Here is a 922,746-nt window from a genome sequence, read left to right on the forward strand (position 1 = left end):
GATGCCAGCGCGTCAGCCCCACATCCTCGGCGCGCCGGGTGATCCACATCAAGTCGCGATGGCCGGTATCGCCACCGCAGATCACCCGGAAGCAGTCCCTGGCTAGGCGGACGATGGTCAGGTCGGAGTGGACGCCGCCACGGGCATCGAGGAAGTGGGTATAGACTCCCTTGCCGAGGGGCGTGTCGCCGCCGATCTTGGCCACAGAGAGATATTCCAGCAGGGCCTCGGCATCGCGACCGGAGATGTCGTAGATGGCGAAGTGGGAAAGGTTGATCATGCCCACATCTTCGCTGAGCGCCAGATGCTCGGCGTTGGAGACCTGCCAGAAGTGACGGGCATCCCATTCCACTGGCCGTTCAGGCACCTCATCGAGATAGTGCGCCAGGCGTGTCTCGTTGGCGGCGTAGCCGTGGGCGCGTTCCCAGCCAGCCGTCTCCATGAAGTAACCACCGAGTTCACATTCCCGCGGCCAGAAGGGGCTGCGCCTCAGATTGCGTCCACTTTCAAAGGGCTCGCGCGGATGCACTGCGGGATCGTAGATCTTGCGAGCGATTTCCTCGCAGCGGCCGTACACGTGATGTGGTGTCTTCTGCACAGGATAGAAGCGGGCAATATCGATGCTGCAGGGGTCAATCGAGGGATGCCCGTCGGTAAGCCAGTCAGCGAGGATCTTGCCCATCCCCGGGCCGTCCTTGACCCACACCGCTTCACAGCACCACAGGCCACGGGTTTCCGGCGCTTCACCTATCAGAGAACCGCCGTCCGAGGTGACCGACAGCAAGCCATTGAAGGAGTGCTTCTCGTCCCAGCCGAGTTCGCCGAGTAGTGGCGTGAGCTCCACTGCTCGCTCGAAGGGCTCAGCGATCTGATCGGCCTCCAGGTCGTGCATGGACGGGGAGAGCCGGGCTTGTTCCCGGGCAAGAATATCGCGGGGGTGGACCAGGCGGGGATGAGTGGTTTCGTAATAGCCCCACTCCAGCATGCCTCCTTCGGTGGAGCTGGGATCACCGGTGTCACGCATGTAGGCAGAGTTGCCCTGATCACGCATCAACGGATAGCCGATTTCCTTGCCGGTGCCGGCGAAGGCATCGAAGGGACCGAAGAACATCAGAGGATGCTCGACCGGCATCAACGGCAGCGCCACCCCCGCCATGGCGGCCGGCAGAGGCCCCCAGATACCGCAGCAGAGAATCACGACAGGGGAGGCGATATAGCCTTTGGCTGTCTGGACACCGCATACCCGGCCGTCCTGGACATCGATGTCCTGTGCCGCTGTGTCGGCGAAGGCGCGCAGGTGACCACTTTCCACGGCACGCTCGACCAGTTCGCCGGCCACTTGCTGTGAACGCGGGACCACCAGGCCTGCATCGGGGTCCCACATGCCGCCCAGTACCCGCTCACGTTCGAGCAGCGGAAAATGTTCTACCACTTCATCGGCGTCGATCATATGGACGTGGGTACCGAAGGCCTTGCCAGAGGCAACCTTGCGCTGCAATTCGGCCAGTCGTGCCTCGTCGCCGACCCGGGCGATCTCGATGCCGCCAACCCGGTGATAGTGTCCCAGCGACTCGTAGAACTGGCGGCTATAGGTGGTGGTGTAGCACGCCATGCGGTCGTGGGAGGTCATGAAACAGAAGTCGGAAGCATGGGCGGTGGAACCGACATCGGTGGGAATGGCAGAGGCATCGATACCCACCAGATGGGTCCAGCCCCGTTCGATCAGGTGGTGGGCCACCGAGGCGCCGACGATGCCGCCCAGGCCGATGATCACCGCGTCCGCTTGCGAGGGTAGGGTCGCCATGGCTTCCTCCGGGGAACGGTCTTCTTTCCGCAGCATACTTTCCGCAGCATAGGGCAGGGGTATGGCACCTCGCTATCCCGTGGCGACGCCTCCCTTGTTCGCGACGACAAGTGGATAAAGAGGCTGTCGCCAATGCCAAAGAGCTGGACGTCGGTAGCAAGATGTTGGGCTGCCGGCCGGTCTAGGTTGGAAATGAGAGTATCGAACTCAAGGGTGGCCAAGCGAGGCCGCTCCCTGACCTCGAGACGAGGGCTTCGAAACACAGGGCTTCGAGACTGAGCTTCGAAACAGAGCTTCGAAACAGAGTTTCGGAAAAGAATAGGAGGCGGTCATGAATCCAGCCATCGAGAACATCCAGGGCATTCAGGCGGCGCCGGAAATTCTGCTTTATCCGCGCATCCGCAAGTCGCCGTTCTTCTATGCCTCTCGGCGCCATGGTGTGCGCAAGTACAGCGTCTACAACCACCATTATCATCCGCGTCTCTACACGGATCCGGTCGATGAGTACTGGGCCCTGATTCAGGGTGTCACCCTGTGGGATGTAGGGGTGGAGCGCCAGATCGAGATCAGTGGTCCTGATGCCTTCGCCTTCACCCAACGTCTGGTGCCTCGCGATATGCGCCAGTGTCAGGTGGGGCAGTGCAAGTATGTCTTCGTGACAGCTCCCGATGGCGGCATTCTCAATGACCCGGTGCTGCTGCGCATCGAGGAGAACCGTTTCTGGCTGTCACTGGCCGACAGCGACATTGTGCTGTGGTGTCGTGGTCTGGCCTATCACTCCGGACTCGATGTCACCATCCAGGAAGTGGATGTGGCCCCTGTCCAGGTACAGGGGCCCAGGGCCAAGGCAGTGATGGTCGACCTGTTCGGGGAGTCAGTGCTGGCGATGCCTTACTACCACCTGATGGAGGCCGAGCTCGATGGCATGTCGGTGGTAATCTCCCGCACAGGGTATTCCGGTGAGATTGGCTACGAGATCTACCTGCGCGATGCCAGCCGCCATGGCGAGGCACTCTGGCAGCGAGTCTTCGAAGCGGGGGCTCCCCATGACATGCAGGTGATTGGCCCTTGCCACATTCGCCGCATCGAGGGCGGCATTCTCGCCTTCGGCTGCGACATCTGGTACGACACCAACCCCTTCGAGGTCGGCATGGGCTATGACTGGATGGTCGACTTGCGCGGCGACGACGATTTCATCGGCCGGGCTGCCCTGGAGCGGATCAAGGCTGAAGGAGTGTCGCGCAAGCTGGTGGGAGTGGAGATCGATGGCCCCAGCGTCGGTTACTTCACCGATGGCTTGATGATCGATGTCTTCCCGGTGCTGGCGCCCGGTGGCGAGCGTATCGGCCAGGTCACCTCGGCCACGCATTCGCCGCGCCAGGAGCGCAATATCGGTTACGCCATGGTGCCGCTGGCGTACACAGAGTTGGGCACGCCGCTGCGCATCGAGGCGAATACCGGTCCGCAGGATGCCGTGGTCGTGGCCAAGCCCTTCCATGATCCCAGCAAGGATATCCCCAAGGCCTGAGTCGGAGGAGGCATCATGAATGATGTCAATCGTGCCGCCCTGACGGCGGCCTTTGTACCTCCTGCCCGGACGGCAGTCCGATTCGAGCTGTTGCCGATCACTGGCATGCAGGAAGCGGCCCGGGCTCTGCCCGAGGGGGCCGAGGTGACGGTGACCTGCTCGCCGCGCCACGGCCTTGAGCGCACCCTGGAGGCTGCCGAGTGGCTGGTCGAGGCGGGGCTCCAGCTCCAGGTAGTACCGCATATCGCCGCACGGCTGGTGCGTGATCATGCCCATCTGGAACGTCTGCTCCAGCGCCTGGAAACCTTGGGCATCGATGATGTGTTCGTGGTAGGAGGTGATGCCCCGCGTCCGGTGGGCAGCTATCCTCACGGCCTGGCGCTGCTGGAGGACATGAACCGCCTGTCCTTGCGTCCAACGCGCGTCGGCGTACCGGCCTATCCTGAAGGCCATCACCACATCGACGCCTCACGCTTGCAGCAGGATCTGGAGGCCAAGGTGGCACTGGCCAATTATGCCGTCACCCAACTGTGCTTTGAGGCACGACCGCTGTTGCACTGGCGGGAGTGGCAGAAGCAGCTTGGCCTTGAGCTACCGGTGCATGCGGGCATTCCTGGAGTGATCGAACGCAAGCGCCTGCTGAGCATCGCATTGCGCCTGGGCATTGGTCCTTCCGTGAGATCACTAAGAAGTAAGTCGGGACGGATGAGCCGGTTGCTGGGTGGCTCCGCCTATCATCCCGATACCCTGATGGAAGCACTGGGACCATCATTGGGGGACTCTGACGGCGGCTTTGCGGGCCTGCATGTCTATACCTTCAATCATGTCGCCCCGACCCGGGCCTGGCTGGAGTCATTGAAGGATCCCAGATTGTCCCAGTATGAAGACGGTCAGGGAGACAGGAGGTAAGCACCTGCTCGGCAGGGAGAAATGCTTGGCAAGAGAAGAGACGAATCGAGGCTGCCTCGCTATTCTGATCGTCCTGGGATGAACACAAATGGAGATCAGATAGTCATGATGACGGTGTTGATGAAAAAACCTCGCGGTGCTCTGTTTTCTTGCGCCATGCTGGTGGCCTTGCTGTTCAACATCAGCCAAGCCAATGCCGAAACGCCTTCGGAAGATGCCAAGCAGACGGTGAATCAGTTGCTGACGTTGATTGATGAGCGACTGGCGATTGCGCCAGAGGTGGCAAAGGCCAAGTGGAACTCTGGTGCGCCGATCAATGCACCGGAGCGGGAAGCGCAGATACTGGAGCGCGTGGTGGCGGAGGCGGCAAGCGCCGGCGTCGATGAAGCGCTGGCCCAGACATTTTTTCAGCACCAGTTTGATGCCAGCAAACGCGTTCAACAGCGCCTTCATGATCAATGGCAGAAAACGCAGCACCCGCCTTTCGATAACGCCCCGGACCTGGCCAATGACATACGCCCCAAACTGGATAAACTGACGCCACAGCTGATTGGCGCGCTGCACGACTTTCAGGAAACGGCCAAGACTCCCGGCGTCGGAGCGTATCTTGAATCACAGTCAGCCTTGCTGGTGCAGGATGATGCTTCAGGCGATGCCCGGGAAGAAGCCGTGTCCCCCTTGTTCGACGTGGCAACTCCATAGGGATTGATGCGTGGAAACGAAGAGCGGCGTGTTTCCCATGGCGGGCCTGCTCTCCTGCCTTGTCCCGCATCCTGTCGACGGCATAAGCTGAAGGACTGGTCGCGAGAACGTAAGAGGTGGCTGCAAATGGCAGGCGGTTGGTCAAAGGACGGTGACGTACAGGAGCAGATCGACAACACGGTCGAGGATGCCGTGCATCGCTCGCGCAGTCGCCTGCCGCATGGCGAGAGTCTGCGTCATTGTGAGGAATGTGACGAACCCATTCCCCAGGCGCGCCGGGAAGCGCTGCCCGGAGTGCGTCTTTGCATCAACTGCCAGGCTGAGCATGACAAGCACGAGAAAGCCTTCAGCGGGTATAACCGACGTGGCAGCAAGGATAGTCAGTTACGTTGAGTGGCTGACAGGTCTTCCACCTTGCCCAGGCAGTGGGCCACCGAACGCATCGTCCTGCCGCTGACAAACGGGTCTTGTCGTGAGCATGCCATGCAATGTGTCGCATTTATTCAATCTTTCCTTCAGGTAGTGGCTATTAATGAAAGGTCCTTCTCATGAAGGACCTTTCGATGGCGCTGGTGTGCCATCGAGAGCGATTCGACAAAAATAACCACAAGGAGAGATGGTTCATGGTTCATTCCCCTGTCACTCGGCCGGGGCTGCTGCTGGCGTTGCTGCCCATCGTACTGACGTTCGCTGTACTGGGCGTACAGTTATTCATCTTCGATGACTTCACTCCGCATGTGCCCTTGATCATTGGTATTGCCATTACCGCGCTGGTGGGCCGCTATCTCGGCTTGAGCTGGGAGGATATGGAAAAGGGCATGCTGCATGTGGTGAGCGTTGGTTTGCCGGCAGTAGGCATCCTCATGCTGGTGGGCATGATCACTGGCCTGTGGATCGCCAGTGGCACTGTACCGACATTGATCTACTACGGCCTGGAGCTATTGAGCCCGCAGATCTTCCTGGCTGCGGCCACCCTGTTGTGCGCCCTGGTTTCGGTGTCCCTCGGGACTTCCTGGGGTACTGTCGGCACGGTAGGCCTGGCCTTGATGGGCATCGGGGCGGGGTTCGGCATTCCACCCTACTGGACGGCTGGCGCAGTGGTATCGGGAGCCTTCTTCGGTGACAAGGTGTCCCCGCTTTCCGATACCACCAACCTGGCGCCAGCCGTCACTGGCGTCAACCTGTTCGATCACATCCGCAATTTGATGCCGACGACGCTACCGTCGATGGCGATTGCTCTGGTCATATACCTGATGGTTGGGCAAGGCATGGTCGGCGATCAGGCAGCTTCCTTCGAGCGTATCTCCTCCATTACCGAAGGGTTGTCACAGCACTTCGATATCACCGCGACGTCACTGCTGCCGGCATTGGTGGTCATTGCCTTGGCCATGTTGCGTTTCCCGGCACTGCCGGTGCTGTTCGTCGGTGTGCTGCTGGGTGGTGTCATGGCTTTCCTGCAGCAAGGAGAGAGCGTCAGTACGTTGTTCGCCTTTGCTTTCTCGGGATATTCGATCGATACCGGCGTGGCCGAGATTGATGGGCTGCTCAACCGTGGCGGCCTGCAATCGATGACCTGGGTGATTACCCTGCTGCTGATCGCCTTGTCGTTCGGCGGCATCCTGGAGCGGACAGGTTGCATGCACGCGATCATCTCGGCCATCGTGCGCCGGGTCAAAAGTTTCGGGGGGCTGCAGACCTCGGCCATCGCCAGTTCCATGAGCACCAACCTGGTGGCAGGCGATCCCTATCTGTCCATTACCCTGACCGGTCGGATGTTCGGCCCCGTCTATCGCGGCAAAGGCTATTCGCTGCTCAACCTGTCGCGCGCCACAGAAGAAGGCGGTACCTTGATTTCCCCCTTGATTCCGTGGAACGCGGGCGGAGCGGTGGTCATCACTGCTCTGGGCCTGAACAGCGGAGCGGGTGGTATGGAAAGCCTGATGTACATTCCCCTGGCCTTTGCCTGCTGGATCTCTCCCCTGATTGGCGTGACATATGCCTGGCTGGGCTGGTTCTCACCGCGTGCCAGCGAAAGTGAAGTGGCGCAGTGGCATGCCAATGGCGAGGAAATCATGGATTTCAATGCCTCCAGCCAATCTGGCGCTGCTGTCAGAGGCGTTGATGTCGCTACGCGAATGCCCTGAAGCGGACATCGTGTGATGTGAAAGGGGCGCCCAGCTTGTCGAGCTGGGCGCCTTCGTTTTCGTCTCGCCGATGCATCGAGTAGATGCATTGCAAACATGTATCGCGAATATGGCGACGCCATAAGGTTGATCTTGGTCAAAACGGCCTGAAGGGTGCCGCAAGGCGTCAATCAGCACTGCTAAAGTGCATGTACATTACCGAATTAATGGGGTGTCGCCATGAACAAGATTGCCTCTTCAGTTTCCGTTCTTGCGCTGTTGGCAGGAGTGAGCATGGGAACTGCACTATTCCCTGATTCTGCCTCTGCCCATCAAGACCAGGAGAATCCCTGCCCCTTTGGCCAGGGCATGATGGGTCCCGGTATGGGCGGCCAGGGCATGATGGGCCCCGGTATGGGCGGCCAGGGCATGATGGGCCCCGGTATGGGTGGCCAGGGCATGATGGGCCCCGGTATGGGTGGCCAGGGCATGATGGGCCCCGGTATGGGTGGCCAGGGCATGATGGGCCCCGGTATGGGTGGCCAGGGCATGATGGGGCCTGGTATGGGTGGCCAAGGCATGATGGGGCCTGGTATGGGTGGCCAAGGCATGATGGGGCCTGGTATGGGCGGCCAAGGCATGATGGGGCCAGGAATGATGATGGGGCCAAACATGGGTGGCCAGGAGGGCTATCATGGCCGAATGGTGGCCCCCCAGGCGCTTACTGTCGATGATGTCCGCACCATGTTCGAGAGCCACCTCGAGTGGCAGGGAAATCCACGCCTGAAGCTGGGTGATGTCGAGGAAAAGGACGAGAACACTATTGTCGCCGACATCGTTACCGTCGATGACTCACTCGTGCAGCGCTTGGAAGTGGATCGTAATACCGGGTGGATCAAGCGGGCTCAATAGCAAGACAAGGCCGAGTGCTGGCTCATCTGGATGGTCAGTTCGAGTGAACCAAGCACTCACTTCGGGCTACGCAGCTGGGCCCAGCGCAGTCGCAGTTGCTTTTCCAGCTCGATGATCACGAACGAAGCTGCTCCGATGCCGATGATGACGAGGCCGTCCGTGAATGGAACGGCCTCGGTGCCGAATAACCGCTGCAATAGCGGTAGGTAGGTCACGGCGAACTGTCCCAGGGTCACTAGCACAACAGTCAGCCAGACTATCGGTGTGCCTGCTATCGCTCGTGGTGTCAGCGAGGTTGTGTAGAAGTTGCGCATGAAGAACAGGTGGAAGATTTCCATTACCACCAGCGTATTGATGGCCATGGTTCGGGCCAGTTCGATGCTGTAGCCCTGGTCGAGTGCATAGCTGAAGATGCCATAGACACCGCAGGGGAACAGGCTCGATACCAGCACGATGTGCCAGGCCAGGGTCCCTGTCAGCAAGGGTTCTTTGCGCCGCCGTGGTGGGCGTTGCATGGTTCTTGCTTCCAATGGCTCGAATGCCAGTGCAAGCCCCAGGGTAATGGCAGTGATCAGATTGACCCAGAGGATCTGCACGGGTGTTACCGGCAGGGTGGTACCCAACAGCAGGGCGATGATGACGGTGAGTGCCTCTCCGGAGCTGGTCGGCAGCGTCCAGCCGATGACCTTCCTGAGGTTATCGTAGACACGCCGCCCCTCGCGGACTGCCGCGACAATGGTGGCAAAATTGTCGTCTGCCAGCACCAGGTCCGCGGCTTCCTTGGCCGCCTCGCTACCACTGCGGCCCATGGCAATGCCGATATCGGCCCTTTTCAACGCTGGGGCGTCATTGACGCCATCGCCGGTCATGGCCACGATCATTGAATTGGCCTGCAGCGCCATTACTAGCCGCAGCTTATGTTCGGGGCTGGTACGGGCAAAGACATTGGTCGTCTTGATCGCCACCATCAGCTCTCCATCGCTGAGCTGGTCGAGATCGGCTCCCGTCAGCACAGTCTCAGGCTTTTCCAGTCCTGCCTGTCGGGCAATCGCTGTTGCGGTGCCTGCATGGTCACCGGTGATCATCTTGACGCTGACTCCGGCCTGGCGGCACTGGGCCACTGCCGAGATCGCTTCCGGACGTGTTGGATCGATCAAGCCCACCAGGCCAAGCAGCAGCAGACCATCTTCCAGGTCGTCGAACGCCAGGGCCGTTCTTTCATGACTGACCGGTTTCATTGCCAGGGCCAGTACACGCTGCCCCTCCGCGGCAATAGCCTCGTAGCGCTGACGCCAGTGTTCCCGGTCAAGGCGGGCGGGGCCATCCGGATGCCACTGACCACTGCAGAGTTCCAGTAGTACTTCGGGGGCACCCTTTACGTAGATGCAGGCGTGCTGGCGATGATCGTGATTGAGCGTCGCCATGTAACGATGGCTGGCATCGAAAGGAATGGCATCGATCCGCGGCCAGGAGCGTCGCAGGGCATCATCGTTCCTGCCCAATTTGCGGGCCAGCACCAGTAGAGCCCCCTCCATCGGGTCTCCCTCGATGTTCCAGCGACCATCCAGCTTGTGCAGGCACGCATCGTTGCACAGGCTGATCACTGCAGCGATTGGCTCCAGCCAGGCATCTGCATGGGGTTCGATGATTGCATCGTCCTGTTGCAGGTGACCCTCTGGTGCGTAACCAGAGCCGGTCAGGCGATAGTGATGGAGGTCGGTCATCAAGGTAGTGACCATCATCTCGTTGCTGGTCAGAGTGCCGGTCTTGTCGGTGCAGATCACCGAGACTGCGCCGATAGTCTCAATGGCCGGCAGGCGCCGCACGATCGCATGATGCTTGGCCATTGCCTGCACTCCGATGGCCAGTGTGATGGTCAGTACGGCCGGCAGGCCCTCTGGGATGGCTGCAACCGCCAGTGCAACGACGGCCATGAACAGGTCGGCGAAGGGATGATGGTGAATGAAATAGCCAAACAACAGCACCAGGGCGGAGATCACCAGAATCAATAGTGTCAGCCAGCGTGCAAACTCCGATATCTGTCGCAGCAAGGGGGTTACCAACGGTTCCACCGACGACAGCAGGCCGCTGATACGCCCGATTTCGGTCTCGGATCCTGTTGCTACCACCAGGCCGCGGCCCTGGCCGCTGCTGACCAGGGTGCCGCTATAGGCCATGCAGCTGCGATCGCCGAGTGCTGCTTCAGCATCCACGGCAGAGCTGCTCTTTCCCACCGCGACCGACTCGCCAGTGAGGATTGCCTCCTGCATTCGCAGGCTATGGCAATTCAGCAGGCGCAGGTCAGCCGGTACCCGGTCTCCGGCTTCCAGCAACACGATGTCACCGGTCACCAGCTCGACTGCCGACACAGCTTGCCGCTGTCCATTTCTCAATACCGTTGCCATGGGCGCGAGCATCCTGCGCACAGCTTCCATGGCCTGTTCGGCTCGGCCTTCCTGGATGAATCCCAGCAAGGCATTGATCAGCACCACTGCCAGGATCACGCCTGTATCAATCCAATGCTGGAGGAGAGCAGTGATGCCGGCCGAACCCAACAGCATGTAGATCAGTGCATTATTGAACTGTGCCAGCAGGCGCAGAAAGGGATGGCGTCGAGGGGGCGCTGGCAGCCGGTTCGGGCCTTGGGCGGCAAGGCGCACTTTGGCTTCTTCGCTGCTGAGCCCATCGGCCTCACTGCGATACTGTGCCAGTATGTCTTCGGGAAGGCAGGCATGGGGCGGTTTCCTGGCGTCATTCAGCATACTCCCCTCTCATCGCAGTTTGCGTGGCCACCCTCCCGGGGGGGGCGCGAAATCCGGTGATCAGCCCAAGCCAGTCATCTCTGAACAGACGCTGGCACTTGCATGGCAGGAATTCGTGTCACCAGTGTGGATGAGTTTTGTGGTGCGGCAGCGTTATCCGTGCACAGACTTGCTGCAGGTCAAGAAAAGCCAAGCCTGCCGTTGAGTTGCCTTGTCGGGTTGAAAATACGCAATCAAGCCAGCCAGGCCAGCGCCAGGCCTATCAGCAAGGAAAATACCATGGGTACTGCAACACGACTTTTCAGCCGAGGGGTACCGATAAAGACGGCGACCCCAGCCTTGAACACATTATTGACGGTTGCAGCGATGACAATGCCGAGAACAGCAGTAGAAGCATCAATTCTTTCCGGCACCATACGCGTCAGCGAGAGGGTGATGGCGTCCAGGTCGGCGATACCGGATGAGGCCGCCAGGAGATAGATACCGGCGTTACCCAGCCAGTCTTGTAGCCATGTGCCTAGCACCATGATCATGGCCAGAAAGGTGCCAAGCAGCAGTGCGGTACGCAGTTCCAGAGGGTTCTTGCTCAGTTGGATACGGTCAACCTTGAGCGTCCGGTGTTGAGTGCGCCAGATATACAGTGCTGCGACGTAGAGTCCGACTCCCATGGTCGTCACCGGCAACCATAGCCGCGGTAGCAGGGTAGGGTTGATGACCGCGGCATACAGCAGGATGCGAGGAAACATGGTGCCGCAGGCCACCAGAATTCCCGCTGCCAGCATGGGCCCCAATTCCGGGTTGCGGCGCGACTGGCGCGAGTAGTGCAGTGTCAGAGCAGTGGATGAGCTGAGACCGGCGAACAGTCCGGTGAAGAGAATGCCTTTTTCAGCACCACCGACGCGGATGGCAAAGTAGCCAACAAAGGAAATCGAAGCGATCAACACCACCAGCCACCAGATTTCGTAGGGGTTGAGTACTCCACCTGGTCCCATGCCCCGGTCGGGGAGCAGGGGCAACAGCACCGCGCTGATCAGCAGCAGCTTGAGGGCAGCGTCGAGCTCATGGGATTGCAGCTTGTTCAGCAGGCCGTGGATTTCATCCTTGTTGTCGAGAATGACGGCAGTGATGACGGCGATGGCAGTCGCAAGCGCCAGGTCAACAGTAACGGCAATCGCGCCAAAACAGAAGGTCAGTAGTAGGCCAATCAAGCCGGTGATGCTGTAGTCGTGGCTTTCAGCGACACGCTCTCGCCAGGCGACCAGGCTTATCGCAGTCACAGACAGGAAAATCAGTGGAAATGCCCAGGAGGTGACGGTTTTCGACAGCAGTGCGGCGACCCCGCCAAGCAACCCCACCAATGCGTGGGTGCGAATACCCGCCACACGTTCACCCGACTTCTTCTCGCGTGCCACCCAGCCTCGTTCGATGCCGATCAAGGCACCTAGCAGCAGTGCCATTCCCAGGCGAAAGGCGGTCTCATTGGCGGTAAGGAGCTGGCTGGCGACATTATCCATGAGTGCAATGGTGATACCTTGCCAGAGCGCTCTCGCATGGCCGCGGAATTGACCGTGCAAGAGGGCGCAGAATGAAAGATTTCCCATCTATCCAATACGATAGGCGCGCCGATGAAGGCTTGCCACCGTGACCGACTTCTTTCTGGAGCAGCACCGAGGTATGCACAGGAGAAGTGGTTGAAATGAGTCACTGCATGTACGTTTTGATCCATGTCAAAGTTTCTAATTGCCATCATCGCATGCCTGGCTGAGTCGACCTAATGTTCAAGTGTGGCCTTCTTGCCCGACCAAAGAATGCCGCGTGGTCTACCCGAGGCAAGGCCACATATCGTGAATTTCTCATCAATATGTATTGAGTATTTCGATTGCTCAAAGGGAGCGATTGTCATGGCCAAGAAAAGTGTAGAGGTAAGCAGTCCCTCCAGCAGCAAGGCTTCCCTGGCTCCGGTCACGCATGGCATAAGCCCGTTTCGTGAGTTCGACCGACTGATCGACCGCTTTTTCGATCATGAATGGCGGCACCCGCTACGCTGGGAGCAGTCCCTGCTGGACGGACTCGCAACCGCTGGTCCACGGATTCCCAAGGTCGATGTCATCGACCGGGATGCCGAGGTTGTCTTGCGTGCCGAGGTTCCGGGCATGGCACGTGAAGATCTGGAAGTGTCTGTCACGGACAGCACTGTCACGATCAAGGGGGAGAGCCACAAGGAAGCCAAGGAAGAAAGTGGCGACTATTATCGCTGCGAAATGTCGCACGGCAGTGTGGCTCGTACGGTGTCATTACCTTGTGAAGTCGACGCCAACAAGGCCGAGGCAAGGTTCAAGGATGGCATTCTGGAATTGACGCTGCCAAAGACCAAGGAAGCCCATCGGCGGACGCTAAAGATTCAATAGTCATTCTGAGCAACATGATGCGAGTCGGGCTGTCATGTTCGGCTCGCTAATTGAAATAAAGAGCACTTGTATTATTTGCGAATAATATTATCTGTTTTTTAGAAATATCATATTGATTCAATTGGGCGTTATTTAATCAAAGTTCTAGCCCTCTGGCCGAAGGCCATGTCCGAAATACACCTTACCAGCAACTCTCGGTGTACGGGAGGAGCTGAGCATCAGGGCGAAAGAAGAGAGTTTGCAACAAATAACGAGCCCCTACTCATCAACGGATAGACCTGGCTCATCAGGAATGGCTCTTTTACGCGGTACTCGCATCGAGGGCTTGAACATGCAATCAACACATAAGTTGAAGATCGGTGCACTTAGCGCATTGGTGGTTGGCTCCATGGTCGGCGGCGGTATCTTCTCGTTGCCGCAGAACATGGCCGTCAGTGCGAGTGCAGGTGCGATTCTGATCGGTTGGGGCATCACTGGCGTAGGCATGTTGGCCCTGGCGTTCCTGTTCCAGTCATTGGCGATACGCAAACCGGAATTGGATGGTGGGATCTATGTCTATGCCAAGGCGGGCTTTGGCGACTATATGGGTTTCTCATCCGCCTGGGGATACTGGATCAGCGCCTGGCTGGGAAATGTCAGTTATTTTGTTCTTCTGTTCAGTACATTAGGGTTCTTCTTTCCCGTTTTTGGTGATGGTAATACGTTGGCGGCCATCATTGGTTCCTCTGTCCTGCTCTGGGGAGTGCATTTCCTCGTGTTGCAGGGCATCAGGGAAGCCGCCTTCATCAACCTGATCACCACCATTGCCAAGATAGTGCCGCTTATTCTCTTCATCATCATCACGGCAGTGGCATTCCAGGCGGACATCTTCACTCAGGATTTCTGGGGCGACACAAGTCTGGAACTCGGTAGCGTGGCTGATCAGGTGCGCAACATGATGCTGGTGACGGTATGGGTGTTCATCGGCATCGAAGGGGCGAGCATCTATTCTGCTCGGGCTGAAAGACGCAGGGATGTCGGGCGGGCCACCGTGGTCGGCTTTCTTGGTGTACTGCTGTTGCTGGTGCTGGTCAATGTACTGTCCATGGGTGTCATGACCCAGGCTGAGCTCGCAGGACTCAGCAATCCCTCCATGGCCGGAGTGCTGGAACGGGCCGTCGGACGATGGGGGGTAGTGCTGATCAGTATAGGGCTGATCATTTCTCTGACTGGGGCCCTGCTCTCCTGGACACTGCTGTGTGCCGAGATTCTGTATGTCAGTGCTCGCGATCACACCATGCCTGCCTTGCTCAGGAAGGAGAACCGCAAGCAGGTACCAGCCAATGCATTATGGCTCTCCAATGGCCTGATCCAGATTTTCCTGATCATCACCCTGTTCAATGAGGCCACCTATCTCAACCTGTTCTATCTCGCCACGGCGATGATCCTGTTGCCTTATTTCTGGTCGGCGGCTTATGCCTTGATGCTTTCTCTGCGTGGTGAGACCTATGAGGGGAAGCCCTATGAACGCCAGAGGGATATGTTCATCGCACTGGTGGCCACTCTCTACGCCATCTGGCTGATTTATGCGGGAGGTGCCCAGTACGTTCTCCTGTCTGCCTTGCTTTACGCACCTGGTGCCTTGTTGTTCGCCAAAGCCAAGCGTGAACAGGGGGTTGCTGTATTCACCTATATCGAAAAACTGATCTTTCTCGGGGTGCTGCTCGGCGCTGCCATGGCGATATATGGCCTGTATGCAGGCTTGCTGACACTTTAGCAAGGCGCGAATTCACCAGCACTTCTTCCAACCACTACCACGCATCGGGGGCTTTCATGTCCGATAATCTGCCCAGGTCAGGCGACCAACCCAAGCTCGGTGTTCACTCTGAGGCAGGCAAGTTGCACAAGGTCATGGTCTGTTCTCCGGGACTGGCCCATCAGCGGCTCACGCCTAGCAACTGTGAAGATCTGCTGTTCGACGATGTGATCTGGGTCAATCAGGCCAAGCGCGATCATTTTGACTTCGTTACCAAGATGCGCGAACGAGGGGTTGAAGTGCTGGAGATGCATAATCTGCTGACCGATGTAGTGCGCGATGGGGAAGCGTTGGCGTGGATTCTGGATCGCAAGATCACGCCGAACCAAGTAGGTGTCGGTCTACAGTCTGAGCTGCGCAGTTGGCTGGAAGGGTTACCTCCACGTAACCTCGCCGAATTCTTGATCGGTGGTGTTTCCGGTTCCGACCTGGAAGGCACCCACAGCGGAGAGGTGGTCAATATGTATCGTGACTATCTCGGCCACTCCAGCTTTCTTCTTCCGCCGTTACCCAATACTCAGTTCACTCGTGACACCACCTGCTGGATCTATGGCGGTGTCACGCTGAATCCTATGTACTGGCCGGCACGGCGTCACGAGACATTGCTCACTGCTGCTATTTATCGATTCCATCCGGAGTTTGCCAATGCGGACTTTCCAGTCTGGTTTGGTGATCCTGATACCGACCATGGACTGGCGACTCTGGAAGGTGGTGATGTGATGCCTATTGGTCGAGGAGTGGTGTTGATTGGGATGGGAGAGCGCACATCGCGTCAAGCAATTGGCCAGCTGTGCCAGGCGCTGTTTCAGGCCGGGGAAGTCGGGCATGTCATAGTGGCCGGCCTTCCAAGGTCACGTGCCAGCATGCACCTGGATACGGTCTTCAGCTTTTGCGACTACGACCTGGTAACCATTTTTCCTGAGGTGGTAAAGGGCATCGCTGCCTTCAGCCTGCGCCCCGATGAGAGCAAACCTGGCGGTATCGATGTATGCCATGAACCTTGCGGGCTGTTGGACACTGTTGCCAGGGCGCTTGGCTTGAAAGCGTTGCGGGTTGTCGAGACCGGAGGGGATAGCTTCGTCTCCGAACGTGAGCAGTGGGACGATGGCAACAATGTACTGGCACTGGAGCCAGGTGTGGTAGTTGGCTATGACCGCAATACATCAACCAATACGTTACTGCGCAAGGCCGGCATCGAAGTCATCACCATCAATTCCAGCGAACTGGGGCGTGGCCGTGGTGGAAGCCACTGCATGACCTGTCCGATCGTGCGTGCTCCAGTTGATTATTGAACACCAGACTTGGCACGGACTCAGGGGAGCCAGTTCATGATCGCTGCATGCGTTGGTATATGGTGGGCCTGGAGACGCCCAGAAGATGTGCGTCATGACGGATATTCCATGCTGAGAACCTGCCACTGAGGCGGCCCTTTTTCTGGATCCGCATCAAGGTATTCAGAGCGGCTGGGTGGGAGAATTGCCATTGAGTGCTTTTTTCTTATTAAATTCTTCTTTCTTATTGAGTACAGTCTTCTTATTGCTTTCCTGCCTCTCTTGGTAAAGTGATTTATTGATTGTTTTTTCTCTTTCATCTCCCATTTTTACCCACCGTTTGTATATAAAAAGACAGAAAATTAAGGATTAATTTTCTGTTAATCATAGTGTCATGCTTTTGTCATGATTTCTGGCCTCATTTCCGACAATATATTAAAGATTTTTGATAAAAAGATGATCCTTTCTTTACTTTCATAGAGAAGGGAGGCGCATTCATTGTGGTGATTTTTCTTGCAAGACCAGGACGACGAGAGAGGTAATGTTTCAATGCAGAGAAAATTATCTCCGCGGATTTCAGGTCATTCTTCTTTAGTGTGTCACCCACGAAGTCCCTGGCGCTCTTGGCAAACCATAAGTTCCATCGTGCTCATGGGGTGCGGCGGGCTTGGCATTCTTTATGGGGTCGAAGGAATGCCAATGGCCGGTCGCTGGACCTTGATAGTGTTCTGTGCCGCGTTGATCGCCTGGGTGAACCTTGATGTCTCGGACACCGCGGTTGCGCTATTGGCGGCACTGGCTCTGGTTGTGCCTGGCGTCGTCGATGAGAATCTTCTGTTCCAGAGCCTTGGTAATGACATTATCTGGTTGCTGATTGCCGCCTTCGTCATTGCCTCGGTGCTGAGCAGAAGTGGTATCGCAGGGCGGCTGGCATCACGATGCGTCGCTCGCTGCGGCAGGGTGTCGAGTGTCTTCTGGACCATCACCCTGGTCACCGCATCGACTGCCTTCCTGATCCCATCGACATCGGCGCGTGCCGCTATCATGCTGCCGCTGTTCATGGCACTGGCGGAAGTCATAGGCAGGCCCCGTGTGACACGGGCGCTTTCCTTGCTGTTTCCAAGCGTGATCCTGCTGTCCGCCGGGGCTTCCTTGACCGGAGCCGGCGCTCACCTCGTTGCCATGGACTTCATGGCGAAATTCTCCCACGAGGAGATAGGGTTCGTGCGCTGGGCCATGCTTGCGGGTCCTTTTGCGCTACTCACCAGCCTGATTTCCTGTGCCCTGATCCAGTGGTTGTTCCTTTCGCGTGAAGACCGCAGCGCACCGCTGGGTGAACTCGCGATTCCCGGGCCCGCAGCATCTGCCAGCACACCTGCAGTGATCGCCATCATGGTGCTGACCATTGGTCTGTGGATCACCAGCCCGTTGCATGGTCAGAGCATGGCCATTATTGCGCTGGTCAGTGCTCTGGCGCTGTCGACCCCGGCGGTATCCGGCGTGTCTCTCAAGACGGCGCTCAAGGATGTGGAATGGGGGCTGTTACTGTTCATGGCATCGACCTTGATGCTTGGCCAGGCCCTGATGACTTCCGGCGCCATCACTTATATCACCGAGCATGTCCTTGCGCGGATGCTGACGGGGCCACAAAGGCCAGCAGCCTGGCTGGTGATTACGCTCACGGCCTTGATTGCCAGCCTGGCTCACCTGCTGATTACATCGCGTACGGCTCGGGCCAGTGTGCTCATTCCTGCAGTAGCGTTTCCGCTTGCCGCGACGGGAGTCAACCCGGTGACGCTGATGCTGGTCATCACACTCGGAACCGGCTTCTGCCAGACATTACCGGTATCCGCCAAACCCGTTGCTCTGTTCAGTTCAGCGGTAGAAGGAGGGTTCGAAAAGCCTGACCTGCTACGGCTGGCGACCATCCTGCTGCCCATCTTCATGGGGTTGTTGATTGTCCTGGCCATCTTCATCTGGCCTCTCCTCGGACTACCTGTCGATAGCGACTGGATGGGGCCTGTCTCCATGGAAAACCGATAACTCAAGGATAAGAGGTCCGTCATGTCGATAACGGTTCTGGTTGCGCCTTCCGGGTTCAAGGAAAGTCTGTCAGCCGCCCAGGTAGCCGACTGCATTGCCACAGGGTTGCTGCGTGCCATGCCTGAAGCGCACATTCTCAAGGCACCAATGGCCGATGGGGGAGAGGGCTTTGTCGAGACGCTGGTGTCTGCTGTGGGAGGAACACTGCACCCTGCTGTGGTCACTGGCCCGATAGGAAAGCCCGTGGATGCCTTTTTTGGTCTCCTCGAAGGCCAGGATATGCCCACTGCTGTGATTGAGATGGCCGCGGCCGCAGGGCTTCGGCTGGTACCCCGCGATCGCCGTAATCCATGTCTCACGACCAGCCATGGCGTCGGAGAACTGATCTGCGCAGCGCTGGATGCCGGAGCGAAGCGTATTCTGCTGGGCTGTGGTGACAGTGGTGTCAATGATGCCGGTGCCGGTATGGCAGAGGCTCTGGGGGTGCGGTTTCTCGACATGCAGGGGCGCCCCCTGGCGCGCGGAGGAGCCGCACTTTGCCAGCTTGCCCGAATCGACATGTCGAGGCTTGATCCGCGCCTGGCCAATGTACGTCTGGATGCCGCCGTCAACTGGCATAACCATCTGCTTGGGCCCAAGGGCGTGGCGAGAGTCTTTGGCCCTCAGAAGGGGGCCACGCCGGAGCAGGTCGTCATCCTGGAACAGGCGATGGAGAATTACGCTAGAGTCATTGCACAGACAACAGGGATCGAGGTCGGTCATGCCCAGGGAGCAGGGGCCTCCGGTGGATTGGGAGCAGGCTTCATGGGGCTTCTCAAGGGGCGGCTGTACCCGCGTTACGATATCGTGATGCAGTATCTCGACCTCGATCGGCTGATGGCTCAGGCGGATCTGGTGATTACCGCCGAAGGCAGCCTGGATGGCCAGACCCCTTTCGGCAAGGTGCCTGCCGAGGTGGCACGGCGAGCCAAACAGCGGAAACTACCGGTCATTGCCCTGGCGGGTACCATCGGCAAAGGTGTGGCGCTGAACTTTGAGCATGGCATTGATGCCTTTTCCTGCATTCTCAAACGCCCCTGTACGTTGGATGAGGCGATCGACAATGCCGCCAAACTGCTGACCAGGGCCACCGAAGACGCCGTGAGGCTGGTCGATGTCGGCATGCGTCTGGCAGGCCCCGCCATCTTGGAGGGGCCGCCATACCCGCTCAGCGTCTCTCCGCCGCGAGATATGGACACGTCACTGGCAGGTTTTCAGCACGTCCCGCTGTGCTTGGGCAATGGTCGACGATAACAGGCAGTGGTCGACGATGACAGAGAGTGGCGTCGTTGATAGAGGTTTTCCATCAGGGCGATATCTCGACCGGTCCTTGACCTCAAGTTAACTTGAGGAAATATCGTGCGTGAACACATGGCTCAATGCTGGAGAGCGTCAATATGTTCCGTTTCTTCGAGAACCTGGTGAATCCTTATCCCGAGGGCGAACCGCAGATTCCACCACGAGATCTGCTGCCCTTCATCATTCACTTCTCCCGCCCGGTAGCCGGGCTGCTGGTGGCGATGTCCCTGGCTACGGCGTTGGTCTCGGCTGCTGAAGTGGCGTTCTTCCATTACATGGGAGAGTTGGTCGACTGGCTTGCCAGTGCCGAGCGTGAGGGATTCATCGCCGAGCATGGCATGCGCCTGGTGGGTATGGGACTGCTGGTGGTGCTGGGCCTGCCGTTGCTGGTGCTGCTGCAATCATTGCTGACGCATCAGGGCATCTTCGGCAACTATCCGATGTTGGGTCGCTGGTTATCACACCAGCATATGCTGCGTCAGAGCATGTCCTTCTTTCAGGATGAGTTTGCTGGCCGTGTGTCTCAGAAGGTCATGCAGACGGCGCTGGCCATCCGCGAGACGGTCATGAAACTGATGGACCTGCTGGTCTACGTGGCCGTCTATTTCACGGGGGCCATGCTGTTGCTGGGCAGTGCCGAGCCTTGGTTGATGGCCCCGCTGGTGCTGTGGCTGGTGGGCTATATCGGCATCATGAGGGTCTTTGTACCGCGGCTGCGGGACGTTTCGATGGCCCAGGCGGACGCCCGGGCGCGGATGACCGGCCGTGTCGTGGACAGCTACAGCAATATCCAGACCATCAAGCTGTTCGCCGATACCCGCCGCGAGCAGGCGTATGCCCGCGACGCCATGGAGGCATTCATGGTCACGGTACATCGTCAGATGCGCCTGGCGACCCAATTGTCGGTGAGCCTGACGCTGCTCAACTCATTGTTGCTGGTTGGCATCGCCGCCATGGCGGTAGGTGCCTGGTATCTGGAAGCGGTCTCCCTGGGCGTGATTGCGGTGGCTATTGGCCTGGTGATGCGTATTCGTTTCATGTCCGACTGGATTCTGTGGGAAGTGGCCAGTCTGTTCGAGAACATCGGCACCGTACAGGATGGCATCAATACCATTGCCCGCACGCCAGCGGTGCTGGATGCGCCAGACGCTGGCGAACTGGTCGTGACGCAGGGCGAGATTCGTTTCGAGGCCCTGCGTTTTGGCTATGACCTGCCGAGTGGTCAGGCAAGGCTGGTCTTCGATGGATTGGATCTGGCCATTGCGCCGGGGGAGAAGGTGGGTGTCATCGGTCGCTCTGGTGCCGGCAAGTCGACACTGGCCAATCTGCTGCTGCGCTTTCATGACCTGGAAGGAGGCACCATTCGTATCGATGGCCAGGATATTGCCGCTGTCACTCAGGAGTCATTGCGGCATAGCATCGGCATGGTCACCCAGGACACCTCTCTGCTGCACCGTTCGGTACGCGACAACATTCGTTATGGCAGCCCGGAGGCGAGTGAGGAAGCTATCTGGTGGGCCGTGCGTCAAGCGCACGCTGACAGCTTCCTGGAGGATCTGGTCGATCCTCGCGGGCGGCGCGGTCTGGATGCCCATGTCGGTGAGCGTGGCGTCAAGTTATCGGGTGGCCAACGGCAACGCATTGCCATTGCTCGTGTGCTGCTCAAGAATGCGCCGATTCTGGTGCTCGATGAGGCGACCTCAGCATTGGATTCAGAAGTGGAAGCCGCTATCCAGGAGCAGCTCTATGCCCTGATGGAAGGCAAGACGGTCATTGCCATTGCCCATCGCTTATCCACCATTGCCATGCTCGATCGTCTGGTCGTGATTGATGAAGGACGCATTATCGAGAGTGGTAGCCATGAGCAGTTATTGGCCCGGGATGGCCTGTATGCGGCCTTGTGGCGGCGGCAGTCTGGCGGCTTTCTCGGTGTCGAGGCAGAGGGTGAGCCGGATGAGACACCTCCCCACGAGGCGGTGGTGGCATCATGAGCCGGTGGTCTGAATGCCTTGCCAGGTGGCTGTTGCCGGTCATGTCATCTGGCGCTGGTTAGGGGGAACCAGCCCATGGCGGCGCATGCGTCGGTATATGGTGGGCCGGGAGACGCCCAATTGGCGTGCGACATGACTGACATTCCAGGCCGAGCGCTGCAGGAGTTCCAGAAGGTCGCGACCATCTGCCTGGGCCTTTGGCTGACCCATGGTAGACGCATAGGGAGTGGTGCTGGTGGAAGCTCTTGTCGATAGCGTGACAGGCAGACGGTTGCACTGACACTCTTCCGGCAAGTCATGCAAGGTGATTTCCTCGCCTTCTGCCGTGGCCAACGCGAAGGACAGGGCATTCTTGAGTTGGCGGATATTGCCAGGCCAGTCATAGGTCAGCAGTGCGCTCATGGCATCGGCACGTAGATGAATGCCTTGATCGCGTTCTTTCAGCAAGGCGTCGTAGACACCACGAATCACATATTGGCGATCGACCCGCTCGCGCAGCGCCGGCAACTTCAGTTGGGCGCCGTTGAGCCGGTAGTAGAGATCTTCGCGAAAATGACCTGAACGGATCAGTTCGCTCATGTCCCGATGCGTCGCAGTAATGACTCGGATGTCGACCTTCACTGGGGTGTCGGCACCCAGTGGCATCACTTCCCGTTCGGCCAGGACTCGCAGCAGGCGAGTCTGCAGCGAGAGTGGCATATCGCCGATTTCATCGAGAAACAGCGTGCCTCCGTGGGCCTGCTGGATCAGGCCGCGCATTCCCTTGCGCTGTCCTCCCGTAAAGGCTCCTGGCAGGTAACCGAAAAGTTCGCTCTCGATCAGGGATTCCGGAATGGCGGCACAATTCACTGCCACGAAGGGGCCATTGGCGCGCTTGCCGCTGTCGTGCAGTGCCCGGGCCAGCACCTCCTTGCCCGTGCCTGTCTCCCCGGTGATCAAAACACTCACGTCTTCATTACGCAGGCGGCGCGATAGCTTGATCACGCGGCGCATCATCGGATCATCCGAGGCCAGGCGATCCAGCGCGGGAACGGGGTCGGGAGACTCCTTCTGCTCATGCGAAGCCAGGTGGCGACCACGTGGTTCGACCAGGGTGACAAAGCAGGTTATCTCGTTGGCCCGCACACGGAAGGCCCGGATCTGGTCTTCGTGGGAAGTCAGGATACTCAGCAGGTCCCCGATCTCGGCATCGAATAGCTGAGTGGCCTTGAGGCTGCTGTCGTCAGACCAGGATGGCCAGCGCAGCAGGTGTTTTTCGATCAGGGCACGGCCATTGCCATTGGCGGCGATGATGCGTCCGTCCTCTTCCATGGCGATCAATCCGCGGCCATTGAAGTGCACCAGTTCCCGTGTCGTGTCGAAACGCAGAATCAGGCAGTTGCGATAGCGGTGCAGGAAATAGGCATCCTCGATCATCCGTGAATAGAGGTTCACCAACGCCAGAGCAAAGGTCTGGCTGTCCTGGGAACGAGGCGACTGCAGGGCGGAAATATCCAGCACGGCCATCATCTGTCCCTGGGGATCGGTGATCGGTGCTGCCGTGCAGGTCAGGCTGATATGCGTTGCATCGAAATGTTCAGCGTGGTGGCAGGTAATGGCCTGCCCATCATGCAGGCAAGTCCCTACCGCACAAGTGCCGGCGTAACGTTCGTTCCAGTCTGCGCCCAGATAGAGGCCAGCCTGGCGTAGCGCCTGATCATGCTGTCCCCGGAAGTCCACCGTGATGCCGCGCGGGTCAGTCAACAGCAGCACATAACCCAATTGAGCGATCTGGCCATAGAGCTGGTCGACACCGGCCCGGGCCACGTGCAACAGCTCATCTATGGGTTCCTGGTGATCACGCAGGGCCTGCTGGGTCAGCACCCGAACCGGGCGAGGGCAGCCAGGATCCAGTTGATACTCGCCGACACAGCGTTGCCATGAGCGATGAATCACCTCGCGGTAGGTGCCAAGGCCGATGTCGTGGCCTTCACTAAGACGGATCAGGTTACTGATATGCTGGCGTTGCTCGATGCGCAGGGCCATGTCTGCCTCCGCTTGGCCTGCTTCGCTCTTCATGAACGGCGGCCTGTTTGTTATCTGGCGACAAGTTTCATCCTAAGTTGCCGTCAGTGGGAGTCAATGACATGGGTGTTCACCCTTGGTCGGGGGTTACAGGTGTAACGCTGGCTGTCACGGGGTACAGGTGACAGCTGTTACATCGATTCGGCTCTGCCGTTTTGTGCCCGGTTGTTTCTGACGTAAAAATTACACTGATATTTCAGTCGCTTGACAATATTTGTCCTGCCAGGTGAATGATTGGCATGGATTCTGCGTTGACTACGTTGCATCACCACGAACAACAAGTGGAGAACAACGATGATGACGCGCACGCTCAATCAAGACGTACTCAATCAAGACGTACGACAGTGGCTGGAACGTTTCGAATCTTCTCTGGAACAGCACGATATTCTGCAGGTCATGTCACTGTTCGGCGAGGAATGCTATTGGCGGGACCTCGTGGCCTTTACCTGGAACCTCAAGACCATGGAGGGCAAGGACGAGATCCAGTCCATGCTCAACGCCTCCTTGCCGGAGACCCGTCCCTGCAACTGGCAACTTGAAGGCGACGCCAGTGAGGCGAATGGCGTCATCGAGGCATGGATCACTTTCGATACGGAGGTGGCCAAGGGGCGGGGAATGCTGCGCCTGAAAGATGGCCAGTGCTGGACGCTGCTGACCACCATGCAGGAGCTGAAGGATTATCCCGAGTCACTTGGCCTGCATCGTCCCAAGGGCGCCAAGCATGGTGCCAACAAGCAACGCGAGACCTGGCTAGAGGCTCGTCAGCGTGAAGAGGCCGAACTGGGTTATAGCCGCCAGCCCTATTGCGTCATCATCGGCGGTGGCCAGGGCGGTATCGGGTTGGCTGCCCGGCTGAAGCAACTGGATGTGCCGACCATCGTGATCGAGAAGAATCCTCGCGCTGGCGACTCCTGGCGCAACCGTTACAAGTCGCTGTGTCTGCACGATCCGGTGTGGTACGACCACCTGCCCTATATTCCTTTTCCCGAGAACTGGCCGGTATTCGCGCCGAAAGACAAGCTCGGCGACTGGCTGGAAATGTACACCAAGGTAATGGAACTCAATTACTGGAGTTCCACTGAATGCGAAGGTGCCAGCTTTGACGAGGCCAGCGGCGAGTGGATCGTCAAGGTCAACCGCAATGGCGAGCACATCACCCTGCGTCCACATCAGTTGGTGCTGGCCACGGGCATGTCCGGCATGCCCAATGTACCGAGTTTTCCCGGTGCGGAAACCTTCGAGGGCGAGCAGCATCATTCCAGCCGCCACCCTGGGCCGGATGCCTACCGCGGCAAGAGGTGCATCGTCGTGGGAGGCAACAACTCCGCCCATGATATCTGTGCAGCGCTGTGGGAACACGATGCTGACGTGACCATGCTGCAGCGTTCCTCCACCCATGTCGTGAAATCCGATTCGCTCATGGAGGAGGCGCTCGGGCCACTTTATTCCGAAGAGGCCGTGCGCAATGGCATCAGCCATGACAAGGCCGACTTCATCTTTGCCTCGATTCCCTACAAGGTGCTGCCCGATTTCCAGCGGCCGGCATTCGATGCGATTCGCGAACGCGATGCCGAGTTCTACCGCAAGCTGGAGAAAGCCGGCTTCCTGCTGGACTTTGGCGCAGACGATTCCGGCCTGTTCCTCAAGTACCTGCGGCGCGGATCCGGCTACTACATCGATGTCGGAGCCTGTGACCTGGTGGCCAACGGTGACATCAAGTTGCGCAGCGGTGTCAGCATCGAGCGCATCAATCCGCGTTCCGTGACCCTGACGGATGGTTCGGAGCTGCCTGCGGATCTCATCGTCTATGCCACGGGATACGGCTCCATGAACGGCTGGGCGGCGCGCATCATCTCTCAGGAAGTGGCCGACAAGGTAGGCAAGTGCTGGGGGCTGGGCTCCGACACGCCCAAGGACCCCGGACCCTGGGAAGGCGAGTTACGCAACATGTGGAAACCGACCCAGCAGCAAGCCTTGTGGTTCCACGGCGGCAATCTGCATCAGTCACGTCACTATTCCAAGTACCTGGCACTGCAGCTCAAGGCCCGGATGGAGGGTGTTCCGACGCCTGTCTATGGGCTGCAGGAAGTTCACCACCCGTCCTGATTGATCATGCGAGCCGGTACGCCGGCTCCTCCATTTTCTGAGAGAGGCTTCTTGCCATGGCGTACTCGAAAGATGCCTGGAATACGATGAAAGCGGCTGTCTGGTACCAGGCCCGGGATCTGCGGGTAGAGACGGTCGAGATTCCGGTGGTGCGGGATCCCCATCAAGTGAAGGTGAAAGTGGCTGCTTGCGGCATCTGCGGCAGTGACCTGCATGAATACAGTGCAGGGCCGATTTTCATTCCGACCGATACCCCTCATCCCATCAGTCAGGAGCGGGCTCCGATCATCATGGGGCATGAATTCGCTGGAGAGGTGGTGGAGGTAGGTGAACGTGTCACCCGGGTCAAGCTCGGCGACAGGGTGGCTATCGAGCCGATCCTGTCGCCCAATCTGAATGGGCAATATCTCATGGAGCGCTACAACCTGACGCCGTTGCTGGGTTTTCATGGGCTGTCTGGCGGCGGTGGGGGCTTTTCGGAATATACCGTGGTGGGCGAGCACATGGTGCATCCCATGCCTGACTCATTGTCCTACGAGCAGGGGGCTCTGGTGGAACCGGCGGCAGTCGCGCTGCATGCCGTTCGCCAGAGTGCCCTGAAGGCCGGTGACAGTGCCGTGGTATTCGGAACGGGACCCATAGGGTTGATGGTAATCGAGGCTCTCAAGGCCGCCGGAGCGGCAAGCATCATCGCGGTGGAACCATCGGAAGTGAGACGACAGAAAGCGGCAGAACTCGGTGCTCAGGTGGTGGACCCTGTCCCGCAGGATGCGGTTGAACAGATACATGCCCTGACACAAGGAGGCGCCGACTTTGCCTTCGAGGTGACAGGTATTCCTGCGGTGCTGGATCAGGCCATCAATGCCACCCATGCCGGCGGCGAGACGATCATCGTCAGTATCTGGGAGGCGCAGGCTACCTTTCAGCCTAATGACCTGGTGATCAAGGAACGTACCTTGAAAGGGATCATTGCCTATCGGCATGTCTATCCCGCCGTGATGTCACTGATGCAGCAAGGATACTTCCAGGCCAGGGACCTCATTACCGATCGCATTGCGCTGGATGATGTGGTCGAGCAGGGCTTCGAAACGCTGCTCAATGACAAGTCGCAGATCAAGATCATGGTACAGCCATAGACGTCGAAGGCTGTGCCAGCAGAGGACCAAGGCCAGCCAGTGCGGCCCCGGCAACATGCCGGGGCCGTCGTCATTTGGGTCATGTCAGGCAGGTCAGGTCGGTTTGATCAGGTCATCCATCATTGGCCAATGAGTGAACTTCCACGAACAGACAGAGTCGGCTGTGTGCTGGGCGCAATAAGGATTTCATCAGAATGCCGCGTCCATGAGACGACCCTGACAACGTGGCCACTCCATGGCCGACAACTCTCAGTTCAACAACTCTAAATTCAACAACAAGAGACTCGTTACATGCCAAAAGCGAAGTTATTCCTGCTGCTTACCCTGCTCGCAACGGGCACCATGATGCTGAATGGCTGCTCTCCCATTCCTGATCTTCCCGGCCCGATTGGCATTCCAGGGCTGTAGGTCTGTTTGACATCACCATGCCCAGGGCATTTTCAAGTGTCTGTCGACCGTCTTAGGCGTTTGCGGACACACCTTATTACTAAACATGCATAATGTGATGTCTGATTTTCCGATATGGTGATTACCAGACAGCTTGCACGAGTTGCCTGGTAGTGTTTTACCCAGTAAAGGAATGACAACCATCATGTCATTCCTTTCTTGTTCAATGTCCTGAAGGACCCTGGCTTTGCTCCATGATCCACGAAATCCGTTATCCACGGGAGGACAGGCAGCATGTCGATCAGGCCTATCTATGGTGAAGGAGGCATCCGTTCGCGGGACTCGCATACCGAGTTCATGCACCGGTCATCCTGGGTCGATGCTTCCATTACCCTCGATCGCCGGCACTGGGTGTGTGATGAAACGGAACTGCAATGGACCGCTCCACAGCACGTGATCATCCTGACCGAGCAGGGCAGAACCTCGCGCACGCGAATCCAGGCCGGGGGCTCATTGGTATATGACGGCGAAGACCGCTCTGGGGCGGTATCCTTCGTGCCTGCGGGGGTGGAACGGGAGGGCATGTATCAAAATGCCGACCTGACATACAGCGCGCTGTGGATTGATCCGGACTGCCAGGTTCCCGGATGCGAGAAGCTGGCGCACTTGCCTACCATGGTGAACGGCAGTGACACGGTGATCGAGACACTGCTGCGCTGCCTGTTCACGGAGCTGACAGCGGGACACCAGCCTGATTCCGCGTATATCGAGCATCTGACCGTACTCGCTGCGCTGCGCGTGTCGTCTTCACTGGCAAGTGCGCAGAACGTGCCGGTGTCGCCGGTATTGCGGCATGCACCGTTGCATCGTCGTACTCTGGCGCGAGTGGACGACTTCATCGAGGCGCATATGGATGGCGATATCTCTCTGTCCGATCTTGCCGCCCTTGCCGACATGCCTGTGGACACCTTCGCCCGACGCTTTCGATCCGCGACGGGACAGGCACCCTACGCTTATGTGATAGAACGGCGTATCGCCTGTGCCAAGCAGCTGTTGGCCACGACCAATACACCCATCGGTCAGTTGGCGCTGTCACTGGGTTTCTCCAGCCAGAGCCACTTTACTACCACGTTTCGGCGTCTGAACGGCATGACACCGAGAACCTTTCGCGCGCAGTTCCTTCCCGGCGGGTGAGTTCATTCATGAGTATTGCCTGGTTCGTCCTCCGAGCCTTGCTCAAGTTTGTTCCTGAATCTTGCTCGGATTTATTCCTGGATATTGCCTGAAATTATTCCTGAATATTGATAGTTCCTCCGCTTTCCTGAAAGAACCCAAAGGGATTCCTGCCTAGGCTGCCAAAGGGTGGGCTTCGTGCTCCGCCCAAGAGTTCTTGTGGATACATGACGGGGCCCGCGTATCACCGCTGGACCAATCACCACTAGCCCAGGATGACCCGATGACCGACCAAGATGACAATGCCGGGCCGACGCGTCGCAGTGTACTCAAGGCGGGGATCGCCGCCAGCTTCCTGTGCGCAACGGGGCTGCGGCCTGGTGAGCAACAGGCCCAGGCCCAGGAGACTGCCCGCACCGCTGGAGCTGCTGCCGGCAATGCCGCCACGATAACGCCTGTGTCGACGCACCTGCGCATCAATGCGCGTGAGGTGACACTCGACCTCGACCCTCGCACGACTCTGCTCGATGCCCTGCGTCATCAGCTGGCGCTGACCGGCTCGAAGAAAGGCTGTGACCATGGCCAGTGCGGTGCTTGCACGGTGCTGATCAACGGCCGCCGCATCAATGCCTGCCTGACACTTGCTGTCATGCATGATGGCGATGAGATCACCACGATCGAGGGGCTGGCCGAACCAGGTGTCCTGCATCCCATGCAGACGGCTTTCGTTGCCCGGGATGGTTTCCAGTGTGGTTATTGCACACCGGGGCAGATCTGCTCTGCCGTGGGCATGCTGGATGAAGCCGAAGCCGGCTGGCCGAGCCATGTGAGCCAGGACGTCACCGCCACGACGGTGGAACTGAGTGATGCCGAGATCCGCGAGCGCATGAGCGGCAACCTTTGTCGCTGTGCTGCCTATCCGAACATTGTCGCGGCGATCCGCGATGTGGCCGAGGAGGCATGAGTCATGCAGCCATTCTCCTATGAACGTGCCGAGGACGAGCAGCAGGCAGTGGCCATGGCATCCTCTCATCCAGAAGCCAGGTTCATCAGCGGTGGAACCAATCTGCTCGACCTGATGAAGCTGGGGGTCGAGCGGCCAACGCATCTGATCGACATCAGCCGTCTACCGCTGGCCAGGATCGAGTCGACCGAGGACAACGGCCTGCGTATCGGGGCTCAGGTGCGTAACAGTGACCTGGCCGCGGATCCCCAGGTGCGCTCGCGTTACCCGCTGCTGGCACAAGCACTGCTGGCGGGTGCCTCCGGGCAGATCCGCAACAAGGCATCCACGGCTGGCAACCTGCTGCAACGTACACGCTGCTACTACTTCTACGACCGCAACATGCCTTGCAACAAGCGCGAGCCGGGGTCCGGCTGTGCGGCACTCGAAGGCTTCAATCGCATGCATGCTGTGCTGGGTGGCAGCGCAGCCTGCATTGCCGTTCACCCCTCCGACATGGCGGTGGCCATGGCCGCGCTGGATGCCAGCGTCGAAACGCTGAGTGCCGATGGCAATGAGCGGCGTATACCGCTTGCCGAGCTGCACCAATTGCCGGGTGAAGATCCTCACGTGGAAACATCGCTGGCCCATGGCGAAATGATCACGGCAGTGACATTGCCGCCGCCACCGGCTGGCCGCCAGGTCTATCGCAAGGTGCGCGATCGTGCTTCCTATGCCTTTGCTCTGGTGTCGGTCGCCATCATCGCCAGCGCGAGTGGTGGCCGTATCGAGCATGCACGCATCGCCATGGGAGGCGTTGCCGCGAAACCGTGGCGCACGCTGGACATCGAGCAGGCATTGTCGGCTGCACCCGCCAGCGCGCGAACCTGCAGTGAAACTGCCGAGGCCGCGCTTGAAGGGGCCCAGGGATATGGCGGTAACGACTTCAAGATTCCATTGGCCAAGCGGACGTTGCGACACACGTTGGCAACGGCCATCGAACCGGTGTGAGGTGTGGCATGACGGACAGCATGAATGAAGCACAGCAAGGCGCCATCGGTCAGCCTGTTGAGCGTGTCGATGGCCCCCTGAAAGTCACGGGCCGCGCCACCTATGCCTATGAACATAGCGATGGCAGGGCACCTGCCCATGGCTACATGCTGGGTGCGGCCATTGCCAAGGGGCGCATTGCTGGCATCGATACCACAGCCGCAGAGCAGGCACCGGGGGTGTTGCATGTCATGACCCATCGCAATGCCCCTGCTCAGGCGGAGTTCGGGCCTCCTGTCAGTGCTGAAGTCTTCACCCGGGCGCGCCCTGTGCTGGCCAGTGATCGCATTCGCTACTACGACGAACCCGTGGCACTGGTGGTGGCGGAAACCTTCGAGGCAGCACGTGCGGCGGCGGCATTGATCGAAGTACGTTACGAGAAAGAGGCGGGTGTCTTCGATCAGGAGGCGCATCTTGACGATACCTATGCGCCTGAGATGGCCAATGCCGGTAACGAGACGGACAGCGTCGTGGGCAATTTCGATGAGGCCTTTGCTGCTGCCGAGGTCCAGGTCGATGTCACTTACCGCACGCCCTATGAGCATCACAATCCCATGGAACCCCATGCGACGCTGGCTATCTGGCATGGAGACGAGGTGACCATCCATACGTCGGCCCAGACGCTGGCCAACTATCAGGCCGGGCTGGCCAGTACCCTGGGCATTCCGGCTGAGCGGGTACGGGTGATCAGCCCTTTCATTGGCGGTGGCTTCGGCACCAAGCTGATCGTGCATGCGGATACGGTGCTGGCGGCACTTGCTGCGCGTGAACTGAAGCGTCCGGTGAAGATGGCACTGACACGCCAGCAGATGTTCGCCAATACCGGCTATCGGGCCCAGATGATCCAGCGTGTGCGTTTCGGCGCGCAGGCGGATGGGCGTCTCACCGCCATCGGACATGATGTCAATTCCGCGACCTCGAACTTCGAGGAATTCTGCGAGCAGACGGCAGCGTTCACTCGCTCATTGTACGCGGCGCCGAATCGCCTCACCCGTCACCGCCTGGTGGGGGTCGACCTTAACCGTGGCGAGTGGATGCGCTCTCCCGGCGAAGCGCCTGGCATGCTGGCCTTCGAATGTGCCATGGATGAACTTGCCGAGCGTCTTGAGCTCGATCCCATCGCCTTGCGCATACGCAATGAACCTGACGAGGACCCGGAGCGCGGCGTGCCTTTCTCGACCCGTAATCTTGTCGCCTGCATGGAACAGGGCGCGCACCGTTTCGGCTGGGAGCGGCGGCGCGCAACGCCGGGTCAGCTTCGCGAGGGCCGCAAGCTGATCGGCTATGGCATGGCGGCAGCGATTCGACCGAATTACATCGGTGCCGCCACCGCCAAGGTCGAGATCAATGCCAAGGGACGGGTAACGGCGCGTCTCGACATGACCGACATCGGCACGGGCACCTACACCATCCTGACCCAGGTGGCGGCCGAGACCCTGGGTGTGCCGCTGTCCGCGGTCAAGGTCGAACTCGGTGACAGTCGCTTTCCGCTTACTGCCGGCTCAGGCGGATCATGGGGGGCGGCGAGCTCCGGGACAGCGTTGTACCGGGCATGTCTCGCCATCAAGGAGCAGATTCTCGAACTCGCCAGTACCCATGCGGAATCACCGCTGCGTGGGATGGACCTGGCGCAGGCAAGCTTTGTCGAAGGCAGGCTTGAGGTGGGAGAACGTCACGAGCGCCTGGGCGCGCTGATGCGCAGAATCGCCCCACAAGGACTTGAAGCCGAAGGCTCGGTGGCGTCCTTCCGGGACAGCGAGTCCTACCAGAACTATTCCCAGCATGCCTATGGTGCCCACTTTGCCGAAGTCGAGGTCGATGGCGACACGGGGGAAATTCGTCTGCGTCGCATGCTGTCAGCGATCGGGGCCGGGCGCATTCTCAACCCTCAGACAGCCCGCTCGCAGATTCTTGGCGGCATGACCTGGGGCATCGGCGCGGCACTGATGGAAGAGAGTCACCTGGATCCGCACCATGGCTGCTTCATCAACCATGATCTGGCGGAATATCACGTTCCGGTCAATGCCGATATCCGGGATCTGGAGGTGGTCTTTCTTGAAGAGCGCGATGAACGGGCCAATCCATTCGGTTCCAAGGGGCTGGGGGAGCTGGGTGTCTGCGGTGTCGGAGCCGCGGTCGCCAATGCCATCTACAACGCCACCGGCGTAAGGGTGCGGGAGTTTCCGATTACGCTGGACAAGCTGTTGCCCGGCCTGCCGACGATGGAAGCATGACAGGACGAGGCCATCAGGTAGCCGGTGCTGGCCGCCGGGCTGTGGTGAAGAGATGAAGGATGGGGTGAAAGCGGGGCAAGAGAGACGATGAGAAGGAAAGGTGGGAGAGAAAAGACAGGAAAGGAGAGATAGAAAAGAATATTTTCCCTGACATCAGGAATTCATGGCACATCCCGTGGTCCGATTTCGATGCATTGAATATTGGACAAGGCGTTGATTGTTGAGCATGACGTCGACTGTTGAGAACGCGTCGAGTGTTGAGCAGAACGTTTAGTGTTGAACAAGCACGACGGGTCACGGGAACCCATGAAACAAATCGAAGAAATCTACTGGCTGCGTTTCTACGGTTGTCTGGCGGTTTTTGCCTTCCACCTGATTGATCGTATCGAGCGCAATTATCTTGATCACCTGGCGCTGGATATCGCACGCATTCCCACCGTGCTGGGCACGCCGATCTTCATCTTCATCTCGATCTTCCTGCTGGCGATCCGCTATGGCAACGACACGCCGCGCGATTTCCTGGCCAAGCGCTGCAAGTACGTGATGGTGCCTTACCTCGTCTACGGTATGGTCTACTCCAGCGCTGAATACGTGCGGCTACTGGCTTCCGGCGAACATGTCAGCATCATGGCGCACATGAGGGAATATCTGGTCTTTGCCGGTTGGCATGGCTATTTCCTGGTCATTGCCATGCAATTCTATGTGCTGTTCTGGCTGTACCAGCGTTTCCAGTTACATCGTTGGCTGTGCTCCGGCACCGGGCTACTGGTCGGTGCTGCGATCAGCATGGGATGGTGGGCCCTGTTCCGCTGGCAGGAGATAGAGACGCCGGGCTACCTGCACTGGATTGCCCCATTCGGCTGGCTGTATCTGTTCTGCCTCGCCATCCTGCTGGCCCGGTATTACCCTGACCTGCGTTCGCAACCCTGGCTGCGCCGCTTTGCCCATCCCGGTTGGCTGCTGGCGCTGCTGGCCGCAATCCTGTTCTTCGCCGCGCGCGGTGAGCTGATGTTTTCGTCCAAGGAGACCTGGGTCGTCCCCTTGTTCATCGTCTTCATGCTCTGGGCCTTGCCATGGCTTGCCGGCAAGGCGCCCACCTCCCTGGTCATGGCGATCAATGTCTCATCCTTCGGCATCTATCTGGCCCATCCCCTGTTCTTCTCCGTGGTGGACTTCGTGCGCTGGCAGGTCTCCATGCCTCTATGGCTCTACGTGATTGCCCTGGCGGTCGTGGGTATGGGCGGTTCGATCCTGCTCAACCGGCTTGCCAACCGAGCCGACTGGAGCGCCATGCTGCTGGGCCGACAGTTACCCACCACCAGGCCCGGGCAAGCCGAGCGCGGTTATGTGCTGGCTGCGTCGTAGCCTGGCTGGTTTATCTGGCTGAATGAAGACACCGCCCATAGGGCGGTATCTTGTTGCTATGGGACTGTGTTGTCACCGCCTTCGCTTGTTGGGGGCCTCCTGATCGGGGAAGCCCTCAAAGGCTCCTGTGTCAATGTCAGCCACCTTGCAGACAGGTAAATTATCCATCGAGTGGAGCAGCCTCTTCGACAGCACATATATCGTTACTGCCACTCCAGGGCGAGAGATTGCGACCCAAACACTCTGGGGTTACTATAACTCTCTCGCGTGACATGGAGGTTATGTGAAAAGCAAGGAACTGATCAGAGAGCTGGAAATGGCGGGTTGGGAGCTCAAGCGAACGAATGGTAGCCATCATCATTTTCAGCATCCTGACATATCCGGCACCATTACGGTGCCACATCCAAAACCTGATTTGGGAAAGGGCTTGGTACACAAGATAAGAAAACAGGCAGGCATAGTTTGAGGTCTGCCTGATACAAGGAATACGGGACTCGGAGGTCTCTGCGGGATACAACATGACAGGGGGGACTATGTACTATCCAATTGCTATCGAGCCCGGCGACGACACTACCGCCTTTGGTGTTGTCGTGCCCGATATTCCCGGCTGTTTTTCGGCTGGGGACACGTTCGATGCCGCTATTGCCAATGCACGAGAGGCTATCGAAGGGCATCTGGAATGTCTGGCTGAGAGTGGCGAGTCGATTCCGACCGCCAGCTCAATCGGAAACCATATGAAAGACCCTGAATATGAAGGCTGGATCTGGGCTGCTGTCGAGGTGGACATTGCCCCTTATCTGGGAAAGAGCCACAAGATCAATGTGACCTTGCCTGAATTGCTGATCCACAGAATTGATCGCCTGGTTGAGCTACACCCGGGCTATGGTAGTCGTTCGGGATTCCTTGCCACGGCGGCACTGCATGAACTCGAGCGCCCCATATAAAGGAAGCGCTCCTCCACCTCACTGCCCCCTGAAGGTTGAACATTCCAACCTTCAGGGGGCAGTTCAATTGGACCTGGGACACAAACAAGACCGGAAAAGGACTTGCTAACTCAGGCATAGGCCTGCGGTGATTCGATATCGAGCTGGGGCAGGATGTGATCCAGCTCGGTGGCAGACCTTGGCGACAGGACGCCAGCGCGGGCCTCGCCCAGTGAAGGGGAGATCAGTTCGAAGTCATCGATGTGCTCGTCGAACTGACTGACATTGCCATCGGCGAGATGGTCGTCGAGGGTATTGAGCAGGTTGTCGCGCAGGGCACCGAGCATGACATCGCCGTTCTCGCCCTCGGGGATCGAGTTGATCCAGTCCACGGTCTGTTCCGGTGTCAGGCCATGAAGCTCGCCGTAGCGCATCAGCAAGGGCAAGGCGTTGTAGCCATCTTCGCTGCGCTTGATCAGGATGTCGGCAGCCTCTTCGCTGAGTCCGGCATGGGCCAGGAAGTCGGCGGTGGTCTGGGTCTGGTAGGGAGGCTCTTCCATGGATTCCTTGATAAGAAGGCCCACGGAGGCCGCCGTGGCGATACCGAAACCGACCGGTCCCCCCCAGCTTGTAGAGCCCCATATGACCGCGATGCCAACACCAGTGGCCGCTGCTGCATTGAGCCCTGCGCCCCAGTAGTCTCCCTCCTGAAAGCGCATGATGGCGTCGGCGCCGGCCAGGGCCGCGCCCATGATATGCACGAACTTGCCGGCAGTCTTGAGGTTATGCACCGTGCCTGTGTCGGTGATGTTGCGGTAGGCCGCTACCAGTTGTGCGCTATCGACACCAACCCGTGACATGGCCACGCCCAGCTCGGCGGCGGTACGCGGGTCAGGATTCTCGATGAAATTATGCCCCGCATTGATCAGCCCTGAGCCGACAATGGTGAATGCCGTGGTGCGGAATACGGTGTTGAAGGGGGTACTGCGCAAGAGGACCTTTTCGTCGATCTTGTCGAGGGTGTTGTTGAGGTTGCGCAGAATGCCGTTGACTCGCCCGAAGTCGTCGCCGTCAGGTAGCGGCTCGCTGGGAATGACACCGCTGAGCAGCGTGGCCACCTCATTTAGGTCACTGGTGGATACTCCCAGCAGCTGTGCCAGCTCGGGCTTGTTGCTCAAGGCGTCTTCGATGGCGCTGCGGGCATCGGCCATGGCATCAGCATCGGTGAAGTCCAGATCCTGTGTCGAGCCCAGTACATTCTCGTTCAGGTAGGCGCCTACCAGAGTGACAGCGAGAGGATCTTCTCCCTTGATACCGAGTTCATTGAAGGTCTCGACCAGCTTGTCACCCGCTTCACCGCGGACCAGCTCAGGGTTTTCCTGCAGGGCGGTGGAGACGGCCAGTTGGGAGTTGGGATCATCGATCAGGCCATCGATGCGGTCCTGGTACTCCGAACGCACCTCGTCAGGGAGACTCTGCAGTTGCTGAATATGCTCCAGCAGTGTGGCGCCACTGTCGGCGAGGTCTTCGCGCAGACCTTCCAGGTCCTCGCTCCAGCCATCACCCTTGGAGTCGATATAGTCCTCGATGGCGGTCTCGAGCTGTTCCTGGGTCATGGCTGGACCACCGGAGCTGATCAGGTAGCTCAGTTCTTCCAGGTGGCCGTAATAGGCTTCGGACTGATCGCCAATGGTACTGTCACGGAATTGCTCAGCTGCAGAGATGACTTCCTCGCGGAAGCTGCCCACACCATCCAGGGAGGCGATGGCGATAGCTAGAGAGGGTAGGGGCTTGCCTTCGGATACCGACTGCTGCAAGGCACTGCGCACCCCATTCATGTCGAACAGGCCCATTTCAGCGACCTGATTCGCCATCTCGCTACCCTTCTCGGTATCCGCGATGCGGTCGAGAATGTCGTTGAGCGTCATCGTGCCATCGATGCCGATTTCTATGCCGCCATATCCGTCATCCCTGAAATGTTGCTGGGCCTGCTCGAACTGCGGAAGCATGGCGTCCATGAGCTTGGCAGCAGTCTCAGGATCCAGGTCGTTGGTCAGGGCATCCAGGCGGTCCATGGTCTGCAGCGTCTTGGCTGCGGGCATGTCGGCGCCATCGAGTTCTTCCATCATGGGTTCGGCGGCCCATTCGGCAGCCTCGTCGAAGAGTGCCTGGGCATCGCTGGAGTCATCAAGCGCCTGTCGCACGCGCTCGGGGGCGTTGTTGTAGCCTTCTTCGTAGATGCGCAGGGCTTCACCGGGGGCATCAGCAGCCTGGGCTTCACTCATGAAATCGGAGGCGGCATTCTCGGCAATTTCCCGGGCGTCACTGGAGCGGTCAATGGCACTCTGCACTGCTGGTGAGGCGTCATCGTAGCCTTCTTCCAGCACACGTAATGCTTCATTGGGATCGCTTTCACCCTTGGCCTGGTCGATGATCTCCCGAGCCTGTCCTTCCGCTTCAGGGCCGGCATGGCTGGTTTCGCCGAGCTCGAGATTGAGATCCTCTGCGGCTTGCTCGATAGCCATTTGTGCCGGGCCAGCGTCGACCCAGTCGTTATCGTACAGGCGCTGCAGCGCGTCCTGACGTTCCGATGGCGGCAAGGCATTGAGGTAGGACTGGACATCAGTGGACAGCTGGCCGACTTCGGCATCGTAATCAATGGCGGATGGATCGTCGGCGTATTCGAGATCGTTGCCTTGTTCATAAAGGCTGTTGACGAAATCCTGCTCGCCCTCGGGAATGCCTTGTTCATTGCGCGGAGAAGTTGCCGCTTCTTCAGGGGATGTCTGCGGTACGAACACCACGTCGCCGCTATCGACCTGGTCGAGATTCGGCATGTCTTCGCGCTGGTTGAGTTCGACCAGTTCATCGAAGTCGACGTTGAGCTCATCGGCGAGCTTTGCCAGGCTGTCGCCTTCTTCGATGACAAAGATGCGTTCTTCGCCGGCATCCAGTTCACCGGAGCCGCCTGCGCTGGAGCGTCCTTCCAGGGCGTCTTCGACGGCGTTCTCGAAACGTTGTTGTTGTGCCTGGGTCAGCGCCGTCGACGTCACGCCGTCGGTGCTATATCGACGCAGGGCTTCGATATCGATCCGGTATGACATGTGCCCGCTCTCACATGGAAGAAAGGCATACAGGCTAGGAGCAGGGCGGGTCTTTGAGGTGAAGCTGCAGTGAAGTTTTGATTAAATTTTGCTGATGTAAGGATGACAGTCGTGTTACTCGGCTGAGGCCGGAGCTGCATGGACCGGAGCGGCTAGCGCCGAAGCCTGGCGAAGGGTGCCGGGGGATTGTCCGGTCACACGTTTGTAGGCTCGGCTGAATGCGGCCAATGAGCCATAGCCCAGGCGATGCGCCACGCTCTCGATGGACTGCCGGTCCTTGCTGATCCACTGCGTTGCCAGTTGCATGCGTAACTCGGTGACATAGCGGTGGGGTGTCATGCCTGTCACGTTCTGGAAGCGTTCGGCAAATACCGAACGCGAGCTGCCCATGACCGCCGCAAGTTCGGTCACCGTCCAGCTGCGGCCAGGATCACGGTGCACGGCAGCGATGACACGGCCCAGGCGGGGGTCGCGCAGTGCTTCTATCCAACCGGCTGCATCACCACAGCCACATTCCACCCAACCGCGCACGATAAAGGCCGAGACGACATCGGCAAGCCGCGCCAGGATGCCGGCAAAACCTGCTCGCTCCGTTCGCGCTTCACGCTCCATTGCTTCCAGCATCGGCAGGATCTCGGGGTGTCGCTCCAGCAGGGTGCCAACGTGCATCACTTCCGGCATCAGCGTCACCAGGGGATGCATGCCGCCGAGGTCGAATTCCATGCAGCCGCTGAAGACCACAGCAGCCTGTTCGGCGCAACAGCCTTGTGGACAGGCACGTACCGAGCTTACGGATTCACACAGCGTGGCCGTTTCGAAAGCGGTGATATCACGGCCGGCCTGGTCGGGCGCAGAAAGCAGGTCATGGCGGCCGCCCCGTGGCAGCAGCAGGGCGTCACCCGTGTCGAGGGCATGTACGACTCCCGCGGGGCTGCGCAGGAATACCGGCCCTCGGGCGATGAAGTGGAACTGGGCCCATCCTTCTGACGTGCCGTAGGTGATGCCGAAAGGGGAGGCAAGCTGAGTACGGCGATAACGCACGCCGCTGAGACGCATGCCGAGGAGCAGTTCACTGACCAGGTCGCTTGGTGGGGAAGCGTGCGTCAGAGAAGAAGCCGTCGATGGTGAAGCATTCGATTGGGAAGTGCTGGATTGAGAAGTGCTAGATAGGAATGCACTCGACGGAGATGTGCTCATTGGAGATGCGTTCTTGGGAGATGCACTGTGCATGACGGCACCCGTTTCGGACGAATGATCAACTATTCGAGCGTTTTTAGCATAGACCGTCCGGCTGCGTCCAACCTATTCTGCTGTGCAGCAATCACTCTCGCAATCATCTCTCGGAGATAAGGAAGAAACCAATGAGCGAACTGACGCAACGGGTCGAGCCGGCCTGGGGAGCGGTCTTTTCGATGACACTCGGTGTACTGGGGCTGGTGACGGCAGAGTTTCTGCCCGCCAGCTTGTTGACGCCGATGGCGGCAGATCTGGGGGTGACCGAAGGCATGACAGGGCAGGCGGTGACCGTCACGGCCGCTATTGCGCTGGTGACCAGCCTGTTGATTTCCTCGGTCACCCGCAGCATCGACCGCCGCTATGTGCTGCTAGGGTTCTCGACTCTGCTGATCGCCTCGAATCTGATGGTCGCCTTTGCTTCCAACATGACGGAACTGCTGCTGGCACGTGTGCTGCTCGGCCTGGCGCTGGGGGGCTTCTGGACCATGTCGATCGCCACGATGATGCGCCTCGTGCCTGACGACCTGGTGCCGCGCGCCTTGTCGATCATGTTCAGTGGCGTTTCCGTGGCAACCATCGCTGCCGCTCCGCTGGGTAGCTACCTTGGCGACATCGTCGGCTGGCGCAGTGTGTTCCAGATGGCGGCAGGGTTAGGGGTGATCGCATTGGCGGTGCAGTTCATGACCTTGCCGCGCATGGCTGGCCAGGCGCTGGGATTGGGCATGCTGACAGGGCATTTTGCCTTCTTCACCTATATTCGCCCCTTCCTCGAAATTGTGACGGGCGTCGGAGTGAATGGCGTTGCTGGGATCCTTTTCGGTTTTGGTTTTGCCAACTTCCTGGGCAATTACCTCGGCGGCTGGATGATCGAGCGCAACCTGCGCATGACCATGATCGCAATGCCGCTGGTGATGGGCGTTCTTGGCCTGAGCCTCGTGAGTACGGGGAGTGCTCCTGTGCTGGATGCGCTGATGGTGGCGCTGTGGGGAATGGCCTTCGGCGCTATTCCTGTGGCCTGGTCCACCTGGTTGACCCGTACGGTGCCCGACGAAGCCGAAAGCGCCAGTGGCCTACTAGTGGCAGCCATCAACACGGCGATTGCCTCTGGTGCGGCCATGGGAGGTGCCATCTTCGATATCAGCGGTATCAACAATGTGTTCCTGGCAAGTGGGGGCATTCTGCTGCTGGCTGCCGTGCTGATCCTGAAAGGCGTCAGGGATGCCGAGGTCCCGGGCCGCTCTTCCCCTCAAGGGCTATAGAGCTCCTCAAGGTTCCCTCCCAAGGTTTATCGCCGAGGCTGAGGCCACACAATACAGGCACCATGACGTCAGGTTCGGCGCCATGGTGCCTGCCATTTTATGGTGGCTATATGGAGGCATAAGTTAGAGGCATGAGTGGTTCGACTTTAGTATTGGCTTTTTTCTGTTTCGAATGAAGCGGCGTCTATCCGGTGTCATTGAGAATGAATCTTGGTCTGTTGTCAGCGATTTTTAATAAAAATCTGCGCATGGAATCTGTGCCGAATTTAGTGACCTTTAGATGAAATGTTGTAAGCCTTCTTTGTCTTTTTATTGTGTTTGGAAGGGAAGGTTTCATTATGTTTTCCCCAGGTGTTTGTCGTGTGTTCTCTGGGTATCTGAAGTGTTTTATTGGGGTTATTGCTAATAAAAACTATTATTATTCAAAATGTTGTCTGGATAGTAAAGGCGCCCTCATGGGCGTTTTTTGTTTTCATGTGAAGCGCTTGCATTAGCAGGTGGTTCGATGGTAGCTGTTGTACATACACATCGAGGAAGGTCATAAGGCAGCCTTTTGGGGAAAGGGATAGTGAATGTTTCCGATGCTGTTCTGTCTCAATTTTGTCCTTTTGATTAAATAAAAATAGCGTATCGATATGTCGATAGACATCGGTATTATGTGCGGAATTAAAAAGACTGTTTCTATAAAAAAGCTTCAAAAGTTAAATAAATTATTACAATTCACAAGGAGCGTGAGATGACCGGTCTTATGATGAGGGAAGCAGCGGCTTGCTCAAGGCGCTGGGTATTGGTGCAGATTGAAGCAAGTCGTATTGAACAGGAAAAATCCAAGGTCGGTGCGGCGTTGGCTGGAAGGGAGGTCGCCGCACCATGACCAGGAGGACGGAGCTGTCGTATCCGCTGACCGCGGCTCAGTCGGAGATCTGGTTGGCAATGCTGCTGGAGTCGAAGTCTATCGGCGACGATGCTCCCGGGAGCATGGGCTCAGAGAGCGGTATCGCTGAAGGCAGCTCTGCTGAACTCGGCACTTTGGGGTACGCCTCTCCTGCGTACAACCTTGCTGAATACCTGGAAATTGCCGGGCCTGTCGATGTCCCGTTGTTCGAGGAAGCTCTGCGCCGTGCCATGCGGGAAAGCCGAGCGATGTACACCACCTTCATCGCGGAGAAAGAAGAAACACGGCAGCAGTTGCCTCCCGATGTCGATTGGCACATGCCTGTGGTCGATGTCAGCACGGAATCCGATCCCAGAGCGGCCGCCGAGGCCTGGATGCATGCTGATCTTTCCCGGCCGCTGGACCTGAAGCGTGGGCCGCTGTTCATGCACGCCCTGTTCCAGGCCGGCCCGAACCTGTTCTTCTGGTATCAGCGCGTCCATCATCTGGTCACGGATGGTTTCGGGGCCAGCTTGCTGGCCCAGCGTGTAGCCCACATCTATACCGCCCTGATAGAAGGGCAGTCGCCGCAACCGGCGGCATATATACCGTTACAGGAAGCGGTCGAAGTGGACCAGGCGTACCGAGCTTCGAAGGCCTTTGCTCGCGATCGTGGCTACTGGTGCGAGCGCTTCTCCGGTCGGCCTGAACCTGTGAGCCTGGCCCGTGAGCCGGCATTGGCTCATCAGTCTGCAGTGGCAGGCATTCTTCGCCAGCGCGGACATCTCAGTGCACAAACGAGAGCAGAGCTGGGCCAGCTTTCACAGCACCTTGGCTGCAGTCTGCCGCAGTTGTTGATCGCCTTGAGTGCCATCTATCTCTATCGCATGACAGGCCAGAGTGATCTTGTTGTCGGCCTGCCTGTTACGGCGCGCATGGGCTCCGTGATGCGGTGCTTTTCAGGCACGGTGTCCAATGTGGTGCCATTGCGCCTGAGTCTGTCGGCGGACATGTCTCTGCAAGCGTTATCCCGGCAGGTCGGGCGTGAAGTTCGTCGTAGTCTCCGGCATCAACGCTATCGCGGTGAGGACCTGCACCGGGATCTGGGACTGCAGCAGGATGGACAGCAGCTCCATGCCACCTCGATCAATGTCGAGCCCTTCGATTATTCACTGCATTTTGCAGGGTACGAGGCGCGTGCCTATAACCTGGCCAATGGTCCAGCCAGGGACCTGGATATCTATCTTTTCGATCGCGGTGCAGACAAGGCGCTGGAGATCGGCCTTGATGCCAATGCGCAGCTGTACAGCACCGACGTTCTGGCTGAGCACCATGGCAGGCTGATACGTTTCATCACTACGCTGGTGAGAAACCCGACCTGTGCAGTGGGCTCATTCGAACTGTTGACGGAAAGGGAGCGCCATCAGCTTGTGGAAGGCTGGAACGCCACCACGCAGCCGGTGCCCGAAGCGACGCTGAGTGGGCTGTTCGAAGCCCAGGTGGCACGTACGCCCCAGGCGATTGCGCTGGTTCAGGACGGTGGTGATCCCCGTCGTGCGCACAGCTCCTCGCTCACCTATGCCGAGCTCAACGCTCGGGCCAACCGGCTTGCCCATCACCTGATCGCGTCGGGTATCGGGCCGGAAGCGATTGTGGCGCTGTGCCTGGAGCATTCTCCAGAGATGGTGATATCACTGCTGGCGGTTCTCAAGGCTGGGGCTGCCTACTTGCCACTTGACCCGGCCTATCCGCAGGAACGCCTCGACTTCATGGTCGCGGATGCCGAGCCGGTGTGCCTGGTGACCACAAGTGCATTGGCAGGTCGCTTGTTCAGTCACCGTCCTACCATCAGGCTGCTGTTGCTCGATGATGCTGAAGTCGGCTCCATGCTGGCCGATGCATCAGAGAACGATCCGGGAGATCACGAGCGATGGCAGCCTCTGTCGCTGCTGCATCCCGCCTATGTGATCTACACCTCGGGATCGACGGGCAGGCCCAAGGGCGTCATCGTTTCCCATACCGGCATTGCCAGTCTGGCCACCACTCAGGTAGCGCGTTTCTCCATTACCGCTGCATCGCGCATTCTGCAGTTTGCCTCCATGAGTTTCGACGCAGCAATAATGGAAGTGCTCATGGCCTTCGCTGCTGGAGCACGACTGGTGCTGCCGCCCGTGGGGCAACTTCTCGGCACCGAGCTTGCTGCCGTCTTGCGTAGGCAGGAGATCAGCCATGCGCTGATTCCACCGACGGCGCTGACCAGTCTCGGTCACGAAGACCTTCCTGCCTTCAAGACGCTGCTGGTTGGCGGAGAGGCCTGTTCTCCGGCTCTGATCGAACGTTGGGCTCCCGGGCGTCGCATGATCAACGCCTATGGGCCGACCGAGTCGACAGTATGCGCGACGCTGAGTACCCCTCTGTCCGCAGCACAGCCACCGCCCATCGGCACACCGATCGCCAACACTCGGGCCTATGTGCTCGATGCCGGGCTGCAACCAGTGCCGGTGGGCGTCGTGGGCGAGTTGTACATTGCCGGCAGTGGCTTGGCGCGGGGCTATCTAGGGCGCCCGGGATTGACCGCGGAACGCTTCGTGGCCGATCCCTTTGGTGCACGCTTCGGCATGTCGGGGGCACGCATGTACCGCACTGGCGACCTGGCCAGCTGGCGCAGTGATGGCACCTTGGCATTCGTTGGCCGGGCCGATGACCAGGTCAAGTTGCGCGGCTTCCGCATCGAGCCGGGGGAGATCGCCAGCGTGCTGATGGGCCACCCCAGTGTGGCCCAGGCGGCGGTGATCGTGCGCGAAGACGGTGCACCAGGCGACAAGCGTCTGGTGGCCTATGTGGTGCCGGCTCCGGTCATGATGCCTGAGCCCTCCGAGTTGCGTGCCCAGGTGGCGGCGACGCTGCCGGATTACATGGTGCCGTCGGCCTATGTGATGCTCGATACCTTGCCGCTGACGCCGAACGGCAAGCTCGATCGCAAGGCGCTACCGGCGCCGCAGAGGAAGCACGTTCTACCCGGCCTCCGCGGACAGCGGAAGAGCGGCAACTGTGTGCGCTGTTTGCCGAGTTGCTGGGTCTGGAGCAGGTGGGGCTGGAACAAGTCGGACTGGACGATCATTTCTTCGAGCTGGGCGGCCATTCGCTGCTGGCTACGCGGCTGGTCAGCCGTATTCGCCAGGTACTGGCGGTCGAACTGCCGATCCGGGCGGTGTTTGAGGCCCCTCGTGTGGTCGAGCTGGCGGAACGGGTGATACAGGCGCGGGATACTGCCGAGGGCGTCCAGCGTCCACCCTTGACGGCGATGCCACGACCGGCCGCGATGCCCTTGTCGTTTGCCCAGCGGCGGCTGTGGTTCCTCGAACAGCTGGAAGGTCCCAACGCCGCCTACCATATTCCCTGTGCACTGCGTCTCGAAGGGAAGCTTGACGAGGATGCGCTGGACGCTGCCTTGCATGACGTGATGGTGCGTCACGAGAGCCTGCGCACGGTCTTCCCGGTCACATCGGCTACCACCACTGCCGGACAGCCCGTGCAGCATCTTCTTGCTGCGGATGAGCTGGGGTCGGTGCTGCGGATACAGGCGGACGAAGTCCCCTGTCTGGCTGATGCGCTGGCCGAGGCCGCCGCGCAACCCTTCGATCTCAGCCAGGAACCGCCGCTGCGTGCGGTACTCTGGCGATTGGATGGGGAGGAGCAAGACAAAGTAGAAGACCAGCATATCCTGCTCTTGCTGCTGCACCATATCGCTGCGGATGGCTGGTCGCTGGGCCCGTTGCTGGGCGACCTTGACCGGGCCTATGCGGCGCGCTGCCTGGGAAAGCCTCCGGCCTGGACACCACTGCCGGTGCAGTACGCCGATTACACGCTTTGGCAACGACAGTGGCTAGGAGAGGAGCAGGACCTTGGCAGCGTAGTGCGCACTCAGCTCGACTATTGGCAGACACAACTGTCCGGCTTGCCGGAGGCCTTGGAGTTGCCTACAGATCGGCCACGTCCGGCCGTGCTCAGCGGGCGCGGGGCACAGCAGGCCTTCCAGTGGGATGCCGAGCTGCATGGGGCCTTGCTGGCCCTGGCCCGCGACAGCGGAGCCAGTCTGTTCATGCTGCTGCAGGCGGGTCTGGCTGCGCTGTGCACCCGGCTGGGAGCGGGCACCGACATTGCTCTGGGCAGCCCGGTGGCCGGGCGTACCGACACGAACCTGAACGAGCTGGTCGGCTTCTTCGTCAACACCCTGGTGCTGCGCACCGATACTACGGGCAATCCCAGCTTCCGTGACCTGCTGGCCCGGGTACGCGAAACGGCCCTGGCCGCCTATGCCCATCAGGACGTGCCCTTCGAGCGCCTGGTCGAGGCGCTGAATCCCGAACGCTCGCTGGCCCATCACCCGCTGTTCCAGGTGATGCTGGTATTGCAGAACACGGAGTCCGCCACGCCGAAGCTCGGCACGCTGGAGATGACACCAGAAGCGGTGGCGATGACCACCACCAAGTTCGACCTGAGCGTGATCCTTCACGAACGCTATGACGCCGAAGGGCGTCCCCAGGGGCTCGACGGTGTGCTGGAATATGCCACGGACCTGTACGATGCCGGCACGGTGGCGATGCTGGCGGCACGTCTGAGCCGGCTGCTGAGAGCAGCGGTGGCCGCGCCTGAGCACGCCATCGGTAGTCTGGATATTCTGGCGCCGGATGAGCGCGAGCAACTGCTGATGGCGTGGAACGCTACGGCGCAGCCAATGTCCGAGGCGACTCTGGTCGGTCTATTCGAGGCCCAGGTGGCACGTACGCCTCAGGCCATCGCGGTCACCCAGGCCGGCTGTTTCGATCCGTCGCACAGCGCTGCGCTGACGTATGCCGAGCTCAACACCCAGGCCAACCGCTTGGCCCATCAGTTGATCGAGCTTGGATTGACACCAGAGGGACGGGTTGGCCTGTTGCTGGACCGTTCCATCGCATTACTGGTCGCTACTCTGGCGGTGATCAAGGCGGGAGGCTGCTATGTACCTTTCCATAGCGTCTATCCCGCTCAGCGTGTGCAGCGGATCATTGACGAGACTGGAGCCCGGATTGTCCTGACCGATCACGCCATGCTGGCAAGCCGGCCAATGACGGCACCCCATGTCGTATGTGTCGATGATATCTGCCGGGACTCGCCACAAGAGCCGGATAACCCAGCGCTCAAGATTGCCAGCGACCAGCTGGCCTATGTCATGTACACCTCGGGGTCGACCGGAACCCCCAAGGGTATCGCTGCCACCCATCGCAATGTCGTGGAACTGGCGCGTGATCGCTGCTGGCAGAACGGCAGCCAGCAAAGGGTGCTGTTGCACTCGCCCCATGCCTTTGATGCTTCCACGTATGAGCTCTGGGTACCACTGCTGTCTGGTGGTCAGGTCATTGTGGCTCCCCCCGGGCCGCTTGATGTGGCGGTACTGTCGCGGGTGATTCGGGAGCAGCGTGTCAGCGCCCTGTTTCTCACCGCAGGCCTGTTTTCCCTGCTGGCGGAAGAAGACCCACAGAGTCTGGCTGCCGTGCAAGAGGTCTGGGCAGGAGGGGATATCGTCTCTTCTGCTGCGTTGCACAGCATCCTGACGCACTGCCCCCGGACCGCCATCGTCAATGGCTATGGGCCGACTGAAACGACGACGTTCGCTACCTGTCATCCTGTAGATCCTGGCCACCTGGAGCATGGTGTACCTATCGGCGCTCCTCTCGATAACACCCGGGCCTATGTGCTCGATGCCGGGCTGCAACCGGTGCCGGTGGGCGTCGTGGGTGAGCTGTACATTGCCGGCAGCGGTCTGGCGCGGGGCTATCTGGGACGCCCGGGATTGACCGCGGAACGCTTCGTGGCTGATCCCTTTGGTGCGCGCTTCGGCATGTCGGGGGCACGCATGTACCGCACCGGCGACCTGGCCCGGTGGCGCAGAGATGGCACCCTGGCGTTCGTTGGCCGGGCCGATGACCAGGTCAAGCTGCGTGGCTTCCGCATCGAGCCGGGGGAGATCGCCAGTGTGCTGATGGGGCACCCCAGTGTGGCCCAGGCGGCGGTGATCGTGCGCGAAGACGGCACACCAGGCGACAAGCGTCTGGTGGCCTATGTGGTGCCGGCCCCGGGCATGATGCCTGAGCCCTCCGAGTTGCGTGCCCAGGTGGCGGCGACGCTGCCGGATTACATGGTGCCGTCGGCCTATAAGGTGCTCGATACCTTGCCGCTGACGCCGAACGGCAAGCTCGATCGCAAGGCGCTGCCGGCGCCGCAGAGGGAAGCTCGTTCTACCCGGCCTCCGCGGACAGCGGAAGAACATCTGCTGTGTGCGCTGTTTGCCGAGCTGCTGGGTCTGGGGCAGATGGGGTTGGAACAGGTGGGCCTGGAACAAGTGGGGCTCGACGACCACTTCTTCGAGCTGGGCGGCCATTCGCTGCTGGCCACGCGACTGGTCAGCCGCATTCGCCAGGCACTGGATGTCGAACTGCCGATCCGGGCGGTGTTCGAGGCCCCTCGTGTGGTCGAGCTGGCGGAACGGGTGATACAGGCGCGGGATACTGCCGAGGGCCTCCAGCGTCCACCCTTGACGGCGATGCCACGCCCGGCAGCGATGCCCTTGTCGTTTGCCCAGCGGCGGCTGTGGTTCCTCGAACAGCTGGAAGGGCCCAACGCCGCCTACCATATTCCCTGTGCCCTGCGCCTGTCGGGCCCCCTCAACAGGGAAGCTCTGGACGCTGCAATACATGATGTGATGATGCGTCACGAGAGCCTGCGCACGGTCTTCCCGGTCGCATCGGCTACCACCACTGCCGGACAGCCCGTGCAGCGGATTCTTGCCGCGGACGAGCTGGGTTCGGTGCTGCGGATACAGGCGGACGAAATCTCCTGTCTGGCTGATGCGCTGGCCGAGGCCGCCGTGCAACCCTTCGATCTCAGCCAGGAACCGCCGCTGCGGGTGAATTTGTGGCACCAGGATGAGCAACACCATGTGTTGCTGTTGCTGCTGCACCATATCGCTGCGGATGGCTGGTCGCTGGGCCCGTTGCTGGGTGACCTGGACCAGGCCTATGCGGCGCGCTGCCTGGGAAAGCCTCCGGCCTGGACACCACTGCCGGTGCAGTACGCCGATTACACGCTATGGCAACAGGCCTTGCTGAACGACACAGCGGATGGCGAGGGCTTGCTGCATACCCAGCTCGACTATTGGCAGACACAACTGGCCGGCTTGCCAGAGGCCCTGGAACTGCCCACGGATCGGCCACGCCCGGCCGTGCTCAGCGGGCGCGGGGCGCAGCAGGCCTTCCAGTGGGATGCCGAGCTGCATGGGGCCTTGCTGGCTCTGGCCCGCGACAGCGGAGCCAGCCTGTTCATGGTGCTGCAGGCGGGTCTGGCTGCGCTGTGCACCCGGCTGGGGGCGGGCACCGACATTGCCCTGGGCAGCCCGGTGGCCGGGCGTACCGACACGAACCTGAACGAGCTGGTCGGCTTCTTCGTCAACACCCTGGTGCTGCGCACCGATACTGCGGGCAATCCCAGCTTCCGCGATCTGCTGGCCCGGGTACGCGAGACGGCCCTGGCCGCCTATGCGCATCAGGACGTGCCCTTCGAGCGCCTGGTCGAGGCGCTGAATCCCGAGCGCTCGCTGGCTCATCACCCGCTGTTCCAGATGATGCTGGTATTGCAGAACACGGAGGCCACCACGCCACGCCTCGGCACGCTGGAAATGACAGCAGAAGCGGTGGCGATGACCACCACCAAGTTTGATCTGAGCGTGATCCTCCACGAACGCTATGACGCTGAAGGGCGTCCCCAGGGGCTCGACGGTGTGCTGGAATATGCCACGGACCTGTACGATGCAGGCACGGTGGCGATGCTGGCGGCACGTCTGAGCCGACTGCTGAAAGCAGCGGTGGTCGCGCCTGAGTGCGCCATCGGTAGCCTGGATATCCTGGCGCAGGATGAGCGCGAGCAACTGCTGATGGCGTGGAACGCCACGGCGCAGCCATTGCCCGAGGCGACTCTGGTCGGTCTGTTCGAGGCCCAGGTGGCGCGTACGCCCCAGGCCATCGCGGTCACCCAGGCCAATGCTTCATTGACGTACGCCGAGCTCAACACCCAGGCCAACCGCCTGGCTCATCTGTTGATCGAGCAGGGCATCGGGCCGGAATCGATCGTGGCACTGTGTCTGGAGCGCTCTCCCGCGATGGTGGTGGCAGTGCTGGCGACGCTCAAGGCCGGAGGTGCCTACCTGCCGCTCGACCCGTCCTATCCGCAGGAGCGTCGCGACTACATGATCGCGGATGCCGGCCCCTCTTGCCTCATCAGCACAGCGGCGCTGATCTACCGCTCATTGGATGAAAACGTCAATGTCAGGCGATTGCTGCTCGATGATGTCGAGATCACAGCCAAACTGGCGACTGCGCCAGAACATAACCCGATCCAGGCGCTGTTGCCGGCGCATGCGGCCTATGTGATCTATACCTCGGGATCGACCGGACGTCCGAAAGGGGTGGTGGTGGCGCATGGCCATGCCGTGGCCTCGACCCTGGCGCGGCATCAGGCCTATCCCCGATCCGTGCAGACTTTCCTGTTGTTGTCCTCGTTCGCCTTCGACAGCTCGGTGGCGGGACTGTTCTGGACGCTGACCCAGGGCGGACGACTGCTGCTGCCCGCCATTGATCAGCATTACGACCCGCAGGCGCTGGCGTGCCTGATGGCCGAGCAGGAGGTCAGCCATCTGCTGGCGTTGCCCTCGCTGTATCAGCAGGTGCTGGATGCGCCAGGGGAATGGCCGCTGCTCAGCGATGTGATCGTGGCGGGAGAGGCGTGTCCTTCCGGGCTGGTCGAGCAGCAACAGGCCCGCTGTCCTGATGTTGCACTATTCAATGAGTACGGGCCGACAGAAGGCAGTGTCTGGAGCACGCTGCATCACGTTCAGCCCGGTGATGACCCGGTACCCATCGGCACACCGATCGCCAACACTCGGGCCTATGTGCTCGATGCCGGGCTGCAACCAGTGCCGGTGGGCGTCGTGGGCGAGTTGTACATTGCCGGCAGTGGCTTGGCGCGGGGCTATCTAGGGCGCCCGGGATTGACCGCGGAACGCTTCGTGGCCGATCCCTTTGGTGCACGCTTCGGCATGTCGGGGGCACGCATGTACCGCACTGGCGACCTGGCCAGCTGGCGCAGTGATGGCACCTTGGCATTCGTTGGCCGGGCCGATGACCAGGTCAAGTTGCGCGGCTTCCGCATCGAGCCGGGGGAGATCGCCAGCGTGCTGATGGGCCACCCCAGTGTGGCCCAGGCGGCGGTGATCGTGCGCGAAGACGGTGCACCAGGCGACAAGCGTCTGGTGGCCTATGTGGTGCCGGCTCCGGTCATGATGCCTGAGCCCTCCGAGTTGCGTGCCCAGGTGGCGGCGACGCTGCCGGATTACATGGTGCCGTCGGCCTATGTGATGCTCGATACCTTGCCGCTGACGCCGAACGGCAAGCTCGATCGCAAGGCGCTACCGGCGCCGCAGAGGGAAGCACGTTCTACCCGGCCTCCGCGGACAGCGGAAGAGCGGCAACTGTGTGCGCTGTTTGCCGAGTTGCTGGGTCTGGAGCAGGTGGGGCTGGAACAAGTCGGACTGGACGATCATTTCTTCGAGCTGGGCGGCCATTCGCTGCTGGCTACGCGGCTGGTCAGCCGTATTCGCCAGGTACTGGCGGTCGAACTGCCGATCCGGGCGGTGTTTGAGGCCCCTCGTGTGGTCGAGCTGGCGGAACGGGTGATACAGGCGCGGGATACTGCCGAGGGCGTCCAGCGTCCACCCTTGACGGCGATGCCACGACCGGCCGCGATGCCCTTGTCGTTTGCCCAGCGGCGGCTGTGGTTCCTCGAACAGCTGGAAGGTCCCAACGCCGCCTACCATATTCCCTGTGCACTGCGTCTCGAAGGGAAGCTTGACGAGGATGCGCTGGACGCTGCCTTGCATGACGTGATGGTGCGTCACGAGAGCCTGCGTACGGTCTTTCCGGTCGCATCCGGACAGCCGGTGCAGCATCTCCTTGCACCTGAGATGCTGACATCGGTGCTGCAGGTAAAGGAACTGCCGGAGGGGGAAGGCGAGCCGTTGAGCAGCGCGCTGGCCGAGGCTGCCGCGCAACCCTTCGATCTCAGCCGGGAACCGCCGCTGCGTGCGGTACTCTGGCGATTGGATGGGGAGGAGCAAGACAAAGTAGAAGACCAGCATATCCTGCTGTTGCTGCTGCACCATATCGCTGCGGATGGCTGGTCGCTGGGCCCGTTGCTGGGTGACCTCGATCGCGCCTATGCGGCGCGCTGCCTGGGAAAGCCTCCGGCCTGGACACCACTGCCGGTGCAGTACGCCGACTACACGCTATGGCAACAGGCCTTGCTGAACGACACAGCGGATGGCGAGGGCTTGCTGCATACCCAGCTCGACTATTGGCAGACACAACTGGCCGGCTTGCCAGAGGCCCTGGAACTGCCCACGGATCGGCCACGCCCGGCCGTGCTCAGCGGGCGCGGGGCGCAGCAGGCCTTCCAGTGGGATGCCGAGCTGCATGGGGCCTTGCTGGCTCTGGCCCGCGACAGCGGAGCCAGCCTGTTCATGGTGCTGCAGGCGGGTCTGGCTGCGCTGTGCACCCGGCTGGGGGCGGGCACCGACATTGCCCTGGGCAGCCCGGTGGCCGGGCGTACCGACACGAACCTGAACGAGCTGGTCGGCTTCTTCGTCAACACCCTGGTGCTGCGCACCGATACTGCGGGCAATCCCAGCTTCCGCGATCTGCTGGCCCGGGTACGCGAGACGGCCCTGGCCGCCTATGCGCATCAGGACGTGCCCTTCGAGCGCCTGGTCGAGGCGCTGAATCCCGAGCGCTCGCTGGCTCATCACCCGCTGTTCCAGGTGATGCTGGTATTGCAGAACACGGAGGCCGCCACGCCACGCCTCGGCACGCCACGCCTCGGCACGCCACGCCTCGGCACGCTGGAAATGACAGCAGAAGCGGTGGCGATGACCACCACCAAGTTCGACCTGAGCGTGATTCTTCACGAACGCTATGACGCCGAAGGACGACCTCAGGGCCTCGACGGTGTGCTGGAATATGCCACGGACCTGTACGGTGCCGGCACGGTGGCGATGCTGGCGGCACGTTTGAGCCGGCTGCTGAGAGCAGCGGTGGCCGCGCCTGAGCACGCCATCGGTAGTCTGGATATTCTGGCGCCGGATGAGCGCGAGCAACTGCTGATGGCGTGGAACGCCACGGCGCAGCCATTGCCCGAGGCGACCCTGGTCGGTCTGTTCGAGGCCCAGGTGGCGCGTACGCCCCAGGCCATCGCGGTCACCCAAGCCAATGCCTCATTGACGTACGCCGAGCTCAACACCCAGGCCAACCGCCTGGCCCATCTGTTGATCGAGCAGGGCATCGGGCCGGAATCGATCGTGGCGCTGTGTCTGGAGCGCTCTCCTGCGATGGTGGTGGCGGTGCTGGCGACGCTCAAGGCCGGAGGTGCCTACCTGCCGCTCGACCCGTCCTATCCGCAGGAGCGTCGCGACTTCATGATCGCGGATGCCGGTCCTGCCTGCCTACTGACCAGCATAGCGCTGGATCAGAAACTACCCACTGAGTATGCCTGCCCAAGGCTGTCGCTCGATGATGTCGAGATCACAGCCAAACTGGCGACGGCGCCAGAACACAACCCGAGCCAGGATGACCGGCGCCCGGCGCTGTTGCCCGAGCATGCGGCCTATGTGATCTATACCTCGGGGTCGACCGGACGTCCGAAAGGGGTGGTGGTGGCGCATGGCCATGCCGTGGCCTCGACCCTGGCGCGGCATCGGGCCTATCCCCGGCCGGTGCAGACTTTCCTGCTGTTGTCCTCGTTCGCCTTCGACAGCTCGGTGGCGGGGCTGTTCTGGACGCTGACCCAGGGCGGACGACTGCTGCTGCCCGCCATCGATCAGCATTACGACCCGCAGGCGCTGGCGAGCCTGATGGCCGAGCAGCAGGTCAGCCATCTGCTGGCGTTGCCCTCGCTGTATCAGCAGGTGCTGGAAGCTCCAGGGGAATGGCCGTTGCTCAGCGATGTGATCGTGGCGGGAGAGGCGTGTCCTTCCGGGCTGGTCGAGCAGCAACAGGCCCGCTGTCCCGGTGTGGCGTTATTCAATGAGTACGGGCCGACAGAAGGCAGTGTCTGGAGCACGCTGCACCACGTCCAGCCCGATGACGACCCGGTACCCATCGGCACACCGATCGCCAACACCCGGGCCTATGTGCTCGATGCCGGGCTGCAACCGCTACCGGTGGGCGTCGTGGGCGAGCTGTACATTGCCGGCAGCGGTCTGGCGCGGGGCTATCTGGGGCGCCCGGGATTGACCGCGGAACGCTTCGTGGCCGATCCCTTTGGTGCGCGCTTCGGCATGTCGGGGGCACGCATGTACCGTACTGGCGACCTGGCCAGCTGGCGCAGCGATGGCACCCTGGCGTTCGTTGGCCGGGCCGATGACCAGGTCAAGCTGCGCGGCTTCCGCATCGAACCGGGCGAGATCGCCAGTGTGCTGATGGGTCACCCCAGTGTGGCCCAGGCGGCGGTGATCGTGCGCGAAGACGGTGTACCAGGCGACAAGCGTCTGGTGGCCTATGTGGTGCCGGCTCCGGTCATGATGCCTGAGCCCTCCGAGTTGCGCGCCCAGGTGGCGGCGACGCTGCCGGATTACATGGTGCCGTCGGCCTATGTGATGCTCGACACCTTGCCGCTGACGCCGAACGGCAAGCTCGATCGTAAGGCGCTGCCGGCACCGCAGAGGGAAGCTCGTTCTACCCGGCCTCCGCGGACAGCGGAAGAACATCTGCTGTGTGCGCTGTTTGCCGAGTTGCTGGGTCTGGAGCAGGTGGGGTTGGAACAGATGGGGTTGGAACAGATAGGACTGGACGACCACTTCTTCGAGCTGGGCGGCCATTCGCTGCTGGCTACGCGGCTGGTCAGCCGTATTCGCCAGGCGCTGGCGGTCGAGCTGCCGATCCGGGCGGTGTTCGAGGCCCCTCGCGTGGTCGAGCTGGCGGAACGAATCAAGATGGCCAGTGACCCATTCGACGACCAGCGGGATATTCCCAGCCTGCTATTGCCATTGCGCAGACAAGGCCAGCGTTCCCCGCTGTTCTGTATTCATCCCGGAGGGGGCCTGGCCTGGCCTTATGCCCGGCTGGTGCCTTATCTCGATCCTGATGTTCCGGTCTATGGTCTGCAATCCAGGGGAATCTGCATGGATCAAGATCAGGCGCCATCCATCGAGTCGATGGCGGCCGACTACATCGATCAAATGATGACCGTGCAGCCTGGTGGGCCCTACTACCTGCTGGGCTGGTCTCTCGGGGCGGCAGTTGCCCATGCCATTGCGACTCAGTTGCAGGCGAGAGGGGAGAAGGTTGCGCTGCTGGCCTTGCTCGATGGCTATCCGGATTCTTCATCTGCACAGCCGCCTTCCTGCTCGGGAATCACCGAGATGTCAGATGCAGAGATCATGCAGGAACTGATCAAGGCCTTGTCGGCCCAGCCCTGCGCTGCCGATGACATGCCAACGTCACTGGGTCAGATACGGCAGTGGCTGGAGCAGACGGACCATATGCTGGCAGGACTCGATGAACCCCTGCTCAAGCGTATTCTGCATGAGGTGCGGGATGCGCCGCGCCTGATGCAGGAATTCGATCCTGGGCTGTTCCAGGGAGACATGCTGTTCTTCCGAGCGACATCGGGAGAGCAAGGCAATGATGGACTGCCTTCGGTGACGTCCTGGCAGCCCTATGTCAGTGGTCGAATCAGCATTCACGATATTGCCTGCCAGCATATGGCAATGATGCAGCCGGAGGCGCTTGCCGATATTGCTCCTGTCGTTGCCGCGGCCCTGAATGATTCTCGTGGGGTCACGAACAGCACTGGGTCATCGCAGCCCTCATCATCCCAGTCTTCATTACCCCAGCCTTCATTACCCCAGCCTTTATCCAACATGGAGTACTCATCATGACCAATCCCTTCGATAATGCTCAGGGAAGCTTTGTGGTGCTTGTCAATGCCGAAGGGCAGCACTCTCTCTGGCCGGCTTTCATCGGTGTTCCTGAGGGCTGGAAGACTGTCTTTGGTCCCGGGGAGCGTCAGGCGTGTCTCGATCATATCGAGACGAACTGGTTCGATATGCGGCCCGAGACACTGGTGCAGAGCATGAATGACCGTTGTGGGTAACGGCAGGTGCTGCACACGCTGTTGCCCTGCGATGTGGTTGTCGTGGAGGCGGAAGACGGGATGTGGGAGGGCTATCTGCATCCCGACGAGGCCACAAGCATAGCGAGGGCATTCCCCGGCCGACGCAGGGAGTTTACCGCGGGCCGGGCTTGTGCACGGGCCGCCCTGGCACGGCTCGGCGTAACGCCCCGCCCATTACTGTGTGATGCTGATCGAGTGCCTCAATGGCCGCCAGGCACGACAGGCAGTATCACGCATTGCGATGGTTACTGTGCCGCAGCGGTGGCATGGCAGGCGAAAGTTCGTGGCGTGGGCATTGATGCTGAGGTGCTGACTCCCTTGGGAAAGGAGGTGGAACTCATCTGCTCGCCAGCAGAGCTGCAGGGTGGCGTGCAGGCGGGGCTTCCTGCTGCCTTCGTTGCCAACGTGATCTTTAGCGCCAAGGAAAGCTTCTACAAATGCTACTATCCCTTGGCGAGGCAGTTTCTGGAGTTCTCCGATGTAGAGATCATCGTCATTGATGATGGTTGCTTCGAGGCCCGCCTGGTCAACCATTCTCTTCCCGACATGCTTGGCTTTCGCCATTGCCGTGGTCGCTTTGCTCTCCACCAAGGGCATGTATTCGCGGCAGTGGTTCTCTGATCACGGGCGAGATCAGAGATAAAGGGGACTTCGGCTTTGTGCATGAAATGTGTAATTTGCATGCGCCTATTTAAACTTGCTGAAGAATATGCTGTCCTACCTGCAACCTTGGCACTGCCGGGAAGACCTTTCTGCCATTGCCCCTTTCTTTCCTTTACACATACTTCTCCCGCATTCGTTTCCTTTTTATCTGGAGCCTGAACTGCACTCCCGTGTCGTGGGAGGTGAAGGTGATGTACAAGCGGAAATCGTCATCGCAGGACGCCATCCTGACACAAGCCATGAAACGAAATGACATCTGGAGATAGCGAAGGACTGAAAGATACCAATGTCTTTCTGACAGATATTATTCACATATCACTTTTAGTGATTTTCAATCGAATAATACTGACTAAGAAACAGTGCTTCAGTGCGCTAGGGTAAACGTACAGCCTTCAAGACAGCTTGAGGCAAAGAAAAGGACACCATAGCCAGTAGGGCTATCACCTTTATACCGATTTTGTGTTTCCCCGGAAAATGGAGAAGTAAAACTCCTGCTGAGAATCATTACGGGGTAGGCACTTTCTGGAGAGTAGAATATGAATCACTACGAACTGCACGACCAAGCCACCATTCTGGCAGAAGACGAAAGCCGCTATGCACTGGCACGTAGGGTGCTGAAACTGGAAGAAAAATGTGCTGCTTTAGCTGCGCGCGTCCAGCAACGCAATAGACCGGGCGAGCGTTCCGCAGCACCTGCGCATGGCAAACGACCTTCGCCCAAGGCGAGGAAGGCTGGCTTCCAGAAAGGCAAGAAGCACCATCAGGGACCGCTTGCCATGACGGAGTAACGCCATCGATATCAGGAGCGAATCTGGCTTTCTCCATCAGCGTCATATCGGTTTTGCATATGATGGCACAGTACTGGAGTAAGAGTACGGGAGTAAGTGGAGTAAGAATGCTGGAGCGAGAATGTTGCCTTTCATATGTATGACGTTATCTTTCATGTAGACGGTGTTGTTTTTATTTAGATGATGTTCCTTCCTATACACCGAATAGTTGTGTTTTGTGTTTCTTAAGTAAACCTGTTTTCTTCTGACTTCCTGGGTCGAGATAATCTCGGCCCAGGTGTGGGAAAGTGTTGTTTTATTTTGTCTGTATATTCATGATGCTCTTATGATGATCCTTTGGTTTTCAAATGAAGAATACAGATTAAGACTCTGTGTCATTTGGCTTTAAAGTAGTTCTTGGATCAGTTGTGACGGAGCAACCGATGAGAAGGGGCTATTGATAGGAGGAGTTATCGCTAAGGATCTATCGGCAAGGAAGAGCCATCGCTAGACAGTGACTCCATCAATGGCCATGTGGAATCGGATCATGGAGGAAAAGGATATGCCACTGACCCAAGTTGTCGACTATTTCAATACTCATCTCGAAACCCTCAATCCCCGGGCCAGCCTGCAGCGTCATGCGTATTTTCATTACCGGGCCGGGCGGGTGTCAGCCGAGCTGGGCGGAATGTCGCTGCAGCCTTACCAGCAGCCCATCCTGGACCTGACGACTCAGGCAGTGGCTGGCTGGGAAAGCAATATCCGAGTCGTGGGACAGCGTCATCGCCGGTATAGCGTCGAAGATCTGTATTTCCTGGCCTGGGACAAGGAAGACGTCGTCTTCCTCGACCGTTTCCTGCGAGTGCTGCATGCACTGCATCACCTGTCGCGGCACACAGTGGAGGCACCTCCCTTGGTGGTGGATGTGCACTGGCGCCATATACAGGCAGTGGAAGCATCGCATGGCCTGGTGTTCGAGACCTTGCTGGCCCGCCTGGGGGTCAGCCCTGGACAGATGGTGCTGCGTCTGAGAGGAGATCTGCTATTGTCAGAGGCTCATGTTCAGCACGCGGCTCAGAGTTTCCATCAGCGAGGGTACATCCTGCTGGCCCACGAGCTGCCAAGTGCCGTGGGAGAGTCCGGTTGGCAGAAACTGAAGGAATGTGGCGTGCACTGGGTGACTCCGGAAAGCCAGGCATTTGGCGATAAGCGTTGGCATCAGCAAGCATTGGCTAGCGGGCTGAAGGTCTGGTGGAGCGGGGTCGAACAACCTACCGAGCTTGAGCTTGCCCAGCGTACAGGAAGCGTGCTGATCAGCGGCAGTCTGGTGGAGGAATGCTATATGCAAGTTCCGGCCTCGGCTGCCCTTTGAAGGCTACCTTGAAAGCGAATCCTTGAGACTTTCTGTTTAAGCGCCCTCGGTTCATTCAAGAGCCTTCCTGGTGATAAGTCTTCTCTTGGCTTTGCGTCTTCGATTTAAAGGCCTCTTTTGGTAAAGCCCGGGTTTAACGTCTCAGGTTTCAAGCCCCGAGTTTAACGTCCGGGGTTTAAAACTCATGCTTAAGACTCCTGCTTTAAAGACCATGCTTTAAAACTCATGCTTTAAAAACCAGGGTTCAAAGTCCTGTCTGAAGTGCGGCTGCCTGAAAGGGCGCCACTCGTTATTGGCTGCTGGCGCTATTCCTCGTCAGGCGTCGCTACCGGCCAACGCCTGTTGCACCGTCTCTTCGCTCAGTTCACTACTGCAAAGCTGCAGGAACTGGTAGGCATAACTACGCAGGAAATGACCTCGGCGGAGAGCCAGGTAAGTGGTGTTGCGTGGAAACAAGGTGCCGGTGTCGAGCAGGGCCAGGCCACTGTCGCGCTTCTTTTGATAGGCCATGGAGGCGACCAGGCCCACGCCCAGGTCGAGTTCGGCATAGGTCTTGATCACGTCGGCATCCAGTGCGGTCAGGACGATGTCTGGACTCAGGTCCGCTGCGGCGAAGGCCTCGTCGATACGGGCGCGGCCAGTGACGCCTTCGTGGTAGGTCACGATGGGGTGTTCCGCGATTTTTTCCAGGGTCAGTGGATTGCCGTCATCCAGTGGGTGCCCCTCCGGCACCACTACCGCATGGTGCCAGTGGTAGAAAGGGAAGCATACGAACAGTTGGCCATGTTCATGCAGCGCTTCTGTAGCGATGCCGATATCCACCTTGCCGGCCTTGAGCATCGAGACGATCTCATCAGGGTTGCATTGGTGAAGCTCCAGGTGAACCTTGGGAAAGGCCTGCTTGAAACGAGTAATGATGGAGGGCAGCTCATAGCGGGCCTGGGTGTGCGTTGTCGCGATGGCCAGGTTGCCCTGATCCTCATGCGCCAGTTGGTCAGCCGAGCGTTTGAGGTTATCTGCGTCCAGCAGGATACGCTCGACGGCCTCGATCAGCTCCCTGCCGGCTACGGTGAGACCCAGAATGCGCTTGCCACGCCGTTCAAAGAGCTCGACACCAAGCTCGCCCTCTAGATCGCGTATATGCTTGCTGGCACCGGATTGGGAGGTGAACAAGGCATTGGAGGCCGCAGTGAGGTTGAAATCCTGGCGCACCGTCTCACGTACGATGCGCAGTTGCTGGAAGTTCATGGTGGGCCTATGGGTCGCTGATAAATATGTTTTGGAATATAAATTATGCTTTTTATTCCTTGAAAGCATTTTCCTTGATATGAATATCAGCGATCAGGACCGTGCCTGTCAGGCACAGGATCCACGCAGCAGCGCGGACCTTGTGGCAGGCAATGCATAGTCATCAATGCATAGTCATCAATGCATAGGAAAGAGTGGCAGCGCCTGTATGGTGTTCAGGCAACGAGTCCTTCCATGGCTTTTATATCGCGGCTTTCAGGAAAGACCCGGCTATCCAGGGCATCTGCATCGATTTGCATATGATCGCGCAGGACACCCTTCAAGACGCTGCGCATGTCCTGTGCCGAGATCAAGTCACGGTCTTCCTGCAGCTTCGACAGTCCCGGCCAGTCGCCATGCACCTTGCCACCCTTGATGGCGCCTCCGGCCAGCAGGATACTGCTGGCGGTACCGTGGTCAGTCCCTTTGGTCCCGTTGATGCGAACGGTACGGCCAAATTCGGTGACAACGACAACAGCGGTGTGCTGCCAGTGATCTCCCAATGACTCGTGCAACTGCTTCATGCCGGTGTCGAGTTCGACCAGCTTGCGCCCGAGTGCGGCATTCTGTTGGGCATGGGTATCCCAACCCGTGTCCTGAACCATGACGACCCGGGGGGCATTTTCTTCCGCCATGAACTGTCCGGCAGATTGCATGGCTCCTGCCAACTGTCCGCCGTGAGCGGGGGAGTCGGGCACAATCTGCTGTGAAGACAGAGCCTGGGCAAAGGCCTCGGAAAGGTTGGCGTCCTCGGCGTAAAGGTCGGCGAGGTGGTTGGCAAGCACGGTGGGGCCGCCACTCTTGCCTGGAGTGGGTGACCAGGTGACGAAAGGTGCATCACCTCGCACCATCAGTGGTTGCGCAGAGGCTATGCTGAGCCCCTTTGCACCTTGCATCTCGGCCACTGCGCGATTTAGCCAGCCGGTGTTGCTGCCGTCTGGCGAGGAGCTTCCGTTTTCCAGGCAGTCCTGGGCATCGAAGTGCGAACGCCCGGTATACGGCAGCCCGCAGGAATGCACGATACCAAACTCCTGGCGCTCGAAGAGTCGATGGCAATATGCCATGGAAGGGTGCAGGGCGAAGTTGTCGTCCAGCTTGAGAATGGCGTTCTTGCCTGAGTCAGGCAAAGCCAATGGCCCACGTAGTTCCGCGAAACGTGGTTCACCGTAGCTGGGTACCGCTCCCAACCCATCCATGGCGCCACGCAGCAGTACCACCAGCAAGCGTTGTGGGTGCTCGGAAGCATCGGCCGCAAGGGTCGTCAATCCCGGCCAGATCAACAGGCTGCAGCCACCGGCCAGGCGGGCAAGAAACTGGCGTCGAGTTAACATAAGAGTTCTCTCCTGAACACTGAAAAGACGCCATCAGCGCCACTGAAATTCCGGACTGGCCAGCAGTATCGCTGTACCCTGGCGAGGATTGGTCTGGCTGATGGCGACAGCGGTTGCCTCTTTCAACTGCGGGCCCAGGCTGTCCTGTGCCAGTTCCATCGGGTCGCGTTGCGGGTCCAGCTTGGCTGCATGGCGTTGGGCAATGACCAGCCGTTTCCACAGGGCATCCGCTCCAACCCAGTCCCTGGCGGTATCTCCCCAGCCGGCGGGCGCGCGTGGTGCAAATGGCGTCTGTCCCAGCAAGCGAAGTTCGCGCCCCCAGTGGTTGTCATCGTCCCCTGGAAGCTCGTCCAGGGCACGATACATGGCAATCAGGTATTCGTCCGGGCGGCGGAACTTGCGAGTTTCGCTCTGCCAAGCCAGGTCATGAGTGAACAGTGCCCGGTAGACGGGCATCAGTTCGCCCTTGTTCTGCTGATAGGCCTTTACCAGATGCTCAACCAGTTGCTCAGGAGGTTCGTCGGCAACGTAATGCCGGGCCAGCTTGGTGGCAATGAACCTGGCGGTATCTTCCTGGCTGGCGAGAAAGCGCAACATGGAACGCCCCTGGGCCAGGCCTTCCTGGTCGAAGCTCTGACCCAGAAGTTCACGGTTGCCGGGTTCATGGGCAGCATGTTGATAGACACTGCCGAAAGGGCTCAATTCACGCGTGCCGCTGGCATTCGGTGCTTGCATGGGCGTTCGCCACCCGGTCAGGCCTCGTGCCAGTTCAATCACATCCTGCTGGGTATAGTCGCCATCCACACTGAGGGTGTGTAGCTCCATGATCTCGCGGGCAAGGTTCTCATTGATCCCGGAAGGCAGGTCAGCCTTGCGTTGAGCCCGCCTCTGACCCACCGCTGAATCAGGACCGATGGAAACCTCGTTATTCAGGTACAGCAACATGGCCGGGTGTTGTTCTACACCGAGCAGGAGAGAGGCAAAGTCATCGCATACATGGGGGCGAATGGCTTCGCGCTCAAAGGAGCCTGCAACCATGTGCACATCCTGACTTTCGGCGGATACCGTGAAGTGGTTACTCCAGAACATGACCAGACGCTCGTGCACGGGCGAGTCGGTGGCACATTGCTGGCGGGCGCGAAGCTGGGTTTCGGCACGAAAGTCGCGACCGAAACGCTTGGTGAACACCGGGACGTCGGCATTCTTGTCCTGCGCTGCCTGCTGGCGTGCGGCACGAAATTCCTTGCGGAATTCGGCATAGCGATTCAGGTAGGTTGGACTGTCATCCAGGCCCTGTAACGCATCAAGTGGTGATGCAGGATTTTCCAACTGCGACAGCACCCACTCCTTGGGGTCATGAGCGATCTCCTGTAGATCACCGGGTCTGGCACCTAGCCCGAAACGGTTGGCTGCCAGCACAGCATCGTGAAGGCTCTTGTCCATATGATGTCCTCTAAAAACCTGATGTGTTAGGTCGGGCCTTCCGGCAATAGTTCGTTACGGAGAGTGATTTTTTGTGCCGACTCGGTCAGCGTGATGGCAAGCCTGGGCGCCGTGACTTCTCTGGTCTTCAGCATCACCAGGAGGCGCAGGAAAATCGGGGGTGAAATAGGAGGGAGATGAGGTGGAAAGCGCACAGGAGAGACTGGCGAAGAACGGCAACATCATGACCGGCAGATAGGCCGGAAGGCATGCGGGAAAAGCAGAGAGGAGAAGCAGGGAGAAGGGAGGGAAAGGTACGTGGCCCCTGCAAGGCAGCCTCAGCCACCCCGATAGACGGGGTGGCTGAGGGTCGGTCTCACATCTTACAGGCAGCTCTTCACAAGCTGACTGACCAGCTCTTGCTGGGTGTACTCGGTAGTCTTGAGCACCACTTCCGCGTCCTTGGGCACTTCATAGGGACTGTTGATGCCGGTGAAGTCCCCGATCTTGCCTTCGCGGGCCTTCTGGTACAGCCCCTTGGGATCGCGCTGCTCGCACACGTCCAGCGGCGTGGCCACATAGGCTTCGATGAAGCCGCCTTCGGTGAACAGCTCCCGGGCGGTATCGCGGTCGCTGCGGAACGGCGAGATGAAGGCGGTGATCACGATCACCCCTGCCTCGGCGAACAGGCGCGCCACTTCACCCACACGGCGGATGTTCTCGGCCCGGTCGGCTTCGCTCATGCCGAGGTCCTTGCACAGGCCATGGCGGATGTTGTCACCATCCAGCAGCATGGTGTGATAGCCGCGACGGTTGAGCTCGACTTCCAGGGCATTGGCCAGGGTCGACTTGCCGGAGCCGGACAGACCGGTGAACCACACGCACTTGCCCTGGTGGCCATTGATCTGCTCGCGCATGGCCTGGGTCACGCTGGTGCGGTTCCACACCACGTTGGCCTTGCTGTCGTGCTCGCGGAACTCGTAGGGCAGCTCGCTGTTCAGCGGCTGGTGGATCATGCCCGCGCCAACGGTGATGTTGGTCAGGCGGTCGACGATGATGAAGCTGCCGGTGCCCGGGCTGCTGCGGTAGTCATCGACCGGCACCGGTGCGGTCAGCTCGACCTGGCAACGGGCAATGGCGTTGAGGTCGAGGTGGTCGGCATGACGGTGCTCGAGGGTGTTGACGTCGACCTGGAAGTCGATCGCCGAGACCTTGCCGGCCAGGTCGCGGGTCGCCAGCTTGATGTCGTAGAGCTTGCCGGTTTCCAGGGCGGTCTCGTGCATCCACACGATGTCCGCTTCGAAGGCGGTGGCCAGCGGTACTTCGTCCTGCTCGGCAACAATCCAGTCACCGCGGGAGATGTCGATCTCGTCGGCCAGGGTCACGGTGATGGCCTGCCCCGGATAGGCGGCGGACAGATCACCATCGAAGGTGACGATGCGCTCGACCGTGGAGGTCTTGCCGGACGGCAGGGCGCGGATCGTCTGGCCCGGGGTCAGCACGCCGGCAGCCAGGGTGCCGCAGTAGCCGCGGAAGTCCAGGTTGGGACGGTTGACATACTGCACCGGCAGGCGCAGGTCGCGCAGGTTCTGGTCGTGAGTGATCTCGACGCTCTCGAGCAGTTCCAGCAGGGTCGGCCCCTCGTACCAGGCCATGCCCTCGCTGCGGTTGACCACGTTGTCGCCCTTCAGTGCCGACATCGGCACGAAGCGGATGTCCGGAGCATTGAGCTTGGCAGCGATTTCCTGGTATTCCTCGACGATCTCGTCGTAACGCTGCTGCGAGCCTTCGACCAGGTCCATTTTGTTGACCGCGACCACCAGGTGCTGGATGCCCAGCAGGTCACAGATGAAGCTGTGACGACGGGTCTGGGTCTGCACGCCATGACGGGCATCGATCAGGATCACCGCCAGGCTGGCGGTGGAAGCGCCGGTGGCCATGTTGCGCGTGTACTGCTCATGCCCAGGGGTGTCGGCGATGATGAACTTGCGCTTGTCGGTGGAGAAGAAGCGATAGGCCACGTCGATGGTGATGCCCTGCTCACGCTCAGATTGCAGGCCGTCCACCAGCAGGGCCAGGTCGACTTCGTCACCGGTGGTGCCGCTGGTCTTGGAGGCCTGAGTGATGGCCGCCAGCTGGTCCTCATAGATCATCTTGGAGTCGTGCAGCAGGCGCCCGATCAGGGTCGACTTGCCGTCATCCACGCTGCCGCAAGTGATGAAGCGCAGCAGGTCCTTGTTCTCGTGGTCCTTGAGGTACTGCTCGATATCTTCGGCAATCAGTTCGGATTGATGTGACATGTTCCCGCTCCCTTAGAAATAACCTTCGCGCTTTTTCTTTTCCATCGACCCGGCCTGGTCGTGGTCGATGGCGCGACCGCTACGCTCACTGGTACGGGTGAGCAGCATTTCCTGAATGATCTCGGGCAGCGTGGCAGCCTCGGACTCCACCGCGCCGGTCAGCGGGTAGCAGCCCAGGGTACGGAAACGGACAGACACTTCCTGCGGCTTTTCGCCTTCTTCCAGCGGCAGGCGCTCGTCGTCGACCATGATCAGCATGCCGTCGCGCTCCACCACCGGACGCTTGGCGGAGTAGTACAGCGGGACAATGGGAATGGATTCCAGATAGATGTACTGCCAGATGTCCAGCTCGGTCCAGTTGGACAGCGGGAACACGCGGATGGACTCGCCCTTGTTGACCTTGGCGTTGTAGATGTTCCACAGCTCCGGACGCTGGCTCTTGGGCTCCCAGCGATGATGCTTGTCACGGAAGGAGAACACGCGCTCCTTGGCGCGGCTGGCTTCCTCGTCGCGGCGGGCGCCACCAAAGGCCGCATCGAAGCCATACTTGTCCAGGGCCTGCTTGAGGGACTGGGTCTTCATGATGTCGGTGTACTTGGCGCTGCCGTGATCAAAGGGATTGATGTTGGCTTCGACACCTTCCTGGTTGATGTGCTCGATCAGCTCCATGCCGGCCTCGTCGGCCATGCGGTCACGGAAAGCGATCATCTCCTTGAACTTCCAGGTGGTGTTGACGTGCATCAGCGGGAACGGCGGAGTCCCCGGATAGAAGGCCTTGCGGGCCAGATGCAGCATGACCGAGGAGTCCTTGCCGATGGAATACATCATCACCGGATTGCGGAACTCGGCCGCCACTTCACGAATGATGTGAATGGACTCGGCTTCGAGCTGCTTGAGGTGCGTTTGACGCTCTGGAGTAATTTCCATATCCAATATCCAAGGTTGAAAGCCAAGGTGGTGGCCATTCTTCCTGTGCAGCAATGCGCGCAGGTGTCACGGCCACGAAAAGGGAATTTAGTTGGCTAGGGCTTGTACCAGCGCCTCGGTCCAGCGTTCATCACGTTGACCACACACGATGAAGAAGGGGTTGAGGACGCTGTCCTGCTGGTTGCAGCGCAGCGGTTCCAGGGTTTCGGCATTGAGGACTTCCCCTCCCGCCGCCGTGACCACGGCCTGGGCTGCTGCGGTATCCCACTCGCTGGTGGGCGCCAGGCGTGGATACAGGTCAGCGGCGCCTTCAGCGACCAGGCACAGTTTCAGGGAGCTGCCCATGGACACTCGCTCATGCTCCGGCAAGCGCTCACAGAACGCCTCGAATTCCGCCGAACCATGGGAACGGCTGCCGACGATCTTCCATGCTGAGGTGTTGGGCTCAGGCAAGGTGCGCACGTGAATCCGGGTCGTGCTGCCACCCTCGATCTTGAACGCCCCCTGTCCTTGTTCGCCGTACCAGGTGGCATCCAGCACCGGAGCATGCACGATGCCGAACACCGGTACGCCTTCCTCGATCAGGGCTACATTGACGGTGAACTCGCCATTGCGCTTGATGAACTCCTTGGTGCCATCCAGCGGATCGACCAGCCAATAGCGCTGCCATTGGCTGCGCTCGGCATAGGAAATATCGCCAGACTCCTCGGACAGCACCGGCACATCCGGTGTCAGCTCCTGGAGCATGGCCTCCAGTTGCCGGTGCGAGGCCAGGTCAGCCTGGGTCAGGGGGCTATCATCACCCTTGGTTTCGACCTGGATTTCCCCGTCGTATATCTCGAGGATGGCCTTGCCGGCCTCGACGGCACCGTCGATCAGTGCCTGGCGTATCGGCTCGATAAAGCTGCTCATTAACGACTCCCGCGATTGCGCAATGATGGTCTGATGTCTGAACCTGTCGGCCAGCACGACCAGACAAATGGAAAATCAACGACGACGAGATCTGCTGGCAGGGAGGCCCTGTCGTGCGTCGGAATAACAAAGAGGGGCAGGGCTAGCATCGAAGCTCCGTGCCACCGGGCTGATGCTGGTTGCGATAAGGCCGCTGATGCTTGCTATACGGCTTGAAAGGGATCGTGACGACACCGGAAAAGCAGGTGCGGTGCCTGCCAGATGAAAGGCTCCCCATCACAGTCAGCGCTGCCTGGACAAAACGGATACGGGCAGAACAGTAAATGAGTGCCAGAGTATCGAAAGCCGTACCAACCATGATTGAAAAACGTATTTGCCACATCATGCAGCAGTGCCACCTGCAATTAGCACGAGAAATCCCTTTCCTTGGCAGTGCAATGGACTGCCTGTCCTAGTCTTTTTTACAAGCTCATAAGCTATCGTTCAGGCTGGCATGGAATAAGCAAGCTGCTTTGCCTATGGTCGTTCATTAGCTTTTCATTGGTGATTCCCGCACTCCTCATCACTGAGCAAGGGGCCGATAGAATGACGCCATACTAGAATAGGGAATGCGTGTTTGTATAGGCCATATGGCGAGTGCTGGGTTGTTGCTATGAATTACAAAATGCAACTTGTGAAACAAAATGTTGCTCGACATTTTTGGCGCTTATTGACCAGGGCCTTGCACTCTTATGATGCGATAAAGTGCTGAAAAAGCGATGATTTATGGCGCTTCTCAGAAAGGGTGTGGCCAATCAGGGTAATAATATGCATAAGCGATGACGGTATTATTTCCATTCTGGTGCAGGCGCAGGATTTGCCCGCGACATGCCATGGTTTATGTGAGATTTTTCTGAATGCTTTTGGGGACAATAAGCCGATATTTTGCAGACAACTATACTTAGATTTTGGGAATTATGGTCCGCAATTGCTCCATGGTGTAATCAATCTGGGCCTGCGTGTGTTCATTGCACAGGAAGAAGCGCAGACGTGCGGCTCGTTCCGGTACAGCCGGATAGACAATCGGTTGCACGTTGATTCCCGCCTCGAAGAGGTGCTGGGATAACCGGGCAGCCTTGAGTGAGCTGCCGATAATGACCGGTACGACTGCTGCACCGATGCTCTTGCCAGTATCCAGCCCCTGCGCCTTGGCCTGTTCAAGGAAATAGCCTGAAATCTGATGCAGGCGTGCTATGCGATCTGGCTCCTGGTGCATCAATTCCAGCGCACGCAGGGCCGGGGCAGCAAGCTGAGGAGGGAGGCCGACACTGTATAGAAACCCGGGAGCCAAGTAGCGCAGCGTGTCCACCAGGGCCTGACAGCCGGTGATATAGCCGCCGCAGCTGGCCAGCGACTTGCTCAGGGTGCCCATCCAGATGTCCACTTCCCTGGCTTCGACCTGGAAGTGTTCTCTCAAGCCCAGACCATGTTCGCCGAGAACACCAAAGGAATGGGCTTCATCCACCATCAGCCAGCATTGGAAGCGCTGCTTGAGCTCAATGAGAGCTCCCAGGTTCGGTGCATCGCCGTCCATGCTGTACAGCCCCTCGATGACGATGATGACACGCTCGAACTGATGGCGATGGCGCTCCAGTAGGGTTTCCAGGGCGCTGGTGTCGTTATGGCTGAAGGATACGCGCTTGGCCCCGGAAAGTTGTGCACCGACGACGGCACTGTTGTGGACCCATTCATCATGCAGGATCAGGTCCTTTGGACCCATCAACTCACCGAGGGTCGACACATTGGTGGCATGACCGCTGACGAATGCCACGGCATCCTCACAGCCGTAAGCGTCGGCAATGGCACGTTCGAGCTGGCGGTGAATGGGCCGCTCTCCCGAGACGATGCGACTGGCCGAGACAGTGGTGCCGTATTCAGTCATGGCCTGGCTGGCTGCCGCTATCACACGTTCATCGCCGGCCAGGCCGAGATAGTTGTAGCTGGAAAAGTTGATCAACTCACGCCCACCGATATGGGTGGTCGCGCCAGCGATGCCCTGATGGGGACGAAAGAAAGGGTCATCCAGCCCCAGGTGCCGGGCGCCTTCCCGGATCATGGTGATCTGCTGATACTGGGGCAGCGTGTCGAAACGTGTCAGTGCTGCCTTGTCAGCATAGGATGAGGTTTCTCCCTTCCGCCGTGATGGCGGAGTGCGTTGCGCAGGGGAGCGCTGTTGCAGCAGTTGCTGTTTCAGACGCTGTCGATCCCCTGTACTCATTGTCTTGAATCCAGTTGTCTTGAATCCAGTTGTCTTGAACTCAATTGTGTCGTACTCATTGTGCTGGTTCCTCGGTAATCATAGCCACGGCTTCCACGCTGCCGTGGGCATTGGCCAGAGCCAGGGCGCTTCTTGCGCCATCCTCTTCCTCGCTCTCACCTTGTGTCAGCTTGCGCACGAGCACCTGAGCCAGTTTATCCAGGCTGGTGGCTTCGCTCATGACCATGACGGGCAACTGGATCTTCAGTCGTGCCTCGATGGCCGTCATCAACTCTACTCCCATCAGCGAATCGAATCCCAGTTCGTAGACTGACTGCTGGCTGTCGATCTGTTCAGGATCGATCAACAGGATAGTGGCCAATTCATTGCGCAATACGCTGACCAGAGTGCTGTGCATCTCTTCCGCTGTCATGCACTGCAACTGCTCCAGCAGCTCGCTACCGTTATCGTGATGTTCGTCGCTGTCGCCTGCCGCGGTGGACAGTTCGTGGAAGCGGGGTGCCTGGTCCGTCGGCAGGAAGCGTGCAAGGGCATGCCAGTCTAGCTCGAGGACACCAACGTGGGACTGTTGCGTGGCCAGAAGCTGGCCGAGGGTGTCGAGCGCCGCTGCAGATTGCAATGCCGAACCTCCGAGACGCTCCTGAAGAGCTTCCAAGGTGCGGGTGTTGCGGGCCAGGAAGCCCACATCCTCGATGGCTCCCCAATACACGCAGGTCGCTGCCAGCCCTTGCTGGCGGCGGTAGGCGGCAAGTCCTTCCAGCCAGCAGTTGGCGGCCACATAGTTGGCCTGGCCAGGGTTTCCAAACAGCGTGGTGGCGGAAGAATAGAGCACAAACAGGTCAAGAGGCTGATGCTGTGTCAGTTCATGCAGGTTCCGGGCGCCGAGAATTTTGGGGGCCAGGACTCGCTCGATACGTTCGCGGTCGAGATGACGGATCAGGCCATCGTCGATCACGGTGGCAGCGTGCACGATGCCCTTCAACGGAGGCAGCGTGGTGCCGCAGTCGGCAATGACCGCGGCCAGTTCATCTCGATCGGTGATATCGCAGGCCAGCGCAGTCACTTCGACATTGAGCGCACGCAAGCGCTCGATACCCTGCTGTGCTTCCTCGCTGGCCGGGCCTCGACGGCTGAGCAGGATCAGGTGTCCCGCCCCGCGCCTGGCAAGCCATTCCGCAGTGCTCAGGCCAAAGCCGGAGAGCCCGCCGGTGACGAGATAGCTGGCCTGGCGGTCCAGAGCGAAGGCGGTTGGGGGAGCCTGCGTTTCGTCTTCACGGCGAGGCTGCTCTTCAACAAGGCTCTGCTGGGGCTCGCGTGTGACGACCAGCTTGCCGATCTGGCGGGCCTGCTGCATGTAGCGGAACGCCTCGATCACGCGATGGTGATCGAAGGCGGTGTAGGGCAAGGGATGTAGGGTACCGTCCTCGAACAAGGCCATCATCTCGCGGAACAGCCGTGCGGTGAGTTCTGGTTTTTCCTTCATCAACTGATCGGAGTCGATACCGAAGTAACTCAGATTGTTGCGGAATGGACGCAGACCAACAGGGGTATTCTCGTAGAAGTCGCGTTTGCCCAGCTCCAGGAAGCGACCGAACGGCGCAAGAGCACGAAAGTTCTGTGCGATGGCTTCTCCTGCCAGGGAGTTGAGTACGACATCGACGCCTTTTCCCTGGGTATCGCGCAGGATTTCCTCTGCGTAGGTAAGCTGGCGGGAATGGTAGATTCTCTCCACGCCATACAGACGCAGGAAGTCGGCCTTTTCCTCGCTACCGACTGTCACATAGAGCTCGGCGCCCAGCCAGCGGGCAATCTGAATGGCGGCAAGTCCCACGCCACCGGCCGCACCATGAACCAGGACGCGTTCTCCTGGCTCTACCTGGGCGAGGTGCTTGAGAGCGTAATAGACCGTGAAGAAGGTCGTGGGAATGGTGGCCGCGGCGGCAAAGTCGATACCGGCTGGCAGGGCGGTAAGGGCGCTGCGAGATGCCACCAGGCGCTCGCTGAAGCTGTTGGGACCAAAGCCCACCACGCTATCGCCTGGCGACAGATCGGTGATGTTACTGCCGACGCGTTCGACGACGCCCGAGAATTCGAGGCCCAGGGTTGCTCCGGCGAAGCCATTTTCGATGGCTTCATCGGACAGCAGCCCCAGCGTGTACATCACATCACGGAAGTTGAGACCGGTCGCCCGGACCTGCACCTGTACATCGTCAGCCCCGACTTCGGGAAGTGGCCGAGCCTTCCAGGCCAGGTGACGCAACTGCCCTGGCAGGGTCACCGTCAGTTGTTGCGTCTCGGCCGTGGAAGCGGTGAGCTTGCCTGGCTCTTTATCAAGCGTGTCTGCCGGATCATCAAGCGTGCCTGCCGGGACTTGAGCCGGGGATGGCTGCGGCATGACACGCAAGCGTACGGCATAGCGCCGTCCTTCGGCGTCGTAGGCCAGCTCCGTTTCATTATCGGGGTGGCTCAGCTCATTGCTCATGGCCTGCAGCAGAGCAGAAGACCATTTGCTGTCGCTGCATGGTGGTGTATCTACCAGCGTGACGTGACTATAGGAGATTTCGTTGGCCATGGATCGCGCGAAGCCCCAACTGGCTGCAGCCAGAGGCATGCTTGATACAGCATCGACCAGGGGCTTGTGGACCTGCAGCAATGCTGCAACTCCTTGGGTCATGATCCATAGACGATGGGGCCGTTCGAGTCCTTCAAGCAGCCTCACCCAGGTCGCCAGCCAGGTGCATTGCTCGGTTTCGTCGCTGGCCCTGGACAGGCCTCTCAGGTCAATCAGATGCAGGGAAGACGCCTCAGGGGCAATCTCATCCAGTGACAGCTCTTCCCGGGCGAGAGCGTCCGGGTCGCAGCATGTGGCACTCAGGCCATTGGCTTGAAGGGCTGTCTTCAGGCTCTGGGCCAGGGCCGCATTTTCACTGTTGCCTATCAGCAAGTAGTGAGCTTCCAGTGTGCCCGATGCTTCATCGTTGACGTTTTCGTCATGCGCTGAAGGTTTCTCCTGTGACAGAAGCTCCTCCTGTGACAGAAGCTCCTCCTGTGACAGAAGCTCCGCCCGGGCGGTGGAAGAAGGAGAAAATTGTATGGAATACAGCTGCATTCCCTGGTCGGCCTGCTCGAGGGAGATCCGCTGTATAGGGGCCGAGCTCCATTGCTCCAACAGGTCCTGCAAGTCTTCCGCTTCACAGCTCTTGCCATGGAGGCTGTCGAGGCCAGGGCTGGCACACAGACTATCCCACCAATGGCTTGGCGGCGTGTAGAGCACCAGAAGCCTGGCATCGGGTTTCAGGTGGCGCGAGAGCTGGGATAGCTGCTGGCCTACCGTTTCCCGGGATTCCGGGCTGAGTGAGATAACCGCGAACTGAGCCTGGGCCGATGGTGCTGTGTCATCGGAGAGAGAGTCCACCTGTATCAGGGGGTGTCTTTCCTTCAGGCGTGAGGCATGGTGCAGGCCGTCATCATCACTGGGCAGCAGGGCGAGATCGACGCGGTCTGCATCAAGGAGCCTGCTGAACCATTCTCCCAGTCTGGGCACGGCAATACCGGCCTCGACGATGCTCAGGCGCTGCTCGACTGCCAGGCCGGCGATGTGTTCCTGCAGGGCTGCACACAGGTGCTCTCCCAGAGATGCCCAGCCTTGGGTGGAAAGCGTATGAGGCGCGAGAGCAGCCAGGTGTTCAGGGGTCAGATCAAGTGAGTCTGCCTCGATAGCGCCCTGGAGCAGTCCAAGTAGATTGAGACCATGGCGCCCGACGCGCTGGATCAGTGGCAGAGCGTCGGGGTATTCACCGATCATCATCTGCCAGATGGCTTCCGGGCGTATCTGTGGGTGTTGCTGAGACGATGGCTCCTCGTCGTTGGGCTGGCGCGTCCAGCCGCTGTCGTCGCTTACCAGGATGCCGGCATCTTCCAACTGCGTGAGCAGATGATGCCATTGCTGGGCGGTGCCGGGGTATTGCGCGTGATAGTGGTCAAGGTCGGCCTTTTCCAGGCGTTCGGCATGGCCGAGAGCGACCAGGGCCTGATCGGCGAAAGCTTCGCTGAGGCGGTCCAGTAGTGGGTTGAGCTCCTCAGCATAGCGTGACCGAGTGGCCAGGGCGACGCTGTCACCCAACCGACCGAGGCTGTCGTCGACGGCATCCCATGCCATGGTGGCCTGCGCATGAGGATGCGGTGCAGGTGTCAGCACATTGGCAACGAAGCTGAGGCTGGTGCTTCTCGTCTGTTTCAGGCGCACCAGGCGGAAGCGGGTGGCATCGAGATGAGCCACACACATGCCGGCGGCATCGAACAGGCTGAAGTCCGCCGTGAATGAGTGTGGTGCACGCTTGCGCAATGTCGCTGTGGCGAGCACTGGCAGGCCTGCATCAGTGCGCATCTGCAGACGATCGATGCGTACCGGGACAAAAGCGAAGCCCGAGGCGGCTGCCTCGCTGTCGGCCAGCAATGGCAAGAATAGCTGGAACGCACTGTCAAGCCGGCCAGGCGACAGGTGCTGCAGAGCTTCTTCCGGACGGGAAATCTCTCCAAACTGGCCGATGATCGTGTCACCTTCGCGCCAGATGCCTTCCAGCGCCTGGAAAGCTGGGCCGTAGTCGAGACCAACCTTGCTGGCCATGGCCAGGTGCTGCTGCAGACTGACATCAGGCTGGCGCAGGGGGAGTGTGGGAGCTTCTCTTTCCAGCAGGGTGCCGAGACTGTCGGTCAGAACCCGGGCCTTGGCATTGAGCTGCCAGTCACCTGCTTCCAGAGTATCCCTCGATTCAATATGTATGTGCCCTTGGTGCCTGTTCAGACGCAATCGAGAGCGTCGCCCATGGGACGCGTCCAGCATCATCGGTGCCAGGATTTCGAGGGATTCCAGCTCGATCTTCTGTGCTTCGCGGTGATGGATGGCCGCTGCCAGGCTCATTTCCACATAGCCTGCACCCGGGAAAACGGGGGCATTACCGACACTATGGTCGGCCAGCCATGGCAAGCGCTCGATATCGAGCTGGCTCTGCCAGCACTTATCGACACCATCGAAAAGTGCTTGGCGGTAACCGAGCAAGGGGTGCTCAAGGTGACGGTCGATCAACCCCCATTTATGGCCGGTTCCCGGCATCCAGTGCTGTTGGCGCTGCCAAGGGTAATGCGGCAGTTCCACAAAACGACCGGTAATGGGGAACACCTTGTGGGTATTCAGTGCTATTCCGCTCAGCCAGAGCTGGCCAAGACATTTGTGCAGGTCCCGGACACTGTCCCCATCGCGCTGCAGCGAAGAAATGATGGTGCAGGCATGGCCGCTGTCTTTCTGGGCATCCTGAAGATAGCGCTTCAGTACCGGATGGGCGCCGATCTCGACAAACACATTGGCCTTGGCATCGAGCAACTGGCGAAGTGCTTCGGTGAAGCGTACGGGCTGGCGAATGTTCAGCCACCAATAGTTGGCGTCGAGAGCACTGGTATCGAAGACGTCGCCAGAAACAGTGGAGTAGAGCGGTATCTCTGATGCACGCGGTGAGATGTCCGCCAGAGCGCTGATGACATTCTGCTCGATCGGTGCCATGGCGCTACTGTGGAAGGCGTAGTCCAGCGGCAGACGGAAGCAGGCGATCTGCTGCTCGACCAGACACTCTTCCAGAGCCTCCATGCTGGCCTTGGGGCCTGCCAAGGTCACACCACGGACACTGTTGTCTCCTGCCAGGGCAATGTCTTTGAAACGTGGGTCATTCAGCCAGGTGCGGGCACTCTCGGCATCCATCACCGCAGCGGTCATGACCCCTTTGCCCTTGGTCAGCCCCTGGAAATGACTTCGTTGGGTGATGACAGCAACGGCATCCTCCAGGCTCAGGGCGCCGCATGCCCATGCTGCTGCGACTTCACCGACGCTATGTCCGACGACCGCGGAAGGCGTGATGCCCCAGTGGCGCAATGACTCTGTCAGGCCCACCTGGAGGGCGAACAGGGCGGGTTGGGCGATCTCGGTACGCTCGAATCGTTCGTTGCCGTTGAGGCCCTCGAGTTCTTCTCTTATCGAGAAGTTGCCCTGTGGGCGAAACAGTTCATCGACTTGATCGATGGTGGCACGGAATACCGAGCAGTGATCCAGCAAGGCCCGTCCCATGGTTTCCCATTGGCAGCCATTTCCGGAATAGACGAATACCGGACCCTGCGCATCGCTCTGGCGCTGCAGGGCAATCACTTCATTGTGGCTGTCCTCGCGCTTGGCAAAGGCACGCAAGGCAGAGCATGCCCGGGTACGATCATTGGTGATGATGACGGCGCCATGTTTGAGCTGCGCACGCTGTGTTTCCAGCGCATGGGCGATGTCGTAGAGACTGTCCGAACCATGTTCGAGCAGATCAGCCAGGCGCGAGGCCTGTTCGCGCAGGCCGTTGTCGCATTGGGCCGAAATGCGTAGTGGCAGGCGCCTTTCCGCTACCTCTTCGCTGGATGCTGGCGCACTGTGTGCCTCGGCCGAATGTTGAGGGCCCGCTGTGGATTGTGCCTCCTGGGGGGACTGCAGAATGACATGGGCATTGGCACCACCGAAGCCAAAGGAGTTCACGCCGATGGTCAGTGTACCTTCCGCCGGAAGCGGGCGTGCCTCGGTGACGATATCCAGGTTCCACTCATCTTGCTTGATGTGGGGGTTCAGCTTGCGGATGCCGATCGTTGCTGGAACTTCCCGATGCATCAGGCTGTAGAGCGCCTTGGCCAGGCCGGCGACGCCGGAGGCAGTTTCCAGGTGGCCGATGTTGCTCTTGACCGACCCTATCGGCAAGGGACGTGAACGAGCCATGCCCAGGGCGTGGCCGATGGCGTGTGTCTCGATGGGATCACCGACGGCGGTACCGGTGCCATGGGCCTCGAGATAGTCGATATCCTCGATATCGATTCCGGCGTCGGCATAGGCCTGACGCATCAGTGCGATCTGCGCATCCGGATTGGGTACGGTCAGGCCGGTCTTGTGGCCGTCAGTATTGACCGCAGTACCCGCGACGACAGCGAGAATGCGATCACCGTCGGCAAGTGCCTGGTCATAGTCCTTGAGCAGAAACAGCCCAGCACCTTCCGAGCGCACATAGCCGTCGCCCGATTCGTCGAAGACACGGCAGCGGCCATTGGCCGAGAGCATGCTGGCCTTGGTGAAGACAATGAAACCAAAGGGGTGCAGATGCAGGCTGACGCCGCCAGCCAGAGCGGTGTCACATTCGCCGGCGCGAATTGCCTGGCAGGCCTGGTGGAATGCGACCAGCGATGATGAGCAGGCGGTATCCACCGCCATGCTTGGGCCCTTCAGGTCAAATACGTATGAAATACGGTTGGCCGCAATGCTGGAAGTATTGCCGGTGGCAGATGGCGAGTCGAGCGCTTCCAGGTCATCGGCATGGCGATAGGCATAGTCGAGGCTCGAAATGCCAAGATAGACGCCACAGCGAGACCCCCGCATGTTCGATGCGGGGATTCCGGCATGCTCCGTCGCTTCCCAGGCAAGTTCGAGCAGCATGCGCTGCTGCGGGTCCATATGGGCGGCTTCACGAGGCGAAATGCCAAAGAAGGTGGCGTCGAATTCACCGATGCCTTCTCCCAGGCTGCCTGCGGCAAAGGTGACGCTGGTACCGGGATGTTGGCGGTTGGGGTGTTGATAGATCTCATGGTCCCAACGTTGACGGTCCACCTCGGTGACAAGGTCAGTTCCATTCTTGAGGCTTTCCCAGAACGACTCGCCGTCGGCTGCGGGAAACCGGTGAGCGGCTCCAATGATCGCTACACGCCTTGTCATCGCTGCTCCTGTAACTCAATTCGTTGTTGTTCAGTGCCATGTGATTCGACGCTCTCTGCCGGGTCACGGGGCTGGCTGAATAGTGCAAGGTCCTGCCACAAGCGTTCGGCAAGATTTTCAATATTGGTGGGATGTTCTGCTACTTCAGAATCGATGGATTCTCTGGAACGGGGAGGTAACGTGCTCCAAAGCAGATAATGGCTGTGTCCGGAGGGTGCCCCGAGCGCCTCATAGACGCCTTCCATGATAGGGACATGGTCTCCGTACCAGCACATCAACCCATGTCGGGGCTGCTGGCTCAGGCTGTGACTCAACTCATTGGCCATATGGTCGGCATTGCGCAGATGACGCAGATAGACGGCCAGGGTATTGGCGTCCTTTGGCTCGAGGCATCCGCTTATCTCCTCCGGAAGACGCTGCAGCCATGCCGGATCAGCGGTTTCCAGGTGGAGGGGGCCGTGGTTTTCCATGGTGATGACGAAAACCATCAAAGGCGCATCCGTAGCTGATGCCAGCAGGGTATGTACCTTGCGTGCCACGGCAGCATCGCCAATGTACTGTCCGTTCCTGTCGCTATGGTCGAAGTCAGCGATATCGATGAATTCATCGAAACCGAGCTTCGGCATGACCTGGTCACGACAGTAGAACGTCGCGGGATACGGGTGTACAGCAACACAGCGATAGCCGAGGCGCTTGAGAGAGGCCACCAGGTTCGGGACCGGCTGCTTGGCCAGTTGCCGATATGGATTGAACTGGTGCATGCCCAGGTCGCTGCCGCTCAGGCCTGTCAGAAAGGCGGTTTCGCTACGCACGGTATTGGCTCCCCAGACGGGAACCGACAGCTCTCCATGTGCATGGCTGCTTGCCTTCAGGGCATCCCAGTGACCCAGCAGATCCTGAGCCAGGGCTGGCTGCCATGTGCGCGGATCGAAGAACGCTTCACTCTGCACGATCACGATATTGGGCAGGGAGGAGGTCGTGACAGCCTGTCTGTCTGGGTGGCGAAAGCAGGCAGGTGTCTTGACCGGGTCTATGGCGCGTCTGGGATACAGGCCGTAGGCCCAGAAGAAACTGATCAGGCCCAGTCGGTACAGGTCATTCTCTGGCTGCAGCATGATCTCTGGTCGACGGCGGAGGCTAAACGGTAGAAGCAGGCCACCCACGGCAGCGATGACAGCAACACTGGTCAAGAAGGAACCGGCACCATGGGTCGAGACCAGGGAAGGCTCCCACCATAGAAAGGCAGCGAATGCCAGGAAGCCGGAGGTGCTGGCCGCAATGGCCAGGCCCAGGCCGAAAAATGGCACGTAAAGGCGCGGATGACGAATGGCATCCAGAAAATATTCGAAGTCCTGTACCAGGAAAGGCTCCCTCAAGCTCGACCACTTGCTGCGACAAGATTGCACGATGACGAGGTGAAGGACGTTCAACAGGCCTGCACTCAGCCAGCCACGCTGAAGCACAAGAAAGGCCGTTGCATACAGCAGTAGCCAGGTAGCAATGTGGATGTACAGCGTGACGCGTGGCCGCAGCAACAGCGGTGCAGGTCTGGGCTGCACCAGGGATTCGCATGCCAAGCTGATGATGAGGCTCAGGCACAACGGGAGGAGTAACTGCAGTATCACGAGGGGACTCCGTAGCCGAACCATTTCACCAGACGGTGGGAAATGGGGGCAGGTAAAAGGGCCAGACACCAGGTTCCTATATTGAGTGGTATAGGAAAGCTTAAGCGGGCTTGGTTGTGCTCAATCGCTCTTTGAATGGCTCTGGCGGCGCGTTCCGGTGTCCATTGGAACGGTTTTGGGCCAGGCATTGCCCTGGCCATGGCAGAATCGACATATCCCGGCATGACCACTGTGACACCAACACCATGAGGCGCCAGGACGCCGCGCATGGCTTCCCCGTATGCCTTGATGCCTGCCTTGCTGGCGCTATAGCTGGGCGTGACGGGTAACCCGAACCATGCAGCCAGAGAACTCAGGTATACCAGCTGACCACTGCCGCGGGCTTGCATGCGTGGTGCCAGCAAACGGGTCATCCGCATGGGAACGCGCAGGTTGATGTCGAGTAAGGTGCCGGAACTGGTTTCATCTTCCAGGTCATCTGGGGTTTCGATGCCTGTGTTCATCCCTGCACATAACAGCGCAATATCGGGGACCTCGGGGAGGCTATCCAACCAGGTGCCGAGTTCGTCAGGGTTGGTGAGAACGGCACTGCTGAGCGAGACGTCTTTTGCGCCCAGTCGAGAACACTCGTTGGCGAGCGAGGCCAGTACTTCTGTCTGACGGCCATGAAGTATCAGAGCGCTCCCCTCGGCTGCATAACGACGCGCCAGGGCCCCTCCGATTGCCCCGGTGGCGCCAGTGATCAGGATCAGGCGGCATTGGGCAGGCATGACAGCAACTCCTCAAGTGGTGAAACTTCTGCGTTCAGGTCTGGCAAGCAATTGGCAACCGCCAGGCGGATGCCCTGTTGGCAATAAAAGCCGCCGTTGCGCTGAACAGTATGCAGCAGGGTCTGGCGAAAGGCGTTGAACAGGCGTTTGTTCGGAGGCTGGGGGTGGCGCCAGAAATCGTCGAGTGATGTTGTCTGGGTCAGGCCGGAAAAAGCGTAGATCGCATCGCCCAGGGCCAGTGTTGGCAGATCGTGCTCAAGCGCCACGATGCCGCTGGTACTGTTGACGGTGACCATGCCCTGGGCGTGTCTCAGCAGGTGATTCAAGTCACCGCTTTCGAGATAGTCGATACGATCCTGAATGGCCAGATGCTGTGCCAGTTCCTCGATATGCCGCCGGTATGGCATCAGGCCCATGTCCAGGGGATGGTTCTTGATGACCAGTCGAGCGTCTCCGGGAGCATGCCGGGCAAAGGAGCCCATCACCAGGTCGAGCACGCTGCACATGTCCCGGAAGGGAGAATGCTGGCGAATCTGGGCATCTCCATTGAGTTGCAGGGGCAGGACGAAATAAGGCTGCTTGCTGGCCATCAATTGCCTGATGCGTTCAGCATCACGCGGCTTATGCCATTTCAACATGGCAAAGCGCCTGATATATCCGGTGAACTCTACCGGTGCCGTGACCGGTGCGTGGGTGCGATAACCTGGCGCAACAACGGGATTCGCCAGTCCCGCCAGGTGATACATCACATCGTGTGTCGCACGTTTCCAGAAGGCGCAGTGGAATCTCTGTGGCTGGGGAGCTGGCCCTAGTCGGGCAAAGGCCTCGTGGTACCAGTCGGCATTGCGAGGCAGTCGGGAGTGCGCATTGACGCCATCCTGTTCCATGGTGATCCAGAAAGGCCGCAGGTAGCCTTCTTCGAAAACATGGCTGTGAATGCCGAAGGACGGAGCCAGGGTGGTCGCCGGACGATGTACAGGACGCTGGTCGCCGAACAACAGCTGGTCAGTGATACTCTCGCGTGAATACAGGTCGTGGAGGAATTCTCCAAGAGCGTCGGCTGAGTGGCGGTAAATACGCTGTCCCAGACGCCAGCGATAGAGCAGGTCCCCACCATTGAAGTTAAGTACGCCGACGCAATGCCCCTGGTCTTGAAGGGCACAGGCCAGCGTCTCCGAGAATCTCGAGCATGGGCCCTGGAGGATGAGAAAGGAGCGGGGAAAAAAGGTCATGTCAGCGTCTGCCGTAAAAGGTACTGCGGCACAATCGATAGGCTCGTTGCCAGAGTTTCAGAGATCTGCCTTCAAGGCGCTGTCGACGAAGTAGGGCAACGGCCGTTTCTGCATTGATGGGTTGCCCGGTGGTCGGGTCGACGTAATGTGGATAGATCAGCAAAGTGGCGGCGACGAGTTCATCAAGCGTCAGGCAGCGTTGCCGCCTGGCAGGTATCGGGCCGTGATCCCTGGTCAAGCCCCATCCCGCATAAAAAGGGACACCGTAGGTCACCACGGGCGTACCGCGCAGTAGTGCTTCGAAACCGGCAAGAGACGTCATGGTGTGGACTTCATCAGCCCGTTCGATCAAGGGTGTGGCGCTTCCGGTGACCTGGCGGTCATAGTGTTGCGGAGTTACATTGCCCCCGTCTCGCACGCCGCTGAGTACATCCGGATGAGGCTTGTAGAGGATGCAAGCGTTGGGATGGCGCTGGCGAACGGCAGTCAGCAGTTCTGCATTGGTCGTGATGTCCTGGCTGCCGGTCCGGATCGAGGCATCGCTTTCCACCTGGCCTACGACCAACAGGCATGGCTTGTCCTCAGGCAAGTCCAAGGCCTTCTCAAGAGGGCGGCAATCGTTGTGCTTGCTGGTATCGTGCTTGCCGATGTTGTACTTGCTGATGTCGTGTTCAATCAGCTGGCGGATCAGCACTCGAGCGCGCTGGCGCAGGCTTTCGGAAAATTCGCCATGCAGCAGCAGGTGCTCCAGGTCACTAGGTGTGCTGGGGTCGTAGTAGATGCCTCGACTGTCCAGCACCAGTGACAATGGCCGTTCCAGGTCGATGCCCAGCCCTACCGAGCGCAGGAAGCCATCTTCCATTCGCCACAAAGGCTGAGGCAGTTGCCGTCCCTGAGCCTGGCTCGCCCAGACGACCGTGCGCAGGTCGGGCCGGGAAGCAGGTGTGCTTCTGGCCTCTGACTGCTGGTCAGTTGCAAGGCCTTGATAGCGAATGTTGGCCGCCGGGCCAAGGAAATCACCGATGAAACCACGCTTCCATCTGGAAAATCCCAGTGCCCGCCACTCCCCTTGCCCGCGTTGGATATGGCGGCGCTGATCATTGATCAGTTCAAGGGTCGCACTGAGATCGCTGCGCTCTCCGGAGTAGGGATTGGCGTAGCGGGAATAACGTAGATATGCGGCAGCAAAGACCCAGCTCAGGGAAGGGTGGCGCTGTCGACGAGGGCATTCGACGTGGTCGTCTGTCAGCCCCCAGCCTGCATAGAAGGGCATGCCGTGACAGGTTACCGGCAGGCCTGCAAGCAAGGCTTCGAAGCCGAGCTGACTGGTGACGACATGAACGGCGTCAACCGCTTCGAACAATGCCCATGGATTGATATCTTCAGCGATGATCTGGCAGCGCGGGTGTGCGGCAGCCTGATCAAGGTGCCCGGCCTTGGTGCCGGCAATGACCTCTGGATGAATCTTGACCAGAATGTCTGCGCCGGGATGTGCTGCAAGAGCGCTTTCCAGCATCTGCTTGAAACTCTCGGCACTCGCCATGCCATGGGTGATGGATGCATCGTCCCGGGTCTGGTCCACGACCAGGACACGTGGGCGTGGACCAGGAGGCATCAGAGTGTCGGGAGCATGATTGTATTTCGACAAGCGAAGCTCTCGCAGGCGCGCCATCATGGCTAGTGCATGGGCTTCTTCTCCGGGGTGGAAGTCGCCGTCCTGTATCAGGGTCTCAAGATCGGAAGGCTGCGTTGCGTCGTAGTAGATACCTTGGTAGTCGACCACGATGGAATGCGAAGCGTAACCCTGTGCTCCTGTGCCCCAGGACCTGACAAAGCCATCCTCGATTGCGATATAAGGCCGCTGAGTCTGCTGGGCCAGCAAGCGTGCCCTGTCTGCTGTCGGCTTATATCCCCAGCCAACGATGACATCATGGCGTTGACGATGGCGACGTGACCAAGGCAGCAAGCAAGCGAACTCATGCAGGCAAGGGGCTAGTGCCGGTTGGCGGGCCATGGCGCTGGTCGCGAGCAATGCCGTTTGAATCGACTCGCCTGTTTCCATGTCTTCTATGACGTTCAGTGTGCTATCAGCCGGATGAAAAATGACGAAACCAGGTAGCCGAATGGCTATCGCTTTACCTACAGGCCCGATCAATACTCCGGTTCCGGAGCGGTGAGCAAACCCGACGGCGAGCAAACCCAACAAAGTATGTTAGCAGGCAGGGGGTGGTGAGGCCTTTGCAGAGACGCTCACGGATGAAAGCAGCAAGGAGGCGGTGGCATCGTGCCAAAAGAGCCCCGCAAGCATGCGGGGCCTTGAACGATTAAGCTGGTACAGGTCAGACTTTTTCTTTCGGCTGGGCAGGACGCAGCACAACACGCTTGACCTGCTCTTTCTTGCCGTATTTCCCTTCACGTTCGACCTGGCGGATGATAACGCCACCCAGTCCAGCGACACGCAGGCGACCTTCCTCAGTGTCATTGATCTCCTCTGACAGTGCGCGCAGGGCCATGCGAACCAGATTGGCAGCTCGCTTGTCCGGCATCTTGCCAAGGATCTGGGGGTTCAGAGTCTTGATACGCTCTACCAGGGCTTCCGGCTTGACCTGCGTGACTTCCGGGGCTGCAGTTTTGGCGGATGTGCTTGCCATGTCATTCATCTCCATTGATCTGAATCGGTTGGGGACTCCTGCTGTCAATCAAGGAGTTCCCGCTGCTTGAGCACCCGACGCAGGGCCTGCCAACTGCGCAAAGCCTCGTTGGCGATCTGCTGGGCGGCACCTTGTTCCTCTTGCTGCTCGAACCATAGGCGCGCCTGTTCCATTTGCTCGGCCAGGGTTAACGCTGCCAGTTCTTGCTTGAGCAGGTTGGTGCGATGGTGTGTGGCCACCCAGAGTTCAAATTCCGCCACTTCCTCGAAGGTCAGCTTTTCCAGCAATTCATCGTCAAGCACAGGATCGGCGAGCTTGACGCTCCCAACAATCTGAGCCTTGCCGCGCTTGATCGAGGGATCGTATGTCATGCGTACTAGCTGAACGACATGGCGACGGATTCGAAAATGCATATTCAGACAACCTGCCAACGGGAGCTCTGTAGGCAATATATTGCCCAACAAAACCGCCTGTCAATTAAGAAACTTCCCTTAACCATGGGATTTTGTTCCCATGTGGGTCCTGTGAATGACAAGTATATTGCCCGTTTTTTTGATGAGGTGGAATGGCCTACCTGAGAGAAAAGTCCTCATGTATCAGTGTCAGGTTGGGGTTGTAAGCCGGGTCGGTATCCAGTTGTTCACCCCAGATACGGCGCATGTACTCGACTTCCTTCTGGGCTCTGGCGCGTTTTTCAACGTTGTCATCGGCACCACGCGATACGGACTCGTGATGATACAGCTCTGCATAAGGCGTCCACAGGTTGCGATAACCGGCTTCCCGGATCTTCAGGCACAGGTCCACATCATTGAAGGCAACCGTCAGGTGTTGGGCGTTGAGTCCGCCGACTTCTTCGTATATTGCCTTGCGCACCACCAGGCATGCCGCCGTCACTGCTGACAGGTTGTGTGCCAAGTGCAGCCGCGTGAAGTAACCAAACGAGTTACGAGTAAAGTACTTGTGGGCGTGGCCAGCCACTCCTCCGATACCCAGGATGACACCGCCATGCTGGACCGTATCGTTGGGGTAGTAGAGCTTGGCGCCCACGCAGCCAATTTCCGGCCTGATGGCCTGACTGACCATCTCATTGAGCCAGTCGCTGTGAATGGGCTCGATGTCGTTGTTCACCAGCGCAAGGATCTCTCCCTTGGCCTGGCTGGCGCCAAAGTTGTTGATCGCTGAGTAATTGAAGGGGTGATTCCAGCGCAGCACGCGCACCCGCGAATCACGCTGTTCCACCTCGACCATGTAGTCCAGAGTCTTGTTGCAGACTGAACCGTTATCCAGAATCAACAGCTCGAAGTGGGGGTAATCCGTTCGCTCGAGAATAGCATCCACGCAGGGTTGCAGAACTTCGACCCTATCGCGGGTCGGTATCAGCATGCTGACCATGGGAGGGTGTTCAGGCAAGGGCCAGCGGATACGGTATGTGTTGGAGTAATGACCAAACTCAACCTTGGCTGCTGGGGTCTTCGACTTCAGGAAATCCTCAACGGCCTTCAGACCTGCGTGGCTGGTGTAGCCCTTTTCTCTGCTTGCCAGCGCGGTAGAGCCCTCGACGGCGCGCCAATGATAGAGCACATGAGGAATATGCACGATCTGCTGGGCTGTCAGGCGGGCAGTCACACGCAGGACCAGGTCGTGATCCTGGCTGCCTTCGTAACCTTCCCGAAATCCGCCTACTTCGCGTACCAGCGCTGTACGGTACACTCCCAGGTGCGAAATATAATTTTGTGTCAGCAGCAGATCAGGGTTCCATTGCGGCTTGAAGTGAGGGTCGAAGCGCGTTCCATCTACTCCCAGCTTGTCTTCATCGCTGTAGATCAAGCTTGCATTCGGGTTCTGGTGGAATGCTTCGGCGACTCTCAGCAGAGCATCGGGAGCCAGACAGTCGTCATGGTCCAGCAATGCCACGAACTCTCCGTCTGCCATGGCAAGAGCGCTGTTGCTGGCAGCGCAGATATGTCCATTGCTTGGGCGGTATACGACCTTGATTCGCGAATCCTGTTCGGCATATTCCGCGAGCAGTTCTGTGACCCCGGGAGCCGTTGAAGCATCATCGGCGATACACAGCTGCCAGTGGGGGTAGAGCTGCGCCTGGACGGAGTCCAGGCATTCACGCAACCAGTCGAGAGGAGGGTTATAGACCGGTACCAGCACGGAGATGAGGGGCAGCGAAGAAAGTTTCTCCAGCCTCGCTTGCACTCCTTCGGTGGACAGAGGCTCCTGTTTCTTGAGCCACTGACGATAGTCGAGTCGCGAGGTATAACGCTCGAAAGTCGCTTCATACTGTGGCAGTGCCATGTCTCGCCAATGCTGTCCCTTGGCTTCGGCCTGACGCTTGAGCTCGGGCAATATGCGTGACCGGTTCCACTCCCTCCAGTGATGATGCATGTTGGCCAGACGGCTTGCCAGGCGGTCATGAGCGAACCAGGGGCTCAGCCAGGCGATGCGCAGGTGATGAAGAGTGAAATGCCCTTCCTGCTCCATCGGGTCGAAGCGAATGGCCTTCAGTGGCTTCGACACGTAGAACATGCGCTTGGTCTTTCGGCCGCTCTTGAGGGGCAGGAAGACGCTTTCTTCTTCGCTGAAACCTTTCCCTGTATCCAGATAGAGGCGGATGGCCACCTGGGGTTGGTCATGGTCCATGGCAACTTCCAGCATTTGCCAGCCAGGCAGTGGCAGACCCTTGCGGAGAATGAACTGTGGATCGTTGTCTGTTGACTGCCATTGCCATGAAGGATCCGTGGCGGGCAGCAGGTGCTGGTGGGGTTTCAACCGGCTGAGAGGGTGAATGGTCAGCGGTGTAAATTCCAGCAACCGTTGTAACCAGCTCATGGCTTCATCCAGGCCTTTTGCATAATGCTTGTTCACTTGTCAGTTGGCCTTTCCACCTGGACAGGCCGAGGAGGGAAAGGTTGCCCCGTCTTTGCCACTCGGCATTGTACTCGGTCACCTGATTCCAGCTTGAGCGGGAGATGGAAGCCGATATAGCCGCCTCTCGGCACCTTGAATCGGCACAACCCTGGACGTAACTCGGTGGCTGCAACCTTGTCGCGTAGCTGGTCATTCACCCAGACTTCCACTTCAACCGGGCTGTCGTCTTCGGAGGCCCACCATGCCCAGCCGGCGATGCGCTGAGCATTGGCTTCCACAAGATGCGCATGTGCATAAGGCAAGCTATCACGGAAGAGCGCCATGCGTGTATCGAACAGTCGTATGCTGTGTTTATACAGTGCGATATCCCGTGCGTTCAATCGAGTGAGCTCGGAGATATCTTCCTCGCTGAGCTCATGAGCGGCATCCAGGCGAGCTTTGCCCTGGTTATCCTCCCGGTGAGGAATGTCGATGCCATAGTGAGCATTGAGCAATTCCAGGCTTTCGGTGTAGCGCTCAGTGATACCCATCATGCCAATGGCTTCAGAGGAGACACCGTGCAGAATCTTGCTCTGGCGATTATGCATCACTGGACGAGAGTAAAAGTCCCTGAAGTCCCCCTTGTATGCGTAGTGGCGAACAAAATGGGAATATTCGGACGCCATTCGCTGCAGCGGATCACGCAGGAAGGTGACGGTACTGTTGATGCCAAAGAGCGATACGAACCGACCAATATTGACGTGTCCACCGACCATGGCCACAGCCTGTTGGCGACACTGTTCTGCAAAGCCCCAGAAGTCAGTCACATCCCCATAGAGGAAGTCTTTTACCAAGCCACTGGTGGCGCTGGAGGAATTACCGTAGTCGTAGGTAATTCTCTCTGTGCCAAAATACCTTTCTGCTCCGAGTCGAAAACTTGTACCGGCTGTTTTTGGGATATGTACAAAAAACAAAGGTGTCATATTGGAACTCAATGCAAAAAGGCTCAGGAGCTGGAGGACAGTAGATTCTTTATGTAAGACTCGCCCATTAACTCATCATATGTACAGTTGGCTTTCATCCTGCGATTGAAGTTGTAAAGGCTTCTGTCAACGGGAGAGACATTGTTACTGTCACATACTTCCCTACAAAGTTTCTTGATACGTGCCAGGAAATCCTTGTTTGGATCGAGGTTGATGGCATCACACAGCAGCTTGCCTTGCCTGTTGTTATTCTTCAGCTGTTCACTGGAAAGGCTCTTGATCGTATCGGCCTTTTCCTCCCGGCTATAGCCCAGACGGTTCAGTTCCAGAATGACGGCTTTCTCTACTGTGCTCAAGGAAACGTTCGAGCGCTTCATTCTTGCGCTATTGTTACGCATTGCCGGGTAGCCAATGCATTTCAGAAAGTCGGAGAGCACATCCTTGTTTTCGACATCCTTTTCCAGGTTCCTGATGCAGAGGCTTTCCTCTCCAAAGACAGCTGAGAGTTTTTCTAGGCACCTTCCATATTGCACGAGATGAGACAAAGGGCCTGATAGAGAGTCACGAACAAAGTCGTCAATATTTCCGGTGTAATCCCCAGGAACTATTCCATAAAGATCTGTGCGCAGGCACTGTGCATATGCACTTTCGATAAAATCAAAGACATTCTTGAGGTATACGTAAAGAGTCAGTTTTCGCCCGCAACGTATGGCAAAAGCCTGCAGTGATTCCAGGAAGTCATCGTTGAGCATATCAACAGAGATTTGCTCAGATGATATAACAACTTGCCTATGCCCCTTTATCTCATTGATAAACGCATTGGCTACAGGTCCTTGAAACTTGTGCTTGACCAACTGATGATGCGCACGGACATTGTTTGGTCTTCCTGCCTGAGGATAATAGAAACCATTCCGGTTGCTGTTATCCTTGAAGAAGTCCTGAATGGAGGTGCTTCCTACCTTTGGCCAACCAATATGAACGTGGAGCTCTCCATCCGACATGTCTTTTCTTATTCGCTGGTAATCTGCATATTTTCTGATGCGTGTATGAGTGTTCTTTCCTTTCGGAATGATGCCTTCTTTCTGCTGCTCGGTCCACGAATTGGAGAAGCCTTTGACCCGGACATAGTCAAACAGGTTCTTGTTCGCTTTCTTGAAGCTTACGGGGCACGGAAAGAACTTTCCGGAGACATCCTTGAGTAGCTGGTTGATAACCCCAGGACCAGTGCAGTTGATGACGTCGTAGTTGAATCTAGAGAGGTAGAAATTCAGCTTTATCTTGGCGATGAGAGCTTCCAGGAATGGAGAGCCTTTTGGGGCGCCAATGATGGAGTTTGTAAAATGCGCACTCTGAGGGTTGTCCTGGTACTGCGAAAAGTCATCCCTTTTGAGCAGTATGATGTCTTCATCAAGATAGTCATCAAAGCTGTTTCTCATCTGCATCGACAGATCGACATAGATGCCACCGTAATGATGAACGAGTACCAGACGAGCGATGTCTGCTCTTGAAGCTGGAATCTGGTTAAGGCAGTACCACGAATATAAGTTCTCTCCCCAATTCTCTTTGATGACTTTCTTGGCCAACTCATCATCAGCTAGTATGTAATCGTATTCGGAAAGATTGTGTCTGGTTGTTTCGGCTGCTTTCAGAATACGCTCAGGAGCATGATCAGGGTTATGGCAGAATTGAATGATACGCTTTGGAATGTTGGCCATCTTTACACCATCGTGGATTAACGATCAAGCCGCCCTTCGGGGAAAGAATCTTTATAGATACATACCTGATGATAGAAAAGACACAGTAAGGACTATCATGTAGAAAAATGCCTGATAGAGATAAATATAACAATGAATGTCTTTAAGTCATCATGGCAATTGTGAAGTTATGTAAGGTATGCGGTCTACACTGAATCTAAATGTCAGCCATCTCTTTAAAAGATAAATTTCTCAATGAATGAGCAGAGATTTTCTCTATGAGGACGAGGCTAGTGAAACTATATAGTCGATCAGGAAGGGCAGTGAATGGCCATAACGGGATGTGTTACACAGGCCATGTCTTGCTCCATCACTTTTCCCTCCTGAGGCGACCGTTGGCGGCTGTTCATTTCGCTAGCTTAAGCATGAGTTCCATTTGTATCGCCAGCATCTGCTTGATTTCCTCATGATCACCCAAGGGGGCCGCATCAATAGTCGATGGCTGTACTACAATGTCATTGACTGATGCATCGGGAAGATAGTTCTCAACGAGATACTTGCCATCGGGATCAAATCTATTTTTTATTTTCTGAATGACATTCTGAGAAATAAAACCCTGGCTCTTCTTGAATGCCAGGGAATCCTTCCCGGCCATATTCAGGATGTGCTCCTTGACCGACTCGTCATGTGCATTTTCAAAAAGGTGCGGAGACCTGGAAAGAATGCTGCATAGATGAGGATTGAGACTTATATTACTACGCGATTCGGAGGCATTTGTTTTTGAAAAGTCTATGCCGATACGTGTGTAGAAGTCCTCCAGGAGATTTCCACCATGCATAAAATCCCTGTCGAGCAGGATGACAGCCAGACTGTTTTCCCCATAAATGGCGCTGAAGGTGTCAGCAGCTATCTTGTAATTTGGGTTTCCTGCTCTGATGGCATTATCCACGAACTCATCGAACTGCTTTCCATTTTTGTAGCCCCATTGCTGCCAGGCCGAAAGTAGGAAACTGTCGATGGGCTTGATGTAATACAGGACCTGAACATCTGAGAAGTAAGAAGCAAGAAGCTTGTGAATACCTTCTCCTGCAGGATGCGCCAACCCATTAACAAGATTTTCTGCTGAAATCAGGACTGTCTTGTTGTTGTTTTTTGCTCTATTGGAAATGCGTTTCAGCTTAGCTTCCAGCTCCGATTTTCCTCTCCCCTCCATCACCTTCTTGAAGAAAGGTCTGGGAGTTTCTCCATTAGGGTTAAAACCTTTGTCACCACGTATTCGCATTTGTGGATCAGGGATGATAAACCCATTTGACTCAAGGAGTTTTCTATTGGCTATGATGGATTTCTGGATGCTGGTAGAGCCGCATTTGGCATGTCCTGGATGAAGTATAAGTCGCATAAAACACACCTATGTACTTTATATGTAGTCTTCCAGAACAAAGTCAGGATGCAACGCTTTTACCGGCTTATATGTCGTTTTCTGGATCGTTGATGCATCAAAATTCAACATTTCGGCAAGAAGCTGGTTACCCTTCTGGTAATTTTCATCAAATGACTGTTGCTCATCTACCGAGAACAGAATGAACTTGTCTTCTTCTACAGGCACATTCTCGGATAGTTGAATCACTTGCTGACGAATGCGATTGAAGTCGGCATTATCCTTTGCGGCCTTTCCTCTCTCCTGAAGAACGGCCAGGCATCGCGTCGGTAATGATGGATTCACGATGGGGTTGTCTTCAGTCTTGCCAAATACAACAGGCACATCAAAGGCCTCAAAGAAGCTGTTGACCACTTGCTTGCTATAGGGGATAGCACGAACATTGTTCTGGCCAACCGCTTCTTGCCAATGCTTGATGTTCTGATAGTAATTCAGCCAGGAAAGGTTCCTTACAGCCAGCGTGAACAATGAAGCGCTGTAGCGGATATTGGAATCTTTTACTAGCTGATTGAACAAAGAAAGCAACAGTTCCGACTGTGGTCTTAACGTGAACAATGCCTCGATTCTATTGAAGTTTTCACTGGCAAACTTCCTGAATCTCGGGTTATCCATGTAGAAGGGAGACAGCTCGGAGGATAGAAGCACACTATCTGCCGGTGACTGGTCCATCTCCTGCTGAAGCTTGTCCAGAGCCTGCGCAGGGGACATGTCGCTCTGGTAGGCTCCACTTCCCTTGAAGGAAAGGGCAAATGGGTGATGAGAGTGGTCAGGCCATTGCAGAGATTGAGGATAAAGGATGCCTTTTTCTAGAAAGTCATCCTTCTGGGCCTGAATCTGCGACTGAATTGCTGATGTGCCGGTTTTGGACCAGCCAACATGCAAATATAGAGTATCTTTTTTCATTATTCACCGATGAAAGGGTTGCGTCCAACTTGACTGATCAGCTTGCCCCACTTGAGAATCTGCTCCTCATCCAGAGCATCTTCTCCCTTGAGTACATTGGGGAAGCCAAGAGCCTGCCACTTTTCCATGGGATGCAGGATATGGAAGGTTACCAGGCCAATATCTCCAGGCCGTTGAGCATCAGCAACGACATTGTCGCCAATATGCAGGTGACGATCGATACCTTCCTGTGCAAGATCCTGCTTGACTATCGCCCACATGGAGCCATTGTCCTTGCGCTTTTGCTCTGTGCTTGAAACCAGAAGTCTGTAGGGGACCGCGATACCGACTTTTCTCAGCATCAGGCCAACCTGCTCACGGGTGTAATAACTATCGGATATCACCCATATCTTGTGGCCCATGCTGCCCAGGTGGTTGAACAGCTCCACCATCTCGTTCTTGGGAAGGATCATCTCCAGGTCGAGTTCGAATTCCTGTCGCATCAGGCTATCTGCTTCTTCCGCAGATACACCAAGCTTGAGCCCGATTTCCTGGTAGATATCATCGATGACGACATCGCCCTGGAAGTTGGCTCGCTTGCGCAGTTCAAACTCTGCCTGGTTGCGAAGTTTCACGAACTCCTTCGCACTGGAGACCTTTCCTTGTTCGCATAGTTGCTTGCCCAGTTTCAACTTTGCGTAATCGGGAATGGTGTATTCACGCCTCACCAACGTATCGAAAACATCAAAGCTGATGCATGCATGTGCCTGGATGGCAGGGAGGTGCTGATCAATGCTTCCCCGGTAGCTCGACGTCGTATAGGACCTGTCGGTAGTGAACTGCCCCGTTGTCGGATAGTAGAAGAATTGCTTATATCCCTTTTCTTCGGCCAGGCTACCCAGGACTCTCTCCAGGGCATGGAGCATGGAACCATCGTTTGGCAGGGGTTCGGCGGGGAAGTCATCATATTCCCAGCTCTCGCCGACGACACCTTCCAGGGCTTCCGGCCTTGCCCAGAACATCCCTCCTACTGGATAGCTGAGGAACTCGGGGACATGAGACAGACCAAGGCGACGTTCCCACTCGCGAATGAAGGGAACGTTCATGGTCACATGGTTAACCCAGACAGGCATCATCCAGAAGGTCGTGGGATAGTAAAGTCCCAGGCTTTTATCTTCAGCAAATGCGTTAAGCACACCGGACACGATATTGGCATCACGCAGCAGGTATTCCGTCAGGTAGTCTGCCCACTGGGTCTGTTCCTTGCCCGAGAAAAGCGACTTTTTCGAGTGAAGGTGGCAGAACAGGTCATAGTTCTTCAGGTGCTCGGAGTACTCGACCAACATGGGGCCAAAGTTGCGGCCACGGTTGGGAACTATCCTGATTTCGATCCCGTTGACCTTCGGGTGACCTCCCAGGACTTCCCTGGCTTTCTCGGTGAATTCTTCTTTCGCCAGGGTCAGTAGTACGTCGACCTGAGTGGGGAATGCATCCAGTGCCTGGGCAAAGCGATCAATGAAATCGTCGTAAAAGATATGCAGGCATACTGCGATCTTGAGGTCTTTGGCAGCCTCGGAAATGATTCTTTCGGGCTCGAGAATTTCTCGCGGCAACCAGCGAGTGATCGCCGGACCGTGCCTTCTTCCTTCCGTCTTCCCATTCTTTATATAGTGATATAGAGGACTGATCTGATGATGAAAGACGTCGATGTTTTCACGGAGGTACGTTTCACTATCAAAAGCAGGGGAAGGGTTTACGGGAGCAAAGCGTGATTTCGTCAGGTAGTCCGAGAAGACGGCAAAATCATCTTCAAAGCGAACACTGTAAGTATCTCTATACCACTGAGGATCAAAGAGGCCAGCTTCAATGCACTCTCTCATCGCGATTTCATGTTCATGCTCCTGCTTAAGCACGGCACCTTGCTCCTGTACAGGTAGATTTTCTACAACGTTCTCTTGAGGGGACTGCACAGGTGCATGTTCTGATACATGTTCTTGCTCCTGCATATCTTCAGGCTGATTTTCTATCGTTTGGTTGTTGTTATATAACTTGTCTTTTGCGCTATATGCACTGCGCTGCCAAAGCTTGAGAAACTGAGACTTTGCTTTGATCATTCTTTCCATGTTAATCCTGAGCCTCCTTTAGAAGCCAAATATATGGAGAGGATTGACCATCCCATTTCCTGATATATCGTCGTCGGCTGTAAATAGGTGCCAGGAAGCCTGGGGAAGTGCTCCAGGGCGTGTCGAGAAGACTTCGAAGAGGTCTTCCACTTCTTCGGTGGTGTAGGTGATGTCCTTGGACATGGCTTCGACGACGGCGTCGATGGCGCCATCAAGCACCGCTTCCAGGTCCTGATAGAACCGTTGGCTCGACGCTTCCCTGCCATGCGAGAAGATCAGCTTGCCATCATGGGTCTGTAGAATATCGACGACTTGCCCATGCGGGGCTGTCATCAGGCATTCGAAATAGAGGGAGCGCTCGAGCATGGTATAGCCCTGCTTCCACTCCACGCCTTCACGGAAGACGCCTCTCACGGTAGCGGTATGACCGTCGATATCCGTCTGGCCGGCTTTGGTTGCGACAAAGTAGAGGCCGTCCGTATCCCGGTTCAGGAGCTTGGTGCAAAGCTTTTGGATTGTTCCTGCATATCCCAGGTCAAGCATCATGGGCGTCAGGTTCTGGTCATAAAGTCCTGAGCGTGTGAAATATTCACTCAGGGCTTCCCGGGTGTACCTGACCTGCTCATTGAGACGCTCTGCATGTGGCTCAAGCCACTCGCTTACCTTTTCTGCATCTTCTGGAAGCTCCAGGTTGAACCCCAGCAGTTCCGGCGGCAGGCAGGCGAAGACTTCGTGCATCTGGAAGCCAAAGCGCTTCATCATCAGGTCCAGTACGCTGCCCGAGAAACCACTTTTCATTGCCAGTGGCCAGATGGAGGGTTCTCCGACCATGGCCCGGAAAAGCAGGGTACGCGATACCTTCAGATAGATGGGTGAGTGCTCGAAACGGACCAGCCCTTCACTTTCCAGGCGTGTCAGGAGCCTATGGATCAACCATCCTTCACGTGCCAGGCAAACAGGCAGACGTCCGGAGGAGTTATCGCGTACGGCGCGAGCGTACATGGTAAGAGCCGGGCCCATGAAGGCGGCCCCGAACTCACGTAATGCGGTATATGTTTCTTTCATCGACAGACCCTATTGGATAGTTGAGCTACGACGTGTAGCCATAGGGAAACTCTGCATAAATGCCTGCATGTATGAATCACTTGTAGCCGCCATGAGTGGCGGCTAGTTCTCGGGCTATGCGAAAGATGTTCCGATTCGCTTCTGGCGAATCAGTAGTGCGCGGGATGGAGCGTCAGCCCACACCTATGTTTCATGGGGTGTGGGTGCTGCGCTCTGTGTGCCTTGCGACCCGCAGGGTGCGGGAAGTGAGTGTTCGTCGGGAACGAACATGGCGATCATACTGCTCGGCGGATTTACTCAGTGCTTCCTTAGCTGAACTTCTTTGAATTCTCGAAAGAATCCCCTTGGGCGTCTTTATCGGAAACTTGGGGAGCCTGGCCTTCCACCAGCGGCCACTCAATGGCCAGACTCGGATCATCCCAGCGCAGGCTGTATTCATCGCCGGGGGCATAGTAGTCGGTACACTTGTACTGGAACTCGGCACCATCCGAGCTGGTGACGTAGAAGCCATGGGCAAAACCCGGTGGAACCCAGAGCATCTGCTTGTTTTCTTCACTGAGCAGTGCACCTACCCACTGGCCAAAGGTCGGGCTGCCTTTGCGCATGTCCACGGCAACATCGAAGACTTCGCCGCGAGTGACCCGTACCAGCTTGCCCTGTGGTTGCTGCAACTGATAATGCAGGCCGCGCAGGATACCTTGGGCAGACTTGCTGTGGTTGTCCTGGACGAACTGGTAATTGCCGCAATGTTGCTCGAATTCGCTCTGGCGAAAGGTTTCCAGGAAGAAGCCGCGTTCATCACCAAAGATCTTGGGTGTCAGCAGTACCACTTCGGGAATGGCAAGAGGTTGATATTCCATGGTTCGCCTGTGTATGGATCGAGAGAAATGGGTTAAAGGCTGTTATCCAGTAATGCTTGGGCGTCAGCAATCAGAATGTCGAGATGTGCCTCGCCTTTGAAGCTTTCGGCATAGAGTTTGTAGAGTGCCTCCGTGCCACTGGGCCGTGCAGCAAACCAGCCGTTGGCAGTGGTGACCTTGATGCCACCAATGGAGGCCCCATTCCCGGGAGCTTCGGTGAGAATGGTCTCGATAGGGTCACCAGCCAGAGTGGGTGCGCTGATGCTGGATGCATTCAGCGACTTGAAGGCGGCCTTTTGCTCGATATCGCAAGGCGTATCGATGCGCCGATAGACTGGGGCCCCATGGGCTGCGGTCAAGGCTGCGTATCGTTGGCTCGGTATCTCGCCGGTCACTGCCGTGATTTCCGCGGCCAGAAGACACAGCGCGATACCGTCCTTGTCAGTGGACCAGGCATTTCCCGCATGGGTCAACAGACTGGCGCCGGCGCTCTCTTCTCCGCCGAAGGCCAACCAGCCTTGATGCAGGCCTTCCACAAACCACTTGAAGCCTACCGGGACTTCATAGAGAGGACGGTCATGGGCTGCAACCACGCGGTCGATCATTGACGAAGACACCAGTGTCTTGCCGACCTTGAGATCGGCAGACCACTGAGGTCGGTGAGTCAGCAGGTAATCGATGGCGACGGCCAGATAGTGATTGGGGTTCATCAGGCCGGCGGCATCGACGATGCCATGGCGGTCGGCGTCGGGATCGTTGCCAAAGGCGAGGTCGAAACGATCCTTGATGGCGAGGAGGTTAGCCATGGCCGCCGGGCTGGAACAGTCCATGCGGATCTTGCCGTCGTGATCCGGCGGCATGAAGCTGAAGCTGGAATCGACCTGGGTGTTCACCACTTCAAGTTGCAGGTCATAGCGCTTGGCGATGGCTTGCCAGATCGGCAATGCCGTCCCGCCCATGGGGTCTGCACCCAGACGCAGGTTGCTTGCACGAATGGCTGCCATATCGATGACATCGCCCAGGGTGGCGACATAATCACCAATCAGATCCAGGCTGCGAGCCTTGTCCAGGGCGCTGGCCTGGTCCTGGCGCTGGATGCCCTTGCCACCGTCCGCCAGATACTGGTTGGCGCGCTGTTCAATCCAGCTGGTGATGTCACCTTCCGCTGGGCCGCCGTGGGTCGGGTTGTACTTGATACCACCATCCTGCGGTGGATTGTGCGAGGGCGTGATGATCAACCCATCGGCCAGCGACTCTGTACGTTCCGCATTGTGACGCAGAATGGCATGGCTGATGACAGGGGTTGCCAGCACCTCATCGTTCTCGGCAATGACGGTATCAACCTGGTTGGCTGCCAGCACCTGCAGCGTGGTTTCCCAGGCTGGGCGTGACAGTGCATGGGTATCGCGGCCAAGGAAAAGTGGCCCGGCGATGCCAGCCTGACGACGGTAGTCGGCCACTGCCTGGGCGATGGCAGCAATATGAGCGTCGTTGAAAGATCCGTTCAGTGCCGTGCCACGATGTCCCGAGGTACCGAAACTGACCTTCTGGGCAGGGTCGGTAATGTCAGGAGTCATGTCGTGATATGCCGCAAGCAGGGTGTCAATGGAGTTATCACTCATCGTCATCTGGTCTCAAGAAGTGAGTGTCGATATCAGGAAAGCGGTGCTGGGGTCGTTGCCCCGGTCGCTGGCATCCTGTGCTTCAGTCAACGTTTGATAGATGCCTTGCGCTAATAGCTTACCTAACTCCACGCCGGGCTGGTCAAAGGGATTGAGTCCCCACAGAACTGACTGTACGAATACCTTGTGCTCGTACATGGCCAGCAGTGCACCGAGGTTCCAGGGCGTGAGTTCTTCAATCAACAGCAGGGTATTGGGCTGATTGCCTCGATAGCCACGTGCCATGTGGTCTTTCAGGTCGCCGGGAATGGCATCGTCGCCCAGTGCCATCAGGCGTGCCTGAGCCAGGCAGTTGGCCAGGGTCAGGCGCTGTTGCGCCTGCAGGGATTCCTTAAGTGCAGGTGCTGCCTGGGCATGGCGACGACGTACTGCGAGAAAGTCGGCACTGACGGTGTGAGTTCCCTGGTGCAGCAATTGATAGAAGGCATGTTGACCGTTGGGACCCACGTCTCCCCACAGGATGGGGCAGGTAGCATGACCTACGCCTTCGCCATCGAGTCCGACACTCTTGCCGTTGGATTCCATTTCCAACTGTTGCAGGAAGTCAGGCAGGCTGGCCAGCCGACCATCGTACGGAAGCACTGCATGGGTGGGTATGCCGAGAAACTGCGTATTCCAGGCACCGACCAACGCCAGCAAGGCAGGCAGGTTCTCCGTGGTAGGGGCATCCAGGAAATGGCGGTCCATGGCGTGGGCACCTGCCAGCAACTCCTCGAAGGCTGGCATGCCAATGCGGATGGCCAGGCTGATGCCAATGGGCGACCACAGCGAGAAACGCCCACCGACACCTTCGGCGAATGCCAGCTGATGATCTTCCGGAATACCGAATTCGGTCATCTTCTGGGGCTTGGCTGAGACTCCGATCATCTGCTGCTCACACACTTGCTGGCGGCTCACGTCGAGTGAACTTTCCAGCCAGGTGAGTGCGGTATTCAAGTTGAACTGAGTATCCGCCGTGGTGAACGACTTGGATGCCAGAACCAGCAGGGTCGATGCCGGGTCGAGGTGCTGCATCAATGGAATCAGCTGAGAAGCATCCATGGTGGACACGAAGTGGACTGCGACGTCGCCACCCGGATGTGTTTCCTGCAAGGCCTCGCTGATCAGGCGGGGACCAAGATCAGATCCTCCGACTCCGATATGGATCACGTCAGTAATAGGTTGGCCGGTGACTCCATGCCAGGCTCCCCGACGTACCTTCTTCACCAGAGTGGCCATTCTCTCGCGCTGTTGCTGGGCAAAGGCGACTTCGTCCTCGCTGCCCTGCGGGGCGGGACGATCCTGTGGCCAGCGCAATGAGACATGCAAGGCAGGACGCTTCTCGGACGGGTTGACGATAGCGGCGGAGAACAGCCGGTTGCGCTGTTGAGCCAGGCCACGGGTATCGGCCCAGTCCGCCAGCAATGCCAGTGTCTGTGGCTGCCAGCGTTGCTTGGACAGATCCATGACCCAGGAGCCAAAACGGAAGACCAGGTCCTGAGTACGTTGGCTGGCTGAATTGCCATCCAACAGATCCGCCAAGTCGACTTCTCGCAGCTGTGAAGCATGCTGTGCCAGTTGCTTCTGGATGTAGGCGGCTTGGCCCCTGAATGCTGCCAGCGACTCCATGTCTCACTCCTTGATCAGCTGTACTGATCGGCTTTCCTGTTACGGCTTACCGTCACGGGCAATGATTATGCCTGTGCCCGGCGCTGCTGTTTGATCAGACGTTTCAGATATTTGCCGTAACCGGTCTTCTTCAAGGTATTGGCCTGCTCAAGCAGGAAGTCATCGCTGATCCATCCTTGGCTCCAGGCGATTTCTTCGAGGCAGGCGATTTTCATGCCCTGGCGGTGTTCGATGGTCTGAACGTATTGGGCAGCTTCCAGCAGGCTGTCGTGGGTGCCGGTATCGAGCCAGGCAAAGCCGCGGCCCAGGCGCTCGACTTCCAGGTCGCCACGCTCGAGATAGGCATTGTTGATGCTGGTGATTTCCAGTTCGCCACGCTCGGAGGGCTTCACGGCCTTGGCGATTTCAACGACGTCGTTATCGTAGAAATACAGCCCGGTTACCGCATGGGAAGAACGGGGGTTGTCGGGCTTTTCCTCGATGGACAGCGCCTTGCCATCCTCGTTGAACTCGACCACACCAAAACGCTCGGGATCTTTCACCAGATAGCCGAAGACCTTTGCTCCCTTGGTCTGCTGGGAAGCGCGCTTGAGCTGTTCCGAGAAGTGCTGGCCATGGAAGATGTTGTCGCCCAGCACCAGGCACACAGGGTCGTCACCAATGAACTCTTCACCAATGATGAAAGCCTGGGCCAGGCCATCCGGGCTGGGTTGCTCCGCGTATTGCAAGCGGATGCCAAACTGCTCACCGTTACCCAGCAGATTCTTGTACTGCGGCAGGTCATCAGGTGTCGAGATGATCAGGATATCGCGAATGCCCGCGAGCATGAGCACGGACAGCGGATAATAGATCATCGGCTTGTCATAGACTGGCAGCAGTTGCTTGGAGACGCCGAGGGTTATGGGATGCAGGCGCGTGCCGGAGCCACCGGCAAGAATGATGCCTTTGCGGTTCATGGGAGGATACTCTCGTTGTTTGCTGCAGGGGACTTGGCTAGGTCTCGTACGAAAAGTGCCTTTCGGTAACTTTTCGTACAGGACCTAGGGGAAGCTGGGCAGAAACACCCTGGCTGAGCCGTGATGTCGTGATAGAGCCTTCAGCTGGTCTTGTGAACCAAGCCTTCAGCTGGTCTTGTGAACCAGGCCTTCAGCTGGTCTTGTGAACCAGGCCTTCAGCTGGTGTTGTGAACCAGGCCTTCAGCTGGTGTTGTGAACCAGGCCTTCAGCTGGTGTTATGAACCAGGCCTTCAACTGGTGTTATGAACCAGGCCTTCAACTGGTGTTATGAACCAGGCCTTCAACTGGTGTTATGAACCAGGCCTTCAACTGGTGTTATGAACCAGGCCTTCAACTGGTGTTACAGACCAGGGCTAGGCTTCAGCCGAAGCGATGCCTGGCCACTGAAGGCCTTCAGCCAAGGTGTTCCGTAAGGGTCAAGGTCAGCTGTTCGCGCCAGTCGGGCAGTCGGATATTAAAGGTCTGCTCGATTCTGGACAGGTTGAGGCGCGAGTTCAGGGGACGTGTCGCCGGCGTCGGATAGTCCGAAGTCGGAATGGACGCCACGCGCTCATTGCTGATGGCAAGCTCGACGCCCTGCGCCTGGGCTTGCCCGAAGATCTCGCAAGCGAAACCATGCCAGCTGGTTTCCCCGCGTGGGGCCAGGTGATAAAGCCCCGTCACTCTGCGCTCATGCTGGAAGCGCTGAACCGCCAGGGCAGTAACCTCGGCAATCAAGCGTGCCGGAGTGGGCGCTCCGATCTGATCTCCGACAATGGAGAGTTGTTCCTTGTCCTTGCCCAGGCGCAGCATGGTCTTCATGAAATTATGCCCGCGCGCACTGTACACCCAGCTGGTACGGAAGATCAGGTGATCACAGCCGCTCGCCAGAACCGCAGCGTCACCGGCATGCTTGCTCTGCCCGTAGATGGACAGCGGGTCTGTGACATCACCCTCCTGCCAGGCAGTTTCACCATTTCCGGGGTATACATAGTCACTGGAATAGTGCACCAACAGCAGCCCGTTTTCGGCACAGTAACGGGCCAGTGTCTCGGGGAGGGTCGCGTTGAGCGCGGTGGCCAGCTCGACTTCTTCTTCAGCCTTGTCCACTGCGGTATATGCCGCAGCGTTGATGATCAACTCAGGCTTGTGCTCATCCAGGTAACGAACGACAGCATCCTGCTTGCTGAGGTCCAGTTCATTGCGGGTCGGCGCCAGGCATTCGCCCAGAGTGCTGAGATAGCGATGGACCTCATGACCTACCTGGCCATTGACGCCAAGAAGCAACCACTTCATATCTCCCTCCTTGGTTCCTGCAACGGTTTATCCTGCAGCGGTTTTATGATGATGCGTTGTGCAATTTGCTGTTCAGTTGCCTGAAGGTTGTTCAGAGAACCGAGCAAGAAACATCACAGGCTCTGGCCAGTGCCGAGCCTTTCTCCCTGGTAGCTACCGTCGAGCACGCGACGCCACCACGTTTCATTGTTCAAGTACCATTCCACGGTTTTCCGCATGCCGCTCTCGAAGGTTTCCTCCGGGGTCCAGCCCAGCTCTCGCTGTATCTTGCTGGCATCAATGGCATAGCGTACATCATGACCCGGACGGTCTTGTACGTAGGTGATCAGATCAGCGTAATTCTCCACACCCTGGGGTTTGCTGGGCGCCAACTCTTCAAGCAGAGCGCAGAGGGTGTGGACGACTTCAATGTTCTGCTTTTCGTTGTGGCCGCCAATATTGTAGGTCTCCCCAGTGGCTCCCTCGGTAGCGACCTTGATCAGCGCTCGGGCGTGGTCTTCCACATACAGCCAGTCGCGTACCTGCTTGCCATCGCCGTATACCGGAAGTGACTTTCCGGACAAGGCATTGAGAATCATCAAGGGAATCAGTTTTTCAGGGAAATGATAGGGGCCGTAGTTGTTGGAACAATTGGTGACCACCACCGGCAGGCCGTAGGTACGTCCCCAGGCACGAACCAGATGGTCCGAACTGGCCTTGCTGGCAGAGTAGGGAGAGCTTGGGGCGTAAGGGGTGGTTTCAGTGAAAAGGTCTTCTGGACCTTCCAGGTCACCATAGACTTCATCGGTAGAGATATGGTGGAAGCGAAACCCTTTGGCCTTGTCGTCATCGGTTTCCTTCAGCTTGCCCCAATAACCGCGTGCGGCTTCGAGCAACTGATAGGTCCCGATGATGTTGGTCTCGATGAAAGCGGCGGGGCCGTCGATGGAGCGGTCAACATGGCTTTCTGCTGCCAGGTGCATCACCACATCAGGCTGGAACTCGCTGAACAACTGCTGAAGACGTTCGCCATCGCAGATGTCGGCCTGAACGAAGTGGTAATTCGGATTGCCTTCCACTGCTTCGAGAGACTCTGGGTTGCCGGCATAAGTCAGCGTATCGATATTGACGACGCGCACATTCTCTCGTCCAACCAGCTCGCGTACGACGGCAGAGCCGATGAAGCCGGCACCTCCGGTCACAAAAAACGTAGTAGAAGTCACGATCACTCCCTGTGTGATGTCATCAAACGGTTAGCAATTAAAGGTTTCGTTACCGAAGCCAGATAGCCGCTTCAATCCCTGTGGTCACGGACGATCAGGACGAGCATGTTGGCAATGAAGGCGAGGAATATCACCACGATGGCAAATACGCTGGCGTTATACACTCGTCTCGGGCTGGTGGAGTACTCCGGGTAAAGCGGACTTTGCAGCACGCTGACCTGCTTCAGCTTGCGGGCTGCCTCGATGCGGGTTCCTTCCAGGGCTGCAATGGCACTGGAATAGGTTTCCTGGGCAAATTTGGCTTTCAGCTCAAGGGTCTGATATTCCGAGGCGGTACGGTTGAGGGCATCCCCGGTGGCCTGAGCCAGGCGGCCTCTTTCTTGCTCGATCTGGGAGCGTACTGCGGCGATTTCGCTGTTTACCTTGACGACATCGGCAGAACGATCGCTCGAATAACTGGACAAGGCCGAGCGGCGTGCCTGCAGTGAGGCCAACTGGCCTTCCAGGGTGGCCACGACTTGGCTGAGGCTCTCGACAGTACCCGTTGGCGAGACCAGACCATGCTCATTCTGATAGGCAAGCAGCTCATTGCGTGTTTCATCCAGCCGCTCGTTGAGTCGGTCGACCTGAACCTCAAGGAACTTCACTTGCTCTTCGGCAAGGCGCTGGCCCATTTCGTTCATGTGCTGCTCACCGGCTTTCAGCAGCAGCTGGGTCATCTTGTGGGCGAACTCTGGTGTATAGGCCTGGACTTCGATATCCAGTACGCCGGAATACTCGTCCATCTCTATCGAAACCCGCTTGAGGTAGTAGTCGTGCAGGTCCTCGATGGGAGCGTCCTTGTTCCACAGTGTGGAAAAGATGTCCCCGTGTTCGGAGTAGTGCTTGCGAAAGTCCAGTTGCTCCTGTATCTGCTTGAGCATATCGACCGAGAGCAGGTACTCGCGCAAGAGCAACAGGTCACCATTCTGCTGGGATCCTGTCAGCAGGCTTGAGAATGTCAATTCCGGAGTGGCTATCTGTGGTGTCTCAAGCACCACGGTAGCGGTTGATACATAACGATCGTCGGCCCACACCAGCCAATAGAAGCTCACCACAAAAATGGCCAGGGCAGCGACTGCCCAGTGAGGGTAACGTTTCGCCAATGACATCGCTGTTGGTGCAGTTGGATCGGCTGACGTAGTCGGCATTATTCGGTCGTCTCTTTCTGCTGTCGATTCTGGATAGCCACGATCACTGCGTGCCATTTCTCTCTGGCCTCTCGGAAGGCACTGCCATAGGCCTTGCGTTCATCGGGAGGAGTACTGGGTGTCTGGGCGGCTTCCATTTCCTGTTTGGCCTTGTCAAAGGCCGCTCGGCGTTCCTTGCGCAGAGCATGGAGCTGTTGCAGGGTGAGCGAGGAAAGGTCTTCGGGAGGCTCGGCTTTCTTCTCCTCGTCCTGAGGAGGATCGGTATCTACGTGATAGGCGTTGATGGCGTCGCCTATGTCGTCAAACCACTCGGCCTGACCGTCCTTGAGGTAGATGCCTGACTGGCACAGTTCCTTCAGGATGTCTTCGCTGTGGGAGACCATGATCAGGCTGGCCTGGCCAACCTTGTCCTTGAACGCCTTGGTCGCCTTGGCCCTGAACGAGCGATCGCCAACAGCAGTGGCTTCATCGGACAGGTAGACATCGAAGTCGAAGGCAAGTGAAAGGCCGAAGTTGAGGCGAGCCCGCATGCCCGATGAGTAGGTCCTGATAGGTTCATCGAAGGCTGGACCCAGCTCGGCGAAGGCTTCGACCTTGTCGATGATCGACTGGACATCCTGGCGTTCGCCATGCACGCGGGCAACGAACTTGACGTTCTGGCGGCCGGTCATCGATCCCTGAAAACCACCGCTCAGCCCGATCGGCCAGGATACTCGGGCATGACGAGTGATCTGGCCTCTTTCCGGATTATCCATTCCGGCAATCAGACGCAGCAGTGTGGATTTACCTGCTCCATTGCGGCCTACCAGGCCGACGCTGATCCCTTCCGGTATGATCAGGTCGATATCCCTGAGCACCCAGTCACTGCCGTGATGATTGTGGTAGCGCTTGTAGAGGTGGCTGATCTCGATCATTGGGCTTTCAAGCGGTCACGGAAGCGCACATGCAGGATAAGACCCAGGGTCATGATGGCAAGTGTGCACAGCCAGAAGTAGGTCATGCTGGTGCCATGAACCACATGGTAGCCATTGAAGAAGGCGTGACGCAGATTCTCGACCCCATGAACGACAGGGTTGAGCATCAGGTAATCAAGCATCCAGTGAGGGAGCTGGTTCAGCGGGAAAATTACCCCTGAAAGAATGAACAGCGGCAGATTGATCATTCTCACTACCATGCCGACCTCTGTGACCAGCGTGCCCAGCACGGACACTACCAGGCCAAGCGCCAACCCTAGCGACCACATTGACAGCCAGCCTGCCATGGCGGCCATCGCATCATCGGGGAACAAGTCCACGTCGAGCATCGACGCCCCGAGAATGAACAGCATGAAGATGAAGGTGCGCAGCATGCCTTCAAGGAAATTACGCACCAGAACGGGGTCAACAGGCTGCACCTGGCGATAGGCAAACAGTGCCTGGTTGGACTTGATCGCCCCTAGGGCTCGCATCATTCCTTCACGGATGAGAAAGAACCCCATCAAGCCGACGACCATCCATGGGATGAATTCCGCGCCGACGACCATGCGGTCACTTTTGATGAAGCTGCGGATGGAAACCATGATCACGGTGAAGGCCATGGGTTCGGCGATCATCCAGAACCAGCCCATACGATCGGACATAGTGCGCGAAATGGCTTCACGCATGAACATGGCGTACCAGACGCTGTAGGTGACGGCCCAGGCAGAGCGCGTATCTGCGCTGCTGCCTGGGGTGGAACGTGACTCAGGCATCAGATATCCAGAGCGACCTTGGTGGCCACTGCGATTTGATACAGAATCTGAGTAATGCTGGTAGCCAGCTGGAGGTTCTTGGTCGGCACCTCGGGCATGACCAGAATCTCGTCTCCTGGGCGCAGGGTAATATCGTCGACATTACGCACGGCGCCATTCTGGCGTACCACCAGGATGTTCTCGTCGTCGCCACGTTGGGTCAGACCACCAGCGCTGTCGATATAGTCCCAGACATCCTGTCCTTGTTGGTAGACCGTTGCCTGGGGCACCACAACCTCACCACTGATCAGGATGGAGTCTGTGATTTCAGGCAAGGTGATGACGTCGCCGTCTTGCAGGCGAATGTCACTGATACCGTCCTGGTGAGCGACGACTAGTCGACCGCTTGGCTCCAGATTACGGGCTCGCTCGACGAACTTCTGGATCAGTTCCGCCTCGCGAACACGAATCTCGGCTTCTTCGTTGGTCTGGGAAGAGGCCCCTAGATAAGTCGTTTCCAGGCGACGCAGGCTTTCCTGTAGCGCCTCTGCTTGCTGAGCCGCCACGCTCTCACGCTTGATCGAGACACTTTCCACGGCGGTCATGTCTGCGGGTACAGAGATGGAGTCCAGGAACTCGCCAAGACGAGCATCGCGTGGCAGAGCATAACGTGAAGGGCCGAAGTAGCTGCCTTCCAGCGTGACGACAATGCTCTCCGCACGTTGATCTGCGCTGTACAGCACTTCGTCGCCACTCTGCACGTTGACGGAGCTGAACTCGCTCAATGGCATATAGGTGGCAACTGGCCCGGTTGGACGATCTCCACGCAACAGTACATGAGAGACACCACTCTTCAAGCGCGCCAGTTGCGTGACTTCGGCACCTGACAACTGATTACCCAGCAGTTCGTAACGATACTCCCGGTTCACGTCTCCAGTGACCGCAATGGCGGGTCCGCGTTCCTCGACGACGATGGTATCTCCGTCACGGAACTGGAACTGCGGGAGCTGTCCGGTCAGCAGGAAGTCATAGAGATCGATGCGGCCAACTTCGCTGCCGCCTCTCATGACGCGGATATTGCGATAGCTGCCCAGGTCGTTGTCGACGCCCCCGGCCTGATCGAGGAAGTACAGTGCCGAGTCGGAAGGTGTGCCGGAGTAGCGGCCAGGACTCTCCACATAACCGGTCACGAATATGCCAACCGGCTGTACGCCCTGCAGGTTGGTATATACCTCTACATTATCCGGGTAGACACCCTGGATCGCCTGGCGTACACGGGCATCGAGCTCGCCAGGCGTTATTCCTTGCACGGCCAGAGGGCCGATCGACGGGATAAAGATATTGCCCTGTGCATCCACCGGCATTACGCGGTCGAGTTCCACGGCTCCCCAGATCTGTACTGTGACCTGGTCGCCTGGCTTGATGCGGTAAGTGCTGTTCATGCCCTCGGACATGGTGCTTCGGAAACCACCTTCGAAGAGGTTGGAGCCGAAAGGCATCATGGACTCGATATCGGCCTTGGGCTTTTCGCCGACGGGGCCATAGTTGTTGCTTGTCCAGTCGGCACGCGGCGTAGCATCGACCTGCTGCTCTGCCGAGGTCGGCTGAGCCTGTTCGGACTGAGGCAGGATTTCATCTGATTGCGTGATGCTCTGGGCCATTGCCGTTGAGGCAAGCATTCCACAGGTATAAATCGCAGCAAGCGAGGTAGTTCGAAGCGTGCGCTGCAAATTCCAGATCATTCTCATCGTACGCTCTCCGCCCCATTCAACATTGCCGTGACACGACGGTGAGATACCCAGCCTGTCGGTGTTTCACAGGCGACGATGGGCTGGCGTTCACCAGTATTCATGCCTACGACATTAAGGTGGCGACAGGTACGACCGCTGGCCGAGCGATAAGACTGCTCTGCCTGGACCTCGACATTGGCTCCCCATGGGCTGGATGACAGGTTGAGTACCTCATGGGCAGAGGAGCCGGAAAGGAAATTGCTGAGTGCTTCATCCAGGGGGCGGCCCTGCTGCCCTCCAGCAATGATAGAACCAGATGGATTCCCTTGTTGACCAGGGAAGGCACAGCCGCCGAGCAGCAAAGCCAGGAGTCCGGCCCATGCGAGTCGACTAATTTGATCAGACTTATGGTATGGCATGAATCTTCCTGAGTGAACCGACTGGAGCAGGCCCAGGCATCATGCTGCCAGCTTGATGAATGAGCTGCCAGCTTAAAGTGCTAGAAGGAAGCGCTTGAAGGAAAGGAAGGCATGCTCCGGTTTCCTCCGAGCACGCTACCGCCCTGGGATTGACTCCGGGAACTTCCCTTTCCCTTGAATTGCCGTGTCCGTGGCATGTTCGTGTTCTGCACTCCCGAAGAGTAGGCAGAGTGGTTGGCCACGTAGTCTATGAGCTGTGGATATGTCTTTCTAGATATAAAGGCAAAAAAAACGAATGAAAATAGTCGCATTTAAGAGACACTCCGCGGCTATATCGCTGAGTGGTGCTTAAACGCTATTAGAAAGAGTCACAGGACATATCCCGGGCATAGGGTGACTGCAAAATATTACAATTATGTAACGGTGGGAGTATGGGGGTGGTCGACCAATACTATGGTGCCATCATGGTGCAGTATTTGTCGGCCTCACAATGGTGTATCGCATAAAAATTCTTCATAATCAATGCGTTGCAATGTTTGTTTGTGTTGTATTTTTGTTCCTTAAAGTAAGCGGATGAATCTTTATATTATGTTTTTATAACCATTTATTAGCGCGATAAAGAGTAGGGGGAAATTGGTGTCTCTGCAAGGGGAATTGTTCGTTGGGGGAGTTAATTATCTCGTTTTACTTATCTCACGACCAAGGTTTTTAATGGATATTAAAGAGGAAGGGTAGCTTGCAGATATAGCAGGCCATCGTGGATGTCATGGCCTTTGTTTATTTATTTTAATGGAGAGGTTTATATTATATAGATAAGATTTTTATAATATTTTGACATGATTGAAGAAGAGTCATTTATGGATGCTGCATACATTTATGTGTATAGGTTGGCATCATCTATTTGATATATTTTTTCAGTAAAATCAATTTGTTATGTTTTCTTTGCGTTCGATGCTTGTTGTGCCTGTCGGCAAGGAAAGAAGGGCATGTGGCATAGCTAAATCATATAAATTGATATGCTTTTATGATTATTCGATATACAGACTGATGCCCAGTGGCAGGCATGCGGATGATGGGAAGGAGAGGGAGGGAGCTCTGCTGCAGGGAGGACTTAGACCTAAGGATAATAAGAATCTATATCAGCAGAGGTAGAGGGAGTCCGAAAAACAACACCAACATGAGGCATGATAAGCCCGTGGATAGGCGTTGCGATTATTCCTGTCAAATGGACTTTTTGTGACGTTTCTCGCCTTCTGGCTGGCCTGAATAGCTGTCTGCCTGTGTGCAGACGCTTACATAGCGTCATATCACGAATGAGTCTCTATAGGGCGCCATGGTCATAAATGGTGCAGTGCGTCACATGACAGAGTAACGGGTGATGCAAGCCTAACCCTTCTGATCGAGAAACGATGGTAATTGTCTGTATTAAAGGTTTTTTTGGGATATGAGGCAGGCTGTCGTCTGCACGAGGCCAATATTCTGGCAGGATACGAGCTGGAGTGCTTTCACAGGACGTACCTGCTACCTGTAGGCCATTGTTTCCAGATATTACCGACAAGCTGCGCGCGCAGGAGGGTGGATGTCAGTCAGGCGAAAGCCTGAAGATGCATTCAAGTAAACTTAGGTTTTCTGAATCAACGGTCTTTTGACGGCTGTTCGCATGACTATTCATGGACATGAAAACCACAGCCACCTCATCTGGTTCCTCCCCAGGACAGGCCCCTTTCCTACGCTCAGGTGAAGCTTCGATAGCCTTCTTCTTCGCTTCTGTACTGAGTCATGCCATGACGGCAAGTACCTCAGGTGGTGAACCGTGATCCATCGATGGGGTTGTCTCTTGGGAAAACATTTTTAAAGCAGTGGGTTATATGAGTTTTTATGCTTGATGCTTGGATCCTCTCGCTTTCTATTGCTGCCTGGTGTCATGCTTGCATGCAAATGTTGTGCATAAAAATTGACATAGATCACTATGCCGATTTGGAAGTGTGCTCATACTTCGCCTGCCAACTATCTCGAATACCTCTAAGTAAGTAGTGGTAGGTACTCCGCCAGGCCTGCTTAGGTTTCGTGTAGAGACCAATGGCTGGCCTGGTTCTGGGGAATGATATTGCTACCACTTCAACGGTTCATGATGCTTTTCGTTGCAGGCATCTGAACCGTGCCGGCCACAAGCCACCCATGGATGTGTGGTTCATTTATCTCTTTATGTACTCATGGATGGAGTGCTCGGGCTTGCACAAGCGGGGCATTCTTATGCTTGTCTTAGCCTTCGGATAAATACTGAACCGAAATTAGTACGGAGGAAGTGGCGTCTTGATAGTTATAAGCATGAAACATGTATCGAACCAGTGAGTAAGAGCCCCTGCTGTTAAGAGAGTGATATCTCCATGTTGGGCACGGTCTGTGTATGTACATCAGGATCTTGAATAAACGATTTTTAGTGTTTTTCATATCTTTAGTGAATCTGTCTTGGTGGTATCCAATTCGTTGATGTGACTGATCTTGTGTAAAAATTGACATGGATCAATGTTTCAAGCGTGTTGAAATGAACATATGTTTACGTGTTGTTAACAAAGCCTGAAAGGAACGGATGAATAACCCCTGAAGAAATCCATGTTGATGAACGGGGGGCTGGGCGATAAAGATGAGCTTGCAGAAAGAAAAATGGATAGATGCATTGCGTAAGTTTTCTCAGGGACACTCTTGAAAGGGATGTTTTATATTTCTGTATGCGACGGAAATATATAATTTACTTGTTATGAGAATGGTTCATGAGAAGCATAAGGAAGATAGGCAATAACGCTGGTTTTGGAAGAGAGGAAAATAAAGCGACTGCCATTATTGTGGATGATCATCCCGTTGCTCGGTTTTTAGTTAAACATGTGTTGACAGAAGCAGGTGTTGAAGTTGTTTCTGAAGCGAGTAATGGGGAGGACGCCATTCGGCTCGTGGAATATATTCAACCAGACATGGTGATTCTCGATCTCAAACTGCCTGATATGGATGGCTTGACGGCAACCGTGAAGTTACGAGAACAAGAGAATCCTCCTGTGATTTTCATCATGACAGCTCAATCCGTTGAAGCCTATGGTAAACGTTGCCGGGAAGCAGGAGCCTCGGGATTTATCAGCAAAGAGCAGGATGTAGCTGTTTTCGTAGAAGGGATTAAAGCCATTCTGAGAGGCTACACTTTTTTCCCTCAAAATATGGAAAGAGCCTGGGGACATACTAATAGTGGAGAAGAATCCTTGGGCAAGCTTTCAGTGCGGGAAAAAATGGTCATGGACTATATCATTCGAGGAATGAAGAATAAGGATATCTCCGAGTTACTGTCGCTCAGTCCCAAGAGTATCAGCACTTACAAGACCAGAGTATTCAAGAAACTTAAAGTCAATAATGTGATAGAACTAGCCGATGCTGCCCGGAGATATAGCCTTCTTGAGGATAATGAGTGAGGGTTTATATTTATCATCTATAGATGAAATCTGTCATGATGGCATGAGCCATATGTTGAAGATTAATAGCCCTATATCATGTGATGGTAAATATAAAAATTTTTAATCCTATGGTATTGAGCATGTCCTGAAAAATGATTTATGCTCATTGAGTTATATTCATTGCTACGGGATGGCATAGTGAAATTTTTGATACGAATGATTTGTATTTAATTAATGGTTTGTGTCAATGAGTTTATAGTTTTTTATGCAGATCATGACTGCCTGATATTGATGAATCCATGAAATCCACAAGCTCTCTTGTGGGATGTTTCTCTGTACCTCTGTAGGACTATTCCTAGTTTCACATCAAATACCTCTTTCGGGATAAAAATTGACGTAGCTCAATGTAGTTAATTGGATGCATGGTTAGTATTCGTACGCCAGACTTATTGATTCATCTGAAATGACTAGCTGTCAGCTCAGCATTCTGGCGGGTGTTGCATGGAACCAACGAGCCTGAAACACCAATGGTTATATCATTCTAAATTAGTGCAAATGGATTGCTCATAAGATTGATCTTATTTATGAAATTCTTATGGCGCTCACCATGTATTCGCAATTCTGAAAGGGTAATGCAAATGAAGAAGTTTGTTGTAAGCACACTGGCAGGGATGACACTCGCCGCGGCAACGGGCGCAATGGCTGCGGATGGCACCATCACTATCAATGGGCTGGTTGTCGACAGCGCTTGTAATATTGCCATTGATGGCGGAGCAGCAGACGCCACCATTGTGCTGCCGACTGTCTCCAGCAGTTCTCTGGCTGCCGCTGGTGATACTGCTGGCAACACGGCGATCTCCATGAGCCTGAGTGGTTGCCCGACCACTGGTGCTGTGCGCGCATGGTTCGAGCCAACCAATGTGGACATGAGCACTGGCAACTTGCTCAACAACGCCGCGACACCAGCAGAGAATGTTCTGGTCCAGGTGACGGATCAAGCTTCTGGAAACGTGATTGATCTGCGTGACAACACCAATAACCCCTTTGTCAACTTTGCTACTGATGGCAGTGCGACACTGAACTACGCCGCTCAGTACTACGCAACAGGTGCTGCCACCTCGGGCAATGTTGAAACCCAACTGGTCTACACCCTGGACTATCAGTAATGGCCAGCCTGCTGCGATGAGCATCGCAGCAGGCAACCATTGGAAGGAGTGTCCCGATGAAAAACATCATCAGCAGGACCATGAATAAGCTGAGTGCAGGGCTGCTGTGTGCAGCACTGTTGCTGCCCGTATTATTGTTACCCGCAATGGCCCAGGCCGCTATCCAGGTGCAGGGTACAAGATTTATCTATCCTGCCGGGGAGCGGGAGATTACCGTCAACCTGAACAATACCGGCAATCAACCTTCCCTGGTGCAAACATGGTTGGACAGTGGCAATCCCGACTCGCAGCCTGGTGCTGAAAGCCTGCCTTTTGCGATATTGCCTCCTGTGACCAGGGTTGAGGCTCGCCAGGGACAGGCTCTACGTATTGCCTATGTCGGAGCTGGTTTGCCACAGGATCGTGAGTCAGTGTTCTGGCTCAATGTGTTGGATATTCCCCCCGAGGCCAGCAACCAGAAAGGGCAGAATATTCTGCAATTTGCTTTCCGTTCTCGGTTCAAGCTGTTCTTCCGCCCCGATGGGCTGCAAGGGAGGCCGGAAGATGCGGCCAAGGCTGTGTCCTGGAGTCTGGTTCCAGCAAGTGGTGGTTATGCATTAAAAGCAACCAATAGCTCTGCCTATTATGTGAATTTCTCCCGGGTAGAGTTGAATACTGGCGGGCAGCGCTACATTGCTGATGCAGCTCAGGGCATGGTGGCCCCCGGTGCAAGCCAGAACTTCGTATTAAAAGGCATGACAACAGCGGCTGCACGAGGCAGCGTCGAGGCTCAATGGATCAATGATTTTGGTGCCAGTCAGAGCCAGGACTATTCACTGTAGTGTTCTTTGATGTTGGCAGGTTAATTAAAGGAAAAAAGGGAATTCCTGAGTCGAGTGTTGTATCGATCAGGTCTCAATGTTTGCTCACTCGCGGGCTATATATTGACCCTTTTCTTACTTTTATCAAGCGCATCAATTAATTAGATCATAAGATCGTCAATTCTATTATGAAAAGAATATTGCCATATTCCACGGCGATAGGGAGACCTATTGGCCATGGGAAGCTGAGGTTATTCCCTCTGGCACTGGCGGTTGGCCTGGCGCTGGCCACGGGGGCCGCCTGGGCTGCTGCTCCTGATGATAAAGGTAAAGGTGTTGTTACCTTTAATAGCGCCTTTTTGCGAGGCCTGGGGCAGGATATTGATATTTCTCGCTACAGTCAGGCTGGCGCTATTCCATCTGGAAGTTATGACTTGAATGTCCAGATGAATGATGATGCGTACTTGCAGCAGAAGGTGCGTGTCGAGGATACGGAAGAAGGAGAGCCCCGTTTCTGTTTCTCTACGGGTGATGTCATGCGCTGGGGCGCCAAGCTCGATCAACTGCCGGATCAGGCCAAGGTGGAGCAACAGCTGGCAAGTGACTGCATTGTTGCCGAAGAACTGATTCCCGGTGCCAGCTTTCACATGGACCTGGCCAGTCTCAGCGGCACGTTGAGCATTCCCCAGGCGTATGCCGGGCGGGTCAAGCGTGGCTATGTCGATCCCAGTGAATGGAGTCAGGGGATTACCGCCGGCCTGCTTGGCTATCATGCCAATGTCGTGCATAGCGACAATGATGATACGGATAGTACAGATTACAACATCAACCTGAATGCCGGCTTCAATCTGGCAGGTTGGCGCCTGCGCCACAATGGCAACTACTCCGACAGCAGCCTGGATGACGATGGCGGCCACTATAACACCCTGAACACCTATGCCCAGAAGGATGTCGACCGCTGGCAATCCCAACTGACCTTGGGGGAGTACTTCACGCCGGGCAGTGATTTCGACAGCATTCCCTTCACGGGGGTGCAGCTATCCAGTGATGACAGCATGCTGCCAGAGAGCGAGCGGGGATTTGCTCCCGTGATTCGTGGTACCGCGCAAACCAACGCCAAGGTGACGGTACGTCAGAGTGGCAACACGATCTATGAGACCAGTGTGTCACCTGGGGTATTTATCATTGATGACCTCTACGCCACAGGTTATGCCGGGGATCTGGAGGTGACGGTCACCGAAGCCGATGGTAGCGAGCACAGCTTTACCGTACCTTTCGCTTCGGTGGTGCAGATGCTGCGCCCTGGTGCTTCGCGCTTCAACCTGGCTGGCGGTCGCTATCGTGATGACAACCTGGAGGACGATCTCTGGTTTACCCAGGCCTCCTATCGTCGTGGCATCAATAATGCCCTGACCTTGTATGGCGGCAGCATTCTTGCTGAGGACTACCGCTCGGGCTTGGCTGGTGTCGCAGTAGGGACGTCGTTAGGGGCGGTTGCCTTGGATGTCACTCTGTCCCAGGCCGAGAATCTGCCAGATAGCCAGGATGACGATAGCATGAGTGGCAGCAGTTACCGTCTCAGTTACAGCAAGCGCCTGGTTGCCACCGGTACCAATTTTGCGTTGGCTGCTTACCGCTATTCCACTGAGGACTTTCTCAGTTTTGCTGACTATGCCCGCCTGCGTGAGGGAGATATGGACTCTTCCTCGCTGCGCGAACGCAATCGTTTTCAGTTGAATATCAGCCAGCCGCTTGGTAGGGCGGGCGACCTGAATGTCTCTGGTATTACGCGTAACTATTGGGATGAGCGTTCCAGTACTACTACCTTCCAAGTGGGTTACAACAAGAGTTTCCGTTGGGGCAGTCTGGGGCTCACTGCCAGCCGGGACCTGCAGGATGACGAAGCTCGTAACACCTATATGGCGACGGCATCGATTCCCATCGGCAGTGGTGCACGCCGTCCCACCTGGACGACCAGTCTGACCCAGGATGGCGAGGGTAGCGGCCTGGCACGTACCCAATTGTCGGGTGTCGCTGGCGAGAATAATCAGATGGGTTATGGCGTTTATGCCAGCTACGCCAACGACGATGATCGCCAAGGGCTGGGAGGTAACCTGAGCTATCGTACAGGTATGGCGCAGCTAGGTGCCACTTACAGTCAGGATGGAGATTATCGCCAGTATTCGGCCAATGCGAGCGGTACCTTGGTGGCCCATTCCGGTGGCCTCGTCTTCAGCCCGGACCGCAGCGAAACCATGGCGCTAGTGGTAGCGGAGGGCGCGTCAGGCGCTTCTCTGAATCAGGGAACGGGCAATCGACTGGATAGTGATGGAGAGGCCATTCGCGCGGGCCTGACTCCATACCGTTACAACAGTGTCGGCATTGACCCCAAGGGGTTGCCGACGGATGTGGAACTGAATGCTGCGATGCAGCAGGTCGCGCCTCGGCGCGGAGCAGTCGTACGGCTCGATTTTGCGACCACCCAGGGCAAGCCATTATTGCTCCGGATACAGAACGGAGACGTTCCTTTCGGTGCAGAAGTGCTCGATGAAGAAGGCAAGAATGTCTCGCTGGTTGGCCAAGGCGGCATGATCTTTATTCGTGGCGAATACCCAGAGCTCAAGGTTGTCTGGGGCCGAGGCAATGCAAATTCCTGTTATCTGATTTATTCAGTGCCGAAAGATGACCGCAATATGCCCTATCCCCAGGTAGAGGCCCAGTGTTTGCCTGTGTCCGCTTGATCTTCGGCCAAGAGAATTATCATGAAAAGATTTTTCTATATTGCATGTTTGTTCCTGCTGCTGCCCTCCATGAGTTGGGCGGCATGCTCAGGCCCCGCAAGTGTCGATATTCCTTATCCCGCTTTTAGCGTCAATAATGGGGATCCTATCCCCATGCATAATCCAATGATAAACGATACGCTAGATTGGACACCTGAGTTTCAGGCTGACCAGGATATTGCGTACAGCACATGCCCTATTCGCCCCACCAGTTCGGTGGTAAGAGGGGTTGGTTCGATCATTCCTGGGGTGTCATATTCCGATCAATATGGTACCTATGCGGTTTATGATATTCCTGGAGTTGATGGCATTGGCTATGTGCTTCGAGCTCGAGCAAAAGTGACAGACTGGGTCGCCATAGGTAACCAAGAAACAACAATTCGTACTATTTCGCCTACTGACGGCGATAGTACGCGACTGTTTTTTTCTATAAGACTGTATGCATATGGTGCCCCTCCGCCGGGAAACTATACTATTCCTAAAACAACACTGGCACAGTGGGGAGTGCGAGATGAAAATGGTGCATTATTGCAAGACATTGGCTGGATTCCCATCAATACAGAAGTGACATCTCTGGTCATTAATACAGTTTCGTGCAGTGTGACTTCTCCCAGTGAGCAGACCGCTGTCTTGCCGGTAGTAGGTAACTCTGAGTTTTTTGGAGCAGGCTCCACGACTTCGGCCAGCGCTTCTTTCCAGTTCAGTCTGAACTGTCCTCCAGAGGTTGCTTTGCATGCCGTCATGACGGATGGGGTAAATCCCGGTAATACCAGCGACACGCTGACATTGACATCAGATTCGACAGCCTCAGGCGTAGGGGTGCAGATCTTCAGGGAAGGGCAAGCAACACCTATCGCTTTTGGACCGGACTCTCCGGTGGCAGGCACAGTCAACCAGTGGTTTGTCGGAACCGGGAGTAACAGTTATGTACTACCCTTTGAAGCGCGTTATGTCCAAACGACGGGTAATAGGGTAACGCCGGGAACGGTCAATTCCCTGGCTACTATCACGTTTTCCTATCAATAGATCATAAGGCCGGGAGTATTATCAGCAGGAAAACTACCGGCAATTTAGTCCAATATTTCACACATCAAGAAGATCATTGATGATAAGAAAAAAGCCGGAGCAGGTTTCCCTGCTCCGGCATTGTTTTTTTAGTGGTCGGTATCCACTAGTTGCTGAGATCGACCTGGATGTTTTTTTCCTTGAGGATTTCCTGCACCTTTTCCAGAGCACGGAAGCGTTTGATGGTCAGTGGCCCGGAATAGGCATCAGACTGCAACGGCCGCGGGGGATATTCCATGTAGGACTCGGCGACCTTTTTCAGCTCTTCGCTGAAGAAAGGCAGCGCCCAGGTATTTTCACGCCCAGAGGCCATGAAGATATCGTAGCGCTCCTGTGGGTCTTCCCACAGGTTGAAGATCTGTGGCACCACATCGGAATACTGCGATGGCCCACGCCAGCCTAGCTCTGCGGCTGGGGCTTCCGATCCGGCAATAGCTCCGTTGTCACCTTTCTGGTTGAACACCGCTTTCCAGTGACCGATACGAATCGCTCCCGGCATCAACTCTGTTTCCGTGAAATAGAGCCAGGAGTCGCGCTTCCACAGCTCGTCGTCGACATCAGAGAACAGGATGGGGGCCATGTCATAGCTGTCGAAAATGATCGGCTCGCCAGCACGGTCTTCCTTGGGCAGTTCAACGCCAGCAAGGTGGGCGAAGGTGGCCATCAGGTCAAGACCACCAGCAATTTCGCTGGATCTAGCGCCAGAGTCGATATGGCCTTTCCATTTGAAGATTGCCGGCACCCGCCAGCCGCCTTCACGATCGGTACCCTTGGAGCCACGGAAAGGCGTCATGCCGCTATCGGGGTGCACATCTTGCCATGCGCCATTGTCGACGGTGTAAACGATAAGCGTGTTGTCTTCGATGCCCAACTCCTTGATCTTGTCGAGCAGCTTGCCGGTTTGGGCATCCATCTCGACGACCTTGTCGCCATACTTGGATTTAACATCCGAGGCACCGACGAACTCGTCGGCAGGCAGGTTGGGCTGGTGGTTGGCTGACCAGTTGATCGACATGAAGAAGGGCTGGTCGAGTCCTGCCAGGCGCTCCATCTCAGCCACTGCCTTTTCGGCGGTCATCGTGTCGAGGTTGGCGAGGTCTTTTTCTGTCATGTCAGCCATCGACAGCACTTCGGTGGGCTTTTCACCTGCCTCTCCCTCAAGAATGCCGATGGTGGAGTCTTCGAAGAACTTGCGCTGTTCTTCGCTGATCTGAGGGTTCCAGCCATCCAATGCGTAGGTCATGGCATTGAGATGATAGAGCAGGACGTTCTCCATCTTGTCATAGCCTTGGGCAATGGGCATGGCATAGTCGGCTTCCCCAAGGTGCCACTTTCCAGAGAAGTACGTGTTGTAGTCCGCTTGCTTGAGGACGGATGCCAGGGTCCATTCCTCTTCGGGTAGACCGCCACCCTGGCCCTGGAAGGCCACCGTGGTCATCCCCGAACGGTTCGGATTACGACCGGTTTGCATCGCTGCGCGTCCAGGAGTGCACGAGGCCTGGGCATAAAAGTCGGTGAACATCATCCCTTCATCGGCCATGCGGTCGAGGTTCGGGGTGTCCATGCCTCGGGCCTTGCCGCCCAGGTATGCGCCGAGATCCCAATAACCGGTGTCATCCGAAACGATCAATACGATATTGGGCTTCGTTCCATAAGTTGGATAACTGGTGTGCTCGTCTGTGGCTTCCTGCTCCTGAGCCATGGCCTGCCCCATGACGAGAAGCCCTGCGACTATTGCAGCGCCGCTTTGTGCTTTCGTTATCATCAATGTTCTCCTTTTATTCGCTAGAAGCTTTCAATCCCTAATTCCTGCAACGCATGGCAGAGCCAAAATAAATGTACCTCTTGAAAAGGGATGATAGGGCACGGGGAGCTCGGGCTTATGCACAGATGTACATCTGTTTAGATGCGCTCTGTTTATATATCCTTCCCGTTATACATTGCATGCGCGAACACACGGTCGTGTGTTTTCGGCACAATAACAGCAGGCCATGAATTCCGTGAGAAACCCCATTTAACAGTGGTTTGCACGATGATTGGCCTTCTGGCTGTTTCGAGTATTACCGATGCGATACTAAAACTAGTTGATGTTTCAGGAAGCGTCTAGATCACTTTCTAGATTTACTTAATTGTTTTGTTTTTTAATTTTATGCAAGAAGAACTGATGCTGTTTGTGCGTTGTATAATTCTTTTTGATTTATTTTTATTTCTTTTTTATTTGTAAGAAATTTCTTTTTCCCGATTTTAAACTCGCCATGTGTTGTGCATCGAAAGGTGAGGTAGACGAGGAGAGATGAAAGGGAGGTGAAAGGGAGGTGAAAGGGAGGTGAAAGGGAGGTGAAAGGGAGGCAGGTAGGCGGCAAGGAGTTCTGATCCATGAGAAGGATGCCAGGTCCGACGTGGAGCCCTGTGACGAAGGTAAATTGAGCAAGACTTCGTCAATTTTTCTACTATGCTCATTGGGGTATTTCGGTTTAGTTTTTAGTCTGTTGTTGCTCGTCCATAAGTTTGATTGTGTGAGAAAAGATTCCATTAACTTGACGGATCTGCCATGAAAGGGACTCGGCCTCGCCCAAGATTGATCGCCCTGGAGCCTCGCTTGTTGTTCGATGGTGCAGCAGCAGCGGCAGTCGATCAGGAAACACCGGACCACCAGAATGATCGTGGTGTGGATACTACCCACCATGCAGCAATGAATGCTGATCAAGAGGTCCAGGAGGCGTCACGTAGCCAGTTGCAGGCCAAGCGTCATCTGGTGGTGCTCGATTCGCGGCTGGATCCACAGCAGCGCCAGTCAATCATCGACAATACCAGGGACACCGCCGAACTGGTGGTCGTGGAATCAGGACAGGACGGCATCGATGCCATTACTTCGGCCCTGGCGGGTATGGACGATGTCGCCAGCATCGAGATCTTCAGTCATGGTGCCGACGGTCAGTTCCTGCTCGGCAATTCCCATGTCTCCGTCGACACCCTTCCTCAGCTCGAACAGCAACTGGGCCAATGGCGCGATGCCTTGAATGCCGATGCTGACCTGTTGCTGTACGGCTGCCGAGTAGGCGAAGGTGCTAGCGGCCAGCAACTGATTGATGGCCTTGCCGATGCCACTGGTGCGGATGTTGCCGCTTCCGATGACGATACCGGTGAAGCACGCTTCGGCGGCGACTGGCAGTTGGAGACCACAAGGGGAGATATCGATCAGCAGACCGGTACCGACCTTGTCGGACTGGCAAGCATGGAGGGACTTTTGCCTGCCGCACCAACGGTTTCCTTGGGCGCAGCCAGCCAGGAAGTGCCTCTGGGCGAGAGCTTCGACTTCACGGTCAGTTTCAGAAATACCTCTGCCGAGATCGGTTATGCGCCCTTTATCCATCTGTACGTGCCGACTACTGGCAAGGATGGTGCTGGAGCTGAAATCGACGACGGTATCACCGTCAACTCGGCCAGTTATGTAGGTGGCAACCTGCCCATCACCACGGTCACCTTCGATGACAACGGTCAGGCTGAACACCCGATTGCCAAGGACGCCAACGGCAATGCCGTGATCATCAATGCAGCTGACTATGGCTACCGCGCCGGCGATACTCTGGTGGTGGTCGAGATTCCTTTCTCCAGCTTTGGTCCTGACCAGCCGGCTATCGAGGTGACCTTTACTGCCACCTTGAGTGATCTGGCCGATACCTCAGCCACTGATGGTTCTCCTGAACTGGATATTACCGCTATCGGCGGCTTCGAACTGGGCCATGACCCTCTCGACAATCCTCAGGACGATCCCAGCGTCATCGGTACCAATCCATCGGTCATCACGATCATGCCGACGGTCGTCGATGTCGAGCAGACGCTCAACATGACCGAAGATGAGACAGCCACCGGTGAGAACTATATCCATAGCCTGACCACCACCATTAAGCCTGCAGGTATCGACCCTGAGGTCCAAACCATCAACAATGTGGTGGTAACCCAGCCGGTGCCGACCAATGTTCAGGTCACCAGTATCGATCCTGGTAGCGGCACCCTGACCTCGATCACCCTGGCCAGCGGTCAGGTTGTCACCAACCCCACTATCATTCAGGCGATGATCGATCGGGACGATGTGTTCATCACTGAATATACGGTTGAATACGCTGAACTGACGGGTGCTGAATCCAGTACCGTGGAGTTCTATGTTCCCGAACAGGATGCCGAGGGCAATCCGGTCATCAATCCGGATACCGGCGATGATGTCACCATTACCTTCGATGCCCCCACAGGCTCCGGAGAGTGGGATCCTATCGATGACCGTGATGAACCCGATGGCGGTGGCACTATCGATTTCAGCGGCACCGGTGAACCGATCAGCTTCACCGCGAAGTCCATCGCCTTGCACAAGACGGCGACTATCGTCACCGATACCGGTGCACCTGGCCTGACACCCGGCGACACTCTCGATTACCAGCTGCAGATGACGCTATCGGATTATTTTGCTTTCGGTAGCAGCAGCCAGGAACAGGGACAATTCGTGGTCACCGATACTCTGGGCAATGGCCAGACCGTCCAGGGCACACCGACCATGACGGTGACCTTTGTTGATGGTGACGGCAACGTGCAGCAGGATGTGACCGTCGATCTGATATACACCGAAATCACCAACTCCGATGGTACCACTGCGCTGGAATTCGATGTCGCTGCCTCCATGGAGGCAGCATTCCCTGGTCAGCCTTGGCTGGCAGGGGATGACGCCTTCGACCAGGTTCATGACGGCACCCCCACCAGCGCCACCATCAACTACACCACTGTCATCGCCGAGGAATATGCTACTGGCGTGGACCATCCCGCCATCAATGAGGGTGACAGCGTCAGCAACAGCGCGGTGGTCAACGCCGATATCCTGATCGATGAGAACAACACCACGGGGTTCGATGAGAGCGACAACTCCAGCACTGAAACCACGGTACCGACTGGCCAGGTGGATATCACTATCCCCAGTGGTGACGCGGAACTGTCACCCGGTGAAGACGTTACCTTCACGATAAGTTATGACCTGATCACTGGCGATCACGAGAACTTCACCCTGACGGTGTATCTACCATTACCGTTGCTGGATACTTCGGGCATCAACTGGACCGAAGGTAGCGGCCCTAATACCTGGGCGCTCAATGCTGCCAATACTCATGGGGGGGAGATCATCAGTGTCGCAAGTGGCCCGGGTAACTCGTTGGTCTTTACCTTCGCCGATGTCAGCGATGCTACCGCTCCCAGCACTATTGCCATCGACTTCACCATGACGGTGGGCGATCAGCCCTTTGCCGACCAGCGTTCGCTGGATGTACTGGCTCAATCCAGCCAGACCACGACCCTCGACAAGAATGAGCTGATCAGTGAAGACGTAGTCCGAGTGCAGTCAGTGGCCGAGCCAGTGGTGGACATCACCCATGGCGTGGTCAGTGCCAGCAACGGTACTGTCTCTGGCACTGATGGCAACTGGGCTGCACCTGGCAGCAGTGGTGCACCGCATGCCGGGCCGGTCACGGACCCCAGTGTTGGTGACGGTGGTGTCAGTGATATCGATGCAGGTGACACTCTGCGCCTGGCGACCATCCTCAAGAACACTGGCGGCGGTGGTGCTTACGATGTGGCCACCACCATAGAGATTCCCTCGGATCTGGCCTTTGTTGGCGGCAGTCTCGACGCTGCCAATCTGATCCTGACCCGTGGCGATGGCACTGAATTGATCGAAGGCACCGACTACGAAGTCAACGGCAACACCATCACTCTGCTTGATGCTGACAACCAAGCCACGCTGCTGGCCGGTCGTGATGGCACCGACAACGACAACAATGGCCTCAACGTCATTGTCATTACTTACGACGTGCAGGTCGTGGCCGCAGTGGCCGCCAGCCGCACCATGGGCAGTACCGCGACACTGAACAACTACGCCAGTGTCGAAGGTGGCGAGGACTTCACGCCCAATGATCTCAGCGATGATGCTACCCAGCAGGTTGCCGCTCCCGAAGTCAGCATCGGCTACAAGGACGGCAGCCTGACGGACGACGATTCCAGTGAGTCCCACACCAGCGGCACCAATCTGGTGGTGGGGGAGAGCATGGATTACGACATTGTCGTTACCCTACCCGAAGGCACTACCCAGGATCTCAATGTAAGCGACCTGATCCCGCCAGGCATGGTGCTGGATACCACCTTCAATGGTGGCCTCGGCTATGAGTTGATTCAGACAAGCGCTGGCAGTGGCGCCCTGAGTGCTGACTTCGCCGGTACTGTCAGCGTCGGCAGTGTCAATGCCGATGGCAGCCTGAGCTTTACTGCCAGTAGCGCTGATGCCGACAACGACACAGGCAACAACAGCTTTGTGATTCGCCTGCGCCTGATTGCCGATAATGTCCAGGGCAACCAGCAAGGCACGACACATACCAATGATGCCGAGTTGAGCTACAGCGACCCGGATGGCGATGAGGTCAATGGCACGACCCCGCTGGATCGCAACGTTGCCAGCACCGGTGATGGTGTGGTGACCAATATCGTCGAGCCTACGGTAACGATCGAGCAGGAACTCACGGTCCCTGCCGATCCAGGTCCAGGCGTCGATTTTGGTGATGAGGTCGAGTTCACCATCACCCTGAACAATACATCCGGAACCGATGCCTTTGACCTGACCCTCAACACCCTGTTGCCTGAACACGTCGATGATCTGAGCATTGCCAGCGTTGTCGACAGTGCCGGTAACGTGACTGCGGCTGATTTCATCATTGAAGATGGCGTACTGCGTCTTGCCGATGGCTCGAACGTTGACCTGAGCAATGGCCAGAGTATCACCATTACCATCTCCGGTACGGTGGGGCCTCTGGCGGCAGATTTCGCAAGCCTGAATAGCGAAGCCCAGGTGCAGTGGACCAGTCTTGATGATGAAGTCACATCCAGTGTGGGCGAGGAACGCACTGGTGTAGATGGTGCCCTGAACAGTGGTGTACTCAACGATTACCAGCAGCAGGACATCCTGGCGATTCCGGTGGCCCAGGAATTACGCGTTTCTCGAGTGGGAGGGCTGGATGATACCAGCGCGGCGGACCCGACCAGTGGCCCTAGCGAGGATGTTGCCGTCGGCGAGATCATTCGCTATCGCGTCGTTGGCCTGATTCCAGAAGGGCTGCCGACCAATTACAGCCTGACGATCCAGGTGGATGAAGGCCTTACCATCCTGCCGGAAACCGCCAACCAGATTCTGATAGCACTGATCTCGAACGGTAATGGCCTGTTCCCGATAGTGGATACCGGAGCCAACCAGATCGACGGCAATGAACAGTCACCGGAAGCGGGGGATATTCCAACCGACCTGTCCAATGGTCCGTCCGGAGTCCTCAACCCGAACCTCTACACGATCTCGGCGGATGGGCGCACGCTGACCATCAACTTGGCAACCATCGCCAATAACGACGACGGCGACAAACCTCCCGAACAGGATGATGCAGAAGGCATCAGCCTGGAGTTCAATGTTCGCGTTGATAATGTGGCGGGCAATATCGCTGGCACCCAGCTTGGCATGACGGTTACCGAAAGTCGTAATGGCACAGACTTCACCAGTGAGCGTATCGTCGAGAATATCGCAGAGCCTGGCTTCAGCGGTCTCGACAAGAGCGTGGTCGACTTCGATCCAGGGGTGGGCAGCAGTACCGGCAACGCCGTGGTGGATGTCGGTTTCTCCCAGAATGGCACTGCACCGGCCTATGATGTGTCGCTTACGGATGCCTTCCCGGAAGGCAGCAATTATACCGTCAATAGCGTGACCATAGATGGTGTGAGCTATGACCTGGGCTCGCTGCCGGATGGTGTCAGTGTCGATACAACGGATGGCGTTACCGTTACCTTTGCCCAGCTTGATCCTGGACAGAGTGTCACCGTCAACTACAGCGTCGATGTGCCCAACGATAGCGTGGTCGCCGAAGCTGATGCTCAGGCCACATTGACCTGGTCGAGCCTGCCGGAAGACTTCACTGAGTTTGCCGGTAGCACGGTGGGGGCGGATGGCTCGGTAGAAGGTGAGCGTGATGGCCGTGATGGCGCAGGTGGCGTCAACGACTACATTCTCACGGATGGTGCTGGACTGGGCATCATCGAAGGTACGTTGTGGGATGATACCAACAATGCCAATGGTGTTCAGGATGCGGACGAAGCCGCTTTCGCCGGCCAGACAGTCACCCTGACCTGGGCGGGCAACGATGGCCAGTTCGGCAGCGCAGATGACGAGCAATTCACCATCGAAACCGATGCCAATGGCCAATATCAGTTTGGTGTGTTGCCCACGGGGCTATATCGCATCACTGCCGCGGATGAATTCACCGATGCCGATGCAGGCGATGTACGCGCCCGCTACGACAGCGATGGCGGCACCTTCGGCGATGGCAGCCTGGCCGATATCACCATCACCCTTGGCGAGGGCAGCGAAAGCCCTGCCAATATCGGCTATGTGCAACTCAACGATGCCCCGGTCAACGAGGGGGTGGATAGCGCAACCGCCGAGGGTGATGAAGATGCCGTCATCGACATTACTGGCCTGTCGATTTCCGATCCGGATGCCCGCGATTCGGATACCTTGCAAGTCACGCTGGAAGTGCTGAGTGGCACCCTGAGCATCGACGATGCTGGCGGTGCAGATCTCCAGGGGGATGGCTCGGCGACACTGGTGATCACCGGTACCGTGGCACAGATCAATACGGCACTGTCCAACCTTACCTATCAGGGCAACCTGAACTTCAATGGTGAGGACACCCTGACCATTACCACCAATGATCAGGGTAGCTTCGGCGATAACCCCGACGTGGATCTGGGAAATGGTATCCCTGGCCAGAACCCGGATGATGCCCTGGAAGATGTCGACACCCTGGTCATCACGGTCAATGCGGTCAATGATGCACCCACCGCCAACGATGATACGGCCATTGCTGTGGAAGCCGGTGGTACCAACAACAACCAAGTGGGTGTCGATCCCAATGGCTTCGTGCTCAACAACGATACCGATGTGGATATCGCGACCAACGACGATGTGTTGAGCGTGATTCAGGCTGGTATGGATGCTGACAACCTGCAGGCAGTGGATGCCGACCCCAGCCAGCCACTGGAAATTGCCGGTACCTATGGCACCCTGATCATCGGCAGTGATGGTTTTGCCCAGTATATCGTCGACAACGACAACCCGGACGTTCAGGCATTGCGTCAGTCCGGAGATACTCTGAGCGAGAGCTTTGTCTACGAGATTGCCGACCTGGCAGATGCCACGTCCCAGGCCAGCATTAGCGTGACCATCCAGGGCGCCAACGATACTCCCGTGGCCGAGGATGATACTGCGACGGCTATCGAGGCGGGTGGCGTCAACAATGGTTCCGGCGGCCAGGATGCCAGCGGTAATGTACTCGACAACGACAGTGATGTGGATGAATACGGCGAGACTCAGGCGGTCAGCGCTATTCGAGTGGGTGACAAGGACGCTGATGGAGCCTTCACCGATGTCAGCGCAGGCACCGGCAGTGCTGACGGCACCAGCATCACGGGGCAGTACGGTACTCTGACCATCGGTGCCGATGGCAGTTACCTCTATGTGGTCGACAACGACAATACCGATGTTCAGCGCCTGACTGATGGCGACAGCCTGAGTGAAGATTTCAGCTATGTGGTTACCGATGCTGGAGGCCTGGACGATATTGCCACCCTGACCATCACCATCGATGGCAGTCAGGACAACCCGGTCGCCACCGACAACTCGACCACCGCCCAGGCGCCATCCACCGATGGCAATACTCCTGCACAAAATGGCACTGGCAATCTGATCACCGATGATGACGGTGATGGTGTCGATGACGATGTCGATGAGGTCGACCAACCTAATACCAACCTGGCGGTGAATGGTATCCGCACGGGTGAAGAAAGTGCCGGCGGCACTCTGACCGAAGTGACAGCCGGCACGGATGTTACAGGCAGTTATGGCACCCTGACCGTCAATCCTGACGGCAGCTATGAGTATGTTGTCGATGGCAGCAATCCGGATGTCCAGGCGCTGGCCGCCGGTGAGACCATCACCGAGACCTTTACCTATCAACTGGTCGATACCGACGGCAATACCGACCTCGCTCAACTGGTAGTGACCATCACTGGTGCCAACGATCCGCCTGTTCCAGTGGATGACAATGCCACTGCCATCGAGGCGGGCGGCGTTGACAATGGCACCCCCGGGGTCGACCCGAGCGGCAATGTGCTGGACAACGATAGTGATGTCGACGACCCGACGGCTGACTTGAGCGTCAGTGATTTTTCCCAGGGTGGAACGTCGGTGGCTGCCGGTCAGACGATCACAGGAGCCTATGGCAGCCTGACGATCAACGCCGATGGTAGCTATAGCTATGTACTGGACAACGACAATCCGCAAGTTCAGGCATTGCGAACGGCCGGTAACACCCTTGGCGAGGTGTTCACTTATACCGTTGTAGATCCTGCTGGCAGTGCCACTACTGCCACGCTGACCATCACCATCGAAGGGCGTAACGATACCCCTGTCGCCAATGATGATGATGCCACCGCCATCGAGGCAGGCGGCATCGATAACGGCACGCCGGGTAGCGACCCCAGCGGTAATGTGCTGGACAACGACAGTGATGTGGATGGCGCTGACAACGGCGAGACCAAGAGCGTGGTCAGTGTCAGCCAGGGAAGCAATAGCGCCCAGGCCGGGGAGTCCCTCGCTGGGCAATACGGCACTTTGGTGATCAATGCCGACGGCAGCTACACCTATGTGGTCGATAACGACAACCCTGACGTGCAGGCGCTGCGCACATCCGGCCAGACGCTGACCGATAACTTCGACTACGTGATGCGTGACACGGCTGGAGCAACCTCACAGGCCGCCCTGACCATCGTCATCCAGGGGGCCAACGATACACCTGTGGCCAATGATGACAGTGCCATCGCTGTCGAGGCGGGCGGGATCGATAACGGCACGCCAGGCACCGATCCAAGCGGTAATGTGCTGGACAACGATAGTGATGTGGATGGCGCTGACAACGGTGAGACCAAGACCGTGGTCAGTGTCAGCCAGGGAAGCAATAGCGCTCAGGCCGGGGAATCCCTCGCCGGGCAATACGGCACTCTGGTGATCAATGCCGATGGCAGCTACCGCTATGTGGTCGATAACGACAACCCCGACGTGCAGGCCTTGCGTACACCTGGCCAGACACTGACCGAGAACTTCGACTATGTAATGCGAGACACGGCTGGGGCCAACGCTTCAGCACGCCTGACGATTGTCATTCAGGGCGCTAACGATACGCCTGTCGCCAATGATGACAGTGCCATCGCTGTCGAGGCGGGGGGGACCAATAACGGTAGTGGTGGTGTCGACCCCAGCGGTAATGTGCTGGACAACGATACCGATGTCGATGCCGGTGACAACAAGATCGTGACCGGCATACGCACGGGCTCCGAAGCTGAAGATGGAGACCTGCTCGGTGTAGCAGGCAACCGCACCATTGCCGGAGAGTATGGCAGCCTGACCATCCATGCTGATGGCAGTTTCACCTATGTGGTCGACAACAGCCTGGCTGCCGTGCAGGCCCTGGTGCCGGGAGAGACATTGCAGGAAGCGTTCACCTATCGCATGCGTGATACAGCGGGGGATACCGATATCGCCCAGTTGACGCTGACGATTCGGGGCGCCTGGGATGCACCGGTAGCCAGCAATGACTTCGCCTATGCAGTGGCAGATACCCCGGACAACCCCACGCCCGGTATCGATCCCAGCGGCAATCTGCTGTCCAACGACAGTGATGTCGATGGCAACGATTCCCTCGGCGTTGGTGGCGTTCGTGCCGGAGCAGAAAGTGCTGGCGCAGTACCAGACAACATGACGGACGCCGGCGTCACCATTGTCGGTGATTACGGCACCCTGACGGTCATGCCGGACGGCAGCTACACCTATGTGGTGGATGATGCTGCCCTGGTGGGGTTGGATCCGCTGGGCTTTGTTGTCGACCGCTTCACCTATAGCGCTCAGGACCTGGGTGGGTTGACCGACCCAGCACAGTTGACCGTGTTCGTGCGTGGGCGCAATGAAGCCCCGGTGGCGGAAAACGATACCGGCCAGGCCATCGAAGCGGGAGGCCTCGGCAATGCCACACCTGGAAGTCCTGCCAACGGCAATGTCCTCGACAATGACAGCGACCCGGATGCAGATGTCGCTCCTGGCCCTTCCGGTCCCAATCTGCAGGTCATCGGCATCCGTACCGGAGATATCGATGGCAGTGGCTCAGCAGGTGCCGTTGGCGAATATCTGCAGGGCCAGTACGGACGCCTGATCATCAACAGCGATGGCAGCTACACCTACGAGGTCAATGATGATGACCCGGCGGTCCAGGCATTGCGCCAGAGCGGCCAGACGCTGGTAGATGTGTTCACCTACACCATCGGTGATCGCTGGGCGGCTGAATCCAGTGCTGAACTCTCGGTTACCATCGATGGCCGCAACGATACCCCGATTGCCTCGGATGACGATGCCACTGCCGTCGAGGCCGGAGGTATCGACAATGGCACTCCCGGCATCGACCCGAGTGGCAATGTGCTCGACAATGACACCGATGTCGATGGTACTGGCTATGGTGAGACCAAGCACGTGGTCAGCGTCAGCCAGGGGAATGGTACTGCACTGGCTGGCCAGACGTTACAGGGTCGCTACGGCACGCTGATCATCAACGCTGACGGCAGTTACCGCTACGAAGTCGACAACGACAATCCGACTGTCCAGGCGCTGCGAACGGCAGGCGAGACGCTCACCGAACGCTTCGACTATGTGATGCGCGACACGGCGGGAGATACTTCCAATGCCCGCCTGACCATTGTCATTCAGGGCGCCAATGACAACCCGGTCGCCCGTGACGACAGCAACTTCGCCAGCGATCAGACTCCTGAGCCTCAGGCCACCGGCAACGTGCTGCCCAATGACAACGATGTAGATGGAGGCGACGAGCTGCACGTGGTCGACGTACGCCCACTCGATGGTGGCGATACAGCAGCAGCCGGCCAGGCACTCTATGGGCGTTATGGCACGTTGCTGCTCAATGCCGATGGCAGTTATGAATACATCATCGACATGAGCAACAGCGAGGTGTTGCGGGCAGCCGGGCGCGGCGCCATTCTGGATGACGTCTTTGTCTATCGCATCACTGACAAGGCTGGCGCTACTGCCACTGCGAATCTCACCATCACCCTGGATATTGCGGCACCCTACATCCCCGTGAAAGACGGTATCGGACCGCATTTTCTCGATCGCGATCCCTGGCAACCGGGGCCGGGCAGCGATCTTGGCTTCGAGCCCGTCGTCTATGTCACTCCGGAGGTCCAGCGCAGCAATCTTGAGGCTTCCAACTACCTGCGTCTCAGTCATGGTGCCAACCCCCGCCTGGTGACGTTGCCCGAAATTCAATCGCTCTCGCTTGCTGAAGGGCTGGGGCAGGTGGAGGGGCAGTTCGTCCGCGATAGCGTCCTGATCAGTCGCGCCTTTGCCGAACAGGACAGCCTGTTGTTGCTCGGCCGCCATGGCCGCACGAGCCTGAGTGCCGATGGCCTGTTGCCCGATCCGTCCTTCTACGCACCGACCCGAAGTGCCATGTTCGAAGGCACCTTGAGCGATGACGATGCACCACAACAGGCGCCGTCGCAGCAGAGTGCTCCGTCCTTGGCTCCGCAGGCCAATGACGGACGTCCGGCCTTGCCGCCTGGCGCACGCTGGGTCGATGGGCCTCCCGCTCTGAGTGACGGCTCGGAGGGGCATGACGGTAGTGTTGCGGACAATGCGAGCACAGCAGATTCCACTCTGACAGCTAACACAACGATAGCTAACACAACGACAGCTTCGGCAATGCCAGACGCAGCGACCTCTGTCGCACCAAGTTTCCGCCAGCAGCTGCTGGCTGCCACCCAGCATGTAGTGCCTTTTTCTGGGGAGTCGGATTCATGATCCCATTGCGACAAGGATATCGTATGGCTCGCTTTCCTCTGACAACAATCAGCGCGGCAGTCGTCGCCTCGATGACACTCACTGCCTGTTCCAGCCTCGAGCTGAACCCGTACAGCCAATCGGAAGTCCGACAACGGGCGATCAGCGATCAGGCCCATATGTATCAGGAACAGGAACCCCTGAACCAACCGGTGACCTTCTACCAGGCGGCGGCGCGGGCACTGAAGTACAACCTCGACTATCGGCTGAAGCTGATGGAAAGCGCTCTGGCAGCGAACCTGAGGGATGTGTCGCGTCATGAACTGTTGCCGCAGTTGATTGCCGAGGCGGGTTACAGCGACCGCAACAATGACTCCGGCGGCACTTCGATCGGTATCGAGGACGGGGAAGAAAGCTTGCGTCCTTCGACTTCGGAAGAGCGCTACAAGACCACTGCCGGTCTGGGGCTGAGCTGGAGCCTGCTGGATTTCGGCCTCGCCTACTATGAAAACCAGCAGAAGGCCGACAAGATCTTGATGGCGGAGGAGCGCCGTCGCCGAGTGGCACAGAATGTGTTGCGTGATGTGCGCAATGCCTATTGGCGAGCGCTGGCCGCCCAGCGCCTGATTCCACAGCTGGATATCCTGCTGGCGCGCACGGAAGTGGCGCTGGATGCGGCGCGCCAGGCCCAGCAGCAAGGGCTGCTGCCACGTCAGGAAATTCTGGCTTATCAGCGCGCCTTGCTGGATTCGACCACCTTGCTGACCGCGCGTCGTCAGGATCTCGAGCTGGCCAAGACCGAACTGGCAGCGTTGATGGCCTTACCACCGGGCACGCGCCTGGAGCTGGCCGACGAACCAGAACCGGTACTGCCTCCGGAGCCGGCCAATATCGAGCAGCTGGAACAGCTGGCGCTGGAGGAACGCCCCGAGATCATGGAAGAGTGGTATGGCAAGCGGGTCAATCAGAATGACCTGGAAGCGGCCAAGTTGCGCCTGTGGCCCAATGTTTCGGTCAACGCAGGCTTCTATTATGACTCCAACGACTACCTGTACAACAACGACTGGTCCCAGACAGGGGTCAATGTGTCGCTGAATCTGCTGCGGTTGTTGCAGTACCCGGATCTCAACAACGCCCAGGAAACCCAGGGTGATGTGGACGACCTGCGCCGTACGGCGCTGTCGATGGCCGTACTGACCCAGGTACGTGTCGGTGCACTGCGCTACCACCTGGCCAGGGAAGAGCTGGAATATGCAGATGAAAGTCTGCGAGTCGATGACGAACTGCTCGATTACGCCAAAGCTGCCGCTTCGACATCGATTGGCTCCGAACTGGAAGTGATCCGCGCCCAGAGTCGCTATCTGCTTTCGCAATACCAACGTGAGGCAGCCTATTCACGGGCCCAGGAAGCTTGGGGCAGGCTGTTCAACTCCGTGGGCCTGGATGTGCTGCCGGATAGCATTGCTGATGACAGCATCCAGACCCTGGCCAGTGAGCTTGAGCGCATGATGAGCGCCCATGAAAGAAACGGCATCATTGCTGGGCCGCCTCCTGCCCTGCAACCGGTTTCTTCCCCCGCACCTTCCGAACCGGCAGCGGGTAACACTCAGGCGTCCGCCGCACCACTACCACGACAGAATGCAGGAGAGGGTGAAGGAGAGGGTGCGCATGGGGGAAGCCATGTTATCTGAGCAATCGTTGCTTAGGGTTCCTGCCATGATCGTGCTGGCGCTGCTGGTGGCGCCTGCATCACTGTCGGTACAGGCGCAGGAAAGACTGGGTGAAGCACCGGCAGGGATGCAGATTCAGACCGAGACGGCAGGGCAGGCGGAAGCCGAGGTGCCGGCACCGACACCTGAGATGGAGCGGCGCATGGAGCAGGTGCGGGAGAATCCTGAGGCGCTGCGTATGCGAATGCTTCTGGCACCGCAACAGGAAGCGACGCTGTCCAGCCGTATGGACGGCACTCTGGAGGAACTGCCGGTTGAACTCGGTGACAATGTCGCCGAGGGCGATATGTTGGCACGCTTCGATTGCCGGGTTCAGCAGGCCAGGGTCAATGCGGCCAATACGGAAATCTCGGTGGCACGCTTGAACTATGATGCCAAGCGCAGCCTGCGCCGCCTGGACGCAGTGGGGGATCATGAGGTTGCCTTGGCTCAGGCAGAGGTGGAAAAGGCCCAGAGTGCGCTCAACCTGGCGGCCGTCGAACGTGACCAGTGCACCCTCAAAGCTCCCTTCTCGGGACGCATCGCCAAGGTCCACGTCAAGCCGTATCAGACCATGGGGTCAGGGACTCCGGTTGTCGACCTGGTGGGGGATGGAGCGCTAAAGGTCAGGCTTAACGCCCCGTCGGTACTGTTGCCCAGGTTGCAGGTTGGCCAACCACTGGACATCGCGGTCAATGAAACCGAGCAGCACTATGGCGCGACACTGAGCGCTATCAGCGCGCGCATCGATGCGGTGGCGCAGACCGTGGCACTGGAAGCGACTCTCGATGCCTCGCACGAGGAACTGCGGCCGGGCATGACAGGCAGCGCTCAGGTGCGTTTCGAGACAGCGGCGCAGGCCCCCGCCGAACCGACACAAGAGTGACGCCATGAGTGCTCAGGAACAGCCGGTGCCTGCGTCTCTCACGGCGCTGGCGATGGCGTTGCGTGATCGTGCCATGGCGGCGGAGAACTTGGCGGCATTGATGTTTTCCATCGCCAACGATCCCTACCCGTTACTGCGTTTCCGTCAGGCTGTGGTGTTGGTGCCCAAGCCAGGAGGCGCCGAGGTGCCTTGTGTGTCAGGGCTGGCCACCCCCAAGGAACAGACTCCCTATCTTGGCTGGCTCAAGCGTGCCACACGCTGGCTGGATACCACCCTGGAGGACCCTGCACCACGTATCGTGTTGCGTGAAAGTGTCGAACCGCCACCCGAGATTGCCGAGGGCTGGGCACAGTGGTGGCCTGGTGTGCTGTGGTGCGTGCCGTTGCATGGGCGAGAAGGGGAGCGTCTGGCGATCGTGGTGTTCCTGCTCGACCAGGCTCCGCCCAAGGCGGTGAAAGAGCAGATGCCCGGGATTGCCAGTACCTGGGCCTATTGCTGGCAGGCCATGATGCCGAAGCGCAGGACGACCTGGCGCATACCCGCTGGGCGCCTGGCATGGCTGGTGATCATTGCCATCGCGGCGGCCATGTTCATTCCGGTACGCCAATCGGCCTTGGCTCCGGCCCAGATCATCTCCCGCGAGTCGATGGCCGTCACCAGTCCACTGGATGGCGTCGTGGCAGAAATGCTGGTACGGCCCAACCAGACTGTTGCCGCGGACACGCCCCTGTTCCGGCTTGATACGACCAGTCTGGAAAGCCGTGCGGAGGTGCTGCGTCAGCAACTGGCGGTCGCGGAAGCGGAACTGGATGCCGCAGGCAGCCTGGCTTTCGACGACCCCGCCAGCCTGGCCGAGATCACTCGACTGCGAGGCCAGCGTGATCAACGCCGTGCGGAACTGAAAGGCGTGGAAACCGAACTGGAGAGAGCTCTGGTCCTTGCACCCAGTGCCGGGGTGGCTGTCTATCGCGACGAAGACGACTGGCAAGGGCGTCCTGTGACGACAGGGGAGCGGATCCTGCAACTGGCCGATCCCGAACAGCCGAAGATGGAAATCCAGCTTGCCGTGGCCGATGCCATTTCTCTGGAGCCAGGCGGTGAAGTGACGCTGTTTCTCACCGCCTATCCACTGACGCCGATCCATGGCCGCATTGAAGATACCAGCTACCAGGCCCTGCCTGACGATAATGGCATTGCGGCCTATCGCCTGGAGGCGAGCATCGAAGACCAGGCAGAGCATGCTCGCCTGGGATTGCATGGCACCGCCAAGGTCTATGGTGACGAGGTCAGTCTCGGCTATTACCTGATGCGCCGCCCGATTTCGGCATTGCGCGCCTGGACCGGATGGTGATCCACGGATGAGTGATGCAGGGATGAGTCGTACAGGGATAGGGATGGCTGCGCAAGTCGCGCTGGGGGATTCCGGGGTGGACCCTCGGGCCCAGTCTCCGGTAGCGCCGCTGCGTGATGATCTTCACCTGGTCGAAGTGGAGCGCGAACGCAGTGGCGAGCCGGCCTGGTCGATCGAAGACCCCGTGACCAACCGCTTCTATCGTATCGGCTGGCTCGAGTTCGAATGCCTGCTGCGCTGGGGGCAGACCCCAGAACGCATCTGTACCCAGGTGGCCGCCCAGACCGCCCTTGAACCTGATGTGGAGCAGGTGCTGGAACTGGTCGAGTTTCTCGATCGACATCAACTGCTGCGACCGGACCGTGAACGTATCGGCCAATATGCCGCAGAAGCGGCCAAGACCACCCCTTGGCTAAATGTCTGGTGGTGGCTGCACCACTACCTGTTCTTCCGTATACCCCTGCTTCGCCCGCAACATGCACTGCAGAAGCTGGCTGACACCATCCCTTGGCTGTTTACGCGCGGTTGCGTGCTGGTGGTCCTGCTGCTGAGCCTGTGTGGTGTCCTGCTGGTCCTGCAACGTTGGGATCTGTTCACGCATTCGGTGGTGGAGCTGTTCTCGTTCTCCGGTCTGGTCAGCTTTGCCTGCGCGCTGGTGATCGCCAAGTCACTGCATGAGCTGGGCCATGCCCTGGTGGCCACTCGGCAAGGGGTTCGGGTGGCCCATATGGGGGTGGCCTTCATCGTCTTGTGGCCGATGCTGTATACCGATACCGGGGAGAGCTGGAAGTTGAAGGGGGCCCACCAGCGCTTGGCGATATCCTCTGCCGGTATCCTGACGGAGCTGGCCATTGCTGGCCTGGCCACTCTGGGCTGGGTCCTGACCGAACCCGGTGCACTCAACAGCGGCCTGCTGTATCTGGCGACGACCAGCTGGATGCTGTCACTGGCGCTGAATGCCAGCCCTTTCATGCGTTTCGATGGTTACTTCATCCTGACCGACCTGCTCGATTTTCCCAACCTGCACGAGCGAGCGGGAGCCCAGGCCAGAACATGGTTGCGCCGCCGGTTGCTGGGGCTTGATCAGCCGTGGCCGGAACCGTTTCTGCCACGTCAGCGCCTGGCCCTGGTGGGCTTTGCCTTTGCCACCTGGCTGTATCGACTGGTGCTGTTCCTGGGGATTGCCCTGGTGGTGTATGCCTTGTTCTTCAAAGTGCTGGGGATTGTGCTGTTCATTGTCGAAATAGCCTGGTTCATCGTCATGCCGATTACTCGTGAGCTTTCCCATTGGTGGTCCCATCGCAGCGAGGTACCCCGTCGTCATCGCCGGGTCTGGTGGTGGCTATTGCTCATTCTTGTCGGGGTGCTGAGCATCCCGTGGCAGACCAGTGTCAGTGGACCTGGGGTATTGCGTTCGCAGCATGCGATCACTGTCTACGCTCCTTTCCCGGCACTGCTGGAAGCACGCCGTGCCGATGGCGACGTGGACTCCGGCAGTACAGTGGTCACGCTTTCCAACCCTGATGTCGGTCTTGACCTGCAGGCTCAGCAGGCGCAACTGGCCAATCTCGATGCCGTGCTGGCGGGATTGCTTGCCAACCCCCAGGGGCTGCAGCAGGACAGTGCCGCCCGGGCTCAGCGACTTCTCAACCTGAGCAACATCGAGGCCACCCAGCGGGAAATCACCCGGATGTCACTCAACTCACCCTTTGCCGGGCGCTGGCAGCAAGTGAATCCAGAACTTGAAGCGGGGCAGTGGGTCAGTCCCCGCGATCCACTAGGGGTGTTGATCGACCCTGAGCACTGGATGGTCGATGCCTATGTCAATCAGGACGAAGTTCACCGCCTGACGCGAGGCAGCCGCGTATCGTTCTTTGTCGAGGGGCGTATGGCACCACTTGAGGGCGAATTGGTCGATATAGCCCCGACGCGTACCCAGTATCTTGAATATCCTGTTCTGGCTGAGCAGCATGGTGGCTCTCTGACCATACAGCAAGACGCTGGTCGTGATACTGGCCGTCTGCACCTCGAGCGTCCATTGTTCATGGTAAGAGCGCGCCTTGATGCCCCCTGGCCAGAGGCGCGTGAAGCGCGAGGCAGCCTGCACATCGACGCAGAGCGCGAGAGCCTTGTCATGCAATTCGTCAACTGGGTGGCGGCCATTGCGATTCGTGAAAGCGGGTTCTGAGGGAGCGCGGCATAAATGTCTGCACGGCTCAATCACTGGGCTATATCCGCCATCCATGGCGGCTACCCTTCAGGCCTTTCGCAGGATGTTCCCATTCGCTCCCGGTGAATGGGTGCGCGGTGCTGGTGCCGTCTTGTTGCTGGTCCTGCTGCTGAATGGTTGTGCGAGTGTCGCCGATTGGCGTACGACGTCGAGTGCAGCGGAAATAAGTCAGCCGAGTGCAAGGGACATGAGCTGCCTGAACACGCTTGCCGTCTTCGACGAAACCGTGGCGGCAGCCGGTGTCGCGGATGCTGGCTATGCGCGTATTGCTGGTTTTCCCTATCTACGCAGTGATCGTCTGCTGGCGAGCTTCAATCATCAGTTACATGATGATCCGTCAGATCCCCGTTATAGCGACTGGCTGACGCGCATGCGCGCCCTGGATGCCGAGGCACGGCGCATCGAGGCGGCCAACCTTCCACCTGCACAGCGCCAACGGCTGGGGCAGGAGCTGGTTACCCGGAACCCAGTGGCCACCGCCAATGCCTGTGCGGATACGTTGCTGGCGGAGGAGTTGCTGGGAGCGGAAGATCACGTGGCCAGGGCAGCATTGCAAGAGGCTGTCGAGGTGCCCGACAGTTATCTCACCGCATGGCGGGTGATGGGGCTCTATCCACTGACCAGCCTGGGCCTCGCCGCGGGGTATGAAGGCTGGAAGCGTGGCTATCTCGACGCCTTCCGCCAGGATGTCCAGGGACTGCCGGCTGCAGCGCTATCCTCTGACGCCATGACCTATTATGTCCCCGCCGTCGTGGGTGACTCTCTGGATGCGGCCGATGAGTGGCTGCGCAGTGCTCCGCGCAGTCCCCTAGGGCTGCTGGATATCGATGACCAAGCCTTGCTACGTCTGGCGGCCTATCATGCGCCGGTATTCTCCGTTGGTGTCCGTAATCATGATGATGCTCTTGGTGCGCCGTATTGGCGGCAAGGTCCCAAGGGGCCACTGCCAGCGGTGGATACCAACCATCCCATGGCCGATGTGCGCCTGGCCCATACCCGTTATCAGGGACAGATATTGCCGCAGCTGGTCTATACCGTGTGGTTTCCGGCACGTACCCGCAGTGACGCCATGGATATCCTTGGCGGGCGACTGGATGGGCTGGTCTGGCGAGTGACGCTGGGGCCGAATGGCAGGCCGCTGATCTATGACAGCATGCATCCCTGTGGTTGTTACCACTTGTTCTTCCCCGTGCCGCCATTGCAGCGAGTCGAGGTGGCGGCGGACAACGATCCACGTGAAGCGCCGTTGACCCCCATTTCGGCCCCACCACTGGAAGATGGGCAGCGCATGGGCCTGCGCTTGGCACCGACCAGTCACTTCCTCGAAGGACTTGCCGTAAGTGAAAGCATTCCCAGCGGGGCCATCCCCTACACCTTGCGCCTGGTAAGTGAGCCGCCGAAGTACGGGCGGCGTTCGCTGGCATTACCCGATGGTGGTCGCCGCAGCCTGTTCAACAGCCAGGGGCTGGTGGAGACGACCGAGCGTCTCGAACGCTTCATTCTGTGGCCATCGGGGATTCGCAGCCCGGGAGCCATGCGCCAGTGGGGCAACCATGCCACGGTATTCGTGGGCCGGCGTCATTTCGACGATCCCTTCCTTTTCGAAGAGGGGTTTTCTGTGTCGAAGGAGGCATCCAACTGACACGACGTTCATGCTGATGTCGGTCTTATGTACAACCCCATGAAGCAAGACCTGCGGCTGGTTCTGGTTGTTTAATATTGCCAAGGGTGCCCTCGAGTCCTGATCATTGCTTGCCGACTTTTTGTGCAAAGCATAGGGTGGCGTGATGTCTCGCCACAGAGACGATATCGTGACAGGCGAGTAGAGAAACATGTTCGACTTCAAGGAAATCGAGGCATTCGTGTGGATTGTCAGGCTCGGCTCCTTTCGCCTTGCCGCCCAGCATCTTCACTTGACTCAACCATCGGTCTCAGATCGCATCAATCGTCTCGAGTCATCTCTCGGCGAGACTCTGCTGGAACGTTCACGACGCCCGGTCAAGCCCACCGCCAAGGGTCGCCAGTTTCTCAGGCATGCAGAAGCCATGCTGGATGCCCGCCAGAATGCGCTGTCGATGATGAACCTCGATACCCCCTTTCAGGGCACTCTGAGACTGGGCGTGGTGGAGTCCATCGCACATAGCTGGCTGCCGGGCTTCCTGGCGGAACTGGCGACAAGATTTCCCGATCTGACACTGGAGCTGCAGGTCGACAGCTCACCAGGTCTGGCTGCGATGATGCGTGCCGGCAGTATCGATCTGGCCTTTCTGATGGGGCCGGTCGATGCCGAGAACGTACTCAACCGCTACCTGTGCCAGTATCGTATGGGCCTGGTCGCAAGTCCCGACCTCAACTTCACCAGCAGTGATTTCTCTCTCCATCGCCTCGGCCATATTCCTTTGATCTCCTTTGCTCGCGACAGCCGCCCTTATCGCGAGCTTGGTTCCCTGCTGCATCAGCAGGGACTGGACGACGTCAAGCTGCACTGCTCGAGTTCTCTATGGACCATCGTTCGCATGACGCTGGATGGTCTGGGCATTGGTGCCATTCCACCGCGTATCGTGGCAGCCGAGTTAGCGCGAGGAGACCTGATCAGCCTGCCTTGTCAGCTCCCGGCACTGATGTTCACTGCCTCCTGGCCCAACCATCTCGATGCCATCCTTGCCGAGGGTATCAGTGGTCTGGCCATCGAAATCGCCAGCCAGGACCAACATCAACATGCCAGCATGGCCTGAGCCTGAAATCTGGCTGTATGAAAGGTTTTTCCGATCATTTGGCATCATAAAAATCGATTGGATTTATCTGTCTGGCCTTTTTATCTTGTCCATATACTGACAAGAACGACTAGGCAGGCTGTAATGGCTGAACTGGCACTAAACGCAACCTCAACTCCTCAACAGGCTCGGCGTCTCATTCGGGATGGTCACTGGCAACAGCACACCAGTGGCCTGGCCGCAGGGCATGCCCAGGCCAACCTGGTGATTCTTCCCGAGGCGCAGGCCGATGATTTTCTGCGCTTCTGCCAGGCCAATCCCAAACCGTGTCCGGTACTTGATGTAACGGCCCCTGGAGATCCCTACCCGCGGAGCCTGGGAGACGATATCGACCTGCGCTACGACCTCCCCACCTATCGCGTCTACCGTGACGGAAAACTGAGCGAGGAACGCCATGACATCACTGACCTGTGGCGTGATGATTTCGTTGCTTTTTCCATCGGCTGCTCGTTTTCCTTCGAGGAAGCTCTGATTGCTGAAGGGCTTGAGGTGCGGCATATCAGTGAACGGCGCAATGTGCCCATGTATCGCACCAATATTCCGCTCATCGGCAGCCGCTTGTTCGGTGGTGAAATGGTGGTATCGATGCGCCCGTTCACCGCGGCCCAGGCGATTCGAGCCATCCAGATCACCAGTGACATGCCGCGTGTGCACGGTGCTCCCATCCATCTCGGCGACCCGGCCCAGATCGGTATCAGCGACCTTCAGCAGCCGGATTTCGGAGATTCGCCGGTCATTCATCAAGGGGAAATTCCGGTCTTCTGGGCCTGTGGTGTGACACCGCAGCTGGCGCTGGAAAATGCTGCTCTACCGCTAGTGATCACCCACAGTCCAGGTCACATGCTGATCACTGATATTCCCAATCATCGCTTCAAGTTCGGGTGACCTGCGGGCAACCCTCTGTGGCCATCCGTGAATGCGACCTTCACCAACAACAAGAGCAACGCATCATGAATCGACACTTTAAAAATAAACACTTTCTAGATAAGCGCTTCATCTCATCCGTTCTTGGCCTTGCCGTCGCAGTGGCCAGCAGCTCCGCCATTGCCGCCACTGACCTCAATGTGGTCGGCAGCTGGAGCAGTCTGGAACTGCATCGCCAGTTCGAAAAGCCGTTCTGGAGCGAGACGCTGCCCAATGTCGCCGACGCTGATATCCAGACACAGGTCACCACCTTCGATCAGATGGGCATTCCTGGAAGTGATGTCTATCGCTATCTCGGTGATGGTGTGTTTGACGTCGGCATGACGGTGGCCGACTACACCGTGGCGGATGCTCCGGAACTGGAGGGGCTGGACATTCCCATGATCGCCTCGGATGCCGAAACGGCGCAGGAAGTTGCCCAGGCCTTTCTGCCACTGGCGGAAAGCACCATGAATCGGCGTTTCAATAGCCATGTGCTGGCCATCGTCCCCTATCCGGCACAAGTACTGTTCTGCAATGCGCCGATCAAGGGGCTCGCCGATCTCGAGGGCAAGAAGGTTCGTGCCAGTGGACGTTCGACGGGTGAGTTCATCGAGGCACTTGGTGCCCAGAGTCTGAATATCGCCTTCAACGAGGTCCCGGGTTCTCTCGAACGTGGCGTCATCGACTGCGCGGTGACGGGGTCTCTGTCCGGATACAGCTCCGGCTGGTACGACGTGTCTTCCCACCTGTTGCCGATACCGTTGGGTGGCTGGGACTACGTGATTACCGCCATCAACCAGGACAAGTGGCAGTCGCTGGATAGCGAAACTCAGCAGCTGATTCAACAGCACATCGATAGCGACTTCAGCGAGCCGGTGTGGGAAAACGCACGCAGTGAGACCGCGCGCGGCATTGCCTGTCTGACGGGCAGTGGTGAGTGCCCGCTGGGTGAGCCAGCGCAGATGACACTGGTGGAAACCAGCGAGAAGGATACCGAACGGGCACGCGAGGCCATCGAAAGCACCGTGTTGCCAGCCTGGGCGGCACGTGTCGATGCCGAGACACTTGATGCCTGGAATCAGAGCGTCGGCCAGTTGGTCGGGATGACAGCAACTGCGCCCTGATCGGATGTTCTCTGCCGCCCCCTGATGGGGCGGCTCCTTCGCAGGATCATGATCATGAACTCACTTTCCCTCGCACTGGATGCCTCAGTGGCATTGACGCGCACGATATCCGGGATCTTCGCCCGCCTGATGGGCTGGCTGCTGCTGGCTATCGTGATGTTCATCGGTGCCGAAATCATCATGCGCAAGGTGTTCAACCACTCGCTACCGGGTGTCCATGAATACGCAGGCTACCTGCTGGCGATGCTCTCGGCCTGGGGACTGTCCCATACCCTGCTGGAACGCGCTCATATTCGTATCGATGTCGTGCATGGCCGCCTGCCGGTCTGGTCGCGCCATACGCTCGACGTGTTGGCCATGGCCGCTCTCAATCTGGTCGCCTGGACCATCGCCATCCACGCCTGGCCAGTGCTGGCCAAGTCGCTGAGCAACGGTTCCACCGCCAATACACCGCTGGCGACACCGTTGTGGATTCCTCAGTTGGTATGGCTATCCGGCTATATCTGGTTTGCCATCACCACCAGCGTGCTCGGCCTGCGTGTCATTGCAGCTATCTTCGCGCGCGATGGTGCCGCCTTGAACGCCGTGGCTGGCGTGGATCACGGCAGTGACCAGGAAACGGCTCAATCTGGAGAATCGGCCTGATGCTTGCCTACCTTTCCATCGGTATTCTGACGCTCCTGCTGGCCGGTATCCCGGTTGCAGTGAGTCTGTTCCTGCTGGCCTTCGGTATCGACCAGTTCTACTCCTTTTTTCCGCTCACCAAGGCATTGGGGCAGAACCTGTGGTCGGCGGCGGATTCCTTTCTGCTGATCGCCATTCCCTTGTTCGTGTTGATGGGCGAGATCATCGTACGCGCGGGTATCGCGAATAAAGCCTATCGCGCCATGGATAACTGGCTGTCTTGGCTGCCCGGCGGTCTGCTGCACGCCAATGTCACGACTTCTGCACTGTTCTCAGCGACTTCGGGTTCATCGGTGGCCACTGCTGCCACCATCTCGACGGTAGCGCTACCCCAAGGCAAGGCGCTTGGTTATGACGCCAAACTCTTCTGCGGCAGCATTGCTGCAGGGGGCACTCTCGGCATCCTGATCCCGCCGTCGATCAATCTGATTGTCTACGGTTTCCTCACCGAGACATCGATTCCCAAGCTGTTCATGGCGGGATTGATTCCTGGCCTCGGCCTCGCTCTGCTGTTCATGCTGGCTTCGTTGCTGCTATGCCTGTGGAAGCCGGAACTCGGTGGGCCAAAGCGCAGCGTGGCCTGGGCGACACGTCTGCACAGCCTGCTGTTCCTGCTGCCTTTGCTGACGCTGTTTGCGGTGATTGTCGGCTCGATCTATCTAGGCTGGGCCACACCTACAGAGGCTGCGGCGATCGGTGTCCTCGCGGCACTGGGACTGGCGGCCATGAACCGCACGCTCAACGGCAACATGCTCAAGGCGGCACTGGACGGCACCATCAAGACGACCTCCATGATCCTGTTCATCATCATGGCCGCCTCCTTTCTCAACTTCGCCCTCGCATCATCAGGCATGGTGCAGAAGCTGACGGGGCTGCTCAATGCCTATGACCTGGCGCCCTTTGCTCTGCTCATGGCTGTGATCGCACTGTTCATCGTACTGGGGTTCTTCATCGAGACCCTGTCGCTGATGGTCATCACCATCCCCATCGTCACGCCGCTGATCGTCGCGGCAGGCTTCGACAAGGTGTGGTTCGGCATCATCATGATCCTGTTCGTTGAACTCGCTCTGATCACTCCTCCCGTGGGGCTCAACCTGTATATCGTCCAGGCCGCTCGACGAGGTGAGCGCTTTTCTGACGTCATCGTCGGCACGCTGCCTTACCTGGTCGCCATGCTGGTCATGGCTGCACTGCTGGTGGGTTTCCCGCAGTTGGCCACCTGGCTGCCTTCCGCGCTATAGCAGCGCCAGTGCCCATCATCTCAGCTTCTTCACAACCCCCACTCCTTCATAACACCAACTTCGGAGTCCTTGCATGTTGACCTTCACTCATCCGAACGGCACTTTCAGCGTAGATATCGAGCATGTTGCCATTGCCGGTTGGGCCGGCCGTGACCAGGCTGGCGTTCAGCACCACATCGACGAACTCAAGGCATTGGGCGTCAAGCCTCCTTCCACTACCCCTCTGTTCTATCGCGTCAGCCGCGAGATGCTGACGCAGCAGGAGCATGTACAGATGCTGGGAGACGCGGGTTCTGGCGAGGTCGAGACTTGCCTGGTCAGCGATGAACATGGCCGGATCTGGGTGACCATCGCCTCGGACCACACCGACCGAGCCCTGGAGGCAGTCGGTGTCGCCGAGTCAAAGCAGCTGTGTGCCAAACCTGTTGCCCGTACAGCCTGGCCACTTGATGAGGTACTTGCGCACTGGGACCAGTTGCAACTGCATAGCGAGATTGAGGAAAACGATGCAACCGTCACTTACCAGCAGGGGACTCTCGCCGAATTGCTGCCGGTTTCAGCACTCATCGAGCGCCTGCCCCAGGCATTGCGCAATGGCCAGGGCTTGGCACCGCAGAGTGTATTGCTGTGTGGCACGGTGCCTGCTATCGGAGGCATTCGCCCCAGCGGTCGCTTCCAGATGTCCTTGATCGATCCGGTTCTCCAGCGCCGAATTGATCACCGCTACGTCATTGAGACACTTGAGGTGGTGGCATGACGTCTTCCCCATCCGCTATCGAGGCTGCGGCTGACTGGTTGGCGCGCCCGCCGCAACAGCGGCCGATCACCAGCCTGATCCGAGCCTATCAAGGTGAAGCGTTTGGCCCACTCGATCTGGTTCAGGCCCTCGACCAACGTCATGCACAATTGGGACGCGCGGCAACCACCAGCATTTCCGAGTTCTGTCCTTCGCGCCTGTTGCGTGATGCCGAGGGAGAAACGCTGCTGGGCATGCAGCGGCGTCACGTACCACTGTTTGGGGTGCCGGTCACGATCAAGGACCTGTTCGACGAACGAGGCAAGATCACCAGGGCGGGGTCCACGGTACTTGCCGATGCGCCTGTAGCGAAGCGCAATGCTGTGGCTCTGGATCGCCTGCGCGGAGCGGGTGCCCTGCATGCGGGGCGTACCAGCATGAGTGAGTTCGCCTTCTCCGGGCTGGGGCTCAACCCGCATATGGGCACACCGCCGAATCCTTTCAATTCCGATCACATTACCGGCGGCTCCACCTCCGGTGGTGCCGCGTCTGTGGCACTCGGGTTGGCGGCGGCGACCCTGGGCAGCGATACTGGCGGCTCGTTACGAATTCCGGCCGCATTCTGCGGCCTCACCGGCTTCAAGCCGTCCCAGGACAGTGTGCCCCTCGATGGCAGCTTTCCGCTGTCTCCCAGCCTTGACTGCATCGGTCCGATTGCTCCCACGGTCGCCTGCTGCGCGCTGATGTGGCAGGTATTGAGCGGTGCCATCACGGTGGAAGCCCCCAGGCGGCCGCTGACCCTATTGGTACCCGCAGGTGAGTTGAGTGAAGAAGTGGATAGTGATGTTGCCCAGGCTTTCGCTGCCGCCGTGCACAAGCTGGAACAACTTGGCTGTCGTATCGTGCGTCAGTCACTGTCCTCCATCGATGAAGCCTATGCCATCAACCAGCGCGGAGGGTTGGTCGTGCCAGAGGCTGCTGCCGTGCATCACCACCTGCTGGAGCAGCATGCTGGCCTCTATGACCCCATGATCGCCGAGCGTCTGCGAGGTGGTCGCGATATTACTGCCAGTGAATACCTGGCCCGGCTATGGCCACGGGAGGGCCTGCAGAGCCGATTTGCTCAACAGGTGAGGGATGTCGATGCCGTATTGATGCCAACGGTTGCCATGCGTTCGCCACGCCGTGACGTTGTGGAAAATGATATGCAGGAATTTCAGCGCCTTAACCGTCGCGCATTGCGCAATACCAGTGTCTTCAACTACCTGGATGCCTGCGCTATCTCATTGCCGTACTTCATTGCCGATGATGAGGAGCCGATTGGCCTGATGCTGGCACGTCCGCAACATCAGGATGCGGAATTACTGGGCGTGGCAGAAGGTGTGGAAAGACTGCTGGCGTCTTGATGACGCCAGCAGGTGGTCTTGCTTTTACAGATGCCATTCCAGATTGAAGGTCAGGGCGTCGGTATCGACTCCTGGCTTGTCATGGTTGCCGTACTTGTTGCGCCAGAATTCATAGCCGGCGCCGACCCATAGCTGGTTGCTCTCTCCCCAGGCCAGTTTGCCGACATCCAGCATCAATGATGAGCGGATCAGCCGTTCAGGCTTGGTCTCTGTACCGAAATAGTCCTCTCCCTTCGGGCCGTTGTAATTGAAGAAGCCCTGGAACTTCATTGGCATTGCACCAGCATCGAAGGGAACACCCCAGGCGACATTGAACTGGTAATAAGGGTCAAACGACACATCGTTGTCGTTACCAGGAAAACCACAGGCTTCGAGCCCGCAATGATTCCATTCGCGGGCGTAGTACAGGCTGACATCGAGGAAACCGGCCGGCAGGTCGAACTTGAGCGTCGGGCCTACGGCAACAAAGCGTTTGCGTGGTGCGAAGGCGCTGTTCTTGGTGTTGAGGTCGAAACCGGCGGTCAGCGCCACATCCTTTATCGGTCCGAAAGCCAATGGCTCGCCGAATACCTTGCCGTAATGCAGCTGATGACGATAGGCCAGATAAGCCTCGGTGGCACCACTGTCACTATTTTCGGCAGGGTCTTCATCGCCGGATTGCAGTATGTCCAGGTTGAAATAATTCTGGCCATAGACATAACCACTGGCGTGGGAAATCTGCAGGATATTCTTGGTGACGTCTTCCGGATTGCCGGGTTCGCTGAACTGTGTGCCGTAGCGGTAGCCGATGAAAGTATCGCTCCACGTTGCCGCTTGAACGGAGGAAGTGCAGACCAGAGCAAGGCCGCCGATGGCGGCAAGTCGGGAGGTCGTGCTTTTCATTGTGGTTATCCTCATTGAGGAAACACTGCATAAATGCCTGCGCTACTCAATCACTGCGTTACGCGGTGCTGGTACGCCAGCCCGGTCGGAATCCTCACCTATACCCCATAGGCTCCGGCTGTTGTGCTCCGGGCGCCTTGTGATTGAGCATGCTCGTCGATTTATTCAGCGCTTCCTTGATTATGTGAGCCGATTTATTTAGTGATTTCTTGTGTATCGGCACGCACGGTGGAAACTGCAGGCCCAGGGACTTTTCGTTCAGAACCTGGCTGGCCTGCAGTGGGGAGCCTCTGGTGGGGAGGAGAGAGCTATGTCAGAAACCGCAGATCAATAGCGCTTCTTATCAACAAGCTTTTTTGTCAATAAAGCTTCTTCTGGGGAGGGCCCGCGAACTCCAGTGGCCCGACACTTTTCATATCGACCTCGACAACCGCGGGGCCGTCATGTCCCACGGCTTCAGCGATCACTGTCTGGAAGTCGTCGCTATGGCTGACTTTCCAGTGCGGCAGGCCGAGTGATGCGGCCATGGCCTGGAAGTCGGGAGTATGCAGGTCGTTGTAGTACTGGCGGCCGTCGAAGTACTTGTTCTGGATGCCACGCATCACGCCGTAACCCCCGTCATTCATGACCACCAGTGTCATGTCGAGGGATTCCTGGGCGAGGGTGGCCAGCTCGCCGACCATCAGCATCAGGCCGCCATCACCGACCACCGTCACGACTTTTCTGCCTTCCGCACCCACGGCGCAGCCAATGCCGGTGGCCAGACCCTGGCCGATGGCGCCGGCCAGTGAATGGATGTTGGTCAGTGGGCGTTCGATAGGCAGCAGGCGGCTACCCCAGGTGCTGCCGGAAACCGTGATATCGCGCACGAAAACGCCGTCTTCGGGCAGGGCATCGCGAATGGCATCGTTCAGCCTGGCGTATTCACCGACCTGCTTGCGCAGGGCTTTTTCGGCGTCCTGCACGGCCCGAGCGATATCAGTGTCGAACTTGGAATCAGGAGAGAACTTGCCTTCGAGCCGCTCGGCCAGGCGCGAGAGTACATCGCCGCATTCACCACACAGAAAGGTATCGGCGCTGTAGTTGCGCTGTGCCGCGGCCGGATCAACGTCGATCTGCACCAGCGGGTGTGGCAATTCCACCGAGTAGGTGCGGGTCTCATTGCTGCGCAGGCGCGAGCCAGCCACCAGCATCAGATCGCTCTGGGCATACAGCTCTTCCACGGCCGGGGCACTGTGGAACGCGCGCAGGCTGCGTGGGTGGCTGTCGGGCAGCACACCGCGTGCATGGGTGCTGGATACCACCGGCAAACCGATATCGGCCAGGCGGCGCACGGCATCGCCTGCTGCGAGGCAGCCTCCGCCAATCCACAACATGGGGCGTTTGGCGGCCAGTACCTGCTCGGCCAGGCGGTCGATCTCGCTATCGGCAATGCGTACCGGGGCTGCAGCTTGCACTGGAGTCGATGCTATCCATTCCACCTCACTGGCCTGGATGTCGATGGGAATTTCAATGCTGACCGGCCCGCGCGGCAGGGTCATGGCTTCCTGAATGGCGCGATGCAGCAGGGGCACCACCTGCTCGGGTGTGCAGGCACGATAGGCGCGTTTGGAGCAGGCCTGGAGAAAGCCCATCTGGTCGCGGGTCTCGTGAATGAAACCGGCATCACGATCCAGATAGGCTGTTTCGACCTGGCCGGTGATGTGCAGCAATGGCGTACCGGCATTCAGCGCTTCGAGCATGGCGCCGACGGCGTTACCGGCGCCGGCGCCGGTGCTGGTCAGGGCGACGCCGAGTCCGCCCATGCGGGTATGGCCGTCGGCCATGGTCACGGCGCCGGCCTCACCGCGAGAGGGTACGAAGCGCACGCGCTGGCGCTGGCCGATAGCATCGGCAATCGGCAGGTTATGAATAGAGATGACGCCATACACGGCCGAGACCGAATAGGCTTCCAGGGTGCGGGCGACGGCTTCGCCTACGGTGATCGTTGTCATGGTGATTCCTCTGTATTCCGTGGGCACTCAGTCGCACCAGTTCATGGGCGTGCTGTCGAGCCCCAGGTACAGGCTCTTCTGCTGCATGTAGGCATAGATGCCCTGGCGTCCTTTCTCGCGCCCAAGGCCGCTGTCCTTGTAGCCGCCGAAAGGGGTCGAGATGGAAAATTTCTTGTAGGTGTTGATCCATACCGTGCCGGCCTCGAGCTTGCTGGCCAGGCGCAGGGCGCGCTGGTAGTCGCGGCTCCAGATACCGGCGGCCAGGCCATAGGCATTGTCATTGGCCAGCCCGATCAGCTCGTCTTCGTCGTCATAGGGCAGGGCGACCAGTACCGGACCAAAGATCTCTTCCTGGCATACGCTGCTGTCATTAGGCAGGCCTTCGATCAAGGTCGGCAGGTAGAAGCTGCCGTTGGCCAGCTCAGGCGAATCCGGAATCCCGCCACCCGCGCGGATATTGCCGCCTTCCTGACGGGCCCGTTCGACATAGGCCGCGACACTGTCGCGATGGCTTTCGCTGATCAGCGGGCCGAGATGAATGCCGGGGGTCTCGGGATGACCGACACGCAGGTGGCGGGTAATGCTTTCCAGGCGCTGCATGGCTTCGTCGTAGCGGCGACGCTGGATGAACAGCCGCGAGCCAGCGATGCAGGCCTGACCTGCGGAACTGAAGATGCCGTAGGCCACGCCTTTGACGGCCTGCTCCAGGTCGGCATCCTCGCAGAGGATGGTCGGTGACTTGCCACCCAGCTCCAGCGAGGTGCCAATCAGTTTGTCGGCAGCGATATGGGCCAGGTGACGACCGGTATTGGTGCCGCCAGTGAAAGAGATCTTGCGTACCTTGGGGTGACGCACGATGGCTTCGCCAATCACGCTGCCGCGCCCGGGCAGCACGCTGAGCAGCCCCTTGGGCAGGCCCGCTTCCTCGAACAGCTCGGCAAGCTTGAGCGCGAGCAGAGGGGTGGCCTCGGCAGGCTTGAGCACTACGGCATTGCCACCGGCCAGCGCGGGGGCAAGCTTTTGCATCTCGCTGGCGATGGGAGAATTCCACGGGGTGATCGCAGCAATGACACCCAATGGCTCGTACTGGCTCAGGGTCATGAAGTCGCTGTTGCGCTGGGTCGGCAGTTCGCCCTCAAGGGTTTCGCAGGCTGCAGCGAAGTAACGGGCCGTGGCCGCTGCGCTGGCCACCAGACCGCGTGTTTCGGCCAGGGGCTTGCCATTGTCACGGGTCTGCAGTGCCGCCAGTTCCTCGCTGCGCGACTTGATCAGCTCGCTCACGCGATACAGTACTTCGGCCCGCTCATGGGGCTGACGGTCGCGCCAGGACGGCGCGCGCCAGGCGGCATCAGCGGCGGCCACGGCTTCCTCGACATCTTCGAGGCCTGCTGCGTTGAGCTCGGCATTGATCGATCCATCGGCGGGGAAGCGCGACACCATGGGGTCGCCTCGGCCTTCACGCCATTCCCCGGCGACGAAAATCTTGTGGGTCATGTCAGAATCTCCGCTTAGAACGACACCGGTTCAAGCGCCTGGCGACAGGCGCGAACCACCGACAGGGCGGCCAGGGTCGAGGTCTTGGGATTGTTTTCCAGGGGGTGGCCGTTGAGCTCGATGCTGAACTCGCCGAAGCGCCCTCTGGCGTGAATGCGGTGGGTGTTGCGGGTGGTCGCCGGATCGACAGCAAGCTGCACCTTGGTATCGCGCATGCCAAGCCCGGCCAGGGCGATGGTGGCGGCGACATTGGAGTTGGCCGGAAACAGGCGCGCAGCTTCCCCGGCATTGCCTTCGAAGAACACGGTGCGTTCACTGACGCTGCTCAGGTCGATCAACTGCTCGGCATGACTGCCTTGCCAACTGCGCGGTGCCTTGCAGGCTTCATACGTGACGTCTTCCAGACCGCCTTCGCGAGCGGCGGCCAGGCCATCCATGCCGGCCACGGCGCCAGACAACAGCTGCATACGCCCACCACCTGCGCAGGCGGCAGCGGCCAGACGCTGATAGAGGGCCTCGTCGGCCAACGCGCCGGTGGCCACCACGGCCATGGTCAGGCCGCGGCGCAGCACGGCTTCGCCATGTTCGGCCAGGCCAGGCTGCCCGGCGCATTCCACCACCAGGTCCGGGGTCTCGCTGCATTGCTCGATACTGCTCAGCACGGCGACCTTGCCAGCCAGGCGGTCGCGGACCTGAGCGGCAAAAGCTTCCGGTACCACCACCCAGGCCAGTTCCATGCCTTCGGGAAGTAAACGGTGCACTTCAGCGCCCATGGCGCCATAGCCGATCATCAGGAGTCGTTTTGTCATTGAGATGAGCTCCAGGAGTTATAGGTGGCGGTTGAAGCCACCGGAGACATCCAGGGCGGCGCCGGTGGTGAAAGAGGCCATGGGAGAGGCAAGGAACACCAGCGCGCGCGCCGGCTCTTGCGGGTGCCCCAGGCGGCCCATGGGAATGCCGCGCTTGGTGGCGATGCCTCCAATCCATTCTTCCCAGCTCTGTGACGGGTCATCGCGTTGCTCGAAGCGACGCCGCCATTGGCCGGACTCGACCATGCCCAGCAGGATGGAGTTGACGCGAATGCCTTCCTTGATCAGCTCGTGGGAAAGTGAGTGCGTCATGTTGAGCAGGGCGGCACGCGCTGCCGAGGTGGCAATCATGTGGGGCTCGGGCTGCAACGCCAGCAGTGAGTTGACGCAGGTCAGCGAGCCGATGTCGGAAGCGGCAAGCTGACGGCGGAAGGCGCCCAATGGGTTGAGCACACCGAACAGCTTGAGGTTGGTCTCGGACAACCAGGCTTCCCTTGGAGTGTCATCGAGATGGGCCACATAGCCCTGACCGGCGTTGGCGATCAGCATGTCGGCAGCGCCGAAGCGCTCGGCCACTGTAGCGGCGAACGCCTCGCAGGAATCGGCATCGAGCACATCGCATGTCTCGGTCAGCAATTGGGCCTGGGGAAATTCCCGCAGCAATTCGGCCTGGGCGGTGTCGAGGCGCTCGCGGCTGCGGCCGCACATGGCCACCTTGGCCCCATGGGCCAGCAGCAGGCGTACCGTTTCCAGCCCGATGCCGGAGGAGCCGCCGGTGACTACGGCGACCCGGTCTTCGATCATGAAACTCATGGCAGGGTCCTCATGGGGTCTCGAGCAGTGGGCGAGAGAATGTGTCGACGACGGCGGCAAAGGCCTGCGGTGCATCGATATAGCTGGCATGACCGGCATGCGCGATGGCGTGATAGGGCAGATCGAGTCGTTCTGCCAGGGCACGCGAAGCCTGCGGTGTGGTGATGCGATCTTCATCGCCACACAGCACGATGGCTGGGACATTCAAGGTCGAACCGTTCAGGTAGCCTTCCAGGGCATCGTTGGCCAGCATCCAGCTGGCCTGGGCGAAGCCCTCGACATGCAGGCGTTGCATGCCTTCGCGGACCCGGGCGATGTCGTCCGGGTTGGCGTCATCGCGCAGCAGTCGTGGGGCGCGTGCCGCGGCGTAGGCCTCGTGGCCCTGCTCGGCAAGCATTGTCCAGCGGCTGCGATAGACCTCATCGCGCTTGTCCGCGTCGGCATCGCGATAGCCCAAGGCAGGATCGGCCAGAACCACCCCAGCCAGTCTCTCGGGCCTGAGCGCCGTGTAGGCACTGGCCATCATGGCCCCCAGAGAGTGGCCGACCAGTACGCAACGCTCGATGCCAAGCGACTCGAGCCAAGCATCAAGGCGCCTGGCGTAGTCACCCGCGCTCGGATGAGCTCCGCTGAGCGGCTGACTGTCTGCGTAGCCGGGGGCATCCCAGGCCAGCACACGGTAGCCGTTCAGGTGCGCTGTCAGTGGCGCCCAGGAAGCTGCGCCGGAGCTGATGCCGTGCAGCAGCACAATGGCTGGGCCCTCACCACTTTCCCGCCAGGACTGACGACCTTCAGCGAGTGCCAGGCTGCTGGGGATTGCGTACTGAGATATCATGGTCGGGGAAGTCATGGCCGCATCACTCATCCGTTACGCTTGACCGAGGCCAGCGGGTGATCTTCCGGATAGGTCGGGATCTGTGGCCTGGGCGTACCCAACATCACGCACATCAAGGCTTCTTCTTCACTCTCGTTGAGCAGGCCGCGATAGATGCCCGGCGGTACTGAAATCACGTCGCGCTCTTCCAGCACGGTCTCGGTGTAGTTGTCACCGTCCTTGATGAACAGGCGGATGCTGCCTTTGAGCACGAAGAAGACCTCTTCGACATCGTCATGCACATGCAGTGGTCCTTCACACTTGGAAGGCAGCACCATGGTCGAGAAGGTGAAATGCTCGGCCGGAATGGTATTGGTGTCGTTGGCAACGCCAGTGGCTCCGGTGCCGATGTAACGCATCTGGGCTCGACGGTATTTGGGGTCGAAATCGGCCTGGAACTTCAGGGCATTCCAGTCGTACTTGCGACCCTTGAAGCGGGCGATGCGTGTTTCGATCCAGTCCTCGAAAGATTGGTCGTCGGGCTTGTTCCAGGTAGCGAACTGTTCAGACATGATCAGTTTCCTCGATATCGCGCAGGTGGTGATGTAGAGGCGCCTTGTTGCGCGTCACCCGGTGGCCATGAAGTGCTGAAGGTGGCCGGATTCGGGACAAAGGCTCCCCTGACCAGTCACCCGAAGGTGACTGGCTGATCGGTTGTTGCTGTGTGCTCTGTGTTGCTCTCTCAGGCCCTGCCCTGATTTCAGGTCAGGCGCTGGTCTTCTTCTGACGCCGGGTCTCGGCGTCAATGCCGCCCTCGATGGCCCATTCAGTGAAGGACTCCAGTGAGTGCTGCATTTCACGCGGCACCCAGGCTTCAGTGAGGTAGTCCTCGTTGGTGTAGTACTCGAAGGCGCCGCCCAGAGGACTGTTGACGTACCAGAAGTAGGCGGAGGAAATCGGGTGCCGACCCGGGCCCAGGAACGTGCTCCACTGGCGCCGGTTCATCGCCAGGCCACCGCCGATCACCTCATGAATATCGCGTACGGTGAAGGCGACATGGTTAAGGCCCGCGCCACGGTGTGGCAGCTTCAGCAGGAACAGGTTGTGATGGCCGCCACGCGCCTGCATGCGCAGGAAAACGGCGCGGTCCGTGTAACGGTCGGAGACCGAGAAACCCAGCAGTTCGCGATAGAAACGTTCGCTGGCTTCCAGATCATCGACGAAGAACACGGCGTGACCGACACCCACCGGAGTGGCTTGCGTGTATACCGGGCTTGGCTGATCCACGCGGCGCATATCGCCATATTGGTTGATCGGCGTGACGTCCAGCTCGACGTCGCGCAGACGAGTAGGGCGGATGCGTACCGCCAGCCCATTGGGGTCACGGCATTCCAGGCTGTCGCCATGATCGACGTAATCGGGCTGATCGCTCAGCTTCTCGCGCAGTGCGTCCAGGTCTTCAGCCGATGCCACGCCCCAGGTCATGCGCCGCAGGGTGGAGCCGTCCTCGAATGCCGGAGGCAGCTCGGCATCATCCATGGCACGGATGATCAGGCGGGCGCCATCGAGGGTCTCGAAGGTGGCGCCTTGGGTATCTTCGTCAAGGCTATCGTCATCCACCTGGCCCAGGCCGAAGTCCTTGGCGAACTGCTTGCCCGTCGCTATGTCTTCTGCGCCAAACTCCAGTTCTTCGATACCTACGATTTTCATGATGGTCTCCTGCTGAACATGACCCTGGTTATCGGTCGTGACTGTTCAAAAAGTTCGTTTTCAAAAGATTGTTTTCAAAAGTTTTTTCAGAAATCCACTTTCAGCCATCCGGTTTCAGGGCATGAGCGTCCCTGTCGCGCTGCATATGGCGGCGCGATGCTCTGGCTGTACTGGTGTTGACTCAGGACCGGAGAGGCGTGTGATCAGCCGTCCGGCAGAGGGTCACGAGTGTGCTGTCATCCCATCTGGCGCTTTCCTCCCCGGGTGCCTTGATGACCCAGCAGGTTGGAAATGTTGCTGGCGGCCTCGGCCACGTCATGGCGCAGTCGCTCACGGTCACTTTCTGGAATCTCGTGCACCGGCACCATGATGCTGACCACGGCTTCTATCTCGCCGTCATGGTTGAACAACGGATAGACGATGGAGGAGATACCGAACTGGAAGAACGATTCTGCGATCACATAACCGCGTTCACGGTCTTCCTGCACCATGGCCCACAGGCTTTCCCGGTCTTTCGGGGAGCCGGGTTCGTTGTCCGGCAGTTGGTCGTCAGGGTAGAGGGATTCGAAGGTTTCCCGGCTCTCTCCGGTCAACAGCATTCTGCCCAGTGAGGTGCGGTGTACCGGCAGGCGCGTGCCGACACTGACACGCCGAATCGTGGCGTTGGCCGCGCTGACGCGGGCGACATAGATGACATCACGCCCATCACGGATGGCGATATGACTGGAGCAACCGGTTGTGTCACGCAGGGACTCGATGACTGGCTGGCCGATTTGCACCACATCCAGAGAGGCGACGTACTCGAAGCCGAGGCGCAGCACGTTGACGCCGAGCGAGTAGAGTCCGCTTGTGGGGTGGCGCTGGACAAAGCCCATGTATTCCAGGGTCTGGATGGCACGGTAGGCGGTGGCCTTGGGAATATCCACAAGCTTGAGGATCTCGGCAAAGCTCATCTCCCGATGATGGCGACTCAGCTCCATCAGGATGAGCAGGCCGCGTTCCAGGCCTGGAATCAAGTATTTCCGTGCATCCTTTTCCATGTCGCTCATCGCGTCATCGCCTCTTGGTATCGGGTCGACTTGTATGTCCGCTTTCAAGATACCGGATCGAACCAGAAACTCATCTCGCTCGGTTATTTATTCAGCGCTTCTCGTGCATCACTTTGCGATATTGCCAAATACCGATTGGTTTATATATGAAACTATATTTCTTATTTGGTACGCATGAAGCCTAGTCTTCGCCTGTCATCCCTGTCAAGGTTTTCAGGGTGTTTATTTTCAATGTAAGCAGCTGATATATAATCAAAAAATTGAAGTCTAACAGGGCTGTGATGCACGGTTTTCGACCGTGCATCGTCCCTCAAGCATCCTCGATCTGACGTTCAGTAACGCTTGACCAAGGGGAGCAGGACACCGGCTCCTACAAAGGCCATGGCCATCATGAACATCAGGCCTGCAGTCATGTTGCCGGTCATGACGATGAGGCTGCCGATCAATACGGGTACCAGCGCCCCCGAGAAGTTGCCCATGCCGTTGAAGATCCCGCCTGCGGTGGCACTGACATCGGAAGGAGTAGCCTTGGCCAGCAGGGCGAAGACATTGGGGGCACCGACGCCCCACATGGCGGCACTGAATGACATGGCCGCAATCATTGCCCAGTTGGAACCTTCGATGGACAGCACCAGTGCCAGTCCCAGGCCTGCGCCAAGCATGGAAATCGAGCACATCAGCGCGCGGCGATCGAAACGGTCGGAAACGATCGCGCCCAACACTTCGCCCACCAGCATGGCGAGGAAGGGGAGGGAGGAGAAAATCCCGGCCTGATCGAGGTCGATGCCCTTGTCCTGCACCAGATAGGTCGGCAGCCAGCTGTTGAGCCCCCACAGGTAGGCCAGAAAGGCGATGTTGAACAGACAGATCGACCAGAATGACCAGCGCTTCAATAACTTGGTGGTGGCTACCCGGTGGGTGGAGAGTGGCACATGGGAGTGCTCGCTATGTTGCAGGGCCGGAGAGCGAGTCGAGACATCCAGCTTGCGAAACACCAGGTACACGATCAGTGCGACAGGTATCGTCAGCAGGGCGATGGCGAAAAAGCTGGCACGCCAACCGAACTGATCGACCACCCAGATGGTGAACGGGAAACCGAGAGTGGCACCGATCGGTGTGCCGAGCAGCCACAGCATGGTGGCACGGGCCTGTTCTCTTGGCGGAAACAGACGTTTGACGATGGTGTAGGCCACCGCGAACATCGGCCCTTCAGCGATACCGAGCAGTATTCTCAGCCCCAGTAACCAGCCGAAGTCGTCGACGAAACCCATGATGGCCATGATCGCCGCGGTGACGGCCAGCATGCCGTACAGGCAACTTCTGGGGCTGAAGATATCGCCGAGGAAGCCCAGAAACATCGATGAAGCGCCATAGGACAACAGGAATCCTGTCATCAGCAGGCCGAGTTTGGTGGATTCTCCGGTAAGGCCCAGGTCCGCCTGGAACGTCGGGCTTGAGATCAGCACGGCGATGCTGATCTTGTCGAAGAAGGAAAGGATAACGCAGGCCAGCAGGGCCAGTGGCACCAGCCAGCGCCTTGTTCCCGGCATCGGCCCGACCTCGTTGAGGACCCCGGTCGCCTGGGACGGAGCAGCAGTATGGGACATGTCATTACCTTGATTGTTATAGGTGTTGTCAGGGAAACACTGCATAAATAAATGCGGGCGCTTCCTCAGGGGCTAGTCGTATCGGTCGCTTGCTATGGGCGCTCAGCGCAGCTGCATCAGGTTGAAGTCGGGGTCTTCCAGCGACTGCGGATCGAGAGTGCGTCCGGCACTCATCCAGCGTTTACCAAGCTTGATTGCCCTGGGCTGGTCGAAGGCCACCATCTGCACCAGGCGGTTGTCCTGATCCAGGTAGAAGAACACAGGACCTTGGGCTTCCTTGCGCACCACGCAGTGGGTCTCACCGCTGGGAACACCAAGAATCTGGATATTGACGCCGTGCTGGTCAGACCACAGCCAGGCTGGCTCGTCGTAATGGGCTTCCTTGCCAAGCATGGCATCGGCCACTACGCGTGCCTGGTTCTGGGCATAGGCCCAGGATTGCAGGCAGAGCCCCAGATGGGGATGCTGGGCGACATCACCGGCGGCGAAGATATACGGATCTGACGTCTGGCCGGCAGCGTCGATGACAATGCCCTGCTCGGTCTTGAGCCCTGCCTCGCGTGCCAGTTCCAGATTGATGGTCACCCCGGTTCCCACGACGATGAGGTCATACGGCTCATGCGCCTGTCCGTCGGCCAGGATCGTGACTCGGCCGTCCTGTGCTTCGTCGAGTTGGATGTCCTGGCGTTCCAGCTCCAGTCCGACACCGTGTTGCTGGTGAAGCTCGCGGATGGCCTCGGCCACTTCAGGGCCCACGCTGCGCCCGCAGAGTGCAGGGGCACGTTCGAACACATCCACTTCCATACCCAGCTTGCGGGCGCTGGAGGCCACTTCGAGGCCGATCCAGCCACCGCCGATGACGCCAACGCGCCGACTGCCCTCCAGGCGTTCCTTGAGTTGGCAGGCATCATCCCAGGAACGCAACGTCATGACGTTGCCAATGCCAGCCCACTCTTCCACGGGTAGTCGAGGCCGACTACCCGTGGCAATCAGCAGGCGGTCATAATTCAGGCGAGTGCCGTCGTTGAGTTCCACCTGGCGGGCGTCCCGGTCGATGCGTGTGGCCCGCTGTGGACGGTGCCAGTCGATATCGAGTGCCGCCAGGCTATCCGCGGGAAACAGCCTTGGCAGCGGTTCCTGGGCAGTGATCACGCCCTTGGACAAGGGAGGGCGTTCATAGAAGTCGTGAGGCTCGTCGGCCACGACCATCAGTTGGCCCTGGAAACCTTCGCTGCGTAGTGCCTTGCAGGCATAGCCGCCGGCCTGACCGCCGCCAATGACGACGATGCGCTGGATGTCACTTGTCATGTTCGCCATTCCTCAGTTGAAGACGAAACCGCCGTTGACCGGGATGACCTGCCCGGTAACGAATGCCGCCCAGTCCGACAGCAGATAGAGAACGGTGCCGCTCACATCGTCTGGCTGCTGTTCGCGTTTCAGGGCTCGCCCTTGGGCATAGAAGTCATAACGTTCCTGGGGAACGTATGCGGTCGCTTCACAGTGGGTCAGTCCCGGGGCTACGGCATTGACGCAGATATGTTGCTCTCCGAGTTCACGCGCCATGGCACGGGTCATGGAGATCACGGCGCCTTTGCTGGCAACGTAAGCCATCAACTTGGGGGCTCCCCAAAGGGCGGTATCCGAGGCCAGATTGACGATCCGGCCGTTGCCACTGCGCTCGAGCAGAGGAACGGCAGCGCGGGTCATCAGCCAGGGACCGCGCACGTTGACGCTCATGACCCGGTCCCACAGGTCCATGTCGTAGTCCATGAGGGTATCGCCACCCACGCCAGTGGCGATGGCGGCGTTATTGACTAGTCCATGCAGGGGGCCCTGGCTGCCGATGCGTGCCATGCCGTCTTCGATGGAAGCTGGGTCGGCCTGATCGATGACCAGGGCTTCCACTTCAGCACCGCTTTCACGCAATGCCTCGGCCGTGGCATTCAGCTCTTGCTTGAGGATATCGCTGATGACCAGCCGTGCCCCTTCACGGGCAGCGGCTTCGGCAATATTGCGGCCCAGGCCGCGAGCAGCGCCGGTGACCAGGATGCGTTTGTCTGCGAGCATTCGGGGCATGTCAGGCCGCCTGCTGGCGCTGGGCCAACTGCTGCTTGGCCATTTTCAGCATCACACGGCGCAGGCGGGCCAGTCCGACATCATGCTGATAGAGGTTCTCGTGATCGCGGGCATCTGGAGCCATGTCCTCGAGAATGATGCGGTCCTGCTCCAGCACGTCCCAGTGCAGCTGCTCGAGCTTGGTGCGGTAGAAGAAGCGCCATACCTGACGCTGCCAGCCGCTGACCTTGCGGATCCGCCAGAAGAACACTCGGGTGTTGTTCTTGTCCTCAGGGACGGCCATGCCGACGATCCAGAACGGACCACCTGGTCCGAAACGTTTCTGGTAGGGGATCGACAGGCGTAGCCAAAGCGCGCCGCTATTGCCGTATTCCACCCAGTCGAAGTTGACGCCGGTCTGGCCGGTCTTCTTGAAGATGAAACCGCTTTCGGTGGGCTCAAGCACCATCTCGGCCTGACGATCACCCTCGGCCATGGAGTGGGAATCCGAGTGCAGGTAGGTGCCGTGCATCGGGTCCATGACGTTGTCGATGGCGTATTGGTAGTTGCACTTCCAGGTGGCGGTGCACAGGAAGTGACCATAGCTTTCGCCATCGGTCAGCTGTTCGGGCAGTTCGAGCTCGCAGGGCTGCTCGTCCGGCGTGGTAGCGAAGTAGACGAAGATGGCGCCATGCGCTTCCTTGACGGGATAGCGGCGTACGCAGTTCTGGCCCACCAGGGGACTATTGCTGATGGCCGGGACATCACAGACTTCGCCTTCACCATTGACTTCGACACCGTGGTACCAGCAGGCCAGGCGGTTGCCCAGGTTCCAGCCCTTGGACAGTCGCGCGCCGCGGTGCGGGCAGCGGTCCTCGATGGCATGCAGGGTGCCGTCGTGATCGCGCCACAGGGCCAGGTTCTCACCCAGACGGGTGATGCCGACAGGGTTGCTGCCGACTTCCCAACTGGCGGCGACGGGATACCACAAGGAGCGCAGACCGTTGTCCAGGTAGTCCTGAATATTGTCTTGCACGTTGGTGTCAGAAGAGGGTGCTGTGGTCATGACTCGACCTCGTTGTTTGGATTATGCGATAGGGAAATGGAACAGGAAGAGGAGACTTCTATCCGAGGACGGCCATTTCCTGGAGGAAGCTTTCCTGGGTCCAGGCCTGGCCATGACGGTCACGGTGCTGGCGGGCATTGAGACCTTCGACCAAGGCATCTAGCTCGGTCACGCCATCGCTAAACACTTCTTCGAGGGCTGCCAGCAGATCTATCTCGAACTCACCTGGCACATTGGCGCGAGTCTGCCAGACAGGATTGGCAAATCCGCCAGGGGGCTCGATATAGCCTTGCCCGGGCTCAGTGGAAGGGATGATGCGCTGCCAGCTCTTCAATTGTGGGTTGTAGTCTTGATGCGCCACGGTTCAGCTCTCCTCGCTGGTCTGGAGTTGTACTTCGTTGTCGATGATGCGGACCGGATAGACGTGAAGGTCGCGGTCAGCCGGCTCGCGTAGGCACTTGCCGGTGCGGATGTCGAAAGTCGCTTCGTGCAGGGGGCACTCGACCTGTCCATCCTCGACAAAACCTTGCGACAGCAGGGCATAGGCATGGGGGCAGACGTCTTCCAGGGCGTAGTAGTCGCCGTCGAGGACATAGACGCCGATTTCCTTGCCATCGATCTTGGCGGAGTAGGGGAAGTCTTCCTGAACCTGGTCGGTCTTGCAGACAGTCGTCCAACTCATGATGCAGTCCTCATCGGTCGGGGATGGGTATTATTGTTTCAATTATGAAACTTTGTTTTTTATTTGATCCGATGAGGTCCCAGTATAGGGACGGCAACCCGACTGTCAAATACTACATAGTAATGGAGAGGCAAAACATCCCCCATGTCCGTGCTCTCACACAGATGAAGTGGGGGTAATGTATTGAATTTATGGGAGGTTCAGAAAAGAAGACTGATGGATCAGCGCAGTGCAGTATTCAGGGACAGGCTGTAATCATTGCTGGGAATATGCATGACCTGCCAGGCGACAGGGGTGTCATCTGCCAGGCAATAGAAGGTTTCCAGCCTCAGGCCGGTGGCAGAGGACGTATCGTGGCCGGGGTGCATGATCCTGGCGATGGTCTTGGGCAGGCGCACCATGCGCAGGCGATTCTCGGCATGGCTGAGTGTCACCCGGCCCTGGGTTTCCAGCAAAGGCAGGATGCTTTCGTGTTCCAGGGCTTCTGCATCAGCTTCCAGCAGGGTAGATGCCATGTCCGCCCGCAGGTGTATCTCGGTATGGCAGTCAAAGGCGCCATCGATACGATCCTGGCGTATCAAGCGGACATAGCCGCTCGGGCATTCTCCCAGGATGTCGCTCCAGGTTCCCTGGCGAAGCACATGCTCACGTTTCAGCAAATGGATGAAGACCATACGTACCCTGGTGCCATCAGGGCGCAGGAAACGGAAAGCGGGAGTGGTGATTTCGCGGCGATGATCGCCACCGGCAACGAATGTGCCAACGCGACGGCGACGGTAGAGATCACCACTATCCACCAGTTCCCGCAGGGCTTTTTGTACCGTGCCCAGGCTGACGGGCAGGTTCGCCGCCAACTCCTGTTCGGTTGGCAGGCGCGTGCCTTCGCTCAAGTGCCCCTCCACGATCAACTCGATGATCGCATCGCGCAGGCACAGGTACTTGGGAGATTTGGGAGAGCGTTCCAGGTGTATGGAGGTGCGCTCGGCCAGCAGAGGTAGCACGGCACTGCCTTAAGAAAAAGTGAGGAATGGCGCATTCTAGCAGGGAAGTTTGTGGGCCATAAGGCAACGGGAAAAGGCAGCTCGATATGGTCGTGCTTCAGAATTTTGCTGCAGTCAGCAAGCCTTGTGCGTGAGCGAAGATTCATGTTTTTAATTTGAATGATCAATCAACATAAAATAGGCTCAAAGGGCACTTGAGACTTTATCCAAGCATGCATCGTCATTGAGTGTCTCTCGTCGGAAAGCGATCGGGAGCCTGTATAACAAGGAGAACCAAGTTGATACATCCCTCTCTGCATAAGCATCGTAACCTTCTGTGGCCTGCTGCTGCCGTCACTGGACTGGTGGCTTCCCTGGCGGCAGGCCAGGCGCTGGCCGATGATGCCATCTGTACGCAAAAGGCCTATTCCATGGGGCTGCGCTACCAACAGCAGTCTGCAGAGGCCGAAGCGTTGCAGCGCCAGGGCTTTGCTCTGGCCACATACCGGCTCAAGGAGCAGATCGAAGAACATGGTGAAGACGCTGATCTGGCGATCATTACCGATCTGGATGAAACCGTGCTGGATAACTCACCGCTGCTGGCACGGGACATGGCCGAGTGCCATGACTACACCACCTGGGATACCTGGAAGCATTGGGAGCGTGAAGGTGATCCCCGCCTGATCCCTGGTGCCAAGGCATTCCTCGACTATGCCGATGAGAAGGGCGTGACCATCTTCTACATATCGGACCGTTATCAGGAAAACGAAGCCGATACCATCGCTACCCTTGAAGCGCTGGATTTGCCCCAGGTCTCTGAAGACAGCGTCATGTTGCTGGGGCCACCCAAGGCGGAACGCAGGGCCAAGGTCGCTGACGAGCATACTCTGGTCATGCAGCTGGGAGACTCACTGCACGATTTCGATGGCAAGTTTGCCGATGCGGATCTGGCGGGTCAGCATGCGCTCGTCAAGGAGAATGCCGAGCGTTTCGGCCAGGACTGGATTGTGCTGCCAAACGCGGCCTACGGTGACTGGAGTGACGCTGAGCTGACAACCTGGGGAGCACCGCTGGAAACAGAGTGATGCCATAGCTGGAGGCTCGTGACGGTAGTGTCATGGGCTTATTGCGGAGGGGCGGGCCTTGTTTCGGTTCGGTTCGTTCCTCCGAGCATCCTTCTCTCAATCTTCTGAGCTCTCAATCTTCTGAGTTCTCAAGCTCATCCCTCCGCTTTTCAAACCAAGGGCCGTGGCAGTGCCGGGGTCTTTACCTTCTTTTTACGCTTTAGCCCGAAAATCGGCATCGAATTTTTACGCTGCTACTTCCTAAGCTGGCCTGGCTTACCTTTCAAGGAGTCTAGGTCATGCAATGGTTGTTACTTGCGCTCTCCCTGTTGATGGGAGGATATCTGTTCGCCTCGTTGCTGTGGCCCGAGCGCTTCTGACGCATTCATGGAGTTCGGGAGACAACGATGAACAATGTCATGCTCTGCTACGCCCTGGTATTTATCTTGGCGTTTCCCCTTGGGCTGTATCTGGCCCGTTGCCTGGATGACAGCCCCAGGGCATCACGTCTGGACCGGCTGTTCTGGCCGATAGAGGCGCTGCTGTACCGTTTGGCAGGTGTCGATGCTGGTAGCGGCATGTCCTGGAAAAGCTATGCCTGGGCGGTGATCAAACTGCATGTGCTGATGATCATCCTGGCTTGGGTGACGTTCATGGCCCAAGGGATCTTGCCGCTCAATCCAGACGACATTCCGGGAATGTCCTGGGACACGGCGCTGCACACGGCGATTTCGTTTGCCACCAATACCAACCAGCAGCACTACTCGGGCCAGGCACAGCTGTCCTATCTCAGCCAGACACTGGCTATCGTCACTCTGCAATTCGTCACTCCTGCAACCGGCCTGGCAGTGCTGGTCGCCATTGCCCGGGTTCTGCTCAAGCGCAAGGATGCTGAAACGGCAACGGATGCCGGGGCACAAGGGAATACGCCCATTGATGTCGGGAACTACTATCGCGATCTGGTTCGTACCCTGGTGCGCGCGATGCTGCCAGTGGCGGCGGTGGTTGCCTTGCTGCTGAGCTGGCAAGGGGTGCCGAGCACGCTACATGGTGCCGAGGTGGTGCAACCGTTGGATGCCAGCGTCAGTGAAAGTCAGGTGATCCCGCGTGGACCGGTGGCCGCCATGGTGGCGATCAAGCAGCTCGGTACCAATGGCGGTGGCTGGTATGGGCCCAACTCCAGCGTACCGCTGGAGAACCCGACGGCCCTGGCCAATGTGATCGAGACCGTCTCCCTGTTGCTGTTTCCGGTGGCATTGCTGATTGCCGTTGGCGTGATGACCGGACGCAGACGGCTGCTGTTCGGCATTGGTACGGTAATGCTGGTGTTCTCGTTGATATCGACATCATCGGCGATCATCTCGGAGCGTGCGCCCAATGCTGCTTTCTCCGGGTTGGCACTGTCTGGCAGCGCCAACATGGAGGGCAAGGAACTGCGCTTCGGGCCTGAAATGTCGGCCCTGTGGGGGAGCTGGACGACCCAGACCTCGAACGGTTCGGTCAATGCCATGCATGACAGCTTCAATCCCATGGGTGGGCTGGTGGAATTGATGGACATGTTCGTCAACGTCACCTTCGGTGGGGTTGGTGTCGGTCTGATCGGTTACCTGTTGTATCTCATGCTGGCCGCTTTCATCGGCTCCCTGATGATCGGACGCGCGCCCGAGATTCTCGGCAAGCCGCTGGAAACCCGGGAGATGCGCTGGATATCCCTGGCCATCCTGGCCCAGCCGCTGGTGGTCCTTGGGCTGACCGCGATCACCCTGGCGTTTCCGAGCCTGACCGGCAACTCCAATCCGGGCTTCCATGGCTTGTCTCAGGTGCTCTACGAGTACACCTCGGCCTTTGCCAACAATGGTTCCGGTTTTGAAGGCCTGGGCGATGACACGCCGTGGTGGAACCTGAGCTGTGGACTTGCCCTGTTGGCTGGGCGTTTCTTGCCCATGCTGGCGCCTCTGGCGGTGGCCGCCTGGCTGGCACAGAAGCGCACCGCTCCGGCCGGACGCGGCACTCTGTCAATGGACAGCGCTGCCTTTGCAGGATTGACCGCAGGCGTCATCGTCATCATCAACCTGCTCGGCTTTCTGCCGGTCCTGGTCATGGGACCCGTGGCAGAACAACTGAGTCTGGCTTTCTGAGTGCTGGCCTTTTGAAGTCTATTGCTGAGGAGTGGAAAGACATGTCCTTATCCAGTCATACGAGCCAGGCACCACAACATGACACCATGAGGTTGCATGGCCGTGAGCTGATGGTGGAATCCCTGCGCCGGTTCAGCCCCCGGGCCCTGGCACGCAATCCGGTCATGGCCGTGGTCGTGGTAGGCACCCTGGTATGTGCGCTTTACACCGGCCTGGCTCTGGTTCGAGGTACCAGTGTCTGGTTTTCCTTGTCGGTGACCTTGATCCTGTGGGCCACTGTGCTGTTTGCCAATGGCGCAGAAGCCCTGGCGGAGTCTCGAGGCAAGGCCCATGCGGGAAGCCTCAGGGCCACCAAGGGACAACTGAAGGCGCGCAGGCTCGACAAGGGAGGCCGGGAATACCTCGTTCCTGCCGACGACCTGCGTCGAGGCGATCAGGTCCGGGTGCGTGCTGGCGAGCTGATTCCCGCCGATGGCGAGATCATCGAGGGCGCGGGCTCGATCAACGAGTCGGCGGTCACTGGTGAGTCGGCTCCCGTATTGCGAGAGGCCGGCACTGACAGCAGCGGGGTCAATGCCGGTACCAAGCTGCTCTCCGATGAGCTGGTCATTGAAGTCAGTGCTGACCCGGGCGAGTCCTTGCTTGATCGCATGATTGCACTGGTGGAAGGCGCCAGTCGGCAGAAAACACCCAGTGAGCTGGCGCTGTCTGTGTTGCTGTCCACGCTGACCCTGATGTTCCTGATCGTGGTGGTCACGCTGGTGCCGATGGCCGAGTTCATTGGCGTCACGCCGTCGCCGGTGATGCTGGTGGCGTTGCTGGTGTGTCTGATTCCAACCACTATCGGTGGCCTGCTGCCGGCAATTGGCATCGCCGGCATGGAACGAGCGATGCGTGCCAACCTGATCGCCAAGTCTGGCAAGGCAGTGGAGATTGCCGGCAGCATCGATACGCTGCTGTTGGACAAGACCGGTACCATTACCCTGGGGGATCGCAAGGCCACGGAGTTCTCTCCCTGTGGCGGTGTTGCCGTGGCACACCTGCGTGATGTGGCTTATCAATGTTCCGTGGACGACCCCACCCCGGAAGGACGTTCCATTGTCAGTCTTGCTCGGGACCAGGGCACCCAGGCGACCTTGTCTACCGGGGCCGATTTTCTGCCGTTCTCGGCATCGACTCGGCTGTCGGGTGTGGATCTGGCCGATGGCATCCGGCTGCGCAAGGGGGCACCCAATGCCATTGCGGCTTTTGTCGAGGATAACGGTGGCCGACTGCCTGATGATTATATGCGCCTGGTCGAGCGTATTTCCCGCGATGGTGCCACGCCATTGGCGGTTGCCGAGGAAGACCGGCTGCTTGGGGTGATCGCACTGTCCGATGTGATCAAGGCCGGCATTGCCGAGCGCTTCGTCCAGTTGCGTGAGATGGGCGTCAAGACGGTGATGGTGACAGGTGACAACCCCCTTACCGCTGCAACCATCGCGGCTGAAGCGGGTGTCGATGACTATATTGCCGAGGCCACGCCGGAGCGCAAGCTGGAAGTCATCCGCGAAGAGCAGGCCAAGGGGCGTCTGGTGGCGATGATGGGCGATGGTACCAATGATGCCCCGGCGCTTGCTCAGGCCGACCTGGGACTGGCGATGAATTCCGGTACCCAGGCAGCCCGGGAAGCGGGCAACATGGTGGATCTCGATTCCGATCCCGGCAAGTTGCTGGCAGCGGTGGAGATCGGCAAGCAGTTGCTGATCACCAGGGGCGCCTTGACGACGTTCTCCCTGGCCAACGATGTGGCCAAGTATTTCGCTATCCTGCCGGCCATTTTCGCGGCCAGCATCCCCGCGCTGGGAGCCCTGGATATCCTCGGCCTGCATTCGCCGGAGTCCGCTGTGCTGGCGGCGGTGGTCTTCAACGCTCTGGTGATTCCGGCACTGATTCCCTTCGCGCTTCGTGGGGTGCGCTTCAAGGCTTCCTCGGCGACACAACTATTACGACGCAACCTGTTGATTTACGGCTTGGGCGGTGTGCTGCTGCCGTTTCCTGCGATCAAATTGCTGGATCTGATCATCGCTGCGTTTCTGTGAGGCTCTGGTTCGTGAATTGGGCTTGCGATGCAAGGATATGGAGAATAGGAGCCATGTCATGACAACGTTTTCTATGTCACGTACTTCCTGGTGGGTATCACTGCGTCTGGTCGTGGTGCTGGCACTATTGCTGGGACTGATTTATCCCTTGGCGGTCACTCTTGTCGGAGGGGCGCTCTTTCCCCACCAGGCAACGGGTTCGCTGCTATACGACCGTGAGGGGAAAGTGGTAGGTTCGGCCCTGGTTGGCCAGGGTTTCCAGGAAGCAAGATATTTCCATGGACGGCCATCGGCGGCGGACTATGCTGCTGATGGAGTGTCAGGCTCGAACCTGGCACCGAGCAACCCGCAACTGCGTCAGCGAGCCCTGGACGAGGCGCAGCGGCTGCAGACTCGGGACGGCCTGGTGGCCGGGCAGATTCCGGTGGATCTGCTGGCGGCTTCCGGTTCGGGAATCGATCCGCATATTTCTCTCGAGGCAGCTCAGGCGCAGCGCGCACGAGTGGCGCAGCAGCGAGGTTTGAGCGAGTCTGAAGTCGATAGCATGATCAGTGCAGCCATCGATGATGGTGGTTGGCTCGGTAAGCCACTGGTCAATGTGTTGAGGTTGAATTTGGCGCTCGATGCCCGTTAGGGAAACACTGCATAAATGCCTGCGCGGTGCTCATGCGGCATTCTCCGACGCGTCAGAAAATCTCTGTTCAAGGAAGCAGGATGAAGAAACCGGGAAGTCAGGAAGTGCCTCGCCCTGATCCTGATGCCTTGCTCAAGTCCGCGCGCCGTGAGGCGCGCGGCTGTTTGCGTATCTTTCTTGGCGCCGCTCCGGGGGTCGGCAAGACCTATGGCATGTTGCGCACAGCCCAGGAGCGCTGTGCGCAGGGTGATGAAATCGTCATCGGCGTGATCGAGTCTCACGGGAGGGTAGAGACCGAACAACTGTGCGAGGGCATCGAGCGGCTGGCTCTGGCCGAGCGGATGTATCGTGGGCGCAGTTTCCATGAGTTCGATCTGGATGCCGCCCTGGCTCGGGCCCCGGATATCATCCTGGTCGACGAACTGGCCCATCGTAATATCCCTGGCAGCCGCCACCCGCGGCGCTACCAGGATATCGAGGACTTGCTCGATGCGGGTATCGATGTGTGGACCACGCTCAATGTCCAGCATATCGAAAGCCTCAACGATATCGTCGCCCGGGTCACGGGTATCCGCATGCGAGAGACGATACCGGACTCCTTGATCAGTCGGGCCCGGGACATCACCTTGATCGACCTGACCCCTGATGAACTGATCCAGCGTCTCCAGCAAGGCAAGGTGTATGTTCCTGAGCAGGCCAGGGCGGCGCTGGACAGCTTCTTCAGTGAAGCGAACCTGACTGCCTTGCGTGAGCTGGCCATGCAGACCATGGCCGAGCGGGTGGACGCGGATGTGCGTGACTCCATGGGAGTGCGCGGTGTGGAGGGGCCCTGGCCAGTACGGCCGAAGGTCCTCGTTGCCCTTAGCGGGCGCCCGGAAGATACCAGCCTGATTCGTGCAGCACATCGCATGGCGGAACGACAACATGCCTCCTGGCGGGCAGTGCATGTCGATACAGGCCTCGATACACCAGCGATACATCTGGAGCTGGAGCGCTCCAGCCAACTGGTCGAGAGATTGGGTGGCGAGGTTGTCATCCTGGCCGGCCAGAGCCGCCTGATGGAACTTCTCGATTACGCTCGGCGTAACAACATCACTACTCTGGTCATCGGACGTGCGGTGTCTCGACCATGGCGTTTCTGGCACCGCTCCCTGGGCAGCAAATTGCTCAAGGTCGCGCGGGACTTCGACCTGGTCATCGTCTCCGAAAGCGGGAGGTGCAAGCAGAGCAAGCCCTTTACGTTGTTTGAACGTTCATGGCTTTCCCTTAGCCGGCGCGAATACTGGGTACCGTTGGCCGTGTTGCCGGCAACACTGGCAATTGCGCTGGGCATTGATCGGGTGATGGAACTGGCCAATGTTTCCCTGGTGTTTCTCACGGGTGTGCTGGTGGTGGCCGCCTTTAGCGGAACTCGGGCGGCCATGCTGTGCGCTGGACTGAGCTTCCTGGCCTACAATTTCCTCTTCACTGAACCACGCTACACCCTGTTCATGGACCACCGCCATCAACTGCTTTCGGTGGTGTTCTTTCTTGCCGTGGCCATGATAGGAGGGCAGTTGGCCGGTCATGCCCGGCGCCAACTCATTGCGCTGCGTGAGAGCCGCGACCAGACCCAGAAGCTGTTGCAGTTTTCCCGTGCCTTGTCGGTGGCGGCCGATCATTCTGGTGTGCGGCAGGTCGGTGTCGCCACGCTGGCCGATTGGCTGCAGGTACCTACGGTGTATCTCGAAAGTACGGCAGAGGATGATGAACTGCATTTGAGCGAGTCCCGCCCCGGTGTATTGAATTTGGATGCTACGGCCCGCCAGGCGGCGATGTGGACCTATTATCATCAGCGCCCCAGCGGATATGGCTCTGATACGCTGTCATCTCAGCGCTGGCGCTTCATTCCACTGGTCGACAAGGATGTTGTGCTGGGTGTCGTCGGGCTGGCCCTGGCCGATCGCCAGGCACCATTGGTCTACGAGCAGGAAATGCTCATCGATACGCTGCTCAATCAACTGACGACGGCGCTGGCGCGTACTCGCATGGTCAGCGACTTGAGTGCGGCGAGGATGGCGGAAGAGAACGAGCGCCTGCGTTCAGCGTTGCTGTCTTCGGTGTCTCATGACTTACGTACGCCACTGGCATCGATCATCGGTGCGGCCAGCTCCCTGCGCGATCTGGATGAGCAGTTGTCCAGCGAGGACAAGCGTGAGCTTCTCGATGGTGTACTGGGTGAAAGCGAACGCCTCAACCGATATATCCAGAACCTGTTGGATATGACTCGCCTTGGCCATGGTGCGATGAAGATCGAGCGGGATTGGGTAACGTTGCCTGACCTGGTCAATTCGGCGCTCAAACGCCTCGGTGCGCCTCTGGCCAAGCTGCATGTCACGCGCCATTGGGCGGTGGACCTGCCACTCTTGTATGTGCATCCTGCGCTGATCGAACAGGCGCTGGTCAATATCATAGAAAATGCGGCGCGCTATTCGAAACCCAGTGACGACATTTCGAAACCCGGTGATGACATTCGCATCGTTGCCGAGCAGAAAGGCAGCGACATGGTGATTTGTATCTGTGACCAGGGGCCGGGTATCCCCGAGGAGATGCGTGAGCGGGTATTCGACATGTTCTTCAGTGGAGGAGAAGGCGACCGTGGTCGCCATGGCAGTGGCCTGGGACTGGCAATATGCCGCGGGATGATAGGAGCCCATGGGGGCTCGATCAGGGCTGAAGGCAACCCGACCGGAGTCGGTACCTGTATCATCATTCACCTACCCTTGGAGGATTCTCCACCGGGACCACAGGAGAGCGAGGCAGCGGATGAGTGTTGATCAAAATCGTGTCCTTGTCGTCGATGATGAGCTGCAGATTCGCCGTTTTCTGCGTATCAGCCTCAGCTCCCAGGGCTTCGACGTCATTGAAGCTGAAAACGGTGAGCAAGCCTTGCTGAGGGCGTTGAACGACAAGCCCGATGTGGTGCTGCTCGACCTTGGGCTGCCTGACGTGGACGGCCACGATGTATTGTGTGCCATCCGCGCCCAGAGTGATGTCCCGGTGATGGTCGTGTCGGTGAGAGCATCGGAGGATGAAAAGGTCATGGCCCTGGATGCTGGAGCCAATGATTATGTGACCAAACCCTTCGGTATCCAGGAACTGCTGGCCAGGGTGCGCGCGGTGTTGCGTTATCGTCGCCAGACCAGTGGTGTTGCCAAGGTTCGGCGCTTGCAGGCGGGGGATCTGGTCATTGACCTGGATGATCGGCGTATCACCCTGTCCGGGAAAGCTGTGAAGCTGACACCCAAGGAGTACTCCGTACTGGCGTTGTTGGCCGAGTTTCCTGGGCGCGTGGTCACCCAGGCCCAGATACTCAAGGATATCTGGGGCCCCGTGCATCAGCATGACACCCATTACCTGCGTATCGTCATCAGCCGTTTGCGCCAGAAGCTGGGGGATAGTTCCGAGCAGTCGGAACTGATCCAGACAGAGTCCGGCGTTGGCTATCGACTGATGGCGGCCGAGGTCGAGGACACTTGAGGCGTGGCCGGTTCAGTCCTGGCGCACGGATGCCTCTCCGGTTTGCCTGTTCGGCATGTGGCTCAGGCGCAGTATCCAACTGACAGCCATGACGCCGGCCAGCAGGATGGCTCCGAACAACTTGAAAGCTGTGTCGTGCCCGAAGTGATCGATCAAGGCGCCGGTAAAGACCACCGGCAGGCTGAAGCCGATATAGGCCATCAGGAAAAATCCTGCACTGGCCCGTGAATGTTGCTCTTCCCCTGCCTTGGCCAATACACCGCTCATGCCGCCGAGGTAGATGAAACCATAGCAGGCGCTGCTGGCCGCCACGGTACCCGTGAGCACGGTTATCAGCGAACCTTGCAGCGCTCCCCAGGCAATCAGGGCAAAGGCCAGTGGCAGTATCACCAAACCCAGTTGTGTTGATATCGCCGGGCTCAGCTTGCGCGCCCAGGGCTGGAACAATACACCGCAGCTGCAGATACCAAAGGTGGCAAAGCCCGACCAGGACGACAGGCCATGCTGGGCCAGGGTCGATGGCAGGATGGCAATCACCAGTCCCACGGTGGCCCAGGCCAGCAGGATAGCCAACCCGAATGGCAGGGTGCCTGCGGGATAGGCAGGCAGACGCAGCATCTTGATATGGTGCTGTCTCGCTGAGGTGTCGGGTACGCCAGCCACCAGCACGAGTGCCAGCGTTGCCGCAGCCAGATACAGCCATAGGCTTGGAGGTGTCAGGCTGGGCGAGTGCATGATGAACAGGCTGGTCACCGCCGCGCCCAGGCCAAAGCCAAGCGACGTGCTGGCTGTGACCCAGTTGGCTGCCACTCTCTTGTCCTGTCCCTTGAACAGCTGGAGCATGTAGGCGGGAGCTGCCGCGGAAAGCAGTGCTGCGCCGATGCCCATCAGGAAGCGGGCGGCACCCAGTGTCACCAGACCCGGCGCGATGATGGTGAGGGCCGTGGCCAGCAGGCTCAGGCACAGGGCGGTGACAATCAAAGGCCGTCGTCCCAGCTTGTCCGGCAATCCGCTCAATGCCAGCAAGACCGGCATTATGCCGACGACATAACAGGCAAAAGCGATGGTAGTCGCCCCGACACCTGCACCATCTTCTTCCGCCAGTGCATGGTAAAGAGGAGCCTGGAGATTGACCGCTGTAGTGATCATGCACAACGCAAAGGCAAGCCGAAGCGCGTTGAAACGAGACATAGGACACCTTGATAAGTAAGCAAAATGCTTTTTATGGCAGTCTCGCACGATGCTGATAAAACCTTGGATTACAGTTGGCAATCACTGTTCTGGTATTTCTGCAGTTGATATCAAGTGATCCGATATTTGGTTGAAGGAAGTATCTGATTGAAGAGCGCATTTTGCTGAAGGAAGCTTGCCATTCATGCAACTGAAGGTAGACAGATGCTCTGGACGACCTCTGGCATTACAGGTCGTGGAGGGCATGCGTGAGTGGGTCGCACTGAATGGCGCCGGTGGTGGTACCCGACTGCCATCGATCCGTAGGCTTTCGAGTGAGCTTGGCGTCAGTCGTAACGTCGCCATTGAGGCCTATGAGCACCTCATCGCCCAGGGACTGGTGCGTTCCAGGCCGGGATCGGGCTTTTTCGTTGCTGACGGTGCCTCCGATGCCTTGCTCAAGAAAGGGGCCGACGCGACCAGCCTGGAAGAGGTGACCAGTGAAATGTGGAATCTCTTTCAGGACGATGAAACCCGCCTGAAACTAGGATGCGGTTGGTTGCCCAGTGCCTATCGCGAAGGAGACGAGCTGGCGTATGCCATTCGCCAGGTCACTCGGCAAAGTCGCCCTGGCATTTTTGATTACGGCACCCCGATGGGAATGCCTCAGTTGAGAGTGCTCATACAAGAGCGCCTCAGGTTGTTGGGCATCTCGGCCGATGCCAACCAGATCATGCTGACGGGTGGGGGGAGTTATGCCCTGGACCTGGTTGCCCGGTTGATGTTGAAACCCGGCGATAGTGTATTTGTCGAATCGCCGGGCTATTACAATCTGTTCGGGCTGCTTCGACTGCATCGTGTCAATGTGATTGGTGTTCCCAGACTGAAAGATGGCCCCGATGTCGAGAGGATGGAGTATCTCCTCAAGCATCATCAGCCAAGACTGTTTTTCACCAATAGCGTGTTTCAGAACCCGACCGGTACGACGCTGGGACCAACGGTTGCTCATCGTATCCTGCAACTGGCCGAGAGCCACGACTTCCACATTGTCGAGGATGACATCTACGCAGATTTTCAGCATGACCCCACAATACGTATTGCAGCCTTGGATGGGTTGCAGCGCGTCATCTATCTCGGCAGCTTTTCCAAGACACTGTCGTGTTCACTTCGAGTGGGTTTCATTGCTGCCGAGCCGGCATTGTTGAAGCAATTGGTGGATATCAAGATGCTGACCAGCATTACAGCATCCCAGTTTGCCGAGAGGGTGGTGACGACCATGCTTCAGAATGGCACTTATCGGAAGCTGGTGGAAAGAGTCAGAGTAAAACTTTCAGGCCAGATGGCGGCGACACTCAACCTGGTCAAGGAATCCGGCTGGGAAGTCTTCGCCGAGCCGGCTGGCGGCATGTTCATCTGGGCCCGGCATCCGCATGTTGCGTCTTCGAACCAACTGGTTGCCAATGCACAGGAAGCCGGGATCAGTCTGTCTTCCGGCCACGTTTTCTATCCCCAGGGCGACAACGCTTCCTGGGTGCGTATCAATGTGGCCTATGCTCGGGATAAGCGTGCCATGGCCTTTCTGCGCCAACCTGGCACTTGATGATGTGGTTTATTCGCTTGATTACGCGCTGACTACAATCCCAGAGCAGCAACCTCATCCTCGGGAATCACGTCCACTTCCACTTCTAGCGTCTGCATGCCGCCCCCGGTGACAACCCCCTTGAGCGGGGCGACATCGGCGTAATCGCGTCCCCAACTGAGTACAGGATGCTGTTCGCTGGCCCGGGTGCCATTGGTGGGATCAAGAGCCAACCAGCCCCATTCGGGAATCAATACGGAAAACCAGGCGTGGGACGCGTCGGAGCCGATCAGCCTCGGCTGTCCAGGTGGTGGGGCAGTCTCGAGATAGCCGCTGACATAGCGTGCGGCCAGACCCACGGAACGCAAGGCTGCAATGGCCAGATGTGCGTAGTCCTGGCACACCCCGCGCTTGTGTTGAATCACCTCCAGCGAGGTGGTTTCCAGCGTGCTGAAGCTCGGGTCGTAAGTGAACTCCTCGAAGATGCGTCTGTTGAGTGCATCCGCCATTTCGACAAGATCTCGACCTGGGGTCAGGCAGGGTGCCAGCCAATCTGCCAGTGCCTGGCAGCGCCGGATAAAGGTGGAATCCTGCAGGAATGGCAGCGCACCTTGGCTTTGCGCGTAATGTTCCTGCGCCAGGCGATCACGACATTCCTCCCAGGTCATCTTTCCCACAGGGGGCTCGGGCCGTGGCAGGGTGGTGATCCAGGCGTGCATGGTCACATCAAGGGTGTCGTGGGGAGCATTGACATTGAACAGTGAGACGACATTGCCAAAAGCGTCAAGATACTGTGACTGGTACTCGGGAGTCGGCAAGACCTCCAGACGTATATCCTCGACACGCTGGTAGGAAAGCGTACGTGGTGTCAGCCGTGCCTCGTTCCTGCTCAGGGTTGCGGGCTCGGTATAACGATAGCGAGTGGTATGACGCAGGCGATAACGGGGCATGGTGAGACTCGAAGTGTCGGCGACAGAAAGCTACTGCCCCCAGAGGATGATATCAAGATCTAGCTTGGTCTCATGATGCGTTCAAGCCTTTCTTGCGCGTACCGGCATAGATGTCTCGTCATGGTGCATAAGAGGGATAGGTGCTGGTACAAAAGTCTACTTAACTGTGCGTATTCGACGCAATTGCCTTCAAAATCAAGGAATTTCTTGCAGACTGGCTCGTCGCTTGCTTGGCTAGATCTAGGCCCGGTTGCTAGTGGGCTGAATATACAAAGGAAGATGCAATCCATGTTTTTGAGCATGTGACTGTTGGGCATGTGGTTGCTGAGCATGCGGTTAATGGACATGTGATTGCGGGATAAGGAGGCATTGCCGATGAGCCGAGTCGACTGGCAGCAATATTGCTCCAACGAGTTCTACGATGAACTGATGGCGGCGCCGGGTATGCCTCGAGAAGCTGCGAGGATGCTATGTGATGTGCTGGCTGGATTTGCCCCCAGCGAGCTGGCGGAGCGCAAGACCGCCGCTGAAATTGCTATCCGCACCATGGGCATTACTTTCACAGTCTATTCCGAAGGAAGCATGATCGATCGGGCATGGCCCTTCGACATTGTTCCTCGGATCATTCCAGCTGATGAGTGGCGACGAACAGAGGCAGGTCTTGTCCAGCGTGTTGAAGCCCTCAACCTGTTTATCGACGATCTTTATCACGATCAAAAGGTCATCAAGGACGGAGTGCTTCCTGCCGAAGTCCTGGCCAAGTCGGTCAATTTTCGCCCTCAGTGCGTGGGCATCGATCCACCGCATGGTGTGTGGGCGCATATCTGCGGCTCTGACCTGGTCAGGGGAGATGATGGCACACTCTATGTGCTGGAGGACAATCTGCGCATTCCATCGGGCGTGTCCTACATGCTGGAAAACCGCAATGTGACCAAGCGTGTGCTGCCTGAACTGTTTTCCTCGGGGCGGATTCTTCCTGTGGACGATTACGTGCCACAGCTATACGACATGCTGGTCAGCATGTCGCCTCGTCATTCAGATGACCCCCAGGTAGTGGTTCTGACTCCTGGTATCTACAACTCGGCCTATTACGAGCATGCTTATCTGGCCCAGCAGATGGGTGTGCAGCTGGTGCAGGGTTCGGACCTGATGGTGGATGGCGATGATGTGGTCTATATGCGCACAGTGCGTGGATTGACCCGGGTCGATGTGATCTATCGTCGTATTGATGATGATTTCCTGGATCCTGAGGCCTTTCGGAAGGATTCTGTGCTCGGTGTGCCGGGACTGATGCGGGCCTGGCGCAGCGGTAATGTAGCCTTGGCCAATGCTCCTGGAGCGGGCGTGGCAGATGACAAGGTGGTGTATGCATTTGTCCCGGAATTGATCCGCTATTATCTGGATCAGGAGCCATTGCTTGCCAATGTGCCGAGCTACCTGTGCATGAGAGAGGAAGATCGGCGCTATGTGCTCGATCATCTCGACCAGCTGGTGGTCAAGCCTGCCAATGAGTCGGGCGGTTACGGCATGCTGATGGGACCACATGCAACCCGGGAGGAACGAGAGGCTTTTGCCGAGAGGATCAAGGCGGATCCACGCAATTACATGGCCCAGCCCATGCTCAAGCTGTCGACGACACCCACCTTGTTTGATGGTCGGCCAGAACCGCGCCATGTTGATCTGCGCCCGTTCATTCTTTCTGGACAGGGTTCTACCTATGTCACGACAGGTGGTTTGACTCGGGTGGCGCTGAACAAGGGCTCCCTGGTGGTCAATTCCTCACAGGGTGGCGGCAGCAAGGATACCTGGATTGTCGAGACGGAAATGGTCGAGACAGGAGTGGTCGAGCCAGGATTGGCTGAGACAAGGCTGACCGAGACGGGAGGGTACTGATCATGCCGATGCTTTCACGTGTAGCCGAGAACCTGTACTGGATGGCTCGTTATGTCGAACGAGCCGAAGATACGGCTCGTCTGGTCAATGTTACCAATCACCTGATGCTGGATCTGCCGCGGCGTCAGCCGTTGATGTGGTCTGCGGTCGTTGATATCACAGGGGGAAGCGAAGATTTTGCCAATCTCTATGATCAGCCCAATGATCGTAATGTGATGCAGTTCCTGTGTGCCGACCAACGCAATCCGGGCTCCATTCTGTCGGCCTTGGCTCAAGCCCGTGAGAACCTGCGTACCACCCGGGATGTGGTGCCGAGAGAAGTATGGGAAGCCACCAACCAACTGTACATGACAGCCTGTGCACAGTCTGAAGCCGGCCTGGGCCATGGACGCAGCGAACTGTTTCTCAAACAGATCATCAGTGGCTGCCAGATGATGAGGGGATTGGTGGAAGGTACCTTGAGCTATGGCACTGCACGTACCTTCATGGTGCTTGGACGTCAGATCGAGCGAGCTGACATGACAACCCGAATTCTCGATGTGCGCTCGGGCAGCCTATTGTCGCGGGGACCGGATGACATTCGTCCTTTCGAGCACCTGCAATGGATGAGTGTGCTGAAATCCCTGACGGCGTATCAGATGTATCGCCAGCACGTGCGCTTGCGGGTACGGGCCACGGATGTCCTGACCTTTCTGCTGCAGGACCAGAACCTGCCTCGCTCTGTCACGCGCAGTCTCTGGGATGCTTCCAGGGCATTGATGTCCCTGCCTCGCCATGAGCGAGCCCTGGCGGCAGTGACTCAAGTGCGTGCGGATGTGGCCGAGGCTGATGTGGGCGGGCTGGTGCGCTCACCGGAGGGGCTGCATGACTTCATCAATGACTTGCAGATTGGTCTGGGTGACCTGCACGATGCAATCCGTCGGACGTACTTTACTCCGCTGGAGGCTGCTCTGCAGATGTCGGCGGCGTAGCTTGGGTCAACACCCTGTCCAGGAAGGCAATCTGATCGCTCACGACTGCGTCCAGCAGGTTGCCTTCATAGATATCGAAATGGCCGGCATCGTAGGTACATAGTGTGGCGCGGTTGCCCAGTCGGGTGGCCGCGCGATAACCCGGTGCGATGGGCGTCACGGTGTCTCGCAGGCACAACTGCAGCAAGACTGGGCAGCGTATCCTGTGCACCCCCCTGATGGGGCGATAAAGGCCCAAGGTAAGCAGTACACGGGCCGACATGCGGTTGTCGAATGTCTCCGGTGCCAAGGCGGTGATTCCTTCCAAGGCATCATCGGTATCCAGGGCTGCCAGCTGTCCGGGTTCGGCAGCGATGGGAATATAACGCGGTTGCATGCCAACCCGGCCTCGCAGCCAGTCTTCAATGGCGACCTGGCTCAGCTTCAGGATTGATCCGGGGCCGTCGTGTTTCGACTTGGCCCATACCGACGCCATGCCATCCAGCATCGGGTTCTGTGCGATGACGGCGGCAACATCGTGGTGCTCGGCAGCCAGCGTCATCACATGCGCACTGGAGAAAGAAGTTCCCCATAGCACCAGAGGTGAGGCAGGGGACAGGTGCTGAGCAAAGGCAATGGCGGCGGCCCAATCCTTCAACTGATCACGAATGGTCAGCAACTGGCGTGGTTTTCCATTGGAGCGGCCGAAATAGCGGTAATCGAAACCGACGACTCGATAACCGGCCTGGGAAAGTCTCGTGGCATAACCGGGCAGGCCGCCATCGATGATACCGCCGAGTCCAGGGGCCATGACCAGGGTCGCAAGTGCGGAGCTATCGATAGCGTCTTCCTGGGGGGCGAATCCAGCTGGTGGAAAATGCCAACCACGACATGTCGTGCCTGCACTGGAAAAGGCGATTTCCACGGCCCCCTGCGGTAGCGGTAGCTGGGTACCATCGTCACTGTCACCCGCGCTATGGCCAACGGTTTCCGAGGTATGTGAGTGGCCTTGCTCATGTCTCTTGCTCAGATGCATGGGGCAGATGCTCAGTGGCTTGGTGTGAGTTGCTTGGTGTGAGTTGCTTGGTGTGAGTTGCTTGGTGTGAGTTGCTTGGTGTGAGTTGCTTGGAGTCAGTGGCTTGGAGAGAGGTGCTTGGTCATATAGACGCTGTTCGGGTCCTCGACGTAATTGCCGAAAGGAGCACAGGTAGTGAAGCCGTGCCGCAGGTAGAACGCTCTTGCTGCGCTGAAACCCGGTTGAGAACCTGTTTCCAGGCTAAGTCTGTGGTAGTGGCGGGCATGAGCCTGATCGATCACATGGTGGAGCATGAGAGACGCAATGCCTCGGCGCAGATGTTCCGGCGCGGTGCGCATCGACTTGATCTCACCATGTGCTGGCGAGAGTGCCTTCAATGCCACGCAACCTATTAGCAGGCTCCCCTCCCAGGCTCCCCATAGCGTGACCTCTGGAGCTTTCAACTGCTCGATACCCAGGGCATGCCGGCTTTCGGGAGGAGAGCCCTGCGAGAGTTCGGCAAGGTTTTCCAGGTGGGCCTGGATCATGGCCACCATCTCCGGCCGGCTCAGGTCATCTTCAACAATATCTATCATGGCGTCATGGGTTGTGTATCAAGATATCTGTGTATCACGACATTTGAGCGCTGGGCCAGGTCAGTCTGACGATCAACCCGCCACGCTCGGCGTTGGTCAGAGACAATATGGCACCATGCCGGGCCGCCAGGGCCATGGCGATGGACAGGCCCAGGCCACTGCCTGTGGTGCTCTGGTCGCTGGCGCGGCGAAAGCGCTCGGTGACTGTCGTCAACTGATCTTCAGGAATGCCCGGGCCGCTGTCCTGGATTGTCAGGGTGGTGCCACTGTTGTCCTGGTGCAGGGCTACATCGATGCGGCCTCCATCGGGGGTGTAGCGCAGGGCGTTATCCAGCAGGTTACGAATCAGGATGCCCAGCTCCACGGCATTGCCGTCGATGTATACCGAAGGAATGTCATGCATGTGCAGTTGTTGTTGGCGAGCTTCGGCCAGTGGCCAGGACTCAGCGACCAGTTCGAACAACAAGGGTCGCAGGTCGAGATGCTGCCAGTCAGCAAACTGCTTGCGATCGACTCTGGCCAACGTCAGTAACTGATCGACGACCCGTTGCAGGCGTGCAATACCGCGTTGAGCCTTGGGCAAGGCATCACGCTCACCTGCCTCTGCATTGTCGAGATGGATCTTCATCGCAGCCAGAGGTGTGCGCAGCTCATGAGCTGCATCGGCGGTAAAGCGACGTTCTCTCTCCAGGGTCTTGTCCAGGCGGACAATAAACTCATTCAGTGCACTGCGCAGGTCATGAAGCTCCTGGGGCACCGGGAGTGTGATGCGGCTGAGATCATCGGCATTGCGATCATGGACCTGGCGCGAAAGCTGATGGATAGGATCAAGGCCGCGGCGTATCAGGTACAGCATCATGGCTAGCGCCAGGGGCAACAGCAGTAGCATGGGCCATAGATGATTCAGAGCCACTCGTTCGACGATTTCCTCGAGAAAGTGATATTCGATTCCCAGGCGTAACCACAGGTCGCTCTGTGCATCGAATACCGTAAGAGAGCGCCAGCGCTTGCCCTGGTACTCGATCCAGCTAAAGCCTTCTGACTGCGGGGCAGCAATGGACTCATCACTGCTGTGCCAACGGGGACCGACCACCAATGGCCTGGCCTGGTTGTCCCACAGGCCGATTGTCAGCTTGCGCTCCTCATGGTGATACAGGCGCGCGCTAGGGAGATGTACGGAGGTCTGTGACGTGATACCGGATGCTGGATATAACCGGGCAGACGCGTCACCTTGGTCGAGTCGTTCTGCCAGACGTCGATAGTCCAGTGGCGTGGGTTGGTCAGGCAGGAAGGACATGATCTCCCGGGCGGTTAGGCTCAATTGGGCATCAAGAATCTCTTCCAGTTCGTGGTTGGTGATCAGGTAAGTGGCCGTGACTGACAGCACAGTAATCAGGGCCAGACTCAGCGCCAGAGTGCGGAACAGGTAACGACGAATCGAGTTCATGCCTATGGGGTTTCCACCGCTTCGATGTTGAGCCGATATCCGATGCCTCGTACGGTCGTGATCAGGGAACGATCCAGTTTCTTGCGCAGGTGGTGGACATGCACTTCGAGCGCATTGGACTCCAGCTCTGCTCCCCAGCCATACAACAGGCTTTCCAGGCGGGGGCGCGAGAGGACCTGGCCAGGTTGATGGGCCAGTTCTGCCAACAGGGCGAACTCTCTGCGGCTGAGCTCTACTGCTTGCCCTTGCCAGGTCACCTGATGGCTGGCCTCGTCGATACTCAGCCTGCCAAGGTGGATGGTCTGTGAGGCACGTCCTGCAGCACGGCGACGGATGACGCGCAAGCGGGCGAGAAGCTCCTGCAGCTCGAAGGGTTTGAGGACATAATCATCAGCACCAGCGTCCAGGCCACGAATTCGCTGGTCGATGGCATCGCGGGCAGTGAGGATCAGCACTGGCAGGGAGCCACTGCGACGCACCTCGCTCAGCACATCGAGTCCATCCATGTCGGGCAGGCCAAGATCCAGCACCATGACCGAAAAAGGCTCTCGCTTGAGGGCCTCCAGGGCGTTCCCGCCCTGCTGAAACCAGTCCACGGCATATCCTTCTCGTTCGAGAGCCGTCTTCAAGCCATCTCCGAGTAGTGGATCGTCTTCGACGAGAAGTGCACGCATGTCACTATCTTCCTGTGTAGTTCTTCCTGTTTAGTTAATGGTGCTGGTTCAAACTCATGAAATGATACTTACGTAACTTGCAGAATATTCTGAAAAAATCGGCAAATTTTGCAGAGTCGATAATTGAACGTGGCAGGGAGCCATATTGTCAGTCTTTTAATATAGGGTTAAGGCTCAGCAGACATAATCCTCTCCCTTCCCTTTTCTGACAGGTTCTCGATGATGACCCATATTGAGCTTTCTGTCCTGATTCCTGCCCATAATGAAGCCGGTAATCTTCCCGCATTGCTGGATGAAATTGCCCTGGCATTGTCAGGTATCACCCCGGTCATCACCCCGGTCATCAACTACGAAGTACTGGTGATGGATGATGGCTCCAGTGATGACACGTGGTCACTGCTGGTGCAACGTGCACAGCACGATAAGCATCTGCGTCCGCTGCGTCACTCCCACAGTGCAGGCCAGAGCACTTCTGTCTGGCAGGCTGCTCAGTTGGCGAGAGGGACCTGGTTGGCCACTCTGGATGGTGATGGCCAGAATGATCCTGCTGATATCCCGGCACTCATGCAGGCGGCGATCGATGAAGATGCCGTGCTGGTCGGCGGCCATCGAGTGGTACGCCAGGATACGAAGTTGAAGCTGCTGTCATCTCGTATCGCCAATAACATTCGTCGCCGCTTGCTCGACGACGACTCTCCCGATAGTGGTTGCGGAATCAAGGTGATTCGCCGTGACGCTTTCCTCTCATTGCCTTATTTCGATCATATGCATCGTTTTCTGCCTGCCCTGATCCATGCTCAGGGAGGCAAATGCCTGGCTCGCCCCGTCAATCATCGAGAGCGTGGTACAGGCCAGTCGCATTATGGCCTGGGCAATCGCCTGTGGGTGGGTATCGTCGATCTCATGGGGGTGATGTGGCTCAAGCGGCGTTCACGCCTGCCTGCCTTGGTCACTGGCATCGAGGACAGCGAGCTTCTTCGGGGTGAGAGCGAGGCAGTGACGCAAGCGCACGAAGAGTCCGTTGCTGCACATGTCGTGTCTTCTCGCATGGAGGCCCTGAAAGGATGACGGTCACTGTGTGGATGATCATCGGCTTTGCCGGGCAGGCGCTCTTTTCTGCACGTTTTCTGGTCCAGTGGATTGCCAGTGAAAAGGCCAAGCGCAGTGTGGTGCCTACGGCATTCTGGTTTCTCAGCCTGGCAGGTGGGGTGACGTTGTTTGCCTATGCGCTGCATCGCCGCGATCCTGTCTTCATTCTGGGACAAGGTACCGGTCTGCTTATCTACCTGCGCAACCTGGTGTTATTGCGCCGACACAAATGCAGCCAGCAAGAGCCTGCCTGAATGTTGTCAGTGTATATCCCTCCTGGCCGATCCTGATTCCGAGGCTGTTCATGTTGTCATCATGCTTTGCTACGCGCCCTCGTCGCCTGCTGGCCTGGGCAGTTCTGGTGGTGTTCGCCACTATATTGCTGTCTCTGGGGTTGGGCTGGCGTGACCCCTGGCCTGCGGATGAACCTCGCTTTGCCCTCAACGCCATTGAAATGCTGGTAACAGGGGATTTCTGGATTCCTCATCGTGGTGGCGAGCTATACGCGGACAAGCCGCCGATCTTCATGTGGGCTTCAGCGTTGTCGATCTGGTTGACGGGTTCTTTGCGCATAGGGTTCCTGCTACCGACCTTGCTGGCCGGGCTTGGAACCCTGGCACTGACGGTGGATCTGGTGCGCCGTCTGTATGGCAACAGGGTCGCCTGGTTGAGTGGGTTGGCACTGCTGGCCACTCTACAGTTTGTGTTGCAGGCCAAGACGGCCCAGATCGACATGATGCTCACCTTCTTCACTACCCTGGGCGCTTATGGTGTGATGCGCCACGTCTTGCTGGGGCCTGCACGCTGGTGGTGGCGAATCGGCTTTGCTGCGATGGGAGCCGGTATCCTGACGAAGGGCGTCGGCTTTCTGCCGATGGCATTGTTCCCGGCCTGGGGGTGGCTGGCATATAAAGGGCAGGCCCACAGGGTCAGCCTGCGCCAGTGGCTGGAAGGAGGGGGCTGCCTGCTGGCTGTGGTGCTGGCCTGGGGGATACCTATGGTCATGATCACGACCTTCGGTGACGACCCGAGTCTGGCGGCCTATCGTGACAACATCCTGTTCAAGCAGACGGGCCAGCGCTATGCCAATTCCTGGGCGCATTTGAAGCCTTGGTACTATTACATCGTTGAAGTGTTGCCCTGGGCGTGGATGCCGCTGGTGCTGGCGTTGCCATGGGCGCTGCCCAACTGGTGGCGGCGCATCCGGCGCCAGGATGCGCGATTGATCCTGCCACTGTCAGCGCTGGTGCTGATCATCGTGTTCTTTTCGCTGTCTCCGGGCAAGCGTGGCGTCTATATGTTGCCCACGACACCTCTTGTGGTGATGACCCTGGCGCCTTTGCTGCCAGGTCTGCTGCGTCATCGTCTCACCAACATCTGTGCCTTCGGCACGACTCTAGTGCTGGGCATTCTATTGCTGGTCGCCAGTATTCTTGGCTTCATACATATAGGCGCCCTGCAAAAACTGGCTCATGACTATGGCATCACGCCATGGTGGGATTGGTTGGTGCTGGGTGGAGTCGCCATTGCTTTGGCAGTGTTGATGCGGCCACGCCGTGGCATGCTGGCCTGTACCCTGTTCTTGTGGCTGGTATGGGGGTGGTGGTCGACCCTGGGGTACGTGTGGATGGATCCACACCGTTCACCTCGAGACATGATGGCGGTGGTGGATGAGCAACTCGGACCCCAGGGTGAGCTGGCGATGCTCGACTTCAGTGAGGAGACGTTGCTCCATGCCCATCGACCCACGGTACATTTCGGAGACCATACTCCAGTGGATGAACAGGTGCCGAGAGCGATGGCCTGGCTCGCCGAGAACCCTGGAAAGCGCTGGCTGCTGGTAGAAGAGGGAGACTTCGATAGCCTTGAATGTGGCGACCTCAATCATGGAGTCGACCTGGGTCTGCAGAACAGCAGCCTGTGGAAACTGATACCAGGAACGGCCTTCTCTGGATGTCCGGCCGATGCCAATGCAGCTCCCCTGTATCTGGCACCGACATCACTGCCAGGCTCCGGTGCCGAGACGTACTTTTAAGAGAAGTGCTTTTAATAGAAGTACCTTTAAAATGAGGGGATTCACCTGGCGCATCATTCTCTGCCGGGTGAACCCCCAATGCATTGCGATTACTGAATGCATGTGATCACTGAATGCACCGCGATTACTGAAGATAGGTATAGCCTTGCAGACCTGCTGTCAGGTCAGAGAGGAAGCGACGTTGCTCGCTGCTGTCCAGGTTGCTGGCGGCCAGCTGCACGCGCAGGCGTTCCCGCAGGACTTCGGCACTGAAATTGACATAGCCGAGTACATCGCAGACGCGGTCTCCGCGTTGCAGGTTGCTGAGGATCCAGTTGCCTTTGTGATCCAGGGATGCATCCACTGCATCGGTATCACCGAACAGGTTGTGCAAGTCGCCGAGGATTTCCTGGTAAGCGCCGACCAGGAAGAAGCCCAGCAATCGTTCTTCGCCTTCACGCCATTCCGGCAATGGCAGGGTAGTCTCGACACCCTGACCATCCACGTAGCCGTCGATACGGCCATCACTATCGCAAGTGATGTCCTGGATCACGCCTCGTCGGCTTGGCTCGCAGTCGAGCCCGGTCAGTGGCAGGACCGGGAAGATCTGATCGATACCCCAGACATCCGGTACCGACTGGAACAGGGAGAAGTTGACGAACAGCTTGTCGGCAAGCTTTTCTGCCAGTTCATCAAGGATTTCCCGGTGAGCCCGGTTGCGGGGATCGAGCTGCTTGCGCAGCGCAGCGGAGGCAGCAAAGTAGACGCTTTCACCTTCTGCTCGGGCTGAAAGATCGGCCAGGCCAAGGACGAAGCGGTCATGCAGGTCGCCCATGTCCTGGACAAGGTCGTGCCAGGCTTCAACCAGAGCGCGGGGCTCTGGATCTGCTGCGACGATGTCATAGGTCTGCCACAGGGATTCCACTTCCGGGTCATCACTGAGGCGTTCGGGTGTCTTGGTATCCACCCGCTCTTCGCCAATCACATTGGTGATCAGCACTGCGTGATGAGCGGTCAGGGCGCGACCTGACTCGCTGAGCAGGTGTGGGTAGGGCAGGTCTTGTTCCTGGCACACTCGGGCGAAGGCGTTGACCACATTGCGGGCATACTCATGCATGGAGTAGTTGATCGAGCAGAAGCTGCGCGAGCGCGTACCTTCATAGTCGACACCCAGGCCACCACCCACGTCGACAGTATCCACAGGAGCACCAAGCGCACGTAGGTGTTGATAGAAGCGAGCGCACTCGCGCAGGCCGCCTTGAATATCGCCGATGTTGGCAATCTGGGAGCCCAGATGGAAATGGACCAGTTGCAGGCTCTCGAGGCGGTTGGCCTGTTTCAGGCTCTCGATCACGTTGAGGATCTGTCCTGCCGTGAGGCCAAACTTGGATTTTTCGCCGCCGGTATCCTGCCACTTGCCCTTGCCCATGGTAGACAGGCGGGCGCGCAAGCCGATACGTGGTACGACACCGATGCGCTCGGCCTCTTCGAGAATCAATGGCAGCTCCGAGAGCTTCTCCACCACGAGATAGACACGGTGGCCAAGCTTCTCCCCCATCAGGGCCAGGCGCACGTATTCACGATCCTTGTAGCCGTTGCATACGATCAGTGAAGAAGCATCGCCTGATTGTGCCAGGACCGCCATGAGCTCCGGCTTGCTGCCGGCCTCCAGACCGACACGGCCACGGCCACGTTCCTGAGTGGCAAGGATTTCCTCGACCACTCGACGTTGCTGGTTGACCTTGATCGGGTAAACGGCGGTGTAGCCACCATCGAACTCGTCCTCCTCCATGGCCTGATCGAAAGCCGCGCATAGCTGCTCGACCCGGTCATGAAGGATATCAGTGAAGCGGATCAGCACCGGTAGTCGCAGTCCTGCTTGACGCAATTTATCGGTCAGCTCTGCCAATGGCAGGACCGGGCCTTCCACGGCGTCACCCAGGGGGCGTACCAAGGCTTGGCCATCATCGTTGACATCGAAGTAACCACTTCCCCACTGGTCGATGTTCCAGATGCGTCGTGCGCGTTTGGCGGGCGATGGTGCAGCGGTGCTGTGGCTCATTCAGTGGGCTCCAGCGCTGACGGCGGGCTCTGGTAAAGGCAGCGCGCCGTGGTGGATTCGGGAGAGCAGGATCTGACGGAACTGCTCCGGATCATGAGGGGTCAGGTCATGAGCGGGTGGATCCACATAGACCACCAGCAGACGAGATAGCCAGTAACGCAAAGCCGTCATCCGCAGCATGGCCGGCCATAGCTCGATCTCGGTAGCATTCAGCGGACGTTGGGCCTGGTAGGCGCTCAGCAGGGCATCGTGGCGCTCCTGGTCAAGATGGCCATCGGCATCCGTGGCCCAGTCGTTGATCACGATGGCCAGATCGAACAGCAGGTCACCGGTACAGCCATTGTAGAAATCGATGATGCCGCCGAGGCTGTCGCCGTCGAACAGAGTGTTGTCGCGGAACAGGTCGCCATGCAGTGCACCCTGGGGTAACTCAGGGGCTTCTCCGAAGACACTCTGGTAATACTCCACTTCGTCTTGCATCAGCGCCTGGTCCTGCGCAGAGATATACACCAGCACCTTGTGATGCATGGCGGATAACCAGTTCAGGTCCCGTGGATTTGGGCGGTGGCCCGGGAAATGCTGCGAGACCCGATGCAGCCGACCCAATGCCGTACCAAGGGCCTGACACTGTGTCAGGTTAGGCGCCTTGGGATGCTTGCCGGGCAGGCGTGGGAACAGCAGAGCAGGACGTTCGGCCAGCTCATGCAAGGCAATCCCTTCGCGGTCGTGAATAGGACCTGCGACAGGAATGCGATGCTCGTCCAGGAAATCCAGCAATTCGACAAAAAAAGGCAACTCCTCATGATCGCCCTGTTCGAACAGGGTCAGGACCAGTTCACGCTGGTCGGTCGTCACGAAGAAGGTGCTGTTTTCGGTGCCTGCAGGCACACCCTGCAACTGAGTCAGTTCGCCTACATCGAAGCGGCTGAGAAAACTTGCGACCTGCGCGTCGTCAAGAGGTGTGAATACGGCCATGTGTCGTCTCGCCCGGAGTTTGCAAGGCGGCTATTGTAGCGACTCGAAAGAGCTAGGTCCTGTACGAAAAGTGCCTGAGTCCGGTGATGCTGCGTTGGAACTGATCTCAAATGCTCATTTACTCTCCGTAAACTCCGATTTTTTAATCAATTCCGCCTGCCTGACCATCGCAACGACTCTGCGTACACAACCTTGCACGACATAGGGTCAGCACGAGATAGGGTCATTTCACCCAGCTGGGGGCATCCACGCTATTTCCGTCCTGACGCTGGAAATTGCCATCGCCATTATGATCGACAAGAAAGTAGGCCGTGCCGCCCTTGGGCTCGATGCGAATGGCATAGAGCTTGCCGTTGATGCGGTACTCGCGAATCGTCTGGCCGGCTTCCTGGCGCACCTTGATATCCGGCTCGACTGTCTGGGCCAGCAGTGGCGATGCGCTGGCCATGAGGGCCAGAGCCAGCAACGGGGCGAGAGCGAGGCGAAGTAAGGGCATGATGAGGACTCCTAGCAAAAATGGCTCCAAGCAAAGATCGATAATGATGCGTATTATGGAGCCAATCGTTCAGGAAGCATGCAAGCTTTTCATGCATAGGTTACGCATGTTACCTGATTGTCAGTCAAACATGATGCGCGAACAGTGTTTCCTGTTTTGACACAGTTTGCCACCATTTCGTTCAGGGACGCCGATCCATGGCCTCTAGCCCCATCGTTCTCGTCGACGGTTCCTCCTATCTATACCGCGCCTTCCATGCCTTGCCTCCTCTGACCACATCCAAGGGTCAGCCTACCGGGGCCATCAAGGGTGTGCTCAACATGCTCAAGAGCCTGCGCAAGGACTATCCGGATAGCCCCATGGCGGTGGTTTTCGATGCTCCAGGAAAGACCTTTCGTGATGAGCTGTTCGCGGAGTACAAGGCCCAGAGGCCTTCGATGCCTGATGATCTGCGCGTCCAGATCAAGCCGTTGCATGACTGCGTGAAAGCCCTGGGACTGCCATTGCTGTGCATTGAAGGCGTCGAGGCCGATGACGTCATCGGCACGCTGGCCCGGCATGCGACCGAAGCTGGGCGTGACGCCGTGATTTCCACGGGTGACAAGGACATGGCCCAGTTGGTCAATGGCCATATCACCCTGGTCAACACCATGAAGAATGAGACGCTGGACGTCGCCGGGATCAAGGAAAAGTATGGCCTGCCGCCAGAACTGATCATCGACTACCTGGCCTTGATGGGAGACAAGATCGATAACATTCCGGGCGTGCCCGGAGTAGGGGAAAAGACGGCGCTGGGCCTGTTGCAAGGCATGGATGGAGGGCTCGATACCATCTATGCGGATCTCGACAAGGTCAAGACACTGTCCTTCCGTGGTGCCAAGACCTTGTCCGGGAAGCTCGAAGAACATCGCGACATGGCCTATCTGTCGTACCAGCTCGCCACCATCAAGACCGACTGCGAGCTGGCGATCAGCCTGGATGAGCTGGTGGTTGGCGAGGAGGATAATGAGGCCCTGATCGAGCTCTACCGGGAGCTGGAGTTCAGGACCTGGCTTGAGTCACTGCTCAAGGGGCAGTCCCAGAAGGGGGGGACGGCGTCCCCGTCCGGCGATCACGACGACGATACTGCATCGGAGAGAGGTTCCAGCAGCACGCGCCAGGATGTCACCATCCTTGAACAGGCCCAGCTCGATGAATGGTTGAAGCGCCTCAAGAAGGCCGAGGCATTCTGCTTTGATCTGGAGACGACCAGCCTGGACTACATGGAAGCGGATATTGTCGGTATCGGCCTGGCTCTGGAACCTGGCGAAGCTGCCTATATTCCCCTGGCCCACGACTATCTCGATGCCCCGCCCCAGCTGGACCGGAAGGCGGTATTGCAGGCATTGGCTGAGGTGTTGGGCGATGCTGGGATTGCCAAGATCGGTCAGAACCTCAAGTACGATATTTCGGTGCTGGCTCGCTACGACATCGCGGTCAAGGGCGAATTGATCGATACCATGCTCGAGTCCTATGTGCTCGACTCTACTGCCACTCGCCATGATATGGATTCTCTGGCATTGAAGTATCTGGGCGAGAGTACGATCAAGTTCGAGGATATTGCGGGCAAGGGCGCCAAGCAGTTGACCTTCAACCAGATTGCGCTGGAACAGGCGGTTCCCTACGCGTGCGAGGATGTCGACATCACCTTGCGCCTGCACCGCGAACTGCGCCCAAGACTGGAGAAGACCGGCCGTGTGTCCGAGGTGCTGGATCGATTGGAGAGACCATTGATCCGAGTGCTGTCGGCCATGGAGCGCAATGGTGTGGCATTGGATGTGGAGCGCCTGCATACCCAGACACAGGAGCTGGGCAAGCGCATTCAGGAGCTGGAAGCCCGGGCCTACGAACTGGCCGGGCGTGAGTTCAATCTGGGCTCACCCAAGCAACTGGGACAGATCCTGTTCGAGGAACAGGGCATTCCGGTCATCAAGAAGACCCCCAAAGGGGCTCCGTCGACCGCGGAAGCGGTGCTGGAAGAGCTGGCCCTGGACTATCCGCTGCCCAAGGTGATCATGGAGCATCGTGGACTTTCCAAGTTGCGCTCGACCTATACAGAGAAGCTGCCCAAGCTGGTCAACAAGGCCACGCGTCGCCTGCACACCAGCTATCACCAGGCCGTGGCTGCCACGGGACGTCTGTCGTCCACCGACCCTAACCTGCAGAACATTCCTATCCGAACCGAGGAAGGGCGGCGTATCCGCCAAGCCTTCATCGCCCGGCCTGGCTATCGTATCGTTGCCGCGGATTACTCCCAGATCGAGTTGCGTATCATGGCTCACTTGTCTGGTGACAAGGGACTTCTCTCTGCGTTTTCCGAGAACCGGGACATCCATGCAGCCACTGCTTCAGAGGTGTTCGGTGTCGCACTGGATCAGGTCAGTGCTGACCAGCGTCGCAGTGCCAAGGCGATCAATTTCGGTCTGATATACGGTATGAGTGCCTGGGGACTGGGCCGTCAGTTGCATATCGAACAGAGCCAGGCCAAGACCTACATCGATCGCTATTTCGATCGCTATCCTGGTGTGGCGCGGTATATGGAGCGTATTCGTGCCCAGGCTGCCGAGGACGGTTTCGTCGAGACGCTGTTCGGTCGCCGCCTGTATCTGCCAGAGATCCACTCGCAGAACCGTGCCCGTCGCCAAGGGGCTGAACGGACTGCAATCAATGCACCGATGCAGGGCACGGCTGCGGATATCATCAAGAGTGCCATGATCGACGTGGATACGTGGCTGCGTGATAACGTCGAGTTTGATGCCTGGATGGTGATGCAGGTTCACGATGAACTGGTGTTCGAGGTGCGTGAAGATCAGGTCGAAGCCTTCATGGCCGAGGTCAAGCAGCTCATGCAGAACACCGTCACTCTGGATGTTCCCTTGACCGTGGAAGCGGCGAGTGGTGCCAATTGGGATGAGGCACACTAGGCCATTCATCGCCATATGGGGCTGGAAAGAAAGACTCGATATCTGCCATTGGAGGTATCGAGTCCAGGGGCTGACTTCTGGTAAAATACATTCATGTTTGTATGTATTTTGGGGAAGGCAATGTTCCGCTCTTTTCTTTCTCTGCGAGGTTTCTCTGTCCCTCTGGATCTTCCGACGGCAGGAAATACGCTTAAGGTGCCCCGGCGCGTAATGGTACTGGCCTTGGTCGGGCTTTGGGGGGCACAAGCCCATGCCGATGGTGTTGCCAGTCTCAAGGTGGAAAACGACATATTCGCTGGCAGCAGCGATGGACACTATTCCAACGGCATCGAGGCCAGTTGGGCCTTTGTTCCGGAGTCGGACCACTGGACCCGGAAGATGGGGGAGCGTCTGACGGGAATTCCTGCAGAAGAATGGGAGCTTGCCGCCTGGCGCTTGAGCCAGCAGATGTATACACCCATTGATATCTCGCGCAGTGACCTGGTCGAAGATGACAGACCTTATGCAGGGCTGTTGTATGGAGGGGTTTCACTGTTCGATGAACAGCAGCATGAGCGTTGGCGCCAGCTTACCGGGGTGCATGTCGACGTGGGCTGGGTCGGTCCCGCCAGTCTGGCTGAGCCGACCCAAAAGGGGATTCACAAGATAACCGACAGTGATGAACCTGAGGGATGGAGCCACCAGCTCGATTTTGAGCCCATCGTCAATCTGGCCATGAAACGTGGCTGGATAGCAAAACGGCAACTGGCAGGACTGGAAGTCGATACCGGGCCCTCTGCAGGATTCGCCCTTGGTAATCTCTATACTTATGTATCCGCAGGCTTTGGAGCGCGAATCGGCCAAGGGCTGGAACGTAGTTACAGCATTCCTGCCGTAGCGCCTGCCGCCACGGGACAGTCCTGGTTTCGCTCAGGTTCCGACTTTGCCTGGTATGTATTCGCCAACTTCGAAGGCCGCTATATGGCCCACAATCTGCTGCTGGACGGCAACACCTTCGAGGACAGTCATTCCGTAGAGCGTGAGCCTTGGGTAGGCGATGCCCAGGCGGGTGTCACCATGACCTGGCAGGACTGGCAATTATCACTGACCAATGTCTGGCGTACTCGTGAGTTCGAGGGTCAGGACCGCCACGATGAATTTGGTTCGATCCAGTTGTCGTGGCAGTACTGAAGGCGCGGGAAGCCCTGAAAGTATAGAAAGCCTCGAAGCATAAAGCTCCGAAACTTGGAGCAGCTAGGCGGGCAGCATCAGCCATATCCCCGAGATCAGGGCAAAAAGCAGTACTCCCAGACGCAGCCGGCGGGCGTCGATACGCTGATGAATCATGCGACTGGCGACGCTGCCGATCAGCAACGGTGGTACCAGCGCCAGTGCCCACCCCAATTGCTCCATGGTGACCTTGCCAGCGATGGCCAGGATGGCCAGTGATACCAGTTCTCCGACCAGAAAGCAGCAGGCGATGGTCGAGCGTAATTCCGGACCGGGGCGGTGCTGGTAGAGCAGTGCGAGTGGAGGACCACCGACGCCGGTGGCAGTCTCCGTGACACCGGTGATCATGCCGACTGAAACGCAGGAGCCTGGGCCGGGACGAAAGACCGGCGCAAACAATGCCACCAGGACTGCCAGTACGGTAGAGGCACCAACCAGTTGATTCAGCCCCTCGGCACTTAACAGCACCAGTATCCAGAGCCCCAGCAGGGTGCCAGGCAGGCGCCCGGCCGAGATCCAGGCACTGCCGCGCCAATCGATGGCATCACGTTCTCTCAGAGCAACGAACAGGTTCAATGGCAGCATCAGAACCAGTAATGCTACGGGCAGAAGGTGGGGCTCCAGCACACCAAGCACAGGTGCCACGACCAGAGCAAAGCCGATGCCGATGGCACCTTGAATGAAGGCTGCCAGCCCCGTTGCCAGAGCCAGGATGGCAAAGGTGGTGGGGTCGATCATTGTCTCTGCTCCCCGGCACGGCTGGACTGGTGGGGCTGGGATTGAAGTTGAGATTGAAGTTGAGATTGCAGTTGAGACTGATATTGGGAACGGCGCAGGGAACGATGCGTACTTGAGGTGGGGTGGATACGCTGGATGGGAGACTGAGCAATGGCCGCAGCAGCGCTTTCGCGTATTTCTGCCATCAATTCGCGCGCATCCCAGTGACAGGGCCAGCCTTGCCACAGGCGCAGGCGACCAAGGGTGAAAACGCCGTCGATCTGGTCGCGATTGCCATAGCGAACCAATTCCCAGGGGCGGTCCCAGCTTGGTGTCATTTCAGGCGTATCGACATTGACCAGCAGGAAGTCGGCCGCCAGGCCTTCAGCGATGCTGCCACAGATGCCCGAAAGCCCGGCAGCATCGGCAGCATCGCATGTTGCCATGTCCAGCCATGGCCAGCCGCCACCGCAGGAACTGTCGCCCGTTGCCAGGCCGATGGTCAGTCGTTGGCTGGTTTCGGCAGCATCCATCAGGCGGAAAGCATCACTGCGCGTGCCATCGCTACCGAGGCCCATGCGGATGCCGAGTGCGCGCATGTTCAAGGCAGGAGCCACGGCATTACCTTTCCAGCTGCTGGCCACCGGATTAAAGGCCACAGCCGTGTCAGTATCACGCAGCAGGTTCAGTTCGTCCGGTGTCACCAGGGTGGCATGAGCAATCAATGTCTGTGGGCCCAGAGCTCCGACTGCGTGCAGGTGCTGCAGTGGTCTCAGGCCTCGTGCCACCAATGAACGCTCGATGGCCTGAAGGTGTTCGTTGACGTGACTCTGGAAGATTGCACCATGCGTGACGCACAGTGCTGAAACATCATGCAGCATGTCATCGCTGGCCGCTTCCGGAATGGAGATCGCCAGTGATGGATGAATCAAGCCTGACGACGGCCAGCGTGTGAGGTGATGCTGGGCGCGATCGAGGATCTGCTGGCGCTGCTGAGGTGTGGCGCTGCCGCCCTGGTCGTTGCAGATCAGCCCCAGTACGCAACGCATACCGGTTTCCTCGGCAGCCATGGCCACGGCGTCGATTTCTCCGGCAGAGCGGGTGCCGGCATCGACGGCCGTGGTAAAGCCTCCACGCAGGGCCTCCAATGCGGCCAGTTTTGAACTGAGATACAACATGCGTTCGTCGAGGCTGGACTCCAGAGGGACCCAGATTCGGCGAAAGATCTCGGATGGCTCGCCGAACACCAGTGACTTGCCCAGCGATTGGGTCAGGTGATGATGGCTATCGATGAAGCCGGGCATCAGCAAGTGAGATGGCAATTCCAGAGGGGCCAGGTGAGGCAAGCTTGCGCATAGTTCGGCGCGAGGTCCGATGGTGGCGAAGCGGCCCTGTGCGATATGTACCGCCATGCCCTCGACGATATTGCCGTCCAGTAATATTTCCTGGGGAGCCAGCAGCAGTTCATCGGCATCGAAGTCGCTGGCGGTGAGAGAGGAAGGCAAAGTGGAAGAGCGCATCAAGAAGGCTCCTGGTCGGTAGAGGTGGTGTAGGTATCGGGGCGATGCGACGCCGTCGTACGCCTGGTGCACTGAAACAGGATGTTGACAAGTACCGCCGTGAGAGTGCCCATGGCCAGGCCGTTGCCAAGAATGATCTGCAGGTGCTTAGGGAAGTCGAAATAGAAATCCGGTACGACGATAGGCAACAGCCCCATGGCCAGTGCCGAGGCCAGGGTATAGAGGTTGCCATGCTCATTGAGATTGACGTTGCGCAGGATATTGATGCCCATGGCACCGATGATGGCGAACACGATCACTGCGGTACCGGCAACCACCGGGGTGGGGAGCGCGGCAGCAAGGCGACCAAGCGGGGCGAAGAGGGCAATGACGATCAGCAGGGCGCCGGCCGCTACCGTGACATAGCGTGAGCGAATGCCAGTGGCGCGCACGATACCGATGTTCTCGCCACTGGTGATGATCAGGGAAGTTCCCAGGCACCCCCCGAACAGTGATCCCAGGGCGTCAGCGCGAATATTGCGAGGTACCAGGAGGCTGGGGTCTCCTTTCTTGCCGACGATTTCGGCAGTCGCCATGGTCTGTCCGGTCGCTTCGGTCATCGATACGACACTGAAGATGATCAAGGGCAGCGAGGCGATGACGTCGAATTTTGGCGTACCAAAAGGAAACAGCTGAGGCAATGCCCACCAGGGGGCAGAGGTCATGCCACTGAGGTCGATGTCGCCGAACAGGGCCGCAATCAGTGTTCCGCTCAGCAAGCCCAGCATCACTGAAATGCGGCGTAGCACTCCTCTGAACAGGCGAGCACAGAGCACAATGGCGGCCATGGTGGCCAGGGCCAGCAGTGTGGTGGAGCTTGAGGCATAACTCGGGCTATCTGATTGGCCAACAATCAGGCTACCGAAGATCTTGACCAGATTGACGGCTACCAGGAGCAGCATGGTGCCGATCACGATAGGAGGAAAGAAGCGCAGGACCCGAGTAAAGAACGGCAGTGCAATGAAGTAGAACAGGGCAGTCAGGATGACAGCCCCGGTGGCTGTCTGCATGTCGGTGGCTTGGGCGATGGCAAGGAAAATGACGATGGGAGCGCCACCGGGAACCTGCACAAAAGGCAGGCGGGCTCCGATCCCCCAGGGTCCGAAGGACTGTAATAAGGTCCCCAGCCCACAGGCAAGGAAGGTGGCACTCATCAGCGGTACAGTGACGTCAGGGCCGAAGCCCATGGCCTGGCCTACCAGGAATACGGCGGTGATAGGCGCAGCGGCCATCACCAGGACGTGCTGAAAGCCGAACAACAATGCGGTATGTGGTGCCAGCCGCTCGTCGACGGGATCGGAGGCAGAGGCGTCAGGGTGGGACATGGAGAACCTCGTTATTGTTGTGGTGTTCTATGGGTGAAGGCTTAGAAGTTAGAAACTAGGGCTATGCATGGATGTAGGGATGTCGTGCTGTCTAGCAAGCTCAAGCTAGTGCTCTGAGCGCGTGCTGGTCCATCATCGTTTTTCGTTTCATCTGTTGCTTTTTCGGCAACGGTGGGGCTTTTGTCATATCGATGATAGAAACGGGTAACAGGATCATGCACGAGCTGGAGGAAGCATCATGCCGCTAATGACAACTGCTTTGCGTTACTTCGAGGAGGTGGCACGTCAGGGATCATTGCGCAAGGCCGCTGAACGGCTCCATGTAGCGGCTTCGGCAGTCAATCGTCAGATTCTCAAGCTGGAGGAACAACTTGAGGTGCCGCTTTTCGAACGCCTGCCGCGCGGCATGCGATTGTCATCTGCAGGAGAGTTGCTGCTCTATCAAGTGCGTCAATGGCAACGCGATGAGCGCCAGATTCTCGGTGTGCTCGATGAGATTCGTGGTGCGGGTTGTGCCGAGATTCGCGTCGCCAGTGTCGAATCGATGACAGACCTCACCTTGCCTGCCGTCATGCGACGATTCGAGCAGCGCTATTCCCAAGTGCGTTTCGAATTACTGACCAGTCTGACGGATGTCATTGTGGAGCGTATTGTGTCGGGAGAGTCGGATATCGGAATCTGCGTGAACGCATCTCCCAATCCACGCGTTCGTACGTTACGCAGTGCCACCTTTCGCTTTGGCGCCGTCATGGCGCCAGATCACCCTCTGGCCAGGCAGAAGGAAGTGAAGCTCAAGGACTGTGCTGAATACCGCGTCATTCTTCCTGACAAGGACATGTATCGCGGCTCGACCCTGGAGCAGACCCTGGCCTACCATCAGGTGGCATTCAGCACCTTTGCCGAGTGCAGTCGTGTGCTCAGTATCAAGTCCCTGGCCCGTGCCGGCCTGGGGATTGCCTTTCTCAATCCACTGGATATCGTTCGGGAAGTCCAGCTTGGCGAACTGGTTTTTCGCCCCTTGTCCGATCACCAGATAGCGGGTGCCAGGCTGGATATCTGTGTAGCCAGAGAGCGCCCCATGTCGCCGGCTCTGGCCCTGTTTGCAGAAATGCTGAGTGAAACCCTGGCAGAAGAGGAAAGACGAGGATGAGTACTGACGATTGCGGCGTGCCGGGCGCTGCTTTTGTCGGCGGATCAATATGAGGTATCAGGCGCGGTGCATGGGAGGCATATCGGCGAGATGCGATGATGTTGCATGGTAACGTCCTCGAGTCGTGACGGGCACGGCTATCGCATGGAGACAAGGAAATGACGCGGAGAACCCTTACCTGGACGGGACTGGCTGTGGCCAGCGCCATGAGCCTGACTGGCTGTGTAACTACTGCTTCGCCACAACATGTAGCAGCTCTGTTCAACTGTGCAGAACTCAAGCAGGCCGTTGCCAGCGCTGACAATGGCTTTGATGACATCAAAGGCCAGTTCAGGGAAACGCGCCTGACACGTAGTTGGAACACCGACGTGCAGGCCTTTCATGAGGCTTGCGTGATTACTTCGGCACAGCGCCCGGATCACTATGAATGCTTTGGACGCATCGACATCAAGGACCCTGGAAGCGCCCTTGCCATCGCCAGTGAAGAACTGGGGCAATGTCTCGGTAGCGACTGGAAGGCCTCGATGAGTGCTGAGCGTGCCATGTACCGGAGCCAAGGGACTGATACCGTAGTGACGTTGGAGACTTTCATCAACGACCGCCATCATCGCGTCGGCACATTGGGCGTCTTCCAGAAGGAAGCCGATGCCTTGCCGAGTGGCCAGCAAGGTATCTGATCACCATGGAATGAGATATCCGGCTGGTGATGGATCCAGCCGTCTTGCTTTACCCTGGACCTGCGCTCTCCGACGCGGGTCTTTTGTTTGGGCGTGACGGAATTACGCCGTCTCAAGCTCTGCGATCGAATAGAAAGAGGGATAGGTGACATGGCGCATGCGAGGTATGTCGGCATAATGCTATGGTGTGATCCTGGTTACCTCATCAAGGTCGTGATGGACACGGCTATCGGTCGGAGACAAGGATATGACACGGGGAATCTTTATCAGGGCCAGCCTGGTCATGGCAGGGCTGAGCCTGGCGGGATGTGTCACCACCACCACGCCTCAGCAGGCGGCTGATCTTTTCGATTGTGCGGCGCTGGATCAGGCCGTTGCCAGCGCGCCGAATGGCTTCAAAGATATCAAAGGCCGTTTTACCGACACTCGTCTGACACGCAGTTGGGAGACTGATGTCCAAGCCTTTCACAATGCCTGTGTGATTACTTCGGCGCAGCGCCCTGATCATTATGTATGTTTCGGCCGGCTTCAGGTTGAAGATCCGCGGGGTGCCTTGGCAGCGGGAAGCGAAGCGCTGGGGCAGTGCCTCGGTAGCGAGTGGACGGGAACGCCTGGTGATGACCGGGTAATGTTCTCTCGTGCAGACACCAATGCCGTGGTGACTCTGGAAACCTTTATCAATGACCGAGGCCGCCGCATGGGCGCATTGAGCGTTTTCCAGCGGGCTGCCGATGCCATGCCGCTGGCCGATGAGGAAAAAGGAGCGCAATAGGCACTGATTGACGCTCACATTTACAGAGCCCACGCCATTCGGCGTGGGCTCTGTGGCATTGGAACGTCGTTTTATATGAGCGCTACTCAAGTAGCGTTCTGAGGATAACGGTTGTCTGCGTTGTAACGTCAGGCGTTAGACGTCCGTGCAATCAACGCCAGCCCACGCGATCGAAGATCTTCACAGCTTCGGGGTTGTTGGCGCCAAGTACGCTGACATTGACGTCGTCTTTTTTGAACTCACCCCAGGAAGTCAGCGTCTCGTTGATGGGCAGGCCTTCTACAACCGGGAATTCATAGTTGCCCTGGGCGAACAGTTCCTGGGCTTCATCGGAAGCCAGGAACTCGAGGAACTTGATAGCGTTATCGTGGTTGGGGGCACCTTCTACCAGCCCGGCACCACCGACGTTGACGTGAACACCGCGGTCGCCTTCGCCCTGGTTCGGGAACAGGATCTTGACCTTCTCGGCGGCTTCCTTCTCGCTGGCATCATCAGAATTCAGCATACGTACGTAGTAGTAGTGGTTACTGACGGCCACGTCGCACTCGCCAGCTGCCACAGCCTTGATCTGGTCGCGGTCGCCGCCTTCAGGTGGGCGGCCCATGTTGTCAACCACGCCCTGAGCCCATTGCTCGGCACCTTCTGCGCCATCGTGTTCGATGATGGAGGCCAGCAGTGACTGGTTATAGACATTGTTGGAGGAACGGATACAGACCTTACCCTTGAGGTCTGGATCAGCCAGGGACTCATAGGTTGGGATCTGTTCAGGATCGATGGTATCCGGGTTGTAGAAGAATACCCGCATGCGCTGGCTGAAACCGAACCACTTGCCTTCGGGGTGGCGCATGTTTTCTGGCAGGCGCTCGTTGAGTACGGTGGAGTCGACAGTAGCAAATACGCCGTCCTCTTCTGCGCGCCACAGGCGTGCAGCATCCACTGTCATCATGATGTCTGCCGGGCTGGCTTCACCTTCCCGCTCGATGCGCTGGATCAGTTGATCGGAATCGCCCTCAAGGACATTGACTTCGATGCCGGTTTCCTTGGTGAAAGCATCATAGAGTGCCTGGTCAGAGTCATAATGCCGAGCAGAGTAGATATTCACGCTACCTTCGGCATAGGCAAGACTGGCTGCACTCGATAGGGCAATGGCCACCGCAAGGCGGGAAATGTGGAACATGCGTACCACCTCCAGAAGAGATCGTTATTTTGCTAAATGAAAATCAATGTAATTCCGCGTTACTATTCATAGCCTGTCGCCGAGACGGCGTCAATCGCGCTAGCATGGGAGCTCCTTGCTCACGACCTCATCGGTCATGAATACTCTTCCCCGCGTTCCACAAGCAAATGGTGGCCACAGTCATGACAATAACCACGATGGAGACAACCTCGACGATTGCCGATACGCTGGACGATGAGCTAAGCGATCAGAGCGCTTCTCCATTGCTGGAAGTCCATGGTGTCCGGCATCGATACGCCCAGGCGAGCACTGGCAGCGTGGCCGTGGAGGATGTGTCCTTTGTGATGCACCAAGGTGAAGTGTTGTGCCTGCTGGGTCCTTCGGGGTGTGGAAAGACCACCTTGCTGAGGGTGGTGGCAGGGCTCGAGGAGTTGCAGGAGGGAGAGTTGCGTTTCAATGGCCAGACGTTGGCCACACAGGGGATGCCTCATGTTCCCCCGGAAAAGCGCAGTGTCGGCCTGGCTTTCCAGGAATCAGCCCTGTTCCCCCACTTGAGTGTGCTGGACAATGTCACCTTTGGGCTCAAGTCACTACCTCCAAAGCAGCGGCGCATGCGTGCCATGCAGCTACTTGACCAACTTGGCATGGCAGCCTATGCCGATGTCTTTCCCCACACCTTGTCCGGGGGACAGCAACAGCGTGTCGCCCTGGCCCGGGCCCTGGCACCTTCCCCGCAACTGATGCTGCTGGATGAGCCTTTCTCCAGCCTGGATGCACGCTTGCGTGACCGCATTCGCGACGACACCCTGCATGTGCTCAAGCAAGTCGGCGCCGGCACCTTGCTGGTAACGCATGATCCGGAAGAGGCCATGTTCATGGCCGATCGCATCGTGCTGATGCGTGATGGGCGAATTGTGCAGATCGGCACTCCCCAGGAACTATACTGCCATCCCCTGGATCCCTTTGTGGTGACCTTCTTTGGGGAGGTCAATCATCTGGAAGGCGTCGTGGCAAATGGTTTCGTGCATACTGCAGTAGGACCTGTGGCCACGAACCTGGCAGAAGGCAGTCGTGTACAGGTACTGGTGCGCCCTGAAGCTCTGCGAGTCGTGGAGATCAAGAGCGATGTACCTCATGACCATCACAGCCATGTGCTGATAGCGCGCCTGTTGGGGCGTTCCAGCCTGCTGCATATCTGTGTCCATGGTACCGATGGTCAGGAAGCACACTTGCACGCTCGGATGCCGGGCGTGTTCCTGCCCGAAGAAGGCCAGGCCGTTCAAGTCAGCCTGGATCCCTCTCAGGCGTTTGTCTTTCCTGCCGACTAGAAATGCAGATCAGCCGCGCCTCCCCGACCTATTTTCTCTAGGGCCATGTTCTCTAGGGCTATGTTCTCAGGAGCCATGCGCAAGTCACGCTCAGGACTTGTGCTGTCCTGGGCGTGACTTGCGCATGGCCACACTCAGCAGAATCACCGGGATGACTCCTACCGCGACGATGGCCAGAGAGGCCGTGGATGCTTCGGCCAGGCGCTCGTCGGCTGCCAGGTTATGGGCGCGTACCGCCAGAGTGTCGAAGTTGAATGGGCGCAGGATGATGGTGGCAGGCAATTCCTTCATCACATCGACGAATACCAGGATCGCTGCTGCCAGCAGGCTGCCGCGCATGATAGGGGTATGGATCTTGCGCAGTGTGCCGGTAGCCGTTTCGCCCAGCGTGCGCGCAGCCGCATCCATCGATGGTGTGACTTTCTCCAGGCTGGCTTCCACGGCATTGAAGGATACGGCCAGAAAGCGCACGACATAGGCATAGATCAGGATGAATGCGGTACCACTGAAGAGCAGTCCGAACACTTCACCGGTGTAGCCCTTGTACAACTGGTTGAGGTGATTGTCGATCCAGGCAAAGGGAATCAGGATACCGACGGCTACCACTGAACCGGGGATGGCGTAACCCAGCGCCGCAATGCGGGTAGCGGTGCGTGTCAATTGGCCAGGCATCAGGCGAGCGCCATAGCTCAGGATGACGGCCATGCCTACGGCCACTGCGGCAGCAATCAGAGCCAGCATCAGGCTGTTGCCGGCGTACTCGAGGAAGGCGCCACCGAGCACGCTGTCACCCTTGCGTAGCGCCATTTCTGCGAGCAGCAGGCAGGGAGCAACGAAACCGATCAATACCGGTAATGTGCAGGCAAGGCTGGCAGCAAAGGCGCGTATTCCCGTCAGACGATACTCGGGCAACTGCTGATAGCGATGGGAGGTGTGATGGTAGCGACGCTTGCCCCGAGACCAGCGTTCGAGCAATACCAGCAGGATGACAAAGGCCAGTAGGCAGGCCGCCAACTGAGCGGCGGCAACCTGCTCGCCGAGTCCGAACCAGGTGCGATAGATGCCGGTAGTGAAGGTATCAACGCCGAAATACTGCATGGCGCCGAACTCATTCAGGGTCTCCATCAGCGCCAGGGAAACCCCACCGACCAACGCGGGGCGAGCCAGGGGAACGGCAACCTGGGTGAACATCTGCCAGGGCCCTCGTCCGAGAGAACGCCCGACATCCAGCATGCATACCGATTGTTCGAGAAAGGCAGCACGAGCCAGCATATAGACATAAGGGTAGAGCACCAGAGTGACCAGGATGGCAGCACTGGGTAACGAGCGGATATCTGGAAACCAGTAATCTCCCCGGGACCAGCCAAAGGTTTCGCGCAGTGCACTTTGCAGTGGCCCTGAGTACTGCAGGAAATCGGTGTAGGCATAAGCAATGACATAGGTCGGCACTGCAAGTGGCAGCAGCATGGCCCACTCAAACAGGCGCTTGCCTGGAAAGCGGCACATGACCACCAGCCAGGCCGTCCCCGTGCCGATCACCAGAGTGCCGAACCCCACACCCAGTACCAGCAACAGGGTATTGGTCAGATAGCGAGGAAGTACCGTAGCGGCCAGGTGACTCCAGATATCGCCTGCAGGGACCAGAATATGACCCAGGATCACCAATACTGGCAGGGCGACCACAGCGGCAACCGCAAAGGTCAGCCATGTCCAGGTGGAGAATGAACGGCGCAGGCGAGCCGAGGGCGCAGAAACCGGGTGAGTAGGCAACAGACGAACTCCAGGAAGGCATCAGCGCATGATAATCACCAGAGCCTGTAAAGCCTAGGGCCCCATCTGTCGGCAGGGCCCTAGGCTCTGTGCGAAAAGTGTCTGCGCTTGTTCATGCTGCGTTGGAGTCGATCTCAAAATGCTCATTTACCCCCCGTAAACTCCGCTTTTTCGATCAATTCCGCCTTGCCTGATCATCGCTCGTCGACTTTTCGCACAAAGCCTTGCCTTGAATCAACCGTATCCCAGCAAGATGGAGGGTAATCCGGTAATCAGCCAGGGGAACAAGGCCATCAGTATGCAGGCCAGCATGATCAGCATGCAGAAGGGAATTACCGCCTTGTACAGGTCGAGTGTCTGCACTTCAGGTGGCGCTACTCCCTTGAGATAGAACAGGGCGTAGCCGAAAGGTGGCGTGAGGAAAGAGGTCTGCAATACCACCGCCACCATCACCACAAACCACAGCATGTCGATACCCATGGTCTGGACGATCGGCAGCATGATTGGAAAGCTCAGCAATACGATCCCGGTCCAGTCAAGGAACATGCCCAGCACGAATACCAGCAGGAACATCAGGATCAGCGCTCCTGTCGTGCCACCTGGCATGGCCAGTACCAGTTCACTGATCACGTCCATGCCGCCGCCGATGGAAAAGACACCGGTGAAGGCCGTTGCACCGACCAGGACGAACATCACCATGGTGGTGGTCTTGCCGGCCTCGATGAAGGTCCTGTAGCAGGTGGACAGTTTACGATCGCCAAAGATCAGGAACAGGATGAAGGCCAGGGTCACGCCAATGGCAGAAGCCTCGGTGGCCGTTGCGATACCGGTGAACAGCGCCCCCAGTACCCCAAGAATCAAGCTCATTGGCGGAAGGACATATTTTCCCATCATCAGCCACATCTGACCGCGACTGATCTGAGCTCGCTCTGCAATGGCGACCGGGGGGCCATAGTCGGGTTTGATCATGCATACTGCCAGCACAAACAGCGCATACAGGGCTCCCAGCATCAGGCCGGGAATCAGTGCACCTGCAAACAGGGCGCCTACTGAGACCGGGGAATAGCTGGCCATCAGGATCAGCATGATACTCGGTGGGATCAGGATGCCGAGACAACCACTGGCCATGATCACACCAGCAGACAGGCCTTTGTGGTAGCCGTACTTGAGCATCGGCGCCAGGGCAATCAGCCCCATCACGGCAATGGAGGCTCCGACGATGCCGGTGGTGGCCGCCAGCAGGACGGAGACGATGACCACGGTCAACGCAAGGCCGCCCGAGCATAATCGAAACAGCGTGCCATCAGAATGAACAGTGGAATGGCGACCAGGACATAGTTGTCCATGGCACGGCCATAGATATTGTTGATGATGATGCCGAGCACTTGGGGACCAGGGCCGAACCAGGCACCCAGGACTGCGGTTCCTCCCAGAACGAAGGCCAGGGGATGTCCCATGAATAGACCCACCATCAGTCCGCCGAACATGAATACAGTAAGCATTTCCGGACTCATCGGGCATCTCCCTCTGCCGGTGTGCCGCGTAGTTCATTGATGGCACGTATCACGATGGCGATGGCCTGGAGCAGAATCAGCACTGCCGCAATGACCAGGACGGCTTTCACCGGGTAGACCGGAATGGAAACGATGCCGTAGGTGGATTCAGAACGACTCCAGGAGCGTTCAAAGAACTTCCAGCTATAGGTAAGGAACATCACGATGAATGGCGTAAAGAAGATCAGATAGCCGAGGATATCGATCAATGCGCGCCCACGCCGTGACAGCAGGCGCTTGAGAACGTCCACTTCCACATGGGCGTGATGACGCAGGCCATAGGCGGCCAGCAGCATGAAGTGGGTGCCGAACAGCATGGTGGTGACGTCGAAAGCCCAGTCACTGGGTCGGCCTATGAAGAAGCGGCTGGCAATGTCATAGACCACCACCACGGTGATGACCGCGATCAATGGCGCGATCAGACGGCCGAACCACTCGTTCAGGCAGTCGATGGCCTTGGCAATATTGTTCATGAGGGGAGGTCCTGTGAAGTCAGCATCTGCCTGGATGGTCTCAAGATGATGGTCTCAAGATGGATGGCCGACGGACTGGCAGGCAGTGCCATCGGCCATCACCGAGCCATAACCCATGGGCCATGACGGTGGCCCGGGGGCTACTTGTTCATGCAGGCTTCAATGTCTTCCAGTGACGGTAGATTGTCGGTCACTCGGCTCATGTTGTAAGGCACCGAGATGTCGCGCCATTGTGCGTAGTCCTGCAGATAGCTGATCATCGAATGATAGATCTTGGCATGCATGGGGTCTTCGCAGGCACCCTGCACGATCACCTCGTTGGTGATGTCCTGAATCTTGGCCAGGTCATCCGCGGACAGCTGATTGATGGTGGTGCCGTCTGCGAGGAACTTGGCCGTGCCATCGGTGGACTCTTTCTCGGACCAGGCCAGTGACCAGGTCATGGTCGCTTGGGCGGCGATCTTCAGTTTTTCCTGGGTTTCCTCGGACAGGGCGTCCCAGGCCTCCTTGTTGATCATCACCCCGAACACACTGGCGGACTGGTGCCATCCGGGTGTCATCCAGTAATCGGCAACCTCGGAGAACCCTGCCTTGTAATCGACACCGGGTGTGGAGAACTCTGCGCCATCGACGACACCGCGCTCGATGGCCTGATAGATCTCGCCACCGGCCAAGGTGACCTGGGAACCGCCAAGTTGTTCCAGCACACGTCCCTGGTCACGACCGGATAGTCGCAGGCGCTTGCCCTTGAGGTCTGCCAGACTTTCGATGGGGGTGCCGCCACGGAACCCCGATTCATTGTTGGTGATACCGTAGGGCAGGTAGACCATGTTGTACTGGCCGTAGACCTCCTGATAGAGGTCGAAGCCCCCCCATTGATTGATCCAGTTCAAGTAGTCGACACCATTGAACAGGCTGGTGGTGGTAGCCAGCGGCGAGAATGCTGGACTGCGACCGGCCCAGTAGCCGGGCCAGTCACCGGAAGCCTGGATACTGCCGCTTTCGGTAGCATCGAAGACCTCGGTGCCAGGCATCAGGGTGCCCCCGGCATAGAATTCGATCTGGACCTCGTCGCCGGCCAGTTGGTTGACCAGTTCGGCCCAGTGACGGTCGATCTGGATCAGGTCCAGGTTATCTGGCCAGGTGGTGGTCATGGTCCACTTTTCCTGGGCGACCGCGTGGCTGGAAAGGGTGGCCAGGGCGATGCCCGCAGCCAGACCAGTCAAGGTAAACTTGTTCATTGTTTGTTGTGCTCCCCTTGTCCTTGTCTTGTACAAGTGATGATTTGTTATTCGTACTGGGTTCTGCACTGATGATAGGGCGCTGGGCCTCGGGTTTCCGGAAGGTGATTCGACCATCGATGATGGTGCCAAGGTGTCCGGACCGTTTGGCTTGCAACATCAAGCTAGCACGCGGCGAGAATTCTGTTCGATGCTCCCTTGGTGGCTGATGCGGCCGAGACGAATCCCCTCGAGAGTGGCTGGTGTGGAGGAAAAGATGTCGATATATCAGATAAATGAGGGCTTTTGTCGTTATCTTTGCTGCATCGGTGCTGTTATTTCAGCGTTTAAACACTCGCTTAAATTAGACCAAAGTTGATTAATGGAATCCCTATGTCGCAGAGTTCTTCGTCATTTGAAATCAGCCGGCTGGAGTCCTGGCGACATAGCCTTTCCGAACGACGTTGGCGAGGACTTGTATGGGTCACGGGGGCTGTCGGTGAAGCGGATGCATGTGTAGCGGGGGTCAGGGATTGGTGGTTGCAGGGCAATTGGCAGGCGCCGTTGTGGGTAGGAGGAGTGGCCGCCTGCACAAGTGAGTCTACTGAGCTCCGCTCAAGTCAATCTATAGACCCCCGCTCAAGGCTGTCTCCTGCCAAGGCGCGAACCCGTCTGGGAAGCGAGCATGACCTGATCGTGATTGATGCGCTGTCGCCGGGGCATGGGTTGGATCCTGATGCGCTGGGAGCGCTTGCGGGGACTCTGGTCGCGGGTGGGATTCTGGTGTTGCTCACAGCGGATGATGGTGGCGCCAGGCCGGATGCGGACTATGCGCGCCTGGCGGCACATCCATGGACATTGGAACAGATGACCAGCCGCTATCTCCGGCGTTTCCACTCGCGGTTGGCGGAGCTGGTCCAGCAGTTGCCTGGAATTGCCTGCTGGCGTCCGGGGCAGTCGCTGGAGTGGCAGGATATTCCTGCTGGCAGTATCACGCAGCCCGAGCCCGTGCAGGACGCGGAGTGCCTGACTCTGGATCAGGCAAAGGCGGTCGACAGCCTGATTCGGCTCAAGCGTCGCCGTCCTTTCGTGCTGACGGCCGATCGTGGACGAGGCAAGTCTTCAGCGTTGGGCATTGCCTGTTCACGTCTGCTGGAAAAGGCTGCTGCCAGGCATGAGGTGCTGGATATCGTACTGACGGCCCCACGACCGGACGCGGTAGCCCCTGTATTTGAACGCCTGGCTGCACTGTGTCCTCAGGGTGAACGTAGCGCCAACGAATTCGAGGCACCTGGTGGCAGCGTACGTTTCATGGCGCCTGATGCGTTATCCGCCATGGTGGCTGGGGGCGGCAAGTCTTTCGGCCGGCAAGAGAGCAACACCGGCAGGCATTCTCACGGCGACATGAGGACTCAACGTCGCTTGCTGCTGGTGGACGAGGCCGCAGCGATTCCTGCTGCCATGCTGGCTGAGTGGCTCCTGGCTTTCCCTCGCATCGCCTTTTCCACCACGGAGCATGGCTATGAAGGTTCCGGGAGGGGCTTTGCACTGCGTTTTCGGCGTCGCCTCGATGAGCTGACACCGCAATGGCGCAGCCTGCATCTGAAAACGCCGGTACGCTGGGCTCAGGGAGACCCTCTGGAAATTGCCACGTCACGCCTGTTGCTGCTGGATGCGGAGCCAGGGGATATCACTGGCGATGGTGCTGCCTCCCGGCTAGGCCGATTGCCCATATGCCTGCTCGACCCCGATCAACTGATGACTGATGAAGTGGCCCTGGCTAGATTGTTCGGCTTGCTGGTTCAGGCCCATTATCGCACTACGCCAGCAGATCTCCGTGCATTGCTTGATGCACCTGGTGGTCACTTGATGCTGCTGGGTGAGCCCGACACTCCTGCCGGAGTCATTGTCAGCCAGGATGAAGGTAGCTTCGATGCTGAGCTGGCCGATGCTGTGGCGCGCGGTGAACGGCGTCCACGGGGACATCTCCTGGCCCAGTCCCTGGCCGTGCATGCAGGAGAAAGAGAAGCGCTCATTGCACGCGTCAGGCGAATCAGTCGCATCGCCGTGCATCCTGAGATGCGCAGGCAAGGAGGCGGCAGCCGATTGTTGGAAGCTGCCCGGAAGCAGGCTGAACACGATGGCGTCGACCTGCTGGGCGCCAGTTTCGGGGCTGATCCAGAGTTGTTGTCCTTCTGGCTCAGCCAGGGCTACCGCATTGTGCGCTTGGGGCTGACGCGTGAAGCAGCCACCGGTGAGCATGCTGTGATGGTGGTCCACCCGTGCTCGGAGCATGGACGCATGCTGGTCGAACGTCTTGCCCAGCGATTCCAGTGTCAATTACCGGGATTGCTGGCGTTTGAGCTGTGTACTTTGTCTCCTGCATTGGTGGCTATATTGCTGGAGGCCGTTGCAAGAAGGGCCGCTGCAGGAGAGACCCAGTCAGGAGATCCGTGGGCCTATATCAGCACAACCCATCGGCAGGATCTGGAAGATGTGGTGGCCGGTGGCCGTGAGCCGGCATTGGTACGTCCGGCCATCCAGAGCCTGGTGACGGCGGCGGCGGGCGCCGGCTGCCTGGCAACGGTCGATGCTCAATGGCTGGCAGCCTGGGCTTTCCAGGGGCGTGACGAGGCAGCCTTGGCACATGCGCTGTCACTGACAGGCAGGGCTCAGGTCAAGCAATGGCGGCGTAGCACAGTGGCAGAGCTGTTGGACGGGCTTGGTAGTCTTTCCAAGCGGTATCAGCAAGGGTAGAGTGCCTTCAAACTCGGGGAAAATTCTTTAAATTACACCTCCCCATTCTGAATTGGGTCAATATCCTCAGATCAATATATAAAGGCGCTATGAACGCACATCTTGAAAGTCTGTCTCCGGCCATTCTGTGGCGCCACTTCCGCACACTGTGTAATACACCTCGTCCTTCTGGCCATGAAGCGGCGCTGTTGGTCAAACTGGAGCAGTGGGCGGAAGAACGGGGCCTGGATCACGACCGCGATGCCTACGGTAACCTGCGTATCTGTAAACCGGCGAGTCCAGGTTTTGAGCAGGCGCCAGGTGTGATTCTCCAGGGCCATCTGGATATGGTGGCGCAGGCCAACGCCAATTCCTCCCATGATTTCACTCAGGATCCTATCGACACAGAGATCCGTGATGGCTGGCTGAAGGCGCGTCATACCACCCTGGGTGCTGATAACGGCATCGGTGTGGCGGCGGCCCTGGCGGCACTTGAGGACGATGGTATTGTGCATGGTCCGCTGGAGGCGCTGTTCACCCTGGAAGAGGAAAGCTCCATGGGTGGGGCGTTGAACCTGGCCGAAGGGTGGCTGGAAGGCAAGTTGTTGCTCAACCTCGATTCCGAGGATCGTGGCCAGGTATATATCGGCTGCGCGGGTGGTGCTGATGTCAATGTAGAGGCGCAATTGCCTCAGGAGCCGCTGACGGAGGACGAAGTGGCCATGACGCTGGCACTGACCGGCCTGCGCGGAGGTCATTCCGGCATCGATATTCACAAGGGGCTGGGGAATGCCAATCGCCTGCTGGTTCGGGTGTTACGTGCCCTGGATGCCTGCGGCGCACGTCTGGCAAGTTACCACGGTGGCACGCTACGCAATGCTCTGCCCAGGGAAGCTTTTGCCACCATTGCATTGCCCCAGGACGAGGTTGAAGCGGCCAGGTCACGGGTGGCAGCGCTGGAAGCGGATATTCAGGCGGAGCTGTCAGGGATCGACGATGCACTTTCCCTGAGTCTGAAGATTGCCGATGAGGCGCCCGAAAATGCTCTCGCGCGTCAGGCAAGTCGTTTGCTGATCGCTGCATTGCATGCGGCGCCTTGTGGTGTCGAGCGCATGAGTGTCGAAGTACCGGATGTGGTCGAAACGTCCAACAACCTTGGTGTGGTGCAACTTGCCGACGGCCGTTTCCATTTGTGTGCACTGGTGCGCTCTCTGCGCGACAGCGCCACTGCCGACATGGCGGAGCGCTTTCGGGCCCTGTTCGAACTGATTGGCGCCCATACTCGGGTAGAGAATGGGTACCCCGGCTGGACACCTCAACCTGAAAGCGCATTGCTCCAGCGTTTCTGTGAGTTGCATCACACTCGGCTTGGCTGTGAACCTGAGATCAAGGTCATTCACGCGGGGCTCGAGTGCGGCATCCTGGGTGGCAAGTACCCTCATCTGGAAATGATTTCCTTCGGGCCATTGATTCGCGGTGCTCACTCCCCAGACGAGCGTGTCGAGATCGCTTCGGTGGCAGAATTCTATGGCTTGCTCAAAGCGTTGATCACCGATCTGGCACGGAATCCGGTTTGAGGTGATGGGTATCGTCGATCCCTCGGGGCCTCTCCTGTCCATTCTGCTATCGCTGTTAGGGGCTGTCTCGGTGTTGGCCGGCGTGGGTGCGCTGGCCTGGAGGCAGGGCCGCAAGCATTTGTTCAAGGCCCGACAACAGGCTGAAATGCTGCAGGCTCGCCTGCAGGAGCGTGATGAGAAGACTCGTCAGCTCGAGCAGGAACTGGCCGCCAGCGATGTCCAGTTGGATGCTTGCCGCGAGCAGTTGCAAAGCCTGCAGGGTGCTCTCGACGAGACTCGCCTGCGTCATGCCGAAGCCAGGGAGCGCAATGTGCGCCTGGAGGCGGAACGTGAGCAGTTGAAGGAACATCACCGTGAGCGCTTGGCATTGCTGGAAGAGTCTCGTGAGCGGCTCAAGAACGAATTTCAGCAGCTTGCCGGGCGTATCTTCGAGGAACGTCAGCAAGCCTTTCAGGCCCAGAGTCGAGAAGGGCTGGAAACGCTGCTCCAGCCATTTCGCGAGCAGGTCGATCAGTTTCGTCGCCGGGTCGAGGAATTGACTGGCCAGCATAGTCGCGAAAGTATCTCGCTCAAGACCCAGATCGAGCAATTGGCAGGTCTCAATGCCCGCCTTGGTGAAGAGGCTGCGGGTTTGGCTCGAGCGCTCAAGGGGGATCAGAAAACCCAGGGGGGCTGGGGCGAACTGATGCTGGAAACCGTGCTGGAACGCAGTGGATTGCGCCCCGACATCGAATATCGACGCGAGGTCTCTCTCAATGGAGAGCAGGGCCGACAGCGTCCGGATGCAGTGATCTACCTGCCTCAAGAGCGGCACCTGATCGTCGATGCGAAGGTTTCATTGAGTGCCTGGACGCGGGTCGTGAATGCGGAGGACGACAGTGAGCGGGAAACTGCCATGAGCGCTCACTTGCAGTCCCTGCGCAGCCATATACGTGGCCTTGCTGCCAAGGACTACCCCGCCTTGCCTGGACTCAACTCGCCCGATTTCGTGTTTCTGTTCGTACCGATAGAGCCGGCGTTTGCCGCGGCCTTCGAGCGTGATCCCTCGCTATTCCAGGAAGCCTTTGAACGCCAGGTGGTGGTGGTGACACCTACCACCCTGCTGGCCAGTCTGCGTACCGTGGCTGGACTATGGAGCATGGAACGCCAGAATGACAACGCACGCTTGATCGTGGCACGAGCTGAACGCTTGTTGGCCAAGTTCTCTGGCTTTGCAGAAAGTCTGGAAGATGTTGGCAAGCACCTCGAACGTGCCCGGGATAGCCATCATCAGGCCATCAATCGTCTGTCCAGAGGGCAGGGCAGTCTGGTGGCTCAGGCCGTTGAGCTTGAGCGCCTGGGGGCTCGCATGAAGAAACCGCTGCCGGCGACATTGCGGCGTGCGGCGGAAGCCGATGCGCTGGCGCCTGGAAAAAGTCCCGATGAACAGCCTGATGACAGCACGCCATGAGGCCATGAAATGAACAAGCCCACCGATCGAGGTGGGCTTGAACTAGCACTAGATCCAAGTACTAGGATCTAGTGCTGGAGAAAGAACCGATGTCGTGTCTGGTATCAGCCGAGATAGGCGCCCAGCATCCACACGGTCTTTTCCTGTTCGCGAATATAGTCGCTGATCTGAGAAGCGGTACCCTCGTCATCGGCATCGGAAGCCACGGAGAGAATTTCGCGCTGGAACTCGATCAGGGTCTGGAAACCAGACAAGACGCCTCGTACACAGGCTTCGCCATCATGTACGTCCTTGTCTTCCTGGATGCGTGACAAGGTGGTGTAGTCGCTGTAGGCATGTACTGGCTTGTGGCCCAGGGTCAGGATACGCTCGGCCACTTCATCGACCTTGACCAGCAGGTCGGTGTAGAACTCTTCGAACTTCTCGTGCAGTTCGAAGAAGTTGGGGCCCTTCACGTTCCAGTGATAGCCACGCACATTCATGTAGAAGATCTGATAGTTGGCCAGCAGCTCGTTAAGCTTGGCGGCCAGATCGCTGGCGCTGCCCTGATGTAGACCGATAGCGTTAGTGTCGCTCATGCATTGCCTCCTTGATCATGTTCTGCGGTTCAGTCTATCCGTGGTACTGACGACAAAAAAGCCAATTCCGTGTATCGCAACCATAGCTGGATTGCATGACATTTGCTTGCGACATTTGGCAGCACCCTCGATCCGTGGTGTCTTCGCTCGACCGTGCTTGTGCATATGAACAATATGTAAACACTAGCCATGAGCGGCCTAACTGCACAATTCATGCTTGCACGAGCTCTGGTCTGCACGAGCTCTGGTCTGCACGAGATTCAGAGGTGCTGTGTGGCGTAGATGGCCCGCACGAGGTTCTCGGTGCGGTCGCTCAGCAACTCTGCGCAACGAGACAGGGCCTCATCCAGGTCCATGGGGCCATCGGCCAAGGCAAAGGCAGCGCTGACGCCTTCCTGCAAGGCGGCCTGCCAGCCCGGAGCCATGCGCCCTGCCAGCACAATGACAGGGACATGCCTGGCACTGGCCGCACGTGAGACCCCGATAGGAGTCTTGCCGGACAGGCTTTGGCCATCGAGTTGGCCTTCTCCGGTAATGACCAGATCTGCCTTGGCCAGGCGCTGTTCCATGTTCGCCTGTTCCATGATCATTTCGATGCCAGGCCGCAGACGTCCACGAAGGAAGGTCGCAACAGCGAAGCCCATGCCTCCAGCGGCACCAGTGCCGGGTTGTTCGCGATGATCTTCATTCAGTACTTGACTGGCATGATCGGCAAAGTGACACAAAGCGGCATCCAGGTGTGCCACATCTGCCGGGCTGGCACCTTTCTGAGGGCCGAAGATGGCGCTTGCTCCGCGTTCTCCGAGCAGAGGATTGTCCACGTCCACGGCGGCTTCCACTTCGATATCGGCCAGGCGCGGATCAAGCCCGGACAGATCCAGGTGGGCGAGGTGTTGCAGAGCAGCGCCACCGGGGGGCAAGGGCTTGCCTTGTGCATCGAGCAGACGCGCGCCCAGTGCCACCAGCATACCGGCTCCTCCATCATTGGTGGCACTGCCACCTAGAGTGACCAGCAGGCGCTGAGCGCCACTGTCCAGTGCCTCACGGATGAGTTCTCCTAGACCATGGGTAGTGCTGTGCAGAGCAGTGCGCTCTTCCCGTGTCAAAGCCTGCAGACCACTGGCTTCGGCGAGTTCGACATAGGCGGTGCGAGATTCAGGATGCCAGCCCCAGGCGGCCTTACAAGAACGTCCCAGGGCATCCTGAACGGTTGCAATGCGCCGTTCAGCACCGGTGGAGGCCAGTAGAGCATCCAGGCTACCTTCGCCGCCGTCGGCCAGCGGACATTCGTCGATGCCGATGGCAGGGTCGACGCGCCTGGCGCCTTCTGCGATGGCTCGCGCAGCATCTCGGGCAGACAGGGCGTCCTTGTAGCTATCGGGACAGATAAGCAGGTTCATAAGGTAACTCGCTCTTAGCGTTCTCTTTACTTGTGTTCTCTTTGCCTGGGCCAGGCGCCATATGGAAACTACTTTATGGAAAATATTTCCATATGTATATCCCGTCTACTTGCGATGAGTGTCATCAGCCCGTTGATGCGTTTCCCGATGGCGTGGGACAGCGTAGACTCTGGGGAAGTATTTCATAGCCGCTCCATGGAGGTCGTGATGCGCTTGCCCAAATTTTTTCCACTGGCATCGCTGGCGGCCGTCGCCTTGGGTGGTTGCCAGGCTACCCCGACGAGCCTGCCGATGGCCGAACCAGATCCCGCTGCAGAATGTCACTGGAGCATCACTCCTGGATCGCTGGATCTCAACGATGTGGCCACTGCACTTGAGAAGCGTGACTTTCTGATCCGTGACACTGACACGGATCTGGGTGTGGTCTATGCCGAGCATGCTGAGCGTGCCATCTACCACAATGCTGATGCGATTCGACCTCGGGTCGGGATTGGGATCGGGGTAGGACGCGGTGTCAGCGTGGGCAGCGGCGTCGGAGTGGGCTTCGGTGGCTGGGGTTGGGGGATGGATGATGCAACGCGTATAGAGCGTGTATCCGTGGCTCTCAGCGATAGTGAGGTTCGCGTCAGTCGAGATATCCGCTTGTTCGACTGGAATGGTGATCTGCGTGAGTTCCGCAGCGCCTCCGATGCGAACTTCTGTGTCGCCCTGCGTCAGGACATGACACCCATGAACAGCTCCGGGAGCAGTGTGAACAACGCTGGGGAGGCGCAGTAATGAGAGGGATGAGAAGGTTGGCCTTTTCCGGGCTGTTGTTGGTCTCATTGGTGGGGTGTGCGACGCCGTCGGCACCACCGGAGCCACCGCGAGAAGTGCACACGCAGGCGACCCCGCAGGTGGCGTTGCGCGAGAGTCTCGCTTTGATGATGGAGCGGGGCTATGTGATTACCCAGGCCGATGGAAGTCTTGGCCGCATTGATGCTGCTCTGGGACGCTATCCTGGTTATCGGGTCGAAATACGTGTCACGCAGGATTCAGGCGGTGGCAGCCGTATTGCTGTACAAGCCCTGGGGGGCGGTAGAGCCCTGCCGGGCAATGTGGTTGAACCCCTGTTGGTCGACCTGCAGTCACGCCTGGGCAGGGAGAACCCGCTGTGAAAAGCATGCTGAACATGCTGATCGTGATGACTCTGTCATTGGCAGCGCCAGTTGCGGTGGACGCCCACCCGCATAGCTGGATTGACCTGTCAGTACGTCTTGAGGTGGATGACAAAGGGCGTCTACTAGCACTCGAGCAGGCCTGGCGGTTGGATCCTTTCTACAGTCTGGTACTGCTTGAGGATCTGGCAGCAGAGCCTGATGGCATGAATGTTGCGCTCGATCGACTGCGCGGCGACATGTTGAGGACCCTGGCTCCTCAAGGTTTCTTCACGGAAGCGGAGGTGGATGGTCAGGCGCTGTCATTCAAAGGGGTGGCCGAGGCAACGGTAATGAATAGCAATGACCGCATTGTGCTGCATTTCCGCTTGCCATTGCGCAAACCCATCACGCTTGCCGGCCATCTGCTCAGCTATCGGGTCTATGACCCGACCTATTATATCGAAGTGGTTCACGAGGCCGAAGATGACGGTTCGACCCCGCTGCCGAATGCACTGGTGGTGCCGGACAGGCTGAATTGCGAACATGAGATCGTCAAGGCCACCCCTGATCCAGAGAAAGTTGCCGAAGCATCGCGCCTTGATATCGATGAGACAGGAGACCCCCGGCTGGGTCGTTTCTTTGCTGAAACTGGACGGGTGGACTGCAGATGAAGGAGATGACCAAGGGGCGCAGTACGGAAAGCCGTGCTGGAATACGTTGGGCTGGGTTATTTCTATTGTTCGCAGCGATCTCACTGGGCGGCGTGCTGTTCTGGGGAGTGGCATCCGGTGTTCTGGACGATGTCAGCCATTGGATCTATCGCGTTCAGGGAGACCTCCACCGCCGGATGACTGAAGCGGTGAGCCTGGTCAATCGTACCCCTTCGCCTCAGGCCTGGATGACGCTACTGGGATTGAGCTTGTTCTACGGCATTTTCCATGCTGCTGGGCCGGGTCATGGCAAGGCGGTGCTATCCACTTACCTGCTATCGCAGCGACAAGGGACTGGAGGCTGGCGCAAGGCACTGGGACTATCCTTTGCTGCAGCGATAGTTCAGGGCATGGTAGCCATTGCTATCGTGCTGGTGCTAGTTAATGTACTTGGCTGGCTGACGCGGGAAGCACTGGGCAGTGTCATTCGGGTAGAGCAGCTCAGCTTCCTGCTGGTGGCCTTGTTAGGAGCATGGTTATGCCTGCGAGCAATACGCGATTTCATCCGTCTGCAGCGGAGTGCATCTGAACAGCCCGCAGGCCATCAGCATGCACATGAGCAGCATACACATGAGCATCATGACCATGCGCACGAACATCATGCCCATCCACACCAGGCTCACCAATACCATGATCATGTCTGCTGCGGTGGACATCATCATCTGTCTCCAGCGGATCTTGCCGACTCAGGGCAGAAAAGCACTGTCTGGCTGACCGTGTTGGCCATCGGAGCCAGGCCATGCAGCGGCGCCGTATTGCTGATGGGGGTGACGACCCTGCTGGGGCAGCCGCTGATGGGGATTGCTGCGGTGATGGTCATGGCGCTGGGTACTGCTCTAACTGTCTCGGCGCTGGGACTGCTCAGTGTCCTGGCACGCGGCTGGGCGGAGCGACGCCTGGCTAGCCACCGCCATTGGTCTGTGGGATGGATCATGCCTCTGGTGGCTCTGACAGGGGGAGTGGTGATCTGTGTGCTCGGCGTGTCGCTATTGCTTCACGCCGAGCAAGGAGCTGGCAGCCTGCCGTTGCTGGTGGCTCCGAGAGGCGGGGGTGGGCTGACCGGAGGCTAGTCTCCCAGCGTAAGATCATCGACCAGTGCCAAAAGCTCCTCGCTGATCTGCTCCAGGCGCGCATCGTCGTAAACCTCTGCCTGGCCTTGCCCCCATACCGGGCCAGGCCAGGCGGGGTCGTCCTGGTGGCGCAGTATCACGTGGAGATGCAATTGCGCCACCATATTGCCAAGGGTGGCGATGTTGACCTTGTCTCCCTGGTATTGCTGTTTCAGCGCCTGGCCGAGCCGGGTCGCTTCACGCCACATCTGTTGCTGGTCGTGTTCGGATAGCTCGAAGACCTCGCTGATGGCAGGGCGGCGTGGGATCAGAATCAGCCAAGGGTAACGGGCATCATCCATCAACCTGAGTTCGCACAAGGGCAGGTGGGTGATGAGATGGCTATCAGCCGCAAGACGGGGGTGCAGGGAAAAGTGGTTCATGACAAGGGGTCTCAGTTCGCTGGTGAGATCGCAATAACACAGGACAAGGATCGCCCATGACGCTATTCGAAGCCACTGCCTTGCTCGGCATTGGTGTCGTGGCAGGCTTCATCAATGTGCTGGCAGCGGGAGGCTCCATGCTGACATTGCCGCTGTTGATGTTCTTCGGTTTGCCTCCTCAGGTCGCCAATGGCACCAACCGAGTTTCCATCACTTTTCAAAGTATCGCTGCCGTTGCCAGTTTCTTGCGGGCTGGATCGCGGCATCTGGATCTGAGCTTGCGCCTGTCCTTGCCTGCCGTTGCGGGTTCTCTATTGGGGGTATGGCTGGCGCTGAATATCAGTGATGCTCTGTTCCAGCATATTCTTGTGGTGGTCATGGGGTGTGCGGCAGTGATCATGATGTTGCCTCAGCCCAAACTGGATACCCGACCGTTGTCCAGAGATCGGCTGACACCGTCGATATACCTCGCCATGTTTGCCATCGGTGTGTATGGCGGTTTTCTGCAAGTCGGGGTGGGCATTCTGTTCATTATTGTGCTGTATCGCGTGCTCAAGATTGACCTGGCTCAGGTCAATGCTTTCAAAGTGTTGATCATACTGGTATACACTTTGCCTGCCTTGGCCATGTTTCTGTGGCATGACCAGGTGCGCTGGAGCTACGGGTTGGTGCTGGCAATGGGAAGCATGACCGGGGCCTGGCTGGCAGTAAAGGTCAATGTGAGCGCTCGCGGGGCGATGGTGGTCAAATGGCTGACCTTGGCTGTCATCGTGGTGATTATCCTCAGGCTGCTGCTGTAAAGGGTTGTGGATAACGATGAAGGCCGCGCAGCTCTTTGGGCGCAGGAGGACTAATGTCAGCTAGTTGATTATTTAGCTAATTGATTATTTAGCTAGTTGACCACGGTGCCGCCATAATAGATAAAAGCATTGTTGCCGTTTGAAAAATGAAGGGAGCTGGAAGCATGAAGAGAACGTTGTCACTTGTATTGATTTCGCTGTTCACCCTGGCAGTGCTGACTGGCTGCAACACTTGGAGGGGCGTAGGGCAGGATATCGAGAAGGGCGGGGAAGCCATCCAGAATAGCGCAAACAAGTAAGCCGGCATTTGCGCAATCTTTCCTCTGCTTCATCGGGGGAGCCTATTGGGCTCCCCCATCATCAAGCGCTATATTCTGAGTCTTCGCAAATGCATCTATTGGCAATGGAGGCCAGACATGAAGCGATTCTTCCCCGGACTTGTGATGCTAGCTGCTGTGAGCATGGCGGGCTGCCAGTCTTCCGCCCAGACAGCACCATCCGAGCCAGCGCCCATGCCGCCGAAAATGGGGGCTCAGGCACCTTGCGATGCCGATGCCATTCAGCAGCATGTCGGTAGCCAGTACCAGTCAAGCCTCGATGAGCAATTATTGGGCGAAAGCGGGGCCAAGACTTTGAGAGTATTGCGTCCTGGTGATGCGGCGACCATGGATTTCCGCCAGGATCGCCTGAACGTGAAACTGGATGACAGTGATGTCATCGAGTCTCTTGACTGCGGCTGATGGGCACGCTGTTGCCTGCTGTGACCCGTTGATGAGCTGCTGAATACGTTGAAGATGGACGTCTGCAGATAAAAAGGGCTGCCCTCGAATGGACAGCCCTTTTAGTTGCTGGATGGGTAGTCTTACGGGTTGGTTGCGTCGCCGTCGAACCTGGATTGTGCCTGTAGCTCGCCGGCGGCTTCCTGCTTGCGCAGCTTCTTGCGCAGGGCTGCTTTCTCAAAGCGCAGCTTGCGAATTGGCGTATCCAGTTGCAGTGGCTGCACCGGAGCTGGGCGGCCATCCGAGTCCACTGCCACCATGGTCAGGTAGCAGCTATTGGTATGACGGATGATCTTCTGCTGAATATCTTCGGCGATGACCTTGATTCCGACTTCCATGGAAGAGCGACCAACGTGGTTGATACTGGCCAGGAAAGTGACCAGTTCACCCACATGGATCGGCTGCTTGAACAGTACCTGATCCACTGACAGCGTGACCACATAATGGCCGGAGTAGCGGCTGGCACAAGCGTAGGCAACTTCATCAAGCAGCTTGAGGATAGCGCCGCCGTGGACCTTGCCACTGAAATTTGCCATATCAGGGGTCATCAAGACCGTCATGGTCAGTTCGTGCTGGCCAGGCAGGCTATGATCATCCATCGTTGTTTCCTTTATTTTAACGGGGTTAGAGCCAGGTCAGGCAGGCGCCGATGATGGCCCCTGTGACAAACAGCTGTATCAGGCAGAAGCCCATGATGTCCTTGGCCTTGAGACCGGCAATGCCCAGTACTGGCAGGGCCCAGAAGGGCTGCAGCAGGTTGGTCCAGGCATCTCCCCAGGCGACGGCCATGGCGGCGCGAGGAATATCGACGCCAAGTGCCTGGGCGGCGGGAATGACCACGGGAGCCTGCACTGCCCACTGACCGCCACCTGACGGGACGAACATGTTGACCACGCCTGCGCTGATAAAGGTCCAGAAAGGCAAGGTGGTTTCAGTGGCAAAGGAAATCATTGCCTGAGACAGTGTCTCGGCCAGCCCTGATTGCACCATGATGGCCATGATACCGGCGTAAAAAGGAAACTGAATGACAATGCCTGCCCCACCCTTGATAGCTTCCTGCAGACTGTTGAGCAGGCTCTGCGGGGTGCGGTGCAGCACGATGGCCAGAAACAGAAACAGGAAGTTGACGACATTCAGATTGAGGCCGCCACCACCCACGAAGTAGCTGATCAGATAGATCAGCCCTGGGAAGCCTACCAGCATGGCCAGGGTCATGCTGTTTTCCAGGCGTTCTGCCGGTCGGGTGATGCGTACCCGCGGTTCTTCCTCTGCGCCGAGCAGAGCAGGGTCTACATAGATGCTTTCGCTCTCGCTGGGCAGCATCAGTCGATTGACCAATGGAACAGCGACAAACAGTATTGCCACCAGAAGCAGGTTGAAATAGGAGAAGATCGTGTCAGCCGTGGATACGATGCCAATCCTCTCCTGCATGAAGTGGCCTTCGGTGGCAATGGTCAGCGGCACGGAGCCGGCCAGTCCGCCATGCCAGACAATGAAGCCGGAGTAAGCACTGGCGACCAGCAGGCGGTAATCGACCTTGACCTGGCGCGCCAGGGCCTTGGCGAATAATGCACCAACTACCAGCCCGAACCCCCAATTGATCCAACTGGCGATGAGCGAGACCAGCGTAACGAGAATGATGGCGGCACCGGCATTCTTGGCATAGCTGGCAAGATGATCGAGCAGGCGTTTCACCGGAGGAGAGCTGGCCAGCATGTAGCCGGTGACCAGTACCAGCAGCATCTGCATGGAAAATTGGAGCAGGCTCCAGAAGCCATTGCCCCAGTAGTCGATCACTGCCAGCGGCGACTTATGCTGAATGGCAATGGCGGCAACAGCAGCAATCAGGGTCAACAGCAAAACGAAGATATAAGGGTCGGGCAGATAACGTTCGACCAGCTTCACAGCGGGTCTTGATAGGGCTCTGAGCATGGCGAGTATCGCTTTTCTGATTGTTGAGGGAGGGGCCTCTCCTGGCCCTGGCGATATTGCAGCGGTATTGCCGACAACAGTGGATTGTAGTCAGGAGCTCCATCGGCTGCTGCGATAGATACGATAGTAAGCGATCAGTACCGTGGAACGCACGATCGTGAAGAGGGTGAAAGCAAGCCATAGGCCATGATTGCCGAGCCCCTGTGTCAGCCACCATGCAGGCAGGTAGATCGCGAGCGCGATGAAGATTGAGTTACGCATCTCGGCAATGGCGGTGGCGCCAATGAAAACGCCATCGAGCAGATAACTCCATACCGCGACCAATGGCATGATCACCATCCATGGCAGATAGTCTGCTGCACTGGCCCGTACCTCGGGAAGTCCGGTGAGCAGGGCGATCAGGGCATTACCGCCCAGCGCAAAGGCCAAACTGGCCAGGATGGCGCTGAGCAAGGAGCATAGCGCAGCCCCGCGTACAGCCGTGGCAAATTCGTTGAAACGCCGGCGGCCTACAGCATGGCCGGTGAGTGCCTCGGCAGCATTGGCGAATCCGTCCAGTGCATAGGATGTCAGCATGATGAACTGCATCAGCACCGCATTGGCAGCCAGTATGGTGTCTCCCTGTGCTGCGCCCTGAGCGGTAAAGAAGGCACTGGCGAACAGCAGTCCCAGGGTTCGTACGAACAGATTGGCATTGATCGAGAATAGCTCGGCGTAGGCTGACAGCCTGAACAGGCGCGGTGTTTCAAAGTGTCCAGCCAACAGACCAAGGCGTTTGCGGCACAACCAGAGGCCAAGCACCAGCGCACTGTAGTCGGCAATCACTGACGCCCAGGCGACACCGTCGCTGGTCATGCCCAGGCCCATCACGAACAGCAGGTCGAAGGCAATGTTCACACCATTGTTGACCAGCAACAGCATCAGCGTGACGCGACTGTTCTGCTGGCCCAGGAACCAGCCAAGAATGGCATAGTTGGCCAATACCGCAGGGGCGGAAAGCAGACGTATGCTGGCGTAGCTGGCGGCCAGCTCTGTGGCTTCGGCGCTGCCATCCAGTAACCATAAGCCCAGGTGAATGAGGGGGTGGCCCAATGCAATCAGCAGGGTGCCGATACAAAGGGCCAGGATCAGCGATTGGCCGAGGAGGTGACGCACTTCGTCGTCCCGCTCACGACCATAGGCCTGGGATGTAAGGCCGGTAGTGCCCATGCGCAGGAAGCCGAAGCTCCAATAGAGGAAGCTGAACAATGTGGCGCCTAGCGTGACACCGGCCAGGTATCGGGAATCTGACAGGTGTCCAACCACGGCAGTATCGACCAGGCCGAGCAATGGCACGGTGATATTGGACAGGATGATCGGCCAGGCGAGAGCAGTGATGCGAGGCAGGCTGGCAAAGCTATCCTTGAGAGACGACACGGCGAACCCCTTCCCTGGGCAAGTAGAGGGGACGCCGGACAGGCAACTCCCGTCTCCGCCTGGATCAGGCGGCAGTAATGATGCGGTATTTATCCATCAGTTGGTCGTGGTTCTCGACACGATCCGGGTCCAGAGGGATGCAGTCTACCGGACAGACCTGCTGACACTGGGGCTCATCGTAATGGCCGACGCATTCCGTACACAGGTTGGGGTCGATGACGTAGATCTCCTCACCAGGAGAAATGGCGCCATTAGGGCATTCAGGTTCGCAGACGTCGCAGTTGATGCACTCGTCGGTGATCATCAGGGCCATGGGGGTCCTCACGCAGAGTCTTGGCCGTTGAGCCAGGCAGCGCGATAGGCCAAAAAATCCATCAGGCAACATGCCTGCGCGCTGCAGTGGGTGGCGGATATACCGCCAAAGTCCAAGTGGTTTGGTCAGGTATTGTAATGCTTGCGCATCGCTTCGGCGACCTTGGGATGCACATGTTGGGTGATATCGCCGCCGAGACGGGCGATCTCGCGTATCAGAGTGGAAGAAATGTAAGTGTTTTCCACTGCCGGAGTGAGGAACACGGTTTCCAGGTCAGGCATTTGGGCACGGTTCATATTGGCCAACTGCAATTCATATTCGAAGTCGGATACGGCACGCAGTCCACGCAGCAGTATGCGGGCGTTGTTGGCTTTCATGAACTCTGTCATCAGCCCGGAATATCCGACCACTTCAACGCTGTCGTACCCATCGAGGACGTCCCGAGTCAATTGCAGGCGTGTTTCGAGGGGTAGCGCCGGTGATTTACCGGGGCTTTCTGCAATGGCCACTACCACCTTGTCGAATAGCTTTACCGCCCGCTCGATCAGGTCGAGATGGCCATTGGTGATGGGATCGAAAGTTCCAGGATAGACGGCAGTCGTCATCAGCTATCCTCGTCGTTGAAACGCCCAAAGGGGTTGTGCACATCCAAGGAAACAGGCTGGGCATAACCAGGAATGCGAATGGTATCGCTGCCTACTTCGAGCTCAGGACCTTCGAGCACTCCCTCGCCAAAACGATAGCGGACCTCGAAATGGCCTGCATCGGCCTCGTTGTGATAAGCCCCGGCCCTGGCTCGGACTGTCTCGCGGCGCTCGCGCCACGCTGCTACAGCCGCTTCGCCATGACGCTGCTGTAACAGGCGCTCCGTCACCTTGGGCGACAGCACGACACCAGTGGCGTTATTGCCACCGAAGCCTTTGGCATTGATGAAGGACGCGTCGGCATCAAACTCGATGGTGTGCTGGAAGAAGCGCAGGCGTTCGGCATAGACATCGTCGGCAATGCGGTCGATCGTACCGATGCCTGGCAGCAAACCGTAGGCAAAGCTGCCCAGGGCGCTAACCATCTGGTCACCTGCCGCACTGCCCTGAGAGTGACCCAGATAGGCCTTGATGGCGACGACTGGCCAGTCATGAATGCCGTTGGCCTTGGCCACTGCATCGAATACATGGGATTCGGTAGTGCGATTTTTTGGTGTCGAGGTGCCGTGGGCATGGAGGTAGGTGCGCTCACGCAGCGCTTTCTCTCCCAGCATGTCGCGAACCAGGGCACAGGCCTTGCCCAGGGTGACATAATTGCCAATTCCCGGGGCTGAGATAGAGCGCTTCCAGCCGTCGGCGTTGACAAAGACGTCGGGCACACTGCCGAGGATCTCAGCGCCAACCTCCAGTGCCAGTGCATCGTCCATCAGCATCACGAACTGGCTGGCTTCGCCCATGGTGAAGCCGCAATTCAGAGCAAAGGGCCGGCTGGCGCGTTGGTAGTCTGCGTCGGTGAGCAGTTCCAGGGCGTCCAGGGCCTTGAGGCTATCATCATCGGCGAGAGCGCCCATGACGCGGAAGCCTTCGATCACCTCCGGTGTGATAGGAGCATCGGCAGTTCCCACCATGACCACGCGGGAGCGTCCTGCGCGGATGTCCTCGATGCCCAGGCGCAGGTTGTACAGGAAGCTGGCGCAGGCACCGAGTGCCGCGCCAGTAGCCCCAACACTGCCAAGGACATAGGCGTTGAGGAAGTCAGCCGGCATCTGACCATAACCTAGCGGCATCTGCTTGGACGTTGCGCGCTTGCCGGAGACAAAACTTTGCAGCAGCCCACCCCAGCCTTCTTCATCAAGCTGGCCGATGGAGTTGCCAGCGTAGACGCTGACGCTATCCGGATCGAGCCGGTCGCGCAGGGTATCCCATTCCAGGCCGCTGTTGCCCAGGCAGTCGCTGGCGGCAAATACGGACATGGATAGTCCCTTGGGATGATGGACGCTGCGATACAGCTGGCTGGCATCGAAACCGCTAGGGAGCTGACCGGCGGTACGTACCTGGGCCGGACGAGATTCCGGCAGCATGACATCCATGTTCCCGGCCGGAACCGTGACTTCCATGTTGTGGCGGTCCAGTTCGCGGACTTGCCAGGTAGGCGGTAGCTCAGCGGGTAGCTGGCGGCGACGCACACGGAAGGTCAATGGTGCATCCAGCGCCAGGCTGGCAGCACGGTTGGCCGGTAGCCCTTCAGCACCGAAGCGTGGATCTTCGATACGACGAATCAGGGTGTGGTTGAGCACATGGTCACGGGTAGCTGCGACCAGAGTCTCGGCATCCAGCTCTTGGCCGGAAGCGTCATACCAGCGCTGGTCAGCGTCACGGCTGGCCAGACGCATCATTGCCGCCAGGCCCAGCAGAGTGCGGGCCTGCTCAGCCTTGGGCAAGGCATCGAGCACAGTGCGGCGGAAGGCCTGGTGGCCCGAGGTTCGGCCGGCCGGGTTAACGCCGCCCATGCCCACGATCACAGGTAGATGTGACAAGCCGGGGTCCTCGTCAATAAATCGGGAAAATGAAGCAAAACGCCGTTCGATATTGCCACGGGAGAGGATTGCAGGCCAAGAATCTTAGCATTTGGTCTGGTTGACGTCATGCCTGGTGCAATAACGAAACAGCTGCACCTTGAGTGAGCGTCACGGGTATTTGGGTGGTGTTCGCATTACACTTCCCGGTATTAATGGATTTGACCCTGTGCATGAAGAGGATGAACCATGTTCATGTCCCTTTTTTGCCGGGGCTGTGTATGTACGACGAGATTGCCATGACTCAGTTCCATAGCCGCCCGATCAGTTCGGGGCAGACCGAGCCGCATGAGGATTTGACGCGCAGAGTTGGCCGAGCGCTGTCCCATGTCTGGCGCAAGCCAATTTCAGGCCATACGCGTGCAGCCTTCGAACAGGCTGATGCCTGGCGTAGAACCCGGAAAGGCAGAGGGTTGATCCTTGATTCATGCTGCGGGGTAGGCTTGTCGACCCGCAAGTTGGCAATGCGCTTCCCTGAATACAGTGTGATTGGTGTCGATCGCAGTGCAGATCGATTGTCCAGAGACCATGGTGAGTTGCCGGACAATGCTCTGCTGGTGAGAGCTGATCTGATGGATTTCTGGCGTCTGGCGCTGGCTGGAGGATGGCGGCCGGAAAGGCACTATCTTCTCTACCCCAATCCCTACCCCAAGTCGGTGCAGCTCAAGATGCGCTGGCACGGTCACCCGGTATTCCCCGCTATCGTAGGCTTGGGGGGACGTCTGGAGGTGCGTTCCAACTGGCGTCTGTATATAGAGGAGTTTGCCATTGCCGTTGCACAGGCTTCTGGTGTCACGGCTCCGCTGGGGCCTTTCGACCCGGGCGATGATCCCTTGACCCATTTCGAGCGCAAGTATCAAGCCAGTGGCCAACCTCTGTGGCATCTGGTGGTTCAACTGGATTACCGCCCTGGACTGCTTCCGGGCACCGAACTCATGCCAGGTCTCTGAAACGTTCTCGCAGCGTCTGTTGCAGCCAGGTGGCGATGGGGCCCTGACCGGCATCCCGGCGGGTGACGGTATCCACTTCAATGCTGGGCGCTTCTCCTAGCGCGGCACTGGTCAGCAGGGTGAGGCGATGTCGAAAGGGAGGATAGTGGGCAATATGCTCGGGCACGATAGCCCAGCCGAGGCCGCGGGTCGCCAGTTCGCCCATCGAGTAGAAACTGTTCAGGCGCCAGCACTGGCTACTCAAGGGAGGGGCCTGTGTGTTGGATGACGGGTGGCGGCGAGGGGCCATCATCAGCTGTCGATGTTGTGCGAGATCACTGGGTGTGACGTGGGGCAGACTTGCCAGGGGATGTGATACCCCTACTACCCAGTGCTGGCGAAGCAAGGCAATGCAATGGCTTTCCAGCGCACCCGGTGTACGTTCGTGACTGAGCAGGATTCCCAGGTTGGCCGTTCCATCCTGGACCCAGCCGGATACATCTCCTTGGGCACCATATAATAGCGTCAGAGAAAGTGCTGGGTAGTGCGTTGCCAGTGCCTCAAGGGTTGCGTCTACCGGTGGTATTTCCACCAAAGCCTCATCAATGGCGACCACCAGGCGGGGTTCTTCTCCCAGTGCCAGGGTATGTGCACGGGCATTCAGGCGTTGGCATTGAGTGATCACCGCATGGGCTTCCGGTAACAGAGCCTCACCTGCGGCGGTCAGGGTAGGGGAGCGAGTACTCCGATCAAACAACTCGCAGCCAAGGTCCAGTTCCAGGTTGGCAATGGCCATGCTTACCGCAGACTGGGCTCGGCCAAGGTGGCGTGCTGCTGCGGAAAATGAGCCTCGTTCGACACAAGCGATGAATAGCGCTAGCTGGTCCAGTGTCCAATGCATGATGAGATCACCTTACCTATCTGATTTGTAGATAGTATCTAGCTGGATACTATCAGGAATAGCACTAGAATATCTTTGGCTTATCCTGCTGCCGTTAAAGTCAAAGGAGAGAATTCCATGCGTTCGTTCAAGGAGCGTCTGGCCCATATGTCATTGTTTGAACTTGGTGGGCTGGTGATCGTGACTCCGCTGGCCAGTGTCATCAGCGGCCATGGCCTGGGCGAGATCGGCGTCCTGGCTGCAGGGCTGGCGACGATCGCCATGCTGTGGAATCTTGTCTGGAACTGGTTCTTCGATCGCCTCGTGCCGACTCGCCAGCGAAGCATTGGGCAGCGGTTCGCTCAGGCGATGGGGTTTGAGCTGGGCTTGTTGCTGGGGACCCTGCCTCTAGTGGCCTGGTGGTTGAACATTGGCCTGGTCGAGGCATTCTGGCTTGATGCAGGCTTCATGCTGTTCTTCCTGTTTTACGCCATGATCTTCAACAGCCTGTTTGACCGTGTCATGCAGCGGCGCCTTGCGAAGCAAGACTCAAAAGCGAAGCAAGATTCAAAAGCACAGCAAGCCATGAGGGAAGCCTGATGAGTTACTTGTATCTGGCCCTGGCTATTGTGGCTGAAGTCATTGCGACTTCAGCCTTGAAGGCCAGCGAGGGATTCAGTCGTTTCTGGCCCAGCGTGCTGGTGGTTGCGGGCTATCTCTCGGCATTCTATCTGTTGGCTCTGGTATTGCGCAGTGTGCCGGTGGGTATTGCTTATGCTCTGTGGGCGGGGCTCGGTATTGTATTGGTTGCCCTGGTCGGCATTGTTGTCTATGGCGAGAAACCTGATTTTCCCGCAGTACTGGGTATGGCCATGATTGTAGGAGGTGTGGCCATCATTCAGTTGTTTTCTTCGGTTGCCTCTCACTGAATTTGTATACAAAAAAATGGGATAGACAATAGTATAGTGGTCTGAGCTGTCAAGTTTTGTCGCCAATAACATCGGTTAATTGTATACATTGCTGTCTTTTCATGTATGCAGTTTTTCGAGGCGCAAAATGGATAATGATGGTCGTCCGTCTCTTGAGGTCATCCGTAGCCCCACTCCTTCTCTCCGGTCAGGGTGGCCCTGGGGGAATGTCATGGCGGCTGCCGCTTTGGTCGCCGTTGTGGGCAGCCTGAGCATGCTGGCACAGCACCTTGGCCAGTCATGGCAGTCTTCCTGGCCTGCATATGATGACTATTTCTCTGCATCTGACTCAGTTTTTTCCTGGGGAAGGTGGCTTCTTGGCGACATCTCGGAACCTACGTTCTACAAGCACGAGCTGGCGAGCCTGGGATTATGTGTCGGAGCGTTTTTTGCCTGGCTTGCAGCATATCGAGGGAGCCGCTGGCAGGGCTTCCCCATTGCCTATGGTTCGGGGCTCTGGCCCTGGATACTTGCTGCATCCACGCTGTCACTGCTGCTGAATCAGTTGCTGTGGGGCTGGACGTTGACGAACACCGGAAATTGGCAGCCGACCTTCGTGGTTTTTGTCTCTCTGCCAGCGGCGACGGTTCTGCTGCTGGGACGGGGCTGGCGGGTTGCCATGCTGGGTGCCGTCATGGGCCCCCTGCTGGTGACGCCATTGGCATTGCTGCTGATCAACTATCTATGTATTCCGATGGGATGGCCTGCGGTGATTGGCGGGGTTGGGGCCATGGCACTGGGGAGTGTGACTGCCTTCTATCTGTATCGTGTCTTTCGTGGCGCCATTGCTGTCTGGGTGCGCTTGCCTGTGAAGCCACATGAGATGCTTTTGGAACAGGGCCCTCGGCACGAAGCCAGGTTTGGCGCAGGGTGGACAGTACGGCGCATCCTGGCGGACTTTTCCGAGTCACAGTTCTACGGTAATGAATGGGCGGGGCTAGGCCTGATTGTGGGGGTATTGCTTGCCGTTGCCCTGAACCCTCTTGGCCCTGCCTACGGCTCGTTGTTGTTGCCACAGATCTTGGTAGGGCAGGCGATGACTTCCGCCATTGGCACCATACTATGGCGGCGCAAGTGGATGGAGAAAGGCTGGTATCCCACTTATGTCCCTGTGGTATCTGTTGTACCGGCCTGCGTGATTGACCTGGGTGGTTCTCCGGAAGTGATCATTCTCAGTGCTTGTGCAGGGGCGCTGATCGGGCCTCCTCTGGCCAGTTGGGTCTCAGAGCATCTGCCAAGTGACTTCCATCCTTATATCGGCAACATGCTGTCTATGGCATTGAGTACCTTGACCATCATTCTGTGGCTGAGGGGGGTATTGGGCATGTGAAGCGGCATCTCTGTCGAAACCGTCATCATCACACGGTAGACTCGATATTCAATTGCGCCGGGAGCTGGCGCAATATCCGTATTCACCTCAGGGAAGTCCTTATGCCTTGTCGTCCGTTGCCACCCTGGCTTGCCACCATCATGACAGTTTCTCTGGCTGTGCTTGCCACATCTTCTGTACAGGCCGCCGGGTTTTCACATCTTCAAGAGCTTGGCCAACAGGGGTATCAGATCAGTGCTCAGGCACGCTTATTGGGCGACAGTGCTGAAGAGCCAGAAATTCTGGGCAGTATTACCCCTGAGAAGCTGCTGACACCAGCATCGGTGACCAAGGTCTACACCGCAGCAGCCATTCTGGATGCACTAGGTCCTCAGTATCGTTTCACCACGACGCTCAAGAGTACTGCGCGTCCAACTGGTGATGGTGTTCTGAATGGAGATCTGATTCTGGACGGTGGAGGTGACCCTGGACTGACCAGCGAGGACTTGTGGCGCTTGACTCAGCGTCTGTATCAGGCTGGCGTTCGTCGAGTGACGGGACAGCTGCTGGTCAGTCAATGGCGCTTTGGTCCGGTGGAATGCCGGACGGTTGATCGCTGTGCAGTGACCGAGCGCTCCGACAATGCCTACAGCGCTTTGCTGAGTTCCTCTGGAGTGAACTATGGCAGCTGGTGTGTGCAGGTGGCCCCTGGAGCTGTTGGGGGGCCTGCCCGGGTTACAGACTGCAATGCCATGACGCCGCTGATGGGTATCAGCAATACAGTGACCACTCAGGGAGCGAATGGGGCCACGGGGCTGGTTGCCAGCCGGGTGCAGGAAAATGGTACCGAGCATCTGCGAGTGGCGGGCAAGATCACCATCAATGAACTGCCCCAGGAAATCTATCGTGCCAGTGCCGATCCTGCAGCGCAGACAGCCACGATCCTGGGAGCCATGCTTGAGCTTGCGGGTATCAAGGTCGAAGGCGGTCATGGCACGACCAGCGAACGGCCACCTTCCAATGCCATCCGTTTGGCGGCAGTGGATGGTAAACCGTTGCAGGAGCTTCTGCTGCGCATGCTCAATTATTCGAACAACTATATGGCTGACGTGATGGCACTGGACCTGGTGGACGAGCCCCAGGCGCAGCTCGACCAGGCCGGAGAGACCCTGGAGGCCTTCGCGGCCGAGATTCCGGGACATGGGCCTGTGACACTGGAGAGTGGCAGTGGATTGACGACCGGCAACAAGACATCGGCACAGGGGGTCAATTCCGTGCTCGAGTACATGTACGGGCGCAGCGAATTGTTTCCGGTCTTTGCCGCTGGTTTGCAGGCTCCTACCAATGGCCCCATGCGTCACTTACGGCGAGGCTCCCAGACATTCCAGAGCCATGTGATGGTGAAGACAGGGACGTTGAACCAGCCGGTAGCCGTGCGTGCTCTCAGCGGATATTTTCGTACCACTGGGCAGCGCTGGGGAGTATTCACGGTGCTGGTCAACGGCACATCCAATACCCCCTACCTGAGCTGGTCACGAGTCCTGGACCTGGTATCTCTGGATCTTGACCAGATGATTTCCCAACACTGACTGACGCCTTGCCTGAGGAGATAGTTGATGAAGCCCGGACATACCGGCTGGCGCCACTTGGTTCATTCCACCCGCTATTCGCTCAAGGGGCTCAAGGCGGCATTCCGTAATGAATCCGCCTTTCGTCAGGAACTTGGCTTGTGCCTTGTGCTGGTACCTCTGGCCTGGTGGATCGGAGATACGCCAGTTGAATGGATTCTTCTCGTGGGTAGTTGCTTTATGGTGCTGATCGTCGAACTGGTCAACACTGCCATTGAAAGTGTGGTCGACCGGATTGGGCCTGAGCGTCACGTCCTTTCCGGGCGAGCCAAGGATATTGGCTCGGCAGCAGTGATGCTGGCGCTGATCATGGCAGGGTTGACCTGGATCCTGCTGGCTGCCGACAAATATCATCTGCTCTAACCTTTCCTTCTCATTGACCTTCCCGAACATGCAAAAGTCGGCCCTGATATCGGGGCTACGCTATAGCGCATGGGTGGTATGCTCAGGTTAAAGCGTTCTTGTCTATCGGCATTCGAGCGCGCAAGCATTGATCAAGGAGTGCTGCCATGGACCTGAGCATGGATTTCCTACCTCGCGAGAATATCCCGGCTCCCTTATCTGGGGCCTTGGACAAGGCCTGGGGGCAGCTTCTCTCGAGCATTGAGCAAAGTGACAATCTAGCGGCAATGCGAGGCGTGGAAATACCCTCTGAAGTCTATCTGGCATTGGAACCTCATCGGCGTATCCAGCTAGCGAAGGTATTGACGGTGTCGCGCTTCGCTGGAGCTACTCTGGTGCGTCACCCCGAGTGGTTGGCCAGTCTGGACTCCAGTGGTGAATTGGACACTGCCCTGGCGCCACAGGCGCTTAAAGAGTTGCTTGATGAAGGCCTGGAGGCTGCCGAGGATGAAGCTGCCATGCATGCTGTGGTGCGCCGCTATCGGCGTGCGCGGATGTTGGGCATTGTATGGCGCGACCTGACCCGTCCCCCTGGTGTTGATGCCTGGAACACAAGCGCTGCGGTATCACGTCTGGCTGAGGTATGTGTTGAAGGTGTACTGAACTGGCTGGAGCGTCACTTCGAACCTCGTTGGGGGCTGCCTGCACCACGTCGTGATGGCAGTGAACAGCGCTTGGTCGTGCTCGGTATGGGAAAGCTGGGGGCGGGCGAACTCAACCTGTCATCCGACATCGATCTGATTTTTGCTTATCCCGAGAAAGGTGAAACGACGGGAGGGCGTAAAGCCCTGGATCATGTCGAGTATTTCACCAAGCTGGGGCAGAAACTGATTGCCGCTCTGGATGCCGTGACCAGTGAAGGGTTCGTGTTCCGTGTCGATATGCGCCTGCGCCCGCTGGGCGATGGAGGTCCCTTGGTTGGCAGCTTCGCTTCCCTGGCGAGCTATTACCAGGACCAGGGGCGTGAGTGGGAGCGCTATGCCATGCTCAAGGCGCGCCCTATCGCGGGTGATATCGATGCTGGTTACGAACTGTTGTCCAGCCTGCGTCCTTTCGTCTATCGCAAGTACCTGGATTTCGGTGCTATTGAATCCCTGCGTGAGCTCAAGGCGATGATCAATCGTGAGGTCAAGCGCAAGGGCATGGAAAGCAATATCAAGCTTGGCTCCGGCGGGATTCGCGAGGTGGAGTTCGTGGTCCAGGTCTTTCAACTGATTCGCGGGGGCTGTGATACCGAGCTTCAAGTGACCTCGTTGAAGACAGCGCTGCAGCGTCTGGCCGAGCTAGGCCTCCTCCCCCAGGAGGTAGTCGACGAGTTGATGCCTGATTACGTTTTTCTGCGGGACCTGGAACATGCGATCCAGGCTCTGGAAGATCGGCAGACCCAAGCGCTGCCTACGGGGCATCTGGATCAAGAGCGGGTTGCCTTTGCCCTGGGCATGAATGGTTGGGATGAGTTGCTGGTGTGCCTGAAGGCTGTGCGAGATAGAGTGAGACGCCACTTTGATGCGGTCATCAGCCAGCCTGAAGATGATATCGAAGAGGAAGAAGAAAACTCTGAACGCGAGGTGTGGAGTCAACTGTGGCGTGGTGAGCCCGAAGATGAAGAAGCTTTGCTGCTGCTTGCTGATGGGGGCTTCGAAGACCCGGATATGGCCTTGAAGAGGATCAGAGGGTTATCCGGTTCACGCCAGGTCCAGGCCATGCAGCGAGTGGCTTATGAGCGCCTGGATGCCTTGATGCCCATGTTGATAGAGGCCGTAGTCGCAAGCGAGATGCCAGATACAGCTCTGGAAAGAGTGTTGCCACTTATCGAAGCTGTGCTTAGACGTACGGCGTACCTTGCTTTGTTGCGGGAAAACCCCGATGCACTGGGACACTTGATGCGTCTGTGCAGTGCCAGCCCATGGATTGCAGAGCAGATCGCACGTTATCCCGTATTGCTCGATGAGCTGTTGACTCCAGATACTCTCTATACGCCGGCAGACAAGGAGCGCTTGGCTGACGAGCTACGCCAGATTCTGGCACGCATCCCTGAGGAAGATGAGGAAAGTCAGCTCGAGGCATTGCGAGTGTTCAAGCATGCCCAGGTATTGCACGTGGCTGCGTCGGATATTGCAGGAACCCGTCATCTGATGAAAGTAAGTGACTTTCTTACCTATATTGCCGAGGTCGTGCTGGATGCTGTGCTGGCCATGGCCTGGCGAACACTGACACGCAAGCATGGCTTTCCGATAGGGCACGATGGCGAACGTGCAGGTGAGGTTCCTGAGTTTCTGATCGTTGGCTATGGGAAACTTGGAGGCATAGAGTTGGGTTATGGCTCGGATCTTGACCTGGTGTTTCTGCATGATGGTGCACTCCAGGGCGAAACAGATGGTTCCAGGCCGATTGACAACAGTGTGTTCTTCACTCGCCTGGGGCAGAGGATCATTCACCTGCTTTCTGCGGTGACGCCAGCTGGCTCCCTGTATGAGGTTGACATGCGTTTGAGGCCTTCGGGGAATTCAGGGTTGTTGGTCAGCCCGATGACGGCTTTTGCTGAGTATCAGCGCGAGCAGGCTTGGACTTGGGAGCATCAGGCATTGGTACGGGCGAGAGTGGTGTCAGGGCATGAGCGTCTGGCACAGCACTTTGAGTCCATTCGCAGGGAAACCCTGGGGCGTCAGCGTGACCGCGATGAACTACGCGAGGAAGTGGTGCAGATGCGCCACAAGATGCGCGATCACCTAGGTTCAAAAGGTACGGGTTCAAAAGGTACGGGTTCAAAAAGTACAAACTCCCAAAGCATAGGAGGGAATGTTGGCGGTGAGGACGCTACCTTTGATCTGAAGCATGATGCAGGTGGGATGGTTGATATTGAGTTCATGTGTCAGTACGCGGTATTGGCATTGTCTCATTACACTCCAGAGCTATTGCGCTATAGCGATAACATGAGAATCCTCGAGACCCTCGAAGAAACCGGTTATCTACAGCAGAAAGAGGCCGTAGCGTTGCGGCAGGCGTATCTGGAAGCGCGTGCGGCCAACCACCGTATGGCGCTGACTCGGCAACCTGCTAGAGGCAATGTTGAGGCCTTTCGACATCACCGGGAGGCAGTAATGGCTATTTGGCATAAGTGGCTGGAACCCGGTATTGAGTCATCGAATTAAACATATATGTAGATTACCTTAAAAATAATAATGCATTAGCCACTAGCATGAATTGAATAGGCCCTTATCCCTCAATAGGAGTAGGGCTTTCTTATTGTAAAAATGGCATGGTTCAAGTGATGAGAATGGATTATGCTGCATCGCAAAGTGGCCGGCTAATGAAGCATATAAAGCGAATCAAATAAGATTATTGTGATCGTCAACGAAACGGTACACAATAATCTTCCGGCCTTGGATCTCATAGAAGGCAGGTACTCAAAATGTTAGACAAGCCCGGAGCGAGAGTGGTCGTGGTGGATGACCATCCCATGATTCGCCTTGCCGTTTCATTTTCTCTTGATAATCATGGAATTAAAGTCGTTGGTGAGTCGGATAATGGTGCAGACGCCATCCAGCTGATCAAGGTGCAGAAGCCAGATCTTGCCATACTCGACATCGGTATTCATGGCCTAGATGGACTAGCTGTAATCAGAAGAATTCAAGCTTTGGATAACCCCTCTAGAGTGCTGGTCTTGACTTCCTACCCACCCGAGATTTATGCCATGAGGTCTTATCTAGCTGGTGCGTCAGGGTTTGTCAGTAAAGATAAGGATATGTCAATTCTAGTTAGTGGAGTAAAAACAATTATAGGAGGATATACATTTTTCCCTAGTCTATCTTCTGACCCTTCAGATGCTCCATGCAATAGTGAGTGTGATCTTATAAAGTTATTATCTAACCGCGAGCTCATGGTGTTCAATAAACTACTCAAAGGAATGAGTAATAAAGAGATTTCCCAATCCATGCTCCTGAGCAATAAGACTATTAGCACTTATAAAGTGCGTATTTTTGATAAATTGGGAGTCAGCAATATGATTGAACTCTATGATTTGGCTCGGCGCTTAGATGTGTTAGATGGTTTGTGAGAGATGAGTTCAATGCCTTGGAATATTTGGAGAGTTTTGCTGTTTCTGGTCTTTGGTCTATTGACTGATATGAACAGCTTTGCCAAGGATGGGGAGACTCAGGATCTTCCATATGTGCAGGCCCAGAAAGTTCAGGTTCTGGATAGACCTAGTGTGATTCATGCACCTGTAGGTTTATCGTTAGATGAGCAACAGTGGCTGGCGACAAAAGGCTCCCTGAAAATAGGGATAGCAGAACCATTTATTATTCCTTATGAAGTTTTCTTTGGTGAGGGTCAGTACGAAGGCATTAGTGCCGACGTCCTTTGGGTTCTCGGAAAAGTTACTGGAAAGGATGTTGAAGTATATAAGTTCCCATCATTACAGGCTGCAAGTGAAGCCATGAAGAAAGGAGACATTGATGGAATTATTAATGTCAGAGAAGGAGATGTGGGGTCTGATGGAATCTGGTACAGCCAAGCATATATAAATCCTCAAATAGCGTTGGTTCGTGCCAATGGGGATCTTGGTGAGAAACAAAGCCGGACAGAAATTGATTATGTCTATGATGCCTGGAATAGGCGTGCTGTAGATAATACTACTATATCGCCAAAAATATCCGGGCGAGCTGTCGAGATGAAGGCTTCGCCCCTAGAGGCTATTTCAGAAGTAGTATTTGGAAAAGCTCACGTTGCTGTCACAGACAATATTAGCGCACAGTTTTTGATTAGTCAGGCATATTCTAATGATGTTTATGTCAGCAGCCTATCAGATTATCCTTATGGCGGCATACGTTTTGCTCTATCTGTAGATAGCAGTGAGTTTCAAGCGATTATTAATAAAGTGTCTGAAGAAGTTGTAGCGAATCAAGCAGAATCAATTCTTGGACGATGGGATGGTGGTGGGGTTATGGCGAGAAATAATCTCGAGCTTACCCCTGGGCAGCAGACATGGATTAACGATAACCCACTCGTGAAAGTGGGTGTCAACTATGACTTCCCCCCATACTCATACTACAATCGTGAAGGAAAGTACTCTGGGGTTACACAAGATATATTGAACCTGCTTTCAGTAATGACGGGGTTGAACTTTCAGACAGTTCCCTTTACCACTGTAAGGGCTGCCCAGTTAGCTCTGGATAGTGGAGAAGTCGATATATTGGCGGATTTCTCTCCTAATAAGGAGCGCCGAAGGACACTATTATTCAGTCACCCATACTTGCTGAGCCCATATGCCGTAGTTGGGCATAAGAATGACAATGAGCTGATTACACAAAAACTATTGAGTGAGTCGATGCTGGCAGTACTGAAGGATAGTGCTATGCTGCCAGGCTTTATGGAAAAATATACCAATGCGAAACTATTGTATAAAAATGATGTCCGCTCTAGCTTCCAGGCAGTAGAAAACGGAAATGCTCGTTACGCAATTCAACCACTGCTGGTATCACGTTATTTTATAGAGCGGATGAAAGGAACACACCTTGAAGTTAAGGATATTCTCGGAGGTGATGTATATAAGGCATCTTTCTCAGCAACTTCCAGTAATGCACAGCTACAGGAAATAGTTGAAAAAGCACTGAGTTCTATAGAGCCAAATGAATTGAGTGTGATAGAAAATCGCTGGAGGACCAATCCAGTCCTTAAAACTTCTGGGTGGCAGGATTATCGTACTGCTGTAATTATATCTATTTTCATCTTCAGTGTCGTGATTGCGTTATCTTTCGCCTGGAATTTTCTTCTTCGTCGACAAGTCAATAGAAGGAAGCAAGCTGAGGCTGGGTTGAAAGATCAAATCGAATTCATGGAGGCAATGATAGAGGGAACTCCACATCCAATTTATATCAGAGATGATAAAGGAGGAATGGTACGCCATAATAGTAGCTATCAGGAGTTTGTGAAAGGTAATGTCCAGGAAATCCTTTACAAGGATGATATATCTATTTACTCCTTGGATGATATGTCTTCCAAAGAAATATATGATGACTACTGGCATGCAATAAAGTATGACAAAAAGATAATAAAAGATAGAAAGATCGTGCTGGATGGAGAAGAGCTAACTGTTTATCACTGGGTTATCCCATACAAGAGCCATTCAGGACAAGTTTGCGGAGTTATCGGAGGATGGGTTGATGTCAGTGATCGAGAAAAGCTAGTTCGAGACTTGAAAGAGGCAAAACAGTCTGCTGAGAGGGCCAATAGTTACAAGAGTACTTTTCTGGCTACTATCAGCCATGAAATACGTACTCCCTTGAGTGCGATGATTGGTATGTTGGAATTGGCTGTGAAGCAATCTCATGAGAGGCAAATTGATACACAATTGATTACCACCGCCTATGACTCTTCTAAAGATTTGCTTAGCCTAATAGGAGATGTCCTTGATATCTCCAAGATAGAAGCGGGATACTTTGAGCTTCATCCTGATCGCTATAACCCGGTTGATATATGTAAGAGTGTAATAAATACCTTTGCTCCTCTTGCAGAGAAAAAAGGTCTGGTTCTTAGCTTGAATGCACCGGGTGATATTCACCAAGAAGTATATGTTGATGGTCAGAGGCTAAGGCAAATTATTTCCAATCTTGTTAGCAATGCAATCAAGTTTACTGAGTCAGGCCAGGTTGGTGTGTCACTAACGCTCACCCCAAGAACTGACAAGTACCTGGATGCCAGAATCATTGTTCATGATACAGGATGTGGCATTGCACCCGAAGATATCGAACGTCTTTTTGCTCCTTTTACTCAGCTTAAGCCTACGGTTCAAGGTACTGGGCTCGGACTCGTTATCTGTCGCCAGCTAGCACAAATGATGGGGGGAAGTGTAGAAATAGAAAGTCAGCTTGGTAAGGGAACAACAACGGCTGTATCTCTTGTTCTTCCTCCTCTGTCACCCTCGACACATATATTTTCTTCTATAGATATGGAAGAGGAAACTCTTTCCAAAATGCGTGTGATGGTAGTAGATGACCACGAACCTAATCGTATGCTGATATCTCGCCAGTTGGAAATGTTGGGGCAGCAAGCGTGTGAAGTAAGTGATGGAGAGTCTGCCTTTGGTTTGTGGAAGAAAGACCGGTTTGACCTTGTCTTGACGGATTGTAATATGCCAGGAATTTCTGGTTATGACCTGGCAAAAGCAATCCGAAAAGAAGAAGGAGTCGGGACTCACGATTTCTCGACATATATATATGCCATTACTGCTAACGCAACTGCAGATGAAAACAATAGATGCGTTGATGCAGGAATGGATGGCTGCGTATTTAAACCATTATCTCTAGAAGACTTGAGAAGCTTGTTGCTTTCTGTCCAGGCAAGAAAAAAGGTGAATTGCAGACTGAAGGATATTGGTGATGATGTCGATATATGTCGAATGTGTAAATCAATTGGTGTCGATCCGGATACTGCCAGGGAATTGCTAAGTGAGCTTTATCGTGCAAATGCCAAAGATATGGAGGCGCTTTCCCTAGCGATAAGAGATTCAGATGAAGTTGCTCAACTTGAGCTTGTTCATCGAATGAAAGGGGCGATTAGAATGGTTGGTGGTGGAAGAATTGTTGCTATGTGTGAGCGCATCGAACGTCTTTTTGATAGTCATGAGTCAAGAAGTAAGCGTAACAGCCTTATACAGGAGCTTGTCGAGATGTTGAATGAGTTTCAGGCATCAATTTATCCACATGCATCAAAGTAGAAGGGTGTGAATGATTGGGAATTTTCTGTCAATTCAATAGGATGATTCCTACTTTAAAAACAATATATATGAGAGAACATGATGCCTATGTCTGCTTTCGGAGAGTACCGATTGTGGATTCATTAATAGATGGGATGGTGACTCAACAGCCATGAAAAAGACTTTATTTTGTTTCTTCTCTGCGTTGTCGCTGTCCTCATCTATCTGCATATATGCTTATGCTGTTGAGCCTTCAAGCGAACAGCCTGTTGCCATGCCTGTCATGGGACTCCAGGAGATTGTCCTGCGGGCTTTTGAGACAGATCCTATGGTAGTGACAGCTGCAGCAGATCTGGGCATTAGTGCTGGTGCAGTAGATGAGGCGAGAAGTGCATGGAAGCCTCAGATCGGGTTTCAAGCAGGTGCTGGTGGATCTGCAGATGACGATAGTGATTTTGACCAGACCCGCACATACGGATTTACCTTGTCGCAATTAGTGTATGACTTCGGTCGGACAGATAGCACCATTGATCAGAAGTTAGCATTGTCACATGGTAAGCAATATGGGCTGCAAATGGCCGTAAACAGTGTTGCAGCCAAGGCCATTCAGGCATATCTCAATGTCAAGCGTTATGAAGAGTTGAAGCGTGTAGCAGAAGAGGGAGTCAGCTCATTACAGAAAGTAAAAGGTATTGCCACCTTGCGAGTCGAAGGGGGCTTGAGTACAAAATCTGATGAATTACAAACTGATGCCAGAATTGCCAGCATGCTGTCACAGATTGCAGACTATGATGCACAAATAGCTGCTGCAAAAGTCCAGCTTTCTGTGTTGACAGGAGTGCAGGTTCAGGCGTTGGCATCATACCCTGATGACCTGAAGGATACCAAGACCAACCTGGATGCTATCGATTATTCTGTGATCCCTGAAGTTCAGCAAGTTGAGTCACAGGCAGAAGCATCGGAAAAAGAGGTTGATATTGCCAAGACTCAGCGCCTGCCAGCTTTTAGAGTTGAAGGCCAGCGCATTCGTTATGACACGAATGATGCTTATTGGGATACTTCTATTCAGCTAAAGATGGATGCTCCGATTTATCAGGGAGGAGCGGTATCTGCTCGCGTCAGGCAAGCTGAGAGCCAGGTGCAAATGTCGGAGTCTCAGGTAAATCAGGCTCGTCAGGATGTTCTTTTGGCTGCTTCTACGGCGAACTCAACTCTACAAGGAGCCAGAGGGAGAACTGTAGCTGCGCAAAGACAGCTGCAAAGCTCACTGAAATCGAGAGATGTTTATCGCGATGAATATTTGCTTGGAAATCGAAGCGTCAATGATTTGCTCAGCACCGAACAGGAAGTGTACCAGGCTAAAGTTGCTGTAAAGACTGCCATGTATGATCAATGGAAGTCTGTCATTGATTACCGCACGGCGATACATCAGCTGTTGCCTGCATTGCGTGTCCAGGCTCGGTCGGATTTGCTGCCGGATATCTAAGATGAGGTGTTCCGTAATCCATGTATATTAAGGTTGTTTCCCGCCTATCTCTAGCCTCGGTAGCATACGATAGCTCTACAGTAGCTTTGTATGGGCCAAGTGTTGTTCACGTGAGCGCTCAAACGAGTCAGGTGAAAAGTGTCTATCGTCAAGGAAATGACTTGGTCATGACGCTGGATGGTGGCCAGGAAATTATACGTATTCAGGACTATTTCGCTTTCTCTTCGGATGGAGAAAATGCCAATGAACTTGTCTTGGATTCCGGTGATCAATTGGCGAAATATTCATTTTCTGAAACTGAGTTGACAGAAGAAGAGCTGTTAGCCGGTGAGAATCAGAATGGTATTTTGCTCAGTTCCACTGTCGAGCCGGTGGCCGACATCGATGAGCTGCTCGTAGGAGAGAGTGATTCTCTTGTTTCTTCCTTAGGTAACTGGCTGGGTTCACTAAGCCCAACTGCCTGGGGGATTGGCTTGGGAGGAATCCTGCTGGCAGGTGGTGCAGCCGTAGCACTGATGGATGATGACGACGATAGCAATCACCTCGAGAAAGATGATAGCTCGCCTGACACTCCAACGACTCCGGCTCCAGTCACCCTTGATGCAGTAATGGATGATCAGGGCGACAACAAGGGTGCCCTGAAAGATGGGGACCGCACTGACGACCATACTCCGACCTTTAAAGGAACAGGAGAGCCAGGTGCCTCGATCCAGATTAATGATAGTGACGGTGAGACGCTGGCAAGCACACAGGTGGCAGAAGACGGTACCTGGTCGGTAAGCTTGCCAACCCAGGAGGATGGGGATCATCAGTACCAAGTGGTACAGATTGTCGGGGAAGATGTGCAGCAAGGTGACAGTATTAGTCTCACGATAGGAGAGGATGCTATAGATCCGGATAGCTCCTCCGACCCTGTGTTGGCCATAGATCCGGTCAGTGATGATGATGTGGTGGGAACGAATGAGCTCGAGGATGGTATATCGATATCAGGCTCTGCTGAGGGGGTTGATGCTGGATCTACCATGATCATCACTCTGAATGGAAAATCCTATAACACAGAACTTAATACAGATGGCAGTTGGGAGATTGAACTGCCTGGTGAGACACTGACGAATCTCTCTGCTGGTGAGCACGAATTGATGCTGACGGTGGTGGACGATGCCGGAGAGTCTCATAGTATACAGCGTACCTTGTTGATAGAGAGTGATACGTTAGCCATGTCGGCGAGCTCGGAGGAGCTTTCAATCGATCTGAGTGAGCTGCTCGATAATAGTAGTACCGCGTCGCATTCAGTTATCGATGCCGGGCATGACCCAGGTCATGATGCAATATCTGCGCAAAGTTCATCCTTTGACATGGCGGCGTTACTGGAGGGGGCTTCATTGCCTTTGATGTAACCCTTACTGTCATGATGATAGGTAAGTAAGTTCATTAGGAAGATGTGAAAGAGGCCACCATACTAGGTGGTCTTTTTTTAGGTAATTTCCTACGTTTTCTCCGGAATGTTCTGGGGGACTTCAAATCCAGTGCCTCCTTACACTTGACTCATACATTCGTTTACTTGCCAGAGACTGAGCCGGGTCTAACTGGTTGTGGGATATATCATATGGGCACTCGTGATCATGGAGCTTGGCTAACAGCCTTTGTCGCTGTAGCCAAGCATCATCGCTTGGATTTCTCCGAAGAAAATGTCCGGGTAGCAATGAGTTGGGAAGAGGACTCCCCTCTAGATCTTTACCTGGAAGACATGGGCAAGCAGTTGGGAATGACTGTGCGCAACGTGGGGTTTTCCACCGTCCTTCTTACACCTTGGCGGATGCCCATGGTGGTGCAGTTCCATGATGGCCAGGTTGGCATGGTGGAGAAGATTGATCGAGATGGGAAAATCCATATCCAATTCAGCACAGATGGTGGCCTTGCAACGTCCTTTGACAAAGCGGAATTGGCTGAAAAGGTAGCGCATGCCATTCTGCTGAAACCTCGAGAGTCAGCTCCCGATGTGCGCGTAGATGAATATCTCAAGCCGTATAAGCGTAACTGGCTATGGAGTATAGTCTTTCGCGACTGGCGCAGATATACCGATATCATCATCGCTTCTCTGGTAGCCAACGTACTGGCACTGGCAGGCATGACCTTCTCCATGCAGGTATACGATAGGGTGGTGCCGGCTCAGTCTTACCCGACCCTATGGGTACTGTTTGGTGGTGTGATGCTGGCGATATGTTTCGAGTTCTGCATGCGCCTGACACGCACTCATATTTCAGATGTCATAGGTAAGCGAGCGGACTTGCGTCTGTCGGACAAGGTTTTTGGTCATGCGCTACGGGTCCAGAATAGTGCGCGCTCCAAGTCGACAGCGTCATTCATTTCCCAGGTCCGTGAACTGGAGCAGGTGCGTGAGCTGGTCACGTCAACAACGATTGGGGCAGTTGCCGATCTTCCGTTCTTCTTCTTGTTTGCTGCTGTCATTTGGTTGATTGGGGGGCCGTTGGTTTTCATCGTTCTGGCTGCTGTTCCCCTGTTGCTGATTCCTGGTGTATTGCTGCAGCGTCCTCTGGCGCGTTTGGCAAATGACGGTTTGCGTGAGTCTGCCGTACGCAATGCGACTCTGATCGAGTCAGTGGAGAATGTAGAAGACATCAAGTTGTTATGTGCTGAACAGCGGTTTCAGAATCAATGGAATCATGCCAACCAGGTGTCGGCAGATATTGCCAAGCGGCAACGTTTCCTTGTCGGCATGTTAATGACCTGGACGCAGGAAGTGCAGTCCATTGTTTATGCTTCAGTGCTGCTGACGGGAGCCTATCTTGTCATCAATGGTGATTTGACCACTGGTGCTCTGGTCGGTACCAGTATCCTGGCATCCCGCACAATTGCCCCCTTGTCGCAGATTTCCGGTGTGTTATCTCGCTGGCAGCAGGCCAAAGTGGCTCGCAACGGTCTGGATGAACTGATGAAGCGCCCACTGGACCAGCCGGAAAACGGGCGTGCTGTGCACAAGGCAGTAATTCGTGGTGGGTATGATCTTCGCAATGTCGAATTCTGGTACGACGACGAAAAGAAGGTCTCCAACCTTTCGGTGCCAAACCTTTCAATCAAACCAGGTGAGAAAATTGCCTTACTGGGACGTAATGGTGCTGGTAAATCGACATTGCTGCAGCTACTGGCGGGCATGCGATTTGCTTCCCAAGGGCATGTACTGATTGATGATGTGAACATCACATCATTAGATACAGGCGACCTGCGGCGTGATATGTGCCTGTTGCACCAGAACACCAAGTTGTTCTTTGGCTCATTACGTGAAAACTTGATCATGGGCTCGCCTCTGGCGACAGATGAAGAGATTCACCAGGCATTGGTGCTGAGTGGTGCATTGAGTTTTGTTCAGCAGCAGCAGGGTGGACTGGATTACATGATCATGGAGGGCGGGCTGGGGCTGTCTGGTGGTCAACGTCAAGCGTTGCTGTTGGCCCGTCTGCTGATTCGTAGCCCTAATATTGTGCTCCTCGACGAACCAACGGCTGCAATGGATGAGATGACTGAGCGCCAGGTGGTCAAGCAGCTTAAGCGCTGGATGGGGCAGCGGACCCTGGTAGTAGCGACTCATAGACCAGAATTACTTGAGTTGGTAGACCGTGTCATCGTGGTCAATGACGGAAAGATCGTCGCTGATGATGCGCGTGATGTAGTGCTCAAGAAGTTTTCCAAGGCCTCCTGAGGTCAGTCGAGAGATGGAGAGGTAAGAGGCCATGTCGGGCATATCCAATCTGAATGCGCCAAGTGGATCATCGCTGTCCCGCCCTGGGGCAAATATGCCTCTGCGTGAACCAGCGCTACCGAAGAGCACTATCATCGTGTGGCTGACAGTCCTTGTGCTGAGTGCCTTTATAGCATGGGCTTGGTATTTTCAGCTGGCAGAGGTCACTACAGGTAGTGGCAAGGTCGTGCCGTCGTCCCGTGAGCAGGTCGTGCAAAGCCTGGAGGGAGGGATCCTCAAGCAGCTCTATGTGAAAGTGGGTGACAGGGTCGACAAGGATCAAACGCTGGCAGAGTTTGATCCTATCAAGTCAGAGTCGGCAGTAAATGAGACGAGAGCCAAATTGCAGGCTCTATTGGCGAGTGCCGCACGCCTGCGAGCTGAAGTCAATGACAGAGAACCTGAGTTTCCACCCGAAGTCACTATCGATCAAAGCCTGGTTGATTCGGAAATGCGCTTGTACCGGTCTCGCAGGGATAGCCTCAATGAGACGGTCAGTGGGCTACAGCATGCCTTGAACCTGCTGCAGCAGGAAATTCGCATGACAGAGCCCTATGTGTCCAAGGGGGCTGCCAGTGCAGTAGAAGTGTTACGCCTGCGTCGACAGGCCAGCGACCTTCAGAACAAGATTGATGATGCGCGTAATCAATATTACGTCAAGGCTCGTGAAGAACTCTCCAAGACTACGGGAGACATTGAATCCTTGCGCTCGGTCGTAAGAGGGCGCCAGGATGCCTTGACTCGGTTGGTCTTCACATCTCCTGTCAATGGCATAGTAAAGGACATCGACGTTACTACCGCAGGGGGGGTTGTACCGCCTAACGGTAATGTGATGACCATTGTTCCGGTAGAAGACCAGCTTCTGATCGAAGCGCGAATATCCCCACGAGATGTGGCTTTCGTGCACCCTGGACAAAGAGCTCTGGTCAAGATTACTGCCTATGACTACTCCATCTACGGTGGGCTGGATGGGGAGGTGACAACGATCTCTCCTGATACCATTCAGGATGAAGTGAAACGCGATACCTACTATTACCGTGTCTACATCCGCACAGATAAGTCCTATCTGGAGAATGATGCTGGACACAAGTTCCCGATATCACCTGGGATGATCGCGACTGTGGATATCGCAACCGGCTCGAAGAGTGTCCTGGGTTATCTGCTCAAGCCTCTGAACAAGGCACGAGAGGCTCTGAGGGAACGCTGAAATTTCCCATAATGGATCTGCCATGAACGGAGTCTGTGCATGACGCCAGCTCCGTTCTCGGTCAAGGCGTCAGCAAAAACCTTTCAGGCATCGCGAAAGATAAATCAGGGATATTTTCCGCGACGCCGATTTTCTACCAGCACATCAAGAATTTCCGTTGCCAGCTTCATGGTCTCCGTAGGTTTTTCCCCGCGCCGCCGACTACATACGATAGGTGAAGTGATGTGGGACTCCGCCAGATACAGGTAGCGGATACCATCACGTTTCTGCCGCTTTACCTGCTCTGGCACTAGTGTGATGCCAAAATCAGAGACGACCAATCCCAGGGCTGTCTGCATTTCGTTTGCTTCTTGCACGACATTTAGCTTGAGACCTCTACGTCGAAACAGGCCTTGGACGATATCTGCCAGGCTTGGTCTTGGGCTGGCTGGATAGAGCACAATTGGGTATTCGGCCAGTTCCTGCATAGAAGGAGTAGTGCCATCCAGGGGATGGCCTTCCGGTACTGCTGCCATCAAGGGTTCTTCGAACAATACCTGTTGTTCGATTTCTGGATCGTCAATCACCAGGCGACCAAAACCAATGTCGATGCGCCCTGCTTTTAGAGCGTGTACCTGCTCTACCGTTGTCATTTCAGCCAACGTCAGTTCCAAATTCTCCTTTTGTCGTAATTCTCTTACCAGGATAGGGAGCTGGCCGTAAAACAATGACGGTACGAAGCCAATGCCAAAGATTTCGCGACTATGGCGGACCATGCGACGCACTGCGCTGACAGTAGTATCCAACTTTTCAAGTATCTGGATGGCGTGCTCATGGAAGAACTTTCCTGCTGGGGTCAGACTCAGCCCACGAGGCCCTCGGATGAAAAGCTTGACGCCGAGCTCTTCTTCTAATTGGTTGATTTGTCGGGTTAAAGGTGGCTGGGCCATATGCAGCTTGGCCGCCGCGCGAGTAATGTTCAATTCTTCTGCAGCTGCACAGAAATAGCGAAGATGGCGAAGCTCCATAATACCTCCAGGGTATGGAAGACCACTTAAACCATATTGGTTCCAAGGCTCAAGGGCAACGAGACTGTTGCTCAATGCCAGAGCAGTACCGAGTCACCCGACTGCAGGAGCCGCCATGTCAGTCTTGATTGAATCCATTGAGACGCTAGTGGTCGATTTGCCGACCATTCGTCCACATAAGCTATCAATGGCCACAATGGCCACCCAATCCATGGTCATCGTTCGCCTGCATTGCTCAGATGGAATCGAAGGTCTGGGAGAGGCCACGACAATCGGAGGATTGGCCTATGGCCCAGAGAGCCCCGAGAGCATCAAGGTTAATCTGGATACTTACCTGGTGCCGGCACTGGTCGGTCAGGATGCCTCCAATATCAATATGTTGATGGCTCGTCTGGACAAGATTTCCCAGGGTAATGCCATTGCCAAATCATCGCTGGAAACGGCACTGCTGGATGCACAAGGCAAACGGCTGGGTGTCAGTGTCGCAGCTCTTCTCGGTGGCGCCCGCCAAAGCCACCTGCCGGTTCTGTGGACCTTGGCCAGTGGCGATACCGATCGTGATATTGAAGAAGCCAAAAGTCTGCTGGCCGAGCGTCGTCATCGGGATTTCAAGCTCAAGATCGGGGCCAGAGACGTAGATGTAGACGTCAGTCATGTCGCCAGGATCAAGGCGGCCCTGGGTGACAGCGCCAGTGTTCGAGTTGATGTCAATCAGGCCTGGGATGAGCGAACTGCCGTACATGCCATTGCTGCGCTGCAAGAGGTTGGCTGTGACCTGATAGAGCAGCCGATACCAGCCCGGAATCATGCTGGCTTGGCTCGCCTGTCCGAGCGCTTCGAGGTTCCCATTCTGGCCGATGAGGGGGTGCAGGACTGTATCGATGGCCTGTCATTGATCAAGAAGGGGTTCAGTGGGGCCTTTGCTCTCAAGATCGCCAAGAGCCGTGGTCCTTTCGGCGCGCAGCGTCTGGCCCACTTGGCTGGAGCTGCCGGGATCGGCCTGTATGGCGGCACATTGCTCGAAGGCAGTATCGGTTCCGTGGCAGCCCTGCATGTCTGGGCGACACTGCCTGAAATGGCATGGGGCACAGAGATGTTCGGACCACTGCTGCTCACTGACGACATTGTCAAACAGCCGCTGAGATATATGGAGTTTGGCGTAAAGCTACCCCAGGTACCGGGGCTTGGTGTCGAGCTGGATGAAGACAAGCTCAGGGAATATACACGGCGCTGACATGTCGTCATGTCGTTCCAGCACATGATCGATATGTCATCTCAATAGCGTGCATTACCCGATTCAACATTCTTGGAGGAGAGTCACGATGCTTTTTCAGGTGGAAATGAAGGTCAACCTTCCCTCGGACATGCCTGAGTCCCAGGCGACCGAGATCAAGGCAACCGAGAAAGCGTATTCCCAGGAGCTGCAGCGTTATGGCAAGTGGCGGCACTTGTGGCGTGTCGCTGGCAGCTACGCCAACGTCAGCATCTTCGATGTGAAAGATAACACTGAGCTCCAGGACATCATCTCTCGCCTGCCACTGTTTCCTTACATGGAGATCAGCGTCAAGCCCTTGTGCCGTCACCCCTCTTCCATTCGTGACGATGACAGCTGAAAGGTTCCTGTCTTGCTGTGGACTCCGATAGGGATGACCTGCGCAGGGCATTGATTCAATCAAGAGCAGATTAGAACAACAACACCATGCAACCGTGAGGTAGCGCCATGAATAGCATGAATGAGAGCACGCAGAACGTACGGATTTTCGATACGCCGGAAGTTCAGCAATTTCTGCGAGTCATCGCCGGTATGGATAACACCGAGGGTAGCGATCGTGCCAAGGCTATCCTGCATCGAATCCTGTCCGACCTGTTCAAGACGATCGATGACTTCGATATCACCCCGGACGAGTACTGGCGTGCCATTGCTGTGCTGAATGCGCTGGGAGCGGGCACTCAGTTTGGCCTATTGTCCCCGGGGCTGGGGTTCGACCACTACCTGGACATGCGCATGGACGCTGCCGATGAAGCGGCACAGAGAGCCGGCGGTACGCCACGGACCATCGAAGGGCCTTTATATGTGGCAGGGGCCCCGGAGGTCCACGGTGTCGGTCGTATGGACGATGACCCTGATCCAGATGGCGAGACCATGTGGCTGACAGGGCAGGTGCGAGATATCCAAGGGGCTCCCCTGGCCGGTGCCCAGGTTGAGGTATGGCATGCCAATTCCAAAGGAGGGTACTCCTTTTTTGATCCTACGCAGTCTGATTACAACCTGCGCCGTACCATCATTACCGATGCAGAAGGTCGCTATGCCGTGCGTAGCACCATTCCTTCTGGCTATGGCGTGCCCCCCGGCTGCGCTACTGACCAAGTGCTCAAGGCTCTGGGGCGGCACGGCGAAAGACCTGCGCATATCCACTATTTTGTCTCGGCTGCTGGCTATCAGCATCTGACTACGCAGATCAACCTGGCGGGCGATCCCTACACCTACGATGACTTTGCCTATGCCACCCGTGAGGAGTTGGTCGTGGATGGCAGACGTATCGAGGATGTAGCCGAGATCGGCCAGCGTGGCCTGGATGGTCCTTTCACCGAGGTGGTGTTCGATGTTGAGCTGACGGCGGTCGATGATCCCTCGCTCCAGACTCGCCATGCTCGTCCTCGGGCCAAGGAAAGCAACGAGGCCGCCAGTCAGCAGGCCGGTTCCGCCAAGGTTTGAGTCTGTACCTCCTGAGCACAGCCCAGATGAAAGGGGCTGAGAGCTCGGCCGCCCCCAGGTCGGGCACCAACATCACAAAATAGCGAGGACCAGGATCATGACAACTCAGCTTGATCGACTCGAGAAGCGCGTTCGTGGTGCCGTTGTCGATGACGCCGAGAAAGGCATCTATCGCTGTCACCGAAGCATGTTTACTGACTCTGATTTCTTCGAACTGGAAATGAAGCACGTTTTCGAGGGCAACTGGCTGTACATGGCTCACGAAAGTCAGATTCCCGAGCCAGGTGACTACTTTACCCTGCAGATGGGGCGTCAGCCGATCATCATTACCCGTGACAAGGACGGTGAGCTGCATGCCCTGATCAATGCTTGTGCACACCGGGGGGCTACCTTGTGCCGTCGCAAGCGGGGGAATAAAGGAACCTTTACCTGTCCCTTCCATGGCTGGACGTTCAAGAATGATGGCAGGCTGCTCAAGGCCAAGAATGAAAAGACAGGCGCCTATCCTGAAGGCTTCAAGTCAGAAGGCTCACATGATCTCAAGCGCTTGCCGCGCTTCGAAAGCTACAAGGGATTTCTGTTCGGCAGCCTGAGTGATGATGTGCAACCGCTGGAGGAATACCTCGGCGAGACGCGCAAGATCATCGATAACATTGTGGACCAGGCTCCAGACGGACTAGAAGTTCTACGCGGCTCTTCCACCTACACCTATAGCGGCAACTGGAAACTAGGGGCTGAGAACGGTTGCGATGGTTACCACGTCAGCACGGTCCATTGGAACTATGCCTCCACCATGGACCGCCGCAACTATGAAGCGGGTGGTACCAAGGCCGTCGACGCTGACGGCTGGTCGAAGAGCCAGGGTGGTTTCTACTCCTATGAGAATGGCCACATGTTGCTGTGGACCCGCCTGCTCAACCCCGAGGTACGTCCGGTATATGAGAAGAGCGATTGGATTGCGGAACAGTATGGAGAAGCGCGGGCCGATCACATTATCAACCAGACACGCAATCTCTGCCTGTACCCGAATGTCTATCTGATGGACCAGTTCTCGACACAGATACGTGTACTGCGCCCCATCTCCGTGGACAAGACGGAAGTCACCATCTACTGCTTTGCTCCCAAGGGGGAGTCAGCGGAAATGCGTCGTGTACGTCTCCGTCAGTACGAAGATTTCTTCAATGTCAGCGGTATGGGAACACCTGATGATCTGGAGGAGTTCCGTAGCTGCCAGAACGGCTATCAAGCGTCGGATGTGGCCGAGTGGAACGATCTGTCACGGGGGGCTCTGCAGTGGATCGAAGGGGCTGATGACAACGCCAGCGCGATAGACATGAAACCGCTGCTGAGTGGGGCTGCGCCTGAAGATGAGGGCTTGTATGTGCTGCACCATAAGCACTGGGTCTCGGAAATGCTGCGTGCCATTGACAAAGAGCGTAGCCAATTCATCGCTACCGCATCCTGAGTGCCCCGGGAGGAGAATCACCATGTCCATCAGCTATGAACAGATCCAGGCCTTTGTCTATCGCGAGGCTCGCCTGCTCGATGATCGCCAGTGGGAAGAATGGCTCGAGTGCTATCACAAGGACGTCGTCTTCTGGATGCCCTGTTGGGATGATGATGACACTCTGGTCAAGGACCCCATGTCCGAAGTCTCTCTGGTGTACTACCCCAATCGTGAGGGGCTGGAGGATCGGGTCTATCGCATCAAGACCGAGCGTTCCGGTGCCAGTACGCCAGAGCCTCGCACGACGCACCAGATCACCAATCTGGAAGTCCTGGAGCGTGATGCCGAAAGCATCAAGATACGCTTCAACTGGCATACATTGAGCCACCGCTACAAGCAGACCGACAGCTACTTCGGGGCATCTTTCTACACCCTGGATATCACCGGTGGGCAGCCACTGATCAAGGAAAAGGTAGTGCAGCTCAACAATGACTATATCCACCAGGTCATCGATGTCTATTACATCTGACCCGTGGCCATGACTGGGCTGGGAGAACGATCATGAGTTATACCGTCGCGCTCAACTTCGAGGATGGGGTATCGCGCTTTATCGAATGCAATGCAGGCGAAACGGTGCTGGATGCTGCCTATCGTCAGAAAGTCAACTTGCCGATGGATTGTTCCGATGGTGTTTGCGGCACCTGTAAGTGCCATTGCGATCAGGGGGAATTCGAGCTCGGTGACGAGTATCTGGAGGAGGCCCTGTCGGATGAGGAGCTTACCGAAGGGCAGGTGCTGACTTGCCAGATGGTGCCGTCTTCCGACTGTGTCCTGAGGGTGCCGGTGGCTTCCACATTGTGCAAGACCAGCGCTGGCAAGCGTCAGGCCTCAGTAGTGAGCGTTGCACCACTTTCCGATGATGCCATTGAGGTCGAAATCGATATCGAAGGTGATGCAGTAGGCTTTTTGCCTGGGCAATATGTGCATCTGGAGGTGCCTGGAGCAGTTGGCCAGCATCGTTCCTACTCGTTCAGCTCGTTGCCTGGAGAGAACCGGGCCAGTTTTCTGATCCGCAATGTTCCGAACGGTCTGATGAGTACCTATCTGACGCAACAGGCAAAGGCAGGTGACAGCCTGGAAGTGACAGGGCCCATGGGAAGTTTCTACCTGCGCTCTGTCCAGCGTCCGATCCTGATGCTTGCAGGGGGAACCGGATTAGCGCCTTTCCTGTCGATGCTCAAGCAGTTGCGTCAGATCGGCTGCAAGCACCCGATCCATCTGATCTATGGCGTCAATGTCGATGATCACCTGGTCAAGTGCGACGAACTCGATGCAGCAGCGGCCGAACTGGATTTCGACTATGCCACTGTCGTGGTGGATGAAAACAGCCAGCACCCTCGTAAAGGCTATGTGACCAACCACATGGACCCGGCGAAGCTGCATGGTGGTGATGTCGACGTCTATCTTTGTGGTCCGCCACCAATGGTGGACGCTGTGCTCAAGCACTTTGCTTCTGAAGGTATCGAACCGGCCAGCTTTCACTACGAGAAGTTCACTCCGAATTGACCTGATTTGTGCCAAGAACTTCTTGTCCACCATTGCGAGAAGGAAGTGTCATGCAACGATTCAACGATACCGTGATGCTGATCACAGGAGCTGCCCAAGGGATTGGGCGGCACCTGGCAGAGCGTGCAGCGCAAGAGGGAGCACAGTTGATCCTGGTGGATCGTTCCCACTATTTGCAGGAAGTCGCAGACATATTGAATGCCCAGGGTAACGACGTCCTGGCCATCAATGCCGACCTGGAGAATTGGCAAGGAGCTGAATCCGCTGTTCAACAGGGGCTGGAGCGATTTGGTCGCATCGATGTGCTGGTCAATAACGTTGGGGGCGCGATCAACTTCAAGCCATTCGAGGAGTTTTCGGATGTCGAGATCCAGGCTGAGATCACGCGATCATTGATGACCACGCTATATGCCTGTCGTACCGTGTTGCCATCCATGGTAAGGCAGCGCAGTGGCGTGATCATCAATGTCTCGTCAGCGGCGACTCGCGGTATCCACCGTATCCCTTATTCCGCAGCCAAGGGAGGAATCAATGCCATTACCGCCTCGCTGGCCATGGAGTATGCAGATGCTGGTATTCGCGTAGTGGCAACTGCCCCAGGGGGGACAGAGGCACCACCTCGCAGGATTTCGCGTGGAACCCCTGAGCCTCAGAATGAAGCACAGCGAGCCTGGTATCAGGCGCATATTGATCAGACCATTGATTCATGTCTGATGAATCGCTACGGCACTCTTGACGAACAAGTTGGGCCTATCCTGTTCCTTGCCTCGGAGGATGCCAGCTATATCACAGGCACGGTGATTCCCGTAGCAGGTGGTGATCAGGGGTGATACCTGATTGAAACATTGTGTCAGTTGACAGCAAAAAGAGAGTCCATTGAATGGGCTCTCTTTTTGCATGGAGCGATGTGATCATGTGGGCCTGTGAATCTCCAGCGAATGCTCTATCTTGACGTATGTGGTCGGAAGATTGCGAGAATAGTTCGATGCTCAGACAGCTCAAGTAAACTTAGTTGCTGCTCGTGCTTTACATAATGTTACGCATTGTGCTGGCGCGCTCCACTTTTCAAGGCTAGCTTGGGGTTATAGCGTTATTTGACCAATGTCTCAGGAGGAGATGTGTATGAAAAACAGCATGAAGCGCACGATTGGTATGGCAATGTTGATGGCTCTGACCGCAGGTGGCTTGGCAGCCTGTGACAAGGAAGAGCCTGCCGACGCTACGGACGATACCAGCACCGAGCAGCCCGCGGATCAGTCTACAGATGATTCTGCTGCTACCGCTGATGAAGAGATGGATAACGCGGCAACTGCTGCAGATGAAGCAACTGACTCCGCAGAGGAAGCTGCAACGGAAGCTGGCGATACCATGGATGAAGCGGCAGATGATGCTGCGACGGCAGCAGAAGAAGCTGGATCTGAAGTGGAAGATGCTGCAACAGAAACCGGCGATGCCATGGGTGAGGCTGCAGATGACGCCATGAATCAGGCCGAGGATGCTGTCAACGGTGCCATCGATGATGCTGCCGATAGTGCCAAGGACGCAATGAACGGTACTGAGGCTGACGCCGACGCTTCTGCGGAAGGGGAAGCAACAACCAACTGATGTGATCAGCTGAGCGCTGTTCAAATGAATCCGCTTATTGCAATGATGTAGCGAGAAGTACGGAGGCCGGGCATACGCCCGGCCTCCGTCGTCAGGCTGTTGTGCAGCAGCATTCATGAGGAAATTGCTCAAGCATGGTTTGAGCTGGCTTGAACCTGCCGGCAAAAGCGTTGCTGGTCGAAACCTGGACTCGTCAGCCGACTTTTCAAGCTTGATAGCCTCATCTACTGACGGATGCTACCGTCTCAATGCCTCCTTTGAGGGTGCTTTCATGCGCAGAAGATGCAAATTGGATGATGCTTGAATGACCTCGGGTGGCATCCAGGGGAAAGATAGCAGCATTCTTCCATGTCATAAGGTCTGGTCAATGACATGTCGTTACAGAATTTGAAGGCACGATGCTACCGGGTTAGTCAGTCGTTATTTTCAGGAATCAGAAACAATAAAGCCAGGGCATTGCCCTGGCTTTGTTCATTGAAACCGGTAGTTGCTCGGCATCAGCTGTTCTGTTCAATGCCCTGCACATACCAGGGCGCGCCTTCGCGCACGTCACGGACCAAATGCCATGTCTCGTTGAACTCGGTCTGGGTGCCGTTTTCGTCGAGGATGCCATGGAAGAGCACTCGGGCCTCTGCCTTGCCATTGATTTCCTGGATGCCTCCCATCTCGGCGAACAGCCGGATGACCTCGGTGCTGTTGTTGGCAGGTTGGTTGGCGCGCTCTTCACGTAGCAGGTTGTACAGCTCGGGAGTGACGTATTCCTGGATACCCGAAAGGTCATTATTGTCCCAGGCACGTTGCAGGGTCATGAAGTGCTCCTTGGCACCACCAAGGAAACGTTCTCGGTCGAACCACTCTGGTTCGCCGACAGGGCCGGATGCCATGTCACCAGACGAGGTGCCTGGCATGTTGAAAGGTGCAGATGTGTCATGCTGCTGGCGCTGCATGACATTGTCGCCCGCCCCGGCCATGGCAGCCCGGCGCCGTGCCAGGAAGCGGAACAGCAGGAACGCCAGGCCAGCCATCAATAGAATGTCGACGATCCCAAGGTTATCGAATGCACCGCCGAAGAATAGTGCGCCAAGCAGGCTACCAGCCAGCAGGCCGCCCAGCATGCCTCCCATGAAGCCGCCCTTGCGAGTACCGGCTGCACCGGTGGCTTTGGGGGATGATGCGGTAGAACTGGATTTGGCAGAGCTGGGAGCTTGTTGGGAAAAGCTGCCGACACTCTTGCCGCCGCCCAGGCGGCGGGCCTCGGCGTGATCAACGGCAAGGCCAAAGCCCAACACGCTAACCATGATCATGACCAGAAGGTGGCGCATGGCATATGACTCCATCTTTTGTGGTATGTCTGTCGCCCTGACGACAGACCGGGATATTTTGGATCAAGCCTCCATTCTATCCATTGGAGCCGCGGCGCAAAGCTTTATCGGTGAATTATGCTTCACCTGACGACTTTCGATAGACTATGGCCTTTTCCCGCGGTGGGGATGAGGAATGACCATAGGTGAGCTGATTCGCCTCCTTAGTGATGGCGAATACCATTCTGGCCAGCAGTTAGGAGAGCGCCTGGGAGTATCGCGCGCGGCAGTATGGAAACAACTTCGTAAGCTGGAAGATCTCGGCATTCCGATGGAGGCTGTGAAAGGGCAAGGATATCGTCTGTCATCCCCCATGGAGTTGCTCGATGGTCATTCCATCGTTACTGCCTTGTCGCGTGAGTCGCGCCAGCATCTTTCCCGCTTGTTCGTCGAAGAGGTCTTGCCTTCCAGCAATGAGTTTCTGCGCCACCGCTTTCAGCAGGGTGCAGGCCATGCCGAGGCATGTCTCGTTGAGCAGCAGAGCGCGGGGCGGGGTCGCCGGGGTCGAGTATGGACCACCCCATGGGGACGCACTCTGATGTGCTCTGTAGGTTGGCGCTTCGAGTCTGGAGTGTCGGCCCTGGAAGGACTGAGCCTGGCGGTTGGCGTGGTCTTGGCTCAGGTTCTGGAGCGGCATGGACTGAAGCCTGCGCTGAAATGGCCCAATGATGTATTGCTGAGAAATGATGACGGTGAATGGGGGAAGCTCGCTGGGATTCTTGTGGAGATCAGTGGAGATGCCGCAGGTCCTTGTGAAGTGGTCCTCGGCATGGGCATCAATGTGGATCTGCCTGATGACTTTCGCGCCTCCATCGACCAGCCGATAGCCTGCGTGTATGACCAGGCCCCGGGTGTTTCACGCAACATGCTGGCTGCTGAGTTGCTCAATGGGTTGCTGGCAATGTTGGCGGATTTCGAGGCTCAGGGCTTCGCTGGCTGGCAGGGTGAGTGGAATCAGCGCCACGCCTTCGAAGGATGCGAAGTCGACGTCATCCGTGGAGAGCGTCGCGATGTCATGATAGCGGAAGGCGTCGATCAGAATGGCAATCTTCTGGTGCATCAAGGCGAGCGCCAGGAACGCCTGGTAGGAGGAGAAATCAGCGTGCGTGGCCGCTCATGATTCTTGATCTCGATATCGGCAATACACTATCCAAATGGCGCCTGAAAGACTCTGTCAGTAGTGAAATTCGCTCGCGAGGTGCGGTGTGGACGCGTGATGAGTGGAAGCCCGGTGCGGATATCCCCGACCTGGAAGTGGTGGAGACGGTGCGTATCTCCAGTGTTGCGCGCCGTTCTGTACTGACTCAGACAGAGAGGCTGCTCAAGGATAATGTACGTACAGTGCACGTGGCGCGACCTGCCCATGAGACGTTAGGGGTGACCAATGGCTATGTCGAGCCCGGCCGCCTAGGAGTGGACCGCTGGATGGGTGTGCTGGCCGGATATCAATTGGCAGGTGCCTGTTGCGTGGTGGACTGCGGCAGTGCCATCACGATTGATTTTGTGCTGCCTGGTGGCCGCCATCTGGGCGGTTACATTCTTCCAGGGCTGCGCTTGATGAAGGAAAGCCTCAAGCTGGGTACTGGCAACGTGGCCATCGATCCGGACAGTGAAGCAGATGAGCTGCTTGCGCCTGGGAGACGCACTGCAGAAGCGGTCAACCATGGCATCTATCTGGCCGCAGTGAGTGCTGTCAATCGTATATATGCTGAAGTATGTGACCGCGAAAGCATCTCGCTGCCGATGCTGGTGACGGGGGGGGATGCGCTGGTGGTGTCACGGGGTATTCAGGTGCCTCATGCTATCTGGCCCGACATGGTCTATGCCGGGCTCGAGGCATGTTTCCCACTGACGGCTGCTGAGCGTGCTGGCAAGATGGCCGGGGCTCCAGCACCCCCGCGCCCAGTACCGTTGGAAAAAATTCGTGCGGGCCTTGCATTCTCATCACTGCTTTGACATCATACGCCGCGTTCCGGGGCTGAGTGGCGGGAAAGTTCTTGTTGCTCTGCGCTAGATGGAAAGTGTGGATAAAGAAAGCTTCTTGAAGAGCTTTTGAGAAACAAGCACTTGACATTGCGGGACGGGGCGATAGAATGCTTCGCCAGTTGGAGGGGTTCCCGAGTGGCCAAAGGGAGCAGACTGTAAATCTGCCGCGAAAGCTTCGAAGGTTCGAATCCTTCCCCCTCCACCAGAATTTGAGATCGAATATCGGTTTTCTGGTATTGGGTTTCTGAGTGGGTAGGCGGGCATAGTTCAATGGTAGAACCTCAGCCTTCCAAGCTGATGGTGCGGGTTCGATTCCCGCTGCCCGCTCCAGTGTTGGATGTCCTTGCCTGTCTGAAGGTATTGATATCAAAGAGTGCGCTCATGTAGCTCAGGGGTAGAGCACACCCTTGGTAAGGGTGAGGTCGACGGTTCAAATCCGTCCATGAGCTCCAGTGTTGAAAGGGCGGGCCTAGGCCCGCCTTTTCTTCTTGTCATCGCTCTGGTGGCGAGGTGTTTGCTAGGTGCGAAGGGGGTTGCCAAGTGTTGGCGGCTCCGCTAAGATTACGCCCGCTGTTGCAGAGGTGCCCGCAAAGGGTTGCCTGCATCGAGTACAGGCCAGTAGCTCAATTGGCAGAGCAGCGGTCTCCAAAACCGCAGGTTGGGGGTTCGATTCCCTCCTGGCCTGCCAGTCTTCCCCAGACTGGCAGTTTTTTGTACACTATCTGGTTTCGATTGCCGCGCCCTGAGGAGTCTCATCTTTATGAAGCATAGCGCCGAGGTGCAGGAGTCGCGCCACGACGGGCTCAAATGGGCGGTTGTCGTCGTTCTTCTGGTGTTGGCCGTTGTCGGCAATACCTATTTTGCCGATCAGCCGCTTCTGTATCGTGTTCTGGGTGTCGTTGCCCTGTCCGTGGTCGCTGCTTTGGTTGCCTTGATGACTGCCAAGGGGCGCGAGCTGATGGAGCTGGCGCGAAGCGCCAAGAAGGAAATTCAGCGTGTCGTCTGGCCGACTCGCCCTGAGACTATCCAGACCACGGCTATCGTGTTGGTGTCCGTTGCTGTGGTCGGGTTGGTGTTGTGGCTGATTGACACTCTGCTCAGCTGGGCAATGTCCGGCGTCATCGGTTAGGAGATTTCATGTCCAAGCGTTGGTACGTCGTTCATGCCTACTCCGGCTTCGAGAAGCATGTCATGCGCTCGCTGATCGAGCGTGTGAAATTGCATGGCATGGAGGATCTCTTTGGTGAGATCCTGGTGCCTACGGAAGAAGTCGTCGAGATGCGTGATGGCAAGCGCCGCAAGAGTGAGCGCAAGTTCTATCCTGGCTATGTTCTGGTCGAGATGGAGATGGTAGATGAGAGCTGGCACTTGGTTAATGAAACTCCCCGTGTGATGGGTTTCATTGGTGGTACCAAGGAGAAGCCGGCGCCGATCACCCAGCGCGAGGCGGATGCAATCCTTAGTCGCGTCCGTGATGGTTCCGAGAAGCCGCGTCCCAAGACATTGTTCGAGCCGGGACAGTCTGTGCGTGTCATTGATGGCCCCTTTGCTGACTTCAATGGTGTGGTGGAAGAGGTCAATTACGACAAGAGTCGCCTGCAGGTCAGTGTGTTGATCTTCGGCCGTGCGACGCCTGTCGAGCTGGAGTTCTCCCAGGTGGAGAAAGAATGATGCCATTCATTCGGCCGATTGCCGGGTGAAGGTGGTGGTTGCTTTTTAATTGTTATCGAGATCGCCCCTATTGATACGGTAGGGGCGATCATGTCGTCCCGGGGAGCTGCTTGCAGCGTTATTACCCATCTGGAGTCTTAACATGGCTAAGAAAGTCCAGGCATACATCAAGCTGCAGGTTGCAGCTGGTAAGGCCAACCCGAGTCCCCCCGTGGGTCCTGCTCTGGGTCAGCACGGTGTCAACATCATGGAGTTCTGTAAGGCGTTCAACGCTGAGACGCAGAACATTGAGCCGGGTCTCCCGACTCCCGTGGTCATTACCGTCTATTCTGATCGCAGCTTCACCTTTGTCACCAAGACGCCGCCTGCGGCGATCCTGCTGAAGAAGGCTGCAGGTATCAAGTCCGGCTCTGGCGAGCCGAACAAGAAGAAGGTCGGTACTGTGACTCGCGATCAGCTGGAAGAGATTGCCAAGACCAAAGAGCCGGATCTGACCGCTGCTGATCTTGACGCCGCTGTGCGTACCATCGCTGGTACTGCTCGCAGCATGGGCCTGAACGTGGAGGGTCTCTGATCATGGCTAAGCTTACCAAGCGCGCTAAGCTGATTCGCGACAAGGTCGACGCTACCAAGGCGTACTCCGTTGATGAAGCAGTGGCACTGCTCTCCGAGCTGTCCACTGTCAAGTTCAAGGAGTCCTTGGACGTTGCCATCAACCTGGGTGTTGACCCGCGTAAATCCGACCAGGTGGTGCGTGGCGCCACTGTCATGCCTCATGGTACTGGTAAGGACGTGCGCGTTGCTGTCTTTACTCAGGGTGCCAATGCTGACGCAGCCAAGGAAGCTGGTGCTGATATCGTCGGCATGGAAGATCTGGCAGAGAAGGTCAAGGCTGGTCAGCTCGACTTTGACGTCGTCATCGCATCTCCGGATGCCATGCGTGTTGTCGGTCAGCTGGGTACCATCCTGGGCCCGCGTGGCCTGATGCCTAACCCCAAGGTTGGCACCGTGACTCCGGATGTTGTCACTGCTGTCAAGAATGCCAAGGCAGGTCAGGTGCGTTTCCGTACCGACAAGAACGGCATCATCCATACCACTCTGGGTAAAGTCGATTTCGATGCTGCTGCTATCAAAGGCAACCTCGATGCGCTGCTGGCTGATCTGAAGAAGCTCAAGCCGAGCAACTCCAAGGGTGTGTACTTCAAGAAAATGACCCTGTCCACTACCATGGGCCCGGGTCTGACCGTCGATCTCGCTCCTCTGGTGTGATGATCGATGATCTGGGGGAGCGCTGCGGTGCTTCCCCTCGCTTTGCGGTACCCGTGCCGGTCACCTGGCCGGCGGGCACCGTCAAAGACCGCAGGCGCTGTCTGGTGGATGGCCTCGAAAGCTGAGGTCGATGACAGCTTAATCGTTCGCTGGAACACCTGCGCAGATGGTGTGCCGCCAATTCTGGTGAGCACCATCATACGGCCTCTCTTCCTGGTGGGAGAGGGGGATGGTAACCACCGGAGCCCCCGGGTTCCGGCACGAAGGAGTGATCACTGTGGCACTAGCACTCGAAGGCAAGAAGGCAATTGTTGCCGAGGTCAGTGAAGCCGCGAAGGACGCTCTCTCCGTCGTAGTTGCCGATTCACGTGGCGTTACGGTCGACAAGATGACCTCTCTGCGTAAGCAGGCCCGTGAAAATGGCGTCCAGCTGCGTGTTGTTCGCAACACCCTGGCACGTCGCGCCCTGGAAGGCACTCAGTGGGAGTGCCTGAACGAGACCTTCGTTGGTCCGACTCTGCTGGCGTTTTCCCTCGAGCATCCGGGCGCTGCTGCCCGTCTGTTCAAGGACTTCGCTAAAGATGAGAAAGACTTCGAAGTCAAGGCGCTGGCATACGAAGGCGAGCTGATCCCTGCGAGCGATCTGGACCGTCTGGCAAGCCTGCCGACTTACGACGAGGCGATCGCCAAGCTGATGTCCGTCATGAAGGAAGCTTCTGCCGGCAAGCTGGTTCGTACCCTCGCTGCGCTGCGCGACCAGAAGCAGGAAGCTGCCGCTTAAGGCGCTCTGCTCATCGCACAGACTGCATGACTCATTTCGCACTCCCTCAATCGGGGGTGCCCGCAAAGTTAGGAATATAGACAATGGCACTGACCAAAGAAGACATCATCAACGCCGTCGCTGAAATGTCCGTGATGGACGTCGTTGAACTGATCGAAGCAATGGAAGAGAAGTTCGGCGTTTCTGCTGCCGCTGCTGTTATGGCTGGTCCTGCTGGTGGCGCTGAAGCTGCTGCGGAAGAGCAGACTGAATTTGACCTGGTCCTGACCGCCGCTGGCGACAAGAAGGTCAACGTCATCAAGGCTGTCCGCGAAATCACTGGCCTGGGCCTGAAAGAAGCCAAGGGTGCTGTCGACGGCGCTCCGGCTACCCTGAAGGAAGGCCTGAGCAAGGAAGACGCAGAAGAAGCCAAGAAGAAGCTGGAAGAAGCCGGCGCTTCCGTGGAGCTCAAGTAATCCTTGTGCCCATGGCTTCACGCGCTGCGTAAGCTTCCACGGCTGGTGGCGGGACACCCGCTGCCGGCCTTTTTCTGTTGTCACTAGTTGCGACAGTCTCGATAGGCTGTGTAACTTGCAGAATTCCGACGACGAGCCCTTGTCTAGAGGGCTCGTCGTCAGCGCCTGACGGAGCAGCTTTGCTGGTCAATACGCTGCAGCTCGAATATGTGCCAGCTTGATCCGTTTCTGCAGCTCTCCTGGCCTTCGACGTCAAGGAGTGCCAGCTGCGCGGCGTCACTTATTCCGCTCCCCTGCGTGTCAAGGTTCGCCTGATCATCTACGACAAAGAGTCGTCCAACAAGGCCATCAAGGACATCAAGGAGCAGGAAGTCTACATGGGGGAAATCCCCCTGATGACCGAAAACGGTACCTTTGTCGTCAATGGTACCGAACGTGTCATCGTGTCTCAGCTCCATCGTAGTCCGGGTGTGTTCTTCGACCACGACAAGGGCAAGAGCCACTCGTCCGGCAAGCTGTTGTACTCCGCTCGAGTGATTCCTTACCGCGGCTCATGGCTCGACTTCGAGTTCGATCCTAAGGACAACGTATTCGTACGTATTGACCGCCGCCGCAAGCTGCCTGCGACTATCTTGTTGCGTGCCCTGGGCATGAGTACCGAGGAAATTCTCAACGAATTCTTCGATACCAGCGTTTTCCACATCGAGAAGACCGGCTTCTCTGTGGATCTGGTGCCTTCGCGCCTGCGTGGTGAGACAGCGACCTTCGACATCAAGGATGGCAATGGTGAAGTCATTGTCGAGGAAGGCCGTCGTATCACCCAGAAGCATATTCGCCAGCTGGAAAAAGCCGGTCTCGAGCGCCTCGAAGTGCCGATGGACTACCTGTTCGGCAAGACTCTCGGCAAGGACCAGATCAATGCCTCGACAGGCGAGCTGGTCTGCCCGTGTAACACTGAACTGACGCCGGAGCTGCTTGAGACGCTTGGCCAGGCTGGCATCACCACTATCGAGACGCTGTACACCAACGATCTCGACTGTGGGCCTTTCGTCTCCGACACTCTCAAGCTGGACACCACAGGTTCTCAGCTCGAGGCGTTGGTCGAGATCTATCGCATGATGCGCCCGGGCGAGCCTCCCACCAAGGAGGCCGCAGAAACTCTGTTCCACAACTTGTTCTTCACTGAAGACCGCTACGACCTGTCCGGCGTTGGTCGCATGAAGTTCAACCGCCGTCTGCGTCGTGAATCTGACACTGGCTCTGGCGTGCTGGACAAGGGCGACATCCTCGATGTGCTGCGCGAGCTGATCAATATCCGTAACGGCTTTGGCGATGTCGATGACATCGACCACCTGGGCAACCGTCGTATCCGTTGTGTCGGTGAGATGGCTGAGAACCAGTTCCGCGTGGGCCTGGTGCGTGTCGAGCGTGCCGTCAAGGAACGCCTGTCCATGGCCGAGAGTGAAGGCTTGATGCCGCAGGACCTGATCAATGCCAAGCCGGTTGCGGCGGCGGTCAAGGAGTTCTTTGGCTCATCCCAGCTGTCCCAGTTCATGGACCAGAACAACCCGCTGTCCGAGGTGACGCACAAGCGCCGTGTATCGGCGCTCGGCCCGGGTGGTCTGACGCGTGAGCGCGCAGGCTTCGAGGTGCGTGACGTCCACGCCACTCACTACGGTCGTCTGTGTCCGATCGAGACGCCGGAAGGTCCGAATATCGGTCTGATCAACTCTCTGGCAACGTATAGCCACACCAACAGCTATGGCTTCCTCGAGACGCCGTACCGCAAGGTCGTGGAAGGTGCAGTCACCGACGAAGTGGTTCACCTGTCGGCCATTGAGGAAGGCGATTTCATCATTGCCCAGGCGTCGGCAACCGTTAACGAGCAGAATCAGCTGGTCGATGATCTGGTACAGGTTCGTCACCGGGGTGAGACTACCTTCATGCGTCCTGAGCAGGTGACGTTGATGGACGTGTCTCCGCGCCAGGTGGTGTCTGTCGCGGCCGCACTGATTCCGTTCCTTGAGCACGATGACGCCAACCGCGCCTTGATGGGTGCCAACATGCAGAAGCAGGCGGTGCCGACTCTGCGTGCTGACAAGCCTCTGGTGGGTACCGGCATGGAGCGTGTCGTGGCGCGTGACTCCGGCGTCTGTGCTGTGGCGCGTCGTGGTGGTGTGATCGATTCGGTCGATGCCAAGCGCATCGTGGTGCGTGTCAATGAGGACGAGATCATCGGCGGTGAAGCCGGCGTTGATATCTACAATCTGACCAAGTACCTGCGTTCTAACCAGAATACCTGCCAGAATCAGCGCCCGATCGTGCGTCCGGGAGATGCAGTCGCGCGAGGTGACATCCTGGCTGATGGCCCTTCCGTCGACATGGGAGACTTGGCGCTGGGCCAGAACATGCGTCTGGCGTTCATGCCGTGGAACGGTTTCAACTTCGAGGACTCCATCCTGCTGTCCGAGCGGGTGGTTCAGGAAGACCGTTTTACCACCATCCATATTCAGGAGCTGACCTGTGTGTCTCGCGACACCAAGTTGGGGCCGGAAGAAATCACAGCTGATATCCCCAATGTCGGTGAGTCGGCTCTGGGTAAACTGGATGAGGCTGGTGTTGTCTATATTGGTGCCGAAGTCGGTCCTGGCGATATTCTGGTAGGTAAGGTCACTCCGAAGGGCGAGACCCAACTGACGCCGGAAGAGAAGCTGCTGCGGGCAATCTTTGGTGAGAAGGCCTCTGACGTCAAGGATACCTCCTTGCGTGCTCCGACGGGCATGAAGGGTACTGTCATTGATGTCCAGGTCTTCACCCGCGATGGCGTCGAGAAAGATTCGCGTGCACTGGCCATTGAGCAAATGCAGCTCGATGAAGTGCGCAAGGACCTTCAGGAAACCTACCGCATTGCAGAAGACGCTACTTTCGAGCGCCTCAAGCGGACGCTTTCTGGCCAGCCGGTCAATGGTGGTCCGAGGCTGACGAAGGGTGATGTCCTGTCCGACGACTACCTTGAGGAACTGCCGCGTCAGCAGTGGTTCAAGCTGCGTATGCAGGACGAAGGGTTGAACGAGCTGCTGGCTCAGTCCGATGAGCAGCTGGAAAGCCGTCGCAAGGAAATGGATGAGCGTTTCGAAGACAAGAAACGCAAGCTCACCCAGGGTGATGATCTGGCTCCGGGCGTGCTCAAGATCGTCAAGGTCTACCTGGCCATCAAGCGTCGCTTGCAGCCGGGTGACAAGATGGCTGGTCGCCACGGTAACAAGGGTGTTATCTCTGCGATCATGCCGATCGAGGACATGCCGTTCGATGACAACGGTGAGCCGGTCGACGTGGTGCTCAACCCGCTGGGTGTACCGTCGCGGATGAACGTTGGTCAGATCCTCGAGACTCACCTCGGTATGGCAGCTCGTGGGCTGGGTGTGAAGATCGAGCATATGCTGCGCGATGCGCGCGATCAGCAAGTGGCCGAGATTCGCGACTTCCTGGGGCAGGTGTACAACTCTACTCAAGGTGCCCGTATCGAGGATCTGGGCTCCCTGAGTGATGAGGAAGTCATCTCTCTGGCCAAGAACCTGCGTAAAGGTGTGCCGATGGCAACGCCGGTATTCGATGGTGCCAAGGAGCATGAGATCAAGCATCTGCTGAAACTGGCTGACCTGCCGGACTCAGGTCAGATGACACTGTACGACGGCCGTACTGGCGAGTCGTTCGATCGTCCGGTGACCGTGGGCTACATGTATATGTTGAAGCTCAACCACTTGGTCGATGACAAGATGCACGCGCGTTCCACCGGCTCCTACTCGCTTGTTACTCAGCAGCCGCTGGGTGGTAAGGCGCAGTTCGGTGGTCAGCGCTTTGGTGAGATGGAGGTCTGGGCCCTGGAGGCCTATGGCGCCGCTTACACTCTGCAGGAAATGCTCACGGTCAAGTCCGATGACGTGGAAGGTCGTACCAAGATGTACAAGAGCATCGTGGATGGCGATCACACCATGCAGGCGGGCATGCCGGAATCCTTCAACGTACTGGTGAAGGAAATCCGCTCGCTGGGCATCGATATCGAACTGGAGAGTTGAGGCGGCCGCTCAAGGCGCTTCAAAGAATGACGGTCCGCGGGGGCTTCGGCCCCCGCCCATGACAACTCCGCAACGGAGCCGACCCAATGAAAGATTTGGTGAAAGTCCTCAAATCACAGTCTCAGACTGATGAGTTCGATGCGATCAAGATCTCGCTTGCCTCGCCTGACATGATCCGTTCATGGTCATTCGGTGAGGTCAAGAAGCCCGAGACCATCAACTACCGGACCTTCAAGCCTGAGCGCGACGGTCTGTTCTGTGCCAAGATCTTTGGCCCAGTCAAGGACTACGAGTGTCTGTGCGGCAAGTACAAGCGCATGAAGCACCGTGGCATCATCTGTGAAAAGTGTGGTGTTGAAGTCACCAAGGCTGCCGTGCGCCGTGAGCGCATGGGCCATATCGAGCTGGCCAGCCCTGTCGCGCATATCTGGTTCCTGAAGTCTCTGCCGTCTCGTATCGGCATGCTGATGGATATGACCCTGCGTGACATTGAGCGGGTTCTGTACTTCGAAAGCTTCCTGGTCATCGACCCGGGCATGACCACACTTGAGCGTGGCCAGTTGCTCAACGATGAACAGTATTTCGAAGCTCTCGAAGAGTTCGGTGACGATTTCGATGCTCGCATGGGTGCCGAAGCCGTTCAGGCAATGCTCAAGGACATTGATCTGGAAGAAGAGATCGAGCGCCTGCGCGAAGAGATTCCGCAGACCAACTCTGAAACCAAGATCAAGAAGCTGTCCAAGCGTCTCAAGCTGCTCGAAGCCTTCTATGGTTCCGGTAATGATCCGGCCTGGATGGTGATGGAAGTGTTGCCTGTGCTGCCGCCGGACCTGCGTCCGTTGGTGCCGCTGGATGGCGGCCGCTTCGCGACTTCGGATCTCAACGATCTGTACCGTCGTGTGATCAACCGCAACAACCGCCTCAAGCGTCTGCTGGACCTCAATGCGCCGGATATCATCGTGCGCAACGAGAAGCGTATGCTGCAGGAATCCGTGGATGCACTGCTCGACAATGGTCGTCGTGGTCGTGCCATCACTGGTTCCAACAAGCGTCCGCTGAAGTCCTTGGCCGACATGATCAAAGGTAAGCAGGGTCGCTTCCGCCAGAACCTGCTGGGCAAGCGTGTCGACTATTCCGGTCGTTCCGTCATCACGGTGGGGCCGACCCTGCGTCTGCACCAGTGTGGTCTGCCCAAGAAGATGGCGCTTGAGCTGTTCAAGCCATTCATCTACGCCAAGCTTCAGGCCAGTGGTCAGGCCTCGACCATCAAAGCTGCCAAGAAGATGGTCGAGCGCGAGCTGCCTGAAGTATGGGACATCCTCGCTGATGTGATTCGAGAACATCCGGTACTGCTCAACCGTGCACCGACTCTGCACCGTTTGGGCATCCAGGCGTTCGAGCCGCTGTTGATCGAAGGCAAGGCTATCCAGCTGCATCCGCTGGTCTGTGCCGCCTACAACGCTGACTTCGACGGTGACCAGATGGCGGTACACGTACCGTTGACTCTGGAAGCCCAGCTTGAAGCTCGTGCCCTGATGATGGCCACCAACAATGTGCTGTCTCCAGCCAACGGCGAGCCGATCATCGTACCGTCCCAGGACGTTGTCCTCGGTTTGTACTACATGACCCGTGAGCGTATCAACGCCAAGGGTGAGGGCATGGTGTTCTCCGACCTGAATGAGGTCGAGCGTGCCTTTGGCACCCAGAACGTCTCCTTGCACGCAAAGGTGAAAGTGCGTCTTGCGGAAGTCGATGTCGACGAGGAGACCGGTGAGCGCAGCGAGCATCGCCGTCTGCGCGAGACCACTGTCGGTCGTGCGCTGCTGTTCCGCATCCTGCCTGAAGGAGTGCCTTTCGAACTGGTCGATCAGGCCATGAAGAAGAAGGCTATCTCCAAGCTGATCAACGAGGTGTATCGTCGCTCAGGGCTGAAGTCTGCGGTTATCTTTGCTGACCAACTGATGTACACCGGCTTCCGTCTGGCCACTTGGTCTGGCGCTTCCATCGGCGTTAACGATTTCGTTATTCCTGAAGCCAAGGCCGAGATCGTCGAGGCGGCGGAAGAAGAGGTCAAGGAAATCGAGGACCAGTTCTCCTCCGGTCTGGTGACCGCGGGTGAGAAGTACAACAAGGTCATCGATATCTGGGCGCGTGCCAATGACCAGGTCGCCAAGGCGATGATGGCGGGTATTTCCAAGGAAAGCGTCATTGATCGCGATGGCAACGAAGTCGAACAGGACTCGTTCAACAGCGTGTTCATCATGGCTGACTCCGGTGCTCGTGGTAGTGCTGCCCAGATCCGTCAGCTTGCCGGTATGCGTGGTCTGATGGCCAAGCCGGATGGCTCGATCATCGAGACGCCGATCGTTGCCAACTTCCGTGAAGGTCTGAACGTACTCCAGTACTTCATCTCGACCCACGGTGCTCGTAAGGGTCTGGCGGATACCGCTCTGAAGACGGCCAACTCCGGTTACCTGACCCGTCGTCTGGTCGACGTAGCTCAAGACATGGTCATCACCGAGAATGACTGTGGTACCGAGAGAGGGTTGACCCTGCATCCGGTCATCGAGGGGGGCGATATCATCGTTTCCCTGGCCCAGCGCGTGCTTGGTCGTGTGGTGGCTCAGGACGTGATCGATCCGGCTACCGAGGAAGTGCTGATCCCGCGTGGTACGCTGCTCGATGAAGCCTGGTGTGAACAGCTCGACACCATGGGCGTCGACGAGATCGTGGTGCGCAGCACCATCACCTGTGAAACCACTCACGGCGTGTGTTCCTCGTGCTATGGCCGTGATCTGGCCCGTGGTCATCAGGTCAACATCGGTGAGGCGGCCGGTGTCATTGCGGCCCAGTCCATCGGTGAGCCGGGTACCCAGCTGACCATGCGTACCTTCCACATCGGTGGTGCGGCATCTCGTGCTTCTGCCGTGGATAGTGTTCAGGTCAAGCATGGCGGCAAGGTGCGCCTGCACAATATCAAGTTCGTAGAGCGCGGTGATGGCAAGCTGGTGGTAGTGTCCCGCTCCAGTGCCTTGGCGGTAGCCGATGAGCATGGTCGTGAGCGCGAGTACTACAAGCTGCCTTATGGTGCCGAGCTGTCCGTGCGTGATGGTGATGACGTCGCTGCCGGCCAGTCCGTGGCCAAGTGGGATCCGCACACTCATCCGATCGTAGCCGAGGCCGAAGGTACCGTGCAGTTTGCGGACATGGACGAAGGCCTGACCATTCACCGCAGCGTAGATGAGATGACAGGTCTGTCGTCTATCGAGATCATCGAATCTGCAGCACGCCCGATGGCCGGTCGCGACAAGCGTCCGATGATCTTGCTCAACGATGCCGCAGGCAAGCCGGTGACCGTGTCTGGTTCAGACACCCCGGTGCAGTACCTTCTGCCGGGCAAGGCGATTGTCACTGCCGAGAATGGCGCGCACATCGGTGTTGGTGAAGTCGTTGCCCGTATCCCGGTGGAGGCGTCCGGTAACAAGGACATCACCGGTGGTCTGCCGCGGGTTGCTGACCTGTTTGAAGCGCGTAAGCCGAAGGAGCCGGCTGTCCTTGCTGAAATCAGCGGTGTGATCAGCTTTGGCAAGGAAACCAAGGGCAAGCGTCGTTTGACCATCACTCCGAGCGAGGGCGATCCCTTCGAGATGCTGATTCCGAAGTGGCGTCAGATCGCGGTGTTCGAAGGTGAGTCGGTGGAGAAGGGTGAGGTGATCTCGGATGGTCCGAGTAACCCGCACGATATTCTGCGCCTGTTGGGTATCGCTGAGCTGGCCAAGTACATCGTCGCCGAGGTTCAGGACGTCTATCGCCTGCAGGGCGTAGGCATCAACGACAAGCACATCGAAGTGATCGTGCGCCAGATGCTGCGTAAGGTCGAGATCTCCGACGCAGGTGATTCCGACTTTATCCCAGGTGATCAGGTCGAGTTGGTGCGTGTTCTTGAGCAGAACGCAGCGCTTCAGGCTCAGGATAAATTCCCGGCCAAGTATCAGCGTCTGCTGCTGGGTATCACCAAGGCCAGCCTGGCAACCGAGTCGTTCATTTCTGCGGCTTCCTTCCAGGAAACGACCCGCGTACTGACCGAAGCTGCGGTGACCGGCAAGCGCGATTACCTGCGTGGCCTGAAAGAAAACGTGGTTGTGGGGCGTCTGATTCCGGCTGGTACCGGTCTGACCCATCACGAAGAGCGTCGCCGTAAGCGTGAAGATGCAGAGCGGTCGTTCGCTCCGTCAGCCTACGACGTCGAGCAGGAGCTGGGAGCCCAGCTTACCGCACTTGACTCGGATGACGACGAACTCTGACCCTGGTGCAAGCCCGGTGCGCATGCGCACCGGGCTTGACGACGCCAGGTGTCAGCATTAGAATGCGCAGCCTTTAACAGTAGGGCGGGTGCGCCTGCGATACTGCTAAAGGAACGCAATACAGGAAGCGAACAGCTACCGAACAGGCCGTCAAGTGCTTGTTTCAGCGCTTCCGCCAAGGTAACCCAATTGGAGTCTTAAATGGCAACAGTCAACCAGCTCGTGCGCAAGCCGCGCAAGCGTCAGGTCAAGAAGACTGACGTGCCTGCGCTGCAGGCTTGCCCGCAGAAGCGCGGCGTTTGTACCCGCGTGTACACCACTACCCCGAAGAAGCCGAACTCCGCTCTGCGTAAGGTCTGTCGTGTACGTCTGACCAACGGCTACGAAGTGTCTTCCTACATCGGTGGTGAAGGTCACAACCTGCAGGAGCACTCTGTGGTCCTGATCCGCGGCGGTCGCGTAAAAGACCTTCCGGGTGTGCGTTATCACACCGTTCGCGGTGCTCTTGATACCTCTGGTGTCCAGAACCGTAAGCAAGGCCGTTCCAAGTACGGTACCAAGCGTCCGAAGGCTTAAGGCTCTTCTGGCGTATTACATTCAGTTTTGATTCGGTCTGATAAGAGTAAGGTCGAGCTACGTAAAGTGAGTCTCGAGTTTACCTGAAGGACCCTTCGATAGAGGGCTTATCATGCCTAGAAGAAGAGTTGCGGCCAAGCGCGAGATCCTGCCGGATCCCAAGTTCGGAAGTGAGCGCCTGGCGAAGTTCATGAACCACCTGATGATCAGCGGCAAGAAGTCCGTAGCTGAGCGCATCGTCTATGGTGCGCTGGACAGGGTTGCCGAGCGTTCCAATGAAGAGCCGCTGGAGATCTTCGACAAGGCGCTGGAAACTATCCAGCCGATGGTCGAGGTCAAGTCACGCCGCGTTGGTGGTGCGACTTATCAGGTTCCGGTTGAAGTTCGTCCGTCTCGCCGTCAGGCGCTGGCCATGCGCTGGTTGGTAGACGCCGCTCGTCGTCGTGGCGAGAAGACCATGGAGCAGCGTCTGGCAGGTGAAATGCTGGATGCCGCTGAAGGCAAGGGTTCGGCTGTCAAGAAGCGTGAAGACGTGCATCGCATGGCAGAAGCCAACAAGGCCTTCTCTCACTACCGCTTCTAATTCGCATCGCCAACCAACGGGAGTTACATCGTGGCTCGCAAGACTCCGCTTAATCGCTACCGCAATATCGGTATCGTTGCCCACGTCGACGCCGGTAAGACGACTACTACCGAGCGTGTCCTGTTCTATACCGGCCTGTCTCACAAGGTTGGTGAGGTCCATGAAGGCGCTGCCACAATGGACTGGATGGAGCAGGAGCAGGAGCGTGGCATCACGATCACTTCTGCGGCGACTACCTGCTTCTGGCAGGGTATGAACAAGCAGTTCGATGAGCACCGCATCAATATCATCGATACTCCTGGGCACGTTGACTTCACCATCGAAGTGGAGCGTTCCCTGCGTGTTCTTGATGGTGCTGTTGTCGTGCTGTGTGGTTCTTCCGGCGTTCAGCCGCAGACCGAAACAGTCTGGCGTCAGGCCAACAAGTACGAAGTTCCGCGCATGGTGTTCGTCAACAAGATGGACCGCACCGGTGCTGACTTCTTTATGGTGCTGGAGCAGCTCAAGGACCGCTTGGGTGCCAATGCAGTCCCGATCCAGATCAACTGGGGCGCTGAGGACGAGTTCAAGGGCGTTATCGACCTCATCCAGATGAAAGCCATCCTGTGGGATGAAGACAACTTCGGGATGAACTACGACCTGGTTGATATTCCTGCTGAACTCCAGGAAACCGCTGAGAAGTATCGTGAAGAGATGGTCGAGGCTGCGGCCGAAGCCTCTGAAGAGTTGATGGAGAAGTACCTCGAAGAGGGAGAACTGTCCATCGATGAGATCAAGGCAGGTCTGCGTCGTCGTACTCTCGACAATGAGATCGTGCTGGTCACCTGTGGTTCTGCATTCAAGAACAAGGGTGTTCAGGCGGTGCTGGACGGCGTCATCGAGTACATGCCGTCGCCGACCGAGGTCAAGGCCATCGAGGGTGAGCTGGATGACAAGGATGGCACTGTCGCGACCCGTGAAGCCGATGACAGCGCACCTTTTGCTGCCCTGGCATTCAAGATCGCGACTGACCCCTTTGTCGGAACGCTGACCTTTATCCGCGTATACTCAGGTGTGCTGAATTCTGGTGATAGTGTCTATAACTCTGTCAAGCAGAAGAAAGAGCGCGTGGGTCGTATCGTGCAGATGCATGCCAACTCTCGCGAAGAGATCAAGGAAGTTCTGGCTGGCGATATCGCTGCCTGTATCGGTCTGAAGGACGTCACCACTGGTGATACTTTGTGCGACCTGAACGAGAAGATCGTTCTCGAGCGCATGGAATTCCCGGAGCCGGTAATTTCCGTGGCCGTGGAGCCTAAGTCCAAGGCAGACCAGGAAAAGATGGGTATTGCTCTGGGCAAGCTGGCTCAGGAAGACCCGTCCTTCCGCGTCAAGACTGACGAAGAGACTGGTCAGACCATCATCTCCGGTATGGGTGAGCTGCACCTGGATATCATCGTTGACCGTATGCGTCGCGAGTTCAAGGTAGAAGCCAACATCGGTAAGCCTCAGGTCGCCTACCGCGAAACTATTCGTGGCAGCGTCGAGCAGGAAGGCAAGTTCGTTCGTCAGTCCGGTGGTCGTGGTCAGTTCGGTCACGTCTGGCTGCGCATTGAGCCGCTCACCGAGGCGGACAAGGAAGGCGACGAAGAAATGCACTTCAAGTTCGCTTCTGAAATCGTCGGCGGTGCGGTTCCCAAGGAGTACGTGCCGGCGGTCGAGAAAGGGGCCTTCGAACAGCTGCAGAATGGTGTCATCGCGGGTTACCCGATGATCGACGTCAAGGTCACTCTGTACGATGGTTCCTACCATGACGTGGACTCTAACGAGACTGCGTTCAAGGTGGCCTCTTCCATGGCCATCAAGGAAGGCGCCAAGAAGGCCAAGGCTGTCCTGCTGGAGCCGATGATGCAGGTCGAGGTCGTGACCCCTGAAGACTTCATGGGTGACGTCATGGGTGACCTGAACCGTCGTCGCGGTCTGGTGCAGGGTATGGATGACTCCTCTTCAGGCAAGGTCATCCGCGCAGTGGTGCCGCTGGGTGAGATGTTCGGTTATGCGACCGATCTGCGCTCTCAGACCCAGGGCCGTGCGAGCTACTCCATGGAGTTCGCGAAGTACGACGAGGCTCCCTCAAGCGTCGTTGAAGCCGTCATCAATCAGAACGGTTAACCGTTAGCTAACGTAAAGAGGTCATAGCAGTGGCTAAGGAAAAATTCGAACGTTCCAAACCGCACGTCAACGTCGGCACCATCGGTCACGTCGACCATGGTAAGACTACCCTGACTGCGGCCCTGACTCGTGTGTCTGCTGAGGTTTTCGGCGGCGAAATGCGCGCGTTCGACCAGATCGACAATGCGCCGGAAGAGCGTGAGCGCGGTATCACCATCGCCACCTCTCACGTCGAGTATCAGTCCGAAGTCCGTCATTACGCGCACGTTGACTGCCCCGGACACGCCGACTACGTCAAGAACATGATCACCGGTGCTGCCCAGATGGACGGCGCTATCCTGGTCTGTTCCGCTGCTGACGGCCCCATGCCGCAGACTCGCGAGCACATCCTGCTGTCTCGCCAGGTTGGCGTTCCGTACATCGTCGTGTTCCTGAACAAGGCCGACATGGTCGACGACGAAGAGCTGCTCGAGCTGGTCGAAATGGAAGTTCGCGACCTCCTCAACGAGTACGACTTCCCGGGCGATGACACTCCGATCATCACTGGTTCTGCTCTGATGGCTCTGGAAGGCAAGGATGACAACGGCATGGGTACTACCGCTGTTGCCAACCTGATCAAGGCTCTGGATGACTACATCCCTGAGCCGGAGCGTGCCATCGATCAGCCGTTCCTGATGCCGATCGAAGACGTATTCTCCATCTCTGGTCGTGGTACCGTTGTGACCGGTCGTATCGAGCGCGGTATCGTCAAGGCTGGTGAAGAAGTCGAGATCGTCGGTATCAAGGACACCACCAAGACTACCGTTACCGGTGTCGAAATGTTCCGCAAGCTGCTCGACGAAGGTCGTGCTGGCGAGAACGTCGGTGCGCTGCTGCGTGGCACCAAGCGTGAGGATGTCGAGCGTGGTCAGGTTCTGGCCAAGCCGGGTACCATCAATCCGCACACCAAGTTCGAAGCAGAAGTGTATGTTCTGTCCAAGGATGAAGGCGGTCGTCACACTCCGTTCTTCAAGGGCTATCGTCCGCAGTTCTACTTCCGTACCACTGACATCACTGGTACTTGTGAACTGCCGGAAGGCGTCGAGATGGTCATGCCGGGCGACAACGTCAAGATGGTTGTCAGCCTGATCGCTCCGATCGCCATGGACGAAGGTCTGCGCTTCGCTATCCGCGAAGGCGGCCGTACCGTCGGCGCTGGCGTCGTGGCCAAGATCGTCGAGTAAGCGACAGCTTAACGACATAAGGGGGCTCCTTACGGAGCCCCCTTTTCTGCGCATCGGAATTGAGGGTTTGACTCTCAATTTCCGTGCGCATATAATGCGCATCCTTTGAATGCGTGGGTTGACGGCTCGCGCCGTCAAGATCCATTGGAGTTAGGGCAAATGCAGAACCAGAAGATTCGCATTCGGTTGAAGGCTTTCGACCATCGCCTGATCGATCAGTCCGCCGCGGAAATCGTTGATACCGCTAAGCGTACTGGCGCCCAGGTTCGTGGTCCGATTCCTCTGCCGACCAATCGCGAGCGCTACACCGTGCTGATTTCTCCGCACGTGAACAAGGACGCCCGTGATCAGTACGAGATTCGTACTCACAAGCGTGTGCTCGATATTGTCGAGCCGACTGAGAAGACTGTTGATGCGCTGATGAAGCTCGATCTCGCCGCTGGCGTTGACGTGCAAATCAAGCTCGACTGATTTTTTTACACTAGACACTCGCGGCCCAGCGATTTTCATCTGATCAGGTGAGTTTCAGCAGCCGCCGCGCCGGGATGGCGCCATACAATGTGCTAGTGGAATGCTCTGGAAAGGGCAGCCATAGCGGGTGATAGCCCCGTACACTATAGGAGATAGAGAATGACTATCGGTTTGGTCGGTAGGAAGGCCGGCATGACCCGTGTCTTCACCGAAGATGGCGCGTCTGTGCCCGTAACCGTTATTGAGGTTGAGCCTAACCGTGTGACGTGTGTCAAGTCTGTTGAGACTGACGGCTACGCAGCGGTTCAGGTTACAACTGGCTCCCGCAAAGCCAAGCATCTGTCCAAGGCCCAAGCTGGCCAGTTCGCAAAGGCAGGTGTCGAGGCTGGTCGCTCCCTGATGGAGTTTCGCCTGAACGAAGGTGAAGACGCTCCGGAAGTGGGTGGCGAACTCACTGTATCCCTCTTCGAAGCTGGTCAAAGCGTTGATGTGACCGGCACTTCCAAGGGTAAAGGTTTCCAGGGTGCTATTAAGCGCTGGAATTTCCGTACCCAGGACAACAGCCACGGTAACTCCTTGTCCCACCGTGCTCCGGGCTCCATCGGCATGTGCCAGACTCCGGGTCGCGTATTCAAGGGCAAGAAGATGGCCGGCCAGATGGGCAACGTGCGTTGCACCGTTCAGAGCCTGGAAATCGTCCGTGTCGATGCCGAGCGCAACTTGCTGCTGATCAAAGGCGCCGTTCCTGGTGCTACCGGCAGTGATGTCATCGTGCGCAGCGCCGTCAAAGCTGGCTGAAGGGGAAATTTCCAATGAATCTGAATCTTGCAGGTGCAAGCGCCGGGACTGTTGAACTGTCCGACGCTACCTTTGGCAAAGAATTCAACGAAGCACTGGTTCACCAGGTTGTCACTGCCTATCTGGCTGGTGGTCGTCAGGGTAGCCGTGCACAGAAGACCCGTTCCGACGTTCGTGGTGGTGGCAAGAAGCCGTGGCGCCAGAAGGGTACTGGCCGTGCTCGTGCCGGTACTATCCGTTCGCCGATCTGGCGCAGCGGTGGTGTGACCTTCGCGGCTCGCCCGCAGGACCACTCCCAGAAGGTCAACCGCAAGATGTACCGTGCGGCCATGCGCTCGATTCTTTCCGAGCTGGTCCGTCAGGAGCGTCTCGTTGCGGTTGAAAGCTTCACCGTCGACTCTCCGAAAACCAAGCAGCTGGTCGCCAAGCTCAAGGAACTCAGCCTTGAGAAGGTGCTGATCGTCACTGAAGAAGTCGACGAGAATCTGTACCTGGCCGCCCGCAATATCCCTAACGTGGATGTAGTGGACGTTGCTGCCGCCGACCCGGTTAGCCTGGTCGCCTTTGACAAGGTCCTGGCTACTGTCTCTGCTCTGCGCAAATTCGAGGAGAAGCTGGCATGAACCAGGAACGTGTATTCAAGGTTCTGCTTGGTCCGCACGTGACCGAGAAGGCCGCTATGGCTGCCGAGCGTAATCAGTACGTGTTCAAGGTGGCAAGCGACGCAACCAAGCCCGAGATCAAGGTCGCTGTCGAGCAGTTGTTCGGCAAGAAGGTCAACAGCGTTCAGGTCGTGAACGTCAAGGGCAAGACCAAGCGCACTGCGCACGGTATTGGTATGCGCAAGGGTTATCGCAAGGCGTACGTGACACTGGCCGCCGGCGAGACGCTTGAAGACTTCTCTGGCGCCGAGTAAAGGCAGGAGTACGGATCATGGCAATCGTCAAGACTAAACCGACCTCCGCTGGTCGTCGCCACGTCGTCAAGATCGTTGGTGAAGGTCTGCACAAGGGCCGCGCCTATGGGCCGCTGCTCGAGAAGCAGTCCAAGTCCGGTGGTCGTAACAACAACGGTCGTATCACTACCCGTCATGTGGGCGGTGGTCACCGTCATCATTATCGGATCGTTGACTTCAAGCGCACCAAGGATGGCATTCCAGCCATCGTCGAGCGCCTGGAGCATGACCCGAACCGCAGCGCACACATCGCGCTGGTGAAGTATCTCGACGGCGAGCGTCGCTACATCATCGCCCCTAAGGGTGTTGAAGCGGGTGATCGTCTCGAATCTGGCGTCAACGCGCCGATCAAGAAGGGCAACGCTCTGCCGCTGCGCAACATCCCGCTTGGTTCTACAGTTCACTGCATCGAACTGAAGCCGGGTAAAGGTGCTCAGCTGGCCCGTAGCGCCGGTACCAGCGCTCAGCTGGTGGCTCGTGAAGGTAACTATGCCACTCTGCGTCTTCGCTCTGGCGAGATGCGCAAGGTGTTGGCCGAGTGTCGTGCCACCCTGGGTGAAGTGAGCAATTCCGAGCACAGCCTGCGTCAACTTGGCAAGGCCGGTGCAAAGCGCTGGAGAGGTGTGCGTCCTACCGTTCGCGGTGTTGCGATGAACCCGGTGGATCACCCGCACGGTGGTGGCGAAGGCCGCACCAGTGGTGGTCGTCACCCGGTGTCCCCGTGGGGTATGCCCACCAAGGGCCACAAGACCCGCAAGAACAAGCGCACCGATAAGCTGATCGTCCGCCGCCGTAAGGCTCGCGGTTAAGATCCCACGCCAAGACATTAAGAGGTAACGGCTGTGCCACGTTCACTGAAGAAAGGTCCTTTCATTGACCTTCATCTGCTGAAAAAGGTTGAGACTGCAGCGGAAAAGAACGATCGCAAACCGATCAAGACCTGGTCTCGTCGTTCTATGATCCTGCCCAACATGGTCGGGCTCACCATTGCAGTCCATAACGGTCGCCAACATGTCCCGGTGCATGTCTCCGAGGAAATGGTTGGCCACAAGCTGGGCGAATTCGCTGCTACCCGCACCTATCGCGGTCATGCGGCGGACAAGAAAGCCAAACGGTAAGCCAGAGAGGATTTAGAGATGGAAGTCACAGCAAAGCTGCGTGGCGCTGCTTTATCCGCACAGAAGGCCCGTTTGGTGGCTGATCAGGTGCGCGGTAAGCCTGTCGCCGAGGCGCTCGACCTGCTGACCTTCTCACCGAAGAAGGCCGCCAAGCTGGTCAAGAAGGTGCTGCAGTCCGCCATCGCGAATGCGGAAGAAAATAACGGCATGGACATTGACGAGCTGCGCGTCTCGACCATCTGTGTCGATGAGGGTATGACGCTCAAGCGCATCCGTCCTCGTGCCAAGGGCCGTGCGGATCGCATTCTGAAGCGCACCTGCCACATCACCGTCAAGGTAGCCGAGAAGTAGGAGTCGACCAGATGGGTCAGAAAGTCAATCCAACAGGCATCCGACTGGGTATCGTCAAAGACCATACCTCAGTCTGGTACGCCGAGCGCGGCGCCTATGCCGACAAGCTGAACAACGACCTCGCGGTGCGTAGCTTTCTGGAAGAGCGTTTGAAGAACGCCTCCGTAAGCAAAATCACCATCGAGCGTCCAGCGAACAATGCACGCATCACCATTCACACTGCTCGTCCGGGTATCGTGATTGGTAAGAAAGGCGAAGATGTCGATCGTCTGCGTCGCGACGTCACCGAGATGATGGGCGTGCCGGTTCACGTCAACATCGAGGAAGTTCGCAAGCCTGAGCTGGATGCCCAGCTCGTTGCTCAGAACATCGCCGGTCAGATCGAACGCCGCGTGATGTTCCGCCGTGCCATGAAGCGCGCTGTCCAGAACGCCATGCGTCTGGGTGCTGGCGGCATCAAGGTACAGCTCTCCGGTCGTCTCGGTGGTGCGGAAATCGCCCGTACCGAGTGGTACCGCGAAGGTCGTGTTCCGTTGCACACCCTGCGTGCGGACATCGATTACGCCACCTTCGAAGCCAAGACCACCTACGGCATCATCGGTGTCAAGGTCTGGATCTTCAAGGGTGAAATCCTCGGGGGCATCGAGGAAGTTCGCGCCAAGGCCAAGCAGCCTGCAGCCGCGCCTTCCAAGAAGAAAGGTTCCAGGTAAGGGGAGAGCGATTCGATGTTGCAACCAAAGCGTATGAAATTCCGCAAGATGCAAAAGGGCCGCAACCGTGGCCTGGCGCATCGCGGAAGCAAGGTGAGCTTCGGTGAGTACGGCCTCAAGGCCACTGGCCGTGGTCGTGTCACCGCCCGTCAGATCGAAGCTGGCCGTCGTGCCATCACTCGTCACGTCAAGCGTGGCGGTAAGATCTGGATCCGTGTCTTCCCGGACAAGCCGATTTCCAAGAAGCCTCTGGAAGTCCGGATGGGTAAAGGTAAGGGTTCCGTCGAGTATTGGGTCGCTCAGATCCAGCCCGGTCGGGTCCTGTACGAGATTGAAGGTGTTTCTGAAGAGCTGGCTCGCGAAGCATTCGCCCTGGCCGCTCAGAAGTTCCCGGTCTCCACCACCTTTGTGAAACGGACGGTGATGTGATGAAAGCCCAGGAAATTCGTGAAAAGTCAGTAGAACAGCTCCAGGAGCAGCTTCTCGAACTCCTTCGCGAGCAGTTCAACCTGCGCATGCAGAAGGCTACCGGCCAACTGAGCCAGACTCATCTGCTCAAGCAGGTTCGTCGGGATATCGCCCGCGTGAAGACTGTGCTCAATGAAAAGGCAGGTGTCTGAGATGGCCGAAGAGAAAAAAGCCCGTAAGCTCACCGGTAAGGTGGTGAGTGACAAGATGGAGAAGTCCATCGTTGTCATGATCGAGCGTCGTGAGCGCCACCCGATCTACGGCAAATATGTCAAGCGCTCCACCAAGCTGCACGCCCACGACGAGACCAACCAGGCTAAGGCTGGCGATACGGTAACCATTCAGGAATGCCGTCCGCTGTCCAAGAACAAGGCTTGGACTCTGGTCGAGGTCGTCGAGCAGGCCAAGGGTTGATAGGCCCTCGGTCTATCAATTCAGTGCAGTCAGATTAGGTTTGGAGAAAACCGATGATTCAGACTCAGACAATGCTGGATGTTGCTGACAACAGCGGGGCGCGCCGGGTGCAATGCATCAAGGTGCTCGGTGGTTCTCACCGCCGTTACGCTCGCGTTGGCGACGTCATCAAGGTCACGGTGAAAGAAGCCATCCCGCGCGGCAAGGTCAAAAAAGGCCAGGTGCTGAAGGCGGTGGTTGTTCGCACCAAGAGTGGTGTTCGTCGTCCCGACGGTTCACTGATTCGCTTCGATGGAAATGCGGCCGTTTTGTTGAACAACACCAACGAGCAGCCGATCGGTACCCGTATCTTCGGGCCGGTGACCCGTGAACTTCGTAACGAGAAGTTCATGAAGATCATTTCCTTGGCGCCTGAAGTGCTGTAAGGAGCGAGGCGAGTATGCAAAAGATCAAACGTGATGATGAAGTCATCGTCATCGCCGGCAAGGATAAGGGTAAGCGCGGCACCGTGAAGCGCGTCCTCAAGGACGACCGCTTCGTAGTGTCCGGTGTGAACATGATCAAGCGTCACACCAAGCCCAATCCGATGGCGGGCAATCAGGGCGGTATCGTCGAGCGCGAGGCACCGATTCACGCGTCCAACGTGGCGATCTTCAATCAGGAGACCGGCAAAGCGGATCGCGTCGGCTTCCAGATCCAGGAAGACGGTACCAAGGTACGTATCTACAAGTCGACGCAAGCGCAGATCGACGCCTAACGCGAGTCGGATAGCAAAATGGCGAACTTGAAAGAACGTTATCAAAACGAGGTGGTGGCTCAACTCAAAGAGCAGTTCAGCTACGCCAACGTTATGCAGGTACCCCGGATCACCAAGGTGACCCTGAACATGGGTATCGGCGAAGCGACCAGCGACAAAAAGCTGATCGACGCAGCCATCGGTGACATGGAGAAGCTCTCCGGTCAGAAGCCGATGGTGACCAAGGCACGTAAGTCCATCGCGGGCTTCAAGGTGCGTGAAGGCTGGCCGATTGGGGTCAAGGTCACTCTGCGCAGTGAGCGTATGTGGGACTTCCTCGATCGCCTGGTGAATATCGCGATCCCCCGCGTTCGTGACTTCCGTGGTCTCAACCCGAAGTCCTTCGACGGTCGTGGCAACTATTCCATGGGGGTGCGTGAGCAGATCATCTTCCCGGAGATCGAATATGATAAGATCGACCGGATTCGTGGTCTGGATGTCACCATCACCACTACTGCCAACACCGATGAAGAAGGTCGTGCGCTGCTGAGCGCGCTGAACTTCCCGTTCAAGAAATAAGGGTGGGATCATGGCAAAGAAAAGCATGGTAGAGCGCGAGCTCAAGCGTACCAAGCTGGTGGAAAAGTTCGCTGCCAAGCGCGCTGCGCTCAAGGCGATCATCCAGGACGTGAACGCTTCTGATGAAGAGCGCTTCGATGCGCAGCTCAAGTTGCAGTCGCTGCCGCGTGACTCCAGCCCGGTACGTCAGCGTAACCGCTGTCGTGTCACTGGCCGTCCGCACGGCTACTACAACAAGTTCGGCCTCGGCCGTAACAAGCTGCGTGAAGCCGCCATGCGTGGCGACGTTCCCGGACTCAAGAAGTCCAGCTGGTAACGCCACGTAGAATCATCAGGAGTGCAAGTTAAATGAGCATGCAAGACACTCTGGCGGATATGTTTACCCGTATCCGCAATGCACAGCAGGCCACCAAGGAGACGGTTACCATGCCGTCCTCCAAGCTCAAGATTGAAGTGGCCCGTGTGCTGAAAGAAGAGGGTTACATCACTGACTTCGCTGTAAGCGAATCAGCCAAGCCCGAACTGACCGTCAGCCTCAAGTACTTTGAAGGCAAGGGGGTTATCGAGCACCTGCAGCGGGTTTCCAAGCCTTCCCTGCGTAACTACAAGGGCAAGGATGCGCTGCCGAAGGTCGCCGATGGCCTGGGCGTTGCGATCGTCTCCACCTCCAATGGTGTGATGACTGACCGCGCTGCTCGCCAGGCTGGTGTTGGCGGCGAAGTCCTCTGCACCGTATTCTAGGAGTTTGGAATGTCCCGCGTAGCCAAATATCCGGTTAAAGTGCCTGCCGGCGTCGAGGTCAAACTCGATGACGGCACTCTGACTGCCAAGGGCGGTCAGGGCACGCTTTCTCTGGCTGTCCACAGTGATGTGGTCATCGGCCAGGAAGATGGTCAGCTGACCTTCACCCCGAGCGAGTCCGCCAAGAGCTGGGCGATGGTCGGTACCACTCGTGCCCTGGTCCAGAACCTGGTCACAGGTGTATCTGAAGGCTTCACCAAGACCCTCGAAATCGTCGGCGTCGGTTATCGCGCTCAAGCGAAAGGCCAGACGCTCAATCTGTCACTGGGCTTTTCTCACCCGGTCGATTATGAACTGCCTGAAGGTGTGTCTGCGGAAACTCCGAAGAACACCACTATCGTGCTGAAGAGCGCGGACAAGCAGAAGCTCGGCCAGGTCGCAGCGGAAATCCGCGCACATCGTCCGCCTGAGCCTTATAAGGGCAAGGGTGTACGTTATGCGGATGAGCATGTCCGCCGTAAAGAAGCCAAGAAGAAGTAAGGCAGGGTTATGAACGCGAAGAAAGAATCTCGTCTCCGTCGTGCCCGCCGCGCTCGCGCCAAGATCCGCGAGCTGGGCGTGTTTCGCCTGTGCGTGAACCGTACCCCTCGTCACATCTATGCGCAGATTATCTCGCCGGATGGTGGCAAGGTCCTGGCCAGCGCTTCCACGCTGGACAAGAGCCTGCGTGAGGGTGCGACCGGTAATTCTGACGCCGCCGCCAAGGTGGGTGCTCTGATTGCTGAACGCGCTAAGGAAGCAGGCATCACCCAGGTGGCCTTCGACCGCGCTGGCTTCAAGTATCACGGTCGTGTGAAGGCCCTGGCCGACGCCGCTCGTGAAGGCGGCCTGGAATTCTAAAGGGTTTTACGATGGCGAAGAACGAACAGCAAAACGGCGATCTGCAGGAAAAGCTCGTGCAGGTCAACCGTGTCGCCAAGGTGGTCAAGGGTGGCCGTATTTTCGGTTTCACCGCTCTGACCGTCGTTGGTGATGGTAACGGCAGGGTCGGCTTCGGTCGCGGCAAGGCACGTGAAGTGCCGGTCGCTATCCAGAAGGCCATGGACCAGGCTCGTCGCAACATGGTCAAGGTCAACCTGGTCAATGGTACTCTGCAGTACCCGGTCAAGGCTCGCCATGGCGCCTCCAAGGTGTTCATGAAGCCGGCTTCTGACGGTACCGGTATCATCGCAGGCGGCGCCATGCGTTCCGTGCTGGAACTGGCTGGTGTCCATAACGTCCTGGCCAAGTGCTACGGTTCCACCAACCCGGTGAACGTGGTGCGTGCTACTGTCAAGGGTCTGACTTCCATGCAGTCCCCTGAAGATGTAGCCGCCAAGCGCGGTCTCTCTGTTGAAGCGATCACGGGGTAAGACACCATGGCAGCAACGATCAAGGTTACCCAGATCCGTAGCACCATCGGCGTTCTGGAAAAGCACAAGGCCACCATGCGTGGCCTGGGCCTGCGCCGCATCGGTCACACGGTTGAGCTGGAAGACACCCCTGCCGTTCGCGGCATGATCCACAAGGTCAACTACCTTGTGCGAGTTGAGGGAGAGTAATCCATGAAACTTAACAGCCTGAGCCCGGCACCGGGCTCCAAGCACGCTGAAAAGCGCGTCGGTCGTGGCATTGGCTCCGGTCTGGGCAAGACCGGTGGCCGTGGCCACAAGGGCCAGAAGTCGCGTAGCGGCGGCAGCGTCAAGCCGGGCTTCGAGGGCGGTCAGATGCCTCTGCAGCGCCGTCTGCCGAAGTTTGGCTTCACCTCTGCCAAGTCTCTGGTTTCCGAAGAAGTACGCCTGGCCGAACTGGCCAAGGTTGCTGGTGACGAAGTCACCCTGGAAACCCTCAAGGCAGCCAACGTGCTGAAGGATGCGACCAAGTACGCCAAGGTCATCCTTTCCGGCGAACTGAACAAGGCGGTTACCGTTCGCGGTCTGCGTGTCACCAAAGGTGCTCGCGCTGCGATTGAGGCCGCTGGTGGCAAGGTAGAGGACTAAATGGCCAAGTCAGGAAATATGCCGGCGATGGGCAGCGGTCTGAGTGAACTGTGGGCGCGTCTGCGCTTCGTGCTCCTCGCCATTGTGGTTTACCGTATCGGTGCCCACATCCCCGTTCCCGGTATCAATCCTGACCAGCTTGCTGCCTTGTTCAGGGAGCAGCAGGGTACCATCCTGGGCATGTTCAACATGTTCTCGGGTGGTGCCCTGGAGCGCATGAGTATCTTCGCGTTGGGCATCATGCCCTATATCTCCGCGTCGATTGTCATGCAGCTGTTGACCGCCGTCGTGCCTCGCCTCGAGCAGTTGAAGAAAGAAGGCGAGAGCGGTCGCCGCAAGATCAGCCAGTACACGCGCTACGGCACGGTGGTGCTGGCCCTCGTCCAGGCCGCGGGAATGTCCGTGGGTCTGGGGAGCCAAGGCATCGCTTACGCAGCCGACTTCAGTTTCTATTTCACCGCCATCATTACCTTTGTGTGTGGGGCGGTGTTCCTGATGTGGCTGGGTGAGCAGATCACCGAGAAGGGAATTGGCAACGGCATTTCGTTGCTGATTTTTGCCGGTATCGTCGCCGGTCTGCCAAGCGCCGTGGCCCAGGCTTTTGAACTGGCCCGCAATGAAGGTGCGTGGAATGTGTTGCCGCTGTTGGCACTATCCCTGCTGGGAATTGCCACTGTGGCGTTTGTCGTGTTTATCGAACGCGGTCAGCGTCGCATCACGGTCAACTACCCACGTCGCCAGGTGGGCAACAAGATGTATGCTGGGCAGAGTAGTTATCTGCCACTCAAGGTGAACATGGCGGGTGTCATTCCGGCCATCTTTGCTTCCAGCATCCTGCTTTTCCCCGCATCACTCGGTCAATGGGTTGGTGCCGGTGAAGGTATGGAGTGGCTGCAGCGTGCTTCCCAGGCTCTGGCTCCGGGACAGCCTCTGTACATCTTGCTTTTCGCGGCGGCGGTGGTATTCTTCTGCTTCTTTTACACAGCGCTGGTCTTCAATCCCAAGGATGTTGCCGACAACCTCAAGAAGTCGGGAGCCTTCCTGCCGGGGATTCGTCCCGGAGAACAGACCGCTCGCTATGTCGATAAGGTCATGACTCGTCTGACCTTGTTCGGTGCCCTCTACATCACTGCGGTTTCCCTGATGCCCCAGTTCCTGATCGTGGCCTGGAACGTGCCGTTCTTCTTTGGCGGAACCTCGTTGCTGATCGTGGTAGTGGTCATCATGGACTTCATGGCTCAGGTGCAATCGCATCTCATGTCGCACCAGTATGAGTCGGTGATGAAGAAGTCCAACCTGAAAGGCTACGGTAGCGGCGGCATCATGCGCTGAGCCCGCAAGAATTCAGGCTAGAGCGTTGCAAGCCGATTGGGCACGTCGCGAGCCGTTAGTTCGGCTCGTGTCGTGAGCCAACTTTGGAGAGAGAACGATGAAAGTTCGTGCTTCCGTGAAGAAAATGTGCCGCAACTGCAAGATCATTCGTCGCAATGGCGCCGTGCGCGTCATTTGCAGCGAGCCGCGGCACAAGCAGCGCCAGGGCTAACCCCTGGCCTGCAATGAACCGGGTGCTGGCATGCCTCTTGCCCTTTTGGAGGGGAAGGGGTATGCTATTGCGCCTTTTGTAGTTGATTAAACCGAGCAAGCCGCTCAAATTTCGGAGTAAGCTGATGGCCCGTATTGCAGGCGTCAATATCCCGGACAACAAGCATGCGGCGATCTCGCTGACCTATATCTTCGGGATTGGCCGCACTCGTGCACAAGAAATCTGTGCAGCGACCGGCATCGTGCCGACCACCAAGATTCAGGATCTGTCCTCTGAAGAGCTGGACACCCTGCGTGGTGAAGTTGGCAAGTACACCGTAGAAGGCGATCTTCGTCGTGATGTGACGCTGAACATCAAGCGTCTCATGGACCTGGGTTGCTATCGTGGTCTGCGTCATCGTCGTGGTCTTCCGCTGCGTGGTCAGCGTACCAAGACCAACGCGCGTACCCGTAAGGGACCGCGTAAGCCGATCCGCAAATAACACACTAGGTTCTGTGCGATGAGTCGGCGAACATAGCAACTCCGAACAGTTTTCGTACAGACTTAGTTTTAGTGTAAAGACAGGAACAGACATCAACATGGCTAACCCGCGTAGCAACCGTAAAAAGGTTAAAAAGCAGGTGGTGGATGCGGTAGCGCATATCCATGCCTCTTTTAACAACACGATCATTACGATCACAGACCGCCAGGGCAACGCTCTTTCTTGGGCGACTGCCGGTGGTTCGGGTTTTCGTGGTTCTCGCAAGAGCACCCCGTTCGCGGCTCAAGTGGCAAGCGAGCGTGCAGCGACTGCTGCAGCCGAGTATGGTGTGAAAAACGTAGACGTGCTGGTCAAGGGCCCCGGTCCTGGCCGTGAATCCGCCGTGCGCGCACTGAACGCCGCCGGTTTCCGCGTGCAAAGCATCACCGACGCGACGCCCATTCCCCATAATGGCTGCCGTCCGCCGAAGAAACGCCGCGTTTAAGGAGACAGATTCATGGCTCGTTATATTGGACCGAAGTGCAAACTGTCTCGTCGTGAAGGTACCGACCTCTTCCTCAAGAGCGGTGTCACTCCCTTCGAGAAAAAGTGCAAATCCGAACAGATTCCGGGTGTGCACGGCCAGCGCCGTCAGCGTCTTTCCGACTACGGCTTGCAGCTTCGTGAGAAGCAAAAAGTGCGTCGCATCTACGGCGTGCTGGAAAAGCAGTTCCGCAACTACTACAAGGAAGCTGCCCGTCTGAAGGGTGCGACCGGTGAGTTGTTGCTGCAACTGCTTGAATCCCGACTGGACAACGTCGTCTACCGCATGGGCTTTGGCTCAACTCGTTCCGAGGCGCGTCAGCTGGTCAGTCACAAGGCGATTGCCGTCAATGGCAAGACCGTCAATGTGGCGTCCTACCAGGTCAAGCCCGGCGACGTGGTGTCTGTCCGTGAGAAGGCCAAGAACCAGGCGCGCATCCAAAGCGCTCTGGCGATCGCTGCCAACCGTGGCGAAGTGACCTGGATCGAGATTGATGCCAAGAAGATGGAAGGCACCTTCAAGGCGCTGCCTGAGCGTGGTGACCTGTCTGCCGACATCAACGAACAACTGATCGTCGAGCTGTACTCGAAGTAAGCGGCTAGCCCGTGCCGCCCTCCTTCAGGAGGGCGGTGGTTATTACCGAGTATCCGTTTGGCAGCCTGAAAGGTGTTCATATGCAGCGTTCAGTGACAGAGTTTCTCCGTCCTCGTGACATCAAGGTCGAAGAGATTAGCGCACATCACGCAAAGATCGTGCTTGAGCCGTTCGAGCGTGGCTTCGGCCATACCCTCGGCAACGCTCTGCGTCGTATCCTGCTTTCTTCCATGCCAGGCTGTGCCGTGGTGGAAGCCGAAATTGCAGGCGTGGACCACGAGTACAGTGCGATCGAAGGCGTACAGGAAGATGTCATCGAAATCCTCCTGAACCTCAAGGATGTGGCGGTCAAGATGCACAGCCGCGATGAGGCGGTGCTCTCGCTGAACAAGCAGGGCCCCGCCGTCGTCACTGCGGGAGATATCGCCGTCGATCATGACGTCGAGATCGTTAATCCTGCGCATGTCATCGCACACATCAATGAAGGCGCCGAGCTGAAAATGCAGCTCAAGGTGGCCCGTGGTCGTGGCTATGAGCCTGCGGATGTCCGCAGCGAAGCCGAAGATGAATCACGTGCCATCGGTCGCCTGCAACTGGATGCGACCTTCAGCCCTGTGCGTCGCGTTTCCTATGCTGTCGAGGCCGCTCGTGTAGAGCAACGAACTAACCTCGACAAGCTGGTCATTGACCTGGAAACCGATGGCACCCTGGATCCGGAAGAGGCCATTCGTCGTAGTGCGACCATTCTGCAAGAGCAGCTGGCCGCCTTCGTCGACTTGGAAGCTGACAAGGAACAGGAAGTGGTGGAGGAAGAGGATCATATCGATCCCATCCTGTTGCGCCCTGTAGACGATCTCGAGTTGACCGTCCGTAGTGCCAACTGCCTCAAGGCCGAGAATATTTACTACATCGGTGATCTGATTCAGCGCACAGAAGTTGAGCTGTTGAAGACCCCGAATCTCGGCAAGAAGTCCTTGAATGAAATCAAGGATGTGTTGGCAGCACGTGGTCTGTCCCTCGGCATGCGGCTTGAAAATTGGCCGCCGGCTAGCCTGAAGGACGACAAGGCCACGGCCTGAAAGGTCGGCTCGAGTCCCAGTTTGGTAAGGAATCACAACCATGCGTCATCGTAAGAGTGGTCGTCACCTGAATCGCACGAGCTCGCATCGTCAGGCCATGTTCAAGAACATGAGCGTGTCACTGATCGAGCACGAAGTGATCAAGACAACCCTGCCCAAGGCCAAGGAGCTGCGTCGTCATATCGAGCCGCTCATCACTCTGGCCAAGCAGGACAGCGTCGCCAATCGTCGTCTGGCCTTCAGCCGTACTCGCTCTAAAGAAGCGGTCGGCAAGCTCTTCAACGAGCTGGGTCCGCGTTATGCCAATCGCCCGGGCGGTTACGTCCGTGTGTTGAAGTGCGGTTTCCGTACTGGCGACAACGCCCCCATGGCCTACGTCGAATTGGTTGATCGTCCCGTCGTGGAAGAGGCTGCTGCCGAGGAGTAATCACTCCCCGTGCAATGACTCTTGCTCGACGCAAAACCGGCTCCTTCAGGGAGCCGGTTTTTTTTGAGGAAAATTTGGCTGCTTTCTAGCGCAGAAGAAAAAAATAATGGTGGGTGGGCCGGGTCTAGCTGTTCAGGTTATCGCCTGAAGCACCTCTATGTGTAGGCGTATTCCTAAATGGCTGAGGGTGTTTCTGATAGAGCCGTGCATGGATCGACGTAGTGTTTTTTCGCAGGTAAAACTCGATTGCCTTTGTTTGTAATGAAGGATGGTTGAAACCCGATAGCCTCATCCTGACATGAAACTTCGTCTCGAACTGATGTTTCAATACACGATATTTCAAGATGCAAGGGCTCAGGATGAAGGAGCTGGAAGGTTTTCGATCGCACTCTCGAAATAAATGACGTTCTCTAAAGGAGAAAGCAATGAAAATCCAAATGATCCCAGCTGTTCTGGCAGTATCACTCCTGGCCGCTGGTAGCGCTTATGCCGGTATGGATTCCGCTGTGCTCGAAGAGCATATGCAGGCGATCTCGAAGCGTGCAGATGAAGCCAGTGATCAAGGCCGGGTAGCGGCTTTGGAGCAGCAAGTAAAAGAACTTGAAGAGCTCCTGCGTAAAACCATGGAAGAATCTTCTGAAAATTAATACTGCATGCTAGTCAGATAAGGCTCCTTTGGTCAGGGCTGCATTCCGTAGCCCTGACGGGGCCGGCTAAATGAACGGTGCCTTGCCGGTCCGGTGTCGCGCTTGGCAAGGGCTCTAGCGAGTAGATATAACGGATTTCACCACAGCGAATTTAGCGCTTTAACGGAGTGATCCTGACATGTCATACATTATCTTGCCGTTGGCAGCGGAATAGCTGGAAGAGTATTACTGGTGGATCAGCGCTGGTGGAAGCCATGGTCCAGCAAGGTAAAACGGAAGTGGTGCTGTGACGAACAGATCACCTGCTTATCGCGAGTGATGAAGATGGCCTCGATATCAGGGAGGTCTGACAGATAATCGATGCTCTTCTTCATTCCCATTCCGTAAAATAATGTGGTGTAGATGTCGCCATCAATCGAGCGTTCGGAAATGATGGTGACACTGAGTAGCTCGTTATCCAACGGATAGCCGGTGTTTGCATCCAGTATGTGGTGGTATATCTGGCCGTCCTGCTCAAGAAAGCGTTCATAAATGCCGGATGTCACCACTGATCTGTTGGTGACTTCAATGATGCCAACCAATTCATCCGAAGCAGCAAACGGTTTTCTCAGGCCAATTAACCAGCCTGTTGCGCCAGGAGGTTTCCCCAGTGTCTGTACATTGCCTCCGAGGTTGATCAGTGCGTTGCTGACCCCTTTTTGACGCAGAAAGGCCTGCACACAATCAGCAATATAGCCTTTGGCGATAGCGCCAAGGTCAATTTCCATCCCGGTTTTGGCCAGGAACACTGTCTGTGCGATGTCATCCAGCAACACGTCATGTGGATTGCAAAGGGAGAGTCGTGACTGTAATTCCTCTTCAGACGGCACTCTATTGCCATGAAAACCGATTTTCCAGCACTTCACCAGTGGCCCGATGGTCAGGTTGAAGAGGCTACCCGGTAACAAGCTGACGGATTTTGCGATACGAACAAGCTCAAGAACCGACGGGTTGACTCTGACAGGGCGCACACCGGCAGCAAGGCTGATATTCATGACTTCAGAAGGCGAGCGATTTGCCGTCAACAGGTTTTCCTGATGCTTTATCAAGCGGAAAACCTGCCTGGCCAGCGCATCATTGTGCTCGAAGAGTTTGAGTAGAATAGGCGACCCCATCAGCACAGCGGAATAAGCGTAGACTTGCTGTTCTTTAGGCATGTTCGCCTCTGCTCGTGATCGGGAAAGGCGGCCCACACATTATCGTAGGGCCGCTCCTGGTTCAGCGTTTGGCGAACGCCGCAGCGTTACGTCCCGCCAGGATGCCAAAGATGATGATGTCGGCGACCGCATTGCCGCCGATGCGGTTGGCACCGTGAATGCCTCCAACCACTTCACCCGCCGCCCAGGCACCGTTGATGACCTGCTGCTGACTGTCCAGAACTGCAGTATCAGTGTTTATGGTGACGCCACCCATGGTGTGATGTACGCCGGGCGCAATACGAATCGCGTGAAAAGGGCCTTCATTCAACGGGTGACGTAGTGCGGTGGTCCTCCCAAAATCGTCGTCTTGCTGCTTGGTGACAAACTGGTTGTAGCGATTCATTGTTGCTGCCAGTGCCGACTGGTCCATATTGAGCTTGACCGCCAGCTCATGAACCGTCGGCGCGCTAATGACAAGCCCTTTGGCCATATATTCATCAGTGGCTTTGTTGTTCTGGCGAACCTGTTCATCAAAGATTATCCACGCACTTTTTTCAGGCAACGCGATGATCTGTGCTGATACCTTGTCCCGAGTTTCCATTTCGTTGAAGAACCGCTGACCAGACTGACTCACCAAAATCGCGCCACCGCCACGAATGGATTCCGAGATCAGGTATGAGGTGGTTTGCTCAACGGTCGGATGGATTTGGATTTCGCTCATGTCGACGGTATCTGCACCGATTTCCTGCAGCATGGTAATGCCACTGCCGGTCGCGCCTTTATGATTGGTCGTGACAAAGCCGTCCAGCTCAGGACGATATTCAACTACCATCTCCCGGTTGGCACTGAACCCACCGGTCGCAACAATCACGCTTCTGGCGTTGAGGATGCGGGCATCGTTGTATTCATCGACCACCTCTACACCTGTTACAACACCATCCTCATACAGAATTTTCGATACTGCGGTTTCCAGCAACACCTCGATATTGCGTCTGTTGATGTTCTTGACCAAACCGCTGATCAGAAAGCCGCCTACTGCAGAACGGTCAGCTGGACGATGCGTGCGATCGAGACTCATGCCGCCGGTAATCGTGATGTCACTCAGTTCGATATCATGATTTTCCAACCAGTCGATTGCCTCCGGTGCCAGTTCGACAAACTCACGCAACAGAGCCGGGTTGTTCTTGAATTTTCCACCTCTCAAAGTTTCTTCATAAAACAGCTCCTTGCTGTCTTCAATGCCCTTCTGTCTCTGGAAGCGGGTTTCCGCCGCGTTCATGCCCACAGAGGCCTTGATGGTATTGCCACCAATGGTTGGCATTTTTTCGATGATCACCACTCGAGCACCGTCATCATGTGCCTGAATGGCGGCTGCCAGTCCTGCTCCGCCGCTACCGATAATTACCACATCGAAGTCCTGTGGTGCCGCAGGATTACCTCCTTCTTCAATTACATGCTCTTTGCTTGAGGTGGTCATGGCACGAGATACTGCCTTCTTCAGCGCCTCACTTTGAGTGGTTGCGCCGCTTATCGCGTCGACGTGGGGGCTATTGGCCACCAGCATTCTCGTGCGAAGACTTTCGAAGGTGGTGGTGAAGTCAACATCGAGTGTGTCATCAGGAACCAGTGAAATATCAGTGATACGATCGGTATCCAGGGTGACATTTATTTTCAGCTTCAATGCTTCAGCTTCGACTTTTTCCTGGTATACGCCTGCCTTGTATTTGCGGCCAGTATCGCTTATGTCACGAATCATCGCGTCAACCAGTGAGAAGCGCCACAGTGGCTCAGGAATATGCAGTGCCTCGCGCTGGGTGCTGTCGATGTACAGCTCCAGCTTGTCGGCATTGATGATACGGTCAGCCCAATCCGGGTAGGCGATACAGGCTTTACCGATCGCCACCAGATCGTAACCATGCTCCAGCGCTGACTCGGCGTCCTTCTTGTTAACCACTCCGCCCACACCCATCACCGGGATTTTCGCCAGCGTTTCAGAGCGCTGCTCACAGAACTTGGTGACCAAAGGGGTTGGGTCGCTAGTATCGACCATGGAAGAGCGCAATAATTGACCGACAGAAAAATGGACGTAATCAAGACCACGCGCTGCCAATTTCTCCAGCAGATACATCGTGTCATCGAAGCGGATGCCCGGCACTTCGATCTCTTCGGGAGAAAAGCGATAACCGATGATGAAGCCCTCATGGGCAAAGCGCTCGGCCATCTTGTGGGTGATTTCCAATACTTCCAGCGGGAAGCGTGCGCGGTTATCTCGACTACCGCCCCATTTGTCATCACGCTGATTGGAGTTTGGTGAGTAAAACTGTTGAATCAGATAGGTATTGGCGCCATGAATTTCAACGCCATCGAATCCGGCTTTAATCGCACGGTTCACGGCATCACCAAATTTGGTGATCATCACATCAACATCTTCAGCGGTTAACGCCTGCGGCTGTGTCGCACCTTCACGCGGTGCTGCGATGGCACTTGGCGCGACAGGTGTCTTTCCTCCAATCAACTCCGGCTCCACCATACGGCCACCGTGATAGATCTGAAGGATCGCTCGTGATCCTTCAGATTTGATGGCGTCTGCAATTCTTTTCAGGCCTGGGATCTTGTTGTCACTATCAATCGCGATAGCGCCAGGAAATGCTGGTCCTTTGGGGTCAATGAAGCAGCATTCCACGATGACCGTACCAATGGACCCTGCGCGGGATCGGTAATATTCCACCAGGTCGCTGGTAACAGTGCCGTCATGAAAGCCGGCGCAGGTTGTCATCGGTGCCATCACGAGACGATTTTTCAGAACGGCACCGCCTGGCAGTGTAAGAGAATTCAGAATGGGGGTGAGCTTGTTCACTGATGATCAACTCCAGAATTAAAAGCTTTGGCTGCCCCGGTGGATACTTTCTCAAATTTGATCAAGTGGTCCGATTGCATGCGGTTGCTTTGAACGTTTCTCTATCTGAAATGGCCAGTGGTTTTATTTATTTGGCTTTTATGGTGTCAGGAGTGATTTTTAAGATGGTGTTGATGGGCTTCAGTCGTTGTTGTCATGAGCTGAGGGCAATTGAAGCCGTGAGAGCAGGTCGGGCGGTCTCTACGTATGAACGGTGTTCACGTCGTTGCCCGAGCAAATATCCCTTATCGAAAGCTGGCTCCATTATTTGACGATTTGACCTTGCCCGGTGTTGTCCTGTCTCAAGCTTATGCTTGTCTGGCAGCCAGTTCCCGATGACAGTAGGGGATATGCCTATCTGGAGGTACCCAGGAATAATCCATGCCGATCTTCGAGGTGAGTGTTGGGGGGCTGTTTGGAAGGGGTTGTTTGGGCGGGATTTTGTGGCAGTGGTTGGTGGCTCTGGTGGGAACCTAGGGCCCGGAGCCATCAAGGACGGCTTCTGGCCCGCGAGGTGGTTATGAGCGCTGTATTTCCGACTTCCAGCCCCCATCAATGACAAGAACATCGTCATTGATGGGGGCTGGCATTTCCATCAGGCGGTCGCCTTTTCCTTGCCGCCTTTCCCTGTCTTGCGATTGCCTCTGGCTTCGGTATCTGTGCGATTGGTCTGGCGTCCGAGCAGTGGCTTGAGGAAGCGTCCTGTATGTGAGATATCCATGTCCGCGACTTGCTCCGGAGTGCCTTCGGCGATGATCTGGCCGCCACCTGAGCCACCTTCCGGGCCCAGATCGATGATCCAGTCTGCCGTCTTGATCACATCAAGGTTGTGCTCGATGACGACGATGGTGTTGCCATGGTCGCGCAGGCGGTGCAGCACGGTAAGCAATTGGCGAATATCTTCGAAGTGCAGGCCGGTGGTGGGTTCGTCGAGGATGTACAGTGTCTTGCCGGTATCGCGCTTGGCAAGTTCGCGAGCGAGCTTGACGCGCTGGGCTTCACCTCCGGAGAGGGTAGTTGCGCTTTGCCCCAGGCGAATATAGGTCAGGCCCACATCGGTAAGTGTCTGCAGGCGGCGGGCGATGGCGGGCACAGGGCTGAAGAATTCCAGCGCTTCCTCGACCGTCATCTCCAGCACTTCGTCGATAGTCTTGCCTTTGTACTGGATCTCCAGGGTCTCGCGGTTATAGCGCTTGCCCTTGCACACATCGCAGGGAACATAGATGTCGGGCAGGAAGTGCATCTCGACTTTGATCATGCCTTCGCCCTGACAGGCTTCGCAGCGCCCTCCCTTGACGTTGAACGAGAAGCGACCGGGCTTGTAGCCCCTTGAGCGTGCCTCCTGAGTACCGGCGAACAGCTCGCGAATCGGCGTGAATATTCCGGTGTAGGTGGCCGGGTTCGAGCGTGGAGTACGGCCGATAGGGCTCTGGTCGATATCGATGACCTTGTCGAGCTGATCCAGGCCCTCGATGTCGGTATAGGGAGAGGGTGTCAGGGTTGTGGCGCGGTTCAGCTCTCGGGCGGCAATCGGCATCAGGGTCGTGTTGATCAGCGTCGACTTGCCTGAGCCCGAGACGCCGGTCACGCATATCAGCAGCCCCAGGGGGAGTTCGAGGGTGACGTTCTGCAGGTTGTTGCCGGTGGCGCCGACCAGGCGCAGTACCTTCTCGGGGTTGCCCGGAATCCGCCAAGGCGGCACGTCAATGGCTCTGGCACCTGACAAGTACTGACCCGTCAGAGAACGCTTGTTGGCCATGATCTGCTCGGGTGTGCCCTCGGCAACGATCTCGCCGCCATGCACGCCTGCGCCGGGGCCAATGTCCAGGACGTGGTCGGCTGCGCGGATAGCGTCTTCGTCATGCTCGACAACAATCACGGTGTTACCCAGGTCGCGCAGATGCTCTAGCGTCTTGAGCAGGCGGTCGTTGTCACGTTGGTGCAGGCCAATGGAAGGTTCATCGAGAATGTACATGACGCCGACCAGGCCTGCGCCGATCTGGCTGGCCAAACGAATGCGCTGCGCTTCGCCTCCTGACAATGTTTCGGCACTGCGTTCCAGCGTCAGGTAATCGAGACCCACATTGACCAGGAATTCCAGGCGCGCAGAAATTTCATTGAGGATCTTTACAGCGATCTCACCCTTCCGCCCTGGTAATACCAGATTGCCGAAGTAATGTTGAGCGTCGCCGATAGGCAGGCGCACTACGTCCGGGAGTGTGGTGTCATCCACATAGACGTGGCGGGATTCCTTACGCAAGCGGGAACCTTCACAGGTCTTGCAGGGCTGCACGGCGATATAGCGAGCCAGCTCTTCGCGAACCGTGCTGGATTCTGTTTCGCGATAGCGACGACGAAGGTTGGGCAGCACGCCTTCGAAGGGATGCTCGCGGGTCACCTTCTTGCCGCGGTCGTTGACATAGGTGAACGAAACTTCATCTTTGCCGCTACCGTGGAGAATGATTTCCTGTTCATGACGGGCAAGCTCTTGCCACGGCGTCTCCAGGGTGAAGCGATAGTGGTCGGCCACAGCCTGCAGTTGATTGAAGTAATAGACACTGCGTCGGTCCCAGCCTTTGATCACTCCTTCTGCCACGGAGAGCTCCGGGTGACTGATCAGCTTGTCGGGATCGAAGAACTGCTCCACGCCCAGCCCGTCACATGTGGAGCAGGCTCCTGCCGGGTTGTTGAACGAGAACATGCGAGGCTCGAGCTCGGCAATCGAGTAGCCACATACCGGGCAAGCGAAACGCGCTGAAAAAGCGACGTCGTCGTGCTCACCATCCATGAAGTGAATGGTAGCGGTGCCATCCGCAAGGCCGAGAGCCGTCTCGAAGGATTCTGCCAGGCGCTGGGCCAGGCCATCACGGACCTTGATACGATCCACGACGACGCTGATGTCGTGCTTGCGGTTCTTGTCCAACGGTTTGACGTCATCCAGTTCCAGCACCTGGCCATCGATCATGGCGCGTACGAAACCCTGGGCACGCAGTTCGGCCATCAATTGCAGGTGCTCACCCTTGCGCCCACTGACGACAGGGGCCAGTAGCATCAACCTGCTGCCTTCGGGCAGTGCCATGACCTGATCGACCATCTGTGACACGGTCTGGGCTTCGAGGTCTTCACCATGGTCCGGGCATCGTGGCGTACCGGCACGGGCGAACAGCAGCCGCAGGTAGTCGTAGATTTCGGTGATGGTGCCGACCGTGGAGCGTGGGTTGTGGGATGTGGATTTCTGTTCGATGGAGATAGCAGGCGACAAGCCCTCGATATGATCCACATCGGGCTTTTCCATCATCGACAGGAACTGGCGTGCATAGGTGGAGAGCGATTCCACGTAACGCCGTTGGCCCTCTGCATAGAGCGTATCGAAGGCCAGGGAAGACTTGCCGGAGCCAGACAGACCTGTGACGACAATCAGCTTGTCCCGAGGGAGCTCGACGTCGATCTGCTTGAGGTTATGGGTGCGCGCACCCCTGACCAGAATCTTGTCCATTGCTACCTCGCGGCCGCGGGAAAAAGATCAATTATAGGGGGTCAAGCGGTGCTGCGGCAAAGTAAAGGACGCCTGATTCAAGGTGACTCGGCATTTCACGGCTGGGTACGAAAACGGTAGAATGCGCGCTTCGTCTCCGGGCTTCATGTCCTCTTTTCAAACACCAGGTTTTTTATGTCCAAGGCACTGCTTCTAGCCACCGAGCGGCGGGCCATTGTCGGCTTGGCCGGCCTTTACGCCACGCGCATGCTCGGCTTGTTTATGGTGTTACCCGTACTGGCACTCAATGCAGATCACTATGCTGGTGCGACCCCGCTGCTGGTGGGGCTGGCACTAGGTATCTATGGTCTGACCCAGGCCGTATTGCAAATTCCTTTCGGATTGCTGTCCGACCGCATCGGGCGCAAGCCGATCATTGCCGGCGGTCTGCTGCTGTTTCTGCTGGGCAGCATTGTGGCTGCGCAAGCCGACTCCATTGCAGCACTGATTCTAGGACGCAGCCTCCAAGGAAGTGGTGCTGTGGCTGCTGCCATCATGGCGTTGCTGGCCGATCAGACCCGGGAGCAGGTACGAACTGCCGCCATGGCTACCATCGGTCTATCCATCGGCGTTGCCTTTGGTGTAGCCATGGTACTTGGTCCATTTGTCAGTACCCACTTTGGTCTTTCCGGAGTGTTCTGGTTGACGGCAGGGCTTGCGGCACTTGGTCTGTTGGTTCTCTGGAAGCTGGTGCCTCGGGCTCCACAGCGCCGTGGCCACCAGGATGTCGGTATGGATCGCAGCCAGCTCAAAAGCATTCTCGGACGATTTGACCTATGGCGCCTGGATGCTTCCATTTTTGGACTGCACCTGATCCTGATGGCAATCTTCACCGCAGTCCCTTTTCGATTGATCAATGTTGGCATTGATGAGGCACATCATGGCCTGGTCTATCTCGGTGTGATGGGGCTGTCTTTCATTGCCATGGTGCCGCTGGTAATTGTTGCCGAGAAGCGGCGCAAGATGAAACTGATGTGTCTGGGAGCCATTGCCGTCATTACTCTTAGCCTGATAGGGCTGGGGCTGGCCAGCTCTGGGCTGGTGGCTCTCATGGCCTGGTTGTTTGCCTTTTTCACGGCTTTCAACCTGCTGGAGGCGACGCTGCCGTCATTGATCAGCAAGATGGCACCTGCCGGGGCCAAGGGCACCGCTATGGGCATCTATTCCACCAGCCAGTTCATGGGAGCCTTTTTAGGCGGCGTAATGGGTGGCTGGTTATCCCAGCAATATGGACTGACAGCAGTATTCATTGGTGCAGCCGTATTCGGGTTAGGCTGGTTCCTGCTGATGCTCGGCATGACACCACCAAGACATCTTTCCAGTGAAGTGGTGGCGCTGGGGCCAGAGCAGCAAGGTGATACTCTTGATAGTTTGATGGAGCGCTTTGCGGCAGTGGCTGGTGTTGAAGATGTGATGGTCGTGCCAGAAGAGCACACGGTTTATCTCAAGGTGGACCGTGCCAGGCTTGATCATGAAGCTTTAGCACGCTTGACCGGGAACCAGGAAGGTCATGCAGCCTGACTCAGGTTGATTCGATAGTGCATGAATGTCCTGCATGTCATGTTGCTCTTGTCTTACAGCCAATGCTGATACGCTGATGACTGCGGCGTGATATCGGGATCTCGCGTATAGTATCGGGATCAACTTTCGCATTGAATTTTCGCATTGAATTTTTAAGGGCTCGCATAGCCCTGGTTTGCATAGCCCAAGTAAAGGAGTCAACCATGGCCCGTGGCATCAACAAGGTCATCCTCATCGGTAACCTCGGTCAGGATCCTGAGGTCCGTTTCACTCCGTCCGGTACCGCGGTGGCCAACCTCAACCTGGCGACGACCGATAACTGGATGGATCGCCAGAGCGGGCAGCGTCAGGAGCGGACCGAGTGGCACCGTGTGGTGCTGTTCAACAAGCTGGCTGAAATCGCCCAGCAATACGTCAAGAAGGGCGCCAAACTGTATATCGAAGGCCGCCTGCAGACTCGCAAGTGGCAGGACCAGAATGGCCAGGATCGTTACTCCACCGAGATCGTTGCCAACGACATGCAGATGCTCGATGGGCGTGGTGATGGTGGCCAACAGGCTGGTGGATTCGGCGGTGGCCAGCAAGGAGGTTATGGAGCTCAGCAGGGTGGCGGCTTTGGCGGTGGCCAACAGGCGGCTTATGGCGCAGCTGCGCCTCAGCAGGCCCCGGCCCCACAGCAGCAGTCCAACTTCGCCGGCCAGCAGAGCGGCGGTTTCAGTGGCCAACAAGGTGGCGGTTATGGTGGCGGCCAGCCGGCACAACAGCCCCAGCAGCCTCAGCAGCCCAGTTCAGGCGGCCAGAAGGGCGGTTTCGGTGCTCCGGATCCCGGCAGCTTCGATGATTTTGATGACGAGATCCCGTTCTAAGGCCAAGCGCCTGTCTACCTGCCTGTGCGTCGAGAAGCCCCTGTTTTGCAGGGGCTTCTTGCGATGGCTCGCCATTGAGACCTTCGCCATTGAGACACCAGTATGACCCGAGACTCTCGCAAGTCCTCCACCATCCACGAAATTGCCCGTCGTGCGGGTGTGTCGATCGCTTCTGTGAGCCGCGCACTGAACGGCAAGCCAGGGATCGGTGAAGCGTTGCGCGAGCGCATTCTCAAGATAAGCCGTGAACTGGAGTATCGGCCAAGCGCCGCAGCACGGGCGCTGATCAGCGGCAAGGCTGCTGTGGTGGGGATTTCTCTTGGACGCCAGGAAATTGAGCTGCGCCCCTACTACATCTTGCTTTACCAGCACCTGACTCTTGCACTGCATCAGCATGGCCGGGTGCCGATGTTCTTTGCCCATGATCAGTTCGAGACCCTGTCCGAGCAGGCCGGCTCAGCGATTCTTCTAGGGGAGTCTCCCGATGACACCCGGGCCCGCATCCTTACGGAAAAAAGCATTCCCTGGGTGCGTGTGGGGAGTGCCGGGGAAGGGTTCTCCCTGGCGCCGGATGATCGATATGGTATCGAGCTGGCAACGCGTTACCTGATCGACAAAGGGCGCCGACGCCTGGTGTTTCTTGGTAGTGAGCTGGAATTGCCGTACTGTCGTCATCGTCTGGCAGGATATCAGCAGGTCATGCAGGATGCGGGACTGGCTGAGCGTAGCATCAGTCTGCCTTTCACCATTGAGTCTGCACTGGATGCCTATCGTGAGTTGGCCCGGCACCTGAAGCGATACGGGCTGGATTTCGATGGCCTGGTATGTGAAACGGATGAGCTGGCTCTTGGGGCAGTGGCGGCGCTCGAGGATCATGGCATCGTCGTCCCTGACCAGGTTGCAGTGACCGGCTTCGATGACTTGCCCGCCCTGGCAGGGTCACTGACCACAGTACGCCAGGATATCGCCCTGTTGGCCAGAGAAGCGGTAGCGCTGTTGGTGGAGGCGCTGGCAGGGGAGCCTCCGCGCCATATGATGATTCCGGTCGAGCTGGTTCCACGGGAGACAGGCTGATTGCTGAAGCTGCCATGAGGTATTGGTGACAAGCGAGGTCCTGCAGACTCACAAGGAAGAAGAGAATGTCCGATCTGTTTTGGTATCAGTACGCACTCATTGGCCTGATTTTCTGTTGGAGCGGTTTTGTCCGCTCCAGCCTGGGGTTTGGTGGAGCGGTACTGGCGCTGCCTTTCTTGTTGCTGGTGGTCAATCGCCCTCTGCTTTTCCTGCCTCTCATCGCCGTCCATCTGTTGATATTTTCCAGCTGGATTGCCTGGCAAGGTCACCGTCAGGCCAGGCTGGCCGGTGGCGATGCCGCTCGCGATGGCAACATCGACTGGCGATACCTGGGCAAGGCACTGTCGATCATGATAGTGCCCAAGATCATCGGAGTAGTAGGACTGCTGACGCTCCCCGCATCGTTGATGACGACAGTGATCTTCACCATTGTCATCATCTATGGTGCCAGTTATGCGCTGAATCGCCCTTTCCGAAGTAACAGCAAGGTGGTGGATGTTGTTCTGCTGGCGTTGGGAGGCTACGTCAGCGGGACTTCCTTGATCGGTGCTCCACTGATCGTGGCGGTATTTGCTTCCCATGTCGCCAAGCATCAGCTGCGCGATACCTTGTTTGTGCTGTGGTTCATCCTGGTGGTGATCAAGATGGTGTCATTCATCATTGCAGGTGTTGACCTGCAGTTGATCCATCACCTGTGGTTGTTACCCTGTGCCTGGGTTGGTCACATGCTTGGCGAGCGTGTGCATCGCTACCTGGTGGGGGCACGCTCGGAAGTGTTCTTCCGTGTACTCGGTGCCGTGCTGGTTCTGGTCAGTGTGGTGGGGCTGGTCGCCTCACCACACTGAGGAACAGTGGCCTCAGGCAGTATGCTGCTGCGATGAAATGATGGAGGAAGATGAGATGACGGGCTGGTTGCCTGAAGCCTGAACAAAGCGTGCTGCGATACTGAGGACTGCCTGTATCGAAGCAATGGTGATGTTCGAGTGATGGCCGGCGCCGAAATGCACCCCTGGCATGCCCGGCCAGCTGCCTTCCACGATAGCCAGAGCGGAAGCGTCGGCACCACTTTCCAGGCTACGCTCTTCATAGCTGTCGATACGCAATGGCATTCCCAGCGCCGCGACTGTTGCATCAATGGGTCCATTGCCTGTTCCGGACAATCGCTGGCGAGTGCCGTCGGCAAGCTCAATGTCGATGTCGATACCATGCCCCTCGCCGGTATCATGCAGGCGATGACCAATGTAGGCCAGTGACCCCCCCATACGTGCTGGTGCCAGGTAGGTGTTATCGAACAACTCCCAAATACCCTGGCTACTCAGTTCTGTTTCACTGGAGTCGGCCTGTTCCTGAACGATGGCACTGAACTCGATCTGCATGCGCCTGGGTATCTTCATGCCATGATCACGCTGCAGCAGGAAGGCAATACCGCCTTTCCCCGATTGGCTGTTGACCCGCACGATACCATCGTAGGTGCGTCCCAGATCATGAGGGTCAATGGGCAAATAGGGGACTTCCCAGACACTTTTGTCATCCTGGGCAGCCAGGCCTTTTGCTATAGCATCCTGATGCGACCCCGAGAAAGCGGTGAATACCAGGTCACCGACATATGGGTGGCGAGGATGTATGGGTAAGGCCGTGCACTTTTCCGCCATACGAGCCACTGCCGTGATGTCGGAGAAATCCAGCCCAGGGTGGATGCCTTGGGTATACAGATTGAGGGCCAATGTCACCAGGTCGAGGTTGCCGCTGCGCTCGCCATTGCCGAACAGGCAACCTTCGACCCGTTGAGCTCCGGCCAGCAGGGCCTGCTCGGCACATGCGACACCTGTGCCACGGTCGTTATGGGGGTGTACGGAAAGCACCACATGCTCGCGACGTTCAAGGCGTTCGCTCATCCATTCAATCTGGTCGGCGAAAACGTTGGCTGTGGAAACTTCTACTGTCGTGGGCAAGTTGATGATGATCGGCCGTCCTGGTCCTGCATCCCAGCAGCGAATGGCCGTGTTGCAGATGCGCAGTGAAACCTCCAGCTCTGCCATGCAGAACGTTTCAGGTGAGTACTGCAGTATCCATTCAGTTTCAGGATGATGTTCGATTTCCTGGCGCAGCAGCTCTACATGATGTGCCACCAGTTGTTCGACTTCCGAGACAGATAACCCAAAGACGACACGCCGCCATACGGGGGCAATGGCGTTGTATAAATGGACGATGACGCGTTTAGCTCCTGCGACGCTGTGAACGGTTTGCTCAATCAAGTCGGCACGCATCTGGGTCATCACCATCGGGGTGACATCCGCGGGGATGAGCTGTTCATCGATGAGTCGGCGAACCATGTCATGGTCAGTACGAGAGGCGGCAGGAAAGCCGACTTCTATCTCCTTGAAGCCCAGGCGCACCAGCTCGTTGAACAGGTACAGCTTGCGTTCGACGCCCATCGGCTCGAACAATGCCTGGTTGCCATCTCTCAGGTCGGTGGAGAGCCATACAGGAGCATGGGTGATGGTGCGCGAGGGCCAGCGACGGGATGGCAAGTCTACGTTTGGGGTGGGGCGGTATTTGTGCTCAGGATGTTGGAGCATGGTGATGATCTCGAACGGATATAAGGAAAGTCGACGATTTCCCCTACCTGCTGGTGCAGGTCGTTCGAGGCCGGGGACAGGGGGAAATCGGCCAATGGTCTCTTGGCGGCAGTCCCCGGCGCTGGGCCAGGGATAGTGATGGCAGTGGCAGAGAATGGCTGGACATATGCCTGAAGGCTCCATGCGAGGTGCCAGTCAGCATAAACTTCCATTTCCTGGTTGATATCGCGTTAAATGGTCATTCATTGTCGTGAAATGGTCATTTTGTGGACAAGATATGCTCGATACCTGTCAGCCTGACTATGACTCGCTGGAGACACCCGTCACTGGTGTCTCCGTAGACTACCCCAGTGGACATATCGTCAAGCCTCACCGTCATCCACGTGCACAGCTGGTCTATGCCATAGAGGGAGTGCTGGTGGTTGAGACACCGGCAGGACGCTGGGTAACGCCCCCCACCCACGGTGTCTGGGTGCATGCAGGCATTGAGCATTCGTTGCGTATGCGTGGTGTCACGCGGGTGCGAAGCCTGTTCGTCAACCCCGATGCCATCGCGGGTCTTCCCCAGGACAACTGCGTTATCAGCGTTTCTCCTCTGTTGCGCGAGCTGATTCTGGCCGCGACCCAAGTAACGGCAGGATATTCCAGTGATAGTCGCGATGGACGCCTGATGCGCTTTATTCTTGATGAACTATGCGCTGTGCAAGTACTGCCCTTTCATCTCCCATGGCCCGATGATGCGCGCATTGCCTCTGTTTGTCAGGCGCTGAGCCAGCAACCCGCGATCAACCTGACGGCAGGTGAATGGGCTCAACAGCTCGCCATGAGCAGCAAGACTTTTCACCGTCGTTTCCTGCATAGCACTGGAGTGACATTTGGCCGCTGGCGACAGCAGGCCCGCTTGTTGAACTCGCTGGAATTTCTGGCACAGGGCCGTCCCGTTCTGGAGGTGGCTTTTCAGCACGGATACGACAGCCAGAGTGCTTTTGCGGCAGCTTTCAAGCGTCAATTTGGTGTGTCGCCTTCGGCCTTCTTTGTTCCGGATGGCCTGGAAGAGTGAGGCCTCTGGCGATGGCCCCTTGGCGTGGTGCAAATCCAGCAGAGGGCGGAGGAGAAAATAGTCGCCTGGTAGTAAATCGTGCCGAGATACGACGAAAGTAAACGTTTACTACAAGAGAGTAAACGTTTACGTTTTGCCCCATTGATATGCCCAACATCATGCCATCAAGGAGCCAAGTCGATGACGTTACGAGTGACAGTATGGGGTGAGAATGTCCACGAACAGACGAATGATATCGTGGCCCGCCTGTATCCTGAGGGGATGCATGCATGTATAGCCGAAGCGCTCAACGAGGATGATGCCATCGAGGCGCGTACCGCGATCCTTCAGGATCCAGAACATGGATTGAGCGAAGACGTGCTGGAAAGCACGGACGTGCTGACCTGGTGGGGACATGCCGCACATGGCCAGGTCAGTGATGAAATCGTCGACCGGGTGCAGAAGAGAGTGCTGGAAGGCATGGGCCTGATGGTGCTGCATTCCGGCCACTATTCGAAGATCTTCAAGCGTCTGATGGGCACCACATGCTCGCTGAAATGGCGTGAGGCCGGTGAGCGAGAAAGACTGTGGGTGGTCAATCCAGGACACCCCATCGTCCAGGGAGTGGGTGACTATATCGAGCTGCCTCATGCCGAAATGTACGGTGAGCCCTTTGCAGTACCCAACCCGGATGAAGTTGTCTTCATCAGTGCCTTTGAGGGCGGAGAAGTGTTCCGCTCAGGACTGACCTACAAGCGTGGCAACGGTAAGGTCTTCTATTTCCGACCAGGCCACGAGACCTACCCCATTTATTACGATGCAAAAGTGCGGCAGGTATTGCGTAATGCGGTTCACTGGCTGCGCCCCGAGGGATCGCGCTGGGTGGATAGTTGCCCCAATGTACCGCCAGATCAGGCTCCCAATCCAGTGGAGATCAAAGGCGAAAGCCTGCACAAGCCGGGTGAGGAGGGCTTCCGATGATACGTCTGGCGATTCTTGGGGCCGGTGGCATGGCGGCGGAACATGCACGCCAGTTCAATGCCATGGATAACGTGGAAGTGGTGGCGGTGTGCGACCTGGATATAGCCAAGGCGCGTGATTTCGCGCATCAGCATGGTATCGCTGATGTCCATGATGATCTCATCGAGATGTTGGCACGCGAAGATATCCAGGCGATCAGTAACGTCACACCCGATGGGGTCCATAAAGCCACATCCCTGGCCGCCATCGCCGCTGGCAAGCACGTACTGTGCGAGAAACCACTGGCGACCAATGCCGCGGACGCTCGAGAGATGGCAGATGCCGCTCGTCAGGCTGGCGTGATCAACATGATCAATCTGAGTTATCGGGATGCACCGGCCTTGCATAAAGCACGGGAGCTGGTGAACTCGGGAGCGCTAGGCAGGATCATGCACGTCGATGCCCGTTACTCCCAGAGCTGGCTGGTCAGCCACGCCTGGGGGCGCTGGGACAAGGATCCTCAGTGGTTGTGGCGCCTGTCCCAGGCCCATGGCAGCAAAGGGGTGCTGGGAGACGTGGGGGTCCATATCCTCGACTTTGCCAGCTTTCCGGTTGGCAATATCTCCACAGTGAACTGTCGCCTGAAATGCTTCGATAAAGCGCCTGGCAACCAGATCGGTGACTATGTACTGGACGCCAATGACAGTGCGGTAATGACGGTAGAGTTTGATGGTGGCGCATTGGGCTGCATTCAGGCTACGCGCTGGGCGACCGGATACCAGAACACGGTAGCACTAAGCATTCATGGCGACCGTGGCGCGCTGCGCCTGGATCTGGATAAAGCCTGGGATCACCTTGAGGTGTGCCTGGGTGAGGATGTACACACATCGCGCTGGACCGAGGTGGCAGCGCCTGCCACGCCGTCGATTTATCAGCGCTTCGTTGCCAGTATCATGCATGGTGTCAATGATGCGCCGGACTTTGCTCGTGGCGCAGAATTGCAGCAAGTGCTGGATGCCTGCTTCGAGGCTGATGCAGGTGATACGGCTCGTACTCTGCATGGCGACGTCTTGGTGTAGAATATGGCCCTTTGACGCTCTGTTCTGCTTCTCTCTCCTTGGCGGGGATGAAATGAGCAGAGCGTCGGTCATAACGCCAGGGGTAGAGGATTGACAGGGATGATGGAATTCCGGGTCTCTCCCCCTCAAGACGAGGAGTCGTCGTGAAGCTGCTGATTCTAGATGCCGGTCATTGCTTGTCACTGGCGCTGGTGCGTGCCAGCAGCCGGCGTAGTGATACACAGTTGGTCATTCAGCCTTCCAATAGAGTGACCCGTGAGACGCTGGAAGAGCTGGAGCCTGATGCGCTGATCATTCCACCGTTGTCGCGCCCCTTCAGTGTGCCGCCCGCCGCCGTAGGGGAACATGCCGATGCCGTTACCGCTTGCATGGAAGCCTGTGGAGAAGCTGGAGTGCCTTTGGTGTGGTGCGTGTCAGACCAACTTTATGAGGATGGTCATGTATCGCCCATTGATGAGCATGTCGTGCCTGCGCCCCGCGATGAGGGGTTGCGTCGGCTGGTCGAGGTAGGGGACCGAATTCGGGCAGAGTTGCCACATCATCTGATTGTCCGTCTTGGACCGTTGTTTGCACTGGAAGGCAGTCATGCCTGGCTGAGCGAGCTGGTAGATACCCTGGTAGCGGGTGGCATGGTGCGTGCTGAAGCCGATGTGATTCTGTGCCCGACGTCAGCAGATTCCGTGGCGATGGCACTGATTGGCATGTTGCATCAGCAGGCCAGTGGTGCTGATGCCTGGGGAAGTTATCATCTGGCTGGAGTGGAGCCAGTCAGTGCTTATACCTTCGTTTCCAATGTGCGAACCCAACTGAGCACCTGTCTGGAAGGTAGAGGACAGGACATTGCGCTGGGGGAGGTCAAGGCTCTCAGCCATCATCACGATCAGCCGCTGCGTCGGGTGTTGAACTGCCGTCGGGTGCTGGACGTGTTTGGTGTGCACCAGAAGCCCTGGCGTCTGGAGGTTGGGCGAATGCTGGACCTGTGGTGCCGTGCCCAGGAAGACGACAGCACAACGGATGAGCCTACGGACGAAGGAAAAAGCCCAGCATGAATCTGATACGCAGCATCATTTTTTATATCGGTTATTTTCTCGCGATGCTGGTCTGTGGCGTATTGTTCCTGCCGCCAGCTCCTTTCTTGCCCTTGCGTTCGCGCTATCGCCTGCTCAATCTCTACAACCATTTCATCATCGCCTGGTTCCGCATCGCCTGCGGGGTGCGTTACGAGATTAGCGGGCGTGAGAATCTGCCTGCCGGGCCAGTGGTCATTCTGTCCAATCACCAATGCGAATGGGAGACCGTCTATCTGCAGCTGATCAAGCCTCCGGTCTGCACGGTGCTGAAAAAGGAACTGCTGAATATCCCCCTGTTTGGCTGGGGGCTGCGTCTGCTTCACCCTATTGCGCTTGATCGTTCCAAACCGGCTCGGGCGATGAAGCAGGTGTTGGTCCAAGGAGGGCAGCGGCTCCAGGAAGGGTTATCGGTATTGATCTTTCCTGAGGGGACTCGTGTCGATCCCGGCCAGCGGCGGCGTTACAACAAGAGTGGGACGGTGATTGCCTGTCGTGCAGGCTTACCGGTAGTGCCCGTTGCCCATAATGCTGGGGAATGCTGGCCAGGACGCCACTGGATCAAGAAGCCCGGCACCATCAGCCTGATAGTGGGCGAGCCTATTGTGACGGAAGGGCGCAGCCCCGAGGACGTCCTGGTCGAGACCGAAGCTTGGATAGAAGCGCGCTTGAGCGAGGTCTCGCGTGTGCCGCGTCCACCCATGGAGCCTCATTCCGGGACAAGAGTGGTGTCCTGACCCCGAATCCGTGACATGGAGGTCAATCCCACGGGCGGGAGAATGAAAACGGCGCCCCTGCAAAAGAGCGGGGCGCCGTTTTCATTGCGATGGAGCAACGTCTGAAGGTTATCAGTCCTTGTAACGTTGCATCACCAGGCAGGCGTTGGTACCACCGAAACCGAAGCTGTTGGACAGCACTCGGTCCAGCTTCACACCTTCGCGGGTCTCGGTGACGATATCGAAACCAGCAGCCTGCTCGTCAAGCTCCTTGATATTGGCAGATGCCGCGATGAAGTCGTTCTTCATCATCAGCAAGGAGTAGATCGCTTCCTGCACACCAGTGGCTCCCAGGGAGTGTCCGGTCAAGGACTTGGTGGAGCTCATTGCAGGGGTGGTATCGCCGAACACTTCACGAATGGCCTTGAGCTCGGCCACATCACCGACAGGAGTGGAAGTGCCATGGGTGTTGACGTAGTCGATGTCGCCATCGACGGTCGACAGTGCCTGACGCATGCAGCGCACGGCACCTTCGCCGGACGGGGCTACCATGTCCTTGCCATCGGATGTTGCACCATAGCCCACGACCTCAGCATAGATCTTCGCACCACGGGCCCGGGCATGTTCCAGCTCCTCAAGCACCAGCATGCCGCCACCGCCGGCGATGACAAAGCCGTCGCGGCTGGTGTCATAGGGGCGGGATGCGGTTGCTGGGGCATCGTTGTAGCTGGTCGACAACGCACCCATGGCATCGAACAGGCAGGACAGTGTCCAGTGCTCTTCCTCACCACCACCGGCGAACACAATGTCCTGCTTGCCCAACTGGATCTGCTCCATGGCGTTGCCGATACAGTGGGCTGAAGTCGCGCACGCAGAAGAGATGGAGTAGTTGACGCCCTTGATCTGGAACGGGGTGGCCAGACAGGCGGAAACCGTGCTGCCCATGGTTCTTGTGACACGGTAAGGGCCTACGCGGCGCAGGCCTTTTTCACGCATCACATCGGCGGCTTCGACCTGGTTGGCACTGGATGCACCGCCGGAGCCGGCAATCAATCCAGTACGCTCGTTGGATACCTGTTCCGGCGACAGGCCGGAGTCTTCAATGGCCTGAGCCATGGCAACGTAGGCGTAAGCCGCTGCATCACCCATGAAGCGACGCAACTTGCGGTCGACCAAGGCATCCAGATCGATATCCACGGATCCCGCCACATGACTGCGGAATCCTCGTTCAGCATACTCTTCCTTGAAACGAATGCCGGAACGGCCGTTCTTGAGAGCCTCGAGGACTTGCTGCTGGTCGTTGCCCAGGCAGGACACAATGCCCAGGCCGGTGACTACCACTCGTCGCATGGAAGCCTCCTGATCAGAAATTCGCGGTGGAGGTGAACAGGCCGACGCGTAAATCGTTGGCCTGATAAATGTCGCGGCCATCAACGGAGAGAGTCCCGTCCGCGATGCCCAGAATCAGGCGGCGGCTGATGACGCGCTTGATATTGATACGATAGGTAACTTTCTTGGCTTGCGGCAGAATCTGGCCGCTGAACTTGACCTCGCCACAGCCGAGGGCTCGACCCCTGCCGGGGTGGCCGAGCCAGCCCAGATAGAACCCTACCAGTTGCCACATGGCATCGAGGCCCAGGCAGCCAGGCATGACAGGATCGCCCGGGAAATGGCAATCGAAGAACCAGAGGTCAGGGCTGATGTCGAGTTCGGCGATCAGCTCACCCTTGCCGTACTCTCCACCTTCTTCGTGGATACGCGTGATGCGGTCGAGCATCAGCATGTTGGGGGCCGGCAGCTGGGCATTGCCCGGGCCGAACAGCTCACCGCGGCTGCAAGCCAGCAGTTCATCGCGATCAAAGGAGTGTTGCTTGGTCACAGGGTCGTTCCGAAAGTCGAAGTGATGTACGCCGCGCACGGCAACCTGCCGCAGCGCGGCCTGTCTAGTCTACTGTCCACACAGGATGAATGCACGTCACGGGCGCTCAAGAGATCTGTACTGGCATTCAAGATACCTTGACCAGAGGACGCAAGCGATCCAGTGCAAGGGGAATATCGTCGCCCAGCACAGTCACTGTGCTATCGGACAAATCACCGCTGCGAATACGTGCAACAGGGCCGCACAAGGCCAGCGGAATAGGTAATTGATCGGCCAGACGTGGCAACTGGCGACGAATCATATCAGGACGTTCTGCCTTGCCGCTACACAGTAAGACTGCGTCACTATCCAACCGTTCCACTGCCAGAGGAAGCTCGCTGAGGGACAGCGGTGCATCCATGAGTTGTATGCGATACCCGCGATCACTCGCTGCAAGGGCAATGATCAGGGACCAGAGCGGACCATCATCGCCGGGCAGCGTATCGATCAGCAGTGCAGGGCCTGAAGTATCTTGGTTGGCATGGAACAGGCGGATACCAATACGAGTGCGCAGGAAGGATTCCAGACAGCGGCGTTGCAATGCTGCTCCCGGTTGGTGGTCCCAGGACTCTTCAAGGTCCTGGACCACTGGCTGCCATAGTTCGCTGATACCCGTAGTTACCGGATAGAGCGCCAACCCTTGCTGGTAAAGGCGTTCCAGTTGATTCATATCAAGGGCTTCCACCGCAGCCAGCAGCTGTTTGCGCTGGCTGGCCCAGTTGCCCAAGGAAGAGCTGGAGGAATCGGCAGGCTCTGGTTGTTCCAGTAGCGCTCTGACCTGACTGACAGGAACGCCACGGTTGAGCCATTTCAGAATACGCTCGATACGCACGATATCCTCGCGTGCGTAAAGACGATGTCCCTTGGGAGTGCGACGAGGCTCAATCAGGCCATATCGTCGTTCCCAGGCCCGCAGGGTGACCGCATTGACGCCTGTGAGGCGTGATACTTCGCGAATGGGATAGAGCGGTAGCTCGGCGGATAATGCTGGGGCGCTCATGCCAGGTTTTCTCCCACCTGGTCCGCTACTGCACAGGAGAGAGCCTCAATGAAGGCTGGATGCTCTCCGACTGGAGCCAGCAGAGTGACTTCTACCCCTGGGTGAGCCGTGTGCAGGGCTGCAATCTGGGCAGGGACATCATGACGCAGGTGGCGGCCTGCGGCGAAGAATAGCGGCAGTACTTCGATGCGCGAGACTTGTGCCTCAACCAGTTCGGCAACCGTGCTCTCCAGGGAGGGCTCGCTGATTTCCATATAGGCCAATCGGATCGAGGTGTTCAACCGAGGAGCCAGTGCTTCGCGGAAGCGTTCGAAGGGAGCGCGCCAATGAGGGTCGCTGGAACCATGGGCGAGCAGAATCAGGGCGTAAGACATGGCGGCATTCCTGAGATGTCAGTCTGTCTGGATCGGACAGGCCGTTCTGTTCATGGTAACAAAGGAATGCAGTCATTCGCTTCAACGACAGACAACCAGGACTAGGCTAATGGGAAGAGGATTTCCAAAACCCACGCAGTGCAGGTGGGCCGGTAGCCGAGATAGTGGACAAGGAGATTTCCATGAGGGTTCTGATAACCGGGGGCAGTGGCTTTGTTGGCCAGAGTCTTTGCCACCACTTGAAGGCCAGTGGCCATAGCATACAGGTGGTATCCAGAAACCCCGAAGCCGCTCGGAAACGTCTGCCCAAGGGAGTGGATATACGCACCAGTGCGCTGGATTTTGTCACTCGTCCTCCTGACGCTCTGGTCAATCTTGCAGGAGAGCCGATAGCCGCTAAACGCTGGAGTGTCGAGCACAAGGAAGTGCTGTGTGATTCCCGCCTCAATGCAACCCGTGAGCTGGTGATGCTATGCGAGCAGCTTGAACATACTGCCCAGGCACCGGCGGTGCTGGTATCAGGGTCAGCCATGGGATTTTATGGAGCGCAGGCAGAAGGCAGCGAAGCACCGGAGGTCGATGAAGCAACCCCTCCTCATGATGAATTCGCTCATCGCCTGTGCCGGCACTGGGAGGAAGCTGCCCAGGGAGTCACTGCCTATGGTGTGCGTCTGGCCATTCTGCGTACAGGATTGGTGTTGGACAAGGATGGAGGCATGCTGAAACGCATGTTACCTGCCTTTCGTCTGGGGCTGGGAGGACGCATGGGCAAAGGGGAGCATTACATGCCATGGGTCCATCGGCAGGATCTGGTCGAAATGATTGTCACGTTGCTGAATCGGGAGGATCTATCAGGAGCATTCAACGCCAGTGCACCGAATCCTGTCACCAATGCTCAATTTACCCGTGCATTGGGCAGTCACCTGCACCGCCCAACCTTGTTGACGGTGCCTGAAGTCGTGCTGCAGATGGTCCTTGGTGAAATGTCGTGTCTGCTGTTGAGTGGAGCCCGCATGGTGCCCAAGCGTTTTCTGGAGGCAGGATTCGAATTTCGTTATCCAACCCTGGATAGTGCACTTGGGGAAATATTGGGCCAGTGATGTTGTGTTGACCGCCAATGAAAGCGTCAAGCAGGTCGCCGTGCCTGGCTCTGGATATTCCTGACTGGGGATATTTCAGAGCTTGGTAGTTCAGTCGTGCTAGGAAAGTGCCTTGAATGTGTCGAGTGCTCGCAGCCTCGCGACCTGATGGTCGACAAGTGGTGCCGGATAACCGACCTCCGATCGAAGTACCGGGTCAGGAGCATGGCGCTGTTTTCCCGGCAGAGCATCGAGCAGAGGAAGCCAACGGCCAATGAACTGGCCATCAGGATCGAAGCGCTTGGATTGGGTCGTTGGGTTGAAAATGCGGAAATAAGGAGCGGCATCTGTGCCCGTGGATGCTGCCCATTGCCAGCCGCCATTATTGGCAGCGAAGTCGCCATCGACGAGATGGCGCAGGAAAAAGGCCTCGCCCTTGCGCCAGTCTGTCAGCAGGTGCTTGGTCAAGAACATGGCAGTGATCATGCGCAAGCGGTTATGCATCCATCCCGTCTCTCGCAGTTGGCGCATGGCGGCGTCGATGATGGGGTACCCCGTGTGCCCTTCACACCATGCAGCAAAGTCTTTTGGATCATTGCGCCAGGCCAGCATCTCGGTATGTTGCTGGAAGGCACGGCCTTTGCAGACGCGCGGGAATCCAAAGGCGACATGTTGGTAGAACTCGCGCCATATAAGCTCTTTGACCCAGGTGGCAAGTCCAGGGTTTCCTTCCGCAAGCAGGCCTTCATTCATCGCCATTGCTGCCTGCATGCACTGGCGGTACGAAATCATGCCAAGGCTGAGATAGGGAGAGAGAAGACTGGTGCCAGAAATAGCGGGAAAATCTCTATCTCTGGCATAGAGATGTACTTGCTGGCTCAGGAAGTGGTGAAGATGGTTAGAGGCTTCCTGCTCACCTGAGACCCACTGCTGTGTTGCAACGGAGTGAGCGCTCAGGGTCGGTAATTCAGGTTCAGGGTCGGCCGATATGCTGGCAAGGGACTGGCATGCTGGCGCATCGAACATGTTGAGGCGCGATGCTTCAATACTACGATGCCAGGCTCGGGAGAACGGTGTAAAGACAGAATAAAAGTCTCCCTTTCCTGTAACCAGCTCGCCTGGCTCGAAGGCAATGGCGTCTCTAAAGGACTGCACATCAAGGCCTGCGTGACGGAAGGTGTTGATGACAGCCTGATCGCGTTGCCACTCATTCCATGGATATTCGCGGTTGAAATAGAGCGATGTGGCGCCAAGCGTTTCAGCCAGTGCCAACAAGGCGCCAGGTGCGGCTTCGAAAGTGGGCACATGGCGGTTAAGAAGCGGAATGTTGTACTGGGCCAAGGCCTTTCCCAGAGCATTGGCGCCTTGCAGCCAGAAGGTGATCTTGTTGGCGCCATGACCGTGCTGTTGCCACTGTTCCATACTACGAAGAAACACGGCAACGACGGGGCCACGGCGTGCTGCCATATGCAGGGCGGTGTTGTCATGAACTCGCAAGTCGCTACGAAACCACATCAGTGTAAGTGACATAGGGTTCCAGGAAGATCGAAATGAAGTAGAGGAAAAGTGGAAAAGAAAGTAGCGAGGGCCATCATACAACGTGCGAGCGTGTAGATGAACGTAGTGGAGTATGGAGAGAGTCTTTGGACCTGACCCGCCATCACCTCCGCCATGGAAAGCACGGAGGCGATGGAGGTGAGATTACTTGTCGTCGCCGATGGTGACGATCACCCGTATTGAGTCCAGACGCAGCCGGGTGCCTTCGATGGCAGCGTCCAACGCGTGACGTTCATGACGTAGCGCCTCGATTTCGTCAGCACGCACAGAGGGATTGCGCTGTGCAAGTGCTTCGAGCCGGGTCAGCTCTGCATCCAGGGCGGAACGCATGCGGCTCTGGGCTGCCTCGATGATGCTCGGCAGCTCACACTGTGCTTCAGTTTCGGCCTTGTCGAGCAGGTCTCGCAACTGATCGTGGCGACTCTTGATCAGGTCCCTGGCAACCGCTTTCTTTACCTTGCGCAGGTTTTTTGACAGACCAGTGAAGGACACCTTGTCAGTCAGGTTGGCACCGGACTCATCAAGCAGCACGCGTACCGCAGTGGGCGGCAGAAAGCGGTTGAGGTGCAGGCGCTTCGGTGCAGGGCAGTGGGTGCGGAAGACCAGTTCGGCCATCAGCCTTCCAGCGGGAATCGCCGGGTGCTTGAGCAGGGCCAGGGCGGTATTGCCCATGCTGCCATCCAGAATGCGTGCCATCATTTCACGCAGCAGGGGGTGCTCCCAGGACAGGCGCTGAACGTCGTCGCGTGCCAGGGCCCGGGCGCGCGACGTGGTAGCAGTAAAACCGTCTTCCCCTTTCACCAGACCAGGGAGACCGTCGAGCATATGGGGGCCGGGGATCAGGTGGACCATATCACCACCCAGGTCGCGGCTATCCACTCCGAAGATATCCAGCGCCTGCTCCAGATAGCGTGGCAGTGCACGGTCCTCATCCAGCTCACGAATCGCTGTTGCTACCGCTTCTGCGCGATCTGGATGACAGGCATTGAGCTCGAGCAGCCGGTTCCGGCCGGCATCGCGCTCGGCCAGCTTGGTCTCGAACAATGCTCGAGTCTCCTGGACCACCTCATCCAGCGACTCGTCGTCGAGCAGGCTTTCGGCCAGGTCATCGGCAAAGGCATCGTACATGTCGTTACCCAGGCCATGAGGTGCTGCAAAGGCATCCATACCTTGCTGGTACCAACGCAACAGCTTTTCCCCAGGGCTGTCGGAAAATACCGGCACACTGATTTCAATAGGATGTTGCTGGCCAATCCGGTCGAGGCGACCGATGCGTTGCTCGAGCTGATCCGGATGCAATGGTAGGTCGAACATCACCAGGTGATGGCAGAACTGGAAGTTGCGGCCCTCGGAGCCGATTTCCGAACATACCAGCACCTGACAACCGTCTTCCTCATCGGCAAAGGCGGCCGCAGCACGGTCACGCTCGACGAGGGACATTTCCTCATGGAATACCGGAGCCTGGATACCACCAAGGACGCGTAAACCTTCGGCCAGACCTAGCGCCGTTTCTCGCTCATGGGCAATCACAAGGACCTTCTCATCGGCGAGATTCGTGAGGCGTTCGAGCAGCCAGGTGACGCGTGGGTCGAATTGCCACCAGGGTTCAGTATTGAGTGGATCGTCAGGCAGGGCCCGGTACATGCCATCGAGATAGATCATGACTTCCGGGTGGTCGAGGCCTGTCTCGATCAGTAGCTCGTCCAGATAGTCCTCGTCCCGAGCCAAACGACGCAGCACGCGGCGGTAGGAAGATGGCAGCTCCAGGTGTTCGACATGCAGGCGTCGTTCGGGGAATCCTCCAACATGCCGCCGGCTGTTGCGGAACATGACTCGGCCTGTGCCATGGCGATCGAGCAACTGGTCGCGCAACTGTGAACGTGCACTGGCTCGTTGGGCCTCACTGTATTCTGGCGCCGACAACGCCTGAAGCAGGGCCTGGCTATCAGTGTCATCGGCGACAGTGCCAATGGTGTCCCGGGCTGCAGCGTTCAGGGGCGCTGAGTCACTGGCATCCAGCAGGGCATCGATGGCCTCAGCCACGGCGACATAGCCCTGCTCTTCTGTACGGAATTCTTCCAGGCTGGAATAACGCTCTGGATCAAGCAGGCGCAGGCGTGCAAAGTGACTGGCCAAGCCCATCTGCTCCGGCGTCGCGGTCAGCAAGAGCAGGCCATCAGTTGCTGCTGCCAGCGTTTCGACACAGGCGTATCCTGGGCCGGTCTGCTCCTCGCTCCATTCCAGGTGGTGTGCTTCGTCGACAATCAACAGATCCCACTGGCATGCCTCGGCCTGGTGTTGGCGACGGGGGTTGGCGAATAGCCAGTCCTGGCTGGCCAGAATCAACTGGCCTGTCTCGAAAGGGTTGGTATCGCCATGAGCCAGGCTCTGCTGCTCATCGAGCAGGGTAACCGACAGGGAAAAGCGCCTCAGTAACTCTACCAGCCACTGATGGGTCAAGCTGGCAGGAACCAGGATCAGTGCTCGTTCCACGCGACCGGTCAGCAGCAGGCGGTGGAGAATCAGCCCTGCTTCTATGGTCTTGCCCAGACCGACTTCATCCGCCAGCAATACCCGGGGGGCCTGACGCCGAGTGATCTCATCGGCAATGAAAAGCTGGTGCGGAATCAGGTCGATACGAGCGCCTGCCAGGCCCAGTGCTGGGTTCTGTTCCACTCTGTGATAGTGGTGCAGTGTGCGGAAACGCAGGTCGAACCAGTCGTTGCGATCCACCTGACCGGTGAGCAGTCGGTCCCGGGCCTGGTCAAACTGCATGCTGTCGGAGAGTTGCGCTTCACTCAGCTCGCATAGTTCGCCATTGTCCTTCTCGCCGATATAGACCACCAGGCCGCCGATTTCCTTGGTGTCATCGACAATCATCTGCCAGCCTTCGGCAGACTGGATACGGTCACCGCTGCCGAAGGCCACTCGCGTAAGAGGGGCTTGGCGGGTGCTATAGGTACGGGTTTCCTGGCTGGCGCCAAAGAGCACGGTCACGCTGCGAGCATCGCAGCTGAGAATGGTGCCCAGGCCGAGTTCGGCCTCGCCGTCGCTGATCCAGCGCTGGCCGGGAGAGAATTCGCTCATGATGCCTCGATTAGGTTCGTGATGGCGGGGAGGAGGCCCGCTGGCAACAGGGCGCGGTATCTTACAGCAAAGTTCTCTACGGCTTAAGTATGTCTGATGTGTCTTTCGGCAGTGTCTCGTCGAGATACCTGGCAGGTACCTCGACGCCCTTATTGTTTTATTTATTGTTTTACACACCATTAGCAGGACTTCAGCGGTGTAGCCAGCCATCCAGCAGTGGCTGCGTCAGCTCGCCGATATGGCGCTCGACCAGCTTGCCATCGACATCGAACAATAGCGTTGTCGGCAACCCGGGAGATTCGGAAGCGGTGAGCAGGTGCTGGCTAGGGTCGAGCAGGGCGTAGCGAAAATCCAGTTCAGCTGCATCCAGGTACCGCGTCACACTGAGCAGGTCTTCTCCCTGGTTGGCAACGACTACGGTAACGTCATCACGCTTGGCCGTGTTCTCCAGTAGCGGCATTTCCCGACGACAGGGAGGGCACCAGGTTGCCCAAAGGTTGATGATCAAGGGTTTTCCGGTAAGCGAATTCAGCTCCACTGGATTACCATCGATATCCTCCAGCGTAAGTGCCGGCACTTCCCGAGGCATGGGGGCCGACCCCAGAGGCCCCCAGGTGACGAGAGCCAACCATGCCAGTGATGCCACTACGGTCAGACCCAATGCGCCGAGCAGAGAAGCGATGCGGTCACGTAGATACCATAGGCTCCACAGCAGCGCCGCTACCAGCCCCCAGACAGTGCTGTAGCCTGGCAGCCATAGCTTGACGATAGCCAGAGGGGTATCCTGATAGGCACTCCAATGTGTCAGCACGTACCCCAGGCGAGCGCCAACGAGCCAACAGAGCAACAGGCCATTGAACCAACGTCCATGCCGCTTGCGCGGTAACCCAAGAAGAAAGGCGCTGGCGCCCAGCAACATCAGGGTGACCACAATGGCATAGAGGCGTGGAACACTGATCAACAAGGGGCCGATGGCGATTGCATCCATGAAAATCTGACTCCTGAAGGCGGATATCGAAAGTCGTTCTAAAAGGGAAGTCCTTGAAAGCGCGATCCTTGACGGTGCGTTTTTTCAAAGAGAAGCATGAAAGGGCTGGTTGAAACCAGTGATACTAGCCAGACAGCCGCACAGGTAAAGAGAAACGCTTGCGGGTACACTAGCCCATCCTGTCGCTCGATGTCTCGGGCGCCGTCCAACCCCGATCCGACGTGGAAACAGCATGGCGCATCAACCTGCTTTTGACTCCCTGCGTATCTTGGCCATCGCCAGCCAGGCTATCGGTTTCATTCTGATTTTTGTATTGGGCTCGACTCTGGAATCTCCTCGCCCATGGCAAGGTGTGATCCTAGCTATCATGATCAGTGTGGCTCTCGGAGTCGCCATAGTTCGCCGCTATCGTAGCAAGCGCTTGCAGAAAGAGCGCGACGAGCGCCGTGCCAGGTTGCTCGATGACAATGAGTAGTGGGTCGGTGCTATCGGAGCCAGCACACACGTGATGTACCGGTGAAGAGAGTACGGCTTTGCCTCTGCTGGTTGTCCTCTCCATGCCCGCACCCGTCAGCATGGCTGTTTCATGCTATGCCGTGTTGCGGCATGTAGGACAACCCACAACAGTATTTCAATGAGGCACTGACACTTCGTGCTTGACCGATTCCTCGATCATGATGGCTTGTCAGTGAACTTCACCTTGCCAGGTCATTTCTAGCGTTCCTTTTCAGCAGTCTCAATGTCTGCTTCTTTCCTGCTTCCAGGTGTCTTCATGTGACTCTTTCCCTCTTGGTGCCTATCCCAAGATCGGTAAAGCATTTCGATAGCCATGGCTATTGCCCGTAATGTGCGCTTCACCTCCTAAATGTAGCATTTCATATCTTCCTATAAGCCATTTATTTCTATAGATGGTTTCGTTGTGTCTCGCTGTTTTGTGTTGATCTCACTGGCGTGATGGCAGTGTGATTTCTGGAATGGATTATTTTTAAAGATGTATTGGGAAATCATACTTTTGATGTGGGAAATTTCCGGCTTATTCCGGTTGAAGCTTACTGGGAGACTTTTATCGAAGTCCGCGCCGGAGTATCTGCTCAAAGCTGGATAATGACCTGCTTCAGGCTGGCTAATGAAGGGTGGACCTCGTTGATCTTGTATTAAAGGACAGACTCTTCACTGAGAGCAGGGAGCGTTGTCCTGTTACGAAAAATTGCTCGATTCAGGTGAGCCAAGTCTTTCGGTAATTATGCTGAAAGGCTTTTGATATCAATATTTTTCGGCTAGGGCATTGAGTCGCTGAAAGTATTAAAACCTATACCAAGAGGTTTTTCATGGAAACATTGATTAAGCTTATCACCATCGCTAATCAGGACCGCCAGCAGGTTTTCTCGACAAGTGACACTGTAGTTGTACAGCTTGCTGAACCCAGCGTGGTGCTTCTTCAAGAACCAATCAGCGATGCAATGCGTTTTGAACGCATGGACAATGACCTGCTTGTCTATAACGACAGCCGTACCATTCAACTGTCCCAGTTCTTTGCACAGGACTCCGTAGGCAATCTTGGTGAGCTTGTCGCGGGGGAAGCAGGTCAGGGAGCCTCTCGTGTAACCTTCAACAACCTGTCAGAAGCTCCTGCTCCCGGAGAAGCAGTCGAGCTGGTGGCGCAAGTTGCACCAATCTCGCTAGATGGCACCGTTATCGTCCGTGATACTACAGTGGACCTGGAAACCTCCGAACCGCCAGTTCCTTCTGATAGCGGTGATGATACTGCCAACGAACCGACAGTCACGATTATGACTCCCGTGTCTGATGATGACGTCATCAGTGCGGCTGAATATGGCCAGTCGCTATCAATCACCGGTACTTCCACTGGATTGGCAAAGGGAGATATCGTCACCGTCGTTATCGACGGTAACGAGTATCTGGCGGGTGTGCAGGCTGACGGTAGTTGGAGCGTGGTATTGCTGCCCGAAGTCACGCAACAGTTGTCAGCGGGAATCGTGGATATCACGGCCACTGCCGAGACAGCATCCGGTGATATCGTTGAAGACAGTCACAGCATCTTTGTCATCATTGGTAGTGTGCAGGTCACCATTGACCCGATTGGTAGTGATGGCCAGCTCAATACTACAGAAATCACGTCACCGCTGATGGTAACCGGTTCTGCCACCAATGCTCCGAATGGTGGAACGGTCGTCCTGGAGTTGTTGGACCGTGAGTACATCGGTCAGATCGATGAAAACGGCAACTGGAGCGTGGAATTGCCAACGTCCCTTTGGGACCGTCTGGCAGATGGCGAGATCCATGTTACGGCAACAGTGACCAATGTCGAAGGTAACACCGGGCAGGCCGAGACCGACATCGAACTGGATACTGTGATACCCACGGTGACGATCAATGAGGTTGCTGAAGATAATGTGGTCAATGCTGTCGAGCATGGACTGGCGCTCGAAGTCACTGGTTCGACCACGGGTCTTGAAGGCGGTGAAGTCATCACTGTCGAACTCAATGGCGAGAGCTATACCACTGTAGTGAATTCAGCAGGCAACTGGTCTGTGGTGGTACGTGCCAGTGACGTAGAAGCCTTGGCGGATGGCGATAACACGCTGAATGCGTCGGTGACGACGGCTGCAGGCAATACAGGATCGGGCAGCCATACCTTCAATGTGAATACCTTCACGCCGACTCTGACCATCGATACACCGGTGGCGGGTGATGACATCATCAATAGGCTTGAGCTGGGATATCCCCTGGAGATTAGTGGTACCACGACCGGCCAGAATGAAGGTGATGTGGTTACCATCGAGTTCAATGGCCGGATCTTCACTACCAACGTTGAGGCAGACGGAAGCTGGTACACCGGCATCTATAGCTCGGACATTGGTGATCTATCAGATGGCTTGCATGTCATCTCGGCGAGTGTCGAGAACGCTGTCGGGAACCGTGCCGAAGAAAGTCACGCCGTGATCGTCGACTCTACCGTGAAAGTGATTGATGTCGATATCGATACGATTGCGGGTGATGACAGCATCAATGCTACCGAGGCTGCCGCAGACATGACCATCACGGGCATGGCCAAGGGCGCAGATGCGGGCGATTTTGTCATAGTGGATATCGGCGGCAACAAGTACTACGCCACGGTAGCCGAGGATGGCCGCTGGTCTACGAATGTGCCAGCCAGTACCTGGGACAGCATCGCAGATGGCTCTGTTGAAGTGACGGCATCCATCACCACCGACAACAGCGCAGGTAGCGAAACTCGCGAAGTGATTCTGGATACGGTCGCGCCGACCCTGACGATCAACGCCATCGCCGAGGATGACATTGTCAATGCCATCGAGCATGAGCTGGCGCTGGAGATTGGAGGGACCGCCGGCGGGCTGGTCGGTGGTGAAGTTGTCAGTGTTGTCCTGAATGGCAAGGTCTATACCACGGCGGTGACCGAAGAGGGCACCTGGGAACTGAATGTCGGCGCCAAGGATGTCATGGCCCTGAGCGACGGTGATTATACCGTTACAGCCTCAGTGAGCGATGCCGCAGGTAACGAGGCCAATGCCGAGCACGACTTCACTGTAGTGGCTGGTGGCGACAACCTGCTGACTCTGACTATTACTACCCCTGTGGCGGGCGATGATGTCATCAGCTCTGATGAGCGTGGCGAAGACCTGTCGATCTCTGGTGTCAGCACCGGTCTGACTGAAGGCAGTGAAGTCGTCGTCAACCTGGATGGTGAAGCCTATACCACGGCCGTGGCAGCAGATGGCAGCTGGAGCCTTGTGGTTCCGGCAGACGTAGTGCTGGCAATGGCAAATGGCGTCGCGGTGATCGAAGCCAGTGCCGAAGACTCTATTGGCAATCGTGCTGAAGATATCCACTACGTTGTGGTCCAGCCTATCGTCAAGATCATCAGCATTGATCCGATCGCAGAAGACAATATCGTCAATGCCGATGAAGCCACTCAAGATACGACCATTACCGGTACAGTGACCCACGCTACTGAAGGCGATGCTGTCACTGTCTCTATCGGCGACACTGAATATGCTGGTGTCATCGCGGCTGATGGCAGCTGGTCTGTCGATGTTCCCGCCGATGCCTGGGCAGGCATTGCAGAAGGCACAGTTCCTGTGGTCGTCAGCCTGGACGATGGTACAGAACTCAACCAGGACGTGTTGCTGGATACCGTTGCACCTGAGGTGACGATTGATGCTATCGCCGCCGATGACATTATCAATGCTGCTGAGCATGGCGATGGCTTGACCGTAACAGGCTCGGCCACAGGCCTGGCGGGCGGTGAACAGGTCAACGTCAACATCAATGGCAAGGACTACACCGCAACAGCCGCCGCTGATGGCAGCTGGAAGCTGGATGTCCCGGTCGAGGATGTAGCAGCGCTGGCAGATGGCGACTACACCGTGACTGCCACGGTCGTGGATACTGCAGGCAACGAAGGCAGTGCACAGCGTGACTTCAGCGTAGTGGCTAGCGCTGACAGCCTGCCGACGGTGTCCATCGACACCATTGCCGGTGATGACATCGTCAATGCTGCTGAGCATGCACAGGCGCTGACAGTCACCGGTACCACCACCAACCTGGCGGAAGGCGATGAAGTTCGCGTTGAACTCAACGGCCAGACCTATTCCGCAACGGTGGCCACCGATGGCAGCTGGTCACTGGACGTTCCGGTCGAGAATGTTGCTGCTCTGGCGGATGGCGATTACACCGTGATCGCCACGGTGACCGATGCCACACGTGACTTTAGCAACGCCAGGGTACTGCAGCTGGTCAGTGGATGTGGCGTCTGCGGACGTTGCCGCACTGGCGGATGGCGATTACACCGTGATTGCCACGGTGACCGATGCCGCGGGCAACGAAGGTAGCGCACAGCGTGACTTCAACGTTGCGGCCAGCGCTGACAGTCTGCCGACGGTGGCCATCGATAGCATTGCCGGTGATGACATCGTCAATGCTGCCGAGCATGAGCAGGCGTTGTCGGTTTCTGGTGCGACCACCAACCTGGCGGAAGGTGATGAAGTTCGCGTTGAACTCAACGGCCAGACCTATTCCGCAACGGTGGCCGCTGATGGCAGCTGGTCAGTGGATGTGGCGGCTGCGGATGTTGCTGCACTGGCGGATGGCGATTACACCGTGACTGCCACGGTGACCGATGCCGCGGGCAACGAAGGTAGCGCACAGCGTGACTTTAGCGTAGCAGCCAGCGCAAACAGCCTGCCGACGGTGGCCATCGACACCATTGCTGGTGACGACATCATCAATGCTGCTGAACATGAGCAGGCTCTTACCATCTCCGGTACAACCACCAACCTGGTGGCAGGTGACAAGGTCAACGTCGAGCTGAATGGCAACGCCTACGAAGCCACCGTTGCCACTGATGGCAGCTGGTCAGTGGATGTGGCGGCTGCGGACGTTCACCGTCAGCGGTAGTGCTGAAGGGGTTCCTGCTGGTGGCAAGGTCAACGTCGAGCTCAATGGCAACGCTTACGAGGCCACCGTTGCCGATGACGGCACTTGGTCAGTGGACGTAGCGGCTGCGGACGTTGCCGCGCTGGCAGATGGCGACTACATCGTGATCGCCACGGCGACCGACGCTGCAGGCAACACAGGTACCGATCAGCGTGACTTCAGTGTCGCAGCCAGTACTGACAGCCTGCCGGGTGTCTCCATCGCTACCATCGCTGGCGATGACATCGTCAATGCTACCGAGCATGATCAGGCACTGACCATCTCCGGTACCACCACCAATCAGGTGGCAGGTGACAAGGTCAACGTCGAGCTGAATGGCAACGCCTACGAGGCCACCGTTGCCGCTGACGGCACCTGGTCAGTGGATGTAGCGGCTGCGGACGTTGCTGCACTGGCAGATGGCGACTACACCGTGATGGCTACGGTGACCGATGCTGCGGGTAACGAAGGTACCGATCAGCGTGACTTCAGTGTTGTTGCCAGTGCTGACAACCTGCCGACGCTGGAAATTACCGGGCCGCTGGCTGGTGACGACATCATCAATGCCACCGAGCAGGAGCAGGCGCTGACCGTCTCTGGTACTTCTACCAAGCTGGAGGCAGGTGACAGGGTCAACGTCGAGCTGAATGGCAACGCCTACGAGGCCACCGTTGCCGCTGATGGCACCTGGTCAGTGGATGTAGCGGCTGTGGACGTTGCTGCACTGGCAGATGGCGACTACACCGTGACCGCCAAGGCGACGGATGCGGCAGGCAATATGGCGGAAGCGGACCATCAGGTCACGGTTGATGTCACTGCACCAGTACGCGTCGCTACTATCACTGGTATCACTGAAGATACCGGTATCGCAGGCGACTATATCACCAGCGACTCTCGTCCGGTGATTTCGGGTGGTACCGGAGGCGCAGCTCCGTATCCTGATATCCGAGTCGAGGTCAGTCTCGATGGTGGTAAGACCTGGCAGACGGCTTCCACACCTGAGCCGGATGGCTACTGGGAGTTTGCGGTCGAGCAGGACCTGGCGGATGGTCAGTATGAGGTCATGGCACGTCTGACCGATGCGGCGGGTAACTCGAGCGCGCCAGACACGGTGACCATGACAGTAGATACGGTGACCCCCACCGTGACCATCGACGCCCTGGCTGGCGATGATGTGATCAATGCTACCGAGCATGGCCAAGGTCTGGAGGTCACCGGTACGACCACCGATCTGGCAGAAGGCGATAAAGTCAGCATTGAGCTCAATGGCAAGTCCTACGAGGCAGACGTTGCCGGCGATGGTAGCTGGTCACTGGATGTACCGGCCGAGGATGTTGCCGCACTGGCAGATGGTGATTACACCGTGACTGCTTCAGTGAGCGATGTTGCCGGCAACGACAGCAGTGCACAGCGTGACTTCAGCGTGGTCGCCAGCACTGACAGCCTGCCAGGGGTATCTATCGGTACCATCGCTGGTGATGACATCGTCAATGCTTCCGAGCATGACCAGGCACTGACCGTCTCCGGTATGACCACCAATTTCCCTGAAGGTGGCAAGGTCGATATCGACTTCAATGGCAAGGCCTACGAGGCAACCGTTGCCGCTGATGGCAGTTGGTCAGTGGATGTAGCGGCTGCGGATGTTGCTGCGCTAGAGGATGGCAGCTATACCGTGGTCGCTACGGTGACCGACGCTGCAGGCAACGAAGGCCGCGATGAGCGTGACTTTAGCGTCACGGCCAGTGCAGACAGCCTGCCGACATTGGCCATCGATACCATTGCTGGTGATGACATCGTTGATGCTGCTGAGCATGGTCAGGCGCTGACGGTCTCTGGTACGAGCACCAACCTGCCGCAAGGCGACAGGGTTAACGTCGAGCTCAATGGCAAGGCCTACACCGCAACAGTGGCTGCCGATGGTAGCTGGTCAGTGGATGTTGCCAGTGCAGACGTTGCCGCCCTGGCTGATGGCGACTACACCGTGAAGGCCACGGCGACGGATGCTGCGGGCAACGAGGCGACGGCACAGCATGACTTCAGTGTTGCGGCCAGTGTCCCGACGGTGACGATTGTTGGGCCGATCGCCGGCGATGACATCATCAGTACCGTAGAGCATGATCAGGCACTGGCGGTCGATGGAACGGCGACAGGAGTTGCACCGGGTACCATCGTTCGCGTAGAGATTGTTGGTGTTCCCAACTCCACCTATCTTGGCCTCGTAAAAGAGGATGGCAGCTTCCGCATCGGTATTGCAGGCGAATACGTCTCCATGCTGCAGGATGGTAAGGCGCAAGTCCGTGCCTGGGCCACCAATGACCTGGGCAATACCGGGGAAGGCTTCTATGAGTTTGACGTCGTTACCGGTTCACTACCTGTCACCATCGATATGGTTACTGGGGATGACGTTGTCGACTCCACTGAAGCGGCTTCAGCAGTGACGGTGACAGGTTCTGTCATCAACGCTGCCGCCGGCGACGAGGTTGTCATGAAGGTGGGTGGTGACACCTACACCGGTGTCGTGAATGAAGATGGCACAACCTGGAGCGTGGATATTGATCCCGTCACCTGGAGCCACTTCAAGGACACCGACATCGATGTCAATGTCACGGTGACCAACGCCCAGGGCAACAGCGGTTCTGCTGTTCGTACGGTGGGCCTCGATATCTCTACCCCGGTCATCTATTTCGATACGATCGCGGAAGATGACATCGTCAATGCTTCTGAACATGCTAAGGACCTGGCAATTGGTGGTTCGGTCCTTGGACTTGATGGTGGTGAGACGATGTATGTCGAGCTCAACGGCAAGACCTACACCACCACGGCAACAGCAGATGGGCGCTGGACGTTGAATGTGCCGGCGGCAGATGTGTCCGCCCTGGCGGATGGTAACCACACGATCTCTGCCAGCGTGACCGAAGAGGCCGGTAATACCGGAACTGCCTCGCACGACTTCAGTGTCGATACCGTTCTGCCGACACTGACGGTCACGGAAGGTGTAACACGCAGTGGTGACAACATTGTCACGCCTGACGAGCACGGCACGAACCTGGAAGTCTTCGGTACTTCCACAGGGCTGGATCACGACTTCGTCTATCTGGAGATTGCTGGCTTCACCTACAACATCCAGACATTCGATGATGGCACCTGGGGCATCGTGACTCGTAGGGCCGACATGGCCACGCTGACGGATGGCACGTACGAGATCAAGCTCCACGCCACCAACGACGTGGGCAACGTAGCCGAGACCTCGGTCGAGCTGGTGGTTGATGCGGGTGTGCCGTCGCTTCAGTTGTTGTCGACTGAAGCTCAGGATAGTGCGGTGGTCGACGACCAGGCTGTTGCTGGCTCGGTGGAGGATGACACCCTGGAAAGCACTCAGGCTGATGAACACTTCACTATCGGCAATGGCGGCCATGACTCCGTGGTATATCACCTGCTGGATGCAGCCGATGCCACCGGTGGCAATGGTGCAGATCGTATCAGCGGCTTCACGGTAGGTGATGGCAACAATACCGCAGATGCTGATCGTATCGATCTGAGTGAGTTGCTCGCTGAGCGTCGTTCGACGGAAGGCAGCGATGGTGCCGAGACGACAGAGGCGGGAGATCTCAGTGACTACCTGAGCGTTACCGTGAAGGGCAGCGATACCGAGATTGCCATTGACCGTGATGGTGCCGGCTCCACTCACGAGATGACGACTGTCGTGACGCTCTCTGGCGTTCAGACCGACCTGGCAACCTTGCTGGCGAATCATCAGCTGGTTGTCAGCTAATTTAGCCATTGACGAGTTTGTCAGTAGTTTCAAGGGGACCTTCGGGTCCCCTTTTTTGTCTGCTGTTCAGCGTTTTTGCTGCTCTGGTTGTTGTCAGATGGAAGTCAATTAGATGACGCTAGCCTTCTATCCTATTGATTTCTTTCACTCACATTGGGCTATGGGAGCTGGTTGGAGGATTCAGGCCTGAAAATGTCATCTATCTGACATTGTCTAGACAACTGGGCTTCACATTCATCACTGACACTGGCGTCAATCAAAGAGGAGAGACGTCATGTCCATTCCTGCAATGGAGTCCATCGTTGCACCTGTGACGCCGGCGATTCGGGTAGAGAAGCTGCAGAAATCGTTCGGACAGCGTCGGGTACTCGATGACATCAGCTTCCTGGTTTACCCGGGACAGATGGTGGCCCTGATCGGGCCATCCGGTTCTGGCAAGTCCACTCTGCTGCGTCACTTGGTCGGCCTGACCTGTGCCAGTCGCGGCGGCAGCCTTGTTGCACTGCTGGGGCGGGAAATACAAAAAGCAGGCCGCATGCGGCGTGCAAGGCGTCAGGAGCGTTGCCGCACAGGATATATCTTCCAGCAATTCAATCTGGTCGGGCGCCTGAGTGTGTTGACCAATGTCCTGGCTGGAAACCTGGGGCGTATGCCCCGTGGCCGGGCCTTGCTGGGACGCTTCAACCAGGAAGAGAAAGCTCGGGCATTACGTTGTCTGGCGCGTGTCGGCCTGGAAGAGTTGGCGGGCCAGCGGGCCAACACCTTGTCCGGTGGCCAGCAGCAGCGTGTTGCCATCGCCCGGGTTCTGATGCAGGACGCCGATGTGATTCTTGCCGATGAACCCATCGCTTCCCTTGATCCACGCAGTGCCCGGGAAGTCATGGAGATTCTCCAGCGCATTCATGCCGAAGATGGCCGCACCGTGGTTGTCACTCTGCATCAAGTCGATGTGGCACGTCGCTATTGTCAGCGTGCCATCGCGCTCAAGGATGGGCGCATGTACTTCGATGGAGCCATCGCTGAGCTCACTGACGAGCGCCTGCAGGATCTCTACCAGAACACCGACCTTGACGAATTGCAGGACACCTCCCCGCAGACGGGAAAAGCGTCCCGTGAGCCGTCATTGCAATACACCACTGCCTGACACAACCGCCTGATCTCCCCCAGGCTTATACAGGAGCATTCCTCATGGCTTTCGCGACTCTCTCATTCACAACTCTCCGCCGCCTGACCATGCCGCTGGTACTGGGTGTCAGCATGGCCGTTGCCGCACCGCTGGTGTCTGCCGAAGAGCTGAAGTTCGGCATCATCTCCACCGAGTCCAGTCAGAACCAGGCGCCTCTATGGCAGCCTTTCCTCGACGATATGTCCGAACAGCTTGGTATGGAAGTGAAGCCGTTCTTTGCCACCGACTATGCTGCGGTAATCGAAGCCATGCGCTTCAACCAGATTGACCTGGCCTGGTATGGCAACAAGTCAGCCATGGAAGCCGTCGACCGTGCAGGTGGCGAGGTATTTGCCCAGACCGTCCCTGAAAACGGCCAGCCGGGATACTGGAGCCTGCTGATCGTCAACCAGGACAGCGATCTGCAAAGCGTCGATGATGTACTGGCCAATGCCTCTGACCTGATCTTTGGCAATGGTGATCCTAACTCTACCTCTGGCTACCTGGTGCCAGGCTACTACGTCTTTGCCAAGCAAGGTGTGGATGCCGCCACGGCCTTCAAGCGCACCCTGAATTCCAGCCATGAGACCAATGCACTGGCTGTGGCCAATAAGCAGGTTGATGTGGCGACCTTCAATACCGAGAGCATGGAACGCCTGGAAATCACGGCACCTGACAAGGCCGAACAATTGCGCGTGATCTGGAAGTCTCCATTGATTCCGTCGGATCCGCTGGTCTGGCGCAGCAGCCTGGATGAGGACACCAAGCAGAAACTGCGTGACTTCCTGCTCAACTATGGCGATAGCGCTGAAGAGAAGGAGATCCTGGCACCACTGCAGTGGGCGCGTTTCGATGAGTCCAGCAATGACCAGCTGCTGCCGATTCGCCAGTTATCCATGTTCCAGAAGCGCGCAGCGGTCGAGAAGGATCAGAGCCTGTCCGATAGCGAGCGAGAGACCAAGCTTGCCGAGATCGATGCCAAGCTCGATGAGCTGGACAAGCGCATGAGCGAGGTGCAGGCAGCGGATGCTGGCACCGAAGATGAAGCTGACTCCACTACCACGGGCTGAGCGTCGCCATGAATTCTCAGACTTCAAGGATGGATGCTTCATCACCGGAGCACATCCGAAATAAGCAGGGTTATCACAAGCAGGGTTATCAAAAGAGTAGCTGGGTGACGCTGGCAGTTTGGGGCCTTGGCCTCGCAGTACTAGCCTGGTCCTGGCAAGGCGCAGAGATGCAGCCGGGGCTGCTGTTCTCCAACGCCGGCAACATGGCCACCCTGGCCGGAGACTTTTTCCCCCCGGCCTGGGGCAACATTGGCCACTATATTGAACTGATGCTGGTCACCATACAGATCGCCATATGGGGCACGCTGATGGCCATCATCGTGGCCATTCCATGCAGTCTGCTATCTTCAGAGAACCTGGTGCCCTGGTGGGTGTACCAGCCGATGCGTCGGCTGATGGATGCGACACGTGCCATCAATGAGCTGGTGTTTGCCATGCTGTTCGTGGTGGCAGTAGGGCTTGGGCCCTTTGCTGGTACCTTGGCACTGTTTGTCCATACCACCGGTGTGTTGGCCAAGTTGTTCTCCGAAGCTGTAGAGGCCAGTGATGCCGGCCCCATGGAAGGGATTCGTGTCACGGGGGCAGGGCGTATCGAGGAAATCGTCTTCGGGCTGATTCCCCAGGTACTGCCGCTGTGGATTTCGGTCAGCCTGTATCGTTTCGAGTCGAACATTCGCTCGGCCACTGTGCTGGGCATGGTCGGGGGTGGTGGTATCGGTGTCGCGCTGTGGGAAACCATGCGTGGTTTCCAGTACGCCGAAACGGCCACCATCATGCTGGTGATCATCGTTGCCGTGACTGCTCTGGACATGGTTTCCCAGCAAGTGCGCAAGCGCTTCATCTGAGGCGCTTTTTCAAGGAGTTAGGATGTCTAGACAAGTTGCTGATCATGATACCAAGCCGAGGTATCGACAGCTGGCAGACACTTTGGCTCGGGAAGTCCGCAGTGACTTTTCACCAGGTGACCTGCTGCCCAGCGAGGCAGTGCTGGCCAAGCGTTTTGCTGTCAATCGCCATACGGTACGCCGGGCGCTGGATGAGCTGGTTGCCGCGGGAATGGTCACACGCCATCAGGGACGAGGCACCCAGGTAGTGGACCGCCGTCTCGATTACGCGGTGAACGCAGGAAGCAAGGTGACCCATAACCTGGCAGAGCTAGGGCTTGATACCCAGACCCAATGCTTGAGTCAGGGGTTGCAGCAGCCTCCTGAAGCCATCGCCCAACGCTTTGGTGTATCACCTGATCAGCCCCTGCTGTGTGTGGATACCTTGCGTAGTGTCGATGGGGCTGTGGTACTGAGGCTGCGTCACTGGTTCGATCCTGAGCGTGTTCCTGGATGGCAGCAACGCTATCGCGGAGGCTCCACACGTGCCGTGCTGGCCCAGCACTATGGTCTGACACTGACCCGTTCACGAGTACGCCTTGAAGCCAGCCAGGCCGGTCCCGACGACAGCCGGTTGCTGCAATGTCCCCATCTGGCGCCGCTATTGGTGCTGACCAGTGACAACGTCGATGCTGATGGCCGCCTGGTGGAAGTTTCCGTCAGCCGAGCCAGGGCCGATCGTATTGCCTACCACTTTGATTTCGACCATGGGGACTCTGATGTGCCCGACAGTGACTCTACAGAGCGTCTTTCTGTCGCGAACCACACTGAGCAAGGAGATACCGAATGACTCCCGCACAGCGTCATCGCATTTTCGCGTTGACCCCTTTCGACCGTCTTTCTGCGCAGTGGCAAGCCCTGGGCATTCAGGTTCGCCATCGCTGTGTGCGAGGCCCGGAAACCGGCATGACCATGGTGCGTGGTCGCATGGGCGGCTCAGGTAATGCCTTCAACCTGGGCGAGATGACACTGACCCGAGCCAGTGTGGCGCTGGAAGACGGGACGCTGGGACATGGCTGGATCGCCGGGCGCGACAAGGCGCATGCCGAGATGATCGCTGTCATTGATGCCTGTGCCCGCCACGACAGCTGGGGGCGACGTATCGATGCCGAGCTTGCCGAGCCACTGGCAGACGTATTGCAGCGTGAGCGTGAGGAAAGATCGAAGGCCGCCGCAGCGACTCGGGTCGATTTCTTCACCATGGTCCGGGGGGAATAAGCCATGACGCAATTTGACGATAGTGTGCGAGTCCACGACTGGCCGGCGCTGAATGACGCTGTTCACCATGGCCAGCAGGTGTTCCGTCAGTTGCTTGGAGCGATGGCCGAGCCAGGCTCCCTTGTCGAGCTGGACATGGCAGTGTTGCCTGATGGTGTTGGCATTCCGTCGGCGGCCTGGGCCGCGGTGCTGACGCTGTGTGATCTGGATACCCGTATCTGGATCGATGCGAGGATCGAGGCGTCAGGCCTGGAGGCTGCGATCGCATTTCATACCGGAGCCCGCGTGACACAGGTGGCGGAAGAAGCCGACTTTGCCTTGATACTGCCGTCGACCCTGGAAGAGCCGCTGTTCTTCGCCGAAGGAACGGACGCCTATCCCGATCGCAGTACGACATTGATTGTTGCCGTGGAGTCCGTCGAGGCAGGGGAGGATTGGCAGCTTTCCGGTCCTGGTATCCCTGATCGTCGTGGCCTGCATATCGGTGCCGATGGCGTGACCGCTTTGATGCAACGCCTGATGGCTAATCGCACCAGCTTCCCTTGTGGATTGGATGCTTTCATTGCCGCAGGAAGCCGGATGACGGCGATTCCTCGCAGCACCGCGATCATGCCCAGCGTGAATGCTCCGCAGCATGCAGAAGAGGAGGTGGCCTGATGTACGTTGCCGTCAAGGGAGGAGAGAAAGCGATCGCCAACGCCCACCGTTGGATGGCAGATCGCCGGCGCGGAAACCGTCAACAGGAAGAACTGGGCACCGCACAGGTGGAAGAACAACTGGGCCTGGCGGTGGACCGGGTGATGGCAGAGGCCTCGCTCTACGATCCTGAGCTTGCTGCACTGGCATTCAAGCAGGCCAGCGGAGACCTGGTGGAAGCGGTCTTCCTGCTGCGTGCCTACCGCACGACCTTGCCGCGCCTGGCCGAAACTCTTCCGCTGGAAACCAGCGCCATGCTCATCGAACGCCGCATCAGCGCCACCTTCAAGGATGTGCCTGGTGGGCAAGTGCTGGGCCCGACCTACGACTATACCCACCGCCTGCTCGATTTCATGCTGCTGGCGGAAGGAGAGGTGCCCGAACCTGCTCGCGCCGAGGAGGCTCTGGAAGCCTGTCCCCAGATTCTCGACAGCCTTGATGCAGAGGGCCTGATCGAGCAAGAAGTGGACGATGGCGCGATGCCCTATGACATCACCCGGGATCCGCCGGACTTTCCTGTCGATCGTGCTACGCGCCTGCAAATGCTGGCCCGGGGCGATGAGGGGTACCTGCTGGCATTGGGCTATTCCACCCAGCGTGGCTATGGGCGCAATCACCCCTTTGCCGGGGAGATTCGCCAAGGGGCGGTGGAAGTGGAAATCGAGGTGGAAGGCTTCGATGAGCCACTGTGCATCGGCGAGATCATGATGACGGAGTGCCAGATGATCAACCAGTTTGCCGGGTCCCGCACCACCGCACCGCAGTTCACACGCGGTTATGGTCTGGCCTTCGGTCGTAACGAGCGCAAGACCATGGCCATGGCATTGGTCGATCGCGCCTTGCGTGCCGAGGAACTGGGCGAGCCAATCCAGGGGCCTGCCCAGCAGGCTGAGTTCGTGCTGGCACATGCGGACAGTGTCGAAGCATCAGGCTTTGTTTCTCACCTGAAGCTGCCGCATTACGTGGACTTTCAATCCGAGCTGGAACTGTTGCGTCGTCTACGGCGTGGATATTCCCGGCAGCATGAAGAAGCCGAAGCGTCCCCATCCGAAGCGTCGCCGGCAGGCCAGGAGACCATGCGTACTGCTGTCGAGGAGGCTGCCCAATGAATCATCGCCATGATGTGGCCAACGGTGAAGTCATGAACACGGGTTACACAGATGTCATCAACGGCGGTTATCACCATGACGACAACGTCCATGGTTACAACTTCCATGGTTACAACTTCGCCTACCTGGATGAACAGACCAAGCGCATGATTCGTCGTGCGTTGCTCAAGGCAGTAGCGATTCCCGGATACCAGGTTCCCTTCGGCGGGCGTGAAATGCCGATGCCCTATGGTTGGGGAACGGGAGGCATGCAACTGACGGCCAGCATTCTTGGAGCAGATGATGTGCTCAAGGTGATTGACCAGGGAGCGGATGACACTACCAACGCGGTCAGTATTCGCGCCTTCTTCGAACGTGTGGCTGGGGTGAAGACCACGACAGCCACCTCCGAGGCCAGTGTGATTCAGACTCGCCACCGTATTCCCGAAAAGGCACTGACCAAGGATCAGATCCTGGTATTCCAGGTGCCGATCCCCGAGCCATTACGCTTCATCGAGCCCAGCGAAGAGGAAACCCGCGTGATGCATGCTCTCGAGGAATACGGCGTGATGCACGTCAAACTCTACGAGGACATCGCTCGCCATGGGCATATCGCGACGACCTATGCCTATCCGGTCAAGGTGGATGAGCGCTATGTGATGGACCCATCGCCGATACCCAAGTTCGACAATCCCAAGTTGCATATGAGTGAAGCGTTGATGCTGTTCGGTGCAGGTCGCGAGAAGCGCCTTTATGCCATCCCTCCCTATACCCGGGTCAAGAGTCTGGACTTCGAGGACCACCCCTTCGAGGTCCAGGTATGGGATGAGCCCTGTGCGATCTGCGGCGCCACCGACAGCTATCTCGATGAAGTGATCATTGATGATGCCGGCGGCCGCATGTTCGTGTGCTCGGATACGGATTACTGCCAGAGCCGGTCTGGCAATGAGGCTCAATCACACGGCAGTCAATCACACGACAGCCAGTCACTCGATCGTAAACCCAAGAGTGCGGAGGAGACCGCATGAAGCGCCCGGAACTGGATCGCCCCGCCTTGCTGGAAGCTCGTGGCATAACACGCCTGTATGGCCCCAACCAAGGGTGTCAGGACATCGAGTTCACCCTGCATCAAGGCGAGGTCCTGGGAATTGTCGGTGAGTCCGGCTCTGGCAAGTCGACACTGCTGCGGACCTTGTCTGGCCTGGAAAAACCGGACCATGGCCAGGTGGTTTACCACAGCCAGGAAGGCAGCAGCGCCGGCCAGGCAGGTGAGCTCGACCTGTATGCCATCAGTGAAGCACGCCGCAGGGCCCTGCTGCGCATGGAGTGGGGGCTGGTGCATCAGAATCCTCGCGATGGATTGCGACTGGGGGTGTCTGCCGGTGCCAATGTTGGTGAACGCCTGATGGCACTGGGGCAACGCCACTACGGCAACCTGCGTGCCGCAGGGCAGGACTGGATGGCACGAGTGGAGCTGGATCCACGGCGCATCGATGATGCGCCCCGGACATTCTCCGGCGGCATGCAGCAGCGTCTGCAGATCGCTCGTACCTTGGTCACTCAACCGCGCCTGGTATTCATGGACGAACCGACCGGGGGACTGGATGTATCGGTGCAGGCACGCCTGCTCGACATGCTGCGTACGCTGACGCGTGAGCTGGGGCTGTCAGTGATTCTGGTCACCCACGATCTGGCCGTGGCGCGTCTGCTGTCCCACCGCCTGCTGGTGATGCGGCAAGGAAGGGTCGTCGAATCCGGCCTGACTGACCAGATTCTTGATGACCCACAGCACCCGTATACCCAGTTGCTGGTGTCCTCCGTGTTGACTCCCTGACAGGTGCCCAAGATGACAGCCATGATCAAACCTTTTCTGAGTGCCGAAGCGCTTTCAAAGAGCTTCACACTGCATTCCCAGGGCGGCCAGCATCTGGTGGTAATGCATGACCTCAACCTTCAGCTGGCACCGGGAGAGTGCCTGGTGCTGGCTGGCCGCAGCGGTATCGGCAAGAGCACGCTGTTGAAGATGGTCAACGGTAATTACCGGATTTCCGCTGGTCGCCTGACGCTGCATTTTGACAACGGCGAGCTAGAACTCTCGACCCTGCCCGCCCATGCCTGGCACGTACTGCGTCGTGACGTGATCGGCTACGTCAGCCAGTTCCTGCGCGTGGTACCGCGAGTCAGTACCCGGGAGGTCGTGATGGAGCCGTTGTTGAGCCGTGGCGTTGGCGAGGCAGAGGCCCGCCAGCGTGCTGAAGCCATGCTGGCGCGACTCAACCTGCCCGAACGCCTGTGGGACCTTGCGCCTGGCACCTTCTCAGGCGGTGAGCAGCAGCGTGTCAATATCGCTCGGGGCTTCATTGCCGAGCATCCGCTGCTCCTGCTTGATGAACCTACGGCTTCTCTAGACGCCGCCAACCGAGACGTAGTGGTCGAATTGATTCTGGAAGCGAAGGCGCGGGGGACTGCCATGCTGGGCATTTTCCATGATGAGGATGTCCGTGACCGGGTTGCAGACCGCCTGCTGCATCTCGAAGCGACTGTTCTCGAAACCGCTGGCCTTGAAAGTGCTGGTTCAGAAACCGCCAGTCTTGAAACCAATTCGCCGACCACGGAGGAAACCGAGTGATGAGTGTCAATGATCAGATTTTGACCAATGCTCGTCTGGTGCTCGATGACGAGGTCGTGACGGGCAGCTTGGTGATCAAGGACGGACATATTGCCGCCGTGGAACAGGGCCCGATTTCTCTGCCGGGAGTCGTGGACTGCCAGGGCGATATTTTGATGCCCGGAATGATCGAGCTGCATACCGACAACATGGAGAAGTATTTCCAGCCTCGCCCCAAGGTGTCCTGGCCAAGCCGTCAGGCGGCCCTGGCCCATGATGCTCAGATGGCGGCCAGTGGTATCACCACCGTATTCGATGCGGTTTCCATCGGCGATGTCGATGAACAGAGCATGCGTCATGGCGCCCTGGGCGAGATGGTGGCATCTCTGGAGGACATCTCGCGCAGCGGCATGTCCCGAGTCGAGCACTATCTGCACCTGCGCTGTGAAGTGTGTCACCCCGACACGCTGGCACGCTTCCAGTCATTGCTAGAGACGTCGAATCTGGGGCTGGTGTCGCTGATGGACCATTCTCCCGGACAGCGTCAGTTTGTCAGCCTGGATGCCTACCGCACCTACTACCAGGGCAAGCACCGTCTGGACGATGCCAGCATGGATGCCTTCATCGAACGCCAACTGGCCAACAGTGCCCAGTATTCTAGTGCCAATCGTCAGGCCATTGCCGCGATCTGCCGGGAGCGTGGCATCGCTCTGGCCAGCCATGATGATGCTACGGTGGAACATGTGGCCGAGAGTGTGGAGTACGGCACCCAAGTGGCTGAGTTCCCCACCACCAGCGAGGCGGCTGAGGCATCTCATCGCAACGGTCTGGCAGTGATGATGGGAGCCCCCAACGTGGTTCGCGGAGGGTCACATTCCGGCAACATTGCCGCGGTAGAACTTGTGCGTCTGGGCGTGCTCGATGTGCTGTCTTCCGATTACTACCCGGCCGCCTTGCTTGACGCCATATTCCGTATCGCTGCTATGGAGGATGGCTACTCACTGCCGCGTGCCGTGGCCTGTGCCACTCGCCACCCGGCCGAGGCGGTGGGCCTGACGGACCGTGGACGGATTGCGGCAGGGCTACGTGCCGATCTGGTCCGTGTGCGTGAGGTCGATGGTCATCCACTGGTACAGCGGGTGTGGTGCGCCGGCCAGCAGGTGCACTGATGGGCAGGCTCATCTATCTGATCGGCGCCAGTGGCGTGGGCAAGGACAGCCTGCTGAATGAAGCGCGCAAGGTGCGCCCGGACTGGCTGGTTGCCCACCGTTACATCACTCGGGACAGTGGTACGGCCGAGCGTTGTGTGACGCTGAGTGAAGCCGAGTTTGCCAGGCGACAGGCAATGGGGATGTTCTGTCTGCACTGGCGGGCTCATGGGCTGTGTTATGGCGTGGGAACGGAAGTGGAGGACTGGTGCCGACGTGGTGCCCATGTATTGCTCAATGGCAGCAGGAGAGCCTTGCCCCAGGCATGGGAACGTTTCGGGGCGGCCCTTCTGCCCGTTGTGGTCACTGCGTCCACGACAGTGTTGCGAGAGCGTCTTGAGCAACGCGGTCGTGAGACTCCAGAGCAGATTGCTGATCGCCTGGCGCGGCACCTGGATATCGAGGAGGAGTTGACCCGCGAATATCCTGAACTGGCGCGGATCGATAACGGTGGCACCCTGCAACAGAGCCTGGAGGCCTTGGCCAAGATTATCGATGGCACGGATGCTGGATGTGACAAGAGCCTGTAACAAGAACCTGTAACAAGGAATGGAGAGGCCATGGAGTTTCGCTTCATCGGCACTGGCGACAGTGCTCAGGTGCCACGTTTTGGCTGTGACTGTGTCGCCTGTACCAAGGCACGCGTATTTACCAGCCATCAGCGTGGCCCTTGCTGCGCTGAGGTATGGGTAGACGGGAAGCGCTATCTGCTGGATGCCGGGCGTACCGATCTGGCCCACAGTTGTGAGTTGGAACGGCCTGCCGCCTTTTTCATCACCCATTATCATGCGGACCACGTGCAGGGGCTTTTCCACCTGCGCTGGGGAACGGGGGGCTCCATTCCGGTATATGGCCCCAAGGATCCGCAGGGTTGTGCCGATCTCTACCGCAACCATGGCGTGCTGGACTTTCAGCCCGGGCTCAAGCCATTCAAGGCCTTGAAACTGGACTCTCTCTCCGTGACACCGGTACCGCTCAATCACAGTAAACCGACCCTGGGGTATTGTCTGGACGATGGTGGTACACGCCTGGCGTACCTGACTGATACCTCGGGGCTGCCGGTGGAAACCGAGCGCTTTCTGCGCGATTGGGGGGCCGACGTGATCATCCTGGACGCCTGCCACCCGGCCTCCCATACTAATCCGCGCAATCACAACACCATCACCCAGGCTCTGGAGATCATCACCCGCCTGGATCCTCCTCGGGCCTATCTGACGCATATCGGTCATGATCTTGATGCCGAATGCATCGCCCACCCCCCCGTGTTACCTGCCAAGGTACGCATTGCCCGGGATGGCGAGAGCCTGGAGGACGGAGGGAAAATGCGCGCGGTATCCTGAAGAGAACACCGTGAAAGGCGTTATCTGGAAAGGTGCTATCTAGAAAGGTGCTATCTAGAAAGGTTCTATCTAGAAAGGTGCTATCTGGAAAGACACTGTCAGGATAAGGTGCAGTCAGGAAAGCCTAGGGAGAAGCAAGATGCTCGAGCTATCGGTACGCTATCTACACTTCATGGGCATTCTGGTGCTGGTGTCCATGTTGGTGGTGGAACATCTGCTGTTGAAGGGAGAGTTACTGGCGGAAGAGCTTCGCCGAGTAGCCAGGGTGGATGCCATTTATGGCATCTCGGCATTGGTGGTGTTGGCGACAGGGCTGACGATGTGGTTGCTGGTGGGAAAACCGGCCGGGTTTTACACTGCCAATCCGGTATTTCATGCCAAGGTGACCCTGTTCATCCTGCTGGCTCTGCTGTCGATCTATCCGACGCTCTTTCTCACCAGGCACCGCCGGAGTGCCTCTGCGTCGGTTTCAGTCCCGCGCCTGATCCCTGTGCTGCTGCGCATTGAACTGTTTGGCATCATCGTGATTCCGTTGCTGGCCGTTCTCATGGCAAGAGGCGTGGGCCTCGGCTAGCCGTTGCCCGTCCCCATGCGTCGATGCAAAACACACCTGCCGCTGGGCGCCTCTGTCTGCCGACAACCCCTCTGCGCCCGGCCGGGAAGATCTGGGTCGGGCGCAGAAGGCATGCATCAGCATGTATTTAGAGCGATGAGAGCATTGGTCGATTACTGATCCCACTTGGGGGCAAAGTCCGGATTGGCAACGCGCTCACCACGGTCCAGGTTGGCAATGGCCGCCATTTCATCATCGGACAACCGCAGCTTCAGCGCCTCGATATTGCTTTTCAGGTTTTTTGCCTTGGTGGAAGACGGGAAGGTGGGAATACCGAGCTGATTCAACCAGGCGATGGCAATCTGTGCAGGGCTGACCGCGTGGCGTTCAGCGATACCCTTGAGCGTTTCATCATCCATCACCTTGCCGACTGCCAGGGGCATGAAGGCGGTCGGGGTGATGCCATGGCGTTGGCAATGAGCGACCAGCTCACGGTTCTGCAGGAACGGGTGTATCTCGATCTGATTAGTAAGGATTTCCCCTTCACCGAGGATCTCAACGGCCTGACTGACCTGGGCGATAGTGAAGTTGGAGATGCCGATATGGCGGGCTTTTCCTGCCTCCTTGACCTCTTTCAATGCGGTGAGATAGTCCTGCATCGGCACCGCGTTGTCGGGGGAAGGCCAGTGAATCAGCAACAGGTCGACGTATGACATGCCGAGCCGTTGCAGGCTTTCGTCGACACTGGCCTTGAGGTCAGTTGGCTCCAGTCGATCCCACCACACCTTGGTGGTAATGAAGAGCTCTTCACGCGGCACGTCACTGTCATTCAGCGTCGCGCCAACTTCAGCTTCATTGTCGTAGAACTGAGCGGTATCGAAATGACGATATCCGAGTTTCAGTGCTTCGTTGATGGCAAATTTCAGCGTATCGCCCGTCAGGCGAAAGGTACCCAGTCCGGGATTGGGAATGGCAGTTGTCATGGCAGCTCTATCTTTATGGGTTGCAGGGGTGATACGAATCGGTCATGTAAAGTTAGCATGCAAATTTACTGGATGCAGGACAAGCGAGTAATGCGGCGCTGGTCCAGGACACCAGACAGACGAGTGGCCAGCAGGGCAAACAGTACGATGATGGCGCCGATCCAGGCGGTGTCGGTGAGCTCCATGGTATCGACAGTCCAGCCTCCGACTAGTGAACCCAGGGCAATACCGATGTTAAAAGCCGCGATGTTCAGCCCCGAGGCGACGTCCACGGCTTCCGGAACATAGCGTTCAGCCAGTTGCACCACATAGACCTGGAGTCCCGGGACATTGCCGAAGGCAAAGGCACCCCAGACCACGATGGTGAGAATGGCGGTCAGCGGATGTGGTGCAGTGAAAGTGAAGACCAGCAGAATCAGAGCCAGGCCTGCGAAGATGAGGTACAGGGCACCGATGGGACCCTGTCGATCGGCGAGCTTGCCTCCATACAGGTTGCCTATGGCGACCGACGCTCCATATACCAACATGATCAGGCTGACGCTGCTATTGCTGAAGCCGCTGACCTGCTCAAGGATGGGAGCGAGGAAGGTGAAGGCAGTGAAAGTGCCGCCATAGCCCAGGATGGTAATCGCGTAGACCAGCAGCAGGCGCGGATGGGTCAATACCTTGAGTTGCTGGGAAAGTCTTGCGGGGGCCGGACGCTTGAGATTGCGCGGTACCAGCAGAGCACTTCCCACCAGCGCGATGACGCCGAGCAACGACACCACCAGGAACGTTGCACGCCAGCCAAAGTGCTGGCCGATCCAGGTGCCCAGAGGCACTCCTGTCACCAGTGCCACGGTCAGGCCGGTGAACATGAGGGCAATGGCGCTGGCTTCCTTGTCCTTGCTGACCAGGCTGGTGGCAATGGTCGAGCCGATGGAGAAGAACACACCGTGGGCCAGCCCGGTCAGCACACGTGCGGCAATCAAGGAACCATAGCCAGGTGCCTGCCAGGCCAGCAGGTTGCCGGCAATGAACAGGCTCATCAGTGCAAGCAGTACCCACTTGCGGTTGAAACGGCTGCTCAACGCAGTCAGAACCGGTGCACCGATGGCAACGCCGAGTGCATAGAGACTGACCAGCAGTCCGGCAGAAGGCAGGCTGACGGCCAGGTCGGTGGCAATGGTGGGCACCAGTCCGACGATCACGAACTCGGTGGTGCCAATGGCAAAGGCGCTCAGGGTAAGCGCGAACAGGGCAATAGGCATGGAGGACTCTCCCGCAGCAATGGCAAGGACGCTGGCGTCCTGTGAATGCGGCGCAGTGTGACGGGAGAAACTTTTTCAATAAATGCTATATTCGGGAAAATACCTTTGTACAAATCGAGATAATGGGCCTGGATGAAAACCCGCTCCGATGATCTGGAACTCTTGCTGGCGGTAGTGGATGCTGGAGGCTTCAGTGCCGCAGCGCAGCGCCTGGATATTCCCGTTGCCCGCGTATCACGTGCCATTCAGCGGCTCGAACATAATCTGCAGGTGCCGCTGCTCAACCGCACCACGCGCAGTGTGGCGTTGACGGCCGAAGGACGTTGCTTTGTCGATGAAGTACGCACAGGACTCGAGCAGCTCAATGCCGCCGAGGAAGCCTTGGCGCTGGCCCAGGGCGAGCCGAGCGGCCGCCTGCGAGTCGATGCTGCCAGCCCCTTTGTGCTGCACCAACTGGTGCCTCTGGTAGCCGAGTTTCGTCATCGCTATCCGGCCATTGAGCTGGAACTGACGGCCAGTGATGACATCATCAATCTGCTCGAACAGCGCACCGATGTTGCCATTCGCATCGGTGCACTGACGGATTCCTCGTTGCATGCCAGGTTGCTGGGGCGTTCGCGGTTGTATCTGGTCGCCAGCCCCGGTTATCTGGCCAATGCAGGGACGCCGAAATCCGTCGCCGACCTCGGCCATCATCAGCGCATTGGTTTTCTCGGCTCGAACGTCCTCAACCAGTGGCCGGTGCATGGGCTGGAGAACGAGATAGCGCCGACACTGGCTTCATCCAGTGGTGAAGTCGTCCGGCAGTTGTGCCTGGCAGGCCACGGTATCGCCTGCCTGTCGAACTTCATGATCGGCGAGGATGTCAGGGCCGGGCGTCTCAAGCCCGTACTCAGCGAGCTGATGCGGCATGGCGGCGCCCGCGAGCAGGTTCAGGCGGTGTACTATCGCAACACCGCCATGTCGGTACGCATTCAAGCCTTCCTGGATGTAATTGCACCGCGCCTGACGCTATAGCCATGGGCTGTGTCAGGCGCAGGCATTCTGCTCGCCTTCTGATCAGGACGCGGTCAACCAGGCTGCCGGCCATAGAATGATCTGTGGCAGCGCGGCAATCAGCACCAGAACGGTCAGGTTGAGCAGGTAGAAGGGCGTGGAGGCCAGTACCAGCCGATCGATGGGCACGCGTGACACCTGGGCGGTGGCGAAAAGACAGGTGCCAACAGGTGGTGAAGCCAGGCCAACGGCAAGGCTGGCGACCATGAAGATCAGGAAATGCAGCGGATCGACACCTGCATTGACGGCGGCCGGCATCAGCACGGGAATCAACATCAGTGCTGCTGCGACGATATCCATCAGCATGCCCACCAGCAGGAAGATCAACCCCATCAGTATCAGGGTAGCGAAGGGCGAGCCGGTAATGGCGCCGATCAGGCCAGATGCCTTCTGCGGCAACAGGTCGACGGTAAACAGATAGGTCGCCACATTGGCCACCATCAGAATCAGCAAGACCGAGCCTGCTACATGTCCTGCCTTGATGATCAGCGGCAGCAGATCCCGCCAACCCAGTTCACGGTGTACCAGCGTCGCGATGATCAAGGTGTAGAGCACTGCCAGGCCGGCTCCTTCGGTGGGCGTGACGATACCGGAAAACATGCTGGTTAGGATGATCACCGGAGCGCCGATGGAGGGCAGGGCGCGCATCAGGGTGCGTAAGCTGTGCCGATATTCATGTCTCGATAGACTGCCGTAGCCACGGCGACGTGCGATGACTGTATTGTAGATGGCCAGGGTGGCGGCCAGCAGCAGCCCCGGCCCAAGCCCTCCGGCAAGAGCCGCACCTACTGATTGGCCTGCTGAGGCGGCGGCAACGATGATCAGAATGGAGGGCGGCACCAGAGTGGCGAGGGTCGCCGTGATCAGGGTCAAGGCGGCGGAATAGGGCAAGGGATAGCCGCGTGTCGTCATGGCACGGATGGTGATCGGGCCCAGACTGGCAATGTCCGCCACAGAAGATCCGGAGATACCGCCGAAGACGAAGCTGGAGGCAATGTTGACATGCCCCAGCCCCCCCTTGAATCTGCCGACGACGGCTTCGGCAGCATCGAAGATGCGCTCTGAAAGGCCGCCACGTTCCATGATCTGACCGGCAAGAATGAACAGGGGGACGGCAATCAGCAGAAAGGAGTTGATCGAGGTCGACATGGCCTGGGCGACCATGGACAGCGGCAGATCAAACCACCACAGGGTCATTACCGCGGCAAGCCCCAGGGAAACCGACAGAGGGATGCCCAGCAAGGCCAGCAGCGCGAAACTCACAAGCAGGAACAGGCTCATGACAGCCCCTCCCTGACTTCCTGGGCCGCGTCGACGTGTGGTGTCATCAAGGCGTTGGTGATGACGCCCAGAATTGCCAACGTTGAACCCAGCACAATAGGCACACTGGTCAGCCATTTGCCTATCTGCAGGATGGCGGAGACTTCGCCGAACAGGATCTGTTGCTGGACGAGTTGCTGCCCGTGCCAGGCGACCACGGCCAGGAATATCGAGCAGGCCAGGACCTGAATCCACTTGAACAGACCTGACAAGGCGGGCAAGCGGGCGGTAAACAGGTCCAGTGATGGGTGGAGGCCATGGCGAAAACCTGCTGCCATCCCCAGCCAGATGGTCCAGATGAACAAGAAGCGTGACAGCTCTTCGGTCCACACCAGTGAGCCGGCAACCAGTCGAGAACCGACCTGCAGCGAGATGATGATGACCATGCCGATGATGGCGGCCATTATCAGCAGGTCCACCAGTCGCCAGACCCAGCGTTCAAGTTGTTGCATGTGAATGTCCTCTCGGCAGTAGGAAAAGCATGGGCGTCCGCGAGAGGCCCATGCTGGTAAGAGACTTGCGGGGCCTGTGACATCTGGCCGATTCCTTACTGCTGACGGACGAATTCGAGACTCTTGTTCATGAAGTCTTCGCCGATCTCATCGCTGAATGCCTCGTAGGTACCCTGGGCGATAGTCTGGATCTTCTCTCGTTCCCCTTCTGCCAGTTGATTGACCTGCATGCCCTTTTCCTTGAGCTGTTCGATGATGACCTGTTCCTGCTCGATTTCGATCTGGTTGCGTTCGCTGGTCATCTCATCGGCCGCTTGCTGCACCTCGTCGCGGTACTCTTCGGGAATACGTTTCCAGGCTGCATCGGACAGGGCCAGCAAGAAGGCATCGGCGACATGCTGGGTGATGTTCAACTGCCCCTGAACTTCGTAGAAGCGGTTGTTCCAGGGCACTTCGACCGGGTTCTCCTGGCCATCGATGGCCTTCAGTTGCAAGGCGCTGTAGACCTCCGAAAAGGCCATCGGAGAGGGGTTGGCTCCCAGCGCCTTGAACAGATTGACAAACAAGGGGTTGTTGGGAGTACGCAGGGTCAGGCCGGCAAAGTCTTCGGCGGTGGTGATGGGGGGTTCTCGGGTGGTGACATTGCGGAAGGTGCGCAGGAAGAAGTCGAGGCCATGGATATTCAGACGCTCCAGCGACTGCAGCAATTCCTGGCCTGGTTCACCATCCAGATAGGCCTGCAACTGGTCATAGTCGTTGAATAGATAAGGCAGGCTGATGGCGTTCATGCGCGGTTCAAAGGAAGCATAGACAGAAGACGCGAGAATCAGGCCGTCAAGCGCTCCGCTGCCGAGTTGATTGATGGCGGCATTCTGATCACCACCGAACAGCACACCATCCGGGAAAACCTGGAAAGTCACCTCGCCATTGGTCTTCTCATCCACCAATTCAGAAAAGCGGTTGGCGGCTTGGCCGACGGAGGATTGTGCCGGGTCGGGGACGGCCAGGCGCAGATTGACAGCGGCCATGGCATCGGTGGCAAGTGCTGACAGCACCAGGCCTGCAAGAATGGCCAGGTGGGGTACCTTGAGGCATTTTTGGGCATGGTATTTCATGGCGTGACTCCTTGTTTGAATTATCGGGTCAGTCGAGCTTTGGTGTCCCTTTTATGAAGCTTTCCTGCTATGAAGCTGTCCTGCGAAATGTGGATGCCTTTATCGTGTTTTCTGTCTTTGAAATCCGTTAAGTGATTGCTTGGTTGGTCAATCTTCCTCGAGGTGATTGCGACGCTGTATTTCCAGCAGAATGGCACTGTGGTCCAGGTCGCCACCGCCATTGGCCACCAGATCAGCGAAAAGCTGATCCGTCAGGGCCAGCAACGGTAGCTCCAGTCCCAGGTCCTGGGCGACCTGGCAGGCGGCTCGGGTATCCTTGAGTTGATACTTGGCAGGGCCACCGGGAGTGAAGTTGCGTTCCAGCATGCGTTGGCCATGCTGCTCGAGGATGCGCGAGGAGGCGAAGCCGCCCAGCATGGCTTCGCGGACTTTCGCGGGATCGGCTCCGCCAGCCTCGGCCAGGGTCATGGCTTCGGCAACCGCAGCAAGAGTGGTGGCCACAGTCAGTTGATTGACCAGCTTGGCCAGAGCGCCTGTCCCGGCTGGGCCGACATGAATTGCCCGGCCCATGGGCGCAAGGATGCTGGCGGCCTGCTCGAAGTTCTCGGCAGTTCCGCCCACCATGATTGAAAGGTTGCCTTCGGTGGCACCTTTTTCTCCTCCGGAAACAGGCGCATCCAGCCACTTCAAGCCTTGGGCCTGGCTAAGCTCCGCCATCTCTTCTGCCTCATGGCGGGCAATAGAAGACATGACAATCAGTAGAGCGCCAGGTGGCATGGCATAGGCCGCTCCCTGGTCGCCGAACAGAATTTCCTTGCACACAGGTCCATTGCTCAGCATGACGATGACCACATCGCATTCACGTGCGGCTTCGACAGGCGTGGGCATGATACGAATGCCTGCCGAACGCAGCGCGGGATAGCGATGGTCACTACGGTTCCAGGCGCACACATCGAAACCCGCGGCAGACAGGTTGGAGGCCATGGGTTGCCCCATGATGCCGGTGCCCAGAACGGCGATGGTTGGCTTGTGGGTCATGCTGATCCTCGGGGTTACTGTCGGGTCAGAAAGCGTACGGGAAGCTCACGCTCGACCAGTGAAAGGGACTCTCGGAATGCCGCCAGGTGCGGTGTTTCGAGATGCGTGTCGAAATCATCCCGCGAGCGATAGGCTTCATAGAAAACCACGTGCGGTATTTCCGTGTCCTGTTGCAGATGGATATCGAACTGCAGACATCCTGGTTCATCGGCAACCGAACGAGTGGCATCCTCGTGGGCAGCCGCCAGAAATGCCTCGAGATTGGCGGCAGACACTTCAAATTCTGCTATCACGACAAAGGCGTGGGAACTGTTCATGGGCTGGGCCTCCTCAGCGAGCCATGGTACGAACTTGTTCGAGGCGCACCTCGATGACATCGCGATCCTCGACCAGCTCCACATCCGACATGCGTACGACCTGGTCCTTGCGTACGTCATTGCGCAGCCTGACGTGGTGGGCAAGGCCGATAGGAAGTGCATCATGCTGGATACTGAGCGTGGCAGGAATCGCCTTGGCCCAGACCGTGTAGCCACCTTCACCATCCAGCATCTCGCCTGCTTTCAGGTCTCTCTTGGCGGTGGCCACGGCGTCGGCACGGAACTCCACAGAGCTGCCCGTTGCCTCTCCACGCAGGCAGGCGGAAAGGACGCTGACAGAAGTCTCGAGGCCAATCAGGTGGAAAGGGCGCCACATGGAGCCATACCAGCCAGATTTATCCGTGAGCAGGCCATATTGCTGGAAACAGTCCCGGGTATATTGATCCGGGGCCCTGAAGGTCACGAACATGCCATAGCGGATGTTGTTGAGCACTTCACGGCCATCGGGCTCCTGGCTGGCAGCGATATCCACGAGACCAGCGCGCGGCAGTCTCCCGCCTTCGCTGGCCGGCTTGAATACCGAGGTCAGGTCGTGAAGGCCGGAAGGATAGAAGGCCAGGCCGTCATCGGGGCAGTCCAGGCCAGTTCCGTTGGCCACCGCGGCCATTTCAATGGCGGCCTTGGTGCCATCGGTGAAGGAGTTGTACATCTTGGGATTGAAGTCGCCCTTGGCCACTTCCTCATCGCTCCAGCCGAAGAATCCCCACACGGTATCCGGTGTCGAGTAACGATAGCGAGGTTCGAAGTTCATGCCCTTGCCGGCGGCAACCAGCTCGAAACCACAGGATCTGACCCAGTCCACCAGCTCGCAGATGGCAGCAGGCTGATCACCATAGGCCATGGAATAGACGAGATTCTTCTGCCTGGCCCGCTGGGCAATGATGGGGCCACACATCACATCAGCTTCAACATTGACCATGACCACATGCTTGTCATTGTCGATGGCCATTAGGGCATGCCGGACACCGGCGATGGGATGCCCGGTGGCCTCGATGATGCAGTCGATGTCCCCGAATTCGCAGAGTTCCTGAGCACTGGAAGTGATGAAGGTTCTGCCGGTGTCCATGGCATCAGCAAAGGAGGTTGCGGAATACTCACTTTCTTCCCAGCCTGTGCGGCGAAGTGAGGCCTTGGCTTTTTGTGGATCGAGTTCGGCAACGCCCACGATGTGGTAGCCGGTGATCTTTCTGGCCTGAGCCAGCACCATCGAGCCGAATTTTCCTGCACCAATCAAACCGACACGAATGGATTTTCCGCTGTCATGGTACTGCGCAAGCATTGACGACAGGTTCATGTATGACACTCCCGGAGTCGAGTACATGGGAAGACGTGACGTCTGCACCAAGCGGCAGGTTTCTCATGGTTGTGATACTGCCACTTGTCCAAGCCAGGCCGTCACTATCTCCAGTAAGGGTGGTAATTCAGGAGTGTATGAGCTTTGAGTGAAGCTACAATTTACTTTTGCTTGGTGACTTTTAAGTTTGTCTAAACAGTTTGCTTTGCTCCTGATGCCACTGACGGGCAACCTCGCTGATCCAGTCAATGAAATGACGGACATGCGGTAGACGCAGGCTCTGATGAGGGCATACCAACCACTGGGTACATATTTCCATGACAGGAGGATTTCGCACTGGAATGACCAGCTTTGCGCCGAGCACTTCTTGCGACATCATCAGGTTGCTTTCCAGTGCTATTCCCATGCCGAGAGCCGCTGCATCAACAGACATGTGCGAGCGGTCGAAATACAGGTTACGCAAGAACCCTTCATCCTTGATGCCTGCCCTGTTGAACCAGGTACGCCACTGGATCTGAGCCTTTACCGAGTGAATGAGACGGTAGTCAATGATGTCTGCGGCACAAAGCGATCCAGCCTCGGCCAGAGAAGGAGAGCACACGGGAAGAAAGCGTTCACTGACCAAGGGCTGAACATTCAAGCCTGTCCAGCGTCCTGTGCCATGGCGAATCTCGATATCCACCCGCTCACGGCTGAAATCAGTAGGTTCGTTGGAGCCATCGATGCGCACTTCCAGGCCGGGAAATCTGGTGAGAAAGTCATCCAGGCGTGGCAGCAACCACTTGGTGGCAATCGTCGGTGTCGCCCGAATGGTCAGACGAGTGGGCGCCTGGGTGCCGCGCAACTGGTCAGTCACCTTGATGATGTGTTCGATGTCTTCGGCGATAAGCTCGAAATAGCGCTCTCCGGCCTCGGTCAGGCGCACGGTTCTTCCTGAGCGCACGATCAGCGTGGTGCCGATCTGTTCCTCCAGCGAGCGTAGCTGCTGGCTGACAGCAGAAGGGGTCACATGCAGATACTCGGAGGCGGCTGTCACGCTCTGGGTGCGCGCTACATGATAGAAGACAGCAATGCTGCGAAATGGGGTCATGGCAGTACTCGAACCGGGAATGATCGTAATGACAGCCAGGTCATAGTGCACAGGCTGCATCGTCATCACCAGTGCGAGAGTACGGCGGCAAGGAGGAAATACCGCGCCCGGGCATGCTCATCAGCAAACCTGGGCGTGGTATGGATACTCAAATATCGAATATATGCTCGATCAACCTGCAGGCCCGATCAGATGCTTCACTTCGAGGTAACCCGCCAGGCCCCAGAGGCCCAGTTCGCGGCCGATGCCGCTGATGCCGAAGCCGCCCCAACTGGCCTCAGGCATGACGATCTGCTCACTGTTGTACCAGATGCTGCCTGCACGCAATTGGCGGCCGACTCGGCGAGCACGTTCGACATCACTGGAGATAACGGTCGCCGCCAAGCCGAAATCGCTGTCGTTGGCCAGTTGAATGGCTTCTTCTTCACTGGCCGCAGAGCGTGCGCACAGTACCGGGCCGAAGATTTCCTCGCGCCACAGGCGGCTGTCGGTCGGTACATCGCGGAACAGGGTGGGAGCAATGAACTCGCCCTGAGCGGGGAGCTGATGGTGACTGGCATCACGCACGGCAACCAGACCTTCGTCACGGGCAATGGCAAGATAGTCTTCCACGGCCTGGCGCTGACGGGCGCTGGTCATGGGGCCCATGCCGGTGTCATCGGCCAGCGGGTCGCCCAGGCGAATGGCATCCATGCGTACGGCCAATGCTGCATACAGGTCCTCGGCCAGTGACTGGTGCACAATCAGGCGCGAGGTCGCCGAGCAGATCTGGCCAGAATTGAAATAGATGCCGGCCATGACCCAGTCGGCTGCCTGGTCGATATCCGCATCATCCAGTACCAGGATCGGTGATTTACCGCCCAGCTCAAGAGACACGCCACGAATGCCCTTGGCAGCGGCGAGCATGACCTTTTCTCCCACGGCATTGCTGCCAGTGAAGGACAGTTTATCCACACCCGGATGCTCTGACAGCAGGGCACCGATGCCTTGGCCATCACCATGAACCAGGTTGAAGACGCCCGCGGGAAGATCAATCTCCAGGGCGATCTCAGCCAATGCCTGCTCTGGCAGTGGTGTCACTTCCGAAGGTTTGAAGACAATGGTGCAGCCTGCAGCCAGTGCCGGCGCAATTTTCCAGGCGCTGGTGACCAGCGGGAAGTTCCATGGGGTGATCAGGCCGACCACGCCCACCGGATCTTCATAGGTACGTGCTTCGACGCCGTCCATGCCATGTTCGACAAGCCTTCCCTGACGCTGCTCCAGGGCCCGAGCCTGTTCGGCGTAATAGCGATAGCAGGCAATGGCATCATCCAGGTCGATGCCGGCCTCGGCCAGAGGTTTGCCATTATTGACCGCGGACAGGCGTATCAATGCGTCACGGCGCTCGGCCAGGGCGTCGGCAAAGGCATCCAGATAAGCGCCGCGACGATAGCCGCCCAGCCCCTGCCATATTGGCAGTGCCTGGCGAGCTGCTGCGACGGCTGCATCTACATCAGCAGGGTCGCCGGCGGTGAGTTCGGCAATCTGTTCCTGGCGATAAGGGTCGGTGACGGGCAGGCGGCGAGTGCCGTGGCTTTCTACCCAGTGGTTGCCAATGAATTGTTGGGTGAGTCGTTGCATGGGGAAATCTCATGGGACGTCGTGGCTGGTCAGAGGGCTCTAGAGTTGATGAGCCCGCAGCCAATGGTCGATCAGTTCATGCAGGCGCTGTCCCGAAAAACTCGGGAAGTGTCCACCATGAACCGTGCGTACAGGCAGCGCATTCAAGCGGCGCAGGCTAGTGGCATAATCCTGCAGGTTGCTGTGGTAGGCATCCTCGATCAGTTCTCCGTCATAGATGATGTCGCCGGAGATCAGCGTGGCGCTCTTGGCCTCCCATAACGCAATGCCTCCCGGGGAGTGGCCGGGGGTATGGATAACGCTGAAGCGGCGATCGCCGAGGTCGAGGATATCGCCATCCTCGAGCAGCCTGACCTCAGGCGGTGCTGGAATGTGGTACCCACTGTGCGAGTAAGGCTCAGGAGGCAGCGCATCGAACATGCTGTCGTCGAGAAACTGACTGGCCAGGGTTCTCTTGTTGTCGGGCTGCCGCAGGATATTGGCCTCATCGCGGTGCACCAGGCAGCTATCGAATTCATGAGCGGCGCCAATGTGATCGAAATGGGTGTGACTGGCCACCGCCAGAATCTCCTGCTCCGCCAGCAAGGCAACGCTCTGACGCAGGGGAACGGCGCCAAGCCCGAAGTCGACGACCAGATCACGCTCTCTACCGCGGACATGCCAGATATTGCAACGGTAGAACGGCTTGATCGCAGGTTCATCGATCAGTGTGATGCCGTCTGCCAAGTGTCTGGTGCGATACCAGTTGCTAGCCTCTGCTCTGGAAACATGAAAGCGCGTCATGTGGAAAGCTCCGGCGTAGATCGCAGGTCTCGCAGATAATCCTGGTGCTTTCGGCTCTCGGTGATGCGTTCAAGGTCGATATCGACGATCAGCGTGCCTGGTTCGGCACCCAGCAGTCCGAGAACTTCACCATCCGGGCCGGCAACGAGGCTATGCCCGCAGTAATGCAGTTCGTCTTCTTGACCGGCACGGTTGATACAGGCTACGAAACACTGGTTGTCCATCGCACGCGTGCGGATCTGCAACTGCTGGCGCTCGGCGTTGGGCACCATGTTGGCAGTAGGTGAAAGAATCACCTGGGCCCCGCGCTGGGCGAGTGCGCGGGCCATTTCAGGAAATTCGTTGTCGTAGCAGATCATCAGTCCCAGGCGGCCAAGGCGGGTGTCGACCACACAGAGTTCGTTTCCCGGGGAAAAGAACGCATGTTCACGATCCCACAGCTGGCGCTTGTGATAGGTCGCTTGCCGCTGCCCTTGGTCATCGAACAGCACGGCGGCGTTGGCCAGGCTGCCATCGGGCTGGCGTTCGGCAAGCCCGACCAACAAGTGCAGCCGATACTGACGTGCCAGTGCCGCTAGCCGGGTTGATGTGGTGCCATCAATCGGCTCGCTGAGGCTATCCAGTTGCGCGAAGATGTTGTACCCGCTGATGCCTAGCTCTGGGATGGCAACGAGGTCGGCACCTGCACTCACTGCCTGTTCGCACAGGGAAGCGATGTCGGCAAGATTGGCTTCGATGTTGCCGCGTTCAGGAAAGGTTTGAGCCAGCAGCAAACGCATGATCAATGATCCTCTTCGCTATGGGGTACGGCCGACGGACGGCGAACGAACAGTGTGCAGCCGAACCAGTAGATGGCGCCAGTGATCACGAAGACGGGCAAGGACGCGCCAAAGGAGAGGGGGGACATCAGGGTCCAGTAAGCGGCCAATGCCGCACCTGAAAGATAGGCGCAAATGGCCACCTTGGCAGTGGGGCGACCGAGTTGATGACGGGCCTTGAGCAGCTCTGAGCTGTAGCCAGCCTTGCCCAGCAGGAAGTAATCGGCGATCACGACGGCAAAGGCCGGAATGAACAGGGCACCCACCAGCAGCAGGAAATTCTGGAACTGGTCGAGTATGCCCGGGATCAAGGCACCGAAGACGGTAACCACGCCGATGATCAATGCCGGTTTCCAGAATGCCATGCCGGGGGAGACATTCATGCACGACATGGTCGCGCTGTAGACCGCCATGATGTTGGTGGTCATGACCGAGAAGAACACGACCAGTGCCGCCGGCAGGCCGAATCCGAAGCCGCTCAGCAGGCGGGTCGGGTCGTAGGTCTGCGGCATGCCGGTAAGCACAGACAGGCCAGAGACTACCGCACCGAGCCCCATGGCGATCATCGCTGCCAGCACATAGCCGCTGTAGGTTCCCCAGATGGCGATGCGACCGCTCTTGCAGTTGCGGTTGTAGTCGGCAGAAGAGGATATCCAGGAGAACGCAGTGGCGACCACGATATCGAAAGCAATCCCCAGGGTGATGCCATTGCGCGACTCTATCGGCATGTCCAGCAATGACGTCACGTCATAATGTCGATTGAGCTGGTACAGCACGATGGCAGCAAGTCCAACCATGGCCAGTGCCGCCCAGCGTTCGACCTTCTCGATACCGAGGTGTCCGCGCAACACGACCAATACCACGATCATTTCGCACAGCACGGTCATCAGCGGCAGGTTCGAGTAGCCGGTGGCAGACGAGATGGCATAGTCCAGGCTCATGCCTGCCAGCAGAGCCTGAATCCAGCTCCAGGCGATGAGTACCGCCATGTTGATCAGAGATATGATCCGGCTACCCAGGGGACCATAGGCTCGGCGTGTCAGGACCATGGAAGGCAGGCCGGTATGTTGCCCCATCAACCCAACCAGCAACAGCGGAATGGCGCCGATCAGAGAACCCAGCAGTACCGTGCCCATGGCGGTGGTGAAGGGCAGGTCCGGTACCAGCAACATGCCGGTGAGGATGGTGGTGACGACAACGTTGGCGCCGAGCCACAGGAACACCGTGCCGAAGGCTCCGAGGCTTTTGCTGTGATGCGCATCTAGAGTGTCTTGTCCGAGCATGCGTTTGGTGATTGTCATATTGCTGTCCTTTGAGGGTACTGTGCATGGCTCATGCCAGTACCCTCACGAAATTGTGATTGTAGGTAAGGACGTTCTCTGAGGATTCTCTATGCCTGGGTGACTGCTTCATTCCAGGCCGCAGCATCGACCTCGATCAAGATGGGGCCACTGGCGGGGCGGTTGGCGATGGCGCGGGCGAGACCCGCAGGATCAGCAACCCGAGTGGCGGCACAACCGAACCCTGCTGCCAGTACCTGGAAATCTGGCGCCTGGATATCCACGCCAAGCCGTGTGACACCGGCGTTGTCCATGTAGCGGCGAATTTCCTCATAGCCCTGGTTGTGCCACAGCAGAATGATCACCGGCAGTTGTTCTTCCACCGCACAAGCCAGTTCGGGGAGCGTGAACATCACTCCGCCATCGCCGACCAGTGCCACCACTGGCAAGTCAGGGCGACCGATGCAGGCTCCCATTGCCGCTGGCAGGCCATAGCCGAGCGTGCCGTAGCCTGAGGCGGAGTTGAAATAACGCCTGGGATGAGGCTGGCTGACGAGGTGATTGCCGGCATACACCGTGGCGCAGGAGTCTCCCACGATAACTGCATCGGGCAATACTTCCTGCAGGGTGTTGAACAGAGGCACATAGGCAGAGAACGCAGGATCGCCAGCCAGATTCAGTGCCGTCAGAGCGGCCTTGGTGCGTGCTTCGCCTTCTCTCGACAGGTGTCGGTTCTGAAAGCGCTCAGCCAAGGCGGACAGGGTGAGCCCAGCATCCGCCACCATGGCCAGATCCGCTTGATGATTGCGAGCGAGCTGCTCGGCATCGATGTCGACGCGAATCAAGCGCCCAGCGAGGGCAAAACCATCATCGAATACCACGTCATAGTCGGTTTCACCGATCTCGGTACCGATGGCCAGCACCACATCGGCTTGCATGGCCATGTCGCGCACGGGCGGAAATGATGCATTGGGGCCGAGATCGAGAGGATGGTGGCGACCCAGCAATCCTTTGGCATTGACCGTGGTCACGGTCGGTGCATCCAGCGCTTCCACCAACTGGCGTGCTGCCTCGGGGGCCGCCACGCAGCCGCCGCCCAGAAGGACCAGCGGTCGCTTGGCCTGTTCGAGCCATTGGCAGGCTCGATCAAGAGCATCGGGAGACGGAGCCGCCTTGACCAGACCACAGCGTTGCCAGTGACGAGGTGGTGTCACGGGCGCATTGAACAGATCGATGGGAATCTCGATATGCACCGGTCCAGGTCGTGCGCCTTCGAACACGGCGAAGGCCCGAGCCAGGACTTCGGGCAGACCATCAGGATCGAGCAGGGTATGGCTGAAGCGGGAAACGCCGGCCATTAGTTGCTGCTGGCTGGGTAGCTCATGCAGCCGGCCCTGGCCTCGGCCCAGGGTATCGGTGCGATTGACACTGGAAATCACCAGCATGGGAATGGAATCGGCCAGGGCCTGCCCCATGGCGGTGGCGATGTTGGTCATGCCGGGGCCGGTGATGATGAAGCATACGCCCGGTTTTCCGGTTGTCCGGGCATAACCATCGGCCATGAAGCCCGCGCCTTGTTCGTGGCGTGGCGTTACATGCCGGATGCCGCTTCCATTTCCATCCTCGGACGCTTCCTGCTTTCCACCCTCCAGGCCACGATACAGTTCGACGGTATGCACACCAGGGATGCCGAAGATGGTATCCACAGCATAGCTGTCACGCAGCAGGCGAATCAGTAGTTCGGCACAGGTCATTTGGGTAGTCCTTGTGATGGAAACGCCGGATCTGGCGCAAGGCTATACGGTTGGCGAGAAAAGATGCGTTGCACCATCGGCATAAAGTGGTCGAGTGGCAGTGAGTCGTACTCTGGGTCGAAAGAAGGACAATCCCACTCACGACAAAAGGCCTCACAGTCGTCGAACCAGGGATGGTCACGGAAACGTTCTCGGGCATGTTTGTCTGCGCCGAGCTTGTCCCAGTAGTAATACCCCTGGAATACATCGTGATGCTTGATGATCCAGTGGGTTTTCTCGCTGACGAAGGGCCTGATGATTGATGCGGCATAGGAGGCGTGATCGAACAGCGCCAGTTCATCACCGATATCATGCAGCAATGCAGCGACGATCATTTCTTCTTCGGCGCCTGCTCGCTCTGCACGAGTCGCTGTTTGCAGGCAATGTTCCAAACGTGTGACCTGGTAGGGCTGATGTCCTTCGCCAAGGCGCTTTAGCGTTGCCACGACGGTATCGGGCAAGCCATCAAGATATTCCACGTCATGAGCGAGAATGACTTGCCAGTCTTCAGCCGTACTTTGATCAATACGGGTGAACGTTGCCTTGCCAGGAGCGTGGGAGTTAAGGGCCATGCGGATCTTTCCTCAATCACATGAACGTTGTCTATGATGCGGCCAGGTCAGGTGCTGGCCGCGCTCCTGGCATCAGCCCACCAGCCAGTGTGCCATCACCACGATGATCGGCAGGGTAATGACCGTGCGCAGAATGAAGATGACCACCAGCTCCCAGAACTTGAGCGGAATCTTCGATTTCAGCAGCAGAGCACCGATTTCCGACATGTAGATCAACTGGGTCAGTGACAGGCAGGAAATCACGAAACGTGTCAGCTCACTGTCGATGTCCTTGGCCAATACTGCGGGCAGGAACATGTCGGCAAAGCCCACCAGGGTGGCCGGGGCAGCCTTGTCGGCCTCGGGCAGTCCCATCCACTCCAGCACCGGGACCATCGGCAGTGACAGCCAGTCGAAGATTGGGGTGTATTCCACCAGCACCAGGGCCACGGTACCGATGGCGATGACGATCGGCAGCAGGCCAAAGAGAATATCGGCGACGTTGAACAGTGCGGTGCGTATCAGCTTCACCGCACCTGGCGCAGTACGTGCCCTCGCCACGGCCATACCGAGGCTGTAGCGCAGCAGGTTCTGCTGGCTGTCATTCTCTTCACGAATCCGGCAGCCCACAGGCTCGTAATAGGTGTTGGGCTTGCGTGAGAGAGGGGGCAGGCGTGGCACGATCACCGCTGCCACCAGGCCGGCCACTACCACGGTGAGATAGAAAGGAATGAACAGGTGATTGATCTGGGTAAAGGTGGTCACCAGCAGAGCAAAGGCAATCGACACGATCGAGAAATTCGTGGCGATGGCGGCGGCTTCTCGACAGTTGTAGAAACCTTGCTCGTACTGCTGGGTAGTGATCAGCACGCCTACGGTGCCGGAACCCATCCAAGAGGCCGTAGCATCGATGGCACTGCGCCCTGGCAGGCCGAAGATCTTGCGGAAAGGGGTACGTACCAGGCTGCCGACGAACTCCATGAAACCAAAATCGACAAGAAGCGGCAGCAGGATGGCGGCAAAGAAGAAAAATGTCACCAGTACAGGCGCCAGGTCATTGAGCATGACACCACCGGTGAAGTCGGAGTTGATGAACTCCGGGCCGATGTGGAAGTAGGTCATGACCGCGAAGATCGCACCGATGATGCGGGTCACCAGCCATAGCGGAGCGACGTTGAACAGCTCCTGCATGGCCTTGTGCTGTGCCCAGCGAGGCTGGGTCAGGGACACCAGCAAGGTAATCAGCGCCGACAGACAGAGCACGCCGGTGGCAATGGCGGGCAATGTGCTGCCCAGGGTCGCCTTGAGCCAGTCGGCGGCCATTCCCATGCCGATATTGATCGACTCTTCCGTGGAGATGGGCACGAGAAACAACAGGATACCGAGCAAGGACGGTATGGCGAACTTGAGGACCCCGGCCGCGTTGATGGGAGCGACATCATTGGCCAACTGGTCGGCGGAATGCAGTTGCGAAGACATAAGCGTTACTCGTTGATCTTGTAGTGTCGGGGCATGGCTTTTCGCGATGCCCTCATGGCCGAGGCTGCAGACAAACTACTGCGCTCGATCATCCAGCGTTAAAATCCACCTCAAAATGCTCATTTACGGCTTGTAAACTGCGCTTTTCGGCGGATTTTGCCTTGCCTGATCGTCGCTCGTGACCTTTGTCAGCGCCTCGGACCCTGCCATGGCAGGGGCTGCGTCATGTCACTCAGGAACCCTCAGTCGCGGCGCTTGACGCCGGGCAGCACGCAGAGCATCTCGTAGAGCAGTGTTGCGCCCATCAGCGCGGTATTGCCACTGGGGTCATAGGGGGGCGCCACTTCGACCAGATCGCCGCCGACAATGTTGAGTCCCCAGGCTCCGCGGACGATTTCGAGACCTTGCTGGGCGGTAAGCCCTCCCATTTCCACAGTACCTGTGCCTGGCGCCACGGAAGGATCAAGGCCGTCGATATCAAAGGAAATGTAGACAGGGCCATTCCCCATCTGCTCGCGAACTTCTGCCATCAGCGGTGCGAGCGACTTGTGCCAGCATTCTTCGGCCTGCACGACACGGAAGCCTTGTTCGCGGCACCAGTCGAAGTCCTCGGCGGCATAGCCGGTGCCACGCAGGCCAATCTGCACGACGCGCTTGCTGTCGAGCAGCCCTTCTTCCTGGGCACGGCGGAACGGGCAGCCATGGGCCACTTCTTCGCCGAACATGTGCTCGTTGACGTCAGCATGCGCATCGATATGAATAAGCCCCACCGGGCCATGCTTCTTGGCGATGGCGCGCAGGATCGGCCAGGTCAGGGTATGGTCGCCACCGAGGGTGAGGGGCACGCAGTCGTGGGCAAGCACGTCATCATAGAAGTTGCTGATGATGTCGAGGTTCTTGGGCAGGTTGAAGGTGTTGATCGGTACGTCACCGATATCGGCCACCTGCAGGCTGTCGAAAGGGGCTGCACGGGTCGCCATGTTGTAGGGGCGCAGCATGCGTGACTCATCACGAATCTGGCGTGGGCCAAGCCGGGTGCCTGGACGGTTGGAAGTACCGATATCCATGGGAATGCCGATGAAGGCAGCATCAAGGCCTGCGGCAGTGTCTTGAGTCGGCAGACGCATCATGGTCGCGGGGCCGCCCGAACGCGGCATGACATTTCCACCCAGAGGCTGATTAAAATCGTTCACAATGGCTTCCTGCTTTTGAATGACTGTTGTTGAGATTTGACTGTTGAGATTTCGCTGTCGAGATTGCCGTCAGGTGGCCGATGACGTTGGGACATCCCTGACATGTGGCTTCATTTCCAAGACCTGCAGGAACCATGCCAATCCCGAAAAGCCTTTGCGGCCGTCAGTTTCATCTGCGATGAGAAGCAGGGTGATTCATTTTTGAATCGAATTGGGTCGTGGTGCGATACACTAATGAATCATTGATTCATTTATGGATTGTTTTGCGGGAGCCGTTATGGGCGCTTATATAGAAGACCTCATCCTCCAGACGATCATTGATACCGCGCATGACCACTTCTTCATTGTTGAGGCCAGTGGCCGTATTCGTGACGTCAGCCCTGGAGCGGCTGCCGTGTATGGCATGTCGCGGGAGGCGTTATGCCAGACCACCGTTCAGCGTCTTGAGGCGGAAGGTGTACTGCGGCCTTCCGTCACGATGGAAGTCTTCCGAACCGGGCAGGCTGCCCAACTGGTGCAGCAGACCAGTACCGGGCGAACGGTGATTGCCCAGGCACATCCCGTCTTTGATGGCGATAGGCTGGTCGCTGTCGTCAGCCGTTCCATGGACCTGACCGACCTGCAATTGCTGCAGCAGGAATATGCCTTGCTGCAGCAGCGCTTCAGTGATCACGTCAAGCTAGGCCATGGTCTTGGGCAGGATGCCGAAGATCTTGAAGCGGCCCTGGGGGACCTGGAAGCTCATAGTCCTGTCATGCGCGAGATAGCCAGCTTACTGTGTCGTGTGGCATCTACCGATGCCACGGTGTTGATGCAGGGCGAATCCGGTGTCGGCAAGACGGTCTTCGCGCGCTTGCTGCACCGTTGGAGCCCTCGTGCCGAGGGGCCATTCATCGACGTGAACTGTGCCGCGATTCCTGAAAGCCTGTTCGAGTCGGAAATGTTCGGTTATCGCCAGGGAGCCTTTTCGGGGGCGGCACCTGGTGGACGCGTGGGACTGATCGAGCAGGCGGCAGGAGGGACCCTGTTTCTGGATGAGATCGGTGAGCTGCCGCTGTCAGTGCAGACCAAGCTGCTCAAGGCCATTCAGGATGGGAGCATCACACGTCTGGGCGATACGGAATCCCGTCGCGTCGACTTTCGCCTGGTCGTGGCCACTAATCAGGATCTGGCTCAAAGTGTCGAGCTGGGGCAATTCCGTCTTGACCTCTATTACCGGCTCAATGTCATACCTGTCACCCTGCCGCCCCTGCGTGAGCGACGCGAGGAAGTGCCTGCCCTGGTCGAACGACAACTGGGGCGGCTCAACCAGCGTTATGGGCGTGACAAGATACTCGATCGTGACGTGTGGCAAGTGCTGATGGGGCATGACTGGCCGGGAAATGTGCGCGAACTGGAGAATGTGCTGGAGCGGGCCTGGCTATCCAGTGACGACGTGATTCACGCGCGCACCTTGAACGTCGAGAGCCAGAGGAATACCGCTGATGGGGGTGTGCCGAAGCAAGCCGATATGGGGTCTGTCGGGGCTAGTCTGGCGGAACATGAAGGGCTCAAGGAGGCCCTGGCACGCACTGAATACCGCATTCTTGCCGAGCTTTGCCAGCAGTTGCCCTCCACTTACGCGATCGCTGAGCGCCTTGGCATCAGCCAGCCCAGTGTCGTGCGCAAGCTCAAGCAACATGGCCTGGAAATTCGGGGGAATCGCTGAGAATGCTTCTATAGAGAAGTATCTGAGAGGGGAAAGAAAGTCTCTGAGAGGGGAAAGATAGCCACAGCGAGGCTTGTCCTGAGAATTTATCATGATAAATTAAGCATGCCATTCTCCTGGGCGATGTGCATGCGGTCATGTCTTGGAGGTATGGGCGACTGACTCCAACAAGGACAATGCTATGAGCGCACAAGACCAAGTATTGAACGAGCGCAAGCGCAAGAAGTGGTACCAGGCAGTACCAGATCCCATGGTGCTGATTTTTCTGATCCTGCTTGCCACTTATGCGCTGACCTTCCTGATTCCGGCAGGAGCATTTGAACGGGTCATGCTGGATGGGCGCACCCGTGTGGTGCCGGACTCTTTCCACTATCTCAATGATGTCGCAGCAATTTCGCCTTTCGACATTTTTGTCGCGATTCCCAAGGGACTGAACGAAGCCTCGCTCTACCTGTTCATCGTGTTTATTGCCGGTGGCCTGTTTCATATGCTGCAAAGGACAGGCGCACTGGAAAATGCCATCGGGGTAGCAGTGCATCGCGCAGGTGTCGAGCGCCGCAACCTGATCATCACGGTGGGCACCTTCATCTATGGCTTCTTTGGCGTGGCCGTCGGCTTCGAGAACAATATTGCCCTGGTGCCGATTGCCGTGCTGATTGCGAGCGCCGTGGGCTGCTCCAGTCTGGTGGGTACCACGATGGCGGTAGGAGGCATCGGTGTCGGCTTTGCTCTGTCACCGATCAACCCCTATACCGTAGGTGTGGCACAGGGCATTGCCGAGCTGCCGACTTTTTCAGGCGCCTGGTTGCGGGTTCTGCTCGTGGTGTCGGCGTTGGCCCTGCTGTCTTTCTATATCTGTCGCTTTGTCACCCGAATGGACTTCGAGGAACCGGCCAACGCTGAGGCCATGAGCAAGTCGCTGGATGAATATCATCTTTCCGGGCGAGACAAGCTGACGCTTGTTGTCTTCGGTGGTGGCCTGGTTGCGATGCTGGTAGGGGTCTTCACCCAAGGGTGGTACATCAATGAGATCGCTGGCATGTTCCTGCTGATCGCCATCCTGATCGGGATCGTCAATGGCTTGTCCGCCAATGACATCGTCAAACAGATGATGGAAGGAGCTTCCAGCGTAACAGCGGGAGCGTTGGTGATTGGCCTGGCGGCTTCGATTCAGGTCATCCTCAAGGAAGCTCAGATCATTGACACCATCGTTTATGCGTTGAGTGGCCTGATCCAGGGAATTCCTGCTTCGCTGTCGGCCATCATGGCCAGTGTGGTCCAGGGCGTGATCAACCTGTTCGTACCGTCGGGCTCTGGCCAGGCACTTGTCACTATGCCGATCCTGATCCCTGTTGCGGATCTTGTCGGAATGAGCCGCCAGTTGATGATCACTGCCTTCCAGATCGGTGATGGGTTGACCAATCTGATCGTTCCCACCTCTGGTGGTACGCTGGCCATGCTGGCGTTGGGCAGGGTGTCCTACGAGAAGTGGTTGAAGGCGATCTTGCCGTTCATGGTATTGGTTTACCTGCTGGCCTGGGTGGGACTTTTCATTGGCCACCTGGCCGGGTATTGATGCCATGACCCTGTCATTGGTGCATGTTCATCCGAGTAGCGGGACAGTCGCTGCACTGACTGCCACTGGCGGTGTCGCTGTGGGTGGGTATGTCCATCATGTCTGGCGTGGGCTGGGCGCCTGCGTGACCCAGGGGTTGGCGACCAACCCCTGGTATCCCGAAGGCATTCAACGTGCTTTGGCTGACGGCCATGGGGCCGGTGAGGCACTGAGTGGTGTGGTTCGGGAAGATGATGGAGCTTCGCGACGGCAGTGCCTGGTGATGGATGGACAAGGCCAGGCTGCGGCACACCACGGAATGGACAATGTCGCCGCCGTTGCCGCCTGCCTGCGTCCGACAGTCGCTGCAGCAGGCAACATGCTGGCAGATGCTGCGGTCGTCGATGTCATGGTCGACGCTTTTGCCATGCAGACATGCCACAACCCCGAGGCAGTGCGCCTGGGCGCCTCTCCTCCCGATTACCGCGAAAATTACGCATCTAACCTGCCAGAAGTGCTGATCCATGTTCTGGATATGGCGCTTGAGGCAGGTGGAGACAAACGTGGTGTTCGTTCCTGTGCTCTGCGCATCGAGTCCTTCTCGGCGGCTCCCATCGATCTGCGTGTGGATTGGTGTGAGGGCGACCTTGTCGCTGAGTTGAGGGGCTTGGTGCGGCGTGTTCGTGCGCCGGAGTTCTCTACTTTCCTGGCTTCTTTGCCGACGCGTTGAGCCAGCATATTCAACCTCGGTGCATATTTCATCTCAGTACAGGGAACAGGTGTCTTGATCTCTGTACCGGGAATGAGGCCACTTGATGGAGTTTTTATGACGATAGTAACGACTGACCTGGGGCATACCTTGCTGCAACGGCTGGATGAGGCTGCTCAGCATTCTGAGCCGGGCCCAGGAGTGACTCGGCTATTCTGTTCCGAGCAGCATCGCGGTGTCTGTGACGTCATTTCCGGTTGGATGCGCAGGGCTGGCCTGACACCTGAGCTGGATGCCTCGGGCAATCTGGTTGGGCGCTGTGCTCGCGCTAAGGCGGGTGAGAAAACGCTGATCATGGGGTCGCATCAGGATACCGTGGTGGAAGGGGGTAAATACGACGGTATGCTGGGTGTTGCTCTACCGTTGCTGGCGCTTGAAGCATTGCAGGAAGCCGGAGTGACACTACCTTATGGCGTCGAAGTCGTGGCGTTCGGTGACGAAGAAGGTACCCGTTTCCAATCGACCTTGATCGGTAGCCGTGCTTTGGCCGGTACCTTCGATGCTTCGAGCCTCGAGGCCAAGGATGCTGATGGCATCAGCCTGGCTAAGGCGTTGCAGGACTTCGGCGGTGAACCAGAGAACATCCCTGCACTGGCACGCCAGCCGGATTCAGTGTTGGGCTTTGTCGAAGTACACATCGAGCAAGGGCCGGTGCTCGAGCGTCGAGATCATGCCCTGGGGATTGTCACCGCACTGACCGGCATTGAGCGCCACCGCCTGACCGTTTCAGGAAAGGCTGGCCATGCGGGAACGACGCCGATGCCTGGGCGCCGTGATGCGCTGGTCGGGGCCGCCGAGATGATCCTGGAAGCGGATAGTGTGCTGAATGCCACCGAGGATTTCGTTGGTGTGGTAGGTAAGCTCGATGTCCGCCCCAATGCGGTCAACGTGATTCCCTCCGAGGTAACCTTCACCCTGGAGCTGCGCTCTCCCCGGGCGGAAGTGCGTGCACAAGGGCGTGATGCCATTCTGGCAGCTTGTCGTCGACTTGCTGCGGCTCGGGAGCTGGAGGTGAGCATTGAGCAGACGTATTCGGCAGAAGCCGTGGACTGCGCTCCCTGGCTGATAGAGGCCCTGGGAGATGCCTGCAGGGCCAGTGGCCAGCCGGCTGAGCCGTTGTTCAGTGGCGCTGGCCATGATGGCCTGGCGATGTGTGACCTGACGGATATTGGCATGTTGTTCGTGCGTTGCCGGGATGGGCTCAGTCATCACCCCGGTGAAGCGATCAATGCGGCAGATGGGGAGGCGGCCACCCGAGCGTTGATGCAGTTTCTTGCCGACCTCCCATCGCGGGTGGAGATTTCCTCTTAGGTTACTGCTTGCCTGGGTTGTTTCTTGTTTAGGTTGTTTCTTGTTTAGGTTGTTTCTTGTTTAGGTTATTTCTCGCTGAGAAAGCCGCGTTTTACCTGAACTTCGTTGTCATTCATCACCGCCTGAGCATCGAGGAGGTGCTCGCGCATCAACTGGCGGGCCCGGTCAGCATCGCCGTCCTCGATGGCATCCAGAACCTGGGCATGGTACTGGCAGCCGGCCGGCCCCAGGTGGTGATCTCCTGGTTCGTAGAGACGGCGATAAACGGTCAGGTCGGCCAGTATCTGGGCGGTGAAACGGATGATGAAGACCAGCAGAGGATTGCCGCCCGAAAGCTGGGCCAGTTCCTCGTGAAAGGCCAGGGAGTCAATGTGCTGTTGGCGCTCTGCGTCAAGATTCTGGGCTGGCTCCGCATAGCTGTGAAGGCTGGCCCGCAGGCGGGTGAGGTCCTCGGCACTGACTTGGCCGGCAAGTGATGCTGCCAATTCTGGCTCCAGCGCCAGGCGGATCTGATAGATGTCGTGAATCGAGAGATCCTTGAAATACAGATAATGGCTGAGCAGGGAAATGGCTCGGGTCTCGCTCATTTCTCGTACAAAGACTCCCCCGCCGGGTCCCGTGCGGGTTTCGACCAGACCTTGAGCCTCGAGAACCCGTGTACTTTCGCGGATCGTGCCCTTGGATGCCCCCAACATCTCCATCAATTCGGCTTCGCCGGGTAGACGGTCGCCAGGGCTGAGCTGGCGATCGACGATCCAGCCCTTGATGACCTCTGCCAATTGGTAGGGACGCCTGCGTGCTGCTGTTTTGGCCATGACCTCGCTTGCTTCCTGAAGTACCTGCTTTGAGGGGCTCAGGTTATCAGATCGACGAGGTCTCTAGCCTGTGTTTCTGCAATATCAAACCAGTAATGGCACTTGTCATTACCTAATATGCAGCGGTTCCTCATGCTGTCCACGCACACCGGGCAGGATGTCACGCAGCTCGATGATGAAGGTCGCGCCGTCCTGGCGCCCCGGTGTCTGCTTCGTCTGACCCTCGGTCGCCGTGGTGATCAGCAATGTCGTCAGATCACGGCCGCCAAAGGCTGGGCAAGAAGGTTGCTCGGCATTCACTTGCACATGGCCGATCTCCTTGCCCTCTGGCGACAGCCGTGCGACGCGTCCGCTGCCCCACAAGGCAAGCCACATGCAACCTTCGCTATCGACCACGGCGCCATCCGGATTGCCGGGGTCGTTGCTGAAATCGGCCCAGGGCTCGGCAGGCAGCAGCATGTCTGGTGCTGCTGCCTGTCCATTCTGGAGGAAGGCGCTGCCATCGGCGCGCTGCGGGAATCCGTCGGCATCCAGTGACCAGCGCATCACCACTTGAGTCGTGGTGTCAGTCAACCAGGCATGCTGGCCGTCGGCCGAGAAGCACAGCGCATTGGGAATGCTGATACCCGTGCGCAGTGTATAGATGGTGCCACGATAGAGACGATACAGGCTGCCTGCGCCAGGTTCAGCATGCTTGCCCATGGTCGAGAACCACAGGCCACCATGCTGGTCGGCGCGGGCGTCATTGCTGCGGGTGACACTATTGTCGGCTTCTACATCACGCCAAGGGGCCACCTGTCCATGAGCATGTTCCATGATGGCCAGGCCGTGCTCGGTGACCAGCAGATCATCACCATCGGCCAGTGGCTGGGCGAAGGAACTCAACTGTTGAAGCTCGATCACTCGGTGTTCGCCACTTTCCAGGTGGTGGCGATGCAACCGGAGGCCAAGAATATCAAGCCAACGGAACTCGCCACGGGCGGCATCCCAGCTAGGCCCTTCCCCTAGGTGACAAGGGGTAGAATAGAGTGCCTCGGCATGGCCGAGGCATGGAGAGATAGTGGGCATATTGTTCTCCCTGAGCGTTTACCGTTGAGCGCGACCCTTACCACTCGGCAACGGAGCCATCCTCATGTTGCCACACCGGGTTGCGCCAGCGGTGGCCAACTTTTGAACGTTCTTCGACGAATGCCTCGTTGATTTCCACACCAAGACCCGGGCCTTCCGGAATGGCGCAGAAGCCGTCCTCGATGGCCAGGGCAGACTTGTCGACCAGATAGTCGAGCACGTCGTTATCCTTGTTGTAGTGGATACCCATGCTCTGTTCCTGGATGAAGGCGTTATGGCATACCGCATCCAGTTGCAGGGAAGCCGCCAGGGTCAGCGGGCCGAGCGGGCAATGGGGGGCCAGGGCCACGTCATAGGCCGAGGCCAGGGTGGCAATCTTCCAGCCTTCACTGATGCCGCCACAATGGGACAGGTCAGGCTGGACAATATCGACCATGTTGTCGGCAAATAGATCGCGGAACTGGAAGCGGGTATGCAGACGCTCACCGGTGGCGATGGGAGTGGCCAGGTCCTGGGCAATGGTCTTCAGAGCAGGGAGGTGCTCCGGGGCCACCGGCTCTTCGATGAACATCAGATGGTAGGGCTCGAGTTCTCGCATCAACGTCTTGGCCATGGGGCGGTGTACACGACCATGGAAATCCACGGCAATGCCCACATCCGGGCCTACTGCATCGCGGGCCTCGGCGACGCGGGCCACAGCTTCATCGATCTTGCGGTGGCTATCAACGATCTGCAGTTCTGGTGTGCCATTCATCTTGAAAGCGGTAAAACCCTGGTCGACCAGGGCCTTGGCACCAGCGCCCACATCGGAAGGGCGGTCGCCGCCGGTCCAGGCGTACATGCGCATCTTGTCGCGTACCTTGCCACCGAGCAACTGGTGGACGGGAACACCCAAATCGCGTCCCTTGAGGTCCCATAGCGCCTGGTCGATACCGGCGATGGCGGACATCAGTATCGGGCCGCCACGGTAGAAGCCGGCCCTGTACATGACATTCCACAGGTGTTCGATGTTACGAGGGTCCTGGCCGACCAGGTAATCGGCGAGCTCATGCACGGCGGCTTCCACCGTGGCGGCACGACCTTCGATCACGGGTTCTCCCCAGCCATAGACGCCTTCATCGGTCTCGATCTTCAGAAACAGCCAGCGTGGTGGAACTTGCCAGGTCTTGAGTCGGGTAATTTTCATCGTCAGTGTCCTCGAGTGGAATCTTGAGAGGGGCGTGATGGTGCTCGCAATGTGACTGCGGGCAGCGGCGCGTTGTGGTCGATTTCCAGATCCATTGCGGTGCGTTCCAGCAGGCACTCTGTGGCGTGGCGTGCCTGTGCTGGCTGGCGTAGGCGAATGGCTTCCAGTAGTTGCTGGTGGCGCTCGAGGCTATCGCTCAAGTCCTGCGTGTGATGCTGTGCACTTTGAATCAGCGCTACGATGGATGGCTTGAGTAGCAGCCCCATCTGTCGCCATACCAGATGATGACTGGCGCGATAGATCGCATCGTGAAAGGCGACATCATGCTCGATATGCTTCTGGCGCAGGTTTTCTACACCGGCGCTGTCGCGCATGCCGATGAAAGCGGCCTCGATGCGAGCCAGGTCCTCGGCGGTGGCATTCAATGCCGCCAGCTCACTGATATAGGGTTCTGCAGACAGACGAAAGGTAAAGACCGCTTTCATCAGGCTCGGATGGGGGGAGTCCAGCCCCGTCATCCAGGCACTCATCTGTGGTGCCAGCAGGTGCCAGTCGATAATGTCCTTGACCAGAGTGCCACGCCCGGCGACGCGCTCGATCAGCCCGGCGGTACTCAGTTCCGCCAGAGCGTTGCGCACCTTGTTGCGGCTGGCGGAGAAGTGGGCGCACAGATCGATCTCCCGGGGGAAAGTGTCGCCAGGTTGCCAGTGGCCTGACAGGATCGCCTGGGCCAGGACCTCAGCCAATGCAGAAGCGCTGCACTCCTGGGCAGGTACGGGCAACTGGGCAATCGGCGGTGCGGCGGGGAGATCCATGCGCAAGCTCCAAAATGTCTGACTGCAATATAGTAAATGTCAGACATTTTGTGCAACTCGACTTTTGATCAACCCCATCGTGGTGATGCGTGAAGTAAGCGGGGAAAGTGATTCGTCATCGACAAGGAAATCGTCCCCGCCAGCAGCAACGGGCGAGGGAGAGCACTACCTGAAATGAGCGGAAAGACCCTGTACAGGCCTGAGTGCCACAGAAGTTCCTGGCAGTGGCGTGCTGATTTCGAGCTCATCTCTGGTTTCGAGCTCAGGGCTGCGAATACAGAGATGAATGGTCAATTGCTCATCCTGATATTGCCAGACATGTATGGTGCCATTCGGAGCCAGCTCGTCGAGCATGGTCGCGATATCCGAGGAAAGCACGTGCGCAGGCCTTTTTCCTTCGCACCAGGCGAGTTTGAACAGCGCTTCATGCAGGGTCCAGGCCCGATAGAAAGCCTGCAATGGTTGGGTATCTTGGCGGATGGCAGTGCGTGTCTGCAGTGTGGGGAAAGCTTCGACCAGACGGTCGAGCCTGCGTACATGACGTCCAAGGGAACATTCAATGTCCAGCCCGATGGGCTGGTTGGACAGGGCGGCGATGACATGATCACGACGATGGCTCAGCCCCGGCCAGATGCCATTGGGCAAGTTATCGTGGTGTACCGGCCCATGGCCGCGCGGTGACCAGCCAGCCAGGGGACAGTCAATCTGCCACTCGGCCGCAAGCTGTGACAGCAGCTCGCGACCCAGGCGAGAGGCTCCGGCTCCTCTGGCTACTGGCCCGGTCCGTGCCAGGGCCAGCAGCAGGCGAGCGGGGCCCGGTTCATTCCAGTGTGACAACTTCACCCTTGAGCGAGACCCCGGCAATCAGGGCGCCGGCACGACATTCGTATTCCGTTGCTGAAGGCCTGGCAATTTCATCGTAGTAGCTGGTGATGTTGATGACTGCATTGGCACCTTCCGTCTTGGCACGCTCCTGTATCGTAAGCAGGGCGGACAGCATGACCCAGCGGCAGGCTTCCTCATCGGTCTTGTTCAGGGCATTGGTCTTGCGGTATGTGACCACAGGGCCATGTTCCTGAACCACGTTGCCGGCGACGGCACTATCGCCGAAGACGAAGTGGATATTGGGGTCGAGCTTTTTCTTGGCCTCTGGCATGGCCAGTACATCCTGAATGGGCAGGAAATACTGCGTATCGCGGGCCTGAGCCATGGATGTCAGAACCATGCTGCTGAGCATCAAGGCCAGGCAAATCAGTCCTTTCTTCATCTTTTATCACTCCTTGTGCAGTGAGATAGATTGTGCGGTGAGATAGATTGCATGGTGAGATGGCGCCGCTGATGCGGTGGTTGCAGGGTGAGCAGTGAACCCGTCGCACCAGGGGCTCATGGGCCCCAGCGCTGGAAGATCAGTGATGTATTGATACCGCCGAAGGCAAAGTTGTTGCTCATGACATATTCACAGTCGATGTGGCGGCCCTTGCCACAAAGGTAATCCAGTTCTGCGCATTTTGGATCGAGCGTATCCAGATTAGCGGTGGCGTGGAACCAGCCCTCACGCATCATCTCGATGGCGACCCAGGCTTCGAGTGCACCGCAGGCCCCTAGAGTGTGACCGGTAAAACTCTTGAATGCACTGATCGGCTGTGCTTTTCCAAAGACGGCTTGTGTGGCTATGGATTCAGCAATATCGCCACGTTCCGTGGCTGTGCCATGGGCGCTGACATAGCTGATCTGCTCAGGGCACAACGCGGCATCGGCGAGTGCTTCGCGTATGGCGGCCTCCATCATGGCGGCATCTGGCTGCGTGACATGGCGACCATCGCTGTTGGTGGCAAACCCCACCAGTTCGGCATGGATCCTGGCTCCCCTGGCCAGAGCATGTTCGAGGTCCTCCAGGATCAGAGTTCCTGCCCCTTCTCCGATGACCAGACCATCTCGGTCAACATCGAAAGGACGAGGTGTCTTCTCGGGTTGGTCGTTGAGTGTGCTGGTTGCGAACAGGGTATCGAAGACGGCTGCCTCGGAGGCGGAAAGCTCTTCACAGCCGCCTGCAATCATGGCGGTCTGGCGACCGAAGCGAATGGCCTCGTAGGCATAGCCGATCCCCTGACTACCGGAAGTACAAGCACTGGAGGTGGTATGGATGCGTCCGCGAACACCAAGAAAAACCCCGATGTTCACTGGTGCGGTATGCGCCATCATGCGGATATAGGAGTTGGCATTAAGCCCATCGGTGGACTTGTTGATCAACATGTTACCGAAGTCGGCCACCGCGTCAGGTTCTCCGGCGGAGGCGCCATAGGCGATGCCCATGCGACCGCTACCGGTCAACGCGCTGCCAAGCAGGCCGGCATCCTCCAGGGCCAGTTCACTGGCCCGGGTGGCCATGCGGGCTCCACGCCCCATGCTGCGCAAGGCCTTGCGGTGGTAATGATCGGGCAAGGAGAAGTCTTTCACCACTCCGGCGAGACGCGTGTTCAAGCCCTCGTACTGTTCCCACTCGCCCATATGACAGATGCCGTTGATCCCCGCAGCGAGACGCTGGCGAATGCTTGGCCAGTCGTTGCCGATAGGCGAGAACCCCGCCATTCCGGTCACGACCACGCGTCGGCCCAGACCGTCGGGGCGCATGGCGTTGGTTGCCATCAGCACATACCTCCGTTGACCGCGATGACCTGGCGGGTGATGTAGCTTGCCTCGTGGGAACACAGGAAACTGACGGCAGCGGCGACTTCATCGGCGGTACCGGTGCGCTGCATGGGAATCATCTTGAGCGCTTCATCGCGAGCCAGGTCTTCTGTCATGTCAGTGTCGATCAATCCTGGCGCAACGGCATTGACGGTGATCCTGCGCTTGGCGAGTTCGATGGCCAATGCCTTCACTGCTCCGATCAGGCCGGCCTTGGCGGCGCTGTAGTTGACCTGTCCACGGTTACCCATCAGACCGGAGACGGATGACATGACCACAATGCGCCCGGGTTTGCGACGACGTACCAATGGCATGGTGACGGGCTTGATCACGTTATAGAAGCCATTGAGGCCGGTATCGATGACTCCATCCCAGTCGGCATCGGACAACGCCGGGAAAGCGGCATCAGCGGTGATGCCGGCATTGCACACGACGCCGTAGTAAGCCCCATGCGTTTCGATGTCTGTTTCCAGCGTCTGGCGTGCATGCTCGCGGTCAGTCACGTCAAAGCACAGAATGCGCACTTCACGGCCCAAGTGGCGAATGTCCTCGGCAACACGCTCGGCGGCATCCTTCTGTTGACGACAATGCAGCACGATATCGAAGCCGTCCTTTGCCAGGCGCAGAGCAATGGCACGGCCAATGCCTCGGCTGGAGCCGGTAACGAGAATGGTATCCCTCATGGTTGCTCCTTCAACATGGCATTCAGGGCATCTTCGGATTCGGGTTGAAACACATTGAGCAGAGCGCTGGCGACCTGGCCCTGAGCCGTGTGCAGCTCAGCCTGGAAGGCGCCCAGGCCATTGTCGGCACGATAATCCAGTTGAATGGCGACTTCGACGGGCACACCAAAGGGAAAGGATGCGAGGTCACAGCGATAGCGCCGGGTGCCGAGCAGGAAGCCGATGCTGGGTCGCCGCCCCTGATCGGAGTTGTGGTGTCCTGACCAAGCGGCGATAGCCTGGGCCATCCACTCCAGGCCGACCCAGCCGGGGATTCCTTCGGAGGTTGCGAACAGGTCATCACGCTTCGGGGTAACTCGAGCGCGCAGATGTTCCTGTCCAACCTCCAGCAACTCATCCAGCAGGCACATGTCACCTTCGTGGGGCACCAGTGAGTCAATGGGCTGAGGACATGAATCTGCCTGGTCGGGAGTCGTATGGTGAATCATTGGCTACGTTCCATGAGCAGAGCAATGTTGTTGCCGCCAAAGGCAAAGGCATTGGACAGGGCGCGTTTCACATCGCACTGGCCACCATGGCTGTAGGTCAGGGCGGGCAGGGCCGGATCGGCCTCGTACAGTTGAGGCGGTAGTTGCCCGCGGTCGATGGCCAGCCAGCAGAAGGCTGCTTCCAGGGCACCACATGCCCCCAATGTGTGGCCTGTCAGGCTCTTGGTCGAGCTGCAGATCACGCCTTGAGGGAACACTTCGGCAACGGCCAGGGATTCCATTGCATCATTGAGCTTGGTGGCGGTGCCGTGCAGGTTGAGATAGTCGACCTGTGACGCCTGCACGCCAGCCATGTGCAGAGCCGCGAGCATGGCTTCGCGGGCACCGGATCCATCCGGCCGGGGGGCAGAAATATGATAGGCATCACTGGTTTCACCATAGCCGCTAAGCTGAATGCCGCCGCTTTCTCCACTGACCAGGAATAGCGCGGCCCCTTCACCGAGATTGATGCCTCTCCTATCGGCGGCAAAGGGACGGCAGGGAGCGTCGCTGACCGCCTCCAGCGAGGCGAAGCCATTGACGGTCAAGCGGCACAGTGAGTCGGCTCCTCCCGCGATGGCCGCATCGCACTGGCCGCTGGCAATCAGGCGGCGGGCACTGGCCAGGGCCTTGGCGCTGGACGTGCAGGCCGTGGACAGGGTGTAGGCAGGGCCATCAAGGTTCAGGTACCAGGCAACGAAATCCGCAGGGGCACCGATTTCATGGCGATAGTATTGGAAGTCTTCTGGCCACTCGCCGTCCCTGCCGCGTTGTGAAAGCGCATCTTCGGTTTCACCGATGCCTGACGTGCTGGTGCCCAGGATGACCGCAATACGCGCATCAGGATTGGCGCTGCGCCAGTCTTCCAGAGTGGGAGCCAGGCGCTCCAGGGCTGCCGCAAGCAAGCGGTTGTTACGTGAACGGTACTTGCTGGGCCATCCGCTGTCATCTGGAAGAGCTGTGTCAACGCTCCCCACTGGCAAAGGTCTGCCCGGTGTGAAGGCATCACTCGTACGCAGGCCTGCCTGTCCGTTGAACAGGCGAGTGGCAATGGTGTCCAGTTGGTCGCCAAGTGGGCAGACCAGAGCTGGTGGATAGAGGCGGCAATGGGTCATGGTGGAGGGCATGCTGTGGTGCTGTTGTCTCGGGTTTTCGTACCTTGTGTTTCCATACCTTGTGCTGCGGTGTTCTGGGCTGCTGTCGGTGCAATGTAGAGCCGATATCCTGCCTCGATATCATCGATGACACGGCATTCCGGTGTGGTATCAATAAGTGCCACCAGGCGACCTCGGTAGTAGATCCTGCGTTGCTGGGCCGCGGTTTCCAATGCCCAGCCTGTGCCGTTAAAGGCATCTTGTAAGTCACCTTCCGGCCACAGGCTCCAGGTCAGTCGGCTAGCCAACCAGTCGGCACTGAAGGGGGGATCGAACACCGCATCAGGCAAAAAACGGCTGCCGTGCTCATCACGAACCAGGGTCAGAAGTCGCTGGCCCTGCGAGCTCAGCAAGGCCAGTTGCAACTGTTGATGGTCGTGGCGGATGACACCGAGAAGCGTATCGCGCTTGTCAGCGTGCTCAAAGGTCAGCCGTTGGACGCTGGGTGTTGCGGGTGGCAGCGTAGCCAGGCTCGGTGCTGGTGATGTCGGCGGCATGTGACTGCAAGCACTCAGAGCCAGTAGCAGGATGCCACTGAGAAGGCCGTGGAGCAGGGAGTGTTTCTGCTCTTGCCGACGAGGCTCCTGACCATCCGAAGCTGTCGCGTATAGGATCGGGTTGCGCAGGGGCATGTTGCTCTGGTTTTCAGGGCTCAGGTATACAGGGCTCTGGTTCATATGGCTCAGTTCCCCTGGTCCAGGTAACAATGTTCGGCCAGGCTATCCAGGCGCCGTTTGCTGGCGCTGACAAAAGGGTTGTCCTGATCCCAAGCATAACCGGCCAGTACCGAGGCAATCATCTGTCGGATTCTTTCTGGCTGGCGGTCGTGAAAGATGATGCGTTGTAAACGCTCGTCGTACCAGGCATCGACAAAAGCGCGGAAGGTGGCAATGCCTTGTCGCAAGGGACGCTCAAAGGATGTGTCCCAGTCGATGGCCTGTCCTTCCAGCTGTTGCTTGACCAGAGGCGCTGCGCGCAAGGCGGAATCCAGGGCGATGGTGACGCCTGAGGAGAATACCGGATCGAGGAACTCGCCTGCGTTACCGAGAATGGCGAAACCTGGGCCATGCAGTCGCTCGATGTCAGCAGAATAACCGCCGATGCGCTGGACCTCGCGCCTAGGCTGGGCATGGTTCAACAGACGAGAGAAACGCGGCTCCTGGCGAAGCAGGTTCCACAATCGCTGGTCGTCGCTGTCGCCAGCGGCATCGGCTCGGTCTGGCGCCGTCACCACGCCGACCGAAGCTTGCCCGGAACGGAAGGGAATCAGCCAATACCAGGTCGTGGCGTCCTGGGGATGAATCCCGATCAGGATCTTTTCGCGGTCGTGTTCCGCGGCCTCGATATGATCCTCGACGTGGGTGAATAGTGCTGTACGTGGCGCTAGAGAAGAAGGCCGGTCAAGCTTCTCCAGGCGAGCCAGGACACGCCCATAGCCGCTGGCATCGAGCACGAAGCGAGCATCCAGTTCATGGCGTCTGCCTTGCTCATCTTCAAGCTGCAGACGCGGTCGCTGGGGATGTGGGTGAAAGCCGGTAACGCTGACGCCAAAGTGAACCTGAGCGCCGGCGCGACGAGCTCCCTCGATCAGGCGCTGATCGAAGTCGGCCCGTTCCACCTGCCAGGTGGTGCCTGGCCCGGGAGAAAACTTGTCGCGGAAGTCGATGGCAGCATAACGCGTGCGATGACAGAAGGCGGCACCGTTCTTGGCCTGGAATTCCCCGGCTTGTGCAGATTCGAGCAATCCACACTGTTCCAGATAGACCATGCACTGGGGCAGCAGGCTCTCGCCAATGCTGAAACGAGGGAAATGCTGGCGCTCCAATACCTGCACCGACCAGCCGTCGCGTGCCAACCAGGCTGCAGCTGCCGCCCCGGCAGGGCCGGCACCAATGATCGCGATGTCAGTAGTCTCAACGATGTCCATGAGAAGTCTTCTCCGTGTGAGAGACGCCAAGTGATGTACCTGATCGAGAGAAGGGCACCAGGCACCAGGTGGCGGTCAGGCCGATCAGGCAGGTGGTGCCAAGAAAGTGCAGTGCAGGAGTGGCACTGAAGGCCAGCAGTCCAAAAGCCAGCAGGCTGGAGGCACAGGATAGCGTGATGGCGAGCCAGGCCGCAGGGTCGTCGGGGTGCTCAGTACTGAAGATGCCGGCGTCGAGACCAATTCCGAGTACCAGCAGAAGCCCCAGCAGGTGAAAGAGCGACAGGCCAATCTGCAAGGCAGCGAAGATCCCCAATGTCAGTATCACTGCACCAACAGGGGGTAACAGCACCCGCCAGGCATTCAGTCGGTAGCGCCAAAGGAAGGCAACAGCCAGCACGAACATGGCCAGGGCCAGCCAACGGATGATACTTGTGCTCAGTTGCTCCAGCTGGGAAGAAAGGGCGCTGACGCGGTCACGATATAAGGTGCCGGGTGCGCGGGACAGAGCCTGGACCTTGGCGAGCCCCTGATTATCGAGGTCCCCCAGCAGAATGATGGCACTGGGGGTGCCATTCAGAGTGAACCATAACGGGCGCAGAGTCTCTCCAGCGGCATCGTCAAGCCATATATCCGGCGTCAATGTCGGAACCTTTTCCAGTGTTGCCCAGATACGACCCGCTTGTTCTGAAGGTAGTCCTGCCTGTTGCAGCACAGATGGCAGAGCACTCTGATAGCGTTGTGTGACAGTTTGCAGGTTGCTTTCCTGGGTGGCTCCTGAGGGTACGACCTGGGCCAGGTGACGGTAGCTGGATAGATGTCCTTGATGATGCAGGCGGGATAATTCGACATCCATGGTCTCCAGGCGCTGCAGCAGAGTTTCGGGAGAGTCCGCTTGTAGAACCAGGTAACGGAACCCGGCTGGCTGGCCGAGCAATGCCTGTGCGCGTTGTTGCTGATCGATCAGTGTCTGGGGAGAGCTGTTCAACTGACGCAGGTCGTGGCGCGAGTGACCAGCCAGAATGGCCAGCAGCAATGCTGCCAGCAGTACCAGCAGCATCAGAACATAGGCTTTGCGATGATGAGGACCCAGGCGCAGACCATTCAGGCGCAGGGCAATGGTCTGGGTAGCGGGATGGCTACGGAGCGGGATGCAGGGCAAGCATAGGCGAACGCTCAACCAGGCACCGAACAGGCCACAGGCGGTGAAGGTCGCCATCTGGCGCAGGCCAGGAATGGGCGGCGCCATCAGTACCAGGTAAGCACACAAGCTGGAGACAAGGCTGAGAAACAGGCCTGGCCACAGCGTAGAAAGTGGGCGTTGTGGATGCAGTTGACGCATACATTGCAAATGCAGTGCGTAATCCACCGAGATACCGATCAGGCTGGCACCAAAGGCCAGGGTAATCAGGTTCAGGGAGCCGAACAATGTCCAGGTAATGGCGCTGGCAAACAATAGTCCGCTGGCAATGGGCACCAGCAGTGTTGCCATCAGGGCCGGACGGCGAAAGACCAGCCACAGCATCAGCAGTACGCCGAGCAGGGAACCGACACCGATGGTGGTGACTTCCTGCTGGGCCTGCCGAGCGCCGGCGGCGGCGTGGTACACCAGGCCTGAACGCAGCAAGGTGAGATCAGGGTGATCGGCAGTAAAGCGATCCAATGTCTCGTTCAGGCGGCGTTGCAGTTCCATGTCGTAGGGACTGGAGGCCAGGGTGGCACTGACCAGCCGCCATGTCGCCTTTGGTGTGGTGACGGTCGGGCCACCATCGCGCCATTCCACGTGGGAGGCAAGACGGGCATTGAGCCAGGCATCGAGCAGGCCGAAGGGGTCCTGAACAAGGTCTCCAGCGACTCCTGGAGTGAACAGGCGAGACAGGCCACGCTTGACCCAGTCCTCCGTAGTGGCCTGTGCCAGTGACGGAGCCAATAGTCGATATCGGTAGGGCGCCAGAAGAAGATCCGGGCGAGGAGGAGATTGCTCGTCAAGACGGGCAACCACGCCACTCTCTTGCAGGTGCTTGCGTAGCTCCTGGGTGGCAGCAATATCATCGGGGCCTGTGATCAGTATCAGGAAGCGCTGCTCGAGGGCGTCTGCAAGACGCTGGTCAGTGTGCTGAAACAGAGTGTTGTTGGCAGATTCTGGCAGCAGGACCGTGATGCGGGTATCCAGGGGAGCGCCACGCCAAAGCTGGATCCCGAGCAGGACAGCACTGGCCAGGACCACGCCCAACCATAGCAGCAGGCCCCGGGAACGGATCACTGATAGCGCCCCTGCGCTTCCTGCGGGGTATCACTTGCATCATTGGCGGGTTGTTCGCCGCTCCCCTGGCCAATGACGTCAGAGCAGGATACGGCACTCAACTCCAGCATCAGCCTGTCACCGTTGCGGAAGTCCAGGTGCAGCTGGTCGATGCGGTCGGCGCCATTGAGCTGAATCTGCTCAAGGCGTTCGGATACTACGTCATCGGAGGGAGTAAGCGTCGTGTTCCACTGCTTGATACTGCCCTGGAGGTCGATGCTGAAATGCTGCTCGAGGCTGGCCCAGTTGCCCTGGAGCAGACCGGAAAGTACAGGCAGCATGGTCTTGAGCCCAGGCGGCAGGTCGGGGTTATCTGGCGTCAGTACGACGCGATCGTTGACGGGGGCGAGTGTCTGCCAGATGAACCCTTGTGGCTGGCGTTGAAAGTAGCCCTGGCTGTCCACCTGGGTTCCCAGGTCCGCCAACCAGCGCTGCTGCTGAAACTCGACACATTCCGGGGCTTTTTCACTGAGCCGCTGGCTGAGTTCGGCAAGGTCGAGAGAGGCATTGGCCCCAGAGCCTGTACCGACATTGGGAGCTGTTTCGGTATCAGAAGCTGTCGCTGCAAGCGATACCGTCAGCAGCAGGGCGAGAAGTGAATAACGCATCAATGATTGGCCTCCTGCCAGGTGACAAGCCTGTCGATGAGCACTTGAGGAGAGGCAAGTTGCATCTCCCCCGTGGCCATTTCCACGGCAACCTGCACGGTCCATGCCCGGGTCAGGCGGCGCCGGGTCGTTGCACAACGGATGGTGTAGTCGATCTTCATGCGGTGCTCCCATTCGCTGAGTCGGGCCTCGATGACAAGGTGTTGGCCGAAACGCGCCGGAGCGGCATAGCGTAGTCTCATATCGATGATCGGCCAGGCATAGCCTGATTCGCACATCTGCGGATAGTTGTAGTTGATGGTATCCAGCAGCTTGCAGCGGGCGATTTCCAGGTAGCGGACATAATGGCCATGCCAGGCGACCTGCATCATGTCGACGTCGTGAAAGGGGATCTCGATGTCGGCTTCAATCTGTGGCAGGGGGCGATCATCCGGCGTCATACAGGCTCCAATGGCGCTTGCGAATCAGTGAACACAGCAGAGTGAGATCCTGGTCCAGGGCGCGGTCTTCAAGTACAGGGTCAATATTCTGGCGAATGGCATCGATGAAGTCGCCGAGGGCCTGGGGCACGGCCTCGCCGTTCTCTTCGACACTGCCTTCGACATTCTCTGCAGTACTTCCTTCGGCACTCCTTGTCGCACTCGCGGCGACGCTGTCCGTATGCGAAGCGTTCAACTGGCTGCGGAGCTCTACGCCCTGGCAGGCGGCATGCAAGGTCGCTGCGGCGACTTGCTCGACCAGTGTCAGTACGCGCAGAGCATCGCGAGCAGCGATGGTGCCCATGCTGACCTTGTCCTGATTGTGGCACTCGGTGGAGCGGGAAAACACACTGGCAGGCATGGTCAGCTTCAGCGCTTCGGCGGTCCATGCCGAGGCGCCGATCTGAACGGCCTTGTAGCCATGGTTGAGAGGGAGTCGCTCAGGACTGGCACCGCTCAGGTTGCTTGGCAAGCCATGGTTGTAGCGAGTATCGACCAAGAGAGCCAACTGGCGGTCGAGCAGGTCAGCAAGATTGGCCGCTGCTTGCTTCAGACTGTCCATGACGAAGGCCACGTGGCCGCCATAGAAGTGTCCGCCGTGCATCACCTTGCCGACATCGGGATCAATCAGTGGATTGTCGTTGGCGCTGTTGAGTTCATTGGTAAGGAACTGGCGCCACCAGGGCAGAGCATCTTCCACGACCCCGATGACATGCGGAGCGCAGCGCGTCGAATAACGATCCTGCAGACGCGATGAGTTGCGAGGGGTACTGGGAGCATGCAAGTCCTGGCGCAGCCGCTCGGCGACACACTGCTGACCCGGATGAGGTTTGGCGGCAAACAGGTCGGTATCGAAGTGGTAAGGGTTGCCATTCAGTGCCTGGACCGAAAGTGCGGTGATACGCGTGCTCAGAAGGGTCAGATAGGAACAGCGGGAAAAGGCCAGGATGCCCAGAGCGGTCATCACTGCAGTGCCATTCATCAATGCCAGCCCTTCCTTGGGCTTGAGCCGATAGGGCGTCATGTGTCGCTCGGCCAGCGCTTCGGCGGCAGGGCGGCGAACACCGCGATCGAAGACATCGCGTTCACCACATAGCACGGCGGCCAGATAGGACAAGGGCGTCAGGTCGCCACTGGCACCCACGGAGCCCTCTTCGGGAATGACTGGCAGCACGTCTTCCTGCAGTAGCCACACCAGGCGCTCGAGCAGCTCCATGCTGATCCCTGAAACGCCCTGGCACAGAGAAACCAGGCGCACCAGAATCACTGCCCGTGCGGCCTCTGCTGCAAGTACCTGGCCCTGGCCACAGCCATGAAAGGTATAGAGATGACGCGGCAGACTATCGATATCGTCCATGCTCACCGGGCGCGTGCAGGCATCGCCATAGCCAGTGGTGACGCCATAGACCACACCGTCTTCTTCCAGCAGACGCTCAAGGAATACCTGGCCGCGAGTAATGCGTTCGCAGAATTCCGGTGCTGTCGAGAGCGCTACTTTGCGACGTCCCTCGGCCACGGACAGGATATCTTCGAGAGATACTGTCGAGCCGTCGAGGACAAGAGGAGAAGTGCTGGCAGATGGTTGAGTCATGGCGGAGATATCTCGGGAGGTTGCCAGAACGGAAAGAAGTTGAACCACTGTAATGGGTGCCGGCGGACGTGACTCTCGAGTTGCGCCACATAGCGGAACATGGCGTCGTCGAGCCAAGCCTGGCGGTGCTTGCGCGGCAAGGATGACGTGTCATCGAAAGGCTCGAAGTCGACTCGGTAGGCATCACCATCGCGCACGCAGGCCAGCAGGTAGACAGGGCAGCGCAGCAAAGCGGCCAGCAGGAATGGACCTTCCGGGAATGCTGCAGGAGCGTTGAGAAAGTCCAGCCAGCGATAGCGTCCTAGTCCAGGAGGGACCCGGTCGGCAGCGACGACGACAAAGCCGCCTGCGCGGATCTTGGCGTCCAGCAATTGAGCGGTGGCGGGAGTGATGTCGTTGACCTCGATGATGCTGGGACCTCGACGCCCCGTTGCACGGCCCAGTAGCTCATTGAACTTGCGAGCATTGCGACTGTGCATGATGACACTGACATCGACGCTCGAATCCTGTTCATTCAGAGCGTTGACTACGTCGAGGTTGCCATGATGAGCAACCAGTACCAGGCCGCCCGGTCCCCGATGTTCTCCCTTGGCGAGAGCTTCGGAGAAATGGCGTACGCCGTCACCCTGAAGTTCATCGGCCGGAAAGGCACCACTCCAGGCGCCGACCTTGTCCATCAGGCAGCGGCCAAAACTGAGGAAATGGCTGAAACTGCGCTGGTGCCAGGCCAGGGGGCTTTGGGACAGGCTGGGGTCGAGGCGTGCCAGGTAATCGCGAGAGGCATGGCGGGCAACGGCATGAGTGGTGTAATACCACAGGATCACTGGCCACAGGACAAGCTTGAAAGGCCACTCTCCCAGTCGCCGCAAGTGCACCATGAGCAGCATCCCGGTCAGGGTGCCGCGCTCACCGACACGCGCCCATGAAGACTTCATGATGCTACCCAATGTCGTTTCAGCAGACGAGGGAGGCGCGGCAGCATGGCGAAGAACAGGCGTGCGTGCATGCGGCTGATCTGCAGGTTGTCGCGCCATACATCAAAGTGGCTGATGCCGTCTTCTGGATAATGCACTCTCACCGGCAAGTTCTCTATGTCGCCTCCGCTCCAGTACCAGCGCACCAGGACTTCGGTATCGAATGTCATGCGCTCTCCACAGGGATGCTGCTCCAGCAAGGCATTGGCCTGTACTACCGGATAGAGCCGGACGCCACACATAGTGTCGCGAATATGGCAGGACAGTGTATTGATCCAGACCCAGACATGGGTAGCGTAGCGCCCATAGTGGCGGGCTTTGGGCACGCTCTCGTCATAGCAGGCGTAACCTGCCAAAAGGGTTTGCGGTGAGTGGGCCATGCTTTCGATAAAGGCAGGCAGGTCGTCAGCATGATGCTGGCCATCGGCATCGACCTGGAGAGCGTGGGTATATCCTAGCCGCTGCGCCTCTGCCAGGCCCGAACGCACGGCGGCTCCCTTGCCCCGATTGCTGGCATGACGCACGAGGTGATGTCCTTGTGCAGCAAGGCGTTCCAGTTCATGACGACAAGGCGCGCTGCAGCCATCGTCGACCAGAATCACCGGCAGGTCCATGGCGCTCAGGCGATCGCACACCGTGGCGATGGTCTCGGGGTGATCGTAGACCGGTACCAGGGCGCAAGGATGCAGCTCAGTCATGGGGAGCTCAGTCATGGGTGGCTCAGTCATGAGGGGCATCCTGAGTGAACACCACTCGTCCCGATGCATGACGTCCGTGGTGAGAGTCATAATGGAAGGCAATGCCATCGTCACGCCGTTCCAGATGCAGACTGAAGCGCAGACCAGGACGCAGTATCTTCTGGAATTTCACCCGCTCGATCGCGCAGAAAGTCCCGATATCGCCGAAATGTTCCGTGGCCAGCTCAATGGCCCACTGAACCAGCACGACACCGGGGACGAGAGGAAGGCGCGGGAAGTGGCCTGCGAGATAGCGCAGGCGACTGGGAACTTCTAGATGGATCACGACGATGCCTGCGCTGCCTGATACTTCCCCAAGCCAGCGAGGCTGACGGTCGTCGTCGAGATCGGCAAAGCAGCGTGAGAGCAAGGCGTTGTCGTGCTTGCCCTGGGAATTGACAGGCAGCACCTCGACAAAGCGCCAGTAGCGGGGAATCGCCACGTTATCCAGTTCATCGTCAAGGATATTGCGCAGACGCTCGACGAGGCCGCGTCGCATCTCATGATCACGAGGGATCGACTCAGGCTCCATGGCGACGACGATAGCGAGACGGCCATCGCGCTCGGCAAGGGGCAGGCAGCGTGCTGTGCGAATGCCTTCCTGCAGGCTGAGGCAATTTTCGATCTGGGTCAGGGATATACGCTTCCCTCCCACCTTGGCCACGCGATCGGCTCGTCCCAGCAAGTGAAAGCCATCGTCCAGGGGAGCGGCCCGATCACTCTGTAGCCACCAATGTTCAGGGTGTTCCAGAAAGGTGGAGCGGACTTGCAGCTTTCCCTGCTCAATTCTCCAGTCGACACAGGGAAAGGCTGTCCAGCATGCCGACTGTTGCTGGCGACGCCAGGCAACACCGCCGGTCTCGGTACTGCCATAGATTTCGATGACGGGGGCCTGCAGTAGCTGTTCACTGCGTAAGGCATCTGCCTCGCTCAGTGGCGCGCCCGAGGAAAACACACGTCGGATAATGGCGGGCCAGTGCAGATGCTCGGGGAGGCGTGATAGCTGTGCCGGCGATGATACCACTACGGCTGCCAGCCGGGCCTTCTGAGCATCCATGAGCCTTTCTGCCAGCGTTTCGGGGTAACGACTGTCTCTCGCGCTGAATGGCACACCATGGCATAGCGGATGGAGAATACCGGCAAGCAGGCCATAGATGTGCTGATGGCTGACCTGAGAGACTACCGCACAGCCCTCGAGAGGCCATAGCTTGGCATGCTGGTCGAGTTCGTCCTCCAACTGCTGGAAACGCTTCGGCTGCATGACTGGCTCGCCCGTGGAGCCAGAGGTATACAGGACCACGGCCTCACGCTGGGCTTGCAGCGGAAGAGGCGCCGGTGTTGCGTGTTGTTGCCTGGTGGCGTCCTGGGAAAGTGGTGCCTGTACGGAAGCCAGGGCTGGGTATGGCGGGATGATACCGTCAACCATATTCCCCAGGCGGCGCAGGGTCGCGGGCTTGTTGTCGCCTGGCAATACCGCGCTGCGTCCGCTTTCCCACAATGCCAGCAGGGCCGCAGTAAATTCCATGGGATCTGTTTGAAACAGTAGCCAACGTCCCCCGGCCTGGGATGACAGCCAGCTACGCCATGCGGCGATCCGGGGGGCTAGAGTTTGTGCCGAGCACCAGTCTGTCGGCTGTGAGTTGGACTCACCCACAGCACGCTGCCAAGGCGACCCGGTGAGAGCAAGGTAATTCACTGGGTTCTACTCCGTAGTCGGCGGCGGCAACACCACTCGATGACAAACATCAGGGCCATCAGTACGTAGCTGATGGCGCCATTGTACAGGGTCCAGACGGCCAGGCTGGCATAGTAGGCAGTCCAGGCCGCTATGGCTCCGTTGACAAGAAAGAACACGCACCAGGCCTGGGTTACTTTACGGGTGTAGCGCACTCCCGACGGTGGCAGGTCAGGCTCCTTCAAGCGTGCGATGCGCTCGATGATAGGGGGGCCTTGCCACAGGCTGAAGGAGAAGGTTGCCAACATGATGGCATTGACGGCGACAGGATACCCGCGCAACCCCCATTCTGCCTTTCCTGCCAGGCCAATGGTGATGAGGGCCATGGCGGCCAACACAGCCAGACCTCGGGCCTGAGGCAGGCGCCAGGCGATAAGTGCGCTACCCACGGCCAACAAGGGCCAGGGGCCCAGGCTATCCTCAAGCCACCACACCGCGAATGGCCAGGCAGCGGCAAGCAAGGCAGTTGCTGTCGTGACCAGGAAAGTGGTGGGGCGCATGGAAGGTCCTTCTGTGCCGGCACAATGGATAGCATCCATTCGATAGATTATCGGTTCAGGCGCCTGGATCGCGAACCAGAGCTTCAACGGCATTGACCACATCATCGATCGTTCGAACTGACTTGAATGCCTCAGGGTTGATACGCCGACCGGTGAACTGCTTGAGTTCCACGACCAGGTCGACGGCATCGATGCTATCGATATCCAGGTCCTCGTAAAGACGGGCCTCTGGGCGCACTTCTTCGGCAGGCAGCTCGAACAGTTCGATCAGGGTCTTCTGAATATGTGTCAGGATCTGGTCGCGATCGGGTTGCTGCAGAATGGTACGGGAATCAGACGTCACGATGTGCCTCCACCAGCGCCCGCAGCGCTGCCAGGCTTTCGAAATGGCGACGAGTGTCTTCTGCCTCGGCGTCGAGTTTCACGCCATAGCGCTTTTGCAACGCCAGGCCCAGCTCCAACGCATCGATGGAGTCAAGACCGAGCCCTTCGCCGAACAACGGTGCATCTTCGTCGATATCGTCGGGAGTGATATCTTCGAGTTCAAGGGTGTCGATGATCATGCGCTTCAGATCAAGCGACAGCTGTTGTGTTTCGCTCATCATGGAAGAGTTCCAGTTCCCTATTGAAAAATTCGGCCAGCTCTTGAGTCAGGCGTCTGGCTTGTAACGGAGTGGGTGCTGCCGATGGCGGCTCTATCGGTAGTTCGTCCAGAACTCGTAGGCGGATATGTACCTTGGTTGCAGGTATGTGGTACCAGGGAACGTCTTTAGTCAGTGTAGTTGGTGTGCACTGGATCAATACCGGGACGATGGGAGCCCCGGTACGCAGGGCAATATTGGCGCCACCCCGTCGGAACTTGAGTGGACGCCCCGGGGTGGTTCGGGTTCCTTCCGGGAACAGAATCAGAGTATTGCCTGCGGCAAGACTGTTGTGTGCAGCCGCCAGCAGGTCTTCGGGATCTCGATTGGTGATAAAGCCAGCAGCCCGAATGGGACCCCGAGTGAAGAGGTTGTCAGCGAGACGCCCCTTGACGATGCAGTCGGCATTAGGCGTGTGGGCCAGCAGAAAGATCACGTCGATCAGTGATGGATGATTGGCCAGTACCAGCCGGCCAGGCCTGGCCAGGCTCTGTCGGCCTTCCAGACAATAGTCCAGCACGCCGAGCCCTTGCATCAGCCCGATGAAGCAGCGAAATGCCTTCTGGATGAGCTGTCTGACTAACCGTTGGCGCCGTTGTTGATTGCGTATGCACACCGCAAGCGCTGGCGTGATGATCAACCCGATCACCAGCCCGCCCAGACCAAAGGTGGCGAAGGAGATGGCTGTCCCCATACAGCGCCAGACGCGGCTCCATAACCCTCTCATGCAAGTGTCCACCCATGGCGGCCAATAGGTGTCTTTCCTGACCCGCATAGCCACTCAATGATATCTATCGGGGTGGGACGTGGAAGTGAATTGCCGGAGGCGCCGGCAACAAGCTTGTGGCCTTCGTTCAAGCTCAAGCGCATACCTATGGCGCAAGCCTTGCCGGGGTGCTCGGTATGGCCTTGGTATTCCTTGGGAATATCGCCTTCGGTAAATGCAATGACCACCGCAGGATAGCCTTCGGCAAGGTAGCCACGCGCCTCGCTCAACAGGGCATCGAATTCGTTGCCGCACGCACTCAGTGCTTGAAGAGGGCGTTGATGCTGCTGGGAAATGGAATGAATCCCCAGGGTGGCGTTATGAACCGAAAGTGAAAAGCGTGTCGGAGACAGCGCTTCACCGGCAATGAGGTCATGCAGCATGGCCAGGGTCCGAGTGGCGTCACCATGCCGTGAAGCATGCAGCAACGGCAGTTCCGCCCCGCTGTCCAGGCTGGCAAGAATGTCACAGGTGGCCCGCCCGGCGTCATCGAGACGTCGGCGTAACATGGCAGGCAAGCTCTTGCCTGGACCATCGCTTGGCAACAGCTGAGGGGTGTCAGGACGATCCTCTCCGTGCTTTTGCCAGCCGCACCATTGACTGAGGCAGAGTTCATCCATGGCGTATTGCTTTGATAGCTGTTGTATTGGGGACTGCTGTATACCGTAACTGTTACGTCGTATCCACTGTACGGGTAAACACAGTGTCGATAATCATGAAATATGCGCGGCGGATGCGTAGTGGTCAATTCGGCATGGTGCCAATAGTGTCAAGACATTGCATCCGGTAAACGGCCCTTGTTTGCTAAAGGTGATCTGGATCAGGTTTGTGATGCCGTCATGGCTCATGGGTGAGAGCTCCTTGGCCGAGGCTCCTGTGATGCTCAATGGGGGCGGAACATGAAGTGGTGAGGTATATGCAACTTTGCACAACATTGACACGGAATGTCGCGACCTGGCCACATGGCCGGGGCTTATCGGCTTGTTAGCATGCTGATTAAAGAAGCCGAGAGGATAAACCATGCGACTTGTATCTATCCTGCTCTCGATGGTTGCTGTCCTCGCTCTGGCCGGCTGTGCCTATCATCCTACGCGCATCGGTGGCGTGCCAGGCATCATCATGGGAGATGGTGGCTATGAGCGTCATCGCTCATACGACCAGGATCGTCGGGAGAGGGAGCGTGAGCGTTGGGAGAGGCAGCACAGGAAAGATTGGGAGCGCGACCGCGATAGAGAAAGGTGGTTGCATGAGCAACGCCGGCGGGAGTACGAACAGCGGCGGGAGCATGAACGTCGTCGGGAATGGCAGCGTGACCATCGTCAGACCCGGCATGATCGCCGCGAGTGGGAGCGTCGGCAACGTGAACGCGCCCATCAGCAGCGTCATCGCCCTTGGGATTGAGCCCAAAGAGAAGGAGCTGGAAGTCAGGTAATGAGCCGTCGATGATGGCTTGCACTGACTTCTTGCTGGAAGTTGAATTATCGCGCTGAAGAAGTCGCCACCCTGCGGTTGCCGAGAGTGGCGACTTTTGTCATTGCCATCATTCTTTGACCTTTACGGGGCCTGTGCCATTGCTCATGACTGACTTGATGCCCTTTTCCATTGATGGTGAGGCACGGTACATGCCACTGGTGCCGATGACCTGACCGTTGCTTGCTTTCAGCGTAAAGTAGTTGCGGCCATCTTTAGCGACTTTGCGTTCAAAACTCTTGGGGTTCTGGCTGTTTTTCTGGCAGGAGGCGATGCCGCTTTCGGCTGACTTCCTGGTCTTGTAGCGTTGGCTGGTCAGGATGATTTCATGGTTGCCTGCCTTCAAGGTGAAGTTGAATTGACCATCTGTGGATGGCTTGAGTTCATAATATCCTGGCATGGTTCGTTCCCCTTGTGATGGCCGCCTGATAGCGGTGTGCCCTGTAAAGTAGTAGTCGCCAATCGATGGGTTTTCCACTAAGTAGAGAGCGGGATGCCTGTGCTAGCGAAGATGGGGAAGAGTTCTTTCCTTGCCTGGCAGAAAGTCAGTTATCATTGCTTTCTGTACTTCATTTACTTCATGGTCCTCATTGCCGTGCACAATCTCTATATTCCCGTCATCATGATCGTGGTCGCGATTGGCCTGGTCATTGGTGCAGCGACTCTCTCTGATGGTGATGTCGATGCGAACATCCAGCATGCCATTGCAGCTACGCTCGACACATCTGAGGAAGTCGTGCTGAAGGACATGAAGGAAGTCAATCATGGGTATGGCGTCTGCGGCTGGTACCAGCTTGCAGGTTCTGGTGATGAAGCTGCCCGCTTTTTCTACACCAAGGTCGACGATGAAGCGGAGTTGGATGTGGACTCCCGACGTTATCGGATGAATTGCAAGTCGTGACCGAGCGCTTTTCAGTCAGTGCATGACCCGCGTTATGGAAGCAATAAACATCAAGGCAGGGAACATCAAGGAGAGAGTATCCATGTCGATCTATTTGCGGTGGCTCCTTTTGGCAGCGATGCTGCCTCTGCTGAGTGCCTGCCAGCCGGCTGATGGAGAGAAGCCGGCAGAACAGCTCAGCATTGAGAAAATCGATAAAACCATGCTGGCGCCGGCATGTGATGATGAGCAAGACTGTTCCAAGATATCCCTGGCATATCTCAGTTTTCCTGAATCACCCGAGCTGTCGGCTGAACTTGAGCAGAGCCTGTTCGCGATGCTGGAAGGCATCGGGACCGGCGAGGCTGATGCCGGCCCTCGGGACCTGGACCAGCTTGCCGAGTCTTTCTTTGCCAGCGCCCAGGAAGATCGGCAGGCAAACCCCGATATCCCTCCTTATGATGCCAGCCTCGAGGCTGAGGTGGTGTCAGATCACAATGACCTGCTGGTGGTCGAGTTGAATGGTTACGTGTTCACCGGTGGTGCCCATGGCATGCCGTTGACAGAGTACTTCGTTGTCGATCGCCGTACTCAGCAGCGAGTAGGGCTCGATGACATGCTGATTGATGGACAGCGTGATGCGTTCGATGCCGCCTTGGCGCATGCTCATCAGCGTTGGCTGCAGGAGATCGAGCAGAATGCAGAGTTTGCACAGCAGTGGCCGTTGGTAGAGACCGATAATGTCGCGCCAATGGCCGAGGATGCGGTGGTCAAGTTCAATGCCTACGACATCGCACCTTATGCGCTAGGTCAGCCGGAGTTGCATCTGCCCTATGCTGCCCTTGAAGGGATCTTTGCCGAGCGCTACCTGCCTTGAGAAGCCGCCCTCAGTGGAGCGGCCATGTCATTGAGGGCTATTCAAAGCTGCAGAGGGCTCTTTTCAGATGTCGCTGAGGGCTCTTTTCAGATGTCGCTGAGGGCTCTTTTCAGATGTCGCAGATATGAATGGCCTCTTCCAGTGAACGCGCCTTGTCTTCCGCGGTGCTTCTGTCAGGGATGAATTCCTGTGCGACATAGCCTGTGAATCCCGTCGCGAGGATAGCTTTCATGATGGCGGGGTAGTTTAGCTCCTGGCTGTCATCGATCTCGTGTCTTCCAGGGACTCCTGCCGTATGGTAGTGGCCGAAATACTGGTGGTTGTCGCGAATGGTCCGGATGATATCGCCCTCGCTGATCTGCATGTGGTAGATGTCATACAGGAGCTTGAAATTGGGCGAGTCGAGTCGCTTGCATAACTCTATCCCCCAGGCTGAGTTGTCGCACAGATAGTCGGGGTGATTGATCTTGCTGTTGAATAGTTCCATGTGCAGGATGACGCCTTTCTGCTCGGCCTGACCCAGGATTCTCTTCAATCCCTGCTCGGCATTCTTCAGACCATCTTCCGGGGTCATGCCTCGAGCATTGCCGCTGAAGCAGATCAGATTCTTGTAGCCAGCTTCATTCACCAGATCGATATGCTTGTGGTAACTATCGGTCAAGGCAGAATGAAATTGCCTGTCGCCCCATCCATCTTCCAGGTTGGGCTCGGCCCCATTGCACATGGACGAGTCGATGCCATGACGCTTGAGGATCTGCCATTCACTGGGACCCACCAGGTCAATGGCGGAAAACCCGATACGGCGGACGAGCGTACAGAGTTCTTCCAGTGATAGGTCATCGAATGTCCATCGGGCAACGGAATGATGAATGTTGCCTTTCAGTGCTCCACTGTCGCTGACATTATCGCCGGTATCCCGGGCATCTAATGCCTGTGCCTTCAAGGAGCCAAGGGCAGCCAGGCCAAGAGAGCTGGTCAGGGTATTGCGCAGCAGGCAGCGCCTGCTGATGGGATGTTGCGCCATGTGAGTCTCCGATGTGAAAGCAGGACAAGCATAGGTGAAGCGGGGCGAGGCTTTCCTACAGGACATGCCTTTGTATATGTAACCGGTTACATCAAGAGGTGACATTCCACCTTAGTTGGTAAGTATCGAGATTTCTTTTCACACACCGACAGGAAGCGTGCTCACGCCTTGGGCGGGATATCTTGGAAAAGTAATCATCCTGTACGGATGCTTATAGCGCTACCACTCATGAAGGTGTCTTCAGGACAGCTGGCAGTGAGACATAGGGTAAGTGTAATATCGCGTTGAATTGAAGAAATAAAATAAATTATTGTTCTCCAGGAGTTATATTTTCATTTGAGATATGTGTGGCGTAGTAACTTAACATTACGGTAAGACGTTATAAAATTACCCTGCTGATATATTAAGTGAAAATTATTGTTGGAAATTTGGCTTGGTGCATGCCTATCTTGAAGCCTGTTTGTTTGGCTTTCAAATAAAGGAAGACGTATGAACAGTCATCATGCTCTTGAAGGTATGTACTGTCTTAGATCAGTTCAGATGAAAGAAGCGGGAATCAATAGAGAGTTCACCGGGTTTGGTGAAAATCCGAGCGGGTTCATTTCTTTTAGTCGTGAAAAAATGTCAGCTGTCTTGATGGCAGACAGTAAGTTACGCGATCCCCATAGTCATGAGAAGTCGGCTATGTTCGATACCGCTATTGCCTATGGGGGAAGCTACTCCTTCGATGGCGAGAGGCTGAGTACGCTAGTGGAAACGGCCTGGTCTCAGGAGTGGGTAGGGACCAGGCAGGAGCGCTTTGTCGAATGGGAAGATGGACTTCTGGTCTTGTCGGCAATAGGGATACCTGTTCCCTGGGATCCCGAGGTTCGTGTCGACGCTTATTTGAGATGGGAAAAATTACCTTAAATCCTGGTGTCAAAGGAAAGACATTAAATATCACAGGGAGAAACAAAATGAACGGGTCATCCGTACCGTCTCAAGATCTGAGGGAAGCATGTATATCTGAAGATATAAAACTCCCTTGGCTAGACTGGCTCCACGATATACATAGTGGAACATCAGAACCGCCGAATGCATGGAGTACCATGGGGTTTGCATTATCTCGAGTATCACCCGATATGGTGGTGTTTGAAGGGATGCCTGATGCAGGATATGTCAATCCTAATGGTTCTATTCAGGGCGGTTGGGTAGCAGCGCTGATGGATGCTTGCATGAGTGCTGCCGTCGCAACAGGATTGCGTGGCTCACAAATGTGCACGACCATTGAAATCAAAGTCAATTATGTTCGGGCAGTATCAGTGAAAAGTGGAATGCTGAGAGCCCAGGGAGAAATCGTTCACCGAGGGGGAAGGGTTGTCCTGGCAAAAGGATCCCTGGTCAATGGTGATGACAAGATCTTTGCTTATGCCACCACCACGTGCCTGGTAATGAGAGGCGGCCTACCTGCCCACAGAGAGGAAGCGTTGATGGAGAAATAGGCTTCATCAGCTCATTGTTTTCGTTAATGCAGGTATGGCAATCAAGCATCTGCTGGCGCTGCCCGCGGGGCGACAATGCTTCTGAATGGTTTCGTATGCGCGGCACTATTCTCAGCGAGATCGAAGCCTGTTGAAGCAATGCATGGAAGGCGGTTGCTGTGTGGAGCTACGTGTGAAAAGCAACGAAAAACGGCCACTGCGATGATGCGCAAGTGGCCGTTTTACTGAATTCTTTGGTCGGAGTAGCAGGATTCGAACCTACGACCTCTGCCTCCCGAAGGCAGCGCTCTACCAAGCTGAGCTATACTCCGACTTCTGCCGAGGCCTTGCCTCAACGGATGCGTAGTATACGGATCCGTTTTGTCATTGCAAGCCTCAACAAGGCAGGTTCGCGATTTTTTTCCCTTTGCGCCGGGGCGTTAGCGATATCCACCACTGGCGAGTGAGAGCCAATGCCTGGGTGGTTTAGGTCTCACGCTCGACAGCGAGCTTGGCGAGATCCGCCATGGCATCACGGAAGGGGGATTCGGGCAGGTGCTCGAGTTCGGCCAGGGCCTTGTCAGCCATTTCCTCTGCCTTCTCGCGGGTGTATTGCAGGGCACTGGTGGCATCGATAATGGCCAGCACCTCATCCAGGTGGTCAAGCCCACCCTTGCGGATGGCGCGGCGAATCAGCTTGGCCTGTTCAGGTGTGCCTGCTGCCATGGCTTGAATCAAGGGTAGAGTCGGCTTGCCTTCGGCAAGGTCATCGCCGACGTTCTTGCCCATGGCCTTGGCGTCGCCCTGGTAATCGAGCAGGTCGTCAATCAGCTGGAAGGCAAGGCCCAGGTAGCGACCATAGGCGGCCAGGGCCTGTTCCTGCTCGGGAGTGGCTGCCGACAGGATGGCGCCACAGTGAGAGGCCGCCTCGAACAGCATGGCGGTCTTGCCCTGAATGGTCTCGAAGTAGTCTGCTTCGCTGATGTCGGGGTTGCCGACATTGGTCAACTGCTGTACTTCACCCTCGGCAATGGTACAGGTGGCGCTGGAGAGGACCTCCATGATACGCATGGAACCTATTTCCACCATCATCTGGAACGAGCGTGAATAAAGAAAGTCGCCTACCAGCACCGAAGGCGCATTGCCCCAGGCATCGTTGGCCGTGGCCTTGCCGCGCCGCATATGGGATTCGTCGACAACATCGTCATGCAGCAGGGTGGAGGTGTGCATGAACTCAATCAGTGTCGCCAGGGTGATGTGCTTGTCACCCTGATAGTCCAGTGCCCGGGTCGCCAGCAGCACCAGCAGCGGGCGCAGCCGCTTGCCTCCGCTTTCAATGATGTATTGGCCGATGGTCTCGACCAGCGGAATACGGGAAGCGAGCTGGTCGATGATGGTGTGATTGACTGCGGCGAAGTCGTCGGCGACCACGGCGTGGATAGGTGAGGGTGCTGAAGTACTTGGCGACGTGGCGTTAGCAGGCATGAAGGCAGCTTCGACTGGTAGAAAGACGGCTTTGGACAGACTCGACAGAGCTCTTGGGTTGCCGGTCATGCTATGGGCCCCCCATGGGGGCGTCAAGACAGCCATGATCAAGAGTTGGGCGAAAGACTGGCCATAAGGTCATGATCGTCGAGGTTCGGGACAGCTTGACGGTGCATGTTGGGTTGTGCATGTCGAGGAAGGTGGTTATAATGCGCGGCCCACTCATCCATGCTCCCTGTCAGATGGTGTCAAAAGGGGCGCCACTCGAAACAGGTCGATCAAGAGCCAACCCCGATGAGTTTCTGGAGATAGACATGTACGCAGTTATCAAGAGCGGTGGCAAGCAGTACCGCGTTCAGGAAGGCCAGACCCTCAAGCTCGAGAAGCTGGAAATCCCCACTGGCGATACCGTCGAGTTCGACGAGGTTCTGCTGGTTGGTAATGGCGACGACGTCACCATCGGTGCTCCGCTGGTTGAAGGTGCCAAGGTCTCTGCCGAGATCGTTGCCCACGGCCGTGGCGAGAAGGTGACCATCATCAAGTTCCGTCGCCGTAAGCACCACATGAAGCGTCAGGGCCACCGTCAGTGGTTCACTGAAGTTAAAATCACTGGAATCTCTGCCTGAGGAAATAGCTGATTCATTCAGCGTTTCCTGACGCCTTGCCCCCGGGCAAGCTGCGTTGCAGATAATTCCCTTAACGAGCGAGGACTTTGCAATGGCTCATAAGAAGGCTGCTGGTTCCACACGAAACGGTCGCGATTCTGAATCCAAGCGTCTTGGTGTCAAGCTGTACGGTGGTCAGGCTGTAACTCCTGGCAACATCATCGTGCGTCAGCGCGGCACCAAGTTCCACGCCGGTACTGGCGTTGGCATCGGCAAGGATCACACTCTGTTCGCCCTGAACGAAGGCGTGATCAAGTTCGAGACCAAGGGTCCGAAAAACCGCAAGTTCGTGAGCGTCGTCTCTGCCTGAGACCGCCCGAACGTAGAGGGTCGTCCCCTGGCCTGAAAGTCGTTTTGGGCTGAGCAGGTAGTGGTTTCGACCCAAGAAGGCCCCGCCAAGCGCGGGGCCTTCTTGTATCATGGAAGCAAGGCATATGAGGGGCTGTCTGAAAAGTTGACGAGCGATCATCAGGGCTTACCCGTGTTCCAGACACGGATCAAGCACTGCCCGTTCCCAATGCGGTACGGCTGAACGCAGACATTTCAGACAGAACCTGAGCGTCGTTTCCGTATGGTGGTGTGTCCACCAGGAGATTACAGATGCAGTTCGTCGACGAAGCCTCGATCATCGTGGAAGCGGGCAACGGGGGTAGTGGTTGCCTGAGCTTTCGGCGCGAAAAGTACGTGCCCAAGGGTGGCCCTGATGGTGGTGATGGTGGCCATGGAGGCAGTGTTTACCTGATTGGCGATGATGCACTCAATACGCTGATCGATTTCAAGTACACGCGTTTCTACAAGGCTCAGAATGGAGCGCCCGGCCAGGGTCGCCAGATGAGCGGCAAGGCGGGTGATGACTTGCATGTCAAGGTGCCGGTAGGAACGACGGTGATCGATGAGGATACCCTTGAAGTCATTGCAGATGTCACGGATGTAGGCCAGGTAGTTCAGGTCGTTCAGGGCGGGCGCCGTGGCTTGGGAAACATCCATTTCAAGTCGTCGACCAATCGTGCTCCTCGTCGTACCACGCCAGGTACGGCAGGTGAGCGGCGCAACTTGCGCCTGGAAATGAAAGTCATGGCCGATGTGGGCTTGCTGGGGTTGCCCAATGCCGGCAAGTCAACGTTGATTCGTGCGGTATCGGCCGCCAAGCCCAAGGTGGCCAACTATCCCTTCACCACCTTGGTGCCGAACCTTGGTGTGGTCAAGCTTGGCATGCACGAACACTTCGTCATGGCCGATGTACCGGGGTTGATTGAAGGTGCGGCTGATGGCGCGGGACTTGGCCTGCGTTTTCTCAAGCATCTGACGCGTACTCGCCTGTTGTTCCACGTGGTGGATGTGGCGCCCTTCGACGAGTCAGACCCTGTCGAGGCTGCGCAGGCCATCGTCCATGAGCTGGGACAGTTCTCTCCGGCACTTGCCGAGCGCCCGCGCTGGCTGGTGCTCAACAAGCTTGACCTGTTGCCGGAGGAAGAGCGCGAAGAGAAAGTTGCCGACATCGTGCGCCGTCTCGGCTGGGATGGACCTGTGTTCCGGATTTCCGCTATTTCCCATGATGGCACCGATGCTCTGGTCCAGGCTGCTTATCGCTGGCTCACTGAGCAGCGCACCCTCGAAAACGAGGATGAAGAGGCCAGGGAGCGCGAGATGGAAATGCGACGCCGCATGGAAGAAGAGGCGGTGGCGCGTACTGAGGCACGCCTGGGTCGCAAGCGTCGTCGGGATGAAGACGATGACGACGACTTCGATGATGATGATTATGATGTCGAGATTGAATACGCCCCCTGAAGGATTGTGGAAGGTCTCGGGCTGCGCTGGGTAAATCAGTGATCGGGTGAAAGGGATGCATATCGAGCAGGTTCCCGGGCGTGAAGCGCTGTCCAGCGCACGCCGGTTGGTGGTGAAAATAGGTAGTGCCCTGCTGACCAATGATGGACGCGGCCTAGACGATGATGGCATTGGAGGGTGGGTCGATCAGATCGCCACACTGCGCAAGTCCGGTGTCGAGGTGGTCCTGGTGTCTTCTGGTGCTGTCGCTGCAGGCATGGTGCGGCTGGGCTGGGCCGCGCGGCCCTCTACTGTGCATGAGCTGCAGGCTGCGGCGGCGGTAGGCCAGAATGTGCTTACCGAGACCTATGAGAACCACTTTGGTCGTCATGGCTTGATCACGGCACAGATTCTGCTGACGCATGATGATTTGTCCAATCGTAAGCGTTATCTCAATGCCCGTTCGGCGTTACGCACGCTGGTGGATCTCAAGGTAGTACCGGTGGTCAATGAGAACGATACCGTTGTTACCGATGAGATTCGCTTTGGTGACAATGACACCTTGGGCGCGTTGGTGGCGAACTTGCTTGAGGCTGATGCCCTGGTGATCCTGACCGATCAGGAAGGAGTGTTTGATGCGGACCCGCGTTCGAACCCTCATGCCAAGTTGATTGACGAGGGTCGTGCCGATGACCCTTGGTTAGCCTCGGTTGCGGGCGGCGGCGGAGCCTTGGGGCGTGGCGGCATGGCCACCAAGGTGCGGGCTGCGCGTCTGGCGGCACGCTCTGGTGCGGTGACGGTGATAGCGAGTGGCCGCCAGCCGGACGTGATCTCCCGCCTGGTCAAGGGCGAAAGGCTCGGAACCTTGCTGACTCCTGATCAAGCACCCATGGCAGCCCGTAAGCGCTGGCTGGCGGGCCAGTTGCAGGTACGTGGAACCCTGACGCTTGATGACGGCGCGGTGCGTGTATTGCGCAGTAGTGGTTCGAGCTTGCTGCCGGTTGGCGTGCGCAAGGCAGAGGGCAGCTTTGTGCGTGGCGATATGGTGGTGTGCGTCGACGAGAGCGGTGCGCGTATTGCCAAAGGGCTGGTCAACTATGGCATCGATGATGCGCGCAAGATTCTTGGTCAGCCCAGTGGACGTATTTCCGAATTGCTGGGTTACATGGAAGCCCCAGAGCTGATTCATCGCGACAATCTCATTGTCTTGTGAGTGATACATGAAATACCGATACTGATCGGGCCAGCGTAAACGCCTCGCAAGGAATACTTGCGAGGCGTTTTTTCTGCGTTGGTTTCAGTGACTCGATATCAGAGTCCGAAGGGGTCAGCCGTCGAAGTCTGGTGCACTGGTAACGCCATCTTCCGGCAAGGAACTGCGAACCTTGGAGACCTGATCGGCACTGACGTTACCGCCGTGATTACCCCAGGCGCTACGCACGAATGTGGCCAGCTCAGCAGCTTCTTCGTCCGACAGGCGCCAGGAGAAGTCAGGCATGGCCAGCGCTTCGGGTTTGTCGGGGGTGGAAGGCAAGCGTGCTCCAGCCAGCATCACATTGAGTAGTCCAGTGGGATCCTTGGCGTTGACCAGAGAGTTGCCGACCAGTGATGGGAATACCTGCTTGGCGCCTTGGCCATTGGCCAGATGGCAGGCATTGCAGTTATCCAGGTACAGTCGTGCCCCCAGGTTCTCACCCACATCTGCTGCGGTCAGCATGGCGGTGGTGTCTTCCCCCGGTGAGCTCTGCTTGGAGGATGAAGCTGCTGATTCACGCGGCAGGGACTTCAGGTACTCAGCAACCGAAAGCAGGTCATCCTTGCTCAGGTGTGAAGTACTGTGCTCCACCACTGAGGTCATCTCCCCGGTGACCGCGTTGTGGTCATTACGGCCGGTGGCAAGATAGTCGACGATATCCTGGTTTGACCAGCCTTGCAGGTCGCTGCTTCCCTCGCCACCTCCTCGCAGGTTGGGTGCATGCCAGTCGTTGAGGTCGGTACCACTCAGGAAGATATCTTCATTGCTGTCCAGCGCTTTCTCCTGGAACAGCAAGCCGCGTGGTGTATGGCAACTGCCGCAGTGGGCAAGACCCTGGACCAGGTAGGCGCCGCGATTGATCCTGTCGCTCTGTTCAGCGTCTGGTGTGAATGACTTGCCATCGGTAAACATCCAGTTCCAGGCGCCAATGCCCCAACGCTGATTGAAGGGGAAGCTGAGATCAGTCTCCTGCGGGGTGTTGTTGACCGGTTCAACTCCTTTCATGAAGTAGGCATAGAGCGCATCAATGTCTTCATCCGTGATCTTGGCATAGGACGGATAAGGCATTGCCGGATACAGCTTGGCGCCATCGGCACGAACGCCCTCGCGCAATGCTCGGGCGAACTGGTCGCGCGTATAGTTGCCGATGCCTGTATCGGGGTCTGGTGTGATATTGGTGGCGTAGATATCCCCAAAGGGGCTGGCGATAGCCTGGCCGCCAGCAAATGGCTTGCCATCTGGCGCCGTGTGGCAGGCGGCACAGTCGCCAGCACGGGAGAGGTATTCGCCACGAGCGATCTGATCATTGTCTGCTGCCATGGCAATGCCGTTGAGGAGCAGAGAGCTGCACAAGCTGAGTGTCAGCAGGGACGGTCTGGTATTCATCATTGCGCTCCTCAGGCATGAACCAGCGGGCCGGGGTTGGGCAGATACTTTTCGCGTATTGCCTTGGCTGCCCAGTAAGTCAGGGCACCAACCAGTCCGGTCGGGTTGTATTGGATGTTCTGAGGGAAGGCGCCTGCGCCCATGACAAAGACGTTGTCCACGTCCCAGGTCTGCAGGTAGCGGTTGAGCGCACTGGTGGAAGGGTCGGTGCCCATGATGGCGCCGCCTACATTGTGGGTAGTCTGGTAGGGGCGCACATCGTACATGGAGTTGAAGTCCTTGAAGGACAGGCGATAGTCATCCGGGCCAAGGGCCTTGGTCAGGGTCTCGATCTTCTGCTTCATGTACTGAGTCATGCGCACGTCGTTGTCCTTCCAGTTGAAGGTCATGCGCATCAATGGACGGCCGTGATCGTCGGTGTAGTTGGGGTCCAGGTCCAGATAGCAGTCACGATAGGACATGTTGCTGCCATGTGAGCCTACTGACATGGCATGGCCGTAATTATCCTTGACGGCCTGTTTCCAGCCGGCCCCCCAGCTGGGCGAACCGCTAGGCAGCGGCATGTTGCGAATTGGCTGGCCGTTGGTCATTGCCGCACTGAGATAGGAACCGCCAATGAAGCCTTCGCGACCGAAGTCGATCTGCTCGACGCCATAGTCATTGACAGTAGTGGCATTGCCGCCGGCGCCGATAAACGGATTGAACTCCTTGTCCTTGAAGAACAGGGTGGCACCACCCGTCATCTGGTAGGCGTAGTTCTTGCCGACAACACCCGTGCCGCTGATGGGGTCATATGGCTTGCCGATGCCGGATACCAGCAACAGGTGCACGTTGTGCAGGCCATAGGCCCCCAGAACGACCAGGTCCGCTGGTTGTATGACTTCATCACCATTCTCGTCGATGTAGGTCACGCCGGTGGCGCGCTTGCCATCACTGTCGAGATTGACCTTGAGCACTTCGCAGTTGGCTCGATAGGAAAAGTTTTCGCGCTGCTTGAGCGCTCCCAGCACACAGGTCTGTGGCGATGACTTGGAATAGTTGATGCAGCCGTAGCGCTCGCAGAAACCGCAGAAGTTACAGGGTCCCAGCTGCATGCCGTAGGGATTGGTGTAGGCCTCGGAGGCATTCGCGGCAGGCAGGGGGAAAGGGCTCAATCCCTGGTCCTTGGCAACCTGAGTGAAGAGCTCGTCGTTGTAGGTGCGCGCTAGCGGTGGCAGGGGGTATTCGCTGGAACGCCATCCCTCGAAGGGATTGCCACCTTCCTGAAGCTCGCCATTGAGATTGCCGGCCTTGCCCGAAATGCCCAGGACCTTCTCGAAGCAGTCGAAGTGAGGTTCCAGTTCGTCGTAGCTGACGCCGAAGTCCTGGATGGTCATGTCTTCAGGAATGATGTCCGCGCCAAAGTTTTCCTCAACGTAGCTTTTCAGGCGCAGTTCCTGAGGTTGCGGTCGCCAGGTGTGCCCATTCCAGTGTGTCCCGGCACCCCCTACGCCATTGCCCGGCAGGAATGAGCCCAGATGACGGTAAGGCAGGGCGGTGTCATTGATACCATGGCGAACGGTCAGGGTGCTTTTTGCCGGGCGCTGCATCATCTTGTAGCGCACGCCATAGGTCAGCTCATCAGCCATTTTCGGGTAGGCGAAGTCAGGCACGGTATCCTGATCCTTGCCGCGCTCCAGGGCCAGGACATTGAGGCCTGCGTCGGTCAACTCCATTCCCATGATGGAGTTGGTCCAGCCAAGGCCGACCAGAACGACGTCAACGTGTGGATTGGTCTTGGCCATGATTTATCCCCTTTCCCCTGTCAGGCTGACCGGACCGAGCGGGTAAGCCTTGTTGTGCTGATCGACCCATTCCAGATAAGAGGCGCGTGCCCCAGGGAAGCCAATGTGCTTCCACGCTGCCATGTGCTTGTTGCCGCCATGGATGGGGTCGGCGAAGTAACCTTCCTTGGTGTTCTGCAGCAGGAAAGCGAAGAACTGCTGGGAAGAAACGTCATCGAACTGGATATCGCCCTTTTCAAGGCTGCTCAGCACTTGGTCGCGCTTGTCCTCCGGCAGGGCCGAGAATTCCTCGTTGAACTGTTGCTGGCAGTAAGTTCGAGTTGCGGCGATGCCGCGGCGATACACTTCGCGGGGGAGTAGTGCTGACTGATAGCCGAACAGTGGCGAAGCATCTTCCTGGAAAGGGGCTTTCATGTACCAGTCCGAGGCATGGCCGAAAGCGCCTTCCATCTGCTTATCGATGAAGATCGGGACATTGGTTTCCAGGGCGCCGGGGCCTTCACCCTCGCTGGGTATCAGGCGGTCGCAGGCGGCAAGGATGAAGTTCCATTCATCGGCGTTAAAAAAGGTCGGCTGATAGTCACCCAGGTCTACAGGTGGCTCATTGGCTTCGGCGGTCAGCGAGACTCCATTGCCGATGCTGACGGCCGGTATCATCATCAAGGAGCCCTTGATGAAGCCTCGACGAGATGTACTCCAAGGCTTGGGTTTCATGCATCTTTCCTCATACAGCGCTAGTGAAGCCTTGGGCAGGCGCCTTGCGAGATGCCCCAGACTGCGCTGCTTAGCAGCTTCCTAGCCACGGTCCATCAATCATTATTGGGGTGTAGTTGCATGAGTTGGCGTCCACATTTTTCCGGATGTGTGGCCCGGTTGGGTGTGGGGAGAAACATGGGTTCGTTGAGGCGAACCTGCCGTGCGGGACGCCACTCGCAGTGGCCTTGGCAGGCTCCACAGTCAGGTAGTCAAGGGACTCCCGGAGGGGCAGCCATGGGCAGATGAACGCTAGCACACGCTTTTTTCGTTAGCACCCGAGGTGCCTGGAACAGCCAAGAAAGGAGGTAGTTATAGAGGTAGTCGCATATTATTAAATGTGGCAAAGGAAGGTGAGGGGGATAACGACGGGCAACGGGCAAATCTATGGCATGGCGTAGCTTGGTGTGATAGGATGCGCCATCCTCTCAGACACGGCCCGTTACGATTGCGTAGCAGATGACGCGATCAGTCAGATGGCCAGGCCGACGGGGATTTTTTATTTCCCTGTTGGATCAATTAGATATCAAGTCATCGCAAGGCGGTGACGACAACTTTCTCCAAGGAGACAGTCAGTGGCTAACAGCAAGCAAGCCCGCAAGCGCGCCCGTCAGGCAGAAAATCGTCGTGTCCTGAAGGCTAGTCAGCGCAGCATGGTGCGTACTTACATCAAGCGCGTCGTCAAGGCAATCAACGTTGGTGATCATGCTCAGGCAATGGCCGAGTTCAAGGTCGCTCAGCCGGTCATCGACCGCATCGCTGACAAGGACGTGATGTCCAAGAAAAAGGCTGCTCGCCTGAAGAGCCGTCTTAACAAGCGCATTAAGGCTCTGGCTGCATAAGCCGGTGCACTGTTGACGGTTCCGGGCGAAGTTACGTCCGGAAACCGTGAAAAAAACCGGCTATCAGCCGGTTTTTTTGTGTCTGGATCAGCGGCAGGGTTTTCATCTAGCAGCACTCAAGGAAGGCTCCAAGGTGACACACGAGCGTCGTCAATCATCGTCCGATTCGGACGCTATACAATCCGAGGCCAGAGAAATGGCTGCGGAAGCTAAAGGTGTGGTGGCTCCGCCGCGCCGGGGCTTGATGCGTTCTGGTTTGGTGGTCGGCAGCATGACCATGCTGTCACGCATGCTGGGGCTGGTGCGCGATGTGGTGATTGCCGCACTGCTGGGGGCGGGGCAGGGGGCAGATGCTTTCTTCGTTGCCTTCAAGATTCCCAATTTCATGCGTCGGCTGTTTGCTGAAGGAGCCTTCAACCAGGCCTTTGTCCCAGTACTATCGGAGTATTCGACCCAAAAGACCAAGGCTGAAGTGCGTGAGCTGCTGGATGCGGTTGCAGGTAGCCTGACGATGGTGCTGGCCCTGATCACTGCGCTGGCAATGTTGCTGGCTCCTTGGATCACTTGGCTGTTTGCGCCGGGTTTTTCTCGCGATCCGGCGAAACTGGCGCTGACAGCAGATATGCTGCGATTGACGTTCCCATACCTGCTGTTGATATCACTGACGGCGTTCTCGGGCAGCGTGCTCAATACCTGGAATCGCTTTGCCGTACCAGCGTTTACCCCGGTATTGTTGAATCTTTCACTGATCGGGGCGGCATTGCTGCTTACGCCGCTGATGGAACAGCCCGCCATGGCGCTGGCCTGGGGCGTATTGATTGCCGGTGTTGCCCAGTTGTTGTTTCAAGTGCCATTTCTGTCGAACCTGGGACTGATGCCACGGCCTTGGCCCAATTTCGCCCATGAAGGGGTGCGCCGTGTACTCAAGCTGATGACCCCCGCCCTGTTTGGTGTCTCGGTATCCCAGATCAACTTGCTGCTGGATACGGTACTGGCATCTTTTCTGACCGCAGGCAGTGTGTCCTGGTTGTACTATTCGGACCGCCTGGTAGAACTGCCGCTGGGTGTGTTCGGGGTCGCCATTGGCACAGTGATACTGCCGGCACTGTCCAAGCGTCATGCCGAGCAGTCTCGTGAACACTTCAGCAAGATGCTGGACTGGGCGCTGCGTGCCGTGTTGCTGCTAGGGCTGCCGGCAGCACTGGCTCTGGCGCTTCTGGCCGAGCCATTGCTGATTTCGCTGTTTCATTATGGCGCCATGACGGACAACGATATTGTCATGGCTTCCATGAGCCTACGTGCCTATGCCCTGGGGCTGGTCGCCTTCATGCTGATAAAGGTGCTGGCGCCTGGCTTCTTTGCCCGACATGACACCAAGACGCCAGTCAAGGTCGGGATCATCGCGATGGTGGCCAACATGGTGTTCAATCTGATCCTGATCTGGCCCTTGGCCCATGCCGGACTGGCATTGGCGACGGCACTGTCGGCGTTTCTCAATGCGGGAATGCTGGCCTGGTTGCTGCGTCGTCAGGGTGTCCTGGTGTTCCAGCCTGGCTGGGGGCGCTTTGCTTTCCAGCTTGGTGGCGGCTGCGTGGTCATGGGTGGAGTATTGTGGTGGCTGGCTCCCGAGTGGCACCAGTGGCTGGCTTGGGATGCGCTTCATCGTGGAGCTTGGATGGCAGGACTGGTCGTCATCGGTGCCGCCGTGTATTTCACCTGGTTGGGGTTCACCGGGGTTCGGATACGCCACTTCCGCCTGCATGGGTAATGGCATGGTTGATGAGCGATTCCTGAGCGGCTGTCAACACCACCTTGGTTCGTTATAATCTGATCCCTTTACGTTCGATGTGACAACACATATGGAAGTCATCCGAGGCTTGCACAATCTGCGCGAGAAGCGCTGGGGAACGGTGGCGACCATCGGCAATTTCGATGGGGTGCATCTTGGCCACAGAGCTGTTCTCGATCAGTGCCGCGATCAAGCTGCCCAGCTTGGTTTGCCGGTGAGCGTTGTGGTATTCGAACCCCAGCCTCGGGAGTATTTCGCTGGTGATCAAGCTCCACCACGCCTGACGCGCTTGCGTGACAAGGTTTCCCTGCTTGGTGAGTGCGGCATAGACCGAGTGCTGGTACTGCCTTTCAACGAGCACCTGCGCTGCCTGACGGCCATGGAATTCATCGATCAGGTGCTGGTCGAAGGACTGGGTGTACGCCACCTGGTGGTGGGTGATGATTTCCGATTTGGCTGTGATCGATCCGGTGATTTCCACTTGCTGTCTGTTGCCGGGGAGCACCATGGCTTTGCGGTGGAGCATACTCGCACCTTCTGTATTGATGACGAGCGTGTGTCGAGTACTCGGGTGCGCACCACTCTGGCCTGTGGCAACTTTACCGCCGCCGCGAGGCTGATGGGCCGCCCATACGCCTACCGCGGCCGGGTAGTGCGAGATCAGCAGCGAGGCCGCACGATCGGTGTGCCAACCGCCAATCTGCTGTTATCGCGAGGTGCACTGGTGCTGCGCGGTGTATATGCGGTGATGGTGCAGATCGAAGGTGAGGCAGAATTTTATCCGGCAGTGGCCAACGTCGGTTGGCGCCCCACAGTAGGCAGCTCGCGCCCGGTGCTGGAAGCGCACCTACTGGATTATGACGGAGATCTCTATGACCGCCACTTGACGGTGGTGCCCTGTATCAAGCTACGCAATGAGATGAGTTTCGATAGCTTCGAGTCTCTCAAGACACAGATTCAGGACGACATTCGTCAAGCTCGAGAGTATTTCGAGCAACACGTTCAGGGCGGTTTCCTCCGTGACGAGGCACAGGGCCTCTTTCCTCTGGCATCGGCGCCTTGTGCGCGCGAAGCCGTGACACATGATTCCTCGGCGGGACACCCCGCTGACCACGACGACGGCTGACCCCAGGATTATGAGCGACTATAAGCACACTCTGAATCTGCCAGAAACTGACTTCCCCATGCGCGGCAATCTGCCCAAGCGCGAGCCGAGCAGGGTTGAGCAGTGGCAGGAGCTGGATCTTTACCAGCGTCTGCGCGAGGCGCGCCAGGGCCGCGATATTTTCGTGCTCCACGATGGCCCTCCCTATGCCAACGGCAGCATTCATATTGGTCACGCCGTCAACAAGATCCTCAAGGACATCATCGTCAAGTCGAAGAACCTGGCAGGGTTCGATGCACCTTATGTTCCAGGCTGGGATTGTCATGGCCTGCCTATCGAGCATAAGGTCGAGACCACTTACGGCAAGGACATGCCGGCGGAGAAAGCCCGGGAATTGTGTCGGGAATATGCGACTGAGCAGGTTCAGGGGCAGCTCAAGGATTTCGTGCGCCTGGGCGTGATCGGCGACTGGGATAATCCCTATCGCTCCATGGACTATAGCAACGAAGCCGGCGAGATCCGGGCATTGGCCGACATGGTCGAAGGCGGTTATGTATTCAAGGGCCTGAAGCCGGTCAACTGGTGCTTCGATTGTGGCTCGGCGCTGGCTGAAGCCGAGGTCGAGTATGCGGACAAGAAGTCCGATGCCATCGATGTGGCCTTTGTCTGCGCCGAGGACGACAAGCTGGCGGCTGCCTTTGGCCTGGCATCATTGCCCAAGCCTGCTGCGGTGGTCATCTGGACGACCACGCCATGGACCATTCCTGCCAACCAGGCACTGAATGTTCATCCTGAATTCACCTATGCGCTGGTCGATGTTGGTGACCGCCTGCTGCTGCTGGCCGAGGAACTGGTCGAGAGCTGCCTGGAGCGTTACGGTCTCGAAGGTGAGGTGATTGCCACCGCGCGCGGTGACAAGCTGGAGCTGATCACTTTCCGGCATCCGCTTTATGATCGGGTGGCTCCGGTCTACCTGGCGGAATATGTCGAGAGCGAAGTCGGCAGCACGGGTATTGTCCACTCCGCTCCGGTTCATGGTGTCGACGACTTTGAGTCCTGTCGTCGCTATGGCATGGATTTCAGCGACTTCATCAGCGTGGTACAGGGCGATGGCGTCTATGTCGATGATCTGCCGCTATTCGGTGGTGAACTGATCTGGAAGGCCAATCCCAATATCGTGAAAGCGCTGGATGAAGCTGGCGCCCTGATGGCCCACAAGACGATCACCCACAGTTACATGCACTGCTGGCGCCATAAGACGCCGGTGATCTATCGTGCTACCGCGCAATGGTTTGTGGGCATGGACATTGCGGGCAAGGATGGTCGTACCCTGCGCGAGAGTGCTCTGGAAGGTATCGAGGCAACCCAGTTCATTCCGGCTTGGGGCAAGGCGCGTCTGCATAGCATGATTGCCAACCGCCCTGACTGGTGTATCTCACGCCAGCGTAACTGGGGGGTTCCCATCCCGTTCTTCCTGCACAAGCAGAGCGGGGAACTGCATCCAAAAACTGTGGCGTTGATGGAAGACGTTGCCAAGCGTGTGGACTCGGAAGGCATTGATGCCTGGTTCCGCCTGGACGCCAAGGAACTGCTGGGTGATGAGGCCGGTCAGTATGAAAAGGTGACGGATACCCTGGACGTGTGGTTCGACTCCGGAACCACGCACCGTCACGTGCTGCGTGGTTCTCATCCTCATGGGCATCAGAGCGGCCCGCGTGCAGACCTGTACCTGGAGGGCTCTGACCAGCATCGCGGGTGGTTCCATTCTTCCTTGCTGACCGGTTGTGCCATCGATGGTCATCCGCCGTATCGTGGTCTCCTGACGCATGGTTTTACGGTGGATGCCCAGGGACGCAAGATGTCCAAGTCCATGGGCAACGTGGTGGCACCCCAGGAAGTGATGGACAAGCTGGGAGCCGATATCCTTCGTCTGTGGGTCGCCTCCACCGATTATTCCGGTGAAATGGCGGTATCCGATGAGATTCTCAAGCGTACTGCGGATGTTTACCGCCGTATTCGCAACACGGCGCGTTTCCTGCTGGCCAACCTGAATGGCTTCGAGCCTGGGCGGGATGCCGTGGCCTTCGACGATATGCTGGCACTGGATCAGTGGGTGGTTGATCGGGCTGCCCAATTGCAGGAGCGCATTCACAAGGCATACGAAGAATACCGCTTCCTTGATGTCTACCAGCAAGTGCACGGTTTCTGTGCCCGGGAACTGGGTGGTTTCTATCTGGATGTGATCAAGGATCGCCAGTACACCACTCAGGTCGACTCCGTGGCGCGTCGCAGCTGTCAGACGGCGCTTTATCATGTCGTTCAGGCTCTGGTGCGCTGGGTGGCTCCTATCCTGTCCTTCACCGCCGAGGAGATCTTCGAGAATATCCCCGGTGAAAAAGGTCTGGACGATGGCCACAGTGTGCTGTTGGAGACCTATTATGACGGCCTCTCCACCCTGTCGCCTGAAGCCTCCATGGGGCGTGAGTTCTGGGAGCAACTGCTGACGGTCAAGCAGTCGGTCAACAAGTGCCTGGAAGATGCCCGTAACGCCAAGGTCATCAAAGGAAGCCTGGCCGCCGAGGTCACCCTGTATGTGAACGATGAGTTGCAGGAACTGTTGGCGCGGCTGGGTGATGAGTTGCGTTTCGTGATGCTTACCAGTGAGGTTACGTTGGCTCCTCTGGCCAATGCCGGTACAGCGGAGGCCACGGATCTCGAGGGGCTGAAAGTGGCCGTAGCTGCAAGCACGAACAGCAAGTGCGAGCGCTGCTGGCACCATCGTCCTGAAGTAGGCACTATCGAAGCCCACTCGGACCTGTGTTCCCGTTGTGTGAGCAACCTGCCGGAAGGCCCCGGTGAGAGTCGTCATTATGCCTGAGGTAGCAAGCAACATGTCTGCACGGGAACCGATGTACAAGCCTCTGCGCTGGTGGTGGCTGGCGATTGCCTGGATTGCACTGGACTTGGCGACCAAGGCCTTGGCCAGCAGCCAACTGACCTACGCGACCCCGGTTGAAGTATTGCCATTCTTCAACCTGACGCTGCTGCATAACACCGGAGCTGCCTTCAGCTTTCTTGCCAGCCATCCGGGTTGGCAGCGCTGGCTGTTTGCGGCGATTGCCGTGGCGGCAACCGTTGCCCTGACCATATGGATGCGGCGGCTCAAGAGCGACGAGAAAGTGCTGGGTGCTTGCCTGGCGCTGATCATCGGCGGGGCCTTGGGTAACCTTTATGATCGCCTGTTTCTGGGCTATGTCGTCGATTTCCTGTCGTTTCATGCCGCAGGCTGGTATTACCCTGCGTTCAATGTGGCGGATATTGGCATCACCGTCGGTGCCATTGGTCTGATCTGGGAATCCGTGTTCGGCGAGAAGCGTCGTGCCAAGCAAGGCTGAACGATGATGGGAGAATGCCAATGAGCGATTACCGTATCGACGAGGGAATGGAAGTGACGCTTCACTTCACTCTCAAGCTGGAAGATGGCACCGTGGTGGATACCACGAAGGACAAGACGCCAGCGACGTTCCAGATGGGGGATGGCAATCTGCCTCCGGGGTTCGAGCATCCACTGAAGGGCATGGCCGGTGGTGAAAATGGAACCTTCGAAATTGCTCCTGAACATGCTTTCGGTCAGCATAATCCGCAGAACATTCAGCGTATGAAGCGCGATGTGTTCAAGGATGAGGAACCGGAGATCGGCACGGTAATGTCCTTCGCTGATGCCAATGGTGATGAATTGCCGGGCGTAATCAGTGAAATCGAGGAGGATATGGTCGCGGTTGACTTCAATCATCCGCTGGCTGGGCGTACCCTGACCTTCGAAGTGGAAATATTGGGCGTTAAGCCTGCTACCACTCATTGAGGCGAATCATGCAAATCAAGCTGGCCAATCCGCGCGGCTTCTGTGCTGGCGTCGACCGAGCCATCGAGATCGTCAATCGCGCTCTGGATGTGTTCGGGCCGCCGATCTATGTGCGCCATGAGGTTGTGCACAACCGTTTCGTGGTCGATACCCTGCGTGAGCGTGGTGCGGTGTTCGTCGAGGAGCTTCATGAAGTCCCTGACGACGTCATTGTCATCTTCTCGGCCCATGGCGTGTCTCGAGCGGTGCAGCAAGAGGCGGAGCGACGCGGGCTCAAGGTATTTGATGCGACCTGCCCATTGGTGACCAAGGTCCACCTGGAAGTGTTGCGCTATGCCCGTCGTGGCCAGGAGTGTGTGCTGATTGGTCATGCAGGCCATCCGGAGGTCGAGGGCACCATGGGACGCTACGATACCTCCCACGGTGGCCGGATCTACCTGGTCGAGGATGAGGACGATGTGGCCAGGCTGCAGGTCAAGGATGCGGCGAATCTGGCCTTTGTCACTCAGACGACCTTGTCCATGGATGACACCGCCAAGGTGATCGATGCGTTGCGCAAGCACTTCCCTGAAATACAGGGGCCTCGCAAGGATGATATCTGTTATGCGACCCAGAACCGTCAGGATGCGGTGCGGGAACTGGCAGATGGCTGTGATCTGGTCCTGGTAGTGGGAAGCCCCAACAGTTCCAACTCCAATCGCTTGCGAGAGCTTTCCGAAAGAGTGGGGACTCCGGCGTATCTGATCGATAATGCTGAGCAGATCGACCCCTCCTGGCTCGATGGTGTCTCGGCGGTTGGGGTGACAGCAGGTGCCAGTGCACCTGAAGTGCTGGTGCAGGGAGTCATCGAGCGTCTCAAGGCGCTAGGCGCCACTGCTCCTGTGGAGCTGGATGGCCGTGAGGAGACCATTACATTCTCAATGCCGAAGGAACTGCGTGAGCGCGTCATTGCCAGTAGTTGAGGGCAGGTAGGACTCATCGTTGAACGCTTGATGAATGATGAAAAACGCCAGGGCGGCCTGTACAGGCCGCCCTGGCGTTTTTCGTTCTGGCATATTCTGTGCGCTCGAAAACTGATCTGGCTCGGGTGGTTGGAGGTGTGCATAACGACATAATGACGCAACAGAGAGAACGAGGGGCCAGGGATGGTTTCTATTCGCCACATGCTTTCTTCCTCCAGGGAAGAGGGTGTCACGCTGCTGGAATTGTTGGTGGTGTTGGCAATTACGGGTTTACTGTCGGCCATTGCCGTTCCCATCTACCGCGACTATCTGAAAGCAGCCAGGGTTGCTGATGGCCGCGTCGCTCTGTCTGATGCAGCCGCTCGTCTGGAGCGGTGCTATACCCGTGCATTTTCCTATCACCACGCGAGCTGTGGTGAGGTATCTGGACACTCGCCCCAGGGCTACTACCAAGTGAGCATGAAGTCGGAGGCAGGACGCTATCACCTGACAGCCAAGGCTTTGGACAAGAGTGAGGTCAGTGCTCCATGTGCCACTCTGGTCCTGCAACAGGATGGGAAGCGAGGGCCGAATGAGTGCTGGTGAGAATGAACTCCTGTCGTCTGAAGCATGTGCATCGGATCGCTCTGGCTTCACTTTGCTGGAAGCATTGGTAGCGTTTCTGGTGTTGTCATCAGGGCTGTTGGGCGTTACTGCGATGCAGGCTCGTAGTCTGCAAGGGGCTCATGCCAGTGTGCAATGGGGGATAGCCGACCTCGCTGCACAAGATGCCAGAGAGCGCCTTTGGGCTGCACTGGCGAGTGGTGACGTCAGGTCGTGTCCATTGCCCCGTGTCGTCAACGCCAGTGATTGGAGACAACATTGGCGCCCCTTCCTTCCAGGGCTCTCTGCCAATCCTGTCACTGCATTACCTGATTGTGCATTCGTGATCGAGATTGATTGGCAGGATGCACGCTTCGACTCGGAAACCATGAGTCTCGAATATCGCCTCAAACTGCCGGCCGGCTGGCCGAAACAGTCAGGAGGTGATGCATGAAACATTCCTTTGCAGATCAATCGGGGGCTGGCCTGGTCGAGCTGCTGGTGGCGATGGTCGTTGCATCCCTGGTCATTCTTGGAGCTAGCCAGCTATTTCTTGGCATACAGCAAAATGCCAAGGTGCTTGATGACTTGAGTGAGCGTCAGGCAGTGGTCTCGTACGCCATGGAGGAAATATCTGCAGGGCTCCGGAGAGGTGATGCCGCACCAGGAGACTATGAGTTACGCACTGCCCCAAACGGGCAGGGGTGTTCTCTGTATGACCGCTTGTCAGGACAACCCTTGATAGATGGTCTGAGCAGTACTGGGATCTGTGGCGACGAGCATGTCGTCATGGACATGGGGTATGGCATCTATCGCATCACCCTGCACTTGCCTGACGTTGCAACACCATTGGTGTTGCATGTCGTGGATCGCTCGGTTGTCCTCACTCAGCTCAAGGCAGAGCAATGAGCCCCAGGCAGGCGCAGACAGGCGCATCCCTGCTGATGGTGTTGATGCTTTTGCTGGCGACCAGCATGGCGGCGCTTTCTGCCATGACATCGGCATTGGTCAACCAGCATCTGGCCACCAACATGCATGCCTTGACCCAGGCCAACATGGCAGCAGAATGGGGAGGTAGCGTGCTGATAGACAGTGAATTGATAGGCAGAGAGCTGGCCGACAGCACTCCTGCCTCGGAAGATCAGTATCTGGACTGTGAGGCTCTCTCTCTACAGCCCACTTCTTCGTTGCTTGCTTCCTCGTCACTCGGCTCTTCATCACCCAGATCTTCATCACGGCGTGGGGAAGCGTCACATACCTGGTCACCTGATATTGCCATCGCGCCGAATGGCGCGGTGAGCTATCGCTACGCTTCCTGCCGTTACCAGGGCTATAAGGCCTTGATGGTGATGGGGAGTGTTCGTAATGGTGATACCATTCTTGCGAGGCACTTCCTGATTATTCGACATGCTGCGGATGGCCAGTATATGTGGCGGGATGGATGACTCAGCAGCTAACCGGTTCTGTTCCTTGTCGTGTGCGTCCGAAATTGCTCAGTATCAATGTCGCCCCTTGCCCGCTTTTCATGCACAGGGTGAAGGTACCGTTATAGCCGCTAGCACGTCCGCTCGACTGAAAGACGATGGCTGCCCCTCGGTTATAGGTGACCGACCGGGTTCGGCTGGACTCAAAGCGATGCAGGATCTGGCTGTCGTCAGCAGGCCCGCTGAAGAGTAACAATGAGTCACTCCAGTCGTGACTGCAATGCACGCCGTCGTGGCTGGGACAAAGCGTGGTTCGTTGGCTCAGAGTGATGGCGCTGTTGCGTGCCAGGTTCAGGGCGTTGTGCAGGCGCACCAGGTCATGGGAGAGTTCCTGGCGCTGAGAGAACAGGCGATACCCAGGTAGTGCCAGGGAGAGCAGTATCGCAGTGATAGCCAGGACCACGAGCAGTTCCAATAGGCTGACACCTGCAAGATGTGAGCGAGACAGTGGAAGCCGAGAACAAGAACTCCAGATCAAAAAACTTTCCCTGTTTCTCATCTCGTCCGTCCTGGCAAGTGGAATGGCTGGGGGCGTTTTCAGGCTAGCGCTATCGAGGGCAGGGTGGTATCAGTTTCAGGAGACAAATTTTGAGTGATTTTGTAGTGATTGGCGGCGGTGTCATTGGGCTGATGACGACGCTGCAGCTGGCTGATGCTGGATATAGCGTGAGCGTGGTCGAGCGTGGTCATTGTGGTAGAGAAGCCTCTTGGGCCGGTGGCGGTATTGTCTCTCCTCTATATCCCTGGCGTTATTCTGCGCCTGTATCACGCTTATCTACCTGGTCCGAGGGGGCATACCCTGAGCTGGCCTTGCGCCTGTTGGAGGAAACGGGGGTCGATCCTGAATATCGCCAGAAAGGGCTGTTGTATCTGCGGGTAGAGGACGAAGACAAGGCCTTGAAGTGGGCCCGAGAGGTCGGCAAGCCGCTGTCACGGGTTGGCTCGGACATGATTTATACCAAGGAGCCAGGGGCATGTTCCGGCATCGAGGAAGCGTTGTGGATGCCAACCTTGGGAAGTATTCGCAATCCTCGCTTGATGCGTTCGCTCAGAACTCGCCTGGATGCCATGCCGAGGGTGACGTTTCACGAGAATTGCGAGGTCCGTGGCATAGTCGCCAAAGGTCAGGGGGCGACCCTGGAGACCTCTCTGGGAGCGTTGTCGGCCGATCAGGTGGTGATCTGCAGCGGTGCGTGGAGCTCACAACTGCTAGAAATGCTTGACCTGCGCCTCCCGGTCAGACCAGTCAAAGGCCAGATGCTGCTGTTCAAGGCTCGTCCCGGTATGGTCAATCGTGTCGTACTGATGGATGGGCGTTATGTGATACCTCGGGCCGATGGCCGTGTTCTGGCAGGTTCTACACTGGAAGAGGCCGGTTTCGACAAGACCACGGATGCTGCTGCCCGGGAGTCCCTATGGCGCAGTGCAACCGCGATCATCCCAGCTCTGGCAGATTGTGAAGTCGAGCACCATTGGGCCGGATTGCGACCTGGCTCTCCAGATGGCGTGCCTTTCATTGGCCAGGTACCCGGCATGCCCGGCATTTATGTCAATGCCGGACACTATCGCAATGGTCTGGTCCTGGCACCGGCATCGACACGCTTACTGGTCGATGAAATGCTGGGACGCTCGCCTGTCATCGATCCGGCACCCTATCGACTGGAAGGGCGCCTGGGGCAAGCCTGAGCGCCACGGAGTCAGGTTCAGGATGGATCGTCCTGATCATCAGGATGGTCCGTCAGTTCGGCCAGATACTTGTCTCGGTGCTCTCCACAGCAAAACCATTCTCCCCTGGAGCGCAGGGCGTCCTGTTCGGGGAGATGGACCTTGCACCAGGAGCAGCGCACCATCTTGCCTCCTTCGGTGTCTTTGGTGTCATCTTCTTGTGCCAGACGCCATTCGCGATACATGCGATATAGCTTGAGGCCGGCAAAGAACACGACGGCGAAGATGATCAGGCGGATTATCAACAGGTTCATCCTTTAGGTCCCATGAGGAAAAGACCCACGACTGGCCCCATGAAGAGTGCCAGTGCAGGGCATGTTGCTGCCCTTTGCCACTGAGGCGCCCTTGCGGGACAATGGGGGCTGACACCACCGATTCTCAAGAGATTTCCCTACCCATGCAAGACCTCAACCTGGTGATGGCGCAGCTTGACCCCATGGTCGGCGATATCCCCGGTAATGCCGACCGGGCTATCGAGACCGTGCGAGAGGCATTCCTCGAACACGGCGCCGATATTGTCGTGCTGCCGGAACTCTTTTTAACCGGTTACCCACCGGAAGACCTGCTGTTGCGTCCCTCGATGGAAACACGCCTGCGCGAAGCGCGTGCGCGGATGGCCGAGAAGATGGTCAGGGACGTCATGGTGGTGGTGGGCTATCCCGGGCGTCGTGAGGGCAAGCTGTATAACATGGCAGGCGTGCTCTACAACGGAGAATGGTTGGCCGAGTATGCCAAACAGTTGTTGCCCAACTATCTGGTGTTTGATGAGCAGCGCTACTTCACGCCAGGGGACAAGCCTCTGGTGGTTGAGCACAAGGGAGCCAAGCTCGGTATCCTGATCTGCGAGGATGTCTGGGAGTCAGGTCCTTCACTGCAGGCCCGCGATGCCGGTGCCGATATTCTGGTAACCCTGAATGCTTCGCCTTACCACCAGGACAAGCCTTCTGAACGACTGGAGTTGCTTGAACAACGTGCGCTTGATGTGGCATTGCCCGTCATCTACGTCAATCAGATTGGCGGTCAGGATGAACTGGTCTTTGATGGTGGTTCCTGCTGTGTCGATGCCAAAGGCAAGCTCGCTGTGCAGGCCCCTCACTGGGATATCTGGCTGCAGCCAGTTCACTTTGTGCAAGAGAAAGGCAAGTGGATTCCCAGGGAAGGGAGCGTGGATGTCGATGTCACCCCGGAGGAAGACCTCTATAGCGCCCTGGTGACAGGCTTGCGTGACTACGTCAACAAGAGTGGCTTCAAGGGCGTGGTACTAGGGCTTTCCGGAGGCATCGACTCGGCGCTGTCTGCGGCAATCGCGGTTGATGCATTGGGCCCTCAACGGGTTCATGCAGTGATGATGCCATACCACTATACGGCGGATATCTCCAAGGATGATGCGGCAGAACAGGCCCGCCTGCTTGGTATCGAGTACAGCGTGTTGCCCATTGCGCCAATGGTGGATGCTTTCATGGCCACCCTGGCCGACAGCTTCGAGGGTACGGAAAAAGACACCACGGAGGAGAATCTTCAGTCTCGCTGCCGTGGGGTGCTGCTCATGGCCCTGTCCAACAAGAAAGGACTGATGGTGCTGACCACCGGCAACAAGAGCGAGATGGCCGTAGGCTATGCCACTCTCTACGGCGATATGGTTGGCGGCTATAACGCGATCAAGGATGTCTACAAGACATGGGTGTATCGCCTGGCGAATTGGCGTAATACAGAATCCCTGGTGATTCCGCAGCGGGTCATTGACCGTCCACCGTCAGCCGAGTTGGCGCCTGATCAGCAGGACAGTGACTCCTTGCCGGACTATGACACGCTTGATGCCATTCTCGTGCGCTATATCGAAGGTGATATGAGCGCCGAGGCGATCATTGCAGCAGGTTTTGCTGCCGAAGATGTGTACAAGGTCGTCAAGCTGGTGGACCGCTGTGAGTACAAGCGCCGCCAGGCTCCGGTTGGGGTGCGCGTGACGAAGCGTGGCTTTGGTCGAGACCGTCGTTATCCCATCGTCAATGGCTGGCAGCCTGGCGACTAGGCGACAGGACCTGAGTCATCTCGCCCTGGACGACAACAAAAACCCTGCAGAGATTCTCTGCAGGGTTTTTGTTTGTTCGCAGCATCTATGTTCTAAACACTTATGTTTTAAACACTTATGTCGTGAGCACTTGTGCTCAAGGTGCTTTTGCTGCGCAAAGGCTAAGCCTCAGGCGCTGAGAGGCGTCGCCTTGACATACTTGGGATCGAAGCGACGGCCATCGAGGCGATCATTGTCCGGATCGTTGTCGATCAATACCCGTAATACCTCACTCGCGCGATCACGCATTTCCATGCCCAGGTAACCTTCGACCATGACCGCCAGGGCATCGCGGGAAGCGTCTGTCTGGGGATAGTTCTCGATCACCCAGCGACCACGCTGGACGGCAGCCAGATAGGCTTTCTTGCGCAGGTAGAAGTCAGCCACGTGCAACTCGTGCTGGGCCAGCAAGTTGCGCAGATAGACGATGCGCTGCTGGGCGTCCGGTGCATACTGGCTGTTGGGGAAACGAGTGACCAGGTCGGTGAAATCCTTATAGGCGTCCTGGGTCGCCCCTACGTCACGCTCGGAGATGTCGATGAGCTTGAGTGACTCCAGGCTGAAACGACCAGCTTGCCAGGCAGACAGGCCACGCATGTAGTAGGCATAGTCAACCTGAGCATGATTGGGGTGCAGGCGAATGAAGCGACTCGCTGCTGCACGGGCAGTTTCCCAATCATCCATCTGGTAATAGGCATAGATCAGCTCTAGCTGAGCCTGTTCAGCATAGTCGCCAAAGGGAAAGCGCGTATCAATAGCTTCAAGGCGGTTCTTGGCCGTCACGTAGCTACCGCTCTCGAGAGCTTCGCGTCCCTGCTCGTAGAGTTCGCGTTCAGCAACGCCATCGTAGCGTTCTTCATCGACATCGTTGCTGGCGCAGCCGCTCAGCACAACGCCCACAAGCACCAGGGCGCCCAGGCGAGCAGCGGGTGAAGTAATAACGCGCATCGTGTTCCTCTTGTCAAACAACCCGGGTCGGCCGTGGTAGAATCGGCCGCGATTGGCCCACTATAAAGCACCTTGTTCGGAAACGCAGTCTCTAGGATGGGTCCGAAAACGATTCATGCTGGGTGGTGATGGAGTGGTTGCTGTCTCATAATGACCGTTTACGTTCTATAAGTTCCGATTTTTCGAATAATTTTGCAGCGTGCTGTGCATTACCGATGCTCGGCGCCGCGCAAAATAACTCTCAGGCCATTTGTTGCAACCAGTACTTACGTGCAGTAGTTACATGCAATAGCTACATGCAATAGCTACATGCAATAGCTACGTGCAATAGCTACGTGGTAGTAGCGTAGCGGTAGTTTCTTCAGGAGAGCCTCGCGTACCTCATGTCTCAGACCCTTGATGTTCAGCAGCGTATTCCCGTTTCCTTGGCAGGAGCCCGCCTTGATCAGGCGGCAGCCGAGTTGTTCGCTGATTATTCCCGTGAACGCCTCAAGGGGTGGATCAAAGATGGTGCCCTTACCGTGGATGGTGAGCCAGCCAAGCCGAAGGACAAGGTCCATGGGGGCGAGTTACTGGTCCTGAATGCCGAACTCGAGGACGACACTCGCTTTGAAGCTGAGGATATTCCCCTCGATATCGTCTACGAAGACGAAGAAGTTATGGTGATCAACAAGCCGCCGGGACTGGTCGTTCATCCTGCGGCAGGCAACCCGGATGGCACCTTGCTCAACGCCCTGTTGCATCATTTTCCTGGTGCTGCGACGTTGCCACGTGCAGGTATCGTGCATCGACTGGACAAGGACACGAGCGGGCTGATGGTGGTGGCCAAGACACTGGGGGCTCATGTCAATCTTGTGGCTCAGCTTCAGGCGCGCAGTGTGTCGCGGGAATATGATGCGGTGGTGGTGGGCAAGATGACGGCGGGCGGCACTGTTGATGCACCGATCGGGCGGCATGCCAAGGATCGTAAGCGCCAGGCCGTGACGATGTCCGGCAAGCAGGCCATCACCCATTATCGTGTTGTCGAGCGCTTTCGTGCCCACACTCACGTGCGCTGCAAGCTGGAAACTGGGCGCACTCACCAGATTCGTGTGCACATGGCGCATGTGCGTTTTCCATTGATTGGTGATCCCGTCTATGGAGGACGTCTCAAGATACCGGCTGGATCCAGTGATGTGCTCAAGGAAATTCTGCGCGAGTTTCCACGTCAGGCCCTGCATGCTCGGCGTCTGGCCTTCATTCATCCGGGCAGTGGAGAAAACGTCAGTTTTCAGGTGCCTCTGGCGGAGGATCTGTTGATGCTGATGGACTACCTACGCGAAGATGCGGAGACGATGCAATGAGCGATGCCATCGACTTGAGACCGACGATGATCGTCCCGGACTGGCCAGCTCCAGCCAATGTCGGGGCCTTTGTCACCACCCGAGAAACCGGCCCAAGCCAGGGACTGTTCGCCGCTTTCAACCCGGCAGCCCATGTGGGAGACAACCGGGACCATGTCAATCTGTGTCGTCGCCAGCTGAGCAAGGAAATTGGTGATGACCGCCCGTTGCTATGGCTTGACCAGGTCCATGGCGCGGGTGTGCAGCAGGAATTCAGTGACGCTGTTCCCGAGGCCGATGCAGCACTAGTGGCTGGGCAGGACTATGCATGTGTAGTGCTGACGGCGGATTGTCTGCCAGTGTTCTTCTGTGATCGTGAAGGGCAGCGCGTTGCAGTGGCTCATGCGGGATGGCGCGGTCTGGCTGGTGGCGTGCTGGAAGCCACCGTGGCGGCTCTCGGTGTTGCGCCGTCATCGCTCATGGCCTGGTTGGGTCCTGCGATATCCAAGGCCCAGTTTGAAGTCGGGCCGGAAGTCCGCGAGGCCTTCTGCAGTGTGCAGCCTGAAGCGGCGAGTGCCTTCGAGCCCAGCCCTTATCGCTTGGGCCATCACATGGCCGATCTCTACAAGCTGGCGCGTCTACGTCTCAAGCGTCTTGGCGTGTCCCATATCAGTGGCGGGCATTTTTGCACGGCCTGTGAATCGCGGTTCTATTCCTATCGTCGAGATGACGGTGAGACCGGGCGCATGGCCAGTGTCATCTGGTTGAAATGATCTGTTGTTGAGACGTCATACATCACGCTGACGCTTATCATGTCGTATCTGTGATGCTCTTCCTCGTTCCTTGACGATACGTCTCCATCTGCGAGTGCCTATCCATCCGCAAGTGCCTCTCCATCTGCGTGGCCCCATCTGCTGCTGGGTGGAGACGGCGTGGTGCATGCTTGAAAATCGCGCAAACCATCTCCATATCTTTGTCAAGTCACATTGATCGGGTCAAGCGGCGCGTCCGGGTATTTTCAGCTACGTGCTCAACTACACTCCCATGTAGTGCCGCCATCCCAAGGAGAGGATATGCGCTTCGATAAATTTACTGCCAAGTTGCAAAATGCCGTGGCTGATGCTCAGTCTCTGGCGGTGGGGCACGGCCACAATCAGCTGGAACCGGCGCACCTGCTGCTGGCGCTGCTGGATGCTCGCGATACCGGCGTCAAGGCGCTGGTACAGAAGGCGGGTGGCGATGCCAACCGGTTGCGCGACACCCTGGTCGGTCAGATCGACAGTCTGCCCAAGGTCAGCCAGTTCGATGGGGAGGTCCAGCCATCACGCGATTTGATCAAACTGTTCAACCTCACTGATGCGGAAGCGCAGAAGCGGGGGGATCAGTTCATCGCCAGCGAGCTGGTGCTGCTTGCTGCCATCGACATGAAACATGCAGTGTCCAAGGCTCTGAGCCAGGCCGGACTGACACGCAAGCTACTGGAAAGCGCCATTGACAGCCTGCGTGGCGGCCAGAAGGTCGATGACCCCAATGCGGAAGACAAGCGAGAGGCCTTGGAAAAGTACACCCTGGATCTTACCCAGCGGGCCGCCGATGGCAAACTGGATCCGGTCATCGGCCGTGATGATGAGATTCGCCGCACCATTCAGGTGCTGCAGCGGCGCACCAAGAACAACCCGGTATTGATCGGCGAGCCTGGTGTGGGCAAGACTGCCATCGTCGAGGGACTGGCCAGCCGTATCATCAATGGTGAAGTGCCGGAAGGTCTCAAGGACAAACGCGTACTGTCGTTGGACATGGGATCTTTGCTGGCTGGGGCCAAGTTCCGCGGTGAGTTCGAAGAACGCCTGAAGTCGGTGCTCAATGAGCTGTCCCAGGAAGAAGGGCGCGTGATCCTGTTCATCGATGAGTTGCATACCATGGTCGGTGCGGGCAAGGCCGAAGGTGCCATGGATGCCGGCAATATGCTCAAGCCGGCGCTGGCTCGTGGTGAACTGCACTGTGTCGGCGCTACCACTCTGGATGAATATCGCCAGTACATCGAAAAGGATGCGGCACTGGAGCGGCGCTTCCAGAAAGTGCTGGTGGACGAGCCTAGTGAAGAAGATACCGTAGCCATCCTGCGTGGCCTCAAGGAGCGCTACGAGGTGCACCATGGAGTGGATATCACTGATGGCGCCATCATTGCCGCTGCCAAGTTATCGACTCGTTATATCACTGATAGACAGTTGCCGGACAAGGCCATCGACCTGATCGATGAAGCGTCCTCGCGCATTCGCATGGAGCTGGATTCCAAGCCTGAGGAAATGGATCGCCTCGACCGTCGCTTGATTCAGCTCAAGATGGAGCGTGAGCACCTCAAGAAGGAAACCGATGAAGCCTCGCGCAAGCGCCTGGAAACACTGGAAGAGCAGATCGGCGAACTGGAGCGTGATTACGCCAACCTTGATGAGATCTGGAAAGCTGAGAAAGCCAGCATTCAAGGTTCGGCGCAGTTCAAGGACGAGCTGGATCGTGCGCGTATCGATCTGGAACAGGCCCGTCGTCAAGGCGATCTGGCGCGCATGTCCGAGCTGCAATACGGGGTGATACCGGAACTGGAGAAGAAGATTGCCGAGAGTGGAGAAGCGGAAGCAGACACCTCAGGTCATCGTCTGCTGCGCTCCAATGTCACCGAGGAAGAAATTGCCGAGGTAGTCTCTCGCTGGACGGGAATTCCTGTGTCCAAGATGCTCGAAGGCGAGCGTGACAAGTTGTTGAGGATGGAAGAAGCATTGCATGAACGGGTGATCGGCCAGGATGAAGCGGTCAATGCCGTGGCCAATGCCGTACGCCGTTCGCGTGCGGGGCTTGCTGACCCCAATCGTCCCAATGGTTCTTTCCTGTTCCTCGGTCCGACTGGGGTCGGCAAGACCGAACTGTGCAAATCCTTGGCCAACTTTCTGTTCGACACAGAGGAGGCCATGGTTCGCATCGACATGTCGGAGTTCATGGAGAAACACTCCGTCGCGCGCTTGATCGGGGCTCCCCCTGGCTACGTGGGTTATGAGGAAGGGGGCTATCTGACAGAAGCTGTACGTCGCAAGCCATATTCTGTGCTGCTGCTCGATGAGGTGGAAAAGGCTCACCCGGATGTCTTCAACATTCTGTTGCAGGTGCTGGAAGATGGGCGCCTGACAGATGGTCAGGGCCGGACGGTAGATTTTCGTAACACGGTCATCGTGATGACCTCGAATCTGGGATCGGACATTATCCAGCAATATGGCGGTAACGATGCGGACTACGAAAGCATGAAGCAGACCGTCATGGAGGTAGTGGGTACGCATTTCCGCCCGGAACTGATCAACCGTATCGACGAAGTTGTCGTCTTCCACGCACTGGGTCAGGATCAGATTCAGGCTATCGCAGCCATTCAGTTGGAGCGTCTGCGTTCCCGTCTGGCTGAACACGACCTGGGGCTTGATGTCAGCGACTCAGCCATGGCGCAACTTGCTGTGGTGGGCTTCGATCCAGTATATGGCGCGCGTCCGTTGAAGCGAGCCATCCAGAGTCGGATCGAAAACCCGCTGGCCCAGGACTTGCTGGCAGGCAAGTTCCAGCCTGGAGATGTCATCCACGTGGATGCAGATGAAGGGCACCTGACATTCAAGCACTGATATATCAGTTAGTTATTCACCGTATTGTGGTGATTCGCTACTGCCAATGGCGCCCAGCGGGCGCCATTGGTTTCAGCCGCTATACTGAATAACAGGTTGCGTCCTGTGACCCCTTTGCCCGCCTGGCTCCCCACTTGGCGGGCTTTTTGTGTTTCGCGAGCTGGTCTCAGGTTCCGCTGGCGATATTCAGGCGCGAGCGCGAGACAGGTGTACCCGGCGCAGGCTGACGTTGTCGCCAACCAGATGCTTTTGCAGCTCCTCGAGAGGCACGTTCTTTGTCTCGGGCATCAGGAACGTCACGAAGACCAATTGAAGCAGCATCATCACCGCAAAGAACGCAAATACAGGACCTCCACTGAAGGTGCCCAGCACCCAGGGCATGACCAGGGTGATCAGCGCGGCAAAGACCCAATGAATGGAGCTGCCAAAGGATTGTCCGCGGGCACGTACGTGATTGGGGAACACTTCGGCGATGAACACCCAGATCACGGCTCCCTGGCTGATGGCATGGGCAGCGATGAACAAGGCCAGCAGCAAGGGCACTTCGATACCTCCCAAAGCTTCTCCGTAGAAGGCCCGAGAGATCAGCACCAATGACAGCAGATAGCCTGCTGAGCCAATGAACAGCAACGTGCGACGTCCGAGCCTGTCGATCAGTGCCATGCCGATCATGGTGAATATCAGGTTGACCAGGCCGATGCCAGCAGTGGACAGCAAGGCTGCCTGGCTACCGAGTTGCGCGGCTTCAAGGACCCTGGGGGCGTAGTAAATGATGAAGTTGATGCCAGATAGCTGATTGAAGAAGGCAATCAGGAAAGCCAGCAGGATCGGCAGGCGGTAGCGGCGAGAGAAGAAACGGGCATGGGCACCACGTTCATCATCCTCGGCAGCACGGATAGCCGCAATTTCAGCATCCACATTGGCATCGGGATTGATCATCCTGAGGACACGGGTGGCTTCGTCCACTGCATTGCGTTTGAGGATCAGCCAGCGAGGACTGCGCGGCACCCGAGTGATCATCAGTGTATAGATCAGAGCCGGTACGGCTTCGATGCCGAGCATCCAGCGCCAGGCATTCTCGGAAGCGAAGAAGGAACCAATGACATAGTTCGACACGAATGCCATCAAGATGCCGAACACGATGTTGAACTGGTACATGGCGACCAGAAAACCACGTGAACGAGGCGGAGCAATCTCGGATATGTACGTGGGAGCTGCCACGGAAGAGATACCTACGCCAATGCCGCCAATCAGGCGGAAGAAGGCGAACAGCCAAGGATCGGAGACCACTGCGGATCCAACCGCCGAGACCAGATAAAGCACGCCAATCAACAGGAGGGTCGTGCGTCGCCCCAGGGCATCGGTGGGCCAGTTCCCGGTGATGGCACCCAGTACGGTTCCCCACAAGGCCATGGACATGATCAGCAGGCCATGTTGCAGGTCGCTGAGCCCCCATAGCGTCTGAATGGGTTTGTCGGCTCCGGAAATGACCGCCGTGTCGAAGCCGAACAGGAATCCTGCCAGGGCGACGGTGATGGACCATTGCACAATGCGTGACATGGGCCCTCCTTGGAATGTTGTTGGTTGGTGAGATCGTGACGGATGTCATTGCCGGGCAACGTGCGTAGGCATGCAGTGCCACGAAACCTTTGTGTCATGCAAAATTGTTTAGTGAATCGTGTCAGCATGTGTATTAGAGCAGTACAGGGCGGTTAAATCGAGATTTGAGCCCTAGACATTAGTCGAGTTTCTTGGGCTGAGAAGAGGTTCTGGAAGTGCTTGTCGAACGATTCTCGGGATTGCGCGGTTGACAGGCTTTGGCGGCTATTGGAATCTTGTCTGTTCCTGACTGCGGGCGCGGCATCGACGGGATACCCCCATCGCCGCGTGAAGGGTAGGCTCAAGGGCCTTTACCCGCCGAAGGACTTCCAGGGTTTGGGCCAACCGCCCAACCTGGCCAACGCCCCGACGCGGTGACCCGCCGTGATAGAGAGTGCTGGCCCCAACCGGGCCGACAGACGCCAGGGTTTGGCATCAGGTGCCGGTGCGCCGGCAGCAGCATATCGCTGCACTCGACTTCGCACTCAGGGAGTGCGAATCGCACTCGAGACCTCCAGGGGAGATACATCAGTGGAATTGCTTTCAGGCGCGGACATGATTGCCCGCTTCCTTCACGACGAGGGCGTGGAGTATATCTACGGCTATCCGGGCGGCGCCGCACTTCATATCTATGACGCTCTGTTCCGCCAGGACAAGGTCAAGCATATCCTGGTTCGACATGAACAGGCTGCCACCCATGCTGCAGACGGTTATGCCCGGGCATCCGGCAAGCCCGGCGTGGTATTGGTAACATCTGGCCCCGGTGCCACTAATGCGGTGACCGGTATCGCTACGGCATACATGGACTCGATTCCCATGGTTGTGCTGTGTGGCCAGGTCATGAGTCACCTGATTGGCGATGATGCCTTTCAGGAGACAGATATCGTTGGGGTGACTCGCCCCATTGTGAAGCACAGCTTCACCATCAACCATCCGAGCGAAATTCCCGAGACGCTGAAGAAGGCCTTCTATCTGGCTGCAAGTGGTCGTCCGGGACCCGTGGTGGTGGATATTCCCAAGGATATGACGGCGCCCACGGAGCGCTACGAGTACGTCTATCCGAAGAAGGTCAAGATACGCTCCTACAACCCGGTGACCCGTGGCCATACTGGCCAGATCAAGAAGGCCGTGGCGATGATGCTGAAAGCGCGTCGTCCCGTGTTCTATACCGGCGGAGGTGTCATCACAGGTCAAGCCAGTGAGGGGCTGACGGACCTGGTGAAGCAGCTTGGTTTCCCCATCACCACCACGTTGATGGGTATCGGCGCATATCCGCAGAGCGATGAGCAATGTCTCGGCTGGCTGGGGATGCATGGCTCCTATGAGTCAAACATGGTCATGCATCACGCCGATCTGGTCATTGCGATTGGCGCGCGTTTCGATGACCGCGTGACCAATAACACTTCGAAGTTCTGTCCGACAGCCAAGATCATCCATGTCGACATCGATCCTAGCTCCATTTCCAAGACGGTGCGTGCCGACGTGCCCATCGTGGGGCCTGCGGCAAGTGTCATCAATGAGATGATCAGCCTGGTCCAGGGGCAGGATATCGCCAACCCTGAAGCGCTGGAAGATTGGTGGAAAACCATCAATGGCTGGCGCGAAGAGCGGCGTGGCAAGCTCTATGAGCCTTCCAAGCCGGGTGAGGTGCTCAAGCCGCAGGAAGTCGTCGAAGCCGTTTGTCGAGTCACGCGTGGTGAAGCCTATGTGACCACCGACGTGGGTCAGCACCAGATGTTTGCGGCCCAGTACTACAAGTTCGACAAGCCCAATCGTCTGATCACTTCCGGCGGTCTCGGTACCATGGGCTTTGGCTTCCCGGCTGCCATGGGCATCAAGCAGAATTTCCCGGACGAAGAAGTGGTGTGTTTCACCGGTGAAGGCAGCTTCCAGATGATGATGCAGGAGCTTTCCACCTGTAAGCAGTTCGGTGGTGGCGTCAAGATCGTCAACTTGAACAATGGCTCGTTGGGCATGGTGCGTCAGTGGCAAGATCTCAACTACAAGTCACGCCATGCCCATTCCTATATGGAATCGCTGCCTGATTTCCAGATGCTGATCGAGTCGTATGGCTTCACTGCGCTGAAGGTGACGAAGAAAGAGGACTTGGAGGCGGCTCTTGAACGAGCCTTCGCCGATACCCATGAACTGGTATTCCTCGACGTCGCCGTGGACCCGCACGAGCACGTTTATCCGATGCAGGTGCCACTCGGCTCCATGCGTGACATGCTGCTTTCCAAGACGGAGCGGACCTGATGCGCCATATCATCTCGATTCTGATGGAAAATGAACCGGGAGCACTGTCGCGTGTGGTCGGCCTGTTCTCCCAGCGTAACTTCAACATCGAAACCTTGAACGTCGCTCCGACCGATGATCCTACGTTGTCGCGTCTGACGGTCACTACTGTTGGTGAAGATCGGGTTATCGAGCAGATCACCAAGCATCTCAACAAGCTGATCGATGTGATCAAGCTGGTTGACTTGACGGAAGGCAATCACATTGAGCGTGAGTTGATGCTGGTCAAGGTCAAGGCGCTGGGGGCTGCGCGTGACGAGGTGAAGCGGACGGTGGATATCTTCCGTGCTCAGATCGTCGACGTGACGCCGAGTCTGTACACCGTGCAGATCACCGGGGATGCAGAGAAGCTGGATGCATTCCTCCAGGCCATGAGTCAGGTGGGAGTGCTGGAAGTGGCCCGTACCGGTGTTTCTGGTATTGCTCGTGGTGACAAGGTGTTGAGCCTTTAAGCTACGAGCTACGAGCTACGAGCTACGAGCTACGAGCTACGAGCTACGAGCTACGAGCTACGAGCTACGAGCTGTAAGCGATAAGCTTTAAGCCATGAGCTCAGTCGCCAAATGAAAGCCCTTGCAGTGATTGAACTGCAAGGGCTTTTGTCTGTAATCCATGGGGGCACTGGACGGTTCGCCGCTTGATACTCGTGGCTTACGGCTTACGGCTTACGGCTTACGGCTTACGGCTTACGGCTTACGGCTTACGGCTTACGGCTTACGGCTTACGGCTTACGGCTTACGGCTTACGGCTTACGGCTTACGGCTTACGGCTTATATCAGCGCTCTTCCACCTCTTGCCATAATGCATCGATCAAGGGGTTCTTGAGTCGCCGGTTCAGCACGCACAGGCCAACATCGTAATAGGGCAATTCGGGCTTCACTGGCAGGATTCTGACTCGCTCGGCCAAGGGACTGGCTTCCAGAACTATGCGTGGCACTACTCCTATGCCGAAACCGAGGCCCACCATGCTGACGATGGCTTCGTGGCCTGCGACCTGGGCATAAATCTTGGGAGAGACCCCCAGCGCCCTGAACCATGTGTCAGCCAGTTCCCGGGATAGTCCTGATTCTGAAAGGATCATGGGGACTCTTTTCCACTGACTCTGGCTGGGAGACTGAGGTTCTCGAGGGATCCAAGGCTGGTCTTCATGAGGAGCGATGAAGACCAGTGCCGAGCGCGTCAGCGACTTGAAGGCCAATCCATCCGGAATCTGGCGGGGACGAAAGGTGATCGACATGTCCTCGTCTCCAGAGAGAACCTGTTGAATGGCTCGAGCTGGGTCACCTGTATGCAGTTTGAGTTCTATACCGGGATGGCGACCGCGAAATTCGCTCAGCAAGGTGTACAGGAAGCTGTAGCTGGCGGTGACTGAACAGTAGATGCTGATTTCGCCGGTGAGTTGCTTGGCATCGCTTTGCAGGGATAAGCGTACTTGTTCCCACTGTTCCAGGGCTTCACGAGCATAAGACTGAAAGCGCCTTCCTTGAGCGGTCAGCACAACGTGGCGATTGTCGCGCTGGAAGAGGGCCACACCGAGTTGCTCTTCCAGGCCCCGAATGGAACGACTCAGGGTGGAGGGGCTGACATGGCAAGCATCACTGGCCCGGCCGAAATGGAGAGTGTCAGATAGAGTGAGAAAGTGTCGTAGCGGGCGAAAGTCCATGGCGATTTTGCAATGCAATCTTTATTTCATAATGTGAAATGTAGTATTGCAAATATAGCGTTTTACGCAATACCGATGTGGGCGTAAGGTGGGGACATCGGCGGCAGGCATCACTGACCGCCTGCCCAGCGCCACACAAGATGGCGCGGGTGGCCATCAACGCTGAACTTCATAAAAGAACATCTACACCGTCTTTCCGACATAGGTTTCAGGAGCACATCATGCGAGTTTATTACGATAAAGACTGCGATCTTCAGCTCATCCAGAGCAAGAAAGTTGTCATCGTCGGTTACGGTTCTCAAGGTCATGCCCACGCCAACAACCTGAAGGAGTCGGGAGTTGACGTTACCGTCGCCCTGCGTGCAGGTTCTTCCTCTGCAGCCAAGGCTGAAGCTGCTGGCTTGAAAGTCGCTTCCGTAGCTGAAGCATGCAAGAGCGCTGACGTGGTGATGGTGCTCGCCCCTGACGAGAACCAGAAGGCCATCTACGAGAATGATATCGAGCCGAACCTGAAGGAAGGCGCGACCCTGGCTTTTGCTCATGGTTTCAATATCCATTACAACCAGATCGAGCCGCGCAAGGACTTGGACGTTGTGATGATCGCTCCGAAGGCCCCGGGCCATACCGTGCGCTCTGAGTTCACTCGTGGCGGTGGTATTCCTGACCTGATCGCCATCCATCAGGATGCTTCTGGCCAGGCGAAGGAGCTGTCCTTGTCTTATGCAGCCGCCATCGGTGGTGGTCGTAGCGGTATCATCGAAACGACTTTCAAGGATGAGACTGAAACCGATCTGTTTGGTGAGCAGGCTGTTCTGTGCGGCGGCGCTGTCGAGTTGGTCAAGGCTGGTTTCGAAACCCTGACCGAGGCTGGCTATGCCCCGGAAATGGCTTACTTCGAGTGTCTCCACGAGCTCAAGCTGATTGTTGACCTGATGTACGAAGGCGGTATCGCCAACATGAACTACTCCATCTCCAACAATGCTGAGTATGGTGAGTATGTGACGGGTCCTGAGGTCATCAATGACGAATCCCGTGCTGCTATGCGTAATGCTCTGAAGCGCATTCAGACTGGTGAGTACGCCAAGATGTTCATCAACGAAGGCAACACCAACTATCCATCCATGACAGCTCGTCGTCGCCTGAACGCTGAGCATCAGATTGAGCAGGTGGGCGCCAAGCTGCGTGCCATGATGCCTTGGATCGCTGCCAACCAGTTGGTCGACAAGAGCAAGAACTGAGTCAACAAACTGCCTCGTTTAGATGGGCAGTTGATGCAAGTTGATAAAAAGCGCGGAGAGATCCGCGCTTTTTTTGTGTCTTTGCTCGCTAGCGTGCAGGTGGTTTTGCCATGGTTGTGTAGAATGAGGCCATCTTCGAAGGCTATGGATGCAAGTGATGAATCAGGATGCCAACAACCACGATGATCAGGATAAGGCGACCACCGAGGAAGATCTCGCCTCGGCCTTTGTGCGTGATTCGGAAGTAGTCGAGGAGGCGGAAGAAGAGGGGCGAAAGATTCGTCGCCGAGGTATCTATCTGCTACCCAACCTGTTTACGACTTCAGCTCTGTTCTCGGGCTTTTTTGCGGTGGTGGCGGCACTCAACGGCAGTTTTGGTGCGGCATCCATTGCCATCTTCATCGCCATGGTGCTCGATGGGCTGGATGGCCGAGTGGCGCGCATGACCAACACTCAGAGTGCTTTCGGTGCAGAGTACGATAGCCTCGCAGATATGATTTCCTTCGGGATGGCGCCTAGTCTCGTTGCCTTTACCTGGATATTGCAGGATGTGGGCAAGACTGGCTGGGTCGTGGCCTTTCTCTATGTGGCTTGTGCTGCCTTGCGCCTGGCGCGTTTCAATGTGCAGATCGGTAGTGTCGACAAGAAGTGGTTTATCGGGTTGCCGAGTCCATCGGCGGCGGCGCTGGTAGCGGCGAGCGTCTGGACCTTTCATAACTTTGATGCTGAAGCCTTTGGCTTCAAGATACTGATGCTGCTCGTAGTGGGCGCAGCAGGGGTGCTGATGGTCAGCAATATTCGCTACTACAGCTTCAAGGACATCGATCTCAAGGGGCCGGTACCCTTTGTCGTGCTGTTGGCTATCGTGCTTGGCTTTGTGGTCATTTCCATTGAGCCTTCTGTCATGCTGCTGCTGTTGTTTGGTACCTATGTGGCTTCAGGGCCTGTATTGGCGCTGATGCGTAAATTGAGGCGCAGTACGCGTTAAGCCGCTATACTTGTTTTCGCAGCATGGACGCCCGCCTTGAGCGGGCGTCGTTGTCTCTACGCGAGGCCACCAAGCTATCCACAGGCGGGTGTTGGCAATGGCCTTGTGGATAAGGGGCGGGCATGAATGTCATGCCAGATTCATGGTCGCGTCATTGCCCTGAAACTTTTTTACAGAAAGTCCTTGCAGGGCTCCGGTGAAATCCGTAAAGTACGCATCCGCTGCCGGGGACGAGACAACGTCACCAGCGGTAAGAGGTGGTAAAAGCGGTTGATTTGAAAAGACTTTTTTAAGTGCTCGGTAAAATTTTTCGCTTGACGGACAGGCTGAAATCAGTAGAATGTCCGCCACTTCGAAACGAGTCGCTGATGAGGCGCTCGTTCAGACTTTCTGTCTCACTGCTTCGATGAAGCAGAGCCTTGAAAAATAGGCACTTGACGAAAGCTTCTGAGTCTGTAGAATACGCCTTCCTCGCAGGGCGATCCGCGAAGCGGGTCAAGTCGCAAGACAGCGAGATGCTCTTTAACAATTGATCAGGTAATTCATGTGGGCGCTTGCCGATATGTTGGTGACAAGTCACTGAATATCAAGGCAAGCGACTCGTCAAACGAGACGTTTGAACCTTGAGCCAAGTTTGGTCCACTTAATGGACTATCAAGCTTTTAACTGAAGAGTTTGATCATGGCTCAGATTGAACGCTGGCGGCAGGCCTAACACATGCAAGTCGAGCGGAAACGATGGAAGCTTGCTTCCAGGCGTCGAGCGGCGGACGGGTGAGTAATGCATAGGAATCTGCCCGATAGTGGGGGATAACCTGGGGAAACCCAGGCTAATACCGCATACGCCCTACGGGGGAAAGCAGGGGATCTTCGGACCTTGCGCTATCGGATGAGCCTATGTCGGATTAGCTAGTTGGTGGGGTAAAGGCCCACCAAGGCGACGATCCGTAGCTGGTCTGAGAGGATGATCAGCCACATCGGGACTGAGACACGGCCCGAACTCCTACGGAGGCAGCAGTGGGAATATTGGACAATGGGCGAAAGCCTGATCCAGCCATGCCGCGTGTGTGAAGAAGGCCTTCGGGTTGTAAAGCACTTTCAGTGAGGAAGAAGGCCTTCGGGTTAATACCCTGGAGGAAGGACATCACTCACAGAAGAAGCACCGGCTAACTCCGTGCCAGCAGCCGCGGTAATACGGAGGTGCGAGCGTTAATCGGAATTACTGGGCGTAAAGCGCGCGTAGGTGGCTTGATAAGCCGGTTGTGAAAGCCCAGGCTCAACCTGGGAACGGCATCCGGAACTGTCAGGCTAGAGTGCAGGAGAGGAAGGTAGAATTCCCGGTGTAGCGGTGAAATGCGTAGAGATCGGGAGGAATACCAGTGGCGAAGGCGGCCTTCTGGACTGACACTGACACTGAGGTGCGAAAGCGTGGGTAGCAAACAGGATTAGATACCCTGGTAGTCCACGCCGTAAACGATGTCGACTAGCCGTTGGGCTCCTTGAGAGCTTTGTGGCGCAGTTAACGCGATAAGTCGACCGCCTGGGGAGTACGGCCGCAAGGTTAAAACTCAAATGAATTGACGGGGGCCCGCACAAGCGGTGGAGCATGTGGTTTAATTCGATGCAACGCGAAGAACCTTACCTACCCTTGACATCGAGAGAACTTTCCAGAGATGGATTGGTGCCTTCAGGGAACTCTCAGACAGGTGCTGCATGGCTGTCGTCAGCTCGTGTTGTGAAATGTTGGGTTAAGTCCCGTAACGAGCGCAACCCTTGTCCCTATTTGCCAGCGATTCGGTCAGGGAACTCTAGGGAGACTGCCGGTGACAAACCGGAGGAAGGTGGGGACGACGTCAAGTCATCATGGCCCTTACGGGTAGGGCTACACACGTGCTACAATGGCCGGTACAAAGGGTTGCGAAGCCGCGAGGTGGAGCTAATCCCGAAAAGCCGGTCTCAGTCCGGATCGGAGTCTGCAACTCGACTCCGTGAAGTCGGAATCGCTAGTAATCGTGAATCAGAATGTCACGGTGAATACGTTCCCGGGCCTTGTACACACCGCCCGTCACACCATGGGAGTGGACTGCACCAGAAGTGGTTAGCTTAACCTTCGGGGGAGCGATCACCACGGTGTGGTTCATGACTGGGGTGAAGTCGTAACAAGGTAGCCGTAGGGGAACCTGCGGCTGGATCACCTCCTTAATCGACAAGTCACTGACTGTCGGTAAGTGCTCACATGAATTACCTGATCGATCGAGCGTTAAGTCGTGCATGTTGCCACTGAAATGGCAATGTTCACCGCTTAGGGCTCTGGCTCTAATGCTCTTTAACAATGTATATCATGCTGACAAAGTCTCTTTCTCTTCCCGGAGAAAGAGCAAACGATACGTTTCAAGCGTATCCGGCAATTGTCGTGATCGTCATCGATTGACAGACCCCTTGGGGTTATATGGTCAAGCGATGAAGCGCATACGGTGGATGCCTTGGCAGTCAGAGGCGATGAAAGACGTGGCAGCCTGCGATAAGGTTCGGCGAGGTGGCAAACAACCTGTGACCCGGACATTTCTGAATGGGGAAACCCACCCAGCACAAGCTGGGTATCTTGTACTGAATACATAGGTACAAGAGGCGAACCGGGGGAACTGAAACATCTAAGTACCCCGAGGAAAAGAAATCAACCGAGATTCCCCTAGTAGCGGCGAGCGAACGGGGACCAGCCCTTAAGCAACACAACTGGTAGGCGAACAGACTGGGAAGTCTGGCCATAGTGGGTGATAGCCCCGTAGCCGAAACCTGAGTGTTGTGAAATCGAGTAGGTCGAGGCACGTGAAACCTTGACTGAAGACGGGGGGACCATCCTCCAAGGCTAAATACTCCTGACTGACCGATAGTGAACCAGTACCGTGAGGGAAAGGCGAAAAGAACCCCGGAGAGGGGAGTGAAATAGATCCTGAAACCGTATGCGTACAAGCAGTGGGAGCAGACTCGTTCTGTGACCGCGTACCTTTTGTATAATGGGTCAGCGACTTATTTTCAGTGGCGAGCTTAACCGTATAGGGGAGGCGTAGGGAAACCGAGTCTTAACTGGGCGACCAGTCGCTGGAAATAGACCCGAAACCGGGCGATCTATCCATGAGCAGGTTGAAGGTTGAGTAACATCAACTGGAGGACCGAACCAGGATCTGTTGAAAAAGATTTGGATGACTTGTGGATCGGAGTGAAAGGCTAATCAAGCCCGGAGATAGCTGGTTCTCCTCGAAAGCTATTTAGGTAGCGCCTCACGTATCACCGCCGGGGGTAGAGCACTGTTTCGGCTAGGGGGTCATCCCGACTTACCAACCCGAGGCAAACTCCGAATACCGGTGAGTGCAAGCGTGGGAGACACACGGCGGGTGCTAACGTCCGTCGTGAAAAGGGAAACAACCCAGACCGTCAGCTAAGGTCCCGAAATCCTGGTTAAGTGGGAAACGATGTGGGAAGGCTTAGACAGCTAGGAGGTTGGCTTAGAAGCAGCCATCCTTTAAAGAAAGCGTAATAGCTCACTAGTCGAGTCGGCCTGCGCGGAAGATGTAACGGGGCTAAACCAGGTACCGAAGCTACGGGTTCGTCGAATGACGAGCGGTAGAGGAGCGTCGTGTAAGCCGATGAAGGTGGATTGAGAAGTCTGCTGGAGGTATCACGAGTGCGAATGCTGACATGAGTAACGACAAGGGGAGTGAAAAACTCCCCCGCCGGAAGACCAAGGGTTTCTGTTCGACGCTAATCGGAGCAGAGTGAGTCGGCCCCAAGGCGAGGCCGAAAGGCGTAGTCGATGGGAAACGGGTTAATATTCCGTACCTCACTGTATTGCGATGGGGGACGGAGAAGGCTAGGTGAGCCAGGCGTTGGTTGTCCTGGTGAAAGTCAGTAGGCTGGGGATTTTGGCAAATCCGGATCCCTAAGGCCGAGAGACGAGACGAACTGACTACGGTCAGGAAGTCATCGATGCCACGCTTCCAGGAAAAGCCTCTAAGCTTCAGATACAGTGGGACCGTACCCCAAACCGACACAGGTGGTCAGGTAGAGAATACCAAGGCGCTTGAGAGAACTCGGGTGAAGGAACTAGGCAAAATGGTGCCGTAACTTCGGGAGAAGGCACGCCGCATCAGGGTGACAGGACTTGCTCCTCGAGCCCGAAGCGGTCGAAGATACCAGGTGGCTGCAACTGTTTATTAAAACACAGCACTCTGCAAACTCGTAAGAGGACGTATAGGGTGTGACGCCTGCCCGGTGCCGGAAGGTTAAATGATGGTGTTAGCTCACGCGAAGCTCCTGATTGAAGCCCCGGTAAACGGCGGCCGTAACTATAACGGTCCTAAGGTAGCGAAATTCCTTGTCGGGTAAGTTCCGACCTGCACGAATGGCGTAATGATGGCCACGCTGTCTCCACCCGAGACTCAGTGAAATTGAAATCGCAGTGAAGATGCTGTGTACCCGCGGCTAGACGGAAAGACCCCGTGAACCTTTACTACAGCTTCACACTGGACGCTGATGTTGCTTGTGTAGGATAGCTGGGAGGCTTTGAAACTCGGTCGCCAGATCGAGTGGAGCCAACCTTGAAATACCAGCCTGGCATCATTGGCGTTCTAACTCAGGACCGTTATCCGGTTCGAGGACCGTGTGTGGTGGGTAGTTTGACTGGGGCGGTCTCCTCCCAAAGAGTAACGGAGGAGCACGAAGGTACCCTCAGCACGGTTGGAAATCGTGCATTGAGTGCAAGAGCATAAGGGTGCTTAACTGCGAGACAGACACGTCGAGCAGGTACGAAAGTAGGTTCTAGTGATCCGGTGGTTCTGTATGGAAGGGCCATCGCTCAACGGATAAAAGGTACTCCGGGATAACAGGCTGATACCGCCCAAGAGTTCACATCGACGGCGGTGTTTGGCACCTCGATGTCGGCTCATCACATCCTGGGGCTGAAGTCGGTCCCAAGGGTATGGCTGTTCGCCATTTAAAGTGGTACGCGAGCTGGGTTTAGAACGTCGTGAGACAGTTCGGTCCCTATCTGCCGTGGGCGTTGGAGATTTGAGAAGTGCTGCTCCTAGTACGAGAGGACCGGAGTGGACGTACCTCTGGTGTTCCGGTTGTCACGCCAGTGGCATCGCCGGGTAGCTATGTACGGACGGGATAACCGCTGAAAGCATCTAAGCGGGAAGCCCCCTTCAAGATGAGATCTCCCTGAGGCCTTGAGCCTCCTAAAGGACCCAGCAAGACCAGCTGGTTGATAGGCCGGGTGTGGAAGCGCTGCGAGGCGTTGAGCTAACCGGTACTAATGGTCCGTGAGGCTTGACCATATAACACCCAAGGGGTTTTGGTCGATGACATCACGACAAACAATTGACGGGTACGTTGGAACGTGTCGGTCAGCATGATATGCATTGCCGTTTTTCGCCTGACGACCATAGCGAGTGGGAACCACCTGATCCCTTGCCGAACTCAGCAGTGAAACCGCTCAGCGCCGATGGTAGTGTGGGGTCTCCCCATGTGAGAGTAGGTCATCGTCAGGCATTTATTCGAGAAGCCCCGATCATCAAAAGATGGTCGGGGTTTTTCCCTATAAGTAGAAGCCTCTTTTAAAGCGGCGGCAATCAGAAGGATGTTTGGCTACGGCCTGAACATCAACCTTGAAAAAGGCACTTGACGAAAGCTTCTGAGTCTGTAGAATACGCCTTCCTCGCAGGGCGATCCGCGAAGCGGATCAAGTCACAAGACAGCGAGATGCTCTTTAACAATTGATCAGGTAATTCATGTGGGCGCTTGCCGATATGTTAGTGACAAGTCACTGAATATCAAGGCAAGCGACTCGTCAAACGAGACGTTTGAACCTTGAGCCAAGTTTGGTCCACTTAATGGACTATCAAGCTTTTAACTGAAGAGTTTGATCATGGCTCAGATTGAACGCTGGCGGCAGGCCTAACACATGCAAGTCGAGCGGAAACGATGGAAGCTTGCTTCCAGGCGTCGAGCGGCGGACGGGTGAGTAATGCATAGGAATCTGCCCGATAGTGGGGGATAACCTGGGGAAACCCAGGCTAATACCGCATACGCCCTACGGGGGAAAGCAGGGGATCTTCGGACCTTGCGCTATCGGATGAGCCTATGTCGGATTAGCTAGTTGGTGGGGTAAAGGCCCACCAAGGCGACGATCCGTAGCTGGTCTGAGAGGATGATCAGCCACATCGGGACTGAGACACGGCCCGAACTCCTACGGAGGCAGCAGTGGGAATATTGGACAATGGGCGAAAGCCTGATCCAGCCATGCCGCGTGTGTGAAGAAGGCCTTCGGGTTGTAAAGCACTTTCAGTGAGGAAGAAGGCCTTCGGGTTAATACCCTGGAGGAAGGACATCACTCACAGAAGAAGCACCGGCTAACTCCGTGCCAGCAGCCGCGGTAATACGGAGGTGCGAGCGTTAATCGGAATTACTGGGCGTAAAGCGCGCGTAGGTGGCTTGATAAGCCGGTTGTGAAAGCCCAGGCTCAACCTGGGAACGGCATCCGGAACTGTCAGGCTAGAGTGCAGGAGAGGAAGGTAGAATTCCCGGTGTAGCGGTGAAATGCGTAGAGATCGGGAGGAATACCAGTGGCGAAGGCGGCCTTCTGGACTGACACTGACACTGAGGTGCGAAAGCGTGGGTAGCAAACAGGATTAGATACCCTGGTAGTCCACGCCGTAAACGATGTCGACTAGCCGTTGGGCTCCTTGAGAGCTTTGTGGCGCAGTTAACGCGATAAGTCGACCGCCTGGGGAGTACGGCCGCAAGGTTAAAACTCAAATGAATTGACGGGGGCCCGCACAAGCGGTGGAGCATGTGGTTTAATTCGATGCAACGCGAAGAACCTTACCTACCCTTGACATCGAGAGAACTTTCCAGAGATGGATTGGTGCCTTCAGGGAACTCTCAGACAGGTGCTGCATGGCTGTCGTCAGCTCGTGTTGTGAAATGTTGGGTTAAGTCCCGTAACGAGCGCAACCCTTGTCCCTATTTGCCAGCGATTCGGTCAGGGAACTCTAGGGAGACTGCCGGTGACAAACCGGAGGAAGGTGGGGACGACGTCAAGTCATCATGGCCCTTACGGGTAGGGCTACACACGTGCTACAATGGCCGGTACAAAGGGTTGCGAAGCCGCGAGGTGGAGCTAATCCCGAAAAGCCGGTCTCAGTCCGGATCGGAGTCTGCAACTCGACTCCGTGAAGTCGGAATCGCTAGTAATCGTGAATCAGAATGTCACGGTGAATACGTTCCCGGGCCTTGTACACACCGCCCGTCACACCATGGGAGTGGACTGCACCAGAAGTGGTTAGCTTAACCTTCGGGGGAGCGATCACCACGGTGTGGTTCATGACTGGGGTGAAGTCGTAACAAGGTAGCCGTAGGGGAACCTGCGGCTGGATCACCTCCTTAATCGACAAGTCACTGACTGTCGGTAAGTGCTCACAATGAATTACCTGATCAAGATAGAGCAATGACTGTTTGGGTCTGTAGCTCAGTTGGTTAGAGCGCACCCCTGATAAGGGTGAGGTCGGCAGTTCAAATCTGCCCAGACCCACCAAGTTCAAGCTGGAAGCCATCAGTTTGAAGCTGTAAGTAACCCTGGCATGGAAGAGCTATTCAGTGCGAGGTTTTCTTTCAGCTTGAGGCTTGTTGCTTAAAGCTCAGAATGGGGCCATAGCTCAGCTGGGAGAGCGCCTGCCTTGCACGCAGGAGGTCAGCGGTTCGATCCCGCTTGGCTCCACCATCTTGCCGCAATAAGCCTTAAGCTTTAGCGGTAAGAAAAGACGCTACCATACAGTCTGATAATAAGTCCTAAGCTATAGGCTTGAGGTGACACTGAACAAAGCTGTCCCCTTGGAGCTTACAGCTTAGAGCTTATGGCTCTAAACGCTCTTTAACAATGTATATCATGCTGACAAAGTCTCTTTCTCTTCCCGGAGAAAGAGCAACGATACGTTTCAAGCGTATCCGGCAATTGTCGTGATCGTCATCGATTGACAGACCCCTTGGGGTTATATGGTCAAGCGATGAAGCGCATACGGTGGATGCCTTGGCAGTCAGAGGCGATGAAAGACGTGGCAGCCTGCGATAAGGTTCGGCGAGGTGGCAAACAACCTGTGACCCGGACATTTCTGAATGGGGAAACCCACCCAGCACAAGCTGGGTATCTTGTACTGAATACATAGGTACAAGAGGCGAACCGGGGGAACTGAAACATCTAAGTACCCCGAGGAAAAGAAATCAACCGAGATTCCCCTAGTAGCGGCGAGCGAACGGGGACCAGCCCTTAAGCAACACAACTGGTAGGCGAACAGACTGGGAAGTCTGGCCATAGTGGGTGATAGCCCCGTAGCCGAAACCTGAGTGTTGTGAAATCGAGTAGGTCGAGGCACGTGAAACCTTGACTGAAGACGGGGGGACCATCCTCCAAGGCTAAATACTCCTGACTGACCGATAGTGAACCAGTACCGTGAGGAAAGGCGAAAAGAACCCCGGAGAGGGAGTGAAATAGATCCTGAAACCGTATGCGTACAAGCAGTGGGAGCAGACTCGTTCTGTGACCGCGTACCTTTTGTATAATGGGTCAGCGACTTATTTTCAGTGGCGAGCTTAACCGTATAGGGGAGGCGTAGGGAAACCGAGTCTTAACTGGGCGACCAGTCGCTGGAAATAGACCCGAAACCGGGCGATCTATCCATGAGCAGGTTGAAGGTTGAGTAACATCAACTGGAGGACCGAACCAGGATCTGTTGAAAAAGATTTGGATGACTTGTGGATCGGAGTGAAAGGCTAATCAAGCCCGGAGATAGCTGGTTCTCCTCGAAAGCTATTTAGGTAGCGCCTCACGTATCACCGCCGGGGGTAGAGCACTGTTTCGGCTAGGGGGTCATCCCGACTTACCAACCCGAGGCAAACTCCGAATACCGGTGAGTGCAAGCGTGGGAGACACACGGCGGGTGCTAACGTCCGTCGTGAAAAGGGAAACAACCCAGACCGTCAGCTAAGGTCCCGAAATCCTGGTTAAGTGGGAAACGATGTGGGAAGGCTTAGACAGCTAGGAGGTTGGCTTAGAAGCAGCCATCCTTTAAAGAAAGCGTAATAGCTCACTAGTCGAGTCGGCCTGCGCGGAAGATGTAACGGGGCTAAACCAGGTACCGAAGCTACGGGTTCGTCGAATGACGAGCGGTAGAGGAGCGTCGTGTAAGCCGATGAAGGTGGATTGAGAAGTCTGCTGGAGGTATCACGAGTGCGAATGCTGACATGAGTAACGACAAGGGGAGTGAAAAACTCCCCCGCCGGAAGACCAAGGGTTTCTGTTCGACGCTAATCGGAGCAGAGTGAGTCGGCCCCTAAGGCGAGGCCGAAAGGCGTAGTCGATGGGAAACGGGTTAATATTCCCGTACCTCACTGTATTGCGATGGGGGGACGGAGAAGGCTAGGTGAGCCAGGCGTTGGTTGTCCTGGTGAAAGTCAGTAGGCTGGGGATTTTGGCAAATCCGGATCCCTAAGGCCGAGAGACGAGACGAACTGACTACGGTCAGGAAGTCATCGATGCCACGCTTCCAGGAAAAGCCTCTAAGCTTCAGATACAGTGGGACCGTACCCCAAACCGACACAGGTGGTCAGGTAGAGAATACCAAGGCGCTTGAGAGAACTCGGGTGAAGGAACTAGGCAAAATGGTGCCGTAACTTCGGGAGAAGGCACGCCGCATCAGGGTGACAGGACTTGCTCCTCGAGCCCGAAGCGGTCGAAGATACCAGGTGGCTGCAACTGTTTATTAAAACACAGCACTCTGCAAACTCGTAAGAGGACGTATAGGGTGTGACGCCTGCCCGGTGCCGGAAGGTTAAATGATGGTGTTAGCTCACGCGAAGCTCCTGATTGAAGCCCCGGTAAACGGCGGCCGTAACTATAACGGTCCTAAGGTAGCGAAATTCCTTGTCGGGTAAGTTCCGACCTGCACGAATGGCGTAATGATGGCCACGCTGTCTCCACCCGAGACTCAGTGAAATTGAAATCGCAGTGAAGATGCTGTGTACCCGCGGCTAGACGGAAAGACCCGTGAACCTTTACTACAGCTTCACACTGGACGCTGATGTTGCTTGTGTAGGATAGCTGGGAGGCTTTGAAACTCGGTCGCCAGATCGAGTGGAGCCAACCTGAAATACCAGCCTGGCATCATTGGCGTTCTAACTCAGGACCGTTATCCGGTTCGAGGACCGTGTGTGGTGGGTAGTTTGACTGGGGCGGTCTCCTCCCAAAGAGTAACGGAGGAGCACGAAGGTACCCTCAGCACGGTTGGAAATCGTGCATTGAGTGCAAGAGCATAAGGGTGCTTAACTGCGAGACAGACACGTCGAGCAGGTACGAAAGTAGGTTCTAGTGATCCGGTGGTTCTGTATGGAAGGGCCATCGCTCAACGGATAAAAGGTACTCCGGGGATAACAGGCTGATACCGCCCAAGAGTTCACATCGACGGCGGTGTTTGGCACCTCGATGTCGGCTCATCACATCCTGGGGCTGAAGTCGGTCCCAAGGGTATGGCTGTTCGCCATTTAAAGTGGTACGCGAGCTGGGTTTAGAACGTCGTGAGACAGTTCGGTCCCTATCTGCCGTGGGCGTTGGAGATTTGAGAAGTGCTGCTCCTAGTACGAGAGGACCGGAGTGGACGTACCTCTGGTGTTCCGGTTGTCACGCCAGTGGCATCGCCGGGTAGCTATGTACGGACGGGATAACCGCTGAAAGCATCTAAGCGGGAAGCCCCCTTCAAGATGAGATCTCCCTGAGGCCTTGAGCCTCCTAAAGGACCCAGCAAGACCAGCTGGTTGATAGGCCGGGTGTGGAAGCGCTGCGAGGCGTTGAGCTAACCGGTACTAATGGTCCGTGAGGCTTGACCATATAACACCCAAGGGGTTTTTGGTCGATGACATCACGACGAACAATTGACGGATACGTTGGAACGTGTCGATCAGCATGATATGCATTGCCTTTTTCGCCTGACGACCATAGCGAGTGGGAACCACCTGATCCCTTGCCGAACTCAGCAGTGAAACCGCTCAGCGCCGATGGTAGTGTGGGGTCTCCCCATGTGAGAGTAGGTCATCGTCAGGCATTTATTCGAGAAGCCCCGATCATCAAAAGATGGTCGGGGTTTTTCACATTCTGAGGCAGGCGACGAGCGACGAGCACGCTGCGCTCGGGCAGCGAGCCGTGCTGTGGCACCAGGCCGCTCAAGCCCGCAATATTCAGAGCAACCCCAGTCATCAGCGGTGGCTGGGGTTGTTGCGTTTCTGGAGGTTGGCACTGTACTCAGTGGTGTCACCATGCTGCTCGAAGCTCGAAGCTCGAAGCTCGAAGCTCGAAGCTCGTAGCTCACATCTTCCCCTGCTTTCGACAGGCGCTAGGGGTCATGCCGTAGGCCTTGCGAAAGGCGGTGGCAAAGTTTGCAGCGCTGTTATAGCCGGCAATGGCGGCGGCGCTTTCGATACTGATGGACTCGTGGGTGAGGGCGTCATAGGCACGTCGGAGCCTTCTTTGTCGCAGATGCTCTCCCAGTGGAGCGCCGAATTCTCGATGATATCGGCGCTGTAGCTGACGCAAGCTCATGCCGAGGCGCTGGGCGAGTTGTGATTGGCTCAACTGGCCGGCTTCTCCACTGTTGATCAAGACTTCCAGTCTCTGTGTCCAGTCTTGTGAGGGGAAACTGGTGTGGGTGACAGGGGAGTCGATGGCGGCGAGTGATTCACTGATCAGGTTGAGCGCCACAGCCTCGAGATCAAGCAGTCGCAGAGAAGTGGCTGTGGATGAGATATCCAGGGACTCGAGTTTATGGACAAGGTTCTGAGAGGGCTGCCAGTACTCTATCCTGATCGGCAGATCAGGAAATTGCTGGCCTAGCGGAGCACCGAAGAGCCCGAGTGCCGAGCTGTGGCCGAGGCGGCGCAATAGCCAGGCTGGAGTTGCGGTCAGTACCACGCTGTATTCGATGCCACCCTTGATGCCCTGGCGCTGAAAGACTGCAGGATGATCCAGGGCTGCAACCATGGCCTTGAAGCGGCTGTTCTGGCCAAGCATCAAGGACTGCCCCGCCAGGCTGATGCGAGCCTCTCCCTTCCATACCATCGCTACTTTCAGGCCTGGTGACAGCAGGGCTTCGCTATGTAGGCCGACACGATCACGTATGCGATTGATGCGCAGGAAAAGCCCCGGTTGTACCTCATGCTGGTACATGTGACCCAATAGTGGAGCCTGGCCGAGAGGCTGCATGGTGGTGGAGCATCGATGATTCTGGGTAAGTACACTGGCCAGTGAACGAATGTCACTGAGGCCCACCAGAGGCGAGCTGTTGAAGACTCCCACTTTTGCATGTCCTGATTGAGCAGGATCGGCATTTCTGCCGTGTCCGCAAATATGACTGGTAGCCGGGCAAAGGTAATGCCGGTTGCAGGATGTAACAATGCCCATCATGAATAAGAAATGCAACTCGTTATCATTAAGCTTATTGGCGGGCAAAGGGAATCATGAAGCAGAACAAGGGGCGGGTACTTCAATCGCTGTGCGCTGGAAGTGTACTGACGCTGTCGACAGGAGTGTCGGCTCAGGATGGTGTGACAGCCGAGGTGGATCTTGGTACCGAGCGCGTCGTCGGAGTGCGGCTTTATGACATGCTGTCTAGCGAGGCGACGGGGGGCTATTCCGTCGATGCGGTGACGGTAGGTACCAAGGTGCCGGCGGCGCTGCGGGATATTCCGCAGTCGGTCAGTGTGGTGACTCATGAGGCCATCAAGGACCAGAATTTCAGCACTCTTGATCAGTTGGCTCGCCATACGCCAGGTGTGCGCACGCTTAGCAACGACAGTGGACGTTCATCTATTTTCGCTCGCGGCTACGAGTACGATGCCTACAGCATTGATGGCTTGCCAGCACCGATGGCCAGTATCAATGGCACCTTGCCCTCGCTGGCGGCCTTTGATCGAGTCGAGATCATGCGTGGCCCTTCGGGGCTGTTCAACAGCACCAGTGAGATGGGTGGTATCGTCAACTTAGTCCGCAAGCGTCCCACGGACAGTTTTCAGGGTGAGTTGACCGGTAGTGTTGGTACTGAACATGATTATCGCGCAGGGATCGATGTTTCCGGTCCTCTCGATAGCCAGGGACGTATACGCGGCCGACTGGTCGCCGAGCAGACCCAGCAGCCGGAGTGGGTCGATGACAACGAAAATGAACAGACCGACCTCTATGCGGCACTGGACATCGACCTCACCGACGCTACCGAGCTGTCGCTCGGGTTCATCCATAATGCCCGGGATATTGTCGTCAACAATGGGCAGCCGCTCGACAGTAACGGCAATCTGCTCTACGGCCATCGTGAGGATTTCTATGGTGCTGACTGGAACAACTTCGACAGCGAGTCGTATGACGTCATTACCGAGCTGACGCATCGCTTCACCAATGGTGGCTATGGGCGCCTTGCAGCACGCTACAGTGACCGTGATGCTGATATGAACTATGCCTTCGGTGGCAGTGCCCTGGATGAGGAAGGTCGGCTTGGTGTTGCCGGATTCGGTAGTGTCGTCGATGATCAGGCGTTGTCACTGGATGCCAGTTATACCCAGGCCTTTGATGCTTTCGGCAACGCCAACGAGTTTGTCGTGGGGGTCGATTACAAAGACTATGACACCGATAGCCAGCAAGGACGTGCGCGCGGATTGACCTCCAGCTCGGTGACGAAGGGCGAGCTCAATGACCTGAGCTATGTGGACATTCTCTCTTCTGCTGAAGCGGGGGTACCGGGTTTCCGTTTCAGTGATTATCAGTCACAGCTTGAGGAAACCGGCGCCTATGGCAAGGTAATATTGCGTCCTCTCGAGTCGCTGGCTCTGATTGCCGGTGCCCGTGTCAGTCATTTCGATGTGCACTACAACGATAGGGCGGGGAACAGCCAGGCATCCATGGATGACACGGCTGTCACTCCCTATGCGGGGCTGGTCTATGATCTGGACTGGAATCACTCGCTGTATGGCAGTTACTCCAAAGTGTTCAAACCTCAGACTCAGATCGATGCCAGTGGTAATCTCATTGATCCGCGCGAAGGTGATCAATACGAGCTGGGCATCAAGGGCGTTTACCTGGATGGTGACCTGAATGCTCGTATCAGTGCTTTTAGCCTGACTGACAGTCATCGCGCTGCATCGTCCTCGGACCCTGGTGCCGACTACTACATCGATAGCGGCGAGGTCGAGGTTACTGGCGCCGAACTGGAAGTGACTGGCAGCATCACGCCCCAGTGGGATCTAATCTTCGGTTACACCTACATGGATATCGAAGTGAAGAAAGAGACGCCTGATGACATCACTTTCTCGTTGATGCCGGAGAATCAGGTCAATCTGTGGACCAAGTATTCCTTCGAAGGCGGTGCTCTGGATGGTTTGCATGTTGGTGGTGGCATGACGGCAGTCAGCGACTTCAGTACCAGCAGTGGTATCGAAGCGCCAGGTTATGCGGTGTTTGATGCCATGCTTGGCTATGACTTCACTCGCCAGTTGAGTGGCCAGCTCAACGTCTACAACATTTTCGATCGCGACTACTACACCCGTGTCGGTGCTGCCAACACCTTCAACTTCCCCGGGGCCCCCGCCAGTGCCGTTGCCACATTGCGTTATGACTTCTGAAGATACGCTGGATCAGCGTCTGCTACCTTCAGGACTTTTTATTACAGCGCTAGGGATTGTGCTGATGACTATGATGACTCCAGCAAATGGACAAGAAGTAGCTTCCTCGGAGCCTGAAGCGGTTGTTCTGCCGTACAGCGAAGCCTTCGACTTGGAGAGCAGCAGCAAGCCGGGCAGGAGCTATCACATTGAAGTAGCCTTGCCTTCCGCGCCGGCACCAGAAGAAGGTTATTCGGTACTTTATGTACTGGATGGAAACGCGCGCTTCCCTCTGCTGAGGGAAGCGCGTGAAACGCTGACTCGGGATGGGCCGAGTGGCAATGCTCTACCGTTGTTGATTGTAGGCATTGGCTATCCCGGAGTAGAGCGTTTCGCCCTTGAGCAGCGAGCTCTCGACTACACTCCTCCAGGGGACGGTATTGGTGATGGCCAAGGTGGAGCCAAGGATTTCCTGCGCTTCATCATGGATACCCTGCGACCGACAATTGCCGAGCGTTATGCGGTAAATGATGAACGTACGGCCTTGCTGGGGCACTCATATGGCGCCTTGTTCGCCCTTCATGTGCTGCAGACTTGTCCAGAGTGTTTCCGTGACTACATCGCGATCAGCCCTTCTCTATGGTGGAACCAGGGCAAATTGCTCACGGAGTTTCATAAACTGGTTCAGGGTGCCGAATGGTGTGAAGCGCTGCGTGGGCATCGTCTGCTGTTGGGTGTCGGAGGTAATGAACAGAAGCCCCGGCCTGACGAGGATGAAACGCTCTCCAGCCTGCGTGAGCAACGGGCTATGGTCGACAACACCATTGCGCTTGGCCAGTTGCTCGACGCGCATTGCTCACAACTGACCAATGAACAGATGGTGTTCGCAGGAGAAGATCATGGCAGTGTGATGTGGCCTGCCGCTCGTCAGGTCATGAAGTTCCTGGCAATTGGCGAATGAAGGCATCGATTGCTGCCTGTCGATCACGCAATGCTGTCCGGGCTTTTTGCTGCTCATCTTCGAGCTGGGCAATGCGATTCTCTTGGTTTTCCAGCATATTGAGATAGCGTTGTCCTAGCTCGCTGTCAGGTGGTACTGCTGCAAGGTTGTCACGAACACGGGCCTGGCTGCTCTCGGACTGCTTGATCTGGGCAGTGATTTCATCCACTTCTCGCTGGGCTTGGCTGGCCTGGCGTTTCAGCTCAGCGAGATCGGACAGGCGCTTGGCGGTATTGGCATCCACAGCATTGCCCGACCAGGCAAAGAGACTTCCCGCATCAATATCTGCCAAGGCAATGACTTCCGTGTCATGTCGTTCCAGAGTGGCCACAACGTCGCGTTCACGGCCTGCTTCGACATCCACGCGTAACCGGTAATGTGTCGGAGTGGTGATGTCGAGTTCTGGTGAAGAGAAGTCCCAGCCATTCTGGCGAGGGTGCTCGATAATGACGGTACGAGGTGCGTCTTCTGCCCCCTTGATGGTATAGGTCGTGACCCTGCGCGATGTGTGGATGGCATGCAGGGTGTCGTCGACGATGGTGATCTGGGTCTGGTCCTCGGGTATGCTCCGGGTGCTGATCTCTACCTTATGGTCAGCGGCAAAACTGACCATTCGGCTCTCACCATCGGGCAACTCCCTGAGCTGGGCATCACCAATATAACCATTGTCCCGATCATAGACGGTCAGGATGCCGGCGGGCAGGCTTGTGCCGGTATCGTTGACCAGTTGCAGGCTCGCGATAGGGTGGGTTCTGCCACCTTCTGGCTGAAACACGGAAACCTGTTGAGCGGGTATTTCTCCGTCGATAAAGGGCACGGCCAGGGTCTGACCTGAGGCAAGGTCGATAGCATGAGGAAGGCGATAGTTGGCTTGGGTTGTCCCTTCACTGGTGTCGGCACTCTGATTCGAGTTTGCGATTGAGCGGGGCGAAGGTGCTGCCTCGGCAACCGCCATATCTGCTGCCATCCTGGCTTGAGAAAAGCGCTGTAGCTGGGGGGGACTTGCGCCCATGGCGACTTGCTTGGTGTCGTCAGGTTCTGGGGCCGCCGAGGCGCCAACCATCACCGGGACCTCTTCACGCTGGTGCCAGTAGCGTTGATGCAAGCGCTGAGTGAGTGTCACAGGGGCTCCGGAAGACAACGTCAGCGAGATGTCATTCCAATCTTCGCCACTGGCATTTTCGATCACTCCCCAGGCTTGCAGTCTGGCCTGGGAGCCCTGCTCATCCATGACCAGGCGATAAGCGCTCTTCCAGACCGGGGCCGGTACGACATAGGAGAGTGTGACCTCGCGCTCGCTGTCGCCGGCAAGAGCGATGGTAATTTCGCGTACCTGGTCAGTATTCCCTCTTCCACTGGCCCGTGCGGCATCGGTGATTCGCTCGCGCATGGTAGCGTCGAGGATTTCGATGGCAGTATCGGTGCCCAGCCGCATGACTTCCATTTGCCCATCTGCATTCATCAGTGACAGCACGGGTTCACTGACAAGCTGGCCGTCCTGAACTGCCATTGGACGCTCGGTCACGCCCAGAACCGTCCCCTGCAGGGTACGGCCCTGAGAACTGGCACGAATCTGTATACCTTGAAGCGTGGCCACCAGTTCAGGCAAGGAGCTGAGCTGCTCGGAGTTGAAGGGCAGGCGGCGAAAGGTTTCTTCAACGGCAGCCAGGCCGTCCAGACTCATGCCCTGGACACTACCCTGTGGATCCTGCACCACCAGGCTCTTGAGAATATCGTTGACCTGTGCCAGAGGGACTTCCAGGCGTAGTTTGCTGTCGGCACTTACGCGGGTACTGCGCTGTATTTCGGCCAAGCCGCCGCGGGAGAGCGTGATGCTATCGATATGCGAGTCGACAAGTGTATCTGCCGCCCATGCGGGCGGCAGTAGAACAGAGGCAGGTAAGGTCACGGTCATGATCGCAAGCGTCTTGCGCCAGTTGCCACAAGGTGTGGGCTTGTGCTGCTTGGTCCTGCCTGTCCCGACCGTGCCTGAACTGGACTTGATTGTCCGAGCCCGAACGTCCGACTTTTCCATTGTCCACCTGCCTTGCCCTGAATGCCTGCATGGTTCACAGGTTAGCCGAGGAAGGCGGTGGACGAACAGTTTATGGCATCAGGCCACGTTTTCGAGCATAGCTGCGGCCAGCAGGCGCTTGGTGTAGTCGGTCTGAGGGTTGGCAAAGAGTCCTTCGGCATCACCTCGCTCCACGACAACACCGTCCTTCATCACCAGCACCGTGTCGGAAAGTGCCCGCACTACAGCGAGGTCATGGCTGATGAACAGGTACGTCAGTCCGTGCTTTTTCTGCAGATCGCGCAACAAGTCGATGACGGTGACTTGCACAGAGCGGTCCAAGGCGGAGGTCGGCTCGTCCAGCAGGAGAAATTCTGGCTTCAGCACCAGGGCTCGAGCGATAGCGATGCGCTGACGCTGGCCTCCTGAGAATTCGTGGGGGTAGCGGTTGCGCATGGCCGGATCCAGGCTGACCTCTTGGAGGGCGCTGGTGACCTGAGCATCCCGTTCAGCCCTGGACAGGTGCGGCGCATGAACCTTGAGCCCTTCGCCAATGATCTCGCCTACCGTCATGCGTGGAGAGAGGGAGCCGAAGGGATCCTGGAAGACCACTTGCAGGCGTGAACGAATGGGGCGCATGGCGCTTTTGTCCAGGTCATCAAGGCGAGTATCAGCAAAGCGGATTTCGCCTTCGCTATCGAGCAAGCGCAACAACGCACGCCCTAGCGTGGACTTTCCAGAGCCGGATTCACCGACGATTCCCACGGTCTGGCCGCGACGAATACTAAGGTCGATGCCACGTACCGCATCGAAGACATCGCTCTTGCCCAGCCAGCGTTTCTTGATGGTAAAGCGCACACGCACCTCCTTGGCCTGCAATAACACCGGTTGTGTTTCGTCTACCGGATCCTTGCAGCCATGGGGCTCGGCATCGATCAGCATGCGGGTATAGGGATGCTGAGGGTTGGCGAACAGCGCTTGGGTCCGACCTTGTTCAACCAGTTCGCCACGACGCATCACACAGACCCGGTCAGCGAAGTGGCGCACGATGGTCAAGTCATGGGTGATGAACAGGATGGCCATGCCATAGCGTTGCTGCAGTTCCTTGAGCAATTCGAGAATCTGGGCCTGTACAGTGACATCAAGGGCCGTGGTCGGCTCGTCGGCGATGAGCAGTTCTGGCTCGCCTGCCAAGGCCATGGCAATCATCACTCGCTGGCGCTGTCCACCGGATAGCTCATGGGGAAAGCTGTCGATGCGGCGTTCGGGTTCTGGAATGCCGACCTGTGCCAGCAGCTCCATGGCTCGAGTACGGGCGGCTCGTCCCTTGAGTGCCTTGTGACGATGGAGGACTTCGCCGATCTGATAGCCGATGCGGTGTAGCGGGTTCAATGAGGTCATCGGTTCCTGAAAGATCATGGCGATGTTGCCGCCACGGATACGGCGCATGCGCTTGGGCGTAGCCTGGAGTATGTCTTCTCCCTTGAAGCGGATGGCGCCATGGGCCTTGGCCAACTCCGGCAGCAGGCGCATGGTGGCGGTGGAGGTGACCGACTTTCCGGAGCCGGATTCGCCGACCAGGGCCAGAGTTTCCCCTGGGGAAAGGGTGAAACTGATGTTCTTCACGGCGGTCACCTGGCCATGCGGCAGGTCGAAGTCCACCGATAGTTCATCGACCTCGAGCAGTGGTGTGGCAGAGTGTTGTCGGGGTGTCTCTGTCATGATGGGTCTCCTTGTCGGCTTAGCGGGTCTTCGGGTCGAGGGCATCCCGGAGCCCATCGCCGAGGAAGTTGAGACAGAACAGGGTCAGTGCCAGGAATACCGAAGGGACCAGTAGCATCCAGGGGGAGGTCTGCATCATGTCGGTACCCTCTGAGATCAACACACCCCAACTGGTCAGTGGCTCCTGTACGCCGAGGCCGAGGAACGACAGAAAGCTTTCCAGCAGGATGACCTTGGGCACGGTCAGGGTGACATAGACGATTACTGGGCCGATGGCGTTGGGAATAAGGTGGCGGGTGACAACCTTACCGTCCTTGACGCCCAGAGCATGGGCGGCCTCGACAAACTCTCGCTGCTTAAGGGAAAGCGTCTGGCCACGTACGATACGGGCCATGTCAAGCCATTCCACTGCGCCAATGGCCGCGTAGATCAGGAAGATGTTGCGCCCGAATACCACCATCAGCAGGATCACCAGGAACATGAATGGCAGCGAGTACATGATGTCGACGAAGCGCATCATCAAACTGTCGACGCGGCCGCCGACATAACCGGAAATGGCGCCGTAGAGTACCCCGATGATCAAGCTGACGAAGGTGGCCACCAGTGCCACGGACAGTGAGACCTGGCCTCCGTAGAGTGTGCGTGTAAGCAGATCGCGGCCGTTGGCGTCGGTGCCAAGTAGATGAAAACCTTCCAGAGTTGGTCCGACATCGAAGGCGTTCCAGTCGACATCGGCCAGACCCCAGGGAAGTAGCCAGGGGCCGACGATACAGGTCACGGTGATCAGACAGAGCAATGCCAGGCTGACCATGGCGGCCTTGTTCTTGGTCAGGCGACGCCAGGCATCGCGGCCCAGGCTGTCAGAGGGTGTGCTTGAGCTGGCCGATACGGGATGATCGGTTGTCATGGATGGAGTGGTCATGTCGTTGTCCTGCGTTGGCTATCCGACTTCAGTCGTCGTAGCGAATCTGTGGGTCCAGGGCGGAGTAGATCAGGTCGACGATCAGGTTCATCAATACGATCAGTGCGCCGTAGAACACCACGGTCCCCATTACCAGGGTGTAGTCGCGATTGAGGGCGCCCTGAACGAAGTAGCGGCCGATACCGGGGATGCCAAAGATCTGTTCGATGACCACGGAGCCTGTGATGATCCCGGCAATGGCAGGGCCCAGGTAGGAAGTTACGGGCAGCAGGGCGTGGCGAAGCGCGTGGCGCCAGACCACTTCACGCTCGCTTAATCCCTTGGCGCGGGCAGTACGAATGTAGTGGCTGCTCATCACCTCGATCATGCTGGCGCGCATCATGCGGGCAATGTAGGCGATCTGCTGAATCGACAGAGCCACTATCGGCAGGATCATGTTGGGTATGGCCCCGCCATCCCAGCCGCCAGCGGGCAACCAGCCAAGCAGTACCCCGAAGGTGAGTGCCAGTAGTGGGGCGACGACGAAGTTGGGGACTGCAATTCCGGCCAGGGCGGTGCCCATGACCATGTAATCGATGCTGCTGTTGCGTTTCAGCGCGGCAATGATCCCGAGTGGCAGGCCAATGGCCAGGGCCAACAGCATGGCCAGGCTGCCGATCTGCAGGCTCACCGGGAAGCCCTGCATGATCAGCTCAGTGACACTGAAATCCTTGTACTTGAAGGAAGGGCCGAAGTCGCCCTGGAGCAAGTTGCCCAGGTAGGTGATGTATTGCTGCCATAGCGGCTGATCCAGATGGTAGGCAGCCATCAGGTTGGCTTCAATTTCGGGCGGTAAGGCGCGTTCGCCATCGAAGGGGCCGCCAGGAGCAATCCGCATCAGGAAGAAGGCAATGGTGATCACGATCAGCATTGTCGGGATGGCCTGGGCCAGCCGTTTCAAGGTGTAGCTCAGCATGTCGAGTTCCTCAACAAGGCTCCTCAAAGCTCGAGTGGGACGCGACGTGATACAGGCATGGAGGTAGTGTCCTCACAGCACTGCTCGGTGAGATGTCACGTTCGCGTCACGGTGAAGCCCAGGAGTTTCCCTGGGCCATGCCGTTGCGGCATTACTCTTCGAAGGAAATCCAGCGTGACGGGTGATCGTCGTCAGCGTTGTCTTCCCAGCCTTTGAGCTTGGGGTTCACCAGGTTGCGGGAAACGTAATAGAGCAGGGGGATAACGGCATTGTCCTGCAGAGCCAGGGACTCAGCCTGTTCCATGATGGCCTGGCGTTCATCGGCATCCATGGTATTGGCGGCCTTCTCGTAGAGCGCATCGAATTCCGCGTTGGAGTAAGCGCCATAGTTGTTGCCAACACCGCTGCGTAACAGCGCCAGGTAATTCTCGGCATCGTTGTAGTCAGCGATCCAGCCAGCACGGGCGATATCGAAGTCACCTTGGGCGATGGTCTGGTAATGCACAGTGGCTTCAGCATTGACCAGTTCTACCTCGACTCCCAGCGGGCGCCACATGGCGGATACTGCCACGGCGACCTTCTTGTGCTCGTCGGTGGTGTTGTATCTCAGGCGTAGCTTCAGAGGATGGTCCGGACCGTAGCCGGCATCCTCAAGCAGGGCCTTGGCTCTGGCCATGCGTGCATCCATGTCATGGGTAATGTCGTTGCCGTCGGCATCCTTGAAGATGACATTCTGAGGTTCGTAGTGGCTGATGCCCTGGGGTACCAGAGACAGGGACGGCAGGAAGGTACCACCAAGAATCTGTTGGGAAATGACCTCTCGGCGTACTGCCAGATTGAGTGCCTCGCGCACTCGCGGATCGGTGGTCGGATGGCCATCGCGTTGATTGAAAGCGTAGTAGTAACTGCCCAGGTAGGGCGCCATGTGGGTCGCGTCAGGCAATTCCTTCTTCAACAACGGATACATGCTGGAGGAATACTCGCGCATGATGTCGAGTTCCCCGGCCCGGAAACGTGACACGCCAGCATTGCGGTCTTCGATGGTGTGATAACGCACGCCGTCGAGCTGGACCTGGTCTGCATCATAGTATTCAGGGTTCTTGACCGTGGTGATGGTGGACTGCGAAACCCAGCGAGTGGGAGTGAAAGCGCCATTGGTGACGATATGGTCGAGATCGACAAAGTCCTTGCCGTATTCGTCCCAGGTATGCTTCGGGGCAGGGTAAGCGGTGTAGTGGGTCAGTAGTTCAAGGAAGTAGGGAATCGAGGTTTTCAGGTGAACGACAAAGGTGTGCTCGTCAGTTGCTTCCACGCCGAGTGCTTCCGCTGGTTTCTTGCCGGCATTTACCTCTTCGGCGTTGACCACCGGATACAGCATGTAGGCATACTTGGAAGCACTGACAGGATCAATCAAGTGCTGCCAGCCAAACACGAAGTCTTCAGCCGTGACAGGCTCGCCGTCGGACCATTTCGCACCTTCACGCAGGTGGAATGTCCAGGTCTTGCCATCCTCGGAAACATCCCAGCTGGTTGCCATGCCTGGCAGGATCTCGCCGTCGGGAGATTCCTTCACCAGGCCTTCATAGACATCCATCAACACCTGGGATTCCCACACTCCGCCAGAAACCTTGGAGGTATCGAAGGAGGCCAGTTCTCCGGCCACCCCTATATTCAAGGTCGCGGCGAGGGCTGGATTCAGCGTAAAAGCGGATAGTGACAGGCCGGTGGCCAATGCCAGGCGGCGAGCCCAGCGGGAAGAGGTGACAGTCATTGTCATGGGTTCCTTTGCGTTGCGAGAAACGCTACCCGTATTGCCAGCCCGCAATACCCGCTCCGCAATAAAAGGGGGCTTTGCGATGTCTCGTCTGGCAGTTGGTTGGCGCTTCTTTTGTTCTTGTTGGAGGGGGATGTTCGTTCCACTACACCGCCCCTCGATGCCTCATGACCATCGCGCTGTCAGCACAACCTTGTCCAAATGAAAATTCTCATAATGCATTACGTTTCGTCGATGAACGGCTGGTGGCGGGGGATGAATCGGTGCAGCGGGATGACGAAGCTACGCCTTTTGGCTATAATCTTCGCCCTTTATCGCAGCCTCTTTCGGCTGCAATTTTCCCGCGCGGAAAGGCGATCGCTATGTTGGAAACCAACCCGATTCATAACCTCATCAAGGACCTGTCTGAGCGGACAGATGTCCTGAGGGGGTATCTTTGACTATGCCGAGAAGAAAGACCGGCTAGAAGAAGTCTCTCGCGAGCTTGAAGACCCTGCGGTCTGGAATGATCCAGACAATGCCCAGAAGCTGGGTAAGGAACGCTCTTCCCTGGAGCTTGTCGTTGCTACCATCGACACTCTCGACCAAGGACTGGCGGATTGCAGTGATCTGCTCGAGCTGGCTGAGATGGAAGAAGACGCAGACACGGTTGCTGAGGTCGAGAGCGAACTTGCTTCTTTGAAATCCGACCTGGAGAAACTTGAATTCCGCCGCATGTTCTCGGGTGAGATGGACGAGAACAACGCGTACCTGGATATTCAGGCGGGCTCCGGCGGCACCGAGGCTCAGGATTGGGCCAATATGCTGCTGCGCATGTACTTGCGCTGGGCTGAAGGCCACGGTTTCAAGGCCGAAATCACCGAGCTGTCCGCGGGTGAAGTGGCAGGTATCAAATCGGCCACGGTGCATGTGCAGGGCGACTATGCTTTCGGTTGGTTGCGTACCGAGACAGGCGTGCATCGTCTGGTCCGCAAGAGCCCATTTGATTCTGGTGGCCGTCGTCATACTTCCTTTGCTTCGGTGTTCCTGTCACCTGAAATCGATGACAGCTTCGAAGTTGATATCAATCCGGCGGATTTGCGTGTCGACACCTATCGTTCCAGTGGAGCGGGTGGTCAGCACGTCAACACCACGGACTCGGCGGTACGTATTACCCACGAACCTTCTGGCGTCGTGGTATCGTGCCAGAGCCAGCGTAGCCAGCATGCCAACCGCGACTTCGCCATGAAGCAGTTGAAGGCTAAGCTGTGGGAAGTGGAAATGCAGAAGCGCAATGCTGCCAAGCAGGAAGCCGAGGACGCCAAGGCCGATATTGGCTGGGGCAGCCAAATTCGTTCCTACGTACTGGATGACCAACGTATCAAGGACCTGCGCACCTCGGTTCAGAGCAGCAACTGTGACAAGGTGCTCGACGGCGATCTTGATGGTTTCATCGTCGCCAGCCTCAAGCAAGGGTTGTAATACCGTTTCGACGCTGTCGTTCGGAAGCCGCTGAGTTGCATGCAGTAGCAGCAGGTCAGCGGTTTTCGTCTGGTGGTGTCAGTGATTATCCGCACACTTTCAGAGTCGCTGATCGTCATCAGTGATACGAGACAGGTAGCAGTTAGCCATGGCCAATCAGGACATTCCCACCAACGCCGATATCGCCCAGGAAGAAAACCGACTGATCGCTGAGCGCCGTGCCAAGCTGGCCGCTCGCCGTCAACAGGTTGCCGAGCAGGGCGGTAGCGTCTTTCCCAACGACTTCCGGCGCGACAGCCTGGCTGCCGAGCTGCAGGATGAGTTGGGGGAGAAGGACAAGGAAACGCTGGAAACCCTCGGCCGTGAAGCTGCGGTGGCCGGGCGCATCATGCGCAAGCGCGGCCCCTTCATTGTCATCCAGGATGTCAGTGGCCAGATCCAGCTCTATGTCGACAAGAAAGGGCTGCCGGAAGCTGTGCTGGAAGATATCAAAGGCTGGGATATTGGCGATATCGTTGCCGGGCAAGGCGCGGTTCACAAGTCCGGCAAGGGCGATCTTTACGTGATGATGCGCGAGGCTCGCCTGCTGACCAAGAGTCTGCGTCCGTTGCCGGACAAGTTCCATGGCCTCACTGACATGGAAGCTCGCTATCGTCAGCGCTATCTGGACCTGATCATGAACCCTGAGTCGCGAGGCGTGTTCGCGACCCGGGCCGGGATTGTCAGTGCCATGCGCCGCTTCTTTGAAGAACGTGGCTTCATGGAAGTCGAGACGCCGATGCTACAGCCGATTCCCGGTGGTGCTACTGCGCGTCCGTTTGTCACCCATCATAATGCGCTGGATATCGACATGTACCTGCGCATTGCCCCGGAGCTGTACCTCAAGCGCCTGGTGGTTGGTGGGTTCGAGCGTGTGTTCGAGATCAACCGCAACTTCCGCAACGAAGGTCTGTCAACTCGCCACAACCCCGAGTTCACCATGGTCGAGTTCTACTGGGCCTATGTGGACTACAAGGCGTTGATGGACCTGACCGAGGAAATGTTGCGCGAGATTGCTCAAAAGGTGCTGGGCACGATGACCCTGAACTATCAGGGCTCGACCTATGACCTGGCCAAGCCTTTCGTGCGCATGACCCTGCGTGAAGCTATCCTGGCCCATGCTGAAGATATCAGTGCCTCGGATCTTGATGACCTCGACAGCGCCCGGGCATTGGCAAGCCGTCTGGATATTCAGGTCAAGGAAGGCTGGGGGCTGGGCAAGATCCAGACCGAGATTTTCGAGGAAGTTGCCGAGTCCAAGCTCGACCAGCCGACGTTCATCACGGAATATCCAGCCGAAGTCAGTCCGCTGGCGCGTCGTAATGATGCCAATCCTTTCGTCACCGACCGCTTCGAGTTTTTCGTCGGTGGGCGTGAGATCGCCAATGGCTTCTCTGAGCTCAATGATGCGGAAGATCAGGCTGAGCGTTTCAGTGCTCAGGTGGCAGAAAAGGATGCTGGTGACCTTGAGGCCATGTATTACGACGCTGACTATGTACGGGCCCTGGAAGTTGGGTTACCACCCACCGCAGGTGAGGGCATCGGTATCGATCGCCTGGTGATGCTGTTCACCGATAGTCCGTCAATCCGTGATGTGCTGCTATTCCCGGCCATGCGTCCGGAGAGTGGTTCGGAAAGTAGCTGAGAGAACTGCTAGGAAAAAAGCGTCTGCAAGCGAAGGAGTAAGCTGTTGTCTCGGCTGCTTGTATAGTGGCCGGGATTTGCAGGGGTAGCATGCATGCAGGAATTCTTCGCCTGAAAACGAGGGATTCCTTGGCGTAAGCCGAGAGAGACCCCATAATGGCTGCGTTTCGACGTCGAGGAGACCACGATGAAACTGCTTAACCGTTCCGCCCTGAGCGTTAGACCGACCCAGCACTTCGTCGATTGGATCAATGCGCTTGAGCCTACTGTGGGTGATGACGACTTGACCCTGGGTGACGTCGATCGCGAAAGCACCATCTACCTGATACCGGAGATGGACACGCCCGAGGCGCTGGAAGAGTACGTTCGTGAGCGTTATCTCGAGGTGCTGGAAAATGAACTGCGCGCCTGGGAAGAAGATGAGCGCCAATGGCCGGAAACGCTTGATTGGGCATTGTTCCAGCGTTTTCTCCAGGTCGAGCACAGTTATCTTGCCATAGACCTGGATAATGAGACTGCTCTGGAAGTGTCCGAAGTGGATGATGAGCTATTGGTGGATCTCGACCAGGACTAAGCGACCAGGACTAAGCGACCGGGACTAAGCGACCGGGACTAAGCGACCGGGACTAAGCGACCGGGACTAAGCGACCGGGACTAAGCGACCGGGACTAAGCGACCGGGACTGAGCGCCCAGGATGATAAGAGACGCGTTGACTCATTGCCGCCCTTGGCATGCAGGTCTTCCTGGCACTTAGCTGCAGCATGTAGTTCCTTCTGTACCCCGTTCTGACGGCGGCTGGCAAGATGCCCTTGCTCGTTCTTCCTTCCTTGCACGAGCAAGGGTAAGTTCTTCTCTTGCGTAGGTGGCTGAAAGCTGCCGACAAGTGGCTGTGGCCGGGCTTTCAGTCCCTGGCCCAGCAATTCCGTAGTTGTCATCTATCCAATGAGTGCTATGCATGAGCCGTCTGTTCTCTGATCGTGAGGGTGACGATGGTCTGCCCGGTGCTGATCGCCGCCTGGCGGTAGTGGCACTGACACTTGCCACGCTGATGTCAGTGATCGATGTCACCATGATCAATATTGCGCTGCCGACCATGGCCAGGGATCTGGGGATTACTGACTCGCGCGCTGTGTGGATCACCAATATATTCCAGGTCGTGTGTGCTGCCATGCTGCTGGTGTGTGCGGCAGCGAGCGAGTTACTCAGTCGTCGCAAGGTCTATGTATCAGGTATTGCCATCTTCACGCTGGCTGCCATGGGCAGTGCTCTTGCTCCTAATTTCGAGACATTGCTGGTGTGCCGCGCCTTGCAGGGGCTTGGGGCGGCCGCGACTCTATCCATCGGGCCATCGCTGTATCGGTCGATATTTCCCTCACGACTGCTGGGTAGCGCCCTTGGTCTTTCTGCTCTGGTAGTGGCCATTGGCTATGCTGTAGGGCCCTCCATCGGGGGAGTGATCCTGTCGGTAGCAGATTGGCCTTGGTTGTTTGTGCTCTACCTGCCTCTCGGTATCATCTCGCTGATCATGGCGTGGAGAGCGCTACCCAGCGAACCGCGTCGAGAAGGTAGCTTCGACGCCTTGGGTGCATTGGCTTCCATTGCTATGCTGTGTGGGGTGTTCATGGCCATGGAAGCCATTGGGCAGCAGGCCCCCGGCCTGGAAATATTGGGGTGGTTGGCGTTGACGCTGACGGCTGGTAGTGCCTTTGTCATTCGCCAGCAGCGCGCTGCATATCCATTGCTGCCGTTGTCCTTGTTCCGGGAGCCGCGATTTTCACTGGCGGTAGGGACGCAAGGAGCCTCCTTCATTGGCCAGGGCCTGGCAGTAGTAGCGCTTTCCTTTTTCTATCAGCAGGAAATGGGTTTCTCTGCCTTGCATACCGCCTGGTTGTTTACGCCTTGGCCGTTGACGATCATGTTCGTTGGCCCCGTGTCGGGACGCTTGGCCGATCGCTTCAACCCCAGCCTGGTAGCCAGTGCAGGATTGGCGTTGTTGATGATGGGGCTGTTCAGCCTGGCAATGCTGCCGAATGATGCCAGTGTGCTGGACAGTATGTGGCGGACTGCGTTGTGCGGGCTTGGCTTTGGCCTGTTCCAGCCACCCAATAACCGTGAGCTGATGAGCAGTGTGCCAAAAGAGCGAAGCGCCAGTGCTTCTGGTGTGATGAGCACCACACGAACCGTAGGTCAGTCTCTCGGGGTGGCGATAGTCGGGCTATGTCTGGCCGCAGGTGCTGGCGTGCAGTTGGCACTATGGGTTGGCGCTTTTACGACCGCGCTGGCATTGTTGATCAGCCTGACTCGCATTCGCCGGGCCGGCGAGGCTCAGCAAGTACAGCGTGCGACACGCAAGGCTGAGGCATCGTCCGAAGCGCCCTGAAGGCGTACAATGGATATCGACCCTACGATAGCATTACTCAACTTCTTTCAGCCGAGAAACCAAGATGAGCATTCAGACGACCATCGAAGACAAACTCAAGGCCCTTGAGCCCACCGAGTTGGTGGTCGAGAACGAGAGCCACATGCACAGTGTGCCACCGAACTCGGAGACTCACTTCAAGGTGACTCTGGTGTCTGAGCGTTTTGCTGGGCTGATGCCTGTCAAACGTCATCAGCAGATCTACGCACTGTTGGCCGATGAGCTTTCCGGACCGGTCCACGCTCTGGCGCTGCATCTCTATACCCCTCATGAATGGGAAGCACGTGGTGCAACTCGTCCTGACTCTCCAGGATGCATGGGTGGTGGGCATTCGTGACCTCCGAAGCCCGCATGACTCCGGAACCTCAGAAGCTTGCCTATCTAGAAGCCATGGGCCTGACGGCTTGGGTGGCCCGCTATCAACTGCCCAATGCGCGTGAAACGGAAGCCTGTGACTGGCCTGAGCTCGAACCTGAAGCGATGCCCGCTCGAGGTGCCGACCGGTTGCATGCCCTGTTGGACGATGGCGTTACCGGCCAGGGGAGCGTGGATGCTCCCGAGCAGGTGGTAGAACCTGTCGAAAGACCGGAAAACACTGGCCCATCAGGCCCAAGGGGGCCCCGCAAGGCGCGCGCCCTGTTAGGCGATATTGTCCCTGAAAGCGGTGATAGCCCTTCCGTGGCCGAGCCAGACACTGACATGCCAATGGCAGAGCCTGCGGAGGCGCTGCCTTTTGCCTGCCTGGTGGGTTGTATCGATGGCCGCTGGCTGGTGCTGGTGGCACAGACCGACCCCATGAGTGTCGAGCAGCAGCGCCTGTTGGCCAACATCCTGGGGGCGGCAGGTGTTCATAGCGAGCAACGTCCGGTTTTCGAGGTGCTGCATTGGCCCTTGGCCGAAGGCCTACCTGTACGCCAGCCACTGGAAGAAGCTCGCCAAGGGCTCAAGGCTTTTGTCACGGGGCGTGGGCGCCGTGGCTGGAAGCCAGAAAGGGTTCTGATGTTCGGTACGGATGCGACTCTTGACCGTGTCGTCGATGATAATGACGGGAAGAGCCGTACTCTCGAACTGCCATTGTGGCAAGGCCCAAGTCTTGCTTCCCTGCTGGCTGGTGCTGAAGCCAAACGGACCCTCTGGCCACAGCTTGAAAACTGGAAAGCTCTCTGGAACCAGACCAATGCTGAACCAGGGAGCGGAGCCGGGGAAAGTGTCTGAACCATCCTGGCCAATCATCGAGCTGGCTTTTTCTCATGTAGATGCCCTGCTGGCGCTGGAGTCATCTGGCGTCAGTCGCTTGATGTCGCCGCAGTTGCTGGCAGATGCCCTTAGCAGCGAGCAACATCGCGTACTTGCCGTGGCTGATGGCGATGACCTGCTTGCCTATGCCGTGGTGGCTCGGCAGCCCTTCGATGCTGAACTGGAAGCCATCATGGTGGCGCCAGCATTACGTCGGAACGGGTTGGGCGCTCGATTGATGAAAGCGGTAATCGAGACGGCGCAGGCATGGAAAGTCGAGCACTTGTTGCTTGAAGTGCGCGCCAGTAATGACAGCGCCATTGCATTGTATCGCAGCCTGGGTTTTCAGCAGGATGGTGTAAGGAAGGGATATTATCCGCCGCAAAAAGGCCAGAGTATCAGGGAAGACGCTTGCCTGATGTCTCTGGCCTTTCAGTAACAAATGGCGCGAGAGGCGCCGGACTGAAAACGTTGTCTCAGAAGCTCTGGGTGGCAGGCGCGGCTTGTGCCGAAGCTTCTTCAGCAGCGTCGTCGAACTTGCCCAGCAATGTTGTCAGGCGACGTTCCCATTCTTCGCGTTCTTGCTTCAGGCGAGCGTTTTCCTCGCGCAGCTCCTCGGCTTCCATCTTCATCAACTCCAGGGCCTCGACGGCACTGGTGACTTTCTGTTCGAGCTGGTTGAAGAGTTCCATGCTCATCATTATCTCCTGCTTGGCATGCTGGCTATGTGTCGTCGGGCAACCATCCGGCGGGTCGTGAGACTGAGCGTAACGCTGCAAGGGGCGGGGAACAAGCGTCTCAAGAGAGCGACGCGGAAATTTCGTCATATTGTTGCCTGAAAGGCAACAAAGATGGCGGTTCAGTACCTTCTTTCCTGTGTGTCTGCCTTACATAGTGGTCAGTGTTTCGATCACTTGTGGGGAGACCATTCCATGTTCACTGACTCTCAACTCACGCGTGCAGTGGCGTTGCGCCATGATCTGCATCAGCACCCGGAGCTCAAGTTCGAAGAGCACCGCACATCGGCATTACTGGCTGAACGCCTGGAGATGCTGGGGTACAGCGTGCGTCGAGGTATCGCGGGCACCGGCGTGGTGGCCGAGTTGGATACCGGAAAGCCGGGGCCGGTACTTGCGTTTCGCGCGGATATGGATGCTTTGCCGATTGTCGAGGCCAATCAATCCGCATATTGCTCTGTGCATGAGGGGCGCATGCATGCCTGTGGTCATGATGGGCATACGGCTGCATTGATGCTTGCCGCTGAAGCCATCATGGAACGCCGCGAAACGCTATGCGGCCACCTCAAGCTATTGTTTCAGCCCGCTGAGGAAGGCGGTAATGGTGCGGAGAAGATGGTGCAGGCTGGAGTGCTCGATTCTCCGCGTGTAGATGCCATCTTTGGCTATCACAATCGCCCCGGTTTTGAGGCTGGGCTGGTATTCGTCAAGCCTGGGTCGGCGATGGGTGGCAATGATACCTATCGGGTGATCGTTCATGGGCGCTCTGGCCATGCTGCCATGCCACATCTTGCGGTGGATCCTATCTACGTGGGAGCGAGCATCGTGCAGCAGGTGCAAGGCCTGGTGGGGCGTCATAAATCCCCTTTGCGAGCGGGAGTGATCACTGTGGCTGCCTTCCATGCAGGAGATGCGGCGAATGTGATTCCAGGCTCGGCAGAATTGCTGATCAATATCCGCAGCGACAGCCCGGAAGCACGAGATGCCCTGGTGGGTGGGCTGGAGGTACTGGTAAGTGGAGTCTGCTCTGCACATGGCGCCACGTACGAGATGGAACATCAGCTTCATGTTCCGCCTTTGGTCAATGATGCGGAATGGTCCGAGCGAGTGCTGGAAATAGCACGCATACATGAGGTCAGCCCCAGCATCGAGCAGATCGATTACATGCCGACCATGGGGGCGGAAGACTTTTCATTTTATCTGCAGCAGGTACCAGGCTGCTTTTTCTTTGTCGGTAATGGCGAGCAGGGAGCATACCTGCACAACGAACATTACGACTTCAATGACGCCATTTTACCAGTGGCCGCAGGGACCTTTGTGGCATTGGCTGAATCGCTGATGGCAACGACCTGATCCTTTATTTCCCCTGAACCTACAACAACACATACAACAAGGCGAGGAATCTCATGCAAGCTGTTCTTTCCTCAATCGAACGTATCGGCAACAAGCTGCCCCATCCCTTTGTACTCTTCGTGATACTGGCGGTAGTCGTCGTTGTCTTGTCCACCGTCTTTTCTGCGCTCGGGGTTACCGCAGTGAGTCCAGAGACTGGGACGGAAGTGGCAGTAAAAAGCCTTCTATCCAGTGCCGGCATAGAGTTCATGTTGACCAGCGTGGTCAGTAATTTTATCAACTTCCCCCCGCTCGGGCTGATTCTGGTGGTCATGTTTGGCATTGGTCTGGCCGACAAGGTCGGGCTGTTATCGACGTTGATGCAGGTGTCAGTGGCCAAGGCTCCTTCTTCACTGCTGACATTCATTGTATTCATGGCCGGTATTTCCGGCAGTATCGCTTCTGATGCCAACTATTTGATCCTGATTCCATTGGTGGCAATGATCTATCAGTCCGTTGGGCGTCACCCGATAGCTGGCGCTGCCGCTGCGTATGCGGCAGCCGGGGCGGGGTTTGATGCCAGCCTGTTTGTGACAGTCGGCGATGCGTTGTTCTCGGGTATTACCACAGAGGCGGCACGCCTTGTTGACCCGGACGCCTATGTCTCGCCAGTGGACAATTACTATTTTGTTGCCTGTTCGGTATTCGTGCTGGCCGTCGTTGGTACCTTGGTCATTGATCGTGTCGTGGAACCCAGGTTGAACCGTACTCTGCCGATGGAGCAGCTGTCACATGTCAGCGTGGAGCACCATGAGCTGAGTGTCGATGAGGTGCGTGGCCTCAAGCGTGTCGGGCTTGTCACCCTGGTATATGTCGGTGCCGTGATCCTGGCTGTACTGCCAGAGGCATCACCTCTGCGTAATCCAGAAGGAGGGCTGATTCCTTCTCCATTTCTTAAATCGTTGGTGCCTTTGATGTTTGGCTATTTTGTCGCCATTGGCATGACATATGGCCTCAGTACTGGACGAATCAAACAGGCCAAGGATGTTCCTGAACGAATGGCAGAAGCCGCTCGTGAACTAGCGCCCACCCTGGTACTGTTTTTTGCCATTTCTCAATTTATTGCGTACTTCAAATGGTCGGAGCTTGGCCAGTTCATTGCCATCGAAGGCTCCAATATATTGCAGCATACTGGTTTCACAGGACTGCCACTGGTAGGGGCCTTCATCATCATGAGTGCGGTGTTGAATATCTTCATGACCAGTGGATCAGCACAGTGGGCTCTGATGGCCCCCGTATTCGTGCCCATGTTGATGATGATAGATTTTGATCCTGCCTTTGTGCTGGCGATGTTCCGCATAGGGGATTCAAGCACGAATATCATCTCGCCCATGAGTCCCTATTTCTCTGTCGCTCTGGTCTATATGCAGCGCTATAAGGCAGACATGGGGCTTGGAACCTTGATGGCCACCATGTTGCCGTTATCGATCTGTTTCCTGTTGGCGTGGTCAGCGTTTCTCATGTTGTGGCTGACGCTGGGGCTGCCCATTGGCCCGGGTGTCTACATGATGGCAAGTTAAGCGATCATTGCATGGTCAGCATGAGCTTCCACAGATAGCCGGCGGCTGGGGACAGCCGCCGGCCCGTGCGACGCACCAGGTTGCCCTGGGTTTCCCTGGCGACAGGGTGGTCAATGGGGATTGCCATGAGGTCCCCACGCTTGATTTCTTCGTGTGCAGCGGCAGCGGTCATGAAGGCTACCCCGATACCTGCGCTAGCCATGCGCCGTGATACAGAGTGCAGATTGCAGCGATAAGCCGGAGGAGGAGGCATGCCCGCCGCACGAAATACGGCATTGACGCACTGTTGTGAGCCGGAAACATCAGGCAGGAAAATCAATTTGTGGCGCGCCAATTGTTCAACGCTGACGCTGTGCTGTGTTGCCAATGGGTGATGAGGCGAGACCAGAGCACACAGGGTGCCACGAATGAAAGAATGTATCGTTAATCGTGGGTCCGAGACTGGGCCATAAGTGATGGCGATATCTACCTCATCCTCAATCACCATGTCATGGGGCTCTCGAGGATAGTAGATCCCGGTCTTGATTTCGATCATGACGTCGGGGTAGTGGCGCGCCATCTTTTCCAGCACGTTGTGAATGAAACTATCAATGAAGCCATCTCCAACCGATACCACGACCTTGCCTGCCTTGAGGTTACGCATCTTGGAGAGTGCATCGTTAAGGTTTGCATCAAGGCGCCGCTGGGCCCTATGGGCATCTGCAATCAGGCGACCGGCTTCAGTAAGGTGCAAGTGACGTCCCTGGCGCTCCACCAGCGCTATGCCGAGGTTCGATTCCAGGCGTCGGATTTGCCGGCTGACGACCGAAGGGCTGATATTGAGATGCTCGGCTGCAGCCCGAATACCGCCACAGCTTGCTACTTCGTAGAGATAAAGTGCGCGTTTGTCGAGTAACGTTGTCATGCTGAGAACCCTGACCGCAATGCGGCTCGATTCAAGCATATGGCACCATCTTCCGGTAGTAGAGACGCCCATGGCTGTCGCCGGCGCGTACTTCCCGGTGCAATGACCAATTGGCTGGGACGTCTGGTGTCAGGCTGGCCTCGACCTCGACATAGATCCAGGCTTCCTCTGTCAGCCAACCGGCATTTTCGAGGGCGGTGCAACATGGGGCTGCCAGGTTAAGGCGAAAGGGAGGGTCGAGGAAGACGACGGAAAAGGAAGCGGCGGGGGCCGGGCCCTGGAGCAGTGAGGATGCATCGGTGTTGATTACACGACTGTCTTGAATGTCCAGGGTCGTGAGGTTGGCCTCGATGGCACGGGCCACATCAGGGTCTCGTTCTACGAAAGTGGCTTTCCTGGCCCCTCGAGACAAGGCTTCCAGGCCCAGTGCTCCTGTACCGGCGAACAAGTCCAGTACATGCGCCCCATGGAGTTCACCAGCCAGCCAGTTGAAGAGTGTTTCACGCACCCGGTCTGGGGTAGGACGCAGGCCTGGCTTGTCGAGAACCGGCAAGATTCGGCGGCGATGATCACCACCAATGATGCGCAGTTTTCCCTGGCGATTCCGGCTGCTGGGCTTGTTCGAACGGGGAGAAGAGGGGCGTCGTCTTGTCATGAGACGTGATTCTACCCGTCTCCTTGTCCACAGTCATGGGGCGCAATGGTAGGATGTGTCGGTTCGTTCACACCGGCTGAGGCGTTGGTCATCCATGTTCGGTTTTTTTAAGCGCAAGAAGAAACACTCGGATCGTGAAGAAGAGCTGCCCCAGGAGCTCTCGCAAGCGGTCGATGATGAGACGTCAGTCGAGCCTGAAGCTCCTGCGTCTACGGAAGTCGAAGAACATGCTGCCGAGGCGGCTGTATCTGAGACACAAGAGGCTCATGTCGAGGAGAGGCAGGTCGAGCAGGAATCGAGCGAGATGGGCTTGGTTTCCTCGGAGACTTCCCAGATCGTTCCGGATTCGCTTGTCGAATCCCCGATCAATGAGCAGCCTGCAGAGCCAGAGCCAGAGCCAGAGCCAGAGCCAGAGCCAGAGCCAGAGCCAGAGCCAGAGCCAGAGCCAGAGCCAGAGCCAGAGCCAGAGCCAAGTACTGTTGCCCAGCCGACGGCCCAGGGCTCCAGCATTATCGAGCCTGGCGAGGCTACCGGGCCTGCTTTGCAGGAGAAGCCCAGGGCGCCAATGCGTGCAGAAGACGGCCAATCCGAGAAAAAAGGGTGGTTTGCACGTATCCGCTCAGGTCTTGGCAAGACACGAGCCAACCTCACTGATGGGCTGGCGGATCTGTTCCTCGGGCGCAAGCAGATCGACGACGACCTTATCGAAGAACTGGAAACCCAGTTGCTGATGGCCGATGTCGGCATCGAGGCCACCAGCGATATCATGGATTCTCTTACCGATCGGGTGTCGCGCAAGGAGCTCAATGATCCCCAGGCCCTGTATCGAGCGTTGCAGGACGAACTGGCCGAGTTGCTCGAACCGGTATCGGCGCCGTTGAGTATCCCTCGAGGAGAAGGGCCCTTTGTCATCCTGGTGGTGGGCGTCAATGGTGTGGGCAAGACCACCACCATTGGTAAGCTGACTCAACGTTTCCAGCGTGAAGGGCTGAGCGTGATGCTGGCCGCGGGTGACACCTTCCGTGCTGCCGCAGTAGAGCAGCTCAAGGTCTGGGGGCAACGCAACAATGTGCCAGTGGTGGCGCAGCATACAGGTGCAGACAGTGCCTCGGTGATCTTCGACGCGCTTTCTGCTGCCAAGGCCCGTGGCGTGGATGTGCTGATTGCAGATACTGCTGGTCGCCTGCACAACAAGAGCCATTTGATGGAAGAGCTGAAGAAAGTCCATCGTGTGATGGGCAAGATCGATGCCGAAGCGCCACATGAAGTGATGCTGGTACTTGATGCAGGTACCGGTCAGAACGCACTTTCCCAGGCGTCTACCTTCAATGAGGCGGTCAAGGTTAGCGGTATCACTCTGACCAAGCTGGATGGCACCGCCAAGGGCGGCATTATCTTCGCTCTGGCCAAGCAGCTGCAGACACCGATCCGCTTCATCGGTGTTGGCGAAGGGTTGGATGATCTGCGCCCCTTCGAGTCCCGCGAGTTCGTCGACGCACTGTTCGACCGCAGCCAGGGTGACGTGGACGAATGATCGTCTTCGAGCATGTCGGTAAGCGCTATGGAGGGCGCTTCGAGGCACTCGCGCATCTGAACTTCCATATCCGACGTGGTGAGATGGTGTTTCTTACCGGCCATTCTGGAGCTGGCAAGAGTTCGTTGCTGCGCTTGGTCATGCGTCTCGAGCGTCCTAGCCGTGGTCGCGTTCTGGTGGCCGGCCACGATATCGACCAGCTGCACTCCAGTCAGTTGCCGTTCTACCGTCGCCAGATCGGCGTGGTGTTCCAGGATCATCAGCTGTTGTTCGATCGCTCGATTTTCCATAACGTCGCGCTCCCCTTGGAAATCCGTGGATTGTCTCCACGAGATACCGCGCGCCGGGTACGTGCCGCACTGGACAAGGTAGGGCTTTTGCACCGTGAAAAGGCATTGCCCATTGAGCTCTCCGGTGGTGAACAGCAACGTGTTGGCATTGCTCGAGCCGTCGTCAACAAGCCTGCGCTGCTGCTTGCCGACGAGCCTACCGGTAACCTGGATCCGCAGCTGTCGGCGGACATCATGCGGCTGTTCGAGGACTTTCACCACATCGGTACTACCGTCATGATCGCCAGTCACGATCTCGCGCTGATTGCACGCATGCACCATCGTATTCTGCGCTTGAGCGATGGCCGCCTGGTGGGCGATGAGGGGGGCGTATGAGTCGTCATCCCGGACAGCGCCAGGCTCCACAGCGTGCCGCACAGAAGGAGCAGCCGAATACTGCGCAGGCTCCTCGTCGCAAGGGGGCTCAGCAGCATACGGCAAGACCTCAAGGTCAATGGCGTGCATGGTTGCGCCATCATCGTGCCATGTGTTTCGATAGTGCTCGGCGCCTGGTGCGCCAGCCTGTAGGAAGTGTGCTGACCATGCTGGCTATTGCCATCGCGCTGGTGTTACCGAGCGCGTTGTGGCTGACCTTGGACAGCGCCAAATTGGTCGATGCTGAACTGGATGCCAGTGCGACGCTGACGGCCTATCTTGAGCATGGCGTCAGCGATGCGGAAGCCGGGCGCATTCAGGAAGCATTGAATGCCCAGCCGGAAGTCAGCTCATCGCACCTCATCACTGCGGACAAGGGCATGGAAGAGTTCCAGCAGGCGCTGGGCCTGGATGATGTGCTGGATCGACTCGATGGAAACCCTTTGCCCGCGGCAGTGGTGATTGCTCCCAAGCAGCCGGATCCAGACGAGATGGAAGCTCTGGCCGAACGTCTGCGCGACATGAGCGGTATCGAGGAGGTGCGTCTTGACCTGGCCTGGATAGAGCGCCTGCGCCAGCTTTCTGAGTTGGGGCGCCGAGTCACCCTGGCGCTGGCTGTATTGTTTGGCCTGGGGGTATTGCTCGTGGTGGGGAATACTATTCGCCTGGCGGTCGAGAACCGACGCAAGGAAATTGAAGTCGTCACCCTGATTGGCGCGACACACGCCTTTGTACGCCGCCCTTTCCTGTATAGCGGTGTCTGGTATGGTCTGGGAGGCGGGCTGTTGGCCTGGGGGCTGCTGACGCTGGGGAGTGGCTGGCTGGCGGCACCGGTCGCTGCCCTGGCCAAAAGCTATGGTGCCCACTACACTCTGCCGAGTCTGGGGGTATGGGGTTCGATTACGCTGCTGGCCTGTAGTACACTTCTTGGCTGGTTAGGAGCCTGGATCGCGGTGAGCCGCCATTTGGCAGGCATACGCCCACGTTGAAAGGCTTGGCCAATGATTTCGATATTAGGTATGTCGAATATTTGCGACTAAAGGGGAACTTATCTTCATCTATCCCCTCTAATGATCGGTCATCGTTCGCATATACAGATATTTGCATATACATCTAAAGTCCTGTTGGTCTTTGAGGAGACAATCTGCACATGAGCAACAGTCTTCTGCCGGTGGGTCATCTATCACCGGGGCATGACCTCAATGGTTATATTCAGGCTGTCAATGGTATTGCCGTACTGACAGCCGATGAAGAGCGTGAGCTGGCTTGGCGCCTGCATGACGAAGGCGACCTGGAGGCTGCACGCCGCTTGGTTCTGTCTCATTTACGTTTTGTCGTGCATATCGCTCGCAGCTATTCAGGCTACGGGCTGCCTCAGGCTGACTTGATTCAGGAAGGCAATGTTGGCCTGATGAAAGCGGTCAAGCGCTTCGATCCTTCGCAAGGCGTGCGCCTTGTGTCATTCGCTGTGCACTGGATCAAGGCCGAGATTCACGAGTTCGTGCTGCGCAACTGGCGTATTGTCAAGATCGCGACCACCAAGGCACAGCGCAAGTTGTTCTTCAATCTGCGCAGCGCCAAGAAACGCCTGGCCTGGCTGAATAACGACGAAGTCGATGCCATTGCCAAGGATCTGGATGTCAAGCCCGAGGTGGTGCGTGAGATGGAGGGCCGTCTGGCTTCTCATGACGCTGGCTTTGATGCAGCACCGGATGACGATGAAGATAGCATTTACCAGGCTCCGGCCCATTATCTCGAAGATACTGGTCAGGATCCGGCTGCTCGGCTTGAGGACAGTGACTGGGAAGAGGACTCCAGCCGCCGCTTGCAGGGTGCCCTCGCTGCCCTGGATGAGCGGTCGCGAGACATCCTCACGCAGCGCTGGCTATCTGAAGACAAGGCCACCCTGCATGAACTGGCTGATGTCTATGGCGTATCTGCCGAGCGTATCCGGCAGCTTGAAAAGAATGCCATGAAGAAGATTCGTGAACAGATTGGTGATTCTCTCGTTGCCGCTTGACCGCTGTAACGGCTGATGGACATTACCGGATAGATACTGCCTGATAGTTGCTACTTGATAGTTACTACTAGATAGATAAACGATGCCCGGGCTACGAGTTCAGGGCATTGTTGTTTCTGGCCTGTGTATCATGCATGCCATGGTAGTAATGGTGAGGAGATGAGAGTGAGGATCCGGCCGGCCCGCGATGCAGACGCCTTGGAGGTGGCAAGGATTCATGTCCATGCCTGGCAGGCGGCGTATGCGGAAATCCTGGCAGATGATTATCTGGAGAATCTCTCGATCAAGGAAAAGGCGGCCTACTGGGAGCGGGTAATCCATCAGAGCCATGCGAAGATATTAGTGGCCGAGTCGCCGGATGGCATCCAGGGCTGGATTGTATATGGCCCTGCCCGCGATCCGGATGCATTGCCTGGCACCGGGGAGATCCACGCCTTCTATGTCTGTCCCAAATGCTGGGGGCAGGGGATTGGCCATGAGTTGTGGCAGGAGTGCCGTAGCAGGTTGGTTGCCCTTCGTTGCAAGGAAGTGACGCTCTGGCTATTGGAAGGCAATCAACGAGCGGCACGATTTTACGAGTCCCTGGGTTTCGCTTATGAGTTCGGTTCAAGGCAGATATTCAGGCTGGGAGGGCGAGAGGTCGCTGAGCTGAGATATCGGAAATGCCTTGGAGGCCCGGAGGAGGACCTTGTTCGGTGAGTCTGAGTTGGCCTACCTCTCGATGACCAAAGCTGTCATGCGGGAGAGGTAGGCCGAAGGGGTGTTCTCAGGCGGTGACCGGGGCGTCCCGCAGTAACTGGGACGATAGGGCTGCCCACTGATCTTCCCAGTGCTCGGTGGGGCGATGACGGTAGTCGCTGCGTACATACTGGGCGATACGGCCTTCGACCTGCACCGTCAGCAGATTGGCGCCCGCACTGGCAGGAATCGCTGGTCGTCGTCCTTCGCGTAGCTCCGCCTCACGCAGAATTTGCTTGAACTGCGTTTCGAGGCGCTCGAACAATTGATGAATGCGTTGTCTCAAGCGTGCCGTCTCGCCGGTCAGCACGTCGCCCCCAAGCAATCGTGACAGTCCAGGATTCTTCTCGGCAAAGGCCAGCACCAGCGTCATGATGCACTGGCAGCGGGTCAGTGCTTCCTGGTGATCGTCGAGAATCCGGTTGATGCGCTCGAACAGCGTTTCTTCGATAAAGCTTATCAGCCCCTCGTACATACGAGCCTTGCTTGGGAAGTGGCGATACAAGGCTGCTTCAGAAACGCCGACCTGGCGTGCCAGGGCCGCGATAGTGATGCGCTTGCCGCTGTCTTCCTCCAGCATCAATGCCAGCGCTTGGAGAATCTGGTCCCTGCGGCTGGGTGGGGTGCTTGCCTGCGTCATGATATTGAGTTCTTTTATCGTGGTGACGTCACTGGTCTGAGCCAGTTACTCGAGTTCCCTGGGCACGATGACCCACATGAAATGCGGGCCATCAATCCGTGCCTGAATGTCAGCTACAGATGGAGTGTATCAGGCAATACTTTCCTGATGGTTGGTTATCAATGTGCCGACCCCGGCATTAGTGAAAATCTCGAGCAGGGTGGCATGGGGTACCCGGCCATCGATGATGTGAGAGCTGACCACGCCGCCCTTGACGGCCTCCAGGGCACAGCGAATCTTCGGCAACATGCCGCCATAGATCGTGCCATCGGCGATCAGCTCGTCGACCTGTGCGGTAGTCAGTCCGGTCATCACTTCGCCTTGCTTGTCCATCAGGCCGGCGACATTGGTCAGCAACATCAGCTTTTCGGCATTCAGTGCTTCGGCCACCTTGCCGGCAACCAGGTCCGCGTTGATGTTATAGCTGCGTCCATCGGCATCCACTCCAATGGGCGCAATTACCGGAATGAAATCGCGGGCAGTCAGCATTTCGATCAGGTCGGTCGAGACGTGCTCCACCTCTCCTACATGGCCGATATCGATGATCTCGGGGACTGTCATTTCCGGGCTCTGGTGCTCGACCTTGAGCTTGCGAGCGCGGATCTGGCTGCCATCCTTGCCAGTCAGGCCGATGGCCTTGCCGCCACACTGGTTGATCTGGTTGACGATATCCTTGTTGACCAGTCCCCCCAGCACCATCTCCACCACGTCCATGGTCTCGGCATCGGTGACGCGCATGCCGCCGACGAAACGCGATTCGATATTGAGCTTTTTCAGCAGCTCGCCAATCTGCGGCCCCCCGCCATGGACCACAACAGGATTGATGCCAACTTCTTTCATCAACACCATGTCGCGGGCAAAGGAATCTATCAGAGCGTCTTCGGTCATGGCGTTACCGCCATACTTGACCACGACAGTCTTGCCGGAAAAGCGCTGGATATAAGGGAGAGCCTCAGAGAGGACTTCCACTACCAGGCGCGGATCGCGAGCCTGTTCGCTCATGAGCGTGATATCTCCTTGTCGATGATACTGAGGGTGTGTGAAAGCATGATGTCTTTCCACACCCAGTCGGGATCAGTCACTGGGCAATTCCAGTTCAGGATCCACCTTGTTGAGTGCGCGGGCGAAGCGGGCGCGGATACTATCGAGGGCTGCCTGATCCCTGCCTTCAAAACGTAACACGAGTGCGGGTGTTGTATTGGAGGCTCGACACAGGCCCCAGCCATCGGTGTAGTCCACACGAATGCCGTCGAGCGTGGTCTTGACCCCATCACTGCCGAAGTCACCCTCGCGCACCAAGCGCTCGGCCAGATCGAACTTGGTCTCGTCAGTGACGCTGACATTGATCTCTGGCGTACTCACGTTCTGCGGGTAACGTTCGAAGAAGGCATCGGCATCGCCACTGAACTGGGTCAGGGCTTCCAGCAGGCGGGCGGCACTGTATAGGCCATCGTCAAAGCCATACCAGCGTTCCTTGAAGAAGATATGGCCGCTCATTTCTCCGCCGAGCAGAGCGCCGGTCTCCTTCATGCGTGCCTTGATCAGAGAGTGGCCCGTGCGCCACATTTCTGGCGTGCCGCCAGCATTCTCGATGACTTCGATCAGCTTGCCCGTGCATTTGATGTCGAAGATGACCCGAGCTTCCGGGTTGCGGGAAAGCATGTCCTCGGCGAACGCCATCAGTAGATGATCAGGGTAGATCATGCGGCCCTTGGGAGTGATCACTCCGAGGCGGTCGCCATCACCATCGAAGGCCAGGCCAATATCCGCCTGGTGTTCGACTACTGCCCTGGCCAAGTCTTCGAGGTTCTCGGGCTTGCCAGGATCCGGGTGATGGTTGGGGAAGGCGCCGTCGATGTCATCGAACAAGGCAACGGTATCGATGCCCAGGGCCTTGATCAATGCTGGGCCAAGCTCGCCTGCCACGCCATTGCCGCAGTCCACCACCGCCTTGAGGCGACGACCTATCTCGATATCACCGGTGATGCGATCCAGGTAGGCCTGGCGCATATCATGCTGACTTACGCTGCCTGTCCCCGAGCGCAGATCGGCGCGCTGAATGCGTCCATGGAGTGCGCTGATGGCGTCGCCACAAAGGGCTTCGCCGCCAAGTACCACCTTCAGGCCATTGTAGTCCGGCGGATTATGACTGCCAGTAAGCATCACTCCGGACATGGTGCCATCAAGCGTGTGGGTGGCAAAGTACAGCACCGGTGTCGGTACCATGCCGATATCGATGACATCACAACCACTGGCAGTGAGGCCTCTGATCAGGGCTGGCAGCAGACGTGGGCCGGAAAGACGCCCGTCTCTGGCGACAACGATACGGCTCTCGCCACGGTCCTGTGCTTCGCTGCCAATGGCTTGGCCGATGAGTTCGACACTGGCCTCATTAAGGGTGTCATCAACGATGCCACGGATATCGTAGGCACGAAAGATGGTGGCTGGGACCTGAGTCATAACGAGAGTCTTCCTGATGATTCTGGCAAGTCACTGGCCCTGGTGTCAGTGCCGGCCGGAGCTGCCGAAACCGCCACTGCCGCGCTGACTCTGGTCGAAATCCTCGACCACTTCCAGTTCCGCCTGCACCACAGGAACCAGCACATATTGCGCCAGACGCTCGAAAGGCTCCAGCGTGAAGGTGGTCTGACCGCGGTTCCACACCGAGACCATCAGTTCTCCCTGATAGTCGGAATCAATCAGGCCAACCAGGTTGCCGAGCACGATACCGTGCTTGTGGCCAAGTCCTGAGCGCGGCAGGACCATGCCGGCGAGGCTGGGGTCGGCGATGTGAATGGCAAGCCCGGTACGTACCAGTTGGCAGTCACCCGGAGACAGCGTCAGAGGCTCATCGAGCAGAGCATGCAGGTCCATGCCTGCGGAGCCGTTGGTGGCATAGCGGGGCATGCGATCGAGGATGCGCTGGTCGAGCACTTTGACAGCCAACTGTGGGCGAGAGGAAGAGGAGTGCATGATAAATCCTTGGAAAGCGGATCAGGAAGACAGCTCCAGGCACTTGAGGGCCTGGGAAATCACTTTGCTGGCGAGTTGGATCTTGTCCTGAGCTGGTTCGTCCTGGGTAAGAATGTCCTCGCCCTGACGCCAGATCAGCGTGGCGGCATTACGGTCGCCGCCAAAGCCCAGGCCTTGTTGCATCTGTTCGGCAGACACGTCGTTGGCCACGATCATGTCCAGCCCCTTGCGCTTGAGCTTATCCTGGGCATATGCCACGACATTTCGGGTTTCGGCGGCAAAGCCTACCATGACCGGGCTGTCGGGACGGGCCGCCAGGGTGGCGATGATATCGGGATTCTTGATCAGGCGCAGCGTCAGTTCTGGTTGATGATCCTGTTTCTTGATCTTGTGCTCGGCTGGAGATTCAGCGCGATAATCGGCGACCGCAGCACAGCCGATAAAGATGTCGCAGGTATCCATCAAGCTTTCGGCGGTATCCAGCATCTGTACTGCGCTTTCCACATCCAGGCGGGTGACACCTGCTGGAGTCGGCAAATTGACAGGGCCTGCAATCAGGGTGACTCGCGCACCGCTGGCCACTGCCGCTTCGGCCAGGGCGAAGCCCATCTTGCCTGAGCTGTGATTGGACAGGTAGCGCACCGGGTCCAGTGGCTCCCGGGTCGGGCCTGCGGTAATCACGATATGAATGCCCTGACCTTGGGTGGAGCCGAGGGGAGGGCTGGTTTCCTCCGGCGTCTCCACTTGCGTATGGCCCAGCAGGAAGGCTGCAATCGCCTCCGGTTCCATCATGCGTCCTGGCCCAATGTCGCCACAGGCCTGATCACCCTGATCGGGACCCAGCAACGTCCAGCCATCCTGATGCAACTGGCAAGCGTTACGCTGGGTGGCTGGGTTGCGCCACATTGCCTGGTTCATGGCGGGGGCCAGGATCTTGTCGGCATCGCTGGCAAGGCACAGTGTGGTGAGCAGATCATCGGCCATGCCCTGGGACAGGCGAGCCATGAGGTCGGCCGTTGCCGGTGCGATCACGATGCGCTCGGCCCAGCGGGCCAGCTCGATGTGGCCCATGCCCAGCTCGGCAGCGGGGTCCAGCAGGGAGGTGCGTACTGCGCGTCCTGTCAGGGCCTGCAATGTCAGTGGCGTAATAAACGCCTGTGCCCCTTCCGTCATGACCACCTGAACTTCACATCCCGCCTGGACCAGCAAACGGGCCAACAAAGCGCTCTTGTAAGCGGCAATGCCCGCGCTGATGCCGAGAAGAATGCGCTGTCCCGGGCGCGACGGGAAGGTGGAGGGTGAGGATGATGACATGGTTGATTCCGCACAATGATTCAGGCTCTACCTTACCACCGTACACAAGATCATGCGTAGCCGCGCACGCGAGCTGATAGACGCCTTGCTGGCGGTTAAATTAGCTCACGCAAGACAGGGAGATGTTGATACAGGCAGGAAACACGCGCAGAAAAGAACAAAGGAGACATGGATGTCGATACGTCACTGGCCAGAGGGGGAGCGCCCTCGGGAAAAGCTGATGAGCCTTGGTGCTGGCGCACTGTCGGATGCGGAGTTGCTGGCGATTCTGTTGAGGGTTGGTGTTCGCGGGCGCTCGGCAGTGGATCTGGCCCGTGATGTGCTGGTGGCCTTTGGTGGATTGCGCTCCTTGCTGGAAGCAGGAAGGGATGAGGTCTGTGCCCAACGTGGGCTGGGAATGGCCACTTATGTACAGCTTCAGGCATCCATGGAGGTGTGCCGTCGCCATCTGGAAAGCCAGTTGCGTAAAGGGGATGCCCTGACATCTCCTGCCAAGGTGCGCACCTACCTGGCTGCTCAGTTGCGCCATCTTGATCATGAAGCCTTCGCGGCCATCTTTCTGGATAGCCAGCACCGTGTGATTCGTTTCGAAATTCTATTTCATGGCACCCTGGATAGCGCCTCTGTCTACCCTAGGGAGGTGGTCAAGCGTGCTCTGGCGATAGGAGCGGGTGCCTTGATTCTGGCTCATAACCATCCTTCCGGTGTGGCGGAGCCGAGTAACGCCGACCGCCGGATTACCGAGCGTCTGAGCGAAGCGCTGGGGCTTTTCGATATTCGCGTGCTGGACCATTTTGTGGTGGGAGATGCTGAAGTGGTGTCTTTTGCTGAAAGAGGTTGGCTATAATGCGCGCTTTCCCCCATCGGGGATGATAAGTGGAAGCATCGCCCTCCTGCCTGGATGGGCGAGTCACAGTATCGTGAATGTCATATTCACGGTCGGTTTGTGCTGCGTTGCCAAGCAGTATGTTTCCAGAAACTGGCAATCTGCGGGAATGGCGGTGTTTGTTTGCCGCTTTCCTTGCTAGGGGTGCGTATATCTGCTATAAAGTGCACCCTTTGAATTCCCTTGGGTCAAAAGCACGGGGCTTATTCGTGGGCTAGAGGATTGGCAGGCCAGACGTTTATGGAGCGATTCGTAGACCGAGGCTGGCACCATGAGCAGTGCATGCAGCGTCATGATGCTCAGCATTCCTCGCCCTTCCCGGTTTGCCCGACAGGTTTTGAACAACTCGCCACGCGGTTGGAGGCTCTCATGTCCAAAGTATGTCAGGTTACCGGCAAGCGCCCGGTGACTGGTAACAATGTTTCACACTCCCAGCGCAAGACTCGTCGTCGTTTCTTGCCGAACCTGCACACCCACCGTTTCTGGGTGGAGTCCGAAAAGCGTTTCGTGACTCTGCGCGTTTCCTCCAAGGGCATGCGCATCATCGACAAGAAGGGCATCGAAGAGGTGCTCAGCGATATCCGTAAGCGCGGTGAGCGCGTTTAAGTTTCGCTAATACCAAGACGGGAGAACTCCGATGCGTGACAAGATTCGTATGGTGTCCAGCGCCGGTACCGGCCATTTCTACACCACCGACAAGAACAAGCGTAACACTCCGGACAAGCTTGAAATGAAGAAGTTTGACCCGGTTGTTCGCAAGCACGTGATGTACAAGGAAGCCAAGATCAAGTAATTCTTGATCCAACGCTTCTGGTGCTACCCTGGAACCCGGCCTTTGCGTCGGGTTCTTGCGTGAAGGCCTAAAGGAAAGTCGCTGCCATGCCTGAACTGCCTGAAGTCGAAACCACGCGCCGCGGTATCGCTCCGCACGTGGAGGGGCGAGAGGTTCGTGAGGTGATCGTGCGCGAGTCGCGCTTGCGCGTGCCGGTGCCTGATGATCTGTCGGAACGTCTGGTAGGGAGTCGTATTGGCACTATCGCTCGGCGTGCCAAGTACCTGAAGCTGCCAATAGTTTCCGAGGCAGTGATCGATGGGTGTGGCGCGACCGAAAAAGGCACCCTGTTGTGGCATCTGGGCATGTCTGGCAGCCTGCGAATCGTGCCTCTTGGTGAGTTGCCCGGAAAGCATGATCATGTCGATCTGGTACTCGAAGACGGGATGATCCTGCGTTACCGAGACCCACGTCGTTTCGGCTTCGTCGACTGGCTGCGGCAGGATGAAGGCGGTGACCCGCGCTTGAACCGCCTTGGTCCTGAGCCATTGTCCGAGGCTTTTGATGGTTCTCGCCTGTTCGACCTGTCTCGTGGACGCAAGATGGCGGTCAAGCCTTTCCTGATGGACAACGCTATCGTGGTCGGGGTAGGGAATATCTATGCCAGCGAAGCACTGTTCATGGCCGGTATCGATCCCCGTCGTGCTGCTGGGCGTATTTCGCAGGAGCGCTATGACGCCCTGGCTGCTGCGGCCAAGGAAGTGCTGGCTGCCGCCATTGCCCAGGGAGGAACGACGCTGCGGGATTTCGTCAGCGGTAAAGGCGAGCCTGGTTACTTTGTCCAGAAACTTCGGGTGTACGGCCGTGACGGCCAACCTTGTCAGCAGTGTGGCGCTGAACTCAAGCGCGTCACCCTTGGGCAGCGGGCCAGTGTGTTCTGCCCCCATTGTCAGCATTGATTTGCTTCACCACATTCCCTGTACGAGAGAACTCCTATCGTGACCCGTTCACTGCGCTTGAAAAAGAATGCCGATCGCCGCCTCAAGGCAGGCCATCTATGGCTGTACTCCAACGAGGTCGATATTGCCGAAACGCCGCTCAAGGGTTTTCAGACTGGTGAGCAGGCAATTGTCGAGGCTGCCAACGGCAAGCCAATGGGGCTGGCCTACGTCAATCCCAACTCGTTGATCTGTGCGCGCATCGTATCGCGTGATCCGAGCATGCGCCTGGATCGCTCCTTGCTGGTTCATCGTCTCAATCAGGCCCTGTCGCTGCGCCAGCGCATGTTTTCCGAGCCATATTACCGCCTGGTACATGGTGAAGGTGACCTGCTTCCTGGTCTGGTGATCGATCGTTTTGGCGATGTGCTGGTCGTGCAGCTCAATACAGCCGGCATGGAGGCGGTGAAGGATGAGCTGCTGGATGCCCTGGACAAGGTCATCAAGCCATCCTGCGTGGTGCTGCGTAATGATACCAGCGGTCGTCGTCAGGAAGGCCTCGACCAGGATGTGGTAGTAGTCAAGGGCGAGCTGCCTGATCAGGTGCTGCTCAGGGAGAACGGAGTCAACTTTGCTGCGGCGGTAATCGATGGCCAGAAGACGGGCTGGTTCTATGATCACCGCGTCAACCGTGCCTGGCTCAATCAGCAGGTAGCCGGCAAGCGTGTGCTGGACCTCTTCAGTTATGTTGGAGGTTGGGGTATTCAGGCTGCAGCTCATGGCGCCAGTGAAGTCCTGTGCGTGGATGCCAGTGCGACGGCTCTGGATCGCGTTGCCGAGAATGCTGCGCTCAATGGTCTGCATGAGCAGGTGGCTGTGGGGCAGGGCGATGCTTTCGATGTGCTTACCGCGCTCAAGGCAGAGGGTGAGCAGTTCGATGTAGTGATTCTTGACCCCCCTGCGTTCATCAAGAAGCGCAAGGATATCCCCAATGGCGAACGCGCCTATGCCAAGTTGAACCGTGCCGCCATGCGTCTGCTGGGGCGCGATGGCCTGCTGTTGTCCGCATCCTGCTCCATGCACCTGGCGAGTGAACGACTCACGGAAGTCGTGCGTGGGGCCATTCGTCACCAGGATCGACAGGGCCAGATTCTGTTCCAGGGTCATCAGGGGCCGGACCACCCGGTGCACCCGGCGATTCCCGAGACGTCCTATCTCAAGGCCCTGGGCGTTCGTGTCTTTCGTGACTGATGCCAGCATCACAGTGCAATAGCGTTGCCCAGCCGGGAGGTAACATGGCGAGTGTCGAGTGGGTTCGTGTCTTTTCCCATAGCAATGCCCTTCTGGTTGGTCATGTGCATAATCTGCTCTGTGCTGCCGGCATTCCCTGTGAGCTGCGCAACATGACCTTGGGCGGTGGCGCGGGCGAACTGCCGCTGCTCGAGTGTGAACCAGAAGTATGGGTGGCGGCGCATAATCGCTATCGGGCGGAAACGCTGGTGCGCGATGCGTTGGAAAAGGAAAGTTCCAACCCGGATTGGCGCTGCTCGCGATGCGGAGAGCATCTGGAGGGCGCCTTCGATACCTGCTGGAAGTGCGGCCGCCTAAGGGAAGAGTAAGGGAAGAGAAAAGCAAGGGAGGAGTGATGAGCAGCCAACTCGAATGGGATCTGCCTGACCCTTTCATCACAGAGATCGAGGTCGGCGAAGAGGCCATCGATCACTACGGCCATGCGAACAATGCTCAGTACCTGCGCTGGGTGGAACAGGCCAGCTGGGCCCACTCCAATGAGCTGGGGCTGACCCTGGAGCATTATCGAGAGCTTGATCGGGCCATGGCTGTGCATCGCCATGAGCTGGATTATCTGGCTCCGTGCTTTATTGGAGAGAAGCTGGCCATGGCAACCTGGATTGTGGAATGTGATGGCCGCTTGACCCTGACACGTCGCTTTCAGCTGCAGCGTCAGGCTGATGGAGTGACGTTGCTGCGTGCGCGTACCCGTTATGCCTGCATTGCACTATCCAGCGGTCGACCACGGCGCTTGCCAGCATCTTTCATTCGCGGCTATGGTAGCGCCATCGTTTCCAACTGAAGCGTTATGAGGCATTGAACGCTGCCGACACTGCCACCTATTAGCCGCCGCCGGAAGGTGGTGTCCTGGATACGGTCTCATCACTATTTGTTCATCTTATGTTCATGTTTATCTAACGTTCTTGTCAGGACTTGATCCTGCGTCATCCGTAGCATCCGCGTGTGCTGACTCGTACAGAGGATCTCGCGATGACTTGCATGAACACCTTCCAGCCTGAGTATATTCCCGGTAATGCCCGATGGGTTTTCATAACCCGCCGTGTTCGGTGTCCGAATGGTAGTTGTTTACAGCGTCTGGTGCTTGCTCGCTCCTGCTTGCCATCAGAGGAGGATGGTGCGCGGCGTTGATATGGCTCTGGTGGCTGGTATGTGCAGGACGTCATGATGACCTGGATGGTCGTATCGCAGAGCATAGGCGCAACCTGGCGGTATCGACTCTGGAAGTAGCGATGTTCTTGTGCTTCAGGCGACGGATGATGTTTGGTTGGACAAGCCGCCATTGTCGTCACAATAAAAGATCTCACTCATGGATGAGTAATGAAGATTGTTGGTGTGGTAGCAAGTTATACCCTGATCCTGTTGACCATGGCGTTTGGTGGGGCTTTGCTGGCGTACTGGAATGTCGAGCGCACCACCTGGCTGACGGAGCGCATGAATCTGGCTCATCGTTCCTACAGCACGCACCTGCGCTTGTCGGCACATAGCTATCAGCTGTTCAAGCAGTTTGGAGACGCCATCGTCATCGGTGATCAGGATGGTGGGGTTGGTGAGCGAGAAATGATCAGTCGAGTGTTCGATGATATCAACGAAATACGCGCGATCATTGCTGCTGAAATTCGTCTGGCTGGAGAACAGGAACGGGAAGAACTGATGGTGATGGATGAAATCGCCAACAAGATCAACGTATTGATATTTGAGTTTGAAGACCTGATTCGGACCGGTCGCAGCCTCGATCCTGTGACACGCTGGTTGCGTTTCTCCGACTTGCTGGACGAGAAGATTGATCAGGAGTTTCGTTCGCTCATGGAAGATGCGATCACAGAAGAAGGTGAGGAGGCGGATGCTGCGCGCCGTGAGCTGGAGAAAGGCGCACAGCGGATTCGTCTCATTGCGATGGTGTTCGCTCTGGTTGCCAGTGTTCTGACGCTCGCGGTGACATTTTATTATCGAGCCCGGGTTGCCGTGCCGCTAAAGCGCTTGATGCAAGGTGTGGAGCATATGCGCGCCGGTGAATTCAATCGCCCAATCGTAGTGACAGGACGCGATGAGGTGGGCCACATCAGCCACCTGATCAACCAGTTGGCGGCGGATGTCGGCAAGCATCGCCAGGCCCTAGAGCGGCAGAATGCCATGCTGGAAAGTGCTGTGGCAGAACGTACAGAGGAGCTTGAAAGGCTGCTGGAGGAAGCACACCGGGCGGAAGTCAACCGGCGACGGCTGCTGGCGGAGGTCAGCCATGAACTCAAGACCCCGTTGACCATCATCCATGGCGAAAGTGATGTAGCGTTGCGAGGGCATGATACTTCTGAAGCGGATTATCGCGAGGCGCTTTGTCGTACGCGTGAAGCGGCGGCCCATACCTCGGCGTTGATCGACGACCTGTTGTTCATTGCCCGCCAGGAAGGTGGAGAACTGAATATACAGCATGAGAGAGTGGATCTGGTTGCCTTCCTCAAGGATGCGCTGAGTTTATCGCCACGACCGGTTTCTCTGGACACGGCATTGTCGCAGGCCATTATCCATGGTGATCGGCTACGTCTGAGGCAGTCGGTTCTAGCACTCTTGCATAACGCTTTCATGCATGGAGGAAAGCATGTGGCGGCCAGTCTCCAGGCTCGGCAGGACGGATACCGTATTTCCGTCGAGGATGACGGTTCCGGGTTGGCTGATTCCGACAAGGAGCTGGTATTCGAGCGTTTCTTTCGCGGTGCCAATGCTGCATATCAACATACGGAAGGAAGTGGCCTGGGGTTGCCTATCGTGCGGGCCATCGCAAGAGCCCACGGTGGTGAAGCGGGTCTGCATGATCGCCATGGAGGAGGTTTAGTGGTCTATATTGATCTGCCCCGGAGTGTTTCAGACGAGGCAAATGCGTGAATATTCTCGTGATCGAGGATGAGGACCGAGTTGCTGACTTCATCTGTCGGGGGTTGCGTGGTGAAGGGTGGTGCGCGACACATTGCGCGGATGGTGAGTCAGGCTTGGCAATGTTGCGTGACAATGTCTTTGATGTGGTGCTCCTGGACATCGTGCTATCGGGTATCTCGGGGCATGAAGTGTGCTCACGACTGCGAGCAACGGGGAATCATGTCCCTGTGTTGATGCTGACGGCACTGGACGCCACTGACGAAAAGGTCGCGGGATTGCGACGTGGGGCGGATGATTATCTATCCAAGCCTTTCAGCTTTGATGAATTGATTGCCCGTATCGAAGCGTTGCATCGGCGTGCTGCGGCCTTTGCTCCCTCCGAGCCCGGCGCTGATGATGATGTGCAGTTCGATCGTGATGCCCTGTGCCTGATAGTGGCTGGTGAAGTCGTGGAGCTATCCACGCGTGAGCGGGATCTCATGGCATTGCTGCTGGCCAATGGGGGACGAGTCCTGAGTCGTGAGCGCATTCTCAGTTCGGTCTGGGGGCTCAATGAAGACCCCATGACCAATACCGTCGATGTCTATATTGCTCGCCTGCGCAAGAAGCTTGGCCGCTATTCCTGCCGCATTACCACGGTACGCGGGACCGGGTATCGCTATGATGACACTCGTTAGACACTGCGTTGCCCTGATATTGGCCTTTCCCCTTCGATCAGCCGTCCTTGATGGCTAGTACTTTGGGCGTAAGCACCACAGTTCTTGCTGACAATCCCCTTGTCTGTCGAGTGATTTTCGGCTGAGAAAATGCCGAATGACTGTTTTTTCCGTTTTTGTCATGGCTGATCCACAGGAAAAAACTCTTGTGCTGTAATGAAGTTGACGGTTTTTCAACTTCAACCATGAGGCGGCCTGGGCGATGGGCAAGATGCCTAGCCATGACAGGCAGGGCCCAGACCAGGGGACTGTAGACATGCGTATTGCCGTACCCAAGGAAATCAAGAATCACGAATATCGCGTTGCCTTGACACCCAGTGGTGCCCGAGAGCTGTGTGCTCGTGGTCATCAGGTAGTGGTTCAGGAGAGTGCCGGGGAAGGCGCGGGCTTCGCTGATGACGCTTATATTGCCGCTGGTGCGAAGATTGAAGCCGATGTGGCGGCATTATGGGAGAGCGCCGAGCTGATCCTCAAGGTCAAGGAACCGCAGCCAGAGGAAGTTGAGCGTCTGCACTCTGGCCAGACGCTGTTCACCTATCTGCACCTGGCCGCCGCGGAAGAGCTGACGCGTGGCCTGCTGGCCAGTGGGGCAACCTGTATTGCTTATGAAACTATTACCGCGCCACAGGGTGGTCTGCCGCTACTGGCACCGATGAGTACGGTGGCTGGCCGTATGGCAGTACAGGCCGGGGCACACAGTCTGGAAAAGGCTCAAGGTGGTGCGGGTATCCTGCTGCCTGGTGTTCCGGGGGTGCCGCCAGCCAGGGTCACGGTGATCGGTGGTGGTGTCGTTGGAGAGAATGCGGCACGCATGGCCCTGGGGCTGGGAGCCGATGTCAGTGTGCTGGACAGGTCTATCCCTCGCCTGGAAGTGTTGGATGATCGCTATCAAGGCCGTATGAAGACGGTATTCTCGACCGCGGATAGCGTCGAGGACGCTGTGCGCGAATCCGACCTGATCATCGGCGCGGTGCTGGTGCCGGGAGCGGCTGCGCCTAAGCTGATCAGCCGCAGCATGCTGGCGGACATGAAGCCTGGATCGGTGCTGGTCGATGTGGCCATTGACCAGGGCGGCTGTTTCGAGACCAGCCACCCCACCACGCATGCCGATCCCACTTATGTGGTGGATGGTGTCGTACATTATTGTGTTGCCAACATGCCGGGCGCTGTGGCGCGAACTTCGACCCAGGCGCTGACCAACGCCACGCAGCCTTTTGTCGTGGCCTTGGCGAACAAGGGCTGGCGCCGTGCCTTGAGTGACGACGCTCACTTTGCCGCAGGCCTCAATGTGCATGGCGGTCAGTTGACGTATGCTGCAGTGGCAGAAGCCTTTGGCATGGAGCATGTTGCACCAGCAACGCTGCTGGAATGACCTGTGTCGCTAATTTGAGAGTGTTTCCTTAGCCATGGGCGGGGCAGCGCGTTACCATAGCGGGCATTCGTGAGTCAGCAGAGTTCGACCTAATGTCCGCAACGTCAGCGTTCTCCGCCCAGGCTTCGACCGGGCAACCCCAGTCTCAGAAAGTGACACGTGTGCTTACTGGCATCACCACGACGGGTACGCCGCATCTCGGCAACTACGTTGGTGCCATCAAGCCGGCCATCGAGGCTAGCCTCGACCCTAATGTCGAGTCCTTCTATTTCCTCGCCGACCTGCATGCCCTGATCAAGTGTCAGGATCCCAAGCGTGTGCAGGAGTCGCGTCTGGAGATTGCTGCCACCTGGCTGGCCCTGGGGCTGGATACCGATAACGCTACGTTTTATCGCCAGTCGGATATTCCGGAAATCCCCGAACTGACCTGGATGTTGTCCTGTGTCTGTGCCAAAGGGTTGATGAACCGTGCTCATGCCTACAAGGCAGCGGTTGCCGAGAACGAAGAAGCCGACAACCAGGATCCGGACAAAGGCGTGACCATGGGCCTGTTTGGCTATCCGGTGCTGATGGCGGCGGACATCCTCATGTTCAATGCCAACAAGGTGCCGGTGGGCCGTGACCAGATCCAGCACATCGAGATGGCTCGGGACATGGCCGGGCGCTTCAACCATCTGTACAAGGGAAGCTTCTTCAGCCTGCCGGAAGCCGTGGTAGACGAAAAGGTCCAGGTACTCAATGGCCTCGATGGGCGCAAGATGTCCAAGAGCTACAACAACACCATTCCGTTGTTCGTGGCTGAGAAGAAGCTGCTCAAGCTGGTACGCAAGATCAAGACCAACTCCCTGGAACCTGGTGAACCCAAGGATCCGGATACCTGTACGCTGTTCCAGATATATTCTGCTTTCGCCAGTGCCGAGGACACCCAGGCCATGCGCGAGGAATATGCAGCAGGCATCGGCTGGGGAGATGCCAAGAACCGTGTCTTCGAATATCTCAACGAGCACCTTCGCGAACCCCGTGAGCGCTACCTGGCGCTACTCGAGGATCCGGCCCATATCGAGGCCGTGCTGCAGAAAGGCGCCGAGAAGGCTCGGGCACAAGCGGCGCCATTGATGGACAGGCTGCGCACCGCCGCAGGTCTTGGGCGCTTCATCTGATTCCCTCTCAGGACCACTTGCGCCGTTGTCACACGGCAGCGTGATAGAGTTCCTGATGACGGGTGCTGTGAGCGCCGACAACATGGATTTGGGCCTGTACGACATTAGCCTGTTGTCGTGCGCCTAGACATAGAATGAGATAAGCAATGAGTACACAACCCAAGCGTCCTCTGTATATCCCTTACGCCGGCCCATCCCTGCTGGAGATGCCTTTGTTGAACAAGGGCAGTGCCTTCACCCAGAAGGAGCGCCTGCAGTTCAACCTGATTGGCCTGCTGCCACAGAATGTCGAGACCATCGATGAGCAGGTAGAGCGCGCTTATCACCAGTACCAGCAATGCCAGACGGACCTGGATCGTCATATCTATCTGCGTGCGATTCAGGACGATAACGAGACGTTGTTCTTCCGCCTTGTTTCGGGCCATCTCGAAGAGATGCTGCCGATCATCTATACCCCTACGGTTGGCAAGGCCTGTGAAGAGTTCTCCAATATCTATCGCAATCACCGTGGCTTGTTCATTTCCTATCCTGATCGCGAGCACATGGATGACATCCTGCGCAGCGCGACCAAGGATAACGTCAAGGTCATCGTGGTGACGGATGGTGAACGTATCCTGGGGCTGGGCGACCAGGGAATCGGAGGCATGGGAATTCCGATCGGCAAGCTGTCGCTGTACACCGCCTGTGGCGGCATCAGCCCGGCCAATACGCTGCCGATCATGCTGGATGTCGGCACCAACAACCCGACTCTGCTCGATGATCCGCGCTATATGGGCTGGCGCCATTCGCGTATCAGTCAGGAAGAGTACGATGCTTTCATCGAGACCTTCATTCAGGCCGTGAAGCGTCGCTGGCCCAAGGCCTTGCTGCAGTTTGAAGACTTTGCCCAGGCCAATGCCATGCCGTTGCTGGAGCGTTATCGTGATGAGCTGTGCTGCTTCAACGATGACGTTCAAGGCACTGCCTCTGTGTGCGTGGGCACCTTGATGGCTGCCTGTCAGGCACGTGGTGAAGGCATGGCCGATCAGCGCGTGGTCTTTGTCGGAGCGGGTTCTGCCGGCTGTGGTATTGCCGAGATGGTCGTTCAATCCATGATGGCAGAAGGGTTGAGCGAGTCGCAGGCGCGTGAGCGAGTGTTCATGGTCGACCGTGAAGGCCTGGTGACGGATGATCAGAGCTGGTTGCGTGATTTCCAGGTTCGTCTGGCCCATCCCACCAGCCGTGTAGAAGGTTGGGATGGACAGAATCTGCTTGAGGTGGTCAAGCAGGTCAGGCCGACTGTTCTGCTGGGTGTGTGTGGTCAGCCGGGCATCTTCACTGAAGATGTGGTCAAGGCGATGCATGCAGGTTGCGACAAGCCACTGATCATGCCGCTGTCCAACCCCACGTCGCGTGCTGAAGCGCAGCCGGAGGATATTCTCAAGTGGACCAACGGTGAGGCTCTGGTAGCGACGGGTAGCCCCTTTGCTCCGGTGGAGATCAATGGCCGTACGATTCCCATCGCGCAGTGCAACAATGCCTATATCTTCCCGGGGATTGGGCTGGGTGTCGTGGCTGCTGGTGCCCGCCGAGTCACGGATTCCATGCTGATGGCGGCGTCCCGCGCGTTGGCTCGTGAGGCTCCGGTCGTCAAGCATGGTGAAGGCGCCATGCTGCCGCCGTTGTCATCCATTCGTGAAATCTCCAAGTCCATTGCTTTCGATGTGGCGGCACAAGCCCAGGGTGAAGGGGTGGCACTCAAGACGAATGGTACCAAGCTGCGCCGTGCCATCGAGCAGGTGTGCTGGGAACCGGACTACCGTGACTATCGTCGTCGGGCGTTCTAGGCGAGTCGCATAGCGACTCGAGCTCTAAGCTGTGGAGCTATAAGCTATAAGCGAAGAAGCCTTTACACGGTTCTGAGAAGCATTTTGCATCATTGGCTTACGGCTTACGGCTTACGGCTTACGGCTTACGGCTTACGGCATACGGCATACGGCTTACGGCTTACGGCTTACGGCATACGGCTTACGGCTTACGGCTTACGGCTTACCATCGCCCCGCAAGATGCGGGGCGATGGTCATTCTCAGGCCGCTCCAATCATCTTGCGTAGCACGTAATGCAGAATGCCTCCGTGACGGTAATATTCCAGTTCGTTGGCAGTATCGATACGGCATAGGGCCTTAAAGCTCTTCTCTCCCTTGTCACTTTTGATGGTCACTGCGACTTCGCCGCCAGGAGTGAGGTCTGCCAGGCCGCTGACGGAGATGGTTTCGTCGCCGCTCAGGCCAAGGGTCTGACGGGTTTCCCCTTCCGGAAACTGCAGCGGAACCACGCCCATGCCGATCAGGTTGGAACGGTGAATGCGTTCATAGGATTCTGCCAGTACTGCGCGAACGCCTAGCAGCAAAGTGCCCTTGGCGGCCCAGTCACGCGATGAACCGGTGCCGTATTCCTTGCCAGCCACCACCACCAGTGGCGTGCCTTCTTCCTGATAGCGCATGGCGGCATCATAGATGGCCATTTGCTCGCCACTTGGTACATGGCGTGTCTCTCCGCCTACTACGCCATCGAGCATCTCGTTCTGGATCCGTACGTTGGCGAAGGTGCCGCGCATCATTACCTCATGATTGCCACGACGGGAGCCGTAGGAGTTGAAATCCACCACTTCGACACCGTGTTCCTGCAGGTAGCGACCGGCAGGGCTGTCCGGCTTGATCGAGCCAGCAGGGGAAATATGGTCTGTGGTCACCGAATCCCCCAGCATGGCGAGGATATGTGCATCAGCAATATCCATGATAGGTGCAGGTTCTCTGCCCATGCCATCGAAGAACGGAGGGTGCTGGATATAGGTGGAGTCAGGCGTCCAGGTGTAGACCTCGCTGTCAGGGACTTCGATGGACTGCCATACCTCATCTCCGTCGAAGACTTCAGCATATTCCTTGTGGAACATGGCGGTATTGACCTTCTCCACTGCTTCGGCGATGTCTTTCTGCGATGGCCAGATGTCCTTGAGATACACCGGGTTGCCATCGCTGCCTTCACCAAGTGGCTCCTTGGTCAGGTCACAGCGCATATTGCCAGCCAAGGCAAAGGCAACCACCAGGGGAGGGGAGGCCAGCCAGTTGGTCTTGACCAGGGGGTGTACGCGGCCCTCGAAGTTGCGGTTGCCGGATAGCACTGAGGCAACGGTAAGGTCGCCTTTCTTCACTGCCTCCTCGATAGGTGTGGGCAGTGGGCCGGAGTTGCCGATGCAGGTGGTACAGCCGTAGCCCACCAGGTTGAAGCCCAGGGCATCGAGGTCATCCTGCAGCTCGGCCGCTGCAAGGTAGTCGGTGACGACCTTGGAGCCAGGGGCCAGTGAAGTCTTGACCCAGGGCTTGGTCTTGAGCCCCTTCTGGAGAGCATTTCTGGCCAGCAGTCCTGCAGCCATCATGACACTGGGGTTCGAGGTGTTGGTACAGGAGGTGATGGCAGCAATGACCACTGCTCCAGGGTCAAGGCTGAAATTGCTTCCGTTGTGGCTGACATCCTGGCTGTCCGAGTGGCGGTAGCTGCGTGCCACCCCTACCGCAGTCTGGCCTCCCTCGGCCTCGAGATTAGCTCTGCGCTCGTTGTCCTCTGACGAATCATCGCTCTCCATCAGTTCTTCAAAGGTGGTTCTGATATTTTTGAGTGCGACGCGATCCTGAGGACGCTTGGGGCCGGCAAGGCTGGCTTCGACATCTCCCATATCCAGTTTCAGCACATCGGTGAAGATCGGTTCATGGCCCGGCTCACGCCACAGTCCCTGCTCCTTGCAGTAAGCCTCGACCAGTGAAATCTGCTCTTCATCGCGCCCGGACAGGCGCATATAGGTCAGCGTTTCATCATCGACCGGGAAGAAGCCGCAGGTAGCGCCATATTCCGGCGCCATGTTGGCGATGGTGGCGCGGTCGGCCAGAGGCAGGTCCTTGAGACCGTCACCATAGAATTCGACGAATTTTCCGACCACGCCTTTCTTGCGCAGCATCTCCGTTACCGTCAAAACCAGGTCGGTAGCCGTGATGCCTTCCCGTAGCTTTCCGCTCAGCTTGAAGCCAATGACTTCAGGAATCAGCATTGATACCGGCTGACCCAGCATGGCAGCTTCCGCTTCGATACCACCGACCCCCCAGCCAAGCACACCAAGTCCGTTGATCATGGTGGTGTGGGAGTCCGTACCGACCAGGGTGTCCGGATAGGCCCAGGTCTTGCCTTCTTCCTGCTTGGTCCACACGGCCTTGCCCAGGTATTCGAGGTTGACCTGGTGGCAGATGCCGGTGCCCGGAGGCACAACTCGGAAGTTGTCGAAAGCGCGCTGGCCCCAGCGCAGAAACTCATAACGCTCGCGATTGCGCGTCATCTCCAGGGTAACGTTGTCCTTGAAGGCGCTGGGGTCGCCAAAGTGGTCGACCATCACGGAGTGGTCGATGACCAGGTCCACCGGCGACAGCGGGTTGATGCGTGACGGGGCTTCCCCAAGAGCCTCCACGGCAGCGCGCATGGAGGCCAGGTCGACGACCCCGGGAACACCGGTAAAGTCCTGCATCAGCACGCGGGCAGGGCGATAGCCGATCTCCCGGCTGGAGCGGCCTTGCTGTTGCCAGTCAACCAGGGCTTGAAGGTCATCCTGGGAAACACTGGGATCGCCGGCGAAGCGTAGCTGGTTTTCGAGCAATACCTTGAGCGTCATCGGCAGGCGCTTAATGTCGCCTAATATCTCAGCAGCCCGCGACAGGCTGTAGATAGCGTACTGCCGGCCGGCCACATCCAGTGTTTGCAGGAAATCGTGCTGTTGATCAGTACTCATGATGTTGTCCCTCGGTCACGGTATTGGTTGAAGAACAGGTGAATAACAGCGTACGTGAATTTTATTTGTTGGCGAACCATTACCAGCATACACCCGTCTTATCCTTGAAAGCTCGGAGCGTCGTCCCCATCATCATTCTTCCACTTGAGAGCGCGAGGGCGTCGTGGACGAACATCGCTTACCCACTTGGCCCATTGCCTGCCCTTATTGCGATTCACGTTTCGACCTGCTGGTCGATGTTTCGCAAGGTAGTCATGAAACCTGGGAAGACTGTCCCCGTTGCTGTGCGCCGATTCACCTCAAGATCGAGATAGTGTCGGTGTCGGAGGAAATCGGCTCAGTGATAGTGGGCTCTGACAATGATGTCATCTGAGGCTAGGGCCGACAGGTGACATCGTCATTGCGGCGTCACGGCGCGGACGACACAATAGGCGCTGGCTATATGTCTCATGACTCTAGCTGATTGGCGGGTCATGGTGGCTATAACCTAGAGTGGACACCCCAAATTTTTCACTGTCCTTTAAATTGCTTGAATATGGAGTAGTGCATGAGCGTACTGGTAGGACGTCAAGCCCCTGACTTCGAAGCCGCTGCTGTCCTTGGCAACGGTGAGATCGTAGAGAACTTCAAACTGTCCGACAGCAACGGCAAGCTGCGCGTACTGTTCTTCTGGCCGCTGGACTTCACCTTCGTTTGCCCGTCCGAAATCATTGCTCACGACAATCGTCTGCAGCAGTTCAAGGAGCTGGGTGCTGAGGTCATCGGTGTGTCCATCGATTCTCAGTTCACCCACTACGCCTGGCGCAAGACCAGCCCGGACGCTGGTGGTATCGGTGAAGTCGGTTTCCCGATCGTGGCTGACGTCAAGCACGAGATCACCAACGCCTACGGCATCGAGCATCCGGAAGCTGGCGTTGCCATGCGTGCTTCCTTCCTGATCGATGAGGACGGTGTCGTGCAGCATCAGGTGGTCAACAACCTGCCGCTGGGTCGTAATGTCGATGAGATGCTGCGTATGGTCAAGGCGCTGCAACACCACCAGAAGCATGGTGAAGTCTGCCCGGCTGGCTGGGATGAAGGCCAGGAAGGCATGCAGGCTGATGCCGTGGGTGTGGCCAAGTATCTGAGCACACACTCCAACGAGCTGTAAGCAGTAAAGACCGCGGGGTGGCACCCCAGCCATCCCGCGGAACGGATTGGGTCATGTCCATGCTCGACGCGTGGCTATCACCGAATCCGTTTGGGGGCTCTCCCCTGGCATAGCGAGGTTAATATGAGCGAAGTACGCCATGAGCGTCTGATCATTCTGGGCTCCGGTCCAGCCGGCTATACCGCTGCCGTATATGCGGCGCGTGCAAACCTCAAGCCGTTACTGATTACTGGCATTCAGGCTGGCGGCCAGTTGACTACCACCACTGATGTGGATAACTGGCCGGGTGATGATGCGGGTGTACAAGGCCCGGAACTGATGGAGCGCATGAAGCGTCATGCAGAGCGTTTCGATACCGAAGTGCTGTTTGACCATATCCATGAAGTCGAGCTGCGTGAACGCCCCTTCATACTCAAAGGTGACAATGGCAGTTACAGCTGCGACGCGCTGATCATTGCGACCGGCGCCAGTGCCCGCTATCTGGGCTTACCCTCCGAGCAGCAGTTCATGGGGCAAGGGGTTTCCGCCTGTGCGACCTGCGACGGCTTCTTCTATCGCAACCAGGAGGTGGTCGTGGTGGGAGGCGGGAATACGGCGGTGGAAGAGGCATTATATCTGTCCAACATTGCCTCCAAGGTCACCCTGGTGCACCGTCGTGACAGTCTGCGTTCCGAGAAGATCCTGCAGGACAAGCTGTTCGACAAGGCCGAGAACGGTAACATCGACATCGTCTGGAACCACACCCTTGATGAAGTGTTGGGCGACAACAGCGGCGTGACCGGTGTGCGTCTCAAGTCCGTGGATGACGGATCCACTCGCGAGATTGCGGCTCCGGGGTTGTTCATCGCCATTGGCCATAGCCCCAATACCGGTATCTTCGAAGGCCAGCTGAACATGAATGGCGGTTATATCAAGGTGCAGTCAGGTCTGGAGGGCAATGCCACCGCGACCAGCGTACCGGGCGTATTTGCTGCCGGTGATGTCATGGACCATGTGTATCGCCAGGCCATTACTTCCGCAGGCAGCGGCTGCATGGCAGCCCTGGATGCCGAGCGCTATCTGGATGGGCTGAGTGGCTAGTCTTGAACCCTGGCCTTCGAACGTCGACAGGAAGACTGCTCATCACTGGGGCCTGTCGACGTCTAGATTGCTGTATCAATATCTGCGAGCTGCACCGTCCGGGCTATGTTCGGAATGGTGTGGCTCGCAGGTGTTTTTCAGACCTCGCGTTTTTTCTGACAAGGCCGGGTAAGAGTCCTGGCTTTTCAGTAGTGTGGCGGTAGTTCATCCTCCGGCCCGGGTGCTTGTCCCAGGCTGTCCGCAGAGCGTAGCTCGCGCATGCGCTCCTGCATCAGTCGTGATAGGCGCTCCAGCTCCATCAGGCGGCGCTCCTGCTGCGCTATAGCGGCATCCAGAGTATCCAGCCAGTGTTCCTGATAGGCCAAGCGACTTTCGATGGCTTCCAGTCGTTGTGCCGTTTCGGCGGACGACTCGGTTGTCTCCGTGATAGACTCTCGCTGCGGTGTGTCATTGTTCATCGTGTCACCCGCCAAGATCCGCACGGCGCCCCAAGCAAAGGAGGCAGGGGAGTGGTGAAGGGTCTCATGGTCATTCCACCTATTTTCACTATAAAAGAGAGTATTCAAGGTCCATGAAGAGAAGGGTTATTTTCCGTTGCAGTCTTGTCAGCTTGTTGCTGGCGACACCGTCTCCATTATTGATTGCCCTGATGATCAGCCTGCTTACCGGGATTACTGTAGAGGAACTGGTAAACCTGGCGGAAGATGAAAAAGTGCTCACTGGTTATCTTGGTGCAGTTGTGGCGGTTTTCGCCTTGCTTATGGTCGCTACCCTCGCCACCAATGCTTTCACACCGCAGTTGGCCAGCCAGGCTGAGACACTGGATGATGATCGCGAAATCGGTGAAGTGAAGTGGTTCAACGTCAACAAGGGATATGGCTTTATTACCCGAGCTGGCGGTGAGGATGTGTTCGTGCACTTCCGAGCCATTCGCGGCCATGGTCATCGTACACTAGCTGAGGGCCAGAAGGTCCGTTACTACGTTGTAGAGAACGAGCGTGGCCTGCAGGCCGACGATGTCACTGTGATTACCTGATCAGTTTGATTTACGCCACGCTATGACAGCGCCCCGCAATCGCGGGGCGCTGTTTTTTTCAGGTTCCTGAGTCTGGCCAGTTGATGGGGCCTTCACTACCATCCGGCAATACCTGAAGGAAGCGGTCTGGATCATCACCTGGCTGCCAACCACCCAGAGAGCAGCGCACCTCGCACTCCAGGGCAAGAGCTGCGGCTCTTGCACAGTCGCTATCGCTGGACCAGGGCGTGGCTGGGCTATCGAACCATAGGCTGGCAAACCCGTCGGCCGCCCTGGTGACCAGCATGACAGGGATATCGTTGCCATTCCGTTCACCCGTTGTCAGCCACTTGGACTTGCCTCGGGCTGTCAGAGGCAGCGCCTGGATCGCGTCATTCAGCCAGGCATTGATGCGCTCGATATCGGCGTGTGCTAGATAGATCTCGATATCCGGGTAGTTCTCATCCATCACCATGCGTGATCCCCCAATGGCCATCAGTGGCGAACAGTCGCACCAGGATGGCTTCGTAGATCCGGCTGAGATCATCCAGATCCGAGGCCTGTACCCGTTCATCGACTTGGTGGATGGTAGCATTGAGTGGCCCCAGTTCGACTACCTGGGTGCCAAGTGTTGCGATGAAACGGCCATCCGAGGTGCCTCCACTGGTGGACAGCACGGGTCGGATACCGGTGATGTGCTCGACGCCGTCTATAGCCGCCTCGACCAGGGCGCCTTCCCGTGTCAGGAAGGGCTGGCCGTTGAGCGTCCAGTCAATATCGAAGTCCAGGTCGTGTTCACGCAAAATCGATTCGGTGCGTTGACGCAGCGCCTCGTTCGTTGTCTCCGTAGAGAAACGGAAGTTGAAGATGGCTTCGACCTCTCCGGGAATCACATTGGTGGCTCCGGTTCCTCCGCGGATATTGGAGATCTGGAAGCTGGTGGCAGGGAAGCTGTCGTTTCCAGAATCCCAGTGCTCATTGGCCAGGGCATCCAGGGCGGGAGCAATCTGGTGGATGGGGTTGCGTGCCAGATGCGGGTAGGCCACATGGCCCTGAATACCACGTACACGCAGCACTCCACCCAGCGAACCGCGCCGTCCATTCTTGATCACATCGCCAAGACGTTCTGTGGAGGATGGCTCTCCGACGATACAGTAATCGAGTCGTTCGTTACGTTCGCGTAGATGCTCGACGACAGCCTTTGTGCCGTCTACGGCAGGGCCTTCTTCATCAGAGGTGATCAGAAAGGCGATGCGGCCGTCGTGCTCGGAATGTTCGGTAATGAAACGTTCCACTGCCGTTATCATCGCAGCCAGGCTACCTTTCATGTCTGCTGCACCGCGCCCACGCAGCATGCCATTGGCATCGATGACAGGCTCGAAAGGTGGGGTTTTCCACTGGCTTTCCGGGCCGGTGGGGACAACATCAGTGTGGCCGGCAAAAGCTAGCACTGGGCCATGGTGGCCATGTACTGCCCAGAAATTTTCCACATCGCCGAAAGGCAAGCGCTCGACATGGAAGCCAAGGCGCTTCAGGCGCTCGATCATCAGAGCCTGACAGCCAAGATCGTCTGGGGTCACGGAAGGGCGTCGGATCAGCTCCAAGGCAAGTTCCAGGGTGGGCGACAGGTTCTCGGCGTTATCAATGTTGTCGGTCGTGGACGTCGTGGGCATAGGTATCTCGAAGCGAATGGTCTCCACGGATGCGGCGGCAATGGGCCGCCGCATCCGAAGGGAATCAGTTATGGGCGTGGAGAGCTTCGTTGAGCGCGATGGCACTCTTGTTGGTCAGGCACTCGATGCGGCCATTCTGGGAATTTCGGCGCAGCAGCAGGTCGGGCTGGCCGGCCAGTTCGCGAGCAGCCACGGTACGCACTTCCTGGCCCTTGTCGTCGAGCAGCGTGACCTTGGCACCAGCCGTGATATACAGGCCCGCTTCCACGGTGCAGCGATCGCCCAGAGGGATTCCGATGCCGGCATTGGCACCGATCAAGCAACCTTCGCCGACAGAAATGATGATGTTGCCACCGCCGGAAAGCGTGCCCATGGTCGAACAACCGCCTCCCAGGTCAGAACCCTTGCCAACCACGACGCCAGCGGAAATTCGACCTTCGATCATGCCCGGTCCCTCGGTGCCGGCATTGAAGTTGCAGAAGCCTTCATGCATGACGGTGGTGCCTTCGCCAAGGTAAGCCCCCAGGCGTACCCGTGCGGTATCTGCGATGCGCACACCGGCCGGTACCACGTAATCGGTCATCTTGGGGAATTTGTCGACACAGTCCACGGACAGAGCTCGACCTTCCAGGCGTGCCTTGAGCTGGCGTGCAGGCAATTCTTCGATGTCGATGGCGCCCTCATTGCTCCAGGCGATGTTGCGTAACAGGCCAAACATGCCGTTCAGGTCCAGGCCGTGAGGCTTGACCAGGCGATGGGACAACAGGTGTAGCTTGAGATAGACCTCCGCTGCGTTCTGGGGTGGGGTGTCCTCAGCCAGGAAGGTGGCGACCAGCGGACGCTGGCTCGCCGCCAGGTGTTCGGCCAGTTCTGCCTGGGCGCCATGGCCGGCCTCACGCAGTGCTGCGGCCAGTGCAGCGCAGTGCTCTGGCAGGAAGCTGACGACGGCGTTGCCGCTGGGGGCATTGAGCGCCTTGGCAGCAGCCTCGGTCAGGCTGGCCTCTGGGTTGAGCAATGGTGCAGGGTAGTAGACCTCCAGCCAATCGCCCTGAGTGTTTTGAGTGCCAATTCCGAGAGCAAAGCTAAGCATGGGGCTGTTTCCTTGAAATAACATGATGAAAGGTGGGTGAGCGAGCGCTTTCAGACAAGCCTGTGTTTCATCGTCTGGGACTCACAGGGCGTCGTAGTCGGCTTGCTTGAAGCCGACGAGGATGCGCTCGCCTAGATCGAGCAAGGGGCGCTTGATCAGCGTTGGATTGGCAAGGAGCAGCACTTTGGCCTGAGTGATATCGCCACCCTCGACTGCAGCCTTGTCTTCATCGGAGAGGTTGCGCCAGGTAGTGCTGCGTTTATTCAGCGTAGTGGCGAGGCCAAGCTCCGCAAGCCACCGGTCGAGCAGCTCAGCGCTGAGACCATCCTGACGCAGGTCGTGAAACTGGAAGGCATGACCTTTGTTCTCCAAAGCCTTGCTGGCCTTGCGGCAGGTATCGCAGTTCTTGATTCCGTAAAGTGTCAACACGATGTTCTCCAATCCGGTGATCCCGAGCTTGTTCAGCCCTGCTCGATGAGTCGGCGCAGACGTTCGGCAGCCTCGCGGGTTGGCTCTAGTTCGTCGACCAACGCCAGACGCAGGCGCCCACTCCCTGGGTTGATGCCATCCTGGCCCGGCCTGCCCATATAGCTGCCAGGCAACACACTGACATGAGCTTCGGCAAACAGGCGGCGAGTAAAGGCCTCGTCATCACCGCCAGGAACCGATGGCCATAGGTAAAAGCTGGCCTGCGGGGTAGGGAAGTCCATGACGGGCGACAGGATATTCGTGACGGCTTCGAACTTGGCTCGATAGGCATCGCGATTACCGCGGACGTGCTGTTCATCATTCCAGGCGGTAATCGATGCCAACTGGACGGGGACAGGCATGGTGCAGCCATGGTAGGTCCGGTAGTGGCGGAACGCCTTGATGATCTCGGCATCTCCCGCCACGAATCCGGAGCGCATGCCTGGCAGGTTGGAGCGCTTGGAGAGGCTGTGAAATACCACGCAGCGCCGGAAGTCATGGCGGCCCATGGCACTGGCAGCCTGCAACAGCCCTGGTGGTGGAGTCTGTTCGTCCAGGTACAGTTCTGAATAGCACTCATCCGAGGCAATGATGAAGTCATGCTCATCTGCCAGGCGAATCAGTTGCTGGAATTCTTCAATGGGTGTCACTGCACCTGTCGGATTGCCTGGCGAGCAGAGATAGACCAGCTGGACGTCCCGCCAAGTGGCTTCATCCAGCGCATCGAAATCTGGACGAAAGCCATTGTCGGCACTGCAACCGAGATACAGAGGCGTACCACCAGCCAGTAATGTGGCGCCCTCGTAGATCTGGTAGAACGGGTTTGGCACGACCACCCGAGCAGGGCGCTGGCGATCAAGGGCAACCTGGGTGAAGGCAAAGATGGCCTCGCGGGTGCCATTGACCGGCAGTACCTGGCTTTCAGCATCCAGACCATTCAGGTTGAAGCGGTTGGTCAGCCAGTGTGCGATAGCTTGACGTAATTCAGGCAAACCGGCCGTGGTCGGATAGCGAGAGAATTCACTCTGATTGGCCACCAGGGTATCAAGCGCAGCCTGATAGGGCGCATGCTTGGGCTCCCCGATGGTCAACGGAATGTGTGAAAGGCCCACAGGGGGCGTAAGTCCGGCCTTCAACGCCGCCAGGCGCTCGAAGGGGTAGGGCTTGAGAGCGTTGATATCAGGATTCATGAGTGTCCAGGCGCGCCTTCAGGCGTCGTTGTATGCCAAGCGTGTATGCTGGCGCCTTCTTGGGGCGCAGGATGCGTGGAACGCACCGGACCACGATTATAGGGAAGCTGGCAGGCGGCCTCAAATGCCGTGGCCAGGCGAATCCTTTGCGGAGAGCCATGAGGGCGAGAGGAGTTATCTTTTAAAGAGTGCTGTCTCGAGAGTGGGTGGGGATTCAGGGGCAGATCTCATTGATGTCAGCCTTACTGTTCTGGGTGCGCTTGTGGCTCTTCTGTCTCATGGGAGAGTTGGTGGTAGACGCCGATGGTCGAGGTAGAAGGATACTGATCCTCGTCAATGACGATGATGGCGCCGCGCGTCGGGATAATATCCTGACGGGAGATATCCCAACTTCCTTCAGCGCTGGTCTCGAACGGAACGCTATTGCTTTGATACGGGGAGAGACCGGTCACGAGTTGGTCGCTAGCGGTGCTGATATAACGGTTATAAGAGAAGCCGGAAGGCCCTGTGTCGAGTTTGGCTGGCTTCACCAGCACCATGGTGTCACCACGGTTCGGGCTCAGAACCAGGCCGCCTGAGTGGGCCAGCAAGGTGCCGCTGAGTGAGGAGTTGTACCGGACTCCCGACTTTTCTCGACTGACATCGATACCGAACAGCGTGGCTGGCGTTTTCCATTGCAGGTTCGTGGCGTAGTCATCCAGAGTCGTGCCCTGTTCTCCCGCAACGCTGGCGTTGGCCTGATAACGGATCTGGCGATTGGGGCCCAGTTCTTCGGAAACACTGGTGCTGAAGCGTGGTTGATACTGCGCGCCGAGGCCTGGCGTTTCTGTACCTGATCCCAGTGGAATACTGACTCTGGCCATATAGTGGCTGTTGGGGGTCTTGTCCTTCACATCCTGGCCTGCTGTCAGGTGTAGATTGCCCCAGGTAAAGTCGTGGCGATAGCCCAGTTGGTAGGTAGTGACGCTGTCAGTGTCGTCCCAGTAGTGGCGGTCAATGCCGCTCAGATCCAACTGTCCCCAGCCTCCCAGGGGTTGACTGATGGTCATCTGCAGGCGATTGCGTTCATTGCTGTCATCCTGGCGTGCGGAATAGTCTGCAAGGCTCACATAGTCTTCGCTGGAGAAGCGGTAGGCAGTGAGGGCGACGGAGGTGTTCGTGATATCCAGGAGATGATGGTATCGGATGCGATAGTTCTCGCCTCTCAACTGGCTATTGTCGGGATGGGCGTCCAGGATGTCGTCCGCCCAGGCGGATGTGATGTCAGCGCTCAGTTCTCCCAGTGGAGTAGCGCTCGTACTGCCCGCCATCAGTGATGCGTAACCATCAGAGAAGATGCTTCCGGTGTACAGGCTGGTGCTGTTGCTGAGCCCATGCCGCCATGTGGTCTGGCTGAACCACGGTGCATCGGCATGCTGCAATGCACGTACGCGTCCGAGGCTGAAGGTGTAGCTCGAAGTACCGGGGCGTGACAGTCCCAGGTCGGAAAGATAGGGCACACTGAAGGAGCGCATCGTGCCATCTTCCTCCTGGACCGATACGTCCAGGTCGCCAGAGTTCTCGGGAGCAATCAGGTCATCAATGACGAACTCACCTGGTGACACCTTGGTCTCGTAGATCACGGAACCTTGCTGCATCACTGTGACGGTGGCGGGAGACTGTGCCATGCCACGTATCACAGGAGCATATCCGCGCTGGTTCCTGGGGCGCATCCGGTCATCGCTACGCAGTTGGATTCCGTCGAAGTTAACCCCATCGAACAGCTCTCCCGGTGTGGCGTACTGGCCCAGCGTCAGGTAAGAGTTGAACTGCTCCAGGTCACGCTGGGCGTAGCTGCGTGTAGCGTCATATTGGTTGGGCTGATGATCTTCCTGTCGGGCGTTGGCTGTATGGCGCAGGCGCCAGGAGCCGGCATTGAAGCCTAGCGTCAGGTTGGCATTGTAGTGATGATCAGAACGATTGGCGGGCAGTTGCCCGTAGCTGGTGCCGATGTCATAGGACAGGAACCCTGCTGTGATCCCTCGGTTTCTGTTCACTCCAGTGGGGGCCGCAGCATCCCTTGCGTCACTTGTGAGCCGTGTCGAGGACGCAGGAGACTCGCTGGTTGGATAAACCAGTAACTCCTCGGCCAGACTGGCTGGCTGGCTGGGCGGTGTCAGAGCTATGGCGATACCTGGTGCGAGCAGCAGGAGCCACAGGGCTCGCTGTCGCAAGGCGTGCATGATTCGGGATACAGGTTCAACCATGGGATAACAGCATTCAGTCACGATGTTGATTGCGGCACCTGGTCCAGCGTTCCTGCGTGCACTTGCTTGACAAGCCAGCGTGGGAAAGGGGGCGACGTCCATGTCCTATCATCGGGTTTCCGATCTTATCCAATATTCTAATGGATATGGCCTAGAAGAATTGACCATAAGCAACTTGTGGAGAAATTCAGGCGACAACCCTGGACAGTGGATGAGGTGAAGTGCTATCGGCCTCTAGAGGCTTAGTATCTCTATCAGGCGCTGGCGAAGCTTCTGCTGTCGCTGTTCATCGGTAATCGGGTTGCCTTCACGGTCGGTAATGTAGAACACGTCTTCGACACGCTCGCCCAGGGTGGCAATCTTGGCCGCAGACAACGTAATACCAAGTTCCATGAAGACGCCGCCTACGCGGGCCAGCAGGCCTGGGCGGTCGGGGGCGATCAGTTCGAGCAGGGTGCGCTCTCCGTTGGAGTCCTGCTCGATGGCGACCTGGATAGGTACCTGGAAATGCTTGAGCTGTCGCGGTGTGTGGCGGGTAACGATGGTTGGGTAGTCGTCAGGATCATCGAGCTCCTCGACCAGATGGAGACGAATGGCATCAAGACGAGCAGGGTCGCGGATCGGCTGACCTTGTTCATCCAGCACGATGAAGGTGTTGAGTGTCCAGTTGTTCTTTGAGGTGGCGATGCGGGCGTCGTGGATCGACAGGCCAAGCTGTTCCATGGCAGCGGCGGTGGCGGCGAACAGGTCGTCGACCGAACGAGCATGGATGAACACCTTGGTGCCACCTTCAGCCATGTCGGCGGTCGGCGCATTGATCAGTACCAGGGGCAGGTCCTGTCCGCGATGGGAAAGCATGCCCTGGGTCTGCCATACCACCTCGCTGGGGGCATATTGCAGGAAATAATCTTCGCCGAGTGACTGCCACAGGGCGGATACTCTTGCCATGTCCGCTCCCATGGTGGCGAGCAGGGAATGAGCTTCCTGGCGAGTTTCACGTACCCAGTCGGTTCGTGCCAGCGGATTTTCCAGGCCCCTGCGAAGGACGCGTCGGGTTTCTGAGTGCAACTGGCGTAGAAGTGAAGCACGCCAACCATTCCAGAGTGTCGGGTTGGTGGCGGTGATATCGGCCACGGTCAGCACATAGAGATAGTCCAGGCGAATTTCGTCGCCGACGGTGGAGGCGAAGTCGTGTATCACCTCCGGATCCGTCAGATCGCGCTTCTGAGCGATCATCGACATCAGCAGGTGATGTTCCACCAGCCAGCTGACCAGTCGGGTTTCCCAGTCGGACAGGCCATGGCGTTCAGCGAAGGCTTCAACGTCGCGTGCTCCAATGATGGAGTGGTCTCCGCCGCGCCCTTTGCCGATATCGTGGAACAGACCGGCGATCCATAGAATTTCCATGCTGGGTAACTGGTGAACCAGCGGTGCTGCCACTGGAAAGTCTTTCTTGGCATCGGGCTTGCGGAAACCGTGCAGGCACTTGAGCAAACGTAGGGTGTGGGCATCCACGGTGTAGATGTGGAACAGATCGTGCTGCATCAGCCCTACAGCCTGGCCGAACTCCGGCAGGTATTTGCCGAGCACGCCGTAGCGATTCATGCGCCTGAGCTGGCGGGCTACATTGCCCCCTGACTGGAGCAGTGCCCGGAACAACTCGCGGTGGCTTGGGTTGGCGCGATAGCGGTCATCGATCAGGTGGCGATGGTCGCGGATCAGGCGGATGGTATCGGCACGTACACCTTCGATTTCAGGGTGTTCGGCCATCAGGTAGAACAGTTCGAGCAGTGCTGAAGGTGTGTCGCGGAATACACTGCGTGAGCGTGCTTGAATGTATCCTCCCGTGACCTGGAAGCGGTCATTGAGAGGATGGGTTTCCAGTGGCGTCTCGGAGCGCAGGATAACCTCGTCGAAGTGCTGCAACAGCATGTCATTAAGCCCCGCAAGAGCGGTGACATGGCGATAGTAGCGCTTCATGAACTGCTCGACAGCCAGTCTCTCGGGAGTGTCGCGATAGCCAAACAGCTCGGCAATGGCGCTCTGGTGATCGAACAGCAGACGGTCTTCGGCACGACCGGTGATCATGTGTAGAGCGTAGCGGACCTGCCACAGAAACGCTTGGCCCTGGCTCAGGATGAGGTGCTCTGCGTCGTTCATGAAGCCTTGGGCGACCACTTCTTCATAGCTTTCTGTGTCGAAATGGCGCTTGGCCACCCAGCCGATCATCTGGATGTCGCGCAACCCACCGGGTGAGGTTTTGACATTGGGTTCCAGGTGATATTCGGAGTTGTTGAAGCGGTGGTGGCGGGTGATTTGTTCTTGCCATTTAGCTTCGAAGAAGCGGTCCGCTGGCCACATGTGCTCTGGCGACAGGCGCTCGCGCATGGCCTGGCGCAAATGATCCGAGCCAGCCAGCGTGCGTGACTCAAGCAGGTTAGTGATGACGGTGATGTCTGATTCGGCTTCGCGTTCGCAATCATTGAGCGAGCGTACGCTATGGCCGATTTCGAGGCCGATGTCCCAGAGAAAGGTAATGAAGTCGGTGAGGGGTTCCCGGAACGGAGTGTCGTCATCGTCTTCAAGCAGGAACATCAGGTCGATGTCGGAATGAGGGTGCAACTCTCCGCGGCCGTAGCCCCCTACAGCAAGCAGGGCGATACCCGTGTTGAGCCCGGAATAGCGAGACCAGGCCATGACCAGCAGGTGGTCCAGACATTTTGCGCGCCCCCGCACCAGGTCGCGGATATCGGAACCTTTGAGAAAGTGTTCATCAAGCCGTGCCTGGATCTCTTTCAGCGCGCCCTTGAAAGGTGCAATGGGAGAGCGTTGGCCTTCGAGCTGTTGACGAAACTCCTCGAAATCGAAGAGATCAAGTTCCTTGGCGAAGCGATAATGGTGCAGGAGCATATGGGCGCCTCAGCGCTCTGACTGTCAATTAGGACTGTCTGTAAGGTGATCCGCGCTCAATGATACCGCGTTGAGCGCAGTCTCGCAGATAACATCCGCTGGGACACGGGGCGGGTCAAGCAACTTCAGGTGATTTTCACCTTGTAAGGGCGGCATGTTGACCCGCTGCATCCTGCTGTTCGCTCATGGAGCAGCGTTGTCGCTGCTCTGTCCGATATTTCTGCCACTTGTCGGTGAACCTTCATGTCCGTGCGACATGCCTGATGCCTTCAGGATGCCAGGAAGGACAGGTCCTCGTCACTGCGCGCAGTGAGCACCTCGACGCCGGTTTCCGTGACCAGCAGGGTGTGTTCCCACTGAGCCGTCAGTCCCTTGTCCTTGGTCACGGCGGTCCAACCATCACGCAACACCTTGGTGCGGTAGTCTCCGACGTTGATCATCGGTTCGATGGTGAAGCACATGCCGGCGGCGAGCTCGATGTCAGCTTCGGGAGCATAGCCATCATAATGCAGGATTTGAGGATCCTCATGGAAGCCGGCGCCAATGCCATGGCCACAGAAATCCTGTACGACCGAATAGCCGTTGGCCTTTGCGTGATGTTCGATGGCCTGGGCAAGCTCGGAAAGGCGCACGCCTGGGCGTACCAGGGCCATGCTCTTGTACAGGCATTCCTGGGTAACCCGTGACAGGCGTTCGCCCTGGATGGTCTCGCCGATGATGAACATCATGCTGGAGTCGCCGTGATAACCGGCCGCTGTCTTGACGGTGACATCGATATTCATGATGTCGCCTTTCTTGAGCTTCTTGCTGTCATCCGGAATGCCGTGGCACACCACATGGTTGATCGAGGTGCAGATCGACTTGGGGAAACCATGATAGTTGAGCGGGGCAGGAGTGGAACCGAGCTCGTTGACGATATAGTCGTGGCACAGGCGATCAAGGTGGCCTGTACTGACGCCCGCCTGGACATGTGGCGTGATCATTTCCAGTACGCTGGCAGCCTGGCGGCCAGCTTCGCGCATCAGTTCGATTTCTTCGGGAGTCTTGATGGGTACGTTCATGGAATCTCGGATCTGGGTGATAGCACCCCGGGGAAAGTGGGCCCGCATCAATGGAACCGCAAGATGCCCGAGGGTAAACTGGGAGCCGTCGCTTTGGAATATGGCATATGCAGGCTGGTACTGCAGCAGGTGCTCACTAGAAGGCACAACTAGCAGGTACTACATTACAGGGCAGGCATATGCACACCATGATTCGTGGCTATCGTGCCGAGCGACTTCAACTCGAAGGCTATCCATGGTATAAAGCTGCGCGCTTTCCTGCAATGCGCCGTTCCCTGTCAATGCATTCTTCTGTTGTTTTGATGGCTTTGCTCTTGATTGGTCTGTCTCTGGTAGTGCAGCAGATATCAGGAATATAAGGACATCAGCGATTGGAGGAGAAACCGGCAGGGCGGGCTATGGAATGCGTTTATGCTTAATAGCCTTGAAAACACACATGCACCGTCACATGGTCCCGGGTGCCGTTGGTTACGTCCGCGGTCGGATCCATGGGGTGCGTGGAGGCCTAACCCGATTGTTCAGGAGTCATCCATGGCACATGTCAACATGCGCGATCTGCTGAAGGCAGGCGCACACTTTGGTCACCAGACCCGTTACTGGAACCCGAAGATGGGCAAGTACATCTTCGGCGCTCGTAACAAGATTCACATCATCAACCTTGAGCATACTCTTCCTGCGCTCAACGAAGCGATTGATGTGGTCGAGAAAATGGCTGCGTCCAACAACAAGATCATGTTCGTTGGTACCAAGCGCAGTGCAGCCAAGGTCATCAAGGAAGAGGCGACTCGTTCTGGTCAGCCGTACGTCAACCATCGCTGGCTCGGCGGTATGCTGACGAACTACAAGACCATTCGCCAGTCTATCAAGCGTCTGCGTGACCTCGAGACCATGCGCGAAGATGGCACGTTCGAGAAGCTGACCAAGAAAGAAGTCCTGATGGCCACTCGCGAGCAAGACAAGCTCGAGCGTTCCATCGGTGGCATCAAGGAAATGGGCGGCCTGCCCGATGCACTGTTCGTGATCGACGTCGATCACGAGCGTATTGCCATCAACGAGGCCAACAAGCTGGGTATCCCGGTTATCGGTATCGTGGATACCAACTCTGATCCGGACGGCGTCGACTACGTGATCCCGGGCAACGATGATTCCATCCGCGCCATCCAGATCTACGTCAAGGCCATCGCCGATGCTTGTGGCCGCGCGAAAGAAGGTCGTCCCGATGAGTTCGTCGAAGTAACCGACAGCGAAGGCGACGCCGCCGCCGCTGCCGAGTAATCTTCGGCCCGCCTGGGTCAGCGGTCGTCTCTGCATAACTGACGACCCACGCCGACAGGCGCAAAGGGGGCCGAGGCCCCCTTTTCTCTACTCTGGCCATGCTGCGTGGGCCGCATGGCCAACCGACATTCAGGTCGAACCATTCAGAGGTGAATACCATGGCAGCTATCAGCGCCTCCCTGGTCAAGGAACTTCGCGAGCGCACCGGACTCGGCATGATGGAGTGCAAGAAGGCACTCAGCGAAGCCGACGGTGACATTGATCTCGCTATCGAGAACCTGCGCAAGAACTCTGGTCTCAAGGCCGCCAAGAAAGCGGGACGTACCGCTGCCGAAGGCGTCGTCGTGACTCGTGTTGCCGAAGACGGCAGCTATGGTGTCCTGGTCGAGATCAACTCCGAGACTGACTTCGTTGCTCGTGATGACAACTTCAAGGCCTTCGCCGACAAGGTTGCCGATGCCTTTTTCGCTGCCAAGAGCGAAGATGTTGCTGCTGTGACTGCCGGTGAGCTGGAGTCCGATCGTGAAGCTCTGGTACAGAAGATCGGTGAGAACATCGGTGTGCGTCGTGCTGCCGTCATCACTGCTACTGAAGGCAACCTGGTGGGTGCCTATGTGCACGGTGGCCGTATCGGTGTGCTGACCGAGCTCAAGGGCGGTACCACTGAAGCAGCCAAGGATGTTTCCATGCACGTGGCTGCCATCAATCCGGCAGTGGCACTTCCGGAAGACATGCCGCAGTCTCAGCTTGACACCGAAAAGGCCATCATCCTGGCTCAGCCTGACATGGCTGGTAAGCCGGAGCAGATCGCCGAGAAGATGGTGGAAGGTCGTCTGAAGAAGTATCTGGCAGAGAACAGCCTGACCGAGCAACCGTTCGTCAAGGACCCCAGCGTCAGCGTTGCCGAATTCGTCAAGGCTGCCGGTGGTGAAGTGGTTGGCTTTACCCGCTTCGAAGTGGGTGAAGGCATCGAGAAGGAAGAGGTCGACTTCGCCAAGGAAGTCATGGAACAGGCCAAGCGTAGCTAAGGCCCCGGTTCCATACTGTGATATCACAGTAAAGATGGCGTGCGCGAAAGCGCACGCCTTCGTGTATGCGCCGCTGGTCGATGCGCCGGGCGCTCACGGTATGCCGAACAAGGCCTTTCTGGTTCGGTGGCAGGCCCCAGTCAATTGCGGAGACATGCTATGAGTAGCGCCGATTCCTCCCTTATCTCTAAAGTCGACAAGCCCCGTGCTGATTCGAAGTACAAGCGTATCCTGCTCAAGCTCTCCGGTGAGGCGCTGACTGGTGACGCCGATTTTGGTATAGACCCCAAGGTGCTCGATCGCATGGCTCTGGAGATAGGCCAGCTGGTTGGCATTGGGGTTCAGGTCGGCATTGTGGTGGGCGGTGGTAACCTGTTCCGTGGAGCGGCCTTGCATGAGGCGGGTATGGAAAGGGTTACCGGCGACCATATGGGCATGCTGGCCACGGTGATGAATGCCTTGGCAATGCGCGACGCCCTGGAACGTTCCAATATCCGTTCCCGGGTGATGTCGGCAATTCCCATGAGTGGTGTGGTGGAGCACTATGACCGCCGTACTGCCATTCGTTATCTCACCTCCGGTGACGTGGTGATATTCTCGGCTGGTACCGGCAACCCCTTCTTCACTACTGACTCTGCAGCATGTCTGCGTGGTATCGAGATTGATGCCGATGTAGTGATCAAGGCCACCAAAGTGGATGGTGTCTATGACAAGGACCCGGTCAAGTATCCGGATGCGGTCAAGTATGACCAGTTATCCTACGATGATGCTCTTGACCAGAAACTTGGTGTCATGGATTTGACCGCCATTTGCCTGGTGCGGGACCATGATATGCCTGTTCGGGTATTCAACATGAACAAGCCTGGCGCCCTGCTCAACCTGGTGGTGGGCGGCAAGGAAGGCACGCTGATCGATAGAGGGTGACATCGTGATCAACGAGATCAAGAAAGATGCGCAGGAGCGCATGCAGAAGAGCATTGACTCTCTGCACCACAACTTCAACAAGATCCGCACCGGTCGTGCACATCCCAGTATTCTGGACGCGGTGCAGGTCGATTATTATGGCTCCATGACTCCGATCAATCAGGTCGCACAGGTCAATATCGAGGATGCTCGTACTCTGACCGTGGTGCCCTGGGAGCAGGCCATGGTGCCTAAGGTGGAAAAGGCCATCATCACTTCTGAGCTGGGCCTGAACCCTTCCACCGCGGGTACCGTGATTCGCGTACCGATGCCGATGCTGACTGAAGAAACGCGCAAGGGCTATATCAAGCAGGCGCGTCATGAAGCAGAAAACGCACGTGTAGCTGTGCGCAATGTGCGTCGCGACGCCAACAACGACCTCAAGGCTTTGCTCAAGGAGAAGGAAATCTCCGAAGATGAGCAGCGTCAGGCCGAGGACGAGGTGCAAAAGATCACCGATCGCTTCGTGGCTGAAATCGACAAGGTGCTGGCGTCCAAGGAAGAAGACCTGATGCAGGTCTGACGCCGGTTCGCCGCGTCATTCCCGAGGCTCGCAGCACGTGCCGGGCCTCGGGGCTTCTGTTTACTTCCATGCGAGACATCATGACGTCACCGCAGCCTCCCAAACCGTCTTCTTCGGACTCCTCTTCATTGCGTCCTCTGCCGGAATCCGTCAATCAAGTGCGCCATGTCGCCATCATCATGGATGGCAATAATCGCTGGGCTCGCTCTCGTGGCATGTCCGGAGTGCGTGGCCACCATGCTGGTGTCGAAGCTGTGCGTGCTGTGATTCGTCGTGCCGCTGAGCGACGAATCGAGATGCTCACCCTGTTTGCTTTCTCAAGCGAAAACTGGAAGCGCCCAGCTGCTGAGGTCAATGCCCTGATGGAGCTTTTCCTGATGGCGCTGAAGCGAGAGGTGAAGAAGCTTCATCAGCACGATATCCGCCTGTCGGTGATCGGTGATACATCCGGCTTTTCCACGGCCATTCAGAAACGCATCAACGAAGCTCAGGAGCTGACCAAGGGCAATAAGGGTCTCCATCTGGTCATTGCCGCCAACTATGGTGGTCAGTGGGATATCACTCAGGCCGCAAGGCGGCTGGCCGAGCGTGTGGCAGGCGGTGAGCTGGATCCTGCAGCCATTGATGAGCGCATGTTCGGCGAGCAGGTATGCCTGGGGGCTGCTCCCCCTGTAGATCTGTGTATTCGCACCAGTGGAGAGTTGCGAATTTCCAATTTCCTGTTGTGGCAGATGGCTTATGCTGAGCTGTATTTCACTCCGACATTGTGGCCGGACTTCGATGGTGGCTCCTTCGATACCGCTCTGGAAGAGTTCTGTCAGCGTAAACGCCGTTTCGGCATGACCGACGAACAGCTCGAGGCTCAAGGTGCTTAGGCAAAGGGTCATTACCGCAGTCTGCCTGGTGCCTGTGGCGCTGGCAGGACTGTTTGGACTGGATGGCGGCTACTTTGCCCTGTTTACCGCCATGATTGTACTGTTGGCAGGGCGCGAGTGGGCCAATCTGGCAGGAGTTGCCTCTGGGGCAGGGCGCCTGACAGTCGTTGCAGTTCTGGCAGTTGCCATGGCTCTGCTCTGGTTCAGTGGTCAGTCACAGGCTTGGTGGGTTCTGGTCATTGGCGCTCTGGGGTGGGCGCTCAATCTGTGGTGGCCCATGGGGGTGGCTGTTGCGCCTGGCCATGGGGGGGTGGGTACTGTTGCCTACCTGGATCGGCTTCAATGTCCTGCGTGATAGTGGCGGTGTCTGGCTGCTGTTTGTCCTGCTCCTGGTCTGGTGTGCAGATACCGGCGCCTATTTCTTTGGCCGTGCCTTCGGCAAGCGTAAGCTGGCACCCAAGGTCAGCCCGGGCAAGTCGTGGGAAGGTGTACTGGGCGGTATGGGGGTTACGGCGTTTCTGGCGGTGATCTTTTCGCTATGGCAGTCGCTGGACCTGGGCGCCACTATTGTGCTGGTAGTGGTAACACTGGGCGTGACATTGACGTCGGTACTGGGTGATCTGCTCGAAAGTATGCTCAAGCGCCATCGTGGTCTCAAGGATTCCAGTCAGTTGCTGCCAGGGCACGGAGGTATCCTCGACCGTATTGATAGCCTTACCGCTGCGGTTCCGGTATTTGCCCTGTTTTTCAGTTGGCTGGTGATGGCATGAGTGTCGCTGCAGTCAATTCAACTTCTCGGGAGAATGGCCTGCCGAAAGGGGTTGTGGTGCTGGGCGCCACTGGCTCGATCGGCACGAGCACTCTCGATGTCATTTCCCGACATCCCGAGCTTTACCGTGTGCATGCACTTACGGCACACAGCTCTCGGGAGGCATTGTTACAGCAGTGCTTGAAACATCGTCCCGATGTGGCCGTGATCGATAGTGCTGAAGATGCTGGCTGGATGGCGGCCCGGTTGCAGGAAGCAGGCGTTGCCACCGAAATGCACCACGGTCAACGGGCTCTGGAAGAAGTAGCGGGTGCCTCAGAGGCGGACGTCGTAATGGCTGCCATCGTGGGTGCTGCAGGGCTGTTGCCAACGTTAGCTGCTGTACGTGCCGGCAAGCGTGTACTGCTGGCCAATAAGGAAGCGTTGGTGATGTCTGGCAACCTGTTCATGAGGGCCGTGGAAAAGAGTGGTGCAACACTGCTGCCTATCGATTCTGAACATAATGCCATCTTCCAGTGTCTACCTGGGCATCATCGCGGAGGGCTGGTCCATCATGGTGTCACTCAGTTGCTGCTGACCGCTTCAGGTGGCCCTTTTCGTGGCTATGATCGTGAGCACCTGGCAACGGTGACGCCCGATCAGGCTTGTGCACACCCCAATTGGTCCATGGGACGTAAAATCTCGGTAGATAGTGCCACGTTGATGAACAAGGGGCTGGAGCTGATCGAGGCCTGCTGGCTATTCGATGCTCGTCCGGATCAGATTCAGGTAGTGGTGCACCCCCAGAGCGTGATTCATTCCATGGTGGCTTACAGTGATGGCTCGGTGCTGGCACAGTTAGGTAATCCAGACATGCGCACGCCGATTGCCTACGGCCTGTCCTGGCCTGACCGTATCGATTCAGGTGTCGAGACACTGGATCTGTTCGCCGTGGCACGGTTGGATTTTGAGCCGGCGGATGAACGTGCGTTTCCTTGCCTGAGGCTGGCGCGTGAGGCAATGGCCTGTGGAGGCGTGCAGCCGGCCGTGCTTAATGCGGCCAATGAAGTGGCCGTGGCCGCTTTTCTTGACGGCCATATCGGGTTCAATGATATTCCAGCGCTGGTCGAACAGGTTCGTGAAGGTGTCACTGAGGGCGGAGCAGAAACCCTTGAGGCGGTGCTGGAAGCCGATCGCCATGCCCGGTGTCTGGCTCGTGCATGGCTGGAGCGGAAAAATGGGTGAGCCAGCGAGTGTTGGCTGGCCCCGTTGAAGGTTGTATTGACCGCCCAGTTCGGGCAGTGCTGCGGGGAACCTTTGCCCCCAGGCATTGCCCGAGAGTAAGGTGGCGGGTGGGTCCATCGCCTGTAGCGCCGTTGCTTCGGTGTGAGGATTAGCCAAGGAGAAGACTTTGGGTCTGATTCAGAATGTGTTGGCTGTGATCGTAGTGCTTGGCCTGCTGATCACTTTCCACGAGTTTGGCCACTTCTGGGTCGCACGTCGTTGCGGTGTGAAGGTGCTGCGCTTTTCCGTAGGCTTTGGTAAGCCATTATGGTCACGCTGCGATCGTCATGGCACTGAATTTGCCATTGCAGCCATCCCCTTGGGTGGCTACGTGAGGATGCTGGACGAGCGCGAAGGAAATGTGGATCCCTCTGAAAGAGGACAGGCGTTCAACAACAAGTCGGTATGGGCACGCATTGCTATTGTGGCTGCAGGGCCCATTGCCAACTTCCTGCTTGCCCTGGTTGCCTATTGGGCGCTTTTCGTGGCAGGTACCACCACCGTAGCGCCAGTCGTGGGCGAGGTGACTCCGGATTCTCCTGCGGCTCAGGCTGGCCTAAAACATGGCCAGGAAATTACTGCCATACAAGGGGAAGAGGTGCGCTCCTGGGATGAGCTCAACCTGAAGCTGGTTTCCATGATTGGCTTGAGCGGCAATGTCGATGTGACGGCCCTCGATACATCGGGGAGCACGCCGCGTCATTACTCCCTGGGGGTATCCCGATGGCTGGTGGGTGAGGATCCACCAGATCCTCTGGGTAGTCTGGGTATCGAGCCCTGGCGTCCGGAAATGCCGGCGGTGATCGGGCAACTGGTGGATGGAGAACCGGCTGAGCAGGCAGGCCTGCAAAGTGGGGATCGAGTGATCAGTGTGGATGGTCAGCCAATTGCTGACTGGCTGGCCCTGGTGGATACCGTGCGCGCTCATGGCGACAAGTCCATGAAGGTAGAGGTGGAGCGTGAGGGTGAGCGCCTTACCCTGAGCCTGACGCCGAAACTGCAGGAACAGGAAGATGGCAGCCAGCATGGTTACATCGGAGCAGGGGTGGCCCCTGTCGAGTGGCCTGAAAAGTGGCTGCGCGAGATTCGTTATGGCCCCATTGGGGCTGTGGGCGCGGCATTCTCCAAGACAGGAGAGATGACCTTGCTGACCTTCGATGCTGTGCGCAAGATGCTGGTCGGGATGATTTCTCCGAGCAACTTGTCTGGTCCCATCACCATTGCACGGATAGCGGGGGATACCGCTCGTTCAGGGCTCGAGAGCTTCGTCAGCTTCATGGCCTATCTGTCGATCAGCCTGGGAGTGCTCAACCTGCTGCCTATCCCTGTGCTTGATGGTGGTCATCTACTGTATTACTTCATCGAAGCCGTGCGTGGGCGTCCTGTATCTGAACGGGCCCAGGCGATAGGCCTGCGAATCGGGGTGGCGTTGGTAGGTACCCTGATGGTCATGGCGCTGTACTTCGATTTGATGCGGCTATAGGGAACGATTTATTCATGGTGGTTGACGATGCGAGGCCGGTGATGCCCGAGAGCGCAGAAGCGGCTTGTAAGTGCCTTTGTTGTGAGCATTTTTTAGCTCCATCGACAACCTGAATATCGGGTGCTGCAACACATCAGCATTGTCCTTTCCATGGCTGGAAGGTTGTCAGTAACCCGTACAAATGTATATGGTGCGTGTTTGGATTGGCACGCCGACTCAACGCGAGCGAAACGACTGCATGAAAATCAAGACCATCGGATTGGCGACACTGCTGGCGACCTGCTCTCAGGTAGCTCTGGCAGATTCCTTCACCGTGTCGGATATTCGCGTGGAGGGCCTTCAGCGGGTCTCTGCTGCGTCCGTCTTCAATGCTTTCCCTGTCAATGCTCGCGATCAGGTCGATGATCGTCAGTTGGCGGATGCTGCACGGAAGCTGTTTGCTACCGGGCTGTTTGATGATATTCATCTTGCCCGCGAAGGCGATGTGCTGATCATCGAGGTCGAAGAACGCCCGACCATCTCTGCGCTCAACATTGATGGCAACTCCCAGCTCAAGGAGGAAGACCTGCGCACTGGCCTCAAGCAGGCCGGTATCAGCGAAGGTCAGGTACTGCAGCTGTCTTCTATCGATACCATGAAGCGTGAGCTGGAAGGGCTTTACCAGTCCCAGGGCCGCTACAGTGCTCGTATCGATACTGACGTCACCCCAGTGGGTGCAGGGCGTGTGCAGGTCGACATTCATATCCACGAAGGTGCGGTAGCCAAGATTCGCCAGATCAACATCGTGGGCAACGAGGCCTTCTCTGACGAAACTCTGCAGGATGTCTTCGAGCTGGAAGACCAGCCCGGGATGTTCTTCGGCTGGTTCTCCAGCGATGAGTATTCCCGTGAAGCCTTGGCCGGTGATCTGGAGCGCCTGCGCTCCTATTATCTGGATCGTGGCTACGTCAACTTCGATATCACTTCCAGCCAGGTTTCCATCAGCCCGGACAAGTCGCGCATCTTCATTACCATCAACGTGGATGAAGGCAAGCGCTACAAGATTGGTGATATTTCCTTCGCTGGTGACCTCAAGCTGGCTGAAGCTCAGGCGCGAGACCTGCTTCAGATTCATAGCGGAGATGTCTTCAATCGCAGCCAGGTCGTAGCATCATCCGAAGCCATGCGCTCCCGCTTGGGTGCTGAAGGCTTTGCCTTTGCCGAGGTCAATGGCATTCCTGAGGTACGCGATGATGGCAAGACCGTTGACCTGAGCTTCCAGGTGACGCCGGGGCGTCGTGCCTATGTCCGTCGAATCAACTTTGTCGGCAACACGACCACCAAGGATGAAGTGCTGCGCCGTGAGATGATCCAGATGGAATCGGCTCCGGCTTCCACCGAGTCCATCTCACAGTCTCGCCAACGCCTCGAGCGCCTGGGTTTCTTCAAGCAGGTCGAGGTGCAGACCGAACCAGTGCCAGGCCAGCCTGACCAGCTTGATGTGACCTACAAGGTCGAGGAACAGCCTTCCGGATCCATCTCTGCAAGCCTGGGTTACTCGCAGAGTGCCGGTGTCATTTATGGGGCTGCATTGTCCCAGAACAACTTCCTGGGCAGCGGTAACCGGGTCAATGTCGGAGCTCAGAAGAGTGATACCTATACCAGTATCAACTTCGGTTTTACCGACCCCTACTGGACGCTGGACGGCATCTCTCGCGGTTATAACTTCTACTACCGTGAGACGGACTACGAAGACTCCGATATTTCCACATATTCCACCGATGCTCTGGGTGCCGGTATCAACTTCGGCTACCCGATCAACGAGCTGACGCGGATGAACTTCGGGGCCAATGTCGAATCACTCCAGATCGACACCTACGACGACACGCCATCGGAGATCGAGCGCTACGTTCGGGATGAGGGCGACAAGGCCGATACGCTGTCGCTGACAGGTAGCTGGACACGTAATGACCTTAATCGCGGCATCATGCCTACTGCGGGTAATTACCAGCGTCTGGCCCTGGAACTGGCGGTGCCAGGCAGCGATGCTGAGTACTACAAGGCCCGTGCTGAGGCCAAGCACTTCTTCCCCATAAACGAAGAACAGACATTGTCGCTGAAGTTCAGCGGCCAGCTTGGCTATGCCGACGCCCTCAATTCCAATGATCCTTATCCGTTCTACGAGAACTTCCTGGCCGGGGGGCTTGGCTCGGTGCGTGGTTATACCTCCAACACCCTGGGGCAGCCGACGACCACGCGCAATGAAGGCGATGATGACACCCTGGGTGGTAACGTTCTGGTCCAGGGAAGCATGGAACTGATCTTCCCCATGCCTTTTGTTGAAGACAAGCGTTCTGTCCAGCCGTCGCTGTTCGTTGATGCCGGTAATACCTTCCTCACGGAATGCTACGACGTTCTGGAAGGGGATGAGGATCGCCGTGAGTGCAGCTCCGGAGTGGATCTTGGCGACCTGCGCTACAGTGCGGGTGTCGGGGTGTCCTGGCTGACACCGGTGGGACCGCTGACCTTCAGTGTGGCCAAGCCGCTCAACGAGAAGGATGGCGATGATACCCAGGTATTCCAGTTCTCCTTGGGTCAGACGTTCTGATGCATTTGCTGCGCAGTTTTCCGCACCCCGCCATGTGGCCAGCACTCTTGTTGGCTGGCCTGCTGGCGGGGTGGGCGCCAGCGGCAGCGGCAACCGAGGTGGCGGTTCTTGATTGGCGCAAGGCATTGCTGGACTGCAATGATGCGCGTCAGGAAATGTCCCAGCTGCGTACTAGAGTGGCGGACAAACAGCAGGAAGCGCAGCAGTTGGGGACTGCGCTGGAGAGATTGTCGGCGCGCCTTGAGTCAGATACCACCAGTGATGCTGAAACACATGCGCTGATGCAGGAATTTCAGCAGAAAGGGCAGCGCTTCGATCAATTGCGCCAGGAAATTCTGGTGGCCCGACAGGCTGCTGAAGAGCGCTTCCTGGCTCGGCTGGAACCCAAGATGGATCAGGCTGTCAATCGCGTCATCGCTCGCCATGATGTCGACATTCTGGTCGACCCCAACGGGGTGTTGCACAGTACTCGTGACCTGCCGGATCTGACCGAAGAGGTCACGGCGCTTCTCAATACGTTATGATCCTGTTGAGTCGCGTGCGGATGTCCGTTATTTCCGATAGGAATAATCCTCTGCGCCAAGACTGCCGCAAATGATAATTTTATGCATCGACGGTGATCAGGGTATTGCACCCAGATATGAAACAGTGTTTTCCTAACGGCAATGTCTCCGCTCCACGGGCTCCCATGAAAGATACACGAATACCTCTATCTCTTTCCGACATAGCCAACCGTCTAGGCGCTCGCCTGGAGGGTGACGGGGAACGTCGTATCTCTGGATTGGCAACGCTCAAGGATGCAGGGCCGGAAGATATCACTTTCCTGGCCAACCGGGCCTATCTCAAGGATCTGCCCGGAACGCGTGCCGCCGCAGTGTTGCTGCGTCCTGAAGACAGGGATGCCTGTCCTGTGACGGCCCTGGTGCTGGATAATCCCTATCTTGGCTATGCTGAGTTGTCGCGCATGCTCGACCCTCTGATCAATGCACAGCCTTCTGGCGTGCATGCCACGGCAGTGGTCGCCGAAGATGCTGTGCTGGGCCAGGATGTCAGTATTGGCGCCCAAGCAGTCATCGAGTCCGGAGTGGTTCTGGGCGACGGCGTGACCATTGGTCCAGGTTCTATAGTCGGGGCTGATAGCCAGATCGGCGAGAACAGTCTGTTGCATGCCAATGCCACCGTTTATCACGGAGTTGTGGTGGGTAAACGAGCTATTCTGCACAGTGGTTGTGTGATTGGCGGAGATGGTTTCGGTTTTGCCCATGATGGGGCCGGCTGGCGGAAGATTGCCCAGCTTGGTGGCGTTGTGCTGGGCGATGATGTCGAGGTCGGCAGTTGCTCAAGTATCGACCGTGGAGCCTTGGGCGATACGGTGATTGGCAATGACGTCAAAATCGATAGCCAGGTGCAGATTGCCCATAACGTCCATATCGGTGATCACAGTGCCCTGGCCGGTTGTGTCGGCATCGCTGGCTCCACGCAGGTCGGTCGACACTGTATGCTTGGGGGCGGAGTCGGCCTGTCTGGACACCTGACCATCTGCGATGGGGTCCAGGTGACAGGCATGAGCCTGGTGACCAACTCGATTCTGGAGCCAGGGGTGTATTCATCGGGAACCGGTGCGATGGAAAACAGCCAGTGGCGACGCAATGCCGTGCGCTTCAAGCAATTGGACAGCATTGCCAAACGCGTCAGTCGACTGGAAAGAATAAGTGGGGAGAAGGGGGACTCTGGGGCAAGCTGAAAGATCAGCAGCATTTTCCAGGCTTGAGGGTCTACCGCTTGCCGGTATAATCCTTCGCGCGCCGGGAACAGGTGTCCAGTGGTAGAGGAACCTTCCACTACGCTGCCTTCCTGAGGGAAGGATTTCAGTCATTTCAGAGGTCGCTACGATGGTTATGGACATCAACGAGATTCGCGAATATCTACCCCACCGCTATCCTTTTTTGCTGGTGGACAAGGTCACGGAGTTGACCATCGGTGAGTCCATCGTTGCTTACAAGAACGTCAGCATCAACGAGCCGTTCTTCAATGGTCATTTTCCCGAACACCCCATCATGCCTGGGGTGTTGGTGATCGAAGCGCTGGCCCAGGCCTGCGGTATCCTGGGTTTCAAGACCGTCAACAAGCTACCTGCCGACGGTTACGTCTACTATCTGGTAGGCAGCGACAACGTACGTTTCAAGCGTCCGGTGATGCCTGGCGATCGCCTTGAGCTGCGTGCTCAGGTCGAACGTACCAAGCGCGGTATCTGGAAATTCCAGTGTCGGGCCAGCATCGATGGAGAGGTGGCCTGCGAGGCCGATATCATCTGCGCCGAGAGGAAGATTGCTTGATTCATCCGACCGCCATCGTAGACCCCGGCGCGCGCCTGGCCGACGATGTCGAGGTGGGACCGTTCACTGTGATCGGCCCCGACGTCGAGATCGGTGCTGGCTCCGTTATTGGTCCTCATGTAGTGATCAAGGGACCAACGGTACTGGGGAAACGTACTCGTATCTTCCAGTTTGCCTCCGTAGGGGAAGACTGCCAGGACAAGAAGTACAACGGTGAGCCCACTCGCCTGGTCATGGGTGATGACAATGTCATTCGTGAAGGCGTGACGCTGCACCGGGGTACGGTTCAGGATCGCAGTGAAACCACTATTGGTTCACGTAACCTGTTCATGGCCTATGTGCATGTGGGTCATGACTGCGTGATCGGTGACGACTGCATTCTGGCCAACCAGGTGACCCTGGCTGGCCATGTTCATGTCGGTGACTTTGCCATCATCGGAGGTTTGTCTGCCGTTCACCAATTCTGTCATTTTGGTACTCATGCCATGGCAGGAGGTGGCTCGATCATCACCAAGGACACTCCAGCCTATGTGATGATCAACGGTAGCCCGGCAGCCGCCCATGGTCTCAACCTCGTAGGCCTCAAGCGCCGAGGCTTCTCCTCCGAAGCCATTCGCTCTCTGAACGAGAGCTACAAGCTGGTCTATCGCCAAGGGCTGACAGTGGATCAGGCCCTGGGAGAAATCCGCTCGCGCTTTTCTTTACCTGAGACGGAAGTCTTTGCCGCCTCCATTGAGTCATCAACTCGAGGAATCACCCGCTGATGACGGGGGAGTCTCTATTGTGAGCAACCCTGCCTGCGTTGGAGATACCCAAATGGCCGCGGCTCGCACGCCGCGGCGCATTTATCTGGTTGCGGGAGAACTCTCCGGCGATATCTTGGGCGCCAGTCTGATGCGTGCTCTCAAGGCACGTTACCCTGAAGCCGAGTTTCGTGGACTGGGTGGGCCGCGTATGCAGGCTGAAGGTATTCACTCGCTGTTTCCGCTTGAAGTATTGTCTGTCATGGGGCTAGTGGAGGTGCTCAAGCATCTGCCTGAACTGTTCCGTGTACGGCGAACCTTGCGTGAGGATGCTCTGGCCTGGCAGCCAGACATCATGCTTGGCATTGATGCGCCTGACTTCAATCTTGGCCTGGAACGTCAGTTGCGACAGGCTGGCATCACCACTGCGCATTACGTCAGTCCATCGGTCTGGGCTTGGCGCCAGGGACGAGTGAAAGGCATCGCCAGGTCGGTGGATGCGATGCTGACCTTTCTGCCTTTCGAGGCAGAATTCTATGTCGATCACAAGGTGCCCGTCGCTTTTGTCGGCCACCCTTTGGCTGATGAGCTGCCGCTGGGCGGCGATAATGACCGCCAAGAGGCACGTGCGGCCTTGCAGCTTGAAGAAGCCGGAGGAGGAGAAGTTGGCGAAGTGCTGGCGCTTCTGCCTGGTTCACGGCGCAACGAGATTCGCTTCATGGGCGCGACGTTCCTCGATGCTGCTCAGCGTCTGGTCGAAGAGCGCCCTGAGCTGCTGGTGTTGATCCCTGCTGCAACACCAGAGCGACGTGTCCAGCTTGAAACGCTCCTGGCTGAGCGTCCCGCGCTTCAGGGGCGGGCTGTATTGCTGGATGGCCAGGCACGTGAAGCCATGCTGGCCAGTGATGTGGTGTTGTTGGCCTCCGGCACTGCGGCTCTGGAAGCCATGCTGTGTCACCGTTCGATGCTGGTAGGTTATCGCATGGCGCCCATGACCCACACCATTGCGAAGTTCATGGTCAAAACACAGTGGATTTCGTTACCGAACTTGATTGCACAGGAATCTCTGGTACCAGAGCTGATTCAGGATGAGGCTTCAGTGGAAGCGATCAGTGCGCGTCTTTCTGCCATGCTTGACGATGACCAGGGACGAGCGAATCTGGAGGCGCGATTCAGCGAGATGCACCGGATACTTCAGCGGGATGCCAGCCGTCGCGCAGTGGATGCCATTGAGGCGTTGGTAGCTGGCCGTGAGCTGCCTGCCAGCGTGTTGCCTGACGTGCTGAGAGAGACGCGCTGAGAAAAATGGATAAGGAGCGTTTCTGGAATGGCTGAGGGTGGAATGGCTGGAGATAGCAGGAAACGATCAACCAAGACCTTGCCGGGAAAGGCTCGCAAGGCATTGCCAGAGCTGGTGGTGGATTATCAGGGAAACCTGCTGGCCGGAGTTGATGAGGTAGGTCGCGGTCCTTTGGTTGGTGCGGTGGTGGCTGCTGCCGTGATTCTCGACCCAGCACGTCCGATTGATGGCCTGGCCGATTCCAAGGTTCTCAGTGCCAAGCGACGAGAGGCACTGGACGCACAGATTCGCGAACAGGCATTGGCCTGGTGTATTGCAGAGGCCTCACCGGCAGAGATTGACAGTTTGAACATCTACCATGCGACCCATCTGGCCATGCGCCGGGCTATCGATGGCCTGAGCGTGGTACCGGAATATCTGCTGGTGGACGGTAATCGCCTGCCCGGGCATCATATTCCTGGCCAGGCAGTGGTAAAGGGTGATGCCCGTCATAGTGCTATCGCGGCGGCCTCGATCCTGGCCAAGGTGGCTCGGGATGCAGCTATGCAAGCTCTGGACGCCCATCATCCCGACTATGGTTTTGCGCGTCACAAGGGTTACCCGACACCAGAACACCTGGCTGTTCTGGAGCGCCTGGGGCCACTGCCCGAACATCGTCGCTCCTTCGCTCCGGTCAAGCGGCAGTTGGCTCTGTTCTAAGTTATAAGTACAGGTTGTAAATACAGGTTGTAAGTACAGGTTGTAAGCACATTTGGCTGTGCAGAAATGCGCAGCAATGAGTCCGAATCGTTCTGACGCTGGACCTACTCGGGTCGTCGCCACATTTTGTTGTTGCCATGCTGTCGTGACACTACTGACGCGTGGTCCTTTGTTTTCTTGAGGTTGTGCATTCTCATGTCCGTTCCCTTCGTTCATCTGCGCGTCCATAGTGAGTTTTCCCTGGTCGACGGCCTGGTGCGACTCAAGCCATATATCAAGGCAGGAGCGGAGTTGGGGATGCCTGCGCTGGCGTTGACCGACGACTCGAACCTGTTTGCCCTGGTCAAGTTCTACAATGGCGTCCAAGGTGCCGGCATGAAGCCGATCATCGGCGCCGACCTGTGGCTGCATAACGTTCATGATGAAAGCCACCCCTATCGAGTGACGTTGCTGGCGATGAACGATACCGGCTACCGCAATCTGACGGAGCTGATTTCGCGAGGCTGGCAGGAAGGGCAACATCAAGACCAGGCGATTCTGCAAAAGTCCTGGATCATGGCACAAAGTGAAGGATTGATTGCCCTCTCCGGCGGGCGTGAGGGGGAAATCGGTCGTCACCTGCTCAGTGACCACCATGGCGAAGCCCGGAGCCTGTTGGAAGAGTGGAGTAGTGCCTTTCCGGGGCGCTTCTACCTGGAGCTGACCCGCACCGGGCGACCGCTGGAAGAGGACTGTGTGCATGCTTGCGTGGCCCTGGCCATGGAAACGGACACTCCAGTGGTGGCGACCAATGATGTGCGCTTTCTCTCTCGTGAGGACTTCTGGGTTCACGAGACACGTGTTTCCATCGGCGAGGGCATGAGTCTGGAAGACCCGCGCCGTGAGCGACGCTATACCGAGGAGCAATACCTCAAGAGCCCGCAGGAGATGACGGAGCTGTTCTCCGATATTCCCGAGGCGATCGAAAACAGCGTCATGATTGCCGCGCGCTGTAATGTCAATGTGCGCCTTGGGGAAATTTTCTTGCCGGAGTATGGCATTCCTGAAGGCATGACCCAGGACGAGTTCTTTCGCAAGATCTCCCATGATGGCCTGACGGAGCGCATGGATGCCCTGTATCCCGTAGCTCAGCACCCGCGGGATACAGAGGAGTGGGCAGAAAAGGAAAAGGTGTACCGCGAGCGGTTGGATTTTGAGCTCAATATCATTCTGCAGATGGGGTTCCCTGGCTATTTCCTGATCGTGATGGACTTCATCCAGTGGGCCAAGGACAACGATGTCCCGGTGGGGCCTGGGCGAGGCTCGGGTGCGGGCTCTCTGGTGGCTTATGCCCAGAAGATCACTGATCTTGATCCCATTCAGTACGACCTGCTGTTCGAGCGCTTCCTCAACCCGGAACGTGTCTCCATGCCTGACTTCGACGTCGACTTCTGCATGGAAAAACGTGACCGGGTGATCAACTATGTGGCCGAGCGCTATGGCCGCGATGCTGTTTCTCAGATCGTCACTTTCGGCACCATGGCGGCCAAGGCAGTGGTGCGTGATGTGGCCCGTGCCCAGGGCAAGCCCTATTCCCTGGGAGACAAGCTATCCAAGCTGATTCCCTTTGAAGTCGGCATGACCCTGGCCAAGGCCATCGAGCAGGAGCCGCAGCTCAAGGAGTTCATCGAGGTCGATGAAGATGCCCAGGAAATCTGGGAAATGGCTGTCAAGCTCGAAGGCATTACCCGAGGGACCGGTAAGCATGCTGGTGGCGTGGTGATCGCCCCTACAAAGCTGACCGACTTCGCTCCGCTGTTGTGTGATGAAGATGGCCGTGGCCTGGTGGTGCAGTTCGACAAGAATGACATCGAAAGTGCTGGTCTGGTCAAGTTCGACTTTCTTGGTCTGCGTACTCTGACCATCATCGACTGGGCTCTGGAAATGGTGGACAAGGTACGTGCCACCGAAGGGCGAGAGCCACTGAATATCGACACCATTCCACTGGATGATGCCAAGACCTTCGACATGCTCAAGAAGGCAGAGACCACGGCAGTCTTCCAGCTTGAATCCCGAGGCATGAAGGAGCTGATCAAGCGTCTGCTGCCGGACTCGCTGGAAGACATGATCGCCCTGGTGGCGTTGTTCCGTCCTGGTCCGCTGCAGTCAGGGATGGTCGATGACTTCATCAACCGTAAGCATCGACGTGCCGAACTCGCATATCCACATCCTGATTATCAGCATGAATCTCTGATACCTGTCCTGACGCCCACTTATGGCATCATCCTGTATCAGGAGCAGGTCATGCAGATTGCCCAGGTGATGGCGGGGTATAGCCTGGGCCAGGCAGACCTCCTGCGACGGGCCATGGGCAAGAAGAAGCCCGAGGAGATGGCCAAGCAGCGTAGTGGCTTCATGGAAGGTTGCCAGGCCAACGGCATCGATGCGGATCTGGCCGGCAACATCTTCGACCTGGTGGAGAAGTTTGCCGGTTACGGCTTCAATAAATCCCACTCTGCTGCTTACGCTCTGGTGTCCTATCAGACGGCCTGGCTCAAGGCTCATTATCCTGGCCCCTTCATGGCAGCGGTCATGTCCACGGAAATGGACAACCTCGATAAGGTGGTACCACTGATCGAGGAGTGCCGTAACCTGCGCCTCACCGTGACGCCACCAGACGTCAATGTCGGCGGTTACAAGTTCACTGTGGATGACGAGGGCAGGGTAGTGTATGGCCTGGGGGCCATCCGCGGAGTCGGTGAAGGCCCCATTGGCGCCATCGTCGAGGCGCGCAGTACAGATGGTCCGTTCAAGGATCTGTTCGATTTCTGTCGCCGTATCGATCCCAAACGCATGAACAAGCGCACCCTGGAAGCACTGATTCGTTCAGGCGCTCTGGATCGTCTGGGGCCCAATCGTGCAGTACTGAGTGCGTCCCTGGATGATGCACTGAAAGCTGCGGCGCAGAATCATCAGAACCAGAATGCCGGGATGATGGATCTGTTCGGTGATGCTTTCGCTGCGGCGGCGGAAGATGATGAAGCCGACCCCTATGAAAGCTATCTTCGCGTGCGCGAGTGGACGGATCGAGAGCGCCTGGCGGGAGAAAAGGACACACTGGGCCTTTACCTCACTGGCCATCCTATCGATGAGTATGAAGAGGAACTGTCGCGCTTCGTTTCCACGCGTATCGCTGACCTCAAGCCTTCTCGGGAGTCCCAGCGAGTGGCAGGCCTGGTAGTGGGCATGCGGACGATGAAGTCCAAGCGCGGCGATACCATGGCCTTTCTCACCCTGGACGATCGCACTGGTCGCATCGAAGCCTCATTGTTTGGCGAATTGTTCGATAGCGTGCGCCAACAGCTCGATAGTGCCGAGGTGTTGATCATCGAAGGTGAAGTATCCAGTGACGACTATTCTGGCGGATTGCGTTTGCGTGGCAAGGAAGTCACGCCAATGGTGGAAGCGCGGGGACGCTTTGCCCAGGCTGTTGAGGTATCGGTGGATGGGCGTCAGGCCAATGGCAAGTTGATCAACAGCTTGCACCAGAGCTTGGTTCCGCATTGCAACGACCAGGGGCTGCCGGTGCGGCTGCGTTACCGAAATCAGGAAGCTTCAGGCTGGCTGGAGTTTGATGAGCAGTGGCGTGTCACGCCATCCGATGATCTGCTGATCGCGTTACGTGAGGTCGAAGGCCAGGATGGCGTAAGGCTCAAGTATCGCTGAACGGTAGAATGGAGCTCCATGCAGGCAAAACCTGGGTTGAGCACCCCTTGTGTTGAATAAGCCATGGGGGCATGACTCTCGATGGTTGCTGCATCTGCATCAGGATTCCTTATTGTGTAGAGTCTGTTACCTTGCGTGGCCCTGTCAGGGTGCGATAATGCACCCCAATTTATTTTTGCCATGGGTAGACATCCGATTCGTCATGTCTGCCTTTCGATGACTACAAGGCGTTGCCCATGAATCCCAATTACCTCGATTTCGAACAGCCCATCGCCGAATTGCAGGCCAAGATTGAAGAGCTGCGCCTGGTCGGCAACGATAGCCAGGTCAATCTCAGTGACGAGATTTCCCGGCTCGAGGAAAAAAGTCGCAAGCTTACCGAGTCGATCTTCAAGGATCTGTCAGCCTGGCAGGTCTCCCAGGTATCGCGTCACCCTCAACGCCCCTATACGCTGGATTATCTGGCACACGTATTTACCGACTTCGATGAACTTCACGGTGACCGCGAATTCGCCGATGATGCCGCCCTTGTTGGTGGTGTAGCGCGTTTCAATGAGCGTCCGGTGATGGTGATTGGTCACCAGAAGGGACGTGACGTGAAGGAGAAAGTGCGTCGCAACTTCGGTATGCCGCGTCCGGAAGGCTATCGCAAGGCCGTCCGCCTGATGGAAATGGCCGAGCGTTTCAAGATGCCGGTACTGACTTTCATTGATACCCCTGGAGCCTATCCGGGCATCGATGCAGAAGAGCGCGGTCAGAGCGAGGCGATTGCCTACAATCTGGCCGTGATGTCTCGTCTCAAGACCCCGATCATATCCACTGTCGTGGGTGAGGGCGGCTCTGGTGGTGCCTTGGCCATCGGGGTCTGCGATGAGTTGTTGATGCTTGAATACTCCACTTACTCGGTCATCTCCCCCGAAGGGTGTGCTTCCATCCTGTGGAAGAGCGCCGAGCGTGCGTCCGACGCTGCCCAGGCCATGGGTATCACCGCGTCACGCCTCAAGGAGCTGGGCTTCGTCGATAACCTGATCAAGGAACCCCTGGGCGGCGCTCATCGCTATCCCGAAGAAGCGGCCCGCCGGGTACGAGACGCCATCAGCGAAAGTCTGGACCGTCTCCAGGCCATGGATACCGATGCCCTGCTCGAGCGCCGCTATGAGCGCCTGATGAGCTACGGTGCTCCGGCTTGAGCAGCTGAGCCGCAGAGAGGCAGGACATGAGCCTTTCTTCGCATATTGAACGCGCCCTGGTGGCTTTGCCGCCGGGGCGCGCTGTTTGGATCGCGCTATCTGGAGGTCTGGACTCTTCACTGTTGCTGAGCCTGGCGGCCAGTGCCTGTCGGCGTTACCCGCGCCCGTTATATGCCTTGCATGTCAATCATGGGCTGCAGGCGGCGGCTGGAGATTTCGAGTCGCATTGCCGTTGGCTGTGTTCGCACCTTGAAGTACCGCTCGTCATCGAGTCCGTGAGTGTGGACTTGAGCAGTGGCGAGGGTCTGGAAGGTGCTGCGCGTCGGGCCCGCTACTCAGCATTCGCGCGACGACTCAGTCAGGGAGATGTGTTGTGGCTGGCTCAGCATCGCGATGATCAGGCCGAGACTTTCCTGCTCGCAGCATTACGTCGTTCCGGTGTGACCGGGCTGGCTGCCATGCCATATCAGCGCGATATTGCGGGTGTCACTCTCCAGCGCCCATTGCTCGATGTCTCCCGTGTTGAGCTGGAAGCTACCGCTCAAGAAATCGGCCTGGTCTGGGTCGAAGACCCTACCAACGCAGAGCTCGAACAGGACCGTAACTACCTCCGGCACAAGGTAATGCCACTGCTCGGTGAGCGTTGGCCTGGAGCCAGCGCAGCGCTCGCCTCGACAGCGGGGTTGGCGGGAGAGACTCATGGGTTGCTCAATGAGTTTGCTGAAGAGGATCTGACTCGCCTTGGCGGAATGCCTGAGCGGTTGCCTGTCGACATGCTGACATCCCTGTCATTGCCGCGTCAGCGTTTACTCGTACGCCACTGTGCGAGCCGGCTCGGCTTGCAGTCTCCACCGGCGGCTCGTCTCGAGAGTCTGCTGGCGCAGTTGAAAGCTCGCGACGATGCGCAAGTTCATGTTGGCTGGCCGGGGAGCGAAGCGCGACGCTGGCGCAGAGCGTTATGGTTGATGCCAGCAGATTCTCGCCTCTTCGACCAGGAAGTGGAGTGGGATGGCCAGCGTCCCCTGAAAACGCCATGGGGGCCGTGTGAAGTGCGCTTGCAGCGTCAGCATGATGACGTTCCTGCGGCTTTGACCGTGCGCCCCCGGCAGGGAGGAGAGCGACTATGTCTGCTCGGGAGAGGAAGGCGCGATCTCAAGCGCTTGCTTCAGGAGGAAGAAGTGCCTCCCTGGCGGCGCCGCGCAATCGCGGTGGTATGGTGTGACGGTGAAAGCGTTGCGGCCCTCGATCTTGTCGAAGGCCGCTGGCTGGCTGTCGCAGTGGATTGGGTAGCCTTCTCTGGTCAAAGGGAAGGTGGCTGAAGAGCCGATCTGCTGCGAGTCAAAAGAAGGCTCAGGCTTCGATCTTCTCTGGCTCCAGCACCAGCACAAAGTCTGTCTGCTCCATGTACTGCACTTCCTGCTCCAGATCGGTGTTCAGCAGGCCTGGGTCATCACTGTAAGGAATGGCCAGGTGAAGGGTTTCACCATTGGCGCTGAGCTTCGGAATCTCTGGCGGCTGTTCGGGGCGTGAATGATTGAGCAACACCGCCAGGCGTAGCAGTCGAGCCAGGCGTTGGTGAGAGACCTGTTCTGAGTCTGGCAGAGCTTGCCATTCCTTGATGGGGAACTTGCGTCGGTGCGCGCGCACCAGAAACGACAGCAAGCGCTGCTCCGGTCGTGAGAAACCGGAGAGGTCGGAATGTTCCAGCAGATAGGCGCCGTGGCGATGAAACTGGCTGTGCGAGATAGCCTGGCCAATCTCATGCATCCAGCATGCCCAGTCCAGGAAGCGCGCCTGATCATCATCAAGCTCCCAATCATCGCGAACTTGTTGCCATAGTGCCTTGGCAGTGGCTGCGACATTGTCTGCCTGTCGCGTATCGACATTGTAGCTGCGTGCCAGTGATTCCAGGCTCTTGAGACGCGAATCTTCGGGACTGTTGCGTCCAGCCATGTCATACAGCACACCCTCGCGCAGTGCGCCATCGGCGAAACGCATTTCTTCCAGGTCGAACGCTTCGAAGACGGCACCGAGGATGGCAATCCCGGCAGGAAATACCCGTGCACGATCTGGCTTGAGCCCATCCATGGCGACCTTGCTCAGCAGCTTGCACTTGATCAGGCGCTTGCGCAGCTTGGCCAGGCCTTCCCGGGTGATCACGCCTTCCGTGGTATCTTCACTGGCAGCCAGTACGGCAGCAGCAGCCTTGATGGTGCCGCTGGAGCCCACCGGATCCTGCCAGCCGAGGCGTGTGTAAGGGCGGCGGATACTGGCCAGTTCGGAAAGGGCGGCCAGCTCTGCCTGTCGCATGCGTTTTTCACTGATCTCGCCGCTATCGAAGAAACGCTGGGTGTAGGTAACACATCCCATGCGCAGGCTTTCCAGTGCCATGGGCTCAAAGTTTTCACCGATGATGAATTCCGTCGAGCCGCCGCCGATATCGACAATCAGGCGTCGACCTGTTTCAGCCAGAGCGTGAGCCGCACCAAGGTAGATAAGGCGAGCTTCTTCACGCCCGGCAATGATCTCGATGCGGGTACCGAGCAGAGCCTCGGCACGTTCTATGAAAATCTGGCTGTTATCGGCATCGCGCAGGGCGTTGGTGCCGACCACACGCATGCGCGATGCAGGAATATCCTCAAGGAAAGGAGCGAAGCGGGCCAGACAGTCCAGTGCCCGAGTCATGGCTTCCTCGCTGAGCAGGCCATCATCGTCGAGACCAGCAGCCAGTTGCACTTTCTCCCCGAGCCGTGCAACGACCTGCAGGCGGTCATCCTGATAATTGGCGACCAGCAGATGGAAGCTGTTGGATCCAAGGTCAATGGCAGCGAAACGGGTGAGGTCGGAATCGCCAGGGGACTCACGTAAAGCGCTGAGCGTATCCAGGGGCTGGGTCATGGTGGGTCCTTCACTTGATATGGCGTTAGGTTGCGTCTGCCTCCTGCGGATGTCAATCTTCCCGCGCTCAGGGACTTGCGTTCCTCCTCACTGTTGTCTAGTATCGTGTCATTCGCCTGTTGCGAATGTGTTTTCCGGTCCCGCTGCTTCCGCTGCGAGACCATCCCAAGTCGTCAGACAGCCCACGTTGTGATGAAAAGAGCATCACGTCAGCTCCGCTGAAGGTTTCGGCCACGCGATGCTGATATAGGCGGTAGAGTCTGCTCCCAAATCCAGACGCTGGCTCGGATCTCCTCAATCTACATGTAGACGGGAGTCTCCGGCCCATGACTATATCTTTGAAGCCGTCTGAGAGAGCGGCCTCCGGGCTCTGAACGCACTCAAGTGGCGTCGTTTTCGCCCCTCACTATCCTTTATCGCGACGGCGCCATGCCGCCCGGCTTCCACGAGTAATTTCTGAACTCTGATGAACCTGACCGAACTCAAGCAAAAGCCCGTACCGGAGCTTCTCGATATCGCACGTGAGATGGGTATCGACAACCTGGCACGGTCCCGCAAGCAAGACATCATCTTTGCCATTCTCAAGAAACACGCCAAGAGCGGCGAAGATATCTTCGGCGACGGTGTTCTTGAAATCCTCCAGGATGGTTTCGGATTTCTGCGCAGCGCGGATAGCTCCTACCTCGCCGGGCCAGACGATATCTATGTGTCGCCCTCGCAGATTCGCCGTTTCAATCTGCGCAAGGGGGATACCATTTCCGGCAAGATCCGGCCGCCGAAAGAGGGCGAACGCTATTTCGCTCTGCTCAAGGTCAGCCAGATCAACCTGGATCGACCGGAAAATGCCAAGCATAAGATCCTGTTTGAAAACCTTACCCCGCTATTCCCCCAAAAGCGTCTGCGCATGGAGATCGGCAACGGCTCCACGGAAGACCTCACCGCTCGCATCATCGATCTCACTGCACCTATCGGAAAAGGCCAGCGTGGCCTGATCGTCTCGCCGCCCAAGGCCGGTAAGACGCTGATGTTGCAGAACATCGCGACCTCCATAACCCGTAATAACCCCGAGTGTCAGTTGATCGTCCTGCTGATCGACGAACGCCCGGAGGAAGTGACCGAGATGTCGCGCACGGTGCGGGGTGAAGTGGTGGCTTCCACCTTCGATGAGCCTCCGGCCCGTCACGTTCAGGTGGCCGAGATGGTCATCGAGAAGGCCAAGCGTCTGGTGGAACACAAGAAGGACGTTGTCATCCTGCTTGATTCCATCACCCGACTGGCGCGTGCCTACAACACCGTGGTGCCGTCATCCGGCAAAGTGCTCACCGGTGGTGTCGACGCCCACGCGCTGGAAAAGCCCAAGCGTTTCTTCGGTGCCGCCCGTAATATCGAAGAAGGCGGCAGCTTGACCATCATTGCCACAGCCCTGGTCGATACCGGATCCAAGATGGACGAGGTGATCTTCGAGGAGTTCAAGGGTACCGGCAACATGGAAGCCCACCTGGATCGTCGCCTGGCTGAGCGCCGTGTCTATCCCGCCATCAATATCAGACGCTCCGGTACTCGTCGCGAGGACCTGATTGCTTCCGAGGATGAAATGCAGCGTATGTGGATCCTGCGCAAGCTGCTCAATCCGATGGATGACACTGCTGCGACAGAGTTCCTGATCGATCGCCTGAAGGATACGAAGACGAATCTTGAGTTCTTCGAAGCCATGAAGCGCCGCTGAGTGACAGACAGCCAGAAACAGTAGGCGCCTTCAGTGTCTGGTTTCTGGCGTATCGTTGCACAAGCATGCCTTGAGACGGGTAACTCCAGGCATGTGGTGCCAAGCAAGCTGCTTCAAGCAACAACCTCCTGGAGCCGAATCTCGAGGGGGTTGTTTCGTCTCGAAGCATACAGCTTACGGCTTATGGCTCAGGCCGTGATATGCTGCCCCTTTCGAGTATTGGAAGCGAGAAAATCGCATGAAGTATCGTGACTTGCGTGAGTTCATCGCTGTTCTGGAAGAGGCTGGTGAGCTCAAGCGGGTGACAGCTGAAGTTGACCCCTATCTCGAGATCACCGAGATTTGCGATCGCACTTTGCGCGCTGGCGGCCCTGCCTTGCTGTTCGAGAATGTGAAAGGCTCGAAGATGCCGCTGCTTGGCAACCTGTTTGGCACACCTCAGCGGGTTGCCATGGGAATGGGGCAGGATTCCGTGGATGCCCTGCGGGAGGTAGGTGAACTGCTGGCCTTCCTCAAGGAGCCGGAACCCCCAAAAGGCCTGCGTGATGCCTGGGAAAAGCTGCCTATCTTCAAGCAAGTGATGAGCATGAGCCCCAAGACAGTGCGCTCGGCCCCGGTGCAGGCTCTGGTCTATGAAGGTGATGAGGTCGATCTCGATCGCCTGCCGATTCAGCATTGCTGGCCGGGTGATGCTGCGCCTCTGGTGACCTGGCCTCTGGTGGTGACCAAGGGACCCAGCAAGTCACGCCAGAACCTCGGTATCTATCGTCAGCAGAAATTGTCGAAGAACCGCCTGATCATGCGCTGGCTGTCTCATCGTGGCGGTGCTCTGGATTATCAGGAGTTTCGCAAGCTCCATCCCGAAGAGCCTTTTCCCGTGGCAGTCGCGCTGGGTGCTGACCCGGCGACCATTCTCGGTGCTGTGACACCGGTACCAGATACGCTATCCGAGTATGCCTTTGCTGGCTTGTTACGTGGCTCGCGTACCGAGCTGGTCAAGTGTGGGCATGCTGACCTGCAGGTGCCGGCTTCTGCCGAGATCATTCTCGAAGGCTTTATTTATCCTGACGACACTGCGCCGGAAGGCCCCTATGGTGATCACACGGGATATTACAACGAAGTCGAGACGTTTCCGGTATTTACCGTCACACGCATGACCATGCGTGAAAATGCCATTTATCACTCTACCTATACCGGTCGTCCTCCTGATGAGCCTGCGATTCTGGGGCTGGCGCTGAACGAAGTCTTCGTTCCTATCCTGCGTCGCCAATTCCCGGAAATTCAGGATTTCTACCTTCCTCCGGAAGGCTGCTCCTACCGCATGGCCGTGGTGACCATGAAGAAACAATACCCCGGCCATGCCAAGCGCGTGATGATGGGAGTGTGGAGCTTTCTGCGCCAGTTCATGTACACCAAGTTTGTGGTGGTCGTCGACGATGATATCGATGCGCGCAATTGGCAGGATGTGATCTGGGCGATCACTACCCGCATGGATCCGGCTCGCGATACCGTTCTGGTGGAAAATACACCAATCGATTACCTGGATTTCGCCTCTCCGGTGGCAGGGCTGGGTTCCAAGATGGGGCTCGATGCGACCAATAAATGGCCTGGCGAGACTGACCGCGAGTGGGGGGCTCCCATTGTCATGGATGAATCCGTCAAGACACGGGTCAGCCAGCGCTGGAATGATCTAGGTATTCCTCTCCCCGATACAGACAAGAGGTCGACATGACGGCACGGACTCTGACCTGCCAAGTCCTTGAGGTCTCGGACCTTACCCCTGATGTATTCCGCGTGCTGTTGGAAGGGCGTGCGGAAGCCATGGCCCATGCTCCAGGGCAATACCTGGAGATGCGTCTCGATGAGGACACCTGGGTGCCTTTTTCCATCGCCAGTCGTCATGCTGGAGATGGCCTTTTGGAATTGCATATCCAGCACTGGCCTGAGCGTTCCAATTCGGCCTTGCTGCGTCGAATGCTGGTAGTGGCCGAGCATCTCGAAGTGCGTCTTCCCAGTGGCGATTGCGTACTCGATGTCGAAAGCCAGCGTCCATTGCTGCTGATTGCCGCGGGTACCGGGTTCGCGCAGATGAAGGCCATCATCGAGGAAGTGCATCATATGACGCCTGAGCGCCCGGTCTCATTGTGGTGGGCGGCCAAGGATCGTCGAGATCTCTATGCCGAGCCCATGGTGCGAGAGTGGGTTCGTGGTGCCGATAACCTGGTGTTCCATGGTGTCTGCGAGACAGGGTTCGAAGAAGGCTTTGCAGAGGATAGGGTGGTTGGCCACCATGGACGAGTCGATATTGCTCTTGCCGAGGCCTTGAGCGATGTTTCCGCAGAGGATGTCTATCTGTCCGGCTCCCCTGGAATGGTATATGCCTGTCTGGATGTGCTGGCGCCCTTGGGGCTTGATGAAGCCCGAGTATTTTCCGATGTGTTCTCCTATGCACCGCGTACTCCCCTGATATCGACCAGTCGGGAAGGCGAGGCTTTACAGGAAGGCCAGAAGCGGAATTAGATTCAGGAAAAAGTTGGCTGGCAATGGCCATGTTGGCTGGCAATGGATGAAAGCAGGGCAACAACCCTGAGCGAGGGACGGTAACGATGAGTGCTTCTCCGATTCTGATCACTGGTGGTGCCCAGCGCCTTGGGCGCCATTGTGCAGAGCGCCTGGTCGATGATGGGCATCAGGTCATCATCAGCTATCGCCACGAGCGAGAAGCGCTTGATGACATGCGCAAGCGCGGTATCGTGACGCTACAGGCGGATTTTTCCAGTGAAGCGGGAATACTCGACTTCATCGCCCGGCTAAAGGCTCAGACTTCATCGCTGCGAGCTATCGTCCACAATGCCAGCGACTGGGCTCCAGATAGCCGAGGTGAGGATGCGGGTGCCACCTTCGAGCGTCTGTTCCGGGTGCACATGCAGGCACCTTACCTGATCAATCTGCATGCCCGGGAGCTGCTCGATGCCTGTGCCGAGCCCCAGCGGGATATTATCCACATGACCGATTACGTGGTGCAGAAGGGCTCAAGAAAGCATGCTGCCTATGCTGCGACCAAGGCGGGTCTGGACAACCTGACCCTGTCGTTTGCTGCGCTGTATGCGCCCGCCATTCAGGTCAACGCCATTGCTCCGGCCTTGATCATGCTCAATCCTGGTGATGATGAAGAATATGCCGCCAAGGCCAGGAGCAAGTCAGCGATGCAGATGGTGCCTGGCCCCGGGGTGATCTACCAGAGTCTGCGTTATCTGCTTGATAATCGTTATGTGACGGGCACGACGTTGGCGGTGGATGGTGGGCGTCACTTGCAGTGATCCCTGTGCGGCAAGTGCGTGAGAAGATCATTTACCATGATGAGGTCATGCTGCTGACGGAAACGTCGTGATAGGCGGAAACGTCGTGATAGGCAGCAAAGTCATGAGAATAGAGGCTTGCCATTTTCCGCTGCGCCCGGCAGGATAAAAGCATTCAAGGAGATTTCCATGCCCGATACCGTTCATCAACACCGCGTTTCTACCACCTTCATGGGTGGTGCTGGCGCTGGTCGTGATGATAGGGCGGTGTCCGGCTATTGGCAGGGGTATTTCTGGTATTGGTTTAGTACCGGAGTGCCGGCTGCCTGTCCCGATCGCAACGATTGATCGGACGAACGAAATAACAGGTCAGCAAGGCGCTCCCTTCCCAGGGCCGCCTTCCATCAGAACCCCCGGACGGCAGCCCCGCCCGGGGGTTCTTGTTTTTGACTGTTGGAAAAATAACGCATTATCGTCATCAGGAGATCGTGTCATGACCGCATACCGTCACCTCGCCAGCCAGGTCTTTTACGACTATTACTCCGGCTATGGCTGGCGATTTAGTGGCACGCGGTCGGCTCATCAGGCCACCTCCGACCGTGGCGCCCAGGGTGGTCACAAGCTATCACGATGTCATCAATGCCGGAGTTGAACCCACATGAACGCTGCCACTCAACTTGATACTGCTGCTCCTGTCACAAACGCTGTCACTGCGTCTCACCCATCGTTGTCTGATACGTCTTTGGCCCAGGAAACTACATCCATGGCGTTGCCCACACCTGCCGAACTGCGGGGTGACCTGCCCTTGAGTGCCACTTTACGTGATCGTGTCGAGGCCCAACGCCAGGAAATTCAGGATATTCTCGCTGGTCATGATGACCGCCTGCTGGTGGTGGTCGGTCCCTGTTCCATTCATGACCCGCAAGCGGCCATGGAATATGCCCAACGTCTCAAGTCTCTCGCCGACAGTGTACGTGACCGCCTGTTGCTGGTGATGCGAGTGTATGTGGAGAAACCGCGGACGACGGTCGGCTGGAAAGGCATGGCCTACGATCCAGGGTTGAATGGTTCGGGGGATATGCGTCGCGGCCTGGAAGTATCGCGCAAGCTGATGCGCGATATTGTCGAGCTGGGGTTGCCGGTGGCGACGGAAATCCTGCAGCCGATGATCACTTCCTACCTTGATGACCTGCTGGCATGGGTGGCCATCGGTGCACGTACTACAGAATCCCAGTTGCATCGTGAACTGGCCAGTGGCCTGGAAGCGATCGTCGGCTTCAAGAATGCCACCAGCGGTGATGTTCAGGTCGCCCTGGATGCCATGCAGTCTGCCGCCCATCCTCATCAACACTTTGCCATTGGCAGCGATGGTCGGCCGATGATGAAGATCACCCAAGGCAACCCGCATACCCATCTGGTGTTGCGCGGTGGGCATGGTCAACCCAATTATGATGCCGACTCCGTTGCTGCGGCTCGCCGGGCCATCACCAGTGCAGGCCTGGCGCCACGTTTGATGGTGGATTGCAGCCATGCCAATGCGCGCAAGGACCACCGTCGCCAGAGCGAAGTCCTGCTTGATGTTCTCAACCAACGCGTGGCAGGTGACACTTCATTGGTGGGGGTGATGCTGGAGAGCCACCTGCATGAAGGCAAGCAGCCACTGCAGCCGGGAAAGCTGCGTTATGGGGTCTCCGTCACTGATGCCTGTATCGGTTGGGAGACCACCGAACATCTGTTGAACCTGGCTGCGGAGCGTCTGAGCCAGGCCTGAGTCAGGCCTGGCAGAAGGGGCCGAATTCAAAGAAACCATCGCACTGGAATTCGGCCTCACACGATGATAATTGAGCGCGGTATCGGGAAGCCGTGGCGGAGACTTCCCGAGCCACTCTCTGAACCGCCGGCTTGTTACGGTAACTGCCCCGCTGATATCCCCCCTGACCTTCATGGTAGGCCAGATACAGATGCTCGGGGTTGCTCAGCGAAACCCCGGTCATGCGCTGGGTGCGGGCGTTGTACCAACCGATGAAGTCTGTAGCATCCTCCATGTCGGAGCGGCTGGCGAAGACGCCACCGACTTCGTCTTCGTACTCATTCCATACAGGATCCTGTGCCTGAGGATAGCCATAGGCAGAAGATGGGCGTTTCCAGGGAATGAAGCCCCACAGCTTGGTGCGTGGCGGCCGGATATGGCTCTGGTAGGAAGATTCACGCTTGATGAAGGCCATCTGAGTCCAGATGGGTGTCCCCCACTTGTCGTAAGAATCGCGAGCATCATCGTACCAGTCGGGCTGTTCGCGGAATACTTCGCACAGATTATCCTGGTGAGCGGGGGGAGCTGGAGAGAAGGCTGCACAGCCGCTCAATCCAAGCATCAGCATGATGGCAAATCCTCTCTTCCCTGAGGTGATAACACTGTTCGACACCACCGCTCCCTCCTTGTCCAAATGATGCTCCAGTATGCCGATATGCCGATGACAACGCACTGAATGATGCCAGATAGGCGTCATGCAATTGTCACTTTTCCGCTGTAGCCTCGCCGATCGGACCTGTGGGACATCCCCCTGCATGACTGGCCTCTGAGGTAAGGATAATGAGCAAGGAAATCGAAAATCATAACCTGTTGAACTCCAGCGCCAACGAACCATTTTCCTCCGTCCTCGAGCGCCATGTGTCGCGCCGTGCCGTGATGAAGGGTGGTCTTGGCATGGCAGCCTTGAGCATGCTTGGAGGTTTCGGCTTGTCTGCCTTTGCCAACGAAAAGAACAATGGCATGGCCAAGAAGCCGCTGACTCTGGCGTTTGAATCCGTTGCTGGTTCGCGTACGGATGCCGTCGTGGTTCCCAAAGGTTATACCGCTCAAGTGTTGATTCCCTGGGCGACACCGCTGAATGACAGTGCGCAGGAGTGGGCTGACGACCTGGCCATGACACCCGAGATCCAGGCCAATAGCGTCGGCATGCATCACGATGGTATGTATGGCTTTGCCCTGGAGTCGTCCACAGAGTCCAGCCGCTTCGTGCTGGCGCTGAACAATGAATATATCGACGAGAACGCACTCTGGGCTCCGCAGGGTGGTCCGACCAATATGGCGGAAGGCAAGCGCCCGGCAGACGAAGTGCGTACCGAGATCAACGCTCAGGGCATCACGCTGGTCGAACTGAAGAAAGCAGATGACGGCACCTGGAACCACGTCCAGGGCTCGCCCTTCAACAAGCGTTACACCAGTGCAACGACTATGACACTGTCTGGCCCGGTTGCTGGCAGTGATTACGTCAAGACCCTGTTTTCTCCTGATGGCACCCAGACACGCGGTACCAACAACAACTGTGCCAATGGCTATACCCCATGGGGCACGTATCTGACCTGCGAAGAGAACTGGCCGGAATACTTCGTCAAGGATGAAGGTCGTGAGCGTGACGATGACCGCCTTGGTGTAGCGACAGGTCGCGGTCGTTACGGTTGGGAAACCGCAGCGGGCGATACCAGTGAGCAGGACGGCGAGTTTGCACGTTTCAATGCCACGCCGAATGCCGATGATGCCAGCGGTGACTATCGCAACGAGCCGCGTACCTTCGGCTATATCGTCGAAATTGATCCTTATACCGGAGCTCAAGCGGTCAAGCGCACCTCATTGGGACGCTTCCGTCATGAAGGTTGCTGGCCTGGCAAGCTGGTCGCCGGCGAACCGCTGGTGTTCTACACCGGTCACGATTCACGCAACGAGTACATCTACAAGTTCGTCACTGATGCGGCCTGGGATCCAGCGGATGCCAATACACCGGGAGCCGAAGGCGACCGTCTGGCCATCGGCGCCAAGTATCTGGACAAGGGCACGCTGTATGTCGCGCGCTTCAATGATGATGGCAGCGGTGAATGGTTGCCGCTGACGCCGCAAACCCAGACCAAGGATGGCAAAACTCTGGCGGAAGCACTTGGTCTGGAAGCGGACGATCTGGCCGGCATCATCGTCAATACTTGTGATGCGGCGGACCTGTTAGGGGCCACTCCGATGGACCGCCCAGAATGGGGGGCGGTGGACCCGACTTCTGGTGAGGTCTACATGACCCTGACCAATAACTCCGAGCGTACCGAGGAAGGTTCTGATCCGACCTACAACCAGGGTGATGACATCCAGGAGCCGGGTACTGGTTTTGCTTCTGCTCCGATCAACGCGGCCAACCCCCGTGCCAACAACGAAGGCGGACAGATCATCCGCTGGCGTGAAGGTGACAGCACCGATTTCCAGTGGGAAGTGTTCGTCTTCGGTGCGGCTGCCACCGACACTGACAACCTGTCTGGCCTGACGGAAGCCAACCAGTTTGCCAGCCCCGACGGCCTGCGCTATGACGAGCGAGGCGAGGGCCAGGGCATCCTGTGGATCGAGACTGACAATGGCTATGCCGGAGTCGCTGATCACACTAATGATCAGGTGTTGGCCGTGGTTCCCGCTGCGCTGGAGAAGAGCGACGGGAGCGCAGCGGTGGTATCTGCCGACAACCAGGAGTTGCTCAAGCGTTTCTTCGTTGGTCCGAATGGTTGTGAGGTTACCGGTATCTACTTTACGCCGGACAAGACCGCCATGTTCGTCAACATTCAGCATCCGGCCAACTGGCCGTCCAGCAGCGATGCCACCGCAGTGACCTCCGGTAGCGTGCGTCCGCGGGCATCCACCGTGGTCATCCAGAAGGAAGATGGTGGCCAGATCGGCCTGTAATGTACGGATGGTTCACGCATGAGCTACAAGAAATGCCCCGGAGCGAGCTTCGGGGCATTTTTATTTGTTATGTGCTATCGAGATGGAAGGATATCGACACTTCGCTGTGATAGCTCGTCATGGGCTGGCCGAAGCGCGAGTACCGAACTGTTGTGAATACCGCTGGCAAGCTTCAATGCTGGCATGCAGATAGGGCAGAAACCCCTGGCATTGCCTCGATGGTGAATGGTAGCGCGACGTCACCACCGCAATATCGAGATCAATCGATGGCTCAAAGGGCACTACGGTAATTCTGCTGTCCCGGCGTGTCATGAATTGCTCCGCCGTCAGGGCATCGACGAGAGTGTGGCCAATACCCTGGTTGGCAAGTCCGATAGCCGACGGAAACAGGTGTGTCGAGACCACGACATGCACATTCACTCCCGCAGCACGCATGACATTACGCAGCTTGATGGTGCTCTGATGATGTTCGTCGAGACAGATGAATGGCAGCCCGTTCAGGTCTTCAGCGGTGACTGTTTCATGACCGATGAGAGGACTGTTCTCGGGCAGTACAAGATAGAGCCGAATACCATAACGGGTCACATCGAGTGCATGCATGTCATCCTGGATCTCGATTACACCGACATCAAACTGTCCTTCGGACACTGCATCTCGAATATGCAGTGAGCTGAAGGTCTGCAGGGACAACTGACTACCCGGATAGTCGCTCAGATAGTCAGCCATGATGCGTGGCATGACGCTCAGCGACATGCCTGGCTTGCAGCCAACCAGTAGTTTGCCGGCTCGCCCCTGGCGTAGCCCGTCACTGAGTTCTCCGAGGTGCTTGAGTGAGGTGAGCACACGCTCCACCCCTTCTGCCAGGTATTCGGCTTCGAGCGTCAGCTCGGTGCCATAGTGATTACGCCGGAAGAGCAGAAAGCCGACTTCCTGCTCGAGATTGGCGATGGCAGCACTCACTGCAGGTTGGCTCAATTCCAGACGGCGGGCCGCCTTCGTCAGGCTGCCGGCGCGCACGACTTCCTGAAAGATCTGCAGTTGACGCAGGTGATGGCGAATCTTCATCAGTGATACGTACGTATAGATTGGATTTATAAATACATAAGTATGTCTAAGTTGTGTTTATGTCCAGAGAAAATGATCCTGAAGGCACCCAATAATGTCTACAAAGAGGGTACCGCAATGCATCCTTTCGACCTCCTGGGTCTTGTCACGTATTTCATTATCCTGGTTCTTGTGGGATACCGCAGTGCTAAAAGAGTCTCCGGTAGCGCCGACTTTGCTGTCGCTGGCAATCGAATCATCTGGCCAGTACTGTTTGCCACGCTGGCGGCATCCTTTCTTGGTGGAGGAGCCTCGATGGGGCAGGCTGGAAAAGCCTTCTCTGAAGGTTATGCCTTCATGTTTGCTGCGTCGGCCTTCCCGATTGCGACCATGATCTCAGGTATCTGGATCGCGCCAAGGCTCAAGCGCTATGCCAATGCACATACGGTTGGCGACATCATGGCCCACCATTTCGGGCCAACTGCACGCCTGGCAACCGGTGTGTTCTCGGTGGTTTTCTGTATTGGAATTCTTGGTGCTCAGGCGCTTGCCGTAGGGACTGTCTTTCATGCCATCGTGGGTATTGATACTGCGACTGGCATTATCATTGGCATGGGGGTTGTACTGCTCTATTCGACCATTGGCGGCATGTGGGCAGTGATCCAGACGGATGTTATCCAGTTCCTGATGCTGGCGGTGTTTCTGCCGCTTACCATGATGATCGGGGTGCATCAGGTTGGAGGTGCAGAAGCGCTTGTGGCTGCGCTGCCGGAGACGCACTTTTCCATCATGGGCAACTACTCGGTGAGTGCCTTTGCCAGTATTTTCCTGGCTTTCCTGCTTGGTGAAACACTGGTGCCGCCTTATACCCAACGGGCACTATCCGCTCCTGATGCCCGTCATGCGCGCATTGGGTATACCGTCGCAGGTGGTTTTGGCTTGGTATTTTATTTTATCAGCGCCACGATCGGGCTGGTTGCCGTCCTGCAGTATCCTGGCATTGTCCCTGACTTTGCGGTGCCTACTCTGATTCGTGATGCCTTGCCTGTCGGCTTGACAGGGTTGGTGTTGGCATCACTGCTTGCGGTGGTGATGTCGACGGCAGACTCCTACCTCAATTCGGCGGCTGTCAGTTTCGTCAGCGATATTTACAAGCCTTTCATCAATCCGAATGTCAGCGATCGTAGAAAACTGTGGATCGAGCGTGTGGTCAATCTGCTGATTGGCATCGGTGCTGTCATCTTCGCCCTGTACGCCACCTCAATCGTTGATGCGTTATTGCTCAGTTATACGCTCTGGGCCCCGACTATCCTGGTGCCGTTTGTGCTGGCGGTGATGCTGGATCTACGTTGTTCGCGCTCTGCCGTCGCCGCGATGCTGGCTGGTGCTGTGGTGACCGGAATCTGGGAGTGGGGGCCTTTCGCACTGCAGGATATGACCGGTGTCAGCGGCCTGGTCGCTGGGGTATTGGCCAATATCGGTGTTTTCGTTGCGGTCTACTGCCTATGTCGGCGTGTATCGGGCAATTCAGCGAATACACAAGCTTGAGGAGGGTATCACCATGGGACTCTATAGCTTCAGCATCTATGCCGCTTCTCTGATTAGCCTGCTTGCTGCTGTCGGGGTCGGTATTGCCTCCTGGCGCTTCTATTGTCGCAGCGAATCAATCTCTGTAGATGACTCGAAACCTGATTGAGGCACTGGTCCCGCCGCCAGTGTCGAAAAGCCTGATGCAGTTCTTCCCTTCTGGCCACCAAACAAGGAAGTATTCATGACATCCATCGCTGTCATCGGGGCTGGCATCATTGGTCTTGCAAGCTGTCGAGCGCTAAAGGCAAAAGGCCTTGATGTGACGCTTGTCGATAGGCAAGCGTCAGGTGAAGGCACGTCGTATGGTAACGCCGGCTTGATTGCCGGCTATGCCAACAGTCCACTGGCAAGCTGGCAGACACTAAAGCAGCTGCCGGGGCAGGTTTTCAGCAATACGCCATCCATCAGCATCGACCCACGTTATACCCTGTCCATGGCGGGGTTTTCCGTACGCTTCATGCGGGCTGCGACAGCGTCGAGGTTCCAGCGCCATTACCGGGATCTCAATGTGTTGCTGGAGCACGCTGTCGAGGCTCAGCACGGGTTGCTTGATAGTCTTGACGAGCCTTCTCTGTGGAGTGACAGCGGCTGTCTGCAGGTGATTCGCAATGACACCAGGCTGGCAGCACGGTTATCTGAAATGGCCGGCAGCAAGCAGGCTGAAGGGATCCGCTGTGAAGCATTGGGAGCCGCTGAAGTACAGGCTCTGGAGCCGGAGCTGAATGATGCTGGTCTGTTGGGTGGGCTTTACTTTCCGGCTAGCCGCTTTCTGCGGGATCCGCGAGCCGTATGCCAACGCTTGTGGACACAGTTGGCAGAGCAAGGCGTCCAGCGTATCAATGATCATGTCGAATGCCTGCGGCCACGGCAAGGTGGTGGATGGCTGCTTGAACATGGCAATGGAACACATGGCAAGGAGACAACCCATTTCGATGCCGTGGTGCTGTGTGCCGGCTTGGCCAACAATCACTTGCTCAAGTCACTTGGTATAGCGCTGCCTGTTGTCAGTGAGCGCGGATACCACCTGGCGTTGTCAACACCACTTGCACTGGTACGCCCAGTTGGTTGGTTGGCACATCACTTCTATGCAACACCGATGGCCAATGGTGTGCGTCTGGCAGGTACCACAGAGTTCTGCGCTCCGAAGCAGGCGCCAGATACGCGGCGTTGGCATCATCTGAAGAACTGGGGGCAGGAGCTGTTTGGGCGTTCTCTCTCGCCTTCCAGTCAATGGCTGGGAGTGAGGCATTCGAGCCCGGATGGTCTGCCTGTGGTTGGCCAGGTGCCAGGGATGCCGGGGTTGTGTCTCGCCTATGGACATGGTCACCTGGGCGTCACTCTTTCGGCGCTGACCGGAGAGCTTGTCGCTGCCTCGGTAGCAGGGGAGGCACTCCCAGAATTTGCTGCCGCACTGGCTCCATCACGTTTTCTCAGGGGTGTCGGAAAGAAAGACATCATCAAGCGCTAATGCGGGTTCTCGTCAGTGTGCAGTCTGAACGCCTCAGCATGTGAGAGTCCGTCACGGAATAGGAGCACGACAGGCCCCTTTAGTGTGTCTCTAGGGGCCTGTCGTGCTGTCTAGGGTCTTGAGTCAGGCCCGGGCAGCGTAGGCGTAGAGCATGGTTTCCTGGGCACTGATCGGATCGGAGTCACCTGGTTCCTGCTTGGTGTAACTGCCGTCGCTCTGCAGCAACCAGGCCTGGCAGTTGTCGACGAGATAAGTTTCCAGGTCCTTGCGTACCCGGGCAGCAAGCTTCTTGTCCAATAGCGGGAAGCAGGTTTCGACACGGTGGAACATGTTGCGAGCCATGAAGTCGGCGCTGGAGCACCAGGTTTCCAGGTCGCCGTCATTGTGGAAATGAAAGACCCGGGTATGCTCCAGGAAGCGGCCGACGATGGAGCGTACGCGGATGTTCTCCGAGATATCCGGCAGGCCAGGGCGCAGGCAGCACATGCCGCGGATGATCAGGTCGCACTCCACACCCGCCTGGGAGGCACGGTACAGGGCTCGAATCAGCTTGGGCTCGGTCAGGGAATTGCACTTGATGATGATATGGGCACGCTTGCCCTTACGAGCCAGATCGGCTTCCCGGTCAATCATTGCCACCATGCGGTCGTGCAAGGTGAAGGGGGCATGCAATAGAAGTTCGATCTCGCGGGCCCGGCCCATGCCAGACAACTGCTGGAAGACCTTGTGCACATCAGAGCACAGCTTGGGATTGGCCGTCAGCAGGCTGTAGTCGGTGTACAGCTTGGCGGTCTTGGAATGGTAATTACCGGTGCCCAGGTGTGCATAATGGCGTAGCTGGCCTTTCTCGCGCCTTACGATATGCATCATCTTGGCGTGAGTCTTGTATGCCATGACGCCGTATATGACGATGGCCCCTGCCTCCTGGAGACGTGATGCCAATGCCAGGTTGTCAGCCTCATCGAAGCGTGCGCGCAGCTCGATGACAACGGTAACTTCCTTGCCGTTACTGGCAGCTTCCACCAGCGCGTTGACAATGGGCGAGTCGGCGCCGGTGCGATACAGCGTCTGCTTGATGGCCAGCACGTCTGGGTCGCGGGCCGCTTCACGCAAGAGTTCCTCGACCGGAGAAAAGGCCTGGAAAGGATGGTGGAGAAGAATATCGCCTTCCTGCATGGCCTGCAGCAGGCTGTCTGACTTCTTGGCTGTCTTGGGCAGGCCTGGTGTGAAGGATCGATACATCAGGTCGGGACGGTCCAGATCTCCCAGCATGGACAGCATGCGGGTCAAGTTGACAGGTCCCTGGACGCGATACAGATCACTGGGTACAAGCTGGAATTGCTTGATCAGGAAATCGGAGAGTTCTTCCGGGCAATTATCGGCTACTTCGAGGCGTACACCACTGCCGTAGCGTCGGGCCAGCAGTTCGCCGCGCAGGGCTGAAGCCAGGTCGGAAACTTCTTCTGGATCGACCGTCATGTCGGCATTGCGGGTGACCCGGAACTGATAGCATCCTTTGACCTTCATGCCGGGAAACACTTCGTCGGCATGCGCATGAATCATCGATGACAGGAACACGTATTCGACGAAGCCTTCTTCGCACAGCTCCTGGGGTAGCGCGATCAAGCGTGGCAGTGAGCGAGGTGCGGGCAGTATGGCCAGGCCGCCTTCGCGGCCAAAGGCGTCCTTGCCTTCCAGGGCGACGATGAAGTTGAGACTCTTGTTGACCAGGCGCGGGAAGGGGTGTGATGGGTCCAGGCCGATAGGGCTGACCACCGGCACGATTTCCCTGACGAAGTAATCATGAACCCAGGATCGCTGCTCCTTGGTCCAGTGGCCACGACGACGGAAGCGAATACCCTGAGCTTCCATGGCCGGGATCAGCGTGTCATTGAGAATGTGGTACTGGCGTTCGACCTGTTCGTGGGCGACGCGTGAAACTTCTTCGAGTACGGATTGAGGGCGGCGGCCGTCGGCGCCAGTGGTGTCATCTCCCATGGCGATCTGGCTTTTCAGTCCAGCAACGCGAATCTCGAAGAACTCATCCATGTTCGAAGAAAAGATCAGCAGGAACATCAGGCGGTTGAGCAGAGGATGCGCTTCATCCAGAGCCTGTTCGAGCACACGGACGTTGAACTGCAGATGTGACAGCTCACGGTTGAAGTAAAGACTTGGGTCGCTGAGGTCCGTTTCCTGGTCGACGGGGCCCTTGGGGCGGATGCCGGTACGGGTGTGATTGAGCCGAGGAGCGGGAGCATCCACCGAACTGTCAGGAGGGACGCTTACCGTTCCAATGGTGCTGTCAGGCTTATCCTGGACAGCGGATTCGGAGGAGCGGTCCTGGGCATCTTCCATGGTCTTACCTCGTCAGTTGCAGATAATGGAAGGGTGCCATCCCTCCCCGGAGCGCCGCACATGCATGAATTGAAGCGGCGGTCACGGTGCTGGTCTACTGCGTCAGCAGGCGCGCAGCACGTTTGGCAAAATATGTCAGCACGCCGTCGGCGCCAGCGCGCTTGAAGCACATCAGTGACTCGAGAATGGTACTGTCCGCATCCAGCCAGCCGTTGTCGAAGGCAGCCATGTGCATGGCATATTCACCACTGACCTGATAAGCGAAAGTCGGTACCTGCAGTTCGCTCTTCACACGATGCACCACATCCAGGTAAGGCATTCCTGGTTTGATCATCACCATGTCGGCGCCTTCCGCAATGTCCATGGCGACTTCCTGCAGTGCTTCGTCACCATTGGCAGGGTCCATCTGATAAGTCGACTTGTCGGCCTTGCCCAGATTGCCTGCTGACCCCACGGCATCCCGGAAGGGGCCGTAGTAGCGGGAGGCATATTTGGCGCTGTATGCCATGATGCGTGTGTTGTGCAGGCCTTCCTGTTCCAGCACTTGGCGGATGGCTTCAATGCGCCCATCCATCATATCTGAAGGAGCGACCACATCGGCGCCAGCTTCAGCGTGAGAGAGAGCCTGCTTTATCAGTGTTTCCACGGTACGGTCGTTGGCGACATAACCAGTATCGTCCAGAATGCCGTCCTGGCCGTGGCTGGTATAAGGATCCAGAGCCACATCAGTGATGATGCCAAGTTCGGGCACTGCGCTCTTGAGTGCGCGAACGGCACGCTGTACCAGGCCTGAAGCGTTATAGGCTTCTTCTGCCAATTCACTTTTCCTGTCGTTGTTGACCACAGGGAACAGTGCTATAGCCGGGATCCCCAACTCATGGGCTTCTCGGGCTTCCTCCACAAGTACATCAAGCGACATACGCTCAACGCCCGGCATGGACGGCACCTTTTCCCGCTGATTCTCACCTTCAAGGATGAAAACCGGCCAGATCAGATCGGCGGGTGTCAGGGTGTGTTCGCGCATCAGGCGACGCGAGAAATCGTCGCGACGCATGCGCCGGAGGCGCGTATTGGGGAACTGGCGGGGAATGATGACACTCAAGTTCATGCTCCATAAGGATAAAAGTATTCCGCCACAGGTGATTTTGGTGACCTTATATGACAGTGGCGTGACAATTAATGAGTATATTCCTTGTATTTGCCTGTCCGAAAGACAAGGGGGAGAAAGCAAACGGAGGAAGACAGTTGTCGCCCTTCCGGGGACTCTCTAGAGTAGAGGCTGTTTTGCCCGCGTCGTATGCTGGGCCGGACGAGCGTCGTCCTGGTGTACTGTCGCTGCATCCACCCAAGGAGAGAGACATGAGTAAAAAGGTTGCCATCGTTCTGGCGGGAAGCGGAGTACAGGATGGCTCGGAGATCTATGAAACGACTCTGACCTTGCTGCGTCTGGATCAACTTGGCATCAAGTATGGTTGCTTTGCCCCGGATATTCCTCAGCATGAGGTCGTTGACCATTGGCGTGGGGAAGCTACCAGCGAAACGCGTAATGTTCTGGTGGAAGCTGCACGTGTGGCTCGTGGTGAAATTTCTCCTCTTGATGAGCTGTCGGCTTCCGACTTTGATGCGGTTATCGTGCCTGGCGGTTTTGGCGTGGCCAAGAATCTGTCCGATTTCGCCGAAGCTGGCTCGCAGATGGTCATCAATGAAGTGCTGCGCGAGGTGTTGATCGAGTTCCATGACGCACGCAAGCCCATTGGCCTGATCTGCATTGCCCCTGTTCTGGTGCCGCGCCTGTTCGGGGCGGGCATTGCTGTGACCATTGGTAACGATCCTGCGGTGGCGGGCGCCATCAGTGCCATGGGAGGACTGCATCGTACCTGCCCGGTAGATGACATCGTCGTCGATTTCGAGCATCGCATCGTGACGACACCGGCCTATATGGTCGCTAACCGTATCAGTGAAGCTGCCGAAGGTATCTTCAAGCTGGTCGAGCGCATCAGCGAGATGGCCGATATCAAGATGTAAGGGGCTTGTTGGGTTGGAGCCCGGCCATGTGCCGGGCTCTTTTGTCTGCACGATCACACGACAGCCACCACTTCCTGCATCTGCATTGCGATGCTGCGGTATTCATTGTGATCCAATGTTTGTATACAAAAAAGGCTGGCGTAAAATGTCACGTCATCCAGACCCTGACAATGAGGAGAGATCAATGAGCTTCCACGTTTACCTTTCTGGCGAGATCCATACTGACTGGCGTGAAGAAATTCGTCGTGGTGCCGAGGCGGCAGGCCTTGATGTGATCTTCACCTCTCCGGTGACAGACCATGATGCCAGTGATGCTGCCGGCGACCATCTAGGTGAAGAGCTTCAAGGCTTCTGGCGTGACCAGCGTTCGTCCAGAGTCAATTCCATCCGGACGCGTACCTTGATTGAGCAGAGTGACATGGTAGTGGTGCGTTTCGGTGACAAGTACAAGCAATGGAATGCGGCTTTTGATGCGGGCTATTGCGCCGCGCTGGGGAAACCCTATGTGACCCTGCACGATGAGGATATTGTGCATCCGCTCAAGGAGGTGGATGCGGAGGCGCAAGCCTGGGCGAAGACACCGGCACAGGTTGTGCAGATCCTGCAATACGTCCTGCGTGCCTGACCCTGCACGAAAGGTAAAAGTGTGCTGGCAGGAGAAAGCGTACTGCCAGGAAAAACGCCATCGCCGCCCCATGGGGCGGCGATGGCGTGACTGTCGAAAACGTTCTTCTCCGACAGAGCTACTCTTCTGTCTCTTCCCCGTCATCGGGCTGACGGCGTTTCTTTACCAGCCTTCCGGCGAGCAGCCCGACTTCGTAGAGCAGGTACATGGGAACAGCCAACAGGCTCTGTGAGACCACATCCGGTGGTGTCATCAGCATGCCGATCACGAAGCATCCCAGCAGAATATAGGGGCGCTTGGCGCTGAGGCTGGCAACGCTGGCGGCTCCGCTCAGAATCAGCAGAAAAGTGGCAATGGGGATTTCAAAGGCAATGCCGAAGGCGAAGAACAGCTTCAGCACGAAGTTCAGATACTGATTGATGTCCGTCATCACCGTGACGTTCTCTGGCCCGGCCTGGGTAAAGAACGCAAACAGCAATGGGAATACCACGTAATAGGCAAAGGCCGCACCGAGATAGAACAGCACGACGCTGGATGCCAATAGCGGTAGCGCCAGGTTTTTTTCGTTTTCATACAACCCCGGGGCGACAAATGCCCAGGCTTGATGCAATACGAAAGGCATGGCGATGAAGACGGCCACCACCAGGGTCAGCTTGAACGGGGCCAGGAAGGGAGATGCAACTTCTGTTGCGATCATCGATGAACCTTCCGGCAGAAGGGCCATCAATGGGTCGGCAACGAATTGATAGATATCGTTGGAGAAAGCATACAGCGCCAGGAAGATCACCAGGATGGCAATGACTGCGCGCATCAGCCTGGAACGCAGCTCTACCAGGTGCTCGATTAGTGGGGCGTGCCCCTCCTCGGATGAAGAAGGTGGGGGAGTGTCACCGGTCTGACTCATCGCGTGGCGGAATCCTTATCATCGGGCTGTGCTGTCAAGGCAGACGAACTGTCGGAAGCGCTTGTCTCCGAGGGTGCTGTGTTGCGCGAAGCGGTATCGTCGGCTGAAGCAGCTTGCGTAAGCGTCTCATCAGTTGCCTTGGCAAGCGTATCTGCCTTGGCGCGAGGAGACTCAGAGGTGCTGCCCTGTGAGGCATCGGATGACGGTTCGTCAGCGATGGACTCTACATCGCGCTTCACCTTGCTGACACTGTCATCGAGCTTCTGCTGTTGTTCCTTGAGTTTCTGGCGCAGCTCCTCAGCTTCAAGCTGAGCATTGATTTCGCGCTGGATACCTGCCACTGACCGCTTGATACGTCCAACCCACAGCCCGGCCGTGCGGGCAGCCTTGGGCAGGCGTTCTGGGCCCAGTACCAGCAGGCCCACGACGCCAATGACCATGAGTTCCAGGAAGCCGATATCGAACATGCAGGCTTACTTGCGTTCTTCGGAGGATTCGGACTTGCGTTCGGCCTCGACATCGTAAGTGTTGGTGCTGTCGGACGGCTCGTCATGACGCACCTGGGCCTGCGGCTTGGAGGTTTCGCTGCCGTTCTCATCGTCGTCGTTGACCGCTTTCTTGAAGCCCTTGACGGCACCACCCAGGTCGCCACCAATGTTCTTGAGCTTCTTGGTGCCGAAGATCAGGATGATGATGGCGAGAACGATCAGCAACTGCCAGATACTGATACCACCTAACATAAATAAGCTTCCTCTATGTGTGTTGTTCCGCTTTGCCCTGGGAAATGCCTCTGCACCCGGGAAATACGGCATGTATTCAAGGTTTCCTTAACGCTTTGACCGAGAGGCTTTCTCTTCGTGCCCTGAAACGCCAAAACGCTTGGCCAACTCCTCAAGCACCTGGCGATGATCAAGTCCCAGGTGCGACAGCATGACAAGGCTATGAAACCACAGGTCTGCAGTTTCGGCGACCAGGGCTTGATGCGAAGCGGGGTCACTGGCATCTGCGTCCTTGGCAGCCAGCACTGTCTCGACCGCTTCCTCGCCTACTTTCTCGAGTATCTTGTTCAGCCCCTTGTGATGCAAGGATGCCACATAGGATGTTTCCGGGTCGGCGTGGCGGCGATCTGCCAGGGCGGCGTCAAGTTGATCGAGAATATCGCTCATTGGTTAAGGTTCCATGTCATGGAATAAGCAAAGGGTCATCAGTTCCACAGTACCAGCACAGCACCGATACCTGCAGCCAAAAGAATGGGCAGGGACTGCTGGCCCAGCCAGTGGCTCAGGGGTTGCCAGGCCAGAGCCAGAGCAATCAGGCCCAGTCCCAGCCGGGTGCGGCGGACACGGCTGCTCTGGCGACTGAGCTGACGCTGCAGCTTGTCGAGTGTCTCGGTCTGCTGGCCAAGGTGTCGTGAACGACGCTCATGCTGGGTAAGGGCGTGATGGGCCAAGACCGGCAGCTCAGGCAATTGGCGGGTAAGCTCTGGTGCCTGGCGCTTGAAGGATTCCCACATGCCTCCGATACCGGCACGTTCTTTCATCCAGCGTTCAAGGAAGGGCTTGGCTGTGGCCCACAGGTCCAGGTCAGGATACAGCTGGCGACCCAATCCTTCGATATTGAGCAATGTCTTCTGCAGCAATACCAGTTGAGGCTGTACTTCCATATTGAAACGCCGAGCCGTCTGGAACAGGCCGAGCAGAACCTGGCCAAAGGAGATGTCCTTTAGCGGTTTCTCCAGGATAGGTTCGCAGACGGTACGCACTGCAGCGGCAAATTCGTTGGCTCGGGTATCTTCTGCCACCCAGCCGGATTCAATATGCAATGCCGCGACTTCATAGTAATCCTGGTGGAAGAATGCCAGTAGATTGCGTGCCAGATAGTCCTGATCTTCCCGGGTCAGGCTGCCGACGATACCGCAGTCGATGGCAATGTATTGCGGGTCTTGCGGGGTTTCCCTGGAAACGAAGATATTTCCTGGATGCATGTCCGCATGGAAGAAATTATCGCGAAATACCTGAGTAAAGAAGATTTCCACGCCTCGCTCGGCCAGGCGTCGCATATCGGTATTCTGAGCCCTGAGGGCATCGATGTCGGCCACCGGGACGCCATGAATGCGCTCTTGCACCATCACACGGTGACGGGTCAGTTCCCAGTGGATGGCGGGGACGTACAGTAGTGGCGAATTGGCAAAGTTACGCTTGAGTTGCGAGGTATTGGCGGCTTCTTTGGTCAGGTCGAGTTCGTCGAACAGGGTGACTTCATAATCGCGCACGACTTCCACGGGATGCAGGCGACGAGCCTCCGGCAGGCGTTGCAGAGTGCGTGCCAGGAGATACAGCAAGGACATGTCCTGGCGCATCACTTTCTCGATGCCTGGTCGGATGACCTTGACCACCACCTCTTCTCCAGTGGGCAATACTGCAGCATGGACCTGGGCGATGGAGGCTGAAGCCAGGGGTTCACGAGAGAACTCGGCAAAGGCCTCTTGCAACGTTATGCCTAATTGGCTTTCGATCAGAGCTTCGGCCTGTTCTCCGGGAAAGGGGGGAACCTGATCCTGCAGACGCTTGAGCTCATTGGCGATGTCATCAGGGAAAAGGTCTCGCCGGGTGGAGAGCATCTGACCGAACTTGACGAAAATAGGGCCCAGGGCTTCCAGCGACAGACGCAATCGCTCTCCCCGGGAATACTGGCCGAGCGGCACAACCTTGAGCGGGGACCATTGGAAGACCAGGCGCAGCCACCAAGGAAACCTGTCCAGCGGCAGCAGGGTATCGAGACGATAACGGGTGATCACCCAGAGAATGCGCAATGGCCGCAAGATCATGAACGTTCGGCCTCCGTGCTCAGCAGACGTTGGAGTCGGGCCAGTCGTGCTTCAGTGCGGTCGGTTGCCAGTTCCAGATCGGTGAGTGCGTCGCGCAAGGCTTCAAACTGGTGACGTCCAGGCAGCAGACGGGCTTCTTCGAAGACATATTCCGATACATCGGCACGCAACTCATGCTGGGTGCGCAATCCCCAGCGTGCCAGGCCACGCAGACCCTCAGCCAACTGGTGGGCCGGGACATCGCCAAGCCAGCTGGCCAGTTGGGATTCCCAGTCAAGATCGAGATCGAGAATCAGGTCGCGGGTCGCCTCGAGCAAATGCACTTTACCGCGCACGGCAAGTCTGCCGGAAAACATCAGGCGTTCCATTTCTTCGCCAGAAACTAGTGCCCCGAGGGTTTCGGCGTCGAGTTCGACGATGGCATCGAAATCCGCTTCCTCGATATCGTCAATATCCGTTATCTGCAACAGGTCGATGCCTTGAGCATGATAGGCAAGTACCAGAGCACAGTTGGGGGATTCCAGACGCAACAGAATGCGCGAGCCCGCCAGGGCCGACAGGCGAGCTGGAGCTGCAGGGTCTCGAGACAGCAGTGCATTCAGGGTTTTCTCGATGCCGGCCAGCATCAGGGTCGGAGTCAACGCCATCATGTCCTCACAGCTTGATACCGCGGTGCAATGCGACGATACCACCAGTGAGGTTGGTATATTCGACACGTTCCAGTCCGGCACTTTCCATCATGCCCTTGAGTGTCTCCTGGTCCGGGTGCATGCGGATGGACTCAGCCAGGTAGCGGTAGCTCTCTGAGTCACCGGCTACCAGTTCCCCCATCTTCGGCAGCAAGCGGAACGAGTATTCGTCGTAGGCCTTGGTCAGCATCGGGTTGGAAGGCTTGGAGAACTCCAGCACCAGCAGGCGGCCGCCTGGCTTGAGGATACGCGCCATGGAAGCCAGGGCCTTGTCCTTGTCAGTGACGTTGCGCAGGCCGAAGGCAATGGTGATGCAATCAAAGGTGTTGTCTGGGAAGGGCAGGCATTCGGCATTGGCCTGGACAAATTCGACATTGCCGCCGACGCCATGGTCGATCAGCTTATCCCGGCCGACGCCCAGCATGGAGGCGTTGATGTCGGCCAGCACGACCTTGCCCTCGGGACCGACCAGGCGAGAGAACTTGAGTGCCAGGTCTCCAGTACCACCTGCGATATCGAGTACCTTGTGACCCGGGCGGACACCTGCGCGCTCAAGCGTTATGCGCTTCCACAGACGGTGGACGCCGAAGGACATCAGGTCGTTCATCAGGTCATAGCGAGAGGCTACGGAATGGAAGACATCGGCCACACGAGCGGCCTTTTCTTCGACCGGAACGTCCTGATAACCGAAGTGAGTGGTGCGCTTGTCCATAGGATTCCTGGGTCGTGAAATCGATCGGGAGCATCGCCGACGGATACTCGAGTGGGCCACATTGTAGCGCCGCATCAATGCCGTTGTCTTTGGCAAGCGCCATGGCATTGATCCGGTCGTGTCTTACAACTGTTTGATCTCGATGCCCAATGGCTCGCGGGACGCCCCTGCATCCTCCAGGCGCTTGAGATAATCCGCCCAGTTGGCATCGTGATCACGAATCAGAGCGTAGAGGTATTCCCAACTATACAAGCCACTGTCATGGCCATCATCGAAGTGTAGTTTGAGTGCATAACGGCCGGCTTGGGTGATGTTGGACAGGCCGACATTCTTCTTGCCGACCTGCAGGGTCGCCGTCTCTCCGCCATGGCCGCGTACTTCCGCTGAAGGCGAGAAAACGCGTAGATATTCCACGCTGAGACGATGGCTGGAACCGTCGGGATAGCCGATCTCCAGCTCGCGAGCCTTCTTGTGATAGTGCACCCGGGAAGGTACAGGAGCAGTCGTGGACATGAGTACCTCGATGAGTCATGAGTCTCTACATGATAAGACACCCCCTGAGAGCAGAAACTCCAGGGGGTGTCGGTCAACGGCATGAGGACGCTATTCAGCGAGTCCATTGCTATCGGCAGGACGGCTGGCCGATGGTAATGGCCTTACAGAATGTAGCGCGACAGATCCTCATCCATGGCCAGTTCTCCAAGCTGGGAATCGACATAGGCACGGTCGATGATCAGTCCTTCACCGAAGTCTGCCCCCTTATAGGAAGCGTCTTCCAGCAGGCGCTCCATCACTGTGTGCAAGCGACGAGCGCCAATGTTTTCGGTGCCTTCATTGACGCTGTAGGCGATTTCGGCAATGCGCTCGATGCCGTCTTCGGTAAATTCCAGCGCCAGGCCATCGGTGGCCATCAGTGCCTGGTATTGACGAGTCAGGGCTGCGGATGGTTCGGTCAGGATACGCTTGAAGTCCTGAGGTGTCAGAGCGTTGAGCTCGACACGAATCGGCAAGCGTCCCTGCAGTTCCGGGATCAGGTCCGATGGACGCGAGAGGTGGAAAGCGCCCGAGGCAATGAACAGAATGTGGTCGGTCTTTACCATGCCGTACTTGGTGGACACGGTGGAGCCTTCGATCAGCGGCAGCAGGTCACGCTGGACCCCTTCACGGGAAACTTCTCCCCCGGATTGGCCATGGCCCTTGGCCACCTTGTCGATCTCATCGAGGAAGACGATACCATTTTGCTCTACCGCCTCGATGGCACGAGACTTGATATCGTCCTCATTGACCAGCTTGCCGGCTTCTTCATCGCGTAGCAGCGTCAGGGCTTCACGCACGGTAGTCTTGCGGGTTTCGGTCTTGCCCCGTCCCATGCCGGAGAACAGGCTGGAGAGCTGCTGGGACATTTCCTCCATACCTGGTGGGGTCTGAATCTCGAAGCTCGGTGCCTGAGGGGAAACCTGAATGTCGATTTCCTTGTCGTCCAACTGGCCTTCACGCAGTTTCTTGCGGAACATCTGGCGCGTGGAACTCTCTTCCCGAGGCTCGTTTTCCTGCCCGCGGGGCGGCGGCAGCAGTGCGTCCAGAACACGATCTTCCGCGGCATCTTCCGCGCGGTGACCGACTTCGGCCTTGGCCTGCTCACGTACCAGCTTGATAGCGGCCTCGGTCAGGTCTCTGATGATCGATTCCACATCGCGGCCGACATAGCCGACCTCGGTAAACTTGGTGGCTTCGACCTTGATGAAAGGGGCTTTGGCCAGCTTGGCCAGGCGACGGGCGATTTCGGTCTTGCCGACACCGGTCGGGCCAATCATCAGAATGTTCTTGGGGGTGACTTCCTGGCGCAGTTCCTCGCCGAGCTGCATGCGCCGCCAGCGGTTGCGCAGGGCAATGGCCACAGCGCGCTTGGCATCCTGTTGGCCGACGATGTACTGGTCCAGAGCGTGGACAATCTCACGGGGCGTCATCTGGGTCATGGTCAAAGCTCTTCCAGGGTCACGTTATGGTTGGTGAACACGCAGATATCGCCTGCAATTTCCAGGGACTTTTCCGTGATTTCGCGGGCACTGAGGTCCGTGTTCTCGAGCAGGGCGCGTGCTGCAGACAGGGCAAAATTGCCGCCGGAACCAATAGCGATGATGCCACGCTCAGGTTCCACGACATCACCGTTGCCGGTAATGATCAGCGATGATTTCTTGTCGGCTACCGCCAGTAGTGCTTCCAGACGGCGCAGGGCGCGATCGGTACGCCAATCCTTGGCCAGCTCTACGGCCGCCTTGACCAGGTTGCCTTGATATTTCTCGAGCTGGGCTTCAAAACGCTCGAACAAAGTAAAGGCATCGGCGGTACCGCCTGCAAAACCTGCCAGTACCTGGCCGTGGTACAGGCGACGCACTTTACTGGCATTGCCTTTCATCACGGTATTGCCCAACGACACCTGGCCGTCGCCTGCGAGCGCCACCTGGTCGCCGCGGCGCACGGAAACGATCGTGGTCATGGAGAAATCTCCTTGTGGGAAGCCATGCTTCCGGTGACTGTCGAGGACGGGAGTACGCTCCCGCATGCCTCTCGAATAAGCATTGGGCTAGAAGTGTGGGCGGTTGAAGGAAAATTCAACTGTAGAGAATGCGCAGAGGGAGGAAAGCCATAAGCCTCAGGCGGCACCCGTGGAGTACAGGCGGTGATCCAACTGTGCTTATGGCTTATGGCTTATGGCTTACATTCAGTTCTGCAACTGAATCAGCAGTGGTTCGATACCTTGTGTGCTCATCAGGTCCTGGGCTCGGGCCAGCTCCTGGCGATCACTGTACGGGCCAACTTGAACGCGGTGCCAGGTAGCACCTCCAGCGGCCTCTACATCACTGATCTTGGCCAACAGGCCGAAGTCCTTGAGGCGACTGGCCAGTTGGTTGGCATCGGCGATATCGCGGAAAGAAGCTGCCTGAAGCATGTAGCGCCGATTGGCACTGGCCGTGGCGCTACTGGCTGTCGGCTTGGAGGCAGTCTGCTGAGCGCTTTCCTGCTTGGCATTGGTTGCCGCGATGACCGCTGCGATAGGATCATCCCCGGAGATTCCCTCGGACTCTGATTCCTGCTCAGGCTTTCTTGCCGCTTCCGGTCGCTTGGCCGTGGATACCGGCATATCGGCATCAGGAGCAATCACTTCGGATTCTGGCAGCAGGGTGTAGAACTCGAAAGTCGGCATGGGAGGTTCATCACTGCCCCCACCTTTGGCCTCACTGTCTCCTTGCTGACTGCCGGAGGGTTTGGGCAGAACTGCGGCCACTTGCGAGCCCTGGTCCTGCCAGGGGGCCGTGCCATTCTGGTAGTGCGCCAGGAGGTAGCCGGCCGCAATGCCGGCACCCGCCCACAGCCACCAGGGCAATCCGCCCCGACCGCTGGCCGGGGTGGATTTACGCTTCTTGCTTGAGGTCGCTCCGCGCTTGCGCGGTGGGGTGGTCTTGCGGGTGGCCATGCCTTACATCTCCTCTGGTGCACTCACGCCAATCAGGTCGAGGCCGTTGCGCAGCACCTGGCGGGTGGCCAGACCCAGAGCCAGACGGGCATTACGCAGTGCGGCATCGTCGACCATCACCTTGCACGCGTTGTAGCAACTATGGAAGTCCGCTGCCAGGTCCTGTAAATATTGTGCGATCTGCTGCGGCTCGCGAGAAGCGGCTGCATGGCTGACCACTTCCGGATAGCGAGCGAGGCGATTGAGCAGGGCCTTTTCCTGGTCAGCTTCGAGCAGGCCCAGGTTGGCCAGAGCCAGCTCATTATTGAAGTCAAGTCCTTCTGACTCTGCCTTGCGCAGCACGCTGCACACTCGGGCGTGAGCGTACTGGACGTAATACACCGGATTATCGTTGGACTGAGAGCGGGCCAGGTCGATGTCAAAGGTCAGTTGCGAATCGGCACGCCGGGCAGCAAGGAAGAAGCGAGTGGCATCGCGACCCACTTCATCGATCAGATCGCGCAGGGTGACATAACTGCCGGCGCGCTTGGATAGCTTGACCTCGACCCCGGAACGCGTCACCAACACCATCTGGTGCAGTACGTAGTCGGGCCAACCTTGGGGAATGTCGACGTTCAGTGCTTGCAGGCCGGCACGAACCCGAGTCACGGTGGAGTGGTGGTCAGCTCCTTGTTCGTTGATCACAGTGGTGAAGCCGCGCTGCCACTTGTCGAGATGATAGGCCACGTCCGGCAGGAAATAGGTGTAGCCACCTTCCTTCTTGCGCATGACCCGATCCTTGTCATCGCCGAAGTCGGTCGTGCGTAGCCAAAGAGCGCCGTCCTTCTCGTAGGTGTGGCCATTATCGGTCAGGCGTTGGGCGGTCGCCTCGACCTTGCCATCCGTATACAGAGATGACTCGAGGAAATAGACATCGAATGCCACGCCGAAGGCGCGCAGGTCGAGATCCTGCTCGCGGCGCAGATAGGCCACGGCGAAGTCGCGGATGGCGTCAAGGTCTTCCGGATCGGCCTGAGCGGTGACATGGCGATCATCGGCGTGCACCGTCTCGCCAGCCAGATAGGCCTTGGCCACATCGACAATATAGCCGCCACGGTAGCCATCTTGCGGCCAGCTTTCGTCATCCGGACCGAGTCCCTTGGCACGGGCCTGCACGGACAGTGCCAGGTTGGTGATCTGGGCGCCTGCGTCGTTATAGTAGAACTCGCGAGTGACATCGTAGCCGGTCGCTTCGAGCAGACGGCACAGGCAGTCACCGACGGCAGCGCCGCGGCCGTGCCCGACATGCAGCGGGCCGGTCGGGTTGGCGGACACGAACTCGACCTGAACCTTTTGCCCCTGGCCGAGCATGCTGCGACCGAAACTGTCGCCGGCTTCAAGCACCTGGCGCACAACCTGGGCAGCGGCGTCGGTTGCCGCGAAGAAGTTGATGAATCCGGGACCTGCGATTTCTACCTTGGATACGGCGCTGCTCTCGGGCAGGGCGTCGATCAGACGCTGGGCTACCTCGCGTGGCGGTTTGCCGGCGGGCTTGGCCAGCATCATCGCCAGATTGGTGGCATAGTCGCCATGGGTCTTGTCCTTGGTCGGGTCAACCTTGTAGGCCGGAGAGAGACCCGAGGGGATGACCTCTTGCTGCTTGAGCTCGGAAAGGGCAGCGTCGAGCAGCGCAACGATAGTGTCTTTCATGAAGTCTATGTGTCCTGTGGCTCGGTGACGGGCAACCAGAAAAAAAGACTACGCAAGCGTGTTGCTGCGCGGAACTTGGCATTTCCTGTGCGTATGCGTCATAAAATTTGCCCGTCGGCGGGCAGACCGAACATTATCTGCGATTGGCGCCTTCCTTTAAAGGTCGCGCCTCGCATCGCCACTCAATTGAGTGTCTGCGGATCGATATCCAATGACCAGCGTACCCGACGCATCGCGGGGTTGGCTTCCCCCCAGTGAACCAGCCAGGCACAGGCCTCATGCAACTGGCTGCGTCGCTCGGCCATCAGCATGACCTGCATGTGATAGCGATTCTGGCGACGTTCCATGGGAGCGGGCACAGGACCAAGGCAGTCGACCTTCAACTGGTGTTGCTCGAGATGATTGCGTAATGCGTCTGCGGCTTCTTTGGCCAATGTCATGACGTGTTCTTCTCGAGGGCTTTCCAGGCGCAGCAATGCCATGAAGCACATGGGGGGAAGCTTCGCTATGCGGCGTTCATCCAGCAGCGACTCAGCCAGAGCGTCGTAGCCTCTCTCGGCCAGCAAGCGCAGATTGGGATCATCCGGGTGCATGGTCTGTACCATTACCCGGCCTGGATGAGAGGCACGCCCGGCACGCCCAGCCACTTGTTCAAGCAGTTGGGCGCTATGCTCCAGGGCTCGGAAGTCGCTGGCATATAGGCCAGCATCGGCGTTGACGACCACCACCAGGGTGACGTGGGGCAGGTGATGGCCCTTGGCCAGCATCTGGGTGCCAACCAGCAATGCGGGCTCGCCACGGCGAATTTCCGTAAGGATCTTATCCAATGCATCCTTGCCCCGGGTGCTGTCTCGGTCGATACGATGAACCGGCGTTTTGGGGAAGGTTTCGGCCAGGGATTCTTCAGTGCGTTCCGTGCCGCTACCCAGGGGGCGAAGGTCGGCACTTCCGCACTTGGGGCAGGCATCGGGAAGAGGGCGACGGCGGTCGCAGTGATGGCAGGCCAACACGGGTGGCTGGCGATGCCAGGTCATGCGAGCGTCACAATGGTCGCAGTCAGCCATCCAGCCACAGGAATGGCACGCCAGGGTGGGAGCAAAGCCACGCCGGTTGATGAAAACCAGCACTTGATGACCTGCTTCCAGGGTGGCCGCGATGGTATCCCGTACAGGAGCAATCAGTCCTCCATGACGAGGACGTCCTTTGAGATCAATCAGTTCCAGCCTGGCAGGGGCATGGCGCGTGGCGCGCTGGCGCAGACGCAGGTGGCGATAGGTGCCCTGCTGAGCATGATGCAGGGTTTCCAGAGAAGGGGTCGCGCTACCCAGCAACAAGGGAATATCGTGGTGCTTGGCGCGGGCGACGGCCAGGTCCCTGGCGTGGTAGCGCAGGCCGTCCTGCTGCTTGAAGGAGCTGTCGTGCTCTTCGTCGACGATGATGACCCCCGGACGTGCCAAAGGCGTGAAGACCGCTGAGCGAGTGCCGATGACAATGGCCGCCCGACCGTTGGCGGCGGCCTCCCAGGCATCCAGGCGCTGCAGGTCGCTCAGCCCCGAGTGGAGTGCCACAATGGGGGCCCGGAAACGTTGCTGGAAGCGTCCCAGGGTCTGGGGGGTGAGGCCGATTTCAGGAATCAGGACCAGAGCCTGACGCCCCTTGGCAACCACAGCCTCGATCAGTTGCAGGTAGACCTCGGTCTTGCCGCTGCCCGTGACACCGTGGAGCAGGCAAGGGTGAAAACGCCCAAGACCTTCGCATAGAGCATTCAATGCCGTGGCCTGTTCGGCGTTGAGGGGCAGTGCAGGGTTGGCCAGCAGGTTCTGAGCAGGTGGCCACTCAGCAGCATTCATCGGTTCTTCAAGGAGTTCGACCAGGTGCTTGGCTTCCAGGGACCTGAGCTGCTCTCGGCTGAATCCTTGGGCAAGAATGGACTGGCTGGTCAGCCCCTGGGGATGCTGACACAGCATGGTGAACAATTGTGCCTGCTTCGGGGCTCGTGCCAGGGTGTGGCTGGAGGATTCATGGTCCGGCAGGACACGCCAACGTTCCCGTGTGCGCGTTTCCAATGGGCGTCCTTGACGTAGCAATACCGGCATGGCGTGCATCAAGGCATCGCCGAGAGCATGCTGGTAGTAGCGCGCCGTAAAGCGACATAACCACAGCCAGTCCAAGGGCAATGGGGCTTTGTCCAGACAGGCTTCGATAGGCTTGAGTCGAGCTAGAGGAAGGTCACTGCTGTCGCGACATTCCATGACCACGCCAACCACCTGGCGGCGGCCGAAGCTGACCCGGACACGAAGCCCGGGCACCCAGCCGCATGGCGGAGGGGCTCCCTTGGGCAAGTAGTCGAAAAGGCGGCGCAGTGGCGAAGGCACAGCGACACCCAGTACTCGGGGGGAGGTCGAGCGGGGTGAGGTCGAGGAAATATCTTGCAATTGGCCTCCACTGGGAGTTCTGCTAAAATGCCCGCCCGCTTCCACCAAGCCCTGAACTTTGATCGCTGTCTGCAGCAATGGATTCAGTGGTCTGGCTGTCCAGGTCAGGGTGGATGCTTACCACCGGTCGGCACGGGGGCAGATGCTGTAATCACTGCTTTTCAGCCCCGGCCATTACCCTGTATGCGGTGCCTGGCAATGGATCAGGTGGCGGCATACCGATTGATGAGGTTCAAGATGAAACAAGGTATCCACCCGGAATACAAGACAGTTACTGCGACCTGCACCTGTGGCGCCGCTTTTGAAGTGGGTTCCACTGTGGGTCATGACCTGCACCTGGACGTGTGCTCTCAGTGCCACCCGTTCTACACCGGTAAGCAGAAGCAAGCTACCACTGGTGGCCGTGTCGAGCGCTTCAACAAGCGTTTTGGTGCTGCAATCAAGCGCTGATCACCGATTGTTTCAGTGCTTCAACAAACCCGCCCCTCGAGGCGGGTTTGTTGTTTCTACTCGGAAGAAGAGGCTCTTGTCATATCCTGGCACAAGGTGGAGTGCAGGTGTTCTGGACGATGACTAAGCTTCGTATCATGGGCTTCATCATGATGTCGTGAGGTTGCGATGTTGCGGTGCGGCAAAATTATGCTGCTTTTAGCGGTGAACGTCTTCAAACGAGTGCCTAACAGGACGGAAATGGTTTTTCATTGAAAAATGGAAAAAATTTCTATATTCTGAAGGAACCCTATGTCTCTCTTATCTGGATACCGGACACAAGCATGAGTGACGATAAGAAGCAGGCGGCGCTGGACTATCATGCGCTCCCTATCCCCGGCAAGCTCTCTGTTGAGCTGACCAAGCCCACTGCAACTGCAAAGGACCTGTCGCTGGCCTACAGCCCCGGCGTGGCTGAACCGGTCCGTGAGATTGCCCGTGACCCGGAAAATGCATATCGCTATACCGGCAAGGGTAACCTGGTAGCAGTGATCTCCGATGGTACCGCCATTCTTGGCCTGGGTAATCTCGGCCCCCTGGCCAGCAAGCCAGTCATGGAAGGCAAGGGCGTACTGTTCAAGTGTTTTGCTGGCATCAACTCTGTCGATATCGAAGTCAACGCCGAGAGTCCTCAGGCATTCATTGATACCGTCGCGCGTATTGCGGACAGTTGGGGCGGAATCAATCTCGAGGACATCAAGGCCCCGGAATGTTTTGAAATTGAGCGGGCGCTGATCGAGCGCTGCAATATTCCTGTGTTTCATGATGATCAGCACGGCACTGCGATCGTCACTGCAGCGGGTATGCTCAATGCTCTGGATATTGCCGGCAAGGCCATCGAAAAGGCCAGTATCGTGTGCATGGGCGCTGGCGCTGCTGCCATTGCCTGCATGAAGCTGCTGGTTTCCTGCGGTGCCAAGCCCGAGAACATCGTGATGCTGGATCGCAAGGGAGTGATTCACTCGGGACGTGAAGATCTCAACGAATACAAGGCCATGTTCGCATGCGAGACCAGCAAGCGTACGCTTGACGATGCCATTGATGGCGCCGATGTGTTCGTTGGTCTGTCTGGCCCTGGGCTGATGAGTGCCGATCACATCCGCAAGATGGCCAAGGATCCTATTGTCTTCGCCTGCACCAACCCTGATCCGGAGATTCATCCTGACCTGGCCCGTGAAACACGTCCAGACGTGATCATGGCGACAGGGCGTTCGGATTATCCGAATCAGGTCAACAACGTTCTGGGCTTCCCCTTCATCTTCCGTGGTGCTCTTGATGTGCGTGCCACTCGCATCAACGAAGCGATGAAAGTCGCAGCGGTGCATGCGATCAAGGATCTTGCTCGTGAGCCTGTGCCTCAGGTCGTGCTGGATGCCTATGAGAGAGAGGGTATGAGCTTCGGGCGTGACTACATCATTCCCACCCCGGTGGATAGTCGTCTGCTTGAGCGTGTTACTTCCGCCGTGGCTCAGGCTGCCGTGGATTCGGGAGTGGCCCGTAAGCCATATCCTTCTCATTATCCGCTGAAGAGTATCGAAGACGTTTACGGCTAAATGCTAGTGGAAACGTGTTGCCGGTGATCCACTGGCATTGCGATAGAAAAACGTACGAGGATACGTACGCACAGCAATGAAGAAGACATAAAAAGAACAACCCGCGTCGAGAGAAAAGAGCCCTGCCTGTATGAACCGCCTGACTCATGATGGCTGTTCACCAGGCAGGGTTCTTTGTTTTTAAAGCGTATGGTTTTTAAAGCGCATGAGGTGTTTTCGAGCCGAATGAACCTGTCGTAGCATCCGGGCAGTGCTGGAGAGGCCTTGATCTCTTTCTGGAGCCCGAAACAAAAACCCCCGGCATGAGCCGGGGGCAGAAGAAGAGAATTTGCCGTCAGAAGATGGCTTCGTAAGCCCCTGTTCCCTGAGAACCGCTGTGCGTCTCGATAGTGCGTTCTACACGACGCGGCTGGAAGGTCGGCAGGTGATCTTCATCGAACATCTCTTCAATGCCGCCACCTTGGTTCTTGCCCAGCAGGCGACCAGTATTGGCATCGATGCGACGGGTGATGATGCCCTCCGGAGGCTCAGGCATCGATTCTGGAGTGCCGTCCAGCGCCTGACTCATGAAGTCCACCCAGATTGGCAAGGCCGCTTGTGCTCCGTATTCAGCCGTAGGAGTGTTGTCGTCCTTGCCTACCCAGACGGTCGCGGCCAGCTGGTTATTGAAGCCAGCGAACCAGGCGTCACGCTGGTCGTTAGTCGTACCAGTCTTGCCGACAATGTCTGCGCGCTTCATTTCCAGGGCCTTGCGAGCGGTACCGTGCTCCACCACGTCGCGCAGCATATCCCGAATCAGGTACATGGCACGTGCATTGGCAACCCGAGGTGCAACTTCGTAGGTCTTGCCATCAATTTCTGTAGTGGTCTGGTCCGGGCCACAGGTACGGCAGGCAACACGAGGGTTAGCCTCTTCCACCAAGGTGTTCTCTTCACCCTGGGTGATCTTCTCGATGAACCAGGGAGATACCCGGAAGCCGCCATTAGCCAGAATGGCGTAGGCATTGGTCATCTCCAGTGGCGTCAGGCTGGCGCTACCAAGAGCCAGGGACAGGCCATGTGGCAGACGGTCACGAGAGAAGCCGAAATTGACCAGGAAGTCGATCGTATTATCCAGGCCGATTTGCTGAAGCAGCCGAATGGTGACCAGGTTGCGCGAGCGTGCCAGGCCAACGCGCAGACGCGTCGGGCCGAGGAAGTCTCCGCTGGAGTTGGACGGGCGCCATAGCTCGTTACTGCCATCGTTGATCACCACTGGGGCGTCATTGATGACCGTTGCCGGAGTGATCTCACCACTGCTGAGACCGGCCAGATAGATGAATGGCTTGAAGATGGAGCCAGACTGACGGCGAGCCTGGACAGCACGGTTGAACTTGCTGGCATTGAAGTCGAAACCTGCCTGCAGGCCCAGGATGGCACCGGTCTGAGGGTCCATGACGACCAGGGAGCCTTCTGCATCGGGCTGCTGAGATAGGCGCCAGGTGTCGTCATCCTTCTTGAGTATGCGTACCAGGTCGCCGCGGCTGGCGATCTGGCCAGCATTGCTCGGCGCGTTGCCGCGATAGCGTGCGCTCTTGTAGGGAGCTGCCCATTTCAGGTTGTCCCAGTCGATGGTGCGGATATCGCCTCCGCGCGTCAGGACACGCATCTGCTGACCTTCGGCACTGACCACGATGGCCGGTTCCAGCGGGCCATAGGTAGGTGTGCGTTGCAGGACCTGCAGCCAGTTACTGACGTCTCCGTCAATGCCTTCGACAGTTGTCTGGCTGCGTTCGGCAGCCTGACGTGCTGTCTGGATGACCTCGGGAGACTCCGATAATTCCTCTTCCAGGCCACTGCGCTCGGTCTTGTCCTGGGCCTCGGCAAGGCTCTGGGGAATGTCGGTTTCCTCGGGGCCACGCCAGCCATGGCGGGTGTCATAGTCGATCAGGCCATTGGCCAGCGCCTGGCGAGCGAGAGGCTGCAGCTTGCTATCGATGGTGGTGGTGATGCGATAGCTGCCAGTGTAGGCCTTGTCGCCGAAGCGTTGAGTGGCAAACTGACGAGCCATTTCGGCCACATAGTCGGCTTCGACCTCGGCTCGCACGACGTGGCGCTTGGCCGTGATTGGCTGCTTGACGGCTTCGTCGTAGGCGGCCTGGTCGATATAACCCAGTTCACGCATACGGAACAGGATCCAGTTACGACGAATCAATGCCCGCTCAGCGTTGGCCAGAGGGTTGAAGGCCGAAGGAGCCTTGGGCAGGCCGGCAATCATGGCGAATTGAGCCAAGTCCAGCTCGTTCAATGGTTTGTCGTAATAGATCTCGGATGCGGCAGCAATGCCGTAGGCGCGATGACCCAGGAAGATCTTGTTGACATAGAGTTCCATGATTTCCTGCTTGCTCAGGATCTGCTCCATTTGCAGTGACAACAGGATTTCGCGGATTTTACGGGTAAAGGTCTGGTCGAGGGTCAACAGGTAATTACGTGCCACCTGCATGGTGATGGTTGAACCACCGGACTGAATGTCACCGCTGGAAGCAAGCTGTGCAGCAGCGCGCAGCAAGCCCTTGGGGTCGACGCCATTGTGCTCGAAGAACTTGGCATCCTCGGCAGCCAGCAGGGCATCGATCATGGGTTCAGGGATTTCGTCATACTTCACTGGCATGCGCCGCTCATCGCCAAACTCGCCGATCAGTTGACCATCGCGAGTATAGATGCGCAGAGGCGTCTGCAGTTCAAAACCCTGCAGCTGGCGAACATCGGGCAACCCCGGAGTGAAGTAGAGGGCGGCACCGACCACGCCTAGCGCGACTGCTGCGCCTAGCGAGATCACCAGCCACACGGCGGAGAATAGGAGCGTTCTGAGATACTTCATGAAATCGCGGTATCCATGCTGGAAACGAAAACGGCGGCGATGAGTGATACATATGGGCGTTCCTTCGCGACGGCCATTATAAGAAGACGCGAAGGCGGCCACCACCATTGACTTGATAAAGCCTTATTTCGGTACAGTCTAAATGTCCTGAATGCGCCCTGGATCAGCAATCTACCGCGCCAGATGACGTAGCGTTGAGCCTGGTAGTGGACGTTGCGCTAATGTAGTGCTGATACAGGGTGTATACAAAAATGATCTGGCCTACCTCATTCAGGGCGCGGCTTGGCGTCGACATTTCTCCTGATGCTATCAGGTTCATGGAGCTGGCGCCGCGCTGGCCAGGGTGGCGACCCCGAGCCTCGCGTTTTGTGGTGCGTGACTATGCCGTCATGCCTTTGCCCGAAGGCTGCATCGTCGAGGGGCGTATACGTCAATCGAGTGCGCTCATCGCCTTGCTACGTAAAGGCGTGGAGCGCTTTGCACCCCGTTCTCTTCGTGTCATCACCGCGCTGCCGAGCAGTACCACCTCTTCGAACGTGATGTACTGCCCCGCCCACTTGAACGGTGATGGCATCGCTGCCTTCATTGAATGGAACTCCGACACGCAGCTTCCCTTTCCGTTCCCTGAATCGGCATATGACTTTTACTGTCTCGATGCTCGTCCAGAAAATGGTCGTCAGGAGGTGTTGCTGGTGGCCTGCCATCGACAGTTCATCGAGCAGCTGGCCGAAGTGCTGGAGTGTGCTGGTTTGCAAGTAGCAGCGATCGACGCAGAAGGCCCGCTGATGCGGCGAGTCGAGGAGGTATTGTACAAGGCAGGCAAGGAGGAGGACAGGGCTGCCCTGGGGGAACTCTTGTCCTTTTCTCCCGGGCTTGATGGCAATGCCCTCCTGGCAGAGTCCGCTGCCTGGATGAGGGCTTTTGGCCTTGCCCTGGGGGGCTCGGGAATCAACCTGTTGCCGTGGAGAGATGTCGATAGAACGAAGCGTACGCGGCGTTTCTGGATAGGGCTGGTCGCGATGACCATGCTGAGTGTCGGCATAGGGATGGCGGTATCTCATGAGCTTGAGCAGCGCCTGGCAAGGCTGACAGAGGCTGAACACGCGATGTCGCCGCAAAGTGGGGCCGGCTCGCCAGAGAGGCTGGCCTCCCCAGAGGAAGAAAGATTCCTCCAGCAGCGGATTGCTGCATTGCAAGAGCTTCTTTCTCAGTTGCAGCTCAGGCGAGCGACCTCCGTTGCAATCTTCAATGCCTTGGCCGCCAGCCTGGTGCCGGGAGTCCGTTATCAAGTGTGTCAGCGTCAGGGCGATCATCTTGAGCTGGCTGGCATGGCTCAGAACAATACTCAGTTGATGGAACAGCTGCGGCTTTTGGGCCAGCAACCTCTGTTCACGAAAGTCGCCCTGACGAGTGTCACGGATACGGAAGGGCAGCAGCATTTCAGTCTGGCTATCCACTTGTTTCCAGAATCTCTGAACGGCGGTCAAGGCGGATGACTCTGGCTCATGAATGGCAGCGTCTGAAGGAGTGCGACTGGCGTTCACTCGAGCTGAGCGAGGCTGGCTCATGGCCGTGGGTGTTACGTGGGCTGCTGGTGGTCGTCGTGTTGGCTCTGGTGCTGGGCACCGTCCTGTGGGTTGACGTCGTTCCGTTATATGGCCAGCTCGAATCTGCACGCCAGAAGCAAGATAGGCTTGCTCAGGGGCAGTCTGAGGCGCAACTACACCGCGAGCAGTTGCAATTTGAGTTGCGGGTTCTTGAGCGACAACTGGTCGAGTTGATGGTAGGGGAGTTGCGCCCCCAGGCCGATGCAATTCCCGTTGCGAGCAAGTCCTCAAGGCTTTTTCTGGCGGAGGTCTCCCAGCTTGCACAGCAGTATCACCTGGCCATTGACACCATGAGCCTGGGAGCGCCCGACACTCAGGAACAGCAACTGGACATGTCTTTGCAGGTGGATACTCAGGCATTCAGCTTGAGTGTTCGGGGTGGGTTTCATGATCTGGCGGGTTTTGTTGCCGGGCTCACGCGCTTGTCGGGTATGCCCAGTCTTGATGATTTCACGGTGGAAGGTGAAGGGGATGCATTGCGGCTCTCCGCTGAAGGGCATGCATACCACCTTGCCGGTCCTTATTCTGTCACCGAGTTTGTTTCGACTGTCGGAAATTCTTCCACCGCTGAGGCTTTTTCTGTCGCTGAAGGCTCTTCCACCGCTGAGGCTTTTTCTGTCGCTGAAGGCTCTTACACCGCTGAGGGCTCTCTGCCCATAGAGCGCCCCTCCCATTTTCTCCCCTTGGCGTATCGCTATGCTGACAGGCCCAGCCCTTTTGGTGTGTTTCGCCCATCAGGCGAGTCCTCGCCCGTATCCATGACGTTACAGGATTATCCGCCCGCATCTATATCGCTGGTCGGTACCCTGGTCCAGGGGGAGCGGCGTTGGGCGCTGGTCAGTACGCCAGACAAGAAGGTTTGGCGAGTCAAGGTGGGGGACAGCCTGGGGCGTGGGGCGAATCAGGCCAGGGTCATGGAAATAGGGAAAGCATACCTGCACTTGAAAGGTGATCTGTTCGATCAGCAGTTGGACTTGAAGTAAGAGACGCAGGGGCTGCGGGCATTCGGCAGTGGCGGCGATAGTACGTCGATAGTAGTGCGTCGATAGTAGTACATCGGCAATAGCTGCATGTTGACAACAAGAAGGTGACAAGGATGTCGAAACGCATATTCAAGGCGGCGATGCTGCTGGTTGTTTGGCAATGGGAGGCGGAGGTTGCTCAGTCCGCTCCCGTCTATCACGGAGCCCCCATATCGTTGAGCTTTGAAGACGCACCATTGGGCTCGGTGCTGTCGGCCATCAGTGAATTCACTGGCCTGAATATCATTGTGGAGGAGGGTGTGGGAGGCAAGGTGACGTTGCGCCTCGATTCGGTGCCGTGGGATCAGGCTCTGGATCTGGTGCTGAAGAGCCAGGGCTTGGCCAGTCGCCGTGAGGCCAATGTCATTCTGGTGGCTCCCGCTAGCGAAATCGCTCAGCGGGAGCAAAGCAAACTTGTGGAGCAGGATAGGCAGCGTCAATTGCAGCCACTGGTCACTGAGCACGTTCAGGTGCGCTATGCCAAGGCTGCGGATCTCGCTGACCTGTTGCGTGGAGCTGGAGGTTTCGGGTTGCTGTCCCAGCGTGGTAGCGCAGCTGCCGACAGTCGCACGAACATGTTGCTGATTCAGGATAGTGCGGAGCGTATCAGCCAAATACGGCAGACTCTGCGGCAGTTGGATGTGCCTGCTCCTCAGGTACAGATTGAGGCACGCATCGTGGTGGTCAAGGATAGCGCTGCCCGCCAGATAGGTGTGAACTGGGGAGTGACGAGCACCATGGGGATGGTGGACAAGGGGAGTGGCAGCATGTCCCTGGAGCGTAAGATTCAGGGACATCACAGTGCATATGGTGGCCTGGCCGTGGACCTGGGCGATAGCCTTGGTCCTGGCAGCACGTTCAACATTGGTTATCTGGCCGGAGATGTCTTGCTTGACCTGGAGCTTCGTGCACTGCAAAGCGAAGGCAAGAGCCAGATCATCTCCCAGCCCAAGGTGATCACTGCCAATCAGCACACGGCAATCATCAAGCAGGGCAAGGAGATTCCTTATCAGGAGTCGACGGCTGATGGTGCCACCAGCACGGCATTCAAGGAGGCAGTGCTGGCACTGGAGGTGACACCGCAGATTACCTCGGACAATCGCATTGTCATGGATCTCAAGATCAATAATGACACCTTGGCGGATCAGACCTTCCGAGGAGCTCCTGCCATCGATACCAATGAGATCATGACTCAGGTCCTGGCTGATGATGGAGAAACCATCGTTTTGGGTGGAATTCTTACGTCAGAACAGGCACATAGCCTATACAAGACCCCTTGGTTGGGTGATATTCCCCTGGTGGGCAAGTTGTTTCGCTATACCGAGGACGTCAACGATAAGGTAGAGTTGTTGGTATTCATTACCCCACGGATTCTCGACGACGGCCTGGCGATTCGCTGATGCAGGATGTACCCAACCTGATTTTGATCGGCCCCATGGGGGCTGGAAAGAGCACTATCGGCCGCCTGCTGGCGGCCGAGCTGTCACGTGAATTCTACGACAGCGATCACGAAATTCAGGATCGCTGTGGTGCCGACATTCCCTGGATTTTCGATGTGGAAGGCGAAAGCGGCTTTCGTGATCGCGAAAGTGCCATGATCGACGAGCTAATGGACAGAGAGCAGTGTGTGATTGCGACTGGCGGGGGCGCTGTGTTGCGTGAGCAGAACCGCAAGCGTATTCGCGAGGGCGGCACCGTCATCTATCTGTTTACCACCGTTGAGCAGCAGCTCAAGCGAACCGCCAAGGATCGTAATCGGCCTCTTCTACAGCGAGGGGATCGCGAAAGACTTCTGCGTGACATGTTTGCCTTGCGGGATCCCTTGTATCGCGCGACGGCCGACCTGGTGGTGCGAACCGATCGTCGAGGTCCCCGCTCGGTGGTCAACGATATTATACGCCGCGCCCAGCGGATGGTTGATCCTCTTACTTGCAAGGCCAGCCCATGAACATCGAAGCCTCTTCTTCGTTCCAGCCTTTGACACTCACAGTTGCTCTCGGTGAGCGTAGCTATCCCATTCATATCGGCCCGGGCCTGATCACTGATGGAGAACAGCTGGCCTCTTATCTGGCTGGGCGCCAGGTCATGGTGGTCACCAATGATACGGTTGCCGAATACTATCTGGCGGCGCTGACTGAGGCATTGCCGGAAGGGCTGGAAGTCAGAACGCTGGTGTTGCCTGATGGCGAGGAATACAAGGGCTTCGATGTCCTGACGCGCATCTGGGATGCCTTGCTGGAAGCTGGCTTCAATCGGCGCGCCACGCTGGTGGCTCTGGGTGGAGGCGTGGTTGGTGATATGGTGGGCTTTGCCGCTGCCTGTTATCAGCGCGGCATCGCCTTTATTCAGGTGCCGACTACCTTGCTGTCCCAGGTGGATTCTTCCGTCGGCGGCAAGACCGGTGTCAACCATCCCCTGGGCAAGAACATGATTGGGGCTTTCTGGCAGCCCAAGGCAGTGCTGATTGACACGTCATCGTTGAAGACGTTGCCCGCCAGGGAGCTTTCAGCAGGTCTTGCCGAGGTGATCAAGTACGGCTTGATTCACGATGTTTCTTTCCTGGAGTGGCTTGAAGCTGAAATGGATGGCTTGCGAGCCCTTGATGCCGAATTGCTTGCCAAGGCCATTGAGCGTAGCTGCTCGATCAAGGCTGAAATCGTGGCCCAGGATGAGACGGAGCAAGGGGTGCGCGCGTTGCTCAACCTGGGGCATACCTTTGGGCATGCCATTGAAGCCCACATGGGCTACGGTGCCTGGCTGCACGGAGAGGCAGTGGGGGCTGGTATGGCGATGGCCGCAGATTTATCGCATCGCCTCGGCTGGATTGATGCGGCAGCACTGGAGCGTACACGTCGCATCATTATCGCTGCTGGTCTGCCTGTGGAAGCACCGGTAGAGATGAGTGTCGATGACTTCCTGTCACGCATGCGGCTGGACAAGAAGAATATCGATGACTGCTTGCGCCTGGTGCTGTTGCGCCGCTTGGGTGAAGCCTGTGTTCATGACGAAACGCCATTGGAAGTGCTCAAGGCCTGTATTGCCGAATTCCCGCGTTGTTGATTCTGCTGGCGACTTAGCTGTCGAGATAGAAGACCTTGGCAGAGTAATACGATGAGCGTTGATCGAATGCTGATAATCACGCCCGCCTAGTGCGGGCGTGATGCGTTTTATTAGAGATGGAGCTTTTTCAGAGAATATTCATGGATATGGCTCTGACTTTATGTCGTATCAATGATGAAAATTTACCACGCTATTGTGTCGAAACGAGCCTAATCTTGTTGAGGTGGGTCGCCAAGGGGGTGGCCTTACTTGGAGGAAGGAATCCATGAACCTGATCAAGAAACTGGTTGCAGAGTGTATAGGTACGTTCTGGCTGGTATTGGGCGGGTGTGGCAGCGCTGTATTGGCTGCTCATTTTGGTGGTGATGGTAATCCATTGGGGATTGGTTTTCTTGGTGTGGCCCTGGCCTTTGGTCTAACGGTGGTGACGGGAGCCTACGCTTTCGGCCATATATCCGGGGGGCATTTCAATCCAGCGGTAAGTGTAGGGCTCTGGGCCGGGGGGCGATTCTCGAGCAAGGAATTGCTGCCTTACATCATTGCGCAGGTGTTTGGTGGGCTGGTTGCAGGCTTTGTTCTGATGACGATTGCACAGGGCAGTGCAGGGTTTGTCAGTGACCCCTCTGCTGCTGGCAATTTTGCTAGTAATGGCTTTGGAGACCTGTCTCCTGGTGGTTATAGTCTGGGGGCTGCCATGCTTACCGAAATTGTGCTCACGGCCATGTTTCTGATCGTGATCATGGGGGCAACACACAAGTTGGCACCTGCCGGCTTTGCGCCAATCGCCATTGGCCTGGCTCTAACGCTGATTCACCTGATCAGTATTCCTGTCACCAACACTTCCGTGAATCCTGCGCGCTCCACCGCGGTGGCAGTATTTGCCGGTTCTGGTGCGCTTTCCCAGCTATGGCTGTTCTGGGTGGCTCCCATCGTAGGTGGTGCCATTGGCGGTTTCATCTATGGATGGCTAGGCAAGGATGAGGTCAGTGAACCTGGTGCTGCCAACGCGCTTTGATATTGTCATCTCGACCAATACGTTTTTTTGATCAATGCCCGCCTTGTGCGGGCATTGTCATGTTTGACTGTTGCTCAGAGGCTTGGGCATGGCTATGACGTCTTCCTCTATACAAGGATCTGTATGTCATATGCGTGATCGGCATGGGGTGTCGACAGTTTTTTAGACCAAAGTCTAGTGGCGCGATTTTAGGTCTTGGTCTGCTTGGAAAATGATTCCAAGTGGTTGATGCGATAAGGTTTTTTCTTTTGTCTTGGTGTAAGCGTCTAATTTGTAGTGGTTTTTCAAGCTTTTGCGAGGGCGTGGGGAATTGCGTAGAAGGCACAGCATGGCTATGCTGGAGAGCCTTTTTTCGGACAGTTGGCGATATCTGCATAGGCAGAAAAATAAAAGAAAACTTTTAATTATATCGTTTCAACGCTGTGACTACAACCCTTCTTATCTGAGGCGCGCCCATGAACATAGGTCTTCATCAGCCCGGAGAATTCCGAGACAACTGCGGGTTTGGCCTGATCGCCCATATGGAAGGGCAGGCTAGCCATGAGCTGCTCAGCACTGCCATCGAATCATTGACCTGCATGACCCACCGCGGTGGTATCGCAGCAGACGGCAAGACCGGCGACGGTTGCGGTCTGCTGCTCAAGATGCCTGACGGTTTCATGCGTCAGGTTGCCAAGGATGCCCTGGGAGTGGAGCTCGGCGAGCAATACGCCGTAGGCGCCATTTTTCTGCCTGATGATGATGAGCGCGAGGCGGCTGCTCGTGCTGCGCTGGCTGGAGAACTGGAAAAGCGTGGCCTGAAAGTTCTGGGCTGGCGCGAAGTGCCGGTGGATCCCAGTGTGTGTGGCCCCATGGCTCTGGAATGCTTGCCGCGCATTCGTCAGTTATTTGTCGAGCCCTGCACTGACGATGCAGAACCCTTCGATGTCGCGCTGTTCATGGGGCGCCGTCTGGCCGAGCAGGCCCTGAAGCACGAAGCCGATTTCTATGTCTGCTCCCTGTCCAGCGAAGTGCTGTCCTATAAAGGGCTGGTTATGCCTGTGGATCTGCCTGCCTTTTACAAGGACCTTGGGGATGACAGGCTGGAAACCGCTATCTGCGTATTCCACCAGCGCTTCTCGACCAATACCGCACCTCGCTGGCCGTTGGCTCAACCTTTCCGCCTGCTGGCTCACAATGGTGAGATCAACACGATTGAAGCCAACCGGGGCTGGGCCAACTCGCGCAAGGAAAACTTTGTCAACGAGCGCATGCCTGAGATCGCCAGTCTTGACGAGATCGTCAACACTACTGGGTCTGATTCCTCGAGCATGGACAACATGCTGGAAGTCCTGCTGACGGGTGGCATGGAGCTGCATCGCGCTGTGCGCATGATGGTGCCGCCGGCCTGGCAGAACGTGGAGATCATGGATAGCGATCTGCGTGCTTTCTATGAGTACAATTCCATGCATGTCGAGCCCTGGGATGGCCCCGCGGGTGTCGTCATGACCGACGGTCGTCAGGCGCTGTGCATGCTCGATCGCAATGGTCTGCGTCCGGCACGCTGGGTCATTACCAAGAATGGCTTCATCACCCTGGCGTCAGAAATCGGGACTTACGACTACAAACCCGAAGACGTCGTGGCCAAGGGGCGTGTTGGCCCAGGGCAATTGCTTGCCGTGGATACCGCCACGGGCGAGGTTCTGCATACTGCAGACATCGACCAGCGCCTCAAGTCTGCCTATCCCTACAAGCGCTGGCTCAAGGAGCAGGCACATTTTCTCGAGTCGGCCCTGACGGAACTGGCCGCCTTCGAGAGCATGGATGCCGATCTTCTCAAGGCCCAGCAGAAAATGTTCCAGGTCAGCTTCGAAGAGCGTGACCAGTTATTGCGCCCCCTGGCGGAAAGCGGCCAGGAAGCGGTGGGGTCCATGGGTGATGACACGCCCATGGCAGTGCTCTCCAGCAAGCGCCGCCTCTTGACCGACTACTTCCGTCAAAAGTTTGCTCAGGTCACCAACCCGGCTATTGATCCCTTGCGCGAAGCCATCGTCATGTCGCTTGAGACATGCTGTGGCACTGAGCGCAATGTGTTCAAGTCAACTCCGGAACATGCGCATCGTATCGTGTTGACGACGCCGATCCTGTCACCACGCAAGTTTGGCCTGCTGGTATCCCAGGAAGACCCGGACTTCGCCAGCCATGCCTTGTCATTGGGTTACGACCCCGAGCAGCTTGGTCTCAAGGGCGCGATTGCCGAGCTCTGCCGTCAGGCTGAGCAGGCCACTCTGGATGGCAAGGTCATCCTGGTTCTGTCCGATGCCAATTTGCCGAAAGGACAGGTGCCGATCCATGCTGCCCTGGCAGTGGGAGCAGTTCATCACCATCTCGGCAAGCTGGCCCTGCGCCCGCGCGTCAACCTGATCGTCGAAACCGGTTATGCCCGAGATGCGCATCAGATGGCGGTACTGTTTGGTGTTGGGGCCACAGCCATCTATCCATGGCTGGCCTATCAGGTCATGGCGGATATGCACCGTACCGGTGAACTGTCCGGCAATCCGGCAGACGGTCGTGAGAATTACCGCAAGGGGCTGCAGAAAGGCCTTTACAAGATCCTGTCCAAGATGGGGATCTCGACGCTGGCATCCTATCGTGGCTCTCAGTTGTTCGAGGCCGTAGGGCTGTCCTCCGAGGTCATGGATCTATGCTTTACTGGCATGGCCTCGCGTATTGAAGGTACCGGCTTCAATGAGTTGCAGCTGCAACAGGTGTCATTGGCCAAGGATGCCTGGTCCCCACGCAAGGACATCGTCCATGGTGGGTTGGTCAAGTATGTGCATGGCCAGGAATACCACGCTTATAACCCGGACGTGGTCAAGGCCCTGCAAGAAGCTGTGCAGGAAGGCAGCTACCCCAAGTGGAAGCGCTTTGCTGAACTGGTCAATGATCGCGAGCCTGCCACAATCCGTGACTTGCTCAAGCTCAAGCCGGCTCTTGAGCCAGTACCGCTGGAGGAAGTCGAGGCTATCGAAGACCTGCTGCCACGTTTCGACAGTGCTGGCATGTCGCTGGGTGCCCTGTCGCCAGAGGCTCACGAAGCCCTGGCTCAGGCCATGAACGAGTCTGGTGGCCGCTCTAACTCAGGTGAGGGAGGCGAGGATCCTTCTCGTTATGGCACGGTTCGTAGTTCCAAGATCAAGCAGATCGCTTCTGGCCGCTTTGGTGTCACGCCGGCCTATCTGGTCAATGCCGAAGTGCTGCAGATCAAGGTTGCCCAGGGAGCCAAGCCTGGCGAGGGTGGTCAGTTGCCTGGTGGCAAGGTCAACGAGCTGATTGCGCGTCTACGTTACTCTGTGCCTGGTGTGACGCTGATCTCTCCGCCTCCGCATCATGATATCTATTCCATCGAAGATCTGGCCCAGCTGATCTTTGACCTCAAACAGGTCAATCCGGAGGCTCAGGTCTCGGTGAAGCTGGTATCTGAGCCCGGTATCGGCACCATCGCCACGGGTGTAGCCAAGGCCTATGCTGACCTGATCACTGTTTCCGGGTATGACGGAGGTACTGCGGCAAGTCCGCTGACCTCTATCAAGCATGCCGGCTCGCCGTGGGAACTGGGCTTGCCGGAAGTCCATCAGGCCCTGCGTATCAATGGGCTGCGTGACAAGATTCGGTTGCAGACAGATGGTGGGCTGAAGACCGGCCTGGATGTGATCAAGGCCGCTATCCTCGGTGCCGAGAGTTTCGGTTTCGGTACGGCACCCATGGTGGCCCTGGGCTGCAAGTATCTGCGTATCTGTCACCTGAACAACTGCGCCACGGGCGTTGCCACTCAGATGGATTATCTGCGTGACGAGCATTTCCGTGGCACGGTGGATATGGTCAAGCACTACTTCCGCTTCATCGCTGAAGAAGTGCGTGAACTGATGGCCATGGTGGGGGTACGTCGCCTGATCGACCTGATCGGACGAACTGACCTGCTCGAAGTGTTCGAAGGGGTGACGGCATCTCAGCGCAATCTTGATCTGACTCCGCTGCTGGCCAATGACCATGTTCCGGCTGATGCGCCGCAATACTGCACTGTCAGCCGCAATGTGCCGCATGACCCGGGTGCCAAGAACAAGGAGGTGCTGGCAGCACTGGAGGCTGCTATCGAAGCCAAGTCCGGTGCCGATGTGTCTTTCTCCATCACCAACTGCGACCGCTCTGTGGGCGCCCTGGTCTCAGGCGCCATTGCCAAGCGTTATGGAGAAGCAGGCCTGGAAGATGCTCCAGTGATTGCGCGTTTCCGTGGCGTGGCAGGCCAGAGCTTTGGCGTATGGAATGCCCGTGGTCTGCATCTCTATCTGGAAGGTGATGCCAATGATTACGTGGGCAAGGGGATGAATGGCGGCAAGATTGCCATCGTTCCACCGCGCGAGAGCCGCTTCGAGAGCCACAAGACGGCGATCATCGGCAACACTTGCCTGTATGGCGCGACAGGCGGAAAGCTGTTTGCCGCGGGCACGGCGGGCGAGCGTTTCGGGGTACGTAACTCGGGGGCCCATGCGGTCATCGAAGGTGCTGGCGATCACTGTGGTGAGTACATGACAGGGGGCATGATCTGTGTCCTCGGTGAAACGGGCGTCAACTTCGGCGCGGGCATGACCGGCGGCTTTGCCTATGTGCTCGACGAAGACCGTACCTTTGTTGACAAGTACAACCATGAGCTGGTGGAAATCCACCGCGTCAATACTGAGTCCATGGAAGCCTATCGGCGTCATTTGCGGGAGACCATCGAGGAATATGTGGCAGAGACCGGCTCCGAGCGCGGCAAGGCCATCCTCGAGGACTTCAGCGACTACATCCGTAACTTCTGGCTGGTAAAACCCAAGGCCGCGAGCCTCAAGGGGTTGCTCGACCAGTCACGTAGTCAGCCTGAATAAGGCTGCCGGAGTTATGTCGCAAGTGCGTCGTCGCAAGTACGTCGCAAGTGACCCGAATACAGGCATGAGGAGAAAACACCATGGCTAACCGTTTGAGTAACGATTTCCAGTTTATCGATGTCGGCCGTCAGGATCCGTCCAAGAAGCCGGCACGCACCCGTGCGCGTGAGTTCGCCGAGATCTATGAGTCATTCAAGCCCATGGACGCTGCCAGCCAGGCGCACCGCTGTCTGGCCTGCGGCAATCCATACTGCGAATGGAAGTGTCCGGTCCACAACTACATTCCCAACTGGCTGAAGCTGGTCAGTGAAGGCAACATTCTCGAAGCTGCTGAGCTTTCGCATCGAACCAACTCGCTACCGGAAGTCTGTGGCCGGGTATGTCCCCAGGATCGCTTGTGCGAGGGGGACTGTACACTGAACGACGGCTTCGGTGCGGTGACGATTGGCTCCGTGGAGAAATACATCACTGATACCGCTTTTGCCATGGGGTGGCGTCCGGACCTGAGCAAGGTCGTCTGGAGCGACAAGAAGGTGGCAATCATTGGTGCGGGGCCTGCCGGCCTTGGCTGTGCCGACATCCTGGTGCGCAGTGGCGTCAAGCCGGTAGTGTTCGACAAGTATCCTGAAATCGGTGGATTGCTGACATTCGGCATTCCTGAGTTCAAGCTCGAAAAGACGGTAATGGAGCGTCGTCGCGCTGTGTTCGAGGAGATGGGCGTCGAGTTCTGTCTGAACACCGAAGTCGGCAAGGATATAACGTTCGATGCCATCCTCGAGGAATATGATGCAGTATTCCTTGGCATGGGCACCTACACCTACATGCAAGGTGGTTTCCCGGGTGAAGACCTGCCGGGCGTGCATAAGGCCCTGGATTACCTGATTGCCAACGTCAATCACCGCCTGGGCTTCGAGAAGGATCCGAGCGACTTCATTTCTCTGGCAGACAAGCAGGTGGTGGTGCTGGGCGGTGGTGATACGGCCATGGACTGCAACCGTACCGCTATTCGCCAGGGGGCAAGCCGAGTGACCTGTGCCTATCGTCGTGATGAAGAGAACATGCCGGGCTCTCGTCGCGAAGTGGCCAATGCTCGGGAAGAGGGCGTCGACTTCCTGTTCAATCGTCAGCCAGTGGCAGTGGTTGGGGAGGAGCGTGTCGAAGGCGTCAAGGTCGTGCGTACTCGTCTGGGTGAGCCGGATGAGAAGGGGCGTCAGCGTCCTGAAGTGGTGCCTGGGTCTGAGGAAATCATCGCTGCCGACGCTGTGGTCATTGCTTTCGGCTTCCAGCCGAGCCCTGCACCATGGTTCGAGAACGTAGGCATCGAGCTCGACGAGCGCGGTCGTGTAAAGGCCCCGGAACATGGCGCCTTCGCGTTCCAGACCACCAACGAGAAGATCTTTGCCGGTGGCGACATGGTGCGTGGTTCCGATCTGGTGGTTACCGCCATCTACGAAGGCCGCCAGGCGGCCGAAGGCATCCTCGACTATCTCGAAGTGTGAGCGTGCTAGTGTGATTGTGCCAGTGTGAGTGTGCCGGGCTTCCTGTCGAGAATCGAAATGCAGGGCCCGGCAAAATTGAGTCAGGTGGGCATATCTGCTAATCTGTCGTCCCATCCTGGCGCGGCTTCCTGCCGTGCCTACTTGATCACGTTTCGACAGGTTCTCCATGACACGATATATCTTCGTGACCGGCGGCGTTGTGTCCTCACTTGGTAAGGGCATTGCGTCGGCCTCGCTGGCGGCGATTCTCGAGGCCCGTGGCCTCAAAGTCACCATGCTCAAGCTCGATCCCTACATCAACGTGGATCCGGGCACCATGAGCCCGTTCCAGCACGGTGAGGTGTTTGTCACCGAGGATGGTGCCGAGACCGACCTGGATCTGGGGCATTACGAGCGTTTCATCCGCACCAAGATGACCCAGTCCAATAACTTCACCACCGGCCGTGTCTACGAGCATGTCCTGCGCAAGGAGCGCCGCGGCGACTATCTGGGCGGGACCGTTCAGGTGATCCCTCATATCACCGATGAGATCAAGCGCCGGGTCTACGAAGGTGGTGATGGCTTTGATGTGGCCCTGGTCGAGATCGGTGGAACCGTGGGTGACATCGAGTCTCTGCCGTTCCTTGAATCCATCCGCCAGATCCGCAGTGAAGTGGGTGCTCAGCGTGCGCTATTCATGCACCTGACCCTGGTGCCTTACATTCAGACAGCGGGTGAGACCAAGACCAAGCCGACCCAGCACTCGGTCAAGGAACTGCGTTCTATCGGTATTCAGCCGGATATTCTCATCTGCCGCTCCGAGGTCGAGCTGGAAGAAACCGAGCGCCGCAAGATTGCTCTGTTCACCAATGTCGAAGAGCGCGCTGTGGTCCCGCTGCAGGATGCCGATACGATCTACCGTATTCCGCTGATGCTGCATGAGCATGGGCTGGATGAGATCGTCTGCGACAAGCTGCGCCTGGAGGCCGATGAGGCGGATCTCAGCGAGTGGGTCAGGGTGCTCGATGCCAAGCTCAATCCGCTGAAGTCGGTCAATATCGCCATGGTCGGCAAGTACATGGAGTTGCTCGACGCATACAAGTCGCTTAACGAAGCATTGATTCATGCTGGTATTCAGACCAGGGTGAAGGTCAATGTCGACTACATCGACTCCGAGGATATCGAGCGCCATGGCCCTGAACGCCTGGCTGGAAAGGATGCCATCCTGGTTCCAGGAGGCTTCGGTGAGCGTGGCGTGGAGGGCAAGATTGCCACGGCGCGTTATGCTCGTGAGAACGACATCCCTTACTTGGGTATCTGCCTCGGCATGCAGGTGGCGGTGATAGAGTTTGCTCGCCATGTCGCTGGCTGGGCCGATGCCAACTCCACCGAGTTTACTCATGACACTCAGCACCCGGTGGTAGGCTTGATCACCGAGTGGATCACGCCAGAGGGCAAGATCGAAGTGCGTGACGAGGCCTCCGACCTGGGCGGCACGATGCGTCTGGGTGGTCAGGAATGTCGACTGGGCAATGGCTCCAAGGCTCGAGAAGCCTATGGTGATGATGTTATCGTCGAACGCCATCGCCATCGTTTCGAGGTCAACAATCAGTTCATTGATGAACTGGAGAAGGCTGGCCTGGTGGTTTCCGGCCGCAGCATCGACAATTCTCTGGTGGAGATGGTCGAACTTCCGGAGCACCCCTGGTACGTGGCCTGTCAATTCCATCCGGAGTTCACTTCCACGCCTCGTGATGGTCATCCGCTGTTCACCGGTTTTGTCAACGCGGCACTGACCCACAAGGCCAAGCGTACTCGCGCCCAGGCGGCGCCTCAGGAGTAATCCGCATGTCCGCTTCTCAACGTACTATCGACTTTGCCGGCCTCAGTGCCGGCAATTCATTGCCTCTGATGCTGTTTGCCGGCATGAATGTGCTCGAATCACGCGAACTCGCGCTAGAGGTCGCTGAGCACTACGTCGAAGTGACCGGCAAGCTTGGTATTCCCTACGTCTTCAAGGCCAGTTTCGACAAGGCCAACCGCAGTTCCATCCATTCCTTCCGCGGTCCAGGGCTGGAAAAAGGCCTGGAAATTCTCGCTGAGGTCAAGGAACGCTTTGGTGTTCCCGTAATCACCGATGTCCATGAGCCGTGGCAGGCCGCGCCCGTCGCCGAAGTGGCCGATGTCATCCAGTTGCCGGCCTTCCTGGCCCGGCAGACGGATCTGGTGGTTGCCATGGCCGAGACGGGAGCTGTGGTCAACGTCAAGAAGCCTCAGTTCATCGCGCCCCACGAAATGCGCCACATCATCACCAAGTTCAAGGAGGCCGGAAACGATCGCATTCTATTGTGCGAACGAGGTTCCAGTTTCGGCTACAACAACCTGGTGGTCGATATGCTGGGCTTCGGAGAAATGAAGGATACTGGTTATCCGCTGCTCTTCGATGTCACTCACTCGTTGCAACGTCCCGGTGGTCGAGCCGATAGTGCCGATGGGCGTCGTGCACAAGTGCTTGACCTGGCGCGCGCCGGGGTTGCCGTAGGTATTGCCGGGCTGTTCCTGGAAGCCCACCCGGACCCGGATAATGCCAAGTGCGATGGTCCATGTGCTTTGCCGCTGGAGATGCTCGAGCCTTTCCTCACGCAGATCAAGGCCATCGATGATCTGATCAAGGGACTGCCATCTATCGATATTCGCTGAAGGCGGCCTTTCCATTGCGCCGTTTTTGCTCAACGCTGCGACACCTCTGTATCAACAACAGGACGAAAAAACATGACCAAGATCGTTGATATCCACGCTCTCGAGGTACTGGACTCCCGAGGCAACCCTACTGTTCAGGCAGAAGTGCGCCTGGAAAGTGGTGCCGTGGGCGTAGCCTGTGCCCCCAGTGGTGCCTCTACCGGATCCCGTGAAGCTCTGGAGCTGCGCGATGGTGACAAGGGCCGTTACCTGGGCAAAGGGGTGCTCAAGGCGGTGGATGCCGTGAACGGCAGGATTCGCGATTGCCTGATCGGCATGGATGCCCGTGACCAGCGTGGCCTGGACAAGGCCATGGTCGAGCTGGATGGTACCGAGAACAAGGAAAACCTCGGTGCCAATGCTATCCTCGCGGTGTCGCTGGCTGCCGCCAAGGCTGCTGCCAATGCCAAGGGTGTCGCTCTGTATGCCCACATTGCCGAACTCTACGGCCAGCCGGGCAAGTACCTGATGCCGGTACCGATGATGAATATCCTCAATGGCGGCGAACACGCTGACAACAACGTCGACATCCAGGAGTTCATGATCCAGCCCGTCGGTGCCGAGAACTTCCGTGAAGGCCTGCGTGTTGGTGCTGAAGTGTTCCACGCCCTGAAGAAGGTACTGGGCGCGCGTGGCCTTGCGACTGCCGTTGGTGATGAAGGTGGCTTCGCCCCCAACCTGGCGTCCAATGCTGAGGCCCTGGCCGTGATCAAGCAGGCTATCTCTGATGCTGGCTATGAGCTGGGCAAGGACATTACGCTGGCCCTGGACTGTGCTTCAAGCGAGTTCTACAAGGACGGCAATTATGTGCTGGCAGGAGAGGGCAAGAGCTTCGATGCAGAAGGCTTTGCTGACTACCTGGTGGGGCTGGCCAATGAGTATCCCATCGTCTCCATTGAAGATGGTATGGACGAATCCGACTGGGCTGGCTGGAAATCCCTGACCACCAAGCTTGGCGATCGCGTTCAACTGGTCGGTGATGACCTGTTCGTCACCAACACCAAGATTCTCAAGCGCGGTATCGATGAGCAGATCGGTAACTCCATCCTGATCAAGTTCAACCAGATCGGTTCTCTGTCCGAGACCCTGGATGCGATCAAGATGGCCCAGGATGCTGGATTCACTGCGGTCATCTCTCACCGTAGCGGTGAAACAGAAGACACGACCATTGCTGATCTGGCCGTAGGTACCTGCGCAGGCCAGATCAAGACAGGTTCGCTGTGTCGTTCTGATCGTGTTGCCAAATACAACCGCCTGCTGGTCATCGAACAAGAGCTGGGAGATCGGGTCAGCTATCCGGGACGCAGTGCGATCAAGGGGCAGTAACCTCCTGCGCTGCGGGAGAAAGCGCCGCTGTTGGAGATTGTTTTTGTAAGAGATTTGCTACAAATTTCCGAAGAAATTGACCCGGAAATGCGCAAAAAAGCTCGCGATACTCTCGCGAGCTTTTTTATTTGATTGATTTTAAAGAGAAATTAAATTCTTCATGCTCCTGTCATACTTTGCTGAGGCGAAACCTGGCGAGTTGAGAACCTGGGAAAACGTGGCAGAATCAAAAACATGAATCGGAGAGGTCAGGTTCGCAGCGGCATGTGTCCTGATCGCCCCCTCCGGGGAGACAGTGAAGATAGCATGGAGGTTGTCATCACTGTGGAGTCGGGGTCGATCATGGAGCCGGTGGTTTGCACCGGAGTGCCGGTCTTCTGATTCTGGGTGTGTTCAGGAATGCGATTATGGGTGCGCCTGGTGCGACAGGGAGTCGCTTCTGGGCAGGGAGGTCACCCTAGGATTCGGGCAGAAGGATCTGCTCAAGGAAATGCTTGGAGCGGGCGGCCTACGGGCCGCCTTTTTTTTGCCTTCAATGTCCACTGCTGGTGAGTCTTAAGACTGGCATGCATGTGCCTGTATATTGGTCGCCCCAGATTTCCTGAACCCCACTTCAGGCACTTTTCTTTCACGAGAAGTGATAAATGTATTGTCATGAAGAATGCAGCATTCTGTTCATGTATTGGCAATAATTCCTGCAATATTTATATGAAACTTCGAATATTACCTCAACGAAGGTAATGTGTTGCAGCAGCGAAAATTAAATCAAACGATTGTATTAAAAGTTGTGAAAATATTATTCTCCCTAAATGCCTTGAAAGGGTATTTTCTTCTTTTCTCATGAGTCGTGACACCAGAATTAACAATACGACTCAAATGATGACTGAACATCACCATCGTTATTCAAGAGAAAAAGAAACTTCATTAGCAGCAATTGGCGTTGCCTCACATACTGGTTGAAGGCACGTGGTAATCATGTGCGTGCATGGGAACCATTCATCTTTCAAGGATTGGAGTGACTCATGGTGACTCAGATTGGCAGCATCGATAACAACATCACGATTAACTACAACGGGGAAGAAATCGTACTGGACTGGACCAGTGATTACTTCCTCGATGGAAACGCCACCAATGTTGACTATGGCACCGACGCCATCTTTGATCTCGGTTTCATGACCATCGACTACTCCTCTTCTCTGGGTGCGGACCTGGATACTGGAGATGTTACGGTTCCTCCCGTTGATGGGATCGGACCGGACGCTATCGCAGGGGTTGGATCCGTTCTTGAGTTACTGCTCGGTGCTGCAGGTGCCGATGAACAGGCTTTCGACTCTCTGGGCGACACCATCTCCGATCTGATGGGTAGTTCTGGGACCTCGGCCTCTGAAGCGGCCGATGCTATCACTGCCAGCCTTGGTGGCTCGCTGGATGAGAGCCTGGCTGGACTGGGCATTGATGCTCCGGCTGAAGAAGTGATCGGCGCCCTGCTGAGCGGCAAGGCAGGGGCGGGTGACGAAGTCCTGACCCAGGTCGGCAATGCTCTCGATGTGTCCCTGGATAGCCTGGGTGAACTGGTTGATGGTGACATCACTCTGGCTGACTTCCTGCTTAGCGATAATGGTGTGCTCGGTGGCCTGATCGGCGATCAGAGCGTCCTTTCCGGTATCCTCGACGGCACTTCGGAGCTGGTTGCAGCCGACACTGCAGCACTGGAGGCCGTTCAACTTACCATTAACCAACTGCTTTCCGGTGATGTCCTGGGCGACCTGCTCACCGATGGTGGTCTGGCGGGCAATATCACTGGCGCTGGTCCTCTGGCGGGTGTGCTGAATGTGGCGCTGGGCGACGAAGGTCTGCTGGGTGGTCTGGTTACAGGCGACACTGAGCTCCTGGGTACGCTCCTGGGCGAGGGTGGTCCACTGGCGGGCGCCACAGACATCCTGACTACCGGTGGTCTTGGTGAGCTGCTGGCATTGTCAGACAGTCTGCTGGGCGGTGGTCTGGATGGCGTGCTGGATGGTGCGCTGGGTGACATTCTGGATGGTGGCCTGCCCGTGTTGGGTGGCTTGCTGGAAGGAGGTGAACTCGGCGGAGACCTGCCGCTGTTGAGCGGCCTGTTCGATGGTGGCCTGCTGGATGGTGATCTGCTGGATGGCCTGCTTGGTGGTAATGGTGGTGTGGTTGGATCGGAAGCCATCGCTGGGGTTGGCGCTATTCTTGAAATGCTGCTCGGTGCAGCAGGTGCCGATGGCCAGGCTTTCGACTCGCTGGGCGATACCATCTCTAGCTTGATGGGGGGCACAGGTACCTCGGCTTCTGAAGCGGCCGATGCGATCACGGCCAGCCTAGGGGGCGCCTTGGATGGTAGCCTGGCAGGCCTGGGTATCGACGCTCCAGCCGAAGAAGTGATCGGCGCCTTGTTGAGCGGCAAGGCGGGGGCGGGTGATGCAGTCCTGACCCAGGTTGGCAATGCTCTCGACGTGTCCCTGGATAGCCTGGGTGAGCTGGTTGATGGCGACATCACCCTGGCTGACTTCCTGCTCAGCGATAACGGTGTGCTTGGTGGCCTGATTGGTGATCAGAGCGTGCTTTCCGGCATCCTCGACGGCACATCAGAGCTGGTTGCCGCCGACACTGCTGCATTGGAAGCTGTCCAACTGACCATTGACCAGCTGCTTTCCGGTGACGTTCTGGGGGACTTGCTGGCTGATGGTGATCTGGTTGGCGGTTTGACCGATGGCGGCCCTCTGGCTGGCGTACTGAATGTGGCGCTGGGCGACGAAGGCCTGCTGGGTGGTCTGGTCACTGGTGACACCGAACTCCTGGGTACGCTGCTGGGTGATGGCGGTCCGCTGGCGGGTGTCACAGGTATCCTGACCAGTGGTGGTCTGGGCGAAGTGCTGGCGTTGTCAGATAGCCTGCTGGGTGGCGGCCTGGATGGCGTGCTGGATGGTGCGCTGGGCGGCATTCTGGATGGCGGTCTGCCGATCCTGGGTGGCCTGCTGGATGGTGGTGCTCTCGGCGGAGACCTGCCGCTACTAGGCGGCTTGTTCGATGGCGGCCTGCTGGATGGTGACCTGCTCGGTGGTCTGCTGGGCGGCGACGGCGGCCTGCTGGGGGGGCTGACCGGCGACGGCGGTCTGTTGGGCGGCGTACTGGGCGGTGACGGTGGTCTGTTGGGTGGCGTGACCGACGGCGTACTGGGCGGTGACGGTGGCCTGTTGGGTGGCGTGACCGACGGCGTGCTGGGTGGTGACGGTGGCCTGTTGGGTGGCGTGACTGACGGCGTGCTGGGTGGTGACGGTGGCCTGTTGGGTGGTGTGACCGACGGCGTGCTGGGCGGCGTGACTGACGGCGCCTTGGGCGGCGTGACCGATGGCGTGCTGGGCGGCGTGACTGACGGCGCCTTGGGTGGCGTGACCGATGGCGTGCTGGGTGGCGTGACCGATGGTGTGGCAGGCGACTTGGTCGGTGGCGTGACTGATGCTGCAGGTGGTGTGACCGATGGTGTGGCAGGCGACCTGGTCGGTGGTGTGACTGATGCTGCAGGTGGTGTGACTGATGCTGCAGGTGGTGTGACTGACGACGTTGCACTGCTCGATAATGACGACCTGCTGAGCGGTGACCTGCTGGGTGAGGGCGATGCCTTGGCTGGCGACCTGGTGAATAGTGTTGATCCGGCCACTAGTGGACTGGTGAGCACTGACATCATCGATGCTCAGCCTGAGCCGCTGCCTCTGGAAGTTGCCTGATAGATAATCTCTGATTTTATATCTTCAGGCTCTTCTCACAGCACTCCGCGGATTTTTCCGCGGAGTGTTTTTTTATGACTACATCACATGGAATGAGGACAGGCATTTTTCTCTCTGGCCTAGAACGTGATGAGAGTCTTATTAGTTTGTTCTTTTGGTTTCGTAATGTTTTATTTGGTGATGGCTGGAGGGGTATCTCGCAGATTGATTTCTCCTTGTCGTTTGAAGCATGTTTCTGATGGTTTATGTAATTACTGTTGGTAGTTGTTAGTATGAAAATCACAAACTGTTACGGTGTCGATTTATATCCAAGCCTACAATAGTATTCGGCATGTTAAATAGTCTCCGTGAAACATACGGAGTAACTTAGCATGCCAATCCGCACTGAGTTATATATCTGCCTGAAGGCGGATAGCGGGTTTTTTGGGGAATTGAAGTAAAACCAACAGGAGAGTGCATCAATGTCAGCTATTGATAAAGCAGCAAAAGAATCCCTGGCAGGTGATAGCATTAGGTGCCTGCGAGAAGATGAGTATGCCATGATCCGAGGTGGTCTGGGCGACATGGCAACGACCCTGGCGCTTGGTGAAGAAGATGGCGGTGGCATCGGTGGCGGCGGCGGTTGCTGGGCAACGACCCTGGCGCTTGGTGAAGAAGAACCGTGGGACATGCTGAGCTCAGCGCTGGATATCGACTTCCATTTCGATTTCGGATGGAACTGACAGAATAGTTGTGGAAGATGCCAGAGTGTCACGTAATGATAACCACGTGGCACTCTGGCTTTTTTGAGCTGGGGTGATTTTTTATGAAAGTATAATGACAATAAGGTAGTTATAGGAAATGTGGGCCAGTGACGAATCGCGTATGGTATTTATTCACTCATAAATGCTATCTGTCTAGACTAACATTCTAAATTATTGGTTGATCATAATATGATATTGATTGCTGGTGGTCAGCTTGATGTAAATATCCGAGTGCTCGCTCAACGTCTGGAACAAAGGGAAATTCCATTTCATAAGCTTCTTGTGGGACCAGAAAATCCACCTGATCTACGTATAGACATAAAGAAAAATAGCTTCGAGCTGAATGGCGTTGCCATATCTCCAACGGGGTGTTTTATCAGGCATGATGTTTTCCTGTACAAGACTGATAATCTTGCCCTGGCGCATTCCAGAGCCTTGAACTGGTATCAGGCTGTACGTGGATGGGTAACAGGAAAGCAGGATATCAAGCTATTCAACCGGTATTTTTACCTTCGGGAAAACAACAAGATCCATAATCTTATTCTTGCACAGGACTTTGGATTGCCCATTCCGGACACGGTCGTTATCAACGACTTCACTGGCATCGATGAGGGAATGGTCCAAAAGCCTGTTGCGGGGGGAGAGTATACTGGACTTGTCGGAGATTTACCGGAGGACCCTGGCGCGTATCCTCGTTTTATTCAGCCGCGTCTCAACCGTCCAGAAATGCGAATTTACCGCATTGGCCCAAGAATGCTGGCCTTTTGGCTTCACTCGGCAGCACTCGATTATCGGTGTACAAAAGATATAGAAATAGAGTTCACCGATGTACCACAGGATATAGGTGAAAAACTGATGTCATTGTGCGATCGTCTGGAGCTTGACTATGCTGCTGCCGATTTCATGGCTGATGATGAAGGGCAACTGCATTTTCTTGAAGTGAATTCACAGCCCATGTTTGCTGCATTTGATAGAGCTGCCAAGGGGCAGCTGTGTGATGCCATTATCGATTATTTGAGTGATTAATAAAATCTCCCCTTCTTTATATTTGAATAGAAGTCATCAAAGTAAAGAAGGGGAGAGATATCTCAAGACACTTGTTTTAATTGTTCTTGTCTCATGGTTTTTGTGTCAATGTTCTTTTATCAGTGTTCTTTTATCATTGTGCGTTAGACGCCTGGTCCTGCAGCTCCTTGAGATCGATGACCCTGTCGGTCATGGCCAGTGTCGAAGGACGGTGGGCAATCACTATTCGGGTGATGGAAAGCTGCTTGATGGCAGCATTGATAGCAGCCTCATTTTCCGGGTCCAGGTTGCTCGTCGCCTCATCGAGGAGCAGCAGGCTGGGTCGGCGGTATAGGGCTCTCGCCAGAATGATTCGCTGCCTCTGACCACCAGACAAGGTGCTTCCCATGTCGCCGACAAAGGTTTCATACCCCATTGGCATCTTGGCAATTTCCGTGTGTATGGCGGCCAGCATCGCACATTGCTGCATGAGACGCAGGTCAGGGTTTGGGTCGAAACTACAGATGTTCTCAGCGATGGAGCCCGCAAACAGGCGGTCATCCTGCAGGACACAGCCAATTCTGTCCCGATAGGCATTCAGACCCAGTGTCGAGAGAGTTTTGCCATCGATACGAACTTCCCCTTCGTTAGGCAGCATCAGGCCAGAGATGATTTTCATCAGTGTCGTCTTGCCTGTGCCAGAAGGGCCTGAGATCCCGACGCATTCATTCTGCTCGATCGTGATATTGATATTCTTCAGTACATCCGGCTCATTGTCCGAATAGCGGAAGCTCACGTTTTCAATTTCCAGGCGACCGAGCTTTTCTGTTCCCGCCGTATCGTAGGCCTGTTCCGCTGCATCGATCTGGCTTTCCTCGGGCTCTGAAAGCGCAATATCGGCGATACGTTCGCCATGCAGCGACAACATGCGAAGGCTCAAGATAGTGGTGACGAAGCTATCCATTCTTGCAGCAAACTGGTCCTTGTAGGACAGGAACGCGATAAGCATACCGACTGAAAGGGTATCTCCAAGAATTGCCTTGGCTCCCAGGTAAATAATGATGATGCGGTCGATACCAAAAATCAGCTTGCTGGCGGTCTGGAAGACAACATCGAACTTTTGCACTTTCAAGTTCGCATTGATTCTGTCAACAAGGTAATTCACCCACACTGAGCGACGACGCTCTTTCAGGTTCATTACCTTCAGGCTGGCCATGCCCCTGAGACTCTCCATGAAATGCGTGTTCTCTTTGGCGGCGTAGACAATGGCTTCTTCCGACAAACTGCGATACCTGAAATATGTCGCGACTCTGAGGATCGTATATAACACCACCGCTATCATCGCAATGCCGGCCAGCCAGCCGCCATAAAGCCACATCATGATGATGAGGGCGATGGACATACCGCCATCCAGCAGTGTCGTGATAGCCGTTGTCGTCAGGGTTTGTTGAATAGAATCCACGGAACCAAAGCGGGATACGATGTCCCCGACATGGCGTTTTTCAAAGTAGCTGAGAGGCAGCCGCATCAAATGATCGAACAGGCCTGCCTTCCATTGCAGCACCAAGCCGGAGCCAATCAGCATGGATGTCCAGGAGCGAATGAAGCTTGCCAAAACCTGGAGAGCAAGAAAGAAGCAGAAGGCAATGGTAATCAAGGTAAGCAGGTCATAATCAGAAGCCACTATGACTTCATCAATTATCATCTGAAAACCAATTGGCATGGCGATGGTGACGAGTTCAAGGAGGACTGAAATAGACAGAATCTGAAGCGCTGCCCGGCCGATGCCCGCAGTCCGCTTGATCATTTCAGTAACGTGAATACGTTCACGTTCGTCTTTCTTGGCGAAGAATTCCGTTGGCCAGGCTTCCAGTGCAACGCCAGTAAAGTGGCTTGAAACTTCTGACATCGTCAGCGTTCGGCTGCCTGTCGCTGGGTCATGGATCGTCACGCCACGTGACCCAACACGGGTCAGAACCACAAAGTGGTTGTGATCCCAATGCAGGATACAAGGCAGTTTTAGCTGTTTTAGATCCTCAAGCTCCAGGCGCACTGCACGAGTGGACAGATGCAGGCCATTACCAATTTCAAGGAGGTCTCTTAGTGCCATACCCTTGAGTGAGGTGGCAAAATGCCGACGCATGGCAGGGAGGTCAAGCGCGTGGCCGTGATAGCTTGCCACCATGGCCATGCATGCAAGACCACATTCTGCCGCCTCAGACTGAATGATGACCGGCGTGCCTTTCTTCATTGAGCCAAGAAGACGTTTTGGAAGTTCTGCAAGGTTCATTGTGTTGCCTCCCCAGAGCTCAATACTTCCGAGAGTCCATATAGTGGCTCGAATATCCATTGGTAAAGCGGACGTGTTTCAACCAGAACGTGGGCCTCCACTTGCATGCCTGCCTGCAATGGAATCTGTGCGCCGTAGGCCATGGCAAAAGGCGTGTCTGGTCTTACTGAGATTCGATAGATGGCTGTTGACTCGGGGGCGGCAGCACCTTCGTCAACCAGCAGCCTTATTTCATCCTGCTTCAGAGGTGCTCGCGAGATATTGGAAACAATGCCTGGGTATTGTCCAAACTTCTGATAAGGGAATGCGGCATAGCGAAGCTGGACTTTATCACCCTCTTTCAAGAAGCCAATGTCATTACTGGGAACCAGCAATTGAGCTTTTAGCTCTGCATAGTCAGGCAAAATAGTAAGCAGTGGTGTGCCGGTATCAACTGTTTGCCCTTCCTGCTTTATGACGGAAGTGACTTGGCCATTTCTGGGCGCAGTGATACGGATGGACTCTCTAGCTTGTCCTTCAGCAATTTGCTGTTCGACATTGATGAGTTGGCGTTTTAGCTCAGCAATTTCCGAAGATTTTTTCAAATCGAAAGATGCCAGAGTGTCATTCATTTCATTTAAATCATCAGACAAGATAATTCGTTGTCTCTTGTAGTTTTCAAGATCATCTCTATATCCGATATATGTCTGTAAACGACTTTCGAATGCTTGGGAAACCGTATAGCCTCGATCAACATATTCTTTTTGCTTCATGGCATAGCCATGCAGGGTCTCCAGAAATTCTTCCATGGTGGCTATCTGGTTATCAATCTGTGAGATTTCTTGCTCAAGGCCTTCGCTTCTGTTCTGCAAGGCCTGTTTGTCCTTTATTGAGATTTCTTCACTACGGGTGATTTCCGCTTGAATTTCTTCTCTTTGCTCTCTCAATAGCTGATTGATGGCAGCCTGAGTGTTGCCAAGAGAGGTTGAGCTATCAAAGCTAACTTCATAAAGTGGTTCTCCACGCTTTACGTCATCACCTTCCTTGACGAATTGGTGGCTTATCCAACCATTATTTGGAGAAGTAATACGGGTCAATCCCTCAGTAGGTGATATAACGCCTGAGACAGCAACGCGTCTGGTATAGTTGCCAAAATACAGAAACAAGATGATGGAGATGACTATAATAATTGAAATGATAGCCACCACCCCTGTAGAAACATTTTGTAACACTGCAGGTTGGCCAAGCCATGACATTTGACGTGACTTAAACGACTCTGGTCGGAACAAAGGGGGATTCTTTGCCATTCCATTGACACTCCTTTACTGAACCCTGCTGCCAGATACCTCTGACCACCAGGGTCAAGGGGAAGCTTTATTCGAAGCTAAGTATTCTTATATTTTTTAAAAAGATGACGCGGATGAAAAGGCCTGTAAGCCAGCTCGCCAAACATACCTCATTCATGATGGATTCTGCTACCGATGAGCGAGGCTTTCTGGCAGTAATTGACGTGATTTTCAGCATAGCGAACAAAATGATTCATACGATAACTGATGAGTATTGTTGTTATCATCTGTTAACAAAATGTGATTGACTTGACGATGACTCTTCTACAAGACTCGAGGCTGAATATAAATATATCCATCATGCTTGATACGACGGAATGCTCTGGAGGGTATTATGTCTGAATCCACGATTCGCACGCTAAGTGAAGACGAGCTCAATGTTGTTGCGGGGGGCGTCACTTTCAATCAGGCCTTGAGCGACCTTCTCGGAGGTGGCGTGCTTGTTCTCGCTGGGGCCAGTAGCCTTGTTTCTGGTGCTGCCAGCGGCATTATCCAGACGCCCATGTTGATTCTGGATTCTCTGGGTGACATTACGGGCAGCTTAGGACTTGGCGGCCTGGATGGCATCGTGGATGGCCTGTCTCCGCTCTGATCTTTACTCCTGGTGCTAAAAAGGTAATCCCGCTATGGGGATTACCTTTTTTATATTTCTGAAGAAGTCCTTTTACTCGAGCAGATAGCCACGCTAAAGGCCTGATGGAATGCCGGAGTCGTTGGTTGTGGCTGTGTTCAAAATGGCTGGCGGCCAAAAAAGTGGCCAAGAGCTTCTGAAACCCTTGGCCACATCTTCATGCCATTAGTGCAATTTTCACTAAGCCCGCATCAATACAATCTGGCCTTGATGATGGGCTTGAGCAGATAGCTCAGGATCGAGCGTTTACCTGTCTGGATATCGACTTCTGCCACCATGCCGGGGCGAATTTCTAGCGTCTGCCCTTTGTGATGAAGGCTGGCTTCCTTGGTACGTACCAGCACCTCGTAATAGGATTCTTTACCCTGAGGCGTTTCTTCTTCGATGGTGTCCTCACTGATCTGCTCGACAGTGCCTTTCAGGTCTCCGTAGATGGTGTAATCATAGGCGGTGATCTTGACACTGGCCGGCATGCCGGGCGCAATGAAGGCCACATCCTTCGGGCGAACGCGTGCTTCAATCAACAGCTGGTCACCCAATGGTGTCACTTCCATGATCTCCTCACCTGGCTGAACGACACCGCCATGGGTTGTGATCATGATGTCATTGACTCTTCCATTCACCGGAGAACGAATTTCCGTACGCGTCAACTGATCACGCTTTTGCAGTAGTGTCTGTTCCAAGGTGCTGAGTTCGGCCTGCTTGCTGGACAACTCTGAATAGGCATCTTGTACGTAGGTGTTGCGCATTTCTGCCAGTTTGCCAGCGAGTGATGCGATGCTCTGCTGCAGCTTGAGTGCCTCCATCTCACTGACAGAACGGCGTTGTACCAGTGGCTTCACCAGGTTCAACTGTTGTTGGGTGATCGCGATTTCATCCTGAATAGAGTTCTGTGCCTGTATAAGGCGAGCACGCCTGGCGTTGAACAAGTCACGTTCCGACTGAGCCAGCTCACCTTCAGGATCGATGTCCTCAGGGAATTCGACTTTCTCTTTTTCCAGAACTTCTGACTCTAGACGTGCAATGGCTGCCCGTAATACGAGAATCTGGCTTTGGGTTTCGAGAAAGGCACTGAGAAAGCGGGTATCGTCCAGCTTGACCAAGGGCTGTCCGATTTCCACCTCGTCGCCGATATTGACCATCAGTTGGCTGAGAATGCCGCCTTCCAGACTCTGGATGGTCTGCATCCGCGATAGTGGGATTACCTTTCCCTCACCTCGTGTCACTTCGTCAACTTGAGCCCAGGCGGCCCAGCCAACGAAACCAGCGATGATGAGAGCGCTCAGCCATAGCGCCGGTCGTGCAACCTTGAACTTTTTACGCTGCTCCCATGGAGCTGCCATGGTGTTTTCAATTTGCACTGGCGGCTCCTCCCTTGGCCTGGCGACCGACTCTTGCCACTTGGCCGGCTGCGGATGTCCTTACTTGATTGCCGTTGATGATCTGATCCTGAGGGGCATCCATCACCACAGCACCTTCTTTCAGCACCACGGCTCGATGAGTCAAGGCAAGCAGAGATTTCTTGTGTGTCGAAACCACCAGAGTGCGGCCTTCCAGCCAGGTGTTGAGAAAACGAACCACATTCTGTTCGTTGGTCTGATCAAAGGCTGAAGTTGGCTCGTCCATCAACACGATACGTGGGTCCTGAAGCAGTATCCTGGCCAGACCAATCGCCTGACGCTGACCTCCGGAAACACTGCCGTTGCCCTGAATGGGCATGTCCAGGCCCATGCTATGGCGACGAACGAAGCGGCCAAGCCCTGCTGCATCAAGTGCATCCAGCAGTTCGCTATCGTCCTTTGCCTCGCCATCGAGCAGAAGATTGTCACGCAGACTACCAAAGAACAGGGATATGTCCTGAGGCAGGTAGCCGATGGCCCGGCGACGGTCTGCAGGGTCGATATGCTGCAGTGAGACGTCATCCAGCTCCAGGTTTCCAGCGCTGGGATCGAAATAGCCAGCCAACAGGCGCAATAACGTGCTCTTTCCTGCGCCGTTGCCTCCTAACAGGGCGATACGCTCACCTGCCTGGATATCCAGTTGAGAGATGCTCAGCGATGGCAGTTCGGCTTCCCCATACTGCCAGGTCACTTTCTCCAGGCGATAGTTGCCCTGCAGGTCGGGGCGTCGCACGAAATGACGATCTGCGGGGCGCTCCACTGGAGCTTCCATCAGGTTGTCCAGTCCTTCCATGGCGACCTTGACGTGCTGCCAGCGTGCCAGCATGCCTGCGACCTGGGACAGCGGTGACACGGTGCGCGAGGTCAGAATGGTACAGGCGATCAGAGCACCCACGGTGAGCTCGCCCGCGGAGATCAGATAAACACCGGTAATGACCACACCTACATAGGCCAATTGCTGGACCATGCTGGCACCGAAGGACAGGCGGGTGGATAGTGTGCGCTGACGAATATTGGCCTCGGCCAGATCCTGGGACAGGTTATCCCACATCTTCAACTGGCGACCTTCTGCACGGGTGGCCTTGACGGTCTCCAGGTTCTCGATCGACTCAAGCAGTACGCCTTGACGAACAGCGCCTTCCTTGAGGCATTGGCGGGAAAGGCGTGCCAGAGTCTTCTGGGCCAACAACCCAGGCAGAACCATCAATACCATGGCGGCGACGGGCACCCAGACCATATGGCCACCTACAAAGGCAATGACGCCGAGGAACAGCAAGACGAAGGGCAAGTCACTGATTGCACCGATGGTGGAGGAGGTGAGGAATTCACGAACCGACTCGAATTCCCTGATCTGGCTTGAAAAGGCGCCTGTCGAGCCAGGCTTGGCGGCCAGGCGCAGTTGCATCACACGGTCAAACAGCATTGACGACAAATGCAGGTCCAGTGCCTTGCCAGTGCTATCGAGAATGTGAGCGCGAAGGTTGCGCAGAAGAAACTCGAACAGTACCGCGATGCCCACACCGCTGGCGAGAATCCACAAGGTCGAAAAGGCCTCGTTTGGCACCACGCGATCATAGACCTGCATAGCAAACAGGGCGGTGGAAATGGCGAGCAGGTTGGCCATGAAAGCCGCCACACCCACTTCGCTGTAGTCTTTCCAGCATTTCTTGATCGGGCCTTTCAGCCAATGCTCATCTTCGGCCTTGGCAAAGTCTTCGGCTCGCTCATCGGGACGAAAGATGGGGCGGGCAATCACGATGAGCCCAGAGGAGCGCCTTTGCAACTCTTCTAGTGGCCAGCTTTCGCTGCCACCATCACTCTCAGGTAGAAGCACAATGGCTGTGTCTTCCTGCCTGTCTGCCCAGACAACGGTTCTCCCGTCCTCCAGCAGCACTAGTACGGGCAGGAGACCTTTGGCCACCTTATTGACAGATACGGCCTCCACCTTGCCGCTTACCTCGACACGCCGAAGCGCCCGAGGCAGGTGAGAAAGGGGAAGGCACCCAGCTTGCAACGGAAAACCATCGCCTAGTTGATTGACGGTGGCACCGCGCCCCAATTGCCGGCATAGCAGCACCAGCCCACTGCGCAGGGTGTCTTCGACACCCGATGCGGCTTTCCATTCCGCCATGGAAGGTCCCCTTCACTTATCACTTATTTCAATACTTGGCCCAACATGCCCAGCTGCGTAGCAGCCTGGTATTCGAGCCGGTATTTCTCGATGGCAAGATCAGCTTTCTGGCGCTCGGCTTCGAAACGTTCCCGCTCGATGCTCAAGATGTCTGCTATATCGCGAAAGCCTGCCTGGAATTGCTCGCGGTAGGTATCTACCACGGCCGCGGAACTACTGATCTGCTGTTCGACCTGTTTGATGCGTCCCAGGATCACCTTGCGCTGATCGAGCAAGCTGTCCAGATTGCGGCGTATATCACGCTGGGTTGCGGACTTGGTCCATTCTGCGGCTTGCAGTCGCTGGCGCGCAGAATCTACCTCGCGCCAGTTGGAAAGCCCTTGGATCGGTTCCATGCGCAGGCGCAAGGCAACGATCTGGTCATCCTCCATGTTCCCACCGATTTCCCGGTTGAGCAGAGAACCTTCGAGATTCAGTTGTGGCTTGAGCTTGGCCTTGGACTGATCGAGGTTCGATCGCGCAACATCCACTTCGGCATGGCTGCGCTGCAAGGCCGGAGCATCGAGCAGGGCTTGTTCGAGTCGATCAGGCTGCTCCATCGTTTCGAGCAGCGAGACGAAAGGGGGTTGAGAGAGATCGTAAGGTGAGGCTTCCACCAGTACGCGGAACTGCTGGCGGGCTTCATCCAGAGCGCCCATTTCAACGGACAGTTGCTCATTGGCACGAGCGACTTCCAGAGTTGCTCGGTCGCTTTCACTGCGATCGCTGTAGCCACTGGTATCGCGGTCAGTGAGCAGGCCCTGCAGCTTGGCAAGACGTGCTTCATAGTCTTCGACAGCACTGAGGCGTGCACTGGCTGCCAGGACATCCAGATAGATTTCGATGATATCCAGTGCGGCTTCATCGCTGGTGACTTTCAGGGCCTCCAGCTTTTCACGATATTCCGCAGAGGCGCCATCAACCTGAGCGCCAATATTGCCCCAGTCGTACAGTACCTGGGTGGCGGTAATTTCATAGCCGACCTTGCTATCGTCGAGAACGTTCTCTGGGCCGGCTGACATGGAAAGTGATGGCCAATAGCTATCCTTGGCAATATCGACTTGGGTTTCTGCACTTTGTGCTTCGGATTCTGCCGCCAGAACTTCAGGATGTACCTCCAGCCCCTGGTTCACCGCCTCTACAAGACTGATCGCCCATGCGGGCACTGGCAGGCTTGCCAGTGCCACGACGAGGGCGATCGGCCGCAAATGAGAGGCCCACCGCCCCGGGCTTCCGGGGCGGTGGGATGGTTTGCCGAACAGTGGCTGGGAGGATGCCTTTGGTGGCGCTAGGGTATTGCTTGAAACATCTTCCCAGTTCATACGGATCAGGCCACCTCCACGTTGACTTGGTCTTCGACAAGCACTGTGGTGTTGCCCAGGGTGTACTCGTTATAGGTGATATCGCCGTTGGCAGACGTCTGCGAGTTACCGGTTGCCGTGGCCCCGGAAATGTTCAACGTGTCGCTGGCATCACCCTCGATGTACAGCTGGTTATTGTCATCGGTGATCGAGATCACTGATGCCTCGTCCAGAGTGACAGTGTTGGCCCCAGTACCACCGATCGACAGATGCTCGACGTTGGCCACTTCGGGGGCTGCACCGCTGACGAAGTCCAGCTCGACACCTGCACCGGCCAGGACCAGGGTGTCCTCTCCAGCTCCGCCGTCGAAGGTATCGTTGCCCAGGCCATCATAGACCAGGACATCGTTGCCATCTCCGCCGTTGAGGGTGTCGTTGCCGTTACCACCACGCAGGGTGTCATTACCTGCACCACCGTTGAGAACGTCGTCACCGTCGTAGCCGTAGAGGCGATCAGCCCCACCTGTACCATCCAGGGTATCGGCTTCGGCAGTACCTTCGATCACCGAGGTGCCCGCACCGCCCAGCAGATCCAGGTCGAGCAGGTTGGTCGCAGAATCTGACGCTGTCTGCCCCTCGGCATCGGTGGCCGTGATGTTGATCGTCGGTAGGAGACTGGCTCCGAGCAGCGACGACGCGAGCTGTACTGAGCCGAGGAACTCGTTGATCTCCAGGTTGCCGATGGTACCGCCGTCCTCTGCGGTAATCGTCATCCTTGCCGTCGGGCCAACGATGCCCAGGAGTCCAGGTTCGACCTCCCTGGTGAAGGTCAGCCCCAGCTCGGATGCCAGTTGCTCAGATGCTGTCCAGGTATCGATATTTAGCGATACCCCGATCAGAGCGACGTACTCGATCTCGATGGAGGTCAGGTCGCCAGTCGGATCATAGGCGGTGAACATCTGGGTGCTGAGATCGAGAATGCCACCCAGGGCTTCCACGCCGACCAGTCCCAAAAGGCCACCGCTGCTGGCGGATACCACTGGTGAGGTATCGGACTGCACCGTGATGGTTCTGGTGATACTTTCACTGTCAGTACCGTTGCTGATGGTGGCGGTAGCGACATATTGCCCATCATCCAGGACGGTGTCGGTCAGGTCGAGGACCCAGGTGCCATCCGCGTTCACGGTGAACTCGGCATCAGCCTCGGTATAGGTCGTGCCGTTAAACTCGACGCTGAGATCATGTCCATCATCAAGATCGATGAAGCCATTGATCTGCAGAGTGTTATCCGAGGTGAAGAAGTCATTGGCATCGAAGCCAGTGTCTTCAGTGATGCCGGTAATTCCGACCGTGCTGCCGTCACCATCCGTATCAAGCGAAACCGCTCCTACGGTCGCTGAAGCTTCCGCGCTGATGTTGCCAGCCGCATCCATGGCCGTGATGGCCAGGACGATGCCCGCGGCAAGCGGCGTGCCCGGGGTGACCGACCAGTTGCCGTCAGCATCGACGTCAGCGGTCAGGTCCGGGTTGCCATCACCATCGGTATCGATGTTGATGGTGCTGCCTGCTTCGGCGGTACCGCTGATGGCAGTGCCATCGGTCGGATCGACGACCGGGGCATCCGGGGCGGTCGTATCGACGGTCAGTTCGAAGGCAGCACTCGCATCGGAGGTGTTGCCGTCAGCATCGGTTGCGGTGGCAGTGAAGCTGTAGCTGCCTTCGGCCAGATCGGCATCCGGAGTGAAGCTCCAGTTGCCGCCGGCACCCGCCGTGGCAGTACCGATCTCGGTACCATCCTGGAAGATGGTGATGGTCGCGCCAGCATCGGCCGTACCGGTCAGGGTCGGCAGGGTGTCGTCAGTGCTGTCACCGCTGGCCAGATCGTCCAGGACACTACCCACATCGTCGGTTGCGGCAGTGATGACAGGGGCTGTAACGGTGCCACCACCGCCACCCACGGTAACCGTAGCCGGACCGCTGGTGTTGCCCGCCGGATCGGTGGCGGTGACGCTCAACTCGGCACCATCGGCCAGCGGGGCATCCGGGGTCACGCTCCAGTTGCCATCGGCATCGACGTCAGCCGTCAGGTCCGGGGTACCGTCACCATCAGTATCGATGTTGACGGTGCTACCCGCTTCGGCAGTACCGCTGATGGCAGTGCCATCGGTCGGATCGACGACCGGGGCATCCGGGGCGGTCGTATCGACGGTCAGTTCGAAGGCAGCACTCGCATCAGAAGTGTTGCCGTCAGCATCGGTTGCGGTGGCAGTGAAGCTGTAGCTGCCTTCAGCCAGATCGGCATCCGGGGTGAAGCTCCAGTTGCCATCGGCATCGGCAGTCGCGGTGCCGACCTCAGTGCCATCCTGGAAGATGGTGATGGTCGCGTCGGCAACGGCCGTACCGGTCAGGGTCGGCAGAGTGTCGTCAGTACTGTCACCGCTGGCCAGATCCGCTACCACATCGCCGACATCGTCGGTCGCCGCAGCGATGACCGGGGCCGTGACGCCAGCACCGCCGCCACCCACGGTGACGTTGACCGGATCACTGGTGTTGCCCGCCGGATCGGTGGCGGTGACGCTCAGGTCAGTGCCATCGGCCAACGGAGCATCCGGGGTCACGCTCCAGGTACCATCTGGCTGCACTTCAGCCGTCAGGTCTGGAGTACCGTCACCATCAGTATCGATGTTGACAGTGCTGCCCGCTTCGGCAGTACCGCTGATGGCAGTGCCATCGGTCGGATCGACGACCGGGGCATCCGGGGCGGTCGTATCGACGGTCAGTTCGAAGGCAGCACTCGCATCAGAAGTGTTGCCGTCAGCATCGGTTGCGGTGGCAGTGAAGCTGTAGCTGCCTTCAGCCAGATCGGCATCCGGGGTGAAGCTCCAGTTGCCATCGGCATCGGCAGTCGCGGTGCCGACCTCAGTGCCATCCTGGAAGATGGTGATGGTCGCGTCAGCAACGGCCGTACCGGTCAGGGTCGGCAGAGTGTCGTCAGTACTGTCGCCGCTGGCCAGATCCGCTACCACATCGCCGACATCGTCGGTCGCCGCAGCGATGACCGGGGCCGTGACGCCAGCACCGCCGCCACCCACGGTGACGTTGACCGGATCACTGGTGTTGCCCGCCGGATCGGTGGCGGTGACGCTCAGGTCAGTGCCATCGGCCAACGGAGCATCCGGGGTCACGCTCCAGGTACCATCTGGTTGCACTTCAGCCGTCAGGTCTGGAGTACCGTCACCATCGGTATCGATGTTGACAGTGCTGCCCGCTTCGGCAGTACCGCTGATGGCAGTGCCATCGGTCGGATCTACGGCCGGAGCATCCGGTGCCGTAGTATCGACGGTCAGCTCGAAGGCGGCACTGGCATCGGAAGTGTTGCCGTCAGCATCGGTCGCGGTGGCAGTAAAGCTGTAGGTACCTTCAGCCAGATCGGCATCCGGGGTGAAGCTCCAGTTGCCATCGGCATCGGCAGTCGCGGTACCGACCTCGGTGCCATCCTGGAAGATGGTGATAGTCGCGTCGGCATCAGCCGTACCGGTGAGGGTCGGCAGAGTGTCGTCAGTGCTGTCACCGCTGGCCAGATCCGCTACCACATCTCCCACATCGTCGGTCGCGGCGCCGATGACCGGAGCCGTAACGCCAGTACCGCCGCCACCCACGGTGACGTTGACCGGATCACTGCTGTTACCAGCCGGATCAGTGACAGTGACGCTCAGGTCGGTGCCATCGCCCAGCGGGGCATCCGGCGTCACACTCCAGTTACCGTCGGGGTCGACCTCGGCGGTCAGGTCCGGGGTACCGTCACCATCGGTATCGATGTTGACCGTGGCACCTGGTTCGGCCGTCCCGCTGACTTCAGTGCCATCGGTCGGGTTGACGACTGGCGCATCCGGTGCGGTGGTATCGACGGTCAGCTCGAAGGCAGCACTGGCATCGGAGGTGTTGCCGTCAGCATCGGTCGCGGTGGCAGTAAAGCTGTAGGTACCTTCCGCCAGATCGGCATCCGGGGTGAAGCTCCAGTTGCCATCGGCGTCGGCGGTCGCAGTACCGACCTCGGTGCCATCCTGGAGGATGGTAATGGTCGCGTCGGCATCGGCGGTACCGGTGAGGGTCGGCAGAGTGTCGTCAGTGCTGTCACCGCTGGCCAGATCCGCTACCACATCTCCCACATCGTCGATCGCGGCGCCGATGACCGGAGCCGTCACACCTGCACCGCCGCCACCCACGGTGACGTTGACCGGGTCACTGCTGTTACCCGCCGGGTCAGTGACAGTGACGCTCAAGTCGGTGCCATCGCCCAGCGGGGCATCCGGCGTCACACTCCAGTTACCGTCGGGGTCGACCTCGGCGGTCAGGTCCGGGGTACCGTCACCATCGGTATCGATGTTGACCGTGGCACCTGGTTCGGCCGTACCGCTGATTTCGGTGCCATCGGTCGGGTTGACGACCGGAGCTTCCGGTGCCGTGGTATCGACGGTCAGCTCGAAGGCAGCACTGGCATCGGACGTGTTGCCATCAGCATCGGTTGCGGTGGCAGTAAAGCTGTAGCTGCCTTCAGCCAGATCGGCATCCGGGGTGTAGCTCCAGTTGCCATCGGCATCGGCAGTCGCTGTGCCAATCTCGGTGCCGTCTTGGAAGACAGTGATGGTCGCGTCGGCAATGGCCGTACCGGTCAGAGTCGGCAGGGTGTCATCGGTGCTGTCGCCGCTGACGAGGTCGCCCGTGATATCCCCTACATCGTCCGTGATCGCGCCGATGACCGGAGCGGTCACACCCACACCGCCGCCACCCACGGTGACGCTGACGGGATCGCTGGTGTTGCCGGCAGGGTCGGTCGCGGTGACGCTCAGCTCGGCACCATCGGCCAGCGGAGCATCCGGCGTCACGCTCCAGGTACCATCCGGCTGCACTTCAGCCGTCAGGTCCGGGGTGCCGTCGCCATCAGTATCGATATTGACGGTGGCGCCTGCTTCGGCAGTGCCGCTGATTTCGGTGCCATCGGTCGGGTTGATGGCTGGGGCATCCGGGGCGGTGGTGTCGATGGTCAGCTCGAAAGCAGCACTCGCATCGGAGGTGTTGCCGTCAGCATCGGTCGCGGTGGCAGTAAAGCTGTAGGTGCCTTCAGCCAGGTCGGCATCCGGGATGAAGCTCCAGTTGCCATCCGCATCGGCAGTCGCTGTGCCAATCTCGGTGCCGTCTTGGAAGACAGTGATGGTCGCGTCAGCATCGGCAGTACCGTTCAGGGTCGGCAGAGTGTCATCAGTGCTGTCACCGCTGGCCAGATCCGCGACCACATCACCCACATCGTCGGTCGCGGCGCCGATGACCGGGGCAGTCACACCTGCACCGCCGCCACCTACGGTGACGTTGACCGGATCGCTGGTGTTGCCGGCTGGGTCGGTGACAGTAGCGCTGATTTCGGTGCCATCGCCCAGCGGGGCATCCGGCGTCACGCTCCAGTTACCGTCGGGATCGACCTCGGCAGTCAGATCCGGAGTACCGTCGCCATCGGTATCGATGTTGACCGTGGAGCCCGGCTCGGCAGTGCCGCTGATTTCGCTGCCATCGGTCGGGTTGACGACCGGGGCATCCGGTGCCGTGGTATCGATGGTCAGCTCGAAAGCAGGGCTTTCGGCGGAGACGTTACCATCGGCATCCGTGGTGGTGGCAGTGAAGCTGTAGGTACCTTCAGCCAGTTCGGCATCCGGGGTGAAGCTCCAGTTGCCATCGGCATCGGCCGTCGCTGTGCCAATCTCGGTGCCATCCTGAAGGATGGTCACGGTGCTGTCGGCAGCGGCGGTGCCGGTCAGAGTCGGCAGAGTGTCATCAGTGCTGTCACCGCTGGCCAGATCGGCCACGACATCGCCCACATCATCAGTCACCGAGCCAATTTCCGGCGGCATGACAACAGAACCATCCACCGTCGCGGTGACCGGATCGCTGGTGTTGCCGGCCGGGTCGGTGACGGTAGCGCTGATTTCGGTGCCGTCATCCAGCGGAGTTTCCGGGGTCACGCTCCAGTTACCGTCGGGGTCGACCTCGGCGGTCAGGTCCGGGGTGCCGTCGCCATCGGTATCGACGTTGACCGTAGAGCCGGGCTCGGCAGTACCGCTGATTTCGCTGCCATCGGTCGGGTTGATGACCGGAGCTTCCGGTGCCGTGGTGTCGACCGTCAGATCGAAAGCCGCACTCGGGTCGGAGGCGTTACCGTCAGCATCGGTCGCGGTGGCGGTGAAGCTGTAGTCGCCTTCGGCCAGTTCGGCATCCAGCGGGAAGCTCCAGTTGCCATCGGCATCCGCGGTCGCTGTGCCAATCTCGGTGCCATCCTGGAAGATGGTCACGGTGCTGTCGGCAGGTGCCGTGCCGTTGAGGACAGGCAGGGTGTCATCGGTGCTGTCGCCGCTGGACAACGGATCCGTGATGTCACCCACATCGTCGTCAGCCGTGATGATCACAGGGGCCATCACGATCGAGGTGTCGACGGTTGCCGTGACAGGATCACTGGTGTTACCCGCCGGGTCAGTGACCGTGGCGCTGACTTCGGTGCCGCCATCCAGCGGGGCATCAGGGGTCACGCTCCAGTTACCGTCGGGATCGACCTCGGTAGTCAGGTCCGGGGTGCCGTCGCCATCGGTATCAATGTTGACGGTGGAACCTGGCTCGGCAGTACCATTGAGTTCGCTGCCATCAGTCGGGTTGATGACCGGAGCTTCCGGCGCAGTGGTATCGACACCAAAGGTGATGGGGTCAGAGGTCGCGGAGATATTGCCTGCGTCATCACTGATCACCACCGTTGCGCTGTAGTCACTGTCGGCCAGAGTGCCGGGAATGGCCATGCTGGCGGAACCAGCAGTCACGTCATCCGCGGTCACGGTGTACTCGACGGTGGTGCCGTCATTGAGGGTCAGGGTGACGGTATCACCTTCCTGAGTGCCGGCGGTCAGAGTGACCTCGGCCTGGATGCCGTCGGCCAACTCGTCAGCATTGATAAAGCCATCATCGGCCTCGGGGAGGGCCAGCGTCGGGGCATCGCTGCCGTCGGCGCCACCGGGGCTGGTGAGGTCCACGGTCAGCTCGAAGGCTGCGCTTGGGTCGGACTCGGTGCCGTCGACGGTCGCGGTGGCGGTGAAGCTGTAGCTGCCTTCAGCCAGTTCGGCATCCAGCGGGAAGCTCCAGTTGCCATCGGCATCAGCGGTCGCAGTGCCAACCTCGGTGCCATCCTGGAAGATGGTCACGGTGCTGTCGGCAGGTGCTGTGCCGTTGAGGACAGGCAGGGTGTCATCGGTGCTGTCGCCGCTGACGAGGTCGCCCGTGATATCCCCCTCATCGTCCGTGATGGCGCCGATGACTGGGGCAGTCACACCCACACCGCCACCACCCACGGTGACGCTGACGGGATCGCTGGTGTTGCCAGCCGGATCAGTCGCAGTGACGCTCAGTTCGGTACCATCAGCCAGCGGAGCATCCGGCGTCGCGCTCCAGGTACCATCCGGCTGCACTTCAGCTGTCAGATCCGGGGTGCCGTCGCCGTCAGTATCGATGTTGACGGTGGCGCCGGTTTCGGCCGTCCCGCTGATTTCCGTGCCATCAGTCGGGTTGATAGCCGGGGCATTCGGTGCGGTCGTGTCGACGGTCAGCTCGAAGGCGTCACTAGGATCTGAGGTGTTGCCGCCGACGGTCGCGGTGGCGGTGAAGCTGTAGTCGCCTTCGGCCAGTTCGGCATCCAGCGGGAAGCTCCAGTTGCCATCGGCATCCGCGGTCGCTGTGCCAATCTCGGTGCCATCCTGGAAGATGGTCACGGTGCTGTCGGCAGGTGCCGTACCGTTGAGGACAGGCAGAGTGTCATCGGTGCTGTCGCCGCTGGACAGCGGATCCGTGATGGCACCCACATCGTCGTCAGCGGTGATGATCACAGGAGCCATTACCACCGAGGTGTCGACAGTTGCGGTGGCCGGATCACTGGTGTTGCCCGCCGGGTCAGTGGCAGTGGCGCTGATTTCGGTGCCGTTTTCCAGCGGGGCATCTGGAGTGACCGACCAGTTGCCTGCATCATCGACAGGTGCAGTGTAGTCAGGGTTACCGTCACCATCGGTATCGACACCGACCGTGGAGCCCGGCTCGGCAGTACCATTGATCACGCTGCCATCGGTTGGATTGATGACCGGGGCATCCGGCGCTGTGGCATCGACGGTGGAGGTGGTGGGCTCGCTGGTATTGCCAGCCGGATCGGTTGCGGTAACGGTAACTTCGGTGCCATCGGCAAGGGGCTCATCGGGAGTGACCGACCAGTTGCCGTCATCATCAGTTGTGGCGGTGTAATCGGGGTTGCCGTCACCATCGGTATCGACCTCGATGGTGCTGCCTGGCTCGGCGGTACCGCCGATGGTTTCACCATTGGTCGGATCGACGACCGGAGCATCCGGAGCCGTGGCATCGACGGTGGAGGTGGTGGGCTCGCTGGTATTTCCGGCTGGATCAGTCGCAGTAACGGTGATCTCGGAGCCATCATCGAGAGGCTGATCCGGAGTGATGGACCAGTTGCCGTCATCATCGGTCGTCGTGGTGTAATCGGGGTTGCCATCACCATCGGTATCGACCTCGATGGTGCTGCCTGGCTCGGCGGTACCGCCGATGGTTTCACCATTGGTCGGGTCGACAACCGGGGCATCCGGTGCAGTGCCATCAACCGTGGTGGTCGTGGGGTCGCTGGTGTTGCCGGCCGGATCGGTTGCGGTAACAGTGATCTCGGAGCCATCGTCAAGTGGCTCATCGGGAGTGATGGACCAGTTGCCGTCATCATCGGTCGTCGTGGTGTAATCGGGATTGCCATCACCATCGGTATCGACCTCGATGGTGCTGCCTGGCTCGGCAGTACCGCTGATGGTGCTGCCATTGGTCGGGTTGACGACAGGGGCGTCCGGAGCGATGCCGTCAACGGTGACGGTAGTGGGGTCGCTGGTGTTGCCGGAAGGGTCGGTCGCGGTAACGGTGATCTCGGAGCCATCATCGAGAGGCTGATCCGGAGTGATGGACCAGTTGCCGTCATCGTCGGCAGTCGCGGTGTAATCGGGGTTGCCGTCACCATCGGTATCGACCTCGATGGTGCTGCCTGGCTCGGCGGTACCGCTGATGGTGCTGCCATTGGTCGGGTTGACGACAGGGGCGTCCGGAGCGGTGGTGTCCGGGTTCGGAGAGGTGGGGTCATCATCATCTCCTCCGCCACCACCGCCACCACCACCGCCACCAGCGGCGGCGGCTACAAGGGCCAGTAATCCGGCTGCGCCACCCACTACCCAGGGATTGATGCCATCCTCGGCGCCACCCGCCGCTACCATGGCGAAGTCAGCCGTTTCGCCAGTAGGGATGAATTCGGCAAAGACGACACCGTCTGAGCCCGCGGGGCCAAGGTTTGCCCACACAATGGCACCTTCGTCATCGACGAGATACAGCTCGCTGGGGCCTGTGCCTGGGTCTACATAGAAGTCGGTCAGTGTGATGACCTGGCCGTCATTGGTAACGATGATCAGATCATCGCCTTCGCGAGTGAAGGATTGAATATCATCTGGGTCCAGGTGCAGCAGCACTTTGGACGGTTCTTCCAAAACGAGGTTGTTACCCTCCAGAACCCACGGGGGTACATCGCTGAAGCTTCCACCTAATTCCGTTGTTTTGATATCCATTATGGTGTTCCCTTGCACGTGAAGTGATAGCCCTGCGAGGCCATTTTCAAAGAGGCATCCGAGGTACTCTTACATGGCGCAGTACGAAATATCTAATGCTTTTATGTGACACTATTAATTCCGTCTGTTAGCCGATGTCTCCAGAGAACTAATGTAGTAGACCTAATGCCTAATATGGCAAGCCCAAAAAGCAGGTGTTACACCTGTAACGGTGCGAGAGAGCTGGAATGGGCTATCCGCTGCCAGCTATCAGCGGCACTGGTGATGCTGGTTTCGAAGCGTACAGAAGTGTGGCGGGGTTTTTGTTTGTTAATGCTTTGTCATTAAATGAAAATTCGTGTGAGCAGATTGTTTTGTAACAAGGTTCGCATTCACTGGTGTTTCGATAGAGCGCTCTAATGCCTATGAGGGGGTGTCTGATCGTTAGTCACTTCCTCAAGGTTTTTTTGACACCCTTCATTTGTCACTGAGGGGCGGGTTACAGTGACGGCAGGCGAGGTCAGGGCTTCGCGCTATGTGTATGAAGAGAAAATGTCTCCCTGCGCCGAGGCCTCGTCGATGATATTGAATGGCACACATCTTGAGCACTTCGTTATCGGTATGGGTATCCAGGTGTGCTTGTGGCCGTTTTTTGGACGTTGGTCGGCAGGTGCCATTAGTGTGGCCGTTTTTCTGGGCCGGGAAATCGCACAGCATGAATACAAGGGGGGCGGTGGCAATGCTGTGAGCTGGTACTACGGGCTGGTGTATCACTGGAGCCTGGATTCGGTACTTGATGTATTGTCTCCCTTGCTGGCCTGCCTTTTGCTGGCATGGCTGGGAGGTGCAGTGTTGAGACGCTGGGCATGAACAGGAGACAGGCTCACTGGCTAGTGCTCAGCGATGGCGCCAGACCTACGGAAGACATCTATTTTCTTGCTTCTGTTGCGCCCTGGTTGCAGGAACGTGGCGCTCGTATCACGCGCCTGGATACACGAACTTGGCGTCACCCGCGCTGGTGCTGGCCGTGGCTGCGACGGTTGATGCGCGATGCTCATGTCATCGTTTGCCGTGGCCTGTCGCTACCCTGGTGTGAAGTTCTGGAGCGTGAGCGTTCTCGCCTGGCCGGGGTGTATTACGTGATTGACGATGATCTTTCTGCAGCAGTGCAGGATCATTCGCTGCCTGAAGGCTATCGCCAGCGTATGGCTGCCAAGGTGGAGGAACAGAAGCGATTGCTGCCATTGGTTGATGAGGTGATTGCATGCAGCGATCAGCTTGCCAGGACTTTTGTCGATCGGCACCGTCATGTCAGCATCCTGACACCCGGGCTGATTGCGACCCCACCCAGCCTTGAACATTTCAAGGCCGCTGAATGGCGTGTAGGGTTTCATGGTACTCGTGCCCATCTGAAGGATCTCGAGCATATTATCCCGGCACTGGCATCAATCCATGAAGCATGCCATCAAGTGCAGTTCGAGTTGATGCTTGGGCGTTTTGCTCCACCAGAGCTGGCTACCCTGAAGCGGGTGAGCACGCCATCCCCTCTCCTCTGGAAAGACTTCCTGGACTATCAATGCAAGCACCGCATCCATATCGGTCTCGCGCCGCTATGGCCCACCGCGTTCAATGCAGGAAAGTCCTATATCAAGTTCCTGGATATTACGCTGATGGGTGGCGTTGGAATCTACAGCCAACGCTCTCCATACAAGGATCTGGTCAGTGATGAGGTTGATGGGCTGCTGGCGGAAGACCATTCTGATCACTGGCAAGAATGCATGAGACGCCTGCTGGCATTTCCACAAGATGCCCAGCGAATGGCACTGGCCGCAGCGGATAAGGCCAGGGAAGAGTGTGGTTCTGAGACAGGGCGAGAATTCTGGCTGAAGCGTCAGGTATCCTGATATATATAGTGCACTACTTCATGCTTAATAATGACTTGTTCAGCCGGAAAAAAGAACCATGAATGGCAGGGCAAGGCTGACTGAGTTATGGACGTCTGGCAATTCTTGGTGCCTGGAAATATATGTGGCAGAGACATGCTTTTTCAATATGAAACGAAAAGGCGCCCATGTGGTGATGGGTTGCCTTTTTGTTTGTTCATCATGAAGTGGTTGGAGTGCCTGCCATATACCGGTGGTTGTTTTCAGAGACTTAGTTTGTTTCAGTGTCAGCGAGTCTCGTCAGGTCATTGATGTTGAGGATATGTACTTCACGGCCGGATACTGCGACCAGGTCCTGCTGTTGGAAGCGTCCAAGGATGCGACTAATGGTTTCTACCGCAAGGCCCAGGTGATTACCGATATCTGCGCGGGACATGGATAGGCGGAAGCTGAAAGGCGAATACCCGCGTCGCCTGAAGCGATCGGATAGTCCGAGGAAGAAGCAGGCCAGTCTTTGGTCGGCAGTCTTGCGCGAGAGCAGCTGCATCATGCGCCGGTCCTGGTGCAACTCCTTGCTGATGGTTCTCAGCAACTGGGAGCGTAGCTCGGGCAGCGTCTGGGATAAGGTATCGAGACGATCGAATGGAATCTCGCATACCGTAGTCATTTCCAGGGCCACGACACTGCCGGTATACAAGCCATCGCTGATGCCATCGAGCCCAATGATTTCGCTGGGTAGAAAAAAATTGGTCAGTTGGGCTTCACCACTACCTTCAGTGATGGTTTGCTTCAAGCTTCCTGAGCGTACGGCATATATGCTGGTGAAAGGGTCTCCCTGTTCAATCAAGCGAGTGCCTTTCTTGATCGGTGGATGACGACGAATAATGGAGTCGAAGCGTTCCAGGTCGTTCGTGTCGAGTGACAACGGCAGGCAGAGCGAGCTCAGTCGGCAGGAATCACAGCGAGTTTCTTGTAGCAGGGAACGCCGTCGGTCTTGGGCCGAGGAAGACATTCACAGCTCCTGTTGATCATCAGTTGCGAACGAAAATGTAAAAGGTGCCAATGGAATCATTATTCCAGCTTGGCACAGAACTGGCGTCATTTTACACACTTGAAATGTATAGCGGATATGCATACCTCTTCTGGAGAGGGGGAGATACATCCAATTTTTTCTGAAATTTTATGTAAATACGCTGATTTTTCTGAATTTCGTTCTGGGGCAATATTTGTATTATAGATGCATTGTAGCTCTTGATATTTGCCAAATGGCAAAGGAGACAATCAAGGCTGCGGCGATCCAGCGAGTACTGTTCAGCGCGAGCAGGTGTTGTAATTGACGTGCAGCAAGGCCGCTGAACAGCAATGCTGGCAGGGTACCCAGGCCGAAAGCTGTCAATAGTATCGCTCCCTCAATGGCGTCGGCACTGGCCAGGCTCCATGTCAACATGGAGTAGACCAGGCCACAAGGTAGCCAGCCCCATATGGCCCCCAGCACCACGGCCTGGGGAATGTGCACTACTGGCAGTAACTTGCGTCCAGCAGGTTCAATATGCCGCCAGAGGTGTCGCCCAAGCCTTTCGACATGGCGTAATCCCTTCCAGAAGTTGGCAATGTAAAGTGCCATCAGCATCAGCATCAGAGCTGAAAGCAGCTGCATTGCAGTGTGCATGCCCGGTGCGAGTGTCACTACGGAGCCCAGTGTTGCGGCTGACGCTCCGGCAATCGCATAGCTGATGATACGTCCCAGGTTGTAACCCAGTACCAGGCCTGTGAGCCGGACTGGCTGGCGCATGCTGGGTGGGATGTTGAAGGTCAGTACACTCATGATTCCACCACACATGCCAATGCAGTGGGCGCTGCCCAGCAGGCCAAAGACAAAGGCCGCGGCAAAGGCCGGCAGTTCCAGTCCAGTCGGGTTCATAGGGTATCTTTCTCGTGGCGGTTGCTCTGGCCGCTCTGTTTTGAACCGGGGGGAGGATCATCATCGTCGAACAGAATACGATAGGCTGGTCCCTCCAGATCCTCGAACTGGTCATTCCTGACCGCCCAGAAGAAAGCCCAGACCGCCAGGCCCAACAGGATCAGTGACAGGGATATCAAGAGAAACAGAATGCTCATGCTTGCTGCCTGCGACTGGGGCGGAGGCGGAGTGCATTGCCTACCACCAGTAGTGAACTGATCGACATGCCCAGTGCGGCCATCCAGGGAGATACGAACCCCAGGGAGGCCAAAGGAATAGCGATCAGGTTGTAAACCAGCGCCCAGGCGAGATTCTGGCGAATGATCCGCTGCGTGGCACGAGCGACTTCGACGGATTCGACGATGGCGTGCAAATGTTCTCCCAGTAGCACCATGTCGGCTCGAGTGCGGGTCAGATCGCTGGAGCCGGGCATGGCGATGGCCAGGTTGGCCCCTGCCAGTACCGGTGTGTCATTGATGCCATCGCCGACCATGGCCACGATTTCTCCTTCGTGTTGGAGTCGCTGAAGGTGGGCGAGCTTGTCTTCAGGGCTGGTTGCCCCCCGCCACTGGGTGATGTCGAGAGCAGAAGCCATGGCGGCGACATTGCTCTCGCCGTCTCCTGACAGGATTTCTACCTTCAGGCCATGTTCCTTCAGTGCCTGAAGGGTTGTGGCGGCATCCTCTCTCGGAGAATCATCGACCAGGAACCATGCCATAGGGATTGCATCCCGGGTCAGCAGTAACCAGCAGCCGTGGCCCGGAGGCGAGGGAGGAGAGTAGCCATCGACAGCGAACCTTGCCTGACCCAGGCGCCAGGTTGCGTTGTCATGGGGGAGTTGCAGGTATCCGCTGAGTCCCTGGCCTGGGGTATTGATGATGCCAGTGGCTCGAATGGCATGACGTTGGCAGGACAGGAAGGCGTGGGCAATGGGGTGCTCTGAAGATGACTCCAGTGCGCCAGCCACTGCCAACAGAAAGGTTTCATCGTATTCCCGAGAGAGAACGTAGGAGGCCGCCAGGCGTATTTTTCCCTGGGTCAGGGTCCCTGTCTTGTCGAAGATGATGCGGTCGAGTCTGGTCAGGGTTTCCAGTGCATCGGCCCGCGTGATCAATACCCCCGAACGGCGCAATCGCCCATGGGCGACTGTCAGGGCCGTTGGCGTGGCCAGTGCCAGCGCACAAGGGCAGGACACCACCAGTACAGAAAGCGTTACCCAAAGACTTCGGGATGGATCGATCCACCACCAGGCCAGTGCGACGCAGATGCAGAGCAGCAATAAGCGTGTCACGAAGCGATGAGCAATGCGCTCTGCCAGGCGAGCGATACGTGGACGCTGACTGAAGGCCCGATCTGTCAGGTCCAGGATGCTGGCTGCCCGTGTGTCCTGGCCGACCTGTGTGACTTCTATTTCCACAGGGCTGTCCAGAACCATGCAGCCGGCATTGACGGTATCGCCCAGAGTCCGTGTGCTCGGCAAGGCCTCACCACTGAGCATGGATTCATCGAGACTGGCCAGGCCATCGCGGATGATGCCATCGGCGGGAATCTGCTCTCCTGGCCGCACGCGTATCCTGTCACCGGACTCCAGCTCGCTGGATGGCACCATGCGCTCGTTGCCGTCTGCATCGATTTGCACGGCGGCAGCAGGAATCAATGAGCTCATTGCATTTCCTGTCTTTCCGTAATGCGTTCGCGCCCGGGCCTCGATGTAACGTCCGGCAAGCAGGAAGAAGGTGAACATGCTGACCGAGTCGAAATACATCTCGCCACTCTGGCTGAACACGGCCCATACGCTGGCCAGGTAGGCCCCTGCGATGGCAAGTGACACGGGAACGTCCATCCCCAGGGTGCGGCTACGCAGATCGCGCAGGGCACCGAAGAAGAAGGGTTGAGCGGAAAACATGACGACAGGAGTGGTCAGAACCAGTGCCAGCCAAGCAAAAAGGCGTTCAAGATCGGCGCTCAGGTCTCCCGATGTAGTGTCCCAGCCCGAGACATAGTGAGGAACCGAAAACATCAGCACCTGCATCATGCCGACAGCGGCGACGATCAAGCGTCGCACCATCTTGCGAGACTCCTGGTGCAGACGAATCCTGGCACGGTCAGGCTCATAGGGTTGGGCGGGATAACCGATGGCGGCCATTTCGGCCAGTAAGCGCGATAGCGACAGGTGCTCTGGTCGCCAGCATATTCTGACACGGTGCTGGGCAAGATTGACGGCACTCTCGGTCACGCCATCGAGGGCATTGAGGCGATGCTCGATCAGCCAGGCGCAGGCTGCGCAGGTAATGCCGTCCACTGCCAGGGTGACGACGTGACAATCTTCCTGTTGCTTGACGAAGCGGCTCTGCAACCCTGGATCATCAAAGACTTGCCAGCGTTTCTGGTCTACGGCAGAGGCAGGGGGACGTTCGGGGAGGGCGCTGCGAAAGCGGTAATAGCTATCGAGGCCGGCGCTGACGATAGCCTGGGCGACGGCTTCACAGCCAGGGCAGCATAGGAGATGTTGCTGGCCATCCAGCTCGATGGACCAGCTTCCGGTCTTGGGGACGGCTGATCCGCAGTGATAGCACGAAGTGGATGACATTGCTGCCCTAAAGCCCTGGTGTCAGGTGAATGGCCTCGGTGCTCGGAAACTGAGCCACACCATTGAGACGCCATGCAGCGTCCTTGCCGGGAGCCGGTTGTAACTGCACATACCAGCGGTAGTGCAGTGGCTTTTCCAGATGGGTCACATAGTGACCGTTGCGGATGTGTTGCAGGGTCAGTTCCTGATCGAGGTCGTTGTCCGTGGGAAAGCGCAGAGCGAGGTCCAGGTTCTCGGGATAGCCCCCCGTGCCATCGAGGTTGCCATCCAGACGAACGGTGATATCGCCGCTCACGCTATCCATGCGCAATTCAGCGTTCAGGCCCAACGCCTTGGCGTGTCGCTGTTTTTCCAGCTGTACATTGATGGCAAGACCGTCCTTGTAATAATCCTGGCCGACGGAGCCATCGAAGTAACGGATGGAAAAGGCGAGATAGGTCAGGCTGAACATGATCGAGGATGCCAGCAGGCCGATCATGAACCAGGGCCAGAATTGCTTGTACCAGGGTGTCAGAGTGACATCTTCGGGGCTCATCAGGGCGTGGCTCCTATGAAACGACTTTCCTGTTCCACCATGATCGAAGGCATGTCCTGTGCATGCACATTCAAGCGAATATCAGTGCTGGGAGTCGTGAGGCGAACAGGGTCCAGGCTCAAGGTCAGTACGCGTTGGCGGGATTCTCCTGCTGGCACCAGGATGCTGTCGCTGTCTATCTGCAGACCTTCGATACCGGACGCTTCGATGACATAGCGATGGTCGCGGTTGTCCAGATTGCGCACGGTAAGCGCATAGGCATTGGCAATGCGTCCATCGTTCAGTGTCTGATAAAGGCTGCCTCGGTCACGTTTGAGATCGATATCCAGTGGCGTTCGTGAGGCAAGGTGATAGAAAAAGACCCCTGACATCACCAGCAACAGTGCCAGATAGCCCAGCAGACGAGGGCGTAGCAGGCGAGAAGGTTGCCCATGCAGCGCATTTTCCGTGGTGTAGCGCACAAGCCCTCTGGGTTGGCCCAGCTTGTCCATTACACTGTCGCAGGCGTCAATGCAGGCGGCACAATCGATGCATTGATATTGCAAACCATCGCGAATATCTATCCCGGTAGGGCAGACCTGTACACACAATTCACAGTCGATACAGGAGCCGCCAGGCTTCGTCTCATGGAAATGGGCTTTGTGCTTGCCCCGTGGTTCCCCTCGATGCTGGTCGTAGGACACGGTCAGCGTATCGCGGTCGAACATCACTGCCTGGAAGCGCGCATAGGGGCACATGTACAGGCACACCTGCTCACGTAGCCAGCCGGCGTTGAGATAGGTGAACAGAACGAAAAAGCCTACCCAGAACCCGGTCCAGCCATTGACGTCAAAGTGAACGAGAGAGGGGATCAGATCGGCCATGGGAGTGAAGTAGCCGATGATGGTGACGCCTGTGGTCAGGGAAATCAGCAGCCACAGGAAGTGCTTGGAGGCCTTGCGCCATAGCTTGTCGAGATTCCAGCAGGACTTGTCACGCTTGATGCGGCGGTGACGGCTACCTTCGATACGATGTTCTACCCAGATGAACAGGAAGGTCCAGACACTCTGGGGACAGCTGTAGCCACACCAGGCCCGACCGGCAAATGCCGTGATGAAGAACAGGCCGAAGGCGCAAATGATCAGCAGCCACGACAGCAACATGAATTCCTGAGGGTAGAAGGTCACCGAGAAAATGTGGAAGGCTCGTCCTGGCAGGTCGAACCATACCGCCGGGCGTCCTTCCCAGGGAATCCAGGGAAGCACCAGAAAGCCCAGCACCAGTATCCAGTTGGTGATCCTGCGCAGACGCTGGAAGCGTCCGGCGACTTCACGCACATAGATATGCTGGCGGCGCTCGTACAGGCTGTAACTTGCTGCTGGCTCCGACTGGCCCAGGGCCTCGTCGAGCTGCTGGGCTGGGATAAAGCGCTCGATGCTGGATTCGCTCATGCCTGACTCCCGGCGGTTGTCTGGCAGAGCCCACGGCAACATGGGCTCATGACCTGATTTTTCCTAGTGTGCCTGTTGTCCGTCATGGCGACTCAGGCCATAGACATAGGCAGCGACCAGATGAACACGCTGTTCGCCGATATAGGCTGCCTGGGCTGGCATATGGCCCTTGCGTCCCTCATTCAGGGTCTGGCGAACCGAATCCGCAACACTCTGGCCAGGGGCGCGATACAGCCATATATCGTCGCTCAGGTTCGGTGCGCCAAGCGCCTGGTTGCCAGTGGCGTCCGGACCATGGCAACCAATGCAGGTGGAGGTGTACAGGGTCTTGCCCTGTTGGGCTTTCTGTTCATCGTCGGCGCTGCCGGACAGTGACAGCAGGTATTGGGTCAGGTTTTCGATATTGTCTTCACCGAGCTGTTTCCATGGCGGCATCATGCCGCGACGTCCCTGGGTCAGGGTGGTGACGATCTGTTCCGGCTGGCCGCCATACAGCCAGTCATCATCGGTCAGGTTGGGAAATCCATTGCCGCCCTTGGCATTGGATCCATGGCAGATGGCGCAGTTGTTGAGGAAGATTCGTTCAGCCACCTGCATGGCGTCAGAGTCCCTGGATAGTTCAGGAATCGGTATCTGCTGATAACGCTCGAAGATTGGCGCATACCGGGCTTCGGCATCAGCGACTTCCTGTTCCCACTGGTCTTCCTGGGTCCAACCAAGCAAGCCCGTAAAGTTACCGAGCCCCGGGTACAGCACCAGGTAGGTCAGGGCAAAGATCACGGTGGCGATGTAGAGGAAGAACCACCAGCGTGGCAGCGGGTTGTCATATTCTTCGATGCCGTCCGCACCATGCCCGGTAGTACTGACCTGGCCATCGGCCTTGGGCTGTGTATCGGTCTTGCGATTGGCCACCAGCAACCAGAAGGCGAAGGCAATGCTGCCCAGGGTGATGATGATGATCCAGCCGCTCCAGAAGCCGGACAGAGCGTCACTCCAGTACGCGGTCATAGCGCCTTGTCTCCCTTGTCTCGATGGTCTTCCGGGTGCGGTTGAGCTGTCGGCTCATCGTCAAAGGGAAGGCGGGCCGCTTCATCGAAGGCCTGGCGGCGGCGCCCGGAGTAGGCCCATATCACGAGGCCAACGAATGCGATGAGCAGAATGGCAGTAATCACGCCACGAAACGTTCCGATATCCATGCTTGCCTCGCCGACTTACTTTTCTGAATTCTCTGCGGTACGGGGTAGAACGGTACCGAGCTGCTGCAGATAGGCCACCAGAGCGGTGATTTCCGTTTTGCCGCGTACCGCATCTTCGGCCTTGGCAATCTGTTCATCGCTATAAGGCACGCCGAGGCGTTGCAGGGTCCGCATCTTGGCGGCGGTATCCTTGCCGTCCAGCATGTTGTCGAACAACCAGGGGTAGGCTGGCATGATGGACTCCGGAACCACATCCCGGGGGTTGTACATGTGGGCGCGGTGCCATTCGTCGCTGTAGCGACCTCCTACCCGCGCCAGATCGGGGCCCGTGCGTTTGGAGCCCCACAGGAAGTTGTGTTCCCAGACGGATTCCCCTGCCACGCTGTAATGGCCGTAGCGCTCGGTTTCGGCGCGGAAGGGGCGGATCATCTGTGAGTGGCAACCTACGCAGCCTTCGCGACGGTAGATGTCGCGCCCTTCCAGCTCCAGAGCGGAGAGTGGCTTGAGGCCTTCAATGGGCGCGGTGGTCTGTTTCTGAAAGAACAGCGGAACAATCTCGGCCAGGCCGCCGAGGCTGATTACTGCCAGTACCAACACTGCCAGCAGACCGACGTTCTTCTCGATGATTTCGTGTCGCATGATGGTTTTCCCCGTCGGCTCAAGCGGTCTGTGGCATCAGCCTGCGGCTGTCGGTGACAGGTCTGGCGGTCTTGTACACATTCACTGCCATGACCACCATTCCTACGACCCAGCACAAGCCCCCGAGCACGCGTACTGCATAGCCCGGCACACTGGCTTCGATAGTCTCGACGAAGGTGTACATCAGGGTGCCGTCGGCATTGAAGGCGCGCCACATCAGCCCTTGCAGAATGCCATTGACCCACATGGCGGCGATGTACAGCACCGTACCTACGGTGGCTAACCAGAAATGCACCGACACCAGCTTGACCGAGTACATCTCGGTGTGGCCGTAGAGACGCGGAATCAGGTGGTAGAGGGAGCCGATGGTGATCATGGCGACCCAACCCAAGGCGCCGGAGTGTACGTGGCCAATGGTCCAGTCGGTGTAGTGAGACAGTGCGTTGACGGTTTTCACTGCCATCATCGGGCCCTCGAAGGTCGACATGCCATAGAAGGACAGTGCCACCACAAGGAAGCGCAACGTCGGGTCGGTGCGCAGCTTATGCCAAGCGCCAGAGAGGGTCATCATGCCGTTGATCATGCCGCCCCAGGACGGTGCAAGCAGAATGATCGACATCACCATGCCTAGTGACTGTGCCCAGGTAGGCAGGGCGGTGTAGTGCAGGTGATGAGGTCCGGCCCACATGTAGACCATGATCAGCGCCCAGAAATGGACGATTGACAGGCGGTAGGAGTAGACCGGTCGACCAGCCTGTTTGGGCACGAAGTAATACATCATGCCGAGGAAGCCAGCGGTAAGGAAAAAACCTACGGCATTATGGCCGTACCACCACTGCACCATGGCATCGACAGCACCGGCATATACGGAAATGGAGTAGGTGGAGGTAACAGGCAGAGCAGCACTATTGACGATGTGCAGCACGGCGACGGTGAGAATGAATGCGGCGAAGAACCAGTTGGCCACATAGATATGTGATGTCTTGCGAGCGCGGATGGTGCCGAGGAAAACGATGCCATAGGTGATCCAGACCACTGCCAGGAGGATGTCGATGGGCCATTCCAGCTCAGCGTATTCCTTGATCTCGGTGTAACCCAGCGGCAGGCTGACCAGTGCACACAGGATCACTGCCTGATAACCCCAGAAAGTGAAGGCGGCAAGCCGGTCGCTGATCAGGCGCACCCGGCAAGTGCGCTGGACCACGTAATAGGATGTGGCGAAGAGTGCACAGCCACCGAAAGCGAAGATCACAAGGTTGGTATGCAGCGGGCGCAGACGGCCGAAGCTGGTCCATGGCAGGTCAAGATTGAGCTGCGGCCAGACGAGTTGGGCCGCCAGGGTCAGGCCGACGCACATGCCAACGATGCCCCAAACCACGGTCATGATCGCGAACTGGCGAACCACTTTGTAGTTGTAGATCGTGTTGTAGATCGCGTCGTGGCTTGAGCTGCAAGCCGGATCGGAGGTTGCCCCGTAGGTTGCATTGCCTAGAGGGCTATCGCTCGCTGATAGAGGTGAGTTGCAGTCACCAGTGCTGTTGGCCTCGCGCTGAGGCGGGTGTTCGATTGCTGAGCTCATGATCCTGGTTCCATTGAATGCAGGCTCCGCGAGCAGGGCGGATCAACTGTCTGGTAGTAAGTGTATCCCGTGTGCTTTATTAATTGTATACACTTTGAGAGTGTAATTGGTACAGGAGCGACCAAGTGCAAGACGAAAGTTGTACCAGGATTTCGTTGGCGGAACTGAGAGATCTGCGGCGTTCAAGTGCTTGCGGCAACTGGTGGCTGGAGGGGCATGGCAAGGTATGGCTTCAGGGGGAAGGAGCCTCTGGAGCGCTGCTGTTGATGCACGGTGCGGGGGCAGGGCAGGCATCAGATTTTCTTGTCGCCTGGCGCAATGCACTGGCGACACAGGGAGTACAGACTCTGGCCGTGGAGTTCTCGTACATGCAGCGCATGCTGGAGGAAGGTCGCCGCCGACCGCCTCCCAAAGTGAGTGTATTGGTGGAAGAACTGCGACAGTGGCATGCCCTGCTGTCGCAGACGGGTGGGGAGCCACTCTGGTTGGGTGGCAAGTCCATGGGAGGGCGAGTGGCCAGCATGCTGGCGGCAGAGAGTGGCTCGGGTGAAGAAATCCCAGGTCTTGTCCTTGCCGGCTACCCCTTTCATCCTGTTGGCAAGCCCGACAGGTTGCGTCTAGAGCATTGGCCTGGATTGCATTGTCCGGTGCTGGTATTGCAGGGGAAGCGTGATCCTTTCGGCATGCAGGCGGAAGTGGAAGGATATGGCCTGACGGAGTTGGCGCCTCAGTCGCTAGTGCATTGGCTTGAGGATGGTGATCACGATTGGGCAGCCAGGCGCTTGAGTGGTGCCACTCAGCAGGGTTTGATCGAAGAGGCTGCCAAGGTGACTGCGGAATTCATGCTGGGCCACAGATTATGCCCAGATGACTAACTCTGAGGCTTGAAGTGATATTTTTGTCGATGTGCTCGTCGATAGGGCGCCTGTGTTCTTTAGCCCATGGTTACTGGCTTTTACGCCCAAGTAGATGAAAGCTGGATGAAAAATAGCCAGCGAAGTGAACAGTAATTGAAAAAAACGCGTTGACATCATTCCGGGGTTCTGTAGAATGCAGCGCCACGTGACCAGGGGTGGTTAGCTCAGTTGGGAGAGCACCAGCCTTACAAGCTGGGGGTCACAGGTTCGAACCCTGTACCACCCACCATCACGCAAGTGATGCCCAGGAAACGTAAGAGTTGTAATAGTGTTGTGATGTCATGCGGACCGGTAGTTCAGTTGGTTAGAATGCCGGCCTGTCACGCCGGAGGTCGCGGGTTCGAGCCCCGTCCGGTCCGCCATCATCGCTCTCGCTATATCATCAAGTGGACCGGTAGTTCAGTTGGTTAGAATGCCGGCCTGTCACGCCGGAGGTCGCGGGTTCGAGTCCCGTCCGGTCCGCCATGATGATCCCTCGTAACAGGGCCAAAGTTACACAGCAGCAAATCAAGTGTGATACATGGGTGATTAGCTCAGTTGGTTAGAGCACCAGCCTCACATGCTGGGGGTCACTGGTTCGAATCCGGTATCACCCACCATGCGGACCGGTAGTTCAGTTGGTTAGAATGCCGGCCTGTCACGCCGGAGGTCGCGGGTTCGAGTCCCGTCCGGTCCGCCATACACACGCTGCAAGATTTCCGACCCGATGCTTTCATGCATCGGGTTTTTTGCGTGTGCGCGTTATACGTATGAAGGGTGGCAAGGCGTTAACGACTATCATACAGTTGTTTGAATTTGGTTGGCGCCATCATGGTGTGAGTGGATCATCTTTGGGTGAGCGCTACCGAGTTCAATGACAACTCATGAGTTCGTTCGAGGGCCTTGCCGTGGCAGCTTATCCTCATTTGTTCCAGCCGATCACGCTGGGTCATCTGCAATTACCCAATCGTGTGCTGATGGGATCAATGCACACCAACCTGGAAGAAATGCCTGGTGGTTTCGAACGGTTGGCAGCCTTCTATGTCGAGCGTGTCCGGCATGGTGTCGGATTGATTGTGACGGGAGGTATCTCTCCCAATGCCGAAGGTGTGCTGGTGCAGGGGGCTTCGGTGCTCGATAGTGATGAGCAGCTCAACAGTCACCGGCAACTGACTGATAGCGTGCAGCGTGAGGGCGGGCGTCTGCTGCTGCAGATTCTGCATGCCGGCCGTTATGGTTATTCACCACAATCGGTGGCGCCATCGCCGATTCAGGCGCCCATCAATCCATTCATGCCTCGGGAATTGAGTGGTGCTGACGTCGAGAAACAGATTGCGGACTATGTCCGATGTGCCACCTTGGCTCAGAAGGCAGGATATGACGGGATCGAGGTGATGGGCTCGGAAGGGTACCTGATCAACCAGTTCATCTGCCGCAGGACCAATCAGCGTAGTGATCGCTGGGGCGGCAGCTTCGACAATCGTATTCGCTTCCCGGTAGAGATCGTGCGCCGTATCCGTGAAGCGGTTGGGCATGATTTTGTCGTGGTCTTTCGCTTGTCGATGATTGACCTGGTGGAAGAAGGGAGTACTGCCGAGGAGGTCATTGCTCTGGGGCGGGCGGTGGAGGCGGCAGGTGCCGATGCCATCAACACGGGCATCGGGTGGCACGAAGCCCGGGTGCCTACCATCGTGACCAGTGTGCCGCGGGCTGCTTTCACTGAAGTCTCTCACCGGGTTCGTGATGCTGTATCCATTCCGCTGATCACGACGAACCGCATCAATATGCCGGAAGTTGCCGAGAGAGTACTGGCCGAAGGGCATGCGGACATGGTGTCCATGGCTCGCCCTCTGCTGGCCGATGCTGCCTGGCTGGACAAGGCGAGAAAGGGGGAGAGTCGTGAAATCAATACCTGCATTGCCTGTAATCAGGCCTGCCTTGATCATACTTTTCAGGGCAAGCTGACTTCCTGCCTGGTCAATCCAAGGGCCTGTCATGAAACGGAAATCGTGCTGGAGCCTACTGGGTCTCCTGTGAATGTTGCCGTTGTCGGCGGAGGCCCTGCTGGGCTTGCTGTCGCAACGACAGCGGCAGAACGCGGTCATCATGTGACGCTGTTCGAACGCCAGAATGAGTTGGGTGGCCAGTTCAATTTTGCACGCAAGATTCCAGGCAAAGAGGAATTCAACGAAACCTTGCGCTACTTCCGCGTCATGCTGAGCAAGGCGGGCGTTGATGTTCGCCTGGGCTGTGATGCGGATATCGAGATGCTTGGCGGGTTTGATCGAGTTGTGCTGGCGACCGGGGTGCGGCCGCGTCAGCTCGAATTGCCCGGGGCGGATCACCCCTGCGTGTTGAGCTATGCCGAAGCCATTGCAGCGCCTGAGAAAGTAGGAAAAAGGGTGGCAATCATCGGTGCAGGAGGAATCGGCTTCGACGTGGCTGAACTCTTGACCCACACTGAATCAGGTGAAGATCCTGTGGCGCAGTGGTGCGATGAGTGGGGCGTCGACCTGTCGGTCAGCGAACCAGGTGGACTCAAGCCGCCTCAGCGGCCGGACACGCCGCGCCAAGTGTTTCTGTTGCAGCGCAAGACTTCCAAACCGGGTAAAGGGCTGGGCACGTCCACTGGCTGGGTGCATAGAGCCTCTTTGCGCCATCGTGGCGTTGAAGCCTTGGCTGGCTGTGAATATCTGCATATCGATGATCAAGGCCTGCATCTGCAGGTGGCCGGAGAGCCGCGTATATTGGCGGTCGATAGCGTTGTGGTATGTGCCGGCCAGGAGTCCGTGCGTGATCTGCTTGCACCTCTGGAAAGGCTCGGTGTCAGGGTGGATGTCATTGGTGGGGCGGATAAGGCAGCAGAACTGGATGCCAAGCGAGCCATCAATCAAGGGGTGCGGCTTGCCGCTGAAATGTAGGCTGGTCGCAGGCCTGTGCAAGAGAGGTGTCTGCTCCCGGATACGCTGGTAGGGAGACACGCTTTTGCATTACCGTACATGTTGGGGCGTTGGACAGATTTGGGCAGGCAGCGGAGAAGCTTTGTTCAGGGGTGTTTTTTCCTTCAGAACCGAGGGTTTTCTGATCTGGAATGAAACACTCCGCTTTGGTTGAGTTCTTATAGGTAAGGGATGGGTAGCAGGTAGCGACGAAGGAGAAAAGGGAACTCAGCGTTGAATCGCGTTTGGCTAATACTGTTCTACGCTGAAAGTAGCCCCGGTGAAAGTTCGTCAAGGAAGGATTGCTGTAGCCGGGAGTCGGGCAAACAGGAGGCTTCGATGAGTATCTTTGACCACGTGCAGAACCGTTACGCTCGTATTCAGCAGGAAGAGATGTCCTTGCAGGAGTACCTTGAGCTCTGCCGTCAGGATCCGTCCGCCTATGCCAGCGCGGCGGAGCGCATGCTGGAGGCCATCGGTGAGCCCGAGGTAATCGACACGGCCAAAGATTCACGGCTGGCACGGATCTTTTCCAATAAGGTCATTCGTCGGTACCCGGCGTTCAGCGAATTCCATGGCATGGAGGAGGCGATCGAGCAGATTGTTTCCTATTTCCGTCATGCGGCTCAGGGGTTGGAGGAAAAGAAACAGATTCTGTATTTGCTGGGGCCGGTGGGGGGAGGTAAGTCGTCCTTGGCTGAGCGCCTCAAGCTGCTGATGGAGCATGTACCTTTCTATGCAATCAAGGGGTCTCCCGTGCATGAGTCCCCCCTTGGGCTGTTCTCGCCGGAGGAGGATGGCGAGTTGCTGGAGAAGGAATACGGCATTCCGCAACGTTATCTGCGTAGTGTGATGTCGCCCTGGGCAGCCAAGCGCCTGCGGGAAGCCGGAGGCGATATTTCCGAGTTCCGGGTGGTGCGCCTGTATCCATCGCGTCTCAATCAGATCGCCATTTCCAAGACCGAGCCCGGTGACGAAAACAACCAGGATATCTCTTCCCTGGTGGGCAAGGTCGATATCCGTCAACTTGAGATGTACTCCCAGGATGACCCGGATGCCTACAGCTTTTCCGGCGGCCTGTGCCGAGCCAACCAGGGCCTGATGGAGTTCGTCGAGATGTTCAAGGCGCCGATCAAGGTGCTGCATCCGCTGCTGACGGCAACCCAGGAAGGCAACTACAACCCCACTGAAGGCATGGGCGCGATTCCTTTTGATGGCATCGTGCTGGCTCACTCCAATGAGAGCGAGTGGCAGGCATTCCGCAACAACCGGAACAACGAGGCGTTCCTTGACCGGGTCTATATCGTCAAGGTGCCTTACTGCCTGCGGGTCAGTGAAGAAATCAAGATCTACCAGAAGCTGCTTGAGCACTCTTCTCTCAATCAGGCGCCCTGTGCCCCGGACACCTTGCGCATGCTGGCGCAGTTCACTGTGCTTTCGCGACTCAAGGAGCTGGAGAATTCCAGCGTCTATTCCAAGATGAGGATCTACGACGGCGAGAACCTCAAGGATACCGATCCCAAGGCCAAGTCGATCCAGGAGTATCGTGACAGTGCGGGTGTCGATGAAGGCATGAATGGTCTGTCCACGCGTTTTGCCTTCAAGATCCTGTCCAAGGTATTCAATTTCGACAATGTCGAAGTGGCTGCCAACCCGGTGCATCTGCTCTACGTGCTCGAGCAACGCCTGGAGCAGGAACAGCTGCCGAAGGAAACCTTCGAGCGTTACCTGCGCTACATCAAGGAGTTCCTGGCGCCGCGCTATGTCGACTTCATCGGCAAGGAGATCCAGACCGCCTACCTCGAATCCTATTCCGAGTATGGTCAGAACATCTTCGACCGCTATGTCACCTATGCCGACTTCTGGATCCAGGATCAGGAATATCGCGACCCGGAAACCGGTGAACTGTTCGATCGTCAGTCTCTCAATGATGAACTGGAGAAGATCGAAAAGCCTGCGGGTATCTCCAATCCCAAGGATTTTCGTCACGAAGTCGTCAACTTCGTGCTCCGGGCGCGCGCCCAGAATCATGGCATGAACCCGGGGTGGCAGTCTTACGAGAAGCTGCGTGGTGTCATCGAACACAAGATGTTTGCCAATACCGAGGAGTTGTTGCCGGTCATCTCGTTCAATGCCAAGGCGTCTTCCTCGGATATCAAGAAGCACGAAGACTTTGTAGCGCGGATGGTGGAGCGTGGATACACCGAGAAGCAGGTGCGACTGCTGTCTGAGTGGTATCTGCGGGTGCGCAAGTCGCAATAGCGGCGCTGTGAGCGAGCGAGGAGACTACTGACAAACGTTGCGAGCGATGATCAGACAAGGCGAAATCGGCCAAGAGAGCGTGGTTTACAAGGGCTGAATGAGCATCTTGAGGCTGATTTCAACGCAGAATGATCGAACGCAGTAGTGTGTCGGCAGTCTCCGGGGCGGCAATGCCGCCCTGCAGACCAAGTACACTGCGCACAGGAGGTCGAATGACCTACTTCATCGATCGTCGGGCTAACGCCAAGAACAAGAGTGCGGTGAACCGCCAGCGGTTTCTTGACCGCTACCGCACTCATATCAAGCGTTCTGTGGAAGAGGCGGTCAATCGCCGCTCCATCACCGACATGGAGCGTGGTGAGAAAGTGTCGATTCCCACTCGAGACATTTCCGAACCCGTCTTTCAGCATGGATCGGGAGGGCAGCGTTCGATCGTTGCTCCAGGCAATCGTGAGTTTCAGGAAGGTGACAAGCTGCGCCGCCCGGGAGGTGGTGGCGGAGGCGGGGGAGGGAGCGGAGAAGGCGGCGCTTCCAATCAGGGGGAAGGCATGGATGAATTTGCCTTTACCCTGACGCGAGAGGAGTTCCTCGAGTTCGTGTTCGATGGCCTTGAGTTGCCGCACCTGGAGCGCAAGCCGTTGGTGGATCTCGAGGAAGTGCGGCCTGTGCGTGCGGGGGTATCTCGTGATGGGGTGCCTGCGCGAATCAACATTGTCCGTTCCATGCGTGAGGCGCATGCTCGGCGTATCGCCATGCGCGCCCCCATTCGGCGTGCCCTGCGTGAAGCCCAGGAGGCTTTGTCAGAGGAGGAGCGCAAGGATCCTGTGCTGCGTAATCCGGCTCGTATCCAGGAGCTCAAGGATGAGATCGAGCATCTGCAGAAGCGTCTGGAGTCAGTGCCTTTCATTGATACTTACGACCTGCGTTACAACCATCTGGTCAATCAACCCCAGCCATCCAGCAAGGCTGTCATGTTCTGCATCATGGATGTATCCGGATCCATGACGCAGGCCCACAAGGACATCGCCAAGCGTTTCTTTCTTCTGTTGTACCTGTTTCTGGAACGTAGCTACGAGCGGGTCGAACTGGTTTTCGTGCGCCATCACACGGCTGCCAAAGAGGTCGATGAAGAAGAATTTTTCTATTCGCGTGAAACGGGGGGCACCATCGTATCCAGTGCTCTGACGTTGGTTGACGAGATCATTGCCAAGCGCTACCCGCCTGCCCAGTGGAACCTTTATGTGGCTCAGGCTTCGGATGGCGATAACTGGGACGATGATTCGGTCAACTGTCGTGAGTTGCTGATGGGCTCGCTGATGGCGCGTCTGCAGTACTTCACCTACGTGGAGATTACCCCTCATGCCCACCAGGCGCTGTGGGAGGAGTACGAGCGGGTTGAAGCAACCTATCCAGATCGTTTCGCCATGCGCCAGATCATTGAGCCAGGCGATATCTATCCGGTGTTCAGGGAACTGTTCAAGCGCCGAGCCGAGAGTTGAGGTGCTTGTTGCCAAGGATGAGGTTCGGGATCACAGGAGAATAGCCCCATGAGCAAGGTCGCCAAACGTCGTGCCAAGCCCATTGCCAAGGGCTCTGACTGGAGCTTCGATGTTCTTTCCGAGTATGAGGCCGAGATTGCTCGCCTCGCCGATGAATATCGACTCGACACCTATCCCAATCAGATCGAGATCATTACCACTGAGCAGATGATGGATGCCTATGCCAGTGTTGGCATGCCGGTCGGTTATCATCACTGGTCATTCGGCAAGCAGTTTCTCGCTGTAGAACAGGCCTACCGGCGAGGGCAGATGGGGCTGGCCTATGAGTTGGTGATCAACTCGGACCCTTGCATTGCCTATCTGATGGAAGAAAACACCCTGATGATGCAGGTCCTGGTCATGGCGCATGCATGTTATGGCCACAATTCCTTCTTCAAGGGAAATTATCTGTTCCGTACCTGGACGGATGCCTCATCGATTGTCGATTATCTGGTGTTTGCTCGGAAGTATCTGAGTCAGTGTGAGGAGCGGCATGGTGTGCAGGCGGTAGAGCAACTGCTGGATGCCTGCCATGCGCTGCAGAACTATGGGGTTGATCGCTACAAGCGGCCATCACCGATATCGCCAGAGGAAGAGGCGCGCCGCCAGGAAGAGCGAGAGGTCTATCTGCAGGCCCAGGTCAATACATTGTGGCGCACGATTCCTAGCCCGGAGCTGGGTGGAATTGCGGCGCCCGGTGCTTCCGATGATGATCCTCTCGGCCTGCACGATGGTCGGCGCTATCCGCCTGAGCCTCAGGAAAACCTGCTTTATTTCATTGAAAAGAATGCACCTCTGCTGGCGCCATGGCAGCGGGAGGTGGTGCGTATCGTCCGCAAGTTGGCACAATACTTCTATCCTCAGCGCCAGACCCAGGTAATGAATGAGGGCTGGGCGACCTTCTGGCACTACACCTTGATGAACCGTCTTTACGAAGATGGATCGGTGGATGAAGGGCTGATGTTAGAGTTTCTGCAGTCCCACACCGCCGTCGTCAGTCAGCCTTCTTTCGAGAGTCCTTACTTCAATGGCATCAACCCTTACACGCTGGGCTTTGCCATCTACTCGGATCTGCGTCGTATCTGCGAGACTCCCAGTGATGAGGATCGCGAGTGGTTCCCTGACATTGTGGATAGTGACTGGCGTGAGACATTGAACTTTGCCATGCGCAACTTCAAGGACGAGTCTTTTATCCAGCAGTTCCTGTCACCCAAGGTGATCCGCGACCTCAAGCTGTTCCAGGTCGTTGATGACGACCAGGAGGAAATGCTGGAGGTGACGGCGATTCATAACGAGCGCGGTTATCGCCGTATTCGTGATGCGCTCTCTGCTCAATACGCTCTATCGGTGAAGGAGCCCAATATTCAGGTCTATGAAGCGGATATTCGTGGCGATCGTTCCCTGACTCTGCGACATGTCCAGGATCACCGTCGGCCTTTGGCGCGCAGTGTCTATCCTGTGATGCGTCACCTTCACCAGTTGTGGGGATTTCCGGTGCGGCTTGAGTCCTTGGAAGGTAACGAGGTGGTACGCAGTTATCATTGGCCTCTGCGAGAGGCAGACGAGGACAAGTGACGAGAAGGTGTCAACCGTTCCAGGCCTGACACCAGCCTTCCGGGGCTACCCTGTTCTGTGGGAATAGCTGGCAACCTGCGCTATCTGCATCGAAGAACATGCAGTTGGCGCAGGTGCGATCTTTTTTCCAGGCATCGTGACCACGGGCCTTGCCGGCCTTGTCGACATAGCCCAGTGCTTGAGCCTGAGGGCTGCTGGGATCCAGTAGCGGCAGATCTGCGGCAAGGGCGCGACTCGATAGTATTCCTGCTCCCAGGGGGAGTGCAGTAATAGCGAGCAGTCCATGGCGGATGAACTCGCGACGAGTGATAGGTGGCATGTCCAGGTTCTCCTCATCCATCTCCAGCATTTTTCTGGATGCTACGGCTGCGTTCATGACGACGCCTTTTGCCTGATCATACCGTATTGCGTTACGCCAGAATGGTAACATGCACGAAATTTCACTGTTGATGCCTGCGAGAGAGGGACGCTGATATACTCATTGGCGATGATAACCCTATGCCATTATCGCGGTGGGTCGATGGTGGTGCGCCAGCCGACAGGAGTGCGGTCATGCAGAATGCAGTAATTCTGATTAATACCGAGAAGGGGCAGGTCAAGGCGGTTGCCGAGCGTCTGGCTGAGGTTGAAGGTATCAGTGAGGTCTACTCCACCTGTGGTCGCTATGACTTGGTTGCGATTGCTCGCACCCGGGATTTCGAGACACTTGCCGAGCTGGTGACTGAGCGTCTCAATGCCGTGGAAGGAATCGCAGATACTGAAACGCTCAATGCCATGCAGGTGCATTCCCGCCATGATCTGGAGACCATGTTTTCTCTGGGCTGGTGATATCTGTGCCGGGCGGCACAGAGTGTAGTCCCGTGGCCTGCCCTTTATCTGGGAGATTTCCTTGCTGCCCCGGAAGCCTTTTTCGTTAGAGGTTTTCCGGGGCGCGCTGTTTTGTGAGATGCTATATGCGTATCTGCTAGTACTTTGAAATTATTGCTGCTTTTTGAAAGCAGCATGTTTTTGAAAGCAGCTCGGTTTTATGAAGCCGCCGGTGTTTGGGGTTGAGAGTGTCTCACGTATGAATCTGGATCTTTCCCTGTCTCGTGCCTTGCCGCGACCGCGTAACTTTTTCGCATGTCTGATCATGGTGGTGGCTGGTACTGTGGTGTGGCATACCACAGAGCAGGGCTATCGTGAGCGCATGAGCTGGATGGGGGTGACGGAATGGCAGCAGCCGAACCCGCTTACCTTTGCACGTGGCCTGCGTAATCATGGTTATCTGGTTGGCTGGTCGGATATTCGTGTTGGCGCCCTTTGGTCGAGCTATATGCTCACTGAGGATGGAAATACCAACATCGGGCCTCGTCCTGAGTTCCGTCGTGACTGGCGGACATTATGGCCGGTCGCTACCGATAGCTATTCGGGTAGTGGATATGATCGTGGTCACCTGGCCCCCAATTATGCGATGGCGGTGACAGGGGGTGAGAGCGCTCAGAATGACAGCTTCTTGATGAGCAACATGCTGCCGCAGAAGCCTAATCTGAATCGCCAGTTATGGCAGCGCCTGGAAGCCGTGGTAATGGATTATTTCCTGCCTCGCTTTGGCAAGTTGCAGGTCATTACAGGTCCTGTCTATGCGCCATTGAGCCTGAACAGTTTGCTGGATCGGGTGGGTTTCGTGGAAGTGCCTGAAGCCTTCTACAAGATCATTGTTGTACCCGGAGAGACGCCGCTGGCGGTAGCCTTCATCATGCCTCAGGAAGTGAGGGGGGATGAGTCGTTGAAAGGCTATCTGGTCAGTATTGATGAGGTGGAGGCGCGTACCGGTCTCAATTTTCTGCCAGAGTTGCCGGAAAACCAGGAGGCTGCCTGGGAGGCATCGGCAGGAGTGGGTGATTGGGGGCTATCGAAGGTGGCGACGTTACCGTCACGTTTCTGAGGAGCTCCTGATTAACTTGAGGAACTTCTGATTAACAGCCTTGCGAGTGCCGATCACGGCGGTGCGCGGTGCGAAGCCGGGTGCGGTATTCGGGCATGGATGGTATTCGGGAGTGGATGGTATTCGGGAGTGGTCGAGAGAGGGGGTAGAAGAAGGGTGAGTAGATAGAGGGGGCAGAAACGGTTTTTTCAGGCACAAAAAAAACCGCGTCAATGCGCGGTGGTCTCTTTGCTACTGAATGCTTTCACTACTGAATATTGCTGCTGGTTCGTCTATCTCATGACAGGAAATGGTGCCCAGGAGAGGACTTGAACCTCCACGTCCATAAGGACACTAGCACCTGAAGCTAGCGCGTCTACCAATTCCGCCACCTGGGCCTGTCATGACTTGCAACTGCCATATCAACATCAGTCAGCATCGCTACACCGTGGTCGTCTCTCGCATCAACGAGAGTTTGGTGCCCAGGAGAGGACTTGAACCTCCACGTCCATAAGGACACTAGCACCTGAAGCTAGCGCGTCTACCAATTCCGCCACCTGGGCGAACACGGCAATGCTGAAATCTGTGCTGATAAAGAGCATGGCGATAGTGTATCGCCGTGATTCCGAAGAATCTATGGTGCCCAGAAGAGGACTTGAACCTCCACGTCCATAAGGACACTAGCACCTGAAGCTAGCGCGTCTACCAATTCCGCCATCTGGGCAAGTGGCGCGTATGTTACCGAATCTTCGGCACAATGCAAGCCCTTAGTCGCGAGTTTCAGCAAGATTTTTCAGGCCCCCCATTCCACATTATCCAGTGAATAAAGGTCGTCGATAGTTGGGTGTGTCTGCAGCCAGCGCTATACTGCGCCCATGATCAATGAAATGAATGAAAAGATACTCGCGCGCCAGGGTGCCGGCGCCTGGTTCTCATCTCCGACACCGTCAAGGATGCCCGCCGCATGACTCACTGGACGCTAGACAGCGACTCCTATGCCAGCCGCGAAGCTCACAAGTACGATAAACCCGCCCCTTCCCGTGAATATCTTCTTGGCCGCCTTGAGGACATCGGCAAGCCGATCACTCACGAGGCCATGAGTGATTTACTGGGGCTGGATGATGAGGATCTGCGTGAAGCCGTACGTCGACGGCTTGCCGCCATGGAGCGTGATGGGCAGGTGCTGCGCAATCGTCGGGGCGCCTATGCGCTGATCGACAAGCTCGATCTGATCAAAGGCAAAGTGCTGGGCCATCGTGATGGCTTTGGCTTTCTGCTTCGTGACGATGGCAAGAAACCCGATCTGGTAATGCCGCCGCGTCAGATGCGCCGGGTATTCCATGGCGACCATGTACTGGTGCGCGTCAGTGGTCGGGATCGCCGAGGACGCGATGAGGCCACCGTGGTAGAAGTTCTGGCTCGTAACACGCAGACGATCGTGGGTGTGTATCGAGAGAACACCTCCGAATTCGGCGTGCTGATCCCCGAGAATCTGCGTATCACCCAGGAAGTCATCATCCCTCATAGTGCCTGTGGTGGGGCGCGCGATGGCCAGGTGGTCTCGGCACGTATCGTCAAGCAGCCGGACACCCGGGTACAGCCGGTGGGTGAAGTCGTCGAGGTGCTCGGCGAGCGTATGGATCCCGGTATGGAAATTGATATTGCCCTGCGCAGCTACGAGATTCCTGCGGAGTTTCCTCCGGAAGTCATGGATCAGATCGCCTCCATGTCGGCGGAAGTGGCCGAACAAGACAAGCTGCATCGTGTGGACCTGCGTGACAAGCCTCTGGTGACGATCGACGACGAGACCGCCAAGGACTTCGATGATGCGGTCTGCGCATACAAGACACGCTCTGGCAGTTGGAAGCTATTGGTGGCTATCGCCGATGTTTCTCATTATGTGCGTTCGAATAGTCCTCTCGACGAGGAAGCCATCGCCAGGGGCAACTCGGTGTACTTCCCGGGGCAGGTGGTGCCGATGCTGCCGGAGCTGCTGTCCAATGGCCTGTGCTCCCTTAATCCGGGAGTGGACCGCCTGGCCATGGTCTGCGAGCTGAATATTTCCAAGAGCGGCAATATCAGTCGCTATCGTTTTTATGAAGCTGTGTTCCGCTCTCATGCGCGCCTGACCTATAACAAGGTGGCGGCCATCCTTCAGGATGAAGGCGAGGAAGGTGAAGCGTTGCGCCGGGAGTACAAGGCCCTGGTGCCATCACTGAAGAACCTCTTCAGCCTGTACAAGCTGCTGCGCCAGGCGCGTACCGAGCGTGGGGCCATCGACTTCGAGACCACCGAAACGGCGATCCTCTTCAATGAGGAGCGCAAGATCGAAAAGATCGTGCCGCGTTCGCGCAACGATGCCCACAAGATTATTGAGGAGTGCATGCTTGCGGCTAACGTGGCTACGGCGCGTTTCCTCGACAAGCATGACTTGCCAGCGCTGTACCGCATTCATGAGGGGCCCAGTGCTGAGCGCCTGGACAAGCTGCGTCTGTTCCTCAATGAAATCGGCATGTCACTTGGCGGGGGGGATGATCCTACGCCCCAGGATTATCGTGACCTGGCCGAGGCCATCAAGGATCGTGAAGACGCCGACATCATTCAGACGGTGATGCTGCGTTCCATGAGCCAGGCGGTGTATTCACCGCACAATGAAGGCCATTTCGGCCTGGCTTATCCGGCCTATGCCCACTTCACCTCGCCGATTCGTCGCTATCCGGATCTGCTGGTCCACCGCGCCATTCGTTCGGTCATTCGTGGGCCGCGCCAGACCAGTACGGTGCTGCGTGTCGATGGTGCTCCCGTAGAGCCGCCAAGCACGTGGTGTCCTTACACCTTCGAGCAGATGCTGGAGCTGGGGGAGCACTGCTCGATGACGGAGCGCCGTGCTGACGATGCTACGCGCGATGTGGAAGGCTGGCTCAAGTGCGAGTTCATGTCCGACAAGCTTGGTGAGGTCTATGACGGCACCATTGCCTCTGTCACCCAGTTCGGTATCTTCGTGCGCCTTGACGAAGTCTATGTTGAAGGGCTGGTGCACGTTACCTCGTTGCCTTCGGATTATTACCATTACGAGCCGGAGAAGCATCGCCTCAAGGGGGAGCGTACCGGGATCAGTTATCGTCTTGGGGATGGTGTGACAGTGCAGGTGGCGCGGGTCGACCTGGACGAGCGCAAGATCGACTTTGAACTTACCGACGGGCAGCCCCGCCCCAGGCGCAAGCCTCGCAAGCGGCGCGGCTCAGAAGCGACTGTGGCGGATGGCAAGAGCAAATCGAGCACGCCTGCGAAATACTCCAGGCCCAGCAAGTCACGCCGAGGGAAAACTGCCCAGAGCGGAGTGGATAAAACTGCCCAGAGCGGGGTGGGAAAAGCCGCCCAGAGCGGGGTGGGTGAAACTGCCCAGAGTGATGCCGATAAAGCCGCCAAGAGCGGTACTGAAAAGAAAACACGTCGGCGGCGGTCGCGTCGTAGCAAGAGGTAGAGGCCGTGGCCAACAGTAACAAACGTCAACAGCAACGTCGTCGAAGTGCTTCTCCGGCGACGCCCGGTGGACTTGACAGTGTATTTGGAGTGCATGCAGTGCGTGCCCTCATCGAGCGCGGAGAGTCTCCGCGTGAGGTATGGGTGCAGGATGGTGACGCAGAGCGTCGTCTGGCGGACTTGATCGATACGCTTCGTTCCCGAGGGGCACGAATACGCCATGTCCCACGCGATGAGCTGGATCGCCTGTCTCAGGGGGCATCTCATCAAGGGGTAGTGGCTTTTGTTCCCCCATTGGTGCCGGAGAGCGAAGAAGTCCTCTGGCATCAACTCAAGGCCTGGAAGCGTGACACACCTCCATTGTTGTTGATCCTTGATGGTGTCACCGATGTGCATAACGTTGGGGCATGCCTGCGTAGCGCTGATGCTGCCGGTGTGCATGGTGTCATTGTGCCCAAGGACCGCGCAGCTCCCTTGAATGCCACGGTGCGAAAAGTGGCCTGCGGGGCGGCCGAAAGTGTTCCTGTCTATCAGGTGACCAATCTGGCGCGTGCGCTGGCCAAGCTCAAGGACATGGGAGTATGGATCACGGGGACCGCCGGCGAGGCCGAAAGCAGTCTGTTCGAGGCTGATTTCAGTGGGCCTACGGCGCTGGTCATGGGGGCCGAAGGCAAGGGCATGCGGCGTTTGACCCGCGAGGCCTGTGACACCCTGGTCAAGCTGCCCATGGCGGGGCAGGTGTCGAGCTTGAACGTGTCGGTAGCTACAGGCATCTGCTTGTTCGAGGTGGTACGGCAGCGCTTGCCCCAATAGGGGCGCTCCTATAGAATACTTGCGCCCGTGCGTCCTGCGCGGGCGCGTCCGTATACGGACGTTGCTTTTATAACTTTAGGCAATAGCCCGAGAAGCTGCGATGCGTCCATCCGGACCAGAGTGAGCAGGTTCCGGCCATGGTCGAGCGCTACACCAGCATCGTGACCGAGAATGCCGGTACTGTTCATCGTCTCGAGGATTGGGGCCGTCGTCACCTGGCTTACCCGATCAACAAGATCCACAAGGCTCACTACGTGCTGATGAACGTTGAAGCCAGCGGCGAGACTATCGAGGAAATCGAGAACATCTTCCGCTTCAACGATGCCATCATTCGTAGCTTGGTGGTGCGCTGCAAGGAAGCCATCACTGAAGCGTCTCCGATGATGAAACCGGTGGAAGAGAAGCGTGCCCGTCGCGAAGAAAAGCCGCGCACCGCTGAATCCGCCTAAGTCGCTCATCGCACGTTATAAGGAGTCTACCCATGGCACGTTTTTTCCGTCGCCGTAAGTTCTGCCGTTTCACCGCTGAAGGCGTGAAGCAGATCGACTACAAGGATCTGGACACGCTCAAGGCCTACATCACCGAGACCGGCAAGATCGTTCCCAGCCGTATCACCGGTACCAAGGCCCGTTATCAGCGCCAGCTGTCTACCGCGATCAAGCGCGCTCGCTATCTGGCTCTGCTGCCCTATACCGATAGCCACCAGTAAGCGTTAGTCGATGCTTGCTATCGCGCGATGGGCGATGAAGGGCGCGCCTCAGGCTGCTCTGGTCGCTTTGCTGGCTTCTGCAATTCCGTGGCTGTTCTGGTTCGGCAGCGCCATTGCCGCTTTGGTCACTTTGCGGCGCGGCATGTCCTCCGGACTTCCTGTCATTGCCGCAGCAGCCATTCCTGCGGGATGGTGGTGGACCCAGGGTGATCCGATTCCCTTGGCAACCACGCTGCTGGCAATACTGATGGCCATTGTGCTGCGCTCTCGCATGCGCTGGGGCGAGGCACTCATCGTCGGCGCCCTGGCAGGTGCAGTGATGATTCAGCTGGGAGTGTTCTTGCCTCGGGCAGACACGGCCATGCTGCTGGAAGAATTGCGTCAGAGCTCTACTGAGCTCAGCGCGTTTCTTGATGATCTGGCTGCCAGTGGCGTCGATGCCAAGACGCTGGCGGAGTTGCTGATCAGCGGTGTTACAGGGCTGGTAGTCATGCTGGCTGCTGTGGCATGCCTGGTGCTGGCACGTAGCTGGCAAGCAGGGCTCTACAACCCGGGCGGTTTCCGGGAAGAGTTCCATGCATTGCGCCTCAGCATTCGGGAACTGGTGTTCCTGGTGGTATTGCTGGTCGCAGGTGCTGTGCTGGGGCTACCAGGGTTGGGCATGCTGGCCTGGATACCGCTGCTGATGGCAGGCATTGGACTGATACACGGTGTGGTTGGACGTAAGGGGATGAACGGGTTGTGGCTGGTCGCGTTCTATGTGCTGCTGATCACCACCTGGCCCATGATTCTCATCGTGCTGGTCGTGGCCATGATTGACACCTTCGCGGATTTTCGCAGGCGTCTGGGCCACGACAACTGATAAGAGGTTTACGAGATGGAAGTCATTCTGCTCGACAACATTGGCAAGCTGGGCGGTCTTGGTGACAAGGTCACCGTCAAGCCTGGTTATGGCCGTAACTACTTGGTTTGGCCCAGCCTTGAAGCTCAGGCTGCTGCCTGAGCTGCCGGTTGCTGGCGACGAAGGCAAGCTGTTCGGTTCCATCGGTCCGCGTGATCTGGCAGAAGCCATTTCCAGCGCCGGGCTCGAAGTGGCCAAGAGCGAAGTGCGCATGCCGGAAGGTCCGATTCGCCAGACTGGCGAGTACGACATCGTCCTGCACCTGCACGCTGAAGTCGATGCCACCGTTCGTGTAGTGGTTGTTGCCGAGTAAGGCAAGCCTCGTTCACGATGGTGCAAAGGGCGCGGGAGTTTCTCTCGCGCCCTTTGTTTTGTGCATTTTATGAACCGCTTTCATATCCCTCTGATGAAGTTCTTCCCGGTTTTATCTTGGCGCTGTTTTCACCACTTCCAGCGCGCCAGGCCATCTTGATCGGTCTCTCCTGTCATTTTGTATATTTTGTTTGTTTTATATTAATGCCTATTTATCAGGCCTCTCGGTGCCGGGGGTGGGTGCAGAATCAAGCATTTGCGACCAAAGTATAGCTGCTTGGTATTAGCAACCTAAGTAGATTGCCCCCTGCTCGTGGACTGGGCCAATCACTGCCCAGTATCTTTCACGCCGTCTGCACGTATCGAGCGGCGGCCGTCTCAGAGGGTGCCTGGATGATTACCTTCATCACCGCAATCCTGCTTCTGGTTGTGGGCTATTTCACTTATGGCAAGTTCGTGGAACGTGTTTTCGTCACGGACCGCAAGAGACCCACTCCGGCGTTTACGATGCGCGACGATGTCGATTACCTGCCGATGAACTCTGCGCGCAACTCTCTGATCCAGCTTTTGAACATTGCGGGTGTTGGTCCTATTTTCGGGCCGATTCTGGGGGCGCTCTACGGGCCAGTCGCTTTTCTGTGGATTGTCATTGGCTGCATTTTTGCCGGTGCCGTTCACGACTATCTGACTGGCATGATCTCGATCCGTAACCACGGTGCTCACTTGCCTCAGCTGGCCGGCAAGTTCCTGGGCAAGACCATGAAGCATGTGGTCAATGGTTTTGCGGTTCTGTTATTGCTGCTGGTGGGAACTGTCTTCGTGACGTCGCCTGCTGCCTTGCTGCAAAGCATGACACCTTTCTCCCTGACGCTGATCATTGGCGCCATCTTCGCCTATTACCTGTTGGCAACGCTGCTGCCCATCGACAAGATCATCGGACGCATCTATCCGTACTTCGGTGCTTTGTTACTGATTAGTGCGGCAGGCATCGGTATCGGTCTCGTAGTGACGGGAGCTCCAATTCCTGAGCTGTCACTGCAGAACATGCACCCTGAAGGTGCTCCTATCTTTCCGCTGCTGTTCCTGACGATTTCCTGCGGTGCCTTGTCCGGCTTTCATGCAACACAGACGCCCATCATTTCGCGTACCACCGAGAATGAAGACAACGGTCGCAAGATCTTTTACGGCATGATGATCGCTGAAGGGATCATCGCGATGATCTGGGCTGCTGCGGCGATGAGCCTGTTCCATGGCGATCATAGCCTGTCGGCCGTGCTGGCAGCAGGTGGTCCTGCTGCGGTGGTCAGTGAGGTTTCCATCTCCATGCTGGGCGCCATTGGCGGCACGCTTGCAATACTGGGCGTCATCGTGCTGCCGATCACCTCTGGTGATACGGCCTTCCGCAGTGCGCGGATGATCATTGCCGACTATCTCAAGATCGACCAGAAGCCTCTGGTCAAGCGCTTGATGGTAGCGGCTCCTTTGTTCGTGGCTTCCTATGCGCTGACCCATATCGACTTCACCCTGCTGTGGCGCTACTTCTCCTGGGCCAACCAGACGACAGCTGTCATCGCCTTGTGGGTCGGTACCATGTACCTGGTGCTGGCGCGCAAGCCTCACCTGATCACCTCTATCCCTGCCGTGTTCATGACCATGGCGACCTTCACCTACCTGGCCTATGCGCCGATTGGCTTTGGCCTGTCGTTGCAGGTCAGTTATGTGGTGGCCGCACTTGGCACGCTGCTGTGTATCGCCTTGTTCATGAAGCGCGTGCGTCGCTTGAGTGGTGGCATCTTCGCCGTGGATGAACCTGCACAGCCTCCTCGTGATTCTCTGAAAGGCTCTGAGCTATCGACTGCCAACTGATATTGCGTAGGGAGTCACGGAGTCAAACCCTCTGCCTTGTGGCAGAGGGTTTTTGCGTTTTCGGGCGAGAGAGGCTCGCTTCGGGTAGAATGAGCCAGCCCGAATTTTTCCGTTTGTCATCGCCAAGGTAATGAGTGCATGAGTGAGGTCCAGGAACTCGACCAGGAAGCCGCTGCGCTGAAGGTACCGCCACATTCTCTCGAAGCCGAGCAGTCAGTGCTCGGAGGCTTGATGCTCGACAACCAAGCTTGGGATGGTATCGCCGATCGCCTGGCTGCTGGTGATTTCTATCGTTACGAGCATCGTCTGATTTTCAACGCCATGGTGGCGCTGGCGGAAGGCAGTCAACCTTTGGATGTGGTGACTCTGTCGGAAGCTCTGGAGGCGCGAGACCAGTTGGACACGGTGGGAGGTCTGGCGTATCTGGCGGAACTGGCGCGAAATACCCCCTCAGCGAGCAACATACGCGCTTATGGCGACATCGTTCGCGAGCGAGCGACATTACGCAAGTTGATTCAGGCCGCCAATCAGATCGCAGAAAGTGCTTTCGCCCCCAATGGCCGAGGCTCCGATGAGCTGGTCAACGAAGCCGAGCGTCTGGTGTTCCAGATCAGCGAGGATCGTCCCAAGGCGGGAGGGCCGATCGGCATGAGTGAACTGCTGACCAAGGCGGTCGACCGCATTGATGAGCTGTTCAACATGAAGGGGGCGATGACGGGGTTGTCCACGGGGTTCCGCGATCTTGATGAAATGACATCCGGCCTTCAGCCTTCGGATCTGGTTATCGTCGCTGGACGTCCTTCGATGGGCAAGACGACCTTTGCCATGAATCTGGTGGAACATGCCGTGGTATCCAGCGACAGGCCGGTCGTCGTGTTTTCCATGGAGATGCCGGCGGAATCCATCATGCTCAGGATGCTGTCATCCCTGGGGCGTATCGACCAGACACGAGTACGTAGTGGCCAGTTGGAAGATGAAGATTGGCCGCGCCTGACGTCTGCGGTCAACCTGCTCAAGGACAAGCAGCTCTTCATCGACGATACCGCCGCGTTGTCTCCCAATGAGATGCGCTCCCGGGTACGGCGGATCGTGCGTGAGCATGGCAACCTGGCCATGATCATGATCGACTACCTGCAGTTGATGCAGGTACCTGGCTTCTCCGAGAACCGTACCGGTGAAATCTCCGAGATCTCTCGTTCTCTCAAGGGATTGGCCAAGGAGTTCGCATGCCCGGTGATTGCGCTTTCCCAGCTTAACCGCTCGCTCGAGCAGCGTCCCAACAAGCGCCCGGTAATGTCTGACCTGCGGGAATCTGGCGCTATTGAGCAGGATGCTGACTTGATTGGTTTCGTCTATCGCGATGAGGTCTACAATCCGGATAATCCCGATAACAAGGGACTGGCGGAATTCATCATCGGTAAGCAGCGTAATGGCCCGATCGGGGCTGTGCACATGGCCTTCATCGGTAAGTACACTCGTTTTGAAGACTTGGCGCCGGATGCGTATGGCGATACCTTCGGCGAGTAAGAGGTAACCTCGTTCTTGAAAGGCTGCATTGCGCATTGTGCACAGGATCGTATAATCCCGCTCCTTTCCTTTTTCCCACCCAATCTGGAGGTTTATCCCATGGCAGGCGGATTTCGACGCGGTAACCGGCAGCGCGCGCCCAAACTGGAGGCCCGTGGAGTATTGGCGTCTGCGGAAAGAGAAGGGCCTTTCAAAGAATGGCTGGGCATGCCTGACCTGTATCGCTATCACCTGGTGGTAGACGGTGTCGATTACAGCTATCAGACGGAAGATGCTGAACTCCCCGTACAAGTCGGCGACAAGGTCGTGTTTCGCTACAAGGAAACCAAAGCGGGCAAGTGGGTCGACCGCAATTCTCTGGGCAAGGCAATTGATCCTTCGGAGTATCAGTAACCCGAGGCCAGATAATTTCTCTTGCTCATGACCTGCATCAACAGCCTTGATGTCATTGTTCTGTCACTCTGCAGCTCTAGTCTGTACGCCAGGCTAAAAGACGAGAACAGCGAAAAGTAAGGTGATGGACATGATGGAACTTCATGAGCTTCAAAATTTTGTAGAAGGGCAGCACCATTTTGAAATCCGGGTGATCGGCTCTTCCACCAGCCGTTTCTATCAGGTTGAACTGGAAGATATGGAAGGGGGGCGTCACAGCCTGTGTCGCAGTGGCAAACCTGTACTGTTCCGCTCTCTGGAGGATGTCTATCTGGAGCTCAAGCGGGCCGGTATCCACCAGGCCTACCTGGTGCAGCAGGTTGCTGAGGATGAACTGGTCGGTCGCAGTACACACTACCTGGCGCCCCTGGCCTCACGTACTCCCCTGGCATTCTGAGCGTTGTCCAGTTATTGATACCCGCCATCGTGGCCATGATGGAATCCAATTCGAGGCAGGCGTCCGCGAGTGATATTCTTGCGGCTCTAGACCTTCTCAAGGATCCTGCTTTCATGGCCCAGCCAGCCCCACAGTCTGCTCTATCCTCTCTTCAGACCCAGTGTGATGCTTCCGCGCAGAGCACCAAGGTTGGTGTTCTGCTGGCGAATCTTGGGACACCGGATGCGACGGATTACTGGTCGGTCCGACGTTACCTGAGTGAGTTTCTATCTGACCAGCGTGTCGTGGATTATCCACGCTGGCTATGGCAGCCACTATTGCAGTTGGTCATCCTCAGTCGCCGCCCCTTTGCTTCTGGAGAGGCCTATCGCAGTATATGGAACGAGGAACGCGACGAGAGCCCGTTATTGACGATCACTCGCCAGCAGTGCGACAAGCTGTCAGCCCTGCTGAAAGCGGAGCATGGAGAGCGGGTAGAGGTAGATTTCTGCATGCGCTATGGCAACCCGTCCACCGACAGTGCGGTGCGCCGCCTGCAGGAGAAAGGCTGCCAGCGTATCCTGTTCTTCCCACTGTATCCTCAATATGCAGCTCCGACGACGGCGAGCGCCTGTGACCAGTTATTCCGCTCGTTGATGAAGCAGAAATGGCAGACAGCGGTACGTACGGTTCCTGCCTATTACGCTCACCCTGGGTATGTCGAGGCTCTTGCCGCATCAGTTGCAGTGCATTGGCAGAGCGATGAGACACCTTCTCTACTGGTTGCCTCATACCATGGTGTGCCCAAGCGTTACACCGAGGCCGGAGATCCCTACGAGACCCAATGCCATGCAACCACTCAGTTGCTGCAGCATGCTCTGGGATGGGAGGACGGTAGTATCGTGACAACGTTCCAGTCCAAATTTGGTCCAGAAGAGTGGGTGGGACCCGCGACCATTGACCAGGTGGCGGTACTTGCTCGGCAGGGCCACAAGCATATTGCCGTAGTGTCTCCTGCGTTTTCGGCTGACTGTGTGGAAACGCTGGAAGAGATCCAGCAGCAGATTCAAGAGGCCTTTCTTGAGGCCGGAGGAGAGCGCTTCACTTATATTGCCTGCCTCAATGACCGTGATGATCATATGGCGGCTCTGGCCGATATTGCGCGCAATGAACTCTCGGGGTGGTTGTAGAAGACTCCTCCCTGTTTCCTGTTAGCCCCTGGCTCCAGGCAAGGAATTGGCAAGACAAACCTGCTAGTAAATCTCGCATATAAAATAAAGCGCTCGCCAGGTCGGCGAGCGCTTTGTGTTTGACATGCAGATGTTGGTGAATTGCATCGAGTGAGGGTGCTGCTTGCTCCAGCTGGGTTGACTCAACTATTGCTGTCACTGGAGTCAGACAGTGGCTTCCCCCCAATATCTTCATCCAGGAACTCGACCGGTTTGCCCCGCGTTTTATCGACAAACTTCAAGCGTTGATGGAGCCCTACCTTGGCCAGCAGGTGGGCGCTTACTGGTGCGGTGATGAAGAGGAACAACGTGATCAGCAGTTCCTGCAGATGTAGTTCGGACTGAGTGACACTGAAATACAGCATGGAAGCGATCAGCATGCAGCCGATGCCCAGTGTCGTGGCCTTGGTGGGGCCATGCAAGCGCATGAAGAAGTCCCGCAGATGCGCAAGACCCATTGAGCCAATGAAGGCAAACAGGCCTCCCGCAATCAGTAGTGCCGAAATCACCGCTTCAAGAATCACATACAGCATGCAGACTCTTCCTCCCTTTATTCGATGATATCGCCGCGTAGCAGATACTTGCAGACAGCCACTGTACTGATGAAGCCGAGAAGGGCAATCAGCAGGGCTGCCTCGAAGTAGGTCTTGGAGTTCATCCACAACCCCATCAGCAAAATCAGGGCAATGGAATTCACGTACATGGTGTCCAGGGCCAGGATGCGGTCAGGCATGTCCGGCCCCCGGGTAAGACGGAACAGGTTGAGCAGCAGTGACAAGGCGATCAAGGCACCGCTGATGACCACGGCGGTATCTAGCATTCAAAGATCTCCTTCAGTGGCTGTTCGTAGCGTTCACGGATCGTGCGAATCAATGTCGCGTCGTCTTCCACATCCAGGGCATGGATCAGCAAGGTCTTTCCATCCATGCGCAGATTGGCGGATACCGTTCCTGGAGTGAGGGTGATGGTGCTGGCCAGAATGGTGATCGTGAAGCGCTCTTCCAGCATCAGCGGATACTCGACGAAATGCGGTCGAGAACGGCGCCAGGGGCTGAGGATGATACGTGCGACCTGGAGATTGGCAACGATGATATCGCCAACGACACGCAGGAAGAACAGCACCAGCTTCATGGGCTTGTGCACTGTCGGCTGTCGATCCCAGAAGCGAGAGGTCAAGCGTGGAATAGCGATGGCAAGAATGCCTCCCAGGAGCAGGTGCCCCACGGAGACTTGGTTGACCAGCAACAGCCAGACAATCAACAGCAGCAGTGACAGGCCCGGGGTGGGCAGCCAGGAGCGCAGGCGCATCATGGGGCATCCTCCTCAGTAGGAAGAAGGGCTTGAATTATGGCTGAAGGATCATTGAGCTGAGCCGCTGCCGCTTCGGTATAAGTGGCCAGGGGGCCGGCCAGAACGACCAGCAAAGGGGAGGCAATCAGCAGCCATGCGGTGCCAGCCCAGTGCCAGCCGGATAACTGGTCATCGGTGTTGTCGCTTTCCTGACTGCGCCAGAACAGTGTCGAGCCTGCCCGGGACAATGCTACGAGAGCACATAACCCAGCAATCAGCAGCGGTGGCCACAGCCAGGCGCGCTGGATGCCATCTGCCGCCGCCAGCAGCAAGGCCTTGGCGAGGGCGCCGGAGAGGGGTGGCAAGCCTGCCACCGCAATCGCACCAAGCAGGAACAGCAAGCCGAGGGCTGTTGCATGAATGGGAGTGCGGCCCTTGACCAGACGAGTACCCACCTTGCCGCGCTGCAGGCCGATCATGTCGGCAAGCAGGAAGAGTCCACCGGTGACCAGAGTGGTATGTACCAGATAGAACAGGAGAGCGGAGGTCGCCTGAGGTGAATGCATGCCCAGGCCCGCCAGCAGGGTTCCCACGGAGACCAGCACGAGATACGCCACCAGCAGACGCAGATCCCTGGCTGCCAGCACACCTATGGCGGCAATGACCAGTGTCGCCAGTGCCATCCACCATACCCAGGGCTGCTCCAGAGCTTCCAGAGTACCTGCCTGGTCACCAAAGACCAGGGAATAGACGCGTAGGATGGCATAGATCCCGACCTTGGTCATGACAGCGAACAGGGCTGCCACTGGTGCCGGAGCACTGGCATAAGTACGGGGCAACCAGAAGTACAGCGGCAGGATGGCAGCCTTGAGTCCGAAGACCACCAGAAGCATCAGTGCCCCGGCCACGACCAGGCCGTTACGTTCCGGGTCCATCACACTCACTGCTCGGGCCATGTCGGCCATGTTGAGCGTGCCAGTGGCGCCGTACAGCATGCCTACGGCAATCAGGAACAGCGCTGATCCCGCCAGGTTGAGCACGACATAATGCACGGCTGACTGGATGCGATCACGTCCGCCTCCATGCACCAGCAGGGCATAGGAGGCCAGTAGCAGGACTTCGAAGAAGACGAACAGGTTGAACAGATCGCCTGTCAGGAAAGCACCGTTGATGCCCATGAGCTGAAGCTGAAACAGGCCATGGAAGTTACTGCCTTTCTCGTCATCGCCACCACAGGCAAATATCACGCAACCCATGGACAGGATGGCGGTTACTGTCACCATCAGTGCAGAGAGTCTGTCCAGTACCAGGACGATGCCAAAGGGAGGCTGCCAGTTGCCAAGGGCATAATAGAGCACTTCCCCTTGGCTGGCTTTGCCTACCAGCATCACGCAGGAGATCAGCAAGGCGCCGGTGGCAATGAGCGCGAGCAAGCGGCGAGTGAAGGCTCCAAAACGTGCCAGCAGCAATATCACGGCTGCTGCCAGTGGCAGAACGACGGGAAGGATGATCAGGTGTGACATCAGCGACGTTCCCCTCGATCCTCGGCCTTGCGGCCATCCACGTGATCGTTGCCCATGTCACCGCGGGCACGCATGGCCAGAATGATGGCGAAGGCTGTCATGGCAAAGCCGATGACGATGGCCGTCAGGACCAGTGCCTGGGGCAGTGGATCAGAATAATGGCTGCTGTCACCGATGATGGCGGGAGCGTTTGATGTCAGGCCGCCCATGGAAAACAGGAACAGGTTGACGGCATAGGACAGCAGCGTCAGTCCTACGACGACCGGGAAGGTTCGTCCGCGCAGAGTCAAGTACAGGCCGCTGGCGCTGAGCACGCCGGTGGTGATGGCATAAAGCAGTTCCATATCACACGGTCTCCTTGGCATCGGGGTTCGGGTTGGCTGTGTCGCTAATATCGGTACGGTGCAAGCCACTCGGAATGGGAGTCGAATCGTCTTTGCTCGGCCGGTGGGAAGTCGTCACCTTGCCGAGATTGGCGAGAATCATCAGGGTGGCACCTACGACCGCCAGATAGACGCCCAGATCAAACAGCAGCGCCGTGGCCAGCTCCAGATCGCCGATCAATGGAATATGGAAATGGTCATAGGAAGAAGTCAGGAATGGATAGCCGAACAACCAACTGCCAAAGCCCGTCAGTGTGGCGATGCCGACTCCCAGAATTGCGATCGGCTGAAAGGGGAATGCCAGGCGCTGCTGGGTCCAGTCGACTCCTCGGGCCATGTAGATCAGGATCAGGCCCACCGCCGTGATCAGGCCTGCGATGAAGCCACCGCCGGGAAGGTTGTGGCCGCGAAGGAAGATGAATACGGACACCAGCAGAGCCAGCGGCAGAACAGGCTGAGATACCGTGGTCAGAATCATCGGGTAACGGTCAGGGCACCAGATACGGCCTTCACTGTCGCTGTGTGGCATGAACAAGCGCAAACGGTTGAGCAGCTTGAGAATGGCCAGGCCGGCAATGGCCAGGACCGTGATCTCACCCAGCGTATCGAAGCCGCGGAAGTCCACCAGGATGACGTTGACCGCATTATGTCCGCCACCGCCAGGGACGCTATTCTCGAGGAAAAAGGAGGAGATGGTGTTGGTGTCGCGGGTCAGTACGGCATAGTTGAGTGCCGCAATCACGACACCAAGCCCGCTGCACATGATGACATCGCGCAGTGAACGGCTGGGAGAGGATTCCCGAGGCGTCTTCTGGGGCAGGAAGAACAGTGCCAGCATCAGCAGGATCATTGTCACCACTTCCACCGACAACTGTGTCAATGCAAGGTCAGGTGCCGAGAAACGGGCAAAGGTCAGCGATACGATCAGGCCCACCACCGACAGCATGATCAACGAAAGCAGGCGCTGTCGGTGAGTAACGGCTGTGCCGATACCCGTGAAGATCAACAGCATCGCGCCAAGGATCAAGACACCATCCAGGGGCTGGTTACCTTTGGGGCCGGTCAGCGTTTCTACCTGGAACAGGCCAATGGCGCCCATCAATAGGGCAGTGCCAATCAAAAGCGCCATGAAGCGCTGCAACGAGCCATTATCGAAGAACTCTGTTATCACTTCGGCCTTGTCGGAGATGTACTGGACCGCGCCTTCGAAGATCAGATTGGCATTGCGTGACGGGAAATCGCGAATGAAACGCCGGATGTATCGATGCAGCACATAGGCTGTGATGCCGGCAGCAGCAGCGGCCCCGCTCATGGCCAAGGGCAGGTTGAAGCCATGCCAAATGGCGAGATGGAACTCCAGGGGGGCTTGCAGCACAGCTTCCACAGCAGGAGCCAACAGCCAGGTGGCAATCAGGGCAGGAAACAATCCTATCGCTACGCACAGTGCCGCCAGCAGCTCTGCAGGAGCCCGCATTAGGCGCGGTGGCTCGTGGGGGTGCTTGGGAGGAGCATGGCGTGGTTCGGCGAAGAATACCGCATGCACCAGACGTACGGAGTAGCCCACGGAAAGCGCTCCGCCGATGGTGGCCAGTACCGGCAGCATCAGGCTCAGGCCACCCAGCGCCTGGGTATGCAGAGTGGACTCGAAGAACATCTCCTTGGACAGAAAGCCATTGAACAAGGGGAAGCCAGCCATCGCGGCGCCTGCGACGCTCATCACCAGGCAGGTGATTGGCATGGCCTTGGCCAGTTTGCCCAGCCGTGAGAGGTCTCGGGTGCCAGCCTCGTGGTCGATGATCCCCGAACACATGAACAAGGCCGCCTTGAAGGTGGCATGGTTGAGAATGTGGAAGAGCGCCGCTAGTACGGCCATCGGGCTGCCGATGCCTAACAGCACCGTGATCAGGCCGAGATGGCTGACGGTTGAGAATGCCAGGATACCCTTCAGGTCGGACTCGACGAGAGCGAACCAGGCGGCGTAGACCATGGTGGTGATACCGATGACCGCCACCAGCGCCGACCATAGTTCGCTGCCGGCCAGGGCAGGGTGCAGGCGGGCCATCAGGAAAATGCCGGCCTTGACCATCGTTGCAGAGTGCAGATAGGCCGATACTGGCGTCGGCGCCGCCATGGCATGGGGCAACCAGAAGTGGAAAGGAAACTGGGCAGATTTCGTGAAGGCGCCGAGCAGAACCAGGACCAACACCAGCGGATAACGAGGATCCGCGAGGATGATGTCCGCACTATCGAGTACGGTCTGCATGTCGAAGCTGCCGACGATATCCCCCAGCAACAGAAAACCTGCCAGCAGGGCGAGGCCTCCCGCTCCGGTCACGGTCATGGCCATGCGCGCGCCCTTGCGCGCTTCACTGCGGTGAGACCAGAAGCCGATCAGGAGAAAGGACGACAGGCTGGTCATTTCCCAGAAGATCCACAGGACCAGCAGGTTGTCGGCCATGACGATACCGACCATGGACGCCATGAACAGGATCAGATAAGCATAGAAGCGTCCATGGCTTTCACTCTTGTCCAGGTAGTAGTGGGCATAGAGCAGAATCAACAAACCGATGCCGAGGATCAGAATGTTGAACAGCAGTGATAGCCCATCAAGGCGAAAGGCCAGATCGAGACCGAGCTGTGGCATCCATTCCAGCGCGACTCTGGGATATTCTCCGTCGGCAATGGCGGGAAACTGAGCCAGAGTCAGGATCAGTGCCAGAGTAGGAAGGGCGGCGGTCGCCAAGGTGCATATTGGCCGGCCTCGTTGAGCCGTCAATGCTGGTACGAGCACGCCCAGCAAAGTCAGCATGGGGATCCAAAGCAATGTCATCGGTCGGTCATCCTGCGCGGTCATTGAACGTGATGAGAGAAGGCTGGTGTACAGCTCGGCTCATCCTCGATGGCGGTCCCACTTTACCCGAAAGTTGAACGTCTCGCTTCCTGTTCAGTTTTCAACCTTTTATTGCCATCTTTCTGGCTGCTTTTCGGAAATCATATGGCTCGAGCAGTCAGGCATGGAAGGTGTATCAAAATGGGAAGAACGTTCCGTTGTGAGCTTGTGACTGGAATGACATCGATAGCTGGGTCATCATGCGGAGCAACTCGACTGCCAAGGACTGCTTTCGCCATGCTGACACGTGTGATGGTTCCTGTTTTATTGATTGCTTCGCTTTCTGGCTGCCAGAGTTCGGCTGCCGTACCCGACTCTCCGGCAGCACCGGGACAGAAGGAGCAGGCAGTAAACCCAGCTAATGAAGCGTCCCAGGCCACTGCGCCGAGCGCTCAGTTCCAGAGCTTCGAACAATGGCGGGATGCATTCCGTCAAGAGGCGCTTGCAGCAGGTATCAGCGAGAACACCCTGCAGCGAGCCTTTGACGGAGTGCGCTTCAGTTCGCGGGTGATCGAGCTCGACGGGGCTCAGCCTGAGTTCGTGCGGCCGATCTGGGAATATCTCGATGGCGCAGTCTCCGATTCTCGGGTTTCCCTGGGCCGTAGCAAATTGGCGGACAATAATGCCGCAGCCCGGTCGGCCGAGGCAGAGTATGGCGTGCCTGCTGAAGTGGTCACGGCAATCTGGGGAATCGAGAGCAGCTTTGGCCAGAATTTTGGTGACTTCTCCACCCTTGATGCATTGGCAACACTGGCCTATGAAGGCCGGCGGCGGGATTGGGCTCATGATGAGCTGCTGGCCGCACTCAAGATCATTCAAGCCGGTGATATCTCTCCTGAACGCATGAAAGGATCCTGGGCCGGGGCCATGGGGCACACCCAGTTCATCCCTTCCAGTTTCGTCACCTATGCCAAGGATGGTGATGGCGATGGGCACCGTGACATCTGGGGCAGTATTCCTGATGTCTATGCATCGACAGCCAACTATTTGCATCAGGCTGGCTGGCGGCAGGGTGAACCTTGGGGGATCGAGGTCAAGCTGCCACAGGGGTTCGATTATTCCCAGACTGAGCTGAGTACCCGCCACTCTGCTCAAGAGTGGGCCAGTCTTGGCGTAACAGCGCTCAATGGAGGGCGTTTGCCGGCTTTTACTGAAGCCTCGGTGATCACCCCAGGAGGAGCTCAAGGTCCTGCGTTCCTGGTGGGGCCAAACTTCCGCGCTATCCTGCGTTACAACAATGCCACCAGCTATGGGCTTGCCGTTGCGACACTCAGCGATCGTATCGCCGGTCGCCCAGGGGTTCAGGGCAGTTGGCCCAGGAACGAGAAGCCGTTGAGTCGCTCCCAGATACAGGAAATGCAAGCCCGCCTTGGAGCGTTAGGGTATGAGGTAGGAACGCCGGATGGCATCCTTGGCCCCAACACACGTAAAGGCTTGCGGGCCTGGCAGCGTGACCAGGGTCTGGTGCCTGACGGTTTTGCGACCCTGGGCGTGTTGGAACGCATGAACCGTTAAGATGTCTCACTTCGACGTTCTGATCGATGTCATTGAGCTATCAGGCCATCACATATATCAGAAGCGCAACGCATCAAGGAAACCAAGCTCTGTGCCGCCCATGATGGGCGGCGCTTGATGAGGAATGACCATGACGTTTTCGACTTCCCCTCTCAAACACGCCGGTCGCATGGCGTCGGTGCTGTTGGCCATGTCGGCTTTGTTCATCTCTGCTCCTTCACTGGCGGATCACGACAAGGAAGAACAGGATGTGTTTGGTTGGGTGGAGAAAACCACCATTGAACCCTGGAATATAGAGGTCAAGGCCAAGCTCGATAGTGGCGCCCTGACATCTTCACTGGATGCGCGCAATATTGAAGAGTTCAAGAAAGGTGACGTGCCCTGGGTACGTTTCGATCTTGAGCTGACCGATGAAGAAACCGGTGAAGTGTTCGAGAAGCATCTGGAGAAGCCTGTCTATCGTGACATGGCAGTACGTGGGGCAGGTGGTCGTGATCCTCGCCTGGTGGTACTGATGAAGATTTGCATGGGCGATACCATCCATGAGGAACAGTTCAGCCTGCGGGACCGCGAGGACATGATCTATCCCGTGCTGCTGGGGCGGCGCACTATCGGTGAACTGGGGCTGCTCAATGTCAACAAGACTTTCATTACCGACCCGACCTGTGACGAAGATTCTCAAGTGATCGAACATCATGGCGAAGGTGAGTACGGTAACGTCAAGGAGCATCTTGACGATGCCGATGAAAACCACGATGCCGATGAAGATCACGATGCCAAGAGTGATGACGCAGAGAGCAACAGGGACGACGCGTGAACTTATCGGGCGCTGATTCTTCAGCGCCCCTTTTCTGTCTTAAAACAGCCGGGCAAGCAGAGCCGTGACTGCTGTCTCGACTCTCAGGATGCGCTCGCCGAGGTGAATGCCCTCGCAGCCGGCTTCCAGCATTTTTTCTACCTCCCAGTCGATGAACCCCCCTTCGGGGCCAATCAACAACACCGCTTCGTCGTCGATGCCTCTCGGACAGGCCACGGGCATTCCTGGATGAGCGAGCAAGCCTCGACGCCCCTTGAGCAACTCTGGCAGGTCATCCTCGACGAATGGCCGAAAGCCTTTGGCTGTCTCGACAGTCGGCATCATGGTGTCCCTGGCTTGCTCCAGGCCCAGTACCAGGTGTTGGTGAATCTTGGCAGGGTCGAGCTCAGGTGACTGCCAGTAGCTTTTTTCCACTCGTCGGCTATGCAGGAGCGTGAGTCGTTTGACCCCAAGGGATGTGGCATGTTCTATGCTTCTAGCCAGCATCCGCGGCCTGGGCAGTGCCAGAACGAGATGAACCGGCAGTGGTGCCGGAGGCGCCTGGTCCAGTGCCGATATATCGAAGCAAGCCTCTTCATCTGTCAGCGACAGCAGTTCTCCGCGCCCCAGGAGTCCGTTCTCGATTCCTAGTGTCATGATGTCGCCGCATTTTGCGCGATGGACCTGACGAAGGTGGGTCAACCGACGAGGGTCTCTGACACGAGCCCTGGTCGAGGTCACAATGTCATCTTGGGCGAGCAAAATCAGGTTCATAGGGCCTCATCGTTGAAGATGGTTGAGACAGTATTGCCCGCGTTGATCGAGAAGATCGCAACGAGTTCGTGCCGGATTATCTTGCAAGGTGCGTATCGCAATGCAAAATGGAGGCTCATGGGAGCTTTCGACAACTCCTCACCGACTTTCAGGAGCAGCGCCGTGCGTGTAATTCGCAAGTATGCCAATCGTCGGCTCTATGATACCGAACAGAGCCGTTACGTAACTCTCGAAGATCTGCGCAGTCTGATTCTCGAAGAGGTTCCCTTCCGTGTTGAAGATGCCAAGAGTGGTGAGGACCTGACACGAACCATCCTGCTGTCGATCATCATCGAGCAGGAACAGGCTGACGGTGAAGCCGAGGTGTTTTCCAATGATCTGCTGGAACAGCTGATTCGAGTTTACGCCATGTCTCAGCCCCTGCCTCTGGCGCGTTACCTGGAGCAAGGTACGCGGTTGATGCTGGAGCAGCAGAAACGCATGCAGGACCAGTGGCAGCAAGCCATGCGTCATTCGCCGATGGAACTGATGCGAGAGCTGGCGGAAGAGAACATGCGCTTCTGGCAGCAGACCATCAGTCAAGCCAATCCGATGTCTGGTTCTTCCAGCAAGGATGATGAAGACAAGAAGTGAGTCTTGCTGGCAAGTGGTGCGCAGGGTCTCAGGGCTTGTCCAAGGCTGTCAGGTGACGCTGAACTTGGCCCTGGACCTGACGACGGAGGCGCATTGCAGCAGCGATCAAACCCCAAGTCACTTTCCTGATGCAGGTACCCTGCTCAGGCGTCTGAGCGGCGCCGGGTGATTTCTGCCATAATGCCGCCTCGTTTGTTACTCGAAAGGTAGTTGAGCGGATGAAGGTCTTGATCATTGGCGGCGGTGGCCGCGAACACGCCCTGGCCTGGAAGGTCGCCCAATCGCCCCTGGCCAACGAGGTATTTGTTGCTCCTGGCAATGCCGGTACCGCCAGCGAGGCTAGTCTGACCAATGTCGATATTGATGTGCTTGACCTCGATGGGCTGGTGGACTTTGCTCGAAGTGAAGCTATCGACCTGACCATCGTCGGGCCGGAGGCACCACTTGTGGCGGGCGTCGTCGACCGTTTCCGCAACGCTGGGTTGGATATCTTTGGCCCGACACAGGGTGCAGCTCAACTGGAAGGTTCCAAGGCCTTCACCAAGGACTTCCTTGCGCGCCATGCCATTCCCACGGCCGAGTACCAGACCTTTACTGCAGTGGAGCCGGCATTGGCCTATGTGGCAGAGAAGGGCGCTCCCATCGTGATCAAGGCTGATGGCCTGGCGGCTGGCAAAGGTGTCATCGTGGCAGAGACCCGCGAAGATGCTGAAGCGGCTGTTCGCGACATGCTGGAAGCCAACGCATTCGGCGATGCCGGTGCACGGGTGGTGATCGAGGAGTTCCTGGAAGGCGAGGAAGCCAGCTTCATCGTCATGGTCGATGGTGAGCACATCGTGCCGATGGCGACCAGTCAGGATCACAAGCGTGTTGGCGAGGGAGACACAGGGCCCAACACGGGCGGCATGGGAGCCTATTCTCCCGCGCCAGTGGTCACCAGTGATGTCTATCAGCGCATCATGGACGAAGTCATCGAACCTACCGTGCGCGGCATGGCTTCCGAGGGGCATCCCTATACAGGTTTCCTTTATGCGGGGCTGATGATCACCCCGGATGGTCAGCCGAAGGTCATTGAGTACAACTGCCGTTTTGGTGACCCTGAAACCCAGCCGATCATGCTGCGCCTGGAGAGTGACCTGGCGGAACTGTGCCAGGCAGGAGCTCGCGGCCAGTTGGCCGGGCGTGATTGCCACTGGAGCTCGCAGCCGGCAATTGGCGTAGTGATGGCGGCACAAGGTTATCCCGGAAGCTATCGTAAAGGCGATGCCATCCACGGCATTGAGGCTGCTGAAGCACTTGGCTGTAAAGTGTTCCATGCCGGCACCATGTACCAGAATGGACAATTGGTGACATCTGGCGGGCGTGTGCTTTGCGTTACTGCGCTGGGCGATGATGTGGCGAAAGCCCGAGAGCTTGCATATCGTGGTGTGGAGGCCATTTCTTTCGAAGGTGCTTTCTGTCGGGGCGATATTGCCCATCGTGCCATGTCACGGAAGAACTGAGCACTGCACTGTCAGGCGCCAGCCCTGGCCAGCCCGAGGGTGCTTGGGCTGGCCCAACAACAATAAGCACCAAGGAGCGAGCATGGAGCGAGTAAAGCTCGATTTCCCTGAGGCCGCCATCGTTTACCGTCATCCCATGACGGTGCGTATCACGGACATGAATTATGGCGCCCATCTGGGACATGATATGGTGATCTCATTGATGCATGAGGCCCGAGTGGCTGCTCTTGCTCATTGCGGGCTGGATGAGCGGGACCTGGGAGGATACCCCTGTGTTGCAGCAGATCTGGCAGTACAGTACCAAGCAGAGGCCCATTGGCCCGATGCGTTGACCGTGGATATCGCCATCCCGGAACCTGGTCGCAAGGCGCTGGCTGTTTTCCACCGTATTCGCCGCGACAGCGACGAGCGAGTGGTGGCGACGGCACGAGTCAACCTGGTGCTGGTTGAGGCTGAGGCCCGCCGTGCCGTTGCAGTACCGGATGCGGTGCGCGAGGCCTTGGCGAGGGCACGCTGATGTCACGCGAGTACCCTGTCATTGCGGTGACCGGTTCATCCGGAGCCGGAACCACTACCGTCAAGCGCACTTTTGAACGCATGTTTGCCCGTGAGGACGTGCATGCGGCTTTTGTCGATGGCGATGCCTTTCACCGCTATACGCGTCAGGAACTGGCGCGCATTTTTCGCGAAGAACCCGAGCGCAAGGACGAGCTGTCCCACTTTGCGGTAGAGGCCAACCTGCTCGACCGTCTCAGTAACCTGTTCCAGGAATATGGCGATAGCGGCACAGGCACCTATCGTCACTATATTCATGCCGAAGACAAGAAGATGATCGAGGCTGGCTACCAGGTCGGGACCTTTACTGAGTGGCAGCCGTTGCCGAGTGGCACCGATCTGCTGTTCTATGAAGGCCTGCATGGTGGCTTGGTAAGCAGTGATATCGATATTGCTCGACATGTGGATCTGCTGGTCGGGGTGGCGCCGACCATGAACCTGGAGTGGATCCAGAAAATCGATCGTGACATGCATGCCCGGGGCTATACCCACGAGGCCGTGGTCGACACCATACTGGGGCGCATGGACGACTATGTGCGCTACATCCTGCCGCAGTTTTCCCGCGCGCATATCAATTTCCAGCGGGTGCCTACGGTGGATACCTCCAACCCTTTCGAGGTTCAGGACATTCCCACTGATGCTGAATCCTTCGTCGTGATTCGCTTTCGTGATCCATCGACAGTGGACTTTCCTTATCTGCTGGCCATGATCCACGATGCCTTCATGAGTCGTCCCCATACCCTGGTGGTACCTGGGGCTCGCCTGCCACTGGCCATGGAGTTGATCCTTGGCCCACTGGTGCAGCACCTATTGGCCCAACGTCGATTTCGTTAGTTTTCAGGCTGAACACAAAGCACAAAGAAAGCACAAGGCGGCGAGCCATTTGGCTCGCCGCCTTGTCATCTGGATCATGGCCAGCCGTATTGAATGGCTCAGGTCTTGCTGAAGCGCTGGGCCATGGGTTGAGCAGTAATGCCATGCAGTACCACGGATACCATCACCGTCAGTGCCACGCTGACAAGGATCTCATTGCTGCCGGGGAGAATGCATCATGTCGGGGTGAGGGCTACTGACAGCGAAGCAGTGTCCGGGTAATCTCGTCAGGGATTCTCTTTTTCTTTGCCGCTGTTGCGTGCTTCTGGAGTCTGACATGGATTGCCTTTTCTGCAAGATCATCAATCGCGAGATTCCCGCGGACATCGTCTATGAAGACGATCAGGTGTTGGCCTTCAATGATATAGATCCGAAGGCTCCGACCCACATGCTGGTCATTCCCAAGAAGCATATCCCCACCCTCAACGATATCACCGAGGAAGACCTGGCACTGGTGGGGCGCCTGCCCATGACGGCTTCCAGACTGGCCAAGGAACAAGGCTTTGCCGAAGATGGTTTTCGAGTCGTGATGAATTGCAATGAAGATGGTGGTCAGACGGTCTATCATATTCATATGCACGTGATGGGCGGTCGTCGCTTCACTTGGCCGGCTGGCTAGCCGGCGCTCGACGGAGTTTCTTCCGGCATCATCAAGCGCTCGACGCTTCCCGTGCATTCATCGGCGCCGCCTATCATGGGCGGCGCCTCTCATTGCGTTGTACCATCGTATCGAGAGCGAGCGCGCATGAGCGGCCAGGCAAATCTCTGCCGTGGTTTTCTGATGCATGAACCAGTAGCTAGAATAGGCGCAGTCATTGCCAAGGAGTCAGTCATGCCCCGTATCCTCAGCCGTATCGATCAGGCGATCCATCAATTCGACAATGTGCTGCGTACCTTGGTGCCTGGCGCTGCAGTGGCCTCGCGTCCGACTCCTGCAGGAAAAGAGATAGAGGACGGAGAAATGAGTGCCGAAGAGCGTCACCACGCCGCAGGGCTGATGCGCATCAATCATACCGGTGAGGTCTGCGCTCAGGCGTTGTATCAGGGGCAAGGGCTGACCGCTAAGCTGCCGGAAGTGCGTGGCCAGATGGAAGAGGCTGCGCAGGAGGAGATCGATCACCTGGCCTGGTGTGAAGAGCGCCTGGGAGAACTGGGATCGCGCTCCAGTGTACTCAATCCGCTGTTCTACACGGCATCCTTTGGCATGGGTGCATTGGCCGGAGCAGTGGGAGACCGTGTCAGTCTGGGGTTTGTCGCGGCGACCGAGGAACAGGTTGGCAAGCATCTGGACAAGCACCTGGAAAGCCTGCCTGCCGGGGATCGGCGTTCCCGTGCTGTACTGGCACAGATGGCCATCGATGAGGCGCATCACGCACAGCAGGCCCTGGAGGCGGGTGGTGCTCGTTTTCCTGGCCCCGTCAAGGCTGGCATGACACTGATGTCTAAGGTGATGACCAAGAGCGTTTATCGTATCTAGCTACGAGCTACGAGCTACGAGCTACGAGCTACGAGCTACGAGCTACGAGCTACGAGCAATGAGCCGCGAGCTACGAGCAACGAGCAACGAGCAACGAGCTACGAGCTACGAGCCAGCGGGCATGCATGGCTTGAGCTGAACTCCGAAGCTGGCTTCGGTATCTGCCAACATCTAGCTGTGCTGAATCGCGCGTAGCCCGCGACTCGGAGCTCGCTGCTTTTGTTGTCTCAGCTTTCGACTGTTGTCTCAGCTTTCGACGATAGTGTACGAGTGAGTGACGTCGACACCACCCTTGGCGAGCATGATGGAAGCACTGCAGTACTTGTCAGCCGACAGCTCCACTGCGCGTTTAACTTGGCTCTCCTTGAGCCCCTTGCCGGTCACGGTGAAGTGCACGTGGATCTTGGTGAACACGGCTGGTACTGCATCGGCGCGTTCTGCTTCGATGCTGGCCACGCAATCTTCCACTGGAGCACGGGACTTTTCCAGAATGTCCAGTACGTCGAAGGAGGTGCAGGCTCCCAGGCCCATCAGCAGCATTTCCATTGGGCGCGGGCCTGTGTTACGGCCACCATGGTCGGGTGGGCCATCAATGACCACGCTGTGTCCGCTACCGGACTCGGCCAGGAACTGACGGCCATCGGTCCACTTCACACTGACGTTCATCGCTGTATTCCTTTTTCTTCAACCGGTGATGACGGTTTCTTCCACATAGGGTGACAGGGCTCTTTGCGAGCCAATTAATGACCAGAAGGCGAGCAGCATAACAGCTGCGGCCTCATGTCTCAGCTAGTGCACAGTCCTTTCGGCTGACGCATAGCTCAACTGGCACGTAGCTCAATTGGCACGTAGCTCAATTGGTACGTAGCTGGGCATCGAGTTCCTGCAGGCGCTGTGGCGTCCCTACATCGACCCAATGGCCCCGGTGATGTGTGCCACCGACACGCTGTTGTCTCATGGCCTGGCGCAGCAAGGGGGCCAGGGGGTAGCAGGGCTCCGGCAAGTCATCGACCAGAGAGGGGGCGATCAGGGCGATGCCTGCATAGGTGAGCGTCCTTTCACCCTGGGCATGAACTCTGCCAGAGTCATCGAGATAGAAGTCCCCATCGGGATGTTGGGGCGGGTTGTCGACCAGGACCAGGTGCGCCAGATCGTTACCTAGTTGTGGAAGACTGCTCAGCACCAGGTCTGTCCATATGTCGCCATTGATCAACAAAAAGGGAGAATCGCCCAGCAATGGCCTGGCCTTGGCGATGCCTCCGGCTGTTTCCAGTGGCTGTTCCTCGTGGCTGAATGCCAGCTCGACACCATAGCGGGAGCCGTCTCCCAGGGCGGAGATGATCTGTTCGGCGCGATAGCTGACATTGATCACGATCTGGCGGATACCGCTGGCGGCGAGGCGTTCGAGATGATGAACAATCAATGGCTTTCCAGCCACCGGCAGTAGAGGCTTGGGGCAATGATCGGTCAGCGGGCGCATGCGGGTACCCAGGCCCGCGGCGAGAATCATCGCTTTCATGCTGCACTTTCCTTGCCTGCCTGCATGGCCGGTGTAAACGTATTGGTTAGCCATGTCTTGAAGTCTTCATGGCCGGGCAGCTCAGCCAGGCTGTCCTCCAGGTGATCCAGAAACTGGGGAAGACGTGCCAGGTAGCCTTCTCTGCTATCTCGCAACGTCAGGCGACAGAAAATGCCGAGCACCTTGATGGCACGCTGGGCCGCCATGGCATTGACCTGAAGAGCAAACGTCGCAGCATCGACATCGGGGGCAAGGCGCCCGTCGGCAATCGCTCGCTGGTGGAAAGCCGTTACCCACTTTGCTCGTTGCTGCGAAGAGAAGCGCCGATAGCGGCCATGCAGCAGTGAAATCAGGTCATAGCTGATGGGGCCGGCCAGAGCATCCTGAAAGTCGATCAGATAGAGACGGCCATCGTGTTGCATGAGGTTCATGGCGTCATAGTCACGGTGCACGGTGACGATGGGTTGTTCCAGAGCGCTGTCGATCAATTGACGGCGAAGGGCGTTCCAGCCCGGGGGAAGCTCTGTCATTCCCAACCAGCGCTGCAGGCACCATTGCGGAAACAAGTCCAGCTCGCGACCAAGCGCTTCCTCGTCATAGGGCGGTAGCTGTTCCGGCGAGGCGCGATTCTGCAACTCGTGGATCAATGCCAGGGCAGCGTTGAAATATTCCTTGGTCGTGGTTTCGTCCGCATTTTCCAGCGGCAGGTTGAGAGGCTCGTCACCAAGATCCTCGAGCTCGACAAAGCCAGCTTCAGCGTCCTCTCCATGAATTTCGGGTACGGGCAAACCGGCCTGAAGCCAATATCTGGCAATGCTCACAAAAGGACGGATATCCTCCTGGGGAGGAGGGGCATCCATCAGCATTCTTGTGCTGCCATCGGCAAGCGTCACGCGATAGTAACGGCGGAAACTGGCATCGCCAGCCGCCAGCGTCAACTGGGTGACCTGACCGGGGTGGCGCTGGTTGGTCCAGTCGCTCAGACGATCGAAGCGGGTGGGGGCGTCGGCCTTGGGCATGAAGAGTAAGCGCTCCTGAAGTGGCATGTCAGAGGTGGCGTTAGTTGACGCTTTCTCGCCCCCGCCGCATGCTGTGTTAACTCATTGACTGTTGTAGCGCCGGATATAGAGCATCAATCAGGCACATCGCCACTTCGCGTTTTGGCGGACTTGGGCGTTACAGGTCATTCTGGGTCTGTATAATACCGATTCACCCCGTCGAGGACAGCGCGCACTATGGCGAAGCGATATGCATGGACGGCTCTGGCTGGCCTCGCCACCTCCAGCCTGATCAACGCCCCACTGATGGCGGCGCCACCGGATTCCCTGGCGGCCAGTCAACTTGACTGGCAGCCCTGGGGTGATGATCGTCCGCGTGGAGAAGTCTGCCGGGGCTATTATGTTCAACCCGAATATCGCCTGGAAAAGCCGGCTATAGAGGGTCAGGTCAGCTCTGAATCCGATGAAGCCAATTATGACAACAAAGGCGACACGGTGCTTCAGGGCGGCGTCGTGTTGCGCAAGGGCGATACGCAGCTTGAAGCGCCCCATGTACAGGTGCCTCCCGAGCGGGATGTAGCCAATATCGAAGGTCCCTTGACACTGCGTGACCAGAGCTTGCTGGTTCGCGGCGATAGTGCTCAGGTATCGTTGAAGACGGATCAGGCCAATGTGGATACTGCCCATTATGTTGCCCATGATTCGCATCTGCGTGGCGACGCCATTCGTCTTGAGCGTGTCTCGGAAAATGTATTCCGGCTGAACGAAGCCAGTTTCACCACCTGTGACCCCGGCGACAGTACATGGCGATTGGTCGGTAATGACATTCTGCTGGATCGAATGAAAGGTTATGGCATCGCCAAGCACGCTCGCCTCGAACTTGGCAACGTACCTGTGTTCTATTGGCCTTGGGTGCGATTCCCCATCGATGAACGACGTCAGACCGGCCTGCTGTGGCCACTGGTTCAGTTTTCCGATGGTGGACTGGATTACGAGCAGCCCATCTACCTGAACCTGGCACCCAACTACGATGCCACTGTCAGCCCGCGCTGGATTCAGGACAGCGGCTTCATGCTGGGAGGTGAGTTCCGCTATCTGCTGCCCAATAGCCGCGGCACCGTGGAAGGCGCGTACCTGGCCGATGACGAGAGTGCCGGTGATGACGATTCCAACTCCGAGCTGGAGCATGGTGACGACCGCTGGTACTTCGACTATAGCCATGTCGGCAAGATCAATCCGCAGGTACCGTACAAGCTGCGCTATGGCGCTGCCAGCGATGGCAGCTATTTCGATGACTTCGGCAAGACCTTTGGTGAGTCCTCGACCAATAAAATGTCGCGCCTGGCCCAAATTGATTACCTGGGTGACACCTGGAAGTTGCAGGCCAAGGCTCAGGGCTACCAGAAACTGGATGATCCTCTCAACGAGAAGGACAAGCCGTTCTACCGCTTGCCTAGCCTGACGGCGAAAGCTCGCTGGGATCAGGACAGTGGTCTCTATCAAGAGTGGTATTCCAATGCGACGTATTTCTGGCGTGACATCGAAGGTGATGAAAATGGCTTTTATGACTTCGATGGCAGGGAGCGCCGCATCCCTATACGGGAAGCAGCCAACGGTAGTCGCCTGACGCTGGCGCCTGCACTTGGCTATCGTCTCGACCCCTCCTGGGGCTTCTTCGAGCCGCGGGTGGAGATGCGCTATCTGCAATACGATCTCGACTATGAGGATCGAATCACAGACCGCTCCGATGACCCGAGTATTGCGGTGCCGGTCAGCACGATCGATGCTGGTTTGATTTTTGAACGCGACCTCAAGGTCGGTAGCGATGACTATCGCCAGACCCTGGAGCCGCGTTTGAATTATGCCTATATCCCAGCCAGGGATCAGAGCGAGTTCCCGGATTTCGATACCAACGAGAAGTCCTTCTCCTGGGGGCAGCTGTGGTCGCCTTATCGTTTCTCCGGTGGTGACCGTGTCGGTGACCTTAACCGTCTGTCCTATGGTGTGGAAAGTCGTTTCCTGGAAGACGAAAGTGGCCGTGAACGCTTGTCGCTTGGGGTTGGTCAGTCAGCCTACTTCGAGGATCGCAACATTGACATGAACGGCGATCCCGATACCCTGCCGCGTGATGAGGACTCTTTCGACTACTACGATGCCACGCGAGACCGTTCTGCCTGGGTAACCAAACTTGACTGGACCATCAACGACAACTGGCGGACCCGCTGGCAGTGGCTCTACGACGATCATCTGGATCGCACCGAGAGCACGGGCGTCGGCATGCAGTACCGCGCTGATGCGGGCCATGTGGTGAACCTGGGCTACCGCTGGCAGATCGAAGGTTTCAGCAAGGAAGATGATGCTGAGGACAACCGCAACTACAACACCGAGGAGATCGATGTGTCGTTCGCCTACAAGGCGACCAACAACATCGATCTGATCGGTCGACTGCTGTACGACAACACCAATGACCGCGCTCTGGATCAGATGGCGGGTGTGCAGTGGAACGACTGCTGCTATGGTGTGCAGCTGGTGTGGCGCGAGTGGATTGATGATGAGGACACTGCCAATAACATCGAAGATGACAGCACGGATCGGGGCGTTTTCCTGCGCTTCGTGCTCAAGGGGCTTGGTGGCGTTGGTGGCGAAGCTGATAGCTACTTTGAGTCTGCGGTACCGGGCTACCGCAATGTTTCACTGAACTGATACCCCCTTGCCGGGTCTTGATTACTGTATATAACTACTGCCGTACAGAGGATGCATCACTATGCGTAGCCGACATCTTGCCACCTGGGTGCTGGCCACCTGCCTTGGCCTTACTTCCATGGTGGCCATGGCGCAGGACGGCTATCGCCAGCCGCTCGATAGAATTGTCGCTGTGGTCAATGAAGATGCCATCATGGCTTCTGACCTGGAAAGCCGTGTGGCTCAGGCCAAGGCCCGACTCAATACTGGCAATGTGGCCATGCCGCCGGAACAGGCTCTGCGCTCTCAGGTGCTGGACCGCATGATCGTTGAAGAGATCGAAGCCCAGCGTGCCGAGAAGCTGGATCTCAGTGTCGATGAGACAGAACTCAACCGTCAGGTGCGTGCAGTGGCGAGCCAGAATGGCATGACGCTTGACCAGTTTGCCGATGCCGTGGAAGCCGATGGTCTGACGCTGGCAGATGTGCGTGAACAGATCCGCCGTGAGATGTTGATCATGCAGGTGCAGCAAGCGGAAGTGGCTAGCCGGGTCAACATTACCGAAGCCGAAGTCGACGGCTTCATGCAACAGAACCCGGGAGCTACCCGTGACCAGGCGCGCCAGGCCATCTTCCAGAGCAAGGCTGGGGATGAGATGGACAAGTGGGTCCAGCAAATCCAGGGTGAGGCGTTCATCGATAACCGCCTGAATCAGAATTGATGGGCACGCCTGATTGATGGGTATGCCTCTCGTCATCACTTGTGGAGAACCCGCTGGCATCGGACCGGAACTGGTGCTGATGCTGGCTGCTCGTCAGGCCATCTCTTGGGTAGCCATTGCCGATTCGCAGCTCATGCATGAGCGTGCTCGGGCAATAGGTGTCGATGTCGATATCGTCGCCTTGGCACCTGGAGATCCCATCCCAGAACCTCGCGTTGGTCGCTTGCCACTATGGCCTGTAGCATTGCGACGTCCCTGTTGCCCGGGTGTTCTGGATGCCGCGAATGCCGCTTATGTGCTCGAAACCCTGGACCTGGCCGTGAAAGCCTGCCTTGACGGGCATGCAGCGGCCATGGTCACAGCGCCGCTGCATAAAGGGGTGATTCGTGATGCTGGCTTTGCTGACTTCACCGGGCATACGGAGTATCTGCGTGATGCCTGTGGTGTAGACGACGTTGTGATGATGCTGGCCACCGACAATGCCTTGCATGGCCGCTTGGCAGGGCAGCCCCTGCCGCTGCGAGTGGCACTGGCAACCACACACCTGCCATTGTCTGATGTCGCCGCTGCCCTGACCCAGGAGAGCCTGGAGCGTGTTCTGCGTATTCTGGCGGCGGACCTGACACGCTGGTTCGGTATTCGCTCTCCACGCATTGCCGTGTGTGGCCTCAACCCACATGCCGGCGAAGGCGGGCATCTGGGGCGTGAAGAGATTGAGGTGATCTCTCCTGTGCTCGAGCGCTTGCGGGGTGAGGGCTTGATGCTGGATGGCCCGCTTCCTGCCGATACGCTCTTCACCCCACGTCACCTGGATGATGTTGATGCCGTGCTGGCCATGTACCATGACCAGGGGCTGCCAGTACTCAAGTATTCGGGGTTTGGCAGTGCTGCTAACATCACCCTAGGCCTGCCACTGGTACGTACTTCAGTGGATCATGGTACAGCGCTGGACCTTGCCGGTCGTGGCGTTGCCGATCCGGGTAGTCTTGCCGTCGCAATCGCCGTAGCTGCAGACATGGTCGTGCACCAGGCTGCTGGCCGGGCATGATTCTCGTCGAGCCCAGGTAGTTTTCGTCCTGCTTCCGCTATTGGTATCGTGGGACATCAGAAAGGAAAAACAGTATGGCTTCCCGCCCCATGGCGCATCGGGCCCGTAAGCGTTTCGGCCAGAACTTCTTGCGCGATCCAGGCATTATTTCTCGTATTGTGCGTTCCATCGGCGCTCGTCCGCAGGACCGTGTGGTCGAAATCGGCCCGGGTCAAGGCGCCTTGACCGAACCTTTGCTGGCGGACACCAACGGCCGTCTCGAAGTCATTGAGCTGGATCGTGACCTGATTCCCGGGCTGCGCGTGCAGTTCTTTCAGTATCCTGACTTTGTCATTCACGAAGGTGATGCACTGAAGATGGACTTCGTCGCATTGCGCGACGATGGCCAGCCACTGCGTGTAGTAGGCAACTTGCCCTACAACATCTCCACGCCATTGATCTCGCATCTGCTTGAAGCCGGTGATGCGGTTCAGGATATGACCTTCATGCTGCAGAAGGAGGTCGTCGATCGCTTGGCAGCTCCTCCCGGAGGCGGGGAGCGTGGCCGTCTGTCCGTGCTGGCCCAGTATTTCTGTGAGGTGGAGTCGTTGTTCGTGGTGCCTCCGGAGGCTTTCGTACCACGCCCCAAGGTGGACTCTGCCATCGTGCGGCTTACGCCACACAAGGAAAAAACCTGTGTGGCCAAGGATGAGAAACTGCTGTTCGAGGTGGTCCGAGAAGCATTCGCTCAGCGCCGCAAGACGCTACGTAACAACCTCAAGGGGCGCATCACCGGGGAGCACCTGAGCGAGCTGGGCATTGATCCTGGCCGTCGTCCTCAGACCCTGAGCGTGGAGGAGTTCGTGGTCATCGCCAACGCGATACATGGCAACGCGGCCGCTAGTGGTACTAGTTCAGATCGTGGCGAAAAGACAGGCTATGGCACAGACGCAGAAGGTGGAGAGAACGCATGAGTACGGGAGAGCCAGCGCTGGACATACGTGTTGATGTGCAGCATACCTGGCGCGAGGATGAATCGTCTCCGCTGGAAAACCGTTATGTGTTCAGCTACACGGTGACCGTACATAACCATTCGCCAAATAGCATTCAGATAATGGCGCGGTACTGGAAAATCACCCAATCCAGTGGGCAGGTACAGGAAGTGCGGGGCAAGGGGGTCGTTGGCAAACAGCCCATGATTGCTCCCGGACAGACCTTCCGTTACACCAGCCGAGCTATTCTCGATGGGCCTGTGGGGTTTATGGCAGGGGCTTATACCTGCGTCGACACGGTTAGCCAGCGACCTTTTGAAGTTCCCGTCGATGTGTTTCGTCTGGCCACGCCCAATCAGGTTCACTAGACGCACAAAGGCCATTCCTGTTGGCCTGCATCTGGCTGCTGTCATCAACGGGCTGTCATCGAATCGCTTTTGGCTTTTGTTGAAGTGGGTCTTTGCACTTTGAAGTGTCCTTGGTTCTCTGGAGTTTTTCATGCCTACTTATGCCGTTGGCGACCTGCAGGGGTGTCATGAAGAGTTTGTGGCACTGCTGGATAAGCTGAGCTTCGATCCGCGTCGCGACTGCTTGTGGCTGGCTGGAGACCTGGTCAACCGCGGTCCTGGGTCTCTGGCCTGCTTGCGGGAAGTCAGAGCGTTGGGTGATGCTGCTCAGGTGGTGCTGGGAAATCACGACCTGCATCTTTTGGCTGTGGCCAGAGGTGGGGCTGATGTCAAACGCAAGGATACGCTGCACGACATTCTTGCTGCGCCGGATAGAGAAGCGTTGCTCGACTGGTTGCAGTCCTGTCCATTGCTGCTGCGTGACGGTGACACCCTGATGACCCATGCCGGTATTCCTCCCCAGTGGGGCATGGCGGAGGCAGAAGCACTGGCGACAGAGCTGACTGGGTGCTTGCGCAGTGAATCAGCGGGTACTTTCCTGCAGCAGATGTACGGCAACAAGCCGAGACGTTACCGGCCTGGTCTGCATGGCATCGAGCGCCTGCGAGCCATCGTCAATACCTTGACCCGGATGCGCTTCATCGATGCACAAGGGCATCTGGATTTTTCCGCCAAGGAAGGCCTGGACAGTGCCCCCGAAGGCTTCGCTCCATGGTTCCAATATTCCCGCAACGACGACCCTTGGTTGCTGTTTGGCCACTGGGCGGCACTATGTGGCACAACCCCTGGAAGCAAGGTCAGGGCGGAAGCCCTGGATACTGGCTGTGTGTGGGGCGGATGTCTGACGGCTCTCAATCTGGACAGCGGTGAGCGCATCAGCGTACCTAGTCTTCAACGGACCTAGCCATCAACGTATCTAGTCTTCAATCTGCGTGACGCAGCTCTCGTTTCCTCATTCTTGTATCTACAATCCGCTTATCATTTCTCTGACTCTCCTGACGGAGGTTGCATGCATCATCCCAGCTTTCAACACTTGGATACTGGTACGTTAGAACGTTGGCTGGACGAAAGCGTCGAACTGACCCTGGTGGATATTCGTGATCCACAGAGCTTCGCTCAGGGACATATACCAGGCAGTCGCCACCTGGATAACGACAGTATTCCGGCTCTGCTCGAAGAAGCACCCAAGGAACGTCCTATGGTCGTGGTCTGCTATCACGGCAATTCCAGTCAACAGGCCGCTGCCTGGTTGTCTGCTCAGGGCTATGCCGATGTTTATAGTCTGGACGGTGGCTTTGTGGGCTGGCAGCAACTGCTGCCAAGCCGCGTCGAGGTCTGAGCATGGCCAAGGACCCTTGTGCCGGACTTGATGTCTATCGTGTTGGCGGAGCGGTACGCGATGCGCACCTGGGCTGGCCAGTAAAGGACACGGACTGGGTCGTGGTGGGGGCGACTCCGGAAGAGATGCGTCAACGGGGCTTTCGCCCGGTGGGCCGTGATTTTCCGGTGTTTCTTCACCCGCAGACTCAAGAGGAATATGCCCTGGCGAGAACGGAGCGCAAATCCGGCCATGGCTATACCGGCTTTGTCGTCTATGCCAGTCCCGATGTGACGCTGGAGGAAGACCTGGTTCGGCGTGACTTGACCATCAATGCCATGGCCGAATCGATGGATGGCACACTGGTGGATCCTTTCGGTGGCATGGTGGATCTTGAAGCTCGCATCCTGCGCCATGTCAGTCCTGCCTTTGTGGAAGACCCACTGCGTGTCCTGCGTACTGCTCGCTTTCTCGCCCGCTACGCAGGCCTGGGCTTCTCTGTCGCTGCGTCTACCATGACACTGATGAGTGAGCTTGCCGAGAGTGGCGAGCTCTCTCATCTGGTTGCTGAACGAGTCTGGGCGGAAACGGAACGGGCGCTGTCGGAGCCTTGCCCTGAGCAGTACTTCCGGACCCTGGATAGTTGTGGTGCCCTCAAGGTGTTGATGCCTGAGTTGTATGAGCACGAGGGGCTGGAGCCAAGACTGAAACGGATGCATGCGTTGCCGGAGGCCTTGAAGGATGTAGCGTCATGGCGCTGGGGCAGGTTGCTCGAAACATTGAGCGAATCACAGCGTGCCGATCTGGGGCAGCGCCTGAGAATGCCTCGGGCATATCGAGAGCTCATTGAGCAACTGGCATATACACGGCAACTGGCCAATGGTGGAGCTGACACCGCGCAGTCGATCATGACGTGGATGGAAAGTGTCGATGCCTGGCGGCGTGGTGAACGGGTCGGTCCCTTGCTGTCGGTTCTGGCGCTCGACCACCCTGAGCTTTCGGCATCCGTGGGTGCTGCATGGCAAGCCGCATCAAGCCTGGCGCCGCGCGAATTGGTGGAAGAAGGGTTTAGCGGCAGCGAGCTGGGGCGTGAACTGGCCCGGCGCAGACTCGCAGCCATCTCTCGTTCGCTATAGTTTTCTTTCGTTCACTATAGTTCTCTCCCGGATGAGAAGGGAGGCTCGGGTCTATAGCTTTGGCTCTTTCCCTTGATGCAGGCGGTGGATGTTAAGGGCATGGCGAACCAGTACAAGCAGGGCGAATATCAGCACAACCCAGGCAAAATCCGGGGATAGCCACAGGCTGACCAGCGGCGCCAGAGTGGCGCTGGCCAGGGAGGCGATTGCTGCGGTATGAATGCGCCAGGCCAGCAGTGCCCATATGGCGGCACAGATCAATGCGACGCCAGGCGTCAACAGGAGCATGACACCAAAGGCACTGGCTACCGCCTTTCCACCGCGGAACCGATACCAGGCGGGGTAACAGTGGCCAAGCAATACACCGAGACCAATCAGGCCTAGCCCCCAGGGTGGGAGCTGCATGATCATTCCCAGGATCAGGACTGGCCAACCTTTGGTGGCGTCGATGATCAGCGTTGCGAGGGCCAGTTGCACGCCATACTGACGTAGTACATTGGAAAAACCTGGGTTGCAGGAGCCTGTGACGCGAGGGTCGGGAAGTCGGGCAAGGCGACATACCGTCATGGCTCCCAGCCAGGTGCCACTCAGATAGCCCAGTGCTGCCAATGGCAGGGTGACGTGTAACTGTAGTCCCATGTGCTGTCTTCCCTCTCCTTGCTCGCGTACAATCGGCGCCTGATTTCACGCACTACCATCAGATTTCATTCGGGAACCCCGCGATGGACAAGGTATTGATCGAAGCTCTTGAAGTAGACACGGTAATTGGTGTCTACGAATGGGAGCGCACTATCACCCAGACACTGTCGCTGGATTTGCTGTTGGCGACCGACATTCGTGCTGCTGCAGAAGATGATGACCTGTCCAAGACCCTGGACTACGATGCCATCAGCCGACGCATTGGCACCTTCGCCAAGGAAAACGACTTCGAGCTGGTCGAGACGTTTGCCGAACGTCTGGCTGCCATGCTGCGTGATGAATTCTCCATTCCTTGGCTACGTATGACTATTCGTAAACCTGGTGCCGTACCCAATGCCCGAGCTGTCGGTGTCATGATCGAACGGGGCTCCCTGGTGGAGGTGGGTTGATGGCTTTGGTCACGCTCAGTCTTGGCAGCAACATCGAACGCGACCAGCATATTCGAGCCTGTCTCGATGCCTTGGCTGAGACTTTCGGGGAACTGATGGTATCCCGAGTCTTCGAAAGTGAGCCAGTGGGGTTCGAGGATGGCCGCAATTTCTACAACCTGATCGTCGCTTTCAATAGCGAGTGGCAGGTTGCGCAATTGCAGACATGGTGCAAGACGCTAGAGTCTCATCATGGTCGGCGCAAGGACAGCCCCAAGTTCAGTCCGCGTACATTGGACGTGGATATCCTCACGGTGGGAGAGCTGGTGGGGACTCATGATGGGGTGACACTACCCCGTGAAGAAATCCTGCGTCACGCCTTTGTACTATGGCCTCTGGCTGAAATCCTGCCAGACTTGCGTCATCCCGTCGACGGGAGTAGATACCAGGCGTTGTGGGCTGAATTTGACGATCCTGACCAAGTGCTATGGCCGATCGATTTCGAATGGCAGGGGCACAAGCTGCCCATCAAGCCCGACTGATGCCGCAAGCGCCGGCATCAGGGCTCTTGACTCATGATCCAGTATCAGCCTTTCGATGATTCCTGATCTTTGGGCGGTTCCTGACCCTTCGGTGATTCCTGACCTTTTGGTGATGCCTGACCTTTTGGTGATGCCAAGGTGTCCATTGGCCAGCGTGGTACAGCTTTCATCTGTCCGACCTCGTCGCGTTCTCCTGCAGCCAGGCGCTGAGCTCCGGCATACGCGATCATGGCGCCGTTATCGGTGCAGAAGCGACCTCGGGGATAGAACACGCGAGCACCTTGTTTGCGGCTTTGCTCGTCGAGTCGAGTACGCAAGCGCACATTGGCACTGACTCCACCTGCCACTACCAAACGCTTGAGCCCGGTCTGCTCCAGCGCTCGACGGCATTTTATCGCCAGGGTGTCGGCTACCGCTTCTTCAAAGGCTCGGGCGATATCGCATCTGGCCTGATCATCAAGCTCATGGCGTCGCTCGAATTCGCGAATGGTGGTCAGTGTGTGTGTCTTGAGGCCTGAAAAGCTGAAATCCAGGCCTGGGCGGTCTGTCATTGGGCGAGGGAAACGCAAGCGTTTTGGGTCGCCGTTTTCGGCCAGGGCCGCGACTCTTGGGCCACCGGGATAATCAAGGTCGAGCATCTTGGCGACCTTGTCGAAAGCCTCGCCGGCGGCATCGTCCACGGATTCTCCGAGCAGCGTGTAGCAGCCAATACCATCCACTCGTACCAGTTGGGTGTGGCCGCCTGAAACCAGAAGGGCGACAAAGGGGAAGGCCGGAGGCTCGTCTTCCAGCATGGGGGCCAGAAGGTGGCCTTCCATATGGTGAATACCAAGTACATGAATACCGAGTGCGCGGGCCATGCCGTGCGCCGTGCTGGCGCCAACCATCAGGGCTCCCACCAGGCCAGGACCTGCGGTGTAGGCAATGGCATCGATATCGTGGCGGCTCATATTGGCCTGATCCAGAACCTCATCAATCAGTGGCAGCAGGCGTCGGGTATGATCGCGCGAAGCCAGTTCCGGCACTACGCCGCCATAATCCGCATGCATTGCCACCTGGCTATGCAAAGTGTCAGCCAGCAGGCCATGCTCAGTGTCGTAGATAGCGACACCGGTTTCATCGCAGGAGGTTTCGATGCCTAATACGCGCATAGGGATTGGACTCGGTAAACAGAGCAGACTTGTCCAGGGATTGTTTCCTCGGGGAGGAGGGCGTTTCGGACAAGCTCGGACGCCAGAAAGTGCAATATTCTACGCTTTTTCCGTGACTGACTGAACCATTCTGGAGGCAAAGGATTTGCATAGTCCCGGTTCGGCGACTAAAATGCTGTGCGCTGTAAGACTGGGTCGTGCATCCAGGGCTCAGAAGACCAACGACACGGCAGGGTGTATAAGCCGATGCTACGGTTGTTGGAGGTTGGCCTTGAAGGTGTACGTACAAACCGAACTCAAGTTACCCAAGGTGGTGAGTGCTTAATGCCTTCTGTCAAAGTACGTGATAACGAGCCGTTTGACGTCGCTCTGCGTCGCTTCAAGCGTTCCTGTGAAAAAGCCGGCGTTCTGTCCGAAGTTCGTCGTCGTGAGCAGTACGAGAAGCCGACTGCCGAGCGCAAGCGCAAGGCTGCTGCCGCTGTAAAGCGTCACGCCAAGAAGCTCCAGCGTGAGCGTAAGCGTTTCGAACGTCTCTATTGATCCGTACTTGAGTCGGGGACATTTCGATGTCCGCGATTCAGGAGGACGCCAGGGAAACCTGTCTAAAATTTATTTAGCGTTTCCCCAAGCGGCCGCCATCCGGTGGCCGCTTGTTTTTTCCGTCTTTCGCTTCCCTGCTGGAAGGGTGGGTGCCGGACCGACGTTCTTCTCGGGTTGATGCTCTTCATGGAGCCATACGTTTCTTCGGAGTCATGCTCTATTTTTGGAGTCATACATGGCCGGTCAGATTCCTCAGCGCTTCATCGATGATCTTCTGGCTCGTGTCGATGTCGTCGAGGTGGTGGGTGAGCGTGTCAAGCTGAAGAAAGCGGGGCGCAATCACTCAGGGCTATGTCCCTTTCATCAGGAAAAGAGTCCTTCATTCACTGTAAGTGCTGACAAGCAGTTCTATCACTGCTTCGGTTGCGGTGCTCATGGTAATGCTCTGCGCTTCCTGATGGAGTATGACAAGCTGCGCTTTCCCGAGGCGGTCGAGCAGTTGGCTGCTCGCGTCGGTATGGAAATACCGCGGGAAGGCCGTGATGACCCTCAGGCCCAGGCTCGGGAGAAAAAGCGCAAGGAAGGCGTCAACCTGCTGGAAATGTCGGCCAGCTTCTTCCGTGAACGGCTGAAAATGCCTGAAGGGCAGGGGGCTAGAGAATATCTGGAGCGTCGCGGGCTCTCGCTGGAAGTTCAGCGGACGTTCGGCATTGGATACGCTCCGGGGCAGTGGGATGCATTGAAGCAGCATCTCGGCGGTCAAGGTGTTGCCGAAGGCTTGCAGGTAGAGTACGGCCTGCTGGTGCAGCACGAGGACAGCGGCCGCACCTATGACCGTTTTCGTGACCGGGTGGTCTTTCCGATTCGCGATATACGCGGCCGAACTCTGGGATTTGGCGGCCGAGTGCTGGGTGATGCCAAGCCCAAGTATCTCAATTCTCCCGAGACTCCTGTGTTTCACAAGGGGCGGGAGTTGTACGGTCTGTATGAGGCGCGTCAGGCCAATCATCGGCTCGAGCGCTTGCTGATCGTTGAAGGTTACATGGATGTGGTGGCATTGGCTCAGTTCGGCATCGTCAATGCGGTGGCGACCCTGGGAACCGCTACTACCGAAGATCACCTGCAGCGCCTGTTTCGTCTGGTGGGTGAAGTCGTATTCTGCTTCGATGGCGACAAGGCGGGGCGTCAGGCGGCGGCCAGAGCCCTGGAGACGGTGCTGCCGCAGATGATTGACGGCCGTCAGGCGCGTTTCCTGTTTCTCCCCGAGGGGGAGGATCCGGACACCCTGGTGCGCAAGGAGGGAGCCAAGGCCTTCGAGGATCGTATCACTTGTGCCAGCCCGCTGTCGGAGTTCCTCTTCGATCAGGCTGCCCAGGGACGTGATCTGGCTCGTGTTGAAGATCGCGAGCGTTATGCCAGCCAGGTGCTTGCCGCTATCGAAAGGCTTCCGCAAGGCGTGCTCAAGTCACTGATGCTGACGGAACTATCGCGTCGCACCGGAGTCGATGAATCACGCTTCGAGGCGTTGATGGCGAGCCATCAGCGCCAGCCAGAAGCTATGACGGGTGTTGATGCTGCACCGGCAGAAGAAGGGCTTGTTTTCGAGGAGCCCATATCGGGCGGCGGCGAAGGCGTAGCTCCGTCAGGCATGTCGCGCGGCAAGCGCCAAGGGGCTGGGCTGGGGTTGATGGCTCGAGCCTTGCAGTTGCTTGTGCATGAGCCACGCTTGTTTGAGAGCCTGCCCGAGGACGATGGCTGGTGTATGGGCGATGATGATGACAGTCGCTTGTGTCGCGAAGTCATTGGGTTGCTCAGGGCCGGAGGCTATGCCAGTGCACAAGTGTTGTTGATGCACTTCCATGGCAGCCAGGACGGTGAGCGCCTGGCTGCGCTGGCACGACGGGAACTGTTGATTCCTGTTGCCGCCCGGAGAGCAGAGTTGGAAGGCCTGGTGGAATACTTCCGTCGCCGCCAGCGCCAACGCTCTCCGGAAGAGGAGTTGGATGCGCTATTGGCCAAGGATCGTGCCGGCGAGCGCCTTGGTCGCGAGGAACGTGAGCGACTGATGGCTCTGTTGACGGAAGTCAGGGGTTGAATTATTGCCCCGCACCACCATCTAAAGAATATTCGTTGGGAATAGGTGCAACCCGACAAACTAACACACCTGGATGATAGAGCAAACACATTTCGCTGGCAGAGATAGGGCCCTAAGCGCTATACTGTTCTGCTTATCGAGTTTTTTCTCCTCAGTGCTTCAGGTGCTTCATTCTTCTTCGTCGAGATAGGGTTTCTATGGCTGGAAATGCGCAGCAGCAGTCACGTCTGAAGGAGTTGATCGCGCGCGGCAAGGAACAGGGTTACCTGACCTATGCCGAGGTCAACGACCACCTTCCCGAAGATATTGCCGATCCAGATCAGGTCGAAGATATCATCGGCATGATCAATGACATGGGTATCAGCGTTGTCGAAGAGGCTCCCGATGAAGATACCCTGATGATGTCGGACCATTCAACCGACGAATCCGCTGCCGAGGAGGCCGTGGCAGCACTGGCAGCAGTAGAGAGTGACGTGGGCCGCACCACCGACCCGGTACGCATGTACATGCGTGAGATGGGAACGGTGGAACTGCTGACCCGCGAAGGCGAGATCGAGATTGCCAAACGTATCGAGGAAGGTACCCGCGAGGTGATGTCCGCGCTGGCCTACCTGCCTGGAGCGGTAGAGTCCATCCTCGATGCCTATGATGCGACTCAGGATGAAGAAGCACCTGGCCGTCTGTCTGACCTGTTCTCCGGTTTCATCGACCCCGACGAGGGAATTCCTGGTGTGGCCGAGGCTGATCTCCCCGAGGAAAGCGAGACTGCCTCCGTGGACGATGATAGCGATGACGACGACGATGCCGCCGAAGAAGATGACGCTGGTGGTGGCCCCGATCCGGAAGAGGCTCGCGCCCGTTTTGAGCAGATTCGTGAGCAGATGGCGGCTGTAAGCTCCATCATCGAATCCAAGGGGCGTGGGTCTGCCGAGGCCCAGGAAGAGCTGGCGCGTCTGGCCGAGCTGTTTTCCCCGATCAAGCTGGTACCCAAGCATTTCGAGCGTCTGGTGGGGCAGGTGCGCATCAGCGTTGAGCAGGTTCGTGCTCAGGAAAAGACGGTGATGCAGCTGCTGGTCAAGAAGGCCAAGGTCCCGCGCAAGACCTTCATCAAGGTCTTTCCTGGTAATGAGTCCCGGCTTGACTGGCTGGATGACTTCATCGCCGCCAATGCCCGTTATGCTGAGGGGCTGGAGGAGTTGCGCGCGGACGTCCAGCGTGCCCAGCGCAAGATCGCCTTCGAAGAGGAGATGGTCTGCCTGCCGGTCAGCGAGATCAAGGAAGTCAACCGTCGACTGTCGATTGGTGAAGCCAAGGCTCGTCGGGCCAAGAAGGAGATGGTCGAGGCCAACCTGCGCCTGGTAATCTCCATTGCCAAGAAGTACACCAACCGTGGCCTGCAGTTCCTGGACCTGATTCAGGAAGGCAACATCGGTCTGATGAAGGCAGTCGACAAGTTCGAATACCGTCGTGGCTACAAGTTCTCGACCTATGCCACCTGGTGGATTCGTCAGGCGATCACTCGCTCCATTGCTGACCAGGCGCGTACCATTCGTATTCCGGTACACATGATCGAGACGATCAACAAGCTCAACCGCGTTTCCCGTCAGATGCTGCAGGAAATGGGGCGTGAGCCGACTCCGGAAGAGTTGGGTGAGCGTCTGGAAATGCCGGAAGACAAGGTGCGGAAAGTACTCAAGATTGCCAAGGAACCGATCTCCATGGAGACGCCCATTGGTGATGATGACGACTCGCACCTGGGTGACTTCATCGAGGACGCTACCATGATCCTGCCGATCGACTCGGCGACGGGCGAGGGGCTGGTCGAAGCGACCCGCAACGTTCTAGGTGGCCTGACCGCACGTGAAGCCAAGGTGTTGCGCATGCGCTTCGGTATTGACATGAATACCGATCACACCCTGGAAGAGGTCGGCAAGCAGTTTGACGTTACTCGTGAGCGTATCCGCCAGATCGAAGCCAAGGCGTTGCGTAAACTGCGTCATCCAACACGTTCAGAGCCGCTGCGGTCTTTCCTCGACGAATGATCGTACGTCGAGGGCGATGCTGAAAGCACGCTGCTGAAAATGACAATGCCCGTGGATCTCTCCACGGGCATTGTCGTATCGGGTTGCTGATTCTTTGCCAACTCGTTCTTGAGCTCACATCAACTTCTTCTCATTGTTTCTTCTGCTGCTGTTGCTGTAGCACGAGATCGCTTTGCGATTGAGGAGCGGGTGTCTGTTCGCTGGAAGCCGCAAACCGGCGTCGCGCCCAGAGGCACAGTTCAATGACCGCGTAGAGCAATAGCACATAGCCGAATAGCTCGACCACTTCTTCGGCGGCATCCTTGAAGATCCTGTCGTAGTTATTGCCAAGCAGGGTTTCCCACATGACCCCGCGACCGAACAAGCGAGAGAAGGCGAAGGTGCACAGAAAGCCGGAAGCGAACACGCCAAAGGCGAAACTGTCGGAGAAGCTCTCAAACTCCTTCATGAAGGCATGCCGATAGCGGATGGTCTGGTAGAGAATTGGTAGCACCAGTAGTGTGACCAGTGTCTGCCAGGCGCCATCGAACACATAGATATCGAGGAAGGCATCCTGCTCACGGATAAGGGCGCTCCCCAGAAGGCCGAGCATCAGCAATGTGACCCTGGGCAGGGCGCCGAGAACCTGGCGGGTATAGAGCAGCAGCAAGCAGCAGCTCAGAAGAAGGATTGACTGAGTGATCTCGGTGAACCCTAGTTCGCTGAAGCGGATATCCGGTGACAGTCCGGCTTCCCATAGCACGCCTTGCATGATGCCGCCGATGCCCAGCAGATAAACAAGGGCTCGCAGGCATGTCTGGCGAAAGCTGATGGTAGGGGGTGGAGAAGTGGGCGATTTTGACATCCCTGGCCTCCAAAGGGGATTTGAAAGCCGGCTATTATACCTTAGTTACATTTCTTTGCTGAATCGTTATTTTGGATTGAGGGGTTATCTTGCCGAGGCGCAAGAGATAGTTAATGCAGAGATAGTTAGTGCAAGAGGGAGCTGGCGCGCGAGATAGCTGGTACAAGAGATAGCTGGCACAAGGCTTCAAGGCAAGGCGCTAAAGCCTCGCCTATCAAGGTCAGCGTTGTGCTTCTTCCACGATCCAGTCGTGTACGGCTCTGACTCGGCGGTCATCCAGGGCGCCACTGGAATGGACAATACCATAGTGCTTACCAGTGTCGACGCGGGTGCGGAAAGGGGCAATAAGTGCGCCGCTATCCAGCTCGCTTGTGATCAGTGTTTCCCGGGCAATGGCGACCCCCATGCCGGCAATGGCTGCTGCCATGGTCAGGTGATTGCGGTTGAAGGTATAACCACGTTCCAGGTTGATGGGTGGGGCGCCAATGGCTGAGAGATAGTGGTGCCACTCGCCATATTCATGGCTGCCACGCCAGGCGGTAATGTCATGCAGGAGTGGGTACCAGGCCAGGTCCTCGGGTTTGCGCAAGGGGGGGCGACCGCGTAAAAGGCCAGGCGAGCATACCGGGAAGATGCGTTCCTCCATCAGGGGGGTGATGGTCAACCCTGGATATTGGCCATCGTTGAGATCGATGGCCAGGTCAAAATTGCCGTCACGCAGGGAGATGTTGCTATCTTCAGAGGTGATATGCAGCTCGATGTCGGGGAAGCGCGCCTGCAAGCGCGGTAAGCGCGGCATCAGCCACTTGTTGAGGAAAGACGGTACTGAGCGTAATCGAATCACACCGCTCATGACGCCACTGCGCAAGCGGTTCACTTCAAGCCCTACGGACTGATAGGCATCTTCCACCACTGCCGCCAGGCGTTTGCCTTCCTCTGTCAGTTCCAGCCTGCGTGGCAAGCGCAGAAACAGCTTGAACCCAAGGCGATCTTCCAGTTGCTTGATCTGTTGGCTGACGGCGCCCGTCGTCACGTGCAGTTCCTCGGCTGCACGAGTAAAGGAAAGATGGCGAGCACTCACGGCAAAGCCTTTCAGCCAGGCGTGGGTCTGGGCATTAAGCAGGCGACTCATGGGGAAGTGATACGCTCCAATTATGGTTTAGCTGAGCTATAGCACAAGCCAGATATTCTATGTTGTTGTGCGGCTTGATGAGATCCATCATAGCGCTAAAGAGGGAGGGAGTAACAACAGGCTTTAGTGAAATTGATGGATAGCCTTTCCCATGCGGCATGACCGTGCATCCCTGAATAACCTATGAAAAGTGTCTCAGACACCCTCCCGGCAGCAATAACAAGAGGTTCTCTCCCCATGGCGATCAGCGTGTTCGACTTGTTCAAGATCGGTATCGGACCGTCCAGTTCTCACACTGTGGGGCCGATGAGGGCGGCATATGACTTCGTCGCTGGCCTGCGTCGCGATGAATTGCTTGAGCGTGTTGCCGGTGTTGAAGTACATCTTTATGGCTCGTTGTCTGCTACCGGCAAGGGCCACGCCACTGATCGTGCGACGCTCATGGGATTGATGGGTGAGCGTCCCGATACGATTGATCCCGCTATTGTCGGTCCCTGCATCGAGGAACTGCTTGAAAGCCAGACGTTGATGCTGGGTGGGCATGTAACCGTGCCTTTTGTTTGGGCTCGTGACTTGCTGTGGCACGAAGAAAACCTGCCTTACCATCCCAATGCCATGACGCTGGTCGCCAAGGGGCATGGCGAAGAGTTGCGTCGTGAAACTTATTATTCCATCGGTGGTGGCTTTGTCATCGATGAGGCTCAGGCCCAGGAAGGCTCCCTGGATACTGACCATACGGCGTTGCCGTATGACTTCAACAGCGGCGCCGAGCTGATGGCCCTGTGTCGTCTGCACGACATGTCAATCAGCCAGCTAATGATGGAGAACGAAAAGGCCTGGCGCCCGGAAGCTGAAATACGCGCAGGCCTATGGGATATCTGGCAGGCCATGCAGGCATGTGTCGAACGGGGCGTCCAAAATGAAGGCATTCTGCCTGGTGGCCTCAACGTCAAGCGTCGTGCTGCCGCTCTCTATCGTCGCCTGGAAGCCATGTCCGATGATGCCGGCCTGATTGCTTCCACGTTCTCGGCGATGGATTGGGTCAATGTCTACGCGCTGGCGGTGAATGAAGAAAATGCTGCTGGCGGACGTATGGTGACTGCACCGACCAACGGCGCAGCAGGGATCATCCCGGCAGTGCTGCATTACTACATGAAGTTTCAGCCTGGCGCATGCGAGAAGGATGTGGTCAATTTCCTGCTTACTGCTGCCGCCGTCGGGATTCTGTGCAAGAAGAACGCTTCCATTTCCGGGGCAGAGGTCGGCTGCCAGGGAGAAGTCGGCTCGGCCTGCGCCATGGCAGCGGCAGGGCTGGCGGAGGTCATGGGAGGAAGTGTTCCCCAGGTGGAGAATGCTGCTGAGATCGGCCTGGAGCATAACCTTGGCCTGACCTGTGATCCGGTTGGTGGCCTGGTTCAGGTTCCCTGTATCGAGCGCAATGCAATTGCCTCGGTAAAAGCCATCAATGCCGCATTGATGGCGTGCCGAGGAGATGGCGATCATTTTATATCTCTGGATCAGGCGATTCGTACCATGCGTGATACCGGCGCCGATATGCAGGAGAAATACAAGGAAACTTCGCGAGGCGGCCTGGCGGTAAATGCCATCGAATGTTGAGGAAGAAGACAGTCTATATAAATCGGTTCATGTGGGCCTATCAGAAAAGTGTTTTACATTCAGGTGCTTCTTGTTCAAGTAACTGAATTTGTGCGGACTGTCGGCTAGATATGAACTGTTGAACGAAAACACATCGTCATATTTTATTAACCTTTTGAATATAAGTTGATTTTTTAGTTCTGGCAGGCTTTGGATGTAAGTGGGCTGTTGGACCTGTGCAAGTTGCTGGATCGGATAATTTCGTCATTTTTTGGACGAACGACACCTCTGAATCTGGATACTAGATCCTGGCTCAGAGGTGTTTTTTTATGCCATTTTCATGTCAGACTAGGTTGTGATTCTTAAGGGCTTAATTAACCCTGTCGCCAGTGGGCAACATATAAAAACTGGGCAAGAATTTAGGGAACAAGTCGTTTACTGCATAGTCCACTTTACGAGGTATTCAATTTATAGGATTGCTTGACTCAAAGGAGCCTTCTCATGTTTCAACGGACCCCTTTTCAACGAACCCTGGGTCTCGCTAGCCTGGTGCTTATCTCCTCCAGCTTGGCTGCTACTCCGGCGTTTGCCTATGTAGGCCCTGGTGCTGGGCTTACTGCAATCGGCACCATGATTGCGGTCATCTTGGCCCTGGTGCTGGCGGTAGTCGGCTTCGTCTGGTACCCGCTGAAGCGGTTGATGCGCAAGAAGCGTACGGCTAGTACTCAGGAAAATGTGCAGGCCGAGGAAGCCTCTGATGATTCACGAGGTTCCCAATAATGGCGCTTGCTGCATTGATTGCAGGGCTTGTTGCCTTTGTCATGGTGTTGCGTGTGCTGGCAGCAGAGCGCCATGCCTTGCAGGTGATAAAGGTGGCCCAGGATGCAATGGGCGTGATCACGGATCCCGATCTGAGTGATGACATCAAGGAAAAGAGCATTCAGCGTGCGTCCCTTTCCTTGATGAAAACGTTCTTCATTCTTTTGGCCATTGGCGTGGCAGCCTGTGTGGCTGCTGCGCTGTTTGTTCTGGCTGGAGATGCGCTTGACCTGTTCACTACAGATCAAGTGATGGCGATTGCCACCAGTTGGTCATTCATCCTGTGGTCTTCCGTGGGTGCCATTGTGCTTTGGGTTCTCAGTGGCAAATTGAAGAAACGAAGCCCGCAAGCGGACACTGAAACGGCAGAAGATGCCACGGCTTCTCGTGAAGAAGTACCGTATTCCGCGATTGACAAGGCGTTGCATAACTACGCCTTTTCCTCACCATCTCGTCAGATCGCGCTATCGTCGTTCGAAGACAAGCTTTGGAAGCGTACGCTAGCCGAGACCCAAGTGGGCAAGCCGGTCTTCGTGACCTCGCTGCCGCGTGCCGGGACGACCATCCTTCTGGAACTGCTGGCCCGCCAGGAGGAGTTTGCCTCGGCTTCCTATCGCAACATGCCATTCACCATGTCGCCATTATTATGGGGACGTTTTTCGAGCATGTTCCGCAAGAAGGGCGAAAAGTCCGAGCGTGCGCATGGCGATGGGATTGCAGTGGACTTCGATAGTCCAGAAGCCTTCGAGGAAATGGTCTGGATGGCTTTCTGGCGTGAACATTACACTGACAAGGGCATCAAGCTCTGGGGGGCAGAAGATCGCAACCCTGAATTCGAAGAGTTTCTTTCTCGACATATGCGCAAGATCGTGGCCAGTGTGCCTGGTTCGCAGCGTTATGTATCGAAGAACAATGCAAATATTGCTCGCTTGCCACTACTGGATGCCGCGTTTCCCGAGGCCCAGATAGTGATCCCCGTGCGCGATCCTGCGTCACAGATTTCATCATTGATGCGCCAGCACCAGCGCTTTGCTGATCTTCACTCGCGTGATCGTTTTGCCCGGCAGTACATGGAAGGGATTGGACATTTCGAGTTTGGTGCCGCACTGCGCCCCATTGCCTTTCCTGGGGCTCCGCAAGGTACAGAAGGTGCTGAGCATGCTGATTACTGGCTGCGTTACTGGATCGCGGCTTATGAACATGTGTTGAGCACGGCTCCTGCTGAGTCTGCCTTTGTTGACCATGCTGCACTGAGCCGCGACCCAGAGACTCAGTTGCCGATGCTTGCTGAGGTGCTGGGGGTTGAGCATCGTGAGGCTTTCAATGCGGCCTCTGAGATGTTCCGGGCACCTGGTGCTTCTCCTGAACTGCCCAATGCTTCTGCCGACTTGGTGCAGCGCGCCAATGATCTTTATGCACAACTCCAGGAACGGGCTCTTTGAGTGCGAGTGCCCCTGAATGAAAGGATGTCTGCTCTGTGAAATCGTCTTTTTCTGACCGTATAGGTTCTATTGTCTTCATTGTGTCGTTGGTCGTCATTGCTGTGATTTATGGCGCTTTCGCGGCCTGGCGCAACTGGTTTCCTGCTCCACAGGTCGAGCTTGCACAGCGCACACTGACCGATATCGCCAAGAACTGGAAGAATGACTATGGCCTGGAGCCGACCCGGCATCTTGTGGACCCGGGTGGTGCTGATACCGATACCGGACCGGATCGCAGTGAATCCGGAAAGTTCTCGGCGGATGGCTATGTGCTCATCGCTGGCCTGAACGAGAACCAGGATGAGTCATTCCACGTGGTCCGCCTGTTCGATAACGACGGCAACGAGGTGTTCCGTTGGCCGGTTCATTACGACAAGCTTGATACCGAGCATGAACCGCAGAATGTCATGTTGCATGGCATGGAGGTCATGGAAGATGGCTCGCTGATCCTGACTTTCGATGCCGGTAATGCCATTGCCCGAATCGATGCCTGTGGTGAACCGATGTGGGTGCAGAACGGTGCTTACCACCATTCCATTACCCGCGATGGTGAAGGGCATATCGTGACCCCGTTTAAAGATGGCGTGGCATGGCTCGATGAAGACACCGGAGATGTTCTGAAACGGCTGGATATCAAAGAGGACATGGTTCCTGCGAATGGTGGTATGCAGCAGGCCATGCTCGATATCCGTACTCGCACCCCTGAAAGCGCGAGTGAGAAAATCCGCCGTCTGCCCGATCCATTTCATATCAATGATGCCGAACCTCTGCGTGCAGATATGGCAGATGCCTTCCCGATGTTCGAAGCAGGCGATGTCTTGCTCAGTATGCGTGAGTTGAATCTCATCACTGTTGTTGATCCCGATACCGGGCGAATGAAGTGGTGGCACTATGGCCCCTGGTTCAAGCAGCACGACCCGGATTTCGAGCCTGATGGCACCATCACTGTATTCGACAATGCGACAGGTTCAGGGGCTACCAAGATTCGTCAGATCCGTCCCAGCGAGCAAGGGAGGGAGGCTGTCGAAACCGTCTTCACTGGTTCCGATCAGGTGCCGTTCTATAGCTGGCGTCGCGGCAAGCATCAGACCTTGCCGGATGGCAATATCCTGCTTACCGAAGCGGAAGGTGGTCGTGTCCTGGAGGTATCGCCGCAAGGTGAGTTGATCTGGGACAAGCCGATGGTCTGGGATGAGAAGAACAACCTGATCACCACCGAGGCTCGCTTTGTGCCGAAGGATTTCTTCACCAACGGCGTACCGAGCTGCAACAGCAAATAGCCTAAACGCCAGGTGCCATCACCGGCACATGGCGTCGTGAGTTCCTCGCCCCGAATGGCCTTGAAGCGGATGGAAATCTGCTAGAGCGCTGTTTGGGGTTTCTTGTTGGTGTCCAGGGTTCAATATCAATAGCGCTCAGGGCTGTTCATAACGCTCAGGGCGGTTCAGTCGCGCTCAAGGCTGTTCAGTCTCGCTCAAGGCTGTTCAGTCGCGCTCAGGGCTGCGTAGCGGCAAGTGCCTGGCCAGTTGCTCGGCAAGGTAGTCGATGACCAGACGTACCTTGGGTGAGCGCTGGCGGTGGTGAGGTGTCACGGCCCAGACTCCGGTGTCACTGTGGCGGTAAGCGTCGAGGACAGAGATCAGTTGTCCTTTGGCCAAATGCTGTTCGACGTAGTAATCCGGAAGCTGAGCCAGCCCCAGGCCCTTGAGTACGGCGTCGAGCAGCGCTGGCCCCGAGTTGGCCTGCCATGGTCCTCGAACGGTGACTTCCCGCGCGATGCCGTCCACGGCAAATCTCCAGCGATCCCGGGAGCCATGCAGACAGCGATGGCGTCGCAGTTCTGAAAGCGTGTGGGGTTGTGGGTAGTGCTGAAAGTAGTCCGGTGATCCGACAACATATTCACGGCGATCGGTGAGGCGGCGGGCAATCATCGAGCTGTCCTCCAGTGCGCCCATGCGAATACCGATATCGAAACCCTCCTCGATCAAGTCCACTTTCCTGTTGGTGAAATGCAGGCGCACGCTGAGCTGTGGATATTGCGCAAGCAGGTCATTGATCAACGGAGCAATATAGCGCTCCCCAAAGGTAGTAGCACAGGTCAGGGCGATTTCTCCTCGGGGCCGGGCCTCGAAGTCGCGTAGTACCGCATCGGCATCGCGAAAACCATCCACCAAGGCATCGCATTGCTCGTAATACAGACGGCCGGCTTCCGTCAGGCGAATACGCCGCGTGGTGCGGTACAGCAGTGGCGCGTCGAGGCGCTTTTCCAGGGCAGCGATCTGACGGCTGACATGGGAGCTGGAGACTCCGAGACGCTGAGCTGCATTGGCGAAAGAGCCGAGGCGGACGACCTCGACAAAGGCTTCTATGCCGGCCCAAGGATGCATGACGACCTTTCCATTATTGCAATATGGCAACAATGTTATGCCGTTGATGCTATTTATCCTAGTCTGCCATGGGGGCTAGACTGCGAAGCATATGCATCATCCATCTTGTCAGGAGAAACACATGAAATCTCGCGCCGCCATTGCTCTGGAAGCGGGCAAGCCTCTTACGCTCACAGAAATCGACGTGCAGGGGCCCAAGGCTGGAGAAGTGCTGGTGCGCATGGTTGCCACCAGTGTCTGTCACACGGATGCCTACACGCTGTCTGGGTCGGACCCGGAAGGTCTGTTCCCTGCGGTGCTGGGCCATGAAGGTGCTGGCATTGTCGAGGAGGTGGGCGAGGGTGTGACCAGCGTCAAGCCGGGCGATCATGTCATTCCGCTCTACACTGCCGAGTGCGGCAAGTGCAAGTTCTGCCTTTCCGGCAAGACCAACCTGTGTGGTTCAGTGCGAGCGACTCAAGGTCAGGGCGTGATGCCGGACGGCACCTCTCGCTTCTCCCTGGAAGGCAAGTCGCTGTATCACTACATGGGCACCTCCACCTTCAGTGAATATACCGTGGTGCCGGAAGTTTCCCTGGCAGTCGTGTCCAAGGAAGCCCCCATGGACAAGATCTGCCTGCTGGGTTGTGGCGTGACCACCGGTATTGGCGCGGTACTCAATACTGCCAAGGTCGAGCCGGGCGCCACCGTTGCCGTGTTCGGACTGGGTGCCATCGGTTTGGCAGTCATCCAGGGTGCGCAGATGGCCAAGGCCGGGCGCATCATTGCCATTGACGTCAATCCGGACAAGTTCGAGCTGGCACGCCAGTTCGGTGCGACCGACTTCGTCAATCCCAAGGATTACAGCGACCCGATTCAGCAGGTCATCGTCGACCTGACCGATGGCGGCGTGGACTATTCCTTTGAATGCATCGGCAACGTCAATGTCATGCGTTCTGCCCTGGAGTGCTGTCACAAGGGGTGGGGCGAGTCGATTATCATCGGGGTTGCCGGTGCCGGCCAGGAAATCTCTACCCGTCCATTCCAGCTGGTCACTGGACGGGTGTGGAAAGGCTCTGCCTTCGGTGGTGTCAAGGGCCGCAGTGAACTGCCAGGCTACGTGGATCGCTACATGAATGGCGAACTGAAGATCGATGAATTTATCACGCACGACATGCCGTTCGAGAAGATCAACGAAGCCTTCGACCTGCTGCATGCTGGCAAGAGCATTCGCACTGTGCTGCATTTCTGAGCCTGAACTCCCGGGGATCTGAACTCAGAGCCCCGGGTTCAAGGTTCAGAATTCAAGTGCCAGGAATGCGTGGATTCCTTCTATCCGTGTGAATGCCACTGAACCGACTGTTATCAGAGAGTGCTCCCATGTCGATATCCGAACAACTGGAACTGGTCAGTGCCAATCGCAGTCATGGCGGTTGGCACAAGCGTTACCGTCATCGCTCGCGGGCACTGGATTGCGAGATGACCTTCGCCATCTATCTGCCTCCTCAGGCGGAGACTCAGAAAGTGCCATTGTTGTGGTGGCTGTCGGGGCTGACCTGCACCGACGAGAACTTCATGCAGAAGGCCGGTGCCCACCGTCTGGCATCGGAGCTGGGTGTTGCCATCCTGTGTCCTGATACCAGTCCCAGGGGGACGGACCTGGCCGGTGAACACGATAGCTATGATCTGGGCTCCGGTGCTGGTTTCTATGTCAATGCCAGCCAAGCCCCCTGGTCGGCTCACTATCGCATGTATGACTACATCACCGAAGAATTGCCTTCGGTGATACATCAGCATTTCCCGCTCAATGGCCGGGAATCGATCAGCGGCCATTCGATGGGGGGGCATGGGGCCTTGATCATGGCCTTGCGCCGTCCTGGCCACTATCGTTCGGTATCGGCCTTCGCGCCGATCGTCAATCCCACACAGGTGCCATGGGGACGCAAGGCGTTCAATGCCTATCTGGGGGACGATATCAGTCAGTGGAGCCAATACGATGCCTGCGAACTGGTGGCTCGAGGGGCTTCCCGCCAGCCGCTGTTCATCGATCAGGGTGAAGCGGATGACTTCCTTGAAGAGCAGTTGTGCCCGGAGCGTCTGGAAGCCGTATGCGCCAAGCATGACCACCCGCTGACTCTGCGCCGTCAACCTGGCTATGATCACAGCTATTATTTCATCGCCAGCTTTATCGATGATCATCTGCGCTATCATGCGGAACGCTTGTATGCCCAGCGCTAGGTTTGTGCGACTAGGCTTGCGCGATAAGAGCCTGGGCTTGCTCATGTCACGCAGGCGATAAACCCAAAGTAGTAGAGATAAGTAGCAATAAAGTCTGAGAAAAACCTGTTGGGACCTCTGTTCCAACAGGTTTTTTTATCGATTTTCCCCCATGCAACAGAGGTTTGTGCAGAGGTGGAGCGTCTCTCAGGCGACCTGTAATGTTCCAGAAGCGACATCATTGTCGCAATTCATTATGTTGTGGTCGTGCGATAGTAATTTTTGCTGTGCATTGTTGCACCGTTCCAGAATACATTTCGCTTGAACTCGTCGGCAAAACTCCTGACTCGTGATCTGGTCGCAACGACTGGCTCTATCCATCGAGCGATACCTCCCGGCGGGCTGCATACTGACCTAATAACAACACCAGAAAGGTGGCGGATTAGCAGACTGCGGTATCCCAGCCACGATGGAGGTGACCATGACCGTGAATAATAACGCGATGCCGCGAGGCACCGCGCCCCAGACCATTGGCTTTTTGCTGCTGGATGACTTCACCCTGATTTCTCTGGCGTCGGCGATCGATCCCCTGCGGATGGCCAACCAGCTTTCCGGCCAGGAGCTATATCGCTGGTATACCCTGAGCCTGGATGGAGCCGTCGTGCAGGCCAGCGATGGTTTGACCGTGACACCGGATGCATCGACGTCAGTGCCCTTGTCGCTGGACATGATCGTGGTCTGCGGAGGTGTTGCACCGACGCGTACGGTCAAGCCGCAGCATGCGACATGGCTGCGTCACCAGGCCCGTCACGTAAGCCGCTTCGGCGCGGTATGTACCGGGGCCTGGGCCCTGGCCCGGGCCGGGCTGCTGGAAGGCTATGAAGTCAGCACCCACTGGGAGTGCCAGGCAGCATTGCAGGAGGATTTCCCTGGAATCTCCCTGACATCGAAGCTGTTTTCCATCGACCGAGAGCGTTTCACTGCTTCCGGTGGTACCGCCCCCCTGGACATGATGCTGACACTGATCGCGCGTGATCATGGTCGTGAACTGGCGGCGGGGATCTCGGACATGTTCATCTACGATCGAGTGCGTAGTGAGCAGGATCAGCAACGCGTTCCTCTCAAGCATGTCCTGGGGACTACCCAGCCACGCCTCCAGGAGATTGTCACCCTGATGGAGGCGAACCTGGAAGAGCCCATCGATCTCGATGAACTGGCCAGCTACGTCAACCTGTCACGTCGTCAGCTGGAACGGCTGTTCCAGCGTAACCTGAAGTGTTCTCCCTCGCGCTATTACATGCGCTTGCGCTTGAATCGGGCTCGTCAGCTGCTCAAGCAGACATCGATGTCGATCATCGACATTGCGGCGGCCTGTGGCTTCGTTTCCACGCCGCACTTTTCCAAGTGCTATCGCGAGTTCTTCGGCTTTCCACCACGCGAAGAACGCTTGGGCTGGAGTGCCTTCACGCCGGCAATGACTGCCGCGGCCGTGCCTGAGCCCGTGCCAGCACCATTGCACAGCAAGAATCTGGAACCTATCTCCCAGGCCATGGCGGCGCTGGAGCATGCTCGTGGGGAGCCGACCTACGGTACTTGCCGGATTATTCCGGCTTGACGCCATTTGCTAGCCTTTCTCATCTCTCTCGTCTCATTTCATGGCCGTTGGTCTCTGACCGACGGCCATGACGTTTTTGGAATTCTGGCCGTCGCTATCAGGAGCCGGAAGTACTGAAGGCGGCGCTATCCTGCCGGCATGACGCGTCCTTTGGGCGCAAGCCCCATTCACCGGACAGGATAATCGCGATGAATTCTCCTATAACTCAGCCCCCGGCCACCCAAACACCCTCGACCCAAGGTCAGGGGCAGTCCGGGGATGCTGCTTCTCTGCACCGTGAGGCGACGGTGATCGACGGTCTGGTCATTGCCAAGTGGAACCGTGAGCTGTTCGAGGACATGCGTCTTGGTGGCCTGACCGCGGCGAACTGCACGGTATCCGTCTGGGAAGGTTTCCAGGCGACGGTAGACAACATTGTGTCTTCCAACGCGCTGATGGAGGAGTGCAGTGACCTGGTGCGTCCAGTGCGCACCACTGCCGACATTCGTCGCGCCAAGGAAGAGGGCAAGACCGGCATCATCTTCGGTTTTCAGAATGCCCACGCCTTCGAAGATCAGATTGGCTACGTGGAAGTCTTCAAGCAGCTCGGCGTGGGTATCGTGCAGCTTTGCTACAACACCCAGAACCTCGTTGGCACCGGTTGCTATGAGCGTGATGGCGGCCTGTCCGGTTTTGGGCGGGAAATCGTCGCTGAAATGAACCGCGTCGGGGTGATGTGCGACCTGTCGCATGTCGGCAGCAATACCTCTCAGGAAGTGATCCTCGAGTCCAAGAAACCTGTGTGTTACTCCCACTGCCTGCCTTCAGGGCTGAAGGAACATCCGCGTAACAAGTCCGATGAAGAGCTGCGCTTCATCGCCGATCACGGCGGCTTCGTTGGTGTGACCATGTTCACGCCTTTCCTGCGAGCTGGCGTCAATGCCACTGTCGATGACTATGTCGAAGCCATCGAGTACGTGATGAACATCGTTGGTGAAGATGCCATCGGTATCGGTACCGACTTCACCCAGGGCCACGACCAGAACTTCTTCGAGTGGCTGACCCATGACAAGGGTTATGCCCGTCGCCTGACCTCCTTTGGCGAGATCATCAACCCCAAGGGCATTCGCACCATTGGAGAGTTCGGCAACCTCACCGAGGCCCTGCTCCGTCGCGGCATGAGTGAGCAGCAGGTGCGCAAGATCATGGGTGAGAACTGGGTAAGAGTTCTCAAGGACGTCTGGGGCGAATAAGCCTGACTTCTCCTTATTGAAATCGAGTGCTGAAGTCGGGTGTTGTTCATCCGCCACAACAAGATATTTAGAGGTAACAACCGTGACCAAGATGGCCCCTGAGCTGCCGATTGAAGTGGATGTCGAGACAGGTGTGTGGACCACCGACGCCTTGCCGATGCTGTACGTACCACGGCACTTTTTCATCAATAACCATGTGGCAGTAGAGGAAGCCCTGGGGGCTGAGCGCTATGCCGAGATTCTTTATCACGCCGGTTACAAGAGTGCCTGGCACTGGTGTGAGAAAGAGGCTGAATTGCACGGCCTCGAAGGTGAAGCAGTTTTTGAGCATTACATGAAGCGCCTGTCCCAGCGTGGTTGGGGCCACTTCATCACTGAAGCCATTGATCTCGATGCGGGGACTGCAGCGGTGCGCCTTGAGCACAGCGCCTTCGTCTATCAGCTTGGCAAGGTCGGACGCAAGATCGAGTACATGTTTACCGGCTGGTTTGCCGGTGCCCTGGACCAGATTCTGGAGGCTCGTGGCAGCTCGCTGCGTACCGTGGCACTGCAGACCCAGAGCGCTGCTGAGCCTGGATGTGAGGTTGGCCGTTTCGAGGTGCAACCCTTGACTGCCACCCAGCAACAGACCGGCGAGGGTCGAGGAGTCTGACATGGCTTTTGATGCTATTTTCCAACCGATCCAGATTGGCAGCCAGACCATCCGTAACCGGGTGGTCAGCACGGCCCACGCTGAGGTTTATGCCACCGATGGTGGCATGACCAGCGAGCGTTACGTCAAGTACTACGAAGAAAAGGCCAAGGGTGGCTGTGGCCTGTGTATCTGCGGTGGTTCTTCCGTTGTATCCATCGACAGCCCCCAGGGCTGGTGGAGTTCGGTCAACCTGTCCACCGACCGCATCATCCCGCACTTCCAGAACCTCGCTGATGCCGTGCACAAGCACGGTGGCAAGATCATGATCCAGATTACCCATATGGGACGCCGTTCCCGTTGGGATGGATATGACTGGTCGACATTGCTGTCACCTTCCGGCATTCGTGAGCCAGTCCACCGTTCTACCTGCAAGACCATCGAAGAAGAGGAAATCTGGCGCATCATTGGTGACTTTGCTCAGGCAGCACGCCGAGCCAAGGAAGGCGGACTGGATGGCGTTGAGCTGTCTGCGGTCCACCAGCACCTGATCGACCAGTTCTGGAGCCCGCGCGTCAACAAGCGTGAAGACGAATGGGGCGGCAGTTTCGAGAACCGCATGCGCTTTGGCATGGAAGTGCTCAAGGCGGTACGTGCCGAAGTCGGTAATGACTTCGTGGTCGGCTTGCGTATCTGTGGCGATGAGTTCCATCCCGATGGTCTCACCCACGACGACATGAAGCAGATTGCGGCCTACTACGATGCCACCGGCATGATCGACTTCTTCGGTGTGGTGGGTTCTGGTTGTGATACGCACAATACCCTGGCCAACGTCATTCCCAACATGTCCTATCCACCGGAGCCTTTCCTGCATCTGGCGTCAGGCATCAAGGAAGTGGTCAGTGTGCCGGTGATCCATGCCCAGAACATCAAGGATCCGACTCAGGCCAACCGCATTCTCGAAGGTGGCTATGTGGACCTGGTCGGCATGACCCGTGCGCACATCGCCGACCCGCACCTGATCGCCAAGATCAAGATGAACCAGGTCGATCAGATCAAGCAGTGTGTCGGCGCCAACTACTGCATCGACCGCCAGTATCAGGGTCTCGATGTGCTGTGCATCCAGAATGCTGCCACATCCCGCGAGTACATGGGCCTGCCGCATATCATCGAGCCGACGGAAGGCGCCAAGCGCCGTGCCGTGGTGGTCGGTGGTGGCCCCGGTGGCATGGAAGCAGCCCGGGTTCTGGCCGAGCGTGGTCATGAAGTGACCCTGTTCGAGGCCGAAGATGCATTGGGTGGCCAGATCACCTTGGCAGCCAAGGCGCCGCAACGCGACCAGATTGCCGGTATCACCCGCTGGTATCAGCTGGAACTGGCTCGCCTCCAGGTCGATCTGCGCCTGGGAACTCGTGCCGACGTGGCTACCATCCAGGACCTGCGTCCCGATCTGGTGGTGCTGGCCACGGGCGGGCAGCCGTTCCTGTCTCAGTATCCGCAATGGGGCTATGACGCCGATCCGGAAAAGAGCCTGGTCGTGAGTACCTGGGACATCCTTTCCGGCAAGGTGGCGCCAGGCAAGAACGTGCTCATCTATGACGCCATCTGTGAATTCTCCGGAGTCTCCACGGCTGACTTCCTGGCGGATAAAGGGGCCAAAGTCGAGATCGTCACCGACGATATCAAGCCGGGTGCTGCCGTAGGCGGTACCACGTTCCCCACTTATTACCGCAGCCTCTACGAGAAGGAAGTCATCATGACCGGCGATCTCATGCTGCATGAGGTCTACCGTGAAGGCGACAAGCTCGTGGCCGTGCTGGAGAACGAATATACCGGCGCCCAGGAAGAGCGAGTGGTCGATCAGGTGGTAGTGGAGAATGGCGTGCGTCCGGATGAGGCGCTGTATCTGGAGCTCAAGGCAGGGTCTCTCAACCACGGCCAGGTGGATCTGGAAGCGCTTTATGCGGCCGAAGCCCAGCCGTGCCTGGAGAAGCTCGGCAATGGCGAAGGCTTTGTCCTGTTCCGTCTTGGTGACTGCACTGCGCCGCGCAATACGCATGCGGCAATTTATGATGCGTTGCGGTTGTGCAAGGACGTCTAATCGAGATCGAGAGCCGTAAGTAATGAGTTTTAAGCTGTAAGTAAAACCTAGCAATAGCCACTGTTGAGTCATTGGCCTGGCAAGAGTTCAGCGCTGTGCACTTTACTCGAGACTGCTGGCTTACGGCTTACGGCTTACGGCTTACGGCTTACGGCTTCCGGTTCAACCGACGTTCTTGCTGCCTGAATTGCCTGAGGTACTGGCTATGCTGAATACTCTTCTCCCCCTGTTGCTGTTGGCAGTGCTGGCGCTGGCTGTGGTCGGTGCAGTCAGGCGCATTGCTTTGTGGCGGCGGGGCAGGCCGTCGTCGGTCCCGGTGCTTACCGGGCTGATGGCCATGCCACGTCGCTATCTGGTCGATCTCCACCATGTCGTGGCGCGTGACAAGGTCTTTGCCAATACCCACGTGGCTACGGCAGGTGGTTTTGTTGCAGCAGCGGCTCTGTTGCTGGTGGTATACCTGGTTCCGCTGCCTGGCAGCGTAGAGACGGTGCTGGAAGTACTGTTGCTGGTCTTCAGTGCCACGATGTTCGTCGGTGCCCGGCTGGTAGCCAAGCGTCGTCGCCATCCTCCTGCACGGTTGTCGAAAGGTCCGTGGATGCGTTTGCCGAAAAGCCTGCAGGCCTTTTCAGGCAGTGTCTTTCTGATCGCCCTGGCCAATCTTGGCCTGCTGCCGGAGGGGTTGATCTCTGGCGTGATTGGTTGGGCCTTGGCCGCTGTGCTGCTGGTCGCCCTTGGACTTGGCCTGGCTGAGTTGTTGCTGGGCATGACCTGGGGCGGGCCGATGAAGCACGCCTTTGCTGGCGCCTTGCATCTGGCCTTTCACCGCCGGGCGGAGCGTTTCTCCACTCGCAAGTCCGATCGCGAGGGCAAGGTCCATCGCTCGACAGGACTCAAGGCGCTGAACCTCGAAGATGAAACTGCACCACTGGGTGTGGCAACGCCCGAAGACTTCACCTGGAACCAACGCCTGGGCTTCGATGCCTGTGTACAGTGCGGGCGCTGTGAAGCAGTGTGTCCGGCCTTTGCTGCCGGTCAGCCGCTCAACCCCAAGAAGTTGATTCAGGACATGGTGCTGGGCATGACTGGCCACAGCGATGCGGCCTATGCCGGATCACCCTATCCTGGCAAGGCGGTTGGTGAGCACCAGGGAACACCCTCTGGCCCGATCGTGGTCGAGGCGGGTGGTGCATTGCTTGACGCAGACACCTTGTGGTCCTGCACGACCTGCCGTGCCTGTGTCGAAGAGTGCCCGATGATGATCGAACACGTCGATGCCATCGTCGACATGCGCCGCTTCATGACGCTGGAACAAGGCCAGACTCCGGGCAAGGGTTCGGAGGTCATCGATAACCTGATTGCCACTGACAACCCCAACGGCTATGCGCCAGCAGCGCGCATGCACTGGGCTGCAGATCTTTCCTTGCCATTGATGCGTGATCTTGGCCAGGCCGATGTGCTGCTGTGGTTGGGTGATGGTGCCTTCGACATGCGCAACCAGCGCACCCTGCGTGCCTTGGTCAAGGTTCTGCGTGCTGCCGAGGTGGATTTCGCTGTACTCGGAGACGAAGAGCGCGATAGCGGAGATGTGGCTCGTCGCCTGGGCGATGAAGCAACCTTCCAGCGCTTGGCCAAAGCGAACATCGCGACCCTGGAAAAGTATCGTTTCCAGACCATCGTTACCTGTGACCCGCACAGCTTCCATGTATTGAGCAACGAGTATGGCGCTTTTGGCGGCCACTATCGTGTGCGCCATCACAGTACCTACATCGATGAGCTGATGGCGGCTGATCGCTTGAGTCTGCGCAGTTGGAAAGGCGGCTCAGTGACCTATCACGATCCTTGTTATCTTGGCCGATACAATGGCGAGTATGAAGCGCCGCGACGGGTGCTTACGGCACTCGGCATCGAGCTGAACGAGATGCAGCGCTCGGGTTTCCGTTCACGTTGCTGCGGCGGCGGAGGTGGTGCGCCGATTACCGATATTCCTGGTGAACGCAGGATTCCCGATATGCGCATGCAGGATGTCGCGGAAACCGGAGCAGAGCTGGTCGCGGTTGGCTGTCCACAGTGTACTGCCATGCTCGAGGGTGTTGTGGATGCCACTGCCCAGGTGCGTGACATTGCTGAACTGGTGGCAGATGCGCTGATCAGCGAGGACGCTGCCGGAAAAGAACGTGCTGCCAAGCCTCAAGTCGTGGAGGTGAGCCCATGAGTTCGTCCAACCAGGATCGGGTGCGGAGAGATCCACGTCTTGAGTGGATTGCTCGCAATCGCCTGCACCCGGAACATGAACAGGCGCTTGCTGCCCTTGGCCAAGGTGCGTCAGTCGCTGCCATCGAGTGGATGGGGCCCAATGGCCGCATGCGCCGCAATCCCCATGCCGTGGGCTTCATCGGTCCCAACGGTCGCAAGCGTATCGACCGTAGCGGTGCCCAGGTAGGCGCGGCGGACAGCCTGCGCGGCAGGGCTGGCAACACGGCGCGACAGGACAATCGCCGGCAGGTGGATATTGCCGAGCCGGACTTCTTTGTCGCGGTAGTGCCAGATACTGGCAGTGGTCGTCTGACAGAGCATGATCGTGACCTGTTTGGTCTGGCTCGGCGGCTGGCGGATCAGCCAGGGGTCGAGCAAGGGGCGGTACTTGCCGTTGTCTTCGCTGACAGCCTTCCCGAAGGCCTCGATGAAGCTGGCGCGGACCGCGTTGTGCGCTTCCCGATAGCCTCTGGATATGCGCCGGAGGAACGCCTTGCTGCGCTGATGTCCCTGGAAGCTGCCTTGCTGCCGCGTCATTGGCTGTTGCCCGACACCGTGCTCGGCGGCGGTGATCTGGGACGTCGTCTCTCTGTGCAGCTTGGTGAACGCCCGGCCTGTGGTCTGTGGCGTGTGGATGAGGATGAGCAAGCTTCCTCGGGATGGAGTTGCGTGTGTCGGTCTGGTTCCGGGCGCTGGGATCAGCCGCGCCCGTTGCCCCGTGTGGCCATCGCGTTGGCTGAATGTGCTGAGCCAGTTGTGGAAACTCGTCATGCCGCCGCCGAGATGGGTGGGCTGGATCTGGTGGCCATTCAGGCCAATGAAGGAACCGGCGACATTATCGGCTCATCCATTGAAGACCTGGGAGCAGTGGCGGTGGATCCGTCTGCCATCGCCCTGGACGAGGCCGAGTTCATTCTGTCCGCAGGCAATGGTATTCGCGACTGGGAGGGTTTCCATCAGGCGGCCAAGGTGCTTGGGGCTACGGAAGGGGCATCCCGGGTGGCCGTGGACGATGGCTTCATGCCGCGTACCCGCCAGGTAGGGGCTACTGGTACCTGGGTCAGCGCTCGGGTCTATGTGGCGGTGGGCATCAGTGGTGCCATTCAGCATCTGCAGGGAATCCAGCGCTGTGACAAGGTGGTTGCCATCAACAGTGATGCCGGCTGTGACATGGTCAAACGCGCCGATCTTTCAGTGATTGGTGATTCTGCTGAGGTACTGCAAGCATTGGTTACGCTGGCCGAAGCCTCGCGTGGTGAAGCGACTTCACAGCAGGCAACAGCGTCTGATGTTCATGCTCTCAAGGAGGTCCGTGATGTCGCTTGAGCCATCTTCTGTCAACCCGTCATCCGCCGCCTCGGCATCCACGCAAGCCCTGAGTATCGATGTGCTGGTCTCGGTGGGGCGGCATTCCCTCACCGAACGCCCGCGTCGGGCGGACCTTGATGCCCGTGCGCTGGAACTGGCATTGCGCCTTCGCGATAAGCGAGGCGCTCAGGTCAACGCCTGCCATGTTGGCGAAGGTGGCCAACAGGCAGGGTCGGATACCGAAGCGGCACTGCGTGATTATCTGGGTATGGGGCTTGAGAACTTGACCTGGATTGATGCACCGCAAGGCTCGGATGCGTTGGGCCTGTTGGATGAACATCTGCGCGCAGGCCAGGTTTCGGCTGGTCCGAGGCTGGTCCTGTGTGGCATGCGCGCCGAGCAGGGCGAAGGTTCCGGTCTTTTGCCCTTTCTGCTCTCAGAATCGCTGGGCTGGGCTTATGTGCCGGCAGTGGTCGAGGTGGAAGACGTCGCATCGGAGGATGGCCATTGGTACACGACGGTGCTGCAGGCATTGCCGCGCGGCCAGCGTCGACGTCTGCGAGTCCGCTTGCCGGCATTACTCGGCATCGATTCTGCGGCAGCGCAGCCACGCCAGAGTGCTTTTGGCCCCGCGCGTCGTGGACGTATCGAGCAGCGCCAGCTGGAGGCGAGCGTGATGGCAGACGAAAGCCTGGCCAACTGGCCATTGCAGCCTGCCAAGCCGCGTCCCAAGCGCTTGAAGATCGTTACCGCGACCAATGCCCGGGATCGTTTCAAGGCGGCTGCGGCGAAAGCCGAAAGTACCGGAGGCAAGGTCCTGCAGGATGTCAGCCCTGAACAGGGGGCCGAGGCGGTGCTGGCCTTGTTGAAGGAGGAAGGGGTATTGAGGTAGGCATGTACGCCCTGCACACTAATCTGCTCTGAACATCAATCCGCTTTGCATACAACGCCCAAGGAGAGATCCTTGGGCGTTGTTGATTGACACGTCTGTCTCCTCGACCCGTGTTACCGCCGGATTATCGAACTCCGTTCCACTAGAGGCATCGGAACCAGGGTCTCTGAGCCAGGTTCTGTGGGTGCATCTGCCAACAGCATTTCGACGCCCAGATAACCCATCTCTCTATAAGGGAGTCGCATGGTGGTCAATTGTGGGTGCAGGTAGGTGGCAAGCTGCTCGTCGTCAAATGACATCACGGCAACGTCCCCGGGAACAGTCAGGCCGCGCTCCTGCAGGGCTCTGTAAGCACCAAAGGCGACTCGATCGTTGGCGGCCAGAAGCGCTGTAAATTTTGCGCCGTCGTCCAGGAGGCGCAAGGTGCCCTCGTAACCAAGCTCTGGCTCCCACTCGTGGCCCTGGAACTCTGCCACAAAGGATAGTCCGGCTGCCTGCATGGCTTCGTCGATGCCGGCATAGCGCCTGGGAATCGTGACCGAGAGATAGGGATCATAGACTTTCTCGGATCGCCCGATGAAGGCAATACGCTTATGTCCCGCAGCCAGCAAGCAGTTCACCGCCGCTGTACCTGCCTCGTGCTCGGCGGGAAGAATGGAAGGCAATCCCTCGGCAGTAGCGTTGATAAGAATCGTTCGAGTGTCAGGAAGCAGGGCAGGCAGGTCGATTTTCCGAGCACTCATGAAACCAAAAAGCAGGCCATCGACACGGCGTTCGAGCATGGATTCCACAATGCTTCCCTGACGCTCCAGGTGGTCACCGATCTCTGCCATGAGGACTGTGTACCCGCGCGCCTCAGCAGCATCCAGAACACCTCGGATCATGGCCGATGCATAGCGGGTCACGGTCACATTATCGGAAATGAAGGCAAGTGAACGGGTCTGCCCTGTGCGCAGGCTGCGGGCAATGGGGTCGGTGGAATAATTCAACTTCTCGGCCGCCAGGCGCACACGTTCAGCGGCTTCCTCGGAAATGCGAGTGTTCTGTCGTCCGTTGAGGACAAGATTTACTGTCGTGACTGAGACACCTGCTTCCCGGGCCACATCAGCCTGACTAATTCTCTTCTTCTTCATTTCTAGTCCCGCTATTCGACGAAATGACGAGTTACGCAACGTGTCGTCATTGCTAGCATTTGCCTGCTAAAACGATTTAGCATCGCATTGAGGTCTAAGGGTTGGCCTCTTTCGAAATGGTAGTGAGGAGCGGAAATATGGCCCTGTGTTCTTCGACATTCAAGCACCATTCCTACCTGCAGAGCTCTCTGACGCTCCTGCTCTTCTTTGCCTCCTGGGGAGTATGGTGGTCCTTTTTTCAAATTTGGCTCACCGATCCTGAGTCTGGCCTCGGGCTGAATGGCGCCCAAGTCGGGACAATTTATTCAGCAAACTCATTGGGAACCTTGGTCATCATGCTGTTTTATGGCGTGATTCAGGACAAACTTCATATCAAGCGACATCTGGTTATCTTTGCTTCCGTTATCATGACCCTTATCGGTCCCTTTGCCATATGGGTCTATCGCCCACTTCTGGAAGATGTATTCTTTGTGGGAGTATTTGCAGGAGCTATTGTGCTTTCTGCCGGGTTCATGGCGGCAGTCGGTCTGCTAGAGGCTTTCTCGGAACGCCTTAGTCGTATCTATAACTACGAGTACGGCCAGGCTCGCATGTGGGGTTCTGTTGGCTACGCTGTGGTCGCATTGGCTGCAGGTTTCCTGTTCACGGTGAATCCGGAACTGAATTTCTGGTTCGGTTCGGCCTTTGGCCTACTCTGCTTGCTGGTGCAGATATGCTGGAAGGGGCAGGTAATGCCTGGCAGTACGGCCACGAATGCCGCGGTCACACCGAGCCTTCGCGAAATAGTAGGGGGACTATATTCCCCGCAAATGGGGGCAGTGATCCTTTTCGTCTTGCTTTCCTGGACCTTTTATACAGTCTTTGACCAGCAGATGTTTCCGCAGTTTTACACCCAGCTTTTCGATTCTCCGGAACGTGGCCAACAGGTCTACGGGGTATTGAACTCAATTCAAGTGTTTCTGGAAGCCATCATGCTAGGTCTGGTGCCTATCTTGATGCGCAAGGCCGGCGTCAAGACCACGCTCATGCTTGGCATGTTTGTCATGTTTTTCCGTATCCTGGGCTGCGCAGTCTTCCAGGACCCAGTGGTCATCTCGTTCATCAAGTTGCTCCATGCCCCCGAGGTAGCTTTGTGTATTCTGCCAATCTTTCGCTACTTCACGTTGCACTTCAATCCAGCCCTCTCGGCAACGTTGTACATGGTGGGGTTCCAGGTGGCTTCACAGGTGGGCAACATCATCCTGTCTCCGGTGCTCGGAGCCTTGCGTGACGATATTGGGTATCAGCCTACTTTCTATGTGATTGCGGGCATCGTGCTGGTTGCTGGTGCCTACGGAATGTTGATTCTGAAAAGAGATGACCAGCACGTCGAGGGTGATCCCTTCGTTCGTGACTCGAAGGGTGGCTCCATGATCGAAAAGAAGGCTTGAAGATGTCTGAGATGAACGTCAAATCACAGCAAACCGAACAACTCGAGCGGGCAAAGGAGACCAATGGAGTCCTGCGCCAGAAGCGTGTAGATCGTTGGTACCCCCTCTACCACATCGCTGCCCCGGCTGGCTGGATCAATGACCCAAATGGCCTGTCTTTCTACCGAGGACGCTATCAAGTCTACTTCCAGCACCATCCTTATAGTGCCCAATGGGGTCCGATGCACTGGGGACATGTCAGCAGCGAAGATATGGTCACTTGGCGGAGAGAGCCGATTGCCCTCGCGCCGAGTGTGGAGGCGGACAGGGATGGTGTTTTCTCGGGCTCGGCCGTAGTAGGCGACGATGGGAAGCTCTACGCTTTTTATACCGGCCACCGCTGGCGCAATGGCGTCAATGAGGATGAAGGTAACCTCCAGGTCCAATGCTTGGCCGTCTCCGAAGACGGAATAGTCTTCGAGAAGCGGGGTGTCGTGGTCGAGGGTCCGGCCGATCTATTGCACTTCCGTGATCCCAAGATCTGGCGTACCGGCGATACCTGGTGGATGATCGTTGGCGCATGTTCGCTGGAGAATCGAGGTGAGCTTTGGCTGTACCGTTCCTCGAACCTGACCGATTGGGCATTTGACCGTGTCGTATTCCGAGCACCAGACCCTGACGTCTACATGCTGGAGTGCCCAGACATGTTTCCGCTGGGGAATAAGTGGGTCATTCTGTACTGCCCGATGGGAAGCAAGAAGGAGGGTTTCCAGGCTCGTAACTCCCATAATGCCGGATACGTGGTCGGTGACTGGAAGCCTGGCGGAGACTTCCAGCCGTTGACCGATTACCGCCCGCTGGACTGGGGACATCAGTTCTACGCTCCGCAGACCTTCGAAGCGCCTGATGGTCGCCGCATTCTCTTCGGCTGGATGGGATCCTTCGAGATTCCGGTCGCGACTCAGGCTGCTGATGCCTGGTGTGGTCAACTGACCGTGCCACGGGAGCTGTCTCTTGACGAAAAACTGCAGCTGCAGAACCGTCCCATTGCTGAAATCGAACGACTTCGTGTCAATACACAGGATCTTGGCTCTTTTGAGCTGGGACTCAATGAGGACAGGGTTCTGCTCGAAGATGCCGAGGCCTACGAGATTGAGCTCGAAGTAGACCTGGAGCGTACAACCTCGGAGCGAGTGAGCCTGACGTTAGGTGCTACAGCGGATGGGGGCTCTACACTGGTTGCCTACGATGACCTGATGCACCGGGTGGTCCTTGATCGCCGAGCTGCAACCCATGGGGACCGAGGTCATCGCGGTGCCCCCTATGACGGGTCTAAAAGGCTGAGACTGCGAATCCTGGTGGACCGCGGGTCCATAGAGGTCTTCGTCAACGATGGTGCCGAGTCAGTTACCTCCTTTGCGTTTCCTGGCGAGGGGCCTCGGGCCGCGGTACTTGGTTCGGAGTCGGGCACAATCGCCGTTAAGTCTCTCGTTCTGCATCATTTGCGCAGCGCCTGGTCAGACAGCTAAGCGTCTTTCGAGTTTGCGCCCCGAAAGCTGGGCCTCAATCAATCCAGCTTTCGGGGCGTTTTCATGCAAAGCAGAGACAACTAGCCACTTTAGCCTCCGGCGGTGGAAAGCCCCGGGCGACGGTGTTCTTCAGCCAAGGCCTTGACCAGAGCCAGGCTCATCACCAGCAGCACGATGGTGAAGGGCAGGCCGGTGGCCACGGCGCCTGCCTGAAGCGCGCCAAGTGCAGTGTCACCTCCGCCATACAATAGAATGGCGGCAATCAAGCCCTCCAGGGTCGCCCAGAATACACGCTGGCCCTTGGGAGCATCTTGCTTGCCGCCAGCGGTGATGCCATCGATCACCAGCGAACCGGAGTCCGATGAGGTGATGAAGAACACCAGCACCAGGACAATGGCGCAGCTCGACGTCAGAGTGGTCAAGGGCAGCTGTTCCAGCATCTGGAACATGGCCAGGGAGACATCGCTGATCCCGGAGGACAAGGCACCGACATTATTCTGGGCTTGCTCCAGTGCCTCGCCGCCAAAGGCAGCCATCCATACCAGGGTGATCAAGGTCGGCACCAGCAGCACGGCAATCAGGAACTCTCGCACTGTACGCCCGCGTGATACCCGGGCAATGAACATGCCGACAAAAGGCGACCAGGAAATCCACCAGGCCCAGTAGAACACTGTCCAGCCGTGGTACCACTCGCTATCTTCGCGGCCGATCCAGTTCGATAACGGCAAGAGATAGTGGGCGTAGGACTGCACGGCTTCGCCTAAATGGGTCACGAACAGGCCCAGCGAGGTAGCTGCGACAACGAAGATCAACAGCAGCAGTGCAAGGACCATGTTGATGTTGGAGAACAGCTTCACCCCCCCATCGATACCGCGCCATACCGAGAAGAGCGTGATGACGGTCACCACCACGATGATGGCCAGCTGGGTGCTCAGAGTATTGGGGACATCAAACAGATAGTGCAGACCGGCAGCAGCCTGGGTGGCGCCAAATCCAAGGGAAGTGGCCAGGCCGAAGATCGTCGCCAGCACGGCGAGTATATCAATCAGATGGCCAGGCCAGCCTCTGACTCTGCGGCCCAGCAATGGAGTGAAGGCGGAACGCAGAGTCAGGGGCAGGCCACGGTTGTAGGCAAAGAACGCCAGTGACAGGCCAACGAGGGCGTAGATGGCCCAGGGGTGGAGTCCCCAATGGAACAGGGTGGCCCCCATGGCGGCGCTGGCAGCTTCTGGACTGTTGGCAGCGACATTCAGCGGAGTACCGTACCAGTCGGTGTAGTAGGCGACGGGTTCTGCCACGCTCCAGAACATCAGGCCAATGCCCATGCCAGCGGCGAACAGCATGCTGAACCAGGAAAATGTCGAGTGTTCTGGCTGGGCATCGGCACCACCCAAGCGGATGCGTCCGAGTGGCAGGATGATCAGTACCAGGCACAGCACGACAAAGATGTTGCCGGATATCATGAACAGCCAGTCGAAGTGTTCGATCGCCCAGCCGCGAGCTGCAGTCAGATGGGTGTTGGCGTTGTCGGGAAAAGTCAGAGCGTAAAGGATGAATCCCAGAATACACACTGCCGACAGGGGAAATACCGGCGAATGATAGTCCATCCCCCAACGCTGGGTATTGTCCTCACCCGGCGTCAATAGGGGGTCCGATGGTTGGGTCATTGAGAGTACCTCTCGAACATTGTCAGATTTGTTATGGGAGGTGGGTCGAACATCGCAGAAGTTCGGCCTTTTTCATTGTTCGGAGGTATTCGCAGAGGCACTGTCGTCAAAGCGACACCTGTCTATCTATTGGCTCCTCGTGGCGAGCGCATGTCTTGAATGGATATGTCAGTGACTCTTCGAGAACAGTCGTCATTGCCAGAGACGCTATGTTCCCAAGACACGCCAGGCTCTGTGCGAAGTCGAGTATTCGCACACAATATGTTTTTCGTGCACAGCCTACCTAGGAAGCGCTGAATGAATCGGGCTTTCTTAACCAACACAAATAAAGAGGACTACCGCCATGAGTGCAGGAAATCGCGGAGTGGTCTACAAAGGTCCAGGCAATGTTGCCGTCGAGTCCATTGACTACCCGGAACTCGCCATCGGCAACCGCAAGTGCGATCACGGTGTCATTCTGAAGGTCGTCACCACCAACATCTGTGGCAGTGACCAGCACATGGTGCGTGGCCGTACCACCGCCCCGGAAGGCCTGGTACTGGGCCACGAGATTACCGGCCTGGTGGTCGAGTGCGGGCGTGACGTCGAATTCATCCAGCCAGGTGATCTGGTATCCGTGCCGTTCAACATTGCCTGTGGTCGCTGCCGCAACTGCAAGGAAGGCCACACCGGCATCTGCCTCAACGTCAACCCGGCTCGTCCGGGGGCGGCCTATGGCTACGTGGACATGGGCGGCTGGGTCGGTGGCCAGACCGAGTACGTCATGGTGCCCTATGCGGACTTCAACCTGCTGAAGTTTCCGGATGCTGACCAGGCGATGGACAAGATCCGCGACCTGACCCTGCTGTCGGATATCTTCCCGACTGGCTTCCATGGCTGTGTTACTGCCGGTGTAGGACCGGGTAGCACGGTTTACATTGCAGGTGCCGGTCCTGTCGGCCTGGCTGCGGCTGTCTCGGCCCAGTTGCTGGGCGCGGCCTGTGTCATCGTTGGCGACATGATCGAAGAGCGCCTGGCCCAGGCCCGTAGCTTTGGTTGCGAGACCATCGATCTGACCCAGGATGGTGACATGGCCGACAAGATCGAGGTCATTCTCGGTGAGCGTGAAGTCGACGCCTTTGTCGACTGTGTCGGTTTCGAAGCCCATGCCTGCGGCTGCAACCACGGCAAGGAAGCTCCGGCTACGGTATTGAACTCGGCCATGGCACTGACTCGTGCTGGTGGTCAAATCGGTATCCCGGGGCTGTACGTGACCGAAGATCCGGGTGCCACCGATGAGGCAGCCAAGCATGGTGCTCTGAGCATGCGTTTTGGTCTTGGCTGGGCCAAGTCTCACTCCTTCCACACTGGCCAGTGCCCGGTGATGAAGTATCACCGTCCGCTGATGCAAGCGATCCTGTTTGGCAAGGTCAAGATTGCCGATGCGGTCAACGTCCAGATGATCACGCTGGATCAGGCGCCGCAGGGCTATGCTGACTTCGACGGCGGTGCCGCCAAGAAGTTTGTCATCGACCCGCATGGCAGTGTCGCGGCCTGATCTGAGCTACGAGCCACGAGCTACGAGCTACGAGCTACGAGCTACGAGCTACGAGCTACGAGCTGCGCCACGAGCCACAAGAGCAACGGTCCTCGGCGATATGCCGGGGGCCGTGTTCGCCGTTGCGGATAATGATGAAGTCGGGATAGGTGGGAAGCCCGTGGAAAAGAGACTACTGCCAAGAGTGCATTGCAGAAGAGAGGGGCGACTGCCAGATTAAGAGAAGGCTTTTGCTGAATGACAAGAGTCACACATGACCGAAACCGAGACTGCAAAGCCTGACGCCGAACCACGTCGTACTCGAGCGACGTTGCGGGGACGCCAGGTGGAGGGCAAGACCCTCGATACCCTGCGTAATCTGCTGGGTGATGAACGCCGCTATCCTGAGCTTTCCCGCCGTGACTTGCTGATCGAGCACCTCCACGCCATTCAGGATGAGTGCGGCTACCTGCCCCTGGTGTGGTTGCGTGCCCTGGCGGCCTACATGAACCTGCCCATGGCGGCGGTTTATGAGACAGCCACTTTCTATGCTCATTTCGATGTCGTCCACGACGACGATGCGCCACCACCGCCCAAGACGGTACGTGTGTGCGATTCCTTGACCTGCCAACTGGCGGGTGCAGAGAAGCTTCGCGCTGAGCTGCAACTGGAGTTGGATGTCCGCCGGGTACGAGTGTTGCGCGCCCCCTGCATGGGGCGTTGTGACCAGGCGCCTGTGGTGGAAGTGGGACATCATCATCTGGGGCATGCGACCCGAGACGCCGTGTGCGCGGTGGTGGATACCGGCCAGCACCAACCTGAAGCGGTGATGTGGCAACGCCTGGATGCCTATCGCCAGGAGCAAGGATATACATTGCTGAACGGCTGTCGTGATGGTGAAGTCCTGGTCGATGATCTGCTCACCCTGCTTGAGCATTCTGGTCTGCGTGGACTGGGAGGTGCTGGATTCCCTACATTTCGAAAGTGGCGATCGGTGCGCGCTGAGCCGGGCCCGAGACTGTGCGTGGTCAATGCCGACGAAGGGGAGCCTGGCACCTTCAAGGATCGCTACTACCTGGAGAGATCCCCTCACAGGATGCTGGAGGGGGCCCTGGTCGCGGCCTGGGCGATTGAAGCCGAAAAGCTCTATATCTATCTACGCGATGAATATCCCGGACTGCACCGGGTGCTGCATGTGGCGATTGCCGAGTTGGAAAATGCTGGACTCGTCGAGCCGGGCTTCATCGTGCTGCGACGGGGTGCCGGGGCTTATATCTGTGGCGAGGAGTCGGCACTGATCGAGTCGCTGGAAGGCAAACCCGGCAAGCCTCGGCACCGTCCGCCTTTCGTCGCCCAGAAAGGCTTGTTCGACCAGCCGACATTGGTCAACAACGTCGAGACATTGTACTGGATACCGCTGTTTTGGCGGGATGGCGCCGACTCCTATGCCAGCCATGGCCGTCATGGTCGCAGTGGCCTGCGCAGTTTCTCGTTGTCAGGTCGTGTGCGCCTCCCTGGTGTCTACCTGGCGCCTGCTGGCATCACGCTCATGGAGTTGGTCGAGGAATATGGTGGCGGCATGCTCGAAGGGCATACGCTGGCCGGCTATCTGCCCGGAGGTGCCTCCGGAGGCATATTGCCTGCTTCCAAGGCCGATCTGCCGCTGGATTTTGACACCCTCCAGGCAGAAGGGTGCTTCATCGGTTCGGCGGCCGTCATCGTCCTGTCGGATCAGGATGACCTGCGTGCCGTGGCTACCAACCTGCTGGCCTTTTTCGCCGATGAGTCCTGTGGTCAATGCACTCCCTGCCGAGTGGGCACGGAAAAGATGCTCAGCCTGCTTGAACGCGATACCTGGATCGTGGAGGACCTGGAGCGGCTGTCGCGCATCATGCAGGACGCCTCGATCTGCGGCCTTGGCCAGGCGGCCCCTAACCCGGTGCTCAGCCTGCTGCGACATTTCCGCGCCGATCTCGCACGTCACAACATCATTGTGACGTCGGCATCAGGGGAGGGGCAGCCATGAGCGCAAAGACAGCCATGAGCCAGAAGACAGCCTTGAATGAGCAACCCTTCACGCTGACGCTGGATGGGGAGCAAGTAAGTGCTTACCGGGGCGAGACCCTGTGGCAAGTGGCCAAGCGTGCTGGCGAAACCATTCCCCACCTGTGCTTCAAGGAAACCAGCGGCTATCGTGCGGATGGCAACTGTCGTGCCTGCATGGTGGAAATCGAAGGTGAAAGGGTGCTGGCTGCCAGCTGTCTGCGTGAGGCGCAGCCGGATATGGTAGTAAGAAGCCTGACTTCCGAACGGGCCCGGGAGGCCCGGGAAGGCGTGTTGGAACTGCTGCTGGCCGATCAACCCGACCGAGAGCGCAGTCCCGACCGTTCCAGTCATCTGTGGGCCATGGCCGATGCTCTGGCAGTGGATGCCACCCGGGCCAGGGCGCGCTATCCGCGGCGCCGCATGCAAACCGTACACCATGCCCCCGGTAAGCGCTTACCAACGCCAGGCACACCATTCGTGGCGGAAGACGTCACTCGAGAATCCACCCCGACGACAGACGATGAAGGTATTCAGGAGGCGATCGTGGTGGCTGGCCATGACGCCAGTCATCCCGCCATGAGGGTCAACCTGGATGCCTGTATCGATTGCAACCTGTGCGTGCGGGCCTGTCGTGAGGTTCAGGTCAACGATGTCATCGGGTTGGCGTATCGAGGCGCTGCCAGCAAGGTAGTGTTCGACTTCGATGACCCTATGGGGGACAGCACCTGTGTTGCCTGCGGTGAATGTGTCCAGGCCTGCCCTACCGGAGCATTGATGCCAGCCACGTTGATCGATGCGGATGGCTGCGGTGACAGTGCCAGCGCAGAGCAACAGGTCGATTCGGTATGCCCTTATTGCGGAGTGGGTTGTCAGTTGCGCTATCACATCAAGGATGATGCGATTTTGTTCGTGGAAGGCCGCGATGGTCCGGCCAACCAGGGACGACTATGCGTCAAGGGACGCTTCGGTTTCGACTATGTTCGCCACCCGGCGCGCCTGACTCGGCCATTGGTTCGTCGTGCCGGGGTGGCCAAGGCGCTCGATCCCGCCTTCGACCCCGCCAATCCATTGACGCACTTCCGTGAAGCCAGCTGGGAAGAAGCCTTGGATCTGGCGGCGGATGGACTGATGCAACTCAAGCAGGCACATGGACCCAATGGCCTGGCCGGGTTTGGTAGTGCCAAGTGTTCCAACGAGGAAGCCTGGCTGTTTCAGAAGCTGGTCAGAACAGGCTTTGGCTCCAATCACGTCGATCACTGTACGCGCCTGTGTCATGCCAGCTCCGTAGCGGCGCTGATGGAATGTATCGGTTCTGGCGCCGTGACCGCTTCCTTCATGCAGGCACTGGAAGCCGATGTGGTGATTCTCACCGGCTGTAATCCGGCGGTGAACCACCCCGTGGCAGCGACATTCTTCAAGCAGGCGGCCAAGCAGGGCACCCGCTTCATCATCATCGACCCCCGCGGTCAGGCCATGGGAGCCTATGCGCACCGGGTGCTGCGTTTCCATCCTGGCACCGATGTCTCACTGTTCAATGCCATGCTCAATGTCATTGTCGAAGAGCAGCTCTACGATGCCGACTACATTGCTGCGCATACTGAAGGCTTCGAGCGGCTCAAGACACAAGTGCGTGGCCAGACCCCGGAGGCCATGGCTTCCCATTGCGGTGTCGATGCCGACGAGATTCGTGCCGCCGCCCGAGAGTTCGCGCTGGCTGACAAGGCCATGATCTTCTGGGGCATGGGCATTTCCCAGCATACCCATGGTACTGACAATGCGCGTTGCCTGATTTCCCTGGCGCTGGCTTGTGGCCAGACGGGACGTCTCGGTACCGGTCTGCACCCGCTACGCGGTCAGAACAACGTACAGGGGGCCTCGGATGCCGGGCTGATTCCCATGGTGCTGCCCGACTACCAGCCAGTCACGGATGCGCAAGTGCGGGCAGCTTTCGAGGAACTGTGGAGCACTAAGCTGGATGCCGAGCCGGGACTCACGGTGGTGGAGATCATGGAAGCCATCCATGCTGGGCAGATTCGTGGCATGTACATTCTCGGTGAGAACCCGGCCATGTCGGATCCGGATCTTGAGCATGCCCGAGCGGCCCTGGCCAAGCTCGAGCACCTGGTGGTGCAGGATCTGTTCGTCACCGAAACGGCCCAGTACGCCGATGTCATTCTGCCGGCCTCCAGCTGGCCGGAGAAGGATGGCACGGTGACCAATACCAATCGCCAGGTGCAACTTGGGCGTCAGGCCTTGTCACTGCCTGGCGAGTCACGTCCTGACTGGTGGATCATTCAGCAGATTGCCCAGCGCTGCGGGTTGCCATGGGATTATCAGCACCCCAGAGAAGTGTTTGCCGAGATGCAGCAGGGCATGCCATCGCTCAATCACATCAGTTGGGAACGTCTGGAGCGGGAAGGTTCAGTGACTTACCCTTGCCCGGCGGACGACGCACCGGGTGAAGACGTGGTCTTCAGCGATACATTTCCCACTGCCAGTGGCAAAGCGAGTTTCTCACCGGTACGCCCACTGCCGCCGGATGAGCCCGTCGATCGCCATTACCCCACGGTGCTGTCCACAGGGCGTCAACTGGAGCATTGGCATACCGGTTCGATGACCCGGCGTGCCCTGGTGCTCGATGCGCTGGAGCCGGAAGCTGTCGCCATGCTGTCTCCTGGAGAGATTCGGCGTCTGGGCATGCAGGCAGGGGAACGGCTGACCATTACCACGCGACGGGGCGAAATTACTCTGGTGGCCCGTGTCGATGAAGGCATGCCGAACGGTATGGTGTTTGTCCCATTCTGTTATGCCGAGGCGGCCGTGAACCTGCTGACGAATCCGGCCCTGGACCCCTACGGCAAGATTCCTGAATTCAAGTATGCTGCTTGCCGGTTGAGTCCGGCCGCACCCAGCCATTGATCCTGCTACTCATGGACCCTTCTATTCATTACCCTTTTTCTCAATAACCCTGCTTCTCAATAATCTTAGTTGCTCGTTGACCTCAGGAGATATCCATCATGATGATTGCCGAACTGATCGATGGTGATGATTTTCGTGACCGCCTGGTGGCGTTAGGCATTCGTATTCCCGACGATGCCTGTCCGGATACCTGTGCGCGCATGGCGCGCCTCAAGGCCCAGGAAGTGGGTGTGCCAGGGCTGGCCGAGCTGGTACAGGAACTGCTCAACAAGAGCGACGTGCTGTTGCCGTCAGTGCATCGAGCGATCGAGGATCATTTGCGGTCGTTGCCGTCTTGAATTCTCATTAGCTGTTTCGATGCATGTAGGCATTCGCCTGGATATTTATAAGAAGTTCCACAGGTAAAATCCGCTTGCTACGCCCCGAATGAGTCAAGTCATCGGGGCGTAGTTTTTTATATTCAGATAAAATGCATTTATGTTTTTTGGGTTATTTGTCTATGTCTATTGTAAATTGGTTATATTTCCGCACTGTATCATGATAGGTGTATGCATTTTATGTGACGCTAAAAATAATATTGACCCAAGTCAAGAAACAGGCGGGAAGTAGAAGTTTTTGATCCTGTTAGACCATAAACTGCCATGATCATTTAGTAATGAGCGATGTCGTCTACTTCATAGTCTAAAGTTTATATATAAGTTTAGGAGTATCGTCATACTTTTGTATCAGGATTCCTGGGAACTTTTGCTATTTCAGGATAGTGATAAAGTTTATCTTGATCCCAATAATCTGTATTCAAGGCATCCGGTATCATTTTAAATTTTCTATTGCACAGAGATATACTTAAGAAAGCGAGTGATACAACACCTGAAAAATTCATAAGGCTTAAAATGAAAACCATCATTACTTATGGAACTTTCGATATGTTCCATATAGGGCATCTGAATTTACTTCGTCAATTAAAAGAAATGGGAGACAAAGTTGTTGTCGCAGTCTCTACTGATGAATTTAATCTGGGGAAGGGGAAAAAAACACTAATCCCTTATGAGCAGAGAGTACAGATTGTTGAGTCAATCCAATACGTAGACTTAGTAATACCAGAAGAAAGTTGGGAACAGAAAACATCTGATGTAGAGAAATATAATGTCGATGTTTTCGCTATAGGAGATGATTGGGAAGGAAAGTTTGATTTCCTCAAGGATCAGTGCGAAGTCATCTACTTGGCCAGGACAAAAAATATATCAACAACAGACTTAAAAAGATCTTTAAAACGTCTCCTTTCAATACCGCACGAAGAGCTTTGTCGCGCATTTGAGGTTTTGGAAGTTCTAAAGAATGATTTATCCTAGAAATGGTTTCATCATGCACGCATGATGGTTTAAGGTTCTTTATATGATTTTATCAATGGTTTAGGGAATGGAAATCTTATGAGACTTGAAGTACAAAAAACTTATAAAATACTCAGATTTCTTAATAAGCCTAGATCACTACCCGTCAGGTCGCTATATAGCGTATCCTGCTGGTGCGGGATGCTACTTCTTGGAGCACCACTGCGTGTTGCCAATGATAGTTTTTGTCTTGCAGCAAAGCCTAATGGAATTATCATTGTCGTTCGTCGAATGATATGGTTCATAAATACTGGATGGATCCCTGTTTCAATTCCAGCAGATTATTTTTTTGATATTTCTGAAAAAATGTCATTATCCGCTTCGCGCTCACTAATAGAGTGGCTGGGAAGAAATAATAGAATTGATGAATTCGGGAGATGTATCTGGCAAGCGGATCTTATCGGCGGAATTATTGAGCGAAAATGTGATGCTCAAGGTCGCCTTGAACTGACTCCTGCCAACGCAGTAACAGTTGAAGACAATCTTTTTTGCCAAAAGGTAGATGGTGCATTGGGAGCTCTATGTGAATATTCAAAGGTCATTCCAGATAACAAGACTGTGACTAAAAAATTCAAAAAAAGAAAGGAGTCGTTTGACAAAAGAGATGCATACCAAGCTATATCGGATTTTCGTCGCTTGATGTCAGAGCTTGAATTCCCATGGTATGTAGTAAGTGGGACACTTCTCGGGGCAGTAAGGAACAAAGACTTTTTAGATCACGATTATGATATTGATGTTGGCATTGATTATGATGATTTTGATACAGAGCGCTTTCTTGAGCTAGCCAATGGTTCTGCTGAAAGAGCATGGGTAGTCAAATCTACTAGTTACTGCACTTTTAGAGAAAAATCAGAAAGTGGAAGTGTAGTTTATTATCAGATGGAAAAGCCAATTTTAATAAAACTGGTTCATAAGTCTGGTTTGGTAATAGATGTTTTTATTCACATAAAAGATGGAGAAAATATATGGCATGGATCCCCTATCCATCGCTGGGATAATACTCTGTTCGAGATAACTGAATACCGCTTGGGAGAAGAGGTCGTCTTTGGTGCAAAGGATGCTGACCGATATCTAACAGAAAATTATGGAGACTGGAAGACTCCCGTTGTCGAGTTTGATTGTAGCATAGATCCTCCAAATATAAGATATTCTAATACTGTTAAATCTGTCACCTATTTGTCTAAAGTTGCATATAGATTTCTTCAATGTGGGGAGATTGAAAAGTCTTCTATATATTTGGAGTCCATGCAACGCTCTGGGGCAATCATTCGTGATAAAGGAACATGGAAATATAACCGGTAGTATAGTGATAGCTAGATAATTCATGTCTACAACTTTGAGTCAATGATGTTGATTAAGTCACGGCGCTTCACTTAAGAGGCTGGTAATTTGAGTCCATTTTTAAGACATTTTCGCAATGTTGCTATCATAGTTGCAGAATTTGCCTCTTCAGCACTGCAGTACAATGTATCATGTGTTCTGTTGGCTGCTTCAAAATTCTTGCAAGTGGTAGCATTTTTTTTGCCATTAAAAATATTGATACTACTTGCATCTGACAGTGCTCCTTCATATTTAAATAAGCTTCCTATTAAGATGTCGTATGAGGAGCTTATACTGCTGTTTATCGTGATGGTACCTGTAACTTATATAGGTTATGTTATATCAGGAGTGTTGCATAGAAATATTCTAGATAAAGACTTGAAGAGGTGGGGTTCTGAAGAAAAAGTTCTACAGAATATAAGTGTGAAGTCGAAGTATAGGCTTTTAAAGCTACATGGGCATTCAGCAAATATCTTATCTGAGCTGTTTCTTATATGTTCATCATTGATAATGGTGGCTTTTGTAGATGTTCTTATGGCCATGATGATGGTTCTGATGATAGTTACAATTCAATACTATTTCGCAATAAATGTTTTCTACAAGAAAGATGATGATAGGATTGGTGTGTTTAATCTTCACAGAAGACAATACATAGAATATATATTTTCTATAAGCTTTATAACTGTTTTTCTTTTCCTTTCGACTCAAGTTTATTTTTATCACATGGGTATTTTTGAAGCTATTTTTGTTTTATTGGTATCAAGAATGATCTTACAGGCAGCACAACGTTTTTCAATGGAAAATATATATTTTGTTTATTATCTATGGGCATGAGTTCATGATTGAAGAGCGCTATAAATGTAATAAAGAAGCATAACTTCTACCTGGAGTTATGGGGAGTTTAAAATGCATGAATAATCACTTGTGCTACTTTTTAACACTGTCGGCCATAGGAGATGAAAGAAGTGAAATTTGGCCGAAAAATCTTGATGGTAATGTATAACTTTTTATCTGATCCTGTAAAATTCATAAGGATTTTTATTTACTTTTCATTGCTATTAAGAAGGGGAGTGGGGATGGAGAAGGTAGATACTGCTACATGTGTACATGTGGATGTTGATATATCTGAGCAAGAGCTTTGCAAGAAAATTTCAGACTTCCCAAAACTCAATTTTGTTCATATTGATCACTCGTCATGGGGTTGTGAAGAAAATTCAAGCATTATAGATATCTCACGAGATAATTCAGAAGTCCGTTCTAAACTGATTGCTTTGGCGAATGCAGGATTCCATCTCTATGTGGTGAGAAATGGTATTTCATCTCTGGTTCATCACCGAAGAATCAGCACGCTTTGGCATCCTGCTGTAATCGGTAATGTCAAAGTGGATGAAAATAGTATTTTTTATACTGTGCAAAAAGCCAAGGGAAATGGTGAGGCAAAATTACTGGTTGTATTTTCTTCCATCGCAGGTGAGATGTATACACCAAGTCTTATACGACATTTTGAAAAAAATTTTTCAACTATTGATAAATATATTCCTCAAAACATCAATATTCTCAGAATTGTAGATTTTGGTAGTGTTGTAGGTTCTTTTTATTTGAATTCACACGCACTTCCAAATAATGAAGAGAATATTTGGAACTGTATTAAGACATGTGCGAAAAAACTTAATGTGAAACAGGATAATATTGTTCTTTATGGTACATCTAAAGGAGGAACTGCAACCGTTTTTTATGCTCTGAAACACGGAGTTCGCGGAGTGGCTGTAGATCCAATCTTATCAGATGATCATTATGTGCGAGTATATGATGATCTGCACTTCACACAAGGCACCTTTCCTGAAAGTAAGGAGAGAAAATTTTTTAATCTGTCAGAAAGAGAATTATTACCAGAATCTAAACTCTCGGTTATATGCTCGACTCGGTCTCCACAGTATCCATATATCGAAAAAATGCTTATGAAACATGAGAAAAATATTTTAATTTTAAACACAGAAAATAATGAAATACATAAGCATCCAGATGTCGCGCCTAAATCACTTCCTCACACTTTATCTCAAATTAACTTACATCTGGCAGGGCTAGATAACCCAAAAGGATATTATACAGTTTGGTAGTGGAAAGTTTCAAGAATTGAAGTGTGAATGGATGTGAGGGGTTTATGAATCTCTCTTTCCCTGTTTTATAGTGTGGAATGTCATATTATGATAAATGCAAAAAAAATCATTGTCGCATGCGTCCGTAGATATAAGCCGATCGACGGAAAGCTGCGCCACTTTGCTCCATATGCGAAGTTATCCAGGAAATTGCAAAAGCGCTATCAAATATTTAAGTCAGATCTAAAACCTGTACGCGCTAAAGGAGATTTAGCAAAAAAATATTATGGTGAAAACTACGAGGAAGTATCCCTTAAAGATAATGTCATATTGTTCGAGTGTTATTGGGGGAAAAAAATATGTGGAAATCCATTGGCGATATATCGGAGATTGGTAAATAGTAATGTTGATGATGATTACAAAATTATTTGGGTGGTAAATAACATCGATATTCCTGAAGAAGTATCAGGGAATAAGGATGTTGTTATAGTAAAACCAGGGTCAAAGGAATACGGGCATGCATTGCTAGAAGCAACTTATCTAGTTAACAATGTGACATTTCCCACATATTTTATAAGAAGGCCTGGTCAGAGATACCTCAATACGTGGCATGGTGTCCCGGTTAAGGCTATGGGGCGCGATATGATTGCCCCAATGATATCCATGGCAAATACTCAAAGAAATTTCTTGCAATCTAATATTATTCTTGAATCAAGTGATTTTTATAGAAATAGTGTTATACGGCCTTATTATGTTGAAAGCTTGACTGAAAAAAATATCCTTAGATCAGGATCCCCTAGGGTTGATGACATATTTACTTCATATATAAATGATGAAGATTTCCGAATCAGGTATGGAGTAAGTAAAGGACAAAAAGTAGTAATGTATGCTCCCACATGGAGGGGGAACTCGACTAAGATTAAGTCAGTATTTAATGATCAGGCAAGCATTTATCAAACCATTGCTAATCTCCTTGGGGACGAGTATTTTGTCATTTTTTCGGCCCATCAAATGGTAAAGTCAAGAGACTTAACCGAACTGAATAATGGTGCCGTACTCTTGGAAAGCGAAAACATTAATGACGTTTTGGTTCATGTCGATGTTTTGGTAAGTGATTATTCTAGCATTATCTTTGATTTTTTCCCGGCTAACAAGGCGGTGGTCTTATATACATATGATATAGAGCAGTATCAAGAAGATCGAGGATTATATGTTAGTCCATCTGAGCTGCCCTGTGCAGATGTTAAAACTATCGAAGACCTTGTAGCTGCTATTCGGGAAGGATCTCTTCCTTCAAGCTTTGCTACTTATGCTTCCATGTGTGAGCGTTTTATTCCCCTTGAGAATGGTAACGCTTCAAAATCGGCTCTTACTGAGCTTTTATGCAACAGTAATGAAGATGACGTCTGTGCCAGCGGAAAGAAACGGTTATTGATTGCCCCAGGTGGGCTCATTCCCAATGGTATAACCAGCTCGTTAAAAAATCTTATTTCTAACCTAGACTATGATAAATATGACCCCTATATCGTGATCGAAGCCTCTGTGATGGATAATGATCCTTTGCGGCGAGAGCAGTTTTCTGAGTTTGACTCACGCTGTAATTGGGTTCTACGCTGTGGGGATATGCTTCTAAACGAAAACGAGAAAAAAACATATCAAGAATTTCGTCAGGGAAGTGAATCATTTGATCCCAGCGATATTGATACTATAAAAAGAATTTTTGAGAGAGAGAATCTTAGAGTGTTTGGAGACACCAAATTTGATGTGTCGATTGAATTTGGGGGATATGCTCCTTTTTGGACAGCATTAATAGCGTTCTCAAATGCATCAAGGAAAATCTGCTATCAGCATAACCATCTGTGGGCTGAATATACCAACACTGATGTTTCAAGAAACCAAAAGCAGCTCTATAGCGTTTTCTTGCTATACAGGTATTTTGATCAGATTGTTGCTGTATCAGATGAAACCAGAATGGTCAATGAAGAGCATTTGGGGACATTCTATGCAGAAGGAGTCGTTGCTCATACCGTAAATAATACAATTGATATAAATAGGTTGAAAGAAAAAGCATTAGTTCCTGTTGTATTGGCCCATCCTCCTGCTGCGCCTTTATATCAGGAGAATTCACTTTTTCGTTTTATTGCCTTAGGTCGTCTCTCTCCAGAAAAGCGATTTGACCGCATGATAGGGGCGTTGGCCAAGATAGCAAGGAAATACCCTAGTGCTATATTGATTATTTGCGGTAGTGGCCCCCTTAAAAAGAAGCTCTCTCAGCTCGCAAAACGGTTGGGAGTTTCAGAAAGAGTAATATTTTTGGGGCAAGTTTCAAACCCGTATCCTCTGTTGGCAAAAGCGGATGCTTGTGTCATGTCATCTGATTACGAGGGACAGCCAATGGCTCTCCTGGAAGCTCTTTGCCTCGGAACAACGTGCATTGGTACAGACATACCAGGTATTCGGTCAGTTCTGAAAGATAAACTTGGACACATTGTACCGCCGACTGTTGATGATTTTTCCCAGGCTATGGAAGCTGCTATTTTGAAGACCCTTCCACCTTTGTCAGATATGAAAGTTGATGAGGAATATATTGAACGGACCATGAAAACTTTCTATAAAGTCGTATGTGGACAAGATAAGGCGGAAAGATTAATTGACCGATGACGACAGGCTTCTTGGTTTTATTTTTAAAGATGTGGGGAAAATGTATATCTTGGATAATAATGTTAGATTGTTGATATGATAAATAAATATTTATATCCGCCTTTCTCTCGTACGCCATGTTACTTGCAGTGGATAGGTATATTCGCACTTTTTCTATACGGAGGGGGGCAATTCCTTGCTCCACCTGTGGGGGGCACGGCGGAATCGGTCACAGCCCTTTTGGGATTGGGGGCAGTACTCGTTTATGGTAAAGGGGGACGGCGATCAGAGGCGTTATGGCTGCTGCTGCTGGTGATCGCTGTTCAATGTCTGTCATGGTGGTTGGGGTATATTCATCACCCTGATTGGGTGACGAAAAACCCACAGATCGACCGTCTTGCCAAGCTTTTCATCTTCATTGGTGTGGCCTGGTGCTTGGGGGGCAGCACAAGGTTGACGTTATGGCTGTGGTTGCTGGCTGCACTTGGATATATTGCCTCAACATTTATACATGGCGGTGGATGGCACGAATGGCTTGCGGGGTTTCAGGGGCACAGGGCTGGCTTTGGTGTTCGCAATGGACAGCATGGTGCGATGCTGTTTGGTGTCTTGCTACTAGGCTCCCTTGTTTTTGCTTTAAGATTTTTGAGCCCTGGGCCATGGCGTATATTGCGCTGTCTGTTATGGATATTGCTGGTAGCATTTGGTACAGCAGGGGTTCTGATAGGGCAGACACGAGCAGTATGGCTTGCGCTGATTCTGGCGCTGTTACTGGCTACGGGAATATGGTTTTGTTTTACCGCTAAACGGCACTCTCAACGCAGGGCATTGTTTAGACTCGCCGTATGTATAGTACTTGTTGCCATGACTGGGCTTGCATGCATCTGGATATTCCATGATTTATTGATCGCTCGGATAACCAAAGAGTCTCAAGTCATTGCTCTGCTAGTTGAAGGGGACATTCAGAATATACCGTATAGCAGCATAGGGATTCGGATTCACTCGTGGGTTGCAGCTTGGCAGTGGATTCTTGAGCGTCCGATCGTCGGTTGGGGCGAAGAAGGGCGTAGTCTGGTTATTCAACATACTGACTGGATTCCAATCTCTGTAAAACAGAATTTTGGACATCTGCATAATTACTTTATCGAGATCTGGGTGGCCTATGGCCTGCTAGGCATACTGGCTATCGGAGCGCTGGCGGCCTGGGTTGGGCTGGCGACATGGCGAGCCTGGAAGTCCGGTGCAATGCCTGATGATATGGCTCTGTTTGGTGTGGCTTTCTTTATTTACTGGATGATCGTTAACCAATTCGAGTCTTATAATTCCTTTTGGACAGGAGTGTTCGTCCATAACATCATCGTTGGAGGGCTGGTGACTCACTACTGGAGACTTAACGACGGTGGGTATAAACCAGACTAGGGCATGGTGTAAATCAGCGAAGCCCCTCTCCTGTCACTTAACTATGCCATAGAATGATTGGTGCAGTCGTGATCAGGAGGGGGCTCTTCACCGTATTACGCTTCGGCCAAACGCAATGTCGGTGTCTTGGCCAGGTTGGCGCTCAGGGTTTCCCGGTACCAGTCGATGAAATCGATGACGCCGAACTCGTAGGTGGGCGAGTAGGGACCAGGCTGGTAGGCCAGGGAGTTGATGCCACGCTGGTTCTCTTCGGCGAGGCGGCGATCCTGGTCATTGGTGGCATCCCATACCCGGCGCATTTCTTCGGGATGGTAGTCGACACCTTCCACGGCATCCTTGTGCACCAGCCACTTGGTGGTGACCATGGTGCGCTGGGGGCCCAGGGGGAGTACCCGGAACACAAGGGCGTGATCGCCCATGAAGTGATTCCAGGAGTTGGGCAGGTGAAGAATGCGCAACGAGCCCATGTCTGGGCTGGTCAGGCGACCCATCAGCTTCTTGCAGGCCGGCTTGCCGTCCATGGTCATGGATACGATGCCGTCCAGCAGCGGGGTACGGGTCAAGCGGTTGCGCCTGCCGATACGAGTTAGCTGCCAAGGAACCTGCATGGCATCCCAGTCGTCCTGCTTGCGCTTGACCAGTTCACGATACGCCGGGGTGGCGCGAGGGTCGTCGCTATCGTCGAATTCCTGCAACGAATTGAGCAGCTCCGGGTGAGCACCGTTACAGTGATAGCACTCGCGGTTGTTCTCGATCACCAGCTTCCAGTTGGCGTCTTCTTCGATCGAAGAACTGACAGCCACCTTGAGATTTTCCATCTCATAGGGTGCCAGATAGTGTTCGAGCGTTTCCTTGAGATCGTCGATGGGTGACGGATTCTCGGACAGGTTGATGAACAGGAAGCCACCTGCCTCGGTCAGGGCGATGGGCTTCAGGCCATGGGCACTCAGGTCGAAATTTTCGCCCATGTCAGTACCGGCAAACAGCAGGCGTCCATCAAGCTCGTAAGTCCACTGGTGATAAGGACAGACCAGCTTGGCGGCCTTACCCTTTTCGCTGAGACACAGGCGTGAACCGCGATGGCGGCAGACGTTGTGGAATGCGTGAATGGTACCGCCGTCACCACGCACGATCAGCACAGGGTTGTTGCCGATGTTCAGAGTGATGTAGTTGCCCTTGGCGGGAATTTCGCAGCTCATCCCGGCAAACAGCCACTCGCGTTCGAAAATCTCCTGCATGTCGAGTTGGAACAGACGCTCGTCATTGTAGAAGGGTTGTGGCAATGAATAGCCTTGCGGGTGCTGGGCCAACATTTCCAGGGTAGCGCTGCGAGCGCTGTTCAGGGGATCGTCCAGAGACTGTTTCGCTAAGAGATCCATCGTTCCACATCCTCATCATGGTGCAGGCCACGGGCCCTCATGATGGGACCCTTTTATGGGGTGGAGTGTGGGGCAGGGTGCCAGGTGGCAGATATCCAACGACGACACTGGATGATGCCATTGCGACCTGTATTAACGAATTTCTGGCCTATGAGGTGTTCCTGGGTACGAAGATGTCGCGATTAGGAAAGTAGTCGCATGGATAGGGTGGGCAGAATGCCGGCAAACAACACCCTCCTGATGATCATCAACGAGCGATACCACCATGTCCATGAACTTTTCCAATCCGGTGACGACTCAGACCTGGACCAACGGCCGGCACTTGGTGCGCTGCGTCAAGGTGATTCAGGAAACCTGGGATGTCAGAACCTTCTGCTTCATGGCCGAACAGCCGGTGCTGTACTTCTTCAAGCCTGGTCAGTTCGTGACCCTGGAGCTGGATATCAATGGCGAGCAGGTCATGCGCTCCTACACGATTTCCAGCTCACCTTCGATTCCCTACAGCTTTTCCATCACAGTCAAGCGAGTGCCCGGCGGCAAGGTGTCCAACTGGCTGCATGATAATCTCAGTGTCGGCGATGAGCTGGCGGTGCATGGTCCGGTCGGCAACTTCAACGCCATCGATTTTCCGGCAGACAAGATCCTGATGCTTTCCGGTGGTGTGGGTGTCACGCCACTGATGTCGATGACGCGCTGGTTCTTCGACACTAATGCGGCCGTGGACCTGGAATTTGTCCATAGTGCGCGTACTCCGCGGGACATCATCTATCACCGCGAGCTAGAGCATATCTTCTCGCGTATCGACGATTTCCGTCTGCATATCATCTGCGAGAGAGACAAGGAGCTGAATCAGGCTTGGGCCGGTTTCCGCGGCTATCTCTCCGATGCCATGCTGGAAATGATGGTACCGGATTTCATGGACCGTGAAATCTTCTGCTGTGGCCCGACACCCTACATGGAGGCGATCAAGAGAATCCTGCGCGAGCGTGGCTTCGACATGGATCGTTACCACGAAGAGTCCTTCGGTGCCACGCCCAGCGATGTTCAGGAAGAAGCCCTCGAACTGGCCGAGCAAGCCGAAGCAGAGGCCGAGGAAATCGATGCTTCCGAGCTGATCCGTGTGGAGTTCACCGGTGCCGGCAAGAGCGTTCAGATTCAACCGGGCGAAACGGTGCACGCCGCTGCGGCCAAGCTGGGCCTGCATATTCCCAAGGCCTGCGGTATGGGAATCTGTGGTACCTGCCGCGTGTCGCTGACTTCGGGCAATGTCGAGATGGATCACAACGGTGGCATCACCGAGGAAGACATCGAAGAAGGTTACATCCTGTCGTGCTGCAGCCGACCTGTCGGGGATGTCGAAGTCGATTTCTGATCAGACAGTGGACTTCGAGCTTCGAGTTGTGAAGGCAGGATCCTAGGGGAGTAATGCTGCTCGTCGCTCGTCGCTCGTCGCTCGTCGCTCGTCGCTCGTCGCTCGTCGCTCGTCGCTCGTCGCTCGTCGCTCGTCGCTCGTCGCTCGTCGCTCGTCGCTCGTCGCTCGTCGCTCGTCGCTCGTCGCTCGTCGCTCGTCGCTCGTCGCTCGTCGCTCGTCGCTCGTCGCTCGTCGCTCGTCGCTCGTCGCTCGTCGCTCGTCGCTCGTCGCTCGTCGCTCGTCGCTCGTCGCTCGTCGCTCGTCGCTCGTCGCTCGTCGCTCGTCGCTCGTCGCTTTCAGGGAGATACGCTATGCTGGTGACCGGTTCTCCATCCGGCCCCTGTTCCATGGTGCAAGCTCCCATTGCTGATACGGCGCAGTCATCGAGTGCACCTGCTCTGTCGGTGGGCTTTGTGCTGTTACCGCGTTTCACTCTGCTGCCCTTTGCCGCTTTTGTCGATTGCCTGCGGCTGGCGGCAGATGAGGGGGATCGTAGCCGTCAGTTGCATTGTCGCTGGCGCTTCATGACCCATGACGGCAATGCGGCACTCTCCAGCTGCGGGGCGGAAATCACGCCCTGCGAACCCTTCGTGGATCCTGGCGAATTCGACTATCTGGTCGTGATCGGAGGCGTGCTGCATGACCCGGGTGTTGCCGACCGTGCCGCCATTGACTATCTACGCATGGCGGCGTCGAAAGGGGTGACATTGGTTGGTGTGTGTACAGGGGTGCTGTCATTGATTCAGGCGGGTGTCATGCAGGGACGACGCTGCTGCATCAGCTGGTATCACCATGGCGATCTCGCCAGCCGCTTTCGCGATATCGAGCCGGTGGCTGATCGTCTCTACCTGGATGATGGCGACCGTCTGACCTGTGCCGGAGGCTCGGCGGCGGCCGACCTGGCGGCCTATCTCGTCGAGCGTCACCTGGGACGTGCCTGGGCGCGCAAGAGCCTGGCCATCATGCTGTATGACGGGCATCGCGCCGGAGAACATGGGCAGCCTCAACCGGTGGTGTTCGATCGCATCTCCGACCGCTTGGTTCGCCGGGCCATTCGGGTGCTGGAACAGCAATTGGGCGAGCCGCTCAGCGTCGACCAATTGGCCAGTCGAGTCGGATCTTCGCGGCGCGCACTGGAGCGGCGTTTTCGCGCCACGCTGGGGGTTGGTCCGCAAAGGTTTCAGCGTGACCTGCGGCTACGCTATGGCTTGTGGCTACTGCACTACACCGAACGCAGCATCACGGAAATCGGAGAAGCCTGCGGCTTTGCCGATACCGCGCATTTTTCTCGACATGTCCGTGCCAGTTTCGGTGCGTCGCCGTCCCAACTGCGCCGGGATCCCGAACTGGTGCAGGACCGTCTCGTTGATCCTTACTTCCTGTACGTAGGGTCCATCACCTGACGCGCCTTTCCTGGTGACGCTCTCGATCTTCCTGGCGGCGTTGTTGCTCTTTCTCTTCCGCTTGCTGACAGGCACTCCTGTTTCGCTCTTGCAGTCTTTGCATTCGCTGCCGGGCTTTCTCTGCATCTTCTCATGCGCTTTCCCGATGACTTCCTCCAGAAGTGTCGAGGATTCTGCAATTGTCCAATAAAAGTGTCGCATTTGTTCAAGCCGGACAGGCCGCCAGGCGGTTGAATGGCGGGCATGGTTGCAAACAGTGCCAGAACGCCGGGCAATCAGCTTGGGGATGTCTCAAGTGGTGATGCCGAAGTCGTTTCTAGAATGCACCCGTGACGCAGTTTGCCTAACGTGGAGCCATGATTCGGAGCGACTGTTTCATTGGCATATGGAATGCCTCCTGCAACCGACAACAGATAACTGACAATTGACAATATGGGCCTGTGCGGCCGACTTGTTTACGGAGACCCTCCCATGGCGCTATCTCTTCTCTCCCAGTTCGATCCTCAAGTGGCTGCAGCCGTTGCCGATGAAGAGGCCCGCCAGGAGGCCCACGTCGAACTCATTGCCTCGGAAAACTATACCAGCCAGGCCGTCATGCAGGCCCAGGGCTCCCAGTTGACCAACAAGTATGCAGAAGGCTACCCGGGCAAGCGCTACTACGGTGGCTGTGAGCATGTGGACGTGGTCGAGAGCCTGGCCATCGAACGTGCATGTGCGCTGTTCTCTGCCGACTATGCCAACGTTCAGCCGCATTCCGGCGCTCAGGCCAACGCCGCTGCCTTCATGGCGCTGGTGTCTCCGGGCGACACCGTGCTCGGCATGAGTCTGGCCCATGGTGGTCACCTGACACATGGCGCTGCGCCGAACTTCTCTGGCAAGCACTACAACGCAGTTCAGTACGGTATCGATGAGGCCACCGGGGAGATCGACTATGCCGAAGTCGAGCGACTGGCCCAGGAGCATCGCCCCAAGCTGATTGTGGCCGGCTTCTCCGCCTATTCCCAGATTGTCGACTGGCGTCGTTTCCGCACCATTGCCGACAGCATCGGTGCCTGGTTGCTGGTGGACATGGCCCACGTTGCCGGTCTGGTTGCGGCAGGCCTGTATCCCAGCCCGCTGCCCCATGCTCATGTGGTGACCACTACCACCCACAAGACACTGCGTGGTCCTCGTGGCGGCCTGATTCTGTCTGCCAGCGGTGATGAGGCGCTGTACAAGAAGCTCAACGGTGCCGTATTCCCCGGGCAGCAGGGTGGCCCGCTGATGCATGTGATCGCGGCCAAGGCCGTGGCCTTCCGTGAAGCCATGAGCCAGGACTTCGTGCGCTATCAGGAACGTGTCATTGCCAATGCCCAGCGCATGGCAGAAGTGTTCATGGAACGTGGCTATGACGTCGTCTCTGGAGGAACCCGCGACCACCTGTTCCTGGTATCGCTGATTCGCCAGGGGGTTACCGGCAAGGATGCCGATGCGGCGCTGGGACGTGCCCACATCACGGTCAACAAGAACGCAGTACCGGGCGATCCGCAGAGTCCTTTCGTGACCTCTGGCCTGCGCATTGGTACCCCGGCTGTGACCACACGTGGTTTCGACGTGGAAGACTGCGAAACCCTGGCCGGCTGGATCTGCGACATCCTCGATGAACTGGCTGCCGGGAACGACAGCAGCGAGATCGAAAGCCAGGTGCGCGGCCAGGTCGACACACTGTGTACCCGCTATCCGGTTTATCCGTCAGCGGTAGCGCAACAACAGAGTGAAGTGGCTTCAGCCTGACGGCAGACGCAGTTACAGCGACAAGACATGCCCGGTCGATATAGCGGCCGGGCAACGAAGGATAAGCTCTGTCTGAAAAGTGTCTGCGCTCAGCTATATGGCGTTAAAAATTGGCTCAAAGTGCTCATTTACCCCTTCGTAAACTGCGCCTTATCACCAATTTTTGCCTTATCTGGCTATCGCTCGCCGACTTTTGAGACAAACCTTAGGGGGTAACAACATGCAGCGCTATTCCGGGTTCGCCCTGGCCAAGCATGCCTTGAGTCATCATGAAAACTGGGAGCGCCAATGGCGCAACCCGACGCCAAAGAAAGCCTATGACGTGATCATCGTCGGTGGCGGTGGTCACGGTCTGGCGACAGCCTACTATCTGGCCAAGGAATTTGGTGTCAAGAATGTCGCAGTGATCGAGAAAGGCTGGCTGGGTGGCGGCAACACAGCACGTAACACCACCATCGTGCGTTCGAACTATCTGTGGGATGAGGCCGCCGCGCTATATGAGCATTCCATGAAGTTGTGGGAAGGGCTGTCCCAGGACCTCAACTACAACGTCATGTTCTCCCAGCGTGGTGTGCTCAATCTGGGCCACACCCTGCAGGACATGCGTGATATCCAGCGCCGGGTCAATGCCAACCGCCTCAACGGTGTCGATGGCGAGGTGCTCGATGCCAAGGGTGTCCAGGAGATCGTGCCGATTCTCGACTGCTCCAAGAATGCCCGCTATCCGGTGCTTGGTGCTTCCTGGCAGCCACGCGGTGGCGTCGCGCGCCACGATGCCGTGGCCTGGGGCTTTGCACGTGGAGCGGATGCGCATGGCGTCGATATTCTGCAGCAGACCGAGGTGACGGGCTTCAAGATTCGCGATGGTCGCATCTACGGTGTGCACACCAATCGTGGTGATATCGAAGCGAAGACCGTGGGCTGTGTGACCGCCGGTAATTCCGGGGTAATGGCGAAGATGGCAGGCATCAAGTTGCCGCTGGAATCCCACCCGCTGCAGGCGCTGGTATCGGAGCCGCTCAAGCCGGTGCTCGATACCGTGGTCATGTCCAACCATGTGCACGGCTACATCAGCCAGTCCGACAAGGGTGACCTGGTCATCGGCGCCGGTATCGACGGCTACAACGGCTATGGTCAGCGCGGCAGCTACACGACGGTCGAGCATACCCTGCAAGCCATCGTCGAGATGTTCCCGATCTTCTCTCGGGTGCGCATGAACCGTCAGTGGGGCGGCATCGTCGACACTTGTCCGGATGCTTGTCCGATCCTGTCCAAGACCAACGTCAAAGGGCTCTACTTCAACTGTGGTTGGGGAACGGGCGGCTTCAAGGCGACACCGGGTTCCGGACATGCCTTCGCTGCCAGCCTGGCCAAGGGCGAGATGCATCCATTGGCTGCGCCGTTCTCGATCGATCGTTTCCACTCTGGCGCGCTCATCGATGAGCATGGCGCTGCCGGCGTTGCGCACTAAGTTCGCAGAGGAGAGTCACCATGTTTCACATCTACTGCCCCTACTGCGAAGAATGGCGTGAGGAAGAAGAATTCCATGCCAAGGGCCAGGCACATATCCAGCGCCCGCTCGACCCGGAATCCTGCAGTGACGAGGAGTGGGGGGATTACCTGTTCTTCCGTGACAACCCCCGTGGCATCCACCACGAACTGTGGGTACATGCCGTCGGTTGTCGCAAGTTCTTCAACATCACGCGCAACACCCAGAGCTACGAGATTCTCGAGACCTACAAGATGGGGGAGCAGCCGCGTTTCACCGCTGAATGCCCGAATGGCGAATCTCGGGATGGGGCTGCCAGTGCGGACCTCGACTCACAGACAGCATCAGTACAGGAGGCTCGCGCATGAGACAGCCTAACCGCCTGAACCAGGGAGGACGGATTGACCGCTCCCAGCGCCTGACCTTCACCTTCAATGGTCAGACTTACCAAGGCTATGCCGGTGATACCCTGGCGTCGGCACTGCTGGCCAATGGTGTCGATGTCGTCAATCGCAGCTTCAAGTACTCACGCGCCCGGGGCATCGTGGCGGCGGGGGCTGAAGAGCCCAACGCCGTCGTCCAGTTGGGTGAGTCCGCTGCCGAGCAGGTGCCCAACGTGCGTGCTACCCAGCAGGCCTTGTTCCAGGGCCTGAGCGCGCGCTCCACCAATGGCTGGCCCAACGTCCAGCGTGACCTGATGGGCATGATCGGCAAGCTTGGCGGCAAGATGATGCCTCCTGGCTTCTACTACAAGACCTTCATGGCGCCGGCATCCATGTGGATGACCTACGAGCGCTATATCCGCAAGAGCGCTGGTCTGGGACGCAGTCCCAGCGAGTCGGATCCGGATATCTACGACCACATGCATCAGCACTGCGACGTGCTGGTGATCGGTGCTGGTCCTGCCGGGCTTGCCGCTGCACTGACCGCTTCTCGCTCTGGCGCCAGGGTCATCCTGTGCGATGAGCAGGAAGAAATGGGCGGCTCACTGCTGTCCAGCCGTCAGACGCTGGACGAGCGCCCGGCGGACAAGTGGGCAGCGGATGTGCTGGAAGAGTTGGCAGATAACCCCGATGTCACGCTGTTGCCGCGGACGACGGCCAATGGCTATCACGACCACAACTTCGTCACCTTGCACGAGCGTCGTACGGAGCATCTGGGACATACGGCACCAAGCGTGGCAGGCAAGCGCCAGGTGCGCTCGCGCATGTACCGGGTGCGTGCCGGCCGGGTGATTCTGGCTTCCGGCGCCCACGAGCGGCCGCTGGTTTATGCTGGAAACGACATTCCGGGCAACATGCTGGCGTCTGCTGTTTCCACCTATATTCGCCGTTACGGTGTCGTGCCGGGCAATCAGCTGGTGTTGTCCACGTCCAACGATGATGGCTATCAGGCTGCGCTGGACTGGCTCGAGGCCGGGCGCGAAGTGGTGGCCATCGCGGATTCCCGCCAGGCACCCAAGGGTGAGCTGGTCGAAGCGGTTCGTGCGCAAGGTGTCACGATCATCGAAGGTGCGGCAGTGATCGAGGCCCAGGGCGCCAATCGCGTCAAGGGTGTGCGCATTGCGCCTATCGATGTCGCCGGCTTCCGCATCAGCGGCGCTGTCCAAGAGTTTGCCTGTGACACGGTGGCCAGTTCCGGTGGCTTCAGCCCGGTTATTCACCTGGCATCGCATACGGGTTCGCGTCCGCAGTGGAACGACGAACTCCTCGGCTTCATTCCCACCTTGCCGAAGGGCATGCTGGTGGCCGGCGGCGCCCATGGTGTCTACGAACTGGCCGCGGTGCTGGAAGATGGTGCCAATGTGGGCAGCCAGGCTGCCCAGGAGACAGGCTTCGAGGCAGTATCGGTGATGCTCCCCAGCGTCAAGGCACGCAGTGAAGGCAAGGCCATGGCGCTGTTCCAGGTGCCTCATGACAAGCCGACATTGCGCGCACCGAAGCAGTTCGTCGATCTGCAGAACGATGTCACTGCAGCGGCCATCGAGCTGGCCACCCGTGAGGGCTTCGAGTCCATCGAGCACGTCAAGCGTTACACGGCCATGGGCTTCGGTACTGACCAGGGCAAGCTCGGCAATATCAACGGCATGGCGATTGCCGCACGTTGCCTGAAACGCTCGATTCCTGAAGTGGGTACTACGGTATTCCGTCCCAACTACACGCCGGTGACCTTCGGTGCCATCGTCGGACGCCATTGCCGCGAGCTGTTCGATCCAGAGCGCTATACCGCCCTGCATCAATGGCATGTGGAACATGGTGCCGAGTTCGAGGAAGTGGGCCAGTGGAAGCGTCCCTGGTACTTCCCCAGAACGGTCAATGGCAAGCGCGAGACCATGCATGAAGCTGTGGCCCGTGAGTGTCGTGCGGTACGTGAAGGCATCGGTATCCTCGATGCGTCCACACTGGGCAAGATCGATATCCAGGGTCCCGACACACGGGAATTCCTTGGCCGTGTCTACACCAACAAGTGGGCCAAGCTGCCGGTTGGCAAGGTTCGCTATGGTCTGATGTGTAAAGACGATGGCATGGTGATGGATGACGGTACCACCAGTTGCCTGGCGGAAGACCACTTCCTGATGACCACTTCCACCGGCGGCGCTGCTGCTGTGCTGGAATGGCTGGAGCTATGGCACCAGACCGAGTGGCCGGAGCTGGATGTGACTTTCTCTTCGGTGACAGACCATTGGGCCACCATGACCATCACCGGGCCCAAGGCGCGGGATCTGCTGGCCGAACTGTCGGACATCGACCTTGATCGTGAAGCCTTCCGCTTCATGGACTGGCGTGAAGGCAAGGTCGCTGGCGTACCGGCACGCGTGTTCCGTATTTCCTTCACCGGTGAGCTGGCCTACGAGATCAACGTTCAGGCACGTGCTGCCATGCACGTGTGGAAGGCGCTGTTCGCCCACGGTGAGAAATACGACCTGACGCCATACGGTACCGAAACCATGCACGTGCTGCGTGCCGAGAAGGGCTTCATCATCGCCGGCCAGGATACCGATGGCTCGGTGACTCCGGAGGATCTGGGCATGCAGTGGGCGGTCGGCTACGACAAGCCGTTCTCCTGGATTGGCAAGCGAGCGCTGACGCGTCCCGATACGGCACGCAAGGACCGCAAGCAGATGGTCGGCCTGAAGCCGAAAGACAGCGCTGTGGTACTGGAGGAAGGGGCCCAGATCGTCTTCGATCCTGGCCATGCGATCCCCATGCCCATGATGGGGCATGTGACCTCCAGCTATTACAGCCCAACGCTGGATTCCGGATTTGCCCTGGCACTGGTCAAGGGTGGTCACGAGCGCATGGGGCAGACCGTCTACCTGCCCATGGCCGATGGCAAGGTCCACGAAGCCGAAATCGTCAGCCCGATCTTTCTCGATCCCAAGGGAGAGCGCCAGAATGTCTGAGTCTGTGAACCATACTGATCGTGCCAATACTTACGATGCCTGCCCAGGTGCCGACATCGCCCAGGAGTCCCCTCTAGCCTGGTCTTTCTTCAACAGCGGGGCTCCGGCTCCGCGACCCAACAGCCGTGTAGTCCTGCGCGAGCTGGCGGACCGGGACCATTTGATCCTGCGTGGTGGTGCCATCGTTCTCGATGAAGCTGTTCGCCAGGTATTGGGAGTGGGGCTACCGTCACGCCCGCAACAACTGGTGATCTTCAATGGTGGCGTCAGCAGCCTGCAATGGCTGTCACCGGATGAGTGGCTACTGATTGTGCCGTTCGGCCAGGCTTGTCGGGTCGAGACTGAACTGCGTCAGGTGCTGGGCGGCGCTTCCGTGGCGATCAGCGATGTCAGCGCCGGCCAGACACTGGTCGAGCTGCACGGCGAAGACCTGGCCATGCGCGAGTTGCTGATGAAGTCTGTGGCTTACGATGTGCATCCCCGCAACTTCCCGCCGGGCAAAGGCGTGACTGTGGTGATGGCCAAGTCCAGCGCTATCCTGCGACGTCCGGATGACAGCCGCTGGGAACTGGTGATCAGGCGCAGCTTTGCCGATTATCTGTATCGCTGGCTGCTGGATGCCGGAGAAGAATTCGAGATTGGTGTTGATCGAAATAGCTGATCGAAACAGTTGAGCGGAGAGCAGAGCCATGTCGCTGACCAGTGCAGTGAAAGAGATCCGGGCAACGAGAGAAGGGACCTGGATCCTGACAGCCCAGTGTCCCAGTCGCTTGGGTACCGTGGATGTGGTAACCCGTTTTCTGCGTGAACAGGGCTGCTACATCACCGAGCAACAGTCTTTCGATGATAGTGCGTCCGAGCGCTTTTTCATTCGCACTGAGTTTCGCCCCCTGGATGTTGATCAGGGGGGAGAGTTTGACGCGGCGGCCTTCGAGGCCGCCTTTACCCATCGGGCATCCGGCTTCGACATGACATTCGAACTGACACCCCCGGAGCGTCTGGTGCCGGTGGTGATCATGGTGTCGAAGGCCGATCACTGTCTCAACGACCTGCTATATCGTTACCGCACTGGGCAGTTGCCGATCACTATCAAGGCGGTGATTTCCAACCACCCGGACCTGGCATCCTTGGCCGAGTGGCATGGTCTCGATTATCACCACCTGCCGATCACTGCCGACACCAAGCCGGAGCAGGAGCAAGCGGTGTGGAGCATTATCGAGGGGTGTGGTGCGGAACTGGTCATCCTGGCGCGTTACATGCAGGTGCTGTCGAGCGACATGTGCGAGCGCCTGTCTGGGAAAGCCATCAACATCCACCATTCCCTGTTGCCTGGCTTCAAGGGAGCCCGGCCTTATCATCAAGCCTTCGAGAAGGGCGTCAAGTTGGTGGGTGCCACGGCCCACTATATCAACGACGATCTGGATGAAGGTCCAATCATCACCCAGGGGGTGGAAGCGGTGAGTCATGCGGACACGGCAGAGGACTTGGTGGCCCGTGGACGCGATATCGAATGCTTGACCCTGGCCAGGGCTGTCGCCCTTCATGTCCAGCGCAGGGTGTTCCTCAACGGCAATCGCACGGTAGTCTTTCAGCGTTGATCGCCATTTGGTTGATCGCGATGAGGGAGAAGTGCGGTGAATGTATTCCTGTTGCGCGAGGATGGTAGCGAGGTTCGTGGCGGCTTCGAATTGCTCGAGGAGTGGAAGGCCTCGAGCAATAGTCATATCTGGGTGGATATGTACCGCCTCTCGGAAGACGATGAGAATCGTATCGCTGCGGTTTTCGGCCTGCACCACCTGGTGATGACCGATGCCAGGAGGCAGAGTCATCCTCCCAAGCTGGAAGTGTTCGATGACCACCTGTTCATACTGTTGAAGGGGCTGGATGCAGAGAGCCGAGGATTGGACTTCGGTAGTCTGCAGCTGGCCATGTTTGCCGGTGAGCGTTTTCTTGTCACCCGGCATGACAAGAGATCGGTGAGTCTGGAAGGCTGGTCCGAGTCGCCGCGCCTGGCAGAAGTCCTGAAGCAGAGCGGTATCATGCTGGCGCTGGGGATGTCGACCTCGGTGGCACGGCGCTATATCGACCTGCTGGCGGAATTCGAACCCAGCATGGAGGCGCTGGAAGACCAGCTGCAGGAAAAACCCAGCGACGCTACCATGCGTGAGTTGACTCTGTATCGCACGCGTCTGCGCAAGATGCGTCGGGATTTCAACTATCACTGCCGGATATTCGAGGCGCTGCGCGAAGAACAGGCAGTGTTCTTCCATGGCCGCAAGGGCCGCTACAAACACGTACTCACCGATACCTACGAGAAGTACGAACGTCTGCTGAGCCTGTGCACCATGTATTATGAGCAGGCTGGCGACCTGGTCGATGGTTATCTATCTCTGAGCTCACACGAGCTCAACAACACCATGCGGTTGCTCACATTATTGACCGCAATCTTCGTGCCTCTTGGCTTTCTGGCAGGCCTGTACGGGATGAACTTCGACTACATGCCGGAACTTCATTACCGCTGGGGATACTTCGTGCTGCTGGGTGTCATGGGGACCTTGATCGTCACCTTGCTGGTGGTTTTCCGACGCATGCGCTGGCTTTGAGGTATAGGTGAGGATTTCGTCGGGGCGGCCATCCGCCGGGCTGGCGTACCAACACCGCGTAACGTAGTGATTGAGTAGCGCAGACATTTAAGCAGTGTTCCCATAGGCATTCATATTGCACTTGCCTATATACTGGGTCGAAATTTCGCTGTGTCGGACCGAAGAATGAGTGATTGGTGGCGTCCTGTCTCGAGAATTGCGCTACGCGGGCTGCTGGCTTTTGTGCTGGGGTCGGTGTTGCTGGTGCTGGTCTTTCGCGTAGTGCCGGTGTTCGGTTCCATGGTCATGCTCGAGCGCGAAGTGTCTTCCTGGTTCTCGGGCGAACCACTGGACATCCAGCAGAGCTGGCGCCCCTGGGATGAGCTGTCCGATTACGCCAAATTGGCGGTGATTGCCGCGGAAGATCAGCGTTTTCCCCAACACCATGGTTTTGACCTGGTGGAATTACGCAGGGCTATCAAGAAGGGGATGAATGGCGGTTCCCTGCGTGGTGCCAGTACCATCAGTCAGCAGACGGCCAAGAACCTGTTCCTGTGGACTGGCCGGGATTGGGTTCGCAAGGGCTTCGAGGCCTGGTTCACCACGCTGATTGAACTGCTGTGGCCAAAAGAACGTATTCTCGAAGTCTATCTCAATATTGTCGAATTCGATCGCGGGGTCTTTGGCCTTCAGGCCGCCAGCCGGCATTATTTCGGGGTCGATGCTGACCAGCTCAGTGCCGATCAGGCCGCGCGCCTCGCGGCGGTGCTCCCCAACCCCCTTGAGCGCAGTGCCTCCAGCCCTGGTCCGACTACTGCCGGGCATGCCAACTGGATTCGGCGTCAGATGAGCAATCTGGGGCTTGGGTATCTCGATAAACTGTGATCGTGCCGCTTCTGTGCCGATGGTGAATCCTATGCTTCTGGATGCGGAACTCGCCCAGCAGATCATCGACAAGACCCAAGGCATCCTTGATGCCAACATCAATGTGATGGATACCCGTGGCGTCATCATTGCCAGTGGCGACCGGTCTCGCCTGGGGCAACTGCATGACGGCGCGGTGCTGGCACTAAAACGTCAGCAGCAAGTGGTAATCACGGTTGACGACCAGAAGACACTGCAGGGGGTGAAACCTGGCATCAATGCACTGCTGAAATGCCACGATGAAACCGTGGGAGTGCTCGGTGTCACGGGAGACCCGGACAGGATTCGCCAGTATGTCGCGCTGGTCAAGATGGCTGCCGAAATGCTCGTGGAGCAAGCCGCGTTCATGGACCGGGTGCAGTGGGACAAGCGCCACAAGGAAGGTTTCATCCTGGCCTGGATTCAGCGTGAATTGAGTGAAGAACAGCTCCAGAGCTGGGCGGTGCGATTGGGTATCAACATCCATGAGCCGAGGGTGGCGGTTCTGATCGAACTGGGCAAGGCGAATCCCATGTCGAACCTCAGTGACATGCAGCAGGTGATCGAGTTATTGGAGTTTCCCAGTCGCGACAACCTGGTAGCCATGGTCTCGACCCGCCAGTTGGTGGTGCTCAAACCCTGCAGCACACCAAGAAGTGGCCAACCCTGGGGAGAACGTGAGAGCCAGCGTATCGATGTGCTGATGGAACGCCTGGAAGACCTGGGAATTGCCCAGGTCAAGGTGGCTCTGGGGCAATTCTTTCCCGACCCGACACTGCTTCCGCTTTCCTTCCAGAGCGCCTGCCAAGTGATGCAGACCGGCAAGTTGCAGAACCCTGAATGCCACAAGTATCTGTTCGATGATCTTCGCCTGCCAGTGTTACTGGCCCCCTTGGCGGACAAATGGCAGGGGGCTCAGTTGAAGACGGCCATCGAAGCATTATGTAAGCAGGATACTTCAGGAAAGCTACTCAAGACCTTGCATACGCTTTACCATCACCAAGGTAGCCTAACCCAATGCGCTCAAGCGCTGCATGTGCATCGCAATACACTGCGCTATCGCCTGAACCGCATCCATGACATCACGGGAATTTCTCCTCACCACTTCACCGGGCTGGTGGAGCTGTATCTGGGAATACAGCTGCAGGTGTCCGGAGGAGAGGGATAAATATAGTGCCATATAATGGCATTCTGCTCCTTTCTGCTATACAGCCTTATCATAATAGAGTATTAAAAAAAGACTGTTATTGTGCACATTCAATACTTGTTGAGTGGATTTTTTTACGTGCATAAAGTTTTTGTAATTTCTCAGAGAAAGTATGCTATTTAAAATATAGTAAATATTATTCACCAGGACGCGTAGCTATATCTCCACTATCCACGATGATTTTTGCGAGATCTGTAAGGAAGCCGTAAGCAGAGAGAGGAGGGCGAAAAGAGGAGATATGGTTTTTGTTTTTTAATATATTCATAAGTTTATGAAAGAATGTGCGATGTCTTGGTATCTTCAAGTGAATGCTAAATGAAGAGAGCAACCTGTCTTGTCCCTTAGCATATATCAAGACGAGATACCTGGGACCGATTCTGAAGCTGGATGAAGAGTCAAAGGGATAAAGTATTCAGGGGTGATCCATCGAAATGAGATAGTGTGTTCGTGACGATGGCTACCTGAAAAAGGAGAAAGATAATGATTTCATTCAAGCACCTACTTCCTATAAGTCTCAGTAGTAGTGATGAATCATTTGTCATCAAGAAGCATATCTTGGGGCATCCAGACTATCATCTTCAAGGACTGTATATCTATAGGGATCATTCTCTGTATAGAATTTTATCATTTGAATGGGGGGATGAAGCCGATGTGGTAAAGAGACTGATCCTTCAGCATAAAAAGCTCATGAATGCTGATGATTTCAATACCTGGTTTGATGGGTGCTTTCCGGAAACGATCATGCAGCTGTCAAGAAAACAGCTGGAACTCATCTTCCAGCATAGGCCTACAATGATCAGGGATATCTTCAGAAGAAGGGAATTACACTACTGGGATATGACAAGGACATATGGAGAAGGCTACTAGAATACAAGGGACGCACGGCATCAATGCCTGCGTGTGAGAGACACTGGGCTATAACAACGGGGCTATAACAACAGGGCTATAACCACCACCCTCGGTGATACCTTTCGAGCCAAGCGCAGGACGCTTCAATTCGCTCCCTGGGAGTTGGTGGTGCACCAACCTGATGTCCCTCATCCACCATGGACTCAGTTGCAGCGGGCCTTGTGCGGCCTTCTTGGATGAGGGAAGAGTAGCTGCTCGATGAGAATGTCTGAAACGCACTTTTGTCAACATGCACAAATTCTAATGCCTGAAATGTCTAGCTCTCTGTTCGTAAGCACAGGGCTTGATGATAATGGGTTGGGCATACTCCGCTCGGGAGCAATGTGCATGGAGGCGTTGCCAGCTCAAGTGTGATTGGCTCCCTCATACAAGAGATAACACCAATGGAGCCCACATGAGTCTGATTCTGATATTGCTGGCGGTGATCGTGTTCATCGTTCTGGCTACCAGCAAGTTCAAGGTCCACCCTTTTCTTGCCCTGCTGGCGGCGGCCTTCATTGCTGCCTTTGCCTATCGACTGCCGCTGGATACCATTGCCGACACCATCACCTCGGGGTTTGGTGGCATTCTCGGCTATATCGGCCTGGTCATTGTGCTGGGCACCATCATCGGGGTGATTCTGGAGAAGAGTGGAGCGGCCATCACCATGGCCGATGTGGTCATTGCCAAGCTGGGGGATCGCTTTCCTAATCTGACCATGTCGATCATCGGCTATATCGTTTCCATACCGGTGTTCTGTGATTCTGGCTTTGTCATTCTCAACTCGCTCAAGGAATCCCTGGCCAAGAAGCTCGATACGTCTCCCATTGCCATGAGCGTGGCGTTGGCCACGGGACTTTATGCAACCCATACCTTCGTGCCACCGACTCCCGGCCCCATTGCGGCAGCGGGTAATCTTGGGCTCGAATCCAACCTGGGACTGGTCATTGGCGTGGGCGTTGTGGTCGCAGCGACTGCCGCGCTGGCCGGGTTGTTGTGGGCCGGGCTGTTTTCCCATACCCAACCGGATGTGGAGAATCCGGCACTGGAAGATGATGCGCACCATCAGGACTGGGAAGCACTCAAGGCATCCTATGGCCGTTTGCCTAGCCCGTTCATGGCTTTTGCCCCGATCTTTGTTCCCATCCTGCTGATCTGCATTGGCTCCATTGTGCGCTTGCCAGCGGCTCCCTTGGGCGAGGGAGACCTGGCGGCATTGCTCAGTTTCCTTGGCCAGCCACTCACTGCCCTGGTCATTGGCTTGCTGCTGTCGTCCTTGCTGCTCAAGGGGGACAACAAGATCGAGCAGTTCAGCCAGCGCATTGGCGATGGCATCGTCGCTGCTGCGCCAATTCTGCTGATCACCGGTGCAGGTGGTGCCTTTGGTGCCGTGCTCAAGGCAACACCTCTGGGCGACTACCTGGGAGCAACGTTGTCGGCGCTGGGAGTGGGCATCTTCATGCCGTTCATTGTATCGGCGGCGCTCAAGAGTGCCCAGGGTTCCTCGACAGTGGCTCTGGTCACCACTTCAGCGCTGGTGGCTCCTATGCTGGGAGACCTGGGGCTGGACTCAGAAATGGGTCGTGTGCTGACCGTCATGGCTATCGGTGCTGGCGCCATGACCGTATCTCACGCCAACGATAGTTTCTTCTGGGTGGTGTCCCAGTTCAGCCGCATGAGCGTGGGGCTGGCCTATCGTGCCCAGACCATGGCAACTCTGGTGCAGGGTGTGACAGCAATGGTGCTGGTGTATGTGTTGTCATTGGTCTTGTTATAAGGGAAACACGGCATAAACTTGGATGTGGCTGCGCGTCTGATCCATGCTGTGACCATGGCGTGTGATTTTTGGTTCGTGATTCATGATGGGCGGTTAAAAGGAATCAACCATGGCAACGGTACTGGCTTTCGATGTGTACGGAACCCTGATCGATACCCACGGTGTGGTGACAGAACTCGAGAATCGGCTGAAAGCTCAGTCGAGCGGAGACGAGCGGGAGACTCTTGCTCGAGAGTTTTCTCGTCGCTGGCGCGACAAGCAACTGGAATACAGCTTTCGGCGCAGTGTGATGGGGGCCTGGGTGGACTTTTCCGAGTGCACTCAGGCGGCCCTGGAGTTCACCGACCGTGTCCTGCAGACAGGGCTATCCGAAGGTGACAAGGACCACCTGATGATGGCCTATGACCGTTTGCCAGCTTTCGAGGAGGTATCGACGGCACTGGAGCGCTGTCACGCGGCAGGGCTGACCTGCGTGGCCTTTTCCAATGGCAGCCGCAAGGCGGTGGAAGGGCTATTGCAGAATGCTGGAGTGCTTGAGCGTTTCGATGATGTGATCAGTGTCGAGGAGGTCAAGCGTTTCAAGCCGGATCCGGCGGTCTATGCCTACCTGAGAAGTCGGCTCGAGGTGGCGCCAGGGGATACCTGGCTGATTTCCAGCAATGCCTTTGATGTCATCGGTGCGCGGCATGCAGGGTTGCATGCCGCATGGGTGCGACGCAGCCTGGAGGCGCCCTTCGATCCCTGGGGGATCGAGCCGGACATGACGGTGACAGGACTCGACGACCTGGCAGATCAATTGGCCTGAAGGGGCGCGGCCGCAGTCATCATGGGCACTGAGGTGGATTGGCGTCGCTGGAAAGTTCCATCTTGCTGAACCAGGCGGTGGCATCGACATTGGCGTTGTCGCCATCGCTCATCAGTGCGATCCCGTTGATACGCGCAGGGCTTGAACCGAACAGGCGCTGATAGTCGGCCGCGATGTCACGGACTTCTCCCACCCACTGCCCGGCGCGTTCATTTCCACTTTGCAGGGCCAGCAACACAGCCTTGTCGGTAAAGGCATTGGGCCAGCTGGTATCGATGGGCTGGTTCGATGACCACACGTAGTTGACCGATTCTACCTGCCAGGGCAGCACTCCAGTCTTGCGGGCAACATACACCCGTGCCGCGTAGTCGTCGCCACTTCTACTCCGTTCATTCACGCCTGAATGCACATTGGATACCTGCCAGCACCAGCGCAGATAGGGGGTTTCCCGCAGGTCAATCTTTCTTTCCAGGTACTTGGCCGATGCCTGATGGTTGGCACGAGCCATCAGTACTGTCATACCGTCACGCTGTGTCAGGCGATAGTCGGTTGCTCCGGCAAAGGATTTTTCTGGCCAGTCCATCATGGCCCGGGGGCTGAAATGCATGTCTGCCGCAATGGCCGCTCCACTACCTGAAAGGACCAGCGATAGAAGGAGTGCTCGAGGAAAGAGAGTTGGGAGAGAAGACATGGTAGTGACCCCAAGATATTGTCGTTCAGGATGAGCCGGGCGGGTCGTTCTTGTCGTTTCTGGGAGGCGCTTGATTGAAATGCTCACCGGCACGGTGAAGCAGCTGAAATTGCTTCTCACAACGACGGCAGGCCCCGCACAACAGCAAGTGGAAGCGTAGAGTCAGGCGCTCACGGGAGGTTAAAGGAGTATCAAGCTGTTTCGACATCAGCCTGGTGGCAGCTTTACAGTCCTTCATGCTCATGCGATTTCCTCCAGCCAGCCTTTCTCTATGCAGGCCCGTAGTTTCAAGCGGGCGCGGTGTAATATCACCCAGGCATTAGTCTCCTTGATGCCGACTTCCTTACAGATATCTTCAGTGGACAGTCCCATCAATTCGCGCAGGGAAAATACCCGTGCAACGTTGTCGGGCAGTGCCAGCATGCAGGCATCGAAGACTTGCCAGAAATGCTCGTTTTCAAAAGCCTGGTCCGGGTCACCCCAGGCCTGGGGCCTGGAAGCTTCATGCCAGTGGCCATCCTGGAGAAACATGCGATCGATCGCCTCATCATTGGTTTCGTCGCTGAAGGGCTCCCATCTCCCCATGCGTTTCTGTTGACGCATCTGGTCGAGCAGTTTGTATTTGAGAATGCCGAATACCCAGGTCTCGTAACCGGAACGTCCAGAGAAACTGTCGTTTTTTTCGATGGCGGAAATCAAGGCTTCCTGGACGGCATCCTCGGCTGCGGCATGATCGCGCAAGTGAAGTCGGGCGAAAGATAGCAGCCGTGGTCGCACGGCTGCGAGCTTGGCATGACGGTCTTCCATGGTGTCGGAGGTATCAACGGTCACAACGAGATCTCCAGGGAGTTGAGTTCCTTGTTAGTGAGGTGCATCAGGTCTTCAGGAGTATCGAGGTCTCGGACTTTTGCAGGGCAGGACAACGACCAGCCGAGCCTTGCTAGTCGGTCCCGGGTTTGTGCCATGACCCGGGAAGTGCCCCAGGATATGTCGGAAAATAGTTCGAGGTCGGTGTTACGCACACCCACTAGAGCATAGCCGCCGTCCATTGCGGGAAGGAAGACGCTATCTACATGATTTAATTGTTGGAAACAAAGAATCAGCATATTCCTACAAAGAGCGGGGCAGTCGGTGCCAATAAGCAAGCCCGGTTTTTTCATGCACTGCAGTGCATGGTGCATACGTGTGCCAAGGTCCCCGGAAGGTTGGGCGCGCAGCGTGATGCCATAAGTGTCGGCCAAGGATAGAAACAGTGGATGCTGGTGATCCAGTGCTGTCCACAAGGTGATGTTGGCAGCAGGAGTGCTTTCCAGTGCGGTGGCCAGAGTCAACTGAATCAGCCTGGCCTGCAGGCGAGCGGCACCTTCTGCTCCGAGTGCCGGAATCATGCGGGTCTTGGCCTTGCCGGGGAGAGGTGCCTTGGCCAGAATAGCCAGGGGGAAATTCCCTTGGGTGGAGGAAGGCACAGCAGAAATACGATCATCGTACATGGCGATAGTCCTCGGCCAATTCATGGGCGGAAACACCTCGCCAGTAGCGCCACCTGAGTTTCCACATCAGCCATATGGTTGTTATCACTCCGTGGCGTTCCCACCGCCTTCCATCGGTCATCACGCGCTGTCTGAGACAGGAGGGAGGCGTCAGTTGTTTCAATCTGCGCGAGATTTCAACGTCCTCCATCAAGGGTTGGTCAGGAAAGCCTGCCACTGTGTCGAATGCCTGGCGGGTCATGAAAATGGCCTGGTCTCCGGTGGCAATGCCTGTCAGACGGGAGCGCAGGTTCATGGCGCGGGCGATGATGCCGAACCATGGTGAGTGACCTGAGATACTGACATCGAAACGCCCCCATGCCTTGCGGTTCAAGGCTTGGCTGACTGCTTTCGTGGCATTGGCCGGCAAGCGTGTATCGGCATGCAGAAACAACAGGTGGGAGGCACGGGCTGCCTGAGCGCCATGGTTCATTTGCCGTGCCCGGCCGGGGGCAGAGACCAGCACCTGGTCTGCCAGTGGCATGGCCAGGGTAACCGTCGCGTCCTGGCTGCCGCCATCGACCACGATCAGTTCTACTCCCTTCGAGCGAAATGCCGCCAGCGCTGCCAACTGTGCTTCGATGATATCCGCTTCATTCAAGGCAATGATGATGATCGATAAGTGGAAGTCGTGATGCTCAACGCTTTGCATGCCGCAGTCCTGGAGTCGATGAGTGAGCGTTGAAAGGAGAGCTTCGTGTCCCGTCATGCTCAGACTCCTTGGTGGGGAGCAGTTCAATCACGGCATCTCCTGTTGCTTCGGCATCCGCATGATCATGCGTCACCATCAGGGCGGGTAACCCACGGGCGCGAATACGCTCGAAGACCATTTGGCGCATGTCGTGACGAAGGGCAGCATCGAGCTTGGAAAAAGGCTCGTCCAGCAGCATCGCATGAGGCTGAGAGAGCAGTACCCGCATCAAAGCCACTCGGGCTTTCTGGCCTCCGGACAGCGTTGCCGGGTCACGCTTGGCGAATCCGGCCAGACCGATATCCGCCAAGGCCGATTCAACTCGTTCGCGGCGCTCGGAGCGTTTGATCGAGGCCGGCATGCCAAAGGCCAGGTTGCCTCCTACATTGAGATGAGGAAACAGCAGCGGATCCTGGAACAGCAGGCCAAGGTGTCGTTGCTGGGCGGGCAGGCCAGTCAGTTCACGCTGGCCTAGATACACATGACCGGTGGCTCGAAAGGCAGGAGCCAGAAAACCTGCCGCATAGGCCAACAGGGTTGATTTACCGACACCGGAGGGGCCCATGACGCTGACGACCTCGCCAGGAGCGATCCGGGCATTCAAGGTGATCAGGCGATGACCGTCGAGGTCGATGGCGACGTTGTTGAACACCAGCGTGTCGCTGAGGGAGCTTGATGAATCTGGCGGCATATGGGGGCGCATATCAAGTTTATGACTCTAACTCTAGAAGATGTTGGGGTAAGTGGAGTGATGGTCATTCGTCAATCAGTTCTGCAGCGCTCGGCGGTGATGGTGGAGCAGGCGTGGTAACCACAGGGCGATGGCAAAGCCCAGGGCTGGCAACAGCAATTGGGCAAGGGCATAGACAGCGGTCAGGCGCCGGTCTCCTCCTGATGCCAGGGTGATGGCTTCGGTGGTTAGGGTGGTCAGGCGTCCGGCGCTCAGCAACAGGGTTGGCAGGTATTGGCCAATGCTGACAGCCAACCCGACCGCCATGGCGACAGCGATAGGCGCCAGCAACATGGGCAAGCGCACGCGCACGAAGGTATAGGCAGGGGAGCGGCCCAGAGAAGCAGAAAGCTGCGACCAGCGTGGATCCAGACGCCGGTAGCTTTCGGCCAGGGACAGGAACACATAAGGCAGTACGAACAGGCAATGTCCCAGGGCAGCTGATAAGAACCCTGGGGAGAGTGCCAAGCATGCCTGCAGTTGAGCCTGCAGCTGTACCAGACCGAAGAGAAAGGCAACAGGAGGCACCAGCAGCGGAAGATAGAGAATCAGGCTGGCACCTGTTCCCATTGTGCGCCGATTGACGGTTTCATGTTCCAGGCAGCCTACCACCAGCAGGCTGGAAAACAGGGTGGCACTGAGAGCCAGTGCCAGTGTGGTGAGAGTGGCAGGCCATAGGCCATCGAGTGCGCGTTGCCAGTTGGCCAGACTCAAGGGGGTTGGCCAGAGCACAGGAAAAGGCCACCAGGTAGCCAGCGACCACAGTATCAGAGCGATCAGGCTGGCGCCGAGCAAGGTCACGCTGATCCATGCCGAGCCACCGCCAAGCCATAGGCCCAGGCGATGGGCCGTATGGCGTCGACCATCGGTCAGCCAACGTCGGCCAAGACAGGCAACAAGACACTCCATCAGCCACCAGCCTGCCAGAGCAAGCAGTGTGATACCAAGTTGGGTCAGGGCGGCGGCGGAAGCCATGAAGCGCTTGGACAGGTCTGGATCGTTCAACCAGTGCACCACGCTTACCGCCAGCGGCGGGGGGGTTGAAGGGCCGAGAATCATGGCGACATCGACATTGGCTGAAGCGAAGGCAATCACGGCATAGATGGGAAGACGGATCAGCGGATAGAGCGTGGGAAGAACTGCCTTGAGAAAGGCGGTGGTCGGGGCATAACCCAGGGAACGGGCAAGATGGGTACGTTGCTCGGCCTGGCATTGAGACAGGGCGGCAAGACTCATCAGCAGCAGGAAAGGCACTTCCTTGATCACCAGCCCCGCGATCAGTGCCATCCCCCCGCCATCACCGGGAAACAGATAGTCCGGCGGCGAGTGGAAACCGCTCAGGCCGGGAGAAATCAAGCGCATGGCCAGCCCCGAAGGGGCAAGCAGGAAGGCCAGGCCGATGGCCGCTGCGGCATGGGGAACGGCAAGCAGTGGCGACAAAAGCCGCCTTAACCAGATGAAGGCTCGGCTATCAGCAAAGGCACCGAGAAACAGCACCACGATGACCAGAGCGATGGCAGTGCTGGCGATACCTGTGACCAGGCTCAAGCGAATCATTGAGGCCAACCCGGGAGTGTCCAAGAGTGCGCGCCAGGGATCCAGGCTCAGAGTTTTGCCACCCAACACGGGCAACCAGCCGAATGCCGGGCCAGCAGCCCCCGCCAGGCCCACTAGTACCGGGACGATCAGCAGAGTTGCCGTGGCCAGGGGGGCCAGCAACAGCAGTCGGGCGTAGGTGGATGCTCGGACCGTCACCTGACTGTCTGGGAGATACTCAGCGTTGGCCATAATGCTTGAGCCAGCCAGCCTCTGCCGCTTCCATCCAACTTGGATGGGGCTCCGGGAGTGTCTGGCTCAGGGCTTGTGTGGGCAGGCGGGCAGGCTGATCATCCGTAGGGGTGAGAGCCTGCTTCTGGGGTTCGCTCAATACTGCCAGGTCCAGCACGGTAGGGTCGCCCCAGACATCGAGACGTTGCTTGTACGCCTGGGCCTCGGGTGACAGCAGGAAATTGGCTGTGACCATGGCTCCGGCCTTGTGGCTGGCATTGAAGGGGATGGCAACAAAGTGGACGTTGCCGATGGTGCCTCCATCGAGCACATAGCTGCGTGTAGAGGGAGGCAGCTGGTAGCTGGAAACCGCTGCAGCGGGCTCTGCCGGGTTGAAGGTATAGGCCAGCCACACTTCTCCATCTCCCATCAGGCTCTTGAGCTTGGGGCCTGAGGCGGGGAAGTGACGCCCCTTGCGCCACAAGTAGGGGTGCAACTGGTCCAGATAATCCCACAAGGGTGCAAGTACGGCGTCCACATCAGCTTCGCTGGCGGGGCGGGCAAGCACATCAGGATCATCGGTCAGCGCGATCAGAGCCTGCTTGAGAAATGTCGAACCGAGAAAGTCCGGGACCAATGGGTAAGTGAAACGTCCTGGATGCTGCTTGGCCCAGTCCAGCAGCTCGGCCATGCTGCGTGGTGGCGAATCAACCCTGTCGGCGTCGTAGTAGAAGGTAAGCTGAGCCTTTCCCCAGGGCGATTCATAGCCTTCTGTTGCTACCGTGAAGTCGGTTGTCATCTCCGTATGAGTGTCGGGGGATGTCAGCGAGAAATTGGGCAGACGCTCTGCCATGGGCCCGAACAGCAAATCGTTCTTCTTCATCGCGGCGAAGTTCTCGCCGTTGATCCAGATCAGGTCGATAGCGCCCTGTTCATCGTTACCTGCGGCTTTCTCTGCCACGACCCGCGATACGGCCGCTGCCGTATCGTCCAGTTTGACGTGTACCAGATTGATGTCATACGCACTCTTGAGCTGAGCCCCGACCCAACCGATGTAGGCATTGACATTGCTGTCTCCTCCCCAGGCATTCCAGTACACGGCCTGTCCCTGAGCAGCGTTCTCGATGGCCGTCCAGTCTTGCGGCTCATTGCTGGTGGCTAGTGTAGTGTTGGACAGGTCCGTGTTGGACAGGGCCGTGTTGGACAGTGTCGCCAGCGCCAATGCCGAGACGAGACCAAGGAGGCGCAATGGCGACAATTTCCGTCGGGAGAAGTGCTGTGAGGGATACGACATCAGGCTTTCCTTGGGGCAATGATGTTATTGAGCGCGATCTTGGGAAGGTGTGTGTTGATCGAGTGCGTCGAGTTCACGGGCTACGTGTTCGATAACGGGTGGAGACAGGTAATGCTCGACACGCTCGCGTACATGAGTGACAAGGGCATCATCGCTGAGACGGTTCGACCAGTCTTCACCACGGTGTTCACTATCCACTTGATGTGAATTCGTTGCACGCCATTTGGCGCACCAGGTCAATGACCATAACCACATGGCCCGGCGGCAGGCCATCAGCTCCTGCCACGGAAAAAGTTTACGGTGTTCTTGCAGACATGACTGCCAGTGCTGGTACAACGAAATGACCTGTGCGTGGGTCAGCACAGCTTGGGTGTTGATGTCCCAAGTGGTGGAGGTATACAGACTGAGATGGGCCAGGTCGAAACCGGGCAGGGAATAGCGGCACTTCTCAAGATCGACCAGCACCGCACGACCACTGCGCTCGATGAGGAAGTTGCCGGGATGGGCATCGAAACTGATCAGGCCTATGGTCGACAGGCTGATGGCCTTGGGCAGCGTTTCCAGAGCCTGGTGAATCTGGTCAAGGCTGGTGCTGTTCAACTGGGCGGCATCCAGATGGCTTGCCTGGATGTGTATCTCCTTGAGCATTTCATGCCAGGGATTGGCTGGTGCCATCAGGGGAGTGCGCCGGTTCTCTGATGGTAGGGGAAGATGATGGAGGCTGGCCAGCGTTTGCGCCAGACTCGGCAGGTCATCAGGCAACTTGGCTGGGCGACCTTCGATGGCTTCTACCAGCAGTGCTCCTCTCGGAAGTTGTTCATCGCAGGGCAGTACGCCATGCAACCGGGGGGTATGGCCACTGGCCTGGGCGCGCTCGAAGCACGTCGACTGGTAGGACAGGTTGTCATGGGCAGAGAGCTGCATCTGGCTTTGCTTAGGAATGCGTGCCACCCAATCTCCCCGGGGGCGTCTGATACGTACGTGCCAGTGGGCCAGTCCGGTATCTGCCATGGCGATGAGTGCGCTTTTCGGTATGGACCAGCCTTGGCATTCCAGGCTCTGGTGCAACGCATCCAGAGGTGGTGCGGGATGGGGGATAGCCGGTGTCTGGACATAAGAGGGCATGTCGCATTCCTGTGACGTTTAGGTTGAGTCTCCAAGGTCACCTGATCCTTACAAACTTTCTTAAAGTGCTTTTCTTAAAGTGCTTTTCTTAAAGTAGTTTTCCGCTAGTCCTTATCACTCATCATTGACGCGACAAGATGACTTTGCCATGTTCCGGGGAAAATAGGCCAAGGACCGTGACGTGATGCTGGTCGATGGTGTAAACAGGATGTAGATAAAAAAGAAGATCAGCCAATTGCCAGCTGCAGGATGATGCAATGACAGAACAAGTAATGGCCGCTATCGATGGCTCGCAGTTTTCTGAAGCCATCTGCGATTACGCTGCCTGGGCAAGCAAGGCGCTGGATGTGTCCTTGACCTTTGTGCACGTGGTCGATAATCACCCTCAGACTGCCGAAGCCGATCTATCCGGTACCATTGGTCTGGGCTCCCGGGAGCATCTACTGGAAGAACTGGCCGAGCTCGATGAGCGCCGTGCGAAGGTCGCGCAGGAGCATGGTCGCCTGATGCTCAAGGCCGCGATAGAGCGGGCTCGGCAAGATGGCATCGAAGAGCCATGTAGCCGTCAGCGCAATGGGACTCTGGTCGAGACTTTGATTGAGCTGGAAGGAGACATTCGCCTGTTGGTGATTGGCAAGCGTGGCGAGAGTGCTGGCCTGGACAGCGAGCATCTTGGCTCCAACCTGGAACGGGTAGTACGCGGCATGCATCGGCCCATCCTGATGGTACCGCCAGTGTTCAAGGCTCCCGAGCGTGTGATGATCGCCTTTGATGGCAGCAAGACGACCCGCAAGGGGGTGGAAATGCTGGCCTCCAGCCCTCTGTTCCAAGGCATCGATTGTCATGTGCTCATGGTCGGAGCCGATACAGGCGATACCCGTTCGCAACTGGACTGGGCCCTGGAGGCATTGCGTCATGCGGGGCATGTTGCTCAAGGAGATATTCGTGCCGGGGAGGTGGAAGAGACCTTGCGGACCTATCAGCAGGAGCATGATATCGATATGCTGGTGATGGGAGCCTATGGGCATTCACGCATTCGTCAATTGCTGGTAGGCAGCACGACAACCAGTGTGTTGCGTTCGGCTGAGACGCCTGTATTGCTGCTGCGTTAGTCGATACACGATCTGACATCGATCAGCACTGTTGAACCCCTGGAGTCTTTCGAATCCCGGGGTGTTTTTATGTAAAGCATATCTTTTCCAGGCTTCGTCATTCACGAAGCTTAGGTTGCTGATTGCCGAATTGCGGTCAAGTAACCACTGTCTCATGCTGTTATAGCCATTATTCCAATAATACGAGTTGTAACGAAATTTCCTTTCAGGAAAACGAACCCCCTTGCCAATAAAAAAGCAGAACACAACCCATGTCCCAACATATGTCTCCACGACGAGAACACGCCAGCGTCTCCGATGCCCCGAATAGAGAGCCTGTCCGTAAGCCCTGGATCTGGATCGTCATCGGCCTCATCATCGCCATTTCTGTGCCCTGGTACTGGCCGCCTGGAACGCTGCAGCCCATCGTTCTGGGGGTGCCGTTATGGGCGCTGATTGCCGTCGTAGGCTCGGTTGCCCTATGTGCCTTTCTGAGCTGGGCTTGTATCACTCAATGGAGTGATTCCGACGACGATACCGAACCAGCCAACGACGCGGAACAGGAGTGACAAGGTGCAAGAGTTAACTTTTGCCGGCACTCCCGGCATCCTCGTATTGATTGCCTATGCCGTGATGATGCTGGGTATTGGTTTCTGGGTGAGCTACAGCCGCCCTGGTGTGCGCGAAGACATGCAGAGCTATTATCTTGCAGGCCGCCACCTGGGTATCGTGGTGCTGTTCTTTACCCTGTATGCCACCCAATACAGTGGTAACAACATCGTTGGCTATGCACCTGCCGCCTACCGCATGGGTTTTGCCTGGTGGCAGTCGGTGATGTTCATGACCATCATCATCGCTGGCTATATGCTCTTTGCACCGCGTCTGCATAACATTGCCAAGCGACAGCAGTTTCTGACTCCTACCGATTGGCTGCGTTACCGTTTCGGTTCGCCGGCCATCACCCTGCTTTCCGCTCTGCTCATGCTGTGGGGGCTTGGTAACTACCTGCTTGAGCAACTGGTGGCAATGGGCCACGGCATCTCCGGACTCACGGGTGGGACGGTGCCCTATCAGGTTGCGATGCTGGGCTTCGTATTCGTGATGTTGGCCTACTCCTGGATGGGAGGTATGCGCGCGGTGGCCTTCACCGATGTCATGCAGGGCATTGCCTTGCTGCTTGGGGTGGCGGTACTGGTTGCAGGTGGTTTGTACCTGATCGGTGGTCATCTGGGCGATGCCTTTACCTATGTGGTCGCGGAGCAACCCGACAAGGCTGCTGTGCCACCGCTGGAGAGTTCTGTCAGCTGGATCTCGATTCTGGTGCTGGTCGGCATTGGAGCAGCTGTCTATCCCCATGCTATCCAACGCATCTACGCGGCCGAGAATACTCAGACCCTGCGACGTTCCCTGGCTCGCATGGCATGGATGCCGCTAGTCACGACGGCGGTGATCTTCGTAGTCGGAATCATCGGCATCCAGCTTTACCCTGGCCTCTCCGATACTCAGTCCGAGCAACTCGTCGGGCGTATTGCCAACGATGTCGCGGCCATCAATCCGTTTTTCTACGTGATGATGATTCTGTTGTTCGGTGGTGTGGTGGCAGCCATCGTCTCCACTGCGGATTCGGTGCTGCTGTCGTTCTCATCGATCATTTCCAATGATATCTACAGGCGTCATATTCGCCCCGAGGCCAGTGAGCAGCGGGCGCTGATGGTAGGCAAGATCTGTGGCCTGGTGGCGGTTGGGGGCCTGTTGATTCTTGCCTGGAACCCGCCAACGTTGCTGGTGAATATCTTCGTCCTCAAGTTTGAATTGCTGATTCAGATTGCTCCTGCTTTCATCATCGGACTGTACTGGAAGCGTATGCACAGCCAGCCAGTGTTCTACGGCATGTTGATCGGTGCCTTGCTGGCAGGAGGCATGGCCCTGGCGGGTATCGGTAAGGTGTATGGAGTGCATGCAGGGGTGGTTGGCCTGCTCGTCAATACGGCCATTGCAGTGGTCGGATCATTGCTGGTTCCTGCGCGCGATGAGGCTGCTTCCCTGGAGAAATCAAGCAACTGATGCCATGTCATGATGGATGATGTCCTGCCGTATAGGGACATGCATTACCATTCCATAAACAACACCGCCGCTCTTCGGAGCGGCGGTGTTGTTTATGGGGGAGGGCGATGGTTATTCATACAGGAAACAGGACAGTCAAGGCGCGAGAAAGGGTAGCAAAGAGACAAGATACTGTCGGGATCTGAACGTCATTGAATGGCAAGTGCCGTCACCATGAAGGGTGCTATTCCACAACACCGCACCAACAGCGATGTATCAATAACGATATATCAATAACGATATATCAATAACGATATATCAATAACAACGTATCGTTCATCCTAGAATGGAGTACTGCGATGTCCGTATCTCCTGCCACGTCTGAGCTGAGCTCAGATAATGTCAGTATTGCAACGCTGCGCAAGGTGATAGCAGCCTCTGCCATTGGCAACTTTGTCGAGTGGTTTGACTTTGCCATATATGGCTTTCTTGCCGTTATCATTGCCCAGCACTTCTTTCCTCCAGGTAATCCCACTCTGGCACTACTGCAGACCTTTGCTGTCTTCGCCGTTTCCTTTGCACTCAGGCCTCTGGGGGGGATCTTCTTCGGCATGCTCGGAGACCGGATCGGGCGCAAGCGTGTATTGTCGGTCACGGTGCTGTTGATGGCCGGATCCACCACTTTGATAGGGCTCCTGCCGACCTATACCAGTATTGGCCTTTTTGCGCCTCTGCTGTTGGCGCTGGCGCGTTGTCTGCAGGGATTCTCGGCGGGAGGGGAATATGCCGGAGCCTGTGCCTTTGTCATGGAGCATGCGCCTCGTGAACGGAAAGCGCGCTATGGAAGCTTTGTACCGGTTTCCACATTCCTTGCCTTTGCCACGGCGGCAACATTGGCGTATGTCGTTGGTCTTGTCATGTCGGAAGACACCTTGCAGAGCTGGGGCTGGCGAGTTCCGTTTCTCGTGGCTGCTCCGCTGGGTCTGGTTGGCCTGTACATGCGCCTGAAGCTTGATGAGTCGCCTGCTTTTCAGGCCTTGAAGGCAGAGCCGGAAGCACCCCATGCACCACTGAAAGAAACGCTCAGCCAGCATGGGTCGACACTGGTATGCCTGAGTGCGTTCATCTCTGCGACGGCGCTGTCGTTCTACATGTTTACTACCTATTTCGCGACATACATGCAGGTCGTTGGCGGTGCATCGCGTAGCGTCGCCTTGATGGCCAGTCTGGGTGCTCTGATTTTCGCTGCAGTACTTTGCCCGATCATCGGGCGTTATGCCGACTGGGTGGGGCGTCGCAAGACAATACTGACCGCCTGTCTGAGCTTGATCTTCGCTGTATTTCCCGCCTATATCCTGGCAGGGAAGGGAGAGCTATGGAGTGCCATGCTGGGAGCTTCCATGATGGCCGTGGGAGCAGTGATCTGTGGTGTGGTCACGGCAGTATTATTGTCTGAACAGTTTCCGACACGGGTGCGCTATACCGCATCGGCACTGTGCTACAACGTGGCTTACACGATTTTTGGTGGTACGGCACCACTGGTGGCGACATGGCTGATTGATATAACAGGGCTTCAGCTGTCGCCGGCGTTCTATTTGATCGCGATCTCCCTGCTGGCCTTATGGGGCGGAATGAAACTGCCTGAATCATCCAAGTGGTCTTTGAATGATGATGCCGCATGGCCGTCGCCTCCCACTCCTCTTTCAGCCTCGTTGCGATCCTGACCTGTATGCCGGCGCGCAGGGAGATCAGGTGATCTGCCTGCGCACAGCTTACTTCTCCAGGTGCTGACGCGGTCGATACAGGTGCTGGATCAGGCAATCCAGGGAGACTTTTCCAGGGCCGCGAAGAAGCAGGGTCAACAGGCAGGCTGCCCATAAGCCATGTGTCACCCAGGCTTCGGGATAGACGAAGATTTCTATCACCAGTGTCATGATGAACAACCCCAGGGCTGCCAATCGCGTGGCCAGGCCTGACCACAGCAGCAGCGAAAGGGAAAGTTCGGCAAAGGTGGCCAGGTAGGCTGCCAATGCAGGGGGAATGAGAGGCAGGTCGTATTCGTGCCGGAAGAGAAAGATCGTGCTGTCGGCCAAGGCAAAACCATCGACCTTGGTCAGGGCGGACATGAAGAAGACACTGCCAACCACGATCCGCATCAGTAGCAGCACGATATCGAGAGAGCGCTGGTTGAGCCAGGGCACCAGACTGCCGTAATAGGTATCCAGTATTCGGAGAACTGGGTTCATAAAAGGGCTCCTGAGTCTTTCAAGGATGAGGTGGGGTAATCAGGTGCATATGCCAAGGCACCCAGGCCCAGTAGCTCGCCAAGAGCCAGTCCCAATGCTTCAGGGCCCATGTCAGAAGGGTCAGACAGCATTTCCAGTGTGGCGCCGAGGGGTAACGCCATGCTCAGGATGCCGTACAGCAAGGCGCTGTTGTCATTGATGCGATGGAAGCTGACCTTGCGTTGTCGACGTATCACCATCCAGTATCCTGGACCATTGGGGCCAAGGGCTGTGGCTTTCTCCCCTTGTTCCATGGCATCCCATATCTCCACTACATCGTGTCGGCAGCGGACGCAGCGGCTGGCAGGGTGCGGCAATACATACAGCTCGTCGAGGTTCTTGTGCTGCGACAACTGCAGTGCATCGAAACTGATGGCTTCGCCGGCATGGCTGACGTCCAGTCGGGCTCGTTCCAGACGGCAGATGTCCGCGACAAAACGAAAATTTTCCAGTGCAGGATGGTAGTCGAGGCGATTGATGAGACCCTCGCCATAGCGATTGAGGCGCGGGTCTCGTGGAGGATCAATCGTCACATAGTCGTTGGCCAGGGCAGAAAAAAAGCGCTCACCGAGCAACGTTCTCGTATGAGGAAAGGCGATTTCCAGCGCTTCGACCAGGCTATGGCGGATGTTGTTGCGATAGACCTTCAGTCCGTTGTCCTGTCCCAGGTCGGCATCTGCCCGTTCGGAGGTGCGCATGGCGGCAATGAAGCGTTGCTGCCAGTCGAGAAGCATGCTCATGACAAGGCTCCTGCTGTACTGAATACCCTGTGACGGTGGTGATGCGCCAAGGTAACTTCTTCCATCCAGCGTTCCAGGCTGGGTACGTTGTTATCCCATTCAATCAACGTCGGTAGTTCCGGGCGTTGATGAATGGCGTGCTGGTATAGCTGCCAGACTTCATCTTTGACTGGGCTGCCGTGATCGTCGATGCACAGGGGAGGGTTGGCTTGGGTGTCAAGGCTATGTCCGGCCAGGTGCCATTCACCTACGGCATGCCAGGGGATTTCGTTTAGATAGGCAGGTAAGTCGCGTCCCATGTTGGAGGCGCTGATAAAGGCATTGTTGACGTCGAACAGCAAGCCGCAGCCCGTACGTTCGACCATTAGATTCAAGAAGTCGGTTTCGCTGAAGGTATTGATATCCAGGTGGATATAGAGACTGGGGTTTTCTACCAGAATTTGCCGCCCCAGGCGTTGTTGTACGCGGTCAACATTGGCGCACATGATATCCAGGGATTCCTGGATGAGAGGGACAGGTAACAGGTCGTTATAGCTTTGTCCCCTCAGGCGGCTCCAGGCCAGATGTTCGGAGACCAGGGCTGGAGACAGGTTTTCGACCAGTGTATTGAGTCGTTCGAGATGGAAACTGTCGATTTCTTCAGCACTACCCAATGACAGGCCGACACCATGCACGGAAAGTGGGTAGTGACGGGCCAGTTCTGCAAGCTGGTCCTGAACGGGGCCACCTGCATTCATATAGTTTTCTGCGTGGAGTTCGAGAAAGTCAGGCGCCGAACCAGGGTGTCCGTCAGCTTGCAAGGCTCGTTCCAGCAACGCTTCGGTATGTTGGTATTTCAATCCTATGCCAATGGCACCTTTTCCGAGCACGGAACCTGATGGCTGATGCATGGGGTGAATTGAGCGGGATGAGAGCATGGCGATATCCATGAGCAATGACGTTTTCCCGAGTATCCTTCATGACCACGACACCGGATGCTGTCCGGCATCGTGGTATATGACGGGTATCAATCAGGATTCGATAGGGTCCAGACTGCCATGCCCGTTGGGTGTTTCGATGCTGGTGCAGGTACCTTCCGGAACATAGGTCCAGGCATTGCCCTGATAATCCACGGTGGAAGTGCCTGCACAGGTGGTACCTGGGCCAGCTTTGCAGTCGTTCTGACCGGCCAGTGAAACGCCATAACACTTTTCCATCTTGGCCTCGTCTTCGCTGGCCTGGGCAGTGGTAGCGGCGGCGGCCAGGGCGGTGGTCAATACGGCAGCGATCATTACAGAATGCTTCATGGTTCTTTCCTTATGCTTGGAATTGGTCTGACGGCTTGGCGTTCACCGTCGTTATTGCGTCGAGGAAAAGTGTGCAATCCTTACAGCGGTTTGCAGGAAAAACAGAAGAAATGACCGAAAAGTAAGGTAATGACTGCTAGAAGGTGACGATATACTGGTGTCTATTGTCAGTGTGAGGCAGGTTGTTAGTGACCTGGCCTTTGTTTTTGGTTTTTTTCGGAAAATAGAACTTTTCAGGAGGTCGCAATGATTCAGCGTCATGACACTCAGGCCCGCATGAGCCGTGCCGTCATTCATCAAGGAGTGGCTTATCTGTGTGGTCAGGTGGCTGGCCCTGAAGCCCGCAATGGCGATATTACCGCCCAGACCAAGAGCATGCTGGAGCGCGTCGATGCTTTGCTGAAGGAAGTGGGCAGTGACCGCGAACATCTGCTGTCGGCGACCATCTATCTCAAGGATGGGGCCGACTTTGCCGCCATGAATGACGTTTGGGATGCCTGGGTTCCGGCTGGTCATGCACCGGCACGTACCTGTGTATGTGCACCGATGCCTGCTGATGAGTTGCGCGTCGAAATCACTGTAACAGCAGCCGTCTAATTCCTGGCCGACACTGCTGCACAAGCTTTCATGATAGCTACACGCATAACGCCGAACGGGATACCCGTTCGGCGTTATTCTCATCGTTTCTCATGAATCGGTGGATGGCGAGTCTGGCATCAAGACGGCTGGATGCCCCTAGGGCGTAAGCGCCGAGCTCCCGCATCGACGAGAATGTTCAGTCCTGCCGTGATCAGCAGTAACAGAAAGGCGACGTCGAACATCAATGTCTGAAAATAATCGTCGATGACATAGCCCAGGGTCGCTATCCCCAGCATTCCAAGGATGGCGCTTTCACGCAGAATGACTTCAGCACGGTAATAGAGCAGGGCCAACATGCCCGGATATACCCGTGGCAGCAACTGGTAGCCTAGCTTGCCGCTGGCCGGGAGTCCGTCCATATCCAGTTTCAGATTATCCGCGTGGCGTGCTACCAGAAAGGCGATCAGGGCTCCGTTGTGCAGGGCCAGAGCCAACCATGCCGGTAGCAGGGAAGGGCCGAGCAGCAGCAGGAAGACGAAGGCCAGCATCAGCTCGGGAGTGGAGCGCAGGAAGATCAACAGTCCCTTGCCGGCGGCCTGGGTCAAGCGGTTGCCGAAATGGTGAGATGCAAGAGGCCAAAGCGCCAGTGCTACCAGCAAGGCTCCCACGCTACCAAGTAGTCCCAGCAGCAGGGTATTGGCGATGACCGGCAGTAGTTTCGGGATGTCACGCAGCCAGTCGATTAATCCACTGATATCCCCTGCAAGCAGTGGCTGGGGCCAGATGTCCTGGCTGACGAAACGCCATACCAGGCTGGCGTCGATGTCCGGCCAAGGGCCAAGCAGAAACAGGCTGCTCAGGGCCAGCAAGGGGACAAGACGGCGATGCGCCCACCACGGCAAGCTGGCAATCAGGAGATAGAACAACCACATGACGGCGCCTGCTTCGAAATAACGACCCTCGCGAAAGGCGCTTTCGAGTTGATAACCGAGTGTCGGTAGACCGACAAAGCCCAGCAATACGCTAGATCGAAGGGCGCACTCAAAACGATAGCGGGTATAGGCAGCCAGTTGGGCGAAGGCCAATGGCAGTTCCGTATAGACGAAGCGCGACAGGCGCCCGGTTCCCTCGGGGAGGGCATCTCGAGCCGCTGTGGGAGTCTGTTCGAGAATTTCTGCATAGACTTTGGCGAAGATGCCGGCATAGGGAATCGCCAGGGCCGCCAAGGCTGTCAGTGCGGAAAGTCCGAATACTTGCAGGAACAGCAGTGCCCAGAACAGCTCATGTATTGCACGGACGAAGGCGCAGCCTGCGCGAACGCAGCGTGACCGGGAGAACACCAATGCCAGAGGAAACCCCATCACCATGCCTGCCAGTGTTCCCCACAGTGCTACTGCCACGGTCAGGCCGATGGCGGAGAGCGGGGATTCTACGCTGCTGAAATGCGGTAGTACCAGGCCTTGAGCAATTCGCCCCAATTCGCCCCAGGGGTCACGGCTGAGGACATGCAAGTCGGCAAAGGGCAACACCAGTAATGCCAGTGCGATCAAGGTCAAGGTATGGCGTGCCAGGCGCATACCTGGCGAATGGCCACCCAGAAGGCGCGGTCGGTGGTCCTGAAGGGCCAGCTCGGAAGTTGGTGTTGCCGCCATGCTTATACCTGGCCTCTGGGGCAGGGAAGAGAATCCTGCGGCCAAAGGGCCGCCTGTTCGATGTCCATCGCGGTCTTCGTGGCAACACCCGCACTGGGATAGAGAGCATCCAATGTATCCAGGCTCAATTCAGAGCTGGGGGCATCGAGGACGACCCGTCCCTTGTCCAGCCCCCAGACGCGGTCGAAGTGCGTGAGGGCCAAGCGATGCTGATGCAAGGCGATGACGCATCCCTGATGGCGTTCGTGAATAACTTGCAACAGTTCCACCGCCTGGTGCGGGTCGACACTGGCGACGGGTTCGTCGCCAAGAAATACGCTACGTTGCTGATACAGGGCTCGACCAATGGCAACACGTTGCCGCTGGCCTCCGGAGAGCTGGCCGACCGGACGTTTCATCAGGCCCTCGAGGCCGAGCAATTGACACAGAGTGGCAACGTCCTGCCAAGGGGCCGCAAGGGGACGTAGCAGGTTCCACAGGTTGGCCAGGCCTGAATGTTGCTCCAGGCGTCCCATATAAATGTTGTGATAGGTGGCCAGCTCTGGTACCAGGCCATGATGCTGCGGGCACCAGGCGGCCTGCTTGCCCAGCCGTTGGCGCAAGGCGGAAAGCAGTGTGGACTTTCCAGCCCCGCTGGCGCCGAGCAAGGCAATACGTTCACCTGGGTGAAATGTCAGGTGTACCTCTGACAACACCACATGGTCACCATGGCCCAGGTTTTCGCCGTCGAATACGGCCAGGGGCGGCACATGGGACATCAGCGTAGCAGGCCGAGGCTCTCGGCCACGTCCTCGATGGGAGCGTACATCGAGTTGTCGGCTGGGATGAAACCAGAGCGAGGGAAGCTCTCGAGCAGTTCCGGGTCGTCCATGTCGAGCAGCGCCTGACGTACCTGTTCGCTGAAGCCATCGCCATAGTGCTCGTCGGCATCACCACGTAGCGTCCACTGGTAATCCGGATAGGTGGGAGTCTCCCAGATCACATGCACTTTACTGGTATCGACGAGGCCATCTCGTATCGCGGCATCCCAGACGGCATAGTTGAGTGCACCAATGTCGTAGGTGCCGGCCTCTACCAGAGCCAGGGTACGCGAATGGTCACCGGAGAAACCTACGCGTGAAAAAATCTTTTCTGGAGCTTCGGCAAAACGCTCGCGCAGATAGTAGTCAGGCATCAGGCGGCCAGAAGTAGATGTCTTGGCGCCAAAGGTGAAGGTCATGTCCTGAATATCATCGGGAAGCGTATCGCCGGCTTCCAGGCCCGTGCTTTCATGGGCAATGAAATAGGTCTTGAAAGCGGCATCCTCGACGCCCTGGGCGATGGCCTGGGAGTCGGGCACCAGGCGTCGGGCCTGAACGCCTGACAAGCCTCCGAACCATGCCAGTTGCACTTGATCGTTGCGGAATGCCGTGACGGCCGCGCCGTAGGACTTGACCGGAACGTACTCCACTTCGACCCCAAGCTTCTCTTCCAGATAGTCCGCCACCTTGGAAAAACGCTCGACCAGACGAGACTCATCTTCATCAGGGATGGCCGTAAAACGGAAAGTATCAGCGAGGATGGAGGGCGAAAAGAGCCCAGCCAGGAGCAATAGACCAAGGGGCGCGAAGGCAAGACGCATGGGTACGGACCTTGAATGGAAGATGATGTTTAAGTGTAGAGGGCGCAAACGGCCCATACAGCAATAGGCGCTGAGTGGTACGGCGCCTATTGTTGTGTTTCGGTTACCAGCTGGCAAGCCCCGAGGAATGTCTGAATAAATGTCTGCGCTACGAGTCTGCGCTCCGGGCGCCTTGCGACCCACATGGATGTGGGAAGTGCGATGGTTCGTCGGGAACGAACATAGCCACTTGAGCATGCTTGTCGACTTATTCAGGGCATTCCCGAGTATGCTGGGCGTCATCGGATTGACAGCTTTATCCTGCATTCTAGCAGGATAAGTATCGGGCCCATCTCAGTCGCCGAGGGGGTAGCGAGTATCCCTGAGACTATCCTTGATCTTCTTGAGATGATGCAGGAAGTCTTCTCCCCGTCTTAGGGTCACACCGGTGGCCAGTACATCGATCAATGCCAGCTGTACCATGCGTGACGTCATTGGCATGTAGTGGTCTGTGTCCTCTGGCGCGCTGATCTCGAGCACTTCGGTGCATTGCAGGGACAATGGGGAGCCAGGAGCCGTGATGCCCAGCACCACCGCGCCGTTTTCCCTGGCCAGGGCCGCAATGTCAACCAGTTCACGAGTGCGACCGGTGTACGAGAGAATGACGATCACATCACCGGTATGGCAGGCCGAAGCGACCATGCGTTGCATCAATACGTCGATGTAAGCCGTGACGGGAAGATTGAAGCGGAAGAACTTGTGCTGCGCATCCTGGGCGACGGCTCCGGAGGCGCCAAGGCCGAAGAAATGGATCTGCTTGGCCTGGATCAGATAATCCACCACACGGTCGATACGCTTCGGAGACACTTCGCGGCGAGCCAGGTCCAGAGCTGCGATGGTGGCGCCGAAGATCTTTCCGGTATAGGCCTCGGCACTGTCGTTGGGTTCGACAGCCTGACTGACATAAGGCGTGCCCCCGGCCAGGCTCTGGGCCAATTGGATCTTGAAGTCGGGATAGCCCTTGGCGTCGAAGTTACGGCAGAAACGGTTGACGGTAGGCTCGCTGACTGACGCTGCCTGAGCCAAACTGGCAATACTCATACCGGTGGCAGAAGAAGGGTCAGCCAGGATGACATCGGCGACCTTGCGCTCCGAGCGGTTGAGCTCATCGAGTCTGTCGCGAATGCGGTTGATAAGGTCGTGACGGACCATAGTAGAGGCAACTCTCTGAAGTAAAATTGGGCTTGTCGTAGTTAGCTTGGAGTAGCTGTTTGACGTAGTAATTTAACTACGCATTGTGAGGTATCGTAGCGCCCTGGCGCTCTACGTCCAATGGATAAGCGCGTAAGGAAAGATTTTTGTGTAAGTTTACAAAATATCGGTTGCGTTAGACGTCAATTTTCCACTATTTTTTGGTAAACTTAGGGAATTGATAGGCTAGTGCACTTTCTCCCTACCTGCATACGAGGACGGTTATGACACGACACACCCGATCCGGTGACGCCGAGCGCACCGATGTCGATCTAGCGTTGTTCGGGGCACTGGGAGACCTGTCCCAGCGCAAGCTGTTCCCCGCGCTTTATCAGCTTGATCGGGAGGGCTTGTTGCACGAGGACACTCGCTTGCTGGGGTTGGCTCGCCAGGAGATCAGCCTTGAGGAGTTCCGTGACAAGGTCGAAGCCAGCCTGAACAAGTACGTCAAGGCCAAGGAGCTCGACGAGCAGGCCATGACGCGCTTCCTCGATCGTCTGTCGTTCATCACTGTGGATTTCAAGGTGGCCGAAGGCTATGGCGCCATTCGTGAATGGTGCCAGACGGCGACCCAAGAGCGCCCGCTGGTGGTGTACCTGGCAGTGGGTGCCAATATCTACGGCGATATCTGTCGCCATCTCCAGGCCAGCGGCAGCCTCGATGAAGATAGCCGCGTGGTGGTGGAGAAGCCCATTGGTTATGACCTGGAATCATCGAATGTCATCAATGATGCCATCGGTGAAGTATTCCCCGAGTCCAGGGTCTATCGCATCGACCACTACCTGGGCAAGGAAACGGTTCAGAACCTGATTGCTCTGCGTTTTGCCAATCCGCTGTTCGGAACCCAGTGGAACCAGAATCATATCTCCCATGTGGAGATTACCGTGGCGGAGAAGGTGGGTATCGAAGGGCGCTGGGGATACTTCGATGAAGCCGGTCAGTTGCGCGACATGGTCCAGAACCACCTGCTGCAGCTGGTCTGTCTGATTGCCATGGATCCACCGGCCAATCTGGATGCCGATGCGATCCGTGACGAGAAGGTCAAGGTGCTCAAGGCGCTCAAGCCGTTTACCGATGACATGCTGGGGCGTGATGTGGTGCGTGGTCAGTACACGGCTGGCACCAGCGATGGCGTCAGTGTGCCGGGGTACCTGGACGAGGAAGGGGCCAATATCTCCAGCCATACCGAAACCTTCGTTGCCATGAAGACCGGTGTGTCGAACTGGCGCTGGGCGGGTGTGCCTTTCTATCTGCGTACCGGCAAGCGCATGCCGGAGAAACTCTCCCAGATCGTCATTCATTTCCGTCAGCAACCGCACTATATCTTCGACCCGGATCAACGGGCCCTGGCCGCGAACAAGCTGATCATTCGCCTGCAGCCGGAAGAGGGCATCAGCCTCGAAGTGCTGACCAAGGACAGCGGCCTGGACAAGGGTATGCGCCTGCGTCGAGGACCACTGGCTCTCGATTTCAACAGCGCCTTCCCCAAGGCACGTATTCCGGATGCCTATGAGCGTCTGCTGCTGGAAGTGATGAAAGGGCAGCAATATCTCTTCGTGCGTCGTGATGAGGTGGAACATGCGTGGCGCTGGTGTGACAACCTGATTTCGGCCTGGAAAGAGCGCAATGAGTTACCGCGGCGCTATCCGGCGGGTTCCTGGGGGCCGGTGGCATCCATTGCCATGATTACCCAGGACGGACGCAGCTGGTATGAGGACTACTGAGATGGGGACTACTGAGATGGGGTCTCACACTCCTCGTGAACGGTTGGCTCGACAACTGGCGGAAAATGTTGCCGAGGCGCTGCGCCAGGACCTGGCCAGCCAGGAACGTGCCTTGCTGATTGTTTCCGGCGGCTCTACCCCTGTGCCGTTCTTTGCTGCTCTCTCCGAACAGGATCTGGCCTGGGACCGAGTGGATGTGACCTTGGCAGATGAGCGTTGGGTCAGCCCAGATGCTGACGACTCCAATGCTCGCCTGGTGTGTGAGAATCTGCTGGCCGATAAGGCAGCGGCGGCCAATTTCATATCCCTGACAACCGATCATGCCACCCCGGAAGAAGGTGTCGATCAGGTTGCCGAGCGTGTCGAGGCATTGAGCTGGCCGGCAAGCGTAGTGATTCTGGGCATGGGCGGGGATGGCCATACTGCCTCCCTGTTCCCTGATAGCCGTGAGCTTGATCTTGCCCTGGCCACTGATGCCCCGGTGGTGGCGGTACGTACCCCAAGCCAGCCTCAGGCTAGAATCACCTTGAGTGCTGCCCGTTTGCATCATGCGCGCCGACATGTACTGCATCTTACGGGCGATGACAAGCGTGCCGTGCTGGGGCGTGCCATGGAGGGGGACAACGTACGTGAGTTGCCGATTCGAGCCTTTCTCAGCTGTCCATTAGCAATCTACTGGGCCCCTTAGGGTTTACCTGAGCCTAGGGAGTGTCTGAAAGGTTGGAAGGATACGGACAGCTTTCAGACGGACCTGAACGAATTCTGGAGTGATTTTCATGACCATCGAAAAGCAATTGCCCTCTACTCGTACCACTGAGCTCGACAGTATCTGCCTCAAGGCGGAAGTGATTCCGGTGATTACCATCGAGCGTATCGAAGATGCCATCCCCATGGGCCGTGCTCTGGTCGAAGGCGGTCTGACCGTTCTGGAAGTCACTCTGCGCACCGACTGTGCCATTGAAGCCATTGCGCGTCTCAAGAAAGAGATCCCCCAGGCCAGCATCGCTGCTGGAACCGTACTGACACCTGCACAGTATCGTCAGGTCGAGCAGGCGGGTGCTGACTTTGTCGTGACGCCGGGAGCGACCGACGCGCTCTATCGCTACGGTGTGGAAAGCCCGGTGCCGATGCTGCCGGGTGTCGCCACCATTTCTGAACTGATGACCGGTTGGCAGTATGGCTATCGCCGTTTCAAGTTCTTCCCTGCTGAAGCCAGTGGAGGCGTCAAGGCACTCAAGGCATTCGCCGGCCCGATCAGCGAAGCACGCTTCTGCCCCACCGGTGGTATCAGCCTGAACAATGCCGCAGATTACCTGGCTCTGCCCAATGTGATGTGTGTGGGCGGTTCGTGGTTGACCCCGAAGTCTCTGGTCAATGAAGGCGACTGGGATGCCATCCGCGCGTTGGCCAAGGAAGCCGCCGATCGTTTCCACCACTGATCGGTTATCACCACCGAACGCAACGTAAACCGAATCCCCGCGCCATGTGGCTTGACCCATGGCGCCGAGGGCACCGCGCTCTCTGCACCGGAAAAGCGCCATGCGCTGCTCCATGTGCTCTCTCGGCAGCTGGTGCTGTCCTTCATCCGGCCTCTGTGGCCGGATTTTTTTTATGCATGCCCTCGATTCGAGCAAGCTGCCTATCTAGCGTGCCATCGTGATCGTGGCTGCGGGGGCATCAGGAGATGTCGATGCGGTAGTGAAAGGTATCTGCAGATCCCCATGAGCGACGGTACTCCAGGGGAGTACGGTCATACCCAAGGGCAGTACGATCAATGATCACCACTGGACTGCCTTGTTCTATGCCAAGCATCTTCGCGGTCCTGGCATCAGCACGTGACACGCTTAGCGTCTCTGTGGCCGAAGCAATGAGTTGACCACATTGGCTTTCATAGAAGGGGTAAAGCAGATTGTCGAACTCCTCCAGCGGTATATTTTCCAACGCCTGGAAACGCCCATGAGGAAGCCAGATCTCTTCTCGAAAGATGGCGTTGCCATCGATCTTGCGCAGGCGATCCAGTTTCAGCCCTTGCGCTTCCGCATCAAGCTGGAGGGCCTGCCTGACATGTTGAGGTGGCTTGGCCAGGCTTCGTGCCAGGACTTGTCCTTCGGGTGTGATGCGCTCACCCGACGTGCTGGTCTGGCGAAAGAAACGCAGGAATGAGCTTTCGAAGTCCGGGCGCCTGACAAATGTGCCGCGCCCCTGGCTACGTTGCAGCAACCCGTCGCTGACTAGGGTATCTACTGCCTTGCGTATGGTTCCGATGGCCACGCCATATTCTCGGGTCAGCTCGGCCTCTGTCGGGATTGGGCCTCCGGGTTTCCATTCCCCTGATGCAATGCGAGTCTGAAATGCGTCTCTCAAGCGCTGATACAGCGGTAGACGCTCGTCGGTAGGCAACTTGGCCGACATCATGTAGACATCCATATGACCAGATAACGAAATGCCAACAGGCTACCACCTTTAGTCGTAGTCCTCGACTATTGGAGCTCTGTCTTTGGTAGAGTGCGATTCATATATATGAATATATGTCTGTATGAATTGTATTGTTCAGAGGCATTGTGCCTGCAGGAGATCAAATACCATGAGTTCGACACTCCCCATCGTTGTCATCGGTGTGGACACCCATGCACATGTGTTCAGGGCTGATCTGCCTCTGGCTCCTGGGCGCCGTTACAGCCCTGACTATGATGCGTCGGTTGACAGCTTTCTTGGCCATCTGAACCTCCACGGGGTGTCTCATGGCGTCTTGGTTCAGCCGAGTTTCCTGGGGACTGACAACAGCTTCATGGTGGCCGCATTACGCCAGCATCCGTCGCGGCTCAGGGGCATTGCCGTGGTCGATCCTGAGATACACCGTGAGCGCATGAGTCGTCGAGTACACTGGAATCTAGTGATCACTGGCGGCATGGCGAATGCTGCGCTTGCTTGATCTGCTAGCGCATGACTGGATCGATCGATGTATTGATTGAGCAAACCCATCACGCTCTGTTCCGTATCGATACGGCTCGCTGAGAAAAAACAATAAGAGGAGTCTTGCATCATGATGAGTGTCATCGTTGTTGCTGCTATTGCGGTATCGATTGCTCTGGGATATCGCACCAGAATCAATATCGGGCTATTTGCCATTGTCTTTGCTTATCTGATCGGTTGTTTCGGGCTGGGATTGGGACCCACCGATATCATCATGATGTGGCCGCTGAAGATATTCTTCATCATATTCTCGGTGTGTCTGTTCTACGGCTTTGCCATTGTCAACGGCACGCTGGAAAAGCTTGCCGAACATATGATGTATCGGTGTCGGAAATTTCCCCACATGATGCCTTATGCGATTTTTCTGGCATCGCTGTTGATTGCAGCACTTGGGGCAGGCTACTACACCGTACTGGCCTTCATGGCGCCGATAACGCTTCTCCTGTGCGAGAGGACACGTCTCAGCCTGATTGCCGGCGGGATGTCGGTCAACTATGGCGCCCTGGCGGGAGCCAACTTCGTCTCCAGTCAAAGTGGCATCATCTTTCAGGGGTTGATGGTCAACGCGGGTATCCCGCAGAGCACGGCATTCCTTAACAGTCTTGCCATCTTTGCCAGTACCACAGTCATCCCCTTGATAGTGATTACAGGTTTTGTCTTCTTTTCCAGAAACCGCTCGGCCATGGCCGAATCGTTAAGTGATATTGCGGCACCGGCGCCACTTGATCGGGAGCAGAGAGCCACGCTTAAATTGACGGTTATCATGATGCTGACGGTACTTGTGCCGCCAGTCGCTCACCTGATAGCACCAGATAATGGACTCATTGAGTTCATCAATTCGAAGATCAATATTGGCTTGATTGCCAGTGTATTTTCCGTCATTGCATTGTTGATGAAGCTGGGCGACGAAAAGAAAGCCATTGCCGCCTTGCCGTGGGGCACCATCATCATGATCTGTGGTGTCGGCATGTTGATATCCGTGGCCATCAAGGCCGGTACCATCGACCAGTTGGCTTCCTGGATTGGCGCCAGCATACCCGCCATTCTGGTTCCGGTCGTCTTTGGCATTGTGTCGGCGTTGATGTCGCTGTTTGCCAGTACTCTCGGGGTGGTGACGCCGGCACTCTTTCCTGTTGTGCCATCGATTGCCAATGCCTTGTCGATCGATCCCATGGTGATCTTCGTCTGCATCGTGGTAGGTGCTCAGGCAACCGCAATATCACCGTTTTCTTCTGGAGGAAGCCTGATCCTGAGTTCGGCACCCTCCGACAAGGGACACACGCAAGTGTTCAATGGGTTGCTGTTCCGTGCCGCGCCCCTGGGCTTCATTGCAGCAGTGCTGTTCAACCTGGGGCTGACCTTCCTGGCTTGATGATGGCGCACCGCTTTGGTTCGCAGGGCGGTGCATCAGCCAAAGGGAGGAGCATCTGAGGAGCATGGACTTACTGCCTGAGCAGGCCTTTCAGCAACTCGGCCAGCTCCTGGACTCGGGCATCTGCTGTCGGGCGGTGCAGGATCACGACTTCCATGCTGTCGATAGAGGACAGGCCGTAATGCCCATCGAGCACCGCGTGCTGATCGGTGATGGCGCGTGCGGGTAACAGGCTTAGGCCCATGCCTTCGGCTACCGCTGCCTGGATACCGCTCAGGCTGGAACTGGTGAAGCTGATCCTCCAGCGGCGGCCAAGGTGTTCGATGGCACTGATCATGTCATCGCGATACAGGCCTCGCGGGGGGAATGTCACGATCGGGACAGGGTCCAGGGTGATGGACTGCGCATTGTGGCCATCGATCCACAGCAGCTTTTCAGGGCAGCATGCCACGCCGGCACGGCTATGCTTGCGCTGCTTGATGATGATCAGGTCGAGTTCACCCTGATCATAACTGTGGCAGAGGTCACGGCTCAGGCCGCTGGTCACCTCCAGCTTGACCTGGGGGTGCTGGCGGTTGAAAGCAGACAGGAGATGCGTGGTAGGGCCTGCAACGAAATCGTCGGGAAGCCCCAGCCGGACGGTACTTTCTATTTCCCCGGCCAGCACATCGAGCAATTCCTCGTTAAGAGCCAGCATGCGTCGCGCATATCCCAGCACGGTTTCGCCCGCATCCGTGGGCTGTACCTCCCGATGGCTGCGATCGAGCAGGCGCTGCCCGGCGATATCTTCCAGGCGGCGTACCTTCTGGCTGACAGTCGATTGTGTCGAGTGCAGGCGGGCCGCGGCGGCAGTGAAACTGCCGCAGTCGGCTACCATGACAATGGTCTTGAGGAGGTCCAGATCAAACAGCCGGGAAGTCATGTGCTCTTCTTGTGCGACTCAGGATTTCATCGCCAGATGATAGCGGTTCGGATCAAGTCGGAGATAGAGCATCAGGGAAATGAGGGCAAGACACAGGTGCATGACCCATCCCGCCTGATAGGTACCGGTCTCGCTCAGCAGCATGGCGAGAGCCATCGGCCCCAGTGCGGCAATCAGGAAACCGCCACCCTGCATGATGGCCGTCAATGCTCCCGCTTGCTGAGGTGAAGGCAGATGATCAAGAGCGGTGACCAGTGAGATGGCGAAACTCCCGCCCAGGCCAATGCCGCAGATGGCCGACCAGGCAATGGGAGAAACATCAGGTAGCCATGCCAGGCCCAGATAACCCACGATCTGCAGGACGGCGGTGATGCACAGGAAGGGGCGTCGGTCCTTGCCGGAGGAGGCCAGATAGCTGATACCGACTGCGGAAAACGCCTGGCATATCGCCATGATGGAAACCAGATTGGCACTATGTGCCACGCTTAGCCCCTGATGCTGGTAGAACGGTGCCAACCAGGTGACAGCAGACGAATACCCGGCATTGACGAAGCCGAATGTCACGATCAACAGCCATGCCCTGGGCCGGCGTATCAATTTCTGGGTGATAGCGGCATCCGGGCGTTCGTTACGTTGGTCCCCGAGGGTACGGTAGGCAAACAGCATGGCAAGAATGGCCGGTAATGCCAGCCAGGCGAGCGCTTCTCTCCAGTCATGGCCATGGCTGACCAGCAGAGGCGTCACTTGTGCTCCCAGAGCGCCGCCGCCCATGATGGTGGCGGAATAGATGCCCGTGATGATGGCCATTCGCCCCGGGAAGTGTTCCTTGATGACACCTGGAAACGTCGACTGAATGAAAGCCACACCAATACCGCAGAGCAGAGCAGTAAACAGCAGAGTATTTGCGCTGGGCACGATGAGGCGTAGCAGAGAACCCAATGCCAGGATCACAAGCGCTCCCAGTATGCCGCGTCGGGTTCCGACATGGGCTTGAAGGGTGGGAGCAGCAAAGGCACCCAGTCCCATGACGATGGTCGGGATCAGCGTCAACAGGGCTGTACCGGTATACGTCAGGCCTGTATCTGCGCGGATGAGCTCGATGATGGGGCCTGGAGAGGTCAGAAAGGGACGCAGATTGATGGCGACGAAAACGACCAGGATGACCATCGGAAGCTGCAGGTCGTCACGTAGCTCCCGGCAGGCTTGCTGACTCATGAGGGCAATCCCTGTGGGTCTCCAGGTGGCTGCTCTTCTGGCGTCCAGAACTGCCCTTGTCTGACGATTTCCCGGCGTGTCGTGGCTTCTGCCACAGCCGCTGCAACATTGGGAGCATCAATGACCAGGAATGTCGCCGGATGTCCTGGCTGAAGAGCGTAGCCGTTCAGCCCGACCACCTTGGCAGCGGCCTGGGTCACCATCTCGAAAGCGACACCCAGTTCCTCATCGGTATTGAAGCCGGAACGGTAGGCGATCAGCATGGCGCGCTGGAGCATGTCGCCGTTGCCGTATGGCCACCAGGCATCACGGATATTGTCATTGCCAGCAAAAACATTGACCCCGGCTTCACGCAGTTTCAGCACAGGAGGGAAATCTCGGTCTCCTGGGGCATTGGTCATGATCGAGACACCGGCATCGGCGAGCGTTCGAGCAATGCCTTCCAGAGTGTGCGCACTGACGTCGCCAAGGCTGTAGGCATGGCTGACGGCCACTCTGCCGCCAAGGCCCAGGGCTTGAGTGCGTTGCGCGATACGCTGCAATTGATCGATCCCCTGCTGGCCCGGCTCGTGCAGATGAATATCGATCTTCACGGCGTATTTATCGGCAAGGCCGAAGACAATATCGAGCTGCTCTTCGGCCGCAGCGTCGAGTGTTGTGGGGTCGATACCACCGATGACGTCGACGCCATCTTGAAGGGCTGCCTCGAGAATATCCGCCGTGCCAGGGCAGGATATGACCCCTGCCTGAGGAAATGCGACCAGTTCGATATCGACAAGGCCACGCCATTTTTCCCGGGCTTCCATGACCGCATGCAAGTGGTTCAAGCCCGTCGTTGCATCGACATCGACATGGCTGCGCATGGCCAGAGTGCCATAGGATGCGGCCTGTCGAATCAAGGCATGGGCGCGCTCGACGACAGGCCTGGCATCTGCCAGTTCGGCTTTCTCGATGGCCATGCGCTCTCGGAGACTGCCAGCAGGGCGATGGGGCCGCCAGCGGTCGCCGACGAAGCTCTTGTCCAGATGAATATGGCCATCGACAAAAGCAGGGACCACCAGACGCTGCTGGAGATCGATGATCTCTCTTGGCATGTGTTCCGGCAGTTCGCAACGGATATCAGTAATGACCCCATTGCTGACCGAGAGATTGATCCGGTCACCAGTGGCCGAGACGGCATTGATGAAGATACGTTCAGTCACTCTGGACCTCTATGATGAGGGAAGTTCGCAGCAAGCCTGCCGCAGCGTTTCATCAAGAGACGCCGGGGGAGTTCAGTAGGAGCAACTCAACGATAGGGAGGGGGAGAACTATTATCCAATTAAATATATGGATGCAGAATATCTGTAAATCGAATAGTTCTGGCTATCTATCAAGACGGACTGGAAGACGGGAGTGGAAAACGAGAGTGGAAGACAAGAGTGGAAGACAAGAGCTGAAGACAGGGTTGAATATGAGAACTGATCACGAAAACCGAGGATAACAGCCGCAGACAACAGCAAGACTGCTGCCTGCGGCCACGGGAATGACTGAAAAGCTTCAGCTCATCACATCATTGCGGGTCGGCAGGGCGGAATAGGCACCCGGGCGGGTGACCGCGTGGGCACCACAGCGGCAGGCGAGCGTCAGTGCCTGGTTGAGGAAGGCAGTATCGTGTTGCCAACCTTCCTGTTGCCAGTTGTGCTCGGCCAGGGCCGCAAGCAGGCCTCCGATGAAGGCATCGCCGCCGGCAGTGGTATCCACCGCCTGCACCTTGGGTGGTGTCATGTGGGTAACACCGTTGGCGGTATAAGCGGCAATGCTGCCAGGGCCATCGGTGATCACGATCAGGCGGGCACCTGCCGTGAGGCGTTCGGCCAGCCAGTCTTCACGAGGGTGATCGCCACGTAGCGTGTCGAGCTCTTCGCTGGACAGCTTGACCAACTGGGCCAGGTCGATCAGGCGAGTGACCAGGGCGGTATCGACCTTGTGGCCTTGCCACAGGTTATGTCTCAGGTTGGCATCGACACTGACCAGGCTGTTGGCACGCTTGGCCATTTCGGCAATGGTCAGGGTCGTGTCGGCAATATCCGGATCCGTCAGGCTGTTGCTGCACATGTGGACAATGGCAGGTTGGGCAAAGATACCTACTGGTAGATGTTCGACGCGATACAGCAGGTCGGCAGCGGGTGGACGGTAGAAATCGAAGGTGCGTTCACCGTGCTCGTCCCGGGATACGAAGGCCAGGGCTGTGCGGGCTTCGTGGGTACGTACCACGCCACTGATATCAACGCCATGCAGGCTCAATTGCTGTTCCAGGAAGCGACCGAAGTAGTCGTCACCGATCATGCCGAGAAAATGGCTGGACAGGCCTAGACGTGCGCAGGCTACCGCCACATTGGCCGGAGCCCCTCCGGCATAGGGCGTGAAGGTTTCAGGGCCTTCGACAGCATTACCCAGTCGGTTGGACAGCATATCGACGAGGGCTTCACCGAAGGCGATGACGGGCGTCATGGGGCTTTCTCCTAGCAAACCAGGCACTTCTCAGGCGACTTCGTGACCACGGGCTGCTTCCAGCAGAGCGAACCAGCTGGAGCGGTCGATCACGTGATTGGCGTCCTGGGTTAATTGTTGGATTCTTGAGGTCTTGAGGCTACCGATGACGGGCAATGGCTGGCCTGGCAGGGCGCGCAGCCAGGCCAGCGCCAGGCCAGCAGGGCTGACACTGCGCTCTCCGGCCATGTTGGCAAGGGTGGCGCCAAGTGAACCGCTCAGGCATTGCCCCCCACCAAGCGGGGACCAGGCCATAGGTATCTGCCCATCGCCGACCAGTGCATCGAAGAGGCCATCGAACAGAGGGACGGAATGGCTAAGGGACAATTGCAACTGGTGAGCGCCAAGGCGGTGCTGCATGGCGGCCTGAAGGCGACGCCAGGTTTCCGGCAGGAAGTTGGAAATGCCGGCGCTACCGATTTTTCCGGCGCGAATGGCGCTGTCCAGTGCCTGGGCAGTCTCTTCAGCATTCATCAGCGGGTCAGGGCGATGGATCAGAAAGTGATCGATATGCTCGATACCTAGGCGCTGCAAGGCGGCGTCGATGGCTTCATTAACATACGCTGCCGTGCAGTTATAGTGCTTGATGCCTGGCATCGAGCTGTCCCGCTGTGGCGTGATGATGCCGGTCTTGGTGACCACGTGCACTCGGCCTGCCAGTTGAGGGCGATGCTTCAAGGCCTCGCCGAACAGTGTCTCGCAGCGGCGGTCACCATAGATATCCGCGTGGTCGAACCAGTGCAGCCCCTCGTCCAGACGCGCTTCAATCCAGTTCGCCAGGTTCTCCGGCCGAGTGAGCTCCGTATCCTCAGCCAGGTTCATCATGCCAAGGGCGAAAGGGACATCGAAGGAGGGTTGCACTGCTTCTACGCTCATGATCAGTCTGCCAGGGAAATCGTGGTGGCCAGCATGTGCTGGGCGCCAGGCACCAGCCATACAGGGTCGAGGCGAGTATTGGCCGCCTCTACGCACAAGAAGCGGCGGGCGGCTTCCGGCGGGGTATCGGGCGGCGGAGTATCACCGGGGTTCCAGATAACGGCCGAGTCGCTGCTGTGACGGGCGATGCGCAGGCGGCGTTGCCCATCGTCAAGAATCACTTCGGCATTGCTATGGTAGATGCGGTCGATGGCGGACCGCACGCCTAGCTCGCCTTGTTGCTCGCTTTCGTCGAAGTCCTTGAGCTTGTCCAGGTAACGGGCTCCTGCCAATCCTTCCACGCGACAGGCAAAGACTTGATCCACCGCCAGATAAGAGTGCAGGGCAGCGGTCATCTTCACGGGAGTGTCGCCGACATGCTCGGTGATCAGCTCTACGTGCAGGCGCTGGGCATTGGCCTGGATCACGGCCCGGGGATGCAGCTGGCTGTGGAAGCGTTCCGGCAACGACAGGTGCAGCTCGACACCTTCCTCATGCTCGTCTACCGCATCCAGGTGCCAGTCGGCACGGCGCACTGGTCCATGCATTGGCCCGGAGCGATCGGGAGATTCGTCAGCGGTGTTTTCATCAGCGAACCATGGCCAGCACAGGGGAATACCTCCACGAATGGCGCCTGGCAGCTGTTGCGGCGTCGGTGTTACCCACAGCCAGCCCCCCGGGATCAGAGGCTCCTGGGCACCACTGTCGACAGCGTCTCCAACTCGCGCGGATTCGGGTGCGGAAGAAGAAGCGCCTGCGGCCTGCGCGGCTTTGGACGCTGGAAGATAATGCAGCACCTGTGCTCCTTGCAGGGAGACAGCCAACTGGCCCCAGTCTTCATTGGCCAACCATATGTCACGGCCGGCCCATTTGCAGTGGCGCTGGCCGTGGGTGGCATCGATCAGCGCCTTGAGTGATGCAGGTATCATTCGACCTCCTCGTTGTGGAGTGCCTCGGCAGCACCCAGCAAGCCTGTCCAGGGAGCAGTGACCACATGCACGGCAATGGCTTCGTTGTAGGGGCGCATGCGGCCCTTGGCACAAAAGGCATTGAGGAAGCCGCTATGGGGCAGCCAGTCGATCAGCCGTGGCACGATGCCACCACATAGATAGACACCGCCGCGAGCTCCCATGGTCAATGCTGCATCACCGCTTACACCACCGAGGATCTTGAGAAAGCGCAAGATGGTATCACGCCCCAAGGGGTCCCCGGCGTTGGCCAGTTGTGTAACTTCGGCAGGAGACTCCGCCTGCGGTGGGAGCTCCTCGATCTCGGCCAGTACTCGGTATAGATCGAGCAACCCCTGGCCGCACAGCACCCTTTCGACGCTGACCCGGCCATAACGACGGTGGAAGCGCTCGTAGATGGCCAGTTCCTGAGCGTCGGTAGGTGCGAAGCTGACATGTCCCCCTTCTGTGGGAAGAGGAATCCAGGCGCGCCGGGCAGGGAACACTCCGGCCACACCCAGCCCCGTACCAGGACCGATCACCAGGCGGGCCGTGTGCTCCACGTTTTCGCCTTCCTGAACGGTGATCAGATCATCGTCGCTGACATGAGGTACACCCAGAGCCTGGGCCATGAAGTCATTGATCACCTTGAAGGTGGTCAGGCCCAGAGCCTCCCGGACCTCTGTCTTGGTGAAATCCCAGTGATTGTTGGTCATGGTCACCCGCTCGGTATGCACCGGGCAGGCAAAGGCAAGACAGGCTTCCTGAGGTGTATTTTCTCCACTGGCACCGACCCGCAGCAGATAGTCACGGACAGCCTCGACCACACCCGGGTAGTCGGCACAGGGTAGGGTGAGAATGTCATGTGGCGTGGTGGTTCCCGGAGTCACCAGTGCAAAGCGTGCATTGGTGCCTCCGATATCTCCGATCAGAGCTGGGCGTGTCATGGGGCGTCTCTCAGGCGTCCTCGTCGTGAATCTGGCCTTGCTGGCGAGCAAGGTCGTCGGCTTCGAAACCACCGAATACCCCAGCACCTTCTTCGGCGCGCATGGCCAGGTGGCGGAAACCACCGAACAGCTCGCGCCCCAGGCCCACATGATAGTGATCCAGCTCAGCCACCTGGTTGGGACGTTCGGCCCATGCGGCAGCTTCCATGGTCACATTCAGTTCGCCCTTGTCAGCATCCAGGCGTACCACGTCGCCATCCTTCAGCTTGGCAAGCGGGCCGCCGTCGATGGCTTCGGGTGTCATGTGAATAGCCGCCGGCACTTTACCGGAGGCGCCGGACATGCGTCCATCGGTGACCAAGGCAACGTGATAACCCCGATCCTGGAGCACGCCAAGGTAGGGCGTCAGCTTGTGCAACTCGGGCATGCCGTTGGCCTTGGGCCCCTGGAAGCGCACGACGACAATGACATCACGATCCAGGTCGCCGGACTCGAAGGCCGCCTTGAGTTCATTCTGGTCTTCGAAGATCTTGACCGGGGCTTCAACGATGCGATGGGCAGGATCCACCGCAGAAACCTTGATCACTCCACGACCCAGGTTACCGTCAAGGACGTTGAGACCGCCGGTGGCCGCAAAGGGGTTGGAGACCGGGCGCAATACATCGGGATCCAGGCTTTCGCTGGGGCCCTCGCGCCATACCAACTTGCCGTCTTCGAGGAAGGGTTCCTGGGTATAGGCCATCATGTCGGTGCCGAAAACCGTGGGGATGTCGGCATGAATCAGGCCGGCCTGGATCAGTTCCCGGAACAGCAGGCTCATGCCACCGGCAGCCTGGAAATGGTTGATGTCGGCCTGGCCGTTGGGATACACCCTGGTCAGGCTGGGCACTGCACCGGAAAGCTCGGAGAAGTCATCCCAGGTGATGGTGATACCTGCGGCTGCGGCCATGGCCACCAGGTGCATGGTGTGGTTGGTGGAACCACCAGAGGCCAGCAGACCTACCATGGCATTGATGATGGCGCGTTCGTCGATCTGACGATAGAAGGGACGATAGTCGCCGCCAGGGGCCGAGTTGCGTACCGCCTGTTCTGTCGCATAGCGGGTCAGTGCTTCGCGGATTCCCGTACCTGGGTTGACGAAGGAAGAGCCAGGCAGGTGCAGCCCCATGAACTCCATCATCAGCTGGTTGGAGTTGGCCGTGCCATAGAAGGTACAGGTACCGGGGCTGTGATAGGACTCGGATTCCGCTTCCAGCAACTCGTCACGACCTACCTTTCCTTCGGCGAACAGCTGACGGATCCGAGCCTTTTCCTTGTTTGGTAGTCCGCTGGGCATGGGACCTGCAGGAACGAACATGGCCGGCAGGTGGCCGAAGCGTGCGGCGCCGATGAACAGGCCGGGCACGATCTTGTCACAGACACCCAGAAAGAGAGCGGCATCGAACATGTTGTGAGACAGGCCCACTGCGGTGGCCATGGCAATCACATCACGCGAGAACAGCGACAGCTCCATGCCTGGCTGGCCCTGGGTCACACCATCGCACATCGCCGGGACGCCACCGGCGAACTGGGCAGTAGCGCCCATGCCACGGGCAGCATCGCGGATGATGTCCGGATAGACCTCATAGGGTTGATGCGCCGAAAGCATGTCATTGTATGCTGAGATGATGCCCAGGTTGGCGCTGTTCAACATCTTGAGCTGATTCTTGTCCTCGGTTCCACAGGCGGCGAAGCCGTGAGCGAGGTTGCCGCAGGACAGTTCACTACGGTGTACGCCACGACCGTGCTGGGCTTCCATGCGTTCCACATAGAGAGCACGACGTTCTCTTGAGCGTTCGCGAATGCGCTCGGTAACGCGGGCGACGGTGGGATCGAGCGAAGGAGCTTGATTGCTGGCCATGGTCAACCTCGGGCGATGGTATTGGTATGTTTGCGCGTAACTTTACCAAAAAAATATCAAAAATCCTCGGTCTTCTCTCGGTGCTTTGGTCGAATTCGTAGTTTTTTTACAGAGAGAGGGCGGAAAGATGACAATGATGCATGTGGCAACTGTGTTGATGGTGCATGGACTAAAGTCTGGCACTCTATGACCGTATCGCAAAGCTTAAGGATGCCCATGTCCCAATTTGTGGTGACCCGAATATCCCGTATTGCGGAGGTTTCTCCGCAGGCCTGGAACGCCCTGGCAGGAGATGACCACCCCTTCGTGCGCCATGAGTTTCTACATGCCCTGGAAACTAGCGGTGCAGTGGGGCCGGGGACAGGGTGGGAGCCTCAGCATCTGGCACTGTGGCAGGGTGACGTACTCGTCGGCGCCTTGCCCTTTTATCGCAAGCTGCATTCCTGGGGAGAGTATGTCTTCGACTGGGCCTGGGCGGATGCCTGGCAGAGAGCTGGAGGACATTATTACCCCAAGGGAGTGAGTGCCATTCCCTTTACTCCTGCACCGGGACCACGTCTGCTGTTGGCTGAAGGTGTCGATACGGCTGAAGCTGCCACCAGGCTGGCGAAAGAGTGGGAAGACGATGATCGCCTGTCCAGTTGGCATCTTCTGTTCGCTGATGAAGAGGAGGTGACCCAGTGGCGGCAAGCCTGTCCTGGGCTGATTCCTCGGCGAGGCGTGCAGTTCCAGTGGCGGGACCAGGGCTATGCGGACTTTGATGACTTCCTGGCGGCCATGACATCGCGCCGTCGCAAGGAGATCCGGCGTGAGAGACGTCGGGTTCGTGATCAGGGCCTTGTGCTACGACGCCTGTGTGGTGACGAGATCCGTCCGGATGATATACGCCATTTCTTCTCCTGTTATCGTCTCACTTACCTTGAGCGAGGCCAGCAAGGCTATCTCAACGAAGACTTCTTCCAGCTTCTGCGGACGGCCATGCCCGAAGCCCTGGTATTGATTCAAGCGCTTCATCAAGGCAAGCCCGTGGCGGCGGCACTATGTCTGCAAGGTGCCCATAGCCTCTATGGACGCTACTGGGGCAGCGAAGTCATGGCGGATTGCCTGCATTTCGAGACGTGTTATTACCAGGGCATCGAGCATTGCCTGGCCAACGGGCTGACGCTGTTTGATCCAGGCACCCAGGGGGAGCATAAGGTGGCTCGTGGTTTTGCTCCACGCACGCTGACGTCTCTGCATTATATTGCCAATCCGCAATTTGCCGATGCTGTCGCACGCTTCTGCCGAGAAGAAGCCGGTCATGTCGCGGCATATTCGCAAAGCGCCATGGATGGCCTGCCGTTTAAGAGTAGTCCGTAAGAAAATACTATGATCAATAACAATGCATCCGGTTGAACCGGAGTTTGTTCAAGGCATCGGAACGCGGGGATAGCACGATGCAAACCATGCAGCGCTGTTGTTGGTGGATAGGGAATCCTGAAGGAAAGGCACAGGATCTATATAGCGGACTCGAAGCCAGTGGCTGGAAACTGTTGCCATTGCAAGGAGCACTGTCCGAGCATCGAATGCGCGATGATGAACCTTGCCAAGTGGGTGTCATGGTGCTCGATGATCTAACGGCTCAGGATCTGCGTCAGCTCGAACCCTTGATCCTGAAAAGCGCCAGTCCATGGATTGCCGTCGGTGACGCAAGCAACATGGAAGATCCGGAGCAGCGCCGCATCATTGCTCATCTCAGCCATGCGATGGTGCCGGCCGACACCGATATACTACGCCTGACGATTCTGCTGGAGCATGCTGCAGAGTTGTCGCGACTGCAACATATCGAGCGTGAACAACATGGCTTGTTGGTGCTTGATGACGAGGATGCCCAGGAATACGAGTTCGTCGGTACCACCCCGGTGATGTGGCAATTGTTCAAGACCATCCGCAAGGTGGCGGCAGTCGACGCACCAGTGTTCATCAGTGGGGAATCAGGAACGGGCAAGGAACTGACGGCGCAGGCTATCCATGAGCGCTCAGCACGTGCTGAACATCCCTTTCACGCCATCAACTGTGGCGCATTGCCGGAGCACCTGATTCAGTCCGAGCTGTTTGGCCATGAGAAGGGGGCGTTTACGGGGGCTCAGCAGCGCAAGATCGGGCGTATCGAGGCTGCCAATGGTGGCACACTGTTTCTTGATGAAATTGGTGACTTGCCGCTGGAGCTGCAAGTCAATCTGTTGCGCTTTCTCGAAACCCGTTTCATTCAGCGTGTCGGGGGGCTGCAAGATGTCTCGGTGGATGTCAGGATCCTTGCCGCGACGCATGTCAATCTGGAGCTGGCCGTCGAGAAGGGGCGCTTTCGCGAAGACTTGTATCACCGGCTCAATGTGTTGCAGGTCAATGTCCCTGCTCTGCGCGACCATTCTGAAGACATCGAGATACTGGCGCGCTTTTTCTTCGAACGCTTCTCCAGCGAAAAGGCTTCGGGACTCAAGGGGTTTTCTCGTGAAGCGTTGACAGTAATGCAGCGCTACCACTGGCCAGGTAATGTGCGTGAGCTGATCAACCGTGTGCGCCGGGCCATGGTGATGTGCGAGAGCCGCTTGATTCGGCCGGAGGACCTGGGACTCGAGCGACGTGGTTTCAACCGTCATCACATGACGCTGGAGGAGGTACGCGAGAAGGCTGAGCGTGATGCCCTGCTGGCGGCTCTGGGGCGCAATCATTACCGGGTCAATGCAGCAGCCAAGGAACTGGATGTATCCCGCGTGACGATTTATCGACTGCTCGATAAACATGACATTTCACGCACCCCTCCTGAAGAAGTGCGCTTCTCCTGAAGCGAGTTTCGATATCTGGCCATGCTCCTCGGCTGCTGTTCACGCTGAGTGTTGCATGGCTGAAACATTCCCCCTCAAATACTGATCAAAAGCTTTCGCGTCGACACAATTCACTGAAATAAAAGCGATTATTTCCTTCCTTGATATCCAGTATCCATCGTTTTCAGCACTGTTTGCCGTATTCATCCTAAGAGTGGAGAGATAACGGCCGAGGTTGTAACACTGCCCTCACGAATGTTGCATCACGGCGGAATTTTTTTCTGCTTGAGCCAAGCACCCCTTATATGTCCTGCCTTTCCATCCTTGTATGGCGGTATTCGTCACACGGTGTTGTAGCGAATGGCGTCCTGTATGGCCTTCCTCTGTACCATCCTTGTTACTGTTTTATATCTAATTGATTTAAAAGAATATTTTGTCGATTCATTGAATCGATCGAGTTTCTTTTGCCTGTGTTGTTTCACGAAGTTAACAGTATTTGTCGCCCCATAAAATTTAATTCCAATAAAAACAATTAGTTATGTAGTTGGCACGGAGATTGCTCTAGGTATGGTGTCATCCCGGAGGTCAGCCATAAAGAACGAGGCATAAAGACTTTTCGCTTCGAGGGCTGCGGGGACTTGGCAGGGTGCAGAAGGGAAGGCCGCATAACAGACCATCAGCGTGGCGGAGATACCGACATGAAGCCGTCAACCAAGCAAGCACGGGTATATGCAGAGAGAACAGCTCCATGCATGCCACTGATATGTGCAGCGGCGATATGTGCAGTGGTATTGGCCGTCAGCAGTACAGCAGCCAATGCCGAAAGCCTGTCTTCTGCCCCGGAAGCGATGAGTGTCGAGGAGGCCAGCATGAGTGTTGGCCCCGCCGTCGGGCTGGAGTCGCCAAGGCTACTGGGAGATCAGGATCTGGGAGACATTCGTGGCCGGTTCGTTGAAGTGCCCAGTATCGATGTCAATGGCGTGATTCTGTGGGACGAACGACCAGGACGCGGCGTTGGCGGAAGTGGTAGCGGCGGCAGAGATCATCGTGTGTCCAACGGCCTCAACAATACACAGAGCGTCAATGTCTTTTCGCAGTGGGATTAGGTGAACGGACTAGCTGAACGGGATAGGTAAACGTCATGCACAACATGATGGTTAGCCAGACCAAGAAGAGGATTCCGGAGCATTGGGGTCATGGGAGCATCCGGAACGGCTGGCAGCAACGGCTGGCAGCAGTGGGGATCGTAGCCGTGGGCTGTTTGACCGTTGGGGACGGTCAGTCCATGGCAGCGGACCTTCGCCCAGGTGTGCAGCCTGGAGAGATTGTCGTGATGAGGGAGGTTGAGCCTGCCTATGCAGGATGGGTCGATCGTGACAACGGGCCGATTCGAGCCCGAGCCGATCTGATGAGTGGTAGCCGTATGGCCAATGCCGCGACTCACAGAGTCCACGGGCAGATGCAAGGGGTCACGGCAATCATGCTCAGTGACTCGGAGGCCGCCAGCATTTCCAGTGGCATTGGCGGCGCCACCCAGCGTTTGCATCAGGCGCTCGGGACCAACCCTTCTGCATCACACAGGGGGAGTACTGGGGGGCTGTCCGGTTCCATCAGCTCTGGTCTAGGTGGGCATGCTGGTGGTGCTGGCGGTGGTATCGGAGGAGTGCGTGGTGTGACGTCTGGCATTGCCGGTTCAGTAACCGGGGCGCTTGCACCTCTGACAGCAGGGAGACCATGAGCCATGAATAACAACAGGGACAATAACAAGAGCGGGAACATCCAGGTTGGCGTGAAGCCTTGCTGGAGCTGGATGGAGGCGCTGCTCTTTGTCTCCGTGCTGGGAGCCGTGATGGCCAGCCCGGATACGCAGGGTCAGGAGCTTGGTGCCTTGAGCCATAGCACCGTCATTGGGGGGAACGCGTTGAGCCATGTCACCGGTGTGTCTGCCAGCAATATGGCAGCAGGTGACAGCAATCTGCAATCGAATAGCGGAGCGCTCGCCATTGGCGCGAGTGCTGGTACCCGCCACCACCTGGTGCAGCAGGTACATATCGATGAACGTCTCGCTGCCAGGCGAACGGACACCGTCATCAGAGAAAACGCATATCAGAATGCTTCTGGATGGCTGTCCATCAATCAGGCGGCGGGGGTCGGCAATGTTCAGAGCAATGCCTTTGGCATGGCTCAAGGCAACAGAGTCAGCAGCCTCAGTGACGCAAGTCTACAGCAGGTTCTGGCTACCAGGCAGGGGCTGGGGGTTGAGAGTGATGGCAGTGGTTCGCAACGAACACTGGAAATAGAGGGAACCGCGTTCGGGCGTGCCTCGGGTGTCATCCAGGTCAATCAGTCAGCCGGCACGGGAAACGCCACTCGCAATAGCTTCAGCTTTCAGCTGAATCCGTGAGTGACGTCATATAACGAAGTATCAGGCAGTACGGTTCATTCAGGAGTAATGTCATGAAGATTTTCCAAAAAGCACCGCTTGCACTGGCCATTTCCGCGCTGTTGATGGCACCCGCCGCGATGGCATGGGAGCGTGGCGGTAATGACTTCGACACCGATTCCGATATCGATTCAGAGTTTACCAACGACATCGATGTGGATATCGACTATGACGCCAGTACCCACAAACGGATTGGAGTGTTCGGTGGTTCGTTCTTCTACGACCCCAACTATTCCGGCGCTACCGTGGACAGCAAGCAGTTGCTCGACAACAACCATGCTTATCAGACCGGCGTCAATAACAACGCCACTCTAGGTGGCAACGCCTTGAGCAATGCTGCCGGCAATATCGGCGCCAACGTGGCTGCCGGTGATAACAACCAGCAAGCCAATGATGCCGCTCTGTCATCTTCTGATGCAGCCACCGTGTTCGGTCAGGCCTCATCCTTCTCTGCACAATCCTCGTCCAACAACATGACGATGGTAAAAGGCAGCCCGAACAATGCTCTCGTGGGTGGTAATGCATTGAGAGGCGCCAGCGGCAATATCGGTGTCAACGTCGCTGCAGGTATCGGCAACGCCCAGCATAACAGCCTGGCGGCTGCAGTAAATACTGCCAGTGGCAGTGCAGATGCCACCACAGGCGGCGTCCAGGCAACCTACGACAATGCCACCATGAGTATGGGTAGCAAGGTCAGGTTGACCAGTGGCTCTCACTATCGTGAGCGGATCTCCCTGTCCGGTGGTTATGCCGGGGTCGGTGGCGGCGTGATGGGTGGCAGCTACCAGGGCACCTCTGATCAGATTGGTAACGTCTATCCAGATACTTGGAGTGGACCGAGCCATACCGGAGGCAACAGCACTGGCCATATCGACCTCGATAGCAATGTCCAGGGTGCCCAGGATCTGAATGGTGATGGTGGTGCACTGGCCTTCAATGAGGAAGGTAACTTCCGTGGCCGTCTGGGCTTCGTCGAAGCTGGTGTGATTGGCCTGAGCGGTACTGCTGCTGGCCATTCCTTCCAGTGGAGAGATGTCTATCGTACCCAGAACAACAATGCCACCTTGGGCGGCAATGCTCTGGCAGGAGCCGTGGGTAACATCGGCGTCAACGTAGCAGCCGGCGTCGGCAACCTGCAGCGCAACTCCCTGTCCATCGCATCCAGCATGGCGGGTGCCGCTGGTGGTGGTGGCGGCGGCGAACAATAAGCATAACGCCAACTTCCCGGCCTACTTCGGTAGGCCGGGATCTTCTTAGGCAATGTTCAGCCACCATCACAATAAATGGGGTATGCCATGAAGACCCTAGCACGCTGGCCTTGTGCTTTAGCTCTGGCCGTAGGTAGTGCGCTCGTTTCGCAGGTGCCTCAAGCTGCCGTCGTGCAGCTTTCTGGGGTCGTACCGGGAACCATCGTGCACAAGAGCGTCATGTCCATCCGCGAGCGCCGCTTCGAGAACCTTGTCGAGCAGCATACCGATTTCTCCTGTGGTGCAGCATCACTCGCCACCATCCTCAAGTATGCCTACCAGCACCCGGAGATCACTGAAAACACGGTGCTGGCCGGAATGCTTGCCGTGTCTGACATGGAAGTCGTGAGGGAGAGAGGGTTTTCGCTACTGGACCTGAAGAATTACGTGGAATCCATCGGCCTGCGTGGGCGTGGCTATGAAGTCACATCGGAGACACTGGATGAGGTCTCGATCCCGGTCATCGTGCTGCTGGACCTGAATGGCTATAACCATTTCGTGGTCATGAAGAAAGCCAGTGGTGATCGAATCTATGTCGGTGATCCGGCGTTGGGTAACCGGGTGATGTCTCGAGACGATTTCATGGCGGCGTGGAACAACATCATTTTTGCGGTGGTGGGAGAGGGTTATGACCGTTACTCGGTGCTGCTGGATCCACGTCAGCCATTGACGGCACAGCGTCTGCGGGATGTCTTTTCTCCTGCTTCGCGCGAGCAGCTGATCGACTTCGGTTTCCGTCATGCGGATCTGTTTTAGGTTGACAGGCAAATGTCGACCTGGAGGCACAGAACAATGTGGGGACAAGCAATCGGAGGGATTCGCCGTCGTGTCATGCTGGCAATGGTGGTGGCATTAGCCGCTCCCGTGAGCCTGGCCGCGACGACAGATTTTACGAGATTTGAGGGCGATTCCGACGCTCGCCAGCTGAGTGATTCTGAGTTGGGAAATCTACGTGGCCGTTATGTTGATCAGGGAACCCTGATGTATTTCGGAGTGCAGATGGTAAGCCATTGGCGAACCGCGAGTGGCGATAACTTCAGCGCTGGCGCGCGCATGGCGGGTGACCTGACTCGCCGTCTGCCGACAGTAAGCTTCGAGCCAACTCTCACCGTCATCAAAGGAGCGAATGAACCCGTGCTGGCGAATAGCTATAACGGTAATGGTGCCACGGTGGTCGATCATGGCACTCGCAACGGTTCAGGTGTGGTGCAGTCCATTCAGGCCGGCGGGGATTTCAACACCGCATCCAATGATCTGGTACTGGATGTGATGAGTGCCGACAAGTTCCGTGGCCGCGGAAACCCGCGTAGCTCTGGAGGCAGTATCCAGCAGGCGCTGGGTGGCACTCGCATTACAGCCAGTGCGAAAGGCAACGACATGCAGGTATCCATCGACCTTCCAGGAATGGGCCATGTGACACAGTCCATCACCCCGGGACGAGGGCTGCGTCAGGCCATTCAATTATCCAGTAACTTCCAGACCGTGCGCAACATGACGCGACTGCAGCTGTACATGGGCAATGGCGCTTCGCTTTCCCGTGGATCAGTACCAGGCATGTTGAGAAGCGTACATTCAGCGGCGGCGCTGCGTTGATAGCAAGGAGTGATTTCCCCAAGCCTTGTCAGGCAAGTTGCAGGATTTCCGCTACGTTTAGTTTGAAAGCAGTAGAGATGTCAGCAAGAAGCATGCTGTGAGCAAGGGGTTGGAGGAGTGCAACTGTAGAAAAGAAGGATTTCTGGGGAAAATCAAGGGGAAAACAATGAATTTCCAGCGTCGCTACGCTCATTTTTCAGCTATCGGTACGGCCGTGCTTGGTCTATGTGCGGCCACAGGAAACGCCAATGCTCAAACCATAGGAACAACGCAGCAAGAAGCCCGGGAGTCTCAGTCCAGTCCCAGTGTTCGGGATATTTTCCGCGAAGAGCATACCCTGTTCACTGACCGTATCACCATAGAGCCTAGTATTTCCTATAGTTATTCGGATCGTGACAGTCTGGCCTTGCGTGGTTTCCTGGCCCTGGATGCCATCTTTCTCGGTGAATTGAATCTCGATAATGTCGAGTCCCACATCACCACCGTCGAGGTCAATACTCGTTATGGCATCACTGATCGGCTGGAAGCGAGTCTGAATATTCCTTTCGTCTATCGCACCACTGAACTGGAGTCGATAGGCGGCGACCTGTCCACCGAGCAGAACACCCAGGCCAATGTCAGCGAATCCGGGCTGGGCGACGTGACGGCCACACTGGCCTATCGTTTGCTGCCGGAAACGGTGGAACGGCCCGACGTGGTCGTCAGCCTGGGCGTAAGAGCACCAACGGGCAAGGACCCTTACGGTATTGATATCAAACCGGATCCCAACAACACCAATCTCAACGTCCCTGAAGAGCTGCCTACCGGCAATGGCGTATGGGGCGTGACGGCAGGGGTGTCGGTATTGAAGACGTTGGATCCGGCCATCGTTTTCGCCAATCTCGGTTATACCTATAACATTGAAAAAGATTTTGACGATATTTCCGGGGGCAGCGGCAATCAAAAGGCCGAAGTGGATCTGGGCGATAGCATTACTGCCGGTTTTGGTACCGCCTTTGCGTTGAATGAGCGCTTGAGTCTGGCGCTTTCCTATAATCATGAATATGTCCGGGATACTTACATTACTCCGGATAGTGGAAGTCGTACCAAGGTGGTGGGTAGTGATGCCAATATCGGTGTGTTCAACATTGGTGGTTCCTATGCCATGTCCGACACCACCTCCATTGTCACGAACCTGGGAATTGGCCTGACGGAAGACGCTTCGGATATCAAGTTGACGTTCAGGATGCCCTTCCAACTTTAAGGCCTCGGCCTTATAAGAGCTGAGTCCTCAGGATCTACATGAAAAGTGCTTGTACGACTGGTCGTGCACGATCCATTGCTGCTTTCAATGCCGATTTCGGGGCGATTGTGAGGTAATCACAGTCGCCCCGCTTGTACCTCAATGGCATACTACGTGCCATACGCGAATGATGATGGTACTTGGGCATGCTCAAGAGGTTGGCGATTGTGCTGTTGGCACTGCTTGCCCTGCTGCAGTATCGACTGTGGCTGGGGCAGGGTGGTGTCCAGGAAATGCAGGAAATTACTGCGCGCGTTGCGGCGCTGGAGGAGGCCAACAAGCCTCTGCGTGATCGTAATGCGCGCTTGGCGGCGGAGGTCGTCGATCTCAAGACCGGCCTTGATGCCATAGAGGAGCGTGCACGCAGCGATGTGGGCATGGTGCGCACTGACGAGCAATTTCTGTGGGTACCGGATACTGAGTCCGCGCGGAGCGGTGGTAAATGAGGCGTTGCTGGTTGATCGTGCCGGCAGCCGGCAGTGGGACGAGAGTCGGCGGTGAGCGTCCCAAGCAGTACCTTCCATTGAGTGGCTCCCCCGTGCTGGCTTGCACTCTGGAGAGGCTGTATCAGGCCTTTCCCGAGGCTCGCTTGTGCTTGTGTCTCAAGCACGATGATTCGTGGTTTGATCCGAACCAGGTGCCTTTTCGTGATTGGCAGCGTATCGATGGTGGAGCCGAGCGAGTCGACAGTGTGCTCAATGCCTTGCGGGCCATTGATTCAGAAGCTGCCCCAGAAGATCTGGTGCTGGTGCACGATGTCGCTCGCCCCTGTGTCGCGGTGGATGATCTGTGCAAGCTCGAGCAGGCGGCCCTTGAAAACGAGGCTGGCGCCTTGCTGGCAACGCCAGTAGCCGACACCATCAAGCGCGATGATGGCCATGGTCTGGTCGCGCAGACTCAGGATAGACGTGGCCTATGGCAGGCCCAGACGCCCCAGGGGTTTCGCTATGGCCTGCTCAGACAGGCACTGGAAGCGGCGCTGGGCCCTTGTGGCATTGGCCGTGACCGAGTCACGGACGAGTCCTCGGCAGTGGAAGCCCTTGGTCTGTTTCCGTGCCTGGTTCAGGGCCGCAGGGACAATATCAAGATCACGCATCCAGAAGACCTGCCGATGGCTGAGCTGATTCTCCAGGCCCAGCGTGCCACACAAGACGAATGATGACTTTCATGTGTGGCTGACAGCCGTTCATGAAAAGGTTTATCTCGCAACTGACAGTTGATGCTTCCCATGCTTCGGGAACATGACAAGAGACTCCATGATAATGACGTCATTACCCATGCGCATTGGCCACGGTTTTGATGTTCACCGTTTTGGTGATGGTGACCATCTGATGATTGGGGGGGTTCGTATTCCTTTCGAGCATGCCTTTGTTGCTCACTCCGATGGCGATGTTCTGCTTCACGCTATCAGTGATGCATTGCTCGGGGCATGTGCCCTGGGCGATATCGGACACCATTTTCCGGATACCGATGCGGCCTGGAAGGGGGCGGATAGCCGAGAGCTGCTGCGTCGCGTGATGGCTGAGGTCAAGGTATCGGGTTATCGAGTGATCAACCTGGATGCCACGCTGATGGCTCAGGCACCGAAAATGGCACCGCACCTGATGAACATGCGTGAACATATTGCGGCAGACCTGGGTGTCGAGCTAGGGGCCGTCAACGTCAAGGCAACCACCACTGAACGGCTGGGTTTCACTGGGCGGGGAGAGGGCATTGCTGCAGAGGCAGTCGTGCTGCTCACCACTATCGGTGGAGATGTCGATGCGTGACGACATCGCCTGGCCACCGCAGTGGCCACGCCGCTTTGACGTTGATTTCGGAGCGCCTCGGGCTGGCCGCTATCGCGAGACAGTGGAAGACTTTGATGTCGAGGAGTGTCTGGGGTTCGAGCCTGAAGGTCAGGGCGAGCATCTGTGGTTGTGGATAGAGAAACGAGATGCCACCACTGCCATGGTCGCCCGGGAGCTGGCGCGATTATGTGATGTCGGCCAGCGTGATATCGGCTATGCCGGCATGAAGGACCGCTTCGCAGTCACTCGCCAATGGTTTTCGGTGCACTTGCCTGGGCGCGAGGCTCCCGAAGGCCTTGTCGAGGCCTTGCAGGCAAGAGGGCTGCGAGCGGAACGTCTGGATCGCCATCCGCGCAAGCTCAAGCGCGGAGTGCATCGAGGCAACCGCTTTCGTCTGCGTCTGAGTGGGGACGTGACGCTGGATGAAAACCTTGAACAGCGCTGGCGCACTCTGCTGACCAAAGGGGTGCCCAACTATTTTGGCCCGCAGCGCTTTGGCCCGGATGGGCGCAATCTGGTTCGTGCCAGGGATGTGCTCGACAGGGGCTGGCGCAAGCGCGATGACCGTGATGGCATGTTGCTTTCCACCGCACGTAGTTACCTGTTCAATGCGCAGTTGGCCGAGCGTCTGGCCAGGGGCCAGTGGGACGAGGTACTGGAAGGCGACGTGATGATGCTGGAAGGCACCCATAGTCTGTTTCAGGCCGAGGCGGACGATGATTCCCTGCATCAGCGCCTGGCAAGCGGCGATATTCATCCGACCGCGGTATTATGGGGGCAAGGTGGTTCACGCGCTGCTGCACGGGCTTTGCAACTGGAACAGGATGTGCTCGCACGTACTCCAGGCTTGTGCCAAGGCCTTGAAAAGGCCGGGGCCAAGGCTGCCAGGCGTGCATTGAGAGTGATCCCTGGCGAGGCCAGCCTGGAGCGCGGTGATGGAGAGATATGGCTGAGTTTCGAGCTACCCAGTGGTGCCTATGCTACGGCGGTACTGCGTGAACTGATGGCGAATCCAAGCCTGGAGTTCCGCCCCGACAGTGTGCGGCGCCAGGGGGAAGAAAAATGAGACGCTTGCTGCTTTCCAATGACGATGGTGTCAATGCGCCAGGCCTCAGGGCATTGCACGATGCTCTGGTCTCTCATGCGCGCTTGCGTGTTGTCGCACCAGATCGGGACCGGAGCGGTGCGAGCAACTCGCTGACCCTGTCGAGACCTCTGTCGCTCAATGCGCTGGAAAATGGTTTTTATAGTGTCGATGGTACCCCGGCCGATTGTGTCTACCTGGGTGTCAGTGACATTTGGGATGAGTCACCGGATCTGGTGATCTCTGGTATCAACCATGGTGCCAACCTGGGTGATGACGTGCTCTATTCCGGGACCGTGGCGGCAGCCATGGAAGGGCGCAACCTGGGCATGACGGCGATTGCCGTATCTCTGGTGGGGCATCGTCATTTCGAGACCGCAGGCCGCTTTGCTGCCAGCCTGGTGGGAGCCTTGGGGCAGTTGTCATTGCCTCCTCGAACTTTGCTCAACGTCAACGTGCCGGATTTGCCATGGGACCAGATCCAGGGTGTCCGGGTGACACGCCTGGGCCATCGTGGCCCGGCCCGGCAACCTGTCGAGGTGCGAGATCCGCGAGGACGGACGCGCTATTGGATCGCCCCCGTGGGGGAGAGTGCCGACGATGGTGCCGATACCGACTTTGCCGCCGTGGAGTCAGGCCACGTATCGATTACTCCGCTGCAGACTGACCTGACTCGGCATGCAGCCATCAACGATGTGCAGGACTGGTTAGATGCACTTACCTGACCTTTGTGGTGTCGGCATGACATCCCAGCGTACCCGGGACCGTCTGGTGGGGCGCTTGAGCAAGCAAGGCATCAAGGATCGCAAGGTGCTGGATGTGATGGCCAGGGAGCCACGTCATCTGTTTCTCGATGAAGCGCTATCCCACCGCGCTTATGAAGATACCGCGTTGCCCATCGGTCACTCCCAGACGCTGTCACAACCGTGGATCGTTGCACGGATGTCCGAGCTGGTGCACCAGGAGTCGCCATCCAAGGTTCTGGAAATTGGCACGGGTTCCGGTTACCAGACCCTGATTCTTTCCCGACTGGTCGAGGAACTCTGGTCTGTGGAAAGGATCAATGCTTTGCACCAGCTGGCTGGCAGGCGCCTGCGCCTGCTCAAGGCTCGCAATGTCCACTTGCGTCTGGCCGATGGTGGCCAGGGGTGGACGGAAGAAGCTCCCTTCGATGCCATTCTGCTGACCGCCTGTGCCAAGAAGCTGCCCGAGGCCTTGCTTGCGCAGCTAGGGGATGGTGGTGTGCTGATTACGCCACTGGAAGATGCCCGAGGAAACCAATGGCTGACTCGGGTTCGCCGTGAAAACGATCAATTTGAATATGAGCGCCTGGAGCCTGTGCGCTTTGTGCCGTTGCTTGAGGGAGTCATTCGTTGAAGCGATATCTTGGAATATTCTTGCGCGGTGCCGGCATGGGAGCTGCCGATGCTGTGCCTGGTGTATCGGGCGGAACCATTGCTTTCATCACAGGAATTTATGAAGAGCTGATTTTTACCATCAAGCGGTTCGGGCCAAGCGCCCTCGGTGCCTGGCGTGATGGTGGTCTGAGCGGCCTGGTGCGCCATCTTAATCTGAGTTTTCTGCTGCCTTTGCTGATCGGCATTATCGCCAGCCTGATCAGTGTGGCGCATCTGGTAGTGTGGTTGCTTGACCAGCACCCGATGCTGCTTAATGGTTTTTTCTTTGGCCTGGTAGCCGCATCGGCCTTGATTGTCGGCAAGCACCCCAGTGACTGGCGCTGGTGGCACCTTCTGCCGCTTGCCGGTGGATTGGTGATGGCTCAGATACTGCCCTCGCTGATGCCTCTGGTGAGTCTTCTCGGCAGCCAATCGCTGGTGCTGTTCGTTGCTGGATCCATTGCCATCAGCGCGATGCTGCTGCCCGGTATATCAGGCAGCTTCCTGCTGCTCAGCATGGGGCTCTATGATGTCGTGATCCAGGGGGTGCGCGATTTCAATATTGCCTTGCTGGCATTGTTCGCTGGTGGTTGCGTGTTTGGCCTGGTGATCTTCTCGAGGATATTGTCCTGGTTGTTGCGCTGCCATCATACTGCAACCATGCAACTGCTTCTCGGCTTCATTGTCGGTTCTCTGCCGGTATTGTGGCCATGGCGCGAATTGACGAGCTATCAGCTTGGTAGTAATGATCAGATCATTCCATTGGATTACCGCTATTTAACCCCTTGGGATTATTCTGCCATTACGGGAGAAGCGGCCCAGATTCTGGGGGTAACCGTTCTGGCCATTGTCGGCATGCTGATTGTGCTGCTTGTTGCCAGAGTCGGTGACGCCTCAAAAAGAATGCCCAGCAACGCAGCGTCTGAGTCCTCGGCCGACAAAGCGTCTGTGGCCTCTGTGGACAAAGCCTCTGCGACTTCTGTGGACAAAGCGTCTGCGACCTCTGTAGACAAGGAGAACCATTCCGATGCATAAGACTCTTGCCATCTCCGCTCTTGCACTGGCGATTGCCGGCTGTGCCAACCAACAAGCATCTCAGCCGGTTCAGGTGCAGGACCTGTCTACCAGCAAGGTGACTCAGGCTAATGTGCCGTCACAGTACACCGTCGTTGCCGGAGATACGCTGTACGGTATTGCTTGGCGCCATAACATGGATTTCCGTGAATTGGCGCAGATCAACAACATTTCTCCACCATATCGTATCAGTGTGGGCCAGACGCTGGCCCTGGCGCCGGGAGCTTCTGCAGGAGGACAAAACCAGGTGGCTAGCCAGGGCCAGAGTGGTGCTGTGGCTACCCCGCTGGGGCAGAGCAGTGTGGCGGGGAATGGTGCTGCACCGGCCAATGGTTCTTCATCAGCTAATGGCTCTTCTCCAGCTAACGGCTCTTCGCAGGATCTCGAGTGGCTATTGCCTGACGGCAGTACTGAAACGAGCTCATCTGCATCTCAGGTCTCCGGAGCGGCCGCCGCCGGCGCAGTTGCCGCAGCCAGTAGCTCTGAAGCCCCAGGTCCGGTTGTCAACTATGAGTCTCCCGGAGCCAATGGCTCAGGTAAGCAGGACGCCACAGCTGAACAGAAAGCGGCCGAGGAAGCAGTCGTGGCCGCTGCCGCAGCAGAGGCCAAGCAGACCCAGCAGGCAAGCTCGTCCACGGCTTCGACTTCGAGCAGTCAGCCAGCCTCCAGTTCAAGCGCCAAGAAGACCTACACACCGGTTGACGAGGTCAATTGGCAGTGGCCGGTAAGCGGACCTGTTGTCAGTGCTTATGGTGAGAGTTCCAGCATTACTGCTGGCATTGATATCGGCGGACAAAAGGGGCAACCTGTCAAGGCGGCTGGTCCAGGTATCGTGGTATATGCCGGCAGTGGAGTCAGAGGTTATGGCAACCTCATCTTGCTCAAGCATAATAACGAGTACCTGAGCGCCTACGCCCACAATGACAGTCTGAATGTTAAGGAAAACGATGTCGTTGATGCTGGTCAGGTTATCGCCACTATGGGGGATACCGATTCCGAGGATGTCCGCTTGCATTTCGAGATCCGCAAGGATGGGCAGTCGCAGGATCCGACGAAATATTTGCCAGCCCAGTGAGGAAGCATTGAAAGCTGAAGGCACAGTGGGTTGAATATCACTGCCAAAGCTTAGGTATCGTGCTTCTCTAGCGGGGTGTGAAGGCTCCTTGGACTAGCGTCACACAATAATAATTGAACGCGTTGATCATCTATAGGGTGATGTAACGATGGGTCGCAACCACGGGGTAGCTACACGATGAGCATACTTGAACGGGATCTTCAGGATGTGAATCTCGACACGGCCGACGAAGCCGATGAGGACGCTCTAGATGAGGTGTCCGACGATATCGTCGATGAGGCCGAGGATGATGACAGCGACGTAGAGTTTGAGAAGGCGCTCGGACGCGAGGAACGTTACTCGCGTCAGAGCCTTGATGCCACTCAGATCTATCTCAATGAGATAGGCTTTTCGCCGCTGTTGACGCCGGAAGAAGAAGTCCACTATGGCCGCCTGGCACGCAAGGGTGATCCCATGGGCCGGGCGCGAATGATCGAATCCAACTTGCGACTGGTGGTGAAGATCGCCCGTCGTTATCTCAACCGAGGCCTGACGCTTCTCGATCTCATCGAGGAAGGCAATCTAGGGCTGATACGTGCGGTTGAGAAGTTCGATCCTGAGCGTGGCTTCCGTTTTTCCACCTATGCCACCTGGTGGATCCGCCAGACGATTGAGCGAGCCCTGATGAACCAGACTCGCACCATTCGCCTGCCGATTCATGTGGTCAAGGAACTCAATATCTATTTACGTGCGGCTCGTGAGTTGACCCAGAAACTCGACCACGAGGCGACTGCTGAAGATATTGCTGAGCACCTCGATAAACCCGTCGAAACCGTCAAGAAGATGATGGGACTCAATGAGCGGGTTTCTTCGGTGGACTATCCCATGGGGGGGGAAAGCGATAAGCCACTGATCGAGACGCTGACAGACGATAATGAGCAAGGGCCTGAATCCACTCTGGTGGACGGTGATGTCAAGGCACATGTGGATCAATGGTTGGCAGAGCTGACCGAAAAGCACTGCGAGGTCGTGGTGCGACGTTTTGGTCTGCGTGGCCATGAAGCGGCGACACTTGAGCAGGTGGGTGAGGAAATTGGCCTGACCCGCGAGCGTGTGCGCCAGATTCAGGTTGAAGCCTTGAAGAAGCTGCGCCGCATGCTCGATAAACAGGGGCTTTCCTTGGACGCCATCTTCGAGTAACTGACAGCCGATATGGCATAAGTTGCCTGTCAGTCATCCGAAACCCCATGGGCATGCCGCCTATGGGGTTTTCTTATGGTGATTGGTTCTTTTAACTGGCTATTTTTTCGATAAAATTTCTGACTTTTTCAAAAAAATTGGTTGTTTTAACCATGTCTTGAAGTCATTTATTGATGATAATGCTGCGACACAAGAACGTGCATGCGGAGACTATCCATGGCTCGCCCACTGACAGCCGACATCGACCTCAATGCCTTGCGGCACAACTATCAACTGGCCTGTGAACTGGCCCCTGACAGCCGTTCCGTGGCAGTGCTCAAGGCGGATGCATATGGTCATGGTGCAGTGGTCTGTGCACGAACCCTTGAAGACCTGGCTCCGGCCTTTGCTGTTGCTGCCATCGAAGAGGCGGTAGTGCTGCGTGAGGCAGGAATAAAGGTGCCCATTGTATTGCTGGAAGGCATCTTTAGCGCTGACGAACTGGAAACCGTGGATGCCCTGGGGTTGTCCATGGCAATTCATAGCGACTGGCAGCTGCAGGCTGTGCAGGACTTCAGTCCGCGCAAGCCTATTCCGGTATGGCTGAAGGTCGATTCAGGAATGCACCGCCTTGGCTTTCACCCTGAACATGCAGAGCAGGCCTGGAAGCGTTTGCAGTCGTTGCCGGACAAGGTGACGGACGTGCATCTGATGAGCCACTTCGCGACTGCCGACATGACGGACGATCGCTATTTCCTGTCCCAGTTCAACCTGTTGCAGGAACTGGCCGAGCGCCTTGACGCACCGACATGCCTGGCCAATTCTCCCACGGTCCTGGCCCACAGCGAGGCCCATGGTGCCTGGAACCGACCAGGGGTCATGCTTTACGGCAGCGACCCGCTGGAGCTGTCCAGCGATACGAGTCGTCGCTTGCAGCCAGTGATGTCGCTGCGCAGCGAGATCATTGCCGTGCGTGAGCTGGGGAAGGGGGAGCCGGTAGGCTATGGTGGACGCTATGTTACCCAGGGACCGGCACGTATTGGTGTAGTGGCCTGCGGTTATGGCGATGGCTATGATCGTCATGCAGTTGATGGAACCCCGGTGCTGGTCGATGGCAGGCGTACTGCCATTGCGGGAAAGGTTTCCATGGATATGCTCACGGTGGATCTGTCCGATCTTCCGGAAGCGGATATCGGCAGTGAGGTGGTGCTGTGGGGCAAGAGCCGCCATGGTGCGGTGCTGTCGGTGGATGAAGTGGCGACTTATTGCGACACCATCAGCTACACCCTGTTGACCGGTGTATTGCCGAGGGTGCCCAGGCGTTATCGCTGATCCAGGGGGTATCGCTATAAGCCAATCGCTATCGCTATAAGCCAATCGCTATCGCTACAGGCTCGTCGCTATCGCTGATAAAAGCGCGGACATTCATGCAGAGTTTCCCAAGGTTATCGCCAAGGAAAACTTAAGCGTTACAATGGCGCTCAGATAATGATGCTGACCGCCGGAGAGCGCATGTCCGACGCCCCAAAGAAAAACCACTTTATCCATCCCCGCTATTGGCCCACCTGGCTTGCCATCACTGGCATGCGGGTGAGCGCCTGGCTGCCCTGGCGTGTGAAGCTGGCCCTGGGCAAGAGTGTCGGCCTTCTGGCCTGGCGCTTTGCCAAACGCCGCCGCCAGATCACTGAGACCAATATCCGTCTGTGCTTCCCTGAACTGGATGAGGAAGCACAGGCGCAACTGGTGAAGGATAGCTTCATTGCCAATGGCATCGGCATTTTCGAGACAGCAACGGGGTGGTGTCGCGATCCTGAACATATGCGCCACCGCGTGACCTTCAAGGGCCAGGAACATATGGCCAGGGTGGAGGAAGCCGGCAAGGGAGCGCTGATCATCGGCATTCACTTTTCGACCCTGGACCTGGGTGGCGCTCTGCATTCGTTGTTCTTTCCTGCGGATGTAGTCTATCGCCCCCACGATAATGCGCTGTTCGAACAGTTCATGACACGCGCCCGCAATGGCATTTTCGGTACGTCCATTGACCGTCATGATCTACGTGGTGTGGTGCGCCGGATCAAGACTGGCCACCACGTGTGGTACTCGCCTGATCAGGATTTTGGTCGCGATGCCAGTGTCTTTGCCCCGTTCTTTGGCATTGAAGCTGCCTCAATCAAGCTCACTGGCAAGATTGCCCGCATGACAGGGGCGCCGGTCATGCCGCTTATCTTCCATCGCAATCCGGATAACTACACCTACTCGCTGGAGTATCTGCCAGCTCTGGAAAACTACCCCACGGGCGATGAAGTCGCGGATGCCGCGCGTATCAATCAGGTGATCGAGCAGGCCATTCGACGTTCTCCCGAGCAATATTTGTGGATGCATCGTCGCTTCAAGACACGCCCCAATAGAGACGATCCGAAGATCTATGATGTGTGAGCAGCTCGGGCCTCTAGGTATGCTTCGCTACTGGCCCCTCTTTGCTCAGGCTTGCGGGAAGGCGTAACCGATGCAGGCCCTGCTGTAGACGCTGATTGACGAACTGACGGTCGAGTTCATGTGTGCTTTGTTGCTCCAGGTTCTCCACAATGCGGTCTGCAACGCGCTGGAGCGTTGCAAGCTGCTGCGGATTGGCTGTCAATGACAGAGACTTAACCGCCTTTAGCAGCCCGAGCAGAATGCTCTGATCCTCGCGACCGTACTGGAGAATCGGAGTCAGTAGTCGATGTATCAAGCTGTCGAAGGATTCCGCCTGCCAGGCAACGCGTATCTTGCCTGACGAGTCGGTAATGCAATTGGCGGGTTGCCAGCGCATGTAGTGGCTGAGGAGATCGGTGAGGCGATGCAGACACAGGCGTGCAGTACCTGGGTCATTTATGCCTGGCGATAGCGCCTTGATGGCGACTTCCATCAACTGGCTCATGCCATGTATGAAGTGCTCCTCGACAGACTCGCCATTCAACTGGGTAAGGCAGTTCAACAGGTCCGCACGGCAGTCATCGTCAGGAGCCTTGTTGCATTCCAGGAGCAGAATCGGCTGCCCTTCCAGCACGTAATCCCCAAAGCGGAAGTCGAGGTGGACGACGCCATCAATGCTCTCCGCCAGTGAAGCCATCTCGAACAGGTTACCACTCTGCAGATAGCCTGCTTCACGAGCGACAATCTCGTGGCAGGCAGAGCGATTGGTCGTGGGGAGGGGGAGATGCTGGCATCGCTCGTCCTGTTCCTTCTCGCGTCGACGCTTCATCGCGCGTAGCGTGTTGGCGTGCAGCCCACTGATGACGGAGCCCACTTGGATCGATTGCGAGACATTGTGGATGAAGTAGACGAACAGCCCCAGGCAATGCAGCACCATGACGCAGGCAGCATACACTGCAGCAGATCGCCATACTAAATCCCCATTGGCAGCGTGAGGCACGATCAACAGCATCAGAATGAACAGGATGGTGCCGAGATAATGACCAAGGACCCATTGGTTGTGGCGTTCGGAGATCAAGCCGAAAACCAGCTTGTGGGAGAAGTTGGCACCCGCCTGTGACAGTACTGACATGACCATCGAGAAGCTGAATACCATCAGCGAAATCATGCCACCAAGCAGGGCCAGTAGCAGGGGCTGAGCCTCATCCGGCTTCGACAGACTCAACTGCCTGATACTCTCTGGTAGAAAATCACTGGATACAGGTGCGGTAAATGCAAGCAGCGCCAATGAACCATAGGCAAGTGCTGCAAGTGTCGGGAGGTAGGCGATACTGCTGGCGAAGCGTTTGAATAGCTGGATAGGATGAAGCAACAGCGTTGGTGCCATGAGTAGCCTCGTGCGGATAACGAACAGCAGGTAGAGAGAACGTTGTGTCCTCTTATGCAGTGAGTTTCCATAAAGCGCAAGACTGAGTCGCTATCTGAGCTCTCTTCGACAAAAAAAACCCTCACAGGAGACTCCTGCGAGGGTTTTTGCATACAGCTCATGGTGAGGAGCTGGTGTTCAGTCTTGACGGGGCGACGCCTCAAGCATCAATGCGCTTGTACTTCATGCGGTGAGGGGTGTCGTCACCGGCGCGCTTCTTGTGGTCGGCTTCGTACTCGGTGTAGTTGCCCTCGAAGAAGACCACCTGGGAATCACCCTCGAAGGCGAGGATGTGGGTGGCAATGCGGTCGAGGAACCAGCGGTCGTGGGAGATCACCATGGCACAGCCGGGGAAGGCCAGCAGGGCTTCTTCCAGAGCACGCAATGTCTCGATGTCCAGGTCGTTCGACGGTTCGTCGAGCAGCAGCACATTGGCGCCCTGCTTGAGGGTCTGGGCCAGTTGAAGGCGGCCACGTTCACCACCGGACAGATCCCTGAGGAACTTCTGCTGATCGTTGCCCTTGAAGTTGAAACGACCCACATAAGCACGAGAGGGCATCTCGTAACCGTTGATATTGAGCATGTCCTGGCCGCCGGACACCGCCTCCCATACGGTCTGCTTGTTGTCCAGTGCGTCGCGCAACTGCTCGACATAGGCGATGTCGACGGTTTCACCCTTGATGACATCACCGCTATCCGGCGTTTCCTTGCCCTGAATCAGCTTGAACAGGGTGGACTTGCCTGCACCGTTGCCGCCGACGATACCGACAATAGCGCCATGCGGTACATTGAAGTTCAGGTCCTCGTAGAGCAGCTTGTCGTCGAAGCGCTTGCTGACGCCATGAAACTCGATGACCTTGTCGCCCAGGCGCGGACCAGGCGGAATGTAGATTTCGTTGGTCTCATTGCGCTTCTGGAAGTCGCCAGACTGCATTTCCTCGAAACGAGACAAGCGCGCCTTGCTCTTGGCCTGACGTCCCTTGGCGTTGGAGCGAACCCATTCCAGCTCATGCTTGATCGCTTTCTGACGTGAGGCTTCCTGCTTGGCTTCCCGCTCCAGGCGCTGCTCCTTGGCTTCCAGCCACTGGGAGTAGTTGCCTTCGAAGGGAATGCCATGACCGCGGTCCAGCTCGAGAATCCAGCCGGCGACATTGTCGAGGAAGTAGCGGTCGTGGGTGATGGCGACCACTGTGCCAGGGTAGTCGTGGAGGAAGCGTTCCAGCCAGGCAACGGATTCTGCATCCAAGTGGTTGGTAGGCTCGTCCAGCAGCAGCATGTCCGGATTGGACAGCAGCAGGCGGCACAGGGCGACACGACGGCGCTCACCACCGGACAGGTGGACAACCTTCGCATCCCAGGGCGGCAGACGCAGGGCTTCTGCGGCGACTTCCAGCTTGCGATCCAGGTTATGGGCATCGGCTGCCTGAATGATGTTTTCCAGACGCGCCTGCTCAGCGGCCAGTGCATCGAAGTCGGCATCGGGTTCAGCATAGGCGGCATAGACAGCATCGAGCTTGGTCTGGGCTTCCTTGATCTCGCCCAGTGCTTCCTCGACCGTTTCACGCACGCTCTTGGTGTCGTCCAGTTCGGGTTCCTGAGGCAGGTAGCCCACGTTGATTCCCGGCATCGGACGGGCTTCGCCTTCGAACTCGGTGTCTACGCCGGCCATGATGCGCAGCAAGGTCGATTTACCGGCACCGTTCAGGCCAAGCACGCCGATCTTGGCGCCCGGGAAGAAGGACAGGGAGATGTCCTTGAGAATCTGCTTCTTGGGGGGCACGACCTTGCCCACCCGGTTCATGGTGTAGACGTATTGCGCCATGTGAGCTCACTAAAGTTGGATGTTCGCTAAAGTTGGATGTTCGCGGAACAGGGCAAAGATGATAGAGCCCAGAGGATGGAAACGCCAGTTGTGGGAAGCCAATACTTTCCCAAGTGCTTCCCCAAGTGCATTCACAAGACTTACCCAGGAAGCACCCGTGAAGTGCTTCCCGTTGTCGCAGATTGCTGCAGAGAGCCGTGTGCGGTGCTGCTACTCTTCTTCGTCCTCCTCATCGAAGTCCCAGTCGTCATCAATGGCCTGCTTCAGGCGACGCTCTTCCAGCAGGGCCTCGACACGACGCCGGGCCTTTAAGGTGTCCGTGCGACTGGTGCGGGGATTGCGAGAGGTGTACTCGTCATCGTTTACCGCATCATCAAGGTCAAAATCACTATCATCGATAAGAGAATCTCGGCTCATGTGAAAGTCTCCCATGGCCATGCTTCCCAGAGGGAAGCACTGCATAAATGTCTGCGCGTGCGAATCACTGCGTTGCGCGGTGCTCACAATCCTCACCTATACCCCATAGGCTCCGGTTGTTGCGCTCCGTGCGCCTTGTGCTTCATCTCGCTCAGCCGATTTATTCAGCACTTCCGTAACGGGAAGCGCACGATACCCACTTTCTGAAACGCCACTGACAACTCAGCTCAACTTCGATCAGCGTTGTCATTGCTGGCGGCCAGAAAGCGCCAACAGAATCCTCGAGGTTCTTGTTCGCTATATATGCCGGGGATCGCAAAAGTGCAAGTCAGTAATGGGGAAATTAATACAATCGTAAATTTCGTTTGATCGAGGTAGGCAACGTGTGTCCTGCTATGATCTTAGTCCCACTTAATATTCACGGGAGACGGAAGTGGCTCGGGTCAAGATTGTCTTTTGCACGCAGTGCCAGTGGCTGCTGCGCAGTGGCTGGTATGCCCAGGAGCTGATCTCCACGTTTGGAGAAGGTCTGGAGGAAGTGACGCTGGTGCCTTCACATGGTGGTCGCTTCGAGATTACGCTGGATGATCAGTTGTTGTGGGAGCGCAAGCGTGATGGTGGCTTCCCGGATATCAAGACGCTCAAGCAGCGGGTGCGCGATGTCATCGAGCCATCAAGGGATCTGGGGCATATCGATCGCTGAACGTGGGGTGGCGCGTGTCGTTCGTTGCCAGCAGCGAATGACATGGAGATAGACTGCTTTCCGAAGCTCGAAGCTCGAAGCTCGAAGCTCGAAGCCCGAAGCTCACTGACAAGGATGTAGCATGAATTCTGACCGGCAGGCCATGGCCTATGGCCTGGGAGCGGTCGCTCTCTGGTCCACCGTCGCGACTGCCTTCAAGGTGGCGCTGGGCCACATGAGTCCCTTGGAACTGATCTGGATAGCGGCACTGGTGTCCTGGATTCTGATGGGAACACTGGTGATTCGGCGTGGCCAGATGCGCAATGCACTCAGGCAGGGCTGGTCGACCGCGTGCTGGGCCGGGTTGTTGAACCCGGTGGCCTACTACCTGGTGTTGTTTGCCGCCTACGACCGTTTGCCAGGCCAGGAGGCCATGGCTCTCAATTATACATGGGCGTTGACCATGGCCTTGCTGGCAGTGCCTATCCTCAAGCAGCGCCTGACTCCTGTCGACGTGCTGGCAGGAGGTGTCGCGTATTCTGGTGTCTGGGTCATTGCCACTCGAGGCCAGGTGCTCAGCGTGACTTTTGCCGATGCCCTTGGGGTAGTGCTGGCGTTGGTTTCAACACTTATCTGGGCACTATACTGGCTGCTCAATGCCAGGGATCGACGCCCACCGATGGTGGCCCAGTGGCAGAACTTCAGTGTTGCCATTCCGGTGCTGACAATACTGATGCTGTTGGGTCCAGGCTTTGAGTGGCATGGCATCACCGCTCTGGGAGCGGGAGTTTATGTTGGCCTGTTCGAGATGGGGGTCGCCTTTGTATTGTGGCAAATGGCGGTACACAAGGTGTCGCGTACCGCCAAGGTGTCTAATCTCATCTTCCTGTCGCCCCCGGTTTCATTGCTGCTGCTCCACTTCGTGATTGGAGAACCGATCTTGCCCTCGACGCTGGTCGGCTTGGTACTGATCCTCTCGGGGCTGGGCTTGCAGCAGTGCCAACGTACACCGCCTGCTCAGGAAGACGCCTCTACCTGAGGGGTATCGGTGGACGGTATGCCTGCCTCGCGCAGTAAAGGCGTGAGTCTGGTCCAGACATTGTCGAGAATGCGGGGCTGAGCCTCGGCCGTGGGGTGAATGCCGTCATCCTGCATCAGCTCGGGCTGGAGCGCGACGCCGTCGAGCAGGAAGGGCAGCAAGGGTAACTGGTATTCGTCGGCGAGCTTCTGGAACACCTGGCCGAAGGCCTCGCGGTAGGCTTGCCCGTAATTGGGCGGGATATCGATGCCCACCAGCAGAACCTCAGCATCACTGGCCAGGCTCTGTTCGATCATGCGGTCCAGGTTGGCCTGCATCTGCTGAGGGGGCAGACCACGCAGGCCATCATTGCCGCCCAGTTCGAGTATCACGATTTCCGGACGATGTTTTTCAAGCAGGCTAGCCAGACGGCTGGCGCCACCACTAGTGGTCTCACCACTGATGCTGGCATTGATCACCCGGGCCTGGCCGTCGAGTCGCTGGCTGAGCAGTGTGACCCAACCGGTTTCCTGCGGGATGCCATAAGCGGCACTGAGACTGTCACCGACCACCAGTAGTGTGGGAGGCTGTGACTTTGTCTGGGCTATGCCGCTGCTTGACCACAGCGCGGTGCAGAACACAATGATCATCAGCAGCCAGCGGCTGTGCAGCCCCGGATGTCGATGCAACTGTCCAACTTCAGGGATACCGTCTGTCATGTCCAAGGCTCCTCTTTCAACATCATCACCCCATGCACATTCCCCAGTTGCAGAAGCTGTCCTTGCTGCGAGAGGGCTGGCAAAAAGCGTGACCAGTGGTTCGCGGGTATTGACCATTCTGCGTGAGCTTGAGCTCGTCGTACATGCCGGTGAGAGTGTCGCCATTCTCGGCCAGAGTGGTGCCGGCAAGTCGACACTGTTGGGGCTGCTCGCTGGACTTGATGATCCCAGTGAGGGCGAACTGTCCTTGTTCGGTGAATCATTGACCGAGTTGGATGAGGATGGTCGAGCGGCCCTGCGCAATGGCCGAGTCGGGTTCGTGTTCCAGAATTTCCAGTTGCTGCCGACACTCACCGCGCTCGAGAACGTACTGTTGCCGACAGAGCTATCGATGCAGAACCATCGTGAGCAGCGTGCTCGTGAGTGGCTGGAGCGGGTGGGGCTGGCACAACGCCATGATCACCTGCCCCGCCAGTTGTCTGGTGGTGAACAGCAGCGGGTTGCCCTGGCTCGTGCCTTTGTCACTTCGCCGGAACTGGTGTTTGCCGATGAGCCGACCGGCAATCTCGACCCGCAGACAGGGGAAAGGATCATCCAGACTCTGTTCGAACTCAATCAGGAGCAGGGAACGACATTGGTGCTGGTGACCCACGACCATGCCCTGGCACGGCGCTGCGACCGCTGTCTGCAATTGGTCGACGGTCGTCTTGAAGCCATGGACGTGAGCGAGACGGGATCATGAAGGGACATCAGTCGATGGAGGTCGCTGCGATGGGCGGCCTGGTGGCGCGCAGCTTGCGCCGTGACCTGCGTGCTGCGGATGTACGTGCCTTGTTGATCGCCTTGATACTGGCGGTGGCGGCATCGACCATGATGGGATTTTTTCTCGATCGTCTGGAACGAGGGCTGGTACGACAAGCCGGCCAGATGATGGGGGGTGATCTGGTTCTGGAACAGTCGACACCTTTTGATGATGGACTGCGCCAGCAACTGGTCGAGGCGGGAATGCAACTTAGCGATCAGGTTGACCTGGTCTCCATGGCCAGCCGCGAAGAGGCCTTTCAGCCGGTCAGCATCAAGGCCGTGGACAAGGCTTATCCTCATTACGGCAGCTCTCGTATTGACCGTGGCGAGGGTGCCGAGGAAGTCGAACATGGTCCTGCCCGCGGAGAACTATGGCTCTCGCCGAGGTTGCGACAGTTGCTTGATATCGAGCTGGGCGAGTCACTCCAATTGGGGCAGGCACGGTTCAAGGTAGGGGCCTGGCTGGAGCGCGAGGCAGATCAGTCGACCGGCTTTGGCAGCCTGAATCCTCGGGTCATGATGCATGTTGCGGACCTCGATGCGACAGGTCTCGTCCAGCCAGGGTCTCGGCTGGAGTACGAAATTCTGGCGGCAGGTTCGGCACAGAGTGTGGAGCAACTAGCGCCTCTGCTCGAACGTCTGCGTCGTGAGGGGGTGGAGGTACGTGATGTACGCCATGACAGACCCCAGCTGGGCTCGGCGCTGGAGCGTGCCGATACCTATCTGAGCCTGGCTGGTCTGGCAGCGGTGTTGCTGGCGGGTGTCGCCGTGGCATTGTCCACACGACGCTATGTCGAACGCCATCTCGACAGTGCGGCATTGATGCGCTGTTTCGGCGCCTCACAGGCGACCTTGATGTATCTCTTTGGTCTGCAACTGTTGGTGCTGTCGGTAGTGGCAGCATTGCTGGGAGCTGTGTTGGGATTGGCTGGGCAGGCGTTGTTGGTTGCATTGATCCGCCCTTTCCTGCCGATGGAGCTGCCGTCACCAGGCTGGTTGCCGCTGTGGCTGGGTGTCTTGACCGCTTTGGCTGTATTGGCAGGCTTTGCCGGCCCGACATTGCTGCGCCTGAGGCGTGTCAGCGCGCTCAAGGTGTTGCGCCGGGAGCTGGATCCGCTACCGGTATCGGCGTGGATGATGGTCGTCGTGGCTGCCGCTTCCTTTGGTGCCTTGATGTGGCTTTATTCGGGCAGTCTCGGCCTGGCTCTTGGATTGCTCCTCGGCGGCCTGCTGGCGCTGGTGGTGATGTGGGGGGTGGGTGGACTTGTTCTTGATGCCTTGATGTGGCTGGTATCACGGCTGGGGGCTGGCGCTCGCCAGGGCTGGCGCCATGCACTGCAGCTTGGCGCTCGGCAACTGGCGCGTCGGCGTAACTTGAGTCTTGGCCAACTGCTGGCTTTTGCCGTCACCTTCTTTGCCATGGCGATGATCAGCCTGGTCAGGGGTGATCTGGTCACTACCTGGCAGGAGCAACTGCCTGCCGACACACCCAACCATTTCGCCATCAATATCCAGCCGGGCGAGCGCGATGCCTTTGCACAGCAGTTGGCAGAGGTCTCGGATGCTCACAGTGACTTATACCCGATGGTGCGGGGACGCATCGTGGCAATAAATGGGCAACCACCTGGTGACTCGGTGCCTGCCGAGGCACAAGGCGACAATGCGTTGCGGCGCGAGCTCAACCTGACCTGGAGCAATGTGTTGCCGGAGGGCAACCGGCTGGTGGAGGGCAACTGGTTCGATGCTGCTTCTGCTTCTGCTTCTGCTTCTGGCGATGGGCATGCCAGGGGCGGTAACGGAGCGTCATTGGAGGCTCCTGTCTCTCTGGAGAGCGGTCTCGCCGAGCGTCTAGGATTGGCAATGGGAGATCGTCTGACCTTTTCGGTGGGTGCCGATACTCTGACTGGCGTCATCACCAGTATCCGAGACCTGGACTGGGATAGCTTCCAGCCCAATTTCTACGTCATCTTTCCGCCAGGTGTGCTTGATGGCTTTGCGCACAGCTTCATTACTGCCTTTCATCTCGACCCAGTGGACTTGGCGGCAGGCCAGGCAAACCCTCTTGGTGGCATGGTCGAGGCCTTTCCTGGGGTAACGATCCTGGATGTCGATGCGTTGCTGGGGCAGGTGCGGCAAATGCTCGACCAGGTGACCAGAGCGGTGGAACTGGTGCTGGTATTCGTCCTGCTGGCAGGTATCAGCGTGCTCTATGCCGCACTTGTCGCCAGTCATTCTGTACGTGCTCACGAGAGCGGCCTGTTACGTGTCTTCGGGGCAGGGTCGAAGATGATGGCGCGAGTACAGTGGGCCGAGTTTGCCATCATGGGGCTGGCTGCCGGCTTGCTGGCCGTGTTGCTGGCAGAGATCGCGGCTGCTGTGCTCTACCTGGCCTGGCTCGATCTGCCGCCGAGGTTGCATCCTCTGCTGTGGGTCACACTGCCGTTATTGGCAGCATTGCTGCTGGGCTGTGTCGGCCAGTGGCTGTCACGCAACATCCGTCGTCAGGCTCCTGCAGCGAGTCTTGGTCTGTTGGGCGATACTTGACTGGACAGCGGCTTGAGGCATGGAGGGCGTATGTCCAACAGGAAACAGGAGAAGCTGCGCTTTCAACTGCTCTCGGCCCAGTTGGAGCTTGCACGTAGCGAGGACCGAGCGGTAGTGGTTCTGGTGACTGGCCATGCTGGTACCGGCAAGGGGCAGTTGATCAACCGGCTCAATCGTTGGCTGGAAAATCGCCTGACCGAAGTCCAGGCCCTGGTACCCAGTGAAGAGGACCGACGACGGCCATACTGGTGGCGCTACTGGACTCGGTTACCCGCCAGAGGACGCATTTCCATCTTCGTGCATGGATGGGCGGGCGATGCCTTGTTCGGTGGTGCTGCGCGACGTCTGGGGAAAGGGAGCTTCGCCGATCGTTTGAAGGAGATTGCCTCCTTCGAGGCTGATCTGAGGGCCGCAGACATCACGCTGGTCAAGCTGTGGTTGGATATCGACGCCGATATCCAGGGGCAGCATCTGGCCAAACTGGAGGCAGACCCGGAGACCCGCTGGCAGGTCACCGAGGAAAAATGGCAGCGCCACAGCCAGCACGCAGTGATCCAGCAGTTGGGGAAGCAGCTGCGCAAAGCCACCGAAAATGAGGATAGTCCCTGGCTATGCCTGGATGCCTCGCCTGACCATGACCTGCTGACACCGGTGGTCGAACATATGGTGGCAGCCATGCAAGGTACGGAAAAGGCAACCATTGCCCGGCCTGTCGGTCGGGTCCCTACAACGCCTGCCATGCCTCAGCTAGCCGACCTTGCCGGGCACGATAGTGCCATCGACAAGGCTGAGTATTGTGAGCGGATGGCCTGTGCTCAGGCGCGCTTGGCCGAACTGGCGCGTCGAGCCGTGTGGCGAGGCATACCGGTGGTCGTGGTATTTGAGGGTCACGATGCCGCTGGCAAGGGCGGCAGCATACATCGCCTGACTTCGGCGCTGGATGCCCGTACCTATCGGGTGTGCTCGATTGCAGCTCCTTCCGAACAGGAGCACCTCTATCCCTGGCAGTGGCGGTTCTGGCAACACCTGCCAAAGGATGGATCGGTCACAGTATTCGACCGCTCGTGGTATGGGCGGGTGCTGGTGGAGCGTGTCGAGTCGTTGATCGACGAGCCTGAGTGGCAGCTCGGTTATCAGCAAATCCTGGATTTCGAGGACCAATTGCTACGCCACGGTACCGTGCTGGTCAAGCTGTTCCTGGCCATCGACCGCGACGTACAACTGAAACGCTTCAAGGCGCGTGCCGTTACCCCTCACAAGCAGCACAAGCTGACCGAAGAGGACTGGCGCAACCGAGCTCGTTGGGATGACTATCAGTTGGCTATTGATGACATGCTTGCCGCCACTCATCGGAGCGCAGCGCCCTGGAGTCTGATTGATGCCAACGACAAGCGTCGGGCACGACTGGCGGTGCTGCATGAAGTGACGGTGAAACTCGTTGAGCGGTTGCAGGTCAACTGAAAGCAGTGTCCCATCATTGAGGAATGGTCGGTGTCGCCAAACCATGACATTATTCATTAGGCAGGCGATGAAGCCATCGTCACGGCTTGCGCTGGCTGATTGTCATCATTCACAAGGGAGGTGGTTGAACTTCATGTCCAGATTGAACTTTGTCGCAGCGGCAGCCTTGGGCGTGGCGCTGATACCGGGCCTGGCTCAGGCAGATGCCGAGCAGCTCGAGCAGGATCTGCGCACCAAACTGTCCAGTCAGGGAGAGCTTAAGGTCGCCAAGGTGTCAGATAGCTTCCTGGGCGGGACAACCACGGCTGAGCAAGTACGCTTGGTCGACGAAGAAGGTGGTACCACGACCATTGGCAAATATATTGTCAAAGGTGACTACGAAGATCCCGATGAAGTCATTCTGGAAGGGATCAACATGGTGCAGGATCAGGCGACCCTGACAATGGAGCGCATGACATTCACCTCTCCTGGGCAGGCAGTGCTGGACCTGGAAGATCTTCCCTATACCGCAGAGAATCCGCTCAAGGGCGTAAGCCTGAAGGGCCTGGTACTTGACCAGAGCGAGGGGGAAGTTGACCTGGATCTTCCCTTTGGTGTGGCAGGAGGGCGCATTGAACTTGACGAACTCAGTGCAAGCGACCTCAGTGAGCAGGCGATTGGCAGTTTGACACTGTCCGGTCTCAGCGCGACAAGCGATGATTTTGGCGATATCGGTGCTGGTACGATCGTGCTGCCATCGCTCACATTCTCCGGATTGACAGGGATCGAGACGGACAAGCCGACCGTCGATTCATTCGAACTCAAGGACCTGGACATCGCGACTGACAAGCTGGTCATGACGCTGGGACATCTGGTCAGCGAGGGAGACCTGGCCGACGGCAAGTTCAGTGGCAACATGGAAGCCCTGTCTCTGAATCTGGCCAAGATGATCGAGTTGGCCCCGGCGGATGAGCGCACCAACCTGCGCATGCTGAGTAATGTGCTGACGGGAGGAAGTGGCCAACTGGATCTGGATGCCAAGATGGATGGCTCCTGGCGAGCTCAAGGGGCCAATGGTCAGTTGGATAGCCAGTTCGAAATGACAGCCACGGATGCCCTGCGCTTTGGTCTGGATGCGGGAATACCTCTGACCTTGCCCAAGGGAGCAGAACCAGCTGAGTATTTTGCCAATCTGGAGGACTGGACCGAGCTCGACACTCAAGGCGGTGACATGACCCTGACATTGAGCAACCTGGGGGCTTTCGAGCGCATTGCACCCGTCGCCGCGACCCTCATGGGGGTATCGGAAAATGAATGGCTCGAGCAGATTCGCACTCAGGCCAAGGGCATGAGCACCATGATGGGACCAGAAATTGGTGCGGTGCTTTCCGGTCTGGTGCAGATGATGGACGGCAAGGCCAAGGACATGACCGTCAGCCTGGCGCTGCCGCCGAGCGCTGAAGCATCCAAGTTGGCTCAGGACCCGCTGGGCCTGCCTGCTGTCATGCAAATGCAGGTCAATGTGAAGTAACTCGGCAAACGACTTCCCGGAAGAACGGAACCCCCATGGTCTATCGACTACGGGGGTTCTTTTATCAGGGGTAAGGCATTGTCGAGAAAATGATGCAGAACTGATGCAGAAATGCATGCCGGGGAAGGGATATATCGAAGATGCTTCAGTATCACTGAAGCCAAGATGAGAAAACATGAGGTAGTTCATGACGGTCTTTCAAGTGAAAGCCGGCATGGCCTGCGCTATCATGGCCTCCCGAATTTTTCCCCCAGCTGCGAGGTTTGCCCGCCGATGTTCAGTCGCGACATGAAGATTGCCGGTTTCGATGACGCCCTGTTCGATGCAATGCAGAAGGAAGTTGCTCGTCAGGAAACGCATATCGAGCTGATCGCTTCCGAAAACTATGCCAGCCCCCGTGTCATGGAGGCTCAGGGTAGCCAGCTCACCAACAAGTATGCGGAAGGTTATCCGGGCAAGCGCTACTACGGTGGTTGCGAATACGTTGATATCGTTGAGCAGCTGGCCATCGATTACGCCAATGAACTGTTCGCTGCAACATACGCCAATGTTCAGCCTCATTCCGGCTCCCAGGCCAACGGTGCTGTCTTCCAGGCCTTGGTCAGTCCTGGCGATACCGTGCTCGGCATGAGCCTGGATGCAGGTGGCCACCTGACTCACGGCGCTCGTCCGAACTTTTCCGGCAAGCACTACAATGCCGTTCAGTACGGTATCGATGAAAGCGGCCGCATCGACTATGACGAAGTTGCCCGTCTGGCCCGTGAGCACAAGCCGAAGATGATCATTGCAGGTTTCTCTGCATACTCGCAGATCATAGACTGGGCCAAGTTCCGTGAGATCGCCGATGAAGTCGGTGCTTATCTGCTGGTCGACATGGCTCACATCGCCGGTCTGGTTGCTGCTGGTCTGTATCCGACGCCGCTGCCCCATGCTCATGTCGTTACCACCACCACTCACAAGACTCTGCGTGGCCCGCGTGGTGGCCTGATCCTGTCTGCCGAAAACGATGCCGACATCGAGAAGAAGCTGCAGTCCGCGGTCTTCCCCGGTGGTCAGGGCGGCCCCCTGGAGCATGTCATCGCCGCCAAGGCTGTGTGCTTCAAGGAAGCCATGGAGCCTGAGTTCAAGGAATACCAGCAGCAGGTCATCAAGAACGCCCAGGTCATGGCGGGTGTGTTCATCGAACGTGGCTACGACGTGGTTTCCGGTGGCACAGAAGATCACCTTTTCCTGCTGTCGCTGATCAAGCAAGGCCTGACCGGCAAGGATGCAGATGCCGCTCTGGGTCGTGCCCACATCACCGTGAACAAGAATGCCGTACCTGGTGATCCCCAGAGCCCCTTCGTCACCTCCGGGCTGCGTATCGGTACTCCGGCAGTGACCACGCGTGGCTTCGGCGAAACAGAATGTCGTGACCTGGCAGGCTGGATCTGCGACCTGCTGGACGTCATGGCCAAGGGCGAGGATAGCGCTGCTGTTGAAGCGGAGATTCGGGGTAAGGTTGAGTCTGTGTGTACTCGCCTGCCGGTCTATCGCTAATTCTGGCTGCCTGTGCGGATGAAGCACGTTGTTGCGCGGTGCTCGATCCGGTCACCTAATAACACATAGGCTCCCGGATCTGTGCTCCGGGCGCCTAATGCTTCATTCCGCTCGGCTAGCCAGATGAAAAAAACGCTGATTTATTGCTGCGCTTGATATCTTGGCTGCCGGCGGTACTGGTGCGCCAGCCCGGACGGAATCCTCATGTAGCAGGCTGCATTCCGGTTCCTGTGTTCCGGCGGCAACCAATCTCTCTTCGCTCGCGACGTAAATCATCAGTTTTCTGGTTAGCCAAATCGCAATGCCCCATTCTGGTGCGCCAGAATGGGGCATTGTCGTGTTGCTTCGGTGCATTGGCGAGAAGGTATTTGAATATGCGCTGCTGATGCATTGATCTCTCTGTATTTTTTCCACGACTGGCATGTCATCTGCTTGGGGCTTGGTATGAACACCCCAAACTAGCAGGTCTGCCATGTCAGGTGTCTTTCCCCAGCTTCGCCCCGGATCACGACCACGCCTGGTCTTTACTGACCTGGATGGCTCGTTGCTTGATCACCACAGCTATGACTGGTCGCCTGCGGCGCCTTGGCTCGGGGCGTTGAAGGAGGCGGGTGTCGCGGTCATTCCCGTGACCAGCAAGACACGTAGCGAGTTGATGTCTCTGCGCCAAACTCTGGGACTGAGCCATACCCCTTTCATTGCCGAGAATGGTGGCGTTGTTGCGCTGCCTCCGGCCTGGTGCCATGCCAAGCGGGAAGTCGTGTCGGGAGCTGATGGTCTGGTGGTCAAGAACCTGGCCGTAGACATCGGCCTGATCCGCCAGCGGGTGATGGTATGGCGTGAGCGGTTGGGTGCCGACTTCATCACCATGAGCGAGATGTCGGTAAGCGAGGTGTCAGCCTGGACCGGCCTGAATGAGCAGAGCGCGCGCCTGGCCCGGCTTCGCGAAGGTAGTGAGCCGTTGGTGTGGCGGGACACGGAAGACAAGCTGACTCGTTTTGCCGAGGGGCTTGCCGGTGATGGTCTGCACATGACTCGCGGTGGTCGCTTCTGGCATGTCACCGGCGATATCGACAAGGGTCGAGCGGTGAGCTGGCTATGCAGCCGTTTCGAAGCACTGCGTGGCACGGCACCGGAAACCCTGGCATTGGGCGATGGGCCAAATGACATTGCCATGCTCGAAGCCGTCGAGGCCGCTGTGATCATCCGTGGGCAGCATGGCCTGGATATTGCGCTTGGTCAGGCAGGCTCCGGCTTTCCTCCACGTCTGTACCGTACACAAGCCTCTGGGCCCGAGGGTTGGGCCGAGGGGCTTTCCTATTTCTGGGGTGAGGAGGGCAAGGCATGAGCGATTTTCACCAGAACGGCATCATTACCGACTTTCATAACCTGACGCGGCGTTCTGTCGAGGAGCTGGAAGCTGATCTGTGTCGCTTTGCTCGTCGGCGTCCCCTGGGGTTGATCCTGCCGTCACTGTTTTCGGAGCTGGAGGGGCATGCTTTATCCGCCATCGTTGACGAACTGGCTAAAGTGCCTTATCTGGCCGAGATCGTGATTGGCCTCGATCAGGCCGACCGTGACCAGTTTCTGTTTGCGCGTGATTTCTTTTCCCGCCTGCCGCAGCACCATCGTATTCTGTGGAACGATGGTCCGCGTCTGCGTGCACTGGATGCCGAGCTGGAAGAAAAGGGGCTGTCTCCCCAGCAACCGGGCAAGGGTAGGAACGTCTGGTACTGTTCAGGCTATGTGCAGGCCTCGCATCGCACGGTAGCGGTGGCGCTGCATGACTGCGATATCCTCACCTACGATCGTGGCCTGCTGGCACGCTTGATCTATCCAGTCGCTCATCCGCGTTTCAACTATGCCTTCTGCAAGGGGTATTACCCGCGTATTGCGGAGGGCAAACTCAACGGCAGGGTGTCGAGATTGATGGTCACGCCTCTGCTGCGGGCGCTGAAGATGATCCACGGCCCATTGCCTTATCTCGATTATCTGGATTGCTATCGCTACCCGTTGTCAGGAGAGTTCTCGATGCGCACGGAAGTGCTTGATGGCATTCGTATCCCGGCGGATTGGGGGCTGGAGATTGGTGTGTTGTCGGAGGTGCATCGTGATCATTCCACCAATCGCTTGTGCCAGGTGGATATCGCCGATCACTATGATCACAAGCACCAGCCAGTGTCTGCCGACAATGCCACCACCGGGCTCAATCGCATGAGTCTGGATATCGCCAAGGCGCTCTATCGAAAGCTGGCAACCCAGGGCGTGCAATTCTCTGCCGAAGGCTTTCGTACGCTCAAGGCGACCTATTATCGCCTGGCCCTGGATCTGATCGAAACCTATGACCACGATGCCGTCATGAATGGCCTGAGCCTCGATCGGCACGCCGAGGAGCAGGCGGTGGAACTGTTTGCCGACAACCTGATGGCCGCAGGCAACGCCTTTCTGGAAAATCCCAGGGAGAAACCCTTCATCCCCAGCTGGAACCGGGTTCGGGCAGCTCTCCCAGACCTGCCCGAATGCCTTTATGCCGCTGTCGAGGAAGACAATGAAGGCAAGGTGTGAACGCTGCGTTCCACCTTAGCGCTGCATGCGTGTTCAGCGCGGCCCCATGATGGTGTTGAACAGATCCTCCTGGGGCATGCCCTGGGCCATTTCCATGCGGTCTTCAGTCTGGTACACCAGACCTGGTGTGGCGATCATACCGAGCCGGTTGAACAGCTCGTGGTTCCCCTGGAGCTTCACTTCCCACTCCCGTGGCAACTGCTCCATGGGGGCGACGGTTGTCTCTCCGGATTCATGGGCGGCGAGTACTGCCGCAGGGTCGTCCGCAGCCAGCATGGTCACCGCCTGGCGTGGACTCTGAGGGTCGAGAATGCCTACCATCACATGGCGAAGCTGCACCTTGCCACTTTCGACCCAGGGCCTGGCCTTTTCCCAGAATTTCTTGCAATAAGGGCAGTTGGGATCGGTAAAGACATACACGATGCGCTCGGCATTCTCATTTCCGTCAGCAATCCAGGCACTGTTCTCCAATTGCTGCCAGGTAGCTTCGTCCTGAGGGCCTTGTACCAGCCTATCCAGTGGTTCGTTCGACAGGTTGTTGGCTTCACTGTCAATCAGGTTGCCGACGATGGCATGTTCTCCATCAGGTGTGACGAATACGGTCATGGGCTGGCCCTGATGGCTTGCTGCATAACCCGTAAGCCCGCCAGGGGCATCGAACTCGCCGAAAATTTCCAGTCCTTCTTTTTCCAGGGCTTCCAGGGGGGCAGGGTAGTCCTTGGCCAACGCCGTGGCTGAAGGAAGCAGGCCGAAAGCTGCTGATGCCAATGCGATGTGCGATACACGATGGCGCCAGGTAAGTGGGCGAGGAGAGCGAGACATATGACAGACTCCAGTCATCAAGGGCGTGAGATGTGCCCAGTATGACAATCTTCTCTTCTCATGGGTTCGTTATGGGTGAAGATTGTTGTACCAGCCATAGCGTGCGGTATGGCGCAAGACTGTGCTGGGGTTCCCAGACTCCACCTTCCAGAAGGTCCTCCCAGGGGGTGTCAGGGGTGACTGGCAAGAGAGTATCCAGGTCCAGAGGCTGACGCCGGTCGGTGACGTTGTGTATGGCCAGCAACCGCCGACCATTTTCCAGGGGCCCACGTTCAATCACCAGTAATGCGGAAGAACTGGGTATGACGCGCTGTCCTGCATCCGGATGAAAACAGGGTTCCTGCTTGCGAATCGACAGGCGCCGCGTCAAGGCATGAAAGACTTCACGGGTGGGGGTATGTCGGCTGGCCAGTAGTTCCTCGAGCTGTTCGCGTTGCCAGCGCTTGCGATTGATGGAACGCAAGCGACCGCTATGCTCGACTCCTTCCAGATCGTTCTGTGTCGCTGTGAGGCAGTGCAGATAGATCGCGGGAATACCCTTGAGTGCCAGCATCAGGTTCTGGCTGAGCAGAAAACGCTCCATTTGCCACGGATCGGGGCCTTTGCGGGTACCGCTCATGGCAGCAAACCAGGTGATATTGAGCTCGTAGGGGCTGTCGCTGCCATCAGCCTGGCTGCGCATGCTGATGAATCCGCCGAAGCGTTGCATCAGGGTCATCAAGGCATCGATGTCGTGGGGCTCCAACCAGCCCTCCAGAGGGCGTACCCCGATGCCATCATGGCTGGCCGTGAAGTTGAGATAGCTGCAGCCCGGTGGCAGGTATGGCAGGCTGCCGATCCATCTGGCCAGCGTGTCCGCCTCGCCACTGGTCAAGGTATGCAACAGCAGGGGAGGCAGGGTGAACTGATAGACCAGGTGGGCCTCATCGGGCACCAGTGGTTGTTGCTCGTAAACCTGGGAGGAACTCCCGGTTCCGGATAAGCCAAAGTAACTGATGTTCTCTGCGTGAGGAACATTGGTTTCGGTAATGATCAGCGTGCCTGGCGCCATATGATCGACCAGAGCGCGTAGCAGCTTCACCACGGCATGGGTTTCGGGCAGGTGAATGCAGCTGGTGCCAGGGCGTTTCCATAGATAGGCAATGGCATCCAGCCGGATCACCCGGGCGCCTTGCTCCAGGTAGAACAGCAGAATGCCGATGAACTCCAGTAATACATCGGGGTTGGCAAAGTTGAGATCGATCTGATCCTCGGAAAAGGTGGCCCACAGGTGGCGTACACCGCGGCGAGTCGCAACGGGGACCAGCAATGGAGAGCTGCGCGGGCGCACCACATCGGAAAGGTCTGTGTCAGGGTCCATTTCAATGAAGAAGTCGCGTCCGGGAAGGCTGCCGCCCAGATAGTCGGCAAACCACAAGGATTCCCGGGAGGCATGATTGAGCACCAGGTCCACCATCAAGTCTCGATGGCTGGCCAGGCGGCGGATATCCTGCCAGTCTCCCAGGCTTGGATTGACTTCCCGATAATGGATGACCGAGAACCCATCGTCGCTGCTCCAGGGAAAGAAGGGCAGTACATGAGCGCCGCTGATGACTTCGCTGAGATGCGACTCAAGAAAGTCGTCCAGTGCTTCCAGCGGTGTGCGACCCTCTTCGATGATGGAATCACCATAGAGGATCACCCATTGGTCCCGTTCGCTCCACAGGTCCACGGCTTCTGCACCATCCTGGGGCGTCAGGACGTCGCGATGGGCGTCCACGAGGCGCATCAGGCGACGCATGACTTCGTCGCAGCGAGGTCCATAGAGCAGTTCGATCAGGGGACGAGCACGCGTGATGAAAGCGTCGGCCGAGAGTGGCAGGGCGGAGCTTGGAGAGCGGGTCATGGTTTTCCTCCAATGACGAAGCGCAGGTCGTTGACGCAGTTCTGAATACAGGTTCATACCAGCTTTAAGCACAGGGCATGCCAAGCTTGCTCATCGGTATTTCATGTACCGGTCCCCATGTCCTAGTCCCATGTATCGAGTCCCATGTACCTGCATGGGCATGCTCCAAGTGAATATGGATGTCCCGCTTGTTATATAAGCTAGAGCCGGAGGCAGGAACAAATTGCGCCAGGATGGAGCGACAACTGGGCGAGAAAGCTGCCACCCGTTACACTATGCCGACACTTTCGTCTACTTGGATATGCCGCTATGCACTGCCCCTTCTGTGGCGCTCAGGATACGCGCGTGACTGACTCCCGCCTGGTGGCCGAGGGCGACCAGGTACGCCGGCGCCGGCAGTGTGCCGACTGCGGTGAGCGCTTTACCACCTATGAGACTGCAGAGTTGCTGATGCCGCGCATCATCAAGTCAGATGGCACTCGTGAAGTGTTCGATGAAGCCAAGTTGCGTGGCGGTATGCTGCGTGCCCTGGAAAAGCGTCCTGTCAGTGCCGAGTCCATTGAGGCGGCGGTAGAACGCATTCGCCAGTCACTGCGAGCGCGTGGTGAACGTGAAATCCATGCCCGGGATGTGGGTGAGGAGGTCATGAGTGCACTCAAGCGCCTCGACCAGGTGGCATATATCCGCTTTGCCTCGGTATATCGCAGCTTTCAGGATATCGATGAGTTCCGGGCCGAAATTGATCGACTGGCCCAGGAACCCCATTTCTCCCCGGATAATGGCCATGGAGGGAAAGCGCGATGATGCCCATGAGTGATGAAGCCTGGATGGCTAGAGCCCTGCGCCTGGCTGAGCGTGGTCGCTATACCACCATGCCTAATCCAAGGGTTGGCTGTGTATTGGTCAAGGATGGAGCGCTCGTCGGGGAAGGTTTCCACATGCGCTCGGGAGAAGCGCATGCTGAAATTCATGCATTGGCCGAGGCGGGAGACAAGACTGGTGGTGCCACCGCCTACGTGACCCTGGAACCCTGTTCACACCAGGGGCGTACTGGCCCCTGCTGTGAAGCGCTGATTCAGGCTGGTGTTGCCCGTGTCGTGGTTGCCATGCAGGATCCCAATCCCCTGGTTGCCGGACGTGGGATCGAGCGCATGCGTGCAGCGGGCATTCAGGTCGATGTCGGAATCCTCGAAGAGGATGCCTGGGCCCTGAATGCTGGTTTCCTGCTGCGCATGGTGCAGGGCAGGCCAAGAATTCGCTTGAAGATGGCAATGAGCCTGGATGGGCGTACTGCCATGCCTTCCGGCGAATCCCAGTGGATCACTGGTCCTGAAGCCAGGAGGGATGTCCAGCGTCTGCGCGCCGAGAGTTGTGCCATTCTCACGGGGGTGGACTCGATCATTTTTGATAATGCTCGCCTGACAGTGCGCCCTGAACAATTGGGTGAGATCGAGGGCGTGTCTGTGGAGGCCATTGCGGCACGTCAGCCGCTGCGCGTGATACTGGACAGCACCTTGCGCATGCCATTGGCTGCAGCCTGCCTGGTGGAGCCGGGACGTACCCTGGTGGTGACGGTGGCAGGCATTCAGAGTGCGCGCTGGGCCAAGCTTGAACAGGCGGGAGCCGAGATACTTGAGTTGCCCGCAGGGGAGGATGGTCGGGTAGATCTTGCTGCTCTGTTGTCCTGGCTGGCTGAACATGAGCAATGCAATGATGTGCTGGTAGAGACAGGGGCGACATTGGCCGGTGCGATGATGGATGCTGGCCTGGTCGATGAGCTGCGGCTATATCTGGCACCGACACTGTTGGGGAGCGAGGCTCGTCCCTTGCTGAACCTTGGCCTTGAACGCATGGACCAGCAGCGCCCACTGGATATCCTTGATATTCGGGCATTTGGCAAGGACTGGCGAATTCTTGCCCGCCCTGTCAGATAGGCCGTCAGGACGGATTTGATACAGGGTTGGGCAAATGCTTCCAACGCTTCTTACTGGCGCCAGATGCCGCGTCACGGTACCCTGACGCCGATTCTGGTGTCCGACGCAGGTCAGCGACGATGTTGTCGCCGGGCTGCGACAGCGCCAAGCCGATATTTATAGGGAGACGTCATGTCGCACTCCTTCAATGGGGGAATCGCCCCCATCGCCGAGCTGATCGAAGACATTCGCCAGGGGCGCATGGTCATCCTGATGGATGATGAAGATCGTGAGAACGAAGGCGACATCATCATGGCTGCCGAAAAGGTTGAGGCTCAGCATATCAACTTCATGGCAGTGCATGCTCGTGGCTTGATCTGCATGCCCATGACCCACGAACGCTGTGCTCAGCTCAACTTGCCCTTGATGGTGCAGGACAACGGTTCCGGATACGGCACCAAGTTCACGTTGTCCATCGAGGCAGCTGAAGGCGTGACTACCGGTATTTCCGCTGCCGATCGTGCGCGTACTGTGCAGGCCGCCTGTGCACGCAATGCCACGAGTGTGGATATTGTGCAGCCGGGGCATATCTTTCCGTTGATGGCTGAGCCCGGTGGAGTGCTGCGCCGCGCAGGCCATACCGAGGCGGCCTGCGACCTGGCGGCCCTGGCCGGTTGTGACCCCAGCGGTGTGATCTGCGAGATCATGAATGAAGACGGCAGCATGGCACGTCGCCCTGAGCTCGAGGAGTTCGCCAGGACTCATGGTATCAAGATGGGGACCATTGCCGACCTCATTCACTATCGCATTCTCAATGAGCGCACGGTAGAAGAGGTCGAACGCATGTCAGTGACCACCGATTTCGGTGAACTGATGCTGCATGTCTTCCATGACCGTATCCAGAACACGCATCACATGGCTCTGGTCAAGGGCGAGCCGAGCCCGGAAGCGCTGACGACAGTGAGGGTGCACCTGGGCAACAAGCTGCGTGACCTGCTGTGTCTGGAACGTGAAGGGGAGTCCTCCTGGCGTGCCAGTGCCGCACTGCAGGAGGTTGCTCGGGCCGAGCATGGTGTTTTTGTATTGCTGGATGATCTACGTCCGGGCCAGGATCTCAATGATCTGCTGCAGGTGTTTCTCGAACGTCGCCGTGTGGTGCGAGGCAGTGAATCCGATGGAGCAGGCAACTATCTTTCCATCGGTACCGGGTCGCAGATATTGCGCGAACTGGGAGTAGGGAAGATGCGTCTGCTCAGCTCGCCATGGAAATTTTCTGCACTGTCCGGGTTTGATCTGGAAGTGGTCGAGCTGGTGTCTCCCCAGGGGGAATCGTCGAGTGATGTTCTCGACGACTGATTTTTTTGCGCTGAGGCTCTGAATTGCCAGAACGGCAATGAGTGCCTCGGCGCTTTAGTATTCAACAGGGTGAAGGTGAAGCATACTGCCACCCCGTGCCGACTTTGGTCGGCATTTTCAGGAAGGACCGACATGAATCCTATTTCCCAAGTCGAAGGTAGCTTCGTCGACGTCGAAGGCCGCTACGTTATTGTCGTTGGCCGTTTCAATCATCATGTGGTGGACAGTCTGGTAGAAGGTGCCGTAGACAGCCTGATGCGCCACGGTGTGGATGCCGAAGCGATTGATATCGTCCATGTGCCGGGCGCTTGGGAGCTTCCGCTGGCGGTCAAGCGTGTTCTGCAAGTGGCACGTCCAGACGCAGTCATTGCTCTTGGGGCCGTGATTCGTGGCGGTACGCCGCACTTCGAGCATGTAGCAGGCGAGTGTAATTCTGCGCTGTCACGTCTGCAGCTTGAGTTCGACACTCCAATTGCCAATGGTGTACTGACGGTCAATTCCATCGAGCAGGCGATCGAGCGCTCGGGTACCAAGATGGGCAACAAGGGCATCGAAGCTGCCATGGCCGCGATGGAGATGGTGTCGCTGTTGCGTTGTTTTGGTGATGAAAATGGCGATGATGAAGAAGATGCTGAGGAGGCTTTCTCATGAGTCATGATCAGCGTTCTCCATCCCCCGCCCAGCAAGCCCGTCGAGCTGCCCGTGAACTGGCAGTCCAAGGGCTGTATCAATGGCACATGACAGGCAAGCCCGTTACCTCCGTGGAAGCTGAATTCCGCAGCCAGATTCCGGATGACGACCTGGAAAACCATGAAAACTGGCTTGAGGTGATGAGAATCGCTGATCTGGCCTTGTTCCATGAGCTGTTGCACAACGTGGCTCGTTACAAGGCTGAGCTGGATGCTTCCATCTCTCCGCTGCTGGATCGCCGCATGGAAGACCTGGACCCCATCGAGCTGGCCATTCTGCGCCTGGGGGCTTACGAACTCTCCCACCGTCTTGAAGTGCCATATCGCGTAGTGATCAACGAAGGTGTCGAACTGGCCAAGTCCTTTGGTGCTACCGATGGGCACAAGTATGTCAATGGGATTCTCGACAAGCTGGCCAACAAGCTGCGTAGCGCTGAGGTAAGCGCCCGTCGCCGCTAAGGGTCACATTCCCATGCATGGAGAATTCGAGCTCATCAATCGTTGGCTGGCCCCTGCGCATGCCTCGACCATGGACACCGGTGTTGTCCTGGGGGTAGGCGATGATGCCTGCCTGCTCAGCCCCACGGCTGGGCAGCAGCTGGTGGTCAGTGTCGATACTTCAGTCGAAGGACACCATTTCCCTGCAAAAGCGCCTGCCTCCGCGGTCGGGCATCGTGCCCTGGCCGTGAGCCTCAGTGATCTTGCCGCGATGGGAGCCCGCCCCCGCTGGTGCCTGATGTCATTGGCACTGCCTGTCAGCGATGCTGCCTGGGTGGCCGAGTTTGCCAAGGGGTTCCATGCCTTGTGTGACGCGGCCAAGGTCAACCTTGTCGGTGGCGATGTCACGGCGGGAGAGTGCGCCGTGAGCGTCACGGTGATGGGAGAAGTGGAGCCTGCCCGAGCGTTGAGGCGTTCAGGTGCCAGGGCGGGCGATATTCTGGCCGTGACGGGAGCCTTGGGTGGTGGTGCAGGTGGTCTGGCGGCCTGGCAGGCCGGGGAGCATGACCTTCAGCATCCGCTGGTATCGCGTTATCTGTTGCCTCAGCCACGTCTTGAGGCAGGTCGAGTCTTGGCAGAGCTGGCCTCGTCAGCCATTGATATTTCCGATGGGCTGCTGGCTGATCTGGGACATGTGCTGGAAGCCAGCAAGCTAGGTGCGAAACTCGATGCTCAAGCGATTCCTCTGGCAGAGGGACTGGTCGATTTGCTGGGCGAGGAGGGAGCAATGCAGGCGGCACTCAGCGGTGGCGATGACTATGAGCTGCTCGTTACCCTGGCACCAGAGCGACTGGCTGCAGCGCAAGCGGAGCTGGCGTCGTTCGGGCTCGCTCTGACAGAGATCGGGCGGCTGGTCGAAGGAAGCGGCATTGATGGGGTGAAGATGCCGACCAAGGCCGGCTGGCAACACTTTAGCGGAGGTGAACCATGAACAAGTCTCCTGCTAGCGTGTGGCATCGCCCGACCCACTTCCTGGCTTTTGGTCTTGGTAGTGGCGCTGCTCCTTTTGCTCCCGGCACTTTTGGTACCCTGGCCGCGATTCCCTTCTACTGGCTATTGTCCGAATTGACCCTGGGCTGGTATCTGATGGTGATTGCCATCACCTTCGTCTGGGGGTGCTGGTTGTGTGACAAGACATCCAATGACCTTGGCGTACACGATCATTCCGGGATTGTCTGGGATGAATTCGTGGGATATTGGCTGACCATGACAGCAGTGCCTTTTTCCTGGGAAGCGGCACTCTGGGGATTTGTGGCCTTCCGCATCTTCGATGTGATCAAGCCTTGGCCGATTCGCTGGGCGGACCGCCGCGTAGCGGGAGGTTTCGGTATCATGATCGATGACATCCTGGCCGGCATATATGCCTGGAGCACCATGCACCTGTGGTTATGGCTACATTGAACAGAGTATCCGGATGGACTGGCATCCGGGCAGTGAGCGCCAGGGCCATGTTGGAGCCACGGCGAATTCAGGGGTAATGAATGCGCAAGGAACGATGGATCGTCCCGGTAGTGGTGGTGCTGGCGCTGACTTGGGCACTCGCTCAGTATATTGCCAGCCTGCTGTTCGAACGTGAACTCGAACGCGCCATGGCGGACCTTCAGGCCCGGGGTGATCTGCGCGTTTCCCGCAGTCATGTACAACGCGGCTGGCTGAGCTCTTCCGGTACAATTCACCTGTCTCCCTTGCTCAGCCATGACTGGCACCTTTCTCTGCCATATGAAGCCAATCACGGGGTGCTGGATACCAGCGTGTCCGGCCAGATCGAGTTGCATCATGGCCGTGATGATCGCGGCCTGTTCAGTGATACCCTGCATTCCGCATCGCCTACCTGGGAAGCCCACTACCGCAGCCTGGGAGGCACCTTCAATGGCAAGCTGCGCCTGGCCTCCTTTGTCATCAGTCAATCTCCTCCCGGAGAAGCGACTCGTGAGCTGCACTTCAGGGGAGGCAATATCAGTTTCAATGGTGTCTATGGGGACTGGCATCTGGGAGTACACCTGAAACCCTGGAGCCTGCATGATGGGGATGCCGAACTGGAAGTCGGCCCATCCCAACTGGAGAGCCGATACACCTACACCGCAGGCGCGCAATCATTCAGCCAGCACGACCAGTTGACCATCGATGCGTTGAGCCTCAGTCATCCCAGGGTCAATCTGGAAGGTAGCAACCTGCAGTTGGAAACTCGCACCTTGCTGGATGACAGTGAGCTACGAATCGGCAGCCAGCTCAGTGTGGGAGAAGTGAGCTCCGGTGACCGCCTGCTGCTTGCCGGCACTGCCAATATGGAGCTGTCGCGGATCAATGCTGACGCCCTCAAGGAACTGATCGTACTGCTGAGACGCAAGGCAGCAGAGGGCGGTGTGCTGCCTCAGGCTGCCGAGCCTGGCTCCGAGCTTGACCTGGCATTGATCAATCTGCTGCAGGACTCTCCTCGTCTGGACGTGCGTGACGTCGACCTGGACAGCCCCATGCTGGGCCTTTCCCTTAAGGGGAATGGTGTCGTGATCTTCGATGCCCGGCAGTTGGGTGAGCTCAGTGCGGTCCAGTTGCAGGATCCGCTGATGCGGGGGCGTTTCCAGAGCCGCCTGGATGGTGATTTCGAATGGTTGGATGTGCCTGCCATGGTGGCCTTGTGGTTGCATGAACCGTTGGATACCCAGTCTCTGACGCTTGACCTCGTCAAGGGCCAGATCCGCATCAATGGCCGCCTTGCGCCTCCTTTCAAGCTACCCCGGTGACATTCATGACGCAGCCGAGAAAGACGGCGTGGCGTGATGTGGAACCGACGGCTCAGACATGCATTGCTGCATGTATGACTTGAAGTCTGAGCTCGTTGCCCACATTCCTGTGAATCAGACAGGGCATGTTGCCCAGACATCAGGATGAGGTAAGCATGAGTGACGAACGCGATCCGCAGGATGATGAGCTGAATTGGGTCGACCTGGAAGGTGACGACAGCTCCGAGCACCAGGACACGGATGACCAGGTGCAGGAACATGCTGTGATTCCGGCAGCAGCCTCGCTACCCGAACGTTTGTATCTTCTGCCGATTCACAATCGTCCCTTCTTCCCTGCCCAGGTGCAGCCACTGGTGATCAACCGTGAGCGCTGGGACGAGACTATCGAACGAGTCGATAACACGCCGCATCATACTGTCGGCCTGGCCTTCGTCGGCGAGACGGGAGTCGAGTCTTTAGGCTGGCAGGATTTCCCGGAAGTGGGCACTGCAGTGATGGTCCACAAGCTGCAGCGTGATCCTCAGCAAGTGCAATTCATTGCCCAGGGCATGCGCCGTTTCAAGATCGAGCGCTGGCTGTCGAAGAAAGCCCCGTTTCTGGTCGAGGTCAGTTATCCTCGCGAGCCTGTCGACGCCAGTGATGACGAGACCCGGGCCTATGCCATGGCGCTGATCAACGGCATCAAGGAACTGTTGCCGATCAACCCGCTATATGGCGAAGAGCTCAAGCACTACCTCAATCGCTTCAGCCCCCATGAACCAAGTCCTCTAACCGATTTTGCCGCGGCCATCACTTCTGCCCAGGGTGCTGAGCTGCAGGATGTCCTGACCACACTGCCTGTGGTGTTGCGCATGCAGAAGGTATTGCCGTTGCTGCGCAAGGAAATTGAAGTTGCCCAGCTTCAGAGCGAGATCAGTGAGCAGGTCAATGCCCAGATGGAGCAGCGTCAGCGTGAGTTCTTCCTGCGCGAGCAGCTCAAGGTCATTCAGCGTGAACTGGGTATCTCCAAGGACGATCGCGAAAACGATGTGGATACCTTCCGCGCCCGGCTCAAGGGAAAGGAAGTGCCGCAGCGGGTCAAGGAGCGCATTGACGAGGAGCTGGACAAGCTTTCGGTGCTGGAGACTGGTTCGCCGGAATATGGCACCACGCGCAACTATCTCGATTGGCTGACCAACGTACCTTGGGGAGTGACCAGCACGGACCACCTTGACCTGGGGCATGCACGCAAGGTGCTCGACCGGGATCACGATGGTCTCAAGGACGTTAAGGAGCGCATTGTCGAGTTCCTGGCCGAAGGCACCTTCAAGGGCGATGTCGGCGGCTCCATCCTGTTGCTGGTTGGCCCTCCCGGTGTCGGCAAGACCTCTGTCGGTCGTTCCATCGCCGAGGCGCTGGGGCGCAAGTTCTACCGTTTCTCGGTCGGCGGGATGCGTGACGAGGCAGAGATCAAGGGGCACCGCCGCACCTATATCGGTGCCATGCCCGGCAAGCTTGTGCAGGCGCTCAAGGAAGTCGAAGTCGAGAACCCGGTGATCATGCTCGACGAGATCGACAAGATGGGGCAGTCCTTCCAGGGAGACCCGGCTTCGGCGCTGCTCGAGGTACTTGATCCAGAGCAGAACGTCGACTTCCTCGATCATTACCTGGACGTGCGTCTGGACCTGTCCAAGGTACTGTTCGTGTGTACCGCCAATACCCTGGATTCGATTCCGGGACCTCTGCTTGACCGCATGGAACAGATTCGCCTGTCTGGCTACATTGCCGAAGAGAAGCTGGCCATTGCTCGCAACCACCTGTGGCCCAAGTTGCTCAAGCGCGACAAGATTCCACGCAAGCGTATCCAGCTCAGCAATGCCGCCCTGCGCCAGGTCATCGAAGGCTATGCCCGCGAAGCGGGAGTGCGTCAGCTGGAGAAGCAGTTGCACCGCATTGTGCGCAAGGCTGCGGTGAAGCTGCTGGAGAGCGAGGAGGCCTCGGTCAGCGTGACAGTGAAGAACCTGGAAGAATTCCTCGGCGCACCGATCTTCCGCAAGGAAAAGGTGATGAAGGGGGCTGGGGTGGTCACTGGTCTCGCCTGGACGTCCATGGGCGGGGCAACACTATCCATCGAAGCCGGGCGGGTTCACGGGCTGGACCGTGGCTTCAAGCTCACGGGGCAGCTTGGCGACGTGATGAAGGAGTCCGCCAATATTGCCTACAGCTTCGTGCAGGGGCACATGGCAGAGTATGGCGCTGACCCCAGCTACTTTGAGTCGTCCTTTGTGCATGTACACGTGCCAGAAGGAGCGACCCCCAAGGATGGCCCTTCCGCGGGGGTGACCATGACCACGGCGCTGCTGTCACTGGCGCGCAATGAACCGATCAAACGCAACCTGGCGATGACCGGGGAGCTGACCCTGACCGGTCATGTGCTGCCCGTGGGCGGTATTCGCGAGAAGATCATTGCGGCGCGGCGCAGTGATATCTTCGAAGTCATCCTGCCCGAGGCCAACCGGCGTGATTACGATGAACTGCCCGACTATCTCAAGGACGGCATGACGGTGCATTTCGCTTCCCAGTACAAGGATGTTGCCCGAGTGGTGTTTGAAGACCGAGGGTGAGGGCGGGCGAGTCTTCGGGTAAGCTGTGAGGCATTCATCACGGATTACCGAGCATCACTGCCAATGAAAGACATCCTGACCAAGACCCGGGTGGCGTTAGTGCATCCGGGTCTTTCAATGTTGACGGCATTGGCCGCTATCACGACATTCAGCTCCTCACAGGCGTTGGCACAGGACGGCGAAAAGCCGCAGCTTACGGTCTATACCTATGACTCCTTCGTGGCTGAATGGGGCCCAGGACCTGCCATCGAGAAGGCCTTTGAAGCACGTTGCGGCTGCGACCTGCAGTTTGTCGCTCTAGAGGGAGGTGTCGATATCCTGCAGCGCCTGCGTCTGGAAGGGGCATCCACCGAAGCGGATGTGATCCTCGGCCTGGACATGAACCTGATGGAAGATGCCAGGGCTCTGGAACTGCTTGCGCCGCACGAGGCGGATACTTCCGCTCTCGAATTGCCCATCGAATGGGATGACGACGTCTTCCTGCCTTATGATTGGGGCCGTTTTGCCTTCGTCTATGACAGTGAGGCACTGCCCAATCCGCCGGACAGTCTTGAAGCATTGATGGATGCCCCCGAAGACCTGAAGGTGATCATCAGTGATCCAAGAACCAGCGTGCCGGGGCTAGGTCTGCTGCTGTGGATCAAGCATGTCTACGGCGACAAGGCAGATGAGGCCTGGGAGCGACTATCACCGCATATTCTCACGGTGGCCAGTGGCTGGAGTCAGGCCTACTTCTCGCTGTTCATGAATGGCGAAGCTCCCATGGTGCTGTCCTACAGTACGTCACCTGCCTATCACATGGCATTCGACAAGACGGATCGCTATCAGGCTGCCGAGTTCAAGGAGGGCCACTACCTGCAGGTGGAAACGGCAGCGATGGTGTCCGGTACCGATGAGCCTGAGCTGGCGCATGCGTTCATGGACTTTATTCTGAACGAGGACTTCCAGCGCCATATTCCCCTTGGCAATGTGATGTATCCGGCGATCGATCTGGGTGATGAATTGCCCGAGGTATTCGACCGCCTGATCGAACCCGAAAGCTATACCTTCAGCCCCGCAGAGGTCAGCCAGCACCGTCGTGAGTGGATCCGGGAATGGCTCAACGCTTCCAGCCGCTAAGCGGGCCTGCCACCAACCGGTTGCCACTTCCGGCCGCCGGGTTGGTGATGTTGGGTATTGTCGCTGTTGGGCTAGGCAGTCTTGCTGCCTTGATCCATGCAGCCAGTGACCTCCACATCGCCCAGCTCTGGCAGGAACCGTACCTGCTGGCGATCCTGAAATTCAGCTTGTGGCAGGCCACGCTGTCCACGTTGATCTCTCTTGGGCTTGGCATGTTGGTGGCGGTGGTACTGGCGCGCCGTCCCCGATTTCCCGGACGCGGCCTGTTGCTGCGCATCATGGAAATGTCGCTGGTGATCCCGAGCCTGCTGGCACTGTTTGGCCTGGTTGCCGTGCACGGTCGCCAAGGTTGGGTGGCGCCGCTGATCGAGGCGATGCCGTTTTTCTCGGGAAATGCGCCAGGGTATCTCTATGGCCTGTCGGGTATCGTATTGGCGCATGTCTTCTTCAATCTGCCGCTGTCGGCGCGGATCATGCTGCAGGCAGTGGAACGTGCACCGGGCACCCATTGGCGCCTGGTGGCTCAGTTCGGGCTGTCGCGGCGAGCGATCTGGCAGGTGCTGGAGTGGCCAGCCATCAAACCACTGCTGCCGCGTCTTGCCGCCTTGGTCTTCACCCTGTGCTTCACCAGCTTTGCCATTGTCATGACGCTAGGGGGTGGCCCTGGCAGCAGTACGCTGGAAGTCGCTCTGTATCAGGCGCTCAAGTACGACAATGATCTGGCCCTGGCAGCACTTCTGGCATTGACCCAATTGACCATCTGTCTGGCATTGTGGGGAATGGCGCTGGCTGGTGGGGCAAGTGCCCCATTGTTGCAGGGTGGTTCCGAACAGCGTGTCGGGCAGCCCCTGGACGCTCAGCGTCGTGATACCCGAGGATGGCGCCGCCTGGGCGATGGAGTGACCTTGTCAGCCTTGATTCTGCTCCTGGTGCCGCCGCTGGTGGCTATCGTGATTGCCGGGCTGGCAGGAGTACCGCAGATGGTTGCGGATGGGACCGTATGGGCGGCTGCCCGGCGTAGTCTGTTGATGGCCTCATGTGCCGGTATCGGTGCTGTCAGCCTGGCGCTGGTCCTGCTGGCGGGGACTGGTGTATTGCGTGATGCGGGTCGGCGCGGGCTGGCTGCAGTGATGGAAGGCAGTGGCCAGTTGATACTGGTATTACCGGCACTGGTTCTGGGGACAGGGCTGTTCGTCCTGTTACGACCTGCCCTTGGTGGCGCCATGCAGGCCTATGCGCTGGTGGTGCTGGTCAATGCGTTGATGGCGTTACCTTTCGCCATGCAGGTTCTGCGCAGTGGGGCGGTGGAGCTTGCCGCTCCCCAGCGCCGGCTGGCCGATCAGCTTGGTATTCATGGCTGGGCTCGATTGCGCTGGTTGTTATGGCCGCGGCTTAGACGCCCCATGGCCTTGTCACTTGCCTATGCCATGACGCTTTCGCTAGGGGATTTCAGTGTCATAGCACTGTTTGGTTCGCCTGCATCACCAACATTGCCGATGCTGCTGTATCAGCAGCTTGGTGGATATCGATGGCAGAGCGCAGCGGCGACAGCTCTCATGCTGCTGGCATTGATCGTGCTGATATTCGCTCTGCTCTCTGTCCTGACTCGCCGTCTGCCCCGTTACCCTTGGAAAAGGTCAGGCCGTCTGTCTGTCGTGTCGAGGCCGCAATGCTGATAGCTGATGCACTGAGTTTTCATTATGCCCTGGCGCAACCAGGGGAAACCCTGGATTTCCGCTTTGACCTGCAACTTGCACCAGGGGAATGCCTGGCCGTGGACGGTCCTTCCGGGGCCGGCAAGAGCACGCTGCTGAGCCTTCTGGCGGGGTTTCTCACGCCAGCATCCGGGCGGTTATTGTGGAGCGATCAAGATCTGACCGCTCTGCCTCCCTGGGAAAGGGATATCACGACGGTCTTCCAGGATCACAATCTGTTTGATCATTTGCCGGTGTGGGCCAATGTCGGGCTGGGGCTGGCTCCGAACCTGCGTCTCAGCCAAGCACAGCATCAGAGCATTGGTGAAGGATTGGCCCAGGTTGGACTGGAAGGACTGGCAGAGCGGCTCCCGACAGAGCTTTCCGGTGGCCAACGTCAGCGCGTGGCTCTGATTCGAGCACTGTTGCGCCAGACTCGATTGCTGTTGCTGGATGAACCTTTCAGTGGCCTGGACCGGGCCAATCGTGAGTTGCTATGGCAGCAGGTGCAACGCCTCAAGGAACGTGGTGTTGCAGTGATGCTGGTCAGTCATGACACGGAAGACATCACGGCTCTGGCGGACCGTCGGCTATTGCTGGCTGATGGTCGGTTAAAGGAGGCGGCTATTTAGTGCCTCATAGCTGGCTGGCATGCAATCCGTGGGCATGACAAAATCAACAGTCTGGACACGCGACACTACCCGGAAAAGCAGCTGAAGCTGCTCGAATACCCGAGAAGGACGAAGCGTTCATGCTTCACGTTGACCACTGGCTGCGATCAGGCCAGGCAGGAATGACGTGCGCCGTAGCGCTTGGCTCCAGGTATTGCCGGGATAAAAAATGATGAGGATCCCATGCCTGAGTATCGTTCCCGTACTACAACCGCTGGCCGCAACATGGCTGGTGCCCGCGCTCTGTGGCGCGCCACCGGCATGAAGGATGACGACTTCCACAAGCCGATTATCGCGGTGGCCAACTCCTTCACCCAGTTCGTCCCTGGCCATGTGCACCTCAAGGATATGGGCCAGCTGGTGGCTCGCGAGATCGAGAAGGCCGGGGGAGTGGCCAAGGAATTCAATACCATCGCGGTAGACGATGGTATCGCCATGGGACACGACGGCATGCTCTATTCGCTGCCTAGCCGTGACCTGATTGCCGATAGCGTCGAGTACATGGTCAATGCCCACTGCGCGGATGCGCTGGTGTGTATCTCCAACTGCGACAAGATTACTCCCGGAATGCTGATGGCCGCCATGCGCCTCAATGTTCCGGTGATCTTCGTCTCCGGTGGACCCATGGAGGCCGGCAAGACCAAGCTGCTCGATCACGGTCTCGACCTGGTCGATGCCATGGTCATGGCAGCGGACGACAGCGTCGACGAGGAGTTGCTCAACGAGGTGGAGCGCAGTGCCTGCCCGACCTGCGGTAGCTGCTCCGGTATGTTCACCGCCAACTCGATGAACTGCCTGACCGAGGCGCTGGGCCTGGCATTGCCGGGTAACGGCACCGTGGTGGCAACCCACTCGGATCGCAGGCGTCTGTTCGAGAACGCCGGTGAACGCATTGTCGAGCTGGCCAAACGCTACTACGAGGGTGATGAAGCGCACCTGCTGCCTCGCGCGATCGGCTCAAAGGCGGCATTCCGCAACGCCATGACCCTCGATATCGCCATGGGTGGCTCGACCAACACCATTCTGCACCTGCTGGCGGCAGCTCAGGAGGCGGAAATCGATTTCACCATGCAGGATATCGATCGCCTCAGCCGCGAGGTACCGCAGCTGTGCAAGGTGGCCCCCAACACCCAGAAGTATCACATCGAGGACGTGCACCGTGCCGGTGGCATCATGGCCATCCTCGGTGAGCTGGACCGTGCCGGAGTGCTCGATTCCAGTGTGCCTACAGTCTACGGGGACACCCTCAAGGAAGCGCTGGACGAGTGGGACATCATGCGCAACCCCAGTCCGGAAGTGATCAGCTTCTACAGGGCCGGGCCGGGCGGTGTGCCGACTCAGGTAGCCTTTTCCCAGAGCGCCCGCTGGCCGAGCCTCGATGGTGATCGCGCCACCGGTTGTATCCGTGACTATGAGCATGCCTTCTCTCGTGAAGGTGGCCTCGCTGTGCTGACCGGCAACATTGCCGAAGATGGCTGTGTGGTGAAGAGCGCCGGTGTCGACGAGAGCATTCTGGTATTCGAGGGGCCGGCGCATGTGGTCGAATCCCAGGACCAGGCTGTCGAGCATATTCTCGGTGGCAAGGTGAAGGAAGGCGACGTGGTAGTGATCCGCTACGAGGGGCCGCGTGGTGGTCCCGGTATGCAGGAAATGCTCTACCCGACCTCATATCTGAAATCCAAGGGGCTGGGCAAGGCCTGTGCGCTGTTGACCGATGGACGCTTCTCGGGAGGGACTTCGGGGCTGTCGATTGGTCATGCCTCGCCGGAAGCGGCAGCCGGGGGGGCCATCGGACTGGTCGAGAATGGCGATATCATCCGCATCGATATCCCCAACCGAACCATCAATGTGCTGTTGGATGAAGCAGAGCTGTCGGCGCGTCGCGACTCTCAGGAAGCGCGTGGCGCTGATGCCTGGAAGCCCAGCATCCAGCGAGACCGCAAGGTGTCGGCGGCGCTGAAGGCCTACGCGCTGTTGGCGACCTCCGCCGACAAGGGTGCGGTACGGGATCTTGAGAAGCTTGGCTGAACACCGTTACATGGTCATGACCCCCTGTGTGGCCGGTCAGTACTTGCTTGGTGATATACGAAAACTGTCTGTATTTACCGACTGATAGTGCGCAAACCAAGGGCTGAAGGGGGTTGTGGGTCTGAGTCCAAGAGGTAAGAGGGACTCGATTAATTGTGCAGATTTCGTCATCCTAGTGTTCATGAAAAGTGGTTCAGAGGTCGTCCTTGGATGGCCTCTGGATCTATTGCTGTTGTAAGGAAGACGAATCACTATGAAGACACAGACCCTGAACGTGGGCCTGGTCGGCTACGGCATGGCCGCCAAGACGTTTCATGCACCATTGATTCATGCGGCAACCGGCCTTGAGCTGTTGTCCATCGTCAGTTCCGATGCTGCCAAGGTGAAGGCTGACTGGCCGGATGTAGAGGTTGTCGATAACCTCAATGACCTGCTTGCCGATCGCATGATTGACCTTGTTGTCATTGCCACTCCCAATGAACATCACTTTCCCATGGCCAAGGCAGCATTGACTGCCGGCAAGCACGTGGTCATCGACAAGCCAATGACGGTGTCATTGTCCGAGGCGCGCAACCTGCGTGCTCAGGCGGATCGTTTGGATCTGATGCTCAGCGTGTTTCACAATCGCCGCTGGGATAGCGATTTTCTCACTGTATGTCGCCTGATCGAAGAGCAGCGTCTAGGCCGCCTGGTGTCCTTCACTTCGCGCTTCGACCGCTTCCGTCCCCATGTGCCGGACCGCTGGCGCGAGAAGTCCAAGCCTGGCGGGGGGATCTGGTATGACCTCGGCCCTCATCTGCTCGACCAGGCCCGGGTGCTGTTCGGCATGCCTCGCGCCATTCTGCTGGAGCTGTCAACATCGCGAGATGCTGCGGAAGTGGATGATGAGTTCGTGTGCATGCTCGAGTACGAGGGCTTAAGGGTCTCGCTGGAAGCCAGTACGCTGGTGGCGGAGCCCAGCCCGCGTTTCGTGCTGCATGGTACCAAGGGCAGCTATTCGATCTATGGGCTCGATCCGCAGGAAGACTGGCTCAAGGAAGGGCAGGTACCCAGCGATGACTGGGGCATCGATCCTCAGCCGGGTGTTGCCACGATCAATGAGGGTAGCGATGAGGAGCCTCACCTCGTCGTCCATGAGGTTCCCTCCGAGCCAGGAAATTACCCTGCCTACTACGCAGCAGTGCGTGAAGCCTTGCTGCTCAAGGGTGGGCAACCGCCCGTAACCGGGGAAGAAGGCGTGGAAATCATGACACTGCTCGAGGCAGGGCTCGATAGCTATCGCCAGGGACGCTGGGTACGCTTGAAAGAAGGCAATGGCAACATGCGCCGTTTGCACGGCACTCGTCGCTGATACGGTGCCTGGAGGATAGATACAGCGCGCCGCAGTTTCCGAGTCATAGCCTCTGAGCCATGGTTTCTGATTCATGACTTCCGAGTCATGACTTCTGGGCCATGTTGCTCCTGGCTCGGAACAAATGTGGAGCGCTGATCTTTCTGCTGCTGATTCTTGTCCCGGGAAGGTGTCACCAGAAGTTGGCCTCGCTGGCTTCCTGGCGCAGTTTATCCCTGGCGATATATAGGGCGGCGATGGCCCGGGCTTCATGAAAGTCGCTCCGTGTGAGCAGGGCAGAAATCTCGTCGAGCGCATGAGTTTCCACGATCAACGGTTCTGGTTCATCACCTTCCAGGCGTTGGGGGTAGAGGTCCCAGGCCAGCATGACCTGCATGCTTTGACTCATGTAGTTGGGAGACAAGGACAGTTCGGTCAATGGCTCGATGCGTCTGGCCCCCATGCCACACTCTTCCATCAACTCTCGGTTGGCGGCGTTGAAGATGTCTTCTCCTTCATCGACCAGCCCCTTGGGTAGTGTCAGGACATAGTCTTCAAATCCGGCGGCATACTCGCGAATCAGCAGTACATGCTCTGGGTCTGGCATGGCTACGATCATGACCGCCCCGTAGCCGCGACCGGTGCTGCCGAGCCGCTCGAATGTACGCTTCTCGCCATTGGAAAATTCCAGATCGAGCTCCTCGACATGGAACAGCCGACTTTTGGCCACGCTGCGTCGGGCCAGGATGTGGGGCTTGTGATGAGCCATTGAGTCTCCGAATATGCAGCAATCTGAACCTGGTTTCGGTTAAACTACCACGTTTTTCCCTGTCACCCACTCTCGCTGAGATAGGGTGAGATTGAATTGAGGCTAAGCTGAGAGATGATCGATTGGCGGGCCATAGATACCGTTCTGCTCGACATGGACGGTACGCTGCTGGATTTACATTTCGACAGCCATTTCTGGCTGGAACATCTACCACGCCGATATGTGGAATTGCACAAGCTCGATGATACCCATCGGCTGGCATTATGTGAGCGTATCGTTGGCGAGCAGGGCACCTTGAGCTGGTATAGCCTGGACTACTGGAGCCAGGAGCTTGAAGTGGATGTCGTGGCGCTCAAGCGTGAAGTACAGCACCTTATCAGTGTGCGCAGCGATGCGCTGGACTTCCTGCAATGGCTGAAGTCGGCCCACCCTAGAGTGGTGCTGGCAACCAATGCGGATCGCGCCAGCCTGGCGCTGAAGCTTCCCTTGACCGGCATCGATGAATACCTGGATGCCATTGTGTCCTCGGAGGATCTCGGGGTACCCAAGGAAGAGCAAGCGTTCTGGGTGGGGCTGGGTGAGCGTGAGCCCTTTGATCCCGAGCGTACGCTGTTCGTCGATGACAATCCACGAGTGCTGGCCAGTGCGCGCCAGTACGGCATTCGCCATCTGCTCGGTATTCATCAGCCGGATAGTCAGCGGCCAGGACGTGTGCTGGAAGGTTTCACTACACTGGAGAGGTTCGCTGAGATACTTCCATTAACGGCACAGAATGCACGTGAGGAGAGTGATCGTGGATAGCGTTCGTCTGGACAAGTGGCTGTGGGCTGCCCGCTTCTTCAAGACCCGGGCGCTGGCCAAGAAGGCCATCGATGGCGGCAAGGTTGATGTCGACGGCAGCAAGGCCAAGACCAGCAAGCTTATCAGCCCGGGGATGAAAGTGCGTCTGCCCCAGGGCTGGGACATCTGGGAAGTGGAAGTGCTGGCGGTGACGGAAAAGCGACGAGGTGCTCCGGAGGCCCAGGCGCTGTATCAGGAAACGGATGAAAGCCGCCAGCGCCGGGAGAAGGAAGCCGAGAGCCGGCGTCAGGCTCGCGAGACCTTCCAGCATCCTCTCAAACGCCCTGACAGGCGTGATCGCCGTGAGATCAAGCGATTCCAGCGAGAACAGCATGACTAGGGCCTATTGCGCCCCTTGTTCTGCGAACCCTATTTTGTGAGCCCCTGTTTTGTGAGCCCTTATGAGCGACAAGATTCAGCGTTTTCTTCTTGAGCATACCAATGTGCGTGGTGAGGTCACTCTCCTTGAAGAGGCCTATGCCGAGGTATTGGATCGTCACCAGTATCCTGCGGTCATCAATCGTCAGTTGGGAGAGCTTCTGGCGGCGGTGGCTCTGCTCACCGATACGGTCAAGCTCGATGGTACGCTCAGCCTGGAAGTCCGGGGCAATGCTTCCGTTGCCTTGATGATGGCCGAATCCAATCCCGGCGGTGAGCTGCGTGCCATTGCGCGCATGGATGAAGATGCTGCCCTGCCAGCCGATGACGCAGATTTCCGCACCCTGGTGGGAGATGGCCAGATCGTGATTACGCTGGATCCACGGGAAGGGCGGCGCTATCAGGGTATCGTTGCGATCGATAAATCGAGCCTGGCCGCTTGCCTGGAAGACTACTTCACCCAGTCCGAGCAGCTTCCGACGCGTCTGTGGCTGGCTGCCAATGGCATGCATGCAGGGGGACTGTTGCTGCAGCGCCTTCCCGATGAATCGCTCAACCAGGATGACGATGCCTGGGATCGGGCGACGCATCTGGCGGCAACACTCAGCCAGGAAGAGCTTGTCAGCCTTGATGCAAGCACGCTGCTGACCCGGCTGTTCCACGAAGAGGACGTGCGCGTCTTCGACCCCAAGGCATTACGCTTTGGGTGCACTTGTTCCAGGCCTCGCATCTCCGGGGCGCTGCTGAGCTTGGGGGAAGAGGAATTACGCCAGATCGTCGCTGAACAGGGTCACATCGAGACCCAGTGTCATTTTTGCCACACGCGTTACCACTTCTCCGCAGCGGAAGTTGAAGCCTTGCTGGATGATCCTGAAGGGGGAAGTCCCACGATCCACTGAGTTTGGGTTTTCTGGCCTGGCTTGCTATCAACCCGTTGTCGAATCTCTTGTAGTGAAATGACAGAAATGCGCACAAAAATGCCGTATTTGTGTAGTGAAACTACACTAATGTCTTGAAAAGCGGACATTTCTTGTTGGCTGGAATTTTGTCATAATCGCCGCCTGTTCACGGTCCGGTCGCTTCAACAAGACGGCACAACCGCACAGCGATCTGGGCAGACTCGAGCGTTGAACACGCCCGGCAACCGAGAGAGAGCGGCCTTTTGGCCCAGGAAAGCAAATGACCCAAACTCAGCAGACTTCTGTCGCCCATACCAATCTCAGTTCTGCCAGCCTGGTGGAACGTGCCCTGGCCAGCGGTGAAGGTCGCCTGGCTGCCAATGGCGCCCTGGTGGTGGAAACTGGCGCACGTACCGGCCGTTCCCCAAAGGATCGCTTCATTGTCGATGAGCCGTCCACCAGTGCTGATATCGAATGGGGCAACGTCAACCAGCCGTTTGCCAGCGACAAGTTCGATGCCCTGTGGGCGCGTGTCGAGGATTACCTGCTGGGTCGCGAGCACTATGTCGCGCAACTGCATGTAGGTAGCGACCCGACTTATTATCTGCCGGTTCGCGTGCATACCGAGACTGCCTGGCAGAACCTGTTCGGCAAGAATCTGTTCGTGCGTCCTGAAAGCTACAATCCTTCCGCCAAGGATGAGTGGACCATTCTCAATGCCGCTGGCTTCCAGTGTGATCCTGAGCGTGACGGCACCCATTCCGACGGTTGTGTCATTCTCAACTTCGCCCAGAAGAAAGTGCTGATCGCTGGTATGCGCTATGCCGGTGAAATGAAGAAGGCCATGTTCTCGGTGCAGAACTTCCTGCTGCCGGCCTCCGATGTGCTGCCGATGCACTGCAGTGCCAACGTGGGCGAAGATGGCGAGACCACATTGTTCTTCGGCCTTTCCGGTACCGGCAAGACCACCCTGTCGGCTGATCCGGCCCGTTTCCTGATCGGTGATGACGAGCATGCCTGGGGCCCAGGCACCGTGTTCAACATCGAGGGTGGCTGTTATGCCAAGTGCATCGACCTGTCCGCCAAGAATGAGCCGGTGATCTGGCAGGCCATCAAGTTCGGTACCGTGCTCGAGAACGTGGTTCTCGATGAGCATGGCAACCCCGACTACACCGATGACAGCCTGACTCAGAACTCTCGTGCCGCCTATCCTCTGGAACATATCGAAAAGCGTGTGCCCGAGAACCGCGCTGGCGAGCCCAATGCCATTGTCTTCCTGACCTGCGACATGTCAGGAGTGCTGCCACCTGTTTCCGTGCTGTCCAAGGAAGCTGCGGCCTATCATTTCCTGTCCGGTTACACTGCCAAGGTAGGTTCCACCGAGATGGGGGCGGCTGAAGGCCTCTCTGCCACATTCTCCACATGCTTTGGTGCACCTTTCTTCCCGCGTCCGGCTCGCGTATACGCTGACCTGCTGATCAAGCGTGTGGAACAGAAAGATGCCCAGGTCTACCTGGTCAATACCGGCTGGACGGGTGGTGCCTATGGCGAAGGTGGCGAGCGTTTCTCCATTCCCACCACGCGGGCCATCATCAGCGCTATCCAGTCAGGTGTGCTGCGTACAGTGGAAACCAAGCGCCTCGATGGCTTGAACCTGTCTGTACCGGTTGCCGTGCCGGGGGTCGACAGCACGCTGCTCGATCCGCGCGAAACCTGGGAAGACAAGGCGGCCTATGATCGCAAGCGTGACGATCTGGCTACCATGTTCGTGGACAACTTCAAGAAGTTCGAAGGTGTCAGCGAGGCCATCGTCAGTGCTGGCCCAGCGCGCTCCTGATTCCACATCTCCAGTAGCCACTGGGTTGCCAGTAGAACTTCTGTCAGTAGAGCTTTATCAGTAGAACCCTGTCAGTAGAACCCAGGCAGTCCAGTGGGGTCGAAAGAGGAGTGAGCCACAAGGCTCACTCCTCTTTTTTTGTTCATGTCGTGTTCTTTGCTTATGTCGTGCGTTTCTGGCGCAGTGTAAGGATTCGTCGAGGTACTCGACAAAACCTGATACCTGATACCTGGTACCTGCAGAGAGGGGGCGAACATGAAACGACGTGATTTTCTGGCTGTGCTCGGCCTGGCTGGGGTGGCGACGGTGGCTCCTTCAGTGGTACAGGCGCGTCCCAAGCTGAACCTGAGTCCGGCCGCGGGACTGGAGCGTCTGGATCTAAGTGACGAAGAATGGCGCGAGCGCCTGACCCCGGAGCAGTACGAGGTAATGCGTGATGCCGGTACAGAGCCATCGGGATCCAGTCCGCTCAATGCTGAGAAGCGTGATGGAGAGTACCGGTGTGCTGCCTGCGATCTGGCGCTGTTCACCAGTGCCATGAAATATGATTCGGGTACAGGGTGGCCGAGTTTCTTCGATCATGTGGAGGGACACTTGCTGACCGAGACCGATTACAAGTTGATATGGCCGCGCACGGAATATCACTGCGCTCGTTGCGGTAGCCATCAGGGGCATGTATTCGAAGATGGGCCAGACCCTACGGGGTTACGCTGGTGCAACAATGGTGTGGCGCTGAAGTTCGTGCCTGCCTGAATACATTCAAGGGTGCCCGTGTGGTGAATCGACGCGCCATGCGGGTACTGCAGGTCCCGCATGAGGAAGCTTTATGATACCTTGGCGCGACCAATAGATGTTGTCATGCCAAGGATTACATGGACGCACACGCCAAGATCATTTCTCGCCTGGCCGACGAACTGGCGGTCAAGGTTTCTCAAGTAGCGGCGACTGTCGAACTGCTCGATGGCGGCGCTACCGTTCCTTTCATCGCACGTTATCGCAAGGAAGTCACCGGTGGGCTGGACGATACACAGCTGCGGACCCTGGAAGAGCGCCTTGGCTACCTGAGAGAGCTGGAAGAGCGCCGCGCAGCGGTGCTGGCCGCGATTGAAGAGCAAGGCAAGCTCACCGATGAGCTGGCTGCCAGCATTCATGCCGCTGACACCAAGCAGCGCCTGGAAGACCTGTATCTCCCATATCGCAAGAAGCGTCGTACCAAGGCCCAGATTGCCCGTGAAGCGGGGCTGGAGCCTCTGGCCGATGCGCTGTTGGCTGATCCGTCACTGGATCCCGAAAAGGAAGCACAGGGTTATCTGCGCGAAGCCGAGGGCGATATCCCTGCCATCGAAGATGCCAAGGCAGCTCTGGATGGGGCCAAGCAGATCCTGATGGAACGCTTTGCTGAAGACCCGGAACTGGTGGGTTCGCTGCGCGAACGTCTGTGGCAGGAAGGCGAGCTGGTCAGCCAGTTGATTGCCGGAAAGGAGCAGGAGGGCGCCAAGTTCTCCGACTACTTCGAACATGATGAGCCTCTGGCCAAGGTGCCATCCCACCGAGCCCTGGCCATGTTCCGCGGGCGCAATGAAGGCGTGCTGGCACTGAGCCTGCGCTTCCCTGGTGAGGATGAAGCTCCCGTGCATCCCGCGCAGGTGGCGATTGCCCGCCATGTGGGAGTTGCCGATGAGGGACGTGCCGCTGACCGCTGGCTGGCCGAGGTGGTGCGCTGGACCTGGCGGGTCAAGCTCTATACTCACCTTGAAACTGAGCTGATGGGTCGTCTGCGCGAGCGTGCAGAAGGAGATGCCATCGATGTCTTTGCTGCCAACCTGAAAGATTTGCTGCTGTCGGCCCCGGCTGGCCCGCGGGCGACACTGGCCATCGACCCGGGCTTGCGTACCGGCTGCAAGGTCGCTGTTGTCGATGCTACTGGCCAGTTTCTCGAACAGGCCACTATCTTCCCCCACGCTCCGCGCAACCAATGGGATGCATCTCTGGCGGAACTGGCGCGCCTGGTCGACAAGCATGATGTCGAACTGATCGCCGTGGGGAACGGTACGGCCAGTCGCGAGACCGATAAGCTGGCTGCCGACCTGCTCAAGGCCATGAGTGGTCGCCGCCTGTCCAAGGTCATGGTTTCCGAGGCCGGGGCTTCGGTGTACTCGGCCTCGGAATATGCTTCCAAGGAACTGCCGGATCTGGATGTCACCATTCGTGGGGCTGTATCCATTGCTCGCCGTCTGCAGGATCCTCTGGCCGAGCTGGTCAAGATAGAACCCAAGTCCATTGGTGTTGGTCAGTATCAGCACGATGTCTCCCAGGTCCAGTTGTCCAGGAGTCTGGAAGTCGTGATAGAGGACTGCGTCAACGCCGTTGGGGTGGACCTCAATACGGCTTCCTCGGCGCTGTTGTCCCGGGTGGCCGGGCTCAACCCCGCTCTGGCCGAAAACATCGTTTCGCGGCGCAATGCCCAGGGGGCCTTCCGTGATCGTCGTGATCTGCTCGATGTCTCGCGCCTGGGGCCCAAGACCTTCGAGCAATGTGCCGGTTTCCTGCGCATCATGAATGGAGACAACCCGCTGGATGCCAGTGCTGTGCACCCTGAAGCCTATCCGGTGGTAGAACGTATCGCCCAGAAGAACGGTCGTGAGCTGTCAGCGCTGATAGGAGATAGCGCTACGCTCAAGCACCTCAAGCCTGCTGAATTTGCCGATGAACGTTTCGGTGTGCCCACCGTGACGGACATCATCAAGGAACTGGACAAGCCTGGACGGGATCCGCGACCTGAGTTCCGTGCTGCGGAGTTCCGGGAAGGCGTAGAAACGCTCAAGGACCTGGAGCCGGGCATGATTCTTGAAGGCACTGTGACCAATGTCACTCACTTTGGCGCCTTCGTGGATATCGGTGTTCATCAGGATGGCCTGGTGCATATTTCTGCGCTCTCCGACCGTTTTGTCGAAGATCCCCGCTCTGTGGTCAAGGCGGGAGATATCGTCAAGGTCAAGGTCATGAGTGTCGACCTGGAGCGTGCCCGTATCGCCTTGTCGATGCGCCTGAGCGACGATCCGTCCCAGGCCGAAGGCAGCAGCAATAAACGCGGCGGCGAGCGTCCAGCTCAGCGACGCCGGGGAGAGCAGGGAGGCAACAGGGGCGGTCAGCAGGGACGTCGCGAGGAAGCGGCTCCCATGGGCGCACTCGGGGCTGCACTGTTGAAGGCTCGACAAAAAAGCTAGCGTGTTAATGATGGCGTCCTTGAATCCTCGCTCAGGGACGCCATAATCTGACGACTTCGGGTGCAGACGTGCCTGTTATTCACGCCGATTGAAGCCGGCCCCTGAGGCCAGCCACGACCGTGTTCTCCAAAACAGGGGGCTCATTCTTGTCCACATCGCTTTCATTGCTCCTCGAACGCCTGCGTGGCCCGGCTGCGGCACGACGCTTTGGTCGCCTACGTCGCGGTATCGAGAAGGAAGGGCTCAGGGTCGATGATCAGGGTGCAATTTCCCCTCTTCCACATCCTTGGGCATTGGGGTCCAAGTTGACCCATCCGCATATCACGACGGATTACTCTGAAGCACTGCTCGAGTACATCACGCCGGTGTACAGTCGACCAGAGCAAGCCCTGGAGTTTTTGGCCGATCTGCATCGCTACACCTATCGCCACCTGGATGGCGAGTGGGTCTGGCCGGCCAGCATGCCATCGCGCTTGAATGGCAACGACAGCATTCCGATCGCCGACTATGGAAACTCCAACGTCGGTATCATGAAGCATGTCTACCGCAAGGGACTGGATGTGCGCTATGGACGTATCATGCAGTCGATCGCCGGGGTGCATTATAACGTTTCCCTGCCGGACGACCTCTGGACCTTGCTCAAGACCCTGGATGGTCAGGAAGAGCTGTCGCTGGACGAATACCGTTCATCACGTTATTTCGACCTGATCCGCAATTTCCGCCGTCATAGCTGGTTATTGTTGTATCTGTTCGGCGCCTCACCAGCCCTGGATACCAGCTTCCTTCCCGATGGCAAGGTACCGCAAGGTTTGCAGCGCCATGCCAAGCGCACTTTGCTGTCGCCTTATGCCACAAGCCTGCGCATGTCCGACCTGGGCTACCAGAACAAGGTCCAGGATCAACTGCGGATCTGCTTCAATTCGCTGTCCAACTACGTCAATACGTTGCGTCATGCGATTTCTTCGCCCTGGCCTGACTATGAGGCCCTGGGCGTCAGGCAGGGTGATGAGTGGCAGCAGCTCAATGCCAACATCCTGCAGATCGAGAACGAGTATTACAGCGACATACGTCCCAAGCGTGTCGCTCGACATGATGAAACCCCGAGCCAGGCACTGGAAGCGCGCGGGGTGGAATATATCGAAGTCCGCTGTCTCGATATCAACCCCTTTGCCAGTGTCGGCATAGACGTCACCGAAACGCGGGTAGTGGATACTTTCCTGATGTGGTGTCTACTGCGCGAGAGTCCCTGGATCACCGATGCGGAGTGTGATCACCTCGATGACAATCGTCGTCTGGTGGTGGAGCGCGGTCGTGAGCCAGGACTGGAGCTGTTCGATGGCAACCAGCGTCGTTCCCTGCAGGAATGGGGCAGTGCGATTCTGGATGAGATGGCGGGGGTGGCTGCATTGCTGGATCGCCTGGAAACCGGCACTCCTCACGGTGATGCCCTGGCCGAAATGACTCCTCGCATGGCGGACCCCTCCCTGACGCCTTCTGGACGCGTAATGACGCTGCTCCTGGAAAGTGGTGAGGATTTCATCGATGTCATGCAGGACATCGCCCGGAAGCAGGCCGACAGTCTGCAGGCTGCTCCCATGGAGAGTTCTCGGGAAGACCAGCTCGAACAACTGGTGGAAGCTTCTCATCAACAGCAGGTGCAGATCGAGGAAAGTGATCAATGTGATTTCCCGACCTTCCTTGCCGATTATTTTGAGCGTGCACGAGAATCACGTGCCTTGTCCTTTGTAAGTAGCCTGATGGATAGACCGCCGGCCGATGGTTCGGCCAAGCATGGAGAGCATTACTGATGGGTGACTGGACCTTGCGTCAATGGAGTCTGACGGGCTTTGTGCTGTGTGTGGCGATGATGGCCGCCGCACTGGTGATGGAACATGTGTTTGGTCTTGAGCCATGCCCATTGTGTGTCTTTCAACGGGTGGCGGTGATTGCTGCCGGTGTGGTGTTCCTGGTAGCCGCCTTGCATGGTCCGCGTGGCAGGGCAGGTGCCATCATCTATGGCGTATTGGCCAGCCTGGCAGTACTGGCGGGTGCAGGAATTGCCGGGCGTCACCTGTGGCTGCAGTCTCTCCCCGCTGACCAGGTGCCAAGCTGTGGTCCCGGGCTGGACTATATGCTCGATGTGATGCCGTTCCAGCAGGTATTGAACAATGTGCTTTCCGGCTCAGGAGAGTGCGCTGAGGTCGGTGCGCGTTTCCTTGGCTTGTCGATTCCTGGCTGGACCTTGATCGGCTTCCTGGTGCTGCTGGTGTGTGCTTTTGGCATGCTGTTCAGTGGCCGTGGTCGTGGCACTGCCTACCGTTGGAACGGCTAATCAAATACTTGCCACATACCCGTTGACAGGGAGCGCTACAGGGAGGACTCTGATCTTCCCCAGGGTTCGCAGGATACCGTACAAGACGCATGGGCTTGGCCGGTATGCGAGCGAAAGTCCCATGGATCAGTAGCGCAACGGAGGCCCCCATGTTGGAAGATTGCAAGTCCGCCCGCGAACGCTGGGGCGGTGTTCACCAACTCATCGACCGTTGGCTAGAACAGCGTCATCAGCTGCTTGAGGTGTTCTCGACGTTGGATGGATCCTGTGACGCAGAACTGGAGACCATCACCAAGGAGCGCCTCGATACATTCAGCGAGACCTTGATGGACTACATCAGTGCCGGTCATTTCGAGGTCTATCCGCAGCTACGTGAGGAGGCCAGGTCGTTTGACGACGACGAGGCCCTGGCGCTGGCCGACCGTCTGCTCGAGCGTCTGGAAATGTCCACCGAATTGGTGCTGGCCTTCGATCAGGACTATGTAGATGGGGCAAGCTGCGACAGAAATCTGCATCGTTTGCCTGCCTGGATTGATCGCCTCGAGCGAGGTCTGCGCGAGCGCTTCAGCCTGGAAGATCAGCTGATCCAGCGTTTGCACGAGGTGCATGCGCCAGCGGTCTCCTAGTCCAGCGGTCATGAACATGCATCAGGCCCCATTGCTTCGGCTCCTGACGTCGGAACTGCTGTCTTCCGAGGGGGCAGGCGGTGGGGCGCTATCACATGCTCATCATGGGTGTTTGGTGTCTTGGGCAATGCAACATGGTGTTGTGTCGGCAAGGCAGCCGGGCGCCAAATATCCAGCTAATTACCTATGATATCCAGCTAATTACCTATGATATCCAGGTAATTACCTATGTAGAATTGAGTTTTGTGCACTGCAGGCATAAGATTCCTCGCGTCCTGAACGTAGCCCCGTCGTGGAGTGCGGTCGAGCAGGCACTGCCTGGACAATGCTCAGTCACTTCCGGGGCCTCCCTCACGGCGACAATCCGAAGGAGCCATGATGAAAGATCCCGTACGTATTGCCATCACCGGTGCAGCCGGTCAGATCAGCTATTCCCTCGCTTTCCGTATTGCTGCCGGCGATATGCTGGGCCCGGATCAGCCGGTCATTCTGCAACTGCTGGAAATCACCCCGGCAATGGATGCACTCCAGGGTGTAGTGATGGAACTCAATGACTGCGCCTTCCCGCTGGTGCAGGAAATCGTCGCTACCGATGACCCCAACGTGGCTTTCAAGGACGCTGACTTTGCTCTGCTGGTCGGTGCTCGTCCGCGTGGTCCTGGCATGGAGCGCAAGGACCTGCTCGAAGCCAACGCTGCCATCTTCTCCGTTCAGGGCAAGGCCATCAACGATCATGCCAGCCGCGACATTCGCGTCCTGGTCGTTGGCAACCCGGCCAACACCAATGCGCTGATCGCTTCCTGCAATGCCCCGGACCTGGATCCAGGTCAGTTCACCGCGATGATGCGTCTGGACCATAATCGTGCCAAGTCTCAGCTGGCCGAGAAGACCGGCAAGCATGTGACTGATGTCGAGAAGATGATTGTGTGGGGCAACCACAGCGCCACTCAGTATCCGGATCTGGCTCACTGCAGCGTGGCAGGCACTCCGGCCTTCGATCTGGTGGAGCGTGACTGGTACGAGAATGACTTCATTCCGACCGTTCAGCAGCGCGGTGCCGCCATCATCAAGGCTCGTGGTGCTTCTTCTGCGGCATCTGCGGCTTCTGCTGCCATCGACCACATGCGCGACTGGGCGCTGGGTAGCGACGGTATCGTTAGCATGGGTATCCCGTCCGATGGTAGCTATGGCGTCGAGCCGGGCATCATGTTCTCCTACCCGGTCATCTGCAAGGACGGCAAGTATGAAATCGTCCAGGGGCTGGCAGTCGATGCATTCAGCCAGGACCGGATGAAGGCCACCGAGCAGGAACTGCGTGAAGAGCGTGCAGCAGTCGAACATCTGCTGGGCTGATATCCGTTCCAGTCTGCCGGTCGCAGGGCTGGCAGGCCATGAAGATGGATATGAAACGTGGCCCGGCCCATCTTAGGATGGGCCGGGCCACGTCGTTTCTTGCCAATCATCTTGGTGAATCATTTCTTGCGCGTCGTCTCGACGCTGGGTATCAGCCGCGCAGGGAAATGATCTTCCAGCTGCGCTGTTCGGCCACTTCACGCAGTTTCGTGTCCGGATCCACGGCCACTGGGTGCTCGACAAGTTCCAGTAGTGGCAGGTCATTATGAGAGTCACTATAGAACCAGGCGCCATCAAGGGTATCGTCGCGATCTTCCAGCCATTCATTCAGTCGTGTCACCTTGCCTTGCTGGAAGCTCGGAGTGCCACTGACCTTGCCAGTGTAGCGTCCGTGCATGATTTCCGGTTCCACGGCAATCAGCTCGCTGATACCCAAACGTGCAGCAATGGGAGCGGTAATGAAGCGGTTGGTTGCGGTGATGATCAGCAGCGTGTCGCCACGCGAGCGGTGACGTGCAATCAGGTCTTCCGCACGAGGAAGGATATTGGGCTCGATCTTGCTGATCATGAATTGCTGGTGCCAGGCAGCCAGCTGTTCCATTGAGTTATCTGCCAATGGTTTCAGCGCGACTTCGAGGAATGCCATCATGTCCAGACACCCGGCATCATAGTCAGCCTTGAAGCGGTCGTTGGCTTCACGGTAGGCCACCGGGTCCACGGCGCCTTGTTCCAGCAGGAACTCTCCCCAGGCATGATCGCTGTCAATGGAGAGAAGGGTGTTGTCCAGATCGAAAATGGCCAAGCTCACGTTGTGTCCTCGTGCAGAAAGGAAGATTGCCCCCGTCCTTGCTTCTGTGAACAAGTGTTTACTGACACGTTTTTGACGTTGTCGATGAGGCCTGGGTCTGTCGAACATCCGCCGGCAGTGTCACTGCGGACAATGTCGAGAAAGCCAGTCGCGGGAGCAACAAAGGGCAAGATTATCGCAGATGCCTTGTCGAGGTTCGATAGCCAGTGGAGAAAGCCTGGTTGGCAAGTTTGGCCAGAAAAGAATGTCCAGAAAGAGAAGCGTGGAACCAAGGCCATATTGATGCGCTCGAAGCCCTTGTGGAAGAATGAGCCTAATACTGACTTCAAAGGTGAAGCCCGTGATCGACGTAGACGGCTTTCGCCCCAACGTTGGCATTATCATTGTCAACGACCATGGGCAGCTGCTTTGGGCGCGTCGGGTTGGGCAGAATGCGTGGCAGTTTCCTCAGGGAGGCATCAAGTCGGATGAGACACCTCAACAGGCGTTGTTCAGAGAACTTGAAGAAGAAATCGGTTTGACGGCCGATGATGTAGAGATTCTCGCCTGTACACGAGGTTGGCTGCGCTATCGCTTGCCGCGACGCATGGTACGGACACACTCACGTCCGGTATGTATCGGACAGAAGCAGAAATGGTTTTTGTTGCGCATGCGGTGCCAGGAAGGCCGCATATGTGTAGATGGCACACCGAAACCGGAATTCGATGGTTGGCGTTGGGTCAGCTATTGGTATCCGCTGGGACAGGTGGTGCCGTTCAAGCGGGAAGTTTACCGCCGTGCACTTCGTGAGCTATTACCCCGCGCTCAAAGTCTGGCGCTGGAGAATGGTTGACAGGGGTAGTTAAACAATAAGGCTTCCGACCATGCTCGAGATCCTTCGTAGAATCATTCAGGAAGTCAACGGCGCGCGCAGTCTTGATGCTGCACTGGCCACCATGGTGCGGCGTATCCGCAAGGCCATGCGCGCGGATGTGTGTTCCTTTTACCTGTATGACGCCGACCAGAAAGCTCTGGTGCTGATGGAAACCATTGGTCTGCGCACGCAGGCCGTGGGACATGTGGCTCTACCTATTGGGGAAGGGCTGGTGGGAACTGTGGCCAGGCGTGAGGAGCCTCTCAACCTGGAAGATGCCCAGTCGCACCCCAACTTCCGCTACTTTGAGGCCACCGGGGAAGAGCGTTACAGCAGTTTTCTCGGGGTTCCGATCATCCACCAGCGCCGTATGCTGGGGGTATTGGTAGTGCAGCAGGCTGAGCGGCGTCGCTATGACGAGGAAGAGGAAGCCTTCCTTGTGACCATGGCGGCACAGCTGGCTGGTGTACTGGCCCATGCGATCGCCACCGGAAGCCTGAACCAGCTGGCACGCCCCGACGGTCAGGCAACTTTCATTGGGGTAGCGGCATCCCCGGGCATGGCTATCGGCGAGGCAGTGGTATTGGCACCACCGGCAGACCTGGACAGCGTGCCTGATCTGATTCCCTCTGATGTGGAATACGAGATTGCCCGCCTCAAGGAGGCCATTGGCCAGGTCAAGGATGATATCCGTGCGGCGGGTGAACGTCTGGCCAACCGGATTTCTGCGCAGGAACTGGCGCTGTTCGAGGTGTACCAGCAGATGCTGGGTGAGGCGGCGCTGTCCCAGGAAGTGGAAAAGCGCATCCGTGAAGGTCAATGGGCACCGGGAGCGTTGGCCGATGTGGTGCGCCGACATGTGCAGTATCTTGAGCGTGTCGATGACGACTACCTGCGGGAGCGGGCGGCGGATGTTCGTGATCTCGGGCGCCGAGTGCTGGCGCACCTGCAGGAGGAGTCCCCGCGCACGCCAGATGAGTATCCCCATGGTACTGTGCTGATCGGCGATGAGATCAGTGTCGCTCTGCTTGGCGAAGTCCCCAGGGAGCGTCTTGGGGGGCTGGTATCGGTGCGGGGGTCAAGCAATTCCCATGTTGCCATCATTGCCCGAGCAATGGGGATTCCCCTTGTTTCCGGCATGGTCGATCTGCCACTGCCACGCCTTGGTGGAGCAAAGCTGATTGTGGATGGGCACCGTGGGCGCTTGTTTGTGCGCCCCGGCCCGGAACTGATCAGCCACTACCAGAGCCAGATCAATGAAGAGCGTGCCTTGAGCGCACTGCTTGAGAATGAACAGGATCTGCCGAGCGTCACTCCCGATAACCACTCCATGACGTTGATGGTGAATACTGGCTTGGCCGTGGATACCGGTGCCTCACTGAAGTCTCGTATCGGAGGGGTGGGGCTGTATCGTACTGAAGTGCCTTTCATGATCACGGAGCGCTTTCCGGGCGAGCAGGAACAGATGCGCATGTACCGCGAGCAGCTCGAGAGTTTTGCTCCGTTGCCGGTCGTGATGCGGACTCTGGATATTGGTGGGGACAAGGACCTGCCGTACTTCCCCATTGAAGAGGCTAACCCTTTTCTTGGCTGGCGGGGTATTCGCGTGACCCTTGACCATCCCGAGGTATTGATGGTGCAGGTCCGGGCCATGCTGCGGGCTTCTCAAGGACTGGACAATCTGCAGATTCTGTTGCCCATGGTGAGCAATGTCGAAGAGGTGGATGATGCCCTGAGGCTGATCAACCGGGCCATTGACGAGTTGGGAGAGGAAGGTCTTGATGTCTCCAGGCCGCTCATCGGTGTGATGATCGAAGTGCCCGCGACGCTGTATCAGCTTGAGGCGCTGTCACGGAGAGTCGATTTCTTCTCTGTAGGCAGTAATGACCTGACGCAATACCTGCTGGCCGTGGATCGCAACAATCCCCGTGTGGCGGAACTGTACGATTCCTGCCATCCGGCAGTGCTGCTGGCCTTGTATCAGTTGGCGGTAGAGTCCCAGCGTCTTGGGGTGCCGACCTCCGTCTGTGGCGAGTTGGCAGGGGATCCAGCTGGAGCCTTGTTGCTGATGGGAATGGGGTTCCAGACGTTGTCGATGAATGTCCCAAGTCTCTCCCGTGTACGGGCCGCCATTCGGCGCGTATCTTTCAAGGCGGCTACCGAGCTGCTGAAGGAAACTTTGGCTCTGGATTCCCCCAAAGAGGTTCGTAACCACCTCAATTTGCGTTTGAAGGGCTGGAAGCTGTCGCACCTGCTGCCACCGCGAGATTGATACTGTTAAACGAGCTACGAGCTACGAGCTACGAGCTACGAGCTACGAGCTACGAGCTACGAGCTACGAGCTACGAGCTACGAGCTACGAGCTATGAGCTACGAGCTTGGCATGCCAGTGGGCGTTGTCGATCATGACTTGGCGTTGTGTTTCCCTGACGATACGGCCATCGCTGGCGAAGGCCTTTTCATGCAGGTTGAACCAAGCTTGGTGCTGAGCGCGGTGGAGTATCAGGCGGGTCATCGCTCGTGTGCCATATTCCTCACTGATGATAAAGGGCGATGACAGAAAGCGTTCCTTATCCAGGCCGATGCCAGTATCGGGTAATTCGTTGTCCCCGGCCTTCCGACGATCGAGAAAGGCCTTGGTCGCCGTGGGAAGGGATGTCTCTGCCTGCGCAAGATCCTGGGTCAATGCCTGAGTGGCATGCCTGACCTTGGGCCAAGGGGTGTCGAGATTGGCATTGGACAATCCGTGGATACCGGGCCTGACCGCTGACAGGCATACTTCCCGATGATTGTGTGTCAGGTGCCAGAGCCCGGAGGGAGAACCCACCAGAAGATTGAAGCCGGCATAAGCCTGCGCCTCGTCTTGTGCCTGATGCAGCCAGGCTTCCAGGTCCGGAGCCTCGAGCGCGGCACGCACCAGATGGCCACGACTTGGTGCCTGGGGAGAGGCTTCCATTCCAGGGGCACGAACATTAGTGATGGCGGCCATCCGCCCATTTCGATGTACGGCCAGCCACGTACCGCCAGCCTGCAGGTCGCGGCCAGCGAAGAGTCCTGGTGCGTCCGGCCACTCTGCCAAAGGCTGCGTCGGACGTTGATGGTACTCATCCCGATTGGCGACAAGTACCAGCGGCATGGCGCTGGCTGGATCGTATTGAAAGGCGATTAGACACATCGGGCCAGAGTACTCCGCATTTTTCGCCCAGGGAATTTTGTGCCCCGGGAATTTCATGACCATGACAGTTTACTTAATGCAACGTACACTCATCGCACTCACGTTCCTCATCGCTCATACGTTCAACAGGACTGAACATGTCAGCCAATGCATGCAGGGATCGCCTCTGGCGTAGGCTGGTTATTCCCATACTGTGGCCTGTAGGGGTAGCGCAATTGGTGCTGCTCGCTCTGGTGCTGGTATTAGGGGGGAGCCTGCGCTGGCTGATGCCCGACACCGCGAGCTGGAGCACTACACTATGGCTGGTGCTGGGGCTGCTTTGCGGCTCTACCCTCAATGTTGCCGTCTTCCTGATGTTGCTCAAGCACCGCTTGCGTCGTGTCCAGCGTGATGACGACAGTCTGTTAGTACGAGTCGCCACGCAACTGGAACAGCGCCTGGAACAGGCAGGAATGGAGGCTCCTGGCGGGGAAGAGCAGCTTAGTGCCAAGCGGGTCCAGCAATTACTGGATGCGGTAGAGTCTCTATCCTTGTCGGCTGAAGCGAAGCCTGCTCCGCCTGTCGAAGGCGCCTTGTCACCCGGTGAGGAACTGCTGAAACTGGGCAAGGAGAACGATCGCCTGGCTTCAGCTCTGGTCCGAGCCCGTGATGAATCCCGCCTCAAGTCTGGCTATCTGGCGCATGTGTCCAAGTCTCTGTCTGCCATCATCGAGATGCTGGAAAACCGTACTCTGATCGAGGGGCGCGGAGCAGGGGACGAGCGAGCAACACCGGCCGGCTCCAAGGCAAGTGATACTAGAGCTATGGACACCAGGGCTATGGACACCGGGGCTATGAACACCAGGTCCAGGGATGATAGTGCCGATGTTGAGCGCGAGGCACTCTATCGTCGACTGTCGGAAATTCTGTTGCTGGTGGAAAACCTGGACGACCGTGAACCAGGCAAGGCCGGCTTCCGTGTCGCTGGTCCGCGCGTGCTGATTGTCGATGATGGCCCGGTCAATCTCATGCTGGCCCGCCAGGTACTCGAACGGGAAGGGTTCGATGTACTGACGGCCACCTCCGGGCAGCAGGCCCTTGATCAGTTGGAAGCGCATAGCGTGGACCTGATTCTGATGGATATCGTGCTGCCCGATATCGATGGCGTGGAGATATGCCGGCGGCTCAGAGCCATGGAAGCAGCCACTCCCCAGCGTGAGCGTGCGGTCGTCATTGCCCTGACGGCAAACGTTAGTGAGCTGGATCAAACGCGTTTTCGCCAGGCTGGCATGGATGACTTCCTGGCCAAGCCCTACAAGCCCCAGGAATTGCTTGAAACCCTTGATACCTGGCTTCCGGACTCTGGTCCCCAGCCTGGAGAGCATTGATGATTGAAATGTGGCTCAGCTATTTTGGGGTGGGCATCGCTGGTGGCATTCTGGCCGGGCTTTATGGCATAGGGGGAGGGATGGTCATTGTCCCCAGCCTGATGGCAGTCTTCGCCGTTCAACAAGTGTCTCCTGAAGTCGCCATGCATCTGGCAGTGGGTACTTCCCTGGCGACCATCAGCATTACCGGGATTTCATCGACCTGGGGCCATGTGCGCCGTGGAAGTGTACGCCGTGACTGGCTGATGGCCTTGCTGCCAGGACTGGTCATCGGCGCCGTCCTGGGGGTGTTCGTTGCTGGAGCACTATCCGGTGGGCGGCTCGGTATGCTGTTTGGCATCTTCCTTCTGTTGGTAGCAATGCGCCTGGTGCTTGGCCGATCCACACCGGCTAACCGCACTTCACCCAGCTCACCGAAAATGATCACCGCCGGAGCGGTGATCGGTAGTGTATCGGCATTGTTCGGTATCGGCGGCGGAACGCTTAATGTTCCCTGGTTGTTGCGTTGCGGTGCCAGCATGACCCAGGCCGTGGGAACTTCTGCTGCCTGCGGGCTTCCTATTGCGGTGGTTGGGGCAGTGACCTTCATCATCACCGGCTGGGGCAATGCGCAATTGCCGCCAGGAGCGATAGGTTTCGTCATGTTGCCTGCCTTCATTGGCATCGTCGTGACCAGTGTGCCCAGTGCTCGGGTTGGAGTAATGCTGGCTCACCGGCTGCCGTCACGAGTACTCAAGCTTTCCTTTGCCGTGCTGCTGACAGTAGTAGGGCTGGGGTTCTTGATCTAGAACTGATTGATTCAGGGAAACGTTTTATATGCTCGCTTATCCGAATATCGACCCCGTTGCCATTGCCATTGGCCCGTTCAAGGTCCATTGGTATGGACTGATGTATGTGATCGGCTTCCTTGCTGCCTGGTGGCTGGGCACGCGTCGGGCCGAACGTATCGGGCTCAAGCGGGACGATGTGGGAGATTTGCTGTTCTACGCTGCCATCGGGGTCGTCGGTGGCGGGCGCCTGGGCTATGCGCTGTTCTATGGTCTTGAGCAGTGGCTGACCGATCCTCTTTGGATCTTCAAGGTATGGGACGGCGGCATGAGCTTCCATGGCGGCCTGATCGGTGTACTGGTTGCGTCGCTATTGTTTGCCCGGCGTAAGGGGTTGGCCTTCTTCACCTTGACGGACTTCGTAGCGCCGCTGGTACCGGTGGGGCTAGGCGCAGGCCGTATCGGCAACTTCATCAACCATGAACTGATGGGACGGACGACGGATCTGCCCTGGGGGATGGTGTTCCCGGGTACGGATGGCCAGCCGCGACACCCGTCGGCACTGTACGAGGCCGTTCTTGAAGGTCTGGTCCTGTTCCTGATCCTGTGGTTCGTCTCGGCTACTCCACGGCGTCGTGGTCTGGTGTCGGGCCTGTTCCTGGTCTGTTATGGCGCTTTCCGCTTCTCGGTGGAGTTTGTGCGTCAGCCGGACCCGCAACTGGGGTTCATCGCTCTGGGCTGGGTCACCATGGGAATGCTGTTGAGCCTGCCGATGATCGTTGCCGGTATTGTGCTGATCCTTTGGTCGCGCAGTAAACCTGTGGATGCCAAGATAGCTTGATAGGACATTCACATTCATGTTGAGTGGGGCATGGTAGAATCCTGCCCCATTTTCGAGAGACTGAACGAGAGTTGGCCCATGTCGTCTGATGTTATGCCGTCTGCACCGTCCCCCCAACCAGCCGAACTGCCCCCGCTGGAGCAGCCATATCTGGATCTGATGCGTGAAGTGCTGGAGCATGGCGTCGAGCGCGATGATCGCACAGGGGTTGGCACGCGCTCGATCTTCGGCCATCAGATGCGCTTTGACTTGGCACGTGGGTTCCCCCTGTTGACCACCAAGAAACTCCATCTGCGTTCTATCATCCATGAACTGCTGTGGTTCCTGAAAGGCGATACTAATATCGCCTATCTCAAGGAACATGGCGTCAGGATCTGGGACGAGTGGGCCGACGAGAATGGCGATCTCGGGCCTGTCTATGGCTACCAGTGGCGCAGTTGGCCGGATCCGAAAGGCGGGCAGGTGGATCAAATCCAGAAACTGCTCGACCAGTTGCAAAACAATCCCCAGTCCCGGCGCTTGATTGTCTCTGCCTGGAACCCAGCGCTGGTGGATGACATGGCCTTGCCGCCGTGCCATTGTCTGTTTCAGTTCTATGTGGCCAACGGCAAGTTGTCCTGCCAGCTCTATCAGCGCAGTGCCGATATCTTTCTCGGCGTGCCGTTCAATATTGCCAGCTATGCACTGCTTACCATGATGCTGGCTCAGGTCGCAGGACTGGAGCCTGGAGATTTCGTGCATACTCTGGGGGATGCACATCTCTACCTGAACCATTTGCCGCAGGCCGAACTGCAGTTGACCAGAGAGCCCCGTCCGGCACCGCGCCTGGTGCTCGATCCTGCGGTCGACAACCTGTTCGATTTCCGTTTCGAGCATATTGCTATCGAGGATTATGACCCGCATCCGCATATCAAGGCGGAGGTGGCAGTATGAGCCGTGACTTGAAGGGTCTGGATACCTTCGTGCCGGTGGCCATGATCGCGGCCATGTCGCGCAACCGTATCATCGGCGTGGATAACCAACTGCCATGGTATTTGCCCGAGGATCTCAAGTTCTTCAAGCGCATGACTCAGGCCAAGCCCCTGGTCATGGGGCGCAAGACCTACGAGTCCATTGGCAGACCGTTGCCGAATCGGCTTAATATCGTGGTAACGCGTGACGAGTCGTTCGAGCATCCCGGTGTGCGGGTCTGCCATGATCTGGTCAGTGCCATCGAACTGGCAGACCATCAGGCCATGCTGGATGGAGCTGAAGAAATCATGATCATGGGAGGGGCTCAGATCTATGCCCAGGCCATGTCCGTCGCTTCTCGGCTATATATCACCGAGGTGGAGCTGGACATCGAAGGCGATGCCTCTTTCCCTGAAATTGAGCCCGATGTATGGCATGAAGTGGAGAGCCATGCTGGTTCGCCCACAGCAGGCCAGCCGAACTATCGCTTCGTTCAGTATCAGCGTAATGAAGAGCGCTAGTAGGCAAGCGTTATAGGTAAGCGTTAATAGATAGCAGGCAAGCAAATAAGAAAGTCATTGGAAGTCAGTCATTAACGTACTGACATGAGCGTCGCAGGGTAGCGACAATTGCCACGGCGCACGGCCTGGCACAGACTGATGCGATAAGGTTGCCAAGAGATGGCAGTGAGCCAGGAGGGAGACGACGTGATCCAGACACACGCAGAGCACCCGTTGGATGCGCTCGAGCAACGTACGGCGACGCTACTGGACGGACTGCGTGAAGGGCGTAAGCGGCAATCCCGACTCGAGGCGGAGCGAGATGGCCTTGCCCAGGAACGCGACGCACTGGTCGTTGAGCGCGATGTATTGGCTGCAGAACGTGATGGCCTGGTTCAGGAGCGCGATGCACTGGTCGCTGGACGAGATACGCTGGCGGCCGAGCGTGATGCCCTGGTCGCTGGACGAGATACACTGGCGGCCGAGCGTGATGCTTTGGTCCAGGAGCGTGACGCACTGTCTCGTCAACAAGTGTCTCTCCAGGCACAGGTGGCTGAGTTGAGCCAGAACCAGGACGCGGTCTCGGTACGTATTGCCGAGCTCGAAGCCGAGCTGGCTGAAACTCAGGCACAACGTCAGGCACTGTTCGAGGAAAACAGTGAACTGGCGGAAGAGAACAGAGAGCTCGATGAGCAGAATCGTGAACTTGAAGCCCATAACGCTCGTCTGCGTGAGCGGGCAGAGCACCCTGAAACTGCCTCGTCAGGAACACCGCTGTTTTCTCCTCCAGTGCGCCGGGCTCAGGGACTGGCAGCATTGATGCAGCATCGTCCACGTCATCATGTCGACGATTCGCGCCAGGAAGGCCAAAGCGAACAAGCCCCGCAGGCAGAGTCCCCGCAGGAAGCAGCATCGTCATCAGTGCCGGCTGCATCTTCCGCTCCCCAGCCCGCCATGCCATCCAGCAGTGTTGAAGTTCCTTCAGCCGCAGCGCAAAGCGACATAATAGAAGCGCAAGGCAACATAGAAGCGCTAGGCGGAGTGGAAGCCCAGAGCGTAAAAGAAGAGCAAAGCGACAAGGAAGCTGGAAGCCAGGCGGATCTGCCTATCGACAAGGCTCCATCTCCCCAGTCATTGCTTGAAGAATGGTACAAGCGCTACGACCAGACTTTCTTCAAGGGCCACACGCGTCCCTTGAAAATTGGTATTCATGAGGATCTGGCTCAGCGTGAACCCTGGCCGGAGAAACTGGTGCGCCGGGCGCTGGCCTGTTATGTGAACCTGCCGCGTTATCTCAAGTCCGTGCGTGAAGGTGCCGATCGCATCGATCTTGATGGGGCAGTCGACGGCAAAGTGGATGCCCAGGCTGCCGAGCATGCCAAGCGCAAGCTCGATCGCCTCCAGTCAGAGCGTCGCAAGAACAGCTCTTCCCACCCTGCTTCCCGTCGCCGGGGAGAGAAGTCCGCCCAGCAAGCGCAGTCTGAGAATAAGCAGCAGGCGCCGTCTGAAAAAGGGCAAGGGGCATCCCGACAGCATGCCAAGGATGAGTCCAGGGTCCACAAGGCGCCGTCGTCTCAGCAATCAGCGCAAAAACCAGGCGGCAAGTCACCCAAGTCCTTGCCTTACACTGATCCAGCACAGAATGTGTCAGAGCAGGACCTGTCTCCCGAGCAGCGTATGCAACTGAAGCTGGATGCTTTGATGGCGCGCCATAACGCTCGTTGAGCCAGCAGCATTGTCAGATATTGATCTTCGTCGGCTGAAATCTGCTCAGGCCATGCTTTCAATGATCTCTGGAAAAGCGATCACTGAAAGCATGGATCTCAAGCGCCATGGCTTTCCAAGAGCACTATTCTCAATATCCTGATTCTCAAAAGCTCGTTCTCAAAAGCTCGTTCTCAAAATCATGTCCCCAAGAACATATCGCTAAAAACATAGCCCCAAGAATATCGCCCAAGAACATGGCTCCCGAAACATTGTCCGCAAGAGCATGACCTTCAATAAAGTGGCCATGAAATGAGCCTTTTCTATCGGTCTGGATTCAACTTATTTTGGTTTTGGTAAGGGAATGGCCATTGTCATACTTTAGCGACTTGAAAGCGTCATGTAGCCGGGGCATGATGTAAGCGCTCATTGTGGCTTGGGCATTCAGAAGGCCTGCCAGCCTGCTCTGGATGCTGGGGACGTAAACGAACGATGTTCGCGTATGTTTGCCGCTGCTACCATCGCTGAAACCGCATCAATTCGGTTTTCGCGGGGATTTGGTACCGAGTTCAGGGGCTGCATGAAGGAAAACAGTGTTTTTTTCTTGTTGCGCTCCCGGAAATCCCGGTATATGGTTGCCCTTGCGAGCATTGGACTATAACAAGGCTTCGCCGTTGTCAGGCTCGCGCCTCGACTCCCGTGAGGGACTCGGGCCAGAACGAGCCGACACAAGATCGGCAAGCCAAAGCTGCCCTGGCTGGGCATGAAGCGGAATCACCGCCATCGGCCAAGTGCAGCATCGATCGAAACAGCAAGCTAGTCATAAAGGAACTCAGCAATGAAAAAGACACTGTTAGCGACTGCCATCGCTGGTGCTGCTGCCTTCGCTGCCGCTGGCGCCCAGGCTGCTACCGTCTACAACCAGGACGGCACCAAGCTCGACATCTACGGCAACGTCCAGTTGGCCTATGGTTCTATCAAGGACGACACTGGCGAGCGTAAAGACGAAATCTTCGATAACGGTTCTACCTTTGGTTTCGCTGCCGAGCACCAGATCTACAACGGTCTGACCGGCTACGCCAAGATCGAATTCGACGATTTCAGCGCTGACGAGATGAAGATTGCCGGCCGTGACAAGGGCGACACTGCCTACCTCGGTCTGAAGGGTAACTTCGGTGACGCTCGCCTGGGTTCATACGACTCCCTGCTGGACGACTGGATTCAGGATCCGCTGGGCAATAACGAATACTTCGATCCGTCCGACTCCAATGGCTTCAAGGGCTTCCCGGACGATGACGACGTTGACTTCCCTGAGCAGTATGGCGATCCGGAAGGCGACAAGCTGACTTACACCTCTCCGGTGTGGGGTGGCTTCCAGTTCGCTCTCGGTACTCAGTACAAGGGCGATGCAGAAGAAGAGAATCTGTCTGATTCCGGCCAGGCTTCCTTCTTCGGTGGTATGAAGTACACCATCGGCGGCTTCACTGTTGCCGGTGTCTATGACGACCTGGGTATCTATGAAGTTGATTCAGGCCGCTTCGTTGTTGGTCAGGATGCCAACGGCAACGATGTCTACAACGACAACACTGACCTGGGCGACCAGTACGGTGTGAACTTCTCCTACCAGTGGGATAGTCTGGTAGTGGCAGTCAAGTACGAGCGTTTCGAGTCTGATAGCGACTACTACCTGGATGCCGATTACTACGGTATCGGTGCTCGCTACGGCTACGGCAACGGCATGGGCGACATCTACGGTTCCTACCAGTATGTCGATTACGGCGGTTCCGGCTTCACCGATCGTCTCAGCACTCTGAACTGCGACGTGCGTGATCGTGACGGATGTGACGACAACGACAGCCGTAACGAGATCGTTGCCGGTATGACCTACAACATCTCCGACGCCATGTACACCTGGGTCGAAGGTGCATGGTATGACCGCGATAACAATGCTGGCGACGGCTATGCAGTGGGTGTTACCTACCTGTTCTAAGCCTTGCGGCATACAAGCCCGTCATCGGTTGATTTTGTCATGACGGGTTTGACCCCATAGCTTCGGAAAGCTATAAACGAAAGCCGATCCTCCGGGGTCGGCTTTTTCTGTTTCATGTTTTGTTTACCCCCAGCCAGGCAAGTGAGGATCCATGAATAAGTTCACCGTTCCTGTGGCGTTGCTGGCGCTTGGTGCCACCTGCTTTAGTGCAGTTGCCCTCGCCGAGGATGACAGCGCAGTGCAGCAGCGATTCCGCGAGCAGGGGAAAGCATTCGATTTGTCGAAGTATTTGCAGGGTGAGAATGATGCCCGGAGTCGCAGCTTCACTTTCGGATCTCCCCATGCCCATGATTTCACCGTCAAGAGTGCCGGAGTCTATCGTTTCGAGAGCAAGGTCGCGCCGGGCTATGCCGATAACTATCGCATTGAAGCGGTGCTGATGGATGCTCAGGGACAGGTCATTGCCCGTGATGAGGGCAATGGTAATAGCGGTGGCCTGAAACTCGAGCACCCTCTGGAGCCCGGCGAGTACACGTTGCAGGTGCAGGCCAACCGTGGTATCGTGAAGGCAATACCAACGCCTTTGTGCGTGGTGGTGCGGTTGCGACCCTGGGCAGCGGCACTGCAGCAGCTGGTGGTACTACTGCTGGTAGCACGACAGCAACCAGTGCCGCGACAACGGGTACAAGTGCAGGAACGGGCGCTTCTACTGTTGGAACCACCACTTCCTCTGGTACTGGTGTGTCCAGCGGGGCTGCGGTAGCCGGTGGAGTGGCTGCGGGCACTGCTGCAGGTGTCGCCGCGGCGTCCTCCAGTACAGATGTTGCCGCTGAGGCAGCACCACAAGCGCCAGCCACCAGCACCCAGGCAGCAGCTCCAACTGCCAGCACAGCGCCGGATCAGGTACAGAGCATCACTACTGATGTGAAGATTCGTGCTCGTGGCGAGTTCCTGACCTTCGATGTGGCAGAGCCAAGCCAGGTGGTGATCACCACTTCCACCTACCCGAGTGGGGACGAAGAGACCTATCGTCTGGTTCTGGAAGTGGTCGATGAGTCAGGCCAGGTCGTGGCGGAAGGTGCCGGCAAGGCGGGTAATGGCAATGCGGAAATCCGCGCCCAACTGGCTCCCGGGCGTTACAAGATCCAAGGTTATGGTCAGAAGTTCGGTAGTTCCCATAGTGGTCCGAACAATTATGAGTTGAAGGTGGTACTGGATCAGTAAGAGAAGTACTGCATGAGCAAGAAAAGTACTGCATGAGCAAGAAAAGTACTGCATGAGCAAGAAAAGGGCCGCCTCGATAGGCGGCCCTTGCTTTTGGTTCCTGTCTTTATGGCACTTGCTGCCGGCTTGAGAGGGTTATGCCAGGTCGAAGCGATCCAGGTTCATGACCTTGGTCCAGGCGGCAACGAAGTCGTCGATGAACTTGGGCTCGGCATCTTCACTGGCGTAGACCTCGGCCAGGGAGCGGAGCTGGGAGTTGGAACCGAAGACCAGGTCGACGCGGGTACCGGTCCACTTCGGTTCGCCGGTCTTGCGGTCGAAGCCTTGGTACAGCTCCTTGTCATCGGACACGGCCTGCCACTTGACTCCCATGTCGAGCAGGTTCTTGAAGAAGTCATTGCTCAGCGTGCCGGGACGCTGAGTGAAGACGCCGTGCCGGGTACCGCCCACGTTGGTGCCCAGCATGCGCATGCCACCGATGAGCACGGTCATTTCCGGGGCTGTCAGGGTCAGCAACTGGGCCTTGTCGATCAGCAACTGCTCGCCCTTGGCGTCTGACTGCTCCAGGATACCGTCCTGAATGTAGTTGCGGAAACCATCATAGAACGGTTCGAGTACTTCGAAGGCTTCGCTGTCGGTCTGCTCCTCCGTAGCATCCGTACGGCCAGGGGAGAAAGGCACGGTGATGTCATGTCCGGCATTTCTGGCAGCCTGTTCGACACCGGCACAGCCTGCCAGCACGATCAGGTCGGCCAACGAGATCTGTTTGCCTCCGGCATGCGTGGCATTGAATTCGCCCTGAATGCCTTCAAGCACTTTCAGTACCTTGGCCAGTTGATCGGGCTGGTTGGCTTCCCAGTGCTTCTGTGGTGCCAGGCGGATGCGTGCGCCGTTGGCGCCTCCGCGCAGGTCCGAGCCACGGAAGGTGGAAGCAGAAGCCCAGGCAGTGGATACCAGTTCGGAAACCGACGGGCCGGAGTCCAGCACCTGACGCTTCAGTGCCGCGATATCCTGATCATCGACCAGTTCGTGATCCACGGCAGGCACCGGGTCCTGCCAGATCAGTTCTTCGTCCGGAACTTCCGGACCAAGATAGCGAGAGCGTGGGCCCATGTCGCGATGGGTCAGCTTGAACCAAGCGCGGGCAAAAGCATCGGCGAGCTCATCCGGGTGTTCCATGAAGCGGCGTGAGATCTTCTCGTAAATCGGGTCCATGCGCAGTGACAGGTCGGTCGTCAGCATGGTCGGGATGCGCTTCTTGGAGGGATCCTGGGGGTCCGGAATGATGGCATCGGCTCCCTTGGCCTGCCACTGCCATGCTCCGCCAGGGCTCTTGGTCAGTTCCCACTCGTACTTGAACAGGTTCTCGAAGAAGTAGTGGCTCCACTGGGTCGGGGTCTGTGTCCAGGTGACTTCCAGGCCACTGGTAATGGCATCCCTGCCGCTGCCGGAGCCAAATGTACTGCCCCAGCCAAGCCCCTGTTCTTCAAGGCCGGCAGATTCCGGAGCAGGCCCCACATGACTGTCGGGAGCGGCGCCATGTGTCTTGCCGAAGGTATGGCCACCGGCGATCAGCGCGACGGTTTCCTCGTCGTCCATCGCCATGCGCGCGAAGGTCTCACGAATGTCCTTGGCCGCGATGACAGGGTCGGGATTGCCTTCCGGGCCTTCCGGGTTGACGTAGATCAGCCCCATATGGGTTGCCCCAAGGGGTTTCTCCAGATCACGATCGTCACCACCTGAAATACGTTTGTCGCTACCCAGCCAGGTGGTTTCCGAACCCCAGTAGACATCCTGATCCGGCTCCCAGGTGTCCTCACGGCCGCCAGCAAAGCCAAAGGTCTTGAAGCCCATGGATTCCAGCGCGACATTGCCGGTCAGAATCAACAGGTCGCCCCAGGAAAGCGCCCGACCGTACTTCTGCTTGATGGGCCACAGCAGGCGGCGGGATTTGTCGATGTTGACGTTGTCTGGCCAGGAGTTGAGTGGTGCAAAGCGCTGTTGCCCACGGCGTGCACCGCCACGGCCATCGAAGGTGCGGTAGGTGCCGGCAGCATGCCAGGCCATGCGAATGAATTGAGGCCCATAGTGGCCGAAGTCCGCAGGCCACCAGTCCTGGGAATCGGTCATCAAGGCACGCAGATCAGCCTTCACTGCCTCGAGGTCGAGGTTGTTGAAGGCTTCTGCATAGTTGAAATCCTCGTCCATGGGGTTGGACTTGGCAGAGTGCTGGTGCAGAAGGTCAAGACGCAGCTGGTTAGGCCACCAGTCCTGGTTCGTGGTACCGCCTCCTGCGGTCGCACCCGCATGGAAAGGGCATTGAGATGGATTTGCCTGATCGCTCATGACTCGTCGTGCTCCTTCTGTTCGCTAAGAAGACTGCTGGTATGAACAACATAGTTCGGCGTCAGGTTCGACGACAATGGATCCTCTCTATCCCTCTTATAGGTAGCTATTCGATCCTTCTTATAGATAGCTATTCACGCTACCCCACTGAATTCCTGTAGAAAGCTATCACTGTCCCCGAAGCTGACCTTCCAGGCGCTGGAGTCGTGGATCGTCTGGGCGTTGCTGGCGTAGCTGGGCCAGTGCCTCCAATGCCTGGGGGATGTGGCCCAGGGTGGCGTGCAGGTAGACCAGGGCATAAAGCAGGTCCGGGTCATCGGGAGCATGAGCCAGGCCAGTTTCAAGGGCCGAAAGCGCCTCGTCCTTGCGTCCCAGGCGATCCAGTAGTAGTCCTTGATTGTAGTAGGTCCTGGCATGGTTGGGACGCCACTTGGCAGCTTTATCCAACCATTCCAGTGCTTCTTCTCTCTGGCCCTGCTCTGCCAGTCCCAGCGCCAGCAGATATGCTAGGTGACCACGGTCCGGCTTGGGCATTTCCTCCAGTGCGACCCCTTCGCGCAGTGTTGTCCGTGCGCCTTCATTGTCGTCGCTGCGGCTCAGAAGCGTTGCCAGGTTGACACGCGCCGGCAGGAAATAGGGATCGAGCTTGAGTGCGGCACGATACTGTTCCGCAGCCTCGTCCCGACGACGGGTACGCTCCAGCAGGACTGCCAGGTTGAGTCGATTGCCGGGCAAGTCGGCGTTTTCTCGAAGGCGCCGTTCATAATCGTTACGTGCCTCGACGACCGCTTCACGTTGTGCCTCGGGAATCAGCATCATCGATGTGCCTGCCAGAGCCTTGATCGCTTCATCGCGCACCGCCAGGCGAGGGTCATCGACCAATGGCAACAACAGCTCGACACGCGCTTCATCCGGTGCCTGGGCGAAAGGGGGGATCGCCGCTGCACGTACCAGGCTGGAATCATCCTTCAATGCCTGTTCCAGCGTTGGAATGGCCGGAGTGCCATAGGAGGCCAGAGCATCGACGGCAGTGGCTCGGACGATGTCTGGCGTGTCGGTGTCCTGGCTCAGCGTAACGAGCCCATCCAACGCCTCGGGGTCTCCCTGGCGGGCAGCCTGGAGAGTGACTCCGTAATGTGATGTGGTGTTGGCACGGGACAGTTCTCCGAACCATTGCTGAATGGAGCTGGCAGCTTGAGCCGGGGACTGGTCCTGATGGCAGCTGGTGCAGGCATCTGGGCTGCTGGTCTTGTCATTGAGGTCCGGGCGAGGCACGCGGAAACTGTGATCGCGACGCGGGTCTACCACCATGTAGGTGGTTTCCGGCATGTGGCAATTGACGCATTGAGCTCCTTCGGAGCCACGTTCGTGATGATAGTGGTCCGGATTGTCGTAGTCCCCCGGCTTCAGTGTTGGGAAGCGCGCTGGAGGTGCCAGGTTATGGCATTGGGTACATAGACCATTGCCCTTAATACGTATCCTGGTGGTGTGGGGATCGTGACAATCGCTGCAGGCGACACCTGCTTCATACATCCGGCTCTGGACAAAGGAGCCGTAGACATAGACTTCGCCCTGAATCTGGCCGTCGGCATGGTAGAGTCCTTCGCTCAGCAGGCTGGGCAGTGCGATATCGGTGAGCGGCTTGCCATGACCTGGTCCCGGGCCAACGCCGAGCATCTGGCGGCGACTATGGCAGGTGGCACATTGCTCGACCAGCGCAGGCCCCTTGGTGTTTTTCAGATCCACCGCAAGTCCCATGTCTTCGGTGCTTGGTGCATCTTCTCCTGTCCCGGCTTTTCCTGTTTCAGCTTCTTTTGTCCCAGCTTCTCTTGTCTCAGCTTCTACGGCTGGATCGTTCTTCACACCATTGGCCCAGTCCAGATGGGATTGAGCAGGTCCATGACAGCTTTGGCAGCCGACGTTCTGTTCGTTCCAGGTCGTCGCGAAGGTATCTGAGGCTTCGTCGTAGTTCTTCTGCAGGTTGGTCGAATGGCAATCGGCGCACATGGCATTCCAGTTCTGGTAACGCCCACGCCAGTGCAGAGGATCATCCGGGGTGAAGGCTTGTCCGGGATATAGCGAGAACCAGCGCTGGCCTCCCTGATCCTCGGGACGAGAGTCCCAGGCGATGGTCAGCCCCTGCAACTTACCGCCGGGAAGCGCGACTAGATATTGCTGAAGAGGGGAATAACCGAAGGTATAACGGATGCGATAGGTCTTTGCGGGGTCGTCCGGTCCTTCAAGGGTGGCCTTGAAGCCTTCGTCATCATGGAAAAAGCGCGCCTTGACCGGGCCGTCCTCGAAGCTGGCATCCTCGAAGTCACCCAGCACATTTTCCTCTGTTGCCTCACGCATGGACCAGCCATGGTCTGAGTCCTTCCAGGCTTCGGCTTCGGCCTGGTGACAACTGGCGCAGCTGCCATCCGGCGCGTAACCCGCGGCATTGGAAGCATATTCAGGTAGCTGGCCATGGGGGGGCTTGGTAGCTTCCTCCGCCTGAACGCTTTTCCCCGTCTTGGTGGTGTCTTGTGCCATGACGCCAGGGCTCTGCACCAGCATGCTGAATGCCAGGGCGATCGCCAGCAGAAACAGGGGAGAGCGCCCAGCAGGATTGAGGGGCGGGAGGTGGGTCTTCTGCCAGCTTCTGAGCAGAGCATGCCAATAGGTGCGTCCCCAGTATCGCCATGCCCGAATGAGGATCCACAGACTCAGCGACAGAGCAACCAGGCCCGCGATCGTGCTCAGTATGATGCTTTTCCACGCGACACTCTGATGACGCAGTTGGTCCAGCGGAGAGCCTTCGGCACTGACATGCACAGAAGGAACAGAGGCTTCTTCGATCGTACCGCTCTGAAGGTTGAACCAGCGCAGGCGAATAGCAGGCAGCTCTCCTTCCGAGACCCCTTCCGCAACATAAGTGATGGCTTCCCGGCGAGTACCACCATTGGCGTTCATGTCCACCTTGGGGGATTCGGGATAGGCTCCCAGGCCCACGGGGGCTGTGTCTTCCAGCAGAGCAGGAATCAAGAGAGCACTGCCTCCTTCCAGGGTGATACTGATCTCTCGGCGCAAACTGTCACCGCTTTGCAATTGAATTGGCTGCTTGCCATCGGCAGCAGAGGCTGACGAAGTGCTGGTGGAAGTGGCTGAGTCTTCTGTCCTGCCATCGTTCTTGGTTTTATCCTGAGTTGTATCTGCAGGAGTTGTATCTGCAGGAGTTGTATCTGCACGAGCGGTATCTGCATGCACAATATTCAGAGTCTGCTCCAGATGCAGAGCCGTGGCGGCGACATAAGGATCAAGGTCCTGAGCGGCCTCCGGCACTGTGGAGGTCAAAGACAATGCGGGGAGATTCAGCTGCCTGGCAATGGGCGTGCCATCTTCGGAGTTGCTATAGGTCACTTCAAGCGGCTCACGGTTCAAGACAAAGTTTCCGGGGGCGAGTGGCGTCAACTGATAGCTGCGGGTAACGCCAGACCAGGTCTGGCCATCGATGCGCTCGCTGGTGGGGGTAGTGGAACGCTCGGGCAATGCCACTTGCAGATTGGCCATGTCCAGTGAAGGAAACGCGACCGGTTTGGGCATATAGGTCGGCACCAGTACGGTGATGCGCAAACGTGCACTTTGTCCTGGAGCGACCTGTTGCGGGGTCACGCTAGCGCTGACCTGCGGTACAGGTTCTGCAGTGGTGTCTGGTTGGGATGACGGGGCGGCCTGGGCCAGTGCTGTCGGAGGAAAGAGCAACGGGCAGCTGCACAGCAGGATGATCAGGAAGCCACTCGACAGCCTCATGGCGTTGTCTCCTGGCGGGCTTCCACAGCAAAGCGCTGGCGCAGATAGTCGGAAGTATTGCTGTTCAGAGTCGATATCCATTGCTCGGCGGTCAGCATGCCTTCTCCATCCTTGGTGGTGACCTGTGTATCCTGCCCACGGTTTTCCTCGTTGTCGAAGGTGACATCGTCAGCATCATCCTGTCCGGTGTCTGATTGTTCCCTGGACTCTTCCACATAGGTGAGGATGCGTTTGGCCAGCTCGAGGTTGCGTTCGCCTTGAGGATAATCGGGGTCGATGCTGAGTACCTTCTCGAACGCCTGCACTGCAGGGCGATATTGATGTCCTCTGATCAGTGCCAGGCCTTGGGTAAAGGCAGCGTCTGCACTGTCCAGTCGGCCGAGCAGTTCGGCAGCAGCGTCATACTGACCATCCCGGTACATGGCATAACCCTGCCAGGCAGGATCCTGAAAATGGCTAGCGGCTTGCGCATAACGACGATGTTCCACCCACCAGCGACCTTGCTGATCGGGGGTGAGAAAAGCATCGACCAGCCATTGCCTGAGCCCCGTGTGGGACTCATCGCTGGCTTGTGCTCGAATCGCGACCTGATTCTGGGCCATCGCCTGGGGAAGGGTGGCAGGCCAAGGTAGCAACAGGAGACATGCCAGCAACGACGGCGTCCCAAGCCCCCAGCCACGTCGAAACCACAACAGTGCCAGCAGTGCTGCGGGCCAAGCCAGCCACATGCCGCGGTCTTCCCAGGCCAGTCGATCATCATTGAGCAGTGCGCGGCGGTGAGCGGCAGCCAGCAGGCGTTCCAGGCGCTGAATATCCCGCTCATCAGCGCTGACCGCGACTCGTTCTGCATCTACGGCATCGATCACCGGTGTGCCGACATTGCCTGGTGCCATGACCAGAAAGGCCAGGGTAGTGTCTTGCTGTTGGCTGAAGGCATCGCGGTCTGCTGAGCTCAGTCCATCGGTCACGAACAGGATGGCGCCAGGCTCCTCTCGCTTGGCCAGTTGCTCCTGGGCGAGTGTCAGCGCATCACTTGCAGCACCATCACCAGCCTGAGGCATGACGTCTGGCGTCAGACCTTCGAGATAGGGCTTGATCAGTTCAGGGTCATTGGTCAGTGGTACCACCAGATGTGCGGACCCTGAGTAGGCAATCAGGGCTGTATCGGCGCCGCTACGGGTAGCCAGGAGGTCGGAGATCTTGTGCTTGGCCCGTTCCAGGCGGTTGGGTGGCACATCCTGGGCCAGCATGCCCTGGTCGACTTCGACCACCACCACCAGGGGAGCCGTCTGGGCGATCAGTGGATTGGGCATACGGCTCCAGCTGGGCCCTGCGGCTCCTGTCACCAGCAGTATCAGCATCAAGCTGAGGGTATCTACCGGGGTGATCCATCGGCGCTGTTGGGTACCGATGCGCATAGCCTTTTCGAGATGTTCGGCGATATGCGGTGTCGGTCCTGTGCCAGCTTGTCGGTGGCGGCGCCACCACCACCAGAAGACCACAATGACCGGCAACAGCAGCATCCACGCAGGGCGCAGGAAATGCAGGGCGGAAAGCGCATCGAAGAAGGTATTCATGATGCGGCCCTCCGTCGGTGCTCAGTACGTTGTTCTGTATGTTGTTCTGTAGGTTGCTCCGTAGCTTGGGCAGTACGTTGGTCCGTAGTTTGAAGAGAGTGCTGAAGAGAACGATGACGCCACATCTGGAATGACAACACCAGCAAAGTAAGGATAGCGGCAGCACCCATGGGCCAGTGAGCCAGGGAGCGGTGCTGGCGATAGCTCTGGCTGGCTGTCTTGCGCGGGGCCAGCTCATCGATACGTGCGTAGACCTGGGCCAGGGCGTTCTGGTCAGAGGCTGTGAAGAAGGCGCCGCCAGTGCGCTGCGCGATAGCTTTCAGGGTATCGAGATCAACACGGTTCTCACCTTCTCCCTGAGGATCACCCACGCCGATGGTGATGATGCGAACACCGCGTTGTGCCGCAATTTCTGCGGCATTGATCGGGCTCATGCGGCTTCCGGTATCGGAACCATCACTGAGCAGAATCAATAGGCGCTGTTCCACCTGGCTGGTCTCGAACTGGCGAATGGACAAGCCGATGGCATCGCCCAGGGCCGTATGCGGACCTGCCATACCGACCTCTGTGCCATCCAGCAATTCTTGAAGCGTGTCGAGGTCTTCCGTCAGAGGCGCCTGAACAAAGGCCTTGGTGCCGAACACGATCAGGGCCAGGCGTTCCCCTTCCCGAGAGTCGAAGAAATCGGAAATGACTTCCTTGACTCCGGCCAGGCGCTGAATCGGCTGGCCGCTAGCGGAAGGAAAATCCTTCTCGTCCATGGAGCCGGAAATATCCACGGCCATGATCAGGTCGCGGGCAGCACTGTCCCAGCGGATCGGGGGGCTGATCTGTTCGGGGCGTGCCAGTGCCAGCACGATCAGTCCCCATATCAGTACGCCAGCTACCAGCATGACTCGGCTGCGCTGTGGTACCGCTGCCCCGGCAGCAGGCGTGATCCCAGCAGCTTCGACGAAGCGTTCAAAGAACGGCAAGCGCATGGCGGTGAGCCGTTCGCGGTGGGCTGGCATCAACCACATGACCAGCAAGGGGAGCGGCAGCAACACCAATGCCAGGGGGCTCGCCAGTTCAATCATTGACGCTGCTCCTGATGGTTGCTGATGGTTGCTGGTGGTTGCTTGATGGTGGTTGCTTGATGGTGGTCGATTGCTGATGGTTGTCTATTAGTGGTGTGATGTTGAATCCAGTGACGGGCCAGGGCTGCAAGTTGGTCCAACGCTTCACTGTCATGGCCTGGGCGGTAGGGGGCGTTGATCAGGGCAATGCCGAGAGGTCCGTTGAAGCGGCCGTGCTGAGGCGTCGGGAAGTGACGGTCTAGAAAGGCAATCCAGGCTTCTCCGCGCAATGCTGCGACCTGATCCCGTGGCCAGGCGGCCAGCGCTGTCCGCCTCAGTATATCGGCCACTGCCGGCAGGCCTTCCCCTTGTGCAAGGCGTCGATCAAGTTCGCGCAGGGCCTCGCGACGATAAGTGTTGCTGCGCCAGCGTTTCCAGCGGCGCAGGGCAAACCACAGCAGAACCAGAGCAAGGATAGCGGCCAGTACCGCCCAGCCCCAGGTCTGGGGTAGCCAAGGCACCGGAGAGGGCTCTGGTGGTGGGGACAGCTGATCGATCAGCTGCGATAGCATCAACGGGGCTTCGCGCTGAGCATTATCGCTAGCGGCTTCCATGCTCATGACGATGACCTCCTGCCCCGGCTGGCCAGGCCGAGCAGCTTGCGCAGCTGTGGAAGCGCAGGCTCGCCTGCAGAAAGTGGCGCCAAGATCATGCCGAATCGGCGTTGCCAGCCAGCCAATATCTCCTGACGTTGATCGGAGACGGTTTGCAGAGCGTGGTGAACCTGTTTGTCGGACGTGTCCAGTGTGGCCTGTAGCTGCCCATCACTGACCACCCGACGCAAGTCATGGGGCAGTGACTCGGACAAGGGATCGCTGACCGGTGCCAGCACCACATTGTTGTGACGACAAAGCACGCTGAGCAAGGCTTCACTGCGTGGCCCTATGACATCGAAATCGCTCAATATCACGATCAGGTGATCGCGCTTGGCAAGGTGTGAAACCGATGTGAGTATGGCATCCAGCGAAGTGGGAGCCGGCGCTGGGCGTTCGGCATGCAGTGCACCATTGGCCTCGGCGAGGTGCTTGAACAAGCGCATCAGTGTGGCGCGGGATCGCTTGGGACGAACTTCGTCGAGGCCATCATCACGAATGACGATGCCGCCGATGCGATCATTCTGAGCGAGGACAGCGAAGCCCAGCAGAGCGGCGGCTTCGGCAGCCGTGACGGATTTCATGGCATGTCGAGAACCAAAGAACATCGACATGCGCTGGTCGATGACCAGCAGAGTGGGACGGTCACGCTCTTCAGTGAATACCCGCACATGCGGAACACCGGTGCGCGCGGTGACATGCCAGTCGATGCTGCGCACATCATCCGACGGCAAGTAATTGCGCAGCTCGAGAAAATCGAGCCCTCTTCCTCTCAAGCGTGAGCCATGGCGTCCATTGAGCACACTGCGGGCAGGCTGGCGCGGTAACAGTCGCAGCTTGGAACCTTGTGGCTCGAGAGACTGCAGATAGGCAAGATCCACATGCACCCTGTGGTCCGGGGAGGGCGCACTGGACTGGCTTCCCTGTCCCCGTCCATGGCTCAGGGTTGCTGTACGCAGACGAGCGGTGGCGGCATGCATCAGACGTATCCTGTGTCCGGGTCTTCAGGGTAGAGCAACCAGGCGGATCAGTTCCTTGATGGCATCATCGGCACTGATACCGTCTCCCTGAGCTTCGAAGCTCAGGCCGATGCGGTGGCGCAACACATCATGGGCAATGGCCTGAACATCCTCTGGATCCAGATAATCACGACCGCCGAGCCAGGCATGGGTGCGTCCGCAGCGATCCAGTGCCAGGGAGGCACGAGGACTGGCGCCCAGTTCGATCCAGCGTCCCAGGTCCTCGGACAACGCTGCAGGGGTGCGTGTCGCTTCGATCAGGTCGGCCATGTAGCGCTCGACTGGATCACTGACATGCAGGTTGGCGATTTCCCTGCGTGCAGCGAAGACCGATGCCTGGGAAATTCTTACCGGCTGCGGCAGAGAGGCTTCGCCATCTTGTGCTGAGGCATCCATGGATTGAGCTGCGCGCATGGCACTGGTCACTTCCTCGCGCCGCACCAGGCGAATCACTTCCACTTCCTCCTCCACGCTGGGGTAGTCGATCAGTACGTGCATCAGGAAGCGGTCCATCTGGGCTTCAGGCAGCGGGTAAGTGCCTTCCTGCTCGATGGGGTTCTGGGTCGCCAGCACCATGAACAGCTCCGGCATGGGGTGCGTTGTCCCGGCAACCGTCACCTGGCGTTCTTCCATGGCTTCGAGCAGTGCCGATTGCACCTTGGCAGGGGCTCGGTTGATCTCGTCGGCCAATACCAGATTGGCAAACAGCGGCCCTGGTTGGAAACGGAACTGCGGGCCATCCTGGCCCTGGTGATAGATCTCGCTGCCTGTCACGTCCGAAGGGAGGAGATCGGGAGTGAACTGAATACGGCTGAAATCCGCCTCCAGGTGTCTCGACAGGGCCTTGATGGCGCGTGTCTTGGCCAACCCAGGAAGACCTTCGATCAACAGGTTGCCATTGGCCAGCAGGCCAATGATCAGGCGCCGAATAACATCGCGCTGGCCGATGATGGATTCGCCAACGGCTGCTTCCAGGCCCTGGATATCGGCGCGAATATCGTCATGAGTCGTCATTGTGCCTCCGGGTAGACAGCCGACCAGTCGTTGGCCATGTCGACCAGCACCCAGCCCCGGTCCGCTGCTTCGTCCAGTCCCTTATCGAGCTTGCCGAAGTGACTGTCGCGATCATAGGCGACTTCTCGCTTACCATCGGTGTGATGCACCAGCACGCCAAGACGAGGACCATCGCCTTGCGTGGACCAGGTCAGCATGGGTACATCGCCATCGGAGTTGCCGACGGCCATGATCGGGCGTAGGCCGATCTTCTCATCGATGGCGACGGGTTTACCCGGGCCATCGTCGACATAGTCGATGCCGGCGCGCTTCATCAAGGTCAGCGTGCCATCTTCATCTACCAGCTCGACGCTGCCTCTGCTGCCGATGATGTTCTGTGGTGCAATGCCATAGGCCTCGGTGGCAAAGGCGCGCATGAAGTGGACACCGCCTCCAGAAACGATATAGGTATCGAAGTCTTCATCACGCAGGTAGTCGAGCAGTTCCAGCATCGGCTGGAAAATCATGTCGGTATAAGCCATATCTGTGTCGGGGTGTCTGGCGTTGGCCAACCAGTCACGTACATCGGTCTGGAAGTCATCCACACTGATATCCGCGTGAGAAATGGCAATGACTTCAGCGAGCCCTTCCATGCCAGCGGCCATTGCCGGGGCTATGTCGCCATTGGCCGCTGCTTTCTTGATCTCTGTATCGAGTCGGGATTCATCTGCTGTGGCGGCACGGTCCAGGGCATAGGCCAACTGGAAGTACATGGGTTGCTCGGTCCATAGCGTGCCGTCATTGTCGAATACAGCAATGCGCTGCTCTTCAGGCACGAAGTCATCGCTGTCGGGGTCTGTGACGTTTTCGACGAATTCGATGATGGCTTTCTTGCTGGCGCTGTCGTTCCAGGATTCAAGTGGCTCGGCCAAGGCCAGAGGGGCGGAGAGGGTCGCGGCCAGGCCCAGACTAGCGGCGATGATGCCTGGGGAGGGTATGGTCTTCATGGTGTCCTTTCCTTAAGAAGTCGACAATAGAAAGTCCGACCCGGAAAAACGCCCAAGGCTGCCCTCCCGAAGGAGGACAGCCAGTGGATAGGTCGTTAATTGCCTGTAGCAGGCTGGCCTAAGGTATCTATCACCTTGTCCAGGCTGAAGCTAGCCGCTTTCATGCGTGGCGGAAACTCCTTGAACGTTTCTAGGAATTTGGCCACATAGGCCTGGGCAGGAACCATGAAGAAGGCATGATTCATCATCCAGTCATAGTAGGTGTTGGAGGTGATCTGAGCCCGCTCATAAGGATCGCGGCGCAGGTTGAACATCAACGGCACGCGCAGCGGAGTGAAGGGGTTCATCCAGACCTGCAAAGTACCTGCTGCACGCTGCTCCATGAAAATCAGCTTCCAGTCATCGTAGCGCAGGGCGGTCAGGTCGCCATCATCAGAGAAGTAGAAGATCTCATGACGCGGAGATTCTTCAGTTTCGCCTGTCAGGTAGGGCAGGAAGTTGTAACCGTCCAAGTGGACCTTGTACTCACGACCGATGGCCTCATAGCCCCCCTCCATCAGTTCTTCCTTGATGCCATCATGACCTGCAGCGGCAAGGAAGGTCGGTGTCCAATCCATATGGTGCATGATCTGGTTGGAAATGCTGCCTTCCTCGATATGGCCCGGCCAGCGCACCATGGCCGGTACCCGCCAGCCACCTTCCCAGTTGGTGTTCTTCTCGCCACGGAACGGTGTCATACCCGCATCCGGCCAGCTGTTCATATGCGGGCCGTTGTCGGTGGAGTAGAACAGGATGGTATTGTCGGCAATACCCAGCTCATCCAGCTTGTCCAGGAACAGGCCGACATGAGCGTCGTGCTCCATCATGCCATCGGCATATTCGTTCTGGCCGGACTGACCACGCAGCTCATCCTTGACGTGGGTACGGAAGTGCATGCGAGTGGCGTTCCACCAGACGAACCAAGGGGTGCCTTCCTCGGTCTTGCGCTCGATGAAGTCCAATGCGGCCGCAGAGGTTTCGTCATCGATGGTTTCCATACGCTTGCGGGTCAGCGGGCCGGTATCCTCGATCTCGCCGTCGGCTGTGGACTTGATCACGCCACGTGGGCCGAAGGCTTCACGGAAGGTACGCCCATCCGCCAGGACCATGTCGCCAGGGTAGTCCGGTAATTCGGGCTCTTCCTCGGCATTGAGGTGGTAAAGGTTGCCGAAGAACTCGTCGAAACCGTTATTGGTAGGCAGGTGCTCGTCACGATCCCCCAGATGGTTCTTGCCGAACTGGCCAGTGGCATAGCCTTCCGCCTTGAGCAGGCCGGCAATGGTCGGATCCTCGATGCTAAGGCCTTCCTTGGCACCTGGCATACCGACCTTGGACAGGCCTGTGCGGAACACGCTCTGGCCAGTGATGAACGATGAGCGCCCAGCGGTACAGGATTGCTCGCCGTAATAGTCGGTGAACATCATGCCTTCGTCAGCAATACGGTCGATGTTGGGGGTCTGGTAGCCCATCAGGCCATGGGTATAGGCCGAGATGTTGGACTGACCGATATCATCACCCCAGAGCACCAGGATGTTGGGCTTGTCAGTCTGAGGTGCATTTCCAGAAGCATCGTCTTGAGCGATTGATGGAGTGGAAAATGCCAGAGTCGCTGCTGTCAGCGTGGCGGTTAGAGTGGCAGCCATATGGCCAGGCCGAGGTACAGCCATGGATCGAGACGGTATGGAAGATAACACGCGAGCCTCCCTGACTTGTGCGAGTCGTCGGATGTTGACGTATCAAGGAAATCTACAAAGTGAGGTTTCCTCAGCGAGACAGTATAGGAGAAAACTTAACCAAATCGCGCATTCCTAATGAGGTAGTTTTTTATATGTCATTGGGTATATAAAGAAAGAAAAATCAAGTGGATAAAATGTTTTTCATACTCTTGAAATGGTAGTCATTGAAAATCCAGATATTTTTTTTAAGAGAGGTTTTGCATGCATCTTCAGTGGCATAGGCGTTATGCCTTATCGATATAACTTTCTTGTTTTTTATGTTAAATGTTCTCATGAGAAGCGTTTTTGTTTAAAGCGTTTTATTTAAAGAGCACTGGGTGTTCAAGATTTCCAATCTGGCGTTTCTTAACCTCCGTCAAGAATGTTGGCTTCCACAAGCGAAGTTATTAGTGCGAGAGACTTTGCCAGCCCAAGTAGCAGAGCCCCGCTGGAATTGCACCTGGCAGGTTTTTCGGGTGACATGCACTTCGGTGCCGCAGGATACTCGTTCAGATAGGCGGAGCTTGCTGGCAGAGTAGTATGGTTGCAGGAGTGCACCGCCTTCGATTCGCAGGCGGTGCTTGTGTTCAGGGAGTCATCGGTACACCGGATTGCCAGTCATCCCAGTGGCTGACGATCTCATCCACTACCCGAGAGCCAACCAATTCTATGTTGGCAACGGTTTCGGCGAACCCCCCTGCAGTATTGCCCGGAGCGGGATCCAGGTGTTCCTGTGTGGTTTCATTGGGGTTGCCTTGGTCAAAGTTCACCGCGCCACGCAAGCTAAGGATGCGATCGGTCCCCCACAGTCGATCAATGACCTGGGTGATGGCAGCAGCCTCCATCTCGGTAATCACATAGTCATCGGCACCATAGAGCTCGGTCATGTATTGGGCTTCCTGTGACAAGCCGGGCCCATGAAAGAAGGTATCTCCTGTCATGTGCGTACCGGTTCTGACAAAGGGGGTCCGCTGGGCGCTCTTGTCGGGATAGCGTTCACGGTATTGCTGGGCGGACTCGGAGTCCTGCAACGGAGTGTCTTCACTCAGCACCATGGCTTGTTCTACCAGTTGCGGGTTCAGTTGATAGACACGAATGTCCTCATAACCCTTGCGGGGCATGAACGTTGGAGCGCCGGGTTCGCCTTCATCTGCTGCCCAACGGTGGCCGAGATCGTAGTCCACCAGCCAGGTGGCCCAACTGACCATGCCGATGGTGCCTTGAGAGGGCGGGGTTCCCGCCACACCACTAAGAATGAAATAGGTATCGCTGAAGTCGTAGCGAGGGTCGAGCAGAATCGCCTGCATGGATGATGATGAAGCTACCTTGCCCATGCCGAGTACAGAGCCACAGACGCCATCATCATTGCAGTAGAGTTCGTGAGTGGCTCCTCTGACAGCCACCGGTTGTGCATCCTGCCAATAATGCTCGTACCAGTGCTGGAATTCTCCCGCACGATCACCCGTGTTTTCCCCGATCTCGAACATGCTGGCAATGAACACCTTGACCTCTGTTGAAGAGGAGGCATCGTTCGCCAGGGAAGGGATAGGCAGTAGACTGGCGAGGAAGATCGCTGCGGTGAGAGGGCCCCGTAGACCCGAGAACGGTGAGGACATTGTGCTCCCTTTTGTTGTACATAAAATCGTTGTATACAGAAAACGCCTTGAGTTTAGAGGAAGCGCCGAATAAATACTCAGATGGCTGGTGTCATGCTTGCGAGATAACGAGCCCGGGGTGGTGGTGGTATCCAGATAAAAAGGGGGCGTGATGATTCCCGCTGAAGTCGATAACGTGCTGCATGTCATCCGTGAATTATTGGCGGATTCCCTGGTGGCGGCATACCTGCATGGGTCTGCTGTCGCTGGTGGGCTGCAGCCTTCGAGTGATGTCGATGTGCTGGTTGTCATTGACGAGCCGCTGGATTCGGAAACGCGCCTGAGCCTGACGACAGCACTGATGGGAATTTCGGGACATCCGGCGCGTGATAGCTCCCTTCGCCCTGTCGAATTGATGATCTTTCTTCGCACTCAGCTTGTCGCTGATATCTATCCCGCCCGCTGTGAGTTCATCTACGGTGAATGGCTGCGCCATGAGTTTGAGCGTGGCGCAATACCTCAGCCTGCCGAAGATCCAGAGCTTACTCTCGTTCTTGCTCAGGCACGGCAGGAAGCGAAACCGCTGTTCGGCCCCAGTGCTTCCGAGCTGCTCCCGCTTATCCCACCAGCCGATATACGCCGCGCAATAGGCGATCTTCTGCCTGACTTGCTGGCTTCCCTGCAAGGGGACGAGCGCAATGTGCTGCTCACCCTGGCGCGTATGTGGCGAACATTGACGGAGGGGGATTTCGTCACCAAGGACGCAGCCGCCAGCTGGGCCGAGCCCCGTTTGCCTGTTGAGCATGCTGCGCTGCTCAGGGACGCCCGGGAAGCCTATCTGGGCATGCATGCCGATGACTGGAGCACCCGCCAAGAGGAAGTCCTGCGCACAGTGAATGCGATGCAACATCGCATTAGGGATGCTCAGTAGCATTGGCAACATATCTACGGCATGATGGACAGTGAGACTGCTGGCAAACTACTACGCTCGATCATGCAGTGTTGAAATCCTCCTCAAAATGCTCATTTACATCTCGTAAATTGCGCTTCTTCGTCTGATTTCGCCTTGCCTGATCGTTGCTCGCTACCTTTGCAGCAGCCTCGGCTTCGTCGGTTTCCTTCGGGAATGAAAAGGGAATCCGTGCCGAGCCTTGCTCGGTAACCGGAACTGCCCCCGCAACTGTAGGCGGTGAACTTGCTTCGGCGCACCACTGGGAATCTAGCCCGGGAAGGTGAAGCAAGTGTCGATCCGTCAGTCAGGAGACCTGCCGACTTCAAGTGCAATCCCACGTGCAACGACAACCGGACGGGGTGTTCCGGAGAAGGGCAGATGAAACATATCCTACTTGCGTCCTGCGCGCTCAGCGCAGGCCTTGCGACGTTCTCGGGTTATGCCGAGACTTCGCACGATCTTTCGACTCACGATCTTTCGACTCACGATCTTTCGACTCACGATCTTTCGGCCGATGGCGCTTTTGTTGGTGACTCTTCAGTTGACGGCTCTTCTGTCGGCGACTCTTCAGTTGACGATTCCCAAGCTGCCAGCCATGCCACTGATTATCCTTTGACGCTGACGAACTGCGGTCAGGATGTCACTTTCGACAGAGCACCTGAACGCGTCGTATCCATTGGCCAATCGGCGACCGAGGTGCTGTATTCCCTGGGGCTTGCCTCCCGGGTGGTGGGCACTTCGGTGTGGTTCAACCCGGTACTGCCGGAGTTTGAGCAAGTGAACGCGGGGATCGAGCGGCTTGCTGATAATGATCCCAGTTTTGAATCCGTGGTCGGCAAGCGGCCTGACCTGGTGGCCGCACAATATGAATGGCATGTGGGCGATACGGGAAGCGTGGGCACGCGAGAGATGTTCCACGACCTTGGCATTGCATCCTATGTCATGCCGGTTGACTGTGACACGAAAGACAACTCGACCGGCGGCGATGGTATCCGCACAGCGGCCTTCGCCACCGAATCGATCTACAAGGGCATTCGCGAACTCGCTGCCATCTTTGATGTTAAGGACGCGGGCCAAGCGTTGGTGAGCTCCCTCCAAACCCAGGAAAACGAGGCCATTGCCCGAGCCAAGGCCCTCGACCTGCCTGATGATCTGTCGGCTGTCTTCTGGTTCTCTTCAGCCGATCTGGATAGCGACCCCTTCGTTGCCGGGCGCCTTGGTGCACCGGGCTACATGATGCAGAAGCTGGGCATCGAGAATGTGGTTTCATCCAATGAAGAATGGCCTGGCGTCGGCTGGGAAAGCATCGCCAAGGCGGATCCGGATGTCATCGTCATTGCGGATATGGATCGGCGGCGTTATCCCGCAGATGATGCGGCACAGAAGCTGGATTTCCTGCGTAATGACCCGGTGACCAGCCAGATGACGGCCGTGCGTGAAGGGCGCATCGTGACCATGGATGCGCATGCCATGAGCGCGACGATGCGCACGATTCACGGACTCGATAGCTTGTCTCAGGCGCTCGCGGAAATGAACTTTTTACACATGAACCATGCACATGAGTGACGTGGGCTCTCCCCAGGCATTCCGTCGAGGGCATCTGTGGCTCTGGCTGTCGCCATGGATGTTGCTGGCGGCGATCCTGTTCGGTACCGCTATCGGCGAGACACGCATTCCCCTGTCGGTAGTGATGGAGACCGTTGCCAATCGGCTCTGGGATGCCGGATATCCAGTGAACCGCATCGATGAAGGCATCATCTGGAGCTACCGGCTGAGCCGGGCCATCGTGGCGGCTGCCTGCGGGGCAGGGCTGGCGCTGACGGGAGTGGTACTGCAGGCACTGCTGCGCAACCCTCTGGCCGATCCTTATCTGATGGGGCTCTCTGCGGGGGCTTCGACAGGCGCGGTGGTGGTCACCGTGGCAGGACTGGGGGCCGGGGCCATCTCGATGTCATTGGGTGCGCTCATCGGCGCGCTGGTCGCTTTTGCCCTGGTCGCCCTGCTGGCTCAGGTCGTCGCTGGTCGGGCCGACACAGGGCGAGGCTCCCAGGCGGCAGCGATTATCCTGGCCGGCATAGCGGGCTCGCAGCTGTTCAATGCGTTGACTGCCTTCATCATCGCCAGAACCGCCAATGCGGAACAGGCGCGCGGCATCATGTTCTGGTTGATGGGCAACCTGTCGGGCACCCGTTGGGAGGATGTCGGGGCGACGGTCCTGGCTGCCCTGGCAGGTGCCGCGGTGTGTTTCTGGCATCGGCGCTCACTTGATGCGTTCACCTTCGGGGCGGACAGCGCCGCCTCGCTGGGTATTGCGGTCAGGCCGGTGAGAGGGCTGCTGATCACTGTCACGGCAGTGATGGTCGGGGTGATGGTTTCCAAGGTTGGCTCCATCGGTTTCGTCGGTCTTGTCGTCCCCCATGCAATGAGATTCCTGGTCGGGACAAGGCATGATCGGCTGGTGCCGGCAACCGCACTGGCGGGGGCGGTCTTCCTGGTCGTTGCCGATGTGCTGTCGAGAGTGATCGTGCCCGGGCAGGTGTTGCCGATTGGTGTGATCACGGCGCTGGTGGGGGCTCCGGCTTTTGCTCTCATTCTGGTTCATGGACGACGAGCCCGTGGACGATGAACTTGCGGACGACGAACTTACGGACGATGAACTCATGAACGGCGCGGTAGATGATGCTTGCAGCTGAAAATCTCTCGGTTTCCGTGCGTGGCACTCCGATCCTGCGCAATGTGTCGTTGCGGTTGCAGCCGGGGGAGTGCCTTGGTCTGATCGGCCCGAATGGATCAGGAAAGTCCACTCTGATGCAATGCCTCGCCGGGCTCAGGAAACCTGGCAAAGGGCGTGTGCTGTTGAATGGCCAGGCGATGGACAGGACATCGGCCAGAGTCCGGGCTCGCCAGTTGGCCCTGGTCGAGCAGCAGGCAGAGACCGCAGAACGCATCACGGTGCGTGAAGCCGTGGAACTCGGCAGGATTCCCTTCCTGTCGCCGTTGCGCCCTTGGCGGGCTGAAGATGATGCCTGCGTGCAGCAGGCGTTGGTTGCGGTTGACATGGCCGGCCTCAGTGACAGGCTCTGGCATACCCTGTCGGGTGGTGAGCGTCAGCGTGTGCACATTGCCAGGGCCCTGGCACAGTCGCCCGAGATCCTGTTGCTGGATGAGCCAACCAACCACCTCGACATCCGCCATCAGCTGTCAATCCTGGCCCTGGTTCGTGCCTTGCCCGTGACCAAGGTCATCGCGCTGCACGATCTCAATCAGGCCTTGGCATGCGACCGCTTGGTGCTGTTGCATGATGGAGCCATCGTTGCCAGCGGTGAACCGCGCAAGGTGCTGACGACACAGCATCTGCGAGAAGTCTTCGGGGTCGAGGCACGCTATCTGACACCTGACCCGGACGAACCTCCGCTGATACGTTTCTCCTGCGCCACGTCGCTGAGTTACTGAGCCATTGCCCGAACGAATTGGCTGAATGAATTGTCAGAGTGCTCCGGCCGTGTCATCCCGGGGTGTCATTCTGCGCAGGCACATGGCGTAGCGAAATCGCCGAGACAATGGCCAGGGCCAGAATGGCGATCCCGCTGACGGCAGCCGTGACATTGAGCCCCGTGGTGAAGGCCTGTCGAGCGCCTTCCACGGCTTGAACCGGCAACTGATCACTCATGGATATCGCTGTCCACAGGCTGTCGTGCACGAGAGCGGCGCTAGTGGCTGGAAGGTCGCCCGCCTGTGTCATATCAACCAATGTCATGCCGACCTGTAACCGATAGATGACGCTGGCCAGGCTGCCGAGCAGGGCAACACCCAATGCAATGCCCAACTCCTGAACCATTTCGGACATGGCAGATGCCGACCCTGCCTTGTTGGCGGGGGCCGTTCCTATCACCAGTTCTGTGCCCAGGGCTGCCAGGGTGCCCAGGGCAAGATAGACCAGCGAAAAACCTGCGATGGCGGTCCACACTCCATCCGGAGACGTTCCGACCAGTGCCAGCAACAGATAACCCAGGGTCGAAAGCGCCAATGCTGCTGACACCACATAGCCTGGGCGAACCCGTCTTGCCACCAGCGGTGCCGTGATACCGGCGATGACCATCATCAGCGCCGGAGGCCCCATCCACAGTCCTGCTGCCAGCGGTGTCAATCCTGCCACCAGTTGCAGGTACTGGGTCACCAGCAGCATCACGCCAGCGACGGTCGTCAATCCGAGCAGCAGCACGATCAATGCGCTGCTGAATGTACGGCTGGCAAACAAGCGCATATCAAGCAGGGGGCTGTCCAACTGGCCCTGGCGGCGGACAAAAACGCTACCCAATGCAATGCCCAGGGCGATGGCCAACACTGGTACTGTCTCAAGCCCTGTCTCAAGCCCTGTCTTGGCAATTTCCTTCAGCCCATAGATCACCGCGAGTATGGCGACGAGTGACAGCAGCACGCTGATCAGGTCCAGGCGCTCACTGTGTGCGGCGCGATATTCCGGCAACAGCAAAGGAGCGGTAAGCAACAGGACAGCAGCTATCGGCACGGCAACAAGGAAGGCTGATCCCCACCAGAAATGGCTCAGCAGCCAACCGCCCAGCACGGGACCTGCGGCCATGCCCAGGGCGAACATGGTGGCCCATATGCCGATGGCCAGCGCACGCTGGCGGGCATCGCCAAACAAGTTGCTGATCAGGGCCAGGGTCGAGGGCATGAGGGTAGCCCCGGCGATGCCGAGCAGGGCCCTGGCGACGATCAGCATCTCAGCGCTGGTGGCGTAGGCAGCCGCGACGGATGCTGTCCCGAACAGCGCTGTACCGATCATCAGCAGGCGACGACGGCCGATGCGATCACCCAGGGTGCCCATGGTGATCAGAAATCCGGCAATCATGAAGCCATAGGCATCCATGATCCATAGTGCCTGGCTGCTGCTGGGCTGCAACTCCACTGCCAGGGCGGGAAGGGCCAGATAGAGAATGGTGACATCAAGGCCCAGTAATGCTGTCGGTAGTGCCAGTACAGCCAGTCCGAGCCATTCCTTGAGGCTTGCCTGACAGGTCGTGCTGCCGATTGGCGGGGGATAAGGTGAGGGTAACGGGTATTGATTACATTCGTAGGCCATGTCGCCTCCCAGCAAAGCATGTGTCGCGTGAAGCAAGTGAGCAGTGATGCAAGCGGAAACGACATGTTGGGTCTGTTATTATCCGGGTACAATATAGCCAGTTATCCTATTACTAAAAGTAAATACCTGATAACAACAGCGAGATGATGTCGGCCGGAATCATCGCGATGCTCAGGAGTACCTCGATGACGAAGAAAGACCAGGGGCGAAGCCTGGAGCGGACACGCAGTGAACTCACCGAGTTTCTGCTGCACCATCGCCACAAGCTGACGCCCGCCGATGTGGGGCTGCCCACCACGGGACGCAGGCGCACCCCGGGGTTGCGCCGTGAAGAGGTTGCCTCGCTCGCGGGTGTCGGGCTGACCTGGTACACCTGGTTCGAGCAGGGCCGTGACATCAATGTCTCGGAAAGTTTTCTGCTCAGCGTTTCCCATGCGCTGAAGCTGGACGATGCGGAGTGCTGCCATCTCTTCTTGCTTGCGCATCGCCGTCCACCGCCAGTGGAGGCCTATCAATGGCAGTCCATTTCGGCACGGATTCAGGTATTGATGGATGAGCTGCCACGCCCCGCCTATGTCATGAACCTGCGTTGGGATGTGATTGCCTGGAATGCGGCAGCGGAGCACCTGATCGGCTTTGCCAAACGGGAAGTGCATGAGCGCAACATGCTGCGCATGGTCTTTGCGGATCCGTCCTTGCGCCGGCGCCTGCCGGAATGGCACCGGGATGCCTGTCGCTTGCTGGCCCAGTTTCGTTGTGATCTGGCAGCGGCACCAGAAGACCCTGCGATGCAGGAGCTGATCGAAGAGTTGATTCGGTTATCCCCGGACATGCGCCGCTGGTGGCAGAAGGCCGAACTGGACGCCTACAGCTACGGTATCGGTGCCATTCAGGGCAAGGGGCCAGGCCCGGACAGTGATTCATCCCAGTCAAACCAGGATAGTGACTCGACGCGCCAGGACTTCGACCACGAAACATTGATCGTGGATGAGCACCGCCATCTGCGGATGGTGGTGTATTTTGCCGAGCATTTTTAGTTGGCTGAGAACCTTTAGTTGGCTGAGTATTTTTAGTTGGAAAGCGCCAACTTGATTCCAAGGAAACCGAACACGCCGGCAAAGCTGCGCTTGATCCAGCGCATGACCGAAGGGCGCTGAATCACATAGTCCCGCGCGTAGGCGGCAAAGGCCCCGTACACCACAAAGACAACAAAGGTCATGGCCATGAAGACCAGGGCCAGTCCAACCAGAGAAGCCGTTGGGTGAAGGGTATCCGGTGAGACGAACTGAGGCAGAAAGGCGAGAAAGAACAACGACAGCTTCGGATTCAGAATATTGAGCAAAGTACCATTGGTAGCAACGCGTACGAGGCCTGCCTTTTCTTTGTTTTCTGGAACACCGTTTTCTGGAACACCGTTTTTTGAAGCACCGCTTTCTGCAACATCGTTTTCGGGCACTTCCATCAGGCCCTTGTCGTGCAATATTTTCCAGGCCATGTAGAGCAGGTAGATCACGCCAAGATACTTGATGAGCTGGAAGGCGAGGGCACTGGTGTGCAACAGGGCAGCTAGGCCGACGATGCTGGCCAGTGCCGCCGGAACAATCCCCAGGGTGCAGCCGAGAGCGGCAGCAATACTGGCCTTGAAGCCACGTCCCAGCCCAATGGCCAGGGTATAGAGGACTCCCGTCCCAGGTAACAGCACGACGACCAGAGAGGTCAGCAGAAATTCAAGTGACATGGGGGCTCCCGTTTCCATCATTCCATTCATGACTCAATGTAGGTCAATCGTCGATATGTTTGCCTGACATTGGCTCCACATGGGCTAGTCATTTGTTGGATATTTTATCGATAACTTTGTAGGAAATAGATTACAGAAATGATCAGCGATCACTTACGCCTCAAGCCTTGGCCAACGCTGTGCGCCTTTTAAGACGCTGGTAAAATACCTCTTTTTCGAAATATTCAATTCCCTGTCATCAATCGGCTGCAACATGACGCGGCAGGGAAGCGGCTGTTTCAAACTTGGGTATTTAGAGGTTTCTCCCACAAATATTCAACAACAATAAGCCAGGAGGGCGTATGACATTGTCACCATCTCGAACTTGGAAGCGTTCGACGGGTTCTTCATGGTGGCGTCTTGCCTGGTTGCCGATCGCCATACTGACCTGGCCTGTTGTGGGAGCAGCGCAGCAGCTCCCTCCTGGGGCAACGCCACCTGCGGCCACGAACTCCCTTAATCGCAATTTCCTGCGCGATGACCAGCGTCGCCTGCTGGAAGAGCAACGCGAAAAGCTGGAACAGCTGGAGCGTCTTCCTGGGCGCGAGGCGAAGCCTTCTGCCCCCGTGACGCCACCTTCCACAGAGTGTGTCCAGGTCGATGACATCGACCTGAATGGTGTGACCCGCTTCAATGCCCAGCGTCAGCAGGCCTGGGTGGCGCCTTACGAGGGGCGCTGCCTGACCGTCGAGGACTTCAATGCCCTGCTTGGCGATATCACCAATGCCTATGTAGACCAAGGCTTCGTGACCACGCGGGCCTATCTGGCCCAGCAGGACCTGACCCAGCGTCAGCTGAAGGTAGTGGTGTTCGAAGGCCGCATCGAAGCGTTGGAAAGCACCAACTCGACGCCCACTTCCCGGGAAATTTCCATGGCCTCGCCCGTGGCCGCCGGAGACGTGCTCAATCTGCGTGATCTGGAACAGCTGGTCGACCAGTTGGGTCGTCTACCGTCGCGCCAATCGACCATGGAGCTGGTGCCGGGCGAGGAGGTCGGCGGCAGCCGTGTTCAGCTCGATAGCGAAGGCGGCCGTCCGGTGCGATTTTCGCTTGGGCGTAATAACGATGGCACCGAGGATACCGGTGAGCAGCAATGGGCCCTTGGCTTCGAGTGGGACAGCCCGTTGGGCCTGGCCGACCAGCTACGCATGCAGTGGGGCCATGATGTCACGGGTCACTCCGGTATCGGCTCTCGCGATGGCTATATCGATTACAGCGTGCCGTTCGGCTATTGGAACTTCTCCTACAGCTATACCGAAAGTGCCTATGACACTGTGGCAGAAGCGGACGGCTTCCTCTTCGACTATGACGGAGTCAGCCAGCGCCACCGGCTGATGGCCGAACGCCTGCTGCATCGCGATCAGGTCAGCAAGACTTCCGCCAGTGTTGCCCTAAGCCGGGTAACAACGCGCAACAATATTGACGGCCAGCGCATTGATCTCAGCAGCCAGACACTCGCCGACGTGACCCTGGGCTTCAACCACGGCCGCCGTATTGGCAGTGCGCTGGTCAATGCCGACCTGCAGTGGAGCAAGGGACTGCGTAATTTCGGCGCCCAGCATGACGAGAACAAGGTGTCCGGGGAACCGAAGGCCCAGTTCGAGAAGACCATGCTGACGCTGAGTGCCGTGCAGCCGTTCTCGTTGTTCGACCAGTCGTTGCGCTTTACCAGCCTGGCTTATGGTCAATGGAGTGACGATGTGCTCTACAGCCCTTATCGCCTGACGATTGGCGGGCTGGAGTCGGTTCGCGGATTCAAGGAGCAGTCCTTGAGTGGTGACAGCGGCGCCTACTGGCGTAACGAAGTCAGCTGGCATCTGCCGCTGGAGATGGCGCGGCCTGTGTTCCATAGCATGGAGCTGTCACTGGGCTATGACATGGGCGTCATTCATCACGGTGACCACAACCCTGAGCTGCATGGCCGCATGACCGGCTATGCCGTGGGGCTGGGTCTACAAGGCGAGCATCTTGCCGTGGATGTCAGCACCGCTCACTCACTGGAGCGCCCCGAGTTCATCGAGGACGACGAGACCCCGGTGTATTTCAACGTCACGGCCTTCCTGTAAGGGGAGTGGCACGTTACGACGCGCCACATCCGTAGGCGATAGAAAGAAAAAATCAGAAAGAAAAACAGAAAGAAAACAAGCTTCGATCGTAGGGATCTTGCCATGAAGTTGCGCCGCCGCCCGTTGTCTCAGCGCTCATCTGCTAACACCCGTTTTCGTCCGGCCATGCGCTATTGCGCCATCGTGCTGATCAATGCGCTGATCTGGCAGCCGGTCATCGTACTGGCCGAAGGGATCAAGGTGGCGCCTGGTAGTGGCAACACGCGAATGGATCGGGCGGGCAACGGCGTGCCGGTGGTCAATATCGCCACGCCCAATGGCAAAGGTGTCTCGCACAATACCTTCAGCGACTACAACGTGGACCGGCAGGGGCTCATCCTCAACAACGGCCGCGACAAGTTCACCGATACCCAACTGGGTGGCAAGATCCTCGGCAACCCCAACCTGCGCGATCGTGCTGCGCAATTGATCATCAATGAAGTCAACGGCGGCAGCCCCAGCCGCTTGAGAGGCTACACCGAAGTCGCGGGGCAAAGGGCCAATGTAGTGGTCGCCAACCCCTTTGGCATTACGTGCAACGGCTGCGGCTTCATCAACATGCCGCGGGCCACGTTGTCCACTGGCAAGCCAGTATTCAAGGACGGCGAACTCGACCATTTTGCCGTCGATCAGGGCCAGGTCGCCATTGAAGGCCTGGGCCTGGATGCCACCGAGGTCGATCGTTTCGACATCATCACTCGCGCTGCCAGGCTCAATGCCGAGGTGCATGCCAACGAGTTGAACGTCGTCACCGGAGCCAACGATGTCGATGCCGACAGCCTGGCGACTACCCGACGCAAAGGCACTGGCGAGAAACCGGAACTGGCGGTCGATTCATCGGCACTGGGCGGGATGTATGCCGGCAGCATTCGTCTGGTCGGTACCGAGGCCGGGGTCGGCGTCAAGATGGCTGGAGATATGGCGGCCAGTGGTGGCGATATCCGCATCGATGCCAATGGCCAACTGACAGTGACCAACGCCTCCAGTACCGGACGCATGGTAGCCAAGGCACGCAATGCCAGCCTGGAAGGCAATGTGCATGCCCGCGAGGCGGTGGATGTGCAGGCCCGGGATGACCTCAAGGTAGCGGGTGCGCTCACCAGTGCCGGGAATATCGACCTGCGCGCTGGGCAGCGCCTGTCCAATGCCGGACAGGTGGTAGCCGGTATCGAAAATGATACCCGTCGCGCCGCTGGCGATCTGAACATCCAGGCCGGCCAACTCGACAACCAGGGCCGACTGGATGCCACCCAGCACCTTGGCATTAACGTGAGCCAGGCGACGAACAGCGGCCAGATCGTAGCGCAAACGGTCAAGGTCGGTGCCGACCAACACCTGACCAACCGTGGCACGCTGGTGGGAGACAACGTTTCCCTGAACAGTGAAATCATCACCAACCAGGGCCAACAGGCCACCCTGGCTGGCACGTCTTCACTGGCACTCGATAGCCAGGAGCTCAACAACCTGGGCGGCACCGTGCAGTTTGCCCGGGGGCAGGATGTCAGCCTCGACCTGGCGCGCTTCGACAATAGCGGCGGCAGCCTGGTACTGGATGATGCCAACCTGTCCGGGCAGGTTAGCCAGTTGCACAACCGTGGCGGCACGCTGGGGGCCAATGTCATCGACCTGCAGGCAGACAGTGTCGATAACAGCGCAGGCGGGCGGATGGAAGCCAAAGCGCTGACTCTGAATACCACGGAAGCCGTCAACAATACCCGGGGCGCGCTTCAGGCAGTCAACAGGCTCACCCTCACGGCAGGTAGCCTGGACAACACGCAAGGCACCGTGTCGGGCAATGACGTCAACCTGACCACTGCCCAGACACTGACCAACCAGCGTGGTCTGATCAGTGCCAATGATGGCCGCCTGGATGTGGATGCGGGCAGTGCATTGAACAATCGAGCCGGAACCGTTCAGTCGGCTCAGGGCGACGTGGCCATCACCGCCGCCTCGCTGGATAACCGGGATGGCCAGGTGCTGGCGCAGCAGGTGATCACGGCTGATGTCAGCGGCAGGATCGATAACCGTGTCGATAGTGGCGAGGGTGGTTTCATCAATGCCCGCAATGTTCATCTGAGTGCGGGCGAACTGGACAATACCGAGAGTATCGTCAGTGCCAGTCGCGACCTGAGGCTGGATGTGTCCGGCAAGCTGGTCAATACCCGCGGTCATGCACAGGCCGGCCAGGCGCTGACCCTGAGTGCTGCCAGCCTGAACAATCGCCAGGGCACCTTGGCGGGCGATACCGTCAATGTCACGACCCGCAAGGACCTGAATAACCAAGGGGGACTGATCAGCGCCGAGGATGGTCTGCTGACGCTGAATACCGGCGGCGCGCTGAATAACCCTGCCGGCACTGTCCAGTCCCGCCAAGGCGACCTGCACCTCACCGCCACTCAGGTGGATAACCGCGATGGCCAACTGGTGGCACTGGGAGCCGCAACTGTCACGGCCTCGGGGGAGATCGACAACAGCACGCAGCAGCAGGACGCGTCGTCCGCACCCGCCCGCGATGATGTGATTCCTGGCGGCGCCATCAATGGTCAGCAGGTCACGGTGAATGCCGCACAGCTGACCAATACCGGGGGACTGGTTGATGGCGAGGGCGTGGAGCTGACCCTGGATCGCCTCGACAATGCGCAGGGCACCATCAGTGCCAAGCATGACCTGGCGTTGAACATGGCTGAGTGGCTGCATAACGACGGCGGGCGGCTACAGGTGATCGAAGGTGACCTGACCCTGACCGGCACGTCTTCTCAAAGTACCTCCCAAAAAGCCGCGCTCGATAACACCCAAGGGGTGATGGTGGCGCGCTATCTGAACCTGTATCAACTGGGCAGCGTCAACAACCGTCAGGGCCAGATCGTGGGCGACCGAGTCCACTTGCAGGCGGCCTCTCTGAGTAACCAGAAAGGCACGATCGCTGCGGGCGGCGAGCAGTTGGAAGATACGCTGACGGTGACACTCGGCGGCAAGCTGGATAACACCAACGGCACCCTGCAGGCGCTGCAGGGCACCACTCTCGCCGCTGGCAGCCTGGAGAATGCCGGGGGTGACATATCCGGGCGGGATGTTCGTCTGACGGTCTCCGCAGACGTACACAATAGCGCCGGAGGCGTGATCAGTGCCGAGCGCCACCTGACCGCCGATGTTGGCGAGCAACTGGATAATGCCAGTGGCTTCTTGCAGGCCTTGCAGGGCAACACGACCCTGACGGCCGGATCGCTCGATAACTCCAACGGTAAGGTGCTGGCACAGCAGGCGCTGGATGTCACCAGCGATGCCGAGTTGATCAATGCCGCAGGTACCCTGCTGGCCATGACCGGCGACATGGAGCTGACAGCGGGTCGTCTCGATAACCGCGAAGGCATGCTGGTGGCGGGGCAGGTGGATGACGATGGCCAGTTGAGCGCCACCCAGAACCTGACCGTGCAGCTTGGCAACGGCACTCTGGATAACCGCCGTGGTGGCCAGGTCATCGGTAATGACGTGACCCTGCGCCTGGCCCGGCTCAACAATGGCGATCAAGACACATCTGCCGGCCAGGGTGGTGTGGTGGGCGCCGATTCCGCGCTGAACCTGTACCTCAGCGAGTGGCTGCATAATCGCCAGGGGCGTCTGCAGGTGGTCGATGGTGCATTGACGGTTCACGGCGCTGGAGCGCAGCTCGACAACGCTCAGGGCACCATCGAGGCCCAACGCCTGACGCTAGGTGATACCGACAAGGCGCTGGGTGAGGTCAGCAACGCAGGCGGCGTCATGGCCGCTGACCGCATCACGCTGAATGTTGCCAACCTCGACAACACCCAGCAGGGCCTGATCGCCGCTGGGGCGGGCGGCTTGACGCTCCACCTGAGCGACACGCTTAACAACCAAGGCGGAAAGCTGCAGTCCGACGCCCAGGCCAGCCTGATGGCAGAGCGGATCAATAACCAGCAGGGTGGCGTGATCCTGGCGGACAACATCACCCTGAAAGCCGTGCGCCTGCTCAATCAGCAGGGCGTCATCCTGGGTGAGGGCCAACAAACGACCCTTAACCTGAGCGGCGCATCGACGTCTGATCCTGCACTGGATAATCAAGGCGGCACGATCGATATCAAAGACGGCAACCTGATCGTGAATGCTGGCTCAGGCCGCGTGGACAACCGTGGCGGTTGGCTTGGCGCCGACGCACTGACCATCGATGCGCAGCACCTGAACAATCAGGATGGCCAGGTGGTGACCACCCAGGGCGACATGCAGCTCACTGTCGACGAGCTGAATAACCGAGGCGGCACACTGCTTGCCCAAGGGGGATTCCTCGGCGCTGACTTCACCACCCTGCGCAACCAGGGCGGCACGCTGCAGGGCGACAGCATCGAGCTGAGCGGTCGTGCTCTGGAGAACGACGACAACGGTCAGATCACTGCACTGAAGGGTGATGCCACGCTGACCCTCAAGCAGAGGCTCAGTAATCTGGGCGGCAAGATCCTGGCGTTGGGCGAGCTTTTTGTCGGAGCATCAAAAGATGAGGCTCCCACCCCCGACATCAACAACAGCGAAGGCGGCCAACTGGCCGGGAATACCGTTATCCTGCGTGCTGGCACGCTCACCAACAGCGATGGCGGCATCATCGAAGCCAGCAAGAAGCTGGATATCTCAGCCGATAGCCTGACCAACACCGCGGGTTATATCAACAGCCTGGGCGGCGACAACAGCAGGATCATCGTCGACAACACCCTGAACAATGCCGGGGGTGCGATCGAGTTGGCCAGTCGCAATGCGCGGCTGGAGGCGAACGTCCTCGACAATCAGCAGGGCAGCGTAAAGCATGCCGGCGACGGCGTACTCGCGCTGATGACCGATCGCTTGAATAACAGCGGCGGAGAAGTGACTGGTACCGGTAGCGCCGCAATCACCCTGGACAAGCTCGCAGAGAGTTCAAGTCTTGGTAACTGGCAGTTCAATGATGCCCTGACACTCGCCCTGCAACAGGCCCTGGTTCTCAAGCAAGGCGAGCGCATTGCCACAGCCGGTGCGCTGACCTTGAATGCCCCGGGCCTGGAAAATGCCGGGGCCTTGCTGGCCAATGGTGATCTGACTCTGGGCATCCGGGGAGATGGCATCACCAATAGTGGACAGATTTCCAGCCAAGGCCAACTCGATATCACGGCCCCCAGGTTGACCAACACCGGGCGCATTGCCAGTGCTGAAACTTCCGCCTATCACCTGGCCGGCAAGCTGGATAACCAGGGGCGGCTGGTCAGTGGCGGCCATCTCGATATCGATGCTGCCAACCTCGACAACAACGGTACCCTGGGCAGCCAGAACAACCTGACGATTGACCTCACGAGTGGCGGCAACATCAACCAGTATGCCGACAGCCTGATGTTCGCCGGCGGTGATATGGCGCTATATGCCGATCGCCTGTTCAACCAGTACGGCGATATCTATGCCATGGGTGACCTGACCTTTGCCAAGGATGCAAAAGGTGACCGGGCTGCCAGCCTGGAGAATCGCTCCGGCACCATCGAAGCCGAAGGCAATATGACGCTGCTGGCCGAGAATATCCTCAATACTCGCGATGTGTTGACGGTAGAGGAACAGTCAGGGGATGGACAGACTATCGAGGCCGAAAAGACCTTGGTGAGGGGCTATGACATCAAGCATGGCACACAAAACTGTGACGGCTATGGTGGTGTTTCACCCTGCAAGGTGCCGAATGAAGAGAGGGATAGCTATCACTATACGGTGACGGTCGCAGAGCAGCGTGAATCGAAAATTACCGATAATTCTGATCAAGGCGTGATCGCGACAGGTGGTGACCTGTTGATGGAAGGGGAAGACATCACCAACGACAGCAGCTCGATGCTGGCCAATGGCAACGTGACGATCATTGCCGATAAGACCTTCACCAACAACAGTGCGCTGAATACCCAGACAGAGCAGGTCTCGATCTATGAGTTTGACCTGAGCAAGTATTCCATAGAGTGGGAAAACCAGGCCAGTAATGGTTGGGAGCCTGTTGTGGTGCCTAACGAACGCATTGCAGAGTTCGATCGTGAGGTGGCTGACTGGATCGCTCAGGGTGGAGTGAACGAGGAAGGCGAGGCTCTGCCCCTGCCGAAGCGCCTGAATGATGCTAATAAAACACAGGGCACCCCCCCTGTTGTCACGGTACTGGACGGCGGTGCCCATGCCATCGTGCAGGCCGGCAATAAGGTCACCATCAATGCGGGTAGCCGTATTCAAAACGGTGAAATCAACGAAAATACCCTTTCCCAAATCAATGGCCAATTGGGGGATATTTCTACAGTTGGCCCGGTCGACAATGTCTCTTTGACCCTCAACCGTCGTACGGACACCGCCGAGGCCATTCAGGCCAATAACGCCACTGGCGCGGAGCGTAGCAACGTCGATAAGGGTGGCCGCTTGACCGCATCAGGTCTGGATAACACCACGGCACAGGTCGACACGGCCAAGGGTGCCGACCCCGCGGCTCCTGCAGGCAATAGCATGCAGGCCACTGGCGATATTGAAGCACCGGATTATAGCGATGTAGCTTTCGAGCGGGTGTCTCCCACCGAGCAGGGCAGCTTCCGCTTGCCCAAGGGAGACTACGGGCTGTTCATTCACAATACCTCGCCGAACAGCCGCTACCTGATCGAGACCAACCCGGAATTCACCACGCTGGATGGCATTCTGGGTTCGGACTACCTGCTCGATAAATTGGGTTACAGCGATGACAACGCCTACCGCCTGCTGGGTGATGGCCGTTACGAGAGCCGCCTGATCCGTGATTCGGTGCTGAATACCACTGGCTCGCGCTATCTCGAAGCCGGGCTGGAGGATGACTACGCCCAGTACCGCTACCTGATGGACAACGCTATCGCCGCGCAGGACGCGCTGAACCTGCGGGTTGGTGTGGGCCTGACTCCGGCACAGACCGCTGCGCTGACCCATGACATCGTGTGGATGGAAGAACAGGTCATCAATGGTCAGAAGGTCCTCGCCCCGGTGCTGTACCTGGCTCAGTTGGATGACCGCAATGTGCGTGGTGGTAGCATCATCCAGGGTCGCGATGTCGAACTGATCAGTGGTGGCGATCTGGTCAATGTCGGCACGATTCGTGCCAGCAACGACATGTCCATCGACAGCGGTGGTTCTATCCTCCAGGGCGGCCTGATCGATGCCGGTAACAACCTTGATCTGCATGCCCGCGACGATATTCGTAATGCTCTAGCCGGTGAGATTCGTGGGGGTGATGTGCGCCTGCGCACGGACCTGGGCGATATCATCAACGATCGCCTGGCGGTCAATGCTGGTGTCGAGGACAACTACCGTACCTATCTTGATCAGGGCGGCCTGATCAGTGCCCGTGACAGCCTGACGATCGGTGCCGGACGCGATGTGATCAACCGTTCTGACCTGGTCAGTGGCGGGGATGCTCGTGTCAGCGCCGGTCGCGATGTGCGCTTCGAGGCGGTGGCGGATGTATCGCATGAGCAGGTCGGTGATGGCATCAATGCGATCTATCGTGACACAGTCACCCCGATCAGCAGCCAGTTGGTCAGCGGTGGCGATACTTCCGTAGCGGCGGGGCGTGATATTCAGTTCACCGCCAGTGATCTCCAGAGTGATGGCCAACTGGCCATGGCGGCGGGTCGCGATATCACCTTGGATGCGGCACAGAACAGCGCTGCTGTCGATGCACGCCGCCATTATTCCGAGCGTGTCGAGCAAGTGGGCACGACCTTGAGCGCCAACGACGATGTCACCCTGCAAGCGGGGAATAACGTGACCGCCGTGGCTGCCAAAGTCGATGCCGGGGGCAACCTGGCCGTGGCCGCAGGAAACGATATCACCCTGGTCTCCGCTGCTGACAGTACCGACGAAGCCTCAGCCACCGCCAGAAAGAAACGCGTAGACAGCCACACCCGCCAGCAGGGCACCGAGCTGACGGCGGGTGGCAATGCTAGCCTGGAAGCCGGGCATGATGTGACCATGGTGGCAAGCAAGGTGGCCGCCAACGACAGCGCCTATGTTTATGCCGGCAATGACGTGACCTTGGCGGCGGCCAACGATGAGGATTACTCCCTCTACAAGAAGCACTCCAGCGGTGGTGGCTTCTTCGGCAGCCAGAAGACCAAGCGTGATGAAGTCAGTGAGACTCGGGCGGTAGGCAGCGAGATCCGCGCCGGCGACGGCAACCTGATCATCGCCAGCGGCAACGACCAGACCTATCAAGGTGCGCGTCTGGAAGCCGGTAATGATCTGGTGCTGAACAGTGGCGGCGAGATCCATTTCGCGACCGCCAGTGACGTTCGCACGGAATCTCATACCAAGGACAAGAGCAGCTTTGCCTGGCAGTCCAACAAGGGCAAGGGCAGTACCGATGAAACCCTGCGCCAGAGCCAACTGGTGGCCCAGGGCGAGCGCATCATCCAGGCCGCCCAAGGTATTACCGTAGACCTGCCTGAAAATGGCGAAGTCACCCAGCAGAGCGTCAGCCGCACCATCGATGCCATGGTTCAGGCCGACCCCGAACTGGCCTGGCTCCAGGACATGGAGCAGCGTGGCGATATCGACTGGCGTCAGGTCAAGGAAACCCACGACAGCTGGAGTTACGACCACTCCGGCATGAGTGGTGCCGCCCAACTGGTGGTGGCCATCGTGGTGACCTACTTCACCGCCGGGGCGGCCAGTGGTGCCATTGTCGGTGCGACCGGTTCTGCTGCGGCGGGGGCAGCTGGTGGTGCTGTGGCGGGTGCTGTTGCCAGCAACGCAGCGGTCAGCACCATCAACAACGAAGGCAACCTGGGCAATGCCCTGGATGACACCTTCTCCAGCGATGCGGTTCGCGGCTACGCCGTGGCCGGGATTACCGCCGGGCTGACCGCGGGCTTCTACGACGGCTTGACCGGCACCGAAACCGGTACCAGCACGGCGCTTTCCAATAGCGGCAACGTCGCCACCAATGCCGGGCTGGATACCTGGCAGGGCGTGGGTCAGTTCACCGCCAACCAGGTCTTGCAGAACAGCACTTCCGCACTGCTCGACCAGGCCCTGGGGGGTGACGCCGACCTCGGCGTCGCCTTGCAGAACAGCCTGGCCAACGCCTTTGCGGCGGCAGGCTTCAACGCCATTGGCGACTTCACCCAAGGTAACGCCAACTTCAGCGAAGGCAGCCTGAGCAAAGCGGCCCTGCACGGGGTGATGGGAGGCCTGGCCGCAGAAGCCACCGGTGGCGACTTCAAGACCGGTGCTCTGGCCGCAGGCATCAACGAACTGCTGGTCGATAAGCTAGCCAACGAATACGCCGGCATGTCACCTGACAAGAAAGCTGGCCTGCTGGTGATGAACTCGCAACTGATCGGCGTGCTGGCTGGCGCCGCGACGGGCGGGGTTAACGATGCCGATAACTTGCAGACTGGAGCTCAGGTCGCGGCCAATGCGACGCAGTATAACTACCTGAGACATGATCAGGTGGACGCATATGCGAAAGAGCTGGAAGGGTGTGCTGAGCGGGGTGACTGTAAAGATGTACGTGATAAGTACATCGACATCAGCGAGAAGCAACAGCAAGAACTTGTATCGTACTGTGCTGTCGGTGCAGTTGCCTGTCAGACCAAACGTAGCCAATTGCTGGCCGATGAAGATAAGTTCTACTCGTCTCTAGAACGGCTCGACCAAGTTGCCGTGGGAGAGGCTTCCGAGACCCTGTCTTTGCTAGAATGCAGTATATTGACGCGGTTGCAGCAGGGGCAGAAGAAGAGGTTGTCCAAGACCTCATGGTCCATGCTGGTCTGGATCGAGAAGAGGCAAGCTATCTGAAGGATGTGGCCGTTGCTACTGTTGCAGCTTCCACATCATTGCTTGGTCCTAGGGGGGGAGCAACTCAAGCGGCTAACGTAGCAACGCAAAGGGACGTTAGTGATTATTTCCAGCAGAACCGGAAATACTGGTCTTCCGAGCCTCAAACTTATAGTGGAAATAAAGTCTATCAACGCAATGAATTAATTGATCCAAACCTAGTTAGTGAATGGACTATCAGAGGGAAGGTGGTACGAGGCACAAACTTGGAGCGAATGGCATCCGGACGAGCACCAATCGGTCATGATGGGAATTCCATTAATTTACACCATATGACGCAACGCCAAAGCGGTGCCATAGCTGAAATGACTCAGAGCTTTCATAAGGGCAATCATGGTGTTATTCATATAAACCCAAATACGATACCATCTGGTATCAATCGCGCAAAATTTAAGACATGGTCAAGAAATTACTGGAAAGATCGTGCGTCAAATTGGGGGAAGTGATATGAGACTTGATGATCTTGATCTGTTGATTGAAGAGTATAATGGTGATGCCGTTGAATTCGGAGATTCTAATTGTGATCTGTCTCCAACAGAAGAGAGAATCAGGGAAACCGAATGCCTCATCGGATGTAAACTCCCTCCAAGCTACTTATGGTTTGTTAAAAAATATGGTGGAGGGGAAGTCTATGGAGAGGAAATATATTCTATATACCCTGTACTCTCCGAACAGTCCATAGGTGATGTGTCCTACCAGACAAAATGGTCCCGAGATAGAGGGCTCGTAGAAAACTCTGATGTGGTTATCTGCTCTAATGACTTTGGAGAAACATTTGTCTTAGATTCTGCTTCTCCAGGTGAGGACGGAGAATATCCAGTTTATTTGAAGGCTGGTGCGAGTAAGAAGGAATATGCAACGAGCTTTGGTGAATTCTTGTATAAGAGGATTTCTAATCCGGAAGGGTGATGGTCTCGCTGTGCTGTCCCGTCCACGGACGTCCAGATGAGCACGCTAACGAATTCCTGTTGAAAATCCCGTCATTTTTCTTCTGAGCAGTGCCAAAATCTCCTTCGCTGTATTGAAAGTGAAGGAGGTTTTATGTACACGATTAAATATTGATCAAACCATGCATTTTATCACCTGTCGTATACGGAAAGTGCACGCTAAGCGTGGACAGCAGGACCTGCCTTTTCTCTCTATTTTCTAGTGATGGTTTTTTGCTATTCGGCTTGCCTGTGGCGGAAATCACCAGCCATTGATCCTGCCATTCCAAATGCTGATCCACTGCGGCGAATTGGTGGGTTTTTCCCTACCTTCCCATCTTTCTGCTGGTGTAAATCCATCAAGATGTTGATGTGGTCTGGCGTGGTTATACCAGCCACGAAACTCGCTCATCATGTGCTGAAGATTGGCACCATCGACAGGAATAACCGTATCAAGGTGCTGCTTGAGGGTGCCGAAAAAGCGTTCGATTCTTTCATTCTGCCAAGGGCAGTGCGGCGCGATGGTCTGCAAGCGAACATCGAGAAGCGACAGGCTTGCCTTGATCAATATGGCGTTGAAGCACGCTTCATTATCGACCCGTATCCGTTGTGGTAATCCAAAACGGCGGTTTCCAACAGCGGTAATGTTGTCACCAATGCCGGGCTGGACACCTGGCAGGGCGTGGGTCAGTTCACCGCCAACCAGGTCTTGCAGAACAGCACTTCCGCACTGCTCGACCAGGCCCTGGGGGGCGACGCCGACCTCGGCGATGCCTTGCAGAACAGCCTGGCCAACGCCTTTGCGGCGGCAGGCTTCAACGCCATTGGCGACTTCACCCAAGACAGCGTCAACTTCAGCGAAGGCAGCCTGAGCAAAGCGGCCCTGCACGGGGTGATGGGAGGCCTGGCCGCAGAAGCCACCGGTGGCGACTTCAAGACCGGTGCTCTGGCCGCAGGCATCAACGAACTGCTGGTCGATAAGCTGGCCAACGAATACGCCGGCATGTCACCTGACAAGAAAGCTGGCCTGCTGGTGATGAACTCGCAGCTGATCGGCGTACTCGCCGCCGCCGCGACGGGCGGGGTTAACGATGCCGATAACCTGCAGGTCGGTGCCAAGGTGGCCGCGGATTCCACACAGTACAACTATCTGTCACATGAGCAGGAGGTTCAGCGGGATCGCGAGCGGGATGAATGTCGTGGATTTGAGTGTGTCAAGGTTGAAGGTAAGTGGGCCTTGATCGACTCTGGGCAGGACGCAGCTCTAGCATCAGGGGTAATGGCTGGCGTTCCAATATCCATGGCAGAGACGGTCGAAGACCTCTTTGTGCTGTTTGATGGTGACACCTACACCGCGCTAGGCCAGTTGTTGGAACAGGATAATGTGCTGGCCACGCTGGGCAGTGCCGTTGTTCAAGACTATCGCCAGCGCCTTGAAAACATTCATCAAGAGTACCAACGCGCTGGAGCCAGTGGTGCCTTTAACGCCGGTCTTGAGGTAGGTAAGCTGGCAACAGAGCTGGTGTCCTCGGTTGGTAAAGCCCCCGTGATGGTCATGACCACGGCAAAACGGGCTGGGAACCTAGCCGATAGCGTAGCGGATGCAAGTAAGGTAATACCTGATGGTGCACATGCTGGAGGGTTGCCTGAAGGCTCCATCGAGCTGCGCCCTGGAGTAAGTGCCCAGGTCAATGCGCCAAAGGGGTACAAAGTTTACCAATCCCCAGATGGTGATCGGTACTACGTATCGCCCACGGGTGAGACCTATAGTAGCCTGGGGGATATTCCGCGAGGAGGGACGTCTACAGATGTCACTAATGCTCCCACTAGGGCAGGCAATGTAGAAGAAGGAGAAGTTGGGCCTTATGGCGACCTTGCGTCTAGGAGTGTTAAGGATGGTATGACACCTGACCATATCCCTTCATTTGCAGCTACTAAGCAGGCAGTTTCCGATGCAGAGCTGGATTTGTCAGATGCTCAACTGAGGGCGCTCAAGAACAACACAAACTGCGTTGTCGTGAGAACCTGTGATCATCAGTCGTTTTCTAGGACTTATGGCGGAAGAAATAGTCAAACCCAGATCCAGACAGATGCTCAAGATTTGTATAAAGCTGCAGAAGCTGATCTTGATACATGGGAACCGGTCTGGCGTAAAAATGGCTGGTCTGATGCTGACATAGCCAATGCACGCAGGAAGGTGCATGAATATAACAAGCAAACCTTTGAAGAATTGGGAATAGATTATGGATCCGATTGATCTCTTTGAAAAAGATATAATGGAAATTCTCAGTGAACTGAGAGAAAGTGGAGGAGTCGTTGAATATTCTCAAGTCGAGGGGGATGAGTTTTTAAAATTCCCGGAAAACGGTTTCTATCTGCATTCAAAAAATGGAACAGGAAAAATATCCGATTGCCGGATTTACTTTGAAGGACGAGATGAATATTTTCCTGCAAAAATATCAACTCGAGGTGAATTTGGTGAGCTCTCTACCCTTGACGACTTTGAGGCTAAGCTTGGCTCTCCGATAAAGGAAGTAAGAGCTGTTAAGATTCCTGGTGCGTCGCCGACTTTGCCAGGTAAGGTTTTCGAGTATGATGGCAAGAAAATAACTGTCTATTCATCTGATGGCAGCTCAGTTTCTTACATTCATATTAAGCAGATCTGACCCTGAGTTGTCACGCCCCTCGCGCCACGATATAGGGTGCTTGGAATTCTGTGCCAGCATCCCACCCACACTAGCAGGCTAACGTTTTTTTGATGAAAAACACCTCACTTTCTCTTGAAGCTTTGCCGAAACCTCCTTCGCTGTATGGACAGCGTGGGAGGTTGACGTATTGGAGTGGTTGGTGGCTAATCAAGTTATCCCGTTCACTGTCCACGCTAGCAGACTAACGACCGCCTGGCTCTTTAACAAATTCTTCTGACTGATCCTCAACAGCGGCGGTGAGATCTACTTCGCCAACGCCAGCGACCTGATCACAGAATCCCACACCCAGGACAAGAGCAGCTTTGCCTGGCAGTCCAACAAGGGCAAGGGCAGCACCGACGAGACCCTGCGCCAGAACCAACTGGTGGCCCAGGGCGAACGCATCATCCAGGCCGCCCAAGGGATTACCGTCGATCTGCCCCAGAATGGCGAAGTCACCCAGCAGAGCGTCAGCCGCACCATCGATGCCATGGTTCAGGCCGATCCCGAACTGGCCTGGCTCCAGGACATGGAGCAGCGTGGCGATATCGACTGGCGTCAGGTCAAGGAAACCCACGACAGCTGGAGTTACGACCACTCCGGCATGAGTGGTGCCGCCCAACTGGTGGTGGCCATCGTGGTGACCTACTTCACCGCCGGGGCGGCCAGTGGTGCCATTGCCGGTGCGACCGGTTCCGCTGCGGCGGGGGCAGCTGGTGGTGCTGTGGCGGGTGCTGTTGCCAGCAATGCAGCGGTCAGCACCATCAACAACGAAGGCAACCTGGGCAATGCCCTGGATGACACCTTCTCCAGCGATGCGGTTCGCGGCTACGCCGTGGCCGGGATTACCGCCGGGCTGACCGCAGGCTTCTATGATGGTTTGATCGGTACCGAAACCGGTACCAGCACGGCGGTTTCCAACAGCGGTAATGTTGTCACCAATGCCGGGCTGGATACCTGGCAGGGCGTGGGTCAGTTCACCGCCAACCAGGTCTTGCAGAACAGCACTTCCGCACTGCTCGACCAGGCCTTGGGGGGTGACGCCGACCTTGGCGACGCCTTGCAGAACAGCCTGGCCAATGCCTTTGCGGCGGCAGGCTTCAACGCCATCGGCGACTTCACCCAAGACAGCGTCAACTTCAGCGAAGGCAGCCTGAGCAAAGCGGCCCTGCACGGGGTGATGGGAGGCCTGGCCGCAGAAGCCACCGGTGGCGACTTCAAGACCGGTGCTCTGGCCGCAGGCATCAACGAACTGCTGGTCGATAAGCTAGCCAACGAATACGCCGGCATGTCACCTGACAAGAAAGCTGGCCTGCTGGTGATGAACTCGCAGCTGATTGGCGTGCTGGCTGCTGCTGCAACTGGTGGGGTTAACGATGCCGATAACCTGCAGGTCGGAGCTCAGGTCGCCGCCAATGCGACGCAGTATAACTACCTGAGACATGATCAGGTGGACGCATATGCGAAAGAGCTGGAAGGGTGTGCTGAGCGGGGTGACTGTAAAGATGTACGTGATAAGTACATCGACATCAGCGAGAAGCAACAGCAAGAACTTGTATCGTACTGTGCTGCCGGTGCAGTTGCCTGTCAGACCAAACGTAGCCAATTGCTGGCCGATGAAGATAAGTTCTACTCGTCTCTAGAACGGCTCGACCAAGTTGCCGTGGGAGAGGCTTCCCGAGACCCTGTCTTTGCTAGAATGCAGTATATTGACGCGGTTGCAGCAGGGGCAGAAGAAGAGGTTGTCCAAGACCTCATGGTCCATGCTGGTCTGGATCGAGAAGAGGCAAGCTATCTGAAGGATGTGGCCGTTGCTACTGTTGCAGCTTCCACATCATTGCTTGGTCCTCGGAGAGGTGCGTCGCAAACAGATAGTTCCTCAACTAGAACTCTGACTGCAGCAGAAATTTCTGGAGCCCAGTTACCGGGCTTGCCAAATGGGTATCATTATAGGGTCACTGGTAGTGAAGTTCAGGTCGTTCGTAGCCCGGGTCAAGCTGGTAACTTGCCACAAATGCACTTGGAAGGAGGCAAGCTTGTGCCTGGCCCCAAGCCAGGGGTAATTCGCAGTACTGCAACTAGGTCCGCGTTTCTCCGAAGCTTGGCTGACAGTGATAAGATTCCATCAAATATTCGGCCTTGGCTTGAACGAGGAGAGGTCCCTCCTGGGTATGCAGTACACCATAATAAAGCGCTTTTTGATGGTGGTACGGACACCGTAGACAATATGGTTCTACAAGGAGTTGACTTGCACAAAGCTACTCACCGTTTTTATAGGCCAGGTGGGAAGGTGCCTTCAATCAACCCGCCGCCTACTAACCCTTATTGATGGAAGTGTGATGGAAACCAATACGACTATTGTTCAGTGGCTAAATTTGGTCCATTCCTCTCCAACGTTTGTTATCAGAGTTGGGGGGAGTAATGAGAATGCGACAGTGGAATGCCTCAACGTGGTCCCTAAGGATGATGGTGAATATTGGATGTCTGGCACTACTATCTTAAAGAATGGTGCTGAAATCCCCTCTGTTTTTAGAATTGATACAAACACTGGCGGCACCTTAGCGGGAGCATATTGGTGGATTAAAGAAAAATGGTGGGACTTTCAGAATCAACCCGACGTTTTTAAAGAATTAGGCGTCGAAAAGTCTGAAATATTTCCTTTTGACTGGAGATGTGTTGTCGATCTTGAAGAAGATATTTACCACCCGTGATGGTGACCCGTCCACAGGTGTCCACGCTATCAGGCTAACGATCTTTCACTAAAAACATCGCCATTTCCCCCATGATTCTGTGCCAAAACCTCCTTCGCTACATGGGTAGCGCGGGAGGTTGGCGTATTAAGCTGGTCAAGAACTCATCAAACTATGCTATTCCCTTCTTGCTTTATATCCCAGGAAAACACCAAGTGTGGACAGTGACGATCTGCCATTTCTCTCTATGTGCTGATGGTTTCTTGTTTTATTCAGCCTGTTCTATGATGAAAGCCACCATCCGTTGACTATGCGAGTACATTGAGCAATAGGGTTAGAAACCACTTACATAACACCGCAATAACTTACATCCCGCTGCATTATCCGCACGGTCAGCCCTCCAGATCACTATTAAGGTGTAATAGTTGTATATCCATTTCTGAGGGCGGTGTATTCGGTTGTCCGTGACATGAAACCGAGTGGCCGCTATTTCGATCTTGTGAGGCTCCCGAACAGGGGCAGAAGATTCGACTGTGGGGGCCATGCCATGAAGCTGCTCCATCACTCAGTGTCTCAGCGTTTGTCCGCCAATGCTTTCCTTTGTTCGACTTCCCGCTATTGGGCCCTTGCGTTGACCTGCGCCCTGACCAGTGTGCTGATCTGGCACTCGGGTGCGGTATTGGCCGAAGGCATCAAGGTAGCGCCCGGCAGTGGCAACACAAGAATGGATCGAGCGGGTAATGGCGTGCCGGTGGTCAACGTTGCCACGCCCAATGGCAAGGGTGTTTCGCACAACACCTTCCGCGACTACAACGTGGATCGGCAGGGGCTCATTCTCAACAACGCCCGGGGCAAGGCGGCAGATACCCGGCTGGGTGGCAGGATTTCCGCTAATCTCAACCTGCGCGATCGTGCGGCGCAGCTGATCATCAATGAAGTTAACGGTGGTAGCCCCAGCCGCTTGAAGGGTTACACCGAAGTCGCCGGGCAGCGGGCCAATGTGGTGGTCGCCAACCCCTTTGGCATTACGTGCAACGGCTGCGGCTTCATCAACACGCCGCGGGCCACGTTGTCCACTGGCAAACCAGTATTCAAGGACGGCGAACTTGACCATTTTGCCGTCGATCAGGGCCAGGTCGCCATTGAAGGCATGGGGCTGGATGCCACCGAGGTCGATCGTTTCGACATCATCACTCGCGCTGCCAGGCTCAATGCCGAGGTGCATGCCAATGAGCTGAACGTGGTGGCCGGGGCCAATGATGTCGATGCCGATAGCCTGGCGACCACTCGGCGCACGGGGACTGGCGAAGCGCCTGAACTGGCGGTCGATTCCTCGGCACTGGGCGGCATGTACGCTGGCAGCATTCGGTTGGTCGGCACCGAGGCGGGTGTCGGGGTCAAGGTGGCCGGGGATATGGCGGCCAGTGCTGGGGACATTCGCATCGATGCCAATGGTCAACTGACAGTAGCCAATGCCGCCAGCACCGGGCGTGTGCTGGCCAAGGCCCGCAATGCCACCTTCGAAGGCAATGTGCATGCCGGCGAGGCGGTCGAGCTGCAGGCCAGGGATCAGCTCAAGGTGGCAGGCAGACTCACCAGCGCCGGAGACATCGACTTGCGCGCAGGGCAGCACTTGAACAATGCCGGTCAGGTAGTGGCCGGTATCGAAAATGATACTTTGCTCGCAGGTAGTGATCTGAGCATTCAGACGGATCAGCTTGATAATTCGGGGCGCCTGGGCGCGACACAGCGGCTGTCCGTACGTGCGGATCAGACTCGCAATGCGGGCCAGATGTTGGCGCAAGAGATCTTGATCGATGCTGATCAGAACCTGAGCAATCGTGAGGGGACGATCAGCTCCGACACCATCGTTATCGATGCAGGACGCATGGACAACTCGGCAGCAGGACTGGTGGCTGCGGAGAAAAATCTGGTCCTCGATGTGGCTGATACCTTGAACAATCACACCGGGCAATTGCAGGCCGAGGAGGCCATTGTCATGACTGCGGCCAGCTTGAATAACACGGCTGGCACCGTAGTCGGAGATACCCTCGCCCTGACCACCCGCCATGGGCTGGACAACGGCGAAGGGATGATCAGTGCCGATGGCGGCAATCTCCGGCTGCAGACAGACGGGCGTTTGGACAATACCGCCGGCACCATTCAAGCGCCTAACGGTGGGCTGTTTCTCTCGGCGCATCAAGTCGACAACCCGGGGGCACTCTGCAGGCCCAACGCATCATCGACATGACGGTGAGCGATAGCCTCGATAATAGCAATGCAGGCACCATTGCGGCGGACACCCTCTCTCTTGATGTTGCTGTTCTCGATAATCGTCAGGGCCTGCTTGCTGCCCAGGGCGGCATTCTGGCGGTGGACTTTTCGACCCTGCGCAATCAAGGCGGCGCCTTGCAGGGCAATGAAGTGCTTCTTTCCGGTGACACGTTGATCAACGCGGAGGAAGGGCTGATCTCCAGCCTGGATGGCAATGTGACGACGGTGCTGAGCGATACGCTTGATAACCGGGGCGGTAAGGTGGTGGCCAATGGCACGCTCGATATCGATCCGGCGTTGATCGACAACCGCAACGGAGAATTAGCCGGAAAACACGTGATGCTGGCCGCCGATCATCTCGACAACGCCCAAGGTATCATCGAGGCCAATGGCATCCTGACCGTCAGCGCTGATACGTTGCTCAACACCCTGGGCAACCTGCGCAACCTGGATAAGAGCGGCAGTGGCGACAGCCGCCTGAGTGTGGCCGATACCCTCGACAACCAGAGCGGGCGCATTGAACTAGGCAGTCAAACGGCTCACCTGGAGACTGGCACGCTACTCAACGCTCAGGGCTTGGTGACCCATGCCGGAAACGGTCTGCTGACCCTGGTTGCCGAGCGGCTCGACAATACTGATGGGTTGGTCAATGGCACCGGGCGTGGTCTCGTGATGCTGGATACTCTACTCCCAGGTGATACTGGGAAGTCCACGCTGGGTCGCTGGCATTTCAACACGGCGCTGAGTCTGGCGTTAGACCAGGCCCTGACTCTCGACTCGAATTCACGTCTCGCCAGTGCTGGCGATCTGACGTTGAAAGCGGCACGTATCGATAACGCCGGCGGGATAGCCGCCAATGGTACCTTGACGCTGACCACTGCGGGCGACATCCACAACCGGGCCGTCATCTCCACCCGGGGAGATCTCCATTTGCAGGCCCGACACCTGACCCAGGACGGCGGTCGCCTGGGCGGCCGCTTGGCCAGTGTCGGGAATGCCACGTATCGCTTGAGTGGCGACCTCGATAATCACGGACGTCTCGTCAGTGGTGGGGATCTCGATATCGCCACCGCTGACTTCAATAACCAAGGCACCCTGGGCAGCGATGGCCATTTGACGCTCGCCAGCCAGACTGCCATCGACAACGGTGCCGATACGTTGCTGTTCGCTGGAGGCGATATGTCTCTGACGGCCAAGCAGCTGTTCAATCGGTATGGGAATATCTACGTAATGGGCGATATGGCCTTTGCCCGAAATGCTCAGCACGACATGGCGGAACGTCTGGAAAACCGCTCTGGCACCATTGAGGCGGAAGGCAATCTCTCACTCAACGCCAAGGATATCCTCAATACCAAGGAGGTGTTTGCCGCTGAAACACTCCCGCTTGAGACCTCGATCGATTACACCAAGGCTCCTGTCGAATGGTTCACGACTTCTGACGTGAATATCCAGGAAATCATGCGCGACGAGGTCGTCCTTGATTCGCCGAAGGGCGTCATTGCGTCGGGCAGTAACCTGGCGCTACGGGGAGAGCGTGTCATCAACGACAGCAGCGCCATGATGGCCAATGGTGATGTGACCATTGTGGCCGACAAGGTAGAGAATACGAGCCAGGCAAGTGAAGCCAGTGCGGTGATCTCCGCAGGAGGTAGGGTCATCATTGATGCCACTGACATTCTTCAGAACGGCGAGATCCACAACAACACTCGCACTCAGCTCACAGGAGAACTAGGCAATACTGGAACGCAAGGACCGGTCTGGAGCCTCTCAGTGTCCCTCGACAGCCTGATCGATGAGGTTATTCCACGTACTGTCGAGCCGCCTGAAGTCGTGAGCCGTCGTGAGATCAATTGGCAAGAGGAACTACATCGCATGCCTTGATTGATCGTTACCAACACCGGGCCCAATAACACCGGCATTCCTCTCGACCTCGTTTGAAAATGCAGCCTGTCTCACGAACAGATCACACCACCTTGAAACTCAATTAAACCGACTGAGGCACTCAATGCCGCGGTCGGTTTGAATTCTGCTTTATCGCTTTATCGCTTTATCGCTTTATCGCTATCGAGCAGATGCGGTGTTATGTGATATCGCTTACAGAATTCCGCAATAACTTACATCTCGATGCGTTATCCGCACGGTGGGTTCTCCAGATCATTATTAAGGTGTAGGTGTACACCCATTCCTGATGGCGGTGCGTTCGGTCGCTGGTGACATGAACGTCCGAATGGTCGCTATTTCGATCCTGTGAGGCTCCCGCCCAGGGGGCAGAAACAGATTCGACTGTGGGGGCCATGCCATGAAGTTGCTCTGTCTCGCCGTGTTTCAGCATTCACCCGCTAATGCCCGCCTTTGTTCGACCACTCGCTATCGGGCCAGGACCCTTGCGTTGACCTGCGCACTGACCTGCGTACTGACCAGTGCGCTGATCTGGCCGTCAGGCGTGGTATTGGCCGAGGGCATCAAGGTTGAGCCCGGGCGCGGTAATACGTCCATGGGGCGGGCGGGCAACGGCGTGCCGGTGGTCAACGTTGCCACGCCCAATGGCAAGGGTGTTTCGCACAACACCTTCCGCGACTACAACGTGGACCGGCAAGGGGCGATTCTCAACAACGCCCGGGGCAAGGCGGCCGATACCCGGCTGGGTGGCAGGATTTCCGCTAATCCCAACCTGCGCGATCGTGCCGCGCAGTTGATCATCAATGAGGTCAACGGCGGCAGCCCCAGCCGCCTGAAGGGCTATACCGAAGTTGCGGGGCAACAGGCCAACGTGGTGGTCGCCAACCCCTTTGGCATTACGTGCAACGGCTGCGGCTTCATCAACACGCCGCGGGCCACGCTATCCACCGGCGAGCCGGTATTCAAGGATGGCGAACTCGACCATTTCGCCGTCGATCAGGGCCAGGTCGCCATTGAAGGCATGGGGCTGGATGCCTCCGAGGTGGATCGTTTCGACATCATCACTCGCGCTGCCAAGCTCAATGCCGAGGTGCATGCCAACGAGCTGAACGTGGTGGCCGGGGCCAATGATGTCGATGCCGACACCCTGGCGACCACTCGGCGCACGGGGACTGGTGAAGCGCCGGAGCTGGCGGTCGATTCATCGGCACTGGGCGGCATGTACGCTGGCAGCATTCGGTTGGTCGGCACCGAGGCGGGGGTTGGGGTCAAGGTGGCTGGGGATATGGCGGCCAGCAGCGGCGATATTCGCCTCGATGCCAATGGCCAGTTGACGCTAGCCAATGCCACCAGCACCGGTCGTGTGGTGGCCAGGGCGCGCAACGCCAACTTTGAAGGCGAGGTCAATGCCCGCGAAGCAGTGGACGTGCTGGCCCGGGAGCGGATCAAGGTGGCGGGCACGCTTTCCAGCGCTGGAGATATCAACTTGAGTGCGAGGCAGGTCCACAATTCCGGCCAGATACTGGCGCAAGAGATCAAGGTCGATGCCGATCAGTCCCTGAATAACCACGCCGGACAGCTGCAGGCGGAGGAAGCCTTTGTCATGACCGCGGCCAACCTGGATAACACGGCGGGCACCATGGCGGGGGATACCATCGACATGGTGGTGGAAAATCGCGTCGATAACCGCAAGGGGCAGATGGCCGGGAAGCGTATTGCCTTGGCCACCGGCGGCCTCAATAACACCAGGGGCCTCATCGAGGCCGATGGCGACCTGACGGTCGATGCCGATACGTTGATCAACCGCAAAGGCTTTCTGCGTAATGTGGATGAGGCGGGCAACGGTGCCAGCCATGTCATCGTGGCCGATACCCTCTACAACATGAATGGACGCCTTGGCCTGGGCAGTCCTTCGGCGTATCTGGAAGCCGGCAGGCTAGTCAACGTGAAGGGCCATGTGACCCATGCAGGAGATGGCTTGCTGACCCTGAACGCCGGGCGTCTCAACAATACTGCGGGGCGGGTGCAGGGCACCGGGCGAGGCCAGGTCACCCTGGGATCTTTCTTCGCAGAAAGCCCTGGCATGTATCCAGACCCAAACTACGGCCTGCAGTTCAACAAGGCGTTCGACCTGACGCTGGTCGATGAGCCCTTGCGGGTCGGTCGGTATGAGCGCATTGCCACTGGCGGCGATTTGACGCTGAAGGGGCCAGGTATTTTTAACGGCGGTGGAATCATCGCCAATGGCAACCTGAGGGTGATGACCCCAGGCAGCTTCGACAATGACAGCCTCATTACCGTGTTGGGTGACCTGCGTGTGCAGGCCAATGACGTGCACCAGTCAGGATCCCTGGAAAATGACGGTGATGCCCGGTATCTCCTGCGTGGAGGTTTCCACAATGAATTTGGCAGGATCTACAGCGGTGGCGATCTCGATATCGACACGACTTACCTCGATAACGAAGCATCAATAGCCAGTTGGGGAAACCTGACGATCACTAGCCGGACCGCGATCGACAATTACTCCTATGGCGGGCTGTCCTCCATGGGCAATATGACGCTGATCGCCAGGCAACTGTTCAATCAGGGTAAGGACATCCTTGCCATGGGTGACCTGACCTTCGCGGGCAATGACCAGCGAGAGATGGCCGATAGCCTGGAAAACCGCTCTGGCAATATCGAAGCGAAAGGCAACCTTTCGATCTACGCCAAGGACATTGTCAATACCCGGGATGAGTTCAGCGCTTCGAAGCAAAGGCAGGCGGTGGAGACATCGGTCGATTACACCAAGGCTCCTGCCAGCAACGGGGTCGCACTGTACGACATCCATATTCGCGAGTTCATGCGTACCAGAGTCAATGAAGACTCCCCCAGAGGAGATATTGTCTCGGAAGGTGATCTTGCCCTATATGGGAAACATGTCATCAATGATAACGGCGCTCTCTTGTCCAATGGTGATGTGACCATTGTGGCCGACAAGGTGGAGCACAAGGGGTTCGAGAGGCGGCCAAGGGTTCATGATCGCCATTATCGAGTACCGGTGGCATCGGCTCCAGGGCAAGACAACACCGAACTGATGGAGCAACTGTTGGCTTTCTGGGATGAGTATGGAGTGGTGAATAGTCGAGGTAGGCCCATCTCACCTTATGACGTTCTCGGTGAGGCGCCATACAAGGATGTTCACTCACCATGGGATGATGGAGAAGCCCCTTATTCGATGATCTCTGCACAAGGCAAGGTCACCATCGACGCTGCTGATGCTCTCCTGAATGCTGAAGTGCATGAGAACACTCACTCACGGCTCACCTTGCTGATGGGCGACCATTATCCCAACGAACCTGTTTCCCCGCTTTCCTTGTCCATCAACCGCTTGATAAATGGCGTTAATTCGCATGCTGCCGAGCCTGATGGGCTGTTGCCTGTAGTGAGTGAGGGGGGGGAGAGTGAGTCAGTGAGAGAGCGAGCTAGCGTATGATTTAATGAAATTGGAATGGAAACAAAACCTTAACCATTGGCGGGATAGGATTGCCCTGAGTGCAGGATATTTTTTAAAAATGTATCTAGTATTAGGTTTTTAGAATGCTGGCGTAGATGACGGAAACCGAATGGTTATCACCAGAGGCTTCTGTCAACTTTTGTCACATTCCCTTTCAATAAATCTAATGTTGGGATGCTTCCGATAGAACAATATGTCCCATGTGGCAATGCGTAAATCAAATAAAAAAACTTACACAAAAGCCACGATATCTCAAAAAGGGGTTACAAATGGTTAAGGGGATCAGCGTTGCTGTAGGTACTGGTGCTTTGGTTGCATCAGGATTGGCTCAGGCCGAAATCGGGCTGAGTGCCGGTGATTTGGTTCAAGCGATTCAGTCGCCTTACGAGACTGAATTTTCTATCGATGGAAGTCAGGCTCACCTCGCTTTCTATTCAGCTGCCAGGGCTCGCCCTGTGTCGTTCAGCTGGGATGGAGAGGTCCTCGACCTGCTGACATCGAATAGCTTTGTGACGATGATCAATGGGCGCCAGATGACGATTGTGCTTCCTGAAGCAGGAAGCCTGCTTGAGCTTGGCACGAATGCTCCCGTTACCATCATTGATGAGGACGGTAATGTCATCGTCAACAATCGTTCGCTGAATACACTGACGTATGATGAGTCTGCTGCTCTGGCGGGCGAGCTGGGCTTGCTTGATGTGGACCGCCTGCTTCGCAGTGCGCAAGTGCAGGCAATGGGACAGGTATTCAGCCCTGTCACGAACCAGATAGATCTAGCGATGTACCCGTCCTATAGAGGGAACTATAGTCGCAAAAATGGCGTCAATGTCTGGACATCTGTTCAGGGGGGAAGCATCGAAGGCAATGCTGTCAGCTCTGACTACGATGGTGACAGCAAGAGTGCCGTTCTTGGAGTCGACTACAAGCATGACAACCTTCTCGTAGGTATTGCTGCCGGCAACCAAGAGCTAGACCTGGAAAGCGACTACGATGGTCGTTTCAACTTCGGTGGTGAGCTGGTGGCACCATATGGTGCGGTATCCTTTTTTGATGACGCCCTGGTATTCGATGCCGTACTGCTCTACCAGAATATAGAAGGCTCCCAACGTAATGCTTATCTGTTGGAACCCATCGATCTTGATGGTGAGCGTTGGGGGGGCCAGGCGTCCGGTACACTTTACCTGCCACAGTATAATAAATCCTTCAGGGCGGGGCTCACGATCGGTGGCTCCTATCTGAATGATGAGGTGGATGGTCGCTATCTCGACAGCAAGACCGATGACTTTGGCCTCGAGATCGGTGAAGCCTTCGGTGGCCTCAAGTTCGGCTGGGATCTCGACGATGGCCGTGTGTATGGCAACCTCATCTACCACCGCGACATTTCCGATAAGTTCGATGATGACATCGACTATCTCGACAATGGTGACGAGGATGGCTGGACGGTGCTGGAGATTGGCGCCGCACATCAGCTTGGCCGTAACATGGACTTCAATATCGGTGGAAGAACCACGCTGGGCAGCGATGACGTCGAATACCGTTCTCTCTACGCCAGCCTGAACTATAGGTTCTGAACTATAGGTTCTGATCTCTAGATTCTGATCCGTTGAAAGCCCCGATAGCGCAAGCCGCGTCATTGCTTGCGACACTTGAAGCGTGTTCGGGCAATCAAAGCTGCCGATACTGGCATACGCCAGTATCGGCAGCGTCACATGGTGACAATCAAAAAGCGCTATCAGCGCCAGTCAGGCCCAGCAAATGCTGGTGAGCCAAGATCCCGGGCTCGAGGGATGTCGGGTGGAGCGTCAAATTACTTGGCGGCTGTCAGGTGCACGCCATCCACCACCATGTGCCAGGTACCTGCGACCTCGTGGGGCGGTACGCTGACATCGAAGGTCGTGGAAAATGGGCCAATGCCGACCACGAAATCGTCTCCCTGAAACTCTTTGAGGGGACCCTCGATAGACGTGCTACCGCCGTTCTTCAAGCGCTCATAAGATACCGACCCGTCCGCCAGGATCAGAAGTCTCATCTCGCTGCTTTGCCAGTCACCCGCATAGTTCATCCTGTCTTCGGGCAAAGGTTTGCTGCAGGCCGTCAACAGTAGGCAGAGCAGTAGCAATATTCCGATTTTCTTCAGCATGATCAATTCCCTATGTTCCCGCGTCTGCTGTCCATTGTGTGTGGCAATCCATTGTGTGTAGCAATCCATCGTGGTTGCGATCCATCGTGTGTTGCCTGCCTATTATTCATTAACTCTCAGTGCCCGATCCAGAAAGGGACATGCGAGACCAGGGGTAAATAGACCCAGGACATAATTCACCGCACTGTCATGGCGCCTTCATGTAAGACGTTTCTAATACGCTTTGGGAGTCTTAACTCCTGTCTGATGTTCCTTTTGAGTTCGCATGCTGCTGTGCGCTGAGAACTCACGTCTAAGTCGCAGAAAACCGAAAGCGACGTCCTCTGCGATTTCGGCAGTTTCAGCAGTGCCTCAAGCCTGTGTGTTACACAAAGTCCCCATGGGAAGGATCAAGCCATGTCTGTCAAAGCGGTCAGTGGCAGTGATGCCACTTCATCGGAGAGTTCTGATAGCGTCAGTGCGTGGGAAGAGGCCGTCAATGAGGCCAAGCAAGCCGGTATTCAATGGGAGTTGCCGGACAACGACAAGCGCTCGGCCCAGGATGTCATTGACGACTCTCCACTGCTGAAGAACCTCGGCAATCAGAGTGGCGTCAAGGACATGCTGGAAGAGCGGGTCGGTGATATCGATCAGGATGCCGATGCGGCTTATAGGGCGGCCCAGGTGCTTGAGCATGTCGAGAAGTTCGACGAGGAAGGCAAGCGGCTGGCAAGCAATGACATCGGCAACGAGCGCATAGACGGTTTCACCAGCAGTGGCGAGGCCCGGCACGGCACGGAGGCTGGGCGCCTTCAGGACTTCGGCAAGTACGGCTTCTCCAATCTCCAGGGTGAACTTAACCATATCGAGACGGCAGGTGAAGACGATAAAGCGCGTGAAGAGGCCGAGGCGCTGGGAATCCAGTGGGAGCGTCCGGATGGCGATGACCGCTCAGCCGAAGACATCATCAATGACAATCCGCTGCTGAAGGACTTGGGCAACCAGAGCGGCGTCAAGGACATGCTGAAAGAACGAGTCGGTGATTTCGAAGAGGATGCTGACGCCGCGTACCGAGCGGCCCAGGTCCTGGAGCATATCGAATCCTTCGACGAGGACGGCAAGCGACAGGCAAGCAATGACGTCGGTAATGGCAGCATCGATGGCTTTACCAGCAGCGATGAAGCCAGGCATGGCACAGAAGCAGGACGCCTTCAGGATTTCGGCAAGCATGGTTTCTCCTCGCTCAAGGGGGAGCTTGTCTCCCCGGATACCGTGGGTGACAACAAGGAGCTTCGCGAGCAGGCCGAGAGCGCTGGTATCCAGTGGGAATTGCCGGATGACGACAAGCGTTCAGCCCAGGACATCATCGATGATTCTCCTCTTTTGAAGAATCTGGGTAACCAGAGCGGAATCAAGGACATGCTGAAGGAGCGGGTCGGTGATTTCGAGCATGATGCCGACGCTGCCTACCGCGCGAGCCAGGTGCTTGACCGCATCACCATGTATGACGAGGAAGGCAATTCCCTGTCGGGCGGTGATGTTGCCAACAGCAGCATTGATGGCTTCACCAGCAGCGATGAAGCCAGGAATGGTACGGAGGCAGGACGCCTTCAGGACTTCGGCAAGTACGGCTTCGAGGCCCTCCAGGACGTGAAGCCGACGGACGAGATCGGTAGCTACCAGGATTTCCTCGATGCCAATCCAGACGCTGACGATGTCTCGAAGACTCTGGCCAAGTACACCGCCATCATCGAAGAGAATTACGACGCTATCAGAGGGAAGACTGAATCAGGCAAATATCTGACTGCGGAAGCGCTCAAGCAGTACCGGGACGAGAATCCGCAGATCAGCGATGACTTCAAGGAAGCGCTGGATTTCTGGTCGAAGCCGGGGGCATTCGACCTTCTAGAAACCTCGAAATCTCCGCTGCGCCAGAAAACCGACGGCGACCTCAGCAAGAATGACTTGAGCAACTGGCTGGGGACGCACGCGCCGAAGGATGCTGGCTCGGCGATCACCTACCTGACGGAAGTGATCAACGCCAACGCGGTGGGGGACGTTGATACCGACAAGCTGAGCGGAGATCTGTTCGAGAATCCGCAAGATTACTCTGCCGAAGAGAAGGCCGCTGCGCTCCAGGATCTTTTGACCGCACAGAAGCTGATCACCGAAGGCGCCGCTGCAGGCATGTGGAAGGATGACTATTCCAAGGTCAGTATTGCCAACAGCGTGCGCGGCCATCCTGATCCCGAGAAGCTGCTCCAGGACGTCAATGACCATATCGCAATCCTGGAGAAAGACACCGAGGTCATGGAGTACCTGGAGGAAAGCAGCACCAGTCAGATAAGCCAGTTGTTTGAAGACAACAAGGCGCTGGGCGAGGCCCTGGAGACCACCTACGACGAGGATATCAAGTCCGGTGAGGCGCTGGATCTCCTGTGGGATAGCAAAATGAAGGATGGCAAGACCGACCAGCAGGCGGTGCTTGCCGAATTCTTCGGGGCGGCGCAAATGTTCCAGAGTGCGCTGGGCATCGATGATATCGGCGAAATCCAGGACGCCGTCAAGGGCTCCAAGCATAATGAAGAGCTGGAAACGTTCTACGAAGAATCACTGGCTTCAGGTGAACGACTCAAGGAGCTGCTCAAGGACAACTCGTTCGAGGAGGCCGCGAGTGCATTCAGCGCAGAAGTATCACTCTACAATGCTGCGCTCGACCCTGATTTCACCGAGAAATTCGATACTGAGCTGAACGACAACTTCTCCGAGATCGTCCAGGAAAATGCCTTTCAGGATGCTTCGTTCGATGACCTGAAGGAGGTGTTCGGCGTCGATGGCGGTGATGAGCTGGATGAGGAAAAGGTCAGGGACATCATCGATCAGGTCAAGGAGGAGAACCCCGAGTTCTTCACCAACCCTGATGGCACCGTTGCGACGTCCGATCAGATCGTGGCAGGTATCCGAGGCGACTGGGATGTGCTGCGCCAAGGTACAAAATCGCTCAGTGAGCTTTCGCTCCTCAACCCCGGCTCCGGGGCGAAAGCTGCTGCTGATGCTGGTGTTCTGCATGGTGTCAGTGGCCTGTTCCTGGCCGGTGTCACGATTGCCAAGGGCGTCAATGGTGCAGGCAATCTGACCGACCGCCAGATCGTCGATATCACGACCGGCTCGGTCATGACTGCGACGCTCATGACCGAAGGTGGCATGAAGAACCTTCAGGGATATATGAAGGGCATCAGCGGCCTGGAGATAGATGATCTAGCCAAGACGATATCGTCCGGCCTGAAGAAGTTTGAAAATGCGGCCAAGGGGCTTGGCGGTATCGCCGGTGTGGCGGCTGGCGCCTATGCGATCTTCGATGGTGTCGAGTCGATTCGCAAGGGCGACAAGGTCGGTGGTGGCATCAGCATCACGGCAGGCTCTCTGGGCGCCATGGCGGGCTTGGCCTCTGCCGTTGAAGGCGGACTGGGCATGTTCGCTCCATCTTTGCTGCAGAGAATTCCCTTAGGGGCGATCGCGGGGGGGCTCGGGGCGCTTGCGGCCGGTGCTGTTGCTGTCGCGTTACTGATTCCGGGCCTGATTGAAGAGGGCAAACAACAGGCAAAAGCCGACGACTTCGGAGAAGTACTGAGTGATTACTTGACGAAGTATGGCGTTGATGGCGTCAAGGACGGCGACTACTGGGATATCCCCGAGGAAGACTGGCCTGGGTATGACGATGGACCAACGATAGGGTCCTGATCCGAAATATCAGCCAGATACCGGTGTCTGCCGAGACACCGGTATCTGGCTATTTAGTGCAGCATGCAGAAAGCCCCTTGCTTGAGGACTTTGGTTTCACGGTTCCTTATGAATCGTATGGATAATGTTCAGCATGAGGCTGATAGGAATTCTGACGAAAACAATGTTACAAAAAATAAAAAATAAAAATCCATCAGGGCTACATAGAACAATATTGTCAGCACCTTGAAACAAAATACACATATAAGCACTACGTTTTTGTGCGTATAACCTGACATGTGATGGTGTGGAAGTTTTCATCACCACCTACTGCTCCTTGACCTCACATAGAAGATTATTCGCAGGGGAACGAACAATGAAAGCAGATATCGACCTCATGGAAGTGAATGGCTACACCATCTATGTGGAGAAGCATTTTAAAAAAGAAAACAAAAAGACTGCGATAATGGTAAATGGCGCTCTTTCAACAACCACATCATTCAGAAATTGCGTCAAGCATCTCGGGAATTCATTGAATTTTATCCTATTTGATCTTCCTTTCACGGGAGGGTCAAAGAAGCACAATGAAGGCAGCTACATTCTTACCAAGGAGGAAGAAGTCAGCATACTGCTGTTTCTTATCGAGCATTATCGTCCGCACTTTCTTGTATCTGTCTCCTGGGGAGGGTATGCAGCCTTGATGGCGTTGGCGCACCAGCCCCCCTCAATAGAAAAAGCCGCAATAGCTTCATTTGCCACTCATCTGAATGGCCCGATGAAAGAATACCTGCTACGCGCAAAGCACCTTGCCGATGACAAGAAATTCGAGGATGTCGCTATCCTGATGAACAATGAAGTAGGAAAGTATCTTCCAAGAATAATAAAGTATATAAACAAGAAACATATTTCAACACTGGATCAAAGAGAGTACAACCAGGCATATTTTCACATCAACCAGGTGCTTGAAGCAGGAACTGTAGATTACAGCGATATCTGGAGTAATATTAATACTCCTGTCGTGTTTATCAATGGTGAAAAAGATGAGCATACTCCGCCAAGCTCGGCGCGAAGACTGGAAAATTCCATCTCAAGCTGCGAATTCAAGGTAATAAAAGAAGCTGGCCATTTTCTGGATATAGAAAATCGAGTGGCACACAATAACCTCATGTCAACATTGAGAGAGGTTTTTGCGATAGCTTGAGGTAGATCCCTTGAAGTAGGACTCCAGAGGTAAAAGTACCGGACGATGGCACCGCCGGTGCCATCGGTACCTGTACGGCAGGATGTACTGCAGACATAGAAATAGAAACAAGAACAGGACAGGAGAGGAAGAGGAAGAGGAGAGAGAACGGGTAGGTTGTTCAGCCTGGTTTCAGGTTCTCGGCCATACTTGGGACAGTAATGAAGGTAAACGGTGAAATCGAGCTGGTGACAGCGAGAGGGGCGGTTCCATGACGCAACATCATCATATGCGTGGTCAGAACCACAAGACGACAGCGTCTCAGTACACATGCCCGATGCATCCCGAGGTTATCTCAGACAAGCCGGGCGACTGTCCTGAATGTGGTATGCACCTTGTTCCCATGGAAGATGCTGATTCTCAGGGGCATGACCATCATGTTCCTCCCGCTGCTGGCGCTAAGTACGACAAGGTTCCGGCTGGACATGTCGGTGCTGTTTACACCTGCCCCATGCACCCTGAGGTACGGCAGACCACAGCGGGGGCCTGTCCATTGTGTGGCATGGGGCTGGAGCTGGAATCCGCAACAGCCGGTGACGAGGGCCCCAATCCCGAACTGGTCGACTTCACCCGGCGTTTCTGGGTTGCTGCGGTGCTCACGGTGCCACTGCTGATACTGACGATGTCCCCCTTGCTGGGCATCATGGCGATTCGCGATTTCTTCGGTGAACGTAATGCGATGTGGGTCGAACTGGTGCTGAGCACGCCGGTCATCCTGTGGTCCGGCTGGCCATTTCTCGAGCGTGCCTGGCATTCCTTCCGCACCTGGAACCTCAACATGTTCAGCCTGATCGGCATGGGGGTTGGGGCGGCCTATCTGTTCTCCATCGTCGCACTGCTGGCACCGGGCATCTTTCCCGAAGGGTTTCGCCGCGAAGATGGTAGCGTCGGGGTGTATTTCGAGGCAGCAGCGGTGATTGTGACTCTGGTGTTGCTGGGGCAGGTCATGGAACTGCGCGCACGCGAAGGTACCGGCCAGGCGATTCGGGCACTACTCGACATGGCCGCCAAGACGGCCCGATTGATTCGGCCTGATGGCAAGGAAGAGGAGGTGCCGCTGGAAAACGTGCAGGTGGGGGATCATCTGCGAGTACGGCCTGGCGACAAGATTCCAGTGGATGGTGTGGTTCTCGAAGGGCGCTCCTCGATCGACGAATCGATGATCACAGGCGAACCCGTGCCGGTGGAAAAAGTGGCAGGCGACAAGGTCACCGGAGCCACGATCAACGGTACGGGGAGTCTGATCATGGAGGCGACCCACATTGGCGCCGATACCATGCTCAGCCAGATCGTCGAGATGGTGGCGAATGCCCAACGCTCGCGTGCACCGATTCAAAAGTTTGCCGACAAGGTGGCTGGCAAGTTCGTTCCTGCGGTCATCGGTATCGCGGTGTTGTCCTTCATTGCCTGGGCGATCTGGGGACCGACACCGGCGCTATCCTACGCGCTGGTATCGGCGGTGGCAGTGCTGATCATCGCTTGCCCCTGTGCCCTGGGGCTCGCCACTCCGCTGTCGATCATGACGGCCACCGGACGTGGTGCACAATTGGGCGTTCTGATCAAGAATGCCGAGGCGCTGGAGCGCTTTTCCAAGGTCGACACGCTGATGTTCGACAAGACGGGCACACTGACGGAAGGCAAGCCGAAGCTGGTGGCCGTCCTGCCGGAAAATGGGCATGACGAAGCCGAGGTGCTGCGCCTGGCAGCCAGTCTGGAAAAGGGCTCGGAGCATCCGCTGGCCGAGGCCATTGTCAACGGCGCCGAGGAACGTGGTGTAGGCCTTGCCGATGCCTCGGACTTCGAGGCCGTGACCGGCAAAGGTGTCAAAGGTGTTGTGGATGGCAGGGCCGTCGCGCTGGGTAATGCCAAGTTGCTGGAGGAACTGGGCATTGCCGGAGGCCATGTCTCCGAGACGGCGAACGCACGTCGTGATGAGGGGGAAACGGTGATGTTCGTGGTCCTCGATGGCCAGGTAGCGGGCCTGGTCAGTGTGGCCGATCCGGTCAAGGCCACCACGCCGGATGCCCTGAAGGCGCTACACCAGCTGGGATTTCGCATCATCATGGCTACCGGTGATAACGAGCGTACAGCCAAGGCCGTAGCCGGGCGACTGGGCATCGACGAGATTCGCGCCGATGTATTGCCTGAGGACAAGGCTCGTATCATCCAGGAGCTGCAGGGCGAGGGTCGCAAGGTAGCCATGGCGGGCGATGGGGTGAACGATGCCCCTGCACTGGCCCAGGCCGATGTCGGCATTGCCATGGGCACGGGTGCCGATGTGGCCATCGAAAGCGCTGGCTTTACCCTGGTCAAGGGTGATCTCGATGGTGTTGTTCGCGCCCGTAAGCTGGCACTGGCCACCATGCGCAACATTAAGCAGAACCTGTTCTTCGCGCTGATCTACAACGGTGTCGGCGTACCCGTTGCCGCAGGGGTTCTCTACCCCTTCCTCGGCATCCTGATCGGGCCGATGTTTGCCGCTTTCGCCATGAGTGCGTCTTCGCTGTCGGTGGTCTTGAATGCACTACGTCTGCGCCGGACGAGAATCTGATGGGGCCGCACTGAAGAGGAAGATTCACGCAAGGGTCTCACTGATGCATTGCAACAGGGTTTGTTGTATGATTTCGGCCTTTCGCTTCTCAATGGCCTGCGACTATCGTCGAAAGTGGCCGTCATGACAGGGAACGGCATTTCATGACCATTCTCACAGCAGGGCTGATGACTCCACCCTAGCGCTCGCTTGTCCAGCTCTTGTCGCCTTCATGCAGGTGACATGGCTGACCCTCATCATGCGCTGAGCCATTGGCTCAGCGTACGTCGTTCCGATCCTGCAAGTCCTTAGGTGTCATTCATGCGTGCTGTCGCCTGTGCGGCAACGCGGGAACATGTCTGTGCTTGTGAGCGGAGCGACATTGACGACAACTCCAACCTCTACTGCCCATCTCTAGGAAGTAGCATGTACGAAAAAATGAAATTGAGTTGGTTTTCCAACCTCAAAGGCGACATTCTGGCCGGTCTTGTCGTGGCAATGGCCCTGATTCCTGAGGCGATTGCCTTTTCGATCATTGCTGGCGTTGACCCTAAAGTGGGTCTTTATGCTTCCTTCGCCATCTGTGTGATCATGGCGTTTGCCGGTGGGCGATCTGGCATGATCTCCGCGGCTACCGGTGCCATGGCGCTGGTGATGGTTACCCTGGTCAAGGATCATGGGCTCCAATACCTGTTGGCAGCCACATTGCTTACCGGGGTGCTGCAGATCATTGCGGGTTACTTGCGCCTGGCCGATCTGATGCGCTTTGTCTCGCGCTCGGTCGTGACGGGCTTCGTCAATGCGCTGGCGATCCTGATCTTCATGGCGCAATTGCCAGAGCTCACCAACGTGACCTGGCATGTCTATGCCATGACCGCCGCAGGCCTGGCGATCATCTATCTGTTCCCCTATATACCGCTCATCGGCAAGACCTTGCCTTCGCCCTTGGTGTGCATCGTCGTGCTCACCATCGTCTACATGACCTCTGGCATGGATATCCGCACGGTAGGAGACATGGGGCAGTTGCCGGATAGTCTGCCGGTGTTCCTGTGGCCGCAAGTCCCGCTCAACCTCGAGACACTGATGATCATCCTGCCGTATTCGGTGATGCTTGCGGTAGTGGGCCTGCTGGAATCGATGATGACGGCCACCATCATTGACGACCTGACGGACACCAAGAGCAACAAGAACCGTGAATGCAAGGGGCAAGGCCTTGCCAATATTGGCGCAGGCCTGATTGGTGGTATGGCAGGCTGTGCCATGATCGGTCAGTCGGTGATCAACATTAAGTCGGGTGGACGCCGTCGTCTGTCCACGTTGATTGCAGGGGTTGGCCTACTGATACTGGTGGTGTTCCTGTCCGACTGGGTTTCCCAGATTCCCATGGCGGCTTTGGTCGCTGTCATGATCATGGTGTCCATCGGTACCTTCAGCTGGAGCTCTATCCGCGACCTCAAGAAACACCCGATGAGCACCAATCTGGTCATGGTGGCTACCGTGATAGTGACCGTGGCCACGCATAACCTGGCCATCGGGGTCTTTGTCGGGGTGCTGTTGGCTGCCATGTTCTTTGCCAACAAGGTGGGCAATATCCTCTACATTGGCAGTGAAGAAGTCGATGGAGGCAGCCGACGGGTCTACAAGGTAGTGGGGCAGGTGTTTTTCGCTTCCTCCGAGCGCTTTGGCAATGCCTTTGACTTCAAGGAGAGCATCGAGAAAGTGACCATCGACCTCTCCCGGGCGCACTTCTGGGATATCACCGCTGTACAGGCCCTGGATCGCGCTGTGATCAAGTTCCGCCGCGAGGGTACCGAAGTGGAGATGATCGGCCTCAATGAAGCCAGTGCCACTATCGTTGACCGCTATGCCATCCATGATGATCCGGTAGCGGTAGAGAAACTGATGGGCGGCCACTGAGCTGCCCGTAGCACATCCTTGGTGATTTGAATCTTCTCGCCCGGGGTGCATGAGGCTTGACCTCATCGCCCGGGGCAGTTCGACACTGGCCTGCGGAGTGTCGTCGCCGTACTCTGGTCGTCATACCTGAACTTGTTGATAAGGAGACAGCATCATGTCCAGCAAGATTTACTGTATTGCCAGCTTCAAGCCTAAGCCCGGCAAGGGGGAAGCCGTTTTCCGCGCGCTTCAGGGCTTGGAACCCAATGCTCATCGTGAAGATGGCTGCCTGCAGTACACCGTGACCCGGCATATTGATCACCCCAATGCCCAGGGCGCCAGTTATCCCATTGTGTTCCACGAGGTCTGGGCAAGTCGTGAAGCCTTCGAAGCTCACTGCAACCGTCAGGAGATCAAGGCATTCTTCGAGGCCCACGTCGAGGCTGAAGATGGCGACATCGAGTATGCCAACGTCTGTGTGTATACCGACGAGCCCCTCGACTACGACGCCCCCAGGTTCTGATATATCAAGCTCTGATATATCAAGCTCTGATATATCAAGTTCTGAGATATCAGCTTCCAAGGCATCAAGCCGATATTATCGGATGCTGGCGCGGGCCAAGTGGTCAGGCTCGTGCCAGTCTAGAAACCGGCAGTGCTTGTTCTCGCAGCACGTGTTCTAGCAGCACCTCATCTCGCGTGTTCTTACCTCGCATGCCCTTATCTCGCATGCCACTATCTCGCATGCCACTATGACCGTCATCTGGAGCAGTGATCGGAACGTCATGACGTATCAAGCGTCAGACCACATACTCGAGAGATCCCACGTGATTGCACATTTCTCGAACGTTGTTCCGTTAGACTGCGAATCTGTTTAGCATGAGTTACACATGGCCGGGCCGGTCGTTGTACCGTCGCCTTCGCTGCCGTCAAAGGATTGATGCCATGCCGTCTTCGTCCGCTTCTCGTCCTCGTCATACCCTACGCAGGGTAGTGATGATCATTCTTGTCGTCGTCGCTGGTGTCGTCGCTTATCGCTTCTTCGCGAGCAATGCGGAGACGTCGGAGAGTCCAAAAGGGATGGCGGGGCCTCCGGCAACGGCGGTGTCTGCGATCACCGCCACACAGGGTGACTTGCCGATCAGAGTGAGTGCGCTGGGCACGGTGCAGCCCCTTGCGAGCATCGCGGTGCGGCCACGGGTTGAAGGCGAACTGATCGAGGTCAACTTTACCGAGGGCGAAACGGTTCAGCAGGGCCAGTTGCTGGCGCAAATCGATCCACGTGACTATCAGGCACAACTCGACCAGGCCAAGGGCCAACTGGCCCAGGACCAGGCGCAACTGGCCTCGGCCCGGGAAGACCTGACACGCTTCGAGCAACTGAGCAAGACCAACTATGTCTCGCGTCAGGAACTGGAGCAGCAGCGTCAACTGGTACGCCAGTACGAAGGTACCGTGGCCAGCGATCAGGCTAACGTACGCAGCGCGCAGGTCCAGCTCGACTACACGAGCATCACGGCCTCCATCACTGGCGTGGCCGGCATTCGCAATGTCGACCCTGGCAACATCGTGCAACTGGGCGATACCGATCCTATCGTCACCCTTACCCAGCTCGATCCTATTTCGGTGATATTTTCACTGCCCAGCCGCTATGTGAATACCGTGCGCGCTCACCTCACGGCTGGCGACCAGCCCAGGGTAGATGTGACCGGTCCTGATGATGAGACCTTCAGCGGCGAGCTCACCAGCGTCGACAGCAACATCAATAGTGCCACCGGCACCATCCGCCTGCGCGCTACGCTCGACAATCCTGACGGCGGGCTCTATCCCAATGCCTATGTCGATGTCAGCCTGGTATCGCAGATTCTCAAGGATCAGGTGATCATCCCCGAACCTGCCGTCCAGACCGGGCAGGATGGCAACGGTATCTATAACTACGTCTATGTGATCGGCGATGATGACACTGTCAGTCGCCGTACGGTCACCCTGGCCGCCAACCAAGGTACCCAAAGTGCCATTTCCGAGGGGCTCACGCCCGGTGAACGTGTGGTTGTCGATGGCGTCGACAGCCTGCGGGAAGGGGCCAAGGTTCGCGTCGTCAGCAATGCATTGCCTGGTGAGTCGAGCGATGAAGTGAGCGAGGCCGGAGGCAAGGACGACAGCGCTTCATGAATCCTTCACGCCTGTTCATCCTGCGTCCGGTCGCCACTTCGCTGGTGATGCTGGCGATCCTGATCGCTGGCGCCATGGCCTATCGGCTGCTGACGATCTCCTCGCTGCCGGAGGTCGACTTTCCGACCATTCAGGTCACCACGCTTTATCCTGGTGCCGGGCCGGATGTGATGCTCTCTCATGTCACTTCGCCGCTGGAGGACGAGCTCGGCGAAATCGCCGGGCTGGAAGACATGAGTTCCACCAGCACCGGTGGCGCGTCGTTGATCACCCTGCGTTTCTCGCTGGATTCCGATCTCGGCGTTGCGGAACAGGAGGTTCAGGCGGCGCTGAACCAGGCAGAAACCCTGTTGCCGAGCGATCTGCCGCGTCCCCCCAGCTACAGCAAGGTCAATCCTGCCGACACGCCGATCATGACGCTGGCGGTCAGTTCCAGCACCTTGCCGCTGACGGAGGTCTACGATCTGGTCGATACGCGCATGGCGCAGAAGATTGCCCAGATAAGCGGTGTCGGTCAGGTCAAACTGGCCGGTGGCCATCAGCCTGCCGTGCGTGTGACAGTTGATTCGCGCCAGTTGGCCGCTTCCGGGCTCGACCTTGCGGCGGTGCGCAGTGCCATCGACGCCGCCAATGTCAATCAGGCCAAAGGTACGCTGTACGGTCCTTATCGTGCCTACACCATCGATGCCAATGACCAACTGCTGACGGCCGATGCCTATCGCGACCTGATTCTCAAGTCCGACAACGGCTCGGTACTCAGGCTGTCTGACGTTGCCACCATCGAGGACGGCGCCGAGAATGCCTATCTTTCTGCCTGGGCAAACCGCGAAGGCGCAATCCTGATCGATGTGCTGCGCCAACCAGGCGCCAATGTGGTCGCGGTGGCCGATACCATCAAACGCAGCCTACCGGAGCTGGAAAACACCTTGCCTGGCGCCGTCGATGTCAGGGTGCTCACTGACCGCACCACGACCATTCATGCCGCGGTCGAGGATGTGCAGTTCGAGCTGATGCTGGCGATCGGGCTGGTGGTGATGGTCACTTTCCTGTTCCTGCGTAACCTGCCGGCGACGCTGATTCCGAGCCTGGCGGTGCCGTTGTCGCTGGTCGGCACCTTCGGTGCCATGTACATGGCCGGCTTCAGCCTCAATAACCTCACCCTGATGGCACTGACCATCGCCACCGGTTTCGTCATCGATGATGCCATTGTGGTGCTGGAGAACATCACCCGTTACATCGAGAAAGGGGAGACGCCGCTGAATGCGGCGCTCAAGGGCTCGCGCCAGATCGGCTTCACCATCCTCTCGCTGACCGTCTCGCTGCTGGCAGTGCTCATCCCGCTGGTGTTCATGGAGGGGGTCGTTGGCGTGCTGTTCCGCGAATTCGCACTGACGCTGGCGATCTCGATTCTGATCTCGGCCTTCGTTTCACTGACGTTGACGCCGATGCTTTGTGCGCGCTGGCTCAAGCAGCGCCCGGATAAGGTCGAAGAGACCGACGACGAGGCTTTGGTACGTAGCCGACAAGGCCTGTTCGGGCAGATCACTCGGGGCTATGAGCATGCCCTCGATTGGGTGCTCGGCCATCAATCACTCACGTTGATGGTCGCGCTCGGCACGCTGGCGCTGACCGCACTGCTGTTCATGGCCACCCCCAAGGGGCTGTTCCCGGTGCAGGATACCGGCGTCATTCGCGGTATCACCACAGCCACTGAATCGACCTCGTTCGATGCCATGTCGGCCCGCCAGCAACGCCTGGTCGATCGCTTGCTGAAGGACCCGGCAGTCGAAAGTCTCTCTTCGAGCATCGGTATCGACGGCACCAATACCACGCTCAACAGTGGCCGCCTGTCGATCAATCTCAAGCCGCTGGGCGAGCGCGACGACCTCAGTACGGTTCTGGCTCGCCTGAACCAGGCTGACGCCGACATTCCCGGTTTGTCTCTGGCACTGCAGCCGGTACAGGACCTGACCCTGGAAGACACCATCAGTCGCTATCCCTATCAATTCGCGCTGACCCAGGGTGACCGTGAGGCGCTGAATGCCGATGCCGATCGAATGCTCGATCAGCTACGCCAGTCGCCAGCGATTGCCGACGTCAGCAGCGACGTGCAGAACGCTGGGCGCAAGCTGGAGGTGACCATCGACCGTGCCCGGGCCGGTAGGCTTGGTGTCAGCGTCGCCGATATCGACGATGCGCTCTACGATGCCTTCGGCCAGCGCCTGGTGTCGACCATCTTCACCCAGGCGAGCCAGTATCGCGTAGTGCTCGCTGCCAATGCTACCGACGTGGATGGTCCCGAAGCCCTGTCGCGTCTCTATGTGAGCACCATCGACGACGATCTGGTACCGCTCACCACTCTGGTCACGCTGGCTGAACGTACGACGCCTTTGTCGCTTCAGCGTCAGAACCAGTTCCCCTCGGCATTGATGTCGTTCGCAGTGGCGGATGGTTATTCGCTCTCGGACGCCTTCGCTGCCGTGGATGCTGCCGCCGAGGAGACCCTGAGCGAGCATACCCAACTGGATTATCGCGGTGCGGCGCTTGCCTACACCGAGTCGACCAGTGACACCTTGTGGCTGATCCTGGCTGCCATCGTGACGATGTACATCGTGCTGGGGATTCTCTACGAGAGCTACGTGCATCCGTTGACCATTCTGTCGACGTTGCCGTCGGCGGCTATCGGTGCGCTGCTGGCACTGCAACTGAGCGGTAATTCATTGGGGCTGGTGGCGGTGATCGGCATCATCCTGCTGATCGGTATCGTCAAGAAGAACGCGATCATGATGATCGACTTCGCACTGGAGGCGCAGCGTGAGCGTGGCATGCCTGCCGACAAGGCGATTCATGCCGCCGCCTTGCTGCGCTTCCGGCCGATCATGATGACTACCTTCGCGGCCTTGCTCGGTGCCATGCCATTGATGTTCGCCAGTGGCTATGGCGCCGAGCTGCGTCAGCCGCTGGGGATGACCATGGTCGGCGGCCTGTTGTTAAGCCAGTTGCTGACGCTGTTTACCACCCCGGTAATCTATTTGTTCTTCGATAGGCTTATTTCGAACAGGGATCGTCTTGCCTCGCGCTGGCAGCGTTATCCTGCCGCTGATGCTCCTGATCGCCCTGACGATAACGGGGCGGCACGGTGAGTCTGTCATCACCCTTCGTTCGGCGGCCAATCGCGACCATCCTGCTGGCACTGGCCGTGGTGCTGCTCGGTTCGCTTGCCTACAAGCGCCTGCCGGTGGCACCGCTGCCCAATGTCTCGTTCCCGACCATTCTGGTTACCGCCAGCCTCAGTGGTGCCAATCCGGAAACCATGGCCGTCACCGTGGCGACACCGCTGGAGCGTTCACTGGGGCGGATTCCTGGTATTACCCAGATGACTTCGAGCAGCAGCGATAGCGCCACCAGCATCGTGGTGCAGTTCGATCTGGACAAGGACGTCAACGTTGCTGCGCAAGAGGTGCAGGCGGCGATCAACGACGCTCAGCCGCTGTTGCCAAGTGCGATGACCAGCCGCCCCAGCTACCACAAGCTGAACCCAGCAGCGGCACCGGTGCTGATACTGTCCGTCACCTCCGATACCTTGCCGACCAGCGAGCTCTATCGTCTGGCCGACAGCAAGATCGCGCCGCCCATTGCTCAGGTGCCGGGTGTCGGTGACGTCAGCGTGGGTGGCAGTTCCTCGCCTGCGGTACGGGTATCCATCGATCCTCGCCGTCTCAATCACGCAGGCATCACCCTGGATGCGGTGGTCGGCGCCTTGCGCACGGCAACCACGCAATCACCCACTGGCTTCGTGCAGAGTGTGGAGCACCGCTGGGAAGTCGATACGGATTCCCAGTTACTCACGGCCAGCGATTATCAGCAGATCGTGATCGGACGCGGCGAGGATGGCTCACTCATGCGTCTGGGGGACGTGAGCAACATCGTCGATGGTGTCGAGGATCGTTACAACGTCGGTTTTCAAAACGATCTGCCGGCGGTATTGCTGGTGGTCAGCACTGCCAGTGGCGCCAATATCATCGATACCATCGCGGGGGTGCGCGAGCGTCTCGATGATATTCGCAGTCTGTTGCCCGGCAACGTCAACTTGAGCGTCCAGCTTGATCGCGCCCCCGGCATACAGGCTTCACTGCATGAAACCCAGTTGACTCTGATCCTGGCCATCGTGCTCGTCGTGCTGGTGGTATTCCTGTTCCTGCGTAATCCTCGCGCCACCATCATTCCCAGTGTGGCCATTCCGGTATCCCTGGTCGGCACCTATGCGCTGATGTGGGTGTTCGATTTCTCGCTGGATACGCTATCGCTGATGGCACTGATTGTATCGATCGGCTTTCTGGTCGATGACGCGATTGTCGTGGTAGAGAACATCAGCCGGCATATCGAACGCGGTGAGCCACCGTTTCAGGCGGCGCTGAACGGCGCGCGGGAAGTCGGTTTCACGGTGACGGCGATGAGTGTCTCGCTGGTGGCAGTGTTCATTCCACTGCTGTTGCTGGGCGGCTTCATCGGACGATTGTTCCATGAGTTCGCGGTGACGCTGTCACTGGCCATCATGGTATCGCTGATCGTCTCGCTGACGCTGACACCGATGCTCTGCATGCGTTGGCTCAAGCCGCATGCCCAACGTGAAAAGTCACCGGCCTGGGACCGCGGGTTGTCGGCCATCGGTAATGGGTTCGTCAAGGGCTATGCGGTGACGCTGGATATTGCCCTCAGGCACCGACGCTTGACCCTGTTGTCGCTTGTCGCGGTGATCTTCCTCAATGGCTATCTCTATACCGCCGTCGATAAGGGCTTCGTGCCCGACCAGGATACTGGGCGCCTGCTCGGCACCATGCGGGTCGATCAGGGCCTGTCCTTCGAGGCGGCATCCGCCAAGCTGCGCCAGGTGCGCGAACGGCTCACGTCTGACCCGGACGTCGCCAGTGTGCTCGGTTTCATGGGCAGCGGCGGGCCAGGTGGAGGCGGTTCATCGGCAACGCTTTTCGTTACGCTCAAGGACGACCATCAGGAATCGACACAAGCGATCGGCAACCGTCTGACGGCTGGTCTGCAGGGGCTCGCCGGGGTCAACACTTTCATGTTCGCGTTGCAGGACATCAGTGTTGGCGGCCGGCAAAGCAGTGGCTCCCAGTATGAGATCACGCTCAAGAGCGACAATCTCGAACTGCTCAATGACTGGTCCAGAAAGGTGCAGGCGGCAATGCAAGATGTCGAGGGCATCACCGGTGTCGACAGCGACAGTCGTAGTGAGGGGCTGTCCGCCAAACTGGTGGTCGATCGCGATACTGCCTCGCGGCTCGGTGTCGACATGAACACCATCGACACGGTATTGGGTAATGCCTTTGCCCAGAGCAAGGTGGCCAGTATCTACAATGCTGACGAGCAACGTTATGTGGTGATGGAGGTCGATGCTCCTTATCGGCAGGCGCCGGAGGCGATCGGCGATCTCTATGTCAGCGGTAACGATGGTGAACTGGTACCGGTCTCTGCCTTCAGTCATATCGAACGCAGCACCACGCCGGTGAGTGTCAACCACCAGGGCCAATTCGCTGCTGCCACGGTCTCGTTCAACCTGGAGGAGGGCGTCTCGCTGGGCGAAGCCACCGAGCGTATTCGTCGGGCTGTGGACGAAATCCATCCCCCGACGGAGGTCCAGGTCGACTTCGAGGGCAGCGCAGGCACCTTCCAGAGCGGTGTCGAAGCGATGCCCTGGTTGATATTGGCGGCACTGGTCACGGTCTATCTGGTGCTGGGAATTCTCTACGAGAGCTATATCCATCCGCTGACGATTCTCTCGACACTACCTTCTGCCGGTGTCGGTGCCTTGCTGGCCCTGATGCTGCTCGATACCCCGTTCACGCTGATTGCCCTGATCGGTATCATCCTGTTGATCGGCGTGGTCAAGAAAAACGCCATCATGCTGGTGGATTTCGCTGTGGTGTGCGAGCGCGAACAGAACATGACGCCATTGGAAGCTGTGCGCCATGCCGCCCTGGTTCGCTTCCGGCCGATCATGATGACCACCCTGGCCGCATTGCTCGGTGCCGTGCCATTGCTGCTCGGTACCGACGAAAACGCCGGCCTGCGCGCTCCGCTTGGCATCACCATCATCGGCGGGTTGATCGTCAGCCAACTGCTGACCCTCTATACCACCCCGGTGGTCTATCTGTATCTCGACCGGCTCCACCGCCGCCTGCGCCCGCGGAACCTACCGGCGCCAGTGGAGGGGTGAGTGGTTGGTGACTGGCTTCTGAGCGAGGAGGAAGGGAGAAGCGCCTTCGACGACTGATGAAGCATCAGCCGCTTTCCCTTGGCTTTGTACGAAAAGTGCCTAAGACAGGGGCTGACGAAGGCATATAAGCCATTCAGAACCGCCAAGCTACCCTCGAAGTCCAAGGATAGCTTGGCGATAACGGATATTAACTCTGCGTTATTGTGATGTTTTGGTCTGACAAAGTTATTGTGTAATTGCCCCCATCCATGAAATATCCTCCTGCCAGATAGGGCGATTGGTTGTTAGGATAGAGGTTGCCGTCGTCGAGCCATGCAGCGACAGTTCTGGCATCGCTATACCTGGCCGACTCTTTCTTTTGCTCACTGTTGTCGACTTTATGAACCTCCGAATGATCGCCTGTGGCGTTCCATAATCCGAAGGTGACGGTGCTATTGGTATTGTTCACCAGCGTATAATTGAATCCCATTGTTACATCCTCTCCTGAGGTCATGGGCGCTGAATTAGGTTTCATGAGACCTGAGACGCACCGGCGCCCACGGTGACCCCTCAGTATCGCACTGTGAGGTCGATCACCAAGATTCCGCAATAGATGCGGGAATGTGTTGTCATACGGGATTCTCTTCCTCGGATATCACTCTAGACCACGCATTCAGCGACGTATTAAATAACTAGTCAAAAGAGATTAGGTGTCATAAAACACTTACAGAAAATATATCGTATTTCTTACGCTATTTTAAAGATATTTCGTATTGACAATGGCGTTATACATATATTCAAACAACTTTAGAGGCTATGACTCATAGTTACCAACGAGTTTGTGCATCCAATCACTGAAATGGATGTTATGGAGGTAGGACATAGAGGACTTTCGTCTGCAGGTAAAGCGGCAAATTTTGGTGGGTTGGAGGGGGAGGACTCTATAGGACACGAAAATTGTTCGTAAGCCTTTGTTTTTTATTGTTTTATAAAAATTCGAGAAAGATATTATACCATCGACTATACCACTTCCCCTCCGCTGGTAGGCTCTGTGTTAGCGTGCTCTTCACCCGCAGTAGAAAGCGCCCTTCACTGTTCGCTCTCGACCAGAAGCGAACCTGGGCCAATTTTAGATCCACTTTTTAGGGCTTCGTGAGGAGAGGGTTACGTATTTTTTGCCCTAGAGAGCTGCTTTTGGTCATGAACACGATCTATCTCCTCTTTAATTGCAGCTCTGCTTTCGAAACCTTCAGAGATTAGCCCCGAGACTTCTAGTATCAACCATGCTGCCCATTTGCTGACCGTTGTTACGTGACCTGAGTTTATGTGGCTGTGTTGCGCATCATGTACTGCGGCACACCGAAGGTCGTAGAGGTCATTGATTTCTTTTTCAAGCACATTCCAGTTACCTGTATGAGAGAAACCGTAACGTCCACAAGTTAGTATCGCAGTTAGTCCTCGCTTGATCTTAGATGTCGTTTGTCCATCGTTTTCGAAAGAGAAGAAGCATTCTATGCAGCTCCAGAATTTAACCAGTTGCATCTCTGGTTTCATGTCTGCTTGCGCGTCAAAAAACCAATAAATACCGCGACGAACTGCCTCCTCGACGTCATTATCCCTGTGATTTTGAAGGACCCTCGCCAACTCTTGGAACCACTCACAACCCATTAAACTGCTCACTTGGTTCTCATTGAGAGTAAGCTTTTGATATCCCCGCATACATATACTAGTGCATAACACCTTCGACTTTGTAGAGAAGAAGAACCACCTGTTAGCGGTTGGTCGAATACGGTCACTCATGCTAGGTATAAGCCGAACTGCGGCTCCTCCACGCTCAAGAACAGTAGTGAGTGAGACAGCAAGCAGTCCACACGTTGCCTCTACATCCTCAAAAAAACGACGCTCTGCATATTCTTCACTTCCGGTTATTTCCCCAGTTACCCATAGGCTATCTTTCATATGATTCCATGTGCTACTGATGGTATTGTCGTCTGCAGCACATTGTTTAAGTGACATGAAATCAGGCTTTTGTACTGTCAGTCTGCCGATCTTCAACTCATTTTCCCCTTCAAGATCTAGTCCTTCTATAGTCGTGTAAAACCTGTAGTTACTGATCGACTCATCTAAAATTTTCTCTACATTTTCCACGAAGGAGTCTATATCTTTTCTAGGGGACTCCTCTTGATAGAGTTTTCCCAAAACGGCTTTGCATGAATTGTGAATATCCGTAGATTCCAGCTGACACCTGTTTATAAAAAACTTCTCTACTATATTTGTAAGCATCTCGAAATTTTTATAGGCATTGTCAGATAGATAGATTGATCGATGATTGGGGATTTTGACTTCCCGTTTCAGCCTTTCAATGAGATTGAACGCATCCAATGCCTGCAAATCAGTCATTAACTCTTCTGGTCTGAGTAGCGTGGCAATGTTGCTATCGGCTATCCTTCGTGTTTTTCTGGGCATTTCCATCGCGGTATCCTGCGTTCTAATCGGAAAAGTGAGTGTGTTGCACTCGGATGACATCCTAAAAGGGCCACTAATAGGTGCCTCATTCGGCTAGAAGCCGTCATTGAGATGCCCTTGGTGTTTAATGATCGCATTTTTGGCTGATTTTAAATGTTTCGAAAAACATATCCGGTGACATATTTTTTAACTCAGTTTCTTTTTATTTGTTTTGCTAAGTCGGTTAGTTGCGAAAGGATATTCCCTGTGTCGTTTTCCTTCGATTCATTATAAGAGGTGTTCTCGGAAAAAACTGTTTTGGCAACGTGAACCCTTAAGTCTTCGGCATTCTTGGGGTCCATTAACTCAATATATGGATCTAGCGTTGTAATTATATGTTGACGGCGCCTGTTATTTATTTCATTTTCTCGATGTTTTCCTGACTCTTTAGCAAAATAAAATGCTGGAACAAAAACTACCAGTGAAAGTGGGATGCGACCAACTACTTTTACCCAATCGAACGTGTAATCGCCATTCTCAAAAATCAGCCTTAACTCGGGAACAACAAGAAAGCAAACTCCTAGCAACATCAGTGCTGATGCATATAGGCGATACCTATTTGCCACCTTTTTTTCATCATTAGCATAGGACGAATATGCACCGGCCTGCAGAGTGTTAATCGTAACGCCGTATACCTTGGTTGCATCATCTTGGAGTTTAGTCAGCACTTCAATAATTTTTACAGTTTTCAATGAAAGATTTTTAAATTCATCATCCGACTTTCCTGTGTACTCTCTGATGTGTCCTTCGAGTTTTTTTGAATATTCGGATAAGTCCTTGTTGAATCTTTCAGATCTTTCTTTTTCACTTGATTGGTATTGAGTATTAAATTCTGCAGTTTGTTTCTGTATCGTCTGCTCTACATTGTCAATCTGAGTACTAAGTTCTGCCAGCTTTGATTCCTTTTTATTGATCTCTTGGTCTAAGGTCTTGACATGCTCGACTAACGCACTTACAGACTGTTCGGTCTCTTTTTTGTATTTTGTTATATATGAACCAATGGTTTCGGAGTATGCGCTGACAGATCTTTTGATGTTCTTATCAGTAACGGCATATGCAGACGCTGGGGTCTGCTGAAACTGGATAATAAGGGTGTCTGCCTGTGCATTTGCATTAGTGAGATGTCCAGCATTTTTACTTCCTTTGAATGAGTTTATTTCATTGATGCAACCTTGTGCGCTTTTCTGAATATTTGCCAAATGATTGAATGGGATTATTTCTGGATCAATGTTTTCAAAGATTCCGTTTAAATAGTTAACCACCTTCCTTAGCCTTGCAATATCTTCAGTAACACCTTCCGTAGCCTCTTCCATAAGACCATCATCATGAATTAACTCTATTAGGTTGGCCCATACGCCTATTAAAGCATGGTTATTGAATTTATCTGTCCATTTAGACATCACTTGCTCTCCGGAAGAAATTTAATGCTTCGGTCCGTCGCGCGAGGAGCGAACGTCGGCTGAATTGCCTTTGTTAGGATTCGCACGCTCATTCTCTTGATGTGAATCGAAATGGGCTCGCAGGCCAGCAAAATTGAACTCCATGCTCCGTACTTTAAGCCTGTTTTCTTTCATTAAGACACCAAGCAAGGCGGCCAGTACAGCCACCACAGCAGGGATCACTAAGAACAAAAGTTGCTTTGGTTCCGAGGTTGTGCGCGATTCCATTGAAGTGACAAACCCAACTACAGCGGTCATCATGCCTACCATCATGCTCATCGTAACAACCATTTGCCGCCGATAACGAGCGGCCTTCTGATAGTCTTCCGCTACTACCTTTTGCTCGAGACCTGGTGATTCTTCTTTAATGACAGATAGCTTTTCACAAAAATCTTCCTTGGTTGAAGCCGAGATGAAGCTTGAATCCATAACCTCTTTGGTCAATTCAGAAGCAAATTCATTCAGGTCATACAGTGTGGATCGGTCCAGCCCGTAACGACGAGCGGTCGCAGTAGCTAGCCTTTGTAACACGTCATTGGCGGGAATAACTCCTTCTGATATGCCTGGTCGCACAGCATATAGAATCTCTTGATTGGCTTGGTCGATTCGGCGCAGGTACTCGCGGTTGTCTCGGCGTGAAAAGATTGATCTGGTTATAAAGGCGACAACCAAGCTACTTAGAACGCCCGCACCAATCCCTACGACCCAAGGGTTGTTAATAAATTCGTCCATCAAAACCCTATATGGCTAACAGATACTAGTCCGCACACCTTATATTCCACCTGAACGCTCACTCGATCACCTCTCATCCTATTGAAATTTATAGAAATCTAGTATGGGTCGGCAGTATGACTGCCAATTATCGGACATGCTGCATATCTCCAACAAGCTTGCCTGCAGTCCATCCGCTTTGGGTCGCAAGCCGCCTCAGGACCAGTCAAGTTCTCCTAAGACCCTCCTTGTTTCGAACTTGGCATAGATTCCCCCATTTCGCCACTGACGCTACTCCAACGGCCAGTAAACTCTGCATAAATACGCATGATTTTGCATGAGTAGTGAAGGCCTTCTAACCCCTTTGGGGCGCAGTAATGGCGGGCCTTGGAAGCCAGCGCATGAGTGCATAAAAACCGACAGGTTTAGAGCGCGGGCGGGGAGGGGTGACGATTGTGCGCGGGCGTGGTGAACGCCGCAGGGAAGAGCAGCGGATCCGGCAACGCTCTTGGAGGCGTTTGGAGTTGGCTGAATGCCGACTTATGCCCCAGGCATCAAAAACGGCCCTATGAGGGGCATAGGGCTGAATGGGAATGAGGCGGTTATTGGGCATCTCACCAGATCAACTTGAGGACGAATAGGGGCCTGCACAGCTTGGTGAGCAAGATAGTTACCGAGTGATGCTTGCGAGGATCGACTGGAACTGATTAGCCAAGTCAGCATGAGCGAAGGGGATTAGCGGGCCACGATCCCGCTAATCAGCGTGACTCAACCTCTGGAATGTCGGCGTTACGAGAGAGGTTGAGTTGATGCCTGGTTGTCTCTTCAGAACAGCAGCTCGCCAACACCTTCAGCAATACGATTCAGAGGATTCGGCGCTAGATTCGAGAGCATTTGAATGACCTGACCACCGTAAACATCAAGATAGTTTTGGGCTTGGGTCGCATCAACGGGCAAAAGGCCAACCACATCGCTCAAAAAGCCACCGCCTACCACTGCATCCAGTTCCTCTGTGCTTAGCGTACGAAGCGTCGATTCTGTCATCACATCCCTCATCATTGTGTCTCAGTGAGTAAAGTGGTTGATTTTTCTATTCAGCCCCTTGATGACAAGGGGGTTCCCAGCATAAGCCGCGTTAAATGCCCTAACCGCCTAGCAGGTTCTGCAGTATGCTGTTCTCCACCAAGAGCTCACCCAGCAAGCCGCTCACCAGCCCGTTTTCGCCCAGCAAATCCAAGTCTATTACATAGTCATTAGGGGTCAGCTCGAAGCCATTGCCACCAAGGCTAATAAGGCCACCAGCAACCGCGTCCAGTTCCTCTGGGCTTAGTGTACGAATCGTCGATTCTGTCATTGTTCCCTCCATTAGATTCCCTCGTCACATCGCAGGTTGTGATCCGATATCTTTAGATTCTAATGGAATCCTCTGTGTCAGCCGTCATGACATGTTAGAAGGGCGTAAATAACCGTAACGAGAGGTAGTGAGCTCTGGGTTCATCGCCTTGCCTTGCTTTCATCACGTTGCCTTTGGATTGGCTTTATGAAGGGGCGTTTTGCAACTGGAAGGGCGAGATGATCAAGGACATGAAGAAGTCATTTACCTCGGCCAAACGGGCGGCCGGAATAGAGGACTTCTGTCAGCATGATCAGTGACACACTTTGGCGAGCTGGATGGTGATGTCAGGAATCGAGCTGATGAAGGTTCGCGACATGCTTGGACACTCGTCAGTAAAGCAGACAGAGCGATATGCACACCTTCATCCTGATGCTTTGCGGAGGGCTGTGGACAACCTTGTTCCTGCACGAAATGGTCACGCTGGCTCTGATGTGACGACTCGAAAGGGAGGGGAGGTGGAGACAGTGTCTAAAGCCGGAATGGCGCCCTCTATAGGATTCGAACCTATGACCTGCCCCTTAGGAGGGGGCCGCTCTATCCAGCTGAGCTAAGAGGGCGCGA

General features: G+C 57.2%; 742 protein-coding genes, 16 tRNA genes, 6 rRNA genes, 5 pseudogenes and 1 riboswitch (1 of these 770 only partly in view). Of the genes and pseudogenes, 482 read left to right on the top strand and 287 right to left on the bottom strand.

Annotated features, from left to right (window positions below; genetic code table 11):
• Positions 1 to 1,804 carry the 5' portion of a GcvT family protein gene (locus E4T21_RS00850; protein WP_149282676.1) on the bottom strand. 764 nt of this gene lie to the left of the window's left edge, so 1,804 of the gene's 2,568 nt are visible here — the first part of the coding sequence; the start codon lies at positions 1,802 to 1,804; its stop codon lies beyond the left edge, outside the window.
• A gap of 331 nt (positions 1,805 to 2,135) precedes the next feature.
• On the opposite strand from E4T21_RS00850, the gene E4T21_RS00855 reads away from it, so the two are divergent.
• The 6 genes from E4T21_RS00855 (at position 2,136) to E4T21_RS00880 (ending at position 7,978) form a co-directional block, all read left to right on the top strand.
• Positions 2,136 to 3,332, top strand: coding sequence for a glycine cleavage T C-terminal barrel domain-containing protein (locus E4T21_RS00855; protein ID WP_149282678.1), 1,197 nt, complete (start codon positions 2,136 to 2,138; stop codon positions 3,330 to 3,332).
• Between the two features lie 15 nt (positions 3,333 to 3,347).
• On the top strand, positions 3,348 to 4,241 hold the full coding sequence (locus E4T21_RS00860; RefSeq protein WP_149282680.1) for a methylenetetrahydrofolate reductase: 894 nt from the start codon (positions 3,348 to 3,350) through the stop codon (positions 4,239 to 4,241).
• A gap of 120 nt (positions 4,242 to 4,361) precedes the next feature.
• Positions 4,362 to 4,943, top strand: coding sequence for a gamma subclass chorismate mutase AroQ (gene aroQ, locus E4T21_RS00865; RefSeq protein ID WP_240349246.1), 582 nt, complete (start codon positions 4,362 to 4,364; stop codon positions 4,941 to 4,943).
• A gap of 126 nt (positions 4,944 to 5,069) precedes the next feature.
• A complete protein-coding gene (locus E4T21_RS00870) occupies positions 5,070 to 5,336 on the top strand; it encodes a DksA/TraR family C4-type zinc finger protein (protein ID WP_149282684.1) in 267 nt (88 codons plus the stop codon).
• 230 nt (positions 5,337 to 5,566) lie between these two features.
• A complete protein-coding gene (gene nhaC / locus E4T21_RS00875) occupies positions 5,567 to 7,087 on the top strand; it encodes a Na+/H+ antiporter NhaC (RefSeq protein WP_149282686.1) in 1,521 nt (506 codons plus the stop codon).
• A 219-nt stretch (positions 7,088 to 7,306) separates the two neighbouring features.
• Complete coding sequence (locus E4T21_RS00880) at positions 7,307 to 7,978, top strand: hypothetical protein (RefSeq protein ID WP_187775073.1); 672 nt, start codon at positions 7,307 to 7,309, stop codon at positions 7,976 to 7,978.
• 56 nt (positions 7,979 to 8,034) lie between these two features.
• On the opposite strand, the gene E4T21_RS00885 is transcribed toward E4T21_RS00880, so the two are convergent.
• Both E4T21_RS00885 and E4T21_RS00890 read right to left on the bottom strand, forming a co-directional pair.
• On the bottom strand, positions 8,035 to 10,740 hold the full coding sequence (locus tag E4T21_RS00885; RefSeq protein WP_149282687.1) for a cation-transporting P-type ATPase: 2,706 nt from the start codon (positions 10,738 to 10,740) through the stop codon (positions 8,035 to 8,037).
• Positions 10,741 to 10,973: 233 nt separating this feature from the next.
• Positions 10,974 to 12,254, bottom strand: coding sequence for an MgtC/SapB family protein (locus tag E4T21_RS00890; RefSeq protein WP_149282689.1), 1,281 nt, complete (start codon positions 12,252 to 12,254; stop codon positions 10,974 to 10,976).
• 387 nt (positions 12,255 to 12,641) lie between these two features.
• Between E4T21_RS00890 and E4T21_RS00895 the strand changes: the two genes are divergently transcribed.
• The 3 genes from E4T21_RS00895 (at position 12,642) to arcA (ending at position 16,235) form a co-directional block, all read left to right on the top strand.
• On the top strand, positions 12,642 to 13,148 hold the full coding sequence (locus E4T21_RS00895) for an Hsp20/alpha crystallin family protein (protein ID WP_149282691.1): 507 nt from the start codon (positions 12,642 to 12,644) through the stop codon (positions 13,146 to 13,148).
• 331 nt (positions 13,149 to 13,479) lie between these two features.
• The gene (gene arcD / locus E4T21_RS00900; RefSeq protein WP_149282693.1) at positions 13,480 to 14,904 is read left to right on the top strand and encodes an arginine-ornithine antiporter; all 1,425 of its coding nucleotides are present in this window, start codon (positions 13,480 to 13,482) and stop codon (positions 14,902 to 14,904) included.
• 56 nt (positions 14,905 to 14,960) lie between these two features.
• Positions 14,961 to 16,235, top strand: coding sequence for an arginine deiminase (arcA, locus tag E4T21_RS00905; RefSeq protein WP_149282695.1), 1,275 nt, complete (start codon positions 14,961 to 14,963; stop codon positions 16,233 to 16,235).
• Between the two features lie 162 nt (positions 16,236 to 16,397).
• On the opposite strand, the gene E4T21_RS00915 is transcribed toward arcA, so the two are convergent.
• Positions 16,398 to 16,541, bottom strand: coding sequence for a hypothetical protein (locus tag E4T21_RS00915; protein ID WP_187775074.1), 144 nt, complete (start codon positions 16,539 to 16,541; stop codon positions 16,398 to 16,400).
• 366 nt (positions 16,542 to 16,907) lie between these two features.
• Here E4T21_RS00915 and E4T21_RS00920 point away from each other — a divergent pair, with 366 nt between their 5' ends.
• From E4T21_RS00920 to E4T21_RS00930, 3 genes are all read left to right on the top strand, one after another.
• The gene (locus E4T21_RS00920) at positions 16,908 to 18,257 is read left to right on the top strand and encodes an SLC13 family permease (protein ID WP_420827719.1); all 1,350 of its coding nucleotides are present in this window, start codon (positions 16,908 to 16,910) and stop codon (positions 18,255 to 18,257) included.
• Between the two features lie 21 nt (positions 18,258 to 18,278).
• Entirely contained in the window at positions 18,279 to 19,550 is a 1,272-nt protein-coding gene (locus E4T21_RS00925) for a glycerate kinase family protein (RefSeq protein ID WP_149282701.1), read from the top strand.
• Positions 19,551 to 19,693: 143 nt separating this feature from the next.
• On the top strand, positions 19,694 to 21,586 hold the full coding sequence (locus tag E4T21_RS00930; RefSeq protein ID WP_187775076.1) for an ABC transporter ATP-binding protein: 1,893 nt from the start codon (positions 19,694 to 19,696) through the stop codon (positions 21,584 to 21,586).
• A gap of 39 nt (positions 21,587 to 21,625) precedes the next feature.
• On the opposite strand, the gene E4T21_RS00935 is transcribed toward E4T21_RS00930, so the two are convergent.
• Positions 21,626 to 23,611, bottom strand: coding sequence for a sigma-54-dependent Fis family transcriptional regulator (locus E4T21_RS00935; RefSeq protein WP_149286965.1), 1,986 nt, complete (start codon positions 23,609 to 23,611; stop codon positions 21,626 to 21,628).
• Between the two features lie 333 nt (positions 23,612 to 23,944).
• Between E4T21_RS00935 and E4T21_RS00940 the strand changes: the two genes are divergently transcribed.
• The 9 genes from E4T21_RS00940 (at position 23,945) to E4T21_RS00980 (ending at position 34,988) form a co-directional block, all read left to right on the top strand.
• Positions 23,945 to 25,756: an NAD(P)/FAD-dependent oxidoreductase gene (locus tag E4T21_RS00940; protein WP_187775077.1), complete on the top strand. Its 1,812-nt coding sequence runs from the start codon at positions 23,945 to 23,947 to the stop codon at positions 25,754 to 25,756.
• A gap of 56 nt (positions 25,757 to 25,812) precedes the next feature.
• Positions 25,813 to 26,892 (top strand): 2,3-butanediol dehydrogenase, encoded by a 1,080-nt coding sequence (locus tag E4T21_RS00945; RefSeq protein ID WP_275898215.1) that lies wholly within the window; start codon positions 25,813 to 25,815, stop codon positions 26,890 to 26,892.
• A 681-nt stretch (positions 26,893 to 27,573) separates the two neighbouring features.
• Positions 27,574 to 28,473, top strand: a complete 900-nt coding sequence (locus E4T21_RS00950; protein ID WP_149282705.1) for a helix-turn-helix domain-containing protein — start codon at positions 27,574 to 27,576, stop codon at positions 28,471 to 28,473.
• A gap of 262 nt (positions 28,474 to 28,735) precedes the next feature.
• Positions 28,736 to 29,416, top strand: coding sequence for a 2Fe-2S iron-sulfur cluster-binding protein (locus E4T21_RS00955; RefSeq protein WP_149282707.1), 681 nt, complete (start codon positions 28,736 to 28,738; stop codon positions 29,414 to 29,416).
• 3 nt (positions 29,417 to 29,419) lie between these two features.
• Positions 29,420 to 30,406 (top strand): FAD binding domain-containing protein, encoded by a 987-nt coding sequence (locus tag E4T21_RS00960; protein WP_149282709.1) that lies wholly within the window; start codon positions 29,420 to 29,422, stop codon positions 30,404 to 30,406.
• 8 nt (positions 30,407 to 30,414) lie between these two features.
• Positions 30,415 to 32,679 (top strand): xanthine dehydrogenase family protein molybdopterin-binding subunit, encoded by a 2,265-nt coding sequence (locus tag E4T21_RS00965; RefSeq protein WP_149282711.1) that lies wholly within the window; start codon positions 30,415 to 30,417, stop codon positions 32,677 to 32,679.
• Between the two features lie 306 nt (positions 32,680 to 32,985).
• Entirely contained in the window at positions 32,986 to 34,044 is a 1,059-nt protein-coding gene (locus E4T21_RS00970) for an acyltransferase family protein (protein ID WP_149282713.1), read from the top strand.
• 283 nt (positions 34,045 to 34,327) lie between these two features.
• Positions 34,328 to 34,510: a type II toxin-antitoxin system HicA family toxin gene (locus E4T21_RS00975; protein WP_149282715.1), complete on the top strand. Its 183-nt coding sequence runs from the start codon at positions 34,328 to 34,330 to the stop codon at positions 34,508 to 34,510.
• Between the two features lie 67 nt (positions 34,511 to 34,577).
• A complete protein-coding gene (locus E4T21_RS00980) occupies positions 34,578 to 34,988 on the top strand; it encodes a type II toxin-antitoxin system HicB family antitoxin (RefSeq protein ID WP_149282717.1) in 411 nt (136 codons plus the stop codon).
• Positions 34,989 to 35,098: 110 nt separating this feature from the next.
• Here the strand turns inward: E4T21_RS00980 and E4T21_RS00985 are convergent, their stop codons facing one another.
• Together E4T21_RS00985 and E4T21_RS00990 are read right to left on the bottom strand one after the other, a co-directional pair.
• Positions 35,099 to 38,071, bottom strand: coding sequence for a hypothetical protein (locus tag E4T21_RS00985; protein ID WP_149282719.1), 2,973 nt, complete (start codon positions 38,069 to 38,071; stop codon positions 35,099 to 35,101).
• A gap of 114 nt (positions 38,072 to 38,185) precedes the next feature.
• A complete protein-coding gene (locus E4T21_RS00990; RefSeq protein WP_149282721.1) occupies positions 38,186 to 39,268 on the bottom strand; it encodes an AraC family transcriptional regulator in 1,083 nt (360 codons plus the stop codon).
• A gap of 164 nt (positions 39,269 to 39,432) precedes the next feature.
• Between E4T21_RS00990 and E4T21_RS00995 the strand changes: the two genes are divergently transcribed.
• From E4T21_RS00995 to E4T21_RS01060, 8 genes and pseudogenes are all read left to right on the top strand, one after another.
• Positions 39,433 to 40,566: an MFS transporter gene (locus tag E4T21_RS00995; protein WP_149282724.1), complete on the top strand. Its 1,134-nt coding sequence runs from the start codon at positions 39,433 to 39,435 to the stop codon at positions 40,564 to 40,566.
• Positions 40,567 to 41,302: 736 nt separating this feature from the next.
• Entirely contained in the window at positions 41,303 to 41,440 is a 138-nt protein-coding gene (locus E4T21_RS01000) for a hypothetical protein (RefSeq protein ID WP_187775078.1), read from the top strand.
• A gap of 104 nt (positions 41,441 to 41,544) precedes the next feature.
• Positions 41,545 to 44,400: pseudogene (locus tag E4T21_RS01005) on the top strand (amino acid adenylation domain-containing protein); the annotation flags it as partial.
• Positions 44,401 to 44,528: 128 nt separating this feature from the next.
• Positions 44,529 to 55,463, top strand: coding sequence for a non-ribosomal peptide synthetase (locus E4T21_RS21405; RefSeq protein WP_240349248.1), 10,935 nt, complete (start codon positions 44,529 to 44,531; stop codon positions 55,461 to 55,463).
• Complete coding sequence (locus E4T21_RS01045) at positions 55,460 to 55,678, top strand: MbtH family protein (RefSeq protein ID WP_149282728.1); 219 nt, start codon at positions 55,460 to 55,462, stop codon at positions 55,676 to 55,678. Before E4T21_RS21405 ends, E4T21_RS01045 begins: the two co-directional genes overlap by 4 nt.
• Before the next feature lie 6 nt (positions 55,679 to 55,684).
• Entirely contained in the window at positions 55,685 to 56,320 is a 636-nt protein-coding gene (locus tag E4T21_RS01050) for a 4'-phosphopantetheinyl transferase family protein (protein WP_149282730.1), read from the top strand.
• A gap of 578 nt (positions 56,321 to 56,898) precedes the next feature.
• The gene (locus tag E4T21_RS01055) at positions 56,899 to 57,150 is read left to right on the top strand and encodes a hypothetical protein (RefSeq protein WP_149282733.1); all 252 of its coding nucleotides are present in this window, start codon (positions 56,899 to 56,901) and stop codon (positions 57,148 to 57,150) included.
• A 541-nt stretch (positions 57,151 to 57,691) separates the two neighbouring features.
• Positions 57,692 to 58,501 carry a hypothetical protein gene (locus E4T21_RS01060; protein WP_149282735.1) on the top strand — a complete coding sequence of 270 codons (810 nt, stop codon included), beginning with the start codon at positions 57,692 to 57,694 and terminating at the stop codon, positions 58,499 to 58,501.
• A 315-nt stretch (positions 58,502 to 58,816) separates the two neighbouring features.
• Here E4T21_RS01060 and E4T21_RS01065 read toward each other — a convergent pair whose 3' ends face one another.
• The 32 genes from E4T21_RS01065 to E4T21_RS01220 all read right to left on the bottom strand — a co-directional run bounded on the left by E4T21_RS01065 (position 58,817) and on the right by E4T21_RS01220 (position 106,723).
• Positions 58,817 to 59,749 carry a CysB family HTH-type transcriptional regulator gene (locus E4T21_RS01065; protein WP_149282737.1) on the bottom strand — a complete coding sequence of 311 codons (933 nt, stop codon included), beginning with the start codon at positions 59,747 to 59,749 and terminating at the stop codon, positions 58,817 to 58,819.
• Between the two features lie 215 nt (positions 59,750 to 59,964).
• On the bottom strand, positions 59,965 to 61,119 hold the full coding sequence (locus tag E4T21_RS01070) for a DUF1501 domain-containing protein (protein ID WP_149282739.1): 1,155 nt from the start codon (positions 61,117 to 61,119) through the stop codon (positions 59,965 to 59,967).
• Positions 61,120 to 61,152: 33 nt separating this feature from the next.
• Positions 61,153 to 62,562: a DUF1800 domain-containing protein gene (locus E4T21_RS01075; RefSeq protein ID WP_149282741.1), complete on the bottom strand. Its 1,410-nt coding sequence runs from the start codon at positions 62,560 to 62,562 to the stop codon at positions 61,153 to 61,155.
• A gap of 362 nt (positions 62,563 to 62,924) precedes the next feature.
• Positions 62,925 to 64,841, bottom strand: coding sequence for a sulfate adenylyltransferase subunit CysN (gene cysN, locus E4T21_RS01080; RefSeq protein ID WP_149282743.1), 1,917 nt, complete (start codon positions 64,839 to 64,841; stop codon positions 62,925 to 62,927).
• Positions 64,842 to 64,853: 12 nt separating this feature from the next.
• A complete protein-coding gene (cysD, locus tag E4T21_RS01085; protein ID WP_149282745.1) occupies positions 64,854 to 65,768 on the bottom strand; it encodes a sulfate adenylyltransferase subunit CysD in 915 nt (304 codons plus the stop codon).
• Between the two features lie 87 nt (positions 65,769 to 65,855).
• Positions 65,856 to 66,680: a 3'(2'),5'-bisphosphate nucleotidase CysQ gene (gene cysQ / locus E4T21_RS01090; protein ID WP_149282747.1), complete on the bottom strand. Its 825-nt coding sequence runs from the start codon at positions 66,678 to 66,680 to the stop codon at positions 65,856 to 65,858.
• 940 nt (positions 66,681 to 67,620) lie between these two features.
• The gene (locus E4T21_RS01095; RefSeq protein ID WP_149282749.1) at positions 67,621 to 68,937 is read right to left on the bottom strand and encodes an aminotransferase class I/II-fold pyridoxal phosphate-dependent enzyme; all 1,317 of its coding nucleotides are present in this window, start codon (positions 68,935 to 68,937) and stop codon (positions 67,621 to 67,623) included.
• 55 nt (positions 68,938 to 68,992) lie between these two features.
• Positions 68,993 to 76,714, bottom strand: a complete 7,722-nt coding sequence (locus E4T21_RS01100) for a type I polyketide synthase (protein ID WP_149282751.1) — start codon at positions 76,712 to 76,714, stop codon at positions 68,993 to 68,995.
• Positions 76,711 to 78,339: an LTA synthase family protein gene (locus E4T21_RS01105; RefSeq protein ID WP_187775079.1), complete on the bottom strand. Its 1,629-nt coding sequence runs from the start codon at positions 78,337 to 78,339 to the stop codon at positions 76,711 to 76,713. Before E4T21_RS01105 ends, E4T21_RS01100 begins: the two co-directional genes overlap by 4 nt.
• Entirely contained in the window at positions 78,336 to 79,109 is a 774-nt protein-coding gene (locus E4T21_RS01110; protein ID WP_149282755.1) for an SDR family NAD(P)-dependent oxidoreductase, read from the bottom strand. The genes E4T21_RS01105 and E4T21_RS01110 overlap by 4 nt, the downstream gene beginning before the upstream one ends.
• Complete coding sequence (locus E4T21_RS01115; protein ID WP_149282757.1) at positions 79,088 to 80,341, bottom strand: capsule biosynthesis protein; 1,254 nt, start codon at positions 80,339 to 80,341, stop codon at positions 79,088 to 79,090. The genes E4T21_RS01110 and E4T21_RS01115 overlap by 22 nt, the downstream gene beginning before the upstream one ends.
• Before the next feature lies 1 nt (position 80,342).
• Positions 80,343 to 82,496: a capsular polysaccharide biosynthesis protein gene (locus E4T21_RS01120; protein WP_240349249.1), complete on the bottom strand. Its 2,154-nt coding sequence runs from the start codon at positions 82,494 to 82,496 to the stop codon at positions 80,343 to 80,345.
• 184 nt (positions 82,497 to 82,680) lie between these two features.
• Positions 82,681 to 82,992: a hypothetical protein gene (locus E4T21_RS01125; RefSeq protein ID WP_149282759.1), complete on the bottom strand. Its 312-nt coding sequence runs from the start codon at positions 82,990 to 82,992 to the stop codon at positions 82,681 to 82,683.
• Positions 82,993 to 83,036: 44 nt separating this feature from the next.
• A complete protein-coding gene (locus E4T21_RS01130) occupies positions 83,037 to 83,405 on the bottom strand; it encodes a hypothetical protein (protein ID WP_149282761.1) in 369 nt (122 codons plus the stop codon).
• 157 nt (positions 83,406 to 83,562) lie between these two features.
• On the bottom strand, positions 83,563 to 85,830 hold the full coding sequence (locus E4T21_RS01135) for a glycosyltransferase family 2 protein (RefSeq protein WP_149282763.1): 2,268 nt from the start codon (positions 85,828 to 85,830) through the stop codon (positions 83,563 to 83,565).
• 32 nt (positions 85,831 to 85,862) lie between these two features.
• On the bottom strand, positions 85,863 to 86,831 hold the full coding sequence (locus E4T21_RS01140) for a sulfotransferase family 2 domain-containing protein (RefSeq protein WP_149282765.1): 969 nt from the start codon (positions 86,829 to 86,831) through the stop codon (positions 85,863 to 85,865).
• Positions 86,832 to 86,854: 23 nt separating this feature from the next.
• Complete coding sequence (locus tag E4T21_RS01145) at positions 86,855 to 88,546, bottom strand: glycosyltransferase family 32 protein (RefSeq protein WP_149282767.1); 1,692 nt, start codon at positions 88,544 to 88,546, stop codon at positions 86,855 to 86,857.
• A gap of 385 nt (positions 88,547 to 88,931) precedes the next feature.
• Positions 88,932 to 89,924, bottom strand: a complete 993-nt coding sequence (locus E4T21_RS01150; RefSeq protein ID WP_149282769.1) for a hypothetical protein — start codon at positions 89,922 to 89,924, stop codon at positions 88,932 to 88,934.
• 18 nt (positions 89,925 to 89,942) lie between these two features.
• Positions 89,943 to 90,866: a hypothetical protein gene (locus E4T21_RS01155; protein ID WP_149282771.1), complete on the bottom strand. Its 924-nt coding sequence runs from the start codon at positions 90,864 to 90,866 to the stop codon at positions 89,943 to 89,945.
• Positions 90,866 to 92,458: a rhamnan synthesis F family protein gene (locus E4T21_RS01160; protein ID WP_205423435.1), complete on the bottom strand. Its 1,593-nt coding sequence runs from the start codon at positions 92,456 to 92,458 to the stop codon at positions 90,866 to 90,868. Before E4T21_RS01160 ends, E4T21_RS01155 begins: the two co-directional genes overlap by 1 nt.
• Before the next feature lie 528 nt (positions 92,459 to 92,986).
• Positions 92,987 to 94,033, bottom strand: a complete 1,047-nt coding sequence (locus E4T21_RS01165; RefSeq protein WP_149282775.1) for an HAD family hydrolase — start codon at positions 94,031 to 94,033, stop codon at positions 92,987 to 92,989.
• Between the two features lie 308 nt (positions 94,034 to 94,341).
• Positions 94,342 to 94,893: a dTDP-4-dehydrorhamnose 3,5-epimerase gene (gene rfbC, locus E4T21_RS01170; RefSeq protein ID WP_149282777.1), complete on the bottom strand. Its 552-nt coding sequence runs from the start codon at positions 94,891 to 94,893 to the stop codon at positions 94,342 to 94,344.
• Positions 94,894 to 94,925: 32 nt separating this feature from the next.
• The gene (gene pgm / locus E4T21_RS01175) at positions 94,926 to 96,521 is read right to left on the bottom strand and encodes a phosphoglucomutase (alpha-D-glucose-1,6-bisphosphate-dependent) (RefSeq protein ID WP_149282779.1); all 1,596 of its coding nucleotides are present in this window, start codon (positions 96,519 to 96,521) and stop codon (positions 94,926 to 94,928) included.
• 6 nt (positions 96,522 to 96,527) lie between these two features.
• A complete protein-coding gene (pgi, locus tag E4T21_RS01180) occupies positions 96,528 to 98,183 on the bottom strand; it encodes a glucose-6-phosphate isomerase (protein ID WP_149282781.1) in 1,656 nt (551 codons plus the stop codon).
• A gap of 65 nt (positions 98,184 to 98,248) precedes the next feature.
• Positions 98,249 to 99,139: a glucose-1-phosphate thymidylyltransferase RfbA gene (gene rfbA, locus E4T21_RS01185; RefSeq protein ID WP_149282783.1), complete on the bottom strand. Its 891-nt coding sequence runs from the start codon at positions 99,137 to 99,139 to the stop codon at positions 98,249 to 98,251.
• A 453-nt stretch (positions 99,140 to 99,592) separates the two neighbouring features.
• Entirely contained in the window at positions 99,593 to 100,474 is an 882-nt protein-coding gene (gene rfbD / locus E4T21_RS01190) for a dTDP-4-dehydrorhamnose reductase (RefSeq protein ID WP_149282784.1), read from the bottom strand.
• 113 nt (positions 100,475 to 100,587) lie between these two features.
• On the bottom strand, positions 100,588 to 101,676 hold the full coding sequence (gene rfbB, locus E4T21_RS01195; protein WP_149282785.1) for a dTDP-glucose 4,6-dehydratase: 1,089 nt from the start codon (positions 101,674 to 101,676) through the stop codon (positions 100,588 to 100,590).
• Between the two features lie 71 nt (positions 101,677 to 101,747).
• Positions 101,748 to 102,866 (bottom strand): KpsE/RkpR family capsule polysaccharide export protein, encoded by a 1,119-nt coding sequence (locus E4T21_RS01200; RefSeq protein WP_240349250.1) that lies wholly within the window; start codon positions 102,864 to 102,866, stop codon positions 101,748 to 101,750.
• Positions 102,866 to 103,780: an ABC transporter ATP-binding protein gene (locus tag E4T21_RS01205; protein WP_149282786.1), complete on the bottom strand. Its 915-nt coding sequence runs from the start codon at positions 103,778 to 103,780 to the stop codon at positions 102,866 to 102,868. Before E4T21_RS01205 ends, E4T21_RS01200 begins: the two co-directional genes overlap by 1 nt.
• Positions 103,777 to 104,595, bottom strand: coding sequence for an ABC transporter permease (locus E4T21_RS01210; RefSeq protein WP_149282788.1), 819 nt, complete (start codon positions 104,593 to 104,595; stop codon positions 103,777 to 103,779). The genes E4T21_RS01205 and E4T21_RS01210 overlap by 4 nt, the downstream gene beginning before the upstream one ends.
• Entirely contained in the window at positions 104,595 to 106,322 is a 1,728-nt protein-coding gene (locus E4T21_RS01215) for a polysaccharide biosynthesis/export family protein (protein WP_205423436.1), read from the bottom strand. Before E4T21_RS01215 ends, E4T21_RS01210 begins: the two co-directional genes overlap by 1 nt.
• Entirely contained in the window at positions 106,319 to 106,723 is a 405-nt protein-coding gene (locus E4T21_RS01220; protein ID WP_149282790.1) for a DVU3141 family protein, read from the bottom strand. The genes E4T21_RS01215 and E4T21_RS01220 overlap by 4 nt, the downstream gene beginning before the upstream one ends.
• A 2,771-nt stretch (positions 106,724 to 109,494) precedes the next feature.
• Between E4T21_RS01220 and E4T21_RS01225 the strand changes: the two genes are divergently transcribed.
• The 5 genes from E4T21_RS01225 (at position 109,495) to E4T21_RS01245 (ending at position 115,932) form a co-directional block, all read left to right on the top strand.
• A complete protein-coding gene (locus tag E4T21_RS01225; protein WP_149282792.1) occupies positions 109,495 to 110,178 on the top strand; it encodes a response regulator transcription factor in 684 nt (227 codons plus the stop codon).
• Positions 110,179 to 110,798: 620 nt separating this feature from the next.
• Positions 110,799 to 111,326 carry a fimbrial protein gene (locus E4T21_RS01230; RefSeq protein ID WP_187775080.1) on the top strand — a complete coding sequence of 176 codons (528 nt, stop codon included), beginning with the start codon at positions 110,799 to 110,801 and terminating at the stop codon, positions 111,324 to 111,326.
• A 56-nt stretch (positions 111,327 to 111,382) separates the two neighbouring features.
• A complete protein-coding gene (locus tag E4T21_RS01235) occupies positions 111,383 to 112,147 on the top strand; it encodes a fimbria/pilus periplasmic chaperone (protein WP_149282796.1) in 765 nt (254 codons plus the stop codon).
• Between the two features lie 179 nt (positions 112,148 to 112,326).
• Positions 112,327 to 114,867, top strand: coding sequence for a fimbria/pilus outer membrane usher protein (locus tag E4T21_RS01240; protein ID WP_205423437.1), 2,541 nt, complete (start codon positions 112,327 to 112,329; stop codon positions 114,865 to 114,867).
• Between the two features lie 21 nt (positions 114,868 to 114,888).
• Positions 114,889 to 115,932: a fimbrial protein gene (locus tag E4T21_RS01245; protein WP_149282800.1), complete on the top strand. Its 1,044-nt coding sequence runs from the start codon at positions 114,889 to 114,891 to the stop codon at positions 115,930 to 115,932.
• Positions 115,933 to 116,077: 145 nt separating this feature from the next.
• Here E4T21_RS01245 and E4T21_RS01250 read toward each other — a convergent pair whose 3' ends face one another.
• Positions 116,078 to 117,736, bottom strand: coding sequence for an arylsulfatase (locus E4T21_RS01250; protein ID WP_205423438.1), 1,659 nt, complete (start codon positions 117,734 to 117,736; stop codon positions 116,078 to 116,080).
• A gap of 786 nt (positions 117,737 to 118,522) precedes the next feature.
• On the opposite strand from E4T21_RS01250, the gene E4T21_RS01255 reads away from it, so the two are divergent.
• The 13 genes from E4T21_RS01255 to E4T21_RS01315 all read left to right on the top strand — a co-directional run bounded on the left by E4T21_RS01255 (position 118,523) and on the right by E4T21_RS01315 (position 144,987).
• Entirely contained in the window at positions 118,523 to 129,961 is an 11,439-nt protein-coding gene (locus E4T21_RS01255) for a VCBS domain-containing protein (RefSeq protein ID WP_149282802.1), read from the top strand.
• Positions 129,962 to 129,984: 23 nt separating this feature from the next.
• Positions 129,985 to 131,631, top strand: a complete 1,647-nt coding sequence (locus E4T21_RS01260) for a TolC family protein (RefSeq protein WP_149282804.1) — start codon at positions 129,985 to 129,987, stop codon at positions 131,629 to 131,631.
• On the top strand, positions 131,609 to 132,535 hold the full coding sequence (locus tag E4T21_RS01265; protein ID WP_205423439.1) for an efflux RND transporter periplasmic adaptor subunit: 927 nt from the start codon (positions 131,609 to 131,611) through the stop codon (positions 132,533 to 132,535). The genes E4T21_RS01260 and E4T21_RS01265 overlap by 23 nt, the downstream gene beginning before the upstream one ends.
• Before the next feature lie 4 nt (positions 132,536 to 132,539).
• The gene (locus E4T21_RS01270) at positions 132,540 to 133,886 is read left to right on the top strand and encodes an efflux RND transporter periplasmic adaptor subunit (RefSeq protein WP_149282806.1); all 1,347 of its coding nucleotides are present in this window, start codon (positions 132,540 to 132,542) and stop codon (positions 133,884 to 133,886) included.
• Between the two features lie 43 nt (positions 133,887 to 133,929).
• Complete coding sequence (locus E4T21_RS01275; protein WP_149282808.1) at positions 133,930 to 136,074, top strand: site-2 protease family protein; 2,145 nt, start codon at positions 133,930 to 133,932, stop codon at positions 136,072 to 136,074.
• An 85-nt stretch (positions 136,075 to 136,159) separates the two neighbouring features.
• A complete protein-coding gene (locus E4T21_RS01280; protein ID WP_149282810.1) occupies positions 136,160 to 137,758 on the top strand; it encodes a hypothetical protein in 1,599 nt (532 codons plus the stop codon).
• A 190-nt stretch (positions 137,759 to 137,948) separates the two neighbouring features.
• A complete protein-coding gene (locus tag E4T21_RS01285; RefSeq protein WP_149282812.1) occupies positions 137,949 to 138,851 on the top strand; it encodes a LysR family transcriptional regulator in 903 nt (300 codons plus the stop codon).
• A 123-nt stretch (positions 138,852 to 138,974) separates the two neighbouring features.
• Entirely contained in the window at positions 138,975 to 139,775 is an 801-nt protein-coding gene (locus E4T21_RS01290; protein ID WP_149282814.1) for a putative hydro-lyase, read from the top strand.
• Positions 139,776 to 139,840: 65 nt separating this feature from the next.
• On the top strand, positions 139,841 to 140,920 hold the full coding sequence (locus E4T21_RS01295; RefSeq protein WP_149282816.1) for a TRAP transporter substrate-binding protein: 1,080 nt from the start codon (positions 139,841 to 139,843) through the stop codon (positions 140,918 to 140,920).
• A gap of 54 nt (positions 140,921 to 140,974) precedes the next feature.
• The gene (locus tag E4T21_RS01300) at positions 140,975 to 141,565 is read left to right on the top strand and encodes a TRAP transporter small permease subunit (protein ID WP_149282818.1); all 591 of its coding nucleotides are present in this window, start codon (positions 140,975 to 140,977) and stop codon (positions 141,563 to 141,565) included.
• Complete coding sequence (locus tag E4T21_RS01305) at positions 141,565 to 142,845, top strand: TRAP transporter large permease (RefSeq protein WP_149282821.1); 1,281 nt, start codon at positions 141,565 to 141,567, stop codon at positions 142,843 to 142,845. Before E4T21_RS01300 ends, E4T21_RS01305 begins: the two co-directional genes overlap by 1 nt.
• Positions 142,846 to 142,918: 73 nt before the next feature.
• On the top strand, positions 142,919 to 143,602 hold the full coding sequence (locus E4T21_RS01310) for a DUF2848 domain-containing protein (protein ID WP_149282823.1): 684 nt from the start codon (positions 142,919 to 142,921) through the stop codon (positions 143,600 to 143,602).
• Positions 143,599 to 144,987, top strand: a complete 1,389-nt coding sequence (locus E4T21_RS01315) for an amidase (protein ID WP_149282825.1) — start codon at positions 143,599 to 143,601, stop codon at positions 144,985 to 144,987. Before E4T21_RS01310 ends, E4T21_RS01315 begins: the two co-directional genes overlap by 4 nt.
• Positions 144,988 to 145,011: 24 nt before the next feature.
• Here E4T21_RS01315 and E4T21_RS01320 read toward each other — a convergent pair whose 3' ends face one another.
• The 16 genes from E4T21_RS01320 to E4T21_RS01395 form a co-directional block, all read right to left on the bottom strand.
• Positions 145,012 to 145,869, bottom strand: coding sequence for a hypothetical protein (locus tag E4T21_RS01320; protein WP_149282827.1), 858 nt, complete (start codon positions 145,867 to 145,869; stop codon positions 145,012 to 145,014).
• Between the two features lie 359 nt (positions 145,870 to 146,228).
• Positions 146,229 to 147,863: a thiamine pyrophosphate-binding protein gene (locus E4T21_RS01325; RefSeq protein ID WP_149282829.1), complete on the bottom strand. Its 1,635-nt coding sequence runs from the start codon at positions 147,861 to 147,863 to the stop codon at positions 146,229 to 146,231.
• 27 nt (positions 147,864 to 147,890) lie between these two features.
• Positions 147,891 to 149,357 (bottom strand): aldehyde dehydrogenase, encoded by a 1,467-nt coding sequence (locus tag E4T21_RS01330; RefSeq protein WP_149282831.1) that lies wholly within the window; start codon positions 149,355 to 149,357, stop codon positions 147,891 to 147,893.
• 14 nt (positions 149,358 to 149,371) lie between these two features.
• The gene (locus E4T21_RS01335; protein WP_149282833.1) at positions 149,372 to 150,166 is read right to left on the bottom strand and encodes an aspartate dehydrogenase; all 795 of its coding nucleotides are present in this window, start codon (positions 150,164 to 150,166) and stop codon (positions 149,372 to 149,374) included.
• A gap of 18 nt (positions 150,167 to 150,184) precedes the next feature.
• Positions 150,185 to 150,979 carry an SDR family oxidoreductase gene (locus E4T21_RS01340; RefSeq protein ID WP_149282835.1) on the bottom strand — a complete coding sequence of 265 codons (795 nt, stop codon included), beginning with the start codon at positions 150,977 to 150,979 and terminating at the stop codon, positions 150,185 to 150,187.
• A gap of 10 nt (positions 150,980 to 150,989) precedes the next feature.
• Positions 150,990 to 151,829 carry an alpha/beta fold hydrolase gene (locus tag E4T21_RS01345; RefSeq protein WP_240349251.1) on the bottom strand — a complete coding sequence of 280 codons (840 nt, stop codon included), beginning with the start codon at positions 151,827 to 151,829 and terminating at the stop codon, positions 150,990 to 150,992.
• 11 nt (positions 151,830 to 151,840) lie between these two features.
• The gene (locus E4T21_RS01350) at positions 151,841 to 152,365 is read right to left on the bottom strand and encodes a cupin domain-containing protein (protein ID WP_149282837.1); all 525 of its coding nucleotides are present in this window, start codon (positions 152,363 to 152,365) and stop codon (positions 151,841 to 151,843) included.
• 193 nt (positions 152,366 to 152,558) lie between these two features.
• Positions 152,559 to 153,503, bottom strand: coding sequence for a VOC family protein (locus E4T21_RS01355; RefSeq protein WP_149282839.1), 945 nt, complete (start codon positions 153,501 to 153,503; stop codon positions 152,559 to 152,561).
• Positions 153,504 to 153,739: 236 nt separating this feature from the next.
• Positions 153,740 to 154,552, bottom strand: coding sequence for an IclR family transcriptional regulator (locus E4T21_RS01360; protein ID WP_149282840.1), 813 nt, complete (start codon positions 154,550 to 154,552; stop codon positions 153,740 to 153,742).
• A gap of 332 nt (positions 154,553 to 154,884) precedes the next feature.
• Positions 154,885 to 156,159 carry an MFS transporter gene (locus E4T21_RS01365; protein WP_149282842.1) on the bottom strand — a complete coding sequence of 425 codons (1,275 nt, stop codon included), beginning with the start codon at positions 156,157 to 156,159 and terminating at the stop codon, positions 154,885 to 154,887.
• 102 nt (positions 156,160 to 156,261) lie between these two features.
• Entirely contained in the window at positions 156,262 to 157,467 is a 1,206-nt protein-coding gene (locus E4T21_RS01370; RefSeq protein ID WP_149282844.1) for an NAD(P)/FAD-dependent oxidoreductase, read from the bottom strand.
• A gap of 12 nt (positions 157,468 to 157,479) precedes the next feature.
• Positions 157,480 to 158,235 (bottom strand): SDR family oxidoreductase, encoded by a 756-nt coding sequence (locus E4T21_RS01375; protein ID WP_149282846.1) that lies wholly within the window; start codon positions 158,233 to 158,235, stop codon positions 157,480 to 157,482.
• A 1-nt stretch (position 158,236) separates the two neighbouring features.
• A complete protein-coding gene (locus tag E4T21_RS01380) occupies positions 158,237 to 159,280 on the bottom strand; it encodes an aromatic ring-hydroxylating oxygenase subunit alpha (RefSeq protein WP_149282848.1) in 1,044 nt (347 codons plus the stop codon).
• Between the two features lie 58 nt (positions 159,281 to 159,338).
• Positions 159,339 to 159,641: a recombinase-like helix-turn-helix domain-containing protein gene (locus E4T21_RS01385; protein WP_149282851.1), complete on the bottom strand. Its 303-nt coding sequence runs from the start codon at positions 159,639 to 159,641 to the stop codon at positions 159,339 to 159,341.
• A gap of 3 nt (positions 159,642 to 159,644) precedes the next feature.
• A complete protein-coding gene (nirD, locus tag E4T21_RS01390; protein WP_149282853.1) occupies positions 159,645 to 159,962 on the bottom strand; it encodes a nitrite reductase small subunit NirD in 318 nt (105 codons plus the stop codon).
• Between the two features lie 221 nt (positions 159,963 to 160,183).
• Positions 160,184 to 160,963, bottom strand: coding sequence for a GntR family transcriptional regulator (locus tag E4T21_RS01395; protein WP_240349252.1), 780 nt, complete (start codon positions 160,961 to 160,963; stop codon positions 160,184 to 160,186).
• A 314-nt stretch (positions 160,964 to 161,277) separates the two neighbouring features.
• Here E4T21_RS01395 and E4T21_RS01400 point away from each other — a divergent pair, with 314 nt between their 5' ends.
• From E4T21_RS01400 to E4T21_RS01430, 7 genes are all read left to right on the top strand, one after another.
• Entirely contained in the window at positions 161,278 to 162,027 is a 750-nt protein-coding gene (locus E4T21_RS01400) for a 5'-nucleotidase, lipoprotein e(P4) family (RefSeq protein WP_149286975.1), read from the top strand.
• 278 nt (positions 162,028 to 162,305) lie between these two features.
• Complete coding sequence (gene kdpF, locus E4T21_RS21630; protein WP_149286976.1) at positions 162,306 to 162,386, top strand: K(+)-transporting ATPase subunit F; 81 nt, start codon at positions 162,306 to 162,308, stop codon at positions 162,384 to 162,386.
• Positions 162,387 to 162,413: 27 nt separating this feature from the next.
• Positions 162,414 to 164,144 carry a potassium-transporting ATPase subunit KdpA gene (kdpA, locus tag E4T21_RS01410; protein ID WP_149282855.1) on the top strand — a complete coding sequence of 577 codons (1,731 nt, stop codon included), beginning with the start codon at positions 162,414 to 162,416 and terminating at the stop codon, positions 164,142 to 164,144.
• A gap of 41 nt (positions 164,145 to 164,185) precedes the next feature.
• Positions 164,186 to 166,225 (top strand): potassium-transporting ATPase subunit KdpB, encoded by a 2,040-nt coding sequence (gene kdpB / locus E4T21_RS01415; RefSeq protein ID WP_338036110.1) that lies wholly within the window; start codon positions 164,186 to 164,188, stop codon positions 166,223 to 166,225.
• Between the two features lie 58 nt (positions 166,226 to 166,283).
• Complete coding sequence (gene kdpC / locus E4T21_RS01420) at positions 166,284 to 166,859, top strand: potassium-transporting ATPase subunit KdpC (RefSeq protein WP_187775081.1); 576 nt, start codon at positions 166,284 to 166,286, stop codon at positions 166,857 to 166,859.
• An 80-nt stretch (positions 166,860 to 166,939) separates the two neighbouring features.
• Positions 166,940 to 169,675 (top strand): sensor histidine kinase, encoded by a 2,736-nt coding sequence (locus E4T21_RS01425; RefSeq protein ID WP_149282859.1) that lies wholly within the window; start codon positions 166,940 to 166,942, stop codon positions 169,673 to 169,675.
• Complete coding sequence (locus tag E4T21_RS01430; protein WP_149282861.1) at positions 169,665 to 170,378, top strand: response regulator; 714 nt, start codon at positions 169,665 to 169,667, stop codon at positions 170,376 to 170,378. Before E4T21_RS01425 ends, E4T21_RS01430 begins: the two co-directional genes overlap by 11 nt.
• Before the next feature lie 12 nt (positions 170,379 to 170,390).
• On the opposite strand, the gene E4T21_RS01435 is transcribed toward E4T21_RS01430, so the two are convergent.
• On the bottom strand, positions 170,391 to 171,569 hold the full coding sequence (locus E4T21_RS01435) for an MFS transporter (protein ID WP_149282863.1): 1,179 nt from the start codon (positions 171,567 to 171,569) through the stop codon (positions 170,391 to 170,393).
• Positions 171,570 to 171,753: 184 nt separating this feature from the next.
• Here E4T21_RS01435 and E4T21_RS01440 point away from each other — a divergent pair, with 184 nt between their 5' ends.
• Positions 171,754 to 173,148, top strand: coding sequence for an aminotransferase-like domain-containing protein (locus E4T21_RS01440; protein ID WP_205423440.1), 1,395 nt, complete (start codon positions 171,754 to 171,756; stop codon positions 173,146 to 173,148).
• Positions 173,149 to 173,180: 32 nt separating this feature from the next.
• Here E4T21_RS01440 and E4T21_RS01445 read toward each other — a convergent pair whose 3' ends face one another.
• Positions 173,181 to 174,077 carry a transglutaminase family protein gene (locus E4T21_RS01445; RefSeq protein WP_149282867.1) on the bottom strand — a complete coding sequence of 299 codons (897 nt, stop codon included), beginning with the start codon at positions 174,075 to 174,077 and terminating at the stop codon, positions 173,181 to 173,183.
• A 375-nt stretch (positions 174,078 to 174,452) separates the two neighbouring features.
• On the opposite strand from E4T21_RS01445, the gene E4T21_RS01450 reads away from it, so the two are divergent.
• Together E4T21_RS01450 and E4T21_RS01455 are read left to right on the top strand one after the other, a co-directional pair.
• Positions 174,453 to 175,970, top strand: a complete 1,518-nt coding sequence (locus E4T21_RS01450; protein ID WP_149282869.1) for a circularly permuted type 2 ATP-grasp protein — start codon at positions 174,453 to 174,455, stop codon at positions 175,968 to 175,970.
• 2 nt (positions 175,971 to 175,972) lie between these two features.
• The gene (locus E4T21_RS01455) at positions 175,973 to 176,941 is read left to right on the top strand and encodes an alpha-E domain-containing protein (protein WP_240349253.1); all 969 of its coding nucleotides are present in this window, start codon (positions 175,973 to 175,975) and stop codon (positions 176,939 to 176,941) included.
• Here E4T21_RS01455 and E4T21_RS01460 read toward each other — a convergent pair.
• The 4 genes from E4T21_RS01460 to E4T21_RS01475 form a co-directional block, all read right to left on the bottom strand.
• Entirely contained in the window at positions 176,901 to 177,956 is a 1,056-nt protein-coding gene (locus E4T21_RS01460) for an alpha/beta hydrolase (protein ID WP_149282871.1), read from the bottom strand. The two genes, E4T21_RS01455 and E4T21_RS01460, sit on opposite strands and share 41 nt — an antisense overlap.
• A gap of 95 nt (positions 177,957 to 178,051) precedes the next feature.
• Positions 178,052 to 178,531: a GNAT family N-acetyltransferase gene (locus E4T21_RS01465; RefSeq protein WP_240349254.1), complete on the bottom strand. Its 480-nt coding sequence runs from the start codon at positions 178,529 to 178,531 to the stop codon at positions 178,052 to 178,054.
• A 34-nt stretch (positions 178,532 to 178,565) separates the two neighbouring features.
• Entirely contained in the window at positions 178,566 to 179,978 is a 1,413-nt protein-coding gene (locus E4T21_RS01470) for an ATP-binding protein (RefSeq protein ID WP_149282873.1), read from the bottom strand.
• Positions 179,979 to 179,980: 2 nt separating this feature from the next.
• Positions 179,981 to 180,652 (bottom strand): response regulator, encoded by a 672-nt coding sequence (locus E4T21_RS01475; protein ID WP_149282875.1) that lies wholly within the window; start codon positions 180,650 to 180,652, stop codon positions 179,981 to 179,983.
• Positions 180,653 to 180,871: 219 nt separating this feature from the next.
• On the opposite strand from E4T21_RS01475, the gene E4T21_RS01480 reads away from it, so the two are divergent.
• From E4T21_RS01480 to E4T21_RS01490, 3 genes are read left to right on the top strand one after another with little or no spacing between them, the layout of a single operon-like run.
• Complete coding sequence (locus tag E4T21_RS01480) at positions 180,872 to 181,720, top strand: glycosyltransferase family 2 protein (protein WP_149282877.1); 849 nt, start codon at positions 180,872 to 180,874, stop codon at positions 181,718 to 181,720.
• The gene (locus E4T21_RS01485; RefSeq protein ID WP_149282879.1) at positions 181,717 to 181,995 is read left to right on the top strand and encodes a lipid-A-disaccharide synthase N-terminal domain-containing protein; all 279 of its coding nucleotides are present in this window, start codon (positions 181,717 to 181,719) and stop codon (positions 181,993 to 181,995) included. Before E4T21_RS01480 ends, E4T21_RS01485 begins: the two co-directional genes overlap by 4 nt.
• Positions 181,996 to 182,045: 50 nt before the next feature.
• The gene (locus tag E4T21_RS01490; RefSeq protein ID WP_149282881.1) at positions 182,046 to 183,776 is read left to right on the top strand and encodes an ArnT family glycosyltransferase; all 1,731 of its coding nucleotides are present in this window, start codon (positions 182,046 to 182,048) and stop codon (positions 183,774 to 183,776) included.
• Positions 183,777 to 183,900: 124 nt separating this feature from the next.
• Here the strand turns inward: E4T21_RS01490 and speA are convergent, their stop codons facing one another.
• The 3 genes from speA to E4T21_RS01505 all read right to left on the bottom strand — a co-directional run bounded on the left by speA (position 183,901) and on the right by E4T21_RS01505 (position 187,288).
• Positions 183,901 to 185,817: a biosynthetic arginine decarboxylase gene (gene speA / locus E4T21_RS01495; RefSeq protein WP_149282883.1), complete on the bottom strand. Its 1,917-nt coding sequence runs from the start codon at positions 185,815 to 185,817 to the stop codon at positions 183,901 to 183,903.
• A complete protein-coding gene (locus E4T21_RS01500; RefSeq protein ID WP_149282885.1) occupies positions 185,818 to 186,792 on the bottom strand; it encodes a homoserine kinase in 975 nt (324 codons plus the stop codon).
• A gap of 223 nt (positions 186,793 to 187,015) precedes the next feature.
• On the bottom strand, positions 187,016 to 187,288 hold the full coding sequence (locus E4T21_RS01505) for a DUF2782 domain-containing protein (protein WP_149282886.1): 273 nt from the start codon (positions 187,286 to 187,288) through the stop codon (positions 187,016 to 187,018).
• Between the two features lie 197 nt (positions 187,289 to 187,485).
• On the opposite strand from E4T21_RS01505, the gene polA reads away from it, so the two are divergent.
• Both polA and E4T21_RS01515 read left to right on the top strand, forming a co-directional pair.
• A complete protein-coding gene (gene polA, locus E4T21_RS01510; protein ID WP_149282888.1) occupies positions 187,486 to 190,251 on the top strand; it encodes a DNA polymerase I in 2,766 nt (921 codons plus the stop codon).
• A 120-nt stretch (positions 190,252 to 190,371) separates the two neighbouring features.
• Positions 190,372 to 191,421: a lipid A deacylase LpxR family protein gene (locus E4T21_RS01515; RefSeq protein ID WP_240349255.1), complete on the top strand. Its 1,050-nt coding sequence runs from the start codon at positions 190,372 to 190,374 to the stop codon at positions 191,419 to 191,421.
• A 63-nt stretch (positions 191,422 to 191,484) separates the two neighbouring features.
• On the opposite strand, the gene E4T21_RS01520 is transcribed toward E4T21_RS01515, so the two are convergent.
• From E4T21_RS01520 to E4T21_RS01530, 3 genes are read right to left on the bottom strand one after another with little or no spacing between them, the layout of a single operon-like run.
• Positions 191,485 to 192,198: a sulfite exporter TauE/SafE family protein gene (locus tag E4T21_RS01520; protein ID WP_149282890.1), complete on the bottom strand. Its 714-nt coding sequence runs from the start codon at positions 192,196 to 192,198 to the stop codon at positions 191,485 to 191,487.
• On the bottom strand, positions 192,195 to 193,697 hold the full coding sequence (locus tag E4T21_RS01525) for an amidohydrolase family protein (RefSeq protein ID WP_149282892.1): 1,503 nt from the start codon (positions 193,695 to 193,697) through the stop codon (positions 192,195 to 192,197). The genes E4T21_RS01520 and E4T21_RS01525 overlap by 4 nt, the downstream gene beginning before the upstream one ends.
• Complete coding sequence (locus E4T21_RS01530) at positions 193,697 to 195,061, bottom strand: uracil-xanthine permease family protein (RefSeq protein WP_149282894.1); 1,365 nt, start codon at positions 195,059 to 195,061, stop codon at positions 193,697 to 193,699. The genes E4T21_RS01525 and E4T21_RS01530 overlap by 1 nt, the downstream gene beginning before the upstream one ends.
• 238 nt (positions 195,062 to 195,299) lie before the next feature.
• Between E4T21_RS01530 and E4T21_RS01535 the strand changes: the two genes are divergently transcribed.
• The 3 genes from E4T21_RS01535 (at position 195,300) to E4T21_RS01545 (ending at position 197,660) form a co-directional block, all read left to right on the top strand.
• Positions 195,300 to 196,211, top strand: a complete 912-nt coding sequence (locus E4T21_RS01535) for a LysR family transcriptional regulator (protein WP_149282896.1) — start codon at positions 195,300 to 195,302, stop codon at positions 196,209 to 196,211.
• 158 nt (positions 196,212 to 196,369) lie between these two features.
• Complete coding sequence (locus E4T21_RS01540) at positions 196,370 to 196,888, top strand: hypothetical protein (protein WP_149282898.1); 519 nt, start codon at positions 196,370 to 196,372, stop codon at positions 196,886 to 196,888.
• A gap of 247 nt (positions 196,889 to 197,135) precedes the next feature.
• Positions 197,136 to 197,660: a hypothetical protein gene (locus tag E4T21_RS01545; RefSeq protein ID WP_149282900.1), complete on the top strand. Its 525-nt coding sequence runs from the start codon at positions 197,136 to 197,138 to the stop codon at positions 197,658 to 197,660.
• 151 nt (positions 197,661 to 197,811) lie between these two features.
• Here the strand turns inward: E4T21_RS01545 and E4T21_RS01550 are convergent, their stop codons facing one another.
• Entirely contained in the window at positions 197,812 to 198,837 is a 1,026-nt protein-coding gene (locus E4T21_RS01550) for a Fe(3+) ABC transporter substrate-binding protein (RefSeq protein WP_149282902.1), read from the bottom strand.
• Between the two features lie 182 nt (positions 198,838 to 199,019).
• Here E4T21_RS01550 and E4T21_RS01555 point away from each other — a divergent pair, with 182 nt between their 5' ends.
• Positions 199,020 to 200,165, top strand: coding sequence for an ABC transporter ATP-binding protein (locus E4T21_RS01555; protein WP_240349256.1), 1,146 nt, complete (start codon positions 199,020 to 199,022; stop codon positions 200,163 to 200,165).
• Positions 200,166 to 200,255: 90 nt separating this feature from the next.
• On the opposite strand, the gene E4T21_RS01560 is transcribed toward E4T21_RS01555, so the two are convergent.
• From E4T21_RS01560 to dctP, 4 genes and pseudogenes are all read right to left on the bottom strand, one after another.
• Positions 200,256 to 201,899: an ABC transporter permease gene (locus E4T21_RS01560; RefSeq protein WP_420827750.1), complete on the bottom strand. Its 1,644-nt coding sequence runs from the start codon at positions 201,897 to 201,899 to the stop codon at positions 200,256 to 200,258.
• Between the two features lie 270 nt (positions 201,900 to 202,169).
• Positions 202,170 to 203,449, bottom strand: a pseudogene (locus E4T21_RS01565) (TRAP transporter large permease).
• Complete coding sequence (locus E4T21_RS01570) at positions 203,446 to 203,961, bottom strand: TRAP transporter small permease subunit (RefSeq protein WP_149282904.1); 516 nt, start codon at positions 203,959 to 203,961, stop codon at positions 203,446 to 203,448. The pseudogene E4T21_RS01565 and the gene E4T21_RS01570 overlap by 4 nt, the downstream one beginning before the upstream one ends.
• A 140-nt stretch (positions 203,962 to 204,101) precedes the next feature.
• Positions 204,102 to 205,202 carry a TRAP transporter substrate-binding protein DctP gene (dctP, locus tag E4T21_RS01575; RefSeq protein WP_149282906.1) on the bottom strand — a complete coding sequence of 367 codons (1,101 nt, stop codon included), beginning with the start codon at positions 205,200 to 205,202 and terminating at the stop codon, positions 204,102 to 204,104.
• A 372-nt stretch (positions 205,203 to 205,574) separates the two neighbouring features.
• On the opposite strand from dctP, the gene E4T21_RS01580 reads away from it, so the two are divergent.
• The 3 genes from E4T21_RS01580 (at position 205,575) to E4T21_RS01590 (ending at position 210,944) form a co-directional block, all read left to right on the top strand.
• Positions 205,575 to 207,938, top strand: a complete 2,364-nt coding sequence (locus E4T21_RS01580) for a tRNA(Met) cytidine acetyltransferase TmcA (protein ID WP_149282908.1) — start codon at positions 205,575 to 205,577, stop codon at positions 207,936 to 207,938.
• An 89-nt stretch (positions 207,939 to 208,027) separates the two neighbouring features.
• Positions 208,028 to 209,494: an aminoacyl-histidine dipeptidase gene (locus E4T21_RS01585; RefSeq protein ID WP_149282910.1), complete on the top strand. Its 1,467-nt coding sequence runs from the start codon at positions 208,028 to 208,030 to the stop codon at positions 209,492 to 209,494.
• 4 nt (positions 209,495 to 209,498) lie between these two features.
• Positions 209,499 to 210,944 carry a DNA recombination protein RmuC gene (locus E4T21_RS01590; RefSeq protein ID WP_149282912.1) on the top strand — a complete coding sequence of 482 codons (1,446 nt, stop codon included), beginning with the start codon at positions 209,499 to 209,501 and terminating at the stop codon, positions 210,942 to 210,944.
• A gap of 104 nt (positions 210,945 to 211,048) precedes the next feature.
• Here E4T21_RS01590 and E4T21_RS01595 read toward each other — a convergent pair whose 3' ends face one another.
• Positions 211,049 to 211,522, bottom strand: a complete 474-nt coding sequence (locus tag E4T21_RS01595) for a Dps family protein (RefSeq protein WP_149282914.1) — start codon at positions 211,520 to 211,522, stop codon at positions 211,049 to 211,051.
• A 260-nt stretch (positions 211,523 to 211,782) separates the two neighbouring features.
• Positions 211,783 to 212,922, bottom strand: coding sequence for a glycerate kinase (locus tag E4T21_RS01600; RefSeq protein ID WP_149282916.1), 1,140 nt, complete (start codon positions 212,920 to 212,922; stop codon positions 211,783 to 211,785).
• 207 nt (positions 212,923 to 213,129) lie between these two features.
• On the opposite strand from E4T21_RS01600, the gene E4T21_RS01605 reads away from it, so the two are divergent.
• Genes E4T21_RS01605 through E4T21_RS01620 form a run of 4 tightly spaced genes read left to right on the top strand, consistent with a single transcriptional unit; the run spans position 213,130 to position 215,841 of the window.
• The gene (locus tag E4T21_RS01605) at positions 213,130 to 213,699 is read left to right on the top strand and encodes a hypothetical protein (RefSeq protein ID WP_149282918.1); all 570 of its coding nucleotides are present in this window, start codon (positions 213,130 to 213,132) and stop codon (positions 213,697 to 213,699) included.
• Positions 213,699 to 214,079, top strand: a complete 381-nt coding sequence (locus E4T21_RS01610) for a hypothetical protein (protein ID WP_149282920.1) — start codon at positions 213,699 to 213,701, stop codon at positions 214,077 to 214,079. The genes E4T21_RS01605 and E4T21_RS01610 overlap by 1 nt, the downstream gene beginning before the upstream one ends.
• Before the next feature lie 5 nt (positions 214,080 to 214,084).
• Positions 214,085 to 214,732, top strand: coding sequence for a DUF1007 family protein (locus E4T21_RS01615; RefSeq protein WP_240349414.1), 648 nt, complete (start codon positions 214,085 to 214,087; stop codon positions 214,730 to 214,732).
• A complete protein-coding gene (locus tag E4T21_RS01620; RefSeq protein ID WP_149282924.1) occupies positions 214,729 to 215,841 on the top strand; it encodes a nickel/cobalt transporter in 1,113 nt (370 codons plus the stop codon). The genes E4T21_RS01615 and E4T21_RS01620 overlap by 4 nt, the downstream gene beginning before the upstream one ends.
• Here E4T21_RS01620 and E4T21_RS01625 read toward each other — a convergent pair.
• Positions 215,838 to 216,263, bottom strand: a complete 426-nt coding sequence (locus E4T21_RS01625) for an HIT domain-containing protein (protein ID WP_149282926.1) — start codon at positions 216,261 to 216,263, stop codon at positions 215,838 to 215,840. The two genes, E4T21_RS01620 and E4T21_RS01625, sit on opposite strands and share 4 nt — an antisense overlap.
• Before the next feature lie 56 nt (positions 216,264 to 216,319).
• Between E4T21_RS01625 and E4T21_RS01630 the strand changes: the two genes are divergently transcribed.
• The 3 genes from E4T21_RS01630 to E4T21_RS01640 all read left to right on the top strand — a co-directional run bounded on the left by E4T21_RS01630 (position 216,320) and on the right by E4T21_RS01640 (position 217,803).
• The gene (locus tag E4T21_RS01630) at positions 216,320 to 217,063 is read left to right on the top strand and encodes a sulfite exporter TauE/SafE family protein (RefSeq protein WP_149282928.1); all 744 of its coding nucleotides are present in this window, start codon (positions 216,320 to 216,322) and stop codon (positions 217,061 to 217,063) included.
• Between the two features lie 164 nt (positions 217,064 to 217,227).
• Positions 217,228 to 217,362 carry an entericidin A/B family lipoprotein gene (locus E4T21_RS01635; RefSeq protein WP_149282930.1) on the top strand — a complete coding sequence of 45 codons (135 nt, stop codon included), beginning with the start codon at positions 217,228 to 217,230 and terminating at the stop codon, positions 217,360 to 217,362.
• Positions 217,363 to 217,479: 117 nt separating this feature from the next.
• Complete coding sequence (locus E4T21_RS01640; RefSeq protein ID WP_149282932.1) at positions 217,480 to 217,803, top strand: I78 family peptidase inhibitor; 324 nt, start codon at positions 217,480 to 217,482, stop codon at positions 217,801 to 217,803.
• Positions 217,804 to 217,925: 122 nt separating this feature from the next.
• Here the strand turns inward: E4T21_RS01640 and E4T21_RS01645 are convergent, their stop codons facing one another.
• The 6 genes from E4T21_RS01645 to E4T21_RS01670 all read right to left on the bottom strand — a co-directional run bounded on the left by E4T21_RS01645 (position 217,926) and on the right by E4T21_RS01670 (position 223,997).
• Positions 217,926 to 218,441: an acyl-CoA thioesterase gene (locus E4T21_RS01645; protein ID WP_149282934.1), complete on the bottom strand. Its 516-nt coding sequence runs from the start codon at positions 218,439 to 218,441 to the stop codon at positions 217,926 to 217,928.
• A gap of 25 nt (positions 218,442 to 218,466) precedes the next feature.
• A complete protein-coding gene (locus E4T21_RS01650) occupies positions 218,467 to 219,774 on the bottom strand; it encodes a short-chain fatty acid transporter (RefSeq protein ID WP_149282936.1) in 1,308 nt (435 codons plus the stop codon).
• Between the two features lie 90 nt (positions 219,775 to 219,864).
• Positions 219,865 to 221,190, bottom strand: coding sequence for an MATE family efflux transporter (locus tag E4T21_RS01655; RefSeq protein WP_240349257.1), 1,326 nt, complete (start codon positions 221,188 to 221,190; stop codon positions 219,865 to 219,867).
• A 64-nt stretch (positions 221,191 to 221,254) separates the two neighbouring features.
• A complete protein-coding gene (locus E4T21_RS01660) occupies positions 221,255 to 221,503 on the bottom strand; it encodes a YfhL family 4Fe-4S dicluster ferredoxin (protein WP_149282938.1) in 249 nt (82 codons plus the stop codon).
• A 125-nt stretch (positions 221,504 to 221,628) separates the two neighbouring features.
• Positions 221,629 to 222,108: a pantetheine-phosphate adenylyltransferase gene (coaD, locus tag E4T21_RS01665; protein WP_149282940.1), complete on the bottom strand. Its 480-nt coding sequence runs from the start codon at positions 222,106 to 222,108 to the stop codon at positions 221,629 to 221,631.
• Positions 222,108 to 223,997 (bottom strand): beta-ketoacyl synthase, encoded by a 1,890-nt coding sequence (locus E4T21_RS01670; protein ID WP_149286984.1) that lies wholly within the window; start codon positions 223,995 to 223,997, stop codon positions 222,108 to 222,110. The genes coaD and E4T21_RS01670 overlap by 1 nt, the downstream gene beginning before the upstream one ends.
• A gap of 305 nt (positions 223,998 to 224,302) precedes the next feature.
• Here E4T21_RS01670 and trmB point away from each other — a divergent pair, with 305 nt between their 5' ends.
• Positions 224,303 to 225,013 (top strand): tRNA (guanine(46)-N(7))-methyltransferase TrmB, encoded by a 711-nt coding sequence (gene trmB, locus E4T21_RS01675; protein ID WP_149282942.1) that lies wholly within the window; start codon positions 224,303 to 224,305, stop codon positions 225,011 to 225,013.
• Here trmB and E4T21_RS01680 read toward each other — a convergent pair.
• On the bottom strand, positions 224,997 to 225,893 hold the full coding sequence (locus tag E4T21_RS01680; RefSeq protein ID WP_149282943.1) for a LysR family transcriptional regulator: 897 nt from the start codon (positions 225,891 to 225,893) through the stop codon (positions 224,997 to 224,999). The genes trmB and E4T21_RS01680 overlap by 17 nt on opposite strands.
• 117 nt (positions 225,894 to 226,010) lie before the next feature.
• On the opposite strand from E4T21_RS01680, the gene E4T21_RS01685 reads away from it, so the two are divergent.
• The 12 genes from E4T21_RS01685 (at position 226,011) to E4T21_RS01740 (ending at position 244,325) form a co-directional block, all read left to right on the top strand.
• Positions 226,011 to 226,472, top strand: a complete 462-nt coding sequence (locus E4T21_RS01685) for a PACE efflux transporter (RefSeq protein WP_149282945.1) — start codon at positions 226,011 to 226,013, stop codon at positions 226,470 to 226,472.
• Positions 226,469 to 226,801, top strand: a complete 333-nt coding sequence (locus E4T21_RS01690) for a DMT family transporter (protein WP_187775160.1) — start codon at positions 226,469 to 226,471, stop codon at positions 226,799 to 226,801. The genes E4T21_RS01685 and E4T21_RS01690 overlap by 4 nt, the downstream gene beginning before the upstream one ends.
• Positions 226,802 to 227,012: 211 nt before the next feature.
• Complete coding sequence (locus tag E4T21_RS01695) at positions 227,013 to 228,170, top strand: hypothetical protein (protein WP_149282949.1); 1,158 nt, start codon at positions 227,013 to 227,015, stop codon at positions 228,168 to 228,170.
• A gap of 101 nt (positions 228,171 to 228,271) precedes the next feature.
• Entirely contained in the window at positions 228,272 to 229,738 is a 1,467-nt protein-coding gene (gene dacB / locus E4T21_RS01700) for a D-alanyl-D-alanine carboxypeptidase/D-alanyl-D-alanine endopeptidase (protein ID WP_240349258.1), read from the top strand.
• A 27-nt stretch (positions 229,739 to 229,765) separates the two neighbouring features.
• A complete protein-coding gene (locus E4T21_RS01705; protein ID WP_149282951.1) occupies positions 229,766 to 230,140 on the top strand; it encodes a diacylglycerol kinase in 375 nt (124 codons plus the stop codon).
• Positions 230,141 to 230,286: 146 nt separating this feature from the next.
• Positions 230,287 to 233,331, top strand: a complete 3,045-nt coding sequence (glnE, locus tag E4T21_RS01710; protein WP_149282953.1) for a bifunctional [glutamate--ammonia ligase]-adenylyl-L-tyrosine phosphorylase/[glutamate--ammonia-ligase] adenylyltransferase — start codon at positions 230,287 to 230,289, stop codon at positions 233,329 to 233,331.
• A gap of 260 nt (positions 233,332 to 233,591) precedes the next feature.
• Positions 233,592 to 234,236, top strand: a complete 645-nt coding sequence (locus tag E4T21_RS01715) for a response regulator transcription factor (RefSeq protein WP_149282955.1) — start codon at positions 233,592 to 233,594, stop codon at positions 234,234 to 234,236.
• A 12-nt stretch (positions 234,237 to 234,248) separates the two neighbouring features.
• Positions 234,249 to 237,896, top strand: coding sequence for a transporter substrate-binding domain-containing protein (locus E4T21_RS01720; RefSeq protein WP_187775082.1), 3,648 nt, complete (start codon positions 234,249 to 234,251; stop codon positions 237,894 to 237,896).
• 151 nt (positions 237,897 to 238,047) lie between these two features.
• Positions 238,048 to 239,361 carry a TolC family outer membrane protein gene (locus tag E4T21_RS01725; protein WP_149282959.1) on the top strand — a complete coding sequence of 438 codons (1,314 nt, stop codon included), beginning with the start codon at positions 238,048 to 238,050 and terminating at the stop codon, positions 239,359 to 239,361.
• A gap of 20 nt (positions 239,362 to 239,381) precedes the next feature.
• Complete coding sequence (locus tag E4T21_RS01730) at positions 239,382 to 240,758, top strand: BapA/Bap/LapF family prefix-like domain-containing protein (protein ID WP_149282961.1); 1,377 nt, start codon at positions 239,382 to 239,384, stop codon at positions 240,756 to 240,758.
• A 209-nt stretch (positions 240,759 to 240,967) separates the two neighbouring features.
• Positions 240,968 to 243,079, top strand: coding sequence for a type I secretion system permease/ATPase (locus tag E4T21_RS01735; protein WP_149282963.1), 2,112 nt, complete (start codon positions 240,968 to 240,970; stop codon positions 243,077 to 243,079).
• 94 nt (positions 243,080 to 243,173) lie between these two features.
• Positions 243,174 to 244,325, top strand: coding sequence for an HlyD family type I secretion periplasmic adaptor subunit (locus tag E4T21_RS01740; protein WP_149282965.1), 1,152 nt, complete (start codon positions 243,174 to 243,176; stop codon positions 244,323 to 244,325).
• A gap of 104 nt (positions 244,326 to 244,429) precedes the next feature.
• On the opposite strand, the gene E4T21_RS01745 is transcribed toward E4T21_RS01740, so the two are convergent.
• The gene (locus E4T21_RS01745; protein ID WP_149282967.1) at positions 244,430 to 245,332 is read right to left on the bottom strand and encodes a LysR family transcriptional regulator; all 903 of its coding nucleotides are present in this window, start codon (positions 245,330 to 245,332) and stop codon (positions 244,430 to 244,432) included.
• A 115-nt stretch (positions 245,333 to 245,447) separates the two neighbouring features.
• On the opposite strand from E4T21_RS01745, the gene E4T21_RS01750 reads away from it, so the two are divergent.
• From E4T21_RS01750 to E4T21_RS01785, 8 genes are all read left to right on the top strand, one after another.
• Complete coding sequence (locus E4T21_RS01750; protein WP_149282969.1) at positions 245,448 to 246,566, top strand: muconate/chloromuconate family cycloisomerase; 1,119 nt, start codon at positions 245,448 to 245,450, stop codon at positions 246,564 to 246,566.
• An 88-nt stretch (positions 246,567 to 246,654) separates the two neighbouring features.
• Positions 246,655 to 246,945, top strand: coding sequence for a muconolactone Delta-isomerase (gene catC, locus E4T21_RS01755; protein WP_149282971.1), 291 nt, complete (start codon positions 246,655 to 246,657; stop codon positions 246,943 to 246,945).
• Positions 246,946 to 247,052: 107 nt separating this feature from the next.
• Complete coding sequence (catA, locus tag E4T21_RS01760; RefSeq protein ID WP_240349260.1) at positions 247,053 to 248,048, top strand: catechol 1,2-dioxygenase; 996 nt, start codon at positions 247,053 to 247,055, stop codon at positions 248,046 to 248,048.
• Between the two features lie 97 nt (positions 248,049 to 248,145).
• Positions 248,146 to 249,513, top strand: a complete 1,368-nt coding sequence (locus E4T21_RS01765) for a Rieske 2Fe-2S domain-containing protein (protein ID WP_149282973.1) — start codon at positions 248,146 to 248,148, stop codon at positions 249,511 to 249,513.
• A gap of 22 nt (positions 249,514 to 249,535) precedes the next feature.
• Positions 249,536 to 250,024: a benzoate 1,2-dioxygenase small subunit gene (gene benB, locus E4T21_RS01770; RefSeq protein WP_149282975.1), complete on the top strand. Its 489-nt coding sequence runs from the start codon at positions 249,536 to 249,538 to the stop codon at positions 250,022 to 250,024.
• A 32-nt stretch (positions 250,025 to 250,056) separates the two neighbouring features.
• On the top strand, positions 250,057 to 251,061 hold the full coding sequence (gene benC, locus E4T21_RS01775) for a benzoate 1,2-dioxygenase electron transfer component BenC (RefSeq protein ID WP_187775083.1): 1,005 nt from the start codon (positions 250,057 to 250,059) through the stop codon (positions 251,059 to 251,061).
• Between the two features lie 50 nt (positions 251,062 to 251,111).
• Positions 251,112 to 251,891, top strand: coding sequence for a benzoate diol dehydrogenase BenD (benD, locus tag E4T21_RS01780; protein WP_149282979.1), 780 nt, complete (start codon positions 251,112 to 251,114; stop codon positions 251,889 to 251,891).
• Positions 251,892 to 252,183: 292 nt separating this feature from the next.
• On the top strand, positions 252,184 to 252,666 hold the full coding sequence (locus tag E4T21_RS01785; protein WP_149282981.1) for a hypothetical protein: 483 nt from the start codon (positions 252,184 to 252,186) through the stop codon (positions 252,664 to 252,666).
• Between the two features lie 497 nt (positions 252,667 to 253,163).
• Here E4T21_RS01785 and E4T21_RS01790 read toward each other — a convergent pair whose 3' ends face one another.
• Positions 253,164 to 253,988 (bottom strand): Tim44 domain-containing protein, encoded by an 825-nt coding sequence (locus E4T21_RS01790; protein ID WP_149282983.1) that lies wholly within the window; start codon positions 253,986 to 253,988, stop codon positions 253,164 to 253,166.
• 175 nt (positions 253,989 to 254,163) lie between these two features.
• Between E4T21_RS01790 and E4T21_RS01795 the strand changes: the two genes are divergently transcribed.
• From E4T21_RS01795 to E4T21_RS02025, 48 genes and pseudogenes are all read left to right on the top strand, one after another.
• Positions 254,164 to 255,147, top strand: a complete 984-nt coding sequence (locus E4T21_RS01795) for a biotin--[acetyl-CoA-carboxylase] ligase (RefSeq protein ID WP_149282985.1) — start codon at positions 254,164 to 254,166, stop codon at positions 255,145 to 255,147.
• The gene (locus tag E4T21_RS01800; protein WP_149282987.1) at positions 255,144 to 255,983 is read left to right on the top strand and encodes a type III pantothenate kinase; all 840 of its coding nucleotides are present in this window, start codon (positions 255,144 to 255,146) and stop codon (positions 255,981 to 255,983) included. Before E4T21_RS01795 ends, E4T21_RS01800 begins: the two co-directional genes overlap by 4 nt.
• A gap of 151 nt (positions 255,984 to 256,134) precedes the next feature.
• Positions 256,135 to 256,218: transfer RNA gene (locus tag E4T21_RS01805), tRNA-Tyr, on the top strand.
• Between the two features lie 51 nt (positions 256,219 to 256,269).
• A tRNA-Gly gene (locus E4T21_RS01810) sits at positions 256,270 to 256,343 on the top strand.
• 47 nt (positions 256,344 to 256,390) lie between these two features.
• Positions 256,391 to 256,465 (top strand) — tRNA-Thr (locus E4T21_RS01815).
• A 160-nt stretch (positions 256,466 to 256,625) separates the two neighbouring features.
• A tRNA-Trp gene (locus E4T21_RS01820) sits at positions 256,626 to 256,701 on the top strand.
• Between the two features lie 72 nt (positions 256,702 to 256,773).
• Positions 256,774 to 257,142, top strand: a complete 369-nt coding sequence (secE, locus tag E4T21_RS01825) for a preprotein translocase subunit SecE (RefSeq protein ID WP_149282989.1) — start codon at positions 256,774 to 256,776, stop codon at positions 257,140 to 257,142.
• An 8-nt stretch (positions 257,143 to 257,150) separates the two neighbouring features.
• Positions 257,151 to 257,684 (top strand): transcription termination/antitermination protein NusG, encoded by a 534-nt coding sequence (gene nusG / locus E4T21_RS01830; RefSeq protein ID WP_149282991.1) that lies wholly within the window; start codon positions 257,151 to 257,153, stop codon positions 257,682 to 257,684.
• Between the two features lie 142 nt (positions 257,685 to 257,826).
• Positions 257,827 to 258,258, top strand: coding sequence for a 50S ribosomal protein L11 (gene rplK / locus E4T21_RS01835; protein ID WP_149282993.1), 432 nt, complete (start codon positions 257,827 to 257,829; stop codon positions 258,256 to 258,258).
• A gap of 2 nt (positions 258,259 to 258,260) precedes the next feature.
• Positions 258,261 to 258,953, top strand: a complete 693-nt coding sequence (gene rplA, locus E4T21_RS01840) for a 50S ribosomal protein L1 (RefSeq protein ID WP_149282995.1) — start codon at positions 258,261 to 258,263, stop codon at positions 258,951 to 258,953.
• Positions 258,953 to 259,078: a hypothetical protein gene (locus tag E4T21_RS21525; RefSeq protein ID WP_275898216.1), complete on the top strand. Its 126-nt coding sequence runs from the start codon at positions 258,953 to 258,955 to the stop codon at positions 259,076 to 259,078. The genes rplA and E4T21_RS21525 overlap by 1 nt, the downstream gene beginning before the upstream one ends.
• Before the next feature lie 152 nt (positions 259,079 to 259,230).
• Positions 259,231 to 259,734, top strand: a complete 504-nt coding sequence (gene rplJ / locus E4T21_RS01845) for a 50S ribosomal protein L10 (protein WP_149286987.1) — start codon at positions 259,231 to 259,233, stop codon at positions 259,732 to 259,734.
• 83 nt (positions 259,735 to 259,817) lie between these two features.
• Complete coding sequence (gene rplL, locus E4T21_RS01850) at positions 259,818 to 260,189, top strand: 50S ribosomal protein L7/L12 (protein ID WP_149282997.1); 372 nt, start codon at positions 259,818 to 259,820, stop codon at positions 260,187 to 260,189.
• A 245-nt stretch (positions 260,190 to 260,434) separates the two neighbouring features.
• Positions 260,435 to 264,265 (top strand): annotated as a pseudogene (gene rpoB / locus E4T21_RS01855) (DNA-directed RNA polymerase subunit beta); the annotation flags it as partial.
• An 86-nt stretch (positions 264,266 to 264,351) separates the two neighbouring features.
• Positions 264,352 to 268,569, top strand: a complete 4,218-nt coding sequence (rpoC, locus tag E4T21_RS01860) for a DNA-directed RNA polymerase subunit beta' (protein ID WP_149282999.1) — start codon at positions 264,352 to 264,354, stop codon at positions 268,567 to 268,569.
• Between the two features lie 201 nt (positions 268,570 to 268,770).
• Entirely contained in the window at positions 268,771 to 269,145 is a 375-nt protein-coding gene (gene rpsL / locus E4T21_RS01865; protein WP_149283002.1) for a 30S ribosomal protein S12, read from the top strand.
• Positions 269,146 to 269,257: 112 nt separating this feature from the next.
• Positions 269,258 to 269,728, top strand: a complete 471-nt coding sequence (rpsG, locus tag E4T21_RS01870; protein ID WP_021819599.1) for a 30S ribosomal protein S7 — start codon at positions 269,258 to 269,260, stop codon at positions 269,726 to 269,728.
• 30 nt (positions 269,729 to 269,758) lie between these two features.
• Positions 269,759 to 271,879: an elongation factor G gene (fusA, locus tag E4T21_RS01875; protein WP_149283004.1), complete on the top strand. Its 2,121-nt coding sequence runs from the start codon at positions 269,759 to 269,761 to the stop codon at positions 271,877 to 271,879.
• 29 nt (positions 271,880 to 271,908) lie between these two features.
• The gene (gene tuf / locus E4T21_RS01880; protein WP_149283006.1) at positions 271,909 to 273,102 is read left to right on the top strand and encodes an elongation factor Tu; all 1,194 of its coding nucleotides are present in this window, start codon (positions 271,909 to 271,911) and stop codon (positions 273,100 to 273,102) included.
• A gap of 159 nt (positions 273,103 to 273,261) precedes the next feature.
• Positions 273,262 to 273,573 (top strand): 30S ribosomal protein S10, encoded by a 312-nt coding sequence (rpsJ, locus tag E4T21_RS01885; protein ID WP_010626466.1) that lies wholly within the window; start codon positions 273,262 to 273,264, stop codon positions 273,571 to 273,573.
• 159 nt (positions 273,574 to 273,732) lie between these two features.
• Complete coding sequence (gene rplC, locus E4T21_RS01890; RefSeq protein ID WP_149283008.1) at positions 273,733 to 274,371, top strand: 50S ribosomal protein L3; 639 nt, start codon at positions 273,733 to 273,735, stop codon at positions 274,369 to 274,371.
• 14 nt (positions 274,372 to 274,385) lie between these two features.
• Entirely contained in the window at positions 274,386 to 274,994 is a 609-nt protein-coding gene (gene rplD / locus E4T21_RS01895; protein ID WP_149283010.1) for a 50S ribosomal protein L4, read from the top strand.
• Complete coding sequence (gene rplW, locus E4T21_RS01900; RefSeq protein ID WP_149283012.1) at positions 274,991 to 275,287, top strand: 50S ribosomal protein L23; 297 nt, start codon at positions 274,991 to 274,993, stop codon at positions 275,285 to 275,287. The genes rplD and rplW overlap by 4 nt, the downstream gene beginning before the upstream one ends.
• A 17-nt stretch (positions 275,288 to 275,304) precedes the next feature.
• Positions 275,305 to 276,135: a 50S ribosomal protein L2 gene (gene rplB, locus E4T21_RS01905; protein WP_149283014.1), complete on the top strand. Its 831-nt coding sequence runs from the start codon at positions 275,305 to 275,307 to the stop codon at positions 276,133 to 276,135.
• Positions 276,136 to 276,168: 33 nt separating this feature from the next.
• Positions 276,169 to 276,444, top strand: a complete 276-nt coding sequence (gene rpsS, locus E4T21_RS01910; protein WP_021819607.1) for a 30S ribosomal protein S19 — start codon at positions 276,169 to 276,171, stop codon at positions 276,442 to 276,444.
• Positions 276,445 to 276,462: 18 nt separating this feature from the next.
• Positions 276,463 to 276,795 carry a 50S ribosomal protein L22 gene (gene rplV, locus E4T21_RS01915; protein WP_021819608.1) on the top strand — a complete coding sequence of 111 codons (333 nt, stop codon included), beginning with the start codon at positions 276,463 to 276,465 and terminating at the stop codon, positions 276,793 to 276,795.
• Positions 276,796 to 276,806: 11 nt separating this feature from the next.
• On the top strand, positions 276,807 to 277,505 hold the full coding sequence (gene rpsC, locus E4T21_RS01920; RefSeq protein WP_149283016.1) for a 30S ribosomal protein S3: 699 nt from the start codon (positions 276,807 to 276,809) through the stop codon (positions 277,503 to 277,505).
• 15 nt (positions 277,506 to 277,520) lie between these two features.
• Entirely contained in the window at positions 277,521 to 277,934 is a 414-nt protein-coding gene (rplP, locus tag E4T21_RS01925; RefSeq protein ID WP_021819610.1) for a 50S ribosomal protein L16, read from the top strand.
• Positions 277,934 to 278,125 (top strand): 50S ribosomal protein L29, encoded by a 192-nt coding sequence (gene rpmC, locus E4T21_RS01930; RefSeq protein WP_021819611.1) that lies wholly within the window; start codon positions 277,934 to 277,936, stop codon positions 278,123 to 278,125. The genes rplP and rpmC overlap by 1 nt, the downstream gene beginning before the upstream one ends.
• Before the next feature lies 1 nt (position 278,126).
• Entirely contained in the window at positions 278,127 to 278,387 is a 261-nt protein-coding gene (gene rpsQ, locus E4T21_RS01935) for a 30S ribosomal protein S17 (protein WP_149283019.1), read from the top strand.
• 53 nt (positions 278,388 to 278,440) lie between these two features.
• Positions 278,441 to 278,812 (top strand): 50S ribosomal protein L14, encoded by a 372-nt coding sequence (rplN, locus tag E4T21_RS01940; protein WP_149283021.1) that lies wholly within the window; start codon positions 278,441 to 278,443, stop codon positions 278,810 to 278,812.
• Positions 278,813 to 278,826: 14 nt separating this feature from the next.
• Complete coding sequence (rplX, locus tag E4T21_RS01945) at positions 278,827 to 279,144, top strand: 50S ribosomal protein L24 (protein ID WP_149283023.1); 318 nt, start codon at positions 278,827 to 278,829, stop codon at positions 279,142 to 279,144.
• Between the two features lie 18 nt (positions 279,145 to 279,162).
• Positions 279,163 to 279,702, top strand: coding sequence for a 50S ribosomal protein L5 (rplE, locus tag E4T21_RS01950; protein ID WP_149283025.1), 540 nt, complete (start codon positions 279,163 to 279,165; stop codon positions 279,700 to 279,702).
• 10 nt (positions 279,703 to 279,712) lie between these two features.
• Entirely contained in the window at positions 279,713 to 280,018 is a 306-nt protein-coding gene (rpsN, locus tag E4T21_RS01955; RefSeq protein WP_149283027.1) for a 30S ribosomal protein S14, read from the top strand.
• 32 nt (positions 280,019 to 280,050) lie between these two features.
• Positions 280,051 to 280,443 (top strand): 30S ribosomal protein S8, encoded by a 393-nt coding sequence (rpsH, locus tag E4T21_RS01960; protein ID WP_149283029.1) that lies wholly within the window; start codon positions 280,051 to 280,053, stop codon positions 280,441 to 280,443.
• Between the two features lie 9 nt (positions 280,444 to 280,452).
• Positions 280,453 to 280,983: a 50S ribosomal protein L6 gene (gene rplF, locus E4T21_RS01965; protein WP_149283031.1), complete on the top strand. Its 531-nt coding sequence runs from the start codon at positions 280,453 to 280,455 to the stop codon at positions 280,981 to 280,983.
• A gap of 9 nt (positions 280,984 to 280,992) precedes the next feature.
• A complete protein-coding gene (gene rplR / locus E4T21_RS01970; RefSeq protein WP_149283033.1) occupies positions 280,993 to 281,343 on the top strand; it encodes a 50S ribosomal protein L18 in 351 nt (116 codons plus the stop codon).
• 11 nt (positions 281,344 to 281,354) lie between these two features.
• Positions 281,355 to 281,855, top strand: a complete 501-nt coding sequence (gene rpsE, locus E4T21_RS01975) for a 30S ribosomal protein S5 (RefSeq protein WP_149283035.1) — start codon at positions 281,355 to 281,357, stop codon at positions 281,853 to 281,855.
• A 6-nt stretch (positions 281,856 to 281,861) separates the two neighbouring features.
• Positions 281,862 to 282,044 (top strand): 50S ribosomal protein L30, encoded by a 183-nt coding sequence (gene rpmD / locus E4T21_RS01980; protein WP_149283037.1) that lies wholly within the window; start codon positions 281,862 to 281,864, stop codon positions 282,042 to 282,044.
• Between the two features lie 3 nt (positions 282,045 to 282,047).
• The gene (gene rplO, locus E4T21_RS01985; protein WP_149283039.1) at positions 282,048 to 282,482 is read left to right on the top strand and encodes a 50S ribosomal protein L15; all 435 of its coding nucleotides are present in this window, start codon (positions 282,048 to 282,050) and stop codon (positions 282,480 to 282,482) included.
• The gene (secY, locus tag E4T21_RS01990) at positions 282,483 to 283,814 is read left to right on the top strand and encodes a preprotein translocase subunit SecY (RefSeq protein WP_149283041.1); all 1,332 of its coding nucleotides are present in this window, start codon (positions 282,483 to 282,485) and stop codon (positions 283,812 to 283,814) included.
• A 97-nt stretch (positions 283,815 to 283,911) separates the two neighbouring features.
• A complete protein-coding gene (rpmJ, locus tag E4T21_RS01995) occupies positions 283,912 to 284,025 on the top strand; it encodes a 50S ribosomal protein L36 (protein ID WP_008959154.1) in 114 nt (37 codons plus the stop codon).
• Positions 284,026 to 284,149: 124 nt separating this feature from the next.
• Complete coding sequence (gene rpsM, locus E4T21_RS02000; protein ID WP_149283043.1) at positions 284,150 to 284,506, top strand: 30S ribosomal protein S13; 357 nt, start codon at positions 284,150 to 284,152, stop codon at positions 284,504 to 284,506.
• Between the two features lie 97 nt (positions 284,507 to 284,603).
• Positions 284,604 to 284,990, top strand: coding sequence for a 30S ribosomal protein S11 (gene rpsK, locus E4T21_RS02005; RefSeq protein WP_013331014.1), 387 nt, complete (start codon positions 284,604 to 284,606; stop codon positions 284,988 to 284,990).
• A 12-nt stretch (positions 284,991 to 285,002) separates the two neighbouring features.
• Positions 285,003 to 285,623: a 30S ribosomal protein S4 gene (gene rpsD, locus E4T21_RS02010; protein ID WP_149283045.1), complete on the top strand. Its 621-nt coding sequence runs from the start codon at positions 285,003 to 285,005 to the stop codon at positions 285,621 to 285,623.
• A gap of 80 nt (positions 285,624 to 285,703) precedes the next feature.
• Complete coding sequence (locus tag E4T21_RS02015) at positions 285,704 to 286,702, top strand: DNA-directed RNA polymerase subunit alpha (RefSeq protein ID WP_149283047.1); 999 nt, start codon at positions 285,704 to 285,706, stop codon at positions 286,700 to 286,702.
• Positions 286,703 to 286,742: 40 nt separating this feature from the next.
• The gene (gene rplQ / locus E4T21_RS02020) at positions 286,743 to 287,129 is read left to right on the top strand and encodes a 50S ribosomal protein L17 (protein WP_149283049.1); all 387 of its coding nucleotides are present in this window, start codon (positions 286,743 to 286,745) and stop codon (positions 287,127 to 287,129) included.
• Between the two features lie 425 nt (positions 287,130 to 287,554).
• Positions 287,555 to 287,776, top strand: a complete 222-nt coding sequence (locus E4T21_RS02025) for a hypothetical protein (protein WP_149283051.1) — start codon at positions 287,555 to 287,557, stop codon at positions 287,774 to 287,776.
• 236 nt (positions 287,777 to 288,012) lie between these two features.
• Here the strand turns inward: E4T21_RS02025 and E4T21_RS02030 are convergent, their stop codons facing one another.
• The 3 genes from E4T21_RS02030 to uvrA form a co-directional block, all read right to left on the bottom strand.
• Positions 288,013 to 288,972: an FAD:protein FMN transferase gene (locus tag E4T21_RS02030; RefSeq protein ID WP_149283053.1), complete on the bottom strand. Its 960-nt coding sequence runs from the start codon at positions 288,970 to 288,972 to the stop codon at positions 288,013 to 288,015.
• Between the two features lie 61 nt (positions 288,973 to 289,033).
• Positions 289,034 to 291,811 carry a flavocytochrome c gene (locus E4T21_RS02035; protein ID WP_149283055.1) on the bottom strand — a complete coding sequence of 926 codons (2,778 nt, stop codon included), beginning with the start codon at positions 291,809 to 291,811 and terminating at the stop codon, positions 289,034 to 289,036.
• Positions 291,812 to 292,445: 634 nt separating this feature from the next.
• On the bottom strand, positions 292,446 to 295,346 hold the full coding sequence (gene uvrA, locus E4T21_RS02040; protein ID WP_149283057.1) for an excinuclease ABC subunit UvrA: 2,901 nt from the start codon (positions 295,344 to 295,346) through the stop codon (positions 292,446 to 292,448).
• Between the two features lie 174 nt (positions 295,347 to 295,520).
• Here uvrA and E4T21_RS02045 point away from each other — a divergent pair, with 174 nt between their 5' ends.
• The 4 genes from E4T21_RS02045 (at position 295,521) to E4T21_RS02060 (ending at position 299,691) form a co-directional block, all read left to right on the top strand.
• Positions 295,521 to 296,906, top strand: a complete 1,386-nt coding sequence (locus E4T21_RS02045; protein WP_149283059.1) for an MFS transporter — start codon at positions 295,521 to 295,523, stop codon at positions 296,904 to 296,906.
• Positions 296,907 to 297,109: 203 nt separating this feature from the next.
• Positions 297,110 to 297,772 carry a single-stranded DNA-binding protein gene (ssb, locus tag E4T21_RS02050; protein WP_149283061.1) on the top strand — a complete coding sequence of 221 codons (663 nt, stop codon included), beginning with the start codon at positions 297,110 to 297,112 and terminating at the stop codon, positions 297,770 to 297,772.
• 102 nt (positions 297,773 to 297,874) lie between these two features.
• Complete coding sequence (locus tag E4T21_RS02055) at positions 297,875 to 298,846, top strand: LacI family DNA-binding transcriptional regulator (protein ID WP_149283063.1); 972 nt, start codon at positions 297,875 to 297,877, stop codon at positions 298,844 to 298,846.
• A 65-nt stretch (positions 298,847 to 298,911) separates the two neighbouring features.
• Positions 298,912 to 299,691 (top strand): sulfite exporter TauE/SafE family protein, encoded by a 780-nt coding sequence (locus tag E4T21_RS02060; RefSeq protein WP_149283065.1) that lies wholly within the window; start codon positions 298,912 to 298,914, stop codon positions 299,689 to 299,691.
• Between the two features lie 12 nt (positions 299,692 to 299,703).
• Here the strand turns inward: E4T21_RS02060 and E4T21_RS02065 are convergent, their stop codons facing one another.
• On the bottom strand, positions 299,704 to 301,425 hold the full coding sequence (locus E4T21_RS02065; RefSeq protein WP_149283067.1) for a 2-isopropylmalate synthase: 1,722 nt from the start codon (positions 301,423 to 301,425) through the stop codon (positions 299,704 to 299,706).
• A gap of 277 nt (positions 301,426 to 301,702) precedes the next feature.
• Here E4T21_RS02065 and E4T21_RS02070 point away from each other — a divergent pair, with 277 nt between their 5' ends.
• From E4T21_RS02070 to E4T21_RS02090, 5 genes are all read left to right on the top strand, one after another.
• On the top strand, positions 301,703 to 302,485 hold the full coding sequence (locus E4T21_RS02070) for an AraC family transcriptional regulator (RefSeq protein WP_149283069.1): 783 nt from the start codon (positions 301,703 to 301,705) through the stop codon (positions 302,483 to 302,485).
• A gap of 180 nt (positions 302,486 to 302,665) precedes the next feature.
• On the top strand, positions 302,666 to 303,445 hold the full coding sequence (locus tag E4T21_RS02075; RefSeq protein WP_149283071.1) for a ThuA domain-containing protein: 780 nt from the start codon (positions 302,666 to 302,668) through the stop codon (positions 303,443 to 303,445).
• On the top strand, positions 303,442 to 304,503 hold the full coding sequence (locus E4T21_RS02080; protein ID WP_149283073.1) for a Gfo/Idh/MocA family protein: 1,062 nt from the start codon (positions 303,442 to 303,444) through the stop codon (positions 304,501 to 304,503). The genes E4T21_RS02075 and E4T21_RS02080 overlap by 4 nt, the downstream gene beginning before the upstream one ends.
• A gap of 143 nt (positions 304,504 to 304,646) precedes the next feature.
• Positions 304,647 to 305,552, top strand: a complete 906-nt coding sequence (locus E4T21_RS02085; protein WP_149283075.1) for a sugar nucleotide-binding protein — start codon at positions 304,647 to 304,649, stop codon at positions 305,550 to 305,552.
• Positions 305,549 to 306,307, top strand: a complete 759-nt coding sequence (locus tag E4T21_RS02090) for a lysophospholipid acyltransferase family protein (protein ID WP_149283077.1) — start codon at positions 305,549 to 305,551, stop codon at positions 306,305 to 306,307. Before E4T21_RS02085 ends, E4T21_RS02090 begins: the two co-directional genes overlap by 4 nt.
• Before the next feature lie 111 nt (positions 306,308 to 306,418).
• Here E4T21_RS02090 and fabB read toward each other — a convergent pair whose 3' ends face one another.
• From fabB to E4T21_RS02110, 4 genes are all read right to left on the bottom strand, one after another.
• Entirely contained in the window at positions 306,419 to 307,636 is a 1,218-nt protein-coding gene (fabB, locus tag E4T21_RS02095) for a beta-ketoacyl-ACP synthase I (protein ID WP_149283078.1), read from the bottom strand.
• Positions 307,637 to 307,649: 13 nt separating this feature from the next.
• Positions 307,650 to 308,165 carry a 3-hydroxyacyl-[acyl-carrier-protein] dehydratase FabA gene (fabA, locus tag E4T21_RS02100; RefSeq protein WP_149283079.1) on the bottom strand — a complete coding sequence of 172 codons (516 nt, stop codon included), beginning with the start codon at positions 308,163 to 308,165 and terminating at the stop codon, positions 307,650 to 307,652.
• A 127-nt stretch (positions 308,166 to 308,292) separates the two neighbouring features.
• Positions 308,293 to 309,204, bottom strand: coding sequence for a MerR family transcriptional regulator (locus E4T21_RS02105; protein WP_149283081.1), 912 nt, complete (start codon positions 309,202 to 309,204; stop codon positions 308,293 to 308,295).
• The gene (locus E4T21_RS02110) at positions 309,201 to 309,578 is read right to left on the bottom strand and encodes a sirohydrochlorin chelatase (RefSeq protein WP_149283083.1); all 378 of its coding nucleotides are present in this window, start codon (positions 309,576 to 309,578) and stop codon (positions 309,201 to 309,203) included. Before E4T21_RS02110 ends, E4T21_RS02105 begins: the two co-directional genes overlap by 4 nt.
• Before the next feature lie 182 nt (positions 309,579 to 309,760).
• Between E4T21_RS02110 and E4T21_RS02115 the strand changes: the two genes are divergently transcribed.
• Positions 309,761 to 310,678, top strand: a complete 918-nt coding sequence (locus tag E4T21_RS02115; protein WP_149283085.1) for a TIGR01777 family oxidoreductase — start codon at positions 309,761 to 309,763, stop codon at positions 310,676 to 310,678.
• A gap of 99 nt (positions 310,679 to 310,777) precedes the next feature.
• Here E4T21_RS02115 and phrB read toward each other — a convergent pair whose 3' ends face one another.
• The 3 genes from phrB to E4T21_RS02130 all read right to left on the bottom strand — a co-directional run bounded on the left by phrB (position 310,778) and on the right by E4T21_RS02130 (position 316,289).
• The gene (gene phrB / locus E4T21_RS02120) at positions 310,778 to 312,187 is read right to left on the bottom strand and encodes a deoxyribodipyrimidine photo-lyase (RefSeq protein WP_149283087.1); all 1,410 of its coding nucleotides are present in this window, start codon (positions 312,185 to 312,187) and stop codon (positions 310,778 to 310,780) included.
• 171 nt (positions 312,188 to 312,358) lie between these two features.
• Complete coding sequence (gene rapA, locus E4T21_RS02125) at positions 312,359 to 315,301, bottom strand: RNA polymerase-associated protein RapA (RefSeq protein WP_149283089.1); 2,943 nt, start codon at positions 315,299 to 315,301, stop codon at positions 312,359 to 312,361.
• Between the two features lie 190 nt (positions 315,302 to 315,491).
• Positions 315,492 to 316,289, bottom strand: coding sequence for a TlpA disulfide reductase family protein (locus tag E4T21_RS02130; protein WP_149283091.1), 798 nt, complete (start codon positions 316,287 to 316,289; stop codon positions 315,492 to 315,494).
• A gap of 232 nt (positions 316,290 to 316,521) precedes the next feature.
• Here E4T21_RS02130 and E4T21_RS02135 point away from each other — a divergent pair, with 232 nt between their 5' ends.
• From E4T21_RS02135 to E4T21_RS02220, 18 genes are all read left to right on the top strand, one after another.
• Positions 316,522 to 316,764, top strand: coding sequence for a hypothetical protein (locus E4T21_RS02135; protein WP_149283093.1), 243 nt, complete (start codon positions 316,522 to 316,524; stop codon positions 316,762 to 316,764).
• Positions 316,765 to 317,617: 853 nt separating this feature from the next.
• On the top strand, positions 317,618 to 321,163 hold the full coding sequence (locus tag E4T21_RS02140; protein WP_205423442.1) for an Ig-like domain-containing protein: 3,546 nt from the start codon (positions 317,618 to 317,620) through the stop codon (positions 321,161 to 321,163).
• Positions 321,078 to 321,728 carry an Ig-like domain-containing protein gene (locus tag E4T21_RS02145; protein WP_205423443.1) on the top strand — a complete coding sequence of 217 codons (651 nt, stop codon included), beginning with the start codon at positions 321,078 to 321,080 and terminating at the stop codon, positions 321,726 to 321,728. The genes E4T21_RS02140 and E4T21_RS02145 overlap by 86 nt, the downstream gene beginning before the upstream one ends.
• Positions 321,643 to 325,518: an Ig-like domain-containing protein gene (locus tag E4T21_RS02150; RefSeq protein ID WP_205423444.1), complete on the top strand. Its 3,876-nt coding sequence runs from the start codon at positions 321,643 to 321,645 to the stop codon at positions 325,516 to 325,518. Before E4T21_RS02145 ends, E4T21_RS02150 begins: the two co-directional genes overlap by 86 nt.
• 274 nt (positions 325,519 to 325,792) lie before the next feature.
• Positions 325,793 to 326,662 carry a phosphonate ABC transporter ATP-binding protein gene (gene phnC, locus E4T21_RS02155; protein ID WP_240349261.1) on the top strand — a complete coding sequence of 290 codons (870 nt, stop codon included), beginning with the start codon at positions 325,793 to 325,795 and terminating at the stop codon, positions 326,660 to 326,662.
• Positions 326,663 to 326,706: 44 nt separating this feature from the next.
• Positions 326,707 to 327,753, top strand: a complete 1,047-nt coding sequence (phnD, locus tag E4T21_RS02160) for a phosphonate ABC transporter substrate-binding protein (RefSeq protein ID WP_205423445.1) — start codon at positions 326,707 to 326,709, stop codon at positions 327,751 to 327,753.
• A gap of 104 nt (positions 327,754 to 327,857) precedes the next feature.
• Positions 327,858 to 328,598: a phosphonate ABC transporter, permease protein PhnE gene (phnE, locus tag E4T21_RS02165; protein ID WP_240349262.1), complete on the top strand. Its 741-nt coding sequence runs from the start codon at positions 327,858 to 327,860 to the stop codon at positions 328,596 to 328,598.
• A 22-nt stretch (positions 328,599 to 328,620) separates the two neighbouring features.
• The gene (gene phnF / locus E4T21_RS02170; protein WP_149283101.1) at positions 328,621 to 329,427 is read left to right on the top strand and encodes a phosphonate metabolism transcriptional regulator PhnF; all 807 of its coding nucleotides are present in this window, start codon (positions 328,621 to 328,623) and stop codon (positions 329,425 to 329,427) included.
• On the top strand, positions 329,424 to 329,855 hold the full coding sequence (gene phnG / locus E4T21_RS02175; RefSeq protein ID WP_149283104.1) for a phosphonate C-P lyase system protein PhnG: 432 nt from the start codon (positions 329,424 to 329,426) through the stop codon (positions 329,853 to 329,855). The genes phnF and phnG overlap by 4 nt, the downstream gene beginning before the upstream one ends.
• 3 nt (positions 329,856 to 329,858) lie before the next feature.
• Complete coding sequence (gene phnH, locus E4T21_RS02180) at positions 329,859 to 330,512, top strand: phosphonate C-P lyase system protein PhnH (RefSeq protein WP_149283106.1); 654 nt, start codon at positions 329,859 to 329,861, stop codon at positions 330,510 to 330,512.
• Entirely contained in the window at positions 330,512 to 331,660 is a 1,149-nt protein-coding gene (locus E4T21_RS02185; RefSeq protein WP_149283108.1) for a carbon-phosphorus lyase complex subunit, read from the top strand. The genes phnH and E4T21_RS02185 overlap by 1 nt, the downstream gene beginning before the upstream one ends.
• Positions 331,657 to 332,667, top strand: coding sequence for an alpha-D-ribose 1-methylphosphonate 5-phosphate C-P-lyase PhnJ (locus tag E4T21_RS02190; RefSeq protein ID WP_275898218.1), 1,011 nt, complete (start codon positions 331,657 to 331,659; stop codon positions 332,665 to 332,667). Before E4T21_RS02185 ends, E4T21_RS02190 begins: the two co-directional genes overlap by 4 nt.
• Positions 332,664 to 333,473: a phosphonate C-P lyase system protein PhnK gene (phnK, locus tag E4T21_RS02195; protein ID WP_149283110.1), complete on the top strand. Its 810-nt coding sequence runs from the start codon at positions 332,664 to 332,666 to the stop codon at positions 333,471 to 333,473. Before E4T21_RS02190 ends, phnK begins: the two co-directional genes overlap by 4 nt.
• Before the next feature lie 21 nt (positions 333,474 to 333,494).
• The gene (gene phnL, locus E4T21_RS02200) at positions 333,495 to 334,268 is read left to right on the top strand and encodes a phosphonate C-P lyase system protein PhnL (protein ID WP_187775084.1); all 774 of its coding nucleotides are present in this window, start codon (positions 333,495 to 333,497) and stop codon (positions 334,266 to 334,268) included.
• Positions 334,268 to 335,416 (top strand): alpha-D-ribose 1-methylphosphonate 5-triphosphate diphosphatase, encoded by a 1,149-nt coding sequence (locus tag E4T21_RS02205; RefSeq protein WP_149283112.1) that lies wholly within the window; start codon positions 334,268 to 334,270, stop codon positions 335,414 to 335,416. Before phnL ends, E4T21_RS02205 begins: the two co-directional genes overlap by 1 nt.
• Positions 335,416 to 335,985: a ribose 1,5-bisphosphokinase gene (phnN, locus tag E4T21_RS02210; protein ID WP_149283114.1), complete on the top strand. Its 570-nt coding sequence runs from the start codon at positions 335,416 to 335,418 to the stop codon at positions 335,983 to 335,985. The genes E4T21_RS02205 and phnN overlap by 1 nt, the downstream gene beginning before the upstream one ends.
• A gap of 30 nt (positions 335,986 to 336,015) precedes the next feature.
• On the top strand, positions 336,016 to 336,795 hold the full coding sequence (gene phnP / locus E4T21_RS02215) for a phosphonate metabolism protein PhnP (protein WP_149283116.1): 780 nt from the start codon (positions 336,016 to 336,018) through the stop codon (positions 336,793 to 336,795).
• Between the two features lie 139 nt (positions 336,796 to 336,934).
• A complete protein-coding gene (locus E4T21_RS02220) occupies positions 336,935 to 337,369 on the top strand; it encodes a DUF2214 family protein (protein ID WP_149283118.1) in 435 nt (144 codons plus the stop codon).
• 152 nt (positions 337,370 to 337,521) lie between these two features.
• Here the strand turns inward: E4T21_RS02220 and dkgB are convergent, their stop codons facing one another.
• The gene (dkgB, locus tag E4T21_RS02225; protein ID WP_149283121.1) at positions 337,522 to 338,331 is read right to left on the bottom strand and encodes a 2,5-didehydrogluconate reductase DkgB; all 810 of its coding nucleotides are present in this window, start codon (positions 338,329 to 338,331) and stop codon (positions 337,522 to 337,524) included.
• A 65-nt stretch (positions 338,332 to 338,396) separates the two neighbouring features.
• Entirely contained in the window at positions 338,397 to 339,581 is a 1,185-nt protein-coding gene (locus E4T21_RS02230; RefSeq protein WP_149283123.1) for an MFS transporter, read from the bottom strand.
• A gap of 132 nt (positions 339,582 to 339,713) precedes the next feature.
• Here E4T21_RS02230 and E4T21_RS02235 point away from each other — a divergent pair, with 132 nt between their 5' ends.
• Complete coding sequence (locus tag E4T21_RS02235; protein WP_149283125.1) at positions 339,714 to 340,598, top strand: LysR family transcriptional regulator; 885 nt, start codon at positions 339,714 to 339,716, stop codon at positions 340,596 to 340,598.
• 42 nt (positions 340,599 to 340,640) lie between these two features.
• Here the strand turns inward: E4T21_RS02235 and E4T21_RS02240 are convergent, their stop codons facing one another.
• The 15 genes from E4T21_RS02240 to speB form a co-directional block, all read right to left on the bottom strand.
• Entirely contained in the window at positions 340,641 to 341,918 is a 1,278-nt protein-coding gene (locus E4T21_RS02240; RefSeq protein WP_149283127.1) for a TRAP transporter large permease, read from the bottom strand.
• Complete coding sequence (locus E4T21_RS02245; RefSeq protein WP_149283129.1) at positions 341,915 to 342,409, bottom strand: TRAP transporter small permease; 495 nt, start codon at positions 342,407 to 342,409, stop codon at positions 341,915 to 341,917. Before E4T21_RS02245 ends, E4T21_RS02240 begins: the two co-directional genes overlap by 4 nt.
• 95 nt (positions 342,410 to 342,504) lie before the next feature.
• Positions 342,505 to 343,524, bottom strand: a complete 1,020-nt coding sequence (locus tag E4T21_RS02250; RefSeq protein ID WP_149283131.1) for a DctP family TRAP transporter solute-binding subunit — start codon at positions 343,522 to 343,524, stop codon at positions 342,505 to 342,507.
• 147 nt (positions 343,525 to 343,671) lie between these two features.
• Positions 343,672 to 344,562 carry an NAD(P)-dependent oxidoreductase gene (locus E4T21_RS02255; RefSeq protein ID WP_149283133.1) on the bottom strand — a complete coding sequence of 297 codons (891 nt, stop codon included), beginning with the start codon at positions 344,560 to 344,562 and terminating at the stop codon, positions 343,672 to 343,674.
• A gap of 14 nt (positions 344,563 to 344,576) precedes the next feature.
• Positions 344,577 to 344,879 carry a putative quinol monooxygenase gene (locus E4T21_RS02260; RefSeq protein ID WP_149283135.1) on the bottom strand — a complete coding sequence of 101 codons (303 nt, stop codon included), beginning with the start codon at positions 344,877 to 344,879 and terminating at the stop codon, positions 344,577 to 344,579.
• 13 nt (positions 344,880 to 344,892) lie between these two features.
• Positions 344,893 to 346,233, bottom strand: a complete 1,341-nt coding sequence (locus E4T21_RS02265; RefSeq protein ID WP_149283137.1) for an NAD(P)H-dependent oxidoreductase — start codon at positions 346,231 to 346,233, stop codon at positions 344,893 to 344,895.
• A gap of 181 nt (positions 346,234 to 346,414) precedes the next feature.
• Positions 346,415 to 347,383: a LysR substrate-binding domain-containing protein gene (locus E4T21_RS02270; protein WP_205423446.1), complete on the bottom strand. Its 969-nt coding sequence runs from the start codon at positions 347,381 to 347,383 to the stop codon at positions 346,415 to 346,417.
• A gap of 111 nt (positions 347,384 to 347,494) precedes the next feature.
• On the bottom strand, positions 347,495 to 348,943 hold the full coding sequence (locus tag E4T21_RS02275; protein ID WP_149283139.1) for an aldehyde dehydrogenase family protein: 1,449 nt from the start codon (positions 348,941 to 348,943) through the stop codon (positions 347,495 to 347,497).
• A 39-nt stretch (positions 348,944 to 348,982) separates the two neighbouring features.
• Complete coding sequence (locus E4T21_RS02280; protein ID WP_149283141.1) at positions 348,983 to 349,726, bottom strand: MBL fold metallo-hydrolase; 744 nt, start codon at positions 349,724 to 349,726, stop codon at positions 348,983 to 348,985.
• Positions 349,723 to 350,505 (bottom strand): carbon-nitrogen hydrolase family protein, encoded by a 783-nt coding sequence (locus tag E4T21_RS02285; RefSeq protein WP_149283143.1) that lies wholly within the window; start codon positions 350,503 to 350,505, stop codon positions 349,723 to 349,725. The genes E4T21_RS02280 and E4T21_RS02285 overlap by 4 nt, the downstream gene beginning before the upstream one ends.
• Before the next feature lie 2 nt (positions 350,506 to 350,507).
• Positions 350,508 to 351,845 carry a purine-cytosine permease family protein gene (locus E4T21_RS02290; RefSeq protein ID WP_149283145.1) on the bottom strand — a complete coding sequence of 446 codons (1,338 nt, stop codon included), beginning with the start codon at positions 351,843 to 351,845 and terminating at the stop codon, positions 350,508 to 350,510.
• A gap of 89 nt (positions 351,846 to 351,934) precedes the next feature.
• A complete protein-coding gene (locus tag E4T21_RS02295; RefSeq protein ID WP_149283147.1) occupies positions 351,935 to 353,578 on the bottom strand; it encodes a 5-guanidino-2-oxopentanoate decarboxylase in 1,644 nt (547 codons plus the stop codon).
• Entirely contained in the window at positions 353,575 to 354,189 is a 615-nt protein-coding gene (locus tag E4T21_RS02300; RefSeq protein WP_149283149.1) for an HD domain-containing protein, read from the bottom strand. Before E4T21_RS02300 ends, E4T21_RS02295 begins: the two co-directional genes overlap by 4 nt.
• 72 nt (positions 354,190 to 354,261) lie before the next feature.
• Complete coding sequence (locus E4T21_RS02305) at positions 354,262 to 355,647, bottom strand: YjiH family protein (protein ID WP_149283151.1); 1,386 nt, start codon at positions 355,645 to 355,647, stop codon at positions 354,262 to 354,264.
• Between the two features lie 242 nt (positions 355,648 to 355,889).
• Complete coding sequence (gene speB / locus E4T21_RS02310) at positions 355,890 to 356,840, bottom strand: agmatinase (RefSeq protein ID WP_149283153.1); 951 nt, start codon at positions 356,838 to 356,840, stop codon at positions 355,890 to 355,892.
• Positions 356,841 to 357,117: 277 nt separating this feature from the next.
• Here speB and E4T21_RS02315 point away from each other — a divergent pair, with 277 nt between their 5' ends.
• The 4 genes from E4T21_RS02315 to E4T21_RS02330 all read left to right on the top strand — a co-directional run bounded on the left by E4T21_RS02315 (position 357,118) and on the right by E4T21_RS02330 (position 362,183).
• Complete coding sequence (locus tag E4T21_RS02315) at positions 357,118 to 358,548, top strand: sigma-54 interaction domain-containing protein (RefSeq protein ID WP_149283155.1); 1,431 nt, start codon at positions 357,118 to 357,120, stop codon at positions 358,546 to 358,548.
• A gap of 181 nt (positions 358,549 to 358,729) precedes the next feature.
• Positions 358,730 to 360,124: a YfcC family protein gene (locus tag E4T21_RS02320; RefSeq protein ID WP_149283157.1), complete on the top strand. Its 1,395-nt coding sequence runs from the start codon at positions 358,730 to 358,732 to the stop codon at positions 360,122 to 360,124.
• Positions 360,102 to 360,833, top strand: coding sequence for a DUF1028 domain-containing protein (locus E4T21_RS02325; protein WP_205423447.1), 732 nt, complete (start codon positions 360,102 to 360,104; stop codon positions 360,831 to 360,833). Before E4T21_RS02320 ends, E4T21_RS02325 begins: the two co-directional genes overlap by 23 nt.
• A 96-nt stretch (positions 360,834 to 360,929) precedes the next feature.
• A complete protein-coding gene (locus E4T21_RS02330) occupies positions 360,930 to 362,183 on the top strand; it encodes an allantoate amidohydrolase (protein WP_187775085.1) in 1,254 nt (417 codons plus the stop codon).
• 65 nt (positions 362,184 to 362,248) lie between these two features.
• Here E4T21_RS02330 and E4T21_RS02335 read toward each other — a convergent pair whose 3' ends face one another.
• The 24 genes from E4T21_RS02335 to E4T21_RS02450 form a co-directional block, all read right to left on the bottom strand.
• Positions 362,249 to 362,998 (bottom strand): FadR/GntR family transcriptional regulator, encoded by a 750-nt coding sequence (locus tag E4T21_RS02335; protein ID WP_149283161.1) that lies wholly within the window; start codon positions 362,996 to 362,998, stop codon positions 362,249 to 362,251.
• A 108-nt stretch (positions 362,999 to 363,106) separates the two neighbouring features.
• On the bottom strand, positions 363,107 to 364,066 hold the full coding sequence (locus E4T21_RS02340; protein WP_149283163.1) for an SMP-30/gluconolactonase/LRE family protein: 960 nt from the start codon (positions 364,064 to 364,066) through the stop codon (positions 363,107 to 363,109).
• Between the two features lie 37 nt (positions 364,067 to 364,103).
• A complete protein-coding gene (gene dgoD / locus E4T21_RS02345) occupies positions 364,104 to 365,252 on the bottom strand; it encodes a galactonate dehydratase (protein ID WP_149283165.1) in 1,149 nt (382 codons plus the stop codon).
• 2 nt (positions 365,253 to 365,254) lie between these two features.
• Complete coding sequence (locus E4T21_RS02350; RefSeq protein ID WP_149283167.1) at positions 365,255 to 366,067, bottom strand: FadR/GntR family transcriptional regulator; 813 nt, start codon at positions 366,065 to 366,067, stop codon at positions 365,255 to 365,257.
• A 165-nt stretch (positions 366,068 to 366,232) separates the two neighbouring features.
• A complete protein-coding gene (locus E4T21_RS02355; protein ID WP_187775086.1) occupies positions 366,233 to 366,904 on the bottom strand; it encodes a 4'-phosphopantetheinyl transferase superfamily protein in 672 nt (223 codons plus the stop codon).
• Positions 366,888 to 367,334 carry an excinuclease ATPase subunit gene (locus E4T21_RS02360; protein WP_149283171.1) on the bottom strand — a complete coding sequence of 149 codons (447 nt, stop codon included), beginning with the start codon at positions 367,332 to 367,334 and terminating at the stop codon, positions 366,888 to 366,890. The genes E4T21_RS02355 and E4T21_RS02360 overlap by 17 nt, the downstream gene beginning before the upstream one ends.
• Before the next feature lie 116 nt (positions 367,335 to 367,450).
• Positions 367,451 to 368,713 carry a beta-ketoacyl-ACP synthase gene (locus tag E4T21_RS02365; protein ID WP_149283173.1) on the bottom strand — a complete coding sequence of 421 codons (1,263 nt, stop codon included), beginning with the start codon at positions 368,711 to 368,713 and terminating at the stop codon, positions 367,451 to 367,453.
• The gene (gene fabG / locus E4T21_RS02370) at positions 368,713 to 369,438 is read right to left on the bottom strand and encodes a 3-oxoacyl-ACP reductase FabG (protein ID WP_149283175.1); all 726 of its coding nucleotides are present in this window, start codon (positions 369,436 to 369,438) and stop codon (positions 368,713 to 368,715) included. The genes E4T21_RS02365 and fabG overlap by 1 nt, the downstream gene beginning before the upstream one ends.
• Positions 369,435 to 369,926: a hotdog family protein gene (locus E4T21_RS02375; RefSeq protein ID WP_149283177.1), complete on the bottom strand. Its 492-nt coding sequence runs from the start codon at positions 369,924 to 369,926 to the stop codon at positions 369,435 to 369,437. The genes fabG and E4T21_RS02375 overlap by 4 nt, the downstream gene beginning before the upstream one ends.
• Positions 369,923 to 371,092 (bottom strand): beta-ketoacyl-ACP synthase, encoded by a 1,170-nt coding sequence (locus E4T21_RS02380; protein WP_240349263.1) that lies wholly within the window; start codon positions 371,090 to 371,092, stop codon positions 369,923 to 369,925. Before E4T21_RS02380 ends, E4T21_RS02375 begins: the two co-directional genes overlap by 4 nt.
• Positions 371,077 to 371,796, bottom strand: coding sequence for a DUF3261 domain-containing protein (locus E4T21_RS02385; RefSeq protein WP_240349264.1), 720 nt, complete (start codon positions 371,794 to 371,796; stop codon positions 371,077 to 371,079). Before E4T21_RS02385 ends, E4T21_RS02380 begins: the two co-directional genes overlap by 16 nt.
• Positions 371,797 to 371,801: 5 nt before the next feature.
• Positions 371,802 to 373,046: an NAD(P)/FAD-dependent oxidoreductase gene (locus tag E4T21_RS02390; protein WP_149283179.1), complete on the bottom strand. Its 1,245-nt coding sequence runs from the start codon at positions 373,044 to 373,046 to the stop codon at positions 371,802 to 371,804.
• On the bottom strand, positions 373,033 to 375,306 hold the full coding sequence (locus E4T21_RS02395; RefSeq protein WP_149283181.1) for an MMPL family transporter: 2,274 nt from the start codon (positions 375,304 to 375,306) through the stop codon (positions 373,033 to 373,035). The genes E4T21_RS02390 and E4T21_RS02395 overlap by 14 nt, the downstream gene beginning before the upstream one ends.
• Positions 375,303 to 375,953, bottom strand: coding sequence for a LolA-related protein (locus tag E4T21_RS02400; RefSeq protein WP_149283183.1), 651 nt, complete (start codon positions 375,951 to 375,953; stop codon positions 375,303 to 375,305). The genes E4T21_RS02395 and E4T21_RS02400 overlap by 4 nt, the downstream gene beginning before the upstream one ends.
• The gene (locus E4T21_RS02405) at positions 375,953 to 376,393 is read right to left on the bottom strand and encodes an acyl-CoA thioesterase (protein WP_149283185.1); all 441 of its coding nucleotides are present in this window, start codon (positions 376,391 to 376,393) and stop codon (positions 375,953 to 375,955) included. The genes E4T21_RS02400 and E4T21_RS02405 overlap by 1 nt, the downstream gene beginning before the upstream one ends.
• Positions 376,380 to 378,023 carry an HAL/PAL/TAL family ammonia-lyase gene (locus tag E4T21_RS02410; RefSeq protein ID WP_149283187.1) on the bottom strand — a complete coding sequence of 548 codons (1,644 nt, stop codon included), beginning with the start codon at positions 378,021 to 378,023 and terminating at the stop codon, positions 376,380 to 376,382. The genes E4T21_RS02405 and E4T21_RS02410 overlap by 14 nt, the downstream gene beginning before the upstream one ends.
• Positions 378,020 to 378,958, bottom strand: coding sequence for an LpxL/LpxP family acyltransferase (locus tag E4T21_RS02415; protein ID WP_149283189.1), 939 nt, complete (start codon positions 378,956 to 378,958; stop codon positions 378,020 to 378,022). The genes E4T21_RS02410 and E4T21_RS02415 overlap by 4 nt, the downstream gene beginning before the upstream one ends.
• Complete coding sequence (locus E4T21_RS02420) at positions 378,955 to 379,725, bottom strand: glycosyltransferase family 2 protein (RefSeq protein WP_240349265.1); 771 nt, start codon at positions 379,723 to 379,725, stop codon at positions 378,955 to 378,957. Before E4T21_RS02420 ends, E4T21_RS02415 begins: the two co-directional genes overlap by 4 nt.
• On the bottom strand, positions 379,718 to 381,430 hold the full coding sequence (locus E4T21_RS02425) for an ApeI family dehydratase (RefSeq protein WP_149283191.1): 1,713 nt from the start codon (positions 381,428 to 381,430) through the stop codon (positions 379,718 to 379,720). The genes E4T21_RS02420 and E4T21_RS02425 overlap by 8 nt, the downstream gene beginning before the upstream one ends.
• Positions 381,427 to 381,969, bottom strand: coding sequence for a COG4648 family protein (locus E4T21_RS02430; protein ID WP_240349266.1), 543 nt, complete (start codon positions 381,967 to 381,969; stop codon positions 381,427 to 381,429). The genes E4T21_RS02425 and E4T21_RS02430 overlap by 4 nt, the downstream gene beginning before the upstream one ends.
• Positions 381,970 to 382,024: 55 nt before the next feature.
• A complete protein-coding gene (locus tag E4T21_RS02435) occupies positions 382,025 to 382,312 on the bottom strand; it encodes an acyl carrier protein (protein ID WP_149283193.1) in 288 nt (95 codons plus the stop codon).
• The gene (locus E4T21_RS02440; protein WP_149286998.1) at positions 382,302 to 382,571 is read right to left on the bottom strand and encodes a phosphopantetheine-binding protein; all 270 of its coding nucleotides are present in this window, start codon (positions 382,569 to 382,571) and stop codon (positions 382,302 to 382,304) included. Before E4T21_RS02440 ends, E4T21_RS02435 begins: the two co-directional genes overlap by 11 nt.
• On the bottom strand, positions 382,543 to 383,337 hold the full coding sequence (locus E4T21_RS02445) for a lysophospholipid acyltransferase family protein (RefSeq protein ID WP_149283195.1): 795 nt from the start codon (positions 383,335 to 383,337) through the stop codon (positions 382,543 to 382,545). The genes E4T21_RS02440 and E4T21_RS02445 overlap by 29 nt, the downstream gene beginning before the upstream one ends.
• Entirely contained in the window at positions 383,334 to 383,996 is a 663-nt protein-coding gene (locus E4T21_RS02450; protein ID WP_149283197.1) for a beta-ketoacyl synthase chain length factor, read from the bottom strand. The genes E4T21_RS02445 and E4T21_RS02450 overlap by 4 nt, the downstream gene beginning before the upstream one ends.
• A 400-nt stretch (positions 383,997 to 384,396) precedes the next feature.
• Here E4T21_RS02450 and E4T21_RS02455 point away from each other — a divergent pair, with 400 nt between their 5' ends.
• A complete protein-coding gene (locus tag E4T21_RS02455; protein WP_149283199.1) occupies positions 384,397 to 384,777 on the top strand; it encodes a hypothetical protein in 381 nt (126 codons plus the stop codon).
• Positions 384,778 to 384,916: 139 nt separating this feature from the next.
• Here the strand turns inward: E4T21_RS02455 and E4T21_RS02460 are convergent, their stop codons facing one another.
• Positions 384,917 to 385,246: a YegP family protein gene (locus E4T21_RS02460; RefSeq protein ID WP_149283201.1), complete on the bottom strand. Its 330-nt coding sequence runs from the start codon at positions 385,244 to 385,246 to the stop codon at positions 384,917 to 384,919.
• A gap of 93 nt (positions 385,247 to 385,339) precedes the next feature.
• Here E4T21_RS02460 and E4T21_RS02465 point away from each other — a divergent pair, with 93 nt between their 5' ends.
• A complete protein-coding gene (locus E4T21_RS02465; RefSeq protein ID WP_149283203.1) occupies positions 385,340 to 385,747 on the top strand; it encodes a hypothetical protein in 408 nt (135 codons plus the stop codon).
• Between the two features lie 82 nt (positions 385,748 to 385,829).
• Positions 385,830 to 386,603 (top strand): DUF3298 and DUF4163 domain-containing protein, encoded by a 774-nt coding sequence (locus tag E4T21_RS02470; protein ID WP_187775087.1) that lies wholly within the window; start codon positions 385,830 to 385,832, stop codon positions 386,601 to 386,603.
• A gap of 109 nt (positions 386,604 to 386,712) precedes the next feature.
• Here the strand turns inward: E4T21_RS02470 and E4T21_RS02475 are convergent, their stop codons facing one another.
• Positions 386,713 to 387,627: a hydroxypyruvate isomerase family protein gene (locus tag E4T21_RS02475; RefSeq protein ID WP_149283207.1), complete on the bottom strand. Its 915-nt coding sequence runs from the start codon at positions 387,625 to 387,627 to the stop codon at positions 386,713 to 386,715.
• A 489-nt stretch (positions 387,628 to 388,116) separates the two neighbouring features.
• Between E4T21_RS02475 and E4T21_RS02480 the strand changes: the two genes are divergently transcribed.
• Both E4T21_RS02480 and E4T21_RS02485 read left to right on the top strand, forming a co-directional pair.
• Positions 388,117 to 388,536 carry a lipocalin-like domain-containing protein gene (locus tag E4T21_RS02480; protein WP_149283209.1) on the top strand — a complete coding sequence of 140 codons (420 nt, stop codon included), beginning with the start codon at positions 388,117 to 388,119 and terminating at the stop codon, positions 388,534 to 388,536.
• A gap of 47 nt (positions 388,537 to 388,583) precedes the next feature.
• Positions 388,584 to 389,108: a PaaI family thioesterase gene (locus tag E4T21_RS02485; protein WP_187775088.1), complete on the top strand. Its 525-nt coding sequence runs from the start codon at positions 388,584 to 388,586 to the stop codon at positions 389,106 to 389,108.
• A gap of 234 nt (positions 389,109 to 389,342) precedes the next feature.
• Here the strand turns inward: E4T21_RS02485 and E4T21_RS02490 are convergent.
• Both E4T21_RS02490 and ispB read right to left on the bottom strand, forming a co-directional pair.
• Positions 389,343 to 389,419: transfer RNA gene (locus E4T21_RS02490), tRNA-Pro, on the bottom strand.
• A 154-nt stretch (positions 389,420 to 389,573) separates the two neighbouring features.
• Positions 389,574 to 390,572: an octaprenyl diphosphate synthase gene (gene ispB / locus E4T21_RS02495; protein WP_149286999.1), complete on the bottom strand. Its 999-nt coding sequence runs from the start codon at positions 390,570 to 390,572 to the stop codon at positions 389,574 to 389,576.
• 314 nt (positions 390,573 to 390,886) lie between these two features.
• On the opposite strand from ispB, the gene rplU reads away from it, so the two are divergent.
• The 4 genes from rplU to proB all read left to right on the top strand — a co-directional run bounded on the left by rplU (position 390,887) and on the right by proB (position 394,217).
• On the top strand, positions 390,887 to 391,198 hold the full coding sequence (gene rplU, locus E4T21_RS02500; protein WP_149283213.1) for a 50S ribosomal protein L21: 312 nt from the start codon (positions 390,887 to 390,889) through the stop codon (positions 391,196 to 391,198).
• Between the two features lie 91 nt (positions 391,199 to 391,289).
• Positions 391,290 to 391,547 (top strand): 50S ribosomal protein L27, encoded by a 258-nt coding sequence (rpmA, locus tag E4T21_RS02505; RefSeq protein ID WP_149283215.1) that lies wholly within the window; start codon positions 391,290 to 391,292, stop codon positions 391,545 to 391,547.
• Positions 391,548 to 391,837: 290 nt separating this feature from the next.
• Positions 391,838 to 393,025 carry an Obg family GTPase CgtA gene (gene cgtA / locus E4T21_RS02510; protein ID WP_149283217.1) on the top strand — a complete coding sequence of 396 codons (1,188 nt, stop codon included), beginning with the start codon at positions 391,838 to 391,840 and terminating at the stop codon, positions 393,023 to 393,025.
• 55 nt (positions 393,026 to 393,080) lie between these two features.
• Entirely contained in the window at positions 393,081 to 394,217 is a 1,137-nt protein-coding gene (gene proB / locus E4T21_RS02515; protein WP_149283219.1) for a glutamate 5-kinase, read from the top strand.
• Between the two features lie 114 nt (positions 394,218 to 394,331).
• On the opposite strand, the gene E4T21_RS02520 is transcribed toward proB, so the two are convergent.
• The 3 genes from E4T21_RS02520 to E4T21_RS02530 are packed head-to-tail and all read right to left on the bottom strand — an operon-like array spanning position 394,332 to position 398,143.
• A complete protein-coding gene (locus E4T21_RS02520) occupies positions 394,332 to 395,648 on the bottom strand; it encodes a cytochrome c (protein WP_240349267.1) in 1,317 nt (438 codons plus the stop codon).
• An 8-nt stretch (positions 395,649 to 395,656) separates the two neighbouring features.
• Positions 395,657 to 397,429, bottom strand: coding sequence for a GMC family oxidoreductase (locus E4T21_RS02525; protein ID WP_149283221.1), 1,773 nt, complete (start codon positions 397,427 to 397,429; stop codon positions 395,657 to 395,659).
• Between the two features lie 3 nt (positions 397,430 to 397,432).
• Positions 397,433 to 398,143, bottom strand: a complete 711-nt coding sequence (locus tag E4T21_RS02530) for a gluconate 2-dehydrogenase subunit 3 family protein (protein ID WP_149283223.1) — start codon at positions 398,141 to 398,143, stop codon at positions 397,433 to 397,435.
• A 614-nt stretch (positions 398,144 to 398,757) separates the two neighbouring features.
• On the opposite strand from E4T21_RS02530, the gene rpsT reads away from it, so the two are divergent.
• From rpsT to E4T21_RS02585, 11 genes are all read left to right on the top strand, one after another.
• A complete protein-coding gene (gene rpsT / locus E4T21_RS02535; protein WP_149283225.1) occupies positions 398,758 to 399,024 on the top strand; it encodes a 30S ribosomal protein S20 in 267 nt (88 codons plus the stop codon).
• Positions 399,025 to 399,220: 196 nt separating this feature from the next.
• Positions 399,221 to 400,792: a murein biosynthesis integral membrane protein MurJ gene (gene murJ / locus E4T21_RS02540; RefSeq protein WP_149283227.1), complete on the top strand. Its 1,572-nt coding sequence runs from the start codon at positions 399,221 to 399,223 to the stop codon at positions 400,790 to 400,792.
• A gap of 91 nt (positions 400,793 to 400,883) precedes the next feature.
• A complete protein-coding gene (ribF, locus tag E4T21_RS02545; RefSeq protein ID WP_149283229.1) occupies positions 400,884 to 401,939 on the top strand; it encodes a bifunctional riboflavin kinase/FAD synthetase in 1,056 nt (351 codons plus the stop codon).
• Between the two features lie 10 nt (positions 401,940 to 401,949).
• The gene (gene ileS, locus E4T21_RS02550; RefSeq protein ID WP_187775089.1) at positions 401,950 to 404,796 is read left to right on the top strand and encodes an isoleucine--tRNA ligase; all 2,847 of its coding nucleotides are present in this window, start codon (positions 401,950 to 401,952) and stop codon (positions 404,794 to 404,796) included.
• Positions 404,797 to 404,809: 13 nt separating this feature from the next.
• Positions 404,810 to 405,313 (top strand): signal peptidase II, encoded by a 504-nt coding sequence (gene lspA / locus E4T21_RS02555; RefSeq protein WP_420827720.1) that lies wholly within the window; start codon positions 404,810 to 404,812, stop codon positions 405,311 to 405,313.
• Positions 405,314 to 405,333: 20 nt separating this feature from the next.
• On the top strand, positions 405,334 to 405,780 hold the full coding sequence (fkpB, locus tag E4T21_RS02560; protein WP_149283234.1) for an FKBP-type peptidyl-prolyl cis-trans isomerase: 447 nt from the start codon (positions 405,334 to 405,336) through the stop codon (positions 405,778 to 405,780).
• An 8-nt stretch (positions 405,781 to 405,788) separates the two neighbouring features.
• Positions 405,789 to 406,742 carry a 4-hydroxy-3-methylbut-2-enyl diphosphate reductase gene (ispH, locus tag E4T21_RS02565; RefSeq protein ID WP_149283236.1) on the top strand — a complete coding sequence of 318 codons (954 nt, stop codon included), beginning with the start codon at positions 405,789 to 405,791 and terminating at the stop codon, positions 406,740 to 406,742.
• Between the two features lie 183 nt (positions 406,743 to 406,925).
• A complete protein-coding gene (locus tag E4T21_RS02570) occupies positions 406,926 to 407,327 on the top strand; it encodes a type IV pilin protein (protein ID WP_149287001.1) in 402 nt (133 codons plus the stop codon).
• Positions 407,314 to 407,778 carry a type IV pilus modification PilV family protein gene (locus tag E4T21_RS02575; RefSeq protein WP_187775090.1) on the top strand — a complete coding sequence of 155 codons (465 nt, stop codon included), beginning with the start codon at positions 407,314 to 407,316 and terminating at the stop codon, positions 407,776 to 407,778. The genes E4T21_RS02570 and E4T21_RS02575 overlap by 14 nt, the downstream gene beginning before the upstream one ends.
• The gene (locus tag E4T21_RS02580; protein ID WP_149283240.1) at positions 407,775 to 408,233 is read left to right on the top strand and encodes a PilW family protein; all 459 of its coding nucleotides are present in this window, start codon (positions 407,775 to 407,777) and stop codon (positions 408,231 to 408,233) included. Before E4T21_RS02575 ends, E4T21_RS02580 begins: the two co-directional genes overlap by 4 nt.
• The gene (locus tag E4T21_RS02585) at positions 408,230 to 408,769 is read left to right on the top strand and encodes a hypothetical protein (protein WP_149283242.1); all 540 of its coding nucleotides are present in this window, start codon (positions 408,230 to 408,232) and stop codon (positions 408,767 to 408,769) included. The genes E4T21_RS02580 and E4T21_RS02585 overlap by 4 nt, the downstream gene beginning before the upstream one ends.
• 1 nt (position 408,770) lies before the next feature.
• Here E4T21_RS02585 and E4T21_RS02590 read toward each other — a convergent pair whose 3' ends face one another.
• The gene (locus E4T21_RS02590; RefSeq protein WP_149283244.1) at positions 408,771 to 409,307 is read right to left on the bottom strand and encodes a GspH/FimT family pseudopilin; all 537 of its coding nucleotides are present in this window, start codon (positions 409,305 to 409,307) and stop codon (positions 408,771 to 408,773) included.
• Positions 409,308 to 409,396: 89 nt separating this feature from the next.
• Here E4T21_RS02590 and thiO point away from each other — a divergent pair, with 89 nt between their 5' ends.
• Positions 409,397 to 410,494 (top strand): glycine oxidase ThiO, encoded by a 1,098-nt coding sequence (thiO, locus tag E4T21_RS02595; protein WP_149283247.1) that lies wholly within the window; start codon positions 409,397 to 409,399, stop codon positions 410,492 to 410,494.
• Positions 410,495 to 410,511: 17 nt separating this feature from the next.
• Here thiO and E4T21_RS02600 read toward each other — a convergent pair whose 3' ends face one another.
• Positions 410,512 to 410,787, bottom strand: a complete 276-nt coding sequence (locus E4T21_RS02600; RefSeq protein WP_149283249.1) for a PP0621 family protein — start codon at positions 410,785 to 410,787, stop codon at positions 410,512 to 410,514.
• A gap of 143 nt (positions 410,788 to 410,930) precedes the next feature.
• On the opposite strand from E4T21_RS02600, the gene E4T21_RS02605 reads away from it, so the two are divergent.
• The gene (locus E4T21_RS02605) at positions 410,931 to 412,562 is read left to right on the top strand and encodes an NAD+ synthase (RefSeq protein ID WP_149283251.1); all 1,632 of its coding nucleotides are present in this window, start codon (positions 410,931 to 410,933) and stop codon (positions 412,560 to 412,562) included.
• A 168-nt stretch (positions 412,563 to 412,730) separates the two neighbouring features.
• On the opposite strand, the gene E4T21_RS02610 is transcribed toward E4T21_RS02605, so the two are convergent.
• A complete protein-coding gene (locus E4T21_RS02610; protein ID WP_149283253.1) occupies positions 412,731 to 413,549 on the bottom strand; it encodes an outer membrane protein assembly factor BamD in 819 nt (272 codons plus the stop codon).
• Positions 413,550 to 413,932: 383 nt separating this feature from the next.
• On the opposite strand from E4T21_RS02610, the gene rluD reads away from it, so the two are divergent.
• The 3 genes from rluD (at position 413,933) to clpB (ending at position 418,527) form a co-directional block, all read left to right on the top strand.
• A complete protein-coding gene (gene rluD, locus E4T21_RS02615) occupies positions 413,933 to 414,892 on the top strand; it encodes a 23S rRNA pseudouridine(1911/1915/1917) synthase RluD (RefSeq protein ID WP_149283255.1) in 960 nt (319 codons plus the stop codon).
• Positions 414,889 to 415,644 carry a peptidoglycan editing factor PgeF gene (pgeF, locus tag E4T21_RS02620; RefSeq protein ID WP_149283257.1) on the top strand — a complete coding sequence of 252 codons (756 nt, stop codon included), beginning with the start codon at positions 414,889 to 414,891 and terminating at the stop codon, positions 415,642 to 415,644. The genes rluD and pgeF overlap by 4 nt, the downstream gene beginning before the upstream one ends.
• A gap of 300 nt (positions 415,645 to 415,944) precedes the next feature.
• Positions 415,945 to 418,527, top strand: a complete 2,583-nt coding sequence (gene clpB, locus E4T21_RS02625) for an ATP-dependent chaperone ClpB (protein WP_149283259.1) — start codon at positions 415,945 to 415,947, stop codon at positions 418,525 to 418,527.
• A gap of 186 nt (positions 418,528 to 418,713) precedes the next feature.
• On the opposite strand, the gene E4T21_RS02630 is transcribed toward clpB, so the two are convergent.
• Positions 418,714 to 420,087 (bottom strand): sugar porter family MFS transporter, encoded by a 1,374-nt coding sequence (locus E4T21_RS02630; RefSeq protein ID WP_149283261.1) that lies wholly within the window; start codon positions 420,085 to 420,087, stop codon positions 418,714 to 418,716.
• A 570-nt stretch (positions 420,088 to 420,657) separates the two neighbouring features.
• Here E4T21_RS02630 and E4T21_RS02635 point away from each other — a divergent pair.
• Together E4T21_RS02635 and ilvN are read left to right on the top strand one after the other, a co-directional pair.
• Positions 420,658 to 422,382: an acetolactate synthase 3 large subunit gene (locus E4T21_RS02635; RefSeq protein ID WP_149283263.1), complete on the top strand. Its 1,725-nt coding sequence runs from the start codon at positions 420,658 to 420,660 to the stop codon at positions 422,380 to 422,382.
• Positions 422,382 to 422,873 (top strand): acetolactate synthase small subunit, encoded by a 492-nt coding sequence (gene ilvN / locus E4T21_RS02640; RefSeq protein WP_149283265.1) that lies wholly within the window; start codon positions 422,382 to 422,384, stop codon positions 422,871 to 422,873. The genes E4T21_RS02635 and ilvN overlap by 1 nt, the downstream gene beginning before the upstream one ends.
• 323 nt (positions 422,874 to 423,196) lie before the next feature.
• On the opposite strand, the gene ilvY is transcribed toward ilvN, so the two are convergent.
• Positions 423,197 to 424,084, bottom strand: coding sequence for an HTH-type transcriptional activator IlvY (gene ilvY / locus E4T21_RS02645; RefSeq protein WP_149287002.1), 888 nt, complete (start codon positions 424,082 to 424,084; stop codon positions 423,197 to 423,199).
• A 221-nt stretch (positions 424,085 to 424,305) separates the two neighbouring features.
• Between ilvY and ilvC the strand changes: the two genes are divergently transcribed.
• From ilvC to rrf (E4T21_RS02695), 10 genes are all read left to right on the top strand, one after another.
• A complete protein-coding gene (gene ilvC / locus E4T21_RS02650) occupies positions 424,306 to 425,322 on the top strand; it encodes a ketol-acid reductoisomerase (RefSeq protein WP_149283267.1) in 1,017 nt (338 codons plus the stop codon).
• A gap of 157 nt (positions 425,323 to 425,479) precedes the next feature.
• Positions 425,480 to 426,310: a CDP-diacylglycerol--serine O-phosphatidyltransferase gene (gene pssA, locus E4T21_RS02655; RefSeq protein WP_149283269.1), complete on the top strand. Its 831-nt coding sequence runs from the start codon at positions 425,480 to 425,482 to the stop codon at positions 426,308 to 426,310.
• Positions 426,311 to 426,973: 663 nt separating this feature from the next.
• Positions 426,974 to 428,511: ribosomal RNA gene (locus E4T21_RS02660) — 16S ribosomal RNA — on the top strand.
• A 249-nt stretch (positions 428,512 to 428,760) separates the two neighbouring features.
• Positions 428,761 to 431,642: ribosomal RNA gene (locus E4T21_RS02665) — 23S ribosomal RNA — on the top strand.
• Between the two features lie 97 nt (positions 431,643 to 431,739).
• A 5S ribosomal RNA gene (rrf, locus tag E4T21_RS02670) occupies positions 431,740 to 431,855 on the top strand.
• Positions 431,856 to 432,214: 359 nt separating this feature from the next.
• Positions 432,215 to 433,752: ribosomal RNA gene (locus E4T21_RS02675) — 16S ribosomal RNA — on the top strand.
• Between the two features lie 71 nt (positions 433,753 to 433,823).
• Positions 433,824 to 433,900, top strand: a tRNA-Ile gene (locus E4T21_RS02680).
• Between the two features lie 110 nt (positions 433,901 to 434,010).
• Positions 434,011 to 434,086, top strand: a tRNA-Ala gene (locus tag E4T21_RS02685).
• Between the two features lie 274 nt (positions 434,087 to 434,360).
• Positions 434,361 to 437,242 (top strand): 23S ribosomal RNA (locus E4T21_RS02690).
• A 97-nt stretch (positions 437,243 to 437,339) separates the two neighbouring features.
• A 5S ribosomal RNA gene (rrf, locus tag E4T21_RS02695) occupies positions 437,340 to 437,455 on the top strand.
• Together the 16S, 23S and 5S rRNA genes with 2 tRNA genes alongside form the textbook arrangement of a ribosomal RNA operon.
• Before the next feature lie 261 nt (positions 437,456 to 437,716).
• Here rrf (E4T21_RS02695) and E4T21_RS02700 read toward each other — a convergent pair.
• Entirely contained in the window at positions 437,717 to 438,703 is a 987-nt protein-coding gene (locus E4T21_RS02700) for a helix-turn-helix domain-containing protein (protein WP_187775092.1), read from the bottom strand.
• Between the two features lie 161 nt (positions 438,704 to 438,864).
• Between E4T21_RS02700 and E4T21_RS02705 the strand changes: the two genes are divergently transcribed.
• Positions 438,865 to 441,015, top strand: coding sequence for a TonB-dependent siderophore receptor (locus tag E4T21_RS02705; RefSeq protein WP_149283273.1), 2,151 nt, complete (start codon positions 438,865 to 438,867; stop codon positions 441,013 to 441,015).
• A 64-nt stretch (positions 441,016 to 441,079) separates the two neighbouring features.
• On the top strand, positions 441,080 to 441,955 hold the full coding sequence (locus E4T21_RS02710) for an alpha/beta hydrolase (protein ID WP_187775093.1): 876 nt from the start codon (positions 441,080 to 441,082) through the stop codon (positions 441,953 to 441,955).
• Here E4T21_RS02710 and E4T21_RS02715 read toward each other — a convergent pair.
• The 5 genes from E4T21_RS02715 to E4T21_RS02735 all read right to left on the bottom strand — a co-directional run bounded on the left by E4T21_RS02715 (position 441,927) and on the right by E4T21_RS02735 (position 449,378).
• Complete coding sequence (locus E4T21_RS02715) at positions 441,927 to 443,909, bottom strand: DUF4139 domain-containing protein (protein ID WP_187775094.1); 1,983 nt, start codon at positions 443,907 to 443,909, stop codon at positions 441,927 to 441,929. The genes E4T21_RS02710 and E4T21_RS02715 overlap by 29 nt on opposite strands.
• 198 nt (positions 443,910 to 444,107) lie before the next feature.
• Positions 444,108 to 445,730, bottom strand: coding sequence for an ABC transporter ATP-binding protein (locus E4T21_RS02720; protein ID WP_149283280.1), 1,623 nt, complete (start codon positions 445,728 to 445,730; stop codon positions 444,108 to 444,110).
• Positions 445,731 to 445,749: 19 nt separating this feature from the next.
• A complete protein-coding gene (locus tag E4T21_RS02725; protein WP_240349360.1) occupies positions 445,750 to 446,637 on the bottom strand; it encodes an ABC transporter permease in 888 nt (295 codons plus the stop codon).
• A gap of 43 nt (positions 446,638 to 446,680) precedes the next feature.
• Positions 446,681 to 447,607, bottom strand: a complete 927-nt coding sequence (oppB, locus tag E4T21_RS02730; protein ID WP_149283284.1) for an oligopeptide ABC transporter permease OppB — start codon at positions 447,605 to 447,607, stop codon at positions 446,681 to 446,683.
• A gap of 151 nt (positions 447,608 to 447,758) precedes the next feature.
• Entirely contained in the window at positions 447,759 to 449,378 is a 1,620-nt protein-coding gene (locus E4T21_RS02735) for a peptide ABC transporter substrate-binding protein (RefSeq protein WP_149283286.1), read from the bottom strand.
• Positions 449,379 to 449,548: 170 nt separating this feature from the next.
• On the opposite strand from E4T21_RS02735, the gene E4T21_RS02740 reads away from it, so the two are divergent.
• The 8 genes from E4T21_RS02740 (at position 449,549) to rimI (ending at position 456,620) form a co-directional block, all read left to right on the top strand.
• Positions 449,549 to 449,821 (top strand): hypothetical protein, encoded by a 273-nt coding sequence (locus E4T21_RS02740; RefSeq protein ID WP_187775197.1) that lies wholly within the window; start codon positions 449,549 to 449,551, stop codon positions 449,819 to 449,821.
• A protein-coding gene (gene prfB / locus E4T21_RS02745; RefSeq protein WP_149283288.1) for a peptide chain release factor 2 occupies positions 449,744 to 450,842 on the top strand; the annotation gives its coding sequence in 2 pieces (ribosomal slippage) (positions 449,744 to 449,818 and positions 449,820 to 450,842; 1,098 coding nt in all). Before E4T21_RS02740 ends, prfB begins: the two co-directional genes overlap by 78 nt.
• A 148-nt stretch (positions 450,843 to 450,990) precedes the next feature.
• Positions 450,991 to 452,526, top strand: a complete 1,536-nt coding sequence (gene lysS / locus E4T21_RS02750; protein ID WP_149283290.1) for a lysine--tRNA ligase — start codon at positions 450,991 to 450,993, stop codon at positions 452,524 to 452,526.
• 186 nt (positions 452,527 to 452,712) lie between these two features.
• Entirely contained in the window at positions 452,713 to 453,099 is a 387-nt protein-coding gene (locus tag E4T21_RS02755; protein ID WP_149283292.1) for a hypothetical protein, read from the top strand.
• A 382-nt stretch (positions 453,100 to 453,481) separates the two neighbouring features.
• Entirely contained in the window at positions 453,482 to 454,906 is a 1,425-nt protein-coding gene (locus E4T21_RS02760) for an MFS transporter (RefSeq protein ID WP_149283294.1), read from the top strand.
• 64 nt (positions 454,907 to 454,970) lie between these two features.
• The gene (locus E4T21_RS02765; RefSeq protein WP_149283296.1) at positions 454,971 to 455,282 is read left to right on the top strand and encodes a BolA family protein; all 312 of its coding nucleotides are present in this window, start codon (positions 454,971 to 454,973) and stop codon (positions 455,280 to 455,282) included.
• Positions 455,279 to 456,160, top strand: coding sequence for a hypothetical protein (locus E4T21_RS02770; RefSeq protein ID WP_149283298.1), 882 nt, complete (start codon positions 455,279 to 455,281; stop codon positions 456,158 to 456,160). Before E4T21_RS02765 ends, E4T21_RS02770 begins: the two co-directional genes overlap by 4 nt.
• The gene (rimI, locus tag E4T21_RS02775; RefSeq protein ID WP_240349268.1) at positions 456,153 to 456,620 is read left to right on the top strand and encodes a ribosomal protein S18-alanine N-acetyltransferase; all 468 of its coding nucleotides are present in this window, start codon (positions 456,153 to 456,155) and stop codon (positions 456,618 to 456,620) included. The genes E4T21_RS02770 and rimI overlap by 8 nt, the downstream gene beginning before the upstream one ends.
• Positions 456,621 to 456,657: 37 nt before the next feature.
• Here the strand turns inward: rimI and E4T21_RS02780 are convergent, their stop codons facing one another.
• Positions 456,658 to 456,879 carry a cell division protein ZapB gene (locus E4T21_RS02780; RefSeq protein WP_149287003.1) on the bottom strand — a complete coding sequence of 74 codons (222 nt, stop codon included), beginning with the start codon at positions 456,877 to 456,879 and terminating at the stop codon, positions 456,658 to 456,660.
• Positions 456,880 to 457,113: 234 nt separating this feature from the next.
• On the opposite strand from E4T21_RS02780, the gene E4T21_RS02785 reads away from it, so the two are divergent.
• The gene (locus tag E4T21_RS02785) at positions 457,114 to 458,271 is read left to right on the top strand and encodes a M20 metallopeptidase family protein (RefSeq protein ID WP_149283303.1); all 1,158 of its coding nucleotides are present in this window, start codon (positions 457,114 to 457,116) and stop codon (positions 458,269 to 458,271) included.
• 53 nt (positions 458,272 to 458,324) lie between these two features.
• Positions 458,325 to 459,830: an AbgT family transporter gene (locus E4T21_RS02790; protein ID WP_149283305.1), complete on the top strand. Its 1,506-nt coding sequence runs from the start codon at positions 458,325 to 458,327 to the stop codon at positions 459,828 to 459,830.
• 4 nt (positions 459,831 to 459,834) lie between these two features.
• Here E4T21_RS02790 and E4T21_RS02795 read toward each other — a convergent pair whose 3' ends face one another.
• Positions 459,835 to 460,734 (bottom strand): LysR family transcriptional regulator, encoded by a 900-nt coding sequence (locus E4T21_RS02795; protein ID WP_149283307.1) that lies wholly within the window; start codon positions 460,732 to 460,734, stop codon positions 459,835 to 459,837.
• Between the two features lie 31 nt (positions 460,735 to 460,765).
• A complete protein-coding gene (rsmD, locus tag E4T21_RS02800) occupies positions 460,766 to 461,389 on the bottom strand; it encodes a 16S rRNA (guanine(966)-N(2))-methyltransferase RsmD (RefSeq protein WP_149283309.1) in 624 nt (207 codons plus the stop codon).
• Between the two features lie 94 nt (positions 461,390 to 461,483).
• Between rsmD and ftsY the strand changes: the two genes are divergently transcribed.
• From ftsY to E4T21_RS02825, 5 genes are all read left to right on the top strand, one after another.
• Entirely contained in the window at positions 461,484 to 462,923 is a 1,440-nt protein-coding gene (gene ftsY / locus E4T21_RS02805; RefSeq protein ID WP_149283311.1) for a signal recognition particle-docking protein FtsY, read from the top strand.
• Positions 462,920 to 463,588 carry a cell division ATP-binding protein FtsE gene (gene ftsE / locus E4T21_RS02810; protein ID WP_149283313.1) on the top strand — a complete coding sequence of 223 codons (669 nt, stop codon included), beginning with the start codon at positions 462,920 to 462,922 and terminating at the stop codon, positions 463,586 to 463,588. The genes ftsY and ftsE overlap by 4 nt, the downstream gene beginning before the upstream one ends.
• Positions 463,585 to 464,616 carry a permease-like cell division protein FtsX gene (gene ftsX, locus E4T21_RS02815; protein ID WP_149283315.1) on the top strand — a complete coding sequence of 344 codons (1,032 nt, stop codon included), beginning with the start codon at positions 463,585 to 463,587 and terminating at the stop codon, positions 464,614 to 464,616. The genes ftsE and ftsX overlap by 4 nt, the downstream gene beginning before the upstream one ends.
• 161 nt (positions 464,617 to 464,777) lie before the next feature.
• Positions 464,778 to 465,647 (top strand): RNA polymerase sigma factor RpoH, encoded by an 870-nt coding sequence (rpoH, locus tag E4T21_RS02820; RefSeq protein ID WP_149283317.1) that lies wholly within the window; start codon positions 464,778 to 464,780, stop codon positions 465,645 to 465,647.
• 165 nt (positions 465,648 to 465,812) lie between these two features.
• Positions 465,813 to 466,346 carry a GNAT family N-acetyltransferase gene (locus tag E4T21_RS02825; RefSeq protein WP_187775095.1) on the top strand — a complete coding sequence of 178 codons (534 nt, stop codon included), beginning with the start codon at positions 465,813 to 465,815 and terminating at the stop codon, positions 466,344 to 466,346.
• A 67-nt stretch (positions 466,347 to 466,413) separates the two neighbouring features.
• Here the strand turns inward: E4T21_RS02825 and slmA are convergent, their stop codons facing one another.
• The 5 genes from slmA to coaBC all read right to left on the bottom strand — a co-directional run bounded on the left by slmA (position 466,414) and on the right by coaBC (position 471,351).
• A complete protein-coding gene (gene slmA, locus E4T21_RS02830) occupies positions 466,414 to 467,025 on the bottom strand; it encodes a nucleoid occlusion factor SlmA (protein ID WP_149283321.1) in 612 nt (203 codons plus the stop codon).
• A gap of 129 nt (positions 467,026 to 467,154) precedes the next feature.
• Entirely contained in the window at positions 467,155 to 468,066 is a 912-nt protein-coding gene (gene argB, locus E4T21_RS02835) for an acetylglutamate kinase (protein WP_149283323.1), read from the bottom strand.
• A gap of 72 nt (positions 468,067 to 468,138) precedes the next feature.
• Complete coding sequence (locus tag E4T21_RS02840; protein ID WP_149283325.1) at positions 468,139 to 469,524, bottom strand: phosphomannomutase/phosphoglucomutase; 1,386 nt, start codon at positions 469,522 to 469,524, stop codon at positions 468,139 to 468,141.
• Positions 469,525 to 469,569: 45 nt separating this feature from the next.
• Positions 469,570 to 470,037 carry a dUTP diphosphatase gene (dut, locus tag E4T21_RS02845; RefSeq protein WP_149283327.1) on the bottom strand — a complete coding sequence of 156 codons (468 nt, stop codon included), beginning with the start codon at positions 470,035 to 470,037 and terminating at the stop codon, positions 469,570 to 469,572.
• A gap of 21 nt (positions 470,038 to 470,058) precedes the next feature.
• On the bottom strand, positions 470,059 to 471,351 hold the full coding sequence (gene coaBC, locus E4T21_RS02850; protein WP_149283329.1) for a bifunctional phosphopantothenoylcysteine decarboxylase/phosphopantothenate--cysteine ligase CoaBC: 1,293 nt from the start codon (positions 471,349 to 471,351) through the stop codon (positions 470,059 to 470,061).
• Positions 471,352 to 471,523: 172 nt separating this feature from the next.
• Between coaBC and radC the strand changes: the two genes are divergently transcribed.
• From radC to E4T21_RS02910, 12 genes are all read left to right on the top strand, one after another.
• Positions 471,524 to 472,198 (top strand): RadC family protein, encoded by a 675-nt coding sequence (radC, locus tag E4T21_RS02855; protein ID WP_149283332.1) that lies wholly within the window; start codon positions 471,524 to 471,526, stop codon positions 472,196 to 472,198.
• Positions 472,199 to 472,606: 408 nt separating this feature from the next.
• Complete coding sequence (gene rpmB, locus E4T21_RS02860; protein ID WP_149283334.1) at positions 472,607 to 472,843, top strand: 50S ribosomal protein L28; 237 nt, start codon at positions 472,607 to 472,609, stop codon at positions 472,841 to 472,843.
• 31 nt (positions 472,844 to 472,874) lie between these two features.
• Positions 472,875 to 473,030 carry a 50S ribosomal protein L33 gene (rpmG, locus tag E4T21_RS02865; RefSeq protein ID WP_021819788.1) on the top strand — a complete coding sequence of 52 codons (156 nt, stop codon included), beginning with the start codon at positions 472,875 to 472,877 and terminating at the stop codon, positions 473,028 to 473,030.
• A gap of 86 nt (positions 473,031 to 473,116) precedes the next feature.
• Positions 473,117 to 473,968: a bifunctional DNA-formamidopyrimidine glycosylase/DNA-(apurinic or apyrimidinic site) lyase gene (mutM, locus tag E4T21_RS02870; RefSeq protein WP_149283336.1), complete on the top strand. Its 852-nt coding sequence runs from the start codon at positions 473,117 to 473,119 to the stop codon at positions 473,966 to 473,968.
• A gap of 39 nt (positions 473,969 to 474,007) precedes the next feature.
• Positions 474,008 to 475,198, top strand: a complete 1,191-nt coding sequence (locus E4T21_RS02875; protein ID WP_149283338.1) for a class I SAM-dependent rRNA methyltransferase — start codon at positions 474,008 to 474,010, stop codon at positions 475,196 to 475,198.
• Positions 475,199 to 475,242: 44 nt separating this feature from the next.
• On the top strand, positions 475,243 to 475,566 hold the full coding sequence (locus E4T21_RS02880) for a putative signal transducing protein (RefSeq protein WP_149283340.1): 324 nt from the start codon (positions 475,243 to 475,245) through the stop codon (positions 475,564 to 475,566).
• A 26-nt stretch (positions 475,567 to 475,592) separates the two neighbouring features.
• Positions 475,593 to 476,039 carry an acyl-CoA thioesterase gene (locus E4T21_RS02885; RefSeq protein ID WP_149283342.1) on the top strand — a complete coding sequence of 149 codons (447 nt, stop codon included), beginning with the start codon at positions 475,593 to 475,595 and terminating at the stop codon, positions 476,037 to 476,039.
• 536 nt (positions 476,040 to 476,575) lie between these two features.
• Complete coding sequence (locus E4T21_RS02890; protein WP_149283344.1) at positions 476,576 to 478,135, top strand: sensor histidine kinase; 1,560 nt, start codon at positions 476,576 to 476,578, stop codon at positions 478,133 to 478,135.
• Positions 478,132 to 478,803, top strand: coding sequence for a response regulator transcription factor (locus tag E4T21_RS02895; RefSeq protein WP_149283346.1), 672 nt, complete (start codon positions 478,132 to 478,134; stop codon positions 478,801 to 478,803). Before E4T21_RS02890 ends, E4T21_RS02895 begins: the two co-directional genes overlap by 4 nt.
• A gap of 295 nt (positions 478,804 to 479,098) precedes the next feature.
• Positions 479,099 to 480,214: an alanine dehydrogenase gene (gene ald / locus E4T21_RS02900; RefSeq protein ID WP_149283348.1), complete on the top strand. Its 1,116-nt coding sequence runs from the start codon at positions 479,099 to 479,101 to the stop codon at positions 480,212 to 480,214.
• 92 nt (positions 480,215 to 480,306) lie between these two features.
• On the top strand, positions 480,307 to 481,374 hold the full coding sequence (trpS, locus tag E4T21_RS02905; protein WP_149283350.1) for a tryptophan--tRNA ligase: 1,068 nt from the start codon (positions 480,307 to 480,309) through the stop codon (positions 481,372 to 481,374).
• Between the two features lie 146 nt (positions 481,375 to 481,520).
• On the top strand, positions 481,521 to 483,200 hold the full coding sequence (locus E4T21_RS02910; protein WP_149283352.1) for an NAD-dependent malic enzyme: 1,680 nt from the start codon (positions 481,521 to 481,523) through the stop codon (positions 483,198 to 483,200).
• A 240-nt stretch (positions 483,201 to 483,440) separates the two neighbouring features.
• Here E4T21_RS02910 and acnA read toward each other — a convergent pair whose 3' ends face one another.
• Positions 483,441 to 486,185, bottom strand: a complete 2,745-nt coding sequence (gene acnA / locus E4T21_RS02915) for an aconitate hydratase AcnA (protein ID WP_149283354.1) — start codon at positions 486,183 to 486,185, stop codon at positions 483,441 to 483,443.
• Between the two features lie 163 nt (positions 486,186 to 486,348).
• Between acnA and E4T21_RS02920 the strand changes: the two genes are divergently transcribed.
• The 3 genes from E4T21_RS02920 (at position 486,349) to trxB (ending at position 488,415) form a co-directional block, all read left to right on the top strand.
• Positions 486,349 to 486,558, top strand: a complete 210-nt coding sequence (locus tag E4T21_RS02920; RefSeq protein ID WP_149283356.1) for a zinc ribbon domain-containing protein — start codon at positions 486,349 to 486,351, stop codon at positions 486,556 to 486,558.
• Positions 486,559 to 486,732: 174 nt separating this feature from the next.
• Complete coding sequence (locus E4T21_RS02925; RefSeq protein WP_149283358.1) at positions 486,733 to 487,335, top strand: peroxiredoxin; 603 nt, start codon at positions 486,733 to 486,735, stop codon at positions 487,333 to 487,335.
• A gap of 123 nt (positions 487,336 to 487,458) precedes the next feature.
• On the top strand, positions 487,459 to 488,415 hold the full coding sequence (gene trxB / locus E4T21_RS02930; protein WP_149283361.1) for a thioredoxin-disulfide reductase: 957 nt from the start codon (positions 487,459 to 487,461) through the stop codon (positions 488,413 to 488,415).
• A 185-nt stretch (positions 488,416 to 488,600) separates the two neighbouring features.
• Here the strand turns inward: trxB and E4T21_RS02935 are convergent, their stop codons facing one another.
• On the bottom strand, positions 488,601 to 488,873 hold the full coding sequence (locus E4T21_RS02935) for a SlyX family protein (protein WP_149283363.1): 273 nt from the start codon (positions 488,871 to 488,873) through the stop codon (positions 488,601 to 488,603).
• Positions 488,874 to 488,986: 113 nt separating this feature from the next.
• On the opposite strand from E4T21_RS02935, the gene E4T21_RS21530 reads away from it, so the two are divergent.
• Positions 488,987 to 489,451: a cold-shock protein gene (locus E4T21_RS21530; protein WP_149283365.1), complete on the top strand. Its 465-nt coding sequence runs from the start codon at positions 488,987 to 488,989 to the stop codon at positions 489,449 to 489,451.
• Between the two features lie 58 nt (positions 489,452 to 489,509).
• On the opposite strand, the gene E4T21_RS02945 is transcribed toward E4T21_RS21530, so the two are convergent.
• From E4T21_RS02945 to map, 8 genes are all read right to left on the bottom strand, one after another.
• Positions 489,510 to 489,899 (bottom strand): hypothetical protein, encoded by a 390-nt coding sequence (locus E4T21_RS02945; RefSeq protein ID WP_149287004.1) that lies wholly within the window; start codon positions 489,897 to 489,899, stop codon positions 489,510 to 489,512.
• The gene (gene dapE / locus E4T21_RS02950; protein ID WP_149283367.1) at positions 489,892 to 491,103 is read right to left on the bottom strand and encodes a succinyl-diaminopimelate desuccinylase; all 1,212 of its coding nucleotides are present in this window, start codon (positions 491,101 to 491,103) and stop codon (positions 489,892 to 489,894) included. Before dapE ends, E4T21_RS02945 begins: the two co-directional genes overlap by 8 nt.
• Positions 491,104 to 491,167: 64 nt before the next feature.
• Complete coding sequence (gene dapD, locus E4T21_RS02955; RefSeq protein WP_149283369.1) at positions 491,168 to 492,193, bottom strand: 2,3,4,5-tetrahydropyridine-2,6-dicarboxylate N-succinyltransferase; 1,026 nt, start codon at positions 492,191 to 492,193, stop codon at positions 491,168 to 491,170.
• A gap of 81 nt (positions 492,194 to 492,274) precedes the next feature.
• Positions 492,275 to 492,622 carry an arsenate reductase gene (locus E4T21_RS02960; protein WP_149283371.1) on the bottom strand — a complete coding sequence of 116 codons (348 nt, stop codon included), beginning with the start codon at positions 492,620 to 492,622 and terminating at the stop codon, positions 492,275 to 492,277.
• Between the two features lie 32 nt (positions 492,623 to 492,654).
• On the bottom strand, positions 492,655 to 493,851 hold the full coding sequence (gene dapC, locus E4T21_RS02965) for a succinyldiaminopimelate transaminase (protein ID WP_149283373.1): 1,197 nt from the start codon (positions 493,849 to 493,851) through the stop codon (positions 492,655 to 492,657).
• A 242-nt stretch (positions 493,852 to 494,093) separates the two neighbouring features.
• Positions 494,094 to 496,199 carry a fimbria/pilus outer membrane usher protein gene (locus E4T21_RS02970; RefSeq protein WP_149283375.1) on the bottom strand — a complete coding sequence of 702 codons (2,106 nt, stop codon included), beginning with the start codon at positions 496,197 to 496,199 and terminating at the stop codon, positions 494,094 to 494,096.
• Between the two features lie 132 nt (positions 496,200 to 496,331).
• Positions 496,332 to 499,007, bottom strand: a complete 2,676-nt coding sequence (locus E4T21_RS02975; RefSeq protein ID WP_149283378.1) for a [protein-PII] uridylyltransferase — start codon at positions 499,005 to 499,007, stop codon at positions 496,332 to 496,334.
• A 269-nt stretch (positions 499,008 to 499,276) separates the two neighbouring features.
• The gene (gene map, locus E4T21_RS02980; protein ID WP_149283380.1) at positions 499,277 to 500,068 is read right to left on the bottom strand and encodes a type I methionyl aminopeptidase; all 792 of its coding nucleotides are present in this window, start codon (positions 500,066 to 500,068) and stop codon (positions 499,277 to 499,279) included.
• Positions 500,069 to 500,599: 531 nt separating this feature from the next.
• Here map and rpsB point away from each other — a divergent pair.
• The 19 genes from rpsB to tilS all read left to right on the top strand — a co-directional run bounded on the left by rpsB (position 500,600) and on the right by tilS (position 522,126).
• A complete protein-coding gene (gene rpsB, locus E4T21_RS02985; protein WP_149283382.1) occupies positions 500,600 to 501,343 on the top strand; it encodes a 30S ribosomal protein S2 in 744 nt (247 codons plus the stop codon).
• A gap of 158 nt (positions 501,344 to 501,501) precedes the next feature.
• The gene (gene tsf / locus E4T21_RS02990; RefSeq protein ID WP_149283384.1) at positions 501,502 to 502,371 is read left to right on the top strand and encodes a translation elongation factor Ts; all 870 of its coding nucleotides are present in this window, start codon (positions 501,502 to 501,504) and stop codon (positions 502,369 to 502,371) included.
• Between the two features lie 159 nt (positions 502,372 to 502,530).
• Complete coding sequence (pyrH, locus tag E4T21_RS02995; RefSeq protein WP_149283386.1) at positions 502,531 to 503,295, top strand: UMP kinase; 765 nt, start codon at positions 502,531 to 502,533, stop codon at positions 503,293 to 503,295.
• A gap of 4 nt (positions 503,296 to 503,299) precedes the next feature.
• Positions 503,300 to 503,857: a ribosome recycling factor gene (frr, locus tag E4T21_RS03000; RefSeq protein ID WP_149283388.1), complete on the top strand. Its 558-nt coding sequence runs from the start codon at positions 503,300 to 503,302 to the stop codon at positions 503,855 to 503,857.
• A gap of 80 nt (positions 503,858 to 503,937) precedes the next feature.
• Positions 503,938 to 504,732, top strand: a complete 795-nt coding sequence (gene uppS / locus E4T21_RS03005; protein WP_187775097.1) for a polyprenyl diphosphate synthase — start codon at positions 503,938 to 503,940, stop codon at positions 504,730 to 504,732.
• Positions 504,725 to 505,087: a phosphatidate cytidylyltransferase gene (locus tag E4T21_RS21590; protein ID WP_338036111.1), complete on the top strand. Its 363-nt coding sequence runs from the start codon at positions 504,725 to 504,727 to the stop codon at positions 505,085 to 505,087. Before uppS ends, E4T21_RS21590 begins: the two co-directional genes overlap by 8 nt.
• Positions 505,053 to 505,502 (top strand): phosphatidate cytidylyltransferase, encoded by a 450-nt coding sequence (locus tag E4T21_RS21595; protein ID WP_338036112.1) that lies wholly within the window; start codon positions 505,053 to 505,055, stop codon positions 505,500 to 505,502. The genes E4T21_RS21590 and E4T21_RS21595 overlap by 35 nt, the downstream gene beginning before the upstream one ends.
• The gene (ispC, locus tag E4T21_RS03015; protein WP_149283392.1) at positions 505,499 to 506,725 is read left to right on the top strand and encodes a 1-deoxy-D-xylulose-5-phosphate reductoisomerase; all 1,227 of its coding nucleotides are present in this window, start codon (positions 505,499 to 505,501) and stop codon (positions 506,723 to 506,725) included. Before E4T21_RS21595 ends, ispC begins: the two co-directional genes overlap by 4 nt.
• Before the next feature lie 166 nt (positions 506,726 to 506,891).
• Positions 506,892 to 508,247: a sigma E protease regulator RseP gene (gene rseP / locus E4T21_RS03020; RefSeq protein WP_149283394.1), complete on the top strand. Its 1,356-nt coding sequence runs from the start codon at positions 506,892 to 506,894 to the stop codon at positions 508,245 to 508,247.
• Positions 508,248 to 508,485: 238 nt separating this feature from the next.
• A complete protein-coding gene (bamA, locus tag E4T21_RS03025; RefSeq protein ID WP_149283396.1) occupies positions 508,486 to 510,834 on the top strand; it encodes an outer membrane protein assembly factor BamA in 2,349 nt (782 codons plus the stop codon).
• The gene (locus E4T21_RS03030; RefSeq protein ID WP_240349269.1) at positions 510,834 to 511,358 is read left to right on the top strand and encodes an OmpH/Skp family outer membrane protein; all 525 of its coding nucleotides are present in this window, start codon (positions 510,834 to 510,836) and stop codon (positions 511,356 to 511,358) included. Before bamA ends, E4T21_RS03030 begins: the two co-directional genes overlap by 1 nt.
• Before the next feature lie 164 nt (positions 511,359 to 511,522).
• Positions 511,523 to 512,578 (top strand): UDP-3-O-(3-hydroxymyristoyl)glucosamine N-acyltransferase, encoded by a 1,056-nt coding sequence (lpxD, locus tag E4T21_RS03035; RefSeq protein WP_149283398.1) that lies wholly within the window; start codon positions 511,523 to 511,525, stop codon positions 512,576 to 512,578.
• Between the two features lie 148 nt (positions 512,579 to 512,726).
• The gene (fabZ, locus tag E4T21_RS03040) at positions 512,727 to 513,170 is read left to right on the top strand and encodes a 3-hydroxyacyl-ACP dehydratase FabZ (protein ID WP_149283401.1); all 444 of its coding nucleotides are present in this window, start codon (positions 512,727 to 512,729) and stop codon (positions 513,168 to 513,170) included.
• Entirely contained in the window at positions 513,167 to 513,934 is a 768-nt protein-coding gene (gene lpxA / locus E4T21_RS03045) for an acyl-ACP--UDP-N-acetylglucosamine O-acyltransferase (RefSeq protein WP_149283403.1), read from the top strand. Before fabZ ends, lpxA begins: the two co-directional genes overlap by 4 nt.
• Positions 513,935 to 513,986: 52 nt before the next feature.
• Positions 513,987 to 515,213, top strand: a complete 1,227-nt coding sequence (gene lpxB, locus E4T21_RS03050; RefSeq protein WP_149283405.1) for a lipid-A-disaccharide synthase — start codon at positions 513,987 to 513,989, stop codon at positions 515,211 to 515,213.
• Between the two features lie 27 nt (positions 515,214 to 515,240).
• Complete coding sequence (gene rnhB, locus E4T21_RS03055; protein ID WP_240349270.1) at positions 515,241 to 515,912, top strand: ribonuclease HII; 672 nt, start codon at positions 515,241 to 515,243, stop codon at positions 515,910 to 515,912.
• Between the two features lie 195 nt (positions 515,913 to 516,107).
• A complete protein-coding gene (gene dnaE / locus E4T21_RS03060; protein ID WP_149283407.1) occupies positions 516,108 to 519,617 on the top strand; it encodes a DNA polymerase III subunit alpha in 3,510 nt (1,169 codons plus the stop codon).
• A gap of 236 nt (positions 519,618 to 519,853) precedes the next feature.
• Complete coding sequence (locus E4T21_RS03065; RefSeq protein ID WP_149283409.1) at positions 519,854 to 520,807, top strand: acetyl-CoA carboxylase carboxyltransferase subunit alpha; 954 nt, start codon at positions 519,854 to 519,856, stop codon at positions 520,805 to 520,807.
• A 26-nt stretch (positions 520,808 to 520,833) separates the two neighbouring features.
• A complete protein-coding gene (tilS, locus tag E4T21_RS03070) occupies positions 520,834 to 522,126 on the top strand; it encodes a tRNA lysidine(34) synthetase TilS (protein ID WP_149283411.1) in 1,293 nt (430 codons plus the stop codon).
• A 31-nt stretch (positions 522,127 to 522,157) separates the two neighbouring features.
• Here the strand turns inward: tilS and ppx are convergent, their stop codons facing one another.
• Positions 522,158 to 523,705: an exopolyphosphatase gene (gene ppx, locus E4T21_RS03075; RefSeq protein ID WP_149283413.1), complete on the bottom strand. Its 1,548-nt coding sequence runs from the start codon at positions 523,703 to 523,705 to the stop codon at positions 522,158 to 522,160.
• A 466-nt stretch (positions 523,706 to 524,171) separates the two neighbouring features.
• Here ppx and rho point away from each other — a divergent pair, with 466 nt between their 5' ends.
• The 7 genes from rho to E4T21_RS03110 all read left to right on the top strand — a co-directional run bounded on the left by rho (position 524,172) and on the right by E4T21_RS03110 (position 530,501).
• The gene (gene rho, locus E4T21_RS03080) at positions 524,172 to 525,431 is read left to right on the top strand and encodes a transcription termination factor Rho (RefSeq protein ID WP_149283415.1); all 1,260 of its coding nucleotides are present in this window, start codon (positions 524,172 to 524,174) and stop codon (positions 525,429 to 525,431) included.
• Between the two features lie 238 nt (positions 525,432 to 525,669).
• Positions 525,670 to 527,163, top strand: coding sequence for a 4-hydroxy-3-polyprenylbenzoate decarboxylase (gene ubiD, locus E4T21_RS03085; protein ID WP_149283417.1), 1,494 nt, complete (start codon positions 525,670 to 525,672; stop codon positions 527,161 to 527,163).
• A complete protein-coding gene (locus E4T21_RS03090; RefSeq protein ID WP_149283419.1) occupies positions 527,160 to 527,951 on the top strand; it encodes an FAD-binding oxidoreductase in 792 nt (263 codons plus the stop codon). Before ubiD ends, E4T21_RS03090 begins: the two co-directional genes overlap by 4 nt.
• An 86-nt stretch (positions 527,952 to 528,037) precedes the next feature.
• Complete coding sequence (gene folM, locus E4T21_RS03095; RefSeq protein ID WP_149283421.1) at positions 528,038 to 528,751, top strand: dihydromonapterin reductase; 714 nt, start codon at positions 528,038 to 528,040, stop codon at positions 528,749 to 528,751.
• A 168-nt stretch (positions 528,752 to 528,919) separates the two neighbouring features.
• Positions 528,920 to 529,078, top strand: a complete 159-nt coding sequence (locus E4T21_RS03100) for a hypothetical protein (RefSeq protein WP_187775098.1) — start codon at positions 528,920 to 528,922, stop codon at positions 529,076 to 529,078.
• 145 nt (positions 529,079 to 529,223) lie between these two features.
• Entirely contained in the window at positions 529,224 to 529,382 is a 159-nt protein-coding gene (locus E4T21_RS03105; protein ID WP_187775099.1) for a hypothetical protein, read from the top strand.
• A 6-nt stretch (positions 529,383 to 529,388) separates the two neighbouring features.
• The gene (locus tag E4T21_RS03110) at positions 529,389 to 530,501 is read left to right on the top strand and encodes a 3-deoxy-7-phosphoheptulonate synthase (RefSeq protein ID WP_420827721.1); all 1,113 of its coding nucleotides are present in this window, start codon (positions 529,389 to 529,391) and stop codon (positions 530,499 to 530,501) included.
• Between the two features lies 1 nt (position 530,502).
• Here E4T21_RS03110 and E4T21_RS03115 read toward each other — a convergent pair whose 3' ends face one another.
• Positions 530,503 to 531,108 (bottom strand): transglycosylase SLT domain-containing protein, encoded by a 606-nt coding sequence (locus tag E4T21_RS03115; RefSeq protein WP_149283425.1) that lies wholly within the window; start codon positions 531,106 to 531,108, stop codon positions 530,503 to 530,505.
• A gap of 212 nt (positions 531,109 to 531,320) precedes the next feature.
• Between E4T21_RS03115 and E4T21_RS03120 the strand changes: the two genes are divergently transcribed.
• The gene (locus E4T21_RS03120) at positions 531,321 to 533,444 is read left to right on the top strand and encodes a PhoX family protein (RefSeq protein WP_149283427.1); all 2,124 of its coding nucleotides are present in this window, start codon (positions 531,321 to 531,323) and stop codon (positions 533,442 to 533,444) included.
• A gap of 117 nt (positions 533,445 to 533,561) precedes the next feature.
• Here the strand turns inward: E4T21_RS03120 and E4T21_RS03125 are convergent, their stop codons facing one another.
• On the bottom strand, positions 533,562 to 534,509 hold the full coding sequence (locus tag E4T21_RS03125) for a LysR family transcriptional regulator (protein WP_149283430.1): 948 nt from the start codon (positions 534,507 to 534,509) through the stop codon (positions 533,562 to 533,564).
• 117 nt (positions 534,510 to 534,626) lie between these two features.
• Here E4T21_RS03125 and E4T21_RS03130 point away from each other — a divergent pair, with 117 nt between their 5' ends.
• From E4T21_RS03130 to E4T21_RS03135, 3 genes are all read left to right on the top strand, one after another.
• A complete protein-coding gene (locus E4T21_RS03130) occupies positions 534,627 to 536,036 on the top strand; it encodes a sodium:solute symporter family protein (protein ID WP_187775100.1) in 1,410 nt (469 codons plus the stop codon).
• Positions 536,037 to 536,049: 13 nt separating this feature from the next.
• On the top strand, positions 536,050 to 536,184 hold the full coding sequence (locus tag E4T21_RS21535) for a hypothetical protein (protein ID WP_275898219.1): 135 nt from the start codon (positions 536,050 to 536,052) through the stop codon (positions 536,182 to 536,184).
• Positions 536,185 to 536,259: 75 nt separating this feature from the next.
• Entirely contained in the window at positions 536,260 to 537,546 is a 1,287-nt protein-coding gene (locus E4T21_RS03135; protein WP_149283434.1) for an NAD(P)/FAD-dependent oxidoreductase, read from the top strand.
• A gap of 123 nt (positions 537,547 to 537,669) precedes the next feature.
• Here E4T21_RS03135 and ppk1 read toward each other — a convergent pair whose 3' ends face one another.
• Positions 537,670 to 539,901 carry a polyphosphate kinase 1 gene (gene ppk1, locus E4T21_RS03140; protein WP_149283436.1) on the bottom strand — a complete coding sequence of 744 codons (2,232 nt, stop codon included), beginning with the start codon at positions 539,899 to 539,901 and terminating at the stop codon, positions 537,670 to 537,672.
• 94 nt (positions 539,902 to 539,995) lie between these two features.
• Positions 539,996 to 541,003, bottom strand: coding sequence for a porphobilinogen synthase (gene hemB / locus E4T21_RS03145; protein ID WP_420827722.1), 1,008 nt, complete (start codon positions 541,001 to 541,003; stop codon positions 539,996 to 539,998).
• Between the two features lie 257 nt (positions 541,004 to 541,260).
• Here hemB and elbB point away from each other — a divergent pair, with 257 nt between their 5' ends.
• Entirely contained in the window at positions 541,261 to 541,926 is a 666-nt protein-coding gene (elbB, locus tag E4T21_RS03150; RefSeq protein ID WP_149283441.1) for an isoprenoid biosynthesis glyoxalase ElbB, read from the top strand.
• Positions 541,927 to 542,110: 184 nt separating this feature from the next.
• Positions 542,111 to 542,551: a YtoQ family protein gene (locus tag E4T21_RS03155; RefSeq protein ID WP_149283443.1), complete on the top strand. Its 441-nt coding sequence runs from the start codon at positions 542,111 to 542,113 to the stop codon at positions 542,549 to 542,551.
• Positions 542,552 to 542,669: 118 nt separating this feature from the next.
• On the opposite strand, the gene tatC is transcribed toward E4T21_RS03155, so the two are convergent.
• From tatC to E4T21_RS03220, 13 genes are all read right to left on the bottom strand, one after another.
• A complete protein-coding gene (gene tatC / locus E4T21_RS03160; RefSeq protein WP_149283445.1) occupies positions 542,670 to 543,455 on the bottom strand; it encodes a twin-arginine translocase subunit TatC in 786 nt (261 codons plus the stop codon).
• Positions 543,452 to 543,922 carry a Sec-independent protein translocase protein TatB gene (tatB, locus tag E4T21_RS03165; protein ID WP_149283447.1) on the bottom strand — a complete coding sequence of 157 codons (471 nt, stop codon included), beginning with the start codon at positions 543,920 to 543,922 and terminating at the stop codon, positions 543,452 to 543,454. The genes tatC and tatB overlap by 4 nt, the downstream gene beginning before the upstream one ends.
• A 6-nt stretch (positions 543,923 to 543,928) precedes the next feature.
• On the bottom strand, positions 543,929 to 544,195 hold the full coding sequence (tatA, locus tag E4T21_RS03170) for a Sec-independent protein translocase subunit TatA (protein ID WP_149283449.1): 267 nt from the start codon (positions 544,193 to 544,195) through the stop codon (positions 543,929 to 543,931).
• 87 nt (positions 544,196 to 544,282) lie between these two features.
• On the bottom strand, positions 544,283 to 544,621 hold the full coding sequence (locus tag E4T21_RS03175; RefSeq protein WP_149283451.1) for a phosphoribosyl-ATP diphosphatase: 339 nt from the start codon (positions 544,619 to 544,621) through the stop codon (positions 544,283 to 544,285).
• 38 nt (positions 544,622 to 544,659) lie between these two features.
• Positions 544,660 to 546,282 (bottom strand): ubiquinone biosynthesis regulatory protein kinase UbiB, encoded by a 1,623-nt coding sequence (ubiB, locus tag E4T21_RS03180; RefSeq protein WP_149283453.1) that lies wholly within the window; start codon positions 546,280 to 546,282, stop codon positions 544,660 to 544,662.
• Positions 546,279 to 546,929: a ubiquinone biosynthesis accessory factor UbiJ gene (locus E4T21_RS03185; protein WP_149287007.1), complete on the bottom strand. Its 651-nt coding sequence runs from the start codon at positions 546,927 to 546,929 to the stop codon at positions 546,279 to 546,281. The genes ubiB and E4T21_RS03185 overlap by 4 nt, the downstream gene beginning before the upstream one ends.
• A gap of 7 nt (positions 546,930 to 546,936) precedes the next feature.
• Complete coding sequence (ubiE, locus tag E4T21_RS03190; RefSeq protein ID WP_149283455.1) at positions 546,937 to 547,683, bottom strand: bifunctional demethylmenaquinone methyltransferase/2-methoxy-6-polyprenyl-1,4-benzoquinol methylase UbiE; 747 nt, start codon at positions 547,681 to 547,683, stop codon at positions 546,937 to 546,939.
• A gap of 123 nt (positions 547,684 to 547,806) precedes the next feature.
• Positions 547,807 to 548,196, bottom strand: a complete 390-nt coding sequence (locus E4T21_RS03195) for a gamma-butyrobetaine hydroxylase family protein (RefSeq protein ID WP_149283457.1) — start codon at positions 548,194 to 548,196, stop codon at positions 547,807 to 547,809.
• Between the two features lie 143 nt (positions 548,197 to 548,339).
• The gene (hslU, locus tag E4T21_RS03200) at positions 548,340 to 549,659 is read right to left on the bottom strand and encodes an ATP-dependent protease ATPase subunit HslU (protein WP_149283459.1); all 1,320 of its coding nucleotides are present in this window, start codon (positions 549,657 to 549,659) and stop codon (positions 548,340 to 548,342) included.
• 2 nt (positions 549,660 to 549,661) lie between these two features.
• Positions 549,662 to 550,180, bottom strand: a complete 519-nt coding sequence (hslV, locus tag E4T21_RS03205) for an ATP-dependent protease subunit HslV (protein WP_149283461.1) — start codon at positions 550,178 to 550,180, stop codon at positions 549,662 to 549,664.
• A 225-nt stretch (positions 550,181 to 550,405) separates the two neighbouring features.
• A complete protein-coding gene (locus E4T21_RS03210) occupies positions 550,406 to 551,158 on the bottom strand; it encodes an SPOR domain-containing protein (RefSeq protein WP_149283463.1) in 753 nt (250 codons plus the stop codon).
• 3 nt (positions 551,159 to 551,161) lie between these two features.
• Complete coding sequence (argS, locus tag E4T21_RS03215) at positions 551,162 to 552,847, bottom strand: arginine--tRNA ligase (RefSeq protein WP_149283465.1); 1,686 nt, start codon at positions 552,845 to 552,847, stop codon at positions 551,162 to 551,164.
• A 182-nt stretch (positions 552,848 to 553,029) separates the two neighbouring features.
• Positions 553,030 to 555,273 (bottom strand): primosomal protein N', encoded by a 2,244-nt coding sequence (locus E4T21_RS03220; RefSeq protein WP_149287008.1) that lies wholly within the window; start codon positions 555,271 to 555,273, stop codon positions 553,030 to 553,032.
• Between the two features lie 246 nt (positions 555,274 to 555,519).
• Between E4T21_RS03220 and rpmE the strand changes: the two genes are divergently transcribed.
• Entirely contained in the window at positions 555,520 to 555,732 is a 213-nt protein-coding gene (gene rpmE / locus E4T21_RS03225) for a 50S ribosomal protein L31 (protein WP_149283467.1), read from the top strand.
• A gap of 323 nt (positions 555,733 to 556,055) precedes the next feature.
• Complete coding sequence (locus E4T21_RS03230; protein ID WP_149283469.1) at positions 556,056 to 557,324, top strand: malic enzyme-like NAD(P)-binding protein; 1,269 nt, start codon at positions 556,056 to 556,058, stop codon at positions 557,322 to 557,324.
• 334 nt (positions 557,325 to 557,658) lie between these two features.
• Here the strand turns inward: E4T21_RS03230 and E4T21_RS03235 are convergent, their stop codons facing one another.
• Complete coding sequence (locus E4T21_RS03235; protein WP_149283471.1) at positions 557,659 to 560,184, bottom strand: penicillin-binding protein 1A; 2,526 nt, start codon at positions 560,182 to 560,184, stop codon at positions 557,659 to 557,661.
• 251 nt (positions 560,185 to 560,435) lie between these two features.
• Here E4T21_RS03235 and pilM point away from each other — a divergent pair, with 251 nt between their 5' ends.
• The 14 genes from pilM to E4T21_RS03305 all read left to right on the top strand — a co-directional run bounded on the left by pilM (position 560,436) and on the right by E4T21_RS03305 (position 582,856).
• A complete protein-coding gene (gene pilM / locus E4T21_RS03240) occupies positions 560,436 to 561,680 on the top strand; it encodes a pilus assembly protein PilM (protein WP_149283473.1) in 1,245 nt (414 codons plus the stop codon).
• Positions 561,677 to 562,774 (top strand): pilus assembly protein PilP, encoded by a 1,098-nt coding sequence (locus E4T21_RS03245; RefSeq protein ID WP_149283475.1) that lies wholly within the window; start codon positions 561,677 to 561,679, stop codon positions 562,772 to 562,774. Before pilM ends, E4T21_RS03245 begins: the two co-directional genes overlap by 4 nt.
• A gap of 113 nt (positions 562,775 to 562,887) precedes the next feature.
• The gene (locus E4T21_RS03250) at positions 562,888 to 564,213 is read left to right on the top strand and encodes a type IV pilus secretin PilQ (RefSeq protein ID WP_149283477.1); all 1,326 of its coding nucleotides are present in this window, start codon (positions 562,888 to 562,890) and stop codon (positions 564,211 to 564,213) included.
• The gene (gene aroK, locus E4T21_RS03255) at positions 564,213 to 564,761 is read left to right on the top strand and encodes a shikimate kinase AroK (protein WP_149283479.1); all 549 of its coding nucleotides are present in this window, start codon (positions 564,213 to 564,215) and stop codon (positions 564,759 to 564,761) included. Before E4T21_RS03250 ends, aroK begins: the two co-directional genes overlap by 1 nt.
• On the top strand, positions 564,758 to 565,873 hold the full coding sequence (gene aroB, locus E4T21_RS03260) for a 3-dehydroquinate synthase (protein ID WP_149283482.1): 1,116 nt from the start codon (positions 564,758 to 564,760) through the stop codon (positions 565,871 to 565,873). The genes aroK and aroB overlap by 4 nt, the downstream gene beginning before the upstream one ends.
• Positions 565,874 to 566,138: 265 nt before the next feature.
• Positions 566,139 to 566,888, top strand: a complete 750-nt coding sequence (gene aqpZ / locus E4T21_RS03265) for an aquaporin Z (RefSeq protein ID WP_149283484.1) — start codon at positions 566,139 to 566,141, stop codon at positions 566,886 to 566,888.
• Positions 566,889 to 567,343: 455 nt separating this feature from the next.
• Positions 567,344 to 571,792 carry a glutamate synthase large subunit gene (gene gltB / locus E4T21_RS03270; RefSeq protein ID WP_149283486.1) on the top strand — a complete coding sequence of 1,483 codons (4,449 nt, stop codon included), beginning with the start codon at positions 567,344 to 567,346 and terminating at the stop codon, positions 571,790 to 571,792.
• Positions 571,793 to 571,872: 80 nt separating this feature from the next.
• Entirely contained in the window at positions 571,873 to 573,291 is a 1,419-nt protein-coding gene (locus tag E4T21_RS03275) for an FAD-dependent oxidoreductase (RefSeq protein WP_149283489.1), read from the top strand.
• A gap of 166 nt (positions 573,292 to 573,457) precedes the next feature.
• Positions 573,458 to 575,113 (top strand): CTP synthase, encoded by a 1,656-nt coding sequence (locus E4T21_RS03280; protein ID WP_149283490.1) that lies wholly within the window; start codon positions 573,458 to 573,460, stop codon positions 575,111 to 575,113.
• Between the two features lie 5 nt (positions 575,114 to 575,118).
• Entirely contained in the window at positions 575,119 to 575,970 is an 852-nt protein-coding gene (kdsA, locus tag E4T21_RS03285) for a 3-deoxy-8-phosphooctulonate synthase (RefSeq protein ID WP_149283492.1), read from the top strand.
• A gap of 72 nt (positions 575,971 to 576,042) precedes the next feature.
• Complete coding sequence (eno, locus tag E4T21_RS03290) at positions 576,043 to 577,335, top strand: phosphopyruvate hydratase (protein WP_149283494.1); 1,293 nt, start codon at positions 576,043 to 576,045, stop codon at positions 577,333 to 577,335.
• 1,022 nt (positions 577,336 to 578,357) lie between these two features.
• Positions 578,358 to 581,087 carry a beta strand repeat-containing protein gene (locus E4T21_RS03295; RefSeq protein ID WP_149283496.1) on the top strand — a complete coding sequence of 910 codons (2,730 nt, stop codon included), beginning with the start codon at positions 578,358 to 578,360 and terminating at the stop codon, positions 581,085 to 581,087.
• 539 nt (positions 581,088 to 581,626) lie between these two features.
• Positions 581,627 to 581,809, top strand: coding sequence for a hypothetical protein (locus tag E4T21_RS03300; protein WP_149283498.1), 183 nt, complete (start codon positions 581,627 to 581,629; stop codon positions 581,807 to 581,809).
• A 210-nt stretch (positions 581,810 to 582,019) separates the two neighbouring features.
• The gene (locus E4T21_RS03305) at positions 582,020 to 582,856 is read left to right on the top strand and encodes an ATP-grasp domain-containing protein (RefSeq protein ID WP_149283500.1); all 837 of its coding nucleotides are present in this window, start codon (positions 582,020 to 582,022) and stop codon (positions 582,854 to 582,856) included.
• A 133-nt stretch (positions 582,857 to 582,989) separates the two neighbouring features.
• On the opposite strand, the gene E4T21_RS03310 is transcribed toward E4T21_RS03305, so the two are convergent.
• On the bottom strand, positions 582,990 to 585,125 hold the full coding sequence (locus E4T21_RS03310) for a peptidase domain-containing ABC transporter (protein WP_149283502.1): 2,136 nt from the start codon (positions 585,123 to 585,125) through the stop codon (positions 582,990 to 582,992).
• Entirely contained in the window at positions 585,122 to 586,411 is a 1,290-nt protein-coding gene (locus tag E4T21_RS03315) for an HlyD family secretion protein (protein WP_149283504.1), read from the bottom strand. The genes E4T21_RS03310 and E4T21_RS03315 overlap by 4 nt, the downstream gene beginning before the upstream one ends.
• Positions 586,412 to 586,784: 373 nt before the next feature.
• Here E4T21_RS03315 and E4T21_RS03320 point away from each other — a divergent pair, with 373 nt between their 5' ends.
• Positions 586,785 to 587,042 carry a hypothetical protein gene (locus E4T21_RS03320; RefSeq protein WP_149283506.1) on the top strand — a complete coding sequence of 86 codons (258 nt, stop codon included), beginning with the start codon at positions 586,785 to 586,787 and terminating at the stop codon, positions 587,040 to 587,042.
• Positions 587,043 to 587,272: 230 nt separating this feature from the next.
• Here the strand turns inward: E4T21_RS03320 and E4T21_RS03325 are convergent, their stop codons facing one another.
• The 4 genes from E4T21_RS03325 to E4T21_RS03340 are packed head-to-tail and all read right to left on the bottom strand — an operon-like array spanning position 587,273 to position 601,632.
• Positions 587,273 to 588,442, bottom strand: coding sequence for an HlyD family type I secretion periplasmic adaptor subunit (locus E4T21_RS03325; protein ID WP_240349271.1), 1,170 nt, complete (start codon positions 588,440 to 588,442; stop codon positions 587,273 to 587,275).
• Positions 588,432 to 590,612: a type I secretion system permease/ATPase gene (locus E4T21_RS03330; RefSeq protein ID WP_149283508.1), complete on the bottom strand. Its 2,181-nt coding sequence runs from the start codon at positions 590,610 to 590,612 to the stop codon at positions 588,432 to 588,434. Before E4T21_RS03330 ends, E4T21_RS03325 begins: the two co-directional genes overlap by 11 nt.
• 23 nt (positions 590,613 to 590,635) lie before the next feature.
• Positions 590,636 to 591,973: a TolC family protein gene (locus tag E4T21_RS03335; protein ID WP_149283510.1), complete on the bottom strand. Its 1,338-nt coding sequence runs from the start codon at positions 591,971 to 591,973 to the stop codon at positions 590,636 to 590,638.
• A 5-nt stretch (positions 591,974 to 591,978) separates the two neighbouring features.
• On the bottom strand, positions 591,979 to 601,632 hold the full coding sequence (locus tag E4T21_RS03340) for an Ig-like domain-containing protein (RefSeq protein ID WP_149283512.1): 9,654 nt from the start codon (positions 601,630 to 601,632) through the stop codon (positions 591,979 to 591,981).
• 531 nt (positions 601,633 to 602,163) lie between these two features.
• Here E4T21_RS03340 and E4T21_RS03345 point away from each other — a divergent pair.
• Both E4T21_RS03345 and E4T21_RS03350 read left to right on the top strand, forming a co-directional pair.
• A complete protein-coding gene (locus tag E4T21_RS03345) occupies positions 602,164 to 602,481 on the top strand; it encodes a hypothetical protein (RefSeq protein WP_240349272.1) in 318 nt (105 codons plus the stop codon).
• Positions 602,478 to 603,515, top strand: a complete 1,038-nt coding sequence (locus E4T21_RS03350; protein WP_149283514.1) for a glycosyltransferase family protein — start codon at positions 602,478 to 602,480, stop codon at positions 603,513 to 603,515. Before E4T21_RS03345 ends, E4T21_RS03350 begins: the two co-directional genes overlap by 4 nt.
• Before the next feature lie 250 nt (positions 603,516 to 603,765).
• Here E4T21_RS03350 and fnr read toward each other — a convergent pair whose 3' ends face one another.
• The 10 genes from fnr to ccoN form a co-directional block, all read right to left on the bottom strand.
• On the bottom strand, positions 603,766 to 604,506 hold the full coding sequence (gene fnr, locus E4T21_RS03355; RefSeq protein WP_149283516.1) for a fumarate/nitrate reduction transcriptional regulator Fnr: 741 nt from the start codon (positions 604,504 to 604,506) through the stop codon (positions 603,766 to 603,768).
• A 219-nt stretch (positions 604,507 to 604,725) separates the two neighbouring features.
• Complete coding sequence (locus tag E4T21_RS03360) at positions 604,726 to 605,415, bottom strand: sulfite exporter TauE/SafE family protein (protein ID WP_149283517.1); 690 nt, start codon at positions 605,413 to 605,415, stop codon at positions 604,726 to 604,728.
• Positions 605,412 to 605,612: a cbb3-type cytochrome oxidase assembly protein CcoS gene (ccoS, locus tag E4T21_RS03365; RefSeq protein WP_149283518.1), complete on the bottom strand. Its 201-nt coding sequence runs from the start codon at positions 605,610 to 605,612 to the stop codon at positions 605,412 to 605,414. Before ccoS ends, E4T21_RS03360 begins: the two co-directional genes overlap by 4 nt.
• Positions 605,609 to 608,044 carry a heavy metal translocating P-type ATPase gene (locus tag E4T21_RS03370; RefSeq protein ID WP_149283521.1) on the bottom strand — a complete coding sequence of 812 codons (2,436 nt, stop codon included), beginning with the start codon at positions 608,042 to 608,044 and terminating at the stop codon, positions 605,609 to 605,611. Before E4T21_RS03370 ends, ccoS begins: the two co-directional genes overlap by 4 nt.
• A 7-nt stretch (positions 608,045 to 608,051) precedes the next feature.
• Positions 608,052 to 608,579, bottom strand: coding sequence for a FixH family protein (locus tag E4T21_RS03375; protein WP_149283522.1), 528 nt, complete (start codon positions 608,577 to 608,579; stop codon positions 608,052 to 608,054).
• The gene (gene ccoG / locus E4T21_RS03380) at positions 608,579 to 610,009 is read right to left on the bottom strand and encodes a cytochrome c oxidase accessory protein CcoG (RefSeq protein WP_149283524.1); all 1,431 of its coding nucleotides are present in this window, start codon (positions 610,007 to 610,009) and stop codon (positions 608,579 to 608,581) included. The genes E4T21_RS03375 and ccoG overlap by 1 nt, the downstream gene beginning before the upstream one ends.
• Before the next feature lie 63 nt (positions 610,010 to 610,072).
• Positions 610,073 to 611,017: a cytochrome-c oxidase, cbb3-type subunit III gene (gene ccoP, locus E4T21_RS03385; RefSeq protein ID WP_149283526.1), complete on the bottom strand. Its 945-nt coding sequence runs from the start codon at positions 611,015 to 611,017 to the stop codon at positions 610,073 to 610,075.
• Positions 611,014 to 611,205, bottom strand: a complete 192-nt coding sequence (locus E4T21_RS03390; protein ID WP_149283527.1) for a cbb3-type cytochrome oxidase subunit 3 — start codon at positions 611,203 to 611,205, stop codon at positions 611,014 to 611,016. The genes ccoP and E4T21_RS03390 overlap by 4 nt, the downstream gene beginning before the upstream one ends.
• 15 nt (positions 611,206 to 611,220) lie before the next feature.
• Positions 611,221 to 611,844 carry a cytochrome-c oxidase, cbb3-type subunit II gene (gene ccoO / locus E4T21_RS03395; RefSeq protein ID WP_149283529.1) on the bottom strand — a complete coding sequence of 208 codons (624 nt, stop codon included), beginning with the start codon at positions 611,842 to 611,844 and terminating at the stop codon, positions 611,221 to 611,223.
• 19 nt (positions 611,845 to 611,863) lie between these two features.
• Positions 611,864 to 613,423, bottom strand: a complete 1,560-nt coding sequence (ccoN, locus tag E4T21_RS03400) for a cytochrome-c oxidase, cbb3-type subunit I (RefSeq protein ID WP_149283531.1) — start codon at positions 613,421 to 613,423, stop codon at positions 611,864 to 611,866.
• A 125-nt stretch (positions 613,424 to 613,548) separates the two neighbouring features.
• On the opposite strand from ccoN, the gene E4T21_RS03405 reads away from it, so the two are divergent.
• The 10 genes from E4T21_RS03405 (at position 613,549) to E4T21_RS03450 (ending at position 622,633) form a co-directional block, all read left to right on the top strand.
• Complete coding sequence (locus E4T21_RS03405; RefSeq protein ID WP_240349273.1) at positions 613,549 to 614,298, top strand: alpha/beta family hydrolase; 750 nt, start codon at positions 613,549 to 613,551, stop codon at positions 614,296 to 614,298.
• A gap of 195 nt (positions 614,299 to 614,493) precedes the next feature.
• Positions 614,494 to 614,569: transfer RNA gene (locus E4T21_RS03410), tRNA-Val, on the top strand.
• A 56-nt stretch (positions 614,570 to 614,625) separates the two neighbouring features.
• Positions 614,626 to 614,702: transfer RNA gene (locus tag E4T21_RS03415), tRNA-Asp, on the top strand.
• Positions 614,703 to 614,728: 26 nt separating this feature from the next.
• A tRNA-Asp gene (locus tag E4T21_RS03420) sits at positions 614,729 to 614,805 on the top strand.
• A gap of 57 nt (positions 614,806 to 614,862) precedes the next feature.
• Positions 614,863 to 614,939: transfer RNA gene (locus E4T21_RS03425), tRNA-Val, on the top strand.
• A 3-nt stretch (positions 614,940 to 614,942) separates the two neighbouring features.
• Positions 614,943 to 615,019 (top strand) — tRNA-Asp (locus E4T21_RS03430).
• A 184-nt stretch (positions 615,020 to 615,203) separates the two neighbouring features.
• Positions 615,204 to 617,240, top strand: a complete 2,037-nt coding sequence (locus tag E4T21_RS03435; protein ID WP_149283534.1) for an NADPH-dependent 2,4-dienoyl-CoA reductase — start codon at positions 615,204 to 615,206, stop codon at positions 617,238 to 617,240.
• A gap of 357 nt (positions 617,241 to 617,597) precedes the next feature.
• Positions 617,598 to 619,520, top strand: coding sequence for a PrkA family serine protein kinase (locus tag E4T21_RS03440; protein WP_149283536.1), 1,923 nt, complete (start codon positions 617,598 to 617,600; stop codon positions 619,518 to 619,520).
• A 212-nt stretch (positions 619,521 to 619,732) separates the two neighbouring features.
• Positions 619,733 to 621,019 (top strand): YeaH/YhbH family protein, encoded by a 1,287-nt coding sequence (locus tag E4T21_RS03445; protein ID WP_149283538.1) that lies wholly within the window; start codon positions 619,733 to 619,735, stop codon positions 621,017 to 621,019.
• Between the two features lie 48 nt (positions 621,020 to 621,067).
• Positions 621,068 to 622,633, top strand: a complete 1,566-nt coding sequence (locus tag E4T21_RS03450; protein ID WP_149283540.1) for a SpoVR family protein — start codon at positions 621,068 to 621,070, stop codon at positions 622,631 to 622,633.
• 10 nt (positions 622,634 to 622,643) lie between these two features.
• On the opposite strand, the gene E4T21_RS03455 is transcribed toward E4T21_RS03450, so the two are convergent.
• Positions 622,644 to 623,009 carry a high-potential iron-sulfur protein gene (locus E4T21_RS03455; RefSeq protein WP_338036113.1) on the bottom strand — a complete coding sequence of 122 codons (366 nt, stop codon included), beginning with the start codon at positions 623,007 to 623,009 and terminating at the stop codon, positions 622,644 to 622,646.
• A 176-nt stretch (positions 623,010 to 623,185) separates the two neighbouring features.
• Here E4T21_RS03455 and E4T21_RS03460 point away from each other — a divergent pair, with 176 nt between their 5' ends.
• Positions 623,186 to 623,461: an Lrp/AsnC family transcriptional regulator gene (locus tag E4T21_RS03460; RefSeq protein WP_149283542.1), complete on the top strand. Its 276-nt coding sequence runs from the start codon at positions 623,186 to 623,188 to the stop codon at positions 623,459 to 623,461.
• A 238-nt stretch (positions 623,462 to 623,699) separates the two neighbouring features.
• A complete protein-coding gene (locus E4T21_RS03465) occupies positions 623,700 to 624,560 on the top strand; it encodes a DNA/RNA non-specific endonuclease (RefSeq protein ID WP_149283544.1) in 861 nt (286 codons plus the stop codon).
• A gap of 290 nt (positions 624,561 to 624,850) precedes the next feature.
• Here E4T21_RS03465 and E4T21_RS03470 read toward each other — a convergent pair.
• The 3 genes from E4T21_RS03470 to E4T21_RS03480 form a co-directional block, all read right to left on the bottom strand.
• Positions 624,851 to 624,937: transfer RNA gene (locus tag E4T21_RS03470), tRNA-Leu, on the bottom strand.
• A gap of 78 nt (positions 624,938 to 625,015) precedes the next feature.
• Positions 625,016 to 625,102, bottom strand: a tRNA-Leu gene (locus E4T21_RS03475).
• Positions 625,103 to 625,176: 74 nt separating this feature from the next.
• A tRNA-Leu gene (locus tag E4T21_RS03480) sits at positions 625,177 to 625,263 on the bottom strand.
• A 240-nt stretch (positions 625,264 to 625,503) separates the two neighbouring features.
• On the opposite strand from E4T21_RS03480, the gene rnr reads away from it, so the two are divergent.
• The 11 genes and pseudogenes from rnr (at position 625,504) to hemH (ending at position 636,148) form a co-directional block, all read left to right on the top strand.
• Positions 625,504 to 628,023 carry a ribonuclease R gene (rnr, locus tag E4T21_RS03485; RefSeq protein WP_149283546.1) on the top strand — a complete coding sequence of 840 codons (2,520 nt, stop codon included), beginning with the start codon at positions 625,504 to 625,506 and terminating at the stop codon, positions 628,021 to 628,023.
• A 5-nt stretch (positions 628,024 to 628,028) separates the two neighbouring features.
• Entirely contained in the window at positions 628,029 to 628,835 is an 807-nt protein-coding gene (rlmB, locus tag E4T21_RS03490) for a 23S rRNA (guanosine(2251)-2'-O)-methyltransferase RlmB (RefSeq protein ID WP_420827723.1), read from the top strand.
• Between the two features lie 95 nt (positions 628,836 to 628,930).
• Positions 628,931 to 629,284: a 30S ribosomal protein S6 gene (rpsF, locus tag E4T21_RS03495; protein WP_420827734.1), complete on the top strand. Its 354-nt coding sequence runs from the start codon at positions 628,931 to 628,933 to the stop codon at positions 629,282 to 629,284.
• Positions 629,285 to 629,316: 32 nt separating this feature from the next.
• Entirely contained in the window at positions 629,317 to 629,544 is a 228-nt protein-coding gene (rpsR, locus tag E4T21_RS03500; RefSeq protein ID WP_016853668.1) for a 30S ribosomal protein S18, read from the top strand.
• A 10-nt stretch (positions 629,545 to 629,554) separates the two neighbouring features.
• Positions 629,555 to 630,406, top strand: coding sequence for a hypothetical protein (locus tag E4T21_RS03505; protein ID WP_149283549.1), 852 nt, complete (start codon positions 629,555 to 629,557; stop codon positions 630,404 to 630,406).
• A gap of 15 nt (positions 630,407 to 630,421) precedes the next feature.
• Positions 630,422 to 630,758, top strand: a pseudogene (gene rplI, locus E4T21_RS03510) (50S ribosomal protein L9).
• Positions 630,759 to 631,150: 392 nt separating this feature from the next.
• Complete coding sequence (locus tag E4T21_RS03515) at positions 631,151 to 632,623, top strand: carbon starvation CstA family protein (RefSeq protein WP_149283551.1); 1,473 nt, start codon at positions 631,151 to 631,153, stop codon at positions 632,621 to 632,623.
• Positions 632,624 to 632,761: 138 nt separating this feature from the next.
• Positions 632,762 to 634,150: a replicative DNA helicase gene (gene dnaB / locus E4T21_RS03520; RefSeq protein WP_149283553.1), complete on the top strand. Its 1,389-nt coding sequence runs from the start codon at positions 632,762 to 632,764 to the stop codon at positions 634,148 to 634,150.
• 99 nt (positions 634,151 to 634,249) lie between these two features.
• Positions 634,250 to 634,543, top strand: coding sequence for a hypothetical protein (locus E4T21_RS03525; protein WP_149283555.1), 294 nt, complete (start codon positions 634,250 to 634,252; stop codon positions 634,541 to 634,543).
• Positions 634,544 to 634,676: 133 nt separating this feature from the next.
• On the top strand, positions 634,677 to 634,979 hold the full coding sequence (locus tag E4T21_RS03530; RefSeq protein WP_149287014.1) for a DUF6482 family protein: 303 nt from the start codon (positions 634,677 to 634,679) through the stop codon (positions 634,977 to 634,979).
• A gap of 113 nt (positions 634,980 to 635,092) precedes the next feature.
• A complete protein-coding gene (hemH, locus tag E4T21_RS03535; protein WP_149283557.1) occupies positions 635,093 to 636,148 on the top strand; it encodes a ferrochelatase in 1,056 nt (351 codons plus the stop codon).
• A 182-nt stretch (positions 636,149 to 636,330) separates the two neighbouring features.
• Here hemH and E4T21_RS03540 read toward each other — a convergent pair whose 3' ends face one another.
• The 6 genes from E4T21_RS03540 to E4T21_RS03565 are packed head-to-tail and all read right to left on the bottom strand — an operon-like array spanning position 636,331 to position 642,213.
• Entirely contained in the window at positions 636,331 to 636,720 is a 390-nt protein-coding gene (locus E4T21_RS03540; protein WP_187775101.1) for a Na+/H+ antiporter subunit G, read from the bottom strand.
• Positions 636,721 to 636,737: 17 nt separating this feature from the next.
• A complete protein-coding gene (locus E4T21_RS03545) occupies positions 636,738 to 637,007 on the bottom strand; it encodes a K+/H+ antiporter subunit F (protein WP_149283559.1) in 270 nt (89 codons plus the stop codon).
• On the bottom strand, positions 637,001 to 637,498 hold the full coding sequence (locus E4T21_RS03550; protein WP_149283561.1) for a Na+/H+ antiporter subunit E: 498 nt from the start codon (positions 637,496 to 637,498) through the stop codon (positions 637,001 to 637,003). The genes E4T21_RS03545 and E4T21_RS03550 overlap by 7 nt, the downstream gene beginning before the upstream one ends.
• Positions 637,495 to 639,003, bottom strand: a complete 1,509-nt coding sequence (locus E4T21_RS03555) for a monovalent cation/H+ antiporter subunit D (RefSeq protein ID WP_149283563.1) — start codon at positions 639,001 to 639,003, stop codon at positions 637,495 to 637,497. Before E4T21_RS03555 ends, E4T21_RS03550 begins: the two co-directional genes overlap by 4 nt.
• Positions 639,000 to 639,344, bottom strand: coding sequence for a Na+/H+ antiporter subunit C (locus E4T21_RS03560; protein WP_149283565.1), 345 nt, complete (start codon positions 639,342 to 639,344; stop codon positions 639,000 to 639,002). The genes E4T21_RS03555 and E4T21_RS03560 overlap by 4 nt, the downstream gene beginning before the upstream one ends.
• Position 639,345: 1 nt before the next feature.
• On the bottom strand, positions 639,346 to 642,213 hold the full coding sequence (locus tag E4T21_RS03565; protein ID WP_149283567.1) for a monovalent cation/H+ antiporter subunit A: 2,868 nt from the start codon (positions 642,211 to 642,213) through the stop codon (positions 639,346 to 639,348).
• Between the two features lie 297 nt (positions 642,214 to 642,510).
• On the opposite strand from E4T21_RS03565, the gene E4T21_RS03570 reads away from it, so the two are divergent.
• Both E4T21_RS03570 and rloA3 read left to right on the top strand, forming a co-directional pair.
• On the top strand, positions 642,511 to 643,788 hold the full coding sequence (locus tag E4T21_RS03570; RefSeq protein WP_149283569.1) for a lytic murein transglycosylase: 1,278 nt from the start codon (positions 642,511 to 642,513) through the stop codon (positions 643,786 to 643,788).
• A gap of 130 nt (positions 643,789 to 643,918) precedes the next feature.
• Positions 643,919 to 644,605 carry a retropepsin-like aspartic peptidase RloA3 gene (gene rloA3, locus E4T21_RS03575; RefSeq protein WP_338036114.1) on the top strand — a complete coding sequence of 229 codons (687 nt, stop codon included), beginning with the start codon at positions 643,919 to 643,921 and terminating at the stop codon, positions 644,603 to 644,605.
• 39 nt (positions 644,606 to 644,644) lie between these two features.
• On the opposite strand, the gene E4T21_RS03580 is transcribed toward rloA3, so the two are convergent.
• Entirely contained in the window at positions 644,645 to 645,358 is a 714-nt protein-coding gene (locus E4T21_RS03580; protein WP_149283571.1) for a 16S rRNA (uracil(1498)-N(3))-methyltransferase, read from the bottom strand.
• 162 nt (positions 645,359 to 645,520) lie between these two features.
• Here E4T21_RS03580 and phaR point away from each other — a divergent pair, with 162 nt between their 5' ends.
• The 6 genes from phaR to coq7 all read left to right on the top strand — a co-directional run bounded on the left by phaR (position 645,521) and on the right by coq7 (position 650,398).
• A complete protein-coding gene (gene phaR, locus E4T21_RS03585; RefSeq protein WP_149283573.1) occupies positions 645,521 to 645,991 on the top strand; it encodes a polyhydroxyalkanoate synthesis repressor PhaR in 471 nt (156 codons plus the stop codon).
• A gap of 218 nt (positions 645,992 to 646,209) precedes the next feature.
• On the top strand, positions 646,210 to 647,493 hold the full coding sequence (gene purD, locus E4T21_RS03590) for a phosphoribosylamine--glycine ligase (protein ID WP_149283575.1): 1,284 nt from the start codon (positions 646,210 to 646,212) through the stop codon (positions 647,491 to 647,493).
• Between the two features lie 82 nt (positions 647,494 to 647,575).
• Positions 647,576 to 648,010 (top strand): acyl-CoA thioesterase, encoded by a 435-nt coding sequence (locus E4T21_RS03595; RefSeq protein ID WP_149283577.1) that lies wholly within the window; start codon positions 647,576 to 647,578, stop codon positions 648,008 to 648,010.
• On the top strand, positions 648,010 to 648,882 hold the full coding sequence (locus tag E4T21_RS03600; protein ID WP_149283579.1) for a phosphoribulokinase: 873 nt from the start codon (positions 648,010 to 648,012) through the stop codon (positions 648,880 to 648,882). The genes E4T21_RS03595 and E4T21_RS03600 overlap by 1 nt, the downstream gene beginning before the upstream one ends.
• 316 nt (positions 648,883 to 649,198) lie before the next feature.
• Positions 649,199 to 649,540, top strand: a complete 342-nt coding sequence (locus E4T21_RS03605; protein ID WP_149283581.1) for a histidine triad nucleotide-binding protein — start codon at positions 649,199 to 649,201, stop codon at positions 649,538 to 649,540.
• Positions 649,541 to 649,753: 213 nt separating this feature from the next.
• Positions 649,754 to 650,398, top strand: coding sequence for a 2-polyprenyl-3-methyl-6-methoxy-1,4-benzoquinone monooxygenase (gene coq7, locus E4T21_RS03610; RefSeq protein ID WP_149283583.1), 645 nt, complete (start codon positions 649,754 to 649,756; stop codon positions 650,396 to 650,398).
• Between the two features lie 246 nt (positions 650,399 to 650,644).
• On the opposite strand, the gene E4T21_RS03615 is transcribed toward coq7, so the two are convergent.
• The 3 genes from E4T21_RS03615 to E4T21_RS03625 all read right to left on the bottom strand — a co-directional run bounded on the left by E4T21_RS03615 (position 650,645) and on the right by E4T21_RS03625 (position 652,936).
• A complete protein-coding gene (locus E4T21_RS03615; RefSeq protein WP_149283585.1) occupies positions 650,645 to 651,064 on the bottom strand; it encodes an OsmC family protein in 420 nt (139 codons plus the stop codon).
• 187 nt (positions 651,065 to 651,251) lie between these two features.
• Positions 651,252 to 651,917 (bottom strand): N-acetylmuramate alpha-1-phosphate uridylyltransferase MurU, encoded by a 666-nt coding sequence (gene murU, locus E4T21_RS03620; RefSeq protein ID WP_149283587.1) that lies wholly within the window; start codon positions 651,915 to 651,917, stop codon positions 651,252 to 651,254.
• A complete protein-coding gene (locus E4T21_RS03625; protein ID WP_149283589.1) occupies positions 651,914 to 652,936 on the bottom strand; it encodes an aminoglycoside phosphotransferase family protein in 1,023 nt (340 codons plus the stop codon). The genes murU and E4T21_RS03625 overlap by 4 nt, the downstream gene beginning before the upstream one ends.
• 216 nt (positions 652,937 to 653,152) lie before the next feature.
• Between E4T21_RS03625 and E4T21_RS03630 the strand changes: the two genes are divergently transcribed.
• The 8 genes from E4T21_RS03630 (at position 653,153) to E4T21_RS03665 (ending at position 661,198) form a co-directional block, all read left to right on the top strand.
• On the top strand, positions 653,153 to 655,618 hold the full coding sequence (locus tag E4T21_RS03630) for an LPS-assembly protein LptD (protein ID WP_149283591.1): 2,466 nt from the start codon (positions 653,153 to 653,155) through the stop codon (positions 655,616 to 655,618).
• A 61-nt stretch (positions 655,619 to 655,679) separates the two neighbouring features.
• Entirely contained in the window at positions 655,680 to 656,318 is a 639-nt protein-coding gene (locus tag E4T21_RS03635; protein ID WP_149283593.1) for a SurA N-terminal domain-containing protein, read from the top strand.
• 16 nt (positions 656,319 to 656,334) lie between these two features.
• A complete protein-coding gene (gene pdxA / locus E4T21_RS03640) occupies positions 656,335 to 657,366 on the top strand; it encodes a 4-hydroxythreonine-4-phosphate dehydrogenase PdxA (protein WP_149283595.1) in 1,032 nt (343 codons plus the stop codon).
• A gap of 74 nt (positions 657,367 to 657,440) precedes the next feature.
• Complete coding sequence (rsmA, locus tag E4T21_RS03645; RefSeq protein ID WP_149283597.1) at positions 657,441 to 658,319, top strand: 16S rRNA (adenine(1518)-N(6)/adenine(1519)-N(6))-dimethyltransferase RsmA; 879 nt, start codon at positions 657,441 to 657,443, stop codon at positions 658,317 to 658,319.
• Positions 658,316 to 658,705 (top strand): Co2+/Mg2+ efflux protein ApaG, encoded by a 390-nt coding sequence (gene apaG, locus E4T21_RS03650; RefSeq protein ID WP_149283599.1) that lies wholly within the window; start codon positions 658,316 to 658,318, stop codon positions 658,703 to 658,705. The genes rsmA and apaG overlap by 4 nt, the downstream gene beginning before the upstream one ends.
• A 130-nt stretch (positions 658,706 to 658,835) precedes the next feature.
• Positions 658,836 to 659,648, top strand: coding sequence for a symmetrical bis(5'-nucleosyl)-tetraphosphatase (locus E4T21_RS03655; RefSeq protein WP_149283601.1), 813 nt, complete (start codon positions 658,836 to 658,838; stop codon positions 659,646 to 659,648).
• Between the two features lie 105 nt (positions 659,649 to 659,753).
• Positions 659,754 to 660,083 (top strand): thiosulfate sulfurtransferase GlpE, encoded by a 330-nt coding sequence (glpE, locus tag E4T21_RS03660; RefSeq protein WP_149283603.1) that lies wholly within the window; start codon positions 659,754 to 659,756, stop codon positions 660,081 to 660,083.
• Positions 660,084 to 660,085: 2 nt separating this feature from the next.
• Positions 660,086 to 661,198 carry a tRNA nucleotidyltransferase/poly(A) polymerase-related protein gene (locus E4T21_RS03665; RefSeq protein ID WP_149283605.1) on the top strand — a complete coding sequence of 371 codons (1,113 nt, stop codon included), beginning with the start codon at positions 660,086 to 660,088 and terminating at the stop codon, positions 661,196 to 661,198.
• A 51-nt stretch (positions 661,199 to 661,249) separates the two neighbouring features.
• Here the strand turns inward: E4T21_RS03665 and plsY are convergent, their stop codons facing one another.
• On the bottom strand, positions 661,250 to 661,837 hold the full coding sequence (plsY, locus tag E4T21_RS03670) for a glycerol-3-phosphate 1-O-acyltransferase PlsY (RefSeq protein WP_149283607.1): 588 nt from the start codon (positions 661,835 to 661,837) through the stop codon (positions 661,250 to 661,252).
• An 83-nt stretch (positions 661,838 to 661,920) separates the two neighbouring features.
• Between plsY and folB the strand changes: the two genes are divergently transcribed.
• Positions 661,921 to 662,286 carry a dihydroneopterin aldolase gene (folB, locus tag E4T21_RS03675; protein WP_149283609.1) on the top strand — a complete coding sequence of 122 codons (366 nt, stop codon included), beginning with the start codon at positions 661,921 to 661,923 and terminating at the stop codon, positions 662,284 to 662,286.
• Positions 662,286 to 662,807 (top strand): 2-amino-4-hydroxy-6-hydroxymethyldihydropteridine diphosphokinase, encoded by a 522-nt coding sequence (folK, locus tag E4T21_RS03680; RefSeq protein WP_149283611.1) that lies wholly within the window; start codon positions 662,286 to 662,288, stop codon positions 662,805 to 662,807. The genes folB and folK overlap by 1 nt, the downstream gene beginning before the upstream one ends.
• Before the next feature lie 44 nt (positions 662,808 to 662,851).
• Here folK and tsaD read toward each other — a convergent pair whose 3' ends face one another.
• Positions 662,852 to 663,958, bottom strand: coding sequence for a tRNA (adenosine(37)-N6)-threonylcarbamoyltransferase complex transferase subunit TsaD (gene tsaD / locus E4T21_RS03685; protein ID WP_149283613.1), 1,107 nt, complete (start codon positions 663,956 to 663,958; stop codon positions 662,852 to 662,854).
• Positions 663,959 to 664,282: 324 nt separating this feature from the next.
• Here tsaD and rpsU point away from each other — a divergent pair, with 324 nt between their 5' ends.
• The 3 genes from rpsU (at position 664,283) to rpoD (ending at position 668,635) form a co-directional block, all read left to right on the top strand.
• Positions 664,283 to 664,498, top strand: a complete 216-nt coding sequence (rpsU, locus tag E4T21_RS03690) for a 30S ribosomal protein S21 (protein WP_013333229.1) — start codon at positions 664,283 to 664,285, stop codon at positions 664,496 to 664,498.
• Positions 664,499 to 664,733: 235 nt separating this feature from the next.
• Positions 664,734 to 666,593, top strand: a complete 1,860-nt coding sequence (gene dnaG, locus E4T21_RS03695) for a DNA primase (RefSeq protein ID WP_149283615.1) — start codon at positions 664,734 to 664,736, stop codon at positions 666,591 to 666,593.
• 197 nt (positions 666,594 to 666,790) lie between these two features.
• A complete protein-coding gene (gene rpoD / locus E4T21_RS03700; RefSeq protein WP_149283617.1) occupies positions 666,791 to 668,635 on the top strand; it encodes an RNA polymerase sigma factor RpoD in 1,845 nt (614 codons plus the stop codon).
• 130 nt (positions 668,636 to 668,765) lie between these two features.
• On the opposite strand, the gene E4T21_RS03705 is transcribed toward rpoD, so the two are convergent.
• On the bottom strand, positions 668,766 to 669,479 hold the full coding sequence (locus E4T21_RS03705; protein ID WP_240349275.1) for a hypothetical protein: 714 nt from the start codon (positions 669,477 to 669,479) through the stop codon (positions 668,766 to 668,768).
• A 220-nt stretch (positions 669,480 to 669,699) separates the two neighbouring features.
• A complete protein-coding gene (locus E4T21_RS03710) occupies positions 669,700 to 670,611 on the bottom strand; it encodes a LysR substrate-binding domain-containing protein (protein WP_149283619.1) in 912 nt (303 codons plus the stop codon).
• 237 nt (positions 670,612 to 670,848) lie between these two features.
• Here E4T21_RS03710 and E4T21_RS03715 point away from each other — a divergent pair, with 237 nt between their 5' ends.
• From E4T21_RS03715 to E4T21_RS03730, 4 genes are all read left to right on the top strand, one after another.
• Complete coding sequence (locus E4T21_RS03715; protein ID WP_149283621.1) at positions 670,849 to 672,228, top strand: L-serine ammonia-lyase; 1,380 nt, start codon at positions 670,849 to 670,851, stop codon at positions 672,226 to 672,228.
• Positions 672,229 to 672,708: 480 nt separating this feature from the next.
• Entirely contained in the window at positions 672,709 to 672,987 is a 279-nt protein-coding gene (locus E4T21_RS03720; protein ID WP_149283623.1) for a hypothetical protein, read from the top strand.
• On the top strand, positions 672,987 to 674,468 hold the full coding sequence (locus E4T21_RS03725; RefSeq protein ID WP_149283625.1) for a sulfotransferase: 1,482 nt from the start codon (positions 672,987 to 672,989) through the stop codon (positions 674,466 to 674,468). Before E4T21_RS03720 ends, E4T21_RS03725 begins: the two co-directional genes overlap by 1 nt.
• A gap of 35 nt (positions 674,469 to 674,503) precedes the next feature.
• Entirely contained in the window at positions 674,504 to 675,787 is a 1,284-nt protein-coding gene (locus tag E4T21_RS03730; protein WP_149283627.1) for an arylsulfotransferase family protein, read from the top strand.
• Between the two features lie 204 nt (positions 675,788 to 675,991).
• On the opposite strand, the gene E4T21_RS03735 is transcribed toward E4T21_RS03730, so the two are convergent.
• The gene (locus tag E4T21_RS03735; RefSeq protein ID WP_149283629.1) at positions 675,992 to 676,894 is read right to left on the bottom strand and encodes a LysR family transcriptional regulator; all 903 of its coding nucleotides are present in this window, start codon (positions 676,892 to 676,894) and stop codon (positions 675,992 to 675,994) included.
• 121 nt (positions 676,895 to 677,015) lie between these two features.
• On the opposite strand from E4T21_RS03735, the gene E4T21_RS03740 reads away from it, so the two are divergent.
• The 9 genes from E4T21_RS03740 to E4T21_RS03780 all read left to right on the top strand — a co-directional run bounded on the left by E4T21_RS03740 (position 677,016) and on the right by E4T21_RS03780 (position 689,125).
• A complete protein-coding gene (locus E4T21_RS03740; RefSeq protein ID WP_149283631.1) occupies positions 677,016 to 678,125 on the top strand; it encodes an S-(hydroxymethyl)glutathione dehydrogenase/class III alcohol dehydrogenase in 1,110 nt (369 codons plus the stop codon).
• 128 nt (positions 678,126 to 678,253) lie between these two features.
• Positions 678,254 to 679,111 (top strand): S-formylglutathione hydrolase, encoded by an 858-nt coding sequence (gene fghA / locus E4T21_RS03745; RefSeq protein WP_149283633.1) that lies wholly within the window; start codon positions 678,254 to 678,256, stop codon positions 679,109 to 679,111.
• Between the two features lie 460 nt (positions 679,112 to 679,571).
• On the top strand, positions 679,572 to 680,705 hold the full coding sequence (gbdR, locus tag E4T21_RS03750; RefSeq protein ID WP_149283635.1) for a choline metabolism transcriptional regulator GbdR: 1,134 nt from the start codon (positions 679,572 to 679,574) through the stop codon (positions 680,703 to 680,705).
• 188 nt (positions 680,706 to 680,893) lie between these two features.
• The gene (locus E4T21_RS03755; protein WP_240349276.1) at positions 680,894 to 681,937 is read left to right on the top strand and encodes a dipeptidase; all 1,044 of its coding nucleotides are present in this window, start codon (positions 680,894 to 680,896) and stop codon (positions 681,935 to 681,937) included.
• A gap of 82 nt (positions 681,938 to 682,019) precedes the next feature.
• On the top strand, positions 682,020 to 682,589 hold the full coding sequence (locus E4T21_RS03760) for a 4-vinyl reductase (protein WP_149283637.1): 570 nt from the start codon (positions 682,020 to 682,022) through the stop codon (positions 682,587 to 682,589).
• A gap of 1 nt (position 682,590) precedes the next feature.
• Positions 682,591 to 684,669 carry a dimethylglycine demethylation protein DgcA gene (gene dgcA / locus E4T21_RS03765; RefSeq protein WP_149283640.1) on the top strand — a complete coding sequence of 693 codons (2,079 nt, stop codon included), beginning with the start codon at positions 682,591 to 682,593 and terminating at the stop codon, positions 684,667 to 684,669.
• A 205-nt stretch (positions 684,670 to 684,874) separates the two neighbouring features.
• On the top strand, positions 684,875 to 686,884 hold the full coding sequence (locus E4T21_RS03770; RefSeq protein WP_149283642.1) for a (Fe-S)-binding protein: 2,010 nt from the start codon (positions 684,875 to 684,877) through the stop codon (positions 686,882 to 686,884).
• Positions 686,881 to 688,251 carry an electron transfer flavoprotein subunit alpha/FixB family protein gene (locus tag E4T21_RS03775; RefSeq protein ID WP_149283644.1) on the top strand — a complete coding sequence of 457 codons (1,371 nt, stop codon included), beginning with the start codon at positions 686,881 to 686,883 and terminating at the stop codon, positions 688,249 to 688,251. Before E4T21_RS03770 ends, E4T21_RS03775 begins: the two co-directional genes overlap by 4 nt.
• Positions 688,241 to 689,125, top strand: coding sequence for an adenine nucleotide alpha hydrolase family protein (locus tag E4T21_RS03780; RefSeq protein ID WP_149283646.1), 885 nt, complete (start codon positions 688,241 to 688,243; stop codon positions 689,123 to 689,125). Before E4T21_RS03775 ends, E4T21_RS03780 begins: the two co-directional genes overlap by 11 nt.
• A gap of 113 nt (positions 689,126 to 689,238) precedes the next feature.
• On the opposite strand, the gene E4T21_RS03785 is transcribed toward E4T21_RS03780, so the two are convergent.
• A complete protein-coding gene (locus E4T21_RS03785; protein ID WP_149283648.1) occupies positions 689,239 to 690,258 on the bottom strand; it encodes a LacI family DNA-binding transcriptional regulator in 1,020 nt (339 codons plus the stop codon).
• 137 nt (positions 690,259 to 690,395) lie between these two features.
• Between E4T21_RS03785 and E4T21_RS03790 the strand changes: the two genes are divergently transcribed.
• Together E4T21_RS03790 and E4T21_RS03795 are read left to right on the top strand one after the other, a co-directional pair.
• Positions 690,396 to 691,688, top strand: a complete 1,293-nt coding sequence (locus E4T21_RS03790) for an MFS transporter (RefSeq protein ID WP_149283650.1) — start codon at positions 690,396 to 690,398, stop codon at positions 691,686 to 691,688.
• An 11-nt stretch (positions 691,689 to 691,699) separates the two neighbouring features.
• Entirely contained in the window at positions 691,700 to 693,196 is a 1,497-nt protein-coding gene (locus E4T21_RS03795) for a glycoside hydrolase family 32 protein (RefSeq protein WP_149283652.1), read from the top strand.
• Positions 693,197 to 693,285: 89 nt separating this feature from the next.
• On the opposite strand, the gene E4T21_RS03800 is transcribed toward E4T21_RS03795, so the two are convergent.
• Complete coding sequence (locus E4T21_RS03800; protein ID WP_149283654.1) at positions 693,286 to 694,863, bottom strand: BCCT family transporter; 1,578 nt, start codon at positions 694,861 to 694,863, stop codon at positions 693,286 to 693,288.
• Between the two features lie 343 nt (positions 694,864 to 695,206).
• Between E4T21_RS03800 and fdhA the strand changes: the two genes are divergently transcribed.
• The 10 genes from fdhA (at position 695,207) to E4T21_RS03850 (ending at position 710,207) form a co-directional block, all read left to right on the top strand.
• Positions 695,207 to 696,400: a formaldehyde dehydrogenase, glutathione-independent gene (fdhA, locus tag E4T21_RS03805; RefSeq protein WP_149283656.1), complete on the top strand. Its 1,194-nt coding sequence runs from the start codon at positions 695,207 to 695,209 to the stop codon at positions 696,398 to 696,400.
• A gap of 253 nt (positions 696,401 to 696,653) precedes the next feature.
• Positions 696,654 to 698,405 carry an NADH-ubiquinone oxidoreductase-F iron-sulfur binding region domain-containing protein gene (locus tag E4T21_RS03810; protein ID WP_149283658.1) on the top strand — a complete coding sequence of 584 codons (1,752 nt, stop codon included), beginning with the start codon at positions 696,654 to 696,656 and terminating at the stop codon, positions 698,403 to 698,405.
• Positions 698,402 to 701,344 carry a formate dehydrogenase subunit alpha gene (gene fdhF / locus E4T21_RS03815; RefSeq protein WP_240349277.1) on the top strand — a complete coding sequence of 981 codons (2,943 nt, stop codon included), beginning with the start codon at positions 698,402 to 698,404 and terminating at the stop codon, positions 701,342 to 701,344. The genes E4T21_RS03810 and fdhF overlap by 4 nt, the downstream gene beginning before the upstream one ends.
• 98 nt (positions 701,345 to 701,442) lie before the next feature.
• Positions 701,443 to 701,682 carry a hypothetical protein gene (locus tag E4T21_RS03820; protein ID WP_149283660.1) on the top strand — a complete coding sequence of 80 codons (240 nt, stop codon included), beginning with the start codon at positions 701,443 to 701,445 and terminating at the stop codon, positions 701,680 to 701,682.
• A gap of 552 nt (positions 701,683 to 702,234) precedes the next feature.
• Positions 702,235 to 702,693 (top strand): glycerol-3-phosphate cytidylyltransferase, encoded by a 459-nt coding sequence (gene tagD, locus E4T21_RS03825; protein ID WP_149283662.1) that lies wholly within the window; start codon positions 702,235 to 702,237, stop codon positions 702,691 to 702,693.
• A gap of 78 nt (positions 702,694 to 702,771) precedes the next feature.
• The gene (locus E4T21_RS03830; RefSeq protein WP_149283664.1) at positions 702,772 to 704,034 is read left to right on the top strand and encodes a LicD family protein; all 1,263 of its coding nucleotides are present in this window, start codon (positions 702,772 to 702,774) and stop codon (positions 704,032 to 704,034) included.
• A gap of 87 nt (positions 704,035 to 704,121) precedes the next feature.
• Entirely contained in the window at positions 704,122 to 704,886 is a 765-nt protein-coding gene (locus tag E4T21_RS03835) for a hypothetical protein (protein WP_149283667.1), read from the top strand.
• A 122-nt stretch (positions 704,887 to 705,008) separates the two neighbouring features.
• Positions 705,009 to 706,169 carry an XcbB/CpsF family capsular polysaccharide biosynthesis protein gene (locus E4T21_RS03840; RefSeq protein WP_149283669.1) on the top strand — a complete coding sequence of 387 codons (1,161 nt, stop codon included), beginning with the start codon at positions 705,009 to 705,011 and terminating at the stop codon, positions 706,167 to 706,169.
• A gap of 87 nt (positions 706,170 to 706,256) precedes the next feature.
• On the top strand, positions 706,257 to 708,809 hold the full coding sequence (locus tag E4T21_RS03845; RefSeq protein WP_149283671.1) for a glycosyltransferase: 2,553 nt from the start codon (positions 706,257 to 706,259) through the stop codon (positions 708,807 to 708,809).
• Between the two features lie 75 nt (positions 708,810 to 708,884).
• On the top strand, positions 708,885 to 710,207 hold the full coding sequence (locus E4T21_RS03850; RefSeq protein WP_149283673.1) for an O-antigen ligase family protein: 1,323 nt from the start codon (positions 708,885 to 708,887) through the stop codon (positions 710,205 to 710,207).
• Between the two features lie 95 nt (positions 710,208 to 710,302).
• On the opposite strand, the gene E4T21_RS03855 is transcribed toward E4T21_RS03850, so the two are convergent.
• A complete protein-coding gene (locus E4T21_RS03855; RefSeq protein WP_149283675.1) occupies positions 710,303 to 711,586 on the bottom strand; it encodes an aromatic ring-hydroxylating oxygenase subunit alpha in 1,284 nt (427 codons plus the stop codon).
• Positions 711,587 to 711,851: 265 nt separating this feature from the next.
• Here E4T21_RS03855 and E4T21_RS03860 point away from each other — a divergent pair, with 265 nt between their 5' ends.
• The 14 genes from E4T21_RS03860 to E4T21_RS03925 all read left to right on the top strand — a co-directional run bounded on the left by E4T21_RS03860 (position 711,852) and on the right by E4T21_RS03925 (position 729,227).
• Complete coding sequence (locus E4T21_RS03860) at positions 711,852 to 712,958, top strand: FAD-binding oxidoreductase (protein ID WP_149283677.1); 1,107 nt, start codon at positions 711,852 to 711,854, stop codon at positions 712,956 to 712,958.
• Positions 712,959 to 713,011: 53 nt separating this feature from the next.
• Entirely contained in the window at positions 713,012 to 714,400 is a 1,389-nt protein-coding gene (locus tag E4T21_RS03865) for a GlxA family transcriptional regulator (protein ID WP_240349278.1), read from the top strand.
• Between the two features lie 471 nt (positions 714,401 to 714,871).
• Positions 714,872 to 716,173 carry a serine hydroxymethyltransferase gene (glyA, locus tag E4T21_RS03870; protein WP_149283679.1) on the top strand — a complete coding sequence of 434 codons (1,302 nt, stop codon included), beginning with the start codon at positions 714,872 to 714,874 and terminating at the stop codon, positions 716,171 to 716,173.
• Positions 716,174 to 716,393: 220 nt separating this feature from the next.
• Positions 716,394 to 717,644 carry a sarcosine oxidase subunit beta family protein gene (locus E4T21_RS03875; protein WP_149283681.1) on the top strand — a complete coding sequence of 417 codons (1,251 nt, stop codon included), beginning with the start codon at positions 716,394 to 716,396 and terminating at the stop codon, positions 717,642 to 717,644.
• Between the two features lie 20 nt (positions 717,645 to 717,664).
• Positions 717,665 to 718,030, top strand: a complete 366-nt coding sequence (locus E4T21_RS03880; RefSeq protein WP_149283683.1) for a sarcosine oxidase subunit delta — start codon at positions 717,665 to 717,667, stop codon at positions 718,028 to 718,030.
• On the top strand, positions 718,027 to 721,065 hold the full coding sequence (locus E4T21_RS03885) for a sarcosine oxidase subunit alpha family protein (protein WP_149283685.1): 3,039 nt from the start codon (positions 718,027 to 718,029) through the stop codon (positions 721,063 to 721,065). The genes E4T21_RS03880 and E4T21_RS03885 overlap by 4 nt, the downstream gene beginning before the upstream one ends.
• Positions 721,058 to 721,726, top strand: coding sequence for a sarcosine oxidase subunit gamma (locus E4T21_RS03890; protein ID WP_149283687.1), 669 nt, complete (start codon positions 721,058 to 721,060; stop codon positions 721,724 to 721,726). Before E4T21_RS03885 ends, E4T21_RS03890 begins: the two co-directional genes overlap by 8 nt.
• Positions 721,727 to 721,754: 28 nt before the next feature.
• Positions 721,755 to 722,663, top strand: coding sequence for a formyltetrahydrofolate deformylase (purU, locus tag E4T21_RS03895; protein ID WP_149283690.1), 909 nt, complete (start codon positions 721,755 to 721,757; stop codon positions 722,661 to 722,663).
• Positions 722,664 to 722,699: 36 nt separating this feature from the next.
• The gene (locus E4T21_RS03900) at positions 722,700 to 723,668 is read left to right on the top strand and encodes a magnesium transporter CorA family protein (protein ID WP_149283692.1); all 969 of its coding nucleotides are present in this window, start codon (positions 722,700 to 722,702) and stop codon (positions 723,666 to 723,668) included.
• Positions 723,669 to 723,833: 165 nt separating this feature from the next.
• On the top strand, positions 723,834 to 724,532 hold the full coding sequence (mtgA, locus tag E4T21_RS03905; RefSeq protein WP_149283694.1) for a monofunctional biosynthetic peptidoglycan transglycosylase: 699 nt from the start codon (positions 723,834 to 723,836) through the stop codon (positions 724,530 to 724,532).
• Positions 724,533 to 724,563: 31 nt separating this feature from the next.
• Positions 724,564 to 725,718, top strand: a complete 1,155-nt coding sequence (locus E4T21_RS03910; RefSeq protein ID WP_149283696.1) for a sugar diacid recognition domain-containing protein — start codon at positions 724,564 to 724,566, stop codon at positions 725,716 to 725,718.
• A gap of 519 nt (positions 725,719 to 726,237) precedes the next feature.
• Positions 726,238 to 726,624 carry a hypothetical protein gene (locus E4T21_RS03915; protein WP_149283698.1) on the top strand — a complete coding sequence of 129 codons (387 nt, stop codon included), beginning with the start codon at positions 726,238 to 726,240 and terminating at the stop codon, positions 726,622 to 726,624.
• 436 nt (positions 726,625 to 727,060) lie between these two features.
• The gene (locus E4T21_RS03920) at positions 727,061 to 728,422 is read left to right on the top strand and encodes a GntP family permease (protein WP_149283700.1); all 1,362 of its coding nucleotides are present in this window, start codon (positions 727,061 to 727,063) and stop codon (positions 728,420 to 728,422) included.
• Between the two features lie 109 nt (positions 728,423 to 728,531).
• Positions 728,532 to 729,227: a haloacid dehalogenase type II gene (locus E4T21_RS03925; RefSeq protein WP_149283702.1), complete on the top strand. Its 696-nt coding sequence runs from the start codon at positions 728,532 to 728,534 to the stop codon at positions 729,225 to 729,227.
• 19 nt (positions 729,228 to 729,246) lie between these two features.
• On the opposite strand, the gene E4T21_RS03930 is transcribed toward E4T21_RS03925, so the two are convergent.
• From E4T21_RS03930 to E4T21_RS03970, 9 genes are all read right to left on the bottom strand, one after another.
• The gene (locus E4T21_RS03930; RefSeq protein ID WP_149283705.1) at positions 729,247 to 729,918 is read right to left on the bottom strand and encodes a DUF3047 domain-containing protein; all 672 of its coding nucleotides are present in this window, start codon (positions 729,916 to 729,918) and stop codon (positions 729,247 to 729,249) included.
• A gap of 25 nt (positions 729,919 to 729,943) precedes the next feature.
• A complete protein-coding gene (locus E4T21_RS21635; protein ID WP_420827724.1) occupies positions 729,944 to 730,162 on the bottom strand; it encodes a zf-HC2 domain-containing protein in 219 nt (72 codons plus the stop codon).
• Positions 730,159 to 730,749 carry a sigma-70 family RNA polymerase sigma factor gene (locus E4T21_RS03940; RefSeq protein ID WP_240349279.1) on the bottom strand — a complete coding sequence of 197 codons (591 nt, stop codon included), beginning with the start codon at positions 730,747 to 730,749 and terminating at the stop codon, positions 730,159 to 730,161. Before E4T21_RS03940 ends, E4T21_RS21635 begins: the two co-directional genes overlap by 4 nt.
• Positions 730,746 to 731,408 carry a TIGR04282 family arsenosugar biosynthesis glycosyltransferase gene (locus E4T21_RS03945; protein WP_149287022.1) on the bottom strand — a complete coding sequence of 221 codons (663 nt, stop codon included), beginning with the start codon at positions 731,406 to 731,408 and terminating at the stop codon, positions 730,746 to 730,748. Before E4T21_RS03945 ends, E4T21_RS03940 begins: the two co-directional genes overlap by 4 nt.
• Positions 731,398 to 732,099: a TIGR04283 family arsenosugar biosynthesis glycosyltransferase gene (locus tag E4T21_RS03950; RefSeq protein WP_149283707.1), complete on the bottom strand. Its 702-nt coding sequence runs from the start codon at positions 732,097 to 732,099 to the stop codon at positions 731,398 to 731,400. The genes E4T21_RS03945 and E4T21_RS03950 overlap by 11 nt, the downstream gene beginning before the upstream one ends.
• Complete coding sequence (locus E4T21_RS03955) at positions 732,086 to 732,829, bottom strand: ATP-binding cassette domain-containing protein (RefSeq protein WP_205423448.1); 744 nt, start codon at positions 732,827 to 732,829, stop codon at positions 732,086 to 732,088. Before E4T21_RS03955 ends, E4T21_RS03950 begins: the two co-directional genes overlap by 14 nt.
• A 75-nt stretch (positions 732,830 to 732,904) precedes the next feature.
• Positions 732,905 to 734,656: an ABC transporter permease gene (locus E4T21_RS03960; protein ID WP_240349280.1), complete on the bottom strand. Its 1,752-nt coding sequence runs from the start codon at positions 734,654 to 734,656 to the stop codon at positions 732,905 to 732,907.
• Positions 734,643 to 735,929 (bottom strand): ABC transporter substrate-binding protein, encoded by a 1,287-nt coding sequence (locus tag E4T21_RS03965; RefSeq protein ID WP_149283711.1) that lies wholly within the window; start codon positions 735,927 to 735,929, stop codon positions 734,643 to 734,645. Before E4T21_RS03965 ends, E4T21_RS03960 begins: the two co-directional genes overlap by 14 nt.
• 24 nt (positions 735,930 to 735,953) lie before the next feature.
• Positions 735,954 to 737,054, bottom strand: coding sequence for an aminoglycoside phosphotransferase family protein (locus E4T21_RS03970; RefSeq protein ID WP_149283713.1), 1,101 nt, complete (start codon positions 737,052 to 737,054; stop codon positions 735,954 to 735,956).
• 257 nt (positions 737,055 to 737,311) lie between these two features.
• Here E4T21_RS03970 and E4T21_RS03975 point away from each other — a divergent pair, with 257 nt between their 5' ends.
• The 4 genes from E4T21_RS03975 to E4T21_RS03990 all read left to right on the top strand — a co-directional run bounded on the left by E4T21_RS03975 (position 737,312) and on the right by E4T21_RS03990 (position 741,912).
• Entirely contained in the window at positions 737,312 to 738,166 is an 855-nt protein-coding gene (locus tag E4T21_RS03975) for a universal stress protein (protein WP_149283715.1), read from the top strand.
• Between the two features lie 251 nt (positions 738,167 to 738,417).
• Positions 738,418 to 738,714, top strand: a complete 297-nt coding sequence (locus E4T21_RS03980; RefSeq protein ID WP_205423449.1) for a hypothetical protein — start codon at positions 738,418 to 738,420, stop codon at positions 738,712 to 738,714.
• Between the two features lie 4 nt (positions 738,715 to 738,718).
• Positions 738,719 to 740,209, top strand: a complete 1,491-nt coding sequence (locus tag E4T21_RS03985; RefSeq protein ID WP_149283717.1) for a sodium:solute symporter family protein — start codon at positions 738,719 to 738,721, stop codon at positions 740,207 to 740,209.
• Positions 740,210 to 740,547: 338 nt separating this feature from the next.
• Complete coding sequence (locus E4T21_RS03990) at positions 740,548 to 741,912, top strand: MFS transporter (protein ID WP_149283719.1); 1,365 nt, start codon at positions 740,548 to 740,550, stop codon at positions 741,910 to 741,912.
• Positions 741,913 to 741,960: 48 nt separating this feature from the next.
• Here the strand turns inward: E4T21_RS03990 and E4T21_RS03995 are convergent, their stop codons facing one another.
• The 4 genes from E4T21_RS03995 to E4T21_RS04010 all read right to left on the bottom strand — a co-directional run bounded on the left by E4T21_RS03995 (position 741,961) and on the right by E4T21_RS04010 (position 744,499).
• A complete protein-coding gene (locus tag E4T21_RS03995; RefSeq protein WP_149283721.1) occupies positions 741,961 to 742,434 on the bottom strand; it encodes a DoxX family protein in 474 nt (157 codons plus the stop codon).
• Positions 742,431 to 743,213, bottom strand: coding sequence for an HvfC/BufC N-terminal domain-containing protein (locus E4T21_RS04000; RefSeq protein ID WP_149283723.1), 783 nt, complete (start codon positions 743,211 to 743,213; stop codon positions 742,431 to 742,433). Before E4T21_RS04000 ends, E4T21_RS03995 begins: the two co-directional genes overlap by 4 nt.
• Entirely contained in the window at positions 743,210 to 744,130 is a 921-nt protein-coding gene (gene bufB, locus E4T21_RS04005) for an MNIO family bufferin maturase (protein ID WP_240349281.1), read from the bottom strand. Before bufB ends, E4T21_RS04000 begins: the two co-directional genes overlap by 4 nt.
• A gap of 93 nt (positions 744,131 to 744,223) precedes the next feature.
• The gene (locus E4T21_RS04010) at positions 744,224 to 744,499 is read right to left on the bottom strand and encodes a BufA1 family periplasmic bufferin-type metallophore (protein WP_149283725.1); all 276 of its coding nucleotides are present in this window, start codon (positions 744,497 to 744,499) and stop codon (positions 744,224 to 744,226) included.
• 246 nt (positions 744,500 to 744,745) lie between these two features.
• Here E4T21_RS04010 and E4T21_RS04015 point away from each other — a divergent pair, with 246 nt between their 5' ends.
• Positions 744,746 to 745,096 (top strand): RidA family protein, encoded by a 351-nt coding sequence (locus E4T21_RS04015; RefSeq protein ID WP_149283727.1) that lies wholly within the window; start codon positions 744,746 to 744,748, stop codon positions 745,094 to 745,096.
• Between the two features lie 119 nt (positions 745,097 to 745,215).
• Here E4T21_RS04015 and E4T21_RS04020 read toward each other — a convergent pair whose 3' ends face one another.
• The 4 genes from E4T21_RS04020 to E4T21_RS04035 form a co-directional block, all read right to left on the bottom strand.
• Positions 745,216 to 746,730: a PhnE/PtxC family ABC transporter permease gene (locus E4T21_RS04020; protein WP_149283729.1), complete on the bottom strand. Its 1,515-nt coding sequence runs from the start codon at positions 746,728 to 746,730 to the stop codon at positions 745,216 to 745,218.
• 2 nt (positions 746,731 to 746,732) lie between these two features.
• Positions 746,733 to 747,488 (bottom strand): ATP-binding cassette domain-containing protein, encoded by a 756-nt coding sequence (locus E4T21_RS04025; protein ID WP_149283730.1) that lies wholly within the window; start codon positions 747,486 to 747,488, stop codon positions 746,733 to 746,735.
• The gene (locus E4T21_RS04030; protein ID WP_149283732.1) at positions 747,488 to 748,351 is read right to left on the bottom strand and encodes a putative selenate ABC transporter substrate-binding protein; all 864 of its coding nucleotides are present in this window, start codon (positions 748,349 to 748,351) and stop codon (positions 747,488 to 747,490) included. Before E4T21_RS04030 ends, E4T21_RS04025 begins: the two co-directional genes overlap by 1 nt.
• Before the next feature lie 333 nt (positions 748,352 to 748,684).
• The gene (locus E4T21_RS04035; protein WP_149283734.1) at positions 748,685 to 749,542 is read right to left on the bottom strand and encodes a MurR/RpiR family transcriptional regulator; all 858 of its coding nucleotides are present in this window, start codon (positions 749,540 to 749,542) and stop codon (positions 748,685 to 748,687) included.
• Positions 749,543 to 749,805: 263 nt separating this feature from the next.
• Here E4T21_RS04035 and zwf point away from each other — a divergent pair, with 263 nt between their 5' ends.
• The 3 genes from zwf (at position 749,806) to E4T21_RS04050 (ending at position 752,744) form a co-directional block, all read left to right on the top strand.
• Positions 749,806 to 751,305: a glucose-6-phosphate dehydrogenase gene (zwf, locus tag E4T21_RS04040; RefSeq protein ID WP_149283736.1), complete on the top strand. Its 1,500-nt coding sequence runs from the start codon at positions 749,806 to 749,808 to the stop codon at positions 751,303 to 751,305.
• Between the two features lies 1 nt (position 751,306).
• Positions 751,307 to 751,993 (top strand): 6-phosphogluconolactonase, encoded by a 687-nt coding sequence (gene pgl / locus E4T21_RS04045; RefSeq protein WP_240349282.1) that lies wholly within the window; start codon positions 751,307 to 751,309, stop codon positions 751,991 to 751,993.
• Between the two features lie 88 nt (positions 751,994 to 752,081).
• A complete protein-coding gene (locus tag E4T21_RS04050; RefSeq protein ID WP_149283738.1) occupies positions 752,082 to 752,744 on the top strand; it encodes a bifunctional 4-hydroxy-2-oxoglutarate aldolase/2-dehydro-3-deoxy-phosphogluconate aldolase in 663 nt (220 codons plus the stop codon).
• A 238-nt stretch (positions 752,745 to 752,982) separates the two neighbouring features.
• Here E4T21_RS04050 and E4T21_RS04055 read toward each other — a convergent pair whose 3' ends face one another.
• Entirely contained in the window at positions 752,983 to 753,720 is a 738-nt protein-coding gene (locus E4T21_RS04055) for a GntR family transcriptional regulator (protein WP_149283740.1), read from the bottom strand.
• A 169-nt stretch (positions 753,721 to 753,889) separates the two neighbouring features.
• Between E4T21_RS04055 and E4T21_RS04060 the strand changes: the two genes are divergently transcribed.
• Together E4T21_RS04060 and E4T21_RS04065 are read left to right on the top strand one after the other, a co-directional pair.
• Positions 753,890 to 754,237 (top strand): amidohydrolase family protein, encoded by a 348-nt coding sequence (locus E4T21_RS04060; RefSeq protein ID WP_187775102.1) that lies wholly within the window; start codon positions 753,890 to 753,892, stop codon positions 754,235 to 754,237.
• Positions 754,238 to 754,348: 111 nt separating this feature from the next.
• On the top strand, positions 754,349 to 755,650 hold the full coding sequence (locus E4T21_RS04065; protein ID WP_149283742.1) for an SLC13 family permease: 1,302 nt from the start codon (positions 754,349 to 754,351) through the stop codon (positions 755,648 to 755,650).
• A 70-nt stretch (positions 755,651 to 755,720) separates the two neighbouring features.
• Here E4T21_RS04065 and E4T21_RS04070 read toward each other — a convergent pair whose 3' ends face one another.
• The 8 genes from E4T21_RS04070 to edd form a co-directional block, all read right to left on the bottom strand.
• Positions 755,721 to 756,572 carry a LysR family transcriptional regulator gene (locus tag E4T21_RS04070; RefSeq protein WP_149283744.1) on the bottom strand — a complete coding sequence of 284 codons (852 nt, stop codon included), beginning with the start codon at positions 756,570 to 756,572 and terminating at the stop codon, positions 755,721 to 755,723.
• 18 nt (positions 756,573 to 756,590) lie between these two features.
• Positions 756,591 to 757,787, bottom strand: coding sequence for a cyanate transporter (locus tag E4T21_RS04075; RefSeq protein WP_149283746.1), 1,197 nt, complete (start codon positions 757,785 to 757,787; stop codon positions 756,591 to 756,593).
• Positions 757,784 to 758,989: an amidohydrolase family protein gene (locus E4T21_RS04080; RefSeq protein ID WP_149283748.1), complete on the bottom strand. Its 1,206-nt coding sequence runs from the start codon at positions 758,987 to 758,989 to the stop codon at positions 757,784 to 757,786. Before E4T21_RS04080 ends, E4T21_RS04075 begins: the two co-directional genes overlap by 4 nt.
• Before the next feature lie 337 nt (positions 758,990 to 759,326).
• Complete coding sequence (locus tag E4T21_RS04085) at positions 759,327 to 760,280, bottom strand: carbohydrate kinase family protein (RefSeq protein WP_149283750.1); 954 nt, start codon at positions 760,278 to 760,280, stop codon at positions 759,327 to 759,329.
• A gap of 30 nt (positions 760,281 to 760,310) precedes the next feature.
• Positions 760,311 to 761,195 (bottom strand): aldo/keto reductase, encoded by an 885-nt coding sequence (locus tag E4T21_RS04090; RefSeq protein ID WP_149283752.1) that lies wholly within the window; start codon positions 761,193 to 761,195, stop codon positions 760,311 to 760,313.
• 2 nt (positions 761,196 to 761,197) lie between these two features.
• Positions 761,198 to 762,163 (bottom strand): aldose epimerase family protein, encoded by a 966-nt coding sequence (locus E4T21_RS04095; protein ID WP_149283754.1) that lies wholly within the window; start codon positions 762,161 to 762,163, stop codon positions 761,198 to 761,200.
• Complete coding sequence (glk, locus tag E4T21_RS04100; protein WP_149283756.1) at positions 762,160 to 763,128, bottom strand: glucokinase; 969 nt, start codon at positions 763,126 to 763,128, stop codon at positions 762,160 to 762,162. Before glk ends, E4T21_RS04095 begins: the two co-directional genes overlap by 4 nt.
• Before the next feature lie 10 nt (positions 763,129 to 763,138).
• Entirely contained in the window at positions 763,139 to 765,028 is a 1,890-nt protein-coding gene (edd, locus tag E4T21_RS04105) for a phosphogluconate dehydratase (RefSeq protein ID WP_149283758.1), read from the bottom strand.
• A gap of 210 nt (positions 765,029 to 765,238) precedes the next feature.
• Between edd and E4T21_RS04110 the strand changes: the two genes are divergently transcribed.
• From E4T21_RS04110 to lpxL, 20 genes are all read left to right on the top strand, one after another.
• Complete coding sequence (locus tag E4T21_RS04110) at positions 765,239 to 766,387, top strand: GNAT family N-acetyltransferase (RefSeq protein ID WP_149283760.1); 1,149 nt, start codon at positions 765,239 to 765,241, stop codon at positions 766,385 to 766,387.
• An 86-nt stretch (positions 766,388 to 766,473) separates the two neighbouring features.
• Positions 766,474 to 767,853, top strand: a complete 1,380-nt coding sequence (locus tag E4T21_RS04115; protein ID WP_240349283.1) for a sigma-54 interaction domain-containing protein — start codon at positions 766,474 to 766,476, stop codon at positions 767,851 to 767,853.
• Positions 767,854 to 768,530: 677 nt separating this feature from the next.
• Positions 768,531 to 768,938 (top strand): hypothetical protein, encoded by a 408-nt coding sequence (locus E4T21_RS04120; protein WP_149283762.1) that lies wholly within the window; start codon positions 768,531 to 768,533, stop codon positions 768,936 to 768,938.
• A gap of 35 nt (positions 768,939 to 768,973) precedes the next feature.
• Positions 768,974 to 769,570 (top strand): hypothetical protein, encoded by a 597-nt coding sequence (locus E4T21_RS04125; protein ID WP_149283764.1) that lies wholly within the window; start codon positions 768,974 to 768,976, stop codon positions 769,568 to 769,570.
• A 3-nt stretch (positions 769,571 to 769,573) separates the two neighbouring features.
• Positions 769,574 to 770,236 (top strand): hypothetical protein, encoded by a 663-nt coding sequence (locus E4T21_RS04130; protein WP_149283766.1) that lies wholly within the window; start codon positions 769,574 to 769,576, stop codon positions 770,234 to 770,236.
• 53 nt (positions 770,237 to 770,289) lie between these two features.
• On the top strand, positions 770,290 to 771,483 hold the full coding sequence (locus tag E4T21_RS04135; protein ID WP_149283768.1) for a hypothetical protein: 1,194 nt from the start codon (positions 770,290 to 770,292) through the stop codon (positions 771,481 to 771,483).
• Positions 771,484 to 771,570: 87 nt separating this feature from the next.
• Positions 771,571 to 772,278, top strand: coding sequence for a C39 family peptidase (locus E4T21_RS04140; RefSeq protein WP_187775104.1), 708 nt, complete (start codon positions 771,571 to 771,573; stop codon positions 772,276 to 772,278).
• Positions 772,279 to 772,314: 36 nt separating this feature from the next.
• On the top strand, positions 772,315 to 773,115 hold the full coding sequence (locus E4T21_RS04145; RefSeq protein ID WP_149283772.1) for a hypothetical protein: 801 nt from the start codon (positions 772,315 to 772,317) through the stop codon (positions 773,113 to 773,115).
• A 166-nt stretch (positions 773,116 to 773,281) separates the two neighbouring features.
• Positions 773,282 to 774,358, top strand: a complete 1,077-nt coding sequence (locus E4T21_RS04150; protein ID WP_149283774.1) for a transporter — start codon at positions 773,282 to 773,284, stop codon at positions 774,356 to 774,358.
• 185 nt (positions 774,359 to 774,543) lie between these two features.
• Entirely contained in the window at positions 774,544 to 774,843 is a 300-nt protein-coding gene (gene ftsB / locus E4T21_RS04155) for a cell division protein FtsB (protein ID WP_149283776.1), read from the top strand.
• Positions 774,840 to 775,556: a 2-C-methyl-D-erythritol 4-phosphate cytidylyltransferase gene (gene ispD / locus E4T21_RS04160; protein ID WP_149283778.1), complete on the top strand. Its 717-nt coding sequence runs from the start codon at positions 774,840 to 774,842 to the stop codon at positions 775,554 to 775,556. Before ftsB ends, ispD begins: the two co-directional genes overlap by 4 nt.
• A 118-nt stretch (positions 775,557 to 775,674) precedes the next feature.
• Positions 775,675 to 776,166, top strand: coding sequence for a 2-C-methyl-D-erythritol 2,4-cyclodiphosphate synthase (gene ispF, locus E4T21_RS04165; protein ID WP_149287028.1), 492 nt, complete (start codon positions 775,675 to 775,677; stop codon positions 776,164 to 776,166).
• Positions 776,159 to 777,253, top strand: coding sequence for a tRNA pseudouridine(13) synthase TruD (gene truD / locus E4T21_RS04170; protein WP_149283780.1), 1,095 nt, complete (start codon positions 776,159 to 776,161; stop codon positions 777,251 to 777,253). The genes ispF and truD overlap by 8 nt, the downstream gene beginning before the upstream one ends.
• Complete coding sequence (surE, locus tag E4T21_RS04175; protein WP_149283782.1) at positions 777,250 to 777,996, top strand: 5'/3'-nucleotidase SurE; 747 nt, start codon at positions 777,250 to 777,252, stop codon at positions 777,994 to 777,996. Before truD ends, surE begins: the two co-directional genes overlap by 4 nt.
• On the top strand, positions 777,983 to 778,648 hold the full coding sequence (locus tag E4T21_RS04180; protein ID WP_149283784.1) for a protein-L-isoaspartate(D-aspartate) O-methyltransferase: 666 nt from the start codon (positions 777,983 to 777,985) through the stop codon (positions 778,646 to 778,648). Before surE ends, E4T21_RS04180 begins: the two co-directional genes overlap by 14 nt.
• Complete coding sequence (locus E4T21_RS04185; RefSeq protein WP_149283787.1) at positions 778,645 to 779,703, top strand: DUF368 domain-containing protein; 1,059 nt, start codon at positions 778,645 to 778,647, stop codon at positions 779,701 to 779,703. Before E4T21_RS04180 ends, E4T21_RS04185 begins: the two co-directional genes overlap by 4 nt.
• Positions 779,696 to 780,817 carry a peptidoglycan DD-metalloendopeptidase family protein gene (locus E4T21_RS04190; RefSeq protein ID WP_149283789.1) on the top strand — a complete coding sequence of 374 codons (1,122 nt, stop codon included), beginning with the start codon at positions 779,696 to 779,698 and terminating at the stop codon, positions 780,815 to 780,817. Before E4T21_RS04185 ends, E4T21_RS04190 begins: the two co-directional genes overlap by 8 nt.
• A 177-nt stretch (positions 780,818 to 780,994) precedes the next feature.
• The gene (rpoS, locus tag E4T21_RS04195) at positions 780,995 to 781,996 is read left to right on the top strand and encodes an RNA polymerase sigma factor RpoS (RefSeq protein ID WP_149283791.1); all 1,002 of its coding nucleotides are present in this window, start codon (positions 780,995 to 780,997) and stop codon (positions 781,994 to 781,996) included.
• Between the two features lie 216 nt (positions 781,997 to 782,212).
• The gene (gene alr / locus E4T21_RS04200; protein ID WP_149283793.1) at positions 782,213 to 783,307 is read left to right on the top strand and encodes an alanine racemase; all 1,095 of its coding nucleotides are present in this window, start codon (positions 782,213 to 782,215) and stop codon (positions 783,305 to 783,307) included.
• A gap of 180 nt (positions 783,308 to 783,487) precedes the next feature.
• Complete coding sequence (gene lpxL, locus E4T21_RS04205) at positions 783,488 to 784,411, top strand: LpxL/LpxP family Kdo(2)-lipid IV(A) lauroyl/palmitoleoyl acyltransferase (RefSeq protein WP_149283795.1); 924 nt, start codon at positions 783,488 to 783,490, stop codon at positions 784,409 to 784,411.
• Positions 784,412 to 784,424: 13 nt separating this feature from the next.
• On the opposite strand, the gene E4T21_RS04210 is transcribed toward lpxL, so the two are convergent.
• The 3 genes from E4T21_RS04210 to E4T21_RS04220 form a co-directional block, all read right to left on the bottom strand.
• Positions 784,425 to 785,777: a DUF2254 domain-containing protein gene (locus E4T21_RS04210; protein WP_149283797.1), complete on the bottom strand. Its 1,353-nt coding sequence runs from the start codon at positions 785,775 to 785,777 to the stop codon at positions 784,425 to 784,427.
• A gap of 199 nt (positions 785,778 to 785,976) precedes the next feature.
• On the bottom strand, positions 785,977 to 787,638 hold the full coding sequence (ettA, locus tag E4T21_RS04215; RefSeq protein ID WP_149283799.1) for an energy-dependent translational throttle protein EttA: 1,662 nt from the start codon (positions 787,636 to 787,638) through the stop codon (positions 785,977 to 785,979).
• Positions 787,639 to 787,848: 210 nt separating this feature from the next.
• Entirely contained in the window at positions 787,849 to 788,055 is a 207-nt protein-coding gene (locus tag E4T21_RS04220) for a PA3496 family putative envelope integrity protein (RefSeq protein ID WP_187775105.1), read from the bottom strand.
• A gap of 433 nt (positions 788,056 to 788,488) precedes the next feature.
• Between E4T21_RS04220 and E4T21_RS04225 the strand changes: the two genes are divergently transcribed.
• Together E4T21_RS04225 and E4T21_RS04230 are read left to right on the top strand one after the other, a co-directional pair.
• A complete protein-coding gene (locus E4T21_RS04225) occupies positions 788,489 to 788,758 on the top strand; it encodes an Rdx family protein (protein WP_149283801.1) in 270 nt (89 codons plus the stop codon).
• Positions 788,759 to 788,879: 121 nt separating this feature from the next.
• Entirely contained in the window at positions 788,880 to 789,776 is an 897-nt protein-coding gene (locus E4T21_RS04230) for a DMT family transporter (protein ID WP_149283803.1), read from the top strand.
• On the opposite strand, the gene E4T21_RS04235 is transcribed toward E4T21_RS04230, so the two are convergent.
• Positions 789,755 to 790,474: an arylesterase gene (locus E4T21_RS04235; protein WP_240349284.1), complete on the bottom strand. Its 720-nt coding sequence runs from the start codon at positions 790,472 to 790,474 to the stop codon at positions 789,755 to 789,757. The two genes, E4T21_RS04230 and E4T21_RS04235, sit on opposite strands and share 22 nt — an antisense overlap.
• Between E4T21_RS04235 and E4T21_RS04240 the strand changes: the two genes are divergently transcribed.
• The 5 genes from E4T21_RS04240 (at position 790,473) to glyA (E4T21_RS04260) (ending at position 798,332) form a co-directional block, all read left to right on the top strand.
• A complete protein-coding gene (locus E4T21_RS04240; protein ID WP_149283805.1) occupies positions 790,473 to 791,216 on the top strand; it encodes an ABC transporter ATP-binding protein in 744 nt (247 codons plus the stop codon). The two genes, E4T21_RS04235 and E4T21_RS04240, sit on opposite strands and share 2 nt — an antisense overlap.
• Complete coding sequence (locus tag E4T21_RS04245; RefSeq protein ID WP_240349285.1) at positions 791,213 to 793,822, top strand: ABC transporter permease; 2,610 nt, start codon at positions 791,213 to 791,215, stop codon at positions 793,820 to 793,822. The genes E4T21_RS04240 and E4T21_RS04245 overlap by 4 nt, the downstream gene beginning before the upstream one ends.
• A gap of 30 nt (positions 793,823 to 793,852) precedes the next feature.
• Complete coding sequence (locus E4T21_RS04250) at positions 793,853 to 795,283, top strand: polyphosphate:AMP phosphotransferase (RefSeq protein ID WP_149283807.1); 1,431 nt, start codon at positions 793,853 to 793,855, stop codon at positions 795,281 to 795,283.
• A 133-nt stretch (positions 795,284 to 795,416) separates the two neighbouring features.
• Positions 795,417 to 796,793: a hypothetical protein gene (locus E4T21_RS04255; RefSeq protein ID WP_149283809.1), complete on the top strand. Its 1,377-nt coding sequence runs from the start codon at positions 795,417 to 795,419 to the stop codon at positions 796,791 to 796,793.
• 273 nt (positions 796,794 to 797,066) lie between these two features.
• Positions 797,067 to 798,332 (top strand): serine hydroxymethyltransferase, encoded by a 1,266-nt coding sequence (gene glyA / locus E4T21_RS04260; protein WP_149283811.1) that lies wholly within the window; start codon positions 797,067 to 797,069, stop codon positions 798,330 to 798,332.
• A gap of 102 nt (positions 798,333 to 798,434) precedes the next feature.
• Here glyA (E4T21_RS04260) and E4T21_RS04265 read toward each other — a convergent pair whose 3' ends face one another.
• On the bottom strand, positions 798,435 to 798,806 hold the full coding sequence (locus E4T21_RS04265; protein ID WP_149283813.1) for a hypothetical protein: 372 nt from the start codon (positions 798,804 to 798,806) through the stop codon (positions 798,435 to 798,437).
• Here E4T21_RS04265 and E4T21_RS04270 point away from each other — a divergent pair.
• Together E4T21_RS04270 and E4T21_RS04275 are read left to right on the top strand one after the other, a co-directional pair.
• Positions 798,805 to 799,680 carry an HAD-IIB family hydrolase gene (locus E4T21_RS04270; protein ID WP_149283815.1) on the top strand — a complete coding sequence of 292 codons (876 nt, stop codon included), beginning with the start codon at positions 798,805 to 798,807 and terminating at the stop codon, positions 799,678 to 799,680. The genes E4T21_RS04265 and E4T21_RS04270 overlap by 2 nt on opposite strands.
• Positions 799,677 to 800,897, top strand: a complete 1,221-nt coding sequence (locus E4T21_RS04275; protein WP_149283817.1) for a glycosyltransferase family protein — start codon at positions 799,677 to 799,679, stop codon at positions 800,895 to 800,897. The genes E4T21_RS04270 and E4T21_RS04275 overlap by 4 nt, the downstream gene beginning before the upstream one ends.
• A gap of 33 nt (positions 800,898 to 800,930) precedes the next feature.
• Here the strand turns inward: E4T21_RS04275 and dsbG are convergent, their stop codons facing one another.
• Both dsbG and E4T21_RS04285 read right to left on the bottom strand, forming a co-directional pair.
• A complete protein-coding gene (dsbG, locus tag E4T21_RS04280; RefSeq protein ID WP_149283819.1) occupies positions 800,931 to 801,719 on the bottom strand; it encodes a thiol:disulfide interchange protein DsbG in 789 nt (262 codons plus the stop codon).
• A 58-nt stretch (positions 801,720 to 801,777) separates the two neighbouring features.
• Positions 801,778 to 803,604 carry a sugar phosphorylase gene (locus E4T21_RS04285; RefSeq protein ID WP_149283821.1) on the bottom strand — a complete coding sequence of 609 codons (1,827 nt, stop codon included), beginning with the start codon at positions 803,602 to 803,604 and terminating at the stop codon, positions 801,778 to 801,780.
• 309 nt (positions 803,605 to 803,913) lie between these two features.
• Between E4T21_RS04285 and nrdR the strand changes: the two genes are divergently transcribed.
• The 14 genes from nrdR to E4T21_RS04355 all read left to right on the top strand — a co-directional run bounded on the left by nrdR (position 803,914) and on the right by E4T21_RS04355 (position 820,267).
• The gene (gene nrdR / locus E4T21_RS04290; RefSeq protein ID WP_149283823.1) at positions 803,914 to 804,408 is read left to right on the top strand and encodes a transcriptional regulator NrdR; all 495 of its coding nucleotides are present in this window, start codon (positions 803,914 to 803,916) and stop codon (positions 804,406 to 804,408) included.
• Positions 804,405 to 805,538: a bifunctional diaminohydroxyphosphoribosylaminopyrimidine deaminase/5-amino-6-(5-phosphoribosylamino)uracil reductase RibD gene (gene ribD, locus E4T21_RS04295; protein ID WP_149283825.1), complete on the top strand. Its 1,134-nt coding sequence runs from the start codon at positions 804,405 to 804,407 to the stop codon at positions 805,536 to 805,538. Before nrdR ends, ribD begins: the two co-directional genes overlap by 4 nt.
• 171 nt (positions 805,539 to 805,709) lie before the next feature.
• Positions 805,710 to 806,873 (top strand): bifunctional 3,4-dihydroxy-2-butanone-4-phosphate synthase/GTP cyclohydrolase II, encoded by a 1,164-nt coding sequence (gene ribBA / locus E4T21_RS04300; RefSeq protein ID WP_149283827.1) that lies wholly within the window; start codon positions 805,710 to 805,712, stop codon positions 806,871 to 806,873.
• 132 nt (positions 806,874 to 807,005) lie between these two features.
• Positions 807,006 to 807,524, top strand: a complete 519-nt coding sequence (ribH, locus tag E4T21_RS04305; protein ID WP_149283829.1) for a 6,7-dimethyl-8-ribityllumazine synthase — start codon at positions 807,006 to 807,008, stop codon at positions 807,522 to 807,524.
• The gene (gene nusB, locus E4T21_RS04310; RefSeq protein WP_149283831.1) at positions 807,521 to 808,021 is read left to right on the top strand and encodes a transcription antitermination factor NusB; all 501 of its coding nucleotides are present in this window, start codon (positions 807,521 to 807,523) and stop codon (positions 808,019 to 808,021) included. Before ribH ends, nusB begins: the two co-directional genes overlap by 4 nt.
• A 13-nt stretch (positions 808,022 to 808,034) precedes the next feature.
• Positions 808,035 to 808,991: a thiamine-phosphate kinase gene (gene thiL, locus E4T21_RS04315; protein ID WP_149283833.1), complete on the top strand. Its 957-nt coding sequence runs from the start codon at positions 808,035 to 808,037 to the stop codon at positions 808,989 to 808,991.
• Positions 808,988 to 809,461 (top strand): phosphatidylglycerophosphatase A family protein, encoded by a 474-nt coding sequence (locus E4T21_RS04320; protein ID WP_149283835.1) that lies wholly within the window; start codon positions 808,988 to 808,990, stop codon positions 809,459 to 809,461. The genes thiL and E4T21_RS04320 overlap by 4 nt, the downstream gene beginning before the upstream one ends.
• A gap of 80 nt (positions 809,462 to 809,541) precedes the next feature.
• Positions 809,542 to 810,801, top strand: a complete 1,260-nt coding sequence (locus tag E4T21_RS04325) for a DUF945 family protein (protein ID WP_149283837.1) — start codon at positions 809,542 to 809,544, stop codon at positions 810,799 to 810,801.
• Positions 810,802 to 810,956: 155 nt separating this feature from the next.
• Entirely contained in the window at positions 810,957 to 813,404 is a 2,448-nt protein-coding gene (gene lon / locus E4T21_RS04330; RefSeq protein ID WP_149283839.1) for an endopeptidase La, read from the top strand.
• Positions 813,405 to 813,467: 63 nt separating this feature from the next.
• Positions 813,468 to 814,523 (top strand): thiamine ABC transporter substrate binding subunit, encoded by a 1,056-nt coding sequence (gene thiB, locus E4T21_RS04335; protein ID WP_240349286.1) that lies wholly within the window; start codon positions 813,468 to 813,470, stop codon positions 814,521 to 814,523.
• The gene (gene thiP / locus E4T21_RS04340) at positions 814,499 to 816,199 is read left to right on the top strand and encodes a thiamine/thiamine pyrophosphate ABC transporter permease (protein WP_149283841.1); all 1,701 of its coding nucleotides are present in this window, start codon (positions 814,499 to 814,501) and stop codon (positions 816,197 to 816,199) included. Before thiB ends, thiP begins: the two co-directional genes overlap by 25 nt.
• Positions 816,193 to 816,849: an ATP-binding cassette domain-containing protein gene (locus E4T21_RS04345; protein ID WP_149283843.1), complete on the top strand. Its 657-nt coding sequence runs from the start codon at positions 816,193 to 816,195 to the stop codon at positions 816,847 to 816,849. The genes thiP and E4T21_RS04345 overlap by 7 nt, the downstream gene beginning before the upstream one ends.
• 222 nt (positions 816,850 to 817,071) lie before the next feature.
• Positions 817,072 to 818,916 (top strand): dihydroxy-acid dehydratase, encoded by a 1,845-nt coding sequence (gene ilvD, locus E4T21_RS04350; protein WP_149283845.1) that lies wholly within the window; start codon positions 817,072 to 817,074, stop codon positions 818,914 to 818,916.
• Positions 818,917 to 819,169: 253 nt separating this feature from the next.
• Positions 819,170 to 820,267, top strand: a complete 1,098-nt coding sequence (locus E4T21_RS04355; RefSeq protein ID WP_149283847.1) for an oxidoreductase — start codon at positions 819,170 to 819,172, stop codon at positions 820,265 to 820,267.
• 172 nt (positions 820,268 to 820,439) lie between these two features.
• Here E4T21_RS04355 and nudE read toward each other — a convergent pair whose 3' ends face one another.
• A complete protein-coding gene (gene nudE, locus E4T21_RS04360) occupies positions 820,440 to 821,015 on the bottom strand; it encodes an ADP compounds hydrolase NudE (RefSeq protein WP_149283849.1) in 576 nt (191 codons plus the stop codon).
• Between the two features lie 114 nt (positions 821,016 to 821,129).
• On the opposite strand from nudE, the gene yrfG reads away from it, so the two are divergent.
• The 10 genes from yrfG to E4T21_RS04410 all read left to right on the top strand — a co-directional run bounded on the left by yrfG (position 821,130) and on the right by E4T21_RS04410 (position 832,507).
• Entirely contained in the window at positions 821,130 to 821,816 is a 687-nt protein-coding gene (gene yrfG, locus E4T21_RS04365; protein WP_149283851.1) for a GMP/IMP nucleotidase, read from the top strand.
• The gene (locus E4T21_RS04370) at positions 821,806 to 822,195 is read left to right on the top strand and encodes an RNA-binding S4 domain-containing protein (protein WP_149287033.1); all 390 of its coding nucleotides are present in this window, start codon (positions 821,806 to 821,808) and stop codon (positions 822,193 to 822,195) included. Before yrfG ends, E4T21_RS04370 begins: the two co-directional genes overlap by 11 nt.
• Positions 822,196 to 822,256: 61 nt before the next feature.
• Positions 822,257 to 823,132, top strand: coding sequence for an Hsp33 family molecular chaperone HslO (hslO, locus tag E4T21_RS04375; protein ID WP_149283853.1), 876 nt, complete (start codon positions 822,257 to 822,259; stop codon positions 823,130 to 823,132).
• A 280-nt stretch (positions 823,133 to 823,412) separates the two neighbouring features.
• Positions 823,413 to 824,969, top strand: coding sequence for a phosphoenolpyruvate carboxykinase (locus E4T21_RS04380; protein ID WP_149283855.1), 1,557 nt, complete (start codon positions 823,413 to 823,415; stop codon positions 824,967 to 824,969).
• Between the two features lie 255 nt (positions 824,970 to 825,224).
• Entirely contained in the window at positions 825,225 to 825,722 is a 498-nt protein-coding gene (gene msrB, locus E4T21_RS04385; protein WP_149283857.1) for a peptide-methionine (R)-S-oxide reductase MsrB, read from the top strand.
• Between the two features lie 119 nt (positions 825,723 to 825,841).
• Positions 825,842 to 828,196, top strand: a complete 2,355-nt coding sequence (locus tag E4T21_RS04390; RefSeq protein WP_149283858.1) for a Tex family protein — start codon at positions 825,842 to 825,844, stop codon at positions 828,194 to 828,196.
• 146 nt (positions 828,197 to 828,342) lie between these two features.
• Entirely contained in the window at positions 828,343 to 830,004 is a 1,662-nt protein-coding gene (gshA, locus tag E4T21_RS04395) for a glutamate--cysteine ligase (RefSeq protein WP_149283860.1), read from the top strand.
• The gene (locus E4T21_RS04400; protein WP_149283862.1) at positions 830,004 to 830,528 is read left to right on the top strand and encodes a disulfide bond formation protein B; all 525 of its coding nucleotides are present in this window, start codon (positions 830,004 to 830,006) and stop codon (positions 830,526 to 830,528) included. Before gshA ends, E4T21_RS04400 begins: the two co-directional genes overlap by 1 nt.
• 149 nt (positions 830,529 to 830,677) lie before the next feature.
• Positions 830,678 to 831,154, top strand: coding sequence for a sigma D regulator (gene rsd, locus E4T21_RS04405; RefSeq protein ID WP_149283864.1), 477 nt, complete (start codon positions 830,678 to 830,680; stop codon positions 831,152 to 831,154).
• Positions 831,155 to 831,532: 378 nt separating this feature from the next.
• Positions 831,533 to 832,507, top strand: coding sequence for a malate dehydrogenase (locus E4T21_RS04410; protein ID WP_149287034.1), 975 nt, complete (start codon positions 831,533 to 831,535; stop codon positions 832,505 to 832,507).
• Positions 832,508 to 832,658: 151 nt separating this feature from the next.
• Here E4T21_RS04410 and E4T21_RS04415 read toward each other — a convergent pair whose 3' ends face one another.
• Complete coding sequence (locus tag E4T21_RS04415; protein WP_149283865.1) at positions 832,659 to 833,315, bottom strand: histidinol-phosphatase; 657 nt, start codon at positions 833,313 to 833,315, stop codon at positions 832,659 to 832,661.
• A gap of 340 nt (positions 833,316 to 833,655) precedes the next feature.
• On the opposite strand from E4T21_RS04415, the gene E4T21_RS04420 reads away from it, so the two are divergent.
• Complete coding sequence (locus tag E4T21_RS04420) at positions 833,656 to 834,147, top strand: RNA pyrophosphohydrolase (RefSeq protein ID WP_149283867.1); 492 nt, start codon at positions 833,656 to 833,658, stop codon at positions 834,145 to 834,147.
• A 31-nt stretch (positions 834,148 to 834,178) separates the two neighbouring features.
• Complete coding sequence (gene ptsP / locus E4T21_RS04425; protein ID WP_149283869.1) at positions 834,179 to 836,440, top strand: phosphoenolpyruvate--protein phosphotransferase; 2,262 nt, start codon at positions 834,179 to 834,181, stop codon at positions 836,438 to 836,440.
• Between the two features lie 84 nt (positions 836,441 to 836,524).
• Here ptsP and E4T21_RS04430 read toward each other — a convergent pair whose 3' ends face one another.
• Entirely contained in the window at positions 836,525 to 837,343 is an 819-nt protein-coding gene (locus tag E4T21_RS04430) for an NRDE family protein (protein ID WP_187775107.1), read from the bottom strand.
• Positions 837,344 to 837,480: 137 nt separating this feature from the next.
• Here E4T21_RS04430 and E4T21_RS04435 point away from each other — a divergent pair, with 137 nt between their 5' ends.
• From E4T21_RS04435 to E4T21_RS04475, 9 genes are all read left to right on the top strand, one after another.
• Positions 837,481 to 838,710: a response regulator gene (locus E4T21_RS04435; protein ID WP_149283872.1), complete on the top strand. Its 1,230-nt coding sequence runs from the start codon at positions 837,481 to 837,483 to the stop codon at positions 838,708 to 838,710.
• A complete protein-coding gene (locus E4T21_RS04440; protein ID WP_149283874.1) occupies positions 838,710 to 839,498 on the top strand; it encodes a sulfite exporter TauE/SafE family protein in 789 nt (262 codons plus the stop codon). Before E4T21_RS04435 ends, E4T21_RS04440 begins: the two co-directional genes overlap by 1 nt.
• Before the next feature lie 28 nt (positions 839,499 to 839,526).
• Complete coding sequence (gene lgt / locus E4T21_RS04445) at positions 839,527 to 840,318, top strand: prolipoprotein diacylglyceryl transferase (RefSeq protein WP_149283876.1); 792 nt, start codon at positions 839,527 to 839,529, stop codon at positions 840,316 to 840,318.
• A gap of 78 nt (positions 840,319 to 840,396) precedes the next feature.
• On the top strand, positions 840,397 to 841,251 hold the full coding sequence (locus tag E4T21_RS04450) for a thymidylate synthase (RefSeq protein WP_420827725.1): 855 nt from the start codon (positions 840,397 to 840,399) through the stop codon (positions 841,249 to 841,251).
• Positions 841,248 to 841,790: a dihydrofolate reductase gene (locus E4T21_RS04455; protein WP_149283878.1), complete on the top strand. Its 543-nt coding sequence runs from the start codon at positions 841,248 to 841,250 to the stop codon at positions 841,788 to 841,790. Before E4T21_RS04450 ends, E4T21_RS04455 begins: the two co-directional genes overlap by 4 nt.
• 186 nt (positions 841,791 to 841,976) lie before the next feature.
• Positions 841,977 to 843,494 (top strand): ProQ/FINO family protein, encoded by a 1,518-nt coding sequence (locus E4T21_RS21420; RefSeq protein ID WP_240349287.1) that lies wholly within the window; start codon positions 841,977 to 841,979, stop codon positions 843,492 to 843,494.
• A gap of 817 nt (positions 843,495 to 844,311) precedes the next feature.
• Positions 844,312 to 845,463, top strand: coding sequence for a porin (locus E4T21_RS04465; protein WP_149283880.1), 1,152 nt, complete (start codon positions 844,312 to 844,314; stop codon positions 845,461 to 845,463).
• A 151-nt stretch (positions 845,464 to 845,614) separates the two neighbouring features.
• Positions 845,615 to 846,226: a hypothetical protein gene (locus tag E4T21_RS04470; RefSeq protein ID WP_187775108.1), complete on the top strand. Its 612-nt coding sequence runs from the start codon at positions 845,615 to 845,617 to the stop codon at positions 846,224 to 846,226.
• Complete coding sequence (locus tag E4T21_RS04475; RefSeq protein ID WP_187775109.1) at positions 846,205 to 846,687, top strand: hypothetical protein; 483 nt, start codon at positions 846,205 to 846,207, stop codon at positions 846,685 to 846,687. The genes E4T21_RS04470 and E4T21_RS04475 overlap by 22 nt, the downstream gene beginning before the upstream one ends.
• A gap of 135 nt (positions 846,688 to 846,822) precedes the next feature.
• Here the strand turns inward: E4T21_RS04475 and katG are convergent, their stop codons facing one another.
• The 10 genes from katG to E4T21_RS04525 all read right to left on the bottom strand — a co-directional run bounded on the left by katG (position 846,823) and on the right by E4T21_RS04525 (position 862,499).
• Positions 846,823 to 849,033: a catalase/peroxidase HPI gene (katG, locus tag E4T21_RS04480; RefSeq protein ID WP_149283886.1), complete on the bottom strand. Its 2,211-nt coding sequence runs from the start codon at positions 849,031 to 849,033 to the stop codon at positions 846,823 to 846,825.
• A gap of 168 nt (positions 849,034 to 849,201) precedes the next feature.
• A complete protein-coding gene (locus E4T21_RS04485) occupies positions 849,202 to 852,825 on the bottom strand; it encodes a tetratricopeptide repeat protein (protein ID WP_205423450.1) in 3,624 nt (1,207 codons plus the stop codon).
• The gene (locus tag E4T21_RS04490; protein WP_149283888.1) at positions 852,822 to 854,402 is read right to left on the bottom strand and encodes a VWA domain-containing protein; all 1,581 of its coding nucleotides are present in this window, start codon (positions 854,400 to 854,402) and stop codon (positions 852,822 to 852,824) included. Before E4T21_RS04490 ends, E4T21_RS04485 begins: the two co-directional genes overlap by 4 nt.
• Complete coding sequence (locus tag E4T21_RS04495; protein WP_149283890.1) at positions 854,399 to 855,478, bottom strand: VWA domain-containing protein; 1,080 nt, start codon at positions 855,476 to 855,478, stop codon at positions 854,399 to 854,401. Before E4T21_RS04495 ends, E4T21_RS04490 begins: the two co-directional genes overlap by 4 nt.
• Complete coding sequence (locus E4T21_RS04500) at positions 855,475 to 856,077, bottom strand: DUF4381 domain-containing protein (RefSeq protein WP_205423451.1); 603 nt, start codon at positions 856,075 to 856,077, stop codon at positions 855,475 to 855,477. The genes E4T21_RS04495 and E4T21_RS04500 overlap by 4 nt, the downstream gene beginning before the upstream one ends.
• On the bottom strand, positions 856,074 to 857,090 hold the full coding sequence (locus E4T21_RS04505) for a DUF58 domain-containing protein (protein WP_149283892.1): 1,017 nt from the start codon (positions 857,088 to 857,090) through the stop codon (positions 856,074 to 856,076). Before E4T21_RS04505 ends, E4T21_RS04500 begins: the two co-directional genes overlap by 4 nt.
• Before the next feature lie 24 nt (positions 857,091 to 857,114).
• On the bottom strand, positions 857,115 to 858,143 hold the full coding sequence (locus tag E4T21_RS04510; protein WP_149283894.1) for an AAA family ATPase: 1,029 nt from the start codon (positions 858,141 to 858,143) through the stop codon (positions 857,115 to 857,117).
• Complete coding sequence (locus tag E4T21_RS04515) at positions 858,140 to 859,129, bottom strand: HAD family hydrolase (protein ID WP_149283896.1); 990 nt, start codon at positions 859,127 to 859,129, stop codon at positions 858,140 to 858,142. Before E4T21_RS04515 ends, E4T21_RS04510 begins: the two co-directional genes overlap by 4 nt.
• Positions 859,130 to 859,224: 95 nt before the next feature.
• The gene (locus E4T21_RS04520) at positions 859,225 to 860,811 is read right to left on the bottom strand and encodes an arylsulfatase (protein WP_149283898.1); all 1,587 of its coding nucleotides are present in this window, start codon (positions 860,809 to 860,811) and stop codon (positions 859,225 to 859,227) included.
• A gap of 659 nt (positions 860,812 to 861,470) precedes the next feature.
• Positions 861,471 to 862,499 carry a purine-nucleoside phosphorylase gene (locus E4T21_RS04525; protein WP_149283900.1) on the bottom strand — a complete coding sequence of 343 codons (1,029 nt, stop codon included), beginning with the start codon at positions 862,497 to 862,499 and terminating at the stop codon, positions 861,471 to 861,473.
• A 151-nt stretch (positions 862,500 to 862,650) separates the two neighbouring features.
• Between E4T21_RS04525 and E4T21_RS04530 the strand changes: the two genes are divergently transcribed.
• The 4 genes from E4T21_RS04530 (at position 862,651) to E4T21_RS04545 (ending at position 866,883) form a co-directional block, all read left to right on the top strand.
• Positions 862,651 to 863,409: an aminoglycoside adenylyltransferase family protein gene (locus tag E4T21_RS04530; protein ID WP_149283902.1), complete on the top strand. Its 759-nt coding sequence runs from the start codon at positions 862,651 to 862,653 to the stop codon at positions 863,407 to 863,409.
• Positions 863,410 to 863,574: 165 nt separating this feature from the next.
• Positions 863,575 to 863,765, top strand: a riboswitch (cobalamin riboswitch).
• 43 nt (positions 863,766 to 863,808) lie between these two features.
• Positions 863,809 to 864,996, top strand: coding sequence for an ABC transporter substrate-binding protein (locus E4T21_RS04535; protein WP_149283904.1), 1,188 nt, complete (start codon positions 863,809 to 863,811; stop codon positions 864,994 to 864,996).
• Positions 864,989 to 866,056 carry a FecCD family ABC transporter permease gene (locus E4T21_RS04540; protein WP_240349288.1) on the top strand — a complete coding sequence of 356 codons (1,068 nt, stop codon included), beginning with the start codon at positions 864,989 to 864,991 and terminating at the stop codon, positions 866,054 to 866,056. The genes E4T21_RS04535 and E4T21_RS04540 overlap by 8 nt, the downstream gene beginning before the upstream one ends.
• A 50-nt stretch (positions 866,057 to 866,106) precedes the next feature.
• On the top strand, positions 866,107 to 866,883 hold the full coding sequence (locus E4T21_RS04545; RefSeq protein ID WP_149283906.1) for an ABC transporter ATP-binding protein: 777 nt from the start codon (positions 866,107 to 866,109) through the stop codon (positions 866,881 to 866,883).
• Between the two features lie 52 nt (positions 866,884 to 866,935).
• On the opposite strand, the gene E4T21_RS04550 is transcribed toward E4T21_RS04545, so the two are convergent.
• Positions 866,936 to 868,534: an MFS transporter gene (locus E4T21_RS04550; RefSeq protein ID WP_149283907.1), complete on the bottom strand. Its 1,599-nt coding sequence runs from the start codon at positions 868,532 to 868,534 to the stop codon at positions 866,936 to 866,938.
• A gap of 185 nt (positions 868,535 to 868,719) precedes the next feature.
• Here E4T21_RS04550 and E4T21_RS04555 point away from each other — a divergent pair, with 185 nt between their 5' ends.
• The gene (locus E4T21_RS04555) at positions 868,720 to 869,571 is read left to right on the top strand and encodes a helix-turn-helix transcriptional regulator (RefSeq protein WP_149283908.1); all 852 of its coding nucleotides are present in this window, start codon (positions 868,720 to 868,722) and stop codon (positions 869,569 to 869,571) included.
• A gap of 32 nt (positions 869,572 to 869,603) precedes the next feature.
• Here the strand turns inward: E4T21_RS04555 and E4T21_RS04560 are convergent, their stop codons facing one another.
• Positions 869,604 to 870,272 (bottom strand): LysE family translocator, encoded by a 669-nt coding sequence (locus E4T21_RS04560; protein ID WP_149283909.1) that lies wholly within the window; start codon positions 870,270 to 870,272, stop codon positions 869,604 to 869,606.
• 341 nt (positions 870,273 to 870,613) lie between these two features.
• Between E4T21_RS04560 and E4T21_RS04565 the strand changes: the two genes are divergently transcribed.
• The 4 genes from E4T21_RS04565 (at position 870,614) to E4T21_RS04580 (ending at position 883,177) form a co-directional block, all read left to right on the top strand.
• Positions 870,614 to 872,377, top strand: a complete 1,764-nt coding sequence (locus E4T21_RS04565) for a ShlB/FhaC/HecB family hemolysin secretion/activation protein (RefSeq protein ID WP_149283910.1) — start codon at positions 870,614 to 870,616, stop codon at positions 872,375 to 872,377.
• 102 nt (positions 872,378 to 872,479) lie between these two features.
• Entirely contained in the window at positions 872,480 to 882,229 is a 9,750-nt protein-coding gene (locus tag E4T21_RS04570) for a two-partner secretion domain-containing protein (protein WP_205423452.1), read from the top strand.
• Positions 882,187 to 882,714, top strand: coding sequence for an HNH/ENDO VII family nuclease (locus tag E4T21_RS04575; protein ID WP_205423453.1), 528 nt, complete (start codon positions 882,187 to 882,189; stop codon positions 882,712 to 882,714). The genes E4T21_RS04570 and E4T21_RS04575 overlap by 43 nt, the downstream gene beginning before the upstream one ends.
• 1 nt (position 882,715) lies before the next feature.
• The gene (locus E4T21_RS04580; protein WP_149283912.1) at positions 882,716 to 883,177 is read left to right on the top strand and encodes an SMI1/KNR4 family protein; all 462 of its coding nucleotides are present in this window, start codon (positions 882,716 to 882,718) and stop codon (positions 883,175 to 883,177) included.
• 279 nt (positions 883,178 to 883,456) lie between these two features.
• Here E4T21_RS04580 and E4T21_RS21425 read toward each other — a convergent pair whose 3' ends face one another.
• Positions 883,457 to 883,762 (bottom strand): transposase, encoded by a 306-nt coding sequence (locus tag E4T21_RS21425; protein ID WP_240349289.1) that lies wholly within the window; start codon positions 883,760 to 883,762, stop codon positions 883,457 to 883,459.
• Between the two features lie 114 nt (positions 883,763 to 883,876).
• Here E4T21_RS21425 and E4T21_RS04590 point away from each other — a divergent pair, with 114 nt between their 5' ends.
• The 8 genes from E4T21_RS04590 (at position 883,877) to E4T21_RS04625 (ending at position 897,811) form a co-directional block, all read left to right on the top strand.
• The gene (locus E4T21_RS04590) at positions 883,877 to 885,451 is read left to right on the top strand and encodes a DUF637 domain-containing protein (protein ID WP_240349290.1); all 1,575 of its coding nucleotides are present in this window, start codon (positions 883,877 to 883,879) and stop codon (positions 885,449 to 885,451) included.
• A complete protein-coding gene (locus tag E4T21_RS04595; protein WP_149283915.1) occupies positions 885,438 to 885,860 on the top strand; it encodes a hypothetical protein in 423 nt (140 codons plus the stop codon). The genes E4T21_RS04590 and E4T21_RS04595 overlap by 14 nt, the downstream gene beginning before the upstream one ends.
• Before the next feature lie 406 nt (positions 885,861 to 886,266).
• Positions 886,267 to 888,210: a DUF637 domain-containing protein gene (locus E4T21_RS04600; RefSeq protein ID WP_205423454.1), complete on the top strand. Its 1,944-nt coding sequence runs from the start codon at positions 886,267 to 886,269 to the stop codon at positions 888,208 to 888,210.
• Between the two features lie 10 nt (positions 888,211 to 888,220).
• Positions 888,221 to 888,592, top strand: a complete 372-nt coding sequence (locus E4T21_RS04605) for an immunoglobulin domain-containing protein (RefSeq protein WP_149283917.1) — start codon at positions 888,221 to 888,223, stop codon at positions 888,590 to 888,592.
• A 526-nt stretch (positions 888,593 to 889,118) separates the two neighbouring features.
• Positions 889,119 to 890,822, top strand: coding sequence for a filamentous hemagglutinin N-terminal domain-containing protein (locus E4T21_RS04610; protein WP_187775111.1), 1,704 nt, complete (start codon positions 889,119 to 889,121; stop codon positions 890,820 to 890,822).
• On the top strand, positions 890,819 to 892,726 hold the full coding sequence (locus tag E4T21_RS04615; protein WP_149283919.1) for a hypothetical protein: 1,908 nt from the start codon (positions 890,819 to 890,821) through the stop codon (positions 892,724 to 892,726). The genes E4T21_RS04610 and E4T21_RS04615 overlap by 4 nt, the downstream gene beginning before the upstream one ends.
• Positions 892,727 to 893,144: 418 nt before the next feature.
• On the top strand, positions 893,145 to 896,219 hold the full coding sequence (locus tag E4T21_RS04620; protein WP_149283920.1) for a filamentous hemagglutinin N-terminal domain-containing protein: 3,075 nt from the start codon (positions 893,145 to 893,147) through the stop codon (positions 896,217 to 896,219).
• Positions 896,220 to 896,509: 290 nt separating this feature from the next.
• Complete coding sequence (locus tag E4T21_RS04625) at positions 896,510 to 897,811, top strand: autotransporter outer membrane beta-barrel domain-containing protein (RefSeq protein WP_149283921.1); 1,302 nt, start codon at positions 896,510 to 896,512, stop codon at positions 897,809 to 897,811.
• A gap of 236 nt (positions 897,812 to 898,047) precedes the next feature.
• Here E4T21_RS04625 and E4T21_RS04630 read toward each other — a convergent pair whose 3' ends face one another.
• Complete coding sequence (locus E4T21_RS04630) at positions 898,048 to 898,380, bottom strand: hypothetical protein (RefSeq protein ID WP_149283922.1); 333 nt, start codon at positions 898,378 to 898,380, stop codon at positions 898,048 to 898,050.
• A gap of 396 nt (positions 898,381 to 898,776) precedes the next feature.
• Between E4T21_RS04630 and E4T21_RS04635 the strand changes: the two genes are divergently transcribed.
• The 8 genes from E4T21_RS04635 to E4T21_RS04670 all read left to right on the top strand — a co-directional run bounded on the left by E4T21_RS04635 (position 898,777) and on the right by E4T21_RS04670 (position 916,155).
• A complete protein-coding gene (locus E4T21_RS04635) occupies positions 898,777 to 902,100 on the top strand; it encodes a type III effector HrpK domain-containing protein (RefSeq protein ID WP_149283923.1) in 3,324 nt (1,107 codons plus the stop codon).
• A 355-nt stretch (positions 902,101 to 902,455) separates the two neighbouring features.
• Complete coding sequence (locus tag E4T21_RS04640; RefSeq protein WP_149283924.1) at positions 902,456 to 903,280, top strand: alpha/beta fold hydrolase; 825 nt, start codon at positions 902,456 to 902,458, stop codon at positions 903,278 to 903,280.
• 250 nt (positions 903,281 to 903,530) lie between these two features.
• Positions 903,531 to 905,870 (top strand): copper-transporting P-type ATPase, encoded by a 2,340-nt coding sequence (locus E4T21_RS04645; RefSeq protein ID WP_240349291.1) that lies wholly within the window; start codon positions 903,531 to 903,533, stop codon positions 905,868 to 905,870.
• 405 nt (positions 905,871 to 906,275) lie between these two features.
• The gene (locus E4T21_RS04650; protein WP_149283925.1) at positions 906,276 to 907,766 is read left to right on the top strand and encodes a SulP family inorganic anion transporter; all 1,491 of its coding nucleotides are present in this window, start codon (positions 906,276 to 906,278) and stop codon (positions 907,764 to 907,766) included.
• A gap of 154 nt (positions 907,767 to 907,920) precedes the next feature.
• Complete coding sequence (locus E4T21_RS04655; protein WP_149283926.1) at positions 907,921 to 908,268, top strand: putative quinol monooxygenase; 348 nt, start codon at positions 907,921 to 907,923, stop codon at positions 908,266 to 908,268.
• Positions 908,269 to 908,690: 422 nt separating this feature from the next.
• The gene (locus tag E4T21_RS04660; RefSeq protein WP_187775112.1) at positions 908,691 to 909,917 is read left to right on the top strand and encodes an efflux RND transporter periplasmic adaptor subunit; all 1,227 of its coding nucleotides are present in this window, start codon (positions 908,691 to 908,693) and stop codon (positions 909,915 to 909,917) included.
• Positions 909,914 to 913,060, top strand: a complete 3,147-nt coding sequence (locus E4T21_RS04665; RefSeq protein ID WP_149283928.1) for a multidrug efflux RND transporter permease subunit — start codon at positions 909,914 to 909,916, stop codon at positions 913,058 to 913,060. The genes E4T21_RS04660 and E4T21_RS04665 overlap by 4 nt, the downstream gene beginning before the upstream one ends.
• Positions 913,057 to 916,155, top strand: coding sequence for an efflux RND transporter permease subunit (locus E4T21_RS04670; protein ID WP_149283929.1), 3,099 nt, complete (start codon positions 913,057 to 913,059; stop codon positions 916,153 to 916,155). Before E4T21_RS04665 ends, E4T21_RS04670 begins: the two co-directional genes overlap by 4 nt.
• A gap of 187 nt (positions 916,156 to 916,342) precedes the next feature.
• Here E4T21_RS04670 and E4T21_RS04675 read toward each other — a convergent pair whose 3' ends face one another.
• The 6 genes from E4T21_RS04675 to E4T21_RS04700 all read right to left on the bottom strand — a co-directional run bounded on the left by E4T21_RS04675 (position 916,343) and on the right by E4T21_RS04700 (position 922,143).
• Positions 916,343 to 916,624: a hypothetical protein gene (locus tag E4T21_RS04675; RefSeq protein ID WP_149283930.1), complete on the bottom strand. Its 282-nt coding sequence runs from the start codon at positions 916,622 to 916,624 to the stop codon at positions 916,343 to 916,345.
• A gap of 674 nt (positions 916,625 to 917,298) precedes the next feature.
• Positions 917,299 to 918,606, bottom strand: coding sequence for a HEPN domain-containing protein (locus E4T21_RS04680; protein ID WP_205423455.1), 1,308 nt, complete (start codon positions 918,604 to 918,606; stop codon positions 917,299 to 917,301).
• A 185-nt stretch (positions 918,607 to 918,791) separates the two neighbouring features.
• Entirely contained in the window at positions 918,792 to 920,039 is a 1,248-nt protein-coding gene (locus tag E4T21_RS04685; RefSeq protein WP_149283931.1) for a hypothetical protein, read from the bottom strand.
• Between the two features lie 21 nt (positions 920,040 to 920,060).
• Entirely contained in the window at positions 920,061 to 920,810 is a 750-nt protein-coding gene (locus E4T21_RS04690; protein WP_149283932.1) for a hypothetical protein, read from the bottom strand.
• A gap of 804 nt (positions 920,811 to 921,614) precedes the next feature.
• Entirely contained in the window at positions 921,615 to 921,833 is a 219-nt protein-coding gene (locus E4T21_RS04695; RefSeq protein WP_149283933.1) for a hypothetical protein, read from the bottom strand.
• A gap of 100 nt (positions 921,834 to 921,933) precedes the next feature.
• Positions 921,934 to 922,143, bottom strand: coding sequence for a hypothetical protein (locus E4T21_RS04700; RefSeq protein ID WP_149283934.1), 210 nt, complete (start codon positions 922,141 to 922,143; stop codon positions 921,934 to 921,936).
• 305 nt (positions 922,144 to 922,448) lie between these two features.
• Here E4T21_RS04700 and E4T21_RS21640 point away from each other — a divergent pair.
• A pseudogene (locus tag E4T21_RS21640) lies at positions 922,449 to 922,538 on the top strand (hypothetical protein); the annotation flags it as partial.
• Positions 922,539 to 922,665: 127 nt separating this feature from the next.
• Here E4T21_RS21640 and E4T21_RS04710 read toward each other — a convergent pair.
• A tRNA-Arg gene (locus tag E4T21_RS04710) sits at positions 922,666 to 922,742 on the bottom strand.
• Positions 922,743 to 922,746 lie beyond the last annotated feature (4 nt).

The sequence above is a fragment of the Halomonas binhaiensis genome, from assembly GCF_008329985.2.
Lineage (GTDB): Bacteria > Pseudomonadota > Gammaproteobacteria > Pseudomonadales > Halomonadaceae > Halomonas > Halomonas binhaiensis.

What these genes read in the sequence shown, in the direction of transcription:
- rpsR (WP_016853668.1), top strand. Translation starts at nt 629,317, where the DNA reads ATGGCACGTTTTTTCCGTCGCCGTAAGTTCTGCCGTTTCACCGCTGAA.
- rpsD (WP_149283045.1), top strand. Translation starts at nt 285,003, where the DNA reads ATGGCTCGTTATATTGGACCGAAGTGCAAACTGTCTCGTCGTGAAGGT.
- tatA (WP_149283449.1), bottom strand. Translation starts at nt 544,195, where the DNA reads ATGTTAGGTGGTATCAGTATCTGGCAGTTGCTGATCGTTCTCGCCATC.
- E4T21_RS03705 (WP_240349275.1), bottom strand. Translation starts at nt 669,479, where the DNA reads ATGTCAAAATCGCCCACTTCTCCACCCCCTACCATCAGCTTTCGCCAG.
- tagD (WP_149283662.1), top strand. Translation starts at nt 702,235, where the DNA reads ATGAAAACCATCATTACTTATGGAACTTTCGATATGTTCCATATAGGG.
- E4T21_RS03795 (WP_149283652.1), top strand. Translation starts at nt 691,700, where the DNA reads ATGAACGTCAAATCACAGCAAACCGAACAACTCGAGCGGGCAAAGGAG.
- E4T21_RS03735 (WP_149283629.1), bottom strand. Translation starts at nt 676,894, where the DNA reads ATGCATCCTTGGGCCGGCATAGAAGCCTTTGTCGAGGTCGTCCGCCTC.
- ispD (WP_149283778.1), top strand. Translation starts at nt 774,840, where the DNA reads ATGAGGCGTTGCTGGTTGATCGTGCCGGCAGCCGGCAGTGGGACGAGA.
- E4T21_RS02055 (WP_149283063.1), top strand. Translation starts at nt 297,875, where the DNA reads ATGACCCGAGACTCTCGCAAGTCCTCCACCATCCACGAAATTGCCCGT.
- E4T21_RS03950 (WP_149283707.1), bottom strand. Translation starts at nt 732,099, where the DNA reads ATGCAAAGCGTTGAGCATCACGACTTCCACTTATCGATCATCATCATT.
- tilS (WP_149283411.1), top strand. Translation starts at nt 520,834, where the DNA reads ATGAGCCTTTCTTCGCATATTGAACGCGCCCTGGTGGCTTTGCCGCCG.
- E4T21_RS01265 (WP_205423439.1), top strand. Translation starts at nt 131,609, where the DNA reads ATGGGGGAAGCCATGTTATCTGAGCAATCGTTGCTTAGGGTTCCTGCC.
- rpsN (WP_149283027.1), top strand. Translation starts at nt 279,713, where the DNA reads ATGGCAAAGAAAAGCATGGTAGAGCGCGAGCTCAAGCGTACCAAGCTG.
- E4T21_RS02975 (WP_149283378.1), bottom strand. Translation starts at nt 499,007, where the DNA reads ATGCTCCTGCACCATTATCGCTTCGCCAAGGAACTTGATCTCTTCGAT.
- ptsP (WP_149283869.1), top strand. Translation starts at nt 834,179, where the DNA reads ATGCTCGAGATCCTTCGTAGAATCATTCAGGAAGTCAACGGCGCGCGC.
- E4T21_RS02350 (WP_149283167.1), bottom strand. Translation starts at nt 366,067, where the DNA reads ATGGATCTCCCCGCCGCACCGCCGATTGCCCAGTTGCCCGTACCTGCC.
- dnaB (WP_149283553.1), top strand. Translation starts at nt 632,762, where the DNA reads ATGAGTGAGGTCCAGGAACTCGACCAGGAAGCCGCTGCGCTGAAGGTA.
- E4T21_RS01445 (WP_149282867.1), bottom strand. Translation starts at nt 174,077, where the DNA reads ATGCCCCGTTATCGCCTGCGTCATACCACTCGCTATCGTTATACCGAG.
- dapE (WP_149283367.1), bottom strand. Translation starts at nt 491,103, where the DNA reads ATGCCCACGACGTCCACGACCGACAACATTGATAACGCCGAGAACCTG.
- E4T21_RS01305 (WP_149282821.1), top strand. Translation starts at nt 141,565, where the DNA reads ATGCTTGCCTACCTTTCCATCGGTATTCTGACGCTCCTGCTGGCCGGT.
- benB (WP_149282975.1), top strand. Translation starts at nt 249,536, where the DNA reads ATGTCCATCAGCTATGAACAGATCCAGGCCTTTGTCTATCGCGAGGCT.
- E4T21_RS01785 (WP_149282981.1), top strand. Translation starts at nt 252,184, where the DNA reads ATGAAAAACAGCATGAAGCGCACGATTGGTATGGCAATGTTGATGGCT.
- E4T21_RS02025 (WP_149283051.1), top strand. Translation starts at nt 287,555, where the DNA reads ATGAAAATCCAAATGATCCCAGCTGTTCTGGCAGTATCACTCCTGGCC.
- E4T21_RS02235 (WP_149283125.1), top strand. Translation starts at nt 339,714, where the DNA reads ATGAAAACCCGCTCCGATGATCTGGAACTCTTGCTGGCGGTAGTGGAT.
- E4T21_RS04015 (WP_149283727.1), top strand. Translation starts at nt 744,746, where the DNA reads ATGATTCAGCGTCATGACACTCAGGCCCGCATGAGCCGTGCCGTCATT.
- rpmC (WP_021819611.1), top strand. Translation starts at nt 277,934, where the DNA reads ATGAAAGCCCAGGAAATTCGTGAAAAGTCAGTAGAACAGCTCCAGGAG.
- E4T21_RS04390 (WP_149283858.1), top strand. Translation starts at nt 825,842, where the DNA reads ATGGACGCACACGCCAAGATCATTTCTCGCCTGGCCGACGAACTGGCG.
- E4T21_RS01765 (WP_149282973.1), top strand. Translation starts at nt 248,146, where the DNA reads ATGACAACTCAGCTTGATCGACTCGAGAAGCGCGTTCGTGGTGCCGTT.
- E4T21_RS02735 (WP_149283286.1), bottom strand. Translation starts at nt 449,378, where the DNA reads ATGACTGTCACCTCTTCCCGCTGGGCTCGCCGCCTGGCATTGGCCACC.
- folB (WP_149283609.1), top strand. Translation starts at nt 661,921, where the DNA reads ATGGACAAGGTATTGATCGAAGCTCTTGAAGTAGACACGGTAATTGGT.
- E4T21_RS03775 (WP_149283644.1), top strand. Translation starts at nt 686,881, where the DNA reads ATGAGTTCGTCCAACCAGGATCGGGTGCGGAGAGATCCACGTCTTGAG.
- E4T21_RS04625 (WP_149283921.1), top strand. Translation starts at nt 896,510, where the DNA reads ATGGTTAAGGGGATCAGCGTTGCTGTAGGTACTGGTGCTTTGGTTGCA.
- E4T21_RS02420 (WP_240349265.1), bottom strand. Translation starts at nt 379,725, where the DNA reads ATGACTGAGCCACCCATGACTGAGCTCCCCATGACTGAGCTGCATCCT.
- E4T21_RS03945 (WP_149287022.1), bottom strand. Translation starts at nt 731,408, where the DNA reads ATGTACGATGATCGTATTTCTGCTGTGCCTTCCTCCACCCAAGGGAAT.
- E4T21_RS03770 (WP_149283642.1), top strand. Translation starts at nt 684,875, where the DNA reads ATGCTGAATACTCTTCTCCCCCTGTTGCTGTTGGCAGTGCTGGCGCTG.
- E4T21_RS04630 (WP_149283922.1), bottom strand. Translation starts at nt 898,380, where the DNA reads ATGCTGAAGAAAATCGGAATATTGCTACTGCTCTGCCTACTGTTGACG.
- E4T21_RS02400 (WP_149283183.1), bottom strand. Translation starts at nt 375,953, where the DNA reads ATGCGTTATTCACTTCTCGCCCTGCTGCTGACGGTATCGCTTGCAGCG.
- E4T21_RS04540 (WP_240349288.1), top strand. Translation starts at nt 864,989, where the DNA reads ATGAGTGACGTGGGCTCTCCCCAGGCATTCCGTCGAGGGCATCTGTGG.
- E4T21_RS01640 (WP_149282932.1), top strand. Translation starts at nt 217,480, where the DNA reads ATGAAGCGATTCTTCCCCGGACTTGTGATGCTAGCTGCTGTGAGCATG.
- E4T21_RS02250 (WP_149283131.1), bottom strand. Translation starts at nt 343,524, where the DNA reads ATGAAATACCATGCCCAAAAATGCCTCAAGGTACCCCACCTGGCCATT.
- E4T21_RS01245 (WP_149282800.1), top strand. Translation starts at nt 114,889, where the DNA reads ATGAAAAGATTTTTCTATATTGCATGTTTGTTCCTGCTGCTGCCCTCC.
- E4T21_RS04265 (WP_149283813.1), bottom strand. Translation starts at nt 798,806, where the DNA reads ATGGCAGACCTGCTAGTTTGGGGTGTTCATACCAAGCCCCAAGCAGAT.
- catA (WP_240349260.1), top strand. Translation starts at nt 247,053, where the DNA reads ATGAATAGCATGAATGAGAGCACGCAGAACGTACGGATTTTCGATACG.
- E4T21_RS04500 (WP_205423451.1), bottom strand. Translation starts at nt 856,077, where the DNA reads ATGAGCATGGAAGCCGCTAGCGATAATGCTCAGCGCGAAGCCCCGTTG.
- E4T21_RS04655 (WP_149283926.1), top strand. Translation starts at nt 907,921, where the DNA reads ATGTCCAGCAAGATTTACTGTATTGCCAGCTTCAAGCCTAAGCCCGGC.
- ispF (WP_149287028.1), top strand. Translation starts at nt 775,675, where the DNA reads ATGCGCATTGGCCACGGTTTTGATGTTCACCGTTTTGGTGATGGTGAC.
- E4T21_RS03925 (WP_149283702.1), top strand. Translation starts at nt 728,532, where the DNA reads ATGGCAACGGTACTGGCTTTCGATGTGTACGGAACCCTGATCGATACC.
- E4T21_RS03780 (WP_149283646.1), top strand. Translation starts at nt 688,241, where the DNA reads ATGTCGCTTGAGCCATCTTCTGTCAACCCGTCATCCGCCGCCTCGGCA.
- E4T21_RS04110 (WP_149283760.1), top strand. Translation starts at nt 765,239, where the DNA reads ATGCCCATGTCCCAATTTGTGGTGACCCGAATATCCCGTATTGCGGAG.
- glnE (WP_149282953.1), top strand. Translation starts at nt 230,287, where the DNA reads ATGGACCTGAGCATGGATTTCCTACCTCGCGAGAATATCCCGGCTCCC.
- E4T21_RS04680 (WP_205423455.1), bottom strand. Translation starts at nt 918,606, where the DNA reads ATGGAAATGCCCAGAAAAACACGAAGGATAGCCGATAGCAACATTGCC.
- ispC (WP_149283392.1), top strand. Translation starts at nt 505,499, where the DNA reads ATGAGTGTCGCTGCAGTCAATTCAACTTCTCGGGAGAATGGCCTGCCG.
- E4T21_RS04610 (WP_187775111.1), top strand. Translation starts at nt 889,119, where the DNA reads ATGAAGCTGCTCCATCACTCAGTGTCTCAGCGTTTGTCCGCCAATGCT.
- E4T21_RS02080 (WP_149283073.1), top strand. Translation starts at nt 303,442, where the DNA reads ATGATACGTCTGGCGATTCTTGGGGCCGGTGGCATGGCGGCGGAACAT.
- E4T21_RS04115 (WP_240349283.1), top strand. Translation starts at nt 766,474, where the DNA reads ATGCAGCGCTGTTGTTGGTGGATAGGGAATCCTGAAGGAAAGGCACAG.
- secY (WP_149283041.1), top strand. Translation starts at nt 282,483, where the DNA reads ATGGCCAAGTCAGGAAATATGCCGGCGATGGGCAGCGGTCTGAGTGAA.
- E4T21_RS04095 (WP_149283754.1), bottom strand. Translation starts at nt 762,163, where the DNA reads ATGATACCTGCATCACTCAAGGCGCTGATCGATGCCACCCACGGCCAG.
- rpsM (WP_149283043.1), top strand. Translation starts at nt 284,150, where the DNA reads ATGGCCCGTATTGCAGGCGTCAATATCCCGGACAACAAGCATGCGGCG.
- E4T21_RS01425 (WP_149282859.1), top strand. Translation starts at nt 166,940, where the DNA reads ATGAAGAAACCGGGAAGTCAGGAAGTGCCTCGCCCTGATCCTGATGCC.
- E4T21_RS02300 (WP_149283149.1), bottom strand. Translation starts at nt 354,189, where the DNA reads ATGGCCCTTAACTCCCACGCTCCTGGCAAGGCAACGTTCACCCGTATT.
- cysN (WP_149282743.1), bottom strand. Translation starts at nt 64,841, where the DNA reads ATGTCACATCAATCCGAACTGATTGCCGAAGATATCGAGCAGTACCTC.
- E4T21_RS03455 (WP_338036113.1), bottom strand. Translation starts at nt 623,009, where the DNA reads ATGAACGCAGCCGTAGCATCCAGAAAAATGCTGGAGATGGATGAGGAG.
- E4T21_RS01605 (WP_149282918.1), top strand. Translation starts at nt 213,130, where the DNA reads ATGCGCTTGCCCAAATTTTTTCCACTGGCATCGCTGGCGGCCGTCGCC.
- E4T21_RS03990 (WP_149283719.1), top strand. Translation starts at nt 740,548, where the DNA reads ATGTCCGTATCTCCTGCCACGTCTGAGCTGAGCTCAGATAATGTCAGT.
- slmA (WP_149283321.1), bottom strand. Translation starts at nt 467,025, where the DNA reads ATGACGCAGGCAAGCACCCCACCCAGCCGCAGGGACCAGATTCTCCAA.
- katG (WP_149283886.1), bottom strand. Translation starts at nt 849,033, where the DNA reads ATGAGCGATCAGGCAAATCCATCTCAATGCCCTTTCCATGCGGGTGCG.
- E4T21_RS00990 (WP_149282721.1), bottom strand. Translation starts at nt 39,268, where the DNA reads ATGAGCACATCTCCGTCGAGTGCATTCCTATCTAGCACTTCTCAATCC.
- E4T21_RS00860 (WP_149282680.1), top strand. Translation starts at nt 3,348, where the DNA reads ATGAATGATGTCAATCGTGCCGCCCTGACGGCGGCCTTTGTACCTCCT.
- E4T21_RS02375 (WP_149283177.1), bottom strand. Translation starts at nt 369,926, where the DNA reads ATGATTCACCATACGACTCCCGACCAGGCAGATTCATGTCCTCAGCCC.
- E4T21_RS02105 (WP_149283081.1), bottom strand. Translation starts at nt 309,204, where the DNA reads ATGAGCGCCCCAGCATTATCCGCCGAGCTACCGCTCTATCCCATTCGC.
- E4T21_RS02265 (WP_149283137.1), bottom strand. Translation starts at nt 346,233, where the DNA reads ATGAACCTGTCGTCAATGCTTGCGCAGTACCATGACAGCGGAAAATCC.
- rpmB (WP_149283334.1), top strand. Translation starts at nt 472,607, where the DNA reads ATGTCCAAAGTATGTCAGGTTACCGGCAAGCGCCCGGTGACTGGTAAC.
- dnaG (WP_149283615.1), top strand. Translation starts at nt 664,734, where the DNA reads ATGGCCGGTCAGATTCCTCAGCGCTTCATCGATGATCTTCTGGCTCGT.
- E4T21_RS01140 (WP_149282765.1), bottom strand. Translation starts at nt 86,831, where the DNA reads ATGACACCTTTGTTTTTTGTACATATCCCAAAAACAGCCGGTACAAGT.
- E4T21_RS01450 (WP_149282869.1), top strand. Translation starts at nt 174,453, where the DNA reads ATGAGCCGAGTCGACTGGCAGCAATATTGCTCCAACGAGTTCTACGAT.
- E4T21_RS02230 (WP_149283123.1), bottom strand. Translation starts at nt 339,581, where the DNA reads ATGCCTATTGCCCTGTTCGCGCTTACCCTGAGCGCCTTTGCCATTGGC.
- E4T21_RS02445 (WP_149283195.1), bottom strand. Translation starts at nt 383,337, where the DNA reads ATGAGAGGGTTATGGAGCCGCGTCTGGCGCTGTATGGGGACAGCCATC.
- E4T21_RS04010 (WP_149283725.1), bottom strand. Translation starts at nt 744,499, where the DNA reads ATGAAGCATTCTGTAATGATCGCTGCCGTATTGACCACCGCCCTGGCC.
- aroB (WP_149283482.1), top strand. Translation starts at nt 564,758, where the DNA reads ATGAACATCGAAGCCTCTTCTTCGTTCCAGCCTTTGACACTCACAGTT.
- E4T21_RS01585 (WP_149282910.1), top strand. Translation starts at nt 208,028, where the DNA reads ATGAACGCACATCTTGAAAGTCTGTCTCCGGCCATTCTGTGGCGCCAC.
- rsmA (WP_149283597.1), top strand. Translation starts at nt 657,441, where the DNA reads ATGGCTTCCCGCCCCATGGCGCATCGGGCCCGTAAGCGTTTCGGCCAG.
- E4T21_RS01055 (WP_149282733.1), top strand. Translation starts at nt 56,899, where the DNA reads ATGAATCACTACGAACTGCACGACCAAGCCACCATTCTGGCAGAAGAC.
- phrB (WP_149283087.1), bottom strand. Translation starts at nt 312,187, where the DNA reads ATGTCACTTACACTGATGTGGTTTCGTAGCGACTTGCGAGTTCATGAC.
- dnaE (WP_149283407.1), top strand. Translation starts at nt 516,108, where the DNA reads ATGTCCGTTCCCTTCGTTCATCTGCGCGTCCATAGTGAGTTTTCCCTG.
- ppk1 (WP_149283436.1), bottom strand. Translation starts at nt 539,901, where the DNA reads ATGGAAGATGCCCAGGACCGCTCCTCCGAATCCGCTGTCCAGGATAAG.
- E4T21_RS04470 (WP_187775108.1), top strand. Translation starts at nt 845,615, where the DNA reads ATGAATAAGTTCACCGTTCCTGTGGCGTTGCTGGCGCTTGGTGCCACC.
- E4T21_RS03740 (WP_149283631.1), top strand. Translation starts at nt 677,016, where the DNA reads ATGAAATCTCGCGCCGCCATTGCTCTGGAAGCGGGCAAGCCTCTTACG.
- E4T21_RS04555 (WP_149283908.1), top strand. Translation starts at nt 868,720, where the DNA reads ATGACGAAGAAAGACCAGGGGCGAAGCCTGGAGCGGACACGCAGTGAA.
- E4T21_RS02390 (WP_149283179.1), bottom strand. Translation starts at nt 373,046, where the DNA reads ATGGACATCGTTGAGACTACTGACATCGCGATCATTGGTGCCGGCCCT.
- E4T21_RS04060 (WP_187775102.1), top strand. Translation starts at nt 753,890, where the DNA reads ATGAGTTCGACACTCCCCATCGTTGTCATCGGTGTGGACACCCATGCA.
- E4T21_RS03890 (WP_149283687.1), top strand. Translation starts at nt 721,058, where the DNA reads ATGTCTGAGTCTGTGAACCATACTGATCGTGCCAATACTTACGATGCC.
- E4T21_RS02075 (WP_149283071.1), top strand. Translation starts at nt 302,666, where the DNA reads ATGACGTTACGAGTGACAGTATGGGGTGAGAATGTCCACGAACAGACG.
- msrB (WP_149283857.1), top strand. Translation starts at nt 825,225, where the DNA reads ATGAAACGACGTGATTTTCTGGCTGTGCTCGGCCTGGCTGGGGTGGCG.
- ribBA (WP_149283827.1), top strand. Translation starts at nt 805,710, where the DNA reads ATGTCGCACTCCTTCAATGGGGGAATCGCCCCCATCGCCGAGCTGATC.
- E4T21_RS01270 (WP_149282806.1), top strand. Translation starts at nt 132,540, where the DNA reads ATGAGTGCTCAGGAACAGCCGGTGCCTGCGTCTCTCACGGCGCTGGCG.
- E4T21_RS01340 (WP_149282835.1), bottom strand. Translation starts at nt 150,979, where the DNA reads ATGAGTTTCATGATCGAAGACCGGGTCGCCGTAGTCACCGGCGGCTCC.
- dsbG (WP_149283819.1), bottom strand. Translation starts at nt 801,719, where the DNA reads ATGTCTCGCTCTCCTCGCCCACTTACCTGGCGCCATCGTGTATCGCAC.
- gltB (WP_149283486.1), top strand. Translation starts at nt 567,344, where the DNA reads ATGAACATAGGTCTTCATCAGCCCGGAGAATTCCGAGACAACTGCGGG.
- E4T21_RS02840 (WP_149283325.1), bottom strand. Translation starts at nt 469,524, where the DNA reads ATGACTCAGGTCCCAGCCACCATCTTTCGTGCCTACGATATCCGTGGC.
- lysS (WP_149283290.1), top strand. Translation starts at nt 450,991, where the DNA reads ATGGCCAATCAGGACATTCCCACCAACGCCGATATCGCCCAGGAAGAA.
- E4T21_RS03445 (WP_149283538.1), top strand. Translation starts at nt 619,733, where the DNA reads ATGACCTACTTCATCGATCGTCGGGCTAACGCCAAGAACAAGAGTGCG.
- rho (WP_149283415.1), top strand. Translation starts at nt 524,172, where the DNA reads ATGAACCTGACCGAACTCAAGCAAAAGCCCGTACCGGAGCTTCTCGAT.
- E4T21_RS02440 (WP_149286998.1), bottom strand. Translation starts at nt 382,571, where the DNA reads ATGAGCGAAACACAACAGCTGTCGCTTGATCTGAAGCGCATGATCATC.
- E4T21_RS03930 (WP_149283705.1), bottom strand. Translation starts at nt 729,918, where the DNA reads ATGTCTTCTCTCCCAACTCTCTTTCCTCGAGCACTCCTTCTATCGCTG.
- eno (WP_149283494.1), top strand. Translation starts at nt 576,043, where the DNA reads ATGACCAAGATCGTTGATATCCACGCTCTCGAGGTACTGGACTCCCGA.
- phnH (WP_149283106.1), top strand. Translation starts at nt 329,859, where the DNA reads ATGACGCAATTTGACGATAGTGTGCGAGTCCACGACTGGCCGGCGCTG.
- speA (WP_149282883.1), bottom strand. Translation starts at nt 185,817, where the DNA reads ATGAGCCACAGCACCGCTGCACCATCGCCCGCCAAACGCGCACGACGC.
- E4T21_RS03715 (WP_149283621.1), top strand. Translation starts at nt 670,849, where the DNA reads ATGGCGATCAGCGTGTTCGACTTGTTCAAGATCGGTATCGGACCGTCC.
- dgoD (WP_149283165.1), bottom strand. Translation starts at nt 365,252, where the DNA reads ATGAAAATTACCCGACTCAAGACCTGGCAAGTTCCACCACGCTGGCTG.
- rsd (WP_149283864.1), top strand. Translation starts at nt 830,678, where the DNA reads ATGTTGGAAGATTGCAAGTCCGCCCGCGAACGCTGGGGCGGTGTTCAC.
- E4T21_RS04140 (WP_187775104.1), top strand. Translation starts at nt 771,571, where the DNA reads ATGAAGACCCTAGCACGCTGGCCTTGTGCTTTAGCTCTGGCCGTAGGT.
- argS (WP_149283465.1), bottom strand. Translation starts at nt 552,847, where the DNA reads ATGAAAGACACTATCGTTGCGCTGCTCGACGCTGCCCTTTCCGAGCTC.
- E4T21_RS01530 (WP_149282894.1), bottom strand. Translation starts at nt 195,061, where the DNA reads ATGTCCCACCCTGACGCCTCTGCCTCCGATCCCGTCGACGAGCGGCTG.
- E4T21_RS01365 (WP_149282842.1), bottom strand. Translation starts at nt 156,159, where the DNA reads ATGTCCCATACTGCTGCTCCGTCCCAGGCGACCGGGGTCCTCAACGAG.
- pgeF (WP_149283257.1), top strand. Translation starts at nt 414,889, where the DNA reads ATGAGCGATGCCATCGACTTGAGACCGACGATGATCGTCCCGGACTGG.
- E4T21_RS03350 (WP_149283514.1), top strand. Translation starts at nt 602,478, where the DNA reads ATGAACAGGAGACAGGCTCACTGGCTAGTGCTCAGCGATGGCGCCAGA.
- rplD (WP_149283010.1), top strand. Translation starts at nt 274,386, where the DNA reads ATGAATCTGAATCTTGCAGGTGCAAGCGCCGGGACTGTTGAACTGTCC.
- E4T21_RS03375 (WP_149283522.1), bottom strand. Translation starts at nt 608,579, where the DNA reads ATGAGCCCCGAAGATGTCACTCTGACACCCTGGTACAAGCAATTCTGG.
- phnF (WP_149283101.1), top strand. Translation starts at nt 328,621, where the DNA reads ATGTCTAGACAAGTTGCTGATCATGATACCAAGCCGAGGTATCGACAG.
- E4T21_RS02570 (WP_149287001.1), top strand. Translation starts at nt 406,926, where the DNA reads ATGGTTTCTATTCGCCACATGCTTTCTTCCTCCAGGGAAGAGGGTGTC.
- thiP (WP_149283841.1), top strand. Translation starts at nt 814,499, where the DNA reads ATGGCTCAACGCTTCCAGCCGCTAAGCGGGCCTGCCACCAACCGGTTG.
- E4T21_RS04285 (WP_149283821.1), bottom strand. Translation starts at nt 803,604, where the DNA reads ATGACCCGCTCTCCAAGCTCCGCCCTGCCACTCTCGGCCGACGCTTTC.
- E4T21_RS03860 (WP_149283677.1), top strand. Translation starts at nt 711,852, where the DNA reads ATGTCCATGAACTTTTCCAATCCGGTGACGACTCAGACCTGGACCAAC.
- E4T21_RS01455 (WP_240349253.1), top strand. Translation starts at nt 175,973, where the DNA reads ATGCCGATGCTTTCACGTGTAGCCGAGAACCTGTACTGGATGGCTCGT.
- fghA (WP_149283633.1), top strand. Translation starts at nt 678,254, where the DNA reads ATGTCGATATCCGAACAACTGGAACTGGTCAGTGCCAATCGCAGTCAT.
- E4T21_RS03110 (WP_420827721.1), top strand. Translation starts at nt 529,389, where the DNA reads ATGAACGCTGCCACTCAACTTGATACTGCTGCTCCTGTCACAAACGCT.
- E4T21_RS00960 (WP_149282709.1), top strand. Translation starts at nt 29,420, where the DNA reads ATGCAGCCATTCTCCTATGAACGTGCCGAGGACGAGCAGCAGGCAGTG.
- elbB (WP_149283441.1), top strand. Translation starts at nt 541,261, where the DNA reads ATGAGTAAAAAGGTTGCCATCGTTCTGGCGGGAAGCGGAGTACAGGAT.
- ald (WP_149283348.1), top strand. Translation starts at nt 479,099, where the DNA reads ATGCGTATTGCCGTACCCAAGGAAATCAAGAATCACGAATATCGCGTT.
- E4T21_RS02790 (WP_149283305.1), top strand. Translation starts at nt 458,325, where the DNA reads ATGCAAGCTGTTCTTTCCTCAATCGAACGTATCGGCAACAAGCTGCCC.
- E4T21_RS02090 (WP_149283077.1), top strand. Translation starts at nt 305,549, where the DNA reads ATGAATCTGATACGCAGCATCATTTTTTATATCGGTTATTTTCTCGCG.
- lpxL (WP_149283795.1), top strand. Translation starts at nt 783,488, where the DNA reads ATGTCCGACGCCCCAAAGAAAAACCACTTTATCCATCCCCGCTATTGG.
- E4T21_RS04485 (WP_205423450.1), bottom strand. Translation starts at nt 852,825, where the DNA reads ATGAGGCTGTCGAGTGGCTTCCTGATCATCCTGCTGTGCAGCTGCCCG.
- E4T21_RS01600 (WP_149282916.1), bottom strand. Translation starts at nt 212,922, where the DNA reads ATGAACCTGCTTATCTGTCCCGATAGCTACAAGGACGCCCTGTCTGCC.
- E4T21_RS04495 (WP_149283890.1), bottom strand. Translation starts at nt 855,478, where the DNA reads ATGATTGAACTGGCGAGCCCCCTGGCATTGGTGTTGCTGCCGCTCCCC.
- E4T21_RS02705 (WP_149283273.1), top strand. Translation starts at nt 438,865, where the DNA reads ATGAAGCAGAACAAGGGGCGGGTACTTCAATCGCTGTGCGCTGGAAGT.
- E4T21_RS03320 (WP_149283506.1), top strand. Translation starts at nt 586,785, where the DNA reads ATGTCTGAATCCACGATTCGCACGCTAAGTGAAGACGAGCTCAATGTT.
- E4T21_RS21535 (WP_275898219.1), top strand. Translation starts at nt 536,050, where the DNA reads ATGGGACTCTATAGCTTCAGCATCTATGCCGCTTCTCTGATTAGCCTG.
- E4T21_RS03030 (WP_240349269.1), top strand. Translation starts at nt 510,834, where the DNA reads ATGCATTTGCTGCGCAGTTTTCCGCACCCCGCCATGTGGCCAGCACTC.
- E4T21_RS01145 (WP_149282767.1), bottom strand. Translation starts at nt 88,546, where the DNA reads ATGGCCAACATTCCAAAGCGTATCATTCAATTCTGCCATAACCCTGAT.
- E4T21_RS00885 (WP_149282687.1), bottom strand. Translation starts at nt 10,740, where the DNA reads ATGCTGAATGACGCCAGGAAACCGCCCCATGCCTGCCTTCCCGAAGAC.
- E4T21_RS00880 (WP_187775073.1), top strand. Translation starts at nt 7,307, where the DNA reads ATGAACAAGATTGCCTCTTCAGTTTCCGTTCTTGCGCTGTTGGCAGGA.
- E4T21_RS02785 (WP_149283303.1), top strand. Translation starts at nt 457,114, where the DNA reads ATGTTCACTGACTCTCAACTCACGCGTGCAGTGGCGTTGCGCCATGAT.
- coq7 (WP_149283583.1), top strand. Translation starts at nt 649,754, where the DNA reads ATGCCCCGTATCCTCAGCCGTATCGATCAGGCGATCCATCAATTCGAC.
- E4T21_RS02320 (WP_149283157.1), top strand. Translation starts at nt 358,730, where the DNA reads ATGAGCGCACAAGACCAAGTATTGAACGAGCGCAAGCGCAAGAAGTGG.
- E4T21_RS02465 (WP_149283203.1), top strand. Translation starts at nt 385,340, where the DNA reads ATGCCTGTGCTAGCGAAGATGGGGAAGAGTTCTTTCCTTGCCTGGCAG.
- E4T21_RS02755 (WP_149283292.1), top strand. Translation starts at nt 452,713, where the DNA reads ATGAAACTGCTTAACCGTTCCGCCCTGAGCGTTAGACCGACCCAGCAC.
- rpsQ (WP_149283019.1), top strand. Translation starts at nt 278,127, where the DNA reads ATGGCCGAAGAGAAAAAAGCCCGTAAGCTCACCGGTAAGGTGGTGAGT.
- E4T21_RS04660 (WP_187775112.1), top strand. Translation starts at nt 908,691, where the DNA reads ATGCCGTCTTCGTCCGCTTCTCGTCCTCGTCATACCCTACGCAGGGTA.
- oppB (WP_149283284.1), bottom strand. Translation starts at nt 447,607, where the DNA reads ATGCTGAGCTACACCTTGAAACGGCTGGCCCAGGCCATCCCGACAATG.
- E4T21_RS02600 (WP_149283249.1), bottom strand. Translation starts at nt 410,787, where the DNA reads ATGAACCTGTTGATAATCCGCCTGATCATCTTCGCCGTCGTGTTCTTT.
- E4T21_RS03880 (WP_149283683.1), top strand. Translation starts at nt 717,665, where the DNA reads ATGTTTCACATCTACTGCCCCTACTGCGAAGAATGGCGTGAGGAAGAA.
- E4T21_RS02330 (WP_187775085.1), top strand. Translation starts at nt 360,930, where the DNA reads ATGACGATAGTAACGACTGACCTGGGGCATACCTTGCTGCAACGGCTG.
- E4T21_RS02575 (WP_187775090.1), top strand. Translation starts at nt 407,314, where the DNA reads ATGAGTGCTGGTGAGAATGAACTCCTGTCGTCTGAAGCATGTGCATCG.
- coaD (WP_149282940.1), bottom strand. Translation starts at nt 222,108, where the DNA reads ATGACGACTGCCGTCTATCCTGGAACTTTCGATCCCATCACCAATGGC.
- map (WP_149283380.1), bottom strand. Translation starts at nt 500,068, where the DNA reads ATGAACGTACCCATCAAGACTCCCGAAGAAATCGAACTGATGCGCGAA.
- ssb (WP_149283061.1), top strand. Translation starts at nt 297,110, where the DNA reads ATGGCCCGTGGCATCAACAAGGTCATCCTCATCGGTAACCTCGGTCAG.
- E4T21_RS03330 (WP_149283508.1), bottom strand. Translation starts at nt 590,612, where the DNA reads ATGGCGGAATGGAAAGCCGCATCGGGTGTCGAAGACACCCTGCGCAGT.
- E4T21_RS01060 (WP_149282735.1), top strand. Translation starts at nt 57,692, where the DNA reads ATGCCACTGACCCAAGTTGTCGACTATTTCAATACTCATCTCGAAACC.
- E4T21_RS03800 (WP_149283654.1), bottom strand. Translation starts at nt 694,863, where the DNA reads ATGACCCAACCATCGGACCCCCTATTGACGCCGGGTGAGGACAATACC.
- E4T21_RS03720 (WP_149283623.1), top strand. Translation starts at nt 672,709, where the DNA reads ATGTTTCAACGGACCCCTTTTCAACGAACCCTGGGTCTCGCTAGCCTG.
- E4T21_RS03655 (WP_149283601.1), top strand. Translation starts at nt 658,836, where the DNA reads ATGCCTACTTATGCCGTTGGCGACCTGCAGGGGTGTCATGAAGAGTTT.
- E4T21_RS01570 (WP_149282904.1), bottom strand. Translation starts at nt 203,961, where the DNA reads ATGAACAATATTGCCAAGGCCATCGACTGCCTGAACGAGTGGTTCGGC.
- E4T21_RS03155 (WP_149283443.1), top strand. Translation starts at nt 542,111, where the DNA reads ATGAGCTTCCACGTTTACCTTTCTGGCGAGATCCATACTGACTGGCGT.
- E4T21_RS04560 (WP_149283909.1), bottom strand. Translation starts at nt 870,272, where the DNA reads ATGTCACTTGAATTTCTGCTGACCTCTCTGGTCGTCGTGCTGTTACCT.
- E4T21_RS01075 (WP_149282741.1), bottom strand. Translation starts at nt 62,562, where the DNA reads ATGGACAAGAGCCTTCACGATGCTGTGCTGGCAGCCAACCGTTTCGGG.
- rplA (WP_149282995.1), top strand. Translation starts at nt 258,261, where the DNA reads ATGGCTAAGCTTACCAAGCGCGCTAAGCTGATTCGCGACAAGGTCGAC.
- tatB (WP_149283447.1), bottom strand. Translation starts at nt 543,922, where the DNA reads ATGTTCGATATCGGCTTCCTGGAACTCATGGTCATTGGCGTCGTGGGC.
- pgm (WP_149282779.1), bottom strand. Translation starts at nt 96,521, where the DNA reads ATGACGATGAGTGATAACTCCATTGACACCCTGCTTGCGGCATATCAC.
- E4T21_RS04190 (WP_149283789.1), top strand. Translation starts at nt 779,696, where the DNA reads ATGCATAAGACTCTTGCCATCTCCGCTCTTGCACTGGCGATTGCCGGC.
- phnG (WP_149283104.1), top strand. Translation starts at nt 329,424, where the DNA reads ATGACTCCCGCACAGCGTCATCGCATTTTCGCGTTGACCCCTTTCGAC.
- rpoD (WP_149283617.1), top strand. Translation starts at nt 666,791, where the DNA reads ATGGCTGGAAATGCGCAGCAGCAGTCACGTCTGAAGGAGTTGATCGCG.
- catC (WP_149282971.1), top strand. Translation starts at nt 246,655, where the DNA reads ATGCTTTTTCAGGTGGAAATGAAGGTCAACCTTCCCTCGGACATGCCT.
- E4T21_RS04510 (WP_149283894.1), bottom strand. Translation starts at nt 858,143, where the DNA reads ATGACGACTCATGACGATATTCGCGCCGATATCCAGGGCCTGGAAGCA.
- E4T21_RS02280 (WP_149283141.1), bottom strand. Translation starts at nt 349,726, where the DNA reads ATGACGCGCTTTCATGTTTCCAGAGCAGAGGCTAGCAACTGGTATCGC.
- coaBC (WP_149283329.1), bottom strand. Translation starts at nt 471,351, where the DNA reads ATGTCATCATCCTCACCCTCCACCTTCCCGTCGCGCCCGGGACAGCGC.
- E4T21_RS03505 (WP_149283549.1), top strand. Translation starts at nt 629,555, where the DNA reads ATGCTTGCTATCGCGCGATGGGCGATGAAGGGCGCGCCTCAGGCTGCT.
- rpmG (WP_021819788.1), top strand. Translation starts at nt 472,875, where the DNA reads ATGCGTGACAAGATTCGTATGGTGTCCAGCGCCGGTACCGGCCATTTC.
- ribF (WP_149283229.1), top strand. Translation starts at nt 400,884, where the DNA reads ATGGAAGTCATCCGAGGCTTGCACAATCTGCGCGAGAAGCGCTGGGGA.
- ubiD (WP_149283417.1), top strand. Translation starts at nt 525,670, where the DNA reads ATGAAGTATCGTGACTTGCGTGAGTTCATCGCTGTTCTGGAAGAGGCT.
- rplR (WP_149283033.1), top strand. Translation starts at nt 280,993, where the DNA reads ATGAACGCGAAGAAAGAATCTCGTCTCCGTCGTGCCCGCCGCGCTCGC.
- E4T21_RS01660 (WP_149282938.1), bottom strand. Translation starts at nt 221,503, where the DNA reads ATGGCCCTGATGATCACCGACGAGTGCATCAACTGCGACGTCTGCGAA.
- E4T21_RS01740 (WP_149282965.1), top strand. Translation starts at nt 243,174, where the DNA reads ATGCCTCTGCGTGAACCAGCGCTACCGAAGAGCACTATCATCGTGTGG.
- E4T21_RS03790 (WP_149283650.1), top strand. Translation starts at nt 690,396, where the DNA reads ATGGCCCTGTGTTCTTCGACATTCAAGCACCATTCCTACCTGCAGAGC.
- E4T21_RS01525 (WP_149282892.1), bottom strand. Translation starts at nt 193,697, where the DNA reads ATGCGCTCTTCCACTTTGCCTTCCTCTCTCACCGCCAGCGACTTCGAT.
- E4T21_RS02115 (WP_149283085.1), top strand. Translation starts at nt 309,761, where the DNA reads ATGAGGGTTCTGATAACCGGGGGCAGTGGCTTTGTTGGCCAGAGTCTT.
- E4T21_RS02360 (WP_149283171.1), bottom strand. Translation starts at nt 367,334, where the DNA reads ATGAAGAAAGGACTGATTTGCCTGGCCTTGATGCTCAGCAGCATGGTT.
- E4T21_RS01590 (WP_149282912.1), top strand. Translation starts at nt 209,499, where the DNA reads ATGGGTATCGTCGATCCCTCGGGGCCTCTCCTGTCCATTCTGCTATCG.
- rpmA (WP_149283215.1), top strand. Translation starts at nt 391,290, where the DNA reads ATGGCTCATAAGAAGGCTGCTGGTTCCACACGAAACGGTCGCGATTCT.
- hslU (WP_149283459.1), bottom strand. Translation starts at nt 549,659, where the DNA reads ATGACCCAGATGACGCCCCGTGAGATTGTCCACGCTCTGGACCAGTAC.
- E4T21_RS01475 (WP_149282875.1), bottom strand. Translation starts at nt 180,652, where the DNA reads ATGCGTGCACTTCTCGTCGAAGACGATCCACTACTCGGAGATGGCTTG.
- E4T21_RS03755 (WP_240349276.1), top strand. Translation starts at nt 680,894, where the DNA reads ATGAATTCTCCTATAACTCAGCCCCCGGCCACCCAAACACCCTCGACC.
- rpsE (WP_149283035.1), top strand. Translation starts at nt 281,355, where the DNA reads ATGGCGAAGAACGAACAGCAAAACGGCGATCTGCAGGAAAAGCTCGTG.
- rfbD (WP_149282784.1), bottom strand. Translation starts at nt 100,474, where the DNA reads ATGAAGTGGTTGCTTCTTGGCGTCAATGGCCAGGTAGGTCATGAGGTC.
- ilvD (WP_149283845.1), top strand. Translation starts at nt 817,072, where the DNA reads ATGCCTGAGTATCGTTCCCGTACTACAACCGCTGGCCGCAACATGGCT.
- E4T21_RS03565 (WP_149283567.1), bottom strand. Translation starts at nt 642,213, where the DNA reads ATGACATTGCTTTGGATCCCCATGCTGACTTTGCTGGGCGTGCTCGTA.
- E4T21_RS01685 (WP_149282945.1), top strand. Translation starts at nt 226,011, where the DNA reads ATGCGTTCGTTCAAGGAGCGTCTGGCCCATATGTCATTGTTTGAACTT.
- E4T21_RS04255 (WP_149283809.1), top strand. Translation starts at nt 795,417, where the DNA reads ATGTCCAGATTGAACTTTGTCGCAGCGGCAGCCTTGGGCGTGGCGCTG.
- kdsA (WP_149283492.1), top strand. Translation starts at nt 575,119, where the DNA reads ATGTCCGCTTCTCAACGTACTATCGACTTTGCCGGCCTCAGTGCCGGC.
- E4T21_RS02240 (WP_149283127.1), bottom strand. Translation starts at nt 341,918, where the DNA reads ATGAGCCTGTTCCTGCTTGTGAGTTTCGCGCTGCTGGCCTTGCTGGGC.
- ettA (WP_149283799.1), bottom strand. Translation starts at nt 787,638, where the DNA reads ATGGCGCAATACGTCTACACCATGAACCGGGTGGGCAAGGTCGTGCCC.
- ubiB (WP_149283453.1), bottom strand. Translation starts at nt 546,282, where the DNA reads ATGATCTTGCGGCCATTGCGCATTCTCTGGGTGATCACCCGTTATCGT.
- E4T21_RS03855 (WP_149283675.1), bottom strand. Translation starts at nt 711,586, where the DNA reads ATGGATCTCTTAGCGAAACAGTCTCTGGACGATCCCCTGAACAGCGCT.
- E4T21_RS04380 (WP_149283855.1), top strand. Translation starts at nt 823,413, where the DNA reads ATGACCCAAACTCAGCAGACTTCTGTCGCCCATACCAATCTCAGTTCT.
- E4T21_RS02110 (WP_149283083.1), bottom strand. Translation starts at nt 309,578, where the DNA reads ATGTCTTACGCCCTGATTCTGCTCGCCCATGGTTCCAGCGACCCTCAT.
- pgl (WP_240349282.1), top strand. Translation starts at nt 751,307, where the DNA reads ATGGGGACTACTGAGATGGGGTCTCACACTCCTCGTGAACGGTTGGCT.
- E4T21_RS03545 (WP_149283559.1), bottom strand. Translation starts at nt 637,007, where the DNA reads ATGCTAGATACCGCCGTGGTCATCAGCGGTGCCTTGATCGCCTTGTCA.
- E4T21_RS04685 (WP_149283931.1), bottom strand. Translation starts at nt 920,039, where the DNA reads ATGTCTAAATGGACAGATAAATTCAATAACCATGCTTTAATAGGCGTA.
- radC (WP_149283332.1), top strand. Translation starts at nt 471,524, where the DNA reads ATGTCGATACGTCACTGGCCAGAGGGGGAGCGCCCTCGGGAAAAGCTG.
- E4T21_RS03115 (WP_149283425.1), bottom strand. Translation starts at nt 531,108, where the DNA reads ATGCTGATGCTTGGATTGAGCGGCTGTGCAGCCTTCTCTCCAGCTCCC.
- dapD (WP_149283369.1), bottom strand. Translation starts at nt 492,193, where the DNA reads ATGCTTAGCTTTGCTCTCGGAATTGGCACTCAAAACACTCAGGGCGAT.
- E4T21_RS01335 (WP_149282833.1), bottom strand. Translation starts at nt 150,166, where the DNA reads ATGACAAAACGACTCCTGATGATCGGCTATGGCGCCATGGGCGCTGAA.
- clpB (WP_149283259.1), top strand. Translation starts at nt 415,945, where the DNA reads ATGCGCTTCGATAAATTTACTGCCAAGTTGCAAAATGCCGTGGCTGAT.
- E4T21_RS00925 (WP_149282701.1), top strand. Translation starts at nt 18,279, where the DNA reads ATGTCGATAACGGTTCTGGTTGCGCCTTCCGGGTTCAAGGAAAGTCTG.
- phnN (WP_149283114.1), top strand. Translation starts at nt 335,416, where the DNA reads ATGGGCAGGCTCATCTATCTGATCGGCGCCAGTGGCGTGGGCAAGGAC.
- E4T21_RS02380 (WP_240349263.1), bottom strand. Translation starts at nt 371,092, where the DNA reads ATGCCCTCCACCATGACCCATTGCCGCCTCTATCCACCAGCTCTGGTC.
- E4T21_RS01730 (WP_149282961.1), top strand. Translation starts at nt 239,382, where the DNA reads ATGTATATTAAGGTTGTTTCCCGCCTATCTCTAGCCTCGGTAGCATAC.
- dacB (WP_240349258.1), top strand. Translation starts at nt 228,272, where the DNA reads ATGCCTTGTCGTCCGTTGCCACCCTGGCTTGCCACCATCATGACAGTT.
- E4T21_RS02710 (WP_187775093.1), top strand. Translation starts at nt 441,080, where the DNA reads ATGACTATGATGACTCCAGCAAATGGACAAGAAGTAGCTTCCTCGGAG.
- E4T21_RS01320 (WP_149282827.1), bottom strand. Translation starts at nt 145,869, where the DNA reads ATGAAAAGCACGACCTCCCGACTTGCCGCCATCGGCGGCCTTGCTCTG.
- E4T21_RS02740 (WP_187775197.1), top strand. Translation starts at nt 449,549, where the DNA reads ATGACCATCGCGCTGTCAGCACAACCTTGTCCAAATGAAAATTCTCAT.
- E4T21_RS02910 (WP_149283352.1), top strand. Translation starts at nt 481,521, where the DNA reads ATGAGTACACAACCCAAGCGTCCTCTGTATATCCCTTACGCCGGCCCA.
- E4T21_RS01330 (WP_149282831.1), bottom strand. Translation starts at nt 149,357, where the DNA reads ATGACCCACAAGATTTTCGTCGCCGGGGAATGGCGTGAAGGCCGAGGC.
- E4T21_RS03885 (WP_149283685.1), top strand. Translation starts at nt 718,027, where the DNA reads ATGAGACAGCCTAACCGCCTGAACCAGGGAGGACGGATTGACCGCTCC.
- E4T21_RS02065 (WP_149283067.1), bottom strand. Translation starts at nt 301,425, where the DNA reads ATGCTCCAACATCCTGAGCACAAATACCGCCCCACCCCAAACGTAGAC.
- E4T21_RS02385 (WP_240349264.1), bottom strand. Translation starts at nt 371,796, where the DNA reads ATGAACCAGAGCCCTGTATACCTGAGCCCTGAAAACCAGAGCAACATG.
- thiL (WP_149283833.1), top strand. Translation starts at nt 808,035, where the DNA reads ATGCATGGAGAATTCGAGCTCATCAATCGTTGGCTGGCCCCTGCGCAT.
- E4T21_RS02190 (WP_275898218.1), top strand. Translation starts at nt 331,657, where the DNA reads ATGAATCATCGCCATGATGTGGCCAACGGTGAAGTCATGAACACGGGT.
- E4T21_RS01200 (WP_240349250.1), bottom strand. Translation starts at nt 102,866, where the DNA reads ATGCCGACTACGTCAGCCGATCCAACTGCACCAACAGCGATGTCATTG.
- E4T21_RS01355 (WP_149282839.1), bottom strand. Translation starts at nt 153,503, where the DNA reads ATGAAAATCGTAGGTATCGAAGAACTGGAGTTTGGCGCAGAAGACATA.
- kdpB (WP_338036110.1), top strand. Translation starts at nt 164,186, where the DNA reads ATGTCCTTATCCAGTCATACGAGCCAGGCACCACAACATGACACCATG.
- nusG (WP_149282991.1), top strand. Translation starts at nt 257,151, where the DNA reads ATGTCCAAGCGTTGGTACGTCGTTCATGCCTACTCCGGCTTCGAGAAG.
- E4T21_RS01490 (WP_149282881.1), top strand. Translation starts at nt 182,046, where the DNA reads ATGTTGTCATCATGCTTTGCTACGCGCCCTCGTCGCCTGCTGGCCTGG.
- fdhF (WP_240349277.1), top strand. Translation starts at nt 698,402, where the DNA reads ATGAGCGCAAAGACAGCCATGAGCCAGAAGACAGCCTTGAATGAGCAA.
- E4T21_RS03625 (WP_149283589.1), bottom strand. Translation starts at nt 652,936, where the DNA reads ATGCCCAAGGCCGACGCCCCCACCCGCTTCGATCGTCTGAGCGACTGG.
- lpxB (WP_149283405.1), top strand. Translation starts at nt 513,987, where the DNA reads ATGGCCGCGGCTCGCACGCCGCGGCGCATTTATCTGGTTGCGGGAGAA.
- E4T21_RS01350 (WP_149282837.1), bottom strand. Translation starts at nt 152,365, where the DNA reads ATGTCTGAACAGTTCGCTACCTGGAACAAGCCCGACGACCAATCTTTC.
- E4T21_RS03810 (WP_149283658.1), top strand. Translation starts at nt 696,654, where the DNA reads ATGACCGAAACCGAGACTGCAAAGCCTGACGCCGAACCACGTCGTACT.
- E4T21_RS01205 (WP_149282786.1), bottom strand. Translation starts at nt 103,780, where the DNA reads ATGATCGAGATCAGCCACCTCTACAAGCGCTACCACAATCATCACGGC.
- E4T21_RS02270 (WP_205423446.1), bottom strand. Translation starts at nt 347,383, where the DNA reads ATGCAGCCTGTGCACTATGACCTGGCTGTCATTACGATCATTCCCGGT.
- ccoS (WP_149283518.1), bottom strand. Translation starts at nt 605,612, where the DNA reads ATGAGCATTCTGTTTCTCTTGATATCCCTGTCACTGATCCTGTTGGGC.
- E4T21_RS01345 (WP_240349251.1), bottom strand. Translation starts at nt 151,829, where the DNA reads ATGACTTCCCCGACCATGATATCTCAGTACGCAATCCCCAGCAGCCTG.
- secE (WP_149282989.1), top strand. Translation starts at nt 256,774, where the DNA reads ATGAAGCATAGCGCCGAGGTGCAGGAGTCGCGCCACGACGGGCTCAAA.
- ccoO (WP_149283529.1), bottom strand. Translation starts at nt 611,844, where the DNA reads ATGCGACACGAAATCATCGAGAAGAACGTCGGTCTGCTGGCAGTGTTG.
- ispB (WP_149286999.1), bottom strand. Translation starts at nt 390,572, where the DNA reads ATGCCTGCTAACGCCACGTCGCCAAGTACTTCAGCACCCTCACCTATC.
- E4T21_RS01325 (WP_149282829.1), bottom strand. Translation starts at nt 147,863, where the DNA reads ATGACAACGATCACCGTAGGCGAAGCCGTCGCCCGCACCCTGGAAGCC.
- ftsE (WP_149283313.1), top strand. Translation starts at nt 462,920, where the DNA reads ATGATCGTCTTCGAGCATGTCGGTAAGCGCTATGGAGGGCGCTTCGAG.
- cgtA (WP_149283217.1), top strand. Translation starts at nt 391,838, where the DNA reads ATGCAGTTCGTCGACGAAGCCTCGATCATCGTGGAAGCGGGCAACGGG.
- E4T21_RS04320 (WP_149283835.1), top strand. Translation starts at nt 808,988, where the DNA reads ATGAACAAGTCTCCTGCTAGCGTGTGGCATCGCCCGACCCACTTCCTG.
- pgi (WP_149282781.1), bottom strand. Translation starts at nt 98,183, where the DNA reads ATGGAGTCGCTGGCAGCATTCAGGGGCCAAGCCGCCTACATCCAGAAG.
- E4T21_RS01100 (WP_149282751.1), bottom strand. Translation starts at nt 76,714, where the DNA reads ATGACAAGGCGTGTAGCGATCATTGGAGCCGCTCACCGGTTTCCCGCA.
- E4T21_RS01220 (WP_149282790.1), bottom strand. Translation starts at nt 106,723, where the DNA reads ATGCCATACCATAAGTCTGATCAAATTAGTCGACTCGCATGGGCCGGA.
- E4T21_RS03615 (WP_149283585.1), bottom strand. Translation starts at nt 651,064, where the DNA reads ATGAACGTCAGTGTGAAGTGGACCGATGGCCGTCAGTTCCTGGCCGAG.
- E4T21_RS03210 (WP_149283463.1), bottom strand. Translation starts at nt 551,158, where the DNA reads ATGGCCACCCGCAAGACCACCCCACCGCGCAAGCGCGGAGCGACCTCA.
- E4T21_RS04230 (WP_149283803.1), top strand. Translation starts at nt 788,880, where the DNA reads ATGAATTCTGACCGGCAGGCCATGGCCTATGGCCTGGGAGCGGTCGCT.
- E4T21_RS01500 (WP_149282885.1), bottom strand. Translation starts at nt 186,792, where the DNA reads ATGGCCGTATTCACACCTCTTGACGACGCGCAGGTCGCAAGTTTTCTC.
- E4T21_RS01745 (WP_149282967.1), bottom strand. Translation starts at nt 245,332, where the DNA reads ATGGAGCTTCGCCATCTTCGCTATTTCTGTGCAGCTGCAGAAGAATTG.
- E4T21_RS04435 (WP_149283872.1), top strand. Translation starts at nt 837,481, where the DNA reads ATGTCAGCCAATGCATGCAGGGATCGCCTCTGGCGTAGGCTGGTTATT.
- E4T21_RS01795 (WP_149282985.1), top strand. Translation starts at nt 254,164, where the DNA reads ATGACCATAGGTGAGCTGATTCGCCTCCTTAGTGATGGCGAATACCAT.
- arcD (WP_149282693.1), top strand. Translation starts at nt 13,480, where the DNA reads ATGCAATCAACACATAAGTTGAAGATCGGTGCACTTAGCGCATTGGTG.
- E4T21_RS02765 (WP_149283296.1), top strand. Translation starts at nt 454,971, where the DNA reads ATGAGCATTCAGACGACCATCGAAGACAAACTCAAGGCCCTTGAGCCC.
- rplU (WP_149283213.1), top strand. Translation starts at nt 390,887, where the DNA reads ATGTACGCAGTTATCAAGAGCGGTGGCAAGCAGTACCGCGTTCAGGAA.
- rpsB (WP_149283382.1), top strand. Translation starts at nt 500,600, where the DNA reads ATGGCACATGTCAACATGCGCGATCTGCTGAAGGCAGGCGCACACTTT.
- E4T21_RS01515 (WP_240349255.1), top strand. Translation starts at nt 190,372, where the DNA reads ATGTTCCGCTCTTTTCTTTCTCTGCGAGGTTTCTCTGTCCCTCTGGAT.
- pssA (WP_149283269.1), top strand. Translation starts at nt 425,480, where the DNA reads ATGAATCAGGATGCCAACAACCACGATGATCAGGATAAGGCGACCACC.
- E4T21_RS03975 (WP_149283715.1), top strand. Translation starts at nt 737,312, where the DNA reads ATGACAGAACAAGTAATGGCCGCTATCGATGGCTCGCAGTTTTCTGAA.
- E4T21_RS03450 (WP_149283540.1), top strand. Translation starts at nt 621,068, where the DNA reads ATGAGCAAGGTCGCCAAACGTCGTGCCAAGCCCATTGCCAAGGGCTCT.
- E4T21_RS01130 (WP_149282761.1), bottom strand. Translation starts at nt 83,405, where the DNA reads ATGCATTTTCGAATCCGTCGCCATGTCGTTCAGCTAGTACGCATGACA.
- E4T21_RS01620 (WP_149282924.1), top strand. Translation starts at nt 214,729, where the DNA reads ATGAAGGAGATGACCAAGGGGCGCAGTACGGAAAGCCGTGCTGGAATA.
- E4T21_RS03065 (WP_149283409.1), top strand. Translation starts at nt 519,854, where the DNA reads ATGAATCCCAATTACCTCGATTTCGAACAGCCCATCGCCGAATTGCAG.
- E4T21_RS01290 (WP_149282814.1), top strand. Translation starts at nt 138,975, where the DNA reads ATGGCTGAACTGGCACTAAACGCAACCTCAACTCCTCAACAGGCTCGG.
- rpoC (WP_149282999.1), top strand. Translation starts at nt 264,352, where the DNA reads ATGAAAGATTTGGTGAAAGTCCTCAAATCACAGTCTCAGACTGATGAG.
- E4T21_RS04130 (WP_149283766.1), top strand. Translation starts at nt 769,574, where the DNA reads ATGAATAACAACAGGGACAATAACAAGAGCGGGAACATCCAGGTTGGC.
- rplC (WP_149283008.1), top strand. Translation starts at nt 273,733, where the DNA reads ATGACTATCGGTTTGGTCGGTAGGAAGGCCGGCATGACCCGTGTCTTC.
- E4T21_RS01735 (WP_149282963.1), top strand. Translation starts at nt 240,968, where the DNA reads ATGGGCACTCGTGATCATGGAGCTTGGCTAACAGCCTTTGTCGCTGTA.
- ilvN (WP_149283265.1), top strand. Translation starts at nt 422,382, where the DNA reads ATGCGCCATATCATCTCGATTCTGATGGAAAATGAACCGGGAGCACTG.
- E4T21_RS03850 (WP_149283673.1), top strand. Translation starts at nt 708,885, where the DNA reads ATGATAAATAAATATTTATATCCGCCTTTCTCTCGTACGCCATGTTAC.
- phnK (WP_149283110.1), top strand. Translation starts at nt 332,664, where the DNA reads ATGAAGCGCCCGGAACTGGATCGCCCCGCCTTGCTGGAAGCTCGTGGC.
- E4T21_RS02880 (WP_149283340.1), top strand. Translation starts at nt 475,243, where the DNA reads ATGGCGAGTGTCGAGTGGGTTCGTGTCTTTTCCCATAGCAATGCCCTT.
- E4T21_RS04530 (WP_149283902.1), top strand. Translation starts at nt 862,651, where the DNA reads ATGATTCCCGCTGAAGTCGATAACGTGCTGCATGTCATCCGTGAATTA.
- E4T21_RS00915 (WP_187775074.1), bottom strand. Translation starts at nt 16,541, where the DNA reads ATGGGAGATGAAAGAGAAAAAACAATCAATAAATCACTTTACCAAGAG.
- E4T21_RS04085 (WP_149283750.1), bottom strand. Translation starts at nt 760,280, where the DNA reads ATGACGCCCGTCATCGCCTTCGGTGAAGCCCTCGTCGATATGCTGTCC.
- E4T21_RS04505 (WP_149283892.1), bottom strand. Translation starts at nt 857,090, where the DNA reads ATGCATGCCGCCACCGCTCGTCTGCGTACAGCAACCCTGAGCCATGGA.
- lspA (WP_420827720.1), top strand. Translation starts at nt 404,810, where the DNA reads ATGTCTGCACGGGAACCGATGTACAAGCCTCTGCGCTGGTGGTGGCTG.
- E4T21_RS01315 (WP_149282825.1), top strand. Translation starts at nt 143,599, where the DNA reads ATGACGTCTTCCCCATCCGCTATCGAGGCTGCGGCTGACTGGTTGGCG.
- rplE (WP_149283025.1), top strand. Translation starts at nt 279,163, where the DNA reads ATGGCGAACTTGAAAGAACGTTATCAAAACGAGGTGGTGGCTCAACTC.
- E4T21_RS01260 (WP_149282804.1), top strand. Translation starts at nt 129,985, where the DNA reads ATGGCTCGCTTTCCTCTGACAACAATCAGCGCGGCAGTCGTCGCCTCG.
- E4T21_RS03230 (WP_149283469.1), top strand. Translation starts at nt 556,056, where the DNA reads ATGAGTGACGATAAGAAGCAGGCGGCGCTGGACTATCATGCGCTCCCT.
- E4T21_RS01630 (WP_149282928.1), top strand. Translation starts at nt 216,320, where the DNA reads ATGACGCTATTCGAAGCCACTGCCTTGCTCGGCATTGGTGTCGTGGCA.
- E4T21_RS03600 (WP_149283579.1), top strand. Translation starts at nt 648,010, where the DNA reads ATGTCACGCGAGTACCCTGTCATTGCGGTGACCGGTTCATCCGGAGCC.
- E4T21_RS04410 (WP_149287034.1), top strand. Translation starts at nt 831,533, where the DNA reads ATGAAAGATCCCGTACGTATTGCCATCACCGGTGCAGCCGGTCAGATC.
- E4T21_RS03915 (WP_149283698.1), top strand. Translation starts at nt 726,238, where the DNA reads ATGATTTCATTCAAGCACCTACTTCCTATAAGTCTCAGTAGTAGTGAT.
- E4T21_RS02460 (WP_149283201.1), bottom strand. Translation starts at nt 385,246, where the DNA reads ATGCCAGGATATTATGAACTCAAGCCATCCACAGATGGTCAATTCAAC.
- E4T21_RS01720 (WP_187775082.1), top strand. Translation starts at nt 234,249, where the DNA reads ATGCCTTGGAATATTTGGAGAGTTTTGCTGTTTCTGGTCTTTGGTCTA.
- rplW (WP_149283012.1), top strand. Translation starts at nt 274,991, where the DNA reads ATGAACCAGGAACGTGTATTCAAGGTTCTGCTTGGTCCGCACGTGACC.
- E4T21_RS02970 (WP_149283375.1), bottom strand. Translation starts at nt 496,199, where the DNA reads ATGGACGTCGCCCCCTTTCCCACGCTGGCTTGTCAAGCAAGTGCACGC.
- E4T21_RS03465 (WP_149283544.1), top strand. Translation starts at nt 623,700, where the DNA reads ATGAATCTGGATCTTTCCCTGTCTCGTGCCTTGCCGCGACCGCGTAAC.
- E4T21_RS00895 (WP_149282691.1), top strand. Translation starts at nt 12,642, where the DNA reads ATGGCCAAGAAAAGTGTAGAGGTAAGCAGTCCCTCCAGCAGCAAGGCT.
- E4T21_RS03820 (WP_149283660.1), top strand. Translation starts at nt 701,443, where the DNA reads ATGATGATTGCCGAACTGATCGATGGTGATGATTTTCGTGACCGCCTG.
- E4T21_RS04430 (WP_187775107.1), bottom strand. Translation starts at nt 837,343, where the DNA reads ATGTGTCTAATCGCCTTTCAATACGATCCAGCCAGCGCCATGCCGCTG.
- murU (WP_149283587.1), bottom strand. Translation starts at nt 651,917, where the DNA reads ATGAAAGCGATGATTCTCGCCGCGGGCCTGGGTACCCGCATGCGCCCG.
- E4T21_RS03370 (WP_149283521.1), bottom strand. Translation starts at nt 608,044, where the DNA reads ATGTCATCCACTTCGTGCTATCACTGCGGATCAGCCGTCCCCAAGACC.
- nrdR (WP_149283823.1), top strand. Translation starts at nt 803,914, where the DNA reads ATGCACTGCCCCTTCTGTGGCGCTCAGGATACGCGCGTGACTGACTCC.
- E4T21_RS04635 (WP_149283923.1), top strand. Translation starts at nt 898,777, where the DNA reads ATGTCTGTCAAAGCGGTCAGTGGCAGTGATGCCACTTCATCGGAGAGT.
- E4T21_RS03995 (WP_149283721.1), bottom strand. Translation starts at nt 742,434, where the DNA reads ATGAACCCAGTTCTCCGAATACTGGATACCTATTACGGCAGTCTGGTG.
- polA (WP_149282888.1), top strand. Translation starts at nt 187,486, where the DNA reads ATGGCCTCTAGCCCCATCGTTCTCGTCGACGGTTCCTCCTATCTATAC.
- E4T21_RS04535 (WP_149283904.1), top strand. Translation starts at nt 863,809, where the DNA reads ATGAAACATATCCTACTTGCGTCCTGCGCGCTCAGCGCAGGCCTTGCG.
- fabB (WP_149283078.1), bottom strand. Translation starts at nt 307,636, where the DNA reads ATGCGACGAGTGGTAGTCACCGGCCTGGGCATTGTGTCCTGCCTGGGC.
- E4T21_RS00950 (WP_149282705.1), top strand. Translation starts at nt 27,574, where the DNA reads ATGTCGATCAGGCCTATCTATGGTGAAGGAGGCATCCGTTCGCGGGAC.
- E4T21_RS02945 (WP_149287004.1), bottom strand. Translation starts at nt 489,899, where the DNA reads ATGGATGAGAACTACCCGGATATCGAGATCTATCTAGCACACGCCGAT.
- E4T21_RS01375 (WP_149282846.1), bottom strand. Translation starts at nt 158,235, where the DNA reads ATGCCCCGAATGCTCGCAGACAAACGCATCCTGGTCACCGGCGCTGCT.
- E4T21_RS04025 (WP_149283730.1), bottom strand. Translation starts at nt 747,488, where the DNA reads ATGTCCCATGTGCCGCCCCTGGCCGTATTCGACGGCGAAAACCTGGGC.
- E4T21_RS01115 (WP_149282757.1), bottom strand. Translation starts at nt 80,341, where the DNA reads ATGACCTTTTTTCCCCGCTCCTTTCTCATCCTCCAGGGCCCATGCTCG.
- surE (WP_149283782.1), top strand. Translation starts at nt 777,250, where the DNA reads ATGAGACGCTTGCTGCTTTCCAATGACGATGGTGTCAATGCGCCAGGC.
- E4T21_RS04455 (WP_149283878.1), top strand. Translation starts at nt 841,248, where the DNA reads ATGAGCCGTGACTTGAAGGGTCTGGATACCTTCGTGCCGGTGGCCATG.
- hslO (WP_149283853.1), top strand. Translation starts at nt 822,257, where the DNA reads ATGAGCGACAAGATTCAGCGTTTTCTTCTTGAGCATACCAATGTGCGT.
- E4T21_RS01230 (WP_187775080.1), top strand. Translation starts at nt 110,799, where the DNA reads ATGAAGAAGTTTGTTGTAAGCACACTGGCAGGGATGACACTCGCCGCG.
- rluD (WP_149283255.1), top strand. Translation starts at nt 413,933, where the DNA reads ATGTCTCAGACCCTTGATGTTCAGCAGCGTATTCCCGTTTCCTTGGCA.
- E4T21_RS03830 (WP_149283664.1), top strand. Translation starts at nt 702,772, where the DNA reads ATGAGACTTGAAGTACAAAAAACTTATAAAATACTCAGATTTCTTAAT.
- rplV (WP_021819608.1), top strand. Translation starts at nt 276,463, where the DNA reads ATGGAAGTCACAGCAAAGCTGCGTGGCGCTGCTTTATCCGCACAGAAG.
- rpsH (WP_149283029.1), top strand. Translation starts at nt 280,051, where the DNA reads ATGAGCATGCAAGACACTCTGGCGGATATGTTTACCCGTATCCGCAAT.
- kdpF (WP_149286976.1), top strand. Translation starts at nt 162,306, where the DNA reads ATGCAATGGTTGTTACTTGCGCTCTCCCTGTTGATGGGAGGATATCTG.
- rplK (WP_149282993.1), top strand. Translation starts at nt 257,827, where the DNA reads ATGGCTAAGAAAGTCCAGGCATACATCAAGCTGCAGGTTGCAGCTGGT.
- E4T21_RS03460 (WP_149283542.1), top strand. Translation starts at nt 623,186, where the DNA reads ATGCAGAATGCAGTAATTCTGATTAATACCGAGAAGGGGCAGGTCAAG.
- E4T21_RS02295 (WP_149283147.1), bottom strand. Translation starts at nt 353,578, where the DNA reads ATGACCTGTGCCGAACTACTGATTCGCCTGCTGCGTGACAGCTATGCT.
- E4T21_RS02015 (WP_149283047.1), top strand. Translation starts at nt 285,704, where the DNA reads ATGCAGCGTTCAGTGACAGAGTTTCTCCGTCCTCGTGACATCAAGGTC.
- E4T21_RS01550 (WP_149282902.1), bottom strand. Translation starts at nt 198,837, where the DNA reads ATGTTCCACATTTCCCGCCTTGCGGTGGCCATTGCCCTATCGAGTGCA.
- E4T21_RS04075 (WP_149283746.1), bottom strand. Translation starts at nt 757,787, where the DNA reads ATGAGTCAGCAAGCCTGCCGGGAGCTACGTGACGACCTGCAGCTTCCG.
- E4T21_RS01430 (WP_149282861.1), top strand. Translation starts at nt 169,665, where the DNA reads ATGAGTGTTGATCAAAATCGTGTCCTTGTCGTCGATGATGAGCTGCAG.
- E4T21_RS04640 (WP_149283924.1), top strand. Translation starts at nt 902,456, where the DNA reads ATGAAAGCAGATATCGACCTCATGGAAGTGAATGGCTACACCATCTAT.
- benD (WP_149282979.1), top strand. Translation starts at nt 251,112, where the DNA reads ATGCAACGATTCAACGATACCGTGATGCTGATCACAGGAGCTGCCCAA.
- E4T21_RS03515 (WP_149283551.1), top strand. Translation starts at nt 631,151, where the DNA reads ATGATTACCTTCATCACCGCAATCCTGCTTCTGGTTGTGGGCTATTTC.
- phnD (WP_205423445.1), top strand. Translation starts at nt 326,707, where the DNA reads ATGGCTTTCGCGACTCTCTCATTCACAACTCTCCGCCGCCTGACCATG.
- E4T21_RS01520 (WP_149282890.1), bottom strand. Translation starts at nt 192,198, where the DNA reads ATGATCGACCCCACCACCTTTGCCATCCTGGCTCTGGCAACGGGGCTG.
- E4T21_RS02220 (WP_149283118.1), top strand. Translation starts at nt 336,935, where the DNA reads ATGCTCGAGCTATCGGTACGCTATCTACACTTCATGGGCATTCTGGTG.
- E4T21_RS03725 (WP_149283625.1), top strand. Translation starts at nt 672,987, where the DNA reads ATGGCGCTTGCTGCATTGATTGCAGGGCTTGTTGCCTTTGTCATGGTG.
- E4T21_RS03305 (WP_149283500.1), top strand. Translation starts at nt 582,020, where the DNA reads ATGATATTGATTGCTGGTGGTCAGCTTGATGTAAATATCCGAGTGCTC.
- E4T21_RS03630 (WP_149283591.1), top strand. Translation starts at nt 653,153, where the DNA reads ATGGCGAAGCGATATGCATGGACGGCTCTGGCTGGCCTCGCCACCTCC.
- E4T21_RS00890 (WP_149282689.1), bottom strand. Translation starts at nt 12,254, where the DNA reads ATGGATAATGTCGCCAGCCAGCTCCTTACCGCCAATGAGACCGCCTTT.
- uvrA (WP_149283057.1), bottom strand. Translation starts at nt 295,346, where the DNA reads ATGGACAAGATTCTGGTCAGGGGTGCGCGCACCCATAACCTCAAGCAG.
- trxB (WP_149283361.1), top strand. Translation starts at nt 487,459, where the DNA reads ATGAGCGAAGTACGCCATGAGCGTCTGATCATTCTGGGCTCCGGTCCA.
- rpoH (WP_149283317.1), top strand. Translation starts at nt 464,778, where the DNA reads ATGAGCAACAGTCTTCTGCCGGTGGGTCATCTATCACCGGGGCATGAC.
- rplQ (WP_149283049.1), top strand. Translation starts at nt 286,743, where the DNA reads ATGCGTCATCGTAAGAGTGGTCGTCACCTGAATCGCACGAGCTCGCAT.
- ubiE (WP_149283455.1), bottom strand. Translation starts at nt 547,683, where the DNA reads ATGGACAAGCGCACCACTCACTTCGGTTATCAGGACGTTCCGGTCGAA.
- E4T21_RS01555 (WP_240349256.1), top strand. Translation starts at nt 199,020, where the DNA reads ATGACAATAACCACGATGGAGACAACCTCGACGATTGCCGATACGCTG.
- E4T21_RS02455 (WP_149283199.1), top strand. Translation starts at nt 384,397, where the DNA reads ATGCGACTTGTATCTATCCTGCTCTCGATGGTTGCTGTCCTCGCTCTG.
- rnhB (WP_240349270.1), top strand. Translation starts at nt 515,241, where the DNA reads ATGGCTGAGGGTGGAATGGCTGGAGATAGCAGGAAACGATCAACCAAG.
- E4T21_RS01155 (WP_149282771.1), bottom strand. Translation starts at nt 90,866, where the DNA reads ATGAAAAAAGATACTCTATATTTGCATGTTGGCTGGTCCAAAACCGGC.
- argB (WP_149283323.1), bottom strand. Translation starts at nt 468,066, where the DNA reads ATGAGCGAACAGGCTCGCGATCCGCGCCTGGTAGTGGAAGTCCTCTCT.
- E4T21_RS01645 (WP_149282934.1), bottom strand. Translation starts at nt 218,441, where the DNA reads ATGGATGATCATAGCCTGCCTGGCCAGCACGAACTGACCATGACGGTC.
- kdpA (WP_149282855.1), top strand. Translation starts at nt 162,414, where the DNA reads ATGAACAATGTCATGCTCTGCTACGCCCTGGTATTTATCTTGGCGTTT.
- E4T21_RS02450 (WP_149283197.1), bottom strand. Translation starts at nt 383,996, where the DNA reads ATGGATGAACTCTGCCTCAGTCAATGGTGCGGCTGGCAAAAGCACGGA.
- E4T21_RS03605 (WP_149283581.1), top strand. Translation starts at nt 649,199, where the DNA reads ATGGATTGCCTTTTCTGCAAGATCATCAATCGCGAGATTCCCGCGGAC.
- benC (WP_187775083.1), top strand. Translation starts at nt 250,057, where the DNA reads ATGAGTTATACCGTCGCGCTCAACTTCGAGGATGGGGTATCGCGCTTT.
- uppS (WP_187775097.1), top strand. Translation starts at nt 503,938, where the DNA reads ATGACGTCACCGCAGCCTCCCAAACCGTCTTCTTCGGACTCCTCTTCA.
- rpsC (WP_149283016.1), top strand. Translation starts at nt 276,807, where the DNA reads ATGGGTCAGAAAGTCAATCCAACAGGCATCCGACTGGGTATCGTCAAA.
- E4T21_RS01750 (WP_149282969.1), top strand. Translation starts at nt 245,448, where the DNA reads ATGTCAGTCTTGATTGAATCCATTGAGACGCTAGTGGTCGATTTGCCG.
- E4T21_RS00955 (WP_149282707.1), top strand. Translation starts at nt 28,736, where the DNA reads ATGACCGACCAAGATGACAATGCCGGGCCGACGCGTCGCAGTGTACTC.
- hemH (WP_149283557.1), top strand. Translation starts at nt 635,093, where the DNA reads ATGGCCCAGCCAGCCCCACAGTCTGCTCTATCCTCTCTTCAGACCCAG.
- E4T21_RS03710 (WP_149283619.1), bottom strand. Translation starts at nt 670,611, where the DNA reads ATGAGTCGCCTGCTTAATGCCCAGACCCACGCCTGGCTGAAAGGCTTT.
- nusB (WP_149283831.1), top strand. Translation starts at nt 807,521, where the DNA reads ATGAGTCATGATCAGCGTTCTCCATCCCCCGCCCAGCAAGCCCGTCGA.
- E4T21_RS02410 (WP_149283187.1), bottom strand. Translation starts at nt 378,023, where the DNA reads ATGACTCAACCATCTGCCAGCACTTCTCCTCTTGTCCTCGACGGCTCG.
- E4T21_RS01800 (WP_149282987.1), top strand. Translation starts at nt 255,144, where the DNA reads ATGATTCTTGATCTCGATATCGGCAATACACTATCCAAATGGCGCCTG.
- E4T21_RS02780 (WP_149287003.1), bottom strand. Translation starts at nt 456,879, where the DNA reads ATGAGCATGGAACTCTTCAACCAGCTCGAACAGAAAGTCACCAGTGCC.
- E4T21_RS01295 (WP_149282816.1), top strand. Translation starts at nt 139,841, where the DNA reads ATGAATCGACACTTTAAAAATAAACACTTTCTAGATAAGCGCTTCATC.
- rfbC (WP_149282777.1), bottom strand. Translation starts at nt 94,893, where the DNA reads ATGGAATATCAACCTCTTGCCATTCCCGAAGTGGTACTGCTGACACCC.
- E4T21_RS02470 (WP_187775087.1), top strand. Translation starts at nt 385,830, where the DNA reads ATGTCGATCTATTTGCGGTGGCTCCTTTTGGCAGCGATGCTGCCTCTG.
- E4T21_RS01595 (WP_149282914.1), bottom strand. Translation starts at nt 211,522, where the DNA reads ATGAGCGACACTAACGCTATCGGTCTACATCAGGGCAGCGCCAGCGAT.
- E4T21_RS02185 (WP_149283108.1), top strand. Translation starts at nt 330,512, where the DNA reads ATGTACGTTGCCGTCAAGGGAGGAGAGAAAGCGATCGCCAACGCCCAC.
- E4T21_RS04000 (WP_149283723.1), bottom strand. Translation starts at nt 743,213, where the DNA reads ATGAGCATGCTTCTCGACTGGCAGCAACGCTTCATTGCCGCCATGCGC.
- E4T21_RS03335 (WP_149283510.1), bottom strand. Translation starts at nt 591,973, where the DNA reads ATGAACTGGGAAGATGTTTCAAGCAATACCCTAGCGCCACCAAAGGCA.
- E4T21_RS01095 (WP_149282749.1), bottom strand. Translation starts at nt 68,937, where the DNA reads ATGAGTACAGGGGATCGACAGCGTCTGAAACAGCAACTGCTGCAACAG.
- E4T21_RS01540 (WP_149282898.1), top strand. Translation starts at nt 196,370, where the DNA reads ATGACGCGGAGAACCCTTACCTGGACGGGACTGGCTGTGGCCAGCGCC.
- rloA3 (WP_338036114.1), top strand. Translation starts at nt 643,919, where the DNA reads ATGACGTTTTCGACTTCCCCTCTCAAACACGCCGGTCGCATGGCGTCG.
- E4T21_RS02340 (WP_149283163.1), bottom strand. Translation starts at nt 364,066, where the DNA reads ATGCCCACTATCTCTCCATGCCTCGGCCATGCCGAGGCACTCTATTCT.
- E4T21_RS01670 (WP_149286984.1), bottom strand. Translation starts at nt 223,997, where the DNA reads ATGGGCGGCGTTAACCCGGCCGGCCGAACCTCGGGCCACCAGGCCTTC.
- E4T21_RS04615 (WP_149283919.1), top strand. Translation starts at nt 890,819, where the DNA reads ATGACGGTGAGCGATAGCCTCGATAATAGCAATGCAGGCACCATTGCG.
- ccoG (WP_149283524.1), bottom strand. Translation starts at nt 610,009, where the DNA reads ATGAGCGAATCCAGCATCGAGCGCTTTATCCCAGCCCAGCAGCTCGAC.
- E4T21_RS04120 (WP_149283762.1), top strand. Translation starts at nt 768,531, where the DNA reads ATGAAGCCGTCAACCAAGCAAGCACGGGTATATGCAGAGAGAACAGCT.
- rapA (WP_149283089.1), bottom strand. Translation starts at nt 315,301, where the DNA reads ATGAGCGAATTCTCTCCCGGCCAGCGCTGGATCAGCGACGGCGAGGCC.
- E4T21_RS01460 (WP_149282871.1), bottom strand. Translation starts at nt 177,956, where the DNA reads ATGCATCTGAGCAAGAGACATGAGCAAGGCCACTCACATACCTCGGAA.
- E4T21_RS04545 (WP_149283906.1), top strand. Translation starts at nt 866,107, where the DNA reads ATGATGCTTGCAGCTGAAAATCTCTCGGTTTCCGTGCGTGGCACTCCG.
- E4T21_RS02430 (WP_240349266.1), bottom strand. Translation starts at nt 381,969, where the DNA reads ATGCGCCCCACCACTTTCCTGGTCACGACAGCAACTGCCTTGCTTGCC.
- fdhA (WP_149283656.1), top strand. Translation starts at nt 695,207, where the DNA reads ATGAGTGCAGGAAATCGCGGAGTGGTCTACAAAGGTCCAGGCAATGTT.
- E4T21_RS01135 (WP_149282763.1), bottom strand. Translation starts at nt 85,830, where the DNA reads ATGAGCTGGTTACAACGGTTGCTGGAATTTACACCGCTGACCATTCAC.
- E4T21_RS02795 (WP_149283307.1), bottom strand. Translation starts at nt 460,734, where the DNA reads ATGACAACGTTACTCGACAAACGCGCACTTTATCTCTACGAAGTAGCA.
- thiB (WP_240349286.1), top strand. Translation starts at nt 813,468, where the DNA reads ATGAAAGACATCCTGACCAAGACCCGGGTGGCGTTAGTGCATCCGGGT.
- E4T21_RS02610 (WP_149283253.1), bottom strand. Translation starts at nt 413,549, where the DNA reads ATGCGCGTTATTACTTCACCCGCTGCTCGCCTGGGCGCCCTGGTGCTT.
- E4T21_RS00930 (WP_187775076.1), top strand. Translation starts at nt 19,694, where the DNA reads ATGTTCCGTTTCTTCGAGAACCTGGTGAATCCTTATCCCGAGGGCGAA.
- E4T21_RS01695 (WP_149282949.1), top strand. Translation starts at nt 227,013, where the DNA reads ATGGCGGCTGCCGCTTTGGTCGCCGTTGTGGGCAGCCTGAGCATGCTG.
- E4T21_RS03570 (WP_149283569.1), top strand. Translation starts at nt 642,511, where the DNA reads ATGCTGACACGTGTGATGGTTCCTGTTTTATTGATTGCTTCGCTTTCT.
- aqpZ (WP_149283484.1), top strand. Translation starts at nt 566,139, where the DNA reads ATGAACCTGATCAAGAAACTGGTTGCAGAGTGTATAGGTACGTTCTGG.
- E4T21_RS02890 (WP_149283344.1), top strand. Translation starts at nt 476,576, where the DNA reads ATGAAGATTGTTGGTGTGGTAGCAAGTTATACCCTGATCCTGTTGACC.
- E4T21_RS02720 (WP_149283280.1), bottom strand. Translation starts at nt 445,730, where the DNA reads ATGACAGAGACACCCCGACAACACTCTGCCACACCACTGCTCGAGGTC.
- phnL (WP_187775084.1), top strand. Translation starts at nt 333,495, where the DNA reads ATGATCAAACCTTTTCTGAGTGCCGAAGCGCTTTCAAAGAGCTTCACA.
- E4T21_RS04675 (WP_149283930.1), bottom strand. Translation starts at nt 916,624, where the DNA reads ATGGGATTCAATTATACGCTGGTGAACAATACCAATAGCACCGTCACC.
- trmB (WP_149282942.1), top strand. Translation starts at nt 224,303, where the DNA reads ATGACTCAGTTCCATAGCCGCCCGATCAGTTCGGGGCAGACCGAGCCG.
- E4T21_RS01250 (WP_205423438.1), bottom strand. Translation starts at nt 117,736, where the DNA reads ATGATAACGAAAGCACAAAGCGGCGCTGCAATAGTCGCAGGGCTTCTC.
- E4T21_RS21530 (WP_149283365.1), top strand. Translation starts at nt 488,987, where the DNA reads ATGAAGAGAAGGGTTATTTTCCGTTGCAGTCTTGTCAGCTTGTTGCTG.
- E4T21_RS04700 (WP_149283934.1), bottom strand. Translation starts at nt 922,143, where the DNA reads ATGACAGAATCGACGATTCGTACACTAAGCCCAGAGGAACTGGACGCG.
- E4T21_RS04580 (WP_149283912.1), top strand. Translation starts at nt 882,716, where the DNA reads ATGAGACTTGATGATCTTGATCTGTTGATTGAAGAGTATAATGGTGAT.
- E4T21_RS02305 (WP_149283151.1), bottom strand. Translation starts at nt 355,647, where the DNA reads ATGTCTTCGCAACTGCATTCCGCCGACCAGTTGGCCAATGATGTCGCT.
- E4T21_RS02590 (WP_149283244.1), bottom strand. Translation starts at nt 409,307, where the DNA reads ATGAGAAACAGGGAAAGTTTTTTGATCTGGAGTTCTTGTTCTCGGCTT.
- E4T21_RS02925 (WP_149283358.1), top strand. Translation starts at nt 486,733, where the DNA reads ATGAGCGTACTGGTAGGACGTCAAGCCCCTGACTTCGAAGCCGCTGCT.
- E4T21_RS03195 (WP_149283457.1), bottom strand. Translation starts at nt 548,196, where the DNA reads ATGTCCACGACTGCTCCTGTACCTTCCCGGGTGCACTATCACAAGAAG.
- fnr (WP_149283516.1), bottom strand. Translation starts at nt 604,506, where the DNA reads ATGTCTTCCTCGGCCCAAGACCGACGGCGTTCCCTGCTACAAGAAACT.
- E4T21_RS01360 (WP_149282840.1), bottom strand. Translation starts at nt 154,552, where the DNA reads ATGAGCGACATGGAAAAGGATGCACGGAAATACTTGATTCCAGGCCTG.
- E4T21_RS01110 (WP_149282755.1), bottom strand. Translation starts at nt 79,109, where the DNA reads ATGCCTGCCCAATGCCGCCTGATCCTGATCACTGGCGCCACCGGGGCA.
- E4T21_RS03310 (WP_149283502.1), bottom strand. Translation starts at nt 585,125, where the DNA reads ATGAACCTTGCAGAACTTCCAAAACGTCTTCTTGGCTCAATGAAGAAA.
- ilvY (WP_149287002.1), bottom strand. Translation starts at nt 424,084, where the DNA reads ATGGACTTTCGCCCGCTACGACACTTTCTCACTCTATCTGACACTCTC.
- rpsU (WP_013333229.1), top strand. Translation starts at nt 664,283, where the DNA reads ATGCCTTCTGTCAAAGTACGTGATAACGAGCCGTTTGACGTCGCTCTG.
- E4T21_RS01255 (WP_149282802.1), top strand. Translation starts at nt 118,523, where the DNA reads ATGAAAGGGACTCGGCCTCGCCCAAGATTGATCGCCCTGGAGCCTCGC.
- E4T21_RS03435 (WP_149283534.1), top strand. Translation starts at nt 615,204, where the DNA reads ATGAGTTCGTTCGAGGGCCTTGCCGTGGCAGCTTATCCTCATTTGTTC.
- E4T21_RS03980 (WP_205423449.1), top strand. Translation starts at nt 738,418, where the DNA reads ATGTCCCAACATATGTCTCCACGACGAGAACACGCCAGCGTCTCCGAT.
- E4T21_RS03120 (WP_149283427.1), top strand. Translation starts at nt 531,321, where the DNA reads ATGAGCAAGGAAATCGAAAATCATAACCTGTTGAACTCCAGCGCCAAC.
- E4T21_RS01280 (WP_149282810.1), top strand. Translation starts at nt 136,160, where the DNA reads ATGTTCCCATTCGCTCCCGGTGAATGGGTGCGCGGTGCTGGTGCCGTC.
- glpE (WP_149283603.1), top strand. Translation starts at nt 659,754, where the DNA reads ATGCATCATCCCAGCTTTCAACACTTGGATACTGGTACGTTAGAACGT.
- E4T21_RS04565 (WP_149283910.1), top strand. Translation starts at nt 870,614, where the DNA reads ATGACATTGTCACCATCTCGAACTTGGAAGCGTTCGACGGGTTCTTCA.
- E4T21_RS04515 (WP_149283896.1), bottom strand. Translation starts at nt 859,129, where the DNA reads ATGAAGACCATACCCTCCCCAGGCATCATCGCCGCTAGTCTGGGCCTG.
- E4T21_RS03280 (WP_149283490.1), top strand. Translation starts at nt 573,458, where the DNA reads ATGACACGATATATCTTCGTGACCGGCGGCGTTGTGTCCTCACTTGGT.
- gbdR (WP_149283635.1), top strand. Translation starts at nt 679,572, where the DNA reads ATGACCGTGAATAATAACGCGATGCCGCGAGGCACCGCGCCCCAGACC.
- E4T21_RS04275 (WP_149283817.1), top strand. Translation starts at nt 799,677, where the DNA reads ATGAGCGATTTTCACCAGAACGGCATCATTACCGACTTTCATAACCTG.
- E4T21_RS04645 (WP_240349291.1), top strand. Translation starts at nt 903,531, where the DNA reads ATGACGCAACATCATCATATGCGTGGTCAGAACCACAAGACGACAGCG.
- E4T21_RS04525 (WP_149283900.1), bottom strand. Translation starts at nt 862,499, where the DNA reads ATGTCCTCACCGTTCTCGGGTCTACGGGGCCCTCTCACCGCAGCGATC.
- lon (WP_149283839.1), top strand. Translation starts at nt 810,957, where the DNA reads ATGAGTGACGAACGCGATCCGCAGGATGATGAGCTGAATTGGGTCGAC.
- E4T21_RS04235 (WP_240349284.1), bottom strand. Translation starts at nt 790,474, where the DNA reads ATGACAGACGGTATCCCTGAAGTTGGACAGTTGCATCGACATCCGGGG.
- E4T21_RS03540 (WP_187775101.1), bottom strand. Translation starts at nt 636,720, where the DNA reads ATGCTGTATGTGATTCTTGAAGCGGTGATTTCGGCACTACTGATTGCG.
- E4T21_RS03875 (WP_149283681.1), top strand. Translation starts at nt 716,394, where the DNA reads ATGCAGCGCTATTCCGGGTTCGCCCTGGCCAAGCATGCCTTGAGTCAT.
- hslV (WP_149283461.1), bottom strand. Translation starts at nt 550,180, where the DNA reads ATGACCACGATCGTTTCCGTGCGCCGCGGCGACCAGGTGGCGCTCGCA.
- E4T21_RS01210 (WP_149282788.1), bottom strand. Translation starts at nt 104,595, where the DNA reads ATGCCTGAGTCACGTTCCACCCCAGGCAGCAGCGCAGATACGCGCTCT.
- nudE (WP_149283849.1), bottom strand. Translation starts at nt 821,015, where the DNA reads ATGGCTCATCACAAGCCCCACATCCTGGCCCGACGCAGCGTGGCCAAA.
- E4T21_RS04550 (WP_149283907.1), bottom strand. Translation starts at nt 868,534, where the DNA reads ATGGCCTACGAATGTAATCAATACCCGTTACCCTCACCTTATCCCCCG.
- phnC (WP_240349261.1), top strand. Translation starts at nt 325,793, where the DNA reads ATGTCCATTCCTGCAATGGAGTCCATCGTTGCACCTGTGACGCCGGCG.
- E4T21_RS03525 (WP_149283555.1), top strand. Translation starts at nt 634,250, where the DNA reads ATGGCAGGCGGATTTCGACGCGGTAACCGGCAGCGCGCGCCCAAACTG.
- E4T21_RS01215 (WP_205423436.1), bottom strand. Translation starts at nt 106,322, where the DNA reads ATGAGAATGATCTGGAATTTGCAGCGCACGCTTCGAACTACCTCGCTT.
- cysD (WP_149282745.1), bottom strand. Translation starts at nt 65,768, where the DNA reads ATGGAAATTACTCCAGAGCGTCAAACGCACCTCAAGCAGCTCGAAGCC.
- E4T21_RS01485 (WP_149282879.1), top strand. Translation starts at nt 181,717, where the DNA reads ATGACGGTCACTGTGTGGATGATCATCGGCTTTGCCGGGCAGGCGCTC.
- E4T21_RS03635 (WP_149283593.1), top strand. Translation starts at nt 655,680, where the DNA reads ATGCGTAGCCGACATCTTGCCACCTGGGTGCTGGCCACCTGCCTTGGC.
- E4T21_RS04695 (WP_149283933.1), bottom strand. Translation starts at nt 921,833, where the DNA reads ATGACAGAATCGACGCTTCGTACGCTAAGCACAGAGGAACTGGATGCA.
- E4T21_RS01070 (WP_149282739.1), bottom strand. Translation starts at nt 61,119, where the DNA reads ATGTTAACTCGACGCCAGTTTCTTGCCCGCCTGGCCGGTGGCTGCAGC.
- E4T21_RS01380 (WP_149282848.1), bottom strand. Translation starts at nt 159,280, where the DNA reads ATGACCACAGCACCCTCTTCTGACACCAACGTGCAAGACAATATTCAG.
- E4T21_RS01225 (WP_149282792.1), top strand. Translation starts at nt 109,495, where the DNA reads ATGAGAAGCATAAGGAAGATAGGCAATAACGCTGGTTTTGGAAGAGAG.
- E4T21_RS02135 (WP_149283093.1), top strand. Translation starts at nt 316,522, where the DNA reads ATGGCGCATCAACCTGCTTTTGACTCCCTGCGTATCTTGGCCATCGCC.
- E4T21_RS03275 (WP_149283489.1), top strand. Translation starts at nt 571,873, where the DNA reads ATGGCTAACCGTTTGAGTAACGATTTCCAGTTTATCGATGTCGGCCGT.
- zwf (WP_149283736.1), top strand. Translation starts at nt 749,806, where the DNA reads ATGACACGACACACCCGATCCGGTGACGCCGAGCGCACCGATGTCGAT.
- E4T21_RS04125 (WP_149283764.1), top strand. Translation starts at nt 768,974, where the DNA reads ATGCACAACATGATGGTTAGCCAGACCAAGAAGAGGATTCCGGAGCAT.
- rplB (WP_149283014.1), top strand. Translation starts at nt 275,305, where the DNA reads ATGGCAATCGTCAAGACTAAACCGACCTCCGCTGGTCGTCGCCACGTC.
- E4T21_RS04270 (WP_149283815.1), top strand. Translation starts at nt 798,805, where the DNA reads ATGTCAGGTGTCTTTCCCCAGCTTCGCCCCGGATCACGACCACGCCTG.
- E4T21_RS04090 (WP_149283752.1), bottom strand. Translation starts at nt 761,195, where the DNA reads ATGAGCGTAGAAGCAGTGCAACCCTCCTTCGATGTCCCTTTCGCCCTT.
- dkgB (WP_149283121.1), bottom strand. Translation starts at nt 338,331, where the DNA reads ATGACAACTGCCATTCCCAATCCCGGACTGGGTACCTTTCGCCTGACG.
- E4T21_RS21635 (WP_420827724.1), bottom strand. Translation starts at nt 730,162, where the DNA reads ATGAGCATGAAGGACTGTAAAGCTGCCACCAGGCTGATGTCGAAACAG.
- fkpB (WP_149283234.1), top strand. Translation starts at nt 405,334, where the DNA reads ATGAGCGATTACCGTATCGACGAGGGAATGGAAGTGACGCTTCACTTC.
- rplO (WP_149283039.1), top strand. Translation starts at nt 282,048, where the DNA reads ATGAAACTTAACAGCCTGAGCCCGGCACCGGGCTCCAAGCACGCTGAA.
- rnr (WP_149283546.1), top strand. Translation starts at nt 625,504, where the DNA reads ATGACTCACTGGACGCTAGACAGCGACTCCTATGCCAGCCGCGAAGCT.
- E4T21_RS03250 (WP_149283477.1), top strand. Translation starts at nt 562,888, where the DNA reads ATGTCGAAACGCATATTCAAGGCGGCGATGCTGCTGGTTGTTTGGCAA.
- glk (WP_149283756.1), bottom strand. Translation starts at nt 763,128, where the DNA reads ATGACACGCCCAGCTCTGATCGGAGATATCGGAGGCACCAATGCACGC.
- nhaC (WP_149282686.1), top strand. Translation starts at nt 5,567, where the DNA reads ATGGTTCATTCCCCTGTCACTCGGCCGGGGCTGCTGCTGGCGTTGCTG.
- E4T21_RS21525 (WP_275898216.1), top strand. Translation starts at nt 258,953, where the DNA reads ATGATCGATGATCTGGGGGAGCGCTGCGGTGCTTCCCCTCGCTTTGCG.
- E4T21_RS03865 (WP_240349278.1), top strand. Translation starts at nt 713,012, where the DNA reads ATGCTGCTCGTCGCTCGTCGCTCGTCGCTCGTCGCTCGTCGCTCGTCG.
- E4T21_RS03580 (WP_149283571.1), bottom strand. Translation starts at nt 645,358, where the DNA reads ATGAACCTGATTTTGCTCGCCCAAGATGACATTGTGACCTCGACCAGG.
- pilM (WP_149283473.1), top strand. Translation starts at nt 560,436, where the DNA reads ATGATCTGGCCTACCTCATTCAGGGCGCGGCTTGGCGTCGACATTTCT.
- E4T21_RS03345 (WP_240349272.1), top strand. Translation starts at nt 602,164, where the DNA reads ATGTCTCCCTGCGCCGAGGCCTCGTCGATGATATTGAATGGCACACAT.
- E4T21_RS00985 (WP_149282719.1), bottom strand. Translation starts at nt 38,071, where the DNA reads ATGTCATACCGGATCGATATCGAAGCCCTGCGTCGATATAGCACCGAC.
- E4T21_RS04440 (WP_149283874.1), top strand. Translation starts at nt 838,710, where the DNA reads ATGATTGAAATGTGGCTCAGCTATTTTGGGGTGGGCATCGCTGGTGGC.
- rpsK (WP_013331014.1), top strand. Translation starts at nt 284,604, where the DNA reads ATGGCTAACCCGCGTAGCAACCGTAAAAAGGTTAAAAAGCAGGTGGTG.
- rpsG (WP_021819599.1), top strand. Translation starts at nt 269,258, where the DNA reads ATGCCTAGAAGAAGAGTTGCGGCCAAGCGCGAGATCCTGCCGGATCCC.
- rpmD (WP_149283037.1), top strand. Translation starts at nt 281,862, where the DNA reads ATGGCAGCAACGATCAAGGTTACCCAGATCCGTAGCACCATCGGCGTT.
- E4T21_RS02070 (WP_149283069.1), top strand. Translation starts at nt 301,703, where the DNA reads ATGCTCGATACCTGTCAGCCTGACTATGACTCGCTGGAGACACCCGTC.
- E4T21_RS03785 (WP_149283648.1), bottom strand. Translation starts at nt 690,258, where the DNA reads ATGAAGAAGAAGAGAATTAGTCAGGCTGATGTGGCCCGGGAAGCAGGT.
- rpmJ (WP_008959154.1), top strand. Translation starts at nt 283,912, where the DNA reads ATGAAAGTTCGTGCTTCCGTGAAGAAAATGTGCCGCAACTGCAAGATC.
- E4T21_RS03840 (WP_149283669.1), top strand. Translation starts at nt 705,009, where the DNA reads ATGAAAGAAGTGAAATTTGGCCGAAAAATCTTGATGGTAATGTATAAC.
- yrfG (WP_149283851.1), top strand. Translation starts at nt 821,130, where the DNA reads ATGATCGATTGGCGGGCCATAGATACCGTTCTGCTCGACATGGACGGT.
- E4T21_RS01535 (WP_149282896.1), top strand. Translation starts at nt 195,300, where the DNA reads ATGCCGCTAATGACAACTGCTTTGCGTTACTTCGAGGAGGTGGCACGT.
- E4T21_RS02580 (WP_149283240.1), top strand. Translation starts at nt 407,775, where the DNA reads ATGAAACATTCCTTTGCAGATCAATCGGGGGCTGGCCTGGTCGAGCTG.
- E4T21_RS02245 (WP_149283129.1), bottom strand. Translation starts at nt 342,409, where the DNA reads ATGCAACAACTTGAACGCTGGGTCTGGCGACTGGTGGACCTGCTGATA.
- E4T21_RS02045 (WP_149283059.1), top strand. Translation starts at nt 295,521, where the DNA reads ATGTCCAAGGCACTGCTTCTAGCCACCGAGCGGCGGGCCATTGTCGGC.
- E4T21_RS02365 (WP_149283173.1), bottom strand. Translation starts at nt 368,713, where the DNA reads ATGGCAACCAACGCCATGCGCCCCGACGGTCTGGGCCGACGCGTGGTC.
- E4T21_RS04240 (WP_149283805.1), top strand. Translation starts at nt 790,473, where the DNA reads ATGTCCAAGGCTCCTCTTTCAACATCATCACCCCATGCACATTCCCCA.
- purU (WP_149283690.1), top strand. Translation starts at nt 721,755, where the DNA reads ATGTCGCTGACCAGTGCAGTGAAAGAGATCCGGGCAACGAGAGAAGGG.
- tsaD (WP_149283613.1), bottom strand. Translation starts at nt 663,958, where the DNA reads ATGCGCGTATTAGGCATCGAAACCTCCTGCGATGAAACCGGTGTCGCT.
- E4T21_RS04145 (WP_149283772.1), top strand. Translation starts at nt 772,315, where the DNA reads ATGTGGGGACAAGCAATCGGAGGGATTCGCCGTCGTGTCATGCTGGCA.
- E4T21_RS03390 (WP_149283527.1), bottom strand. Translation starts at nt 611,205, where the DNA reads ATGGATATCGGAACGTTTCGTGGCGTGATTACTGCCATTCTGCTCATC.
- E4T21_RS02140 (WP_205423442.1), top strand. Translation starts at nt 317,618, where the DNA reads ATGGAAACATTGATTAAGCTTATCACCATCGCTAATCAGGACCGCCAG.
- cysQ (WP_149282747.1), bottom strand. Translation starts at nt 66,680, where the DNA reads ATGAGCAGCTTTATCGAGCCGATACGCCAGGCACTGATCGACGGTGCC.
- ribD (WP_149283825.1), top strand. Translation starts at nt 804,405, where the DNA reads ATGATGCCCATGAGTGATGAAGCCTGGATGGCTAGAGCCCTGCGCCTG.
- fabG (WP_149283175.1), bottom strand. Translation starts at nt 369,438, where the DNA reads ATGAGGGATACCATTCTCGTTACCGGCTCCAGCCGAGGCATTGGCCGT.
- E4T21_RS01480 (WP_149282877.1), top strand. Translation starts at nt 180,872, where the DNA reads ATGATGACCCATATTGAGCTTTCTGTCCTGATTCCTGCCCATAATGAA.
- E4T21_RS04245 (WP_240349285.1), top strand. Translation starts at nt 791,213, where the DNA reads ATGAAGGGACATCAGTCGATGGAGGTCGCTGCGATGGGCGGCCTGGTG.
- glyA (WP_149283811.1), top strand. Translation starts at nt 797,067, where the DNA reads ATGTTCAGTCGCGACATGAAGATTGCCGGTTTCGATGACGCCCTGTTC.
- murJ (WP_149283227.1), top strand. Translation starts at nt 399,221, where the DNA reads ATGGCTGCGGAAGCTAAAGGTGTGGTGGCTCCGCCGCGCCGGGGCTTG.
- E4T21_RS00965 (WP_149282711.1), top strand. Translation starts at nt 30,415, where the DNA reads ATGACGGACAGCATGAATGAAGCACAGCAAGGCGCCATCGGTCAGCCT.
- E4T21_RS04690 (WP_149283932.1), bottom strand. Translation starts at nt 920,810, where the DNA reads ATGGACGAATTTATTAACAACCCTTGGGTCGTAGGGATTGGTGCGGGC.
- E4T21_RS00870 (WP_149282684.1), top strand. Translation starts at nt 5,070, where the DNA reads ATGGCAGGCGGTTGGTCAAAGGACGGTGACGTACAGGAGCAGATCGAC.
- lgt (WP_149283876.1), top strand. Translation starts at nt 839,527, where the DNA reads ATGCTCGCTTATCCGAATATCGACCCCGTTGCCATTGCCATTGGCCCG.
- folK (WP_149283611.1), top strand. Translation starts at nt 662,286, where the DNA reads ATGGCTTTGGTCACGCTCAGTCTTGGCAGCAACATCGAACGCGACCAG.
- dctP (WP_149282906.1), bottom strand. Translation starts at nt 205,202, where the DNA reads ATGAACAAGTTTACCTTGACTGGTCTGGCTGCGGGCATCGCCCTGGCC.
- E4T21_RS04050 (WP_149283738.1), top strand. Translation starts at nt 752,082, where the DNA reads ATGACCATCGAAAAGCAATTGCCCTCTACTCGTACCACTGAGCTCGAC.
- dgcA (WP_149283640.1), top strand. Translation starts at nt 682,591, where the DNA reads ATGGCTTTTGATGCTATTTTCCAACCGATCCAGATTGGCAGCCAGACC.
- ftsY (WP_149283311.1), top strand. Translation starts at nt 461,484, where the DNA reads ATGTTCGGTTTTTTTAAGCGCAAGAAGAAACACTCGGATCGTGAAGAA.
- proB (WP_149283219.1), top strand. Translation starts at nt 393,081, where the DNA reads ATGCATATCGAGCAGGTTCCCGGGCGTGAAGCGCTGTCCAGCGCACGC.
- E4T21_RS03300 (WP_149283498.1), top strand. Translation starts at nt 581,627, where the DNA reads ATGATCCGAGGTGGTCTGGGCGACATGGCAACGACCCTGGCGCTTGGT.
- tatC (WP_149283445.1), bottom strand. Translation starts at nt 543,455, where the DNA reads ATGAGTCAGACCGGTGACACTCCCCCACCTTCTTCATCCGAGGAGGGG.
- folM (WP_149283421.1), top strand. Translation starts at nt 528,038, where the DNA reads ATGAGTGCTTCTCCGATTCTGATCACTGGTGGTGCCCAGCGCCTTGGG.
- E4T21_RS04035 (WP_149283734.1), bottom strand. Translation starts at nt 749,542, where the DNA reads ATGGTCCGTCACGACCTTATCAACCGCATTCGCGACAGACTCGATGAG.
- E4T21_RS03595 (WP_149283577.1), top strand. Translation starts at nt 647,576, where the DNA reads ATGGAGCGAGTAAAGCTCGATTTCCCTGAGGCCGCCATCGTTTACCGT.
- ileS (WP_187775089.1), top strand. Translation starts at nt 401,950, where the DNA reads ATGAGCGACTATAAGCACACTCTGAATCTGCCAGAAACTGACTTCCCC.
- rpsL (WP_149283002.1), top strand. Translation starts at nt 268,771, where the DNA reads ATGGCAACAGTCAACCAGCTCGTGCGCAAGCCGCGCAAGCGTCAGGTC.
- E4T21_RS02290 (WP_149283145.1), bottom strand. Translation starts at nt 351,845, where the DNA reads ATGACAATCACCAAACGCATGCTCGGACAAGACACTCTAGATGCGCAT.
- aroK (WP_149283479.1), top strand. Translation starts at nt 564,213, where the DNA reads ATGCAGGATGTACCCAACCTGATTTTGATCGGCCCCATGGGGGCTGGA.
- E4T21_RS04220 (WP_187775105.1), bottom strand. Translation starts at nt 788,055, where the DNA reads ATGAGCCGAGATTCTCTTATCGATGATAGTGATTTTGACCTTGATGAT.
- E4T21_RS04450 (WP_420827725.1), top strand. Translation starts at nt 840,397, where the DNA reads ATGTCGTCTGATGTTATGCCGTCTGCACCGTCCCCCCAACCAGCCGAA.
- E4T21_RS04355 (WP_149283847.1), top strand. Translation starts at nt 819,170, where the DNA reads ATGAAGACACAGACCCTGAACGTGGGCCTGGTCGGCTACGGCATGGCC.
- trpS (WP_149283350.1), top strand. Translation starts at nt 480,307, where the DNA reads ATGTCCGCAACGTCAGCGTTCTCCGCCCAGGCTTCGACCGGGCAACCC.
- pyrH (WP_149283386.1), top strand. Translation starts at nt 502,531, where the DNA reads ATGAGTAGCGCCGATTCCTCCCTTATCTCTAAAGTCGACAAGCCCCGT.
- E4T21_RS01580 (WP_149282908.1), top strand. Translation starts at nt 205,575, where the DNA reads ATGTCGCAGAGTTCTTCGTCATTTGAAATCAGCCGGCTGGAGTCCTGG.
- nirD (WP_149282853.1), bottom strand. Translation starts at nt 159,962, where the DNA reads ATGAGTTGGACGACTGTCTGCAAGACCGACCAGGTTCAGGAAGACTTC.
- E4T21_RS03245 (WP_149283475.1), top strand. Translation starts at nt 561,677, where the DNA reads ATGACTCTGGCTCATGAATGGCAGCGTCTGAAGGAGTGCGACTGGCGT.
- E4T21_RS03090 (WP_149283419.1), top strand. Translation starts at nt 527,160, where the DNA reads ATGACGGCACGGACTCTGACCTGCCAAGTCCTTGAGGTCTCGGACCTT.
- rplP (WP_021819610.1), top strand. Translation starts at nt 277,521, where the DNA reads ATGTTGCAACCAAAGCGTATGAAATTCCGCAAGATGCAAAAGGGCCGC.
- E4T21_RS03910 (WP_149283696.1), top strand. Translation starts at nt 724,564, where the DNA reads ATGCTTCTGGATGCGGAACTCGCCCAGCAGATCATCGACAAGACCCAA.
- E4T21_RS02605 (WP_149283251.1), top strand. Translation starts at nt 410,931, where the DNA reads ATGCAAGACCTCAACCTGGTGATGGCGCAGCTTGACCCCATGGTCGGC.
- E4T21_RS04070 (WP_149283744.1), bottom strand. Translation starts at nt 756,572, where the DNA reads ATGACTTCCCGGCTGTTTGATCTGGACCTCCTCAAGACCATTGTCATG.
- aroQ (WP_240349246.1), top strand. Translation starts at nt 4,362, where the DNA reads ATGAAAAAACCTCGCGGTGCTCTGTTTTCTTGCGCCATGCTGGTGGCC.
- acnA (WP_149283354.1), bottom strand. Translation starts at nt 486,185, where the DNA reads ATGAGTACTGATCAACAGCACGATTTCCTGCAAACACTGGATGTGGCC.
- E4T21_RS02205 (WP_149283112.1), top strand. Translation starts at nt 334,268, where the DNA reads ATGAGTGTCAATGATCAGATTTTGACCAATGCTCGTCTGGTGCTCGAT.
- ribH (WP_149283829.1), top strand. Translation starts at nt 807,006, where the DNA reads ATGAATCCTATTTCCCAAGTCGAAGGTAGCTTCGTCGACGTCGAAGGC.
- E4T21_RS02030 (WP_149283053.1), bottom strand. Translation starts at nt 288,972, where the DNA reads ATGCCTAAAGAACAGCAAGTCTACGCTTATTCCGCTGTGCTGATGGGG.
- E4T21_RS01725 (WP_149282959.1), top strand. Translation starts at nt 238,048, where the DNA reads ATGAAAAAGACTTTATTTTGTTTCTTCTCTGCGTTGTCGCTGTCCTCA.
- E4T21_RS02335 (WP_149283161.1), bottom strand. Translation starts at nt 362,998, where the DNA reads ATGGCCAAAACAGCAGCACGCAGGCGTCCCTACCAATTGGCAGAGGTC.
- ppx (WP_149283413.1), bottom strand. Translation starts at nt 523,705, where the DNA reads ATGACCCAGCCCCTGGATACGCTCAGCGCTTTACGTGAGTCCCCTGGC.
- tsf (WP_149283384.1), top strand. Translation starts at nt 501,502, where the DNA reads ATGGCAGCTATCAGCGCCTCCCTGGTCAAGGAACTTCGCGAGCGCACC.
- E4T21_RS03560 (WP_149283565.1), bottom strand. Translation starts at nt 639,344, where the DNA reads ATGGAACTGCTTTATGCCATCACCACCGGCGTGCTCAGCGCCAGCGGC.
- E4T21_RS03955 (WP_205423448.1), bottom strand. Translation starts at nt 732,829, where the DNA reads ATGCCGCCAGATTCATCAAGCTCCCTCAGCGACACGCTGGTGTTCAAC.
- E4T21_RS02475 (WP_149283207.1), bottom strand. Translation starts at nt 387,627, where the DNA reads ATGGCGCAACATCCCATCAGCAGGCGCTGCCTGCTGCGCAATACCCTG.
- E4T21_RS04030 (WP_149283732.1), bottom strand. Translation starts at nt 748,351, where the DNA reads ATGCGTCTTGCCTTCGCGCCCCTTGGTCTATTGCTCCTGGCTGGGCTC.
- E4T21_RS01310 (WP_149282823.1), top strand. Translation starts at nt 142,919, where the DNA reads ATGTTGACCTTCACTCATCCGAACGGCACTTTCAGCGTAGATATCGAG.
- ilvC (WP_149283267.1), top strand. Translation starts at nt 424,306, where the DNA reads ATGCGAGTTTATTACGATAAAGACTGCGATCTTCAGCTCATCCAGAGC.
- E4T21_RS01300 (WP_149282818.1), top strand. Translation starts at nt 140,975, where the DNA reads ATGAACTCACTTTCCCTCGCACTGGATGCCTCAGTGGCATTGACGCGC.
- E4T21_RS02725 (WP_240349360.1), bottom strand. Translation starts at nt 446,637, where the DNA reads ATGACAACCGATCATCCCGTATCGGCCAGCTCAAGCACACCCTCTGAC.
- E4T21_RS01625 (WP_149282926.1), bottom strand. Translation starts at nt 216,263, where the DNA reads ATGAACCACTTTTCCCTGCACCCCCGTCTTGCGGCTGATAGCCATCTC.
- rplX (WP_149283023.1), top strand. Translation starts at nt 278,827, where the DNA reads ATGCAAAAGATCAAACGTGATGATGAAGTCATCGTCATCGCCGGCAAG.
- E4T21_RS04065 (WP_149283742.1), top strand. Translation starts at nt 754,349, where the DNA reads ATGATGAGTGTCATCGTTGTTGCTGCTATTGCGGTATCGATTGCTCTG.
- phnP (WP_149283116.1), top strand. Translation starts at nt 336,016, where the DNA reads ATGGAGTTTCGCTTCATCGGCACTGGCGACAGTGCTCAGGTGCCACGT.
- fabZ (WP_149283401.1), top strand. Translation starts at nt 512,727, where the DNA reads ATGGTTATGGACATCAACGAGATTCGCGAATATCTACCCCACCGCTAT.
- E4T21_RS03235 (WP_149283471.1), bottom strand. Translation starts at nt 560,184, where the DNA reads ATGAAGTATCTCAGAACGCTCCTATTCTCCGCCGTGTGGCTGGTGATC.
- E4T21_RS01235 (WP_149282796.1), top strand. Translation starts at nt 111,383, where the DNA reads ATGAAAAACATCATCAGCAGGACCATGAATAAGCTGAGTGCAGGGCTG.
- bufB (WP_240349281.1), bottom strand. Translation starts at nt 744,130, where the DNA reads ATGCTCTCATCCCGCTCAATTCACCCCATGCATCAGCCATCAGGTTCC.
- ccoP (WP_149283526.1), bottom strand. Translation starts at nt 611,017, where the DNA reads ATGACCGCGTACTGGAGTGACGCTCTGTCCGGCTTCTGGAGCGGCTGG.
- E4T21_RS03960 (WP_240349280.1), bottom strand. Translation starts at nt 734,656, where the DNA reads ATGGCCAACGCTGAGTATCTCCCAGACAGTCAGGTGACGGTCCGAGCA.
- E4T21_RS02130 (WP_149283091.1), bottom strand. Translation starts at nt 316,289, where the DNA reads ATGGATGCAATCGCCATCGGCCCCTTGTTGATCAGTGTTCCACGCCTC.
- ftsX (WP_149283315.1), top strand. Translation starts at nt 463,585, where the DNA reads ATGAGTCGTCATCCCGGACAGCGCCAGGCTCCACAGCGTGCCGCACAG.
- alr (WP_149283793.1), top strand. Translation starts at nt 782,213, where the DNA reads ATGGCTCGCCCACTGACAGCCGACATCGACCTCAATGCCTTGCGGCAC.
- E4T21_RS02585 (WP_149283242.1), top strand. Translation starts at nt 408,230, where the DNA reads ATGAGCCCCAGGCAGGCGCAGACAGGCGCATCCCTGCTGATGGTGTTG.
- E4T21_RS01465 (WP_240349254.1), bottom strand. Translation starts at nt 178,531, where the DNA reads ATGATAGATATTGTTGAAGATGACCTGAGCCGGCCGGAGATGGTGGCC.
- E4T21_RS03920 (WP_149283700.1), top strand. Translation starts at nt 727,061, where the DNA reads ATGAGTCTGATTCTGATATTGCTGGCGGTGATCGTGTTCATCGTTCTG.
- E4T21_RS01635 (WP_149282930.1), top strand. Translation starts at nt 217,228, where the DNA reads ATGAAGAGAACGTTGTCACTTGTATTGATTTCGCTGTTCACCCTGGCA.
- E4T21_RS04180 (WP_149283784.1), top strand. Translation starts at nt 777,983, where the DNA reads ATGCACTTACCTGACCTTTGTGGTGTCGGCATGACATCCCAGCGTACC.
- E4T21_RS01045 (WP_149282728.1), top strand. Translation starts at nt 55,460, where the DNA reads ATGACCAATCCCTTCGATAATGCTCAGGGAAGCTTTGTGGTGCTTGTC.
- E4T21_RS02415 (WP_149283189.1), bottom strand. Translation starts at nt 378,958, where the DNA reads ATGAAGTCTTCATGGGCGCGTGTCGGTGAGCGCGGCACCCTGACCGGG.
- E4T21_RS04650 (WP_149283925.1), top strand. Translation starts at nt 906,276, where the DNA reads ATGTACGAAAAAATGAAATTGAGTTGGTTTTCCAACCTCAAAGGCGAC.
- E4T21_RS03665 (WP_149283605.1), top strand. Translation starts at nt 660,086, where the DNA reads ATGGCCAAGGACCCTTGTGCCGGACTTGATGTCTATCGTGTTGGCGGA.
- E4T21_RS02520 (WP_240349267.1), bottom strand. Translation starts at nt 395,648, where the DNA reads ATGATGAATACCAGACCGTCCCTGCTGACACTCAGCTTGTGCAGCTCT.
- E4T21_RS04520 (WP_149283898.1), bottom strand. Translation starts at nt 860,811, where the DNA reads ATGGCTGCCACTCTAACCGCCACGCTGACAGCAGCGACTCTGGCATTT.
- E4T21_RS03295 (WP_149283496.1), top strand. Translation starts at nt 578,358, where the DNA reads ATGGTGACTCAGATTGGCAGCATCGATAACAACATCACGATTAACTAC.
- E4T21_RS00920 (WP_420827719.1), top strand. Translation starts at nt 16,908, where the DNA reads ATGCCAATGGCCGGTCGCTGGACCTTGATAGTGTTCTGTGCCGCGTTG.
- E4T21_RS02150 (WP_205423444.1), top strand. Translation starts at nt 321,643, where the DNA reads ATGGCAACGCCTACGAAGCCACCGTTGCCACTGATGGCAGCTGGTCAG.
- bamA (WP_149283396.1), top strand. Translation starts at nt 508,486, where the DNA reads ATGAAAATCAAGACCATCGGATTGGCGACACTGCTGGCGACCTGCTCT.
- E4T21_RS04135 (WP_149283768.1), top strand. Translation starts at nt 770,290, where the DNA reads ATGAAGATTTTCCAAAAAGCACCGCTTGCACTGGCCATTTCCGCGCTG.
- E4T21_RS02060 (WP_149283065.1), top strand. Translation starts at nt 298,912, where the DNA reads ATGTCCGATCTGTTTTGGTATCAGTACGCACTCATTGGCCTGATTTTC.
- E4T21_RS01705 (WP_149282951.1), top strand. Translation starts at nt 229,766, where the DNA reads ATGAAGCCCGGACATACCGGCTGGCGCCACTTGGTTCATTCCACCCGC.
- E4T21_RS03100 (WP_187775098.1), top strand. Translation starts at nt 528,920, where the DNA reads ATGCCCGATACCGTTCATCAACACCGCGTTTCTACCACCTTCATGGGT.
- E4T21_RS02630 (WP_149283261.1), bottom strand. Translation starts at nt 420,087, where the DNA reads ATGTCACGCATTGTGCAATGGTCCATCACCGTCGCCCTGGCAGGATTC.
- E4T21_RS04595 (WP_149283915.1), top strand. Translation starts at nt 885,438, where the DNA reads ATGGATCCGATTGATCTCTTTGAAAAAGATATAATGGAAATTCTCAGT.
- E4T21_RS04465 (WP_149283880.1), top strand. Translation starts at nt 844,312, where the DNA reads ATGAAAAAGACACTGTTAGCGACTGCCATCGCTGGTGCTGCTGCCTTC.
- E4T21_RS00980 (WP_149282717.1), top strand. Translation starts at nt 34,578, where the DNA reads ATGTACTATCCAATTGCTATCGAGCCCGGCGACGACACTACCGCCTTT.
- E4T21_RS03340 (WP_149283512.1), bottom strand. Translation starts at nt 601,632, where the DNA reads ATGGATATCAAAACAACGGAATTAGGTGGAAGCTTCAGCGATGTACCC.
- E4T21_RS01680 (WP_149282943.1), bottom strand. Translation starts at nt 225,893, where the DNA reads ATGCATTGGACACTGGACCAGCTAGCGCTATTCATCGCTTGTGTCGAA.
- E4T21_RS01275 (WP_149282808.1), top strand. Translation starts at nt 133,930, where the DNA reads ATGGCTGCGCAAGTCGCGCTGGGGGATTCCGGGGTGGACCCTCGGGCC.
- E4T21_RS04570 (WP_205423452.1), top strand. Translation starts at nt 872,480, where the DNA reads ATGAAGTTGCGCCGCCGCCCGTTGTCTCAGCGCTCATCTGCTAACACC.
- E4T21_RS01470 (WP_149282873.1), bottom strand. Translation starts at nt 179,978, where the DNA reads ATGAACTCGATTCGTCGTTACCTGTTCCGCACTCTGGCGCTGAGTCTG.
- rplL (WP_149282997.1), top strand. Translation starts at nt 259,818, where the DNA reads ATGGCACTGACCAAAGAAGACATCATCAACGCCGTCGCTGAAATGTCC.
- E4T21_RS00855 (WP_149282678.1), top strand. Translation starts at nt 2,136, where the DNA reads ATGAATCCAGCCATCGAGAACATCCAGGGCATTCAGGCGGCGCCGGAA.
- E4T21_RS04620 (WP_149283920.1), top strand. Translation starts at nt 893,145, where the DNA reads ATGAAGTTGCTCTGTCTCGCCGTGTTTCAGCATTCACCCGCTAATGCC.
- E4T21_RS01150 (WP_149282769.1), bottom strand. Translation starts at nt 89,924, where the DNA reads ATGCGACTTATACTTCATCCAGGACATGCCAAATGCGGCTCTACCAGC.
- E4T21_RS04490 (WP_149283888.1), bottom strand. Translation starts at nt 854,402, where the DNA reads ATGAATACCTTCTTCGATGCGCTTTCCGCCCTGCATTTCCTGCGCCCT.
- E4T21_RS01615 (WP_240349414.1), top strand. Translation starts at nt 214,085, where the DNA reads ATGCTGAACATGCTGATCGTGATGACTCTGTCATTGGCAGCGCCAGTT.
- E4T21_RS01715 (WP_149282955.1), top strand. Translation starts at nt 233,592, where the DNA reads ATGTTAGACAAGCCCGGAGCGAGAGTGGTCGTGGTGGATGACCATCCC.
- E4T21_RS04210 (WP_149283797.1), bottom strand. Translation starts at nt 785,777, where the DNA reads ATGGCACCAACGCTGTTGCTTCATCCTATCCAGCTATTCAAACGCTTC.
- E4T21_RS03130 (WP_187775100.1), top strand. Translation starts at nt 534,627, where the DNA reads ATGCATCCTTTCGACCTCCTGGGTCTTGTCACGTATTTCATTATCCTG.
- E4T21_RS01790 (WP_149282983.1), bottom strand. Translation starts at nt 253,988, where the DNA reads ATGCGCCACCTTCTGGTCATGATCATGGTTAGCGTGTTGGGCTTTGGC.
- E4T21_RS03530 (WP_149287014.1), top strand. Translation starts at nt 634,677, where the DNA reads ATGGAACTTCATGAGCTTCAAAATTTTGTAGAAGGGCAGCACCATTTT.
- lpxD (WP_149283398.1), top strand. Translation starts at nt 511,523, where the DNA reads ATGAAAGATACACGAATACCTCTATCTCTTTCCGACATAGCCAACCGT.
- E4T21_RS02260 (WP_149283135.1), bottom strand. Translation starts at nt 344,879, where the DNA reads ATGAACAGTTCCCACGCCTTTGTCGTGATAGCAGAATTTGAAGTGTCT.
- glyA (WP_149283679.1), top strand. Translation starts at nt 714,872, where the DNA reads ATGGCGCTATCTCTTCTCTCCCAGTTCGATCCTCAAGTGGCTGCAGCC.
- E4T21_RS04250 (WP_149283807.1), top strand. Translation starts at nt 793,853, where the DNA reads ATGTCCAACAGGAAACAGGAGAAGCTGCGCTTTCAACTGCTCTCGGCC.
- dapC (WP_149283373.1), bottom strand. Translation starts at nt 493,851, where the DNA reads ATGAATCCTGATATCAACGCTCTCAAGCCCTACCCCTTCGAGCGCCTG.
- plsY (WP_149283607.1), bottom strand. Translation starts at nt 661,837, where the DNA reads ATGGGACTACAGTTACACGTCACCCTGCCATTGGCAGCACTGGGCTAT.
- E4T21_RS03440 (WP_149283536.1), top strand. Translation starts at nt 617,598, where the DNA reads ATGAGTATCTTTGACCACGTGCAGAACCGTTACGCTCGTATTCAGCAG.
- mtgA (WP_149283694.1), top strand. Translation starts at nt 723,834, where the DNA reads ATGAGTGATTGGTGGCGTCCTGTCTCGAGAATTGCGCTACGCGGGCTG.
- E4T21_RS03315 (WP_149283504.1), bottom strand. Translation starts at nt 586,411, where the DNA reads ATGGCAAAGAATCCCCCTTTGTTCCGACCAGAGTCGTTTAAGTCACGT.
- arcA (WP_149282695.1), top strand. Translation starts at nt 14,961, where the DNA reads ATGTCCGATAATCTGCCCAGGTCAGGCGACCAACCCAAGCTCGGTGTT.
- E4T21_RS02935 (WP_149283363.1), bottom strand. Translation starts at nt 488,873, where the DNA reads ATGAACAATGACACACCGCAGCGAGAGTCTATCACGGAGACAACCGAG.
- rplF (WP_149283031.1), top strand. Translation starts at nt 280,453, where the DNA reads ATGTCCCGCGTAGCCAAATATCCGGTTAAAGTGCCTGCCGGCGTCGAG.
- E4T21_RS01650 (WP_149282936.1), bottom strand. Translation starts at nt 219,774, where the DNA reads ATGCTCAGAGCCCTATCAAGACCCGCTGTGAAGCTGGTCGAACGTTAT.
- purD (WP_149283575.1), top strand. Translation starts at nt 646,210, where the DNA reads ATGAAGGTCTTGATCATTGGCGGCGGTGGCCGCGAACACGCCCTGGCC.
- E4T21_RS03105 (WP_187775099.1), top strand. Translation starts at nt 529,224, where the DNA reads ATGACCGCATACCGTCACCTCGCCAGCCAGGTCTTTTACGACTATTAC.
- E4T21_RS02275 (WP_149283139.1), bottom strand. Translation starts at nt 348,943, where the DNA reads ATGCAACGACTCACCCAACAATTCATTGGCAACCACTGGGTAGAAAGC.
- E4T21_RS04150 (WP_149283774.1), top strand. Translation starts at nt 773,282, where the DNA reads ATGAATTTCCAGCGTCGCTACGCTCATTTTTCAGCTATCGGTACGGCC.
- E4T21_RS00940 (WP_187775077.1), top strand. Translation starts at nt 23,945, where the DNA reads ATGATGACGCGCACGCTCAATCAAGACGTACTCAATCAAGACGTACGA.
- E4T21_RS00935 (WP_149286965.1), bottom strand. Translation starts at nt 23,611, where the DNA reads ATGGCCCTGCGCATCGAGCAACGCCAGCATATCAGTAACCTGATCCGT.
- E4T21_RS02405 (WP_149283185.1), bottom strand. Translation starts at nt 376,393, where the DNA reads ATGACGCCGGATGATCGCCCCCTGCCACAGATTGAAGCCGACATCGAG.
- E4T21_RS02315 (WP_149283155.1), top strand. Translation starts at nt 357,118, where the DNA reads ATGGGCGCTTATATAGAAGACCTCATCCTCCAGACGATCATTGATACC.
- apaG (WP_149283599.1), top strand. Translation starts at nt 658,316, where the DNA reads ATGAGTACGGGAGAGCCAGCGCTGGACATACGTGTTGATGTGCAGCAT.
- ftsB (WP_149283776.1), top strand. Translation starts at nt 774,544, where the DNA reads ATGCTCAAGAGGTTGGCGATTGTGCTGTTGGCACTGCTTGCCCTGCTG.
- rpoS (WP_149283791.1), top strand. Translation starts at nt 780,995, where the DNA reads ATGAGCATACTTGAACGGGATCTTCAGGATGTGAATCTCGACACGGCC.
- E4T21_RS02255 (WP_149283133.1), bottom strand. Translation starts at nt 344,562, where the DNA reads ATGACCCACAAGCCAACCATCGCCGTTCTGGGCACCGGCATCATGGGG.
- ispH (WP_149283236.1), top strand. Translation starts at nt 405,789, where the DNA reads ATGCAAATCAAGCTGGCCAATCCGCGCGGCTTCTGTGCTGGCGTCGAC.
- E4T21_RS01610 (WP_149282920.1), top strand. Translation starts at nt 213,699, where the DNA reads ATGAGAGGGATGAGAAGGTTGGCCTTTTCCGGGCTGTTGTTGGTCTCA.
- edd (WP_149283758.1), bottom strand. Translation starts at nt 765,028, where the DNA reads ATGGCCAGCAATCAAGCTCCTTCGCTCGATCCCACCGTCGCCCGCGTT.
- kdpC (WP_187775081.1), top strand. Translation starts at nt 166,284, where the DNA reads ATGACAACGTTTTCTATGTCACGTACTTCCTGGTGGGTATCACTGCGT.
- E4T21_RS01370 (WP_149282844.1), bottom strand. Translation starts at nt 157,467, where the DNA reads ATGACAAGTGACATCCAGCGCATCGTCGTCATTGGCGGCGGTCAGGCC.
- E4T21_RS04055 (WP_149283740.1), bottom strand. Translation starts at nt 753,720, where the DNA reads ATGATGTCGGCCAAGTTGCCTACCGACGAGCGTCTACCGCTGTATCAG.
- E4T21_RS01545 (WP_149282900.1), top strand. Translation starts at nt 197,136, where the DNA reads ATGACACGGGGAATCTTTATCAGGGCCAGCCTGGTCATGGCAGGGCTG.
- truD (WP_149283780.1), top strand. Translation starts at nt 776,159, where the DNA reads ATGCGTGACGACATCGCCTGGCCACCGCAGTGGCCACGCCGCTTTGAC.
- rplN (WP_149283021.1), top strand. Translation starts at nt 278,441, where the DNA reads ATGATTCAGACTCAGACAATGCTGGATGTTGCTGACAACAGCGGGGCG.
- E4T21_RS01165 (WP_149282775.1), bottom strand. Translation starts at nt 94,033, where the DNA reads ATGAAAGAAACATATACCGCATTACGTGAGTTCGGGGCCGCCTTCATG.
- E4T21_RS02715 (WP_187775094.1), bottom strand. Translation starts at nt 443,909, where the DNA reads ATGACCGTGACCTTACCTGCCTCTGTTCTACTGCCGCCCGCATGGGCG.
- E4T21_RS03185 (WP_149287007.1), bottom strand. Translation starts at nt 546,929, where the DNA reads ATGGCGTTGACTCCGACCCTGATGCTGGCCGGCATCGAGAAAACCCTG.
- E4T21_RS02530 (WP_149283223.1), bottom strand. Translation starts at nt 398,143, where the DNA reads ATGAAACCCAAGCCTTGGAGTACATCTCGTCGAGGCTTCATCAAGGGC.
- E4T21_RS04575 (WP_205423453.1), top strand. Translation starts at nt 882,187, where the DNA reads ATGGTCCATGCTGGTCTGGATCGAGAAGAGGCAAGCTATCTGAAGGAT.
- E4T21_RS01435 (WP_149282863.1), bottom strand. Translation starts at nt 171,569, where the DNA reads ATGTCTCGTTTCAACGCGCTTCGGCTTGCCTTTGCGTTGTGCATGATC.
- E4T21_RS01505 (WP_149282886.1), bottom strand. Translation starts at nt 187,288, where the DNA reads ATGCCCTTACTTCGCCTCGCTCTCGCCCCGTTGCTGGCTCTGGCCCTC.
- E4T21_RS02760 (WP_149283294.1), top strand. Translation starts at nt 453,482, where the DNA reads ATGAGCCGTCTGTTCTCTGATCGTGAGGGTGACGATGGTCTGCCCGGT.
- E4T21_RS01065 (WP_149282737.1), bottom strand. Translation starts at nt 59,749, where the DNA reads ATGAACTTCCAGCAACTGCGCATCGTACGTGAGACGGTGCGCCAGGAT.
- E4T21_RS04345 (WP_149283843.1), top strand. Translation starts at nt 816,193, where the DNA reads ATGCTGATAGCTGATGCACTGAGTTTTCATTATGCCCTGGCGCAACCA.
- dut (WP_149283327.1), bottom strand. Translation starts at nt 470,037, where the DNA reads ATGCACTCCTCTTCCTCTCGCCCACAGTTGGCTGTCAAAGTGCTCGAC.
- rpmE (WP_149283467.1), top strand. Translation starts at nt 555,520, where the DNA reads ATGAAACAAGGTATCCACCCGGAATACAAGACAGTTACTGCGACCTGC.
- E4T21_RS00995 (WP_149282724.1), top strand. Translation starts at nt 39,433, where the DNA reads ATGAGCGAACTGACGCAACGGGTCGAGCCGGCCTGGGGAGCGGTCTTT.
- E4T21_RS00945 (WP_275898215.1), top strand. Translation starts at nt 25,813, where the DNA reads ATGGCGTACTCGAAAGATGCCTGGAATACGATGAAAGCGGCTGTCTGG.
- E4T21_RS02525 (WP_149283221.1), bottom strand. Translation starts at nt 397,429, where the DNA reads ATGGCCAAGACCAATCCACACGTTGACGTCGTTCTGGTCGGCCTTGGC.
- E4T21_RS04400 (WP_149283862.1), top strand. Translation starts at nt 830,004, where the DNA reads ATGGGTGACTGGACCTTGCGTCAATGGAGTCTGACGGGCTTTGTGCTG.
- E4T21_RS04325 (WP_149283837.1), top strand. Translation starts at nt 809,542, where the DNA reads ATGCGCAAGGAACGATGGATCGTCCCGGTAGTGGTGGTGCTGGCGCTG.
- E4T21_RS02885 (WP_149283342.1), top strand. Translation starts at nt 475,593, where the DNA reads ATGAGCAGCCAACTCGAATGGGATCTGCCTGACCCTTTCATCACAGAG.
- E4T21_RS02285 (WP_149283143.1), bottom strand. Translation starts at nt 350,505, where the DNA reads ATGCGTTTGCTGCTGGCTCAAACCTTTCCTGAACGCGGCAACATCGAA.
- mutM (WP_149283336.1), top strand. Translation starts at nt 473,117, where the DNA reads ATGCCTGAACTGCCTGAAGTCGAAACCACGCGCCGCGGTATCGCTCCG.
- E4T21_RS01440 (WP_205423440.1), top strand. Translation starts at nt 171,754, where the DNA reads ATGCAACTGAAGGTAGACAGATGCTCTGGACGACCTCTGGCATTACAG.
- E4T21_RS03845 (WP_149283671.1), top strand. Translation starts at nt 706,257, where the DNA reads ATGATAAATGCAAAAAAAATCATTGTCGCATGCGTCCGTAGATATAAG.
- E4T21_RS03125 (WP_149283430.1), bottom strand. Translation starts at nt 534,509, where the DNA reads ATGAAGATTCGCCATCACCTGCGTCAACTGCAGATCTTTCAGGAAGTC.
- E4T21_RS03550 (WP_149283561.1), bottom strand. Translation starts at nt 637,498, where the DNA reads ATGATGCGCCTGCGCTCCTGGCTGCCCACCCCGGGCCTGTCACTGCTG.
- E4T21_RS03135 (WP_149283434.1), top strand. Translation starts at nt 536,260, where the DNA reads ATGACATCCATCGCTGTCATCGGGGCTGGCATCATTGGTCTTGCAAGC.
- E4T21_RS01125 (WP_149282759.1), bottom strand. Translation starts at nt 82,992, where the DNA reads ATGGCAAGCACATCCGCCAAAACTGCAGCCCCGGAAGTCACGCAGGTC.
- E4T21_RS03175 (WP_149283451.1), bottom strand. Translation starts at nt 544,621, where the DNA reads ATGAGCGATATTCTCGATCAACTTGACGCCGCCCTGGCAGATCGCCGC.
- E4T21_RS03360 (WP_149283517.1), bottom strand. Translation starts at nt 605,415, where the DNA reads ATGAACCCGACTGGACTGGAACTGCCGGCCTTTGCCGCGGCCTTTGTC.
- E4T21_RS01285 (WP_149282812.1), top strand. Translation starts at nt 137,949, where the DNA reads ATGTTCGACTTCAAGGAAATCGAGGCATTCGTGTGGATTGTCAGGCTC.
- E4T21_RS04020 (WP_149283729.1), bottom strand. Translation starts at nt 746,730, where the DNA reads ATGGCGGCAACACCAACTTCCGAGCTGGCCCTTCAGGACCACCGACCG.
- E4T21_RS04665 (WP_149283928.1), top strand. Translation starts at nt 909,914, where the DNA reads ATGAATCCTTCACGCCTGTTCATCCTGCGTCCGGTCGCCACTTCGCTG.
- ccoN (WP_149283531.1), bottom strand. Translation starts at nt 613,423, where the DNA reads ATGAGCTCAGCAATCGAACACCCGCCTCAGCGCGAGGCCAACAGCACT.
- E4T21_RS03970 (WP_149283713.1), bottom strand. Translation starts at nt 737,054, where the DNA reads ATGCCCTCTTATGTCCAGACACCGGCTATCCCCCATCCCGCACCACCT.
- E4T21_RS02485 (WP_187775088.1), top strand. Translation starts at nt 388,584, where the DNA reads ATGAACGGGTCATCCGTACCGTCTCAAGATCTGAGGGAAGCATGTATA.
- E4T21_RS04605 (WP_149283917.1), top strand. Translation starts at nt 888,221, where the DNA reads ATGGAAACCAATACGACTATTGTTCAGTGGCTAAATTTGGTCCATTCC.
- E4T21_RS00970 (WP_149282713.1), top strand. Translation starts at nt 32,986, where the DNA reads ATGAAACAAATCGAAGAAATCTACTGGCTGCGTTTCTACGGTTGTCTG.
- rsmD (WP_149283309.1), bottom strand. Translation starts at nt 461,389, where the DNA reads ATGACAAGACGACGCCCCTCTTCTCCCCGTTCGAACAAGCCCAGCAGC.
- rfbA (WP_149282783.1), bottom strand. Translation starts at nt 99,139, where the DNA reads ATGAACCGCAAAGGCATCATTCTTGCCGGTGGCTCCGGCACGCGCCTG.
- E4T21_RS03965 (WP_149283711.1), bottom strand. Translation starts at nt 735,929, where the DNA reads ATGTCGTATCCCTCACAGCACTTCTCCCGACGGAAATTGTCGCCATTG.
- rpsJ (WP_010626466.1), top strand. Translation starts at nt 273,262, where the DNA reads ATGCAGAACCAGAAGATTCGCATTCGGTTGAAGGCTTTCGACCATCGC.
- pdxA (WP_149283595.1), top strand. Translation starts at nt 656,335, where the DNA reads ATGGGTATGCCTCTCGTCATCACTTGTGGAGAACCCGCTGGCATCGGA.
- E4T21_RS02480 (WP_149283209.1), top strand. Translation starts at nt 388,117, where the DNA reads ATGAACAGTCATCATGCTCTTGAAGGTATGTACTGTCTTAGATCAGTT.
- E4T21_RS01000 (WP_187775078.1), top strand. Translation starts at nt 41,303, where the DNA reads ATGACCGGTCTTATGATGAGGGAAGCAGCGGCTTGCTCAAGGCGCTGG.